General features: G+C 70.0%; 867 protein-coding genes, 15 tRNA genes, 27 pseudogenes and 2 CRISPR repeat arrays. Of the genes and pseudogenes, 351 read left to right on the forward strand and 558 right to left on the reverse strand.

The annotated features are described in order from the left end of the window. Positions 1–136 precede the first annotated feature (136 nt). Both eccE and I6J71_RS40480 read left to right on the forward strand, forming a co-directional pair. Positions 137–1,375 carry a type VII secretion protein EccE gene (eccE, locus tag I6J71_RS40475; RefSeq protein ID WP_204091684.1) on the forward strand — a complete coding sequence of 413 codons (1,239 nt, stop codon included), beginning with the start codon at positions 137–139 and terminating at the stop codon, positions 1,373–1,375. Continuing rightward, positions 1,372–2,091, forward strand: coding sequence for a hypothetical protein (locus I6J71_RS40480; protein ID WP_204091685.1), 720 nt, complete (start codon positions 1,372–1,374; stop codon positions 2,089–2,091). Before eccE ends, I6J71_RS40480 begins: the two co-directional genes overlap by 4 nt. Positions 2,092–2,206: 115 nt before the next feature. On the opposite strand, the gene truA is transcribed toward I6J71_RS40480, so the two are convergent. The 38 genes from truA to I6J71_RS40670 all read right to left on the reverse strand — a co-directional run bounded on the left by truA (position 2,207) and on the right by I6J71_RS40670 (position 26,895). Further along, the gene (gene truA / locus I6J71_RS40485; protein WP_239154190.1) at positions 2,207–3,043 is read right to left on the reverse strand and encodes a tRNA pseudouridine(38-40) synthase TruA; all 837 of its coding nucleotides are present in this window, start codon (positions 3,041–3,043) and stop codon (positions 2,207–2,209) included. 72 nt (positions 3,044–3,115) lie between these two features. Next, positions 3,116–3,694 (reverse strand): 50S ribosomal protein L17, encoded by a 579-nt coding sequence (gene rplQ / locus I6J71_RS40490; protein ID WP_204091686.1) that lies wholly within the window; start codon positions 3,692–3,694, stop codon positions 3,116–3,118. A gap of 43 nt (positions 3,695–3,737) precedes the next feature. Continuing rightward, the gene (locus I6J71_RS40495; protein WP_204091687.1) at positions 3,738–4,811 is read right to left on the reverse strand and encodes a DNA-directed RNA polymerase subunit alpha; all 1,074 of its coding nucleotides are present in this window, start codon (positions 4,809–4,811) and stop codon (positions 3,738–3,740) included. 105 nt (positions 4,812–4,916) lie between these two features. Next, positions 4,917–5,522 carry a 30S ribosomal protein S4 gene (rpsD, locus tag I6J71_RS40500; RefSeq protein ID WP_204091688.1) on the reverse strand — a complete coding sequence of 202 codons (606 nt, stop codon included), beginning with the start codon at positions 5,520–5,522 and terminating at the stop codon, positions 4,917–4,919. Positions 5,523–5,545: 23 nt separating this feature from the next. Continuing rightward, positions 5,546–5,953 (reverse strand): 30S ribosomal protein S11, encoded by a 408-nt coding sequence (gene rpsK, locus I6J71_RS40505; protein WP_004558885.1) that lies wholly within the window; start codon positions 5,951–5,953, stop codon positions 5,546–5,548. Between the two features lie 18 nt (positions 5,954–5,971). Continuing rightward, a complete protein-coding gene (locus I6J71_RS40510) occupies positions 5,972–6,157 on the reverse strand; it encodes a hypothetical protein (RefSeq protein ID WP_204091689.1) in 186 nt (61 codons plus the stop codon). Beyond that, complete coding sequence (gene rpsM, locus I6J71_RS40515; RefSeq protein WP_204091690.1) at positions 6,154–6,534, reverse strand: 30S ribosomal protein S13; 381 nt, start codon at positions 6,532–6,534, stop codon at positions 6,154–6,156. Before rpsM ends, I6J71_RS40510 begins: the two co-directional genes overlap by 4 nt. Before the next feature lie 195 nt (positions 6,535–6,729). Beyond that, on the reverse strand, positions 6,730–6,843 hold the full coding sequence (gene rpmJ, locus I6J71_RS40520; protein ID WP_004558882.1) for a 50S ribosomal protein L36: 114 nt from the start codon (positions 6,841–6,843) through the stop codon (positions 6,730–6,732). A gap of 36 nt (positions 6,844–6,879) precedes the next feature. After that, positions 6,880–7,101, reverse strand: coding sequence for a translation initiation factor IF-1 (gene infA, locus I6J71_RS40525; protein WP_004558881.1), 222 nt, complete (start codon positions 7,099–7,101; stop codon positions 6,880–6,882). A 303-nt stretch (positions 7,102–7,404) separates the two neighbouring features. Beyond that, on the reverse strand, positions 7,405–8,181 hold the full coding sequence (gene map, locus I6J71_RS40530) for a type I methionyl aminopeptidase (RefSeq protein ID WP_204091691.1): 777 nt from the start codon (positions 8,179–8,181) through the stop codon (positions 7,405–7,407). A 44-nt stretch (positions 8,182–8,225) separates the two neighbouring features. Further along, entirely contained in the window at positions 8,226–8,780 is a 555-nt protein-coding gene (locus tag I6J71_RS40535) for an adenylate kinase (protein WP_204091692.1), read from the reverse strand. Then, positions 8,777–10,084, reverse strand: coding sequence for a preprotein translocase subunit SecY (gene secY / locus I6J71_RS40540; protein WP_204091693.1), 1,308 nt, complete (start codon positions 10,082–10,084; stop codon positions 8,777–8,779). The genes I6J71_RS40535 and secY overlap by 4 nt, the downstream gene beginning before the upstream one ends. A 1,867-nt stretch (positions 10,085–11,951) precedes the next feature. Then, positions 11,952–12,398: a 50S ribosomal protein L15 gene (rplO, locus tag I6J71_RS40545; protein WP_204091694.1), complete on the reverse strand. Its 447-nt coding sequence runs from the start codon at positions 12,396–12,398 to the stop codon at positions 11,952–11,954. Continuing rightward, entirely contained in the window at positions 12,395–12,580 is a 186-nt protein-coding gene (gene rpmD / locus I6J71_RS40550; protein WP_004558875.1) for a 50S ribosomal protein L30, read from the reverse strand. Before rpmD ends, rplO begins: the two co-directional genes overlap by 4 nt. 1 nt (position 12,581) lies before the next feature. Beyond that, complete coding sequence (gene rpsE, locus I6J71_RS40555) at positions 12,582–13,226, reverse strand: 30S ribosomal protein S5 (RefSeq protein ID WP_204091695.1); 645 nt, start codon at positions 13,224–13,226, stop codon at positions 12,582–12,584. A gap of 31 nt (positions 13,227–13,257) precedes the next feature. Next, on the reverse strand, positions 13,258–13,659 hold the full coding sequence (rplR, locus tag I6J71_RS40560) for a 50S ribosomal protein L18 (RefSeq protein WP_239154191.1): 402 nt from the start codon (positions 13,657–13,659) through the stop codon (positions 13,258–13,260). A 2-nt stretch (positions 13,660–13,661) separates the two neighbouring features. Further along, a complete protein-coding gene (gene rplF, locus I6J71_RS40565; RefSeq protein ID WP_204091696.1) occupies positions 13,662–14,201 on the reverse strand; it encodes a 50S ribosomal protein L6 in 540 nt (179 codons plus the stop codon). 18 nt (positions 14,202–14,219) lie between these two features. Continuing rightward, entirely contained in the window at positions 14,220–14,618 is a 399-nt protein-coding gene (gene rpsH, locus I6J71_RS40570; RefSeq protein ID WP_204091697.1) for a 30S ribosomal protein S8, read from the reverse strand. A 109-nt stretch (positions 14,619–14,727) separates the two neighbouring features. Continuing rightward, positions 14,728–14,913: a type Z 30S ribosomal protein S14 gene (locus tag I6J71_RS40575; RefSeq protein ID WP_204091698.1), complete on the reverse strand. Its 186-nt coding sequence runs from the start codon at positions 14,911–14,913 to the stop codon at positions 14,728–14,730. Positions 14,914–14,917: 4 nt separating this feature from the next. After that, positions 14,918–15,481, reverse strand: a complete 564-nt coding sequence (rplE, locus tag I6J71_RS40580) for a 50S ribosomal protein L5 (RefSeq protein ID WP_204091699.1) — start codon at positions 15,479–15,481, stop codon at positions 14,918–14,920. 1 nt (position 15,482) lies between these two features. Then, complete coding sequence (gene rplX / locus I6J71_RS40585) at positions 15,483–15,797, reverse strand: 50S ribosomal protein L24 (protein ID WP_204091700.1); 315 nt, start codon at positions 15,795–15,797, stop codon at positions 15,483–15,485. Then, positions 15,797–16,165 (reverse strand): 50S ribosomal protein L14, encoded by a 369-nt coding sequence (gene rplN, locus I6J71_RS40590; RefSeq protein ID WP_004558867.1) that lies wholly within the window; start codon positions 16,163–16,165, stop codon positions 15,797–15,799. The genes rplX and rplN overlap by 1 nt, the downstream gene beginning before the upstream one ends. 73 nt (positions 16,166–16,238) lie before the next feature. Beyond that, on the reverse strand, positions 16,239–16,517 hold the full coding sequence (gene rpsQ / locus I6J71_RS40595; protein ID WP_204091701.1) for a 30S ribosomal protein S17: 279 nt from the start codon (positions 16,515–16,517) through the stop codon (positions 16,239–16,241). Further along, on the reverse strand, positions 16,514–16,759 hold the full coding sequence (rpmC, locus tag I6J71_RS40600; protein WP_204091702.1) for a 50S ribosomal protein L29: 246 nt from the start codon (positions 16,757–16,759) through the stop codon (positions 16,514–16,516). The genes rpsQ and rpmC overlap by 4 nt, the downstream gene beginning before the upstream one ends. Further along, positions 16,759–17,178, reverse strand: coding sequence for a 50S ribosomal protein L16 (gene rplP, locus I6J71_RS40605; protein WP_204091703.1), 420 nt, complete (start codon positions 17,176–17,178; stop codon positions 16,759–16,761). The genes rpmC and rplP overlap by 1 nt, the downstream gene beginning before the upstream one ends. Positions 17,179–17,181: 3 nt before the next feature. After that, positions 17,182–18,036 (reverse strand): 30S ribosomal protein S3, encoded by an 855-nt coding sequence (gene rpsC, locus I6J71_RS40610; RefSeq protein WP_204091704.1) that lies wholly within the window; start codon positions 18,034–18,036, stop codon positions 17,182–17,184. After that, complete coding sequence (rplV, locus tag I6J71_RS40615) at positions 18,036–18,455, reverse strand: 50S ribosomal protein L22 (RefSeq protein WP_204091705.1); 420 nt, start codon at positions 18,453–18,455, stop codon at positions 18,036–18,038. The genes rpsC and rplV overlap by 1 nt, the downstream gene beginning before the upstream one ends. Before the next feature lie 32 nt (positions 18,456–18,487). Continuing rightward, entirely contained in the window at positions 18,488–18,769 is a 282-nt protein-coding gene (rpsS, locus tag I6J71_RS40620) for a 30S ribosomal protein S19 (RefSeq protein WP_153035997.1), read from the reverse strand. Between the two features lie 18 nt (positions 18,770–18,787). Beyond that, a complete protein-coding gene (gene rplB, locus I6J71_RS40625) occupies positions 18,788–19,621 on the reverse strand; it encodes a 50S ribosomal protein L2 (RefSeq protein WP_204091706.1) in 834 nt (277 codons plus the stop codon). Positions 19,622–19,636: 15 nt separating this feature from the next. Next, on the reverse strand, positions 19,637–19,948 hold the full coding sequence (gene rplW, locus I6J71_RS40630; RefSeq protein WP_003102087.1) for a 50S ribosomal protein L23: 312 nt from the start codon (positions 19,946–19,948) through the stop codon (positions 19,637–19,639). Next, the gene (gene rplD, locus I6J71_RS40635) at positions 19,945–20,634 is read right to left on the reverse strand and encodes a 50S ribosomal protein L4 (RefSeq protein WP_204091707.1); all 690 of its coding nucleotides are present in this window, start codon (positions 20,632–20,634) and stop codon (positions 19,945–19,947) included. Before rplD ends, rplW begins: the two co-directional genes overlap by 4 nt. A gap of 2 nt (positions 20,635–20,636) precedes the next feature. Then, positions 20,637–21,287 (reverse strand): 50S ribosomal protein L3, encoded by a 651-nt coding sequence (rplC, locus tag I6J71_RS40640; RefSeq protein ID WP_204091708.1) that lies wholly within the window; start codon positions 21,285–21,287, stop codon positions 20,637–20,639. A gap of 31 nt (positions 21,288–21,318) precedes the next feature. Then, entirely contained in the window at positions 21,319–21,624 is a 306-nt protein-coding gene (gene rpsJ, locus I6J71_RS40645; protein ID WP_003102098.1) for a 30S ribosomal protein S10, read from the reverse strand. Positions 21,625–22,051: 427 nt separating this feature from the next. Beyond that, entirely contained in the window at positions 22,052–23,245 is a 1,194-nt protein-coding gene (gene tuf / locus I6J71_RS40650) for an elongation factor Tu (RefSeq protein WP_204091709.1), read from the reverse strand. A 126-nt stretch (positions 23,246–23,371) separates the two neighbouring features. After that, positions 23,372–25,471 (reverse strand): elongation factor G, encoded by a 2,100-nt coding sequence (gene fusA / locus I6J71_RS40655; RefSeq protein WP_204091710.1) that lies wholly within the window; start codon positions 25,469–25,471, stop codon positions 23,372–23,374. A gap of 63 nt (positions 25,472–25,534) precedes the next feature. Then, complete coding sequence (rpsG, locus tag I6J71_RS40660) at positions 25,535–26,005, reverse strand: 30S ribosomal protein S7 (protein WP_009072291.1); 471 nt, start codon at positions 26,003–26,005, stop codon at positions 25,535–25,537. Continuing rightward, the gene (gene rpsL, locus I6J71_RS40665) at positions 26,005–26,379 is read right to left on the reverse strand and encodes a 30S ribosomal protein S12 (protein ID WP_003102113.1); all 375 of its coding nucleotides are present in this window, start codon (positions 26,377–26,379) and stop codon (positions 26,005–26,007) included. The genes rpsG and rpsL overlap by 1 nt, the downstream gene beginning before the upstream one ends. Before the next feature lie 357 nt (positions 26,380–26,736). Beyond that, the gene (locus I6J71_RS40670; RefSeq protein WP_204091711.1) at positions 26,737–26,895 is read right to left on the reverse strand and encodes a hypothetical protein; all 159 of its coding nucleotides are present in this window, start codon (positions 26,893–26,895) and stop codon (positions 26,737–26,739) included. A 141-nt stretch (positions 26,896–27,036) separates the two neighbouring features. Between I6J71_RS40670 and I6J71_RS40675 the strand changes: the two genes are divergently transcribed. From I6J71_RS40675 to I6J71_RS40695, 5 genes are all read left to right on the forward strand, one after another. Continuing rightward, positions 27,037–27,522, forward strand: coding sequence for a GNAT family N-acetyltransferase (locus tag I6J71_RS40675; protein WP_370542044.1), 486 nt, complete (start codon positions 27,037–27,039; stop codon positions 27,520–27,522). Between the two features lie 220 nt (positions 27,523–27,742). After that, entirely contained in the window at positions 27,743–28,330 is a 588-nt protein-coding gene (locus I6J71_RS40680) for a YbaB/EbfC family nucleoid-associated protein (RefSeq protein WP_204091712.1), read from the forward strand. Next, positions 28,330–28,653: a hypothetical protein gene (locus I6J71_RS40685; protein WP_204091713.1), complete on the forward strand. Its 324-nt coding sequence runs from the start codon at positions 28,330–28,332 to the stop codon at positions 28,651–28,653. Before I6J71_RS40680 ends, I6J71_RS40685 begins: the two co-directional genes overlap by 1 nt. A gap of 13 nt (positions 28,654–28,666) precedes the next feature. After that, positions 28,667–29,821: a hypothetical protein gene (locus I6J71_RS40690; protein WP_239154192.1), complete on the forward strand. Its 1,155-nt coding sequence runs from the start codon at positions 28,667–28,669 to the stop codon at positions 29,819–29,821. A gap of 5 nt (positions 29,822–29,826) precedes the next feature. Further along, a complete protein-coding gene (locus I6J71_RS40695; RefSeq protein ID WP_239155560.1) occupies positions 29,827–31,317 on the forward strand; it encodes a hypothetical protein in 1,491 nt (496 codons plus the stop codon). Positions 31,318–31,470: 153 nt separating this feature from the next. On the opposite strand, the gene I6J71_RS40700 is transcribed toward I6J71_RS40695, so the two are convergent. Both I6J71_RS40700 and I6J71_RS40705 read right to left on the reverse strand, forming a co-directional pair. After that, positions 31,471–35,382, reverse strand: a complete 3,912-nt coding sequence (locus I6J71_RS40700) for a DNA-directed RNA polymerase subunit beta' (protein ID WP_204091715.1) — start codon at positions 35,380–35,382, stop codon at positions 31,471–31,473. An 89-nt stretch (positions 35,383–35,471) separates the two neighbouring features. Then, on the reverse strand, positions 35,472–38,975 hold the full coding sequence (locus I6J71_RS40705) for a DNA-directed RNA polymerase subunit beta (protein ID WP_204091716.1): 3,504 nt from the start codon (positions 38,973–38,975) through the stop codon (positions 35,472–35,474). Positions 38,976–41,299: 2,324 nt separating this feature from the next. On the opposite strand from I6J71_RS40705, the gene aroQ reads away from it, so the two are divergent. Next, positions 41,300–41,812 carry a gamma subclass chorismate mutase AroQ gene (aroQ, locus tag I6J71_RS40710; RefSeq protein WP_239154193.1) on the forward strand — a complete coding sequence of 171 codons (513 nt, stop codon included), beginning with the start codon at positions 41,300–41,302 and terminating at the stop codon, positions 41,810–41,812. Positions 41,813–41,815: 3 nt separating this feature from the next. On the opposite strand, the gene I6J71_RS40715 is transcribed toward aroQ, so the two are convergent. From I6J71_RS40715 to rplJ, 13 genes are all read right to left on the reverse strand, one after another. After that, complete coding sequence (locus tag I6J71_RS40715) at positions 41,816–42,877, reverse strand: hypothetical protein (RefSeq protein WP_204091718.1); 1,062 nt, start codon at positions 42,875–42,877, stop codon at positions 41,816–41,818. Between the two features lie 34 nt (positions 42,878–42,911). Beyond that, the gene (locus I6J71_RS40720; protein WP_204091719.1) at positions 42,912–43,532 is read right to left on the reverse strand and encodes a hypothetical protein; all 621 of its coding nucleotides are present in this window, start codon (positions 43,530–43,532) and stop codon (positions 42,912–42,914) included. 52 nt (positions 43,533–43,584) lie between these two features. After that, on the reverse strand, positions 43,585–44,850 hold the full coding sequence (locus I6J71_RS40725) for an MCE family protein (RefSeq protein ID WP_204091720.1): 1,266 nt from the start codon (positions 44,848–44,850) through the stop codon (positions 43,585–43,587). Then, positions 44,850–46,064 carry an MCE family protein gene (locus I6J71_RS40730; protein ID WP_204091721.1) on the reverse strand — a complete coding sequence of 405 codons (1,215 nt, stop codon included), beginning with the start codon at positions 46,062–46,064 and terminating at the stop codon, positions 44,850–44,852. The genes I6J71_RS40725 and I6J71_RS40730 overlap by 1 nt, the downstream gene beginning before the upstream one ends. A gap of 4 nt (positions 46,065–46,068) precedes the next feature. Then, on the reverse strand, positions 46,069–47,247 hold the full coding sequence (locus tag I6J71_RS40735) for an MCE family protein (protein WP_204091722.1): 1,179 nt from the start codon (positions 47,245–47,247) through the stop codon (positions 46,069–46,071). Further along, complete coding sequence (locus I6J71_RS40740; protein ID WP_204091723.1) at positions 47,244–48,230, reverse strand: MCE family protein; 987 nt, start codon at positions 48,228–48,230, stop codon at positions 47,244–47,246. The genes I6J71_RS40735 and I6J71_RS40740 overlap by 4 nt, the downstream gene beginning before the upstream one ends. Beyond that, positions 48,227–49,258 (reverse strand): MCE family protein, encoded by a 1,032-nt coding sequence (locus I6J71_RS40745; protein ID WP_204091724.1) that lies wholly within the window; start codon positions 49,256–49,258, stop codon positions 48,227–48,229. The genes I6J71_RS40740 and I6J71_RS40745 overlap by 4 nt, the downstream gene beginning before the upstream one ends. After that, the gene (locus I6J71_RS40750; RefSeq protein WP_239154194.1) at positions 49,255–50,592 is read right to left on the reverse strand and encodes an MCE family protein; all 1,338 of its coding nucleotides are present in this window, start codon (positions 50,590–50,592) and stop codon (positions 49,255–49,257) included. Before I6J71_RS40750 ends, I6J71_RS40745 begins: the two co-directional genes overlap by 4 nt. Beyond that, on the reverse strand, positions 50,589–51,425 hold the full coding sequence (locus I6J71_RS40755; protein WP_204091725.1) for an ABC transporter permease: 837 nt from the start codon (positions 51,423–51,425) through the stop codon (positions 50,589–50,591). Before I6J71_RS40755 ends, I6J71_RS40750 begins: the two co-directional genes overlap by 4 nt. A 2-nt stretch (positions 51,426–51,427) precedes the next feature. After that, a complete protein-coding gene (locus tag I6J71_RS40760) occupies positions 51,428–52,180 on the reverse strand; it encodes an ABC transporter permease (RefSeq protein WP_204097491.1) in 753 nt (250 codons plus the stop codon). Between the two features lie 38 nt (positions 52,181–52,218). Next, positions 52,219–53,412, reverse strand: a complete 1,194-nt coding sequence (locus I6J71_RS40765; protein WP_204091726.1) for an ABC transporter ATP-binding protein — start codon at positions 53,410–53,412, stop codon at positions 52,219–52,221. A 535-nt stretch (positions 53,413–53,947) separates the two neighbouring features. Further along, positions 53,948–54,337 (reverse strand): 50S ribosomal protein L7/L12, encoded by a 390-nt coding sequence (gene rplL / locus I6J71_RS40770; RefSeq protein WP_204091727.1) that lies wholly within the window; start codon positions 54,335–54,337, stop codon positions 53,948–53,950. Between the two features lie 48 nt (positions 54,338–54,385). Continuing rightward, on the reverse strand, positions 54,386–54,940 hold the full coding sequence (rplJ, locus tag I6J71_RS40775) for a 50S ribosomal protein L10 (protein ID WP_204091728.1): 555 nt from the start codon (positions 54,938–54,940) through the stop codon (positions 54,386–54,388). Positions 54,941–55,259: 319 nt separating this feature from the next. Between rplJ and I6J71_RS40780 the strand changes: the two genes are divergently transcribed. Next, positions 55,260–56,372 carry a hypothetical protein gene (locus I6J71_RS40780; protein ID WP_370542045.1) on the forward strand — a complete coding sequence of 371 codons (1,113 nt, stop codon included), beginning with the start codon at positions 55,260–55,262 and terminating at the stop codon, positions 56,370–56,372. A gap of 57 nt (positions 56,373–56,429) precedes the next feature. On the opposite strand, the gene I6J71_RS40785 is transcribed toward I6J71_RS40780, so the two are convergent. The 6 genes from I6J71_RS40785 to I6J71_RS40810 form a co-directional block, all read right to left on the reverse strand. Continuing rightward, on the reverse strand, positions 56,430–57,242 hold the full coding sequence (locus I6J71_RS40785; RefSeq protein WP_204091729.1) for an alpha/beta fold hydrolase: 813 nt from the start codon (positions 57,240–57,242) through the stop codon (positions 56,430–56,432). Between the two features lie 69 nt (positions 57,243–57,311). Further along, positions 57,312–58,031 (reverse strand): 50S ribosomal protein L1, encoded by a 720-nt coding sequence (rplA, locus tag I6J71_RS40790; protein WP_204091730.1) that lies wholly within the window; start codon positions 58,029–58,031, stop codon positions 57,312–57,314. Between the two features lie 193 nt (positions 58,032–58,224). Further along, positions 58,225–58,659 carry a 50S ribosomal protein L11 gene (gene rplK / locus I6J71_RS40795; protein ID WP_204091731.1) on the reverse strand — a complete coding sequence of 145 codons (435 nt, stop codon included), beginning with the start codon at positions 58,657–58,659 and terminating at the stop codon, positions 58,225–58,227. Between the two features lie 82 nt (positions 58,660–58,741). After that, entirely contained in the window at positions 58,742–59,608 is an 867-nt protein-coding gene (gene nusG / locus I6J71_RS40800) for a transcription termination/antitermination protein NusG (RefSeq protein WP_204091732.1), read from the reverse strand. Between the two features lie 79 nt (positions 59,609–59,687). Continuing rightward, positions 59,688–60,122 carry a preprotein translocase subunit SecE gene (gene secE / locus I6J71_RS40805; protein ID WP_204091733.1) on the reverse strand — a complete coding sequence of 145 codons (435 nt, stop codon included), beginning with the start codon at positions 60,120–60,122 and terminating at the stop codon, positions 59,688–59,690. 32 nt (positions 60,123–60,154) lie between these two features. After that, positions 60,155–60,227, reverse strand: a tRNA-Trp gene (locus tag I6J71_RS40810). 460 nt (positions 60,228–60,687) lie between these two features. Here I6J71_RS40810 and I6J71_RS40815 point away from each other — a divergent pair. Then, positions 60,688–61,602 (forward strand): TIGR03619 family F420-dependent LLM class oxidoreductase, encoded by a 915-nt coding sequence (locus I6J71_RS40815; RefSeq protein ID WP_204091734.1) that lies wholly within the window; start codon positions 60,688–60,690, stop codon positions 61,600–61,602. A 62-nt stretch (positions 61,603–61,664) separates the two neighbouring features. Further along, positions 61,665–62,566: pseudogene (locus tag I6J71_RS40820) on the forward strand (SGNH/GDSL hydrolase family protein). On the opposite strand, the gene I6J71_RS40825 reads toward I6J71_RS40820, so the two are convergent. The 6 genes from I6J71_RS40825 to I6J71_RS40850 all read right to left on the reverse strand — a co-directional run bounded on the left by I6J71_RS40825 (position 62,563) and on the right by I6J71_RS40850 (position 66,789). Beyond that, entirely contained in the window at positions 62,563–62,961 is a 399-nt protein-coding gene (locus I6J71_RS40825) for a MaoC family dehydratase (protein ID WP_204091735.1), read from the reverse strand. The pseudogene I6J71_RS40820 and the gene I6J71_RS40825 overlap by 4 nt on opposite strands. Then, positions 62,958–63,407, reverse strand: coding sequence for a MaoC family dehydratase N-terminal domain-containing protein (locus I6J71_RS40830; RefSeq protein ID WP_204091736.1), 450 nt, complete (start codon positions 63,405–63,407; stop codon positions 62,958–62,960). The genes I6J71_RS40825 and I6J71_RS40830 overlap by 4 nt, the downstream gene beginning before the upstream one ends. A gap of 164 nt (positions 63,408–63,571) precedes the next feature. Further along, positions 63,572–63,736: a 50S ribosomal protein L33 gene (gene rpmG, locus I6J71_RS40835; protein ID WP_020668467.1), complete on the reverse strand. Its 165-nt coding sequence runs from the start codon at positions 63,734–63,736 to the stop codon at positions 63,572–63,574. Positions 63,737–63,785: 49 nt separating this feature from the next. Then, positions 63,786–63,858: transfer RNA gene (locus I6J71_RS40840), tRNA-Met, on the reverse strand. Between the two features lie 148 nt (positions 63,859–64,006). Beyond that, positions 64,007–64,079 (reverse strand) — tRNA-Thr (locus I6J71_RS40845). Between the two features lie 79 nt (positions 64,080–64,158). Continuing rightward, positions 64,159–66,789 (reverse strand): bifunctional diguanylate cyclase/phosphodiesterase, encoded by a 2,631-nt coding sequence (locus tag I6J71_RS40850; protein WP_204091737.1) that lies wholly within the window; start codon positions 66,787–66,789, stop codon positions 64,159–64,161. Between the two features lie 252 nt (positions 66,790–67,041). Here I6J71_RS40850 and I6J71_RS40855 point away from each other — a divergent pair, with 252 nt between their 5' ends. The 4 genes and pseudogenes from I6J71_RS40855 to lon all read left to right on the forward strand — a co-directional run bounded on the left by I6J71_RS40855 (position 67,042) and on the right by lon (position 72,665). After that, positions 67,042–67,980 (forward strand): GNAT family N-acetyltransferase, encoded by a 939-nt coding sequence (locus I6J71_RS40855; protein WP_204097493.1) that lies wholly within the window; start codon positions 67,042–67,044, stop codon positions 67,978–67,980. A 462-nt stretch (positions 67,981–68,442) separates the two neighbouring features. Then, complete coding sequence (locus I6J71_RS40860; protein WP_204091738.1) at positions 68,443–69,297, forward strand: SAM-dependent methyltransferase; 855 nt, start codon at positions 68,443–68,445, stop codon at positions 69,295–69,297. Beyond that, positions 69,294–70,129, forward strand: a pseudogene (locus I6J71_RS40865) (SAM-dependent methyltransferase). Before I6J71_RS40860 ends, I6J71_RS40865 begins: the two are co-directional and overlap by 4 nt. Before the next feature lie 133 nt (positions 70,130–70,262). Continuing rightward, on the forward strand, positions 70,263–72,665 hold the full coding sequence (gene lon / locus I6J71_RS40870; protein WP_204091739.1) for an endopeptidase La: 2,403 nt from the start codon (positions 70,263–70,265) through the stop codon (positions 72,663–72,665). A gap of 46 nt (positions 72,666–72,711) precedes the next feature. On the opposite strand, the gene I6J71_RS50065 is transcribed toward lon, so the two are convergent. The 3 genes from I6J71_RS50065 to I6J71_RS40880 form a co-directional block, all read right to left on the reverse strand. After that, complete coding sequence (locus I6J71_RS50065; RefSeq protein ID WP_255570649.1) at positions 72,712–72,837, reverse strand: hypothetical protein; 126 nt, start codon at positions 72,835–72,837, stop codon at positions 72,712–72,714. A gap of 257 nt (positions 72,838–73,094) precedes the next feature. After that, the gene (locus tag I6J71_RS40875; protein WP_204091740.1) at positions 73,095–73,745 is read right to left on the reverse strand and encodes a hypothetical protein; all 651 of its coding nucleotides are present in this window, start codon (positions 73,743–73,745) and stop codon (positions 73,095–73,097) included. A gap of 172 nt (positions 73,746–73,917) precedes the next feature. Continuing rightward, a tRNA-Tyr gene (locus I6J71_RS40880) sits at positions 73,918–73,999 on the reverse strand. 115 nt (positions 74,000–74,114) lie between these two features. Here I6J71_RS40880 and I6J71_RS40885 point away from each other — a divergent pair. Both I6J71_RS40885 and I6J71_RS40890 read left to right on the forward strand, forming a co-directional pair. Continuing rightward, positions 74,115–74,606, forward strand: coding sequence for a YajQ family cyclic di-GMP-binding protein (locus I6J71_RS40885; RefSeq protein WP_204091741.1), 492 nt, complete (start codon positions 74,115–74,117; stop codon positions 74,604–74,606). 143 nt (positions 74,607–74,749) lie between these two features. Beyond that, complete coding sequence (locus I6J71_RS40890) at positions 74,750–75,208, forward strand: hypothetical protein (protein WP_204091742.1); 459 nt, start codon at positions 74,750–74,752, stop codon at positions 75,206–75,208. Between the two features lie 163 nt (positions 75,209–75,371). Here I6J71_RS40890 and I6J71_RS40895 read toward each other — a convergent pair whose 3' ends face one another. After that, positions 75,372–76,052: a hypothetical protein gene (locus tag I6J71_RS40895; protein WP_204091743.1), complete on the reverse strand. Its 681-nt coding sequence runs from the start codon at positions 76,050–76,052 to the stop codon at positions 75,372–75,374. A gap of 214 nt (positions 76,053–76,266) precedes the next feature. On the opposite strand from I6J71_RS40895, the gene I6J71_RS40900 reads away from it, so the two are divergent. Beyond that, positions 76,267–77,415 carry an exo-alpha-sialidase gene (locus I6J71_RS40900; RefSeq protein WP_204091744.1) on the forward strand — a complete coding sequence of 383 codons (1,149 nt, stop codon included), beginning with the start codon at positions 76,267–76,269 and terminating at the stop codon, positions 77,413–77,415. A 42-nt stretch (positions 77,416–77,457) separates the two neighbouring features. Then, entirely contained in the window at positions 77,458–78,339 is an 882-nt protein-coding gene (gene rfbA, locus I6J71_RS40905; protein ID WP_204091745.1) for a glucose-1-phosphate thymidylyltransferase RfbA, read from the forward strand. A gap of 408 nt (positions 78,340–78,747) precedes the next feature. Here rfbA and htpX read toward each other — a convergent pair whose 3' ends face one another. Further along, positions 78,748–79,596: a zinc metalloprotease HtpX gene (gene htpX / locus I6J71_RS40910; RefSeq protein ID WP_204091746.1), complete on the reverse strand. Its 849-nt coding sequence runs from the start codon at positions 79,594–79,596 to the stop codon at positions 78,748–78,750. Positions 79,597–79,727: 131 nt separating this feature from the next. Between htpX and I6J71_RS40915 the strand changes: the two genes are divergently transcribed. The 12 genes from I6J71_RS40915 to I6J71_RS40970 all read left to right on the forward strand — a co-directional run bounded on the left by I6J71_RS40915 (position 79,728) and on the right by I6J71_RS40970 (position 92,373). Then, complete coding sequence (locus I6J71_RS40915; RefSeq protein ID WP_204091747.1) at positions 79,728–80,696, forward strand: YncE family protein; 969 nt, start codon at positions 79,728–79,730, stop codon at positions 80,694–80,696. Positions 80,697–80,735: 39 nt separating this feature from the next. Continuing rightward, the gene (locus I6J71_RS40920) at positions 80,736–81,611 is read left to right on the forward strand and encodes an LLM class F420-dependent oxidoreductase (protein WP_204091748.1); all 876 of its coding nucleotides are present in this window, start codon (positions 80,736–80,738) and stop codon (positions 81,609–81,611) included. A gap of 384 nt (positions 81,612–81,995) precedes the next feature. Continuing rightward, a complete protein-coding gene (locus I6J71_RS40925; RefSeq protein WP_204091749.1) occupies positions 81,996–83,231 on the forward strand; it encodes a class I SAM-dependent methyltransferase in 1,236 nt (411 codons plus the stop codon). Beyond that, positions 83,228–84,016, forward strand: a complete 789-nt coding sequence (locus I6J71_RS40930; protein WP_204091750.1) for a sugar phosphate nucleotidyltransferase — start codon at positions 83,228–83,230, stop codon at positions 84,014–84,016. The genes I6J71_RS40925 and I6J71_RS40930 overlap by 4 nt, the downstream gene beginning before the upstream one ends. Next, the gene (locus I6J71_RS40935; protein ID WP_204091751.1) at positions 84,013–84,660 is read left to right on the forward strand and encodes a PIG-L deacetylase family protein; all 648 of its coding nucleotides are present in this window, start codon (positions 84,013–84,015) and stop codon (positions 84,658–84,660) included. Before I6J71_RS40930 ends, I6J71_RS40935 begins: the two co-directional genes overlap by 4 nt. Before the next feature lie 5 nt (positions 84,661–84,665). Next, positions 84,666–85,688 carry an NAD(P)-dependent oxidoreductase gene (locus I6J71_RS40940; RefSeq protein WP_204091752.1) on the forward strand — a complete coding sequence of 341 codons (1,023 nt, stop codon included), beginning with the start codon at positions 84,666–84,668 and terminating at the stop codon, positions 85,686–85,688. Continuing rightward, a complete protein-coding gene (locus tag I6J71_RS40945) occupies positions 85,688–86,956 on the forward strand; it encodes a DUF4910 domain-containing protein (protein ID WP_204091753.1) in 1,269 nt (422 codons plus the stop codon). Before I6J71_RS40940 ends, I6J71_RS40945 begins: the two co-directional genes overlap by 1 nt. Before the next feature lie 41 nt (positions 86,957–86,997). Continuing rightward, positions 86,998–88,371 (forward strand): hypothetical protein, encoded by a 1,374-nt coding sequence (locus I6J71_RS40950; RefSeq protein ID WP_239155564.1) that lies wholly within the window; start codon positions 86,998–87,000, stop codon positions 88,369–88,371. Further along, on the forward strand, positions 88,368–89,321 hold the full coding sequence (locus I6J71_RS40955; protein ID WP_204091754.1) for a glycosyltransferase family A protein: 954 nt from the start codon (positions 88,368–88,370) through the stop codon (positions 89,319–89,321). The genes I6J71_RS40950 and I6J71_RS40955 overlap by 4 nt, the downstream gene beginning before the upstream one ends. Continuing rightward, entirely contained in the window at positions 89,318–90,511 is a 1,194-nt protein-coding gene (locus tag I6J71_RS40960) for a polysaccharide pyruvyl transferase family protein (protein ID WP_204091755.1), read from the forward strand. The genes I6J71_RS40955 and I6J71_RS40960 overlap by 4 nt, the downstream gene beginning before the upstream one ends. Next, a complete protein-coding gene (gene rfbC, locus I6J71_RS40965) occupies positions 90,508–91,050 on the forward strand; it encodes a dTDP-4-dehydrorhamnose 3,5-epimerase (RefSeq protein ID WP_204091756.1) in 543 nt (180 codons plus the stop codon). Before I6J71_RS40960 ends, rfbC begins: the two co-directional genes overlap by 4 nt. A gap of 12 nt (positions 91,051–91,062) precedes the next feature. Continuing rightward, positions 91,063–92,373 carry a glutamate-1-semialdehyde 2,1-aminomutase gene (locus tag I6J71_RS40970; protein WP_204091757.1) on the forward strand — a complete coding sequence of 437 codons (1,311 nt, stop codon included), beginning with the start codon at positions 91,063–91,065 and terminating at the stop codon, positions 92,371–92,373. Position 92,374: 1 nt separating this feature from the next. On the opposite strand, the gene I6J71_RS40975 is transcribed toward I6J71_RS40970, so the two are convergent. Next, entirely contained in the window at positions 92,375–93,076 is a 702-nt protein-coding gene (locus I6J71_RS40975; RefSeq protein ID WP_239154195.1) for a cyclopropane-fatty-acyl-phospholipid synthase family protein, read from the reverse strand. Between the two features lie 124 nt (positions 93,077–93,200). Between I6J71_RS40975 and I6J71_RS40980 the strand changes: the two genes are divergently transcribed. Further along, on the forward strand, positions 93,201–98,639 hold the full coding sequence (locus tag I6J71_RS40980; protein WP_204091758.1) for an RHS repeat-associated core domain-containing protein: 5,439 nt from the start codon (positions 93,201–93,203) through the stop codon (positions 98,637–98,639). 149 nt (positions 98,640–98,788) lie between these two features. Beyond that, positions 98,789–100,242, forward strand: a pseudogene (locus tag I6J71_RS40985) (right-handed parallel beta-helix repeat-containing protein); the annotation flags it as partial. Positions 100,243–100,312: 70 nt separating this feature from the next. On the opposite strand, the gene I6J71_RS40990 reads toward I6J71_RS40985, so the two are convergent. Further along, a complete protein-coding gene (locus I6J71_RS40990; protein ID WP_204091759.1) occupies positions 100,313–100,636 on the reverse strand; it encodes an integrase core domain-containing protein in 324 nt (107 codons plus the stop codon). Between the two features lie 10 nt (positions 100,637–100,646). Between I6J71_RS40990 and I6J71_RS40995 the strand changes: the two genes are divergently transcribed. Beyond that, the gene (locus I6J71_RS40995) at positions 100,647–101,219 is read left to right on the forward strand and encodes a hypothetical protein (protein WP_204091760.1); all 573 of its coding nucleotides are present in this window, start codon (positions 100,647–100,649) and stop codon (positions 101,217–101,219) included. A gap of 137 nt (positions 101,220–101,356) precedes the next feature. On the opposite strand, the gene I6J71_RS41000 is transcribed toward I6J71_RS40995, so the two are convergent. The 14 genes from I6J71_RS41000 to ddaH form a co-directional block, all read right to left on the reverse strand. Next, entirely contained in the window at positions 101,357–101,998 is a 642-nt protein-coding gene (locus I6J71_RS41000; RefSeq protein ID WP_204091761.1) for a phosphatase PAP2 family protein, read from the reverse strand. Positions 101,999–102,339: 341 nt separating this feature from the next. Continuing rightward, positions 102,340–103,527, reverse strand: a complete 1,188-nt coding sequence (locus I6J71_RS41005; protein ID WP_204091762.1) for a glycosyltransferase family 4 protein — start codon at positions 103,525–103,527, stop codon at positions 102,340–102,342. Then, on the reverse strand, positions 103,524–104,765 hold the full coding sequence (locus tag I6J71_RS41010; RefSeq protein WP_204091763.1) for an O-antigen ligase family protein: 1,242 nt from the start codon (positions 104,763–104,765) through the stop codon (positions 103,524–103,526). Before I6J71_RS41010 ends, I6J71_RS41005 begins: the two co-directional genes overlap by 4 nt. A gap of 1 nt (position 104,766) precedes the next feature. Then, the gene (locus I6J71_RS41015) at positions 104,767–106,293 is read right to left on the reverse strand and encodes a right-handed parallel beta-helix repeat-containing protein (protein ID WP_239154196.1); all 1,527 of its coding nucleotides are present in this window, start codon (positions 106,291–106,293) and stop codon (positions 104,767–104,769) included. Between the two features lie 18 nt (positions 106,294–106,311). Then, entirely contained in the window at positions 106,312–108,207 is a 1,896-nt protein-coding gene (locus I6J71_RS41020) for an alginate lyase family protein (RefSeq protein ID WP_204091764.1), read from the reverse strand. Further along, positions 108,207–110,387 (reverse strand): bi-domain-containing oxidoreductase, encoded by a 2,181-nt coding sequence (locus tag I6J71_RS41025; protein WP_204091765.1) that lies wholly within the window; start codon positions 110,385–110,387, stop codon positions 108,207–108,209. The genes I6J71_RS41020 and I6J71_RS41025 overlap by 1 nt, the downstream gene beginning before the upstream one ends. A gap of 7 nt (positions 110,388–110,394) precedes the next feature. Further along, entirely contained in the window at positions 110,395–112,320 is a 1,926-nt protein-coding gene (gene asnB, locus I6J71_RS41030; protein ID WP_204091766.1) for an asparagine synthase (glutamine-hydrolyzing), read from the reverse strand. Positions 112,321–112,335: 15 nt separating this feature from the next. After that, entirely contained in the window at positions 112,336–114,156 is a 1,821-nt protein-coding gene (locus I6J71_RS41035) for a Wzz/FepE/Etk N-terminal domain-containing protein (RefSeq protein WP_204091767.1), read from the reverse strand. Beyond that, positions 114,153–115,529 carry an exopolysaccharide biosynthesis protein gene (locus I6J71_RS41040; RefSeq protein ID WP_239154197.1) on the reverse strand — a complete coding sequence of 459 codons (1,377 nt, stop codon included), beginning with the start codon at positions 115,527–115,529 and terminating at the stop codon, positions 114,153–114,155. Before I6J71_RS41040 ends, I6J71_RS41035 begins: the two co-directional genes overlap by 4 nt. Positions 115,530–115,657: 128 nt before the next feature. Further along, entirely contained in the window at positions 115,658–116,845 is a 1,188-nt protein-coding gene (locus tag I6J71_RS41045) for a glycosyltransferase family 4 protein (protein WP_204091768.1), read from the reverse strand. Continuing rightward, on the reverse strand, positions 116,835–118,151 hold the full coding sequence (locus I6J71_RS41050; protein ID WP_204091769.1) for a nucleotide sugar dehydrogenase: 1,317 nt from the start codon (positions 118,149–118,151) through the stop codon (positions 116,835–116,837). Before I6J71_RS41050 ends, I6J71_RS41045 begins: the two co-directional genes overlap by 11 nt. A gap of 245 nt (positions 118,152–118,396) precedes the next feature. After that, positions 118,397–119,101 (reverse strand): glycoside hydrolase family 75 protein, encoded by a 705-nt coding sequence (locus I6J71_RS41055; RefSeq protein WP_204091770.1) that lies wholly within the window; start codon positions 119,099–119,101, stop codon positions 118,397–118,399. Between the two features lie 447 nt (positions 119,102–119,548). Further along, positions 119,549–120,187, reverse strand: coding sequence for a polysaccharide deacetylase family protein (locus tag I6J71_RS41060; RefSeq protein WP_204091771.1), 639 nt, complete (start codon positions 120,185–120,187; stop codon positions 119,549–119,551). Positions 120,188–120,275: 88 nt separating this feature from the next. Beyond that, complete coding sequence (gene ddaH / locus I6J71_RS41065; protein ID WP_204097497.1) at positions 120,276–121,079, reverse strand: dimethylargininase; 804 nt, start codon at positions 121,077–121,079, stop codon at positions 120,276–120,278. Between the two features lie 121 nt (positions 121,080–121,200). On the opposite strand from ddaH, the gene I6J71_RS41070 reads away from it, so the two are divergent. The 3 genes from I6J71_RS41070 (at position 121,201) to I6J71_RS41080 (ending at position 125,060) form a co-directional block, all read left to right on the forward strand. After that, positions 121,201–121,647: an Lrp/AsnC family transcriptional regulator gene (locus tag I6J71_RS41070; protein WP_204091772.1), complete on the forward strand. Its 447-nt coding sequence runs from the start codon at positions 121,201–121,203 to the stop codon at positions 121,645–121,647. Between the two features lie 399 nt (positions 121,648–122,046). Further along, positions 122,047–123,999 carry a 2-oxoacid:acceptor oxidoreductase subunit alpha gene (locus tag I6J71_RS41075; RefSeq protein ID WP_204091773.1) on the forward strand — a complete coding sequence of 651 codons (1,953 nt, stop codon included), beginning with the start codon at positions 122,047–122,049 and terminating at the stop codon, positions 123,997–123,999. Beyond that, positions 123,996–125,060 (forward strand): 2-oxoacid:ferredoxin oxidoreductase subunit beta, encoded by a 1,065-nt coding sequence (locus I6J71_RS41080; RefSeq protein WP_204091774.1) that lies wholly within the window; start codon positions 123,996–123,998, stop codon positions 125,058–125,060. Before I6J71_RS41075 ends, I6J71_RS41080 begins: the two co-directional genes overlap by 4 nt. Positions 125,061–125,567: 507 nt before the next feature. On the opposite strand, the gene I6J71_RS41085 is transcribed toward I6J71_RS41080, so the two are convergent. Together I6J71_RS41085 and I6J71_RS41090 are read right to left on the reverse strand one after the other, a co-directional pair. Beyond that, positions 125,568–126,923: a hypothetical protein gene (locus I6J71_RS41085; protein WP_204091775.1), complete on the reverse strand. Its 1,356-nt coding sequence runs from the start codon at positions 126,921–126,923 to the stop codon at positions 125,568–125,570. 14 nt (positions 126,924–126,937) lie between these two features. Next, entirely contained in the window at positions 126,938–128,002 is a 1,065-nt protein-coding gene (locus I6J71_RS41090; protein WP_304503258.1) for a polyprenyl synthetase family protein, read from the reverse strand. Between the two features lie 321 nt (positions 128,003–128,323). On the opposite strand from I6J71_RS41090, the gene I6J71_RS41095 reads away from it, so the two are divergent. Then, entirely contained in the window at positions 128,324–128,974 is a 651-nt protein-coding gene (locus tag I6J71_RS41095; protein WP_204091776.1) for a hypothetical protein, read from the forward strand. A gap of 1,084 nt (positions 128,975–130,058) precedes the next feature. On the opposite strand, the gene I6J71_RS41100 is transcribed toward I6J71_RS41095, so the two are convergent. From I6J71_RS41100 to I6J71_RS41195, 20 genes are all read right to left on the reverse strand, one after another. After that, positions 130,059–130,664: an HNH endonuclease gene (locus I6J71_RS41100; protein WP_239154198.1), complete on the reverse strand. Its 606-nt coding sequence runs from the start codon at positions 130,662–130,664 to the stop codon at positions 130,059–130,061. A 98-nt stretch (positions 130,665–130,762) separates the two neighbouring features. Then, the gene (locus tag I6J71_RS41105; protein WP_204091778.1) at positions 130,763–131,842 is read right to left on the reverse strand and encodes an AAA family ATPase; all 1,080 of its coding nucleotides are present in this window, start codon (positions 131,840–131,842) and stop codon (positions 130,763–130,765) included. A gap of 197 nt (positions 131,843–132,039) precedes the next feature. Then, a complete protein-coding gene (gene nuoN / locus I6J71_RS41110) occupies positions 132,040–133,605 on the reverse strand; it encodes an NADH-quinone oxidoreductase subunit NuoN (RefSeq protein WP_204097499.1) in 1,566 nt (521 codons plus the stop codon). 12 nt (positions 133,606–133,617) lie between these two features. Continuing rightward, a complete protein-coding gene (locus I6J71_RS41115) occupies positions 133,618–135,168 on the reverse strand; it encodes an NADH-quinone oxidoreductase subunit M (protein WP_204091779.1) in 1,551 nt (516 codons plus the stop codon). A 1-nt stretch (position 135,169) separates the two neighbouring features. Next, positions 135,170–137,077: an NADH-quinone oxidoreductase subunit L gene (gene nuoL, locus I6J71_RS41120; RefSeq protein ID WP_204091780.1), complete on the reverse strand. Its 1,908-nt coding sequence runs from the start codon at positions 137,075–137,077 to the stop codon at positions 135,170–135,172. 13 nt (positions 137,078–137,090) lie between these two features. Next, complete coding sequence (nuoK, locus tag I6J71_RS41125; protein ID WP_204091781.1) at positions 137,091–137,390, reverse strand: NADH-quinone oxidoreductase subunit NuoK; 300 nt, start codon at positions 137,388–137,390, stop codon at positions 137,091–137,093. Then, positions 137,387–138,277, reverse strand: coding sequence for an NADH-quinone oxidoreductase subunit J (locus I6J71_RS41130; RefSeq protein WP_204091782.1), 891 nt, complete (start codon positions 138,275–138,277; stop codon positions 137,387–137,389). Before I6J71_RS41130 ends, nuoK begins: the two co-directional genes overlap by 4 nt. Next, positions 138,274–138,816: an NADH-quinone oxidoreductase subunit NuoI gene (gene nuoI, locus I6J71_RS41135; protein WP_204091783.1), complete on the reverse strand. Its 543-nt coding sequence runs from the start codon at positions 138,814–138,816 to the stop codon at positions 138,274–138,276. The genes I6J71_RS41130 and nuoI overlap by 4 nt, the downstream gene beginning before the upstream one ends. Continuing rightward, positions 138,803–140,116 (reverse strand): NADH-quinone oxidoreductase subunit NuoH, encoded by a 1,314-nt coding sequence (gene nuoH, locus I6J71_RS41140; protein WP_204097500.1) that lies wholly within the window; start codon positions 140,114–140,116, stop codon positions 138,803–138,805. The genes nuoI and nuoH overlap by 14 nt, the downstream gene beginning before the upstream one ends. A 29-nt stretch (positions 140,117–140,145) precedes the next feature. After that, a complete protein-coding gene (locus tag I6J71_RS41145; RefSeq protein ID WP_204091784.1) occupies positions 140,146–142,611 on the reverse strand; it encodes an NADH-quinone oxidoreductase subunit G in 2,466 nt (821 codons plus the stop codon). Further along, positions 142,608–143,897 carry an NADH-quinone oxidoreductase subunit NuoF gene (nuoF, locus tag I6J71_RS41150; RefSeq protein WP_204091785.1) on the reverse strand — a complete coding sequence of 430 codons (1,290 nt, stop codon included), beginning with the start codon at positions 143,895–143,897 and terminating at the stop codon, positions 142,608–142,610. The genes I6J71_RS41145 and nuoF overlap by 4 nt, the downstream gene beginning before the upstream one ends. Beyond that, a complete protein-coding gene (nuoE, locus tag I6J71_RS41155) occupies positions 143,898–144,761 on the reverse strand; it encodes an NADH-quinone oxidoreductase subunit NuoE (RefSeq protein WP_204091786.1) in 864 nt (287 codons plus the stop codon). Then, a complete protein-coding gene (locus I6J71_RS41160) occupies positions 144,758–146,131 on the reverse strand; it encodes an NADH-quinone oxidoreductase subunit D (protein WP_204091787.1) in 1,374 nt (457 codons plus the stop codon). The genes nuoE and I6J71_RS41160 overlap by 4 nt, the downstream gene beginning before the upstream one ends. Before the next feature lie 67 nt (positions 146,132–146,198). Then, the gene (locus I6J71_RS41165; protein ID WP_204091788.1) at positions 146,199–146,993 is read right to left on the reverse strand and encodes an NADH-quinone oxidoreductase subunit C; all 795 of its coding nucleotides are present in this window, start codon (positions 146,991–146,993) and stop codon (positions 146,199–146,201) included. Continuing rightward, complete coding sequence (locus I6J71_RS41170; protein WP_204091789.1) at positions 146,990–147,538, reverse strand: NADH-quinone oxidoreductase subunit B family protein; 549 nt, start codon at positions 147,536–147,538, stop codon at positions 146,990–146,992. Before I6J71_RS41170 ends, I6J71_RS41165 begins: the two co-directional genes overlap by 4 nt. A 6-nt stretch (positions 147,539–147,544) precedes the next feature. After that, positions 147,545–147,961: an NADH-quinone oxidoreductase subunit A gene (locus tag I6J71_RS41175; RefSeq protein ID WP_204097501.1), complete on the reverse strand. Its 417-nt coding sequence runs from the start codon at positions 147,959–147,961 to the stop codon at positions 147,545–147,547. 472 nt (positions 147,962–148,433) lie between these two features. Next, positions 148,434–149,726 (reverse strand): geranylgeranyl reductase family protein, encoded by a 1,293-nt coding sequence (locus I6J71_RS41180; protein WP_204091790.1) that lies wholly within the window; start codon positions 149,724–149,726, stop codon positions 148,434–148,436. 26 nt (positions 149,727–149,752) lie between these two features. Further along, the gene (locus I6J71_RS41185) at positions 149,753–150,466 is read right to left on the reverse strand and encodes a demethylmenaquinone methyltransferase (RefSeq protein WP_204091791.1); all 714 of its coding nucleotides are present in this window, start codon (positions 150,464–150,466) and stop codon (positions 149,753–149,755) included. A gap of 1,158 nt (positions 150,467–151,624) precedes the next feature. Next, positions 151,625–152,728 carry a glycosyltransferase gene (locus I6J71_RS41190; protein WP_204091792.1) on the reverse strand — a complete coding sequence of 368 codons (1,104 nt, stop codon included), beginning with the start codon at positions 152,726–152,728 and terminating at the stop codon, positions 151,625–151,627. A 3-nt stretch (positions 152,729–152,731) separates the two neighbouring features. Beyond that, positions 152,732–153,850, reverse strand: coding sequence for a glycosyltransferase family 1 protein (locus tag I6J71_RS41195; protein ID WP_204091793.1), 1,119 nt, complete (start codon positions 153,848–153,850; stop codon positions 152,732–152,734). A 177-nt stretch (positions 153,851–154,027) separates the two neighbouring features. On the opposite strand from I6J71_RS41195, the gene I6J71_RS41200 reads away from it, so the two are divergent. Continuing rightward, positions 154,028–154,867, forward strand: a complete 840-nt coding sequence (locus I6J71_RS41200) for an inositol monophosphatase (RefSeq protein WP_204091794.1) — start codon at positions 154,028–154,030, stop codon at positions 154,865–154,867. 769 nt (positions 154,868–155,636) lie between these two features. Here the strand turns inward: I6J71_RS41200 and I6J71_RS41205 are convergent. Both I6J71_RS41205 and I6J71_RS41210 read right to left on the reverse strand, forming a co-directional pair. Continuing rightward, on the reverse strand, positions 155,637–156,110 hold the full coding sequence (locus I6J71_RS41205) for a DUF3592 domain-containing protein (RefSeq protein WP_204091795.1): 474 nt from the start codon (positions 156,108–156,110) through the stop codon (positions 155,637–155,639). Positions 156,111–156,127: 17 nt separating this feature from the next. Beyond that, a complete protein-coding gene (locus tag I6J71_RS41210) occupies positions 156,128–157,642 on the reverse strand; it encodes a M1 family metallopeptidase (protein WP_204091796.1) in 1,515 nt (504 codons plus the stop codon). 137 nt (positions 157,643–157,779) lie between these two features. Here I6J71_RS41210 and I6J71_RS41215 point away from each other — a divergent pair, with 137 nt between their 5' ends. After that, the gene (locus I6J71_RS41215) at positions 157,780–158,517 is read left to right on the forward strand and encodes a phosphotransferase enzyme family protein (protein WP_204091797.1); all 738 of its coding nucleotides are present in this window, start codon (positions 157,780–157,782) and stop codon (positions 158,515–158,517) included. Between the two features lies 1 nt (position 158,518). Here the strand turns inward: I6J71_RS41215 and menD are convergent, their stop codons facing one another. Then, on the reverse strand, positions 158,519–160,195 hold the full coding sequence (gene menD / locus I6J71_RS41220) for a 2-succinyl-5-enolpyruvyl-6-hydroxy-3-cyclohexene-1-carboxylic-acid synthase (protein ID WP_204091798.1): 1,677 nt from the start codon (positions 160,193–160,195) through the stop codon (positions 158,519–158,521). A 96-nt stretch (positions 160,196–160,291) separates the two neighbouring features. On the opposite strand from menD, the gene I6J71_RS41225 reads away from it, so the two are divergent. The 4 genes from I6J71_RS41225 to I6J71_RS41235 all read left to right on the forward strand — a co-directional run bounded on the left by I6J71_RS41225 (position 160,292) and on the right by I6J71_RS41235 (position 163,482). Beyond that, positions 160,292–161,215, forward strand: coding sequence for a 1,4-dihydroxy-2-naphthoyl-CoA synthase (locus tag I6J71_RS41225; RefSeq protein WP_204091799.1), 924 nt, complete (start codon positions 160,292–160,294; stop codon positions 161,213–161,215). Between the two features lie 16 nt (positions 161,216–161,231). Further along, the gene (gene menE / locus I6J71_RS41230) at positions 161,232–162,374 is read left to right on the forward strand and encodes an o-succinylbenzoate--CoA ligase (protein WP_204091800.1); all 1,143 of its coding nucleotides are present in this window, start codon (positions 161,232–161,234) and stop codon (positions 162,372–162,374) included. A 72-nt stretch (positions 162,375–162,446) separates the two neighbouring features. Beyond that, a complete protein-coding gene (locus tag I6J71_RS50070) occupies positions 162,447–162,578 on the forward strand; it encodes a hypothetical protein (protein WP_255570657.1) in 132 nt (43 codons plus the stop codon). A gap of 34 nt (positions 162,579–162,612) precedes the next feature. Beyond that, the gene (locus I6J71_RS41235) at positions 162,613–163,482 is read left to right on the forward strand and encodes a 1,4-dihydroxy-2-naphthoate polyprenyltransferase (protein ID WP_204091801.1); all 870 of its coding nucleotides are present in this window, start codon (positions 162,613–162,615) and stop codon (positions 163,480–163,482) included. Positions 163,483–163,751: 269 nt separating this feature from the next. Here I6J71_RS41235 and I6J71_RS41240 read toward each other — a convergent pair whose 3' ends face one another. From I6J71_RS41240 to I6J71_RS41250, 3 genes are read right to left on the reverse strand one after another with little or no spacing between them, the layout of a single operon-like run. Beyond that, a complete protein-coding gene (locus tag I6J71_RS41240; RefSeq protein ID WP_204091802.1) occupies positions 163,752–164,828 on the reverse strand; it encodes a PLP-dependent cysteine synthase family protein in 1,077 nt (358 codons plus the stop codon). Further along, positions 164,825–165,115 carry a DUF4229 domain-containing protein gene (locus I6J71_RS41245; RefSeq protein WP_204091803.1) on the reverse strand — a complete coding sequence of 97 codons (291 nt, stop codon included), beginning with the start codon at positions 165,113–165,115 and terminating at the stop codon, positions 164,825–164,827. The genes I6J71_RS41240 and I6J71_RS41245 overlap by 4 nt, the downstream gene beginning before the upstream one ends. Positions 165,116–165,126: 11 nt before the next feature. Continuing rightward, positions 165,127–165,600 carry an Lrp/AsnC family transcriptional regulator gene (locus I6J71_RS41250; protein WP_204091804.1) on the reverse strand — a complete coding sequence of 158 codons (474 nt, stop codon included), beginning with the start codon at positions 165,598–165,600 and terminating at the stop codon, positions 165,127–165,129. 361 nt (positions 165,601–165,961) lie between these two features. On the opposite strand from I6J71_RS41250, the gene I6J71_RS41255 reads away from it, so the two are divergent. Continuing rightward, on the forward strand, positions 165,962–166,174 hold the full coding sequence (locus I6J71_RS41255; protein ID WP_072474890.1) for a BldC family transcriptional regulator: 213 nt from the start codon (positions 165,962–165,964) through the stop codon (positions 166,172–166,174). Positions 166,175–166,328: 154 nt separating this feature from the next. Then, on the forward strand, positions 166,329–166,520 hold the full coding sequence (locus tag I6J71_RS41260) for a hypothetical protein (RefSeq protein WP_204091805.1): 192 nt from the start codon (positions 166,329–166,331) through the stop codon (positions 166,518–166,520). Between the two features lie 70 nt (positions 166,521–166,590). Here I6J71_RS41260 and I6J71_RS41265 read toward each other — a convergent pair whose 3' ends face one another. The 7 genes from I6J71_RS41265 to hemL all read right to left on the reverse strand — a co-directional run bounded on the left by I6J71_RS41265 (position 166,591) and on the right by hemL (position 174,162). Continuing rightward, complete coding sequence (locus tag I6J71_RS41265) at positions 166,591–167,898, reverse strand: MinD/ParA family protein (protein ID WP_204091806.1); 1,308 nt, start codon at positions 167,896–167,898, stop codon at positions 166,591–166,593. Positions 167,899–167,987: 89 nt separating this feature from the next. Further along, a complete protein-coding gene (gene ccsB / locus I6J71_RS41270; protein ID WP_204091807.1) occupies positions 167,988–168,965 on the reverse strand; it encodes a c-type cytochrome biogenesis protein CcsB in 978 nt (325 codons plus the stop codon). A gap of 3 nt (positions 168,966–168,968) precedes the next feature. Further along, positions 168,969–170,576, reverse strand: a complete 1,608-nt coding sequence (locus I6J71_RS41275; protein ID WP_204091808.1) for a cytochrome c biogenesis protein ResB — start codon at positions 170,574–170,576, stop codon at positions 168,969–168,971. A 5-nt stretch (positions 170,577–170,581) separates the two neighbouring features. Then, positions 170,582–171,355 (reverse strand): cytochrome c biogenesis CcdA family protein, encoded by a 774-nt coding sequence (locus I6J71_RS41280; protein ID WP_204091809.1) that lies wholly within the window; start codon positions 171,353–171,355, stop codon positions 170,582–170,584. 304 nt (positions 171,356–171,659) lie between these two features. Beyond that, positions 171,660–172,238 carry a TlpA disulfide reductase family protein gene (locus tag I6J71_RS41285; protein ID WP_204091810.1) on the reverse strand — a complete coding sequence of 193 codons (579 nt, stop codon included), beginning with the start codon at positions 172,236–172,238 and terminating at the stop codon, positions 171,660–171,662. Further along, entirely contained in the window at positions 172,235–172,861 is a 627-nt protein-coding gene (locus I6J71_RS41290; protein WP_204091811.1) for a histidine phosphatase family protein, read from the reverse strand. Before I6J71_RS41290 ends, I6J71_RS41285 begins: the two co-directional genes overlap by 4 nt. Beyond that, complete coding sequence (gene hemL / locus I6J71_RS41295) at positions 172,858–174,162, reverse strand: glutamate-1-semialdehyde 2,1-aminomutase (protein WP_204091812.1); 1,305 nt, start codon at positions 174,160–174,162, stop codon at positions 172,858–172,860. The genes I6J71_RS41290 and hemL overlap by 4 nt, the downstream gene beginning before the upstream one ends. A gap of 121 nt (positions 174,163–174,283) precedes the next feature. Here hemL and I6J71_RS41300 point away from each other — a divergent pair, with 121 nt between their 5' ends. Then, positions 174,284–174,772 carry a TspO/MBR family protein gene (locus tag I6J71_RS41300; protein ID WP_204091813.1) on the forward strand — a complete coding sequence of 163 codons (489 nt, stop codon included), beginning with the start codon at positions 174,284–174,286 and terminating at the stop codon, positions 174,770–174,772. On the opposite strand, the gene I6J71_RS41305 is transcribed toward I6J71_RS41300, so the two are convergent. Continuing rightward, entirely contained in the window at positions 174,753–175,793 is a 1,041-nt protein-coding gene (locus tag I6J71_RS41305) for a hypothetical protein (RefSeq protein ID WP_204091814.1), read from the reverse strand. The two genes, I6J71_RS41300 and I6J71_RS41305, sit on opposite strands and share 20 nt — an antisense overlap. Positions 175,794–175,867: 74 nt before the next feature. Between I6J71_RS41305 and I6J71_RS41310 the strand changes: the two genes are divergently transcribed. Continuing rightward, positions 175,868–176,452, forward strand: a complete 585-nt coding sequence (locus I6J71_RS41310) for a TetR/AcrR family transcriptional regulator (RefSeq protein ID WP_204091815.1) — start codon at positions 175,868–175,870, stop codon at positions 176,450–176,452. Between the two features lie 101 nt (positions 176,453–176,553). Here I6J71_RS41310 and I6J71_RS41315 read toward each other — a convergent pair whose 3' ends face one another. The 15 genes from I6J71_RS41315 to I6J71_RS41390 form a co-directional block, all read right to left on the reverse strand. Then, positions 176,554–176,829, reverse strand: a complete 276-nt coding sequence (locus I6J71_RS41315; RefSeq protein WP_204091816.1) for a hypothetical protein — start codon at positions 176,827–176,829, stop codon at positions 176,554–176,556. Positions 176,830–177,035: 206 nt separating this feature from the next. Then, positions 177,036–177,683, reverse strand: coding sequence for a hypothetical protein (locus I6J71_RS41320; protein ID WP_239154199.1), 648 nt, complete (start codon positions 177,681–177,683; stop codon positions 177,036–177,038). A 10-nt stretch (positions 177,684–177,693) separates the two neighbouring features. Next, entirely contained in the window at positions 177,694–178,896 is a 1,203-nt protein-coding gene (locus I6J71_RS41325; RefSeq protein WP_204091817.1) for an ABC transporter permease, read from the reverse strand. Beyond that, complete coding sequence (locus I6J71_RS41330) at positions 178,893–179,597, reverse strand: ABC transporter ATP-binding protein (RefSeq protein WP_204091818.1); 705 nt, start codon at positions 179,595–179,597, stop codon at positions 178,893–178,895. Before I6J71_RS41330 ends, I6J71_RS41325 begins: the two co-directional genes overlap by 4 nt. Further along, positions 179,594–180,895 (reverse strand): efflux RND transporter periplasmic adaptor subunit, encoded by a 1,302-nt coding sequence (locus tag I6J71_RS41335; RefSeq protein WP_204091819.1) that lies wholly within the window; start codon positions 180,893–180,895, stop codon positions 179,594–179,596. Before I6J71_RS41335 ends, I6J71_RS41330 begins: the two co-directional genes overlap by 4 nt. 85 nt (positions 180,896–180,980) lie before the next feature. Further along, positions 180,981–181,313 (reverse strand): hypothetical protein, encoded by a 333-nt coding sequence (locus tag I6J71_RS41340; protein ID WP_204091820.1) that lies wholly within the window; start codon positions 181,311–181,313, stop codon positions 180,981–180,983. Positions 181,314–181,325: 12 nt separating this feature from the next. Then, complete coding sequence (locus tag I6J71_RS41345; RefSeq protein WP_204091821.1) at positions 181,326–181,766, reverse strand: hypothetical protein; 441 nt, start codon at positions 181,764–181,766, stop codon at positions 181,326–181,328. Next, positions 181,766–182,602: an NADH-quinone oxidoreductase subunit J gene (locus tag I6J71_RS41350; protein ID WP_204091822.1), complete on the reverse strand. Its 837-nt coding sequence runs from the start codon at positions 182,600–182,602 to the stop codon at positions 181,766–181,768. The genes I6J71_RS41345 and I6J71_RS41350 overlap by 1 nt, the downstream gene beginning before the upstream one ends. Positions 182,603–183,070: 468 nt before the next feature. Continuing rightward, positions 183,071–184,042 carry a porphobilinogen synthase gene (hemB, locus tag I6J71_RS41360; RefSeq protein ID WP_204091823.1) on the reverse strand — a complete coding sequence of 324 codons (972 nt, stop codon included), beginning with the start codon at positions 184,040–184,042 and terminating at the stop codon, positions 183,071–183,073. A gap of 22 nt (positions 184,043–184,064) precedes the next feature. Further along, positions 184,065–184,466, reverse strand: a complete 402-nt coding sequence (locus I6J71_RS41365) for a type II toxin-antitoxin system VapC family toxin (protein ID WP_204091824.1) — start codon at positions 184,464–184,466, stop codon at positions 184,065–184,067. Beyond that, on the reverse strand, positions 184,459–184,623 hold the full coding sequence (locus I6J71_RS41370) for a hypothetical protein (protein WP_239154200.1): 165 nt from the start codon (positions 184,621–184,623) through the stop codon (positions 184,459–184,461). Before I6J71_RS41370 ends, I6J71_RS41365 begins: the two co-directional genes overlap by 8 nt. A 148-nt stretch (positions 184,624–184,771) precedes the next feature. Continuing rightward, positions 184,772–186,304, reverse strand: a complete 1,533-nt coding sequence (locus I6J71_RS41375; RefSeq protein WP_204091825.1) for a bifunctional uroporphyrinogen-III C-methyltransferase/uroporphyrinogen-III synthase — start codon at positions 186,302–186,304, stop codon at positions 184,772–184,774. Positions 186,305–186,398: 94 nt separating this feature from the next. Beyond that, the gene (hemC, locus tag I6J71_RS41380; protein ID WP_204091826.1) at positions 186,399–187,346 is read right to left on the reverse strand and encodes a hydroxymethylbilane synthase; all 948 of its coding nucleotides are present in this window, start codon (positions 187,344–187,346) and stop codon (positions 186,399–186,401) included. Positions 187,347–187,349: 3 nt separating this feature from the next. Further along, positions 187,350–188,675: a glutamyl-tRNA reductase gene (locus I6J71_RS41385; RefSeq protein ID WP_204091827.1), complete on the reverse strand. Its 1,326-nt coding sequence runs from the start codon at positions 188,673–188,675 to the stop codon at positions 187,350–187,352. Further along, positions 188,672–189,583: a redox-sensing transcriptional repressor Rex gene (locus tag I6J71_RS41390; protein WP_204091828.1), complete on the reverse strand. Its 912-nt coding sequence runs from the start codon at positions 189,581–189,583 to the stop codon at positions 188,672–188,674. Before I6J71_RS41390 ends, I6J71_RS41385 begins: the two co-directional genes overlap by 4 nt. Before the next feature lie 269 nt (positions 189,584–189,852). On the opposite strand from I6J71_RS41390, the gene I6J71_RS41395 reads away from it, so the two are divergent. Further along, complete coding sequence (locus I6J71_RS41395) at positions 189,853–190,479, forward strand: hypothetical protein (protein WP_204091829.1); 627 nt, start codon at positions 189,853–189,855, stop codon at positions 190,477–190,479. 22 nt (positions 190,480–190,501) lie between these two features. Here I6J71_RS41395 and I6J71_RS41400 read toward each other — a convergent pair whose 3' ends face one another. From I6J71_RS41400 to I6J71_RS41410, 3 genes are all read right to left on the reverse strand, one after another. Further along, the gene (locus I6J71_RS41400) at positions 190,502–192,061 is read right to left on the reverse strand and encodes a molybdopterin-dependent oxidoreductase (RefSeq protein ID WP_204091830.1); all 1,560 of its coding nucleotides are present in this window, start codon (positions 192,059–192,061) and stop codon (positions 190,502–190,504) included. A gap of 70 nt (positions 192,062–192,131) precedes the next feature. Beyond that, the gene (locus I6J71_RS41405) at positions 192,132–192,350 is read right to left on the reverse strand and encodes a glutaredoxin family protein (protein WP_204097504.1); all 219 of its coding nucleotides are present in this window, start codon (positions 192,348–192,350) and stop codon (positions 192,132–192,134) included. 34 nt (positions 192,351–192,384) lie between these two features. Further along, positions 192,385–193,908 (reverse strand): AMP-binding protein, encoded by a 1,524-nt coding sequence (locus tag I6J71_RS41410; RefSeq protein ID WP_204097505.1) that lies wholly within the window; start codon positions 193,906–193,908, stop codon positions 192,385–192,387. 281 nt (positions 193,909–194,189) lie between these two features. Between I6J71_RS41410 and I6J71_RS41415 the strand changes: the two genes are divergently transcribed. The 3 genes from I6J71_RS41415 (at position 194,190) to I6J71_RS41425 (ending at position 197,111) form a co-directional block, all read left to right on the forward strand. Beyond that, positions 194,190–194,894 (forward strand): sigma-70 family RNA polymerase sigma factor, encoded by a 705-nt coding sequence (locus I6J71_RS41415; protein ID WP_239154201.1) that lies wholly within the window; start codon positions 194,190–194,192, stop codon positions 194,892–194,894. 101 nt (positions 194,895–194,995) lie between these two features. Beyond that, on the forward strand, positions 194,996–196,084 hold the full coding sequence (locus I6J71_RS41420; protein WP_204091831.1) for a DUF5667 domain-containing protein: 1,089 nt from the start codon (positions 194,996–194,998) through the stop codon (positions 196,082–196,084). 121 nt (positions 196,085–196,205) lie between these two features. Continuing rightward, a complete protein-coding gene (locus tag I6J71_RS41425; protein ID WP_204091832.1) occupies positions 196,206–197,111 on the forward strand; it encodes an HAD family phosphatase in 906 nt (301 codons plus the stop codon). Here I6J71_RS41425 and I6J71_RS41430 read toward each other — a convergent pair. From I6J71_RS41430 to I6J71_RS41490, 13 genes are all read right to left on the reverse strand, one after another. After that, a complete protein-coding gene (locus tag I6J71_RS41430; RefSeq protein WP_370542251.1) occupies positions 197,108–198,073 on the reverse strand; it encodes a lysophospholipid acyltransferase family protein in 966 nt (321 codons plus the stop codon). The two genes, I6J71_RS41425 and I6J71_RS41430, sit on opposite strands and share 4 nt — an antisense overlap. Before the next feature lie 44 nt (positions 198,074–198,117). Then, positions 198,118–199,164 (reverse strand): NAD-dependent epimerase/dehydratase family protein, encoded by a 1,047-nt coding sequence (locus I6J71_RS41435; protein ID WP_204091834.1) that lies wholly within the window; start codon positions 199,162–199,164, stop codon positions 198,118–198,120. 278 nt (positions 199,165–199,442) lie between these two features. Further along, positions 199,443–199,544: a 30S ribosomal protein bS22 gene (locus I6J71_RS41440; protein ID WP_007030867.1), complete on the reverse strand. Its 102-nt coding sequence runs from the start codon at positions 199,542–199,544 to the stop codon at positions 199,443–199,445. A gap of 198 nt (positions 199,545–199,742) precedes the next feature. Next, complete coding sequence (locus tag I6J71_RS41445; RefSeq protein ID WP_101436173.1) at positions 199,743–199,958, reverse strand: helix-turn-helix domain-containing protein; 216 nt, start codon at positions 199,956–199,958, stop codon at positions 199,743–199,745. 196 nt (positions 199,959–200,154) lie between these two features. Beyond that, complete coding sequence (proC, locus tag I6J71_RS41450) at positions 200,155–200,967, reverse strand: pyrroline-5-carboxylate reductase (protein WP_204091835.1); 813 nt, start codon at positions 200,965–200,967, stop codon at positions 200,155–200,157. Between the two features lie 24 nt (positions 200,968–200,991). Beyond that, complete coding sequence (locus tag I6J71_RS41455) at positions 200,992–201,822, reverse strand: thioesterase family protein (protein ID WP_204091836.1); 831 nt, start codon at positions 201,820–201,822, stop codon at positions 200,992–200,994. A 157-nt stretch (positions 201,823–201,979) separates the two neighbouring features. Beyond that, positions 201,980–202,789, reverse strand: coding sequence for a sugar phosphate isomerase/epimerase (locus tag I6J71_RS41460; protein ID WP_204091837.1), 810 nt, complete (start codon positions 202,787–202,789; stop codon positions 201,980–201,982). Positions 202,790–203,166: 377 nt separating this feature from the next. Then, entirely contained in the window at positions 203,167–204,834 is a 1,668-nt protein-coding gene (locus I6J71_RS41465) for a hypothetical protein (RefSeq protein WP_204091838.1), read from the reverse strand. Continuing rightward, a complete protein-coding gene (locus tag I6J71_RS41470) occupies positions 204,831–204,989 on the reverse strand; it encodes a hypothetical protein (protein ID WP_204091839.1) in 159 nt (52 codons plus the stop codon). Before I6J71_RS41470 ends, I6J71_RS41465 begins: the two co-directional genes overlap by 4 nt. Next, positions 204,986–205,969, reverse strand: a complete 984-nt coding sequence (locus I6J71_RS41475) for a Ppx/GppA phosphatase family protein (protein WP_204091840.1) — start codon at positions 205,967–205,969, stop codon at positions 204,986–204,988. The genes I6J71_RS41470 and I6J71_RS41475 overlap by 4 nt, the downstream gene beginning before the upstream one ends. A gap of 197 nt (positions 205,970–206,166) precedes the next feature. After that, positions 206,167–206,856: a response regulator transcription factor gene (locus I6J71_RS41480; protein ID WP_204091841.1), complete on the reverse strand. Its 690-nt coding sequence runs from the start codon at positions 206,854–206,856 to the stop codon at positions 206,167–206,169. Beyond that, entirely contained in the window at positions 206,853–208,130 is a 1,278-nt protein-coding gene (locus tag I6J71_RS41485) for a cell wall metabolism sensor histidine kinase WalK (RefSeq protein WP_204091842.1), read from the reverse strand. The genes I6J71_RS41480 and I6J71_RS41485 overlap by 4 nt, the downstream gene beginning before the upstream one ends. A 137-nt stretch (positions 208,131–208,267) precedes the next feature. Further along, positions 208,268–209,158, reverse strand: a complete 891-nt coding sequence (locus tag I6J71_RS41490) for an aldo/keto reductase (RefSeq protein WP_204091843.1) — start codon at positions 209,156–209,158, stop codon at positions 208,268–208,270. A 100-nt stretch (positions 209,159–209,258) separates the two neighbouring features. On the opposite strand from I6J71_RS41490, the gene I6J71_RS41495 reads away from it, so the two are divergent. Next, positions 209,259–209,912, forward strand: a complete 654-nt coding sequence (locus tag I6J71_RS41495) for a response regulator transcription factor (RefSeq protein ID WP_204091844.1) — start codon at positions 209,259–209,261, stop codon at positions 209,910–209,912. Beyond that, positions 209,909–210,814, forward strand: a complete 906-nt coding sequence (locus I6J71_RS41500; RefSeq protein ID WP_239154203.1) for a hypothetical protein — start codon at positions 209,909–209,911, stop codon at positions 210,812–210,814. Before I6J71_RS41495 ends, I6J71_RS41500 begins: the two co-directional genes overlap by 4 nt. 646 nt (positions 210,815–211,460) lie before the next feature. On the opposite strand, the gene I6J71_RS41505 is transcribed toward I6J71_RS41500, so the two are convergent. The 7 genes from I6J71_RS41505 to I6J71_RS41535 all read right to left on the reverse strand — a co-directional run bounded on the left by I6J71_RS41505 (position 211,461) and on the right by I6J71_RS41535 (position 218,749). Next, positions 211,461–212,210 (reverse strand): phosphoglyceromutase, encoded by a 750-nt coding sequence (locus tag I6J71_RS41505; protein ID WP_204091845.1) that lies wholly within the window; start codon positions 212,208–212,210, stop codon positions 211,461–211,463. A 440-nt stretch (positions 212,211–212,650) separates the two neighbouring features. Further along, positions 212,651–213,577, reverse strand: coding sequence for a DUF4349 domain-containing protein (locus I6J71_RS41510; protein WP_204091846.1), 927 nt, complete (start codon positions 213,575–213,577; stop codon positions 212,651–212,653). A gap of 65 nt (positions 213,578–213,642) precedes the next feature. Beyond that, the gene (locus I6J71_RS41515) at positions 213,643–214,155 is read right to left on the reverse strand and encodes a YbjN domain-containing protein (RefSeq protein ID WP_204091847.1); all 513 of its coding nucleotides are present in this window, start codon (positions 214,153–214,155) and stop codon (positions 213,643–213,645) included. Continuing rightward, positions 214,152–215,453, reverse strand: a complete 1,302-nt coding sequence (gene mshA / locus I6J71_RS41520; protein WP_370542252.1) for a D-inositol-3-phosphate glycosyltransferase — start codon at positions 215,451–215,453, stop codon at positions 214,152–214,154. The genes I6J71_RS41515 and mshA overlap by 4 nt, the downstream gene beginning before the upstream one ends. Positions 215,454–215,479: 26 nt before the next feature. Then, positions 215,480–216,301, reverse strand: a complete 822-nt coding sequence (locus tag I6J71_RS41525) for an alpha/beta fold hydrolase (protein ID WP_204091849.1) — start codon at positions 216,299–216,301, stop codon at positions 215,480–215,482. A 30-nt stretch (positions 216,302–216,331) separates the two neighbouring features. Then, positions 216,332–217,510, reverse strand: coding sequence for an Ig-like domain-containing protein (locus I6J71_RS41530; RefSeq protein WP_204091850.1), 1,179 nt, complete (start codon positions 217,508–217,510; stop codon positions 216,332–216,334). Between the two features lie 177 nt (positions 217,511–217,687). Continuing rightward, positions 217,688–218,749 carry a UDP-N-acetylmuramate dehydrogenase gene (locus I6J71_RS41535; protein ID WP_204091851.1) on the reverse strand — a complete coding sequence of 354 codons (1,062 nt, stop codon included), beginning with the start codon at positions 218,747–218,749 and terminating at the stop codon, positions 217,688–217,690. A 25-nt stretch (positions 218,750–218,774) separates the two neighbouring features. Between I6J71_RS41535 and I6J71_RS41540 the strand changes: the two genes are divergently transcribed. The 5 genes and pseudogenes from I6J71_RS41540 (at position 218,775) to purU (ending at position 222,680) form a co-directional block, all read left to right on the forward strand. Continuing rightward, the gene (locus I6J71_RS41540; RefSeq protein WP_204091852.1) at positions 218,775–219,275 is read left to right on the forward strand and encodes a DUF2505 domain-containing protein; all 501 of its coding nucleotides are present in this window, start codon (positions 218,775–218,777) and stop codon (positions 219,273–219,275) included. Beyond that, positions 219,254–220,054, forward strand: a complete 801-nt coding sequence (locus I6J71_RS41545) for a class I SAM-dependent methyltransferase (protein WP_204091853.1) — start codon at positions 219,254–219,256, stop codon at positions 220,052–220,054. The genes I6J71_RS41540 and I6J71_RS41545 overlap by 22 nt, the downstream gene beginning before the upstream one ends. A gap of 444 nt (positions 220,055–220,498) precedes the next feature. Then, a complete protein-coding gene (locus I6J71_RS41550) occupies positions 220,499–221,290 on the forward strand; it encodes a DedA family protein (protein WP_239154204.1) in 792 nt (263 codons plus the stop codon). Continuing rightward, positions 221,187–221,792, forward strand: a pseudogene (locus I6J71_RS41555) (maleylpyruvate isomerase family mycothiol-dependent enzyme); the annotation flags it as partial. The gene I6J71_RS41550 and the pseudogene I6J71_RS41555, both read left to right, overlap by 104 nt. Before the next feature lie 15 nt (positions 221,793–221,807). Beyond that, positions 221,808–222,680, forward strand: coding sequence for a formyltetrahydrofolate deformylase (purU, locus tag I6J71_RS41560; RefSeq protein WP_204091855.1), 873 nt, complete (start codon positions 221,808–221,810; stop codon positions 222,678–222,680). A gap of 34 nt (positions 222,681–222,714) precedes the next feature. Here purU and I6J71_RS41565 read toward each other — a convergent pair whose 3' ends face one another. Further along, positions 222,715–223,764 (reverse strand): NAD(P)-dependent alcohol dehydrogenase, encoded by a 1,050-nt coding sequence (locus tag I6J71_RS41565; RefSeq protein WP_204091856.1) that lies wholly within the window; start codon positions 223,762–223,764, stop codon positions 222,715–222,717. Between the two features lie 117 nt (positions 223,765–223,881). Here I6J71_RS41565 and I6J71_RS41570 point away from each other — a divergent pair, with 117 nt between their 5' ends. Then, positions 223,882–224,481 carry a TetR/AcrR family transcriptional regulator gene (locus I6J71_RS41570; RefSeq protein WP_239154206.1) on the forward strand — a complete coding sequence of 200 codons (600 nt, stop codon included), beginning with the start codon at positions 223,882–223,884 and terminating at the stop codon, positions 224,479–224,481. On the opposite strand, the gene I6J71_RS41575 is transcribed toward I6J71_RS41570, so the two are convergent. Then, positions 224,417–224,965, reverse strand: a complete 549-nt coding sequence (locus I6J71_RS41575) for a hypothetical protein (RefSeq protein ID WP_204091858.1) — start codon at positions 224,963–224,965, stop codon at positions 224,417–224,419. The two genes, I6J71_RS41570 and I6J71_RS41575, sit on opposite strands and share 65 nt — an antisense overlap. Before the next feature lie 30 nt (positions 224,966–224,995). Here I6J71_RS41575 and I6J71_RS41580 point away from each other — a divergent pair, with 30 nt between their 5' ends. Next, the gene (locus tag I6J71_RS41580) at positions 224,996–225,643 is read left to right on the forward strand and encodes a haloacid dehalogenase type II (RefSeq protein WP_204091859.1); all 648 of its coding nucleotides are present in this window, start codon (positions 224,996–224,998) and stop codon (positions 225,641–225,643) included. On the opposite strand, the gene I6J71_RS41585 is transcribed toward I6J71_RS41580, so the two are convergent. From I6J71_RS41585 to I6J71_RS41595, 3 genes are all read right to left on the reverse strand, one after another. After that, on the reverse strand, positions 225,636–226,649 hold the full coding sequence (locus I6J71_RS41585; protein ID WP_204091860.1) for an NADP-dependent oxidoreductase: 1,014 nt from the start codon (positions 226,647–226,649) through the stop codon (positions 225,636–225,638). The two genes, I6J71_RS41580 and I6J71_RS41585, sit on opposite strands and share 8 nt — an antisense overlap. Positions 226,650–226,766: 117 nt before the next feature. Next, complete coding sequence (locus I6J71_RS41590; protein ID WP_204091861.1) at positions 226,767–227,201, reverse strand: SRPBCC family protein; 435 nt, start codon at positions 227,199–227,201, stop codon at positions 226,767–226,769. 171 nt (positions 227,202–227,372) lie between these two features. After that, a complete protein-coding gene (locus tag I6J71_RS41595) occupies positions 227,373–228,296 on the reverse strand; it encodes an ABC transporter substrate-binding protein (protein ID WP_204091862.1) in 924 nt (307 codons plus the stop codon). Between the two features lie 136 nt (positions 228,297–228,432). Between I6J71_RS41595 and I6J71_RS41600 the strand changes: the two genes are divergently transcribed. The 3 genes from I6J71_RS41600 (at position 228,433) to I6J71_RS41610 (ending at position 230,456) form a co-directional block, all read left to right on the forward strand. Beyond that, on the forward strand, positions 228,433–229,131 hold the full coding sequence (locus tag I6J71_RS41600; protein WP_204091863.1) for an ABC transporter permease: 699 nt from the start codon (positions 228,433–228,435) through the stop codon (positions 229,129–229,131). Continuing rightward, positions 229,104–229,838, forward strand: coding sequence for an ABC transporter permease (locus I6J71_RS41605; protein ID WP_204091864.1), 735 nt, complete (start codon positions 229,104–229,106; stop codon positions 229,836–229,838). The genes I6J71_RS41600 and I6J71_RS41605 overlap by 28 nt, the downstream gene beginning before the upstream one ends. A 324-nt stretch (positions 229,839–230,162) precedes the next feature. After that, positions 230,163–230,456: a transposase gene (locus tag I6J71_RS41610; protein ID WP_204091865.1), complete on the forward strand. Its 294-nt coding sequence runs from the start codon at positions 230,163–230,165 to the stop codon at positions 230,454–230,456. A 27-nt stretch (positions 230,457–230,483) separates the two neighbouring features. Here I6J71_RS41610 and I6J71_RS41615 read toward each other — a convergent pair whose 3' ends face one another. The 7 genes from I6J71_RS41615 to I6J71_RS41645 all read right to left on the reverse strand — a co-directional run bounded on the left by I6J71_RS41615 (position 230,484) and on the right by I6J71_RS41645 (position 236,453). Continuing rightward, positions 230,484–231,941, reverse strand: coding sequence for an NF041680 family putative transposase (locus I6J71_RS41615; protein WP_239155398.1), 1,458 nt, complete (start codon positions 231,939–231,941; stop codon positions 230,484–230,486). A gap of 120 nt (positions 231,942–232,061) precedes the next feature. Then, positions 232,062–233,453: an aromatic amino acid lyase gene (locus I6J71_RS41620; protein WP_370542046.1), complete on the reverse strand. Its 1,392-nt coding sequence runs from the start codon at positions 233,451–233,453 to the stop codon at positions 232,062–232,064. Further along, a complete protein-coding gene (locus I6J71_RS41625) occupies positions 233,450–234,457 on the reverse strand; it encodes an ornithine cyclodeaminase family protein (RefSeq protein ID WP_204091866.1) in 1,008 nt (335 codons plus the stop codon). Before I6J71_RS41625 ends, I6J71_RS41620 begins: the two co-directional genes overlap by 4 nt. Then, positions 234,454–234,999: a YbaK/EbsC family protein gene (locus I6J71_RS41630; RefSeq protein ID WP_204091867.1), complete on the reverse strand. Its 546-nt coding sequence runs from the start codon at positions 234,997–234,999 to the stop codon at positions 234,454–234,456. Before I6J71_RS41630 ends, I6J71_RS41625 begins: the two co-directional genes overlap by 4 nt. 25 nt (positions 235,000–235,024) lie before the next feature. Beyond that, positions 235,025–235,318 carry a DUF2516 family protein gene (locus tag I6J71_RS41635; protein WP_204091868.1) on the reverse strand — a complete coding sequence of 98 codons (294 nt, stop codon included), beginning with the start codon at positions 235,316–235,318 and terminating at the stop codon, positions 235,025–235,027. A 77-nt stretch (positions 235,319–235,395) separates the two neighbouring features. Then, positions 235,396–236,058: a hypothetical protein gene (locus I6J71_RS41640; protein ID WP_204091869.1), complete on the reverse strand. Its 663-nt coding sequence runs from the start codon at positions 236,056–236,058 to the stop codon at positions 235,396–235,398. Then, positions 236,055–236,453: a helix-turn-helix domain-containing protein gene (locus I6J71_RS41645; protein WP_204097509.1), complete on the reverse strand. Its 399-nt coding sequence runs from the start codon at positions 236,451–236,453 to the stop codon at positions 236,055–236,057. Before I6J71_RS41645 ends, I6J71_RS41640 begins: the two co-directional genes overlap by 4 nt. A 141-nt stretch (positions 236,454–236,594) precedes the next feature. On the opposite strand from I6J71_RS41645, the pseudogene I6J71_RS51460 reads away from it, so the two are divergent. Next, positions 236,595–237,497 (forward strand): annotated as a pseudogene (locus I6J71_RS51460) (methyltransferase domain-containing protein); the annotation flags it as partial. Positions 237,498–238,388: 891 nt separating this feature from the next. On the opposite strand, the gene I6J71_RS41655 reads toward I6J71_RS51460, so the two are convergent. Genes I6J71_RS41655 through I6J71_RS41665 form a run of 3 tightly spaced genes read right to left on the reverse strand, consistent with a single transcriptional unit; the run spans position 238,389 to position 239,776 of the window. Beyond that, entirely contained in the window at positions 238,389–239,027 is a 639-nt protein-coding gene (locus I6J71_RS41655; protein ID WP_239154208.1) for a nucleoside kinase, read from the reverse strand. Positions 239,028–239,032: 5 nt separating this feature from the next. Beyond that, positions 239,033–239,347 carry a zf-TFIIB domain-containing protein gene (locus tag I6J71_RS41660; protein WP_239154209.1) on the reverse strand — a complete coding sequence of 105 codons (315 nt, stop codon included), beginning with the start codon at positions 239,345–239,347 and terminating at the stop codon, positions 239,033–239,035. Positions 239,348–239,407: 60 nt separating this feature from the next. After that, positions 239,408–239,776, reverse strand: coding sequence for a VOC family protein (locus tag I6J71_RS41665; protein WP_204091870.1), 369 nt, complete (start codon positions 239,774–239,776; stop codon positions 239,408–239,410). 85 nt (positions 239,777–239,861) lie between these two features. Here I6J71_RS41665 and I6J71_RS41670 point away from each other — a divergent pair, with 85 nt between their 5' ends. Further along, positions 239,862–240,329, forward strand: coding sequence for a CGNR zinc finger domain-containing protein (locus tag I6J71_RS41670; protein ID WP_204091871.1), 468 nt, complete (start codon positions 239,862–239,864; stop codon positions 240,327–240,329). 803 nt (positions 240,330–241,132) lie between these two features. On the opposite strand, the gene I6J71_RS41675 is transcribed toward I6J71_RS41670, so the two are convergent. Next, positions 241,133–242,431 (reverse strand): DUF445 domain-containing protein, encoded by a 1,299-nt coding sequence (locus tag I6J71_RS41675; RefSeq protein WP_204091872.1) that lies wholly within the window; start codon positions 242,429–242,431, stop codon positions 241,133–241,135. A gap of 29 nt (positions 242,432–242,460) precedes the next feature. Here I6J71_RS41675 and I6J71_RS41680 point away from each other — a divergent pair, with 29 nt between their 5' ends. Next, positions 242,461–243,627 (forward strand): pyridoxal phosphate-dependent aminotransferase, encoded by a 1,167-nt coding sequence (locus I6J71_RS41680; protein ID WP_204091873.1) that lies wholly within the window; start codon positions 242,461–242,463, stop codon positions 243,625–243,627. 278 nt (positions 243,628–243,905) lie between these two features. On the opposite strand, the gene I6J71_RS41685 is transcribed toward I6J71_RS41680, so the two are convergent. Then, positions 243,906–245,021 carry a hypothetical protein gene (locus I6J71_RS41685; protein ID WP_204091874.1) on the reverse strand — a complete coding sequence of 372 codons (1,116 nt, stop codon included), beginning with the start codon at positions 245,019–245,021 and terminating at the stop codon, positions 243,906–243,908. A gap of 58 nt (positions 245,022–245,079) precedes the next feature. Here I6J71_RS41685 and I6J71_RS41690 point away from each other — a divergent pair, with 58 nt between their 5' ends. After that, entirely contained in the window at positions 245,080–245,691 is a 612-nt protein-coding gene (locus I6J71_RS41690; RefSeq protein WP_204091875.1) for a hypothetical protein, read from the forward strand. Positions 245,692–246,508: 817 nt separating this feature from the next. Here the strand turns inward: I6J71_RS41690 and I6J71_RS41695 are convergent. Continuing rightward, entirely contained in the window at positions 246,509–247,954 is a 1,446-nt protein-coding gene (locus tag I6J71_RS41695) for a PLP-dependent aminotransferase family protein (RefSeq protein ID WP_204091876.1), read from the reverse strand. Between the two features lie 61 nt (positions 247,955–248,015). On the opposite strand from I6J71_RS41695, the gene I6J71_RS41700 reads away from it, so the two are divergent. Beyond that, entirely contained in the window at positions 248,016–248,657 is a 642-nt protein-coding gene (locus I6J71_RS41700; protein ID WP_204091877.1) for a YitT family protein, read from the forward strand. On the opposite strand, the gene I6J71_RS41705 is transcribed toward I6J71_RS41700, so the two are convergent. After that, entirely contained in the window at positions 248,654–249,196 is a 543-nt protein-coding gene (locus tag I6J71_RS41705) for a Clp protease N-terminal domain-containing protein (RefSeq protein ID WP_204091878.1), read from the reverse strand. The two genes, I6J71_RS41700 and I6J71_RS41705, sit on opposite strands and share 4 nt — an antisense overlap. Beyond that, positions 249,196–249,405, reverse strand: a complete 210-nt coding sequence (locus I6J71_RS41710; RefSeq protein WP_004559389.1) for a sigma factor-like helix-turn-helix DNA-binding protein — start codon at positions 249,403–249,405, stop codon at positions 249,196–249,198. The genes I6J71_RS41705 and I6J71_RS41710 overlap by 1 nt, the downstream gene beginning before the upstream one ends. A 67-nt stretch (positions 249,406–249,472) precedes the next feature. On the opposite strand from I6J71_RS41710, the gene I6J71_RS41715 reads away from it, so the two are divergent. Both I6J71_RS41715 and I6J71_RS41720 read left to right on the forward strand, forming a co-directional pair. Continuing rightward, a complete protein-coding gene (locus I6J71_RS41715) occupies positions 249,473–250,252 on the forward strand; it encodes a hypothetical protein (RefSeq protein ID WP_204091879.1) in 780 nt (259 codons plus the stop codon). 42 nt (positions 250,253–250,294) lie between these two features. After that, positions 250,295–250,975, forward strand: coding sequence for a DUF998 domain-containing protein (locus tag I6J71_RS41720; RefSeq protein ID WP_204091880.1), 681 nt, complete (start codon positions 250,295–250,297; stop codon positions 250,973–250,975). Between the two features lies 1 nt (position 250,976). Here I6J71_RS41720 and I6J71_RS41725 read toward each other — a convergent pair whose 3' ends face one another. Next, positions 250,977–252,005, reverse strand: coding sequence for a D-cysteine desulfhydrase family protein (locus I6J71_RS41725; protein WP_204091881.1), 1,029 nt, complete (start codon positions 252,003–252,005; stop codon positions 250,977–250,979). Positions 252,006–252,138: 133 nt separating this feature from the next. Between I6J71_RS41725 and I6J71_RS41730 the strand changes: the two genes are divergently transcribed. The 3 genes from I6J71_RS41730 to I6J71_RS41740 are packed head-to-tail and all read left to right on the forward strand — an operon-like array spanning position 252,139 to position 254,898. Beyond that, positions 252,139–253,512 carry an amidase gene (locus I6J71_RS41730; RefSeq protein WP_204091882.1) on the forward strand — a complete coding sequence of 458 codons (1,374 nt, stop codon included), beginning with the start codon at positions 252,139–252,141 and terminating at the stop codon, positions 253,510–253,512. Then, entirely contained in the window at positions 253,479–254,051 is a 573-nt protein-coding gene (locus I6J71_RS41735; RefSeq protein ID WP_204091883.1) for a TetR/AcrR family transcriptional regulator, read from the forward strand. Before I6J71_RS41730 ends, I6J71_RS41735 begins: the two co-directional genes overlap by 34 nt. Position 254,052: 1 nt before the next feature. Further along, a complete protein-coding gene (locus I6J71_RS41740; RefSeq protein WP_204091884.1) occupies positions 254,053–254,898 on the forward strand; it encodes an oxygenase MpaB family protein in 846 nt (281 codons plus the stop codon). Position 254,899: 1 nt separating this feature from the next. Here the strand turns inward: I6J71_RS41740 and I6J71_RS41745 are convergent, their stop codons facing one another. Further along, a complete protein-coding gene (locus I6J71_RS41745) occupies positions 254,900–255,439 on the reverse strand; it encodes an ABATE domain-containing protein (protein ID WP_204091885.1) in 540 nt (179 codons plus the stop codon). A gap of 55 nt (positions 255,440–255,494) precedes the next feature. On the opposite strand from I6J71_RS41745, the gene I6J71_RS41750 reads away from it, so the two are divergent. Next, positions 255,495–256,352, forward strand: coding sequence for an alpha/beta fold hydrolase (locus I6J71_RS41750; protein WP_204091886.1), 858 nt, complete (start codon positions 255,495–255,497; stop codon positions 256,350–256,352). A gap of 9 nt (positions 256,353–256,361) precedes the next feature. Here the strand turns inward: I6J71_RS41750 and I6J71_RS41755 are convergent. Further along, positions 256,362–257,158 (reverse strand): IS5 family transposase gene (locus tag I6J71_RS41755; RefSeq protein ID WP_204096803.1). Its coding sequence is split into 2 segments (ribosomal slippage): positions 256,362–256,828 and positions 256,828–257,158, totalling 798 coding nucleotides; the frame shifts between segments, so codons are not numbered across the junction. A 155-nt stretch (positions 257,159–257,313) separates the two neighbouring features. Here I6J71_RS41755 and I6J71_RS41760 point away from each other — a divergent pair. The 3 genes and pseudogenes from I6J71_RS41760 to I6J71_RS41770 all read left to right on the forward strand — a co-directional run bounded on the left by I6J71_RS41760 (position 257,314) and on the right by I6J71_RS41770 (position 260,760). Next, positions 257,314–258,125 (forward strand): annotated as a pseudogene (locus tag I6J71_RS41760) (IS5 family transposase). Positions 258,126–258,503: 378 nt separating this feature from the next. Beyond that, complete coding sequence (locus I6J71_RS41765; RefSeq protein ID WP_239155398.1) at positions 258,504–259,961, forward strand: NF041680 family putative transposase; 1,458 nt, start codon at positions 258,504–258,506, stop codon at positions 259,959–259,961. A 71-nt stretch (positions 259,962–260,032) separates the two neighbouring features. Further along, a pseudogene (locus I6J71_RS41770) lies at positions 260,033–260,760 on the forward strand (transposase). Positions 260,761–260,985: 225 nt separating this feature from the next. Here I6J71_RS41770 and I6J71_RS41775 read toward each other — a convergent pair. Genes I6J71_RS41775 through I6J71_RS41785 form a run of 3 tightly spaced genes read right to left on the reverse strand, consistent with a single transcriptional unit; the run spans position 260,986 to position 263,347 of the window. Continuing rightward, complete coding sequence (locus tag I6J71_RS41775) at positions 260,986–261,420, reverse strand: VOC family protein (protein ID WP_204091887.1); 435 nt, start codon at positions 261,418–261,420, stop codon at positions 260,986–260,988. A gap of 34 nt (positions 261,421–261,454) precedes the next feature. Continuing rightward, a complete protein-coding gene (locus tag I6J71_RS41780; RefSeq protein ID WP_204097512.1) occupies positions 261,455–262,294 on the reverse strand; it encodes an LLM class flavin-dependent oxidoreductase in 840 nt (279 codons plus the stop codon). A gap of 33 nt (positions 262,295–262,327) precedes the next feature. Next, complete coding sequence (locus I6J71_RS41785; RefSeq protein ID WP_204091888.1) at positions 262,328–263,347, reverse strand: aldo/keto reductase; 1,020 nt, start codon at positions 263,345–263,347, stop codon at positions 262,328–262,330. Positions 263,348–263,515: 168 nt separating this feature from the next. Between I6J71_RS41785 and I6J71_RS49435 the strand changes: the two genes are divergently transcribed. After that, complete coding sequence (locus I6J71_RS49435; RefSeq protein ID WP_239154210.1) at positions 263,516–264,742, forward strand: hypothetical protein; 1,227 nt, start codon at positions 263,516–263,518, stop codon at positions 264,740–264,742. An 816-nt stretch (positions 264,743–265,558) separates the two neighbouring features. On the opposite strand, the gene I6J71_RS41795 is transcribed toward I6J71_RS49435, so the two are convergent. Then, positions 265,559–265,819, reverse strand: a complete 261-nt coding sequence (locus I6J71_RS41795; protein WP_204091889.1) for a DUF397 domain-containing protein — start codon at positions 265,817–265,819, stop codon at positions 265,559–265,561. Positions 265,820–266,063: 244 nt separating this feature from the next. Between I6J71_RS41795 and I6J71_RS41800 the strand changes: the two genes are divergently transcribed. Beyond that, the gene (locus I6J71_RS41800) at positions 266,064–266,330 is read left to right on the forward strand and encodes a hypothetical protein (protein ID WP_204091890.1); all 267 of its coding nucleotides are present in this window, start codon (positions 266,064–266,066) and stop codon (positions 266,328–266,330) included. A 4-nt stretch (positions 266,331–266,334) separates the two neighbouring features. Further along, positions 266,335–266,589, forward strand: a complete 255-nt coding sequence (locus I6J71_RS41805) for a hypothetical protein (RefSeq protein ID WP_204091891.1) — start codon at positions 266,335–266,337, stop codon at positions 266,587–266,589. A gap of 55 nt (positions 266,590–266,644) precedes the next feature. Here I6J71_RS41805 and I6J71_RS41810 read toward each other — a convergent pair whose 3' ends face one another. After that, positions 266,645–267,493: an SAM-dependent methyltransferase gene (locus I6J71_RS41810; RefSeq protein WP_204091892.1), complete on the reverse strand. Its 849-nt coding sequence runs from the start codon at positions 267,491–267,493 to the stop codon at positions 266,645–266,647. Positions 267,494–267,656: 163 nt separating this feature from the next. Between I6J71_RS41810 and I6J71_RS41815 the strand changes: the two genes are divergently transcribed. Beyond that, entirely contained in the window at positions 267,657–268,820 is a 1,164-nt protein-coding gene (locus tag I6J71_RS41815) for a glycosyltransferase (RefSeq protein WP_204091893.1), read from the forward strand. On the opposite strand, the gene I6J71_RS41820 is transcribed toward I6J71_RS41815, so the two are convergent. Next, positions 268,777–269,634 carry a helix-turn-helix transcriptional regulator gene (locus I6J71_RS41820; protein WP_204091894.1) on the reverse strand — a complete coding sequence of 286 codons (858 nt, stop codon included), beginning with the start codon at positions 269,632–269,634 and terminating at the stop codon, positions 268,777–268,779. The two genes, I6J71_RS41815 and I6J71_RS41820, sit on opposite strands and share 44 nt — an antisense overlap. Before the next feature lie 340 nt (positions 269,635–269,974). Here I6J71_RS41820 and I6J71_RS41825 point away from each other — a divergent pair, with 340 nt between their 5' ends. Both I6J71_RS41825 and I6J71_RS49440 read left to right on the forward strand, forming a co-directional pair. After that, positions 269,975–270,892, forward strand: coding sequence for an MBL fold metallo-hydrolase (locus I6J71_RS41825; protein ID WP_204091895.1), 918 nt, complete (start codon positions 269,975–269,977; stop codon positions 270,890–270,892). 166 nt (positions 270,893–271,058) lie between these two features. Continuing rightward, positions 271,059–271,235, forward strand: a complete 177-nt coding sequence (locus I6J71_RS49440) for a hypothetical protein (RefSeq protein WP_239154211.1) — start codon at positions 271,059–271,061, stop codon at positions 271,233–271,235. On the opposite strand, the pseudogene I6J71_RS51465 reads toward I6J71_RS49440, so the two are convergent. Then, positions 271,151–271,906, reverse strand: a pseudogene (locus I6J71_RS51465) (SDR family NAD(P)-dependent oxidoreductase); the annotation flags it as partial. The gene I6J71_RS49440 and the pseudogene I6J71_RS51465 sit on opposite strands and share 85 nt — an antisense overlap. Here I6J71_RS51465 and I6J71_RS41835 point away from each other — a divergent pair. Both I6J71_RS41835 and gndA read left to right on the forward strand, forming a co-directional pair. Then, positions 271,796–272,356 (forward strand): PadR family transcriptional regulator, encoded by a 561-nt coding sequence (locus I6J71_RS41835; protein WP_204091896.1) that lies wholly within the window; start codon positions 271,796–271,798, stop codon positions 272,354–272,356. The pseudogene I6J71_RS51465 and the gene I6J71_RS41835 overlap by 111 nt on opposite strands. 73 nt (positions 272,357–272,429) lie before the next feature. Continuing rightward, on the forward strand, positions 272,430–273,869 hold the full coding sequence (gndA, locus tag I6J71_RS41840) for an NADP-dependent phosphogluconate dehydrogenase (protein ID WP_204091897.1): 1,440 nt from the start codon (positions 272,430–272,432) through the stop codon (positions 273,867–273,869). A 113-nt stretch (positions 273,870–273,982) separates the two neighbouring features. Here the strand turns inward: gndA and I6J71_RS41845 are convergent, their stop codons facing one another. The 3 genes from I6J71_RS41845 to I6J71_RS41855 form a co-directional block, all read right to left on the reverse strand. Beyond that, positions 273,983–274,846, reverse strand: a complete 864-nt coding sequence (locus I6J71_RS41845; RefSeq protein WP_204091898.1) for a hypothetical protein — start codon at positions 274,844–274,846, stop codon at positions 273,983–273,985. 128 nt (positions 274,847–274,974) lie between these two features. Then, positions 274,975–275,700, reverse strand: coding sequence for a Clp protease N-terminal domain-containing protein (locus I6J71_RS41850; RefSeq protein WP_204091899.1), 726 nt, complete (start codon positions 275,698–275,700; stop codon positions 274,975–274,977). A 53-nt stretch (positions 275,701–275,753) separates the two neighbouring features. Then, on the reverse strand, positions 275,754–276,101 hold the full coding sequence (locus tag I6J71_RS41855) for a GyrI-like domain-containing protein (RefSeq protein WP_204091900.1): 348 nt from the start codon (positions 276,099–276,101) through the stop codon (positions 275,754–275,756). Between the two features lie 42 nt (positions 276,102–276,143). Between I6J71_RS41855 and I6J71_RS41860 the strand changes: the two genes are divergently transcribed. Continuing rightward, positions 276,144–276,320, forward strand: a complete 177-nt coding sequence (locus tag I6J71_RS41860) for a hypothetical protein (protein ID WP_204097627.1) — start codon at positions 276,144–276,146, stop codon at positions 276,318–276,320. Here I6J71_RS41860 and I6J71_RS41865 read toward each other — a convergent pair. From I6J71_RS41865 to I6J71_RS41890, 6 genes are all read right to left on the reverse strand, one after another. Beyond that, positions 276,253–276,438, reverse strand: a complete 186-nt coding sequence (locus tag I6J71_RS41865) for a MerR family DNA-binding transcriptional regulator (protein WP_204091901.1) — start codon at positions 276,436–276,438, stop codon at positions 276,253–276,255. The two genes, I6J71_RS41860 and I6J71_RS41865, sit on opposite strands and share 68 nt — an antisense overlap. 37 nt (positions 276,439–276,475) lie before the next feature. Then, on the reverse strand, positions 276,476–277,651 hold the full coding sequence (locus I6J71_RS41870; RefSeq protein WP_239154212.1) for a 4-hydroxybenzoate 3-monooxygenase: 1,176 nt from the start codon (positions 277,649–277,651) through the stop codon (positions 276,476–276,478). A 19-nt stretch (positions 277,652–277,670) separates the two neighbouring features. Continuing rightward, positions 277,671–278,906 (reverse strand): NAD(P)/FAD-dependent oxidoreductase, encoded by a 1,236-nt coding sequence (locus tag I6J71_RS41875; protein WP_204091903.1) that lies wholly within the window; start codon positions 278,904–278,906, stop codon positions 277,671–277,673. Beyond that, entirely contained in the window at positions 278,903–279,226 is a 324-nt protein-coding gene (locus I6J71_RS41880; protein ID WP_204091904.1) for a 2Fe-2S iron-sulfur cluster-binding protein, read from the reverse strand. The genes I6J71_RS41875 and I6J71_RS41880 overlap by 4 nt, the downstream gene beginning before the upstream one ends. Positions 279,227–279,231: 5 nt before the next feature. Continuing rightward, positions 279,232–280,404, reverse strand: coding sequence for a cytochrome P450 (locus I6J71_RS41885; protein ID WP_204091905.1), 1,173 nt, complete (start codon positions 280,402–280,404; stop codon positions 279,232–279,234). 82 nt (positions 280,405–280,486) lie between these two features. Further along, positions 280,487–281,284 (reverse strand): IclR family transcriptional regulator, encoded by a 798-nt coding sequence (locus I6J71_RS41890; RefSeq protein ID WP_204091906.1) that lies wholly within the window; start codon positions 281,282–281,284, stop codon positions 280,487–280,489. 35 nt (positions 281,285–281,319) lie between these two features. On the opposite strand from I6J71_RS41890, the gene I6J71_RS41895 reads away from it, so the two are divergent. Continuing rightward, the gene (locus I6J71_RS41895; RefSeq protein ID WP_204097513.1) at positions 281,320–281,997 is read left to right on the forward strand and encodes a MerR family DNA-binding transcriptional regulator; all 678 of its coding nucleotides are present in this window, start codon (positions 281,320–281,322) and stop codon (positions 281,995–281,997) included. On the opposite strand, the gene I6J71_RS41900 is transcribed toward I6J71_RS41895, so the two are convergent. Both I6J71_RS41900 and I6J71_RS41905 read right to left on the reverse strand, forming a co-directional pair. Then, positions 281,994–282,308, reverse strand: a complete 315-nt coding sequence (locus tag I6J71_RS41900) for an NIPSNAP family protein (protein WP_204091907.1) — start codon at positions 282,306–282,308, stop codon at positions 281,994–281,996. The genes I6J71_RS41895 and I6J71_RS41900 overlap by 4 nt on opposite strands. Beyond that, a complete protein-coding gene (locus I6J71_RS41905; RefSeq protein WP_204091908.1) occupies positions 282,305–283,423 on the reverse strand; it encodes a 5-methyltetrahydropteroyltriglutamate--homocysteine S-methyltransferase in 1,119 nt (372 codons plus the stop codon). Before I6J71_RS41905 ends, I6J71_RS41900 begins: the two co-directional genes overlap by 4 nt. Before the next feature lie 73 nt (positions 283,424–283,496). Between I6J71_RS41905 and I6J71_RS41910 the strand changes: the two genes are divergently transcribed. Next, positions 283,497–284,846 (forward strand): nucleobase:cation symporter-2 family protein, encoded by a 1,350-nt coding sequence (locus I6J71_RS41910; RefSeq protein WP_204091909.1) that lies wholly within the window; start codon positions 283,497–283,499, stop codon positions 284,844–284,846. Between the two features lie 11 nt (positions 284,847–284,857). Here I6J71_RS41910 and I6J71_RS41915 read toward each other — a convergent pair whose 3' ends face one another. Then, on the reverse strand, positions 284,858–285,436 hold the full coding sequence (locus tag I6J71_RS41915; RefSeq protein WP_204091910.1) for a hypothetical protein: 579 nt from the start codon (positions 285,434–285,436) through the stop codon (positions 284,858–284,860). Positions 285,437–285,568: 132 nt separating this feature from the next. Here I6J71_RS41915 and I6J71_RS41920 point away from each other — a divergent pair, with 132 nt between their 5' ends. Beyond that, positions 285,569–286,333, forward strand: a complete 765-nt coding sequence (locus tag I6J71_RS41920) for a rhomboid-like protein (protein ID WP_204091911.1) — start codon at positions 285,569–285,571, stop codon at positions 286,331–286,333. Positions 286,334–286,457: 124 nt separating this feature from the next. Next, positions 286,458–288,860, forward strand: coding sequence for an EAL domain-containing protein (locus tag I6J71_RS41925; protein WP_204091912.1), 2,403 nt, complete (start codon positions 286,458–286,460; stop codon positions 288,858–288,860). Between the two features lie 14 nt (positions 288,861–288,874). Here I6J71_RS41925 and I6J71_RS41930 read toward each other — a convergent pair whose 3' ends face one another. From I6J71_RS41930 to I6J71_RS41940, 3 genes are all read right to left on the reverse strand, one after another. Further along, positions 288,875–289,675 (reverse strand): arylamine N-acetyltransferase, encoded by an 801-nt coding sequence (locus tag I6J71_RS41930; protein ID WP_204091913.1) that lies wholly within the window; start codon positions 289,673–289,675, stop codon positions 288,875–288,877. A 43-nt stretch (positions 289,676–289,718) separates the two neighbouring features. Continuing rightward, on the reverse strand, positions 289,719–290,063 hold the full coding sequence (locus I6J71_RS41935) for a YciI family protein (protein ID WP_204091914.1): 345 nt from the start codon (positions 290,061–290,063) through the stop codon (positions 289,719–289,721). A 114-nt stretch (positions 290,064–290,177) separates the two neighbouring features. Further along, positions 290,178–290,909 carry a class I SAM-dependent methyltransferase gene (locus tag I6J71_RS41940; RefSeq protein WP_204091915.1) on the reverse strand — a complete coding sequence of 244 codons (732 nt, stop codon included), beginning with the start codon at positions 290,907–290,909 and terminating at the stop codon, positions 290,178–290,180. 302 nt (positions 290,910–291,211) lie between these two features. On the opposite strand from I6J71_RS41940, the pseudogene I6J71_RS51470 reads away from it, so the two are divergent. From I6J71_RS51470 to I6J71_RS41950, 3 genes and pseudogenes are all read left to right on the forward strand, one after another. Further along, a pseudogene (locus tag I6J71_RS51470) lies at positions 291,212–291,319 on the forward strand (hypothetical protein); the annotation flags it as partial. Positions 291,320–291,356: 37 nt separating this feature from the next. Continuing rightward, a pseudogene (locus tag I6J71_RS51475) lies at positions 291,357–291,656 on the forward strand (MFS transporter); the annotation flags it as partial. Between the two features lie 205 nt (positions 291,657–291,861). Further along, a complete protein-coding gene (locus tag I6J71_RS41950) occupies positions 291,862–292,413 on the forward strand; it encodes an MFS transporter (protein WP_239155572.1) in 552 nt (183 codons plus the stop codon). 3 nt (positions 292,414–292,416) lie between these two features. Here the strand turns inward: I6J71_RS41950 and I6J71_RS41955 are convergent, their stop codons facing one another. Further along, a complete protein-coding gene (locus I6J71_RS41955; protein ID WP_204091918.1) occupies positions 292,417–292,878 on the reverse strand; it encodes a hypothetical protein in 462 nt (153 codons plus the stop codon). Between the two features lie 1,076 nt (positions 292,879–293,954). Between I6J71_RS41955 and I6J71_RS41960 the strand changes: the two genes are divergently transcribed. From I6J71_RS41960 to I6J71_RS41970, 3 genes are all read left to right on the forward strand, one after another. Continuing rightward, positions 293,955–295,160 carry an FUSC family protein gene (locus tag I6J71_RS41960; protein ID WP_204091919.1) on the forward strand — a complete coding sequence of 402 codons (1,206 nt, stop codon included), beginning with the start codon at positions 293,955–293,957 and terminating at the stop codon, positions 295,158–295,160. 256 nt (positions 295,161–295,416) lie between these two features. Beyond that, positions 295,417–295,698 carry a hypothetical protein gene (locus I6J71_RS41965; RefSeq protein ID WP_204091920.1) on the forward strand — a complete coding sequence of 94 codons (282 nt, stop codon included), beginning with the start codon at positions 295,417–295,419 and terminating at the stop codon, positions 295,696–295,698. 518 nt (positions 295,699–296,216) lie between these two features. After that, positions 296,217–296,900, forward strand: coding sequence for a hypothetical protein (locus I6J71_RS41970; RefSeq protein WP_204091921.1), 684 nt, complete (start codon positions 296,217–296,219; stop codon positions 296,898–296,900). A gap of 7 nt (positions 296,901–296,907) precedes the next feature. Here the strand turns inward: I6J71_RS41970 and I6J71_RS41975 are convergent. The 5 genes from I6J71_RS41975 to I6J71_RS41995 form a co-directional block, all read right to left on the reverse strand. After that, positions 296,908–296,981 (reverse strand) — tRNA-Phe (locus I6J71_RS41975). A 31-nt stretch (positions 296,982–297,012) separates the two neighbouring features. Further along, a tRNA-Asp gene (locus tag I6J71_RS41980) sits at positions 297,013–297,086 on the reverse strand. A gap of 15 nt (positions 297,087–297,101) precedes the next feature. Continuing rightward, a tRNA-Glu gene (locus tag I6J71_RS41985) sits at positions 297,102–297,174 on the reverse strand. A gap of 117 nt (positions 297,175–297,291) precedes the next feature. Beyond that, on the reverse strand, positions 297,292–298,047 hold the full coding sequence (locus I6J71_RS41990) for a hypothetical protein (RefSeq protein ID WP_204091922.1): 756 nt from the start codon (positions 298,045–298,047) through the stop codon (positions 297,292–297,294). A gap of 103 nt (positions 298,048–298,150) precedes the next feature. Continuing rightward, positions 298,151–298,402 carry a hypothetical protein gene (locus I6J71_RS41995; RefSeq protein WP_204091923.1) on the reverse strand — a complete coding sequence of 84 codons (252 nt, stop codon included), beginning with the start codon at positions 298,400–298,402 and terminating at the stop codon, positions 298,151–298,153. Between the two features lie 486 nt (positions 298,403–298,888). Here I6J71_RS41995 and I6J71_RS42000 point away from each other — a divergent pair, with 486 nt between their 5' ends. Then, positions 298,889–299,308 carry a hypothetical protein gene (locus I6J71_RS42000; RefSeq protein ID WP_204091924.1) on the forward strand — a complete coding sequence of 140 codons (420 nt, stop codon included), beginning with the start codon at positions 298,889–298,891 and terminating at the stop codon, positions 299,306–299,308. 495 nt (positions 299,309–299,803) lie between these two features. Here the strand turns inward: I6J71_RS42000 and I6J71_RS42005 are convergent, their stop codons facing one another. Then, a complete protein-coding gene (locus I6J71_RS42005) occupies positions 299,804–300,007 on the reverse strand; it encodes a cold-shock protein (RefSeq protein ID WP_003097368.1) in 204 nt (67 codons plus the stop codon). A 469-nt stretch (positions 300,008–300,476) separates the two neighbouring features. On the opposite strand from I6J71_RS42005, the gene I6J71_RS42010 reads away from it, so the two are divergent. From I6J71_RS42010 to I6J71_RS50075, 4 genes and pseudogenes are all read left to right on the forward strand, one after another. After that, a complete protein-coding gene (locus I6J71_RS42010; protein ID WP_239154213.1) occupies positions 300,477–301,679 on the forward strand; it encodes an Ig-like domain-containing protein in 1,203 nt (400 codons plus the stop codon). 174 nt (positions 301,680–301,853) lie between these two features. After that, positions 301,854–302,177: a hypothetical protein gene (locus I6J71_RS42015; RefSeq protein ID WP_204091926.1), complete on the forward strand. Its 324-nt coding sequence runs from the start codon at positions 301,854–301,856 to the stop codon at positions 302,175–302,177. Between the two features lie 10 nt (positions 302,178–302,187). After that, positions 302,188–302,325 (forward strand): annotated as a pseudogene (locus I6J71_RS49445) (SigE family RNA polymerase sigma factor); the annotation flags it as partial. Positions 302,326–302,771: 446 nt separating this feature from the next. Then, complete coding sequence (locus I6J71_RS50075) at positions 302,772–302,894, forward strand: hypothetical protein (protein ID WP_255570664.1); 123 nt, start codon at positions 302,772–302,774, stop codon at positions 302,892–302,894. Positions 302,895–302,998: 104 nt separating this feature from the next. Here the strand turns inward: I6J71_RS50075 and I6J71_RS42020 are convergent, their stop codons facing one another. Next, the gene (locus I6J71_RS42020; protein WP_204097514.1) at positions 302,999–304,327 is read right to left on the reverse strand and encodes an MFS transporter; all 1,329 of its coding nucleotides are present in this window, start codon (positions 304,325–304,327) and stop codon (positions 302,999–303,001) included. A 232-nt stretch (positions 304,328–304,559) separates the two neighbouring features. Here I6J71_RS42020 and I6J71_RS42025 point away from each other — a divergent pair, with 232 nt between their 5' ends. After that, positions 304,560–305,150, forward strand: a complete 591-nt coding sequence (locus tag I6J71_RS42025) for a PaaI family thioesterase (protein ID WP_204091927.1) — start codon at positions 304,560–304,562, stop codon at positions 305,148–305,150. A gap of 1,556 nt (positions 305,151–306,706) precedes the next feature. Here the strand turns inward: I6J71_RS42025 and I6J71_RS42030 are convergent. The 14 genes from I6J71_RS42030 to I6J71_RS42095 form a co-directional block, all read right to left on the reverse strand. Beyond that, the gene (locus I6J71_RS42030) at positions 306,707–309,040 is read right to left on the reverse strand and encodes a serine/threonine-protein kinase (protein WP_304503293.1); all 2,334 of its coding nucleotides are present in this window, start codon (positions 309,038–309,040) and stop codon (positions 306,707–306,709) included. A 1,619-nt stretch (positions 309,041–310,659) separates the two neighbouring features. Then, the gene (locus I6J71_RS42035; protein ID WP_239154215.1) at positions 310,660–311,523 is read right to left on the reverse strand and encodes a glutamate ABC transporter substrate-binding protein; all 864 of its coding nucleotides are present in this window, start codon (positions 311,521–311,523) and stop codon (positions 310,660–310,662) included. A 226-nt stretch (positions 311,524–311,749) separates the two neighbouring features. Then, entirely contained in the window at positions 311,750–313,156 is a 1,407-nt protein-coding gene (locus tag I6J71_RS42040) for a hypothetical protein (protein WP_204091928.1), read from the reverse strand. A gap of 95 nt (positions 313,157–313,251) precedes the next feature. Then, entirely contained in the window at positions 313,252–313,548 is a 297-nt protein-coding gene (locus I6J71_RS42045; RefSeq protein WP_204091929.1) for a DUF397 domain-containing protein, read from the reverse strand. Positions 313,549–313,559: 11 nt separating this feature from the next. After that, on the reverse strand, positions 313,560–314,279 hold the full coding sequence (locus I6J71_RS42050) for a DUF5753 domain-containing protein (RefSeq protein WP_239154216.1): 720 nt from the start codon (positions 314,277–314,279) through the stop codon (positions 313,560–313,562). Positions 314,280–314,513: 234 nt separating this feature from the next. After that, entirely contained in the window at positions 314,514–315,749 is a 1,236-nt protein-coding gene (locus I6J71_RS42055) for a helix-turn-helix domain-containing protein (RefSeq protein ID WP_204091930.1), read from the reverse strand. 9 nt (positions 315,750–315,758) lie between these two features. Then, positions 315,759–316,937, reverse strand: coding sequence for an acetoin dehydrogenase dihydrolipoyllysine-residue acetyltransferase subunit (locus tag I6J71_RS42060; RefSeq protein WP_204091931.1), 1,179 nt, complete (start codon positions 316,935–316,937; stop codon positions 315,759–315,761). After that, the gene (locus tag I6J71_RS42065) at positions 316,937–317,950 is read right to left on the reverse strand and encodes an alpha-ketoacid dehydrogenase subunit beta (RefSeq protein ID WP_204091932.1); all 1,014 of its coding nucleotides are present in this window, start codon (positions 317,948–317,950) and stop codon (positions 316,937–316,939) included. Before I6J71_RS42065 ends, I6J71_RS42060 begins: the two co-directional genes overlap by 1 nt. Positions 317,951–317,964: 14 nt before the next feature. Further along, the gene (locus tag I6J71_RS42070) at positions 317,965–318,921 is read right to left on the reverse strand and encodes a thiamine pyrophosphate-dependent dehydrogenase E1 component subunit alpha (RefSeq protein ID WP_204091933.1); all 957 of its coding nucleotides are present in this window, start codon (positions 318,919–318,921) and stop codon (positions 317,965–317,967) included. A 14-nt stretch (positions 318,922–318,935) separates the two neighbouring features. Further along, positions 318,936–319,946, reverse strand: coding sequence for an ATP-NAD kinase family protein (locus tag I6J71_RS42075; protein WP_204091934.1), 1,011 nt, complete (start codon positions 319,944–319,946; stop codon positions 318,936–318,938). Between the two features lie 637 nt (positions 319,947–320,583). Then, positions 320,584–320,808, reverse strand: a complete 225-nt coding sequence (locus tag I6J71_RS42080; protein WP_204091935.1) for a heavy-metal-associated domain-containing protein — start codon at positions 320,806–320,808, stop codon at positions 320,584–320,586. Between the two features lie 924 nt (positions 320,809–321,732). Continuing rightward, positions 321,733–321,936 carry a cold-shock protein gene (locus tag I6J71_RS42085; RefSeq protein WP_204091936.1) on the reverse strand — a complete coding sequence of 68 codons (204 nt, stop codon included), beginning with the start codon at positions 321,934–321,936 and terminating at the stop codon, positions 321,733–321,735. 200 nt (positions 321,937–322,136) lie between these two features. Then, a complete protein-coding gene (locus I6J71_RS42090; protein ID WP_204091937.1) occupies positions 322,137–322,349 on the reverse strand; it encodes a hypothetical protein in 213 nt (70 codons plus the stop codon). A gap of 234 nt (positions 322,350–322,583) precedes the next feature. Beyond that, positions 322,584–324,206 (reverse strand): thiamine pyrophosphate-binding protein, encoded by a 1,623-nt coding sequence (locus tag I6J71_RS42095; protein ID WP_239154217.1) that lies wholly within the window; start codon positions 324,204–324,206, stop codon positions 322,584–322,586. Positions 324,207–324,362: 156 nt separating this feature from the next. Here I6J71_RS42095 and I6J71_RS42100 point away from each other — a divergent pair, with 156 nt between their 5' ends. The 5 genes from I6J71_RS42100 (at position 324,363) to I6J71_RS42120 (ending at position 329,228) form a co-directional block, all read left to right on the forward strand. Beyond that, positions 324,363–325,643, forward strand: a complete 1,281-nt coding sequence (locus tag I6J71_RS42100) for a hydroxyacid-oxoacid transhydrogenase (protein WP_239154218.1) — start codon at positions 324,363–324,365, stop codon at positions 325,641–325,643. Continuing rightward, positions 325,637–326,053 carry a thioesterase family protein gene (locus I6J71_RS42105; RefSeq protein ID WP_204091939.1) on the forward strand — a complete coding sequence of 139 codons (417 nt, stop codon included), beginning with the start codon at positions 325,637–325,639 and terminating at the stop codon, positions 326,051–326,053. Before I6J71_RS42100 ends, I6J71_RS42105 begins: the two co-directional genes overlap by 7 nt. Positions 326,054–326,168: 115 nt before the next feature. Next, the gene (locus I6J71_RS42110; protein WP_204091940.1) at positions 326,169–327,002 is read left to right on the forward strand and encodes a hypothetical protein; all 834 of its coding nucleotides are present in this window, start codon (positions 326,169–326,171) and stop codon (positions 327,000–327,002) included. Between the two features lie 134 nt (positions 327,003–327,136). Beyond that, entirely contained in the window at positions 327,137–327,775 is a 639-nt protein-coding gene (locus tag I6J71_RS42115; protein ID WP_204091941.1) for a cysteine hydrolase family protein, read from the forward strand. A gap of 238 nt (positions 327,776–328,013) precedes the next feature. After that, positions 328,014–329,228 (forward strand): cytochrome P450, encoded by a 1,215-nt coding sequence (locus I6J71_RS42120; protein ID WP_204091942.1) that lies wholly within the window; start codon positions 328,014–328,016, stop codon positions 329,226–329,228. Here the strand turns inward: I6J71_RS42120 and I6J71_RS42125 are convergent. From I6J71_RS42125 to I6J71_RS42155, 7 genes are all read right to left on the reverse strand, one after another. Continuing rightward, positions 329,215–330,468: a cytochrome P450 gene (locus I6J71_RS42125; protein ID WP_204091943.1), complete on the reverse strand. Its 1,254-nt coding sequence runs from the start codon at positions 330,466–330,468 to the stop codon at positions 329,215–329,217. The genes I6J71_RS42120 and I6J71_RS42125 overlap by 14 nt on opposite strands. Then, positions 330,465–330,995 (reverse strand): ATP/GTP-binding protein, encoded by a 531-nt coding sequence (locus I6J71_RS42130; RefSeq protein ID WP_370542253.1) that lies wholly within the window; start codon positions 330,993–330,995, stop codon positions 330,465–330,467. Before I6J71_RS42130 ends, I6J71_RS42125 begins: the two co-directional genes overlap by 4 nt. A gap of 52 nt (positions 330,996–331,047) precedes the next feature. Beyond that, positions 331,048–331,407 carry a DUF742 domain-containing protein gene (locus I6J71_RS42135; protein WP_204091945.1) on the reverse strand — a complete coding sequence of 120 codons (360 nt, stop codon included), beginning with the start codon at positions 331,405–331,407 and terminating at the stop codon, positions 331,048–331,050. Further along, complete coding sequence (locus I6J71_RS42140; protein WP_204091946.1) at positions 331,404–331,820, reverse strand: roadblock/LC7 domain-containing protein; 417 nt, start codon at positions 331,818–331,820, stop codon at positions 331,404–331,406. Before I6J71_RS42140 ends, I6J71_RS42135 begins: the two co-directional genes overlap by 4 nt. 76 nt (positions 331,821–331,896) lie before the next feature. Then, positions 331,897–333,363 carry an ATP-binding protein gene (locus I6J71_RS42145; protein ID WP_204091947.1) on the reverse strand — a complete coding sequence of 489 codons (1,467 nt, stop codon included), beginning with the start codon at positions 333,361–333,363 and terminating at the stop codon, positions 331,897–331,899. A 584-nt stretch (positions 333,364–333,947) separates the two neighbouring features. Further along, complete coding sequence (locus I6J71_RS42150) at positions 333,948–335,153, reverse strand: glycosyltransferase 87 family protein (protein WP_204091948.1); 1,206 nt, start codon at positions 335,151–335,153, stop codon at positions 333,948–333,950. A gap of 148 nt (positions 335,154–335,301) precedes the next feature. Next, a complete protein-coding gene (locus I6J71_RS42155) occupies positions 335,302–335,997 on the reverse strand; it encodes a LysR substrate-binding domain-containing protein (RefSeq protein ID WP_204091949.1) in 696 nt (231 codons plus the stop codon). Positions 335,998–336,033: 36 nt separating this feature from the next. On the opposite strand from I6J71_RS42155, the gene I6J71_RS42160 reads away from it, so the two are divergent. Then, positions 336,034–336,399, forward strand: coding sequence for a DUF5997 family protein (locus tag I6J71_RS42160; RefSeq protein WP_204091950.1), 366 nt, complete (start codon positions 336,034–336,036; stop codon positions 336,397–336,399). A 196-nt stretch (positions 336,400–336,595) separates the two neighbouring features. Here the strand turns inward: I6J71_RS42160 and I6J71_RS42165 are convergent, their stop codons facing one another. Next, complete coding sequence (locus I6J71_RS42165) at positions 336,596–336,868, reverse strand: hypothetical protein (RefSeq protein ID WP_204091951.1); 273 nt, start codon at positions 336,866–336,868, stop codon at positions 336,596–336,598. Between the two features lie 129 nt (positions 336,869–336,997). On the opposite strand from I6J71_RS42165, the gene I6J71_RS42170 reads away from it, so the two are divergent. From I6J71_RS42170 to I6J71_RS51480, 4 genes are all read left to right on the forward strand, one after another. After that, positions 336,998–337,789, forward strand: coding sequence for a metalloregulator ArsR/SmtB family transcription factor (locus I6J71_RS42170; RefSeq protein WP_204091952.1), 792 nt, complete (start codon positions 336,998–337,000; stop codon positions 337,787–337,789). Then, complete coding sequence (locus tag I6J71_RS42175) at positions 337,786–338,373, forward strand: dihydrofolate reductase family protein (RefSeq protein ID WP_204091953.1); 588 nt, start codon at positions 337,786–337,788, stop codon at positions 338,371–338,373. The genes I6J71_RS42170 and I6J71_RS42175 overlap by 4 nt, the downstream gene beginning before the upstream one ends. A 327-nt stretch (positions 338,374–338,700) precedes the next feature. Then, a tRNA-Lys gene (locus tag I6J71_RS42180) sits at positions 338,701–338,773 on the forward strand. Between the two features lie 378 nt (positions 338,774–339,151). Then, a complete protein-coding gene (locus I6J71_RS51480) occupies positions 339,152–339,475 on the forward strand; it encodes a transposase (protein WP_204091954.1) in 324 nt (107 codons plus the stop codon). Positions 339,476–339,964: 489 nt separating this feature from the next. On the opposite strand, the gene I6J71_RS42190 is transcribed toward I6J71_RS51480, so the two are convergent. The 3 genes from I6J71_RS42190 to I6J71_RS42200 all read right to left on the reverse strand — a co-directional run bounded on the left by I6J71_RS42190 (position 339,965) and on the right by I6J71_RS42200 (position 343,928). Beyond that, the gene (locus I6J71_RS42190) at positions 339,965–340,963 is read right to left on the reverse strand and encodes a WxL protein peptidoglycan domain-containing protein (RefSeq protein ID WP_204091955.1); all 999 of its coding nucleotides are present in this window, start codon (positions 340,961–340,963) and stop codon (positions 339,965–339,967) included. 83 nt (positions 340,964–341,046) lie between these two features. After that, positions 341,047–342,615 (reverse strand): metallophosphoesterase family protein, encoded by a 1,569-nt coding sequence (locus I6J71_RS42195; protein WP_204091956.1) that lies wholly within the window; start codon positions 342,613–342,615, stop codon positions 341,047–341,049. A gap of 122 nt (positions 342,616–342,737) precedes the next feature. Then, entirely contained in the window at positions 342,738–343,928 is a 1,191-nt protein-coding gene (locus tag I6J71_RS42200) for a HupE/UreJ family protein (RefSeq protein WP_204091957.1), read from the reverse strand. A 175-nt stretch (positions 343,929–344,103) separates the two neighbouring features. On the opposite strand from I6J71_RS42200, the gene I6J71_RS42205 reads away from it, so the two are divergent. Then, on the forward strand, positions 344,104–344,757 hold the full coding sequence (locus I6J71_RS42205) for a hypothetical protein (RefSeq protein WP_239154219.1): 654 nt from the start codon (positions 344,104–344,106) through the stop codon (positions 344,755–344,757). Positions 344,758–344,809: 52 nt separating this feature from the next. Here I6J71_RS42205 and I6J71_RS42210 read toward each other — a convergent pair whose 3' ends face one another. Further along, complete coding sequence (locus I6J71_RS42210; protein WP_204091958.1) at positions 344,810–345,688, reverse strand: SDR family oxidoreductase; 879 nt, start codon at positions 345,686–345,688, stop codon at positions 344,810–344,812. Between the two features lie 41 nt (positions 345,689–345,729). Next, the gene (locus I6J71_RS42215; RefSeq protein ID WP_204091959.1) at positions 345,730–346,473 is read right to left on the reverse strand and encodes an SDR family oxidoreductase; all 744 of its coding nucleotides are present in this window, start codon (positions 346,471–346,473) and stop codon (positions 345,730–345,732) included. A 275-nt stretch (positions 346,474–346,748) separates the two neighbouring features. Here I6J71_RS42215 and I6J71_RS42220 point away from each other — a divergent pair, with 275 nt between their 5' ends. Continuing rightward, positions 346,749–350,093: a phosphodiester glycosidase family protein gene (locus I6J71_RS42220; protein WP_204091960.1), complete on the forward strand. Its 3,345-nt coding sequence runs from the start codon at positions 346,749–346,751 to the stop codon at positions 350,091–350,093. Positions 350,094–350,191: 98 nt separating this feature from the next. Here I6J71_RS42220 and I6J71_RS42225 read toward each other — a convergent pair whose 3' ends face one another. The 3 genes from I6J71_RS42225 to I6J71_RS42235 all read right to left on the reverse strand — a co-directional run bounded on the left by I6J71_RS42225 (position 350,192) and on the right by I6J71_RS42235 (position 351,486). Beyond that, positions 350,192–350,569, reverse strand: a complete 378-nt coding sequence (locus tag I6J71_RS42225) for a DUF427 domain-containing protein (RefSeq protein WP_204091961.1) — start codon at positions 350,567–350,569, stop codon at positions 350,192–350,194. A gap of 157 nt (positions 350,570–350,726) precedes the next feature. Next, positions 350,727–351,098 carry a hypothetical protein gene (locus I6J71_RS42230; RefSeq protein ID WP_304503294.1) on the reverse strand — a complete coding sequence of 124 codons (372 nt, stop codon included), beginning with the start codon at positions 351,096–351,098 and terminating at the stop codon, positions 350,727–350,729. 22 nt (positions 351,099–351,120) lie between these two features. After that, a complete protein-coding gene (locus I6J71_RS42235; protein WP_204091963.1) occupies positions 351,121–351,486 on the reverse strand; it encodes a hypothetical protein in 366 nt (121 codons plus the stop codon). 435 nt (positions 351,487–351,921) lie between these two features. Between I6J71_RS42235 and lanKC the strand changes: the two are divergent. Both lanKC and I6J71_RS42245 read left to right on the forward strand, forming a co-directional pair. Further along, positions 351,922–354,466: pseudogene (gene lanKC, locus I6J71_RS42240) on the forward strand (class III lanthionine synthetase LanKC). A 50-nt stretch (positions 354,467–354,516) separates the two neighbouring features. Continuing rightward, entirely contained in the window at positions 354,517–354,645 is a 129-nt protein-coding gene (locus I6J71_RS42245) for a SapB/AmfS family lanthipeptide (protein ID WP_370542254.1), read from the forward strand. A gap of 1,266 nt (positions 354,646–355,911) precedes the next feature. Here I6J71_RS42245 and I6J71_RS42250 read toward each other — a convergent pair. Continuing rightward, positions 355,912–356,133 carry a hypothetical protein gene (locus tag I6J71_RS42250; protein WP_239154220.1) on the reverse strand — a complete coding sequence of 74 codons (222 nt, stop codon included), beginning with the start codon at positions 356,131–356,133 and terminating at the stop codon, positions 355,912–355,914. Between the two features lie 2 nt (positions 356,134–356,135). Between I6J71_RS42250 and I6J71_RS42255 the strand changes: the two are divergent. The 5 genes and pseudogenes from I6J71_RS42255 to I6J71_RS42275 all read left to right on the forward strand — a co-directional run. Next, positions 356,136–356,784, forward strand: a pseudogene (locus I6J71_RS42255) (ATP-binding cassette domain-containing protein); the annotation flags it as partial. Positions 356,785–357,189: 405 nt separating this feature from the next. After that, the gene (locus tag I6J71_RS42260) at positions 357,190–359,619 is read left to right on the forward strand and encodes a nitrate- and nitrite sensing domain-containing protein (RefSeq protein ID WP_204091964.1); all 2,430 of its coding nucleotides are present in this window, start codon (positions 357,190–357,192) and stop codon (positions 359,617–359,619) included. 51 nt (positions 359,620–359,670) lie between these two features. Continuing rightward, positions 359,671–360,096 carry a roadblock/LC7 domain-containing protein gene (locus tag I6J71_RS42265; protein WP_204091965.1) on the forward strand — a complete coding sequence of 142 codons (426 nt, stop codon included), beginning with the start codon at positions 359,671–359,673 and terminating at the stop codon, positions 360,094–360,096. Next, the gene (locus I6J71_RS42270) at positions 360,093–360,461 is read left to right on the forward strand and encodes a DUF742 domain-containing protein (RefSeq protein WP_204091966.1); all 369 of its coding nucleotides are present in this window, start codon (positions 360,093–360,095) and stop codon (positions 360,459–360,461) included. Before I6J71_RS42265 ends, I6J71_RS42270 begins: the two co-directional genes overlap by 4 nt. Next, on the forward strand, positions 360,442–361,032 hold the full coding sequence (locus tag I6J71_RS42275; protein WP_204091967.1) for an ATP/GTP-binding protein: 591 nt from the start codon (positions 360,442–360,444) through the stop codon (positions 361,030–361,032). Before I6J71_RS42270 ends, I6J71_RS42275 begins: the two co-directional genes overlap by 20 nt. Before the next feature lie 60 nt (positions 361,033–361,092). Here the strand turns inward: I6J71_RS42275 and I6J71_RS42280 are convergent, their stop codons facing one another. The 3 genes from I6J71_RS42280 to I6J71_RS51485 form a co-directional block, all read right to left on the reverse strand. Next, entirely contained in the window at positions 361,093–362,469 is a 1,377-nt protein-coding gene (locus I6J71_RS42280) for a tryptophanase (RefSeq protein ID WP_204091968.1), read from the reverse strand. A gap of 45 nt (positions 362,470–362,514) precedes the next feature. Next, a complete protein-coding gene (locus I6J71_RS42285; protein WP_204091969.1) occupies positions 362,515–363,591 on the reverse strand; it encodes a tryptophan dimethylallyltransferase family protein in 1,077 nt (358 codons plus the stop codon). A gap of 547 nt (positions 363,592–364,138) precedes the next feature. Then, the gene (locus I6J71_RS51485) at positions 364,139–364,276 is read right to left on the reverse strand and encodes a transposase (RefSeq protein WP_370542255.1); all 138 of its coding nucleotides are present in this window, start codon (positions 364,274–364,276) and stop codon (positions 364,139–364,141) included. Between the two features lie 236 nt (positions 364,277–364,512). Between I6J71_RS51485 and I6J71_RS42290 the strand changes: the two genes are divergently transcribed. Then, positions 364,513–365,373 carry a cyclopropane-fatty-acyl-phospholipid synthase family protein gene (locus I6J71_RS42290; RefSeq protein ID WP_204091970.1) on the forward strand — a complete coding sequence of 287 codons (861 nt, stop codon included), beginning with the start codon at positions 364,513–364,515 and terminating at the stop codon, positions 365,371–365,373. A gap of 178 nt (positions 365,374–365,551) precedes the next feature. Here the strand turns inward: I6J71_RS42290 and I6J71_RS42295 are convergent, their stop codons facing one another. From I6J71_RS42295 to I6J71_RS42305, 3 genes are all read right to left on the reverse strand, one after another. Beyond that, positions 365,552–366,862, reverse strand: a complete 1,311-nt coding sequence (locus tag I6J71_RS42295) for an MFS transporter (RefSeq protein WP_204091971.1) — start codon at positions 366,860–366,862, stop codon at positions 365,552–365,554. Positions 366,863–366,894: 32 nt separating this feature from the next. Beyond that, positions 366,895–368,220 carry an MFS transporter gene (locus I6J71_RS42300; protein ID WP_239154221.1) on the reverse strand — a complete coding sequence of 442 codons (1,326 nt, stop codon included), beginning with the start codon at positions 368,218–368,220 and terminating at the stop codon, positions 366,895–366,897. Between the two features lie 168 nt (positions 368,221–368,388). Then, positions 368,389–369,159: an IclR family transcriptional regulator gene (locus I6J71_RS42305; protein WP_204091973.1), complete on the reverse strand. Its 771-nt coding sequence runs from the start codon at positions 369,157–369,159 to the stop codon at positions 368,389–368,391. 114 nt (positions 369,160–369,273) lie between these two features. Here I6J71_RS42305 and I6J71_RS42310 point away from each other — a divergent pair, with 114 nt between their 5' ends. Genes I6J71_RS42310 through I6J71_RS42335 form a run of 6 tightly spaced genes read left to right on the forward strand, consistent with a single transcriptional unit; the run spans position 369,274 to position 375,741 of the window. Beyond that, complete coding sequence (locus I6J71_RS42310; RefSeq protein ID WP_204091974.1) at positions 369,274–369,885, forward strand: CoxG family protein; 612 nt, start codon at positions 369,274–369,276, stop codon at positions 369,883–369,885. Beyond that, positions 369,882–370,769, forward strand: a complete 888-nt coding sequence (locus I6J71_RS42315) for a xanthine dehydrogenase family protein subunit M (RefSeq protein ID WP_239154222.1) — start codon at positions 369,882–369,884, stop codon at positions 370,767–370,769. Before I6J71_RS42310 ends, I6J71_RS42315 begins: the two co-directional genes overlap by 4 nt. Next, positions 370,723–373,044: a xanthine dehydrogenase family protein molybdopterin-binding subunit gene (locus I6J71_RS42320; protein ID WP_204091975.1), complete on the forward strand. Its 2,322-nt coding sequence runs from the start codon at positions 370,723–370,725 to the stop codon at positions 373,042–373,044. The genes I6J71_RS42315 and I6J71_RS42320 overlap by 47 nt, the downstream gene beginning before the upstream one ends. Continuing rightward, positions 373,041–373,520 (forward strand): (2Fe-2S)-binding protein, encoded by a 480-nt coding sequence (locus I6J71_RS42325; protein ID WP_204091976.1) that lies wholly within the window; start codon positions 373,041–373,043, stop codon positions 373,518–373,520. Before I6J71_RS42320 ends, I6J71_RS42325 begins: the two co-directional genes overlap by 4 nt. Next, positions 373,517–374,302 (forward strand): alpha/beta fold hydrolase, encoded by a 786-nt coding sequence (locus I6J71_RS42330; RefSeq protein ID WP_204091977.1) that lies wholly within the window; start codon positions 373,517–373,519, stop codon positions 374,300–374,302. The genes I6J71_RS42325 and I6J71_RS42330 overlap by 4 nt, the downstream gene beginning before the upstream one ends. Next, on the forward strand, positions 374,299–375,741 hold the full coding sequence (locus I6J71_RS42335) for a UbiD family decarboxylase (protein ID WP_204091978.1): 1,443 nt from the start codon (positions 374,299–374,301) through the stop codon (positions 375,739–375,741). Before I6J71_RS42330 ends, I6J71_RS42335 begins: the two co-directional genes overlap by 4 nt. A gap of 443 nt (positions 375,742–376,184) precedes the next feature. Here the strand turns inward: I6J71_RS42335 and I6J71_RS42340 are convergent, their stop codons facing one another. From I6J71_RS42340 to I6J71_RS42350, 3 genes are all read right to left on the reverse strand, one after another. Then, the gene (locus I6J71_RS42340) at positions 376,185–376,940 is read right to left on the reverse strand and encodes a S9 family peptidase (RefSeq protein ID WP_204091979.1); all 756 of its coding nucleotides are present in this window, start codon (positions 376,938–376,940) and stop codon (positions 376,185–376,187) included. An 88-nt stretch (positions 376,941–377,028) separates the two neighbouring features. Then, positions 377,029–377,757, reverse strand: a complete 729-nt coding sequence (locus tag I6J71_RS42345; RefSeq protein ID WP_204091980.1) for a hypothetical protein — start codon at positions 377,755–377,757, stop codon at positions 377,029–377,031. 82 nt (positions 377,758–377,839) lie between these two features. Continuing rightward, positions 377,840–378,886 (reverse strand): acyl-CoA dehydrogenase family protein, encoded by a 1,047-nt coding sequence (locus I6J71_RS42350; RefSeq protein WP_204091981.1) that lies wholly within the window; start codon positions 378,884–378,886, stop codon positions 377,840–377,842. Positions 378,887–379,003: 117 nt separating this feature from the next. Here I6J71_RS42350 and I6J71_RS42355 point away from each other — a divergent pair, with 117 nt between their 5' ends. The 8 genes and pseudogenes from I6J71_RS42355 (at position 379,004) to I6J71_RS42385 (ending at position 386,431) form a co-directional block, all read left to right on the forward strand. Continuing rightward, entirely contained in the window at positions 379,004–380,203 is a 1,200-nt protein-coding gene (locus I6J71_RS42355) for an acyl-CoA dehydrogenase family protein (protein ID WP_204091982.1), read from the forward strand. 16 nt (positions 380,204–380,219) lie between these two features. Further along, a pseudogene (locus I6J71_RS42360) lies at positions 380,220–381,298 on the forward strand (AMP-binding protein); the annotation flags it as partial. Positions 381,299–381,343: 45 nt separating this feature from the next. Continuing rightward, a complete protein-coding gene (locus I6J71_RS51490; RefSeq protein ID WP_370542256.1) occupies positions 381,344–381,778 on the forward strand; it encodes a hypothetical protein in 435 nt (144 codons plus the stop codon). A 58-nt stretch (positions 381,779–381,836) separates the two neighbouring features. Then, positions 381,837–382,520, forward strand: a pseudogene (locus I6J71_RS51495) (SDR family NAD(P)-dependent oxidoreductase); the annotation flags it as partial. Between the two features lie 187 nt (positions 382,521–382,707). Then, the gene (locus I6J71_RS42370) at positions 382,708–383,295 is read left to right on the forward strand and encodes a TetR family transcriptional regulator (RefSeq protein ID WP_204091983.1); all 588 of its coding nucleotides are present in this window, start codon (positions 382,708–382,710) and stop codon (positions 383,293–383,295) included. Positions 383,296–383,363: 68 nt separating this feature from the next. Then, the gene (locus I6J71_RS42375; protein ID WP_204097520.1) at positions 383,364–383,903 is read left to right on the forward strand and encodes a DinB family protein; all 540 of its coding nucleotides are present in this window, start codon (positions 383,364–383,366) and stop codon (positions 383,901–383,903) included. A 94-nt stretch (positions 383,904–383,997) separates the two neighbouring features. Then, on the forward strand, positions 383,998–385,344 hold the full coding sequence (gene pcaB, locus I6J71_RS42380) for a 3-carboxy-cis,cis-muconate cycloisomerase (RefSeq protein WP_204091984.1): 1,347 nt from the start codon (positions 383,998–384,000) through the stop codon (positions 385,342–385,344). A 127-nt stretch (positions 385,345–385,471) separates the two neighbouring features. Next, positions 385,472–386,431, forward strand: coding sequence for an SCO0930 family lipoprotein (locus I6J71_RS42385; protein WP_204091985.1), 960 nt, complete (start codon positions 385,472–385,474; stop codon positions 386,429–386,431). A 112-nt stretch (positions 386,432–386,543) separates the two neighbouring features. Here the strand turns inward: I6J71_RS42385 and I6J71_RS42390 are convergent, their stop codons facing one another. Then, the gene (locus I6J71_RS42390; protein WP_204091986.1) at positions 386,544–387,128 is read right to left on the reverse strand and encodes a DUF4383 domain-containing protein; all 585 of its coding nucleotides are present in this window, start codon (positions 387,126–387,128) and stop codon (positions 386,544–386,546) included. Positions 387,129–387,602: 474 nt separating this feature from the next. On the opposite strand from I6J71_RS42390, the gene I6J71_RS42395 reads away from it, so the two are divergent. Beyond that, entirely contained in the window at positions 387,603–388,244 is a 642-nt protein-coding gene (locus I6J71_RS42395; protein ID WP_204091987.1) for a hypothetical protein, read from the forward strand. Between the two features lie 3 nt (positions 388,245–388,247). On the opposite strand, the gene I6J71_RS42400 is transcribed toward I6J71_RS42395, so the two are convergent. Both I6J71_RS42400 and I6J71_RS42405 read right to left on the reverse strand, forming a co-directional pair. After that, entirely contained in the window at positions 388,248–389,459 is a 1,212-nt protein-coding gene (locus I6J71_RS42400; protein WP_204091988.1) for an esterase family protein, read from the reverse strand. 142 nt (positions 389,460–389,601) lie between these two features. After that, positions 389,602–390,567 carry an alpha/beta hydrolase gene (locus I6J71_RS42405; protein WP_204091989.1) on the reverse strand — a complete coding sequence of 322 codons (966 nt, stop codon included), beginning with the start codon at positions 390,565–390,567 and terminating at the stop codon, positions 389,602–389,604. 159 nt (positions 390,568–390,726) lie between these two features. On the opposite strand from I6J71_RS42405, the gene I6J71_RS42410 reads away from it, so the two are divergent. From I6J71_RS42410 to I6J71_RS42420, 3 genes are all read left to right on the forward strand, one after another. Further along, entirely contained in the window at positions 390,727–391,200 is a 474-nt protein-coding gene (locus I6J71_RS42410) for a MarR family winged helix-turn-helix transcriptional regulator (RefSeq protein WP_204091990.1), read from the forward strand. 53 nt (positions 391,201–391,253) lie between these two features. Then, positions 391,254–392,102, forward strand: coding sequence for an SAM-dependent methyltransferase (locus I6J71_RS42415; protein WP_204091991.1), 849 nt, complete (start codon positions 391,254–391,256; stop codon positions 392,100–392,102). A 144-nt stretch (positions 392,103–392,246) separates the two neighbouring features. Further along, positions 392,247–392,717, forward strand: a complete 471-nt coding sequence (locus I6J71_RS42420) for a hypothetical protein (RefSeq protein ID WP_204091992.1) — start codon at positions 392,247–392,249, stop codon at positions 392,715–392,717. Between the two features lie 10 nt (positions 392,718–392,727). On the opposite strand, the gene I6J71_RS42425 is transcribed toward I6J71_RS42420, so the two are convergent. Together I6J71_RS42425 and I6J71_RS49460 are read right to left on the reverse strand one after the other, a co-directional pair. After that, positions 392,728–393,666: a patatin family protein gene (locus I6J71_RS42425; protein WP_239154224.1), complete on the reverse strand. Its 939-nt coding sequence runs from the start codon at positions 393,664–393,666 to the stop codon at positions 392,728–392,730. 206 nt (positions 393,667–393,872) lie between these two features. Beyond that, the gene (locus I6J71_RS49460; RefSeq protein ID WP_239155637.1) at positions 393,873–394,274 is read right to left on the reverse strand and encodes a hypothetical protein; all 402 of its coding nucleotides are present in this window, start codon (positions 394,272–394,274) and stop codon (positions 393,873–393,875) included. Positions 394,275–394,316: 42 nt separating this feature from the next. On the opposite strand from I6J71_RS49460, the pseudogene I6J71_RS49465 reads away from it, so the two are divergent. The 3 genes and pseudogenes from I6J71_RS49465 to I6J71_RS42440 form a co-directional block, all read left to right on the forward strand. Beyond that, positions 394,317–394,546, forward strand: a pseudogene (locus I6J71_RS49465) (NADPH-dependent 2,4-dienoyl-CoA reductase); the annotation flags it as partial. Between the two features lie 45 nt (positions 394,547–394,591). Beyond that, positions 394,592–395,545, forward strand: a complete 954-nt coding sequence (locus tag I6J71_RS42435) for a prephenate dehydrogenase (protein ID WP_204097522.1) — start codon at positions 394,592–394,594, stop codon at positions 395,543–395,545. 111 nt (positions 395,546–395,656) lie between these two features. Then, the gene (locus I6J71_RS42440; RefSeq protein WP_204091994.1) at positions 395,657–395,881 is read left to right on the forward strand and encodes an antitoxin; all 225 of its coding nucleotides are present in this window, start codon (positions 395,657–395,659) and stop codon (positions 395,879–395,881) included. 7 nt (positions 395,882–395,888) lie between these two features. Here the strand turns inward: I6J71_RS42440 and I6J71_RS42445 are convergent, their stop codons facing one another. Beyond that, positions 395,889–397,850 carry an FUSC family protein gene (locus tag I6J71_RS42445; protein ID WP_204091995.1) on the reverse strand — a complete coding sequence of 654 codons (1,962 nt, stop codon included), beginning with the start codon at positions 397,848–397,850 and terminating at the stop codon, positions 395,889–395,891. A gap of 72 nt (positions 397,851–397,922) precedes the next feature. Here I6J71_RS42445 and I6J71_RS42450 point away from each other — a divergent pair, with 72 nt between their 5' ends. Then, positions 397,923–398,375, forward strand: a complete 453-nt coding sequence (locus I6J71_RS42450; protein ID WP_204091996.1) for an SRPBCC family protein — start codon at positions 397,923–397,925, stop codon at positions 398,373–398,375. A gap of 68 nt (positions 398,376–398,443) precedes the next feature. After that, positions 398,444–399,211, forward strand: a complete 768-nt coding sequence (locus I6J71_RS42455; RefSeq protein WP_204091997.1) for a polysaccharide deacetylase family protein — start codon at positions 398,444–398,446, stop codon at positions 399,209–399,211. On the opposite strand, the gene I6J71_RS42460 is transcribed toward I6J71_RS42455, so the two are convergent. From I6J71_RS42460 to I6J71_RS42485, 6 genes are all read right to left on the reverse strand, one after another. Further along, a complete protein-coding gene (locus I6J71_RS42460) occupies positions 399,208–401,772 on the reverse strand; it encodes a CHAT domain-containing protein (protein WP_370542047.1) in 2,565 nt (854 codons plus the stop codon). The two genes, I6J71_RS42455 and I6J71_RS42460, sit on opposite strands and share 4 nt — an antisense overlap. Before the next feature lie 81 nt (positions 401,773–401,853). After that, a complete protein-coding gene (locus I6J71_RS42465; RefSeq protein WP_204091998.1) occupies positions 401,854–402,336 on the reverse strand; it encodes a carboxypeptidase regulatory-like domain-containing protein in 483 nt (160 codons plus the stop codon). Then, positions 402,333–402,938 (reverse strand): RNA polymerase sigma factor, encoded by a 606-nt coding sequence (locus I6J71_RS42470; RefSeq protein ID WP_204091999.1) that lies wholly within the window; start codon positions 402,936–402,938, stop codon positions 402,333–402,335. Before I6J71_RS42470 ends, I6J71_RS42465 begins: the two co-directional genes overlap by 4 nt. A 299-nt stretch (positions 402,939–403,237) precedes the next feature. Then, positions 403,238–403,384 carry a hypothetical protein gene (locus I6J71_RS42475; RefSeq protein WP_204092000.1) on the reverse strand — a complete coding sequence of 49 codons (147 nt, stop codon included), beginning with the start codon at positions 403,382–403,384 and terminating at the stop codon, positions 403,238–403,240. Positions 403,385–403,481: 97 nt separating this feature from the next. Continuing rightward, the gene (locus I6J71_RS42480) at positions 403,482–404,225 is read right to left on the reverse strand and encodes an SGNH/GDSL hydrolase family protein (protein ID WP_204092001.1); all 744 of its coding nucleotides are present in this window, start codon (positions 404,223–404,225) and stop codon (positions 403,482–403,484) included. Between the two features lie 87 nt (positions 404,226–404,312). Beyond that, positions 404,313–404,942 carry an NAD(P)-dependent oxidoreductase gene (locus I6J71_RS42485; protein ID WP_204092002.1) on the reverse strand — a complete coding sequence of 210 codons (630 nt, stop codon included), beginning with the start codon at positions 404,940–404,942 and terminating at the stop codon, positions 404,313–404,315. Positions 404,943–405,030: 88 nt separating this feature from the next. Between I6J71_RS42485 and I6J71_RS42490 the strand changes: the two genes are divergently transcribed. Then, positions 405,031–405,600 carry a TetR/AcrR family transcriptional regulator gene (locus tag I6J71_RS42490; protein ID WP_204092003.1) on the forward strand — a complete coding sequence of 190 codons (570 nt, stop codon included), beginning with the start codon at positions 405,031–405,033 and terminating at the stop codon, positions 405,598–405,600. On the opposite strand, the gene I6J71_RS42495 is transcribed toward I6J71_RS42490, so the two are convergent. After that, a complete protein-coding gene (locus I6J71_RS42495) occupies positions 405,597–406,088 on the reverse strand; it encodes a GbsR/MarR family transcriptional regulator (RefSeq protein ID WP_204092004.1) in 492 nt (163 codons plus the stop codon). The genes I6J71_RS42490 and I6J71_RS42495 overlap by 4 nt on opposite strands. A gap of 94 nt (positions 406,089–406,182) precedes the next feature. On the opposite strand from I6J71_RS42495, the gene I6J71_RS42500 reads away from it, so the two are divergent. Together I6J71_RS42500 and I6J71_RS42505 are read left to right on the forward strand one after the other, a co-directional pair. After that, complete coding sequence (locus I6J71_RS42500) at positions 406,183–407,082, forward strand: ABC transporter ATP-binding protein (protein WP_204092005.1); 900 nt, start codon at positions 406,183–406,185, stop codon at positions 407,080–407,082. After that, positions 407,079–408,716 carry an ABC transporter permease gene (locus I6J71_RS42505; RefSeq protein ID WP_204092006.1) on the forward strand — a complete coding sequence of 546 codons (1,638 nt, stop codon included), beginning with the start codon at positions 407,079–407,081 and terminating at the stop codon, positions 408,714–408,716. Before I6J71_RS42500 ends, I6J71_RS42505 begins: the two co-directional genes overlap by 4 nt. Before the next feature lie 67 nt (positions 408,717–408,783). Here I6J71_RS42505 and I6J71_RS42510 read toward each other — a convergent pair whose 3' ends face one another. Then, complete coding sequence (locus I6J71_RS42510; protein WP_239154225.1) at positions 408,784–409,125, reverse strand: hypothetical protein; 342 nt, start codon at positions 409,123–409,125, stop codon at positions 408,784–408,786. 192 nt (positions 409,126–409,317) lie between these two features. Between I6J71_RS42510 and I6J71_RS50080 the strand changes: the two genes are divergently transcribed. Both I6J71_RS50080 and I6J71_RS50085 read left to right on the forward strand, forming a co-directional pair. Beyond that, complete coding sequence (locus tag I6J71_RS50080; protein ID WP_255570670.1) at positions 409,318–410,106, forward strand: MFS transporter; 789 nt, start codon at positions 409,318–409,320, stop codon at positions 410,104–410,106. Beyond that, on the forward strand, positions 410,103–410,549 hold the full coding sequence (locus tag I6J71_RS50085) for an MFS transporter (RefSeq protein ID WP_255570671.1): 447 nt from the start codon (positions 410,103–410,105) through the stop codon (positions 410,547–410,549). Before I6J71_RS50080 ends, I6J71_RS50085 begins: the two co-directional genes overlap by 4 nt. Here I6J71_RS50085 and I6J71_RS42520 read toward each other — a convergent pair. From I6J71_RS42520 to I6J71_RS42535, 4 genes are all read right to left on the reverse strand, one after another. Further along, positions 410,546–411,085 (reverse strand): TetR/AcrR family transcriptional regulator, encoded by a 540-nt coding sequence (locus I6J71_RS42520; RefSeq protein ID WP_204092008.1) that lies wholly within the window; start codon positions 411,083–411,085, stop codon positions 410,546–410,548. The genes I6J71_RS50085 and I6J71_RS42520 overlap by 4 nt on opposite strands. Positions 411,086–411,237: 152 nt before the next feature. Further along, on the reverse strand, positions 411,238–412,020 hold the full coding sequence (locus tag I6J71_RS42525) for a metal-dependent hydrolase (protein WP_204097524.1): 783 nt from the start codon (positions 412,018–412,020) through the stop codon (positions 411,238–411,240). A gap of 59 nt (positions 412,021–412,079) precedes the next feature. Then, a complete protein-coding gene (locus I6J71_RS42530; protein ID WP_204092009.1) occupies positions 412,080–412,433 on the reverse strand; it encodes an STAS domain-containing protein in 354 nt (117 codons plus the stop codon). 232 nt (positions 412,434–412,665) lie between these two features. Then, on the reverse strand, positions 412,666–412,974 hold the full coding sequence (locus I6J71_RS42535) for a WhiB family transcriptional regulator (protein WP_204092010.1): 309 nt from the start codon (positions 412,972–412,974) through the stop codon (positions 412,666–412,668). 151 nt (positions 412,975–413,125) lie between these two features. Here I6J71_RS42535 and I6J71_RS42540 point away from each other — a divergent pair, with 151 nt between their 5' ends. The 4 genes from I6J71_RS42540 to I6J71_RS42555 all read left to right on the forward strand — a co-directional run bounded on the left by I6J71_RS42540 (position 413,126) and on the right by I6J71_RS42555 (position 415,820). Then, positions 413,126–413,542, forward strand: coding sequence for an anti-sigma factor (locus I6J71_RS42540; RefSeq protein WP_204092011.1), 417 nt, complete (start codon positions 413,126–413,128; stop codon positions 413,540–413,542). Then, entirely contained in the window at positions 413,539–414,315 is a 777-nt protein-coding gene (locus I6J71_RS42545) for a SigB/SigF/SigG family RNA polymerase sigma factor (RefSeq protein WP_204092012.1), read from the forward strand. Before I6J71_RS42540 ends, I6J71_RS42545 begins: the two co-directional genes overlap by 4 nt. Positions 414,316–414,383: 68 nt before the next feature. Beyond that, positions 414,384–414,809, forward strand: coding sequence for an ATP-binding protein (locus tag I6J71_RS42550; protein WP_204092013.1), 426 nt, complete (start codon positions 414,384–414,386; stop codon positions 414,807–414,809). 30 nt (positions 414,810–414,839) lie between these two features. Next, positions 414,840–415,820: an aldo/keto reductase gene (locus tag I6J71_RS42555; RefSeq protein ID WP_204092014.1), complete on the forward strand. Its 981-nt coding sequence runs from the start codon at positions 414,840–414,842 to the stop codon at positions 415,818–415,820. A 51-nt stretch (positions 415,821–415,871) separates the two neighbouring features. Here I6J71_RS42555 and I6J71_RS42560 read toward each other — a convergent pair whose 3' ends face one another. The 3 genes from I6J71_RS42560 to I6J71_RS42570 all read right to left on the reverse strand — a co-directional run bounded on the left by I6J71_RS42560 (position 415,872) and on the right by I6J71_RS42570 (position 418,074). Next, entirely contained in the window at positions 415,872–416,615 is a 744-nt protein-coding gene (locus I6J71_RS42560; protein WP_204092015.1) for a 3D domain-containing protein, read from the reverse strand. Between the two features lie 111 nt (positions 416,616–416,726). After that, entirely contained in the window at positions 416,727–417,377 is a 651-nt protein-coding gene (locus I6J71_RS42565; protein ID WP_204092016.1) for an alpha/beta fold hydrolase, read from the reverse strand. Positions 417,378–417,417: 40 nt separating this feature from the next. Further along, complete coding sequence (locus I6J71_RS42570) at positions 417,418–418,074, reverse strand: HNH endonuclease family protein (protein WP_204092017.1); 657 nt, start codon at positions 418,072–418,074, stop codon at positions 417,418–417,420. A 171-nt stretch (positions 418,075–418,245) separates the two neighbouring features. Here I6J71_RS42570 and I6J71_RS42575 point away from each other — a divergent pair, with 171 nt between their 5' ends. The 16 genes from I6J71_RS42575 to hypB all read left to right on the forward strand — a co-directional run bounded on the left by I6J71_RS42575 (position 418,246) and on the right by hypB (position 431,135). Next, positions 418,246–419,298, forward strand: a complete 1,053-nt coding sequence (locus tag I6J71_RS42575; RefSeq protein ID WP_204097525.1) for a tetratricopeptide repeat protein — start codon at positions 418,246–418,248, stop codon at positions 419,296–419,298. A 181-nt stretch (positions 419,299–419,479) separates the two neighbouring features. Beyond that, entirely contained in the window at positions 419,480–420,103 is a 624-nt protein-coding gene (locus tag I6J71_RS42580; protein ID WP_204092018.1) for an SIS domain-containing protein, read from the forward strand. A 29-nt stretch (positions 420,104–420,132) separates the two neighbouring features. After that, positions 420,133–420,324, forward strand: coding sequence for a HypC/HybG/HupF family hydrogenase formation chaperone (locus I6J71_RS42585; RefSeq protein WP_204097526.1), 192 nt, complete (start codon positions 420,133–420,135; stop codon positions 420,322–420,324). 10 nt (positions 420,325–420,334) lie between these two features. Beyond that, on the forward strand, positions 420,335–421,021 hold the full coding sequence (locus tag I6J71_RS42590) for an SIS domain-containing protein (RefSeq protein ID WP_204092019.1): 687 nt from the start codon (positions 420,335–420,337) through the stop codon (positions 421,019–421,021). Then, positions 421,018–422,067: a hydrogenase expression protein HypE gene (locus I6J71_RS42595; RefSeq protein ID WP_204092020.1), complete on the forward strand. Its 1,050-nt coding sequence runs from the start codon at positions 421,018–421,020 to the stop codon at positions 422,065–422,067. The genes I6J71_RS42590 and I6J71_RS42595 overlap by 4 nt, the downstream gene beginning before the upstream one ends. Positions 422,068–422,081: 14 nt before the next feature. Further along, positions 422,082–423,872, forward strand: coding sequence for a nickel-dependent hydrogenase large subunit (locus tag I6J71_RS42600; protein WP_204092021.1), 1,791 nt, complete (start codon positions 422,082–422,084; stop codon positions 423,870–423,872). Between the two features lie 3 nt (positions 423,873–423,875). After that, positions 423,876–424,436, forward strand: a complete 561-nt coding sequence (locus I6J71_RS42605) for a NifU family protein (RefSeq protein WP_204092022.1) — start codon at positions 423,876–423,878, stop codon at positions 424,434–424,436. Then, entirely contained in the window at positions 424,433–425,056 is a 624-nt protein-coding gene (locus I6J71_RS42610) for a DUF5947 family protein (protein WP_204092023.1), read from the forward strand. Before I6J71_RS42605 ends, I6J71_RS42610 begins: the two co-directional genes overlap by 4 nt. Next, positions 425,049–425,696, forward strand: a complete 648-nt coding sequence (locus I6J71_RS42615) for a DUF6084 family protein (protein ID WP_204092024.1) — start codon at positions 425,049–425,051, stop codon at positions 425,694–425,696. The genes I6J71_RS42610 and I6J71_RS42615 overlap by 8 nt, the downstream gene beginning before the upstream one ends. Then, on the forward strand, positions 425,693–427,003 hold the full coding sequence (locus I6J71_RS42620) for a hypothetical protein (RefSeq protein ID WP_204092025.1): 1,311 nt from the start codon (positions 425,693–425,695) through the stop codon (positions 427,001–427,003). Before I6J71_RS42615 ends, I6J71_RS42620 begins: the two co-directional genes overlap by 4 nt. Next, positions 427,000–427,497 carry a hydrogenase maturation protease gene (locus I6J71_RS42625; RefSeq protein ID WP_204092026.1) on the forward strand — a complete coding sequence of 166 codons (498 nt, stop codon included), beginning with the start codon at positions 427,000–427,002 and terminating at the stop codon, positions 427,495–427,497. Before I6J71_RS42620 ends, I6J71_RS42625 begins: the two co-directional genes overlap by 4 nt. 112 nt (positions 427,498–427,609) lie before the next feature. After that, positions 427,610–427,882, forward strand: coding sequence for a HypC/HybG/HupF family hydrogenase formation chaperone (locus I6J71_RS42630; RefSeq protein ID WP_204092027.1), 273 nt, complete (start codon positions 427,610–427,612; stop codon positions 427,880–427,882). An 8-nt stretch (positions 427,883–427,890) separates the two neighbouring features. Further along, the gene (gene hypD, locus I6J71_RS42635; RefSeq protein ID WP_204092028.1) at positions 427,891–429,018 is read left to right on the forward strand and encodes a hydrogenase formation protein HypD; all 1,128 of its coding nucleotides are present in this window, start codon (positions 427,891–427,893) and stop codon (positions 429,016–429,018) included. After that, a complete protein-coding gene (gene hypE, locus I6J71_RS42640; protein WP_239154227.1) occupies positions 429,015–430,091 on the forward strand; it encodes a hydrogenase expression/formation protein HypE in 1,077 nt (358 codons plus the stop codon). The genes hypD and hypE overlap by 4 nt, the downstream gene beginning before the upstream one ends. Continuing rightward, positions 430,091–430,420, forward strand: coding sequence for a hydrogenase maturation nickel metallochaperone HypA (locus I6J71_RS42645; RefSeq protein ID WP_204092029.1), 330 nt, complete (start codon positions 430,091–430,093; stop codon positions 430,418–430,420). Before hypE ends, I6J71_RS42645 begins: the two co-directional genes overlap by 1 nt. Position 430,421: 1 nt before the next feature. Next, positions 430,422–431,135, forward strand: a complete 714-nt coding sequence (gene hypB / locus I6J71_RS42650; protein ID WP_204092030.1) for a hydrogenase nickel incorporation protein HypB — start codon at positions 430,422–430,424, stop codon at positions 431,133–431,135. On the opposite strand, the gene hypF is transcribed toward hypB, so the two are convergent. The 3 genes and pseudogenes from hypF to I6J71_RS51505 form a co-directional block, all read right to left on the reverse strand. Beyond that, entirely contained in the window at positions 431,065–433,311 is a 2,247-nt protein-coding gene (gene hypF, locus I6J71_RS42655; RefSeq protein ID WP_204092031.1) for a carbamoyltransferase HypF, read from the reverse strand. The genes hypB and hypF overlap by 71 nt on opposite strands. A 4-nt stretch (positions 433,312–433,315) precedes the next feature. After that, positions 433,316–433,591, reverse strand: a complete 276-nt coding sequence (locus tag I6J71_RS51500; protein WP_239155576.1) for a helix-turn-helix transcriptional regulator — start codon at positions 433,589–433,591, stop codon at positions 433,316–433,318. 150 nt (positions 433,592–433,741) lie between these two features. Further along, positions 433,742–434,247, reverse strand: a pseudogene (locus tag I6J71_RS51505) (hypothetical protein); the annotation flags it as partial. 326 nt (positions 434,248–434,573) lie between these two features. Here I6J71_RS51505 and I6J71_RS42670 point away from each other — a divergent pair. From I6J71_RS42670 to I6J71_RS42685, 4 genes are all read left to right on the forward strand, one after another. Further along, a complete protein-coding gene (locus I6J71_RS42670; protein ID WP_239155577.1) occupies positions 434,574–435,311 on the forward strand; it encodes a nitrilase-related carbon-nitrogen hydrolase in 738 nt (245 codons plus the stop codon). A 213-nt stretch (positions 435,312–435,524) separates the two neighbouring features. Then, positions 435,525–435,932 carry a tRNA (N6-threonylcarbamoyladenosine(37)-N6)-methyltransferase TrmO gene (gene tsaA / locus I6J71_RS42675; protein ID WP_204092034.1) on the forward strand — a complete coding sequence of 136 codons (408 nt, stop codon included), beginning with the start codon at positions 435,525–435,527 and terminating at the stop codon, positions 435,930–435,932. A 77-nt stretch (positions 435,933–436,009) separates the two neighbouring features. After that, positions 436,010–436,546, forward strand: a complete 537-nt coding sequence (locus I6J71_RS42680; protein ID WP_204092035.1) for a sigma-70 family RNA polymerase sigma factor — start codon at positions 436,010–436,012, stop codon at positions 436,544–436,546. Continuing rightward, the gene (locus tag I6J71_RS42685) at positions 436,543–437,184 is read left to right on the forward strand and encodes a hypothetical protein (protein ID WP_204092036.1); all 642 of its coding nucleotides are present in this window, start codon (positions 436,543–436,545) and stop codon (positions 437,182–437,184) included. The genes I6J71_RS42680 and I6J71_RS42685 overlap by 4 nt, the downstream gene beginning before the upstream one ends. Positions 437,185–437,298: 114 nt before the next feature. On the opposite strand, the gene I6J71_RS42690 is transcribed toward I6J71_RS42685, so the two are convergent. Together I6J71_RS42690 and I6J71_RS42695 are read right to left on the reverse strand one after the other, a co-directional pair. Beyond that, positions 437,299–437,610: a hypothetical protein gene (locus I6J71_RS42690; protein WP_204092037.1), complete on the reverse strand. Its 312-nt coding sequence runs from the start codon at positions 437,608–437,610 to the stop codon at positions 437,299–437,301. Positions 437,611–437,729: 119 nt separating this feature from the next. Continuing rightward, on the reverse strand, positions 437,730–437,933 hold the full coding sequence (locus I6J71_RS42695) for a hypothetical protein (protein WP_204092038.1): 204 nt from the start codon (positions 437,931–437,933) through the stop codon (positions 437,730–437,732). A 469-nt stretch (positions 437,934–438,402) separates the two neighbouring features. On the opposite strand from I6J71_RS42695, the pseudogene I6J71_RS51510 reads away from it, so the two are divergent. The 3 genes and pseudogenes from I6J71_RS51510 to I6J71_RS49490 all read left to right on the forward strand — a co-directional run. Next, positions 438,403–438,645, forward strand: a pseudogene (locus I6J71_RS51510) (MBL fold metallo-hydrolase); the annotation flags it as partial. A 113-nt stretch (positions 438,646–438,758) separates the two neighbouring features. Beyond that, on the forward strand, positions 438,759–439,244 hold the full coding sequence (locus tag I6J71_RS49485) for an MBL fold metallo-hydrolase (protein WP_370542048.1): 486 nt from the start codon (positions 438,759–438,761) through the stop codon (positions 439,242–439,244). A gap of 96 nt (positions 439,245–439,340) precedes the next feature. Then, a pseudogene (locus I6J71_RS49490) lies at positions 439,341–439,658 on the forward strand (flavin reductase family protein); the annotation flags it as partial. 342 nt (positions 439,659–440,000) lie between these two features. On the opposite strand, the gene I6J71_RS42710 reads toward I6J71_RS49490, so the two are convergent. The 5 genes from I6J71_RS42710 to hxlA (I6J71_RS42730) form a co-directional block, all read right to left on the reverse strand. Further along, positions 440,001–441,383 carry an ATP-dependent 6-phosphofructokinase gene (locus tag I6J71_RS42710; protein WP_204092040.1) on the reverse strand — a complete coding sequence of 461 codons (1,383 nt, stop codon included), beginning with the start codon at positions 441,381–441,383 and terminating at the stop codon, positions 440,001–440,003. Positions 441,384–441,465: 82 nt separating this feature from the next. Further along, the gene (glpX, locus tag I6J71_RS42715; protein ID WP_204092041.1) at positions 441,466–442,434 is read right to left on the reverse strand and encodes a class II fructose-bisphosphatase; all 969 of its coding nucleotides are present in this window, start codon (positions 442,432–442,434) and stop codon (positions 441,466–441,468) included. Between the two features lie 58 nt (positions 442,435–442,492). Next, positions 442,493–442,999 carry a 6-phospho-3-hexuloisomerase gene (hxlB, locus tag I6J71_RS42720; RefSeq protein WP_239154230.1) on the reverse strand — a complete coding sequence of 169 codons (507 nt, stop codon included), beginning with the start codon at positions 442,997–442,999 and terminating at the stop codon, positions 442,493–442,495. Between the two features lie 381 nt (positions 443,000–443,380). Next, positions 443,381–445,486, reverse strand: coding sequence for a transketolase (gene tkt / locus I6J71_RS42725; RefSeq protein WP_204092043.1), 2,106 nt, complete (start codon positions 445,484–445,486; stop codon positions 443,381–443,383). 56 nt (positions 445,487–445,542) lie between these two features. Next, positions 445,543–446,172 (reverse strand): 3-hexulose-6-phosphate synthase, encoded by a 630-nt coding sequence (gene hxlA / locus I6J71_RS42730; RefSeq protein ID WP_204092044.1) that lies wholly within the window; start codon positions 446,170–446,172, stop codon positions 445,543–445,545. A 224-nt stretch (positions 446,173–446,396) separates the two neighbouring features. Between hxlA (I6J71_RS42730) and rpe the strand changes: the two genes are divergently transcribed. Continuing rightward, complete coding sequence (gene rpe, locus I6J71_RS42735; protein WP_204092045.1) at positions 446,397–447,077, forward strand: ribulose-phosphate 3-epimerase; 681 nt, start codon at positions 446,397–446,399, stop codon at positions 447,075–447,077. Between the two features lie 73 nt (positions 447,078–447,150). Here rpe and I6J71_RS42740 read toward each other — a convergent pair whose 3' ends face one another. Further along, positions 447,151–448,602 (reverse strand): LytTR family transcriptional regulator DNA-binding domain-containing protein, encoded by a 1,452-nt coding sequence (locus I6J71_RS42740; protein ID WP_204092046.1) that lies wholly within the window; start codon positions 448,600–448,602, stop codon positions 447,151–447,153. A gap of 643 nt (positions 448,603–449,245) precedes the next feature. Here I6J71_RS42740 and I6J71_RS42745 point away from each other — a divergent pair. Then, positions 449,246–450,667: a DNA-binding protein gene (locus tag I6J71_RS42745; protein ID WP_239154231.1), complete on the forward strand. Its 1,422-nt coding sequence runs from the start codon at positions 449,246–449,248 to the stop codon at positions 450,665–450,667. Positions 450,668–451,533: 866 nt separating this feature from the next. Here the strand turns inward: I6J71_RS42745 and I6J71_RS42750 are convergent. The 4 genes from I6J71_RS42750 to I6J71_RS42765 form a co-directional block, all read right to left on the reverse strand. Continuing rightward, positions 451,534–453,216: a PQQ-dependent dehydrogenase, methanol/ethanol family gene (locus tag I6J71_RS42750; RefSeq protein ID WP_204092047.1), complete on the reverse strand. Its 1,683-nt coding sequence runs from the start codon at positions 453,214–453,216 to the stop codon at positions 451,534–451,536. Positions 453,217–453,232: 16 nt separating this feature from the next. After that, entirely contained in the window at positions 453,233–453,688 is a 456-nt protein-coding gene (locus I6J71_RS42755) for an MSMEG_3727 family PQQ-associated protein (protein WP_204092048.1), read from the reverse strand. A 549-nt stretch (positions 453,689–454,237) separates the two neighbouring features. Then, positions 454,238–456,475 (reverse strand): catalase/peroxidase HPI, encoded by a 2,238-nt coding sequence (katG, locus tag I6J71_RS42760; protein WP_370542049.1) that lies wholly within the window; start codon positions 456,473–456,475, stop codon positions 454,238–454,240. Positions 456,476–456,692: 217 nt separating this feature from the next. Next, a complete protein-coding gene (locus I6J71_RS42765) occupies positions 456,693–457,247 on the reverse strand; it encodes a manganese efflux pump (protein WP_204092049.1) in 555 nt (184 codons plus the stop codon). Between the two features lie 1,168 nt (positions 457,248–458,415). Between I6J71_RS42765 and I6J71_RS42770 the strand changes: the two genes are divergently transcribed. Beyond that, entirely contained in the window at positions 458,416–458,886 is a 471-nt protein-coding gene (locus I6J71_RS42770; protein ID WP_204092050.1) for a ribose-5-phosphate isomerase, read from the forward strand. A 69-nt stretch (positions 458,887–458,955) separates the two neighbouring features. On the opposite strand, the gene I6J71_RS42775 is transcribed toward I6J71_RS42770, so the two are convergent. The 9 genes from I6J71_RS42775 to pqqB all read right to left on the reverse strand — a co-directional run bounded on the left by I6J71_RS42775 (position 458,956) and on the right by pqqB (position 469,408). Next, positions 458,956–460,014 carry an HAD-IIA family hydrolase gene (locus I6J71_RS42775; RefSeq protein ID WP_204092051.1) on the reverse strand — a complete coding sequence of 353 codons (1,059 nt, stop codon included), beginning with the start codon at positions 460,012–460,014 and terminating at the stop codon, positions 458,956–458,958. Positions 460,015–460,032: 18 nt separating this feature from the next. Next, on the reverse strand, positions 460,033–461,046 hold the full coding sequence (locus I6J71_RS42780) for a fructose-bisphosphatase class II family protein (RefSeq protein WP_204092052.1): 1,014 nt from the start codon (positions 461,044–461,046) through the stop codon (positions 460,033–460,035). 178 nt (positions 461,047–461,224) lie between these two features. Continuing rightward, the gene (locus I6J71_RS42785) at positions 461,225–462,202 is read right to left on the reverse strand and encodes a class I fructose-bisphosphate aldolase (RefSeq protein WP_204092053.1); all 978 of its coding nucleotides are present in this window, start codon (positions 462,200–462,202) and stop codon (positions 461,225–461,227) included. 93 nt (positions 462,203–462,295) lie between these two features. Then, entirely contained in the window at positions 462,296–463,309 is a 1,014-nt protein-coding gene (locus tag I6J71_RS42790) for a LysR substrate-binding domain-containing protein (protein WP_239154232.1), read from the reverse strand. Between the two features lie 558 nt (positions 463,310–463,867). Beyond that, positions 463,868–466,414 (reverse strand): aminopeptidase N, encoded by a 2,547-nt coding sequence (pepN, locus tag I6J71_RS42795; protein WP_204092054.1) that lies wholly within the window; start codon positions 466,412–466,414, stop codon positions 463,868–463,870. A 3-nt stretch (positions 466,415–466,417) separates the two neighbouring features. Next, entirely contained in the window at positions 466,418–467,533 is a 1,116-nt protein-coding gene (gene pqqE / locus I6J71_RS42800; protein WP_204097532.1) for a pyrroloquinoline quinone biosynthesis protein PqqE, read from the reverse strand. 5 nt (positions 467,534–467,538) lie between these two features. After that, complete coding sequence (pqqD, locus tag I6J71_RS42805) at positions 467,539–467,814, reverse strand: pyrroloquinoline quinone biosynthesis peptide chaperone PqqD (RefSeq protein WP_204092055.1); 276 nt, start codon at positions 467,812–467,814, stop codon at positions 467,539–467,541. Next, positions 467,814–468,509 carry a pyrroloquinoline-quinone synthase PqqC gene (gene pqqC, locus I6J71_RS42810; protein WP_204092056.1) on the reverse strand — a complete coding sequence of 232 codons (696 nt, stop codon included), beginning with the start codon at positions 468,507–468,509 and terminating at the stop codon, positions 467,814–467,816. Before pqqC ends, pqqD begins: the two co-directional genes overlap by 1 nt. Further along, positions 468,506–469,408, reverse strand: a complete 903-nt coding sequence (gene pqqB, locus I6J71_RS42815) for a pyrroloquinoline quinone biosynthesis protein PqqB (protein WP_204092057.1) — start codon at positions 469,406–469,408, stop codon at positions 468,506–468,508. The genes pqqC and pqqB overlap by 4 nt, the downstream gene beginning before the upstream one ends. Before the next feature lie 708 nt (positions 469,409–470,116). Between pqqB and hxlA (I6J71_RS42820) the strand changes: the two genes are divergently transcribed. From hxlA (I6J71_RS42820) to I6J71_RS42830, 3 genes are all read left to right on the forward strand, one after another. After that, positions 470,117–470,746 (forward strand): 3-hexulose-6-phosphate synthase, encoded by a 630-nt coding sequence (hxlA, locus tag I6J71_RS42820; protein ID WP_204092058.1) that lies wholly within the window; start codon positions 470,117–470,119, stop codon positions 470,744–470,746. A 156-nt stretch (positions 470,747–470,902) separates the two neighbouring features. Continuing rightward, a complete protein-coding gene (locus I6J71_RS42825) occupies positions 470,903–471,130 on the forward strand; it encodes a hypothetical protein (protein ID WP_239154233.1) in 228 nt (75 codons plus the stop codon). Positions 471,131–471,519: 389 nt separating this feature from the next. Continuing rightward, positions 471,520–472,143, forward strand: coding sequence for a GPR1/FUN34/YaaH family transporter (locus I6J71_RS42830; protein ID WP_204092060.1), 624 nt, complete (start codon positions 471,520–471,522; stop codon positions 472,141–472,143). 149 nt (positions 472,144–472,292) lie between these two features. Here I6J71_RS42830 and I6J71_RS42835 read toward each other — a convergent pair whose 3' ends face one another. Both I6J71_RS42835 and I6J71_RS42840 read right to left on the reverse strand, forming a co-directional pair. After that, positions 472,293–473,987, reverse strand: coding sequence for a SulP family inorganic anion transporter (locus tag I6J71_RS42835; RefSeq protein WP_204092061.1), 1,695 nt, complete (start codon positions 473,985–473,987; stop codon positions 472,293–472,295). A 599-nt stretch (positions 473,988–474,586) separates the two neighbouring features. After that, positions 474,587–475,168, reverse strand: a complete 582-nt coding sequence (locus tag I6J71_RS42840; RefSeq protein ID WP_204092062.1) for a TetR/AcrR family transcriptional regulator — start codon at positions 475,166–475,168, stop codon at positions 474,587–474,589. A gap of 127 nt (positions 475,169–475,295) precedes the next feature. Between I6J71_RS42840 and I6J71_RS42845 the strand changes: the two genes are divergently transcribed. Continuing rightward, positions 475,296–476,129 (forward strand): SDR family oxidoreductase, encoded by an 834-nt coding sequence (locus I6J71_RS42845; protein ID WP_204092063.1) that lies wholly within the window; start codon positions 475,296–475,298, stop codon positions 476,127–476,129. A 272-nt stretch (positions 476,130–476,401) separates the two neighbouring features. Here I6J71_RS42845 and I6J71_RS42850 read toward each other — a convergent pair whose 3' ends face one another. Then, the gene (locus I6J71_RS42850) at positions 476,402–477,049 is read right to left on the reverse strand and encodes a hypothetical protein (RefSeq protein ID WP_204092064.1); all 648 of its coding nucleotides are present in this window, start codon (positions 477,047–477,049) and stop codon (positions 476,402–476,404) included. A gap of 140 nt (positions 477,050–477,189) precedes the next feature. Between I6J71_RS42850 and I6J71_RS42855 the strand changes: the two genes are divergently transcribed. From I6J71_RS42855 to I6J71_RS42870, 4 genes are read left to right on the forward strand one after another with little or no spacing between them, the layout of a single operon-like run. Further along, positions 477,190–477,408 carry a ferredoxin gene (locus I6J71_RS42855; protein WP_204092065.1) on the forward strand — a complete coding sequence of 73 codons (219 nt, stop codon included), beginning with the start codon at positions 477,190–477,192 and terminating at the stop codon, positions 477,406–477,408. Positions 477,409–477,434: 26 nt separating this feature from the next. Beyond that, the gene (locus tag I6J71_RS42860; RefSeq protein WP_239155579.1) at positions 477,435–478,808 is read left to right on the forward strand and encodes an NAD(P)/FAD-dependent oxidoreductase; all 1,374 of its coding nucleotides are present in this window, start codon (positions 477,435–477,437) and stop codon (positions 478,806–478,808) included. A gap of 58 nt (positions 478,809–478,866) precedes the next feature. After that, the gene (locus tag I6J71_RS42865) at positions 478,867–480,129 is read left to right on the forward strand and encodes a cytochrome P450 (protein WP_204092066.1); all 1,263 of its coding nucleotides are present in this window, start codon (positions 478,867–478,869) and stop codon (positions 480,127–480,129) included. Positions 480,130–480,154: 25 nt separating this feature from the next. Beyond that, on the forward strand, positions 480,155–481,198 hold the full coding sequence (locus tag I6J71_RS42870; protein WP_204092067.1) for an NAD(P)-dependent alcohol dehydrogenase: 1,044 nt from the start codon (positions 480,155–480,157) through the stop codon (positions 481,196–481,198). 777 nt (positions 481,199–481,975) lie between these two features. On the opposite strand, the gene I6J71_RS51515 is transcribed toward I6J71_RS42870, so the two are convergent. The 3 genes from I6J71_RS51515 to I6J71_RS51520 form a co-directional block, all read right to left on the reverse strand. Then, positions 481,976–482,929, reverse strand: a complete 954-nt coding sequence (locus I6J71_RS51515) for a diacylglycerol kinase family protein (RefSeq protein WP_370542050.1) — start codon at positions 482,927–482,929, stop codon at positions 481,976–481,978. Positions 482,930–483,548: 619 nt separating this feature from the next. Further along, positions 483,549–483,995: a hypothetical protein gene (locus I6J71_RS42880; protein WP_204092068.1), complete on the reverse strand. Its 447-nt coding sequence runs from the start codon at positions 483,993–483,995 to the stop codon at positions 483,549–483,551. Further along, positions 483,943–484,458, reverse strand: a complete 516-nt coding sequence (locus tag I6J71_RS51520; protein ID WP_370542051.1) for a three-helix bundle dimerization domain-containing protein — start codon at positions 484,456–484,458, stop codon at positions 483,943–483,945. Before I6J71_RS51520 ends, I6J71_RS42880 begins: the two co-directional genes overlap by 53 nt. An 823-nt stretch (positions 484,459–485,281) precedes the next feature. Between I6J71_RS51520 and I6J71_RS42885 the strand changes: the two genes are divergently transcribed. The 5 genes from I6J71_RS42885 (at position 485,282) to I6J71_RS42905 (ending at position 489,467) form a co-directional block, all read left to right on the forward strand. Continuing rightward, complete coding sequence (locus I6J71_RS42885) at positions 485,282–485,806, forward strand: hypothetical protein (protein WP_204092069.1); 525 nt, start codon at positions 485,282–485,284, stop codon at positions 485,804–485,806. 174 nt (positions 485,807–485,980) lie between these two features. Then, a complete protein-coding gene (locus tag I6J71_RS42890) occupies positions 485,981–486,841 on the forward strand; it encodes an MBL fold metallo-hydrolase (RefSeq protein ID WP_204092070.1) in 861 nt (286 codons plus the stop codon). Between the two features lie 443 nt (positions 486,842–487,284). Further along, positions 487,285–487,728: a hypothetical protein gene (locus I6J71_RS49500; RefSeq protein ID WP_239154234.1), complete on the forward strand. Its 444-nt coding sequence runs from the start codon at positions 487,285–487,287 to the stop codon at positions 487,726–487,728. Between the two features lie 140 nt (positions 487,729–487,868). Further along, the gene (locus tag I6J71_RS42900; RefSeq protein WP_204092071.1) at positions 487,869–488,123 is read left to right on the forward strand and encodes a hypothetical protein; all 255 of its coding nucleotides are present in this window, start codon (positions 487,869–487,871) and stop codon (positions 488,121–488,123) included. A 114-nt stretch (positions 488,124–488,237) separates the two neighbouring features. Further along, positions 488,238–489,467, forward strand: coding sequence for an epoxide hydrolase family protein (locus I6J71_RS42905; protein ID WP_204092072.1), 1,230 nt, complete (start codon positions 488,238–488,240; stop codon positions 489,465–489,467). Positions 489,468–489,616: 149 nt separating this feature from the next. Here the strand turns inward: I6J71_RS42905 and I6J71_RS42910 are convergent, their stop codons facing one another. Both I6J71_RS42910 and I6J71_RS42915 read right to left on the reverse strand, forming a co-directional pair. Then, on the reverse strand, positions 489,617–490,234 hold the full coding sequence (locus tag I6J71_RS42910; RefSeq protein WP_204092073.1) for a hypothetical protein: 618 nt from the start codon (positions 490,232–490,234) through the stop codon (positions 489,617–489,619). 429 nt (positions 490,235–490,663) lie between these two features. Continuing rightward, a complete protein-coding gene (locus tag I6J71_RS42915; protein WP_204092074.1) occupies positions 490,664–491,578 on the reverse strand; it encodes a hypothetical protein in 915 nt (304 codons plus the stop codon). 51 nt (positions 491,579–491,629) lie between these two features. Here I6J71_RS42915 and I6J71_RS42920 point away from each other — a divergent pair, with 51 nt between their 5' ends. The 4 genes from I6J71_RS42920 (at position 491,630) to I6J71_RS42935 (ending at position 495,076) form a co-directional block, all read left to right on the forward strand. Beyond that, positions 491,630–492,340 carry a hypothetical protein gene (locus tag I6J71_RS42920; RefSeq protein ID WP_204092075.1) on the forward strand — a complete coding sequence of 237 codons (711 nt, stop codon included), beginning with the start codon at positions 491,630–491,632 and terminating at the stop codon, positions 492,338–492,340. 646 nt (positions 492,341–492,986) lie between these two features. After that, positions 492,987–493,142 (forward strand): hypothetical protein, encoded by a 156-nt coding sequence (locus tag I6J71_RS42925; protein WP_204092076.1) that lies wholly within the window; start codon positions 492,987–492,989, stop codon positions 493,140–493,142. 337 nt (positions 493,143–493,479) lie between these two features. Then, a complete protein-coding gene (locus I6J71_RS42930) occupies positions 493,480–494,553 on the forward strand; it encodes a hypothetical protein (RefSeq protein WP_204092077.1) in 1,074 nt (357 codons plus the stop codon). Then, a complete protein-coding gene (locus I6J71_RS42935) occupies positions 494,528–495,076 on the forward strand; it encodes a hypothetical protein (RefSeq protein ID WP_204092078.1) in 549 nt (182 codons plus the stop codon). The genes I6J71_RS42930 and I6J71_RS42935 overlap by 26 nt, the downstream gene beginning before the upstream one ends. 105 nt (positions 495,077–495,181) lie before the next feature. On the opposite strand, the gene I6J71_RS49505 is transcribed toward I6J71_RS42935, so the two are convergent. Continuing rightward, positions 495,182–495,451: a DNA cytosine methyltransferase gene (locus I6J71_RS49505; protein ID WP_239154235.1), complete on the reverse strand. Its 270-nt coding sequence runs from the start codon at positions 495,449–495,451 to the stop codon at positions 495,182–495,184. A 272-nt stretch (positions 495,452–495,723) separates the two neighbouring features. Then, the gene (locus I6J71_RS42945) at positions 495,724–495,936 is read right to left on the reverse strand and encodes a hypothetical protein (RefSeq protein ID WP_204092080.1); all 213 of its coding nucleotides are present in this window, start codon (positions 495,934–495,936) and stop codon (positions 495,724–495,726) included. 371 nt (positions 495,937–496,307) lie between these two features. On the opposite strand from I6J71_RS42945, the gene I6J71_RS42950 reads away from it, so the two are divergent. Beyond that, positions 496,308–496,721 (forward strand): hypothetical protein, encoded by a 414-nt coding sequence (locus I6J71_RS42950; RefSeq protein WP_204092081.1) that lies wholly within the window; start codon positions 496,308–496,310, stop codon positions 496,719–496,721. Between the two features lie 4 nt (positions 496,722–496,725). Here I6J71_RS42950 and mobF (I6J71_RS42955) read toward each other — a convergent pair whose 3' ends face one another. The 4 genes from mobF (I6J71_RS42955) to I6J71_RS42970 all read right to left on the reverse strand — a co-directional run bounded on the left by mobF (I6J71_RS42955) (position 496,726) and on the right by I6J71_RS42970 (position 504,044). After that, entirely contained in the window at positions 496,726–501,189 is a 4,464-nt protein-coding gene (gene mobF / locus I6J71_RS42955) for a MobF family relaxase (protein ID WP_204092082.1), read from the reverse strand. A 220-nt stretch (positions 501,190–501,409) separates the two neighbouring features. Beyond that, positions 501,410–502,351 carry a DUF2637 domain-containing protein gene (locus I6J71_RS42960; RefSeq protein WP_204092083.1) on the reverse strand — a complete coding sequence of 314 codons (942 nt, stop codon included), beginning with the start codon at positions 502,349–502,351 and terminating at the stop codon, positions 501,410–501,412. Beyond that, on the reverse strand, positions 502,348–503,298 hold the full coding sequence (locus I6J71_RS42965; RefSeq protein ID WP_204092084.1) for a hypothetical protein: 951 nt from the start codon (positions 503,296–503,298) through the stop codon (positions 502,348–502,350). The genes I6J71_RS42960 and I6J71_RS42965 overlap by 4 nt, the downstream gene beginning before the upstream one ends. Beyond that, positions 503,295–504,044 (reverse strand): hypothetical protein, encoded by a 750-nt coding sequence (locus I6J71_RS42970; RefSeq protein ID WP_239154236.1) that lies wholly within the window; start codon positions 504,042–504,044, stop codon positions 503,295–503,297. Before I6J71_RS42970 ends, I6J71_RS42965 begins: the two co-directional genes overlap by 4 nt. A gap of 256 nt (positions 504,045–504,300) precedes the next feature. On the opposite strand from I6J71_RS42970, the gene I6J71_RS42975 reads away from it, so the two are divergent. Further along, positions 504,301–504,771: a hypothetical protein gene (locus tag I6J71_RS42975; RefSeq protein ID WP_239154237.1), complete on the forward strand. Its 471-nt coding sequence runs from the start codon at positions 504,301–504,303 to the stop codon at positions 504,769–504,771. 44 nt (positions 504,772–504,815) lie between these two features. Here the strand turns inward: I6J71_RS42975 and I6J71_RS42980 are convergent, their stop codons facing one another. The 4 genes from I6J71_RS42980 to I6J71_RS42995 form a co-directional block, all read right to left on the reverse strand. Beyond that, the gene (locus I6J71_RS42980) at positions 504,816–505,226 is read right to left on the reverse strand and encodes a hypothetical protein (RefSeq protein ID WP_204092085.1); all 411 of its coding nucleotides are present in this window, start codon (positions 505,224–505,226) and stop codon (positions 504,816–504,818) included. Between the two features lie 151 nt (positions 505,227–505,377). Continuing rightward, positions 505,378–505,764 (reverse strand): SsgA family sporulation/cell division regulator, encoded by a 387-nt coding sequence (locus tag I6J71_RS42985; RefSeq protein WP_204092086.1) that lies wholly within the window; start codon positions 505,762–505,764, stop codon positions 505,378–505,380. Next, positions 505,761–507,776 carry a type IV secretory system conjugative DNA transfer family protein gene (locus tag I6J71_RS42990; protein WP_204092087.1) on the reverse strand — a complete coding sequence of 672 codons (2,016 nt, stop codon included), beginning with the start codon at positions 507,774–507,776 and terminating at the stop codon, positions 505,761–505,763. Before I6J71_RS42990 ends, I6J71_RS42985 begins: the two co-directional genes overlap by 4 nt. Before the next feature lie 32 nt (positions 507,777–507,808). Beyond that, the gene (locus I6J71_RS42995; protein WP_204092088.1) at positions 507,809–508,144 is read right to left on the reverse strand and encodes a helix-turn-helix domain-containing protein; all 336 of its coding nucleotides are present in this window, start codon (positions 508,142–508,144) and stop codon (positions 507,809–507,811) included. 131 nt (positions 508,145–508,275) lie between these two features. On the opposite strand from I6J71_RS42995, the gene I6J71_RS43000 reads away from it, so the two are divergent. The 3 genes from I6J71_RS43000 to I6J71_RS43010 all read left to right on the forward strand — a co-directional run bounded on the left by I6J71_RS43000 (position 508,276) and on the right by I6J71_RS43010 (position 510,410). Next, positions 508,276–509,106, forward strand: coding sequence for a hypothetical protein (locus I6J71_RS43000; protein ID WP_204092089.1), 831 nt, complete (start codon positions 508,276–508,278; stop codon positions 509,104–509,106). A 5-nt stretch (positions 509,107–509,111) separates the two neighbouring features. After that, complete coding sequence (locus I6J71_RS43005; protein WP_239155583.1) at positions 509,112–509,915, forward strand: protein phosphatase 2C domain-containing protein; 804 nt, start codon at positions 509,112–509,114, stop codon at positions 509,913–509,915. Positions 509,916–510,020: 105 nt separating this feature from the next. Beyond that, positions 510,021–510,410 carry a hypothetical protein gene (locus tag I6J71_RS43010; RefSeq protein ID WP_204092090.1) on the forward strand — a complete coding sequence of 130 codons (390 nt, stop codon included), beginning with the start codon at positions 510,021–510,023 and terminating at the stop codon, positions 510,408–510,410. A gap of 26 nt (positions 510,411–510,436) precedes the next feature. Here I6J71_RS43010 and I6J71_RS43015 read toward each other — a convergent pair whose 3' ends face one another. From I6J71_RS43015 to I6J71_RS43040, 6 genes are all read right to left on the reverse strand, one after another. Beyond that, positions 510,437–511,846 carry a site-specific integrase gene (locus I6J71_RS43015; protein WP_204092091.1) on the reverse strand — a complete coding sequence of 470 codons (1,410 nt, stop codon included), beginning with the start codon at positions 511,844–511,846 and terminating at the stop codon, positions 510,437–510,439. Positions 511,847–511,983: 137 nt separating this feature from the next. Then, positions 511,984–512,057 (reverse strand) — tRNA-Arg (locus tag I6J71_RS43020). Between the two features lie 42 nt (positions 512,058–512,099). Next, a tRNA-Ser gene (locus tag I6J71_RS43025) sits at positions 512,100–512,189 on the reverse strand. Between the two features lie 77 nt (positions 512,190–512,266). Then, positions 512,267–513,976, reverse strand: a complete 1,710-nt coding sequence (locus I6J71_RS43030) for a phosphatidylglycerol lysyltransferase domain-containing protein (protein ID WP_204092092.1) — start codon at positions 513,974–513,976, stop codon at positions 512,267–512,269. Positions 513,977–514,018: 42 nt separating this feature from the next. Further along, positions 514,019–516,001 (reverse strand): acetoacetate--CoA ligase, encoded by a 1,983-nt coding sequence (locus I6J71_RS43035; protein WP_204092093.1) that lies wholly within the window; start codon positions 515,999–516,001, stop codon positions 514,019–514,021. A gap of 41 nt (positions 516,002–516,042) precedes the next feature. Continuing rightward, the gene (locus I6J71_RS43040) at positions 516,043–516,675 is read right to left on the reverse strand and encodes a dienelactone hydrolase family protein (protein ID WP_204092094.1); all 633 of its coding nucleotides are present in this window, start codon (positions 516,673–516,675) and stop codon (positions 516,043–516,045) included. A 104-nt stretch (positions 516,676–516,779) separates the two neighbouring features. On the opposite strand from I6J71_RS43040, the gene hisC reads away from it, so the two are divergent. The 3 genes from hisC to I6J71_RS43055 all read left to right on the forward strand — a co-directional run bounded on the left by hisC (position 516,780) and on the right by I6J71_RS43055 (position 518,991). Beyond that, positions 516,780–517,835, forward strand: a complete 1,056-nt coding sequence (hisC, locus tag I6J71_RS43045; protein ID WP_204092095.1) for a histidinol-phosphate transaminase — start codon at positions 516,780–516,782, stop codon at positions 517,833–517,835. Positions 517,836–517,928: 93 nt separating this feature from the next. Then, the gene (locus tag I6J71_RS43050; RefSeq protein ID WP_204092096.1) at positions 517,929–518,813 is read left to right on the forward strand and encodes a helix-turn-helix transcriptional regulator; all 885 of its coding nucleotides are present in this window, start codon (positions 517,929–517,931) and stop codon (positions 518,811–518,813) included. Then, positions 518,800–518,991: a DUF397 domain-containing protein gene (locus I6J71_RS43055; RefSeq protein WP_204092097.1), complete on the forward strand. Its 192-nt coding sequence runs from the start codon at positions 518,800–518,802 to the stop codon at positions 518,989–518,991. Before I6J71_RS43050 ends, I6J71_RS43055 begins: the two co-directional genes overlap by 14 nt. Here I6J71_RS43055 and I6J71_RS43060 read toward each other — a convergent pair. Then, positions 518,977–519,738, reverse strand: a complete 762-nt coding sequence (locus I6J71_RS43060; RefSeq protein WP_204092098.1) for a sulfite exporter TauE/SafE family protein — start codon at positions 519,736–519,738, stop codon at positions 518,977–518,979. The two genes, I6J71_RS43055 and I6J71_RS43060, sit on opposite strands and share 15 nt — an antisense overlap. Positions 519,739–520,117: 379 nt before the next feature. Here I6J71_RS43060 and I6J71_RS43065 point away from each other — a divergent pair, with 379 nt between their 5' ends. Further along, positions 520,118–520,678, forward strand: coding sequence for an SDR family NAD(P)-dependent oxidoreductase (locus tag I6J71_RS43065; RefSeq protein WP_204092099.1), 561 nt, complete (start codon positions 520,118–520,120; stop codon positions 520,676–520,678). A 531-nt stretch (positions 520,679–521,209) separates the two neighbouring features. On the opposite strand, the gene I6J71_RS43070 is transcribed toward I6J71_RS43065, so the two are convergent. Continuing rightward, positions 521,210–521,560 (reverse strand): VOC family protein, encoded by a 351-nt coding sequence (locus I6J71_RS43070; RefSeq protein WP_204092100.1) that lies wholly within the window; start codon positions 521,558–521,560, stop codon positions 521,210–521,212. Between the two features lie 119 nt (positions 521,561–521,679). Here I6J71_RS43070 and I6J71_RS43075 point away from each other — a divergent pair, with 119 nt between their 5' ends. Beyond that, positions 521,680–522,321: a FadR/GntR family transcriptional regulator gene (locus I6J71_RS43075; protein WP_239155585.1), complete on the forward strand. Its 642-nt coding sequence runs from the start codon at positions 521,680–521,682 to the stop codon at positions 522,319–522,321. Here I6J71_RS43075 and I6J71_RS43080 read toward each other — a convergent pair. Then, the gene (locus I6J71_RS43080; protein WP_204092102.1) at positions 522,318–522,806 is read right to left on the reverse strand and encodes an FBP domain-containing protein; all 489 of its coding nucleotides are present in this window, start codon (positions 522,804–522,806) and stop codon (positions 522,318–522,320) included. The two genes, I6J71_RS43075 and I6J71_RS43080, sit on opposite strands and share 4 nt — an antisense overlap. Positions 522,807–522,888: 82 nt before the next feature. Here I6J71_RS43080 and I6J71_RS43085 point away from each other — a divergent pair, with 82 nt between their 5' ends. Further along, a complete protein-coding gene (locus I6J71_RS43085) occupies positions 522,889–524,367 on the forward strand; it encodes an adenylate/guanylate cyclase domain-containing protein (protein WP_239154238.1) in 1,479 nt (492 codons plus the stop codon). Here the strand turns inward: I6J71_RS43085 and I6J71_RS43090 are convergent. Next, entirely contained in the window at positions 524,364–525,341 is a 978-nt protein-coding gene (locus I6J71_RS43090; RefSeq protein ID WP_204092104.1) for a beta-ketoacyl-ACP synthase III, read from the reverse strand. The genes I6J71_RS43085 and I6J71_RS43090 overlap by 4 nt on opposite strands. Before the next feature lie 215 nt (positions 525,342–525,556). Here I6J71_RS43090 and I6J71_RS43095 point away from each other — a divergent pair, with 215 nt between their 5' ends. The 3 genes from I6J71_RS43095 (at position 525,557) to I6J71_RS43105 (ending at position 528,900) form a co-directional block, all read left to right on the forward strand. Continuing rightward, positions 525,557–526,027 carry an Lrp/AsnC family transcriptional regulator gene (locus I6J71_RS43095; protein ID WP_204092105.1) on the forward strand — a complete coding sequence of 157 codons (471 nt, stop codon included), beginning with the start codon at positions 525,557–525,559 and terminating at the stop codon, positions 526,025–526,027. A 440-nt stretch (positions 526,028–526,467) separates the two neighbouring features. Continuing rightward, the gene (locus I6J71_RS43100) at positions 526,468–526,785 is read left to right on the forward strand and encodes a hypothetical protein (RefSeq protein WP_204092106.1); all 318 of its coding nucleotides are present in this window, start codon (positions 526,468–526,470) and stop codon (positions 526,783–526,785) included. Positions 526,786–528,495: 1,710 nt separating this feature from the next. Continuing rightward, on the forward strand, positions 528,496–528,900 hold the full coding sequence (locus I6J71_RS43105; RefSeq protein WP_204092107.1) for an SsgA family sporulation/cell division regulator: 405 nt from the start codon (positions 528,496–528,498) through the stop codon (positions 528,898–528,900). 98 nt (positions 528,901–528,998) lie between these two features. Here the strand turns inward: I6J71_RS43105 and I6J71_RS43110 are convergent, their stop codons facing one another. After that, positions 528,999–530,102 (reverse strand): S1 family peptidase, encoded by a 1,104-nt coding sequence (locus I6J71_RS43110; RefSeq protein ID WP_204092108.1) that lies wholly within the window; start codon positions 530,100–530,102, stop codon positions 528,999–529,001. Positions 530,103–530,549: 447 nt separating this feature from the next. Between I6J71_RS43110 and I6J71_RS43115 the strand changes: the two genes are divergently transcribed. The 4 genes from I6J71_RS43115 to I6J71_RS43130 all read left to right on the forward strand — a co-directional run bounded on the left by I6J71_RS43115 (position 530,550) and on the right by I6J71_RS43130 (position 536,400). After that, complete coding sequence (locus I6J71_RS43115) at positions 530,550–533,435, forward strand: AAA family ATPase (RefSeq protein WP_204092109.1); 2,886 nt, start codon at positions 530,550–530,552, stop codon at positions 533,433–533,435. A gap of 1,352 nt (positions 533,436–534,787) precedes the next feature. Continuing rightward, entirely contained in the window at positions 534,788–535,309 is a 522-nt protein-coding gene (locus I6J71_RS43120; protein ID WP_204092110.1) for an O-acetyl-ADP-ribose deacetylase, read from the forward strand. Positions 535,310–535,314: 5 nt separating this feature from the next. Then, positions 535,315–535,983: a hypothetical protein gene (locus I6J71_RS43125; RefSeq protein ID WP_239154239.1), complete on the forward strand. Its 669-nt coding sequence runs from the start codon at positions 535,315–535,317 to the stop codon at positions 535,981–535,983. Positions 535,984–536,025: 42 nt separating this feature from the next. Beyond that, positions 536,026–536,400: an antibiotic biosynthesis monooxygenase gene (locus I6J71_RS43130; RefSeq protein ID WP_204092111.1), complete on the forward strand. Its 375-nt coding sequence runs from the start codon at positions 536,026–536,028 to the stop codon at positions 536,398–536,400. On the opposite strand, the gene I6J71_RS43135 is transcribed toward I6J71_RS43130, so the two are convergent. The 4 genes from I6J71_RS43135 to I6J71_RS43150 form a co-directional block, all read right to left on the reverse strand. Next, positions 536,381–537,103 carry a G1 family glutamic endopeptidase gene (locus I6J71_RS43135; RefSeq protein WP_204092112.1) on the reverse strand — a complete coding sequence of 241 codons (723 nt, stop codon included), beginning with the start codon at positions 537,101–537,103 and terminating at the stop codon, positions 536,381–536,383. The genes I6J71_RS43130 and I6J71_RS43135 overlap by 20 nt on opposite strands. Before the next feature lie 246 nt (positions 537,104–537,349). Next, positions 537,350–538,405, reverse strand: coding sequence for an ABC transporter substrate-binding protein (locus I6J71_RS43140; RefSeq protein ID WP_204092113.1), 1,056 nt, complete (start codon positions 538,403–538,405; stop codon positions 537,350–537,352). After that, positions 538,405–539,283, reverse strand: a complete 879-nt coding sequence (locus I6J71_RS43145) for an ABC transporter permease (RefSeq protein ID WP_204092114.1) — start codon at positions 539,281–539,283, stop codon at positions 538,405–538,407. The genes I6J71_RS43140 and I6J71_RS43145 overlap by 1 nt, the downstream gene beginning before the upstream one ends. Then, positions 539,273–540,079 carry an ABC transporter ATP-binding protein gene (locus tag I6J71_RS43150; protein ID WP_204092115.1) on the reverse strand — a complete coding sequence of 269 codons (807 nt, stop codon included), beginning with the start codon at positions 540,077–540,079 and terminating at the stop codon, positions 539,273–539,275. The genes I6J71_RS43145 and I6J71_RS43150 overlap by 11 nt, the downstream gene beginning before the upstream one ends. A 181-nt stretch (positions 540,080–540,260) precedes the next feature. Between I6J71_RS43150 and I6J71_RS43155 the strand changes: the two genes are divergently transcribed. Next, positions 540,261–541,841, forward strand: a complete 1,581-nt coding sequence (locus I6J71_RS43155; RefSeq protein WP_204097539.1) for a sensor histidine kinase — start codon at positions 540,261–540,263, stop codon at positions 541,839–541,841. Then, positions 541,838–542,494 carry a response regulator gene (locus I6J71_RS43160; protein WP_204092116.1) on the forward strand — a complete coding sequence of 219 codons (657 nt, stop codon included), beginning with the start codon at positions 541,838–541,840 and terminating at the stop codon, positions 542,492–542,494. Before I6J71_RS43155 ends, I6J71_RS43160 begins: the two co-directional genes overlap by 4 nt. 130 nt (positions 542,495–542,624) lie before the next feature. Here the strand turns inward: I6J71_RS43160 and I6J71_RS43165 are convergent, their stop codons facing one another. Together I6J71_RS43165 and I6J71_RS43170 are read right to left on the reverse strand one after the other, a co-directional pair. Next, a complete protein-coding gene (locus tag I6J71_RS43165) occupies positions 542,625–543,299 on the reverse strand; it encodes a hypothetical protein (protein ID WP_204092117.1) in 675 nt (224 codons plus the stop codon). Positions 543,300–543,413: 114 nt separating this feature from the next. Beyond that, the gene (locus I6J71_RS43170) at positions 543,414–544,247 is read right to left on the reverse strand and encodes an SDR family oxidoreductase (RefSeq protein WP_204092118.1); all 834 of its coding nucleotides are present in this window, start codon (positions 544,245–544,247) and stop codon (positions 543,414–543,416) included. Between the two features lie 68 nt (positions 544,248–544,315). Between I6J71_RS43170 and I6J71_RS43175 the strand changes: the two genes are divergently transcribed. Both I6J71_RS43175 and I6J71_RS43180 read left to right on the forward strand, forming a co-directional pair. Beyond that, on the forward strand, positions 544,316–545,053 hold the full coding sequence (locus I6J71_RS43175; RefSeq protein ID WP_204092119.1) for a serine protease: 738 nt from the start codon (positions 544,316–544,318) through the stop codon (positions 545,051–545,053). Between the two features lie 25 nt (positions 545,054–545,078). Next, entirely contained in the window at positions 545,079–545,306 is a 228-nt protein-coding gene (locus I6J71_RS43180) for an RNA-binding S4 domain-containing protein (RefSeq protein WP_204092120.1), read from the forward strand. On the opposite strand, the gene I6J71_RS43185 is transcribed toward I6J71_RS43180, so the two are convergent. Continuing rightward, entirely contained in the window at positions 545,303–546,241 is a 939-nt protein-coding gene (locus I6J71_RS43185; protein ID WP_204092121.1) for an Ldh family oxidoreductase, read from the reverse strand. The two genes, I6J71_RS43180 and I6J71_RS43185, sit on opposite strands and share 4 nt — an antisense overlap. Before the next feature lie 92 nt (positions 546,242–546,333). Between I6J71_RS43185 and I6J71_RS43190 the strand changes: the two genes are divergently transcribed. Then, positions 546,334–546,615 (forward strand): DUF2277 domain-containing protein, encoded by a 282-nt coding sequence (locus I6J71_RS43190; RefSeq protein WP_204092122.1) that lies wholly within the window; start codon positions 546,334–546,336, stop codon positions 546,613–546,615. Positions 546,616–546,667: 52 nt separating this feature from the next. Here the strand turns inward: I6J71_RS43190 and I6J71_RS43195 are convergent. Together I6J71_RS43195 and I6J71_RS43200 are read right to left on the reverse strand one after the other, a co-directional pair. Further along, positions 546,668–546,754 (reverse strand) — tRNA-Ser (locus tag I6J71_RS43195). Next, positions 546,718–547,248: a MarR family winged helix-turn-helix transcriptional regulator gene (locus I6J71_RS43200; protein WP_204092123.1), complete on the reverse strand. Its 531-nt coding sequence runs from the start codon at positions 547,246–547,248 to the stop codon at positions 546,718–546,720. Before I6J71_RS43200 ends, I6J71_RS43195 begins: the two co-directional genes overlap by 37 nt. Positions 547,249–547,819: 571 nt before the next feature. On the opposite strand from I6J71_RS43200, the gene I6J71_RS43205 reads away from it, so the two are divergent. Next, positions 547,820–548,746 (forward strand): neutral zinc metallopeptidase, encoded by a 927-nt coding sequence (locus I6J71_RS43205; RefSeq protein WP_204092124.1) that lies wholly within the window; start codon positions 547,820–547,822, stop codon positions 548,744–548,746. 54 nt (positions 548,747–548,800) lie between these two features. On the opposite strand, the gene I6J71_RS43210 is transcribed toward I6J71_RS43205, so the two are convergent. Beyond that, positions 548,801–550,291 carry a M28 family metallopeptidase gene (locus I6J71_RS43210; RefSeq protein ID WP_204092125.1) on the reverse strand — a complete coding sequence of 497 codons (1,491 nt, stop codon included), beginning with the start codon at positions 550,289–550,291 and terminating at the stop codon, positions 548,801–548,803. Positions 550,292–550,373: 82 nt separating this feature from the next. On the opposite strand from I6J71_RS43210, the gene I6J71_RS43215 reads away from it, so the two are divergent. Then, positions 550,374–551,351 carry an NAD(P)H-quinone oxidoreductase gene (locus I6J71_RS43215; RefSeq protein WP_204092126.1) on the forward strand — a complete coding sequence of 326 codons (978 nt, stop codon included), beginning with the start codon at positions 550,374–550,376 and terminating at the stop codon, positions 551,349–551,351. Here the strand turns inward: I6J71_RS43215 and I6J71_RS43220 are convergent. Further along, positions 551,348–552,547: a cysteine desulfurase-like protein gene (locus I6J71_RS43220; RefSeq protein WP_204092127.1), complete on the reverse strand. Its 1,200-nt coding sequence runs from the start codon at positions 552,545–552,547 to the stop codon at positions 551,348–551,350. The genes I6J71_RS43215 and I6J71_RS43220 overlap by 4 nt on opposite strands. Before the next feature lie 105 nt (positions 552,548–552,652). Here I6J71_RS43220 and I6J71_RS43225 point away from each other — a divergent pair, with 105 nt between their 5' ends. Next, a complete protein-coding gene (locus I6J71_RS43225; protein WP_204097540.1) occupies positions 552,653–553,222 on the forward strand; it encodes a bacterial proteasome activator family protein in 570 nt (189 codons plus the stop codon). A 1,403-nt stretch (positions 553,223–554,625) separates the two neighbouring features. Here the strand turns inward: I6J71_RS43225 and I6J71_RS43230 are convergent. From I6J71_RS43230 to I6J71_RS43240, 3 genes are read right to left on the reverse strand one after another with little or no spacing between them, the layout of a single operon-like run. After that, positions 554,626–555,768 (reverse strand): epoxide hydrolase family protein, encoded by a 1,143-nt coding sequence (locus tag I6J71_RS43230; RefSeq protein ID WP_204092128.1) that lies wholly within the window; start codon positions 555,766–555,768, stop codon positions 554,626–554,628. Positions 555,769–555,826: 58 nt separating this feature from the next. Then, complete coding sequence (locus tag I6J71_RS43235; RefSeq protein WP_204092129.1) at positions 555,827–556,798, reverse strand: spore coat protein; 972 nt, start codon at positions 556,796–556,798, stop codon at positions 555,827–555,829. Beyond that, on the reverse strand, positions 556,795–557,532 hold the full coding sequence (locus I6J71_RS43240; RefSeq protein WP_204092130.1) for a cytidylyltransferase domain-containing protein: 738 nt from the start codon (positions 557,530–557,532) through the stop codon (positions 556,795–556,797). Before I6J71_RS43240 ends, I6J71_RS43235 begins: the two co-directional genes overlap by 4 nt. Before the next feature lie 62 nt (positions 557,533–557,594). On the opposite strand from I6J71_RS43240, the gene pseB reads away from it, so the two are divergent. Next, the gene (gene pseB / locus I6J71_RS43245) at positions 557,595–558,578 is read left to right on the forward strand and encodes a UDP-N-acetylglucosamine 4,6-dehydratase (inverting) (protein WP_204092131.1); all 984 of its coding nucleotides are present in this window, start codon (positions 557,595–557,597) and stop codon (positions 558,576–558,578) included. Then, positions 558,571–559,743: a DegT/DnrJ/EryC1/StrS aminotransferase family protein gene (locus tag I6J71_RS43250; protein WP_204092132.1), complete on the forward strand. Its 1,173-nt coding sequence runs from the start codon at positions 558,571–558,573 to the stop codon at positions 559,741–559,743. The genes pseB and I6J71_RS43250 overlap by 8 nt, the downstream gene beginning before the upstream one ends. On the opposite strand, the gene I6J71_RS43255 is transcribed toward I6J71_RS43250, so the two are convergent. From I6J71_RS43255 to I6J71_RS43275, 5 genes are read right to left on the reverse strand one after another with little or no spacing between them, the layout of a single operon-like run. After that, a complete protein-coding gene (locus tag I6J71_RS43255; protein ID WP_204092133.1) occupies positions 559,647–560,138 on the reverse strand; it encodes a DUF4345 domain-containing protein in 492 nt (163 codons plus the stop codon). The two genes, I6J71_RS43250 and I6J71_RS43255, sit on opposite strands and share 97 nt — an antisense overlap. 10 nt (positions 560,139–560,148) lie before the next feature. After that, a complete protein-coding gene (gene pseI, locus I6J71_RS43260; protein ID WP_204092134.1) occupies positions 560,149–561,198 on the reverse strand; it encodes a pseudaminic acid synthase in 1,050 nt (349 codons plus the stop codon). A 32-nt stretch (positions 561,199–561,230) separates the two neighbouring features. Next, on the reverse strand, positions 561,231–561,692 hold the full coding sequence (locus I6J71_RS43265) for a GNAT family N-acetyltransferase (protein WP_204092135.1): 462 nt from the start codon (positions 561,690–561,692) through the stop codon (positions 561,231–561,233). Beyond that, a complete protein-coding gene (locus I6J71_RS43270) occupies positions 561,689–562,135 on the reverse strand; it encodes a hypothetical protein (RefSeq protein ID WP_204092136.1) in 447 nt (148 codons plus the stop codon). The genes I6J71_RS43265 and I6J71_RS43270 overlap by 4 nt, the downstream gene beginning before the upstream one ends. Positions 562,136–562,172: 37 nt before the next feature. After that, positions 562,173–562,802 carry a hypothetical protein gene (locus tag I6J71_RS43275; protein WP_204097541.1) on the reverse strand — a complete coding sequence of 210 codons (630 nt, stop codon included), beginning with the start codon at positions 562,800–562,802 and terminating at the stop codon, positions 562,173–562,175. Between the two features lie 144 nt (positions 562,803–562,946). Here I6J71_RS43275 and I6J71_RS43280 point away from each other — a divergent pair, with 144 nt between their 5' ends. From I6J71_RS43280 to I6J71_RS43290, 3 genes are read left to right on the forward strand one after another with little or no spacing between them, the layout of a single operon-like run. Further along, the gene (locus I6J71_RS43280; protein WP_204092137.1) at positions 562,947–563,900 is read left to right on the forward strand and encodes an ABC transporter permease; all 954 of its coding nucleotides are present in this window, start codon (positions 562,947–562,949) and stop codon (positions 563,898–563,900) included. 3 nt (positions 563,901–563,903) lie between these two features. Next, positions 563,904–564,719, forward strand: coding sequence for an ABC transporter ATP-binding protein (locus I6J71_RS43285; RefSeq protein ID WP_204092138.1), 816 nt, complete (start codon positions 563,904–563,906; stop codon positions 564,717–564,719). Next, complete coding sequence (locus I6J71_RS43290) at positions 564,719–565,627, forward strand: glycosyltransferase (RefSeq protein WP_204092139.1); 909 nt, start codon at positions 564,719–564,721, stop codon at positions 565,625–565,627. Before I6J71_RS43285 ends, I6J71_RS43290 begins: the two co-directional genes overlap by 1 nt. Positions 565,628–565,685: 58 nt before the next feature. On the opposite strand, the gene I6J71_RS43295 is transcribed toward I6J71_RS43290, so the two are convergent. Genes I6J71_RS43295 through I6J71_RS43305 form a run of 3 tightly spaced genes read right to left on the reverse strand, consistent with a single transcriptional unit; the run spans position 565,686 to position 567,984 of the window. Beyond that, positions 565,686–566,798 (reverse strand): hypothetical protein, encoded by a 1,113-nt coding sequence (locus I6J71_RS43295; protein ID WP_204092140.1) that lies wholly within the window; start codon positions 566,796–566,798, stop codon positions 565,686–565,688. After that, the gene (locus I6J71_RS43300; RefSeq protein ID WP_204092141.1) at positions 566,795–567,223 is read right to left on the reverse strand and encodes a hypothetical protein; all 429 of its coding nucleotides are present in this window, start codon (positions 567,221–567,223) and stop codon (positions 566,795–566,797) included. The genes I6J71_RS43295 and I6J71_RS43300 overlap by 4 nt, the downstream gene beginning before the upstream one ends. 32 nt (positions 567,224–567,255) lie before the next feature. Then, a complete protein-coding gene (locus tag I6J71_RS43305) occupies positions 567,256–567,984 on the reverse strand; it encodes an ESX secretion-associated protein EspG (protein WP_204092142.1) in 729 nt (242 codons plus the stop codon). 222 nt (positions 567,985–568,206) lie between these two features. Here I6J71_RS43305 and I6J71_RS43310 point away from each other — a divergent pair, with 222 nt between their 5' ends. Together I6J71_RS43310 and I6J71_RS49510 are read left to right on the forward strand one after the other, a co-directional pair. Continuing rightward, complete coding sequence (locus tag I6J71_RS43310; RefSeq protein ID WP_204092143.1) at positions 568,207–568,449, forward strand: hypothetical protein; 243 nt, start codon at positions 568,207–568,209, stop codon at positions 568,447–568,449. 256 nt (positions 568,450–568,705) lie between these two features. Next, complete coding sequence (locus I6J71_RS49510; RefSeq protein WP_239155639.1) at positions 568,706–569,104, forward strand: hypothetical protein; 399 nt, start codon at positions 568,706–568,708, stop codon at positions 569,102–569,104. A gap of 80 nt (positions 569,105–569,184) precedes the next feature. On the opposite strand, the pseudogene I6J71_RS49515 reads toward I6J71_RS49510, so the two are convergent. The 3 genes and pseudogenes from I6J71_RS49515 to I6J71_RS43325 form a co-directional block, all read right to left on the reverse strand. Then, positions 569,185–569,412: pseudogene (locus I6J71_RS49515) on the reverse strand (acyl-CoA dehydrogenase family protein); the annotation flags it as partial. Positions 569,413–569,539: 127 nt separating this feature from the next. After that, positions 569,540–571,450: a glycosyltransferase gene (locus I6J71_RS43320; protein WP_204092144.1), complete on the reverse strand. Its 1,911-nt coding sequence runs from the start codon at positions 571,448–571,450 to the stop codon at positions 569,540–569,542. A gap of 5 nt (positions 571,451–571,455) precedes the next feature. Beyond that, positions 571,456–571,923, reverse strand: a complete 468-nt coding sequence (locus I6J71_RS43325; RefSeq protein ID WP_204092145.1) for a GtrA family protein — start codon at positions 571,921–571,923, stop codon at positions 571,456–571,458. Positions 571,924–572,103: 180 nt separating this feature from the next. Here I6J71_RS43325 and I6J71_RS43330 point away from each other — a divergent pair, with 180 nt between their 5' ends. The 7 genes from I6J71_RS43330 (at position 572,104) to I6J71_RS43360 (ending at position 578,325) form a co-directional block, all read left to right on the forward strand. Beyond that, a complete protein-coding gene (locus tag I6J71_RS43330; RefSeq protein WP_204092146.1) occupies positions 572,104–573,477 on the forward strand; it encodes an FAD-binding oxidoreductase in 1,374 nt (457 codons plus the stop codon). Then, positions 573,474–574,229, forward strand: coding sequence for a decaprenylphospho-beta-D-erythro-pentofuranosid-2-ulose 2-reductase (locus I6J71_RS43335; RefSeq protein WP_204092147.1), 756 nt, complete (start codon positions 573,474–573,476; stop codon positions 574,227–574,229). Before I6J71_RS43330 ends, I6J71_RS43335 begins: the two co-directional genes overlap by 4 nt. Before the next feature lie 73 nt (positions 574,230–574,302). After that, a complete protein-coding gene (locus I6J71_RS43340) occupies positions 574,303–574,821 on the forward strand; it encodes a YbaB/EbfC family nucleoid-associated protein (protein WP_204092148.1) in 519 nt (172 codons plus the stop codon). 2 nt (positions 574,822–574,823) lie between these two features. Beyond that, positions 574,824–576,314, forward strand: a complete 1,491-nt coding sequence (locus I6J71_RS43345; RefSeq protein WP_204092149.1) for a WXG100 family type VII secretion target — start codon at positions 574,824–574,826, stop codon at positions 576,312–576,314. Next, a complete protein-coding gene (locus tag I6J71_RS43350) occupies positions 576,311–577,021 on the forward strand; it encodes a hypothetical protein (RefSeq protein WP_204092150.1) in 711 nt (236 codons plus the stop codon). The genes I6J71_RS43345 and I6J71_RS43350 overlap by 4 nt, the downstream gene beginning before the upstream one ends. Beyond that, the gene (locus tag I6J71_RS43355; protein WP_204092151.1) at positions 577,021–577,617 is read left to right on the forward strand and encodes a hypothetical protein; all 597 of its coding nucleotides are present in this window, start codon (positions 577,021–577,023) and stop codon (positions 577,615–577,617) included. The genes I6J71_RS43350 and I6J71_RS43355 overlap by 1 nt, the downstream gene beginning before the upstream one ends. A gap of 81 nt (positions 577,618–577,698) precedes the next feature. Continuing rightward, entirely contained in the window at positions 577,699–578,325 is a 627-nt protein-coding gene (locus I6J71_RS43360) for a VC0807 family protein (RefSeq protein WP_204092152.1), read from the forward strand. Here the strand turns inward: I6J71_RS43360 and I6J71_RS43365 are convergent. The 5 genes from I6J71_RS43365 to glf form a co-directional block, all read right to left on the reverse strand. Then, positions 578,304–579,749, reverse strand: a complete 1,446-nt coding sequence (locus tag I6J71_RS43365) for a hypothetical protein (RefSeq protein WP_204092153.1) — start codon at positions 579,747–579,749, stop codon at positions 578,304–578,306. The genes I6J71_RS43360 and I6J71_RS43365 overlap by 22 nt on opposite strands. 62 nt (positions 579,750–579,811) lie before the next feature. Further along, the gene (locus I6J71_RS43370; RefSeq protein WP_204092154.1) at positions 579,812–580,198 is read right to left on the reverse strand and encodes a hypothetical protein; all 387 of its coding nucleotides are present in this window, start codon (positions 580,196–580,198) and stop codon (positions 579,812–579,814) included. 353 nt (positions 580,199–580,551) lie between these two features. Continuing rightward, entirely contained in the window at positions 580,552–581,634 is a 1,083-nt protein-coding gene (locus I6J71_RS43375) for a decaprenyl-phosphate phosphoribosyltransferase (RefSeq protein WP_239154240.1), read from the reverse strand. Further along, positions 581,631–582,080 carry a phosphatase PAP2 family protein gene (locus tag I6J71_RS43380; RefSeq protein ID WP_239155587.1) on the reverse strand — a complete coding sequence of 150 codons (450 nt, stop codon included), beginning with the start codon at positions 582,078–582,080 and terminating at the stop codon, positions 581,631–581,633. Before I6J71_RS43380 ends, I6J71_RS43375 begins: the two co-directional genes overlap by 4 nt. A gap of 103 nt (positions 582,081–582,183) precedes the next feature. Beyond that, positions 582,184–583,407 (reverse strand): UDP-galactopyranose mutase, encoded by a 1,224-nt coding sequence (gene glf / locus I6J71_RS43385; protein ID WP_204092155.1) that lies wholly within the window; start codon positions 583,405–583,407, stop codon positions 582,184–582,186. 88 nt (positions 583,408–583,495) lie between these two features. Between glf and I6J71_RS43390 the strand changes: the two genes are divergently transcribed. After that, positions 583,496–585,508 carry a DUF6541 family protein gene (locus I6J71_RS43390; protein ID WP_204092156.1) on the forward strand — a complete coding sequence of 671 codons (2,013 nt, stop codon included), beginning with the start codon at positions 583,496–583,498 and terminating at the stop codon, positions 585,506–585,508. A 232-nt stretch (positions 585,509–585,740) separates the two neighbouring features. Here the strand turns inward: I6J71_RS43390 and I6J71_RS43395 are convergent, their stop codons facing one another. Next, positions 585,741–586,628: an LLM class flavin-dependent oxidoreductase gene (locus I6J71_RS43395; protein ID WP_204092157.1), complete on the reverse strand. Its 888-nt coding sequence runs from the start codon at positions 586,626–586,628 to the stop codon at positions 585,741–585,743. Between the two features lie 93 nt (positions 586,629–586,721). On the opposite strand from I6J71_RS43395, the gene I6J71_RS43400 reads away from it, so the two are divergent. Then, entirely contained in the window at positions 586,722–587,507 is a 786-nt protein-coding gene (locus tag I6J71_RS43400) for an HAD family hydrolase (RefSeq protein ID WP_204097544.1), read from the forward strand. 109 nt (positions 587,508–587,616) lie between these two features. On the opposite strand, the gene I6J71_RS43405 is transcribed toward I6J71_RS43400, so the two are convergent. Then, on the reverse strand, positions 587,617–589,074 hold the full coding sequence (locus tag I6J71_RS43405) for a hypothetical protein (protein ID WP_239154241.1): 1,458 nt from the start codon (positions 589,072–589,074) through the stop codon (positions 587,617–587,619). After that, the gene (locus tag I6J71_RS43410; RefSeq protein WP_204092158.1) at positions 589,071–590,609 is read right to left on the reverse strand and encodes a hypothetical protein; all 1,539 of its coding nucleotides are present in this window, start codon (positions 590,607–590,609) and stop codon (positions 589,071–589,073) included. Before I6J71_RS43410 ends, I6J71_RS43405 begins: the two co-directional genes overlap by 4 nt. 251 nt (positions 590,610–590,860) lie before the next feature. Between I6J71_RS43410 and I6J71_RS43415 the strand changes: the two genes are divergently transcribed. Next, positions 590,861–592,792, forward strand: coding sequence for a DUF6541 family protein (locus I6J71_RS43415; protein ID WP_370542052.1), 1,932 nt, complete (start codon positions 590,861–590,863; stop codon positions 592,790–592,792). A 59-nt stretch (positions 592,793–592,851) separates the two neighbouring features. Here the strand turns inward: I6J71_RS43415 and I6J71_RS43420 are convergent, their stop codons facing one another. The 7 genes from I6J71_RS43420 to I6J71_RS43450 are packed head-to-tail and all read right to left on the reverse strand — an operon-like array spanning position 592,852 to position 599,317. Beyond that, complete coding sequence (locus tag I6J71_RS43420) at positions 592,852–593,844, reverse strand: lysylphosphatidylglycerol synthase transmembrane domain-containing protein (RefSeq protein ID WP_204092159.1); 993 nt, start codon at positions 593,842–593,844, stop codon at positions 592,852–592,854. A 39-nt stretch (positions 593,845–593,883) separates the two neighbouring features. Continuing rightward, positions 593,884–595,125 (reverse strand): acyl-CoA reductase, encoded by a 1,242-nt coding sequence (locus tag I6J71_RS43425; RefSeq protein ID WP_204092160.1) that lies wholly within the window; start codon positions 595,123–595,125, stop codon positions 593,884–593,886. Then, positions 595,122–596,201, reverse strand: a complete 1,080-nt coding sequence (locus tag I6J71_RS43430) for an acyl-protein synthetase (protein WP_204092161.1) — start codon at positions 596,199–596,201, stop codon at positions 595,122–595,124. Before I6J71_RS43430 ends, I6J71_RS43425 begins: the two co-directional genes overlap by 4 nt. Then, positions 596,198–597,607: an AMP-binding protein gene (locus I6J71_RS43435; protein ID WP_204092162.1), complete on the reverse strand. Its 1,410-nt coding sequence runs from the start codon at positions 597,605–597,607 to the stop codon at positions 596,198–596,200. Before I6J71_RS43435 ends, I6J71_RS43430 begins: the two co-directional genes overlap by 4 nt. Then, a complete protein-coding gene (locus I6J71_RS43440; RefSeq protein WP_204092163.1) occupies positions 597,604–598,335 on the reverse strand; it encodes an SDR family NAD(P)-dependent oxidoreductase in 732 nt (243 codons plus the stop codon). Before I6J71_RS43440 ends, I6J71_RS43435 begins: the two co-directional genes overlap by 4 nt. Next, positions 598,328–598,573, reverse strand: a complete 246-nt coding sequence (locus I6J71_RS43445) for an acyl carrier protein (RefSeq protein ID WP_204092164.1) — start codon at positions 598,571–598,573, stop codon at positions 598,328–598,330. The genes I6J71_RS43440 and I6J71_RS43445 overlap by 8 nt, the downstream gene beginning before the upstream one ends. 12 nt (positions 598,574–598,585) lie before the next feature. Beyond that, a complete protein-coding gene (locus I6J71_RS43450; RefSeq protein ID WP_204092165.1) occupies positions 598,586–599,317 on the reverse strand; it encodes a UDP-N-acetylglucosamine acyltransferase in 732 nt (243 codons plus the stop codon). 173 nt (positions 599,318–599,490) lie between these two features. Between I6J71_RS43450 and I6J71_RS43455 the strand changes: the two genes are divergently transcribed. Both I6J71_RS43455 and I6J71_RS43460 read left to right on the forward strand, forming a co-directional pair. Next, positions 599,491–600,597, forward strand: a complete 1,107-nt coding sequence (locus I6J71_RS43455) for a DegT/DnrJ/EryC1/StrS aminotransferase family protein (RefSeq protein WP_204092166.1) — start codon at positions 599,491–599,493, stop codon at positions 600,595–600,597. Continuing rightward, complete coding sequence (locus tag I6J71_RS43460) at positions 600,594–601,550, forward strand: Gfo/Idh/MocA family protein (RefSeq protein WP_204092167.1); 957 nt, start codon at positions 600,594–600,596, stop codon at positions 601,548–601,550. The genes I6J71_RS43455 and I6J71_RS43460 overlap by 4 nt, the downstream gene beginning before the upstream one ends. Here the strand turns inward: I6J71_RS43460 and I6J71_RS43465 are convergent, their stop codons facing one another. The 7 genes from I6J71_RS43465 to I6J71_RS43495 are packed head-to-tail and all read right to left on the reverse strand — an operon-like array spanning position 601,551 to position 607,145. Then, the gene (locus tag I6J71_RS43465; RefSeq protein ID WP_204092168.1) at positions 601,551–602,303 is read right to left on the reverse strand and encodes a hypothetical protein; all 753 of its coding nucleotides are present in this window, start codon (positions 602,301–602,303) and stop codon (positions 601,551–601,553) included. Next, positions 602,300–602,809 (reverse strand): SigE family RNA polymerase sigma factor, encoded by a 510-nt coding sequence (locus I6J71_RS43470; protein WP_204092169.1) that lies wholly within the window; start codon positions 602,807–602,809, stop codon positions 602,300–602,302. Before I6J71_RS43470 ends, I6J71_RS43465 begins: the two co-directional genes overlap by 4 nt. Positions 602,810–602,868: 59 nt before the next feature. After that, on the reverse strand, positions 602,869–603,189 hold the full coding sequence (locus I6J71_RS49520) for a hypothetical protein (RefSeq protein WP_239154242.1): 321 nt from the start codon (positions 603,187–603,189) through the stop codon (positions 602,869–602,871). Positions 603,190–603,204: 15 nt separating this feature from the next. Next, the gene (locus I6J71_RS43480; protein ID WP_204092170.1) at positions 603,205–603,819 is read right to left on the reverse strand and encodes a DapH/DapD/GlmU-related protein; all 615 of its coding nucleotides are present in this window, start codon (positions 603,817–603,819) and stop codon (positions 603,205–603,207) included. Further along, positions 603,806–605,002, reverse strand: coding sequence for a glycosyltransferase family 4 protein (locus tag I6J71_RS43485; protein ID WP_204092171.1), 1,197 nt, complete (start codon positions 605,000–605,002; stop codon positions 603,806–603,808). The genes I6J71_RS43480 and I6J71_RS43485 overlap by 14 nt, the downstream gene beginning before the upstream one ends. A gap of 32 nt (positions 605,003–605,034) precedes the next feature. Beyond that, entirely contained in the window at positions 605,035–605,964 is a 930-nt protein-coding gene (locus I6J71_RS43490; RefSeq protein WP_204092172.1) for an NAD-dependent epimerase/dehydratase family protein, read from the reverse strand. 47 nt (positions 605,965–606,011) lie between these two features. Next, complete coding sequence (locus I6J71_RS43495) at positions 606,012–607,145, reverse strand: DegT/DnrJ/EryC1/StrS aminotransferase family protein (RefSeq protein ID WP_204092173.1); 1,134 nt, start codon at positions 607,143–607,145, stop codon at positions 606,012–606,014. Positions 607,146–607,279: 134 nt separating this feature from the next. On the opposite strand from I6J71_RS43495, the gene I6J71_RS43500 reads away from it, so the two are divergent. From I6J71_RS43500 to I6J71_RS43515, 4 genes are all read left to right on the forward strand, one after another. Next, the gene (locus tag I6J71_RS43500) at positions 607,280–610,393 is read left to right on the forward strand and encodes a BTAD domain-containing putative transcriptional regulator (RefSeq protein WP_204092174.1); all 3,114 of its coding nucleotides are present in this window, start codon (positions 607,280–607,282) and stop codon (positions 610,391–610,393) included. A gap of 957 nt (positions 610,394–611,350) precedes the next feature. Next, positions 611,351–612,535, forward strand: a complete 1,185-nt coding sequence (lhgO, locus tag I6J71_RS43505; protein ID WP_204097546.1) for an L-2-hydroxyglutarate oxidase — start codon at positions 611,351–611,353, stop codon at positions 612,533–612,535. Positions 612,536–612,867: 332 nt separating this feature from the next. After that, complete coding sequence (locus I6J71_RS43510; protein ID WP_204092175.1) at positions 612,868–614,079, forward strand: hypothetical protein; 1,212 nt, start codon at positions 612,868–612,870, stop codon at positions 614,077–614,079. Further along, complete coding sequence (locus tag I6J71_RS43515; RefSeq protein WP_204092176.1) at positions 614,076–614,216, forward strand: hypothetical protein; 141 nt, start codon at positions 614,076–614,078, stop codon at positions 614,214–614,216. The genes I6J71_RS43510 and I6J71_RS43515 overlap by 4 nt, the downstream gene beginning before the upstream one ends. 13 nt (positions 614,217–614,229) lie before the next feature. Here I6J71_RS43515 and I6J71_RS43520 read toward each other — a convergent pair whose 3' ends face one another. After that, positions 614,230–615,231 (reverse strand): DUF3558 family protein, encoded by a 1,002-nt coding sequence (locus I6J71_RS43520; protein ID WP_204092177.1) that lies wholly within the window; start codon positions 615,229–615,231, stop codon positions 614,230–614,232. A gap of 42 nt (positions 615,232–615,273) precedes the next feature. Next, on the reverse strand, positions 615,274–616,542 hold the full coding sequence (gene serS / locus I6J71_RS43525) for a serine--tRNA ligase (RefSeq protein ID WP_204092178.1): 1,269 nt from the start codon (positions 616,540–616,542) through the stop codon (positions 615,274–615,276). 167 nt (positions 616,543–616,709) lie between these two features. Here serS and I6J71_RS43530 point away from each other — a divergent pair, with 167 nt between their 5' ends. Continuing rightward, positions 616,710–618,008 (forward strand): aspartate aminotransferase family protein, encoded by a 1,299-nt coding sequence (locus I6J71_RS43530; protein WP_204092179.1) that lies wholly within the window; start codon positions 616,710–616,712, stop codon positions 618,006–618,008. A 190-nt stretch (positions 618,009–618,198) separates the two neighbouring features. On the opposite strand, the gene I6J71_RS43535 is transcribed toward I6J71_RS43530, so the two are convergent. The 4 genes from I6J71_RS43535 to I6J71_RS43550 are packed head-to-tail and all read right to left on the reverse strand — an operon-like array spanning position 618,199 to position 621,378. Beyond that, positions 618,199–619,104 carry a haloalkane dehalogenase gene (locus I6J71_RS43535; RefSeq protein ID WP_204092180.1) on the reverse strand — a complete coding sequence of 302 codons (906 nt, stop codon included), beginning with the start codon at positions 619,102–619,104 and terminating at the stop codon, positions 618,199–618,201. A gap of 38 nt (positions 619,105–619,142) precedes the next feature. Next, positions 619,143–619,595: a DUF350 domain-containing protein gene (locus I6J71_RS43540; protein WP_204097547.1), complete on the reverse strand. Its 453-nt coding sequence runs from the start codon at positions 619,593–619,595 to the stop codon at positions 619,143–619,145. A 58-nt stretch (positions 619,596–619,653) separates the two neighbouring features. Further along, positions 619,654–620,820 carry a glutathionylspermidine synthase family protein gene (locus tag I6J71_RS43545; RefSeq protein ID WP_204092181.1) on the reverse strand — a complete coding sequence of 389 codons (1,167 nt, stop codon included), beginning with the start codon at positions 620,818–620,820 and terminating at the stop codon, positions 619,654–619,656. Beyond that, positions 620,821–621,378 (reverse strand): hypothetical protein, encoded by a 558-nt coding sequence (locus I6J71_RS43550; protein WP_204097548.1) that lies wholly within the window; start codon positions 621,376–621,378, stop codon positions 620,821–620,823. Positions 621,379–621,543: 165 nt separating this feature from the next. Here I6J71_RS43550 and I6J71_RS43555 point away from each other — a divergent pair, with 165 nt between their 5' ends. The 3 genes from I6J71_RS43555 (at position 621,544) to I6J71_RS43565 (ending at position 623,666) form a co-directional block, all read left to right on the forward strand. Beyond that, complete coding sequence (locus tag I6J71_RS43555) at positions 621,544–622,548, forward strand: septum formation family protein (RefSeq protein WP_204092182.1); 1,005 nt, start codon at positions 621,544–621,546, stop codon at positions 622,546–622,548. A 5-nt stretch (positions 622,549–622,553) separates the two neighbouring features. After that, positions 622,554–622,904 carry a metallopeptidase family protein gene (locus I6J71_RS43560; RefSeq protein ID WP_204092183.1) on the forward strand — a complete coding sequence of 117 codons (351 nt, stop codon included), beginning with the start codon at positions 622,554–622,556 and terminating at the stop codon, positions 622,902–622,904. Between the two features lie 270 nt (positions 622,905–623,174). Continuing rightward, positions 623,175–623,666 (forward strand): hypothetical protein, encoded by a 492-nt coding sequence (locus I6J71_RS43565; protein WP_204092184.1) that lies wholly within the window; start codon positions 623,175–623,177, stop codon positions 623,664–623,666. Between the two features lie 19 nt (positions 623,667–623,685). On the opposite strand, the gene I6J71_RS43570 is transcribed toward I6J71_RS43565, so the two are convergent. After that, a complete protein-coding gene (locus I6J71_RS43570) occupies positions 623,686–624,336 on the reverse strand; it encodes a DUF4232 domain-containing protein (protein WP_204092185.1) in 651 nt (216 codons plus the stop codon). 157 nt (positions 624,337–624,493) lie between these two features. Between I6J71_RS43570 and tenA the strand changes: the two genes are divergently transcribed. Then, positions 624,494–625,123: a thiaminase II gene (gene tenA / locus I6J71_RS43575; protein WP_239154243.1), complete on the forward strand. Its 630-nt coding sequence runs from the start codon at positions 624,494–624,496 to the stop codon at positions 625,121–625,123. 107 nt (positions 625,124–625,230) lie between these two features. On the opposite strand, the gene I6J71_RS43580 is transcribed toward tenA, so the two are convergent. Both I6J71_RS43580 and pheA read right to left on the reverse strand, forming a co-directional pair. Next, entirely contained in the window at positions 625,231–625,881 is a 651-nt protein-coding gene (locus I6J71_RS43580) for a histidine phosphatase family protein (protein WP_204092187.1), read from the reverse strand. Further along, positions 625,878–626,783, reverse strand: a complete 906-nt coding sequence (gene pheA, locus I6J71_RS43585; protein ID WP_204092188.1) for a prephenate dehydratase — start codon at positions 626,781–626,783, stop codon at positions 625,878–625,880. The genes I6J71_RS43580 and pheA overlap by 4 nt, the downstream gene beginning before the upstream one ends. A 98-nt stretch (positions 626,784–626,881) precedes the next feature. On the opposite strand from pheA, the gene I6J71_RS43590 reads away from it, so the two are divergent. From I6J71_RS43590 to I6J71_RS43600, 3 genes are all read left to right on the forward strand, one after another. Further along, positions 626,882–627,514 (forward strand): macro domain-containing protein, encoded by a 633-nt coding sequence (locus tag I6J71_RS43590; RefSeq protein ID WP_204092189.1) that lies wholly within the window; start codon positions 626,882–626,884, stop codon positions 627,512–627,514. Between the two features lie 138 nt (positions 627,515–627,652). Next, complete coding sequence (gene coaA, locus I6J71_RS43595) at positions 627,653–628,585, forward strand: type I pantothenate kinase (protein WP_204092190.1); 933 nt, start codon at positions 627,653–627,655, stop codon at positions 628,583–628,585. Positions 628,586–628,764: 179 nt separating this feature from the next. Further along, on the forward strand, positions 628,765–628,944 hold the full coding sequence (locus tag I6J71_RS43600) for a hypothetical protein (protein WP_204092191.1): 180 nt from the start codon (positions 628,765–628,767) through the stop codon (positions 628,942–628,944). A gap of 47 nt (positions 628,945–628,991) precedes the next feature. Here I6J71_RS43600 and I6J71_RS43605 read toward each other — a convergent pair whose 3' ends face one another. Together I6J71_RS43605 and I6J71_RS43610 are read right to left on the reverse strand one after the other, a co-directional pair. Then, the gene (locus I6J71_RS43605) at positions 628,992–630,557 is read right to left on the reverse strand and encodes a hypothetical protein (protein WP_204092192.1); all 1,566 of its coding nucleotides are present in this window, start codon (positions 630,555–630,557) and stop codon (positions 628,992–628,994) included. Positions 630,558–630,706: 149 nt separating this feature from the next. Beyond that, the gene (locus tag I6J71_RS43610; protein ID WP_239154244.1) at positions 630,707–632,044 is read right to left on the reverse strand and encodes a hypothetical protein; all 1,338 of its coding nucleotides are present in this window, start codon (positions 632,042–632,044) and stop codon (positions 630,707–630,709) included. Between the two features lie 262 nt (positions 632,045–632,306). Here I6J71_RS43610 and I6J71_RS43615 point away from each other — a divergent pair, with 262 nt between their 5' ends. After that, positions 632,307–632,627, forward strand: coding sequence for a nucleotide pyrophosphohydrolase (locus I6J71_RS43615; protein WP_204092193.1), 321 nt, complete (start codon positions 632,307–632,309; stop codon positions 632,625–632,627). On the opposite strand, the gene I6J71_RS43620 is transcribed toward I6J71_RS43615, so the two are convergent. Next, on the reverse strand, positions 632,628–633,197 hold the full coding sequence (locus tag I6J71_RS43620; protein WP_204092194.1) for a sortase domain-bontaining protein: 570 nt from the start codon (positions 633,195–633,197) through the stop codon (positions 632,628–632,630). It lies immediately after the preceding gene. Between the two features lie 245 nt (positions 633,198–633,442). Here I6J71_RS43620 and I6J71_RS43625 point away from each other — a divergent pair, with 245 nt between their 5' ends. Continuing rightward, positions 633,443–634,069 carry a response regulator transcription factor gene (locus I6J71_RS43625; RefSeq protein ID WP_204092195.1) on the forward strand — a complete coding sequence of 209 codons (627 nt, stop codon included), beginning with the start codon at positions 633,443–633,445 and terminating at the stop codon, positions 634,067–634,069. A 1,414-nt stretch (positions 634,070–635,483) separates the two neighbouring features. On the opposite strand, the gene I6J71_RS43630 is transcribed toward I6J71_RS43625, so the two are convergent. From I6J71_RS43630 to cutA, 5 genes are all read right to left on the reverse strand, one after another. Next, positions 635,484–636,626 carry a GAF domain-containing protein gene (locus I6J71_RS43630; RefSeq protein ID WP_204092196.1) on the reverse strand — a complete coding sequence of 381 codons (1,143 nt, stop codon included), beginning with the start codon at positions 636,624–636,626 and terminating at the stop codon, positions 635,484–635,486. Between the two features lie 53 nt (positions 636,627–636,679). After that, positions 636,680–640,387, reverse strand: coding sequence for a thiol reductant ABC exporter subunit CydC (cydC, locus tag I6J71_RS43635; protein WP_204092197.1), 3,708 nt, complete (start codon positions 640,385–640,387; stop codon positions 636,680–636,682). A 44-nt stretch (positions 640,388–640,431) separates the two neighbouring features. Beyond that, entirely contained in the window at positions 640,432–641,442 is a 1,011-nt protein-coding gene (gene cydB / locus I6J71_RS43640) for a cytochrome d ubiquinol oxidase subunit II (RefSeq protein ID WP_204092198.1), read from the reverse strand. A gap of 138 nt (positions 641,443–641,580) precedes the next feature. Next, positions 641,581–643,083 carry a cytochrome ubiquinol oxidase subunit I gene (locus I6J71_RS43645; protein ID WP_204092199.1) on the reverse strand — a complete coding sequence of 501 codons (1,503 nt, stop codon included), beginning with the start codon at positions 643,081–643,083 and terminating at the stop codon, positions 641,581–641,583. 149 nt (positions 643,084–643,232) lie between these two features. Continuing rightward, the gene (gene cutA, locus I6J71_RS43650) at positions 643,233–643,553 is read right to left on the reverse strand and encodes a divalent-cation tolerance protein CutA (protein WP_204092200.1); all 321 of its coding nucleotides are present in this window, start codon (positions 643,551–643,553) and stop codon (positions 643,233–643,235) included. Positions 643,554–643,725: 172 nt separating this feature from the next. Between cutA and I6J71_RS43655 the strand changes: the two genes are divergently transcribed. Both I6J71_RS43655 and I6J71_RS43660 read left to right on the forward strand, forming a co-directional pair. Next, complete coding sequence (locus I6J71_RS43655; RefSeq protein WP_204097550.1) at positions 643,726–644,322, forward strand: TMEM165/GDT1 family protein; 597 nt, start codon at positions 643,726–643,728, stop codon at positions 644,320–644,322. Between the two features lie 133 nt (positions 644,323–644,455). Continuing rightward, the gene (locus I6J71_RS43660) at positions 644,456–645,133 is read left to right on the forward strand and encodes a DUF998 domain-containing protein (protein ID WP_239154245.1); all 678 of its coding nucleotides are present in this window, start codon (positions 644,456–644,458) and stop codon (positions 645,131–645,133) included. Here I6J71_RS43660 and I6J71_RS43665 read toward each other — a convergent pair. After that, the gene (locus I6J71_RS43665) at positions 645,105–645,743 is read right to left on the reverse strand and encodes an IclR family transcriptional regulator (protein WP_204092201.1); all 639 of its coding nucleotides are present in this window, start codon (positions 645,741–645,743) and stop codon (positions 645,105–645,107) included. The genes I6J71_RS43660 and I6J71_RS43665 overlap by 29 nt on opposite strands. Then, positions 645,740–646,594, reverse strand: a complete 855-nt coding sequence (locus I6J71_RS43670; RefSeq protein ID WP_304503296.1) for a hypothetical protein — start codon at positions 646,592–646,594, stop codon at positions 645,740–645,742. The genes I6J71_RS43665 and I6J71_RS43670 overlap by 4 nt, the downstream gene beginning before the upstream one ends. Positions 646,595–646,680: 86 nt before the next feature. Here I6J71_RS43670 and I6J71_RS43675 point away from each other — a divergent pair, with 86 nt between their 5' ends. Then, positions 646,681–647,853, forward strand: coding sequence for a homogentisate 1,2-dioxygenase (locus tag I6J71_RS43675; protein ID WP_204092202.1), 1,173 nt, complete (start codon positions 646,681–646,683; stop codon positions 647,851–647,853). Positions 647,854–648,762: 909 nt separating this feature from the next. Beyond that, positions 648,763–649,563 (forward strand): DUF2470 domain-containing protein, encoded by an 801-nt coding sequence (locus I6J71_RS43680; RefSeq protein WP_204092203.1) that lies wholly within the window; start codon positions 648,763–648,765, stop codon positions 649,561–649,563. A 1,088-nt stretch (positions 649,564–650,651) separates the two neighbouring features. On the opposite strand, the gene I6J71_RS43685 is transcribed toward I6J71_RS43680, so the two are convergent. Further along, positions 650,652–651,119 carry a PPOX class F420-dependent oxidoreductase gene (locus tag I6J71_RS43685; protein WP_204092204.1) on the reverse strand — a complete coding sequence of 156 codons (468 nt, stop codon included), beginning with the start codon at positions 651,117–651,119 and terminating at the stop codon, positions 650,652–650,654. A gap of 23 nt (positions 651,120–651,142) precedes the next feature. On the opposite strand from I6J71_RS43685, the gene I6J71_RS43690 reads away from it, so the two are divergent. The 3 genes from I6J71_RS43690 (at position 651,143) to I6J71_RS43700 (ending at position 653,908) form a co-directional block, all read left to right on the forward strand. After that, positions 651,143–651,967, forward strand: a complete 825-nt coding sequence (locus tag I6J71_RS43690) for a CPBP family intramembrane glutamic endopeptidase (RefSeq protein WP_204092205.1) — start codon at positions 651,143–651,145, stop codon at positions 651,965–651,967. A gap of 51 nt (positions 651,968–652,018) precedes the next feature. Continuing rightward, a complete protein-coding gene (locus I6J71_RS43695; protein WP_204097553.1) occupies positions 652,019–653,203 on the forward strand; it encodes an arginine deiminase in 1,185 nt (394 codons plus the stop codon). Between the two features lie 153 nt (positions 653,204–653,356). After that, positions 653,357–653,908: a ferritin gene (locus tag I6J71_RS43700; RefSeq protein WP_204092206.1), complete on the forward strand. Its 552-nt coding sequence runs from the start codon at positions 653,357–653,359 to the stop codon at positions 653,906–653,908. Positions 653,909–654,468: 560 nt separating this feature from the next. Here I6J71_RS43700 and I6J71_RS43705 read toward each other — a convergent pair. The 4 genes from I6J71_RS43705 to I6J71_RS43720 form a co-directional block, all read right to left on the reverse strand. Then, a complete protein-coding gene (locus tag I6J71_RS43705) occupies positions 654,469–655,287 on the reverse strand; it encodes a hypothetical protein (RefSeq protein WP_204092207.1) in 819 nt (272 codons plus the stop codon). Further along, positions 655,284–655,853 carry a SigE family RNA polymerase sigma factor gene (locus I6J71_RS43710; protein WP_370542257.1) on the reverse strand — a complete coding sequence of 190 codons (570 nt, stop codon included), beginning with the start codon at positions 655,851–655,853 and terminating at the stop codon, positions 655,284–655,286. Before I6J71_RS43710 ends, I6J71_RS43705 begins: the two co-directional genes overlap by 4 nt. Positions 655,854–655,974: 121 nt before the next feature. Next, positions 655,975–656,328 (reverse strand): DUF952 domain-containing protein, encoded by a 354-nt coding sequence (locus I6J71_RS43715; RefSeq protein WP_204092209.1) that lies wholly within the window; start codon positions 656,326–656,328, stop codon positions 655,975–655,977. Between the two features lie 94 nt (positions 656,329–656,422). After that, complete coding sequence (locus tag I6J71_RS43720) at positions 656,423–657,298, reverse strand: DUF5926 family protein (protein ID WP_204092210.1); 876 nt, start codon at positions 657,296–657,298, stop codon at positions 656,423–656,425. Positions 657,299–657,374: 76 nt separating this feature from the next. Between I6J71_RS43720 and I6J71_RS43725 the strand changes: the two genes are divergently transcribed. Then, positions 657,375–658,529, forward strand: coding sequence for a cytochrome P450 (locus tag I6J71_RS43725; protein ID WP_204092211.1), 1,155 nt, complete (start codon positions 657,375–657,377; stop codon positions 658,527–658,529). Between the two features lie 3 nt (positions 658,530–658,532). Here I6J71_RS43725 and mca read toward each other — a convergent pair whose 3' ends face one another. From mca to I6J71_RS50100, 3 genes and pseudogenes are all read right to left on the reverse strand, one after another. Then, a complete protein-coding gene (mca, locus tag I6J71_RS43730; protein ID WP_204097554.1) occupies positions 658,533–659,330 on the reverse strand; it encodes a mycothiol conjugate amidase Mca in 798 nt (265 codons plus the stop codon). 304 nt (positions 659,331–659,634) lie between these two features. Beyond that, positions 659,635–660,372, reverse strand: a pseudogene (locus tag I6J71_RS43735) (MFS transporter); the annotation flags it as partial. Then, complete coding sequence (locus I6J71_RS50100) at positions 660,372–660,668, reverse strand: MFS transporter (protein WP_204092212.1); 297 nt, start codon at positions 660,666–660,668, stop codon at positions 660,372–660,374. The gene I6J71_RS50100 and the pseudogene I6J71_RS43735, both read right to left, overlap by 1 nt. Before the next feature lie 169 nt (positions 660,669–660,837). On the opposite strand from I6J71_RS50100, the gene I6J71_RS43745 reads away from it, so the two are divergent. Next, on the forward strand, positions 660,838–661,434 hold the full coding sequence (locus I6J71_RS43745) for a TetR/AcrR family transcriptional regulator (protein ID WP_204092213.1): 597 nt from the start codon (positions 660,838–660,840) through the stop codon (positions 661,432–661,434). A gap of 111 nt (positions 661,435–661,545) precedes the next feature. On the opposite strand, the gene I6J71_RS43750 is transcribed toward I6J71_RS43745, so the two are convergent. From I6J71_RS43750 to I6J71_RS43805, 12 genes are all read right to left on the reverse strand, one after another. Continuing rightward, positions 661,546–662,496 (reverse strand): DUF4328 domain-containing protein, encoded by a 951-nt coding sequence (locus tag I6J71_RS43750; RefSeq protein WP_370542258.1) that lies wholly within the window; start codon positions 662,494–662,496, stop codon positions 661,546–661,548. A 1,200-nt stretch (positions 662,497–663,696) separates the two neighbouring features. Next, the gene (locus tag I6J71_RS43755; protein ID WP_204092214.1) at positions 663,697–664,047 is read right to left on the reverse strand and encodes a rhodanese-like domain-containing protein; all 351 of its coding nucleotides are present in this window, start codon (positions 664,045–664,047) and stop codon (positions 663,697–663,699) included. A gap of 47 nt (positions 664,048–664,094) precedes the next feature. Then, entirely contained in the window at positions 664,095–664,412 is a 318-nt protein-coding gene (locus I6J71_RS43760; protein ID WP_204092215.1) for a DUF485 domain-containing protein, read from the reverse strand. Between the two features lie 91 nt (positions 664,413–664,503). Then, complete coding sequence (locus tag I6J71_RS43765) at positions 664,504–666,291, reverse strand: cation acetate symporter (protein WP_204092216.1); 1,788 nt, start codon at positions 666,289–666,291, stop codon at positions 664,504–664,506. A 67-nt stretch (positions 666,292–666,358) separates the two neighbouring features. Then, positions 666,359–666,865, reverse strand: a complete 507-nt coding sequence (locus I6J71_RS43770; RefSeq protein ID WP_204092217.1) for a hypothetical protein — start codon at positions 666,863–666,865, stop codon at positions 666,359–666,361. 4 nt (positions 666,866–666,869) lie between these two features. Then, entirely contained in the window at positions 666,870–667,703 is an 834-nt protein-coding gene (locus I6J71_RS43775) for a LytTR family DNA-binding domain-containing protein (RefSeq protein WP_204092218.1), read from the reverse strand. Between the two features lie 142 nt (positions 667,704–667,845). Then, on the reverse strand, positions 667,846–668,691 hold the full coding sequence (locus I6J71_RS43780) for a S49 family peptidase (RefSeq protein ID WP_204092219.1): 846 nt from the start codon (positions 668,689–668,691) through the stop codon (positions 667,846–667,848). Between the two features lie 18 nt (positions 668,692–668,709). Further along, the gene (locus tag I6J71_RS43785) at positions 668,710–670,008 is read right to left on the reverse strand and encodes a sensor histidine kinase (protein WP_204092220.1); all 1,299 of its coding nucleotides are present in this window, start codon (positions 670,006–670,008) and stop codon (positions 668,710–668,712) included. Positions 670,009–670,213: 205 nt separating this feature from the next. Beyond that, positions 670,214–670,522 (reverse strand): hypothetical protein, encoded by a 309-nt coding sequence (locus I6J71_RS43790; protein WP_204092221.1) that lies wholly within the window; start codon positions 670,520–670,522, stop codon positions 670,214–670,216. Positions 670,523–670,581: 59 nt separating this feature from the next. Further along, a complete protein-coding gene (locus tag I6J71_RS43795) occupies positions 670,582–671,442 on the reverse strand; it encodes an Fpg/Nei family DNA glycosylase (protein WP_204092222.1) in 861 nt (286 codons plus the stop codon). Between the two features lie 73 nt (positions 671,443–671,515). Next, positions 671,516–671,956 carry a DUF983 domain-containing protein gene (locus I6J71_RS43800; protein ID WP_204092223.1) on the reverse strand — a complete coding sequence of 147 codons (441 nt, stop codon included), beginning with the start codon at positions 671,954–671,956 and terminating at the stop codon, positions 671,516–671,518. A 108-nt stretch (positions 671,957–672,064) separates the two neighbouring features. Next, a complete protein-coding gene (locus I6J71_RS43805; RefSeq protein ID WP_204092224.1) occupies positions 672,065–673,720 on the reverse strand; it encodes a sigma-70 family RNA polymerase sigma factor in 1,656 nt (551 codons plus the stop codon). 220 nt (positions 673,721–673,940) lie between these two features. Between I6J71_RS43805 and I6J71_RS43810 the strand changes: the two genes are divergently transcribed. Both I6J71_RS43810 and I6J71_RS51525 read left to right on the forward strand, forming a co-directional pair. Further along, positions 673,941–674,013: transfer RNA gene (locus I6J71_RS43810), tRNA-Gly, on the forward strand. Between the two features lie 1,383 nt (positions 674,014–675,396). After that, positions 675,397–675,804 carry an alkaline phosphatase family protein gene (locus I6J71_RS51525; RefSeq protein WP_370542053.1) on the forward strand — a complete coding sequence of 136 codons (408 nt, stop codon included), beginning with the start codon at positions 675,397–675,399 and terminating at the stop codon, positions 675,802–675,804. Between the two features lie 264 nt (positions 675,805–676,068). Here the strand turns inward: I6J71_RS51525 and I6J71_RS43820 are convergent, their stop codons facing one another. The 4 genes from I6J71_RS43820 to I6J71_RS43835 all read right to left on the reverse strand — a co-directional run bounded on the left by I6J71_RS43820 (position 676,069) and on the right by I6J71_RS43835 (position 678,497). After that, positions 676,069–676,470 (reverse strand): immunity 7 family protein, encoded by a 402-nt coding sequence (locus I6J71_RS43820; RefSeq protein ID WP_204092226.1) that lies wholly within the window; start codon positions 676,468–676,470, stop codon positions 676,069–676,071. Positions 676,471–676,556: 86 nt separating this feature from the next. Then, positions 676,557–677,123, reverse strand: coding sequence for a DUF2716 domain-containing protein (locus I6J71_RS43825; protein ID WP_204092227.1), 567 nt, complete (start codon positions 677,121–677,123; stop codon positions 676,557–676,559). A 170-nt stretch (positions 677,124–677,293) separates the two neighbouring features. After that, the gene (locus I6J71_RS43830; RefSeq protein ID WP_204092228.1) at positions 677,294–677,899 is read right to left on the reverse strand and encodes a hypothetical protein; all 606 of its coding nucleotides are present in this window, start codon (positions 677,897–677,899) and stop codon (positions 677,294–677,296) included. A 109-nt stretch (positions 677,900–678,008) separates the two neighbouring features. Beyond that, the gene (locus I6J71_RS43835; protein ID WP_204092229.1) at positions 678,009–678,497 is read right to left on the reverse strand and encodes a hypothetical protein; all 489 of its coding nucleotides are present in this window, start codon (positions 678,495–678,497) and stop codon (positions 678,009–678,011) included. 161 nt (positions 678,498–678,658) lie between these two features. Here I6J71_RS43835 and I6J71_RS43840 point away from each other — a divergent pair, with 161 nt between their 5' ends. The 3 genes from I6J71_RS43840 to I6J71_RS43850 all read left to right on the forward strand — a co-directional run bounded on the left by I6J71_RS43840 (position 678,659) and on the right by I6J71_RS43850 (position 684,924). Further along, positions 678,659–679,924, forward strand: coding sequence for a hypothetical protein (locus I6J71_RS43840; protein ID WP_204092230.1), 1,266 nt, complete (start codon positions 678,659–678,661; stop codon positions 679,922–679,924). 133 nt (positions 679,925–680,057) lie between these two features. Further along, positions 680,058–681,248 carry a hypothetical protein gene (locus tag I6J71_RS43845; RefSeq protein ID WP_204092231.1) on the forward strand — a complete coding sequence of 397 codons (1,191 nt, stop codon included), beginning with the start codon at positions 680,058–680,060 and terminating at the stop codon, positions 681,246–681,248. Next, positions 681,241–684,924, forward strand: coding sequence for an FkbM family methyltransferase (locus I6J71_RS43850; RefSeq protein ID WP_204092232.1), 3,684 nt, complete (start codon positions 681,241–681,243; stop codon positions 684,922–684,924). Before I6J71_RS43845 ends, I6J71_RS43850 begins: the two co-directional genes overlap by 8 nt. Before the next feature lie 3 nt (positions 684,925–684,927). Here the strand turns inward: I6J71_RS43850 and I6J71_RS43855 are convergent, their stop codons facing one another. Beyond that, entirely contained in the window at positions 684,928–686,079 is a 1,152-nt protein-coding gene (locus tag I6J71_RS43855) for a glycosyltransferase family 39 protein (protein WP_204092233.1), read from the reverse strand. A gap of 191 nt (positions 686,080–686,270) precedes the next feature. On the opposite strand from I6J71_RS43855, the gene I6J71_RS43860 reads away from it, so the two are divergent. Then, entirely contained in the window at positions 686,271–687,830 is a 1,560-nt protein-coding gene (locus I6J71_RS43860) for an acyltransferase (RefSeq protein WP_239154248.1), read from the forward strand. Positions 687,831–687,920: 90 nt separating this feature from the next. Here the strand turns inward: I6J71_RS43860 and I6J71_RS43865 are convergent, their stop codons facing one another. The 3 genes from I6J71_RS43865 to I6J71_RS43875 all read right to left on the reverse strand — a co-directional run bounded on the left by I6J71_RS43865 (position 687,921) and on the right by I6J71_RS43875 (position 690,639). Beyond that, positions 687,921–688,589 (reverse strand): response regulator transcription factor, encoded by a 669-nt coding sequence (locus I6J71_RS43865; RefSeq protein WP_204092235.1) that lies wholly within the window; start codon positions 688,587–688,589, stop codon positions 687,921–687,923. Next, positions 688,586–689,725, reverse strand: coding sequence for a sensor histidine kinase (locus I6J71_RS43870; RefSeq protein ID WP_204092236.1), 1,140 nt, complete (start codon positions 689,723–689,725; stop codon positions 688,586–688,588). Before I6J71_RS43870 ends, I6J71_RS43865 begins: the two co-directional genes overlap by 4 nt. Before the next feature lie 80 nt (positions 689,726–689,805). After that, on the reverse strand, positions 689,806–690,639 hold the full coding sequence (locus I6J71_RS43875) for a helix-turn-helix transcriptional regulator (RefSeq protein WP_204092237.1): 834 nt from the start codon (positions 690,637–690,639) through the stop codon (positions 689,806–689,808). 102 nt (positions 690,640–690,741) lie between these two features. Here I6J71_RS43875 and I6J71_RS43880 point away from each other — a divergent pair, with 102 nt between their 5' ends. After that, positions 690,742–692,172: an MFS transporter gene (locus I6J71_RS43880; protein WP_204092238.1), complete on the forward strand. Its 1,431-nt coding sequence runs from the start codon at positions 690,742–690,744 to the stop codon at positions 692,170–692,172. A 5-nt stretch (positions 692,173–692,177) separates the two neighbouring features. Here the strand turns inward: I6J71_RS43880 and I6J71_RS51530 are convergent, their stop codons facing one another. From I6J71_RS51530 to I6J71_RS49530, 3 genes and pseudogenes are all read right to left on the reverse strand, one after another. Then, positions 692,178–692,300, reverse strand: a complete 123-nt coding sequence (locus I6J71_RS51530; RefSeq protein ID WP_370542054.1) for a DUF397 domain-containing protein — start codon at positions 692,298–692,300, stop codon at positions 692,178–692,180. A 93-nt stretch (positions 692,301–692,393) separates the two neighbouring features. Further along, positions 692,394–692,813, reverse strand: a complete 420-nt coding sequence (locus I6J71_RS49525) for a DUF5753 domain-containing protein (protein ID WP_370542055.1) — start codon at positions 692,811–692,813, stop codon at positions 692,394–692,396. Between the two features lie 152 nt (positions 692,814–692,965). Next, a pseudogene (locus tag I6J71_RS49530) lies at positions 692,966–693,094 on the reverse strand (helix-turn-helix domain-containing protein); the annotation flags it as partial. 114 nt (positions 693,095–693,208) lie between these two features. Between I6J71_RS49530 and I6J71_RS43895 the strand changes: the two are divergent. Genes I6J71_RS43895 through I6J71_RS43910 form a run of 4 tightly spaced genes read left to right on the forward strand, consistent with a single transcriptional unit; the run spans position 693,209 to position 695,392 of the window. Continuing rightward, a complete protein-coding gene (locus I6J71_RS43895; protein ID WP_204092239.1) occupies positions 693,209–693,535 on the forward strand; it encodes a hypothetical protein in 327 nt (108 codons plus the stop codon). A 4-nt stretch (positions 693,536–693,539) separates the two neighbouring features. Beyond that, positions 693,540–694,064, forward strand: a complete 525-nt coding sequence (locus tag I6J71_RS43900) for an RNA polymerase sigma factor (RefSeq protein ID WP_204092240.1) — start codon at positions 693,540–693,542, stop codon at positions 694,062–694,064. Beyond that, entirely contained in the window at positions 694,057–694,944 is an 888-nt protein-coding gene (locus I6J71_RS43905) for a VOC family protein (RefSeq protein WP_204092241.1), read from the forward strand. Before I6J71_RS43900 ends, I6J71_RS43905 begins: the two co-directional genes overlap by 8 nt. Before the next feature lie 52 nt (positions 694,945–694,996). Then, positions 694,997–695,392, forward strand: a complete 396-nt coding sequence (locus I6J71_RS43910) for a hypothetical protein (protein ID WP_204092242.1) — start codon at positions 694,997–694,999, stop codon at positions 695,390–695,392. 17 nt (positions 695,393–695,409) lie between these two features. Here I6J71_RS43910 and I6J71_RS43915 read toward each other — a convergent pair whose 3' ends face one another. Next, complete coding sequence (locus tag I6J71_RS43915) at positions 695,410–695,787, reverse strand: VOC family protein (protein ID WP_239154250.1); 378 nt, start codon at positions 695,785–695,787, stop codon at positions 695,410–695,412. Positions 695,788–695,920: 133 nt separating this feature from the next. Continuing rightward, positions 695,921–697,231: a UDP-glucose/GDP-mannose dehydrogenase family protein gene (locus I6J71_RS43920; protein WP_204092244.1), complete on the reverse strand. Its 1,311-nt coding sequence runs from the start codon at positions 697,229–697,231 to the stop codon at positions 695,921–695,923. Positions 697,232–697,410: 179 nt separating this feature from the next. On the opposite strand from I6J71_RS43920, the gene I6J71_RS43925 reads away from it, so the two are divergent. Then, entirely contained in the window at positions 697,411–698,169 is a 759-nt protein-coding gene (locus I6J71_RS43925; protein ID WP_204092245.1) for an SDR family NAD(P)-dependent oxidoreductase, read from the forward strand. A 260-nt stretch (positions 698,170–698,429) separates the two neighbouring features. Here the strand turns inward: I6J71_RS43925 and I6J71_RS43930 are convergent, their stop codons facing one another. From I6J71_RS43930 to I6J71_RS43940, 3 genes are all read right to left on the reverse strand, one after another. Next, positions 698,430–699,110 carry a class I SAM-dependent methyltransferase gene (locus I6J71_RS43930; RefSeq protein ID WP_204092246.1) on the reverse strand — a complete coding sequence of 227 codons (681 nt, stop codon included), beginning with the start codon at positions 699,108–699,110 and terminating at the stop codon, positions 698,430–698,432. A 161-nt stretch (positions 699,111–699,271) separates the two neighbouring features. Beyond that, complete coding sequence (locus I6J71_RS43935; protein WP_204092247.1) at positions 699,272–699,910, reverse strand: PadR family transcriptional regulator; 639 nt, start codon at positions 699,908–699,910, stop codon at positions 699,272–699,274. 85 nt (positions 699,911–699,995) lie between these two features. Then, positions 699,996–701,642 (reverse strand): TM0106 family RecB-like putative nuclease, encoded by a 1,647-nt coding sequence (locus tag I6J71_RS43940; protein WP_204092248.1) that lies wholly within the window; start codon positions 701,640–701,642, stop codon positions 699,996–699,998. 115 nt (positions 701,643–701,757) lie between these two features. Here I6J71_RS43940 and I6J71_RS43945 point away from each other — a divergent pair, with 115 nt between their 5' ends. Beyond that, positions 701,758–702,222 carry a DUF6474 family protein gene (locus I6J71_RS43945; RefSeq protein ID WP_204092249.1) on the forward strand — a complete coding sequence of 155 codons (465 nt, stop codon included), beginning with the start codon at positions 701,758–701,760 and terminating at the stop codon, positions 702,220–702,222. Positions 702,223–702,281: 59 nt separating this feature from the next. On the opposite strand, the gene I6J71_RS43950 is transcribed toward I6J71_RS43945, so the two are convergent. From I6J71_RS43950 to I6J71_RS43975, 6 genes are all read right to left on the reverse strand, one after another. Further along, positions 702,282–702,617 carry a helix-turn-helix domain-containing protein gene (locus I6J71_RS43950; RefSeq protein WP_204092250.1) on the reverse strand — a complete coding sequence of 112 codons (336 nt, stop codon included), beginning with the start codon at positions 702,615–702,617 and terminating at the stop codon, positions 702,282–702,284. 10 nt (positions 702,618–702,627) lie between these two features. Beyond that, positions 702,628–703,224 (reverse strand): NADPH-dependent FMN reductase, encoded by a 597-nt coding sequence (locus tag I6J71_RS43955; RefSeq protein WP_239154251.1) that lies wholly within the window; start codon positions 703,222–703,224, stop codon positions 702,628–702,630. A 68-nt stretch (positions 703,225–703,292) separates the two neighbouring features. After that, complete coding sequence (locus I6J71_RS43960) at positions 703,293–704,264, reverse strand: glycine betaine ABC transporter substrate-binding protein (protein ID WP_204092251.1); 972 nt, start codon at positions 704,262–704,264, stop codon at positions 703,293–703,295. Beyond that, on the reverse strand, positions 704,264–705,043 hold the full coding sequence (locus tag I6J71_RS43965; RefSeq protein WP_204092252.1) for an ABC transporter permease: 780 nt from the start codon (positions 705,041–705,043) through the stop codon (positions 704,264–704,266). The genes I6J71_RS43960 and I6J71_RS43965 overlap by 1 nt, the downstream gene beginning before the upstream one ends. Beyond that, positions 705,040–706,224, reverse strand: coding sequence for an ABC transporter ATP-binding protein (locus I6J71_RS43970; protein ID WP_204092253.1), 1,185 nt, complete (start codon positions 706,222–706,224; stop codon positions 705,040–705,042). Before I6J71_RS43970 ends, I6J71_RS43965 begins: the two co-directional genes overlap by 4 nt. Further along, entirely contained in the window at positions 706,217–706,864 is a 648-nt protein-coding gene (locus I6J71_RS43975) for an ABC transporter permease (protein ID WP_204092254.1), read from the reverse strand. The genes I6J71_RS43970 and I6J71_RS43975 overlap by 8 nt, the downstream gene beginning before the upstream one ends. Positions 706,865–707,209: 345 nt before the next feature. Here I6J71_RS43975 and I6J71_RS43980 point away from each other — a divergent pair, with 345 nt between their 5' ends. The 4 genes from I6J71_RS43980 (at position 707,210) to I6J71_RS43995 (ending at position 710,136) form a co-directional block, all read left to right on the forward strand. Then, entirely contained in the window at positions 707,210–707,704 is a 495-nt protein-coding gene (locus tag I6J71_RS43980; RefSeq protein ID WP_204097558.1) for a hypothetical protein, read from the forward strand. 76 nt (positions 707,705–707,780) lie between these two features. Further along, the gene (locus I6J71_RS43985; RefSeq protein ID WP_204092255.1) at positions 707,781–708,548 is read left to right on the forward strand and encodes a YcnI family protein; all 768 of its coding nucleotides are present in this window, start codon (positions 707,781–707,783) and stop codon (positions 708,546–708,548) included. Then, positions 708,548–709,111 carry a copper resistance CopC family protein gene (locus I6J71_RS43990; protein ID WP_204092256.1) on the forward strand — a complete coding sequence of 188 codons (564 nt, stop codon included), beginning with the start codon at positions 708,548–708,550 and terminating at the stop codon, positions 709,109–709,111. Before I6J71_RS43985 ends, I6J71_RS43990 begins: the two co-directional genes overlap by 1 nt. After that, on the forward strand, positions 709,108–710,136 hold the full coding sequence (locus I6J71_RS43995) for a copper resistance D family protein (RefSeq protein ID WP_204092257.1): 1,029 nt from the start codon (positions 709,108–709,110) through the stop codon (positions 710,134–710,136). Before I6J71_RS43990 ends, I6J71_RS43995 begins: the two co-directional genes overlap by 4 nt. A 216-nt stretch (positions 710,137–710,352) precedes the next feature. Here the strand turns inward: I6J71_RS43995 and I6J71_RS44000 are convergent, their stop codons facing one another. Both I6J71_RS44000 and I6J71_RS44005 read right to left on the reverse strand, forming a co-directional pair. Next, positions 710,353–711,246 (reverse strand): phosphotransferase family protein, encoded by an 894-nt coding sequence (locus tag I6J71_RS44000; RefSeq protein ID WP_255570919.1) that lies wholly within the window; start codon positions 711,244–711,246, stop codon positions 710,353–710,355. A gap of 19 nt (positions 711,247–711,265) precedes the next feature. Further along, on the reverse strand, positions 711,266–712,660 hold the full coding sequence (locus tag I6J71_RS44005) for a helix-turn-helix transcriptional regulator (RefSeq protein ID WP_204092258.1): 1,395 nt from the start codon (positions 712,658–712,660) through the stop codon (positions 711,266–711,268). A gap of 372 nt (positions 712,661–713,032) precedes the next feature. On the opposite strand from I6J71_RS44005, the gene I6J71_RS44010 reads away from it, so the two are divergent. Further along, positions 713,033–713,377, forward strand: coding sequence for a hypothetical protein (locus tag I6J71_RS44010; RefSeq protein WP_204092259.1), 345 nt, complete (start codon positions 713,033–713,035; stop codon positions 713,375–713,377). A 13-nt stretch (positions 713,378–713,390) separates the two neighbouring features. Next, the gene (locus I6J71_RS44015) at positions 713,391–713,804 is read left to right on the forward strand and encodes a hypothetical protein (RefSeq protein ID WP_204092260.1); all 414 of its coding nucleotides are present in this window, start codon (positions 713,391–713,393) and stop codon (positions 713,802–713,804) included. Between the two features lie 325 nt (positions 713,805–714,129). Here the strand turns inward: I6J71_RS44015 and I6J71_RS44020 are convergent, their stop codons facing one another. After that, positions 714,130–715,392, reverse strand: a complete 1,263-nt coding sequence (locus I6J71_RS44020; protein ID WP_204092261.1) for an MFS transporter — start codon at positions 715,390–715,392, stop codon at positions 714,130–714,132. Next, positions 715,385–716,740: a GH1 family beta-glucosidase gene (locus tag I6J71_RS44025; protein WP_204092262.1), complete on the reverse strand. Its 1,356-nt coding sequence runs from the start codon at positions 716,738–716,740 to the stop codon at positions 715,385–715,387. The genes I6J71_RS44020 and I6J71_RS44025 overlap by 8 nt, the downstream gene beginning before the upstream one ends. Before the next feature lie 175 nt (positions 716,741–716,915). On the opposite strand from I6J71_RS44025, the gene I6J71_RS44030 reads away from it, so the two are divergent. Continuing rightward, entirely contained in the window at positions 716,916–717,542 is a 627-nt protein-coding gene (locus I6J71_RS44030; RefSeq protein ID WP_239154252.1) for a TetR/AcrR family transcriptional regulator, read from the forward strand. Here the strand turns inward: I6J71_RS44030 and I6J71_RS44035 are convergent. From I6J71_RS44035 to I6J71_RS44045, 3 genes are all read right to left on the reverse strand, one after another. Next, complete coding sequence (locus tag I6J71_RS44035) at positions 717,515–718,366, reverse strand: MerR family transcriptional regulator (RefSeq protein ID WP_204092263.1); 852 nt, start codon at positions 718,364–718,366, stop codon at positions 717,515–717,517. The genes I6J71_RS44030 and I6J71_RS44035 overlap by 28 nt on opposite strands. Before the next feature lie 51 nt (positions 718,367–718,417). Beyond that, a complete protein-coding gene (locus I6J71_RS44040) occupies positions 718,418–719,380 on the reverse strand; it encodes a hypothetical protein (protein ID WP_204092264.1) in 963 nt (320 codons plus the stop codon). Positions 719,381–719,531: 151 nt separating this feature from the next. Then, on the reverse strand, positions 719,532–720,761 hold the full coding sequence (locus tag I6J71_RS44045) for an amino acid deaminase/aldolase (RefSeq protein WP_204092265.1): 1,230 nt from the start codon (positions 720,759–720,761) through the stop codon (positions 719,532–719,534). A gap of 61 nt (positions 720,762–720,822) precedes the next feature. Between I6J71_RS44045 and I6J71_RS44050 the strand changes: the two genes are divergently transcribed. Continuing rightward, positions 720,823–722,127, forward strand: a complete 1,305-nt coding sequence (locus I6J71_RS44050) for a D-arabinono-1,4-lactone oxidase (protein WP_204092266.1) — start codon at positions 720,823–720,825, stop codon at positions 722,125–722,127. 15 nt (positions 722,128–722,142) lie between these two features. On the opposite strand, the gene I6J71_RS44055 is transcribed toward I6J71_RS44050, so the two are convergent. Genes I6J71_RS44055 through I6J71_RS44065 form a run of 3 tightly spaced genes read right to left on the reverse strand, consistent with a single transcriptional unit; the run spans position 722,143 to position 724,491 of the window. Further along, positions 722,143–723,087 carry a ribose-phosphate pyrophosphokinase gene (locus tag I6J71_RS44055; protein ID WP_204092267.1) on the reverse strand — a complete coding sequence of 315 codons (945 nt, stop codon included), beginning with the start codon at positions 723,085–723,087 and terminating at the stop codon, positions 722,143–722,145. Between the two features lie 57 nt (positions 723,088–723,144). Continuing rightward, on the reverse strand, positions 723,145–723,795 hold the full coding sequence (locus I6J71_RS44060) for an SDR family oxidoreductase (protein WP_204092268.1): 651 nt from the start codon (positions 723,793–723,795) through the stop codon (positions 723,145–723,147). Positions 723,796–723,837: 42 nt separating this feature from the next. Then, entirely contained in the window at positions 723,838–724,491 is a 654-nt protein-coding gene (locus I6J71_RS44065; protein WP_204092269.1) for a hypothetical protein, read from the reverse strand. Positions 724,492–724,904: 413 nt separating this feature from the next. Between I6J71_RS44065 and I6J71_RS44070 the strand changes: the two genes are divergently transcribed. After that, a complete protein-coding gene (locus I6J71_RS44070) occupies positions 724,905–725,759 on the forward strand; it encodes a CoA ester lyase (protein ID WP_204092270.1) in 855 nt (284 codons plus the stop codon). On the opposite strand, the gene I6J71_RS44075 is transcribed toward I6J71_RS44070, so the two are convergent. From I6J71_RS44075 to I6J71_RS44110, 8 genes are read right to left on the reverse strand one after another with little or no spacing between them, the layout of a single operon-like run. Further along, positions 725,752–727,134, reverse strand: coding sequence for an amidase (locus I6J71_RS44075; RefSeq protein ID WP_204092271.1), 1,383 nt, complete (start codon positions 727,132–727,134; stop codon positions 725,752–725,754). The two genes, I6J71_RS44070 and I6J71_RS44075, sit on opposite strands and share 8 nt — an antisense overlap. Positions 727,135–727,147: 13 nt before the next feature. Further along, the gene (locus I6J71_RS44080) at positions 727,148–727,906 is read right to left on the reverse strand and encodes an SDR family NAD(P)-dependent oxidoreductase (RefSeq protein ID WP_204092272.1); all 759 of its coding nucleotides are present in this window, start codon (positions 727,904–727,906) and stop codon (positions 727,148–727,150) included. Next, positions 727,903–729,327, reverse strand: coding sequence for an aldehyde dehydrogenase family protein (locus I6J71_RS44085; protein ID WP_204092273.1), 1,425 nt, complete (start codon positions 729,325–729,327; stop codon positions 727,903–727,905). The genes I6J71_RS44080 and I6J71_RS44085 overlap by 4 nt, the downstream gene beginning before the upstream one ends. Next, on the reverse strand, positions 729,320–730,102 hold the full coding sequence (locus tag I6J71_RS44090; protein WP_204092274.1) for an ABC transporter ATP-binding protein: 783 nt from the start codon (positions 730,100–730,102) through the stop codon (positions 729,320–729,322). The genes I6J71_RS44085 and I6J71_RS44090 overlap by 8 nt, the downstream gene beginning before the upstream one ends. After that, a complete protein-coding gene (locus tag I6J71_RS44095; protein ID WP_204092275.1) occupies positions 730,099–730,836 on the reverse strand; it encodes an ABC transporter ATP-binding protein in 738 nt (245 codons plus the stop codon). Before I6J71_RS44095 ends, I6J71_RS44090 begins: the two co-directional genes overlap by 4 nt. Further along, the gene (locus tag I6J71_RS44100; protein WP_204092276.1) at positions 730,833–731,669 is read right to left on the reverse strand and encodes an ABC transporter permease; all 837 of its coding nucleotides are present in this window, start codon (positions 731,667–731,669) and stop codon (positions 730,833–730,835) included. Before I6J71_RS44100 ends, I6J71_RS44095 begins: the two co-directional genes overlap by 4 nt. Then, a complete protein-coding gene (locus I6J71_RS44105) occupies positions 731,669–732,613 on the reverse strand; it encodes an ABC transporter permease (RefSeq protein ID WP_204092277.1) in 945 nt (314 codons plus the stop codon). The genes I6J71_RS44100 and I6J71_RS44105 overlap by 1 nt, the downstream gene beginning before the upstream one ends. Beyond that, a complete protein-coding gene (locus I6J71_RS44110) occupies positions 732,610–734,100 on the reverse strand; it encodes an ABC transporter substrate-binding protein (RefSeq protein WP_204092278.1) in 1,491 nt (496 codons plus the stop codon). The genes I6J71_RS44105 and I6J71_RS44110 overlap by 4 nt, the downstream gene beginning before the upstream one ends. 85 nt (positions 734,101–734,185) lie before the next feature. Between I6J71_RS44110 and I6J71_RS44115 the strand changes: the two genes are divergently transcribed. Both I6J71_RS44115 and I6J71_RS44120 read left to right on the forward strand, forming a co-directional pair. After that, a complete protein-coding gene (locus I6J71_RS44115; RefSeq protein ID WP_204092279.1) occupies positions 734,186–734,926 on the forward strand; it encodes a FadR/GntR family transcriptional regulator in 741 nt (246 codons plus the stop codon). Between the two features lie 54 nt (positions 734,927–734,980). Continuing rightward, complete coding sequence (locus I6J71_RS44120; protein ID WP_204092280.1) at positions 734,981–735,391, forward strand: hypothetical protein; 411 nt, start codon at positions 734,981–734,983, stop codon at positions 735,389–735,391. Positions 735,392–735,397: 6 nt separating this feature from the next. Here the strand turns inward: I6J71_RS44120 and I6J71_RS44125 are convergent, their stop codons facing one another. From I6J71_RS44125 to I6J71_RS44140, 4 genes are all read right to left on the reverse strand, one after another. Further along, entirely contained in the window at positions 735,398–735,994 is a 597-nt protein-coding gene (locus I6J71_RS44125) for a class F sortase (RefSeq protein ID WP_204092281.1), read from the reverse strand. Then, a complete protein-coding gene (locus I6J71_RS44130; protein WP_204092282.1) occupies positions 735,994–736,740 on the reverse strand; it encodes a hypothetical protein in 747 nt (248 codons plus the stop codon). Before I6J71_RS44130 ends, I6J71_RS44125 begins: the two co-directional genes overlap by 1 nt. A 236-nt stretch (positions 736,741–736,976) precedes the next feature. After that, positions 736,977–738,008 (reverse strand): PLP-dependent aspartate aminotransferase family protein, encoded by a 1,032-nt coding sequence (locus I6J71_RS44135; RefSeq protein WP_204092283.1) that lies wholly within the window; start codon positions 738,006–738,008, stop codon positions 736,977–736,979. Between the two features lie 85 nt (positions 738,009–738,093). Next, the gene (locus tag I6J71_RS44140; protein WP_204092284.1) at positions 738,094–741,315 is read right to left on the reverse strand and encodes a penicillin acylase family protein; all 3,222 of its coding nucleotides are present in this window, start codon (positions 741,313–741,315) and stop codon (positions 738,094–738,096) included. Positions 741,316–741,461: 146 nt separating this feature from the next. Between I6J71_RS44140 and I6J71_RS44145 the strand changes: the two genes are divergently transcribed. From I6J71_RS44145 to I6J71_RS44155, 3 genes are all read left to right on the forward strand, one after another. Then, on the forward strand, positions 741,462–741,836 hold the full coding sequence (locus tag I6J71_RS44145; RefSeq protein WP_204092285.1) for an FKBP-type peptidyl-prolyl cis-trans isomerase: 375 nt from the start codon (positions 741,462–741,464) through the stop codon (positions 741,834–741,836). Positions 741,837–741,973: 137 nt separating this feature from the next. Then, on the forward strand, positions 741,974–742,729 hold the full coding sequence (locus tag I6J71_RS44150) for a trypsin-like serine protease (protein ID WP_204092286.1): 756 nt from the start codon (positions 741,974–741,976) through the stop codon (positions 742,727–742,729). 144 nt (positions 742,730–742,873) lie between these two features. Further along, entirely contained in the window at positions 742,874–743,629 is a 756-nt protein-coding gene (locus tag I6J71_RS44155) for a trypsin-like serine protease (protein WP_204092287.1), read from the forward strand. A gap of 143 nt (positions 743,630–743,772) precedes the next feature. Here I6J71_RS44155 and I6J71_RS44160 read toward each other — a convergent pair whose 3' ends face one another. The 4 genes from I6J71_RS44160 to I6J71_RS44175 all read right to left on the reverse strand — a co-directional run bounded on the left by I6J71_RS44160 (position 743,773) and on the right by I6J71_RS44175 (position 746,348). Next, complete coding sequence (locus I6J71_RS44160) at positions 743,773–743,940, reverse strand: hypothetical protein (RefSeq protein ID WP_204092288.1); 168 nt, start codon at positions 743,938–743,940, stop codon at positions 743,773–743,775. 143 nt (positions 743,941–744,083) lie between these two features. After that, positions 744,084–744,608, reverse strand: a complete 525-nt coding sequence (locus I6J71_RS44165) for a hypothetical protein (RefSeq protein ID WP_204092289.1) — start codon at positions 744,606–744,608, stop codon at positions 744,084–744,086. 617 nt (positions 744,609–745,225) lie between these two features. Next, on the reverse strand, positions 745,226–745,918 hold the full coding sequence (locus I6J71_RS44170; RefSeq protein ID WP_204092290.1) for a hypothetical protein: 693 nt from the start codon (positions 745,916–745,918) through the stop codon (positions 745,226–745,228). 184 nt (positions 745,919–746,102) lie between these two features. Further along, positions 746,103–746,348: a hypothetical protein gene (locus I6J71_RS44175; protein WP_204092291.1), complete on the reverse strand. Its 246-nt coding sequence runs from the start codon at positions 746,346–746,348 to the stop codon at positions 746,103–746,105. A gap of 147 nt (positions 746,349–746,495) precedes the next feature. Here I6J71_RS44175 and I6J71_RS51535 point away from each other — a divergent pair. Together I6J71_RS51535 and I6J71_RS51540 are read left to right on the forward strand one after the other, a co-directional pair. Continuing rightward, a pseudogene (locus tag I6J71_RS51535) lies at positions 746,496–746,609 on the forward strand (ATP-binding cassette domain-containing protein); the annotation flags it as partial. Continuing rightward, positions 746,578–746,880 carry a hypothetical protein gene (locus tag I6J71_RS51540; RefSeq protein ID WP_239154254.1) on the forward strand — a complete coding sequence of 101 codons (303 nt, stop codon included), beginning with the start codon at positions 746,578–746,580 and terminating at the stop codon, positions 746,878–746,880. The pseudogene I6J71_RS51535 and the gene I6J71_RS51540, both read left to right, overlap by 32 nt. A 21-nt stretch (positions 746,881–746,901) precedes the next feature. On the opposite strand, the gene I6J71_RS44185 is transcribed toward I6J71_RS51540, so the two are convergent. Next, positions 746,902–746,984, reverse strand: a tRNA-Leu gene (locus tag I6J71_RS44185). A 139-nt stretch (positions 746,985–747,123) separates the two neighbouring features. Here I6J71_RS44185 and I6J71_RS44190 point away from each other — a divergent pair. The 7 genes from I6J71_RS44190 (at position 747,124) to pknB (ending at position 756,637) form a co-directional block, all read left to right on the forward strand. Next, entirely contained in the window at positions 747,124–748,347 is a 1,224-nt protein-coding gene (locus I6J71_RS44190) for a DUF3662 and FHA domain-containing protein (protein ID WP_204092292.1), read from the forward strand. 101 nt (positions 748,348–748,448) lie between these two features. Then, positions 748,449–748,910 (forward strand): FHA domain-containing protein, encoded by a 462-nt coding sequence (locus I6J71_RS44195; RefSeq protein ID WP_204092293.1) that lies wholly within the window; start codon positions 748,449–748,451, stop codon positions 748,908–748,910. Continuing rightward, positions 748,907–750,367, forward strand: a complete 1,461-nt coding sequence (locus I6J71_RS44200; RefSeq protein WP_204092294.1) for a PP2C family serine/threonine-protein phosphatase — start codon at positions 748,907–748,909, stop codon at positions 750,365–750,367. The genes I6J71_RS44195 and I6J71_RS44200 overlap by 4 nt, the downstream gene beginning before the upstream one ends. Then, positions 750,367–751,860, forward strand: coding sequence for an FtsW/RodA/SpoVE family cell cycle protein (locus I6J71_RS44205; RefSeq protein ID WP_204092295.1), 1,494 nt, complete (start codon positions 750,367–750,369; stop codon positions 751,858–751,860). The genes I6J71_RS44200 and I6J71_RS44205 overlap by 1 nt, the downstream gene beginning before the upstream one ends. Beyond that, complete coding sequence (locus tag I6J71_RS44210; protein ID WP_204092296.1) at positions 751,857–753,320, forward strand: penicillin-binding protein 2; 1,464 nt, start codon at positions 751,857–751,859, stop codon at positions 753,318–753,320. The genes I6J71_RS44205 and I6J71_RS44210 overlap by 4 nt, the downstream gene beginning before the upstream one ends. Before the next feature lie 3 nt (positions 753,321–753,323). After that, a complete protein-coding gene (locus tag I6J71_RS44215) occupies positions 753,324–754,622 on the forward strand; it encodes a serine/threonine-protein kinase (RefSeq protein WP_204092297.1) in 1,299 nt (432 codons plus the stop codon). Then, the gene (gene pknB / locus I6J71_RS44220; RefSeq protein WP_204092298.1) at positions 754,619–756,637 is read left to right on the forward strand and encodes a Stk1 family PASTA domain-containing Ser/Thr kinase; all 2,019 of its coding nucleotides are present in this window, start codon (positions 754,619–754,621) and stop codon (positions 756,635–756,637) included. Before I6J71_RS44215 ends, pknB begins: the two co-directional genes overlap by 4 nt. Positions 756,638–756,710: 73 nt before the next feature. Here pknB and I6J71_RS44225 read toward each other — a convergent pair whose 3' ends face one another. The 4 genes from I6J71_RS44225 to I6J71_RS44240 all read right to left on the reverse strand — a co-directional run bounded on the left by I6J71_RS44225 (position 756,711) and on the right by I6J71_RS44240 (position 759,534). Further along, entirely contained in the window at positions 756,711–757,049 is a 339-nt protein-coding gene (locus I6J71_RS44225; protein ID WP_204092299.1) for a hypothetical protein, read from the reverse strand. Positions 757,050–757,436: 387 nt separating this feature from the next. Then, positions 757,437–758,081, reverse strand: a complete 645-nt coding sequence (locus I6J71_RS44230) for a hypothetical protein (protein WP_204092300.1) — start codon at positions 758,079–758,081, stop codon at positions 757,437–757,439. Beyond that, a complete protein-coding gene (locus I6J71_RS44235) occupies positions 758,069–758,893 on the reverse strand; it encodes an ABC transporter ATP-binding protein (RefSeq protein WP_204092301.1) in 825 nt (274 codons plus the stop codon). The genes I6J71_RS44230 and I6J71_RS44235 overlap by 13 nt, the downstream gene beginning before the upstream one ends. Further along, positions 758,890–759,534 (reverse strand): aminodeoxychorismate/anthranilate synthase component II, encoded by a 645-nt coding sequence (locus tag I6J71_RS44240; RefSeq protein ID WP_204092302.1) that lies wholly within the window; start codon positions 759,532–759,534, stop codon positions 758,890–758,892. Before I6J71_RS44240 ends, I6J71_RS44235 begins: the two co-directional genes overlap by 4 nt. Positions 759,535–759,646: 112 nt before the next feature. Here I6J71_RS44240 and I6J71_RS44245 point away from each other — a divergent pair, with 112 nt between their 5' ends. Further along, positions 759,647–760,966, forward strand: a complete 1,320-nt coding sequence (locus I6J71_RS44245; RefSeq protein ID WP_204092303.1) for an FAD-dependent oxidoreductase — start codon at positions 759,647–759,649, stop codon at positions 760,964–760,966. 41 nt (positions 760,967–761,007) lie between these two features. Here I6J71_RS44245 and I6J71_RS44250 read toward each other — a convergent pair whose 3' ends face one another. Together I6J71_RS44250 and I6J71_RS44255 are read right to left on the reverse strand one after the other, a co-directional pair. Next, a complete protein-coding gene (locus I6J71_RS44250) occupies positions 761,008–761,607 on the reverse strand; it encodes a response regulator (RefSeq protein WP_370542259.1) in 600 nt (199 codons plus the stop codon). Further along, on the reverse strand, positions 761,604–763,430 hold the full coding sequence (locus I6J71_RS44255) for a histidine kinase (RefSeq protein WP_204092305.1): 1,827 nt from the start codon (positions 763,428–763,430) through the stop codon (positions 761,604–761,606). Before I6J71_RS44255 ends, I6J71_RS44250 begins: the two co-directional genes overlap by 4 nt. Before the next feature lie 175 nt (positions 763,431–763,605). Between I6J71_RS44255 and I6J71_RS44260 the strand changes: the two genes are divergently transcribed. The 3 genes from I6J71_RS44260 (at position 763,606) to I6J71_RS44270 (ending at position 765,542) form a co-directional block, all read left to right on the forward strand. After that, a complete protein-coding gene (locus tag I6J71_RS44260; RefSeq protein WP_204092306.1) occupies positions 763,606–764,316 on the forward strand; it encodes an ABC transporter ATP-binding protein in 711 nt (236 codons plus the stop codon). A gap of 5 nt (positions 764,317–764,321) precedes the next feature. Continuing rightward, complete coding sequence (locus I6J71_RS44265; RefSeq protein ID WP_204097561.1) at positions 764,322–765,056, forward strand: ABC transporter permease; 735 nt, start codon at positions 764,322–764,324, stop codon at positions 765,054–765,056. 93 nt (positions 765,057–765,149) lie between these two features. Continuing rightward, a complete protein-coding gene (locus I6J71_RS44270) occupies positions 765,150–765,542 on the forward strand; it encodes an SCO5389 family protein (RefSeq protein WP_204092307.1) in 393 nt (130 codons plus the stop codon). On the opposite strand, the gene I6J71_RS44275 is transcribed toward I6J71_RS44270, so the two are convergent. The 3 genes from I6J71_RS44275 to I6J71_RS44285 all read right to left on the reverse strand — a co-directional run bounded on the left by I6J71_RS44275 (position 765,539) and on the right by I6J71_RS44285 (position 767,582). Beyond that, the gene (locus I6J71_RS44275; RefSeq protein ID WP_239154255.1) at positions 765,539–766,468 is read right to left on the reverse strand and encodes an LLM class flavin-dependent oxidoreductase; all 930 of its coding nucleotides are present in this window, start codon (positions 766,466–766,468) and stop codon (positions 765,539–765,541) included. The genes I6J71_RS44270 and I6J71_RS44275 overlap by 4 nt on opposite strands. 62 nt (positions 766,469–766,530) lie before the next feature. Next, complete coding sequence (locus I6J71_RS44280) at positions 766,531–766,689, reverse strand: hypothetical protein (protein WP_204092308.1); 159 nt, start codon at positions 766,687–766,689, stop codon at positions 766,531–766,533. After that, positions 766,689–767,582: a class E sortase gene (locus I6J71_RS44285; RefSeq protein ID WP_370542260.1), complete on the reverse strand. Its 894-nt coding sequence runs from the start codon at positions 767,580–767,582 to the stop codon at positions 766,689–766,691. Before I6J71_RS44285 ends, I6J71_RS44280 begins: the two co-directional genes overlap by 1 nt. Before the next feature lie 684 nt (positions 767,583–768,266). Here I6J71_RS44285 and crgA point away from each other — a divergent pair. After that, positions 768,267–768,527 carry a cell division protein CrgA gene (gene crgA / locus I6J71_RS44290; protein ID WP_204092310.1) on the forward strand — a complete coding sequence of 87 codons (261 nt, stop codon included), beginning with the start codon at positions 768,267–768,269 and terminating at the stop codon, positions 768,525–768,527. A gap of 70 nt (positions 768,528–768,597) precedes the next feature. Then, entirely contained in the window at positions 768,598–769,017 is a 420-nt protein-coding gene (locus tag I6J71_RS44295) for a PH domain-containing protein (RefSeq protein WP_239154256.1), read from the forward strand. On the opposite strand, the gene I6J71_RS44300 is transcribed toward I6J71_RS44295, so the two are convergent. Next, positions 769,014–769,766, reverse strand: a complete 753-nt coding sequence (locus tag I6J71_RS44300) for a rhomboid family intramembrane serine protease (RefSeq protein ID WP_370542056.1) — start codon at positions 769,764–769,766, stop codon at positions 769,014–769,016. The genes I6J71_RS44295 and I6J71_RS44300 overlap by 4 nt on opposite strands. 199 nt (positions 769,767–769,965) lie before the next feature. Next, positions 769,966–770,490 carry a peptidylprolyl isomerase gene (locus I6J71_RS44305; RefSeq protein WP_204092312.1) on the reverse strand — a complete coding sequence of 175 codons (525 nt, stop codon included), beginning with the start codon at positions 770,488–770,490 and terminating at the stop codon, positions 769,966–769,968. A gap of 206 nt (positions 770,491–770,696) precedes the next feature. On the opposite strand from I6J71_RS44305, the gene I6J71_RS44310 reads away from it, so the two are divergent. Then, entirely contained in the window at positions 770,697–771,320 is a 624-nt protein-coding gene (locus I6J71_RS44310) for a hypothetical protein (RefSeq protein ID WP_204092313.1), read from the forward strand. A gap of 61 nt (positions 771,321–771,381) precedes the next feature. Here the strand turns inward: I6J71_RS44310 and I6J71_RS44315 are convergent, their stop codons facing one another. Further along, positions 771,382–771,834 (reverse strand): hypothetical protein, encoded by a 453-nt coding sequence (locus I6J71_RS44315; protein WP_204092314.1) that lies wholly within the window; start codon positions 771,832–771,834, stop codon positions 771,382–771,384. 138 nt (positions 771,835–771,972) lie between these two features. After that, the gene (locus tag I6J71_RS44320) at positions 771,973–772,509 is read right to left on the reverse strand and encodes a DUF2020 domain-containing protein (RefSeq protein WP_204092315.1); all 537 of its coding nucleotides are present in this window, start codon (positions 772,507–772,509) and stop codon (positions 771,973–771,975) included. Positions 772,510–772,668: 159 nt separating this feature from the next. Here I6J71_RS44320 and I6J71_RS44325 point away from each other — a divergent pair, with 159 nt between their 5' ends. The 3 genes from I6J71_RS44325 to I6J71_RS44335 all read left to right on the forward strand — a co-directional run bounded on the left by I6J71_RS44325 (position 772,669) and on the right by I6J71_RS44335 (position 774,491). Further along, complete coding sequence (locus I6J71_RS44325) at positions 772,669–773,070, forward strand: DoxX family protein (RefSeq protein WP_239154257.1); 402 nt, start codon at positions 772,669–772,671, stop codon at positions 773,068–773,070. A 64-nt stretch (positions 773,071–773,134) separates the two neighbouring features. Next, positions 773,135–773,851, forward strand: a complete 717-nt coding sequence (locus tag I6J71_RS44330; protein ID WP_204092317.1) for a hypothetical protein — start codon at positions 773,135–773,137, stop codon at positions 773,849–773,851. A gap of 1 nt (position 773,852) precedes the next feature. Then, positions 773,853–774,491 carry a pyridoxal 5'-phosphate synthase gene (locus I6J71_RS44335; protein ID WP_204092318.1) on the forward strand — a complete coding sequence of 213 codons (639 nt, stop codon included), beginning with the start codon at positions 773,853–773,855 and terminating at the stop codon, positions 774,489–774,491. Between the two features lie 265 nt (positions 774,492–774,756). Here the strand turns inward: I6J71_RS44335 and I6J71_RS49540 are convergent, their stop codons facing one another. Both I6J71_RS49540 and I6J71_RS44345 read right to left on the reverse strand, forming a co-directional pair. Further along, positions 774,757–775,209 (reverse strand): hypothetical protein, encoded by a 453-nt coding sequence (locus I6J71_RS49540; RefSeq protein WP_239154258.1) that lies wholly within the window; start codon positions 775,207–775,209, stop codon positions 774,757–774,759. Positions 775,210–775,219: 10 nt separating this feature from the next. Next, positions 775,220–776,098 carry a hypothetical protein gene (locus I6J71_RS44345; RefSeq protein ID WP_204092319.1) on the reverse strand — a complete coding sequence of 293 codons (879 nt, stop codon included), beginning with the start codon at positions 776,096–776,098 and terminating at the stop codon, positions 775,220–775,222. A 63-nt stretch (positions 776,099–776,161) separates the two neighbouring features. Here I6J71_RS44345 and I6J71_RS51545 point away from each other — a divergent pair. Next, positions 776,162–776,588: pseudogene (locus tag I6J71_RS51545) on the forward strand (phosphotransferase); the annotation flags it as partial. 120 nt (positions 776,589–776,708) lie between these two features. Next, on the forward strand, positions 776,709–776,981 hold the full coding sequence (locus I6J71_RS49545; protein WP_239154259.1) for a phosphotransferase: 273 nt from the start codon (positions 776,709–776,711) through the stop codon (positions 776,979–776,981). A gap of 102 nt (positions 776,982–777,083) precedes the next feature. Here I6J71_RS49545 and I6J71_RS44355 read toward each other — a convergent pair whose 3' ends face one another. Continuing rightward, positions 777,084–777,719 (reverse strand): TetR/AcrR family transcriptional regulator, encoded by a 636-nt coding sequence (locus tag I6J71_RS44355; RefSeq protein ID WP_204092320.1) that lies wholly within the window; start codon positions 777,717–777,719, stop codon positions 777,084–777,086. 113 nt (positions 777,720–777,832) lie between these two features. Here I6J71_RS44355 and I6J71_RS44360 point away from each other — a divergent pair. Together I6J71_RS44360 and I6J71_RS51550 are read left to right on the forward strand one after the other, a co-directional pair. After that, positions 777,833–778,736, forward strand: a pseudogene (locus I6J71_RS44360) (FAD-dependent monooxygenase); the annotation flags it as partial. A gap of 180 nt (positions 778,737–778,916) precedes the next feature. Beyond that, on the forward strand, positions 778,917–779,189 hold the full coding sequence (locus I6J71_RS51550) for a hypothetical protein (RefSeq protein ID WP_370542261.1): 273 nt from the start codon (positions 778,917–778,919) through the stop codon (positions 779,187–779,189). On the opposite strand, the gene I6J71_RS44365 is transcribed toward I6J71_RS51550, so the two are convergent. Further along, complete coding sequence (locus I6J71_RS44365; RefSeq protein ID WP_204092321.1) at positions 779,168–779,839, reverse strand: dihydrofolate reductase family protein; 672 nt, start codon at positions 779,837–779,839, stop codon at positions 779,168–779,170. The genes I6J71_RS51550 and I6J71_RS44365 overlap by 22 nt on opposite strands. 57 nt (positions 779,840–779,896) lie before the next feature. Between I6J71_RS44365 and I6J71_RS44370 the strand changes: the two genes are divergently transcribed. Further along, positions 779,897–780,886 (forward strand): methyltransferase, encoded by a 990-nt coding sequence (locus I6J71_RS44370; protein ID WP_239154260.1) that lies wholly within the window; start codon positions 779,897–779,899, stop codon positions 780,884–780,886. Positions 780,887–781,083: 197 nt separating this feature from the next. After that, a complete protein-coding gene (locus I6J71_RS44375; RefSeq protein WP_204092322.1) occupies positions 781,084–781,320 on the forward strand; it encodes a DUF2180 family protein in 237 nt (78 codons plus the stop codon). Positions 781,321–781,825: 505 nt separating this feature from the next. Here the strand turns inward: I6J71_RS44375 and I6J71_RS44380 are convergent. The 7 genes from I6J71_RS44380 to I6J71_RS44410 form a co-directional block, all read right to left on the reverse strand. Beyond that, on the reverse strand, positions 781,826–782,590 hold the full coding sequence (locus I6J71_RS44380) for an SDR family NAD(P)-dependent oxidoreductase (RefSeq protein WP_204092323.1): 765 nt from the start codon (positions 782,588–782,590) through the stop codon (positions 781,826–781,828). Continuing rightward, on the reverse strand, positions 782,587–783,963 hold the full coding sequence (locus I6J71_RS44385; protein WP_204092324.1) for an MFS transporter: 1,377 nt from the start codon (positions 783,961–783,963) through the stop codon (positions 782,587–782,589). The genes I6J71_RS44380 and I6J71_RS44385 overlap by 4 nt, the downstream gene beginning before the upstream one ends. Positions 783,964–784,037: 74 nt before the next feature. After that, positions 784,038–785,015 (reverse strand): Gfo/Idh/MocA family protein, encoded by a 978-nt coding sequence (locus tag I6J71_RS44390; protein ID WP_204092325.1) that lies wholly within the window; start codon positions 785,013–785,015, stop codon positions 784,038–784,040. After that, positions 785,015–785,920 carry a sugar phosphate isomerase/epimerase gene (locus I6J71_RS44395; protein WP_204092326.1) on the reverse strand — a complete coding sequence of 302 codons (906 nt, stop codon included), beginning with the start codon at positions 785,918–785,920 and terminating at the stop codon, positions 785,015–785,017. The genes I6J71_RS44390 and I6J71_RS44395 overlap by 1 nt, the downstream gene beginning before the upstream one ends. Next, on the reverse strand, positions 785,920–786,411 hold the full coding sequence (locus tag I6J71_RS44400; protein WP_204092327.1) for a VOC family protein: 492 nt from the start codon (positions 786,409–786,411) through the stop codon (positions 785,920–785,922). The genes I6J71_RS44395 and I6J71_RS44400 overlap by 1 nt, the downstream gene beginning before the upstream one ends. Before the next feature lie 44 nt (positions 786,412–786,455). Further along, a complete protein-coding gene (locus I6J71_RS44405) occupies positions 786,456–787,445 on the reverse strand; it encodes a LacI family DNA-binding transcriptional regulator (protein WP_239155593.1) in 990 nt (329 codons plus the stop codon). Further along, entirely contained in the window at positions 787,442–788,488 is a 1,047-nt protein-coding gene (locus I6J71_RS44410; protein ID WP_204092329.1) for a hypothetical protein, read from the reverse strand. Before I6J71_RS44410 ends, I6J71_RS44405 begins: the two co-directional genes overlap by 4 nt. A 124-nt stretch (positions 788,489–788,612) precedes the next feature. On the opposite strand from I6J71_RS44410, the gene I6J71_RS44415 reads away from it, so the two are divergent. Together I6J71_RS44415 and I6J71_RS44420 are read left to right on the forward strand one after the other, a co-directional pair. Further along, the gene (locus I6J71_RS44415) at positions 788,613–789,254 is read left to right on the forward strand and encodes a bifunctional 4-hydroxy-2-oxoglutarate aldolase/2-dehydro-3-deoxy-phosphogluconate aldolase (RefSeq protein ID WP_204092330.1); all 642 of its coding nucleotides are present in this window, start codon (positions 788,613–788,615) and stop codon (positions 789,252–789,254) included. Beyond that, positions 789,241–789,861 carry an AAA family ATPase gene (locus tag I6J71_RS44420; RefSeq protein WP_204092331.1) on the forward strand — a complete coding sequence of 207 codons (621 nt, stop codon included), beginning with the start codon at positions 789,241–789,243 and terminating at the stop codon, positions 789,859–789,861. The genes I6J71_RS44415 and I6J71_RS44420 overlap by 14 nt, the downstream gene beginning before the upstream one ends. Before the next feature lie 311 nt (positions 789,862–790,172). Here I6J71_RS44420 and I6J71_RS44425 read toward each other — a convergent pair whose 3' ends face one another. The 10 genes from I6J71_RS44425 to I6J71_RS44470 form a co-directional block, all read right to left on the reverse strand. After that, complete coding sequence (locus I6J71_RS44425) at positions 790,173–791,258, reverse strand: IS630 family transposase (RefSeq protein WP_204092332.1); 1,086 nt, start codon at positions 791,256–791,258, stop codon at positions 790,173–790,175. A gap of 955 nt (positions 791,259–792,213) precedes the next feature. Beyond that, positions 792,214–793,095: a CRISPR direct-repeat array (repeat unit 28 nt; unit sequence CGGATCATCCCCGCGTCCGCGGGGAGCA). 15 nt (positions 793,096–793,110) lie between these two features. Next, positions 793,111–794,785: direct repeats of the CRISPR family, unit length 29 nt; unit sequence CGGATCATCCCCGCGTCCGCGGGGAGCAC. Positions 794,786–794,801: 16 nt separating this feature from the next. Then, a complete protein-coding gene (cas2e, locus tag I6J71_RS44430) occupies positions 794,802–795,269 on the reverse strand; it encodes a type I-E CRISPR-associated endoribonuclease Cas2e (RefSeq protein ID WP_204092333.1) in 468 nt (155 codons plus the stop codon). Further along, positions 795,266–796,222: a type I-E CRISPR-associated endonuclease Cas1e gene (cas1e, locus tag I6J71_RS44435; protein WP_204092334.1), complete on the reverse strand. Its 957-nt coding sequence runs from the start codon at positions 796,220–796,222 to the stop codon at positions 795,266–795,268. The genes cas2e and cas1e overlap by 4 nt, the downstream gene beginning before the upstream one ends. Then, the gene (cas6e, locus tag I6J71_RS44440; protein ID WP_204092335.1) at positions 796,219–796,893 is read right to left on the reverse strand and encodes a type I-E CRISPR-associated protein Cas6/Cse3/CasE; all 675 of its coding nucleotides are present in this window, start codon (positions 796,891–796,893) and stop codon (positions 796,219–796,221) included. Before cas6e ends, cas1e begins: the two co-directional genes overlap by 4 nt. Then, the gene (gene cas5e, locus I6J71_RS44445; RefSeq protein WP_204092336.1) at positions 796,884–797,621 is read right to left on the reverse strand and encodes a type I-E CRISPR-associated protein Cas5/CasD; all 738 of its coding nucleotides are present in this window, start codon (positions 797,619–797,621) and stop codon (positions 796,884–796,886) included. The genes cas6e and cas5e overlap by 10 nt, the downstream gene beginning before the upstream one ends. Beyond that, positions 797,618–798,754, reverse strand: a complete 1,137-nt coding sequence (gene cas7e, locus I6J71_RS44450; protein ID WP_204092337.1) for a type I-E CRISPR-associated protein Cas7/Cse4/CasC — start codon at positions 798,752–798,754, stop codon at positions 797,618–797,620. Before cas7e ends, cas5e begins: the two co-directional genes overlap by 4 nt. 7 nt (positions 798,755–798,761) lie before the next feature. Further along, on the reverse strand, positions 798,762–799,442 hold the full coding sequence (gene casB, locus I6J71_RS44455) for a type I-E CRISPR-associated protein Cse2/CasB (RefSeq protein ID WP_204092338.1): 681 nt from the start codon (positions 799,440–799,442) through the stop codon (positions 798,762–798,764). Beyond that, complete coding sequence (gene casA / locus I6J71_RS44460) at positions 799,439–801,094, reverse strand: type I-E CRISPR-associated protein Cse1/CasA (protein WP_204092339.1); 1,656 nt, start codon at positions 801,092–801,094, stop codon at positions 799,439–799,441. The genes casB and casA overlap by 4 nt, the downstream gene beginning before the upstream one ends. Then, complete coding sequence (gene cas3, locus I6J71_RS44465) at positions 801,084–803,900, reverse strand: CRISPR-associated helicase Cas3' (protein WP_204092340.1); 2,817 nt, start codon at positions 803,898–803,900, stop codon at positions 801,084–801,086. Before cas3 ends, casA begins: the two co-directional genes overlap by 11 nt. Positions 803,901–805,121: 1,221 nt before the next feature. Continuing rightward, complete coding sequence (locus I6J71_RS44470; protein WP_204092341.1) at positions 805,122–805,766, reverse strand: hypothetical protein; 645 nt, start codon at positions 805,764–805,766, stop codon at positions 805,122–805,124. A 185-nt stretch (positions 805,767–805,951) separates the two neighbouring features. On the opposite strand from I6J71_RS44470, the gene I6J71_RS44475 reads away from it, so the two are divergent. Continuing rightward, positions 805,952–806,416 carry a hypothetical protein gene (locus tag I6J71_RS44475; protein ID WP_204092342.1) on the forward strand — a complete coding sequence of 155 codons (465 nt, stop codon included), beginning with the start codon at positions 805,952–805,954 and terminating at the stop codon, positions 806,414–806,416. A 92-nt stretch (positions 806,417–806,508) separates the two neighbouring features. Here I6J71_RS44475 and I6J71_RS49550 read toward each other — a convergent pair whose 3' ends face one another. Together I6J71_RS49550 and I6J71_RS49555 are read right to left on the reverse strand one after the other, a co-directional pair. Beyond that, positions 806,509–806,988 carry a DNA cytosine methyltransferase gene (locus I6J71_RS49550; protein WP_239154261.1) on the reverse strand — a complete coding sequence of 160 codons (480 nt, stop codon included), beginning with the start codon at positions 806,986–806,988 and terminating at the stop codon, positions 806,509–806,511. A gap of 3 nt (positions 806,989–806,991) precedes the next feature. Then, positions 806,992–807,513, reverse strand: coding sequence for a hypothetical protein (locus I6J71_RS49555; protein WP_239154262.1), 522 nt, complete (start codon positions 807,511–807,513; stop codon positions 806,992–806,994). Between the two features lie 276 nt (positions 807,514–807,789). On the opposite strand from I6J71_RS49555, the gene I6J71_RS44485 reads away from it, so the two are divergent. Beyond that, positions 807,790–808,386: an integrase core domain-containing protein gene (locus I6J71_RS44485; protein ID WP_239154263.1), complete on the forward strand. Its 597-nt coding sequence runs from the start codon at positions 807,790–807,792 to the stop codon at positions 808,384–808,386. A 349-nt stretch (positions 808,387–808,735) separates the two neighbouring features. Here I6J71_RS44485 and I6J71_RS44490 read toward each other — a convergent pair whose 3' ends face one another. Beyond that, entirely contained in the window at positions 808,736–808,900 is a 165-nt protein-coding gene (locus I6J71_RS44490; RefSeq protein WP_204092343.1) for a hypothetical protein, read from the reverse strand. Between the two features lie 357 nt (positions 808,901–809,257). On the opposite strand from I6J71_RS44490, the gene I6J71_RS44495 reads away from it, so the two are divergent. Further along, positions 809,258–809,671, forward strand: a complete 414-nt coding sequence (locus I6J71_RS44495; RefSeq protein ID WP_204092344.1) for a hypothetical protein — start codon at positions 809,258–809,260, stop codon at positions 809,669–809,671. 4 nt (positions 809,672–809,675) lie between these two features. Here the strand turns inward: I6J71_RS44495 and mobF (I6J71_RS44500) are convergent, their stop codons facing one another. The 11 genes from mobF (I6J71_RS44500) to I6J71_RS44550 form a co-directional block, all read right to left on the reverse strand. Beyond that, positions 809,676–814,130, reverse strand: a complete 4,455-nt coding sequence (gene mobF, locus I6J71_RS44500) for a MobF family relaxase (RefSeq protein ID WP_204092345.1) — start codon at positions 814,128–814,130, stop codon at positions 809,676–809,678. Positions 814,131–814,350: 220 nt separating this feature from the next. Then, on the reverse strand, positions 814,351–815,292 hold the full coding sequence (locus I6J71_RS44505) for a DUF2637 domain-containing protein (RefSeq protein WP_204092346.1): 942 nt from the start codon (positions 815,290–815,292) through the stop codon (positions 814,351–814,353). Continuing rightward, entirely contained in the window at positions 815,289–815,708 is a 420-nt protein-coding gene (locus I6J71_RS44510; RefSeq protein ID WP_204092347.1) for a hypothetical protein, read from the reverse strand. The genes I6J71_RS44505 and I6J71_RS44510 overlap by 4 nt, the downstream gene beginning before the upstream one ends. Then, positions 815,705–816,769, reverse strand: a complete 1,065-nt coding sequence (locus I6J71_RS44515) for a hypothetical protein (protein ID WP_204092348.1) — start codon at positions 816,767–816,769, stop codon at positions 815,705–815,707. The genes I6J71_RS44510 and I6J71_RS44515 overlap by 4 nt, the downstream gene beginning before the upstream one ends. Then, positions 816,766–817,515, reverse strand: a complete 750-nt coding sequence (locus I6J71_RS44520) for a hypothetical protein (RefSeq protein WP_239154264.1) — start codon at positions 817,513–817,515, stop codon at positions 816,766–816,768. Before I6J71_RS44520 ends, I6J71_RS44515 begins: the two co-directional genes overlap by 4 nt. Further along, complete coding sequence (locus I6J71_RS44525) at positions 817,512–817,724, reverse strand: hypothetical protein (protein WP_204092349.1); 213 nt, start codon at positions 817,722–817,724, stop codon at positions 817,512–817,514. Before I6J71_RS44525 ends, I6J71_RS44520 begins: the two co-directional genes overlap by 4 nt. Beyond that, positions 817,721–818,131, reverse strand: coding sequence for a hypothetical protein (locus I6J71_RS44530; RefSeq protein ID WP_204092350.1), 411 nt, complete (start codon positions 818,129–818,131; stop codon positions 817,721–817,723). Before I6J71_RS44530 ends, I6J71_RS44525 begins: the two co-directional genes overlap by 4 nt. Further along, a complete protein-coding gene (locus tag I6J71_RS44535) occupies positions 818,128–818,286 on the reverse strand; it encodes a hypothetical protein (protein WP_204092351.1) in 159 nt (52 codons plus the stop codon). Before I6J71_RS44535 ends, I6J71_RS44530 begins: the two co-directional genes overlap by 4 nt. Further along, positions 818,283–818,666, reverse strand: coding sequence for an SsgA family sporulation/cell division regulator (locus I6J71_RS44540; RefSeq protein ID WP_204092352.1), 384 nt, complete (start codon positions 818,664–818,666; stop codon positions 818,283–818,285). The genes I6J71_RS44535 and I6J71_RS44540 overlap by 4 nt, the downstream gene beginning before the upstream one ends. Continuing rightward, the gene (locus I6J71_RS44545) at positions 818,663–820,699 is read right to left on the reverse strand and encodes a type IV secretory system conjugative DNA transfer family protein (RefSeq protein WP_204092353.1); all 2,037 of its coding nucleotides are present in this window, start codon (positions 820,697–820,699) and stop codon (positions 818,663–818,665) included. Before I6J71_RS44545 ends, I6J71_RS44540 begins: the two co-directional genes overlap by 4 nt. Further along, positions 820,699–821,067 carry a helix-turn-helix domain-containing protein gene (locus I6J71_RS44550; protein WP_204092354.1) on the reverse strand — a complete coding sequence of 123 codons (369 nt, stop codon included), beginning with the start codon at positions 821,065–821,067 and terminating at the stop codon, positions 820,699–820,701. The genes I6J71_RS44545 and I6J71_RS44550 overlap by 1 nt, the downstream gene beginning before the upstream one ends. A 186-nt stretch (positions 821,068–821,253) precedes the next feature. On the opposite strand from I6J71_RS44550, the gene I6J71_RS44555 reads away from it, so the two are divergent. Both I6J71_RS44555 and I6J71_RS44560 read left to right on the forward strand, forming a co-directional pair. Continuing rightward, positions 821,254–822,096, forward strand: coding sequence for a GntR family transcriptional regulator (locus tag I6J71_RS44555; RefSeq protein WP_204092355.1), 843 nt, complete (start codon positions 821,254–821,256; stop codon positions 822,094–822,096). Beyond that, entirely contained in the window at positions 822,093–822,761 is a 669-nt protein-coding gene (locus I6J71_RS44560; protein ID WP_204092356.1) for an HAD family hydrolase, read from the forward strand. Before I6J71_RS44555 ends, I6J71_RS44560 begins: the two co-directional genes overlap by 4 nt. Before the next feature lie 20 nt (positions 822,762–822,781). Here the strand turns inward: I6J71_RS44560 and I6J71_RS44565 are convergent, their stop codons facing one another. The 12 genes from I6J71_RS44565 to dnaA form a co-directional block, all read right to left on the reverse strand. After that, entirely contained in the window at positions 822,782–824,881 is a 2,100-nt protein-coding gene (locus I6J71_RS44565; protein ID WP_204092357.1) for a tyrosine-type recombinase/integrase, read from the reverse strand. Between the two features lie 85 nt (positions 824,882–824,966). Then, positions 824,967–825,039 (reverse strand) — tRNA-Ala (locus I6J71_RS44570). A 33-nt stretch (positions 825,040–825,072) separates the two neighbouring features. After that, positions 825,073–825,246 carry a DLW-39 family protein gene (locus I6J71_RS44575; RefSeq protein ID WP_204092358.1) on the reverse strand — a complete coding sequence of 58 codons (174 nt, stop codon included), beginning with the start codon at positions 825,244–825,246 and terminating at the stop codon, positions 825,073–825,075. 813 nt (positions 825,247–826,059) lie between these two features. Beyond that, positions 826,060–826,133: transfer RNA gene (locus I6J71_RS44580), tRNA-Ile, on the reverse strand. 50 nt (positions 826,134–826,183) lie between these two features. After that, on the reverse strand, positions 826,184–826,852 hold the full coding sequence (locus tag I6J71_RS44585) for a DUF3566 domain-containing protein (protein WP_204092359.1): 669 nt from the start codon (positions 826,850–826,852) through the stop codon (positions 826,184–826,186). 35 nt (positions 826,853–826,887) lie between these two features. Next, a complete protein-coding gene (gene gyrA, locus I6J71_RS44590) occupies positions 826,888–829,470 on the reverse strand; it encodes a DNA gyrase subunit A (RefSeq protein ID WP_204092360.1) in 2,583 nt (860 codons plus the stop codon). A gap of 45 nt (positions 829,471–829,515) precedes the next feature. Next, positions 829,516–831,483 carry a DNA topoisomerase (ATP-hydrolyzing) subunit B gene (gyrB, locus tag I6J71_RS44595; RefSeq protein ID WP_204092361.1) on the reverse strand — a complete coding sequence of 656 codons (1,968 nt, stop codon included), beginning with the start codon at positions 831,481–831,483 and terminating at the stop codon, positions 829,516–829,518. Positions 831,484–831,679: 196 nt separating this feature from the next. Further along, complete coding sequence (locus I6J71_RS44600) at positions 831,680–832,300, reverse strand: DciA family protein (protein ID WP_370542057.1); 621 nt, start codon at positions 832,298–832,300, stop codon at positions 831,680–831,682. Between the two features lie 121 nt (positions 832,301–832,421). Next, complete coding sequence (recF, locus tag I6J71_RS44605) at positions 832,422–833,576, reverse strand: DNA replication/repair protein RecF (protein WP_204092363.1); 1,155 nt, start codon at positions 833,574–833,576, stop codon at positions 832,422–832,424. A gap of 12 nt (positions 833,577–833,588) precedes the next feature. After that, positions 833,589–834,479, reverse strand: a complete 891-nt coding sequence (gene gnd / locus I6J71_RS44610; RefSeq protein WP_204092364.1) for a phosphogluconate dehydrogenase (NAD(+)-dependent, decarboxylating) — start codon at positions 834,477–834,479, stop codon at positions 833,589–833,591. A 47-nt stretch (positions 834,480–834,526) separates the two neighbouring features. Continuing rightward, positions 834,527–835,660: a DNA polymerase III subunit beta gene (gene dnaN, locus I6J71_RS44615; RefSeq protein ID WP_204092365.1), complete on the reverse strand. Its 1,134-nt coding sequence runs from the start codon at positions 835,658–835,660 to the stop codon at positions 834,527–834,529. Between the two features lie 1,257 nt (positions 835,661–836,917). After that, positions 836,918–838,594 carry a chromosomal replication initiator protein DnaA gene (gene dnaA / locus I6J71_RS44620; protein WP_204092366.1) on the reverse strand — a complete coding sequence of 559 codons (1,677 nt, stop codon included), beginning with the start codon at positions 838,592–838,594 and terminating at the stop codon, positions 836,918–836,920. Positions 838,595–839,191: 597 nt separating this feature from the next. On the opposite strand from dnaA, the gene rpmH reads away from it, so the two are divergent. From rpmH to I6J71_RS44670, 10 genes and pseudogenes are all read left to right on the forward strand, one after another. Then, positions 839,192–839,335 carry a 50S ribosomal protein L34 gene (rpmH, locus tag I6J71_RS44625; RefSeq protein ID WP_098512414.1) on the forward strand — a complete coding sequence of 48 codons (144 nt, stop codon included), beginning with the start codon at positions 839,192–839,194 and terminating at the stop codon, positions 839,333–839,335. A gap of 21 nt (positions 839,336–839,356) precedes the next feature. Beyond that, positions 839,357–839,788 (forward strand): ribonuclease P protein component, encoded by a 432-nt coding sequence (gene rnpA / locus I6J71_RS44630; RefSeq protein ID WP_204092367.1) that lies wholly within the window; start codon positions 839,357–839,359, stop codon positions 839,786–839,788. Positions 839,789–839,793: 5 nt separating this feature from the next. Continuing rightward, a complete protein-coding gene (yidD, locus tag I6J71_RS44635) occupies positions 839,794–840,126 on the forward strand; it encodes a membrane protein insertion efficiency factor YidD (RefSeq protein ID WP_204092368.1) in 333 nt (110 codons plus the stop codon). Between the two features lie 4 nt (positions 840,127–840,130). Next, positions 840,131–841,294 (forward strand): membrane protein insertase YidC, encoded by a 1,164-nt coding sequence (gene yidC, locus I6J71_RS44640; protein ID WP_204092369.1) that lies wholly within the window; start codon positions 840,131–840,133, stop codon positions 841,292–841,294. A 30-nt stretch (positions 841,295–841,324) separates the two neighbouring features. Continuing rightward, positions 841,325–841,876, forward strand: a complete 552-nt coding sequence (locus tag I6J71_RS44645; protein ID WP_204092370.1) for a R3H domain-containing nucleic acid-binding protein — start codon at positions 841,325–841,327, stop codon at positions 841,874–841,876. 426 nt (positions 841,877–842,302) lie between these two features. Further along, positions 842,303–842,684: pseudogene (locus I6J71_RS44650) on the forward strand (IS110 family transposase); the annotation flags it as partial. 584 nt (positions 842,685–843,268) lie between these two features. Next, positions 843,269–843,949, forward strand: coding sequence for a 16S rRNA (guanine(527)-N(7))-methyltransferase RsmG (gene rsmG, locus I6J71_RS44655; protein ID WP_204092371.1), 681 nt, complete (start codon positions 843,269–843,271; stop codon positions 843,947–843,949). 87 nt (positions 843,950–844,036) lie between these two features. Next, entirely contained in the window at positions 844,037–844,963 is a 927-nt protein-coding gene (locus tag I6J71_RS44660) for a ParA family protein (protein WP_204097567.1), read from the forward strand. Further along, the gene (locus I6J71_RS44665; RefSeq protein WP_204092372.1) at positions 844,960–845,979 is read left to right on the forward strand and encodes a ParB/RepB/Spo0J family partition protein; all 1,020 of its coding nucleotides are present in this window, start codon (positions 844,960–844,962) and stop codon (positions 845,977–845,979) included. The genes I6J71_RS44660 and I6J71_RS44665 overlap by 4 nt, the downstream gene beginning before the upstream one ends. A gap of 316 nt (positions 845,980–846,295) precedes the next feature. Next, positions 846,296–846,736, forward strand: a complete 441-nt coding sequence (locus I6J71_RS44670; RefSeq protein WP_239154266.1) for a DinB family protein — start codon at positions 846,296–846,298, stop codon at positions 846,734–846,736. On the opposite strand, the gene I6J71_RS44675 is transcribed toward I6J71_RS44670, so the two are convergent. Continuing rightward, a complete protein-coding gene (locus I6J71_RS44675) occupies positions 846,737–847,687 on the reverse strand; it encodes a D-alanine--D-alanine ligase (protein WP_204092374.1) in 951 nt (316 codons plus the stop codon). It abuts the gene before it with no gap. Between the two features lie 33 nt (positions 847,688–847,720). Beyond that, a complete protein-coding gene (locus I6J71_RS44680) occupies positions 847,721–849,040 on the reverse strand; it encodes a PLP-dependent aminotransferase family protein (RefSeq protein ID WP_204092375.1) in 1,320 nt (439 codons plus the stop codon). A gap of 195 nt (positions 849,041–849,235) precedes the next feature. Between I6J71_RS44680 and I6J71_RS44685 the strand changes: the two genes are divergently transcribed. After that, entirely contained in the window at positions 849,236–849,880 is a 645-nt protein-coding gene (locus I6J71_RS44685; RefSeq protein WP_204092376.1) for a GNAT family N-acetyltransferase, read from the forward strand. On the opposite strand, the gene I6J71_RS44690 is transcribed toward I6J71_RS44685, so the two are convergent. The 11 genes from I6J71_RS44690 to I6J71_RS44740 all read right to left on the reverse strand — a co-directional run bounded on the left by I6J71_RS44690 (position 849,881) and on the right by I6J71_RS44740 (position 863,584). Beyond that, entirely contained in the window at positions 849,881–850,426 is a 546-nt protein-coding gene (locus I6J71_RS44690; RefSeq protein WP_204092377.1) for a DUF4287 domain-containing protein, read from the reverse strand. It abuts the gene before it with no gap. Positions 850,427–851,667: 1,241 nt separating this feature from the next. Further along, positions 851,668–851,838 (reverse strand): hypothetical protein, encoded by a 171-nt coding sequence (locus tag I6J71_RS44695; RefSeq protein WP_204092378.1) that lies wholly within the window; start codon positions 851,836–851,838, stop codon positions 851,668–851,670. A gap of 583 nt (positions 851,839–852,421) precedes the next feature. Further along, positions 852,422–853,570 carry an N-acetylmuramoyl-L-alanine amidase gene (locus tag I6J71_RS44700; RefSeq protein WP_204092379.1) on the reverse strand — a complete coding sequence of 383 codons (1,149 nt, stop codon included), beginning with the start codon at positions 853,568–853,570 and terminating at the stop codon, positions 852,422–852,424. A gap of 287 nt (positions 853,571–853,857) precedes the next feature. Then, the gene (trxA, locus tag I6J71_RS44705) at positions 853,858–854,181 is read right to left on the reverse strand and encodes a thioredoxin (protein ID WP_204089037.1); all 324 of its coding nucleotides are present in this window, start codon (positions 854,179–854,181) and stop codon (positions 853,858–853,860) included. A gap of 46 nt (positions 854,182–854,227) precedes the next feature. Further along, the gene (gene trxB, locus I6J71_RS44710) at positions 854,228–855,220 is read right to left on the reverse strand and encodes a thioredoxin-disulfide reductase (RefSeq protein ID WP_204092380.1); all 993 of its coding nucleotides are present in this window, start codon (positions 855,218–855,220) and stop codon (positions 854,228–854,230) included. Positions 855,221–855,324: 104 nt separating this feature from the next. Further along, positions 855,325–856,134 (reverse strand): hypothetical protein, encoded by an 810-nt coding sequence (locus tag I6J71_RS44715; protein WP_204092381.1) that lies wholly within the window; start codon positions 856,132–856,134, stop codon positions 855,325–855,327. Then, complete coding sequence (gene sigM / locus I6J71_RS44720) at positions 856,131–856,793, reverse strand: RNA polymerase sigma factor SigM (RefSeq protein ID WP_204092382.1); 663 nt, start codon at positions 856,791–856,793, stop codon at positions 856,131–856,133. The genes I6J71_RS44715 and sigM overlap by 4 nt, the downstream gene beginning before the upstream one ends. Before the next feature lie 31 nt (positions 856,794–856,824). Then, positions 856,825–858,420, reverse strand: a complete 1,596-nt coding sequence (locus I6J71_RS44725) for a protein kinase family protein (protein WP_204092383.1) — start codon at positions 858,418–858,420, stop codon at positions 856,825–856,827. 82 nt (positions 858,421–858,502) lie between these two features. After that, positions 858,503–860,317 (reverse strand): murein biosynthesis integral membrane protein MurJ, encoded by a 1,815-nt coding sequence (gene murJ / locus I6J71_RS44730; RefSeq protein ID WP_204097568.1) that lies wholly within the window; start codon positions 860,315–860,317, stop codon positions 858,503–858,505. Positions 860,318–860,897: 580 nt separating this feature from the next. Next, positions 860,898–863,063, reverse strand: a complete 2,166-nt coding sequence (locus tag I6J71_RS44735; protein WP_204092384.1) for a DUF6049 family protein — start codon at positions 863,061–863,063, stop codon at positions 860,898–860,900. A 14-nt stretch (positions 863,064–863,077) separates the two neighbouring features. Then, positions 863,078–863,584 (reverse strand): NUDIX hydrolase, encoded by a 507-nt coding sequence (locus I6J71_RS44740; RefSeq protein ID WP_204092385.1) that lies wholly within the window; start codon positions 863,582–863,584, stop codon positions 863,078–863,080. Positions 863,585–863,696: 112 nt separating this feature from the next. On the opposite strand from I6J71_RS44740, the gene I6J71_RS44745 reads away from it, so the two are divergent. The 3 genes from I6J71_RS44745 to I6J71_RS44755 all read left to right on the forward strand — a co-directional run bounded on the left by I6J71_RS44745 (position 863,697) and on the right by I6J71_RS44755 (position 867,538). Further along, complete coding sequence (locus I6J71_RS44745) at positions 863,697–865,142, forward strand: CCA tRNA nucleotidyltransferase (RefSeq protein ID WP_204092386.1); 1,446 nt, start codon at positions 863,697–863,699, stop codon at positions 865,140–865,142. A 187-nt stretch (positions 865,143–865,329) separates the two neighbouring features. Beyond that, the gene (locus I6J71_RS44750) at positions 865,330–866,670 is read left to right on the forward strand and encodes a sensor histidine kinase (RefSeq protein WP_204092387.1); all 1,341 of its coding nucleotides are present in this window, start codon (positions 865,330–865,332) and stop codon (positions 866,668–866,670) included. A gap of 16 nt (positions 866,671–866,686) precedes the next feature. Continuing rightward, the gene (locus I6J71_RS44755; protein WP_204092388.1) at positions 866,687–867,538 is read left to right on the forward strand and encodes a class I SAM-dependent methyltransferase; all 852 of its coding nucleotides are present in this window, start codon (positions 866,687–866,689) and stop codon (positions 867,536–867,538) included. Here the strand turns inward: I6J71_RS44755 and I6J71_RS44760 are convergent. From I6J71_RS44760 to I6J71_RS44785, 6 genes are all read right to left on the reverse strand, one after another. Then, positions 867,524–869,413 (reverse strand): TNT domain-containing protein, encoded by a 1,890-nt coding sequence (locus I6J71_RS44760; protein WP_204092389.1) that lies wholly within the window; start codon positions 869,411–869,413, stop codon positions 867,524–867,526. The genes I6J71_RS44755 and I6J71_RS44760 overlap by 15 nt on opposite strands. Before the next feature lie 42 nt (positions 869,414–869,455). Further along, positions 869,456–870,529, reverse strand: coding sequence for an ADP-ribosylglycohydrolase family protein (locus I6J71_RS44765; RefSeq protein WP_204092390.1), 1,074 nt, complete (start codon positions 870,527–870,529; stop codon positions 869,456–869,458). A gap of 29 nt (positions 870,530–870,558) precedes the next feature. Continuing rightward, positions 870,559–872,805 (reverse strand): ADP-ribosylglycohydrolase family protein, encoded by a 2,247-nt coding sequence (locus I6J71_RS44770; RefSeq protein WP_204092391.1) that lies wholly within the window; start codon positions 872,803–872,805, stop codon positions 870,559–870,561. Then, positions 872,806–874,185 (reverse strand): TNT domain-containing protein, encoded by a 1,380-nt coding sequence (locus I6J71_RS44775; RefSeq protein WP_204092392.1) that lies wholly within the window; start codon positions 874,183–874,185, stop codon positions 872,806–872,808. 26 nt (positions 874,186–874,211) lie between these two features. Beyond that, positions 874,212–874,532 carry a hypothetical protein gene (locus tag I6J71_RS44780; protein ID WP_204092393.1) on the reverse strand — a complete coding sequence of 107 codons (321 nt, stop codon included), beginning with the start codon at positions 874,530–874,532 and terminating at the stop codon, positions 874,212–874,214. Between the two features lie 116 nt (positions 874,533–874,648). After that, on the reverse strand, positions 874,649–875,911 hold the full coding sequence (locus I6J71_RS44785) for an MFS transporter (RefSeq protein WP_204097569.1): 1,263 nt from the start codon (positions 875,909–875,911) through the stop codon (positions 874,649–874,651). A 206-nt stretch (positions 875,912–876,117) separates the two neighbouring features. Here I6J71_RS44785 and I6J71_RS44790 point away from each other — a divergent pair, with 206 nt between their 5' ends. Further along, positions 876,118–877,413, forward strand: a complete 1,296-nt coding sequence (locus tag I6J71_RS44790) for a cyclopropane-fatty-acyl-phospholipid synthase family protein (protein WP_204092394.1) — start codon at positions 876,118–876,120, stop codon at positions 877,411–877,413. 187 nt (positions 877,414–877,600) lie between these two features. Further along, positions 877,601–878,182 carry a YqgE/AlgH family protein gene (locus tag I6J71_RS44795; protein WP_204097570.1) on the forward strand — a complete coding sequence of 194 codons (582 nt, stop codon included), beginning with the start codon at positions 877,601–877,603 and terminating at the stop codon, positions 878,180–878,182. On the opposite strand, the gene I6J71_RS44800 is transcribed toward I6J71_RS44795, so the two are convergent. Further along, entirely contained in the window at positions 878,179–878,601 is a 423-nt protein-coding gene (locus tag I6J71_RS44800) for an SdpI family protein (RefSeq protein ID WP_204092395.1), read from the reverse strand. The genes I6J71_RS44795 and I6J71_RS44800 overlap by 4 nt on opposite strands. A 65-nt stretch (positions 878,602–878,666) precedes the next feature. Between I6J71_RS44800 and I6J71_RS44805 the strand changes: the two genes are divergently transcribed. The 3 genes from I6J71_RS44805 (at position 878,667) to I6J71_RS44815 (ending at position 883,578) form a co-directional block, all read left to right on the forward strand. After that, entirely contained in the window at positions 878,667–879,839 is a 1,173-nt protein-coding gene (locus I6J71_RS44805) for an esterase-like activity of phytase family protein (RefSeq protein WP_204092396.1), read from the forward strand. 163 nt (positions 879,840–880,002) lie between these two features. Next, positions 880,003–882,900 (forward strand): leucine--tRNA ligase, encoded by a 2,898-nt coding sequence (gene leuS, locus I6J71_RS44810; RefSeq protein ID WP_204092397.1) that lies wholly within the window; start codon positions 880,003–880,005, stop codon positions 882,898–882,900. A gap of 51 nt (positions 882,901–882,951) precedes the next feature. Next, entirely contained in the window at positions 882,952–883,578 is a 627-nt protein-coding gene (locus tag I6J71_RS44815) for a hypothetical protein (RefSeq protein ID WP_204092398.1), read from the forward strand. Here I6J71_RS44815 and I6J71_RS44820 read toward each other — a convergent pair. Further along, positions 883,575–884,357: a hypothetical protein gene (locus tag I6J71_RS44820; protein WP_239154268.1), complete on the reverse strand. Its 783-nt coding sequence runs from the start codon at positions 884,355–884,357 to the stop codon at positions 883,575–883,577. The two genes, I6J71_RS44815 and I6J71_RS44820, sit on opposite strands and share 4 nt — an antisense overlap. Next, the gene (locus tag I6J71_RS44825; RefSeq protein WP_204092399.1) at positions 884,354–885,229 is read right to left on the reverse strand and encodes an ABC transporter ATP-binding protein; all 876 of its coding nucleotides are present in this window, start codon (positions 885,227–885,229) and stop codon (positions 884,354–884,356) included. Before I6J71_RS44825 ends, I6J71_RS44820 begins: the two co-directional genes overlap by 4 nt. Positions 885,230–885,398: 169 nt before the next feature. Between I6J71_RS44825 and I6J71_RS44830 the strand changes: the two are divergent. Continuing rightward, positions 885,399–886,136, forward strand: a pseudogene (locus I6J71_RS44830) (3-oxoacyl-ACP reductase family protein). On the opposite strand, the gene I6J71_RS44835 reads toward I6J71_RS44830, so the two are convergent. Both I6J71_RS44835 and I6J71_RS44840 read right to left on the reverse strand, forming a co-directional pair. Further along, positions 886,133–886,870 carry a TetR/AcrR family transcriptional regulator gene (locus I6J71_RS44835; RefSeq protein WP_204092400.1) on the reverse strand — a complete coding sequence of 246 codons (738 nt, stop codon included), beginning with the start codon at positions 886,868–886,870 and terminating at the stop codon, positions 886,133–886,135. The pseudogene I6J71_RS44830 and the gene I6J71_RS44835 sit on opposite strands and share 4 nt — an antisense overlap. Positions 886,871–886,879: 9 nt before the next feature. Then, positions 886,880–887,284 carry a hypothetical protein gene (locus I6J71_RS44840; protein WP_239154269.1) on the reverse strand — a complete coding sequence of 135 codons (405 nt, stop codon included), beginning with the start codon at positions 887,282–887,284 and terminating at the stop codon, positions 886,880–886,882. Between the two features lie 529 nt (positions 887,285–887,813). Here I6J71_RS44840 and I6J71_RS44845 point away from each other — a divergent pair. Both I6J71_RS44845 and ptsP read left to right on the forward strand, forming a co-directional pair. Beyond that, positions 887,814–888,683: a ribokinase gene (locus I6J71_RS44845; RefSeq protein ID WP_204092402.1), complete on the forward strand. Its 870-nt coding sequence runs from the start codon at positions 887,814–887,816 to the stop codon at positions 888,681–888,683. 1,361 nt (positions 888,684–890,044) lie between these two features. Next, positions 890,045–891,676 (forward strand): phosphoenolpyruvate--protein phosphotransferase, encoded by a 1,632-nt coding sequence (gene ptsP, locus I6J71_RS44850; protein WP_204092403.1) that lies wholly within the window; start codon positions 890,045–890,047, stop codon positions 891,674–891,676. A 56-nt stretch (positions 891,677–891,732) separates the two neighbouring features. On the opposite strand, the gene I6J71_RS44855 is transcribed toward ptsP, so the two are convergent. Then, complete coding sequence (locus I6J71_RS44855; RefSeq protein WP_204092404.1) at positions 891,733–892,389, reverse strand: DUF1707 domain-containing protein; 657 nt, start codon at positions 892,387–892,389, stop codon at positions 891,733–891,735. Positions 892,390–892,524: 135 nt separating this feature from the next. Here I6J71_RS44855 and I6J71_RS44860 point away from each other — a divergent pair, with 135 nt between their 5' ends. Continuing rightward, positions 892,525–893,520, forward strand: a complete 996-nt coding sequence (locus tag I6J71_RS44860; protein WP_239154270.1) for a hypothetical protein — start codon at positions 892,525–892,527, stop codon at positions 893,518–893,520. A 3-nt stretch (positions 893,521–893,523) separates the two neighbouring features. On the opposite strand, the gene I6J71_RS44865 is transcribed toward I6J71_RS44860, so the two are convergent. The 3 genes from I6J71_RS44865 to I6J71_RS44875 are packed head-to-tail and all read right to left on the reverse strand — an operon-like array spanning position 893,524 to position 896,514. Further along, positions 893,524–894,174, reverse strand: a complete 651-nt coding sequence (locus I6J71_RS44865) for a response regulator transcription factor (protein WP_204092405.1) — start codon at positions 894,172–894,174, stop codon at positions 893,524–893,526. Further along, positions 894,171–895,319, reverse strand: coding sequence for a MacS family sensor histidine kinase (gene macS, locus I6J71_RS44870; protein WP_204092406.1), 1,149 nt, complete (start codon positions 895,317–895,319; stop codon positions 894,171–894,173). Before macS ends, I6J71_RS44865 begins: the two co-directional genes overlap by 4 nt. Then, positions 895,288–896,514: an AI-2E family transporter gene (locus I6J71_RS44875; protein ID WP_204092407.1), complete on the reverse strand. Its 1,227-nt coding sequence runs from the start codon at positions 896,512–896,514 to the stop codon at positions 895,288–895,290. The genes macS and I6J71_RS44875 overlap by 32 nt, the downstream gene beginning before the upstream one ends. Positions 896,515–896,841: 327 nt before the next feature. On the opposite strand from I6J71_RS44875, the gene I6J71_RS44880 reads away from it, so the two are divergent. Both I6J71_RS44880 and I6J71_RS44885 read left to right on the forward strand, forming a co-directional pair. After that, complete coding sequence (locus tag I6J71_RS44880) at positions 896,842–897,918, forward strand: hypothetical protein (RefSeq protein WP_204092408.1); 1,077 nt, start codon at positions 896,842–896,844, stop codon at positions 897,916–897,918. A 214-nt stretch (positions 897,919–898,132) separates the two neighbouring features. Continuing rightward, positions 898,133–901,246 carry a PE-PGRS family protein gene (locus I6J71_RS44885; RefSeq protein WP_204092409.1) on the forward strand — a complete coding sequence of 1,038 codons (3,114 nt, stop codon included), beginning with the start codon at positions 898,133–898,135 and terminating at the stop codon, positions 901,244–901,246. Positions 901,247–901,310: 64 nt separating this feature from the next. Here the strand turns inward: I6J71_RS44885 and I6J71_RS44890 are convergent, their stop codons facing one another. Together I6J71_RS44890 and I6J71_RS44895 are read right to left on the reverse strand one after the other, a co-directional pair. Further along, positions 901,311–902,087 carry a dioxygenase gene (locus I6J71_RS44890; RefSeq protein ID WP_204092410.1) on the reverse strand — a complete coding sequence of 259 codons (777 nt, stop codon included), beginning with the start codon at positions 902,085–902,087 and terminating at the stop codon, positions 901,311–901,313. A 183-nt stretch (positions 902,088–902,270) separates the two neighbouring features. After that, positions 902,271–902,516 carry a hypothetical protein gene (locus I6J71_RS44895; RefSeq protein WP_239154271.1) on the reverse strand — a complete coding sequence of 82 codons (246 nt, stop codon included), beginning with the start codon at positions 902,514–902,516 and terminating at the stop codon, positions 902,271–902,273. 69 nt (positions 902,517–902,585) lie between these two features. Here I6J71_RS44895 and I6J71_RS44900 point away from each other — a divergent pair, with 69 nt between their 5' ends. After that, positions 902,586–903,041, forward strand: coding sequence for a MarR family winged helix-turn-helix transcriptional regulator (locus I6J71_RS44900; protein WP_204092411.1), 456 nt, complete (start codon positions 902,586–902,588; stop codon positions 903,039–903,041). Between the two features lie 452 nt (positions 903,042–903,493). Here the strand turns inward: I6J71_RS44900 and I6J71_RS51555 are convergent, their stop codons facing one another. The 6 genes from I6J71_RS51555 to I6J71_RS44930 form a co-directional block, all read right to left on the reverse strand. Next, positions 903,494–903,739: a GNAT family N-acetyltransferase gene (locus I6J71_RS51555; protein ID WP_204092412.1), complete on the reverse strand. Its 246-nt coding sequence runs from the start codon at positions 903,737–903,739 to the stop codon at positions 903,494–903,496. Positions 903,740–903,910: 171 nt separating this feature from the next. Continuing rightward, a complete protein-coding gene (gene dnaB, locus I6J71_RS44910) occupies positions 903,911–905,317 on the reverse strand; it encodes a replicative DNA helicase (protein ID WP_204092413.1) in 1,407 nt (468 codons plus the stop codon). A gap of 708 nt (positions 905,318–906,025) precedes the next feature. Then, the gene (locus I6J71_RS44915) at positions 906,026–906,844 is read right to left on the reverse strand and encodes an ESX secretion-associated protein EspG (protein ID WP_204092414.1); all 819 of its coding nucleotides are present in this window, start codon (positions 906,842–906,844) and stop codon (positions 906,026–906,028) included. Next, positions 906,841–908,220: a DUF1269 domain-containing protein gene (locus I6J71_RS44920; protein WP_204092415.1), complete on the reverse strand. Its 1,380-nt coding sequence runs from the start codon at positions 908,218–908,220 to the stop codon at positions 906,841–906,843. Before I6J71_RS44920 ends, I6J71_RS44915 begins: the two co-directional genes overlap by 4 nt. A gap of 42 nt (positions 908,221–908,262) precedes the next feature. Beyond that, positions 908,263–908,856 carry a DUF3558 domain-containing protein gene (locus tag I6J71_RS44925; protein WP_239154272.1) on the reverse strand — a complete coding sequence of 198 codons (594 nt, stop codon included), beginning with the start codon at positions 908,854–908,856 and terminating at the stop codon, positions 908,263–908,265. Positions 908,857–908,862: 6 nt separating this feature from the next. Further along, on the reverse strand, positions 908,863–909,222 hold the full coding sequence (locus I6J71_RS44930) for a hypothetical protein (protein WP_239154273.1): 360 nt from the start codon (positions 909,220–909,222) through the stop codon (positions 908,863–908,865). Positions 909,223–909,283 lie beyond the last annotated feature (61 nt).

Raw genomic sequence — 909,283 nt, forward strand, 5'->3', positions numbered from 1 at the left:
GCCCGGCGGCCCGGGAGGACCTGGAGGACCCGGCGGCCCAGGAGGACCCGGCGGCCCGGGTGGGTCCGGCGGCTCCGGTCCGGACGGCCCCGGCTCCGGTGGGACGCCGCAGGCCGGCACCGCGACCGCGACCCGCATGGCCCCGCCTTCGCGGCAGCGCTCCGGGGGGATCAACCTCGGCCCGCTGCCCGTGTCGAACCTCGTGCTGCTGGAGCTCGGTGTCGCGATAGGACTGATCCTGCTCGCGATCGACTCCGAGAAGCTCAAGTACGTCGCCGCCGGCGTGGTCCTCGTTTTCCTCATCTTCGCGTTCCTGCGGTGGGGCGGACGCTGGTTCACGCAGTGGCTCGGCCTGACGCTGCGCTACCGCTTCCGCTCGCACGACCGCGTCGCCACCCCGCCGCCGCCCAGCAGCGTCGAGGAGCTCGCGGCCGAGGACGCCACGGTCACCGGCCCCGACGACGCGCGCGTGAACCTGTTGCGCCTGGCCGTGCCGGACCTCGTGGTGGCCCACGGCGTCGACCACGAACGCCAGCAGGTCGGCCTCGCGTGGAACGACGGCACGTGGACCGCGGTGCTGCTCGTCGAGCCGGCGCCCGCGCTGATCACGCAGGCGGGCGGCGCGCCGAGCCTCCCGCTGTCGGCGCTCGCGCCGTGCCTCGAAGACCGAGGGGTGGTCCTCGACTCGATCCAGATGATCTGGCACAGCTACCCGGGTTCCGCGGCGCTGCCGTCGGACTCGCCGGCGCTCAGCTCGTACATGGAGGTGCTCGGCCCACTGCCCGCGGCCGCGCGCCGCACCACGTGGATCGCGGTCCGCCTCGACCCGCGGCGCTGCCCGGACGCGATCCGGGAACGCGGCGGCGGCGTCGTCGGCGCCCACCGCGCGCTGATCGGCGCGCTGTCGCGCGTGCGCAACGCGCTGGAATCCCAGGGCGTGCCGACGCGGCCGCTCGACCCGGACGAGCTGCTGCGCGCCGGTATCTCCGCCGCGGAGCTCACCGCCGTCGCGGGTTCCTCGGCGAACGTGACGTTGCAGGAGAGCTGGACCGGCGTCACGGCGGCCGGCATCGGGCACTCCAGCTACGCGATCACGGGCTGGCCGAAGGGCAAGATCAGCGGCAGCCTCGAGGCACTCACGAGCGTCCGCGCGCTGTCGGCGACGGTCGCCATGTCGATTTCGCCGGCGTCGGACGAGGGCCGCATCGGGCTGCGCGGCGTGGTGCGCGTGAGCGCCCGCAACCCGCGTGAGCTCGAGGCCGCCGATCAGCGGCTGAAGTCCGTTTCGGAGCGGCTGGACGTCGACCTGACCCCGATGCGGGGCCTGCAGATCGCCGCGTTCGCCGCCACCCTGCCCATCGGAGGTACGGCATGAGCACCCGTCTGCGCGACGCCGGGCAGAACGCCGGCGTCGCCCCGGAGTTCACCGTCGACCCCGCGATGCTCGACGCGATCAGCCCGTCCGGCGACCGGGGCGGCATCGTCCTCGGCTCGGGCCTCAAGGGCGAGCCGCTCACGATCTCGGCCCTGCGCTCCACGCCGACGCGCATCGTGCTCGTCGGCGGTCTGTACCTGGCCCGTCAGGTGGCGCTGCGCGCGATGGCCGTGGGCGCGTGGGTGGTCGTGGCCACCGGGCGCCCCGCGGCCTGGCAGGTGCTGTCCCAGTCCGCCGGCACGCGGGACGGACGCCCGTCGCCGCTCGTGCAGATCCGGCGCCTGTCGCCGGTCGAGCTGCCGCGCCCGTCGGAGGACGCCCCGCTGCTCGTGGTCACCGACGGCGGCCCGACCCCGCAGGACCTCTTCCCGCCGCGCTCACCGTGGCAGACCACCGTGTACGTCCTGCCCTACCTGCACCCGCAGGCCGGCGCGACGGCCAACGCCGCGGACCTGGTGCTGATGCAGCGCCTGCCCGCGGGCCAGGCCGAGCTGGCGGCCCGCATCTGGCGCCTGCCGCCGCAGATGATGCGCCAGCTGACCACGCTGAAGGACGACCAGGTCGTGGCCCTGGGCCGCAACCTCTGGCGCCCCCTACGGCTGGTCACGACGCAGAAGGAACAGCAGATCCTCGGCCCCGTCCGCCGGGGCGACTGAGCGGTTTTCGTGCTGTGGAAGGCCTCTCCGGGCTCGCTCCGGGGAGGCCTTCACTGCGTTCGGCGGGCCTCCGGGGAGCGGCTCGGCGGACCGGTCCGCTGGCCGGCCGGAGAAGCTACAGGTCCGTGGCCGAGCGGAGGTTGCGCGTCTGCTCGGCGCGGGCAGCCAGCTCAGCGTCCGGCGGGTAGTCCACGGCCGTCAGCGTGAGGCCGTGGGCCGGGGCGACGGCGCTGTCCCGCGTTCCGCTGGCGAGGACGTCGGCGGGCCACGAGCGGGCGCGGCGGCCGTCGCCGACGAGCAGGAGGACGCCGACCAGGCTGCGGACCATGGAGTGGCAGAAGGCGTCGGCGGTGACGCGGACTTCGAGGAGGTGCTCGTCGAGGCGCGACCACTCCAGCTGCTGCAGCTCGCGGATCGTGGTGCCGCCCTCGCGCTGTTTGCAGTAGGCCGCGAAGTCCTGCAGGCCCAGCAGCCCGCGGGCGGCCTCGTTCATCGCGTCCGTCGAGAGTGGCCGGCCCCAGGCGAGAGTGTCGTTGCGGCGCAAGGGATCCACGCCCCACGGCGCGTCGGAGACCCGGTAGCGGTAGTGGCGGCGGATCGCCGAGAACCGGGCGTCGAAGCCGGCCGGGGCGACGCGGGCGCCGAGGACGCGGACGTCGGCGGGCAGGAGCTTGTTCCAGCGGCCCGTCATGCGCGTCAGATCCGGGATGCCGTGCTCGTCGACGGGCACGCGGCCAGGGGCGCCCGGCGCGAGCGGGGCGACGTCGACGTGCACGACCTGACCGGTGGCGTGCACCCCGGCGTCCGTGCGGCCCGCGACGACCACTGACTTAGCGATCGACGCGCCCGGCGGCTGGCGCTGCAGGGCCTGCTCCAGCTCGGCCTGCACGGTGCGGCGGCCGGGCTGGCGCGCCCAGCCGGAGAAGTCGGTGCCGTCGTAGGAGACGTCCAAACGCAGACGAACGAGCCCGCCCTCCCCGGGGGGAGTGGCGGGCTCGTTCGGTGTCGACTGTGCCGTCAGGACTCAGTCCTTCTTGGCGTCCGCGTCGTCGGCGGCAGCCTCGTCCGAGTCGGAAGCAGCGGCTTCGTCCGAAGCAGCCTCCTCGGTCGCGGCCTCGGCGGTCTCCTCGGCCGGAGCCTCGGTGACGGCCTCTTCCGTGGTCTCCTCGACCACAGCAGCCTCAGCCGGCTTCTCGTCCTTCGCGAACTTGGTGCCGCGAGCCCGCTCGGCCTCCGACGTCACGGTCTTCTCCGCGACCAGTTCGATGACCGCCATGGGGGCGTTGTCACCCTTGCGCGGCATCGTCTTGGTGATGCGGGTGTAACCGCCGGCGCGCTCCGCGAAGTGCGGGCCGATCTCGGCGAACAGCTTGTGCAGCACGTCCTTGTCACGGACGACCTTCTGCACCTGGCGACGGTTGTGCAGGTCGCCCCGCTTCGCCTTGGTGATCAGCTTCTCGGCCAGCGGGCGCACCCGCCGGGCCTTCGCCTCGGTCGTCGTGATCTTGCCGTGCTCGAACAGCTGCGTGGCCAGGTTGGCCAGGATCAGCCGCTCGTGCGCGGACGACCCGCCGAGACGGGGTCCCTTCGTGGGGGTGGGCATCGGTTCTCCTCGTTCAGCTGCACAGCTTGTGGCCTACGCGGCCTTAGAGCTGTTCCGTCTCTGCGTAGTCCTGGCCATCGTCGTGGCCGTCGTCCGAAATCCCGCCGCCGATGCCGGCGACACTCCCCGACCAGCCTTCACCGTCGTAGCTGGTCGCAGCCGCGGTCGGGTCGAACCCGGGCGGGCTGTCCTTGAGCGCCAGGCCGAGACCGACGAGCTTCATCTTGACCTCGTCGATCGACTTCGCACCGAAGTTGCGGATGTCGAGCAGGTCCGCCTCGCTGCGCGAGACGAGCTCGCCCACCGTGTGGATGCCCTCGCGCTTGAGGCAGTTGTACGACCGGACGGTGAGGTCCAGGTCCTCGATCGGCATCGCGTAGGCCGCGATGGTGTCCGCTTCCTGCGGCGACGGGCCGATCTCGATGCCCTCGGCGTCGACGTTCAGCTCGCGAGCGAGACCGAACAGCTCCACCAGCGTCTTGCCCGCCGACGCGACCGCGTCGCGCGGCGTGATCGACGGCTTGGTCTCGACGTCCAGGATCAGCTTGTCGAAGTCGGTCCGCTGCTCGACACGAGTGGCCTCGACCTTGTACGTCACCTTCAGCACGGGCGAGTAGATCGAGTCGACCGGGATCCGGCCGATCTCGGCACCCGCCTGCTTGTTCTGCAGCGCCGGGACGTAACCGCGGCCGCGCTCGACGACGAGCTCGATCTCGAGCTTGCCCTTGCCGTTCAGCGACGCGATGTGGAGGTCCGGGTTGTGCACGGTGACGCCGGCCGGGGGCACGATGTCGGCAGCCGTGACCTCACCGGGGCCCTGCTTGCGCAGGTACATGGTGACCGGCTCGTCCTCCTCCGAGGACACCACGAGCTCCTTGAGGTTCAGGATGATGTCGGTGACGTCTTCCTTCACCCCGGGAACGGTGGTGAACTCGTGCAGCACGCCGTCGATGCGGATGCTCGTCACGGCCGCGCCCGGGATGGACGACAGCAGCGTGCGCCGCAGCGAGTTGCCGAGCGTGTAGCCGAAGCCGGGCTCCAGAGGTTCGATCGTGAACCGGGAGCGGGTCTCGTTGACCGTCTCTTCGCCGAGAGCCGGCCGCTGGGAAATCAGCATTGTTCCTTGTTCCTTTCCAGACGGCGCCCGCCATATGACGCCGAAGGGATGGCGCGGCGGCGGCGCACTCGGGGCGCCGCCGCCCGTAACCCACCCGGGAGCGGGTTACTTGGAGTAGAGCTCGACGATCAGCTGTTCCTGAACCGGAACGTCGATCTGCGCACGCTCCGGCAGCTGGTGGACCAGCACGCGGAGGGTCGACGGGACGACCTGCAGCCACGCCGGGATCGGACGCTCGCCGAAGGCCTCCTTGGCCGCGACGAAGGGCAGCATGCCCAGCGACTTCGGCCGCACGTCGATGATGTCCCACTTGGACACCTGGAACGACGGGACGTTGACCTTCTCGCCGTTGACCAGGAAGTGGCCGTGGCTCACCAGCTGGCGCGCCTGGCGGCGCGTGCGGGCGATGCCGGCGCGGTAGATCACGTTGTCCAGCCGGGACTCGAGGATCTGCAGCAGGTTCTCACCGGTCTTGCCCGGACGCCGGACGGCTTCCTTGTAGTACCGGACGAACTGGCGCTCGAGGACGCCGTAGGTGTAGCGAGCCTTCTGCTTCTCCTGCGACTGCAGGAGGTACTCGGACTCCTTGATGCGCCCGCGGCCGTGCTGGCCCGGCGGGTAGGGGCGACGCTCGAAAGCCTGGTCGCCGCCGATGAGGTCAACCTTGAGGCGACGCGAGATACGCGTCGCGGGGCCGGTGTAACGAGCCATTTCTTCTTACTCCTCCCCGTTCCTCAGACCCGGCGCCGCTTGGGCGGGCGGCAGCCGTTGTGAGGCTGCGGGGTCACGTCCTGGATGGTGCCGACCTCGAGACCGGCGGCCTGCAGCGAGCGGATCGCCGTCTCGCGGCCCGAACCCGGGCCCTTCACGAAGACGTCGACCTTCTTCATCCCGTGCTCGGCAGCCTTGCGGGCGGCGTTCTCGGCGGCCATCTGCGCGGCGAACGGGGTGGACTTGCGCGAGCCCTTGAAGCCCACGTGCCCACTCGACGCCCACGCGATCACGGCACCGGTCGGGTCCGTGATCGAGACGATGGTGTTGTTGAAGGTGCTCTTGATGTGCGCGTGACCGTGCGCAACGTTCTTCTTTTCCTTGCGGCGGACCTTCTTGGCCCCGGCCGCGGTACGAGACTTCGGTGGCATGTTCTGAGGGTTCTCCTGTTAGCGCGCGTTCTCTTGGTGAGCGGCGGCGGCTTCCTGCTGGCCGCGCCGGATGATGGACCCGGCGTCGGTGTACAGGTTGCGCAGCGCCATCGGGCGGGCGTAGAGCGCCTTGGGCGAGACACAAGCCGTGGAGCGGCGCACCGCGCCACCCATGCGTACGACCTTCTTGCCCTGGACGCTCACTTCTTGCCAGCCTTCTTCTTGCCGGCGACCGTCTTCTTCGGACCCTTGCGGGTGCGGGCGTTGGTCTTCGTCCGCTGACCGCGGACGGGCAGACCACGACGCCAGCGCAGGCCCTGGTAGGTGCCGATCTCGATCTTGCGACGGATGTCGGCGTTCACCTCGCGACGCAGGTCACCCTCGACCTTGAAGTTCTCGTCGATGTAGTCACGAAGCTTGATGAGGTCCTCATCGCTGAGGTCCTTCACGCGGGTGTCCGCGTTCAGCTCGGCAGCAGCGATCATCTGCTTCGAGCGCGTACGGCCGATGCCGTAGATGTAGGTCAGCGCGATCTCCAACCGCTTCTCGCGGGGGAGGTCGACGCCAGCGAGTCGTGCCACTGGTGCTCCTTCTTCGTGTTCGTCTTCAGGTCTGCTCCCCGTCCGGTTCCGGAACCGACTCGCCTGTCGTGCCCGGGGCTTGCGCTCCGGGTGTCCCGGCCCCGGCCTGAAGTCCGGGGGTGTACCAGTCCGCTCACGCGGTCCGGCAGGTGCGGGGAGGGTGTGTAACCGTCAATCCGCTCTGCAGTGCGGTGCTCAGCCCTGGCGCTGCTTGTGGCGCAGGTTCTCGCAAATCACCATGATCCGGCCGTGGCGGCGGATCACCTTGCACTTGTCGCAGATCTTCTTGACGCTCGGCTGGACCTTCACGTCTCCTGCTTTCTGCTTCTTCTCAGCTCTACGTGATCACTTGTAGCGGTAGACGATGCGACCACGAGACAAGTCGTAGGGCGACAGCTCCACGACCACCCTGTCCTCGGGCAGGATGCGGATGTAGTGCTGCCGCATCTTGCCGCTGATGTGGGCAAGAACCTTGTGGCCGTTCTCCAACTCGACGCGGAACATCGCGTTGGGGAGCGGCTCGACCACGCGGCCTTCGACCTCGATGGCCCCGTCTTTCTTAGCCATGTCCTCCGCAATCCCTGAATGCACGCTCCATGCACACAGCGTGATCGGTTTGAGCTCGAGTCTTGCTGACTGGAGTGGTGCTCCGGCACACTCCACCCCGACTCCAAGTTCGTGACAGTTCACGAGCGCGCTGGAACCGGCGCGATGAGTACGCCGACTTGACAGTGTACGCAACTCGTGTCGCGACCCCCAAACGGGGGGTAACTGTGCTACAAGCCGGCGGCGAGGCGCCTGACTACCAGTATGCCTGAAAACGGCTGGACCTGCGAGAACCGCCTGGTCAGGTGAACTTTTTTGCCGGGTTCAGTCCTGCTCGGGCGCGGTGAGCACCCAGGGACCGTCCTCGGTGACCGCGACGGTGTGCTCCCAGTGCGAGGCCCTCGAGCCATCGGCCGTGACGACGGTCCAGCCGTCCTCGAGCTCCACGGTCTCGCCGCCGCCGCTGGTCAGCATGGGCTCGATGGCGAGCGCCATACCGACCTTGAGCCGCGGACCCTTGCCGGGCTTGCCGACGTTGGGCAAGAACGGGTCCATGTGCATCTGGCGGCCGATGCCGTGGCCGCCGTACTCCAGGATCATCCCGTACTCGACGCCGTTGTCGCGGCCCGCTTTCTCGGCCGCGGTCTGCACGGCGAACGAGATGTCGGTGAGCCGGCCGTCCGCGCGCACGGCCTCGATGCCGGCCCACATGGCCTTTTCGGTGGCCGCAGACAAGGCGAGGTCGGCGTCGCTGACGGCGCCGATGGCCAGGGTCACGGCGGAGTCACCGTGCCAGCCGTCGAGGATGGCACCGCAGTCGACGGAGATCAGGTCGCCGTCGGCCAGCACCTGCCTGCCCGACGGGATGCCGTGCACGATCTGCTCGTTGACCGAGGCGCAGATCGATGCGGGGAAGCCGTGGTAGCCCTTGAAGGACGGCACGGCCCCCGCGTCGCGGATCGTCTGCTCGGCCAGCTCGTCGAGCTCGGCGGTGCTCACCCCGACCTGCGCGCGCTCGCGGACGGCCGCCAGCGTCTTCGCGACGACCAGCCCGGCCGCCCGCATCGCCTGCAGCTCGCCGGGCGACTTGACCTCGATCATGCGCCCACGGCGGAGCACTTGCAGAACACGCAACCCTCCGAGATTCACGTGCGGTCGCGCAGCGCTTTCAGCACGCGGTCGGACACCTCGGCGACGTCGCCGACCCCGTCGACGGCCACCAGGATGTCCGCGTAGTACTCGAGCAGCGGCGCCGTCTCCGACCAGTAGATCTGCTGGCGGCGGCGGATGACCTCTTCGGTGTCGTCGGCACGGCCGCGGGCCATCAGGCGCGTGACGACGACGTCCTCGGGCACTTGCAGCTGGATGACCGCCTCGAGCGCGCAGTCGGCCTCGGTCAGCATGTCGCCGAGGACCTCGGCCTGCTTGGTGTTGCGGGGGAAGCCGTCGAGCAGGAAGCCGGCCTTCGCGTCGGGCTCGGCGAGCCGCTCGCGGACCATTTCGTTCGTCACCGAGTCGGGCACGAGCTCGCCCGAGTCGAGGTAGCGCTTGGCCTCCTGGCCGAGCGGGGTCTCCTGTCCGACGTGGGCGCGGAACAGATCACCCGTCGAGATGTGCGGAACCCGCAGCTGCTCGGACAGGGCCACTGCCTGCGTACCTTTGCCCGCACCGGGCGGGCCGACGAGAACCAGGCGCGTCACTTCAAGAACCCTTCGTAGTTGCGCTGCATCAGCTGGCTTTCGATCTGCTTCACGGTGTCGAGGCCGACACCGACCATGATCAGCACAGCCGTGCCACCGAACGGGAAGTTCTGGTTGTTCCCGCTGCCGGTGAGGGACAGGAAGAAGTTCGGGAGGATCGCGATGATGCCCAGGTACAGCGAGCCCGGCAGGGTGATGCGGCCGAGCACGTAGCTCAGGTACTCGGCGGTGGGCCGGCCGGGGCGGATGCCGGGGATGAACCCACCGAACTTCTTCATCTCGTCCGCACGCTCGTCCACGTTGAACGTGATCGTGATGTAGAAGTACGTGAAGAAGATGATCAGGGCGAAGTACAGCAGGATGTGGACGTAGTTGCCCTGGTTGACGATGTAGTTCTGGATGAACGACTGCCAGCCGGAGTTGCTGTTCGGGTCGCCGACGAGCTGGCTGATCAGCTGCGGCAGGTACAGCAGTGACGACGCGAAGATGACCGGGATGACACCGGCCTGGTTCACCTTGATCGGCAGGTAGGTCGATGTGCCGCCGTACATCCGGCGGCCGATCATGCGCTTGGCGTACTGCACCGGGATCCGGCGCTGCCCCTGCTCGACGAAGATGACGCTCGCGATGATCACCAAGCCGAAGATGCAGATCATGACCAGGGCGATGCCGCCACCGTTGCTCATGATGTTCGCGCCCTCAGTGGGGATGCGCGCCGCGATGTTCAGGAAGATCAGCACGGACATGCCGTTGCCGACGCCGCGCTCGGTGATGAGCTCGCCCAGCCACATCATCACGGCCGTGCCGGCGGTCATCGTGCAGACGATGAGCGCGAGCGAGTAGATGCTGTTGTCCGGGATGATCTGCTGCTGGCAGCCCTGGAACAGCGTGCCGCGGTCGGCGAGCGCCACGACGCCGGTCGCTTGCAGGATCGCGAGCGCGATCGTGAGGTACCGCGTGTACTGCGTGAGCTTGTTCTGGCCGGACTGGCCCTCCTTCTTCAGCTCCTCGAACCGCGGGATCACCACGGTGAGCAGCTGGATGATGATGCTCGCCGTGATGTACGGCATGATGCCCGTCGAGAACAGCGACAGCTGCAGCAACGCGCCGCCGCTGAACAGGTTCAGCAGCTGGTAGACGCCCTGCTGGTCGGCCTGGGAGCTACAGGCCTGCACCGCGGAGAACGAGATCCCCGGAGCCGGGATGGCGGCACCGATCCGGTAAACCGCGACGATGGCTAGCGTGAACAGGATCTTCTTGCGTAGATCCGGCGTCGCGAGAGCCGAGCGGAATGCGCTGAGCACGCGGGGGACCTCCTCGGCGTCGTCGGCTGTCCTACCGACGATCGGCTTGGCCGGCACGGGGCCGGCGGGAACACAGCTCACTGGCGGCAAGCCAGGAACGCCTCAGGGCACAGTGGTCCCGAAGCGTGACGCCGACTCTAACAGCTTCGCGGGGCGTGTCCGCAGCGCGTGTGCGTTTTCCGGTCCGGCCACGCTCTCCCGGCCCGCAGCTCCTCCGCAGGTTGGGCCGATCGACGGGATGTTGATCACCTGTTCGGCCGCGGTCGTCGGTAGGTGTCCCGGTGATTGACGCATGGATCGGGCGGAGGTTGCGTCGGCCGGGATTCGCCGGGTGTTGGGCGGGAGTCCGCGGTGCTTCGTTTGGGGGTAAGGGTTCCGGTGATCGCGTCCGGGGTGGAGGGTGCCGCCGGCCGGGTGAGCCGGGTGTGGAAGCCGGGTGTGGTGGTGGCCGGGTGTGGTGGTGGCCGGGTGTGGTGGTGGCCGGGTGTGGTGGTGGCCGGGTCAGGTGGATCTTGTCCGGCCCACTGCGCTGGAAGCGGCGGGCGCGCCACAGCGCGGGTGGTGTTGTGTGCCGGTTCCGCCGGCCTGCCGAAGGCATCCACGGCTACGCGGTGTTGAGCACGCGGCTTCGTGGCTCGCTGCGATGCTGTCGCTTCATGCCGCGCTCGCGGCCGGTGGTTCGGGCCCCTTTCGACGCTGTGGCCCGCTTCGGCACTCGCAGCCGGCGACTCGCTGGGCGCTGTGGCCCGCTTCGACACTCGCAGCCGGTGACTCGCTGGGCGCTGTGCTCGCGCACGCGTCTCGTGGCCGCTTCGGCTGGCGCAGGCGAGTAGCTAACTAGGCGCTGTGCTCGCACGCGCCTCGTGCCCACTTTCGGCGGCCGCGGGCGAGTCACTCACTGCGCGGTGTGCTCGCACCCGCTTCGCGGCGCTTCCGCGGTCGCGGGCTACTTGCTCCTGAACTGCCACCAGCCGCAGGCTTGACGCGCCCGGAGGTGTGCGCCGGCACGCCGGTCGCCGAGTCAGCGCCTGCCATCCCGGCGAACGGCGTCCGCATCGCGGGCCCACCCGCACTGTCCTCTCAATCAACCTGCGCCAGCGACCCGCACCAGGACTCCGTCACGACCTACCGCCGCACGAGTCTCCGGCTCTCTGCTGACGCCATCGGCACATCCGTCCCCCGCCTCACCGGCCGCCGACACACCCCCACCCTCCTCAGGGGGGCGCGCCCAGTTCCATTCTACTGACGGAGGGTGACAAAGCCGGCCGTGCACAGGAGTTGTCCACAGGGGAGGCACGTTGTGGATAGTTCTTTTGAGCGGCGCCGACCGGCGAGTGCGGGCGTGCGATGCGGGCTGGGTCCGAAGGTCCAGCGAACCGCTACCGCAGGCAATGCAAGCCGCGGCCGGGTGTCTTCCGGGCCGGCCCGGGCGCTTGTCCGGGAAGCGGGCCAGCCTTGGTGGCCACGCGAGCCCGGCCCGGTATTCGTGAAGCCAGGCAAAGGACGTTCGGGGGCGAGCTGCAGAGTCTGCAGCTACAGCGGCGGAGGGGCAAGCCGCGGTGGCCCAAGCCGCAGCGGCCGGGTGCAAACACTGGTGGCCCTACGCCGCAGCCGCGCACCCGCAGCGACAGAAACCCAACGTCTCAACACGGCGACAACCGGCGGTGGCCGCGCGCCCCAGCGGGCAGCCGCACGAGCAGCGATCGCCCCGGCCACAGCGGTAGCCGGAAGCGGAAAACCGCCGGCGCTGAAAACCCAGGACCGAAAGGCCGACAGGGCCGAAAGCCGCCAGCCCACAAACCCGCAGTTCAAAACAACTCGGGCCCACCCAGCGAACGCTGAGTGGGCCCGAGCCGGATCAGGAACTTCAGTTGACGGTGGCGGTGCCGCCGGCCGCTTCGAGCTTTTCCTTGGCGGAGGCGGAGAAGCCGTCGGCGGTGACGTCGAGCTTGGTGCCCGCGACGTCGCCGTTGCCGAGAACCTTGACGAGGCTGCCCTTGCGGACGAGGCCCGCGTTGACGAGCTCCTCGACACCGACCGTGCCGCCGCCCGGGAAGACGCGGGCGATGTCGCCCACGTTCACCGGCTGGTACTCGGTGCGGAAGCGGTTCTTGAAACCACGCAGCTTCGGCAGCCGCATGTGGATGGGCATCTGCCCACCCTCGAAGGCGGCGGGCACGTTCTTGCGGGCCTTGGTGCCCTTCGTACCGCGACCGGCCGTCTTGCCCTTCGAACCTTCACCACGGCCCACGCGGACCTTGTCGCGCTTGGCGCCCGGGGCCGGACGCAGGTGGTGGATCTTGATGGCGGTCATGCCTGGACCTCCTCGACCTCCACCAGGTGGCGGACGGTGTGGATCAGGCCGCGCACCTGGGGGGTGTCCTCACGCACGACGCTCTGGCGGATCTTGCGCAGCCCGAGGGTGCGCAGCGATTCGCGGTGAGCGTGCTTCGTGCCGATCTTGCTCTTGACCTGGGTCACCTTCAGCTGAGCCACGTCAGACCCCCTGGCCCGCGCGCTGGCGCAGCATCCGAGCCGGGGCGACGTCCTCGAGCGGCAGGCCGCGACGAGCCGCGACCTCCTCCGGACGCTGCAGGCCCTTCAGGGCCGCCACGGTCGCGTGCACGATGTTGATCGCGTTGTCGGAGCCGAGCGACTTCGACAGCACGTCGTGGACGCCCGCGCACTCCAGCACCGCGCGCACCGGGCCACCGGCGATGACGCCGGTACCGGCGGACGCCGGACGGAGCAGCACGACACCGGCGGCTTCCTCACCCTGGACCGGGTGCGGGATGGTGCCGGCGACGCGAGGCACGCGGAAGAAGTTCTTCTTCGCCTCCTCGACGCCCTTGGCGATGGCCGCGGGAACTTCCTTGGCCTTGCCGTAGCCGACGCCCACCTGGCCGTCACCGTCGCCGACGACGACGAGGGCGGTGAAGCTGAAGCGACGACCACCCTTGACGACCTTGGCGACGCGGTTGATCGTCACGACCTTCTCGAGGTGCGGGGTCTTGTCCTGGGCCGCCCCGCCACGGCCGCTGTCGCGCCGGTCCCGGCGGTCGCGACGGTCACCGCGGTCGTTGCCGCCCTGACCGCCCGGTCCGCCCTGGCCGCCGCCGAATTGCCGCGTACGTCCCGGCATCAGGCTTTCCTTCCATTGACGAGCATCTGCATCAGAACTCCAACCCCGCCTCACGGGCGGCGTCGGCGAGAGCCGCGATGCGGCCGTGGTAGGCGTTGCCACCACGGTCGAACACGACGGCCGAGATCCCGGCGTCCTTGGCACGCGCCGCGACCAGCTGGCCGACCTTGGCGGCCTTGGCCTTCTTGTCGCCCTCGGTCGAGCGGACGTCCGCCTCGAGGGTGGACGCCGACACCAGGGTGTGGCCGGCGAGGTCGTCGATCACCTGCACGGCGATGTGCCGCGAGGAGCGCTTGACGACCAGCCGCGGACGCACCGGCGTGCCGCTGACCTTCTTGCGGAGGCGGAAGTGCCGACGGGCCTTTGCGACGCGGCGGCGGGTCGAGATGTCCTTGCCGACCGGCTTGCGCTTCGTCGTAGTCGTGTCGCTCATGATCACTTACCCGTCTTTCCGACCTTGCGGCGGATCTTCTCACCCTCGTAGCGCAGGCCCTTGCCCTTGTACGGGTCGGGGCGGCGCAGCTTGCGGATGACCGCGGCGATCTGGCCGACCTTCTGCTTGTCGATGCCGGAGACCGAGAACCGGGTGGGCGTCTCCACCTTGAAGGTGATGCCCTCCGGGGCCTCGATCTTCACCGGGTGGCTGTAGCCGAGGGCGAACTCGAGGTCCGAGCCCTTGGCCTGCACGCGGTAACCGACGCCGTGGATCTCGAGCTTCTTCTCGTAGCCCTGGGTCACACCCACCACGAGGTTGTTCACCAGCGTGCGGGTCAGACCGTGCAGGGCACGGCTCTCGCGCTCGTCGTCCGGACGCTTCACCAGCAGAGCACCGTCTTCACCGCGCTCGACGGTGATCGGCTCCGCGACGGTGTGCTCCAGGGTGCCCTTCGGCCCCTTGACCTGAATGTGCTGACCGTTGATGGTCACCTCGACCCCGGAAGGGACGGTGACCGGCAGCTTTCCGATGCGTGACATGTGCGGCTACCCCCTTCCTCACCAGACGTAGGCGAGGACTTCCCCGCCCACGTTGTTGCGCTTGGCCTGACGGTCGGTCTGGAGCCCACCGGACGTCGAGATGATCGCGACGCCGAGGCCACCCAGCACGGACGGCAGTTCGGTCGATTTTGCGTACACCCGCAAACCCGGCTTCGACACGCGCCGGAGGCCGGCGATGCTGCGCTCACGGTTGGGGCCGTACTTCAGCTCCACGACCAGGTTCTTGTGCTTCTCGCCCGGCTCGTCGCGGTAGCCCGCGATGTAGCCCTCGCGCTTGAGGATCTCGGCGATGTTCGCCTTGATCTTCGAGTGGGGAAGCACGACCTCGTCGTGGTACGCCGAGTTCGCGTTGCGCAGACGGGTCAAGAAGTCTGCGATGGGGTCGGTCATCGTCATGGTGACCTGTCAACCTTTCTCGCCTGGTTCCCCACCCTGCCCTGGGTCCGGGTATCCCGGAAGGGCAGCGGTGGGGCCTGTGGCGAACTGGGAAATAGAGTTTCGAGCCTTACCAGCTGGACTTGTGGACACCGGGCAGCTCGCCCGCGTGCGCCATCTCCCGGAGGCAAATCCGGCACAGCCCGAACTTGCGGTACACCGAGTGCGGCCGGCCGCAACGGTTGCACCGGGTGTAGGCGCGCACCGCGAACTTCGGCTTCCGCGCGGCCTTGCTGATCAGCGCTTTCTTGGCCATCGGCTCAGTTCTCCTTGAACGGGAAGCCGAGCTTGCGCAGCAGCGCCCGGCCCTCGTCGTCGGTGGTGGCGGTCGTGACGACGGTGACGTCCATACCGCGCGGACGGTCGATGTCGTCGGGGTTGATCTCGTGGAACATCGACTGCTCGTTGAGACCGAACGTGTAGTTGCCGTTGCCGTCGAACTGCTTGCCCGAGAGGCCGCGGAAGTCGCGGATACGGGGCAGCGCGATGGTGAGCAGCCGGTCCAGGAACTCCCACATCCGGTCGCCGCGCAGCGTCACGCGCGCACCGATCGGCTGGCCCTCACGCAGCTTGAACTGCGCGATGGACTTGCGGGCCCGGCGGACCTCCGGCTTCTGACCGGTGATCAGGGAGAGGTCGCGGACCGCGCCCTCGATCAGCTTGCTGTCGCGAGCGGCGTCACCCACACCCATGTTCACGACGACCTTCACGACGCCGGGAATCTGGTGCACGTTGGGGATCGAGAACTCCTTCTGGAGCTCACCCTTGATCTCGTCGCGGTACCGGGTCTTGAGACGCGGCACGATCTTCTCTGCGGTGGTCATGTCAGATGTCCTTGCCGTTCCGGCGCGAAACCCGGACCTTCTTGCCGTCCTCGCCGATGCGGTAGCCCACACGGGTCGGCTTGCCGTCCGAGTCCACGACCATCACGTTCGAGACGTGGATGGGCGCCTCCTGGGTCACGATGCCACCGGACTGCGCACCACGCTGCGTCTGGGTGATCCGGGTGTGCTTCTTGATCCGGTTCACGCCCTCGACCAGCACGCGGTCGCGCTCGGGGTAGGCCTGGATGACCTTGCCCTTGGCGCCCTTGTCCTTGCCGGCGATGACGACGACCGTGTCGCCCTTCTTCACCTTCATCACAGCACCTCCGGCGCGAGCGAAATGATCTTCATGAACTTTCGGTCGCGCAGCTCGCGGCCCACCGGGCCGAAGATGCGGGTGCCACGGGGCTCGTTGTCGTTCTTGATGAGCACAGCGGCGTTCTCGTCGAAGCGGATGTAGGAACCGTCCGGACGACGACGCTCCTTCACCGTGCGGACGATGACGGCCTTGACCACGTCGCCCTTTTTCACCCCGGCAGCCGGGATGGCGTCCTTCACGGTGGCGACGATGATGTCGCCGATACCCGCGTAGCGCCGCCCGGAACCGCCGAGAACACGGATGCAAAGGATCTCCTTCGCACCGGTGTTGTCGGCAACCCGAAGCCGCGACTCCTGCTGGATCACGTCAACTCCTGTATGTCGCGCTGGTTCTCGCTCGCGCGAGCCTTGCGGAACCAAGGACTCCGAAGAGCCCTGCTTACTTGGCCTTCTCCACGACCTGCACCAGGCGCCAGCGCTTCGTCGCCGACAGCGGCCGGGTCTCCATCAGGGTGACCCGGTCGCCCACGCCCGCCTCGTTGTTCTCGTCGTGCACCTTCACCTTGGTGGTGCTGCGGAGAACCTTCGAGTAGCGCGGGTGCTTCTTGCGGTCCTCGAGCTCGACCACGATCGTCTTGTCCATCTTGTCCGAGACGACGTAGCCCTCACGCACCTTGCGGTAGTTGCGCACGACGGTCTCGGTGGTGGGCTCGCTCATGCGGCACCTTCACTCTCGGCGTCGGGGGCCACGGACAGGCCGAGCTCACGCTCGCGCATGACCGTGTAGATCCGCGCGATGTCCGTGCGGACGGTGCGCAGCCGACGGTTGTTGTCCAGCTGCCCGGTCGCCATCTGGAAGCGGAGGTTGAACAGCTCCTCCTTGTACTCCTTCAGACGCAGCACGAGCTCTTCCGCGGTGAGCTCACGAAGCTCGGATGCCTGAGCGGCTCCGCTCGCCATCAGAACTCACCACCTTCACGGGAAACGATGCGGCACTTCATGGGCAGCTTGTGGATCGCGCGACGGAGCGCCTCGCGGGCGGTCTCCTCGTTCGGGAAGCTGATCTCGAACATCACGCGGCCCGGCTTCACGTTGGCGATCCACCACTCGGGCGAACCCTTACCGGAACCCATGCGGGTTTCCGCCGGCTTCTTGGTCAGCGGGCGGTCCGGGTAGATGGTCGTCCACACCTTGCCGCCACGCTTGATGTGACGGGTCATGGCGATACGAGCGGACTCGATCTGCCGGTTCGTCACGTAGCTGTGCTCAAGTGCCTGGATGCCGTACTCGCCGAAGTTGACCTTCGTGCCACCCTTGGCGGCGCCGTGGCGCTTCGGGGAGTGCTGCTTCCGGTGCTTGACCCTGCGCGGGATGAGCACGTCTCAGCCCTCCGTCTTTTCTGCGGTCTCGGCAGCCGGAGCCGCCTCGGTCGCCGCGGGCGCCGCGTCTTCGCTCTTCGCGGCAGCAGCCGCCCGACCGGCTTCGGTCGAGGTCGCCGTCGTGCCCGAGGCGCCGGAACGACGCGGGCGGGACGGGCGGTCACCGCGATCGCGGCGCGGGGCCCGCTCGGCAGCCGCGGCGGCGTCGCGCGCCTCGCGGGCCTTGAGGCCACCCACCAGCTCGCCCTTGTAGATCCACACCTTCACGCCGATGCGACCGAACGTCGTCTTGGCCTCGAAGAAGCCGTAGTCGATGTCGGCGCGCAGCGTGTGCAGCGGGACCCGGCCGTCGCGGTAGTGCTCGGAGCGGGACATCTCGGCACCGCCGAGACGACCGCCGCACTGCACGCGGATGCCCTTGACCTGCGGCGAACGCATGGAAGTCTGGATCGCCTTGCGCATCGCGCGGCGGAACGCCACGCGGTTGCTCAGCTGCTCCGCGACACCCTGGGCCACGAGCTGGGCGTCGGCCTCGGGGTTCTTGACCTCGAGGATGTTCAGCTGGACCTGCTTGCCGGTCAGCTTCTCCAGTGCGCCGCGGATGCGGTCGGCCTCCGCGCCGCGGCGGCCGATGACGATGCCCGGCCGGGCGGTGTGGATGTCGACGCGCACGCGGTCACGGGTGCGCTCGATCTCGACCTTGGAGATGCCGGCGCGCTCCATGCCCGTGGAGAGCAGCTTGCGGATCTTGACGTCCTCGGCCACGTACTCCGCGTACTGCTTGTCGGCGTACCAGCGCGACTTCCAGTCCGTGGTGATACCCAGGCGGAAGCCGTGCGGGTTGATCTTCTGGCCCACTACCGGCCACCTGCCTTCTTCTTGCTCTGCGCCTTCTTCGCGTCGGCCTTCGGACGCGACTCCACCTCGACGGTGATGTGGCTGGTCCGCTTGCGGATCCGGTACGCGCGGCCCTGGGCCCGCGGGCGGATGCGCTTGAGGGTCGGGCCCTCGTCGGCGTACGCGTTCTTGACCCAGAGCGTCTCCGGGTCCAGCTGAAGGTTGTTCTCGGCGTTGGCCACGGCGCTGGCGAGCACCTTCGCGACCGGCCCGCTGGCCGCCTGCGGGGCGAACCGGAGCACGGCCAAGGCGTCGGCGGCGCTACGTCCCTTGATGAGCTCGATCACCCGGCGCACCTTGGTCGGCGAGTCCCGGACGAAGCGAGCCCGCGCGTACGCCGTAGGCAGGGCCTCGGTCGTCGCGTCGTTCTGGGCGTTCATCGCTACTTCCCTTGTCTCTATCTCGTGCCCGCTCAGCGGCGGCGCGACTTGCGGTCGTCCTTGATGTGGCCCTTGAAGGTCCGCGTCGGGGCGAACTCGCCCAGCTTGTGACCCACCATGGCCTCGGTGACGAACACCGGGACGTGCTTGCGGCCGTCGTGCACCGCGATCGTGTGACCCAGGAAGTCCGGGATGATCGTGGAGCGGCGCGACCAGGTCTTGATCACGGTCTTCTTGTTGGCTTCGTTCAGCGCGTCCACCTTCTTGAGCAGGTGGTCGTCCACGAACGGGCCCTTCTTGAGGCTGCGTGGCATGTGCTTCTACCTCCCTGCTCAGCGCTTCTTGCCGGTACGCCGGCGGCGGACGATGAGGGCGTCGGACGGCTTGCGCCGGCGCGTACGGCCCTCGGGCTTACCGTTGGGGTTGACCGGGTGGCGACCACCGGAGGTCTTGCCCTCACCACCACCGTGCGGGTGGTCGACCGGGTTCATGACGACACCGCGGACCGTGGGGCGCTTGCCGCGCCAGCGGTTGCGGCCGGCCTTGCCCCAGTTGATGTTCGCGTGCTCGGAGTTGCCGACCTCGCCGACCGTGGCGCGGTTGCGCACGTCCACGTTGCGGATCTCGCCCGAGGGGAGACGCAGCTGGGCGTACGGACCGTCCTTGGCGACGAGCTGCACGCGGGCGCCGGCGGAGCGGGCCATCTTCGCGCCGCCACCGGGGCGGAGCTCGATCGCGTGCACCACGGTGCCGACCGGGATGTTGCGCAGCGGCAGGTTGTTGCCCGGCTTGATGTCGGCGCGGGGGCCGTTCTCGACGGTGTCGCCCTGCTTCAGCTTGTCCGGCGCGATGATGTAGCGCTTCTCGCCGTCGGCGTAGTGCAGCAGCGCGATGCGCGCGGTGCGGTTGGGGTCGTACTCGATGTGCGCGACCTTGGCCGGCACGCCGTCCTTGTCGTTGCGACGGAAGTCGATGACGCGGTAGGCGCGCTTGTGGCCACCACCCTTGTGGCGGGTGGTGATCTTGCCGGACGAGTTGCGACCGCCCGAACCGCTCAGCGGACGCAGCAGCGACTTCTCCGGCGTGGCGCGGGTGATCTCGGCGAAGTCCGAGACGCTCGAACCGCGACGACCCGGGGTCGTCGGCTTGTACTTGCGGATGCCCATTGTCAGCTCAGTCCTTTACGCGGTGGGTCCGCCGAAGATCTCGATCGCCTTGCTCTCGGGCGAAAGAGTCACGATGGCGCGCTTGGTGTCCTTGCGCTTGCCGAAGCCGGCGCGAGTCCGCTTCCGCTTGCCCTGGCGGTTGGCCGTGTTGACGCTGACCACCTTGACGCCGAACACCTTCTCGACCGCGATCTTGATCTGGGTCTTGTTGGCGTCCGGGCGGACGATGAACGTGTACTTGTGGTCCTCGAGCAGCCCGTAGGACTTCTCGGAGATGACCGGCGCGAGCAGGATGTCGCGGGGGTCCGGAATGGCGACCGAGCTCACTGTTCGTCACTCCCTTCCGAAACCTCGCCCGAACGCGCAGAGGCCTTCACGGCCTTGCCACGAACGGGGCCCGCCACGAACGCGTCGTACGCGGCCTTGGTGAACACGACGTCGTCGTTGACCAGCACGTCGTAGGTGTTGAGCTGGTCGGCCCAGATCAGGTGCACGTACGGCAGGTTCCGCGCGGACACCCAGGTGAGCTCGTCGTCCCGGTGCAGCACCACGAGCACGCGCTTCGCCTGCGTCACGGCGGCGATGGCGGTCTTCGCGGTCTTGGTCGACGGCTTCTCACCCGTGACCAGCTCGGTCACGACGTGCAGCTGACCGGCGCGTGCCCGGTCGGAGAGGGCGCCACGCAGGGCGGCGGCCTTCATCTTCTTCGGGGTGCGCTGCGTGTAGTCGCGCGGCGTGGGGCCGTGGACGACGCCACCGCCGGCGAACTGCGGCGCGCGGGTCGAACCCTGGCGGGCGCGACCGGTGCCCTTCTGCCGGTACGGCTTCTTGCCGCCACCGGAGACCTCACCACGGGTCTTCGTGTCGTGCGTGCCCTGGCGCGCGGCGGCCAGCTGGCCCACCACGACCTGGTGCATCAGCGCGACGTTGGCCTGCACGTCGAAGATCTCGCCGGGGAGATCGACCGTGCCGTCGGCTTTACCGGCCGGGGTCTTCAGCTCGACGCTCGTCATCGTCAGTTACCACCCTTCGCGGCGCTGCGCACGAACAGCAGGCCGCCCTTGGGACCGGGCACAGCGCCCTTGATCAGCAGCAGGCCGTCCTCGGCGCGCACCGCGTGCACGGTCAGGCCCTGCGTGGTGACCCGGTCGTTGCCCATCCGGCCCGCCATCCGCAGGCCCTTGAACACACGGCCCGGCGTCGCGCAGCCACCGATGGAGCCCGGGGCGCGGTGCTTGGCCTGGTTACCGTGGCTCGCGCCCTGGCCCTTGAAGCCGTGGCGCTTCATGACGCCGGCGTAGCCCTTGCCCTTGCTGGTCCCGGTGACGTCGACCGCCGCGCCGGCGTCGAACACCTCGGCGGTGATCTCCTGGCCGACCTCGTAGGTCTCGGCGTCGGTGGTCCGCAGCTCGGCGAGGACGCGACGCGGGGTCACGCCGGCCTTCTCGAAGTGGCCCGTGCGCGGCTTGTTCACCTTGCGCGGGTCGACCGCGCCGAACGCCAGCTGCACGGCCGCGTAGCCGTCCTTGTCCTGGGTCCGAACCTGGGTGACCACGTTCGGACCGGCCTTGACGACGGTGACCGGGACAACCCGGTTCTGCTCGTCGAAGACCTGGGTCATGCCGAGCTTGGTGCCCAGGATGCCCTTAACTTCCCTGTCAGACATGAGAGTCTCTATCTCCGCCGCTCGCCGCGCTCTACTGGATGTTGACGTCGACGCTCGCCGGGAGGTCGATGCGCATGAGCGCGTCCACCGTCTTCGGCGTCGGGTCGAGGATGTCGATCAGACGCTTGTGCGTGCGCATCTCGAAGTGCTCGCGCGAGTCCTTGTACTTGTGCGGCGAGCGGATGACGCAGTAAACGTTCTTCTCGGTGGGCAGCGGCACCGGCCCGACAACACGGGCGCCGGTGCGCGTGACCGTTTCCACGATCTTGCGAGCCGAGGTGTCGATCGCCTCGTGGTCGTAGGCCTTGAGCCGGATGCGGATCTTCTGTCCCGCCATGGTGGCTGCGTTCCTTGTCGTCTCGTGCCGCTTTGTCTCGTCAACCTGGGCCGGGGCCCGGGTTTCAGCAGTTCAACGGCCCTGTCCCCGGTCCACGCGGTCGGGCGTGTCGCGCCCGCCGCACAGACGGATCCCGTGGGATCGTCGTCTTGCCTGGTCTTCCTCTACGTGAGGAGGCCGCGGGCCGGCTGTGGTGCTCGAGCGCCGTCCCTACTGGCCCTTGCCCGCTAGCCTCACCCGAAGGAAGAGCTCCACGGACCGTGGCCACTCGTGCCGGGGCGGCCGGAACCCCCGTCAGTTCAAATCTGTCGATTCGAGAACCGGTAGGAATTCGGCCGCCCCTGGACGAGCAACCTGATTAGTGTCGCACACGTGATTTGACGCCCCTGACCCGGGGGTGTAGTGACCCCCGGGAGGGGCGTCTGAATCACTTGTTGATCTTGGTGACCTGGCCCGCGCCGACGGTCCGGCCACCCTCGCGGATGGCGAACCGCAGACCCTCGTCCATCGCGACCGGCTGGATCAGCTGGACCGAGATGTCCGTGTTGTCGCCCGGCATGACCATCTCGGTGCCCTCGGGGAGGGTCACGACGCCGGTCACGTCGGTGGTGCGGAAGTAGAACTGCGGGCGGTAGTTGTTGAAGAACGGGGTGTGACGGCCACCCTCGTCCTTCGACAGGATGTAGACCCGGCCCTCGAAGTCGGTGTGCGGGGTCGTGGTACCCGGCTTCACGACGACCTGGCCGCGCTCGACGTCCTCACGCTTGATACCGCGGAGCAGGAGGCCGACGTTGTCGCCCGCCTGGCCCGAGTCGAGCAGCTTGCGGAACATCTCGACGCCGGTGACCGTGGTCTTGGTCGACTTCTCGCGGATACCCACGATCTCGACCTCTTCGTTCACGTTGACCTGGCCGCGCTCCACACGACCGGTCACCACGGTGCCGCGGCCGGTGATGGTGAAGACGTCCTCGATCGGCATGAGGAACGGCTTGTCGAGCTCACGCACCGGGTCCGGCACGTTGTCGTCGACGGCGTGCATCAGCTCGAGCACGGCCTCGCCCCACTTGGCGTCGCCCTCGAGGGCCTTGAGGCCGGACACGCGCACGACCGGCGCGTCGTCGCCCGGGAACTCCTGCGAGGACAGCAGCTCACGGACCTCCAGCTCGACGAGCTCGAGGATCTCCTCGTCGTCGACCATGTCGGCCTTGTTCAGCGCCACGACGATGTAGGGCACACCGACCTGGCGGGCGAGCAGCACGTGCTCACGGGTCTGCGGCATCGGGCCGTCGGTCGCCGCGACCACGAGGATCGCGCCGTCCATCTGGGCCGCGCCGGTGATCATGTTCTTGATGTAGTCAGCGTGACCGGGGGCGTCCACGTGGGCGTAGTGGCGCTTCTCGGTCTGGTACTCGACGTGCGAGATGTTGATCGTGATGCCGCGCTGCTTCTCTTCCGGCGCGTTGTCGATCTGGTCGAACGCACGAGCCTCGTTCAGCTCCGGGTACGCGTCGTGCAGCACCTTGGTGATGGCCGCGGTCAGCGTGGTCTTGCCGTGGTCGACGTGACCGATCGTGCCGATGTTGACGTGCGGCTTGCTCCGCTCGAACTTCGCCTTCGCCACTGGAATGTCCTCCTGGACTGGTTTCGCTTCGTGCACGCGGGCCGGCGTGGCTGCCGGCCCGCGATGTTTTCGTCGGTGCTGCGGACGTTCAGGAGAGTTCCCTCAAGCCCGCGAGCGGGAGGGGGATTACTCCCCCGTCGCCTTCGCGATGATTTCCTTCGCGACGTTCGCGGGAACCTCGGCGTAGGAGTCGAACACCATGGAGTAGTTCGCGCGACCCTGGGTGCGAGACCGCAGGTCGCCCACGTAACCGAACATCTCCGACAGCGGCACCAGTGCCTTCACGACACGGGTACCGGCGCGCTCCTCCATGGCCTGGATCTGGCCACGGCGGGAGTTGAGGTCGCCGATCACGTCACCCATGTAGTCCTCGGGCGTCGTGACCTCGACGGCCATCATCGGCTCGAGGATGACCGGGCCGGCCTTCCTCGCGGCTTCCTTCATCGCCATGGAACCGGCGATCTTGAACGCCATCTCCGAAGAGTCGACCTCGTGGTACGCACCGTCCAACAAGGTGAACTTCAACCCGACGAGCGGGTAGCCGGCCAGCACGCCGTACTGCATGGCGTCCTGCGCGCCCGCGTCGACCGACGGGATGTACTCCCGCGGCACGCGACCACCGGTGACCTTGTTGTCGAACTCGTAGAGGGCACCGTCGGTGCTCTCGAGCGGCTCCAGCTTCACGATGACCTTCGCGAACTGGCCGGAACCACCGGTCTGCTTCTTGTGGACGTACTCGAGCTTGTCCACGGTCTTGCGGACGGTCTCGCGGTATGCCACCTGCGGCTTACCGATGTTCGCCTCGACCTTGTAGTCGGACTTCATGCGGTTGACGAGCACCTCGAGGTGGAGCTCGCCCATGCCGGCGATGATCGTCTGCCCGGTCTCCTCGTCGAGCTGGACCTGGAAAGTCGGGTCCTCCTCGGCGAGCTTCTGGATCGCGAGCGACAGCTTCTCCTGGTCGGCCTTCGTCTTCGGCTCGATGGCGACCCGGATCACGGGATCCGGGAAGGTCATCGACTCGAGAACGACCGGGTTCTGCGGGTCGGCCAGCGTGTCACCGGTCGTGGTGTCCTTCAGGCCGATGACCGCGTAGATGTGGCCGGCCTGGGCCTCCTCGACCGGGTTCTCCTTGTTGGAGTGCATCTGGAAGAGCTTGCCGATGCGCTCCTTGCGCTCCTTGGTCGCGTTGACGACCTGGGCGCCTGCGGCGACCTTGCCCGAGTAGACCCGGATGTAGGTCAGCTTGCCGAAGAACGGGTGCGCGGCGATCTTGAACGCGAGCGCGGAGAACGGCTCGTCGACCGAGGGCTTGCGCGAGACCGGGGTCTCACCGTCGGGCAGCGTGCCCTCGACGGCCGGCACGTCCAGCGGGGACGGCAGGTAGTCGATGACCGCGTCCAGCATCGGCTGCACGCCCTTGTTCTTGAAGGCGGAACCGGTGAGCACCGGGTACGCCTCGCGCGCGATCGTGAGCTTGCGGATGCCGGCCTTGATCTGGGCCTCGGTGAGCTCCTCGCCCTCGAGGAACTTCTCCATCAGCGCGTCGTCGGCCTCGGCAACCGTCTCGACGAGCTTCTCGCGGTACTCGGCAGCGCGGTCGGCCAGCTCGGCGGGGATGTCCTCGACCGAGTAGTCCTCACCCTTCTTGACCTCGCCGCGCCAGGTCAGCGCCTTCATGCGGACCAGGTCGATGACACCCTCGAAGTCGTTCTCGGCGCCGATCGGCAGCTGGATGACCAGCGGCCGCGCCCCGAGGCGCTCCTCGATGGTGCGCACGGTGAAGTAGAAGTCCGCACCCAGCTTGTCCATCTTGTTGACGAAGCAGATGCGCGGAACTTCGTACTTGTCCGCCTGCCGCCAGACCTGCTCGGACTGCGGCTCGACACCTTCCTTGCCGTCGAACACGGCAACGGCGCCGTCGAGCACGCGCAGCGAGCGCTCCACCTCGACGGTGAAGTCGACGTGCCCGGGGGTGTCGATGATGTTGATCTGGTGATCGGCCCAGAACGTGGTGGTGGCAGCCGAGGTGATGGTGATACCCCGCTTCTGCTCCTCCTCCATCCAGTCCATGGTGGCGGCGCCGTCGTGGACTTCGCCGATCTTGTAGTTGATCCCGGTGTAGAACAGGATCCGCTCGGTGGTGGTGGTCTTACCGGCGTCGATGTGCGCCATGATGCCGATGTTGCGGACCTTGTTCAGGTCGGTCAGCACTTCACGTGCCACGAGAATGTTCCCCTGTCTCGAACTTGGGGCCCGGCATGGCTTCTATCGGCAGCCGGGCGGTCATCACCAGCGGTAGTGCGCGAAGGCCTTGTTGGACTCGGCCATCTTGTGCGTGTCCTCACGGCGCTTGACGCTGGCGCCAAGGCCGTTGCTCGCGTCGAGCAGCTCGTTCTGCAGGCGCTCGATCATCGTCTTCTCGCGGCGCTGCTGCGAGAAGGAGACCAGCCAGCGGAGGGCGAGCGTGGTGGAGCGACCGGGCTTGACCTCGATCGGCACCTGGTAGGTGGCACCACCGACACGGCGGCTCTTCACCTCGATGGTGGGCTTCACGTTGTCGAGCGCGCGCTTCAGCGTGACGACCGGGTCGGTGCCGGTCTTCTCGCGAGCACCTTCCAGCGCGCCGTACACGATGCGCTCGGCCAGCGACCGCTTCCCGTCCTTCAGCACCTTGTTCACCAGCTGGGTGACCAGCGGCGAGGCGTAGACGGGGTCGGAGATCAACGGCCGCTTCGGGGCCGGACCCTTGCGAGGCATCAGCTCTTCTCCTTCTTCGCGCCGTACCGACTGCGCGCCTGCTTGCGGTTCTTCACGCCCTGCGTGTCGAGGGAACCGCGGATGATCTTGTAGCGAACGCCAGGCAGGTCCTTCACCCGGCCGCCACGCACGAGCACCATCGAGTGCTCCTGCAGGTTGTGGCCTTCACCGGGGATGTACGCCGTGACCTCGATGCCGCTGGTCAGCTTCACACGCGCCACCTTGCGCAGCGCCGAGTTCGGCTTCTTCGGGGTCGTGGTGTACACGCGGGTGCACACGCCACGACGCTGCGGGCTCCCCTTGAGGGCCGCGGTCTTCTGCTTGGCAGCCTTGTCCTGGCGGCCCTTGCGGACCAGCTGCTGGATCGTGGGCAATGGACCAGCTTTCTGTCTGCGATCTTGCTTCTTCGTGTCTTCACCGGCCCCCGCGGTCGGGCGTGTCGGCCCGAGTCACGGTCTCTCGACCGGTAACTTCCCGGAGGGGTTTTCCGTCGGAACCCCACGTGGACGAGGCCGGTGAACCGGGTGCGCAAGCACCCCGCTCATGCCGCACGGCACGCGGAGCGGCCCGACGCCTGCCGGGCACGGTCTCCAAAGATACCCGGCCACCTCGCGGGCGGTCCGGGCGGGGGGTCGGAAGTGACGGTGACCGCCCATCGTAACCCCAGATGGGGGCTGTGCGGGCAATGCCGCGCGAAGGTCCCGTCACTAACAACGTGACGGACGTCCCGCCTATTCCTCGTCGGGCTTCGCGTGGTCGGCCCGCCCGGGGTGGGGGTCGCGCGACAGGTCGATCAGCGGGTGGACGCCGGCCCCCTCAGGCGCGGCGTGACTCCCCCGGGTCTCGTTCGACTCCTCTTCAGGCCGGTCGGCGGTGCCGTTGCCGTCCATGACGCACTCCTCTTGTCGGTTTCCCTGCGAATCGCACCGTACCCAGTTCCACGATCGGGTGACACCGCGGGACCGAACGTCCCTTTGCCGAGGTGATCGACATGCCCGTTATCCAGTGGACGCGCCGGTGACGATGGATCCGTGCCGATCTGGACCATCGCGGTGACCCCCGTCCACCATCCTGACGCGCGCGCGATCCTGCGCGAGTACCTCACCGACGTCGCCGGTCGGTACTGGGGCCGGCCGGCCACCGAGGCCGAGGTGGACCAGGCCCTGGCCGAAGAGCCGAGCGACGACCTCGTCGCCCCGACCGGCGCGTTCCTCATCGCCCGGTTGCCGGACGGCACGATGACCGGCTGCGCCGGCACGCGTGTGGTGCGGCCGGGGCTGAACGAGCTGACCCGGGTGTACGTGCGGCCGGCGCACCGCGGCCGCGGTGGCGGCACGCGGCTCGTCGCGGCGGCCGAGGACGCGGCACGGGCCCTCGGGGCCGACGTGATGCGGCTCGACACCCGGTCCGATCTCGTCGAGGCCCGGGCGCTCTACGCGCGCACGGGATACGCGGAGGTCGAGCCGTTCAACGACGACAAGTACGCGGAGCACTGGTTCGCAAAGGATCTTCGCTGAGTCCGGTGCCCGGCAACGGATTCCGAAAGTCCGGTGTGGACCTTCGACCGTCCACACCGGACTTTCGGGCGGCGCCGGAAGCTTGATCACCACCGGCCGGACGCGGGAGTGGCGCTTTCTCCCGCTTCGGAAAAAATTCACGACTCGCCAGCGCAAATCTGGCAGAAGCGGCATAATCCGCACGTCCGCACACCCGTCTTGTGCACGTGAGGGGGCCGCCGTGTCGGCTGAGATGGATCGTCTCGTCGCCGAGTTCGAGAAGTTCCAGTCCAAGATCAAGCAGGCCGAGGCGCAGTTCGCCAAGGTCGGCGATCTGCAGAACGAGGTGACGGCCCTCGAGGCCGTCGCGATGTCACCCGACCGGGCCATCACGGTCGTCGCCGGCCCCGGCGGCTCGGTGAAGGACATCCGGCTGACGCCCGAAGCGCTGCGCCTGCCGCCGCAGCAACTGGGGTCGAGCATCCTCTCGACCCTGCACCGCGCCGTCGCGGACGCCGCCGTGCAGCAGGCCGGCATCGTCGACGCGCACGTCGGCGCGGCGTTCGGCCTCGACGTCAGCGGCCAGGTGCTCGAGGCCCAGGCCGAAGCGATGGGAACCACGGCGGACCAGCTGAAGTCCCAGACGTCGGAGGAGCAGCCGCCACCGGCGCGTCCGGCACCCCGCCGGCCGGCCCCGAGCGACCCCGACGACGACTTCGGCCAGGGTGTCCTGCGCCGCGACGACCCCCCGGCCGCTCCTCCGCTGCAGCCGCCGGCCCGCCCGGCCGACGACGGCGGCCGGAAGTTCTGGGACCACGAGGAGTACTGATGGGCCACGAAGTAGACCTCCCCGCGCTGCGGAAGTACGCGTCGAGCACGCTGCCCCACTACAAAGACGCGGCCGCCAAGTTCGGCAACCTCGTGGACCAGGCCGACGTGACGGACAAGTCGTGGGGCCTGATCGGGCTCGCGGTGAAGCAGACGTACACAAGCAAGCTGGAGAACCTGCGTGAGCTGCTCGAACTGATGAAGACCGGGGTCGACACGTTCAGCGGGAAGATGAGCCAGGCCGCTGACATCTACGACGGCAAGCAGAAGGACGCCGTCCTCAAGCTCGGCAAGACCAAGGTGACCATCGACGGACCGCTCTGAGCTGGGGGAAGAGATGGCGGACAGCATCGCCGACGGCGTCAAGCTGAAGCAGGACGAAGAGGGCTTCGGCCACAACGCCATGGAGGCGGCCAAGAAAGCGCCGATCGTCGGCAAGGGCGTGGAGGGCGTTTCGAACGCCATCGACAACTACGGTGACGCGGACAGCGTCGGCGACTTCGCCGGTGCCACCGGCCAGATGCTCAAGGACGGCGCGGGCTTCGTCGCCGGCGCGGCGGTCGACGTCGCGAGCTTCGCGCTCGACCCGGTGAACTGGCTGGTCAGCAACGGCCTGAACATGCTCCTCGAGCTGATCTCGCCGCTGCAGGACGCCCTGCACTTCGTGACCGGCGACGGTCCCGCGCTGAAGGACGCCGCAGGCAACTTCAACGAGATCGGCATGGGCTTCATCAAGCTCGGCGAAGACTTCACCGAGAAGGGCCGCGACGAGCTGAAGGGCTGGCTGGGCGACGGCGGCGATGCCGCCCGGAAGGCGCTGGACCAGTTCTCCGAGGGCATCAAGGGCATCGGCTACACCACCGGCGGCGTCGGCGAGACGTTGCAGATGTGGTCGATGGTCATGACCGTGATCGAAGAGGTCGTGAAGGCGATCATCTCCGAGCTGGTCAGCTGGCTGATCTACATCTGGCTGCCCGCGCTCGCCGCTTCCATCGTCAGCCTCGGCTCGTCGGTGGCGGGTGCGATGACGGCGTCGATTGCCAAGGCGGCCAGCGCGTTCACGAAGATCACGAAGCACCTCGGGAAGCTGGGCGAGCTACTGCAGAAGTTCGTGAACTTCCTCGCGAAGTGGAGCGACAACCTGATCAAGGAGGGCTCGAAGCTGAGTCCGTCCGGCCGCGGCGGGATGACACCGGGCGCGGAGAAGGTGGTGGCGAGCGCGTTCGCCAAGGAGAGCGGCACCCGCGGCGCGGCGACCGTCGATGCGCTCGCGGACGCCGCCAAGGCCGGCGGGGACGAGGCCGTCAAGCAGGTGGTCGGGGTCAGCCCGGGTGACTTCGGCAAGGGCTCCGGCACCAACAAGAAGATGGGATTCGACTTCGTGAACAAGGCGATCGACAACGCCAAGGACATCGCCAAGGCCGGCGAAGCGGCCGAATCCGGTTACAGCTCCGACAAGGAGACCCGCGAGAACCTCGACATGGGCGGTTGAGCGGAGTGCTCGGCCCCTGGTTCATCGTCGGCGGCTACGCGCTGGCTTTTGTCCTGCTGTGGCTCGGCACCTGGTTCGAGCGGCGCAGCACGGTCGCGGCTGCGGTGTGCTTCGGGCTCTGCGGTGTCGCGTTCTCCGAAACGTCGCTGTACTGGCTTTCGGCCGGAACGGGCAGCGACGTACCGCAGCTGCTGTGGTTCGCGTTCCCGCTTGCCTTCGCCGCGCTCGTCGCGTGGCGGGGCTGGCGGCAGCGGACGTGGATCGCGAGGATCGCCGGCGCGTCCGAGCGGCAGACGTTCGGCGTGCTCCCCCACCTCGGCCGCGGTGTGGCGCTCGACCACCCGGATCCCGATCCGGTCCGCACGACGGTCGAGTTCGACCTGCGGGGCCACCGGGTGCTGGGCATCGAATACTCGACCACCCCCCGCCGCGAGGACGAGCGGTTCGCCGAGGTCGCCAAGGTCGCGGAGCAGATCGACGCGATCCACTCCGCGGTGCAGCTGCGGATCCCGGCCGTGCCGGCGCTGGTGATTTCACCGAAGACCGGGGCGTTCGAACCGGAACACTTCACCCCGCTGGAAGACGCCCGGATCACCCGCAACTCCTTCGGCTGGCTGAAGCCCGACACCGCGCTGGACACCTTCGAGGCCGGCGCCGAGTTCGACCGCCGGTTCTCGGTGACCACGTCCGACCCCGAGTTCGCCACGGCCGTGCTCACCGACGAGGTCCGCACGCTGATCCTCGACGACCTCTGGTTCCGCGTGCACCAGGTCGCGTTCCACGGCGACGCGATGTGGACCAGCGAGTCGGGTGGGCTGACGGAAGACCGCATGTTCGGCAACTCACGCCGGCTCGCGGTGCTGGCTTCCGCCGTGCCCGCACCGGTCTGGGAAGTGTGGGCGGCCGACGCTGAATTCAGCTCGGCGGCCGCCGGTACCGACACGGGCTACGACGCTTGGTACGGCAAGCGCGGCGGCGCCGTGCGCACCCCGGTGAACCGCTTCCGAGAGGCCGCGGACCGCCAGCCGGTCACCTCGGTGTCGCTGACCACGCGCACGGTGATCGCGGCCGGCCTGGTGGTGGGCTCGTTGTTCCCGATCGCCAACTCGGTGGCTGCGGTCGCCGGCGTGGCACCCGAGGTGCAGCTGACCGTCACCGCGTTCGCCGAAGGCCGGTCGGGCTGCGCAGGGCGCTCCAGCAGCTGCAACAGCAGCTTCCCGCAGGTCAGCGGAACCTACCAGCTCGACGGCACCACCCACGACGTCACCACTTCCTGGTTCGGCGCGCTACCGCGCCGGGGCGACGTCCTCGACGTGGCGATCGGCCCGCTGTGGTGGCACCCGGTGCTGGAGAACAACCGGGCGTCCGTGCTCACCCTGCTCGTCGGCCTCGTCCCGCTGTTGCTCGGTGCGGGCCTCGCCAAGGCGACTTACCGGCCTCGCCCGCCGCGGCGGGTGCGGAAGCTGCGCAAGAGCCGGGAAGCTGCCATCGCCTAGTTGGGCCTCGCCGGCCGGTGGCCGCCCGCCCGGCCGGCGAGGCGAGTCAGGACGCCATGCGAGGCCCGGGAACCCGGCCCCACGTACGACGAAGGCCCCCGGCCGGGGAAACCCGGCCGAAGGCCTTCTTTCGACTGCTCAGCTACGTCCGGCTCAGCGGAAGTCGCGGCCGAAGTCGTAGTCGTCGAGCGGCACGGCGGCGCCGGTGCCCGACCCGAAGACGTCCGGCGTGTAGTAGCCGTCGTCGTAGGACGGGATGGCGTACGCGGCGACGCGCGCCTCCTCGGTCGGCTGGACCTGGATGTTCCGGTACTTGTTGATGCCGGTACCGGCCGGGATCAGCTTACCGATGATCACGTTCTCCTTGAGGCCCACGAGCTTGTCCGAGCGGCCGTTGATGGCCGCGTCGGTCAGGACGCGCGTGGTCTCCTGGAACGAGGCGGCCGACAGCCACGAGTCCGTGGTCAGCGACGCCTTCGTGATGCCCATCAGCACCGGGCGACCCGAAGCCGGCTCGCCACCTTCGGCGACCGCGGCCCGGTTCGTCGCCTCGAACTTCGTGCGCTCGGGCAGCTCGCCCGGCAGGAAGTCCGTGGCACCGGAGTCGATGATCGTCACGCGGCGCAGCATCTGCCGCACGATGACCTCGATGTGCTTGTCGTGGATCGAGACACCCTGCGCCCGGTACACCTTCTGGACCTCGTCGGTGAGGTGCATCTGCGCCTCACGCGGGCCCATCACGCGGAGCACCTCGTGCGGGTCGGGCGTGCCCTCGAGCAGCTGCTGACCGACCGCGACGTGGTCGCCATCGCCCAGCGGGCCGTTCGGGGTGTTGGCGAGCCGCTGCCGCTTGGACAGCTTGTCGAAGACGATCTCCTCCGACCCGTCGTCCGGGATCAGGGTGATCTTCCAGAACCGCTCGCTCTCCTCGATCCGCACGCGGCCGTCGACGTCCGCGATCGGCGCCTTGCCCTTCGGCACGCGAGCCTCGAAGAGCTCCGTGACACGGGGCAGACCGGTCGTGATGTCGTCACCGGCGACACCACCCTGGTGGAACGTACGCATCGTCAGCTGCGTACCCGGCTCACCGATCGACTGGGCGGCGACGATGCCGACGGCCTCGCCGACGTCGACGAGCTGGCCCGTCGCCATCGAGCGGCCGTAGCAGGTCGCACACACACCGACCGCCGACTCGCAGGTCAGCACCGAGCGGACCTTGACCTTCGTGATGCCGCTGGACAGCAGCTTCTCGATGGCCGGGTCGCCCACGTCGTCGCCCGCGTTGAGCACGACGTTGCCCTTGGCGTCCACCGCGTCCGTCGCGAGGTTCCGCGCGTACACACTGGTCTCCACGTGCTGGTCGCGCAGCACCTTGCCGTCGCCGACGTCCTCGCCGACGGTCATGGTGATACCGCGCGTTGTGCCGCAGTCGATCTCGCGGACGATGACGTCCTGCGAGACGTCCACCAGACGACGGGTCAGGTAACCCGAGTCGGCGGTACGCAGAGCGGTGTCCGCCAGACCCTTCCGGGCACCGTGCGTGGCGATGAAGTACTCCGCCACCGACAGGCCCTCACGGAAGTTGGACTTGATCGGGCGCGGGATGTACTCACCCTTCGGGTTCGACACCAGGCCACGCATGCCGGCCAGCGACCGGACCTGCGTCATGTTGCCCGCCGCGCCCGACTTCACGATCATCGCGATCGGGTTGTCGTCCGGCAGCGCCGTCTCCATGATCTTGTGGACCTCTTCGGTGGCCTGCGTCCACACCTTGACGAGCTCGTTGTTGCGCTCGGAATGCGACAGCTGACCACGCTGGTACCGCTTCTCGACCTGGTCGGCCTTGGCCTCGTACTCGTCGAGGATGGCCTTCTTTCCGGCGGGCACGAGCACGTCGGAGATGGCCACCGTGACGCCCGAGCGGGTCGCCCAGTAGAAGCCGGCGTCCTTCAGCTTGTCCAGCGTCTGGGCCACCTGCGTCATCGAGTAGCGCTCGGCGAGGTCGTTCACGATCGCGGCCTGCCGCTTCTTCGGCATCGGCTCGTTCACGAACGGGTAGTCCGCCGGCAGCAGGTCGTTGAACGTGACGCGGCCAAGGGTCGTCTCGGCCAGCCACGTCTTGCCCGGCTCCCAGCCTTCCTCGGCCAGCCGCGCCTCTTCCGACTTCGGCGGCTGCCGGTCGGTGATGCGGATCTTGATCGGGGCGTGCAGGCTCAGCGCCTTGCGGTCGAACGCCATGATCGCCTCGGCCGGCGACGAGTACGCGTTGCCCGCACCCACGGCCTTCTCGTCGAGGCGAGTCAGGTGGAACAGGCCCGTGACCATGTCCAGTCGCGGCATGGCGAGCGGACGGCCCGACGCCGGCGACAGGATGTTGTTCGCCGACAGCATCAGGATCCGGGCCTCGGCCTGCGCCTCGGCCGACAGCGGCAGGTGCACCGCCATCTGGTCACCGTCGAAGTCCGCGTTGAACGCCTCGCAGACCAGCGGGTGCAGCTGGATGGCCTTGCCTTCCACCAGCTGCGGCTCGAAGGCCTGGATGCCGAGGCGGTGCAGGGTCGGCGCGCGGTTCAGCATCACCGGGTGGCCGGTGATGACCTCTTCGAGCACGTCCCACACCTGCGGGCGCGAGCGCTCCACCATCCGCTTGGCGGACTTGATGTTCTGCGCGTGGTTCAGGTCGACCAGCCGCTTCATGACGAACGGCTTGAACAGCTCGAGCGCCATGTCCTTCGGCAGACCGCACTGGTGCAGCTTCAGCTGCGGACCGACGATGATGACCGAACGGCCCGAGTAGTCGACGCGCTTGCCGAGCAGGTTCTGGCGGAACCGACCCTGCTTGCCCTTGAGCAGGTCGGACAGCGACTTCAGCGGCCGGTTGCCCGGGCCGGTGACCGGACGGCCGCGGCGGCCGTTGTCGAACAGCGCGTCGACGGCCTCCTGCAGCATCCGCTTCTCGTTGTTGACGATGATCTCGGGCGCGCCGAGGTCGATCAGCCGCTTGAGGCGGTTGTTGCGGTTGATCACGCGGCGGTACAGGTCGTTCAGGTCCGACGTCGCGAAGCGGCCACCGTCGAGCTGCACCATCGGGCGCAGGTCCGGCGGGATGACCGGGACGGCGTCGAGCACCATGCCGCGCGGGTCGTTGCCGGTCGCCTGGAAGGCGGCCACGACCTTGAGGCGCTTGAGGGCGCGCAGCTTCTTCTGGCCCTTGCCGTTGCGGATGGTGTCGCGCAGGCTGTCGGCCTCCGCGGACACGTCGAACTCGGTGGCCAGCTTCTGGATGGCCTCCGCGCCCATGCCGCCGGTGAAGTACTCGCCGTAGCGGTCGATCAGCTCGCGGTACAGCAGCTCGTCGGCGATCAGCTGGCGCGGCTCGAGCTTCGTGAAGGTCGTCCAGACCTCCTCGAGACGGTCGAGCTCACGGCCGGCGCGGTCGCGCAGCTGGCGCATCTCGCGCTCGCCGCCCTCCTTGACCTTGCGGCGGACGTCGGACTTGGCGCCCTCCGCCTCCAGCTCGGCCAGGTCGGCTTCCAGCTTCTGCGCGCGGGCCTCGATGTCGGCGTCGCGCTTCGTCTCCAGGTTCTTGCGCTCGACGCCGATCTCGTTCTCGAGGGTCGGCAGGTCGTTGTGGCGCAGCTCCGTGTTCACGCCGGTGATGACGTAAGCAGCGAAGTAGATGATCTTCTCGAGGTCCTTGGGCGCCAGGTCCAGCAGGTAACCCAGGCGCGACGGGACACCCTTGAAGTACCAGATGTGGGTGACCGGCGCGGCCAGCTCGATGTGGCCCATCCGCTCACGACGCACCTTGGCGCGAGTGACCTCGACGCCGCAGCGCTCGCAGATGATGCCCTTGAAGCGCACGCGCTTGTACTTGCCGCAGTAGCACTCCCAGTCCCGGGTCGGACCGAAGATCTTCTCGCAGAAGAGACCGTCCTTCTCGGGCTTGAGGGTCCGGTAGTTGATGGTCTCCGGCTTCTTGACCTCGCCGTAGGACCACTGACGGATGTCGTCGGCAGTGGCGAGGCCAATGCGGAGCTCATCGAAGAAGTTGACGTCCAGCACGTCTAAATCCCCTTGGGGTTGTCTCGGCTAGAGGAGGGATCGGCGGTGGAGCGGGGACCCACGGGAGGCAGGTCCCCGCTCGACACCGGTCAGTGAACGACGTCGTCGACGCTGGGCGACTCGTTGCGGGACAGGTTGATGCCGAGGTTCGCGGCGGCGCGCTCGAGGTCCTCGTCGTCGGAGTCGCGCATCTCGATCGCCGCACCGTCGCTGGAGAGCACCTCGACGTTGAGGCACAGCGACTGGAGCTCCTTGAGGAGCACCTTGAACGACTCCGGGATGCCCGGCTCGGGGATGTTCTCCCCCTTGACGATGGCCTCGTACACCTTCACGCGGCCCACCACGTCGTCCGACTTGATCGTGAGCAGCTCCTGCAGCGTGTAAGCCGCGCCGTAGGCCTGCATCGCCCAGCACTCCATCTCACCGAAGCGCTGGCCACCGAACTGCGCCTTACCACCCAGCGGCTGCTGCGTGATCATCGAGTACGGGCCGGTGGAGCGGGCGTGGATCTTGTCGTCGACCAGGTGGTGCAGCTTCAGGATGTACATGTAGCCGACGGACACCGGGTACGGGTACGGCTCGCCGGAGCGGCCGTCGAACAGCGTGGCCTTGCCGTTCTCCTTGACCATGCGCTCGCCGTCGCGGTTGGGCTTGGTCGAGCCGAGCAGGCCGGTGAGCTCCTCCTCCTTCGCGCCGTCGAACACCGGGGTGGCGGTGTTCGTGTTCGGCGCGACGTCGTGGAGTTCCTCGGAGAGGTTCTTGGCCCATTCCGGGTTGCCCTCGATCGTCCAGCCCTGCGACGCCAGCCAGCCCAGGTGCAGCTCGAGGATCTGGCCGATGTTCATCCGTCGCGGCACACCGTGGGTGTTCAGGATGATGTCGACCGGGGTGCCGTCCTCCATGAACGGCATGTCCTCGACCGGCAGGATCTTGCCGATGACACCCTTGTTCCCGTGCCGGCCGGCGAGCTTGTCGCCCGGCTGGATCTTGCGCTTCTGGGCCACGTAGACGCGGACCAGCTCGTTGACACCCGGGGGCAGCTCGTCGTCGTCCTCGCGCGAGAACACGCGGATGCCGATGACCTTGCCGGTCTCGCCGTGCGGCACCTTCAGGGAGGTGTCGCGGACCTCGCGGGCCTTCTCGCCGAAGATCGCGCGGAGCAGGCGCTCCTCCGGGGTCAGCTCCGTCTCGCCCTTCGGCGTGACCTTGCCGACCAGGATGTCGCCGTCACGGACCTCGGCACCGATGCGGATGATGCCGCGCTCGTCGAGGTCGGCGAGGACCTCCTCGGAGACGTTCGGGATGTCCCGGGTGATCTCCTCGGCGCCCAGCTTGGTGTCGCGGGCGTCGATCTCGTGCTCCTCGATGTGGATCGACGTGAGCACGTCGTCCTGCACCAGGCGCTCGGAGAGGATGATCGCGTCCTCGTAGTTGTGGCCCTCCCACGGCATGACCGCCACGAGCAGGTTCTTGCCGAGTGCCATCTCACCGTTCTCGGTGGACGGGCCGTCGGCGATGACCTGGCCCTTCTCGACCCGGTCGCCTTCGTTGACGATCGGGCGGTGGTTGAAGCACGTGCCGTGGTTGGAGCGGCGGAACTTGTACAGTCCGTAGCTCTTCCGCGTGCCGTCGTCGTGCATGATCGTGATGATGTCCGCGGACAGCTCCTCGACCACGCCGGCCTGCTCGGCCACGAGGACGTCACCGGCGTCGACGGCGGCGCGCAGCTCCACACCCGTGCCCACGTACGGGGCCTGGTTGCGCAGCAGCGGCACGGCCTGGCGCTGCATGTTCGCGCCCATCAGCGCGCGGTTCGCGTCGTCGTGCTCGAGGAACGGGATCATCGCGGTGGCGACGGAGACCATCTGCCGCGGCGACACGTCCATGTAGTCGATCTCGAGCGGGTCGATCAGCTCGACCTCGCCGCCCTTGCGGCGACCGAGGACCTTGTCCTCCTCGAAGTGACCGTCGTCGGTCAGCGGCGCGTTGGCCTGCGCCTTGACGTAGCGGTCTTCCTCGTCGGCGGTCAGGTAGTCGACCTGGTCGGTGACCTGGCCCTCGACGACCTTCCGGTACGGCGTCTCGATGAAGCCGAACGGGTTGACCCGCGCGTAGGAGCACAGCGAACCGATCAGGCCGATGTTCGGGCCTTCCGGCGTCTCGATCGGGCACATGCGGCCGTAGTGCGACGGGTGGACGTCGCGGACCTCCATGCCGGCGCGCTCACGCGACAGACCACCCGGGCCCAGCGCCGACAGGCGGCGCTTGTGGGTCAGGCCCGACAGCGGGTTGTTCTGGTCCATGAACTGCGACAGCTGCGAGGTGCCGAAGAACTCCTTGATCGCCGCGCCGATCGGGCGGATGTTGATCAGGGTCTGCGGCGTGATGGCCTCGACGTCCTGCGTGGTCATGCGCTCGCGGACGACGCGCTCGGTGCGGGAGAGGCCGACCCGGATCTGGTTCTGGATCAGCTCGCCGACCGTGCGCAGGCGGCGGTTGCCGAAGTGGTCGATGTCGTCGGTCTCGACGGGCACCTCGACACCGGCCGAGCTCGTCATCTTGTCCTCGCCCGCGTGGAGGCGGACCAAGTACTCGATGGCGGAGACGATGTCCTCTTCGGTCAGGGTGCCGGTGTCGTACGGCGTGTCGAGACCGAGCTTCTTGTTGACCTTGTAGCGGCCGACCTTGGCCAGGTCGTAGCGCTTCGGCTTGAAGAACAGGTTCTCCAGCAGCGTCTGCGCACTCTCCTTCGTGGGCGGCTCGCCCGGACGGAGCTTGCGGTAGATGTCGAGCAGCGCTTCGTCGGTGCCGGCGGTGTGGTCCTTCTCGAGGGTCGCCAGCAGCGTCTCCGAGAAGGAGAAGCGCTCGCGGATCGCCTCAGTGGTCCAGCCGAGCGCCTTCAGCAGCACGGTGACCGGCTGGCGGCGCTTGCGGTCGATGCGGACGCCGACGGTGTCGCGCTTGTCGACGTCGAACTCGAGCCACGCGCCGCGGCTCGGGATCACGCGCACGCTGAAGACGTCCTTGTCGGTCGTCTTGTCGACACTGCTGTCGAAGTACACGCCCGGAGAACGCACGAGCTGGGACACGACGACCCGCTCGGTGCCGTTGATGATGAAGGTGCCCTTGTCGGTCATCACCGGGAAATCGCCCAGGAAGACCGTCTGGCTCTTGATCTCGCCGGTGTTGTTGTTGACGAACTCGGCGGTGACGAACAGCGGCGCCGCGTAGGTCATGTCCTTGTCCTTGCACTCCTCGATCGAGGCCTTGACCTCGTCGAAGCGCGGAGCGGAGAAGGACAGCGACATGGAACCGGAGAAGTCCTCGATCGGCGAGATCTCGTTGAGGACCTCCTCCAGGCCGCCGACCGGGTTCTCTTCACCTTCGTTGACACGGCGCTCGAACCACGCCTCGTCGCCGGTGAACCACTGGAACGACTGGATCTGCACGTCCAGCAGGTTGGGGGTGGAAAGGGGTTCGCGAATCTTTGCGAAGGAGACCCGCTTGGGCGCTCCGGGGATACCCGTGGACTCCGAGCGGGATACAGCCGAGGTGGTCGCAGCAGTGGCCTGGTTCGCGGGAGAGACTGCCAAGATGCGTCCTTCCGGGGACAATGAGCGGTGAGCAGCCGCGATGGCAACAGCTGTCGCGGACTGTCAGGGGTGCCGTGTGCCCACTATCCTAACTACCGGCTCCGGGCAGCCTGAAAGAGGGCAGCGCAAAGAGGCAGTCTAGCCCGAACGACGCGGTCTGTCCAGGGGGCGCTCCCGACGGGGCCCAGCCTGCTACGCGGCGCTTCAGCAATGCCTCCCGGTTCCCCCCGGTTTCGCGTCCCTCCCGCAAGGTCCGCAGTCCCCGGCCGTCACCGTTGGCAGTAAGCCTGAACCCACGAGGCCCTCCAGTCAAGATGCCACACGGGGGTCCCGCCGGTTGGCGCAGCGTCGAGCGGAGCGTGCGGAGTGTGACAAGTGGGATGATCATCCCGGTTACTGGTCGGTACCTGCGGAAATCGGGCGCTTTGGCTGGTGCAGGGCGGGTGAACGGTGTTCTCAAACGGTGTTCTGCGTCACTGATCGGCGGTGTCCAGTGGTGGATTTCTCCGGGTGAGGTGAGGCGGAGAGGCTGCGTGGGTGTGGGGTTTGGAGCCGGGGCTGGGGGTGGGTGTGGGCGGTAGATGTGGTGGTTGCGGTTGGGGCTGGTGAGGTAGATGGGGTTGGGTTGGCGGGGCGGCGGTCGGTTGGTCTAGGGGTCGGCGGGGGGTCGGGGTCGGTTCGCCGGCGCAAGGGTTCGCGTGCGGCCGGTTCAGCGGGCGTGGGCGGGACGACGCTGCCGGTGCAGCCGGCGCAAGGAATCGCGTGCCGCCGTTCAGCGAGTGTCGACGGGACGACGCTGCCGGTGCAGCCGGCCCAAAGCATCGCGTGCCGCCGTTCAGCGAGTGTCGACGGGACGACGCTGCCGGTGCAGCCGGCGCAAGGACTCGCCTACCGCCGGATCAGCGAGGATCGGCGGATGCGACTGCGATGGACAGCGTCGCGTTGGCTGGAGTGGTGGTTCGTGCGCCGCCGGCGCAGCCGATTGGCGGGGCGCGGCGGGTTTGGCGCGCAGCGGGTTTGCGTGGGCGGCAGTGAGTCCGGGGCGCAGCGGGTTTGGGGCGCAGCGAGTTTGGCGCGCAACGGGTTTGGGCGGCAGTGAGTCTGGGGCGCAGCGAGTTTGGCGGGACGCACTGGGGTTTCGCGCGCAGCGAGTTCGGGGCGCAACGGGTTTGGCGCGCCGTGAGTTCGGCCGCAGCAAGTCTGGGGCCCAGCGAGTCTGAGGCCCAGCGGGATCCGGGAGGCTCGGGTCCGCTGTGACCGGCACCGCCGGCAACGGCCGACACCGGCAATCGACGGCGGGGTTGATGTCAAGCCCGGTTCGGTACTTGTCCACAGGACACCCGGCCGGGGACAGGGCTGTCCACAGATTTCTGTTCGGACGTTTTTCGAGGTCAAGGGCCGATAGACTGGGACGGGGACGCCCCCCAAGAGGAGGGCGGGGGCTGCGCTGCGGCCGGGGCCTGTGCTGCATCGGCGACTGCGTCACAACGGAGACCACCCCACGACAACTGTCCCGGGATTACCGTCGCACGACGGCGACGCAGGTCGGCGGCCCTGCCAGCGCGTCAGCGCGGCATTGCGACGGCGGACCGAGTCGCCACGTCGGCAGCCGTGTCACCACAGCGGCGGCGGCGCCACGTCGGCGGGCTCGTCACCACCACAGCGGCGGCGTCACAGCGACTGCAGGTGTATCACCACAGCAGCGGCGGCGGCGTCAAAGCAGCGGCGTCACCACGTCGGTAGCCGTCTGACCCGCAGCGGCGGCGTCACCAAAGCGGCGCAGTCACCGCGACGGCAGCCGTATCGCCAGGTCGGCGCTGTGCCGCCACGGCGGCAGCCGCATCACCACGGCGGCGGCCGTGTCCGCGGTGGCGGAGCAAGCGGGGCAGGAAAGCCCGCGGTTCGTTAGGCGGCTGATGGATCCAGCCACAGCGAGCTGCAGCACACGGGTGTGTCCGGGTGCGATGAGAGTCAGGCCCACGGGCACAGCATGGACAGGAGCACGGTGCGCAGCCGGACGCACCACAAACAGCGCACCGGCTGTCCTCAGGCCCAACGCCGCAGGTCCAGAGCCAGGGCCGGGCGAGCACAAGAGAACACGCCGGGCGGGTCCAGTGGGCCCCCGTGGCCGTACGTCCGGGCAGACAAATCCGGCGAAGCCGCGATTGTGCGTCCACCTCGCGGGAATGTCCGGATTTCGTGAATTCCCCACGGCTAAAATCGGATCCGATCCTGGGTTGCCGGGTAGGTGGGCTGCCGCGTGCGGGAGCGCGGTGGGCTCGCCGGCCCGGCGGCCGTGTCGAACGTCGGAGGCAACGCTGGCCATGGCCGCACCCGAAGAGTCCGCAGTCGGACGCGAGACCGTCGCGCACGCGTTCGGGCCGTTGGGTCCGCTGGCCGACCTCGTGGTCGAACGGTTGCTGGTCGGGGACCGAGTGGCGGCGTCGAAGTTCGGCAGCGGCAAGGCGATCGACGATCCCGCGCGCGAGGAGCAGGAGCTGGCCGCGGTGCGGACGCGCGCGTTCGCACTCGGGCTCGACCCGGAGCGCACCGCGGGGTTCTTCCAGGACCAGATCACGGCGAGCAAGCTCGTGCAGCGCGGGCTGTTCGACCGCTGGGCCGCGAACCCCGAACAAGCCCCCACGACCAGTCCGGACCTCGCCGAGATCCGAGCCGAGCTGGATGTGCTGACGACGTCGCTGCTGAACGAACTCGTGGCCACCGACGCGATGCGCCGGGTGGAGGTCCTGCGGGCCGAGATCTCGGCCGACGTCGCCGACCACCTCGACGAACTGCACCGCGACGCATTGAAGACCGCGCTGCAGTCGATCCGCTGAGCCCTACTTCGAAGGCGGCGCCGACGGGGCCGGGGCCTTCGCGGCCGGCGGCGGCGCGGCCTTGTAGGTGTCGAGGTCGGTGATCTTCCACGTGTCGCCCTGGAGCTGGGCGTCGACGTGCAGCTGGGCGGAGCCCGCGGTCGTCTGCTTGGTGTCGGCGCGCGTCGAGGTCTGGTCGACGAACACCATCACGCGCGCGAGGTCCCCGTTGAGCAGGATGACGGCACTGCGCGAGACCTTGCAGGTCACCACCATCTTCTGCTGCGGCGCCAGGCGCTTCACCTCACCCATGAGCGAGTTGTACTTCGCCTTGACGTCGTCGTTGGCCAGCAGGTTGGCGGCCGCGTCCTCGGTCTTCTTGATGTTGTTGTAGTCGTAGGAGAACAGCGCCTCGGTCGCCTTCGAGATCTGGTCCTTGACCTGCGCGGTCTTCGCGACGTCGAGCAGCGCGGTGTTGCTCGTGCTGTCGGACACCGAGTCGTACTGCAGCTTGAAGATCACGGCACCCGCGGCGAACACGAGGCCGACCACGAGCAGCACCACGGTCAGCGCGACGGTGCGGTCCTGCCCCTTCTTCGCCGCCCACGGCGCGGCCGGGAACGGCGTGCCCGCCGCCTCCTGCTCGGCCTCCTCGACGTCCACCGGCTTCGCCCGGCCCGAGTCCCGGTGCTTGCGGCGCGGAGCCGGCCGGACCGGTGCCTCGTCAGCGGCGTCCTCCGAAGCAGGAGCCGGCGGATCCTCGACGACCTCCCGGGTTAGCGCGTCGACCTCGGCCGGTGCCTCCTCGGCCTCCTCGACCGGTGCGGTCTCCTCCGCGAGTCCCTTCGACCGGCTGATCCCGACGCTTGCCGGGAACCGGATCTCCTGCGTGACCTCCGTCGGATCCGCGCCGGTCAGCGGGCCCGTCCGCGGCACCGGACGCGGGCGGGGCTTCGCCGGGGAGGTGGGCCGTTCCGCGGACGCGGGTGCTTCGTCCGCGCTCGACGGCTTGCGCAGCCCGGCGACCCGCGGCCGGCGGGCCTGCGGGGTGCTGCTGCGGGGCGGCTGACGGCGGGAGGGGGGCACTGGGGAACTCCGTTCTGCGGTGAAGCCGGTGAAGCTACTGGCCGGAGGCGACGAGGGGCACGTTGTCGATGCCGGACAGCTTCCAGTCGTTCCCGACGCGGGTCATCGAGACCTCCAGCCGCAGTGCCTTCGACGAGGTCTGCGTGCCCTGGGTGACGTCGGTGGTGATCGCGGCGAGGAAGCTCGCCTTGCCCTCGTGGTCGTCGAGCTCTTCGACCGCGATGTCCTGCACGGTGGTCGTGACCTTGGTCTTCGCGTCGGTCAGCGCCTTGCCGTAGGTCGGCTTCAGCTGGTCGATCTGCTTGGCCATGTCGTCGTCGGACACGGACTTCTGCCGGGCGAACACGTCGTCGAGGTGCTGGTAGTCGACCTCGGTGTAGGCCTTGACCGCGTTGGCGCCCGCCTGCACGACCGCGTCGCGCGACCTCGCCAGGTCGGCGTTGTCGCCGGTGCCCGCGACCCACCACATGATGCCGAACACCACCGCGACCACGAAGGCCGCGAGGGCGAACGCGCCGGCCCCGAAGAGCCACCCGCGCGGCGAGCCCGGAAGGGTCCGCTTGCCCGGCGAAGCGGCCGGCTCGGCGGGAACCGTGGGCGGCTCGGGCGCCGAAGAGGTCACCCCTTCCTCGGCGGCGGCCTGTTCGGAACTCATATCACTCCAGAGTAGGTAACGGTCAGCAAATCCACGTCAGCCCGTGGCCGGCTCAGGAACCGAGGCCGAGCAACGCTCCCAGGCTGTTCAACGAGACACCCGGGCTTCCGGCTACGCCCGGCACGGCGGCGTCCCGCATGTCCTGCAGTTCCTGGCCCGGCCGGCCCTTGTTGGCGTCCACGTCCGCTTGCGAAGGCGCCACGGGCGCCCCGCCGTACGGCGCGTTCTGAGCACCGCGGACGTTGATCGGGCTGCCCTTGGGCTCGGCACAGTACACGTTGTCGTCCGCCGGCCTCGGCGATGTGTCCGCCCCCGTCCGGTACTGGCTGTAAGGGAGGTACCCCTTCGTGCAGGCCGGCGGGTTGAACAGGTTGAGCACGAGACCGAGGTGCGCGGTGCCGTCACCGGGCGCGACGCTGGCGGCCGCACCCGCGAGCGCCGGGTAGGTCACCAGGCCCTGCTCGATGCCGTCGAGGCGGGTCACGGTGACGTTGGCCGTGGTCAGCAGGTTCGCCGTCAGGGCCCCGAGGCCGGGCCCGGTCTCGTTGACGACCTGGTCGATCTGCGCCGCGACCTGCGGCGTGATGCCGATGAGCTTGCGCAGGTCGCCGTCGGAGCTCTTCAGCGTGCCGGACAGCTCGTTGAGGTTCTTCGAGAAGTCCGCGAAGTTCGACGCCTCGTGGTTCTGCGTGTCCAGCGCCTGCCCGCCGGCGTCGAGCAGCTGCACGGTCTGCGGCAGGTACTGCTGGGCCGTGGTGGTGAAACTGCGCGCCGTGTCGAGCAGCTTCTGCAGGTCACCGCCAGTGCCGCGGAACGCGTCGTAGGACTGGTCGACGACGGTGCGCAGCGAGTCGGTGGGCACCGACGAGGCGAGCGAATCGAGGTCGGCCAGCAGCGTGTCGGTGCTGATCGGCGTCTTCGTCTTCGCTACCGGGATCACCGACCCGCCCTCGAGGTACGGGCCGTTGTCGTTCTTCGGCTGCAGGTCCACGTACTGCTCACCGACCGCCGAGCGGTTCGCGACCACGGCGCTGAGGTCCGCCGGCACGCGCGGCGCCGACGGGTCGATGTTCAGGTCCGCTTCGAGGCCCGTCTGGGTCAGCCGCAGCTGGCCGACGCGGCCGATGTTGAAGCCGCGGTAGGTGACCTCGGCGCCTGCGAAGATGCCGCCGGACTCGGTGAGCTCGAGCTTCACGGTGTAGCCGCTGCTGCCGAACACCGAGCCGAGGCCGGCGAAGCGGATCAGAGCGTAGGCGATGAAGACGACCGAGATGACCGCGAACGCCACGAGCTGGATCTTCGTCTTGCGCAGCAACATCAGCCCGCACCTCCCGAGAGGATCCCGAAGAGCCCGGACAGGCCGCCCTGCGACGGCTGGCCGCCGCCCTGGCCGCCGGTGGAGTTCGGCTGCGCGTTCGACCCCGGCTGGCCCCCGAGCGGCAGCAGCGGCGGCTGGTCGCCCTGCGTGCCGCCGGTCAGGCCCGGCACCGGCAGCAGGTTCGACAGCCCGTTCTGCCTGCTGCGGCCGAGGTTGTCGATGACGTCCTTCAGGTTCAGGTCGACCTTCGCGAAGAGGTTGAAGTAGTCGCCCTTGACGTCGTTGTAGGCCTGGTCGGTGAACGGGAAGGTCAGCAGGATCTGCAGCGCCTGCGGCAGGTCGTTGCCCGCCTCGCCGAGCTTCTGCAGCGTCGGCGTGAGGGCCTTGAGGTCGGCCACGAGGTCCGCCTTGCTCTTGGTCACCGTGTCGGTGGCGACGCCGGAGAGGTTGTCGAGTGCGTTGAGCATGGTCACGAGCTGGCCGCGCTGCTGCTCCAGCACGCCGATGCCGGGACCGAGGTTGTCGACGGCGCCGACCAGCTTGTCCTTCTGGTCCTTGAGCGTCATCGACAGCCGGTCCAGGCCGTCGAGCGCGCGCGTGATGTTGCGCGACTGCTCGTCGAGGTTCGACACGAGCTCGTTGGCGTTGTCGAGCAGCGCCTTGATGTCGGGCTCTTTGCCCGACGTCGCGTTGTTGAGCTCCTTGGTGATCGTGTTCAGCTGGTCGACACCACCGCCGTTGAGCAGCAGCGACAGCGCGCCGAGGACTTCTTCGACCTCGACGTCGCGGCCGGTGCGCGAGAGCGGGATGGTCGCGCCGTTCTGCAGCTGCCCCTGTGCCTGGTCGTCGCCGGGCGAGGACAGCTCCACGTACTTCTCGCCCAATAGGCTCGACTGCTTCACGTTGGCCAGTGCGTTGGCCGGGAGCTTGACGTCGCCGTTGACCTCCACGGTGACCTCGGCGTGCCAGCCGTCGGGAGTCAGCCCGACGGACTCGACCCGGCCCACCGGCACCTCGTTGACCTTCACACCGGCCTGCGGCACGAGGTCCAGCACGTCCTGGAACTGCACCTTGATCGTGTACGGGTGGCTGCCGACGTCGGCGCCACCGGGCAGCGGCACGTCGTAGATGCCGGTGAACCCGCAGCCGGACAGCAGCAGCGCGGACGCCGTGGTGACGGCGCCGGCTGCGGCGAGTTTCCTGAGGCGCTTCATCGGCTCAGCTCCCCGTCCCGTAGACCTGGCCCGCGAGCGGGAGCGGAAGCGGCGGCAGCTGGCCGTTGGACATGGCCTGCACCACCTGCGCCGTCGAGGGCAGCGGCACGAGGCCGTCGACCACGCCGGCGATGGAGTTGCACGTGTTGCCGAGCATCTTGAGTGCGTCGGGCGTCTCCTTGAGCAGGTTGCAGATCATCACCAGCGGTGGCTGCGTCAGCTCGTTGAGGTTCGGCCGCGCGTCGAGCGTGCCCGAGGAACCGTTGTAGACGTTCACCAGGTTCGACAGCGCGACCGGCGCGACGTCGAGGATCTCCGACAGCGCGCTGCGCTGGTCCACGAGCACCTTGGTCACGCTGGCCAGCTTGTCCACATTGGACTTCAACCGGCCGCGGTTCTGCTCGATGAAGCCCTGCACCGACTGCAGCGTGGTGCTCAGCTGCCGCACGGTCGCGGCGAGGTCGTCCTTCTCCCCCGCCAGGTAGCCGCTCACGTCGGCGAGCTGGCTCTCGAACTGGCGCACCTGGCCGTCGCTGTTCACCAGCGTCTGGGAGAACTGGCCGAGGTTCTGGACGGTCTGGAACAGGTCGTCCTTGTTGCCGGCGAGCGTGCCCGAAGCCTGCCCGAGCTTGGCGATCGTGTCGTGCAGGGCCTGGCCGTTGCCGTCGACGTTCTTCGCGGCGGTGTTGAGCAGGTCCGACAGCGACCCGTTCTTGTTGGCGCCGTTGGGCCCGAGGTCCTGGCTGACCTTCGCGAGGCTCGCCGCGAGCTGGTCCACCTCGAGCGGCACCTCGGTGCGGTTGAGCGGGATCACGGCGCCGTCGGAGATCCGCGGGCCGCCGGTGTAGGCCGGGGCGAGCTGCACGTAGCGGTCGCTGACCAGCGACGGCGCGACGATCAGCGCCTTCGCGTCGGCGGGCACCGGCACCGAGCGGTCGTACTCGACGTCCACGCGGACCTGGTTGCCCATGGGCTGGACCTTGGTGACCGTGCCCATGTCGACGCCGAGCATCCGCACGCTGTTGCCCTCGTAGAGGCCGACGGCGCCGGAGAAGTAGGCGGTGAGGTGGTTGCGCCCAGCGTCTTTGAGCGTCCACCAGATGCCGCCGGCGACCACGAGGGCCAGCACGACGGCGATCGAGGCACCCCGCAGGAGCGACTGGCCGAACCGGGTGTCACTCATTTCGTGTTGCACCCCTCTTGGTTGATCGGTCCGACCGAGGGCAGCACCAGGCCGCAGATGTAGTTGTCGAACCAGTGCCCGGTGCCGATGGTGTTGGTGAACACGCGGACGAACGGGGCGAACTTGGCGATGCCCTGCGCCAGCGAGTCCTGGTTGCGCTGCAGCATCGAGGTGAGCTGGTCGAGCTGCGTCAGCACGGGGTCGAGCTGCTTGTCGTTGTCGTCGACGAGGCCCTGCAGCTGCGTGGCCAGCTCCTGGGAGCCCTGCAGCAGCGCCGTGATGGCCCGCTCGCGCTGGGAGATCTCGTCGAGCAGCTTGTTGCCGTCGGCGATGAGCTTCTGCACCTCGGCGTCGCGGTCGACGAGCGTCTGCGACACCTCCCGGGTATTGGCCAGCAGGTTCGACAGCTGCGTGTCACGCGAGGCGATCGTGTCCGACAGCTTCGACAGGCCCGACAGCGCGCCCTTCACGTCCTGGGGCGTGTTGGCGAACGTCTGGGTGATGGTGTCGAAGCTCTTCGCCAGCTGGTTCGTGTCGATGTCGTCGACGGTCTGTGAGAGGCCGCGGAACGCGTCGAGCACGTCGTACGGGGACATCGTGCGGTCGCGCGGGATGGTCTGGCTGGGGTTGAGCGTGCCGACGCCCTGCGGGTCCAGCGACAGGTACTTCTGTCCCAGCAGCGTCTTGATCTTGATGGCTGCCGTGGTCTTGTCGCCGAGCCAGGCGTCCTTGACCTTGAAGGACACCTTGACGCTGGCGCCGTCGAGCTTGATCGCCGACACCTTGCCGACCTTGACGCCGGCGATGCGCACGTCGTTGTCGGCCGTGAGCCCCGCGGCTTCGGAGAAGTCCGCGCTGTAGGTCGTGCCGCCGCCGATCACCGGCAGGTCGTCGGAATTGAGGGCGGCGATGAAGCCGAGCACCAGCACCGCGAGGCCGATCAGCGCGATCGGGACCGGGTTGCGCTTCTGGAACGACTTCATCCGCTGCACCTCTCACGGTTGGACGGCAGCAGCGGCACGTCGATCGGCTTGTTGAGGACCGGCGGCAGCGACACGTTGCCCGTCATCTCGCACGCGTAGAAGTTGAACCACGAGCCGTAGTCCGCGGTCCTGGTCAGCGCGCTCACCTTCGTCGGCAGGAACTGGATGAAGTGTTCCAGCGTCGGCTCGTTCTTGTTGAGCTTCGTGGTGAGGTCGCCCAGCGCGCTGATGTCGTCCTTCAGCGGCTGGCGCGCGTCGCCGAGCAGGCCCGCTGTGGTCTGGGCCAGGTTGCCGAGGCTGTCGATCGCGTCGCCGATCGGCTTGCGGTCCTGCGCGAGGCCGGACACCAGCTGCTGCAGCTTCACGATCAGGTCGCTCAGCTGCGGCGTGTGCGCGTTGACGGTGTCGAGCACGGAGTTGAGGTTGTCGATGACCTCGCCGATGACCTTGTCCTTGTCGGCGATCGTGGTGGCCAGCGACGCCGTGTGCGACAGCAGGCTTTCGACGGTGCCACCCTCGCCCTGCAGGACCTGGATGACCTCGTAGGAGAGCTTGTTGACGTCGTCGGGGTTCAGGGCGGTGAACAGCGGTTTGAACCCGTTGAACAGCTCGGTCAGGTCCAGCGCGGGCGTGGTGCGCTCGAGCGGGATCGTGCCACCGGGCTGGAGCATCCGGCCCGAGGTGTCGGTGCCCTCGCCGAGCGAGAGGTAGCGCTGGCCGACGAGGTTGCGGAACTTGATCTGCGCGGTCACGCCCGCGGGCAGCCGGCGGCCGGCGTCCACCTCGAAGTCCACCTGCGCCTGGCGCTTGTCGACGATCTTCACGTCCTTGACCGTGCCCACGCGGACGCCGGCGATGCGCACGTCGTCACCGTTGAGCAACAGCGTCGCGTCGGTGAAACGCGCCGAGTACTCGTTGGTGCTGGTGGTGTTGATGTTCGCGATGCTGATGCCGAGGATCGCGGTGAACAGCACCGTGATGACCACGAAGATCGACAGCTTGATCAGCGGCGCGGCGAGTCCCCTCACTTCACCGTCACCTCCGCGCCCCGGTAGAGCGGGCCGACGAGCAACGAGCCCCAGCCCGGGAAGTCACCCTGCTGCATGCCGACCTGCGGCCCGAGGAGCCCGGCCAGGAAGTCGTTCTCCGCGGCCGTGTTCGCCGGGTTGCCACCGCCGTCGCCGCCGCCGGAGTCGGCCGGGTTGAGACCGATGCTGTGCGAGTTCGGCGACGTGGTGTGCGTGGTGCCGTCCTTGAACGCGCCGTCGGGCGGGTCCTGCGGGAACGGGTTCGGCAGGTTCTTCAGGTCGTAGCAGCGCGGGCCGCGCTTGTCCTCGAAGCGCGGTTCGTCCTGACCCGCCTTGTAGGGACCCCGGTTCACCGTCACCTCGATCGTCGCGTGCAGGCCGGGCTGCTTCGTGCCCTTGCCGAGCGCCTGGTCGACGACCGGCACGAGCTTGGCCATCTGCCCGATCACGCACGGGTACTCCGGTGCGTACTTGGCGAGCAGCTCGGCCGTGGGCCGCGCGGTGTCGGCAAGGCTGATGATGTTCTGCGAGTTGGCTTCCAGGAACGACTGCAGGTCCTGCGACGCCGTCGTGAGGTTGCCGTAGAGGTTCGCCAGGTTCTGGCGCTCGTCGACCACGGTGCGCGTGGTCGTGCTCAGGTTGTCGAGGCTCTGCACCAGATCCGGCGCCGAGGCCCGCAGGTTGTCGGAGAACTCCGCGAGCGCCTTGAGGTTGTGCTGCAGTTCGGGCTCGTGCGGGTTCAGCTTGCCGAGGTAGTCGCCCAGCTGCGACAGCGTGTCGCCGAGCTGGGAGCCGCGGCCCTGCAGCGCGGTGGAGATCGCGGTGAGTGTGCTGGAGAGCTTCTGCGGCTGCACCGCCTGCAGCACCGGCAGCAGGTGCTGCAGCGCCTGCTCCAGCTCGATCGCGCTGGAGGTGCGGTCCTGCGGGATCACGTCGCCGTCGGTGAGCGTCTTCGCCGACGGGTCCTTCGGGATCTGCAGCGACACGTACCGCTCGCCGAAGAGCGTCTTCGGCAGGAAGCGCGCGGAGACGTTTTCGGGGATCAGCTTCGTGTACTGGGGGTCGAGGTCGAGCGTGAGCTCGGCGCCGTCGTTCGTGGCGGAGATCGTCTTGACCGACCCGACGATCAGCCCGCGCACCTTCACGTCCGACTGCTCGAGCAGCTGGTTGCCGATGCTGTCGGCCTCGAGCTTCACGGTGACGAACTTGGTGAACGCCTTGTCGTACAACGCGATGCTCAGGGCCACACCTCCCACGAGCAGCGCCACGAGCAGCAGGCCCAGGAGCCTGCGCCGCAGTGTTGCCACCGGCCCACCCACCCCTCCTGTGGTCATCCCGCAATCCTCACCGTGACGTCGGTTCCCCAGATGGCGAAACCGATGAAGAAGTTCACGATCGAAACCGTGACGATGGAAAGGCGAACCGCGCGGCCCACGGCCACGCCCACCCCGGCGGGCCCGCCGGAGGCGCGGTAGCCGAAGTAGCAGTGCGAAAGAATGATCAAGACGCTGAAGATCAGCACTTTGATGAACGAGTACAAGACGTCTTGCGGCGGTAGGAACAGGTCGAAGTAGTGGTCGTAGGTCCCCGCCGATTGGCCGTAGATGTAGATGACCACCAGCCGCGACGCGAGGTACGAGCTCAGCAGGCCGATGACGTAGAGCGGGATCACGGCCACGAAACCGGCGATGATCCGGGTGGTCACGAGGTACGGGAGGCTGGGCACGCCCATGACCTCGAGCGCGTCGATCTCCTCGGAGATCCGCATCGCGCCCAGCTGTGCGGTGAAGCCGGCGCCGACCGTGGCCGACAGCGCCAGCCCGGCGACGAGCGGCGCGATCTCGCGGGTGTTGAAGAACGCCGTGAGGAAGCCGGTGAACGCCGAGGTGCCGATGGAGTTCAGGGCCGAGTAGCCCTGCAGGCCCACGAGGACACCGGTGAACAGCGTCAGGCCGACCATCACGCCGACCGTGCCGCCGATGACCGCGAGCGAACCGGAGCCGAAGCTGACCTCGGCGAGCAGGCGCAGGACTTCCTTCAGGTACCGGCGCAGCGTGCGCGGCGTCCACAGCAGAGCGCGGCCGTAGAAGGACATCTGGTCGCCCAGCGTGTCCAGGGTCTCGAGCGGACGGTGGGCGACCCGCTTGGCACCCGCGATGAACGTCATGGTCAGTCCAGCTTTCCGGGCACGAGCTGCAGGTAGATCAGCGTGATCACGAAGTTCACGACGAAGAGCAGCAGGAAGGTGATGACCACCGACTGGTTCACCGCGTCGCCCACGCCCTTCGGGCCACCGCTGGGGTGCAGGCCCCGGTAAGCGGCCACGACCGCGGCGATGAAGCCGAAGATCAGGGCCTTGAGCTCACCCACCCAGAGGTCGGATTCCTGCGCCAGCGCGGAGAAGCTCGCCAGGTACGCGCCCGGGGTGCCGCCCTGCAGCACGACGTTGAAGAAGTAGCCGCCGAGCACGCCGATGACGCTGACCATGCCGTTGAGCAGCAGCGCCACGAGCATCATCGCGAGCGTGCGTGGCACGATCAGGCGCTGGACCGCGGAGACGCCCAGCACCTCCATCGCGTCGATCTCCTCGCGGATGGTGCGGGCGCCGATGTCCGCGCAGACCGCGCTGCCGCCCGCGCCGGCCACCAGCAGCGCCGTGACCAGCGGGCTGGCCTGCTGCACGGTGGCGAGCACCGAACCGGCGCCGGTGTAGGACTGCGCGCCGAGCTGCCGGGCCAGCGCGCCGAACTGCAGCGAGATGACCGCGCCGAACGGGATCGCGACGAGCGCCGTCGGCAGGATCGTGACGCTGGCGATGAACCAGGCCTGCTGGATGAACTCCCGCAGCTGGAACGGGCGCTGGAAGATGCCGCGGATGATGTCCAGACCGAGGGCGAACAGGTTCCCGGTCTCGCGGAGCATGCCGTAGCCGGGGATCTTCGCCGGTGCTGCGTTCGAGCTCACGCGCCACCCGGCCCGTTCTGTCCTGGCCCGAAGCCGCCTGGTCTCGGCGCGCCACCCGGGATGCGGGCGACCTGGTCGGCCGGCAGCTGGCCCTGGTGGCGGTCGGGGGCGGGGCTGCGGTCCTGGATCCGCGGGATCTGCTGCGTGTCCTCGGGACCGGGGCGGTTCTGCGGCGGCTGGTGCGGGTGCACGTTGTAGTGCCGCTGCTCCTCCGGCGTGAGGGACTCGATGATCCCCTCCTGCGCGGCCGGTGGGAGCGTGTGGAGGATCCGCATCACCCGGTCCATGCGGCGGCGGGCGCCGGCGCGCTCGGGCAGGCCGGGGCTCGGCTGCATCTGCGGGACGACGCCGCGGACGTCCTCGTCGGGCGACCCGTCGTTGTGGCCCATCGCGGCTTCCGCTTCCTCGCGGGCCATCGTGGCGGAGTCCTTCTCCTCGGACATCCCGATGGGGCCGCGCTTGCGGCCGTTGAGGAACTGTTCGACCACGGGCTCGTCGCTGGTGAGCAACACCTCGCGCGGGCCGAACATCACGAGTTCCTTGCGGAAGAGCATGCCCAGGTTGTCGGGCACCGTGCGCGCGAGGTTGATGTTGTGGGACACGATCAGGATCGTCGCGTCGATCTGCGCGTTGAGGTCGATGAGCAGCTGTGAGATGTACGCGGTGCGCACGGGGTCCAGACCGGAGTCCGGCTCGTCGACCAGGATGATCTGCGGGTCGAGCACCAGGGCCCGCGCGAGGCCGGCGCGCTTGCGCATACCACCGGAGATCTCGCCGGGGAGCTTCTTGTCCGCGCCGGCCAGACCCGTCATCTCCAGCTTCTCCTGGACAATGCGGCGGATCTCCGACTCGGACTTCTTCGTGTGCTCCCGCAGCGGGAACGCGACGTTGTCGTAGAGGTTCATCGAGCCGAACAGCGCGCCGTCCTGGAAGAGGACGCCGAAGAGCTTCCGGATCTCGTACAGCTTGTGCTCGGAGCAGGTGACGATGTCCACGCCGTTGATCACGCAGCGGCCCTTGTCGGGCTTCAGCAGGCCGATCATCGACTTCAGGAACACCGACTTGCCGGTTCCCGACGGGCCCAGCATCGCGGACACCTCGCCGGGAGGCAGCGTCAGCGTCACGTCCCGCCAGATGGTCTGCCTGCCGAAGGACTTCGTGAGACCTTCGATGACCACCTCGGCACCCATCGCACCTCCAGGAGCTGTTCCGCGTCGTCGCGCACCGCCGCCCCGCGCCACTGGCAACGGGAGCCCGCGCCGATGCGCGCCGCGATCTCCGCGTCAACCAGGTGCAACGAGCTGGGTGCGAACAGGTTACTCACCAGTTTTCTTCCCTGACGAGGCCAGTGAGCACCTCACCCGTTCGGGCTGTTTTCCGGCGACCGCTGGCAGCACGGTAGTGCACGTCACTCAGGGACGCAGATCCAGATGGCCTAAACCAGGTCACTCCACGGGGCTAACCGGAGCAAACGGAACAGATCGACGGCCCACCCGAGGTGATCGAGTGGTTCGCCTTGGTCACCAGAACGGCTAAGACTATGGCGCAGACCAGGCTGGCGCGCACAACGAGCACGGTGATGGTCGCGAGGAAGAGGGTGCAGCGACCTGCTGGGCGAGTGGGCCGCGGTGGTACGGACCCGTGATCACAAGGAAAGGGGCGGGCATCCGCGTGGATGCCCGCCCCTTCACGAGGTGGTGCACAGGGCGCTGACGCGCCCGGGGATCACTTGATGGTGATCTTGGCGCCGGCGGCCTCGAGCTTCTCCTTGGCGGCGTCGGCGGCCTCCTTGTCGACCTTCTCGAGGAGGGCCTTGGGAGCGGCCTCGACCAGCTCCTTGGCCTCCTTCAGGCCCAGGCCCGAGACGACCTCGCGGACGACCTTGATGACCTGGATCTTCTTGTCACCGGCCGACTCGAGGACGACGTCGAACTCGTCCTGCTCCTCGGCGGCGGCCGGGGCGGCACCCGCGGCACCCGGGGCGGCGGCGACGGCGACCGGCGCGGCGGCGGTGACGTCGAAGGTGGTCTCGAACTCCTTCACGAACTCGGACAGCTCGAGGAGGGTCAGCTCCTTGAAGGCGTCGATCAGCTCGGCGGTGCTCAGCTTCGCCATGATGGCTTCCTCTCAGAAAAACGAACTAGGCGTTCGGGGTGGGGTGGTTCAGCTCTCGGCGGGTGCTTCGGCTGCTTCGGTACCGGCGGCGCCGCCCTGCTTCTCCTGCAGCGCAGCAGCCAGGCGGGCGACCTGGGACGCCGGCGCCTGGAACAGCGCGGCGGCCTGGGACAGCTTCGCCTTGAACGCGCCCGCCGCCTTGGCGAGCAGGACCTCACGGCTGTCGAGATCGGCGATCTGGTTGATCTCTTCCACGGACAGCGTCTTGCCGTCCATGTAGCCGCCCTTGATCACAAGCGCGTTGTTGTCCTTCGCGAAGTCGCGAAGCGCCTTGGCGGCGTCGACGGCTTCGCCCTCGACGAAGGCGATCGCGGTCGCGCCGACGAACAGGTCCTCGAGACCCTCGATGCCGGCGTCCTCGGCGGCACGCTTCACGAGGGTGTTCTTCGCGACCCGGTACTTGGCACTGGTGCCGAGAGCGCGGCGCAGCTGGGACAGCTGGGACACGGAGAGGCCGGTGTACTGGGTAACGACGGTGGCCGAGCTGCTGCGGAAGCTCTCCGCGATCTCGGCGACGGCCGCCACCTTGTCGGGCTTCGCCATGGTCGCCTCCTCTCTTGGCTAGTGTTTCCACTGGTCCTTCGAGAGCCCCCTGAGACGGAAAAACGCCCACGCGCAGCAGCACGGGGCGTTCGATACGGCACAATCGTGCCGAGCCTCGTTCCTCCTGCGCGGGCCGCCCGCCGTTTCGCGGGACCTTCGTTCCGGGCACTCAGCGAGCACTCGGAAAACCAGCGGTCTTCGGTAGAACCGTCGACCAGTGTACGGGACGGTTCCGGCGGTCGTGGCGGGGCCCCCTCGCTGACCAGCGACAAGCCGCCCGGACTCGGGGATCCGGTCGCCAGCGGGCATCATTGGTGACGTGGCGGAGCAGCGTGATCACGGACAGCCGGACAAGCCGACCGATCCTGCCGAAGGCACACAACCGGTTGCGGAGTGGTTGCCGCAGCCGTCCGGGCAGCCCCCGGCCACGAACCGGTCCTGGAACCCGCAAGACGCGCAGCCGAACGGCCGGCCGCAGCTTTCCGCCCAACCACACCTGAACGTGCCGCAGCCGAACGGCCACCAGCCACCCACCGACGCCGCGCCGGCGTCGAACCTGCCCGCGCTACCGCAACCCGGCGGGCAACCGCCCGCGCCGCAGCAGTCCGGCGCCGAGGCCCAGCCGCAGATCGACCCGGCCGAGCTGGAGCAGTTCCGCCAGTTCCAGCAATTCCAGGACTACCTCCGCTTCACCCAGGCCCAGCAGGGCACCCCACCCGCCCCGCCACCCGACGCCGGCCTCGTCCCCGCGGGCACACGTCAGCCGCAGACCCAGCAGGGCGGCCGGCAGCCCCCCGCACCCCCGAACCACCCCGGCGCACTCGCCCCGTACGACGAGCCGCCCCGCCGTCGCCGTCCGGTGCCACGGTGGCTGAAGCGGCTGGGCGGGAAGGTCCTGGGCTGGCTCATCGTGCTCGTGCTCCTCGGGATCGCCGGCACGTGGGCGTACCGTCACTTCTTCCCCAGTGACGAAGGGAAGTCCTCGGCGCAGATCGCGGCCGAGGGCGGCGGGACCTACCACACGAACCACATCTTCTCGACGAACCCGTACGAGGCCGTGCGGTTCGTCTACCACAACATCGCGCAGGGCCGGGTCCAGGACGCGTGCGGCCGCTTCCGCGAGGACATCCAGACCAAGTTCGCCCAGGACGTCGGCCAGCCCGATTGCCAGGTGGCCGTGCAGAAGCTGCACGCGCAGGTCACCAACCAGAACGACTACGCCGAATCGCTGCCCTCCTACGTGTCCGGCCCGCCGCCCGAGGGGGTGGTCACCATCGACTCGTGCACCTTCGCCGTCCAAGGTGGACCGGCGCTCGGCGTGTTCACCGTGACCCAAGTGGACAAAGGCCAGTGGCTGATCACCGGGCACGCGCCGGGTCCGGAGAAGTGCGGGCCGCCGAGCGCGCCGGGTTCCCCTCCCCCGACGACCTGAGCAGGTCCGCCAGCCCCGCCTCGGTGAACACACGAGCGAGCTGCTCGCGGAGCTCGGCTACGCGGGTGCGGAGATCGCGAACCTCGTCTCCCCCGTGTCCGAGTAGGCGAAGAAGTCCGCGAGGGCGCGGGCGAACGCCGGGTCCGCGACGGCGGTCATGTGGTCGCCCGGGACACGGACGAGGCGGGCGCCCATGATGGCCACCGCGAGGCGTTCGGGCTGGGTGGCGAGGTGGTCGCGCTCGCCGGCGAGGACGAGGGTGGGCGCGGTGATCGCCGTCAGAGCGATGGGGGCGTGGTGGGAGGCGCGCAGGACGGCGGCCAGCGCGGCCACGTCGGCGCCCGTGCGGCGGGCCAGGCGGCGGAAGGGGCGGACCTCGGCCGGCACGTCGGCGTGGTTCTCGGCCAGCAGGCCGTCCGCGAGTTGCTCGGGGTTGACCACGCGCGTGTCCACGCCGCCGAAGTCGATGACACCCGCGCCGACGCCGCCGACCGCCAGGCAGCGCACGCGCTTGTCCGTGGTGGCGACGATCAACGCGACGATCGCACCCATCGAGTAGCCGGCCAGCGACACCTCTTCGAGGCCGAGCTCGTCGAGCAGGGCGGAGACGTCGCGGGCCATCGCGTCGTGGCCGTAGCAGGTGGCGTCGTGCGGTTTGTCCGAGGCGCCGTGGCCGCGGGCGTCGAGGCCGATCACCGTGAAACCGGCGTCGACCAGGGTGCGGACGACGCCCGTGCCGACCCAGTTGACCTGGGCGTCCGCGGCGAACCCGTGGTGGAGCACCACGGGACGGGGGTGCCGGCCGTCGCCCTCCCACACCGTGTAGCTCAGGAGGAGCCCGTCGGGGGCGGTGAAGGTCGTCGTCGGCATAGCTCCATGAGACACGAAAAAAGGGCGGCCACGCGTAATGCGTGACCGCCCTTTCGCGTGATGTGCGACTCAGACAGCCGCTTCCTCGCTCAGGAGGTTGCGGGTGCGCAGCGGGTCGACCGGGATGCCCGGGCCCATCGTCGTGGTGAAGGTGACCTTCTTGACGTAGCGGCCCTTCGCCGACGACGGCTTGGCGCGCAGGATCTCGTCGAGCGCGGCGGCGTAGTTCTCCACCAGCTTCTCGGTGTCGAACGAGGCCTTGCCGATGACGAGGTGCAGGTTGGCCTGCTTGTCGACGCGGAAGTTGATCTTGCCGCCCTTGATGTCCTTCACGGCCTTCTCGACCGCGGGGGTCACCGTGCCGGTCTTCGGGTTCGGCATGAGGCCGCGCGGGCCGAGGATGCGGGCGATGCGGCCCACCTTCGCCATCTGGTCCGGCGTCGCGATCGCGGCGTCGAAGTCGAGCCAGCCACCCTGGATGCGCTCGATCAGCTCGTCGGTGCCGACCGCGTCGGCGCCGGCGGCCTCGGCCTCGGCGGCCTTGTCGCCGACGGCGAAGACGATGACGCGGGCGGTCTTACCGGTACCGTGCGGCAGGTTCACGGTGCCGCGGACCATCTGGTCGGCCTTACGCGGGTCCACGCCGAGACGCATCGCGACCTCGACGGTGGCGTCCATCTTGGTCTTGGACGTCTCCTTCGCCAGCTTCGCGGCCTCGAGCGGCGCGTACAGGCGCTCCTTGTCGATCAGCTCCGCGGCCTGGCGGTAGGCCTTGCTGTGCTTGGTCATGCTTCTGTCCTTAACTTCAGCGGATCAGTGTGGTGGCGAGCCAGCACTGGCTCTCCCACGGTGTCGAATTGCCTCGGCTCCGCCGGGGCGGCGAGATCGCCTTGAGCCGATTTCTTCCTTCCCGATTCCGCTCGGCCCGTGGGGCCGATCGAAATCGCTCAGTCCAGAAACCGGCGCGCTCTCGCGGGGTGCCTCAACCTTCGACCGTGATGCCCATGGAGCGGGCCGTGCCGGCGATGATCTTCGCGGCCTGGTCGATGTCGTGCGCGTTGAGGTCGGTCTCCTTGGTCTTGGCGATCTCGCGGACCTGGTCCCAGGTGACCTTGGCGACCTTGGTCTTGTGCGGCTCGCCGGAGCCCTTCTCCACGCCCGCGGCCTTGAGCAGCAGCTTGGCGGCCGGCGGCGTCTTCAGCTTGAAGTCGAACGACCGGTCTTCGTACACGGAGATCTCGACCGGGACGACGTCCCCGCGCTGCGACTCGGTCGCGGCGTTGTAGGCCTTGCAGAACTCCATGATGTTGACGCCGTGCTGGCCCAGCGCCGGGCCGACCGGCGGGGCCGGGTTGGCCTGGCCCGCCTTGATCTGCAGCTTGATGATCGCCGCAAGCTTCTTCTTCTTGGGTGGCATTACCTTGTGTCCTTCTTGCTGACGTGAGTCCCCCGCACACCTGCCAGTACGCGGGGACTGCCGGTGGGTATTCCCCGACCGGTCAGATCTTGGAGACCTGGTTGAACGAGAGCTCGACCGGGGTCTCCCGGCCGAAGATCGACACCAGGACCTTCAGCTTCTGCCCGTCGACGTTGACCTCGGAGATCGTCGCGGGCAGCGTGGCGAACGGGCCGTCCATGACGGTGACCGACTCGCCGACCTCGAAGTCGACCTCGACCGCGGCGGCACCCGACGGCGCCGACGCCGCGGCGGCCTCGCCCTTGCCGGCCTTCGCCGGGGCTTCCTTCTCGACCTGCGGCGCGAGGAACTTCAGCACCTCGTCCACGGTGAGCGGCGACGGGCGCGAGGTCGCGCCGACGAACCCGGTGACACCCGGCGTGTTGCGCACCGCGCTCCACGACGCGTCGTTCAGGTCCATCCGCACCAGGATGTAGCCGGGCAGCACCTTGCGCTGCACCTGCTTGCGCTGGCCGTTCTTGATCTCGGTGACCTCTTCGGTCGGTACCTCGATCTGGAAGATGTAGTCCTCGACGTCCAGCGTCTGGGTGCGGGTCTCCAGGTTGGTCTTGACCTTGTTCTCGTACCCGGCGTAGGAGTGCACGACGTACCACTCGCCCGGCGCGGCCATCAGCTCGGCGCGCAGCGCAGCGACGGGGTCGTCGGACTCGGCGGCGGGTTCGGCCTCGGCGATCCCGGACTCGACGGGCGCGGCTTCCTCGCCCGCTTCGGTCTCGTCGCTGCCCGTCTCACCGTCGTCTTCGGCGGCTGCGTCGACCTCTTCGCCGGCGTCGGGCACCTCGACGGGCTCGAGGTGAGCGGAGTCCTCGTCGCCGAGTACCTCCTGCACCTGCTCGTCGGAAAGCTCGGTCAGGTCGCGACCGGCTTCTGTGCCGTTGTCGGAGGTCACGTTCCGTCCTCTCAGTTGATCACTTGCCGGGCTCGGGCAGGCCGGCCCGCGCGGCGCACGGTGGCGCGCCTCTTCGGCGTCAGCCGAAGACCAGCCCGATGACCTGCTTGAAGGCCAGGTCGAGGCCGCTCACGAGGGCCACCATGAACACCACGAACACCAGCACGACCGCGGTGTAGGTGACCATCTGCTTGCGATTGGGCCAGATGACCTTGCGCAGTTCCGCCCAGACCTCACGGATGAACCGCATGATCCGCGCGAAGACCGACGCCTTCTTCGGCTTCTGATCCCGCTTCGGGGTCGGCGCACCCTTGGCGTCGGCGGGCTTCGCGACCTTGTCGCCCGCCTTGCCGGACGGCCGCGTGCCGCCCGAACGCGCTTCGGACTTGCCGGACGGGCGGGCGGAAGCGCGGCGCTCGCGCCGAGCCGCGGCGGTCACCGGGCGGGACTCGACCCGGGGCTGCTTGCCCGACTCGTCCTGCTCGTGCTCGCCGCTGGCGTCGCTGTCGCTCACGACCACTCCTCCGCTCCACCAGTTCCCGTACGCAGGGGTGACAGGACTTGAACCTGCAACCTGCGGTTTTGGAGACCGCTGCTCTGCCAATTGAGCTACACCCCTGTGGAGCCCGGTCGCCCGGGCTCCGGAGGACGCATTCCATCGTCCCCACCATCCAGCGGGGACGACCGTAGTGCGTTCCGAGTTCCGAAGTCTACGGCAAGCCGGATCGAGACCCGCAACCGCGCCCCCTTCGATGGTCGGGCACCCCCGCGGGGACCCCCTCGACCTGCCGGCGCAGCCCGTCTGCGACACGCGCGGCACCGGCGGCCGCACCGTGCCAGGATGGCCCCGTGCGCCCATCCGCGATTAATCGGAAAACCGGTTCCAGCGCCGTGGTCAACGCTGCTTCCGCTCCCGTTCTCCCCCGGCCCACGACCGGTGCGCGGGTGCGTCGGAATGCCTTGTGGCATCGGGGAAATCACCGGTCGCTCCCGCTGATTCCATTGAGCTACCGCGAGGTTCGGCCGGGCGTGCGCGATCTTCGTCGTCACGCAAGGAAAACCGTCTTCGAGGAGGCCCGGTGACAGCGTTGCGACTCGGACTCGCCCTGCCGCAGTACGGCAAGCTCGCCGACCCCACGGCCGTCGCCGGATTCGCGGCCGCCGCCGAGGAGCTCGGGTACACCTCGCTGTGGGTCGGCGACCGCGTGCTCACCCCGCTCGAGCCCTCGGACCTGTACCCGGGAGGCGGGACACCGGAGCGGCCCTACCCGCCGGAGTTCGTCCGCTTCGTCGACCCGTTCGTCGCGTTGACGGCCGCGGCGAGCGCCACCCGCTCGGCGCGGCTCGGCACGAGCACGCTGTCCGCGCCGCTGTACACGCCGGTGCTGCTCGCACGCACGCTCACGTCACTCGACCTGCTCTCGGGCGGCCGCGTCGACGCCGGGTTCGGCCTCGGCTGGCTGCGTGACGAGTACACCGCCATCGGCGTGCCGTGGGCCGGCCGCGGCGCGCGCCTCGGCGAGCTGATCGAGGTCCTGCGCACGCTCTGGACCGCCGACCCGGCCGGCCACGACGGCGAACGCTGGCGGATCCCCGATGCGCACGTCGGCTTGCGGCCGGTGCAGAACCCGCACCCGCCCGTGCTGCTGGGCGGGATGTCGGAACGCGCGCTGCGCCGCGTGGGCGCGGTCGCCGACGGCTGGCTCCCGACGCTGCTGCCGAGGGAGTACTTGCGCCGGATGTGGTCCGTGATCACCGCGGCCGCGGCCGAAGCCGGCCGTGACCCGGCTTCGCTGCGGCGCGTGCTGCGGATCAACCCGCGCGAAGGCACGCCCGTCGGCACCGTGACCGACCTCGCCACGAGCCTCAAGGCGGTCGCGGACGAGGGCTTCACCGAAGCGTTCGTGGACCTGCACTACGTCGCGAACGACGTGGCGCACGCGGTGGAACTGGCCGGGGAGCTGCGCGCGGCCGTCGGCGCCCTCGTCGCCTAGGGGTCCGTGATCACCCGGACACCAGTCGTGGCGCCCTCGCGCGGACCGGTAGAAACGATCAGGTGGCGGGGAAGAAGCGCGGCGGCTGCGGGCTGCTGGTCCTGGTGGTCGTGGTCGCGCTGCTCGGCGTGGGCTACTCCAAGGCGAAGCACGGGTCGTCGACCGAGCCGCCGTCGGGCGCGGACACCGGCGGTGGAACCGGGCGCTACGTCGCGCTCGGGGACTCGTACACGTCGGCACCGCGGACCGGGCACCGGCCGGCACGCCGGTGGGCTGCGCCCGTTCGGACAACAACTACCCGCACCTGGTGGCGGCGAAGCTCAAGCCCGCGCAGTTCGTGGACGTGAGCTGCAGCGGTGCCACCACGGCGGACCTCACGGGCTCCCAGCCGACCCAGAACGGCACGAACCCGCCGCAGCTGGACGCCGTCACGTCGGCGACCACGCCGGTGACCCTGGGCATCGGCGGCAACGACGTCGGGTTCATCGCGCTGGCCCCCGGCTGCGTCACCTCGCACCGCGACGGCGCACCGTGCCACGACCGCGTCACCACCGGCGGCCACGACCAGCTCGCGGACCGCATCGAAGCCGTGGCGGGCAAGGTGGGCGCGGTGCTCGACCGGATCCACACCAAGGCGCCCAAGGCCCGCGTCGTGGTCGTGGGCTACCCGACGGTGCTGCCCGACGGCGACGGCTGCCGGCCCGCGCTGCCCCTCGGCTCCGGCGACGTCGCGTACCTGCGCAAGGCGCTGAAGCACCTCGACGACGTGCTTGAGGAGCAGGCCAAATCCCACGGCGCGGGCTACGCCGACACCGCCGGCCCGAGCAAGGGCCACGACGTCTGCACGGGCTCGGACACGCGCTGGATCGAGTGCCTGGCGCCGACGTCGGCGGCCGCCCCGCTCCACCCCAACGCGCGGGGCGAAGCCGAGATGGCGACCGTCGTCGAGTCGGTGGTGAGCTAACCGCGCACGAGCGCCTGTGGCTTGCCCAGCACGGTCTTGCCGTCGAACTTGACGACCAGGTCCACGCGGGCGACGCCGTCGTCCGAGATGGCGCCGACCTTGCCGGTCATCTCCACGAGGGCGCCCTCGGCGTCGTCGGGGACCACGACGGGGCGCGTGAAGCGGGCGCTGAAGTCCAGAAGGCGCGTGGGGTCGCCGAGCCAGTCGCTGACGACGCGACCGGCCAGCGCCATGGTGAGCATGCCGTGGGCGATCACGTCGGGCAGGCCGACTTCCTTGGCGAAGCGCTCGTTCCAGTGGATCGGGTTGAAGTCCAGCGCGGCGCCCGCGTAGCGGACCAGCTGCTCGCGCGTGACGCGGACCTCCAGCGGAGGCAGTTCGTCGCCGACGTTCACGCGTCCTCCCCTCGCACCACGAGCTGCGCCCGCGTGGTGCAGACCAGCCTGCCCTCGGCGTCGGTGATCGCCGCGCTGACGTTGATGAAGTCGTTGCCGGCCCGGGCCATGATGTTCTCGATGGTCGCCGAGATCTCCAGCGTGTCGCCCGCGTGCACCGGACGCTCGTAGGTGAAGCCCTGGTCGCCGTGGACCATGCGCGAGTAGTCGAGTCCGAGCTCCGGATCGGCGACGATCCCGTTGACCTTGGGCAGGTTCAGGATCGTGAGGAACGTCGGCGGCGCGACCACGTCCGGGTGGCCGGCCGCGCGGGCCGCCTCGGGGTCGCGGTAGATCGGGTTGCGGTCACCGATCGCGTCGGCGAACTCCCGGATCTTCTCCCGGCTCACTTCGTACTTGCTGTCGGGCGGATAGCTCCGCCCGATGAACGACTGGTCCAAAGGCACCCGCAGAGGCTAGCCGACCAGCGCCGCGCCGCCGTCCGCCACTCGGCCGCTTGCGACACCGGTCACGGCGGTCCCGAACGGGCTCCCGAACCGGCGCTGGACAGCGAAAAGCCGCCCCGGCGCAGTGCCGGAGCGGCGTCTCGAAGCTGGGAGAACCGCCTACGTCAGCGGGTCTCTTTGTGAGTCCGGTGCGTACCGCAGTTCGGGCAGAACTTCTTCATCTCCAAGCGGTCCGGGTCGTTGCGCCGGTTCTTCTTGGTGATGTAGTTGCGGTGCTTGCACTCTTCGCACGCCAGCGTGATCTTGGGTCGCACGTCGGTGGCAGCCACAGCGTTTCCTTCTCTCTCAGATCCGGGGGCCAGCCCCGTCGTTACCGCGTAGCGGTGGCCGGACTTGAACCGGCGACACAGCGATTATGAGCCGCTTGCTCTGCCAACTGAGCTACACCGCCATAACCAACGCCCACCCTGCCAGCGCAACCCCCGTTGAGGGTCCAGGGGGCGAAGCCCCTTGGCGGGGTCTGGGGGTTCGACCCCCAGACGGACGCCGCGAAGCGAGCTAGACTTGCGTTTCCCGCAAGCATAGCTCGCCCACTCGCGAGCCCCTTTACGGAATCGAACCGTAGACCTTCTCCTTACCATGGAGACGCTCTGCCGACTGAGCTAAAGGGGCTTGCCTCTTGCGAGGACTCTGAAAGATTAGCAAGGGGCGTCACCCGGCTGTGCAACCGGGGTCGGCTAACGGCAAAACCTCAGGTCAGCAAGGTCAGCACCGTCTCCGAGTGCCGGCCCGGGGAGCGCGCCGTGCGGGCCTGCAGCCAGGCCTCCAGGCGGTCCTCCGGCAGCGGCCGCGAGATCAGGTACCCCTGCGCGACGTCACAGCCCATCGCCTCGAGCTGGTCGCGGGCGACGTCCTCTTCGACGCCCTCCGCAACGACCGTCAGGCCCAGTGAGTGACCCAGCTCGACGATCGAGCGCACCACCGCGAGATCGCCGAGGTCGGTGCCCATGCCGAGCACGAAGCTCTTGTCGATCTTGACCTGGTCCACCGGCAGCTGGCGCAGGTACGCGAGCGACGAGTAGCCCGTGCCGAAGTCGTCGACCGCGAGCACGATGCCGAGCGAGTGCAGTTCGCGGAGGATCGGCAGGGCCTTCTGCGGGTCGGACATCACGCCGGACTCCGTGAGCTCGAACGTGAGCAGCTCGGGCGGCACGTCGTAGCGCTCCAGCTCGCGCTGCACCTTCGCCGGGAAGTCCTCGTCCGCCAGGTTGCGCACGGACAGGTTCACGGCCGCGGAGATGCGCAGGCCCTCGTCGAGCCACTTGCGCACGCGCTTGAGCGACGCCTCCAGCACGAAGGACGTCAGCACGCCGATCAGGCCGGCCGCTTCGATGGCGGGCACGAACTCGTCGGGGCCCAGGCGGCCGAACTCCGGGTGCACCCAGCGCACCAGCGCCTCGACGCCCTGCACCTGACGGTTGGGCAGCGTGATCTTGGGCTGGTAGTGCACGGATACGTGCCCGTCCTCCAGCGACTGCCGGAACTGCGTCACCATCTGGAACCGGCGCAGGAAGATCTGGCCCATGCTCGGCACGTAGCCGCGCACCTCTTCGCCACCGCGGGTGGCGCGGACGGCCACGTCGGCGCGCTGCAGCAGGCCGTCGACGTCGACCGCGTCGCCGTCTTCGGCCGAGGTGGTGGCGTAGCCGATCATCGCGTTGGCCTCGACCGAGAGCCGGTCGACGGGGTACGGCGCGGAAAGCTGCGTGCGCAGCCGTTCGGCGGCCGCGTGGGCGTTCTCGGGTGTGCACCCCACGAGCAAGGCGGCGAAGGACGCGCCCTCCAGCCGGGCGAGCGGCACGTCGGGGCCCAGCGCGTCGCGGATGCGGCGACCGGCGGCGATCACCATCCGGTCGGCCCACGAGTAGCCCAGCGCGTCGCTGACGGTCGAGAAGACGTCGAGGTCGATGCGCAGCACCACCGCGTTGGCGAAGTCGCGCAACGGCTCCTTGGCGACCTGCTGGAAGCCCGGCCGGTTGAGGTGGCCGGTGAGCGGGTCGTGGTACGCGTCGTGGCGCAGGGTCGCGAGCAGGCGCCGGTTGTCCAGCGACGTCGCGAGGTGGCTGGCCATCGTGCCGAGCAGCTGCACGTCGTACTTGCCGAACCCGCGCCAGCGCGAAAGCCGGTCGTGGGCCTCGACAACGCCCAGTAGCTGGTTCGCGCTGCGCAGCGGCACCACGAGCGCCTCCTGCGCGCCGCGGTTGAGCAGCGCCGCGCGGACGTCGGGGTTGGCCTCGGTGATGCGGAAGTGGCGCACGTGCGCGCCGGGCAGGCGCTGCAGCGGGTCGTCGGCGTTCGGGTCGACGGGCGGCAGTTCGTCGCCGGCCACCACGACGCGCATGGTGTCCTTCGCCTCCAGGCGCAGTCGCAGCACGACGCGCCCGGCCGCCAGCTGGTCCTTGATCCGCTCGGCGATGGTGGCCCACTCGCGCACGTCGACGCCGCCCACGAGTTCGTCGGCGCGGCTCGCCGGGCGCGCGGCGGCCTGCTGGCCCGAGCGCGCCACCATGAGGCTGACGTCCGAGAGCGCCTCCATGTCCCGTTGCTCGCGCAGCAGGTCGGAGTAGGCCCAGTACAGCGCGGTGAGGCCCAGGAACACTGCCAGCACCAACGGCCATGCCTGCGGGGTGTTCGCGATCACCAGGTAGCCCGACAGGCCGACCGACGCGTTCACGAACCCGACCACGAGGATGCGGCCGGTGAGCCGGATGGCGGTGCTCACGCGCATGCGGCGGCGCAGCACGCGCACGGCGGCCAGCGCCAGCAGCGTGCTGACCAGCGGCGCGGTGAGGGTGCCCGCCAGCGCGGCGACCCACGGCATGGTTTCGCCGCCGCCGACGGCCTGTTTCACCAGCCCCGCGATGGCGAACGCGCCGGTGATCTCGAGCAGGAACGCGCCCGCGTTGTAGAGGACGCGCCCGGCCACCTTCCGGGCGAGCAGCGTGCCGATGCCCGCGACCAGGTGCGCGGCCAGCACGACCTCGAAGGGCGCGACGAAGAAACCGATTACCAGCGGAATTTCTGTGAACGAGATCGTCCACGAGATGCCGCTGCGGACGTCGACGTTGATGCCCAGCTGTTCGGCGAGCAGGAACGCGAGCGCGAGCACTGGTCCGATCCACCAGAGCTTCGCCGAGCCGTGAAAGGGCAACCACGACCCGACCGCGAAGGCGGTGATCAGGCCGAGACCGAGGACTGCGAAGGTGTAGACCCGGAACCGGCGTTCGTCCGTGCGGGCCTCGGCGAAGGTCCCGGAAACGGCGCCCCCCTTGCCCTGTTTCGCCCCTGGGGCGGCATCAGGCCTGCCGTTGCTGTCCGGCATCCGACCTTCCTTCCCGGCTGGCCACCGGTCGCGCTCGTCCGTGACGTCAGGTGTGGACAAGGGCCATACCGTACCCCGTAGGGCGTACCCGTGTCCCTTTCGAGACAGTAGGAGATCACCCCAGGGTTAACAATGGGCGTGTGGCGCTGACCTGCGTGGACCAAGGAGTGAAACTGCCCGTTCGTGCCTGATCCGGCGCTGTGGGGTGTGTCCAGGGGTGCCGCCGGGCAATGCGGAGCGACAATGAAGTACATGCACAACGACGTGACAGCCACCGGGCACGCGGCGCGCATCGCCACGGTGGACGCGCTGCTTCCCGCGCCCCTCCCCTTCGAGGTCCACGGCGAGGCCACACTCCTGTCGGCGCAGGTCGGGGACACCACGGCCGCCGGGCTGGCCACCAGCACCGAACTCGGCCCGGACAGCCCCCGGTCGATCTGGCGAGCGCTGGCCGAACACCGGCTCGAGGTCCAGCTGGCCGGTCCCGACCCAGCCGCCGGCCTCGGCGCGTTGCTCACTCGATGGGATGAACACCTGGGGACCATCGCCCGGCCGGGGGATCCCGAGTGCGCCGCGGTGCTCTCGCGGCCGAGCCGCGACACCGCCGGCACCACCGAACTGCTCCGCCACGGCTTCGCGCCCGTCGGCGTGATCGCCGTCCGCCCGGCCGAGCGCATGGCCGCGCCCGGCCCCGCGACGACCCCGGGCGTCTGCATCCGCCACGCGACACCGGACGACCTCGGCACAGCCATGCGCCTGATGCTGGAGCTGCAGCGCTACGACTCGCAGTTCGGCAAGGTCACGGTGCGCCCGGGCATCGAGGAGCTCGTGAGCAAGGAGCTGCAGCGCCAGCTCGAACGCCCGGAGTCCCAGGTGTGGATCGCCGAGCTCTACGGCAAGGCGCTCGGGATGGTCGTGCTGCAGATGCCCGACGAAACGGCGTGGATCAAGCACCGCGTGGCCGCCGAGCGCATCGGCTACCTGTCGTCGCTGGCCGTCGCCGAGGCCGCCCGCTCGGCGGGCGTCGGCACCGCGCTGGCCGCCCACGCGCACCAAGTCTTCGACGAGGCCGGCGCCGACGTCGTGCTGTTGCACACCGCAGTGCCCAACCCGCGGTCGACGCCGTTCTGGTACGCGCAGGGTTACCGGCCACTGTGGACCGGGTGGCAGCGCCGGCCCGCCGTGCGCTGAGTTCTGCCGGTTTGGCGGCAGGTGTGCAGGCCGGTGCGCGACGAAGTGGAGCAATCCACAGCACAGCCCAGTGGTGGACAACCAGGGCGTGTCCGACCGGGTCTGACGATGCCTTGGGCCAGCTGATCACCGCGCGGAGGACAACTGCGCGGCGGTGAACGATGGCCGGCCAGTCGCAGCGCAGGCCCAGATCGTCTGCCACGGACCGAACACCGCCGGCGCGTACCGTCAGGCGATCCCACATCGATACCGGTGGATGACGCTCGACCATCGCCCGCGCATCCGAGAACGGCCGGCTGTCCCGCCCGTTTGCCCCGACGCGGATTCGGCGTTCCTCCGAGACGCTCGCCACGCGTTCCGGCCGCGTTCGTTTGCAGCGCGGCACCGGGTTCTCCGTCTCCGCGGACCGCGCCGTCGTGGGTGCTCGCTAGTCTGGCCACCGACGACGAGGGGAGACCCGACGTGAGCGATCAGCCGGCGTCCGCGCCGAAGGCGCCCGAAGGCGTCGACACCGAGAAGCCGTCGGCGGCGCGGATCTACGACTGGTACCTCGGCGGCACCCAGAACTGGGCCGTCGACCGCGAGTTCGGCCGGCGCGTCGAGCAGCAGTGGCCCCTGGTGCGGCCGGGCGCGAAGCAGAACCGCGAGTTCATGAACCGCGTGGTGCGCGGCGCGCTGGCCGCCGGGATCCGGCAGTTCGTGGACCTCGGCTCGGGCGTGCCGACGGCCGGCAACGTCCACGAGGTCATCGAGGCCGAGCTCGACGACGAAGACCGCGCGACCGTGCTGTACGTGGACTACGAGCCCGTGGCCGTCGCCCACGCGACGCTGATCCTCGAAGAGGGCGCGGCCACCGACTGGGCCGGCATCCTGCAGGCGGACCTGCGCGATCCGAAGTCCGTGCTGCGCGCGCCGACCACGCGCGAGTACATCGACTTCAGCCGGCCGGTGTGCCTGCTGATGATGGCCGTGCTGCACTTCGTCGGCCCGGACGACGACCCTGACGGCCTGGTCAAGGCGTACCGCGACACGCTCGCGCCCGGCAGCTGGCTCGCGATCTCGCAGATGAGCGAGGGCAACGGCAGCGGCCCGGCGCTCGACGGTCTGCGCTGGTTCGTGGAGCAGTACCGCAAGACGAGCAACCCCGTGTGGATGCGCGACCGCGAGGAGATCGTGCCGTTTTTCGGCGGGTGGCCGCTGCTTGAACCGGGCATCGTGCACCTGCCTGACTGGCGGCCCGAGCGCGAGCTCAACGCGGTCGAGGCCGAGGCCCGGCCGTTCGCTTGGTGCGGCGTCGCCGAGAAGCCGGCGGAGTGAGCGCACCGGAAGGCCCCGCGGGCGTGGACGTCGAGAAGCCCTCGGCTGCGCGGGTCTACGACTGGTACCTGGGCGCGACCAGAACTGGGCCGTCGACCGCGAGTTCGGCCGGCGCGTGGAGAAGGTGTGGCCGCTGATCCGGCCGATCTCGAGGCAGAACCGCGCGTTCACGAACCGCGTGGTGCGCGCGGCGCTCGACGCGGGGATCCGGCAGTTCGTGGATCTCGGCTCGGGGGTGCCGACGGCGGGCAACGTGCACGAGATCGTGCGCGAGCGGCTGCCGGAGGACGAAGGCGCGACCGTCGTGTACGTGGACTACGAGCCGGTGGCGGCGGCGCATTCGCGCGTGATCCTCGAACGCGAGGGCGCCGGCGACCGGGCGGGCCTCGTGCAGCGCGACATCCGGGACCCGAAAGCGCTCTTCGCCGACGAGACGACAAAGCGGCTCATCGACTGGTCCGAACCCGTGTGCCTGCTGATGATCACCGTGCTGCACTTCATCGGCCCGGACGACGACCCCGACGGGCTGATGGCGACCTACCGTTCGAAGCTCGCTCCGGGTTCGTGGCTCGCCGTGACGCACGCCACGTGCCGCGACGACGCGCCGCCGGACCGCGCAGCCGAGGTGAAGGCGTTCATCGAGGCGTACCGCGACACGAGCAACCCGGCGTACCTGCGCTCGGACGCGGAGATCCTGCCGTGGTTCGGCGGCTGGCCACTGCTGGATCCGGGGATGTCGGCGCTGCCGGACTGGCGCCCGGAACAGCCGGTGTCGGCGCTGGAGGCCCAGACACGGCCGTTCGCGTGGTGCGCGGTGGCCGAGCGGCCCTGACGTGGCGCACGCCTCAGCGCGGAGCCTCTTTCCCAGGTCAGCGGCACGTCCGCTGCCAGCGAACACTCCTCGGGAAACAAACCCGCCCCAGAGATAGTTGAGCACTGCAGACTCAACTATCCGAGGAGTGCACATGTCTGATCCCCGCCTCCTGCCCGTGCTCCCGCTCGATGACGACGTCGTGCTGCCGGGCATGGTGGTCCCGCTCGACTTCACCGATGTCGAGATCCGGGGCGCGGTGGAGTCCGCCCAGGCCAAGACGCCCGCGACGGCGTCGTTCCCCGGCATCCGCTCCGGCGCGGCCACCAAGGCCGAAGTGCTGATCGTGCCCCGGGTCCACGGCGAGTACGCCGAACTCGGCACGGTCGCGACCGTCGAGCGCATCGGCCGGGTTCCCGGCGGCAAGGCCGCCGTGCTCCTGCGCGGCACCGGCCGCGCCGTGGTGGGCCGCATCGCGGACGGTCCCGGCGCCGCGCGCTGGGTCCACGCCGACGAGGCAACCGAATTCACCGACGACCGCTCCGCGCAGCTCGCCACGGAGTACAAGGCTGTGGTCATCTCGCTGCTCCAGCAGCGCGGTGGCTGGCAGATGATCGACGCCGTCCAGCAGGTCGAGGACCCGTCGGCGGTGGCCGACCTGTCCGGCAACGCGCCGTACCTGAAGACGGAGCAGAAGATCGAGCTGCTGACCACGCTCGACGTGAGCAAGCGGCTCGAGAAGGCCATGGAGTGGAGCAAGGAGTACCTCGCCGAGCTCGAAGTGACCGACACCATCCGCAAGGACGTCCAGGAGGGCATGGACAAGCAGCAGAAGGAATTCCTGCTGCGCCGCCAGCTCGAGGCGATCCGCAAGGAGCTCGGTGAGCTCGACGGCACCGACAAGGACGACGACTACCGCGCCCGCGTCGAGGCCGCCGAACTGCCCGACAACGTGAAGAAGGCCGCGCTGGCCGAGGTCGACAAGCTGGAGCGCACCTCCGAGCAGTCACCCGAGGGCGGCTGGATCCGGACCTGGCTCGACACGGTGCTGGAGCTGCCGTGGAACGAGCGGACCGAGGACGTCTACGACATCGCCGCCGCGCGCGCCGTGCTCGACGCGGACCACGCGGGCCTCGACGACGTCAAGGAGCGGATCATCGAGTACCTGGCCGTGCGCAAGCGTCGTGCGGAGTCGGGTCTCGGCCCGATCGGCGGCCGTCGTTCGGGTGCGGTGCTGGCGCTCGCCGGTCCTCCCGGGGTCGGCAAGACGTCGCTCGGCGAGTCGGTCGCGAAGGCGATGGGCCGCAAGTTCGTCCGTGTCGCCCTCGGTGGCATCCGGGACGAGGCGGAGATCCGCGGGCACCGGCGCACGTACGTCGGCGCGCTGCCCGGCCGCGTGGTGCGGGCCATCAAGGAGGCCGGTTCGATGAACCCGGTCGTGCTGCTCGACGAGATCGACAAGGTCGGCGCCGACTACCGCGGCGACCCGACGGCCGCCCTGCTGGAGGTGCTGGACCCGGAGCAGAACCACACGTTCCGCGACCACTACCTCGAGGTGGAGCTGGACCTGTCCGACGTCGTGTTCCTCGCGACGGCCAACGCGCTGGAGACCATCCCCGGCCCGCTGCTCGACCGCATGGAGCTCGTCACGCTCGACGGGTACACCGAGCACGAGAAGGTGACGATCGCCCGTGACCACCTGCTCCCGCGCGAGCTGGAGCGCGCCGGCCTCGCGTCCGGCGACGTGGTGATCGCCGACGAGGCGTTCAGCCGGATCGCCGCCGAGTACACCCGCGAGGCGGGCGTGCGCGACGCGAACCGCACGATCGCCAAGCTGCTGCGCAAGGTCGCGACGAAGGTGGCTCTGGACGAGGTTTCGCTGCCGGTTTCCGTGAGCGCCGCCGATCTGGAGAAGTACCTGGGCCGCCCGCGGCACGTGCCGGAGTCGTCGCTGCCGACCTCGACCCAGCGCACGTCGATCCCCGGCGTGGCAACGGGTCTGGCCGTGACGGGCGCGGGTGGTGACGTCCTGTACATCGAGGCGTCGCTGAACGACCCCGAGAGCGGCTCGACGGGTCTGCAGCTCACCGGCCAGCTGGGCGACGTGATGAAGGAGTCCGTGCAGATCGCGCTCTCCTACCTGCGTTCGCACGGCGCGGAGCTCGAGCTGCCCGTCAGCGACCTGAAGGACCGCGGCATCCACGTCCACGTCCCCGCGGGCGCGGTGCCGAAGGACGGCCCCTCGGCCGGCGTCACCATGACGACGGCTCTCGCCTCGCTGCTCTCGGGTCGCGTGGTGCGGGCGGACGTCGCGATGACCGGCGAGGTCTCACTGACCGGCCGCGTGCTGCCGATCGGTGGCGTGAAGCAGAAGCTGCTCGCCGCCCACCGGGCCGGGATGAAGACCGTGATCATCCCGCAGCGCAACGAGCCGGACCTGGACGACGTGCCCGCCGAGGTGCTGTCGCAGCTGGACGTGCACGCCGTGGCGAACGTGCGTGAGGTCCTGGAACTGGCCCTGACACCGGCTTCGTCGGAGGTTCCGGCGGCAGCTTGATCCACGTGCCGGAAGGCCCCCGTTTCCCTTGGGAGACGGGGGCTTTTCACTTCTCGAAGGCCTCCACCACGACCCGTGCGCCCTCGCCCGCGGCGAAGTGGGCGGCGCGCCGCTCGAGGTCGGCCAGCTGGGCCGCGGCGTGCGGACACGGGAACCCGAACCGCTCCCGCACCCGCTCTGACGCGACCCGTCAACGCCGCCCTGCGGCGCTCGACGAACTCCGCGACCGAGTACCCCTCCCCCGCGGCGAAGTGCTCTTCGACCACAGTGGACGGTGAGTAGCACCGCTGCACCGAATCATCCGGCCACCGCACTCGGAACACGACTTCGGGCATGGTGGCTCCTCGCGGCTCTCCTGGCGCGCCTGAGTGGACACCACCCGTGTTTCCCGGATGTTGCGGGAGACTGGGATGTGAGCACTGCCACTGCTCAGAGGTCGAGCTTGCGCCATTCGAACCGCTGCCGCCACGACGGATCGCCCGTGGCGAAGCCGGTGAAGGCCGTGATGACGTCGTCGAGGGAGCGGACGTCGGTGCGGTGGTGGCGGTCCGGTGAGCCGTCGCGGTGTTCGAGGGCGTAGTGGCGGGCCGGGGCGCCCGCGGACTTGCCCTGGCCGACCTGGACGTAGGAGTCGCCGCGTTCGAGGACGGCGTACCAGTTGGTGCGGGACAGGCGTTCCAGGGCGCGGCGAATGGCGATGGCGTCCGGGTTTTCGGCGTGGGAGCCGTCGCAGGACGTGAGGGTGAGGGCGCCGGGGTGGTGGACCGCGCCGGATTGCGGGTCGTAGGCCACGAGGCCGTGGCGGCGGGCCAGGTCGAGCACGAAGCGCCGCACGGCCTCCGCATGTGCCCGGGCGATGGGCATGACGACGGCGTCGGCGAACTGGCTCAAGCCGGCGTTCCACGGCGACCGCTCGGGATCGTCGGCGTCGACCAGCTCCGGGTACTGGGCCGTCAGGTCGCGGTAGAACGCCGCGACCTGCGGCTGCCGGACGCCGTCGGGCTCGTTGTCGGCGAGCCGGTCGTACCGGGCCTTCGGCTCGGTGTCGGCAGCGGACCACACGACCAGATCGAAACTCACGCTAAACCTCTCCCCCAGGCGAGACCGTGAGTCTACGGCCTCGCCTGGGGGAGGCGGCGCAGTGTGGCCAGCGCGAAATGAATGTCGATGTGGACTACGACGATCACCGGGCATGAGTCGCGTGAACATGGAAGCGCCCCCGGACCGTGCTGATCGGGGGGCGCTTGCGGTGTGGCAGGTGAGGGATTCGAACCCCCGAAGGCTGAGCCGTCTGATTTACAGTCAGATCCCTTTGGCCGCTTGGGTAACCTGCCCAGGCCGGGTGACCGGCCGGGTAGAAGGATACCCAACGGCCGGACCCGAGGATCAACCGGGTGGCAGGGTCTAGGCTGGTGGCCCCTGACGAGCGAGTACGAGGTGTGAGGACACGTGGCGGATCCCTCTTTCGACGTGGTGAGCAAGGTCGACCGCCAGGAGGTGGACAACGCCCTGAACCAGGCGAGCAAGGAGCTGGGCACGCGGTTCGACTTCCGGGGCACCGGGACGACCATCAGCTGGGCGGGCGAGGAAGCCCTCACTATCGAGTCGGAGACCGAGGAGCGGGCGCTCGCCGCCGTGGAGGTCTTCAAGGAGAAGCTGATCAAGCGCAACATCTCGCTCAAGGCGTTCGAAGCCGGCGAGCCCGCGCTCTCCGGCAAGACCTACAAGATCGGCGGCAAGATCCTCCAGGGCATCGCCTCCGACAAGGCCAAGCAGATCGCCAAGTTCATCCGCGACGAAGGCCCGAAGGGCGTCCAGGCCCAGATCCAGGGCGACCAGCTGCGGGTGTCGGGCAAGAAGAAGGACCAGCTGCAGGACGTGATCGCGTTGCTGAAGGGGAAGGACTTCGAGATCGCGTTGCAGTTCACCAACTACCGGTGACGCACCCTCGTTGACCTGCGGGTATCCGCTAGCGGGTGCCCGTGGGTACAACCCAGCGCCGGCGTCCGGCCGATGTAGCTGCGCGATCTCACCGAACCGGAGCACTGGTGGACTCCTCATCGCCGCCTACCGGGTGCTGGACGGTGCCACGTGGAGCGACCGGTTTCCGCGACGTCGGAGCGAGCCCGCTACCCAGCACCGACCGGAAGGCCTTCGCGGCGCTCACCCATGACACGGCCCGGCTGCTCGGCGCCACGGTGGAGCAGATCACCGCGCCGGAGCTGTACAGCACCTTCCACACAGCGACGCTCACCCATCGCGGACAGCAGCAGCGACGGTTCGCCATCGTGTGCCACCGTCATGTCCCCGTGCTCGCCCTCGCCGAGCCGGTCACGGGCTGGGGTCCGGTCACCATCATCGAAGACGCGGTCATCCAGGCAGCGCTTGCGACTCAGACGTCGTTCCGGCTTCTCACCATCGACGAGCTCACCAGCCCGCTGAACCGCGCCGACCTGTCCGCTCTGGCCAAAGCCGAACTGCGCCAGATCGCGCACTGGAAGCCACGCACCATCAGCGACCTGCTGTTCAACCACTGGGACTGACCGCGGCCTCCACCGACTGCGTTCGTGGCGAAGCCCGGTAAAGGCGGTACCGGGCACAAATCCGCGGCACCGAAGGCCAATCCTGAGCCAAACGCCGCCGCGACTCCCGAGCGCGGGAGGCGCTCGGCGCGTGAAGACCCACCCGGTGGGCGGTGACTACAGGTCACTGCGGGGTGAGCGTCCACTGGCCGTCCCACGCCTCCACCTGCACGTAAGTCGGGCCCGGGACCGGGAATGAACCGGTGTAGGGGCCGATCTGGTTCACCACCAGGGCCATCGTGCCGCCGCCCTGGACCCAGACGGCGGTGTCGCCCCGGTTCTTCGCGGTGAACGACGCGAGCGAAACGTCCGGCGGGATGGCCACGACGGCGTCACCCTTGCCCGTATACGGCTTGCCGGCCGGGGCGGTCGGGAGGGTGCGGTGGTCGGAGACCGTGACGGTCCAGGCGGCATCTGCGGAAACGCTGAGGGTGTGCGACGGCTTGGCTGATTCGCGGACGTTGAACCAGACCGTGCCGTGGTAGGCGCCGATGGCGTTGACGAGCAGACCTTCGTCGCCGTCGGTGTGGACGATGACGTTGGACGCGCAGTGCGGGCAGTCGAAGGTCAGGAACCCGGGGACGTCGGCGGGCCAGGAGAGGGTGACGGTGCCGTCGCCCTTGCCGGTGTGGGTTTCCGTCGGGGCCTCCAGGCGGCGGGGTGGCGGGGCCGGTGACGACGACGGAGCCGAGTGGCCGCCCAGCGACCCCAGGAGCACACCGCGCCCCGACGGCTGCACGCTGCACGAAGCCGTGACCAGCGCGATCAGCACCACGGCGGCAACGCGCCCGGCGATCCGCGTCATTTCCCGTTCCCCCTCGTGAGCCACCGCGCGGCCCTCCGCTGATCTTTCGTCACCCTTCGACGATCCGTTACCTCCTCCTGACACCCGATCGAGCAGCCGAAACCCCACGACCGGGTGGAGTCTGCGCGCTGACCTGCGGAAGCGCCGCAAAACGGCCCGGGCCGAGGCCGGTTGCGTGGTGTAATCGCGCGGCCACCCGTGAGAGAGGTTCAGGATGCGCCGTTGGACACCAGTGATCGCCCTCCTCACCTCGCTGGTGGTGATCGCCGCCGGGCTCACGCCCGCGTCCGCCGTGGTCGACAAGCAACAGCTGGTGCCGGGCTACGGCTCGTACGCGCGGCTGATCCGGCTGCAGTACTCGCCGTTCGGGCGCGGCCACATCCTGGCGTCGCTCACGAGTGAGGACGCCGGCGGCAAGTTCACGCCCATCATGGAGAGCACCGACGAAGGCGCTTCGTTCCACGAGATCGGCGAGATCCGCGACCCCGACGGCAAGCTCGGCGAGTGCTGCGGCACCCTGTACGAACTGCCGCAACGCGTCGGGCGGCTGCGCGCGGGCACCGTGCTGTGGGCCGCGAGCTACCGGCAGGACGCGGGCGCGCAGCGGCGCATCGGGATCAAGGTCTGGGCCAGCATCGACGGGGGGAAGCACTGGTCGTTCCTGGCGGAGGCCGCGCGGTCGCACAACCACGACGGCATATGGGAGCCGGAGTTCAACGTCGACGCAGGCGGCACGCTCTGGCTCCACTACGCCGACGAGACGCAGGCCCCGAAGTACGCGCAGGTGCTCAACCGCGTCGCGACGACCGACGGCGTCCGCTGGGGCACGAAGCAGCTGACGATGGCCATCCCGCCCGACCGCGTCCGCCCGGGCATGCCGATCATCCGCCGCCTGCCGGACGGGCGGTACTGGTTCAGCTACGAGATCTGCAACTACGGCGACCGCTACTGCGACCCGTACTACAAGATCTCGGACGACGGTGCGAACTGGGGTGATCCCGCCGACCCGGGCACGCGCGTCATGACCGCAAACGGCGACTACTTCCAGCACGCGCAGACCGTCTCGCTCTTCCCCGGCGGTCCCCACGGCGTGCGGCTGGTGATGGTCGGGCAGATCTTCACCGACGCGAAGGGCGTGCCGCAGCCGGGCAACGGCCAGGTGCTGCTCGCCAACGACAACCTCGGCCAGGGGAACTGGTACCCGCTGCCGGCACCCATCGCCATCAGCGGCATCTACAACAACTTCTGCCCCAACTACTCCTCGACGCTCCTGCCGGTGGACGGTGGCAAGAACGTGCTGGAGATCGCGACCGAGTACAACCTCGGCTGCAAGGCCTACTTCGGCAAGGGTCCGATGGGCTGAGACACTCACTCGGTCCGGTGAGGGTCAGGAGTGAGGAGTGGGATGAAGGGCATCGTGCTGGCGGGCGGCAGCGGGACGCGGCTGCACCCGATCACGCAGGCCGTGTCGAAGCAGCTGCTGCCCGTCTACGACAAGCCGATGATCTACTACCCGATTTCGGTGCTGATGCTGGCCGGGATCAGGGACATCCTCGTGATCTCCACGCCGGCCGACCTGCCGAACTTCCGCGGGCTGCTCGGCGACGGCAGCCAGTTCGGGCTGTCGTTCTCCTTCGCAGAGCAGCCCAGCCCCAACGGCTTGGCCGAGGCCTTCGTCATCGGCGCCGACTTCGTGGGCGACGACTCCGTCGCCCTCGTGCTGGGCGACAACATCTTCTACGGCCAGGGCTTCTCGCGGACGCTCCAGACCGCCGCCACCGACCTCGACGGCTGTGTGCTGTTCGGGTACCAGGTGAAGGACCCCGAGCGCTACGGCGTCGGGGAGCTCGACGGGTCGGGGAAACTCGTGTCCATCGAGGAGAAGCCCACTTCACCGCGGTCCAACAACGCCATCACCGGGCTGTACTTCTACGACAACGAGGTCGTCGACATCTCGCGCGCGCTGCAGCCCTCGCACCGCGGCGAGCTCGAGATCACGGACGTCAACCTCACCTACCTGCGCGCCGGGCGCGCCACCCTCATCGAACTCAGCCGCGGCTTCGCCTGGCTCGACACGGGCACCCACGACTCCCTGCTCGAGGCGGGGCAGTTCGTGCAGGTGCTGGAGCACCGGACGGGGGTACGAATCGCCTGCCTGGAGGAGATCGCGCTGCGGATGGGGTTCATCAGCGCGGATGAGTGCTTCGCGCTGGGGGCGAAGCTGTCGAAGAGCGGGTATGGGGAGTACGTGATGAACGTCGCGAAGTCTTCGGGGGCGGCCGGCTGAGGTTGTTGGGGGTTCCGGCGTAGAACGAACGGGCGGGTCGCGCCGCCCCGTCGGTGCGAGTAGACCGGTCGCGCCGCGAATGGACCGGTAGCACGGCATCGGCGTAGCGCGCGGACCAGTCGGTCGGCGCCAGCTGCGACTGGACCACTCGTGCCGCGACGCGGACTTGGCGAGTGGACCCCAGCAGCACCCAGACGGCGCCAGTGGATCTTTCGCGCCGCAGCACGGGGCGACACGAGCGGAAGTGTCGAGCCACCCGGGCGCAGCGAGTGGATCAGTGGCGCGATGCCGCCGCAGCGACTGGACCGGCAGCACCGCGCGAACGGTACAAGTGGACCCCTCGACCAACGTCACCTCCGTGAGTGGACCGGTCAGGCCACGCAGTCGGCGCGAGTGGACCCGTCGGAGTCAGAGGCCGCGCGCCAGCTGTTCCAGGCGGTCGATGCGGTCTTCGATCGGGGGGTGCGTGGAGAACAGCTTGGACAGCCCCGCGCCCGGGCGGAAGGGGTTGGCGATCATCAGGTGTGACTGCGACACCACGGCCGGCTCGGGGGCGAGCGGGGCGGCGCGCGTGCCGCGCTCCAGTTTGCGCAGGGCGGAGGCCAGGGCGAGCGGGTCGCCGGTGAGCTGGGCGCCCGAGGCGTCCGCCTGGTACTCGCGGGAGCGGCTGACGGCGAGCTTGATGACCGACGCGGCGATGGGGCCGACCAGGATGATCAGCAGCGAGGCGATCGGGTTGCCCTCGCGGTCGTTGCCGCCGAAGAAGAAGGCGATGTTGGCGAGGAAGCTGACGACGCTGGCGAGCGCGCCGGCCACGCAGGAGATCAGGATGTCCCGGTTGTACACGTGCGAGAGCTCGTGGCCGAGGACCGCGCGCAGCTCGCGCTCGTTCAGCAGCTCGAGGATGCCGGCGGTGCAGCAGACGGCGGCGTGCTGCGGGCTGCGGCCGGTGGCGAACGCGTTGGGTGCGACCGTCGGGCTGATGTAGAGCGCCGGCATCGGCTGGCGGGCGGTGGTGGCCAGCTCGCGGACGATGCGGTACATCGCGGGCTGCTCGACCTCGGAGACGGGCCGCGCGCGCATGGCGCGCAGGGCCAGCTTCTCGGAGTTGAAGTAGGCGAACGCGTTGACCCCGAGCGCCACGACCACGCCGATGATCAGGGCACCCCGGCCGAACAGGCCGCTGATCCCGATGATGATGGCCGACAGCAAGCCGAGCAGCAACGCCGTCTTCAGCCCGTTCTGGTGCTTGTGCACGCGGCTCGCCTCCGTCCGCACTGAGGGGTGGTTACTCACCGGAAACAACGCGATCGGGCGACCCGAAGTTCCTTCACGTGATCCACTCGCGAGTTAGGGTCGACCGAGCGCCCCGACCGAGGAGGTGGGCGATGCGGGGTCCGGAACTGAGCAGGCGGAGCCTGTTCGCCCTGGCCACGGCGGGTGTGGCCACGGCCGCGCTGGCCGGTTCGGCGCGGGCGGAGCAGGTGAGGGTGGTCGACGTCGGCGGGGCGCTGACGGCCGTTGCCGTGAACCCGGTCACGGGGCTCGTCTACGTCACCGACTCGAACTCGGGCACGGTGGCCGTGCTCGACCCGAACGCGGGGCGCGTGATCACGCTCATCCCGGTCGGCGGCAAGCCCAGCGACGTCGCCGTCGACTCCGCGGCCAACCGTGTGTACGTGGCGAACCCGCCCGGCGGCACCGTGATCGCGCTCGACGCACTGAGCCACCAGGCGGTGAGCGTCGTCGGCGCGGGCGCCGGTGCGTCGTCGGTCGCCGTGGACCCGGCGGCGAACAAGGTGTACGCGGTGAGCGGCTCCACCGGCACCTTCGCGATCCTCGACACGCTCAGCCTCACGACCCAGCGGATCGTGGCCGCGCCGAAGTCCGGGCTGGCCGGCATCGCCCTCGACACCGGGCGGCGGCTCGCCTACTGCACGAGCCCGACGACGGACTCCCTCGAGATCTTCGACCTCGACGCCGGAAAGTTCACCGGCAGCACCGGCGTCGGGGCCTCGCCCACGGGCGTCGCGGTGCACCAGGCGAGCGGCACGGTGTTCGTCGCGAACTCCGCGATCCACCACATGTCCATTGTGGATCCGGTGTCGCGGACGCAGAGCAAGACCGTGCTGCTGCGCAGCGAAGCGTCGGCGATCGCGGTGAACCAGGCCACCGAGACCGTGTACACCAACGGCGGCCAGAACGGACTGTCCCGCGTGGACGGAAAGGCCGGCGTGCTCAACGGCGAGCTGAGCCTCGGCGTGAACCCCGGCGACCTCGCCGTCGACCAGCGGACCCGTGCCGTTTACGTGACGGATCCCTTGCACGGCACCGTTTCCGTCGTCCGCAACTTTTGACCGCGCAGGTGGTGTAACTCCAGGTATACCGTCGAACGCATGAAACTCGGACTGCAGATCCCCAACTTCACCTGGGCGGGCGGGCCGGCGACGCTCGGTTCCGACCTCGCCGCTGTCGCGCGCACGGCCGACCAGGCCGGTTTCGACTACGTCGGCGTGATGGACCACTTCTTCCAGATCCGCGGCGTCGGGCCGAGCGAGAACGACATGCTCGAGGCCTACACGACGCTGGGCTTCCTCGCGGCGCACACCGAGCGCGCCAAGCTGCTGACCGTGATCACCGGCGTCATCTACCGCCACCCCGGCCTGCTGGCGAAGACGATCACGACGCTCGACGTGCTCTCCGGCGGCCGCGCGGTGCTCGGCATCGGCGCCGGCTGGAACGAGGAGGAGTCGAAGGGCCTCGGTTTCCCGTTCCCGCCAACCGCGGAGCGCTTCGAACTGCTCGAGGAGAACCTCCAGTACATCCTGCAGATGTGGGGCGAGGGCGACGCCGCGTTTTCGAGCAAGCACTTCGAGGCCGAGCGCCTGCTGAACTCGCCGCAGGTCCTGTCGCGCCCGCACCCGCCGATCATGATCGGCGGCGGTGGCGAGAAGAAGACGCTGCGCTTCGTCGCCAAGTACGGCGACGCGTGCAACATCTTCAACACCCCCGACGTGGAGCACAAACTCGACGTGCTCAAGCAGCACTGCGAGAACGAGGGCCGCGACTACAACGAGATCACCAAGACCGCCTACCACACCCTCGACATCGGCGAGAAGGGCGAAAAAGCGGGCGAACTCCTGGCCGACCTGGAGCGCCTCCACAACCTCGGCTTCGACGCTGCGATCGGCAGCGTCCCCGGCGTGCCCGACGTGTCACTGCTGGAAAAGTTCGCCACCGACGTGATCCCCGCGGCTGAAAAACTGGTGTGAACTGAGTCTCTCACTTCCACTCCGGGGCAACGACTCGTTCACGATCCCGCGGCGTGGTTTGGGAAAAACACGCCTGTCCGGTCGCGGCGTTACTCTCCGCACCTGCCGTGGGCCGACGTGAAGCCCACCCGTTCCTCCTGCTCCCACCCCGCGAGATCGCGCCGGCTTCTGGACTGAGCGGTTTCCGCGCGGCCCCTCGGCCGCGCGGAAACCGGGAGGCAACCGGGTTCAAGCGATCTCGCCGCCTCGGCGGAGCCGAGGCAAAAGATGCAGAGCACATCTCATTTCGAACTCGGTGCTCCACCCCTCGCGCGCTCCCTGTAACGACCATCCGCTGGTCATCGACGTGTCTAGCACGCAAGCCGCGAGCCGAGGAGCCCGTTGATGACCACATGCCGACTCTGCGGTTCGACAGCTCTGGTGAGTGTCGTCGATCTCGGGGCGACCCCGCCGTGTGAGCGGTTCCTGACCGCGCAGCAGCTGGCCGAGCCAGAGCACACCTATCCGCTGCACCTGCAGGTCTGCACCGAGTGCTGGCTGGCGCAGATCCCGCCGCTGATCACGCCCGAGGACACGTTCACCGACTACGCGTACTTCTCGTCGTTCTCCACCTCGTGGGTGGAACACGCGCGCGAGTACGTCGACGAGTCGGTGGAGCGGCTGGGACTGGGGCCTGATTCGTTCGTGGTGGAGGTGGCCAGCAACGACGGTTACCTGCTGCAACACGTGGTGGCGAGGGGTATCCGCTGTCTGGGCGTCGAGCCGTCGGTGAACGTCGGGCAGGCCGCGCGCGACAAGGGCGTGCCGACGAAAACCGCGTTCCTCAGCCCCGAGACGGGGCGCGACGTGCGTGAGGAACACGGGCCGGCCGACCTCGTCGCCGCCAACAACGTGTACGCGCACATCCCCGACATCATCGGCTTCACCCACGGCCTGCGGGCACTGGTCGCCGACGACGGCTGGGTCTCCATCGAGGTGCAGCACCTGCTCACACTGATCAGCGAGAACCAGTACGACACGATCTACCACGAGCACTTCCAGTACTACACGGTGGAATCCGCGCGACGCGCGCTCGCGGTCGGCGGACTGTCCGTTGTGGACGTCGAACTCCTGCCGACGCACGGCGGCTCGATCCGGCTGTGGGCGCGGCCGACTGAGGTCGCCGGTGAGCCGAGCGCGCGGATGGTCGACGTGCTGGAGCGCGAGAAGGCCGCGGGCCTGCACGAGCTGTCCGGCTACACCGAGTTCGCCGAGCGCGTCACGCGCGTGCGGCTCGACCTGCTGGAATTCCTGGTCAAGGCGGCCAAGGAGGGCAAGACCGTGGTGGGCTACGGCGCCCCCGGCAAGGGCAACACGCTGCTGAACCACTGCGGCATCCGGCCCGACCTGCTCGCCTACACGGTGGACCGCAACCCGTACAAGCACGGCCGGTTCACCCCGGGCACCCGCGTGCCGATCCTCGAACCCGAGCGCATCGCGGCCGACAAGCCCGACTACGTCCTCGTCCTTCCCTGGAACCTGCGGAAGGAACTCACCGAGCAACTGTCCTACGTAGACGACTGGGGCGGGCGGCTCGTGTTCCCGATCCCCCGTCTGGAGATCGTCGAGGTGAAGCAGTGAAGGTTGTCCTCTTCTGCGGCGGCTACGGCATGCGCATGCGCAACGGCGACGCGTCCGACGTGCCGAAGCCGATGGCCATGGTGGGGCCGAGACCGCTGATCTGGCACGTGATGCGCTACTACGCGCACTTCGGCCACACCGAGTTCGTGCTGTGCCTGGGCTACGGCGCCCACCACATCAAGGAATTCTTCCTCGACTACCGCGAGACGACGTCCAACGACTTCGTGCTGCGCAACGGAAAACCGGAACTCCTGTCCACCGACATCGCCGACTGGACCATTTCATTCGTCCAGACCGGCATCGAGTCGCCGATCGGCGAACGCCTGCGCCGTGTGCGCGAGTACCTCGACGGCGACGAGATGTTCCTCGCCAACTACGCCGACGTGCTCACCGACGCGCCTCTGGACGAGATGGTGGAGCGCTTCTCCGAGACCGAAGCCGGCGCGTCGATGATGGTCGTGCCACCGCAGTCGTCGTTCCACTGCGTCGAGATGGACGAGGGCGGCCGGATCGGCGCCATCACACCGGTGAGCGACATGCCGCTGTGGGAGAACGGCGGGTACTTCGTGCTGCGCCAGGAGATCTTCGACCACATCCCGGAGAACGGCGACCTGGTCGCCGACGGCTGCGGCGAACTCGCCAAGCGCGGCCGGCTGCTGGCCTACCCGTACCGCGGGTTCTGGAAGCCGACCGACACGGTCAAGGAGCGCTACGCGCTCGACGCCGCCTACACCCACGGTAACCGGCCTTGGGCCCTGTGGGAGCGGGACAAGGTGCACGCGTGATCAAGCTCGGCACGGAACGGCTCGACCGCGTCGTCGCACTGGGTGCCCACTGCGACGACATAGCGATCGGCGCCGGCGGGACGCTGCTCACGCTCTGTGGCGAGCGGCCCGGCGTCCGGGTCGACGCCCTGGTGCTGTCGGGCGGTGGCACCGAACGCGAGGACGAGGAACGGGCGGCACTGGCCGCGTTCTGCCCGGGCGCGGACCTCGACGTGACGGTGCTGAAGCTGCCCGACGGCCGGCTCCCGGCCCACTGGGACGAAGCCAAGAACGCGCTGGAAGAACTCAAGCAGCGCACCGACCCGGACGTGGTCTTCGCGCCGCGCACGGTCGACGCGCACCAGGACCACCGTGGCCTGGCCACGCTGGTACCCACGGTCTACCGGGGGTACCTGGCGCTGGGCTACGAGATCGTGAAGTGGGACGGCGACCTCGGCCGCCTCCCGGCGTACGTGCCGCTCACCAGTGAGCTGGCCGAGCGGAAGGTGCGGCTGCTGCAGGAGCACTACGCGTCCCAGCGGCACCGCCCGTGGTACGACCGCGAGGCCTTCCTCGGCCTCGCCAGGATCCGCGGCATCGAGTGCCAGGAGCGGTACGCGGAGGCCTTCGAACTGAACAAACTCGTTCTCGACCTGAGGGGCTGACTGACATGCGGGTGTTGCTGACCGGGCACACGGGTTATCTGGGCACGGTGATGGCGCCGGAGCTCGAGGAGGCCGGGCACGACGTCGTCGGCCTCGACTCCGGGCTGTTCGCGGGGTGCCTGCTGGGCCCGGCCCCGAAGGACCCGCCCTCGATCGACGTGGACCTGCGCGACCTGCGCCCCGAGCACCTCGAGGGCTACGACGCGGTGGTCCACCTGGCCGCGCTGTCCAACGACCCGCTGGGCTCGCTGGCGCCGGAACTCACCTACGACATCAACCACCACGCGTCGGTGCGGCTGGCCGAGCTGGCCAAGGACGCGGGCGTCGGCCGGTACCTGTATGCGTCGACGTGCTCGGTCTACGGTGCCTCGGGCGGCGGCGGGCTCGTCGACGAGGACGCGCCGCTGCGGCCGGTGACGCCGTACGCCGAGTCGAAGGTGCGGGTGGAGGAAGAGGTTTCGAAGCTCGCCGACGACACCTTCACACCGGTGTACATGCGCAACGCCACCGCGTTCGGCTTCTCGCCGCGGCTGCGCGCCGACATCGTGCTGAACAACCTCGTCGGCCACGCGTACCTCTCCGGCGAGGTGCTGGTGCTGTCGGACGGCACGCCGTGGCGGCCGCTCGTGCACGCCAAGGACATCGCCCGCGCCTTCACCGCCGCGCTCGAAGCGCCGCGCGAGGCCGTGCACAACCGCGCGTTCAACATCGGCACCGAGCGCAACAACGTGACGGTCGCGGAGATCGCGCAGGAGGTCGTGGACGCCGTGCCCGGCTCGAAGCTGCGCATCACCGGCGAAGCCGGGGCCGACCCGCGCTCGTACCGCGTGGACTTCTCCCGCTTCCGCGAGGCGATCCCGGGCTTCGACTGCGAGTGGGGTGTGAAGGACGGCGCGCTGCAGCTGATCGACGCCTACCGCGACTACGAGCTCACCAAGGCGCAGTTCGAGCGCCGCTTCACCCGGCTCAACTGGCTGTCCGACCGCCAGGCCGACGGCTCCGTCGACGAGACGCTGCGGCGCCACTGATGCTCACGGGGGGCGAGATGCACGCGCTGGTGGAGCGGATGTACCCGCTCTGCCGGAGCATCACGGGCGACGGGGTCCGGGCCACGCTCGCGATCGTCGGGGAGCACCTCGGGCTGCAGCAGCACGAGGTGCCGACCGGCACGCAGGTGCTGGACTGGACCGTGCCGCAGGAGTGGAACGTCCGCGACGCCTACGTCGCGGATTCGTCCGGCCGGCGCGTGATCGACTTCCGGGAGTCGAACCTGCACCTGGTCGGCTACTCCGTACCGGTCGACGAGACGATGAGCCTCGCCGAGCTGCGGGGGCACCTGCACACGCTGCCGGAAAGCCCGTCGTGGATCCCGTACCGCACCAGCTACTACTCGCCCACCTGGGGTTTCTGCCTCGCGCAGGACGTGCTCGACGCCCTGCCCGAGGGCGACTACCACGTGAAGATCGATTCGACGCTGGCCGACGGCTCGCTCACCTACGCCGAGCACGTGGTGCCCGGCGAGGTGAGCGACGAGGTCATCGTGTCGTGCCACGTGTGCCACCCGTCGCTGGCCAACGACAACCTCGCCGGCATCGCGGTGGCCGTGTCGCTCGCGCAGGCGCTGGCCGAAACCGGCAAACCGCACTACACGTACCGGTTCCTCTTCATGCCCGGCACGATCGGCGCGATCACCTGGCTCGCCCGGGGGTCCGAACGCGTCGACCGTGTGAAGCACGGCGTGGTGCTGGCGTGCGCCGGCGACCGCGGTTCGCTGACGTACAAGCGCAGCCGCCGCGGTGACGCCGACATCGACCGCGTGATGGCATACGTGCTGAAGGACAAGCCGCACGAGATCCGCGAGTTCTCGCCCTACGGCTACGACGAGCGGCAGTTCTGCTCCCCCGGCTTCAACCTCGGCGTCGGCTCGCTCACGCGCACGCCGTACGCGGGCTATCCGGAGTACCACACGTCGGCGGACAACCCGGGCTTCGTCTCGCCCGAGGCGATGGAAGACACGCTCGCCACGCTGCGCACCGCGTTCTCCGTGCTCGACCGCAACCGCCGCTACGTGAACCTCAGCCCCTACGGCGAACCGCAGCTGGGCAAGCGCGGCCTGTACGACTCGCTCGGCGGCCGCAGCGACGCCAAGGCAGCGCAGATGGCGATGCTGTGGGTGCTCAGCTACTCCGACGGCGAGCACAGCCTGCTGGACATCGCCGAGCGTGCGGACCTCCCCTTCGACGCCGTGGTCACCGCGGCCCGGGCCCTGCAGGTCGCGGGCCTGCTCAAGGAGTGAGTCCGGTGCCCGCGATCCTGCGCTCGCGGGCCGTCCGTGCGATGGCGGGACGGCTGAGCTGGGGCCTGGGCGACCAAGCCGTGTCGAGCCTGACCAACTTCGTGGTGGGGCTTTACGTCGCGCGCTCGCTGGGCGCGACGGCGTTCGGGCTGTTCAGCATCGCGTGGGTGACGTACGGGGTCATCCTCAACGTCTCGCGCGGCCTTGCGACCGACCCGCTGATGGTGCGCTTCTCCGGCGTCGCCAAGGCGCGCTGGCGCGAGGCGCTGGGCCGGGCCGTGGGCACGGCGCTGGTGGTGGGCGTCGCGACCGGGCTCGTGTGTGTCCTCTTCGGACTCGCCGTGGGCGGCTCGCTCGGCGACGCGTTCCTCGCGCTGGGTGTGGTGCTGCCGTTCCTGCTGGTGCAGGACGCGTGGCGGTTCGGCTTCTTCGCCGCGGGCACCGGGCAGCGGGCGTTCGTGAACGACGGGATCCAGGCCGTGGCGCTGTTCCCGGCGCTGGTCCTGGGCGCGCGCTACGGCACGGTCGTCGCGTTCCTGCTGGCGTGGGGCTGCTCCGCGGGTGTCGCGGCGCTGTTCGGCTGGGTGCAGACGAGCGTGCTGCCGAAGCTGGGCGCGGTGCGCTCGTGGCTGCGCGACCACCGCGAGCTGGGTGTGCGCTACCTCGTGGAGAACGTGAGCAACAGCGGGTCTTCGCAGCTGCGCGCCTACGGGCTGGGTGCGGTCGCCGGGCTGGCCGCGGTGGGCACGGTGCGCGGCGCGGAGCAGCTGCTCGGGCCGTTCCTGGCGTTGCTGATGGGGCTTTCGCTGGTGACGGTGGCCGAGGGCGCGCGGGTGCTGCAGCGGTCACCGCACCGGCTGTGGCACTTCTGCGTGGTGCTGGGCGGCGCGCAGGCGGCTGCCGCGCTCGCGTGGGGCCTCGGACTGCTGCTGTTCGTGCCGGATTCGGCCGGGCGGTTCGTGCTCGGCTCGCTGTGGGACAGCTCGTCGCTGCTGATCCTGCCGGTGACGTTCGCGGTGGTGGGCGCGAGCTTCACGACGGGCGCGACGGCGGGCCTGCGGGCGCTGGGCATGGCGAAGCGGAGCCTGCGCTCGCAGCTGATCGCTTCGGTGTTCTACGTCGTCTTCGGCCTGATCGGTGCCGCGCTGGGCGGTGCCGCGGGGTCGGAGTGGGGCGTCGCGATCGCGACGATCACGGGTTCGGCCGTGTGGTGGTGGCAGCTGCGGATCGCGTTGCGCGAGTACTTCGCCGACCGCGCCGCCGCCGTGGATCTTCCGAAACTCCCGCCGGCGCCCGAGACGCCGGCACCCCGGTCACCGGAGGGCTCGATGGAGTTCCGCCCGGTGTCGGGTTCGTTCAGCCACGAAGAGCTCGATGCCGCCTCCGACGGCAGGACAGAAATGAGAACGGGATGAGCGCGGTTCCCCGGCTGACCATCGGTCTGCCCGTGTACAACGGCGAGGAGTTCCTGGGCGAGGCGCTCGACGCGCTGCTCGGCCAGACCTACGAGGACTTCGAGCTGATCATCTCCGACAACGCCTCGGCCGACGCGACCGAGGAGATCTGCCGCCAGTACGCGGGCAAGGACGCGCGGATCCGGTACGTGCGCCAGGCCCGCAACATCGGCGCGACGCCCAACCACAACGTCCTGCTCGACCTGGCGCGCGGCGAGCTGTTCAAGTGGGCCTCGCACGACGACCTCTACGGGCGCGAGCTGATCGCCAAGTGCGTCGAGGCGCTCGACGAGCGGCCCGACGTGATCGTGGCGCATTCGCACCAGGCGATCATCGACGGCGACGGCGCGGTGACCGTGCCGCTCGAGTACGTGCACAAGACCGACTCACCCCGGCCGTCGGTGCGGTTCAAGAGCCTGTTGTTCGAACCCGGTGGCGACGACTTCTACGGGGTGATGCGCACCGACGTGCTGCGCCGCGTCACGCCGATGGACAGCTACCACCACGCGGACCGCACGTACGTCGCCGAGCTGGCGCTGCACGGGCCGTTCTACCAGGTACCGGAGCTGCTGTACTTCCGCCGCGACCACCCGGACCGCGCGGAGCGCGCGAACCCGAGCAAACGGTCGCGGTGCGCGAACCTCGACCCCAAGCGCGGCAACCCGATCACGAACCCGACAGCTCGGCTGCTGGCCGAGTACGTGTGGGGTTTCGTGCACGGCATCCGCACCGCACCGCTGTCGTCGCACGAGCGCCGGGCCTGCTACCTGGCGCTGGTGGAGTGGTTCACGAGCCGGGCGCGGCCGGGCGGTGGGGGCGAGCGCGTGGAGGACCGCGCGCCCGTCGAGGCCGGCGAGCTGTCACTGACCGTCGACCTGGTCGTCGCCGGCCGCGAACGGCGGATTTCGTGACCACCCGGGTCGGTGTGTTCGGGTTGCTCGGCTCGGGCAACCTCGGCAACGACGGTTCGCTGGAAGCGGTGCTCGGGTTCCTGCGAGCCGAGCACCCCGACGCCACGGTGTCCGCGTTCTGCGGCGGCCCGGACGTGGTCCGGGCGCGCTACGGGATCCCGGCGACGCGGCTGAACTGGAACAGCGACGAGTACCGCACGGCGTCCGGGGTGCGGTCGATCGCCACCAAGGCGTTCGGGAAGCTCGTCGACGTGGTGCGGACGGCGTCGTGGGTGCGCCGTCAGCACGTGGTGATCGTGCCGGGCATGGGTGTGCTCGAAGCGACGCTTCCGTTGCGGCCGTGGGGTTTCCCGTACGCCCTGTTCCTGCTTTCGCTGCTGGGCCGGCTGTTCGGGACGAAGGTGGCGCTGGTCAGCGTGGGAGCGGATCGGATCAGCGTGCCGGCCACCCGGCTGCTGGTGCGGTCGGCGGCGCGGTTCGCGGCGTACCGGTCCTACCGCGACGAGCTGTCGCGCTCGGCCATGGCGGACATGGGCGTGCGCACGGCCGGCGACGGCGTGTACCCGGACCTGGCGTTCGCGCTGCCGACCCCGGCCGCGAACGAAGACCCGCGCGCGGTCGGCGTCGGTCTGATGGCCTACTACGGCGGCAACGACGACCGCGCGCGCGGCGAGGAGATCCACCGGTCCTATGTGGACTCGATGACGGAGTTCGTGCGGCACCTCGTCGCGCACGACCGGCCGGTGCGCCTGTTCATCGGCGACCGGGCCGACCTCGCGGTGGTGGACGAGATCGTGGCTGCGGTGGATTCGCCGCTGATCACGGCAGAGCCACCGGGTGACCTCGATTCGCTGATGCGGGCGATGGCGGGCGTCGGCTCGGTCGTCGCGACGCGTTACCACAACGTGCTGTGCGCGTTGAAGGCCGGGAAACCGACGCTCGCCATCGGGTACGCGAAGAAGAACGACGTGCTGATGACCGAGATGGGGCTCGGCGAGTTCTGCCAGGAGGCGCGTGCGATCGACGTGCCGCGGCTGATCGCGCAGTTCGAGGATCTGGAACGGCGCGGACCCGAACTCAAGGCCACGCTGGCCGAGCGCAACGACGAACACAAGCAACAGCTGAAATCGCAGTTCAACCTTCTTTCGGCGACCCTCTTCCCCCCGGAGTTCTCCACGGAGGTCCGATGAAAGCCATTCCCGTACCGGCCATCGCCGGCCTGTACCTGTTCCAGCCCACCCCGCACCGCGACGAGCGCGGGTTCTTCTCGCGCACGTTCGACGCCGGCGTCGCGCGGTCCGTCGGCCTCGATCCGGACGCTTTCCTGCAGGACAGCGTGTCGCGTTCGGTGCGCGGGGTGCTGCGCGGGCTGCACCTGCGATCCGGTGCGGGCGAAGCGAAACTCGTGCGCTGCTCGTTCGGGGAGGTGTTCGACGTGGTCGTGGACCTCCGCCCGGATTCGCCGACTTTCCGGGCCGTGGAAACGTTCCGGCTTTCCGGCGACACCCAGGTCAGCATTTACATTCCCGCAGGCTGCGCGCACGGATTTCAAGCACTTTCCGATATCGCTGACGTCTCGTATCGCATCGACCGGGTGCACAATCCGGACGAAGACGTCACAATCGCCTACAACGACCCCGAACTCGCGATTCCGTGGCCGCTGACGCCCACGCTACTGTCCGAACGCGACAAGACCGCTCCCTCGCTCGCCGAGGTGCTGCCGACCTAGAAGGTGACCACAATGGACCTGCCGCGATCCCGAGCCGCGAACGAGCGCCTGCACCGGGTGATCCCGGGTGGTGCGCACACCTACGCGAAGGGCGAGGACCAGTACCCGCAGGACCTCGCTCCGGTGATCTCCCACGGGCGCGGCGCGCACGTGTGGGACGTCGACGGCAACGAGTACATCGAGTACGGCTCGGGATTGCGGGCGGTGAGCCTCGGGCACGGGCATCCGCGCGTCGTCGAGGCGGTGCGGCGGGAGATCGAACGGGGCAGCAACTTCGCGCGTCCGTCCATCGTGGAGGCCGAAGCGGCGGAGCGGTTCCTCGAAACCGTGCCGACGGCCGAGATGGTGAAGTTCACGAAGAACGGCTCCGACGCGACGACGGCCGCCGTGCGGCTCGCGCGCGCGGTCACGGGCCGGCCGCTGGTCGCGCTCTGCGCCGACCACGCGTTCTTCTCGACGGACGACTGGTTCATCGGCACCACCGCCATGTCGGCGGGTATCCCGGGGCAGATCACGGACTTGACCGTGCGCTTCCCGTACGGCGGCCTCGCGGCCACCGAAGCGCTGCTGCAGCAGCACGACGGGCAGATCGCCTGCCTGATTCTGGAAGCGGCGACCCAGCAGGACCCGCCGGAGGGCTACCTCGCCGGGCTCCGCGACCTCGCCCACCGCTACGGTGCGCTGCTGGTGTTCGACGAGATGATCACCGGTTTCCGCTTCTCCGAGCACGGCGCGCAGGGCCTCTACGGAGTCACGCCGGACCTCTCGACGTTCGGCAAGGCCCTCGGCAACGGCTTCGCCGTCTCGGCGCTGGCCGGCAAGCGCGAGTACCTGGAGCTCGGCGGCCTGCGCGACACGCGTGACCGCGTCTTCCTGCTCTCGACCACGCACGGCGCCGAGACGCACTCGCTGGCCGCCGCGATGGCGGTCATGGACACCTACGAGGCCGAGGACGTCACGGCCCGGCTGCACTCGCTGGGCGCGCGTCTGGCCGAGGGCGTGCGCGAAGTCGCCGCGGCGCACGACGTGGCCGACCACGTCGTCGTCCGGGGCCGCGACTGCAACCTGGTGTTCGGCACGCTGGACGAGGCGGGCAAGCCCTCGCAGGACTACCGGACGCTGTTCCTGCGCCAGCTCGTGACGGGCGGGGTGCTGGGCCCGTCGTTCGTGGTCAGCGCCGCACTGTCCGAGGACGACATCGACCGCACGGTGGAGGTCGTCGCGCAGGCCTGCGTGGTCTACCGCAAGGCGCTGCACGCGGGCGACCCGTCGCCGTGGCTGGGCGGGCGGCCGGTGAAGCCGGTGTTCCGCCGCAAGGCCTGAGCTACCGCACGAGCACCAGGTAGGCGAACCCGAGCACACCCCGGTACGCGGTGACGTACTCGCGCTCGCGGGTGTCGAGCCAGTCGCGCGTTTCCGCGGCCCGCGGGTCGCGGGGGTGGGCCAGCAGCCAGTTCAGCCGGCCGGCGCGGGAGGTCGATTCGAAGTCGTCCCACTCGCGCTGGTCGGCGGTGCTCAGGTGCAGCACGCGCCAGCCGGTTTCGCGGCACGCTTCAAGCAGATTGGGCAACGCGAGGACCTCGTCGCCGAAGATCGCCTCCGCCGCGGGGGTGGGTTCGCCTTCCCAGCACCCGTCGCCGTAGAGCAGGCGGCCGGTGACGCCGGCGAGCGCGGCGAGGGCCTGGCGCGTGCCGCCGAACGCGTGGGACGCGCCGATGCAGATCGCGCGGTCGGCCGGGCCGCGCCAGCTCGCGGCGTCCTGCTCGACGAACTCCACGGCCGCGCCACGGTCGCGCGCCGCACGCCGGCCGCGTTCCAGCGCGACCTCGTCGGTGTCGACGGCGATGCCCCGCGCCGCCGTGCCCTCGACCGCGCGGATCAGCAGCTCCCCCCACCCCGCGCCGAGGTCGGCGACGGTGCCGCCGGTGACGTCGAGGCGTTCGAGCAGCAGCGCCGCGTGCCGCTCGTCGAGCGGCGCGTTCCAGCGCATGGCGGACCGGCGCACGAGGGCGGAGTCGTCAGGCACGGCGTCAGACTCGCGGCCCGGCCCTTCGCTTGTCACGCGGTTTTCACGACCGGCGACACGTGATCAACATCTCTCCGGCGAACACGGGGTGAACCGCCGGGGTCTCTGGCACCGTGTGGCATCCATGACCAACCCGTTGATCGCTCCGACCGAGGACTCGACGAAGTCCTACTCCGGGATCACGCTCCTCGAAGACGCCAACGACGTGAAAACGGCGATCGAGACCGGCGACTGGGCGTCGGTCGCGATGGGCGCGGTGGGCACCGCGCTCGACGCGCTGTCGATGGCGATGGACCCGTTCGGGGCGATCCTCGCGGCCGGAGTCGGGTGGTTGATGGAGCACGTCGGGCCCCTGAAGGAAGCGCTCAACGGGCTCACCGGCAACGCCGACCAGATCAAGGCGCAGTCGGAGACGTGGTCGAACATCGCCAAGGAACTCGAATCCATCGGGTCCGACCTGCAGGACATGGTCAACGCCGACCTGCAGTCGTGGTCCGGCGAGGCGGCCGACGCCTACCGCAAGCGCGCCCAGGACTTCACTCAGCTGCTCGGTAGCGCGCAGAAGGGCAGCGAGGGCGCGGCCAGCGGTGTGAAGACCGCGGGTGAGGTCGTGGCCGCCGTGCGCGCGCTGGTGCGCGACATCATCGCCGACCTCGTCGGGCACCTGGTCAGCTGGGCGTTGCAGGTGGTCGCGACAATCGGGATCGGGTTGAGCTGGGTCATCCCGCAGGTCGCCGAGGCCGTGGCGAAGACGGCTTCGAAGATCACGCAGATCACCACCAAGCTGATCAAGGCGATCAAGGCGCTGATCCCGCTGCTCAAGAAGACCGGGACGGTGCTGGAAGACACCGCCAAGGCACTGAAGAACATCAAGGGCGGCAAGGTCGACGCGGCGCCGACGCCCAAGAGCATCGGCCCTGTGCCCAAGGGGATGGACGTGCCACCGGCCAAGGGCGGCGGTGGCGGCACCACGCCGGCGTCGGACACCCCGCCCCCGCCACGCGACACGCCGCCGCCGGCCAAGACCGGCGACTCGACCGATACCCCGCCACCGCCGGCCAAGACCGGCGACTCGACCGATACCCCGCCACCGCGCGACACCACGGACACCCCGCTGCCGAAGTCCGACCCACCGCCGCTGAAGACGGACGACTCGACCACCGCGTCGTCGGCGAACACTCCCCCGCCGCCGCGCGACACCCCGCCGCCGGCGCCGAAGGACACGCCGCCGCCCAAGTTCGACGACACCACCACGGCCTCGAGCGCCGGTGACACCCCACCGCCGCCCAGGAGCGACCCGCCGCCGCCGAAGGCCGATCCGGCGCCGCCGAAGAGCGACCCGCCGCCGTTCGACCCGCCGGCGAGCGACCGCGGGCTCCCGGGAGGTGGCGCGGGCAAGGACGGAGGTGGCGCGGGCAAGGACAAGACGTCGGCGCAGAGCACCACGATCAAGGACGCCAACACCACTCCGCGCGCCAACGACACCCCCTCGGCCGACCGGCTCGCGTGCGGTGACCCGATCGACGTGTCGACCGGCCGCGTCATGCTCACGCAGGAAGACGTCCGGCTCGCGGCGGCGCTGCCGCTCGTGCTCACGCGCACGCACCTGTCGTCGTACCGGATCGGCCGGGGCTTCGGCTCGGCGTGGGCCTCGACGCTCGACCAGCGCGTGGAGGCCGACGCCGACGGCGTGCGCTTCGCGGCCGAAGACGGCACCTTCCTCGAGTACCCGGCCCCGGTCGTCGGCGCGGACGTGCTGCCGGTGACCGGCCCGGCGTGGCCGCTGACCCGTGGTGCCGACGGCTCGTACGTGCTCACTCAGCCGGACCTCGGCCGCGCGCTGCTGTTCTCCGGTGTCACCGGGCAGCTGGTGACGGTCAGCGATCCGGTGGGCCACCAGCACTTCCGCCTCGACTACGACGAGAACGGCGCGCTGACCGACGTCGTCCACTCCGCCGGCCACCACGTCGGCGTGACCACCGCCGGCGGCCGCGTCACGGAGCTGACGCTGCTCAGCGGTGGCACGCCGGTCGTGCTCGTGCGCTACGGCTACGACGAGCACGGCGGCCTCGCCGAGGTCTGCAACTCTTCGGACCTGGCGCTGCGCTTCGGCTACGACGCCGAGGGCCGGCTCGCGCGCTGGGAAGACCGCAACGGCATGTGGTACCGCTACGAGTACGACGAGCAGGGCCGCTGCGTGCGCGCCGAAGGCCGCGACGGCGCGCTGCGCTATTCGCTCGCCTACGAGCCGCGCCGCACCACGGCCGTCGACTCGCTGGGTGCCACGAGCGTCTTCGACCTCAACGACGCGTTCCAGGTCGTCGCGGTCACCGATCCGCTCGGCGCCACCACCCGGATGGAATGGGACGACCGCGACCGGCTGCTCGCACGCACCGACGCGCTGGGCGCCACCACCCGCTACGACTACGACGAGGCCGGCGACCTCGTAGCGGTCGAGAACCCCGACGGGACCCGCACCACCGCCGAGTACGACGAGGAGCACCGGCCGGTCCGGGTCGTCGAGGCCGACGGCGCGGTGTGGCTGCGCGAGTACACAGAGGACGGTGACATCGCGGCGCGGGTCGACCCGCTCGGCGCCCGCACGACGTTCGAGTACGCGCGGCCCGGACTGCTCTCCGCCGTGACCGGCCCGCTCGGCGAGGTGACCCGCTTCGAGTACGACGCGGCGGGCCTCCCGGTCGCGGTCACCGACCCGGTGGGCGCGACGGAGCGGACCGCGTTCGACCGCTTCGGCCGGCCCAGCGTTTCGACCGCCGCGCTCGGCGCGGTCACCCGCACCGCGTGGACCGTGGAAGGCGAACCGCTGAGCGTCACGCGGCCGGACGGCACGAGGCTGTCCTTCAGCCACGACGGCGAGGGAAACCTCCGCGAAACCCGCGACGGGACCGCCGTCACGCGCACCGCGTATGCCGGGTTCGACCGGCCCGTCGCGATCACCGCGGTCGACGGGTCGCGCGTGGAGCTGAGCTACGACACGGAAAACCGCGTCACGGCCGTGCGGAACGAGCAGGGCCTGCAGTGGCGCTACGAGTACGACGCCGCCGGCCGGCTCGCCGCGGACACCGACTACGACGGCCGCCGCCGCCACTTCCGCCACGACGCGGCGGGCCGGTTGATCGAGCAGGCGTCGGCGAGCGGCCGCGTCCTGCGGTTCACCTACGACGCCGCCGGCCGTATCACGCGGCTGGACGCGGACGGTGCCGTGGCGACGTACGAATACGACCGCGCCGGGCGGCTCGTCCGGGCCGTCAACGACGACGCCGACGTGCGCCGCACGTACGACGCTGTTGGCCGGCTGGTCGCGGAGACCGTGAACGGCCGCGTGCTCACGTCTGTATTCGACGCTTCTGGCCGGCGCACCGCGCGCACGACCCCGGGCGGCGCCCACGCCGAATGGCGCTACGACGCCGCGGGCCGGCCGGTCGCACTGCGCACCGCGGGCCGCGAGCTCACGTTCGTCCGCGACCTCGAAGGCCGCGAGGTCGAGCGGCGGCTGGGGACCGCGCAGCTGCGTCAGAGCTGGGACGCCCGCGACCGGCTCGTGACGCAGACACTGACCACCGCGGCGGGGCCGGTGCAGCAGCGCGCGCTGCACTACCGGCACGACGACGCCGTGACCGCGGTCGAGGACACCCTCGCCGGACCGCGGCAGCTGCGGCTGGACCCGGTCGGCCGTCCGCTGGCCGTCGAAGGTCCCGCCGCGCACGAGACCTACGGCTACGACGCCGCGGGCAACCTCGTCCAGCCCGGCAACCGCGTGTACGCCGGCAGCGTTCTGCAGCGCGACGACACCGCGGTGTACGAGTACGACCCCGACGGCAAGCTCGTGCTGCGGCGGACCGCCGACGGCGAATGGCGTTACGAATGGGACGGCCACGAACGGCTCGTCGCCGTGTACACGCCCGCGGGGCACCACTGGCGCTACCGCTACGACGCGCTCGGCCGGCGCGTCGCCAAGGAACTGCGCGACGCGACCGGCACCGTGCGCACCCGCACCGAGTTCACCTGGGACGGGCAGCAGCTGGCCGAGCAGGTCACCGACGGCGTGCGCGCGCTGGTCTGGCACAGCGAGCCCGGCAGCGGACGGGTGCTCACGCAGACCGAGCGCGTGCTGCACCAGGCGAGCGGCGCGTGGCGGGACCACGCCGTGCGCGGCATCGTCACCGACCTCGCGGGCGCCCCGACGGAGCTCGTCGACGCCGACCAGGGCCTCGTCTGGCACGGCCGCCTCACCACGTGGGGCGCGGCCACCGGCCCGATGCCGACACCCCTGCGGTTCGCCGGCCAGTACCACGACGACGAAACCGGGCTGCACCACAACTTCCACCGCTACTACGACCCGCGGACGGCGCGCTACCTCAGCCCCGACCCGTCGGGCCTTTCGCCGGCGGCGAACCCGTACGCGTACGTCGCGGACCCCGTCGGCTGGACGGACCCGCTGGGACTGGCGCCGTGCAAGCTGACCTACGACCAGGCGCACAGCACACCGAACGGGCCGTCGCTGGAGCTGCGCGGGCCGCGCACGTCGTTCAAGCCGGGCAAGACGCCGAACAAGATCGACGACAAGCAGACGTTCACCAGCATCGCGAACAACGCCGGCGTGCCGAACCCGCACAAGCAGCGGCTGTCCTTCAACGACGACGCCCAGACCATTCGGGAGAACCACGGCCTGGAGCTCGGGAACCAGCTGCACGACCAGGCGGTGAAGCAGAATCTGGTCCCCCAGGCATCCAAGAACTCGGAAGCCATCGAGGCGCTGGGCCGCAACGACCCCAACACCAAGGACTTCTGGGACATGCAGGATCGGCGTGACCAGCACACGGCGAACCAGTCGGTGGAGAACAACAAGCAGGACCACCGCGACTACGACCGCGACGAAGACGTGGACGCGCGCCTCCGGCCCGTGCTGGACAAGCCGGAAGCCACCCACTCGCTGCTGGACAAGTACGACGGCGTGGTCGTGGGCGGCGCGCACGACGGCAACCACCCGGGCCTGCAGATGATGCGCGACAACATGGGAGACCTCAAGAACAGCGGCGTCAACAAGGTCTACCTGGAGAGCCTGCGCGACGACGCGCACAACGCGCACGTGCAGGACTACCTGAACTCGCCTCCGGGCACCCCGATGCACCCGGACCTGCAGAAGTTCATCAACGCCAACCCGAACAACCGGCTGGTGGGCCAGGTCATCGAGTCGGCGAAGGCGCACGACGTCGACGTGATCGGCATCGGCGGCAACCCCGCCCGGCGCGACCAGCTCGGCGGCGCGGGGTTGTTCCAGCGCCACGCGATGTTCAATTCGTACGGGGCGGAGTCGGTCCAGCACCACCAGGCGGCCAACCCGGGCAAGTACGTGATGGAGATCGGTGAGCAGCACGCCAAGCCGCACACCTGGAACGGCGCGAACCCGGTCAACGTCGGCGGGGTCGACCTGCCGAAGACGTCCGCCGGCATCGGCGACATGCTCGGCGTGCCGCAGGTGAAGCTGAACAACGCCGGGGACGCCTTCACGCGGATCGACGGGTCGACGAACCTGGGCTGATCGCGGGTCCGTCCACTGCGGAAATGATCCACGAAGTGCGCAACTTCGGAGAAATGTGTTGTCCGGGAAGGGAAGTTCACCCGTCGGGGCGCCGGCCGAACCCCATCAGGGAAGTTACGCAGGCGTGGGCGACTCGTAGCGTTCGAACCATGGGTGGATCCGGGGCCGTCGTGGCTGTGTTCGTGCTGCTGGCGAGTGGCGTGAGCGAAACACCGGCCGCGGCGACGCCCGCGGGCGTGTGCGCCACGGTGGTGACGGAGTACGAGTCGCCGCCGGCGGGGGCCGTGGTGGTGGACCCGGCGCGCGACGGCGACCTGGCCGCGGCGACGCAGGCCGGCCCGGCCGGCACGACGTTCTGGCTCAAACCCGGCACGCACACGCTCGGCGCCGACGCGTTCGGCCAGGTCCAGCCCAAGGACGGCGACACCTACCTCGGCGCGCCCGGCGCCGTCCTGGACGGCCGGAACGTGAACCACGCCGCGTTCACCGGGCGGCGAAGGACGTGACGATCCGCGGCCTGACGATCCAGCACTTCGCCGCGCCACAGGACCAGGGCGTGGTGAACCACGACTCGGGCACCCACTGGGTCGTCGAGGACACGACGATCCGGGACAACCGCGGCGCGGCGCTCATGGCCGGTGACCGGCAGGAGGTGCGGCGCAGCTGCCTGGCCGGCAACGGGCAGTACGGCCTGAACGCCTACCGCGCCGGCGACGGCATCACCGGGCTCGTGCTGGCGGACAACGAGATCACGGGCAACAACACCGACGACTGGGAGACGAAATCGCCGGGCTGCGGGTGCAGCGGCGGGGTGAAGTTCTGGGCGGTGAACGGCGCCGACGTCACCGGCAACTGGGTCCACGGCAACCACGGCCCCGGCCTGTGGGCCGACACGAACGACAACGACTTCCTCGTGCAGGACAACGTCATCGAGGACAATGACGCCGAAGGCCTGTTCTACGAGATCAGCCACAACCTCACCGTCCGCGGCAACGTGTTCCGCCGCAACGGGATCGTCGCCGGCAAGAAGCGCGCCGCGGCCGGCGACGACTTCCCCGTCGCCACGATCTACGTCTCCGAATCCGGCGGCGAGCCACGGCTGAGCGCGCGCACGCACCAGATCGACATCGGCGGCAACACCTTCGAGGACAACTGGGGCGGCGTGACGCTGTGGGAGAACGCCGACCGCTTCTGCAACAGCCCGGCCAACACGTCGACGGGTTACTGCACACCGTTCGCGACGAAGGTCCAGTGCACCGCGCCCGGCATCACCCAGCGGCCGCTCTACGACGACTGCCGGTGGAAGACCCAGCACGTGACGGTGCACGACAACACGTTCACGTTCGACCCGGCCCACCTCGGCTGCACGCAGTACTGCGGGCGCACAGCCGTGTTGTCGAACTACGGCAGCTACCCCGACTGGTCCCCGTACCGGGGCGAAGCGGTCGAGCAGGCGGTGACCTTCGACCAGGACAACCACTTCACGGACAACACCTACTCGGGCCCGTGGACTTTCGTCGCCCACGACACCAGCCGGGTCCTCACGCCACAGCAGTGGCAGGCGGGGCCGTACCACCAGGACGCGGGCAGCACGTTCCAGGGATCGCCCGGCTCGTACCCGAGGCGCGGTTCGCGTTCGAGCCCGCGGTGCCTGTCGACGGAGTGCGCGCGCCCTAGATGTGCTGCTGTCGTTGGTGGTTGACAGGTTGGGCGTGGGGTTGGGTCTTCTGTAGCAGCCTCTCATACGGGGTCTGGCCGGCGAGGCCGCCGTGAGGGCGGTGGAAGTTGTAGTAGTCCTCCCATTCCTTGAGTTTGTCGTTGAAGGCACCGATGTCGCCGAGGACGACGCCGTCGAGCAGGCGGTAGAACTCTTCGGCGTCGATGCGGTGGGAGCGTTCCACTTTGCCGTTCAACCGTGGCGTGGCGGGCCGGAGGTAGGCATGGCCGATGCCCTGGTCCAGGAGGTGCCAGTGGAAAGCGGTCTGGAACTGGCGCACCGTTGTCGGTTTGGATCTTCTCGACCTGGAACGGCAGCCGGGACCGGACGTAGCCGAGGAACTGGATCGCGGTCTTCTGGTCCGAGCGCGGGTAGATCCGCAGGATGCGCAGGCGGGTGCAGTCATCGATCGCGGTGTGCTGGTGGAACTTCCGCCTGCGCTGGTCGGTGCTGGTGGTGATCGGCTCGACGAACTTGACGTCGATCTGCAGCTGGTGGCCCGGACGTTGTTTCTCGTAGCGCTTCCACCGCTTCTGGTGGCGCTGGTAGCGCTGCGAAGCGGGCAAGCGGTTCATGCCCAGGCGTTTGAGGATGCGGTAGATCGTCGAGGCAGCGACCTCGACGTCGTGGTAGCGACGCAGATACATCTCGATCTTCAGTTGGCCGAAGTGGTAGTGCTGCCGCGGATGGATAATCTTCTCGACCACCTCGGGGTGGGTGATGGTCGGGCAGTGCAACGCGGGGCGCTCGAGCGGTCCTCCAACCCATCCGAGCCCCAGTCCTCCCAAAGGCGGGTTTCCACCGGTCGAAGATGTTGCCGCGGATCCCGAAGTACCGGCACGTCGCCGCCACGTTCCCGCTGACCTCCTCGACGTGACGAAGAACGGCCAGACGCCGGTTCGCACGCCTGACCAGGTCCTTCTCACTCCACACTCGCTCAGCCATAGGCCTCCCAAGATCAGGAGCCCAAGACTGTCAACAACCTCAGTCAGTTTTAGACCTAGAGCCGGTCGGCCACGCGGTCCACGGCGTACGCCGTCGCGGGGATGATCGCGAGTGCCGCGCCGAAGCCGCCGATGGTGTCGGTCGGGTAGTGGGCGCCGAGACCGACTTCGGTCCAGGCCATCAGCGCACCGCACGCCACGGCGAGCGCGGCGGTGACCGTCAGCGCCGCGGCGCGGCCCAGGCGGTCGGCCAGCACGAACGCGCCGATGAGCGCCAGTGCGGTCGCGAACGCCGTGTGGCCGCTCGGGTAGGAGAGGAAGCCGCCGTGGATGGTGCGGCCGGTGAGGGGCTTGAGCAGCGACGTCACCGCGATCGTCAGCCCGCAGCCGACGAGGACGAGCAGGGCCGTGCGCACCCGTCGCGCCAGGAGCGCCGCCCCGACGAACAGCACGAGCACGATCGCCGACCCCATCGGCTCGCCCACGAAGTCCACCACCGTGGCGACGTACCACCACGGATCCGGCAGCAAGTCCGGTCCGGGCAGCAGCGGCGCGTCGAACGCACTCGCCGCGGTGTCCCCGGCGAAGCCCACACCCAGCACCACCACGACGACGAGCCCGGCCACCGCCGCCACCAACGACGGCGTGCGCACCACGGCGGGCAACGCCGCCGGCGCCGTGCGGACGGCGGTTCTCATTGCCCTGATCTCCGCCGCGCAGCGACCGGCGCCGGACCCGGCAGCGCGGGAGTAGCTGGCACGGAGCACGCCGGGCTGGAGCCCGCCTGCGCCGAAGCCGGCACCGAACCGGGCGCCACGGACGCGGAACCCGGCAAGGCCGAGCCGAGTGCCGCCGGCGCTGGGTTTTCCGGCGGAAAACCCGGCCGCGCGGAGGTCGTCAGCGTGAAGTTCTTCATCGAGCCGAACGCCCTCTCACCCGCGGAACCCAGCGAACCGTTAAATCCATTCGAATCCATCGCATCGATCGAGCCGGCCGCAGCCGGTGGGTCCATCGAATCCGAAGCGCCGTCACTTCGGTGTCAAGCCGAGCCGTGGGCGGCGATGGCGGCTTCGTAACCCTCGATGAGACGGCGGAACCCGACCTCCGGGGTGAAGTCGTCGTCGTAGCGGTGGCGGGCGGCCTCGCCCATCTTGCGGTTGCGGTCGCGGTCCGAGACGACGTCGCGCAAGGCGTCGGCCAGCGCCGCGGCGGAATCCGGCGCGTGCAAGACACCCGTGACGCCGTCGGAGATCAGTTCGGGAAAGGCGCCGTGCGCGGGCGCGACCGTCGGCACGCCCGCCGCCATCGCTTCCACCACCACGAGCCCGAAGGCTTCCAGCCAGGCCGACGGCGCGACCACCGCCGCCGCGGATGCGGTGAGCGCGCGGCACGAGTCCTTGTCCCGCAGGCCGACGTACGACACGTCCGACCGCGATGAAGCCCAGGCCGAAACCTCGTCCGACAGCGGCCCGGTCCCGGCGATCACCAGCGGCAGCCCGAGCGCACCGCCGAGGAGGTCCCACGCCGCCATCAGGAGCGGCACGCCTTTCTCCGGCGTCAGGCGGCCGAGGAACAGCACGTGCTCACCGTCGCCGGACCGCCGCACACCGGGGTCGGTCACGAAGTTGTGCTTCACGGTCATCCGGGCGACCGGCATGCCCGCGTCCACGAGCACCCGGCGCTGGGCGGCGGAGATGCAGAAGAATCGCGTGACGCCGCTGCGCCAGCGCGCGCGGTTGAGCAGGAGGTTCACCGCCATCGGCAGCGTCGCCACGGCCGATCCGCGGTAGCACCCGTGCCGCACCGCGGGGACAGGAGCGCCGCCGACGCAGTCGGTGCAGACCTTCCCGTCGCGGTACAGCGTGCCGGGCGGGCAGACCAGGCCGTAGTTGTGCAGCGTCGCCACCACGGGCACGCGCGCGTCGGCGCACGCCGCCAGCACCGACGGCGACAGCAGCGGGAACGTGTTGTGGACGTGCACCACGTCCGGCCGCTCCACCCGCAGCCGCGCCGCGAGGGCGGCACGGGCCGACCGGTTCCACGGCACCTGCAGCGGCACGGAAGCCTTGCCCGGCAAGGACATCGCCGCGATGTCGTCGCTGCGCCGCTCGAACAGCCCCACCTGCACGCCGCCCGCGGAAAGCAGCGCGACCTCCGCGTCGACCACGTTGTTCTCCCCGCTCGGCTGCTCCGAGCGGTACCGGTTGTGGACCACGAGCACCTTCATACGGGCTGCCCCTTCGGGATGAACTCGTCTTCGGTGTCCTTGACCGTGCCCTGCGCGAGCAGCGTCGCGGCCAGCGCCAGGTGCAGCAGGTACGGCGACGCGTCCCCGAGCCCGGCCTCGGTGTAGGAAGCTGAGATGCAGTAGGTGATCAGGAAGATCGCGCACGCGCGCGCCAGCGACGGCGGCCGCAGCACCGCCACGGCCACCAGCACCAGCAGGAACGCCGCGACGATGGCGATGCCCGTGAACCCCTGCTCGTGGTACACGGCGAGCCAGCTGTTGTCGATCGGCAGGCCGTCGTAGGACTTGTCCGTGAGCCCGACGCCGAAGATGTACTCGTTGATCGTGCGCGGCGCGGCCAGCAGCGCGTCCCACACCTTCGCGCGGCCGGTGAGGCTCGAGAAGTTCTCCTCGCTCTGCCCCCGCAGGAACCACGCTTGCAGCAGGCCGGCGAGCGCGACCGCGGCGAAGCCCGCCACCAGCACGAACGTGGTGAAAACCTTGCGCGCGCGGGCGTTCGTGGTCGCCAGCGACAGCAGCGCGACCACGAGCCCGGCGACGAGCCCGAGCGTGGCCGTGCGGGTGTGCGTGAGCAGCAGCAACCCCAGCGAAGGCACGATGATGACCAACGCGCTCGTCGCCGTCGTCCGCTTGCCGAGCCACAGCAGGGCCGCGAGCCCGCTGATCACGGCCGCGTACTGCCCGACCTGCGGTGGCGTCAGCGGCCAGACCGCGCCCGAAAGCCGGCCGCCGTAGACGTCCGGCATCGCCTTGCCCGGCGCGATCACCAACCCGATCGCCACCGACACCAGCACCCCGTAGAACATCCGGATGTGGTGGCGCACGAACGTGAACGAGCCGTTCCACCAGCGCGTGAGCAGCCACAGCGTCGCGATGAACACCGCGAAGCGGAAGCAGCGGAACAGCGAACCGAACCCGGCTTCCAGGTGCAGGCTCGCCACCACGCTCGTGACCAGCAGCAGGGTGAGCAGCAGCAGGTACGCGCTCGGGCGGAGCTTCAGCCGGGGGTTGAGCGCCAGCGCCATCACGAACGCCAGCATCAACGCGCCCATGGTCACGAGCTGGCTCACCGCGCGCGGCAGCGGGATCACGGTCTGCGCCCCGGTCGACCCGAGCGTGTTGAGGATCAGCAGCGCCCATGCCGCACCGACGAGCTTCGGCGTCCGTTCGGCGGTTTCGGCGGCCGTGGGCTGCCGGATGCTGCTCAGCAGAGCCATGTCAGCCGCCCCCGCCGCGCTGGTACGTGGTGCGCGCGTCCTGGTTGTACGGCGCGCCCTCCCACTCCCCGATGCCGAGGACGTGGCTCATGTCGGTGGCGATGAACGTCCACGGGCCCACGTACGCGTTGTCGTGCCAGGTGTTGCCCTGTTTGAAGGTGATCGCCTGCTGCACCACGTCGCCCTTGTACGGCGACCAGTCCGGGTACGTGCCGAAGTTCGACAGCAGCCCCATGCGCCCGCACGTCTCCTGGCAGTCGATCGCCGAGGGCTGCAGGATGAACCGGTTGTTGTGCACCTCCACGCGCTGGGTCTTCCACCGGCAGTCGTCCAGCAGCGGCTTCTTCGCGATCGCCGGCGCGGCGCACTTGCCGACATCCGGCACGAGCTTCGTGCAGACGCCGCTGGACGTGTTGGCCGGGCTGTTGCAGAAGCGGTCGGCGTTCTCCCACAGGGTGACGCCGTTCCAGTTGTTCTCGAAGACGTTGCCGTAGATCTCGAGCTTCGACGTGCGGGCCGTCACGCGCGGTTCGCCGCCCGACTCCGAAACGTAGATCGTGGCGACGGGGAACGTGTCGCCGCGGTCGGTGTAGGCGCGGCCGTCGGCGAGGTTGTTGCGCCGGATCGTGTTGTTGCGGATCACGGCGTTGTAGCTGGTCTCGTAGGTGATGGCCGAGCTGTCGTTGTTCTCGATGAGGTTGCCCTCGATGAGGAAGTCGTTGTTGTTCGTGTCGGCCCACAGCCCGGTGCCGCGGTTGTCGTGCACCCAGTTGCCGATCACGTCGGCGCCGTTGACGGCCCAGAACTTGATGCCGCCGGTGCAGCCGCAGCCGTCGATCTTGTGCTCCCAGTCACCGGTGTTGTTGCCGGTGATCTCGTTGCCGCGCACCACGAGCCCGGTGATGTCGTCGCCCTCGGCGAACGCGTTCATGCCGTACTGGCCGTTGCGGCGCAGGCAGCTGTCGAGCACCTGCTGCTTGGCGCCGGCCATGAGGCCGGCTCCGTCGTTGTCCTGGATGGTCGCGTGCAGGATCACCCAGCCGTCGCCGGAGTCGTGGTTGACCACGCCCTCGTCGCGCGGCGCGGTGAAGTTCTGCACGGTGAGGTTGGTGATCTTGACGTTCTTCGCGTGCCCCGTGAAGGCGTACTGGTTGAGCTTGCGCCCGTCGAGCACGGCGCCGGGCGCGCCGACGAAGACGTCGCCGTCCTTGGGCTCGACTTGGTCGAACCGGTCGTTGCCGAGGTGGTGGCTGCCCGGGGCGAGCCAGAACGTGGTGCGCGCCGCGGCGCCCCGCACCTTGGCCGCGAGGTCGTCGGCCGCCGCCACGGTCACCGCCCCGGCGGGCGCGGTGGCGGGTCCGGGCGGCACCTTGTCGCACACGGCCGCGATCGGCCCGGCCGGCGCCGCCGACGTCGCCGCGACCTGGCTCGACGCGACGTCGTTTTCGTCGGACGACCCGGTACACCCCGAGAGGACGAGCGGGCACAGCAAGCCCAGGAACAGCACCAGCCTGCTGGTCGAACGCACCGGGTCGGTCCTTTCGGGTCAGAAACGCAAGGTCGTGGTGAAAGCCGGCGCGGCGGGTCCCGAGCCGAGGAGGGTGGTCGCCGGTTCGCGGCGGCCGAAGCCCGCCGAGTACCAGCCGAGCGGCGGGTTCGTCTCGCCGCGGTGCGCGGTCCACGCCAGCTCGGCCGGGAGGTCCAGCGTCGCCGTGTGGCCGGGCCAGCTCAGCCGCGCCGTGCTGCCCTCGAGCGTCACCTCGACGAGCGGGCCGAGGTGGAACGCGAGTTTCGCCGGCAGCGAGAGGTCGCCCTCAACCTCGTCGACGATCGTCAGCGCCCGGTCGGCGAGCTCAACACAACGGCGGTGCACGGCCGGGGCGTAGCCGTCGTGCTCGGCGCGCCAGCGCACCGGGCCGACGGCGAGCGTGCGGGTGCGGGCGTGCCGCGTCCACAGGAACGGCCCGCCGGACGCCGACTGGTCGGTGCCGCCGAGCTGCAGCGTGTTGTGGCCGAGCGTCGAGCGGAAGTACGACCGCCACTCGGGTTCGCCGTGGTAGCAGTAGGTGCCCGGGTCGGCGAGGATGTTTACGCCGTCGTGGCGGACCTCCAGCGACAGCGCGTCGGCGTGCGCGTGCGCGGCGATGGCGAGGAACCCGTGCGGGCCGCCGTCGCAGCGGCACCAGATCTCCTCGGGTTCGCCGGCCGGCGTTCGCAGGATCGTCATGCCCGCGTCGAACAGGTCGTCGACCCGCCGAGGGGGCCGCGGGCCCGTGAGCTCTCCGACGCCGCCGAGCGAGGCGAACAGCACGGTGCGGACGTCGCCGCCCGCCACCTTCGGCCACCACTCCTGGCGGCCGAACAACGCGTCGCCCGTGGCGAGCAGCGACGCCCAGCGGCTCGTGCCGGTGCCGTCGACGATCAATCCGTAGCCGTCGTCGGCGTCGCCCTGGCGCGGCGGGCGCAGCTTCGAGTCCACAATGGACGCCAGTGCGTCGCACATCCGGCGCAGCACGAGCCAGGTCGACTCGGGCACGAGCGGGCCGGCCTCCAGCGCGGCCGCGAGGCCCAGCTCCAGCACGAGGCCGTGGTACTCGGTCGCGAGCTCGCGGTTGAGCCCGGACGCGAACGTGTTGGCCTGCAGCTGCGTGTCCAGCGACTTCAGCGCCGCGTCGCGCCAGGCGGGCGACTCGGGGAACCAGTCGAACGCGCACGCGGCCACGAGCTGCCCAGCGTCCTCGGCGATCACGTGGTTGTTGGCCGACGAGCCGCGGCTCGGGAACGCTGCGAGCCAACGCTGGTGGTGCCAGATCTGGTGCAGGGCCTCGGGGTTGTCCTCGAACAGGCCGGACGCGCCGGCCCAGCCGTCGAGGAGCCGGCGCAGCCACACCCACGACAGCAGCCGGATGCCGAGCTCGATCCCGCTCACCCAGTGCACGCCGCGCATGGGCGGGTTGGCCGCCCACCACGACTTCAGGTGGTCGGCCACGCGGTGGGCGAAGCGGTCCTCGCCGGTCAGCGCGTACGCGGCGGCCAGCACGGTGAGGTGCTGGTGGCGCGAGGGCTCCCAGATCTGCTTGATGTCGCCGACCGTGTCCTCGCTGCGGTAGGCGATGTCGAACGAATACGCGTCGGCGGGTGCGCGCCGGCCCATCTTCGGGTCGAACGCCCAGTCGGGCGCCACGAGGTCATCGCGCTCGACGCCGAAGTAATCGGCGTGGCCGTCCATGAGCCGTTCGGCCGTGGCCAGCAGCTCGGCGCGGGCTTCGGCCGACACGCCCTCGACGCTCGCCGTTCGGGCGAACGCACGGTGCGGCAGCCAGGTCGCCTTCTGCTTCGCGACGCCGCGCCACTGTTGCTTGCGCACCACGTCGGTCGCGCGGCCCGCGACCTCGGCCGGGCTCATGGCCGAGAGTCTTCGCAGGTACCAGGCGGGGTCCATCAGCCGAGCACCTCCTTCGGCTCCAGCCGCACCGGCGCGCCCGTTTCGAGGCTGCGGTTGACGGCGAGCGTGGCCAGCGTCGTGTTCACCAGCGACTCGACGGTGATCGGCATCGCGACACCGGTGGTCAGTGCGGTCACGAACGCCTCGACCTCGGCCTTCTGGCCCTTGTCACGGCCCTTCGGGATCCGCGAGCTGGCCCAGCGCTTCTTGCCGTACACGCTCGCGCGGGCGAAGTCGTCGAACTTCAGCACCTTGCCGTCGGCCAGCACCTCCAGCGTCTCCTTCTGGAACGACGTCGAGCCGCTGGTGACGTAGCTGATGGCCGCGGTCGAGCCGTCGGCGTAGCGCAGCAGCACCTGCAGGTCGTCGTTGCCCGGGGTTGCGGTGGCGTAGACGGAAACCGGGTCGCTGCCGAGGAACCAGCTCACCGTGTCGATGAAGTGCCCGCCCTCGCCGACGAAGCGCGTGCCCTCCGAGTCGGCCTTGGTGTACCAGCTGTTCGACTCCAGGCGGCCCGCGTTCACGAGGTAGCGCACCGACGCCGGGCCCAGGCGCGGCCCGAACTGGACCTTGGCTTCGTTGAGCAGCGGCGCGAACCGGCGGTTGAAGCCGACCTGCAGCCGGTTGTTGCCCGATTCCTCGATGGCCTCGACGATCCCGCGCAGCTCCTTCTCCGAAAGCGCCAGCGGCTTCTCCACGAACACGGCCTTTCCCGCGAGCAGCGCCCGGCGGGTGAGCTCGGCGTGGGAGCTGTGCCGCGTCACCACGAACACGGTGTCGACGGAGTCGTTCTCCAGCAACGCGTTCAGGTCGGTGTTGGCGCGAGCGAAGCCGAACTTGCGCTTGGCGTTGGCGCCCGAGAGCGCCGACGTGGTGACCACTTCGGACAGTGCCACGCGCTCCTGCTCCACCAGGTGCGGCAGCAGCATCGACGACGCGTAGTTGCCGGCCCCGACGAACCCGACGCGCAGGCGGCTGCGCGGGGTGGCCCGGGTACCCGTCGCCGCGGGCGGCGCCACCGCCGACACCACGGCCCGCGGCTCGGTCTCCGGGCCCTCGGGGTAGCGGAAGAGCACCGCGACGGCCTTGAGCTCGCCGTCCTGCAGCGATTTGTACGTCTCCACCGCGCTCGAGAAGTCGGCGACGTGCGTGATCAGCGGTTCGACGTCGAGCTTGTCGCGCGCGGCCAGGTCGAGGAAGCACTCGATGTTGCGGCGCTCGGTCCAGCGGACGTAGCCGATCGGGTAGTCGCGGCCCTCGAGCTCGTACTCGGGGTCGTAGCGCCCGGGCCCGTACGAGCGTGAGAACCGGACGTCCAGCTCCTTCTCGTAGTAGGCGTTCCAGGGCAGGTTGAGCGAGATCTTGCCGATGTCGACCACCCGGCCGCGGTCGCGAGCGAGCTTCGCGGCCAGCTCCACCGGGTCGTTCGAGGCGCCGCCCGCGGCCAGGTAGACCTGGTCCACGCCGTGGCCACCCGACAGCTCCGCGACGGCGTTGTCCACCACCCCCGACCCGGGGTGCGCGCACGCCAGCGCACCGAGCTGTTCGGCCAGCTCGCAGCGCGCCGGGTCGGGGTCCACGCCGACGACACGAACGCCCGCGGCGATCAGCAGCTGCACCACGAGCTGCCCGATCAGGCCCAGCCCGATCACCAGTGCGAGGTCACCGAGCTGCGGCTCGCCGCGGCGCACGCCCTGCATCGCGATCGACCCGACCGTGCCGAACGCCGCGAAGCGCGGGTCCAGCCCGGCGGGCACGCGCGCGTAGAGGTTCTTGGGCACCCAGTTCAGCTCGGAGTGCAGCGCGTGCTCGTTTCCGGCGCACGCCACGACGTCGCCCACCGCCACGTCGTCGATGCCGGCGCCGACCTCGACGACCACGCCGGCCAGCGAGTAGCCCAGCGGTGTGTAGGAGTCGAGCTTGCTCGTCACCTTGCGGTAGGTCGCCGCGAGCCCGTTGGTGGCGACGCTCTGCATGACCTTCGCGACCTGGTCCGGGCGTGAGCGCGCCTTGCCGATCATGGACATGCCGGCCTCGGACACCTTCATCATCTCGGTGCCGGTGGAGATCAGCGAGTACCCGGTGCGCACGAGCACGCCGCCCGGCTTGCAGGCCGGGACGGGCACGTCGAGGAGCGCCAGCTCCCCGCTCTTGTAGTTCTGCACTACCTGCTTCACAGCACTCCTAGCTGCCAGAGAGCGCGCCGGACCGGGCGCCGCGGTACCAGTACTCGAGGGTCAAGACGTGCCAGAGGTGCTTCGCCCGGTCCTGCTGACCGGCGGCGTCCTCGGCCACGAGCTTGCGCAGCGCGTCGCGCTGCAGGAAGCCGGATTCGACGAGGACACCTTCGTTGACGACTTCCTGGACCAGCGGCGCCAGGTCGCGGCTCATCCACGCCCGCAGCGGGGCGCTGAAGAGACCCTTGGGGCGGTAGACGATCTCCTTCGGCAGGATCGCCATCGCCGCTTCCTTGAGCGCCGCCTTGCCCTGGCGGCCGACGATCTTCTTGTTCCCCGGCACCCGGAACGCCGCCTTCACGACCTCGACGTCGACGAACGGCGTGCGCACCTCGGTGGAGGCGGCCATCGTCGAGCGGTCGGTGTAGGTGAGGTTGAGGCCGGGCAGGAACATCCGCGAATCGGCCAGGCACATGCGGTTGACGTAGTCGGACAGCACCTGGTCGTGGTAGGTGTCGGCGTGTTCGGTCAGCACGTCGTCGACGGCGCCGGCCAAGTCGGGGTTCACGAGGCCGAGCAGCTCGCCGCGGTCGTACATCGTGTAGCTGCGCCGGAACGCCGTCTCCTCCGGCAGCTCCGCGAACGACAGGAACCGCTTGGCGAAGCGCACCGTGCGGTAGCCGCGGCTCGCGGACGCGACGGGCAGCCGGTCGACGACCGTCGAGATCGGCTTGCGCACCACCCCGGGCACGCGCTGGTAGCGCAGCGCGAGCTGGTTCGCGTAGTGCTTGCGGTAGCCGGCGAACAGCTCGTCGGCGCCCATGCCGGACAGCAGCACCTTCACGCCGGCCTCGCGCGCGGCCGAGCAGATGAGGAACGAGTTGATGGCCGCGGGATCCCCGATGGGCTCGTCGAGGTGGTAGGTCATGCGCGGCAGCAGGTCGAGCACCTGCGGCGCGATCTCGATCTCGTGCAGGTCCACGCCGAACTGCCGGGCCACGATCCGGGCGTAGCGCAGGTCGTCCGGCATCGCCTCGAACTTGGCGTCCTCGGCGCGGAAACCGATGGTGTAAGCCGAAATCCCGGGCCGCTGCCGCGCGGCCAGTGCCGTCAGGTAGCTCGAGTCGAGACCGCCGGAGAGGAACGTGGCGACCGGGACGTCGGCGAGCAGGTGCTTGCTCGTCGAATCGGCGATGACCTCGTGCAGGTCGACGTCGCCCCGGTGCTCGCGGCTGTACTCCTCGCCTTCCTCGGCGACCCGGCGCAGCGACCAGTACGCGCCGCGCTCGACCGGGGCGCCGGGGCGGAAGCGGATCCACGTGCCGGGCTGCAGCTTCTCGACCTCGCGGTAGGCGCAGCGGCTGTCAGGCACCCAGTAGTAGAGCAGCGACGCGATCAGCGCGGCTTCGTCGACCTCCAGCGTGCCGCCGAGCTCGGTGGCCAGCGCCTTGAGCTCGGAGGAGAACGCGACTGCGCCCCCGCGCTGGACGAAGAACAGCGGTTTGATGCCCAGCTGGTCGCGCACCAGCACCAGCTCGCCGGTGCGTTCGTCGAAGATCCCGAACGCGAACATCCCGCGCAGCCGCGGCAGGCAGCCGACGCCCCACTCGCGCCACGCGCGCAGCAGCACCTCGGTGTCGGACGTGCCGCGGAAGCGCGCGCCCTTGCCCTCGAGTTCCGCCCGCAGCTCCGGCGCGTTGTAGAGCTCGCCGTTGTAAGTCAGCGCGAGCCCCTCGGCCACCATCGGCTGCGCACCCGTCTCCGACAGGTCGACGATCGACAGCCTGCGATGTCCGAAGTGGACCTCGCCGTCGCCGGCCTGGTGGTCGTAGCGGCCCGAACCGTCCGGCCCGCGGTGCGCGAGGCACTTCGTGAGCCGATCGGTGAGCGGGCCGCCGTCCGGCCAGTGGTAGGCACCTGCGATGCCGCACATGTGCGTTCGCCCTCTCTAGCTTTCCGGACCGGATTGGACGGGCGCGAAGTTCCTCGTCGGCAGTTCCGAATCGGCAGACTGGTCCGGGCGGCGCTGGTCCGGCTTGCGCGGCTCCGGCGTCGGGGTGCGGTCTTCGGGCTTGCGCGGCACCGGGCTCAGCCGGCGAGTCGGCGCCTCGTGGTGGTTGCGCTTCGGCTCGACCGCGTTGACCGGCCTGACCACGGAGCTCTCGATCGTCTTCTCGTTGTCCTGCTCGACCGGCCAGTCGATGGGCTTCTCGGGCTCCTGCGCCACGAACTTCTGCGGCCGCTCGGGGACCTTGTCGTTCGTCGCGCCGGCCGGCTTCTCGTCGGCGATCCGGGCGGCCGGCTGGAGGGCGGGCTGGGCCGCGGGCTGGGCCGCCTGCTTCGCCGCGACCACACTCGCCCGGCCGCGCAACGCGGTGTGCAGGCCGTCCCACAGCGTGCCGTCGGTGTGGTCCTTGGGGTCCGGGTCCACGAGCACCACGCCGAGCACCGGGATGCCGCAGTCGGCGAGCTGGCGCGCGACCGTGTGCAGCCACAGCGTGTTCGCGTAGCCCGAGCGCACGACCAGCACCGTTTCCCGGCCGAGGTACGCCAGGTCCGTCCACGCCGTGCCGGGCGCGACCGTGCCGACGCCGATCAGGTGCGTCGCGCGTTTCGCCGCCGGGTCGCCGGCCTCGACGACCGTCACGTCGCCCATCGCCGGCTGCTTCGCCGCGTCGCGGTGCGGCAGGTCGTCGACGACGACCACGGGACCGTCCTCGGCCAGCTCCTTCGCGATGTCCAGGGCGAGCCCCGCGGCCACCCCCGGCGCGCCGAGTTCCAGCAGCGACAACGGACCACGTTCGGAGCGGGCCGCACGCACCAGCGTCACGGCCACGCGCTTGCGGTCGATCACCGGCCGCGACCGAGCCCACAGCCGGGCTGGGCCACGCGGCTTCGACCGCAGCTGTGCGATCACCGACGCACCGAGGTGCGCTGAGAGCTCCCGCCGCAGCACCGGCCGGTCGCGCACGAGCGCCGTCACCATGGCCAGGCCGAGCCCGAGGGCGAGTCCCAGCGCCAGGCCGATCGCGCCGTTGGTGGCGACGGTCTTGAGGAACGACACCTTCACGATGGCCGGCGCGTCGACGATCTGCGTGCCCGCGGCCACCTGCGGTGTGCCGATGCCCGCCTGCTGAGCCTGGTTCTGCAGATCCGCAATCTTCGACACGAGGTCGGCGCGCTGCGAGTAGAGCTGCTCCAGCGTGCCGGCGTTGGCCCGGCTGCCCTTGTCCGCCTCCGCCGCAGCCTGGGAATCGACCTGCGTGAGCTGTTGCTGCGCCTGCGTGCGCTGGTCGAGCAGCGCCTTCGCCTGCGCGGTCGCGGCGGCCTGGTTGCGCTGCACGTGGTCGGCGATGAAGACGTCGGCGAGCGCCTGCGCCTTGGCCAGCGCGTCGGTCTGCGACTTCGCCTTCACCGTCACCTGCATGACGTTGTTGGTGAGGCCGAGCCCGGCGTAGTCCTTCAGGAAGTCTTCGGTCGACTCGGTGCTGCCGGCCTTCTTCAGCGCAGCCGAAGCGATCTTCGCGGTTTGCAGCACGGCGACGTCGGTGCGCATCAGCGTGCCGCTGTCGGTCGGTGAGTCGTCCGGGTGGATCACGATGACCTTCGTGACGGCGGTCGGCGGAGCCGGGAGCAGCACGGCCACCGCGCCGCCGACGACGAGTCCCAGCAGCGCGAAGGCGAGCCACAGCCGGCGGTGCCGGCGCACGGCGACCACGAGCCGCTGCAGGTCGATCAGCGGCGGTGAGGAAAACCTGTCTGTGGTCACGGCGAACCTGCCATCACGTCACGGTCCACCGGGACCTGGGGTGGACCCGCCGCGGCGGGTTCTCTGCGCGGTTTTCCGGTGACGCGAACCTGGCGGGTCAGCACCGCGCCCAGCACTTCGTGTCCGGCGTCGGCGCAAGCCTCCGCGACCGCCACGAGCTCCCACGCGCTGCGGGTGCCGAGCGAGAGGACCACGAGCACGCCGTCGGTGCCGTCGGGCACGGTCGGCTGCACCCCCGCGGCCACCACGATCTCGGTGACGGTGAGCTGCACCCGCACGCGCTCGGCTCGGGCGACCTTCGCGAACTGCTCGGCGGCCTGCTTCGCGGCCCCGTCACCGGCGGCGACGAGCACGAGCAGCCGCAGCACGCCGTCGCGGTCGGCGCCGAGGCGCGCGAACACACGGCGGTAGCGCACCTCGCGGCTCGCGTCGTCGGCAGACACCGGCACCTCCGGCAGGTTCCACGGCTTGTCGCTGCCGGTGATCCGGCGCAGCACACCGCGGACCCCGGCGGCCGGCTCGGGCTCGCCGGACTCCGGCACGTCGACGCTCGCCAGCACGGGTGCGCCGAGCGCGGAACCGATCTCCGTCTCGCTGCGCAGCCGCCGGTCGGTGCGCGAACCGAACAGGTAGCCGAGGACCCCGATGAGGAAGAACAGGATCGCGCCACCCCCGGCGAGCTGCGTCAGGGTCGGTGCCGCGGGCGACGTCGGCTTCTCCGACGGCCCCATCACGACCATGTTCCCTGCGCCCGTGGCCGCGTCGGCGGCGTTGAGGTTGTTCATGGCCTGCTCGAGCGAGGTCCGGAGCCCCTGCAGCTCGGTGCGGACCTGCACGCCCTCGACCGTCTGCCCGTCCTGCACCGAACGGGACAGGTCGAGGATGCGCTGGTTGGTCTGCGCCACCTGCTGGCGCAGCGCCTCCCGCTGCTCCTGGGCCAGCTGCGCCGACGTGTCGGCCGAGTTGGCGAGCAGCTGCGTGGAGTACTTCACGAACTCGTTCGCGACTTGGTCGGCGAGCTGCTGCGCGTGCTGCGGGCTGTCGCCGTCGGCGGTGATCGCGACGACGTTGCCCTGCGCCACCGAGGCGCTCACCTTCTTCTGCAGGTCCGTGCCGGTTTCGCGCAGCCCCAGTGCCGCGCCGGCGCGGTCGAGCACCACGGAGCTGGTGGCCACCTGGGCCTGGGTGAGCAGTTCGTCGGCCTGGCGCGGGCCCTGCAGCAGCACGCTGGCAGTGGTCTCGTAGCCGGGCGAGAGCACCAGCGATGCCCCCGCGCCCACCCCCGCCCCCACGACGACCAGGATCAGCAGCGCTCGCCAGCGCCTCCGCAGGACCTGCCCCACCGTGGAGAGTCGTACCGTGTCGTCACTCAAGATCGGGGTCCCCCTCCCGCATCGGGCAGTTGAAGTGGCGTACCGGTCACTGACCCCGTCGTCGTGCTCGACGCGTTGGTTACACCGAACGCAGGAAGCTTGTTCAAACCGCGATCAACCGTCCGGAGTCAGTGGATCGCGCGAACGTACGCGGCGAGCAGCGCCTGCTGTGAGTTCTCCCAGGCCAGCGGGCCGCTGACGCGCGCCTTCCCCAGCGCCCCCATGCGGGCGCGCTGCTCCGGGTCGTCGAGCAGCACGGCCACGAGCTTGGCGAACTCGGTGACGTCGTTGGCCGGCGCGTAGAGCGCCGCGTCGCCCGCGGAAACCCGGGCTTCGCGCAGTTCGAACGACACCATCGGTTTGCCCATGGCCATGTACTCCATGACCTTGTTCATCGTCGACACGTCGTTGAGCGGGTTGAGCGGGTCCGGCGACAGGCACACGTCGGCCGCGGACAGGTAGCGCAACAGGTCGGCGTCCGACACGCGGCCGGTGAACTCGACCTGGTCGGCCAGGCCCAATTCCTTCGACAGGGCGACCACGTCGTCGAACGTGTCGCCCGCGCCGACGAACACCGCGTGCCAGTCGGTGCAGCCGATCTCGTCGCGCAGAGAAGCCAGCGCACGCAGCGCGTAGTCCACGCCGTCCTGCGGCCCCATCACGCCGAGGTAGCAGAGCAGGTGCGGTTTGCCGCGCTTGAGCTCGGGTTCCACGGGCACCTCGTGGAACCGCTCGACCACGGGCGCGCTGCGGACCACGAACACGTCCTCGGGGCGCTTGCCGCCGCGGATGAGGGCGACCTGGCGGTAGCTCTCGTTGGTGGCGATCACGACGTCGGCCGCGCGGTAGGTCGAGCGCTCCAGCGCGCAGACGCCGCGGTAGAGCAGGTCCTGGCCGCGGTCGAAGCGCGAGAGGTACAGCTCCGGCACGAGGTCGTGCTGGTCGAAGATGAACTTCGCGCCCTGGCGCTTGAGCATGCGCGCGACGAGGAATAGCAGGTCCGGCGGGTTGCAGGCGTGCACCACGTCGACGCGGCCGACCTTGCGGGCGAGCCGGAACGTGTGCCACAGCGCCGAGCCGTACTCCTGCAGGTACCCCGCGGGCCCACCGGTCGCCGCCTTCAGCGGGTAACGGTGGATGTGCACCTCGTCGACCACGGCCTCGGGTTCGGTGTCGCGTTTCGTGCCCCGCGGGCAGATCACGTGCACCTCCCAGCCGGCGTCGCGCAGCGTCTGGCACTCCTGCCACACGCGGCGGTCGAACGGCACCGAGAGGTTCTCGACGAGGATCAGCGCTTTCTTCTTGTCACCAGGCAAGACCGACGTATCCCTCTTCGGCCCGGCGCGCCTCGGCGTCGGGGAGGCGGACGAGGTCGACGAGCGTCTGCTCGCCGCCGTGGGGCAGGGCCGCGAGCACGGCCGGGTCGGCGGTGCCGACGAGGCACACGTCGGCGTGCGCCAGCACCTCCTCGACCGACCCCGCGAGCAGCTGGCCCAGGTGCGGCAGCCGGCTCTCGATGTACTCGCGGTTGGCACCCATCAGGCGCGACAGGCTCACGTTCGCGTCGTAGATCTTGAGGTCGTAACCCTTGCCCAGCAGCCGTTCGGCGAGTTCCACGAGCGGGCTCTCGCGCAGGTCGTCGGTGCCCGGCTTGAACGACAGGCCGAACAGGCCGACCTTGCGCTTGCCGGTGCGCGCGACGAGGTCGAACGCGCGCTGCAGGTGGTCGGAGTTCGACGGCAGCACGTGCGCGAGGATCGGCACCGACACGTCGGCGCGGCGCGCGGCGTAGACCAGCCCGCGCAGGTCCTTCGGCAGGCACGAACCGCCGAACGCGAAGCCCGGGCGCAGGTACGCGGGGCTGACGTTGAGCTTGCGGTCGGCGAGGAAGACGTCCATCACCTTGTGCGAGTCGAGCCCCAGCGCGCGGCAGATGGCGCCGAGCTCGTTGGCGAAGCCGATCTTCAAGCCGTGGAAGGCGTTGTCGGCGTACTTGGTCATCTCCGCGACCGGGATCGGCACGCGGAAGACGTTGCCGGGCAGCCCCTCGTACAGCGCCGCGACGATGTCGCCACTGGCCGGGTCGAGCTCGCCGATGACGGTCTTCGGCGGGTCGTAGAAGTCACGCACGCTCGTGCCCTCGCGCAGGAACTCGGGGTTCACCGCCACCCCGAAGTCGACGCCCGCCGTGCGGCCGCCGGCCTTCTCCAGGATCGGCACGAGCAGATCGAGGCACGTGCCCGGCAGCATCGTGCTGCGGAACACCACCGTGTGCCGGGTTCCTTTGTGCGCCAAGACTTCGCCGATTTGTTCGGCGACGCGCTCGAGGTACTCGGTGGACAGGCTGCCGTTGGGCGCCGAAGGCGTGCCCACGCACACCAGCGACACGTCCGTCGCCGCCACCGCCTCGGCCACATCGGTCGTCGCGCGCAGCGCCCCGGACGCCACCACCTCGGCCGTCAGCTCACCGATGCGCTCCTCGACCACCGGCGCGTTGCCGCGCGTCACCAGGTCGACCTTCACGGGGTTCACGTCGACCCCGACGACCTCGTGCCCGCGCCCCGCCAGGCAGGCCGCGGACACGCACCCCACGTACCCCAGCCCGAAGACACTGATCCTCACGCTTGAACCTCCGCCCGCATTCGCTGACCGGTTGGTCGGCGCGCGGCGGCCGTTCGTTACCCGTTCAGACCATTCGGTGAATGGCAACCGGATTCGCGTATCGATTTCGCGCTTTTTCGGCTTCTTGTCGGTCCGGCGACAGCTCTTTCCGTTGCGGTAGCGGCGTTTCGGGCAAGAATCGACGAAGCGCCGGGGAAGCGTGCGAATACTTCCCCGGCGGTTCGGATGGGTCGATCAGGCTGATTTCAGTTGTTGCTCACGAACCGGCTCGCGAGGTCCTCCCCCGTACTGGTGGCCGAGCCGTGGTTCTCGATCGGCGAAACCTTGGAGTTCTTGAAGCAGAGGTAGGTCACGCCGGAGTCCGCACCGCCGTTCGAGGGGTCCGGGTTGATGCCGAGGTCCTTGGCCGTCGCGTACGACGCTTCGCCGATGATCCCCGTCGGCCCGGTATCCCCGATCACGGTGTACTCGATTTTCCCGTTGTAGATCACCGCGCAGCTCCCACCGCCCTTGAGCCCGGACGACCCGTAGTTCCACGCGCTGCTCGAACTCGGCACCACGATGTACGGCAACGCCGCGGCGTTCAGCGGCCGCCCGTCACTCTGGTGGAACGCCGTGTCGTCCTGGAAGCAGCAGTCGGTGTCCTCGTTGCACTGCGACGTCCGCTGCCCGTCGCAGTCGATGTCCATGTCGGCCTTCCAGAACACCGCCCCGTTCGCGTCGCACACTGCGACGGTCTTCGAGCCGGCGTCCTCGTCGGTCTTGTACTTGCCGTTCGAGATCTGCTTGCAGCTGGTCATCTTCGCCAGCAGCTGCGCCGCGGACGGCCCGGCCGCCGGTTGCGCCTGAACCGCGGTCCGTGCCGGGTTCTCGGCTGACGCTGCTGCTGCCGCTGCCGGCAAGACCGTAGCGGCGATCGCCATGGTCGCGAACAGGAGCAGCTTCCTCATAGAGGCTCCCTGTTAGTTAGGAAAGTTTCCTTACAGTTGCGGCGTAGCGCACAGGATGCACCTCGATGCGGTGCGTGACAACTTTCTCGAGTCAGTGGTTTTCCCACCGGGTAGGGAAGGTCACGAATCTGCAGGTGGTCTGGGGAACTGGTTACGGAAGGGGGGAATTGGGGTCCCGAACAGCGGCACGTCGTGGAGGTTCTGGCGGTGCGTGTTGCGTTGCGCCGAGGTGCTGATGCGGTCCTGCGCAGGGGCGTGTCGCGCGGCGTATGCACCCCGAAGCTCAAGTGTGACTACGGCCGTACTGAAGCTTCGGATCGAGGTGCCGGGTGGGGCTGGGCGCATCCTCGGTGGGTGGTTTGGCGGCGGATTCGCAGGTAGGCGTCCGTCGGGTTGGCGGATGGTCTGGCGGTGGGTTGCGGGGCGTTGCACGTTGTGCCGGTGGGCCTAGAAGGTCGAGAACTCGCCGAGGAACCAGCGTCGGCGCTTCTTGCCGGCGAGCACGTGTTCGGCCCAAGCCTCATCGAAGTCGTGCCGCACCTCCACGCGGTGCTGCAGCCACTCGCCCCCGCGCCCTGACCCGCGCTCGCCCGTATACACCCGCGTCGCGCCGGCCGCCTTCAACCGCCCGAGCACCCGCCGGTCCACCCGCCCCTGGGGCAGTGCGTACCGGCACACCGGGCGACCGCTCAGCTCCCCCAGCACCCGCGGCGCCACGTCCAGCTCCCGGCGTAGCACGCGCTCTTCGAAGAACCGTTCGGCACCGAACCGGTCCCAGCCGTGCGAGCCGACGTCCATGCCGGCTGCCACCAGGTCGCGCAGGCCGGAACGGTCGACGAACCCGCGTGACCCGACGCGGCCGGCCAGTGGGAAGAACTCGCCCCGAAGCCCCCGTGCCACCAGTCGCGGCAGCGCGACCTCGACGTCGGACGAGTTGCCGTCGTCGAAGGTCAGCCGCACGTCCGGGCGTGACCCCACCAGGTCCAGCAGCGTCTCGAACTGGTCGACGGTGATCCAGCGTTCGTCCTCCCCCGGGTCGAGTGCTCGCTGGGGTCTGCCGATGCCGTGCACCGCGAAGTTGACCATCACACCTCGTCCCGGTTCGGACCGCTGGACCTCCTGTGTTCCGATTAATCGATGGGGCAAATGGAGTAGTTACACTATCTACACAAAGTTATTTCCGGATCTCCAAAGTGCAGCACTTCGGGCCGCCGCCGGCCTTCCGCAATTCGGAAACATCGAGGTAGACGGGTTCGTAGCCGCGGGCGACCAGCTGCGCACCGAGCCCGGTGGCCTCCAGCGGCAGCACGACGTTGCGCCCGTCGGACACCCCGTTCAGCCCGAAGCACTCGGCGTCGGCCGCCGTGGCGATCACCGCGTCGGGGAACAGCCGGCGCAGCACGCGCTGGGAGCCGGGCGAGAAGGCCGCCGGGTAGTACGCGACCTGGGCCGGCGCGGTGTCGGTGTCGGCGTCGGCCTCGGTGAGCACGAACAGCGCCGTGTCGAGGTGGTAGTAGCGCGGGTCGACCAGGTTCAGCGACACCACGGGCACGCCGAGCACCTCCTGCGCCTCCGCGTGCGCGGCGGGGTCGGTGCGGAAACCGGTGCCGGCGAGCAGCAGCTTGCCCGTCCAGGCGAAGTCGCCCTCGGCTTCGTTGATCCGCTCCGGCATCGTGAGGTCGCGGTAGCCGTGCTCGACGAACCAGCGGCGGAAGTGCTCGGCCTCGGCCGCGCGCTGTGGTGCCCGGAAACGCGAGCCGAGCACGCGCCCGTCGACGACCGTGCCCGAGTTCGCGGCGAACACCATGTCCGGCAGCCCCGGCTGCGGCTCGATCTCCTCGACCGTGTGACCGAGGCGGCGGTAGGTGTCGCGCAGCTCGGTCCACTGCGCCACGGCGACGTCGGCGCTGACCGGCTGGGTCGGGTCCATCCAGGGGTTGATCACGTAGTCCACCGCGAAGAACCGCGGCGGGCACATCAGATAACGGCGGGTGGTGGGCACGCGCTGCACAGACTCTGCCTGCATGAGTGCAGAGTAAGTTCGGCCCAATTCGCAATCAATCGCTGTTCGCTGCGCACATACCTGCTAAACATTGCGTGTGAACACCATCGACCAGCGAATCGTTTCCTGCCTGGTGGCGAACGCGCGCTCCAGCTACGCGGAGATCGGGAAAGTTGTCGGACTGTCCGCTCCGGCGGTCAAACGCCGAGTCGACCGGCTGTTGGAAACGGGCGTACTGCGCGGCTTCACGGCTGTGGTCGACCCCGAAGCGCTCGGCTGGGGCACCGAGGCGTTCGTCGAGGTCCACTGCCAGGGCAACGTGGCGCCCGGGCGCATCCGCGCGCGGCTTGAACCACTGCCGGAGGTCGTCGCCGCATACACCGTCTCCGGAGCGGCGGACGCGATCGTCCACCTCCGCGCCGCCGACATCCACCACCTCGAGACGGCGCTCGAGCGGCTGCGCGGACTCGAGATCGTCGACCGGACCGTGTCGACCGTCGTACTGTCCCGCTTGTTGGAACGGCCGCCGAATCCGCAGTCCTGAACCGGCCCTTGGCGCTCATCGGAACTCCGATCGGCCGGGTCCCCCTTCGAATTGTTCCCACATCCCGGGAAATTTGTGCAGCGCCGGGCCATCCGGTGTGCTGTGCGCGGCCGTTCCAGGACCCGACCCGGCCGGTTTACACCAACAGTGGGAGACGCGCGTCACTCCGGTTCGCCTGGAAATACCGTTACCATCGGTTACAGGTAACACAAACCGCCCGGTCCGCCACCGCGCCGAGCAGTTTCGGAGTCCGGGTACCCCACACTTCGGCAACTCCCGAGTCCCCGACGAGTAACCTCGGGAGTGGCCTGGTGATCCAGCCGACATCGCCGGGCGGGCGTTTTCCCCGGGGGCCGACCCGGGGTCGCAGCACGTCGGGAGAGAGGGATTCCCTGACCCATGAGCACGAGTTCGAACGGCGGTCCTGGGGGCGCAGCGGCCGGCAACGGCCACGCCGCCTTGACCAACTCGAGGTCCACCGAAGTCAGCAAACTGGACCGGGTGGTCATCCGGTTCGCCGGTGACTCAGGCGACGGTATGCAGCTGACCGGCGACCGGTTCACCTCGGAGGCCGCGGCCTTCGGCAACGACCTGTCGACGATGCCGAACTTCCCGGCCGAGATCCGGGCCCCGCAGGGCACGATCCCCGGCGTCTCGTCGTTCCAGGTGCACTTCGCGGACTACGACATCCTCACGCCGGGCGACCGGCCGGACGTCCTGGTGGCGATGAACCCGGCCGCGCTCAAGGCGAACCTGCGCGACGTGCCACACGGCGGCACGATCATCCTCAACACCGACGAGTTCACCAAGCGCAACCTCGTGAAGGTCGGGTACGACAACGACCCGCTCGACGACGACACGCTCTCGGCGTTCCAGATCCACCGCGTCGCCATGTCGACCCTGACGCAGGGCGCGCTGGCCGACACCGGCCTCGGCAAGAAGGACGCCGAGCGGTGCAAGAACATGTTCGCGCTGGGTCTGCTGTCGTGGATGTACCACCGGCCGACCGAGGGCACCGAGCGGTTCCTTAAGGAGAAGTTCGCGAAGAAGCCGGACATCGCCGAGGCCAACATCCTGGCCTTCCGCGCCGGCTGGAACTACGGCGAGACCACCGAATCGTTCGCGACGACGTTCGAGGTCGCGCCCGCGAAGCTCGACAAGGGCACCTACCGGCAGATCACCGGCAACACCGCGCTCGCGTATGGGATCGTCGCGGCCGGCCAGCAGTCCGGGCTCCCGGTGCTGCTCGGCACCTACCCGATCACGCCGGCGTCGGACGTGCTCCACGAGCTGTCCAAGCACAAGAACTTCGGCGTCATCACCTTTCAGGCCGAGGACGAGATCGCCGGCATCGGCGCGGCGCTGGGCGCCTCCTACGGCGGCGCGCTGGGCGTCACCTCGACCTCGGGCCCGGGCATCGCGCTCAAGTCGGAGACCATCGGCCTGGGCGTGATGACGGAGCTGCCGCTCGTGGTCATCGACGTGCAGCGCGGCGGCCCGTCAACGGGCCTGCCCACCAAAACGGAGCAGGCCGACCTGCTGCAGGCGATGTTCGGCCGCAACGGCGAATCGCCCGTGCCGATCATCGCGCCGCTCTCGCCCGCCGACTGCTTCGACGCGGCACTGGAGGCCACGCGGATCGCGCTGAAGTACCGCACGCCGGTGCTGCTGCTGTCCGACGGCGCGATCGCCAACGGCTCCGAGCCGTGGCTGGTCCCGGACGTCGCGAACCTGCCCGACCTGCGGGTCGAGTTCGCGAAGAAACCCAACTCCGACGGTGCTTCTGCCGGCTCCGGCGAATTCTGGCCCTACGTGCGCGACCCCGAGACGCTGGCGCGCGAGTGGGCCGTACCGGGCACGCCCGGCCTGCAGCACCGCATCGGCGGGCTGGAGAAGGCCGACCGGACGGGGCACATCTCCTACGACCCCGACAACCACGACAAGATGGTGCGGCTGCGCCAGGCGAAGGTCGACGGCATCGACGTGCCCGACGTGGTGGTCGACGACCCGTCCGGCGGCAAGGCCCGCGTGCTGGCGCTCGGCTGGGGCTCCTCGTACGGTCCGATCGGCGCGGCGTGCCGGCGCGTGCGCAAGCTCGGCCTGCCGATCGCGCAGGCGCACCTGCGGCACCTGAACCCGCTGCCGCGCAACCTCGGTGACGTGCTGCGGTCCTACGACAAGGTCGTGGTCCCGGAGATGAACCTGGGCCAGCTCGCGCTGCTGCTGCGGGCGAAGTTCCTGGTGGACGTGCACTCGCACACCAAGGTCGCGGGGCTGCCGTTCAAGGCCGAGGAGCTGCAGAACGTGTTCGCCGACATCATCACCAGCACCATCCCGGAGGGCGTCAAGTGACCGCCATCGACCTCGGACTGCCGCAGCTCGGTGGTCTGGACCTGGTCCCCACCACCGACGAACCGCAGAAGGCCAAGGACTACAAGTCCGACCAGGAAGTGCGCTGGTGCCCCGGCTGCGGTGACTACGTGGTGCTCAACGCCGTGCAGTCGTTCCTGCCGACGCTGGGCCTCAAGCGCGAAAACATCGTGTTCATCTCGGGCATCGGCTGCTCGTCGCGCTTCCCGTACTACCTCAACACCTACGGCATGCACTCGATCCACGGCCGCGCGCCGTCGATCGCGACCGGGCTCGCGACCACGCGCCCGGACCTGTCGGTGTGGGTCGTCACCGGCGACGGCGACGCGCTGTCCATCGGCGGCAACCACCTGATCCACGCGCTGCGCCGCAACGTGAACATCAAGATCCTGCTGTTCAACAACCGGATCTACGGCCTCACGAAGGGCCAGTACTCGCCGACGTCGGGCCAGGGCATGGTCACCAAGTCGACCCCGATGGGTTCGGTGGACACACCGTTCAACCCGCTGTCGCTGGCCATCGGCGCCGAAGCGTCGTTCGTGGGCCGCGCGCTGGACTCCGACCGCAAGGGCCTCACCGAGGTGCTCGAGGCGGCGGCCCGCCACCGCGGCTCCGCCGTCGTCGAGATCTACCAGAACTGCCCCATCTTCAACGACGGCGCGTTCGACGTGCTGAAGGACAAGGACGAGGCCGCGACGCGCCTCATCCCGCTGCGCTCCGGCGAGCCCATCCGCTTCGGCCCGGAGGGCGAGCTCGGCGTCACCCGCAGCGGCTGGGGCGGCCTGGAGGTCGCCAAGGTCACCGACATCGGCGAGGACAACCTCGTCGTCCACGACCCGTCGATCCCCGACACGGCCTACGCCTTCGCGCTCTCCCGCCTCGGCGACCAGAACCTCAACCACGTCCCCACGGGCATCCTACGCTCCGTCGAACGCCCCACCTACGACGACGCCGCACGCGCCCAGGTGGACGAAGCCCGCGCCGCCCGCACGCCCGACCTCCAGGCCCTCCTGCGCGGCAAAGACACCTGGACTGTTGCTTAACGGTTCTTGTTCCGGAACGGCCTCCTCGCCGCGCGAGGAGGCCGTTTTCGTGTGCGACCCCGGCTCCACCGACACGGTTGCGATGACGCCGCAACCGACCGGCCGAACTCCAGGACACGGGCCCCGCAGGATCCCTTGGCGGACAAGACAACCTACCGCCCGGCCACACTTCGGCCACCCACAACAAATTCCATCAGCTATGGATAGCCAGCTCCGCACAAGGGTCACCACACCGCGAGATCCCGCCGGCTTCCTCCCCACGATGCGCCCGACCCCCACGCCAAGCACAAACCCGCCGGCCGAACTCCGGGACACGGGCCCCGCAGGATCCCTTGGCGGACAAGACAACCTACCGCCCGGCCACACTTCGGCCACCCACAACAAATTCCACCAGCCATGGAAAGCCAGCTTCGCACAAGGGTCACCACACCGCGAGATCGCGCCGCCTCGGCGGAGCCGGGGCAGACAACACAGCTTCTCTGATTGCCCCGGCGAAGCCGCAGGCAATCAGAGAAGCGGCCGGAAGCCGACGCGTTCCGCGTCGGCCGGTGTGCGGAACCAGACTTCGGCCACCATGCGCGGGAATTGGGGCGACTCGTCGGTGCAGTAGCGCAGCGCGGTGACGCTCGCTTTGACCGTAAAGGCGTCGGAGGGGCGGCCGCCGCCCGGACGGGGCATCGCGGAGCCCGGGCCGAACGGGCCGGGCGGTACGGAGTCTTCGGGAGTCTGGCGGGCCGGCGGGGGTTCGGGCGCCGCCATGGCGGCGGCGACCTGGTTGGGTTGCACCGACGGCTCGAACAACGATCCACTTTGGGCACCGGTGAGCTCCGGGTCGCGGCGTTCGACCGAACGCATCGACGGCTCGATCGGCCGCGGAGGCTCGAACCCGCCTCGCGGGGATTCGCGCGGCTGGCGCTTGGGCAGGGCCCCCGGCTCCAGCGAGTCCTCGACTGAGTCCTCTGTGGACTCCACAGACTCCGTGGACCCGACGGACTCCGCCGCGGCGCCCGGCGGCGAGGTGGGCGTGAGGTGCTCGGTGGCCTCGTGCTCTTCGAGGTAGTCGCCGGTTCCTTCGTGGTCGCCGGGTTCTTCGAAGGGTGAGCGCTCCTTGGTGAACCAGTCCGATTCGGCCGTTTCCGGCCGGGCCTCCGGTTCCGGGGCGGCCGCGGGCTTCTGGAACAGCGACACCGGTTCGCCGGTAGCGCCGAAGGACGCCTCGGGCTCGAGCTTGCTTTCGATCGACGCCGGCTCCGGCGCACGGTGGTAGCCGCTGCCGTGGTCCTCTTCGTCCGGTTCGAACGCGGGCTCCGGCGCGGCGTGGTAACCACTGCCGGAATCGCGGGCGACGGGGTTCAGGTATTCGGTCGCGGCCGCGCGGTACGCGGCGCCACTGTCCACGGAGGACGGCGCGGCGGCCGGCTCGAAGTCGTCGGCGACGGGCTCCGGGTCCGGTGCCGTCCGGTACTCCGCCTCGTACTCGGCCTCGGGCTCGAACCCGGGCGACGGCGTCGCGCTGATCAGCTCGGTCGGGGCGTGCTCACGCTCGTCGCGGGCCCACGACGGGGTGAGATCCGGCTCGGCGAAGTCGTGGTCGTCCGAAGACACCGAGGACACCGAAGACACCGAAGTCGTCTCGGACCCCGAGAACTCCGGTGTGACCGGCGCCGGCACCGCGGTGCCGGTCGCGGCCAGCGCCGCCGCGTTGGCCGGCGTGCGCGCGTTCTCGGCGTGCGCCGCGGCCAGCGCTTCCTCCAGCTCGCGGACCCGCTTGCGCGCCGGCAACACGAGGACCAACCAGGCCACGAGCGCACCGACGAAGAAAGCCAGCAGACTCCACAGCCAGACCTGTCCGAAAATGGACATCTTTCCTGCCCCTTTTAGTGCGTTCGCGCGACCAGGTAGTCGGCGACCGACTCGCAGGCATCGCGCGCGGGGGAAGCGGGCAGCGCTGCGAGCTCGGCACGTGCTCGCGAAGCGTAGTCGGAAAGGGTGACGCGCGCGCGTTCGAGTCCGTGAGAACTTCGCAAGAGCTCGAGGGCCTCCTCGACCAGAGCGTCCTCGGTGATGGGGCCGGCGAGCAGCTCCACGAGCCGCGGGTCGGTGGCCGGGTCGGCCAGCGCGTACAGCATGGGCAGCGTGCGGACGCCTTCGCGCAGGTCCGTGCCCTGCACCTTGCCCAGCTCGTCGGAGGGCGACGCGATGTCGATGATGTCGTCCGAGATCTGGAACGCCGTGCCGATGAGCTCCCCGAAGCGGCACAGCGCCTGGATGTACTCCTCGGGCGCGCCGGACATCATGCCGCCGAACCGCCCGGACGTCGCGATCAGCGAGCCGGTCTTCTGCGCGATGACCGTGAGGTAATGCTCGACGGGGTCGTCGCCGGGGCCCGGGCCGACCGTCTCGCGCATCTGCCCGGTCACGAGCTCGCCGAACGTCTCGGCGATGATGCGCGCCGCGTCGGTGCCGAGGTCTGCGACCAGGCGGGAGGCGTGGGCGAAGAGGAAGTCGCCGGTCAGGATCGCGACGGTGTTGTCCCAGCGCGCGTTGACGCTCTCCGCGCCGCGCCGCATGGTCGCCTCGTCCATCACGTCGTCGTGGTACAGCGTCGCCAGGTGCACCAGCTCCACCGCGGCGGCCGCGATGAGCACGTGCTCTCCCTGCTTGGGCCCGAACTGCGCCGACAGCAGCGTGAACAGGGGACGGAAACGTTTGCCCCCCGCCTCGACCAGGTGCAACGCCGCGTCGTGCACCGCCTGCACATCGCTCTTCACGACGTCCCGCAGCATCGCCTCGACGTCCGCCAGCCCCCCGGCAACCGCCCGCAGCAGCTCCTCGTCCTCGATCTGCAGCCCGACGGTCGCGCGCAGGTCCTCGACAGCGCCATCCCGCGCAGCGCCATCCCGCGCAGCGGCGGCTCCCGCCCCCGGGGGTGGTGAAGACACAGACACGTCGGCTCCGCTCTCTCATGCGCCGGCAGGTTTCCGGTCTTCAGAGTAGTGGCTACCCCTGGGCCGCCGTTTAACCGCTGTCCAGGGGAAACGGTGACGAACATGACATCGGGCGCCGACGGACGTTCTCCCACCGACCCGGACACCTCGGGAACCACGAACGGGTTGAACCACCCGCACGGACGGGTGATCGACGCTCAGCAGCGCAACGGGCGAAACGGGCGCGCGGATATTCACTCAGTGGGAGATCACCGGCGCGCTCCGGGCAGCGGGGAGAGCGGCGCGGTCGAGAGAACGGCACAGCGGAGGACAAGTATGCGCAGGAACAGCAGGCGGGCGGGGCTCGTCGCGGCGGTCGTGGTGGCCGGGGGCGTGGTCACGGGCGGGATGGCGCACGCGGACACGCCGGCCGGGGTGGCGGACCTCGGTGAAGCGAGTTTCACCAAGGGCGCGACCACGGTGACGGTGCCGACGCTGGCACCGTGCGCGGTGGAGGGGCCGACGAGCGCGTCGGCGGAGTCCGTGACCAAGCCGGGGCTCACGTTCGGCGGCGGGACGTCGTCGTGCACGACCACCGTCGTGGATCCGGACAACGACACGACCACCACCAAATCGACGGCCACCGGGAAGAATTTCGAGCTCTCGGCCCTCGTGAGCGCCGGCGGGCCGCGCATCCGCCTGGCGAGCTACACCGTCACGTGCGACGCGGCGCAGCGGCAGACGAACGCGAACTGGACGTTCAGCGGCCTCGCGGGCATCACCGGCCTGCCGTCACCGATGCCGGCGAACTACACCAAGCCCATCACCAAAGCCAACGGCACCGTGCTGGCCAACGCGGTCTTCAACACCCAGACCCTCCCCGGCGACGGCAGCATCAGCCTCACCATGCTGCGCATCGACTTCGCGCCGGCATCCGGGATCACCGGCGCTGTCACCGTCGGTCGCACTTCGTGCTCCCCTGTGTAGTTTTGCCTCGGCTTCGCCGAGGCGGCGAGATCGCCTTTGAGCCGGCTTCTTCCGCACGATGTGTTCGGGCTGGGGGCCGAACACATCGTGCGGAAAAACCGGCGCGATTTCGCGGGGTGGTTCAGCCCTTTGCCCGTCAGCAGGGCAGCCGCAAGGCCGGACCCTGCAGCAACGGCGCCAGCTCGGCCGAGGGCCGGGCAGCGTCGCGCGGTCCAGAAACGACAAGGCCTCGCGGGGTGGCGCACCGGCTTTCTCGCCGGCGCCACGCCGGCCAGAAACCGGCGCGACTCGGCGAAGTAACTCAGCGCCGCTGTCGCCTCAACAAAAGCACGCGAGCCACAAGCGGGCACGGCCTCGCCGTGTGGTTCAGCAGTCTCGTCACCTCAACAGCGCCACGCGGAACTAAAAAACCGCGCGATTCGGCGAAGTAACTCAGCGCCGCTGCCACCTCAACAGCGTCACGCACGCCAGAAACCGATACGACCCTGGAGTGGCTCAGCGGCGCTGCCGCCTCAACAGCGTCACGCGGGCAGAAATCGGCGCGACTCGGCGAAGTCGCTTAAGGGCACTACCACCTCAACAAAAGCACACAAACCACAAGCGGGCACGGCCTCACCGTGGTCGTTCAGCAACATCGCCACCTCACCAGCGCCACGCGGACCAAAAACCGGCACGACCTGGCGAAGTCGCTCAGCGCGCTGTCACCTCAAACAGCGTCACACACGCCAGAAACCGATACGACCCTGGAGTGGCTCAGCGGCCCGGCCACCTCAACAGCGCCACGTGATCCAGAAGCCGGCGCGATCTGGCGGAGTGGTTGAGTGGCCCTGCCACCTCGGCAAGATCACGCGGACCAAATGCGGGCGCGGCCTCGCGGGGGTGGTTCAGGGGCCTTGCCACGTCGACAGCGCCACGCGCAATAAAAACCAGCGCGACCTTCGGAGTGGCGCAGCAGCGCTGCCATCTCAGCGGCCGCGCCGGGCCACGAGCCGGCGCGGCCTTGCCGGGTGGGCAGAGGCCTGTACCTCAGCGGCGTCGTGCGGACCAGAAGCCGGCGCGGGTCGCTCGGGGCGCGTCGGCGGTTTCACGTCTGCAGGGCGGTGCGCAGGGCCGGATCCTGAAGCAGCGGAAGCAGGTCGGGGTCCAGCACCCGCGAAGCGCCCGGCAGCGAGGCCTGGCGCAGCATCGCGTGCAGCACGTCGGCGTGGGGTTGGTCCTGCAGGGTCCACACGGCGCGGCGGCGGGCGTCCGCGGAACCGAGCCACCAGTGCGTCACCAGGGCCGCCACCTGTTCCACCGCGGCGGCGCGCCCGCGTTCCAGCAGGGGCCGGTTCAGGCCGCACACCTCGATCGTCGCGCGGCCCTTGTCGGTCAGTGCGCGGTAGGTGCCGATGGACAGCACGAGGAACAGGTGGTCCAGCGGGTCGTCGACGGTGGGGTCGATGAGTAGCGGCTCCCCGGCGTTGTCGACCGGGAACCGGTCGCGCTTGTGGTGGCTGTTGCAGAACTCGCACGCCAGCAAGTGGTTCAGCCAGTCGAACGCCCGGCGCGGGTTGCGGGCCACCGGTTCGAAGTGGTCCACAGTGGACCCGAGGCCGTCGCCGCAGTACATGCAGTAGCCGCGGCCCGAGGCCATCACGCCGAGCTGGGCGCGGATCGCCCGCCTGGCCCCGCGGGCGGAAGTCCACAAGCGACGCGCGGTTTTCGTGTCCCCGTGCGGGATACGCGCCGTCAACCGCAAGAGCTCCGAAGACACCGAGGCAGGCAGCGCCACGCGGCGCAGCGCGATCACCGCTCGTCGAAGTTCCGCGTCACGTCCTCGACCCGGCTGGGCGGCGAGCTGCTCAGCCGCCGGCGCAGCTGCTCCCACTCACGCACGCCGGCGGCGTCGGCCTGGCCCGTCGCTACGAGCAGCTCCAGCTCCGCCAGGTGCTCGCGCAGCTCGACGGCCCGCGGTGAGTAGGGGCTGTCCAGCCCGAACAGGTCCGACAGCACGGCGTCGTCACCGCTGCCGTAGACCACGCGCCGGTACAGCTCGTCGGACACCACCCGCGGCGGCTCCTGCTCGTCCGGCCCTGGCAGCCGGATCAGCCCGCCCGGGTCGGCCGCCTGGCACACGTACGGGCTGTGCGTGCTCACCACGAACTGGATCCGCGGGAAGTGCGCCTTGAGCCACGGCCCGATCCGCTTCTGCCACGACACGTGCAGGTGCGCGTCGACCTCGTCGATCAGCACCACACCCGGCGCGTCCACCCCGAGCCCGGCCTCCGCGAGCTGCCGCACGAGGTCGACGACCAGAGCCGTGACGGTGCGGTACCCGTCGCTCATCTCGCGCAGCGGGAAGCGGTCGCCGCGGTAGGACACCCACAGGCCGTCGGAGTCGACGTCGCGCACGCGGTAGCCGTCGGGCAGCAAGCCGTCGCCGAGCAGGCCCAGCACGGAATCCTTCAGCTCCCGCGCACCCGCCTTGCCCTCCAGCGCGCGCAGGTGCTGGTTGATCAGCCACGCGACGCCCTCGGCCAGCGACGCGTCCTCGCTGAACAGGCTCGCCACGCGCGCGAACTCGCCGCGCATCAGGGACTGCGCCTCCGGCGCGCCCCCGGCCAGCCGCCGGAACGGACCGTAGCCGGCGCAGAACGCAGGCCCCTCGCCCACCACCTCGACGTCGATCGAGCTGTCCTCACCGACCAGATCGTCGGCGAACGGCGGCCGCACGATCGCCTGCGCCAGCGCGCGCAGGAACGTCGTCTTGCCCGACCCGTTGCGCCCGGCGAGCACGATCCAGCCCGGTCCGGGCAGCCGCAGGTCCACCGTGCGCGGACCGCGGAACCCCAGCACGTCCGTGATCCGCACTCGCTCGATGACCATGCCCTGAGCTTATCGGCCGGACACGACGAAGGCTGCCGCGAAATCCTCCGCAACAGCCTCCCTCACCTACTGACCACCCCACGAGATCGCGCCGGTTTTTTTCCTCACGATGTGTTCGGGCCCCCCGGGGTCGAGCACATCGTGAGGAAGAAGCCGGCTCAAAGGCGATCTCGCCGCCTCGGCGAAGCCGAGGCCGACTACCCAGCGAAGCCGCCTGAAGCCGCCCAGTTCAAGGCGAAGGTCGGCACCAGGCCCAGCACCAGCGTGACCACCACGCCGAGCGTGATGGCCGCCGTGGTGAAGCCGCCCGGGATGGCGACCGTCGGGCCGTCGGCGGCCGGCTCGGAGAAGTACATCAGCACGATCACGCGCAGGTAGAAGAACGCCGCCACCGCGCTGAACACCAGGGCGACCACCACCAGCGGGGCCATGCCGTCGGACAGCGCCGCGGAGAACACCACGAACTTGCCCACGAAGCCGCTCGTCAGCGGGATACCGGCGAGAGCCAGCAGGAGGAACGTGAACACGCCCGCGAGCACCGGCGAGCGCTTCGCCAGGCCCGCCCACGCCGACAGGTGCGTGGCCTCCCCGCTGCCGTCCCGCACGAGGCTGATCACGCCGAACGCCGCCAGCGTGGTGAAGCCGTAGGCGAGCAGGTAGAACAGCGTGCTCGACAGGCCGTCTTCGGTCATCGCGATCGCGCCGACGAGCAGGAAGCCCGCGTGGGCGATCGAGGAGTACGCGATCATGCGCTTCACGTCGGTCTGCGTGAGCCCGAGGATCGCGCCGATCGCCATCGAGATGATCGCCACGGCCCACAGCACGCCGCGCCACTCCCAGCTGGTCGAGGAGAACGCGACGGACAGCACGCGCAGGATCGCGCCGAACGCCGCGACCTTCGTGCACGCGGCCATGAAGCCCGTCACCGGCGTCGGGGCGCCCTGGTAGACGTCCGGCGTCCAGGTGTGGAACGGGCCGACCGAGCCCTTGAACAGCAGGCCGACCACGAGCAGGCCGAGGCCGGCGAACAGCAGCGTGTCCGAGCGGTCCGAGCCGGCGGCGGCGTTGGCGATGTCAGCGAGCTTCACGGAGTTCGCGTAGCCGTAGAGCAGCGCGAGGCCGTAGAGGAAGAACGCCGAGGAGAACGCGCCCAGCAGGAAGTACTTCACCGCCGACTCCTGCGAGATGAGCCGGCGCCGCCGGGCCAGGCCGCACATGAGGTACAGCGGCAGGCTCAGCACCTCGAGGGCGATGAACATCGTCAGCAGGTCGTTGGCCGCGGTGAAGGCCATCATGCCGCCGAGCGCGAACAGCGTCAGCGGGAACACCTCGGTCTGCGACCTCGTCGCGGTGGCGACCTGCGCGCGGTCCTGCACGGTACCGGGGCTGATCGCGGCCTGCGCCACGAACGCGCCACCCGGCTCGACCTTGCGGTCGGCGATGAGGAACACCGCGCCGAGCGCCAGCAGGAGCAGCGTGCCCCAGAGGAACAGCGACGGCCGGTCCACCGAGATGGCTCCCGCGAACGTGGTCACACCCGCCTTCGGCGAGTTGTCCGTCGCGTAGAACACCAGCGCCGCACCGGACGCGACGATCGCGAGCAGGCTCATGAACACCTGCAGGCCCCAGCGCAGGTTCCTGGGCGCGAAGGCCTCCACCAGCACGCTGACGCACGCGACGCCGAAGACGATCAGCAGCGGCAGCACGGCTGCGTAGTCGATCGAGGGCGTCGGCAGCTGCGCCGGCGCCTGGGTGAGGAACATGTCGAGCACGGGTTACTTGCCTCCCTGCACGGCAGACAGCGTCGCCTGCACCGACGGGGTGATCGTGTCGAGCAGCGGCTTGGGGTAGAAGCCCAGGCCGATGATGAGGAAAACCAGCGGGGCCAGGATCGCGATCTCCTTGCCGCCGAGGTCCTTGATGGCCTTCTTGGCGCCGAGTTCCGGCGCCATCGCGGTGCCCGGGCCGCCGCCGACGCCGATGAGCGCGTCGCCGCGCACCGGGCCTTGCATGATCCGCTGGTAGAGCCACAGCACGTACGCCGCGGCGAGCACCATGCCGACCGTCGCGATGATCGCGTACACCGGCTGCGTCACGAAGGAGCCCAGCAGCACCAGGAACTCGCTGATGAACGAGTTGGTGCCCGGCAGCGACAGCGCCGAGAGGCCGGCGATCAGCAGCATCCCGCCGAGCAGCGGGGTCACCTTCGCCATGCCGCCGTAGTCGGAGATCCGTGTGGACCCACCGCGCATCACGATCAAGCCGATCACCACGATCAGCATCCCGGTCGAGAGGCTGTGGTTCAGCATGTACGACACCGAACCGACCATCGCCTGCTCGTTGAAGGTGAAGATGCCGAGCGCGATGAACCCGAAGTGGGCGATCGAGACGTAGGCGATGAACCGCTTCATGTCCGACTGCCCCGCGGCGAGGATCGAGCCGTAGAGCACGCCGATCACCGACAGCACCAGCACCAGCGGCGCCAGCGTCTTGCTCGCTTCGGGGAACATCGGCAGGCAGTAGCGCAGGAAGCCGAACGTGCCGACCTTGTCGAGCACACCGACCAGCAGCACCGCGACCCCGATCGGGGCCTGGCCCGCGGCGTCCGGGAGCCAGGTGTGGAACGGCACCAGCGGCGCCTTGATCGCGAACGCGAGGAAGAAGCCGAGGAACAGCCAGATCTGCGTGCCCGTCGGCGCGTCCCGCACCACGGTGACCAAGGTGGCCCAGTCGAACGTGCCGTGGCCCAGCTTGTCCGACGCGAGCGAGTACGCGCCGATCGCCGAGGCCAGCATGATCAGGCCGCCGAGGAACGAGTACAGGAAGAACTTCACCGCCGCGTACTGCCGGTTCGCGCCGCCGTAGCCGCCGATCAGGAAGTACATCGGGATCAGCATGATCTCGAACAGCACGTAGAAGAGGAACACGTCGGTCGCCGCGAAGACGCCGATCGTGATCGCCTCCTGCAGCAGGATCAGCGACAGGAACCCGCCGGCGCTGCGGCCGGCCGGGAGCTTGTCGGTGAGCCCGAGCGCGCCCACCACGATCGGCACGAGCAGGGCGATCACCGCGATCATGATCAGCGAGATGCCGTCGGTGCCGAACGCGATGTGGATGCCGAAGGTGGGGATCCAGTCCATCGAGGTGGCCTGCTGGATCCGTGCGCCCGAGGGCGAGTAGCTCGCCCAGAACGGGATGATCAGCAGGAACTCCGCAATGGACACGACCAGCGCGGTCGCGATCGCGGCCCGGTCGTTCCCCTTCAGGAACGCCAGCACCAGCGAGCCGGCCAGCGGCAGCAGGATGAGCGCCAGAAGCCAAGTCATGTCAGGAGAACCTCACCAGCAGAAGGGCCGCCAGAAGCAGGAACGTGCCGCCGAGCATGGACAGCGCGTACGACCGGACGAACCCGGTCTGCAGGCGCCGCAGGCGCCCGGACCCGCCGCCGAGTGCCGCGGCGAGGCCGTTGACCGCCCCGTCGACCCCGCGGTTGTCGACGTACACCAGCGCCCGCGCGAGCCAGGTGCCCGGGCGGGCGACCAGCGTCTCGTTGAGGGCGTTGCCGTACAGGTCCTTGCGCGCCGCCCGGACGATCCAGGACACGCGCTCCGGGCGCTCGACCGGGATGTCGCGGCCGGGGCGGAAGATCCAGATCGCGAGCAGCGCCCCGATCAGCGCGAGCAGGAGTGTGAGCCACGGGATCGTCGCCGCCGGGATCGGGGCGTGCTCGGCCTCGTGGTACGGGCCGACGGTCGGGGCCAGCCAGTCCTCGAACCGGTCGCCGATCGCGAAGAACGCACCGGAGCCGACCGACCCGATCGCCAGGATCGCCATCGGGACCCACATGATCGGCTTGGACTCGTGCGGATGGAAGTCGCGGCCGTCGGAGCTCTTGATGTCCTTCCAGCGCGATTTGCCGAAGAAGGTCATCATCATCAGGCGCGTCATGTAGAACGCGGTGAGCCCGGCGCCGATGATGCCGGCAAGGCCGAACACCCAGCCGCGCCAGGCCTCCTGGCCGAACGCGGCCTCGATGATCGCGTCCTTCGTGTAGTAGCCCGCGAGGAACGGGAAGCCGATCAGCGCGAGGTAGCCGAGACCGAAGGTGACGAACGTGATCGGCATCTTCTTGGCCAGGCCGCCGAACTTGCGCATGTCGACCTCGTCGTTCATGCCGTGCATGACCGAACCGGCGCCGAGGAAGAGCCCGGCCTTGAAGAAGCCGTGGGCCACCAGGTGCATGATGCCGAGCGCGTAGATGCCCGGCCCGAGGCCGACCGCCAGCATCATGTAGCCGATCTGGCTGACGGTGGAATACGCGAGCACCTTCTTGATGTCGTCGTACGCGCACCCGACGATGCACCCGATCAGCAGCGTCACCGCACCGACGAGCGTGACGATCAGGCGCCCGTCCGGCGTGGCGCTGTAGATGACGTTGGAGCGGGCGACCAGGTAAACGCCCGCCGTGACCATCGTTGCGGCGTGGATCAGGGCCGACACGGGGGTCGGGCCCTCCATCGCGTCCGGCAGCCACGCCTGCAGCGGGAACTGGCCGGACTTGCCGCACGCGCCGAGCAGCAGCAGGATGCCGATCGCGGTGATCGCGGCCGGCGGGATCTGCCCGTTGGTCAGGCCCGCGAAGACCTGGGTGTACCCGGTGGAGCCGGTGTACTTGAACATCAGGAAGATCGCCAGCGCGAGCCCGCCGTCACCGACGCGGTTCATCAAGAACGCCTTCTTCGCGGCGGTCGCCGCGGACGGGCGGTTCTGGTACCAGCCGATGAGCAGGTACGACGCGAGACCCACGCCTTCCCAGCCGAGGTACAGCGTCACGAAGCTGTTGCCCAGCACCAGGATCAGCATCGAGGCGACGAAGAGGTTGAGGTAAGCGAAGAAGCGGTACCGGCCCTCGTCCTCGGCCATGTAGCCGATCGAGTAGAAGTGGATCAGCATGCCGACGCCGGTGATCAGCAGGACGAACGTCAGCGACAGCGCGTCGATGCGCAGCCCGAAGTCCACCTGCAGCTGCCCCACCGGGATCCACGAGTACAGGTTGACGTTCTCGGTCGCGGCACCGTCCGTCGAGAAGAACAGGATCACGCCGTAGACGAAGGCCAGGAGAACAGTGGCGGTGCCGAGCAGGTGCCCCCACGCCCTCGCCCGTTTCCCGGCAAGAAGCAGGATCAGGGCGCCGAGGGCGGGAAGGGCCACCAGCAGCCACGATGATGCGGTCACTCGGTCGTCTCCCTCAGTACTTCAGCAGGTTCGTGTCGTCGACCGAGGCCGAGCGCCGGGTGCGGAAGATCGACATGATGATCGCCAGGCCCACCACGACTTCGGCGGCGGCCACGACCATCACGAAGAATGCCATCACCTGGCCGTCGAGCCCGCCGTTGATGCGGGCGAAGGTGACCAGGGTGAGGTTCACCGCGTTCAGCATCAGCTCGATGCACATGAACACGACGATCGCGTTGCGGCGCACCAGGACGCCGACGGCGCCGATGGAAAACAGCAACGCCGACAACAGGAGGTAGTAGCTCGGGGTCACTTTCCTTCCCCTTCTTCGTCAGCGCGGGCCGCGGCGGAGCCGTTCTCCGACGGCTTTCCGCCGACCAGCGCGTGCGCGTCGGGCTTGGGGCCCTCGTCGGCGATGAGCTTGCGCTCGCGCATGAGCTCCAGCGCCGAGGTGGATTCGATGATCGCCGAGAGCGACTCCGGCGCGATGGAGCCGTCGGGCAGCAGGGCCGGGACGGCGACCGAGTTGGCCGTGGCGAACACACCCGGGCCGGGCAGCGGCGACGGGCGGTCGTGCTCGCCGCGGAAGCGCAGCTTGACCAGTTCGCGCTGCGGCAGCTTGCCGCCCTTCTTGCCGCGGTCGGTGAACGCCAGCACCATCGCGCCCAGCGCGGCGGTGATGAGCAGCGCCGAGGTGAGCTCGAACGGGAACAGGTACTGCGTGAAGATGATCCGCCCGAGGCCGCCCGCGCCACCGCCGTTCGCGGCGTACGGGTCGAGCGCCGGGGCCGGCGTCACGTTCACCAGCGAGCGGAAGACGCCGGCGGCGATCAGGGCGGCGAGCCCGATGCCGAGCACGGTCGCCGCGAGCCGCTGTCCGCGCAGCACCTCGACCACGGAGTCGGAGCTCTCGCGGCCGACCAGCATCAGCACGAACAGGAACAGCATCATGATCGCGCCGGTGTAGACGATGATCTGCGTGAACCCGAGGAACGGCGCCGACTGCGTCATGTACAGCGCGCCCAGGCTCAGCATCGTCAGCACCAGCCACAGCGCCGAGTGCACGGCGTTGCGGGAGAAGATCATCCCCAGCGCGCCCAGCAGGGAGAGCGGGCCGAGGATCCAGAACGCGATGGCCTCGCCCACCGACACCGTGGACGACGCGGCGGCGGGCGCCTGCGCCAGAAGGGCCGTGATCATTGCTTGGCCTCCTGCTGCTGCGCCTTCGCGAGTTCGGGGCCGTTCACGTAGTAGTCCTGCTCGTTGTCGCCCAGGCGCATCGGGTGCGGCGGCTGCTCCATGCCCGGCAGCAGCGGGGCGAGCAGGTCTTCCTTCGTGTAGATGAGCCGCTGGCGGTCATCGTCGGCGAGCTCGTAGAAGTTGATCATCGTCAGGGACCGCGTGGGGCAGGCCTCGATGCACAACCCGCAGCCGATGCAGCGCAGGTAGTTGATCTGGTAGTCCTTGCCGTAGCGCTCACCCGGGGAGTACCGCGCCTCTTCGGTGTTGTCGCCGCCCTCCACGAAGATCGCGTCGGCCGGGCAGGCCCAGGCGCACAGCTCGCACCCGACGCACTTCTCCAGCCCGTCCGGGTGGCGGTTGAGCTGGTGGCGGCCGTGGTACCGCGGCGCGGCCGGGGCGCCGGCCTCCGGGTACTCCTCGGTGGCGACCTTCTTGAACATCATCCCGAAGGTGACACCGAAACCCTTGATGGGGTTGAGGAAGTCAGTTGCCCCCATTGTCTGCCCCTTCCTGTGCTGGCGAAGCGGTGACGCCCGCGGGTTTGCGCCGCGCCGCCCTCGCCTCCGCCTTGGCCAGCGCCTTCTGGCGCGGAGTGCTCTCGGGGACCTGCAGGTCCAGCGGGGGCACCGGGAAGCCGCCGCCCGTGAGGTCGACGTAGTCGTCGTTCTCGACCTTCTTGTTCGGCACGGCGAGGCTGATCAGCACCAGCACCACCAGGACCACGCCGACGCCGACGAGGATCTGCGGCCAGCTCCACTGGATCGTCTTGATTGCGACGACCACGAGGATCCAGATCAGGTTGATCGGCACCAGGACCTTCCAGCCGAGCCGCATGAACTGGTCGTAGCGCAGCCGCGGCAGCGTGCCGCGCAGCCAGATGAAGCAGAACAGCAGGATGAAGGTCTTGGCGAAGAACCAGAGCATCGGCCACCAATTCTGGTTCAGCGGCGAATCGTCGCCGACGAACGGGAACCGCCAGCCGCCGAGGAACAGCGTGGTGCAGAAGGCCGAGACGATGACCATGTTCACGTATTCGGCGAGGAAGAACATCGCGAACTTCATCGAGCTGTACTCGGTGTGGAAGCCGCCGACCAGCTCCGACTCGGCCTCTGGGAGGTCGAACGGCGCGCGGTTCGTCTCGCCGACCATCGAGATCAGGTAGATCACGAAGCTCGGGATCAGCATGTAGAAGTACCAGCCGTGGGCCTGTGCCTCGACGATTTGCGACGTCTGCAGGGACCCCGAGTAGAGGATCACCGCGACGATCGAGAGGCCCATCGCGATCTCGTAGGAGATCACCTGCGCCGCCGAGCGGAGCCCGCCGAGCAGCGGGTACGGCGAGCCCGACGACCAGCCGGCGAGCACGATGCCGTACACCCCGATCGACGAACAGGCGAGGATCACCAAAACGCCGACCGGGAGGTCGACCAGCTGCAGCGTGGTCGTCTCGCCGAAGATCGACACCACCGGGCCGAACGGGATCGCCGAGAGCGCGATGAGCGCGGGGATCGCGGCGAGCACGGGGGCGAGGAAGTACACCTTGCGGTCGGCGGTGTCCGGCACGACCTGCTCCTTGAACGGGAGCTTGATCGCGTCGGCCAGCGACTGCAGGTACCCGCCCGGGCCCACGCGGTTGGGGCCGGGCCGGTTCTGCATGCGGCCGACCGCCTTGCGCTCCCAGACGATCAGGAAGATCGTCAGGATCGGGCCGATCAGCAGGATGACGACCGCCTTCAGCAGGATCAGCCACCACGGGTCGTCCGCGAGCAGGCGCGCACGCTCGGCGGCGTCCGGCATCTGCGCCAGGAACGGCGTGAGCTGCGGGCTCACTGTTCACCTCCGGAGATCTGCACCAGCGCGCCGTGGCCCGCGGCCAGTGCGGCGCGGACGGCGGAACCGTCGGAGTTGCCCGGGAGCCACACGACCCCGTCGGGCAGGTCGGCGACCTCGACGGGCAGCGTGATCGAGCCGCGCTCGGTTTCGACGCGGACCGTGGCGCCGAGGCCTTCCGCGGTCTTCGCCGACAACCGCGCCACGGGCTTGCGCTGCGTGCCCTTGAGGTGCGGTTCGCCGTCCTGCAGCGAGCCGTTGTCGATCAGCTGCCGCCAGGTGGCGAGCACGGCCTCGCCGGTACCCGGTACCGGCGCGGCCTGCGCTCCGGTGACGACGTGGCCCCAGCTCGCGGTGCCCTGGCCGAGCTTCGCGAAATCACCCGCCGCGGCGGCCGGCGTCTGCGTGAACAGGTCCACGTCCATCTCGACGGCGAGGGTGTCGAGCACCCGGCCGTCGGTCAGGGCACCGGTGCCCTCGAGCGTGATGTCGAACTCGCGGCGGCGGCCCTCCCAGTTGAGGTAGCTGCCCGCCTTCTCGACCGACGGCGCAACCGGCAGGACCACGTCCGCCCGCTCGGTGACCTCGCTCGCCCGCAATTCCAGGCTCACGATGAAGCCGGCGTTGTCGAGCGCGCGGCGCGCCAGGTCCGGGTCGGGCAGGTCGTTCGGGTCGACGCCGCCGACGACCAGCCCGTCGAGCTCACCGCCGGAGGCGGCCCGCAGGATGCCCGTGGTGTCGCGGCCCGGCTGCGCCGGAAGCTCGGCGCCCCAGCGCTTCGCCACCTCGGCGCGAGCGGTGTCGTCGGACACCGACCGGCCGCCCGGCAGCAGCGTCGGCGCGCAGCCGGTGGCCAGTGCGCCGCGTTCGCCCGCCCGCCGCGGGATCCACGCGAGCCGCGCGCCCGTGCGCTCGGCCAGCGCCCGCAGCGAGGAGAACAGCCCGGGAACCTCGGCGGCGCGTTCGCCGACGAGGACCACGGCGCCGCCGGCGCTCAGCGCCTCGTCCAGGTCGGCCGCGTGCTGCGCGATGCCGTCGACCGCCGCGGCCTCGCCGCCCGGCACGCAGGCCAGCAGCTCGCCGAAGGTCTTGCGCACCGACGAGGTCGTCCACTGTCCCAAGTGGACCACGCGGGTGCGGTTCTTGCGGGCTGCCTTGCGCAGCCGCAGGAACACGATCGGCGCTTCGTCCTCCGGTTCGAAGGCGACGCACAGGACGGTGCGGGCCTTTTCGAGCTCCCCGAAGGTCACGCCGGTCTCCGGCGTCGTCGCGACCACCGACGAGGTGAGGAACGCGAGCTCCTCGGCCGAGTGCGCGCGGGCGCGGAAGTCGATGTCGTTGGTGCGCAGGGCGAGCCGGGCGAACTTCGAGTACGCGTAGGCGTCCTCGACGGTCAGCCGGCCGCCGGTGAGCACCCCGACGCCCTTGCCGTCGCGGGCCTTTTCGAGCCCGGCGGCCGCGGCGCGCAGCGCGTCGGTCCAGGAGGCCTCCTCCAGCACGCCGTCCTCATTGCGCACGAGCGGGCGGCGGATGCGGTCGTCGGCCTGCACGTAGCGGAAGGCGAAGCGGCCCTTGTCGCAGAGCCACTCCTCGTTGACCTCCGGGTCCTCGCCCGCGAGCTTGCGCTGCACCTTGCCGCGGCGGAAGTCCGTGCGCTCGGCGCAGCCCGACGAGCAGTGCTCGCACACGCTCGGCGCCGACACCAGGTCGAACGGGCGTGACCGGAACCGGTACGCGGCGCTCGTGAGCGCGCCCACCGGGCAGATCTGGATGACGTTGCCGGAGAAGTAGCTCTGGAACGGCTCACCCGAGGTCGTGCGCGAAGCCAGGTCCAGCACGTCGGCCGTCTCGGCGGTACCGATCTGCTGATGCGCGCCGCGTTCGAGCAGCTCGATGAACGGGTCGCCGGCGACCTGCGCCGAGAACCGCGTGCAGCGCTGGCAGAGCACGCAGCGCTCGCGGTCCAGCAGCACCTGCGCCGAGATCGGCAGCGGCTTCGGGAACGTGCGCTTGGTGTCCACGAAGCGCGAATCGGTGCGGCCGTGGGCCAGCGCCTGGTTCTGCAGCGGGCACTCGCCGCCCTTGTCGCAGATCGGGCAGTCGAGCGGGTGGTTGATGAGCAGCAGCTCCATCACGCCCTGCTGCGCCTTGTCGGCGACGGGCGAGGTGAGCTGCGTCTTCACGACCATGCCGTCGGCGACCGTCATCGTGCAGGACGCCTGCGGCTTCGGCATCGGCCTGCCACCCATCTCCACCTCGACGAGGCACTGGCGGCAGGCGCCGGCCGGGTCGAGCAGCGGGTGGTCGCAGAATCGCGGGATGACCGTGCCGAGCCGCTCGGCGGTGCGGATCAACAGCTCGCCCTTGGGTGCGATGACCTCTTCGCCGTCGATGATCAGCTTGACGTGACCCTCGGGGACCGGGGTCTCTTCGGTCGCTGGTTTGTCGGGCGCGATCGTCATGCCTGAGCTCCCACCAGTTCGGGCTGGGCGGCCTTGTTCTTCTCGCACAGGTCGAGGAACTCCTGGCGGAAGTACTTGATCCCGCTCTGGATCGGCGACACGGCGCCGTCGCCCAGCGCGCAGAACGAGCGGCCGAGGATGTTGTCGCAGACGTCCAGCAGCGTGTCGATGTCCTCGGCGGTGCCGTGGCCCTCGACCATGCGCTCCAGGATCTGCGCGAGCCAGTACGTGCCCTCGCGGCACGGCGTGCACTTGCCGCAGGACTCGTGCTCGTAGAACTGCGTCCACTTCATCACGGCCCACGGCACGGACACGGTCTCGTTGAAGACCTGCACCGCGGTGGTGCCGAGCATCGAGCCGGCCTCGGCGGCGCCTTCGAAGTCGAGCGGGATGTCGAGGTGCTCGGCGGTGAACATCGGCGTGGACGAGCCACCCGGCGTCCAGAACTTGAGCGGGATCCCGTCCTTCATGCCGCCGGCGAGTTCGAGCAGCTCGCGCAGCGTGGTGCCGAGCGGGCACTCGTACTGGCCGGGCTTCTCGACGTGGCCGGAGATCGAGTAGATCTTCGGGCCGGGCGACTTCTCGCGGCCCATTTCGCGGAACCAGTCCGAACCGGCGTTGACGATGAACGGCGCGCTGGCGATGGTCTCGACGTTGTTCACCGTGGTCGGCGCGGCGTAGAGGCCGGCGGCCGCCGGGAACGGCGGTTTGAGGCGCGGCTGGCCGCGGCGGCCCTCGAGCGAGTCGAGCAGCGCTGTCTCCTCGCCGCAGATGTACGCGCCGGCACCGGCGTGCACGGTCAGCTCGAGGTCGTAACCGGTGCCGAAGATGTTCTTGCCGAGGTAGCCCTTCGCGTACGCCTCCCGCGCGGCCGCGTTGAGCCGGCGGATGCAGTGCAGGGCCTCACCGCGCACGTAGATGAAGCAGTGGTTCGACCGCATCGCGTACGAGGCGATGATGCAGCCCTCGATGAGCGAGTGCGGGTCGGCCATCATCAGCGGGATGTCCTTGCAGGTACCCGGTTCGCCCTCGTCGGCGTTGATCACCAGGTAGTGCGGCTTGTCGAAGTTCGGCGGCATGAACGACCACTTGACGCCGGCCGGGAAGCCCGCGCCGCCGCGGCCGCGCAGGCCGGAGGCCTTCACCAGCTGCACCAGCTGCTCGGGGGTGCCGGCGAGCGCCTTGCGCGCGGCGGTGTAGCCCTCGAGCTGCTCGTAGGTCTCGATGCGCCAGGAGTTGGGCGACAGCCAGCGCTTCGTGAGGACCGGAGTGATGGGATCAGGCATCTACTTCTTCTCCAGTTCCGGCAGTGGGACATCCTGCGTCGCCGGGGCGGTCCACCCGCGGTCGGCCGCGATCTGCGCGCCCCGAAGGGTTTCGACGGCCTGCGACGGCCCGTCGACGTCCCCGCGGTAGGTCTGCTCGTCCTCCGGGAAGAACCCGGCCAGCTGCAGCTCCGCGCCCTTGAAGTTCGTCAGCGGCGCACCGCGCGTCGGAGCCGGCTTCTTGCCCGCCTGCAACGCGTCGACCAGCGCGACGGCCTTCTCCGGCGTCTGGTTGTCGAAGTACTCGTAGTTGACCTGGATGACCGGCGCGAGGTCGCAGGCCGCGAGGCACTCGGCGTGCTCGAGGGTGATCGAGCCCGGCTCGTTCGGCGTGCCCGCCGTCTCCTCGTGGCCCAGCGGCGCGTCGGCGGAACCGAGGTGCGTCTGGAGCTTCTTGTAGATGGCCTCGCCGCCCATCGCCGCGCACAGCGTGTTGGTGCAGACGCTCACCAGGTGCTCGCCGCACGGGCGGCGCTTGTACATGGTGTAGAACGTCGCGACCGCGCTGACCTCGGCGTCGGTGAGGTCGAGGTGCTTGGCGCAGAAGGCGATGCCCTCCTGGCTCACGAACCCCTGCACCGACTGCACGAGGTGCAGCATCGGCAGCAGCGCCGAGCGCGCCACCGGGTAGCGCGCGATGATCTCCTCGGCCTTCGTGTGGATGTCCTCTTCGAAGACGTCCACCGGCGGGTTGTCGGCGAGGATGCCCGCCGCCGCGGCCGGGTCCGGCGCGATGGCGACGACATCGGTGTCGCCACCCGCGGCGGCGTGCGTCTCCTTCGCGTGCCGCGGCCCCGGCTCGGGCGTCGCAGTCGAGTACGTCATCGGTCCACTCCCCCCATCACCGGGTCGATCGAGGCGACCGCGGCGATCACGTCGGCCACCAGCCCGCCTTCGGCCATCGCGGGCATCGACTGCAGGTTCACGAAACTGGGCTCGCGCATGTGCACCCGCAGCGGCCGGGTGCCGCCGTCGGACACCAGGTGCGCGCCGATCTCGCCGCGCGGCGATTCGACCGGCGAGTAGACCTGGCCCGCCGGCACGCGGAAGCCCTCGGTGACGAGCTTGAAGTGGTGGATCAGCGACTCCATCGACTGACCCATGATCTTCTTGACGTGCTCGAGCGAGTTGCCCATGCCGTCGCTGCCGATGGACAGCTGCGCGGGCCACGCGATCTTCTTGTCCTCGACCATGACCGGGCCCGGTTCGAGTTTCTTCAGGACCTGCTTGATGATCCGCAGGCTCTGGTGCATCTCCTCGACGCGGATGAGGTAGCGCGCCCAGCAGTCGGCGTCGGTCGAGGTCGGGATGTCGAATTCGAACTCGTCGTAGCGCGAGTAGGGCTCTGTCTTGCGCAGGTCCCAGGGCAGGCCCGCCGAGCGCAGGATCGGGCCGGTGACGCCGAGCGCAAGGCACGCGTCCACGGGCAGCACGCCCACGCCCTTGAGGCGGTTGCGCCAGATCGGCTGGCCGGTGAACAGCTTGTCGTACAGGGGAAGGCGCTTGTCCATCACCTTGACGAACTCGGTGACCTTCTCCTCGAAGCCCTCCGGCATGTCCTGCGCGAGGCCGCCGGGGCGGATGAACGCGTGGTTCATGCGCAGGCCGGTGAGGAACTCGAGCAGGTGCAGCACCTCTTCGCGCTCGCGGAATCCGAGCGTCATGGCCGTGGTGGCGCCGAGCTCCATGCCGCCGGTGGCGATGTAGACGAGGTGCGAGCCGATGCGGTTGATCTCCAGCAGCATCACGCGCAGCAGCTCCGCGCGCGGCGGGGCCTGGACGCCCAGCAGCTTCTCGACGCCGAGGCAGTAGGCCATCTCCGTGGACAGCGGCGCGAGGTAGTCCATGCGCGTCACGAACGTGACGCCCTGGGTCCAGGTGCGGAACTCGCAGTTCTTCTCGATGCCGGTGTGCAGGTAGCCGATGACCGACCGCAGCTGCGTGACGGTCTCGCCCTCCATCTCCAGCACGAGCCGGAGCACACCGTGCGTCGACGGGTGCTGCGGGCCCATGTTGATGACCATGCGCTCGTCATGCTGGGCGTCGGAGACGACGTCGTCCCAGTCGCCGCCGGACACGGTGTAGACGCGGCCCTCGGTGGTGTCGCGCGAGTCGGCGTACTCGAAGCTCTCGGCGCCTTCGGCGGACGTGTCGGTGCCGGTGGTGACGTCCGAAAGGTTCTCGCTGGTAGTCACGAGTAAGACCTCCGCTGGTGCTGGCAGAGTCGGGATTTCCGCGCCCGACGCGGCAGGTTCCCGGTGCTCACGAGTACGACCTCCGCTGGTCGGGCGGCGGGATTTCCGCACCCTTGTATTCGACCGGGATCCCGCCGAGCGGGTAGTCCTTGCGCTGGGGGAAGCCGTCCCAGTCGTCCGGCATGAGGATCCGCGTCAGCGCCGGGTGGCCGTCGTAGACGATGCCGAACATGTCGTAGGTCTCGCGCTCCTGCCAGTCGGCCGTCGGGTAGAGCCCGACGAGCGAGGGCAGGTGCGGGTCCTCGACGTCGAGGGTGACCTCCAGCCGGATGCGGCGCCGGTAGGTCATCGACGTGAAGTGGTAGACGGAGTGCAGCCGCTGCGGCACGTCCACGCCGTAGTCCACTCCGGACACCGACGACAGCAGCTCGAACCTCAGGCCGGCGTCGTCGCGCAGCACGCGGGCGACGTCGACGAGGTGGGCGCGGTCGACGTAGAACGTGATCTCACCGTGGTGGACCGTGGTCTGCAGGATCGCCGACGGCGGGATCTTGTTGTCCGCCAGCGCCGCGAGGAACTCGTCGGCGAATTCGTCGAACCAGCCGCCGTACGGGCGCTCCGCCGGCGCCGGGCTGTAGGCGGGCAGCCGCACGCCGCCGTAACCGGAGGTGTCACCGCTGCCGGTGACGCCGAACATGCCCTTGCGGACGCGACCCGCGACGACGGGTTCGGCCGGCGCGGCGGGTTCGGTGCCGTGCGGTTCGAGGCCGCCCGCGGGCCGTTCGGCGCTGGACTGCTCACCGCCCGTTTCGGGCTTGCCGGGGGTTTCGGGGTTCTCGGGGTTCTCAGCCACCGGGCTCACTTCTTCGCGTACTTGATCGACGACGGGATCAGCTCAGTGCGCGCGCCGCTGGCCGCGCGGATGGCGGCGCGGCGGGCGTTGATCGGCTCGTCCTGGATCTTCGCGTGCAGCTTGAGGATCGCGTCGAGCAGCATCTCCGGGCGCGGCGGGCAGCCGGGGAGGTACATGTCGACCGGCACCACGTGGTCGACGCCCTGCACCACGGCGTAGTTGTTGAACATGCCGCCGGAGGAGGCGCACACCCCCATCGCCAGCACCCAGCGCGGCTCGGCCATCTGGTCGTAGATCTGGCGCAGGACCGGAGCCATCTTCTGCGTCACGCGGCCGGCCACGATCATCAGGTCGGCCTGCCGCGGGGTCGCGCTGAAGCGCTCCATGCCGAAGCGGGCGATGTCGTAGCGGGAACCGCCGACCGTCATCATCTCGATCGCGCAGCACGCGAGGCCGAACGTGGCGGGCCACAGCGAGTTCTTGCGCGCCCAGTTGACCAGGCCCTCGAGGCTGGCCAGCAGGATGCCGTTGGGGAGTTTCTCTTCGAGGCCCATGGTCTTCTAGTTCCAATCCAGGCCGCCGCGCCGCCACACGTAGGCGTACGCGAACCCGACCGTAACGATGAACAGCACGATCTCCACCAGGCCGAACACACCGAGCGCGTTCGCGTTCACGGCGAACGGGTAGAGGAACACCATCTCGATGTCGAACAGGATGAAGAGCATGGCCGTGATGTAGTACGCCACCGGCATGCGACCGCCACCGACGAGCGGCTGCGGCGAAGGCTCGATCCCGCATTCGTAGGCCGAGAGCTTGGCCTTGTTGTACCGGCTCGGGCCGACGAGCGGACCCAGGAGCACGGAGAACGTGGCGAACGCGGCCGCCAGCACGAACAACAGGACGAGCGGCAGGTACACCTTCAGGCCGGGCGCGGCCGCAGCTCCACTGGGGTCGGCCTGCGCCAGCACGGGCAACATCAGCACGGGGTCTTCGCCATCCTTTCCGCGCCGCTGCGGGTTGCTTCTCGGGTGGTGGTCCGCTTCCTCGACGGCACCCTAAGGGAGCTGGGTCACACCGCCGAGGGTCAGGGCACCCTTACGGCCCGTGGCCGGGCCGCGGGTAGCTTGTGAAATAGTTCACAAGCCACTCGTCGTGGATGTGAAGCGATTCACAAGCATGGGGGGAGTGTAGGACTCGACTCACACCGGTGTCGCTAGGGGCCGTGGTATAAGGCTTACCTAACTTGACCGCCCGGCCAGGACGGGGCAGCGCCGGCCGCAGTCGCGGGACCAGCGGTAAAGGGTTCCTCAGGTGGGTAACGGGCGGACAATCCGGACGTGATCTTGTGACGTATCCCACCTGACCGGCCGGGCAACCATTGCTCCAGCCGGGTATTCCGGCACCGCCTCACGGGACGGTCCCGGGGTGTTCCAGAAGTGTGGCGCGGCCTCAGCGGGGGCTGGGGGTGACCCGCGCGAGAGCAGCGATGAGGCGGTCGACGCCGTCGCCGCCCTTGGCGTCGTAGCAGCCGGAAAGTCCCTTGTACACCAACGGAAGGATCTTGTTGATCCGCAGCCCGTACTTGGTGCACACGTGCATGACCTTCGGGTTGCCGATGAGCTTCGCGAAGACGTTGCCGAGCCGGTAGTAGCCGCCCATCAGCTCGCCGACCGCGCGCGGGTAGCCCTCGAGCGCGCGCTCGCGCGACGGCCCTTCGCGGCGGGCCAGCGCCTGCACCACGACCTCCGCCGCGAGCTGCGCGGACTCCATGGCCGCGGAGATGCCTTCGCCGTTGAACGGGCTCACCATGCCGCCGGCGTCGCCGAGCAGCAGCAGGCCGTCGCGGTAGTGCGGGGTGCGGTTGAAGCCCATGGGCAGGCCGGCGCCGCCGACCTTGCCGATGGCGTTCTCCTCGCGGTAGCCCCACTCCTCGGGCGTGCCGTCGAGCCACTGGCGCAGCAGCGCGCGGTAGTCGGTGTTGCGGAACGAGCCGGACGTGGAAAGCATGCCGAGCCCGACGTTGACGGTGCCGTCGCCGAGCGGGAACGCCCAGCCGTAACCAGGCAGCAGCTTGGGGTCGCGCGGGTCCGAGCGGTCCCACAGCTCGAGGTGGCCCTCGATGAACGGCTCATCGTGGCGCGGGCTCTTGTAGTACCGCCGCACGGCGACGCCCATGGGGCGCTTCTCGTTCTTCTCGATCCCGACACTCAGCGCGAGCCGCGCGGACACCCCGTCGCAGGCCAGCACGAGCGGCGCGCGGTAGCTGACCGGCGTCTTTTCGGGCCCGACCTTGGCTTCGACGCCGACGACGCGGCCGGCGGAGTTGGTGATGGCACCGGTGACGGTGGTGCGCTCGTACAGCCGCGCGCCCGCCTTGACGGCCGTCTTGGCCAGCAGGTCGTCGAAGTCCTGGCGCGTGCGGGCGACACCGTAGGGCGGGTAGCTGGTGAGGTCGGGCCAGTCGAGTTCGAGCGTGAGGTCGCCCGTGATGATGCGCAGCCCGCGGTTGTGGACCCAGCCCGCGCCCTCGCTCGTGTCGAGGCCGAGGTCGATGAGTTGCTTGACGCCGCGGGGCGTGAGGCCGTCGCCGCAGACCTTCTCGCGGGGGAACTCGGTCTTCTCCAGCAGCAGCACGTCGACACCCGCGCGCGCGAGGTAGGTGGCCGCGGTGGAGCCGGCCGGTCCGGCGCCGACCACGATGACGTCGGCGTCGTGGTCGGGGTTGCGGCGGGTGATCGTCATGCTGTCAAAAATACAGCGTGGCGGCGCTACTCCGTGGAGGGCGGCGGTGGGGAGGCCGGCTTCTTGGCCCGGTGGATGGCGACGACCCCGAAGGTGAGGTTCAGCCATTCCACCTCGGTCCAGCCGGCGCTCGCGATGATCTCGCCCAGCGCCCGCTGGTCGGGCCACGCGAGCATCGATTCGGCCAGGTAGGAGTACGCCTCAGGGTTGGTCGAGGACCGGCTGCCCACCCAGGTGAGCAGCTTGAGGATGAAGCGCCGGTACACGAACCGGACGGGCGCGAATGTGGGCGTCGACACCTCGCAGATCACAAGCCGGCCGCCCGGCTTGACCACCCGCAGTATTTCGGCGAGTGCCGCCTTGGTGTCGACGAAGTTGCGCAACGCGAGCGAGATCGTGACCGCGTCGAAGGAACCGTCTTTGAACGGCAGGTGCAGCGCATCGGCGGCCACCATGGGCAGCTTCCGCCGCAGGCCCGCCCTGAGCATGCCGAGCGAAAAGTCGGCTGCGACGCAGTACGCGCCGTTGCGCGCGTACTCGACCGTCGACACGCCCGTCCCGGCCGCCAGGTCGAGCACCTGTTCGCCCGGCTTGGCGTCCAGCACGCGCGCCGTGGTGGTCCTCCACCGCCGGTCGAACCCGAACGTCATGAACGAATTCGCCCGGTCGTACCCGGACGCCACACCATCGAACATGGCGGCGACTTCGTGCGGATCCTTGTCCAGGCTTGCGCGGGGCATGCGTCGAATCTAGACACCTCGGGCGGGGGTTGCGTTCGAGGGTCGCCGGGGTGCTGGTCAGGTGGGGTGTCGCGGTTGGCTGGCCAAGGGTCGGTCGGGGGTCGGTCGCGGGCGGCGTGCGCGAGCGGTCCCGTCAGACAGTCGGATCGGGGCAGGCGGGCCTGCCACGCGGTCGGATGGGGCCGAACGGTGCCCCCCACGCGGTCAGGTCGGGGCGAGCGGTCCCGCCACGCCGTCGGATGGGGACGAGCGGTCCCGCCACCCGGTCGGGTCGGGGCGAGCGGTCCCGCCACGCCGTCGGATGGGGACGAGCGGTCCCCTGCGCGGTCGAATCGGGCGACCGTCCCCTCCGCGGTCGGATCGGGTGAGCGATCCCGCCACGCCGTCGGATGGGGGCGAACGGTGCCCTCGCGCACGGGAGTCGGCGCGAGCGGCGCCTTCGCGCGCGGGTGCGGACGCTGACCAAGCAGTCCACTCGCGGCCGGGATCGGCTCGCCCGGTCCCCTGCTCACAGCTCGTGGGCACCGCAGGTTCACTCGCACCCACTGCAGCGCACGAACGGTCCACCCACGCAGGCAGCGACGCGCCAGCAGTCCAATCGCCTTCCGTGCGACACAGCGGTCCGCTCCCGCCCGACGCAACGGTCCCGCCGCCCGCACGCGGGGCAGGAAAAGTCCATCCCGGCCGGCAACCAGGCGCGAACGGTCCACTCACACAGGCGCCACGGCGTCAGCGGTCCACTCGCGCTCCGGCCGGGACCAGCGGTCCCCTCGCTCCCCGGCGCTGGCGGTCCCACCGCCGGCCACGCACGGCACGAAAGGTCCCGTCACGCCGCCAACCAGAAGCGAACGGTCTCACAGCAACACGCGGCGCGGCGTCAGCGGTCGAATCGCTCTCCGTCGCCACCGGTCCCAAAATTTCGGCCACGGCACGAAAGGTCCATTCACGCCCCAACCAAGCGCGAACGGCCCACTCACACAAGCGGCACAGCGTCAGGGGCCCACTCGCGCTCGGCCCGGTGCGGGCGGTCCACTCGCGCTCCGGCGCTCCAGCGGTCCCGTCGTGAGCCGAGCACCGGTGTGCGGGGTCAGCTCGTGCCGTCGGTGTGGTGCGAGCGGGCCGTTCGCGCGCGAGTAAAGGCTGAACCCGAGCCAGGAGTCACCCCAGTGCGGCGAGCATCCCGCGCACCGATTCCGGCCACGCGAACTCCTCCGCTCGCGCCCGGGCCGCGGCGCGGCGGAGGTCCTCCGGGCTGTCCAGGAGGCCCGTGACGGCGGAGGCGAAGGCCGGGGCGTGGTCGTCCACGGCGGCGCCGCAGCCGGGGCCGACGATCTCCCGGAGCGCGGACGAGGCCGAGACGACGACGGGCGTGCCCGAGGCGAGCGCCTCCAGGGCGGCCAGCCCGAAGGTCTCATGCGGCCCGGGGGCCAGCGAAACGTCAGCTGTGGCCAGAAGCCGCGCCACTTCGTCGCGCCCGGACAGGAAGCCTAGGAAAGTGACCGGCAAGCCGCGGGCCCGGCGTTCCAGCGCCCGTCTTCGGGGCCCGTCCCCCGCGATCACCAAGCGGACCCGCGCACCCGAATCCGTGAGCTCCGCCACGGTGTCCACGCTGCGCTCCACGTGTTTCTCCGGAGACAAGCGTCCACAGTGGACAAGGAGTGCGTCCGCGCCACCGGCCAGCGAGAGGCGCCAGGAGTCCGAGCGCATCGAGGGCGCGAACGTCGACAGATCGACACCCAAGGGGACCCGCCGGACGTTCGGCACCGAGATGCGGTCGAACTCCGCGCGGGCGAAGGCCGTGGTGCACACGACCGTGTCGTAGCTGGCGGCCATGCGGCGGTTGGCGACGTCGGCGACGGAGCGGGCCATCGGCCGGGGCAGGAAGAACTGCTCCAGCAACCGGTCGAGCCGTTCGTGGGAGATGACCGTGCTCGGGACGCCGTGCCGGCGGGCCCAGGTGCCCATGCCGCGCAGGGTCAGGCGGTCCGACACCTCCAGCCGGTCGGGCTCCAGCCGGCGCAGAACTGCCCGCACGCGGTGCGGGTCGACCGCCCGGTAACCACCCGTGCCCGGGATCCGGGGCGCGGGCAGCGAATACCGGCGCACCCCCGTCGGCAACGTCTCGACCGCGTACCGCGTGCCCGGCACGACCAGGGTGACGCGGTGTCCACTGGCGACATACCCGGCACCGAGGTGGTGCAGCGCGGTCCGCAACCCACCCGAGCGCGGCCCGTAGAAATTCGCCAGCTGGACGATGTGCATCGCTCAGGCCGCGCGCGCGGCCCGGCCCTGCACCGCCTCGTAGTGCCCCACGAGCTCGCGGCAGACGGCGGGCCAGGTGCGCCCCAGCACGACCTTGCGCGCCTTCTCCCCCAGGCGCGCCCGCAGCGCCGGGTCGCGCAGGTCGTCGAGGCGTTCGACGAGCGCGCGGCCGAAGCTCTCGCGCTCGGCGGGCAGCAGGTAACCCGTGCGGCCGGGCAGCACGAGGTCCTTCGGGCCGCCCGCGTCGGGAGCGAGCACCGGCAGGCCCGACGCCATGGCTTCCTGCACGGCCTGGCAGAACGTCTCGTGCGGTCCGGTGTGGACGAACACGTCGAGGCTCGCGTACGCGACCGACAGCTCGTCGCCGTACTTCGCACCGAGGAACGCGGCCTCCGGGAGTCGCTCGCGCAGCACCGGCAGCTCCGGGCCGTCGCCGACGACGACCACGCGGATGCCGGGCACGCCGGCCAGCGCGGTGAGCCGCTCGACCTCCTTCTCGGGCGCCAGGCGGCCGACGAATCCGACGAGCAGTTCGCCGTTGGGTGCGAGCTCGGCCCGCAGCGTGGGGTCGGCGTGCGCGGGCGAGAAGCGGTCGATGTCGACCCCGCGCGCCCACCGGTGCACGCGGGGCACGCCGTGCAGGCGCAGCTGCTCGACGGAGTCGCTGGACGGCGCGAGCGTCCGGTCGGCCCGCGAGTGCACGCGGCGCACCCAGCGCCACGCCGCGCGGGCGCCGATGCCGAAACCGTACGACGTGGCGAAGCCCGCGATGTCCGTCTGGTAGACGGCGATCGACGGCACCCGCAACCGCCGGGCCGCGGCGAGACCGCGCGCGCCGACCACGAACGGGGACGCCAGGTGAACCACGTCGGGCCGGAATCCGGTCAGGGCCGTGAGCACGGTGCGCGTCGGCAGGCCGATCGGCAGCGAGTGCACGCCGGGCACGTCGAACGCCGGGATGCGGACGACCGGGGCGCCGCGGTAGGACTCCGGACCGGGTCCCGGCGCCACCACGAGCACGTCGTGGGCGCGGTCGACCAGGTGCTCGACGACCCGCAGCACGGAGTTCGTCACGCCGTTCACCTGGGGCAGGAAACTTTCGGTGACTATGGCGACTCGCACGTGGCCACTTTCGCAAAGGCGTGCGCGAACCGGACCAATCCCGTGTGACAGGTGGGCCAACGGTGTCCGAACACTCGCATGTGGTGTTCACGGGAACACAGTCCGTCGACAGATTCGCGACGACATGTCACCTCAAGGTCGTGTCCCGGAAACCAGGACGGCCCAGACTAAGCAGGCATGACCCTCTTGTCCTCCAGGCCGTCGCAGCCCGTGGAGCCGGGGCTGCTCTCGAGGGCTCTCGAGGTGGCCGGCCGGCTGGCCAACGACGCCACCGACGTGATCACCGCGACGGCAGGCCGCGGCGCCCACCCCTCGACCCTGGACTCCCCGTTCGACTGGGTCACCGACACCGACCGCATCCTCGAGCGGCACACCCGGCGGGTGCTGACCGCCGAGTTCCCGGGGATCCCGGTCGTCGGCCACGAGCTCGGCGCCGACCACGGCGCGGACGTCGCCGAGTATCGCTGGGTCGTGGACTCCGTCGACGGCACAGCCAACTACGTCGCCGGCGTGCCGTGGTGCGCCTACAGCCTCGCCCTGATCGACGCGTCGGGCCCGGTCGTCGGGGTCGTCGCCGACCCGTACCGGGCGCAGATCTACGCCGCCGCCCGCGGCCGCGGCGCTCGCGCGAACGGCAAGCCCATCCAGCTGGTCGACCGCCGCGTGACGGCCGGCGCGATCGTCTGCACGGAGCTCGCGCGCAAGGGGCCGTGGCCCGGCATGGGCGGGTTCATCGAACGCGCTGCCGCCGCGCACGCTGGGGTGCGGGTGCTGGGTTCGGCCGCGCTGTCGATCGCTCAGGTCGCGCTCGGGCACGCCGCCGCCGCGGTGCTGCACAGCTACCACGAGTGGGACGTCGCCGGCTCCGTCGCCATGGCCATCGAGGCCGGCGCCGTGGTGCTCGACAAACACGGCGAGGACACCGCCCTGCCGACTGACGGGCTGCTCGTCGCCGCCCCGGGCGTCGCCGACGAGGTCTTACGCTGGTGGCAGGAGACCGCGACGGTCGCGAGCTGAGACGGGTTCGGGCGTTCCGACCGGGCGCGGTCGGCGGCTGTGCGGTCGGCGACTGTGCGAGCTGTGGCGGCGGCTGTGCGAATCGGGACGCCGCCGGTGCGAGTCGGGACGTCGCCGGCGCGGATCTGATCACCGGCTGAGCGAATGAGCTCGCCGTCCGTGCGGACCGCGCCACCAGCTGCACGAATGGGCTCGCCGCGGATGCGGACCGCGCCACCAGCTGAGCGAATCCGCTCGCCCCCGTACGGACCGCGCCACCAACTGAGCGAATCACGTCGCCCCATGTGCGGACCGGGCCACCAGCTGCGCGACTCAGGTCGCCCCATGTGCGGACCGCGCCACCAACTGCGCGAATCGGAGCATGGCTGTTCAGATCCGGCCGCTGGCTGTTAGAACCTCACCACCGGTTGCGCGGCGCCGGCCACCGAATGTGCGAGCACGGCCACACCGCTGTTCAGACCCGGTGGCAGGCCGTGCTGACCAGACTGCCGACCGTTCGAAGCACAGCACTTGCTGTGCGGAGTCGACTATCGGCTGCGCGAACGAGGTCACCGGCTGCGCGGCATCAGGCACAAGAGGACACCCGGCGATCGGGCGGGAGTCGCCCGCTGTGGTGACCAGGTTGTGGCGTGTCGGGGGCTGATCGTCGGCTGTGTACGGGAAGCCGTGGGCTGGGCGAAGGCAAACACCAAACGTGCGAGTCCCGCCAAACGCTGTGCGTAGCTGATCACGAGCTGTGCAGATCGCGTCGAGAGCTGCGCGACGCCACTCAAGCAGCCGTGACTTCAGGCACCTCGGTGGCCGCCCGAGCAGCCCGGTCGCGTTTGAGCAGCCGACGGAGCCACCACATGAGGGGGCCGGCGACGGCCCACGTGACGAGGATGGTGGTGCCCAGGGGCAGGAGCGTGAGCGTCGCGGTGCGGCCGGCGACGCGGGCGAGCCGGTCGGGGTTCGTGACGTCGTACTCGATGGCCACGAGCTGGCCCGCCGCGAGGCCGGCGGGGTAGAGCACCCCGTTGGCCGGGCTGTGGACGATGCCGTCCGGGCTCTGGAACTGGATGATCGTGCGGTCGAAGCCCACGGACTCGACGGTGGCCGTGGCGGTGCCGAGGTGGTCTTCGATCGCGTTGTCGTTGCGGATCGCGGCGAAGAGCAGGCTCACGCAGAGCACGGTGAGGAGCGAGGCGACACCGAGGACGGCAAACCATCCGATGCGCCTCGCCCGCTCACTCCTGGCCGTCACACCGCGAGCTTAGAGCCTCAGCGCTCGCCCGCGGCGGCGAGCATCCGGTGGTTGGAGCGGATCTGGTCGTACGACTTGGGCTTCTCAACCGCGTGTGCCGCCCGGGCCGCGGCCGCAGCGGCACCGTTCGGGCCGACGGCCGGCTTGCCCTTCGTGAACAGCCACGTCTGGAACAGCGCCTGCAGCGGCTTGCCCGACACCTGCTCGGCCAGCGCCTCGAACTCCGGGATCACACCGTGATCACCGGCCTTCACCACCTGCCACTTCTGCAGAATCGCGAAAAACGCGTCATCGCCGACAGCCGTGCGCAGGGCCTGCAGGGCCATCGCGCCGCGGTCGTAGACGGCGCCGTCGAACTGGTTCTCCGCACCCGGATCGCCGGGCAGGACCTGCCAGAACGGGTCGTCGGCGGCATAGGAGTCGTAGGCGTACTGGGCGAGCTCGGCCGTGGTGCCCTCGCCCTCGTGCTCGGACCACAGGTACTCGGCGTAGGACGCGAAGCCCTCGTTGAGCCAGATGTCGCTCCACTTGCCGAGCGAAACGTTGTCGCCGAACCACTGGTGGGCGTTCTCGTGGGCGATGAGCGTGGTGTTGGAACCGGCGAGGAAGTTCTTCAGACCGTATGTGGGGCGCGTCTGGTTCTCGAGGGAGAACGTGATGCCGCTGGTGACCACGCCGCCCTCCGCCTCGAACGGGTAAGGCCCGAACTGCGTGGCGAGGAACGCGTCGATCTCCGGCGTCCGCTCGACGCTCGCCTTGGCCGCGTAGAGCGAGTCACCGAGGTCGGCGCCGTAGGCCGTGATGAACGGCTTGTTGTCCGGCGTCGTCGACTGGACCACCTCGTACTTCCCCACGATGAACGACGTCAGGTACGTGGCCTGCGGCTTCGTGCTCCGCCAGTTCCACCGCGTCCACCCGGCGCGCGACTGCGTCTTGCGGACGAGTGACCCGTTCGTGATGGCGGCGAGGCCGTCCGGGGCTTCGATCGAGACGTCGTACGTGGCCTTGTCGGTCGGGTGGTCGTTGGACGGGAACCACCACTGCGCGCTCTGCGGCTCGTCGACGCCCAGCGCGCCGAACGCGCCGTGCTTCCACCCGTGGATCCCGTCGACCGTCTCGGCCGAGGGCGTGTCGTCGTATGCCACGACGACGGTGGTGGTCTGCCCCTTCGCCAGCGGGTGGGCGGGCGTGATGACGAGCTCACCGTTGCCGTTCTGGTTCCGGAATCCGGCGGCCTCGTTGCCGACGAGCACGCTCCTGGCTTTCAGCGCGAAGTCCAGGTCGAACCGCGACAGGTCCTGCGTGGCGGTGAGCAGCAGGGTCGTCGTGCCGGCGAGGCGGTCGGTGTCGGGCTGGTAGGTCAGGCGGATGTCGTAGTGCAGGACGTCGGTGCCGCCGTTGCCCGCATTGGGGTAGTACGGGTCCCCCACGCCGGGCGCCCCGTGCCCCGGCGCGGCGCCTGCCGCCCCCGCGACCAGAACCGACACCACTCCCGCCGCGACCAACCCGAGCCCGGCCCGTCTTCCACGCATTGGCGTTTCCTCCCAGAAGGTGATGAACGCGCTCGAACGTAACCAGGGTTGGAGTTGCGAGGTACGTCCGTTGGGCGGTTCTTACCCGCTGAGATCCCCGGCAGTTACCGGTTGACTGGACCGCCAGACTCGATCGCATGACCGAAGTTCCGCTGGCCGGCAACGTGACGGACGGCGTCGTCCGCATCGGCGACACCGTGCGGCGCCCGGCCGGGCCGTGGACCGACGCGGTGGACGCGGTGCTCACCCACCTGCACGACGTCGGGTTCCGCGGCTCGCCGCGGGCGCTCGGGCGGGACGAGCGGGGACGACAGGTGCTGGAATTCGTGCCGGGCAGCACCGGGGCCGAGCAGGGGCTCTACGCGCCGGCCGAGCTGCGGGAACTCGGCCGGATGCTGCGTGAACTGCACGACGCGCTCGCCGAGTTCACGCCACCACCGGACGCCGTGTGGCACCGGCTCATCCCGCCGGATCGCGAGGAGCTGGTGTGCCACAACGACGTCGCGCCGTGGAACCTGGTGCGCGGCGACCGCGGCTGGGTGCTCATCGACTGGGACTGCACGGCCCCGGCGTCAACGGTGTGGGACCTGGCGTACGCGGCGCAGAGCACGGCGGGCCTGCGCGCTGATCGCGGGCTCGCCGACTCCGCAGCCCGGCTGCGAGCCTTCACCGACGGCTACGGACCGGACGACCGTCAGCGGGCAGAGCTCCCGGCAACGCTGGGCCGCCGCGCTCGTGCGATGCACGACTTCCTCAAGGCCAACGCGCACCGCCGGCCGTGGGCCCGCATCTGGCTCGAGGACGGCGCGTACTGGCGCGAAACGGCCGAGCACCTCGACGGCCATGAAGCCGTCTGGCGCGAGGCGCTCAGCTGATTCAGGCCTGTCCGACCGCCGACGCGACCGCTTTCCGCAGCCGGGCGTGGAGGCCGCGGTGCTGGGTCCGGTCCACTCGCACCTCGACGACCCGCAGGCCCGGCGCGGGGACCAGGGCGGCGCGGAACTCCTCGACCGTCGTGGCCAGGGTGTGGGGCACGCGGTACCCCGCGCACAACGCGCCGAGATCAGCGCCGTGCGGGGTGCCGAAGACGCGTTCGAAGCTGGCCGCGTGCTCGGGCGCCCCCTGTTCCAGCAGGGAGAAGATGCCGCCGCCGTCGTCGTTCAGCACGACGATGGTGAGGTCTGGACGTTGCTCCGCGGGCCCGGTCAGCAGGCCCGACGCGTCGTGCAAGAAGGTCAGGTCGCCCAGCAGCGCGTACGAGGGCGCGCGGTGCACCGTGGCCGCGCCGAGGGCTGTGGACACGGTGCCGTCGATGCCGGCCACGCCGCGGTTGCGGTGGACCAGGACGTCGGGGCGCAGGGAACCGACCAGGGCGACGTCGCGGGTCGGGTTGGAGGAGCCCACCACGAGCAGGGCACCTTCGGGCAGGGAGTCGATCAAGGCGGCGGCGACCGTCAGGCCGTTGGGCCACGGCTCGCTGACCAAGGCCGCGGAAACGGCCGCCGCGGCGGCCGCGTCGGCGCGTTGCCAGGCGGCGAGCCACTCCGGGTCGGCGGGTTTGGTGGGCTCGGCGAACCACTGGCCGACCTGGCGGACGTTGTGCGCGGGCGCGGGCCAATCCGAGTCGGGGCGCACGAGCAGGACCTCGACAGCCGGGTCGGAAAGGACCTTGCCGACCTGGCGGAACACGGTGGGGCGGCCGAGGCACAGGACCTGCTCCGGCTTGTGCTTCGAGATGAACTCCTCGACGCCCAGCAGCCACGCGCCCGACGAAATCGCGGTCGTGCCCGAAAGGCCCAGGCCACCGGTCTCCGACACCACGGGCCAGCCGTGTTGTTCAGCCCACTCGCTGGCCGCCTGTACGCCCGTGTCGCACGCGATGACGAGACCGTGGCGGGCCGAAGGCACCACGAACGACGGCAACGCGCCGAAGTCCGGCAGCTCCGTCCAGCGCTCGCCGTCGGCGCGGCCCTCGATGGATTCGTACCACTCGGCGTCATCTCCGACGTCGGGCACGAGCGGCTCGCGGAACGGGATGTTCAGGTGCACGGGCCCGCTGCGCCATTCGCCGTACGCGGCGTTCCACGCGCGGCAGATCTGGCTGCGCCAGTACGAGTTCTGCCCGGCCCGGCGCTCGGCGACGGCGAGCTCGTCGAAGTAGCGCACGGCGTCGCCGTAGAGCCGGTACTGCTCGATGACCTGGCTCGCCCCCGCGGCGCGCAGCTCGGGCGGACGGTCGGCCGTCAGCACGATCAGCGGCACTCCCGCGCGGTCGGCCTCGAGCACGGCCGGGTGGAAGTTCGCCGCGGCGGTGCCGGAGGTGCAGACCACGGCCGAGGGCCGGCCCGTGCGCGCGGCGATGCCGAGCGCCAGGAACGCCGCGCCGCGCTCGTCGATGCGCACGTGCAGCTTGAGGCGGCCGGCCGCGGCGGCGTCGTAGAGCGCGATCGACAGCGGCGCGTTGCGTGAACCCGGGCACAGGACCACGTGGGACACGGTGTTGCGGACCAGTTCGTCGACGATGACCCTGGCCTGCGCGGTCGACGGGTTCACCGGCGGGCCCCTGGTGCGTCTACCGCCGACGCACACCCTCCCGCGGAGGCGGCATCAACCACAGCACAAGTGTCCACAGGTCCTATTCTCCCAAACGTGGATGACGCCCGAGTTTCCGAGCTGTTCGACCCCTCCGCGTGGACCGAGGTCGAAGGTTTCGCCTTCACCGACATCACCTACCACCGCTCCGCTGAGAGCCGCTCCGGCAAACGGGTGGTCCGGGTGGCGTTCGACCGTCCGGAGGTCCGCAACGCCTTCCGCCCGCACACGGTCGACGAGCTCTACCGCGCCCTCGACCACGCCCGGATGAGCTCCGACGTCGGCTGTGTCCTGCTCACCGGCAACGGGCCGTCGCCCAAGGACGGGGGCTGGGCGTTCTGCTCCGGCGGTGACCAGCGTATTCGCGGACGCTCCGGATACCAGTACGCGAGCGGGGAGACCTCCGACACGGTCGACCCTGCGCGCGCGGGCCGGCTGCACATCCTCGAGGTCCAGCGCTTGATCCGGTTCATGCCGAAACCCGTGGTCGCGGTCGTGCCCGGATGGGCCGCGGGCGGCGGGCACTCGCTGCACGTGGTGTGCGATCTCACGCTCGCCTCGGCCGAGCACGCGCGGTTCAAGCAGACCGACGCCGACGTCGGCTCGTTCGACGCCGGCTACGGCTCCGCGTACCTCGCGCGCCAGGTCGGCCAGAAGTTCGCGCGTGAAATCTTCTTCCTCGGCCGCGACTACACCGCCGAGCAGATGCACCACATGGGCGCGGTGAACGAGGTCGTCCCCCACGCTGCGCTGGAGACCGTCGCGCTCGAGTGGGCGTGGACCGTCGTCGGCAAGTCGCCGACGGCGCAGCGCATGCTGAAATACGCGTTCAACGCGATCGACGACGGGCTCGTCGGCCAGCAGCTCTTCGCCGGTGAGACCACGCGCCTGGCGTACATGCAGGACGAGGCGGTGGAAGGCCGCGACGCGTTCCTGCAGAAGCGGGACCCGGACTGGTCCGACGTCCCGTACTACTACTGATCGTTCGGGAGGGCTTGTGCGGGTCGTCTGGCTCGACGGGAGCGCCGAGGCCGTGTCCGCGCTGGACTCGGCCGTCGCGGCGGCGCTCGACGGCGGGGACGCCGTGCTTCCGCTGTCCGCGGGTGACCCGGCGGCGCCGGCGCTGCTCGAGGCCATGGCGCCGGACACCCCGGTGGAGCCGGACACGGCCGTGATCATCGCCACGTCGGGGTCCACCGGGACCCCGAAAGGCGTGCTGATCTCGCCGGGCGCGCTGACGGCGTCGGCCGTGGCGACGCACGCGCGGCTCGGCGGTCCGGGCCACTGGCTGCTCGCGACGCCCGCGCACTACATCGGCGGCCTGCAGGTCCTGGTCCGCGCACGGCTGGCCGGCACGAAACCGGCGTTCCTCACCGGCACGGGCTTCCGGACCGACGACTTCGCCGCGGCCGCCGCGGCCGTGCTGGCCGAGGACGGCCCGCGGTACACGGCGCTGGTGCCGACCCAGCTCGTGCGGCTGCTCGACGACGGCGGCGCGGGCCTGGCCGCGGCCCAAGGCTTCGACGCGATCGTGCTGGGGGCCGCCGCGACGTCGCCGAAGCTGCGCGAACGGGCCCACGACGCCGGGGTGCGGATCATCCCCTCGTACGGCATGAGCGAGACAGCCAGCGGCTGCGTCTACGACGGCGTGCCGCTGGACGGCGTGCGGGTGGAGCCGGACGCGTCCGAGCGGTTGCGCATCTCGGGCCCGGTGCTCGCCCACGGCTACCGGCTGGCGCCCGAGCTGACGGCCGAGTCGTTCCAGGACGGCTGGTTCCGCACGTCGGACCGCGGGCTGCTGCTGCCCGGCGGCCGCGTCGAGGTCCTCGGCCGCGCCGACGACGTCATCAACACCGGCGGGGTGAAGGTGTCGGCGGCTTCGGTGGAGAAGGTCCTCGGCGCGGTCGATGGGGTGCGCGACGCGTGTGTGGTGGGCGTTCCGTCGCCAGAGTGGGGTGAAGCCGTGGTGGCTCTGGTGGTGGCGGAGGGCGCGGTCGACCCTGCCGCGTTGCGCGCCGCCGTACGGGCCGAGCTGGGCGGCGCGGCCACGCCGAAGCGGATCGAGTTCACCGGCGAGCTGCCGCTCCGCGGCCCGGGCAAGATCGACAGATCGGCTGTCAAGGCGCGGTTGAGTTCCTGAAACGCCGCACAGACGGCTCGAAAACCGCCCGGGTCGTTGACAGGGTGCCAGTGATCGCGGTTGCCTCGGGGGATGAAGACGTGGACGAAGGCAGCGCTGGCGGTGGTGGCGGTGGTCACCGGGCTCGTGATCGGCGCGGGGGCCGCGTCGGCGGACGAGCCGGACAGCAGCGGGACCCTCACGTGGGAGGTCACGGGTTCCTGATCGGGTGAAGATCGCATGGGTTTGAATAACGCCCATGGCGACAGTGAGTGAGTGGATCGAAGGCGCCCGTCCGCGGACGCTGCCCAACGCGATCGCCCCGGTGGTCGCCGGGGTCGGGGCGGCGGTCGCGCTGGACGCGTTCTCGTGGTGGCGTTCGCTGCTGGCGCTGCTGGTCGCGCTTGCGCTGATCATCGGTGTCAACTACGCCAACGACTACTCCGACGGCGTCCGCGGCACCGACGAGAAGCGCGTCGGCCCGCTGCGGCTGGTCGGGTCCGGCACAGCCGCCCCGAAGTCCGTCCTCACCGCGGCGCTGGTGTGCCTGGGCCTGGCGGGTGTGCTTGGCCTGCTGCTCGTGGCCCTCACCGGGTTCTGGTGGCTGCTGGCCATGGGGGCGCTGTGCATCCTCGGCGCGTGGTTCTACACGGGCGGCAGCAAGCCCTACGGCTACTACGGCTTCGGCGAGATCGCCGTGTTCGTGTTCTTCGGCCTCGCGGGCGTGCTGGGCACCGTCTACGTGCAGGCCGGCCGCGTCAGCTGGGCCGGCCTGGGCTGCGCCGTGGCGGTCGGCTGCTTCTCCACGGCGGTCCTCACGGCCAACAACCTCCGCGACATCCCCACCGACATCGAGTCCGGCAAACGCACCCTCGCCACCCGCCTCGGCGACACCGGCACCCGCCGCCTCTACCTGGCGCTGGTGGCTGTGCCCTACGTCATCACCATCCTGCTGGGCATCCGGCACCCCCTGCAGCTCATCGCCCTGGCCACGGTCCCCATGCTGCTGAAATCCGTCCGCGCCGTCGGCGGCGGCAAGGTGGGCCGCGAACTCATCCCCGCCCTCCGCGACACAGGCTTGGCGATGCTCGCCTGGGCCGTCTTGAGCGCCCTCGCCCTGGCCTTCTGAACCAGCCCCACAAGGCGACGCAAAGCCACCGACGCAGCAAGTCTGCACCCAGCCCCGCCCACCACCTCGAACGGCGACGCAAAGCCACCTACACAAGCGCCGCCGAACCGCGCAACAACCCTCGCACCCAGCCCCTGCCCCGCACCCCGATCCGAAGCTCCTCCACGGCACAATCCAGCTTCAGGGTGCACGCGCCCCGCAACACGCTCCCGCGCAGGACCGCATCAACCCACAGACCAACCGGAGGGCACCAAGAACCGAGAAATCCCTCAGCCCTCGAACCGCCCACTGATCAGGAACTCATCAAACCTCGCCCGATAAGGCGCGATGTCGATCCCCTGCTCCGCCAACCACTCATCGTCGTAATACGTGTGCGCGTACCGGTCACCGCCGTCACACAACAACGTCACGACAGACCCAGCCTGCCCCTCAGCCACCATCCGCGAGATCAACGCGAACGCCCCGTACAGGTTCGTCCCCGTGGACCCCCCGGCCCAGTGCCCCGTGTGATCACGCAGCAACCGGATAGCCGCCAGCGACGCGGCATCCGGCACCTGGAACATCTCGTCGATCACCCCGGGCACGAACGACGGCTCCACCCGCGGTCGCCCGATGCCCTCGATGCGCGACGGCATCCCGGTCGAGTAGTCCAGCTCCCCGGTCTCCCACGCCCCGTAGAAGGACGAGTTCTCCGGATCCACGACCGCGATCTTCGTGGTGTGCCGCTTGTACCGCACGTACCGGCCGAAGGTCGCGCTCGTCCCACCGGTGCCGGCGCCCACGACGATCCACGACGGCACCGGATGCCGCTCCGCCCGCATCTGCGCGAACACGGATTCGGCGATGTTGTTGTTCCCCCGCCAGTCCGTCGCCCGCTCCGCGTAGGTGAACTGGTCGAGGTAGTGCCCACCGCACTCCGACGCCAGCCGCTCCGCTTCCGGGTACATGTCCGGCGCCCGGTCCACGTAGTGGCATTCGCCGCCGTAGAACTCGATGAGGGCGATCTTCTCCTTGCTCGTGCGGCGCGGCACCACCGTCACGAACTTCAGGCCCAGCATCCGCGCGAAGTACGCCTCGGAGACGGCCGTGGAGCCGCTGGAGGCCTCGATGAGCGTGGTGTCCGGGCCGATCTGGCCGTTGACCAGGCCGTAGAGCAGCAGCGACCGGGCCAGCCGGTGCTTGAGCGAGCCCGTGGGGTGCACGGACTCGTCCTTCAGGTACAGGTCGACGCCCCACTCCTGCGGCAGCGGGAAGACGTGCAAGTGCGTGTCGGCGCTGCGGTTCGCGTCGGCCTCGATGATGCGGACGGCCTCGCGCACCCAGGCGCGGTTGTGGAGCCGGCTCATGCGGCGTCGTCGCCGGTGGAGCCGTCGCCGCGGAGCTCGGCGCGCAGGGCCGCCCGGGCGCGCGCGCGGGCTTCGTTGCGCTTGGCCAGGCCCGCCGTCACGCGCGTGTTGAGCGAGCGGAAGAGCAGCAGCCCGAGCGGCAGACCCACGACGAGCCCGATCAGGAGGGCGACCAGCAAGGGCACCCCGACCAGCGTCAGCACCCACGCGACCACGGCCACCAGCGCGAAGCGCGCCACTAGGTAGACCGTCAGGTCGCGGTACAGGTTCTTCGGCGTTTCGCTCACATCGAAGCAGGCTACGCCTTGTTCCCGTCCTCTTCGCCCAGGCCCGTGTTGTTCGGACGGCCCTCGAAGCGCGTCGAGAGCACCACGGTCGTGTTGGTGCGCCCGACGCCCGGGATGCGGCGCAGGCGCCCGAGCGTGTGCTCCAGCTCGTCGACCGTCGACACGCGCACCTTCACCACGAACGCTTCGTCACCGGCCACGGCGTAGCAACTCTCCACCTCGGCCAGCTCGCCGAGCGCGGACGCGACGTCGTCGTCGGTCGCGGTGTCGGTCGGGTGGATGCCCACGAGCGCGGTGACACCCAGTCCGACGGTGCTCGGGTCCACCATCGCGTGGTAGCCGGTGATCACCCCGGCCGCTTCGAGCTTGCCGACGCGCTCGTGCACCGACGAAGCCGAAAGCCCCACGGACCGGCCCAGGTCGGCGTAGGTGGCCCGGCCGTTGACCCGCAGCGCGGCGATGATCTTCCGGTCCAGCTGATCCACCGGCTCATTATGCTGCGCGGCTCCCCGGGCCCGCAGGCAAGGTAATGCCCGGAGTGTCTACTGCGTCACAACGTCGCGGATGGTCCTGATGGCCCGCGATGCCCCTTTGGCGTGCCTTTACCTGAGTGAGCGCCTCCGCAGAGGAAAACGCGCAGGTCAGCGCGATCCGAACGGAGACTTCACGCCACGGAGAGCCGCAGAGGTTATGTCCCTTTTGCACTTTAAGGGCTCTTTACTCTTGGACAACCGTTCGAGTACCCGACGGGTGAAGTGCCACGATTGCCGCGTTGGCTACCCCGGCGCGACGGGCGAAAGGCCCGATGCCTCCGGTATAGCAAGTAGTTCGTTAAGGAGGCGGAAAATGACCGCGACGATGGGCGGAAGGCTGCTCACCCCGGGTGAGGTGGCCGCCTTGTTCCGGGTGGACCCGAAGACGGTCACCCGGTGGGCCACGGCCGGCCGGATCGGCTCGATCCGGACCCCGGGCGGGCACCGCCGGTTCCGCGAGTCCGAGGTGAACGAGCTCCTCGCCGAGCTCACCACCGACGCGAGCGAACCGGCCCGCAAGGCCTGAACCACCACCACGCAAGGGTCGTGAGTGGTAAGGGGTGACTTCCCGCACCTCTTACCGGTCACGACCCTTCGTCGTACCCGGGGTTCGGGCCGGTTCGCGGTTTTGGGGCTAACCTGGGGAACCGGCAAGGCCTTGCACGACGGAAGGACCGGGCATGATTCCTCTGCTCGCAGCGGTGGGCGCGATCACCATCGCCGTTCTGTTGTGGCGGGTCTTCGCGGCGGGGCAGCGCATCGGCGTGCCGGACCGCCGATCCACCCGCGGCCCGGACGACGACCCCGACTTCCTGCGCAAGCTCTCCGAAGAGCAGCGCAAACGCCCCACGTCCGACGACGGCGACTCCTGACGGCTCCGGTGCCGAAGCCCGGACACGACTCGGCGCCCCAGCTCCGCGAAGCCGGGGCGCCGTCCGCGCGTCAGCGGTACTGCTGCGCGCCGAAACCGTCCGCGACCGTGGCCGCCAGCTCCAGCAGCGCGAGGCGCGTGTCCCCGCCCAGACGCTCCAGCTCGATTTCCGCGCCCTCCTCCAGGTGTGCGTCGAACGGGATGCGGCAGACGGCGCGGACCTTGGCGCCGAAGTGGGCTGCGAGCTTGTCCAGGTCGACCGAGCTGCCCTTCGGGCGCACCGAGTTGATGACGACCACCGAGCGCTTCACCAGTTCGCCGTAGCCGTGGGCTTCGAGCCAGTCGAGCGTGGCCGACGCGGACCGCGCGCCGTCGACCGAACCGGACGACACGACGACGAGTGAGTCGGCCAGGTCGAGCACGCCCTTCATCGCCGAGTGCATCAAACCGGTGCCGCAGTCGGTGAGCACGATGTTGTAGAAGTGCTCCAGCAGGTTCACCGTGCGGCGGTAGTCGATCTCCGAGAACGCCTCCGACACGGCCGGGTCCTGTTCGCTGGCGAGGATCTCCAGGCGGCTCGACCCCTGCGACGTGTACGAGCGCACGTCGCTGTACCGGGTGATCTTCTCGGCGTCGCGCAACAAGTGGCGCACGGTCGCCGTGGTTTCGATGGCGATCTTCTGCGACAGCGTGCCGCGGTCGGGGTTCGCGTCGACGGCCACCACGCGGTCGCCGCGCAGCGACGCGAAGGTCGAGCCCAGCGTGGTCGTGGCGGTGGTCTTGCCCACGCCGCCCTTGAGCGACAGCATCGCGATCTTGTAGCACCCGCGCAGCGGCTGGTTGACGCGCGCGATCAGCTCCCGCCGGCGCGTGTCGGCCGGGCTCTCACCGGGGTTCACGAGCTTGCCCGTGCCGAGGTACAGCGCCTTGCGCCAGCCCGACTGCGGCGTGCGCTTCGCCTGCTTCACCAGGTGTGCGGTGGCCAGGTCGTCGGGCACGGCCGACGCGGGGCGCCCGCCCGGCTGCGGCAGGCCCGACGGCTGCTGCTGCGAGGGCGGGTACCCCGTGGGCGGGTACTGCTGCTGGGGTTGCTGCGGCTGGTGGGGTTGCAACGGGGGCAGGTTCTGGTCGTACTGCTGCTGCGCGTACCCCGGCGGCACCTGGGCCTGCTGTTGCGGCACGGCGTGCGGCCCGGAGTTCGGGTTCGGAGACGCGACGACCTGCGTCGGCTGTGCGTCGTAGGGCCCCGAAGGCGGGTGCGGCGCCGAGTCCGTGCGTTCGTCGGAGAACAGCTCGGCTGCCGGTTCCTGCGCCTGTTCGGCCTGCGCCTGAGCCTCTCCGGCCGTAGCCCGGGCCGCTTCTTCACTGGGTCCGGTCACCGCTGCCAACCTCCCGGGTACGCCGCTGCTGGATCTCTCCGGTATCGACGGTAGTCGGGGGGAGCGTTACCGACCGCGTGGCCCCCCGATCAGCTGACCCCGGCGTAGGAGTGCAGCCCGGCGGTCACCAGGTTGACGAAGAACAGGTTGAAGATCGTCACCGCGAACCCGACGATGTTGATCACGGCCGCGCGCGTGCCGCGCCAGCCGGCGGTGGCGCGGGAGTGCAGGTAGGAGGCGTACACGACCCACGCGATGAAGGCGACGGTCTCCTTCGGGTCCCAGCCCCAGAAGCGGCCCCACGCGGCCTCGGCCCACACGGCGCCGCACAGCACGCCGAAGGTGAAGATCGGGAACGCGATGATCGTGGCGCGGTAGGCGATGCGGTCGAGCACGTCGGCGGCCGGCAGCTTCGGGCCGAAGCCGGGGAACTTGGCCGGGTTGCGGTCGTAGGCGGTGCGGAACAGGTACAGCACGCTGGCCACACCGGGCACCAGGAACACGCCCGAACCGATGATCGCGGCCGACACGTGGATGTAGAGCCAGTAGGACTGCAGCGCGGGCACGACCGGCGCGGCCACCGTGTACAGCAGCGTGCCGTTGATGAACATCAGGATCACGACGGGCAGCAACACGAAACCCGTGAGGTGGCGCACCGGGAACTTCTTGATGACGACCAGCCACGCGACCACCGTGATGAAGGTGACCGCCATGCCGTACTCGTACATGTTGCCCCACGGCGCGCGGTGCACGGCGAGACCACGCAGCACGATCGCGGTGAGCTGCAGCGCAGCGCCCAGCACCAGCAGCGCCGCGCCCATGCGCCCGATGCGCTCGGGCCGCCCGACCTCCCGCGGGGCCTCGGGCTCCGCCGGCTTGTCGACGTCCTCGATCACCGGCGCCCCGGCGCCGACGAGGGTCTTCTGCGCGCTGCGCTCGTGGGCCAGGCGGCCCTTGGCGCCGAAGGCCTGCTCGAACAGCGTGAGCAGGAGCGCGAGGACGTAGATCGCCACCGTGGTGGTGTAGAACCAGTCGCTGTACTGCGACAACGTCTCGTTGATCTGCATGCCTCAGCTGCCTTTCCGGCCCGTGACCAGCCGTTCGCCGATCCGCTGGAACTCTTCGCCGTACCCTGCTTGGTCGGTGCGCGCGAGGCCGGCGACCTCGATCACGGTACCCGCGTGTCCGTCGTCACCGCGGCTCACCCGCACCCACAGTCGACGCCGCTTGACCAGCAACGACGCCCCGAGACCCGCGAACATCACGATCGCGAAGCCGAGCACGTACCCCTGCGTCGGGTCGTGCGAGATCTGGAGGTTCACCCACTCGTTCACGCCGTCGAAGCGCACCTTGGTGCCGTCGTCGAGCGTGAGCTCCTGGCCCACGGCCAGGTTCTGCCGCGCGACGCGCTTGAGGCGGCCGTCGGCGACGCGGTCCTGGTCCACGTCGAACACCGACTGCCCGCGGCCCGCGTCGAGGCCGAGGTCGCCGCGCAGCACGTCGACGGCGACCATCGGGTTCTTCAGCTGCGGCGCGGTGGAGGTGAGCACGCCGGCGTGGACGAACGACGTCGGCGCGAGGATGCCGGTGATCGCGAGCTGCTTCGTGCGGCGCTGGATCTCGTCGGTGATGCCCGGCGTGTCGAACTTGGTGGCGCCCTGCGAGAGCATCGTGCCCGTGTCGGTCGGCCGCCACTGCGTGTTCTGCGTGCGCTTCTCGCCGTTGGGGAAGGTCACGGTGAACTGGGGTGAGTAGCCGTTGCCGAGCAAGTAGACGCGGTCGCCCGCGGTGCGCAGCGGGTCGTTGACCTGCAGGTTGTACGGCCGCCAGGTGCCGGTCTGCAGATCCGGGCCGGACTGGTACTGGATGTTGGAGTGGTAGTAGTCGGCCTCGTTCGTGTCCGTGTAGTGGGCGGTGAAGTCGTTGACCTTCACGCAGAACGGGTCGAGGTCGGTGCCGTCGATGCGCAGGCCGGCTTCGAACGAGTCGTAGTTGTAGATGCCGGAGTTGCAGAACTGGCTGCCGTCGGCCTGCACGATGACCTGGCCCTCGTAGCTGTAGAGCTTGCCGAGGGCGAAGAAGATGATCAGGCCGAGCATGCCGAAGTGGAAGAGCAGGTTGCCGGTCTCGCGCAGGTAGCCGCGTTCGGCGGAGACGCTGAAGCCGCCGTCCTCCTCTTCGCGCTCGACCTTGCGCCAGCCGGACAGCTGCTTGAGCACGTCCTCGCGCACGGCCTCGGCGGTGCGCGAGGTGCGGGCGATGCGGTGGTGCGGCATGCGGGCGAGGTTGCGCGGCGTCAGCACCGGGCGCGCGCGCATCTGCTTGACGTAGTCCCAGCTGCGCGGCGTGAGGCAGCCGACCAGCGAGATCATCAGCAGCAGGTAGATCGCGGAGAACCAGACGCTGGAGTAGACGTCGTAGAACTGCAGCTTGTCGAGCAGAGTGCCCCACCAGCCGTGGCTCGAGATGTACTCGTCGACCTTCGCGGCGTTGAGGCGGTTCTGGGGCAGCAGGGCGCCGGGCAGCGCGGCGAGCGCCAGCAGGAACAGCAGGATCAGCGCGGTGCGCATCGACGTAAGGCCGCGCCAGGTGTTGCGCAGGAACGCGAGCACCTGTTTTCCCGCTGACGGCTTGTACGGGCGCTGGGGGTTGGCGGGGGGCGCTTCGATGGGGGGCACAGTCGTCACAGTGGCAGCACCAGGTTCGAGGCGACGGAGTTGCGGAGCCAGCCCATGACGTCTCCCCAGAGTCCGGTGACGAGCAGGATGCCGACGACCATGAGCAGCCCGCCGCCGATCAGCTGCACGCGGCGGCCGTTGCGGCGGAGCCAGTCGGTGGCGCGCACGGCCCAGCGGGCGCCGAGCGCGATCAGCAGGAACGGCAGGCCGAGGCCCACGCAGTAGATGAGCACCAGCAGGTAGCCGCGCGCGGCGGCGCCGCCGGTGGCGCTCGCGAGGCTCGTGACGGCCGAGAGCGTCGGCCCGATGCAGGGCGTCCAGCCGAGCCCGAACACGGCGCCGAGCAGCGGCGCGCCCCAGATGCCGCCGCCGGGCACGTGGTGCGAGCGGAACTCGCGCTGCAGGCCGGGAATCCAGCCGAGGAACACGAGCGCCATCGCGATCGTGAGCACTCCGCCGATGCGCTGCAGGAGGTCCTGGTTGATCAGGAGGGTGTCGGCGAGCCACACGAGCGTGCCGAGCGTCGCGACGAACACCACGGTGAACCCGAGCACGAACAGGCCCGCGGCGCCGAGCACGGCGTAGCGGCCCTTCTTGCGTTCCTCCTCGATGCTCACCGCGGGCGCGTCGGCGCCCACCAGCGCCGCGAGGTACGCCAGGTACCCGGGCACGAGCGGCACCACGCACGGCGACGCGAACGAGATCGCGCCGGCCAGCAGCGCCACGCCCGCGGCGAGCAGCAGCGGTCCGGAGATCGCCAGCTCGGACACGGAGTTCACGCACTTGAGAGTAGGCAGTGAGCTTCGCGTGAGACGGGCGGGGGCAGCTCACAGGACCTACGCCACACCCGTGCGGGACCTTCGTCCCGCCTGGGCTTTCCGGGCGGTTGTCGCCGATCGGCCCGCCCCGCCCGGGTGATCCCTCAGCGCCGGGCCGATCTTGAGCGCCGTCTTCCGGGGAGGAGCGCCCACCACGCCGACCGCCTCCGCGCTGCTGACCGTGGCGTCGGAGAGTCCGGATCTCGACGGCGAGAGCACGCGGCCGGCGAGGCGACCGACGAAACCCCCCGCCTCAGCTGAACCCCTACTTCTCCGTCACCAGCCGCTGCACCGTCGGCATCAGGTCGGACGCCAGCACCTGCCGCAGGAAGACCGCAGCGACGCGGTGCTTCTTGTCGAGCACGATGGTCGACGGGATGAGGTTGCGGGGGTAACCCTGCAGCTGCAGGAGCACGCGGCCCGTCGGGTCCCAGATGGACGGGTAGGTGATGCCGCGGTCGCGGATGAAGTCCTGGGCGACTTCGCGCGCGGGGTCGCGGACGTCGAGGCCCACGACCTGGCCGCCGACGGGGGCCATCTGCTTGCTCGCCGTCTCGAGTTCCGGCGCTTCGGCGCGGCACGGACCACACCACTGGCCCCACAGGTTGACGACCACGACCTTGCCGGGGAAGTCGGCGATGGACAGTTGCTTGCCCTCGTGCATGAGGTCGTCGCCCGCCAGGACGGGCGCGTTCTGGCGCTGCGCCTCCGGGTACGTGATGTCGAGTTTGCCGCCCGGCGAGACGAAGCTGAACGTGCCGCCTTCGACGACCGCGTCCTTGCCCGTCGAGCAGCCGGCCACCAGCAACGCGGCCGTCAGCACCGCACCGAGAACTCGTTTCATGCGCCCGTCACCTTCGGGTCCGTCGTGCCCGCGGGTTCGCTGTAGACGATCTCCACGAGCGCCTCGCCGTCGTAGACCAGGCTGGTGAGCGACGCGAGCGAGCACTGCCGGTGCCGGGGGTCGTGCCACAGGCGCTTGGCCTCGAGGAACCGGCGCAGCGTCCAGATCGGCAGCTGGTGCGAAACGCACAGCGCCTCGCGCCCGTCGGCCTTCTCGCGCGCCCGGTGGACCGCGCCGAGCATCCGGTGCGCGATCTCCACGTACGGCTCGCCCCACGACGGCCGGAACGGGTTCAGCAGGTACGGCCACGCTTTCGGCTGGCGCAGCGCGCCGTCGCCGACGGCCACGCGCTGGCCTTCGAACACGTTGCCGGCTTCGATCAGGCCGTCGTCGGTCGCGATGTCGAGCCGGTGCGCCGCGGCGATCGGCGCCGCCGTCTCCTGGGCGCGCTGCAAGGGTGACGCGACCACGTACGCGAGGTCGTGGCCCGCTACGGCTTCCGCCACGGTGAGCGCCTGGCGCTGCCCGCGCTCCGACAGCCGGAAGTTCGGCAGCCGGCCGTAGAGGATCTTGTCCGGGTTGTGGACTTCGCCGTGGCGCAGGAGGTGGACGACGGTGGTCACGGCCGGACCGCCTCGGCGGCCGCGCGCGCCGCGGCCGGGAGCGCGGCTTCGATCACGCCGAACGCTTCGTCGTCCATCGCGGCGTTCACGAACCACGCTTCGTACGGGCTCGGCGGGCCGTACACGCCGGCGTCGAGCAGCGCGTGGAAGAACGCCGGGAAGCGCCAGGTCTCGGTGGCCTGCGCACCGTCGTAGTCGCGGACGGCGCCGGAGCCGAAGAACACGCTCAGGAGATTGCCCGCGTACTGCACGTTGTGCGCGACGCCCGCTTCGGTCAGCGCGGAGTCGAACAGGTCGCCGAGCCGCTTCGCGTTGGCGTCGAGCGCCGCGTACACGGTGTCGTCGGCCAGCCGCAGCGACGTGAGGCCTGCGGCGACGGCGACTGGGTTCCCGGACAACGTCCCAGCCTGGTAGACCGGCCCGCCCGGTGCGAGCCGGGCCATCACGTCGGCGCGCCCGCCGAACGCCGCGGCCGGGAGCCCGCCGGACATGACCTTGCCGAACGTGTAGAGGTCGCCGGCGACGCCTTCAAGGCCGTACCAACCCGCGCGCGAGACGCGAAAGCCCGTCATGACCTCGTCCATGATCAGCAGCGCACCGTGCTCGTGCGCGAGGTCGCGCAGCCCGGAATTGAACCCCTCGCCGGGGGCGATCGCGCCCATGTTGCCCGCGGCCGCCTCGGTGATCACCGCGGCGATCTGGCCCTCGTTCTCCACAAAGGACTTCCGCACGGCGTCGAGGTCGTTGTAGGGCAGCACCAGCGTGTCGGCGGCCTGCGCGCCGGTGACACCGGGTGAGGTCGGCAGCCCGAGCGTCGCGACACCGGAGCCGGCCTGCGCCAGCAGCGCGTCGACGTGACCGTGGTAACACCCGGCGAACTTGATGATCTTCGCACGGCCGGTGAACCCGCGGGCGAGCCGGATGGCGCTCATCGTCGCCTCGGTGCCGGAGTTCACGAGCCGCACCTGTTCGACGGGCTCGACGCGGCCGATGATCTCCTCGGCGAGCTCGACCTCGCCGATCGTCGGAGTGCCGAACGAGAGCCCGCTCGAGGCGGCCGTGCGCGCGGCTTCGACCACCTGCGGGTGCGCGTGCCCGAGGATCATCGGGCCCCAGGACGAGACGAGGTCGACGTAGCGGTTGCCGTCGGCATCCCACAAGTGGGGACCCTCGCCGCGGACCATGAAGCGCGGGGTGCCGCCGACCGAGTTGAACGCCCGCACCGGCGAGTTCACCCCGCCCGGGACGGCCGCCTTCGCGCGTTCGAACCAAACCTTGGACTGCTCGGTGCCAGTGCTCACGCCTCCAGTCTCGCAAATCCTCCTGGTCGGCCGCCGACCCCCGCCACGGCGACGGCGGGCGCGCGGGCGGCGGGCCTCCTAGGATGGCGCAGCGGGTCACCGGCGCGAGACGGGAGGGAACGTGACGAGCCCCACGCACAGGCGCAATCCCTGGGCGGTGCTCGTGGTGTTCTTCGTGCTCGTCGCGGTCGTCGCCGTGGTGGGTTCGCTGGCGACGACGGCCGCGCCGGAGACGTATTCCCGGCTGGTGCTGCCGGGCTGGGCGCCGCCCGCGTCGCTGTTCGGTCCCGTGTGGACACTGCTGTACGTGCTGCTCGCGTTCGCGGGCTGGGTCTACTGGCGCACCGACGGCGAGACGCAGGGCTTCGCGATGTACGGCGTCAGCCTGCTGTTCAACCTGCTGTGGACCGCGCTGTTCTTCGCCGGCGGCTCCACGCGGCTGGCGGTGGTGGCCATCGTGCTGCTCGACTTCACGGTGCTGATGACGATCGGCCTGTTCTACCGCCGCTCCCGCCTGGCCGCGGTGCTGCTGCTGCCTTACTTCTTCTGGATCGCCTACGCGACCGCGCTGAACGTCGCGATCGTCGCGCTCAACGAAGGCCTCCGCTAGCGCCGTAGAACTCGGCGACCGCGGTGAACGCGACCTTCGGCTCCCACGGCAGATCCGGGTAGGCCGTGCCGTTCTTGCCTTCCAGCACTTTGACGATGCCGCCGCCCGCCAGGTCGAGGTCGTCGCGCGGGTCTCCATCGGGGCGATGCGGGTGCGTGTGCAGCGCGAAGAGGAACACGAACGCGCTGTCGACACCCTCGTCGGCGAAGATCTCCAACAGCTCCCTGAGGTACTGGGCCTGACCGGGTTCGTCGCGCTCGTACACACCCGTGAGCCGGAGCGGCCGGCCGTGTTCGTCGTTCTCGACGATCTCCATGCTGCGTGGCGCGACGTCACCCGAGCCGCGCCAGGTGGCGGTGCCGAACCCGGTGATCGCGACCGGTTTGCCGTGGGTTTCGACGATGGTGCGCACTCCTTCGCGGAACCGGTCGGCGACGGCGGCCGAGCGGATGAGCTCCAGGGTCACGAAGTCGAACGGGTCCCAGTCGACGCGTTCGAACTGGATGGCGGCGTAGGTGAGCTTGCCGCCGAAGAACTCCCGCAGCGCCGGCACGGTGTCGCGGAAGAAGTCGTTGAGCCTGTTACTGACCGTGGCGAGCCGGGCGGGTCGTTCGGCCGGGTCGCCAAGGAGCCGGCCGAGGCGCTGTTCCAGCGTGTCGCCGTCGGCGAAGCCCGGGTTCATCACCGACAGCTCGACACCCGCGACGAACACGACTTCCGCCCCGGCGCGGCGGATCCGCTCGGCGCGCTCGGCGCAGTCGAGGAACAGCTTGCGCAGCTCGTCGGGGCTTTGCTCGAGGGGATAAGGCGAGAACCACACCTCCAGCCCCAGCTCGGCCGCCGCCCGCGCGGCGAGCTCCAGCCGTTCGGGATCGCCGCCGGTGAGCTGGACGGCGGTGCAGTGCAGGTCGTCGCGGATGATCGCGAGCTCTCGTTCGACGACGGCAGGATCGAAGTCGTCCCAGGACGTGCCACTGGTGGTGGTGAACCCGGTGTCGTAAGCCATGCCTTTTGCTCTCATGGCGGGGAGGTTAGCGGCGAAACTTGCGTACACGCAAGTTTGCGTACACGCAGTTTCTTTGCCAGGATGGTGCCGTGAGCGGTCTGCGTGAACGGAAGAAGCAAGCGACCCGCGCTGCGCTGAGCGAGGCCGCGCTGCGCCTGGCCGTGGAGCGCGGTCCGGACAACGTGCGTGTCGACGACATCGCGGAAGCGGCGGGCGTCTCGCCGCGGACGTACAACAACTACTTCCCGAGCCGCGAGGACGCGATCGTCTTCGCGGTCACCGCGCAGCGCGAAGAACGCGTCGCCGCGGCCGTCCGCGCGACGTCGGCCCCCCTCGCCGAAGCCGTGCTCGACGCCGTGGTCACCGAGTACACCGCCCCCGCCCGCGACACCCTGCTGTTCATCACGACGACCCCCGCGCTGCGGACCGCCTACACCCGCACCGCGACCGCCCTGGAACCCCCGCTGGCAGCCGCGCTGGCCCCCCGCGTCACGGACCCCACGACGGCCCGCGTCCTCGCCGCCGGCGTCGCGGCCGCCGTCCGGATCGCCCTGGAGCAATGGGCTCAGCCGAAGGGCAACACGGGCTTCGTCGTGGTGTCCGGCTCCCTGCCGGACCTGCTGCGCTCGGCACTGGCGCCGCTCGAACCCGCCCTCACCGCGGCGGAGGCCTAACGTGAGGGCTGCTCGACGATGACAACGACCCTCACGCGGCGATCGACCTGGTCACAATAAAAAAACCCGACCCACGAGGGGTCGGGCGGTGTGTCTGTTCATCACACCGGAGCAGCACACTCCTCACCTGGGGCCCACAGCGCCAACGCGACGTAATCGCGCGTCGGGTTGATCACCCCGGCCGGCACCAGCTGACGAGCTTGCTGAACGGGGAACGCCAGGTCGCTGTCATCGCTGATCACGACCACTGCGGCCACCCGCTTGTGGAGCAGATCCAGCAGGAGATGAGAAGCAACGTTGCCGTCCGGCCCCTTTTCCTCTCCGTGGTTGCCCGGTTGCGTCGTGCACCATGATCGGCCCCGCTGCGGTGGCGACAACCGGTTTTCCCTTCGGCCCCTTCGTGGCCAACGGTGCAGTTGCCACACGGTTGACATAGCCGCCCAGCTCGATCCGGTTGACGTTCGCCCTGAGCCAACCTGAGTGCTGTGCGATCACATTCTCGGCAACGTCGCGAACGTCGAGCCAACGCCTGCCTTGCACACCCGCCCCAACCTCGCGACCCCGCCCGCACCGCTGCGGAGGCCTAACGCGAGGGCTGCTCCACGATCGCCTGCGCGGCCACGTTGCCGTCCGAACCCGGGCGGCCCTGCACGGTCACCGTCGCGCCAGGTTTGAGGTCGGAGAGCTTGCCGGGCTGGGTGAGGCCGACGGTGGTGGAGTCCGAAGTGGACACCGTGACCTCGGTGCCCTGCGCGGTCTTCAGCGTGACGATGGAGCCGTCGACCTTCTCGACCGTGCCGACGGTGCCGCGGCCGCCGCCGCGGGCGCCGGCGAAACCGCCCTGCTGGCCGGAACCCTGGCCCGCGCCCTGCCGGCCGGAGCCCTGCTGACCGCCGAACCCGCCGAAGCCACCGCGGGCGCCGCCGGGCTGGCCGCCCGTGCGAGCCGCCGCGCCGCCGCCCGAGCCGGAGCCCGAGCCGAACGCCGCGTGCGTCCAGGCGCCGCCGGCGAAGGACAGCGCGATCACAAGCACGCCGGCCAGGCTCAGTGTCGCCTTGCCGAACGGCTTGGCGACGCGCTTCATCTCCTGGTTCAAGTCGCCCTCGACGGCGGGGGTCGCGACGATCTCCTCCGGCGAGAGCTCGGCCGTCACCGGCAGGAACTCCGTCGTCGGCTCGCCGGCGTTGTCGGGGGTCGGCGCGGCACCCCGCGACTGGGTGGACGAAGACATCTGCGAGCTCCTACTCGTGCCGGAGGGCGTCGATGGGGCGCAGCCGCGATGCGCGGTTCGCCGGGAAACTGCCGAAGAAGAGACCGATCAGCGCCGACACCGCGAAGGCGAGCACGATCGACGACGGCACCACCACCGGGGTGATGCCCGCGAAGCTGAACTGGCTGCCGACGATCCCGATCACCACGCCGAGCAACCCGCCGAAGAGGCTCAGGATTGTGGCCTCCGCCAGGAACTGCCCGAGGATCGCCGAGCGTGGCGCACCGATCGCCTTGCGGATGCCGATCTCGCGGATCCGCTCGGTCACCGTCACGAGCATGATGTTCGTGACGCCGATTCCGCCCACCAGCAGGGAAATCGCCGCGACCGCGCCCAGCAGGACGGTGAACGTCTGCGTCGCCGACGTCCGCGTGGCCAGCAGCTGCTCGGAGTTTTGGATCTGGTAATCGGGTGTGCCGCCGAGCCGGATGCCGTGGCGCGCGTTGAGGATCGCGGTGATCTCGGCCTGCGCGAGCGACACGGAGTCGGCGGAGGTGGCCTGCACGGCGATCTGGCTGAGGTTGCCGTAGCCGGCCAGCGAGTTCTGCACCGCGCTGATCGGCGCGATGGCGACGTCGTCCGCGTTCTGCAACCCGGTGCTGCCCTTGGCCTGCAGCACGCCGATCACGGTGAACTGGAGGCTGTTGAGCAGCACGTTCTTGCCCACCGGTTCGGCGGTGCCGAACAGCGACTGCGCCGTCGTCGGCCCCAGCACCACAACCTTGCGCGCCTGTATCACGTCCTCGGCGGTGAAGAGCGCGCCGTCGGCGATCTGGCGGTTAGTGGTGGTGAAGTACGCCGGCTCGGTGCCCGCGACGCTCGAGATGTCGTACGACGTCTGCCCGTAGGTGGCCGTCGCGGTGGTGTTCACCACCGGCGACGCGGCCTTCGCGTCGGGCGCGCCCACCGGGTCGACGAGCGCGTGCGCGTCCTGCACCGTCAGCGGCCGCGCCTCGCTGCCCTGCCCGCCGCCGCGGGCCGGCGACACGTTGACGACGTCGGTGCCCAGGCCCTGGATGCTCGCCGCGATCGCCGCGGACGCCCCATTGCCGACCGCCACCAGCAGGATCACCGAAGCGACACCGATCGTGATGCCGAGCGTGGTGAGCGTCGAGCGCAGTTTGTTCGCGGTCAGGCCGCGCACGGCGAAGCGCAGCACCTCGAACGGGTTCACGCGACCACTCCGACGCTGCGGTTGAGCTCGTCGGACACGATGCGCCCATCGCTGACCCGCACCACGCGGTGCGCGTGCTCGGCGACCTCGTCCTCGTGCGTGATCACGACGATCGTGCGGCCCTGCGCGTTGAGCCGGTCGAACACGCCGAGCACGTCGTCCGTGCTGGCACGGTCGAGGTTGCCGGTCGGCTCGTCGGCGAGCAGCAGCGCGGGACCGGTCACCAGGGCCCGCGCCACGGCGACGCGCTGCTGCTGCCCGCCCGAAAGCTCGCTCGGCAGGTGCTTCGCGCGCTCGGTGAGGCCCACCATCGCCAGCGCGGCCAGCGCCCGTTTGCGGCGCGCGGACCGGCGCAGTCCGCTGTAGACGAGCGGAAGCTCCACATTGGACAGAGCGCTCGTACGCGGCACGAGGTTGAACGACTGGAAGATGAAGCCGATCTTGCGGTTGCGCAGCAACGCGAGCTGGCGCTCGTTGAGGTCGGCGACGCTGAACCCGTCGAGCAGGTATTTGCCCGAGCTCGGCACGTCAAGGCAGCCCAGCATGTTCAGCAGGGTCGATTTTCCGGAGCCGGACGCGCCCATGATGGCCACGTACTCCCCTGGGCGCACGACCAGGTCGACCCCGCGCAGCGCGTGCACGGCCGTCTCACCGGCGCCGTAGGTCTTGCGCAGTCCGGAGACCGCGATCACGGGCTTCATCCGCGTCCCCCGCCGCCGCCGAAGCCGCCAGCTTGGCCGCCGCGGGCACCACCGAAGCCGCCGCCGTTGCCACCGGTGCCGCCGAAGCCCCCGAACCCGCCGGTGCGCTGACCGTTGCCGCCGCCCGTGGTCGCCGTCGGCGAGGCGGCCGCGAGGACCACGCTGTCGCCCTCGTTGAGACCGGACTTGATCTCCACAGTGGACTCTCCACGCACCCCGATCTCCACCTGCCGCGGCACGTTCTGGCCGTTCTGCTGCACGGTGACGACGTTGGTGGTGCCCGTCGTGGTCACCGCGGCCGCGGGCACGCTCAGCACGTTGTCGGCCTCGGCGACGGTGATCACCACGCTCGCCGACTGCCCGGGCCGCAACCCGGTCGGCGGGGTGGTGAGGGCGAGCTGAGCGCCGTAGGAGACGACGTTGCCACTGCTGGTCGGCGTCAGGTCGACCTTCGACACGGTGGCCTGGATGGGGCTGTCGGGCGACGCGTTGAGCGTGACGGTGGCCTTCTGCCCCGCCTTCACCTTGCTCACGTCGATCTCGGCGACGGACGTGTCGACGACCAGGTTCGACATGTCCGTGATCTGGATGAAGCCGCTGGAGGACGACGAGCTGCTGCCGGAGCCGCTCGACGCGCCCTGACCGCTGCCGCCGTTACCGCCGCTGCCGCCGGAGCTTGCCGCGCTGCTGCCGGAGCTGCCGGATCCGCCGCTGCCGGCCTGCTGGCCGACGGCGCCGTTGATCGCGGTCACGGTGCCGGCGCCGGGTGCGGTGAGCACCGTCGCGTCGACGGCGGCCTGCGCGGTGTCGACGTCGAGCTGCGCCTGATCCACTTTGGCTTGCAGGGAGGTCGTGGACTCCTGCTGTTGCTGCGCCGTCTGGCCCTGCCCCTGGCCCGGTCCCTGGGTGGCCGTGGTCGAGGCGTCCTCACCGTTGGCGAGGTTGTCCTCGGCCACGGCGAGGTTGTCCTTGGCGACCTGGAGTTGTTTCTCCGCCTGGGTGGAGTCGACCGTCGCGAGCTTCTGGCCGGCACTGACGACGTCGCCGACCTTCACGTCGATGCTCGTGACCTTGCCCGAGGTCGTGAAGTTCGCGGCGCCCGTGTAGCCGCTCGTGAGGGTGCCCGCCGCGGAGACCGTCTCGGTCACGTCGGCGCGGCGCACCGGCGTGGTGCGCGTCTGCGCCTGTGCCGTGTTGCCGCCCGGCGTGAAAGCTTGGTAGATCCCGAAAGCCGTACCGCCGAGCAGTACGACCAGCACCCCGTTGATGACCCATGTCCGGGTACGCAGCCGCGTCATGGCCGCAAGATTGCTGGGGCTGGTTAGCAGTCAGCTGTTGGTTCCCTGTGGGCCAGCTGTGAATGTGGCCGTCCGACTTGCGAAGTCAGCGCTTCTTCGTACGGTGGCGCGTACGCACCGCGAGCAGGAGCTGACGAACCGCGTCCACCACGAGCACCGCGGTCACCGCGCCGAGGCCGAGCGCACCCGCGATGTGCCCGCCGAAGTAGCGCTGTGAAGTGAGCTGCGCGCCGTCGGCGGCGGTAGTGGTGACCGTGACCACCCCCGCGTGCCACAGCGCGAACGCCGCCCACAGCACGAGCGCGGCCACGACCACTTCGCCGAGCGCCACGAGCGCCCGCCACGGCTGGTTGAGCCGCGCGTTGGCCTGTTCCTCGGGCCACAGGTCCGCACCGGTCGGCTGGGGAAGGTCGATCACGGGTTCAGCCTCTCACTTCCGGTTGGTTTCCACGAGCCGGCCGAGGGCGGCTTTGAGGGCTTCGACGTCTCGGGCCCACGCGAGGACGACCGTGCCGTCGGCGAGCTTCACGGGCAACTCGTCGTACTTGTTCGGCACGCTCCAGCCCCCGCCGAGCACCCGCGCGCCGACGGGCGTGCCGACGTCGGTGACGTCCGCGATCTTGTCCGCTTCGATGCGCTCACGGCCTTGGCGCAGGCCGTCGGTCGTGACGGCCAGCGAGAGGAAGCGCCGCCGCGCGTACACCCACGGGATCGTCAGCACGCACAACGCGAACGCGACCATCAGCCACGGGACCCAGTGCACAGGCCCGCCCGTCGCCAGCTCCGCCAGCGCCCCCAGGACGGCGAACAGTGGTCCCCAGACGAGCGCGACCCAGCCGACGCCGGGTTCGGAGTAGAACGCGCGGTCCATCAGAGCTTCTTGGGGATCTTCGGGAAGAAGTCCCGCGTGCTCGGCAGGTACAGCAGCACCACCAGGATCACCAGCAACAGCGAGGAGATCACCGAGAACACGCTGCGCACGATGCCCAGCTGGAACACGAGCCCGAGGACGGCCAGCAACGTCACCACCGTGCGCGCCGACCGCGTGCCCTCCCGGGCCTTGTACGCGAACAGCACCATGATCGCCCCGTAGCAGAGCGCCCCGACGAACAACGCCCACACCAGGGTGTTCGCGTTGGACTGGATCTGCGCGACGTCGACCTTCCGCCCCGCCGGGACGGCCTTGACGGCCTGGTCGACGAGCTGTTGCTTGAACAGGATCGTGACAACCTGACCCAGCAGCAGCACGACCGACGCGCCGATGGTGAGGATGAACGCGGCCTGGATGGACCCGGGCGGTTTCGGGCGGTCCGGGGCGGCGTCCACAGCGACCGGCTCGACGCCGGCTTTGGGGAAACCGGAGATGGGTGGCGCCTTGGGGAAGCTGCCGGGCTCCGGCTGCTGTCGTGCCTGCGTCGGCTCGGGTTCCGGCGCCTGCGGCTCCTGCTGTGGCTGCCGTTGTGCCTCGGGGGCGTCGGCTGCCGCACTCGACTCTCGGGCCGGAGCGTCGCTCTTCGCGGTAGCCGCAGTCTTCGCGGCCTCATCCGATGCCGGCTGCGGCTTCTCGACCTCGGTTGCCTCGGCCGATTCGCCGCCCTGCCCCGCGGGTTCCGGCTCTCCGGCATCAGCGGCCGGCGGCGCGACATCCGGCGTTTTGCCGCTGGTCAGCCCCGCGGGTTCCGTGCTGTTGTCGTCCTTCTCGGCCACCTGGCGACTCTAGCTCAGCCGCCCTGACAGCCGGGCGGCAGACGCCGCAGCAGCCGACGTCCCGCCCTTGCATCCCGCCTGGAACAAACCCCACCACGGCGTGGAGCGCCCTGGTTCCATTTTACCGGCCACCACCGACGAGAACGGCCGCACAGCAGGGTTGTGCACTGGGCAGGCGAGTTGTGGACAACCGGGGCGAGACCCGCTCACGCTTCTCCGTGGATCGATGTCGCATCAGCCAAGCCAAGGCTCCCCCGCCGGGCAGTGTCACACCAGCCGAGCCGCCGACCTCAGCCGACCCGAGCCGCCGACCTCAGTCGAGCCCAGGCGGCGCTTCGGTAGCCCAGTACTTCAGGATCAGGTCCGCGCCCGCACGGCGGATCGACGTGAGCACCTCGCACACCCTCCACTCGCGGTCGAGCCAGGCTCCCCCATCGAGCAGTACCGACGTCAGCCGAACCGCCGGCCTCAGTCGAGCCAGGCGGCGGCTTCGGTGGCCCAGTACGTGAGGATCAGGTCCGCGCCCGCACGGCGGATCGACGTGAGCACCTCGAGCACCGTCCGCTCGCGGTCGAGCCAGCCGTTCGCCGCGGCGGCTTCCACCATCGCGTACTCGCCCGAGATGTTGTACGCCGCGACCGGCACCGGGGAGATGTCGGCGGCGGCCTTCAGGACGTCCAAATAGGACAGAGCCGGCTTGACCATGATCATGTCGGCGCCTTCGCCGAGGTCGAGCTCGATCTCGCGCAGGGCTTCGCGCGCGTTGCCCGGATCCTGCTGGTACGACTTGCGGTCGCCCTTGAGCTGGGAGTCGACGGCTTCGCGGAAGGGGCCGTAGAACGCGCTCGCGTACTTGGCCGCGTACGCCAGGATCGCCTTGTCGCTGTGGCCCACCTCGTCGAGCGCGCGGCGGATGACGCCGACCTGGCCGTCCATCATGCCGCTCGGTCCGAGCACGTGCGCGCCCGCTTCCGCCTGCGCCACCGCCATGTCCGCGTAGACGCGCAGGGTCGCGTCGTTGTCCACGGCGCCGTCCGCGTCGAGGACACCGCAGTGGCCATGGTCGGTGAACTCGTCGAGGCACGTGTCGGCCATCAGCACGGTCGCGTCGCCGAGTTCGGCCCGCAGGTCGCGCAGTGCGACGTTGAGGATCCCGTTCTCGTCGACGGCACCGGACCCCTCGGCGTCGCGCGTCGCGGGGATGCCGAACAGCATCAGCCCGCCCACGCCCGCGTTCACCGCGTCGACCGCGGCTTTGCGCAGCGTGTCCCGCGTGTGCTGCACGACCCCCGGCATGCTCTGGATCGGCCGTGGCGCGTCGATGCCCTCCGCCACGAACATGGGGAGGATCAGCTGACGCGGACGCAGCGTGGTCTCACCGACCAGCCTGCGCATGGCCGGCGTGGTACGGAGCCTGCGGGGTCGATGCTCGGGGAACACGCCCTCCACGGTACTCCGGCGCTCAGCCGACTTCTTCGGCGAGTGCGCTCGCCCGCACGAGCCGGCGATCAGTGGTCAGCACCGTGGTTTTCAAGCGCGCGGCCAGCTCGATGTACAGCGCATCGGACAGCCGGAGGTCAGCGCGCCGGGCCCACGCTCCGGCCACGAGCTCGGCAACCGGATGCCGCGTGAGCGGAAGCGCGGTCAGCGCACCCAGCCCGGTCTCGACCTCGGCGACGCTCAACTCACCCGCGCGCTGCAGCCGGCCCAGCGCGGAAAGGACTTCGGCATCCAGCTGCGCGGGTGCGTGCAGCACGGTGCCGCGCAAGCGTTTCCTCGCCGCATCCGCATAGTCGGTGCCCGCGAGGAGATCAACGAGGACGGAAGCAGCCAGTACCGCGACTTCGGCCGCTGATTCAGCCATCAGCCGAGTCGCCCAGCTCGGAGCGGGCGGCATCGATCGCGTCCAGTACCGCGGCGTGCGAAACCCCACCGCGCGGCGCCGGAAGGTTGCCGAGCCAGCTGTCGATGGCCCGCCGTTGCAACGCGTCGGCAAGCGCAGCCTGGACCAGGGCGCTCACGTTGAGGTCCGCCCCTTCACCCGCTCAGCCAGCTCGTCGGGGACGTATACGTTCATCCGCGCCATACACACACGTCGGCGTCCTGAAATGAAGAAGGGCTCCTCCCTCGAATCGACATCCGGGGAGGAGCCCTTTCACCCCAACACCGTCAGGAGCGACGCGCCCGCTTCGCCTTGCGCGGCGGCGGCAGCGCGCCCTCGGCGCGGAGCCGGGCCGCGTGTTCGGCCAGCGCGTCCACCAGGTGCGGCACGTCGGCCTTCTCCGGCTGGACGTCCACCCGCAGCCCGAACTCCACGGCGGTTTCCGCGGTCTTCGGGCCGATGCACGCGACCAGCGTGCGCGTGTGCGGCTTGCCGGCGATGCCGACGAGGTTGCGCACGGTCGAGGACGAGGTGAAGCAGACCGCGTCGAACCCGCCGGTCTTGATCATCTCGCGGGTTTCGGCGGGCGGCGGCGCGGCGCGCACCGTGCGGTAGGCCGTGACGTCGTCGATCTCCCAGCCGCGGTCGCGCAGGCCGGCCGACAGGGTTTCGGTGGCGATGTCGGCGCGCGGCAGCAGCACGCGGTCCACCGGGTCGAGCACGTCGTCGTACGGCGGGAACTCGGCCAGGAGCCCTTCGGACGATTGCTCAGAGGCGGGCACGAGCTCGGGGATGATGCCGAACGAGCGCACCTTGGCGGCCGTCGACTCGCCGACGCAGGCGATCTTCACGCCGGAGAACGCGCGGGCGTCCAGGCCGAACTCCTCGAATTTCTCCCACACCGCGCGCACCGCGTTGGTCGAGGTGAAGACGATCCACTGGTAGCGGCCGTCGACGAGGCCCTTCACCGAGCGCTCCATCTGTGCGGGGCTGCGGGGCGGCTCGACGGAGATCGTCGGCACCTCGTGCGAGGTCGCGCCGTGGCTGCGGAGTCGGTCGGCCATCTCGCCGGCCTGCTCCTTGGTGCGCGGCACCAGCACCTTCCAGCCGTACAGCGCGCGCGACTCCCACCACGACAGCTTCGAGCGGTGCCCGGCGGCCTGGCCGATGGTCACGATCAGCGGGCCGACGAGTTCACCGGCGTCGTTGGCGAGCGTGGCCAGCGTGGTGTCGAGCGTGCGCTGGGTGTTGATGGTGCCGTTGGCGGTCACGGCGACCGGCGTGGTCGCCGGCGTGCCCTTCTCCGTCAGCTGGCTCGCGGCCTCGGCCAGGTGCGCCGAGGTGGCGTGCAGCACGAGCGGTCCGGGCAGCGCCGCCAGCGCGGCCCAGTCGACCTCGCCGCGGACGTCGACCTCGGTGTGGGTGCCGCCGAGCGCGACGCCCGCGTACGCCGGCACCGCGGCGCCGGGGGAAACACCCGGGATCACCTCGAACACGGCGGACGTGCGGGCCACGGCCTGCACCTCCGCGACAACGGCGGGGCTGGTCAGCGGGTCGCCGGCGACCAGGCGCAGCACGAGCCGCCCGGCCTTGGCCTCGGTGGTCAGGTCCTTCGACACGTCGGCGGGCTCACCGACGGCGGGCCGGACCTCGGCGCCGGGCGCGGCGAACGCGAGGACGGCTGCCGGCACGTCGGGGTCGGTCACCACGACCTCGGCCTTGGCGAGCAGCTCCTGGGCGCGGACGGTGAGCAGCCCGGCGTCACCGGGGCCCGAGCCCACGAAGGCGACACGCCCAGCGGTCTTGCGAGCGGGGGTCATCTCTGGCGATTCTCCTGTCAGGCGGCCGGATGCGTCGACGAGGCAGCCGGCCGCAGGTGGGTGGTGCAGGTCGTTCGGGTCGGTGACGCCGGCGTCACTGGGCAGGGCCCAGCAATGCACCGGCCCCCAGGTCGAGGAGCTCGGCGGCCAACGTCCGGCCGAGCTGCTCCGCTTCGGCGAAGTCGGCGAGTGCGGATGCCCGCAACATGTCGACCGCGCCGTTCTCGCCCTCGACGGCCGCGGTGCCGCGCAGCGAGATCCGTTCCACGACCGCGCCCTCGGAGTCGAGGTCCTCGACGATCTCGGCGAGCGCGCCCACGGGCGCGCTGCACCCCGCCTCGAGCGCGGCCAGCAGGGAACGCTCGGCCGTCACCGCGGCCCGCGTGCCCTCGTCGTCCAGTGTGGACGCGAGCAGGTGCTCGCAGTCCACGTCTTCGGCCCGGCACTCCACCGCCAGCGCCCCTTGCGCGGGAGCGGGCAGCATCTGGATCGGGTCGAGGGTCTCGGTGATCACCCCCGCCAGGCCGATCCGGGCCAGACCGGCACGCGCGAGCACCACGGCATCGAGCTCGCCGTCGGTGACCTTGCGCATGCGGGTATCGATATTGCCTCGAATCGGCACGATTTCCAAACCGAGGCCCAGCGCCCTGAGCTGCGTGGTGCGCCTCGGCGCGCCCGTGCCGACCTTCGAGCCCGGCGGGAGCTCCCCCAACGTCAGCCCGTCGCGGGCGATCAGCGCGTCGCGCGGGTCTTCGCGCGGCGGCACGGCGGCCAGCACGATGCCGGGCTCCGGCGCCGTGGGCAGGTCCTTGTAGGAGTGGACGATGACGTCGATTTCCTTGCGCAGCAAGGCTTCCCGCAGCGCGGACGTGAACACGCCGACGCCGATCTGCGGGATGGGCGCGCTGGAGGTGTCGCCGGGGGTGGTGACGGTGACGATCTCGACCTCGGCGCCGGTGGCCCGGATCTTCTCGGCCACGGTCTCGGTCTGCGCGACGGCGAGCTTGCTGGCGCGCGTCCCGATGCGGATCACTCTGTTCACTGCCTACTTCTTCTCGATTTCTGGCGGCCGCGCCATGGGGTTAGTGGGGCTCGCCACGGCCGCGGGGGCCTGCGGGTCGAGGCAGAACAGCTCGCGCAGCGCGTTGGCGTAGTCGGTCTCGGCCGTCTCGGCGGCCAGCTGCTTCACGCGCACGGTGGGCGCGTGAAGCAGTTTGTCGACGACACGGCGGACCGTGCGGCCGACTTCTTCACGGACCTGCGAATCGAGGTCCGGGAGGCGGTTGTCCAGACGCAGCAGCTCGCCGTCGACCACCTCGGCCGCGCGGCGGCGCAGCGCCGTCACGGTCGGGGTCACCTCGGCGCTGCGCTGGCCGGCGAGGTAGTCGCGCACCTCGTCGAGCACGATGCCGGTGGCTTTGGCCGTCTGGCGTTCGGTGGTCGGGGCGCCGGCGTCGCGCATGCGGCGCTGGATCGTCTCGAGGTCGACCACGGTCACGCCGGCCAGCTCGGCCACGCCCGGGTCGACGTCCTTCGGCAGCCCGAGGTCGCACACGACGAGCGGCCGGCCCACGCGAGCGGGCACGTGCCCGGGCAGGAACACCGCGTCCTGCGCACCGGTGCACGACACCACCACGTCGGCCAGCGCCACGGCGGCGGCCAGCTCCGACAGCGGCACGGCGCGCGCGGGCACGCCCTCGTCGGCGGTCTTCTCGGCCAGGCGCGTGGCCTTGGCCTCGGTCCGGTTGGCCACGGTGATCTCGCCGATGCCGGCCTTGCGCAGCTGCGCCGCGGTGAGCGCGCCCATCGAACCGGCGCCGACGATCAGAGCGTGCTTGCCCGCGAGATCACCGGCGGCGGCGAGCGCCTCGGACACCACGGACGCGCCCAGCTGGTCGAGACCCGTCTCGGAGTGCACGCGCTTGCCGACGCGCAGCGTCGTCTGGATCAGCTCGTGCAACGTGCGGCCGACGGTGCCGGCTTCCCGGGCCGTGGCGTAGGACGAGCGGACCTGGCCGAGGATCTGCGTCTCCCCGACGACCATCGAGTCGAGGCCCGACGCGACGGAGAACAGGTGCTCGACGGCCGCGCCCGCGTAGTGCACGTACAGGTTGTCGTAGAGGTCCGCGGGCTCCATGCCGGCCTGGCGGGCCAGGACCTCGGAGACGTCGTTGACGCCGCCGTGGAACGTCTCGACCACGGCGTAGACCTCGATGCGGTTGCACGTGGAGACCAGCATGGCCTCGCTCACGTGCTCGGCCTGCTGCAGGTCGTGCAGCACCTTGGTGACCGCTTCGGCGGGCACCGCGGCCCGCTCGAGCGTGGTCAGCTCCGCACTTCGGTGGGAGAGCCCGACCGCCAACACGCTCATCCGCGCACCACCATTCCCAGACCGCCGTCCGTGTGCCCGTTGCCCGAGCCGGTTGTTTTGCGACTGCCATTGTCGATCGGCAAGCCGGCGTCGGGTAACCCGGTATTCCCCTGAACTGCCAGGGCGTCATCGGCACGGCGAGCCACGTGGAACGAGAGGATCTGGAGCTCGACCGCCAGGTCGACCTTCCGGACCTCGATGTGCGCCGGCACCTGGAGCACCACCGGCGCGAAGTTCAGTATGCACTGGACGCCGCCCGCTACCAGCCTGTCGCACACGGACTGCGCAGCGGTAGGAGGTGTGGCGATGATCCCGATGGAAATCTGCCGTTCGGAGCAGACGCGTGGGATTTCGTCCAGGTGCGAGACGGGGAGACCCCCTACGGGAACCCCGATGAGGTCGGGGTCGAGGTCGAACAGCGCCTCGACGGGGAAACCACGGCCGGGGAAGCCGCCGTAGTTGGCGAGCGCGTGACCGAGGTTACCGATGCCGACCACGGCGACGCGGTGCTGGCGGGTGAGGCCCAGGATGCGTTCGATCTGGCTGACCAGCACCTGCACCTCGTAGCCGACGCCGCGCGTGCCGTACGAGCCGAGGTAGGACAGGTCCTTGCGCAGCTTCGCCGAGTTCACGCCGGCGGACGCGGAGAGCTCCTCGCTCGAGACGGTGGTCGCGCCCTGCTCCGCGAGGCCCGAAAGCACCCGCAGGTACACGGCGAGGCGGGCGACGGCCGCCTCGGGGATCTGCTTCGCGCGGACTGCGGTGTCCAGGGTCTCCGACCCGACGGCCGGCATCTCCGCAGTGGGCGCGTTGTCGGCATCCGGCGCGCTGCGCCTGCCTTTCGCAGCTCGGCGAGGTGGTGTGGCGGGCGGTTCGGCACCGCTGCGCCTCCCCCTCTGTGTCACCACGCCGGTCCACTCCTCGAAAGTAGGCAGTTCCCGATTCAGCCGAGTCACTTGACCCCGCGTCGGACGTCCGGTTGAATGCCGGGCTTTTCGCGGGACGGTTCCCTACGGTAGTCCACTTGTGAACGCACGCACAAAGTCACTGGTCATCGACATGACGCGGCGCACACCAGCCGCCCGATCAGGTGACCGTGGCCGGGTGCGCGCGTGCGTGCCGGCCGCGCCGGGCAAGATCCTCTGCGCTTGTTCCGACTTCGGAGGTGCGCGGGCCCATGGCCACCAACTGGATCTGGTACGTCATCGTCGCGGTCGTCGCGATCGGCTACGCCTACTGGCGCTGGCACGGTTACCAGGCCCGCCGCTCGGCCATCCGGAAATTCGCGGCCGACCGCGGCTGGACCTACACCGAACACGAGCCAGCCCTGCTGAGCCGCTGCCACGGCCGCCCCTTCGGCGGCTACGGCGAGCGCCGCCGCGCCTGGCACGCCGTCACCGGCCGCCGGCACAACCTCGACGTGCTCTCCTTCGAATACAGCGAGGTCGTCGGCAACCTGGGCCGCGCGCGCCGGTTCTGGCAGCAGTTCACCGGCGTCCGCCTGCCCTTCCCCTCGCACGAGCTCTTCGCCGTCCGGCGCCACAACTTCAGCCACCTCGCGCGCGGCCTGGGCTTCCTCCACGCCGACACCCCCGACGACACCTTCGACCAGGACTGGTTCACCTCCGGCTCGTTCACCCCGGAGCTGAAGCAGTGGGTCCAGCAGCACCGCCGCCCGTTCCGCGTGGCCGCCGGCGTGCTCGAAACCTGGGAGCACGGCCGCTTCCTGCCCGAGCGCGTGGAGCCGGCTGTCGCGGATCTGGCCGAGCTGGTGCCGCTGGTCAACGCCGTCGCGGGCCGGTGACGGCGTTCACCGGCGGCCCGGCTCAGCTCGCGTTGACCACCACTGAATGCCACCCCGAAGCGCCGTTCGGCACCGGTTCCGCAGCCTCTTCCGTCTGGGTGTAGCCCGACTGGTCCGTGGCCCGCACGGTCACGGTGTGGCTGCCCGCCGAGATGGGCAGCTGCGTCCACCACATGCGCCACGTGTCCTTGTTCACCTCGGTCGACAGCACCGCCGGCTGCCACGAACCCTGGTCGACGCGGACCTCCACTTTGGCAATGCCGATGTGCTGTGCCCACGCGGTGCCGGCGACCCGCAGCTTGCCCCCGGTGGCCGTGGCGGTGTCGATCCGGGATTCGGTTTTGATGGGCGCCTGTTCGGCCCAGCCACGCTGGAGCCAGTAGGACTGGCGGGCGTCCCAGCGGGCGAATTCGAGGTCCGTGACCCACTTGGTCGCCGACACGTAGCCGTAGAGGCCCGGGATGACGATGCGCGCGGGGAAACCGTGTTCGACGGGCAGGGGCTCGCCGTTCATGCCGATCGCCAGCATGGCGCCGCGGGCCGGGTCCAGTGCCACCGACGCCGGGGTGCTGCAGGTGAAGCCGTCGACGCTGGTGGCGTACATCTGTTCCGCGGCCGGCTGCACGCCGGCGGCGTCGAGCAGGTCCACGAGGTCGACGCCGATGAACTTGGCCGTGGAGATCAGGTCGCCGCCGACTTCGTTGGAAACGCAGGTCAGCGTGACCTCGCGCTCGACGAGGGGGCGCGAGCGGATGTCGGCGTACGAGAAGGACACCTCGCGGTCGACCATGCCGTGGATCTTCAGGCTCCAGTCGTCCGTGCGCACCTGTGGCACCACGAACGCCGTGTCGATGCGGTAGAAGTCCGCGTTCGGCGTGATGAACGGCGGTGAACCCAGCTTCTGGAAGTCGGCGTCCGGCGGCAGTGGCGGGGCCTTGCGGGCGGCCACCAGCGGACCGACGGCCGCGCGCGACTGGTCGGCGCTGCCGGTGCTCGAAATGGCCTGGCCGGCAACGGCGGCGACCCCCGCGCCGGCGGCCACGCCCAGCCCGCGCGTCAGGACCTGCCGGCGCGTCGGGCCGTCCGCCGGGCCGACGGGGGGTGCCGGTAGCGCGTAGTGGTGCAGCCACGTGAACACCAGCACCGAAGCCACCAGGGCGACCACCGGCGCCAGCAGTGCGAGCTGCCCGACGTCGGTGCGCTGGTAGACCGCCGCGACGCCCGCGATGCCGAGCACGACCACGACGATCTGCCCGCCGCGTGGCGTCCGCCGCGAGACGGCGCCGGCCAGCACCGCGAACAGCACCAGCACCACCGCCAAACCGACCTTCAGCACGGTCTTGTCCGCCGTGCCCAGCGTCTGCTCCGCCCACACGACCACGGCGTGCGGGCTGTGCGCGATCACGAAGTCGGCGACGGCCACGAACGGCGACGCGTTGTAACCGACGAAGCCGGCGATGAGATGCCCCACGCCCAATGCGGTGACCAGGGCGGCCAGCCCGATCAGCGACGCCACGGGCAACGACAACCGCCGCGGCTCCGGGGGCTTGACGACCGGAGGGGCTTCCTTCAACGCGCTCACCCCACCATCTTCGGCGGGTCTGGCCCCCGAAACAGCCGGGAACCCTTACGGCTTGCTTACCGACCCGGGATCAATCCGACAGGGCGCGCCGGAACCGGTCTTCCTCCACCCGCCAGTACCCGTGTTCCGCGCCGTCGATGAGGATCACCGGCACCTGCTCGCCCCACTCGGCCCGCCACTCGGGGTCGCTGTCGACGTCCGCGACCTCCCACGCCACGTCGAGCTCACCGCAGATCCGCGCGACGTCGGCCTCGGCCACCTCACAGAGGTGGCAGCCGGCGCGGCTCATCACCGTCACCTTGTGCACAGCGGAATTCTAGGGCTCAGCGCAGCTTCAACCGCCGCAGCTTGCCCGTCGCCGAGTGCGGCAGCGTCTCCGCGAACTCCACGAGGTGCGGCACCTTGTACCCGGCCAGCCGCGCGGCGCACTGCTCGGTCACCTGCTGCTCCGACAGCGCCGCGCCTTCGGCCGGCACCACCACCGCCTTCACGGCCTCGCCGCTGCGTTCGTCGACCACCCCGACCACGGCGACCTCCGCCACGCCCTCGAGCTGCGAGATCACGTCCTCGACCTCGTGCGGGTAGACGTTGAAGCCGTTGACGATGATCAGGTCGTTCGCGCGGTCGACGAGGTGCAGGTCGCCGTCGGAGTCGAGGTAGCCGACGTCGCCGGTGCGGAACCAGCCCTCGGCGTCGGGTCCGTGGGACCCGTCGGGCCAATAGCCGGAGAACAGGTTCGCGCCCCGGATCGACACGAGCCCGGTGTCGCCGCCGGACTCGAAGACGTCGTCGACGTCGTCCGGGTCGAGCGGCACGTCCTCGGCCCCGCCGTCGCTGTCCACCAGCCGCAGCTCGATCCCCGGCAGCGGCCGTCCGACGGAGCCGGGCTTCGGGTACCCCGTGACCAGCGTCGACGTGACCACGGGCGCGCACTCGGTGAGGCCGTAACCCTCGTAGACGTCGTGGCCGGTGGCTTCGCGGATCGCGGCGAGCACGCGCGGGTGCAGCGGCGCGGCACCCGACGTCATCATCCGCACGGTCGCGAGCCCGCGCGCCAGCTCCTCGGCGCCGAGCGCGGCGAACTCCGTGTACATCGTGGGTACGCCCGCGATCGACGTCACGCGGTGCTCGGCGCAGTCGGCCAGGGTCCGCGCGGGCTCGAAGCGCTCCGAGAGCACCATCGAAGCCCCGGCCGACGTGGCGTGCAGCAATCCGGGGCCCAGGCCGTAGACGTGGAAGAGCGGGATGGTCACGAGCACGCGGTCGTCGTGCCCGAGCACCCCCTCGACGCCGCTGAGCTGCTCGAGGTTCGCCAGCAGCGCCCGGTGCGACAGCATCACCCCGCGCGGCGGCCCGGTGGTGCCGGACGTGTACGAGATCACCGCGATGTCTTCGCCCGCGCGGCCGAGGTCCACGGGCTCGCCGCCGGCGGTGCCGCGCGGCGGCAGGCCGGTCACGCCTTCGGGCAGCTCGGTGCCGGCCAGGTCGGCACGCTGGACGACGAACCGCGCTTCGCAGTGCTCCAGCAGGTGGTTCAGCTCCGGTGCGGGTGCCTGCGGCGACAGCGGCACGGCGATCGCCCCGGCGCGCAGCACGCCGTACAACGCCACGGCGAAGTCGGCCGACGTCGGCAGCCGGAGCACGACCCGGTCCCCCGTCTCGACGCCGGACTCGCACAGCAGCCGCGCGTGCGCGTGGGCCGCTTCGTCGAGCTCCCGCCAGGTGAGCGTCGCTCCCGTGCCGGTCTCGGTGATGGCGGTTTCGTCCGCCCACCTGTCCGCCGCTCCGGTCAGCAGCTGCGCGACACCCTCCACCGGGCCCCCTTTCCTGCCGTTGCCCTTCGTCATTTTGTCACCCGGCACGGGGACACCGCGCGATCGTCGCACCTCCGCTACCCCAGGACCTCTACCTACTTCGCGGTAACAACACGTATGCTGCACTGCGTCGCCGGGTGGCGTTGATCACTACCGGGTGACCGGAGACAAGGAGTCACTGTGCCGAACCTGGGCTGCGCCGTCGTTGTCGTGGACAACGCAGTGCGGCCCGCTCCTGCTCTCCCGAGGACCCGGAGCACCGCTCACGCCGGAGACCGCCCGTGCGGCCCCGCGACCGCAGGAGGTGCCGTCCGGTGACGCTCCCGACCGCCGCGAACCGCGGCCCCGTCGTCATGTTCGCCGAACGCGCGTTCGGCAGGGCCGCCGCCGTCCCGTTGACCCGCGCGCCGGGCACGCCGCACGTCCCGGACACCGCCGAAGCCGCGAAGGCCGAGGCGTGGGACCTCGTGCGCGCCGCGCAGGAGGGCGACTCCTCTGCGTTCGGCAGCCTGTACGACCGGTACGTCGACGTCGTCTACCGCTACGCACTGTTCCGGCTCGGCGACCGCGACCTCGCGGAAGACGTCACGAGCGAGACGTTCCTGCGCGCCTTGCGCCGGATCACGTCGGTGAGCTACCAGGGCCGCGACGTCGGCGCGTGGTTCGTCACGATCGCCCGCAACCTGATCCTCGACCACGTGAAGTCCAGCCGGTACCGCCTGGAGGTCGTGACCGACGAGGTCGCGGAACCGGGTGCGCCCCCGGTCTCGCCCGTCGGCCCCGCGGCACAGGCGGGGCCCGAGCAGCAGGCCATCGCCGGCGCGACCCGCACGGAGCTGCTGCGTTGCGTCGCCGAACTCGGCGAGGACCAGCGCGAGTGCATCGTGCTGCGGTTCCTTCAGGGCCTGTCGGTCGCCGAGACGGCGCGGGTGATGAACCGCAACGAGGGCGCGATCAAGGCGCTGCAGCACCGCGCTGTCCGCCGGTTGGCCCAGCTGCTGCCCACCGGGTTGCGCTGACTTTTTTCACGTCCCGGCGCAACCGTAACTTCTGCCCGTTCTTAATCGTTTCTCCACGAGACCGGCGGTCAGGGCCGGCGTGGTGGAGACGGAGCAGCACCGTGGGCGTGCCCGGGTGGTTTTCGCGTGAGCGAACCGAGAGCGAGCGGTTCGACCGCGCCCTCGATCCCTCGCCCGTGCGGCGCGACGGTGAGTTCGCCGACGAGCTGGCCGTGGTGGCCGCCCTGCGCTCCCTGGGCGAAGCGGGCTCGCCGGACGCGGAGACGCGCGAGCGCATCCGGGCGGAAATCGAGGACCGGCTGGGCGAACCCATCGCGCGGCGGCGGTGGAGGCCGAAGATGGCCGACCTTGTGGCCGCCGGCATCGCGCTCGTGCTGGGCCTGGTGGGGCTGACGCTGCTGCTCTCGCGGGGAGCTGTGCCGGGCGAAGCGTTGTACAGCGTGAAGCGCGCGGGCGAGGAAACGGCGCTGGGCCTGACGTTCGGCGCCGAGGCCAAGGCGCGCAAGCACCTCGAATTCGCGGGGAACCGCGTGAGCGAACTGGGGACCATGACGGACGCGTCGCCGGCCGCGTACCGGACCGCGCTCACCGACTTCGGCAGCGACGTCCGGGCCGGCGTGACGACGTTGACAACGTTGGCGACGGGCGGCAACGGGCGCTCACCGCTGGCGGAACTGGCGACCTGGACGCGGCAGCAGGAGCAGCTGCTGGCGACCGAACAGGCACGGATCCCCCCGGCGGCACGCGCCGATCTGACGAGCGCCCGTGGCCTGCTCACGCGGGTGCAGCAGCGCACGACGGCGCTCGTGTCGCGGCTGAACTGCTACGAGATCACCACGGGCGGCTCCGACGAGCTGGGCGTGATCCCGGCGCGCGGCGCCTGCACGCAGCAGCCCGCGCAGCCCGGCGGCCCGGCGCCGGCGAGCCCCGCGCCCGCGACGCCCGTCCCGGCCGCACCCGGTGCGCCGGTGACCGAGCCGTCGGCACCGTCGTCGGACCTGGCCGTGTCCAGCACACCGGCGGCGGGGTCGCCGACGCCGGCCCCCGGCGTGTCGACGACCCCGCCGGTGTTCCCGCCGCCGATCACCGCGCCGACGAGCCCGCGCCTGCCGACACCGACGAGCCCGCCACCGCCGTTGATCTCCGTCCCGCCGCTGCTACCGGGGCTGCCGCCGATCGTCATCGGGTGATCACCCGGACGGCATCAACCCCTGATCGAGGGCCTCGCCACACCTCCAACGAGTGAGTCGGGCGGTCGCTACGCTGTCCGTCAGGACCCGGTCGTACCCGGCCGCGGGGACGTGCCCGAACGTGGAGGCGGTGTGCGTGTCAGCTTGGCGTGGCAAGGATAAGAGTCAGGAGCTCGAACGGCTCGCCACGCTCGCGGGCGAGGCGTCGGCCGAAGCTGCCGCGACCACCGCCAACGAGCCGGCCGTCCCGCCGGCGCCGCCGGACCTGACCGCGGCCGCGTTCTTCGACGTGGACAACACGATGATGATGGGCGCGTCGATCTTCTACTTCGCGCGCGGACTCGCGGCGCGCAAGTTCTTCACGTCCGCCGACCTCGCCGGTTTCGTGTGGCAGCAGGTGAAGTTCCGCATCGGCGGGCGCGAGAACAAGGAGGACATCAAGTCCCACCGCGAACGCGCACTGTCCTTTGTGGCCGGTCGGACCGTCGAAGAGCTCACGAGCATCAGCGAGGAGATCTACGACGAGCTCATGGCCGACAAGATCTGGTCCGGCACGCGGGCGCTGGCGCAGATGCACCTCGACGCCGGCCAGCGCGTGTGGCTCGTCACCGCCACCCCCATCGAGCTGGCGGGGATCATCTCCCGCCGGCTGGGTTTGACGGGCGCGCTGGGCACTGTCGCGGAGACGGAGGACGGCGTTTACACGGGCCGCCTCGTCGGCGACCTGCTGCACGGCCGCGCGAAGGCCCACGCGGTGCGCGCGCTGGCCTCGCGCGAAGGGCTGAACCTCAAGCGCTGCACGGCTTACTCGGACTCGCAGAACGACGTGCCCATGCTGTCGGCCGTGGGCACCGCCGTGGCCGTCAACCCGGACAGCGGCCTGCGCGACGTGGCCCGCGCCCGCGGCTGGGAGATCCGCGACTTCCGCACGGGCCGCAAGGCCGCGAAGATCGGTGTGCCGTCCGTCCTCGGCGCGGGCGCTGTGGCCGGCGCCGTCGCGGCCGGGATGGCCTACCGGCGGCGTTAACCCCGGAACACGTTCTTGCGCCGCGCCAACCGGCGGTACAGCGTGTGCTGGATCGACTCCCGGACCTGATCGGTCACCGTGAAGACCAGCATCGGGTCGTCGACGGCGTCCGGGGTGTACTCGTCGGTGCGGACGGGCTCGCCGAACTCGATGGTCCACTTCGTGGGGAGCGGAACGGCGCCCAGCGGGCCCAGGAGCGGGAAGAACGGCGTGACGGGGAAGTACGGCAGGCCCAGCACGCGCGCGAGCAGCGGGATGTCGCCGATCTTCGGGTAGGTCTCTTCGGCGCCGACCACGGAGACGGGGATGATCGGCACGCCCGCGCGCATCGCGGTGGACACGAACCCACCGCGGCCGAAGCGTTGCAGCTTGTAGCGCGAGGAGAACGGCTTGCCGATGCCCTTGAACCCTTCGGGCCACACCCCGACGAGGTCACCTCCCGCCAGGAGCCGTTCGGCGTCCGCCGCGCAGGCCAGTGTCTGGCCCGACTTGCGCGCGAACGAGCCGACCAGCGGCAGCTTGAACACGAGGTCCGCGCCGAGCCCGCGCAGGTGCCGCCCGCCCGTCTCGTCGTGGACGGCGACGGCGGTCATCAGCGCGTCGAGCGGCAGCGTGCCCGAGTGGTTCGAGACGAGCAGCGCGCCGCCGGCCGTCGGCAGGTTCTCGACGCCGAAGGTCTCGACGCGGAACCACTTCTCGTACAGCGCGCGCAGCGGCGGCAGCACGAGGGTCTCCGTGAGCTCGGCGTCGAAGCCGAACTCGTCGACGGTGTAGTCGCCCGTGAGGCGGTGGCGCAGGAACGTCAGCGCGGACCGCACCGGCTCCGGCAGCACTTCCGGCGACGACGGCTGTGATACCGGGGACACCGGGGGCTCGGCGGCCGGGAACGCCACCACCGGTGCGTCCCCCTCCCGCGAGGGGGCGGGCTGCGTAGCAGAACCCCGCCCGTGCAAGGGAATCACCTGGGCCTCGATCACGCTGTGCGCCTCACTTCCCGTCACGGGGCTCACCGGCCTGCCTGCCCGGTCGCGGCGGCCACCAGCACCTTGCCGGCGAGCGAAGCCAGCCGGGCGCCGTCGAACACCGGGCGCAGGCCGCGGCCCGCGATGTAGTCGTCGAACGCCTCACGCGTGGTGAAGCGCGGCTGGTAACCGAACTCCTTCTTGAGCTTCGTGGTGTCCACGACCCGCCCGAAGTTCAGCAGCCGGACCTGGTCGGCGGAGAAGTCGACCACGCGCGCGCCCCGCAGCACCTTGCCCACCGACGGAACCACGGCGCTCGGCATCGGCAGCCCGAGGCGGCCCGCCCGGCGGATCGCCTGCGACAGCGTCAGCACACCCTCCGAAGCCACGTTGAACACTCCTGGCTTGTCGTGGAGCGTCGCCTGTTCCAGCACTGCCAGCGCGTCGGCCGCGTGCAGCAGCTGCAGCCGCGCGTCGTAACCGAAGACCGTCGGCACGACCGGCAGCGCGAAGTAGCGCGAAAGGACGGTGTCGACCTCGGGGCCGATGATGTTGGCGAAGCGCGCGAGTGTGACCGTGATGTCGGGCCGGCGCCGGGCCAGCCCGCGCACGTAGCCCTCGACCTCCACGGCGTCCTTCGCGTACCCGCTGGACGACGTGGGGATCAGCTCCGACTCCTCCGTGAACACCGCTTGCGACCGCGCCCCCGCGCCGTACACCGCGGCAGTGGACTTGACCACGAGCTTGCCCACCTTCGGCGAGCGCTGGCACGCCGCGAGCAGCCGCATGGTGCCGATGACGTTGAGCTCCTTGACGGCCGACCGCCGGCTCGGCCCGGCCGGGTGGGCCAGGCACGCCGCGTGCACGACCGTGTCGACGCCGGCGCTGCTGATGACCTTCGCGATCAGCGGGTTGCGGATGTCGGCGCGGACGAACTCCGCGTGGCCCATCCGCTGCAGCACGTCCTTGGCCGGCGGGGCGGTGTCGACGCCGATCACGCGTTCGAAGGCGGAGTTGGTGCCGAGCCGCGCGAGCAGCTTCCCGCCCAGATCGCCGGCGACCCCGGTGACGAGCACGATGTTCGACGGCATGTGACTCCCTGGTGCGGCTGGCGGTGGAGAGGGGGTGGACGTTCACCCGAGGTGCGCGAAAGTGCCCGCCACGAACAGGCACTCGCCAAAGCATCGCGCTGACGCACCCGCCATGTTACTGGCGCCGAGGGGTGGCCTGACCAGGTCTTACTCGCTATTTACAGCTGGACGCCCGGAATGCGGTGAAGGCCTCACTCAATCGGGGGAGGCGGCCCAGAACATGGACGTGGCCCGTCCAGAGACTGGACGGGCCACGACGCTTCAGCCGCGAATCCGGCTCACTTACCGGCCTTGCGACGCTGCACTCGCGTGCGGCGAAGCAGCTTGCGGTGCTTCTTCTTGGACATGCGCTTGCGGCGCTTCTTGATCACGGAACCCATGGGCGCTCCTCAGTTCGTCGTCGGTCACGCTGCCCGGCGCAGCGTCCAACGGGTGGAGCGCACAGGCACGAGCGGTTTACCAGGTTACCCGCGTGCTGACGCGGACCGGTCGGCGGGCATGGGTGAGCGCATGCCCGGCGACCGCCCGGGCCGTGCCCCGCCGCCGCCCTCAACGGAGCGGCGCGCCGCACTGAGCTGCTATCCGACGTCGAAGTAGGCGCCCTGCAGGTACTCGTGCACCGCCTTCTCAGGGACCCGGAACGACTTCCCCACTCTCACGGCGGGGAGCTCGCCCGAGTGCACCAAGCGGTACACGGTCATCTTCGAGACCCGCATCAGCGTCGCCACCTCGGCGACCGTTAGGAACTGGACCTGCCCGACCGAGGGCAAATCCTCCTTCTTGTTCGGCGACATGATTACCGCGTCCTTCGACACGTGTCGCGCCACGAGGCTTCCCCACCTGTGGTATCGACACGCACGTGCTCTCCCAGAGGGTAGCGGGACTCGTGGGACTCGTGCGACGCCTGTCACCGGGATGGGCCCGTACCTGCAGCTTTTCTTTTCAGCCGGAACCCGTTCCGGTGAGCTTTGTCCTTTTTGTCGGAACGCGCTAGTCCTCGTGTGCGCGCCCGAGCTCCTCCGAACGGTCCCGTGCGGCTTCGATCGCGTCGAGCAGCGCCGCCCGCACGCCGTGCTTCTCGAGTTCGCGGATCGCGTTGATGGTGGTGCCCGCCGGCGACGTGACGGCCTCGCGCAGCAACACGGGGTGGTCCTTGCCCTCGGCGAGCATCTTCGCCGCGCCGACGGCCGACTGGATGATCAGCTGGCCCGCCAGCGCCCGCGGCAGACCGAGCAGGATCCCGGCGTCGATCATGGCCTCGACCAGGTAGAAGAAGTACGCCGGGCCGGAGCCCGACAGCGCCGTGACGGCGTCCTGCTGCGCTTCGGGCACCTCCACGACCTCGCCGACGTGCGAGAGCAGCTCGCGCACCGTCGTGAGGTGCTCGGCGGTGGCGTAGCGACCGGGTGAGATGGCGCTCATGGCCTCGCCGACGAGCATCGGCGTGTTCGGCATCACGCGGACCACCGGCACACCGTCGGCCAGCCGCCGCTCGTACAGCGCCGTCGGCAGCCCGGCGCACAGCGACACGACCAGCGACGACGACCCGAGCAGCGGCGCGAGCTCGGCCAGCACCGGGTCGATGTCCTGCGGCTTCACTGCGACGACGAGCACGTCCGCGCGCTTGGCGGCCTCCTCGACGGGCACCGCGCGCATGCCCGGGTAGCGCTCCTCGAGCTCGCGGACGCGACCCTCGTACCGCTCGGTGAAGAGCAGGTCCCCGGGCGCGTGGCCGCCGTGCAAGAGCCCCGACAGCAGGGCTTCCCCGATCTTTCCCGCTCCCAGCACGGCGATGACACTCATGGCGCTCAGCGTGCCAAACGCGCGTCAGGACTGGGGCGCCGGGGCGAGCGCCAGCTGCCGCGCCTGCGCGACGAGGCGGCCCTGGGAGTCGACGACCGTGGCGTCGGAGTCGAACCAGGCCTCGTTGACCGAACGCGATTCGACGAGGATCCGCAGCCAGCCGGGCGCCGGGCGGGTGCGCAGGTAGGCCGTGAGCTGCACGGTGGGCGCCCAGCCGACGCGGCCGAGGTTGGCCACCACGGGCGGGTTGAGATCGCCTGCGAGGAGGGCGAAGTAGACGTCGCCGGCGCCGTCGCGCGGGCGCACCCACAGCTTCAGCCGCGGCGGGTCGCCGTCGCGGCCGACGAGGTAGCCCGCCGTCGCGGGGTCGACGCGGACCTCGAGGAACTCCGCCAGGTGGAAGCGGCCTTCGGACGTCTCCGCGGCGACCGGCACGGCGCCGGCCGGCGGGTCGGCGGGCAGCTGCGGCACGTCGCTCCACTCGGGGCGGCGCATCGGGAGCCGGCCGGTCGTCACGCGTGCCTCGACGCAGCTGCGGCCGCGCTGCTCCAGCGTCACGGACACGACGGACGCGCGGCGGCCGACCTTGCGGACGTCGGTGCGCAGCAGCACGGGCCCGAGCGCGGGCGCGTGCAGGAACTCGGCGTTGACCACGAGCGGTTCGGCGGTGGGTTCGCCGCGCTCCTGCAGGACGGCCGTCGCGGCCTTGGCGAGCAGTGCCAGGAGGAATCCGCCGTGGGGGTGGTTCGCGATCGACCACTCCGCCTTCAACGTGGCCGTGAAGGTCCCGTCCCCGAGAGAACGGACCGCCGTAGCCGCGTCGAAGGCCGTCTCCGTCTGCTCGACGCGGCTCACGAACGGCCGGCCACGGCGGTCCGGCCCGGCCCGGGTACAGCGGCGAAGTTCAACGGTCGCAACGAGTTCACGGTCGGCACTTTACGTGTGGATGAGCCGGATGAGGGTGCACCGGGGCCGGGGACCGCCCGGACAGCCGATCATGCTAACGACCAGGTCACTGTCCGAGGTGCAACCGCGCGAACAGCAGCGCCTCGGCGAGCGCGCGGGCCCGCGCGGCCTGCGTCCCGGCGCTGCGCGTGTTGACTTCGAGCACGACCTGGCCGGCGAAACCGTCGCTGACCAGCTTCTCCAGCAGCTCGGCGCACGGTTGCCCGCCGTGGCCGGGGATGAGGTGCTCGTCCTTAGGGATGCCGGTGCCGTCGGCCAGGTGGACGTGGCTCAGGCCCGCGCCCATCCGCTCGGCGAGCTCGAGCGCGTCCATCCGCGCCGCGGCGCTGTGGGAAAGATCAAGTGTGTAGTGCCGGAACCCGACGTCCGTCGGGTCGATCGACGGCCGGAACGCGGACACCCGCGAGTTGCGCGACCCACCCGGCGGCCGCACCTTGAACATGTTCTCCACGGCGACCTCGATGCCCGTGTCCTGCTCGAGCTCGTCGACGAGGTCCCCGAACGCGTCGCCGTACCGGCGCTGCCACCGGAACGGCGGGTGCACCACGACCGTGCGGGCTCCCAGCTCCAGCGCCACCTCCACGGACTTCCGCAGCCTGACCTCGGGATCGGGTGACCAGATCCGCTGCGTGATCAGCAGCGACGGGGAGTGGATCGACAGGATGGGCACCCCGGTGCGCTTCGACCACCGCCGCACCGCCGCGACGTCCTGGCTGATCGGATCGGCCCACACCATGACCTCGACGCCGTCGTACCCGAGCTCCGCCGCGAGCTCGAACGCCGCCCCCGCCCGCAAGGGCCAGACCGACGCAGTGCTCAACCCCACGGGGATCTCAGGCGCGCTCACGGGGGACATCCTGCCCTGCCGGGATCCGGTGCGTCGTCGGCGTGCGGCAGGCGGCCGGATTACGGTGTTCCCGGCTGCGAACACGCCGGTCGGCTTCGGCGCCGGTCGGCTCCCTGCCGCCCGGGCGAGGTGTTCCCGGCCGGCAACACTCGGGTCCGGTCGGCGGTCGCCGAACCGACCGTAGGTGTCCCCGGCCGCACACACTTCGCGTCGCCGAAGCGCTGGTCAGCCAGTGCCGGCCTGGCGTCGGCTGACCACCAGTTGCAAACACCACTCCCGCAGACGGGTGGTCTGAAGGCGCGCGCTGAGCCCTGTGTCCCGGGTGCGAAGACGAAAACTCCCGGCCCGCCGAAGCGGACCGGGAGTTCTCGAAGCGACCGGGTGGGCTAGCGCCCGACCAGGAGCAGCGCGGCGGGTGACACCGTCACCACCAAGCCCACCAGGATGGCCAGCAGTGTGGTCTGCAGGTCTTCGGCCCGGCGGATCTTCCGGACGATCCACACGAGCGCCACGATGACCACCACGGCGCCCACGAGCGCGGCCGGCGCCAGGTTGACCCAGAGCCAGTTGAAGCCGAGCCACACCGCGGCGCCGCCGATGACACCGAGCGCCAGCTGGATCGCCAGGGTGAACCACTGCTTGCCCGCGGAGGCGGTGGAGGCGGGCTCCTCCTCGGGGGCCGGGGTGGTGGCGACGCCGGCGGGCGCTTCGTCGTCGTAGTCGTCCTCGTAGTCGCCCTGGTGGTCGTAGCCGTAGTCCTCGCCGTCGAAGTCCGGCGAGCCGTCGGGGTAGGCCGCGTGGTCGAACTCGGCCTCGTACTCCGACAGGTCGTCTTCGATGGGCCCGTCCTGCCGGCCGCCCGGGGCGAACGGCATCGGCGCCGGATAGCCCATGGTCGGCGGGCCGCCGTCGAACTCGGCCGCCATCGTGGGCGGGCCGCCGTCGTAGTCGCCACCGGGAGCCGCCGGGTAGTCGTCCTCGGGGTAGTCGTCGACGTAGTCGTCGTCGGCTTCCTGCTGTCCCGGCGGCACGACCGGCATCACGCCGATCTCCGTGTCCTCCAGCTGCTCCTGCTGACGGCGTTTGCGCCACCCCGCCAGCCCGGCCGGCGAAGCCGGTGGACCGTCCGGCGCGCCGGACGCATCCGGTTCGACCCCGGCCACGGCGTCGAACTGCTCCGTGTGCGGGTCCTGCGGCGGTGCGGGACGGCGCGCGGGCGCGCGGCGCGGACGCTGTGGCGCGCCCGCCGGGAACGCCCCGCTCGCCATCGGCGGAGCGGGTGGCGCCGGCGGCTCCGGCACGTCGGCGTCCGGCGTGCCGTCGAGCCCGTCGAGGCGCGAGGCGAGGGTGCCACCCGGTGCGGGCGGCGGGCCCGGGCGGCGCCGGACGGGCGGGACCTGGTTGCGCGTCTCCTCCGCCGCACCCGGCGGCGGAGCCTGCGGCGGGGCGGGCGGCGGCACGGGCTGCTGACGCGTAGCCCGCGCCCGCGGCGGCACCGGCATCTGGCCGGACTCCTGCGGCCGGGCGAACTGACCCGATTCCTGCGGCGGCGCGGGCGGTCCGGGCGGGGCCGGCGGACGCGCGTACCCGGTGTCCTGCGGCCGAGCCGGGAACTGCCCCGAATCCTGCGGGGGAGCCGGCGGCCGGGCGAACTGACCCGATTCCTGCGGCGGTGCCGGCGGCCCGGGCGGCGCCGGAGGAGCCGGCGGACGCGCGTAGCCGGTGTCCTGCGGACGCGGCTGCGGCCGCTGCAGCGGCCCCGACTCCGGCGGCACGGGCCGCGGCGCCGGGGCGGCGGGACCGTCGGAGCGACGCCGGCCACCCGCGTTGCGCGAGGGCGGCGGCGGGGTGCCCCCGTCGGAGGTCACCCGGTCGATGATCGCCTGCGGAGCGGTGTCGCTCACGCCGGGAGCGCGGCGACCGCCCGGTTCGGGAGCGTCGTCGTCTTCGGCCGCGCGGCGCCTGCGCCGCCGTCCGCCATCGACCTGCTGCCCGTGCTGGGCGAGCAGTTCGGCCACGGTCTTCTGCGGCGGGGTGCCGTTGTCGTCGGTCATACCGTGCTGTCCAAAGCGCGCTCGGGGTTGGCCACGGCAGGTGCCTGCGGCCGGACGCAGGCGGCGCCGCGCGCGCTGAACACCGTGCAGTGCATGTCCGTCACCTCTTCACCGTGCCTGTTTTCCTTCACCGAAGTCCAGTCCACTGCTGTCACCGGTCCTCCCCGTTCGCCGAAACGCCGGTGAGGGCGGCCCCGGTTTCGTCCGCACCGTTCGAGTGGTCCAACCGGCGCAGGATGACACCCTCTCGCAGCGCCCACGGGCAAATCTCGAGTTCCGCCAGGGAGAGTGCCCGCATGGCGGCCTGCGCCACCAGCGCGCCGGCCACGAGCTGGTGCGACCGGCTCGAGCCGACGCCCTCGAGTTCTGCGAGGTCAGCCGAGGACATGCGGGAAATGAAGGCGATGAGCTGGCGCAACGCGGTGTCCGTGAGCGTACGGCGCACCCGGGGCCCAGCCGCCGACGGGGCGGCGCCGGCCAGCCGGGCCAGCGAGCGGAACGTCTTCGAGGTCGCCACGACCCGATCCGGTTCACCCCATTTGGCGACTTTCTTCGCGAGCGCGCTGAGCTCGTCGTCCAGCCACGCCGAGGTCGCCACAACCTCCGAGCGCGTGGGCGGGTCGTGGCGGAAGCGCGTGCGCGTAATGCGCCCCGCGCCCAGCGGCAGCGACTCCGCGAGCACAGGTTCCTCGTCGCGGCCCATCGCGACCTCCAGCGAGCCGCCGCCGATGTCCAGCACCAGCAGCTGCCCGGCCGACCAGCCGAACCACCGCCGCACGGCGAGGAACGTGAGGCGCGCCTCATCGGCGCCCGAGAGCACCTTGAGCTCGACACCGGTCTCCTCGGCCACGCGGGCGAGGACCTTCGCCGAGTTCTTGGCTTCGCGCACGGCCGAGGTGGCGAACGCCATGACCTCTTCACACCCGAGCCGCCGGGCCGAGGCCTTGGCCGCCTCGACTGCCCGCACCAGCCCGTCGGCTCCCGCGCGGCTCAGCTCGCCGGTGCGGGTGATCTGCTCGGCCAGCCGCAGGACGGTCTTCTCCGAGTGCATGGGCGTCGGGTGCGCGCCACGATGGGCGTCGACCACCAGCAGGTGGACGGTGTTGGACCCGACGTCGAGTACCCCTAGGCGCACGAGGATCCAGCGTACCGGTCCCACAGCCAGGTCTCGAAACTGTAACCAACACCACTCGGTCCGGGCTCGACTCTGTGTGCCCGAACGCCCGCGCAGGGTGAAAAAATCACGCGTTTCCCCAGGAGCGGAAACGGCCGGGACGGCCGGAAAAAACCCAGCCACCCCGGCCGCCTTCCGGTGCTTTCCCTACCGCGGGCTCACGTCTCGAACTTGTACCCGAGACCGCGCACCGTCACGAGGTGGCGCGGCGAGCCCGGATCGGGCTCGATCTTGGAGCGCAGGCGCTTCACGTGGACGTCGAGCGTCTTGGTGTCGCCCACGTAGTCGGCGCCCCACACGCGGTCGATCAGCTGCCCGCGCGTGAGCACGCGGCCCACGTTGCGCAGGAGGTACTCGAGCAGGTCGAACTCCTTGAGCGGCAGCGACACCTCGGCGCCGTCGACGGTCACCACGTGCCGCTCGACGTCCATCCGCACCGGGCCGGCCGAGAGCACCAGCGGCGCGAGCTCGCCCTCGGCGCCCGGCTCGCCGCCGCGGCGCAGCACCGCGCGGACGCGCGCGATGAGCTCACGCGCCGAGTACGGCTTCGTCACGTAGTCGTCGGCACCGAGCTCCAGGCCCACGACCTTGTCGATCTCGCTGTCGCGCGCGGTCACCATGATCACCGGCACGGCCGAACGCTGCCGCAGCTGCTTGCACACGTCGGTGCCGCTCATACCCGGCAGCATCAGGTCGAGCAGCACGATGTCGGCGCCGTTGCGGTCGAACTCCTCGAGCGCCTGCTGTCCCGTCCCGGCCACCGCGGCCGTGAAACCCTCCTTGCGCAGCAGGAAGGCGAGCGGGTCGGCGAAGGACTCTTCGTCCTCGACTATGAGAACCCTCGTCACAGGTTTCCTCCATGGTCTGGGCCGGAGTGCTCCTGCCCGGTTGCCACGAGCCGGGGTGTCCGCTCGGGGGTCTTGTCCTGCCGCCCGGCGGCGGCCGACGGGATCTTCTTGCCGGCACCGTTCCCTGCGGCACCACGCGCCGCGTCGTCGGCGGGCACCGGGCGCACGTGGGCGGGGATCCGCAACGTGAACGTCGATCCGGTGCCGGGCCGGCTCCACAGGCCCACCGAACCGCCGTGGTTGGCGGCGACGTGCTTCACGATCGCGAGGCCGAGACCGGTGCCGCCGGTGGCGCGCGACCTTGCCTTGTCCGCGCGGTAGAAGCGCTCGAACACGCGCTGCTGCTCGTCCTCGGCGATGCCGATGCCGCGGTCGGTCACGGCGATCTCGACCATGCCGTCGGCGAGCCGGCGCGAGATCGACACCGGGCTGCCCGGCGGCGAGTACGCGACGGCGTTCTCCAGCAGGTTCGACAGCGCGGTGACCAGCAGCGTCCGGTCGCCCTCGATGAGCAGGCCGCTGGCCGCGTCGGTGGTGATGGTGATTTCGGCGCGCTCGGCTGACAACGTTGTCCGGCCAAGGGCCTCGCGGACGACGGCGTCGACCTCGACAACGTTCAGGTCCGGCAGCCGCTCGGCGCCCTGCAGGCGCGAGAGCGCGATGAGCTCGGTGACGAGCGTGCCCAGCCGCGTGGACTCGCGCAGGATCTTGCTGCCGAAGCGGCGGACCTCCTCCACGTCTTCGGCGGCGTCGAGCACGGCCTCGGTGAGCAGCGCGATCGCGCCGACGGGGGTCTTGAGCTCGTGGCTGACGTTGGCGACGAAGTCGCGCCGCACGGCCTCGAGCCGGATCGCCTCGGAGTGGTCGACGGCCTCGACCACGGTGAACCCGTCGCCGAGCGGGCGGACCTCACCGAGCACGGCCTCGGGCTGGCGCCGGCCGCGGCTTTCGAGCGGGGAGAGGTCGATCTCCATCGGCTCGTCGGTCTCCACCACCTGCTCCGCGGCCGCGCGGGCCCGCGGGTCGGCCTGGTTCACGCGCACCAGGCCGAGCTCGTAGGCCCGCGGGTTGTGCAGCACGAGATCGCCGAACCGGTTGAGCACGATGATGCCGCTGCTCGACGACCGGATCAGCCGTTCGAGGAGCTCGGCCACGGTCGGTCCCGCCGGCCGGGCCGTCTCCTTACGGGCCCGCGCCCGGGCGATCAGGAACCCCGCGACCGCGCCGACGACAAGAGCGCCGATGGCCGTCAACAGGACAACAGGCGTGGTCACGAAGGAATCGTAAGCATCCCGGTAGCCTTTCGGACCAGTCCTGGAAGCCCTGTCGTGAGGCGCGTGACACCTGCGGGCGACATGTTCGCCCTGGTGTCAGGCCCTGTTCACCCTCTCGAGACATTCCGGACGGATGTTCACGCTCCGTCGAGCTCGGCAAGATCCTCTTCGGTCAGCCGGATCGCCCCGGCGGCGAGGTTCTGCTCGAGGTGCGCCGGGTTGCTCGTGCCCGGGATCGCGAGCACGTGATCGCCCTGCGCGAGTGTCCACGCGAGCCGCACCTGGGCCGGGGTCGCGTCGTGGCGTTTCGCGACGGTGGCCACGCGCTGCTCGGCGGCGTCCGGCTGTCCACCGGGTTGTCCACTCGCGACGGCGAAGAACGGCACGAACGCCACGCCGTGCTCGCCGCACAGGCGCAGGAGCTCGTCGTCCTCCCGCCGGGCGGACAGGCCGTACTGGTTCTGCACGCACACGACGGGCGCGATCTCCAGCGCCTCCTTCAGGTGCGCGGGCCCGACGTTCGAGATCCCCACCTCACGGACCAGGCCCGCCGTCCGCAGCTCGGCGAGCGCGCCGAAGTGTTCCGCGAGCGAGCCCGAGCCGCGGTCCAGACCGGTGCCGATGCGCAGGTTCACGACGTCGACGTGGTCGCGTGCGAGCTGGCGCAGGTTCTCCTCGACCTGGCCGCGCAGCTGGTCGGGCCGGGCGAAGGGCAGGAATTCGCCCGACGGGTCGCGGCCGGGGCCGACCTTGGTGGTGAGCACGAGGTCGTCCGGGTAGGGCGCCAGCGCGGTGTTGATGATCTCGTTGGCCGAGAACTGCGGCGTGAAGTAGAACGCGGCCGTGTCGATGTGGTCCACCCCGAGCTCGATCGCGCGGCGCAGCACGGTGATGGCCCGTTCGCGGTCGGCGGCCGTGCCGCCGTTGAACGGGAAGAGGCGCATCGCGCCGAAGCCGAGGCGGTTCACGGTGAGCGAACCCAGCTGCCACTTCCCGGCAGCCGAAGCGTGGACTGCGGTTTCTGTCATGGTTTCCAGCCTGGTCGGCCGCCACAGGCGCCGCCGCGTTTGGCAGGAAGCTGCCACCCCCTGGTGGCCGCGGCCGGGCGAGCGCGTGACACTGGGGTGCGTGACCAGAGCCGACGACGTCGTGACCGTGCGCGGCGAACGCGAGCTGTTCGACCGCACCGCCCACCTGTTCGCCGCGGCGACGGACATCGCGTGCGCCGCGAACAACCTGTACACGTGGGCATCCACCCACCCGGCGCCGCAGCAGCGCGAAGACGCGTTGCGCAGCGTGCAGGGCCGGCGGGCGCGCAAGATCTACCTGCCCCAGGTGCTGCTCGACCCGTCCAGCGCGGCCCACCTGCGCGCGCTGCAGGACGTCGGCGCCGAGATCCGCATCAGCGAGCGCGAGATCAACGAGACGATCATCCTCGACGGCCGCCTCGCGATCCTCGCGGCCGAGGCCACGCCCGACGGCCGCGACTACACCGTCCTTTCGCGACCCGACCTGGTCAACGGCATCAAGTCGCTGTTCGAGGCCGCGTGGCGCTCGTCGACGGACCTCGCGGCCTTCGAGGCGCGCTTCGCCGAGCTGCGGCAGCACACGCCGCGGCTGCTGGACCTGCTGTCGTCGGGCTGCACCGATGAGACCGCGGCTCGCGAGATGGGCGTGGGCCTGCGGACTTACCGCCGCTACGTCGCGGAGCTGATGGCCGCGCTCGGCGCGAGCTCGCGGTTCCAGGCCGGCGCCCGCGCGCGGGAGGCCGGTCTGCTGTGAAGCGCGCCACCGTCGCCGGGCTCGCGCTGCTCGCCGCCGGGTGCAGCAGCACCGTGGCCGCGCCGCCCACCCCGCCGAACCCGCCCCAGCCCGCGAACCTCGCGTTCGTGGACACCGCCGCGACCACGGCCGCCACGACTGGGGTCAAGCAGGCCGTGGAGACCGCCTTCACCTACGACTCGACGAACCAGGACGCGGTCGCGAAGACCGAGCAGGAGTACCTCGCCGGGGCGGCCCGCACGCAGTTCGACCAGACCTTCGCGCAGGTCAAGACCACTCCGGTGAAGACGAAGACGCAGGTGCTCTCGACCGGCGTCGCCGAGCTGCAGCCGCGCAGCGCGAAGGTGCTCGTGGTCGCGAGCCAGCAGAGCTCGACGCCCGACGGCAAGCAGAACGCCGCCACGGCGCTGCTGCTGGTCACCGCCGTGCCGGCGGGCGGTCACTGGCAGCTCACCGACCTCAACTTCGACCCACGCGGCGTCCTCGCGCCGACGGGCGGCTCGGGCGCCGCTGCCACGCGTGACTCGGCGCTCGCCGCAGCGCACCAGGAGGGCGCGATCCTGCTCACCCTCGATGCCCAGAACGCCGACGCCGTTTACGACCGCTACGAGAGCGTGGCCGCCGACCCGCTGCTCAGCCAGTTCCGCACCGACCGCGCCCACACCGTCGACAGCATGAAGGCGAGCGGCACGAAGACCTCGCTCGACCCGCAGTCGGTCGCCGCGCTCACGTCGGCGAGCGCGGACGGCAAGCAGGCCACCGTACTGCTCGGCGCGATCGTGTCGACGCAGCAGAAGGGCGGCACCCAGGACCGCCGCCTCAACGTGCAGCTCACGCTCGTGCGCCAGGGCGCCACCTGGAAGGTCTCCGGCATCGAGTCCATCGGCGCCTCCCAGACCTGACCCGCCACCCGACACGACGAAGGGCACCGCCCGCGAGCGGTGGCCTTCGTCGTTCGCGACCGGTCACCAGCCCCTGCTGCCCACACCCGAGACCGCGCCGGATTTCTGGACTGTCCGATGTGCTCGACCCCTCGAGCCGAGCACATCGGAAAGGAAGAAACCGGGTCCAAGCCACCTCGCCGCCCCAGCGAAGCCAAAGCCGAAGTCACGCATCCCGCCGCCCCAACAAGGCGAGGCAGCCAACACCCCGAGACCCGCCCCTGTTCGCGTACCGAGCGCTGGTGCCGCTGCCGCACGATCAGCCACGACTAACCGCTCGCCGACGCGCACGCACCTCAACCACACCGCGAGCCCGCCCCGGATCCCGGACTCGTGAAGGAACCGGGTTTACGCGATCCCGCCGCCCCGGCGCAGCCGCGACAGACAACACCGCGATCTCGAGCCAGCGCCCGGACCCAGCGCCGGTACCGCTGCCGCAAGAACAGCCACCGCGACCTACAACTGCCGTGCACGCACCTCGCCACACCGCGAGACCGCGCCGGATGTCTGGACTGTCCGACGTGCTCGACCCCCCGAGCCGAGCACATCGGAAAGGAAGAAACCGGGTCCAAGCCACCTCGCCGCCCCGGCAAAGCCGAGGCAAATGTCACCTACCCTGGTTCGCCACCGCGGCCGCGGCCTCTTCGGCGGCCTCGGGGTCGAGGTACACGCCGCCCGGCTTCGCGGGCTTGAGGTCGTCGGTGAGGTCGTAGCGCAGCGGGATGCCGGTCGGGATGTTCAGGGCCGCGATGTCGGCGTCGGAGATGCCGTCGAGGTGCTTGACGAGGGCGCGCAGCGAGTTGCCGTGCGCCGCGATGAGCACGTTCTTGCCGGCGCGCAGGTCGGGCACGATCTCGGCCTCCCAGTACGGCAGGAGGCGCTCGACGACGTCCTTGAGGCACTCGGTCAGCGGTGCGGAGTCGCCGAGGTCGGCGTAGCGCGGGTCGCCGGCCTGGCTGAACTCGTCGGCTGGGTCGATGGGCGGCGGCGGGGTGTCGTAGGAGCGGCGCCAGAGCATGAACTGGTCCTCGCCGAACTCCTCCAGCGTCTGCTTCTTGTTCTTGCCCTGCAGCGCCCCGTAGTGGCGCTCGTTGAGCCGCCAGTTGCGCTTCACGGGGATCCAGTGCCGGTCGGCGGCGTCGAGCGCGATGTTCGCCGTGCCGATCGCGCGGCGCAGCAGCGACGTGTGCACGACGTCCGGCAGCAGCTCCGCCTCGGCCAGCAGCTGTCCGCCCTGCCGGGCTTCGCGCTCACCGGTCTCCGACAGCGGCACATCCACCCATCCGGTGAACAGGTTTTCGGCGTTCCACGTGCTCTGCCCGTGACGCAGCAGCACCAACGTCCCAAGTTCGGCCATGCCGCACAGCCTGCCAGAGCGGACCGGAGCGGTGACCGGTGAGTCCCGCTTGAACGATGTTCTACAGAGAGTGTGTTACCGCATAGTAACACCTTCACCCGAACAGAAGGCCGTGTGCCAACAAGCAGCGAAACGGGTGCAATGTGCTGCGCACCGTTATCCCACTCAGCGAAGTCCACTCGAACGGAGTAACGAGTAGTCTTGTGATTACAGGTGGACATCTGACAGGTTTGGCATGTCCCGCTCAGCCGGATTCCACGCACTCCCCGGCTGATGGCGGGCTGTGACCGCGGCTCGTCTCCCCCCTGCCGAGCCGCGGCCCGCCGGCCCCGTTGGCATCCCCCTCGTCACCGGGTCCACCTCGGCGGGAACTTCAGCGGGGCGGCTCGAGATCGCGACTCCCCCCTCCCTCGAGCCGTCCCGCCTTTCCCGGTCAGGGACTACTCAGCGGGTCCGGCGTGCACCGCCGGCTCATCGACCGGGCCGTGCCGCCGCCGCTTGCGCCACCACCAGACCAGCGCGCCGGCCGGGATCCCGAGCACAACGGCGAACGGCGCGACGGCCCCCAGCACCGTCAGCACGCCGCCACCGAAGGTCCGGAACGCGGCCCAGCCGCCGGCCAGCCCAGGGAGGAAGCCGGCCGAGTCATCCGATGTCTGCCCGGGACCGGTCGCTGTCACTTCGGTCACGGACAGTGCCACCGTCGCCATGGCGACGGACCCGGCCAGCGCCTTCTGCTGCTGTTCGAGTGATTCGAGCGCGGCCTCGCGACTCGTCAGCTCACTCTCCACCGACGCGATCTCCGAGATCGACGTCGCCTTCGCGAGCAACGCGCGGATCCGGTCGACGCTCGCGCGCTGCGAAGCCAGTCGCGCGTCCACGTCGATCACCTGCGCGGTGACGTCCTGCACGTTCAGCTCGCGCTTGGTCACCTTCCCCAGTGCGGCGAGCTGGTCCAGCACGCCGTCGAGCTTCTCGGCGGGCACCGACAGGCTCAGCGACGCGGAGTCCTCGAGCGTGCTTTCCTGGCCGGTGTAACCCCCGGCCCCGGTCGCGATGACCCGCGCCCGCGACACGACGTCGCCGAGCTTCGGGGTCGAGAGGTCCAGTCGTGCGCTGCGGGCGAGCTTGCGGTCGGTCGTGCCCGGCGCTTGCGCGGTCGGGGGCGCGGGCGCCTTCGTCGTTTCGCCCTGCTGCGGTTCGGCCGGTGTCGCCACACCCTGCTGCGGCGCGCCTTGCGGAACTGCCGCACGGCCGGCCGCCACGCCGCTGCCGGCTTCGGTGGTGCTCGGCTCGTTCGCCGTGCACCCCGCCAGCACGACCAGCAACCCGGCGCCGGCCAGCACCCATCTCCATCGGGTCTTCATCCCGTCCTCCTCCTGTCGGTGGTGGACGGACGGGCCACGCGATCAGCCGCGTTGCACGGCCGGGGTCACGACTCGGTCAAGCCCGGCTCGTGCGGCGTCTCGGGCTCCACGAGGTGTTTGAACGCCTGGAGGTTCGCGAGCGACTCCCCGCGCGACACGCGCCAGTCCCACTCGCGCTTGATCGACGTGGCGAAGCCGATTTCCAGCAGCGTGTTGAAGTCGCCGTCGGCGGCCTCGAGCACCTGGCCGAGGATCTTGTCCAGCTCGAACTCGGTCACTGTCTCCTTGCCGAAGCGCCCGACCAGGTAGATGTCGCCGACACTGTCCACTGTGTAGTGCACTCCGTAGAGCCGGGCGTTGCGCTGCAGCAGGAAGCGGTACACGTCTTCGTGCTTCTCGTCCGGACGGCGGCACACGAACGCCTCAACGGAGAACGCGTGGTCGCCGTCCACGAGCCAGCAGTTGGTCTGCAGCTTCTTGGTGCCCGGCAGCGTCACGAAGTACTTGCCCTCGCCGCGGCGGTCGTACTTCAGCTCGGCTGCGTCCAAAGTGGACTTGATCGTCGCGTCCAGGCTCACACGGCCACCTCCGTTCGCGCTTCGAGGGTCTGGCGGAACGCCCTGGTGGCCTGAGCATAGATCTCCAGCAGCGAGTCCGTGGTGCGGCTCCAGGAGAAGCGCCGGGCGTGCACCACGGCGTTCTCCGCGAGCTCGCGGCGCCGATCGGGCCGCAGCGCGACGGACGCCAGCGCGTCGGCCCACTCGTGCGCGCCGTGCGACGGCACGAGCAGACCCGACACGCCGTGGGGCACCGCGACGGGCAGTCCGCCGACCTCGGCAGCCACCACGGGCGTGCCGCACGCCTGGGCTTCGAGCGCCACGAGCCCGAACGACTCGTTGTAGCTCGGCACGGCTACCACGTCGGCCGCTCGGTAAACGTTCACGAGCTTCTGCCCCGGCTGCGGCGGCAGGAAGCGGACCTGGTCCTGGATGCCGAGCGAGACGGCCAGCTCCTTCAACGCCTGCGGCTGCTCGAGCCCGGTGCCCGACGGTCCGCCGACGATCAGCACCACGAGCTCCCGGGCGAGCTCCGGACGCTGCGTGAGCAGCTCAGCGGCCGCGCGCAGCAGCACGTCCGGCGCCTTCAGCGGCTGGATCCGGCCGGCGAACGCGAGCACGATCGCGTCCTGCGGCAGCCCGAACTCCTGCCGCGCCAGGGCCTTCGAGCCCGGCGTGAAGCGGTCGAGGTCCACCCCCGGCGGCACGGCGTGCACGGCGTGCGGATCGGCTTCGTAAAGGTCCACGAGCTGGCGCGCCTCGACCTGCGTGTTGGCGACGAGGCAGTCGGCCTCGGTCACCACCTGCTCTTCGCCCATCACGCGCGTGCGCGGCTCGGGCTTGTCACCGTCGGCGAGCAGCGAGTTCTTGACCTTCGCCAGCGTGTGTGCGGTGTGGACCAGCGGCACTCCCCAGCGGTCGCGCGCGAGCCAGCCGACCTGGCCCGAGAGCCAGTAGTGCGAGTGGATGAGGTCGTAGTAGCCGGGCTCGTGGAACGCCTCGGCGCGCAGCACGCCCGAGGTGAACGCGCACAGCTGCGCGGGCAGCTCGTCGCGGCCCAGCGGCTCGAACGGGCCGGCCTGCACGTGGCGCACGGTCACGCCCGGTGCCAGCTCCGCGAGCGGCGGCTGCTCCGACGAGGTCGCGCGGGTGAACACCTCGACCTCGACCCCGCGGCGCGCCATCTCGGTCGCGGTCTCCCGCACGTACACGTTCATGCCACCGGCGTCGCCCGTGCCCGGTTGCTCGAGCGGCGAAGTGTGCACGGACAGCACCGCGATCCGGCGCGGCGCGCTGCGGTACCCCGGCAAGGAGGAGATGGTCACCTGGTCACGGCTCCTGTGCGCTACTCGGCTGTTTCCCCGGAGAACCGCCGCAGCGCGGAGTTGAACTCCCCCGCATCCTCGACGAACGGCAGATGCCCCGCATCAACGAACCAACGCAGAACGGCCCCCGGAATCTTCCCGGCCGAATATTCCGCTGCCGACGGATCGACCACGCGATCGGCCCCACCGTGCACGACCAGGGTCGGCTTGTCGACCGCGGCCAGCACGTCGGCGCTCTCGACATCGCGCTTGAACAGGGCCGTTCGAACGGCCGGAGGCACCGCGAGCGACGCGCCGAGCAGCGCCTGGGCGAACGTGCCCGGCACCGCGGTGCTCGCCTGCGACCGCATGAACCCGGTCAGCGCCGGCACCGCGACCTCGGGGTCGTCCGACAGCGCCGCGGGCAGCGCGGCCCGCATCACCGGCCCGGTCTTGCCGCCCTCGCGGCCGCGGCCGATCTCCGTGATCGCACCCACGAGCACGATCCCGGCGAGGCGTGCGGTTCCGTGCACCCGCAGGTAGTCGGTGATGACGAGCCCGCCGTAGGACCAGCCGACGACGATCGCGTCGTCGCCGGCGAAGTCGAGCACCGCGGCGAGGTCGTCGGCCCACTGGCGCGGATCGTCGTAGCCGGCGGCCGGGACGTCGGACGCGCCGTGTCCGCGCAGGTCCATCGCGACCAGCCGGAACCGCTCGGTCAGCCCGGGGTCGGCCAGCTGGGCCGACCACGCGCGCGAGGACTGGGCCCAGCCGTGGACGAAGACGATCGGGCGCGAGTTCTCGGCGCCCTCGACGCGCACGTTCAGGCGCACGCCGGTCGTGCCGGAGACTCCGGTGTTCACAGTGTTCACGCTGTCAGTTCGTAGCAGACGTCACTTGACCGCCGACAGCGTCTTCCAGGTGGACCAGTCGTAGAACCAGTCCTTGACGTCCGACCCGGTGGGGCTCTGCAGCTGCGAACCGGTCACCTCGACCGGGTCGCCGATGAGCGCCGAGTCGAAGAAGTCCTTCGCGTCGGCGTCCAGCAGGTTGATGCAGCCGTGGGAGTTGTTCGTCTTGCCGATGGCAGCGGCGTTGTCCTGGTTCTCGTGGATGTATTCGCCGTGGTTGGAGATGCGGCAGGCCCACTTCTTGTTGACGTTCGTGTAGCCGTAGCGGGCGTTGTCGAACACCGCCGTGGGCTCCTTGCTCATCACGATGAAGGTGCCGTTGGGGGTGTTGCGGTTCACATCGGAATCGAGGCCGTTGGAGCACGGGTAGCTCTTGGCCTCCGCGCCGCCGCGGTAGACCTTCATCACGTGGTCGGGGGTGTGCACCTTCACGACCTGGTTGCGGCCGATCTTGAACTTGGTGGTCACGTCGGCCTTGCCGTAGGCGCCGCCACCCAGGTCGACGCCGTAGAGGTTCGCCTCGACCTCGACGGTCGTGTTCTCCGGCCAGTACTCCTTGGGCCGCCAGTCGACCTGCGTCGGGGAGATCCAGCCCCACGCACCCTCGGCGTCCGTCTTCACCTTGAGCGCCTTCTCCACGGCCGCGCGGTCCTTCGGCGCCTGCTTGAACTTGACGCTGATCGGCATCGCGACGCCGACGTGGGCGTCGTCGGCCGGGTTGAGCGTGGCGCGGACCTGCTTGGCCGGCTCGACCGTGGCGAACGAGCCGGTGAGCTCTACCGGGCGCTGGTCCGCACCGGTGGCCTTGGCCGAGTACGTGTAGGTCTTTCCGTAGCCGAGCGGTTCGGAGCTCTTCCAGGTCAGGCCGTCGGCCGAGAGGTCGCCCTCGACCTCGTCGCCGTCGGCGTCGGTGACCTTGACCTCGCTGAGCTTGCCGTCGGTGACCTGCACGACCACCGGCTCGCGGACGTTCGCGTCCTTGGCGTTCACGGCGGGCGTGGCAGTGATCTTCGCCACGGGATCGACGGGTTTGCCACCGTTGCCACTGTCGCCGCTGCCGCCGAGCGGCAGGGCCGTGCCGTCGGTGCTGGTCGAACACGCGGCCGCGAGCGCTGCCGCCCCGGTGGCGAGCACCGCCTTGAACACCGTGCGCCGTTCCATCCCCGCGAACCTCCCGTTCCCCCGCGCCGGCACTTGCCTCCACGCTGTCAGCGCCGGTCAGCGCTTCGACGTTACCTGCCGACGGCGGGTTCACCCATCCCACATCACCCGCGCGTCCTGTCGGCAAGACGTTTCACCGGCCCGGCGGGTTGTCATGGTTCCGGCCTTTTGGGCGGTTCAGAGCACGCAGGCGATGAGCAGCGGTTCCGGGTGCAGGATCACGCCGAAGCGATCGCGGACGCCGTCGCGGACCTCGCGGGCGAGGGCGAGCAGGTCAGCCGTGGTGGCGCCGCCGCGATTGGTCAGGGCCAGGGTGTGCTTGGTGGACAGGCTCGCGCGTCCGCCGGGGCCGGGGTGGCCCTTGGCGAAGCCCGCACGCTCGATGAGCCAGGCGGCCGAGAGCTTCACACCGCCGTCGGCCGGGTACTGGGGCACGGTCACGTCCTGGCCGACGACGGCGGTGATGCGCCGCAACGTGGTCTCGGCGGCGGCGTGCGGCAGGATCGGGTTCGTGAAGAACGAGCCGGCGCTCCACGTGTCGTGGTCGGCCGGGTCGAGCACCATGCCCTTGCCGCGGCGCAGGCCGAGCACGGCCGCGCGCGCCCGCGCGGCGGGGACTTTCGCGCCGATCTCGACGCCGAGCGTGCGCGCCAGCTCGCCATAGCGGATGGGCGCGGACTCGCCGGACGGGTCCACGCGGAAGCGCACGCTGAGCACTACGCCGCTGTCGGTGCCCTTGAGCACGCTGGTGCGGTAGGCGAAGCCGAGCTCGTCGGCCTTGACCGTGCGCACCTCGCGCGCGGCGCGGTCGTAGAGCTCGACCGACACAATCGACTCGGCGACCTCGCAGCCGTACGCGCCGACGTTCTGGATCGGCGTCGCGCCGACCGAGCCGGGGATCCCGGACAGGCACTCGAGGCCGCCGAGGCCCGCTTCGACGAGCGCGGCCACGAACGCGTCCCACTCCTGGCCGGCGGCGACTTCGACGATCTCGCCGTCGCGGGTCCAGCCGGTGGTCGCGATCTGGACGAGGGTGCCGGGGAACCCGTCGTCGGCGACGACGAGGTTGGAGCCGCCGCCGAGCAGCAGCACCGGCTCGCCCGCGCCGTCGGCCTCGCGCACGGCGGCGACGACGTCGGCGCTGGTCACGGCCCGCACGAAGCGGCGCGCGGGCCCTCCGAGGCGCAGCGTCGTGTGGTCGGCGAGGCGCGGCGAGACGGGCGTTTCGGCGGGGTTCACGCTGTCTAACGGTACTGTCCGGCTCATGGGATCCCGGATCGAGCACCGTGCCGAGTTCTCGGCCCCGCTGGCGGCCGTGCTGGCCGCCGTGTCGGGCGAGGACGCGCTGCGGGCGCGCTTGGCCGAGCTGGGCGGCGACGACGCGAAGCTGCTGTCGCACTCGGTGGACGGCGACACGGTGCGCTACGAGCTGCAACACGGCATCGCGGCGCAGCGCCTGCCGCAGGCCGTGCGCGCGCTGCACAAGGGCGACATCATCGTGCGCCGCAAGCAGGTGTGGCAACGCTCGGGTGACGGGCACGCCGGCCACGTCGACGTCAACGTCAGCGGCATGCCGGGCGAGATCGGCGCCCGGACGTTCCTGACCCCGCGCGGCCAACGCGTGGAGTTCCGGACGTCGGGCGAGGTGACGGTGCGGATTCCGCTCTTCGGCGGGAAGATCGAGGAGTTCGTGGCGCAGCAGGTGACCAACCTCCTCAGCCGCGAGGCCGACTTCACCACGACGTGGCTGGCCGAGCACGCCTGAGCCCGGTGGGCGCCCCGACGCGGGGCACCACCAATCCCAACCGGTTGCGGCGAGTCGATCGCTGGCTCGCGCATGATCCCGCGGTGACGCGCCTGCTGCGCGGCTTCCCCGACCCGCTCGTCGTGGACCTCGGCTACGGCGCGTCCCCGGTGACGACCGTCGAACTGCTGCGCCGGCTGCGGCGGGTCCGCGCCGACGTCCGGGTGCTGGGCCTGGAACTGGACCCGGTGCGCGTCGCCGCGGCCCTGCCCGCCGCCGACCAGCCCTGGCTCGACTTCCGCCGCGGCGGTTTCGAACTCGCCGGCGCCCGCCCGGTGCTGGTGCGGGCGTTCAACGTGCTGCGCCAGTACGCCGAGTCCGAGGTCGCCGGCGCGTGGAAACTCGTGCTCGACGCGATGCCTCCCGAAGGCCTCCTGGTGGACGGCACCTGCGACGAAATCGGCCGGCTCGCTTCCTGGGTCACCGTCGGCTCCACCGGCCCGCTGTCCCTGACGCTGTCGATGCGGCTCGCCGAGCTGGCTCGTCCGTCCACTGTGGCCGAACGCCTGCCGAAGATCCTCATCCACCGCAACGTTCCAGGTGAACGGGTGCACGCACTTCTCTCCACTTTGGACGAGTGCTGGGCGGCGGCTGCACCGCATCGGGCGTTCGGTGTGCGGGCGAGGTGGGTGTCCGCGGTCGGAATGGTGCGGGACCGGGGGTGGCCGCTGCTGGGGCGGCCGGATCGGTGGCGGCTCGGAGAACTCACCGTCCCCTGGGACAGCGTCGCACCCAGATGACCAGCCCCACTTGCGCACCCGCCGCCCGACCAAGCAAAGAGCCCTGCACCCCAACCCCTGCCCGCACTTCGAACGGCGACGAACCCCAACTACGAAACCGCCATCCAACTACGCAACCAGGCTGCGCCCAGCCCCCGCCCAGCACCTCGATCCGAAGCCTCCACACGGCCGCCGACCCCGTGTCAAGGCACGCTTTCCCGCCTTGACACGGAGTCAGGGGCCGTAGTCAGACTCGCGCTTCGGGGTGCATACGCCCCGCAACACGCCCCCGCGCAGGACCGCATCAGGCACAACGGCCAACCCCCACGGGCGTGGTGACCCACCGTATCCACCAGGTCCTCGCCCGGCGGTACGAATGCGTCGTCCAGGTACGAATCCCACCTGTTCACCGGGGCACCCCCACGGCGTCACCCGGTGGTGACCTGCGGTGATCACGATGGGGCCGTGGAACTGCTGGAGCACGTCACCGAGCTGCTGCGTGGTGCGTTGGGCTCGCCGTGGCTGTGGGTGCTCGTGTTCGCCGTCGCGGGGCTGGACGCGTTGCTGCCGTTCATGCCGAGCGAGACGACCGTGGTGACGGTCGCCGTGCTGGTCGGGCCGCAGCCGGAGAGGCTCGCGCTGCTGGCGCTCGTCGCGGCGGGTGGGGCGTGGGCGGGGGACTGCCTGGGCTACGTCGTGGGCAAGCTGGCCGGGCCGCGGGTGCTCGCGCGGCTGCAGCGGGGGCCGTCGGGGCGGCAGCGGTACGAGTGGGCGCGCGCGCAGGTGCGGCGGCAAGCGCCGTTGCTGATCATCGCGGCGCGGTACCTGCCGGGTGGGCGCGTGGCGAGCGCGCTGGCCACCGGCAGTCTCGGCTACCCGCCGCGGCGCTTCATGCCGCTCGACGCGCTCGGCGCCGCGCTGTGGTCGGTGTACAGCGTGCTGATCGGACTGGCCGGCGGCTCGACGTTCGCGCACGAGCCGGTGAAGGGGCTGCTGCTGTCGTTCGCGCTGGGGCTGCTGCTCGTCAGCCTCATCGAGCTCGGCCGTCGCGTCCGGCTGCGCAGGCTACGGTCGACGCATGCGGCAGCTGATCGAGGCGATCGACATCCACGCCGACCGGGTGAAGGCGGCGGTGCTGACGGCCGGCCCGGCGGCCCGGGTGCGGAACTGTCCGCAGTGGACAGTGCTGGACCTGGTGACGCACCTGACGGCCGTGCTCTCGTACACGGTCGCGGCGATCACGGATCGGCGAGCTGACCCGCCGCGACCCGAGGACTGGGCCGACGCGCTCGGCCGGTGGGACGGCCAGCGCCTCGCCGTCCGGGAAGCGCTGCGGCGGCCGGCCGATTCGCCCGTGCGCTCGCCTTTCCCGCGGAGTGCCGGCGTGACCGCCGGCGACCTGGCCCGGAGGCTGGCCCACGAAACGGCGATCCACCGCCTCGACGCCGAGAGCGCCCTGCCGAAGCCGCCCGACACCCGCTACGCCGAGGCGTTCGCGGCCGACGGCGTCGACGAGTACCTGACGTTCCTCGCCCCGCGTCGCACCTGCGGCGGCGACGGCGTGGTGCGCGTCGAGACCGGCGACCGCACGTGGACGCTCGTGCTGCGCCCGGACCAGGCGCCGGCCCTCGGCGAGGGCGCCCCCGGCGTCACGGTCAGCGGCTCACCGAACGACGTCTACCGCGCGCTGTGGGGCCGCCCGCACACCGCGCGGATCGTGGGCGACGTCGCACTCCTGGAGCCCCTCGCAGCGCCCTGACCAGCACCGGTGACAATGGTCGCCGTGCCAGATCCCCAGCGTTACGTGCTCACCTTCGGCTGCCCCGACCGAACCGGCATCATCGCCCGCATCGCGGGCTTCCTCGCCGACCACGGCGGGATGATCGTCGAAGCGGCCTACCACACCGACCCCGACACCGGCTGGTTCTTCACGCGCCAGGTCGTACGGGCCGATTCGCTGCCGTTCGACGCCGTCGGCTTGCGCGAACGGTTCGCCGCCGTCGCCGCCGAACTGTCGGCCGAATCGAGCTGGCAGGTGCGCGACACCGGCGAGCGGCCACGCGCCGTCGTGCTCGTGTCGACGGCCGGTCACTGCCTGTACGACTTGCTGGGCCGCGTCGCGTCCGGCGAACTCGACGTGGAGATCGCCGCGGTCATCGGCAACCACACGGCGCTGGCCGACATCACGCGGGCGCACGGGATCCCGTTCCACCACGTGCCGTTCGCGCCCGGCGACAAGGCCGCGGCGTTCGACGAGGTGCGCAAGCTGGTCGACGAGCACGACCCGCACGCCGTCGTGCTGGCGCGCTTCATGCAGATCCTGCCCACGGACCTGTGCGAGGCGTGGGCCGGGCGGGCGATCAACATCCACCACAGCTTCCTGCCGTCGTTCATCGGCGCGCGCCCGTACCACCAGGCCCACGTGCGCGGCGTGAAACTGATCGGCGCCACGTGCCACTACGTCACCGCCGACCTCGACGCCGGGCCGATCATCGAGCAGGACGTGATCCGCGTCGACCACGGCGATTCGGTCGACGACATGGTCCGCAAGGGCCGCGACATCGAGAAGGTGACGCTCGCGCGCGGGCTGCGCTGGCACCTCGAGGGCCGCGTCCTCGTGCACGGCAACCGAACCGTGGTGTTCTGAGCGGGGGCCGGAGTTTTCCGGCCCCCGCGGGGAATCAGGCGCCGATCGTCGACGCGTCGATCACGAAGCGGTAGCGCACGTCGCTGTTCTCCACGCGGTCGTAGGCCTCGTTGACCCGGTCGGCGGAGATCGTCTCGATCTCGGCGCCGATGCCGTGCTCGGCGCAGAAGTCGAGCATCTCCTGCGTCTCGGCGATGCCGCCGATCATCGAGCCCGCCAGGATGCGGTTGCCACCCAGCAGCGAGAAAGCGTTGTACGACAAAGGTTCGCCCGGTGCGCCGACGTTCACCATCGCCCCGCCGACGCGCAGCAGGCTCAGGTACGCGTCCACGGGCAGCTTGGCCGAAACGGTGTTGACGATGAGGTCGAACCGGCCGCGCAGGGTGTCGAAAGTGGACTCGTCGCCGGTGGCGAAGTAGTCCTTCGCGCCCAGCTTCAGTCCGTCCTCCTGCTTCTTGAGGCTCTGGCTCAGCACCGTCACCTCGGCGCCCATCGCCGCGGCGAGCTTCACGGCCATGTGGCCGAGCCCGCCGAAGCCGATCACGGCGACCTTCTTGCCCGGGCCGGCACCCCACTGGCGCAGCGGCGAGTACGTGGTGATGCCCGCGCACAGCAGCGGCGCGGCGACGTCGAGCCCGATGCCGTCCGGAATGCGGCAGACGAAGGCGTCCTTCACGACGATCTGGCGGCTGTACCCGCCGTAGGTGGTCTCGCCGTCGAAGCCGACGCCGTTGTAGGTCTGCACGTTGCCCTTCACGCAGAACTGCTCCGTGCCCGCCCGGCAGTACTCGCATTCGCCGCACGAATCGACCATGCAGCCGACGCCCACGCGGTCGCCGACCTGGAACTTCGTCACGTCCGAGCCCACCGCGGCGACGACACCGGCGATCTCGTGACCCGGCACCATCGGGAAGGCCGAGCCGCCCCACTCGTCCTTGACCTGGTGGATGTCGCTGTGGCAGATGCCCGCGAACGCGATGTCGATCAGCACGTCGCCGGGGCGCAGGTCGCGCCGCTCGATCGTGGTCGGCGCGAGCGGCTGCCCGGCGCCCGGTGCGGCGATGGCATGCGTGGTCGTGGTCATGAAATCCTCCAACAATCCGGGCAACCGCCCGGCTGACACATGTAAGACCCCCCTTACATCTCCTATCGTAAGAGGGGTCTTACATTCTCGCGACCGAGATCGGGTGTGACACACGCCATGGGCAACTACCACCACGGCGACCTGCGCGCCGAGCTGGTGCGCGTGTCATTGGAGCTCATCGCAGAACAAGGTGTGACCGGCTTCTCCGTCGCGCAGGTCGCCAAGCGCGCCAAGGTGTCGGCGGCCGCGCCGTACCGCCACTTCCCCGATCGCACGAGCCTGCTGGCCGCCGTCGCCGCCGCCGCCGCGTGCCGCCTGCGCGCCATGGTCGACTCCGCCGTCGCCGACGCCGGCTCCGACCCGGTGAGCCGTCTGGCCACCGCACTGGGCGCCTACACCCGCTTCTTCATCGAGACCCGGCTCGGCTTCCCGGTGCTCTTCGCGGAAGGCCTGGCAGACCCGAAGTACACCGAACTGCACGACCACCGCCGCGCCATGAACGACGCGTACCTCGTGCTGGGCCTGGAAGTCAGCCCCACCCCCGCCGCGGCGCTCGAACTGCTCGAACAGCTCTACGCCCAGTCCCACGGCTACGGCGAGCTCTACCTCGACGGCGTCTACGCGCGGATGGGCTACACGCCCGACCTGGTCGTCACCAAGGCCACCGCCGCGGCCCGGCTGGTGATCGAAGCCCACCGAGCGGCGGGTCAGAGGTAGTCGAAGTACCGCCCGACCCACCGGGCTTCGGGCCGGACTGCGTTGTTGACCCCGTCATGGGGCCCCCAGGTCTCCGGCTCATCCACAAGCCGGTAGCCGAGGTCGGCAAGAGCCTCCTCGACGAGCCGGCGGTCCTCGGCGTCGAAGCAACCGTCGCGCTCTTCGCTGTCGTACGCGCCGGGGTTGCCGGGCCGGCGATCGCGAGGGACGCGAAGTTGCTCACTGCGACGTAGATCTTCTCACCGCCGCGCGTGACCTCCTCCGGGAGGTCGAGCCGCGCGTGCAGCGAGGCGTCCTGCACCCACAGGTCGCTGTCGGTGCGGCAGCCGAAGTCGGCGTCGAGCCGCGCGGCGACCGCGAGAAACTGCTGCCGGGTGGCGGCGTGGTCGTAGCCGTGCGGGATCTCGGGGTTGCCCGGCTCGTCGGCCTCGCGCAGGAGCCGCCACATCGCCTCACCGGTCGGCACCAGCTTATCCTCCACCACGAGGTGTCCCTGAGACCCCCTGGAGTGCGCATGCTCTGCGTGTTCGACGTCAACGAGACCCTGCTCGACCTGCGCGCCCTCGATCCGCTGTTCACCGAGCTCACCGGCAGCGCGGGGGCCCGCCGGGAGTGGTTCGGGCTGGTGGTGCACACCGCGCTGACCGTGACGGCCACCGGCGGCTACCGGGACTTCGCGGAGATCGCGGGGCTCGCCGCGGCGGACATGGCGCGGCGGTACGGCCGGGAGCTCACCGACGGCGAGCTCGTGCGGATCGGCGACGGGCTGCGGGCGCTGCCGGCGCACGAGGACGTGAAGCCCGCCCTCGACCAGCTGCGACGAGACGGCCACCAGGTCGTCGCGCTCACGAACTCGCCGTTGGCGACGGTGGAAGCGCAGTTGCAGCACGCGGGGCTGGCCACGAGGTTCGAGCGGATCTTCTCCGCGCAGCAAGTGTCCCGGCTCAAGCCGGCGCCCGAGCCGTATCGGCAGGTGCTCAGCGCATACGACACGGACGAAGCCGTCATGTTCGCCGCGCACGGGTGGGACCTCGCGGGTGCGCAGGCGGTCGGCATGCAGACCGCGCTGGTCAGCCGCGACGGGCAGCGCGCGTTGCCGGGCACGCCCGCCCCGACCTACACGGCGGCGAGCCTGCCCGAACTCGCGCGACAGCTCAGCTGAGCCGCACCAGCATCTTCCCGGTGTTGGCGCCGCCGAGCAGGCCCAGGAACGCGTCGGGCGCGTTGCGGATGCCGTCGACGAAGGTCTCCGAGTACTTGATCTCCCCGGAAGCCACGAGCGGCGCGACCTCGGACACGAACTGCTGCTGCAGGCCCCAGTGGTCCAGCACGAGCATCCCGCGCATGGTGATCCGCTTCGTGATGAGCTGCACCAGGTTGCGCGGCGCCGGCGTCGCCTCGGTCGCGTTGTACTGCGAGATCATGCCGCAGATCGTGATGCGGCCGTGGAGGTTCATCGACGCGATCGCGGCCTCCAGGTGCTCACCGCCGACGTTGTCGAAGTACACGTCGATGCCCTCGGGCGCGGCTTCGGCCAGCCGCGCAGCGACGGGGCCGTCCTTGTAGTTGAAGGCGGCGTCGAACCCGAGGTTCTCCACGAGGTGGCGCACCTTCTCAGCCGAGCCCGCGCTGCCGATCACGCGCTTCGCACCCTTGAGCTTCGCCAGCTGGCCCACCAGCGAACCCACCGCGCCGGCCGCGCCGGACACGAACACCGTGTCGCCCGGCTTGAACTCCGCGGTCACCAAGAGCCCGGCGTACGCGGTGAGCCCCGGCATGCCGAGCACGCCCAGGTACGTCGACAACGGCGCCACGGAACCGTCGACCTTCACGACCTTCGTCGCGTCGACCACGGCGTGGGTGCGCCAGCCGAGCTGGTGCAGCACGTGATCACCGGGCGCGAAGCCGTCCACAGTGGACTCCACGACCTCGCCGACCGCACCGCCGGTCATCACCTCGCCCACCTGGAACGGCGGCGCGTACGACTTCACGTCGTTCATCCGGCCGCGCATGGCCGGGTCGACGCTCATCACCACGTTGCGCACCAGGAGCTGGCCCGCTGCCGGGGTCGGGACCTCGGTGTCGACGATGTCGAAGTTGTCGAGCGTCGGGACGCCGTGCGGGCGGGCGGCGAGCCGGATCTCGGTCGCCTGGGTCGGTGCGTTCACCGTCGGACTCCGTTTCGTTGAGACTGGGTCATCCGGGGCGCGCGCCCCGGATGCACACCCGCCCCAACGAGGTAACCGGGGCGATCATTCCGATTATCCCCTGCCCTGTGGCAAGCGCTACACGATCTCCTCGAGCTTGCCCAGCACGCCGTCGTAGATCTTCTTCAGGCCGGCCGGCGCGAACGTCTTCTCGAAGAACCCGCCGACGCCACCGGCGCCGTCCCAGCTCGTCTGGATCCGCACGACGCTGTCCGAGCCCGCGGGCGAGACCGTCCACGTGGTGACCATGCTGGAGTTCGCGTCGGTCTCCACGAGGGTGCCCGGCGCCGGCTCGCTCACGGTCGCCGCGACGTCGCGCACGCGCTTCGAGGTGGCCTGCAGCTTCCAACTGGCCTTCGTGCCGGCGCCGACGCCACCTTCGGTGACCTCGTAGTCCCGGTAGTGCTCGGTGAGCAGCTTCGGCCGGGTCTCGGCGTAGTCGGCGACCAGCTCGCGAACCCTGTCCACCGGCGCCTTGATCGTGCGCTCCGCGGTGGCCGTGACCTTACCCATCTCGCTCCTCGATCCACGAAAGTTCCGGGGAACAACCCCTGGACCGCCACCTTCGCACACCGCCCGCTCCGCCACCGCGTCACCAGGCGTTATTCCGTTCAGGGTCACACCGGCGCGAGACGGGCCGCCCGCGGACGGTGTGTCCGTGGGCGGCCCGTTCGGCGAGAAACGTCAGGCGAGGCCCTGCTGAGACAGCCAATCCTTCGCCACATCCGCGGCCGGCTCGCCGTCGGAGTCGACGCGCTTGTTCAGCTCGCGCATCCCTTCGGTGGTGAGCTTCGCGCTCACGGCGTTGACGGCGTTCGCGAAGTCCGCCCCGCGCTCGTCGAGCACCTTCTTGGTCACGGCGGGCACCACGTTCTCCGTCGGCACGATCTGCAGGTCGTCCTTGAGCGCGACGTACTGCGGGTCGCCGACCAGCGGACTCACCGAGTCGACCGGGATCACGGTCGCCGCGCCGGAGTTGAGCTGCTGCACACGCGGCCCGGCTTCCTGCACTGTCTGGAAAGTCGCATTCGTGAGCTTGTAGACGTCGGTGAAGCCCCTGAAGCACGGCAGCCGCGACTCGCACTCCGGCGGACCCGCCATCACGACCTTCGGGAGCTTCTTGAGATCACTGATGCTCGTGATGCCGTTGGCCTTGGCGAGGTCGGCCTTCATGAGGTAGGTGTTCTTGTTCTCGGCCGGCGCGTAGTTCAGCAGCGAGATGCCCGACGGCGCGAACAGCTGCGCCAGCTGCTCGTGCTCACCCGCGGCTGTTTTGACTGCGTCCTTGCCGAAGCCGGTGGTGATGGCCGCACCCTGGTACTCGGGCAGGAACTGCAGCTCACCCGACTTGAGCGACGGGTAGATGAGCTCGCGCGAACCCAGGTTCAGTTTGCGGGTGACCGCGTAGCCCTTGGCCTCGAGCGCGCCCGCGTAGATCTCGGCCAGGATCTGGCTGTCGGTGAAGTTGAACGACGCCACGACGATCGGCGCCCCGCCCTTGCTCTGCGCGGCGGGCTGGGTCGAGCCGCCCCCACCCCCGCACGCGGTCAGTCCGAACGCGGCCACAGCCACCAGCGCGGCCGCTCGGATGTTCCGGGTCCAGCGCACGTCCCCACACTCCTCACTCCACGAACAGAGGATTGGACCCTAACGGTGAGCCACGACAGAAACCACATATCGGAAACCACCGCCACCGAATCTCAACAACCGGAAATGCGCCACTCGAACGGGGTAGCCTTCTCCGGTGCACGCGTTCTCGGTCACCCCGCTGCTCGCGGAGAGCAACCGGCCGATCTTCGAATGGCGGTGGGTCGAGCGCAACGCCGACGCCATCGGCCAGCGCCTCGGTGAGCACATCGCCCTCACCGCGACGGCCCTGGGCATCGGGCTGGTCGTGTCGCTCGTGCTGGCCACGCTGTGCCTGCGGTTCCGCTGGTTCTACCCGCTCGTGCTCGGCACGGCCGGCGCCCTGTACGTGATCCCGAGCCTGGGTGCGTTCGCGCTGCTCGTGCCGTTCTTCGGGCTGACGTTCACCACGGCCGTCATCCCGCTGGCCACATACACGCTGCTGATCCTGATCCGCAACATCGTCACCGGCGTGCAGCAGGTGCCCACCGAGGTGCGCGAGGCGGCGATCGGCATGGGCTTCACGCGCGGCCGGCTGCTGTGGCAGGTCGAGCTGCCGCTGGCGCTCCCGGTCGTGATCGCGGGCCTGCGCGTGGCCGCGGTGACGACGATCGGCCTGGTCACCGTCACGTCGCTGCTCGGCATGGGCGGCCTCGGCTACTTCATCCGCGCCGGCATCCAGACGACCACGCCGAACCCGAGCCCGATCATCGTCGGCGTGGTGCTGTCGGTGGTGCTCGCGGTCGTCGTCGACCTCCTCCTTTGGCTGAGTGAGCGCGCGCTGGCGCCGTGGGTGCGGAAGGTGGGCGCGCGGTGAACGTCTTCACGCAGTTCGGCCAGTGGCTCTCGGCTCCGCAGCGGTGGAGCTGGACGGACCCCGCCGGCATCCCGTACCGGACCGTCGAGCACCTGTGGTTCTCGGTGCTCTCGCTGGTCGTCGCGGCGCTGCTCACGATCCCGCTGGCGCTGTGGCTCGCGCACTACCGCCGCGGCGCGTTCCTCGCGAGCAGCGCCGTGAACATCGGGCGCGCGATCCCGAGCTTCGGCCTGATCATCCTGTTCTGGTTCCTGGCCAGCCGCTGGGGCGCCGACACGGACTTCTGGCCGCTGCTGCTGGCGCTGGTCGGCCTGGCGCTGCCGCCGCTGTTCACCAACACCTACGCCGGCGTGGTGCAGCTGGACCAGGAAACCATCGACGCCGCCCGCGGCACCGGGTATCGCGAGTGGCAGATCATGCTGCGCGTGGAACTGCCGCTGGCTTCGCCAGTCATCGTGGCGGGCGCGCGCGTCGCGTTCCTGCAGCTCGTGGCCACCGTCGCGATCGGCGCCATCGTCAACGACGGCGGCGGCCTCGGCCGCTACATCGTCGACGGCTTCGCCGAAGGCGCCCAGGGCTACGGCGAAATCTTTGGCGGCGGCGTGGCCGTGATCATCCTCGCCCTGCTGTGCGAAGGCCTCTTCTCGCTGCTGCAGAAACTGGCGACGCCGAAGGGTGTGGCGCTGCAGAACGCCCGGCGCGCCTAGGTCAGCTCCGGTACTTGAGCTGGCTGCGGTTCGGATCGGTCTGGGGTCGGGGTGAGGTCACGGATCGGGCGTGGGCGCGGAGTGAGCCGTTGCGGCCGGTGTCGGGGCGTGGTCGGCGGTGGCGGGTTCACCGGCAGGTCCGCTCGGACGCTCCCGCGGCGGACTGAGCACCACGATTCATCTCGCCGTCGACGGGCGAAGGCTGCCGACCCGGGCGTTGCTTACCGGCGGCCAGGCCGCTGACAACCCGCGATTGTGTCCGCTGCTGGACGGCGTTGCGGTCGCTCGACATGGCACGGGCCGCCGCGATGCCGACCCGGCACGGTGATCGCGGACAAGGCCTACTCGCGCCCCGCCACCCGGCACGCGATGCGCACAAAGCGGACCCGCTTCGTCAGTCCCGAGCCCGACGACCAGATCGCCCGCCGCGCCGCGAACGGCTCCCGCAGCGGGCGACCACCCACCTTCGACGCCGAGACCGACCAGCAGCGCACCGTGGCCGAACGCTGCGTCAACCGGCTCGAGCAGTTGCGCGACCTGGCCACCCGCTACACCAACTGCGCTGCCTGCTACCGGGCCGAACTCACCATTGCCGCCATTATCTTCTGGCTCAGATGACTTACCGGACAGGCGCTAGCTTGGGTTTTAACCTGTTCGGCGGGGTCGTGGGTTGCTCGATCTGGTGTTCTTGCCGTGTTTGGATTTTCGGGTGTTCGTGCTGGTGACGACGTAGACGTCGTGGCGTGATGCGGGCCGGTGGTTGACTGTTCCGGCGGGACGTCCAGGACCGGGCCGCGACGGTTTCGGGACACCGGCCGGGCAGGCGAGTTGTGGACGCAGGTTCCGAAACCCTCGGCGGACCCGTGCCGGGGAGAGCCGCAGGGCTGGTCGGGGTCTTTCCCAGGGGCGGCGCAGATCCGCTGTGAGGTCGCGGGCGAGCCGCAGCTGGGTGTAAGCGCTCAGCAGCAGCCAGGTCCATCGGTCGGCCGCCTCGGGCGAGCGAAGTTTCGGGGTGGTCCAGCCGAGGGTCTGCTTGAGCATGCGGAAGGTGTGCTCGATATCGAAGCGGCGCAGGAACGCCTGCCAGGCCAGATCAACCTCGGCGTGGCCCAGGCCAGTGCGCGAGTGCCAGAGCCACACCGGTTTTGGGATCGCGCCGGAGGGCAGGCGCTCGACCTGCAGCCGGATCACGGTGCCCTCGATGATCGGCAGAGCGCCGTCGTGGCCGGCCCAGGCGATGCGGTGGGTCAGCCGTGGATGCAGCCGATCCCAAGCCCGGATCAGCGCGGGACCGTAGAGCCGGGTCGTGGTTTCGGTGACGGCATCGGGTTGTCCCCAGGTGGCCGGGTCACCGAAAGCGAACTCGTCGCCGTGGCGGCGGGGCCTGCCCAACGTGCCGGATCGCTGCGGCGGGACCGGGCGGTGCAGGACCCGGTCGGTGCGCATCCGCACCAGCACGGTGATCGGAAGATCGGCCAGCACGTGGGCCAGGCGGGGGCCGTCGTAGCCGGCGTCGGCGACCAGCAGGATGTCCGGGTCTCCCGGCCGCCAGTGCCCGGCCGCGACGAGGCGGCCCACCACGGCGCGGATCTGCTGGGCGGTCACGTTTGCGGCGTTGTCGCCGGGTGTGAGCCGGACCGCGTCCAGCGGCGCGGTCCACGAACCCCGCCCGGACTCGAGCGCGACGACCACGGAGTAGGGCCAGCCCGGCACCATCATGTGCTGGTCCCTGCCACGGCCGTAGGTGTGACACAAGATCCGCTGCGGGCAGGTGTGTGCTTCCGGACGCAGCCAGCAGGTCACGTCCACCGCCAGCACCAGCCGCCCGTCTGCGGCGCGCGGCAGCGGGACCCCGCTCAGCGCGTTGCGTAGCCGATCGATGTCGACCCGTCCGCGTGCCAGTGCGGCATAGCTGCTGCCGTGGCCGCGACGGTGCTCACCGGCCAGGGACAGCTCCGCGATCGACCGGACCGGACCGTCCGCGCACAACACTGCGTCGGTCAGCTCGAACAACGCGTCCGCTCGCCGGGGCAGGCATCGGTAGAACTCCTGCCGGAGCGCGGACAGCTCCCTGCCCGCGCCGGTGGCGCCAGCGTGGTGCACACTGATCAATTGAAGCCCTTGGCTCGATCTTCCGTCTGTCGCAAGAAGGAATGATCGACCAAGGGCTTCACTCATGATCGACAGGGGTCACCACCGACCACTCAGACGTTAAAACTCAAGCTAGGTCAGCTCCTCGATCAGCCGCGTGAGTTCCGGGCCCAGCGAGCGGTCCGCGTCCAGCGGTTTGACGCGCTCGGCGACCCACGCGTAGAGCGGCTCCAGTGCCGGCGCGCCGGTTCCGCGCAGGTAGCGCGCCTGCGAACCGGCGATCAGTTCGCACGCCGTGATGGCCGTGAGGTGGTCCAGGGCGGCGTGGAGTTCCGCGCCGGCGGCCCAGGCGAAGGCCTGCACGTCCTCCTGGCCGGCGGACGTGTCGAGGGAGCCGAGCGTGGCGGGCGCGGCCAGGCGGCGCAGGGCGTGCAGCTCGCCGGCCGCGCGTTTGTGCAGCGGGGTGAGCCCGGCCTGCGGGCCCGGGTCCACGGCCAGCTGCGCGGGCAGTCCGCTGAACTGCGGGTCGAGCAGCCGGTGCAGGCGCTGCACGGCGATCTCTCCGACGTGCACCAGAGCAGCCTTGAGCGCGTCCATCCTGAGGCCCAGTCCTGCGGCGTGGTAGCCGGTGGTGGTCACGAATTCACCATCCACAAAGGACGGTGAATCGCCCGGTTCGTCCCACCCCAGCCGGAGCTCGTCGTGTAGTTCGGCGGTGACTCGCGCCAGGTGTGCCAGCACGCGGGGGCCGACGCGCACGGAGATCGGCGCCTGCACGACCCCGGCGCGCGGTTCGGCGCCGGCGATGAGCTCGCGGAACCGCGCCGAGGCGCCGTAGCGGTAAACGGCGTGCGGCGCGCCGAGCACGTCGACGGCGATCGCGGCGCACTGCGTCTGCAGGTCGGCCAGTGCCGCAGCCCGCCGGGCACCGAGCCACGCGTACGCCTCGGCCAGCGGTGAGCCCTGGATGAGGCTCGCGCCTTCCTTCGGGCCCAGCACCAGCGGCTGGACACCCCGGCGCACGAGCGCGTCGGCTGCGGGCGTGAGAACACCGTCCTCCAGCACCGAACCGAGCCCGGCGAACGTCTGGAACGCGTGGGCCAGCGGGATGATCTCGCCGGCACTGCCGAGGCCGGCGCTCGGCACGGCGGGCAGGAAGCCGTCGTTGAGGCGGTCGGCGAGGAACGTCACGAGCGCCGGGCTCACCGCCGGTTCCGGCCGCAGGAAGCCGCGCAGCCGCATGAGCAGCAGCGTCCGCGTGAGCTCGGGCGAGAGCCACGGCGGTCCGCCGACGGCCCGGCCGACCAGCAGGTTCCGCTGGTGCTCGGCCTGCTGGTCCGCGGTGAGCCGCACGCCGGCGAGCCGGCCCATGCCGGTGTTGACCCCGTAGACCGGCGTGCCCGCGTGGTCGAGCGCGGCCAGCATCGCCGCACGGTTCTCCGCCAGGTCGACCAGCAGGGCCGGGTGGAGTTCGAGTCGTTCGCCGGGAGCCGCCAGGACGTCGGCGGGGCTGCGGACGATCACCGGTACGGCAGCATCGTGCCGATTTCCGCGGCTTCGGCGCGTTGCAGGATCAGGTGCGCCACTGCAACGTCCGTTGTGGACAGTCCGCGGTGCCAGAACAGGATCCGCTCGGCGTCGCTCTCGCGGCCGGGCCGGTTGCCCGCGACGACGTCACCGATTTCGGCGTGCACGTCGCTCGCCGTGAGCAAACCGGCGTTGAGCTGCGGCCGTAGCGCGCCGAAGCGCGGATTGCCCGACTGCGATTCGCGCCAGTCGTCGACCACGACCTTGTCCACGGTGTCGAGCAGCGTGAGTTCGAGCGCGCTGATGGTGCCGTACGGCACGAGGAACGAGCCCGGGCGCAGGAACTCCTTGCGCACCAGCGCCTCCGGCTCCGTCAGCCGCGACGCCTCGACGAGGATGTCGGCGCCGTCGAGCGTTTCGGCCGCGGTGTCGCACACGCGCACGTCCTTGCCGAGGTGCTCCGACAGCCGTCGCCCGAAGTCCTCGCGCGATTCCGGGCGCTTGCTCGTCACGCGGATCTCGTCGAAGTCGAACAGCGAATCGAGCAGCACCACGTTCCACCACGCCGTGCCGCGTGCGCCGACGTGCCCGAGCACCTTCGCATCCGGCCGCGCGAGGTACTTCGCACCGACGGCCGTCATGGCGCCCGTGCGGGCCTCGGTGATCGTGGTGCCGTCGACGATCGCGCGCGGCATCCCCGTTTCGGGGTCGAGCAGCAGGATCAGCGCCATCTCGCTGGGCAGGCCGCGTTCGAAGTTCGAGACGAAGTCGCCGACGACCTTCACTCCGCTCACCTGCTTGGCCGACAGGTGGCCGCGCAGGACGTTGAAGTGGCCCTTGCCGCCGTTGTCCGGCACGAGGTGCGTGCGCGGCTCGAACACGACGTCGCCGCGGCCGTGGTCGGCCAGCACGTCCTCGACGGCGCCGACGATGTCGGCGTGCGTGAGGCCGAGGCTGTCGATGTCTTCGCCCGCCAAGTATCGGAGCCAGACGGACGTCACCGGGCGAGGTCCTCGATGACCTCGGCGTTCGGCAGCGACTGCAGGGCTGCGCCGGAGATGAGGAGCTTGCTGCCGCGGATGCCGCTGCCGATCACGACCTCCGGCGCGGCGGCCACGCGCGCGTCGATGAGGATCGGCCATTCGGCGGGCAGGCCGACGGGCGTGATGCCGCCGTACTCCATGCCCGTGAGCGACACGGCTTCGTCCATCGGGGCGAATGACGCCTTGCGCACGTCGAGGCGGCGCTTGATCACGCCGTTGACGTCGGCCCGGGTGGTGGCGAGCACCATCGCGGCGGCGAAGCGGACCTCACCGGCGCGCTTGCCGGCGACGACGACGCAGTTGGCCGACGCGTCCAGCGGCGAGCCGTAGGCCTCGCAGAACGCGGCCGTGTCGGCGAGCTCGGGGTCGATTTCGGCGACGCCGACCGCGTCGGGGTCCGCCAGCGCGGCGAGCGCCTTCGCGACGGGTTCGGCGAGCAGGTCGGTGCGGGTGGGCGCGGGGACGACCGTGAGGCTCCCGGCGATGGTCCAGGTGGTCACGATCCGAATCTACGCGCGGCGCGGGTCACCAGTTGCGGTTACCCCGTTGCACTTCGATGAGGCGCGGGCGGACGTCCACGAGGTACACGAGGGTCGCCGCCATGGCGGGCACGTAGAAGATCATGCCGGCGTTGCCGACGTCGAACAGGACCATCGCGAGGGTGGCGCCACCGGTGATGAGCAGCCAGATCGGCTTGGTCTTCTTGTCCGCCGCCGAATACGCGTCGGAGCGCTGCAGCAGCGCGTGGACGAAGGCGAAGAGCCCGAGCAAGGCGCTGCCCCAGTGGATGACCCTGAGGATCCATTCGGCAACCAGCACCAGCTCAGCTTACGGCAAACCACCCAACACGCCCGGGCCCCGGCAGCGGTCGCCGCCGGGGCCCGGGGTGTCGTTCGTTACTTCTCGGCCTTGGGCTCGGCCGGCTTCTTCGCGGCGGTGGTCGTGGTGCGGCGCGCCGGCGAAGCCGTCTTCGGCGCCGTGCGGTTGGCGGCCTTGCGGGTCACGGAGCGCGTCTCGTGGGCCAGGTCGTCACCGAGCTCCTCGACGGCCTCGGCGGTTTCGTTCGCCACCTCGGACACCTTGCGGGCGGCCTTCTCGCCGGTCGAGCGGGTGCGCTTGGTCACCTTGGCCAGCACGTCGTCGACACGGCCGCGGGTCTCCTCGGCGAGGCCGTCGACGCGGGTCTGGGCCGTGGCCAGCGCCTGGTCGAGCTGCTCGAGGGCCTGCTTCACCTGCGGCTGCGCGGCGATCTTGTCCCAGGCCTGCTCGCCGGATTCGGCGAGCTTGTTGTAGAGCTTGAGCGCGGCCTCGGTGTACTCGTCGATGACCTTGCGCAGCTCGGCCGGGTCGAGCTTCCCGCGAAGGCTCTCGACGTCGGTCGGCAGCTCCTCGAGGTTCTTGCGGGCCTGCTCGCCGCTCTTGCGGGCCTTGGCGACGGCGTCCGTCACGGCGTGGGTGGCCAGGTTGCCGGCGCCGAGCGCGGCGAGCAGCGGGGTGCGGACCTGGTCGATGGCGGTGCTGACGGCCTTGCGGACGTCCTCGGACTTGGGGGTGGTCATACCGGCTCCTCGGTGGTCGTGGTCTGGTCTGTGGCGGGCTTCGGCTTCTGGGCGGCGTTCTCGCGCCGGAACGACTCGTAGACGTCGAGCAGGACCTGCTTCTGGCGCTCGGTCAGCTCCGTGTCGGCGCGGATCGCTTCGCCGACCGGCCCGCCCGTGGGGAGGTCGAGGATCCCCGCCTGCACGTACAGGGCTTCGGCCGAGATGCGCAGCCCTTTGGCGATCTGCTGGAGGATCTCCGCGCTGGGTTTGCGCACCCCGCGCTCGATCTGGCTCAAGTACGGATTGGACACGCCGGCGAGTTTCGACAGCTGGCGCAACGAAATCTTCGCGGAACTGCGCTGCTGGCGGATGTACTCACCGATGTCGGAGGCGATGTCCGCGACCTTTTCCATCGGGTTCTGGGTCCCGCCGGGTTCTGTCATCCGGTCACCTCCTCGCGACGTCTTCGACGGTACGCGGGAGTGCTAGCTATTGCAAGCACCCTGCTTGCACTTGTGGGTGTGGCTCCGCTCACCCGCCGCTACGGTGGTGCCATGGCGACACAACGGCTGCGCCGCAGGCTGGTCAAGCAGCTGATCGAAGAGGACGTGCTGCACGACCCCAAGTGGGTCGACGCGTTCCGCAGCGTGCCGCGCCACGTGTTCCTGCCGCGCTTCTTCATCCGCGCCGGCGACCTCTGGGCCGCCGTCGACCGCGGCGATCCCGGGTGGCTCGAGCGCGTGTACTCCCGCGATGTCCTGGTTACCCAACTAGACGACGACTCGTCGCTGTGGGAAGAGGCACGCGCCACCGGCCCGCTTTCCGGCGTGCCGACGAGTTCGTCGAGCATGCCCGCAATCATGGCGATCATGCTCGAGGAGCTGCGCGTCGGGGACGGGCACCGGGTGCTGGAGATCGGCACCGGCACCGGTTACAACGCCGCGTTGCTGAGCCACCGCTGCGGTTCTGGCTTGGTGTCCACTATGGACGTCGACGCCGGGCTGGTTTCTTCGGCCCGGGCCCATTTGCAGGAAGCCGGCTACGCCCCCGCCGTGGCCGTCGGTGATGGCGCCCTCGGGTTCCCGTCAGGCGTGCTGTTCGACCGGGTGCTGTGCACGGCCTCGGTTTCGTCGATCCCGCCCGCGTGGCTCGAGCAGACGGTCCCCGGCGGCCTCATCGTGACCACCCTCAACCGCCCCTTGGGCGCCGGCCTGGTCCGCATCACCGCCGGCGAGGGCGCGACAGGCCGCGGCAAGGTCCTCTCCCAGGACGGCCGGTTCATGCCGCTGCGCGCCCACCGCCTGCCACCCCCACCCCCGCTACCCACCCCCTCCGACGACGACTGGCGGCCCACCCGGCTGCCGCTCGACCTGGTGCTGAAGCCGCGGCTGAAGTTCGAGTTCTTCGCCTCCCTGGAACTCCCCGACGTCCAGCCGGTCCGCGACCTCGGCGCCGACACTGCCGGCGCGGCTCCCGGTCGGCCGACCGCCGGTCCCTCGGCCGGCACCCCGGCCCCAGCGAGCGGCAACGCCCCGAAGCCGTCCACCACGGGCGCCTCCGGCGCCGGGCCGGACTCGGGCTCGGGCACGGGTTCAGGGCCGGGCTCGGGTCCAGGCGCCGGTGCGGGTCCAGGCTCAGGGCCGGGCTCGGGTCCATGCTCGGGCTCGGACTCGAGCTCAGGTTTGGGCGCCCGTCCCGGTTCGGGCTCAGTGCCGGTCACGGGCTCGGGGCCTGGGTCGAGTCCAGGCTCGGACCCGAACTCAGGTTCGGGTTCAGGCCCAAGCCCGGTCTCGGGCTCGCACTCGGTCTCGGGCTCGCACTCGGTCTCGGGCTCGGGTTCAGGGCCGGGCTCGGGTTCAGGTTCGGAGTCGCAGTCCGAGTCGGACGATCACCCCCGCCCAGGCTCCTTCGCCCTCACCCACCCCGACGGCTCCTGGGCCCGCTACCGCACCCGCGGCACCACCCTAGAAATCGCCCAAGGCGGCCCCCGCGCACTCTGGGACCTCGCCGAACGCGCCTACGTCCTCTGGGAATCCCTCGGCCGCCCCCAACGCGACCGCTTCGGCCTCACCCTGGACGGCCCACACCAAGAATTCTGGCTCGACGAACCCGACGGCCTCCGCTGGAAACTCTGCGACTAGGCCCGACCCACCCAACTCCACCACCCACATCCCCAGACCGACTTGCTGGGTCCAACCCACGCGCACGTCCCCACCACGCCGACTCGCTCGGCAGGACACAACTACTTGTCCCCACCCCGCAGGCGCTCGCTGGGTCCGACCCACCCATGCGTCCCCTGGCAGACAGCTCGTTGGGTTCGGCCCAATCCGTTATCCACCCGCGCGCCGCTAGTTGGGTTCGACCTGGCCACCATGCCCAGGTGAATCGCCCCCCAGGTTCGATCTGATCCACTTCTCCACGTCCGCGACCACGTCGTCGAGCGGTGCGTGGGTGGTGTCGATGTGCTCGACCTGCATGCGTATCCACAGGTTGAACGCCAGCATCTCCTCGATGCGCGGCTCGTCCCATTCGCGCCAGGCGGGGCGGGCGCGCAAGCGTTTGCGGAGAGCGTCGGAGGAGGCGACGAGGGCGAGGTAGTGCACGTCGGAGAAGAACACGCGTTCCGGGAGTGGCTCGAGTTCCTGCGGGGCGACGGTGCCGCACAGCACGACCGGCAGGCCGTTCTGGTGCAGCATCGCCGCCGTGCGCAGCCAGGTGGCGCGGAAGGCCCGGGTGTCACCGTGCCAGGCACCTGTCCACAGGACGTCCTGCTCCAGGACCAGGGCGTCCCCGGCCAGCCGCGTCGCGAGGGCCGGCCCGACGGTCGACTTGCCGGCACCACTCGGGCCCGTCAGCGCGAACAGCGGGAGCCGCCGGAAGGGCCAGCGATGGCCGCACACCGAGCAGACGAGGGTGGCACCCGAAGCGTGCGGCGACTCGGCCCGGTCGCCGCACGCGGGGCAGATCCGCAGGTCCAGAGCGTGCACCGCGGTCAGTCGAACAGGTTCTCGAGGAAGCTGCGCTTGCGGTGCCCGCCGTACGGCCGCGGCGAATCCGAGTAACCACCGCGATACGGCCGCGGCGAATCCGCGTACCCACCCCGGTACGGCCGCGGCGAGTCGGAGTACCCGCCGCGGTACGGGCGCGGCGAGTCGGGCCGGCTGTGCGCGTACGGGGGCGGTGGCCGCTGCCCGTAGTACGAGCTCTCGGCCCCGACGATCTGCTCCAGCTCACCGTGGTCCAGGAAGATCCCGCGGCACGCTTCGCACTGTTCGATGTGGATGCCGTTCTTGCCGACGGTTCGCATCCGGTTCTGACAGTTCGGACAAATCACCCTCCCGAGACTACGCAGGTTCCGCCCGCCGCGTCAGCACGCGCACAAGCAGAACGGGTGCCCCACCGGGTCTGCGTACACGCGGAACGTCTTCGGCGAATCGTCCAGCAGCTTCGCACCGAGGCTCAGCACGCGTTCGTGCGCGGCCTCCAGATCCGTGACGTCCAGATCCACGTGCGCCTGCTGCGGCTTCTCAGTGGACGGCCACTCCGGCGCCCGGTAGTCCACCACCCGCTGGAACTCCAAACGAGCTCCGCCGAGCGGGTTCGCGAGCCGCGCCCAGTGGCCGTCCGGCGTGACGTCGGGTTCCGCCCAGTCGAGCAGCGCGCGGTAGAAGCCGGCGAGCGCCGCGGGGTCCGGGCAGTCGATGGCCACGCCGCCGAAGGTCGGTGTCGAACCCATGTTTCGTCTCCCTCCAGTAACCGGTGTTCGGATTATGGGAGTTATCGTTCGACGAAGCAACCGGCATCACTCGTACACTGGTTGCGTGCACACCGACGCGACCCTGGTGGTGGACTTCCTCAACACCGTCGACATCGAACGCGGCGAGGATGTGCTGGACAGCCCCGAACTCTGGCGATGGTGGGCCGAGGAACACGAGCTGTCCCCAGGCGAGGGCGACGACGCGCGAGCGGCGCGAGACGGGCTGCGCGCGGCCGTGGGCGACCCCCGGCTGCCCGGCACCTCCCTCGAAGTCCCCCTCGTCTTCTCCCTCGACGACGGCAAACCCCGCCTGCTCGGCACGGACGCGACCTCGACGATCCTCGCCGCCGCCACCCGCCTCGCCATCCGCGGCGACTGGGTGCGCCTCAAGATCTGCCCGGCCGACGACTGCCTCTGGGCCTTCTACGACGAGTCCCGCAACCGCTCGCGCACCTGGTGTTCGATGCGCGTCTGCGGAAACCGCGAAAAGGCCCGGTCCTGGCGCGCCCGGGCGGTAGGTGTGCACAACTGATGGTGCCCGGTTGGGGCTGTGGACAGGTTGGGGCCGGGCACCACATGTGCACGTGCAGAAGCACTGGATCCCCACAAGTTGTGGATGCTCGTTAGGCCATCACCGTGAAAAGTTGTGGATAACCCGGGGGATAACTCAGGTTCCTGTGGACAACTGGTTTTGGGGTCCCCCTGGTGTGGTATAGGCACGGGTTGCGTGCGGATGGGTGCGGTGCGTGGTCGTTGGGTGTGAGGTTGCGCTTTGTGGGGGATGGGGATGAGGGCTGTTGGAGGGACTCGTGGGGCTTGTTTCGGGCTGATGCGTGCCCCGCGCGGGGGCGTGTTGCGTGGTGTTGTGGTTGGGATGCGGTCCTGCGCAGGGCGTGTTGCGTGGCGTATGCACCCCGAGGCGCGACTGTGACTACGGCCGCTGACCCCGTGTCAAGGCGGGAAAGCGTGCCTTGACACCGGGTCGGCGGCCGTGTTTTGGCTTCGGATCGAGGTGCCGGGCAGGGGCTGGGTGCAGGACGCTTTGCATTGTTGCTGGCGGTTTCGTGTTTGGATTCCTCGCCGTTCGAGGTGCCGGGCAGGGCTGGGCACAGGACGCTTGCGTTGTTAACCGGCGGTGGCATAAGCGGGCTGCGCCGCCGTTCGAGGCACCGAGCGGGGCTGGGCGCAGGACAACTTTGCGTCGATGGGCGGCGGTTTCCTAGCCAGGGGTCGGTCGCCTGTTCGAGGCACCGAGCGGGGCTGGGCGCAGGGGTTTCGGCGTGGTCGGCCGACGGCTGACTGGGGACCGCCCGTCGCCTTGCCAGGTGTCGTCGCTCAGAAAAGCAGCTGTGCCACCGTGTAGATGATCAACCCCGCCAAGGCGCCGACCACTGTGCCGTTGATGCGGATGAACTGCAGATCCCGCCCGACCTGGAGTTCGATCTTGCGCGACGTCTCTTCCGCGTCCCACCGTTCGACGGTGTCGGTGATGATGGTGGTGATTTCCTTCGAGTAGTTCTTCACCAGGTACGCCGCGGCGCCTTCGACCCAGCCGTCGACCTTGCTGGAGAGCGTGGGGTCCGAGGTGAGGCGGTCGCCCAGGGATTCGAGGGCGCCGCGGACGCGGAGGCGGAGTTCGCTGGACGGGTCTTCGGCGGCGTTGAGCAGCATCTCCTTCGCGGTCGCCCAGGCGGAGCCGATGAGCCGCTGCACCTCGGCGTGGTGGACGATCTGGCCCTTGACCTGCTCGGCGCGCTCCATCGTCTTCGGGTCGGTCTGGAGGTCCTGCGCGAACTCGCCGAGGAACTTGTCCAGCGCGAGGCGCATCGGGTGGTTGACGTCCGTCTTCACGGCCCACGCGAAGGTCAGCACCTCCCCGTACACCTTGTCCGCGAGCATTTCGTCGACGAACTTCGGCGACCAGCTCGGGGCGCGGTCCGAGACGACTCGCAGCACGGTCTGGTGGTTGTCCCGCACCCACTCGTACGCGCGGTCGCACATCAGATCCACCAGGTTGTGGTGCGCGCCGTCTTCGAAGACGCCCGCGAGGATCTTGCCGAGCGGCGGGCCCCAGGGCCGGTCGACCACGCGCTTGACCACGGCTTGCTCCATGATCGCCTGCACGTCCTCGTCGCGCAGGACCGTCACGGCGCCGCGGACCACTGTCGCGAGCTCGGACGTCACGCGCTCCGCGTTCTCGCGCTGCGAAAGCCACCCGCCGAGGCGGCGGGAGATCTCGACGCGCTTCAGCTTGTCGCGGATGACGGCCTCGGACAGGAAGTTCGAGCCGACGAAGTCGCCCAGGCTGTTGCCGAGCTGGTCCTTCTTGTTGGGGATGATCGCGGTGTGCGGAATGCGCAGGCCGAGCGGGTGCCGGAACAGCGCGGTGACCGCGAACCAGTCGGCGAGCGCGCCGACCATGCCGGCTTCCGCCGCAGCGCGGACGTAGCCGACCCAGGCGGGCCAGCCGGCCGCCTCCGCCCAGCTCGTGAGCAGGAAGACAACCGTGGCGCCGAGCAGGAAGGCCAGCGCGACCAGCTTCATGCGACGCAGGCCGCGCTTCTTCGCCTCCTCGCCGGCGGCGCCTCCGGGCGGGTCCGCGGGCGTGACCTTGGCTGGGGTGAGTTGCTCCACGACGCCATTGTCCGTGAGGATGCGTTTTCGTGCGTGAACCAGCTCTCGTCCCCCGTCTCCGGCCCTTCACCGCGACCATCTTCGCGGAGATGACGGCACTCGCCGTGAAGCACGGCGCCGTCAACCTCGGCCAGGGCTTCCCCGACACCGACGGCCCCGCCGGCATGCTCGAAGCGGCCAAGAACTCCCTGTTCGGCGGCGACAACCAGTACCCGCCCGGCCCGGGCCGCCCCGAGCTGCGCGCGGCCATCTCGCGCCACCGCACGCGCTACGGCACCGAGTACGACCCCGACACCGAGGTCCTCGTCACGGCCGGCGCGACCGAAGCCATCACGGCGGCGCTCATCGCGCTGGTCGAGGCCGGCGACGAGGTGATCGTCGTCGAGCCGTACTACGACTCGTACGCGGCGGCCGTCGCGATGGCCGGCGCCCAGCGGCGCGTGCTCGGCCTGCGCGAGACGGCCGGCGGGCGCCTCGAGCTGGACGTCGACGCCCTGCGCGACGCCATCACCCCTCGCACCCGCGCCGTGCTGCTGAACTCGCCGCACAACCCGACCGGCACGGTGTTCTCCCGCGCCGAGCTGGAGGCCGTCGCGGCGGTGTGCGTTGAGCACGACCTCATCGCCGTGACCGACGAGGTCTACGAGCACCTCGTGTTCGACGGCGCCGAGCACGTGCCGCTCGCCACCCTGCCCGGCATGCGGGAGCGGACAGTCGCGATCTCCAGCGCCGGCAAGACGTTCAACTGCACCGGCTGGAAGATCGGCTGGGTCTGCTCGACGCCCGAACTCGTCGCCGCGGTGAAGGCGGCGAAGCAGTTCATCACGTTCGTCTCGGGCGGACCGCTGCAGCCGGCCGTCGCGTACGCGCTGGACCACGAGCTCCCGTGGGTCGAAGAACTGCGCACGAGCTTGCAAGGCAAACGCGACCGGCTCTCCGCGGGCCTCGCCGACGCGGGCTTCGCCGTGCGCGCGAGCACCGGCACCTACTTCGTGACGGCCGACGTCCGTCCGCTCGGTTTTTCCGACGCGGCAGAACTGGCTTGGGAACTGCCCGAACGCGTCGGCGTCGCGGCCGTGCCCGTCAAGGTGTTCACAGATCACCCGGACGAGTGGAAACACTTGCTGCGTTTCGCCTTCTGCAAACGGAACGAAGTCATCGACGAAGCCGTCGCGCGATTGCGGCAACTCGGCTGACCACTTCCGCTGGTCGCGGTCACAACGCACGGCGAGTGCGGGCCGGTGACGCTCCGGTTTCGTTGACAGCGCGTCAGGTTGACGATACCGGGGGTACGTCCTCGCGCTGAAACATCAGGTCAACCGCCGTGTGACCGGCCGCCCGGATGGCCGCAACCGCGTTGCTCGACCACACGCTCAGTGATCGACTTCGGCCATTCGGACACCGGAGCCGGTAACGCCGTTCCGCCTTACGGGGTGGATCGAACGCAGGGAAGATGAAACACTCGCGAGCGGTGCTAGAAAGAGTGCAGCCCCGGGGGAACTGCGACCTGGCCGGAGAAGAACCCCAGTTGGATCAGCCTCGTGCGGCGAACCGCATGAGCTTCAGGCGCGGACGGTGGTGGTGGCGTGAGCGGCACGGCATCCGTGCGCACCATCGCACCCCCGGCCACCAGCGCTGATCCCGGCATCCGCCGCTCGCGACCGTGGACTGCACCTCTCTCCCGGCCCGCTGCGCGGATCGTTTTGGCGGGCGGGTTGACGGTCGTGGGGTGGCTGCTGGGGGCCGTGATCGCCGGCGCGAGCGCCGACGCGGCCGAACACCCCCACGGCGGTGACACTTCTGGCAGGACTGTCGCAACGGCGCCCGGGCGCGCTCCGCACGGTGAGGCCGCGGGAAAAGCACGGGAACACCGGCAGAGCCACCACAGCCGGGTGCAGACGTCCACATGGGACACGCGCCACGGCGGCCCGTCCGGAGCGTCGACTTCGGACACCAGCTCCGGCTCGCGCGGCGGCGCCGGCTCACAGGGAACCGCGACGACGGGCGCCGTCCACGGCACCACGACCGGCGCCGGCAACCCGGCCGAGGGCGGGCCGGCGAACGACAGCAGCGGCTCACACTCGCACGAGTCCGGCGCGCCGAGCGAGAACTGCCCAACCCCGTCCGGTACCCACAACCCGTGGCAGGATGGCAATTCCGGCCCGTCGAGCGGCACTGGCTCGAACCAGCCCAGCGACGGTTCGACCGGCTCCCACCAAAGCGACATTTTCAGCACCTTGCCCGGCACCGCCTCGGACCAGTCCGATGACAACTCGTCCGGCTCCCACCAAAGCGGCATTTCCGGCACCTTGTCCGGCGCTGGCTCGGACCAGTCCGCCGACTCCACCCCCAGCAACAATCTCGGCATCCCAACAGGCTCCGGCTCGGACCAGCCGAGCAACAGCTCGACCGGCTCCACCCCCAGCGACAATTCCGCCACCTCGACCGGCACCGACTCGGACCAGTCCACGATCTCGGCCGCAGGCGCGGGATCACCCAGCCCCGGCACCAACTCCGGGGGCGGCAACACAAGTGCGCCGAGCGGCGCCGGCTCGGAGCAGTCCACACCGGACCAGGCGACGCTGCGCACGAGTGGAGCCCAGAGCGGCGGGTTGCTCGGTGGCCTCCTCGGCGGGGTGCTCGGAGTCGTGGACAACACCCTGACCTCCGTCACCGGCGTCGTCGACACGGTGGGGGACGTCGGGGGCGAGGTGCTGCCGCCTGTGGCGACCATGCCGGGCACGGGTGAAGACCCGCCGTTGATCCCGATCGGCGACGTGCTCGGGCCGGTGTTCTCGGGCGGGTCCGTGAGCGGCGGGGTCAGCGCGACGGTGCCCGAGCAGGCGGTCGCGCCGGTCCCGGAGCTCGCGGGCGCACCGGTGACGGCGACCGAAGCGGTGCCGGCGACGATGCCGAAGCAGGAGATCAGCGGAGTCCGGTACCTCAGCGCAGTGCACATGATTCCGGTGCAGCGACACGCCGCCGCGGCCAAGCACGACAATGCGTCCCACGTCGGCGCCACGAACGGCGGCGACGGGGCCGGTGGCGGTGGCGGTCTGCCCTCGGCGCCCAGCGCGCCCGCGGCACCCAGTACGACCGTCAACCCGGGCCACGACGGTCCGGGTGGCGCGCGGCAGCCGTTCGCGGTTGCCGCGGACAGCGTCACCACGACTCAGCTCAAGCTGATCGGCGTGAGCCGCGACCACGAAGTCGCAGGGGCGGGTCGCGAAGCGGCCCTGCCGACCACTTCTCCGGACTGACCGACCACCCGGTCCTCCGGGGAGAGCCACGTCCAAACCAAGATCAACTTCTTGGAGCGCGCGCCCGCTCGCAGCGCCTGGCTCACCCCTTCCGCACGCACTTCCCAGGGGCTGAACCATGCGCAAGACCACGCTTCCCGACCGGCCGACCGCGCCCGGCCGGATCGGGGCCTGGTCCCGGCGCCGCGCTGCCCCCGCGGCGCCGGGACCCACAACGGGCGTGCTCCGGAGGTTCCCGCTCACCGCGCCGAGCGAGAACCTGCGCCAACCGAAGCCCGCCTGAGCCGTCGGCGGCTCCCGGCACGTCGAGGGGCTGTGCCGGGACGCCGCCGCGGCGCCCGCTCCCAGCGAGCGGGTGACGAACAGCCGGTGCACCGATGCGACCGCCACCATCCCTGGGTGGCCGGACCATGCGGTGCACCGGCTGTTTACGTCAGGGCCCTGGATGAGTCTTGAGATCGAGCCGGGTAATAGGTGGGAGCCCGTCGCCTTTCGAGGTGCTGGGCTGGATTGAGCGGGGCTCATCGTGTTGCCGGCCGGGCTGCGTGAGGAAAGCAAGGCCGGCGTCGAGCGTGTGGTTCGCCAGGACCGGCCACCAACGCGACGCGAAGCCACCGACGAAACCGAAGCCAACACACGGCCGCTGACCCCGTGTCAAGGCACGCTTTCCCGCCTCGACACGGGGTCAGCGGCCGTAGTCACACTCGCGCTTCGGGGTGCATACGCCCCGCAACACGCCCCCCACACAGGACCGCATCCCAACCACAACGTCCCGTAACACGCCCCCGCGCAGAACCCGCCTCATCCCTCAATCCCCCTAAGTCACCGGCACCTCCACATCCGCACACCCCCTCACCGAACCCACTGCCACACTCAACCTCCGCACCGCCTCAAGCAGCTCATCCCTCGGCAGCCCGAACGGCACCCGCAACCACCTCTCCAACCCCCCGTGCACCCCGAACCGCGACGCAGGCGCCAACTGCACCCCGTGATTCCCCGCGGACACCGCCAACCGCGTACTCATCGGCTCCGGCAACCGGCACCACAACGACAATCCCCCGGCCGGGACCCCAAACGTCCACTCAGGACAGCAACCACGCACCGCCTCGATCAACACATCCCGCTGCGCACGAAAATCCACCCGTCGCTGGGCCAGCGCGGCGTACCCGTCTGGCTCCAGCAGCGACGCCAGCACCAGCTGGTCGAACACCGGCGCCCCCAGGTCCACGGCGAACCGCGAGGACAGCAACCGGTCCAGCAAGTCGGCCGACGCGCGGATCCAGCCGAGCCGCAGCCCGCCCCAGTGCGACTTCGCCGCGGAACCGACCGTGAGCACCAAGTCCCCCGCGAACGCGGCCAGTGGCGGCGGCGCGTCGAGCGGATCTCCCTCGTAATCCAGCTCCACCAACGATTCGTCGACCACCACGGGTGTGCGCGACCGCGCGAGCAGACTGCCGAGCCGTTCGCGGCCGGCCGCGTCGAGGCGCAGGCCCGTCGGGTTCTGGAAGTCGACCACGAAGTAGCCGAACCGCGGCGAGGCCTGGCGCACGGCAGCTTCGATGCCCGGGAGATCCCAGCCGTGCACGGGATCCAGCGCGACCGGCACCGGCAGCGCGTGCGTCGCGCGCACGGCGTCGATCGCGTTGGGGTACGTCGGCTGCTCCACGAGCACCCGGTCGCCGGGCCCGGCGAGCATGCGCAAGCACAGCACGAAGGCCGAGTACGCGCCGGAGGTCACCATGACCTGGTCCGGTGTCGTCGGCAGGCCGCGCGCGGTGTAGCGCTCGGCGATGCGCTCGCGCAGCCGTGGCAGGCCGCCGGTGAGGTACCCGTTGCCCCCGATGTGGTCGACGAGGTCGCGGCGCGCCGCCTCGACGGCCGTCATCAGTCCGGGCAACGCGGGAGGCGCGGCGCGCGCGAGGTCGAGCACACCGTCGCGTTCGCGCAGCACCGGCTCGTGCGCGCGGCTGCCGGTGCCCGAAATCCAGGAACCGGCGCCGCGGCGGCTCGCGACGAGCCCGTCTTCGCGCAGCCGGTCGAGCGCCGCGCCGATGAGCGTGCGGCTGACGCCGAGCGCGTCGGCGAGCTCGCGCTCGGCGGGCAGCCGGGTGCCGATGGGGAGCTGGCCGTCGAGCACGTGCAGCTCGACGGCCGCGGCGAGATCCGCCGCCCCCTGCCGGGACCCGCGGCGGCGCCACTCCCCCAATAACACGGCCAATCGCTGGCCGGAAACTCGACTACCGAGCGGAACAGACGAAGTCATAAGGCCAATTATCCAATATTGGCCATGGTTTACCAGTCCACTTGTCGCCGATAGTGCAGAGGTGGCAGTTGTCGACCTCAGCCCCCTCAGCATCCGCCGCGCCCCCGTCCGCCGCGGCGCGCAGCTCCTCGCCGGCCTCGCGCTCTACGGCGCCAGCATGGCGATGCTCACCCGCGCCCACCTGGGCCTCGACCCGTGGGACGTGCTGCACGAAGGCCTCACCAAGCTCACCGGCCTGACCTTCGGCACGGTCACCGCCATCGCGTCGGTGTTCGTGCTGCTGCTGTGGATCCCGCTGCGCCAGAAGCCGGGCGTCGGCACGGTCGCGAACGTGCTGGTCATCTCGGTGACCGTCGACACCGTCCGCGCCGTGCTGCCGGACCAGCACGTGCTCGCGCTTCAGATCCTGCTGATGGTCGGCGGCATCGTGCTCAACGCCGTGGCCACCGCGGTCTACGTCGGCACGCGGCTCGGCCCCGGCCCGCGCGACGGGCTGATGACCGGCCTCACCGCACGCACCGGCTGGTCGGTGCGGCTCGTGCGCACCGGGATCGAGGTGACCGTGCTCGCCGTCGGCTGGCTGCTCGGCGGCACCTTCGGCGTCGGCACCGTGCTCTACGCGCTCGCGATCGGTCCGCTCACGCAGGCCCTGTTGCCGCTGGTCACGTGGCGGAGCCGGAGCCGCGAAGAGCACCAGCACTAGCCGGCCTCGCGCTGCCCGACCGCTCGGCGGACCGACGCGTAGTCGACTCCGCGGGCGGCCAGCAGGTCGGGCACCGGGCCCTTCTGCTGCGTCAGCGCGAGCAGGATGTGCTCCTGGCGCAATTGCTTGTCACCCAGTTTGACGGCCTCGCGCAGGCTCAGCTCGAGCGTGCGCTTCGCGTCGGCGGCGAACGGGATGTGGCCGCGCTTGCCGCGCCTCCCGCCACCCGCGAGTGCGCCGGGACCGTGGGTTTCCTCGATGCGCTCGACGATCTGCTCGACGTCGATGCCGAATTCCGTGAGCGCCTCGACGTCGGCGTCGCTGATCCCGCCGCGCCGGCGGACGCGGTCGAGTTCGGCCAGCACGTCTTCGCGGGACACGCCGAGCTCCTGCAATACGCGCAACGCACTGCCGTCCTCAGTGCGGGCCAGCCCGGCCAGCACGTCGGTGAGTTCGATCTCGCGCGCGCCGGTTTCGCGCGCCACGATCTGCGCCTCCACCACAGCCATGCGGGCGTCCTGCGTGAACCGTTCGAACATCAGTGCCTCCCGTACTTCTTGTGCACGGCCTGCCGGCTGACCCCCAGCTCGGCGGCGATCTCCTGCCAGGACCAGCCGTGCACACGGGCGCTGCGCACCTGCACGGCCTCGAGTTGTTCCAGGAGCCGACGAAGCGCAGCGACCGCGCGAAGCCCCACCCGGGGATCACGGTCGCCCGCCCTCGCGGCCAGGTCTGTTGCTTCCGTCATGCCTGTCAATCTAGGTTGACACCCGCGAATTCGTCAACCTGAGTTGACATGGGGTTAGCATCGGGTGATGCCCGAGATCGCGATCGCCGAACGGGCGGGAGTCGGCGCGGACGGCCTGCCTCGCCCCACGGAAGACCACGTTTCCGTGCTGGACAACGCCGTGCTGGTGCTGGACGGCGCGACGTCACCGAGCCCCGAGCTGCCGCCCGGCGGCTGGTACGCGGAGCTGCTCGTGCACCGCCTGGCCGCCGAACTGCGTGCACGACCGGCCGCGGATCTGGCCGACGCGCTGGCCTCGGCCATCACCGCGGTCGCTTCCGCGCACGGCCTGACGCCGGGGAACTCGCCGTCGAGCACGGTGTCGATCCTGCGCTGGGACGCGGAGTCCGTGGAGTCCCTCGTGCTCGCCGACAGCCCGGTTGTCGCTTTCGGACGGTTCGGCGTGGATGTCGTGTCCGACGACCGGATCGTCTGGCTGCGCGAAGACGGTTTGCTGCAGACCGGCGCCGACGTCCGCCGCCGCCGCAACGCCGAAGGCGGGTTCTGGGTCGCCGAAGCGGATCCGCTGGCGGCGGCGAAAGCCGTGCGCCGGTCGTGGCCGCGGGCGGCGGTGGACGCCGTGCTGGTCGCCACCGACGGCGTGTCGATCGGCGTGGACGAATACGGACTCTTCGACTGGCCCGAAGCACTCCGGCTGGCGCGGGCGAGCGGGCCCGACGCGGTGCTGGACGCGGTGCGGCTCGCGGAGAAACAGGACCAGGACGGCGCCCGCTGGCCCCGCGCGAAGCGCCACGACGACCAAGCACTGGTGTTCGTGGACTTCGAGCAGGGGTCGAATTCAGGGTGATCCCTGATCACGCGGTCCCCGTTCCCCGCGAAGCTGTGGACCATGGGGATCTCACGGGGGCTGCGGATCTGGCGGCTGGCCGCCTTCGCCGCGATCGGCTGGGGGCTGTTCACGTTCGTGGTGATGAACGTGTTCAGTTCGCGAAATCCGCTCTACGACACGTTGTCGAGCTACACACTCACGGATCCGGGTCTGCTGAGCGCCGGCGTGCTCTCGCTCGCCGTCGGCTCGCTGGCGGTGCTCGGGTGCCTGGTGGCCGGCGGGGTGCCGTTGCCGCGCAGTGCCCGGGTGCTGCTTTCGTTGTGGGCCTTGGGGTTGACGTTCACGGCCGTGTTCCCGGCGAGTTACCCGCCGAACCCGGACCCGGTGAGCGGCGAGATCCACCTGTACTCGTGCCTGGTCGCGTTCGCGAGCTTGCCGGGCGCGGCACTGGTCCTGCTGGAACCGTTGCGTGGCAAGGCTTCCCGCGTGGTGGTGGTGCGGTGGCTGCGGTGGGCCGTGGCCGCGCTGGCGCTGTTCGGGGTGAGCTTCCTGTTCGTGCGCCTCGACGAAGCCGGCGTCGCGGGGTTCCACGCGCTGACCGAGCTGCTGCCGGTCGGCCTGACGCAGCGGCTGATGATCGTCGCGGACGCCGCCCTGCTGCTGGGCCTGCTGCGCGTCGCCGCCCAGTTCGACGCCACCCGCGCGGAAGCCAGGACCGCGCTGGCCACCGCACGGGACTGAGCTACTCCTGCATGGCCGCGGCGAATTCCGGGGCGTAGCCGTACAACCCGGGGAGCCCGCCCGTGTGCACGAACACGACCGTCTCCTCCGGGTCGAACCGCCCGGCGGCCGCCCACTCGACCAGCGCGGCCGCGACCTTGCCGGTGTAGACGGGGTCGAGCACCACACCCTCGGTGCGGCCGAACAGCCGCAGCGCGCCCCACGTTTCCGGCGACGGGATGCCGTAGCCTTCACCGATCGTGGTGTCGCTCATGCGCACGTGGTCCAGCGACGGCGTGTCGACGCCCAGCAGCTGCGCGGCCGAGGTGACGAGGTGGGTGAGGTTGTCCGTGGCCTCGCCGAGCGGGTGGCTCACGCACGCGAAGTCCGCGCCGAGGTTGCCGAGCAACGCCGTACCGAGCGCCAGGCCGGCGGCCGTGCCGCCGCTCGCGTGCGGCCCGACGATCCGCGCGCTCTCGATGCCCAGCGCCGAGAGCTGCTGCGCGAGCTCGTGCGATGCGGCGACGTAGCCGAGCGTGCCGAGCGCATCCGACCCGCCGACGGGGACCGTCGCGACCTTGCGGCCCTCGTAGTCCGCCGACGCGAGCAGCTCCTCGTACGTGCGGGTGGTCTCTTCTTCATCGGCGCAGAGGTGGACGCGGGCGCCGAACAGCAGGTCGAGCGGGATGTTGCCGGAGTGCTCGTAGGCCTCGCCCGAGCGCGGGACCTTGGCCGTGAGGACCAGCTCGCAGCGCAGGCCGAGGCGTGCGCACGCGGCCGCGGTCTGGCGGCCGTGGTTGGTCTGCAACGCGCCGAAGGTGATCACCGTGTCGGCGCCCGCCGCCAGGGCCGCCCCGAGGTGGAAGTCGAGTTTGCGCAGCTTGTTGCCGCCCGCGCCGAGCGGGTGCACGTCGTCGCGCTTCAGCAGCAACCGCGGCAGCCCCAAGGCTTCCCCCAGCCGCGGCGCCGCGACCAACGGCGTAGGCCCGCTGCCGAGTCCCGCCCGCGGAAACGCGTCGAAAACGGGAAACCGGTCGAAGTCGAACGTCATCGATCCTCCGTGGGCTGGGGTGGGCGTCCCGGTAATCGTCGGCCCCCGGCCCGCCGGCTGTCGAACCAGGCGCCTCGGATCACAGCTCCGTGGTAGCGTTCGTTCGAACGAACGAGAGAATCGGGGGCGGCCCATGACCGTCGAGACTTCCGCGTTCCCGACGCTCGCCGAGCAGGCGGCGCGGCTGCGAGCTGGGGAAACGTCGTCCCTGGAGCTCACTCGGGAGGCGCTGCAGCGAGCCCACGCGAGCCGGCCCGTGCTCAACGCGTTCCGGTTCCTGCGTGACGAGGCAGCGCTGCTCGACGCGGCGCTGGCCGACCGCCGGCGCGCAGAGGGCGACGACTCCCCGCTGCTCGGAGTGCCCATCGCGATCAAGGACGACGTCGATCTCGAAGGCCTGCCGACGGCGTTCGGCTGCGCCGGTGACTTCCCGGACGCCACCGAGGACTCCCCGGCCGTCGCGAAGCTCAAGCAGGCGGGCGCGGTCATCGTCGGCAAGACCAACACGCCGGAGCTGGGCCAGTGGCCGTTCACCGAGGGGCCGGCGTTCGGCGTCACGCGCAACCCCTGGCAGCCCGAGCACACACCGGGCGGGTCGTCGGGCGGGGCGGCGGCCGCGGTGGCCGGTGGGATCGTCGCGGCGGCGCTCGGGTCGGACGGCGCGGGCTCGGTGCGCATCCCGGCGGCGTGGACGGGCCTGGTCGGCATCAAGCCGCAGCGTGGACGCATCCCGACGGGCGGCGAACTGTTCCACGGCCTCACCGTGCTCAGCCCGCTCGCCCTGACCGTCGCGGACGCGGCGACGCTGCTCGACGTCACCGCGGGCACCGGCGACACCTTCCGCAAGGCCGCCCGCCGGGAACCCGGCAGGCTGCGGATCGGCCTGTCGACCAGGATCCCGTTCACGGCAATGAAAACGAAGCTCGATCCGGTCGTGGAGGCGGCCGTGCGGCACACCGCCGAAGCGCTCGAAGGCCTCGGCCACGAGGTCATCGAGGTCGAACCCGGCTACGGGCTCATCGGGCTCACCTTCCTGCCCCGCTCGCTCACCGGCGTGCGCGACTGGACCCTTCGCGTGCCCGAACCCACCAAGCTCGACCCACGCACCCGCGGCAACGCCCACCAGGGCACCCTGCTCGCCGGCGCGCTCAAGCTTTCCAAGGCCCTTGAACCGATGCTGCAGCGCCGCATCGGGTCGGTGTTCGGGCGGGTCGACGTGCTGCTCACGCCGACCACCGCGACGCCACCGCCGAAGACGGGCGCGTTCGACGGCCTCACCGGCTGGGCGACCGACCAGACGATGATCGCCGCGTGCCCCTACGCTTGGCCGTGGAACGTGCTGGGCTGGCCTGGGATCAACGTCCCCGCCGGTCAGACGGCAGACGGGCTGCCACTCGGCGCCCAGCTGCTGGGCCCCTCGCACGCCGAGGAGCGGCTGATCTCACTCGCCGCGCAACTGGAAGAGGTCGAACGGTGGCCGGAGCGACACCCCGCAAGGGTGTGGTGAACACCCGCGACGCGATCCTGCGCGCGACGCTCGAGGTCGTCGGCGGGCAAGGCGTCGGCGGGCTCACCAACCGCCGCATCGTGGCCGCCGCGGGCGTTTCGCTCGGCACGCTCACCTACCACTTCCCCAGTCAGACGGAGCTCTTGCGCGAGGCCATGCTGCTGTTCGCCGAGGAGGAGACGGCGAAACTCGCCGCGATCGCCGACGCGCACCGCGCCGACGGCCTCAGCCTCGAGCAGGCCGCGGCCGTGGTGGAGCACGTGATCGAGCAGCTCCCGTTCGGCACCGATGAGCTCGCGCCCCACGAGCTGTACCTGCAGGCCGCGCGCGACCCCGGCCTGCACGAAGCGTCTTCACGCTGCTTCGCGGCCTACGACGACCTGGCCACGGCCATCCTGCGCGGACTCGGCGTGCGGGAGCCGGAACGCGTGGCGGGTCCCGTCGTGGCGCTCATCGCCGGGCTGCAGCTGCGCCGGCTCGCCACGGGCACCGACGTGCCGGCCGCCGAACCGCTGATGATGTTGCTGCGCGGGACCTGACGTGGCGCCGCCGGTGATTCGCGGGACCGCGGCCTGGCGGTACTTCGGGGACTTCCGCGACCTGTTGCTCGCCGGTCAGGTGCTCGTGCTGCAGGTGGCCCACCCGGTCGTCGCCGCGGGCGTGCGGGACCACTCGGACTACACGGAAGACCCGTGGACGCGGTTGATGCGCACGGGCGCGTCGCTGTCGATCTACGTCTACGGCGGCGAAGCCGGCGCCCGGTACGAGGCCGAGCGGCTGCGGAAGCTGCACCGCACGTTCACCGGCGTCGACGGCGGCCGCCGCTACAGCGCCCTCGACCCCGCCGCGTACGCGTGGGTGCACGCGACGCTGGTGAAGGTTCCCGTTGACGTGCAACGGTTCTTCGGCCGGCCGCTGGCCAAGGACGAGCTCGACGAGTACTACGCGCAGATGTGCGACATCGGCCGCCTGCTCGGCGTCCGCGAACGCGATCTGCCGCCGGACTGGCCCGCGTTCGAGCGCTACTACGCCGAGCAAGTGGCGTCGTTCCGGCCGAACGAGGCGATCACGACGTTGTTCGAGACCATCGGCGCGGTGCCGAACCCCGCGCGATGGCTGCCGGACCGGTGGTGGCCGAAACTCCGTGCTGGGCAAGCGAACGCGCAGCTGTTCCTGATCCGGGCGACGCTGCCGCCGCCGCTGCGCGAACGGCTCGGTCTCCGGTGGACCTCGGCTGATCAGCACAGGTTCGACCGGTTCTGTCGCTGCACGAGGGTGTTCGGCGCGGTGCTCCCGGCTTCGGTGCGCACGGCCCACATGCGGTGGATCGGCAAGCTCAACGTCTGGCTGCCCGCTCACCCGTGGGCCTACCGGTACCTCCCGTAGCTCATTCACCACGGGTGCGCGCGTAGTGCGCCCGCGCCTTAGCACGGTTACCGCACCGGGCCATGGAGCACCACTGGCGGGTCCGGCGCGGCGAGGCGTCGGCGAACCGCAGGCCGCAGTCATCCGCCGCGCACACGCGGACGTCCACCGAACCGGTCACCAGGTCGACCGCGTCGGCCGCGATCACCGCGAGCGCGGCCGCCACCGGGTCCCGCGGTGCCGGCACCGCGCGGTGCAGCTCGCCACCGGACAGCTTCAGCCGCGCAGCCGGTACGGGCACCTCGACGGCCTTGTTGACCAGCTCGACGTCCTTGCGCTCCGGCGACGCCGTGAGCAGCCGGTTCACCGCTTCGCGCAGCCAGCGCGCCGTCCGCAGCTGGTCCTCCGTCACCCGGGCGCGACCGGCGGTCAGCCCCGCCAGCTCGAGCCATTCGCCCAGCGCGGCGGGCGAAGTCAGCAGCTCGAACCCGTCGGCGTAGCGGTCGCGCAGCGTGTTGACGAGGTCGAGGGACGGCCGGCCGCCGTCGAAGACCCACTCCATGGAACCGATTCTAACCCTTGCCACCAGTTAGATACAGGGAGTAACGTCTAACCCCATGAGCCGGTTAGAATCCTTCATGGCCCAGGTCGGTGACCTCCGTGTGCACTACCTGCGCGGCGGCGACGGCCCGCCCGTCTTCCTGCTGCACGGCTGGCCGCAGACCTCCCACTGCTGGCACCGCGTCGCGGGGCCGCTCGCCGAAACGCACACCGTCATCGCGCCCGACCTGCGTGGGTACGGCCGCACCGACAAACCGCGCGGCGGCTACGACAAACGCACGATGGCCGCCGACGTCGCCGGGCTCGCGGAGCAGCTCGGCTTCGACCGCGTGGCCGTGGTGGGCCACGACCGCGGCGGGCGCGTCGGGCACCGGTGGGCACTGGACCGCCCGGACCAGGTCGAGCGCCTGGCCGTGCTGGACATCGCGCCGACGCGCGAGATGTGGCGGCTGCTCGACAAGGACATCGCGAAGGCCTACTGGCACTGGCTCTTCCACTTGCAGCCCGACCTGCCGGAGCTAGTGGCGGGCAGCAACATCGCCGCGTACCTCGGTTACTTCTTCGAGCGCTGGACGTTCCAGCGCCAGGGCCTGGCGGCCGAGGACATCGCGGAGTACGTCCGCGCGTTCTCCGCCCCGGGCGCCCTGCGCGCCGGCTTCGACGACTACCGCGCGTCCTTCCCGGACGACGCCGACCTCGACGACACCGACTTCGCGGACGGCAAGCGCGTCACCCAGCCACTGCTGGCGATGTGGGGCCAAGGCGGACTGCTCGGCAAACTCCCGACACTCGACCTGTGGCGCCAGTACGGCACCGACGTCACCGGCGTCGGCCTGGAGAACTGCGGACACTTCGTGCCGGAGGAACAGCCGGAGCTCGTCCTACAGCACCTGCTGAACTTCCTGGGCCACTAAGAGCTTGTCTCATTTGGCGAGTTTCTTGTGGCAGGTGATGGTGGCGGCGAGGGTGAGGAAGGCGAGGTAGTGGCCGGCTTTGCGTTCGTAGCGGATGGTCAGTCGCCGGTAGCCGGTCAGCCAGGCGATGGACCGTTCGATCACCCACCGGTGTTTGCCGAGTTTCTCGGCGGATTCGATGCCCTTGCGGGCGATGCGCGGGACGATCCCGCGCTGGCGCAGCCAGGCGCGCAGGGCGGGGATGTCGTAGGCCTTGTCGGAGTGGAGTTTGGCCGGTTTCCGGCGCCGCGGTCCGCGGCGCGATCGGATCGGCGGCAGCGCGTTGACCAGAGGTCTGAGCGCGTGGCTGTCGTGAGTGTTGGCCGCGGAGATCGCGACGGTCAGGGGCAGCCCGGCCCCGTCGGACAGTACGTGGATCTTCGAGCCCGGTTTGCCGCGGTCGACCGGGCTCGGACCGGTCAGACCGCCCCCCTTTTGGCCCTGACGGATGCTCCGTCGAGGACCGCGCGAGACCAGTCGATCAAACCCCGGCCGCCCAGTTCGTCCAGCACTGCCTGATGCAACTGCCGCCACAGCCCGGCCTCGGTCCATTCGGTGAACGTCCGGTGCGCCGTGGGCACCGATACCCCGAACGAGGGCGGCAGGTGCCGCCACGCACAACCACTGGTCAACACGAACACGATCGCCGTGAACACCGCCCGCGGATCAGTCCGCGCACGACCACCACCCTGCGGACGCTCCTTTGCCGGCGGGACCAGCGGTTCCACCAACGCCCACAAGTCATCGGGCACCAGCCGTTGCGACAGCGAGTCGATCACGGTACAAGATCATTGCAGCCCAGCGGGAAAGATCCAAACGAGACACGCTCTAACGCGTGCCTGACAATGCCTTAGAACTCCTAACGGAATGGATCTTGATAGAGATTTGTCGGGGTGGTTGTTGATCACGGAAGGGTCAGCAACTGCCGTGGATCGTCTCCGACGAGTTGTGGTCACGTATTCGGGCGTTGCTACCGATCCCGCCTCGACGTGCCGATCACCCCGGGCGCAAGCGTCTGGATGACCGGACGGTGTTGTGCGGGCATCCTGTTCGTCCTCTATATCGGCATTCCGTGGGAGTTCCTGCCTCAAGAACTCGGGTTAAGCTCAGGCATGACCTGCCGGCGGCGGCCGCGGGACTGGAACGACGCCGGAGTGTGGTCACGGCTGCAGGAGAACCGGCTGGCCGAGCTACACGCGGCGGGCGCGCTGGGCTGGTCGCGGGCGGTGATCGACGGCTCGCACCCTGCGAGCCATGAAGGGCGGCCCACAACCGGACCGAGCCCGGTCGACCGCGCCCGAACCGGCTCAAAACATCACCTGATCACCGAAGCGCACGGCATTCCGTTTGCAGGCATCACTGACCGGCGGCAACCGCAACGACATCACCCAGCTCATACCGCTGATCCAGGACATCCCGCCAGTACGGGACCGCCGCGGTCGCCCACGCCGACGGCCGAACAGGGTGTACGCCGACCGTGCCTACGACCACGACAAGTACCGCATGCAAGTTCGGACGGTCGGTATCACGCCGGCCATCGCCCGGCGCGGCACCGAACACGGCTCCGGCCTGGGCCGGTACCGCTGGGTCGTCGAGCAGACGTTCGCCCTGCTGCACTGGTTCCGGCGACGCCGCATGCACTGGGAGATCCGCGACGACATCCACGAGGCATTCCGTCGCCTGACGTACGCCATCATCTGCCCCCGCCGGCTGACCAACCTGTCACTTTGTTAGGTGTTCTTGGTCCAAGTCACCGCGGCCTGGAGGGTGACCGCGCGGCGGAAGACGAGCGCGATTTTCAGCAGATCTCCACCACGCGGTCCCGCACCGATACCGGTGATGATCCCCTCAACCATCGCCCGCGCATCCGAAAGCGGACGACCACGCTTGCCGGACTACACCGGGAGCACACCCTCGATCAACGCCCACTGCTCATCCGACAACAACTGAAACCGAGACACGACCGGCAGGATTCCAGCCAGCGCCCCCTAGCTTGAGTTTTAACGTCTGAGTGGTCGGTGGTGACCCCTGTCGATCATGAGTGAAGCCCTTGGTCGATCATTCCTTCTTGCGACAGACGGAAGATCGAGCCAAGGGCTTCAATTGATCAGTGTGCACCACGCTGGCGCCACCGGCGCGGGCAGGGAGCTGTCCGCGCTCCGGCAGGAGTTCTACCGATGCCTGCCCCGGCGAGCGGACGCGTTGTTCGAGCTGACCGACGCAGTGTTGTGCGCGGACGGTCCGGTCCGGTCGATCGCGGAGCTGTCCCTGGCCGGTGAGCACCGTCGCGGCCACGGCAGCAGCTATGCCGCACTGGCACGCGGACGGGTCGACATCGATCGGCTACGCAACGCGCTGAGCGGGGTCCCGCTGCCGCGCGCCGCAGACGGGCGGCTGGTGCTGGCGGTGGACGTGACCTGCTGGCTGCGTCCGGAAGCACACACCTGCCCGCAGCGGATCTTGTGTCACACCTACGGCCGTGGCAGGGACCAGCACATGATGGTGCCGGGCTGGCCCTACTCCGTGGTCGTCGCGCTCGAGTCCGGGCGGGGTTCGTGGACCGCGCCGCTGGACGCGGTCCGGCTCACACCCGGCGACAACGCCGCAAACGTGACCGCCCAGCAGATCCGCGCCGTGGTGGGCCGCCTCGTCGCGGCCGGGCACTGGCGGCCGGGAGACCCGGACATCCTGCTGGTCGCCGACGCCGGCTACGACGGCCCCCGCCTGGCCCACGTGCTGGCCGATCTTCCGATCACCGTGCTGGTGCGGATGCGCACCGACCGGGTCCTGCACCGCCCGGTCCCGCCGCAGCGATCCGGCACGTTGGGCAGGCCCCGCCGCCACGGCGACGAGTTCGCTTTCGGTGACCCGGCCACCTGGGGACAACCCGATGCCGTCACCGAAACCACGACCCGGCTCTACGGTCCCGCGCTGATCCGGGCTTGGGATCGGCTGCATCCACGGCTGACCCACCGCATCGCCTGGGCCGGCCACGACGGCGCTCTGCCGATCATCGAGGGCACCGTGATCCGGCTGCAGGTCGAGCGCCTGCCCTCCGGCGCGATCCCAAAACCGGTGTGGCTCTGGCACTCGCGCACTGGCCTGGGCCACGCCGAGGTTGATCTGGCCTGGCAGGCGTTCCTGCGCCGCTTCGATATCGAGCACACCTTCCGCATGCTCAAGCAGACCCTCGGCTGGACCACCCCGAAACTTCGCTCGCCCGAGGCGGCCGACCGATGGACCTGGCTGCTGCTGAGCGCTTACACCCAGCTGCGGCTCGCCCGCGACCTCACAGCGGATCTGCGCCGCCCCTGGGAAAGACCCCGACCAGCCCTGCGGCTCTCCCCGGCACGGGTCCGCCGAGGGTTTCGGAACCTGCGTCCACAACTCGCCTGCCCGGCCGGTGTCCCGAAACCGTCGCGGCCCGGTCCTGGACGTCCCGCCGGAACAGTCAACCACCGGCCCGCATCACGCCACGACGTCTACGTCGTCACCAGCACGAACACCCGAAAATCCAAACACGGCAAGAACACCAGATCGAGCAACCCACGACCCCGCCGAACAGGTTAAAACCCAAGCTAGGGGATGTCTCGTAACCCGGTGTAGGACTGGCGGGGTCGTTAGTTGATCATGGTGGTGTGGTGCAGGTGATCACAGCGTCGCAGCCGGAGTGGGTTTCCCCGTTCACGGGGTCGGAGCCGGCGCAGTTCCGGAAGCTGGTGCGGTTGGTCGCGAAGCGGGGTGGGGCCGAGATCGCGGATGGTCGGCAGGGGCGCTACCGCTGATCGACCGGGTGCTGCTGGTCGCGACCTACGGGGTGTCGCATTCCGCGGCGCACCGGGGGAAGCGACACGATCGGCCCGCTGCCGGCACTCGCCCCGGTCCGCAAACGCCGGATCGACGCGGTGGCGATCGTGGACGGCACCCTGGCCCCGACCCGGGATCACCGGCCGGCCGCCCCGTCGAAGAACTACCACTACTCCACCAACGTGCACGTCGCCATCGACGCCGACACCCCGCTGGTGATCGCCACCGGCGACCCGCAGCCGGGCCGCCGCAACGACTGCACCGTCTACCACGACTCCGGCATCGCCAAGCAACTCGCCGATCGCCCAGTCATGGCCGATGGCGGCACCACGGCAACCCGGAAGTCGTCATGCCCGACCGCAAACCCCGTGACGGCGGCGGCGTGCCCGAGTGGAAGGAAAACCTCAACACCACCCACCGCAAGATCCGTGCCCGCGTCGAGCACGTCCCGGCCAAGATGAAGCGCGTCAAGATTCTCCGCGACTACAGCCGCGCTGCGAACACACTCGCCGACACGGTGTCCGCAATCGCGCACCTGCACAACATCATCCTCGCCGGCTGACCGCAACAACCAACTCCACCAACCACAACACCAGTAACGAGACAGCCCTTGGGCGTGCGGCTCGGCGAGGCGCGCTGCACGATCACGGGCCCTGCCGCTCGCCGGCGCAACGGCTCTGCCGGCGGGCGAAAGCCGCGCCTGGAGGCCGACACCGGCAGCCGAGGCTCTGCGCCAGCCCGAGGCCAGGGTGCCGAACACGACGCCTCTCCGAGTCTGCGGAGCCTCTCAGTCGAGGCAGAATTCGTTGCCCTCGATGTCCTGCATCACGATGCAGGACTCGTTGTCCTCATCGGCGGGCAGCAGTTGCACGCGGACCGCGCCGAGGGCGACCAGCCGGGTGCACTCGGCCTCGAGGGCGGCGAGGCGCTCGTCACCCACGAGCCCGGTGCCGACCCGCACGTCGAGGTGTACGCGGTTCTTGACGACCTTGTCTTCGGGAACGCGCTGGAAGTACAGCCGCGGGCCCACACCCGTGGGATCACCGCAGGCGAACGATGAGCCCCGATCCTCCGGAGGCAGTGAGCGGTTGAACTCGTCCCAAGTGGCGAACCCGTCGGGTGGTGGCGGTACGACGTACCCCAGCACCTCGCACCAGAACCGAGCGACGCGTTCAGGCTCTGCGCAGTCGAAGGTGATTTGGACCTGTTTGACCGACCCCATCGCTCCACACTAGCGGGCTGTTCGACGAGACTCCTCACGAATTACGGATCAGCTCGTCGGCCACCCACTGCGCGACGCCCTCGGGGAACGGCGCCGGCAGGCCGAGGACGACGTGGTCGAACCCGGCGTCGACGGCCTCGGCGATCGCCTTCCGCGTCGGGCCGGGGTCCTCGTAGGACACCGGCAGGTGGATCGAGCGCGCGATCTCCGCCGAGTCGCGGCCGATCTCCGCGCAGTAGCGGTCGAGCAGCGCGCTGCGGCCGATCGCGTCCTCGAGGTCCCCGCCCGGGATGTTCCAGACGTCGGCGTGCTGCGCGACCACGCGCAGCGTCGCGGCCGCGCGGCCGCCGATGAGGATCGGCGGGTGCGGGCGCTGCACGGGCTTGGGGCTGCCGTAAGCACCCTTGAGCTGGACCTGGGCGCCGGCGAAGTCGAAAGGTTCGTCTTCGGTCCACAAGCGACGGATCACCGTGCACGCTTCGGCGAGCCCGGTCACCGCGTCGCGCGTTTCGACGAACGGCAGCCCGTGGGCTTCGTACTCGCGCCGGGCCAGCGGGTGGCTGGGCCGTGAGCCCACGCCGATGCCGAAGTCGAGCCGGCCACCGGAGACGACGTCGACGGTCGTGGCCATCTTCGCGAGCATCGCGGGCGGGCGGAAGCGATTGCTGGTGACCATGAGCCCCAACCGCAGCCGCGACGTCTGCGCGGCGAGGGCCGACAGCAGCGACCAGCCCTCGAAGATCGGACCGCCGGGATCGCCGGCGATCGGCAGGAGGTGGTCGAACAGCCAGGCGTGCTCGATCTCGGCGACGGTGTCGGCTTCGCGCCAGACGCGGACGAGGTCGTCGTAGCCCACCTGCATGGGCGCGGTCATGATCCCGAAACGAGGTGACACGGGGGTTTCCTTTCACCGACGACGCAGCGTCGCGTCGAGCAGAGCGGGTGGGGTGTCGAACTTCTCGTGCGCGGCGAGGTCGACGCCGGGCGCGACGACCTCGTCGATCGCGTCGAGGACGTCGGCCGGCAGCACGGTGTCGGCCGCGGCGAGGTGCGAATGCAGGTGCTCCGGCGTGCGCGGGCCGATGAGCGCACTGGTCACGGCCGGGTGCGCGGTCGCGAAGCCCAGCGCGAGCTGGATCAGCGTCAGCCCGGCCTCGGCGGCGATCTTCGCCAGGCGCTCCACGGCTTCGAGCCGCGCCCGGTTGGCGGGCAAGGCGGGGTCGAACCGCTGCGGCATGACCTTCGAGCGGCTGGTGGTGATCTCGCGGCCTTTGCGCACCGCGCCCGAGAGCCAGCCGGACGCGAGCGGGCTCCACACCAGCACACCGAGGCCGTACTCCCGCGCCACCGGCAGCACGTCGGCTTCGATGCCGCGCTGGAGGATCGAGTAGCTGGGCTGCTCGGTGACGTAGCGGCTCAGGTGGTGCTCGCGCGCGGCCCACTGCGCCTGCACGATCCGGTACGCGGGGAACGTCGACGAGCCGAAGTAGCGGATCTTCCCGGCCCGCTGCAGGTCCGTGAGCGCGGACAGCGTTTCCTCGTCGCTGGTCGTGGGGTCCCAGCGGTGCATCTGGTACAGATCGACGTGGTCGACCCCGAGCCGGCGCAGGCTGTCGTCGAGTGCGGTGACGAGCCAGCGGCGCGAGCTGCCGCGGTGGTTGCGCTCGTCGCCGATCGGCATGGTCGCCTTGGTCGCGAGCACGAGGTCGGCGCGGCGGCCGGCGATGGCCTTGCCGACCAGGACCTCCGATTCGCCGTCGCCGTACATGTCCGCGGTGTCGATCACGTTCACGCCGCCTTCGAGCGCGGCGTCGACGATGGCGGTGGCCTCGTCCTGGGTGGTGCGGCCGATCCGGCCGAAGTTCATGGCGCCGAGCGCGAGTGCGCTGACCTGCACGCCGGTGCGGCCCAAGGTGCGGTACTGCATGGGGTCGAGTCCTCCGAAGCAAGCGGAACATTGCTCCGTTAACGATACGGATCAGCGTTCCGCTTAGCAACCTCGGGCCGTCTCAGAGGCGCCGTCCCCCGCGCTGGGGACGAATCTCCCCTGCACCGTGACGATCCGGACGGGCTCACCTCGCCACGTTTTCCCTTGATGGGGACCACAACGAGAGGGTGGCGCGCCGCGCTGCTGCTGGTGCCGTGCGCGCTGGGGCTCGCGCTCGGCACCGCGCCGGCGCGCGCGGACGGCGCACCGGCCGGCACCGACATCCAGGTCGCGCAGACCCTCGGCGCGCGCGAGCTGACCGTGATCATCCGGCGGATCGACGTGACACCGGGCGATCTGCACGTCGACGTCGCCACACACGCCGGTACAGCACCGGGCCCGCTGCACCTGGCGGCCGCGGCCGACGGCGCGGTGTTCTCGCGCGGCGACGTCGTGCTCGGCGCGACGCCCGGCCTGTATTCGGGTTCGGTCGGCGTCGACCACCCCGGGCCATGGGAGCTGCGGCTGTCGGACGGCACGACCACGGCGACGATCCCGTTCGTCGTCCCCGCCCGCGTGGTGCCGCCGTGGGAAAAGGCGGCGTACGGCGGGTTCGCGGCAGCGGGCGCGTTCCTGCTGATCGCGCTGGCCGTCGCCGTGCGCACGCGGCGGACGGCGTACGCGCTGGTGCCCGGCGGCGGGATGATCGTGAACATCGTCCACACCGAACGCGTGCAGGCCGGTCCGTACGGCTTGACCGTCGGCTTCTCCACGTGGCCGGTGCTCGCCATAGGCCCTCGACTTCACCTTCATCCCGGACGGCGGCATCGGCCCGAAGACGGGGACGCTGTCGATGTTCAACCCGTCCACCGGCCGCTACCAGCGCCCCCACCCCCTCGCGCGGCACCCGCGCAAGTGCGACGTGTGGGGTCTGGACATCCGCGCCCTGTCCACCGAAGGGGGCGTGGAAGTTCCGGTTCGTGCTCAACGGGGGAGGGCACGGGTGAACTCGCGAACCTCCGGGTGCTGCAACAGCCGGGTCCCCCGATGGGGCTGAGCTGGGCCACCAGCAGCCTGCCGCTGATCGGCCTGGCGCCGCACCCGCGCCCCCCTCCGCGGCGGCGGCGCCCCGGCTGCCGCTCGAGCCACGACGGCCGGGAGCGCTTCGACGCTCCCGGCCGACGGCCGCGGCGGGCTGCCGGCGAGTCAGTCGCTGCGGGCTTCCTTCTGCCTCGTCGCAGCAGGATTCCGATCGCCATGCGCAGCGGCGCTACCTGCCGCCTTGTCACAGCAGGCTTCCGGTCGCTCAATCGCTGCCGGCTTCCCGCGGCTCAATCGGTGCCGGCCTTCGGTCGGTCGACCAATGCCGGGTTTCCTACCACCTGGTCGCCGTGATCTTCCTGCCAGCGCGTTTCGGCGCCCACCTCCGCGACTCGCCGGGACTTCCGGGCTGCGGACCTGCGCCCGTCACATCCGCAGCGCCCCTCCTGCGCCGGCACCTGGCTGACCGGCGCCGCCTTCCGTGCTTTTGCTGCCCGGCCACCACCGGCGGGAAGACAAGCCTCGCCCTCCCGAGGGGGCCGTTCCCGAGTCCAATCTACCGAGCAGGACCGACAAAACCGGCGAAAACACTGTCGGCGCCCCAGTTGTCCACAACCAGGCTGAGGTGTGGACAACGAGGTGTTGTCAGCGGCCCTGTTGGTCACCGCAGCGACGGGGCGGCGAGACGAAAGGGCGCCTGGCCGGCTCAGCAGCAGCGCGGCGCAACAGATCGCCCCCAACCGTCCGAGCGCAACCACCGCCGACTGGCTCGCCGGGCGAGGACCACACCCGTCGCCCGCGCCGACTCGACATCCGTCGCCGGAGCCGAGATCGCGTCGTCCACAGCCTAGTCGACCGAACCAAGGTCACCAGCGTCAATCCGACCCGCCGAGCCGAAGTCGCACCCGAGACCCGCCTCGACTCAGCCGCCGCCACCAGCCGAGTCAAAACCGCCGCTGCCCGAGTCCAGACCACATCTGCGGCCCGACCTGACCAGCAACCCCAAGATCACACCCGCGGCCCGACCAGCGAAGCCGAGATCACACCCCAGCAGTGATCGACTCCAGCCCCCACGACCACCGCCGCCCGAACACCCAGGGTCAACGCAGCTCACTCAATCGGGTGACACTTCGTGAACGGGCAACGCAGCGCGGCGGCGCGGCATGATCCTCAGGCGCCCGGCGGCAGATCGAACTGCCCCGCCTTCACTGCCACCAGGAACGCCTCCCATTCGCCCCGGCCGAAGACGAAGACGGGGCTGGCCGGGAGCTTCGTGTCGCGCACGCCGACGACGTCCGGACGGCCCAGGTTGACCTCGACGCAGTTGCCGCCGTTCGGCTCACTGGCGAACGACTTCTCCCAGGCAGCGTCCTCGAACAGCGTTTCGGCCGTGTTCGGGTCGTAATCCTGGAGCGACGGATAATCCGCCATGGGTCGTACCTCCGAGCCTTGGGCAGGGCGTGCGGTCGCCGCGCACGTCCCCGGCTTCTTTCTGTCACTGCGAAGCAAACCGCAGGGCCAAGCGGGTGATCAACTCGACCCGATCTCGACACGAAGATTATTCCAGGAGTAGGATTAATCGCGTCGATCGGGGCACCGGTGGTGGGTGAATGGCTTGCTGCATTCGGCCTACCCCGCCAGGGCCATCCGCCAACCTCGGGGGGAGGGGACCGCAGTGATCATCCAGGACAGTTTGACCGCCGACGTGCTCGTGGCGGGCCGCCTCGCCCGCGGCACGGTGCGCGAGTCCCGCCGGGTCGTGCACGTCTTCGAGGTGGACGCGGGTGGCTCGGGTGCCGAGGTGCGCACGCGGTGCGGGGAGTCGTTGCCCCGGGCCCACGTGGAGTGGCTGGCGCCGGGCGTGGGTATGCCGTGCGAGAGCTGCCTCGGTCTGGCCGGTGCGGACCTGCCCCGGTCACCGCTTTCGGAACTGGGGGTGTGATCTCATGGCCGTCCGGCTCACCACGCTCTTCCGCCGTGAGGACGAACGCACCCACGGCCGTCGAACGATCAACCACGAGCTACGCCACCGCTTCGGCTTCAGCCTGATCCAGGCGCCGCTGCGCAAGCCCATCACCTGGGACACCGACGTCGACCTGCCCGCGCCGCGCCAGCCCGACCTGGTGCGCGCCGCCCGGCCGCTGGAGACGCGCGTCGACCTCGCGCCCCTCGTGCACGGCATGGGCTCGTCGCACGCCTGAAACCGACTCTGAATCCGCCGCGCGCTCCCCGGGCCACGGGGAGCGCGCGGCGTGTCTAGGGTTTGCGCCCCACCGCGCAGATCCCGCCGCTGAACGACGGGTCCGCGGCCATGCGGTCGCTGTTGCGCGACTCGCCTTCCTCGGGCCGCCACTCCGACACCCACACGACGCCGGGTTCCACGAGCTCGAGCCCCTCGAAGAACTCCGCGAACTCCGCGCGCGAACGGAAGTGGATCGGCGTGCTCGACTGCTTGTACTGCTCGTGGATCTCTTCGCGGCTCTCGCCGTCGGGCGCCGTCACGCCGTCGGTCGTGATGTGCGACGCCATGAAGTACGAGCCCGAAGGCAGGAGCGACAGGTACTTCCGCACCATCTCCACCGCCGGCTCGTCGCGCCCGATGAAGTAGAGGACGCCGGACATGATCAGGCCGATCGGGCGCTTCGGGTCGAGCACCCCCGTGTCGAGCGCGCGCGGCCAGATGTCGCCCGGGTTGCGCAAGTCGCCCTGCAGCACGGCGTGCCGGTCGGCCACTCCCTCGCGTTCCAGCAGGATCTGCGAGTGCGCGACGGCCACCGGCTCGTTGTCCACGTACACGCAGCGGGCGTCCGGGTTCACGGACGTCGCGATCTGGTGCACGTTGCCGACCGTCGGCACACCCGAGCCGAGGTCGAGGAACTGGTCGATCCCGTTGCGCGCCATGTAGCGCACGGTGCGGCCGAGCAGCTCGCGCCCGGACTTCGCGATGGTCTTGATCATCGGGAAGGTCTGCACCGCGCGTTCGCCGAACTCGCGATCGATGGCCCAGTTGGCCGTGCCGCCGAGGAACCAGTCGTAGATGCGGGCCGCGTTCGGCCGTTCGAGGTCGACGCCCTCCGGGGCTTCGGAATCCGGTACCTGTGCCATCAGCTGTCCCCTTCCGACCCCAAGTGGTCTGGTGTTGTGGACCAGTCTGCCGATCTCGCGGGCGCGCCCGCACCCGGCCCCCGGCCGAGTGGCACCCGCACAGCCCCAGTGCCCCGTGAAATCGTCGCGACCGGACCCCTCGTTACCCGCTACGTTGCCGGGAATGCGCTTCCTCTTCATCTTCGTCGGCGGCCGGGGCCACTTCGATCCGCTGGCACCCGTCGCGCGCGCAGCCGCCGCAAGCGGGCACACGGTCGCCGTCTCCGGCGGGGGCCGGCACGTGGCCGGGATCGACCGGGCGGGCTTCACGGTCATCCCCACGACCCCACCGCCCGTGGCCGAAGCGCCGTCGCGGCGTGAGCCGATGCCACCCGTCGACCCCGCCCGCGACGACTGGGAGATCAAGGAGCTCTTCGCCACCCGCGGCGCGCGCACCCGCGCGGAGAAGCTGCTGGAGATCATTCACGGCTGGCGCCCCGACGTCGTGATCCGCGACGAGGTCGACTTCGGCTCCGCGATCGCGGCGGAACGCGCGGGAGTTCCGTGCGTGAACGTCCTCGTGCTCGCCGCGGGAACGTTGCTGCGCAAGGAACTCGTCGCCGAACCGCTGCACGCGCTGCGCTCCGAGCACGGCCTGCCGCGCGATCCCGGGCTGACCATGCTCGAGGGGCAACTGGTCCTCTCGCCGTTCCCGCTCAGCGTGCGCGACCCGGCGTCCCCGCTGCCGCCCGGCGCGTTCTCCTTCCGCCAAGCCGAGCCGGTGCCTCCGCGCGCACCGCACGAAAAACCCGGCGTCTACTTCACCCTCGGCACGGGGTTCAACACCGAATCCGGCGACCTCATCGAACGGACCCTCGAAGGGCTGACGAAGCTCGACGCGCACGTGACCGCCACCGTCGGCACCCAGATCGACCCCGCGGTGTTCGGCCCGCAGCCGCCGCACGTCCACGTGGCACGCTTCGTGCCGCAGGCCGAACTGCTGCCGTCGATCGACCTCGTGGTGTCCCACGGCGGTTCCGGCAGCGTCGCCGGCTCACTCGCCCACGGCCTGCCGTCGATCCTCTTCCCGATGGGCGCCGACCAGCCGGGCAACGCGCGCTGCACCGCCCGCCTCGGCACGGGTGTCGCGCTCGATCCCGCGAACGCGACACCGGACGAGATCCACGCGACCGCCGTGCGGCTGCTGACCGAACCACGCTGGCGCGAAGCCGCTCAGCGCGTGCAGGAAGAGATCAACGCCCAGCCCGGCGCGGAGGAAACCGTGCCACTGCTGGAAGCGCTGGTCACTGGGTCATTTGCGCCCGGTAGCCCTCGGCCAGCTCCTTGAGGAACTGGCGCGTCTCGCCGCGCTCCAGCGCCGCACCGCGCAGGCGGTCCCACGAGTCGACGAAGATGTTGAAGTCCTTGACGTCGTCGAGGTACAGACCACCGGCGGAGTGCTCGATGTAGACGAAGTCGCGCGTGCGGTCCGGGAACCGCATGATCGTGAAATCGTTGGGCACGGCCGCGAGCTTCGCGCCGAACGGCAGCACGTGCACGTACACGCGGGGGTAGCGGTCAAGCGCCAGCATGTGCTCGACCTGGTCCAGCATCACGGCCGGCGCGTACCCGCCGGGCGCACGGCGCAGCGCGCCCTCGCTGACGATGAACCGGTAGTACGGCGGCTGCTGCTGGTCGAACACGGCCTTGCGGTCGACGCGGTTGCGCACCAGCGACGTGACGTCGGTGGCACCGGCCTCCGTGAACTGCTTGAGCATGTAGTGCTCCGACTGCAACGGGCCGGGGATGCGCTCACCGTGCCAGGTGAGGATCTCCGCGGCCGCCGGCTCCAGGTCCGTGAAGGTCCGGAACCAGTGGGGCACCACCGATCGGTAACCCGACCAGTGCCCGCGCTGGCCGGCGGCGGCGCGGGCCAGGTTCATCAGCGTGTCGGCTTCTTCGCCGTTGATCCCGAAGGCGTTCAACATCGTCCGCACATCTCCGAGCTTGACCCCCACCGCACCGGACTCGATCTTGTTGACCTTGCCCTGGGTGCAGCCGAGAACCTCGGCGACCTGCTGCTGCGTCATCCGCGCGGCGTTGCGGGCATGCCGGAGCTCGTTGCCGAGCTGCTTCCGGCGCGAGGTGACGGTGCTCGCCATCAGCCTTGCTCTCCCGGACCACTACCGGCTGACGATCACCGTCAGCGCACGGACGCTCGAACCACCCAGGTTAGTACCTTGACCCGACGGGGTTCGATGATGACACTGCGCAGCGTTCCAGGAAATGATCCGAAATGCCAGTCACCCGGGGTGTCACTCTCCTGGACCAGGCCATATCCCACCTTTCGGTCACGACGACTGCTCCATCCGGACGATCTCGATCACCCTTGACACAACACGTTCTTTGTGTACTCGGAAACCCGGGCAGAAGCGGCGGACGAGCGGGAGACGCTGAACGCTCGAGAGGTTTTCGCGGCCGGACGTGCGGCATAGTGGCGGTGTGATCGATCGCTCCCCTGGCGCCGCGAAGGTCGAACGCCTCACCGACGGCGTCTTCGGCTACGTCCAGCCCGACGGCTCCTGGTTCATCAACAACTGCGGTTTCGTCGACGGCGGCGACCACACCGTGCTCATCGACACGTGCGCCACCGAACGCCGCACGCGCGCGCTGCTGGCCGCCGCGGAGGCCACCACGGGGCCGGTCACAACGCTCGTGAACACCCACCACCACTCCGATCACACCAACGGTAACTACCTCGTGGGCGGCGCGACGATCATCGGCCAGCGCAAGACGCGCGAGGCGCTGCTCGCCTCCGGCATCGAGACCTACGACGGCGTGCTCGTCGGCAACGACTGGGGCCACCTCGAACTGCGCGCGCCCGACGTCGTGTTCGACGACCGGCTCACGGTGTACGCGGGCAGCACCGCCATCGAGCTCAGCCACCCCGGCCACGCGGCGCACACGACGAACGACGTGCTCGCGTGGCTGCCGGAACAGCGCGTGCTCTACGCCGGCGATCTCGTGTTCAACGGCGGCAGCCCGTTCGCGCTCATGGGTTCGGTCGCCGGCTGGCGAGCCGCGCTCGACGTGATCCGCGAGCTGGAGCCGGCGCTGATCCTGCCCGGCCACGGCGGCCCGTGCGGGCTGGCCGAGGTGGACGTGGTCGACGCGTACCTGAAGTTCGTGCAGGAGACGGCGGAACGCGGCAAGGCGGCCGGTCTGTCGCCGCTGCAGCTGGCGAAGGAGACCGACCTCGGCGAGTTCGCGGACCTGACGGAACAGGAGCGCCTCGCCGGCAACTTGCACCGCGCGTATGCCGAACTGGACGGTGCCGAGTGGGGCGCGCCGATCGACCTCGTCGCGGCGATCACGGACATGGTCGCGTACAACGGCGCACCGATTCGCTGTTTTTCCTGACCTCACAGGAAAGGCGCGAGCAGTTCCGCGGTGACGGCGCGCAGCCGCGCCCGCGTCGCGGGGTCGTAAGCCCCTTCGTGCGCGCGGGGGGCGCAGGCCGTCGAAGTACTGCCCGCTGCGCTCGCCGCCGGGGCCGGTCGCCACGGCGAGCACGGTCTTCGTCCCGGTGCCGACCGTCGACATCGGTGGGATCAGCGACTCGCGCACCATGCGCGTGTTCATCAGCGACGCCGGGTGCACGCAGTTGACAGTGACGTCGCGGCCGTCGAGCTCGGCGGCCAGGTCGAAGGTGAACGCGGCGAGCGCGAACTTGCTGCGGAAGTACGCCTCCGAACCGCGGTAACCGCGATCCATCCGCAGATCTGGGAAATCCACCGGCGCCTGACCGACCGAGCCGACGTTGACGATCCGGGCGCCCGCACCCAGCCCGGGCAGCAGCCGCCGGGTGAGCAGCACGGGGGCCAGGGAGTTCACGGCCAGCCGCAGCTCGTGGCCGTCGGCGCTGAGCTCCCGCTTGCGGTACGGCGGACGGCCCGCACCCACCCCGGTGTTGTTCACCAGTAACCCGACTTCGCCGACGCGTTCCGCGAGGTCACGTACCTGCGTGAGCGAACCGAAGTCGGCCAGGCACGCCTCGGCCTTGCCGCCTGCCTCGGCGATCCGCTCGACGACTGCGTTCGCACGCTGGATGTCGCGCCCGTGCACGACGACGTGCACGCCCTGCTCGGCGAGCGCCGGCGCGACCGCGCGGCCGAGCCCCGGCGGTCTCGCCGGCCACCAACGCCTAGAGCTGCGGCATGAACCACTCAACCTGTACTCAAGGACATGTACCTCAGGACACGATGGATCATCCACATGTTCCGAGGGACATGTCAAGGTAGGCTTCCGGCCGGAGGTGTCGCGTTGTCGTTGCGGTATGGGCTGCTCGGGCTGCTCGCCGAGGGGCCGGCCAGTGGCTACGACTTGGCCCGGCGCTTCGAGGAAGCGCTCGGCCCGGTGTGGCCGGCGCAGCACCCGAAGATCTACGCCGAGCTGTCCCGGCTGGCCGACGCCGGCCTGATCGAGGTCGACAGCCACGGCCCGCGCGGGCGCAAGGCGTACCGGATCACCGAAGCCGGGCTCGGCGCCGTACGTGCGTGGCTGGCCGAGGGCGAGGTCGACCACACGCTGCGCACCGAATCGGTGCTGCGGTCGTTCTTCTTCTGGCTCATGGAGCCCGGCGACCTGACCGCGCACCTGCGCCGCGAGCACGAATTCTTCAGCGAGACCGCCGAGACCATGCGCGCCTACGCGGTCGCCGAGGACCGCGGCGACTTCGGCACGGGCCCGCAGACGAAGGCGATGCGCGTGGCCGTGGAAGCGGCGATCCGGATCTACCAGGCGATGGCCGATTGGGCCGAGTGGGCGCAGACCGTGCCGCCTGCGACGACGGCCGAGGACGGTCCGTTCCCGAACTCCCGGTGAATGTTCTCGCAGGTTCGGCGCAGTCCGATCGACGCTAGGCTCTCGGTCGGAAGAGACTTCGGAAAGGGTTCGGATGAGCAAGAAGGCGAGCATCGGGGTCACCGGCCTCGCGGTCATGGGCCGCAACCTGGCGCGGAACCTGGCCCGGCACGGACACACCGTCGCCCTGCACAACCGCTCCGAGGGGCGGACCCGGACGCTCGTCGAGCAGTTCGGCGACGAGGGTGATTTCATCCCCGCGTACTCGGCGCAGGAGTTCGTCGACGCGCTGGAGCGGCCTCGTCAGATCGTGATCATGGTGCAGGCGGGCGGGCCCACCGACGCCGTGATCGAGGAGTTCGCGCCGCTGCTGGAACCGGGCGACGTGATCGTCGACGCCGGCAACGCGCACTTCGCCGACACCCGCCGCCGCGAAGCCGCGCTGCGTGAGCGCGGGCTGCACTTCGTCGGCACCGGCGTGTCCGGCGGCGAGGAGGGCGCGCTCAACGGGCCGAGCATCATGCCCGGCGGGTCCAAGGAGTCGTACGAATCGCTCGGCCCGCTGTTCGAGGACATCTCGGCGAAGGTCGACGGCGCGCCGTGCTGCACGCACATCGGCGCCGACGGCGCGGGCCACTTCGTGAAGATGGTCCACAACGGCATCGAGTACGCCGACATGCAGCTGATCGCCGAGTCGTTCGACCTGCTGCGCGGCGCCGCCGGTTACTCGCCCGCGGAAGCCGCGGAGGTGTTCAAGACCTGGAACACCGGCCGCCTCGAGTCCTACCTCATCGAGATCACCGCCGAGGTGCTCAAGCACGTCGACGGCGGCTCGGGCAAGCCGTTCGTGGACGTCGTGGAGGACGCGGCGGAGCAGAAGGGCACGGGCCGCTGGACCGTGCAGATCGGTCTCGACCTGGGCGTGCCGATCAGCGGCATCGCCGAGGCCGTGTTCGCGCGGTCGCTGTCGGGCTCGAAGCCGCTGCGCGCGGCCGCCCGCGGGCTGGGCGGGCCGGCTCGCACGCCGCTCAAGGGCGCCGCGCTGGAGACCTTCGCCGACGACGTCGAGCACGCGCTGTACGCGTCGAAGGTGGTCGCCTACGCGCAGGGCTTCAACCAGATCCAGGCCGGTGCCACGGAGTACAACTGGGACATCGACCTCGGCGCGGTCGCGTCGATCTGGCGCGGGGGCTGCATCATCCGCGCGAAGTTCCTCAACGACATCACGACCGCATACGCGGAAGACCCGGCGCTGCCGACGCTGCTCACGGCGGGCGCGTTCCGCAAGGCCGTCGAGGACGCGCAGGACTCGTGGCGTTCCGTCATCTCGACGGCGGTGCAGCTGGGCATCCCGACGCCGGGCTTTTCGACCGCGCTGGCGTACTACGACGCCCTGCGCGCCGACCGCTTGCCGGCGGCGCTGGTGCAGGGACAGCGCGACTTCTTCGGTGCGCACACCTACCGCCGCGTGGACCGCGAGGGTTCGTTCCACACCCTGTGGGCGACCGACGAGCGCAACGAAATCGACGCCTGAGTCTTTCCCGAGGGGGCCTCGCGCGGTTGCGCGAGGCCCCCTTTTCAGTGCCTGGCCTTCAGTACCCGATTTCACGGCCCGACTTTCACGGCCCGACTTTCACGGCCCGGCTCTCACTGCCCGACGTACCGCGTGAGCCAGTCGGGTACCTGACGGCGGCGGTAAATCTGCAGGTCGTTGCGGTAGTGCTCCGGCGGCAGGAGCTGGTGCTGCGGGAAGGGTTCGTCGCCGTAGTCGTAGGTGACGCTGAGCTGCCCGCTGTTGAGCACGCTCAACACCAGCCGCCACCACGGTCCGGCCGACATCTGCGCGGCGACGTGCCGCTGCCGGCGCAGCATCGCGGTGATCTCCTCGGGCACGAAGACGTCGCGGTGCTGGTTGCCGGCGAAGAAGCGCAGCATCGCGATCTCGGCGGAGACGGTGAACGAGAACTCGGCCGCGAACCACTCCCAGCCACCGGGTCCCAGCAGCGCGAGCTGCTGCACGATCGGCTCGAGCAGCCGGCTCGCTTCAGCGGCGAGTGCGTCGTCGTTCGGCGCTGCGGTGTCGACGATTTCGAAGCTCTGGACCGCGGGCGGGCCGTCGCCCTGGGCGTCGAGGAACGCTTGCCGGAACTCCTCCATGAACGCCTGCTCCTGAGCCGGAGTGGGCGGCGGCTGCGGTGTCCCGGGTTCCTGCGGTGGCTGAGGCGGCGGCGCCTGACCCTGTGCGCGTTCCTCGGCGGCGAACCGCATCTCGTGCTCCCGCAGCCGGTCCGACGGAACCTGCTCGATGCGGCCGGACTGACCCACCAGGAACACCGGTCGCCCGGCCGGCAGGTCCAGGAACGCCAGTGGATGGCTCGGGTCGTCGGTGTCCGCGGCGAACACCGTCCACCCCATTTCGAAGCGATCGGCCGAAAGGCCTTCCGTGGGGTGATCCAGTCCTCGTGACCGGATCCACTGCGCCACCAACGAAATCGCCTGCGCCGCTTCCATTCGGTTGTCCTCCCGTGCGCGTCCCGGTCACCCTAGGGGGTGCGGTGGGCGCGAGGGAACCGGTCAGGCGGTCACCGTCACCAGCACGACGGCGACAGCGATCGCCACGACCAGCCAGGCCGGCGTTTTCACTGTTCCCGGGCGGACACGATCTCCGCGAGGGCTTCCTGGATCTTCGCTTCGGCAGGTTCCTTCGTGATACCCAGCCCGGTCAGCACCTCGTAGCCCGCGCCCTCGCCCTGTTCCAGGATCGCCAGCAGGATGTGCTCGGTGCCGATGTAGTTGTGGCCCATCCGCAGGCCTTCGCGCAGTGTCAGCTCCAGCGTCTTCTTCGCGGCGGCCGCGAACGGCATCGGCTCGGGCACCGGGTCGACGGGCTCGGGCAGCCGCGCCTCGGCGGCTTCCTTCACGGCCTCCAGGGTCACCCCCTGGAAGACGATGATCCCCGCGGCCAGCGCCGCGGGCTCGGTGAGCAGCCCGAGGACGAGGTGGACGGTGTCGATGCCGGGGCTCTTCGCCGCGATCGCCGCCTGCTGCGCCGCCACGACCACGTTGCGCGCGCGTACCGTGTAGCGGCCGTACACACGCTCGATCGTGCCGCCGTCGCCGGCATCACCCTTCGGCACGAACCGCTTCTGCGCGGCTTGTTTCGACACGCCCATGCTGGCACCGATCTCCGTCCAGGACGCGCCACTGCGCCGCGCCTGGTCCACGAAGTGGCCGATGAGGTGGTCTGCCAGCTCGCCGAGGTGCTCGCCCATGTACACGGCGTCGGAGAGCTGAGCGAGGGTGTCTTGTTGGTTGTTCGCCTTGATGGCGCTGATGAGGTCGTCGAGCTTCACGGGGTAGGTCATGCCGTCAACTTTAGGTTGACAATCCAACTGTCGTCAACCCCGAGTTGACCAGCTCAGCGCTCGCCAATCGGCGTTATCAGGATCTGTAGCTCCGTGATCCACCCCGTTTCGTCCCCTTCGGTGTGGAGGTAGACCTCTCTGGCCTGTCCCGGTTCGGCGCGGTAGCCGTTGTCGTCGATCCAGTGGGCCAGCGCTTGGTACGACTCGGCGATCGTCGTCATCGTGCCGCGGTGCACGAGCGTGGCGGCCTGGGCGACGGGCGGGAGGTGGAGCCGCGACAGGCCCGAGCCGTCCGGAGAGCCGGCGAAAGGGGCGCACGCCTGGACGTGCACACGGTCGTCGGGGGTCGGCTCGTACGAGGCGATCGCGGGGCCCGTGAAACGCAGGCCGGCGGCCTCCATGCGGGAAGCCGGCGTCGAGCACGGCCGCTGACCACCGGGCCGATGTCGTCGTACTCGAACGACTCCGCGACGCCGCCGATGGCGACGACAGCGGCTCCGGCAACGGGCTTGACCACGACGTCCACAACGGACATGGTGTCCTCCGGTTCGATCAACCGGAGCCTCGCCTCGACCCGCGACAGCCGCGCCGCGGTGTCGGCGACCTGGGCGGCGGCGTAGGAGCGGTACCCGCTGTGCGGGTCCAGCGGGCGGGTCTGAGCAGGCCGAGTGCGTCGTAGTGGCGCAACATGCGCACGGACACCCGGGCGAGCTTGGCGAACTCTCCGATGCTGAACATGACACCGCCTACCGTCAAGCCTCACACGGGGTCAGAGTCAAGAAGCGAACGGCAGACCCACGTAGTTCTCGGCCACGCTCGTCGCCGCGGCGCGCGACGACGCGGTGTAGCGCAGCTGCGACAGCTGCAGCCGGCGGGCGAACGCGTCGGCGCTCGGGTCGACGTGGAGCATCGTCGTCATGAACCACGAGAAGTGCTCGGCGCGCCACACCCGCCGCAGGCACGTGTCCGAATAGGACGCGGCGAGCGACGCGTCGCCCTTGACCAGCGCCACCAGCGCGCGAGAGAGCACCCGCACGTCCGCCACGGCCAGGTTCATGCCTTTGGCACCGGTCGGCGGGACGATGTGCGCGGCGTCGCCGGCCAGGAACAAGCGGCCGTGCTGCATGGGCTCCGCGACGAAGCTGCGCATCGGCGTGATGCCCTTGTCCAGGATCGGGCCCTCGCGCAGCGTGAACTCGCCGTCGACGGCCAGCCGCGCGGACAGCTCGGACCAGATGCGGTCGTCGGACCACTGGGCGAGGTCTTCATCGGGCGGCACCTGCAGGTACAGGCGCGTGATCTCCGGCGAACGCATGCTGTGCAACGCGAACCCGCGTTCGTGGTGGGTGTAGATCAGCTCCTCGTGCGAAGGCGGTGTCCGCGCCAGCACACCCAGCCACGCGAACGGGTACTCGCGCTCGAAGAACTGCAACGCTCCGTCCGGAATGGACGGTCGCGCCACGCCGTGGAACCCGTCGCAGCCGGCGATGGCGTCGCACTCCAGCACCTGCTCGGCCCCGGCCGAATCCCGGTAGCGCACCACCGGCCGTTCGGTGTCCACATCGGACAGCGACACGTCCGAAACCTCGAAGTGCAGGGGCAACCCGAGGCGCTCGTGCGCGTCCACGAGGTCCTTCACGATCTCCTGCTGCCCGTAGACCGTGATGGACTTCCCGGTGAGCTCGGTCAGCGCGATGCGGTGGTCGCGCCCGTCGAAGCGCAGCGAGAACCCCTCGTGCGGCAAGCCTTCCCGAGCCATCCGCTCGCCGAGGCCGATCTCGGTGAGCAGGTCCACCGTCGGCTGCTCGCACACCCCCGCGCGCACCCGCTGCCGCACGTATTCGCGGTCACGAGCTTCCAGCACGACGGCCTCCACACCCTCCTGGTGGAGCAGGTACGAAAGCAGCAGGCCGGCCGGACCGGCGCCGATCACGGCAACCTGGGTGCGCAACGGGGGTACCTCCGGATCTCTAAGCCGCCGAACGCGACTTGACATGGGCTTTCAGGTCGAACGAGCTGGCTTCGAGGTCGGCGTACGTCGGCTTCAGCTCAGCCGTGAACAGCCGGCGCGCGGCGATGTGGTCGGGCGGGCGGTTGACCGACTCGACGGCGATCAGCACGCCGTCGCGGAACGAGAGCACGGAGAACCGGCCTTCGGCGCGGTCGCCCGTCACCACGGTCTGGTCGGCGTTCGCCAGGATGCCGGCGATCTGCAGCTTCGCGCCCGTCTGGTCGGTCCAGAACCAGGGCAGGCTGTCGTAGGGCGCGCCGTCGCCGGCGATCGACGCCGCCACGGACCGGGCCTGGTCCACGGCGTTCTGCACCGACTCCAGCCGCGTCGCCGCTCCCGCGTGGACGCACGGGAAGTTCGCGCAGTCGCCGATGGCGAAGATCTTCGGGTCCTCGGTGCGCAGGTGCTCGTCGACGACCACGCCGTTGGTCACGGGCAGGCCGGCCTGCTCGGCGAGCGCCGTTTCCGGTACCACGCCGACCGCGACCACGACGAGGTCGGCGGGCAGGCGCCTGCCGTCGGCCAGCTCCACGGACTCGACGCGACCCGAACCGTGCAGCGCGGTGACGCCGGTGCCGAGCAGCACCGTGTGCCCGGCCTTTTCGTGCAGCTCCTTGAAGAACTCCGACACCTCCGGCGACGCGACGCGCGCCAGCAGCCGGTCCTGCGCCTCGACGACCGTCACCGGCCGCCCGGCGTGCGACGCGAACTCCAGCCCGATGAAGCCGCCGCCGATCACGACGACGTTCGAGGCGCCTTCGAGCGAGGACCGCAGCCGGTCGGCGTCTTCGCGGGTGCGCAGCATCAGCACGCCGTCGAGGTCCGCGCCCGGCACGGGCAGCACGCGGTTGCGCGCGCCGGTGGCGAGCACGAGGTGGTCGTAGGGCAACTCGGTGCCGTCTTCCAGCACCGCGCGCGAGGCGACGCGGTCGACCGAGGCCACCCGCCCGGGGACGAGCTCGATGTCCTTCTCCGCGAAGAAGTCCTCAGGCCGCAGGCGCAACTGCTCGTCACTCGCCGTGCCCTTGAGGTACGCCTTCGACAGCGGCGGCCGCTGGTAGGGCACCCCGGGCTCGTCGCCGACCAGGACCACCCGCCCGGTGAAGCCCTTGTCGCGCAACGAAGCCGCGGCCTGGAAGCCGCTCTGGCCGCCGCCGGCGACGAGGACGGTTTCGGGCGAGGACCCTGTGCTCATAACTGCTCCTCCGGCAAGCGCAGGACCAGACCGTCGAGCTCGTCGGTCACCGGTAGCTGGCAGGACAGCCTGCTGGTGGCCGCCCGCGGGCTGGCCGTGCAGTCCAACATCTCCTCTTCATCTGAGCACAAGGGTCCAAGATCGTCGAGACGCTCCGGGTCGACGTACACGTGACAGGTCGCACACATGGCGTTACCGCCGCACTCGGCGACGATCCCGTCGACACCGTGGTCGAGCGCCGTCTGCATCACGCTCCGGCCGACGGTCGCGTCGACGGTGCGGGCGGTCCCGTCGGGCTGCACGTAGGTGAGCTTCGGCATCGCGCTCACCGCACCCGGACCGGCAGGGACGCGAGGCCGCGCAGGGTGTTGGACAGCTGCGGGCGCGGCGGGCCGGTGAGCTCGAGTGTCGTGACCCGCCGGGCCAGCTCGGCCAGTAGCACCTCGCCTTCGAGCCGCGCGAACATCTGGCCGACGCACGCGTGCACCCCCGAGCCGAAGCCGACGTGCCCGGCCGCGCGGCGCGCGATGTCGAACGAATCCGGCTCGGCCCACCGGCGCGGGTCGCGGTTGGCGGCGGCCAGGAACAGCAGCACCTTCTCCCCCGCCGGGAGCCGCTGGCCGCCGAGTTCGACATCGCGCGTGGTGGTGCGGAAGAACGTCTGCACGGGCGAGGAGAACCGCACGACCTCCTCGAACGCCGCGCGCGAACGATCCGGGGACTCCCGCAGCGCGGCCCACTGATCGGGGTGCTCGGTGAAGCACAACACGGCGTTGCCGAGCGCGTGGACGGTCGTGTCGACGCCGGCGGACAGGAACGACCGCACGAGCAGCGCCCGTTCGTCCGGCGTGAACCCGGCCTCGGCCGCAGCTTCGTGGATCTGCGCGCCGAGCCCGCCCGGTGCGAGGTTCTCGGCGCGGCAGTGCTCGGCGATCCACTCGCGCGCCCGCGCGCCGCGCTCCATGGCCTCGGTGAAGAGGTGGTTGCGGGGGCCGAAGCCGTTGAACACCATCGAGCCGTAGGGCAGCAGGTGCTCCCGGCCCTCGGCCGGCAGCCCGACGGCGTCCGGGAACACCTTGAGCGGGAACGCTTCCGCGAAGTCGGGCACCGCGTCGAACTCACCGCGCGCCAGCAGTTCGGCGACGAGCTTCTCGGCCTCGGCGGCGAAGGTGTCGCGGTAGGTCTTCACGACCTTCGGCGTGAGCACGCTGGTCACAGTGCGGCGGGCGCGGTCGTGATCGGGCGCGTCGGCTTCGAGCAGCAGGCTCGGCGGGCGCCACGGCGTCTCCTTGCGGAAGTCCGTGAGCCCGACGCCGGCGGACGAGCAGAACGTCTCGGGGTCGTTCAGTGCCTGCGCGACCTCTTCGGCGCGGCCGCTGGCCCACACGCGGTAGCGGTCGAGGTACACGACCGGGCCCGCGTCGCGCAGCCGCCGGTGCAGCGGGAGCGGATCGGCCAGGACGTCGTCGGCGAACGGGTCGTCGTTGAGGGTGATCACCGGACCTCCTCCTCTCGGTTGCCCGACAGAGTGCGGGTTCGGGCGCACCCGGCACACCACGTCTTCCGCTGAGTGGAAGAAGTCAGTGTGTCTCGCGGTGCGCGTCCTCGGAAAGCCGCAGCGTGCGCGGGGCGCCGAGCGTCCGGGAAATCCCGCGTGCGGCCGCTCGGACGGCGGGCACGAGCGTGAGCGGATCGGTGCCTTCGGCGGGCACGACCACGGAGATCGATGCGACGACCGTGTCCGACGGCCCGTGGATCGCCGCCGCGACGGACAGGGCCGGCAGCTCGATCTGGCCGTCGCTCACCGCGTAGCCGTTGCGGCGGACGTCGGCGAGCACGCGGCGCAGCTGCTCGGGCGAATGGATGGTCTTGCCGGTGTAGCGCTTCAGCGGCAGCGCGAGGATCTGCTCCTGGACGTCGGCGGGCGCGTGGGCGAGCAGCACCAGCCCGACCCCCGTGGCGTGCAGCGGCAGCCGCCCGCCGACGCGCGAGATCACGTTCACCGCACGGCGCCCGGAGAGGCGTTCGAGGTACACGACCTCGGCGCCGTCGAGCACGGCGAGCTGCACGTTCTGGTGCGTGGCCTCGTAGAGGTCCTCGAGGAACGGCATCGCGCTCTCCCGCAGGTGCGCGCCGTGCGGCGCGAGCGACGCCACCTCCCACAGCCACAGCCCGACGCGGAACCGCCCCTCGTCGTCGCGCTGCAACGCCCCGCGGCGCACCAGTTCGGCCGTGAGCCGGTGCGTGGTCGACAACGGCAGGCCGGCGCGGCGGCTCAGCTCGGAGAGCGTGAGCACGGGCCGTTCGGAGCTGAACGCGCCCAGCACGTCCAACACCCGCTCCACGACCGACGGTGGCCGCTCCGCGTTGTGCCGCATGGGCACCAGTGAAGCACCCTTCTAAAGTGGCAGCTGTGCGGCCGACCGACCTCGCGCGCGAACACGGCCTGTCGACGCAGGCCGTGCGCAACTACGAAGAGGCCGGGATCCTGCCCGCGGCCGCGCGGGGTCCGCAGGGGTACCGGTTGTACACCGCCGTCCACGCCCAGGCGCTGCGGACGTTCCTCGCGCTACGGCCCGGTTTCGGGCACGGGGTGTCGGCGCGGATCCTCAGCGCCGTCAACGAAAACGCGTTCGAAGTCGCGTTCCGCTTGATCGACGAAGGGCACGCGGCGCTGCTGCGGGACCGGCGGACGCTCGACGAAGTCGCCTGCGCGCTGGGCGACCTGACCGCCGGTCCGCCGGCGGACCCGGATTCACTGTCCATCGGCGAACTCGCCCACCGCCTGGCCGTTCACCCGGCGACGCTGCGCAAGTGGGAGGCCGCCGGCATCCTCCGGCCGGCGCGCAGCCGCGCCGGCCACCGCACCTTCGACGCGGCCGCGATCCGCGACGCGCACCTCGCCCACCAGCTCCGCCGCGGCGGCTACCCGCTGGCCCGCATCGCGGCGGTCGTCGCGCAGGTCCGCTCCGCCGGTGGTGCGGGACCGCTGGAGGAAGCCCTGCAGACGTGGCGGGCCCGGCTCGACGCCCGCAGCCGTGCGATGCTGACCGGGGCGGCGGAGCTGGCCGTCCACCTGCGCCTGAGCTAGTCGTCGTCCGGGAGCAGCGGGCGCAGGAACGTCCGGCGGTACCGGACCACGCAGCCGGACTCGTCGCGGATGCGGTCGGCCGCGATGAACTCCGGGTCCACCCCGAACAGCGCGCGGTACTGCTCGTACGCGGCGAGGCTTTCGAAGCTGAACAGCGCGCGGGCCTCGTCGCTCGCGCCTTCCGCGGGCAGGAAGTAGCCGTGGTGCGCGCCGCCTTCGCGGGCGACCAGGCGCATCCACGCGTGGGCGAAGCGTTCGAACTCGGTGATCTTCGCGGGGTCGATCACGTAGTCGACCACGCAAGTGATCACCGGCCCCACACCCGTTCCGCCGTCGCCACGATGAGCTCGAGCTTGCGCAGCTGATCGTCGGTGGTCAGCTCGTTGCCTTCCTCCGTCGAGGAGAAACCGCATTGCGGGGACAGGCAGAGCTGGTCGATGTCGACGAAGCGCGAAGCCTCTTCGATGCGCCGCACGAGCGCGTCCGCGTCCTCCAGCTCGGGGCGTTTCGTGGTCACCAGGCCGAGGACCACGCGCTTGCCCGGCGGGACGAAGCGCAGCGGCTCGAAGCCACCGGAGCGTTCGTCGTCGTATTCCAGGAAGAACCCGTCGACGCCGAGTTCGCCGAACACGGCCTCGGCGACGAACTCATAGCTGCCCGAAGCCGCCCACGACGAGCGGAAGTTGCCGCGGCACAAGTGCGTCGTCACGGTCATGCCGTCGGGCTTGCCCCGCAGCGCGGCGTTGATCGTCTTGATGTTGCGCAGGTGCAGCGTGTCCGGGTCACCGCCCATGCGGGCCACGAGCTCCCGCTGCGCCGGGTCGTTGAGGTAAGCGAGGCTCGTGTCGTCGAGCTGCAGGTACTGGCAGCCCAGCTCGCCCATCGCCGACAGCTGTGCCGCGTACGCCGACGACAGGTCGGTGAAGAATTCCTCGAGATCCGGGTACACGGTTTCGCTGACCGCCGCCCGGCCGCCGCGGTAGTAGACCATGCTCGGCGACGGGATCGTCAGCTTCGGCGTGATGCCGGCGTCCACGTGGGACTTCAGGAACGTGAAGTGCTCGGCGAAGATCGGTGCGTCGAGACGCACGCGCCCGTCGACCTGCAGACCCGGCGGGCTGAACTCGAGGTCGCCCGCGAGGTTGTGGAACTTCACGTGGAGGCGTTCGTCGCTCTGCGAAATGCCGCCGAGCGAGTAGATGAAGTCCATGTGCCAGGACGCGCGGCGGAACTCGCCGTCGGTGGCAGAGGAGAGGCCGGCGACCTTCTGCATCTTGACCACGTCGCGGATGGCGTCGTCCTCGACGGCCTTGAGCTGTTCGGTGGTGATTTCGCCCGCGGAGCGGCGCCGGCGGGCCTCGCGCAGGACCGGCGGCCGCAGCAGGCTCCCGACGTGATCGGCGCGGAAGGGGGGACGCGGAGTCATGCTCGCATCGTCACACACAAACCGGCGGTATGCGTCGTGAGAAGATGCGCGGACCCGCGTGAAAGGGCCGCCCATGACCAAACCCGCCCCGCACCCGGTCGACGCCGGGCTGCCCGCCGGCCGGCTGCTGCTGCTCGGCCTGCAGCACATGGCGATCATGTACACCGGTTCGGTCGCCGTGCCGCTGATCGTCGGCAGCGCGCTGAAGCTCGACGCGGCGACGATCGCGTTGCTCGTCAACGCCGACCTCTTCGTCGCCGGCATCGCGACACTGGTCCAGGCCATCGGCATCGGGAAGCTCATCGGGGTGCGGCTGCCCGTGGTGGCGGGCGCGACGTTCACCGTCGTCAACCCGATGATCCTGATCGCCTCGCAGTACGGCCTGCCCGCCGTCTACGGTTCGATGATCGCGTCAGGTGTGTTCGGGCTCCTGCTGGCGCGGCCGTTCGCGAAGATGCTGCGGTTCTTCCCGCCGCTGGTGTCCGGCACGCTGCTGCTCGTCATCGGCGTCTCGCTGCTCGGCCCGGGCGCCGCGATGATCGCCGGCCACGACACGGGAGCGCCGGACTACGCCGCGCCCGTGAACCTCGCGGTCGCGTTCGGCGTGGTGCTGCTGATCGTCGTGTTCACGCGGGTGCTGCGCGGGTTCGTCGCGCAGATCGCGCCGCTGCTGGCGCTGGCGATCGGGCTCCTCGCGGCGATTCCCCTGGGGCTGACGCAGTTCGGCGGCGTCGGGCAGGCGCACTGGTTCGGGCTCGCCGCACCGCTGCACTTCGGCGCACCGACGTTCCCGATCGCCGCCGTGCTTTCGATGTGCGTGGTGATGCTGGTGACGTTCACCGAGTCGACCGCCGACATCATCGCGGTCGGCGAGATCACCGGCCGTCCGGCGTCGGACGCCGACGTTGCCCGCGGCCTCGCGACCGACGGCCTGTCCGCGATCCTCGGCGGCTTCATGAATTCGTTTCCCGACACGGCTTTCGCGCAGAACGTCGGGTTGGTGCAGATGACGCGCGTCCGCAGCCGGTGGGTCGTCGCGGTGACGGGTGGCCTGCTCCTGGTGATGGGCCTCGTGCCGAAGGTGGGCGCCGCCATCGCGGCCATCCCCGAACCCGTCGTCGGCGGGGTCGCCGTGGTGATGTTCGCGATGGTCGCGGTGGTGGGCGTGCAGAACCTCAAGAAGGTCGAGTTCGCGGGCAACCACAACTCGTTCGTCGTCGCCGTGTCGCTGGGTGTGGGGCTGCTGCCGGCGTTCGCGACGAACCCCTTCGGCACGTCCATCTTCTTCCAGCACTTCCCCGCGTGGCTGCAGACGATCTGCGGGAGCCCGATCACGCTGACGGCGATCCTGGCGTTCGTGCTGAACCTGGTCTTCAACCACGTGGGGCGGCCGAAGGACCCGGATCTGCTCACGGCGCCGTAGGCGTCACCGCGTCAGAAGCAGAGAATCCCCAGCACACACGGGGTCTTCGTCGGCGTCGGCTGGTGCGAAGACGACGTGGTCGGCGTCGGCTGGTTCGACGACCCACCACCGCCTGGGCCGGGCTGGGACGTGTCCGTGGGCGTGACCGAAGTGTCCGATGTCGTCGACGTGCCGGGCTCGCTCGCGGACGACGTGGGCGCGTCCGACCCGCGCGGGTTGAGCGGGTCGATGATCGAGGTGATCTTCGGGTCGGCCGGCTCGGTGGTCTCGGCGTCGCCATCGGCCGTGGTGGAACCCTGGCCGCTGCCTTCGATCGTGGCCGGCGGGTTGCTCTCGGAAACGCCGCCGGCACCGTCGGTGCGGTCGGGCATCTCGATGACCTTCATCTCGGTGATGCGTGAGGCCTCGTCGTTCGCGGTGGTGCCGAAGCCCACGAGCACGGCCGCGGCGCCGCAGCCGACGACCACGGCGAGCATCACGGCGACCATCCGCCAGCGCGACCGAGACGGCGGCGGAAGGCGTTCGCCCCAGCCTTCGCGCACGAGCAGGTCGGCGACCGAAACCTCTTCGTCCACCAGCGGGCCTTTCACCAGGAGTGGTCCATTCTTACCGCAACGGCCCACCGAACGGGTGAACAATGACAGAAATTCGGCGTAGCGCGCCTCACTCTAGCGGGTGAGAATCACAGCCCTTTCACAGCTGTCCTTAGCGAAACTCCCAGCATGCCCGGAGATTCTGGAGCCATGCTGCTGCGCGTCCGACAACCGGTCACCATCCGGGACTGGTGGACGCATCGGCACGTGAGCGCAGGCGCCTCCACCCGGGTGGCACTGACCTGGCGCACTGTGGCGCGCAGCGCCGTGAAGGCCCTGCCGAACCCGAAGACCACGCCGTTCACGTTCGGTTACCTCGTCGTCCTGTTCGGCACGACCCTCGTGCTCCGCTTCGCCGACCCCGTCGTCACCACGAAACTGCTGCAGCTGTCGAGCACCGACGCCCACAACCTGTGGCGCCGCCCGCTCACGTCGCTGCTCACCAGCGCCCTCTGGCTCGCCGACGGCGGCTGGCTCGTCTACGCGCTCATCTTCGCCATCGCCATCGCGCCGCTGGAACGCCGGTTCGGCGCCGGCCGCACGGCGCTGGTGTTCTTCTCCGGCCACGTGCTGGCCACCCTCGCCACCGAGGTGCCCGTGATGGCCCTGATCAGCGGTGGTCTGCTCCCGATGACCGCCGGCCGCTGGCTCGACATCGGCGTGAGCTACGGCTTCTTCACCACACTCGGTGCTCTCGTCTTCCTGCTGCGCGGCCGGGCGCGGATCGCCGCACTGGTCGCCATGGAGCTGTTCATCGCGACGGTCTGGGTGTCCGATTCGCCGGAAACCCTCGATTCCGTGGTCACGGTGCTCGGCCACTTGTGCGCGGCCCACTTCGGCTTCTTGTACTGGGGCCCGCGGTTGACCCGGCCCGCCGTACCGGCGCCGGCCTAGGGATTTCGCGGAGGCCGAGCCCGTCGGCACGTGATATACGAAGGTTCCCCAGCGCATATACAGAGAGATCCGTCGGTGGTGTAATCGACGGGCCACACGCCGACACAGGGGGACCGCACGCACTATGGAGGCCGACGCCCCAGCCGGCGGGCCGGCGGACGACGCCGGAACCGTCGCCTGGCGCGCCCAGCTCGCGCGCCTGCCCCGCGCTTCCACTGCGGGCCTCGTCGGCGTTCCCGCAGATCTCGCCGAGCTGGCCGACCGCTACCGCGTGCTCGTGGACCTGAGCACCGACGCCACCTGCGTCCACGAAGCCGGCGTGCTCACCTACGCCAACCGCGCGGCGCTCGACCTGCTCGGCGCGCGCTCGGCCGCCGAGGTCGTCGGCCGGCCGGTCACCGATTTCGTCGTGGCCGACCAGGACCGCGTGGGCGAGCCGGCCGATACCGTCGCTGCCGTGGTGAAACGCGTGGACGGCAGCAAGTTCGTGGTCGAGACCGTTTCGGTGCGCACCGGCGACGCGGTGCAAGTCCTGATCCGCGACGCGGGTGTGGCCGGCGCGCTGAAATCGCAGGCGGCCGTGGTTTCGCACGTCAGCGACGCGGTCGTCGCCACCACGCTCGAAGGGGTTGTGACCAGCTGGAACCCCGCGGCCGAGACGGTCTACGGGTGGCCGGCCGGGGAAGCACTCGGCCGTCCGGTGCGGGAGGTGCTCGGCGCCGACCTGAACCCGCGCGAGGTCCGGCGGGCGGGCGGGGTCGTGCAGCAGACGCACCACCACCGCGGGGGCGCCACCCTGTTGATCCGGGTTTCCGCAGCTGAGATGAATGACGGCTACGTCCTCGTCTGCGCCGACGAAACCGCGCGCCGCCGAGCGGAGCAGCACTACCGCACGGTGGTCGCAGCGCTCGACGAAGGTGTGCTGGTCGTGGGCCCGGACGGCCTGATCGAGTCGGTGAACCCGGCCGCGAGCCGCATCCTCGGCGCGGCCCCCGAAACCCTCATCGGCGTGCCGTGCTCCACGCTCGTGCTGTTCGACGAGTCAGGCCACCGCATCCCCGAAGACGAACTGCCCTCGATCTCCACCCGCCGCACCGGGATCCCGCAGAACGGCCTCATCCTGCGCCTGCGCCGGCCCGACGGCCGCGACGTGTGGGTCTCGCTCACCTCCCGGCTGCTCAACACCGACGACCCGGTCGGCGTCTCCGTGGTCACGTCGTTCACCGACATCACCGAGCGCCGCGCGATCAGCGCCCGCCTGGCCCACGACGCGACCCACGACCCGCTGACGCGCCTGGCCAACCGCACGCTCGTGCTCGACCGGCTCGACCGGCGGGGACGCTCCACCCCGGCCACGGTGCTGTTCCTCGACCTCGACAAGTTCAAGGTCATCAACGACTCACTCGGCCACTCCGTCGGCGACCAGGTGCTGCGGATCGTCGGCGAACGGCTGCGGCGCGCCACCGCGTCGACCGACGTGGTGGGCCGCTTCGGCGGTGACGAGTTCGTGGTCGTCACCCGCGGCGCCACGAGTGAAGCCGAGGTGCGAGCGCTCGCCGGGCACCTGCGCTCGGTGCTCGCGGAGCCGATTTCGGTGCGCGGGCGCGAGCTGCACGTGGACGCGAGCATCGGCATCGTGCTCGTCGGCCCGGGCGACCAGCGCAGCGCCGAAGACCTGCTGCGCGACGCGGATGTCGCGATGTACCAGGCGAAAGCGCTGGGCCGTGGGCGTTACGAGTTCTTCGACGTCGCCCTGCGCGAGCGCATGCAGCGGCGGCTGCGCATGGAGCAGGACCTGCGCAATGCCGTCCACGGCGGACAGCTGTGGCCCGCGTACCAGCCGGTGGTCGACCTGAGCAGCGGCGAAATGGTGGGTGTGGAAGCGTTGCTGCGCTGGACGCACCCGAAGCACGGCGCGATCTCGCCCGGCGAGTTCATCCCGCTGGCCGAGGAGAGCGAGCTGATCAACGAGCTCGGCAAGCTCGTGCTCCGGGACACCACAAGAGAAGTGGCGGAACAGCGGGCGGCGCTGGGACTGGACCTGTCGCTGAAGGTGAACCTCTCCGTGCGGCAGCTGGAAGACCCGCAGCTGGTGCCGGCGGTCCGCGACGCGCTCGCGACCACGGGCCTCCCGCCCGGCGCGTTGTGCCTGGAAGTGACTGAGAGCGCGTTGATGCGCGACGAAACCGCCGCCGGAGAAGTGCTGGTAGCCCTGCGTTCCCTCGGTGTGCTGCTGGCCATCGACGACTTCGGCACGGGTTACTCGTCGCTCGCCCAACTGCGCCGGCTGACCCTCGACACCCTCAAGATCGACCGTTCCTTCATCACGGGCATCGCCGAATCCCGCGACGCGGCGGCGATCGTCGCGAGCATCATCACCATGGCGCACGCGGTGGGGCTCACCGTCGTCGCCGAGGGCGTCGAATCGGCCGAAGAGCTGTCCCTGCTGCGCGAACTCGGCTGCGACCAGGCCCAGGGTTACCACCTGGGCCGTCCACTGCCCGCGGCCGAGCTCTTCGGCCAGTAGCCGCCGCCCGCTGGTCAGTACACCTCCAGCAATGCTTCGAGCTCGTCTCGCACGAGCTCGATGTCCAAGTCCTGCAACGTCTTCTCGAGATCCTGGGGTTCGATCGTCCGGGTTTCGCCGCTGCCGTCGGGGCGTTCTTCCGTGAGTTCGCGCCCGAGCAGGCGCCGGAAGCGGCCCGGTTCGAGCCGCATGATCACCAGCCGCCCGGTGAACGGCGAGTTCGGGTGCGTCGACGTGTAGTGGTGGAAGACCTCGTAGTCCAGCGGTTCACTGTGGACCTTCGGCAGGAACTCGTGCAGGTCGTCCCAGCCGTCGTCGGTCCGTTTCTGCAGGATCCACCAGCCGTCGCGTTCGACGAGCCGGTGTGGCCAGCCTGCCTGGTCCACCACGGCGCCGTCGGCGAGCGGCATCGGCACCAGGATCCCCGCGCCGAACCCGACGTCCACGAGGTGCTTCGCGCCGTCCACGGTCACGATCAGGGTCATGTGCGTGTACGGCCCGCCGCGCCGCGGCTGCACCCGCGCGGCCGTCCGCTGCACCTCGTACCCCAGCCGCTCGGCGACGGCGGCGAAGAGGCCGGCCTGTTCGTAGCAGTAGCCCCCGCGCCGCCGTCCCACGAGCTTCTCACTCACCACGTCGAGCCCGATCCCCCGGTGCCGCTTGAGCACGACGTCCACGTTCTCGAACGGGATTGTCTCCACGTGCGCCCTGGCCAGCGCAGTCAGCGCGGCGGCCGAAGGGTTTTCCTCCGGCCGCCCGACCCGCCGCAGGTACGCGGTAAGGTCCACCGCGCCGATGTGCCACTCCCCGGTCATGGTGACCAGGGTGCAACCTCGACCATGGTGCAGGTCAAGGCCGTCAGGCCTCGAACACGATCGGCCGCACCTCGACCGCGGTGTACTTCGCGTCCGGGATCTCGGCGGCGAGCTCCACGGCGCGGGCCTCGTTCTCGACGTCCACCACGTAGTAGCCGCAGAAGAACGTCTGCCCCTGGCTGGCCAGGCCCTGTTCGCTGCTCGGCTTCCCGTCGCGCACCCGCACGGTCTTGCTGCTCGCCGGCTCGCCCAACGCCTGCGTCCCGACGATCTCGGCGGCGTGGCGCTTGAGGAACGCGCCGTGCCCGTCGCCGATCTCCTGCTTGGCGGCCTCCGGCAGCGTCTCCCACAGGGCGGGGTCCAGGTGGAGGGTGAGTGTGTACTTCATGGTTTGCTCCTTCGTCCATTGGTGCCGGTTTCGCCGAGGAGTCGGAGCGGGCGCGGACTTCCGGACACGCCTTCCCAGCCGAATTTCGATGGCCGATCAAGCCGTTGCCGCCGCCTACGCCCGGCTGGTGATCAACCGGAAGCCCACGTCGATCTCCTGCTGGTCCAGGAGACCGGCGTGGTTTCGGTGCCAGGTCCCGTCCGCGAGGTCCCGCTTCAGTTTCGTGATACCGCGCCAGACGGCCTCCGGGTCGGTCTGCGCGAACGCCGAGGAGTTCCGCCGTACCCGCTCGTCGAGGTACGCCTCGGGCCTGCGCCAATACGCCGGGAAGACCCCGTCGGTGAAATCCCACGGCACGGGCAGCACCTCGATGCGGTCCGCCCCGAGCTCTTCGGCGATCTCGTCGGCTCCCGGCCGCCCGCGCTCCAGCCCGGCGATCTCCGGCACGTACTCCCGCGTCACCCAGAACTCGACGTGCTTGCGCGGGTCATACGCGAGCACGACCTGCTTGCTCGCGATCCGGCGCAACTCCGCCAGCCCGCGCCGCCAGTCCGTCCAGTGGTGCACGGTCAACACGGCCAGCGCCACCTCCGCCGCGTCGTCCCTGACCGGCAACCGCTCCGCCACAGCCTGCACCGCCGGCGGCGTCGCGCCACGCTGCCCGATCATCTCGAGCGACGGCTCGACCGCGAGCACCGTCGCGCGCGGCTCGTACGACCCCGTGCCCGCCCCGACGTCCACCACGACGCCGGCGGTTCCGACGGCATCGGTGATGCGCGCCATCCAGCGGGGATCCGTGCGCCTCCCGCGCGAGTAGTCGCGTCCGATTTCGTCGTAGACCGTCATCTCGCCCCCGGTTCCGCCACCACGCCGGGACGGGTACTCCCGAAGTGCTGGGTGTAGTCGCTTGCAGCACTTCGGTGCCCGCGTCGGCGACGCGCGCGGGGGCCGGTTCTCCGCCGCGCGTCCGGGTACCCGCAGCCGATGACCGACGCGAAGTTCGAGAAGCTGCCGCTGGTCTCGCTGTGCTTCGACTGGTTCATGGTCATCGTCGACGCGACGATCGTCAACGTCACGTTGCCGAAGCTGGGGGCTGAGTTCGGGACGACGGTCGCGGGCGGCAGTGGGTGGCCGACGCGTACACGGTGGTGTTCGCCGCGTTGCTGTTGTCCGCCGGGTGGTTCGGGGATCGGCTCGGGGGACGCGTGGTGTTCCGGACCGGGCTGGCGGTGTTCGTCGTGGCGTCGCTGGCGTGCGCGCTGGCGCCGAGCCTCGGCGCGCTCATCGCGGCGCGTGCGGTGCAAGGCATCGGCGCCGAGGCTTGGTGCCCTCGTCCCTGTCACTGGTTCGCCCAGTTACGACGACCGGGAGCGCGCCCGGGCGATCGGTGTGCGGGCCATGGTCGGAGGTGTCGCGTCCGGGTGCGGTCGGTTGCTGGGTGGTGTGCTCGCCGGCACGCTCGGCTGGCGCTGGCTGTTCGCGGTGAACGTGCCGATCGGCGTCGTCGGTCTGCTGATGGTGTGGCGCCACGTGCGCGCCGGCCGGGACCGCGCCCGCCGGCGCCGGTTCGACGGCTGGGGTCAGGCCGCTGCGGTCGTCGCGCTGGTGTGCCTGACGGCGGCGTTGGTGCAGGCGGGGCAATCGGGGCCGGGTGCGCCGGGCACGCTGGCGCTGTTCGCCGCGTTCGTCGTGGGGGCGGGGTCGTTCGTGGTGATCGAGCGGCGCGGCGCCGACCCCATGCTGCTGCCCACGCTGTTCCGCAGCCGTTGCCGTCTCGGCGACGACCGTGGGCCTGTTGATGAATCTGGGTTGCTACGGGCAGCTGTTCATCTTGACCCTCTACCCCCAGCAGGTGCGCCAGCTCTCGCCGCTCGTCACAGGTTTGGCCCTGCTGCCCCAGACCGGCGTGATCGCGGTGGGTTCGTGGGTCGGCGGCCGCCTCACCGCCCGCTTCGGCCCGCGGTTGCCGATGTTGATCGGCCTCTCAGTGGGCGCAGCACGGTTCTTCGCGCTGACCGTGGTCCACGAGGGCTTCTCGTACCCGGCCCTGGCCGCCCCGATCGCCGCTGCGGGCATCGGCATTTCGTTCACCATGCCCGCGGCGACGGCTGCCGTCGTCGAAGACGTGCCGCCCGAACGCGCCGGCATCGCCTCCGACGCCCTGAACGCCGGCCGCCAGGTCGGCGGCGCGCTCGGCATCGCCCTGCTCGGCTCGTTCGTCGGCGGCGCGTTCCTCCCGGGCTTCCGGCTGGCCGTGGTGATCGCCGGCGTCACCTACGTCCTGGCCGTCGCGGTGGCGACGCTCGTGCCACGGCACGTCGAGCAACCGCTGGTGGCCGCCCGGTGGTGAGCTTCAGCCCTCTTCGCGCTGCCGCCAGGTGGTGACCTTCCGCTCGTGCCGGCTGTCGAAGTGCGCGTCGCGGCGGGCCTGCCACGGGGACATCTCCAGGCGGCGCAGGACGTGGAGCTGTTCGGTCGCCTTGACGACCTCGAAGCCGGCCGCGGTCAGGATCGTGGACATCGAGTCGCGCATCGTGGTGTGGATCGTGGTGCGCAGGCGCGTGAAGGCGGCGAGCTCCGCGCCCTTGCCGAACGGGTCGTCGCCCCAGGCGTCGTGGGCGGCGTCGCGGAGGATGGCGTGGGTCTCCCAGCCGACCGTGACGCGGTTGCCCGCCACGTCGATTGCCACCTGCGCACCCGCCGTACCCGGCGGCGGGTCCTCCGGCGTCACCGGCAGCCCGGCGGCCGCCAGCTCGGACCTGACCTGGTGCGCAATGCTCCGCAACGACAGGTGGCTGAAGTCTTCTGGCGCCATACCACCCATCCTCCCCCGCAACCGGCGATCATGGGGCACCCGCTCGAACCGACACTTCACCGCCTCCGGTGGCGGCTCCCCCGTATTCCGGTCGCCATGGCGGCGAACGTCGAGGAGGCAAGCATGGAACCCGCTCGCTCCCGCAAAGCCGAGGACCTGCCGCGTGTCGTCGCCGCCGCGCCAAGATGGTGAGCCTTGACTGGAACACCGCTCGTCGAGCCGGCAGCGCTCGCCCCGATGGATGTGCTCGGGTCGGGTGGTCTGGCTGGCGTTGGCGGTCGGCATGCAAGGTCCTTTCCGCCGCCGTTCTGCGAAATCGCGTCATCGTTGGGGGAAACCGCCTCTCGATCCGCGGGGTATGCGCGTGGCGCCGCGTTTCGCTCGACCGGCTGGTGTCCGTGCACGCCCGAAGCAGAGGACAGGCGCGACTCTGGCGACTCGAGCTCAGGGACGCCGACGGCAACCGCGTACTCCTGACGCTGAACGCCTACCTGCCCCACGACCGCGCGCGCGTGATGAACGCCATCGGACCGTCACTGATGTCCGACCGCGTCAACCGAAAAGGACCCGTCGAGCAAGCGATCGCAGGGAAGCTCCGGTCGCCTGACGAAAACCGCGACCGTCATGACAACCACCCCGCGGACTCGGCTTCGCGCGCTCGGCTGGGCCGCTGCGGTGGTGGCGCAACCAGGAGCAACCGCTCGACCAAGCCGAGGAAACCGGAGTCGCCGCCACACCCCGGGATGGCAAGCAGCTCGCCGGGCACCGAACGCACGCGAGCAACCCCCTGACCTGCGTCTTCATCGGTGGCCACGGCCGCGGGCGAACTGGCGAACCTTCCGCTTTTCGGTCCGCGCCGCGGCAGCACGATGTGCCCCGGGCGCGGGCCGGTGCAGTGGTGAGTGTGTCGTCGATGATCGCAGCGACGGTCCGTTGGCGACGGAACCGCCGGACGTCCGCGGCGGACTCGTGGCCGGCGGCGGAAGTTGTCCGCCCGGCGGGTCACCCTGAACGGGAGGTCCGGCGAAATGGGCTTTCGGCCCTTGTCCGTGGCCTGTGGTGCCGGGAGACGCTGGGTGCTTGTTCGGGCAGGCGCGGGGCTGAGCACCGTCGAGGCGAAGGTGGGTGAAGCGATCATGGCCAGTGCGAGCACGCGGCCCGTTCACCGGCGGACGCGGGCGGGGCCGCTGTCGAAGGTGTTCGCGCTCGATCCCGCGGGGATCAACTGGCCGCGAGCGGTGCTGTTCGTGGACGTCGCGCTGGTGCCGCTGGTCGTGTTCTGGGCCATTGGGGACGAGGAATACCTGCTGAGCGCGCTGTTCGGCGCGTTGTTCGCAGCGCTGTCCGACCCGGGCGGTGGCTACGGGAACCGTGCCGCGCGCATCGCGGTCTTCGTGTTGATCGGCGCGGCGTTGACCGCGCTCGGGTTCGGTCTCGGCGGGAGCGGTTGGGGCTGGGTCGCGCTCGCAGCGTTCGCGGTCACGCTGGCGGCGAGCTTGACGCTCACCTTCGGGGTGCACAGGTTCGTTGCGTCCCTGCTCCTCGACATCTGGTTCATCATCGCCGTCGGCGCGGCGTTCGCCCTCCACCAGGCAGACATCACCAGTCACACCTGGCTCCAGGTGCTTGCGTGGGCCGGGGGGGCGGCGCTGTGGATCGCGGTGACGTTCATCGGGTGGCTGATCCACGGGCGCCGGGACCGGCCCCAGGTGGTCGCGGAGCTGCCCGGTGACACGTCGCGACACGGGCTGACCCGGCCACTGATCATGTTCGCGGTGATCCGCGCCGTGGTCATCGGAGGTACCGTCGCGATCGCGTTCGGACTGGAGTTGTCGCACGGTTACTGGATGCCGATCGCGGCCATCGTCGCGATGAAACCGAGCTTGGCGCAGGGCACGCTCGTGGCCGCGCAGCGCCTGGCCGGCGCCCTGCTCGGCGCCGCCGCGGCCGCGGTGGTCCTGCTGATACCGGCGAGCGAACACGGACCCGAACTGGCCGCCGTCAGCCGCGGCCTCGAAGTGGTTGCGCTGATCATTTTGATGCACGGCTGCGCGATCCGTTTCTGGAACTACGCGCTGTACTGCGCCGCCATCGCCACGGGAGTGCTGATCCTGGTGGACCTCCCCCAGCCCTCCGACTACTCCGCCGAGGGCTACCGCGTCCTCTGGACGTTGTGCGGCGCGGGAATCGCCGTCCTCGTCATGTTTCTCGCCGGCCTGCTCGCCAGACGCAGCGCCCCGCACCCCGCCACGCCGCAGCAACCGGCAGCCCCACCACCATGACCACGAAGCCGTGAGCCGTGCCAGGCGTTGCTCACCTTCGCAGGTCAGAACACTGTCGGCGATGTCTGCCAAATGGCAGTACTCCGAGTGCTTCGCGGCCAGCTCGTGAAACCGAGCGGCGATCTCGACCCAAGGGACCTCATCGAAGCGGTCGGGCCACGCTCGCGAGTTCATCCGCATGCGATCAGTGTCAAGCGCGCACCAGCGCGACCCGCGAACCGCTCGACGCATCGGATCGGTCTGCTGCCGCCAGGGCATGGAGGAGGCCGGGCAGACCCTGCAAGCCCTGCACGACATCGGCTCACACGCCGGCACGGGTTCGGGTTTCAACCTCACGGGCCTGCGCGAGCACGGACACTTCACTGTCTCCGACGACTCGACGGCCTGGTCGTTCGTCGCGCGCCGGCTGCAACGACCCGCGCTGCCCGAATTCATCGGCGGCCCGCACAAGAACTTGCGCGAACTGCTTCAGCTGGGCAATGCACTGGCGCCGCTTCGCACTCCGCTGAACAAGTACTTCTGGAAGGAAGCGGCGTGAGACCCTCATTGAGACCCTGGATACGAAACCGGCCCCACCCGGTCGGGTTGGGGGCCTGTTTTCGCAGGTAAACCGTTGTGGCCAGGGCCGGGGTCGAACCGGCGACCTTCCGCTTTTCAGTTCTACGCAAGACCGTTCGGACGCGATCAAGCAAGGCCGAAATCCCAGGTCAGAGCGCATCTACAACCGGGCTTGAACTCGTTTGACCGCGGGTGAACTGAGACGGAGATTGAGACGGCAAAGAGGCTGCAACAGAGGGGCGCGGCCTTCACCCCCTTCTGTTCCAGCCTCTTCTGAGACACCTGTGACATACCGTTAGTGTGGGGAAAGACTGTCACACCAGGTGTCACACCCATTTACCAGTTCGGAGGCCATAGAGTGACAGGTGTGACACTCGCGACCAGTCCTGGGTGTCACTCCCCATCACGTGCACGGTCGGTAGCTGGCGACCAGTTGGCCGCATCCGCGCCGAGCGCTCTCGTGCCGAATACGAATGCACGACGGAGGCGGCATGGAGGATGATCCTCCGCGTGCATCGGGTAGGCGGCTGGATTCTCGACGACAACCTCACCAAGGTCGTCGAATACATCGCCGCGCTCGCCCACTACCGCTGGGACGATCTCGACAACGGCGCCCTGGAAGCTGGCATCCCCGAGACGGACGCAGACCTCCCGCCCGACACATGGTTCGAATATCCGGTCGTGGGGACGACCGAACTCACGCTCCGGATCGCGCGCGATCACGGCGCCGGAATCCTGAGTGTGATCATCGACGGTGACATAAACTGTACTCGCCGCTCGCTTCGAGACGCTGCTGGATTTCCACTGATAGGCGAGCCGCTGCAGGTTGGATGTCGCACCCTGTCACACCTATTTACAGGTCAAACGCTCTGGAGTGACAGAGTGAAAGGTGTGACAGCGCTCGCCGGATCCGTTCATGACCACGGTGGCGCCGTGGACGCTGCCGGCCTGGATGCCGACCAACGCGCCTGGCGCGGCGTAGTTGGTGACGCGCCGGCCGATCCATGCGAAAAACCGAAGGGCACACATGGTGGTTCGCCCGATGTTCAGCCGAGGCATGCAGGCAAACGTCGCGCAGCAGATCAACGGCTTCTTCTGGAAGGCCGGCTGAGGCCGGAACTGAGACGGGCCACCAACGAAACAGCCCCCATCCGTGCAGATGGGGGCTGTTTTCGCAGGTAAACCGTTGTGGCCAGGGCCGGGGTCGAACCGGCGACCTTCCGCTTTTCAGGCGGACGCTCGTACCAACTGAGCTACCTGGCCGGGAACGCCGGCTAGGAGCCGAACGATCTTGCGACCCTGACGGGACTCGAACCCGCGACCTTCGCCGTGACAGGGCGACGCGCTAACCAACTGCGCCACAGGGCCTTGCTTGGTACTGCGTACTCCCAACGGGATTCGAACCCGCGTTGCCGCCTTGAAAGGGCGGAGTCCTAGGCCACTGAACGATGGGAGCCCAGCCGGTTTCGGCGAACCGACCGACCGCGCTCTCAGGTTCCCCCGGGAGCGATTACAAGCATAGGGCACGCCACCACGGCCCTGCACCGGGGGGTGACTAACACTCCCGCAAGGGTCAGGACCTGCGAGAACGGTCCAACGACGCCAGCCTACGCGCCAGCTCGTCGATCTCGGCGCAAGACAGGGCCGCGGCGAAGAGCTCGTCGATGTCGGTGAGGGTTTCGGCGGTTTGCCACCGCCGCGCGGCGTCGGGGCGAGCCGTGGCGATGAGGGCGTCGGCATCCTCGGCCGGCCACGCCGTGCGCAGGAGCCGGCCATGGCCACCCTCCGGGTCGACTACGACGGCCTCCGGCACCGAGAGCCCCGAGGCGCGCAGCGCGGCGAAGTGGAGGCCGCCCCGGAGTTCGCGGAAGAGCATGAGGGCGAAGCCGAGGCGTTCGACGTCGCCGGCGGGCGGCGGGACCTCGCGCCAGCCGGCGAACAGCACCAATCCACTCGCGTCGGCGGCATTCGTCACGCGTAGTAGCAAATCGGCGAGCTCGCGCGGCGATTCGATGTCCGTGAGGTGGTTGCGCGACCACCGCGCGAGACCCCCGACGTATACGCGCACGGACGCCGGCACGTCGAGCACCGCCGAGGCTGCCGGTAGCGCCAGGTCGAACAGCCACTTCGGGAAGATGCCGAACGCCTCCGCCGCCACCACCGGTGGCACGTCGCCGAGCACCGCCGAGCGGCCGCGCACGTAAAGCGTGCGAGGCGGCAGCCCGGCCGCCGCCTCGACCTCGGCTAGCTCAGGCGACGTCATGAACGCCCCGCCCACCGACTGCACCACACTGCGGATGTCCCGCGCGATTGCCGTCGCCAGTTCCATGCCGCTAAAAAGAACACTGTTACCAAAGCCGCGGCGAGGAACCTGAGCAGAAAACGGGGGCCGGCCGCGCTCAGGCGCGACCGGTCCCGCCACGTTCAGGAGATCAGCGCTGCACGGGCGCCTGACCGCTCTCGTCGAGGTCCAGCCCCAACATCTCGAGCAACTGGGTGCAGTCTTCGACCCCGAGGGCCCCGTTCGCGACCGCGAGGCGCGCCCGGCGCACCTGGTCGTCGGAGACGCGCTGGGCGTCGTTGGCCCCGCGCTGCGCCGGCACACCACCGGCCAGCGATGTGCTGCCTCCGTCGGCACCTTCGTACCGAAGGAGGAACTGTCGAACTTCCACAGAACCGCTCATGGCCCCTCCGCCCGGTTCGGAACAACTGGCCGCGAGGCTAACCAGAGCCGAGCGCAACGGGCAGCCCCCCGGAGAGTGAACCTGGGAACACTCTCCGCACAACCCAGAGCAATCGTGCAATGCATTCACGAGATGGTGAATGTGAACCAGAGAGCGGATTTCTCACCGCTCCCACTCGCCGAAGCCGGGAACTCGTGCAACAATCGATGGTGCTGACACACCCCCGGTCAGCGCCTGTGGAGATCCCCTCCGACCCCCGCGTTCCTCCCCCTGGCGCGGGGGTCTCTCCATTTCTGCGGTTTCGCGCGGCGACCTGGTGATTCGTTCACTTGCCGCAGCGTGATCAACGACATCAACAGACAGTCGTTGAACGTTGTTTATCTGCTGGGCCGGTCAGGTGGTCGAATGCGCTTAACGGGCAGCGAATTGCTTGTGTCGTGTCTCACAGTGGTTTGTTTGCCGAGACCTAACCGTTATCGTGTGCGGGTGCCTCTTCCCTCACTCGGCCGCCTCGGCAGCCGTACGAACCTCAAGGCCGTCCCCGCCGGACGGCACCGCAACGCCGCCAAGCCGGTGGGCGACGAAGTCGTCGAGGACAAGGAGCTCACCAGCTACCTCGCGGCCCTCGCCCCGGACGCCGACCCCGAAAGCACCGGCACCGGCAAGCGCTTCGGCGAAGCGCAGGTCTACCAGGTGCGGATGAACCTCATCGCGTCCCAGCAGCTCAAAGAGCTCGCCGCCGAGCGCGACATCTCGCCCCAGGCCCTCGCGATGGAGTGGATCCTTGAACGACTCTCCTGGGAGGGCCAGGCGTCGTCCGCGCAAAGCCGCCGCGAGTCCGATGCGTTGACCGACGAGTACAGCTTCCCGGCCGGCTCGTTCGACGGTCCACTGCTTCCACGCTGACGTTCGCCCAGCGGCCGGGCGGTCCGGTTCGCTGACACTGACCCCAGAAGCCCCCGGCGTGTTGTCGCCGGGGGCTTCTTTCGTGAGCTGGTGCACGCGCGCGGGTGAGCGATGGGGCCGTTCGCGCAAAGCCACGCGATCGAGAGGACTAATCGCGCGCCGCCTGAGTGCGAAGGGACCGCTCGTGGCCGGTACACAACCGCCGACCGGGCCACTCGCGACGCGTCCTGGAATCGGACGAATTCGACCACCGGTTGGCCTAATCGGGCTTCCCCACTTGCACCCCAGCAGAATCACTCATCCCTCACTGGTACCGAAAGTAGAACCGTGTAGCCTGCGCGAAGCCCACCGCTCTACTCACAGTAGAGCGGACGGCTTCACCGGAAGACGCGCACATCTCACAGACAACCTCAACCCCTACAACAAAAAGAAGAACCCCCGGCGATCACTCGCCGGGGGCCCCAATCAGGCCTGAGAAAACGCGCTGGGCCTGTGTCAGATCGCGCGAACCTTCTGGGCCTGCGGCCCCTTCTGACCCTGGCCGACCTCGAACTCCACTCGCTGGTTCTCCTCGAGGGTGCGGAAACCGCGGCCCTCGATCTCCGAGTAGTGAACGAACACGTCGCCTTCGCCGCCGTCCTGCGCGATGAAGCCGAAGCCCTTCTCCGCGTTGAACCACTTCACAGTGCCTTGCGCCACCGCTGTACTCCTCGCAAAAACATCCGCTTCGAATGCCACCGAAGCGGCACCCCGGCCATCCCGGGCGGTTCCAACGAGAGGAGCGAAGAGCTGTAGGGCCCCACGGCTCGCGTCGGAAGTTCCGCGAGTGTGAAGCCACGAACACGCAAAACGACGGCCTGCTGAGCAGCCTACCGGGATCTGGCCAAATCTGAAGCCTGTGATCTCTTGGATCGGTTCACAGACCCGCACGTCACCGGAACGTCGTATCGCCGCCTACGCAGCGCTGTCGGACTCGCCGGTTAGGCTTACTGAGCGCGGCAATGCCGGAGATCGACCGACTTCGCCGATGCACGTAACGAAGCCGGTCGAACGTCGTGCGTCACCGCCCCACAGGCGTTGTGACATTGGTCACCACCCAATCGATCAACGTCGAGCTCGTCGGGACGTCTGGGTGGTTGGGGTTGTCCAGGGGAGATTGGGGATCAGTGTGACTATCCGACACTTCGCACGCCGCCGCGCTGGCCTCGCGGTGCTGGGGGTCGTGGCCGCGCTGGCGCTCGGGGCGTGCAGCAGCGACCCGGCGACGGTGAGCGCGAGCGGTGCTGCCGGCGGGGGTCCCACGAAGGAAGCGCCCGTCGCGAAGCCGGCGAGCATCACGCTGTCGCCCGCTGCGGGCGCGAAGGACGTGTCGCCGGGTGATCCGGTGAAGGTGAGCGTCGCGGACGGCACGCTCGGCTCCGTCACGCTCACGAACCCCGACGGCAAGCAGGTGGAGGGCCAGCCGTCGGCGGACAAGAAGAGCTGGAGCACGACCGAGGACCTCGGTTACAACAAGACGTACACCTGGTCGGGCCAGGCGATGGGCAACGACGGCAAGCAGGTGCAGATCGGCGGCGCCTTCACCACCGTGAAGCCCCGGCGGCAGATGGCCGGCAGCCTGAACGTCGGCGACGGCCAGACCTACGGCATCGCGATGCCGATCGCCCTGACCTTCCCGAGCGCGGTGAAGGACAAGGCGGCCGTCGAGAAGGCGCTGTCGGTGGAGACGACGCCGAAGACGGAGGGCTCGTGGGCCTGGCTCAACGGTGACACCTCCGTGCACTGGCGCCCGAAGGAGTACTTCCAGCCCGGCACGACGGTGAAGGTCAACGCGAACATCTACGGCGTCGCGATGGGCAACGGCACCTACGGGCGCCAGGACGTCTCGGCGACCTTCACGATCGGGCGTTCGCAGATCGTCAAGGGCAACACCCAGCAGCACCGCATGCAGGTGATCCGCGATGGCAAACAGGTCATGGACTTCCCGGTCAGCTACGGCCTGGACTCCGACCCGGGCCGCGTCACCCACAGCGGGGTGCACGTGGTGATGTCGAAGCACGCGACGTACTCGATGAGCAACCCGCGCTACGGCTACACCGACGTGAACGTGCCGTGGGCCGTCCGGATCTCCAACAACGGCGAGTTCATCCACGGGCTCGCCGGCTCCGTCTGGGCGCAGGGCAAGAAGAACATCTCGCACGGCTGTCTGAACCTGTCGCCGGCCAACGCGAAGATCTACTACGACAGCGTGCTCCCCGGTGACCCGGTGGAGATCACGGGCAGCACGCAGACGCTGACCTCCAAGGACGGCGACTACAGCGACTGGACGTACGACTGGGCTTCGTGGAGCAAGCTCTCCGCGCTCGCCTGACGGTTTCGCGGCAGACGGCCGGGTGGTCCCCGTTGAGGGGCCGCCCGGCCGTTTTTTCGCGGGCGAACGGTCCCGTGGGGATCGGGAAAAGTCGAAGCAACCCGAATGGGTGGCGCCCGCATGGCTACCGGCAGAAGGGGCGCCGCGGGTGCCCGCCCGAGTCGAGGAGATGTCTTGCGTATTCGTTTCGCGTTGAGTGTGGGTGCGGTGCTGCTGGCCGGGGGCGCCGTGACGGGCGGGGCGGTGGCGTTCGCGCAGCCGGCGCCGGTTCAGGCTCCGCCCGCCACCACCCAGCCGACGGCCCCGACGCTGCCCGCCCAGCCGCCGGCCACCGCCCTGCCGACCGCGCCGACGTTGCCCGCGCAGCGCCCGACGGAGGTGGCACCGCCGACGGCCGTCCCGTCGCTGCCGACGCCGGCGCCCGGCCAGGTCCGCGTGCCGACCGCGATCCCCGCAGGCCCGACGGGCGAGGCGAACCTGCCGGCGATCTGGAGCTGATCGCGAAGGTATCTCGCGCTCGCGTCCGAGGTCCGGGCCGGGCTCGCCGTGGGACGGCGAGTTCGCGCGCTATTTCGGCGCGCGCGCGCACAACCTGCGATCGACGGCCTTCCTGCTGTGCGGCGACTGGCAGTCACGAAGGGAGCTGTGGTGCCAGCCGCGCGCATGATTGGTCCAGTCGCGCTGGGCGGCGTGTGGGTGGACCAATTCGGTCGGGAGCACGGCTGGAACGTTCGTACCGGCGGCGCGAGAGGACCGCTCGTTCCCGGTCGCGTGAGGGGACCGTTCGTACCGCAGCCGCGGCGGTGGGCGGACCAATCCGGCGCCGCGGGAGTGAGACGACCGGGCGTGAACCGAGCCGGACGAACGCGACGAAAATTTGGTCTGGACATCTCACTCAGTGAGGGCCTTTCCGCTGTTCAGGCCCCTGTTACCCCTCGACAGGAGGGTGTCCGACGTCACGCTCATCAGGTGGGTTTTCGGCGAAATATCCGCGGCTTACGTGGCGATGTTCCCTGTGGCGGTCACGCGGATCGTCGACAAGGTCCGTTGCTCAGCCGGCGCAGCCGGCCCGAGAACTCGAGGAGGAAGCAAATGGTGTTCGCGGCGCTGATCATGGAAACCGTAGTAGCTGTTGGTATCGCCGGTGGGCTGGCGATCTGGTCGCGGAAGCGCTTCGCTCCCCGTCCGGCCCAGGCTGTCGCCGAGGTGCGCTGAGCCCAGCAAGCCGAGTCAGCCGGCTGAGCCGAGCTGATCGACTGTCTACAAAGGAAACGGCCCGCCCCCGAAGCAGGGGCGGGCCGTTTCTCGTCGAGCGGAACTCAGCGGGTGGCGCCGGCCAGCTTGCCGCCCGTGTCGGAGGTGTCGATCTGCTCGATCGGCACCCGCGAGGTCTCCGGGATCTTGATGATCGGGATCAGCGCGATCGCGGCGGCGATGATCAGGTAGTACGCCGGCCAGTCCTTGTTGCCGGTGCTCTGGATCAGGGCCGTCACGACGACACCACAGGTCCCGCCGAACAGCGAGGTCGACACGTTGTAACCGATGGCGAACGAGCCGTACCGCACGCGTGTCGGGAACATCGCCGGGAACGTCGAGCCGATCACGGCAAGCATCAGCACCAGCAGCAGCGCGACGATGCCGAACCCGACGATCAGCCACAGGATGCTGCCGGACTGCATCAGCTTGATGCACGGCCAGCTCAGCACCAGGAACCCGATCGCCGCCGTCAGCAGCAGCGGCTTGCGGCCGATGCGGTCGGACAGCCCGCCCAGCGGCAGGATGATCGCCATCTGCACCAGTTCGACGCCGATGATGATCAACGTCGAGGTGTTGTCGTTGATGTGCAACGTGTCCGTGAAGTACGTCGGCATCGTCGTCAGCAGCATGTAGTCCGCGATGTTCAACAGCAGCACGATGCCGATGAGGTTGAGGATCATCCGCCAGTTGCGGGTGAACGTCTCCTTCAGCGGCGCCTTCTTCGGCTTCTCGCCGGCCGCCTCGAGCCGCTTGAACTCCGGCGTGTCCTCGAGCCGCGACCGCAGGTACAGACCGATGAGGCCAAGCGGCAGCGCGACGAAGAACGGGATCCGCCAGCCCCACGCCTCGACCTGATCCATCGGCAGCGACAGCGTGACCGCGAGCACGACGATGTTGCCCAGCACGTAGCCGCTCAGCGTCCCGAACTCGAGGAAGGATCCGAAGAAACCACGGCGTTTCGTCGGTGCGTACTCGGCGATGAACGTTGCCGCGCCGCCGTATTCACCACCTGTGGAGAAGCCCTGGATCAAGCGCAGCAACAGGATCGCGATCGGCGCGCCGATGCCCATGCTGTAGCCGCCCGCGTACGTCGGGAGCACGCCCACCAGGAAGGTGCAGCCCGACATCAGCAGGATCGTGATCGCGAGAACCTTCTGGCGTCCCAGTTTGTCGCCCAGCGGACCGAAGAACGCTCCGCCGAACGGCCGCACGATGAACCCGACCGCGACCAGTGCGAGCGACTTCAGCACGGCGTTGCCCTCGCCGGGGAAGAACACCGTGCCGATGCTCGTCGCGATCGCACCCGAGGTGAAGACGCCGTAGTCGTACCACTCGGTCGCGTTACCCATCGCGGAGGCCCAGACCGCCCGTATGACGGTTCTCTGGTCCACGTCCGGTTTCTTCGCCGTTGCCTCACTCATCCCCGCGACGACCTCCTCGTACGCGACCCAGTAGCTCCGAAACAGCTCATTTCCCGAGTCTCGTCCCGCGTGGATTAATCGGCAGCGTGAGTCGCGAAATATCTACCGTCCGGAATTTTCCGACTACTGTGCGCCGAGGAAAACGCGCGTCGCAGGTCAGGCTGCGTACCCCGAACGGCTACTGGCGGGTTAACGTCAGCGCATGAGTCGTGTTTCAGGACCGTGGCCGCCGGTGTCCGTGGAGCCTCCCGCGCTGCACCCGAAGGCCCCATCGCCTGGCACCGAACTGGGCGTGCACTTCGACGAGTGCTTCGGCTGCGGCGACGAGATCGACGCGGGCCTGCGCCTGCGCTCGGTCGTCGGGGAGGGGCACACGGTGCTCTCCAAGTTCACCGTGACGCCCGCCCACCAGGGCGCGCCCGGCCTCGCCCACGGCGGGCTGCTGGCGTGCGCGTTCGACGAGGCCCTGGGCTCGGCGGTCGGCAATCTGCTGCGGCGGCCCGCCGTGACGGGCAAGCTCGAGACCGACTTCCGCCGCCCCGTGCCCGTCGGCTCGACGCTGCACATCGAAGCCCGTCTGGACGGCACGGCGGGCCGCAAGATCTACGTGAGCGCCGACGGTCACCTCGACTCCCCCGACGGCCTCATCGCGGTGACTGCCCGCGCCCTGTTCGTGGCGGTCGGCTTCGAGCACTTCACCACCCACGGTGACTCCACGGCGCTGCAGAAGCTGGCCGACGCCCGCGAGAAGCAGAAGCGGCAGCGTGATGAGGAGTGGGAGATCAACCCCTGACCTCCGGCCTGATCGCGCGTGACGGCCTTGGCCGGGCTGCCGCGGCCCTGCGGCTCGGCGGACGAGCCCCCGCCCTCCCCAGGGGGGCGTCCCCGGATCCATTCTACCTTTGGCCACCGACAAAAACGCTGGTTGAGCGGATTGGAGGCCGAGTTGTCCACAACTTGGGCATGCTGTGGACAACTACGGATGAGGGGGTGTGGGGCGGCAGTCTCGCCGGGTGATCGGCGCGCGGGCTGACGGTCACCCGGAGGGTCGAAGTCGTGGAGTGGACGAAGGCGGGGGCGGCCGCGCCGGGCCAAGGTGCCATCAGCGTTTGGGGACGCGCGCGGTCGAGCCGGCGGGCGCGCGGGGGCTCTACCACTGGTCCCGGGCTTCGTTGCTGACGAGCGACGGCGAAACGGGCTGGTCGTCGAGCCTCGGGTTGAGATCACGCAGCGGCTTGAGTCGTGCCCGCCGGGCCGGTTCGAGCCCGGCCGGACATGCACACCGGCGAAGTTACGTCGGGCAGCCTGACAGGAGTTCTCGCGGCTGCCGGCCGAGCACCCGCCGCGTGGGATCCGACGCCGCCGGGCGCTGACCGGAGCCATGCCAACGTGAGCGGGCGGATCGAGGCCGCATCCGCAGCGTCGGTTTCAACACCGGCCGCAGTCGAGCGCACCTTCGTCAACGTGCGCAGGCGTGCGGAGGCGACCTTCGCCAAGCCGGATCGAACACCGGCGCGCACCGACCGCAGGCTCGCCAACCCGCGCAGACGTGCCGAGGCGACCCTCGCCGAGTTGGATCGAACCACCGGCGAGCCTTTACCGCACTTGTGCCAGTCCGCGAACGCGTGCTGCCAAGGAGACGCTCGCCGAGTCGAACCGAACGTCGGCGAGCCCCGACCCCAGGTGCGCCAACCTGCGCACGCGCGCCAAGGCGACCCTCGCCAAGCCGGACAAACACCGGCAAACCCCACCGCAGGTGCACCAAACCTGCGCAGGCGTGTCGAGGCGACCCTCACCAAGCCAGATCGAACACCGGCACGCACCGACCGCAGGCTCACCAAGCCCGCACGCGCGCCAAGGCGACCCTCGCCAAGCCGGACAAACACCGGCAAACCCCACCGCAGGTGCACCAAACCTGCGCAGGCGTGTCGAGGCGACCCTCACCAAGCCAGATTGAACACCGGCGCGCACCGACCGCAGGTGCGCCAAGCCTGCGCAGACGTGCCGAGGCGACCCTCACCAAGCCAGATTGAACACCGGCGTGCACCGACCGCAGGCACGCCAAGCCGCGCAGACGCGCCAAGACGACCCCGCCAAGCCAGATCAAACACCGGCAAGCCCCACCGCAGGTGCGCCAAGCCTGCGCAGACGTGCCGAGGCGACCCTCACCAAGCCAGACCGAACACCGGCGAACCCCGACCGCAGGTGCGCCAACCTGCGCACGCGGATCGAAGCAGCGCCCGCCACGTCGCAACGAACGCGGCAAGCGCCACCACAGTTACACCAGCCCGCGCAGGCGGCACGAGGCAGCGCCCACCGAGGCGGACCCAACGCGGCCGGGCGGGTGAGTTACGTCAGGGTGCGCGGGCGGATCGAGTTCGCGCGGTCCACCAGGGTGATGCGGTCCTCCGCCGAGCCGGCGAGCCGGGCCAGGGTGCGGTAGCAGCGTTCCAGGCCGAAGCGGACGTCGCGTTCTTCGAGGGCGTAGCCGAGGACTTTGGAGGTGCCCGAGGGGTTCGAGGAGTCAGCGCGGAGCCAGTCGTAGGCGGCTTCCAGGACTTCGGCGGACAGGCGGGTGCGGCGTTCCGCGTCGAGGTTGAGGCGTTCGAGGCGGGCGGAGGCATCGAGGAGGTCCTGTTCGGACACCGTGGTCTGTTCGGCGTTGCCGGTCTGGGTTTTGATCTTGATGGAGGCGACCTGGGCGTCGAGGTAGTGCGTGGAGGTCGCGGGGACGGTTTCCAGCACTTCGACGGCGCTGGCACGCGCGCCCTGCGCCAGGTACACGCGTGCGAGGCCGAAGGCGGCGCTCACGTAGGTGCGGTCGGTGCGCCAGACGAGCTCGTAGTAGCGCGCGGCGCCGAAGTAGTCGCCGACGCCTTCGGCGCTGACGGCGAGCGCGAGCTTCGGCGCGATCTCGCCGGGAAGGTCGTCGTACACGGCCTCGAAGGCGACGTGGGCGACGCGCGGGCGGGCGCCGGCCAGTTCGATGAGGCCGCGGTACCAGTCGATGCGCCAGTCGTGCGGGAAGCCGTTGCGGATGGCCAGGTACTGGGCCGCTTGGAGCTGGCGCTGGGCTTCGACGAACTCGCCGAGCTCGATGCGCGCGCGGACGATCCGCAGGCGCACCTCGATGGACTCCCGCGGAGCGCCCGCGAGAGCGTCGATGGCCTCGCGCGGGTCGAGCGCCGTGGTGGTGGCGAGGACGCCGGCGGCGGGGTCGTCGGTGTCGACCTGCGGGATCGGCAGGCCGGCGACGACCTCGGCGGGCTCGGGCAGCGGCACGCTCGTGCCGGCCTCGGGCACGACCAGGTGCACGCCGAACGTCCGGCTCTCCGGACCGAACACCGTCGACGCGGCCGGGCGCGGCTTGTTCGTGCCGAGCGCCATGATCTCGCGCAGCACGCCCGTGAGCTGATCGGCCATGTCCTCCGCGGCCAGGAACCGGCGGTCGGGGTCGTTGTGGGTCGCGCGCTTGAGGAACCGGTAGTACGAACCGAAGAGCGCGAACAGCGGCACCTGGTCCGGACCGGGCAGCGTCGTCTTGAACTTCGTGGTGTAGCCCTGGAACTCGAAGCTCAGGACGGCCAGCGTGCGGCCGACGGTGTAGAGGTCCGACGAGATCGACGCACCCTGCGACGCCAGCTCGGGCGCGCTGTAGCCGGTGGTGAAGAAGAGCGGGCTCTCGTAGTCGTCGACACGCCGGACGGCACCCAGGTCGATCAGCTTCAGCTGCTCGTGGGTCTGGATCACGTTGTCGGGTTTGAGGTCGCAGTAGAGCAGGCCCTGGCTGTGGAGGTAGCCGAGCGCGGGCAGGATCTCGAGACCGTACGCGATGACCTGGCCGATCGGCAACGGCTCGGGCCGCTTGCTCTCCCGGTGGTGCTGCAGGGCGAGCTGCCGCAGCGACTGGCCGCCGACGTACTCCATCACGATGTAGCCGACGGAGTTGCCGGTCTGGGCGTCCGGGTGCTGCACGAAGTTGTGGATCTTGACGATGTTCGGGTGTTCGACCTCGGCCAGGAATCGCATCTCGTTGGCGGCGGCGGCCATGGCGGTGGCGTCGCCGGTGTCGATCAGGCCCTTGAGGACGACCCAGCGGTCGGAGACGTTGTGGTCCTGCGCGAGGTAGATCCAGCCGAGACCGCCGTACGCGAGGGCGCCGAGCACTTCGTACTGGCCGCCGACGAGCTCGTGGGGCTGCAGCTTCGGCAGGAAGGAGAAGGACGTGCCGCAGTTGTCGCACGTGCCTTCGGGGTTGCCGGGCTTGCCGTCCTCGGCGCGGCCGACCTTGGCGCCGCAGTTGCCGCAGAAGCGCTTCTCTTCGGAGACGACCGGGTTCTTGAGCACGGCCATCGAGGGGTCGCGGTACGGGACCGGGGGAACGTCGATGAGGCCGGCGCCCAGGCGGCCGCGCCGTGATCGCCGTGACGAGGTGCGGCTGCCGGTGCGGCGGGAGGTGCCGGGGAACGAGCCGGTGCCGCTGGTGCCGTGCGAGCCGGAGCCGCTACCGGTGCCCGTGCCCTGGCTGCCTTGTTCGCTGTTCTCGCGGCCTTCGCTGCCGGCCGCCGCGATGACGCTGTCCGTGCCGGGGTGGGGCAGGTCTTCCTTCGGCTGCACCCGCGGCGACGGCGGCATGATGCTCTGCGTACCGGGGCTAGGGTTCGCGAGAACGCTGGTGGGCATCGGCGCCGCCGGGTCGACGGGGACGACCGGCTGCTGGGACTGCGGGAGGATGACCGGGGCGAGGTCACCCGGCGGGCGGGTGGGGTCTTCGACGCCGGGGAGTTTCTTGTCGTCGGGGCCGGCGGTGTGGTTGTTCGCCGCGGCTTCGGAATCGTGGGTCGCGGCGGCGCCGCCCTTCGACGCGGATTCCTGCGAACTCGGGGTCGCTTCGGCGCCGGCGGGCGAGGAGGTCACGTCGGACTGCCCGGCCTCGGCTTCGCGCGAACCGGCGTCGGCCTGGTTGGTTTGGCTTGGCTGACCGGTTTCGGGGCCCTGTGCGCCGCCACGGGACGGCGTGCGCCGGCTACCCGGTTCGGCGACGCGGTTGCCAGGCTGGCCGGGGTACTGCGGACCGCCGGGGTAGGGCTGGCCCTGGGTGCCCGGGCGCGCGGGGTGGCGCTGCCGGCCGGTGTGGGACTGCGGCGGGGAGCCGGGCGTCTGCGGGTACGCGCGCGACTGCGACTGCGGCGTAAAGGTCTGGCCCTGCGACGGCGGCTGCTGTCCGAACGGCGGCTGCGGGTAACCAGGCTGGTTACCGGTCGCCTGGCCGGAAACGGGGCCGGTGCTCGGCACCGGTGGGTAGCCACCGTGCTCGGCTTGGCTGCCCGTCGCGGGGCCCTGCGCCGGGAACGGTGGGGACGGCTGACCGGGAGCAGCTTGGCTGCCGGTGCTCGGCACCAGCGGGTGGCCGCCGAGAGCCGATTGGCTGCCCGTGCCCTGTGCGGGCGGGTAGCCGGTGCCTTGGGCCGGCGGGTAGCCGCCCGGGGCGGGCTGGCTGCCGGTGTTCGACGAGTACTGGCCGGGCTGGCCACCGGAACCCGGCTGGCCTGAACCAGCCTGGCCCGGCCGCGCCCACGGCGGGTGCGGTTCCCCCTGCGCCGGCGTCGGCGGGCGGTGAACCGGAGTGTTGATCACCGTCGGGGATTCGGGGTCGGCGGGGCGAGCGGCCGGGTCGAGGCGGCCCGAGACGGACGGTTCCGGAGTGTCCCAGCGGACGGGCGGCGGCGGAGTCCACGAAGGCGTCTCGGCGCCCGCGTTCTCCTCCGGCGCGGCGTGCCGAGGACGGCGCGGCTCCTCCGACACAACTACCTCCCGAGCTCGCGGAAAACTCCGTCAGTGATCCTAGACGGGCGTCACGATCGTGGGGTCCGGACCGCGCAGGTCCGTTCGAACGGACCACCAAAGAGCCCGAGAAACACCGGCCCCACCTGCGAAACGGCACGACCGGCCCGTTCGCACTGGACGAGAATCGGCGGCACGAAAGGTCCCCTGGCGGCCCGGAGCCCGGCTGGATCGCAGGCGCGGGCGAGCCGAAGCACGACGGGGCGCAGGTCGAGGCTCGGCCGCGCGGCGGGGAACGCCGGAAGCCGGCAGGTAACGGCGGACGAAGTGGGCGCGCGGGCGAAGACATCGAGCTACTCGTACTTCGGCGGTCCGAAAGGTCCCCGCGCGGACCGCCTGCCATCAGCCGGATCGCAGGCCGCGCAGGCGAGACGAAGCCCGAAGATCCACAGGCCGAGCCGTCGTCGTGCTGCCGGGAGCCAGCCGGCAGCGAACGGAGCGCGGCGGTAGGCACCGGGTTATTTGTACTTCGGCGGCGGAGGCGAGGCGGGGCCCAGCCGGGCGCCGACCCACTTCTGGTAGCTCGTCTGCCAGGCGCCGCCGCGGATGGTGTCGAGGACGCTGTTGACGTAGCGGACCAGGTCGGGCTCGTCCTTGGGCATGCCGATGCCGTAGTTCTCCGTGGTCATGGGGTCGCCGGCGACCTTGACGGTCGGGTCCTGGGCGGCCATGCCGGCGAGGATCGTGTCGTCGGTGGAGACGGCGTCGACCTGGTGTTGCTGGAGCATGATCAGGCAGTCGGACCAGTTGTCGACGGAGACGGCGATCGGGTGCGCCGGGTCGGTGGCGATCTTGGCCAAGGACGTGGACTGCTTGGTGGCGCAGACGCGCTTGCCCTTCAGGTCCGACAGCGACTCGGCGTTGGAAGCTTTCGGCACGAGGATCTTCTGGCCGGCCACGTAGTACACCGTCGAGAAAGCCACTTCCTTCAAGCGGGCGCACGTGATCGAGTACGTCCGCACCACCACGTCCACCTGGTGGTTCTTCAGCACCTGCTCCCGCTGCGACGACGCGATTGCCCGGTACTGCACGCGGCCTTCGGCGGTGCCGAAGATCGCAGCCGCGATCTGGTTGACCATGTCGATGTCGAAACCCTCGAGGTTGCCCGTCTTCGGGTTCCGGAAGCCGAACAAGTACGTGGTCTGGTCGACGCCCGCGATCAGCTTGCCGCGCGCCTTGATCTTCGCCACCGACGGAGAGCTCGTCGACGCGCCGGCGGGCGAGAGGCTCGCGGTGGGGTCGCAGCTGTCGTCCGTGGAGCCCCCGGCAGACGCATCCGGGCCGCCGACATCGGCGGGCATCGGCCAGGCCGCGTCACTCACCGGGGCCGGGTCGATCGGCTGGAGAGCCGAGCCACAAGCGGAAGCCAAGACTGCGACCACCACCAGTGCGGCCGCCCGGAACAAGTGACGCGACCGAATCACCGGTACTCCCTCAATCTTCTCCGCACGCCCACGACCCGCACGCCCCCACTCACGTCCAGCACAGTCACGTCCAGCACACAAACGTCCAGCACAGTCACACCGCTCTCCGGCGAAGACGCCTGGATCACCGGTACTCCCGCAGGCGTTCGCGCACGCCCACGGTCACACCACCGGCCGCCAGCACCGCGAGCACTGCGACGCCCGGCGCCAGCGCGGTCAGCCACCGCTCGCCGGACTGCGTGTCGTCGAGGAACTCCTGGCGGCACACCTCGATCGCGTCCTGCAGGTTCGCGTCGAGCCGCGCGAAGGCGGCCGCGGCGCTGCCCTGGCTCACGCTCGTCGCGAAGTCGACGGCCTGCTGGTACTGCCCGCTGTCGTCCAGCTTGCGCACTTCGAGGTGCGCCAGCGACCACTCGCGCGCGGCCTGCTCGGCCGCCTCGATCTTCTGCTGCCCCGGAGTGCCCTGGGCGAGATCACGTGCCTGGCCGAGCAGGCCGCCCTGACCGTCGGCGCCGACGAGTTTCTCGGCGAGCGTGATGAATTGCTGGTCGTATGACTGCCCGTCGCCTCGCGCGACGAGCGTCAGGGTTTCGTCGGCCCTCGCCTGCAGGGCCGCGATGCGCGCCCGGACCAGCACGTCGACCTGTGAGGTCCCGTCGGTCTTGCCCGAAGCCACGGAGGTGCCCTGGAAGATCAGCGCGACGGCCCCCCACAGCATGGACACGATCACGCACGCCGTGGCCACCAGCAGCCCGATGTTCAGCACGCGGTTCGTCTTGCGCGTGAGGTACACCTGCGTGACGACCAGCGCCGCCACCAGCACCAGCAGCAGCGCGACGGCCGCCCACGGGAACGACGTGCTGTCGTCCTGCTCGTCGGACAGCTTCTGGGTGTCGGCGTTGTACAGCGCCTCTGCGGCGGGCAGAATCGTCGAACGCATCAGCTGCGACGCCTCCCGCAGGTACGAAGCCCCCGACGGGAAGCCCTGCCGGTTGTTCGCGCGCGCCGTCTCGACGATCCCGGTGTACACGGGGATCTTCTGGTTCAGGATGTCCACCTGGTGCGCGGCGTCACCCACGTCCGCGGTGTCCGAAGCGGCCTTCGCGAGCGCCGAACCGGCCTCGGCAATGTCCTGCTCGTACTTTTGGCGCAGCTCCGGCGGCTCGGCGCCCACCGACAGGAACGTGGTCGCCGCCGTCGCATCCGCGTCCGAGAGTGAACGGAACACCTGCTGCGCCGCCACGGCGAGTGGCTCGCGGTGGTCGATCAAACCCTCGATCGTGTCATCTTTGTCGTGCACGGACAGCGTCGCGATGAGCCCGGCCACCAACGACAGCAGCACCACACCGACCGCGATCACCGACAGCCGGCCGGGCGTCGTCTTCGCCGTTCTCACGACGGCGCGCACCGCCTGGGCGGGCAGCTCCAAGAGCCCCGCGATGCCGCTGCGGCCTTCCGGCTCCTCCGGCGGGGGTGCGTCCGCGCCCCCAGCGGGCGCAGACGTCTCCGGCCGCGTCACCGTGCTGGTCATCCCCGATCCTCCCCGTACGCCACCCGCAGAAGGTAGCCGGTCAGGGACAGCCGGGCGAACCTCACCCGGAAGGTGTCACCAGCACGTGATCTCCCTCAGCGCGTGACGGCGGTGAGGAAGGAGGTCCAGGCTTCAGCCGAAACGGTGAGGTGACCAGCCACACGGTCCTTCGTGTCCCGCACTCCGACCTCCACCACGGAGGTGGCCACCTCGACACAGTTCCCTTCCGTTGTGCTGTACGAACTCTTGTGCCGGCCACCAACCTCGACGCAGTTGGCTTCGGTTGAGCTGTACGAGCTCTTGTGCCAGGCCCCGACCTCAACACAGTTGGACTCGGAGGTGCTGTAGGAGCTCTTGCGCCAAGTTGCCTGGGCAGGGTTCGGGGCGATCATCGTGCTTGCTCCTAAGGTGCGGTCATCTTGCCGACAACCGTGGAAATCAGCCGTGCGGAGTCCTCGGTTGACAAAGCCACGGCAAGAAGCCCACGCCAGGCAACCTTAACACGGTTGATCGGCACCTCGTCTTCGATAAAACTGCTGGCACTACGGGTTTCGGCGTGCGCGAGTGTTGGCTCATCGACGAACTCGAGCAGAACCGACGGGCCCTCCAAGCCGGGGTGATCGCCCGCTGAGAAGGGCACCACTTGCAGGGTGACGTTGCTGCGATTGCTGACAGAGAGCAGATTATCCAGCTGAATCCTCATTGTCGCGAGGTCGCCGACCACGCGGCGCAACGCGGTTTCCTCGATGAGCAGGTGGACGTTCGGCCCATCCCGTCTGCTCAGGACCAGTTGACGAGCCAGTCGCGCGGCGACCAGTCCCTCGACCTCAGCCTCGGTGAGAGTCGAGTTGGTGGCTTGGATGATCGCTCGCGCGTAGTCAGGAGTTTGCGCGAGTCCGGGAATCACCATGGGCTCGTAGTTCTCGATGGCCGAAGCTTCGTCCTCGAAGCGGATCAGCTGCTTCCAATTGGGTGGCAGCTTGCCGTGGATCTCGTGCCAGTTGCGTTGTTCGCCTTCGCGCAGCAGCTGCATCAGCTCCTGCCGCTTCTCGCTCGGTGCTCGGAGGAAGCCGAGGATGGCGGAGACGTCGTCGGCGTACAGGCCGCGGTTGCCCGTCTCCATGCGAGATCTTGCTCTCGGAGAAGCCGAGGCCGTCGGAAACCTCTCTGCACGTCAGCCCCGCCTCCAGCCGCAGCGACCGCAGCTCCGCGGAGACCCGGCGCTGCCGCACCGAAGTTCGCTTGGTCATGGTGCACACCATCGCCGCTTGCCACGCGGGCAAGGAAGATCACTCACACCAACGGTGGTTGCGCGTACGCGGGGCAACGCGCACAACCCGCGTGCGCGGCGCCGAAACTACCCAGCCGCCGCGGATCCGTGCACGACGACTTCGAGGTTGTCGGCGAACCGGTACGGCCGCCCGACCACGATCCCGCCCACGATCCGCCGCAGCCGAGAAACCTCGGCGCGAACGGTGACCGTGCGCGTCGCGTCGCCGAAGAGTACGGCGGCCAATTGTGAAGCGCTGCAACCGGTTCGGTGCGCGGCGAGCGCGGTCAGCAACTGCGCGTGGCGCGGGGAGACGCGGTGGGTCCATTCGCCCGCGGCGCCGTAGACGGTCAGCAGGGGCTCGCCGGGGACGCGCAGATCGAGCGCAACCCGGGTAGGGAGCGCAGCATTCCCCGCGCACTCCCCGGCGACCAACCTGACGAGCCAGCCGCCGGGCAACGGCTCGACGAGGCATTGGCCGTGGGCGGGCAACCAGAGCGGCCCGGGTTCGACGGAACCCGGGAGCGGCAGGCGTCCGGTGGGCGCGAAGCCGGTGGCGGCGGCGATCCAGCCGTGGCGATCGGTCACGAGCGCGCGCCCGGAAACCTTGGCCAGCAACGGGACGGCCACACCGCGCAGGTGCTCCAGGTCCGTCAGGTGGCTGGTGCGCAGCTGAGATTCGGCGAGGCGGCCGACGGCGGCGACGAGGGCGAGGGTGGCGGCGTGGACCGTCGCGGCGGGGCCGGAGAGGTCGACCACGCCGAGCAACCGGCCGTCGCGGGGGTCGTGCAGCGGCGCGGCGGCACAGGTCCAGTCGTGCTGAGCCCGCACGTAGTGTTCGGCGGAGTAGACCTGCACGGGCCGTCGCGCGACGAGCGCGGTGCCGATGGCGTTGGTGCCGACGGATTCCTCCTGCCAGTCGACGCCTTCGACGAACCCCAGCCGGTCGGCGCGGTGACGGACGGGGTTGGAGCCGTCGCGCCAGAGGACGTGGCCGGCGGCGTCGACGACCACCATGATGTGCGCGGCCTGCTCGGCCAGGCTGAGCAGGCCGCCGCGCAACAGGGGCAGCAGCGGCGTCAACCCGCTCTCGCGGCGGCGCTGCTCGAGCTCGCCGGCGCCGAGGATCGGGACGGCGGGCCCGCGGTCCGGGTCGATGCCGAGCCGCTGGACGCGTGACCAGGATTCGCCGATGACCGTCCGGGGTGCGCGGGGCAGCGTTTCGCCCGCGATGGCGGCTTCGTGGACGCGGGCGAGGGCGCGCGCGTGGCGTCGAGGATCAACCCCGACCGGCAACGCTGCCTCGAGGTGCTGCTCGCCCAACCACCGCTCCTAGTCCACCCGGCCTCCCTCGGTCAGTGTGCCCGTGGACGGGCCGTGATCGGAAGCCTCGGTGACTTCGCCGACAGACTCGATGTTCTCGGTGACGACCTCGACGACGGCCGCGGGTTTTTCCAGGTGCACCATGTGGCCGGCGTCATCGACGTAGTGCACCTCGGCCAGCTGAGGGGCGTTTTCGGCCGGCAGCACGGCGTCTTCGCGACCCCACACCACCGATACGGGGCCGGGGTACTTCGCGAGGAGCGGGGCGAGATCGAGCGCCGGGGCGTCTCCCTCGGTCAGCAGGGTGCCGAGGAGCTTCGAAAGCACCTTGTCGACGCCGTCGAGGCGCTTGTACTTGAGCAGGTCGTCGGCGAGGCGGCGGGTGACCTGGTCCGGGTCGGCGAACAGCGCCGTGAGGTGCGGTTTCAGCTCTCGCCGCGAACTCGCGGCCGCGAAGCCGCGCAGGTAGTCGGCGTTGATCCGGCTGCTGACGCCCGCCGGGGCGACCAGCGTGAGCGACGCGACCTTGCCCGGCTGCATCGCGGCCGCCGCGGTGACCACGGCGGCGCCGAGCGAGTGGCCGACAAGGTGGGCTTTCGTCACGTTGAGTGTTTCGAGGAAGCCGAGCACGGCGTTGGCGAGGGTGGTCAGCGACCCGTCGCCGACGTCCTTGGTCGACTCACCGTGACCGGGCAGGTCGAGGGCGTGGACGGTGCGGCCGTCCGACAGCGGCTCCTGGACGAAGAGCCAGGAGTTCTTGTCGCCGCCGTAGCCGTGGACCAGCACGACCACCTCCCCGGTGTCGCCGAGGGTGGCGTAGCTGAGGCTCCGGCCGTCGACCTCGACGGTGCCCGCGACCGGTCCCCCGACGTCCTCGACCAGGCCCTCCGCCAGCGCGCGACGGGCCTGGTCGGCGGCGGCGTCGACCTCGGCGTCACCCACTTCGGCGGGTGCGAGCAGGGCGATCGTGCCGCCGACGGGCACGTCCTCCCCCGCCGCCGCGATCACTCGGCGCAGCACACCGGAGCACGGGGACTCCAGCGTCCCGGTGATCTTGTCGGTGTCGATGTCGACGAGGTCGTCGCCTTCGGTGACGTCGTCGCCTTCGGCCGCGATCCAGTCGGTGATGCGGCCGGTTTTCATCGACAGGCCCCACTTGGGCATGGTCACGCGCTCGATGCCCGTCATCAGCGCTTCCACTCCACGACCGACTTGGCGGCGTTGACGACCTTCTGCGCGTCGGGGATGTAGAGGTCTTCGAGAGCGTCGGAGAAGGGCACGGGGGTGTGCGGCGGGGTGACCATTTCGATCGGCGCGCGCAGCGAGCCGAAGGCCTCCTTGGCGACCAACGCCGAGATGTCGGTGGCGAGGTTGCAGCGAGGTGAAGATTCGTCGACGATCACGAGCCGGCCGGTGTTCTCGACGCTTTCGAGGATCGTCTCGGTGTCGAGCGGGCTGGTGGTGCGCGGGTCGATGACCTCGGCTTCTACCCCTCCGGCTGCCAGCTCGCGGGCGGCTTCCCCGGCGACGCCGACCATGCGGCCGATGGCGACGATCGTGACGTCGTCGCCGTCGCGGACGACGTTGGCTTCGCCGAAGGGGATCGTGTAGCTGTCTTCGGGGACTTCGCCGGACGTGTCGTAGAGCGCCTTGTGCTCGCAGAAGATGACCGGGTCGTCGTCGCGAATGGACTGGATGAGCAGGCCTTTCGCCTCGTACGGGCTGGAAGGCACGACGACCTTCAGCCCCGGGATGTGGGTGAAGATCGGGTACAGGCACTGGGAATGCTGGGCGGCAGCGCGCAGGCCCGCGCCGTACATCGTGCGGATCACCACGGGCGTGCGGGCGTTGCCGCCGAACATGTAGCGGAACTTGGCTGCCTGGTTGAAGATCTGGTCGAAGCAGACGCCCATGAAGTCGATGAACATCAGCTCGGCCACGGGCCGCTGGCCGGCCGTCGCGGCGCCGATGGCCGCGCCGATGAACGCCGATTCGGAGATCGGCGTGTCGAGGACGCGGCCGGGGAACCGGTGGTAAAGTCCTTTGGTGACACCGAGAACGCCGCCCCACGCGTCGTCCTCACCGGGGCTGCCGGCCCCACCGGCGTTGTCCTCACCCATGACGATCACGGACTCGTCTCGCTGCATCTCCTGCGCGAGAGCCTCGTTGATCGCTTCGCGGTAGCTGATCGTGCGTGCCATTACTCGCGCTCCTTTCAGTACGAGACGTAGACGTCGGTCTCCAAGTCGGTCCGGGTGGGCTTCGGTGCGGCTTTGGCTTCGGCGACGGCTTCGTCGATGAGCTTGGCGACCTCGGCGTCGACGCGGTCGAGCGTGATCTCGTCGAGTTCGCCGCTTTCGACGACGCGGGTGCGGAAGCGCTTGAGGCAGTCGAGGTTCTCGCGGGCGTGGGCGACTTCGTCGGCGCGGTAGCTCTGCTGGTCGCCTTCGAAGTGGCCGAAGTAGCGTGTGAACTTCATTTCGAGCAGGGTCGGGCCGCCACCACCGCGCGCTCGTTCGATGGCCTCGCCGGCGGCTTCGGTGACGGCGAAGAAGTCGTAGCCGTCGACGATCACGCCGGGCATGCCGAAGCCGGCCGCGCGGTCGGCGATGTTGTCCGAGGCCACGGACCAGGTGCTGGAGGTGGCTTCGGCGTACCCGTTGTTCTCGGCGACGAACAGCGCCGGCAGATTCCAGACGGAGGCGAGGTTGAGGGCTTCGAGCGTGGTGCCCTGGTTGCTGGCGCCGTCGCCGAAGAAGGCGACGCCGACTCCGCCCGTGCCTTGTTGTTTCGCGGCGAGGGCGGTGCCGCAGATGAGCGGCGGACCGCCGCCGACGATGCCGTTGGCGCCGAGCATGCCCTTCGACAGGTCGGCGATGTGCATCGAGCCGCCCTTGCCGTGGCAGGAGCCGGTCGTGCGGCCGTAGATCTCGGCCATCATGGCTTTGACGTCGACACCCTTGGCGATGCAGTGGCCGTGGCCGCGGTGGGTGCTGGCGATGGTGTCGCGGCGGTCGAGGTGGCGGCAGACGCCCGTGGCGGACGCCTCCTCACCTGCGTAGAGGTGGACGAAGCCGGGGATGTCCCCGGTGGCGAACTCGTCGTGCACGCGTTCTTCGAACGCGCGAATGGTGCGCATGGTGCGATACGCCTCCAGCAAGGTTTCCGTCATCGTTGACGCTCCCTTCACTCGGTTTTCGTGCGCAACAACCCCTGTCGGGACGCTTCCGCCATGGCGGCGCGGACGTCGACGCACCACGGCCCGTCGGACCGGAGTTCGACGTAGGCGCTCTCGCCCTGTTTGAGCTCGAGTTCGCGTTCGCCGTCGACCGCGATCACGCCGCCACCCGCGGCCAGGTCGACGCGCATGCCCTGCTTGAGCACGCCCCAGCCGCGCACGCCGACGGCTTTGACCAGGCCGGGAGCGATGGGGGCGTGAACGACGTGCTGGGTGACGCCGACGGGCCCGAGCTTGAGGGCGACGCCGTCGGAGCTGGAGCGCGGGCTCGGGCAGAGCTGGCCCGCGATGCTGGACAGGCCGATGCCGTCGGGCTCGGCGAAGGTGCAGTACAGCTCCGTGAGGGCGGTCGGATCCCAGAGCGCTTTGGCGCCGACGTGCTTGCTGAGCGTGACGGCGACGTCCACGAGCGCGATCTCGCGGCGGTTCTTGGTGACGACTTCGAGCTTGCTGACGCGGTGGGTGACCAGGTCGGCGTCGACTTGGTTGGTGGCGATAAGGCCGGCGGCCAGGCCCGCGACCGTGGCTTCGCGCATCTGGGGGAAGGCGTTGTTGGTGCCGGTGGAGAGCGCGAGGAGGGGCACCTCTTGGGCAGCCTTCGCGGCTACGCGGGCGGTGCCGTCGCCGCCGAGGCAGACGATGACGCCGGCGCCCGCGTCGACCATGCGCTGGACGGCGTTGACGGTGTCCTGCGCGGTGCCGGTGATGGGGTCTTTGTCGCAGAATTCGACGCCTGGTTGGGGATCCCGTTGCAGCTGGCGGTGGACGGCCGCGGAGATGCCGCCGAGGTCGGTGGAGACCAGCGTCTTCTCGACCCCGGCCACGGCGAAGGCGGCCAGCAGGCGCTGGACCATGTTGGCCTTCTCCGCGGTCGGGAACACCGACGCCTGCGCGACCAGCCGCCGGATGTCCCTCCCCGACGCCGGGTTCGCCACGATGCCCGCCACGCCTGCGCCCACGGCACTTCTCCTTGCCCCGGTTTGTGCGGTTTCAGGAGACCGCGTCGCGTCGAGCTGGGGAAGGGTTGCGGAGGGTTGCAGATTTGTGGCTCACCCGGACGGCGCAATGGATTGGTGCTGGTTGTGGGTGGTTGGTTATGGGTGTGGCTGGTTGGTTGTGGTTGCGGCGGCGCAGGTGCCGGGTTGTGCGGCTGCCGGGTCGGCTGCGACTGTACGGCTGCTGGGTTGCTGCCTTGATTGGCTGCGGCTGCGCGGCTGCCGGGTTGCGGCTGTGTGGCTGTCGGGTTGGCTGGCGGCTGCACGTTTTGGCTGAGCAGCTGTTGGGTGCGCGGCTGTGGCTGCTGGGTTGTGGCTGTGCCGGCTCTGCGGCCGACGGGTTGGCGGTGGCTGCACGGCCGCGGCTGCATAGCTGCGCGGTTGTGGCTGCCGGCTGTGCGGCTCCGGGTGTGGCTGTGACCGACAGGTTGGCTGTGGCTGCATGGCAACGGCTGCGGCTTTGCGGCCGCTGGCTGCCGGCTGTGGCTGTCACCTTGGCTGCGCCTGTGCGGCTGTGGCGGCCGGGTTGCGGCTGCGCGGTTGCCGGGTTGCGGTTGCCGGCTGTGGCTTTGTGGCTGTGTGGCTGCCGGTGTGGCTGCGCTCAGGCGGCTTCGACGGCGGCGCCTTCGTAGGTGTAGCCGGCTTCCTCGACGGCGAGTTTGACGGCTTCCTCGGTAAGGGGTTCCGTGCTGCGGACCTTGACGTGCCCGGTCTCGACGTCGACGTGGACGTCTTCGACGCCGGGCAGCTCGGTGAGCTCCTCGGTGACCGACTGTGCACAGTGGGCACAGGACATTCCGGAGACGGTGTAGCCGTTCTCGATCATGGCAGGGAGCTTAAGCGGTTACGAGCCGACACGATCGGGTGATATCAGGGTTCTTCCCGTACGAAAGTCGTTGTCGCGCAACGGGAACCGGATGGTGGGACCGCGAGTCGTTAGGCGTTGTCCACAGGGCGGGCGAGTTGTGGACAATTCGGGTCCGGACCGGCTTGTGACCGAGTTTTCTCGGGGGTGGCCGATAGAATGGACATGGGCACGCCCCCTCGGGAGGGCGGGGGACTTTCCTCCCGGCCGGAGGCACTGCACAGCGGCCGCAGTGGGAGTTGGGGTGGGCTTGCACCGCAGAAGAGCAAAGATCGGCGGGCGGTGGTGAGGCGAGCGCGGTCTCGAGGTGCGTGGCGGTGAGGGACGAGCGGTCCTGGGGCCGCGGTCTTGAGGGGAGTGCGGCGGTAGGGGCCGCGGCAAGCCGGTAGTTCGGCGGATCGCTTGGTGGGCGAGGTGGTGAGGGGGCCGCCGTCTTGAGGGGCCGCGGTGATGAGGACAGTGCGGCGGTGAGCGGGCCTCGGTCTTGAGGAGAGCGCAACGGTGACGGGAGCGCGGTCATGAGGAGAGCGCAACGGTGACGGGAGCGCAGTCATGAGGAGAGCGCAACGGTGAGGACGGCGCGGTCTTGGGAGAGCGCGGCGGTGACGGGAGCGCGGTCATGAGTGGCCCGCGGTGGCGAAGACGGCGCGGCGGCGACGGGCCGCGGCAAGCCGGCAGCTCGACGGATCGCTCGGTGGGGCGATTGGTGGACGAGATACTCGGCACGTGACGCGGTGGCCCACAACAAGGCGAAGGACCGCGCGCCCAAGTCGTGGCCGATGAAGCAGGCCGGGGCGGGGTCGGGTGGTCGGGTTGGGCCGGCGGCAGCGAAAAGGGCCGCCACCCGTAGCGCGAGTGGCGGCCCTCGTTCGAAGTCCTAGGGGGTCAGATCACGGTGACCGAGGTGGCCTGCGGACCCTTCTGGCCCTGGCCGATCTCGAACTCCACGCGAGCGTTCTCCTCGAGGGTGCGGAAGCCGTTGCCCTTGATCTCGCTGTAGTGAACGAAGACGTCGCCGCCGCCGTTGTCGGGGGTGATGAAGCCGAACCCCTTCTCGGAGTTGAACCACTTCACGGTGCCCTGAGTCATCAAAATCTCCATAAATACAACCAAAACAGGAAGCCACATCGGCATCCCGGGTCGAACCCGGGCGGTTTGCTTCCTCGGCGAGGAGACACTACGCCCGCTGAAATCTGCGAGCGTGACTCACAAAAATCGAGACCGCCGGAAGTAAAGCACAGCACACGCCACGACGACAACCCGGACACACCCGGCCCGGGGAGTGTGAGCTATTCGCCACTCGCGGGGCGGAGGTCGCCGAACGGCGAGCGCCAGGCGGCGCCCTGGTCGGGCGCGACGACGGCGTCGTCGTGGGCTTCGGCACTGGCGCTGAAGAGCACCGGGACGACGCCGGAGGTCTTGCGGACCTGCTCCGTCGCCGTGCGCGCGCCGGCGGCCCGCGCCGCCGCCGTGCGAGAAGTGCGTGAAACCGTATCGGCCATAGTGGTGAAACTCCCCTCGTTCCCACCCGCTCCGAAGCGGGCGGTGCCGCGATGATGGCATCCGGCACCGACAGAAAACGGCCGTTCCCGACCGGACCAGACCACGAATTCCAACGACCCCAACTGGACGGTCCTGGTTCTCCCGCGAACCTCGGGAACACCGCCAGGCTACCGGAGCCACCCCCGTGCGGCCACTGAACTCTTCCGGCGTTTCTCGTTGTCCGCCGGAAAAAGTCACTGACCCGGCGCGCCTGGGCGAACCGCGCTGAGAAGTGCGCTCAACCGGACGTCCGGCGTGACCACGTCGGGGTCCGTCCTCACATCGATCACACACGGACGCTGGCGCACCAGCGCACTCGCGATGATCGCCTCGAGTTCCTCCCGATCGTCCACGGTGTACCCGGCGGCGCCGAGCCCGCGCGCCCACGAAGCGAAGTCGGTCAACGGGATCGTCACGCCCGAAAGCCGCCCGTGGACGCGCGCTTGGTGCATCGCGAGTGACCCGTGGACCCCGTTCTGAAACACGACGACCATCACCGGTGCCCGGTAGCGCACCGCTGTCTCGATCTCCTGGCCCGTCATGAGCGTGCCGGCGTCGCCGACCATCGCGACGACCGCGCGCCGCGGCTCGGCGAGCTTCGCGGCGACGGCCGCGGGCACGGCGTACCCCGTGGCGGCATTGCTCGGGCCGAGCTGGCTGCGCGGGGCGGTGAAGCACCAGTAGCGGTGCATGAACTGCGCGAAGTTGCCCGCGTCGCTCGTCACGATCGTGTCCTCGGGCGCCAGCTTGCGCAGGGCGCGGATCACGTCGACGGGATGCACGCGCGTGTTGCCACTCGTGTCGGGCGGGGTCATGAAGGTGTGCACGGCTGCGTTGGCGGCCGAGGCCCGACGCGTGCGCGGCGTCGCGACCGCCCGCAGCTCCCGCAGGAACGGCTCCACCTCCGAGTCGACGCGGAACGTCAGGCCCCGGCGGCGCGGTTCGTCGATGCCGGTGCCGACCAGCACGAGCGTCTGCTGCGCCGTCGGGTAGCGGTAGCCCTGGGTGGTGACCTCGTCGAGCTGCGTGCCGAGCGCGAGCACGAGGTCGGCGCGTTCGAGCGCGTCGAGCTGGCGCGCCGGGATGCCGAGGCCGAGGTGGCCGGCGTAGCGCTCGTGGGTCTCGGGGAACGCGTCCTGCCGGCGGAAGGCGTTGTACACGGGCAGCGACAGCTCGTCCGCCACGGCGATGAGCTCGTCGCGGGCCGAACGCGCGCGGCCGCCGACGATGACGACCGGGTAGCGGGCTTCGTCGACGAGCCCGGCGACGGCTTCGGCCGAACGGCCCAGCGTCCCCGTGATCGGCGGCCGCACCTTGGCCGCCGGTTTGGCCGAGTCGTACGGGACGCCCCACGCGTCGCTCGGCACGCCGATCACGACGGGGCCCGGGCGGCCCTCGCGGCAGCGGGTGAGGCCCTCGGCGAGCAGGCCGGGCACGTCGTCGGGGTCGTTGGCGCGGACGCACCACTTGGCGATCGACTCGAACATCGCCGTGAGGTCGGAGGTCGGCAGCTCACCGGTGACCGTGCGGTCGAGCCCCGGCGTCTCGAGGAGGACAACCATCGGCGTCTCGTCCTGGTAGGCCGTCTGCACCCCGATGGCGAGGCTCGCGGCACTCGGTCCGCGGCTGGCGAGGAGCACGGCGGGGCGTTCGGTGAGCTTGCCCTCGGCCTCGGCCATGAACGCGGCACCCGAGTCGTGGCGCGCCGAGATGACGGTGACTTCGCGCTCGCGCTGCAGCGCGTCGAGCAATTCCAGGAACGCCTGACCGACGACCGCGTACACCCGGCGGACCTGGGCCTCGGTCAGGATGCGCACGGCCGTCTGGGCGACGGTCGCTTCTACTTGGTATCTAATGAGGAGAGCTTAGGGCGGCACGGTTCACCGTAGTCAAGTGATCTTGCAACATTGACGGCTCCGCTGGGCCGAATGTCCGGTTCGGCCCGCCCACAGCAGGAAGCGAGGACAGCGCTCTTGACGTCCACTGCACATGAAACCGTTTTCACCTACGGCGCACCCGCGCTGAAGTACGGCACCGGCGCGAGCGACGAGATCGGCTACGACCTCACCCAGTACGGCGCGCGCCGGGTGCTCGTGGTGACGGATCCGACCGTTGCCGCGACCGGGTGGCCCGCGCGGATCGCCGAGGGGATCGCCGGGTACGGCATCGCCACGGAGATCTTCGACGGCGTCCACGTGGAGCCCACCGACGTGAGCCTCCAGAAGGCCGTCGACTTCGCACGCGGCTCGGGTCCCTACGACGGGTTCGTCGCCGTGGGCGGCGGGTCCAGCATCGACACCGCGAAGGCCGCGAACCTGCTGACCAGCAATGAGGGCGAGCTGATGGACTACGTCAACGCTCCCGTCGGCGGCGGCCGCGCGCCCGCCAACCCGCTGAAGCCGCTGGTCGCGGTTCCGACCACCACCGGAACCGGTTCCGAGAGCACCACCGTCTGCGTGCTCGACGTGCTGTCCCTGCGCGTGAAGAGCGGCATCAGCCACCTGCGCCTGCGCCCGACGCTGGCCGTCGTGGATCCCCGCCTCACGGTCACGCAGCCGGCGGGCGTGACGGCCGCGAGCGGCATGGACATCCTGTGCCACGCGGCGGAGAGCTACACCGCGAAGCCGTACACGTCGTTCGACCGGAAGAAGCCGGAGCAGCGTGTGCCCTACTGCGGGTCGAACCCGCTGGCGGACCTGTTCGCGGAGAAGTCCCTGTCGCTGTTGTCGTGGGCCCTGCCCCGCGCCGTGAGCAACGGCGAGGACCTGGAGGCGCGCGAAGCGATGGCGCTGGCGGCGACGCTGGCCGGGCTGGGCTTCGGCAACGCGGGGGTGCACATCCCGCACGCCAACGCGTACCCGATCGCGGGCCAGGTGCGGGACTTCCACCCCGACGGCTACCCCGGTGAGGAAGCCATGGTGCCCCACGGGATGGCCGTGTCGCTGACCGCGCCTTCGGCGTTCCGCTTCACGTTCTCCGCCGCACCGGAGCGGCACCTGCGCGTGGCGCGGCTGCTGGCGCCGGACTTCGAATGGGCCGGCGACTTCGAGGACCACCTGCCGGCGGTGCTGACGAACCTGATGCGTGAGATCGGGATCCCGTCCGGCATCGGCGCGGTGGGGTATTCGGAGTCCGATGTGGACTCGCTCGTCCAGGGAACGCTGAAGCAGCAGCGGTTGCTGGCGACGGCGCCGCGAGAAGCGTCCGAAGAGGACCTTTCGGCGATCCTGCGGGACTCGGTCGAGCTGTGGTGAGTTACCCGCACTGGCAGACGGTTCCGTTGCGGTGGAAGGACAACGACGCCTACGGGCACGTGAACAACGTCGTCCACTACTCGCTGATGGACACGGTGATCAACACGTTCCTCGTCGAACAGGGCGGGCTGGACATCGAGACCGGGGCCGTGATCGGGTTGTGCGTGGAGTCGCAGTGCCGCTACCACGCCTCGGTGTCGTTCCCGGGGTCGCTGCGGATCGGGCTGCGGGTGGCGCACCTCGGGAAGTCGAGCGTGCGGTACGAAATCGGGATGTACAGCGCCGCCGACGCGTTGGTCGCCGAGGGGCACTTCGTGCACGTGTTCGTGGACCGGGAATCGCGCCGGCCGGTGCCGGTCGAGGGGAAGCTGCGGGACGCACTGGCGGCGCTCGTCACCACCGGGGGCTGACTGCGGGCTTCGGCGCGGTGGCTGTGCACGGCCGACGCTGCCCGGCCGAGGCTTGCGGCCCCCAGCATCGAGAAAAGGTCCGGACAACCGGTGCCAACCCGACTACCCTGGGCCGATGCGGATGCTGCGAGCGCTGCTGCTGGTGGCCGTGGTGGTCACCTTTCTCGTGGTGTTGTGCATCGAGTTCGTCTCGGGTCGTGCCACGCACACCGAGGTCGTGCTGCTGGCCGTGCTGATCGGCGCGGTGTACCTGCTGTCCTGGCCGCCGATGCGGGTGCGGACCGGCGAGCCGGGCCGGGCGCCGGTGACGGGGGCCGTGCTGATCGCCGTGGCCTGGATGGCGCGGATGACGACCGCGATCACGCTGGCGCTCCTGATCGCCGGGCACGCCCGGCACCTGGCGTTCGATCCGCAGATCGCCGCGTTCGTGCTGGTGGGCGGGCTGCTCGGGCTGGTGCTTCTGCTGGGCTCCCTGCTCGCCGGGGTTCAGCAGCCCCAGCGCAGCGACTGGCTGCGTTCGCTGGTGAACATCCCGATCGCGATGGCCATCGGCGGGTTCGCCCAGCCGTTGAAGGTCGCCGCCTTCTACTTGCTGTGCTGGGTGCCGCTCTGGGTGTACCACGGCGTGGCCGACGGGACGGGGGCGCGCTGGTTCGGCGTCCTGGTGGTCATCCCGGTGTGGCCGCTGTGGCTGGGCTTGGTGTTCTTCGTGGTCGCCCGCCTGCGCAGGCTTCTGAACCGAGTGCTCGGTCCGACCAATCCGATCAGCGCGTGGCTGGGTGAGCTCAAAGCCGAGGGCGAAGGGGTGAAGGCCGAGGTCCGCACCGAACCGCAGCACACCGCGTCGGTCTCCATCGCGCCAGGCCTCAGCAAGGACTGGGACCCGGACGCCACGGCCGGCGAGCCGGTCCGGCACCGGGCCGGCTGGCGTCGCCGGAAACGAAGGTGACCAGCCCCGGCGTACGGCGCGAGCGAGGACGGCCGGTTGAAGGGAGCCCTTTCAGTCAGCGGAAAGCCGCCTGGTTCGGGCGCGGGCGTGCCGGTAGCGTGCCGGCGGCCGAATGGCTCGAAGGGGTGGCGACTGTGCAGTTCGACGACGACAAGCTGGACCCCGCGAAGGCGGCCGTCCTCGTGGTGGACGTGCAGAACGACTACTGCCACCCCGACGGGGCCTGCGCTCGCCGCGGCAACGACGTCAGCGCGGCCAAGGAGATGCTTCCCCGGTTGCGGGGCCTGCTGACCGGCGCCCGCGCCCACGGTGTGCCGGTCATCTTCATCCGGACTGCCCACGAGAAGGCGACCGATTCGGCCGCCCTGACCGTCCGGTCCGGTGGCCGTTCGGGCGTGGTCTGCCGGGCCGGCACGTGGGGTGCGGAGTTCTTCGAGGTCGCGCCGCTGCCGGACGAGACCGTCGTGACCAAGCACCGCTACAGCGCGTTCCTCAACACCCGGCTCGATTCGGTGCTGCGCACGGCGCGGGCCGAGACGCTGGTGATGGCCGGGGTCAGCACGAACGTCTGCGTCGAGTCGACCGCCCGGCACGGCTACATGCTGGACTACCACATCGCGTTCGTCGGCGACTGCTGCGCGGCCTTCTCCCAGGCCGAGCACGAGGCCGCGCTGACGAACATCGACGGCTACTTCGGCTCGGTGATGCCGGCCGAGCAGCTGCTCGAAACGTGGGGTTCCCTCGCTCGCGAAGACATTTCACCTGGCCGTTGACACGGGTCGATTCGTCCGCGGAATGCCTTTCCGCGGTTTTCCGGTCGAATGGTAATCTCGCTGACCGGAAAAACTCACGTGAGTGAAACGGGACCCCCTATCACTACTCCCCGACACCGAATGCTCCGAAACCCCTAATCCACCCGGACCATCGAGCTGCTCCGATGGCTTGAACTTCTTCCGCACTAGCAACGTCCGTCGATAACCTGGCCCTCGACCGCCCGAGCGAGGGAGCTCCATGACCACGGCACGACACGCGCCGGACATTCTTTCGGCCGAATTCGCGGCCGATCCGTATTCCGCCTACGACATCATGCTCGAAGACGAGCCGCTGATCTGGCACGAAGCGATGCAGAGCTACATCGTTTCGCGTTACGACGACGTCGCCCGGGCCTTTCGGGAACCGGTGTTCACGACGGACAACTACAGCTGGCAGCTGGAACCCGCGCACGGGCGCACGATCCTGCAGATGAGCGGGCGCGAGCACTCGATCCGGCGGGCACTGGTCGTGCCGGCGTTCCGCGGCAACGAGCTGGAGCAGAAGTTCCGGCCCGTCATCGAACGGAACTCACAACAGCTGATCGACGCGTTCCGCGGCAAGGGCGAAGCCGATCTCGTCCAGGACTACGCACGGCACTTCCCCATCAACGTCATCGTGGACATGCTCGGCCTGGACCAGAGCGACCACGAGCGGTTCCAGCGCTGGTACACCGCGATCATCGCGTTCCTCGGCAACCTCAGCCAGGACCCGGACGTCGCCGCTGCCGGGGTGCGCACGCGTGAGGAGCTGGCGGAGTACCTGCTGCCGATCATCCGCGAGCGCCGCGAGAACCTGGGTGAGGACCTGCTCTCCACACTCTGCTCGGCCGAGGTCGACGGCACGCGGATGAGCGACGAGGACATCAAGGCGTTCTGCAGCCTGCTCCTGGCCGCCGGTGGTGAAACCACGGACAAGGCCATCGCCAGCGTGTTCAAGAACCTGCTCGAACACCCGGACCAGCTCGAAGCCGTGCGCGCCGACCACAGCCTGATCCCGAAGGCCTTCGCCGAGACACTGCGCTACACGCCGCCGGTGCACATGATCATGCGCCAGCCCGCCGAGGACATCGAGATCGGCGGCGGCTCCGTGCCGGCGGGCAGCACCGTGACGTGCCTGATCGGCGCGGCCAACCGCGACCCACGGCGGTTCGCGAACCCGAACGAGTTCGACATCCTCCGCACGGACCTCCCGACGGAAACCGCGTTCTCCGCCGCCGCGAACCACCTGTCGTTCGCGCTCGGGCGGCACTTCTGCGTCGGTGCGCTGCTGGCGAAGACGGAGATCGAGGTGGGCGTCGCGCAGCTGCTCGACGCGATGCCGAACCTGCGCCTCGCCGACAATGCGGACACCCACGAAGCGGGGGTGTTCACGCGCGGCCCGTCCGCCCTGCCGGTGCGGTTCAGCGCCAACTAGCGGCGTGGCTGGCCACATACGTCGGAGTGAACGTGACGGGCAGTGACTCCAGCCCGCGCATCCACATCGACTTCTGCCACCGCAGTGCGTGGTCCGGTACCGACAGCGACAGGTCGGGCAGGCGGTCGAGCAGCACCTCGACGGTCGTGCGGGCGATGACTTCTGCGACCTCGGGAGCGGGGTGCGGACAGCCGTGCTCGCCGTGGCCGAACGACATGTGCGCGTGGTTCCCCGCCGCGCCCCCGGCGAGATCGGGGCGCACGTGGGGGTCGGCGTTCGCCGCGGCGAGACCCAGCACCAGCATGTCGCCGGTGCGGATGCGGCGACCGCCCAGCTGGGTGTCGCGCGTGGCGAAGCGGCCGATGAAGTTCTGCGTGGGCGTGTCGTGCCAGAGGACCTCGTTGAGGGCTTCGCCGACGCTCCCGCGGCCGCCCGAAAGCGTCATCGCGAAGCGGTCGTCGGTGAGCATGAGCCGGATCGTGTTGCCGATCCAGTTGGCCGTCGGCTGCTGAGCGGCTGCCGTGACCACCAGCAGGTCCTGCACGATCTCGGCATCGGTGAGGTTGGCGGCGCTCTGCATCATGTGCGACGGCACGTCGAGGCCGGGCGCGCGGTGCTTGAGCTGCAGCAACCGGCCCATGGCCTCCTGCACCCGGCCGTACGCGGGGATCGCGTCGGGGCCCACGTCCAGCGACATCGCGACGTCGCGCACCAGCGCCGGGGTCTCGGCCTCCGGCATGCCGTACATCTTCGCGATGACCAGCAGCGGGATCTGCTGCGCGTACTGCGTGATCAGGTCGGCTTCACCGGTGCCGGCGAAGGTGTCGATGAGCCGGTCGGCGATCTGCTCGCAGTGTTGGCGGAGGTCGAACTGGTCCACAGCGGACAGTGCGTCGCCGATCGCGCCCGCGCGGCGGCGGTGCTCCATCGCCTCGGTGAACATCACCGACGGGTTGTGCGCCACGTACGGCAGCAGCGGCCAGTCGGCCGGCACGGTGTCCCACTGGTTCCAGCGGCGCGTGTCGCGCGCGAACAGCTGTGAATCGCTGGTGACCTGGTGGAGCTCGCGGTAACCGCAGACCAGCCACGCGGGCACGTCGCCGTCGAGCAACACCGGAGCGACGCCGCCATACTGCGCACGGATCTGCCCGTAGAGCGTGGCGGGATCTTCCTGGAACTGCCTGCCGTAGAGCTTGACGTAGTCCTCAGTGGACCCATCGGGGCGCTGGTGGTCGGTCACGGCTGGTTCTCCCGGGCGGTGGACAGCGAGTAGAGGTGATCGACGAGTGAGATGAGCACCTGCTTGGAGGACTCGCGGCTGCGCGCGTCACAGTCGATCAAGGGCACGTCGGGCGACAGGTCGAGCGCGTCGCGTACCTGGCTCAGGTCATGGGCGGGTGGCTCGAAGTTGTTGCGCGCCACGATGAACGGCGTGCCGTGGTGCTCGAGCCGGTCGATCGCGTACCAGGAATCGGCCAGGCGGCGGGTGTCCACGAGCACCACCGCGCCGAGCGTGCCGGAGAAGAGGCGGTCCCACAGGAACCAGAAGCGCTCCTGGCCCGGTGCGCCGAACAAGTACAGCACCATGCGCTCGTCGAGGCTGATGCGGCCGAAGTCGAACGCGACCGTGGTGGTGGTCTTGCCCTGCAGGCCGTGGTCGATGCCGATGCCGGCCTGCGTCATCGTTTCTTCGGTGCTCAGCGGACGGATCTCGCTCACGGAGCGGACCATCGTGGTCTTGCCGACGCCGAAGCCCCCGACGATCACGATCTTCAGCCCGTCGGCCGCGGTGGCGGCCAGCGGGGCACGAGTGGTGCGTTCAGAGATTGCGGAGTCCAACGAGCACCTTCTTGAGGAATTCGGAGTCGGGGATGGACTTGGGTGCCTGCGCGAAGGAGGGGTGCCGGGCCGACACCTTGCCGCTGTCGAGGAGGTCCGTGACCAGGATCTTCACCACGCTCACCGGTAGCGACAGCTCCGACGAGAGCTCGACGACCGACGTCGGGTGCCGCGTGATCCGCAGAATCCTCACGTGCTCCGACTGCATCCCGGCCGACGGCGCCGATTCGGCGACGATGATCGTGACGAGGTCGAGCTCCAGGTCGTCGGTGCGGCTGCGGCCGCCCGTGAGCGTGTAGAGGCGGTCGGGGTCCTCTTCCTCGACGGCGCGGCGGATCATGCCGTCGGACCGGCCTGCGCGTAGCGCGGAGCGGAGGTCAGGAACGCGCCGATCTGCTCGACCAGCTCGTCCATGTTGTGCCCGATGAGGCCGACGTCGGCTTCCTCGGCGGCGATCACGGCGAGGTGGGCACCGAGGCCGGCCTCGACGATGAACAGGATGCCGCCGTGGAACTCGGTCATCGAGTTGCGGATGCCGCCGCTGCCGTCACCGAATTCGGCCGACGCGCCGTGGGACAGCGCCTGCACGCCGGCGGCGATCGCTGCCAGCTGGTCGGCCTTGTCGACCGAGAGCCCGGCGGTGTGGCAGAGCTTGAGGCCGTCCTTGGACAGCACGAGCGCGTGGACAGCCCCGGGCGTGTTGCCCACGAGGTTCTCCAGCAGCCATTCGAGGTTCGTGTTCTGGGTGTTCATCGAGGCTCGGGGGGCGGACGGCGCGGGCCCCCACACTCCAATCTGGGGATTCCGGTGCGGCAGCTGGGAAGCGGGCTCAGTCGTGGTCATCGGTGTCCGCGGGCGACTCGGCCGGCGCGGCCGCGACCCGGCGGGTGCGGCTCTGCTGGAAGGCGCCGAACCGCGCGCCGCTATCGGCGTGGGTGCGGCTCGCCGGGCGCGGGCTGGGACTCGGGCCGGGACTCGCGGCGCCGAGCTGGCGCGACGCGGCGAGCGTTTGGCCGCGCGGGCGCTTCGGCAGGCCGCCCGACTCGGTGAGCAGCACGGGTTCGAGCGTGCCGCGGGTGCCGGTCTCGAGTGCTTCGAGCGTCTGGCCCAGGGCCGGCTGGCGCACTTCGCGCTGCGGCTCGGGCTCGGCGAGCGGCTCCGGGCGCGGCTGCGTGATCAGGTGGTTGGGGATGCGCAGGACCACGCCGGTGCCGCCGCGCGAGGACGGGCGGAAGAACACGTGCAGCTGGTGCTTGCGCGCGAGCTGGCCGACGACGGCGAGGCCGAGGCGGGTGCCGGAGATCATCGTGAGGTCGAGCTTCTCGTTCTGCGCCACGGCTTTCTCGGCGCGTTCGAGCGCCTGCGGCTTCATGCCGAGGCCGCCGTCTTCGATGGTGATCACGGCGCCGTTGTGGAGGTCCTCGACGTAGACGTGGACCTCTTCCGAGGGCGCGGAGAACTTGGTGGCGTTGTCCATCAGCTCGGCCAGGGCGTGCATGACGTCCTCGGCGGCGTACCCGGCGACGGCGCTGCCGCTCGTCGAGTGGAGGCGCACGCGCTGGTAGGCGCCGATGCGGCCCATGGCGCCGCGCAGGATGCTCTCCATGCGGATCGGCTTCGCCCAGCGGCGGCCGGAGCGCGCGCCCGTGAGCACCGCGATCGAGTCGGCGAGGCGGCCGGCCTGCGCCGTGCTGTGGTCGACCTTGAGGACCTCGCCCAGCATGTCCTCGGGGCAGTGGTTCTCCATCTCGCGCAGGTCGGCGAGGATGCTGGTGGACAGCGCCTGCACGCGGCCGGCGGCGTTCGCGCACGCGGCGGTGGCGGCCGCGCGGCGGCGCTCGCCGAGGGCGATCTCGTCGACGAAGGTGCGCACCAGCCGCTCGTGGACCTGGTTCTCCGGACGCGGGGTGGCGGCGTAGACGTCGCTGGCGCTCTTGCCGTCGCGCAGGAGCGCGACCAGGCCCGGAATGGTCTGGTCGACGAGCTGGCCCAGCTGCGCGCTCTGGGCTTCGGCGTGCTGGTTCGCGGCTTCGGCTTCGGCCCGGGCCTGGCCGGCGCTCGCCTCGGCCGCTTCGAGCGCGGACGACCGGCGCGTGGCGACGTACACCGCGGCGCACAGCGCGATCCAGGTGACGGCCGCGGCCGCCGCGACGAGCACCCGGTTTACCGCCGGCACCTCCAGCGTCACCCACGCCCACAGCGCACCGGCGACGACCGCCGTCACCGGCACGGCGACCGTGGCCGGGACGGCGGGCCTGCGCTGCTGCGCGTGGCGGGCGGGCAGTTGTTCCGACATGGCTTCAAGTCCTCGCGTCCGGTGTGCAGGCCGTACTTTCGCTCGGTAAAAAGCGCGCTTTCCACTTTTCCCGCCGTCGGGTGCCGATCCCCACGCCGTCGACGACGGGACCCGGATATTAGCGCCCTCTCATCCGGACGGCGAGCACCAGTGGGCGGTTCGTTCGGGAATGCGGACTCGGAGCGCTCCACTGACCACGGAATTCCGAGTTTTCGCCACTCTTCGCTGCTCCTGAGGTAACGCTGCGTGTGATCATGGCGTGCCACACTGGTCTGGACCTTCACTCGCGGCGGCGTGGTGGAATTCGCCCGAACAGAGCAGCCGGTTCACCGGCTCGGCCCTCTGCCCTCCGCCGCAATGTGACAGATCGGCCCGGTTCTTCACTCGATGCGGTCGGCAAATTGTTCTGTTTCGTGATTATGAATTCCGTTCGGTATTCACGGGAAAACCCGCCGTACAAGCGGGCATTCGTGCGGCGGGCCGGGTCCGAGCGGGGCTCAGCTGCTGTTCGTGCTCCTTGGTGCTCGGCCACGCTTGTGGCGCTTTCGGCAGGAACCCCGGCGCGGCGCGGACGGTCCTGGGTGTCATCTCGATTGCAGCGCGGGTTCCGCCACGGTGGCCGGCTGGGTCGAGACGAGCAGCCAGGTGACGAGCCCGAGCCCGAGCAGGAGGTAGGAGTCGCCGACGAGGTGTTCCCAGGGCGACCAGCCGAGTTCACGCAGGTGGTCGGACGGGAGGAAGCCGTGGGGTGCGGTGATGAAGACGGCGGTGACCACGGCCAGCATCGCGCCGCCGCGGATCGTGCGGACGCGGGCGGCGAGGATCAGCAGCGCGGGCGCGACCCAGACCCAGTGGTGCGACCACGAGATCGGCGAGAGGACGAGCACGGCCGTCGCGTTGACGACGAACGCGAGCGGGCCGTCGACGCGGCGCATCACGACCACGGCCGCGACCAGGACGAACGCGGAGAGGGCGAACCACGCGACGTCGTGCGCGAAGGGCGCGAGGGCGAGGCGGTTGAGGGCGCCTTCGATGGTCTGGTTGGTGGCGTAGGGCGAACCGCTGAGCCCGCCCGCGCCGGTGAGGCCGCCGTGGAAGAAGTACTCGACGGAGGCGCGCGGGTCGACGAGGAAACCCAGCAGGGTCGCGCCGGCGCCGGCGAGCACGGCGTTGCGGGCGGCGCGGAAATCCTTGGTGAGCAAGAAGAACAGCAGGAACCCGGCGGGTGTCACCTTGATCGCGGCGGCCAGGCCGACGAGCACGCCGCGGGGCCAGCGCGGGTTGGGCGTAAGGCAGTCGACGGCGACCAGCGCCATGAGGACGAGGTTGATCTGTCCGAAGTAGATGGTCGAACGCACCGGTTCGAAAGCCAGCGCCGCGACGGCGAGGCCGGTGGCGGTGAGCGCGGCCGGTTTCGCGCTCCAGAGCCGCCGGACCGCGGCGTACAGGGCGGCCCAGAGCGACGCGAGCGAAACGAGGTCCATGAGGACCGACGCCACGGACAGCGGCGGGAGCGTCATCACCATGAACACGACGGCGGCGAACGGCGGGTAGATGAACGGCAGCGGGGTGCCCGTGGTCGGGACGGGGAGCGGGCCGTAGAGGTCGTCGCCGCGGAAAACGGCTTCGGCGCCGAAGCGGTAGATCTGCAGGTCGACGGAGTCGAGGTTGCCGACGAGGGCGACCACGGCCCCCGTGACCAGCACCGCGACGGCGGCGAAGACCAGCTTGCGGTGCGTGGCGGCGCGCACCCAGGTGGCTCGCGCGTGCAGCCACCTGCCGAAGTTCATGTCCACAATCACCTCGTGTCCCGGTTCGGTCGGTCCGGGGTCCGAGCCTGGCGGGAACCGGGGTCGTCTTGATCACCTGAAGGGCCGGGGTGGCGTGGCCGATCGGCCGGGGATCGGTGGGGAGATCCGGCCGAACGGCCGAGGCGGACTACTTGCGTCTACCCCGTCTGGGCAGCGATCTGGGTTTCCGCGGCTGCTTGGCCTGCGGTTGTTTCGGCTGTTTCGGCTGGGGTGCGCGGCCGCGGGTGCTGTTGACCGTGCGGCCGCGGACGATGCCGATGAACTGCTCCATGAGGTCCGTCGTCTCGTCTTCGAGCCAGGACAACGCGACGCGGGACTCGGGGACGTCGGTGATCGGCCGGTACGTGAGGTCGCGGCGGTGGTGCAGGCGCGCGAGCGACATCGGCACCACGAGCAGCCCGACGCCGGCGGCCACGAGCTCGATCGCGTCGGCCGTCGTCGCGGGCCGGTGGCCGGCGACGGTGCCGGGCGGGCGGGGCCAGTCGAGGGTGTCGTCGTGCGGGTGGAGGAGGACTTCGCCGGCGAGGTCGGCTGTGGTGATCTCGTCCGCCGCCGCGACCACGTGGTCCTTGGGCACCACGACGACGGTGGTCTCGGTGTAGAGCGGGATGGCGTGCAGCCCTTCGCGGTCGACGGGGAGCCGGAGGAGCGCGGCGTCGACTTCTCGGTCGTGGATCTTGGGCCTGGCCTCGGTGTTGGTGACCTGCTCGAGGTGGAGCGGTACGCCGGGGTAGCGCTCTTCCCACGTGCGCACCCACTTGCCCGGGCTCACACCCGGGACGTAGCCGAGCTTGAACGAGGGCGGTACGTCCGGGCCGGTCACGGGGCCAGGTTACCGACGGTCGTTACGCTGGGCCCCATGACCTCGCGCCCGCAGACGATGAAGCCGGCCACCGCCGCGAAGAAGCTCGGCATCTACCTCCCGGCGACCCCCGAGTCCTTCCAGTCGGGCGTCGTGTCGCGGGACGAGCTGAACGCGCTCCAGTCGGACCCGCCTGAGTGGCTGCGCTCGCTGCGGCAGAACGGGCCCCACCCGCGTCCCGTGGTGGCCGCCAAGCTGGGCATCTCGATCGGCGGCCTCGCGCGGGCCGGCCTCACGGACGCGCTGACGACGGCCGAGATCGAGGAGATCAAGGCGTCGGCGCCGTCGTGGCTCGAGCACGAGCGCGCGACGCAGGCCGAGGTGCGCCGGGAAGCAGCTCGGTTGAAGGCCGAAGGCCGCTGATCACGGGAGCTGCTTCAGCCGGTCCGCGATCTTGACGGACAGGCCGTACAGCACGCGGGAAACCGTGTCGTTGTCCTCGTACGTGTCGGCGGCGGACGACGAGATGGTCACCTCGGGCCGGCCCGCCTGGTACCTCAGGTGCGGTTGTGCTGGCCCACCGGAATGAAGCACACCTTGCCGTCGCCGATCTTCGAGGTCACGACCACCGGCTTCCCGGCGACGTGCGGGTGGTCCGCCGAACAGCCCGCGTTGTCGCCCGTGCGGATGCGCAGGTCGGCCCGGAACTGTTCGCCACCCCGGAAGTACTGCTTTGGTTCTGCTGCAGGCGCGGCGGCTGCGTGATGTGTGTCGCCGGATCGCGGCCGGTGTCGCCCTCGAACTGGTACTGGCTGATCACGAGCGGCACCGAGCCGGGCTCGCTTTTGCCCCATCCGAGCACATCGACGACTCGGGGCACGACCAGCCCCACCGCGGCCGGCGTTCCCCTCGATCCGCGGAAGCAAGATCGACTTCAGGCCGACAGGCGATTTGTGCAGGCCAGAGCCTCGTCATAGATATTCCTTGACAAGAATATTCACCTTGGGGAATACTTCTCCTCGTGAACGAGATCGCAGCGGTGCTGGGTGACGAGGCGCGATGGCGCATCGTCGGGTGGCTGGCGGAGAGGCCGAGGTCCGTGGGGGAGCTCGTGGAGCTCACGGGGTTGCGGCAGCCGCAGACAACGAAGCACTTGCAGGCGCTCGCGAGGGCCGGCGTGGTGTCCGTGGCGCCACTCGGGCAGAAGCGGGTGTACGCACTCGAAGCGGAGCCGCTGCGGGAGTTCGGGCTGGAGATCGGCGAGCTGGTCCGGAAGGCCGAGGCGCAGGCGGGCGAGCGGGACGTGCTCGCGCGCTACCAGGCGGCCCTCGACGCCGAGACGGCGGCCGCGGTCCGGGAGCGGTGGGCGGACGGACGGGAGTTCTCGTTCGAACGCCTCGTGCCCGCGCCGCCCGACGTCGTGTGGCGGTACTGGGTCGAGCCGGAAAAGCTGGCGACCTGGTGGGCGCCACCGTCGCTGGCGGTGGTGGAGGTCGTCCTGGATCCGCGGCCGCACGGTGACGCGGTGCTCGAGTTCCGCGACGCCGAGGGCCGGTACCGTTCGGAAGGCCACGTGCAAGAAGCCACGGAGAACGAACGGCTCGTGTTCGACCTGGCCGTGCTCGGCGACGCCTCGTACACCGCCGAGTACGACCTGGAGCTCGACGAAGTCCCCGAAGGCACCCGGCTGCGGCTGGGGCTGCGCATCACCGACACGACCGTCGAGGCGGCGCCGGCCATCGCCGGCATCGAGACCGGCTGGGGGCAGGTCCTCGACAACCTCACCGAAACCATCAAAGGAGCACAGAGATGACCCGCAGAGTTACCGCCAACATCAGCCTCACCCTCGACGGCCGCTACCACGGCGTCGGCGGCCCGGGCGACCTGGCCGCGATCATCCCGTACGCGACCACCGAGGTGGCCCGCAACCACCTGGCCCGCCTGCACGAAGGCGCCACCACGGCCGTCCTCGGCCGCCTCAACGCCGAGGGTTTCCTGGGCTTCTGGCCGTCCGTCGCGGGCGATGACAACGCCGACCCGCGCGACCGCGGCTACGCGAAATGGCTGGTGGACACGGAGAAGGTGGTGCTGTCGAGCACCCTGACGGACGCTCCGTGGCCCCGAGCGCGCATCGTCAACGCGCCCACCGCCGACGTCGTGACCGAACTCAAGGCCACCGGCACGGGCGACATCCTCGTGAACAACAGCACGACCGTGATCAAAGCCCTCCTGCAGGCCGATCTCCTCGACCGCCTCTACCTCATGATCACCCCCGAAATCGCGGGCGGCGGCAGCCGCCTCTTCGAAGACGGCCTCCCCGCGACGAAGTGGAAGCTGTCGCTGCACGAGACCGGCGACTTCGGCGAGATGGCGATGGTCTACGACCGGGTCCGCTGATCCCCTGTGGACGGTCCGCCGCACCTGGGGAGCTCCGAGCGGCGAATGGGCCCGCCGGCCGATGGGCTCGCCGGCCGAGCCGCGCCTCCGGGGTCGAAGGCCGATCCCGGAGGACCCGCTCGCCGGCAACCACACAGCGATGCCAACGCCTCGCGCGGGTCGTCGACGTCGCCCCCTCGCCCAGGACCAGGCCGCCTCCCCCGCGACGTGACCCGACTCGCCCACGTCCTCCTCGCCCAGGACCAGGCCGCCTCTCCGGCGACGTGACGAGGATCAACGGGGTTGCGCTGCCGATCGAGCGACCCGTGCCCGCTAAACTAACCCTGCGGGCCGCTAGCTCAGTTGGTAGAGCAGGAGACTTTTAATCTTCGGGTCCAGGGTTCGAGCCCCTGGCGGCCCACTCGTTTTCGCAGGTCACCTCCGCGTTGCGCGCGGCCGGGGCGCCCCGGCCGCGCGAGTCAGGCCGGGGAACTGGGGCTGCATCGAGCAGGGGTGGTCGTCGTGCCGCCGGGTCTTCGATCGGCATCCGTGATCCGCCGCAGAGGACGGGCGCACGTCATGGTTCTCGAAGCAGCAGATCGAGCCGCGGTAGTCGGACCCGACGAGCCACAGCGGCAGCCGGTCGGCTAGGACCATGTCTGGCAAACATGGTGCGTGGCAGCTCGGATCCTTCCGGTTGTGTCGCGGTTTCAGACGCTGTCAGACGAGCAGTGGGTGTTGATCGAAGCGTCTGCTGCCGGTAGGCGCGGTCGTCTGTTTTTCGGATGCGCGGGCGTCGGTGGAAGGGATCATCTACCGGTCTCGGTGTGGGATCGCGTGGCGGGATGTGCCGACCGTGTTCGGTCCGTGGCAGGCGATCCGGACCTGGCACCGTCGGCTGGCCGGCGAGGGGACCTGGGACGTGGTGGTTGCCGCGTCCGCTGACCGCAGCAGACGCGGCTGGGCTGGTGGATTGGGCGGTGTCGGTGGATTGGGCGGTGTCGGTGGATTGGGCGGTGTCGGTGGATTCCACGATCGCGCGGGCACATCAGCACGCCACCACCATCGGGCGTGCCGCAGGGGGTGGGTCGAACTACACGGAAATGCCGAGCGAGCCGCCTGATCACGCGGTCGGCCGTTCCCGTGGTGCTGGAGCACGAAGATCCATCACCTCGCCGATGGGAACGCCGACCACCGGTAGCTCTGGTCGGTCCTGGTCAGGATGCTGACGCGCCGATGTTCCCGCACCTCATGGGACATTTGCACGTCGCCCGTGTCGGACGCGGCCCGGGCCCGGCCCGACCGCGCCCGCGGCAACCAGGCCTACTCTGCGGACGCGATCCTCGGTTACCTACGCGCCCCGGGACCGTCGCCGTGATCCCCGAACCCGCTGACCAGGCCGGACACCGCAAACGCCGTGGTTCCCAAGGTGGCTCCCCACCCGGGTTGGACCCGGCCGGCTATCGCTGCCGCAACGTCGTCGAACGACGATTCAACCTGCTCAAGCAGTGGCAAGGCCCGGCCACCCGCTTCGACAAGCTCGCCCTCGTCGATCAGTCCGCGGTCTTCCTGCATACCGTGATCACCTGGACCAAGGCATTGTCAGCACGCCCTAGTTCCCGGCGGTGGCAGAGACCTCTTCCGCCGCCTCGGTGTCCACTTCGGTCTTCCGGTGGCGGCGGCGCGCGAGGAGAACGGCAGCGAGCGCGCAGACGACGACGAGAACGATCAGGAGCGTCCACGGCACGGCCCACCCGCCGGGGCTCGAGGCGACGGCGGGGAGCGGCGCGGTCGAGCCCGAGGCGTCGGTGAGGAGCGGGACCACGGAGACGGCGGCGGACAGGCGCACGGCGGGCACGACGCCGTGGACTGGAGCGGCGACGTGCCAGGTTTCGCCCGGTAGGAGCTGCGGCGAGTCGGGGATGGGGACGGCCGGGGTGGCGAAGGTGCCGAAGGGGCCGGTGACGGAGGCGGTCTGCCGGGCCGCGGTGATGGCGTTGCCCGTGTTGCGGATCGTGTACGACAGGGTGGCTTCGCCGGTGCCGAAGGGGTTCGGGGTGCCCGAGTAGTCGACGCGCGCGTCCTCGACGGACAGCTGCGGGGTCAGGGCGCCGCCGACGCGCAGGCGGATGCGGAGGCCGACCCGGCGCTCGACGTCGCCCTGCTGCACCGAGGTGACGAGGCCGCCGAGGTGGTCGCCGGCGGTCGCGTCGGGCGGGATGGTGAGGGCGAAGGGCACGTCGGCTGATTCGCCGGGCTCCAGCGTCACGTGGTCGGCCGCCGGGTGCACCCACGCGCCCACGCCGTACGAGCGGGTGCCGTGGGTGACGAGGTCGAGCTGCCCGGCCGCGGTCGTGAACGCGTCCGCGCTGTACACGGCGAGGTCGAGCGGCGCGGTGCCACGGTTGGTGACCACGAGGCCGTCGCGCACCTGCTCCCCCGGCTCCGCCGTGTAGCTGTAGTTCGCCCGGTCGGCGCCGAACTCGTTGGCCGCCGTGCCGACGGTCCACGGCACGTCGCCCTGCGCGGCCGCGGGAATCGGTGCAACGGCGGCGAATCCGGTGGTGGCGAGCAGAACCGCGGTGGCGAGGTGGGCGAAGGTACGGCGCATCTGGAGGTCCTCGGGTCTGACGGGAAGGGACGGTGGGGACGGGCACCCGCGGGCACCCGTCCCCACCGCGAACAACGAGTGGCTCAGCTCAGCGCGGTGAGGGTGGAACCGCTCTGGCCGGACTGGCGGGTCCAGCACGGGTCACCCTGGTGACTGCCACCGTGGCCGTGGTCGTCGTCGTGCCCGTGGCCGTTGCTCCGGTACGGGTGGATGACCACCTTGTCCACAGTGGACCCGACCGGCTTCGCCTGGGTCGCACCCTCGTCGGGGCCGCACCACGAGACGTTGCCGCGCTCCACCGCGGCGTTCGGGGCGGCGCAGGTGCCGCTGCGCACGTCCTGGACCACGAGCTTGTCGTCACGGACCTCGACCTTCACGTACGTGCGCACGTGCTCCTGGTTCTCCACGGAGTTGGCCCAGTGGTTGTCCGGGTTGAGCGGGTCGGCCCCGTAGTTCGGGTCCTTCGTGGTGTCCGGGTCGGTGAGGTCGTAGTACTTCGACCCCGACGCGGAGTTCGCCGTCACGTAGACGACCCCGCCCGGGCCCTGCGCCACCTGCGTGGCGCCCGGCTGCTCGGCCGGGTTGGCCTTCTTGCCGTTCTTGATCACGTAGCTGCGGGAGTAGCTGTGGTCGTGCCCCTGCAGCACCAGGTCGACCCCGAGGTTCGAGAACGCGGTCGGGAAGTCCTGGCGGCGCAGCTGGTTGTCGCCGTCGTTGGCGTGGTCGGCCGGCGAGTAGATCGAGTGGTGGTAGACGAGCACCGTGTACTTCGCCTTGGCACCGTGCTTATTGATGACGTCGGTGACGTACCCGATGTGCGCGTCGTCGGCACCGTTGGCGTAGGCGTTGCTGTTCAGGTCGATGAACAGCACGTCCTTGTAGGTGAACCAGTAGTCGCCGCCGGAGCGCGTGTCGGGCGTGCCGTTGTAGAACGGCGCCGAGCGATCGGTGTTGGGCGTCCAGAAGTGCTGCTCGTAGGCCTTGCCGCCGACGTCGTGGTTGCCGATGGTGGCGGCCCACGGGTACTGGCGCAGCTTGTCCGAGCCGAGGAACGCGTCCCACTGGGTCTCGGTGTTCGCGCTCTCGACCTGGTCACCACCGGAGACGAGCAGCTCGGCGTTCGGGTTGGCGGCCAGCGACACCTTCAGGGTGTCGGCCCACCCCGCGCCGTCCTTGGCGGTGTCGCCCGAGGAGCCGATCTGCGGGTCACCGTAGAACAGGAAGTCGAAGTCGCCCTTGAACTCCTGCGTCTTGAAGGTGTAGGTCGGCGACCAGCTGCTGCCGGACCCGACGCGGTAGGAGTAGCTGGTGCGCTGCTTCAGGCCGTCGATGATGGCGTGGGCGTTGAACCCGCCGTTGACGGTGTTCGCGGCGACGGTGGCCGGGAACTCCTGGGCGGTGCGCGGGAACTGCCCGTGGTCGAGGCGATTGGTGGGGACGACCTGCACGACCTGGGCCGCGCCGGTCGAGGAGTACCAACTGACGACGCGCTGCGACTCCTCGGCGCCGACGCCGAGGACGATGCCGGACGCCGTCGAGGCCGTGGGCGCCGGTGCGGCGACCGCCGAGCCGCCGGAGAACGCGACGGTGAGGCCGAGTGCCGCCGCGGTGACACCGAGGGCGAGGTGCCGCCCGGATCTGGAAGGTTTCATCGGATTTGCTTCCCTTTCGGGTCATTGGGTCGAGAAGACCGGTTGGTAGCGTTTACGGCTTCGATGTGCGGTAGGTGAACAACGCCCGAAGGGGCGGTAGCCCGGTCTGGAAGAACTCGCGGTCAACCCGCGGCGATCCGCTCGACGAACCACGTCAGGCCCATCACCGAGACCGCCGCCGCGATCAGCCCCGTCGTCCACTGTGGAGCGGCGAGCGACCGGCGGCGCACCAGCACGAGCAGCGGGAACACGATCGCGATGATCGCCAGCTGCACCACCTCGATGCCGAGGTTGAACACGAGCAGTGACCACAGCAGCGTCCACGACCACGCGGTGTCGATACCCAACGCCGAGGCGAACCCGAGCCCGTGCGCGAGACCGAAGCAGAAGACCACCGCGAGCCGGATCCAGCCGGCCCGGTCGAGGCTCAAGTGACCTTCGCCGGCCAGCTCGAACTCGGCGGGGTTCGACCGGCGGCGCCACAGCCGCCAGAGCGGCCAAGCGGCGACAACGGCGATCGACAGCGCGATGAGGGGTTCGATGATCGCGGCGGGCACGGTCACCAGACCGAGCGCTGCCAGCACGAACGTGACGGAGTGGGCGAGCGTGAACGTGGTCGCCGCCAGCACGATCTCGCGCAGGCGGCGGGAACCGGCGATGAGCGCGAGCAGGAACAGGATGTGGTCCAGCCCGGTGAGCAGGTGTTCGGCGCCGAGCCGGAAGAACTCCCAGAACCGCGCGCCCACGGACTGCTGCGTGGAGAACGACCGCTGGTTCGCGTCGAGGACGGCGCCGCCGGAGGTGAGGTCGAGGTCGTAGGTCACGATCGTCTTGGTGTCGCGGACGTAGCCCTCGGAGTCGGGGAACAGCGTGCTGTGGACCTCGTGGGCGTCGGCGCGGTCGCAACGGTAGTCGAGCGCGAACACCGCGTACGGCACACCTTCGCGTTGCTCGATGCGGAAGGCGCCGTCCGTTGCGGGGGCGCACGGGGTTTGTGTGGTGACCTGGAAGCGTTCGGTGACGTACTTGACGATCGTGGCCGCGTGGGCGTCGAGCGCCGCTGCCTGGGCGGCCGGGTCGTGGGCGTCGAACGCGGCGGTGCCCTGCCGGAACAGCGGATCGTCGTGCTCGTAGTCGGCGGCCGAGACGACGAGCAGGTCGTACTCGAGGCCGAGTTCGGCGCGGACGTGCCCGGTGCCGGGTGAGGTGACGTCGACGTACGCCGTCGACGAAAAGCCGTGGGCGAGCGCGGGTGCGCTGCCGGCGAGCAGGGCCAGCGCGGCGAAGGCGAGGACCACGAGCACTCGGGGCATGAACTTCCCCTTTCCGTTGTCCGACGCACCTTGCTGGGCGCAAACGAACAACGGGCAGAGGACGGGCGAACAGGCAGCGACCGGATTCTGACGGAGAAAGGCCGCGGAGCGGAAATCCGGCGCCGATCGGGTAGGAAGGACGCGACCCGCTGACTTCCCGGGAGGACGATCCGGCTTGCGTTCACGAGTTCTGGCCGTCGGCGCGCTGGCCGCCGCGCTGTTCGCCGGGTGCGGCGCGGACGACGACTGGTCCGGCCCGCACGCCGTGCCGGCCGCGGTCGGCGTCCTGGGCCCCGGCTTCACCACCGCGCCCCCGACACCCGAGGCGACGATCACGCCCCGGCCCGGCTCCTGGGACGAGGTCCACCCGGCGCCGGGCTACCGCGTCGTGCTGCTGACCGCCGGCGACGACGCGCAGACCGCCACCCTCGTATCCGCCGTGCGCGACTGGGCTTCGGCTGAGCAGGTCAGCCTGAAGACGGTGAAGGCCGACGACCCCGGCCAGTACACCGATCGCATCGACGAGGCGCTGCGCCTGTCCCCCGACCTCGTCGTCGCGGCCGGCAGCCGGCTCGTCGACGCGCTGACCCTGGTCACCGCAAACCACCTGCGGCAACAGTTCCTCGTGCTCGGCGCCGAACTCGCCGAACCCACCGCCAACGTCACCGCCGCCAACTGGCCCGGCGCCACCTTCCGCGGCGAAGGCCTGACCACTTCCACGGGCTACGACCCGGCGTCCTTCACACCGGTCCGCGCGGCGGCCGCCGTGCGCGCGGGCGTGGCGAGCGTCCTGAGCGGACTGACGGGGATCGTGATCCGGCTCGGTTAGCCCACGCGGACGGGGGAGGGAAGCCAGGCTCCCGTCCCCCGTCCGGAACAGTTCACGCCTGCACGGAAAGCAGGTCCTGCAGTTCGATCCGCGTCAGGAACTCCCGGCGGATGCGGTCGGCGACGTCGGAGGCCTCTTCGGAACCGTCGTCGGCCGGGTCGATGTGGACGCGGTACGGACGTTCGCCGCGGGGCAGAGCCACGATGCGGGCGATCTCGTCGGAGACGAGGGACGCGTCGGCGTTTTCGGGGGCCAGCGCGGCGAGTTTGCCGGCCACCTGCTCCACCAGGCCGGCGTACTTGGCTTCGTACTCGGCCTCCACGGCGGTGTCCGCGGGGTGGCCCGAGTGTGCGAAGTGGTTCGTCCCGGACGTGAACGAGCCGGGAACCACGATGGACGTTTCGACACCCCAGCGGGCGAGTTCGGCGGCGTAGCTGACGGCGAGGGAGTCCATGCCGGCCTTGGCGGCGAAGTAGGGGGCGAGGTAGGGCGGGGTGCCACCCTTCACGCTGGAACTGGAGACCCACACGACAAGACCCTGGCCGCGGTGGCGCATGCCCGGCAGGACCGCGCGGTTGACGCGCTGCGTACTGAGCACGTTGACGTTGTAGAGCTCCGCCAGCTGCTCCGGCGTGAACGCCTCGGCGGGCCCGGTGACCATGTGGCCCGCGTTGTGGATCAGCACGTCGAGCTCACCGATCTGCGCGACGGCGGCGTCCACGGAGTCCTGGGAGTTCACGTCGAGCTCGATCGCGCGCAGGTCGACGCCGTGGTCCTCGGCGTACTGCGCGGCGGCTTCGACCTGGGGGGCGTTGCGGCCGGCCGTCTCGCGCATGCCGGCGTAGACGGTGTGGCCTTCGTCGGCGAGTGCGCGGGCGGTCAGCGCGCCGAACCCGCTGGAGGCACCGGTGATGAGGATGGTCTGGGACATGGGAGTTCTCCTTTGAACGGATCGCGCCTGGTGGCGGTGGGTCAGGCGATGGCTCCGCCGTTGACGTAGAGGACCTGGCCGTTGACCCAGCGGGCGGGGCCGGCGAGGAAGGCGACGGCTTCGGAGACGTCTTCGGGCAGGGCGAGGCGCTCCAGCGGCGGGACCTTGGCGAGGCGGTCGATGACTTCCTGGGGTTTGCCCTCGAGGAACAGCGGGGTCGCGGTCGGGCCGGGGGCCACGGCGTTGACGGTGATGTCGCGCCCGCGCAGTTCGCGGGCCAGGATCAGGGTGATCGCGTCGACCGCGCCCTTGGAGGCGGCGTAGGCGGTGTAGTCGGGCAGCGCGAGCTTGGTGACCGAGCTCGAGAAGTTGATCAGCGCGCCGCCGGGGCGCAGGCGGCGGGCGGCCTGCTGGTCGACCACGAAGGTGCCGCGGATGTTGGTGCGGTGCATGCGGTCGAGCACGTCCAGGTCGAGCTCCACCAGCGGGGACAGCAGCATGATCCCGGCGGTGTGCACGACCACGTCGATCCCGCCGTAGCGCTGTTCGGCCGTGTCGAACAGGGCCGCGACCTGGGCGTCGTCGGCCACGTCGGCGCCCGCGGCGCTGGCCACCCCGCCGGCGGCGGTGATCGCGGCGACGACCTGTTCGGCCCGGGCGGCGTTGCCGGCGTAGTGCACCAGCACGTGCATGCCGTCCGCGGCCAGGCGCTCGGCCACGACCCGGCCGATCCCGCCCGAACCTCCGGTGACGATCGCGACGCGCGGGGTGGTGGTCTCAGTCATCTCAGTCTCCGTATCAATGTTTCGCTTTGTTGGTACCAACGTTACAACGCGATTCGTATCCGCGCTAGAGGCAATCCGTATCACCGCTATGAGATACGTGACGGTGGTACGAACCTTGCTACGGAGACAGTCGGCCAACCCGTCCCCTGCCGCACTCCTCGTTGCCGACCTGGGGACATTTCGTTGTCACGCAGCGGTGCTGGGCTGGGCGGGCACGCCCCTGTGCACCGGAACGAGGAGTTGTCTTGACAAGGAGCCGAAGAAGCAGCGCGGTCGTGGCCGCGTTGCTCGCGGGAAGTGTGGTCGCCGTCGGCGCCACCGGCACGGCGCACGCGTCGGCCGCGCCCCAGCCGTGGCTGCCGGCCACCCCCGCCAACTGGAGTCTCGTCGTCGACCAGACGAAAACGCCGCCGACCACCGTCACGCGCGGCGTGACGCAGTACTCCGAGACCTACGACACCGTCGGCGGCCGCCAGCACACACAGGTGCTGGACGTGAACCTGGCGGACCCGAACGTGCGGCTCGGTGTGGTCGAAGCCGGTGACGTGATCACCAACCCGGCCGACGAGACGGTCAGCTCGATGGCCGGCCGCACCCACGCGGTCGCGGGGGTCAACGGCGACTTCTTCGAGATCAACGCGAGCGGCCGCCCGCTCGGCGGCGTCATCACGAACGGCAAGCTGCTGAAGAGCCCTCGCCCGAACTTCAACGCCCAGCTCGGCGTTCGCGCCGACGGCACGATGGTGCTCGGCCCGCAGTCGTTCACCGGCTCGATCACCGACGGCGCCACCAGCACGAAACTGACTTCTGTCAACGTTCTCAACGACGTCGCGACCGGCGGTATCACCGAACTGACCCCGGACCTCGGCGGCGCGACCAGCCTGCCCGCCGGCACGCTGGTGCTCGGCCACGAGACGAAGCCCGGCACGCTCGTCGTCGACTCCGTGCAGACCGGCGTCACCGCCGCGCCCGCCCTGCCGACGGGCCGGCTCGGCCTGCTCGGCGGCGGTGCGGGCGCGGCGTGGCTGTCGGGCACCGTCCACGTCGGTGACTCAGTGACCGTCGCGACTGACACCGGTGGCCTCAGGCAGCTGCTGTCCGGCTCGACCATGCTGGTCAAGGACGGCGCGGTCTACGACGACCCGACCGGCAACCCGCCCGGCGGTGTCAACCCCGAGACCGTCGTCGGCGTGAGCAAGGACGGCAAGCGCACGATCATCGCCACGCTCGATGGCCGCCTCGGCGCGAGCACGGCCGTGGGCGTGAGCCCGGCGCAGGTCGCCGGCTACATGGTGGCCCACGGCGCGTACAACGCCGTGCTCTTCGACGGCGGCGGCTCGACCGAGATGGTGGCCCGCAAGCCCGGTGACCCGGCCGTTTCGGTGATGAACAGCCCGTCGGACGGCCACGAGCGGCCGGTCGCGAACGGCCTTTTCCTCTACTCCACCGAACAGGCTCCCGGTCTCGCGCGCTCCGCGGTGCTCAACGGCGGTCAGGGAGTGGACACCGTGCCCGGCGCGACCGTCCCGGTACCCGCGTACGGCCTCGACTCGCTGGGCAACCCGGCGCGCGAGAAGGCTTCGGTGCAGGTCGTGCCGTCGACGCTCGGTTCGTGGCACGACGGCCAGTTCACCGCGGGCCGTGCCGGCGTCGGGGTGCTGATCGCCCGCGCGGGCATCGCGGTCTCCGTGCAGCCGCTGCGCGTGGTCGACCGGCTGGGTTCGCTGCGGGTCTCGCCGGCCGATCCGGACCTGAACAACGGCGGGACGCAGACGTTCACGCTCTCGGGCTCGACGTCGACCGGCACCGCTGTGGCCATCCCCGCGGCTGCCGCGACCTGGTCGGTGAGCGACCCCGCCCTGGGCGGCGTCGACGGGTCCGGCGTCTTCACGGCCGCCGCGACCGGCTCCGGAGTGGAGAAGGTGACGGCGAAGGTCGGCGGCGCCACGGCGACCGCGACGGTCGCCATCGGCAGCGTTTCGCAGGAGCTCGACGACTTCAGCGACCCGACGGCCTGGAACCTGCGCAACACCACGGGTCAGCCGGTCACGATGGTCGCCGCTCCGGGCGTGGTCCCGCCGGGTTCGACGGCGGCGGCATCGACGCAGCTGACGTACACGATGCCTGCCGGTTCGGGCGTGAAGCAGCTCGTGCTGTCGCCGAAGTCGACGATCACCGCGGGCGCCAACGCCGACGGCCAGAACCCGACCGGCATCGGTGTGTGGGTCAAGGGCGACGGCACCGGCATCCAGCTGGCCGAGTCGTACCTCGGCATCGACGGCGCCACCACCACGCTGTACCCGACCACGGTGACGTGGAAGGACTGGCGCCTGGCGATCGCGACGCTGCCGCCGGGGCTGAACTTCCCGCTGCGGATCAGCTTCGTCGACTTCCTCACGATCAATCCCAGCCAGACGACGTCGGGCACGCTGAACGTGAGCGGCCTGCAGGCGCTGTACTCACCGCGTCCGCCGGTGACGCCGCCGTACCAGGCGATCCCGCAGAACCCGTCATGGCTGAAGTTCTCGGAGAACGCCGCGGACTTCTCGCGTTCGGGCTCGACGATGCTGCTGGGCGACGACGCGCACCTCGTGGCGAGTGACCCGGGTTCGGCGTCTTCGAACGTCATGGACGCGATCAAGGCCCGGCTGCCGCAGCTGCCGGCGCAGGCGCGGCCGTCTTCGGTGCAGACGCTGGGCGACATGTCGGACGACGGCCAGCCCGCGGACCTGCAGTACGCGCAGTCGAAGATCGCCGCGCTCGGGCTGCCCTATCACGACGTGGTCGGCAACCACGAGATCAGCCAGGGCTCGCTGCCGGAGAACGGCAACTTCGCCCAGGTCTTCGGCAACACGCACTACGCGTACCAGGCCGTGGACGCGCAGGTGATCGTGACCGACAACTCGCACGGCAGCCTGCAGTCGGCGGACGCCTTCCAGGTGCCCGCCGAGCCGCAGTACCCGTGGCTGGTCAAGCAGCTCACGGACACCACGTCACCGACCGTGCTGGTGACCACGCACATGCCGGCCTACGACCCGCACCCGGTGGCGAACAGCCAGTTCAGCGACTGGTGGGAAGCGCGCATGTACGTGCGGCTGGTGCAGCGCTACCAGCAGACGCACCCCGACAAGCACGTCGTGATGCTGTACGGCCACGCGCGCGGGTTCGCCGACCAGGTCATCGACCCGCTGGGCAACCCGAGCACCCCGGCCGCCGGCGGCATCCCGCAGCTGACGATCGCGGATCTCGGCATGCCGGCGTACGCGCCTTCGGACGAGGGCGGCATCTACCACTTCGTGCTGCTGCACACCGCTCGCGGTGACGTGCAGTTCTCGGTGGAGCCGGTGCTGTCCTCGATCGCGGTGACGGTGCCCGCCCTGCGGGCCGGTGCGTCCGGCACCGCTTCCGCCATCGGCGCCGAGGTCGGCGGGGACAACCTGCCGGCCACGACGATGCCGATCGCCGACCCGGCCTCGCACGTCTGGTCGTCGAGCGACCCGAAGGTGGCCACGGTCGACGCGAAGACGGGCAGGATCACGGCCCGGCGCGCCGGCCCGGTCACCATCTCGGTGGCCAGCGGTGGTGTGACGGGTTCGGCGCAGCTGACCGTGATGCACTGAGTTCCGGTGCGGGCGGGGTCTCAGCCCCGCACCCGGGCTCAACAGGCCGGGCGCGCTCCGTGGGGCGCGCCCGGCTTTCGCTCGTCAGCCGGGGTGTGTCAGGCCGAGGTCTCCTCGATCGACACGCGGTTCGGGTAGAACGCGAGGTGGTCCTTGATCGGGGACACCGCGTCGTACGGCTCCTCGTACGTCCACACCGCGTTGTCGCCGGCCGAGCCGACCGCGGGGAGGGAGTAGTACGACGCGTCGCCCTTGTACGGGCAGTACGTGTGGTGCTCGGTGCGCGCGAGCGCGCTGAAGTCGACGTCTTCGCGCGGGATGTACTGCACGGCCGGGTAGCCGGCCTCACGCAGCACCTGGGCGCGGGTGGTGTCGGCGATGACCGCGTCGCCGAGCTTCACGACCACGCGCGCCGCGTTGGGTTCGACGGTGATCGGGTGGTCGGGGCCGGGGATCTTCTGCGCTGCCTGGGACATGGTCTCCTCGTTCCGCTCTGGCGACGGCTTCTCCCTTGCACAACCGCCAGAGGCCGGTGACCCTTCCCGCCGCGGTCCCCTCACCGGCGAGAATCAGCCCGCGACTCCCTGTTTCCGCGGGATCGAGTGCGGTTCTCCGCAGTGGTTGCGCGGCCGGTCAGGCCGAGACGCGTTTCGGCGCCGTGCGCCAGAGCCAGTAGAGCCCGATGAGCGGCAGCACGGCCGGGATGAAGTAGTAGCCCTGGCCGTAGACCGACCACACCGTTGCGTCGGGGAACGCCTGGCGGTCGAAGATGCTCAGGGTGCCGATGGTGAGCACGCCGAGGAGCTCGACGCTGCACGCGACGAGCGCGACGCGCCACCAGCGTTCGCCGCCGATGGCCAGGGCGACCGTGGCCACGAGGTAGATCACGCCGGCGAGGGCCGAGAGCACGTAGGCCAGCGGCGCTTCGTGGTACTTCGTGAGGATCTGCACGACGGCCCGCGACGTCGCGGCCAGCGCGAAGATCGCGTAGACCGCGACCAGCACCCGGCCGGGGCCCGTGGCCGTATTACGCGCTCGCTCCACTCCACACCTCGTTCAGTCGCAGCACCATCACCGGGATGGCCAGGCAGGCGATGCCGAGCACGACCGTGCTCGACCGGCTCCGCTCGGCCAGCGCCCACACCGCGCCGATTGGCAGCACGACGAGGCAGCCGATCAGGTAGGCGAGGAAGGTGGCCAGGCTGCCCGGCCGTTCCCCGCTGATCAGCAGCACGACGCCGACCACCAGCTGGGCCACGAGCAGCAGCTCCACCACGGCGAGCGCGACGAGCAGCGGGGTGTCGGGGAGCTTGTTGCGTGCCGACTGCACGAAGCTCCACACCGCGACGAGCAGCGCGCAACCCGCTACCGCCACCGCGAACCCGAGAATCACCCGTTCCTCCTTCTGCCGCGCCGGCCCCAACGTACCCGGAGACCATTGCAGACCCCTTCGCCGAGGTGCGCGGACGTGGCCCGGGACACCACCGCCCTGTCGCGTGTGGACGGAGCAGTCCCCAGCTCGGGGCGCCCGGAAAACGGCTCACCGGAATCCGTTGATGGCGTTCTGCCAATTCCGCGCTACAGTCGTTCTGGTCTTTGCTCGACCTGCGTCGACGGCGAACGCGCCGAGCGTTACACCACGACCGAGTGGTCGAGAATCACTCAGGGTTCCCGGAATCCGGCCCCGTGGCCAGTGGTGGCTACCCTGATCAGCCCAGCCGAACGCCCGGGTTGGCGGATTGGCCGTTGCACCTCCGACGTGCGGGAATATTCCTCGTCAACGTTTCCGGAAACACGGATTCGGGAGCAGGCGGAGGGGATCGGTTTCATGGACGTCCGGTACGAAGCGTTCTGCTTCGCCGATCCATTGTTCTTCGACGAACAACGGATGAGCGCAACGGCCGCCGACGACTTCGCCGCGGACTTGCCGGCACCGGGACCGATGTGGACGGTCGGGACGCGCGGCATCTGGCGCGTGCTGCACCCGCAGGGCTCCAACCTGCCGGAACAGGGCTGGAAGGTGCACGTTTCGGCCGGAATGGACAATGCGGACCGCGTGCTGGCGGCGGTGCACGAGTACTGCGTGGACCACCGGGTCGCGTTCAAGCACCTGCGGTCTCGGGCGATCCTGCTGGCGCGGAATTCCAAATACGCACCGCGCGACGGAAGCGGCAAGATCGTTCATTTATCCGGGGGACACCCGGGAACTCGAACGGGTTCTTCATGATCTTTCTTCACGGCTGGACGGCGAGCACGGCGCTTATGTCTTGAGCGATCTCCGCTACGGTTCCGGACCGTTGTACGTTCGTTATGTCGGATTCGCCGAACAATGGGTTGAACACGACGGAACGCGGGTGCTCGCGATCCGCAAACCCGACGGTACGCCCGTTCCCGATCGACGGGAGCCCGTTTTCTCGGTACCCGATTGGGTGAAGATTCCGGCATGTCTGGACACGAGCCTGGCGGCACGCAAAGGCGGCGACCCAGGGCAGTTCCCGTACCGCGTCACGAGCTCCCTGCACTTCTCCAACGGCGGCGGCGTGTACCTGGCCGAGCACAAAGTGCACGGCCGGACCGTGGTGCTGAAGGAGGCGCGGCCGCACGCCGGTCTCGACCGGGCGCTGGTGGACGCCGTCGAGCGGTTGCGGCGCGAGCACGAGGTGCTCGAGCGGCTGGCGGACGTTCCGGGCGTTCCGGACGCCTACAAGCGGTTCACCGTGTGGGAGCACCACTACCTGGCGATGCAGCGGATGCCGGTGACCTCGCTGGGCAACTGGCTCGCGCTGCACTACCCGCTCACGCGCCGCCACAGCACCGACGCCGACCTGCTGGCCTACCGCGACCGGGCGCTCGGTGTGCTCGCGCGAGTGGAGCACATCGTCGGGGACCTGCACGAACGCCTGATCGTGTTCGGCGACCTGCACGCGCTGAACGTGCTGGCGGCCGACGACGACACGGTGTCGCTGATCGACTTCGAAATGGCGCTCGACGTGGCTTCGGGCGAGCGGCCGGCGCTGGGCGCGCCCGGGTTCCGCACGCCGGCCGACCGGCACGGGTTCGACATCGACCGCTACGCGCTGGCGATGCTGGGGCTGTGGCTGTTCCTGCCGCTCGCGACGCTGCTGGAGCTCGCGCCGGCGAAACTGCGCGGGGCGGCGGAGTTCACACAGCGGCGGTTCGGGCTGCCCGACGGGTACGCGGATGAGCTGGTGCGGGTGCTCGGGGTGCCCGGGGCCGCCGTCCCGCGCACGGAGCTCGACGAGGAGCGGCCCGACTGGTCGGTGGTGCGCTCGCAGATCGCGGAAGCGGTGTTGTCGGCTTCGACACCGGAGCGAACGGACCGGTTGTTCCCCGGTGACATCGAGCAGTTCCGCGTGGGCGGCGCGTGTTTCGGCTTCGGCGCGGCAGGGGTGCTGCACGCGCTGGCCGTCGCGGGGGCCGGCCGGTTCCCGGAGCACGAGCAGTGGCTGCTCGAGCACGTGCGCCGCGAGCCACCCGCGCGGCCGGGGTTCTTCGACGGGAGCCACGGCATCGCGTACGTGCTGGAGAACTTCGGCCACCACGATGCGGCGAGCTCGCTGCTGGCCGCGTCGCGGGCGCTGGTGGAGCAGACGACGGACCACGCGCTGGAGGGCGGGCTCGCCGGCATCGCGCTGACGCAGCTGCACTTCACGACGACCCGCGGGGACAACGAGTTCGGCCGCCAGGCGCTGAGCACCGCCGTGCGGCTCGCGCAGAGGCTGGAGACGGCGGCGCCGCCCGGGAAGTTCGCGCGGGCGGGACGGCTGAGCGGCTGGTCGGGGCCGGCGCTGCTGTTCGTGCGGCTGTACGAGCGGACCGGTGAGCCCGCCTGGCTCTCGTTCGCGGACCAGGCGCTGCGCCGCGACCTCGAAGAATGCGTCACCGCGGACGACGGCTCCCTCCAGGTCCGCGACGGCGAGCGGCGGACGCTGCCGTACGCGGGCATCGGGAGCGCCGGGATCCTGATGGTGACCGAGCAGCTGGCGCGGCACTCACCGGGCGCCGCGGCGTGCGCGAGCCTGCCGGCGCTGCGCGAGGCGTGCCGGGGCGAGTTCGTGATCCAGCCGGGACTGCTGCACGGGCGCTCGGGCCTGATGGCGGCGCTGTCCTTCGACGGGGCTCCCTCTGACCGCGTGCGGTCCGCTGTGGATCTCCACCTCGCGCGGCTTTCGTGGCACGCCGTTCCCTACCGCGGTGGCCTCGCCTTTCCGGGCAACCAGCTGCTGCGCCTGTCGACCGACGTCAGCACCGGGAGCGCGGGCGTGCTGCTCGCGCTGTCGGCCCTGCTGGACGGTGCGGAGGTGCTGCCGTTCCTCGGCGCCACACCGTCCCCCCACACCTCCGGCCGCTGAGTGCCGGTGGAAAGAACAGAGAAGGGATCACCAGGCAACTGGTTCTCGACCTGCAGGCCCTCGAAGCTCCCGAAGCGCTCGACGGCCACGGCGGTGGCCACGGGCACGGTGCGCCGAGCAACCTGAGCCTGCTCGCCTCGTGCGCGCACAGCACCCTCAGCCTGCTGACTTGCCACTGACGGTTTTCCTTCTGACGTGAGGCGCGGGAGCGGCGCAGGCCAAGTGCGCCGCTCCCGCGTCCCCATTCTGCGCGTTCGCCGTGCGCGGTGGGACCGATCGAGCGGGGAGTGAGATGCCGGGGTACGTCGCACTTTCCGACCACCGCGCCGTCGGGCCGGCCGCGGTCGCGGTGTCGTGGGGTGAGGGTTCGGGGCAAGTTGCCGCCGGTCTGGGTGGATTGCCACAGCCTTTGGCACGACGTGGTGGCAACGAACGGCCACGGGCGGCAAGCGCTCCGCCGGAACGGCAAGCTGCCCATGCCGTAGTCGACTTGCCACAGTCGACGGCACGCCGTGGTGGCGACGGGCAGCCGAGAACCGCGAGCCCGCGCCCCGTCCGGCACGGTGCCAGTCCCGAAGCCGGCTTGCCACACCGGGCGCCAGCGCAGACCGGCGAAGCGCGGCAAGCGGACAGACGAGCGGCACGCGCACGTTCGCCGCGGCAAGATGCCATACCCGAGGCCGACTTGCCAGAACCGTTGGCAAGCCGAGGTGGCGAGCGGCCGCGATGGACCGCGAGTGCGGACCCCAGGCGGCAAAGTGCCACACCCGGGACAGACTTGCCGCAGTCATCGGCAAGACGAGATGGCGAGCGGCCACGGCGGAGCACACGTGCGGACCACAGGCGGCAAAGTGCCACACCCGGGACAGACTTGCCACAACCGTCGGCAAGACGAGATGGCGAGCGGCCACGGCGGACCGCAAACGCGGACCACAGGCGACAAAGTGCCAAACCCGAGACCCCCTTGCCACAACCGTCGGCAAGCCGACGTTCTAAGCGGCCACGGTGGACCGCAAGTGCGGACCCCAAACGGCAAGGTGCTAATCCCACCCCGAGTTGCCGCAGCGAGCGGCAAGTAGGCCGCGGCCGGAGGAGGCCGGGGATCGGTTGCTGGTCGACGTCGCGCGGCGGGATCCGTGGTGGTTTGGTGGCGTTGGTCGTGATCGCGGTGGTGGCGACGGGCGCGAGTTGCTGTTGCCCGGGGCGCTCGCCGCGGCGGCCGATGCGGTGTTGAGCGGGCGGGGGGCCGGGCGTACGGTCGCGTGGCTGCTGGCCGTCGGCGCGGCGGAGATCGCGGCGGACGTGGTCGGCGGGGTCGTGGTGGTTCGTGGTGGCCAGGTAGACGAGGGCGCCGAGCGCCGCGCCGGGCGTCAGCTCGCCGTTCGCGACCAGGCGCGGCGCGAGGACCAGCGAAAGCACGAGCGGCAGGAACGCGCCGAGGGAGATCACCAGCGACCGTCGAGGTCCAGGTTCCGGACGACCGGCACCGGCGCGGCGCCCCAGCGGAAGGTGAGGCCGCGGACGTTGAGGTCGGTGTTCCGCGGCTTCGCGGTCGCGCGGGGTGGCTCGGGCACCTCCGCGGTTTCGGCCAGCCGGCGCAGGGCGACGAGCAGGCGCAGCACGACCGTCCCGGCGGTGGCCGCGAGGCCGCGCAGCGCGGGTTGCATAGCTGCGGCCGGGTGACCACCTCGCCGTGATCGGCCCGAGCGGAATCGGCAAGTCGACCTCGCCGCCCTGCTCACGGGACTGCTCACCCCGCAGGCCGGCCAGGTGCTGCTCGACGGGGTGCCCGTCGCCGAGGCCGCGAGCCGGCACGACCTCATCGCGCTCATCCCGCAGCAGGCGTACCTCTTCGCCGGCACGGTTCGCGACAACCTGGGACTTTTCGCCCCCACCGCCACGGACGAGCACCTGGCCCGAGCGGCGGACGCCGTCGGCGCGGCAGGCCTGCTCACCCGGCTCGGCGGCCTCGACGGCGAACCCGGCCACGAAGCCGAAGGCCTGTCCGGCGGCGAAGCGCAGCTCATCGCCCTCGCCAGGGTCTACGCGAGCGGTGCGGAAGTGGTAATCCTGGACGAAGCGACGTCCACTTTGGACCCGGCCGCCGAGGCGCGTGCCGAGCCTTCGCCGCACGTGGTGGCACGCTGGTCGTGATCGCCCACCGGCTGTCCTCCGCCGTCCGCGCCGGTCGCGTGCTCCTGCTCGACGGCCGCGAGACCCTCATCGGCAGCCACGCCGACCTGCTCGCCCGCTCGGCGCGGTACGCGGCGCTGATGCAGGCGTGGCTGCCGGCTGCGCCGGTCCGAACGGCGGGGTGACCGATTGGCACCATTCACGGCGAATACGTGTCGACAAATCTCTTCAGCGACTACCCGGCCAGTGGGATCCACCACCGTTCCCGGATTCCACATTCACTCGTTCAGCCCAGCGGGGCACTACCCGCCAATCGACCGGAGCCCGGACCACGGGAAATGCGGGTAATCGGCCGCCTACCCCTCGTGACCGGCCCGGAAGCGGTGTCGACCGGCAGGTCGGCTACGCGATCGGGAGCACCACGATGGTCTCGTTCGTGGTAAAAAACGGACCCGCTGATCTGTTCCGTGGTGTAACGAAGGGTGAGTCGAGGATTCATGAGGGCGACCCACCCCGTACCACTGCGGTATCCGCTTCCCCGGCCGGGTTCCGGCTTTTGCTGACTGTGACTCAGGAGTTCGTGAATCGTCGTGGAGAACAAGGATGAGTCCGGTAAGGCGTACGACAAGTCGATCCGGAAAAGGCTGACCAGGACCGTTCTCATCCCGAGCATCACGCTGCTCGTGCTGTGGACCGCGGTCTCGTCGTATTTCTTCATCAACGGCCTGTACGTGCGCCTCGTCGCCGTCTCCGTGCGCGAGGTGTCGATCCCCGCGATCAACGCGCTGTCGGCGCTGCAGCAGGAGCGCCAAGTCGCGCTGCAGTACCTCGACGGACCCGGCACGGGGATCGACCAGCTGCAGCAGCAGGAGAAGGGCACCGACGAGAAGCTCAAGGGCATGCAGGACGCCTTCGCGTCCACGATCTCGAGCGCACCCGCCGAGATCGCCGACAAGGTCACCGCGCTGAAGTCCCAGCTCGACCAGTTGCCGGTGCTGCGTTCGCAGATCAACTTCCGCACCATCGGCCGCGCTCAGGTGAACGGCTACTTCAACGGCCTGCTCGACACCGCGTCGACGCTGTTCGACACCCAGGCCCGCATCGTGCCCGACGCGACGGCCGTGCAGGGCGCGATCTCCGCGACCTCGCTGTTCCGCGCGAGCGACCTGATGTCGCGCGAGACGTCGCTGGTGTCCAGCGCGCTGGCGAGCGGGAACTTCGCCCCCGACGACTTCGTGCAGTTCACGCAGCTGACGGGGTTCTACCGCACGCAGGTCAGCCAGGTCGCGCCGTTCCTCGAGCCCTCGGTGCGCGACCAGTACCAGGCCCTCGTGGCGAGCCCGGCCTGGAAGCAGCTCACCGACGCGGAGAGCGCGCTCGTGAAGCACGGCCCGTGGACGCAGGACGACCGGGACACGGTGCCGGTCGCGGCGGCGGACTGGCACACCCTCACCAACCAGGTCGCGAGCGGCCTCACCGCGCTGACGATCGCCCAGGGTGACAAGGTGTCCGCTGCCGCCATCGATTCCGGTGACGCCCAGCTGCGCAACGCGATCATCGGCAGCATCGTGGCCCTGCTCGCCTCACTGGCCGCGATCATCGTCGCGGTGCGGGTGTCGCGCTCGCTCGTCGACCGCGCCCTGATGACGCGGCTTGAGCGCCTGCGCAACGACTCACTGGACCTCGCCCGCAACCGGCTGCCGAACATCGTGGGCCGGCTGAAGAACGGCGAACCCGTCGACGTGAGCGCCGAGCTGCCGCAGCTCGACCACGGCCTCGACGAGATCGGCCAGGTGGCCGAGGCGTTCAACGTCGCGCAGCTGACCGCCGTCAACGCGGCCGCCAGTGAGGCCAAGGCCCGCAGTGGTGTCCACAACGTGTTCCTCGGCATCGCGCACCGCAACCAGGTGCTCGTGCACCGGCAGCTGCAGATCCTCGACGAGATGGAGAGCCGGGAGGAGAACTCCACCCAGCTCGCGTCGCTCTTCCAGCTCGACCACCTCGCGGCCCGTGCGCGCCGCACCACGGAGAACCTGATCATCCTCGGCGGCAAGCAGCCGGGCCGGCGCTGGCGCAAGCCGGTGTCGCTGATGGAGGTGCTGCGCGCCGCCGTCTCCGAGACCGAGCAGTACTCGCGGGTGCAGGTCGAGCAGGTGCCCGAAATCTCGATCGTCGGGTCGGCCGTGGCCGACACCATCCACCTGATCGCCGAGCTGGTGGACAACGCCACGTCGTTCTCCCCGCCCGGCTCACCGGTGGAGGTGACCAGCCGGATGGTCGCGCGCGGCGTGGTCGTCGACATCTCCGACCAGGGCCTCGGCATGAAGGAGGGCGTGCGCGACTGGGCCAACTCGATGATGGCCGACGCGCCCGAGTTCGACGCCATGGCGCTGCGGGCCGACTCCAGTCTCGGCCTGTTCGTGGTCGCGCGGCTGGCTTCGCGGCTCGACATCACCGTCACGTTCGATCCGTCCCGGTACGGTGGCACCCGCGCCACCGTGCTGATCCCGACCCAACACCTGGCCGGCGACGAGTCGGCCGATGCCGTCGGCAACGCCGAGTTCCGGTCCGAAGCCCCGCGCGAGCACGACGCGGTACTGGAACCGGTGGGCGGCTCCACCCGTCCGGCTCTGGAGAACTCACCGCGTCTCATGGAACCCACCAGCTCGTTCACCGGCCAGATCCCGATGAGGCGAGACGCCAAGCCGAGGCCGTACCCGGCTCGCGCGTACACCCCGGTCGAGCATCCCGACCAACCACAACCGCCGGCTCCGGTACGCGCACCGGTAGCCGCGGCTGGGGAACCGGCCGGCGAGCCCGACCAGAGCCTGCTGCGCGGCGACGACCGGCCCCGGCTGCCCCGGCGGCAGCCGCAGCAGAACCTCGTCGCACAGCTGCAGCAGGACGATCCGGGCGAGCAGAACGCCGACGTCGCGGCCAACGGCGAAGCCACGGCCCGCACGCTGATGGCGTTCCACAAGGGCACCCGCCGCGCGCGTGGCGGCGCCGACGATGCCTAGTCCGCGACAGCACCCAGGAAAGTCCACACAGGAAAGTCAAGGTCTCTCCGCATGAACGAGTACGGGAACTCCAAACCCGACCTCAACTGGCTCCTCGACGATGTCGTCCACCGCGTCGTCGGCGCGCAGAACGCCATCGTGCTGTCCGCCGACGGCTTGCTGCTGGGCAAGTCGAACGGCATGAGCAAGGACGACTCCGACCAGTTGTCGGCGATCGCGTCCAGCCTGCAGAGCCTCGCCAAGGGGGTGAGCCGGCAGTTCAACCGGGGTCCCGTGCTGCAGAACATGATCGAGATGGAGGGCGGGTACCTCTTCGTGTCGGCGGCCGGCCAGGGCGCGTGCCTGGCGGTGCTGGCCGGTGCCGACGTGGACGTCGAAATGATCGCCTACGAGATGAACCGGCTGGTCAAGCGCGTCGGCGACTACCTCGCTTCGGCGCCGCGGGAAGCCACCGCGATGCTCAGGGAGGCCACGTGACCGACGACAACTGGTACGACGAGGCCGCCGGGCCGCTGGTGCGGCCCTACACGATCACCAGTGGCCGCACGCCGTCGGAAGGTGCGCTGCTCGACGTGTCCACGCAGGTGATGACCCTGCAGTCGGAACAGGAGCCGGCAGGTCTCGGCCCGGAGCACCTGGCGATCACCCGGCTGTGCAGACGGCCGCTGTCGGTCGCGGAGATCGCGGTATACGTGAAGCTGCCGCTCGGTGTCGTCCGGGTGCTGTGCAGCGACCTGATCGAGCGCGGCCGCGTCATCACCCGATCCCCGTCCCACCAGCCGGCCCAGGCGCCGGACCACGATACTCTCCAGGCGGTTCTCGATGGCCTCATCAAGCTCTGACGGCAAGGCGATCGACTCGGTCCCGACGCCGGTCAAGATCATCATCGCGGGCGGCTTCGGCGCCGGGAAGACCACGATGGTCAGCTCGGTCAGCGAAATCCCCCCGCTGTCCACGGAGGAGGTGCTGACCGAGGCGAGCAACGGCGTCGACGACCTGTCCGGTGTGGAACGCAAGAAGACCACCACGGTCGCCTTGGACTTCGGCCGGATCACGATCTCGCCCCGGCACGTGCTGTACCTCTTCGGCACACCCGGCCAGGAACGCTTCTGGTTCATGTGGGACGACCTCGCGCGCGGCGCGATCGGGACCATCGTGCTCGCGGACACGCGCCGCCTGGAGACGAGCTTCGCGGCCGTCGACTTCTTCGAGCGGCGCCGGATCCCGTTCATCGTGGCGGTGAACTGCTTCGACAACGCCCCGCGCTACACCGCGGACGAGATCCGCGAAGCGCTGGTCGTGCCGGACCGCGTGCCGATCGTGATGTGCGACGCGCGGCAGCGGGATTCGAGCAAGATCGCCCTGATCCGCCTGGTGAAACACGCCATGACGGTGGTCCCGCAGCCCGCCTGACACCCGTGGGAGGGGAGCCCCCCGGTTCCCCTCCACCTTGTCCGATGTGGACGAACGCGGTCAGGCCGCCACCGGGGCCATCGTCAGGTTGAAGTGCCGCAGGATCTTGGGTGCCTCGACGATCCGGTAGCCCGGCACGCTTTCCGGGTTCTTCGCGATGTCACCCAGGATCTCGGCGACGTAGTCGTAGTGGCCACGGGAGTAGGTGCGGCGCGGTAGCGCGAGGCGGACGAGCTCGAACGGCGCCGGCGTCACCAGTTCGTTGTTCTCGTCGAGCTCGCCGATGTAGAGCGAACCCAGTTCCGCGCAACGGATCCCGCCCGCCAGGTACAGCTCACACGCGAGCGAGTGGCCCGGGAAGCGGCTCGCCGGCAGGTGCGGCAGCAGGCGGCCGGCGTTGAGGTACAGCGCGTGGATGCCCGGCGGCTGCACGATGTCCACGCCCGCTTCGTTCGCGAGCTGCGCCAGCCGCGCGGCCTCGGCCGCCCTGTTCTCGAGGTAGTGCGGGTCGAGCACCTCCTCCACGCCCTTGGCCAGGCGGTCGAGGTCGTGGGCGCCGAGGCCGCCGTAGGTGCGGAAGCCTTCGGTGGCGATGAGCAGTGCCTCGCACCGCTGCGCGAGCTCGGGATCGCGCAGGCCGATGAACGCGCCCATCGGCGAGATGCCGTCCTTCTTGAGGCTGGCCACACATCCGTCGACGAGGCCGAACGCCTCCTCGGCCACCTCGCGCGGCGTCTTGCCCGCGTAGCCCTCCTCGCGCTGCACCACGAGCCAGGCGTTCTCCGCGAACCGCGCGGCGTCGAGGAAGATCGGCACGCCGTGCGCCCGCGCCAGGCGGCTCGCGGCGGCCAGGTTCGCCATCGACACGGGCTGGCCACCACCGCCGTTGTTCGTGATCGTGACGAGCACCATGCCGACGCGCCCGGCCTCCGGCCCCGTGAGCAGCTGCTCCAGGACGTCGAGGTTGATGTTGCCCTTGAACGGTTCCAGGCTGTCGAGGTCGGCGAACTCCGCGCACGGCAGGTCGCGGGCCTCGGCGCCGAGCAGCTCGACGTTGGCTCGTGTGGTGTCGAAATGGGTGTTGCTCACCGAGATCTTGCCCGGCCCCAGCACGTTCGAGAACAGCACGCGCTCGGCCGCCCGGCCCTGGTGCACCGGCAGGAGGTGCGGGTAGTGCGTGAGCTCGCTCAGGGCGTCGCGGAAGCGGTAGAACGACTCAGAGCCCGCGTACGCGCGGTCCGCGGCCGTGGCCGCCGCCTCCTGCCCCGTGGAGACCGCACCGGTCCCCGAGTCCGTGAGCAGGTCGATGGAGACCATGTTGGCCGGCAGGTTGAACGCGTTGTAGCCGGCCTCGGCGAGCGCTCGCTCACGCTCGGCGCGAGTGGTGACCGGGATTTCCACGACGACCTGGGCACGATAGGGCGGGAAGGTCCGCATCAGGTGTTTCCTCCACTGTCTGGTGTCGGTGAAAAACTACCGCAGTCAGGAAACCAGTCCGAGAACCGGCCTCTTTCGCGCAGGCAGAACCTGATAAGCCTCCGATGACAGGTAGACGGTGATTCCCGAGCCGAATTCCCCCATTCTCAGAGCGACGTGGGCGATCAGCCCGACACCGGCGCACAGTGGTCGCTGCGAGACCGCTGCCAGGGCTTTGTCCAGTTTTGTCCCGTCGAAGCCGTACTGCGCGAGAACGGCGTGCGCGCGGGCGCACGCCACTTCGTCGTCGGGCACGTAGCTGCGAATGGGAAGATAAACGCTGTAGTTGGCCGGCCGGGCGCCCGAGCCTTCCACGAAAGAATAACTGGAGACCAGCGGCCTGTCTTCGAACGGACCTTTCCCGCCACCGAGCACGGCGAGGAATTCGCGGATCAGCAGCGGGTCGGTTCCGGCCACCAGTTCTGCCGCGCGTTCGGCGTCGGCCGAATCCGCGGCCTCGTGCGACACGTACACCTTCACCCGCGAAAGCGGTTCGTCGTCGAGGTCGAGCGCGAAGAACGAGAAGTTGTCGCGCTCGCCGCGACGCAGCGCGTGCTCGATCATGGGATCGAATGCTTCGGCGATGTTCAGCCGGCGCAATCCTTCGCTGACCAGGGAATCGGCCATCTCCGGACCGCTGATCTGCGGGTTCAGGTAGACCTTGATCCTCGGCGCGCGGCCCGGCCGGAAGATCAGCGAGTACCACAGCGTGAACGGACCCTGCCTCTCTTCGTGCGGCAGGAACAGGTCGGCCACGGCGTCGAGCCGGTCGGTGACCAGGCCGTACTCGCCGGCCACCTGGTCGAGGAACTCGCGCGGACTCCTCGACCCGACGGTCTCGCCGAGGACTCGCACCACGCATTCACCCGTGGTGTCAAAGGCCACGGAGAATTCAATGGGAGTTGTGTCGTCCGCCACATTCGAGGCGAATTCAGGCGGCGCGGAGAGGCTCTTTTCCCCTTGAGCGCCCAGCAGGCCGCGCAATAAGCTCAGGTGACGGCCGTCTGCGCCGTCGAATCCGACTACTTCGCAAAGCCGGTCGAGTTGTCCGCTGATATGGGTGTACATCGACAAATCAGCCATCGACACACTCGCTCCGACCATGGCTCAGTATTCACCGTTCATTCGTGCTTTCATGCGTTCGGCTCAGCCGCGTCACCACCGTCTGGCGGAGGGACAAGAGAACCGTCGAACAGATTAGTCGGATGAATACTGCGCCGCTACGTCTGACGGGGCGATCCGGACACGAAAAGCTGTGCCTGAGTGTGCTCGTGGGATCGGAGAGTTCACCTGAACAACGCATCGACACGACGAGGTACGGCGGGTACGTGGGCACGAACATCGTGGCGGCCCGCCCGGGCATTACGGACGCAGTCTTCCGATGTTTGGCGGTGTCTTCGCTGGTAGTGGCCTCGCCGGGCGCGGGTTCGGCGGCTTGGTCGCCAGCCTGGCGAGTGACCGGCGTGGTCCGGTCGACACGGCCTGGCTCAGGCACGCTCCGCGGCCGCTCGCAGCGCTCACGAGCGACACTGAGCTTGTCGAGCACCGGAAGTTGTCTCTCCGCTTCGCCCCGAGTGAGCAGAGCCTGCGTCGGCAACCCACGGCCATCCACGGCGAGGCGCTTCCCCGCTCACCCCTCCGTGGTCCCAGGCTGCCCGTCCTCGGCCCACAGCCGGAGCCGCTTGCGCGCGGTCTTCCCGTGGCCGTAGCCTTCGGGCGGTTCACACCACAGGGCACCAGTCCGCAGCCTCCACCGGATCTCGGTGATATGACCAGTCGACGATCACACCACCGCCCGCCAACTGCCGCAACAACGACTCGAATTCGGCTTCCGCCCAATCCCGCACCTCATCCGGCCGGCGACCGCACCCGATTACCAGAAACCCGGCTCAATCACTTACCGCACCACGCTTCAGGGGCGAATAGCTCGGTTGGCGGCTGGACGCATTCCGGTGCCAATGCCATCATCAGCGGCGCACTGAGGCGGGGCAGAAGGGGTACAGCGTGACTTCGGTAACAAACGGTGGCGGAATTGAAGAGACGGTGCGCGGCTATTACAACGCGGCCATCGACGCATATTCCGTGATGATGCCCCAAGACGCCTGGCACCACGGCGATGAGCGTGCCCACGAGGCGGGACTTTCGTCGGAGGAGGCTGCGCTGGACATGCAGCGCCAGCTGGTTGCCGCGGCCGGAATCACTGCCGATGATCTCGTGCTGGACTTCGGTTCCGGTGTCGGCGGCGCAGTGGTCACCATGGCGGAGATGACCGGAGCGCGGTTCATCGGCATCTCGAACAACGACGCGCTGACCGCAAAAGCTCAGCGGCTGGCCGCGGCGCGTGGGTTGGCCGACAAGGCCTTCTTCCACTCGGTTGGCGACACCGAGTACCGAACACTCGGGGCGTGGCCGGATGGCGCGTTCGCCGCCATAACCTACCAGGAATCGGTGGTCCACCTTCCCGACAAGCAAGCATTCTTCAACGCTGCTTTCCGGGTGCTGCGCCCGGGCGGAACGCTGGCTGCCGTGGACTGGATTCAGCGGCCGTGGGGAGAATATCGGAGTCCCGAGCAGATCGACGCAGTGATGTCGGAAGTCAACCGCGCATTCTGCATTCCTTATCACGCCACGGTCGAGCAGTACCGGGACATGCTTGCGTCCGCCGGGTTCACCGTCCGCGAAGCGATCGACCTGTTCCCCTCCGGCCCGTGCTGGGGATCGACGCCCGAGGACGAGCGGGAAAAGTGGCTCGCCTACGAAGGTGACCGAAACGATCTCTTCCACGACGGGAAAGTCGCTCTCGACGCGGCGCGGGCCGCGGGCGTCTTCTCGGTGGCCAAGCTGGTCGCGACCAAGCCCGCCTAGTCGATGCGCCCGCGGTGTGCGGCGAGCGGGCGCATTTGGCGGACGGTCTCGGTCCGGACGACCGGCGTGCTGTCGGCGTTCCAGACCCGGCGAAGCACTGATACTCCGCGCTGACGAAGCGGGACCGCCGAGGCGACGAACGCCTCAGCGGCCCCTGGCCGGTGCGGGGGAAGCCGGCCTACTCGATGGCTTCGATCCGCCGCCCCGTCGAGTCCGGGGCGGCCAGCGACAGCACGGCGGCCGCGACCGGCCCGACGATGCCGAACGCCAGGGCGAGGGGCACGGTGCCCGCGATGGACAGGGCGACGAGCGGGAACAGGCCCGCGCCGAAGCCGCGTCCGGCGTAGTAGCTGAGGTTCGAGCCGGTGGACCGCACGCGCGTCGGGAAGAACTCGGCCATCCAAACGCCCAGCACGCCGAAGCCGCTGGCTGCCGCGGCGCACATCATCAGCGCCCAGAAGGTGGGCGAGACCCAGAAGTTCGGGCCGATCTTCGCGCTGTGGGTGACCACGAGGATCAGGAACCAGGCGAACCCGATGATGCCGAACGCGCCGGCCACGAACATGGCCCACTTGCGCTTGATCGTGTCGGACAGCATGCCCGCGAGCGGGTAGGTGACGGCGGTGACGATCAGGTTCAGCAGCACGATCAGGCTGGCCGTGCCGAGCGGCACCTTCTCGACCTTGATCAGGAACGTCGAGAGGTAGGAGATCATCGAGTTGGTGGTGAGGAACAGGGCCGTCGCGATGCCCATGAACAGGATCGTGCCCCCCGCGTAGCCCTTGCGGAACAGGTCGACGATCGGCACCTTCGTGCGGCGCAGGTGCTCGGGCACGCGGCCCTCGCGCAGCTCCTTCTGGTAGGTGCGCCACTGCTCGGACTCCGGCAGCATGATCGCCGAGAACACACCGATCAGCAGGGTCACGAGGCCGATCACGATGTAGCCCGCGCGCCACCCGGAGGCGGTGCCGAACTGGACGATGCAGAAGTAGATGACACCCTCGGTCACGATCTGCCCGACGATGTACATCGACTGGATCGAGCCGCCCATCAGGCCGCGGCGGCTGGTCTTCCAGGCCTCCGCGAACATCGAGTACGACAGACCGAACAGACCACCCATGCCGATGCCGGCGAGCAGTCGCGTGAGCAGGAACAGCAGGTAGTTGGGTGCGAGCCCGCCGAGCAGGGCGGCGAGGCCGAACACGACCACGGAGCCCGTGTACGTCCAGCGGCGGCCGTACAGGTCACCGAGCCAGCCGACGAGGATGCCGCCCGCGATCGACGCGAAGCCCTGCAGCGTGGCGACCTGCACGATCTGGATCGTGCTCACGTGCAGGCTCTCCGACAGGTACGCCAGCGGGTACCCGACGAGGTTCAGCTCCGCGCCGTCGAACAGGGTGCCGAGGAACGCGAAGATCAGGATGCGCGCGGTGGCCGGACGCAGGCCGGTTCCGCCGCCGGTCGGCGCGTTGATGCGAACGGTCGACATTCAGGGGCCTTTCACGGGGAAGGGAACAGGGGTCAGTCGGGGAGCTGCTGACCGCGGGTTTCGGGGCAGAACGGGGCGACGACGAGGCCGAGGATGTAGATCAGGCCGACGACCGTCGCGGCGACGCCGTACCCGCCGAGCTGCGAGATGATCGCGCCGGCGGTGAGGGGCCCGAGGAACGCGATGAAGCGCGCCGCGTTGAAGACGAACGCCGCGCCGGTCGCGCGCAGGTGCGTCGGGTAGAACTCCGGCAGCCACACCGGCATCCAGGTGTACTGGCCGAGGGTGAAGAACCCGTTGATCACCAGCACGACCACGATCAGGGCGAGGCTGTGCGTCCACAGGAACAACACCGGCGTGAGCACCAGCGACGCGCCGAAGAACAGCAGCACGGCGGGTTTGCGGCCGAACCGGTCGGCGATGAAGCCGAACGAGATGTAGCCGGCGATGGCGCCCGCGTTGTAGATCATCCCGGCCGCACTGGCCCACGACTGTCCCGAAGCTCCGTTGTGGGCGGCCTGCGAAGCGACGTACGCGGGCACCCAGGTGGAAATGCCCCACCAGCCGAGCGTGGTGACCAGTGACATGAGCGACCCGAGGATGGTCAGCTTGCGCAGCTTGGGGTCGACCATGATCTGGCGCAGCGTGAGCCGCGTGAACGACTGCTCGTGCTCGGTGAGCTTCTGGTCCTTGCGTTCCTTCAGCGCTTTGCGGCGCTCGTGCGCGGACTTCCAGTTCTCGGACTCGGGCACCGACTTGCGCAGCCACAGTGCGAACAGCGCCGGCAGCACGCCGATGAGGAACATGTACCGCCAGGAGTCCGCACCCAGCGGCGCGATGAAGAGCCAGCAGGCCGACGCGATGAAGAAGCCCAGCCCGAGACCGCACTGCATGAGGCCCGCGGCCTTGGCCCGCGCGTTGGCCGGCCAGGTCTCGGCGACCAGCGACGTGCCGGTGCCCCACTCCGAACCGAGCGCGAACCCGGTGATGAAGCGCAGGACCAGGAACGACGTCCACGACCACGAAGCCGCGGTGAGACCTGTGAACGCCGCGTACATGACCATCGAGGTGAGCAGCGCGCGGCGCCGGCCGAAGTAATCGGCGAACACGCCGCCGAGGATGCCGCCGAAGCCCCAGCCGAGGAGCGTGACGGCGATCGTGGCGCCCGTGAGGAAGGCGACCTGGCTCGCGGGGGCACTGGGGTCGAGCCGCTTCAGGACGACCGCGGCCGTGAGGATCAGCGCGTACGTCTCGAACCCGTCGAACAGCCAGCCGAGGTTGGCCGCGAGGAGCGACCGCCACTGCGTCCGGGTGAGAGCACGGGTCCAGGTCGTGGGTTTGACGGCGACGTCGCTCACGGCCATCTCCTTCCGGGCCGCCCTGGGCCGGATCGGGACTGGAGTACGGGACAGGATGTCCTCTATCTAGGACATCGAGTCCCGCATGCGGCACATTAAGCGAGCCGGTCGACGGTGGTCAAGAATGGTGCGAACAGGGAAGATCGGAAAAGGTCCGCAGTTGCGGAACTATCCTTCGATCTTCTCCGCACCTCCGGTCCGATCCGTGATCCTGAGTCCGCATTCGCGGATCAATGATCCATGTTGATCCACAGTGGACTCGTTCAGTTCCGAGGAGAACGCGAGCGTGCAGACGACCATCGACACCCGCCCCTGCGGGTCGAACACGGGCGCCGCGACACCCGACTGACCGAGGTCGAACTCCCGGACACTCACGGAGTACCCGCGCTTGCGGGTGGCCTCGAGCTCGTCGCGCAGCCGGTCGCGTGTGGTGACCGTCTCGGGCGTGAACCCCTCCAGTCCGTAGCGCGCGGCCAGGCGCTCGACGTTCGCCGGCTCCTCCCACGCGTAGAAGGCGCGCATGATCGCGGGTGCGGAGAACGGGAACGTGTCGCCGATGCCGACGGTGATGCGCACTCCCTTGCCACGGTCACCCTTCGCGAGCACCGAGTACTCGGCGGGTCCGTGGCGCTGCACGGCGAAGACGATGAAGCCCGTGCGCTGGCTCAGCGAATCGAGCTCCTGCTGCACGATGTCGGTCATCCAGTCCTCGGACACACGTGACATCGACAACAAACGCGGGCCCAGCGTCCAGCCGCCGCGGTCGCCGCGCGTCGCCGTCCAGCCGGCCCGCTGGAGCGTGCCGAGGATGTTGTAGGCCGTGCTGCGATTGAGGCCCAGCTCCTCGATCAGCACGCCGGACGACACGGGTTCGGGCCAATCGCGCGCAATCCGCTCCAGAAGCCGCACCGCGTTCAGCACCGCAGGAACGTCGCTCACCTTCGTCACCCCTCGCCATTCTGCCTCAGCGCACGGTAGCCGAGCTCTTTTCGAGTTCGCCAGGACCGTGTTAACGTCCTCTAGAGCAGACACTAAGTCCTCTATGGTGGTCATATGAAGCTTGGATCCTCCTTTGTCGTCCCCGCGGATCACAAACGCGTGTTCGCGCACTTCCTCGATCCCGACACGATGCGGGTTTCGATCCCGGGCGCCGCGGAACTCGTCCGGACGGACGAGACGCACTACCGCGGCAAGCTCGTGAACGAGATCGCGCACGTGAAGTTCAGCGCCGGGTTCTCGGCCGAGATCACGCAGTTGACCGAGCCCGAGGAGGTCCTGGCCCTCCTCAAGGGCGAGGACCACAAGCTCGGCAGCTCGATCAAGATCGACGCCCGGCTCGCGGTCGCGCCCGACGGCGACAACTCCGCCAAAGTGGAGTACAGCCTCGACGTCGCGATCTGGGGCAAGATCGGCCGCATGGGCGAGTCGATCGTGCGCCGGCGCTCGCAGGAGGTGGAGCGGGAGTTCGTGGCCGCCTTCGCCGAGATCTGCGCCGCCGGCCCGCCCGGACCGGACAACCCGGGCCTCAAGACGGTACTCGCCAAGCGCGAAGCGCCGGCCAAGAAGAAGGCGCCCGCGCCCGCCACCGGTTCCGGTGCCGCCGCGCCAGCGCGCGAGTCGTGGTGGCGCCGCCTGCTCGCCAAACTGTTCGGCGGTAAGAAGTGACGGCCTTCCACTACGCCACCACGCTCGAGGAGACCTGCGCGCTCCTCGACGACGGTGAGGACACGATGGTCTACGGCGGCGGCACGGCCGTGCAGATCCTGCTCAAGCAGGGCGTGCTGTTCGCCACGGACCTGGTCGACATCGGCGGGGTCGCCGGGCTCGACCAGATCGAAGAGACGGCCAAGGGCCTCCGGGTCGGGCCCCTGGTCACGTTGCGCCGCATGGAGACCAGCCCGGTCGTGCAGCGGGTCGCCCCGCTGGCGGCCGAGGTCTACGGCCGCGTCGCCAACCCGCGTGTGCGCAACACCGCGAGCGTCGCGGGCAACATCGCCCACGGCGACTACCGCCTCGACCCGCCGACGGCGCTGATGGTGCTCGACGCGACGGTGGAGATCACGTCGCGCCGCGGCTCGCGCAAGGTGCCCGCGCGCGAGTTCTTCGTCGACTTCCAGCAGACCGCGCTCGAGCACGGTGAGCTGGTGACCGGGATCGAGATCCCGAAGCAGCCCGAATCCGCGGGCGCGCACTTCGCGAAGCTGTCGAGCCTGGCGGCCAACGACTGGCCCGCGGCGTCGGCGGCGGCGCTGGTGGTGGAGGGTTCGCGCGGCAAGCGCGAGGTCCGGCTCGGGCTGGGCGCGCTCAGCCACGTGCCGGTGTTCCTGCAGTTCGAGACGACGGCCGACACGCCCGTCGACGCCGTGGTCGAGGCGGCCAAGGACGCCGCTTCGCCGTTGCTCGAACCGATTCCCGACGTGCGCGGGAGTTCTGACTACAAGCGGCGCCTCGGCCTCGTGGCCGTGGAAGAAGCCGTGCGCAACTCTTGGAAGGAGGGCAGCGATGACGACCGTCGAACCTCGTTCTTCGGCCGGCGCCGCCGTCGGTGAGCGCTGGGCCCGTGTCGACGGGCGGGCCAAGGTCCGCGGTGAGTACCGCTACGCCGCCGACCAGCCGATCCGGCCGTGCCTCGACGTGGCCGTGCACCGCAGCACCCGCCCGCACGCGAAGATCACCGCCATCGACACGAGCCAGGCGCTCGCGGCCGAAGGTGTGGTCGCCGTGGTGACCGGCGAGGACCTGTACGCGGAGTTCGGCGACCGGCTGATGACCGGCCCGGCGTTCTCCGACCAGCCGTGCCTGGCGCACGGCAAGGTGCGCTACGTCGGCGAGCCGATCGCCGCCGTGATCGCGCACAGCGCGAAGCAGGCGCGCGAAGCGGCCGAGCTCATCGAGGTCACCTACGACGAGCTCGAGCCGATCCACGACGTCGACAAGGCCGTGCAGGGCGCGCCGTACGTGCACGACGAGCTCAAGCCGTCGATCGTGTTCGGCGACCTCAAGCACCTGCGCGGCATCCGCGACACGAACGTGAACTACGAGTTCAACCTGCGTCGCGGCGACCCGTCGAGCGTCTCCGGCACCACGGTGTCGTACGACTTCTGGTGCCCGCCGACCCACCACGTGCCGATCGAGCTGCCGTTCGCGTCCGCGTGGTGCGAAGGCGACCGGCTGGAACTGCTGGCGACCACCCAGACGCCGTCGTACGTCCGGCAGTCGCTGGCCGACCTGCTGGACCTGCCGCTGAACCGCGTCCGCGTGCGCACCGCGCCGCTGGGTGGCAGCTTCGGCGCGAAGATGTACGACCGGCTGGAACCGCTGGTCGCGGCGCTGGCGTGGACGCTGAAGCTGCCCGTGAAGATCACGGCGACTCGCGAAGAGGCGTTCCTGCTGACCACGCGCCACGGCTGCGCGGTCGCGGGCAGCATGACGGCCGACGAGAACGGCATGATCGTCGCGTCCACTTCGGACGTGCGCTACGACACCGGCGCGTACGCCGACGTCGGCCCGCGCATCACGGCGAAGTCGGGCATGGTCGCGCCCGGTCCGTACAAGGTCGAGAACGTGTCCGTGAAGTCGCGGTGCGTCTACACGAACAAGCCTTCGGCCGGTCCGTTCCGCGGGTTCGGCGTGCCGCAGGTGACGTGGGCGCACGAGTCGCTGGCTGACGAGCTCGCTCGTCAGCTCGGTGAGGACCCGGTGGAGTTCCGCCGCCGCAACATGCTGCGCGAGGGCGACACCGCGCCCGTCGGCACGCCGATGCACAGCGCCGACTTCATGGGCAGCATGGAGGCGGTGGCCGAGGCCATCGGCTGGGGCACGCCGTTCGTCAAGCAGGAAGGCCGGCTCGTGCGGGGCCGCGGCATCGCGGTCGGGATGAAGGCGGTGCTCACGCCGACGATCTCCAACGCGACCGTGCAGCTCAACCAGGACGGCTCGGCGTCGCTGCTGATCAGCACGATCGACATGGGCCAGGGCAGCGACACGATCATGGCGCAGATCGCCGCCGAGGTGCTCTGCCTCGACGAAGGTGGCGTGCGCGTCGTGCAGGCGGACACCGACGTGACGCCGTACGACACGATCACCGCCGGCAGCCGCTCGACCTACCACACGGGCAACGCCGTGCGCCTGGCCGCGGAGAACATGCGCGACAAGCTCGTGGCGCTCGCCGCGGAGCGGTTCGGCGTCGAGGCCACGGACATCAAGCTCACGTCCGACGGTCTCGTCAGCGCGCAGACGCAGGAGACGGTGTCGATCTCGGAACTGCTGCACGGCCACTTCGGCGCGCGCGGCACGACGCTGACCGCCGAGGCCAACTTCACGACGTCGTGGCAGCCCTACGACAAGGAGACCGGCCAGTCGCCGCAGGTCACCGAGCACTGGTTCGCCGGTGCGGCCGCGGTGCAGCTGACGGTGGACACCACGACCGGGCGCGTCCACATCGAGCACCTCGCCGTGGCGGGTGACGTGGGCCGCGCGATCAACCCCGCGATGGTGGAGCAGCAGCTCTCCGGCGCGGCGATCATGGGCATCGGGCACGCGCTGTTCGACCAGATGGTGTTCGACGAGGGCCAGATCGTGAACGGCACGCTGCTGGACTACCAGCTGCCGTCCATCAAGGACATGCCCGACAAGCTCACACCGATCATCATCGAAAGCCCGCACCGCACGGGCCCGTTCGGCGCGAAGGGCGTCGGCGAGACCACCATCATCCCGCTCGCGCCGGCCATCGCCAACGCCGTGCGCGACGCGACCGGCGTGCGCATCACGACGCTTCCCCTGACGCCGGAACGGATCCTGACCGCGCTGGAGGAGCAGGCATGAGGGAGATCGAGCTGAAGGTCAACGGCCTGCGCCGCAAGCTGGGCGTGGCCGACGACGAGCTGCTGCTCGACGTGCTGCGCCGCGAGTTCGGCACGACGAGCGTGCGCGAGGGCTGCGGCGTCGGCGCGTGCGGCGCGTGCACGGCGCTCGTGGGCGGCAAGAGCGTGTCGACGTGCCTCTCGCGGGCGGCGCGGTTCGACGGCGCCGAGATCACCACGGCCGACGGGCTGCCGCGCGACGACGAGGTCGTCGAGGAATTCGTGGAGAACCGCGCGATGCAGTGCGGTTACTGCATCCCCGGGTTCGTCATGATGGCGCACGAGCTGCTGGGCGAGAACCCGCAGCCGACGGACGAAGAGGTCGTGGAGCACCTGGAGGGCAACATCTGCCGCTGCGGCACGTACTCCGAGATCCACGCCGCGATCAAGGCGGCGGCCGCGCGCCGGGCCGCCCGGAACGAAAGGGCCACCGCGTGAACGTCGAAACCCCGCAGGGCACCCTGCACGTCCACCGGACGGGAACGTCGGGTCGGCCGTTGCTGCTCCTGCACCCGCTGGCGCTGTCCGGCGCGGTGTGGGACCCGGTGGCTCAGTTCTTCGCCGACAAGGCGCAGGTGCTGGCGCTGGACGCCCGCGGTCACGGCGCGTCTACCTGGGACGGGAACGACTTCACCGTGGCGGACATGGCGGCCGACGCGGCGGCCGTGATCGAAGCCGCCGGCGCCGGCCCGGCCGACGTCGTGGGGCTGTCGATGGGCGCCAGCACGGCGCTGACGCTCGCGGCGGCGCGGCCGGACCTCGTGCACCGGCTCGTGCTGGCCGATGGCACGGCCTACTACGGCGACGACGCGGTGCCGGTGTGGGCCGAGCGGGCGGAACGCGCGACGACCGTGGCGCGGGACAAGCAACTCGACTTCCAGCGCGACCGGTGGTTCGCCGCGCCGTTCCTCGAGCAGCACCCCGACGAGGTCGAACGCGTCTGCGAGATCTTCCTGAAGACCGACTCGGCCGCGCACGGCGCGGCGTGCCGGGCGCTCGGCGGGCTGGACGCACGGGCGCGGCTCGGTGACGTGACGGCCCGGACGCTCGTTCTCGTCGGCGAGGAGGACTACGCGACGCCGCCGGAGATGTCGCGGGCGCTGGCCGACGGGATCCGCGACGCCCAGCTGCGCGTGCTGGAGAAGACGCGGCACCTGAGCCTGCTGGAGCGGCCCGACCTGTGGCCGGAGCTGGCCGAGTTCTTCGGCGGTTCGAAGTGACGGAACCCCTGCTCAGCCTGCGCACGCACCTCGACGCGATCACGAGCTACGGCGAGCTGCGCGACGTCAAGGGCGCGAACTGGGACCTCGAGCTGGGCGGGCTCGCCGAGCTGAGCTACCGGATGGACCCGCCGCCGGCGTTGCTGTTCGACGACATCACCGGCTACTCGAGCGGCCTGCGTGTGCTCACCGGCAGCACAGGTTCGCCGCGCCGGCTGGGCCGCACGCTGCGGCTCGGCGAGGACCTGGACGACGTCGGGGTGGTCGACGCGCTGCGGGGCAAGCCTTCGCAGTGGGCCGCGGCGGCTCGGGACTTCCCGGTGCTACCGGTCACGGACGCGCCGTTGCTGGCCAACGAGGTCCCCGGGGAACAGGTGAACCTGCTCGACTTCCCCGTGCCGCGATGGCACGCGGACGACGGCGGGCGGTTCATCGGCACCGGGTGTTTCGTCGTGACGTCCAATCCGGACACCGGCGTCCACAACGGCGGGTGCTACCGGATGGAGGTGCAGGACGACGGCCGTGGCGTGACCGTCGCGATGGTGCCGGGCAAGCACGGTGACCAGAACGTGCGGCGCTGGTTCGAGAAGGAGGGCCGCGCGCCGGTCACCGTCTCCTTCGGCCACGACCCACTGCTGCTCGTGCTGGGCGGCACGGAGGTGCCGGGCGGGATTTCGGAGCTGGAGTACGCGGGCGCCGTGCTGGGTTCGCGCGTGCCGGTCGTGCTCGGGCCCGACACCGGCCTGCCGATCCCCGCGGGCAGCGAGATCGCGATCGAGGGCTGGCTGCGCCCCGATCTCCAGCGCGACGAGGGCCCGTTCGGCGAGTGGACGGGCTACTACTCGGGCAAGCGCCGGCCGAACCTGGCCATCGACATCACGCGCATGTACTACCGCGACAACCCGATCCTGCTGGGCGCGCCGCCCGGGAAGCCGCCGCACGACTACTCGTACATGCGGACCGTGATGAAGTCCGCGATGATCCACGACGAGCTCGCCGCCACCGGCGTGCCCGGCATCGTGAAGGCCTGGGCCCACGAATCCGGCGGCGGCCGCCTGTTCATCGCGGTCTCGCTGCAGCAGAAGTACCCCGGCCACGCCCGCCAGGTCGCCTACCTCGCCGCCCAGTGCCCCGCCGCGGCCTACATGAACCGCTACGTCGTGGTCGTGGACGACGACGTCGACCCCGCCGACCCCGACGAGGTCATCTGGGCCATGTCCACCCGCAGCGACCCGTCGCGGGACATCGAGGTCATGAAGCAGACCTGGGGCAGCAAACTGGACCCGCTCTTCGTGGAGGGCTCGCCCGCCTACAACAGCCGGGCCATCGTGGACGCCTGCCGCCCCTTCGAGCGCTTGGACTCGTTCCCGAAGGTGGCCTCCAGCGACCCCGCGTTCCTGACCGAGCTGGCCGACAAGTGGCGGGACGTCCTGGACTGACGCTCCCTGTCTCCCCGACCGCCCGGCCTCGTCGGGAGGTGCAACAGCACTCCCCCGACGAGGCTGGGTTCCCACCTGCCGCACCCACCAACGGTGCGGGAATCAACCGCCGCGGCAGGCAACCTCACCAACCCCGCCCTCCGCCTCACCACCGACAGCGCGGAATCACGACGGGCAGCCTCACCAACCCCCGGCCGGATACGAAACCCGACCCAACGCACCCACACCCTCCCCCGCACCACGATCCCCGCGCCTTACACGGTCCGGGACCCGTTGTCAAGGTACGCTTTCCCGCCTTGACAACGGGTTCCGGACCGTAGTGACGATCAAAAATCGGGGTGCCCTCCCACCCACCCCGGGCGCAACGATGCGCGCCAGCGCATCGAGCCGCCCGCGCCACCAAAACCCGGGAAAAACTCCCGAAGCCCGTCCCGCCGGGCCTGTCAGACGTAACGCTTCGCCCAGGTAGCAAGGATCTCGGCAGCGAAAACGGCATCGTCGCGGTCGGTGAGCAGATGATCAGCCCCGTCGAGCGCGATGAACGACTTCGGATGCCGCGCCGTATCGAAGATCAACCGCGCGTTCTCCACACCGACCTCGGCGTCCACCGGTGAGTGCAACACCAGCAACGCCGCGCGCAGCTCGCGGATCCGATCCGCCTGCGGCTGAGCCGCGATGTCCTCGAGGAACTCCTTCCGGATCCGGAACTTCCGCCCCGCCAGCACGACGTCCGCCTCACCGCGGAGCTCGATCTCGTCGCGGCTCCCGGAGAAGTGCTTCGTGACGTGCTCCGGGTCCGCCGGCGCCGCGATCGTGGCCACGGCCTTGACCTCTGGCACCGCGTGCCGCGCCGCCAGCACGGCGGCCCCGCCGAGCGAATGCCCGACCAGCAGCTTCGGCGCCTCGTACGCCGCTCGCAGGTGATCAGCCGCGGCCACCAGGTCGGCCACGTTCGAGCTGAAGTCGGTGTTGCCGAAATCGCCCTCCGACCCGCCCAGCCCGGTGAAGTCGAACCGCAGCACGGCGACCCCGAACTTCATCAGCCCGCGGGCGACGCGCGTCGCCGCCACGACGTCCTTGTTGCAGGTGAAGCAGTGCGCGAACAGGGCGTACGCGTGGGGCTCGCCGTCGGGCAGCTCCAACCGGGCCGCCAGCGGCGTGCCCTGTGACCCCGGAAACTCGACCTTCGTGCTGCCCATGAACCCTCCCGCCGACGGCTGCAGTGGATCACACCACGCCGTCCGCCGCGGGGTCGAGAACGGGTGACCGAAAGGACAGCGGATCAGGTCAAGCCCGGCACTCGAGGGCCGGGTCGACGAGCACGACGTAGGTGACGTGGGGCCCGTCGGCTGTGAAGTCGTAAGCCCAGCCCGGGTGGCCCGGGACCGGCACCGCGAAGTGACCGGCCGGTGTCGGCTTGAGGCCTTTCGCGTCGTAGAGGCGGTGCACTTCGGCCAGTGGTGTGCCTGCGCCGACCCCCTCCGGCGTCTTGACCTGCGGCGGAGCGACGATCGCACGCAGCTTGTCACCGCGGAACACCGCACCGCCGGTGGCCGCGAGCTCGGCGGCGCGGGCTTCGCGCAGCTCGGCGACGGCCGTGATCGCCGACGCGGCCTGAGCGCTGAGCTTGGCCGCGGCAGCTGATTCGGCGGCCGACTTCGCGTAGTCCTCGGCCGTCCCGTGCAAACCCGGGTCCAGGATCTTCGAGTCGGCGTCCTGCGCCTTGCGGTTCAGGTCGTCCGCCTTCGCGACGGCGACCTGCTCGGCCTCCAGTGCCGCGGGATCCGGCGCGAGACCGCCCGCGAACGCGTACGACAGGCAACCGTCGAGGCCGGACATCGGCTGCGCGGCGAGCTTGGCGCCGGTCGACGCCTTGGTGACGCCGAGCGTGAGGCCACGCAGGCCGTCCGGGCCCAGTGCCTCGGGACCTGCCGCCTTCGCTCCCGCTCCGTCGGTTCCGCTGCTGCACGCCGCCAGCGCCACGAGCAGCGCAGCACCGAGCACGACCTTCCGCATGACGTTCCCCCTCGTTCCGGATCGGAAAGGTACCGGAACGGAGAGCAGGTGGTCACGAGGGTTTCCGGTGCGCGAGGCCTGCTCACGCGAAGACGTGGTCGGCGACCGCGTCCAGCCGGTGGGCCGGGGAGCCGAGAAGCTGGCGGCGGGCGCGCGCGTGCTTGAGGAAGACGTGGGACGGGTGTTCCCACGTGAAGCCGATGCCGCCGTGGGTTTGGAGGGCTTCGCGGGTCGTGGTGTCGGCTGCGGTGGCCGCGGCGGCGAGCGCGGTGCGCGCGGCGGCCGGCGCGTCGGGGTGGTCGTCGTCGAGCGCAGTGGCGGCCCATTCGACGAGGAGGCGCGCGGCGTCGAGTTCGATGAAGCGGTCGGCCAGCAGGTGCTTGATCGCCTGGAACGAGCCGATCGGCCGGCCGAACTGCCGGCGTTGCTTCGCGTAGTCCACAGCCCCGTCGAGCGCACGCCGAGCTGTCCCCACCAGTTCGGCGGCGAAGACGGTCAGCACGCGGGCCGCGCCGTCGGCGGGGGACAGTTCTTCCACAGGGACGCCGGAAAGTTCGATCGCGGCAAGCGGTTCGCTGACGTCGAACGCGTCGGTGGCAGTCCTGTGGACAACCCCGGTTCCACTCGTCAGGTCGATCCTCTCGAACTGTCCTTCTACAGCCGCCACCAGGACATCCGCGTCCAGGCCGAACGGCACGGCGCGCAGTCGTCCATCCACAGTGGACCCGTTGCGGCGCAAAGATTCACTGCGGTTGGGGAAAAACGGGAAGGTCTCCCACGCCGCGATCACCACACCCGATCCATCCACAGCCTTGTCCACACTGTGCATAGAACCGAGCAGCGCGAGCGCGGAAACCGCCGCCACGAACGGGATCCGCGGCAAGGCGACCCCGACTTCCTCGGCCACCACACACATCTCGCGTACCCCGCCACCGGATCCCCCGCGCCCTTCCGCCAGGCCGAGCCCGAGGAGCCCCGAGCCGGCGAACGTCCGCCACAGCCTCCGGTCGAGCCCCGCGCCCACGGCGTCCCACGCCGGCGGCAGCGGCGCGGTGCGGGCTGCGTCGGCGAGCATCCGCCGGGCCAGTTCGGCGAGCTCACGCTGTTCGGACGTCGTCGCGTACCCCACGGCTCCTCCTCCGGCTCGTTAACCACCGAGCATTGACTATTGGGTCTATCTACGCAACTGTTGAGGTCAGCAAGGATTCTGAGTTCTGCACTGCGCGGTGAGGGCACGGGAGGACGCGTGGGAGACTTCCGCGACGAGGTCAGGGCGTTCGTCGCCGGTCTCGTCCCGCCGGGGTGGCGCGGCATCGGCGGACTCGAGGGCGACGCGTACGCCGAGTTCCGCGCGCGGGTCCGCACCGCGCTCGCCGAGCGCGGCTGGGTCGCACCGCACTGGCCGGTGGAGTACGGCGGCGCCGGCCTCAGCCCCGCCGAGTTCGTCGTACTGGTCGACGAGTTGTCCACAGCGGGGATCCCGTTCGGCTCCGACAACGACGCGTTCGGCATCGGCATGCTCGGCAACACGATGCTGCGCTGGTCGAAACCCGAGCTGCTGCAGCGGTTCCTACCGCGCATCGCCGCCGGCGAGTACGTCTTCGCCCAGGGCTTCTCCGAACCCGGCGCCGGGTCGGACCTGGCGTCGCTGGCTCTGCGCGCCGAGCCCGACGGTGACCAGTGGGTGCTCAACGGGCAGAAGCTGTGGTCATCGGGCGCACACGTCGCCAACTGGATGTTCGTCCTCGCCCGCACCAACTCCGAAGCCGCCCCGCACAAGGGGATCAGCCTGCTGCTGGTGCCGCTCGACCAGCCGGGCGTCGAGGTCCGCCCGATCCGCAACATCACCGGCGGCACCGACTTCAACGAGGTCTTCTTCACCGGCGCCACCACCGAAAGCGAACTGGTGGTCGGCGAGGTGGACCGCGGCTGGACCGTCGCGATGACCCTGCTCGGCTTCGAACGGGGCGAAACCGCGCTGCACGCCCCGATCCGCTTCCGCGCAGAGCTCGACCGGCTCGTCGCGCTCGTCCGTGAGCGCGGCCTCGAGACGGATCCGGACGTCCGGCGGCGCGTGGCCTGGTGCCACGTGCAGGTGGCACAACTGCGCTGCCACGGATTGCGCACCGCCGAGCAGCTCGTCGCAGGCGAAGAGCCGGGCCCGCGAGCAGCCGCGTTCAAGCTGCTGTGGAGCGAGTACCACCGCGTCGTCACCGAGCTCGCACTCGACGTGCTCGGTCTTGACGCGCTGACGCCGTCGGGCCGGCCGTCGCCGAACTGGTACCACACCGACGATCCCGGCGCGCCGAACTCGACCGCTTCGTGGACCAGCGTCTACCTCAACTCGCGCGCGGGCACGATCTACGCCGGTTCCTCGCAGGTCCAGCGCGGCATCGTCGGCGAGCTGCTGCTCGGGCTGCCCAAGGAACCGAAGCCCGCGCGCTGACCTCCCGGGAGGACCGATGCCCATCCGCAGCACGTACCCCGACATCACCGTGCCCGACGGAGCTGTCCACACCCTGCTGTTCGACACGCTCACCCCGGAGGACGCCGCCCGCTTGGCGGTGCTCGACACGGGTTCCGGCCGGCACTACACGTACGGCGAGCTCGCCGCGGCTGTGGACAGACTCGCCGCCGCCCTGGCCCAGCGCGGCATCGGCCGCGGCGACGTGGCCGCTCTCGTGTCCCCGAACAGCGCCGAGTACCCGCTGGTGTTCCACGGCGTCCTGCGCGCCGGAGCCGCGCTGTCACGGCGAACCCGCTCTACACGCCGGGTGAGCTCGCGCACCAGTTGCGTGACGCCGGCGCGCGCATCCTCTTCACCACGACCGCCGGGCTGGAAACCGCCCGGGCGGCGGCGAAGAAAGCCGGCGTGCAGGTGGCCGAGATCGTGGTGCTCGACGCGGACGAAGGCGCCACCCCACTCGCGGACCTCCTCGCGAGCACCGCTCCCGCCCCGCCCGGGCCGTCGGGTGAGGACCTCGCCGTGCTCCCCTACTCGTCGGGGACCACGGGCCCGCCGAAGGGCGTCGAGCTGACCCACCGCAACATCGTCGCCAACCTGCGCCAGATGACGCCCCTGCTGTCGCTGCGGCCGGGTTCGCGGTCGATCGCCGTGCTGCCGCTGTTCCACATCTACGGCATGAACGGCGTCCTGAACATGAGCCTGCTCAACCGGGCCACCGTCGTGACCGTGCCGAGGTTCGACCTGGCGACGTTCCTCGCCGCGGTGGCCGAGCACCGGGTGGATCACCTCTTCGTCGCGCCGCCGATCGCGTTGGCGCTGGCAAAGCACCCCCTTGTGGACAACTACGACCTGAGCTGTGTGGACGTCGTCATGTCCGCGGCCGCGCCGCTCGACGCAGACCTCGCCGGCGAGCTGGCCGAGCGGCTCGGCGCCACCGTGCTGCAGGGTTACGGGCTCACCGAGTCGAGCCCGTGCACGCACGGCATCCCGGTGGACCGGCGCGAGGTCGACCGCGGGTCGATCGGGGTGCTGATGCCGAGCGTCGAGGCGCGCGTGGTCGATCCGCTGACCGGCGAAGACGCGGCGCGCGGCGAGCTGTGGGTGCGCGGCCCGAACGTGATGCGCGGCTACCTTCACAACGCGGCTGCGACCGCGGCGGCCATCGACGCCGACGGGTACCTGCACACCGGCGACGTCGTGACCGTCGACGACGGCGGCGTGTTCCGCGTCGTCGACCGGCTCAAGGAACTGATCAAGTACAAGGGTTTCCAGGTTGCGCCCGCCGAGCTGGAGGCGCTGCTGCTCACGCACCCGGACATCGCCGACGCGGCCGTGATCGGCGTACCCGACGGCGAAGCGGGTGAGGTGCCGAAAGCGTTCGTGGTGCGCCGGTCGCCGGACCTGGGCGCGGACGCGGTGCGGCAGTTCGTGGCCGCGCGGGTGGCGCCGTACAAGAAGGTGCGGCGCGTGGAGTTCGTGGAGAACGTGCCGAAGTCCGCCGCGGGCAAGATCCTGCGGAAAGTGCTGCGGCAGCGCGAACGCGCTCGGAGTTGAGCACTGAGCCGGTCGTCGAACTCGACGACGTCGACGGCGATCGCGTGCACCGCGGGGCGTGCCCACGCCACCCGCGGCGCGTTCTTGGTCCACGCTTCGCGCGTCAGCTCCAGCCGCGCCGACAAGGCCGCTACCGACGTGGCTGACGAGGCGGAGGACCCTCCGCTATCGTGATAAGTATTCAGTTACTTACTTGAGGACGGCTGATGTCAGCACGCTGTTGATCACCGGGACCTCGCGCGGGCTGGGCCGGGCGCTCGCCGTCGCAGCACTGGAGGCGGGCCACCGCGTCGTGGCCACGGCTCGGTCCGCCGGCGCCGTCGCGGACTTGGCCTCGACGTACCCGGAAACGGTCCGGACGGTGGCTCTCGACGCCCGCGACCCACGGTCGGCGCGCGACGCGGTGCAGGTGGCCGTGGATGAATTCGGCGGGCTCGACGGGGTGGTGAACAACGCCGGGTACGCCAGCGTGTCGAGCTTGGAAGACACGCCGCCGGCCGACTTCCGCGACCAGCTCGACACGAACCTGTGGGGCGCGATCCACGTGTGCCGGGCGGCGTTCCCGGTGTCCCGGACGCAGGGTGCGGGGCACGTCGTGCAGCTCTCGTCGGTCAGCGGCCGGCTGGCACCCGCGGCCGGTCTGGGGCCGTACGTCACGGCGAAGTTCGCGTTGGAGGGCTTCTCCGAAGCGCTCGCCCTGGAGACGGCGGTCTTCGGCGTCCGCGTGACCATCGTCGAGGCCGGCTCGATGGCGACGTCGCTGTACACGTCGATGAACGCACCCGTACCAAGCCCCGCGTACGCGTCCGCACTGGCGCCGATGCTGACCGCGAAGGCCGGCGGGCGGACGCCGGGCGTGGCTCCCGCGCGGGCCGCGGCCACGATCTCGAGCGTGTTCGACCTGGTGGAGCCGCCACTGTGGCCTGCCTGTGGACAACGACCAGCCCAGCACCGACGACACCCCGGCCGGCGACGCCGCGGCCACCGGTCGCCGCATCCTCGACGCGGCGCCGGCGGAGTTCTCGGAAGCGGGGCTCGCGGGTGGGCGCGTCGGGCGGATCGCGGCGCGGGCGCGCGCGAACCAGCGCATGATCTACGCGTACTTCGGCAGCAAGGACGGGCTGTTCGAGGCCGTGCTGACCGAGAAGGTGCTGCAGGCCCAGAACGCCGTGGTCTTCGACGCCGAGGATCTGTCCGGGTACGCCTGTCAGATCTTCGACTTCTACCGAGCGCACCCCCACCTGGTCCGTTTGAACCTCTGGCAGGCCCTCGAACGGCCCGACCTGCTGAAATCGCTCGCCCCCGTCGAGCGCGCCATGGCGGACAAGGTTGCCGGCATCGCCGCCGCGCAGGCCGCGGGCAAGGTGTCCACAGCCCTGCCGGCCGAACGTGTGCTCGACCTGGTCTTGAGCCTGACCTACGGCAACGTCGCCCAGGCCGGCAACGCCGCCGCGTGGACGGACGACCAGCGCGCGGCCCTGGCGACCGCCGTCACCAGGCTCACCTCCCCGCGCTGAACACCGGCAGCGACCAAGCCGCCGCGAACCGTGCCGGAATTGTCGGGGGTGGGTGGGACCGTGGGGCCATGGTGGCGATACCGAAGCACTTCTCGACGGTGGTGAAAGGCGAACGGGAGGCGATCCCGAGGCTCGCGGGTGAGCGCGAAACACTCGGGGCGCTCCTGGACTGGCACCGGCGGACGTTCGCGATCAAGTGCGCGGGGCTGGGGCAAGAAGAGCTGTCGCGCAAGGCCGTGGGGGCGTCCGCGCTGTCGTTGCACGGGATTCTGCGGCACCTGTCCGGAGTGGAGCGGTGGTGGTTCCGGCAGCAGTTCGCGCGTGAAGAGGTCCCGATGCTGTACTACTCCGACGACGACCCCGATCAGGACTTCGCATCCCTCGACGGTGACATCGCCGAGGCCACGGCCCAGTGGCACGCCGAGTGTGACCGCTCGCGGGAGATCGTCGCGGCGGCGCGGTCGCTGGAGGACCGCGGGGCGTCACTGGTGACGGGTGAGCCGTTCACGCTGCGCTGGCTCCTGCTGCACATGATCGCGGAATACGCGCGCCACAACGGCCACGCCGACCTGCTGCGGGAATCCATCGACGGATCCGTCGGACGCTGACCGCGGGTCACCAAGGCCGGCACCGCGGATGCGGGCGTGCGAGCCTCCGCACAGCAGCGCGGTGCGGGCCCGGCACCGTGCCATGCTGAGCGGCATGAGCGCCGATCCTGATGCCGGAGTGCTGTCGCCCGTGCGCGCGGGGACCCCGGTCGAAGCGGTGACCGGGGACAACGCCGTCGTGGGCGCGATGGTGGCGGCCGAGGCGGCGCTGGCGAGGGCGCAGGCGCGACTCGGCACCGTGCCCGGGGACGCGGCGGAACGGATCACCCGCGAGGCCGCCGAGCTGACCATCGACGTCGTCGCGCTGGCCCGGACCGCGCGGGCCACGGCCAACCCCGTCGTCGGGCTGGTCAAGGAACTCGGCCAGGCGGTCGGCGCGGACGCCGACTACGTGCACCGCGGGTCGACGAGCCAGGACATCGTGGACACGGCGCTGATGATCGTCGCCAGGAACGCCGCGGCGATCATCGGCCAGGACCTCGGAAAAACGGCCGCGGCACTCGAAACCCTGGCCCGCGAGCACCGCGACACGGTGATGCCCGGCCGCACCCTCACGGCCCACGCCGTTCCGACCACGTTCGGGCTCAAGGCCGCCGGCTGGCGGGAGTACGTGCTCGACGCGAAAGCCCGCGTCGACCGGCTCACCTTCCCCGTCTCGATGGGCGGCGCCGCCGGCACGATGGCCGCCTACGTCGAGTACGGCGACGGCTCCGCGGACTACGCCGAACGCCTCGTCGAAGCGTTCGCCGACGAAACGGGCCTGACCACCACGCCGCTGCCCTGGCACGCCAACCGCACCCCCGTCGCCGATCTCGTCGCGGCGATGGCGCAGGTGACGACCGCCCTGGGCAAGATCGCGGTCGACGTGCAGGTGCTCACGCGCACCGAGATCGGCGAGGTGAGCGAGCCGACGGGCGGGGGCTCGTCGGCCATGCCGCACAAGCGCAACCCCGTGCTCTCGGCCCTGATCCGGTCCGCGGCGCTGCAGGTGCCGGTGCTCGCGGCGGGCGTGACGCAATCCGGTCTCGCGGAGGACGAGCGCTCGGCCGGGGTGTGGCAGGCCGAGTGGCAGTTGCTGCGCGAATGCCTGCGCCTCACGGGCGGCGCGACGCACACGGCCGTCGAGCTCGCGCGCGGCCTCGGTGTGCACGCCGAGCGCATGCGCGCCGACGTCGGGCTCACCCACGGGCTGATCGTGTCCGAACGCCTGTCCGCGCAGCTCGCGCCGCTGCTCGGCAAGGCCCGGGCGAAGGACGTGCTCGGCGAGGCGTCAAAACGGGCCGTCACCGAAGACCGGCCGCTGCGCGAAGTGCTGGCCGAGGTCCCGGAGATCACCGACGTCCTCGACCCCGCGAAGCTCGACGACCTCCTCGACCCCGCCCAGTACACGGGCGCGGCCGGGCGGATGGTCGACCGCGCCCTCGAGCGTGACGGAAAGTAGTCGAGAAAAGCACTGAACCGTCCCGCCTCCCGATGCGTGTAGGTGGGTGGGAAGCGTTCCTCGCGGAACGCGGGGGGTACCGGCAGCCGCGCCCGGCGCGGCGACCACGTACCCAAGGAGAAGTGCCATGCTTCGCTGGTTCCGCACGGGCGTCATCGTCACGGCGGCCACAGGCCTGACCTTGCTGGCCGCCTGCTCGGGCAAGACGGCGCAGCCCGCGCCGGTGCCCGTCGGCGGCGCCGGTGGCGGCCAGGTCGGCAACGCCGCGGCCCAGACCGCCACCGAGACCAAGCTCGTCGCCACCCAAGTCGGAGACCTGGGGAAGGTCCTCACCGACGCCGACGGCCACACCCTCTACCGCTTCGACCGCGACACGGCCAAACCACCGGCGACCCATTGCGACGGCGACTGCGCCAAGGCGTGGCCCCCGCTGCTGTCCACCGGCGCGATGAAGCTCGACGGCGTCGACAAGAGCCTCGTCGGCAGCCTCACCCGCGCCGACGGCCGCCAGCAGGTGACCGTGAACGGCTGGCCGCTCTACACCTACGCCAAGGATTCCGTGCCCGGTGACGCGACCGGCCAGGGTGTCAACGGCACCTGGTTCGCCGCGACGCCCACGGGCAGCAAAGCCGGCAAGTCCAGTTCGGACGGTGTGAAGCTCAGCGCCGGCAACGTCGGCGGCGTCGGCCCGGCCGTGGTCGACCAGAACGGCTTCACGCTGTACCTGTTCACCAAGGACAGCAAGAAACCCTCGAAGTCCACTTGCGACGGTGACTGCGCCACCACGTGGCCGCCGGTGCTCACCTCCGGCGACGTGAAGCTCGACGGCATCGACCCCAAGCTCCTCGGCACCGTCAACCGCGCCGACGGCACCACCCAGGCGACGCTCGGCGGCTGGCCGCTCTACCGCTTCTCGAAGGACACCGCCCCCGGCCAGGCCAACGGTATGGGTGTGAAGGGCACGTGGTTCGTCATCGAACCCAACGGCTGCAAGTCCGGCACCACGAGCACCGCCACCACCAAAACCACCCCCAAGCCCGCCGCGCCGGCCGCGCCCGCCCCGAGCAGCGACACGTACGGCTACTGAGCCCCTTGCCCGGCGCGTCCCGACAACGCGCCGGGCAAGGCCCACGGGCGCAAACCCGCACACGCGAAGACCCGGTAGCCGTGACAGCCACCGGGCCTTCGTCGAACCGGATCTAGTGCGCGAGACCCGGTCCGCGCTTCTCCTGCGACTGCGCCGGCGGCGTCACCCGCTTCGGTTCGTCCTCGACGCGTTCGATCACGGTGGTTTCGGCGCGATCAGCCGTGATCGGTTCGACGTCCTCCTCCGGCAGCGCCACCCTCCGGCGGGCCGGCGCCATCGCGATCACCAGGCCCAGCACGGCGATGCCGAGGTGCAGCCAGTTGTCGGCGTTGGTGAGGTCCAGTGGGTTGCCTGCGTTCACGAACGGGTTGGCCGAGATCATGCCGGTGATCATCAGGCCCCACACGAACAGCGCGCCGTACCCGAGGAACAGCAGCCAGCCGAACGTCCGCGCGCGGCCGGAGCCGAACGCGAGCAGCAAACCGAGCACGCCCGTCACCACGTGCACGAGGTTGTTCATCGGGTTGGCGGAGAACCGCCAGAACCCGGCGTCGTGGTGTCCGGTGAAGTTGCCGACGCCGGTCCTCACGAACCCGACGATCCCGAAGACCAGGAACGCGACACCCAGCAGCGCGGCCAGGACCTGCGCGGGCTGCAGGCCTTCGACCCGGATCCGGGGTCCGTGTCCATGAACCATGACTCCAGTCCTTCCCGTGGTGAGGTGACTCACGCGGAAGAAGTACCCCGTCTTCACCCACGGTGAAACGCGGGTGCTTGCCCGCAGGCCCCGCTCGCGTCACCGGTTTCGGCCTGAGCCGAGAGCAATCCCACAAACCCGGCCGGTTCGGCGAACTCCGGGCGGGTGATCGGCCAAGTCCGATCATGCGCAAGGTGAACATCGTCTTCCTCGTGGGCTTGTGCGTGGGGGCTCTCGTCGCGCTCGTGGTCGCGGTGGCGGCGCCGAAGCGGCACGTCGTCACGGCGCTCGGCCCGGCACCGGTCGCCGCGGCCGGCACCGACAGCAGCGCCGCGGAAGTGCCGGAAAGCCCGGCGCCCACCCACGTCCGGCAGCGAAGCGACGGGTACCGCGAAGCGCACGGGGGCCGAACCTCTCGACGAGGACCAGCGGGTCCGCGAGGTCGAGGCGCTGGTCCCGGCCGGACACGTCAGCGTGGTCGTCTACGACCGCCTGGAGAAGACCACCGTGCTGTCGGTGAACCCGGACCGCACGTACACGTCGGCCTCGCTCGTGAAGCTGCTGATCGCCTTCCAGGCCCTGGACCACGGCGCCGATCCGGCCCGGGTCACCGAAATGCTGGAACGCAGCGACGACAACACCGCCAGCGACCTGTGGGTCACCTACGGCTGGGGCTCCATCGTCGACAACGCCGTCACCCGCATCGAGCTGGCCGGCACGCACCCACCCGCCAGCCCCGGACATTGGGGCGACACGCAGATCACGGCCGGCGACATCACGAAGATCTACCGGTACCTCATGGAAAAAGCGCCCGAGCGGGACCGCACGATCATCCTCGCCGCACTGCACCACCCGGCCGAACACGGAGCCGACGGCTTCCGCCAGTACTTCGGCATCCCCGACGCCGTGGGCGCCGGGAACTTCGGCGTGAAGCAGGGCTGGTCGTGCTGCGAGCCCGGGCACTCGATCATGCTGCACACCTCGGGCCTGGTGTACGGCGACCGATACCTCGTCACCGTCCTCACGCAACAACCGGGGCCAGGCAGCAACTACCCCGCCGCGTCCGACCGAGTCACCGCCGTCGTCAAGAAGCTCGTAACCCTGCTGGAGAAGTGACGGTCACTGGTCCATTGAGGACAGTCCACCCCGGGCGCCCGTCGGAGGCAGCGGCCACGGTCGCACCCCGCCGCTGACGTCCACGGGCCGGCCGGCCGCGCACGGGCCCGCGAGGCGCTGCCCGAGCCAGGCGAGCACGTCGGGCAGCTGCGACTTGAGGGTGTTCATGTTGTGGCCCGCGTCGGGGATCCGCCACGACGAGAACCGGACCGGTGGCTGCGCGGCCGCGCGCAGCTGGTCGATGGCGAAGCTCTCGTAGCTCTCCTTGTCGCCCGAGATCGCGAGGAGATCGACGGGCGAGGGGTGCAGGCGCACGTTCACGCGGACGTTGTTGGCATCGTCGATGTCGTGGCGCCCGTGGAAGAGGTCCTCGGTTTCGGAGTCGACCTGCGCGCGGTCGTAGCCGCTCACGCTCACGGCCGTGGCGAACCACTGCGGGTGGCGCGTCACGAGGTTCAGGGCGCAGTAGCCACCCGACGACCAGCCCGCGACGGCCCACGCACCGCGCGCCGGGTTGAGGCCGAGGCGCTGGATTGCCCACTCGCGCACGTCGGCGGAGAGGTAAGTGTCGTTGGGTGTGCCGCCGACCTCGTCGACGCACTCGGTGTCGTGCCCGACCTTCGGCACCCCCGTCGGGTCGGGGATCACGACGACGGCGGGCGGCAGCACGTGCTTGGCGATCGCCGCGTCGAGTTGCTCCGGCAGGTGGTAGCCGCTCGTGGCGACCTCGGGCCCGGACGGGTAGTTCGGCAGCCACTCGATCGCCGGGAACCGCAGCCCGCGGTAGGCGAGCTGGAAGTACTGCGGCGGCAGGTAGACGGCGACGTCGCGGCTCAACCCGGTGCGCCGGCCCGTGACCTTCATGTGCAGCACGGTCCCCTTGCCGTCGCGGGCGTGGACGACGCCCAGGTCGCGCTGCTTGTCGAGGTCCGCACCGTTGTCGCCGGCCTCGGCGTCGACGCTGTCGGCGGCGTACACGCCGGTGCCGAGCAGCGAGCCGAGCGTCGGGAAGAAGCCGCCGATCAGGTTGCCGACGAGCGCCACGCTCACCACCACGAGGACCACGGCCGTGAGCACGGTCGCGCTGCGGCCGAGCTGCTTGCGCTTGCGCCAGCGGTCCCAGCACCACGGCACGGCGACGACGGCGAGCACCGCCAGCCCGCCGACGACGGCGACTTCGACGGGTGAGTCCAGCCTGATGCTGCTCGGGTGCACGGGATCCCCCTCCTCCGGCGCGTGTCCGGGAGGTCGAACCCGCTGTAGGAAAAACGTTCGGCGGGCCGCCCCCGTTGTGATCAGGTGAGCGTCGTCACAGGACCGCAACGGGGTGGCCCGCCGAGCGTCCGAGCTGCGGTTTTCAGTTCGTGAAGGCGGTTCGCAACACGTCGTTCGCCTGCTTGATCGCGGCGTCCGCGGCGTGGGTGTCGCGCAGCGAATTGACCATCACGAAGTCGTGGATGATGCCGCCGTAGCGCACGGCCGTCACGGCGACGCCGGCCTGGCGCAGCTTCGCGGCGTACGCCTCGCCCTCGTCGCGGAGCACATCGGCCTCGCCGGTGATCACGAGCGCCGGCGGCAGCCCGGCGAGCTCTTCGAGCGACGCGCGCAGCGGCGACGCCGTGATCTCCGCGCGCTGGGCCTCGTCGGTCGTGTACTGGTCCCAGAACCACTTCATGCCGTCGCGCTGCAGGAAGTAGCCCTCACCGAACCGGTGGTAGGACTCGGTGTCGAAGTTCGCGTCGGTGACCGGGTAGAAGAGCACCTGCTGCAGGAAGTGCACGTCGCCGCGCTGCTTGGCCATGATCGTCAGCGCCGCGGTCATGTTGCCGCCGACCGAGTCGCCCGCGATCGCGAGGCGCGAGCTGTCCAGACCCTTCTCGGCGCCGTGCTCGACGGCCCACTTCGCCACGGCGTAGTTCTCCTCGATCGCGACGGGGTAGCGCGCTTCGGGCGAGAGGCTGTACTCGGGGAACACCACCGCCGCGCCGGTGCCGGCGGCCAGTTCGCGGACCAGGCGCTCGTGGGTGTGGAAGCCACCGAAGACCCAGCCGGCGCCGTGGATGTACAGCAGGATCGGCAGCGGGCCGGTGACACCTTCCGGCTTGACGACGCGGACCTCGACGTCGCCGTTCGGACCACCCGGCACCTTCAGGACTTCGATGTCGGCGGGCGCGAGCTCGACGGGGCCGTCCTGCACACCGTCGACCGCCTTGCGGCCCTCGGCCGGCGGGAGCTCGAACAGGAACGGGTGCGCGGCCGTGGCCTCGGCGAACGCCTGGGCGGCCGGCTCAAGGGCGACGTTCTTGGGGTTCGGGGTGGTCATCTGAGGTCTCCTCCGGGCTCGTGCTGACATCCACCAAGTTAGCGCCCAACTAAGTTGTGCACAACTGAAATGTACCCAATGAGATCTATGGCACTTGAGTTGCTCTCGTGGGTACGAGTCGGGGATCATCGAGCGTTAAGAATTGCCAGGAGGTGTCCGATGACCAGCCACGACCCCGGCGAGACCGGTTCGCTCCTGCTGGACGACCAGCTCTGCTTCGGGTTGTACTCAGCGTCGCGCGCGGTGACGTCGCTGTACCGCACGTTGCTCGAGCCGCTCGACCTCACGTACCCGCAGTACCTCGTGATGCTCGCCCTGTGGGAACACGACAAGCAGCAGGTGAAGGAGCTCGGGGCGGCGCTGAACCTCGATTCGGGCACGTTGTCCCCGCTGCTGAAGCGCCTTGAGAGGGCGGGGCTCGTCACCCGCGAGCGCCAGGCCGACGACGAGCGCTCCGTGCGCATCACGCTCACCGAGCAGGGCACCTCGTTGCGCGCGAAGGCCGAGCGGATCCCGCCGCACATCGGCCGCGCGCTGGGCTTCGACAACGACACGCTCGGCCGCCTGCGCACGTCGATGGACCAGATGACGGAGTCCGTGAACGCCTATCGGGAGGCCATCACCACGGACTGATCCACCGCGCCGGCGGCGTGGCTAGCATGGGCGCCGAGCCGAGGAGGACGCCCATGATCGAACGCGACGAGGCGCTGCGCGCCGTCGAGAGCAGCCTGGACCGGCCGTCCGCGGCCCGGATCTACGACTACTTCATCGGCGGCTCCACGAACTGGGCGATCGACCGCGAGTTCGCCGAGAAGGTCCGCGCGCGCCTGCCGCTCATGGGCGACTACTGCATGACGAGCCGGCAGTTCCTCGGCCGCGCGGTGCGCCAGTCGGTGCGCGCCGGCATCCGGCAGTTCGTGGACATCGGCTCCGGCCTGCCCACGGCGGGCAACGTGCACGAGATCGCCGACGAAGAACGGCCGGAGCAGGACGTCCACGTGCTCTACATCGACAACGAGCCCGTGGCGCTCGCGCATTCGCAGATCCTGCTGGCCGACACCGCCGACCCGGAGCGGCACCAGGCGATCGCCGCGGACCTGCTGCAGCCGGAAGAGCTGTGGGAGCGCGTGATGGACTCGGACGTGATCGACGTCCGCGAGCCCATCGCGCTGATCGTCAACGCGGTACTGCACTTCATCAAGGACGACCAGGACCCCGACGGGGTGCTGTCGTTCTTCCGCGACCGAGTCGCCCCGGGTTCGCTGCTGGTGCTGTCGCAGATGACGAACGAGAACCCCGTGGACGACGAGGAACGCCAAGCGCTGGCGGACTTGCTCGAGTACTACGAGTCCACGACCAACCCCGGGGTCCTGCGCACGATGGCGGAGTTCGAGCGGTTCTTCGGCGGCTGGCCGCTGCTGGAACCCGGGCTCGTGTACGCGCCGGCGTGGCACCCGGACCGGAACACGGTGTTCAAAAAGGCTCCGTCGGAGTCGCGCGTGATCGGCGGCGTGGCCCGGAAACCGGCTCTCTGACGGGTTTCCGTGCGGATCCGGGCCGGGCTCTCGTGCCGGGCTGTCCCGGGTGAACCCACCCGGGATCAACCCTGGGTTTGACGCGGCGGCCCGGCGCAGACGCGAGAGTGGTCCCCAGCCGATTCTCTGCGGAGGGGACCGCCCGTGAGCAACACCGTCAACATCCTCATCGGACTCGTCGTGCTGGCCTGGCTGTTGTCGCGGCAGGTCCAGAAGCGGCTCGTGCGCGAGGACCGCAAGCCGACCGTGCTGCTGATCCTGGCGGTCCTCGGCGTGCTCCAGCTGGCCTCCTTCTTCACCGGCGCCACCGCGACCACCACGATCATCCTGCTGCTGGTCGCGAGTTTCGTCATCGCCGCGATCTTCGGCGTCATCCGCGCGTACACGGTGCGGCTGTGGCGCACGGACGGCCGGCTGTGGCGCCAGGGCACCTGGCTGACCGTCGTCCTGTGGATCGTCGCCATCGGCCTCCACATCGGCCTCGACCTGCTGATCGACCACAACGGCGCCGCGAAGGGCCTGAGCGGCGCCTCGATCATGCTCTACCTCGCCGTCTCCCTCGGCGCGCAGCGGCTCGTGGTCCAGTCCCGCGCCAACCACGTCACCGCGGCCTGAAGGTTCAGACCTAGGACGCTTCCCTCAGCAGCTCCAACGCCGAGTACACCGCCTCGCGGCCCAGCTCCACCGCCCGGCGCAGCACGGCCGGGTCGCGTTCGAGGGCCACGACGTCCGGGGAGCCGGCCGGGGGACGGACGCTGGCGAGGCGGGGGTCTTCGCGCAGGAGTCGCTCGTCGTCGAGGTCGCGGGTGTACTGAGCGCGCCAGGCCTCGATGGTGCCGGGCGCGTGGCGGCGCAGGAACCGCGGCACGACGACGTCCTGGACGCGCGGCGGCGGGGCCGGGAGTTCGTCCTCGCGGCGGGTGCGCAACACGAGCACGTCCGTGGCGCCCTGGTCCAGAGCGGTGCGAAAGGGCAGCGGCTCCGCCACACCCGCGTCGACAAAACGACGCCCGCCCATCGCGATGGGCGGGCCGGCGAGCACCGGCATGCACGAAGAAGCGGCGAGGGAAACCTTGATGTCCGCCACGGTCGTGATGAACGGGTGGAGGTCGGTGGACTTGCCCGTGGCCGCGTCGGTCGCCAGCGGGTGGAACGTGACCGGGTTGGCGAGGATCGCCGGGAAGTCCATGGGTTCCAGCACCGAGTAGACCTGGTGCACCAGGTAGTCCAGATCGATGACGGACTTGCCGCGCAAGGTGTGGAGCGGGTTGATGATCCGGCGCATCACGGTGGGGTTCCACCACGTGCGCACCCCCGTCTGCGATCGCCCGCACAGCAGCCACGCGGCGTTCAGCGCGCCGGCCGACGAGCCGTAGACCGCGTCGAACGCAGGCGTCGCGCCGAGTTCGTCCAGGGCGAGGACCATGCCGCTGGAATACGTGCCGCGGCTGCTGCCGCCTTCGATCGCGAGGACGAGCCGGCGGTCGTCGGTGCGCTCACCCGGCAGACTGCCCGACGCGATGCGCTCGTTGATCAGCTCCAGTACCGGGTGCACGATGTCCATCCTGGCCGGTTCACGCGATTCGTCGACCCGATTTGCCCCACCCGGCGGGTGAGGCTGTCCGAACACTCGGGCTCGGCCTACGAGCTCGCGCGCCGCTTCGAGAAGTCGATCGGCCTGTTCTGGAGGGCGGCCGGACGAGAAGGTCCACACCGTCAGCGCCGAAGGCCGCGCCAAGCTGCGGCGGTGGCCGGCGGAGCCGAACGCCGTCAGTCGGACCGCAGAAGCTGGCGGTGAAGCTGCGCGGCGCTTCCTTCGGCAGCGAGAAGGCCATCGCCGAAGAGCTCGCCCGCCACCTCGCCCGGCGAGCACGCCGGGACCCGATGACGCCGTACCCGCACCTGTTCGAACCACTCGACCTGGGCTTCAGTCGCCAACTGCGCCGCGCTCGCCCGGGAAGCGGGGGGTACGCCGGCGTCGGCTCCGAGGGTTACCTGATCAACCGGTTCGTGGCCGAGCGCACCCACAACCGCACCGACGCCTGGGGCGGCTCGGCGGCCCACGGCGAGGCTGCGCCGGTTCGCCGTCGAGATCGTGCGGTGCCAGACCTGGGACGACGTCGTGGCGCCGGCCCGCGAGGTCGAAGCCGCGGGCGCGACGATCATCAACACCGGCATCGGCTGGCACGAGGCAGGACGTGGAGCGGATTCGCGGTCAGGTACGAGCGGATCGACGACGCAGGACTCCACGTGACCGTCGACGGGAAACCGCGGCTGCTGGAAGTGGACACCGTGGTGGTCCGCACCGGTCGGGACCCGTGCGGGACGTGGCTTCGGCGCTGCGTTCGACGCCCGTGCACCTCGTCGGTGACGCCGACGTGGCCGCCGAACTCGTCGCGAAGCGCGCGATCGGCCAGGGCACGCGCCTGGCGGCCGCGCTGTAGCCGGTTGCGCCCACTGGCAGGATGAGGCCCGTGCGAGATGTGTGCGTGATCGGGCTCGGGCTCATCGGCGGGTCGCTGCTGCGCGCGAGCGTGGCGACCGGCAGGACGACGTGGGGCGCCGCGGTGTCCGAAGTGGACGCCGACGCCGCGAGCCGGGCCGGCTACGACGTGACCACCGACGTCGAGGCGGCCCTGCACCGCGCCGCGGCCGATGACGCGCTCATCGTGCTCGCCGTGCCGCTGCCCGCGATCGAGAACCTGCTGCGGCTCGTCGCCCAGCACGCTCCGCACTGCCTGCTGACGGACGTCGTCAGCGTCAAGGCCCCGGTGCTCGACGCCGTGCGGCGGCGCGCGCCGTACACGCGCTACGCCGGCGGCCACCCGATGGCCGGCACCGCGGAATCGGGCTGGCGCGCGGGCGACGCGGCACTGTTCAAGGACGCGGCCTGGGTCGTGGGCGTCGAGGAGGACACCGACCTCACCGCGTGGGCCGAGGTCACGCGGCTGGTGCTCGACGTGGGTGCCGTCGCCGTGCCGTTGCCCGCCGATTCGCACGACGAGACCGTCGCGCGGATTTCCCACCTGCCGCACCTGTTCGCCGCCATCCTGGCCACCATCGGCGCCGAAGGCGGCCCGCTCGCGATGTCACTGGCCGCCGGCTCGTACCGCGACGGCACCCGCGTGGCCGCCTCCAGCCCGGAACTGGTCCGCGCCATGACCGAAGGCAACCGCGACGCCCTGCTGCCCGTCGTCGACGAAGCCCTCGGCCGCCTCGGCGCGGCCCGCGGCTCGCTCGCCTCCACGGGCGGTCTCGCCGCGACCATCAAGGCGGGCCACGAGGGTTCGCTGGCCTTCGCCGCCGCCCGGGGAACCGTCCGGTCGGGCGTGCGGATCACGCTCGACGCCCCGGACGCGCGCGACGCGTTGATCGGTGTCGGCGAGCGAGGTGGGCGGATCACGGGGCTGGTGGACGGGGTCGCCGTCGGCGAGGTGAACTGACCCCGCCCGCGCTGACCCGGAAGGACTGATCCGGGATATTGCCGGAGTTGCCGGAGCCGTCCGTTGTGTGACGATGGACGTGGATCGATTCCGGGATTGGGGAGCGAAGACATGGGCATCAACTTCGACGAGCTCAAGAACAAGGCCGCCGACGCCCTGCGGGACAACAGCGGCAAGATCGAGGACGGTCTCGACAAGGCGGCCGGCTTCGCGAAGTCCAAGATCCACGGCCACGACTCGCAGATCGACGGCGGCGTGGAGAAGGCCAAGGACTTCCTGGGCAAGCTCGCCGGCAAGCCCGACGAGGACGGCGAGCAGCCCCCGCAACAGCAGTAGCAAGTCCTCAGGTGCGCCGGTGGTACGGCAGGAACCGGCGCACCAGCCCGAGCGGTGCGCTCTCCACCAGGTCCGGGCCGCGCACGGCGTCGAACGTCGACCCGAGCTGGTCGACGACACCGGCGAGCTGGGCGCTGTCGGGCAGGGGTACGGACGCGGGTTCGCGTTGCTCGCGCACGGCGGCCGCCAGCTCGGCCAAGGCGTCCGTGAGCAGCGTGATCTCGGCCGGAGACGGGGCCGGCACGCCGCGCCCCAGCGTCACCCCGACCTCGGTCACCGCGTCCGTCACCCGCTCCAGCCCCGCGATCACCGGCCACCACGCGACGGCGTGGCGTCCGGCCGGCGAGGGCTCCACGATCACCTGCTGGAACGCCGTGCGCAGGTCCGCCAGCGCCCGGTAGGCGGCCCGCCGGGCGCGCGAGCGGGCCAGTCGCGCCTCACTCGTGGAGGTGAGCACCAGGGCGGCCCGCACGTAGGCGGCGACGGTGTCGAAGCTGTCGGCCAGCCGGCCCCCGACCTTCGGGCGCCGGGAGCCCGGCCAGAGCAGGTAGCCGATCAGCAGCACGATCACGCAGCCGGTGACGGTGTCCACGAGCCGCGCCACCACCACCGGCCAGCTGCCCGTCTGCGCGAGGTCCATCTGCAGGATGATCAGCGGCGTCACGAAGGTGCCGAGCATCCCGTAGTTGCGCACCTTCCCCACCGCGGCACCGCCGGCGAACAGCGCGATCAGCACCACGAGCACCCAGCCGCGCGCGCCGATCGCGAGCACCACGGCGCCGATCCCGACCCCCGCGATCGTGCCCATGCCGCGCAGCACCGCACGGCCGAACACCGAGCCGAAGTCCGGTTTCAGCACGACGCCGACCGTCAGCACGATCCAGTACGACCGTTCGAACGGCACCAGCAGCGCCACGAACTCGGCCACCGCCACGCAGACGGTCAACCGCAGGGCGGCCACCCAGGTCAACGGGCCGGACGCGAGCGAGCCGAGCCAGTCACGGAAACGCCGCCACGGCGAGACGGGCTTGCGGCGCTGGCGGTCGTCACCCTTTTCGATGCGCGCGAGGCCGGCGTAGAGCGCGGACCCGACCGGGTCGAGGTCGTCCTCGGGCATCGGCGGCGGCGCGGGCAGCGGCTGGGTCGCGAGCACCGACGCGGCCACGGCCGTGAGGTAGTCGATGACTTCCCGCGGCGGCCGGTGCCCCGCGTTGACCATCGCCACCGACGCTTCCACGGCCGGCGTCGTCGCGGACAGCTGGTTGAGCAGCTGCCGGTACGCCGCGTCGCGCCCCGACAGCCACGAGCGCGCGGTCAGCAACCGGTCGTAGGCCGTGCTCATGGCCGTGGTCAGCTGGTTGCGGGCGACGCGCGACGTCGGCTCGTCGGTGGCCGAGAGCATGGCCGCGAGTTCGATGTAGACGTGCGCGACCGCTTGGCGTTCGGGGCTCGTGCCGCGGACCGTCCACGTCACGAGCGCCACGAACAGGCTCCACGCCGCGCCGAGGCAGAAGAAGCCGAACAGCTCCTCCACCTTCAAGCCGGTCGCGTGCTGCGCGGTGCCGAGCACGCAGAACACGAACATCTGCAGCGCCGCCACCGATGCGTTGCTGCCGGCCGCGCTGATCAACGCGGACACCGCGGCGATCACGATCACCGCCGGGATCGACCACGCCGGCAGGCCGCCCGTCAGCAGGCCGACGAGGTACCCGGCGGCGGCCGCGAGCGTCGCGCCGCCCAACCGGCGCGCGCGGTAGCGGTACGGCCCGGCGGCCTCGGACAGGACGACGGGCAGCGCGCCCGTGGAAATGAGGGCGCCCACGCTGATGTCGCCCGCCGCGTACGCGACGGCCAACGGCGTGGCGAGCGCGACGACGGCGCGCGCGACCATGTTCCACGGGATCGGGACCGGTTTCGACCGGAGGAGCTGGACCAGCCAGTGGGGTGCGGCGAAGTCGGGGCGGCTCACGCACCCATCTTGACCTACGCTGAGCCCCTGAGCTTAATTATCATTCTGTCAACAAGCTGGAAAGGGCCTTAGATGCCAGGTCGCAGGTACTCGTTCGAAGTCAACCGCGTGAGCACCGCGCCGCCCGAGACGCTGTTCCGGCTGGAGACCGAAGGCCCGCTGTGGTCGACGTGGGGGCGGCCCCTGATCGTGCAGGCGCGGTGGGCGCGCCGCGGCGATGACAACCCGAGCGGCGTGGGCGCGGTCCGCGAAGTCGGCCTCTGGCCGGTGCTGCTGCGCGAAAGGACGGTCGAATACGAACTCGACCGGCGCCACGTCTACACGTTCGCCGGATCCGGGCTGGTGCGGGATTACCGCGCGGAGGTGTTCTTCACCCCGAACGCCGCGGGCGGCACGGATCTGCGCTGGACGGGTTCCTTCACCGAGTTTGTGCCCGGGACCGGGCCCCTCGCGCTCGCCGCGCTGCGCACCGCGATCCGGTTCCTCTCGGCGCAATTGGTCAAAGCGGCCGACACCGGGCGCTGACCACGTGCGCTGGGCCACAGCGGTTGAACTCGGGCCGTCGTGCGGACGTCTCCCCCGGTGTGATCCGCATGGTGAAGCGCTCGGCCGGGCTGGCAGCACTGTTCGCACTGGCGACGTTCGTGGTGTCCTGTTCAGGGCCGGCGCCGGCGCCCGTGCCGCCCAGCCAGGCGAACCCCGCGCCCGGCGCGCAGCACCCGACCGGGCCGCCCGCGCCGTACGCGTTCGGGACGGCGCAGCAGAAGGCGCCCGCGATCGCCGACGGGAAGGTCGGTGTGGTCCACCGGATCACCACGACCAAGCCGTACGTCTTCATCACCATGGACGACGGCGCCGTGAAGGACCCGTCGGCGCAGGGCTTGATCCAGCAGTCGGGCGGCCACCCGGTGCTGTTCCTCAACCAGAAGTACGTGAAGGGCCACGAAGCGTACTTCAAGTCCATTCTGGACTCGACGGGCGCGGTGCTGGGCGACCACACGGTCGACCACCCGAACCTCAAGGGCAAACCGCTGGCGTTCCAGCAGAAGGAAATCTGCGACGACGCCGACGACTTCCAGCGTGAGCTCGGCGTGCGGCCCGTGCTGTTCCGCCCGCCGTTCGGCAACTACGACCAGAACACCCTGCACGCCGCCACGTTGTGCGGCATGCGCGCCGCCGTCCTGTGGAGCGCCGCGGTGAACGACGGCCACGTGCAGTTCCAGGTCGGGAACAAGCTGCGGCCGGGCGACATCGTGCTCATGCACTTCCGCAAGACGTTCAAGGAAGACTACGAAGCGTTCCTCGCGCAGGCGAAGAAGGACGGCCTGACGCCGGTGCCGCTGGCGGACTTCCTGGCCTAACCCGCGCCGAGGCAGACGAACGGGCGCCGCAAGGGGTCGACGGCGATCGCTTCGGCCAGCGCCAGCGCCGGGGGTGTGCCGACGGCGAGGCGGCGGTGCAGGTCGGCCATGGTGTCGGCCGCCGCGCGATCGCCGACGCGGGCGACCGCGCCGATGACGGTGTGGGAGCCGCTCGCGAGCAGCGTGCCGGCGAAGCCGAGAGCTTCCTCACCCGGCCGGATGTGGCTCATGGCGAGCTCGCAAGCGGCCAGCACCACGCGCGCCGGGGGCCGCGCGAGGCGGGCGGTTTCGTGGGCGAACAGCGGGCCGTCGACGAGTTCCAGGCGGGAGAACAGGGCATTGGCGGGCTCGTGCGCCCCGTGCGCGACGAGGTGCGCGAGGCGCGTGCCGTCGAGCGCCTGCAGGACGGTGGCGCTCGTGGCGTCGGTGCCCTCGACGAGCCGGGCGTCCGGGTAGACCGAGCGCAGCTTGCTCACCTCGCCCACGGCGCCGGGCACGCCGGGGCCGCCCGCGAGCAGCACCGGACCAGTGTCGGCGGCGCGTTCGGCCGCGATCCACGCCGTGGCCGACGGCGCGATCGACACCGGGTGCCCGCGCAACGAAGGCAGCGCGCCCCACGGCATCGCGTACAGCTGCCCGATGGGGACGATCACGAGCTCGCGGTCGCCGAGCGTCTTGACCAGCGACGCGGAGATCAGCGCGTCGAGCTTGTCGGCGCGGCGGACGGCGGAGGCGGCCACCGTCTCCGCGAGCATCCGTGGCAGGTGGTCGGGCGCGAGGGCGTCGAGGTCGGCGTGCAGCTGCTTCGCCGTTTCGACGATGTCGTCGTGGGGACCGAGCTTCAGCAGCCGGAACGACCCCCGGTCGACGACCACGGAGTACAGCTGCCCGTTGTACGGCACCAGGCTCACGAGCACCCGGTCGCCGAGGTGCTCGACGACCTCGTCCGGCGTCGCGACGGGCCGGGGCCGGCCCCACGGGCTCGTGTACCAGCCGAGCCGGCTCGCCTCCTGCTGCAGCGCGGAGTAGCGCTGCTCCAGCGTCTTCACCGGTTCGCCCTCGAGTCGCGCCCTTTGGATCGTGCGCTGCAAGTGCCGCATCTCCGTGATGTGCTTGGACAGCACCGGATCCTCGATCACCGGCAGCGGTTCGTAGCGGTAGACCTGCGCGCGCGTGCGCTCGAGCCACGCGAACATCCGGCGCGCTCCCGCGGCGTTGTTCCGGGCGCGGCGCAGCACGAGCCGCAGCGCGAGCCGGCCGAGCTCCTCGCCGTGCACGGCCGTGCCGCACACCAGGTCGAGCCCGCCCATGCGGTCGCGGATCATACCGAGTTCCCGCAGGCCGGCGCGGGCCTGCGCCAGGGCGGACCGCGGCCGGTCGGTCGCCACGGCCAGCTCCGCGCGGCAGAGCCGGAACAGCATCCGGTGGTCGATCGGCGTCGTCGCCCGCGGCTTCGGCACGCGCGCGAGCACCTGCGCGGCCTCGTCGATCTCCCGGCGCCGCAGCAGGAGCCGCACGGCCAGCAGCCGCGCGACGGCCCCCTCGTCGCGCACCCCCAGTGCGCCCAGGCGTTCGGCCAGCGCCACGAGCTCGGCGGGCAGCCGGGGCGTCGACCGGGCGTCGCGGGTGGTGAGGACCTTGTGCGCGTCGGCACGCAGCCGCGCCAGTCCCGCGATCTCGGCCCACGTCGTGTTGCCCCGGCGCAGGAACCGGCGCCGGGCGTCGGAGGCGACCTTGCGCGCCAGCGCGAAGTCCCCCTCCAGCAGCGCGGCGGCCGCGCGCGCGACTTCGGCTTCGGCGATGTGCTGGCCCGAGCCGTTGGCGCGCAGCTGCGGGAGCGCCTCGTCGAGGTGCCGAGCGGCTTCCTCGCCGAGCCCCGCGGTGAGCAGCGCTCGCGCCTGGTCGAGCCGGACCAGCGGCAGCGACCCGGGTGATTCCGTGACCAGGATGCGCGCGGCCTGCTCGTAGTGGGACAGCGCCCGGGGCACGTCTCCCACGAGCTGGGCGTGGTCACCGAGGTTCTGCCTGATCTTGCCCTCGAGCCGCGGGTGGCCGAACTCGACCGCCAGGTCGAGCGCGCGCAGCAGGTCCGCCTCCGCGGCTTCCGGGTTGTTCATCGCCATGTGCACGAGCGCGCGGTTGTTGAGCGTGCGCACGAGCAGCAGCCGGTCGTCGCCGGCCTCCGCTTCGAGGTGCGGCATCACGGAGTCGTAGAGCGCGAGAGCCTCCGCGAACCGGCCGGCACGCATCACCACGACGGCCCGCTGCAGGTTGACGATCAGCCCCAGCTCGGCGCTCGGCTCACCGCCGGGCAGCCGCAGCCGGGCGGCCTCCGCCGCTTCCAGGCGCGCGAGGCCGGCTTCGGTCGACCTCACCTCGGCTTCGGCGGCGCCCAGGCTGATGAGCGCACGGACCTGCACCTCCAGCAGGACGGGAGCGAGCTCCTCCTCGCGGGCGATGCGGGTCAGAGCCTTTCGGAACAAGCGCACGGCGACAGCCGGCCGCTGGTCGAACGCGGCCGCGCGGCCCCGCGCGTACAGGTCGCTCGCCTCCGCGATCACTCGATCGAGAACAGGCGACGGCGCAGGCACGCACTCTATGGGAGCACACCCCCAGCACGTGGCGTAACGCCCGTCCGGGTTTTAAAGCACAACCGTCGGAGTCACCACTGTCCGGCGGCGCGGTCCCTCACCGAGGTGCACCAGGATCTGCGTGGTCCCGGACGGCACGTTCTCCAGCACGAACCGGCCCCCCTGATCGGCGACGGTGGAGAACGTGCCCTCGTCGGCCACGCGCACCTCCACCTCGTACTCGCCCGCGGGCGCGAGCCAGCCGTCGATCCGGTGCAGCTTGCCGATGCGGGTCAGGTTGATCATCACCGTCAGATCGCTGACGGTGAAGGTGATCGTGCCCGTGGCCGTGCTGCGGACGCCGGCGAGCTCGTCGAGCCGTTCCCAGCGCGCGACTTCGACGTCGAGGTTCTCGAGTTCGAGCGCGAACTGGACCCGCTGCGCCAGGTCGTCCGGCGGCGGATCCAGCTCGTCGAGGAAACGGCTCAGGTCGGCGAGCAGCGTTTCGTCGTCCGGCAGCGCGCTGCCGCTTCCAGGCACGCCGATGTCGTTCATCGGCCACCCCCTTCTCCTGCGAGGAGATCGCGCATCGAGTCGAGGCAACGACCCCTGGTGGGTCCGATGCTGCCCCGCGGCATGCGCATCGCCTCGGCCACGGCCTGGTATTCGGCGCGGCCGGCGAGCACGGTGAGGCGGAGCAGCTCCTGACAGCGAGTGGGCAGCCGGAGGAAGGCGCGCCAGACCCTGCGGTCGTTGTCGGCGCGCACGGCTTCCTCCTCGGGCGCGGGGTGGGTGCTTTCGATGCTCGCGGCGACCTCGTCGCTGAGCGGCACCGGCTGGACGCGGCGGCCGAACGGGTGGGCGGCTTCGCGTCTCGTGGTCGTGATCAGCCAGGCGGCCAGCGCGCGCGGGTCGCGGAGTTTGTCCAGCTGGGTGAACAGGGCGAGCCACACCGTCTGCACGACGTCTTCGGCGATCTGGCGATCGAGCCCGTTCGCGCGCGCGACGTGCCAGACGAGTGGCGTCAGCTCGTCGACGAGTTTCGCCATCGCCCGGCGGTCACCGGCCCGCGCCGCCTCCATGCAGGCGGCGTGCAGGTCGACGCCGGTCAGGCCTTCCCATGGCGGGTCTACCTCGGTGGTTTGCACGTCGGTCACCGTATCTGCCTCGCGCGGGAGGCGTGTTGGGTTCGGCGGCGGTGTGGTCGGTGGTCCTTCTCGGAGAAGGAGCGCACAGGCAGGACTGGGATACATCGGGTCACTTACTCGGGCGATGTCAGTGGTCAGATCCGGTTCGTGCACCGACCGGCACGGGCGTGCACCCGCACCGGCCGGCGCTCCCCTCCCTCCCCCCAGGCCCGGTCCCCTTCGGACCCGGCCGGGCGGTCCTCCCCCCGAAGCCGCCCGGCAGACGGCGTCCGGCAGCCCCCTCGGCTTCCGGACACCGCCCGTCTCGGCTACTTCGCCGTGCCCGTTTCGTCGTACGGCTCGTGGTTCCCGTCGGGCTGGGTGGTCGTGCCACCGCCCGGGACGTGCGGCGCGCCGCCGGTGGTGACCGGCGGAACGGTGGTCGGGGTGGTCTGCTCTTCGTCGGATTCCGGCATGGGCTTTCCCTTTCCCTCGGCTGCCCCACAGGACGCAACGAGGGGACCCGCAGATACACGGAGAGCGAAAATTCTCTGGGAAATACCGCTTCGCTGGTCAGCTGAGCCGGCTCGGCTCCTCCGGACGCGTGGTAGCCGTGACGGCGGGTGAACCGGCGACGAGCGCGGCCGCCCACTCGCGGTACCCCACGGGCCCGGGGTGGAACCGGTCCTCGGCGAAGGTCCCGTCGTGCAGCAGACCCGGCGCCATCGCCACGTACGTGACCCCCGGCAGCCGCGCGAGCTCCGCCGCCGCCCGGTCCAGCGCGGCCGACCGCGCGGCCAGCACGTCCCGCAGCGGCCGCGGCAACGCCGGGAAGTTCCCCATCGGCGGCACTCCCGCGAGCACCACCGGTACCGGCCCGAGCCGGCGCCGCACGTCGACGACCACGCCGAGCAGGTCTCGCCGGAACCGCGCCGCCGAGTGCAGCTCGAGGGTGTCGTTCACCCCGAGCGCGATGACGACGAGGTCCGCGGGCGCCAGCCGGTGGACCAGCTCCCGCCTCACGACGGCGGCCGACGCCCCGGGCCGGCCGACCGCTTGCCACCGGACCCGGAGCCCACCGCCAGCGATCAGCTCGGCGAGCCGGCCCGTCAGCCCCTCCTCGTGAGTGCGCGCGCCGACACCGTCCACAGTGGACTCGCCCAGCACGGCGAGCCGGAAGTCCGGGCCGGTGCCGGTGACGCCCGAAGCCGGGCCGCCGGCACCGGGCAGGCGGGGCGTGCCGCGGCGGGTGCGCAGGGCTTGCACCACCAGGACCGGGGCCAGCGCGGCGAACAGGAGGAAGCGGAGAACTGCCATGTCGCCGACCTTAATCACGCGCAGCGACGGCCCGGGCCGGTCGAGCGGAGTTGTCCACAGGGCAGACGAGTTGTGGACAACCAGCGCTCATCGGCCGGCGATCGCGGCCGTGGTGCGGACCAGGCCGGTACCGTCGGCGGCGTCGAGAAGGAACGAGGCCACGTCGGCGCGGCTGATGCTGAAGCTGCCGCGCACGGGGCCGGCCGTGTTCACCAGCACCCGGCCCGTGGCGGGGCCGTCGGTGAGGCGCGGGGGGCGGACGATCGTCCACGCCGTGTCCGAGGCCTTGATCGTCGCCTCCATCACCAGCAGATCAGCGAACCCGTTGCGCAGCACCGCACCCAGGAGGGGTTTGACCAGGAACCGGGTGAAGAAGCCGTCGCCGTCGGTCTTGAGACCGGCGGCGCTGACGGCGACGAACCGCGTGTCCGAGCCGCGCAGCGCGGACACGACCGCGCGGGCGCCGTCGGCGTTCACCGTGGTGGGCCGTCGATCGCGGGCGCCGAGCGCGAGCACGACGGCGTCGCGGCCCTGGACCGCCGACGCGAGCGCCGGGTCGTCGAGCGCGTGGACGGCCACGTCCAGCCGCGGGTGGCTCGCGACCGACAGCCGAGCCGGGTCGCGCACCACGGCCGTGACGTGCCAGCCGCGGGCGAGCGCGTCGCGCACGGCCAGGGTGCCGATCCGCCCGCTCGCGCCGAGGACGGTGATCTTCATGGCGCCTCCTCCCAGTAGGTGTGAGTGTTTACTCACCAGGTAGGGTGAGTAAACACTCACCACGCTGAGAGCATCCTCAGGAGCACCGATGGGCAGCCGGCAGGACCTCGTCGCCGCCGCGGCGAAGGTGATGCGCGAACAGGGTTACGCGCACGCCACCACCAAAGCCATCGCGCAGACCGCCGGCTACTCGGAAGCCTTGCTGTACAAGCACTTCAAGGACAAGACGGAGCTGTTCCTGGCCGTCTTGAGCGAGGAACTGCCCGCACTCGGCCCCACCGCCCGGCACCTCGCGGACCACGCCGCCGACGCGGCACTGGAGGAGAACCTGACGGAACTGGCCCGCACCGCGCTCGAGTTCTACCGCGCGAGCTTCCCCATTTCCGTCTCGATCTTCTCTTCGCGCGAACTGCTGCGCACCCACCGCGCCGCGCTCGATGCCGGCCACGGGCCGGAGGTGCCCATCACGTTCGTCGCCGGCTACCTGCGGGCGGAAGCCGACCTCGGCCGCATCCCGGAGTCCACCGACCTCGAAGCCGCCGCGCGCCTGCTGCTGGGCGCCTGTTTCCAGCAGGCGTTCCTGGACTCGTTCGAGGACCGCGACAGCGGCCCGGTGATCGCCGGGCGTGTGGCGAAAGCGCTGATCGCCGGGCTCTAGCCGGCCTGGCGCTTGGCCCGCTCCGCGTGCCAGCGGTCGTAGAGGCTGCCGACCTCCTTGAGCACGAACGACAGGAAGTCCTGCATCTCCGCCAGCCGCTTCCCGGCCGGCGTGTCCGCGCCGAGCGCGTCGATGCCCTCCTCGGCCGCGTCCCGCCACATGATCAGCAGGCGGTCGCGCTTGAGGAAGGTCGCGTACCAGAGGTCGTCGTGCAGTTTGTAGTGGTCGCGACGCTCGCCGGGCTCCCGGACCTTGGCCACGAACCCGACCTGCTCCAGGTACCGCACGGCTCCGGAGATCGCGGCGGGACTCACCGACAGCTGCGTCGCGAGCTCGGCGGCGGTCAGCTGACCCTCGTCGTCGGTCATGAGGGCCGCGAACACGCGCGCGGCCATGCGCTGCATGCCGATCTGCGAGAGCACCAGGCCCAGGCTCTCGACGTACCGGCGGACGGCGTCCTCGTCACGCTTGGTCTCAGGCGTCGTCATCCACCCATCCTCTCGCACCCGGACAGCCACGATCACTCGATCTAGACATTTTCTTAACTTCACAACTTCATGAAATCAATGTACCTTCCAAATCATGGGAAACGCCATCTCGATCTCCGGCCTGCACAAGTCGTTCGGCCGGACGAAGGCCCTCGACGGCCTCGATCTCCAGGTTCCCGTGGGGGAAGTCCACGGCTTCCTCGGTCCGAACGGTGCCGGGAAGTCCACCACGGTCCGGGTTCTGCTCGGGCTGCTGCACGCCGACGCCGGCGAGGTCCGCCTGCTCGGTGGCGACCCGTGGCGCGATGCCGCGAGCCTGCACCGCCGGCTGGCCTACGTGCCCGGCGACGTCAACCTCTGGCCCAACCTCTCCGGAGGCGAGGTGATCGACCTGCTCGGCCGGCTGCGCGGCGGGCTCGACCAGAAGCGCCGCCAGGACCTCATCGAGCGGTTCGACCTCGACCCGCGCAAGAAGGGGCGCACGTACTCCAAGGGCAACCGGCAGAAGGTCGCACTGGTGGCGGCGCTCGCGTCCACTGTGGACCTGCTGCTGCTCGACGAGCCGACCTCCGGCCTCGACCCGCTCATGGAAGCCGTGTTCCAGGAGTGCATCCAGGAAGAGCGCGAGCAGGGCCGCACCGTGCTGCTCTCCAGCCACCTCCTCGCCGAGGTAGAAGCCTTGTGCGACAAGGTGAGCATCATCCGGAGCGGCCGCACAGTCGAGTCCGGGACACTCGCGCAGCTGCGCCACCTCACGCGTACGTCGATCACCGCCGAGCTGGCCGGCCCGCCGAACGGACTGGCCAAGCTCACCGACGTCCACGACCTCGAGGTGGCCGGCAACCGCGTGCGCTTCGACGTCGAGACGCGCTCGCTCGACGACGCGCTGCGCCACCTCACGCAGGTCGGCGTGCGCAGCCTGGTGAGCCGGCCGCCGACGTTGGAAGAGCTCTTCCTGCGCCACTACTCCGACGAGGCCGGGAGCCGGAAGTGACCGCCACCCGCACCCGGCCGGCGGTGGCCCCGCGCAGCCACGCGCTGGTCGGCACCTGGCACCTCACGCGCCTGGCTCTGCGCCGCGACCGCGTGCTCCTGCCGATCTGGATCGTGCTGCTCAGCGTCGTCCCGGCGGGCACCGTGTCGAGCTACAACCAGTTCTACCCGGACGCCGCCAGCCGCGCCGCCCTCACCGCCGGGGCTGCGGCGAACCCGTCGTTCTCGCTGCTCTACGGTCCGGCCTTCGACCTCACGACGGCGGGCGGTTTCATCGCCTGGCGCCTGGGCGGGTTCCTCGCACTGCTCATCGGGCTGATGGCCGTTTTCACCGTCACCCGGCACACGCGCGCCGAGGAGGACACCGGCCGTGCCGAGCTGCTGGCGTCCACTGTGGTCGGTCGCTACGCGGCGCTGACGGCGGCCGTCGCCGTGTCCGGCGCAGCGAGCCTGCTCATCGGCCTGATCCAGGTCGCCACGATGATCAGCGCGAAGCTGCCGGCTGCCGGTGCGCTCGCCTTCGGCGCGGGCACGGCCGGCGCGGGCCTGGTCTTCACGGCCGTCGCCGCGGTCGCCGTGCAGCTCGCCGAGTACTCGCGCACCGCCAACGGCATCGGCACCGCGGTGATCGGCGTCGCCTTCCTGCTGCGTGGCGCGGGCGACTCGACGTCCGACGCGCGCTGGCTCTCGTGGCTCTCGCCGATCGGCTGGGCGCAGCAAACGCGCCCGTTCGCCGGCGAACGCTGGTGGGTGCTCCTGCTTGCGCTGGCGGCCACCGTCGTCCTCGGCGCCGTCGGCTACGCGCTCCTGCCGCGCCGCGACGTCGGCACGGGCCTGGTGCCGCCGCGGCCCGGCCGGCCGGCGGCGAAACCGTCGCTGCGCTCGGCGTTCGCGCTCGCGTGGCGGCTGCAGCGCGGTCCGTTGCTGGGCTGGGTCATCGGCTTCGCCGTCGGCGGCGCACTGTTCGGTTCGATCGCGAGCGGGATCTCCGGCCTCGTCGGCGACACCGAGCAGACGCGCCAGATCTTCGAGCGGCTCGGCGGTTCCGACGCGATCGTCGACGCGTTCCTCGCCGCGATGGTGAGCATGTTCGCCATGCTCAGCTCGCTCTACGGCGTGCAGGCGACGCTGCGGATGCGCAGCGAGGAGACGGGAGTGCGCTTCGAACCGCTGCTGGCCACCCGCGTCAGCCGGCTGCGGCTGGTCGCGAGCCACCTCGTGTTCGCCTACGCCGGCACGGCGCTGCTCGTGCTCGTCGGCGGCGTGTTCATGGGGATCTCGCACGGCCTGCGCTCGGGCGCGACGGTCGGCTCCGCGGTCGGCGACCTGCTCACGGCCGTGCTGGTCCAGGTGCCGGCGACGTGGGTGATCGTGTCGGTGTGCGTGCTGCTGTTCGGTGTGCTGCCCCGCTTCACCGGCCTCGCGTGGGCAGCCGGCGCGCTGGGACTGCTGATCAGCCTGTTCGGCCCGGTCGTGAACGCGCCGCAGGCCGTGCTCGACGTCTCGCCCTTCCAGCACCCGCCGAAGATCCCCGGCGCACCGTTCACCGCGACCCCGCTGGGGTGGCTGCTCGCGGTCGCCGTGGTGGCGCTCGTCGCCGGACTGGCGGGCTGGCGCCGCCGCGACGTCGGCTGAGGGACCCGCAGGCCGCACCGCTCGGGAGAGCTGACCGGGGGAATCCCCGGGTGCGTGCGGCCTGCACTCACCAGCGCGTCGACGCGTCGTTGGGCACGAACGCCCCCGACGTCGGGCCGAGTGAGGTGGGCGAGCCGGTTTCGGGGGGAGTGGTTTCGCGGGTCACCAATACCGTCGACGTGGTCGTGCTCGGCCGCGGGCGCGGCTCGGACCGGGTCCGCGACGGCGACGCGGAGTGCGTGACGGTGACCGGCGGCTGCGGCGAGCCGGTGACCGTGACCGTCACGGGCTGCGCGGGTGGAGGAGTGGGCGGCGGGACCGACGAACCGGTCGGCCGCGACGGAGAGTTGCCCGCGACGAGCAGAGCCGCGACGAGCAGGCCGACCGCGAACCCGGCCAGTCCGGTCACGACGACAGAACCCCAGGTCGGAGTCGTGTTCGACAAACCGGCACCCCCTCGTCGTGCCGACGCGCAGGTACAAGGCGGAGTCGCGTTGATCTTATGTCCCGTTACAGAACGTGCAACTTGAGTTTTCCAGACTCAAGTTTATGGCGAACCGAATAGCATTCCTGCCAAGGTGTCCCGCGTGGCGGACGAGGGGTGGCCACCCGCCGCGGTGGCCTGTTGCGCAAAGCGGATTTCCGGCGGCTCTGGACCGCCGACGTGCTGAGCCAGGTCGGCAGTCGCGTCGACTTCCTGGTGGCGATTCCGCTGCCGGCGGCCATCGCCCTGTCGGCTTCGGTCTTCGAGGTCTCGCTGCTGCGGACTCTCGCGACGCTGCCCTACCTCGTGCTCGGCCTGCAGGTCGGCGCGTGGTGCGACCGCGTCCGGCAGCGGCCCGTCCTCATCGCCACCGACCTCGGTCGCGTGGTGCTCATCGGCTCGATCCCCGTCGCGGCGCTCCGCGGGGCGCTCACGCTCTGGCACTTGTACGCCGTGGTCCTGCTCGCGGGTGTGTGCGGGGTGTTCTTCGACGTCGCGCACCAGACGTACGTGCCGCACCTCGTCGCCAAAGCCGAACTGCCCGAGGCCAACGCGAAACTGTGGACCAACGCGTCGATCGCCGCGCTCGCCGGGCCCAGCGCGGCGGGCGTGATCATCCAGTACCTGGGTTACGCGGGCGCGATGGCCCTCGATGCCCTGTCCTACCTGTGGTCCGCGCTGTGGCTGCGGCGCGTCGAAACCCCCGACGCGCCCGGCGAACGCAGCGGCCGCCGGCTGCGCCACGAGATCGCGGAGGGCCTGAAAGCCGTGCTCGGCGACGGGTTCGTGCGGGCGAGCACGCTCCACGGCACCGTCACGGGGCTGTTCCAGGCGATGTACCTGGCGATCAACGTCGTGTTCCTCGTCCGCGAATCGGCCTCTCACCGGTCGAGATCGGCGCCTTGAGCACGCTGGCGCTCACCGGCGCATTGGTCGCGAGCGTGCTCGCGCGGCGGCTGGCGAGCCGCTTCGGCGCGGCCCGGGCGCTGTGCGGCGCGGCCGTCGTCTACGGCGGCTCGTTCCTGTGCTACGCGTTCACGACCCCCGGCTGGGGCCTGACCTGGTACGTCGTCGGCGGCGTCGGGACGAGCTTCGGGATCAGCCTGGTCAACGTGTACTGCGTGAGCTTCCGCCAGGCCGTGACGCCGCGCCGGCTGCTCGGGCGGGTCACCTCGGTGTCGACGACGCTGATCCGCGGCACGACCCCGCTCGGCATTCTGCTCGGCGGCGTCCTCGCCGGGGTGACTTCGCTTCGGGCCACGCTGTGCGTCGTCGGCGCCGGGTTGCTGTTGTCCACGGGGATCTTGCTCGCGTCGCCGTTGCGGAAGCTGCGGGACCTGCCGGATTAGACCGTGCGCAGGCCGTCGAGCAGCACACGCACGAGGTGGTGGCTGCCCGGCGAATACCGCTCCACGGCGAGGGCGCCGACGATGAGCGCCCGCAGGTCGTCGCCGGTGATGTCCGCGCGCACGGCGCCCGCGGCCTGGGCACGCTCGAGCAGCGCCGTGAGGTTGTCGCGGAACTCCGTGCTGATGTCGGCCTTGTCCGCGGAGGCGGCACCGAGCGCCTCGCAGATGGCGCGGTTGAGGGAGGCCTGCTTGATCACGCGCGTGAAGTAGTCGTAGAACGCCGCGCCCGGGTCCGCCGCGTCGGCGAGCTCACGCGCCTCGGCCGCGAACTGCGCCAACCGCTCGAGGACCACGGCCTGGAACAGCGCCTCCTTGCTGGGGAAGTGCCGGTAGACCGTCCCGGCGCCCACGCCGGCCAGCCGCGCGATGTCGTCCAGCGGCACGGCCAGCCCGTCGGCCGCGAACGCCTCCTCGGCCGCCGCCAGCACCCGCGCCCGGTTCCGCCGCGCGTCGGCGCGCAGCACTGGCTTGTCCACGGGTGCCCTCCTTCGGCTCGTCTCGTCGGAACCGGGTGCACCGTTCCGATTCACCTTCATTCTTCCCCGGAGTACCCCTGATGAACCGAACCGTGTCCCAAATCTCCCGGGTCGCCGTCGCGGCCCTGACGCCGCCGCGGCGGCGAAGCGGATCACGGCGTCGCGGACTGCGACGCCGGAGGCGTGAACAAGCGCTCGACGGTGGCCGTGGTCCAGCCCCACACGCCGGGGACCAGCAGGACGCCGACGACGACGAAGATCGGGAACACCAAGCGCTTCTCCACCTTTTTACCGGTGCGCAGGCGCAGGGGCTTGGGTGGGCGGATCTCGTACCAGGTCTCCCCCGCGATGGGCAGGGGGAACAGGAACGGGCAGCCCGACTCGGTCAGGGAGTCGCCGAGGCAGTGGACCAGGCAGCCGGCCGCGACGGCGATGCCGAGCCAGCCCGAGATCTGGTCCAGCTCGCTCGCGTGGTCCCGCGCGGTGAAGTACCACCAGACGATGGCGCCGGCGCTGACCGGGAGCAACCAGTCGCCCAGGGCGCCTTCGGCGAGCAACAGCCCGAAGACCACCACGCCGAACACGGCCCACGGCCCGCCGGCCGCGGTGCCGGCCGAGGTGGCGGCGCCGAGGCCCGCGGCGAACAGCACGGTGTGGGAGAGGTGGCGGTGCTTGCCGGTCACCTTCTCGTCGCGCGGGCCCTTGGTGAGGGCGTACACGGCGGAGGAGACGCGGCGCAGGAGCCACGAGAGGGCCTCGGTCAGCCAGCCGAAGATGCGTGACGCGCTGGCGCCGGGGTGGTCGAGATCGGGGAGCAGCGCGAACCCGGCCGTGGTGGCCCCGAAGACCACCGCCTGGTGCACCGAGCCGGCGCCGACCGCGGGTGCGAGGGCCAGGCCCGCGCACCAGCCGGTCAGGGCGTGTGTGCGCCCCATCATCGTGGATCTCCCCCAGGTCGAGAGCGGATTTCAGGTCCGCGCGACCGTATCGGGGATCAGGCGGGCGGTTCCTCCGACACGCTCAGGTGTTCGGCCACTCCCGTGAGCTCGATGACGCGGCTCACCGCGGAGCTCGGGACGACCGCGAGCTCGACGTCCTGCTCACGGGCCTGCCGCTGGGCGTGCAGGACCACGTTCAACGCCGAGGAGTCGAAGAAGGTCACCCCGGTGAGGTCGGCCACCACGCGCTGCGAGCTCTTGTCCGCGATCAACCCGGCAAGGGCTTCCTGCAGCTGCGGGCTGGTGAGCAGGTCGAGCTCACCGTTGACCACCACCCTCGGCTCGGCGGCCTCGGTGTCCAGCGTGATGCCGAACCCGGGAGGGGTGGAGTTCTGGTCGGCTGCGGGCATGCAGTTTCTCCTCGTCAGGCGCTGCTGCTGCGCCGGTACGCGCCTGTGTCTCAAGCGGCAACCGTTCACGGTTCCAGGCATCTGGAAGGTCCAACCCTAACCCAGCGGGTGACCGTCGCCGCGTCGGCCGCCACTGTCCCGGAGAACGACACAGGAGGGCAAGAGCCCGAACGGGCGCACGCACAGCGACCCGCGCACCACAAAGGTACGCGGGACTGGGTGGGGCTCGGGGCTAGGCGGACATCGCCTTGCGCTTGGCGGCGCGACGTTCGCGCATGAACAGCTCACGGCGTTCGATCTCGCCCAGACCGCCCCAGATGCCGTAGGGCTCCTGTACCGTCATGGCGTGCTTTCGGCACTGCGCCAGCACGGGGCACGTCTGGCAGATCGCCTTGGCGCGCGACTCACGACGCTCGCGGGCAGACCCGCGCTCGTTGTCGGTGTGGAAGAAGAGGCTGCTGTCCGCGCCGCGGCAGGAACCGCGCAGCTGCCACTCCCACTCCTCGGCGACCACACTGGGCAGCCGGCTCACGTCAGCCATCTCGTCCCCACCTTTCCCGGGATCAGCACTTCGACCGGTACATGCCCGCCGGTCGCGCGAATCAAACCCGGGTTTGGTTTGCTCACACCCCGGGCATGAGGTGACCGGGCAGCACAGGACACGGCCGAGTGAGCCGGAGAGAGGACAGCACGTGGAGGACAACGCCCCGCTCGATCGGGAGGACGCCCAGCTCATCGAGGTGCGGACGGCGGCCATCCCGCACGTGGTGCCCACGTTGCGCACGATCGTCGCGGACATCGCGATGCGCCAGGACTTCGACCTCGACGCGGTGGAGGACCTGCGGATGGCGGTGGACGAGGCCTGCTCGATGCTGCTCCCCTCCGCTTCCGACGGCAAGCTGACCTGCGTCTTCTCCTGGATCGAGGGCCGCATCGAGGTGACCGTCTCGGTGCTGGCCGACACCCCGGACCACGGTGACGACACCGGGCTGTCCTGGCAGCTGCTCACCGCGCTGGCGACATCGGCGCGCCGCACCGTGACCCCGGCCGACGGCGGTTACCTCTCCCGGGTGCAACTCGTCCGGGAGAGCGAGGTGGCCCGGCCGTGAACACTCCCGCCGATGGCGACGAATCCACTGACGTGGCGTCGCTGTTCGACGAACTGGCCCAGCTGCCCGCGGACGCCCCGCGCCGCGAGGAGATCCGCGACCTGCTGGTGCGCGAGCACCTGGAGCTCGCCCGCAACCTCGCGCGGAAGTTCCGCAACCGCGACGAGGCCATGGACGACCTCGTGCAGATCGCGACAGTCGGCCTCATCCACGCCGTCGACCGCTACGACCCGTCGCAGGGCACGGACTTCCTGGCGTTCGCCGTCCCCACGATCTCGGGTGAGCTTCGCCACCACTTCCGGGACAACAGCTGGTCGGTGCGGGTGCCGCGGCGGCTCAAGGAGCTCAACGCCACCATTTCCGCCGCGCGCGAGGAGCTCACCGTGCGGCTGTCGCGCGCGCCGCGCCCGAGTGAGATCGCCCAGCACCTCGGCGTGCCGGTCGAGGACGTCTACGAGGGCCTGCGCGCCGGCCAGGGCCGCTACGGCGCCTCGCTGGACAACCTGCTGGAGAACTCGGCGCACACGCGCTTCGGCGCGCCCGACACGAACCTCACGCAGGCGGAGCTGCGCGAGGCGCTGCGGCCCATGTTGGAGAGCCTGCCGGAGCGCGAACGCAAGATCATCGCGCTGCGGTTCGGGTCGGGGATGAGCCAGTCGGACATCGCCCGGCGCGTGGGTGTTTCGCAGATGCAGGTGTCCCGTTTGCTCGCGTCGACCTTGAAGAAGCTGCGGACGGGACTGGTCGAGACCGACATCACCGAGGGCACCTGATTCGGGGTCCCCCCGGTTGGGTAGTTAAGGCGGTGCGAGCAACGGACAGGTCGGGAGGTGTGGACGCCATGACGACGTCGAGGATGCCGACGAGGGGCGGCGCGACAACACCCGCCACGGTGCGTCTGCGGCTCCCGGACGACGTCACCGCGCCCGCGATCGCCCGCCACGCGGTCTGCGCCGTACTCGCGGACCTGGGCGTGGACCTACCATCGCGAGACGACGTCCTGCTGGCGACGTCCGAGCTGGTCACCAACGCGTTCGAACACGGGGAGCGGCCCGACCGCCTCGAACTGAAGGTGGCCGAGCACCGGCTGCTGGTGTGCGTGTTCGACGCGGGCAAGAAGGTGCCCGAGCTGAAGGAGCCCTCGCCGGCGGCGGCGCGCAGCAGGGGCCTGCAGCTGGTCCGCGCGCTATCGGAGGACTGGGGTTACGAGCGCTGCGAAAGCGGCAAGTACGTGTGGGCGGCATTCGCGGTCACGACCGAGGGCTGAGCCGCCGGGGGCGCGCCTAGGATCGCTCCCATGGAGACTCGCAAGATCACCCGGCTGGGGCGTGAGGTGTCCGCCGTCGGCCTCGGGTGCTGGCAGCTCGGCGCCGACTGGGGCACCGTCGACGAGGCCGAGGCCATGGGCGTGCTGCACGCGGCGGCCGACGAGGGCGTCACGTTCTTCGACACCGCCGACGTCTACGGCGACGGCCGCAGCGAGACGCTGGTCGGACGTTTCCGGCGCGAACGCGGCGACAACGTGTTCGTGGCCACGAAGATGGGCCGCCGCGCCGAGCAGGTGCCGGAGAACTACGTCGAGAAGAACTTCCGCGAGTGGAACGATCGGTCCCGCCGCAACCTCGGCATGGACACGCTCGACCTCGTGCAGCTGCACTGCCCGCCCACGCCCGTGTATTCGTCCGACGCCGTGTACGACGCGCTGGACCGCATGGTCGACGAAGGCCGGATCAACGCCTACGGCGTGAGTGTCGAAACGTGCGACGAGGCCCTGGCCGCGCTGCAGCGGCCGAACGTCGCGTCCGTCCAGATCATCCTCAACTGCCTGCGCCTCAAGCCGCTCGAGCGCGTGCTGCCCGCCGCGGTCGACGCCGGTGCCGGGATCATCGCGCGCGTACCGCTCGCGTCGGGCCTGCTGTCCGGCCGCTACACGGCTTCGACGACCTTCGGCAGCGACGATCACCGCACCTTCAACCGCCACGGCGAGGCGTTCGACGTCGGCGAGACCTTCTCGGGCGTGCCGTTCGAGGTCGGCCTCGAAGCCGTCGAACGGCTGCGCGGGCTGGTGCCCGAGGGGCAGACCCTGGCGCAGTTCGCACTGCGGTGGATCCTCGACCAGCTGGGCGTTTCCGTGGTGATCCCGGGCGCGCGCAACGCGGAGCAGGCGCGGGGCAACACCACGGCGGCGGCGCTTGTGCCCCTGTCGGAAGAAGCGGCGGCGACGGTGCGGGCGACCTACGACGAACTGATCCGGCCGCTGGTGCACGACAAGTGGTGACCCGGTGAAGCGGGGGCGTCCTCGAGTGTTCTGGGAGGACGCCCCCGTTGTTCATTCGACGGTCAGGGTCAGCCGCTGGACGCCCCAGCCATTGGCCTGGCTGCCGGGCAGCCAGACGTCGACGATGTCGTCTTTGATCCAGCTGCCGATGTCGGCGGCGTAGCAGTGACCGTAGCCGGGCACGGAAATCCTGGTGCCCCAAGGGATGTTGCGGGCGTCGACGGCGCAGAAACCCGGGCCCGCTTGGTATCCGAGCGCGGTCTGGGCGACGTCGTTGTACGCGGTGACGCGGTAGTTGAGCGTGGTGCCCTTCGCGAGGGCGTAGGGCGCCAGCTTGCCCGCGGCGTCCACGCGGTAGGCGGTGGAGATCTGGCCGAGCGAGCCGGGTGAGTTGTCCTCGGCGGTCATGGCGTAGAGCTGGTAGTTGGCGTTCTGGCACGGGCTCGCGTCGGTGACCTGGAGCGTCGGCTGGCCCCAGTCGCTGATCCACTGCAGGGCTTGGCCGTTGCGGAACGCGCGGTAGGCCTTGGCGCCCGGCACGCGCGAGAACGTGAAGGTGACCTTGCCGTCGCTGCCGAGTGCGCCGGTGACACCACCGGGTGCCGGCAGGCGGTTGCTCACGTCGACGGCGCCGGCGAGCGTGCCGGGGCCGTGCCCGCCGGTGACGGGACGGTCGGGGATCGGGCCGGAGTAGAAGTGCTGGCACGCCGGGAGAGTCGCGGCGTGCGCGGTGACGGGGACGGTGACGAGCGCGCCGAACGCGAGCACGACGACGCCCAGGGTGCTGAGCTTCATTCGGGACCTCCAGGGGGACCGGGGTGGAGGAACCCGTGCACGGGAGACCGACGTTAAGGAGCACCCGCAGGTGCCGTCAATAGGTCTGGACCATTCGGCCGCTACCCGGTGTCAAAGCGTGGCGAAATACCGGTCCAGCCGCTCGGCCAGCTCAGCCGGACGGCTCAACGCGATGCAGTGGGACCCGTCGATCTCGTCGGCTTCGGCGCCGAGCCGCTCGCGCGCGACGCGCCGCTGCAGCTCGGGACTGAAGAACTTGTCGTCGCGGCACAACAGCACGCGCGTGGGCACGTCGGGCAACGCCGGTTCCGGCCACGGCTCGTGGTACTCGGCGCTCGCCGGGTTCCGGCTTCGGCGCAGCGACTCCTCGGCGAGCTCAGGCGGCACGTCGCCGAGGTACTGCTCGGTGACCGACAGCCCTTCGCCGGGGTTCACGTACCCGACGTTGCCCCACCACTCCCCCGGCGCCTCGCCGGGCGCGGGCACCATGCCGGCGACGAACACGAGGAGCCGCGCGTCGAGCCGCTTCGCCGCGATCGGCGCGGTGAACCCACCGTAGGAATGGCCCACGACAACGACGTCCGCCGCAGCACCGACGGCTTTCACCGCGGTATCGGCAAAATCGGCGAACTTCGCCCGCGGATTCCCGATCGGCAGATCCGGCGCGACGGCTTCGTGGCCACGCGCGCGCAGCTGCTCGGCGACCAGGTGCCACTCCCAGCCGCTGCCACCACCGCCGTGGATCAACAGGAACATCGCCATGCCGGGAGCGTAACCGCGGGCACCGACAGTTCCGGCGAGTTCAGGCTCCGCAGCGCTTGAGCATGTCCTGCAGGGCCGTCTTCTCCCCGGTGGTGATCGTCAGCCCGTAGTAGTGCTTCACGGTGACCCAGTCCGTCGCGTACGTGCACCAGAACGACACCAGCGGCGGCTTCCACTCGTCGGGCGCCTTGTCGCCCTTCTGCTGATTCAGGTTGTCCGTGACGGCGAACAGCTGCGGGCGCGTGAGGTCGTTGGCGAACTGCTCGCGCTTGTCCTGCGGCCAGTCGCGCGCGCCGCTGGCCCACGCCTGCCCGAGCGGGACCATGTGGTCGATGTCGACGTCGCCGGGCTTGGTCCACGTTTCGGCGTCGTACACGCTGAACCACGTGCCCGACGTCGGGTTGCAGTCGGAGCCGGCCTTGACGTCCTTGCCGTCGCGCTTGAGGACGAGCTCGCGCGTGTTGCAGTTGTGCCCCTGGTTGTCCCAGTGCGGGAACTTGTCCCGGGAGTAGCCGGACATCGACGTCCGCGGCGCGATCTTCAGCTCCGCGAGCTGCTGCGCGACGTCGGCGGGCGCGGCGCCGGTGCCGGGCGGCTGCGCGCCGACCTGCCGGCCCGCGTACCAGATCCCGGCGACGGCCACCACGAGAACCACGGCGACCAGCAGGATCCGCTGGGTGAGCGACGTCCGGGGCATGCGTGCGCGATCCTCTCGACGGGAGTGGGAAGCCGGAGTATGCCCGGCGCGCGGCCCGTGCGGCCGCCGACACTCTCGGCGACGTGAGAAACCGTGTCCGGAACCACGTGTCACGTCTGCGGCGCGCCGAACGACTACTCCGGCAAGGGTGGGTGGAAGGGAGCGTGGCCGATGCCCGGGCGGCTACGGAAGTGGAACTCACGCGTCGACGACTACCTGCAGCGCAAGGCGGCCGAAGGCGGCAACGTCGTGGCGATGACCCGCGTCGCCGCCGCCCTGCGCGACCGCGGCGAGCTCGAAGAAGCCGAAGAGTGGTTCCGCCGCGCCGCGGCCGGCGGCGACCGCATCGCGATGACGGCCCTCGCCCACCTGCTGCACGACCGCGGCGAGGTCGACGAGGCCGAACGCTGGTTCCTCGAAGCGGCCCACGCGGGTGAGCCGCGCGGGATGCTGGGGCTGGGCCGGGCGTACGAACGCCGCGGCAGCCACGAGGACGCCGAATACTGGTTCCACGCGGCCGCGACGACCGGCGACACCGAAGCGATGGCCGCGCTCGGCCACCTGCTCGCCGAGTACGGCCGCTTCGACGAGGCCGAGGACTGGTGCCGCCGAGCGGCGAGCGTGGGCAACACCGCGGCGATGCTCGACGTCGGCGTCGTCATGCGCGAGCGCGGCCGCTACAACGAGGCCACCCGCTGGTGGCGGGAGGCGCTGTCGGACGGCGACCTTTCGGCGACGTGCCTGCTGGGCCTGCAGGCCGAACGCTTCGGCAGGCTCGACGACGCCGAATCGTGGTATCGCCAGGGCGCGACGGGCGGGAACGTCGAGGCGATCGTGCGGCTCGGCCTGCTGCTGCACCGCCGGGGCGACGTCGACGAGGCCGAAGCTTGGTACCTCGACGCGGCCGAGGCGGGCGACCCGGCGGCGATGACCAACCTCGGCGTGCTCGCGCGGGCCCGCGGCGACGACGGCGAAGCCGCCGCCTGGTACCGCAAGGCGGCCGAGCACGGGAGCGTGCCGGCGTTGACCAACCTGGGCCACCTGGCCGAGGCGCGCGATGAGCTCGCGACGGCGGAGAAGTACTTCCGCCGCGCGGCGGAAACCGGTGACGTGCAGGGCATGCTGAGCCTCGCCCGGATGCTGCGGGCGCGAGGCGCGGCCGAGGAAGCCGAGACGTGGCTGTCGCGCGCCGAGCAGTCCCAGAGCGAGCACGACCGGACGTGACCGGCCCGTTCCGCGACGAAATCCGCGGTGCGGGCCCGTGTCGACCGCGCTGCGCGAGCCGCGCCGCGGAAGCGGTTCCCTGGTGAATCCTGCGCCGCTCGAAGTATCTTGTGTGGCCCACCTCACAGTTCTACTGTGGACGTGACTGCTCCTCCCACCGAGCGCTCAGGGAAGTGCCGCGATGACCGGCTCTCCGACGACTCCCCCGGGGGCGGTGGCGGCGTTGTTCGAACGCCGCGTCGCACCTGCTGAGGACCTGGCCGGACAGGCCGGGGCGGTGGCCGACGCGTGTCACGGCATGGCGCGGCGGTTCCACCGGGGCGGGAAGCTCGTCGTGTTCGGCAACGGCGGTTCGGGCACCGACGCGCAGCACGTCGCGGTGGAGTTCGTGCACCCGGTGATCGTGGGGAAACGCGCGTTGCCGGCCATCTCGCTCACGGCCGACGTCGCGACGCTCACCGGCGTCGCGGGGCGCGAAGGGCTCGACGAGGTCTTCGCGTACCAGATCGAGTTCCTGGCCGAGCCGCAGGACATCGCGCTCGGCATCTCGTCGGACGGCGAGTGCCGCAACGTCCGGCGCGGCCTCGAAGCCGCCCGTGACCTGGGGATGCTCACCGTCGCGCTCACCGGCGGCACGGGTGGGACCGTCGCCGCGACCCCCGGGCTCGACCACGTGCTCGTCGCGCGCTCGGCCGATCCGCGCGTGGTGAAGGAGGTGCACGTGACGACTTACCACATTCTGTGGGAGCTGGTGCACGTGTTCTTCGAGCAGCCGGGGGTGCTGACCCCGGAGGTGACACCGTGAGAGAACCGGCCCCCGTCTGCCACGACGGGGTGTGCATCACCTGCTCCGACACGGCGGTCGAGGTGACCGTCGTCGAGCTCCTGGACCTCGGGTTCGCGGTCGTCGACACCGGCGAGGGCCGGGAAGAAGTGAGCGTGGCGCTGGTCGAGGCCGGCGTCGGCGATCGGATCCTCGTGCACGCCGGCGAAGCCATCGCACGCTTGGAGAACCACCCGGAGTAACCCGAGGGAGTTGAGCGCCGTGGCAGGGGATGGCTCGAGCGGCCTCGAAGAGCTCTACCCGTTCCTGTACGCGGGTTCGAGTGATCTCGACGCCGTCCTGACCCAGGTCCGTCAGTCCACTGTGGAGAAAGCTCGCGAGATCGTCGCGCTGCGCCGGCGGGTGGCCGAGGCCGACGGGGCGCGGCTCTACGCGTGCGCGAAGGACCTCGCGAAGGCGTTCGCCGGTGGCGGCCGCCTGCTGGCGTTCGGCAACGGCGGCAGCTCCACCGACTCGCAGGACCTCGCGAGCCTGTTCCTGTCGCCGGCGGGCGGCGCGCGGCCGCTGCCCGCGTTCGGCCTCACCAACGACATCGCCGTGGTCACCGCGCTGAGCAACGACATCGGGTTCGACGTGGTGTTCGCCCGGCAGGTCGCGGCGTTCGGCCGCCGCGGCGACGTCGCGGTGGGCCTGTCGACGAGCGGGAACTCGGCGAACCTGCTGGCCGCCTTCGACGAGGCCGCGCGCCGCGGCCTCGTCACCGTCGGCATCGCCGGGTACGACGGCGGCAAGATGGCCGAACTCGACAGCATCGACCACCTCTTCGTGGTGCCGTCGCCTTCGGTGCACCGCATCCAGGAAGCCCAGACGACCCTTTACCACGCACTGTGGGAACTCACCCTCGGTGCGCTCGACGAACTCGAGGGTGAACAGCCGTGACGCATGCCCAGCAAGAAGAGAAGCCCATCCACATCCTGTGGATCAACGCCGGACTCTCCTGCGACGGCGATTCGGTCGCGCTGACCGCCGCGACGCAGCCGAGCATCGAGGAGATCGTGCTCGGCGCGCTGCCGGGTCTGCCGAAGATCCAGGTGCACTGGCCGCTGATCGACTTCGAATGCGGTCCGGACAAGGGCGCCGACACGTTCATCGAGTGGTTCTACAAGGCCGATCGCGGTGAGCTGGAGCCGTTCGTGCTGGTCGTGGAGGGTTCGATCCCCAACGAGGCGATCAAGGCCGAGGGCTACTGGTGCGGCTTCGGCAACAACCCCGCGACCGGCCAGCCGATGACCACCAGCGAGTGGCTCGACCGCCTGGCCCCCAAGGCGCTGGCGGTCGTTGCGGCCGGCACCTGCGCGGCGTACGGCGGCATCCACGCCATGGAGGGCAACCCGACGGGCGCGATGGGCGTGCCCGACTACCTCGGCTGGGACTGGAAGTCGAGCGCGGGACTGCCGATCGTGTGCATCCCCGGCTGCCCGACGCACCCGGACAACTTCTCCGAGACGCTCACCTACCTGCTCTACCAGGCCGCGGGCCACGCGCCGATGATCCCGCTCGACGACCACTTGCGGCCGCAGTGGCTCTTCGGCGCGACCGTCCACGAAGGCTGCGACCGCGCGGGCTACTACGAGCAGGGCCAGTTCGCCGAGGCGTACGACTCGCCACAGTGCCTGGTGAAGATCGGCTGCTGGGGACCCGTCGTGAAGTGCAACGTGCCCAAGCGCGGCTGGCTCAACGGCGTCGGCGGCTGCCCGAACGTCGGCGGTATCTGCATCGGCTGCACCATGCCCGGCTTCCCCGACCGGTTCATGCCGTTCATGGACGAGCCGCCCGGCGCGCACGTCTCGTCGATGGCCAGCGAGGCCTACGGCACGGTGATCCGGCGGCTGCGCAAGATCACCGAACGCAAGGCGGACGCCGAACCCAAGTGGCGGCACAAGGGCGGGGTCCTCGAAACCGGCTACCGCTCGTCCTGGCGCTGAAAGGAGTTCCCGACATGACGCAGACGAAGCCGAAGCGCGGTGGCAAGGTCGAGACCGATCTGGTCGAAATGGCGTGGGACCCGATCACGCGCATCGTCGGCAGCCTCGGGATCTACACGAAGATCGACTGGGCGGCGAAGAAGGTCGTCGAATGCCACAGCACGTCTTCGGTGTTCCGCGGCTACAGCATCTTCATGAAGGGCAAGGACCCGCGCGACGCGCACTTCATCACCAGCCGCATCTGCGGGATCTGCGGCGACAACCACGCCACCTGCTCGGTCTACAACCAGAACATGGCCTACGGCGTGCGCCCGCCGCACCTCGGCGAGTGGATCATCAACCTCGGCGAGGCCGCCGAGTACATGTTCGACCACAACATCTTCCAGGAGAACCTGGTCGGCGTCGACTACTGCGAGAAGATGGTGGCCGAGACCAACCCGGGTGTGCTGGAGCAGGCCAACCGCACCGAGGCGCCGCACGCGCGCGACCACGGGTACCGGACCATCGGCGACATCATGCGCTCGCTCAACCCGCTCGAGGGCGAGTTCTACCGCGAAGCGCTGCAAGTCAGCCGCTCCACGCGCGAGATGTTCTGCCTCATGGAGGGCCGCCACGTCCATCCGTCCACTTTGTACCCCGGCGGGGTCGGGACGATCGCGACGGTGCAGCTGTTCACCGACTACCTCACCCGGCTGATGCGCTACGTCGAGTTCATGAAGCGCTGCCTGCCGATGCACGACGATCTGTTCGACTTCTTCTACGAAGCCATCCCCGGTTACGAAGAGGTCGGCCGCCGGCGGATCCTGCTCGGCTGCTGGGGCAGCCTGAACAACCCGGAGTTCTGCGACTTCACCTACGAGAACATGGAGTCGTGGGGCCGCAAGATGTTCGTGACACCGGGCGTGATCGTCGACGGCAAGCTCGTGACGACCAGCCTGCTCGACATCAACCTGGGCATCCGGATCCTGCTCGGCTCGTCCTTCTACGACGACTGGGAGGGCATGGAGAAGTTCGTGACGCACGACCCGCTGGGCAACCCCATCGACTCGCGCCACCCGTGGAACCAGCACACCATCCCGCGGCCGCAGAAGCGCGACTTCGACGACAAGTACTCGTGGACGATGTCGCCGCGCTGGTTCGACGGCACGAACCACCTCGCGCTCGACACCGGCGGCGGCCCGATCGCGCGCCTGTGGACCACCGCGCTGGCCGGGCTCGTGAACACCGACTACGTGAAGTCCACCGGGCACAGCGTGGTGATCAACCTGCCGCGCACGGCCACGAAACCCGAGGTCAGCTTCGAGTGGAAGATCCCCAAGTGGAGCAACGCGATCGAGCGCAACCGCGCCCGCACGTACTTCCAGGCCTACTCCGCCGGTCTCGCCGTGCACTTCTGCGAACAGGCGCTGGCCGAGGTCCGCGGCGGCAACACGAAGACGTGGGAGCCGTTCACGGTACCGGAGGAAGGCGTGTCGTGCGGGTTCACCGAGGCGGTGCGTGGGCTCCTTTCGCACCACATGGTGATCAAGGGCGGCAAGATCGCGAACTACCACCCGTACCCGCCGACGCCGTGGAACGGCAGCGTGCGCGACTCCTTCGGCACCCCGGGCCCGTACGAGGACGCGGTGCAGAACACGCCGATCTTCGAGGAGAACAGCCAGGAGAACTTCAAGGGCATCGACATCATGCGGGCTGTCCGCAGCTTCGACCCCTGCCTGCCATGCGGCGTGCACATGTACACCGGCGGGGGCAAGACGCTGGAGCGCATCCACACCCCGCACGCGTTCGGGACAGAGGTGCTGTGAGCCATGGCGGACCACGACCTCGGCCAGGTCAGCGAGCGGATCGAGCAGCTGCTCGGTGAGCTCGCGGCGGAGGCGGGCGGCCCGGTCGCGGACAAGGCCGAAGACCTCGTCCACACGCTGCTCGAGTTCTACGGCGCCGGCCTGGCCACGATCGTGTCCGCGCTGCACGAGGACGCCGCGGGCGAGGCGCTGCTGGCGCGCCTCGCCGGTGACGACCACGTGCGCGGGCTGCTCGTCCTGCACGACCTGCACCCGGTCCCGACGTTCGAGCGCGTGAGCGCGGCGCTCGACGAAGTGCGGCCCTACCTCGGCTCGCACGCCGGGGACGTCGAGATCGTGGAGATCGACGAGGCCGGGGTGCTGCGGTTGCAGCTGCGGGGGACGTGCGACGGCTGCCCGTCCTCGACCGTCACGGCGAAGCAGGCGATCGAACGTGTGGTGCGCGACGCGGCACCGGAGCTCACCGATGTGGTGGTGGCCGGCGTGGTGCCCGAGCCGACCGGGCCGGGTGGCCGGCCGCTGCTGCCGCTCGAAGCCATCGAGTGCCCCGCGGAGCAGGCATGACGGGTGGTGGTGGCCTTCGCCGGTTCCGGACGCCCGCCCACCGCCCGGCGCCCGGGGAGCGCTGTGAGCTGTGCGCCGAACCGATCGAGCCGGGCCACGGGCACGTGATCGACCTCGAGTCGCGCGCGATCATGTGCACCTGCCACGGCTGCTACCTGCTGTTCACCCACAGCGGTGCGGGCGGCAAGCGCCACCGCGCGGTGCCCACGCGGTACCTGCACGCCCCGCGTTTCCCGGCCGCCGCCACGCTCTGGGAGTCCTCGGGCATCCCGGTGCGGATGGTGTTCGTCTTCTACAACTCCACGCAGCACCGGGCCGTCGCGTTCTACCCGAGCCCAGCCGGCGCGACGGAGTCGCTGCTGCCGCTGAACACGTGGGGCGAGCTGCTGGCTTCCCAGCCCGGATTCGACTCCGTGGCCGCCGACGTCGAGGCGGTGCTGATCAACAAGCACGACGTCGGGTTCGAGGCGTTCGTGGTGCCCATCGACCGCTGCTACGAGCTCGTCGGCCTGGTCCGGCTGCACTGGCGCGGGTTCGACGGCGGCAGCGAGGTCCACCAGGCGATCGAAGCCTTCTTCGCGGACCTGCGCGAACGCAGTGAGGTCGTCGCCGATGGCTGAGCTGACCTTCGACTGCCTCGACGTGCGCCCGGTCAAGTACGCGGCGTCGCCCACGCTCGCGTTCGCGATGAAGATCACCGAGCTCACCGCCCAGCCGATCCACGCGCTCGTGCTGCGGGTGCAGCTGCGGATCGAACCGCAGCGGCGCCGCTACTCGACCGCGGAATCGGAGCTGCTCACGAGCCTGTTCGGCGACCGGTCCCGCTGGGGCGAGACGTTGCGGCCCTTCCAGTTCGCCACCGTGGCGGTGATGGTGCCGAGCTTCACGCGCACCACGGAGTTCGAGCTCGAAGTGCCCTGCACGTACGACCTGGAAGTGGCCGCGGGCAAGTACTTCCACGCGCTCACCAAGGACACCGACGGCGTGGTGCCGCTCGTGCTGCTGTTCTCCGGCACGGTCTTCGCCAAGGGCGGGCCGGGGTTCTGGGTGGAGCCGGTGCCGTGGCACACCGAGGCCGAGTGCCGGATGCCGATCACCGCGTGGGAGGAGCTGATGGACCGCTACTTCCCCAACGTCGCGTGGCTCAAGCTGCACCGCGAGACGATCGACGCGCTGCTGCGGTACAAGTCGCGGCACGCGATCCCGACGTGGGACGCCGCGGTGGAACACCTGTTGCTCAACTCCGGGGGTGCGCCGTGACGAGTGTGTTCGACCGGGCCCGGGCCGTCGGCGACGCCGTGCTGTACGAGGGGTACCTGCTGTACCCCTACCGCGCGTCCGCGCGGAAGAACCGCGTGCGCTGGCAGTGGGGCGTGCTGGTGCCGCCCTCGTTCGCGAACGAGGACCGCGGTGAGTACGCGTCGGCCCGCACGGAGTGCCTGCTGGAGCCGCGTTCGCGCACCGCCGTGCACTTCACGGTGCGATTCCTGCAGGCCCAGGAGCGGCTCGTGCACGACGGGCACGGGTTCGTCGACGCCGTCACCGTGGGCGGCCGGGACTACACGACGTGGGACGAGGCCGTGGAGCACGAGGTGACGTTCGTGGTGCCCGCGGCCGAACTGCTCGCGCAGCCGGTTCGGCTGCCGTTCTCCGTACCGGCGACGGAGAAGCGCGAGAGCGTCGGCGAGCACTGCACGCTGGTGCGCCGCTCGCGCAAGCTCGCCGGCGTGCTGACGGCGCGGCTCGACGCGCTCGACGGCCCGTTCGGCGGCGCCCGCCTGCGCGTGGACCTGGCCAACACGAGCCGGTGGTCCTCCGACGGAACCCGCGAATCGGCGCTGCGCCACGCGTTGCTGGCCGCGCACGTGATCCTCGCCGTGGACGCGGGTCACTTCCTGTCGATGCTCGACCCGCCGGAGTGGGCGAAACCCGCCGTGGCGACGTGCGTGAACGAGCGCGTGTGGCCGGTGCTGATCGGCGGCTCGACGCGCAGCGGCGTGGTGCTCGCGTCGCCGATCATCCTGTACGACGACCCGGCGATCGCGCCCGAAAGCCCCGGTGAGCTCTTCGACGGCACGGAGATCGACGAGATTCTCACCCTGCGCACGATGACGCTCACCGACGAGGAGAAACGCGAGGCCCGCGCCACCGATCCGCGCGCGGCGGCGCTCGTGGACCGCGTCGACGACGTGCCGCCGGAAGTGCTGGACCGGCTGCACGGCACCGTGCGGCACCTGCGGTCCGAGACCGGCTCCGACACCGACGACGCCGTGCCGTGGTGGGACCCGGGCGCCGACGCGTCCGTGTCCCCGGAGACCGATGGCGTGGTGGTGGCCGGTGTCCGCGTCGCCGCCGGTTCGCGCGTGCGGCTGCACCCGAACCTGCACGGCGCCGACGCGCAGGACATGTTCCTCACCGGTCGCGTCGCCACCGTGCGCGCGGTGCTGTCCGATGTGGACGGCACGACGCACGTGGCCGTGACCCTCGACGACGACCCGGGCGCCGACCTGCAGAACGCCCACGGCCGCTTCCGCTACTTCTCCCCCGACGAGGTGGAACCGACATGAGACCGAAAGTGCTGGTGGCGGGGATCGGCAACGTTTTCCTCGGCGACGACGGCTTCGGCGTCGAAGTCGTCAAGGCGCTCGAGGACGAGGTGCTGCCGGCGTGGGTGCAGATCGCCGACTACGGCGTCTCCGGCCTGCACCTGGCCTACGACCTGCTGGGCGGCTACGACACCACGATCCTGCTGGACGCGACGCCGCACGGGCGCGAGCCGGGCACGTTGTCGCTGATCGAGGCGGACACCGAGGACCTGTCGGCCGTGCCCGAGATCGATGCGCACGGCATGCGGCCCGAAGCGGTGTTCACCCTGTTGCGGATGCTCGGCGGCGACGCCGGACGGGTGCTGGTCGTGGGGTGCGAACCGCGGTCGGTCGAGCCGGGGATGGGGCTGTCGGCCGACGTCGCGGCCGCCGTACCCGCGGCGGTGCGCGCGGTGAAGGAACTGGCGTGGGGCACGGCCTCGCGCCTGCCGGACGACGAGAGGACGGAGGTCTGAGGATGTTCAAGAAGGTGCTGCTGCTGCTCGTGCTCGCCGGTGGGGTGGCGTGGGTCGCCCGGCAGGTGAAGCCGGACGTGCAGCGTTACGTCGACATGAGCCGGAAGTAGCCGTGTGCCTCGGCATCCCCGGTGAGGTCATCGAGATCAGCGAGGAGCGGCCGGACCTCGCGAAGGTCTCCGTGAGCGGGGTGAAGCGGACCATCAACATCGGTTTGCTCGCCGACGACCCGCCCGTGCCCGGTGAGTGGATCCTGATCCACGTCGGGTTCGCGCTGTCCAAAATAGACGAAGCGGAAGCCACCTCGGCGCTGGAGTTCCTGGAGAGCATCGGGAAGGCGTACGAGGACGAGATGGCCGCGCTGCTGGAGTCGCGCATCGAATAGGAGGCGCCATGCGGTTCGTCGACGAGTTCCGGGACGCGGAGAAGGCGCGGGCGCTGTCCGCGAAGATCACCGCGCTGTGCGAGCCCGGCCGCCACTACAAGATCATGGAGGTGTGCGGCGGCCACACGCACACGATCTACAAACACGGCCTCGAGGACTACCTGCCCGAGAACATCCAGCTCGTGCACGGGCCGGGCTGCCCGGTGTGCGTGATCCCGATGGGCCGCATCGACGACGCGATCAGCATCGCGCGCCGGCCCGGGGTGCTGATGACCTCGTTCGGCGACATGATGCGCGTGCCCGGCTCGGGCGGGAACTTCTTCGACTCGAACGCCGAGGGGACCAACATCCGGATGGTGTACTCGCCGCTCGACTCGCTGAAGATCGCGCGGCAGAACCCGGACCTGCAGGTGGTGTTCATGGCCATCGGGTTCGAGACGACCACACCGTCGACCGCGATGACGCTGCTGCGCGCCGCGGCGGAGCGCATCCCGAACTTCTCGGTGTTCGGCAACCACGTGACGATCGTGCCGGCGATCAAGGCCATTCTCGACTCGCCCGACCTGCGGCTCGACGGGTTCCTCGGCCCGGGTCACGTGTCGACGGTGATCGGCTGCCGGCCGTATGAGTTCATCGCACGCGACTACGGCAAACCCGTGGTGGTGGCGGGGTTCGAGCCGCTGGACATCCTGCAGTCGATCTACCTGCTGATGGTGCAGCTGGCCGAAGGCCGCGCCCAGGTGGAGAACCAGTACTCCCGCGTCGTGCCGTGGGACGGGAACCTGGTGGCGCTCAAGGTGATCAACGAGGTGATGGAGCTGCGGCCGTACTTCGAATGGCGCGGCCTTGGCTTCATCTCGCACTCGGCCATGCGCATCCGCGAGAAGTACGCGGCGTTCGACGCCGAGCGGATCTTCGAGGTGCCGGGTGTGCGGGTGGCCGACCCGAAGGCGTGCCAGTGCGGTGAGGTGCTCAAGGGTGTGCTGAAACCGTGGGAGTGCAAGGTGTTCGGCACGGCGTGCACGCCGGAGACGCCGATCGGCACGTGCATGGTGTCGCCCGAGGGCGCGTGCGCGGCGTACTACAACTTCGGCCGCTTCACCCGCAAGCGCGTGCGGGAGGCGAGCCACGCATGACCACGACCGACCGCGAGCAGCAGGTGCTCGACCGCATCGAACGCGCCCGGCGGCGGCGCGCGAAGGTGCGCGAGGAGCGCATCACCCTCTCCCACGGCTCCGGCGGCAAGGCGACGCACACGTTGATCGAGGCGGTGTTCCTCGACGCGTTCCGCAACCCGCTGCTGGAGCCGATGGAAGACTCGGCCGCGTTGACGATCGGCGGAGCGCAGCTGGCGCTGACCACGGACTCGTTCGTGGTGTCACCGCTGTTCTTCCCCGGCGGGGACATCGGTGACCTGGCCGTGAACGGCACGGTGAACGACCTCGCGGTGTCCGGCGCGCGGCCGCTGTACCTCACGGCCGGGTTCATCCTCGAGGAGGGGTTTCCGGTTGCGGACCTGCTGAAGATCGTCGAGTCGATGAAGGACGCGGCGCTCGCCGCGGGCGTGCAGATCGTCACCGGGGACACGAAGGTGGTGCAGCGCGGCAAGGCCGACGGCCTGTACGTGAACACGGCCGGCGTCGGCGTCGCCCTGAAGTCCGGGCTGGGCGTGGCCGGGGTTCGGCCGGGCGACGCGGTACTGGTGTCCGGGCCGATCGGCGACCACGGCGTCACGATCATGCTGGCGCGCGGTGAGCTGGACATCGACGCCGACCTCGAATCGGACACCGCACCGGTGCACGAGCTGGTGGCGGGCCTGCTCGCCGCGGTGCCGGGCGTGCGCGCGATGCGCGATGCGACCCGCGGCGGGGTGGCGACGATCCTCAACGAGGTCGCCAAGGCGGCTGAGGTGGCGGTGGTCGTCGACGAGAACGCGGTGCCCGTGCGCGACGAGGTGCGCGGCGCGTCGGAGCTGCTCGGCATCGACCCGCTGTACGTGGCGAGCGAGGGCCGGATCGTGGCGTTCGTCGACGGCGCGCAGGCCGGCGACGCGCTGGCGGCGCTGCGTTCGCACCCGCTCGGTGCGGACGCCGCCGTGATCGGCCGCGTCGCCGACGACCCGCCGGGCCTGGTGCTGCTGAACACCGCGTTCGGCGGCACGCGGATCGTCGACATGCTGGTGGGCGACCCGCTGCCGAGGATCTGCTAGTGCACGAGATGTCGATCACGCAGAGCGTCGTCGACGCGATCGTCGCGAAGCTGGGCACGCAGCCCGTGCGCAGCGTGCGGCTGGAGATCGGGCGGCTGTCCGGGGTCGTGCCGGACAGCGTCCGCTTCTGCTTCGACGTGCTGTGCACCGGCACGTCGTTGCAGGGTGCGGCCTTGGAGATCGACGAACCGGCCGGCCGCGCCGCCTGCCGGGACTGCGGCGAGGAGTTCGGGCTCGACGACCCGATCCTGCTCTGCCCGTGCGGCAGCGCGAACGTCGAGGTACTGGCGGGGCGGCAGCTGCGCATCAAGTCCGTGGAGGTGGTGTGAGGTGTGTGCGACGTGCGGTTGCTCGGGTGAGGTCCACGCCCACCCCGGCGAGGAAACCCATTCCCACACGGTCGTGCTGGAGCAGGACGTGCTGGCCAAGAACGACCACCTGGCCGGGCACAACCGCGACCGGTTGCGGGCCCTGGACGTGTTCGCGGTCAACCTGATGAGCTCGCCGGGGGCGGGCAAGACGACGTTGCTGGAGCAGACCGTGCGCGCGCTGGGCGACGCGGTGCCGTTCGCGGTCGTCGAAGGTGATCAGGAAACGCTGCTCGACGCCGACCGGATCAAGGCGACGGGCGCGCCGGTCGTGCAGATCAACACCGGGGCCGGCTGCCACCTGGACGCGACGATGCTCGCGCGGGCCCTCGACACCCTCGCGCCGGCGCGGGGTTCGGTGCTGTTCGTGGAGAACGTCGGGAACCTGGTGTGCCCGGCGCTGTTCGACCTCGGCGAGGCCGCGCGGGTGGTGATCATGTCCGTGACCGAGGGGCCGGGCAAGCCGCTGAAGTACCCGCACATGTTCGCGTCGACGGACTTGGTGCTGCTGAACAAGATCGACCTGCTGCCCTACGTGTCGTTCTCCGTCGCGGACTTCGTCGAGGACCTGCGCCGCGTGAACCCGGACGCGCGGACCCTGGAGGTCAGCGCGACCCGGGGTGACGGTCTCCCGGAGTGGTACGGCTGGCTGCGACGGCGACCTGTCCGAGGCTGATGCCACCGTCGTTCGTCGGCACGCGGGAGTGGGTGAGGACGCGGAAGCCGGTGCGTGCCAGGGTTTCCGCGGTGCGGTCGAGGAGCAGCAGGTTCTGGAAGACTCCGCCGGACAGGGCGACGGTCGTGAGGCCGGTGGTGTCGCGCAGCCGGGCGCAGGTGCTCGTGATGGCGTCGGCGAGGCCGTTGTGGAAGCGGGCGGCGACGATCGGGCGTGGGGTGTTCCTGCCGAGGTCCTCGACGACCGCGCGGATGAGGTCCACGCCGGCCACGACGGTGTCCACGGCACACGGGTAGGCGGTGGTCTCGGTGGGATCGGCGAGCTGTTCCAGCTCGACGGCCGCTTGGCCTTCGTAGTTGATGGTGTCCCGCACGTCCAGGATCGCGGCGACGGCGTCGAACAGGCGGCCGGCACTGGACGTGACCGGCGACGACACCCCGCTGCGGGCCAGCTGCACGACTGGGTCCCACTGGTCCTCGTGGCGGGCGCGCACCGCGGTCGCGGATACGCCCGCCGCGTCGAGGTAGGCCGCGGCCATGCGCCAGGGCTGCCGGATGGCCGTGGTCCCGCCCGGCAGCCGCACGGGTGCGAGGTGGGCCAGGCGCCGGAACCCGGCGAGGTCGGCGAGGAGGAACTCGCCGCCCCACAGCGTGCCGTCGGGGCCGTAGCCGGTGCCGTCGAAGGCGACGCCGAGGACTGGGCCGGGTTCGCCGTTGTCGGCGAGGCAGGCGGCGATGTGGGCGTGGTGGTGCTGTACGCCCACGAGCTCGACGTCCGGCAGGTCCAGCGCGTACTTCGTGGACAGGTACTCGGGGTGCAGGTCGTGGGCGACGACCGCCGGCGTCACGTCGAACAGACCGCGCAGGTGCGTGATGCCGTCGGTGTAGGCGCGGAACGTCTCGTAGTTGTCGAGGTCGCCGATGTGGTGGGAGAGGAACGCGTGGGTGTCCTTGGCGAGGCAGAACGTGTTCTTCAGCTCCGCGCCGCAGCCGAGGACGTGCTCGCGCAGTCGCCGGCGCAGCGGCACCGGCTCCGGTACGTAGCCCCGTGACCGGCGTTGCAGCTGCACCCGGTCGCGCCACACCCGCACCACGGAGTCGTCGGTGCGGGTGTGGATGGCCCGGTCGTGTGTGAGGACGGCGTCGGCGATGCCGGAAAGGCGGCCGAGGTCTCCGTCGCGGTAGACGATGGGCTCGTCGGACACGTTGGCGCTGGTCAGGACGACCGGCCGGCCGAGGTCGCCGAGCAGCAGGTGGTGCAGCGGCGTGTACGGGAGCATCAGCCCCACGCGGCGGTTGCCGGGGGCCACCGACCGCGCGAGCGGACCATTCGCGACGCGCGGGAGTAGCACGATCGGGCGCCGACGGCTGATGAGCGCCGCCGCGGCGACGGCGTCGACCTGCGCGATCTCGCGCGCCACGGCGAGGTCTGGGACCATGACCGCGAACGGCTTGTCCTCGCGGTGCTTGCGGCCGCGCAGCCGGGCCACGGCCGGCTCGTCCGCCGCGAGGACCGCGAGGTGGAAACCGCCGAGTCCCTTCACGGCGACGACCCCGCCGCTCGCCAGAGCGTCTACAGTGGACTCGATGGGGTCACCGCCGCCCGAGAACACCAGCTGCGGGCCGCAGGCGGGGCAGCACACGGGCTGCGCGTGGAACCGCCGGTCGCCGGGATCTTCGTACTCCTGCTTGCACTCCGCGCACAGCGTGAAGCCGGCCATCGTCGTCAGCGGGCGGTCGTAGGGCACGCCGCGCACGATCGTGAAGCGCGGCCCGCAATTCGTGCAGTTGACGAACGGATAGCGGTAGCGCCGGTCGCCCGGATCCCGCAACTCGGCGAGGCAGTCCGCGCAGGTCGCGCTGTCGGCCGACACCAGCGTCGCGGCCGTACCGCCGGCCGGGCTGGCGACGATCGTGAACCCCCGGACGCCGGTCGTGGGCAGCTCGCTCACGCGCACCTCGTCGACCACGGCCAGCGGCGGCGCCTCGGCCCGCAGGGCCGTCACGAACGCGGCGACGGCCGCCGAAGCGCCCTCGACCTCGATGAACACGCCCCGGCTGTCGTTGCCGACGAACCCCGCCAGCCCGAGCCGCGCCGCGAGCCCGTGGACGAAGGGCCGGAACCCCACGCCCTGCACCACACCGTCGACCCGAACCGCGAAGCGCACCGGCGCCATCGGCTCAGTCTGCGCCGCCCTGACCAGGAGCGGAAGCCTCGATCCGCCACTCGCGCGGCGACAGCCCGTACGCGGACTTGAACGAGCGGCTGTAGTGGGCGGCGTCCGCGAACCCCCAGCGGTGCGCGATGGCGGCGACGGTCGCCGTGGTCCGGCCGAGGTCGCGGCGGGACTCCTCGAGCCGCCGTTGCTGGATCCACCGGGCGACGGACACGCCGTCGGCGGAGAAGAGCTTGTGCAGGTAGCGCACGGAGATCCGGTGAGCGGACGCGATCGTCACCGGCGTGAGGTCGGGCTCGGCGAGGTGATCGGTGATGAACGCGCTGATCCGCAGCAGCAGCGTCGGTTCCGGTGGTTGGGCGCCGTCGAGGACGAGGGACTCCAGCAGGTTCAGCGCGGAGGCGGACAGGCGATCGGCGGCTGCCCCCTCGGCGGCTGTGAGGCGCGCGAGGAACGGCGACGCGAGCGCGGGGACACCGGAGTCCGGGCACAGCGTGGTCGCGGTGACGCGGTGGAGGTCGGCGTCGGCGATCCCGAGTAACCGGCGCGGCACCATGAAGACCTTCATCTCGAACTCGGCGGGGAACCACAGCTCGTACGGGCGCGCGGCGTCGTAGAACGCCAGGTCACCGGGGCGCAGCACGGCGCGGCGCCCGTCCTGGGTCACCACGCCGGGGCCGAACGCCTGGAGCCCGAGCAGACGAACTCGTCGCCCGCTTCGGCCACGAGCCGCGGCGTCCGGCACACCCGTTGCGCGGCGGCGTGGACGGTGGACACCTGCAGCCGGCCGAGCCGGTCGTTCGCGACGGTGCCGGAGAAGGCGCCGGCGTCGGGTGTCGCGACGTTCAGGGGCACGAAGGAGCGGCACACCACGTCGTGCCAGAAGGCCACGCGATCGGCCTCCGGCTGCGTGTCGGTTGTCAGCACCACGCTCATCGCCCCACCACCTGAGCGGTGAGTATGCGCCGACGCGGCGGCGCGGCACCAGCCGCGCGCTCTGCGTCAACCCCCGGTGCACTGTGCGGCAAGCCACTGACCCGGGCCGCGCCTACCTTCGGCCGAACGGACCAACCGAGCAGAAGGACAGCTCGTGATCACCTACCCGGGCTCATTCAGGGCAGCGGCCGTGCAGGCGGAGCCGGTGTGGCTCGACGCCGACGCGACCATCGACAAGTCGATCGCGCTCATGGCGGAGGCCGCCCGGGGGCGGCGCCGGTCTGATCGCGTTCCCGGAGACGTTCATCCCCGGCTACCCGTGGTGGCTGTGGCTCGACTCGCCCGCCTGGGGCATGCGGTTCGTGGGCCGCTACCACGAGAACTCCATCGCACTGGACAGCCCGCGGTTCCAGCGGCTGCTCGACGGCGCGCGGCAGCACGGGATCACCGTGGTCATGGGCTTTTCGGAGCAGTCCGGCGGCAGCCTGTACATGGCCCAGGCGACGATCTCCGCCGAGGGCGAGCTGGTCGGCGCGCGCCGCAAGCTCAAGCCGACGCACGTGGAGCGCACCGTGTACGGCGAGGGCGACGGCTCGGACCTCGTCGTGCACGACGTCGCGGGCGTGGGCCGCGTCGGGGCGCTGTGCTGCTGGGAGCACCTGCAGCCGCTGTCGAAGTACGCGATGTACAGCATGGACGAGCAGGTGCACGTCGCTTCGTGGCCGAGCTTCTCCGTCTACAAGGGAGCGGCGTACGCGCTCGGGCCGGAGGTGAACACGTCGGCTTCGCGGATGTCCGCGGTGGAAGGCCAGTGCTTCGTGATCGCCCCGTGCGCGATCGTCGGGGACGCCGGGCTGGAGTTGTTCTGCGACACGCCGGTGAAGGACAGCCGCTGCAGCGCGGGGGCGGGTTCGCGCGCATCTTCGGCCCGGACGGCAGCCCGCCCACCGAACCGCCGGCCGAGGACGCGGAAGGTTTGCTGTACGCGGACATCGACCTGTCGGCGATCCCGTTGGCGAAGGCCGCCGCTGACCCCGTGGGCCACTACTCGCGACCGGACGTGACGCGGTTGCTGCTGAACCGCAGCTCCCGCTGGCCGGTGGAGGAATCGCGGCCGGCACCGGAGCAGGTCGAGGAAATCCCGGAGCCCGCTGCGGTCTGAGGTTCCGCAACCGGTTTTCCAGGGTTGTCCACAGCGGGGACAAGTTGTGGACAACCCTGGTCCAGTTTCCCTGCGCGGACCGGGTTCGTCGGCGGGGGGCGGTAGCTTCCAGGTCATGGCCGATTTCCAGCTCCGCCCGATCGCCCGCGTCCAGTCGACCCTGGACTCCCTTGATTCCGCGCCCAAACAAGGTGAGGAAGGCGCTCCCTCGGCGTGGCTCGTGTTCGAGCCCGAAGTCGCGGAGGGTCTGGCCGATCTCCGGACCGGTCAGCAGGTGCTGCTGTTCACCTGGCTGCACCTCGCCGACCGCTCCGTGCTGTCCGTGCGCCCGCGCAGCGATCCTTCGCGGCCGCCGGCCGGGGTGTTCAGCACGCGCTCGCCCGCGCGGCCCAACCCGATCGGGCTGCACCGCGTTGAGGTGCTCGAGATCGACGGGCTGCGCGTGCGTGTCGGGCCGCTCGAGGCGGTCGACGGTACGCCGGTGATCGACGTGAAGCCCGCCCGCTCGCCGGGCGACGGGTAGAAAAATTCGCGCGATCGGTGAACCGCCCCCACGTCCAGGCCCGTTTTCAGGGCATCAGGACGAGAGGGTGGTGGAACATGGCCGGGATGAGAGCCCGCCGGCAGGTGGCCGACGAGGCGCTCGTGCGGACGTTGTTCGAGGAGCACGGCAAGGCGATGCTCGCCTACGCCACCCGGCTGCTCGGCGACCGCGCGGCGGCGGAGGACGTGGTGCAGGAGGCGCTGGTCCGCGCGTGGCGCAACCCCGAAAGCCTGAACAACGGCAAGGGGTCCGTGCGGGGCTGGCTGCTCACGGTGGTGCGCAACCTGGTCATCGACCGCGTTCGCGCCCGGAGCTCGCGGCCGACGGAGGTGGCGGAGTCGCCGACGACCGGGCCGGTTTCCCCGGACCACGCGGGGCACGTCGTGGACTCGGTCGTGGTGCACTCGGCGCTCGAGGGCCTGTCGCCCGAGCACCGCGAGGTGCTGGAGCAGGTGTACCTGCTGGGCCACACCGTTCCGGAAGCCGCGCGCCGGCTGGGGATCCCGGCGGGCACGGTGAAGTCGCGTACGCACTACGGCCTGCGCGCCCTGCGCGAAGCGTTCGGCGGCCGGCAGCCGGTGGGTGCGGCGTGACCCACCTGCCTCTCGACACGCAACACGTGATGACCTGCGAGCACTGCCGGAAGGAGGTGGAGACAGTGCGCGAGATGCAGGAGTTCCTCGAGGCGATCCCGCCCGAGCTGCTCCTCGACGGCCCGCCGGACGACGCGGACCTGCTGCTGCAGCGCACGTTGCGGCAGGTGCGTGCCGAGGCGTCGGGCGCGCGCGGGCGCGGCAGAGCGCTGGCCGCCACGGCTGCCGTGGCCGTGGCGGCCGCCGCGCTCGGGGTGGGCCTGCTCGTGGGCCACCCGAGTTCTTCGCCCGCCTTGATCCCGGCGGCCGCTCCCGACCCCGACCTGGCGCCCGCCGCGCACCGGCCTTCGCTGCTGCTCACGGGCTCGTCCGGCGACCTGCGGCTCTCGGCGTCCGTCACCCCGGCCGACGGCTGGGCCCGCGTGGAGGCCCACGTCTCGGGCCTCCCGGACGGTACCCCGTGCCGCCTGGTCATCCTCGGCAAAGACGGCACCCGCCAACCCACGGGCGGCTGGCAGTTCCACGCCACGAGCGCCCCGGCCGACTGGTACGGCTCCGCGTCCTTCCCGGCCTCCGCCATCGCCGCGGTCGCCATCGAAGACACCTCGGGCCATGAATACGTCCGGACGGGGGTGTGACCGATCGGGTGCAGCCGGGTCGCCACGACGGTTCGGCCGCCTCCGCGGCCGAGCCGGCTGGGGCGCGAGCACCCCGCCGGACCGCGCTGACAGCGACGCCTCGGCCGGCGAGAATCATCGACGTCGGTGATTCTGCGGACTTCGCGCGCGATTGCTCGACTCCCGCGCTACGCCACCCACCCGGACAAACTCGACGACCCGGAGCTCGCCCCCTTCGGCCAGGATGCTGCGGCCATCCCGCCCCAGGCCCTCGACCTCGTCGGCGGCCTGCGGGGCCCTGATGCCGCTCCTGACCACCGACGACCCCACAGCCGCGTGGGCGACGTTCACCGAGCGCACGTCCACCACCGCGTGCACCCAGGACTTACTCGACCCCGGCGAGGTGACGCCGCGCCAGATCGCCGGCCATGCCGTGGTCAGGGGCATCACACCGCACGTCGCCGGCCTCGTCGCGCGGCCAGCGGTCGCGCCTGTGCCTGTGCGCCGACGCCGGTGCGGCAGAGGACTTCGCCGGCCACCGCCCGCGCCGCCCGGTGCCGGCTGGCTCAGCCGACGAGATTGGGGGCGTCGTTGGTGCAACTCGGGTGCGGGACGTTGAGGAAATTGTCGATGTTCGCGGCCGGGTACGACTCGGCGTACTCCCGGTAGTCCGCGGGAAGCGGGATGCCGAGGCGGGTTTCGACCTCGGCCCAGTCGATGTGCTGCGCGCTGGGCTGGGTCCCTCGAAAGACCTTTGGGTAGTCGGGCACCGCGCCACCTTTCTCGTCGCGAGGCGAGCTCGTCAGCGACCTCTGCCACGCCCCATTTCGGACGGCACGCGCCCCCTCCGCCGGTGCAGCGGTGGCAGCACACTCGCCGGCTGCGAGCTCGTGGCTACGTCGGCTGCGCAAACCACGCCGGGCTTGCCGGCGTGGTCGAACGCGGCCGGGTAGTCCTCCAGCGGGTACGTCACCTCGACCTCGGCGCCGAGTTCGCCCCCGCGCGACGCGGTTCGGCAAGGCCGTCGCCGTCGACGCGAGAGCCACGTCGCCCCACGCGGACGTCGCCGGCCACCGCCCGCGCCGCCCGGCGCCGGCTGACTCAGCCGATATCTCGTTACTTCTGTCGCGTGACGCGAGATTCGCCTGCGTCACCAAGCCGAGCGCCCGAACTGAGCATCCGCATACTATACCCACAACAGAGGTAAACAGCTTACGACTATGTCGACGAGGCGAGACCATGAGCACCTTGACCTACGACGTACTGGTGACGGCCGACGCGAGACGAGAGCGCGGCCAGACGCTGCCCACCGGCGAGCCGATCATCTCCTCGCCGGTGTCGATCACGTTGGTGTCCGGCGCCGAGGACGCGGTGCTGGTCGACCCGCCGTTCCTCGACTTCCAGATCCAGGAGGTCGCCGACTGGGTGGCCCGCAGCGGCAAGCGCCTGCGCCACGTCTTCGCGACCCACGGCCACGGCGACCACTGGTTCGGCACCGCCGAGCTGCTCAAGCGGTTCCCCGGCGCGCAGGTCCACGCGACGTCCGGCACGATCGAGGTGATACGCGAGCAGGCCGTCGAGGGCCGCGCGCAGATGTGGGACCTCGACTTCCCCGGCCGGATCCCGCCGTCGCCGTGCTGGCCGAGCCGATCCCCGACGAGGGTTTCCTGCTGGAGGGCCACGTCGTGCGGGCCGTCGACGTCGGGCACACCGACACCGACAAGACGTCGGTGCTGCACGTGCCGGCACTCGGCCTCGTGGTCGCCGGTGACACCGTCTACAACGGAATCCACCAGTACATCCTCGAAGGCGGCGACGGCGGCCTGCAGGAGTGGCTCGCCGCGCTCGACCGGGTCGAGCAGCTGCGCCCGCGCGCCGTCGTGGCGGGCCACAAGAACGCGGCGCTGCCCGACGACCCGCGCACCATCGCCGAAACCCGCGCGTACCTGCTCGACATGATCCGGCTGCTGGACGCGAAGCCGGCCGCGCGCGAGTTCTACGACGAAATCCTGCACCGGCACCCGGACCGGCTCAACCCGGGTCCGGTCTGGTACGGCGCCGTGGCGCTGCTGGGAGAATGACGTGGACATCGAATCCGCGGGCCTCGACGCGAAGCTCGCCTACAAGCTGCTGATCCGGGAGCATCAACCCCGGCCGGTGTCCGCAACCTGGCGCCGGTGTCGTTCTTCACGCGCGTCGGCCGCAAGCCGCCGAAGATCTCCTTGTCCATCCAGCCCAAGTCCGGCGGCGCGACGCTCAAGGACAGCTTCGTCAACATCCGCGACACCGGTGAGTCCGTGACGAACATGGCCACGCTGCCGCAGGCGTTCGCCCTCCACCGCAGCGCCGTGGAGTTCGAACCGGACGTGGACGAGTTCGACGCGGTGGGCGTCGAGAAGGTGGCTTCCGCGCTGGTGAAACCGCCGCGCATCAAGGACGCGCCCGTCGCCCCGGAGTACACAGTGGACAAGATCTTCTCTGCGCCCGATGGCCTCCACCACGTCGTCTGGGGCGAAGCCGTCAGCTTCCACGTCCGCGACGACCTGTACGTCAACGGCCGCATCGAGTTCGGCGCCGTCACCCCGATCGGCCGACTGGCCGCCGAGTACACCGTCGTGGACAACGCCTTCGTCCCGCCCCTGGACGACGCCTTCCTCACCGAGCGCGCCGCCCGCCGCATTCGCCGCCTCGACGACCAGGGCGCCGAGTACTCCGCCGTCGACTCCGCGAACTGGTCGGCCTCGGGATCCGTTCAAGCGCAACGACTTACCGCGCGCCACTGCGCCGGCGGCCGCGACCGCACAGCCGCGCCCGGCACCGTGACCGGCCTCGAGGTCTCAACAAAATCCCATCGGGACCCGCTCCCGGGCTGGAGCCGAACCGAATTCCGCCGGTTGGCAGGTGGTTTCCAGCACGGACATCCACAGGTCGCCGTCGGGGTCAACCTGGTTGCGGCGGCTGGTCATCAGTGACAGCGGGACGTGCACGAAGCGCCGCCGCCAGCGGGCGACGGCCGCTTCGGTGCGGCCCGCCATGGCGGCGTGCACCGCGGCGTGGGCCAACCGCAGGCAGTAGACGCTGTCGTAAGCGTTGGCGGCGATGCTGCGGACCGCGTAACTCGGGTCGATGTAACGCATCGTGGGGGCGAGCCCGACCGAGGTCAGGTGCGTCGTGATTCTTTCCTTGAGCAGCTCCCCGATGTTGCCGAGTTTGAGGTTGCCCGAGGCGTCGGTCGCGCGCCCGTTCTGCTGGAGCAGGCCGTGTTCTTCGAGCAGGTCCTGGCCCGCGCCCTCGGCGAGGACGATGACCACGAAACCCTTGCCCCGCACGTGCTGCTCGACGTGGGCGAGCAGGCCCTCCGCTCCCCCGAGGGTGAAGGGGATCTCCGGGATCAAGACGATGTCCGCCGAATTGGCGGCCAGCGCGGCGTAGCTGGCGATGAACCCCGAATGCCGGCCCATCAGCTTCACGATCCCGACGCCGTTCGGGCTGGCGGCGGCTTCGACGGAGACCGCCGAGATGAAGTCGGTGGCCCGCGCGAACGCGCTTTGGAACCCGAACGACTGATCGGTGAAGGGCAGGTCGTTGTCGATCGTCTTCGGCACTCCGATGACCGCGATGTCGAGACCGCGCGCCCTGATCGCCTTGCTGAGGAACGTCGCGGCGCGCATCCCCCCGTCACCACCGATGACGAACAGGATGTCGACGCCTCGCATGATGAGGCTGTCGACCATTTCGTCGGCGTCCTGGCCGCCGCGTGAGCTGCCCAGGATGGTGCCGCCGGCGTTGTGGATGTCGCGAACGCGCTCCGGCGTCAGTTCGATGGTGTCGTGGCGGTGCTCAGCCGTGAGTCCCTGGAGACCGTTGCGGAAGCCCAGAATCCGCTTGACCTTGTAGTGCACGGCGAGTTCTTGGACGAGACCGCGGATGACGTTGTTGAGGCCGGGGCACAACCCACCGCAGGTGACGACACCGGCGGTCACGCACGCCGGGTCGAAGTAGATCTTCCGGCGGGGCCCGGCGGATTCGAAACTCGGCACCTCGCCGGGAGGGAGGCCGTGCTCGGCGAGCATGGAGACCGTGTCCTCGAGCAAGACCCGGTCGCCTTCCGCGACGTAGTGCGGAGAGGTCTGTTTGGTCGAAAGCGTCTCGGAGAACGGCGAATCATACAGGCACTCGCCGAGACGGCGAACGCGGAGGTCGTCCAGGTGCAACGTCACCGAATCTCCTTGGTCGTGAAGGGTCCGCTCGAGGATGGCTGCCGGGGAGAATCAGAAGCGGCCGGCGCAAACCATCGGGGAATTACTCGAAGGTGGTGTGTGTTATGTGGCGAATCTCGCCCCGGGAAATCAGGAGCGATTCGGTGATCGTGGTGTCCTTGTATTTCCGCGGGCGCCCGACGAGCGGCCCGCCGTTCACACCCGAGGCGACGAAGAACGCATCGCCGGAGACGAGCTCGTCACAGGTGTAGATGCGGTCGAGGGACATCCCCGCGGCCCGGATGTTGTCCGCTTCCTCGGTGCGCTGAGGAGCCAGGCGGCCCAGCATGCCACCGCCCAGCGCCCGGACCGCCGCCGCGGTCATCACGCCCTCGGGCGTGCCGCCGACCCCGATGAGCAGGTCGATGTCGAGTGCCGGCAGGAGCACTGCCAGGCTGCCGCCGACGTCGCCGCCCGCCGGCGTCTGCACGGCCGCACCCGCCCGCACCACCCGGGCGATCAGCTCCTTGTGCCGCGGCTTGTCCATGATCATCACGCGGAGTTCGCTGACCTGCTTGCCGAGCGCCTTGGCGACCTTGGCCAGGGTTTCCTCGGCCGGGTCGTCGAGATCGATGACGTCCTTGGCCTGCGGCCCCACCACGATTTTGTCCATGTAGAACCCGGGCCCGGGCGACCAGAAGGTTCCCGATTCGGCGAACGCGATCGTCGCGAGTGAGCCGGGCAGGTCCTTCGCGCAGAACGAGGTTCCTTCGAGGGGATCGACGGCGATGTCGAAGTCGGGGCCGTTGCCGGTGCCCACGATCTCACCGTTGAACAACATCGGGGCGTCGTCCTTCTCGCCCTCCCCGATGACCACTTTCCCTCGCCCCGGCGCGTCGGCCAGCGCCTCACGCATGGCCGCGGTCGCCGCCGCGTCCGCGCCCTTCTGGTCGTTGCGGCCCACCCAGGCGTAGCTGGCCACCGCGGCGCGGCGCGTGGCGGTCAGCGCCACCGCTTCCAGCGTGTGGATGTCGGTGGAAGTCCGCGGCGCGACCTCACTCTGATACTGCATCTCGGGCTCCGTTCTTGTCTGTAGCATCAGGACAGAGAGATCGCGAATGCGCTTGCGGTTACTCGAGGTTCGCGTGCAGGCGCCACAGTTCGCGGGCCTGGGTGCCGCTGCTCTGCCACAGCGTGTGGAACAGCGCGTCGGTGGTCAGCAGCACGGACTGCTCGAACAGGCTGCCGGCGTACTGGACGGAGGCGTTGCCGTCGAAGTCCTGCTTGTCCGCGGCCGGGATGATGAGCACCTCGGTCGCGAGCTTGGCCAGCGCCGAGTCGGGCGCCGTGGTCAGCGCGATCACATTCGCCCCCTGGTCGCGGGCGGTCTGGGCGGCCCGGACCACGCGGGCCGTCGACCCCGAGCCCGAGGCCGCCACCAGCACGTCGCCCGAGCCGATCGCGGGAGCGGTCACCTCACCGACGACGTGCGTGGGGAGCCCGAGGTGCATGAACCGCATCGCGGCCATCTGCAGGGCGAGCCCGCTGCGCCCGGTGCCGATGGTGAACACGGCCGGTGCCTTGAGCAGCAACGCGCCGGCCCGGACCCAGGCCGGAGACTGCACCGCCGCACTCACCCGGTCCACCTCGCCGACAACAGTACGTGTGGCGGTCGAGAAATGACTGGCATCAAGCTTCTTCGAAGTCGTCTGCGTCAACGAGATCTTCCTCCACTTGCGGGGCGGATGGCATTCGTTGGTCACTATGTCCGTTGCGGTGAACACAGCCATCGCGCGGATCGTCGTAGTGGCGCCGATAAGCCACTCAGACCAAAATGATTGTCCACTTGCGGCTGACCAGCAAGGCTTACGACATTGGGAAACACTATCCCGTGATTTGGATAACGAATACTGCAAATCACCAGAAGGCGGCCCCGGCTGTTCGCCGGGGCCGCCTGGGGCAAGCGGTCGGTCAGCTCCTGTCCGCGGGTTCCGGGCTGATCCGCTTGCGGTTGGACATCACTTCGAGCGCGCCGCCTGCACGCTGCGCCGGGCCGCTTCGACCACGGCTTCGGTGGTGATGCCGAACTCCCTGAAGAGGGTCTTGAAGTCGGCCGAGGCACCGAAGTGCTCCAGCGACACGATCTCGCCCGCGTCGCCGGCGAACCGGTGCCACGGCTGCGAAATACCCGCTTCGACGATCACCCGCGCGCGCACCGAAGGAGGCAGCACCCGGTCCCGGTACGACTGCTCCTGCCGGTCGAACCACTCCACGCACGGCATCGACACCACCCGGGTGGCTACCCCTTCGGCTTCGAGGACCTGCCTGGCCGCCACGGCCAGCTGGACCTCTGAACCGGTGCCGACGAGCACGACCTCCGGGGTGCCCGAAGACGCCTCGGCGAGCACGTAGCCGCCGGCGGCCACACCCTCGGCGGACGTGCCCTCCAGCGTCGGCAGGTCCTGCCGGCTCAGTGCCAGCCCGGCCGGGCCCTCGGTGTCCTCCAGCACGGCTTTCCAGGCGTACGCCGTCTCGTTCGCGTCGGCCGGGCGCACCATCGACATGCCGGGGATGGCGCGCAGTGACGCCAGCTGCTCCACGGGCTGGTGCGTCGGCCCGTCCTCGCCGAGCCCGATCGAGTCGTGCGTCCACACGTAGATGGCCGGCAGCTTCATCAGCGCGGCCAGGCGCACCGCCGGGCGCATGTAGTCGCTGAAGATGAGGAAGGTGCCGCCGTACGGGCGGGTCCCGCCGTGCAGCAAGATGCCGTTGAGGATCGAACCCATCGCGTGCTCGCGGATGCCGAAGTGCAGCGTCCGGCCGTAGGGATTGGCCTGCCACGCGTTGGTGGAGATCTCGACCGGGCCGAAGGAGTCCGCACCCTTGATCGTGGTGTTGTTGCTCTCGGCCAGGTCCGCCGACCCGCCCCAGAGCTCGGGCAGCACCTCGCCGAGCTTGGCCAGTACCGCGGCCGACGCCTTGCGGGTCGCGACGCCCTTGGCGTCCGGCTCCCAGGTGGGCAGGTCGACCGCCCAGCCGGCCGGCAGCGAGCGCTTGCTGATGCGGTCCAGCAGCGCCTTGCGCTCCGGGTTGGCCTGTGCCCAGGCGTCGAACTCGAGCTGCCACTTCTCGTGGTCGGCCCTGCCCCGTCCGGCCACCTCGCGGGTGTGGCGCAGGACCTCGTCGTCTACCTGGAAACTCCGCGCCGGATCCAAGCCGACGGCGCTCTTGACCGCGGCCAGCTCCTCGGCGCCCAGCGCGGCACCGTGCACCTTGCCGGTGTTCATCTTGTTCGGCGCCGGGTACCCGATCACGGTGCGCAGCACGATCAGGGTCGGGCGCGCTGTCTCGGCCTTGGCCTGCTCGATCGCGTCCAGGAACCCGGCCACGTCCTCGCCGCCGTGGACGGTGATGACGTGCCAGCCATAGGCTTCGTAACGCTTGGCGGTGTCCTCGGACAGGGCGATGCGGGTGTCGTCCTCGATGGAGATCTCGTTGCTGTCGTAGATCACCGTGAGGTTGCCGAGCTGCTGGGTTCCGGCCAGCGACGACGCCTCGGAGGTGACGCCCTCCTCGATGTCGCCGTCCGAGGCGATCACGTAGACGTGGTGGTCGAACACGCTCTTGCCCTGCTCGGCGTCCGGGTCGAGCAGTCCTCGCTCGCGGCGGGCGGCCATCGCCATCCCGACCGCGTTGGCCAGGCCCTGGCCGAGCGGGCCCGTGGTGGTCTCCACGCCCTTGGTGTGCCCGTACTCGGGGTGGCCCGGGGTCAGGGAATCCCACTTGCGCAAGGACTTCAGGTCGTCCAGCTCCAGCCCGTACCCGGACAGGAACAGCTGGATGTACAGCGTGAGGCTCGAATGCCCGGCGGAGAGCACGAACCGGTCCCGTCCGAGCCACTGCGCGTCGCCGGGGTCGTGCCGCATGACCCGCTGGAAGAGCGCGTAGGCGACGGGCGCCAGACTCATGGCCGTGCCGGGGTGTCCGCTCCCGCAGTGCTCTACCGCGTCGGCGGCCAGCACGCGGGCGGTGTCGACCGCGCGCTGGTCCAACTCGGTCCAGTCGTCGGGGAGCCGCTTGGTGGTCAAGCGAACAACCTCGTCAGGTGATTCGTTTGCTGCCATGGGCGCGCACTCCTGAGGGTTTCGTTTTTTGCGAATTCCGGCCGAGAATGGTTTTGTCAGGCGGTGGCGCGTTTTTTGAGTTCCCTGGCGGCGGCGCCCGGGTCGCCGGCGTTGTAGATCGCGCCACCGGCCACGGCCACGGTCGCGCCCGCGTCGCGCACCGAAGCGATGGTGTCGATCTTGACCCCACCGGCGATCGAGAACGGCACCCCGGCCTCACGACCGTCCTCCAGCAACTGGTTGATCGAGTAACCCGGACGGGCCTGCTCGTCCAGACCGGCGTGAATCTCCACGAACGACACCCCCAGCTTCGCCACCTCACGAATCCGGGCAACCCGCCCGTCCACCACGGTGATCATGTCCGCGACAACCTGCTTGCCGTACTTACGCCCCGCCGCGACCGCGCCCCGCACAGTGTCATCATCAGCCGCACCCATCACCGTGACCAGATCCGCCCCCGCCTCAAACGCCAACGCCGCCTCCAGCTCACCCGCGTCAGCAGTCTTGAGGTCCACGAACACCAGCTTGTCCGGGTGCGCCGCCTTGATCGCCGACACCGCACTGATCCCCGCCGACTTCACCAACGGCGTCCCCAGCTCCAAGATGTCCACATGCTCAGCCACCTGATTCGCCAACGTCAACGCCGCCGGAAGATCCAGCACATCCAACGCCACCTGCAACTTCACAAGACACTCCTCAAAGTCGAGACGATCACCACGCCGGCCGGCCGCCGGCGGCACCCACACACCGGCAACACCAACCCAGCCATCAACCCCCACAACAATTCCGGACGCACACGAAATCCAGCAACACCCGACCACATGCAAAAACACAATCCCCCGATGCGCACAACAAATAACCATCCAGCGCCCCCGGCTGTTTTACGCTCGGTTTCGTGTCGAATCAGCCGATGATCGCTCCGTCCATCCTCTCCGCCGACTTCGCCCGGCTCGCCGACGAAGTGGCTGCCGTGAAAGGACAGCCGGGCCGGGGAGCAGATTGGCTGCACGTGGATGTCATGGACGCGCATTTCGTGCCGAACCTGACCCTCGGCCTGCCGGTCGTGCAGTCACTGCTGGCCACCACCGACCTACCGCTGGACTGCCACCTGATGATCGAGAACCCGGATCGCTGGGCGGTCGATTACGCCGAGGCGGGTTCGTACAACGTCACGGTGCACGTCGAGGCCGCCAATGACCCGGTGATGCTCGCGAAGGACCTGCGGGCCGCGGGCGCGAAGGCAGGACTGGCGATCAAGCCGAAGACGCCGCTGGAGCCCTACGTCGACGTGCTCAAGCACTACGACACCCTGCTGGTGATGTCCGTGGAGCCCGGTTTCGGCGGCCAGAAGTTCATCGCCGAGGTGCTCGACAAGGTGCGCAGGGCGCGGAGGATGGTCGACACCGGCCACCTGAACCTGGTCGTGGAGATCGACGGCGGGATCAACACCGACACGATCGAACAGGCGGCCGAGGCCGGCGTCGACTGCTTCGTGGCCGGTTCGGCCGTCTACGCCGCCCAGGACCCGGCAGCTGCCGTGGAGGGGTTGCGCAGCCGGGTGGAGGCCCTTTCCGCGCGCACCGAAAGTTGATCCTGATTTCGTTCAGGCCGGTCGGGCTCTACCTCGAATCAGCATTCGGAAGAATCCGACCGGCCTGCACCGCTCACACGCCGAGCATTCGCCGGAGATCCGGGGCGTGGCGCCGCGAAACGGGAACGAATTCGTGGGAGCGGGAATCCATGATCAGGAAGAGTTCGCCCTTGATGCCGCGCTCCAGTTCCGCCACCCGGCGAAGGTTGACCAGAAAACGCCGGTGCACTCGGCGGAACCCGTAGGGCGTCAGCAACCGCTCGACGTTCTCCAGGCCGCGGGTCGCCGCTTGGATCCTGCCCCGTTCCGTGACCAGCCAGACGATGTTCCGATCGGCCTCGGCGTAGCGGATCTCGGACGGAGCGAGCAGGACCAGCCGATCGTTGCGCATTCCGATGACGCGCCGCGGCAGCGGGCCGACGTCGGCTTCCGAAGTGCTCTCGTAGGGTTCTCCCTCTTGCACCCCGAACACGCAGAGCATGCCCACCACGTGGTTCGCGTCGACGACGGGCCGCATGGTCAGCGGAGTGGCATCCTCCCCCGGGCTCACCGGCAGGCACGCGTAGCCGCTCCACTGCGCGGTTCCCTGTGCCCGCTCCTTGGCCCACCGCACCACGTCGGGAAGCCCTGAGATGTCCGGGATCCAGCGTTCAGCCGGTTCGATCGCACCCGCGACGATGGGAGCCTCGCCGGACAACCCGAGCAAGGTGGCAGCTGCTTCGTTCGCAGCTATTACATTGCCTCCCCGGTCCATCGCCATGAACGGACCGCTGGACTGGGTGCACTTCTTGTTGAACTCGGAGATCACTTTGTCCGCCTCGTAGACGGCGCGCCGGTAGATCTCCTGCTCGACGCACGCGACCGCCTTCGTCAGCCAGGACGGCACGAGCTTGGACAGCGACGCGTTCCACCGCGAGATGTTGATCGACGCGACCGGCGAGCCGGTCACCACGTCACGGATGGAAATGCCCGCGCAAGCCCACTGGTGGAAGGCCTCACACCAGTGCTCCGGACCCGTCACCGTCACCGGACCGGACACCTCGAGTGAGGTGCCCATCCCGTTCGTGCCGGTGCTGTCCTCCGACCACGACGACCACGGAGCGAGGTTGTGCAGCTCGGCCCGCCGCTGAGCGGAGGGGTCGCCCCAGGCCCCGAGGACGCGCCCGTCGCCGTCCGTGACGGTGACGACGGCGCCATCCCGTTCCACTTCCTGGCCGGCCAGCGCACCGAGGCCACCGAGCGCCGTGAAGATCACGCCGTTGTCGATTCGCGGGGAGTCGTCGCCCCGCGCTCCGGGGGCGACGTCCAGCGTTCGGTCCACTTCGTACCGATCGCGACAGCGGTACCACGAAGCCAGGATCTCGGGCCGGACACCCGTTTCGATGTCCTCGCCGGCGGCGAAGCTTTCCCAGGCGCGAGCCACTTCCTTCGCCGACGAGGTAGCCACCAGAGAGCCGCCCGTCACCTGATCACGTCCGCTGGGACTGCTCGGTGCGATCGCCAGCGGCGGGACTCTCCCGGTCATCGCGACCTCCTTGTCGCCGGGCGCACCGGGGTTCTCTGGGACCACCGGGCAGTGACAGAAGTTACAAAGTAACCCGATGCAGCGCGACTTTTCAAGACATGTCCGCGTCGTTCAGCCACTTGCCTGTAGACATACAGGTCCGGCTCGCCAACGCCGGGAACAGCGCAATCCGGCCAAACAGCAGACCACTGCGGACAACTCCTGCGACACGTCGCCAAATGCCGAAGCATGGTGCAGCACGACGCCACCGGGGTCAAGCCAGGCAGGCTGGAAGCCATGCGCCCCAGAGGGTCTGGCGCGCCGAGCTACACTGGTTCGCCCTGGTGAGCGTGCCAGAACCGGTGCAGACCGGCGTTTTGTGGAAATCCACAACGCGATCGCCGGGTGCCGGCGGGCAGAACCACCGATGATCTTGGCTTCCCGCGGCCCACGATCACCGGGCCGGAGCGGGGTGACCGCTGGTGGGCCGATGGGCACCGGTAATCCTCGGTCCACGACCGTTCGTAGGTCGTTCGCCCGCAGTCATCCCACGCCGCTTGCCCTCGAATCGGGGAAGAGTTTAGCTTCGTCGACGGCCAAGCGACGCGACCAAGCCCCGATACACCACGCAGCGCCGGCCCCGAGCGCTCGGGTGCCGTCCGGGTTGGCAACAGACCAAAGGCGGTCTTATATGGCACAAGTACGCCGGCTCGACCCGACCTCCCGCAGCGGTGGCGAGGCAACGGTGTACAGGGCCTGGGAGCGCTTCGTGAAGGGCGAGGACGACCTCAGCGGCGTGCGGCCCGAGATCGCGATTTCCTGGCAGCGGTGCCGAGACCAGTACCGGGTCGACCCGTACCTCACCGAAGCGCCGGTAGCCGTCGCGGAAGTCGACCACGCGCTCGAGCACGACGTCGTGATCGCCGAACTCGGCTTCCGCGCCGCTACGCTGGCGCACGAAGTCAGCAGCCTCGGCGGCATCGTGACCATCACCGACGCCGCCGGCCGGGTCCTGGCCCAATGGGGCGATCAGGCCACGCGCACCGTCGCCGCCGAGGCCAACCTGGCGCCGTGGTTCTGCTGGGCCGAGGGCGCCACCGGGACGAACGGCATGGGTACCGCGCTGATGTCCTACACCCCCGTGATGATCCGCGGTGCCGAGCACTGGTGCCAGGCCTTCCACGACTGGACCTGCGCGGGTGTGGCGGTACGGGACGTGGTGACCAGGCAACCGGTCGCGGTGCTCAACATCTCGTGCTGGCGCAGCGAGCTTCCCGGAGCCGCGGGAGCTTGGCTCGGCAACGCCGCCACGATGACGCAGCGCATCCTGCGCCGGCGCGCCCAGGATGACGGCGCCGAACTGATGGCCGCCTTCAACCACGCCAGGTCGCGCTCGAGCGCGGCGCTCGCGGCCGTGGACCCCGCGGGCCGGGTGGTGCTCGCCGACGACACGGCGGGCGTGCTCCTCGGCATCCCGGGCTCCACGCCGGCGCCCGATCCCGCGGTGCGGTGGAAACCGGAACTGCCGGAATTCATCCGGGCCGCCAAATATGCCGCCAAACAGGCCGCGCGCAATACCGACTGGGTCGGCTCGACGCAGATCTTCACCCGGCTCGCCAATGAACCGACGTCGATCAGCTTCCGGCCGGTGTTCCTGTCCGGGCACCTGATCGGCAACCTCGTCTCATTCGGTGTGTCAGAAGGGGATCCGCTGCCTCGGACGGGTGGCGACAGCCCGCTCGGCGCGCAGCCGCACCGAATGGTCGCGACGCGTGACAACCGAATGGTGCTGCTGCGGCTCCCTGAAGTCTCGTTCGCGCAATCGGACGGCAACGACGTGTGGCTTTCCACCGATCAAGGACGGTTGCGATCCGCCTCGCCGGGCCTCGACAAGCTCGAGACCGAGCTGAGCGGCTCCGGTTTCCTGCGGGTGCACCGCCAGTACGTCGTGAACCTCAGCCGCATCCGGGAAGTCGAACGCCGGTACAAAGGGGAATTGTTCCTGGTCATGGACGACCAGGCGAAAACAATGGTGCCGGTTTCCCGGCGGAACACCCCGGCGGTGCGCCGGGCATTGGAGATCTGACGACGTGCAGGACTGGTAGCCCGCCTTTTCGACCACTGTGGACTGTTCGTCCACATGCCCCTCGCAGCGACGAACACCTGACCCGACAGCTACAATCAGGGCCTCGCGCGCGCCGGTTTTTGTTGTGTCCGGCGCAGCGAAAGATCCCTCGGCGCTGACGCGGGCAGCGCGCCCGGCCCGAACCAGCACCTCGCCGCCGAGGCCGAAGCCGGGCTGCCGAGCACCGAGGATCGGGCCGGCACCACGACGACATTGCCGCCTGAGCCCCGATACGATCGCCGGCGGGCTCAGGCGGCACCAGGAACACCAGTGGGACAACAGTTTTCTCGAGACCTGTTCGCCCGCAAGGGACGGAGAGCTCAGCACAGCCGGGTCGCGGCAGTCCGCAGGCCTCTTCAGCCTCGATACTTGTGCACGTCGCAAACGCAGTACATGAGACGGCAGCTGAAGCACGCTGGCTTGTCGACGCACGTGATACAGGGCCCGCAGTGCACCGGTTCGGTGTGCCGCGCGAGATCGCCAGGCTCGTACGCCTCCCCGCAGTAGAGGCAGGGCAGACGCGCAAATCCCTTGTCCTGCTGGGGCACCGACGACTGGTCCATCACATCACCTTTTGTTTCCGTCGCTCTCTTCCCCAAAACCGAGGTGCGTCTGAAAGGTACCAGGGCAAGGGGTGGAAAACCCACCACCGACGGGGCTACGGGGAACATCGACGTGCCCCGTTCTCCTCGCCTGCCGGCACATACAGCACCGGCCCGGTGGCCGGGCCGTCACTGGGACGACTCGACCACCGGGCTGGTGTAGGGGAAACCGTCGGGAAGTTACCTCGGGTTTCGCGTCAGTACCACGTCAGCGGCACTTTCCCGTCACAGGGAGAAGGTGATCAGCGCGGCACCGTGACCCTGACCGGACAGGCCGGGGACGATGCCTTCGAGCCAGCCACCCCAGCCGACCGGCACCGAGATGTACTGCTTGCCATCAAGCGACCACGTCGACGGGCTGCTGTGGTGACCGCTACCGCACTGGAAGCTCCAGAGCTTCTCGCCGGTCTCGGCGTGCAGCGCCATGAACTCACCCGAGGGGGTGCCGGCGAACACCAGGTTCCCCGCGGTGCTCAGGGTCGAAGCGGCCATCGGCATGTTGTTGAGCCGGTGACGCCACTTCTCTTCACCGTGGGAGTCGAACGCGCTGACCGACCCGGCCATGTTGTCGATGTCGACCTCGACGGCGGCACCCCAGTAGGGCATGCCTTCCTTGAACTCGCGACGACGCCGGGTGGCAGTGGCGCCCACGTCGGCCACCGGAACGTAGAACAGGTCGTGGTCCGGGTTGTACGAAGCGTGCGTCCATTCCTTCGCACCGGCGGGGCCGGGGAAGAAGTGGCAGGGCTCGCCTTCCTTGTCCGGGTACTTCCGCGGGGTCACCTTGCCGTCGCGGGTGATGACGCCCCAGTCGATCCGGTCGACGAACGGCGTGACGTGCTGCAGCTCGCCGTTGGTGCGGTCGATGACGAACATGTACCCGTTCTTGTCGAAGTGGGCCAGCAGCTTCTTGCCGTCCCGCTCGAACAGGGTCATCTCCATCGTGGAGTCGTAGTCCCACAGGTCGTGCGGCGTGAACTGGTAGTGCCACTTGATCTCGCCCGTGTCGACGTCCAGCGCGACCACGCTGTCGGTGTAGAGGTTGTCCCCTTCACGAACCTCGCCGTCGAAGTCGGGAGCCGGGTTACCGGTGCCCGCGTAGTAGAGGTTCAGCTCCGGGTCGAACGTGCCCGTGACCCAGTGGTTCGCGCCACCGCGCTGCCAGGCCTCGCCATCGGCCGGCCAGGTCTCCGAACCGGGCTCGCCCGGCTTCGGCACGGTGTAGGTGCGCCAGCGCTGCTCGCCGGTCTCCAGGTCCCAGCAGTCGATGTGACCGCGGACGCCGTACTCGCCACCAGCGGAACCCGTGATGAGGGTGTCCTTGATGACCAGCGGAGCGATCGAAGCGCTCTCGCCCGCTCGCACGTCACCGATGGTCTTCTGCCAGACCTTCCGGCCGTTGGTGGCGTCGAGTGCCACCAGCTGAGCGTTCTGGGTCACCATGTAGACCTTGCCGTTGGCCACCGCACAGCCGCGGTTTACGTTGGCACAGCACAGCGTGACGTCGATGGGAATCGCGTGCTTGTAGCGCCACAGCTGCTCGCCGGTCTTGGCGTCGAGCGCCCAGAGCCAGCCGTCCCAACCGGTGACGAACATGACGCCGTCGACGACCAGTGGGCAGGCCTCGAAGGCGTAGGTCGAGGTGGAGGCGATCATGCCCGTCGCGCTCGCCTGGTGGATCCAGGCGACCTTCAGGTTCTTGACGTTGTCGACGTTGATCTGGTCGAGCAGGCTGTGCCGCTTGCCGTCGTAGTCGCCGTAGTACGTGATCCAGTTCTGGGATTCGCTGCGCGCCTGGAGGATGCGCTCGTAGTTGACGCCGCGGGTCACGTCCGGCGCGCTGTGCGGCAGGTTGGAGAGCTGACTGTGGTTGAACGCCTTGCCGGCGTCGACGTATTCGAGGGTCATGGCGGGTCTTCCCTTTCTACGGCCGCGGCTGGGCGGGTCGGTCGAGCTTGGCTTCCGGCGGCACTTCGCCGGTCACGACGATGGCGCCCTGCAAGCCCCGGCCCTCGTCGTTGCCGGCCGGCGAGCCATACCAGTAGCAGCCGGGGCCGTCCAGCTCGAGCGTCGCGCTGCCCTTCGAGTGGTTCAGCAGGCCGATGAACTGCCGGTCGCCGTTGCTGGGCAGCAGGCAGGCGTGGGTGTTCTTGTCGTCGTTGATGATCGTCAGCTCGAGGATGCCGGCGTGCGGCAGGATCAAGATCCCCGGGTCCCACGCCATCGCGTCCTCCGGGATCCGGATGGTCGCTTCCATCGTCCCGTCGGCACGCTCGGTCGCCTTGGCGATTGAGCCGGTCCCGAGCACGGCACCGATGGTTGCCTTGTTCTGTCCGCTGAGCTCGGCCAGGAGATCTTCTCGTTCCTCGGCAATCGTCATCGGACATCACCTCCTCGTCAGCAAAAATGATCGTTCTGACAGATTTCGCGGAACACGTCACCTACACGAAAACGTCGGCTCGTTGACGACGAATCGCATACTCTCTCAAGCGCCACCCCACAACCATGCTTGACGTGACGCAACAATTACAGGTGCTGATCGATATCATATTTCGCTGTTGATCCTGTAACGAGTTTTGACTCTACACCCGGGCAAGCCATTCCGATATGCGTCGCCACCGACCGGCCCGACCCCGCCGTTCCCCCGGCAAGAGCTACCGTTCGTGCAATCCTGCGCCTGGCAGGAGCTGCGCCGGCCGCCATATCACCAAGGGCCGGACTTGCAACTTGCACACGATCGTGTGGGAGTTGCTTGATGTTGTTGCTACGCCTGAGTTTTTGCTGAAACCCCTGGCGTGGCCGGAGTGCGGACCGCCACCGCCCATCGGGCACCGGACGTTCTGCACGGAAACCAAAGCCGCACAACAAAAAATCAGCCGCGGAGACCGGGCTCGAGCACGGTCTTCGCGGCTGATTGTGAAGACGAGTATCAGCGAAGGTCGAAACGGTCGAGTTCCATGACCTTCACCCACGCGGCGACGAAGTCCCGGACGAACTTCCCGCCCGCGTCCTCGCTCGCGTAGACCTCCGAGAGCGCCCTCAGTTCGGAGTTCGAACCGAAGATGAGGTCGACCCGGCTCGCGATCCACTTCACCTCGCCGGTGCCCCGGTCGCGGCCCTCGTAGACCGCCGTCCAGACGTCCTTGCCCGGCCTGGGCGCCCACTCCGTCCCCACGTCCAGCAGGTTGACGAAGAAGTCGTTCGTCAACGCCCCTGGCGCCGAGGTCAACGCACCCACCGGGGAACCTCTGTGGTTGGCTCCGAGCACCCGCAGCCCGCCGAGCAGCACGGTCATCTCGGGCGCGCTCAACGTCAGCAGGTTCGCCCGGTCGACGAGCAGGTGTTCCGGCGGCATCCAGAAGCCGTTGCCCAGGTAGTTCCGGAATCCGTCCGCGATGGGCTTCAACGCGCCGAACGACTCGACGTCGGTCCATTCCTGGGTCGCGTCGGTGCGCCCGGGGCGGAACGGAACGTCGACCTCGTGGCCGCCGGCCGCGGCGGCGTGTTCCACCGCGGCGCACCCGCCGAGCACGATCAAATCGGCCATCGAGATCCGCTTGCCCCCCTGTTGGGAGGCGTTGAACCGCTCCTGGATCGCTTCCAGCGCGGGCAGGACGACGTCCAGCTGCTCGGGCTCGTTGACCGACCACCCGCGTTGCGGTTCGAGCCGGATCCGCGCCCCGTTCGCCCCACCGCGCTTGTCGCTGTCGCGGTACGTCGAAGCCGAGGCCCACGCCGTGGCGACGAGCTGCGCGATCGTCAGGCCTGAGTCGAGGATTTCGCGCTTGAGGGCGGCGACGTCGCCGGCGTCCACGAGTTCGTGGTCCGGCTCCGGCACCGGGTCTTGCCAGATCAGCCGTTCGGCCGGCACGAGCGGCCCGAGGTAGCGCTGGATCGGGCCCATGTCGAGGTGAGTCAGCTTGAACCAGGCCCGCGCGAACGCGTCCTCGAACTGGTCCGGGTGCTCCAGGAACCGGCGCGAGATCGAGTCGTAGTTCGGGTCCTCCTGCAACGACAGATCGGTGGTGAGCATGACCGGGTGGTGTTTCGTGTCCGGGTCGAAGGGGTCCGGCACGGTGCCCTCGCCCTGGCCGTCGCTCGGGATCCACTGCCACAGGCCCGCCGGGCTGAGCTCGACGTCCCACTTGTACTCGAACAGCGTCTCGAAGAACGTGTGGTCCCACGTGACCGGCGTGCGCGTCCACATCCCTTCCAGCCCGGTCGTGACCACGTCCGGCCCGATGCCGCTGCCGTACCCGCCGGCCCAGCCGAGGCCCTGCGCGGTGAGTGGCGCCGCCTCGGGCTCGGGGCCGCTGGTCACGTTCGGGTCTGCCGGGCCGTGGGTCTTGCCGAAGGTGTGCCCACCCGCGATGAGCGCCACGGTTTCCTCGTCGCCCAGCCCCATCCGCTTGAAGGTTTCCCGGATGTCGCGGGCCGCGAGCACCGGGTCGGGGTTGGTGGCCGGGCCTTGCGGATCGACGTAGATCAGCCCCATCTCGGTGGCCGCCAGCGGCTGGTCGAGCTGGCGCAGACCGCCGTACCGTTCGTCGGCCAGCCACTTGCGTTCCGGACCCCAGTACGTCTCGTCGGCCTCCCACACGTCGGCGCGACCGCCGCCGAACCCGAAGGTCTTGAACCCCATCGACTCCAGTGCCCGGTTGCCCGCGAAGACCATCAGGTCCGCCCAGGAGATCCTGCGGCCGTACTTCTTCTTCACCGGCCAGAGCAACCGGCGCGCCTTGTCCAGGTTGCGGTTGTCCGGCCAGCTGTTCAACGGGGCGAACCGTTGCATTCCGGCACTGGCGCCACCCCGGCCGTCGGAGACGCGGTAGGTACCCGCGGCGTGCCAGGCCATGCGCAGCACAAGGGGACCGTAGTGACCGAAGTCGGCGGGCCACCAGTCCTGCGACGTCGTCAGCACCTCGTCGATATCACGCGCGACTTCATCGAGGTCGAGAGTCTTGAATTGCTCGGCGTAGTCGAAGTCCGCGCCCAGCGGGTTGTCCGCGGGCTGGTGCCGGCGCAATACCTTCAAGTCGAGCCGGTGCGGCCACCAATCGTTGGCGTTGCCGCTCGCCGCCGGATGATTCCGCCGCCGGGCCGGCTGCATCTCGCCCAAGACCTTGTCGTAGGTGCGGTAGACGTGGGTATCGGGGTTCTCGGGCAAAGGTGACCTCCCAGGTGTTTCCGAGCCTGAGATATCGAGCGCTTGGGCGCAGTGCGCCAGGAGACGGCACCAGCACGCGTGATTCGCCGTTGGCGCGGGTGCTCGACCTCACGGATCCGGCTCAGGTCAAGCATACCGCCTTTGGTCAACTCACCGACCACACAGCGCGGGGGCGTGATCAACCGTCGACCGGATCGCCACGGGCCGCGCCGGCCGATCAGTCGAAGACGAGTGGTAGCAGGATCGCCGCGCTGACGAGCGAGATACCGCAGAACAAGTCGGCGCGGATCCGAACGACCTTGGCGGCCATGCGCCCGACGAAGAGCCCGGCGAACGACATGATCACCGTCATGATGCCGAAGGTCGCCATCGGGACGATGAGGGAAAACCCGGCGATCCCCAGACCGGCACCGGCGACGAAATTGTCGACGCTCAGCGAAAGTGGCATGCCGAAGAGCGTCACCCACGGATGGTCCAGGTCTTCTTCTTCCGGCTCCGGGTGCCGGATCGCCCCGACGATGAAGTAGATGCCATACAGACCCAACGCGGCCGCCCCGATGTAGTCGGCCCAGTCCCCGAGGAAGTCACCCAGGAAGTGCCCGATCAACCCGCCCAGCAGCGGACTCACGGCGTCCCACACTCCGAAGACGATGGCGACCTGCACGGCGCGACGCCAGCCGAAAGGAATGGTTCCGATAGCGATCGACGAGCGAAAATTGTCGAGACTGAGCCCAAAGGCGAGCGCTATCAGCGGAAGAAATTCAAGAGACACCTGAACCACCTCAACAGATTTACCAGGGTTCACCGGGGAGGGAGGCTTGAAGATGAGTCGATTCTCGAGTGGTCAGGACTCGCTACTCGCGCGTATTTGCGGTTGCCGGCCGGGAACTCGCCGCACGGCTTCTCGGCAGACCTCCCTGTTCGAGTCCTGCGCTTCCCGCAAGGATGATCGCGGATACCTGTTCAGCGTGTGACGCAAGGCCCCAGCGCGATCGATTCACTCGACCCGGGGCCTTGCGCCAACGCAGACGTAGTCCGGCCGCAGATTTCAGCCATCTGCCGCGACTACGAGAAATCGAGCGGCACGGGCCGTGGAGCCCGGCTGTCAGCCCCGGTAGAAGTAGCCCGTGGCCTCAGCACACACCTCGACGACCGTGTACTCCGGAGTTTCCCACTTCATATTTTCCTCCTCGCTGTTGGCTGCGCCCGGCGACTGGGCGAAAACCGGACATTCGTGATCCGCGCAATTTCGAGGACTGCCGCCCGAAATTTCGCGGTCATGAAAGAGCATCTTCGATTTAACGCAGTTGTTGCAACTGACCTTGCACCAGTGGCCGGGAACCGGTGCCGAACGGCACCCTGGGGCCTACGAGTGGGGGAGGCACGTGCACCGACGGCGCGAGTGGCGTCAACCGGCTCCACCTGGGCACCACCGGCAACCTGCGAGAATGTGGAAACAAGAGGCTCGACGACGAGCTGCGGGCACCTGTGCCGCGTGACAGCGGAGAACGCTTCGCTCCCACCGGCCCCCGCCGGCGGCTGCAGCGTCGGGAACCGCTCTCGGACATGCGCCAAAGGCAGAGTACGAGTTTGCCGGCGACGACGTCAACGTCGAACGCGGCCTACCCCGCTCCGACCAGCGGTTGCCAGCCGGCGCGGGGTGATGATCTTGCAGCTGCGCACGTTTGCCTGGAGGCCACGGTGGCCGTCGACGAGCTGTTCGACGAGCTGCTCGGCGCGCCACCGCGGCAAGAGCCGAGGATCGTGCCATCAGCCGGCTTGAACTGCCAGATCGGCCAGCGCCGGAGTTCCCGCGCCAGACGGCGGCGGCCACAACAAAAATGAATCAGGCCTCCGATTCCTCCGGCCTATAAGACATTTAAATGCCCACCCGTCGAATGCCGGCCACCACTTCCCGAATCCGGGATTAGACTGCTCACGTGCGAATCTACCTTGGCTCCGATCACGCCGGACTCGAACTGAAGAACCACTTTGTCAAGCGGCTCACCGAACTCGGCCACGAGGTGATCGACGTCGGCCCCGCCGTTTACGACGCGAACGACGACTACCCGCCGTTCTGCGTCGAGGCGGCGCGGCGCGTCGTCGCCGACGACGGCAGTCTCGGTCTCGTCATCGGCGGTTCCGGGAACGGAGAACAGATCGCCGCGAACAAGGTGCCCGGCGCCCGCGCCGCGCTGACCTGGAACGTGGACACGGCCAGGCTGGCCCGTCAGCACAACAACGCGCAGCTGGCCGGCATCGGCGCCCGGATGCACACGGTCGAGGAGGCCGAGCGCATTGCGGACGCGTTCCTCACCACCGAGTTCGAGGGCGGCCGCCACCAACGCCGGCTCGACCTGCTGTCGGACTACGAGCGCACCGGTGAGCCGCCCGCGCTGCCAGGAGAGTAGCCGGCAGACGTGAGTGGCTGCGCCGGCGGGAAACCGGCGCAGCCACTCACGAATGGCGGTGAGGCAGCCCTAGTGCGGGTCCTGGGCCGGCCGGCCGAGCCCGAGCTGTCGTTCGATCTCTTCCCACCGGCCGGCGTCGTCGGAGACCACACGGCCGCTGTCGCGAGCGGCCCACGCCGTCGTGACGACGGACTGCAGCAGTGTGCCGGTGTCGCCGTCGCTCGGCACGCGGGGTACGGCGTCCGGCGCGAGTTCGACGAGGTGCTCGGGCGAAGTGAGGGGCAGCGGCAGCGCAGGCGCGAGAAGTCCGCTCAGGCCGGCGGCCACGTACGTCGGACGCGCAGGCCGCTCGGCGAACGCCAGGTCCCGGAGCCGGGAGGCCCCGCTCAGGACGAAGAGCGAGTCGAGGCCGGCCGAGTTGGCGCCCTCGATGTCGGTGCCCAGCAGGTCCCCGCACACCAACGTGTCCGGCTGCTCGGTGCCGAGCCGGGTGCGGGCCAGGTCGAACAAGGCGGGCTGCGGCTTGCCGACGACGTGCGGCGAGGCGCTGGTCGCGGTCTGCACCAGCGCGACCAACGCACCGTTGCCTGGCGCGCGCCCGTAGGGCGTGGGCAGCGTGAGGTCGACGTTCGTGGCCACCCAGGTGGCTCCGGCTTCGGCGAGGTAGCCGACCGCCGCGAGCTCGCGCCAGGTGATGTCGAACCCCAATCCCTGAACGACCGCCTCGACCGGTGTGCCGTCCAGCTCCGCGACGCGGACCGGGGTCAACCCGGCCTCGGCGAGGGCGTGAGCGACACCCGGCCCTCCGACCGCGCACACGGGCGCTCCCGGAACCAGCCGTTCCGCCAGGTGCGCCGCGGCCGCCTGGGAACTGGTGACCACCGACCAGCGCCGCTGCGCGACGCCCAGTCTCCGCAGGTGGTCGCCCACGTCCTCGGGAGGGCGGGAGGCGTTGTTGGTCGCGAAGACGACCGGCACGTCGGCCGCCGTCACCCGGTTCAGGGTCTCCACCGCACCGGGAAGGGCGTGGGGGCCGCGGTAGACCACGCCGTCGAGATCACAGATCAGTCCCCGGTAGCGCGTGATGAGCGGCTCGGTCCGGACGGACGTCGTGGTGATCTCACTCATCACTCAGCCATTCCCTGCTCACTCGAAATCGATTCCGAGATGCTCGCGCCACCTCGCCTGCCGGCGTTCGGACCTGACGATCCGCACCGTGTCCGGCTTCGAGCACATCACGATGGACTGGGTGGTCGTGCGGCCCGCGTGGTTCTGGACACCGCGCAGCAGCTCGTTGCCGGTCACCCCGGTGGCGCAGAACAACACGCTCTCTCCGCGCACCAGGTCCTCGGTGTGGAGGACTTCGCCTAAGTCTTGGGACTTCTCGGGGTCGCCGGGCCGTAGCCGGACCTGCAACGCCCCACCCAGGCAGGACAGGCCGGCCGCGGCGATGACCCCTTCCGCCGCTCCCCCGGTGCCCAGCAGGAGGTCCACCGGGCTTTCGGGACGCGCCACGGCGATCGCACCCGCGACGTCGCCGCCCTCGAGCAAGTGGACCCGTGCGCCCGCATCGCGGATTTCGTGCACGAGCTCCCGGTGCCGGGGCCGGTTGAGCACGGCGACGACGACATCCGACACCCGGACGTCCTTGACCTTGGCGACCGCTCGCAGGTTCTCCGCCACCGGGCGGGTGACGTCGACCACGTCGACGCATTCGGGGCCGACGGCCAGCTTCTCCATGGACCGGACCGGCGACGGGTCGTACATCGCGCCGCGTTCGGCGACCGCGATCGCCGCGAGCGCGTAGGGCACGTCGCCGGCCTTCGAAAGGGTGCCGTGGCCCGCGCTGAGCCCGACGTCGCAGACCGGCCCGTCGCCGTCGCCGACGTCCGCGCCCTTGAACAAGACGGGCGTATCCCGCTTCTCACCCTCACCGATCACCACGACGCCGCGCATCGACACCGACATGATGAGCTGGTGCATCGCATCGACGGCGGCGGCCTTGCCGCTGTTCTCGTCGCCGTGTCCGACCCACTTGCCGGCGGCGATAGCGGCGGCCTCGGTGACCCGCACGAGTTCGAGCGCAAGGGTGTGATCGAGCCCGCACGAACCGTCGTTGCGGCCGGAAACCCCGCGGGTGCCCCATTCCTGAGCTGTCATCGACTTCAATCCCCTCGAACGAGTGCTGGCACAAGACCGGGTGCAGGACCGGCGACGAGAGCGGCCGTGAACGCCGAGCCGAGAGCGACCGGACCGGCAACCCAAGTCGCCGATCCGGTCGCCCTCGTCATCGAGACACCGGCCGCCGGCACCGCGGCCGGACCTCCGGCTCGAACGCTCAGCGGGCGGCCGCGTTCGCGACGGCTCGATCGGAGAGCACCTTCTGGGCCGCGGCGCGCTTGCCCTCGTCGCCGCGCCAGGTCTCCAGTGCCGGCCCGACCAGTGCCCGGCCGAACGAGTAGGTGAGCTCCCAGGGAAGCGGGTCGAGCTTCTGCATCGCCCCGAGGTGCTGCGTCGCCACTTCCGGCTTTTGCCCACCGGAAAGGAAAGCGATACCCGGCACGGACGCCGGCACAGTCGCCCGCAGAGCGTCCACTGTGGCCCGGGCGACGTCCTCCACCGTGGGCCGTTCGGTGCTGCCGGAGCCCGCGACCACCATGTTGGGCTTGAGGACGATGCCGTCGAGCTGCACGCGCATCAGGTCGAGCTCCTCGAAAACGACTTCCAGCACGGAAGTCGTCACCTGCTGGCATTGCGCCAGCGAGTGAGTGCCGTCCATCAGCACCTCGGGCTCCACAATGGGCACGAGGCCACCTTCCTGGCAGAGGCCGGCGTAGCGCGCCAACGCGTGCGCGTTCGCGTGCACCGCCCGGGCCGACGGCATGTTGTCACCGATCGTGATCACCGCGCGCCACTTGGCGAACGTCGCGCCGAGGCGCACGTAGTCCGCGACTCGTTCGCGCAGCCCATCGAGCCCCTCGGTGATCTTTTCGTCGGAGGCTCCCGCCAGCGGCTTCGCTCCGGTGTCGACCTTGATCCCGGCGAGAATCCCGAGATCGTCCAGGAATTCCGGGAACGTGCGGCCGTTGGTCACCTTCTGGTGGAACGTCTCGTCCGCGAGGATGACGCCGCTGATCGACTCCGCGAGCCGAGGCGTCGTGACGATCAACTCACGGTAGATCCGGCGGTTTTCCTCGGTTGGCTCGACCCCCACCTTCTCCAGCCGGGAAGACATCGTTCCGATGCTCTCGTCGGCAGCGAGGATGCCGCGCCTGTTGGACACGAGTGTACGCGCAATCTTATTCAGAGCTGACATCTAACCTTAATCCTCCTGCGCTCGACACCGGACGGTGTGGCCTGGTCGCGACTGGTTCGGCAATCAGGTCGTCGATCAAAGAGACCTCGACCGTCATGCGATGTTTTTTGTGGTGGTTTTCGCCTCCACGAGCCGGGTGCTCTTGATTTTCCGCCCGGGCACGACAACCGGCATCGGACTACCTTTCGACGCGGCGATCTCCACCAGCTCTCGCGCGTACTCCGGGAGGTCCCGGCGCTCGCTCCACGCCGCGTAAATGGGTTTTGCCGGCATCTCCTGGTCGACGGCAACCAGATGCAGCCGGCCTTCCGCGAGTTCGGACCGCACGGTGGAGAGGTTCAGCACCGTCACCCGCTTGCTCGTCGCGACTGCTTGCTTGATCGCCGCGCTGGACGGGAATTCGACATAGCTTCGCGGAGCGCGGGCAGTGCCCAGCAACTCATCCGTGAACTCCCGGAGCCCCGAGCCGCGCTCGCGCAGGACGAGTTGCGCGGATGCCAGCTCGTGCACCGTGACGGCACTGGGCCGCCTGGCCCACGGGTGCTTCGAGCCGACCACCACGGCCAGCCTGTCATCGCAGATGTAGCGGGTGACCATGTCGTCGCCGAATTGCTTCTGCACTTGGCTTCCGGCCTGGCACCAGCCATCGATGAACGCGAGATCGACGTGGCTCGCGCGGATCAGCTGGCGGAGCGTGTCGACGCTGCCGGTCTGCACCTCCACCCGGGCCTCGCCGAACGAGAACCCCGACCGGTTCAGCCATTCGGGGATCAAGTGCTCGGAGATGGCCGGGCTGCCCGCGACCCGTAGCCGTTTCGCATCAGCGGACTGGGAGCCGGAGCCGAACTCCAGCAACTCGCGCGCGGCCTGCATGACGTTGCGGGCGTACTTCGCCAGCATTTCTCCTTCCTCGGTGAGCTTCGAACCGGTAGGAGAGCGCTCCAGCAGCCGGAGACCCAGGCGACGTTCCATCGCGCTGATCCGGATACTGGCGGCCGGCTGCGACAGGCTGTGCGCTTGAGCCGCCTTTCCCACGCTGCCGTAGCTTTCGACCGACAGCAGCAAATCGAGGTCGGCGAGCTGAGGCATCTTTGACGGAAGAACCACGATTTCACCTCTCGCTCAGACTGGGCCCTACTGTGATCTGCGGTCGAAATGCTCGGTTTACGAAGGGTGCCGGATGGCAGCTGTCGACCACACCGGCGACTCGCGGTGTGTTATGAGACTGCCCGGAGGCTGTGTGCTTGGTCAATCCGTTGGGCACGAACGCGCGCCGTGCGCGCATGAACGGCGGCCACAGCGCCACCTGCGGGCGATCTCCGAAATCGGACGGCGGTACTGAATGACAACCGCCTCGAGTTCACGAGCCCGATCTGCTCTCGACCGGCGGCCAAGACGCCCTTCGTGACACCACGGGCACCGTTCGTCCTCCATTCACCGCCGCTCGTTATCCGCACGTTGCCGCACTTCCCGGGCATCGGTGATAGTTTGCGACCGAGCGGCGAATTTCCCGGCGACCTGGCCGCCGCTCGTTTTCGAAAATGCGTATTCACGTCACCGTGCTGCCCATTTTGTGGCGCGGCAGGTGACCGATACCCCCTGCCGGCGCAAGGCTCCGGGATGCATGGGGCACCGGGGCTTTGCGCCATCCACCCGAGTTTCCGGTCAGCGCGTTCGGTGCGCCGCGTCGCACGCGCGCGCTGCCCGTATGGTGACGAGCTCGGATCGCTGCTCCCTGACCACCTTCAGCACGCTTTCGGCGAGCTGCCCGGCCTCGAGCAGGTCGTCCGTGCCCGCCAGCACGCAGTGCTCGACGTCGGTGAACCGGGGAAAGAGCGCGCGAGCGAACGCCACCGCGAACTCGGTCTGGGCGGCTCCCGCCATGCTCTCCAACGCCCGCAAGTAGCGGTCCGCATAAGGTGTGAGCACCGCCTCCTGCCCCGGTTGCCGCAGCCCGGCCATGATGGCTTTCCGTTCCGCGAGCGAGAAGCCGTCGCTGAACAACCGCGTCCACGCTTCTTCTTTGGCCGCACGGGTGGGGCGTGCGGCCGCTACCATCAAGGCGTTCCGGCGGCCGCTGTCGCCCGGGTCTGCTTCCACCGCGACGTTTAGAAGTCCGTCGATGTCGCCACCAGTGGTCGCGAGGCGGAGCAAGGCCCGCCACCGCAGATCTCGATCCGCGTCCAGTTCTGCCCAGGGGGACCGCCCGCACACTATTTCGCTCAGCAGATCGTGATCGCCGGCCTGGACCACCCCGACGAGGGCGCGGGCGAGGACCAGCCGGCGATCGCTGCCCGCGGCGGCGCCGGCCAACTGCTCACGCACTCGGCGCGCCATGACCTTGAGCTGCCGGCAACTGCTGACCGGGTCACCGTAGACCCGCTCCGCCTGCACCGCCCGCTCCAAGAGCACTTCCACGACGCCGGCCTCGCTCTCCTGCGTTCCGTGCGTGAGCACGGCCGAGGCGTAGCTGCGCGCAGGCAAGCGCGCGTCGAGCACGTCGTCCCACAACGCTCCCCAGACGACGGCTCGCGCCCGTGGGTCGTCCAGTGTGGACAGACTACGCAAGGCAGTCCGACGGGACCGTGGGTCCAGCCTGACCTTGACGTGGCTCGCGGCATCGTCGTTGGGCACCAGCAGGTCCGGCCGCGGGCTGCCGAGCCCGGCGAGTTCACCCTCGCATCTGCGGGGGCTGAGCGACACGAGCGCGCGTTGCCGCAGCACCAGCTTGCCGTCGTGGTCGTCGAACGCGGCAAGCCGAAGATCCAGGTGGCGCGGCGGAACACCCGGATCGCGCCGCTGCACCAGCCGATCACCACCCGCGTGGCGGACCACCTCGACCGTGTTGACCCCAGGACGCAGCAGCCATTCGGCCACCCACCGGTCCACGTCTTCGTTCGAGGCCTGCCGCAGCGCCGCCACGAAATCGTCGAGCCCGGCGTTTCCCCACGCGTGCGCCCGCAGAAATCTCCGGACACCGGCCACAAAGGACTCCCAACCCACGCGTTCGGCGAGGTCGTGGAGCACCGCCGCGCCTCTCAGGTAGACGATCGGGCCGAGGTTCGACCTCGCGGCGTCGGTGTCGGCGGTCGGCACCCGGATCGGGTGGCTGGTGGGCAACTGGTCGGCGTGCCGAGCGATCGGCAGGGCGTGGTGGGCGAAGGCGGTCCAGCCTTCCCCGTACGGCGTCGCTTCGGCCTGCGCGACGACCGCCATCATCGTCGCGAAGGACTCGTTCAGCCACACGTCGTCCCACCAGCGCATCGTCACGTAGTCGCCGAACCACATGTGCGCCATCTCGTGCAGCAGGATCTCCGCGCGTCTTCGCCGCGCTTCCTCAGTGGCCCGATGCCCGAACAAGAGCCGTTCGTTGAGCGTCACACAGCCGGGGTGTTCCATCCCGCCGAACGCGTACTCGGGCGCGAAGACGTGGTCGTACTTGGTGAACGGGTACGGCAGGTCGAACAGCCGGCGGTAGAAGTCGAGGCCGCGGCTGATCACGTCGAAGATTTCGGGTGCGTCGCCGACGAGTTGCGCGAAGAGCGAGCCCCGCGCGTACAGCGTCATCGGCACTGCGCGGTGGCTGGAACGCAGCAGGCGGAACGGGCCGGCGGCGAAGGCCACCAAGTACGGCGGCAGCGGAGGCGTGCGGCCGAAGCGCCACGTCGAACGTTCGTCGCCGGCCGGCGCCAGTGGCTCCTCGTGGTCGGTGTTGGCGACCACGACCCAGGCGGCGTCGACGGTGACGGTCAGGTCCACCGTTGCCTTCAGGTCGGGCTGGTCGAAACAGGCAAACACCGTGTGCGCCGCGAAGGGTTCGAATTTGGTGTGCACGTAGACCTGACCGTCACGCGGGTCGCGGAACCGGTGCAGCCCCTCACCGGTCCGCGAATACGAAGCGGAACCGGCCACGCGAACCGTGTTCCCGCCAGGTCGCACGTCGAGCCGGACGCGCGTCCCGTCGTGCGCGTCCGGCCCCAGCTCACGCCCGTTGCACTCGACCGACTCGACCGTCCCCGCGAAGTCCAGGAACACGGCCGCAGCCCCGGAACAAGCTTGGAAGCACACCACCGTGGTCGTCGCGAACTGCTGTTCGCCCACGGTCAAGTCGAGTTCCACCGCGTACTGGACTTCGGAGATCTCGGCCGAACGCGCTGCCGCCTCACCCTCCGTCAGCTTGCTCCCGGAGGCCACACGGCCTTCGAATGGCATCCGTCAGAGCCGGCGCGCCGACGCGCGCGGGCGGCGGTAGACCAGCTTCTCCCGCAGCAGTTCGCCGTCTGCCGCGACCTCCTCCTCATTGGCGCGAACGAGGGCCTCTTGCACCAAGTGGTGGTCGGGCGAGTGCATGCACACCGGGTCGGTGCGCGCCGCATCGCCGGTCAACGCGAACGCCTGGCACCGGCAGCCGCCGAAATCGATCTCCTTGCGCGGGCAGCTGTGGCACGGATCGGGCATCCACTCCGTGCCCCGGAACGCCTGGAAGGCCTCGGAATTCGACCAGATCCACGCGAGGTCGTGGTCGCGAACCGACGAGAAGTTCATCGTCGTGACCTCCGCGGCCACCGGGCACGGGTACACGGTGCCGTCGGGCGCGACGGTCAGCGCGTTCTGCGCCCAGCCGCCCATGCACGGCTTCGGGTAGGGCTCGTAGTAGTCCGGCAGGATCCAGAGGATTTCCATGTGGTCCCCCAGCTCGGCCTTCCGGCGTTCGTAAACGGCCACCGCCTCGTCCAGCTGGGCCTTGCTCGGCATCAGCAGATCGCGGTTGCGCAGAGCCCAGCCGTAGTACTGGCTGTTGGCGAGCTCCAGCCGCTCGGCGCCCCATGACTCACAGACGTCGATGATCGCGTCCAGGCGAGACAGGTTCAGCCGGTGCAGCACCACGTTCATGTTCAGCGGCAGTCCGGCGTCGCGGATGATGCGCGCGGCGGCCTCTTTTTTGTCGAACCGCCTGCTCGCCGCGACCAGGTTCGTCGACTCGGCGGCGTCGCCCTGAATGCTCAGCTGGGCGCTGTTGAGCCCCGCCGAAACCAGGGATTTCGCCCGGCTCTCCGTGAGCCCGAGGCCGCTGGTGATCAGGTTCGTGTACAGGCCGAGGCCACGGCATTCGGCGACCAGCGTCTCCAGATCACCGCGGACGAGGGGTTCACCGCCGGAAAAGTGCACCTGCACGACACCGAGCCCGGCTGCCTCGCGGATCACCCGCAACCAGTCTTCGGTGGCGAGCTCGTCCTCCCGGTCCAGCAGTGTCAACGGGTTCGAGCAGTAGATGCAGTGCAACGGGCATTGGTGCGTGACTTCGGCCAGCAGGCCGTACGGCTGCGGCATCCCGGTCATGTGACCACCACCCAACCCCGTCCGCACGCATCCTCGAGGAACTTCATCACGTCGTTCGCGAGATCGGCCGCTTCGAAGTCCTTCTCGAGCTGGTCGACCACATCTCGGACCGTCCGGCTGCCGTCGCACAGCCCCAAGATCGCTGCCCCGGACGTGTTCAGGAGCACGACCCGCTCGGGCAACAGCAGCAGCTCCACGTTCCGAACGTTGTCGTGCTTGAGCATCGCCTTGGTCGCCAGCCGCGGAATGGCTGTCAAGTCGGTTTCGTCCATCACGAACTCTTGCTGTACGCGAGTTCTACGGCATCCAGCAGGCTCCAGAGGACGTCGCACTTGAACTCCAGCGCTCGTGCGCACGCGTCCTGCTGCTCCCTGGTCTTCGCGTGGTTGATCACCAGGTCGAGCAGGTGCGCGATGTCCTTGGGCTGCTGGGTGAGCCGCGCCCGGAAGTACTCCAAGCCTTCCGGGGCGATCCACGGGTAGTGGTGCTGGACGTCGGTGATCCGCCTGCTGAGCAGATCCGGTGCGAACAGCTCGGTCAGCGCCGACGCCACGGCCTCAAGCCACGGCTTCTGGCGGCAGAAATCCACGTAGGCGTCGACGGCGAAGCGCACGCCGGGCAGTACCGTGTCGATGTCGAACAGCTCTTCCCGGCTCAAGCCGACAGCTGCGCCGAGGCGGATCCACTTTTCGAGGCCGCCTTCGTCTCCCGTGCGCCCGTCGTGATCGATGATGCGCTGAATCCACTGGCGCCGATCCTCCCGGCCGGGGAGCTTGGTCAGGATGAACGCGTCCTTCTTCGGCAGGTTCATCTGGTAGTAGAAGCGATTCCGCACCCATCCGCGGAACTCCGCTTCGGACAGCTCACCCGCGTGCATCCGCTCGTTGAACGGGTGCAGATGGTGGTACCGCTTTTCTCCGATGGACCGCAGGTGCGCCTCGAACTCCTCAGCAGACCACGCGTTCATACTTCCACCTCCAAGCCGGCTCGACCGATTTCGATGCCCAAGTCCGTCACCCAGCGCCGCTCCTTGGACTCTTCGTCGAGAATCGGGTTCGTGTTGTTGATGTGGGTGTAGATCTTTCGCTTCGCGGGCAGCGCAGCCAGCGCCCGGGCCGAGCCGTCCTCGCCGCTGACGGGCATGTGGCCCATGGAGCGTCCGGTCCGGCTTCCCGCGCCCCGGCGCGACATTTCGTCGTCGGTCCAGAACGTGCCGTCCACGAAGACGCAATCAGCCGACGCCACCTGCTCGGCGAACTTCTCGTCCCACCGGGGCAGCGTCGGCGCGTACACCGCGATCCCGCCGGTCACCTTGTCTTCGAGGCGGTAGCCCACCTCCCACTCCGACGACGGGCCGCGAAGCCGCGATTGCCCGACGTAGCGAGGGGCCTTGGCTCCGGTCATGAACGCGGTCACGCGCAACCGATCGTCCAGATCCAGCGGCTTGCCGATTTCGACCAAGGACCAGGAGAAGTCCGCGTAGTCGCTCAGCAACTCCCGGACCGGGAACCACAGGGTCAGCGCCTCCAGCACGGGATACGTCCCGTACACCGTCAGCGAGGACTCCTCACGCAGCATCAGCAAGCCGATCGTGTGATCGAACTCCGCGTCCGTCAACAACACACCGGCAACCGGTGTCTTCCTGATTTCCGGACCCGGGTGCAACGCGGGATCCGCCGCTATCTGGTGATGGACGTCCGGGGTTGCGTTGAGCAGGAACCACTGCTCGCCGTCTCCGGACACCGCGATCGCCGCGTGGGTCGTCGCGGCTTCAGGCTTGGCGCGGGCCTTGCGGCACCCGGCGCAAGCGCAATTCCACTGCGGATAACCTCCGCCTGCCGCGGCTCCGAGGCAATGAATGAACACAGCGCGAAAACAATCCGTCAGCGCCGGCTCAGGTGGCCGGTGACTTCAGGGCACGCCTCGAGCAGCGCAAAATCAGGCGTTTCCCACCTCATGGCGTCCTCCCTCAAATCCGACCAGGCACCGTTGCCCGCCGAGCATTAATCCAGGGCGGCTATCGGGTATAGTCGCGCTGAACTCGGCGTGTCTTTTCACAGCTTCTTCGCCGCCGCCTGGGCTGGCAACCGATCGCGAACGACCGGCACCGAATCATTCACCAACGGCGGGCGTGCTGTCACGAACGGAGTGCGGCGGTGCCGGCTGCCCGAATACGCCGAGCACGTTGCCCATAATGCCCTTTGACCAGCGGTTTTCCGGCAAAGACGGCGGGCGGTCGCGCGGCCCGAAGTCGAGGAACGAGGCCGGGTGGCGGCAGCGGCCGGCGTCGAGCCCTCCGGGCCACACCGTACGAACGGCGACGCGGCCCGGCCGCGCCGACCAGCATTGCGCGCTGACAACCGGTGAACTCAACCGGGGTGGTTATTTGTTGTGCGCATCGGGGGATTGTGTTTTTGCATGTGGTCGGGTGTTGCTGGGTTTTGGCTGAGTAGGGAATTGTTGTGGGGGTTGGTGGCCCGGTTTCGTGTTCTGGGTGGCGGGTGTCGCTGCCGGCGGGACCGGGGTGTGGTCGACGGGTGCGGTGCACTGTCGTGACCAGTAGAGGAGTGTCTTGTGAAGTTGCAGGTGGCGTTGGATGTGCTGGATCTTCCGGCGGCGTTGACGTTGGCGAATCAGGTGGCTGAGCATGTGGACATCTTGGAGCTGGGGACGCCGTTGGTGAAGTCGGCGGGGATCAGTGCGGTGTCGGCGATCAAGGCGGCGCACCCGGACAAGCTGGTGTTCGTGGACCTCAAGACTGCTGACGCGGGTGAGCTGGAGGCGGCGTTGGCGTTTGAGGCGGGGGCGGATCTGGTCACGGTGATGGGTGCGGCTGATGATGACACTGTGCTGGGCGCGGTCGCGGCGGGGCGTAAGTACGGCAAGCAGGTTGTCGCGGACATGATCACCGTGGTGGACGGGCGGGTTGCCCGGATTCGTGAGGTGGCGAAGCTGGGGGTGTCGTTCGTGGAGATTCACGCCGGTCTGGACGAGCAGGCCCGTCCGGGTTACTCGATCAACCAGTTGCTGGAGGACGGTCGTGAGGCCGGGGTGCCGTTCTCGATCGCCGGTGGGGTCAAGATCGACACCATCGCTTCGGTGCGCGACGCGGGCGCGACCGTGGCCGTGGCCGGTGGCGCGATCTACAACGCCGGCGACCCCGGCGCCGCCGCCAGGGAACTCAAAAAACGCGCCACCGCCTGACAAAACCAGCCCGCTGTGTGCCGAACACAAGCCGGCACGCAGCGAGGCAGTCAGCCGTGTCGGGAGACTTGACGAGAGAAGGGAGTCGGCGTGAAGGGCCAAGAGTCAGGTGCTCGATCCGATCGGACACCAGCTGCAACCGATACTTACTGTGCCTTGCTGCTGCAGGCCGCGGGAGTGCTGCGGTTGCGCTACGTCCAATGTAGCCAAGACACCAGCCTGTCGCCGACCGCGGCGAACGAGCTGGCAGACGTCTTCGAGGGCGTCGCCAAGGGGTCTCCCGACTTCGACCAGGTCGATCCGAAAGAGGCGATCGCCTTGGCGCACCGCCTGATCGACGACGACCATCCTGAGCTGTCAGGAATGTGGCCCAGGACCCGGTAAGCGGTCGGCGGGTCCACCGGGCACGTGCCGGCGGGTGGACCGCGGCCGAGATTTCGGGTTGACGCGGTGGCTGTCTTCCTCCGGGGATTTCGCCCGGCGACGTGGCCGAGACGGCCGATCACCACCGCGGCGGCGACGGCGCCGCCGGCCATCTCGCCCGAACGCGGCCCGCTCGGTCGCAGGTGGTCGTCACGTCCGCAGTTCGAGGAAGTTCCCGACGCCGGCCACGGCCGTGTCCGCCGCTTCGACGTGGCGCCGGGAACCGGACTCGGCGCGGAAAGCGGGTGGTGCCCTCCCGCCTCCCGCTTCCACCGCGGCCGGCCGATCCGGGTTCGCCGCCCAGCCTGACCGCACTCGAGGATCATTCGCAGCTCAACGAGGAGTACACGATGACCACTGCCGAAGCCGAAGCCGAACTCAAAGCCCCCACCCAATCCGTCCCCGTGGGCGACCCCGCCATGATCGGCGTGCCGACCTTCATCGTCGGCGCGACCGCGCTCGGCCTAGTGCTGACCGGATACGTCCCGGCGTCCGCCGTCGGTGCCTCGATCGCCGTCATCCTGCCCGCGACCGGTCTGGGCCAGCTCGTCGCCGCGCTGTGGGCAGCATCGCTGGGCCAGAACGCCGTCGCCTCCGTGTTCGGCATCTTCGCCGGGTTCTGGCTCAGCTACTCGGCACTCGTGCTCGGCCTGACCCACAACTGGTTCGGCATCACCCCGGACGCGGCGGTCGCCACCCAGGGCGTGTTCCTGATCGCCTGGCTGATCACGATCGTCCTGCTGACACTGGGCACCCTGCGGCTGCCGGCCGCGTTCACGGTGCTGTTCGTGCTGATCGACCTCGCGCTCGCGCTCGTGCTGTACGGCACGGTGGGCGACGCCCCGGGCGCCTCCACCGCCGGCGGCTACGTCACGTTCGCGTTCACCTTGGTCGGGGTGTACCTGTACCTCGGCGCGATGTCCGGCGCGACGGGCGGCAAGGGGTTGCCGCTGGGCCGCCCGGTGCTGAACTGAGGTGACCGCCGGGTGGTCGCTGCGGCTTCGCCGCCCACCCGGTTGCAGAGCCTGAGCGGACCCCGCCCCCGAACACAGCTCCGGGGGCGGGGTCTTCGTCATCCGCGGGGTCCGGACCGCCCTTCCCCGCGTAGACGGATGGTCGGGTGTCAGGCCTTTCGCTTGTCGAACGCGTCCAGGGCGGCGCCCGCGGTGTCGAAGTAGCTGTCCACGCCGATCGTTCGGGTCAGCCCGTACCGGTCCAGTTGCGCGCGGACCTCGGGCAGGACGCCGGAGAGCACGAGGCGGATGTGGCGCGCGCCCAGGCGTTTGGCGACCGTGGCGAGGACGCCTGCCGAGGTGTAGTCCACGTCGCCGACGGCAGCGCAGTCGAGGCAGAACCAGGCCACGGTGCGGTCGCCGGGGAGCAGGGTGGTCACGTCGGTGCTCAACCGCATGGCGTTGGCGAAATACAGGCTGCTCCCGAAGCGGTAGACGATCATGCCTTCGGTCGTGCGGCGGCCGGGGGTGACCGGCTCGGGTTGCCAGTGGCCTGCCGGTGACTTGACCAGAACACCGCTGTGCGGGCGGTAGCTGTGCCGCAGGTGATCGACGACGGACACGATGATGGCCAGCACGACGCCCTGCTCGACGCCGGTGAAAACCACGGCGGCCGCGGTCAGCAACGCCACCACGAATTCCGCGCGCCGGACCCGGAAGATCCGGCGCATCCCGGCGAGGTCGATCAGGTCGACGCCGATCAGGAACACCACAGTGGCCAGCGCCGCCAGTGGTAGCACACCCAGCGGACCGGTCAGGAAAACCAGCACCACCACGGCGATCACCCCGGCGGCCAGGGGAGCGAGCTGGCTGCGGCCGCCCGCGCCGGCCACGATCTGCGTCTTGGTGGGGCTGCCGTTGACCACGAAGGTGCCGGTGAACGCCGCGGCCACGTTCGCGGTGCCGAGGCCGACCAGGTCGGCGTCCTCGTCGACGGTTTCCTCGTAGCGGGCGGCGTAGGCGCGTGAGGTCGCGGAACTCTGGGCGAGGATCACCACGAACATGGACACCGCGGTGCCGAGCAACGTGGATATGTCGTGCGGGTCGAAGCTGGGCAGCGCGACGTGGGGGATGCCCTGGGGAACCGCGCCCAGCACGGCAACCCCGTGGGCGGACAGGTCGACGAGCTCGCTGACCACGATCGCGCCGATGACGGCGATCAACCCGCCCGGCACTTTCTTCGCCACGAGCCGGGTGCCGACGACCACGACGACCACCGCCGCGGACACCAACGCGGTCGCCGCGTTGGTGTGGCCGAGCGCGCGAACGAGGTTGATCAGCTTGGGCACGGTCTCGCTGCCTGCTGCGGGCACGCCGAGCATGTCGGGCAACTGGCCCACCGCGACCTGGATGCCGACGCCCGTGAGAAAGCCGACCAGGACCGTCCGGGACAGGAAGTTGGCCAGGAAGCCGAGCCGGATCAGCCGGGCCAGCAGCAGCATCGCGCCGACCAGCAACGCGGCCGTGCCGGCAAGCCGGACGTAGGCGGCCGAGGCGGGAACGGCCAGGCCGGCCAGACCGGCCGCGAGGATCGCCGCGGTCGCCGAGTCCGCGCCGACCACGAGGTGCCGCGACGCCCCGAACAACGCGAAGAGCACCACCGGCGCGAGCATCGTGTACAGGCCGGTGACCGGCGGCATCCCGGCGATCTTGGCGTAACCGAGCACTTCGGGGACGGCCAGCGCGGCCAGCGTGAGGCCGGCCAGTGCGTCCGAACCCAGGGCACGCCGCCGGATCGGCAGGATCCCCGACAGCAGCGGGACCCGTCGGGCGCGTCTCGGCGCCGGCGCGTCCTGAGGGCCCATCTCAGCGATTGTGGCAGTGAGCCGACCTGAACGCAGCTTCCCGCCGCGAGTTCGGACCTGCCGACACCCGCGATTGGTCGAGGGTGAACGGGTCTACGTGGATCATGGGGATGGACTCGCGGTCGGCCACGCCCGTTGATGATTCGGGACGTCTACTTGGGGCGGGGTCAGCCGTCGCGCGCGAGCGCTGACGCGCTGCGTTCGCCGCCTCACGGGGAAACTGCCGATAAGCCGGCAACCGACTGACTACGGCCGCAACCGTGAACCGGACCCCGGACAGCAAGAAACCCGCCGTCTCCGGCGGGTTTCTTGGTATTGCTGTCTCAACCAGACGTGCGCCCGAAGGGATTCGAACCCCTGACCTTCTGATCCGTAGTTCTAACGCTGACCTGGGGATACACGGATCGCCTGGTCGCGGTGGGCAACAGTTGCGCCAAAGTGGGCGTGTCCGGCATCGGTGGGCAGCAGTTCGTGGACCAGAGTGTGGACCAAGATCACTACCGCGTCGGCCGACAGTCTCGTTCGTACTTTGGCGAGATCAACTGTCGATCCGTTCGGGTGCCGCCCGACAACCAAGTTGTGGGCGCGGAGGTCGAGACTCAAGCCGGGGGTAGCACTGCGTTGATGAGCGACTCCGCCGTTTCTCTGAGTCGCTTCGGATCCTGGTACACGCGTTCCATCACGACGATGCCTCGGGTCATGGTTACCAGCACTCGCGCCGCGTCGGCCGGGGGCATGGCCAGTCGCGGCCGGACCTCATCGGCGGAGAGCCGATCTTGGACAAGGCGCTCCAGTTCGTCGAGCAGGTTGCGCAACGCCGCGCGGATTCGTTCCCCGTCCGCCCTGGTGTCGATCGCCGTCTTGGTCGTCAAGCACCCGCGAGCGGGCTCACCGGTGGTCATGGACGTGATGAGGAAGTCGAAGAGCTCGCGCAGGGCGCGGTCGACGCTCGGATGGGCAAGCACGCGGGTCGCATCGGCCAGAAAGTCCCGGGAATACTCCTCGAAAACCTGCAGGAACAGGGTTTCCTTGTCCTGGTACGCGTTGTAGAGCGAGCCGCGCAGGACACCGGAGGCGTTAGCGATGTCCTGCACCGACGTCGCACCGTAACCCTTGAACCAGAAAATGTCCCTGGCCAGGTCCAGGGTGCGCCGCTCGTCGAACTGCCGCCTGCCAACCATCGGACGATTATACGAATCTTTGACAGTCCTGCCAAACAATGCGACTCTGTCAAAGATGACAGTGGCGCCAAACATGGAGTTGCGACGCCAGACCACTATCTGCACGTGTGCCCGAAGGAGTCACCCTATGAGCACTAACCGTCTTGACCTGCAGGGGCGCCGTACGCTGATCACCGGAGCCGGCAGCGGCATCGGTCGTGCCCTTGCGCTGGAGCTGGCCTCACGTGGCGGCGTGCTGGCGCTGGCCGGGCGCCGCCTCGAGCCGTTGGCCGAAACGGCCGCCCTGGTCGCCGAGCGCGTTGGTGCCGCTCACACCATCACCGCCGACCTCACCGCCGACGGGGAACCCGAACGCGTGGTCTCGGACGCGGTCAGCGCACTTGGCGGCCTCGACATCTTGATCAACAATGCGGGAAACGTGCGTGCGGCCGCACTCGAGGACATCGACATCGCGGACATCCGCGCCATGATCGACCTCAATCTGCTCGCCCCCATCCTCGCGACCCGGGCAGCGCTACCGCATCTGCGGGCAGCAGGCGCCGAGCACGGACACGCGGCCCTGGTCGGCATCTCCTCCGCCGCCGGCCTGGTCGGTACGCCGTTCTACGCTCCCTACGCCGCCACCAAGGCCGGTCTCGTTCGCTTTGACGAAGCGGTCCGCCGCGAGCTGCACGGCAGCGGCATCCACGTCGCCACGGTCTACCCCGGCCCGGTCGACACACCCATGATGGCGACCTCTCAAGCGGGGGCCGACCTCGGATACGGTCTGCGGCCTGTCAACGAAGTGGCCGTGGAGATCGTGGCCGGACTCGAAGAACGCCAGATCGACATCAACACCCAGCTTCCCGAACGGCGCGCGATGCAGGAGCTCAACGCACGGGACCCGCTCGCCGTCGACGCTGCCCTCGCACCCAAGCTCGACGAACTCCGAGCCGCCGTCAGCAGCCACCGCAGTATCTGACCGCACGATGACACTGTGCGACCTGCTCGTCAGTGCAGCAAACTTACCAAGAGTCGAGTTGCGGCCCGCGCTTTTGTAACGGAACGGTCGAGTCTCGGACCATTGTCGCGCCCCGGCACGAGCGCGAGGAAGATTGGTAACGACGAGCACCACCTTGCAAAAGCGCTGGTCAACACCATCTCCGGTGTCCACCGCTGATCAGACTGACCCAGCTGTTGTCTCCACTGCCTCGCGTGGATGGTGCAGACGCCATTTCGCGGTCATCATGACCGTCATTGATCAACTTTGGGGCTGCGGAACCACTGCTCCGGCTGCGCGCGCACCACGGACACTCGATGCCGATATCGGCCCAGTTCAAAGGCGCGATCCGCGCGCGCTTCGACCACCACACCGGGCTCGACCGGCCAGTGCGGAAGTCGTCGGCACCGGGAAGGCCGGGCGAGAACCCCGGAGACCCGCTGGGGCCCGCCCTCGACGGGCCGAAGCCGACCGGCCAGCGACCCGAGCGCTGTCCGCGACAGCGGCACCGACAGGCCCACCGCCCGGACGCGCTCGCGCCGGTCGGTCTGGCCGAGCACCAGCGCCGTGGGTCGGGTGGTGCTGCCGGTCACGCCGAGCAGGAGCGCGTCGACGTCGTCGAAGTGGCGGACCTTGACCCACCCGGCGCGACCACCGCGCAGCGGGTACTGGCTGGCCAGCGGCTTCGCCACAGCCCCCTCGATACCGACGGCCGCCTGCTCGGCACTGATCCACGCCGCGCGGGGCTGGGTTGCCCGGCGCGCGAACACACAATTTCCGCTGCTAGCGGGGTTGTGGTCATGGAAGCTGGGGCGAAGAATCTTGGTCATGGCGGGGCTGCCGGGCGATCCCGGGGTGTGATTCGCCGGCCATAAGCGCAATTGGGCCAGCAACGGCGTCAAGATCGGAAAGGCGCCGCCCTCAGGTTTAAAGCCTGTGTGGGCTAAGTCCTTTTGGCGGTCCTGACGGAAGGTGACCGGCGGCGTTGCGCAGTGTGCGCCGAGGGTTGTGGTGGGGAGGGCCGGACGGAAGGAGTCTGCCCATGCGGATCGTCGTGGACCTGAATCGGTGCCAGGGATACGCACAGTGCGTGTTTCTGGCCCACGAGGTCTTCCGGTTGACTGGTGATGAGGCGCTGACCTACGAGCCGAACCCCGACGACGCGCGGCGTCTGCAGGTGCGGCGAGCCGCGGCGGCTTGCCCGGTGCAAGCGATCGTGCTCGACCGTCTGGATGGTGCGGAGCGGGGTGTGGCGCCATGACCATGACGGCAACGGTCGCGGAGTTGGTGCGCGACTTCAAGGCCCACGGCCGGATCGTCGTCGTCGGCGCTTCCCTGACGGGACTGCGGGCGGCCGAAGCCTTGCGTGAGGAGGGTTTCGCCGGTCCGCTGACCATCATCGGGGACGAGGCTCTTGAGCCCTACGACCGTCCCCCGCTGTCCAAGCAGGTGCTCAAAGGGTGGGTGCCGGCCGACCACACCCAACTGCCTCGCTTGCGAGAACTGGATGCCGAGTGGCGGCTCGGGGTGGCGGCCACCGGGTTGGACCGGGTCCGCAGGCAGGTGCGCTTGGCCGATGGCGAGCAGGTCCCGTTCGACCGGTTGCTGATCGCCACGGGCACCCGCGCGCGGCAGTGGCCCAACCCGACCGAGGCCGCCCTGGGCGGCGTGTTCACGCTGCGCTCGCGTGACGACGCGGCGCGGCTGCAGCAGGCGCTGGCCGCGCGACCGTCGCGGGTCCTGGTCATCGGCGGCGGGTTCATCGGCTCGGAAGTGGCCTCCGTGTGCCGGGAACTCGACATCCCGGTGACCGTGGCCGAGCGGGGCCCGGCGCCGCTGGTCGGCGCGCTCGGCGGGGTGATCGGCGAGATCGCCGCGCAGATGCAGCGCGACCATGGCGTGGACCTGCGATGCGGGGTGGGCGTGTCGTCGCTGGAGGGCGACGCGAGCGGATATGTGCGACGTGCTCGGCTCTCGGACGAGACCACGATCGACGCCGACGTGGTGCTGGCCGCGCTCGGCTCGATCCGCAACGTGGAATGGCTGGAGGGCTCCGGTCTGGCGGCCGGTTTCTGGGGCGTCGGCTGCGACGCCGGCGGTCGCGCTTTCGACATCAACGGCGTGGCGACCGACACCGTCTACGTGGCGGGTGACGTGGCACGCGCGCCACATGTGCTGTATGAGTACCAGTTTCTCGCGATGGAGCACTGGGACAATGCCGTCCTCGGCGCCGAGGTCGTGGCCCACAACATGGTGAACCTCGAGCCGCACTACTACCCGCATCTGTTGCTGCCCGGTTTCTGGTCCGGTCAGTTCGGCGTCAACATCAAGACGGTCGGCGTGCCGCCCTTCGGTGACGAGATCGTCTTCACGCAGGGGTCGGTCAAGCAGCGCCGCTTCGCCGCCGCCTACGGCCGCCGGGGCCGTATCGTCGCCGCGGTCAGCTTCGATCATGGCAAGTGGCTGGAGCACTACGGCCGGCTGATCGAGCAATCGGCCGGGTTCCCGCCTCCGCCGCCGGGCTGGGACCGGCCCGAGGACATGAAGCCGATGCCGGCCGAGTTCCCGGAACCTGGTGTTCCGACCGCCGTCCCCGACGTTGTCTTGACCGGCCACGACCCGAGCGAACGCGGGGCCGCGTTCCGACCTCGCGCTCGTTGACACACTCTAGCGGGTCGAGCGCGTAACCGGACACCACATCTGGAAGGAGGGGGACGCCATGGTCGAAGAAACCCCCTGGCAGCAGGTCCTCCGGTACGAAAACCGCGCGAATCCGTACCCCTTCTACGAACAGCTGCGCAAGACTCCGGTGGCGCGGCAGCCGGACGGCACCTACGTCGTTAGCACCTACCAGGAGATTGTCGAGCTACTCCACGACAACCGGGTCAGCTCTGATGTGACGAAGCGCCCCGGGGCGGTCCCGGTCGCGGCCGAGGCGGAGTCGGATTCCTCGCCGATCACACAGGTGATCATCGAGCCGAACATCATTACCCAAGACCCGCCCGAGCACGATCGAGATCGCCGCATGATGACGCGGCACTTCGCCGGCCCGCCCCATTCGCCCCACCTGATCTCCGATCGGGAGCCGGAGATCAGGCGCATCGTCGCCGACCTGCTGGACAAGATGAAGGGCAAGACCCGGATCGACGTCGTCGACGAGTTCGCCTTCCCCCTTCCGGTGACGGTGATCTGCGAGGTCTTGGGCGTGCCCCTGGAAGACATCCCGCGCTTCCACGCCTGGATCGAGGCGGCCCTGGACGCCTTGGATTTCGGTCCCGAGGCGGCTTCCGAGGAGCAACAGCGCCTGGCGGAGGCCGGTACCCAGAATGTGAACGAGTTGAGAGAGTTCATCGCCAGGCTGCTCGACCGGTACGCCCAGCAGCCCGGCCCGGGCATGCTCTCGGCGATGGTGCAAGAGGACGGCCAGGAGGGGCACATGTCGCAGGGCGTGCTCGTCAGCAACGCCGTGCTCCTGCTCTTCGCCGGGCATGAAACCACGGTCAACCTGATCGCCCACAGCGTGCTCACGCTGCTACGACACCCCAACGTGCTCGAGAAGCTGCGCCGCCAGCCCGAGCTGATCGTGCCGGGAATCGAGGAGCTGCTGCGCTTCGAGTCCTCGGTCCAGTTCTGGCACACTCGCTCCGCCCTCGAGGACATCGACATCGCGGGCACCACCATCCCGCAAGGCGCACCGATCTTCCTCGTGTACGGCTCGGCGAACCGCGACCCGCACCGGTTCGCCAACCCCGACGAGCTCGACCTCGAACGCCCCGACAACCAGCACCTCGGCTACAGCCAGGGCATCCACTTCTGCTTCGGTGCTCCGCTCGCCCGGCTCGAGGTCCAGGCCGCGGTCAGCGAGTTCGTCCGCCGCGTGCAGAACCCGCGGCTGGTCGTCGACCCGCCCCCCTACCGCCACAACCAGATTTTCCGCGGTCCACGCCACGTCCTGGTCGACATCGACGGGATCCGCGACTGACCCAGCGTGCACAAAAGGATTCGCTATGCGGGCTTTTCAACTCGTCGAATGGCAGAAACCGCCCCAGCTGCGCGAGGTGCTGGTGCCCGAGCCCGGGCCGGGACAGGTTCTGGTGAAGATTGGGGGCGCCGGTGCCTGCCACTCCGATCTGCACATCATGCAGGCACCCGTACCCCCGCCCGGAAACGGCATGAGGCTGCCCTTCACCCTCGGCCACGAGAACGCGGGGTGGGTGGAGAAGCTGGGACCAGGTGTCACCGGGTTCGCGCCGGATGACCCCGTCATCGTCTACGGTCCCTGGGGCTGCGGGCTGTGCGCCAACTGCCGGCGGGGCCGGGAGAACTACTGCCAGAAGACCGGCGGCCGGGGTGGGGGCCTGGGAGGCCACGACGGCGGAATGGCTGAATACCTGCTGGTCCCGGCGTCGCGATTCCTGATTCCGCTGGGCACCCTCGATCCCCGGGAGGCCGCCCCGCTGACCGACGCGGGCCTGACCAGCTACCACGCCGTCAAGCGGTCACTGCACCTGCTCGGGCCGGGCTCGGCCGCCGTGGTGATCGGGGCGGGCGGCCTGGGCCAGATGGCCATCCAGATTCTGCGCGCACTCAGCGCGGCCACCACCATCGTCGCCGTGGACACCGCCACCGACAAGCTGGACACCGCCAAGCGCCTGGGCGCCGACGAGGCGCTGCTATCCGGCGACCAGGCGGTCACCCGCGTCAAGGACATGACGCACCAGCAAGGCGCGCAGCTCGTGCTGGACATGGTCGGCCTCGACCCGACCCTGCGGATGGCCGCTCAGATGGCCCGGGCACTCGGCCACCTGACCATCGTCGGTCTCGGCGGCGGAGCCCTGCCTGTCAACTTCTCCAGCCCGCCGCACGAGTGTTCGGTCGCCGCGCCCTACTGGGGCTCTCTCCCCGAACTCATCGACGTGATCGCCCTCGCCCGACAACGAAAGGTCAGGATGCTGGTCGAGCATTTCCCCTTGGCCCGCGTCGCCGAGGCCTACCAGCTCCTGCAAGACGGCAAAATCCAAGGACGCGCAGTCATCACCCCCCAGATGTGAGCGACGCTCAACGCGACCCGGGCTGGCCTCCCGACCGGTGCCAGGAAGGGGCACGTTCCCTGGGCGGTGTGTTCTCCGGCCTATTCTTGCACCGGGTGAGTGGGGAGGTGCTGATCGGCGATCGCCTCGGCAGCTTGGGCCCGAACGCCGGCCGTGTTCTGTCGGAAGGCCTCTGCGTTGAACGAGTTCCTGCGTCCGCTCCGGACTGCTTCCCCACCGCTCGACGAAGCTGCGGGTCGAGACGGACCCGCTCGCGCACGGTGACGGCCCTTCGTCAGAGCAGAGCTCCGGGCCCCGCGGCTGCGGATGCCGTCCCGTGTGCCCTGCGAGGACAGGTGGCCCGGTCCGTGCGCATAGTAGTCCTGCCTGCCGCCTACTACGGCGGCCTTAAGTGCGCTGGCCGCGTTCGAGGTAATGGCCAGTGACCGCTGGATCGGCGTGGGCACCGAGCTGATGTGCCGGTCCCGCCGCCATAGCGCGCCAAGGGCGGCGCCCGACGAGTGGACACCACCGCCGGCCACCTGAAGGACTGAAAGTTCAGCTCAGAGCGGTAGAGAACCGAGGTACCGCCGCCTCTGCCGGCGGCAGCATTGCACGCCCGCCCGCCGCAGGTGTCCGGGGTCGGCCGGGTCCCTGGGGCCTTGACCGGTGGCGCCGGTGGATCAACGTTGCGGGCGAAAGCCATCGGGAACTTTGCCGCCCTGTGGCCGGGCAGGCCGGTGGGCTGCGTCGCACCAGGTCCTCGGGCACAACACGATGACGCAGGACCCCGTCAGTTCACGATCCCCACCGCGGGAGTGCGGGCTCTCGTGGGGTTCCGGGCCGGTCTCGAGGCAGCAGTAGTCGCAATGCACCCCGCCTGATTTCGGATCGGGCGGGAAGGGGCACCGTCACGGGTTCGCCGTCGATCCCAGCGGGCAGGCGGGGCGCCGCGCCGTAGAGCGTGATATCGGGTGCGGACCAGGTGATGGCCGGCCCCGACCGTCCCAGGGTCCCGGGTTGCCGCAGCGCGGCGCGAAGGTGCAGCAGCAGATCAGGCGGCGGGGCGGGCGGGCGCGTGACCACGATTCCACCCAGCGATCCGGTGTCGAGTGCGAAGCGACGACCCAGGTAGCGTGGAGTCGCGATGTGATAAGGGTTGTTGGACACCAACAGCACTTGGGGTAATTCGATCGTTCCCGCGGGAGTGTCCACATTGCCTTCGACCCATTGCTCGCCCTTGAGGTAGTTGGGGGCGATCGATGCGAGAGTGCGTAGTTTGGCCTCCCGGTACCCGGGCTCCAACAGCGCGTCGGCATAGGCGCCGAATGAGACATTGTTGATAAACACGCGCCCGCCGATCACCCCAAGGTCGACGCGTGCGGGATCGCCGTCGCGCAGAGCGTTCAACGCCGACGCCGGATTCTTGATGTCCAGGCCCAGATCCCGGGCAAAGTGGTTGCGTGTGCCCGCTGGGACCACAACCAACGGCAGGCCCGCGTCCGCGGCGACGGAAGCGACAGCCGACACCGTTCCGTCGCCCCCGGCCACTGCCAAAACCTCCGTTCCCTCCGCCACCGCCAACCTGGCCAGAGACGCCGCATCGTGATCGGCATCGGTCACTTGCACCCGCGCCCCGATGTGTTCGGCCTTCTCAATCAAGTGGAAGTGCGCCGGTTTGCCGCTGCCGGAGTGTGGATTCATCACGACCGTCGCCTTCGGGCGGGCACCGCGGCCGACGCCGCCCGTCACCGCGGCCACCCCGGGCGACGCGTGTTATACGCACTCGTGCGAATCCGCGGACAGGCGACTCCCGTGGCGGCGACGTGCAGTGAAGCCCGGGTCACCGGAACAACCTCCGCAACAGTGGAGACAAGGCGAATGCGGACGCCGCGTGATCCGATGGAAAGGCCGTCGACACGGGGTGGCGTGCCCGACGCAATGCCGGGGCCTGGCCACGCCCGGGTCGCCGGCGACGGGGAAGCGGCTTGGGGACCACGTTCGTCACCGCCGATGCCAGTCCGATGGCCGCTACGCCCTGGGCCGCCCCGCCGCCCCGCACCGCCTTCCACGGGCGCGAGCACGGCGGCGGGGGCCAACTGGGCAGCGAGTGGTGCGCACGGGACAACCTCACTTGCCACCGGTCAAAGAGCGGCGTGGGAGTACCGGCGCCGGCGTCGAAATCGGCCTGGTCCACGGCATGCAGTTCAGCTCGCACCTCCGTTGTTGGCTCGCGGCTGGGTTCGCCGCGCAGAGGGTTCGCTGTCCTCGCCCGCCGCCTCGCGGGAGTCACAGTCTGCTTGGACTCCTACTGCGCGGTGGTCGACATGCGCCGCTTTTCTGCTGGAACGATCCGGGCAACGCATCGTCGTCATCCGCCGGCCTTGAGCTTGTCGGCGGCGTCGCGAGCGATGATCGCCTCAAGCACCGTGTACTCCGCCTCCTCGATGGCGGCCATGGCATGGGCAACTGCGAACTCGGCATCGGACTCGGCCAAGTCGGCCTGCTTCGCAGCTTGCTTGACGTCCATCTCGTGGCGCTTTTCGCCGATGTTGGAGCGGATCTGCTGAACGTGCCTGTCCCACGACTCCTGGACATCACGCCACCATGAAGCGGCGTCGGTCTTCGTCTGCTCGATCTTCTGCCGCAGCTCCTGACTGCGCTCCTCTGCTGAGGTCCGGGCGCGGGCGACATCTTCCTCCACAGTGGCCCGCTGGGTGGTCGTGGCGCTGTGGATCTTGTCTTCAATCTCCTTGGCTTCGTCTTCAACCTCTTTGGCCTTGGCAGACATGGTCGCCAGCGCGTCTGATACAGCCATCTCCTCCTCCAATACAGTGAATTGTTCTCGGCGCGAACCTGCCACGCCGGACAGGGCTGTGGCCGCTGGACAACAACGCCAGGCAGCAGGCGTGTAGGCACATAGGGCCCAGAAGTCCCGCGCACCAGCGCAGCCACGACGGGCACTCTGGACCCAGGGTCCCGGTTCGGCCCGATCTCCAGCGGTCGTCGGCGTGCAGTCGTTCAAGCGTGGATCTGGCCGCGCGCTCGACAAGGATCGGCAGGTATGCGTGGATCCGCGCTTGGTCGAAACGAGATCGCTCACGCGCAATCGGTCCTCGCACCACCGACGGGTCAAGCGCGGTGTAGTCGCGCGCGAGTCGGGTCTCCAGATGCGCGAACTGAATATCCAGTTGCTCGGACGCGGTCGCGTCCATCGTGTGGTCGTGCACGGTCGCCTCCAGCCCGTTGAGCACAGAGCTCTCTGGTCGACGTAGACCCATTGCACGACACTCGCGTGAACGCTAGGTAAACGAAGTTGGCTTCATCATGGGCCGCAGTACGAGCGTCGACCCTGCGCGAGCGCCGCGCACCCTGTGACCAGCCAAGCTTCGCGGCGCAACGTGAAAACTGCGACACCGCGGAACAGCGATGAACGTCGACAACCACCTCGTCTGGCGCACGGTTTGCGCCCCCGACAGTGGGGTGCCGCGGAGGTCCAGCACGTGGCCCGCGACGTGACCGAGGAGTCCTCCGAGGCCGCTATCGGCGGTCTCTCGGCCTCAGCGGACCTTCCTTTGACGTACAGGATTCGGGCCGATCAGGGGCCGCGTCTGCGGCGGATACCTCCCACGGCGTTGACGGTGGCGGGAACACCCGCTCCGTCGACGGCTGGCCCCCCACCCGGCAAGACCCGGGGTTGGTTGCTACCGTTCCCGCGCCTCCGGCGGGCACCCTCCCCCTCAGCTCCGGAGGCCCGGCCCACCGATTCCGCCGACGGGTAGACGGTGGTGGCGTCGCAACCGGCAGAATTCACGGGTTGACGGTGTCGAGCACTTGACCGGACCGCGTGCTCAAGGAATGCGGCATCGACGGTGGCGAACCCAGCAAGCTGCCGGCGCCAATGGGGCCCGGTATGTGCGGGTTGGGAGTTTCGCGCCGGTCGTTGTATGCCGTACGGCTGTTGACAACGATGATGTTTGCGTCGGTGATTCTGCGCTGACACAAAGTGTTCACGAGGGTGGTTCTTTTCGGGTGCTCTGCTGGTGAGGTGCGATGTCAACGCCCCCGGCGACTCGGCCCGGGGAGGCATTCCGGAGGCGTCGCATGCGTGTCCTCGTTCGCTCGGTCACCGCGGTGTGGGCCGTTGTCGCGCTCGTCGGCGGTGGTGTGATCGTCACCGCTGGCGTGGCTGAGGCCGCGACCTGTTCTCGCTCGTTCCTGCCGCTGCCCGACTCGAGTTGCACGCCAGGCAGCTACAACTCGGCCGTCACCCAGTCCACCATCCACACCACCATCTGCGTCTCGGGCTGGACCGCCACCGTGCGCCCGTCCACGACCTACACCAACGCGCTCAAAGTCCAGGGCATCGCCGACTACGGCTACAGCGACACCAACCTCGCCGACTACGAAGAAGACCACCTCGTCCCCCTCGAACTCGGCGGCGCTCCGAAGGACCCCGGCAACCTGTGGCCCGAGCCTTACTCGGGCACCAAGACCGCCTACACCAAGGACGGCACCGAGACCAAGCTGAAGAACGCCGTCTGCGCCGGCACCATTACCCTGTCTGCGGCCCGCTCCGCGATCAAGAGCAACTGGACCACAGCCCTGCAGGTCACCGGCATCGGCTAGACACTCCGCAGCACCCCGGCTCCCGAACGCGACGGGCCCGCGGTCTCACCGCAGGCCTGTCGCTTCGGACACCATGCTGGACACCCGCCACCGGATTCGTCTTCGGCACCAGCTGACCGTTTTGTGCGGGCCGCCTGCGCGTACCGTTGGGCGCCTGAGGACGGGAGTCCGGCTATGTCCGCAAGAAGCACCCTTCAGTACCGCGTCTTCATCTCCGCGCCGCTCCCAATCCACGCCCTGCCTCCAGCGGCCGGGACGCAACCGCAGTGGTCGCCGCTGTCTCACACCCTTGTCTTCGGCCCCACCGAGGCCGCGCTGGTCGACCCACCCCTCACCCTCGCGCAGGCGAGGTCACTGGCCGATTGGGTCGAGGCGTTCGGCAAACGCCTCGCTCACATCTACATCACCCACTGGCACGCCGACCACTGGCTCTCCACCGGAGAGCTCGCCCGCCGCTTCCCGGGCGTGACAGTTCACGCAAGCGCGGCCACGGTCGACCGGATGGTCAAGAACACCCCGGACGGCGTCCCGGCCGGAACGTGGGCGCAGTGGTTCCCCGGACAGCTCCCCGCAAACCCGATCCCGGTCCTAGCGCGCCCTGTCCCCGCCGGCGGCTTCACCGTGGACGGACACACACTGGTCGCAGTCGACGCCGGCCACAGCGACACCGACGACACGACAGTCCTACATGCACCGTCCATCGGTCTGGTCGCCGCGGGCGACGTCGTCTACAACAACGTTCACCAGTACCTCGCCGAAACCACCGGCGGAGGCATGGAAGCCTGGCACCGGGCGCTGGACGTGGTGGAATCACTGCGCGCCGTCAACGTCGTCGCCGGCCACAAGGACCCAGCCCGCGATGACTCCCCCACCAACATCGGCAACACCCACGCCTACCTCGACCACGCGGCCAACCTGCTCGCGACCCAACCGACGCGCGCCGAGTTCTACGCCGGCATGGTCAAGCTCTACCCCGAACGCATCAACCCTTACACCGTCTGGCTCTCCGCCAGTCGCTTGCTGAACGATCGGTGAGGTCGGTCTCGATGGCCCCAGCGGCATCCGATCCGCACAGCACACCCCCCGAACCGCTCGGCCTCACACCGTCGCCTCGCGGCGACTTCGAAGTATCGGCCGCGTACGTCGGCGACGTCGCAGTTTCCGGAACGAGTGAAGTCTGCCGCAGCGTGACACCGTGCGATCCTCAGCCACACGGACTGCTCAGAGCGTCGAGCGTGAGGCAGCACGTGCCCACCATCGCACCCGATCAGCGCGACCCAATGATCGTCGACGAGGATCGGCCCCGGTCCGCATACGTCAGCTGACGACGGTGCACTCGCGTTCGACGCGGAGCCACCGACACTGAATCGCACCCCCGACGCCCCTTATTTAACCGGACACGTGGGGGTGGAACCGTTGCCGGGATTGCCGGCGGGTTGGGCTTCACCCATCTCGAAGCATGCGAGAGCATTGTATTCGTGCAGGACAGGTTCACCGATGCTCCGACGCCTCGGTCGATCAACGATCTTGCGTACGACTCCGCCTGGGATGTGGCTCGGAGTTCGACCACGCGCCAGTGGGTGGTTGCCGAGCGCGACTTCGACCACCACGGTCGGCACGTCACAATCGGCCTGACGCCTGTCCGTGAAGATCTCGTCGCGCTGATCGTCTGGGTCGATGGACGCGTAGTGCACCACGAGCGAGGTACCGAAAACGCAGTCTGCGAAGCGGTACACCAATGGACGGAAGCTGAATTTTTCGGCACTGTGCTCGCTAGCCAGACTGAAATCGCTAGTGCCCACCGGCCGCTGAAGCGGGCGGCGGGCGAGCGGCCGACAATGGCCGGCCAACCCGAGGTAGCCGGCGCCCACCAAGCGCTAGAGGAACGCAAGCCACCAACGGCGCGTACGGCCCAAACCTGAGGCTGCACCGCAACAACTGCCTTCCGCGGCAGGGCAAGTCTGCCGAGTGTAAGGCGAGGTCTCCGACCCGCGGAGAACGCCCCGCGCGGCGACGAAAGAGCCCGAGCAAGCCAGCACGTCGAAACGCGGCAAGTATCCCCGTGCGGCTGCTCGAAACGTTCGGCGTGGTCGGCGCGATCGCCGAGCTCATCGCCGCAGCCGTGGTCGGTACCGCCGTCGCCCCAGGGCCGCGCTCGTGGACTTCCGGCGAGAGCGTCCATCTTGAGGTGCGCGGCCTGAACAAGCCGAGGCACGCGACGGCCGCACAGGCATTGGCGCACTGCCTCTCTCCCGTCGTCTGCAGTGGCAAGCTGGACCGGCACTATCGGATCAGGGACCGCAGAGCTTGGTGCTGAGGCGGAAAGAGCCTGCGCACAATCGTGCACGGGTCATCCCTGAAGGGTGGTCCGCGTCAGCCCACCGCATGTCAAGCTGCCAAGTCGCCTTCACCTGCGGTTCAGGGGGTTATTGTGGCAACGACTGCTGAACACGGAACCGATGCCATCCGTCCGTTCTCGGTGGCCGTCCCGCGCGAGGCATTCGATGACCTGCGACGTCGCCTTACCGCGACCCGGTGGCCGAGCCGGGAACTCGTCAGGGACCGTTCCCAGGGCGTGCAGTTGGCGGTGCTGCAGGCGGTTTGCAGCTACTGGGAGGACGGGTACGACGTGGGCCGCGTCGAGGCGCGGCTGAACGCGCTGCCGCAGTTCACCACCGAGATCGACGGTGTGCAGATCCACTTCCTGCACGTGCGGTCACGGCACGACGCGTTGCCGCTGATCATGACGCACGGCTGGCCCGGCTCCGTCATGGAGCTGCTCGATTCAATCGACCCGCTCACCGACCCAACCAATCACAGCGGCCTCGCCCAGGACGCATTCCACGTCGTGCTCCCGTCCCTGCCCGGCTACGGCTTCTCCGCCGAGCCGGGCGAACTCGGCTGGGACCTCGGCCGCACCGCGCGCGCCTGGACCGAGCTGATGCGCCGCCTCGGCTACACCCGCTTCGTGGCGCAGGGCGGCGACGTCGGCGCCGGCGTCACCGACGCGATGGGCCGCCAGGCACCCGAGGGCCTGGTGGGCATCCACACCAACCTGCTCGTACCCGCGCTGAACGACCCCGCCGCCCTGCCCGCGGAAACCGAGCAGGAACGAGCGGCGCAGGCGGCGATCACCACGTTCCAGACCAGCGGCAACGGCTACTTCGTCGAACAAGCCACCCGGCCCCAGACCATCGGCTACGCGCTCCTGGACTCACCCGCGGCCCTCGCCGCCTGGATGCTCGACCACGACACCGACGCCTACCACAAGATCGCCCGGGCCTTCCTCGACGGGCAGCCCACCGGCAACCTGACCCCCGACCACGTCCTGGACAACATCACCACGTACTGGCTCACTGGCACCGGGGCCTCCGCCGCCCGGTCGTACTGGGAGGCCTACGGGCCCGACGCACCCGCCGCCCAGAACCCACCGCCGCCACCCCCGGTCCGGGTCCCGGTCGGGTTCACCACGTTCCCCGGCGAAATCTGGCAGACCCCGCACAGCTGGGCCGAACAGGCCTACCCCACCCTCAACTACTTCCACGAGGCGCAGCGGGGCGGTCACTTCGCCGCGTGGGAAGAACCCCAGCTGTTCGCGGCCGAGCTGCGGGCCGCGTTCCAACCGCTGCGAGCAGGCACGACCGCGGAGCCGAGCCGTTGACCCCCGCGACTACCACCCTGACGAGCGCCGAGTCACGGTTGGCTGCGGCGGGTCTGCGTTCGCACACCGGCCGGCACCGCGCCCAGCGTCGAGGAGACGTCGGCGCTACAAACCTCGTGCGCGGTGATCGACCGGTCGCGGGGCGAGGCTCAATCGCCGCACAGCCAGCCGTACTTGCCGAGTCGTGGCCGGAGGGCGCGATCGACGCTCCATAGGGCGTTGCCCGGCGCGGCCAGCAGGGCGAGGGCAGCGATGATGTACCCGATCGACGGGCCGATGTCGGTAGCGCCTGCCGCGAACCATGGGAGGCCGAACGCTTCCGCCGCGGACCAGATCCCGAACGAGTACACGGCGCTCCCGACATAGACCACATTGGACAGTGTGCCGGTGAGGAGGCCGACCGCGATGAGCGTTTCGACAATGGCCGTCCCGACGCCCAGTCCCGCGGGCGCCACGGCCCCGATGTACTGCCACAGGTCGATCCACTGGCGGATGACGGGAGTGGTGACCTGGTCGTGGATGCCGAACTGGTGCGCGAACACCTGGCCCCGCAGGAACTCAGGCCGCCACTTGAAGGAGGCGTCGATCGCCCACACCACCCCGAACACGATCCGCAGCACGCAGGCCAGCCGGCGACGGCCGGAGGACGCAGCCGCGGGCTGGTGCAGCTTCTGGTACTCCCGGGGCGCCGCGTCCGTTCCGGTTTCTTCCGCGAAACCCCGACGACCGGCCCCGCCGTCGCGGGCGTGCGGTTCTTCGTGCGTCACCGCCGCTCACCCTCTCGACGCCCGCACCACACCCCCGCCGGTATGCCGAAGGACCACCTCAGCGACGGGTGGGCTCGTTGTGACGAGGTATTTGTGTTGGAAAGGCCGCATCCTCGCCATCCTCCATGGCCACCATCCCGGTGTGTAGCGCCGTGCCGCCGGGCCCGGCCGCGGCTGAGCACCGATCGGTGCGCTCTGGCATGAGGCTCGATGTGGCCGAGCAGGTGGTCAGCGGCGACACAGGGCCACTCGGCGGCGGTCAGGGCAGTGTTGAAAAAGGGTGAGAAACGACCGACGCCTTACGGCGGTGGTGGCGCGCTCCGGACAGCGAGCAGATCCGGGCCGTTGATTCCGGTCAAGCCGCAGCGGCATACCAGGGTCACGCCCCTTGCCGTGGCGCCGGCGAGCAAACGGACGACCCGCTCTTGACTACTGATCCGGCTTCGCGCGCACGACGGACACTCGATGCCGGTATCGGCCCAGTTCAAAGGCGCGGTCCGCGCGCGCCTCGACCGCCACACCGGGCTCGACAGGCCAGAAGGTGAAGTCTTCGGCCCCGGGGAGACCGGCGAGAACCCCGGAGGCTCGCTGAGGCCCGCCTTTGGCGAGGCGGAGCCGACCGGACAGCGACCCGAGCGCAGTCCGCGACAGGGGCGCCGACAGGCCGACCGCGCGTACCCGCCCGCGCCGGTCGGTCTGGCCGAGCACCAGCGCGGTTGGCCGGGTGGGGCTGCCGGTCACGCCGAGCACGAGCGCGTCGACGTCGTCGTAGTGGCGGACCTTGACCCATCCGGCGCGGCCCCCGCGCAGCGGGTAGCGGCTGGCCAGTGGCTTCGCGACCGTCCCCTCGATGCCGACGGCCGCCTGCTCGGCGCTGATCCACGCCTGGCCCTGGGTGCGGTCGAGGGTCGAGAGCATCAGTTGCACGCCAGCGTTGCCGGCGCCGACCACGGCGGCGAGCCGCTCGCGCCGGCGCGACAGGGGCCACAGCCGCAGGTCGCGGCCGCGGGCGCCGAGCAGGTCGAACGCCACGTACACCACGGCGATGCCCTCGGCGCGGCGCCGGGCCGGGCCGTAGCCCAGCGCCGCGAACTCCAGCCGACCCTGCCGGTAGGCGCACAGCTCACCGTCGAACACCACCCGACCCAGCGCGGCCGCCGACTCGAGGACCCCGGGGAACCGGTCGGTCAGGTCGCTGCCGGTGCGCGACTGCAGCACCCCACCCGGCACGTGCGCCACGCACCGCCACCCATCCAGCTTCGGCGAGTACTCGTACCCGCCGGTGGGCAGCACCGCGGCCGGCTCGACCACGGCGAGCCGCAGCGGCAGGTCCGGCACGGGCATGTGTCCATCATCAACCCGCTGACCAGCAACGCAGGCCGTAAACTCGCTCGCGTGTTCGAAGATCGTCGCCCGCCTGGCGAGTACGGCAGCGCGGACCTCCCGGTGCGACCGGCGCTGCGGCATGAGCTGAACCCGGACGGGACACTTACCGTCCACCCGCCGCAGCACTGCCCGCGCCGGCACGCCGTGACCGACTCGGGCACGTTCTCGTGGGTCGCGGCGCTGCGCCTGCACTCGCTGCTCTGCCACCGCTGCCGCGACGACGGCCACGCCGATCACCAGTGGGCCCTCATCGACCCCGCCTACGAACAGACCGATGCGGAGGAGGCCACGGGGGCGGGGCTGGAACTGGTCGCCGTCCCACCGGACGAAGCCGCCGGACCCGGCCGGATCGAGCTGCACCTGGACGGCCACCCCGTCGGCGCGGCCACGCTCGCGGTATGCACCGCGGACCGCCTCGGGGTGCTCGAGCACGTCCAGGTCGACGGCCAGGTCCGGCGCCGCGGCTACGGGCGGGTCCTCGCGCTCGCCGCGTTCTCCCGCCTGGACTGGTTCACCGACGTGCCGGACTGGATGCGCGGTGACCATCGGGTGCGGGCGCTGCGCGCGGTGCAACGCGGCGTCGGGTACAGATGGACCACCACCCTGATCGAAGACACCCCGGAAGCGCGGGGGTTCGCCGAATGGCTACCGCTGCCCAAAGTGGGCGAACCGCGCTACTGCCAGCACATGCTCGACGCGGCCGCGCGGCTCACGCCGTAGGCAGGGCCACTGCACCGAATTCGGCCGGTTCGGCAGTCCGCCTAGCGTTTCGCACAAAGGCCCAACCTCAGACGTCCCGGTGCTGGTCAGACTGACCTCGCTGTCGTATCCAATGCCTCACGTGGACGGTCCAGACGTCGTTTCGCACATCGTGGATCCCATTGACCAGGCAACGTGACGGCCTCGTAGCTTGACGCGATCGCGGAGCTTCGGCGCCCGAGACGTGTCATCTGCTCGCGTCTCGAATGAGAGCTAGCCACACCGAGCGCGGACGCTAGCCTGCTCGGCGACGCGACGGACCAAACACGTAACGGCTAAGCGGTCGCCCGAGAGGCTCAGCGGGATTTTCTCGCGACACAGTTTCGCGAGCAGGTGTTAACCACATTTTCCGACGTCAGAAGCGCAGGCGGCAGCGTTTGTCCCCAGCACGTCCACACTCCTCGACCGCAGCTCACAACACTTGTCCACAAACTATCCACAGGACGGTCAACACCCGGAATTGCGCTCGCCCGTCCGGGTGACCCACGATGACGCCGGACCGACCCGAGCCACAAGCCCCGGCAAGTCCACCCCCGTCCCGACGCGCGCCGGCCGCGCCGGGACAACCCGCCTCAGACCACGAGGCCTTCTCGTTGTGAGGAGAGACTTGACCACCCCGAGCAAGAACCGAAGAAGGCGCCGCACCAGGGGTAACGGCCCTGGCCGGCGCCATTCCGTCGAACTGCGCATGCAGTACCTCAAGCTGCTGATCGTGCTCATCTCGCTGATCAGCCCGATAGTGCAGCACTACTACCTGCGCTAGCAGTATCGCCGCCGGGTGGGCATTCGAGCAACGTTCGGCAGCCCACCCGGCGAGCATGCTCGATCGTTGCGAGACCAGATCGGCGAACGCGTCGCGATCACTGGTGAGGCAGCAGTTCGGGTGTCCAGCGGAGTATTCGGTCGGCCGCCGATCGAGTACTCCCTACCGTCCCGGGACTGGTCCGTCGAGGTTGAGGTAGAAGCCTCGGTCGGGAGGTTTACTAGTCGCCTTCGGCCCCGGCTACACCGGCTACGAACGGATTACTGACGGAAGGGCAATAGGTGAACCTTCACGCATGGATACCGGTGGAACCTCGCCGCCAACCCCGAGGTCTACAATGATTGATCATTTCGTCGAGGGGACCGATTCGGTGGGGAAGTACGGTTACAGGTTCTACACCTTCAGCGTGCATCGCGCGCGAGCAAAAGAGGCGCCGCTGCCGCTTGGCGAGCTACTAGGTGAGAGCACAGTTGCACAAGGGACGGACGCATTCCGCCGTGACGGAGTTGTCGCACTTTACGGCGTCCTCAACGGCCTGAAGGACAAGCGGGTAGACGAGAAGAACAAGCACGTCACCGTGACGTCGGTCGAACCCGTCGGTCGATCGATCAGGTTCAAAGTCGATCTTGGTACCAGCGGTACAAACTCGACGTTCACGGACCCTGCAGCTATGAACGGGAGCCCGGTGTTCATGCGCGCCGAGCGCCACATCGAAAGCAACGAACGGCGGGCGCTGATCGTTGCTGGCTCCAAGTCGACGGTCGGGCTTCTCGCCCTGGAGTCGCAGTCTGGCGCAACAGGTACTTCCCAACTCATTCCGTTGCTGAAACGCAGTTTCCGAGCTCACACACAACTCGTGATCGACTTCGACGCAGTCGTTCACGAAGAAGCCCTCCGCGCTTTCCTCGACCAAGCGCACATCGGTGCCGTCACGCTCCGCCGAAGCGGACTCCCGTCTGACATTGCAGATCAGCTTGAGGTTCCGGCGAAAGACGCCCCCTTCGGGCGGCTGGAGATGAAGATCAGCAAGGGCAGGATCCCCGAGCTCACGAGGACCCTGACGGAGAAGTTTCGGACAAATAGCCAGGCTCGGCAGCGACTGCTGTCCGTAGGCGACCTGGCTTTCGACGAGTTGAACGTCAAGATGGAGGTCGGCGGCCGGAGCACCACGCTCTCGATCGCCGCCGAGCGCATGCCGTCGTTTGTCTACGAACTACGCGGCCGGGACCGCGTCGACGACGAAGACTTCTACGCGCAGGTCAACGGCATGGTCCACGAGGTAGCGGGCGCGTTTGGCGCTCTTGTCGGTGCCGACTGGCAGACTGGTGACTGGTCTGAGGAAAGCCGGAAAACAGCCCTTGAGCTGCCGACGCAGGAGGCACCGGATGGTCCGGAGGTGGACGAGAGCTAGCAGCAAGTTCTCGAGCCTGAGCCTGCTCGTCGATCACTACGAGACGCTGCGGGACCATGAGACTGGGCGGGCCCGCCTACGCGACTACGCCGTGTTCGTTGGCATACCCGCGGCCCTGGGCGGGCTGGTCTGGCTCCGGGGCGCTCATGCCGCGCACGTACCGGAAGTCCTGGCCGCAGTGGCGATCTTGACCGGCCTGATCTTCAACGTGTTCGTGCTGCTCTTCGACCTGACGATGCGCGCCACGGACCGTACGGACCCCGCGTATCTCGACACCGTGACCAGGTTGGTCGACGAGCTCAGGGCGAACATCTCATACGCGGTCCTGCTCGGTCTGGTGCTCACGTCTCTGCTCGGCGGCCTCGCGCTCTTCACTGACACCAGCCAAGCGCTGACGACGCCCGTCAGCGCGCTCGTCGTGGCCCTGGCCTCCCAGATGCTTCTTACGGTTTCCATGATCCTCAAGCGGATCCGAGCGCTCTACCGTGCCTTCAAAAGGGTTGGGCCTGAACGGATCCCGTGACACATCGTGCAGTACGGCCGTACTCCCCTCACGAGTGAACTAGACGGCACACGAAAGCCGGGCTGCGGCAACCCAAAGGTCCTGCAGCCCGGCCGGAACAGCGCTTCAGTGTGTCGAATTGACGTCCTCGGCGCTGATCGTTTCGACGAGGGCGGAGATGAGGATTTCGGCGGCGGGTGGGGTGACGGCGTTGCCGTAGCCGCGGACGCGGTCGCGGTTGGAGCCTTTGACCTTGTAGTCTTTGGCGAAGCCCATGCTGGCGGCGATTTCGTGCGGGGCGAGCATCCGGAAGGTGCACTGCTCGACCGCGGCGCGGCCGGTGGGCCAGCCGACGAGTGATTGGTGTCCGGCGGTGGTGATAGTGCGGACGGCCACGCCGGAGACTCGGCGGCTGGCTGGCTGATCAGTGCCGTGAGGGCATCGGCCAGCTCGGCCCGGTCGGCGTGCAGGATCGCCAGGAACGCGGCGTTCGCTTCGTCGTCGCCGAGGTTGGGCTCTTCGTGCTGGAGTTCTTCGTGAAGCTCTTCGCGGGTTTCCAGGACGGCTTCGGCGTAGGTGAAGTGCGGGTTGGTGTACCTGTCGCGGTACCAAGTCGGTGGCGTGCGTGATCGCGGTGGTGAGGTCCATGACGTTGGCTCCGTGGCTGGTCACTGGTGGTTGTGCTCGTAGGCGAACAGCTGTTCCTGGCCTTCGACCGGGCCCCAGCCGGCGAGCTTGGTCTCGGCACCGGCAGCGCTGGCCGGGCGCTTCCCGCGATCGCGTGCGGCTTTGGTCTGGGCCTTGGCATGGCGCCACTGCTCGGCGGTCATGCCGTGTCGCTTGGCCATTTCCTCGTCGGTGGGCTTGTTCTTGCGCACCATGGGTGATCTCCCGTTCGTGGACTGGATTCCCGCGTGAGTGGGTGGTTTTCTTCGCTGCCCGACAGGGCGGGCGTCGGCTTCGGCCGTCGCCCTTATCGGCGCCCCGCGCGGCCCCAGAGGCTCGCGATCAAGGGATCAGGCCGAAAAGTTTTGAAGCCACGCGCTTTTTGTGGGTTCAAAAGTTTTCGGGCCCCTTGATCGTGAGTGGGGGCCGTGCTAAGCCGGGCTGCGAAGCTCGAAGACACAGGCCGCGCTTGCGCGGCACCTTGTTCCGCCCGCAGAGGGCGGTCTCAGTGGAAGCGACCGGACATCGCCGTGCCGGCCCCATTCGGGCTGGTGTTTTTGTCGGTGCCCCGTGTCACGCTGGGGGTATGGAGCTGACTGGACGCGATTTCGACAAGATCCCGCCGCGCAATCTGCATGTGCCGGTGGTCGACTTCGCGCGTCTGTGGCTCGCGGCCGAGCAGCGCTACGACGCCGAACGCAGCTGGGCCGCGCTCGGCGTCGTCGACGTGTGCCGCTGGCTGGCCTGCGCCACCGTCCGGCTGGAGACCGGCCGCACGTTCCTTGCGTACGCGCCAGTGACCGAGCGCACCGGATTGGCGCACGAGGAGACGATCCAGGCCGAGTGCGTCGCGGCGGAAGTATTGCTGTTCCGCCGCCCGGTGCCGGCGTGGCTGGCCGAGCGCCCGGGTTGGCTCGAGTCGATCGTGCTCGCCCTGGGGTGGGCGTGGCAGCGCAGCGGCACAGCGCCGATGGAAGTCCCGGCCCATATCCCAGGCTGAGCGTTCATCGCGTGTAGACCTCGCCGTCGTCGACCGCCGCGGTAGTGGCGGCGTCGTCAGTGTGGCGCCGGTACATCTCCGCCGACTGCGCTTCCTCGTCCGCGTGGCGGGCCTCGACCGCCTGGCGGGCTTCGATCTCCCGCAGCGCGCGCTGCGCCTGCTCGATCGATTCGGCCGTTTCCTCGGCAGAAGGAACCCGCACCTCCTCCGAGTCAACCAGCGACTCCTCCTCGGCGGCGACGTCGCGAACGTCGTCGACCTCGGTCTCAACCATCGGCGCGCACGCGCCGTCGGCCGCGTCGTCGTCGGCGACGGTGTACACGTCGGCGGCGCGCTGCTCGACGACGTCGGTGAGGTCGTGCTCCTCGGTGACGTCGCGGTGGACGTCCTCGACGGCCATGTGCTCGCGGTGTGCGGCGAGCCATTCCGCGGTGGTCACTTCCTCGACCGGGTCGGTGTCGACGTTGCGCCCGGACAGCTCGATCCCGGCCCGCTCGGCCGCGGCCCGGGTTTCGGCCGTGTGGGCATACCACGCCGCCCGCGCGTCGTCGGCGGCCTCCAGCTCGGCAGCGCGCCCGGTGAGCACGTCGGCGAGCGCGTCGGCCTCACCGGCTTCTTGCAGCAGTCGTTCCCGCTCGCTGTCGTCGGTGGCGGCGTCGGCTTCGGCGCGGCGCAGCGCGGCTTCGCGGCGGCGGGCGTCGATGCTCTGGTGGGTACCGGCGAGTTCGTTGGCGACGAACTCCGGGCCCCACGCCTTTTCCCGCTCCCACGCCCGCATCCGCACGAGCAGTTGCCCGTCGGACATCTCCAGCTCGTCGCGCCCGGACTCCGGGCGGCCCAGCGCCCGCCAGGCCGAGCGCCACGATGCGTAGGCCTCGATCTGCCCTGCCTTCGGCGCTGCCCCCAGCGCCGTCTCCGGGTCCTCGTGCCCGGTCAGCTCCCGGTAGGCGGCGACCGCCCCAGCCTGCTTGATCCACTCCTTGTGCAGGTTCGGGTCGTCGGGCACCGGCCCGAACGCTTCCAGCGCCCACTGCTCGGGTTCCTCGGCCAGGGCTTGGCCGAGGTCGTGCTGGCGGGCGTCGGCGGCGTCGGCGAGGATGTGTAGGTAGGCGGCCCACTGCGGGTCCTCGACCTGCGGAATACGGTCGGCGTAGGAGTCCCCGACCGGGTCCAAGGTGACGGACTCGGCGATGCGGTGGTGCAGCACGTTCGTCAGCTGCCGCGCCCCCGACAGCGGGCGTGCGGTGACCGCGTCGGCCAGCACCTGGCGTGGGTCGTGCCCGGCCAGCTCGGCCCGGCGCAACAGCCGCGCCAGTGTCGGCCCGCCGTCCTCGGCGGCGATCCGGGCCCGCTGGTTCTCCGTCAGCACGCCGTCGTCGACCAGCGCGTCCAGCCACCGCGCGGTGCGGCCCGCGGTCGCGAGCTCGGTGGCGTCGGCCAGCAGTTCGGCCGGGGTGCGGATCGCCTCGGCTTCCGCGGCGGACTCGGTCGCCTCGGCCAGTGCCGAGCGCTGGGGGCCGGTGCCGGTGAATGCGGCGGCGAGTACCGCGGACGGGTTGCGGTGCACCGCCTGCAGCGCCGCCCCGTCGGGCGCGTCGGCCGGCACGGCGGTGGTCGTGACGTGGGCGGTGTTGCCGTGGCGTCCGCGGGTGAGCCCGACGTAGAGGGCTTCGTGCCCGGTCGACTCGGTCACCACCGAGTGGGCGGTGTCCACGGTGAGGCCTTGTGCGCTGTGGACGGTGGAGGCGTAGCCGAGAGTCATGTGCGCCTCGACGTAGGTGGCGGGCAGGGTGATCCGGTCCCCCAGCACTTCCCCGACGCCGTCTTCGCGGCCGAGGACGTGGGCGACGATGAGGCTGCCGTCCTCGCGGGCGTCGAGGACGCGGTACTGCTTGCGGTTGATCGGCACCTCCCGGTTGCCCTCCACTCCGGCGAGGTTCCAGCCGTTGTAGCGGGCCTGGACCAAGTCGCCGACGCCGGCGTAGGTGCCCTGTTTGCCCAACGGGACCCCGGTCTCGGCGACCTTGCCGAGCCGCACGAGTTCGCGGCGCAGCTCGGCGCACAGGTGCGCGGCCTGCTCGTTGGTGTCCACGATCAGGATCGAGTGCTTCCCGGCGAGGGTGTCCCCGAGCCAGGCCTTCGCGGCGGCGGCTTCGGCCTGCTCGCGGGTTCCGCCGTCGAGGATCCGCCCGTGCTTGTGGTAGTCGCCGAGCACGGTTTCGTCGCCGTCGCGCAGCCGCAACGACGCGGCGCGTTCCCACTCCGCCGTAAAACGGCGGACCTCGGTCAGCTCGTACGCGGCGCCCGCCTCAGCCATCAGCTCCATGCCACCGCCGGCGCCGACGGCGGCGAGCTGGCGGTGATCGCCGGTGAGCAGCAGTTTCGCCCCGGCTTGGGCGACGTGGTGGTGGATGCGGGCCAGGTCTGCGGTGTTGGCCATCGCCGACTCGTCCACTACGACCAGGTCGCCAGGGTTGAGCTGCCACTCCAGGTGCTCGGGGTGGGTCGAGCCGTCGCCGAGCTTGGCCTGCGCGGACAGCCACCGCGCGATGTTGCGGGCGGTCAAACCTTCCCCGGCGAGCACGTCGGTCGCGACCTGGCTCGACGCGAGACCGACGACACGCCGCTGCGAGCCCTCCCACAACGCCGGGTCCTGCCACGCCTTGGCCAGGGCGCCGACCACAAAGGACTTCCCTGTGCCGGCCGGTCCGACCAGTGACTCCACGGCCGCACCGGAGGCGAGCACACCGCGCAAGGCCGCGGCCTGGTCGGCGCCGAGGACCATGCCGGTGTCGGCCAGTGCTGCCACGAAGCTGTCGACGGCGGACACGTCCAGTGCCGGGGCGCCGCCGCGGGCGGTCGCCGCGGCCAGCGCCCGTTCGGTGTGGATGTGCTCGGGGGTGGCGTAGAGCTTGCGGCCCGGAGCCTCGTAGGCCGACTGGCCGTTGGCCAGCTTCAGCTCGTCGGGTAGCACCGCGACGCCGGGGCGGTCGGTGGCCAGCGGCGTCGCCAGCTTCAGCCCCTCCGTGGTGAGCGTGTCCAGCAGGCGGGTCACCTCGGCGCCGTCGAGATCGCCCAGCTGATCCGGCAACGCGTCGCTGATCGCGCGCGTGAGGTCCGGTGCCGTCCACCCGGCCTTCGTCGACTGGACATCGGCCAGCGCGGTCTTGAGCACCGCCTCCGGCGACCACGACACCGCCTCACGCGGCTCGTGGGTCAGCGCCAGGACGTCGCGGGCGACGCCGGCCAGACCGTCGGCGACCTCGGCCCGCAGCTCCCGGTCCCACCGCTCCAGCCGTTCCTCGGTGGTTTCGCCGTCGTGGGACTTGGCCTTGCGGGTCGCGAAGGTGGCCTGGCGCTGCAGCCGGTCCAGCTCCAGCGAGTTCGGCTCCCGCCCGAACTTCGCTTCGAACTGCTCGACCAGGGCGGCGGTTTTCTTCGTGATCGCGCGCCGGCGCGAGGCGAACAAGTCCATCACCCGCTGATCGATGCCGACCACCTCGCGGGCCTTGCCGTCCGGCCGCGCCGCGAACCGCACCCCCAGGGCCTTGGCCAGGTGTTCCTCGGTGGTGCGCTCCCCCACCGCGGCGGCGGCGCCGCGGTGGGCGTAGAGGGCGCGGCCGTCGAGGGTGCGCCACTGCCCGTCGCTGCCTTGCACGCGGTTGAGGATTGCGTTGTGGATGTGCAGTTGCGGGTCGTGGTTGCGCGAGTCGTGCTGGAAAAACGACGCCACGACAAGGTCGTGGGCGTCGATGAACCGCCCGGCAGCGCCGCCGTGGTGCCCGACCCGCGAATAGCCGGCGTGCTCGGCCAGATAGTCCAACGACGCCCGGTTCCCGGCCCAGATCGCGTCCTCCACCGCGTCGCGGTGCGCCCGCCACGACGCCGCCACCGCGGCCGCGTCATCGCGCTGACGCGCCAGTTCCGCCAACTCAGCCGGGTCCGCGCCCGCCGACCCGGCCGCCGCGGCCAATGCGTCCGAGAGGCGTTCAGCCGTCCGTTCAGCCGCAACTTGCTGCGCCTCGAACGCGGTGTGCAGGACCGTCACCGACTTCTGAACGCTGAACGTGGCGTCCAAAAAGGCCACGTTCTTCCGCGCCGCCTTCCCCGCCTCCAGCCGAAGTTCAGTCCGGCGTTCAGCCGTCGCGTTCGGCTCGGCATCCAACGCGGCGGCGTACAACTCGTCCTCCGTCGGATACTTACGGCCCGTGTGACCCAGAGTGGACGCCTCACCCCACCGGGCCGGATCCTTGAACGCCTCGTCGCGGGGGTCGATGAACTGTTCGTAGACCGCTCGCATGTCCTGCTCGTCGACCAACCCCGTCAGGCCCAGTTTCTCGGCGCCGGCGCCGTACCAGCGGCCCGGCGGCTCGCCGGCCGCGACCGCGTCGGTGTAGTAGTTCTCGCGGCCCTTGGCGACCTCGTCGGTGAGGTACTTGACCGAGTAACCGTTCGACACCGTCAGCATTCCGCACCCCCACACAAGATCAACTCACGGATTTCAAGATCACCAACGCGGGGCGCGTTCCCGGGCGCCCGCCAGGGCGCACCGGCCCAACAGATCGTGATGCATAGGTGTGCATCGTTCTTCGGCTTTGTCCTTGAGCTGGGAATCGTGGTGCGTGACTGAGTCTTGGTCTTCCTGAGTGGCTTCCTGATGACTGACGTGGTGATGTGGGGTGCTGGGTTCATGAGTTGGCCTGCTGGGTGTCGAGTTCGGTGATCACGTGCAGGGGTGCGGGCTGTTGCCGAAGTTCCTGCAGGGCGGTTCCGGCGGTGCCTCGCGAGACATCGGCGGACTTCATGAGTTCGTCGACCGTGGGCAGGGTGCCGGTGCGGGCCTGGTGCTTGCGCGCCTCCGCGCGCGCCCGGTCCTTCTTCGGCGAGGACGCCACCGCGGCCGGACGCTCCGGCTTCGCGGGCACCTCGACGGCCTCGCGCTCGCCCGGCGACTGGACGCCCGGGGACGGCTCGGCTGTACGTCCACCCGGGACCGGGGGCATGGACGTGTTCAACGCCTCCGGTTGTACGGGGCCCGGTTGGACGGACGGTGACTGAACGGCGGAACGCTGGACACGGTCCGGCTGAGCGAGCGGAGCGGACGGCGGGACTCGGTCCGCGACCGCGACCGCGGCGCCCGGCACCGGCACGGTGCTCTCGTCCACTGCCGCGTCGACGTCCGTACGGCGGGCGGTGGCGAGCATGAACAACAGGTGCGCCACGATCGCCGCCGCGAGCGCCGGCCACGCGCCGACCCCGAACCGCAGCAGACCGGAAGTCGCCGGCATCGCCTCCCCCGCGGCCGGGTCAAGAGCGGCGCCGACGCCGCCGGCGAGGTAACTCGCCTGGGCCAGCCCCGACAGCCCGGCAGCGAGGATGACCACCGCCCACGCATACCGGCGGCCGTGATCCTGCAGTCGAGAGGTGGCCGCGTAGGCGACGATCGCCAGCCCGTCGGTGATCAGCGGGTAAATCCAGGCGATCCCGCCCGGCACGCCCGACGCGACGGCGACCTCGAACAGGCCGTGTGCCGTGGCCGCGGCTGCGCCCAGGGCCACCAGTAGGCCGGGCACGAACACCGCCAGCGTCGCCCACCGCGACGTCTTCTGGGTCGTGTCCTGCGTGCTCATGCCTGCTCCCACCCTTCGGTGCTCTCGTGTGTCTCGTCCTCGGCGCTCCAGCGGGCCAGCCGCTGCGCGCGCTCGGCGTCCTCACCGGTGACCTCGACGCGGTGCGACGCGTCGGCGGCCTCCTCGACCGCCTGCCCGCATTGCTCGACCGCCTCGGCGAGCGGCGTCGGCTCCGGCTCGGCGGGCACCCGCGCCCAGAACTCGGCGACCATTGGATTTGCGCTGCGGACGCTCGGCCACGTGTCGTCGTCGACCGGATCGAGGAAGTCCTCGAAGGCGTCGAAGGCGTCGTCAACCTCTGATTCCCCGACGTACCAGCCGGCGAAGGTGTCGTCCTCCATGTCCTCGCCGACGCAGTGGGCGTGTGTCTCGTCAGGGGCGGGGCCCCCACGGCGCAGCACGCCGGACTGGTTGACAACCATCGGCTCGGCCATCCCGGTGTAGGGACGTCGACCTTCCGCGCCGTTGTCGACGGCAAGCTGCTCCAGCTCGGCTTCCTCGGCCGTGAGGTAATCGGGCTCGTAGTCGTCGGGCACGACCAGGACGGGAGTCGCCGGGAGGTTGCGAGCGATCCAGCTACCCGGCTCGGGTTCGCGCTCGGGCACGAGGGAGGACGCCGGCGGGTTCCACCGCCAGTCCGCGTCGTTCACGGTCCAGTCCACTCCCGCCGCTGCGGCGCCGGTCGACCCGGCTGAATCGTGTACGTCGTCGTGATACAGCGCCACCATGGCGTTGGCCGGCACATCGACCCATCCGTTCGACCCGTCGCTCAGCGCCAACGGCACCGTGACGACCCCGTCGTGCTCAACCGCGAAGTCGTCCGCAACATAAATCGCGCCGTCCCACTCGAACCGATCCCCCTCGTGCAGGAACCGCGCAGCCAGGGAGTGCAAGGCCGCGTACACCTCTGTTTCGAGCCCGTCTGGCTCGTACGCCCTGCCGCTCATCGCCGGACACCCCCTCGGCGCTGGCGGGCCGCGGCCTGCGCTGCGGCCAGCTGCTCGGCGGTCGGCACCGGCGCCGGGTTGTCGCGGTCCTCGGCCCACCACAGGGCGATGGGGGCCAGGCCTTCGCCCATCGGCACGCTTGGTGCCGGCCGGTGCGCGGGGCCGTCGTGCTCGTGGTTTTCCAGCGAGCAGCCGCCGGCACTGGACTTGATGCGCCGCACCACACCCGGGCGGTAGCGGTCGTGCCAGTCCGCGGCACGGGCGACGGTGGCGTCCTCGTCGCGGTAGGCCGCGTGCCACGCCGCGGCCAACCACACCAGCTCCTCGACGACGTCGGGGTGCCACATCCAGCACTCCGGCAACACACCGGCGCCGTCGGGATAGCGCAGGAAGACCTGGCGCAGCCACACCGTCAACTCGGTCAGCATCGTCTGCGCGCGGTCGAGGTCCGCCGGGAGGTCCAGCCACGACCACGACGGCACCTCCGACTCGGCGCCGGCGAGCTGCGCGGCGATCGCGCGGACGGTGCGCGCCAGCGTGGAGACCTTCTCCGGCATCGCTGTCAGCGGCTCCACCTTGGCCCGCAGCTCGCCGACCTGGTCCTCGAACTGCGTGCGCAGGCCCTCGACCTCGCGGGCCAGCCCCCACACCGCACGCACCGTGCTGTCCGGCCCCGAACCATTGGCGCCGCCCGGGCTCGAGGGGCCGATACCCGTAGACGTGGCGTTGTTGTTGTCGGTGCTCATGTCAAGCTCCCAGAGGTGTCCGGAGGCAGCCGAAGGGCGAGCGGCCCATCACGGCGGCCGCGCCAGCGAGCGCGTCGGGTAGGACGGTCCGGCGAGGTTCATCGCGGGTCACCCGGTCGATCGGGGCCTCGTTCAACGGCTCGAGGGGGGTGAGACGCTGTCTGCCGTGTTGACGGTGCGTATGAACGACGTCGCGGCCAGAGCACTCGGGACGAGTGGGAACGGTGCGTTCATACCACCGGCCGAGCTCGCGCCCATGCTGCGTGAGACTCTCAATGAAGGTGTCGTTCGGCGCGGCGAGGTCCTGCTGTTCGCGGGCTACTCGGGCTGGGCTGATGAGCCCCCAGGCCGGTTTTCGGACCTGACAGGCTGGGAGTGCTTTGTCAGCAGCTTCCATCTTGAGGACGCAGTGCCGGTCAAGGTCAGATCGTCGGCGGACGGCGAGCCGGTGATCTCCGAGGAAGACCAAGCACTGATGCTCCGGCACGGGCTTGGCTTCGCCTTGGAAGTGGTCCGGCTGGTGAACGGGCTCGACGAGCCGGTGGCAGTGCGTTGCATCATCGCCACGAACACGACGAACGGGACGTTCAGATTCCATCGGGCCAGGCCGGGAGAGCCGTCGTGGCAGGCCACTAATGACCTTGATTCCTACGCCCGCGAATGGCCCGCCCAAAAGCTGATCGTGGTCGACAGCGGGCCAGCCAGCCTCGGCGGCACGCCATGGTGACAGCTGTGTCACCAGCGCTGCCGAGGTCTCGTTACCAATGGTCCTCATCGGGGATCACCACCTTCGACGTCACCGACGAGGAAGGCGTGGGCCAGCCATGAGCGGGCCAGCTCGAGGTGGCCGCTGTAGTCAAGGCGGTAGCGGCGCAGGCGGGCGGCCTGTACGAGGTAGGCCACGGTGGTGAGCACAACTTCTCCCGGGATCTCGCGGCGGGCCTGCCGCACCGCCCGGACCAGCCCGAACAGCACTGCCACCGCAGCGAGGTATCCATCGGGGTCGAGGTCGTGTTCCGCGTGGCGCAGGATCGAAGCGTGCAGCTCGACCAGCGCCGCCACGGTGCTCGGAGCCTGGTCGAACAGGCCGCGCAGCACCGTCAGGTAGAGATCCTGGTCAGCAGCGAAGGTGTGGCATTCGTCGAGTTCGTCGAACTTCCAATTGATCGTCGCGAACATCATCGGGTGGCCTTCTTTCGAGATCTGGGGGTGCGGGCCGCGGCGAGACGGGCCCGGTGCTGGGCTTCGGCGGCCGGGCTGGTCAGCGCGTCGTGCAGCGCCCACGCCGGCTCCGTCGGAACCGGATCGGGTCGGCCGCCTTCTCGGGCCGTGTTCACAGCGCCACCCCCGGGAACTCGGTCGTGTCCGACCAGTCCAGGTGCTGCGACTCGGCTCCACGCGCCACGATTCGATAGACGCGGTCGAGGAGGATGTCGACGTCATCGCGGCGCAGCACCACGGCGGCTGACCCGTCCGGGCTGCACAGACCGAGCACGACCAGGTCCCCACGCGCGGTGACCTTCACGTCGCCCTCGCCGGCCTTCCCGTGGATCAGGCCATCAGCCAGCAGGTCCCGGCTGATCACCCACTCCAGGCCGGGCTGGACCGTGTCGAATCCGAAGGTGATCGCGTACGGTTCGCTCGCGTCGTAGCCGGCGGAGATCAGGCCGTGCCCGGCACGCTCCATCAGCGCGGGCAGCTGCATCGTGAACGCGGTCATCGCCCTTCCCCTTCCGACTCGTCGTCAGCGGTGTGCTCGCTGCCGGGGGTGGTGGAGAATTCGGCGTCCAGCTCGGCATCCAGCCGCGCCAGCGATTCCTCGTCGTCCAGCCGGGTTGCCGTCGCGTGTACCGGCCGCCACGCGCCCCCGTCCTCGGTGGTGGTGTCCGTGCCGGGCTTGGCGGTGCGCTCCTGCATCCGTGCCAGCCACGGCTCGACCTTGTCGGCCAGGGCGTCGACGAACGCGGCGACGCGGATCGCCCACTCGTCGCGGCGCTGCAGCCAGCGTTCGATCCGGGCGGCGTTGCGCTCGGCGCGGGCGGCGGCCTTGACGTCGCGGCGTTTCCACGCCATCTGCAGCTTCCCGACGGCGGCGGGCATACCTCGGCGGATGACCACCGCGTGCATCGCGGGCAACTGGGAGATCTGCCCGGGCGAGAGCACCGGTACCTTGCGCAGCGAGCGGCCGGTGACGTTCCCGTCGGCGTCCTCAGTGTCGATCTGCTCGTCGCGGTCGGCCGTCAGCATCGAGTAGGCGTTGAGGTCGTCCGGGTCGCGCGAGCCACCGAGAATCAGCACGGTCGCCGAGTTCGTCATGATCGACCCCGCACCGGTGGTCCCCCACCGCTGGATGAGCTGAGCGCGGGACTGGGCTCCGATGTGGATGGTCACGTTGCGGCCACCCATGTCCGCGGTCCACTTGTCCAGCGGGATCGGACAGATCAGGGCGGCCTCGTCCAGCACTAGCGTCAGCGCCGGGTCCAGCCGGCCACCGGCCTGCTCCGATGCGATCCGCCGCGCCTCCCGGGCGATGTGCGCGGTCAGCGCCGCCACCAACGGGGCGGTGTGACCTTCCTCGGCGCCGAGCATGTAGACGGTGCCGTGCTCGGCCAGCAGTTGCGCCACGTCGAAGCTGCCGCCCTCAGCCGCCGCCGAGGCCGTCGGATCGGTCAGCCAGCCCAACGCCGGCATCACGGTCGTGGTGATCGAGGAACGGGTGCGTTCATTCGTGGTCAGGAACTGGCGGGCGTCCTGCTCGAACGCCGGTTCCGGCGAGCGGCGCAACAGCCGCAGAACCTCATCCGTCGAACTCTCCGGGTCGGCGACCCAGCCGAGCACGTCCCGCATCGACAGCTCGCCCAGCGCCGCGGCGTGCAGCAGCGCCGCCAGCGCCCGCGAGGCCTGCGACACCCAGTACTCGCGCTCCGCGTCGCTGCCGGCGGCCGGCAGCAGGTCGCTCGCCCGGTGCGTTGCGGTCACCGGCGAGGCGCAACCCGCCAGTGGATCGAACGTGATCGTCGAGTCGAGCTTGCCCAACCCACTCGGGTTGAACACATACACCGGGCCCCGGCCCCGCCGCACCGCGGCGGTCAGGTCGATCAGGTCCGTCCGGGTGCTGGTCGCGATCACCGCGCCCGGCGCGTCCAGGATCCGGCCGCCCAGCTCCCCCGTCTTCCCGGTGCGAGGACCACCTACTCGCAGCGTCACGTCCTCCACCGGCGACCAGATCCACTGCCAGCCCACCCGAGCCAGCCGTGTCGCGTACTCCGTCACCGGCGTCCGCCACCGACGCCACCACGAGACCTGCCGCAGGCTCGGCTTCAACGACTTCGCCTTCCGGCGCATCGCGAACCGCGACGCCACCCGCCAGATCTGCCACCGCGACGCCACACCGTCATTCCGACGCGAACGACGCGACCACCGCCCGATCAGGCCACGCGAACCACCCCGGCCCCGCAGCATCACCGCCACGCCGATCGCCAGCACTGGCGCACCCAGCAGGCCCCACGGCCACACGTCATAGCCCGGCGTCGCCGCCGGCACCCAGCCGAAAAACCACACCGACAGGCCCACCAGACCGCTGGCCACCACCGACGCCCGGGCCAGGTTGCCCCGCGTCAACTCCACCAGGCGGAAGGTCGCCATCGCGACGCCCGCCACCACAAACCACGGCCAGATCACCGCGAGCTTCGCGTGCACACCGCTCAACGCGACACCCACGGTGATCAACACTGTCGCCACCAAAACCGCACCGAACGTACGCATCAGGCCGCACCCCCCGCGACGACGACCGTGCGCTCGTTCCAACGAGCAGCCCAGTCAGCAACGTCGATGCAGTGGCCGAGCGCGAGCACGTCGTTGACGAGCCGCTCGACGACCACGCGAGGCACGACGTAGCGGCCACCGATTTTCAATCCAGGGAACCTGCCCGAACGCAGGTGGCGATACATCGTCGACTGATCGAGCCGAAACAGGTCAGCCGCTTCGGCAACGTTGTAAAACGTCGGTTCTACCCGTGTTTGCGCAGGTCCATGCGGCATTTCCGCCGACTCCCCTGCCCGCAACGCGCGATCCACGTGAAAGCCCTTCGCCAGCACCACCGGTCCATCCGGTCGGTTTACCCCCTCTAAACTCTGCCGCCGTGCATGTCCGGCGTGAGCTTGTTTAGGGGGGATAAACGGCAGAGTAGGCCCCCTAGGCGAAGACTGTCAACCCCCTCTAAACTCAGCCCATGGCGGACGTCGACGACTTCGACTCGGTGCGCGACGACAACGACCCCCTTCGTCGCGCGCGCCGAGCAGCTGCGCTGCAGACGCACTACACGCAGCGAGCCACGGAGCTGTCGCGGCTCCGCAAGGCGGCGATCGAAGAGGCGCACCGCGACCTCAACTTGAGCTACACCGAGATCGCGAAGGCGCTTGGCATCTCGAAGGGCCGGATCACGCAGATCCGCGGCAGCGCGCCGGCGCAAGAGCGAGCATTCTTCGGCGTCGGTCCGGTCGCTGTGGGAGTACCGCTCCGCCACGGCACCGACCACCGAATGCGCACATACGTCGATGCCGCGGACCTGACGGCCCGAGCGCAGGCCGAGAGCATCCTCGTCGGCCTGTCACTCGCTGCCGAGCCGTTCAACATCGAGCCTGACCTCGAAACGCCACCTGCCGGCGACTCGATCATTATCTGCGGCCCGCGGTCGGCCCCCGTGGCCGCGAACCTTCTCTCGCAAGACGTCCACCTCGGGTTCACACGTGAAGACGAACGCTGGCGAATCGACGACCACGAGTCAGGTGCGATGTACTTCTCCCCCAGGCTGGCAAATCCGCCACAGGATGAGGAATTCGGCTACTTCGCGCGGCACCGGGACGAAGATCGTGTAGTGGTACACGTAGCGGGCATCACCGCGGTGGGCTCCAGCGGCGTCCTCCACTACCTCGAAACCAATGTGCGCGAGCTGTTCTCTTCGCAGGGCGACACGTCGTTCAGCCTCATCGTCAAGTGCACCTTCGACAGCGATACCGCGATCACGGGTAGCGAGCTCGTTGCCGGCCCGTACAGCTGGTGATCAGAATGCAGGTATCGACCGCGCAAATCCCCGGACCTGCTGAGAGCCAAGATCGTGTCGTCGTCACCGACCACATGGCACTCGTTCTCGATGGCGCAAGCGCCTTCGAGCCCGTCGATGTGCCGACGGGCCTCTACGTCGACCTCCTCGGCGAAGGAATCCGAACTTGCCTGGACCAACAACCTGACATCGAACTCGCAACAGCGGTAGCAAGCGCGATCGAAGCCGCAGCTCAAGAACTTCAGCTCAAACCCGGTAACGCTCCATCGAGCACAGTCAGTCTGCTCCGCGTGCGAGACGATGGCGTCGACCTGTTGAGCCTGGGCGACAGCGCGATCTACTACGGGAACGACGATGGCGAAACAGGCGGCCTGACCGACTCCCGCCTCGCCAACCTCGGCATTCCGGAGCATCGTGCCTACCGCAACCGCGTGGCGGCCGGCCACGGCTACGACGCACGTCACCGCGAGCTACTCGCTGATTTGCAGCGGGAACAGCGCAAGAGGCGAAACCGACCCGAGGGGTACTGGATTGCGGAAGCCGAACCCGACGCAGCGAACCACGCCCTGGCGCTGACCGTCCCGCGTGGGCGTATCACTTGGGCCGTCCTGGCCACCGACGGCGCGTACGGGCCTATGTTCCATTTGGGACTCGCAGACTGGAAAGCCCGCGCGCACGAAGGGGCGTCGAAGCTTGAGAAGATTCTCAAGTTCTGCGAGGACTGGGAAAGGCACGAAGATCCCGACGGTCGAAAACTTCCGCGGGCGAAGGTAAGTGACGACAAGACGCTGGCTGCCGTTCTCGTCTAAGGTTTGTCTCATCGGTGATGTGCGACAGGTTTCCGCCGGTCGATGTGCGACGCGGAACCCACCGGGTTGGCCGCTCGGCGGCACGATGACACCTAAAGTTGCTGTGTGAACGCTGACGACGACGATCTCGCGCGCGAGTGGGCGCTCTTCACACAACGCGTCGACCCGCTCGCGCGAACCGTGATCGCTGCAGTCCAGCTCTGGGACGCCTACGACGCCGCCGACGAAATCCCGGGAACCTTGCTCGACGACATTGAGTGGTTGCCGCACGGCGGGGCTGTCTACACCGCATGGGCTCAGCTAACTGACGTCTACGAGACCGGAAAGACTCCGATCCACGACGCACACACCGCCCTTCGGCACGCCGCACAAGCATGGCTCGAACGGCCCTCCGAGCCGGACAGCGCCTTCATCGACGACTGGGTGCGGCAGGCTAACGACGCGAGCTCCCGCCTATTTCGAAGGGACGGCGACTTCTGGCACTCGCCCGAGTAATCCGGTGTACTCACGTGCAGGTTCAGTTAGCTGATACCGCGCCTCGTCTCCGGGGTACGTTCCGGCCGTCGGTGAAGCCTCGGCATCTTGCTGCCGATGGTCGCAGCTGCTGCTTCATCGGCAGCACCGACCCACGCGGCGTAGTGGCGAAGTGTCGTCGTGCCGTCGCCGTGTCCAAGTCGGCCAGCCACAGTGCGCAGATCGGTTCCCGACGTCAGGAGTTCCGTGGCCGAATAGTGCCGCAGCTCCTTGAGTTGGGTCTCGACCCCCAGCGCCGCGACGAGTTTCTTGTACTTCCGCGTGAGGGCACTCGGATCTCGCGGTTTGCTGAAATCGGGCTGAGCGGAGAAGAGCCAGGTCTTGCCCGTCAGGGCGAGTCTCAGGCTCGCCAGCTGCTCGACGGTCGCGTCCTTGTGCTGCTGCAGGAGCACAAGGGTCTCGGGATCGAGCGAGACGCGCCGCCATTGGTGTGTCTTCGTGTCCTTGATGATCAGTCCATCCGGACCTCGTACGAAGTTCTCGTCGAGGCGCACCTTTCCCACCGCGAAGTCGATGTCCTCCCATTGAAGCGCCACGACCTCCCCGCGGCGCGCACCCGTGACTGCCGAGAGCCAGACGTAGGTCCCCCACTCCGCGCTGCTTTCGTGGGCCGCCTCGATAATGCGCGCCATGTCGTGGCTCGACGGCGGGCGAGGCTGAGGTTTGCGTTTGGCGGGCAGCTTGACCGCCGGCGCCGGGTTGTACGGGATGCGATTCCACCGGACCGCGGCGCTCAACGCCCCGCTGATGATCGCGTGGAATGAACGAACTGAGGATGCGGAGTAGGGCTGGCACTTGTGTTGCCGACATTCAATGACGGCGCACTCTGCGGCCGCGCAGTCGTGTTCATCAAGCCAACTGCTGGACGGTCGGCCCGAAGGACGTTGGTGGCGCACGATGCGGCACTCATGGGGCTCGGCGGTACGGTGCTCCACAAAGGGCCTGCCGTCGCACCGCTTCCGGCAGCGGCGAAGATCACCATAGAACCGTTCCAGGCGCTCCGAAGCGTCGCGGAGCAACAGCACCAGCGGGACATCGCCTAGCACCGGCCTGATGTGATCTCGAATCATCCACTCGTAGTTCATGCGAGTTGTGGGGTCGATCTCAGCCTGCGGCAGCCACTGGTCGAGCAGCGCTCCAAAGGTCGACTTCGTCCTCGCGACCTTCAGGGAGTCAGCCTCGCCTTGCAGACGCGTCCGGACCTTCTCGGCCTCTTTCCAGGCCGCGCGCTCCGACCGCTCGTTCCCCGGCCTTTCGATCGCGACCGAGTCGGTGAGCACAATCCGCTCTCCGGTGACTGGATCTTTCCCTGCGGACACGCGCACCTGGAAGTTGTCCCGGTGTCTCCGGATGCTCCCGCGCTGCCGGCCGCCCTCGACTGCCCCCTTCGCTGCCATGCGATCAAGGTAGCAGCGCTGGTGGACCAGAGCGTGGACCAAGATCAAATACTTCGGCCCGCCAACCGAATGCTCAAGGCAGACAAAAAAGAGGAACCCCCTGCTAGCAGGGGGTTCCTCGCTGTCTCAACCAGACGTGCGCCCGAAGGGATTCGAACCCCTGACCTTCTGATCCGTAGTCAGATGCTCTATCCAGCTGAGCTACGGGCGCTTGTTCAGTTGTCAATCTAGCACCTGCCGAAACAGGCACCAGCGGAGGCTCCGGGATTTGAACCCGGGAGGGGGGGTAACCCCCAACCGCATTAGCAGTGCGGCGCCATAGACCAGACTAGGCGAAGCCTCCTGGGCCGGAACGACCACTGCTCAGATAGGTTACACACCCCCCACACCCCCCGCGAAGGCACCCCCCACTAACCAAGATCAGCGTTGCAGCAACCGCCGCAACCAGGGGGAACGGCCGCCCAAGCCCTCGGCCTCGAAGGTGGCGATGCCGACGCGCGGGAGTTCGCGGACGCCCGGGTACACGAGGTAACGCGGCACCCACCGGGGCTGGAACTTGGCGTTGAAGCGGTACAGGCTCTCGATCTGGATCCAGCGCGAGAAGAAGTGCAGCACCTTCGCCGAGACGCGTGCGACCGGTCCCGCGCCGATGCGCTGGCCCTGTTCCATCAACGACCGGAACGCGGCGAAGTTCAGGGACACGTGGTCGATGCCGTGTTCCTTCGAATACGTCAGGAGTTCCGAGATCATCAGCTCGTTCACGCCGTTGTCGGCCGCGCGGTCGCGGCGCATGACGTCGAGTGACAACCCGCGCGTGCCCCACGGGACGAACTGCAGCACGCCGCGCACGCGGCCGCCCTGTTCCGCCGTCACGATCACAGCGCCGGGGTCGCCCATGCGCCCCAGGGCCATCGAGAACCCGCGCTCGGTTTCCGTGCCGCGCCAGGTGGCGGCCAGGGACACGAGCTCGGCCAGCTCCCCGGGCCGCAGGTCCTCCGAATGCCGCACCAGCACCTTGTACCCGGCCCGACGCGTGCGCGACGCGGCCTGGCGCACGCCGCGCATGATGCGGCCGTCGAGGGTGAAGCCGGCGGTGTCGACGATGGCCTCGTCGCCGATCTCCAGCACCTCCAGGCCGAAGCGCGCCCACACCGTGGCGCCGAGCTCCGACGCACCCATCGCGGCCGGCACCCACGCGTTGCGCTTGCAGATCTCCAGGTACTGCTCGATCGCGCCGGGCCACGCCTCGTGGTCGCCCAGCGGGTCGGCGGACGTGAGGGCGACGCCGGCGATCACGCGGTAGGTCACGGCCGCCTTGCCCGTCTTCGAGAACACCGCGAACTTGTCGCGCCGCAGCGCGAAGTAGCCCAGCGAGTCGCGCTCGCCGTGGTCCTTCAGGAGCACGTGCAGCCGCGCCAGCTCGTCGTCCGACAGCCGCGGCGCCGGCTCCGCCGAGCGCAGCAGGAAGTACGCCGACACGAGCACGGCCGCGATGCTGAACAGCAGCCCGACGGCCGCCGACAGGTCCTCCAGCCATACGCCGTGGAACACGGCGGGGCCGCTCACGCCCACGAGCGCGAGCCCGGACTGCGCCAGCCGATCCGGGAAGCTCAGCTGGTCGAGCATCCGGCCGGCGGCCACCGACAGGAGCACCACGTTGATCACGAACCCCGCCAGCACCAGCTGCAGGAACACGCGCACGGCGCGCCAGCGGCCCGTGGCCGGGTCGGGTTCGGCGATGAAGTAGTGCCGGTTGGCGATCAGTCCGATCAGGAGGATCACCGTCACCACGCCCGCACCGAAGACGTGCTGCAGCCCGAGGTGCGCCAGCGTCAGCAGCACGGTGAAGCCCACGGCGAGCTGCCACGCACGGCGCTTGCGCCGCCGCAGCCCGGCCGCGAGCATGATCAAGACCACGCCGGTGACGATCGCCACGGTCGCGGCCGCGACGGAGGCTTCCTGCGGCAGCTCCAGCCACTCGGCGAGGTGCCCGCGCAGGTTACGGCCGGCGGGCACCACCACCGACAGGAGAGTCAGCAGGCCGGCGAGCCTGGTCACCCAGGTGATCGCCTTGACGGACGTCACGCCCGCCACCTGCCAGGTGTGCTGCGCGCGTGTCCCCGTCACCACGCGTGCAACACGTACGGCCCAGCCATGCTTCCCCCTGCTTCGTCACCTTCCGGCGAGCTCCGTGAACGGAGCGAGCGCGGCCGGGTTTGCCAGCGCGTCCCTGCTCACGGCTTTCTCCGGCGCGACTCCGGAGAGTATCTTCTTCACCGGCACTTCACACTTCTTACCGTTCAAGGTACGGGGGATTTCGCCGACCACCACGAACCGGTCCGGAACGTGCCGTGGTGACAGAGCGCTACGAAGCTCCTTCCGCAACTTGGCCTCGACGTCTTCCAGCCGGATGCCCGGGGCGAGGACGAGGAAACACAGGAGCTGCCCGTCGTCGTTGCCGGCCGCGGAGGTGTCCACGACCAGGGAGTCGAGGACCTCGTCGAAGCCCTCGACGACGCGGTAGAACTCGGCCGTGCCCATGCGGACGCCGCCGCGGTTGAGCGTCGAGTCGCTGCGGCCGTAGATCACGGCGGAGCCGCGCGGGGTGACGCGGATCCAGTCGCCGTGGCGCCAGACGCCCGGGTACACGTCGAAGTACGCCTCGTGCAGCCGCGCGCCCTCGGGGTCGTTCCAGAAGAACACCGGCATCGACGGCATCGGTTCCGTGATCACCAGCTCGCCGACCTCGTCGACCAGTGGTTTCCCGGCTTCGTCGTACGCCGAGACGGCCGCACCGAGCGCCCGGCACGACAGCTCGCCGAGCCACACGGGCACGTCCGGCGCCGACGCGACGAACGCCGCGCACAGGTCCGTGCCGCCCGACACCGAGCAGATCTGCACGGATTTGCCGATCTGCTCGGCGATCCAGCGGAAGCCCTCCACCGACAGCGGCGCACCCGTGGAACCCAACGCGCGCAACGCACTCAGGTCGTAGCGCTTCGCCGGCTCCAGCCCCGCCTTGAGGCAGCTCTGGATGAACGGCGCCGAGGTGCCGAAGTACGTCACGCGGTGCTGCTCGGCCAGGTGCCACAGAGCGTTCAGGTCCGGGTGGCCCGGGCTGCCGTCGAACAGGACGATGGTGGTCCCGACGAGCAGGCCCGAAATGAGGAAGTTCCACATCATCCAGCCGGTGGTGGTGAACCAGAAGAACCGCTCACCCGGCCCGAGGTCGGACTGCAGCGACAGCGCCTTGAGGTGCTCGACGACGATGCCGCCGTGGCCTTGCACGATCCCCTTCGGCAGGCCCGTGGTGCCCGAGGAGTACAGCACCCACAGCGGGTGCGCGAACTCCACCGGCTCGTAGGCGAGTTCGGCTCCGGCGTGCTCGGCGAGCAGCTCAGTCCAGTCGAGCGTGCCGTCAACGGTCCCCTCGCCCACGTACTGGACCAGGATCGTCGCGCTCAGCGACGGGATTTCGTGGCGGAGCCGCTCGACGGTGGGGCGCACGTCGAACTCGCGGCCGTTGTAGGCGTAGCCGTTGACCGCGATGAGCACCTTCGGCTCGATCTGCGTGAAGCGGTCGGAGATCGCGCGCACCCCGAAGTCCGGCGAGCACGACGACCAGATCGCACCCAGGCTCGCGGTGGCGAGGAACGCGACGAGCGTCTGCGGGCAGTTCGGCGCGAGCGCCACCACGCGGTCGCCCTTCTCGACGCCCAGTGCCCGCAACGCCCCGCGCGCGGCCGCGACCTGCGCGCGCAGCTCGCCGTACGTGAGCTGCGCGGCGAGGCCGTCTTCGCGGTGGAAGATCACGGCGAGCTCGTCGTCCGCCTTGGCCGCGCCCGCGACGCCGGGGCTCAGCGCGTGCTCCGCGTAGTTCAGCGTGCCGCCGTCGAACCACTTCGCGTTCGGCATCTCGCCGGACAGGACTTCGCGCGGGCGGTCGTGCCACAGCACACCGGAGAACTCGGCGACGGCCGCCCAGAACTCGGGCACGTGTTCCACGGAGTAGCGCCACAGCGAGTCGTAGTCGTCGTCGACGGGCGCGCCGCGTTCTTCGCGCAGCCAGCGGCGGAACGCTTCGATTCGGGTGTCGGACACTCGGCTCGGGTCGGGTCGCCAGAGCACTTCGGGAACATCGGCATTCTGGGTCACCCCGAGGATGTTAACTGCCGCTAACCTCCGCGGCCAGCGTCCTAGCGGAGGTGGGCGTCGAACCAGTCGAGGGTGCGCTGCCAGGCCTCTTCGGCCGCGCCGGGGTCGGCGTCGAAACGGTGGTTGGCGCCCGGGTAGCGCACGACGTTCGTGGCCACCTCCGCCGACGCCGCCGCCTCTCGCAGCTGTTCCACTTCGGCGCCGCCGGCGTCGTCGCCCGCGTCGCCGTACATGCCGAGCCACGGGCTGGTGACGTGCCCGGCGATGTCGAGCAGCCGCGGCAGCTCCGTCACGCGCTGGCCGCCGACGCTGACCGCGGCCCCGAGCTTCCGGTGCGACGCGACGACGAGTGCCGCCGTCCCGCCGAGGTCGAAGCCGACGACACCGCGCAGATCCGCGTCGACGCCGCGTTCCACGAGCCATTCGAGTGTGATGTCGGTCGCGTCGAGGAGATCCTGCTGCGTGAGCTGCTCGCCGCTGGCGATGTGCGGCGTGACGGTGAGCCAGCCCTCGTCGGCCAGGCTGGCCACGAGGAAAACCACGCCGTCGGTGATGCCTTCGCCTTCGTGCAGGACAACGAGGCCGCCGCGTAGGGCACCGTCGGGTTCCGCGAAGGTCAGGCGCAGGGCGCGGCCGTCGGTACGCTGGTAATCCACGGTGCTCGTCGACGTCATCGACTCATGCAATCACCTCAGGGTGAACATTGGGAACCTTTGTGGATCGGCCGTCGCGAGATACGGTGACCGTGCTGTCCCGCCAGACCCGAGGAGAACCGACGATGCCGTCCCTCGCACCGCGCCCCGACCTTGATTCGTTGCCGAAGTACGTCCCCGGCCGGACGATCCAAGGCGCGATCAAGCTCGCGAGCAACGAGGTGCCCGGCGGCCCGCTCCCCAGCGTGCAGGCCGCCATCACCGCGGCGATGGCCGACGTCAACCGCTACCCCGACGCCGGCTCGCACGCCCTGCGCCGGCGGCTCGCCGCCGACCTCGACGTGGCCGTCGACCAGGTCGCGATCGGCTGCGGCTCGGTCGCCCTGTGCCAGCAGCTCGTGCAGGCCGTCTGCGGCCCCGGCGACGAAGCGATGTACCCGTGGCGCTCCTTCGAGGCCTACCCGATCGTCACGCAGGTGGCACACGCCAAGTCGGTACAGGTGCCGCTGACGTCCGCCCACGGCCTGGACCTCGACGCGATGCTCGCGGCGATCACGGAGCGGACGAAGCTCGTGTTCGTCTGCAACCCCAACAACCCCACGGGTACCGTGGTGAAGCGGGACGAGATCGCGCGCTTCCTCGACGCCGTGCCGTCCCACGTGCTCGTGGTGCTCGACGAGGCCTACAAGGAATTCGTGACGGACGCGGACGTGCCCGACGGCATCGAGTTCACCCGCACGCACGACAACGTGGCGGTGCTGCGCACTTTCTCCAAGGCGTACGGGCTCGCCGGGCTGCGCGTGGGGTACGCCGTGGCCTCGCCCGCCATCGCCGAAGCGCTGCGGCAGGTCTGCGTCACGTTCTCGGTGAACGCCATCGCCCAGGTGGCGGCTATGGCTTCCCTCGACGCCGCCGGCGAGCTCATGGAACGCTGCCGGGAAATCATCTCCGAGCGCGACCGCGTGCGTACGGCCCTGGTCGACATGGGCTACGAAATCCCGCCCACACAAGCGAACTTCGTGTGGTTCCCCCTCGGCGAACGCACGATGGACTTCGCGGAGCACATGCTCGACCGCAAACTCGTCGTCCGCCCCTTCGCCGGCGACGGCGCCCGCGTGACCATCGGCACGCCGGAGGAGAACGACCAGTTCCTGACCGCCGCCCGGGAATTCCTGGCGTGACGGGGTGGCAAGACCCGGCGGAGCGGCATCCGTTCCGCTGATCTTGCCGCGTCACTCTCCCCGGGTTTTGGCGCGCGGGCATAGTTTTGCCCGATGGCGGGCACAACCGAACGAGACACCACCGCGCGCGAACGCGAAATCGGCGACGAACTCCGGCGGCTTCGCGTGCGCGCGAACCTGACGGCGGCCGATCTCTCGAAACGCGTCGGCTTTTCGCCGAGCAAGATCTCCCGCATGGAGAGCGGCGCCCGCGGCGTCACCGAAATCGACGCCACGCTCTTCGCCGCCAACTGTGGCGCCTCCCGCAAGGAGGTGCTGCACCTGGTCGGCCTCGTGCACGAGGCCGACGACGGTTACCGTCTTCGCCCGCACGAAGAGCAGTTGTCCGACGAGCTTCCCTCGCTCATCGTCGCCGAGACGGGCTCCAGCGAGATCATCCAGTTTGAGCCGCTGGTCATTCCGGGGATCCTGCAGATCGAAGAGTACGCCCGGGCGATCTTCCGCTGGGCAGCCGATTTCGATGACGCGGCCATTGAGGTTCGGGTGCAGGCCCGGCTCGCACGGCAATCCCTCTTACGCCGCAAGGATTCGCCGTACTTCACCTTCTACATTCATGAGGAGGTGCTTCGGGCTCCGGTGGCGAATCGCGCGATTATGCATGAACAGGTGCTGCACCTGCTGCTGGCTTCTTCGCTGGACCGCTGCGTTGTTCGGGTGGTGCCCAAAGCAGCTTGCCCGAACGGCGTTCTCGGGACCGGCTTCCGGGTCATGCGCTACAACGGACAGCGGCCGATCATCTACACCGAGAACCAGACGTCGAACCTGTTCCTGGAGAAGCCGGAGGACATCGAGGAGTACCGGAAGGTGCTGGCGCGAGTAGCGGGTTTCGCGTTGGATGGAGCAGACTCGCGCGAGTGGCTTGCCACGTTGGCAAGCGAGTACGACCAAGCGAAGGACGGCCCGGATGAACTCCCGTGACCAGGTCTGGCGCAAGAGCAGCTACAGCGGCGGCAACAGCGGCAACGTCGACTGCGTCGAGGTCGCGCTGGGCACCGAGGTCGTTGGAGTCCGGGACACGAAGGCCCGCGAGGCGGGCGAACTGCACGTGCCGGCCGAAGCGTGGCTGGCTTTCGTGCGCGGGTCACTTCAGGATTAGTTGCACCACTGCCGCAAGGCCGATCACGACGATGACGGCCCGCAGCACCGTCGGCGACAGCCGGCGGCCGATCTTCGCGCCGAGCTGCCCGCCGAGCGTCGAGCCGACGGCCAGCAGCCCGATGACCGGCCAGCTCACCGGCGCGATGAACGCGTAGATGGCGCCCGCGACGACGTTGACGACGGCGGCGAGGACGTTTTTGGTGCCGTTGAGCCGTTGCAGGGGTTCCGACAGCAGCATGCCCATCACGGCCATCAACATCACGCCCTGCGCGGCGGTGAAGTAGCCGCCGTAGATGCCGATGAGGAAGAGCAGCCCCATGAGCAGCGGGCCGGGTTTGTGCTCCGTCCCGTTGGTCTCGCGGCGCTTCTGCACCCACTTCGACACCCTCGGCTGCACGATCACCAGCACGACGGCGAGCCCGACGAGCACGGGGACGATCGTCTCGAAGGCGTCCGGCGGGAGCGTCAGCAACAGGATCGTCCCGCCGATCGCCCCGAAGAACGACGCCACCGAGAACCTCAGGACCTGCGGCCAGTAGCCGTCGAGCTCCGCGCGGTAGCCGTACGCGCCGCTGATGGTCCCCGGCGCCAGCCCGACGGCGTTGGACGTCGTCGCGGTCAGCGGCGAGTACCCCAGCGCCACGAGCACGGGGAACGTCACCAGCGTCCCCGACCCGACCACCGCGTTGATCGTCCCCGCCCACACCCCGGCGACGAAGATGATCACGGCGTGCCACCACGTCATAAAGCGCTCACAACGGGACCCTAAGCACCCCCCGCCCACCCCGCGACGTGATGTGGCAAGTCAGACAGTCGACCCGGGCCCAAGTCCTGCGTCACCGAGAGTAACTCCCGCCCGGGTGGAACCACCCGACGGGCACCGATCAGCTCCGGTAGAGCCTCCGCCCGAGGGCGATCAGCCATTACCGTTACCGCGCGGGAAGGTCCCGCGTTCACATCGGAACGAAGGACGCGACCTCCTTTCACCACCGCAAGGGGGTCGGCCACCGGAGACCAGGCAAGGGGTTCGCGTGACAAACCATCGCGTCCTGCTGGAAACGCAAGCAGGATGCGTTAAACCCTCCGCCACGTACACATAACGCAATCTTGATTGCGTTAACCCCTTGGAGGCACGTGATGATCTTCTTCGCGACTGGCACTTCCCGTGGCCTGGGCGCCGGATCGTCAAACGCGCGCTGGCCGCCGGCCACCAGGTCGTGGCGACGGCACGCAACCCGCAAACGCTCGCTGACCTGCAGAAACGCTTCGGCGACCAGGTGCACTTGGTGCAACTGGACGTGACCGACCCGGCCGCCGCGTCTGGCGCCGTGGCTTCGGCCGTGGACGCGTTCGGCCGCAGCGACGTCGTCGTCAACAACGCCGGCCAGGGCGACCACGCGTCGCTGGAGGACACGACCCTGGACGTCTTCCGCCGCCAGGTCGAGACGAACTTCCTCGGCACCGTCTACGTCATCAAGGCCGCGATCCCGGTTCTGCGCCGGAGGGGCGGCGGCCGCGTCATCCAGATCTCGTCCGTCGGCGGCCGCATCGGCAGCCCGGGTATGACGGCGCACCAGTCGGCGAAGTGGGCCGTCGGCGGCTTCAGCGGGGCCCTCGCCGCCGAGGTCGGTTCGCTCGGCATCAAGGTGACGGTGCTGGAACCGGGCGGCATGCGCACGAACTGAGCCGGCAGTTCGACGGCCACCCACCGATCTCCGAGCCCTACGAAGCCACCGTCGGCGCCTCAGCCCGCGCCATGGCGAACTTCGAACAGACGGCAAACAGCGACCCCACGCGGGTCGCCGACTTGGTACTGCGCGTAGCCGCCCTCGCCGCCCCCCCCGCTGCGCCTCCTCGCCGGCAGCGACGCCGACGAATACGGCCGCGAAGTCTGGCGCGCCCGCATCACCACGGACGAGAAATGGGAATCCCTCAGCCGCTCCACCGACCACCCGCAATCCGGCGACAACTGGCATTCCCAACGCGACGACAGCCTCCCCACCGTCAACCACTAATCACCAAAAAAACCGCACTACCTCTACGAAAATCCGTGTGCACCCAGCCCTCTCCCAGCACCACGATCCCTGCCTTCCACGCAGTCTGGACTTCTTGTCAAGGTACTCTTTCCCGCCTTGACAAGAAGTCCAGACCGTCGTGACGATCAAAAATCGGGGTGCCCACCGCACCAATCACCCAGCGCATCGAGCACTCACACCTCACAACTCAAACACACAAAACTCATTCCCTTCCACATCCGCCATCACCCACCACTCCACATCGCCGCCCTTTTCCCGCACCACTCGCGCCTCCAGCGCCTCGAACTCCGCCGGATCACCCCACACATCCAGGTGCATCCGGTTCTTCACCACTTTCCCCTCCGGCACCGGATTGACCCAGATCAACGGCCCTTCCCCCGCCGGATCCACGATCGGCACCGGCCACTCCTCCGGCCGCTCCTCGCCCCGCACCGAGTCCCGCCGTACGTAGCCGATCGCGGAGCACCACCAGTCCGCCACCGCCTGATGGTCCCTCGCGTCGAGGCACAGATCCTTGAACTTCCCAGCCACCCGCACAGCGTGGCACGGACCACTGACATTTTCCCGCGCCCGCCCGCGCCTGCCAGGATGGACGCGTGGCCCACGAATCCGAACAGGTCTGGAGCGCCACGGTCGACCACCTGCGCGCGATGATCGACTCCGGCGAGCTCCCCCCGGGCTCGCGCCTGCCCGCCGAACGCGCCCTGTGCGAGCAACTGGGCATCAGCCGCGGGTCTCTGCGGCAAGCGCTACGGGTCCTGGACTCCATCGGCTACGTCCAGATCCGCGCCGGCTCCGGCACGTACATTCGCGAGCAGACCGAGGCGCCCCTGAGCAGCTGGTTCTCCGAACACGAACAGCTCGTCGACAAGCTGTTCGACCTGCGCGCCACCGTCGAGCCGACGCTGGCCGAGCGGCTGGCCCACAGCCACTCACCCCGCACGGTCCAGACGCTGGAGGACAACGTCGCCGAGATGGCCGCGGCCGCCGACACCGGCGACATGCTGCGCGTCATCGCGACCGACGCGGAGTTCCACCGGGTCATCGCGGGCAACGCCGGCAACGACGACGTCGCCGACCTGCTGCGTTCCGTCCTCGCCCTCGTCGGCGAAGAACGCCGCGCCGCGTTGCGGCTGCCGGGCCAGATCCGCAAGGCCGTGGACGAGCACCGGGCGATCCTGGAGGCCATCCGCCGCTCCGACGGGCCCGCCGCGCGCGAGATCACCCTCAAGCACCTGCTGGACGCGAAGACCTACGCCCACGACTACGCGGCGGGCACCGGCGCCGGCTAACGCGACTCGAGAATCCGCGCCACGAACCGCTGCACCTTGTCCTCCAGCCGCGCCACGCGGTCGTCGATCGAGAGCGTTTCCTTGGGCTGGGGCACGTCCGGCTTGAGTTCCCCGCGCACGTATGCACTGCACGACAGGTTCGAGCACACGTACGTGCCCAGCGTGTTGCCCTCGCGGCCGAGCTTGCCGGCGCGGCGGCCGGTGAACAGGGTGACGTCGGACAGCGCGTGGGTGGTCGCGCAGAAGCCGCACATGTTGCTGCGCAACCGCGACGAAGGCGGGGGCGCCGCGCGCAAGGACAGGCCCACGATCTCGTCCCGGTAGGGCACCACGAGGTACGCGCGTGCGGGCGCCTTCGGGTCGCGCCAGCCGAGGAAGTCGCGGGCGGCCCACGGGACGCCGGCCGGGATCGTGACCGACTTGGCCTCGCCGCGGGAGCAGTTCACGAAGGACGCGCGGATCTGGTCGGCGTCGAGGGGTTGCATGGCCAGCACGGTAACCACCGGCCCGCGAGACCTGCCACGCCTTTTCTCGCCGAGCCTGGCCGGAGCCCATACGATCGGCGGCGTGCGCAGGAAGACGGCGGGACGGTTCCGGCTGGTACTGCGCACGAGTCTGGGCTTCGCCGCGCTCGGCATCGGGTCCAGCGTCGCCGGGTCGGCCGTGGTCGCGTTGCTGCTGTTCCTGCAGGGTCTGCCGGCCGACGTCGGGGACCGCGGCTGGATTCTCGGGCTGACCGCCGGTGGGATCGTGGCCGTGAGCCTGCTCGTCGGCACGCTCTGGACGGCCTACCTGCAGCGCCGCACCGTGGTGTGGTTCACCATCGGGCGCCGGCCGACGGAGGACGAGGCCAAACGCGCACTGCGGCTACCCGTGGACATGGCCGTGGTCAGCGGCACGCTGTGGCTCGTCGGCGCGCTCGCGCTCGGCACCCTGGCCGGCGTGCTGGGCTCGGTCGAGGGCGCGGCCGGCATGGCGCTGACGATCGGGCTCGGCGGGCTGACGACTGTCGGTCTCATGTACGTCGCGGCGGAGTGGGTGGCGCGGCCCGTGATGACGATGGCGCTGGCCGTCGCGCCGCCCCACGGCCGGCTGCCGGTGACGGTGCTGACGCGGCTGATCATCGTCTGGGCGCTGGCCAGCGGTGTGCCGTTCGTCGGCGTGCTGCTGGTCGTGACGCCGCCCGAAGTCGGTCGCGCGAACCCCACCGCCAGCCTGATCACGCTGTCCGTGATCGGCCTGGTGACGGGTGCGATCGGCACGGCGCTGCTCGCGCGGGCTGTCGCGGCGCCGCTGCACCGGCTGCGCGTGGCGCTCGACCAGATCGCACGTGGCAGCACCGACGTGACCGTGGACGTCGACGACTCCAGCGAGATCGGCCTGCTGCAGACGTCCGTGAACGACCTGGCCGCGGGCCTGCGCGAACGGGAGCGGATGCGGGACCTGTTCGGCCGGCACGTCGGCACGGACGTCGCGCGCCACGCGCTCGAGTACGGCGCCTCCTTGTCCGGCGACGTCCGCGAGGTGACGGCCCTGTTCGTGGACGTCGTCGATTCGACGGCGCTCGCGTCGCGCACGCCGCCGGAGGAGCTGGTGGCGAAGCTGAACCGGTTCTTCGCCAGCGTGGTCTCGGCCGTCGACGCGCGGGGCGGGCTGGTCAACAAGTTCCAGGGCGACGCCGCGCTGTGCATCTTCGGCGCGCCGACGCGGCTTTCGGACGCCTCGACCATGGCGCTCGCCGCCGCCCGCGCGATCCGCGACGCCGTGCTGTCGGACGGTGAGCTCGATCTGGGCATCGGCGTCGCGTGCGGGCAGGTTTTCGCAGGTCAGCTGGGCACGTCGAGCCGGCTGGAGTACACCGTGATCGGCGACGCCGTGAACGAGGCCGCGCGGCTGACCGAGCACGCGAAGGGCGTGCCCGGGCGCATCCTGGCCAGCGAGGGCACCGTCAAGGCCGCTCTCGGCGGCGAGCGCGAGTTCTGGACGGCGCACGGCGAACTGCTGCTGCGCGGGCGGCGGCAGACGACGACCGCCTGGACGACTTAGGCCAGCTCGGGCCAAGTCAGCAGCGTCGAACCCCAGGTGAGGCCGGCACCGAACGCGGTGAGCAGCACGCGGTGGCCCGGCACAAGCGTGCCGTCGGCGACGGCGTCGGCCAGCGCGAGCGGGATCGACGCGGCGCTGGTGTTGCCGACGCGATCGATGTTGGCGACCACCGCGTCCGCGGGCAGCCCGAGGTGCTTCGCGGTGGCCTGCAGGATGCGGATGTTGGCCTGGTGGCCGACGAACCGGTCGACGTCGCCGACCATCCAGCCGGCCTGCTCCAGCACCGCGCGCGACGACTCGGCCATGCGCGCGCACGCGTGGCGGAAGACGGCCGTGCCCTGCATGACGAGGTGGTGGTCGCGGTCGTCCTCGGAGAAGCGGTGTTTCGAACCGCCGGCCTCGACCCACAGCAGCTCGGCGAGCGCGCCCTCGCTGTGCAGGTCGAACGGGCCGATGGCGCCGGTCTCGCCGGGCTCGCCCGCGCGCAGCAGGACGGCGCCCGCGCCGTCGCCGAAGATCGGCACGGTCGTGCGGTCGCCGGGGTGGACGAGCGAGGTGAAGACGTCGGCGCCGATCACGAGCACGCGCTTGGCGATCCCGCCGGCGATGAAACCCTGCGCGGTGGCCAGCGCGTAGACGAAGCCGCTGCACACGGCGTTCACGTCGAACGCGGCGGCCGTGCCGAGGCCGAGCCGCGCGGCGACCTGGGGCGCGCTGGCGGGGCACAGCTGGTCGGCGGTGGAGGTGGCGAGCACGACGGCGTCCGCGGGCCCGTCTCGAAGAGCTTCCCGCCCGGCTTCGACCGCGAGATCCACTGTGGACTGGCCCGGGGCGACCATGCGGCGCTCGCGGATGCCGGTGCGGGTGCGGATCCACTCGTCGGAGGTGTCGAGGCGCTGGGCGATCTCGTCGTTGGTCACGATCCGTTCGGGCAGCGCGCGGCCCAGCGCGGTGACGACAGCAGCACGAGACACGACTTCTCCCTCCCCATCCGGCGGGCGGCGGTTCCGCCGGCTCCGTCCACTTCTATGGGCTACCCCTGGGTAGACCGGTCAGTTGTGGCGCACGTCACTCTCGCTCCTCTTTCACGTTCGCTCGATAGGAGGTATTGGGCAAAGTGGTTCTTGATCGCCGGGTGAGCCCCGGTAAAGACGAGGCGTCGTGTCGGTGTCCCCGGTTAGCCTGGGGCGTGCTCAGTGGAGACCTCGACCGGCTGGACCTCGCCATCCTCGCCTGCCTGCAGTCCGACTCGCGCACGATCGCCGAGGTCATCGGGGCGAAGGTGGGGCTCTCGGCCGCCGCGGTGCAGCGGCGCATCAAGCGCCTGCGCGAGACGGGCGTGATCGAGAAGGAGGTCGCCGTCCTCTCCCCCGCGGCCCTGGGGCTGTCCATGACCTTCGTGGTGATGGTCGAGATGGAGCGCGAGAACCTGACGGTGCTCGACGCCTTCCGGCGCCAGGTCCTCGCGGACCAGTGCGTGCAGCAGTGTTACTACGTGACGGGCACGGCGGACTTCGTGTTGATCGTGACCTGCCCCGACATGGCCACCTTCGAGGTCTTCACCCGCCGGATGTTCTTCGACAACCCGAACGTCCGCCACTTCACGACGAGCGTGGCGATGGATCGGGTGAAGGTCGGGTTGACGTTGCCGTTGGAGTGAGCGTGGCTTTGGGTGGTTCGCGGAGTCGTGGGTCTGGTCGGGTGTGATTGCGCCGTTGGGGAGAATGTGCGGTTGGGTCCGGCCATGCTGTCGATGTGCGTGGAGTGTGGCCGTTCTGGTCGAGGCGAAGCGGCGGATCCGGGCGGCGTGCAGGTGGCCCTATTTGAGCCACGCTTGCGATCTGCTCGGTGGGCTGGCCTGGACCTGGAGACGGCGCAGTGCTGCGCGAAGTGCGGCCGGTCTGGTTGGGCCGAATGCCCGACCTGCATGGCAAACGGGTCAACTGATCGAAGCCATGCAGCCGGCCCGTGGAGCGTGCCGCCGGCCTGCTCCGCCCTCCTGCCGCGCTACGCAACATGAGACCGGTCCGGTCGAACCCGGTTGCCGACCTGCACGACATACGGCCAGCTGATCGAAGCCAGACAGCTCACCTGAGCGGCATGCGGCTGACCGGGCTGCGCGACGCCGGCCCGATCAACCGGGTCGCCGATGTGCGCGGCAAACAGCCCCCGCTCGAAAACCACACAGCCGAGCGGCATGCGGCTGACCTGACTCAGCCATGTACCGACCTGCGCGAGTGTGGCTGGTCTCGTCGGACCCATACCAACCTGCACGGCAAACGACCAGCTGATCGAAGCCAGACAGCTCACCTGAGCGGCCTATGGCTGGTCTTGGCCGAAATACGCGGCCGAGCTGCGCTGCGTGACGTTGGCCTGATCAAACCGAGTTGCCGATGTGCGCGGCAAACATCCAGCTGATCGAAGCCCGGAACCCCGAACTGAGCGACCTGCGGGCCTGGTCCAGCCCGTACCGAACAGCGCGACGTGAGACGGCCCGATCAAACCGGGTCGCCGACCTGCACGGCCAACGACCAGCTGATCGAAGCCACGCAGCTCACCTGAGTGGTATGCGGGCTGGTCTGGCCGAGATACGCGGCCGAGCTGCGCTGCGTGACGTTGGCCTGATCCAACCGCGTTGGCGATGTGCGCGGCAAACATCCAGCTGGTGGAAGCCAGGAACCCCGGGAATGAGCGGCCTGCTGCTGGCCTGGCCCAGCCCCTACCGAGCTGCGCGACGTGAGACTGGCCCGATCAAACCGAGTTGCCGACCTGCGGCAAATGCGTCAGCTGATCGAAGCCATGCAGCCGACCTGAGCGGCACACGGCTGACCTGACTCAACTTTGTGCAGACCTGCGCGAGCGTCGCTCGGACCCGGTTGCCGACCTGCGCGGCAAACGTGTCAGTTGATCGAAGCCACGCAGCCGACCCGTCGGAGTGCAGCTGGCCTGTTTCAGCCATATGCAGGCCCGCGCGAATGTGGCTGGTCTGGTCAAGGCCTGCCTGTCGATCGCAACGGCGCGGGCAGGCCTGGTCGGGCCAGGCAGCCAGCCTGAGCGGCACACGGCCTGGCTTGATCGAGCCGGGCGGGCGATGTGCATGACGCGTGGCAGGTCGGGTCGAGGCCGGGCAGCAGAGCTGATCACGACGCGATCCGGGAAGTCGAGACGTCTCGGGCCGGCACAGCTTGTCTTCCCGCACAGCCATCCTCCGCAGCGTCCGTCCGGGGCAGGCGCAGCCCCGCAGGGCGATGATCAGCCGTCATCACGGCGCTTGCTCATCGCCTCAACGATTCACTCTCCACGGCCTGCCCTGGTTCCCAGTTCACCATCCACAAACCCGGCACTCATGAGCGACCCGAACGCTGCGGCCCATCCCCTCGTCGCGCCATCGGTTCCCTCCTCGCCGGATTGCCACCGCGCAGTTGTCCACAACTTGTTCCCACTGTGGACAACTCGCTCCACCAACTGATTTTGCCGGTGGGGACCAGTAGAATGGAGCAGGGCAGTCCCCCAGGGAGTGGTGGGGGATTCCTGTACCTCACCAGCGGGTGTGGATCCACTTCGGACTTGTCTACATCGGACGTTGGGGAGCCGGCGGCACAGGGCTCGGTGAGAGCGCGCTGAGGTGAGTGTGCCGAAGAGGTAGGTGATGAGAGCGAGCCGAGGCCCCGGAAAACATGCGGTAGGCGGCGTGAGGAGTGCGGTACACAGAGTTAGGTGGGAACCTGGCAGCAGAAGATCGAGCCAGGCTGCGAGCACGTCGGTGGGTGGGCGTCGGCACCACGGCAACGTCCAATCGGCGGGCTTCAGCAGAACGGTCGCGCGTGGCCGAGCACACAGGGCCCGTTCCCCCCAGTCCGAAGTGATCCGGGCAACACAACGAAGGCGGGCCCGAAGACCCGCCAACCTGCGCGAAAGTCATCCAACCCCTGCACCAAGGGCGAAAAGTGCATAACCAACGGTGCCGACCTGAACGCAATGGGTATGTGGTCCGTGTTACGCCACAGAGGACGGATGCAGCCGATCGCGTGAATGGCGGGAAACCGGCGTCACGAGGACCCCGGCTGATCATCTCCTTGCCGACCAGTTCGCAGGGTGCGAACGACGGAGGACACATCAGGAGCAGCCGTGCAGACCGACGCCGTACACCAGACCCAGTTCGTGTTGCTGAACGAGAGCACCACGCCGGTGCTGTCCCGCCTGTCCTACCAGGCCGCGGAGCCGTTCGCGGTCACTGTGGCGTTCCGGACCGAGCGGGGGCGCTGGATCGAGTGGACGTTCGCGCGTGATCTGCTCGTGACCGGGCTCGACGAGCCGGCCGGGCTGGGCGACGTGCGGGTCCGTCCGGACCTGTCGGAGGACCCGGCGATGGTCACGCTGGAGATCGAGTCACCCGACGGGTACGCGTCGTTCGAGCTGGAGCGCGAGGACATCGAGACGTTCCTGGAGTCGTCCTGCGAACTCGTCCCGCTGGGCGCCGAGAGCGAGAAGTTCGACATCGAGGGGCTGATCGAGGAGATCAGCAACGTGTGAGGGAGCAAGCCTGCCGATCCCGCGGCACGCAAGAAGGAGAAGGGCGGTTCGAGTGCTCTGGAGGCACTCGAACCGCCCTTCTTCGTTGCGCGTGTAACTCAGCCGCGGACGAGCGTCGTGCCTGTCGCCGACAGCGCCGTGGTGACCGGGAAGTAGTACGTGTTCACGGTGTCGCCACCGGACAGCAGGCCCTGCGCCTGGTTGCCGGAGATGAACGAGCCACCCGAGTCACCGTGGTCGGAGCGGGCATTGGTGAGCACCATGCCGGTCACCGTGCCCTCGGGGTAGCGCACGGTCTGGTTCTTGGCACGGATCGTGCCGCACGTCCAGCCCGTGGTGGAGCCCGACTTGCAGACGGACGCGCCCACGGCGGCGGCCGTGGAACCGGACACGCGGGTGCCGTTGTTGATTTGCCCGACCGGGGTCCAGTTGCTGTTCACCCGGGCGTATGCGTAGTCGCTGCCCGGGAAGCGGTAGCTGGAGAACGAGCCCATCGCGACGCGGTTGTAGCCCGTCAGCGGGCCCGCGCCGGTGAGCGCCGCACAGTGGCCGGCGGTGAGGAAGCCGCCGTTCACCGAGAAGCCGACGGAGCAGCGCGACGAGCCGCCGATGTAGTACGCGTCACCGCCGAGCACGTTGTAGTGCAGCCGGGGCGCGGCCGCGGTCTCCGTGACCTCGAGCGAGGATGTGTCCACACCGGACTGCTTCGCGAAATTCTCCGCCGTCGCGCGTTGTCCCTTGAGGACGGTGATCGTCACGCGGTTGGCCGCCGGGTCCACACCCCAGGACGTGACGGCCTGCGGAGCGGACTTCTCACCCGCGTTCAGCTTGGCAACGCTGGAGTCGAGCTGCTGCTCGCTGAACCGCACGACCTGCGCCTCCGCGCCCGCCGCGCGCACCTTCCCCACCAGCGCCGCGTCGGTCACGGCCACGCGCGCCTTGCCCGTCGCCGCGTCGAAGCTGAGGCCACCGAACTTGTCGCCGAGTGACTGCTGCAACGACTGGCCGACCTTCGTCGCGGAGTCCTCGGCCGCGAGCCGGGCCAGGGCCTGGCTGTGTGTGAGGCCGAGGTCGCGTTGCATCGCCGGCACCATGTCGGGGTTCAACAGTGCGGCACCCGCGGCCGGGCTCGTGACCGCGGCCATTGTGCCCGCCGTCGCGGCGGCGACTGCGGCGACACCGAGGAATCTGATGATCTTCATGCTTCTCCCTCGCTGATTACGCGCGGCTCCGGTGCGGCCACGCGGCGCATCCCTCCCCCGGGGTGAGAGCGTGCAGGGTGCTCCAACCCGCTGCAATAAGGGCGCAGGGCGGATAGGTATACCCAATCCCCCTGGCCGAACGCCCTGCTCCGGACGCCGTAACGGGCCGATCCGAGGTCCCGGGACCGTCCATAAGTAGGGATTCCGGCAACTACTTTGCGTAGCGATTATCGCATCCCGAACGTGTTATACGTCCCGGGAACGAGTGGCGGACCGAGGTTTCGTACGCATGGTGATCCCCCACCGAAGATCCGTCTGCCAACCGGTGACGGTGCGTACGCAGACGTGTGAGCGCGGTACCCAGGTGCAGGTCGTCGGCTGGTTTACGGGTACGAAAACGCTGCTTAGGCTCCCGGCGAAACGGACAAGCGTGCAGGGAGGTCGACGATGTGGCAGGCCGTCCCCCGCCCGACGTCGGTCACCGTGCGCACCGGGCTGACGGCTTTTTCAGGGCGCGACCACGAGCTCACCACCATGGTCGAGGTGCTGGGGCACCGTCCGGCCGCCGTGCTCGTGGAGGGCGAGCCGGGGATGGGCCGCAGCCGCGTGCTCGCCGAGCTGGCACGGCGGCGCGAGTTCGCCGGCGGACGCGTGCTGCGCGGTACCTGCCAGCCGTTGCGCGAGCCGTTCCCGTACGGGCCGGTGCTGGAGGCGCTGCGCGCGGCGGGTGACCGGCCGCTCGGGCCGCTGAGCCCTGTCGCCGGCGCGCTGCGGCCGTTGCTGCCTGAGCTGGCCGACCAGCTGCCGCCCTCGCCCGAACCGCTGGACGACCCGGGCGCGCAGCGGCACCGCGTGTTCCGCGCTGTGCGGGAGCTGCTCGTCGCGTGTGGTCCGACGATCATGCTGGTCGACGACCTGCAGTGGGCCGATGAGGGCACCGGCGACCTGATGCGGTTCCTCGCCGCCGACCTGCCGCCGGAGCTGGCCGTGGTGGCCGCGTACCGGAGCGGGCCCGAGCCGTGGCCGGGCCCGTTGGGCGCACCCGTGCGGGCGGCGCCGACCGTCCACACGGCCCGCGTCGCGCTCGGGCCGCTCGACGTCGAGGCGGTGCGCGCGATGGCCGTCGACGTGCTGGAGCTGCCGCGGGTCAGCGACGAGTTCGCCGCGAAACTGCACGAGTGCACCGGTGGCATCCCGTTCGTGGTCGAGGAAACGGTGCGCGCGCTGCGGAACGCACCGCTGCCCGCGGGCGAAGGGCTGTCCGACCGGCTGCTGGAGAACCTGGAGATGCCCGCTGCGCTGCGTGAGTCCGTGACCGAACGGCTGGCCGCGTTGCCGGAGCAGGCTGCGCAGCTGACGCGGGCGGCGGCCGTGCTGGCGGTGCCCGCCGAACCGGCGACGCTCGGTGACGTTGCGGGCCTCGCCGAGGAGTCGCTGCGGACGGCGCTGCTCGCCGCGTTGGGCGGCGGATTGCTGGCCGAGCTGGGCGAAAACCGGTACGGCTTCCGGCACCCGCTCGCGCGCAAGGCCGTATACGACACGGTGAGCGGCCCCGAGCGAACGCTGCTGCACACCGAGGCGATGCGGGTGCTCGACACGCTCCCGTCGCCTCCGTCGTTGCTGCTCGCGCAGCACGCGCACGCGGCCGGACGGACGCAGAAGTGGCTTCGCTACGCCGAAGCGGCGGCCGACGAGGCGATCGGGAAAGGCGAGACGTCGCGGGCCATCGACCTGCTGCAGGCGGCGTTGCCGGCCTCGGACGACGTCGGCAGGCTCGCGACGAAGCTCAGCCAGGTCGCGCTGCGCGGCTTCCGGCCGGACGTGATCGAGACGCTGGAGCGTGTGCTGGAAGACCAGCCGCTGCCACCGGCCGTGCGCGGAACGATCCGGCTTTCGCTGGGCATGCTGCTCGTGCGGACGATCGGACGGCTCGAACGCGGCCGCGAGGAGGTGGAACGCGCCGTCGCCGAGCTCGTGGACCGGCCGGAGCTGGCGGCGCGCGGGATCAACTTGCTGGCGCAGCCGATCGACGGCCTGACGCCGCTTTCCTGGCACGAAGGCTGGATGCGGCGCGCCCGGGAAGTCCACTCCGGACTGACGGACCCCGAGCTGCGGCTGGCGCTGACGGTCGACCGGATCGCGAACGCCTCGCACCTCGGCGACGGCTCGGCGTGGGCGGAGTTCGAGGCTCTGCCGGACGCCGGGGAGAGTGTGGGCGAGCGCGTGCAGCTCGCGCGGCTGTGGTGCAACCTGTCCGACGCCCAGTCGTGGGCCGGGCACCTCGACCGCGCCGCGCGGCTCGTCGAGGAGGGCTCGCGACGCGCGACGGACGCCGGCGCGCTGTACGCGATCGGCCTGATCCAGGGCACGCAGGCGCGGCTGGCGTGGTTCCGCGGCGAGTGGGACGGACTCGCGGAGACGGCCGAGGACGTGCGTTCGCGCTACCCCGAACTCGGGCCGGTCGTGATGGACACGTCGCTCGTGCTCGGCGGGCTGGCCGCGGTGCGTGGCGAATTCGCTGCGGCGCAACGGCATTTGGCGCGGGCGTCGGTGCACGCGCCGGGTGACGGGCCGATCCCGGTCGTGCTGTGCGCCGCGTCGGTGCTGATCGGCGTGCTTCTGGCGGGCGACGACGTGGCGGGCGCGTGCTCGGTCGCGGACGTCGCCGTGGACGCCGCGCGCCGCAAGGGCGTCTGGGTGTGGGCGGCGTCGTTGGTGCCCACGGCCGCGGACGCGTACACGCGGGCCGGCCGGTGGTCCGATGCGGACGCGTTCGTGGAGGAGTTCGCGCGGGGCGTGGCCGGCCGGGATTCGCCGCTGGCGGTCGCTTCGCTGCACGCGGGCCGCGCCGTCCTGACCGCCGCCCGGGGCAAACACCTCGCGGCCGCGGCGGCTTTCGATTCGGCGGCTGCTGCCTATACGTCGTTGCCGATGCCGTACTTGGCCACGTCGATGGCCGAACGGGCCGCATGCCTGCGGCTGCTGGCGGGCCAGCGTTCGGCCGTGGACGCGTTGGCTTCGGCGGCTGGCGCGTTCGAGCAGCTGGGGGCTACGCGGGATGCGGGGCGTTGTCATCATCTGTTGCGTTCACACGGGGCTTGGGCGCCGTCGCAACGCGGGCGGCGCGGGTACGGGCGGGAGTTGTCGCCGCGGGAGCGGGAGGTCGCCCGGATGCTCGCGGAGGGCCGGACGAACCGCGAGATCGCGGACGGGTTGTTCCTGTCGCCGCGGACGGTGGAGCAGCACGTGGCGAAGGTGTTGCGGAAACTGGGGGCACGCGGGCGGACAGATGTGGCGCGGCACCTTCCGGCTGATGGTGCTGCGGTGGGTTGACGCGCTGCTTTCGGTGGATTTCTTCGGAGTCGGCGCCGGATTCGACGTCGGAGGAGGAGGAGGGCGCGGCGCCTTCGAGGGTGCTGTGTGTGCTTGACGCGGAGATCGCCGGTTACTGGTGGCTCGTTCGGTTTCGGGCGTGTGGCAGCTGGTGCGTGTGGGCACTGCGTGGAGATCGCCGTGCTACCGGTGGCTCGCATGTGGTGGGGCCGTGTGGAACGGCTCGGCACTGACGCTGCGACGAAAAGTGCCACCTGTGGCCCGCGCCGGGTGGAGCATGAGGCAACTGCGCGCGCGGGTGCGCCGCGTCGAGATCGCTGCGCTACCGGCGCGGCACGGTTCGGGGCGGGGCATGTGGCAACGGCTCCGCACGGCGCCGGGGCCAAGACGCCGTGCTACCCGTGGCCCGCGCCAGGTGGAGCGTGCAGCAAGTGCTCGGCACGCCGCCGTTCCAAGACCGCCGCGCACCCTGGACCGCGCCCGGCATGCATGTGGCGACTGCGCGCGCGGACCTTGCGCCCAGATCGGCGCTACCGGGCCCGTGCCTGCCTGGCAGGGCATGTGGCAACGGCTCCGCGGACGCTGCGCCGAGAAGGCTGTGTTTACTGGTGGCTCGTGCGTTTCGGGGCAGGTGGCAGCTGCTGCCTGTGGCCGCTGCGCGGAGATGGCCGTGCCACGGGGGCTCGCGCCCGGCGCGCGTGTGACAGCTGCTCCACGCGGCGCCACGCCAAGAACGCCGCGCTACCCACGGCCCGCGCCCCGCGGGCATGCAGCAACTGCTCCGCGCGGCGCCGGGCTGAGACCGCCGTGCTACCCGTACCTCGTGTCTGGCGGGGCATGTCGCACTTGCGTCGCGTGGCGCTTGTCGACGCTGCGGTCGCCGGCGTCGGCATCGCTGCGGGGGCGCAGTCGCGAAGGGTGGATCGCCTGTGCTGCGTGGGTTTTCAATCGAGCCGTCCTTTGTCGTTCGGTTCTGGCGTTTTCAGTGTTTGCCGCGATCCCGATGCGTGCAACCGTGGTGTCGCAGTTGTCCACAGGGCGGCAGAGTTGTGGACAAATGGGCCGTGCGGCGGGCCGATTCGGGAGTTTTGTCGTACCCCGCCGGTAGACTGGGCATGGGACGTCCCCCTGGGAGGGCGGGGGCTGTCTGGCCGGTGGTGGCGTGAAACGGCCGCAGCGACGAGGGAAAGTTGCAGCGGCGAGGGAAAGCCACAGCGGTGAAGGCCAGGCGGGGTGGTGAAGGAAAGCCTCAGCGGTGACGGGAAGCCGTGGCGGTGGGAAAGGCCGCAGCGGCCGTGGAAAGCCACAGCGGTGAAGGAAAGCCGCGGCGGTGAGGGGAAGCCGGGGCGACAATGGGCGTCATGGCGGACATCGAGTTGGTGCGGGGCGATATCACCGAGCAGGAAGTCGACGTGGTGGTCAACGCGGCGAATTCGTCGTTGCTCGGCGGGGGCGGGGTGGATGGCGCGATCCACCGGAAGGGCGGGCCCGAGATTCTGGCGGAGTGCCGGAAGTTGCGGGCAGGGCACCACGGCAAGGGGTTGAAGACCGGGCAGGCCGTGGCGACGACCGCGGGGCGGCTGCCCGCGCGGTGGGTGGTGCACGCGGTGGGGCCGGTGTGGTCGCAGGCGGAAGACCGGTCGTCTCTGCTGGCGGATTGTCACCGCAATTCGCTGGCCGTGGCGGCGGAGCTGGGGGCGGCGACGATCGCGTTTCCGGCGATTTCGACGGGGGTCTACCGGTGGCCGGTCGAGGACGCGGCGCGGATCGCGATCGCGGCGGTCAACGACTCCGACACCAGCCGGTTCAGCATCATCCGGTTCGTGTTGTTCGACCAGAGGGCGTACGACGCGTTCCACAACGCCTTACCGTGAGCGGCATGAGTTCAGCGGAGCTGCCCGCGTGGCGACGGAGCACGGCGGGCGAGACGAGGTGGCCGGCGGCCGCCGTCGTGGTGGGGACGCTGGCGTTGCAGGTGGTGTTGCCCCACCAGCTGTTGCCCGGGTGGTTGCTGCCGACCCTGTCGGGGCTGCTGATCGTCGCGCTGCTGCTGATCAACCCCGGCCGGATGGGTGAATTCAGCAAGGTCGAACGGGTCGTGTCCTTGGTCCTGTTGGCACTGGTCAGCGTCACCACGGCCGCGTCGGCGGTGCGGCTGGTGCTGGGGATCGTGCAGGGGACGTTCGAGGGGCACGCGGCGCAGGTGCTGGTGAGCGGCGCCATCGTGTACTGGACCAACGTCGTGGTCTTCTCGTTGTGGTACTGGGAGTTCGACCGCGGCGGCCCGGCGCGGCGCGCGGTGGGCCGGGCCGAGTTCCCCGACCTGCTGTTCCCGCAGATGGACAGCCCGAAGCTCGCGCGCCGGGACTGGGAGCCCCGCTACGCGGACTACCTGTACCTCTCCTTCACCAACTCCACGGCATTCAGCCCCACCGACGTGATGCCGCTGCGGATCTGGGCGAAGCTGACGATGATGGCGCAAGCCGCGGTGTCGCTGCTGCTCGCGGTGCTGGTCTTCGCGTGGGCAGTCGGGGCGCTGCAGGGCTGAAAACGTCTGGCCAACCTGCCCCAAGCCAGGTATACACCGAGCATGCACAGACCTGAACCGCCCTACTACGCGGTGATCTTCACTTCCCGCCGCACCGAAGGGGACAACGGGTACGGCGAGCGCGCCGCGAGGATGTCGGAACTCGCTGCCCAGCAGCACGGCTACCTGGGCGAGACGTCGGTGCGCGATCCGTCCGGGCTGGGCATCACCGTCTCCTATTGGCGGGACGAAGCGGCCATCGCGGGGTGGCGGAAGAACGTCGAGCACACCGAAAGCCGACGACAAGGCCGCCGGGACTGGTACGAGGAGTACGACGTGCGGGTCGCCCGCGTCGAACGCTCCTACGGGTTCAGCCGCGGCGAGGGGGCTCCCCCACAAGAGGAGCCCCCGAACGAGCTCAGTGTCGCGTCATCGTGAAGCTCTGGCCGTCGGAGCCGATGGCGCTCGGGCTGAAGGTGCCGGTGCCGCGATCGTCGGCGTCGAGGCCTTGGGGGCTGGTCGAGGCGAGGTTCTGGCCGTTGAACTTCACGCCCGTGAACGAGACGCCGCCGGAGATGGTCGGGTAGGAGTCGGTCGGCGACTCGATGATGGCTTCGGCCGAGGAGTGCTTGGAGGTCAACGACTTGCTGATCGTCTTGGACCAGCCCTTGGTGGTGTCGCTGATGTCCAGCCGGTAGGTGTTCGTCCCGGTGCGCGTGACCGTCGCCGAGATGTGGTCGCCCGCGCTGACCGGGGCGGACGACGACGAGTAGTACACCGGCGCGGCCGGGTACATCTCGTACCAGGCCTGGTACACGGGCCGGCCGCTGGAGCAGTCGGTGGCGACGCCGGTCTGCTCCACAGTGGACGATCCGTCACCGTCGATGCCGACCCACGGGGCGAACAGGTCGTTGCTGGAGCGGCAGGTCACCGACGGTTCCGTCCAGCTCGCGGTCGCGGTCGTGAAGCTCCCGAAGCTCACGTAGCCGCCCCAGTTACCGCCCGAGAAGTTCTGGCCGTGGAACGAGCCGAACGACGGCGTGCTGACCGTGGCGACGCCGGCTGCGGCCGCGAGGCTCGCCGCGGCGGCCGCCGTGACGGCCAGGACCCGCGCGGTCCGTGAGGAGAGAGGCGAGTTCATGCGAATCCAATCTGATCACCGATGGGGACTCGGGGTGTTACAGGCGGTGCGCACCGGTAACAGTGTTGGATCCGCGTGAGCAGGTGGGTAGCTACTTTCGAAGGGTATTCACATTCCGGGAACTCTTCACCAGATTGTCCTTATTTTCCCTTGTGTGCGGGGAAGTCCGTGGCGGCCGCCCCGGGAAGGCGGAGCGGCCGCCACGGGTGGACCCGTCCTCCGCGCGGAAGGACGGACCCGCGTGGTTCACCGCGCCGAGCGCGTGAGCGCGGTGTCCACGAACCTGGTGGTGTAGGTCTGCGAGAGGTCGATCCGCTCCTTCCTCGGCTTCACGTTGCTGGACGACGCGCCGAGCACGTTCAGCACGTTCCGCGCACCGGCCGGGTCCATGCGCCCGTCCGCGGTGAACATCGGCAGGCTGTCGCGCAGCGACTTGACGTACAAGGCCTTGTCCCCGCCCGCGAACGACGGCGGCATGACGTCCGCGACCTGCTCCGGTGTGTGGTTCTTCAGCCACCGCAACGAATCCACGTACGCGTTGGCCAGCTTCTGCACGACGTCCGGGTAGCGCTTCACGATCTCGCAGCTCATGTACAGCGAGCTGGCCGGATACAGCCCACCGAGCGCGGCGCGCGTCCCCTCGACAGTCCGCATGTCGTAGAGGATCTTGGCCTGGCCAGTGTTCGTGAGCTGCGCGATCGTCGGGTCGGTGGTCATGCCGGCGTCGATCGATCCCTGTTGCAGCGCGGAGATGAACGTCTGCCCGGCCCCGACCTTCACCGGTGTGTAGTCCTTGCCGTCCACGCCGCCGCGGCTCGCGAGCGCCTTCGTGAGGAAGTCCGTGGATGAACCCAGCGACGTCACGCCGAGGTTCTTGCCCCGGAAGTCCTGGCCGGAACGGAGCTCGCCCGCCTTCGCACTGGCAACCATCTCGGCCTCACCCGGAACGTTCGAGAACTGCACGACGCTCGTGATGCACTGCTCCTTGGCCTGCAAGTCGATGGTGTGGTCGTAGAACCCGACCACACCCTGCACTTCACCGGCCAGCAGCGACGTCTCGGCGTTCGCACCCGACGGCTGGTCGAACAGCTCGACGTCGAGACCCTGCTTCTCGTACTCACCCAGCTGCTGCGCGAGCTGACCGGGCAGGTAGATGACCTTGGAGATCCCGCCGATCATGATCTTGATGTGCGGTTTGCCGCTGCTGCCCAGGTCGATGTGGCGCGAATCGCGGCACGCCGTGACCCCGGCGAGGGACATCAGCAGCGCGGCCGCGACGGCAACCGTCCTTTTGAGACGCATCAGATCACCGCGCCGGCCTGGGCCGTCATCTGCGGACGCCAGCGCAGCAGCCGCGACTCGGCGGTGCTGATGAGCCATTCGGCGAACAACGCGACCACGGTGACGATCAGCATGCCGCCGTAGACGCCGGCGGTGTCGAAGGTGCCCTGCGCGTTGGCGATCAGGAAGCCCATGCCGGCTTTGGCCCCGGTGTACTCACCGACGACCGCACCGATCAGCGCGAACCCGAACGCGACGTGCAACGACGACAGGATCCACGACGTCGCGCTCGGCAGCACGATCGACCGCAGCACGGCCCAGCGGGAAGCACCCAGGATTCGGGCGTTGTCGATCAAGTTGCGGTCCACCTCGCGGGCGCCGGTGAAGGCGTTGAAGAACACTGCGAAGAACACGAGGATGAACACCGTCGCGATCTTCGACGAAAGGCCGAGTCCGAACCAGATCACGAACAGCGCCGCGAGCACGATGCGCGGCAGCGCGTTGGCCGCCTTGATGAACGGGGCCAGCACCTCGGCGAGGTAGCGGCTGCGGCCGAGCACCACGCCGCAGAGCACACCGGCGATGGCGCCGAGCACGAACCCGATCACGGCTTCCTCGACGGTCACCAGTATCTGGTACCAGATCGAACCGAAGTCGGTGCCCACGGTGAACCACTCGACGAGCCGTTCCCAGATCTTCGACGGCATCGAGTAGAAGAACGGGTCGATCCAGTAGCGGCCGGCGAGCTCCCAGCTGCCGAGCCACACCACGAGGATGGCCAGCCGCAGCAACCACACGTTCCGCTTGCGCCGCGCGCCCGACTTCTTGGCCGTGGCGAGGATGTCCTGTTCGGACTCCAGAACCGGCACGACGGGTGCCGAGGTCGTCTCAAGCGACACCGGTCGCTCCCTTCTGGCGGGCCTTGTCGACCTCACCGCGCAGCGATTCCCAGATGTCGGAGTAGATCGAGCGGAACTCCTCGGTGAGGCGCAGTTCCTCGACCTTGCGCGGGCGCTCCAACGGGATTTCGAAGACGTCCTTCACGGTCGCCGGGCTCGTGGTGAGCACGACGACCTTGTCGGCGAGCGCGATGGCCTCGTCGAGGTCGTGGGTCACGAAGATGACGGCCGCGCCCGAACCGGACCACAGGCGCAGCAGCTCGTCCTGCATCAACGCGCGGGTCTGCACGTCGAGCGCGGAGAACGGCTCGTCCATGAGCAGGATCTTCGGGTCCGTGACCAGCGTCTGCGCGAGGGCGACGCGCTTGCGCATACCGCCGGAGAGCTGGTGCGGGTAGTACTTCTCGAAGCCGGACAGGCCGACGCGGCCGATCCAGTCGAGCGCCTTCGCCCGGGAGTCCTCTTTGGACACACGGCGGAAGCGCGGGCCCGACGCGACGTTGTCGAGCACCGAACGCCACGGCATCACGGCGTCGGTCTGGAACATGTAGCCGACGCCCTCCGGGATGGACCGCACCTCGGCGCCGTTCACGCGCACGCAGCCGGCGGAGGCGGGCTGCAGGCCGGAGACGAGCGAGAGTGTGGTCGACTTGCCGCAGCCCGTCGGGCCGACGACGGCGACGAACTCGCCGGGCTGCACGGTCATGGTCAGGTCGCGGACCGCGGTGTGCACGGATCCGGAGCCGCTGGGGAACCTCTTGGTCGCGCGCTCGAGCTCGATCAGGGGTGGGGCCATCGTGGTGACTCCTTCGTCACGGTGGGGACTGCGACGCAGGTTAAGAGCGCAGCAAGACGGCGGGAAGCTTGTCGACGTTTCGCGTGCGCTCTGCTCGTTCTCCACGTTTTGCTCGTTTAGCGCACGGCTCTGAGCCGGCGGTATGTTGCCTCGCATGCCGAAGTGGGCGTTGTTCGAACGCATGCGGTTCACCCGCCAGGTCCTGCTGCTGCAGATCGGTGTGGTGGCGCTCGTGGTCGGCCTGGGCGTCGCGCTCGTGAGCTGGCTGCTGCGGTCGACGCTGACGGAGCAGTACGGGCTGCGCGCGCTGGCGATCGCGAAGTCGGTGGCGGCCGATCCCGTTGTCGTCGAGGGAGCGGCGGCGCGACGGCAGGGTGGCGCGCTGGAGGAACGCGTCCAGGCGGTGACGAAGGGGAACGACGCGTTGTTCGTGGTGATCACGGACGACCACGAAATCCGGCTGGCGCACCCGACTCCGAGTGAGGTGGGCCGGAAGGTCAGCACCCCCGCGGAAGCGCTGTCCGGCCAGGACGTCGTCAGTGCGGTGCAAAGCGGCACGCTGGGTCTTTCCGTGCGCAGCAAAACGCCCATCTGGCAAGGCAAGCGGGTCGTCGGCGAGGTGAGCGTCGGGTTCGAAGTCGCGACGCTGACCGGCGACTTCAACCGGCTGCTGGTGATCACGCTCGGCTTCGCGGCGGGCGCGCTGCTGCTCGGTGCCGGCGCGTCGGCGCTGCTCAACCGGCGGCTGCGGCGTGTGACGCACGGCCTCGAACCACACGAGCTGACCGAGCTCCTGTACGAACGCGAAGCCGTGCTGCACGGCATCAGCGAAGGCGTGCTGGCGGTGGACGGTGCGCAGCGCGTGTCCGTGCGCAACGGCGAAGCCGAGCGGCTGCTCGGAATCGACCTTCCGGTGGGCGCGCGGGTCGAGGAGCTGGAGCTGTCGCCGCGGGTGCGCAAGGCCGTCGAGGAAGGGCAACCGGTGGACAATCTCCTTGCGGTGGCCGGCAATCGCGTGCTGGTGATGAACTCGCGCGCGGTCCGGCGCGACGACCGCGCGCTCGGGACGGTGCTGACGTTCCGCGACCGCACCGACCTCGACACCCTCAGCCGCGAGCTCGACGGCATCCGCTCGCTGTCCGATGGGCTGCGCGCGCAGCGGCACGAGTTCGCCAACCGGCTGCACACGCTGTCCGGGCTGCTGCAGCTCGGCCACCACGCGGAGGCCGAGGAGTACCTGCAGACGCTGACCGAGACGGCGTCCGCGCGGTCGTTGCCGCTGGGCGGGGAGGCGGTGGCGGACCCATACCTGCAGGCGTTGCTGGTGGCGAAATCCGAGCAGGCGCTGGAAAAGGGCGTGGAGCTGAAGCTGGCCGACGACTCGTTCGTGCGTGGTTCGGTGACCGACCCCGTCGCCGCGGGGACCGTGATCGGCAACCTGGTGGACAACGCGCTGCACGCCGCTCGCATGGGACCGCGCCGGCCGGCGACGGTGGAGGTCGGGTTGTTCGCCGACGGCCCGGCGCTGCACGTGTCCGTTGTGGACAGTGGACTCGGCGTGCCCGCGCCGGTGCGGCTGAACCTGTTCGACGAGGGAGTGTCGACGAAGCTGGCGCCGGGGCACGGGCTGGGGCTGGCGCTCGCCCGCCAGGCCGCTCGCGCGCGGGGCGGGGACGTGTGGCTCGCCGATCCCGGTGGTGACTCGTCGGGGGCCTTGTTCGTTGCGAAACTGCCTGATCTGCTCGTGGAGGCCGCCTCGTGATCCGCACGCTCATCGTCGACGACGACTTCCGCGTGGCGGGGGTGCACGCCGGTTTCGTGGCGGAAACGCCGGGCTTCACCGTCGCCGGGATCGCGCACACCGCCGCCGAGGCGCGCGCCCGGGTGCGCGAGCTGGCGCCGGATCTCGTGTTGCTCGACGTGTACCTGCCGGACGAGCCCGGCCTGTCGCTGCTGCCCGAGCTGCAGACGGACACCATCGTGCTCTCCGCCGCGACCGACACGGCCTCCATCACCTCCGCCATCCGCGCCGGCGCGCTGAACTACCTGATCAAACCCTTCACAACCCGTCAGCTGGCCGAACGGCTCACCGCGTACGCCCGCTACCGCGGTCAGGTCACCACCGACCGGCCGTTCACGCAGGACGACGTCGACCGCGCCTACCGCGCCCTCCACGACCAGGACCGCGCGGCGACGCTGAAAGGCCAGTCGAGCGCCACGGCCCGGCTCGTTTCGGAACAGCTGCGCAGGTCGGGGGCACCGCTGTCGGCCTCGGAAATCGCCGGTGAACTCGGCATGGCCCGCGCGACGGCGCAGCGGTACCTGACCGCCCTGGCCGAATCGGGTGCGGTCGAAATGCGCCTGCGCTACGGCGCGACGGGACGGCCGGAGCACGAGTACGTCTGGATCGGCTGAACCGACGGGTCAGCAGATCGGCGTCACCGCCGGTTCGGGTCGGCCGAAGGACCACCGCTCGAGCGCTTCGCGAGCCGCGGCAGGCCGGCAGTCGGCTCAGGGTCGTCCCGAGACCGCGCCAATCCCCAGATCAGCGGCGCGACATCCGGTTCGCCAGGTCGATCCACGTCCTCCACTGCGCCAGATACTGGTCGAACTCCGAGGTGGCCTGGGACTTCCCCGAAGACGCGGGCTTGGTGTCCGCGCGGGCCACGTCGTCGGTGTCGTCCGAGGTGGATTTGTGGGGCGTCGCGGCGGAGCGCGGAGTGGTGGGAAGCGTGGTTTCGTGCGACTTGACCTGGGACTGGTGGTCCGGCACGGGCACGTACACGGTCACCGGGGCGGCCGGCGGCGCCGGAGCGGGCGCGGGGGACGGAGCGGGAGCGGCCGGTTGCTGGGGGCCGACGAGCGCATCGCGCTGGTCGCTCGGCGCGGCGACGTCGTCGGAGGACTCGCCGAGCGGGCTGCCCGAGAAGAGGCCGCCGGCGAGCCAGCCCAGGGCCAGCAGTGCGAGGGCTCCGAGGCCGGCGACCCACGCGCGCGTGCGACGGCGGGACACGACGGCGCGGGGCCGGGTGTCGACCGGTGCGAGGACGGCGGCGCTCGCCCCGTCACCCGCGACCGGGATCAGGGCCGGCACCGCCGGGATGGGCTGCGTGTCCTCCGGGCTGCGCCGCCCACGCGGCAGGCTCGCCGCGATGATGCCCGTGCGGTCGAGCAGGTCATCAGCGGGCGTAGTCGCACGTCGCTCGGCGGTGCGGAGCATCGGGGGAACCTCCGGGGTACGGGCACACGGATGGACGTGAGCATTCTGGTGCATTTCCGAGAAGTTCGTAAGAAAGGCAACTCCATTGGGTGAAGATTGCTTTCGGCTCCTCGTTCAGTTCTTGCCCATCCGTTTGAAGCCCAGCCGGGCCAAAGTCGCGAGCGGGCGCTGATACGCGGAGCCGAGCACGCGCGGGATGGCGTCGATGACATACGCGTCGGGTCCGATGAGGATCCGCGCCGACCGTCGTTCGATGCCACGGATGATCGTTTCGCCGGCCTTCTTCGGTGTGGTCATGGCAATTTTCTCGAAGCCGGCCGCCGCGGCCTCCTGGTCGCCGCCGCTGCCGCCGCGCGCGTGGCGGGCGATGTTGGTCTTGATCCCGCCCGGGTGCACGCAGCTCACGGCCACCGGATGCCGGGCGGCGAGCATTTCTTCACGCAACGCCTCGGTGAATCCGCGAACGGCGAACTTCGCCGCGTTGTACGCACTCTGAGTGGGCACGCCGACGAATCCGAACACGCTCGAAATGTTCACCAGGTGCCCGTCGCCCGAGTCGATCAGGTACGGCAGGAACGCCTTGGTGCCGTTGACCACGCCGCCGAGGTTGACACCCATCAGCCAGTCGTAGTCCTCGAACGTCATGTCCTCGACGGTGGCGCCCAGCGCGACGCCGGCGTTGTTGACCACGACGTTCACCCGCCCGAAGGTCTCCGCCACCTCGTCGGCGTGGGCGAGCACTGCCGCCCGGTCCGCGACGTCGAGGGCGTAGCCACGCACGTCGACGCCCAGCGCCTTGGCGCTCTCCACCGTGCCGCCGAGGCCTTCTGTGTCCACATCGGACAGTGCGAGCCGCGCACCGCGACCGGCCAGGCCGAGCGCGAGAGCGCGGCCGATGCCCGAGCCCGCTCCGGTGATGACCGCGACCTTGTCGGTGAACTCCTTCATCGCCGTTCCCCTCCTCGCGTGCGCCAGGTTTTGGATACTAGTGGCGCGGGCGATCTTCGGGAGGACGGATGCGGCGGGCACCGGTGGTGGCACTGGTGGGCGCGGCCGTGCTGCTGGGCGCGACCGGGACCGTCGTGGCCGTCGCCGGACACCGGGCGTCACCAGCGCGAACGGCCGGCGATCCGGGCGTGGGCGCGCTGTTCCTCAACGGCTCCCACTACTGCAGCGCGAGCGTGGTCGACAGCGCTCACGGCGACGAGCTGCTCACGGCCGCCCACTGCCTCCACGGCGGCTCGGGCGGCGCATACCTCACCGGCATCACCTTCGCGCCCGGCTTCCACGACGGCGTCGCGCCATTCGGGTTCTGGGCCGTCGGCGACGAGCTCGTGAGCCCCGGCTGGGCCGACGACTCCGATCCCGACCTCGACGTCGGCTTCGCCACCGCCCACCATGGCACGGCTCGGATCGAGGATGTGACGGGGGCGAACCGGCTGGGCACGAACGGACCGTTCACGCGGCCCGTGACCGTCACCGGCTACGCGGACGGTTCGGACACACCCGCCGTCTGCGCCAGGACGACGTCGCGGCAGGACACCTACCAGCTGCGCGTCGACTGCCCCGGCTTCGCGACCGGGACCAGCGGCGGGCCGTGGGTGACGAAGGCGGACCCGCGCACGAAGCTCGGCACCGTCGTCGGCGTGATCGGCGGCTTCCAGACCGGCGGCGACACCGACGACGTGTCGTACTCGAGCTACTTCGACGACGACGTCGCCACGCTCTACCGGCAAGCCACCTCGCGCCCGTGACCGGCGATGGCGGATGATGCGGCGTATGAGCGAGCCCGTGCGCGACGTCCCCATCACCGGCGAGCCGATCCGGCTCGGCCAGTTCCTGAAGCTGGCCGGCCTCGCCGAGGACGGTGGCGACGCGAAGGACCTCATCGAATCCGGCGAGGTCAGGGTCAACGGCGAGGTCGAGACGCGCCGCGGCCGCCAGCTCTCCGACGGCGACGTGGTCTCCGTCGGCGGCGACCGCGGGCGCGTGACGCTGGCGCGCTAATCCACGCTCGTCAGCGGCGGCAGCCCCAGGCTCAGCGCCAGCGAGTCCAGCTGCCGCCGAACGGGCGCGCGCAAGGGGACGCCCAGCGCGCGACACTGCTCCAGGTACTGCGCCTCCCGCCAGCCCGGGTAGCGGATCGGCGAGCCGCCCTCCCAGCCGAGCATGCTGCCGAAGAGCGCGCTGGCCGCCCGGTAGAAACCGTCGGCGCTGCGCAGCGTCGTGGGGGCGATGGCCAGCACGAGCAGACCCGTGTCGTTGTCGTGGTCGGCCACGCCGGACAGCACGCCCGCGAGCACGTCGACGAGCAACGCGAAGCCGGCGAACTGCGGGCTTCGCGCGGCGTCGGCCAGGTCGACGTCGAGCACGAACTCCGGGTACGCGCCGGCGGGCGCGGCCATGCCGAGCGGGTGGCCCGGGGCCGCGCCCGCGGCCATGACCAGGCCGATCATGCCGTGGGGCAACGCGCGCGCCGCGTGGTGCCCCACGCGCCCGAACGGCCCGACGCCCCTCAGCGAGATCAGCCCGACGCCGAAGCGCCCGGCGCGCACGACGGCGCGGTCCATCGCGTCGCCGACGGCCCACAACCCCGGGCCACGGCGGTAGTCGACCAGCGCGGCGGCCCCGCGATCGGCGATCAGCAACGGCTCGGCGCGCGGCGCTACTTCGCCGTTTTCCAAGCTGGCCAGGTGGGTTCGCGTCAACTCGACGACGCCGGTGTCGGGGGCACCCGTGAGATCGCCGTGGCACAAGGCTTCCGCGGCCGCACGGGCCCGGTGGTCGGGATAGTCATGCGCCACCAGGATCAGGGAAACCAGGGTGACCAGTTCATCGGCCGGTACTCGTTGCCAGACCTGTTCGGGAATCGGTGTGTCGTCAGGGACTTCAGTGGAGACGGCGGAGCGGGCGGGGCGCAGCGAACGTGGTCTGAGGGGCACTTCATCGAGACTGCCCAAGGGGTTCCGACCACGTCAACGAACATGGCCCGACAGTGTGATGAGGCCTTCCGCAGACACGTACCCTGAAGTGCATGTGCCGAAACATCACGACGCTGCGCGGCCTCCAACCCGCCGCCACAGCGGAAGAGATCGAAGCGGCGGCGCGCCAGTACGTGCGCAAGGTGACCGGCGTGCAGTCGCTTTCGGACGCCACGCGCGAGCCGTTCGAAGCGGCCGTCGCCCAGATCGCGGAGATCACCACCCGCCTGCTCGGCGAGCTCCCCGACCGGCGCCAGCCGCCGGCGACCGTGCCGCCGCTGCGCCGGCCGGAGGTGCGGGCGCGGATGGCGTTGAAGGAACTCAAGAAGGCCTGACGGCCGCTGAAAAAGTCATGGCCCCGGCTCGACGGCCGGGGCCACGCACGTGCGGAAGCGGAGGGATTTGAACCCCCGGTAGGTTTCACCCTACGGACGCTTTCAAGGCGTCTGCATTCGGCCGCTCTGCCACGCTTCCCTGTCGGTCAGGGTATCGCGCCGGTTGTCCAGGTCGTCCAGGTGTTCGAGGACACGGCCGAACGCGGCGCCGACCACCGCCTGCTCCTCGGGGGACAGCAGGTCGATGAGGTGTTCACGCGCGCCGCGCAGGTGCGTGGGCGCGGCCTCGTCGAGCAGCTGCTGACCGGCCTGCGTGAGCTCGGTGATCACTCCGCGCTTGTCGTCGGCGTCTGGGCAGCGGCGCACGAGCCCGGTGAGCTCCAGCTTGCTGACCTGGTGTGAGAGCCGGCTCTTCGTCGAACCCAGCTGGTAGGCGAGCTCGGACATCCGCACGCGCTTGTCGGCGCTGAGGTTCAGGCAGACGAGCAGCTCGTAGTCGGCGAGCGACACCCCGTGGCCGTCGGTCAGCTCCCGGTGCAACCGCTGCCGCAGCCGCAGCGACGCGACGATGTACGCCTGCCACGCGTCCCGCTCGACGCCGGTGAGCCAGCGCACTGCCTGCTCGTCGCTCATCCGTGCAGCGTAGAAGGCGCACCCGACCTGCGCGCGGTCCGGGATCGCAGTGGCGGGTCGAGGTGAAAAACCCGGTGAAACTTCCCCCGAAGGAGGATTACGAAAAGGTTGAGAGTCGGCGCGAAGAAGCGCATCCTTCTTGTCAGCGGATGGGCTGATCGGGTATCAGGCGGGCCGCAGGGGTCACGCCGAGACCGACCTCCCGACCGGGAAGGCCAGGTGGTGGCATGGCAGGTAGTTCCAGCGGTTGACCACCCGCTGTGTCCCCGCGGCCGGCACGGACCACGTACCGGATCGGTCGCGACTGTGAACAGCACGAGTGGGCATCTACGGTGCGCTCGGCAATTCTCTCGCGCATCCGGCGTCGATCTGGCGCTGTTATCTCATCGCGGCCTCGGCACCGCGACGGCACCGCCGGACGCCGGCCCGGCCGGTGGGCAACCGCCACCAACAGAAGAACCTCGGTAGTACCTGGGTGCGGCTCGCAGCGCATGAGCCGCACCCAGGCTCGTGTCCGCAGCCTCCGCCCCACGCCCGGGTGGCTGTCCGGCTCGCCCGTTACCCTTCCGCTGTGCAATTCGACGACGACGCGGGGCTGGACACCTCCGAGGTCCAGGACCTGCGGGGCAGTGGCGGTGGCGGCATCGGCGGCCGCGTCGCCCTCGGCGGAGGTGGCATCGGGCTGGTCGGCCTTGTCATCTACTTCCTGATCTCCCAGTTCGGCGGCGCGAGCCTCGGGCCGAGCAGCGCTTCGAGCGGCCTCGGGCTCGACAACGTTGGCTCGGGGCAGCAGCTGGAGAGCACCACGCTCGCGCAGAAGTGCCACACGGGCGCCGACGCGAACCGGGATCACGACTGCGCGATCGTCGCGATCATCAACTCGGTCCAGGACTACTGGTCGCAGGAGTTCGCGCGCTCGGGCGAGACCTACCGGAAGGCGCCGACGCGGTTCTTCACCGGCGGCGTGCGGACCGGTTGTGGCAGCGCGACGTCGGACACCGGGCCGTTCTACTGCCCCGGCGACTCCGACGTGTACATCGACCTGTCGTTCTTCGACGAGCTGAAGACCCGTTTCGGGGCGCAGGGCGGGCTCTTCACGGAGGCCTACGTGCTCGCCCACGAGTACGGCCACCACGTGCAGAACCTCACCGGCACGTCCAAGCGCGGCACGGGCACCGGCCCGACGTCCGGCTCCGTGCGCCTCGAACTGCAGGCCGACTGCTACGCCGGCGTCTGGGCCAACCACGCGTCGACCACGCCGACCGAGTCGGGCAAACCACTGGTCCAGAACATCACGCAGGACGACATCGCCAGCGCCCTCGACACGGCCTCGCGCATCGGGGACGACTACATCCAGTCGAAGCTGGGCGGCGGCAGCGTCGACTCGTCGAGCTTCACGCACGGCACGTCGGCCCAGCGCGAGAAGTGGTTCACCACGGGCTTCACCAGCGGCCAGCCGGCGCGCTGCAACACGTTCAGCACCAGCGACCTGGGCTGACACCCACGCGAAAAGGGCGCCCCTCACCGACCGCGAGGGGCGCCCTTCGTGGCGTCAGGCAGCAGCGATCGCAGCCCGGTGGTCGGCCTTGTGCTTGGCCGCCTTGCCGGGCTTGCCCGGCGCCACGCCGTTCACGCTCTCCGTGCTCGTCGCATACACACCGAGGGCCCACGCGAGCCCGTCGGAGTTGCGGTCGAGCGCGACGCGGTCGACGTTGCCCAGGTTGTCGCACGCCTGGTGGTAACACGGGTCGAACGCGACACCCGCCGTGCCGCCCCACTTCGCGGCCTGCGCGGGCGTCTTGAGCACCTCCGCGCCCGTGTCCAGCCCGCCGGCCGGGATGCCCGCGGCGATGAACTCGCCGTAGTCCGAGCGGCCGGTGAAGTCCGTGCCCTCGACGGGCACGCCGCGGCCGGTCAGGTAGTCGACGAACGTCTTCTCGATCTGCGCCGAACCGTACGGGCCGGGGCCGGCGCCGACGTGGTCGGAATCGTCGCCGTCGTAGGCGAAGTAGCCGGCGTTCGGCGAACCGATCATGTCGAAGTTCAGGTACAGCGCAAGGTCCAGCTGCTGCTCGAAGCTCAGCGAATCGACGTAGTAGGTGGACCCGATGAGCCCGAACTCCTCCGAGCTCCAGAAGCCGAACCGCACGGCGTTGTTCACCTTCGGCTTCGCCCCCAGCTGCAGCGCGGTCTCGAGCAGCGCCGCCGACCCGCTGCCGTTGTCGTTGATGCCGGGACCCGCGGGCACGCTGTCGAGGTGCGAGCCGAGCATCACGACGTTGTCCTTGCGGCCGGTCTTCGTCTCGGCGATCACGTTGTAGCTGGTGCGCGCCTCCTGGAACGTGCGCAGCTCCAGTGTCACGGCCGCGCCGTCCTTCGCCGTGAGCGCTTGGCCGTCGGACTGGGACAGACCACCTGTGGGGATGCGCGCGCCGGCCGGGTCGCCGAGTGTTCCGTTGAGCGGGCCGGGCTCGTTGTTGTAGATGAGGGCGCCGATCGCGCCCGCGTCGGCCGCGGCCTGCTGCTTCTGGGCGAACGGGCACGCGCCGCGCGAGACCAGCACGATCTTGCCGGTGACGCCGGTGTAGTCGCTCGCTTCGCAGCCCGGGGTGGCGTCGGCCGGGACGACGGCCAGCTGCGCGGTGACGCCGCCGACCGGCGTCGAGGGGGTGTACTCCATCGCGATCACGGGCACGTCGGCGCCGTCGACGGCGAGCTTCTCGGCGAGGGTTTCGTTGTAGGTGAAGGGAAACTCCTGCCGCGTCACCGTGAAGCCCGCGGCCTCGAGCTTCGTCGCGACGTACTCGGCGGACTTCTTGTGCCCTTCGGTGCTGGCCGCGCGCGTGCCGCCGTTGGCGTCGGCGATGCGCTGCAACGCGATCAGGTGCCGGTTGACACCGTCGAGCGTCACCTTCTTCGTGAGCTGCTTGGCCAGGGCGAGGTCGTCGCTCTTCGCGGCCGCGGCCGGTGCGGAAGCCAGCGCCAGGGTTGCGCAGGCAGCCAGAGCCACCGGCAAGATGCGTCTCTTTCGGGTGATTTGCATGGTTGCTCACCTTTGTTCGCGCCGACCGAAAGGTCAATGCGGCATTCGGCGGAGGTCGCGCACCGCGGGATACAGTCGACGCATGTACGCGATCACGATCCGCGAACCCGGTGGTCCAGACGTGCTCGAGTGGACCGAGGTCCCCGACCCGAGCCCCGGCCCCGGTGAGGTCCTGCTCGACGTGGCCGCCAGCGCGGTGAACCGCGCCGATCTGCTGCAACGCCAGGGCAACTACCCACCGCCGCCCGGGTCGAGCGAGATCATCGGGCTCGAGTGTTCGGGCACGATCGCGGAGCTCGGCGAGGGGGTCGAAGGCTGGCAGGTCGGCGACGAGGTGTGCGCACTGCTCGCCGGCGGCGGCTACGCGCAGCGCGTGGTGGTCCCCGCCGGTCAGCTGCTGCCCGTGCCGGCCGAGGTCGAAACGCTCGCGGCGGCCGGGCTGCCGGAGGTCGCGTGCACGGTGTGGGCCAACGTCGTGATGCACGCCGGGCTGTCGGAGGGCGAGCTGCTGCTCGTGCACGGCGGCGCGGGCGGCATCGGCACCCACGCGATCCAGGTGGGCAAGGCGCTCGGCGCGACGGTCGCCGTCACCGCGGGTTCGCCGGAGCGGCTCGAACGCTGCCGTCAGCTCGGCGCTGACCTCGCGATCAACTACAAGGAGCAGGACTTCGTCGAGGTGCTGCGCGCCGAAGGTCTCGGCGCCGACGTCATCCTCGACAACATGGGCGCGAAGTACCTCGACCGCAACGTCCAGGCGCTGGCCGCCGACGGCAGGCTCGTGATCATCGGCATGCAGGGCGGGATCAAGGGCGAGCTGAACATCGGCACCCTGCTCGGCAAGCGCGCCAGCGTGTTCGCGGCCGGCTTGCGGTTCCGGCCGCTGGAGCAGAAGGCCGCCATCGTCTCGTCCGTGCGCGAAGGACTGTGGCCGCTGGTCGAAGACGGTTCCGTGAAGCCGATCATCGGCCAGGTCGTGCCGATGGCCGAGGCCGCCGAGGCGCACCGCATGCTCGACGCCGGTGAGGTGTTCGGCAAGGTGCTGCTGGCGGCGAGGTCCTAACGCAGCTCTTCCAGCACTCGCACGAGCTGGTTGATCTCGAAGACGTTGGAGTAGTGCGCGAGCCCGATGCGCACTGCTCCGCCGACTTCGCCCACCCCGAGCGACGCGAAGACGCCGGCGGACCCGTCGTCGGCGAAGGCGCACAGGCCTTGCGAAGCGAGGAACTCCGCGACCTCCGGCGCTTTCTTGCCCTGGACGGCGAAGGCGAGCGCGGGGATACGGCGCATCGCGTCGCCGATCACCATCACGTGGCGCAGCGAGCGCAGCTCCGTGGACAGCTGGGCGAGCAGGCCCGCGTGGTACGACTTCGCTGAGCCGAGCGACGTCACGAGCCGTTCGCGGCGCGAGCCCGACGCGGCGTCGTCGAGGCCGGCGAGGTAGTCGATGGAGGCGACGACGCCCGCGAGCAGCGGGTAGGCGTGTGGTCCGAGCTCGAGGCGCGCGGCGCCGCGGGCGGCCGGGTCGAGCGAAACGGACGGGATGCGTTCGAGCAGTTCTGGGTCGCGGAACACGAGCGCGCCGACCGACGGCCCGCCCCACGCCTGCGCGGACACCACCATCACGTCGGCGCCCAGCTCCTGCAGGTCCAGCGGTACGAACGGCGCGGCGTACGTCGCGTCGGCCACCACGAGCGCGCCGACCCGCTTGGCGAACTCGATGACCGTCGGCACGTCGGGGCGCGTGCCGACCGAACCGGACGCCAACGTGACCGCGACGGCCTTGGTGCGCGCGGACACCAGGTTCTCGTACTGCCACGCCGGCAGCTCGCACGTCTCGATGTCGATCTCGCCCCAGCGCACGACCGCGCCCACGCGCTTCGCGGCACGTTGCCACGGCGCGAGGTTCGCCTCTTCGTCGAGCCGGGACACCACGACCTCGTCGCCGATCGTCCAGCGCTCGGCGAGCGCGTCGACGAGGCGGCGCAGCATCACCGGCGCGCTCGGCCCGAGCACGACGGCAGCCGGGTCCGCGCCGACCAGGTCGGCCACGGCCCGGCGGGCTGCGGTGACAATGCTCTCCGCACGCTGTGAGGCCGGAAACGCTCCGCCCGGCCCCGACACCGGGGCACGCATCGCCGTGGAAACGGCCGAGGCGACCTGTTCCGGGACGAGCATTCCGGCGGCGCCGTCGAAGTGAATCCAGCCGTCACCCAGCGCGGGGAACAACCCACGGATACGAGCGACGTCGAACGCCATGGTGACACCGTACGGACGTGCGGTTTAGCGGTTACCGCGGGGTTCGGGTCCGGGTCCGGCGAGGGACTACCCTCGGGGGCGCACGTACGAGACCTGTTGACGGGGATGGAGCACATGAGCGAGCCGAACCGCCGCGAACCTTCCGACGCCGAGACCCCTCACGTGGTGGTCGTCGGCCCCGACGGAGTCCCGGTCGGCAGCGCCCCAGTGAACGCCGAGGCCCCCGAAGAAGGCGTCGGTGACCTGGTCGAAGAACCGGCCAAGGTGATGCGCATCGGGACGATGATCAAGCAGCTCCTGGAGGAGGTCCGCGCCGCCCCGCTGGACGACGCCAGCCGGAACCGGGTGCGGGAGATCCACGAGACCTCGGTGCGTGAGCTGCAGGAGGCGCTGGCGCCCGAGCTGCGCGAGGAGCTGGAACGCCTGGTCCGGCCGTTCACGGAGGACACGACTCCGTCGGATGCCGAACTGCGGATCGCGCAGGCGCAACTGGTGGGGTGGCTGGAGGGCCTGTTCCACGGCATCCAGACGGCGTTGTTCGCCCAGCAGATGGCGGCCCGCGTCCAGCTGGAACAGATGCGGCGCGGATTGCCAGCCGGGCCGTCGGGGATGCCCGGGCGGCCCGGGCCGGATGGTCATGGGCCGGGGATCAGCGGGACTGGGCAGTACCTCTGACGGGTCTGTGACGGGTTTGTGAGGGCTGGCTGTCTGGGGTTTTGTGGGCTGAGGGGACCGTTCGCTGGGCGAATGGTCCCCTCGGGCCGTTTGGTGGGTGTGCCGGTGGTCCTTTCGCGCCGTTGGTCCGGCGCTGGTCCGGCACGATTGGTCCCTTCTCGCTGCCGGCCGATCGCGAGCGGTCCCATCGCGCTGGTGGGCAGCCGCGAACGGTCCAGTCGCGCTGCCGGCCGGCGCGAACGGTCCAGTCGCGCCCGCTGCAAGGCTGAAATGGACCGCTCTTTCGCCCCGCCGATCACGAACGGTCCCTTCGCGCCTCGCGCTGGTCATGAACAGTCCCTTCACGCCTCGCGCCTTCACACCTCGCGCGGATTGCCAGCGGTCCCTTCGCGCCTCACGCGGATCACGAACGGTCCCTTCACGCCTCGCGCGGTCGTGAACCGTCCCTTCGAGCGTCGCGGTCGTGAACGGTCCCGCAGCGCGGCGTGGCGGCGGTCCGCGCGCACCGCAGGTCCCCCGCGAACGGTCCGCTCGCTCGCCGCGCCGGTCGCGCCTCACGTCGTCGCGAGTGGTCCACTCGCGCCTTGCCGCTATGCACGAAAGGTCCGGCCGCGCGGCCGGCTGTGCGCGAGCGGTCCAGTCGCACCGCCGACCAACGGGAACGGTCCCTTCGCGGCCGCGCCGGTCGCGAACGGTCCACTCGCGCCTCACGTCCAGGTCGTCGCGAACGGTCCACTCGGACCGTCGGGCTAAGCATGTGGGTGCCAGTGGAACCTTCGGACTGTGCGCGAGAGGTCCGGTCGGACCCCCGACGAGCGCGAACGGTCCCTTCACGCAGTGCCGGGCGGCGCCAACGGTCCAGTGGCGCCGTCCGGCTACGCGCGAGAAGTCCGGTCGCACCGCCGACCAACGGGAACGGTCCCTTCGCGGCCGCGCCGGTCGCGAACGGTCCACTCGCGCTTCACGTCCAGGTCGTCGCGAACGGTCCACTCGGACCGTCGGGCTAAGCATGAGGGGTCCAGCAGTCGCACCGTCTGGCTATGGACGGGGTTCAGTCGCGCGGAGGGTATGCGCGAGGCGTCCAGTCGCACCGTCAGGCTGTGCGCCACACGCACCGGCAGGCTGTGCGCGAGCGGCCCAGTCACACCGTCGGCGGGCGCGAACGGTCCAATCTCGCAGTGGCAGCGGGAGCGAACCGTCCCCTCGCGCGGTGGCGGCATGCGCGAACGGTCCCTACGCGCAGCGGCAGCGAGCGCAAACGGTCCCTTCGCGCGGTCGCCGCAGGCGCGAATGGTCCACTCGCGAAAGGCGTCCCGCCGCGGAGGAGCACGGGCGTCCCCTCGCTGGGAGCCAGGGGTGTGAAGAAACCGTTCACACCAACCATCACAATGCGCTACACGCCGCTACAAAGCGCTGAAGAACTTCCGGATGTCGGCGATCAGCGCGTCCGGCTGTTCGAGAGCCGGGAAGTGGCCGCCGGTCGGGAAGGCGGACCAGTGGACGATGGTGTTCTCCCGCTCGGCGAGCGCGCGGACCGGCAGGCCGATGTCGTCGGGGAAGACGGCGACGCCCGTGGGCACGGTGCTCGGCGGGACCGGGGCGCCCCACGGGCCCTCCAGGGCCGCGTAGATGCGGGCCGACGAGTTGGCCGTGGCGGTGAACCAGTAGATGGAGACGTCGGTGAGCAGGTCGTCGCGGTCGATGAGGTCGTGGTCGGTGTTGGAGAAGGAGCGGAACTTCTCCGCGATCCACGCCAGCTGGCCCACGGGTGAATCAGTGAGGCCGTACGCAAGCGTTTGCGGCTTCGTGGCCTGGATCATCGCGTAGCCGGTCCCCGCGTGCTGGAACGCGCGCGACTTCTCCAGCGACCGCTCGGCCGCTGCCAGCGAAACGCCGCTCAGCCCTTCGAGATCCGCCGACGAGCGCGCGACCGCGGTGGGCAGCATCGTCACGTGCACCCCCAGCACCCGCGACGGGAACTGCACCCCCAATTCCCGCGAGATCAAGGCACCCCAGTCCCCGCCGTGGGTGCCGAACCGCGGGTAGCCCAGCGCGCTCATCAGCTCGGCCCACGCCCGCGCCCCGCGTGCCGGCCCCCAGCCGCGGTCGCGGGTCGGGCCGGAGAAGCCGAAGCCGGGGATGGAGGGGACCACGAGGTGGAACGCGGTGCGCGGGTCCCCGCCGTACGCGCGGGGGTCCGCGAGCGGTCCGATCACGTCCAGGAACTCCACCGCCGAACCCGGCCAGCCGTGCGTCAGGAGCAACGGCGTGGCGTCCTCCTCGGGCGAGCGGACGTGCAGGAAGTGCACCCGCGTGCCGTCGATCTCGGTCGTGAACTGCGGGAACCCGTTGAGCCGCTCCTCGGCCGCCCGCCAGTCGAACCGAAGCCGCCAGTGCTCGGCGAGGTCACGCACCTCGTCCACCGGGATTCCCAGCTCCCAGCCGACGCCCTCGGGCTGGTCCGGCCAGCGCGTCCGAGCCAGCCGCGTGTGGAGGTCGTCGAGATCTTCCTGCGGGACGTCTACGCGAAACGGAGTGAACTTCATACCCGCAACGCTACGAACCATCCAGGACAGTTCCGGTCCTCGATCGCCACCGAGTTTCTCAATACGCCGCGAGAACGTCGAGGACCCGGTCGGCGCCGAGTCCGTCCACAGTAGACGCGGCAGCACCGGACAAAGAGGACCGCAAACGAGCGTCCGTCAGCAACCCCCGCAGCGCGGAAATCACCGATGGCAACCGCTGCGCCAGAGTCGCCGCCTCGCCCAAGCCGGCGGCAAGCCCGAGGCCCAGCGCCGCGCGGTACCCGGGGACCTGGTTGTCCACGAGTTGCACCGCGGCGGTCGGGACGCCGAGGCAGCAGAGTTCGAGAAAGGTCACGCCCGAAGCGCTCACGGCGACATCCGTCGTGGCCAGCAGGTCGAGCAGGCCGGGATGCGGCGCGGCGACGCGAACCACCTGGCCTTCCACCAGCTCGGGCACCACCGGCTCACCACGGACCACGGCGTCGGCGACGAACGGCAACCCCGTGTCCGAGAGCGCGCGCAGCAGCAGCCCCACCGTTTCAGCCCAGTCCGCGCCGCCCAGCACGACGGTCACGTGCGGCGGCGTGCCGAAGTCCCGGCCCGAGCGGCGAGCACGCGTCCGCAGGACCACGTCCCGCAGAGCGGTGTACGAAACGCCCCGCAGCAGCACGCCCGAACCGTCCGCGGGGCGCGGTCCGGGCGTGAGCCCGGAGTCGACGACGACGTCGGCAGGGCGGCGGCCGAAGGTGTCGTCCTCGATGGACACGAGGAGGGCGCCCGCCGCGTTGACCTCGCCGCGCACGTCGCCCACCGAGTAGTGGTCCACCAGCACCGCGTCGAACCCGGAGGCCAGCGACTCCCACGGTGAAACCGGCACGTGCGTGACGGGCAGTTCGTCGAGGCGCGAAGCCAGCCACTCGGCGTTGTCCGTGCGACCGGCGAAGCAGACCTCCCAGCCCCGGGCGATCGCGCGCTCCGCGTACGCGACAACCCGCGCGATGTGGCCCGCGCCGATCGTCGGCGATGCGTCGGCGCGCAGCAGCAGCTTCACTGGCCGAGCTTCTTCTGCTCGACGTGCTCGTTCAGCGCCACCAGGTCCGGCCGCGCCCGCAGCAGCGCCACCACGGCCTGCCACGACGCCGGCTGATCCCCCAGCGCGTCGACGACCGCGGCGATCAGCTCCCAGTCTTCGGGGGTGTCGAGCGTGACGCGCAGGTCGTCGGCCGGCGGCGTCACCACCACGCCCGTGCACGTGTACCGAAGCGGCTGCCGGTAGATCCCCGACGTCACGTGCTCGCGGTCCGGCCCCTGCGCCACCGCGACCTGCTCGGCGAGCACGGCCGCCCGCACCAGCTCCGCGTCGAACCCGCGCGGCAGCGTCCGCACCAGCGTGGTGCTCACGTAGTCGAGCGCGGGCTCCGCGCGCCACACCGCGGTCAGGCGGCCGATCAGCGCGGGGTCGAGCAGCGGACAGTCGGCGGTGAGCCGGACCACCGCGTCGGCCGGGTACTGCTCGAGCGCCACGCCGAAGCGCGCCACGACGTCGTCGAGCGGGCCACGCGCGACCAGCGCGCCACACCGCGAAGCCTCCGCGGCGACGGCATCGTCGTCAGCCGCGTCCGAAGTGGCCACCACGACCCGGTCGACGCCGGGCGCGGCGGCCGCCGCGCGCACGACCCAGCCGAGCACGCTGCGCCCGGCGAGCGGCCGCAGCACCTTGCCCGGCAGCCGCGTGGACGAAGACCGGGCCTGGATCACGGCGTTGACGCCGAGGCCATCACGCATGGGTGACATGATGGCCTGCGGCAACGCGCCAGGACCCAGTACCCCAACCGCGGAGGTCATCGATGTCCGAGCTGGACGGCTCCAGCATCCTGCTCACCGGCGGGACCGGCTCGTTCGGCAAGGCGTTCATCACCCACGCCCTCGCCGAGCTGAACCCCAGCCGGCTGGTCGTGCTCTCCCGCGACGAGCTGAAGCAGTACGAAGCTCGCCAGCTGTTCGACGACGACCCGCGGCTGCGCTGGTTCATCGGCGACGTCCGCGACCGCCGTCGTCTCGAGCGCGCCATGCACGGCGTCGACTACGTCGTGCACGCCGCGGCGCTCAAGCAGGTGGACACGGGTGAATACAACCCGTTCGAGTTCGTCCAGACCAACGTGATGGGCTCGCAGAACGTGATCGAGGCCGCGATCGACACCGGCGTGAAGAAGGTCGTCGCGCTGTCGACGGACAAGGCGTCGAGCCCGATCAACCTCTACGGCGCCACCAAGCTGTGCGCCGACCGGATGTTCATCAGCGGCAACCACTACGCGGCCACCCACCCCACGCGGTTCTCCGTGGTGCGCTACGGCAACGTCATGGGCTCGCGCGGCAGCGTGATCCCGTTCTTCCGCAAGCTCGCCGCGCAGGGCGAGTCGCTGCCGATCACGCACAAGGACATGACGCGGTTCTGGATCACGCTGCCGCAGGCCGTGCGGTTCGTGGTCGACTCCTTCGACCAGATGCACGGCGGCGAGCTGTACGTGCCGCGGATCCCGAGCATGCGGCTCGTCGACCTCGCGCAGGCCATCGCGCCGGGGTCGCCGATGCACGAGGTCGGCGTGCGCCCCGGGGAAAAGCTGCACGAGGAGATGATCGCGCCCGACGACGCACGCCGGACGGTGCAGCTGCCCGACCGCTACGTCGTCCAGCCGCACCTCGCGGGCTGGGGCTACGAGCCGCCGGCCGACGGCAAGCCGATGCCGGACGGGTTCGCGTACCGCTCGGACACCAACGACCTGTGGCTCGAAGCCGACGAACTGCGCAAGCTGGTCGAACAGTATGCCTGAGCCCGATGGCGCCGCCGGGAAGAGCACGTCGGCGGGGTTCCTCCCGTACGGACGCCAATCCGTGACCGACGAGGACATCGCCGCCGTCACCGACGTCCTGCGCGGCGACTGGCTCACGACCGGTCCCGCCGTCACGCGCTTCGAGGCCGACCTCGCCGAGCACACGGGTGGGGTCCCGGCCGTCGCCGTGACGTCGGGGACGGCCGCGCTGCACGTCGCCTACGCCGCCGCGGCAGTGGGTCCGGGCGACGAGGTGGTGACGTCGCCGATGACGTTCGTCGCCACCGCGTCCACCGCCGCGCTGCACGGCGCGAAGGTGGTGTTCGCCGACGTCGAGCCGGACACCGGGAACCTTTCCGTCGACGCCGCGGCCGCCGCGGTCACCGGCCGCACGAAGGTCGTGGCGGCCGTCGACTACGCCGGGCACCCGGCCGAGCTGGACGCGCTGGCCGAAATCGCGCACGACGCGGGCGCCCTGCTGCTGGAAGACGCGGCGCACTCCGTCGGCGGCAGCTGGCAGGGCCGCCCGGTCGGCTCCCTCGCCGACCTGACGACGTTCTCCTTCTTCCCCACGAAGAACCTCACGACCGCCGAGGGCGGCGCCGTCGTCACGGCTTCGCCGGAACTGCTGGGCCGCGCCCAGGCGTTCCGCAACCACGGCCTGGTGCGCGACAAGACGCAGCAGCGCTACCCGGACGAAGGCGGCTGGCACCAGGAGGTGCACGAGTTCGGCCTGAACTACCGCCTCCCCGACGTCCTGTGCGCACTGGGCAGCAGCCAGCTCACCCGGCTCGCGGAGTTCAAGAAGCGCCGCGCCGAGATCCACGCGCGCTACAACGCTTCGCTGACCGACGTCCCGGGCGTGCTGACCCCACCGTCGCGCCCCGGCGCGGACCCCGTGTGGCACCTCTACCCGCTCCGCGTCCTCGACGGTCGCCGGCGCGCGCTGTTCGACCACCTGCGCGAGCTCGGCATCGGCGTGCAGGTCAACTACATCCCCGCGTACTGGCACCCGGTGTTCGAGGACCTCGGCTACCGCCGCGGCCTGTGCCCGAACGCCGAGGCGTACTACGAGCAGGAGCTGTCGCTGCCGCTCTTCCCGGCGCTGACAGACTCCGATGTGGACCGCGTCGTGGCCGGGGTGCGCAGCTTCTTCGGCGCCTGATCGCCACCCCGCACGACGACCGCGTGCCACAGCAGCACCAGGGGCACCACGAGCAGCTCCAGGACCGTCGCGGCGCGGAAGACGGGGTGGGGTGCGCCCGTGCGGCGCGCGGAGATCAGGCGGGGCACCCCGCCCGCGGCGGCGGTGGCCAGGACGAGCCGTGTGGTGGCGGCGCGGTCCTCCGGGCGGCGCAGCGACCACCAGAGCACCAGACCGGCGGCGGTCCAGAACGTGTTCACGAACCGGTACTCGCTGTCGACGCTCGGGGTGGTCGGGGCGCCGCCCGGTGCGCGGTCCGGGCCGCCGAGGATGCCGTTCAGGCCGCTGGCCACGGGGATCGCGCCGAGCACGCCGAGGACCGTCAGCAAGGCCTTGCGGGACTTCGCGCCTGCCATACGGCCGAGCCTAGATCAAGTCCCAGGTCAGGGCGGTGCCTTTCGCCGCATCCACGCGGAACGTGCGGCCCAGCACGTTCGTGATCTCGGCCGGCGCCAAACCCCCTGCGGGGCGGATGGAGCGGACGTTCGCGGGCGTCACCTCGTCGCCGGCGCGGACGTTCTCAACGACGTACAGCGAGCGGCGCAGGCGCAGGCCTTCCTTCTCGCTCTCGCGCGGGCCGATGACCGGCCGCCCCAGCGCCTCCCACGCGCGGTGGCTCTCCACCACCAGAGCAGCCAGCTCGGCGGGCTCCAGCGAGAACTCCGAGTCGACGCCGCCGTCGGCGCGGGCGAGGGTCACGTGCTTCTCGATCGCGACCGCGCCGAGAGCCACGGCGGCCAGCGGCGCGCCGATGCCCGGCGTGTGGTCCGAGAGCCCCACGAGCGTGCCGGTCACGCCGGCGAGCACGGGCAGGCCGCGCAGGTTGCTCTCGGCCGGCGAAGCCGGGTAGCTGGCCGTGCAGCCGAGCACGACGAGCTGGTCGTTGCCGGCGTCGCGAGCGGTCCGCACGGCCGCGTCGATCTCCGCGACACTGGCCATGCCGGTCGAGATGACGAGCGGCTTTCCGGTGCGGGCGCACAGCTCGACGAGCGGCAGGTCGACGATCTCCGACGACGCGATCTTGTACGCGGGCGCGTCGAGCGACTCCAGCAGCTCCACGGCCGTCGGGTCGAACGGGCTGGAGAAGACCTCCAGACCACGCGAGCGGGCACGCTCGAAGATCGGCTCGTGCCACTCCCACGGTGTGTGGGCCTTTTCGTACAGCTTGTACAGGTTTTCCCCGCCCCACAACGAATGTCCGTCGCCGATGCGGAAAGCCGGGCCGTCGGCGTCGATCGTGATCGTGTCCGGGCGGTAGGTCTGCAGCTTCACCGCCTGCGCACCGGCGTCGGCGATCGCGTCGACGATCGCGAGCGCGCGGTCGAGGTCACCGTTGTGGTTGCCGGACATCTCGGCGATGACGAACGGCGGCCGGTCCGGGCCGAGCGTGTGGGCGCCGATGCGGACTTCGGACATGGGTGGTGTCCTCCCGGTGGTGCGCGTGCGGGTCACCCCCGAGTCTTGCGCAGCCACCGGAAGCCGGCTTCGGCGGGCGCCGACTCGACGTAGCCCGCGCCCTCGAACAGCGCCGCCGACGCCGCGTTGTCCTCGTGCACCGCGGCGAGGACCGCCCGCACCTCATGACGCTCGGAAAGCGCTTGCTCACCCTCGGCGAGCACTTCGCGGGACAACCCTCGGCCGCGGCTCTCGGGCGCCAGTGTGATGCTCACTTCCCACTCCCCCGGCGCTTCGCGGTCGAACCGCACGGTGCCGACCGGCTGCTCGCCCTCGGAGATCACCAGCAGCAGCCGGTCGGGCGAGGCCAGCACACCGCGCAGCCAGCGCACGTGGTCGGCGAGTGCGATCACGCCCGTGGACCGCGACGCCTCCCGCGTGCGCGGGTCGTTGCGCCACGCGAGGAGCAACTCGGCGTCGGCCTCCACGGCCTCCCGCGCCGCGAGCGGGCTCACTGGGCCGACGGCGCCAGGCGGTTGTCCTCGAGGCGGCGCAGCCGGTCCTCGTACCGGGCGATGCCGGCGAGGCGCACGCGGATCTGCGCGTGCTGGCGCTGGATCTCCTCGATGAGCGACCGCGCCTCGGCGATCTCCTTGGTGTCGGCGCGCGGCACCATCACCATCGACTCCCGCAGCGTCTCGAGCTGCGCCTCCTGCGCGGCGATGTGCGGGATGATCCGGTCGAGCTCGGCGCGGGTCCACAGCAGGTCGCCGCGTGCGTGTTCCAGACCGGATTCGGCCGCGTCGAGCCGGCGCCGGTGGTCGGCGGTCGCGTGTTCCAGGTCGTTGACGCGGTTGGTCAGGTCGCGGATGGTGTCGCGCATCCGCTCTTCGATGCGGAAGTCGACGAGCCGGGCGATCCGGCTGATCAAGCCGGAGCGGATCTTCTGAACTGCCATGGGAAGGGTTCCTTCGGGATTCTGGGGAAACTCGGGCTCACCGCAGCAGGACTGTGTCGCCGGTCCGGGTCCACGAGTCCAGCAGCCTGCCCTCGGCGGCGATCTGGTGCTCAGGTCCCACGATGCACGAATCTCCGGCGGCGTGCTCCCACGAAGTCTGGTCCGGGTTGTCGATGAACGAGAACCCGGTCAGGACCAGCTGCGCTTCGGGGAACGAAGTGCGCGCGATCCACGCCGCGAGCGTGCCCGTGGTCGACCACGTCGACTCGGTGCGCGTGGGCAGGCCCAGGGCGTCGGACAGGGGCAGCACGACGTCGCGGTTGGACACCGGCACGAACCCGAGGTCGGCGGGCCACCAGCCCGGCAGCGCCTCCGGCTCCCAGTGCAGCCGGCCCGGCTCCACCAGCAGGTACAGGCGCCGGCGGTAGTCGCGGAAAACGTGGCGAGTGGCCCGTAGGGCGCGGTTGAACACCACGGCGTGGACCTTGCTGCCGGTCGTCTCGGGGCCGTCGGGCTCGTCGATGACGAAGCCGTTCACGCGGATCACGAGGTCGCAGTCGTCCACGGCCTTGGCCCGGGCGGCGTCCGGCGGCAGCGGCTGGTTGCCGACGACCGCGACGGATCGCGGGTCGGGACGCTCGGCGTATGCCGAGAGGAGGTCGACCATGAGGCTCGCCGCACCGAGAGCAGCAGTCATGACGCAAGAAACTACCAGGACACAGCTCGTGTCCGGTGCGGTATCGACCAGGCGGCGCAACGGCTGGGCCGGGGCGTCCCGAAGACGAGACGCCCGATCGGTACCCTCGTCCACGTGCATGCCACCAGCACGGTTCACGTAGCCGAACCCGAGGTCTCGATGCCGGTGCCACCTGCGTCGGACCGCAAGACGTTCTCCAGGGCCTTCGCCGACATCAGGGACGGTGTCGCCGCCCGTGAGCTCTGGACCCACCTGGGCTGGCAGGACATCAAGCAGCGGTACCGCCGGTCCGTGATCGGTCCCTTCTGGATCACGATCAGCCAGGCGGTCATCGCGCTGGGACTGGGCCTGCTGTACTCCCAGCTGTTCAACCTGCCCATCCAGGTGTTCCTGCCCTACATCTCCACCGGGTTCATCATCTGGGGCTTCATCCAGGGCTGCCTTTCGGAGGGCATGGAGACGTTCATCGCGAACGAGGGGATGATCAAGCAGCTCCCCGCGCCGCTGAGCGTCTACGTGCTGCGCACCGTCTGGCGCCAGACCCTGATGCTCGCGCACAACATGGTCGTGTACGTCGTGCTGCTCATCATCTTCTTCAGCGCGCTCGACGACCAGTACTCGCTCGGCACGAAGGACGGCGCCTGTGTGCCGGACAAGTTCTGCCACCCCGGCCTGAGCTGGAACATCTTCCTCGCCATCCCGGGCTTCCTGCTGCTGGGGCTCACCGCGTGCTGGGCCGCGCTGCTGCTCGGGATCATCTCGACGCGCTTCCGCGACATCCCGCAGGTGATCAACTCCCTCATCCAGCTGATGTTCTACGGCACGCCGATCGTCTGGCCGGTCGACCAGCTTGAGGCCGGGGGCGCGCGCGACGGCGTGTCCTGGGCACTGCCGTTCATCAAGGCGAACCCGCTGTACCACTACATGCAGGTGACCAGGGCCCCGCTGCTCGGGCAGGCCGTGAGCTGGACCAGCTGGGTGGTGGTCGGCGCGCTCACGATCATCGGCTGGGCGCTCGCGCTCGTCGCCATGCGCAACTACCGCTCTCGCGTCTCGTATTGGGTGTGACACATGGTCAGCATTGACGTCCACAACGCGTTCGTGGACTTCCCGATCTTCGACGCGAAGACGCGGTCGATGAAGAAGCGCGTGCTCGGCAAGGTCGGCGGGAAGATCGGCACCGAGCAGAAGGTGCCGATCATCGAGGCTCTGCACGACGTCACGCTCAAGCTGAACGAGGGCGACCGCGTCGGGCTGGTCGGCCACAACGGTGCGGGCAAGTCCACTTTGCTGCGCCTGCTCGCCGGCATCTACGAGCCCACCCGTGGTTCCGCGCGGATCGCCGGCAAGATCGCGCCGGTGTTCGACCTCGGCATCGGCATGGACCCGGAGATCTCCGGTGTCGAGAACATCATCATCCGCGGTCTCTTCCTGGGCATGACGGCCAAGGAGATGGAGAAGCGGGTGGACGACATCGCCGAGTTCACCGAGCTCGGCGACTACCTGCAGATGCCGCTGCGGACGTACTCGACCGGTATGCGCGTGCGGCTCGCACTGGGTGTCGTCACGTCGATCGACCCCGAGATCCTGATCCTCGACGAGGGTATCGGCGCCGTCGACGCGGCGTTCCTCAACAAGGCCCGTGATCGGCTCAAGGACCTGGTCAAGCGCTCCGGCATCCTGGTGTTCGCGAGCCACTCCGACGAGTTCCTCTTCGAACTGTGCGATTCGGCCATCTGGATGGACGAAGGCCACCTGAAGCAGCAGGGTTCGCTGCGCGATGTGCTCACGGCCTACAAGGGCCGGGACCCGTTCGAGAACATGAGCCAGGAAGGCCTCGAGCGGCTCGGCATCGAGCCCGTGACGACGACGAACGGCGGGGAATGATGACGAGCGAGACCCGGCAGCTGCCCGAGGGCGCCGTCGTCGGCGTGGTGGTCACGCGCCACCGTCGTGAGCTGCTCGCGGACTCGCTGAAGATCATCGCCGCCCAGACGCGGCCCGTCGACCACCTCGTGGTGGTGGACAACGGACCCGACCAGTCCGCGCGCGACGTCGTGGAGAGCTACCCGCTCCCCTGCACGTACCTGCCCTCGCACCGGAACCTCGGCGGCGCGGGCGGGTTTGCGCTCGGCATGCTCCACGCGTTGTCACTCGGCGCCGACTGGGTGTGGCTCGCCGACGACGACGGCCGCCCCGCCGACGAGAACGTGCTGCAGATCCTCTTGGAGGAAGCCGAAAAACGCGGCCTCGCGGAGATTTCGCCCGTCGTGGCGAACATCAACGCGCCGGCCAAGCTCGCGTTCCCGCTGCGGCGGGGCCTCACGTGGAAGCGCTCGTCGGCCGAGCTGGGCACGGACTTCCTGCCGGGCATCGCTTCGCTCATGAACGGCGCGCTGTTCCGCGCGTCCACTTTGGACGTCACGGGCGTGCCGGACCTGCGCCTGTTCTTCCGTGGCGACGAGGTGGAGCTGCACCGCCGGCTCGTGCGGTCGGGCCTGCCGTTCGGCACGTCGCTGCGCACGACCTACCTGCACCCGGACGGTTCGGACGAGTTCAAGCCGATGCTGGGTGGGAAGTTCCACGCGCAGGACCCGGAGAACGAGGTCAAGCGCTACTACACCTACCGCAACCGCGGGTACCTGCTGTCGCAGCCGGGCATGCGCAAGATCGGCGCACTGGAGGTGATCCGCTTCGGCCTGTACTTCGTGGGCGTGAAGCGCGACCCGAAGGCGTTCCTGCAGTGGCTGAAGCTCGTGCGGCAGGGCCGGGCGGAGAAGTTCTACCGGTACTGAGGTTTCGCCGACGTGCAACGGGCCCCGAGGAACGCTTCCCCGGGGCCCTTTCGCGTGACTACTCGCCGATGACGGGTGGCGCGGCCCGCAGGTCGGCGCCGTACTCGGAGTCTTCGTCGACGTGGGCGAAGAAGCGGGACCCGTCGTCCTCGTCCTCTTCGTAGCGGGCGGCGCCGCCCATGCCCATGCGGGCGGGGGCACCGGACAAGCCGCGGCCCATGCCGGTGTCGGCTGAGCCCATCCCGGCCGAGACGCCTTCGCCCGGGCCGAAACCGCCGCCGCGGCCGAACTTGGACTGGTGCTCCTCGTCGGCGCCGAAGCCGCCGCCCATGCCGGCGCCGCCCATCGGCATGCCGCCCATGGGCATGGCGCCCCCGGCCGGTGCGTTCGCGCCGCCCGGCTGCTGCTGGGCGGCCGCCGGGGTGACGCTCGTGGACGCGGTGGCGGAGTCCGGGCCGGCCGGCGGGTGGCCGGAGCCGGTGATCTGGCTCGCGCCGGACACGTCGTGGCTCGCGGTGCTCGACCCGCCGCTCGCGCCCCCGCCGTGGTGATCCGTCGAAGCCGCCGGCAGGACGGTCGAGGACGGGCCCCCCGAGGCCGTGGCGAACTTCGGCGGGTCGGCGAACGTCGGCTGCTGCGACGCGGCCGCGTGGAGTGACTGGTCGTAGGTGGCCATCGTCTGCGCGGCCTGCTCGTGGGCCGATTGGCTGTCCTGCTGCTTGCGCAGCGACTTGTCGACCGCGTCGCCGAGGTCGAACGGCCCGGCGTCGGTCCAGTGCTTGAACTCGTCGTTCCAGTCGAACGGGATCGGGTCGGGCATCGAGTTGCGCGCCGTCTGCGCGGCCGCGCCCTGCTCGTCGACGCTCTGCGCGGCGACCTTCGCGTTCTGCGCCGTGGCGTCGGCCCACTTGCCGAGTGTTTCGAAGTACGCGTGCGCGTTCGCGGCGGCGTCGCCTTCCCACGCGCCGGCGGACTTGTTCACGGCGTCCGTCAGCTGCGTCGCGAACTCCTCGAAGGCCTTCTGGACGTCGGTGTAAGCCGCGGCGACGTCGGCGACCTGCTTGGGGTCGAGGTTCGTGGTCACGAACTGCTGCAGCTGCTCGTGGCTGTGGCCCAGGTAGTCGGCGTCGGACGGCTCGATGCCGCGCGTCGCTTCGGGTGAGGTCGTCATTTGAGGTCTCCCGCCCGGCGCACGGTGTGCAGGTTGACGGCCGCGTCCTCGGCGCCGCGGTAGGCGCCACCGGCGTGGGCAAGGGCTTCGTCGGCCTGCGCGAGCAGATCGCGGAACTGCCCCAGCACCGAGCGGAGGGAACCGGACGGCTCCGCCGCGGCCTTGAAGTCGTGAGCGGCCACGGCGTGCCCGTACGGGTGGCTGCCGAGCTGCGGCGCCTGGTCCAGCGCGGCGGTGGACCCGGTGAGCCCGTCGACGCGCGTCACCATGTCCGACAACGCCTTGCGCAGCTGCTCGAGCGCCTCGCCGGAGATGCTGAACCGGCCCGATTTGGCGGCGTTCACGAGTTTCGTCGTCTCGGCCGTGGCTGCGGCGACGGCCTTCGGGTCCAGGCCGGCCACCTGTCCCGGGTCTGGCGTGGTCATGATCCGGAGTCTAGCGACGGAAAGCGCCGCGGTCAGGCGTTTGCCTGGACCTGTGCGGACAGCTGCTGGGCCAGGCGGCTGTTGTCGGCCGGGGCGTAGGTGAGCCACCGCTGCCCGTCGTCGGCGACGCGCGTGCTCAGCAGGTACCGGCCGGCTTCGGTGTCGAACCACACGAGCGGCTGCTGTCCACCGACGGTGAACTGCCCGACGCGCAGCCGCGGCTTCTCGAAGATCCGTTCGACGGCCCTGGCCTGCGGGTCTCGCGGCGCGCTGGTGCGCGCGAACGGGTCGTACGCGGCGCCGCGGCGCGGCTGCTTCGGCGGCCGCGTGATCGTGACGGAGGTGCCGGGCCCGGGCGTGCCGGGCGGGAGCAGGTCGACGATCGCCGGGACGAGGCCCGTGGGCCGGACCTCCTCGAAGACGAACATGCCGTCGTCGTGCCTGACGAGCACGGCGTGGTCGCCGGTGGAGGTCACACGGGCGAAGAGCTGCCCATCGTCCAGCTGGGCCGTGGACGTGACCGCCAGCCGGCCGCGGGCGAACGTCGCCAGGGCCTGTTCCAGGTCGTCGTCGAGGTAGCCACGGCGGCTCACCAGGCCGCGGCCTTCGAGGTCACGGGTGACCGCGTCGCGGATCCGGCGGCGCTCCTCGCCGGTGATGCCGATGTGCGGCACCACGAACGGAACCGGCGGCCGGCCGAGGCCCTGCTGCTCGAGCAACAGGTCCACCGCCGCGGGTGACAGCGTGAACGAGTACGGCATCGGCCATCCCTAGGTCGGGTCTCCGCGTCGAAACGCTAGCCGACGGCGTGCGGGCCCCGCAGCCGGACCGGTGATCGGCTTCGCGCGTTGCCTGGTTTTCCGCGCCGAGGTGCCTGCTTGACGCTCCACTGTGCCCGCTGGACGCTCCGCTGTGCCTGCTGGACGCTCCGCTGTGCGCGAACTCGCTTGCCGCCGGTGATCGGCCGCTGCTGCCATGGAGCCATGGCTGAACCGAAACCCGCACTCGTGCTCCACCTCGCCACCGGCGGCGAACCCCTGCTGTTCCCGCTCGCGCCCGAGGAATCCGCCGGTGTGCAAGAGAAGATCCCCGATCTGCTGAAACACGGCGGTGTCCACTCTGTACAGACGCGCGACGGCTACACGCTGTCGGTGAACTTCGCGCACGTCGCCGCCGCATACGTCGACGACCTGAGCCGCAAGGGCAAGTTCGGGTTGTCGGCCTAGCGGCGTGCCAGCGCCAGCAGCCCGTCACGGATCTCGGGCCGCCCGGCGACGACCAGCAGGAACGTGGCTTCGCGAACGAGGCGGCCGGCGGGCTCGCCCGCGAGGACCACGCGGCTGCCCGTGGCCGCGACCAGCGCGCCGGCACTGCGGTACGCGAGTTCGCCCGCCGCGGCGCGGGCGGCGGGTCGGTGAGGCTGGAGTCGAGGCGGATGCGGATCCGGGCTTGCTCGGCGCGCAGCGACGTGGCCGTGGCGGTTTGGCCGAGGTCGTCGAGCAGCCGCGCGCAGCGTTGCGCGAGGCCGAGCGGTGCGCACCCGCTCAGCCGGATCGCGAAGGTCTGGGCGGCCACGAAGTCGGCGTGCGGGGTTTCGGACAGCACGCGTCCGGCGGGCACGAAGTGGTCGTCCAGGCCGAGGCGGACGGTCGCCGTGCCCTGCGCGGCAATGAGGTGCAGCGGGGTGACGTCGAGGTCGTGACCGGCAACCGGGGCCATGACGGTGGTGACCACGGTGTCGTCGGCGGTGCGGCCCGCCAGCATGAGCACCGTCCGTCGACACCCCAGCCGCTCACGAAGGGTGCCTCGCCGTCGAAGCGGAAGCCGCCGGTCACCCGGCGGGCCCGGGTGCGCGGGGGCGTCGGCAGCACACCCGCGTAGGCGACTCCCGCTCGGACCGTGCCCTTGACCAAGTCGGCCAGGTACTCGTCCCGCAGCGCCGAGTGAGCCGAACCCGCCAGCGCCGCGACGGGAGCGTGGTGCTGGAGCCAGGTGAACGACGTGCTCAGGCAGCCACCGGCCAGTGCTTCGACGACGCCGACCAACTCGCCCAGGTCGGCGCCGGCGCCGCCGGCCTCGGCGGGAGCGGCGAGACCGTGGAACCCGGCCCCGGCCAGTGCGTCGAAGTGCGACCGCGGGGACCTCGCCCCGCAGGCCGGCCTCCGCCGCGGCGGGGAACAGCACGTCATCGGCGAGGGCCCGCGCTCGGGCGACGAGTTTCGGCACGGAAATCAGGCCCCTGATTTCGCGCGACAGCCAGTGGACGCAGAAGGCCGCCACGGGCGAACCCGTGGCGGCCTGAAGGACCGGCGTAGATCAGAGCTCGTAGAGCCGCTTCCAGTTCTCGCGCGAGGTGAGCTCCGGCATGGCGCGCTTGTACTGCTGCTGCACCTCCGCGCCTTCCTTGCGCAGGCGCTGGATGACCTTCACCCCGCGCTTGGCGAGGTCGAACATCTTCACCTTGTCGTAGGTGCGCACGCGCACACCCTCCTGCGACGCGTCGGTGACGACCGCCGTGTCGAACAGGGCGATGTGCCACCAGTGCGCCTCGTCGGTCGGCACGGCGCCGAGGTCGAACCGGCTGCGGCCGAGCACGCGGTCGACGATGCGCTTGATCAGCACCAGGCGCTGCATGCTGGGCCGCGGCGCGCTGTTGATGATGCCGATGTCGTTGGACGCGATGCCGGGGACGTCGGTGGCCTTGTGGCGCTTGGTCTCCGGGTACTGCTCGCGGATCCGGCGGATCTCCTTCATCGCCGCGACCCCGCCGTCGTGCAGGACCTCAGGCCCCTCGAGGAAGTCCTCGACAGCCTTGATCAGCGTGGCCGAGAGGCCGTACTGCATGCCCAGTAGGTAGCGCACCAGCTGCGCCATCAGCACGCGGGAGAGCAAGTTCAGGTTGAACGGCGAGTGCAGCGCCGCGGTGATGATCGAGTTGCGCAGGTTGAAGTACCGGTGCCACTCGTCCCAGTCCTTCCAGTGGAAGTCCGCGTGCCACACGCCGGCGCCCGGCAGCGTCACGGTCGGGAAGCCGTACTCGCGGGCCCGGTAGGAGTACTCGGCGTCGTCCCACTGGAAGAAGAACGGCATCGGGTAGCCGATGGCCTTCACGACCTCGTACGGGATCAGGCACGACCACCAGCCGTTGTAGCCGGCGTCGAGGCGGCGCTCCTGGCGGTTGGGCTTGAGGGTCACCTCGTCGACGCCCAGCAGGTCGGCCGTGGACAGCGAGTGTTGCACCGGCTGGCCCGGCTCCAGCGTGTTCAGCCGCGCGTACTCGGCGCCGACGTGCAGCTGGTTCGGGTGCAGCAGGTTCAGCATCTGGCCACCGACGATGATCGGGTTGGCCGCGCGGTTGGAGAACGCCGTCATGCGCACGACGAGGTCGGGCTCGAGGAGCACGTCGTCGTCCATGAACAGCACGTTGGCGTGCTCGGTGGCGGTGTGGCCGGCCACCTCGTACAGGCCGCGGGTGAAGCCGCCGGCACCGCCGAGGTTCGGCTGCTTGATGTAGTGCAGCTTGTCGCCGAGGTCCTTCGCGACCTGCTCGAAGCCGTCGCGCGACTCGACGAGGTCGGTGCCCTGGTCGGCGACGTAGATGGCGTCCAGCGTGTGCAGTGACGACACGTCAGCCGCGAGCGCCTGCAGGTTCTTCAGGCAGTCGTCGGCGCGGTTCATCGTGCAGATCGTCACGGCCGTCGGGCGGATCTTCTCCGGCGCCTCGACGCTCCAGCGGACCTGCTCCACGCGCAGCATCTGGCCGCCCTCGGTCTCGAGGTCGAGCCACAGTGCGCCGCCGTCGTGGAACTTGTCGAGCTTCGCGGTGAGCTTGACCTTCTTCGCCTTGGCGCCGGACACGTGCTCGGCGTTGACCACGCGCGCGTCGCCCTCGAGGTCGGACGCGCCGACCGAGAGCAGGCCGTCACCGGTCACCACGGCCTCGACCGCGACCTCGGTCACCGTGGTCCAGCGCTGCCAGTAGCTCGCCGGGAAGCGGCCGAAGTAGGTGTTGCCCGTGACCTTGGCCGACGGTTCCAGCGTGATGGAGTCGCGGTCGCGCACCGCGGAGCCCCACTCGATCTCCGCGTAGAGGTCCTTGCTGACGATGGGGGCCGGGCCGGCGTACAGCCCTCGCTGAGCCGTGAGCCTGCCTTCGGGCGCGTGCTCCGCGAACCGGGTCTCGCCTTCGGGGGCCGCCTCGGCGACCGGGGCTGCTTTACCGGGCATCGAACTCAGTTCTCCTTTACCGGCCGCTCACGAAACACGACCCACTTGAGCATGACGAAATTGATCACGGTCGCCGTCGCCTGTGACACGACCCAGCCGAGCGTGGCCTTCCACGCCGACTCCGGGAGCAGGTGGAGCATCCACTGGTTCACACCGACGGCGACGAAGAACGTCACGGCGTACAGCAGGATGAAGCTCCCGACCTGCGTGCCGCCATCGCGACGGCCGCCGGCGAAGGTGAACCGGCGGTTCAGGAAGAACGCCGTGGTCGTCCCCACGACGAAACTGATGGCCCTGGCGATGTCGACCCACGGCACGGCATCCATCCCGAGTGCCCTGAGCAGTGAGTATGTGCCCAGGTCCAGGAGCGCGCAAAAGCCACCGATCAGGACGAACCGGATGAGCTGGCCGACCAGACCGGGGCCCGCCGGTGCGGTCACCGTCGTCTCACTCTGCGGTTCTGCTGCCACCACTGGAATACCTTCTCGGCTCGATGCGTCGTGTCTTCAGGTACACGTCTCTGGATACATGCAGACATGTCTAGTCCGTGTCGACTCTGACGCGCGGACGCTTGTGCCTTGATGCGCAAAGTGTAGAAGCGGTCACTTCAGGGCCACGATCCGGGCGTCCTTGGGCGTGTCTACTCTGGTCGAGTGACCCAGACACCCGCGACACAGCGACGCACGCTCACCGGTTGGGGCCGCACCGCAGGGACGGTCGCCGACGTCCTGAGCACGCCCGACGTCGAAGCCATCGCCAAGGCGGTCACGTCGGCCGGGCCCCGCGGGGTCATCGCGCGCGGCCTCGGCCGCTCGTACGGCGACCCGGCGCAGAACGCCGGCGGCCTCGTGGTCGACATGACCGCGCTGGACCGCATCCACTCGATCGACCCCGGCTCCGGGCTGGTCGACCTCGACGCCGGCGTGAGCCTCGACAAGCTGATGCGCGAGGCGCTCCCGCACGGCCTGTGGGTGCCGGTGCTGCCGGGCACGCGCCAGGTGACCATCGGCGGCGCGATCGCCAACGACATCCACGGCAAGAACCACCACTCGGCGGGCAGCTTCGGCAACCACGTGGTGTCGATGGACCTGCTCACGGCCGACGGCCAGGTCCGCAAGCTGACGCCCGAGGGCCCCGAGGCGGAGCTGTTCTGGGCGACGGTGGCCGGCATCGGCCTCACCGGCATCGTCACGCGCGCCACGATCCGGATGAAAAAGACGGAGTCGGCTTATTTCTACGTGGACGCCGACCGCACGTCGAACCTCGACGAGACGCTCGCGCTGTTCACCGACGGTTCGGACCTCACCTACGACTACTCGATGTCGGTGCCGGACCTGATCTCGTCGGACAGTCGCCTGGGCCGGGCCACGTTCTCGCGCGGTTCGCTCGCCACGCTGGACCAGCTGCCGGCGAAGCTGCGCAGCGAGCCGCTGAAGTTCGACGCGCCGAAGCTCGCGACGCTGCCCGACGTGTTCCCCAACGGGCTGGGCAACAAGCTCACCTTCGGGCTGATCAACGAGCTGTGGCAGAAGACCGTGCCCAAGAAGGGCGCGCGCGGCAAGATCCAGAACCTGACGCAGTTCTACCACCCGCTGGACATGCTCAGCGAGTGGAACCGCGCGTACGGGTCGAAGGGTTTCCTGCAGTACCAGTTCTCGGTGCCGTTCGGCGCGGAGGACCAGCTCAAGGCCATCTGCCGGCAGATCGCCACGTCGGGGCACTACTCGTTCCTCAACGTGTTCAAGCGCATGGGCGAAGCGAACCCGGCGCCGATGTCGTGGCCCTCACCCGGCTGGATGCTGAGCGTGGACTTCCCGATCAAGCCGGGCCTGAGCCGCTTCTGCCTCGAGCTCGACGACGCCGTGCTCGCCGCGAACGGCCGCCTGTACACCGCGAAGGACTCGCGGACGACGGCGGAGACGTTCGCGAAGATGTACCCGCGGCTGGAGGAGTGGCGCAAGGTCCGCGCCGCCGTTGACCCCGAAGGCGTTTTCGCCTCTGACATGAGCCGGAGGCTCGCACTGTGATCGACGCCGTTGGCAACCCCCAGTCCCTGCTGCTGCTCGGCGGCACGTCCGACATCGCGCTGGCGATCGCCGAGAAGTACCTGGCGGAGAAGCCGCTGCGCGTGGTGCTCGCCGCGCGCCCGTCGCCCCGGCTCGACGCCGCCGCGCAGCGCCTGAAGGACCGCGGCGCGGATGTGTCCACTGTGGACTTCGACGCGAAGGACACGGCCTCGCACCCCGCCGTGCTCGACCGCGCGTTCGCCGGCGGTGACATCGACGTGGCCGTGGTCGCGTTCGGCCTGCTCGGGGACCCGGAGGAGGTGTGGCAGGACCACGCCAAGGCCGTGGAGCTCGCCACGGTCAACTACGCGGCCGCGGTGTCGGTGGGCGTGGCGCTGTCGGAGAAGCTCAAGGTCCAGGGCCACGGCACGATCATCGCGCTCTCGTCGGTGGCCGGGGAGCGCGTGCGGCGTTCGAACTTCGTGTACGGCTCGACCAAGGCCGGTTTCGATGGCTTCTACCTGGGCCTCGGCGAGGCGCTCGCGCCGCACGGCGTGAAGGTGACCGTTGTCCGCCCCGGCCACGTGAAGACGAAGATGACGGCCGGGCTGAAGGACGCCCCGCTGGCCCAGACCGCCGAGCAGGTGGCCACGATCGCCGTCGACGCCGCCCGCACCGGCAAGGAGCTGGTCTGGGCACCGGGGCAGTTCCGGTTCGTGATGTCGGTGCTGCGCCACGTACCGCGCCCGATTTTCCGGAAGCTCCCGATCTGAGAGGGAACGCTCGGGAAAAGACCTTCGTCGCATATGGTGGACGAAGGTCTTTCACTTTTCTGGGGGTGCCTCGATGCCGGATCAGGCAGCGCGGCTGGACGCCGTGCTCCAGCGGTTCCAGGAGCAGGCGGCTCGTGCCGCCGAGCTCAAGAAGCAGATCGCGAACCTGCGCGGGCACGCCCGCAACGCCGACGGCTCGGTGACCGTCACCGTCGCCCCGTCCGGCGCGGTGCTCGGCCTGCAGCTGAGCCCGCAGGCGATGCGGCGTTCGCACACGGCGTTGCAGCAGGAGATCCTCGGCGCCATCCGGTCGGCGACGCTGCAGGCTGCGGCAGCACTGGACCAGACCGTGGAGCCGGTGCTGGGCGAGCGTGCCGGGCAGTTCCGCGAGGCGTTCAACGCGCACGTCGAGCCGATCGGGCCGAGCGCGCCGCCGCCGGCGAGCTCGATGCCGGCGCCCGGCCGACCACAGCCGGACCAGGCACAGCAACCTCCGCAAATGCCGCAACCACCGCAGAACACGCGGAACCGGACGCGCCCGCCCGCCGTCGAAGACGACGACTTCGGGGGCCCCATTCTTCGGCGGGAGTGATCGTGACCAGCGGATTCAAGATCGCACCGGCGGCGCTGAACGCACACGCGAACGGTTCCCGCGAGGCGGCCGGGCACTTCGGCAGCCTCTCGCAGCTGCTGGCGCAGGCGCGCGTGAACGACGACTGCTTCGGCCCCCTCGGCGAGCTGATGGCGTACAAGTACTTCGACTCCCTGCACGAGTGCCAGGACCTTGCCGACCAGGCGAAATCCTTCCTGGAGCAGATCGCCGACAAGACCACCACGGCCGCGAAGGTCTACGAGGGCCAGGACGCCGGCACCGCCGTCGCCGTGTCGTCGCTGGGCCGGGAGCTCTCCGACGGCGGGGGCGGCGTCGGCACGCTGTCGGACGTCAACCACGCGGGCGACGCCGGCCGCAAGAGCTACCTCGAGCAGAACGGCGGGTACGGCAGCTCGTGGCTCTCGACGTCGACCGAGGTGGCGCAGGCGAGCAGCCCGCCCGACATCGCGATCGCGGCGATGCACACGCGCATGGAGCAGATCCAGCTCGTCACGAGCCCCGGGCAGTCGCTGCTGGACAACGGGCTCGGGTTTCTCATCGGGATCGTGATCAGCCCGCTGGTCGAGTTCATCCTCGAGCCGGCCATCGGCGATCCGGAGCAGATGCGCAGCACCGCCCAGGGCTGGGCGCAAGTGGCGCAGTGGCTCGACGGCGTGGGCGAGCACGAGCAGAAGCGCGCGGACCTCACGAAGGAGCCCTGGGAGGGCGAGGGCGGCGACGCGTTCCGCAAGCAGATGGGCGAGTTCTCCGAGGGTGCTTCGGCGTTCGCCGACGAGGTGCGCGGGCTGCAGCAGATCCTGGAGCTGGCCGCGGATCTGTTCGACGCGTTCGTGGAAATCGTGATCGACATCCTGCAAGAGCTCGTGATGGGCCTGATCATCGAGTGGCTCGCAGCGCTGGCGGCGTCGTGGATCACGGCGGGTGCCTCGGTGGGCGCCGCGGGTGCGGCGACCACGGGTGAGGTCGCGGTGACCGGCGGGCGGCTCGGGATGAAAGTCAAGCAGCTGTTCGGCAAACTCAAGCCGCTCATCGAGGAGCTCGAGAAGATCCTGCAGAAGCTGCGCACCGGGCCGCTGAAGAAGGTCGTGGAGCGCGTGGAAGGGCTGCGCAACGGCAACTTCCTGGAGAAGCGCGTCGCCGACCTGATCGACAAGAACCCGCTCGCGAAGATCCTCACCAAGGCCGACGCGGCGACGGGTGCTTCGCGCACGGGCAACCGGTTCGCGAACGCGCTGGGGGTCGGGGAGAACGGCGCGAACGCGCTCACCACGAACCTCACCGAGACCGGCCTGCGGCTCGCGGGCCTGAGCGGCACGTCGAGCGTCGGCAAGGCGGCGTGGCGCGGGAGCGCGGGCAACCTCGCCGAGCAGGGCCTTGAGCAGGGCGTGAAGTACGGTTACCAGCAGTCGCAGACCGACAGCGAAGAAGAGCGCCGCGAGGCGACCGACCGAGGGTTCTCACTCGAAGGATGAATCTCGCCGATCCGCTCGGTGCGGCCACCCAGGCCCGGCCGCACCTGCGTGCTGAGGAAACGTTGCTTTGGGCCGCGTACGGCGGTGTCGTCGGCTACGACGTGCGCGGCCTCGACGAGCTCGGTCATCCCGCGAAGGGCTTGCTGCGCAAGGTGGGTTCGGGGCTGGCGGACTTCGCGGGCGGGGTCGTGGACGCGGCGCTGTCCGACGAGGACAGCGGCAGCAGCGGCACGACGCAGGCGCCGCCGGCCGTGGTCGTGTTCGGCGACCGGACGGGACTGCTCGCGGAGAGCCTGGTGCGCGGCTCGGGGACCGCGCTGTGGGTGCTGACGACGGCGCGGCTGGTGCTGCTGCGCGTCGTGGTGCCGCCGGAACCGGTGGAAGAACCCGAGAAGTCCCTGCTGGGCAAGGCGGTCGGGTTCGGCCGGGGCCTGGCGAAGTTCGGCAAGGACGTGGCCGAGCTCATCGCGGACCGGAGCAAGACCTTCGGCGAGAACCGTGAGGGCGAGCCCGTGGCACGCAAGGACTTCGAGGTCGCGGCCGAGCTGCCGCGCGCGCAGATCACCGGGTTCGCGGTGGCGCGGCGCGGCCGGAAACCCGGCCTGCGGGTGTCCCTTGTGGACGGTTCGGGCCTCGACCTGCGCTTCGGCGCCGAGGAGCCCGAGGCGTTCGAGTGGCTGCTGGCCCGCACGAACGGACTCGCGTGATGCGTGCGCACGAGCTGAAGCAGGCGGGGGAGGTCGACGAGATCATCGAGCGCGACTACGCCGAGGCGTGGCTGCGGCGCGGTGAAAAACTGCTGCTGGGCTGCCCGCCCGCCCACGGCCACGTCGTCGCGTGGGTCGGCGGCGAGCTGCGGCTGCCCTACCAGCCGGCGCGCGAGCCGGTGAAGGTCACGACGGCGCCGGGCCGCTGGCCGGCGCCCGCCGGCCTGCCGGACGAGGACTGGACCGACGACCCGACGCTCGCCTACCGCGTCACCGCGGCTTCCCCGGCCGACGTGGCCGCGCGGATCGCCGACCACCTCGCGTTCTCGGCCGGCGCCGCCCGCCTGACCTGGACGAACAAGCGGCTCGCCCTCGTCTACCCGACGCGGTTCGTCGTGGACGCGGCGACGAAGGACTTCTTCGTGACCGACGAACAGTTCCCGCCGGACGTGGTGGCGCGGCTCGACGCCGTGACCCCCGGCCGCAGCTTCCCCCCTGAACCGGCGCTGCACTTCACCTTCACCGACGGCTCCACGCTGGCCCAGCGCGACCTCCTGGCCCCGATGAAGGTGCGACGGGCCCTCTCCCGCCGCTGAGGCACATCAACCGATCGGTCGATGCCGGGTGGGCCGGATCGACGATGGTCGCGGCCACGGCGCTCTCCGAGGCTCGCAGGCATGGGGAAGGACTTCCGAGCGTCGGTGTTCGCGCTGCTGGTCGACGTCGGGGCGCCGGTCGGCGGCTACTACCTGCTGCGGGCGGCCGGTTTGGTGCCGGTGTGGGCACTGCTGCTGAGCGGCCTGCCGCCCGCGCTGCGCGTGCTGTACAGGGCCGTGCGGCGGCGCCGGGTCGACGGGATGGGCCTGTTCGTGCTGGCCATCGTCGCCGTGAGCGTGCTGACCGCGCTGTTCACCGGCGACGCGCGGCTGCTGCTCGTGCGCAATGCGTGGTTCAGCACCCTCGCCGGCTTCTGGCTGCCGGCGAGCCTGTTGTTCGGCCGGCGCCCGGTGACGTACGAGGCGGCCCGCGCGCTCCTGCCGGGCAAGGGCGCCCAGCTCGACGAGGCGTGGGCCGAGCGGCCGGCGTTCCGCCGCGTGTGGCACGTGTGGGGGGTCGGCGGGCTCGCGCACAGCGGCGTGAGCATCGGGATTGCGTACCCGCTGCCGGTCGATGACGTATCCGCGCTGGACACGGTGGTGTCCATCGGGTTCTTCGTGCTGTTGCAGGTCGTGACCCAGGTGCTGCTCGTGCGCGAGGGCACGATCGGCACGCTGTGGCGGCGTCAGCGAGCCGGCGCGAGGTAGAGGTGCTGGGTGCCGGTGCGGGGTGAGTCGACGGTCCATGCGGCCAGCGCCGTCGACGGCGGGGCCCCGCACGTGGTGGCCAGCACGAAGTCGGGCTGGGTCGGCGGCACGGTGTGATCGAAGTTGTGGAAGTTGGCCTCGAGCAGGGCGCGGCCGAGGTCGCTGCTGCGGTCCTTCGTCTCGGTGATGGCCGGGTCGACGGCGCCGCGGTCGGAGAACTCGTCGACCACGTGGCAGTCGCACGCGTACGCCAGCGCGCCCGCGTCGGTGGTGCTCTCGACGGCGCGACCCTTCGCGAGTTCGGCGACCTGCGGACCGATCACCGCGTACTCGTCCGACGCCGCGAGGTTGCCCGTGATCGGGGCGAAGCGGCGCGGCAGGCCGGGTTCGGCGTACACGGCGGCGGCCGCCGCGAGTGCGAGTCCGGCCGCCGTCGCGGCGGCGACGCGTTGCGGGGCCAGGGATTTCGGGATGACGCAACCGCCCGCGACGAGGAAAACAGTGCTGCCGACGATGCCTGGCGCGCACGACCACGGGTAGGCCGTGGTATTGCTGAGCACGAAGTGCACCAACCCGGCAGCGGCGAGCACGGCGAACGGCGTGAGCTTGCCCGCCACGCCGGATTCCCGCCGCCGGCGGGCCGTCCACAAGAGACCCGCGGCGGCGAACGGCAGGGCCAGCAGGGAAACGGCCGTGGCGGTGGGGAAGTCGCGCCAGAGCCGCAGCGGGCTGGTGGGCGCGTCGATGACAACGGTGTCCGGGACGGCCGAGCCGAGCACCACCCAGCTGAACACGAACCACGGCACAGTCACCGCGAGCGCGGCGAACGCCGTGCGCCAGACGCCCGCCCAGAACTCCCGCCGCGCCGCGAACACGACGAGCGCGACCACCAGCAGGTCGACGCGCACGAGCGTGAGCGCTCCCGCGGCGAAGCCGAGCGCGGCGGGCCGCCGTTCGGTCGCGAACACGAGCACCCAGACGGCGACCGCCGCCCCCAGCGCCACCTCGAGGCCGACGGCCGACACCAGCAGCGGGTTGACCAGCAGCGCGGCGAACGCGAGCGGCACGAACGGTCGCGGTACCCCGGCGTGGGCGGCCAGCCGCTTCAGCCCCAGTACGAGCGCCACTTGGCTGCCGACGTACACCACACCGGCCGCCACCACGGCGTTGCGGACGACGACCGTCACGGCCGCCAGGACGAGCACGTGCAGCGGCGAGGTGGCGGTGTTGGCCGTGCTCTGCTCGACGAGCCCCCAGTGGGCGTGGAAGGCGAGGTTGCGAGCGTAGGACAGCGTGGCGTACGCGTCGTCAGTCAGGTGTGCGCTGACCAGCACGAACACCACCGTCGCGCCGGCCGCGACCCCGGCCGGCGCTCCCCACACCCGCCGCACAGCGGCGGGGAGCACGGCGGGATCGCTTCGCATCACGGCACACGGTACACAACAGCCGTGATCGTTTCGTTATCTGGTGGGCAGCCGGGTGAAAATCAGCTTCCGGAACCGATTCCGGTGCCGGTCCCGATGCTCGTACCGCCGGAGCCGAGGCCGCCCTGGCCGAAGCCGGGGGCGCCGCGGAAGTCGCGGTAACCGCCGCCCCGGCTGTCGCGGAAGTGCGAGCTGCCGGGCCGGCCGCCGTGGTACGTGGCGGCCATGACACCGCCCACGATGCCCCCGCCGACGAGCAGGCCGAGCACACCGACGGCGAGCAGCTGCGTCACGCGGTTGCCGACGAAGCGCCGGAATCCACCGGGCTGACGCGGGGGCTGCGGCGCGCCCCACGCTCCGGGCGGCGGCTGCTGCCCGTACGGCGGCTGGGGCGGGATTCCGGACTCCTGTGGACCGGCGGGAGCGTGCTCGGCGCCCGCGTGGGGCACGCTGGGCTGCTGGAACGCGGCTTCCTGCGCGGACTGGGCCGCCGGTTGCTCGGCGCCGGCATGGGAGCGGGTGGTGCCGCGGGCTGCTGCGCGGTCGGTTGCTCGGACCCGGACGACGGGGCCGGCCCGGCCGGCCGCACCCGGTTGAGCCGAAACGTCCTATGCGCTCGGAGCGGGCTGTTCCGGGGTGGCACCGGGTCGTTGCTCCGGTGGGACCTGGTCACTCATGGTGGGTTCCTCAGTACTGGGAACGGGCGGCCTGCCCGGCCCCCCGTCTTGAGGATGGCCCCGGTTTCTGTGCGCAGCCTGATACGCAGCTGTCTGAATTCGCGCTGTGTTCACAGGTGCCGGACTCACAGGTAGAACGACAGGAACAGCGTCACGACCCAGGTGAGGCCGAGGACCTGGAGCACGCGGTCGCGCAGGGCGATCTCGTCGGGGGCGCCCGCGTTGCCGCCGTCGACGTCGACCGCGTAGCGCAGCACGGCGATCACGAACGGCACCATCGAGACCACGGCCCACAGCGAATCGTGCTCGGCCTGGCGGATCTCGAACGCCCACAGGCAGTACGACATGATCAGGATCGCCGCCGACGTCGCCCACACGAAGCGCAGGTAACTCGCCGAGTACTTCTTCAGCGACGAGCGGATCTTCGCGCCCGTGCGTTCGAACAGCATGATCTCCGCGTAGCGCTTGCCCGCCACCATGAACAGCGAGCCGAACGCCGTGACCAGCAGGAACCACTGCGACATCGCGATGCCGCCCGCGACACCACCGGCGATCGAGCGCATCAGGAACCCCGAGCCGACGATCGCGAGGTCCACCACCGGCTGGTGTTTCAGACCGAAGCAGTAGCCCAGCTGCACCGCTTCGTACACGGCGAGCACCACGGCCAGGTGCCAGCTCGCCGTGAACGACACGGCGAGCCCGGCCAGCAAGAACACCACCGCGGCGCCGTAGGCGACCGGGACCGGCACGATGCCGGCCGCGATGGGCCGGTTGCGCTTGGTCGGGTGGGCCCGGTCGGCGTCGACGTCGACGGCGTCGTTGATGAGGTAGACCGACGAGGCGGTGAGCGAGAACGCCACGAACGCGATCACCGCGTCGATGACCAGCTCGGTGCGGTTCGTCGCCTTCGAGAACGCGAAGAACGGCGCCGCGAACACCAGCACGTTCTTCACCCACTGCTTCGGGCGGGCGGTCTTGACCACGCCCAGCAGCAGCGCCACCGGGTTCGTGCTGCCGGCGGCCGGGGCGGCGGGCTCGGCGTTGTCGGCCGGCGCCTGCGCCTTCTCCGCTGGGTCGGCAGCCACCGGCTCAGCCGAGGCCGGATCGGCCGCGGCTGATTCGGCTTCGGCTTGCGACGCTTCGTCCGCGGCTGCCGACGATGCGTCGTCGGTCGCCTTCTCGGTGCGCTCGTCGGTCGTTTCGCTCATCGTCTCTTCAGCTTCCGTCGGATCAGACCACCGACGAGGCCTCCCAGGGCCGCACCGGCCAGTACGTCGGTCGGATAGTGGACGCCGAGCAGCAGCCGCGAGGCCAGCATCGGCGGTACGAGGGCGGGAACCAGGTTACGCCCGGTCAATCCGGAGTAGAGCACCGCCGCCGCCGTCGTGGACGTCGCGTGCGAGGACGGGAAGCTCAGCTTGCTCGGGGTGCCCACCAGGACCTCGACGCTCGGGTGGTCCGGACGACGCCGCCTGACCACGCGCTTCACCGCGATCGAGGCGGCGTGCGCGCCGACCACACCGGCCGACGCGACGAGCCAGTCCTTGCGCCGCGGCTTGTCCACCGCGGCGCCGAGCAGGCCCAGCGCGAACCAGCCCGCGCTGTGCTCGCCGAACAGCGACATCCCGCGAGCTACCTGCACCGTGCCCGGCATTTTCAGGAAGCCCTGGGCCTTCGACAGGACCGCGACCTCACCACTCGGGTCGGCCGCGGGCAGCACGACGGGAGTTTCGGCCTCGGCCGCACCCGCGCGCTCCTCAAGCATCGATCGACCCGTCGAGGGGCTTGCCCTCGGTGAGGTGCGGCGCGATCTTGTTGTCGAACATCGACAGCGCCGAGCCGATCGCCATGTGCATGTCGAGGTACTTGTACGTGCCGAGGCGGCCGCCGAACAGCACGTTCTTCTCGCGCGCCTCGGCCTTGGCCAGCTCGCGGTAGGCCTCGAGCTTCTCGCGGTTCTCCGGCGTGTTGATCGGGTAGTACGGCTCGTCGTTCTCCTTGGCGAAGCGGGAGAACTCCCGGAAGATGACCGTCTTGTCCTTCGGGTAGTCCCGCTCCGGGTGGAAGTGGCGGAACTCGATGATGCGGGTGTAGGGCACTTCCTGGTCGTTGTAGTTGACGACCGAGGTGCCCTGGAAGTCACCGGTTTCCGCGACCTCGGACTCGAAGTCGACGGTGCGCCAGGTGAACTTGCCCGCCGAGTAGTCGAAGTAGCGGTCCAGCGGCCCGGTGTAGACGGTCGGGGTGCCCGCGGGGATGTGCTCGCGCACGTCGAAGTAGTCGACGTTCAGCCGGATCTCGATGTTCTCGTGCTCGGCCATCTTCTCGAGCCACGCGGTGTACCCGTTGACGGGCAAGCCCTCGTAGGTGTCGTTGAAATACCGGTTGTCGAACGTGTAGCGGACCGGCAGGCGCGTGATGATGTTGGCGCCCAGGTTCTTGGGGTCGTTCTCCCACTGCTTCGCGGTGTACCCGCGGATGAACGCTTCGTAGAGGGGACGGCCGATCAGCGAGATCGCCTTCTCCTCAAGGTTCTGGGCGGCGTCGGTCTCGAATTCCGAGGCCTGCTTGGCGATGAGCTCGCGGGCCTCGTCCGGGGTGTGCGACTTGCCGAAGAACTGATTGATCAGGCCCAGGTTCATCGGGAACGAGTAGACCTGGTCCTTCACCTTGGCGAACACCCGGTGCTGGTAGCCGGTGAACTCGGTGAAGCGGTTGACGTACTCCCACACGCGCTTGTTCGAGGTGTGGAACAGGTGCGCGCCGTACTTGTGCACCTCGATGCCGGTCTCCGGATCGGGCTCGGAGTAGGCGTTGCCGCCGATGTGGCTCCGGCGCTCGAGCACCAGCACCTTCTTGCCGAGCTCGGCCGCGGCCCGCTCGGCGACGGTCAGCCCGAAGAAACCGGACCCGACGATGACGAGGTCGTAACCGGCGAACTCGTGTTCAGTAATCTTGGCGGGGTTCGTGTGCTCGCTCACGGGCGCCCAGGGTACGCAGTCTCACAGCCGCTGCCCGAACCGACCTCGGCAACCGCCGGACGTACCGCCTCCGACCTACGTGAGAAGCATGCCTGCACCGGAAGACTTTGGGAGCTACTTGGTCGCGGTCGTCACCTACCTGGCCGTGCTGGCGGTACCGGGCGGCCTCCTGGGCTGGGCGTCCGGCGTGCGCGGCTGGGCGCTGGCGGGTCTCGCACCCCTGCTCAGCTACACCGTGGCGGGGCTGGCCGGGCCGTGGCTGGCGATCGCCGGGCTCCCGTACAACGTTTTTTCAGCGGCCGTGTCCACGGTCGTGTTCGCCGCCGTCGTGGCCGGCGTCCGGCGGCTGCTGGTGGGCCGCGGGTGGCTGACGCCGGGCGCGGAGGAGCCTCCGGTCGAGTGGAGCAAGCGGGCGCACTGGGCCGTCGCCGGGTGCGTGGTGGTGGCCGTCGGACTATCGATCGCGGTGGTCCTGTCGGCGCGCGGCGGCACGACGGTCGTGTTCCAGCGCTGGGACACGGTGTTCCACGCGAACGGCATCCGCTACATCGCCGACACGGGCGACGGTTCCCTGACGGGCATGGGGACCATCAACTGGTACCCGGACGGCTCCTTCTACCCCAACGCGTACCACCTGGTCGGCGCGCTGGTGTACCAGATTTCCGGCACGAGCATCCCGGTCACGCTCAACGCCATCACGATGCCGGTCGCGGGCATCTTCGCGCTGTCGATGGTGGCGCTGATCCGCCAGCTCGGCGGGCGCGCCGTGTACGCGGGCTGCACGGCGCTGGTCGCGGCAGGCGCCACGACAGGCGCGTACGAGTCCGTGTCGAGCGGCCTGCTGCCGTACGCGCTGGGCATCGTGCTGACTCCGCTGGCCGCGGTGGCGCTGCAGCGCTTCCTCGTACGGCCGGGCTTCGACACGGGGCTGATCCTGGCGCTCACGGCCGACGGGCTGCTCGCGGCGCACTCGAGCGCGCTGTTCGGCGCGGTGCTGTTCGCGCTGCCGCTGGTGGTGCAGCGCTGGTACCGGTCGCTGCGGCGCAAGCGGCTCGACGGCGTCGCCGAGGGCACCGCCGCGTGGCGGGTGATCCTGGGCGACGTGCTGCGGATGTTGCCGGTGCTCGTGGTCAGCGGGGTGCTGGCCGCGCCACAGATCCTCGGTGCGATCGGCTTCACGTCGGGGTCGTACCCGTACTACTCGTGGAACTCCAACCTGCCGATCCCGCTGGCGCTGAAGCTGCTCGTCACGTTCCAGCAGGTGCTGAGCCGGCCGCAGATCTGGCTGACCGTGCTGCTGGCGCTGGGCACGCTGATGTTCTTCACGCTGAAGAGGATGCGCTGGGTGCTGCTGTCGGCGATCGGGCTGTCGGGGTTCTTCGTGCTGGTGACCTGCTACGGCTACCTGCCGTGGGTGGTGTCGCTGTCGCGGCCGTGGTGGAACGACCGCTACCGACTGATGGCGCTGGCCGCGATCCCGCTGTGCCTGCTCGCCGGCCACGGCATGGCGGAGCTGCAGCGCTGGATCGCGCGGCTCGCGCAGAACGGCTCGTGGGTGCGTTCGCGCCCGCGCGTGCTGGCACGGCTGGGTGTCGTGACGGCCGTGGTCGTGGTCGCGGCGATGGCGGTGCTGACGGGCGGCTTCTACCGCAACGCGAACGCGACGGCCGTGTCATACCTGTACTACAACGGCCCCGAGGGCGAGGTGACGCCGCCGGTGAGCGCAGACGAGATCACCGCGATGGAGCACCTCGGGACGATGGGGATCCCGGCGCGGGAAAAGGTGCTGAACGACCGCATGGACGGCACCGCGTGGATGTACGCCATCGCCGGCGTGCACCCCGTGGCCGGCCACTACGACGGTGGCGGCCGCGTCGACCCGGACGCGGTGTACCTGGCGCTGCACTTCCGGGACTACGACACGGATCCCCGGGTCCGCGACGCCGTGCACCGGCTGGACGTCCACCACGTGCTGGTGGGCAGCGGGACCATCCGCAAGGACACACCCATCGCCCCGGGCCTGCAACGGCTCGACGGCCTGGACTTCCTGCGCCTCGACTACCGCAACCCCGGAGCGGCGATCTACACGATCGTGAAGTGACCGTCTTGGCGGTGACCTTCTGCGGCAACCGCGGCCGGAACCTCGCAGCCGCGGCTGCCCCTGCCGCGACCACGAGGACCTCCCGTCCCCCAGCACCCCCGGGGTGCTGCACTCCGGCTGAGAAGTGCGGCCCGCTCACGCGGGCCGTCTCCCCCTCTTCTCACCTGGCTTGACGCCCGGATCGGGAAAACGGTTTCCCGACGGGAGTGATGTCACCTGATCGGCGTAAGCGCTAGTGCTCCGCGAGCGTCGGCAGCACCTGTTCCACGACCTGTTCCAGCACGGACTCGTGGCCCTCGTACGGCCCGCTGGAGCGGGGCCAGTGCGCGACGACGTCGGTGAACCCCAGCTCGCGCGAGCGGTCCACGGCCTCGCGGAAGGCGTCGACGCTGCTGAGGGAAAAGACGGGCGCCGCGTCGAGGCTGAGGTAGCGGTGGACGGTGGCCGGGTCGCGGCCGGCGGCGTCGAGGCGTTCGTCGAAGGTGCGCGACAGCGCGGCGACGCCGGACCACCACTCGTCCTGCGTCGCCCCGCCACGACCGGTGGTGGCCCAGCCGGCACCGAAGCGGGCGGCCAGCGTCATGGTGCGCGGGCCGTTGGCCGCGACGACGAACGGCAGGCGCGGCCGCTGGACGGTGCCGGGCAGGTTGCGGGCGCCGTGGGCCTGGTAGTGCTCGCCGGCGAAGTCGAAGCGGTCGGTCATCAGCAGGCCGTCGAGGGACTCCACGAACTCGGCGAAACGGTCGGCGCGCTGCCGGGGCGTGAGCTCGGCGGCGCCGAGGACCTGGACGTCGTAGCTCTTCGCGTCGACGCCGGCCCCGACGCCGAGGATGAAGCGGCCGTCGGACACGTCGTCGAGGGTGATCAGCTCGCGCGCGAACGGCACCGGGTGCCGCGCCACCGGCGAGGCGACGAACGTACCCAGCCGGATTCTCGACGTGACGATCGCGGCCGCGGTGAGGGTGGGCACGGCGGAGAACCACGGGCCGCCGACCAGGGATTTCCAGCCCAGGTGGTCGTAGGTCCACGCGTGGTCGAACCCGTACTCCTCGGCGGCCCGCCACTTGGGTTCGGCCGCCCACCAACGATCTTCCGGAAGGATCACGATGCCTGCTCGCACGAAGGTGGACGCTATCGCCAACCACCGACATTCGCTCGAACGGGCGGTGTGCGTGCCCGGTTCGGGGACAATGGCGACGTGGAAAAGCCCCGCTTGATCGCCTCGGACGTCGACGGCACCCTGGTCGGCCCCTCCGAAACCCCCTCCGAACGCACGATCGAAGTCGTGCGCCGGGTGCGCGCCGCCGGCGTCCCGTTCGTCCTGTGCACCGGCCGGCCGCCGCGCTGGATCCCGCCGATCGCCCGTCCGCTGGCCCTGAGCGGCTACGCGGTCTGCGCGAACGGCGCCGTGCTGCTGGACGTCGCGTCCGAAGAGGTGGTGGCCGTGCACGGGGCGCTCTCGCCCGAACTGCTGCACGACCTGGTGGGGGCACTGGACAAGGCGCTGCCGGGCTGCCGGTTGGCTGCCGAGCGCATCACCGCGGACGTCCGCGCCTTCGTCATCGAACCGGACTACCGCAACCCCTGGGGCGACGGCGAAGGCCGCACCGTGCCGCGTGCCGAGGTGCTCGGCCACTCGGCGATCAAGCTGCTGATCAGCCACCGCGGTATGAACTCGGAGGAGATGGCGCAGGCCGCGCGCGCCGTGCTGGACGGGGCGGTGGACATCACCTACTCGTCCTCGGGCGGGTTGATCGAGCTGTCCGCCCACGGCATCACGAAGGCGACGGGTCTCGCCGACGTCGCCGAGCGGTTCGCCGTGCCGGCCGAGCGGGTCATCGCCTTCGGCGACATGCCGAACGACGTGGAGATGCTCCAGTGGGCGGGCCACGGCGTCGCCATGGCGAACGGCCACAAGGCCGTGCGGGCGATCGCGGACGAGGTGACCGGCCCGGCCGCCGAGGACGGTGTCGCGCAGGTCCTGGAGCGCTGGTTCTAGACGCTCGACAAGCGTTCCGGCGCAAGGTGGTGCTGTGCGCGGTCGTCATCCTGATCGCCGCGGTCACCCAGGAACCGGCGCTCCTGCCGGCTGCGCTGTACCGCGCTGCTCACGATCCCGCCGAAGTGGCCGTCGGCGGCGCGTCGGCCGGCTCCGCCCGACGCGCTGACCGAGGGGTTTTCGCTGCTCCCCGCTTCGGCCGCGGACAGCAACCGAGCACCACGGCCACCAGCGTGCAGAACAGCGCGATGACCTGGTGCTTCACGTTCTCGATCCCGTCCCCCAGCGCCGCCAGGACGAACTGGCCCAGGGCGGTCGTCAGGAGCAGCGCGAGCGCCACCCCCAGGGCCGCCCGCCGGTGACGCCACGAGCGCCACCCGATGAACGACCACACCGGGATCAAGGCGAACAGGCCGAGCGGCGCCAGCAGCCGCGTGAGGCTGGACCACACCGGCACGCGGTACTCCTGCGCGCCCGGCGGTTGGCCGGAGGTGGAGTCGAATGAGGCCAGGTAGTCGGGCCGGGCCGTCAGCAGGTCGCCGGCGGCGCGGTGGAGGATCGCGAGCGTCCGGGCCGGGTGGGTGGCGAACCAGGTGGCCACGTTGCGGCGGCTCAGCTGGGCGCGGTACTGCGCGTAAGCCGGGTCGAGGGTGACCGGGTGCGGGTGCCACCAGCCGTTGCCCGCGTACTGGGCGAAGGACGCCGGCAGGCCCAGCGAGGCCAGATCCGCCGCGGAGTCGTGCTGTCCGTCGACGATGTTCAGGAACACCGTGTTCACGACGTTGATCTCGCGGGAGTCATCGCCGGGGCGGGCCGAGATCGTGCCGTCCGGGGCGGGAGCCGGGGCGACGGACGTCTGGGCCCACCAGGTGCCACCGGCCAGGACCACGAGGAGGCACAGGCCGGGCAACCACCGCGAACGCACGCCGGGGCGGACGAGCAGCACCGCGACGATCAGCAGCGGCAAGATCATCAAGGTCTGGACCTTGGCGTTCACCGCCAGCAAGCCCCCGGCCGCGGTCACGGCCAAGCCCGCGTAGCACCACGACCCCGGGCGGGCGATGAGCAACACGCCGCCGACGCACAGCAACAGGCCCAGAAAGGCCGTGCTCTCACCGAGGATCGACGAAAAGTAGCCGAAGAACGCCGAATCGGCGACCACCAGCAGCAGCCCCGCGCCCACCAGCGCACGGACGCGGAACCCGTACGGCAACCCCACGACCACCAACGCGACGGCCGAAGCCGCGACGACGCAGCCGAGAACTCCCAGCACCACCAGGCTGAGCGCGGAGTGCAGCCCGAACGCGTCGCCGAGCCACACCGCCAAGCGCGCGAGCCAGCTCTGGCTCAGCTGGTACGTCGGCGAGCACCCTTCCGGCGTAGCGGCGTACAGCAGTTGTGTGTGGGGCAACGGTTTGCTGGCCCACGTGATCCCCGCGCCGCACAGGACCCGGAAGCCGTCGCCGTTGTCGGACAGCGAAACGGGGCGTGGCACGAGGAACCGCACCAGCAGCAAGGCCAGCGCCACACCGAAGACGCCGAACCCGACAGCCGGTGACCGTCTCATGCCGGGCACGATACGTACTGGAAGTCCGGTGACCGATCGAGGTAATCGATGAGCAAGGTCGCTTCGTCGGCCCGCGGGTACACGGCGATCCAGAACGGCGTTCCGGTGCGCCTGAACGTCGCGACGCGGTAAAAGGCCAGGTCGTTGCCGCAATGCTGGGTCTTGGCATAGCCGTCGTCCTCGGGCACGGTGAGCGTCGCGCGGCGCAGATCGGTGCCGAACACCAGCAACCGCGAACCCGCGCGGCTCGCGATGGCCCCCGGCGCCGCGGCGCTCACGACGGAACCCGGCGGCAGGTACGCGGCCAGCCACTCGCCGACCTCCGCGAGCTGCGCGCTGTCCTGGTGCCAGGCCCGCACGCTCGTCAGGACGTCCGGGCTCACCACCGAGACGAGCACCGCGAAGCCCGTGAACACGGCCGCCACCACGGGCACGAGCCGCGACACCGTGCGCGGCTCAGGTGAAGGATTGGCGGCCGTCAGCACGCCGTGCGCACCGGCGGAAGCCACGGCCAGCAGCGGCGGCACGGGTACGAGCAGCCGCCACGACGGGCCGGTGTCGCCGTCGAGCACCACGACGAAAACCGTGAAGCACAAGGCAAGCGTGAAGAGCAACCACAGCGCCGACCGCGCGTCCGCGGCGCGCCCAGGGGTCCGGATGAGGCTCAGCGTCACCACCGCGGCCACGCCGAGCGCGAGGAAACCCAGGTGGGCCAGGGAAAAGCCGGTGAGGTACCGCCAGTCGGGGCCCAGCACGCGCACGGCGGAGCCGGGCAGGAAGTGGTGGTAGTAGGTGACGCGCCAGGCCGTCCACGGCACGAGGAACACCAGCGCCCCGAGCACGTACCCCGCCGGCGCCCACCAGTTGTGGCGCCCGCGTGCGGCCGCCACAACCAGCCACCCGCCCACGACCAAGGCGAGCACGAGTCCCTCGGGCCGCGTCATCACCGCGGCCGCCACGAGCACTCCCGCCACGACGGCGCGGCGCGCGACATACGCGTAGACCACGGCCAGCACCAACAGCACGAACATCGGCAGCTCGGTGCCCGAAGGCCCGTACACGGCGAGACCGCTCGCCCCCGCCGTCAGCACGGCCGCCGCGACGCCCACCGCGGGCTGCGGCCCGGCGCCGTCCGGCAGCGCGAGCCGGGTGATCCGGTTGGCCAGGAAGTACGCGAGCAGCACGCAGCCCAGCGCCGCGGCGACGCCGAGCACCACCCCGGAGGTTTGGACGTCCGCGCCGAACGCGGCGCGCGGCAGGGCGATCACCACGAGCCAGAGGAAGTTCGCGTAACCCTCGTCCCGGTCACCGGGGTTGAACACGGCACCGGCGCCGTCGACGATGTTCTGCGCGTAGCGGAAGGTGACGAGCGCGTCTTCGGTCACGGTGGCGAACAACAGCTGGTGCACCAGAGAAAACGCGAGCACGAGCACCACGACGAAGCTGCGCCAGGCGCGGTCGGCCGCGATCTTCTGCCAGGTCGCGACGACCAGTGCGCCGAGCACCAGCCAGCCCCCCACGACCGCGTAGACCACGCGACCCCCCGCCTCCAGCCCCCAACGGTCCCCACCGGCCGTCGCGGTGAATCCTCACGACGAATTCTCGCTTTCGGGTGAGTGATTCGCCGGAATGTCGGCGCCTCACTTCACAGGGTCCAGTCAATCGCTTCACTACGCTTCCCGGACATAAGCCGTTCGGGTGTATGTGGAGCCCGCTAATCTGTGCTCCCGATTCCGATCCGCCACCCGGGGGCACCGAGCGGACCCGTCACAGCCGAGGATGTCTGTTGCCGAGCGAACCCACGATGCTGTCCGATGTGGCGAGTCTCGCCGTCTGCCTGCTCGTGCTCGGCCTGCCTGGTCTGGTCACGGGCCTCGCCGCGGGCCTGAGGGGCTGGCTGCTCGCCGGGCTCACCCCGCTGTCGAGCTACGCGATCGGCGGCCTCGCCGGGCCGTGGACCGCCGCGGTGGGCTTGCCGTACAACACGCTGACCTACGCCGTGACCACTGTGGTTTTCGTGGCTGTCGCGTTCGGACTGCGGCGGCTCACGCTGCGCCGCCAGCCGCCCGCCGACGAGCTTCGCGGGTGGTCGCCGCGCGGGCACTGGGCCGTCGCCGCGTGCCTGCTGCTGGCCACCGCGCTCGGGTTCTACGCGGCCGTGCGCGGGATGGGCCACCTCGGCGCGATCGCGCAAGGCGGCGACGCGCCGTACGCGGCCAACGGCGTGCGCTACATCGCCACGACCGGTGACGGCAGCCTGTTCGGGATGGGCACGCTGAACTGGTACGGCGACGGGAAGCCGCCCTTCTACCCCAATGCCTACCACCTGCTCGCGGCGATCCAGTACTCCCTGACCGGCGAAACGTCGATCCCGCTGACCCTCGACGTGAACACCGCGCTGCTGCCCGGCCTGCTGGCTCTGTCGCTGGTCGTGCTGGTGCGCGAGTTCCGCGGCCGCGCGGTACTCGCCGGCGCGGTGGCGCTCGCGTCGGCGGCGCCGGTGATGAGCACGTACGAGTCGATGAGCCGCGGGCCGCTGTACCCGTTCCTGCTCGGGCTGGCTTTGACGCCGCTCGCCGCCGTGGTGCTGCGCCGCTACCTCGATCGCGTCGCGCCGGACACCGGGTTCGTGCTGGTCGTGAGTGCCGTCGGGCTGCTGTGCATCCACTCCTCGACGCTGTTCGGCGCGATCCTGTTCGCCGGGCCGCTGCTGGTGCAGCGCTGGTTCTCACCAGGTCGGCGCCGGCGGCGCTTCGGGCACGATTTGCTGGCGCTGCTGCCGATCGCGGTGGTGTCCGTGCTGGTCGCGTGGCTGCAATTGTTCGGCGCACTGGGGCTGGCCAGCGGGAACCTGCCCTACCTGGGCTGGCCGAGCGAGTATCGCGCGACCACGGCCATCGGCGCACTGCTCGGGTTCCAGCACTTCGAGCCGCACCCGCAGCTCTGGCTGGCCGCCGCGCTGCTGCTGGGTTTCGTCTTCTTCCGCCGGCTCGGCGACCTGCGGTGGATCGGCCTGACGGCGCTGATCACCGGCCTCGCGTACGCCGCCGTGGCGTCGTCCAACTCACCGCTGGTGATGGCGTTCTCGCGACCGTGGTGGGACGACCCGTACCGGTTCATCTCGATGGCGATCGTGCCGCTGGCGTTCATCGCGGGGCACGGAATCGCGTCGCTGCAGGCGTGGCTCAGCGAGCACCTGCCGCCGCGCGCGCCCGCGGCCATCCTGGCGGCGATCGTCCTGCTGGGCTTCGCAGGCGTCACGAAGGGGCTCTACGCCGGGACCAACGGCGATCGCGTCGCGCCCGGCTACCGGTCGGCCAATCCGCACGACCAGAACATCACGCCGGACGAAGAAGCCGCGATGGTCGAGCTGGGCCACCTGGCGAAGCCCGGCGAATGGGCCATGAACGACCGGCTGGACGGAACGGTCTGGACGTATGCCCTGACGGGCGTGCGCACGGTCGCCGCCCACGACGACGGCACCGCTCCCCCGTCGGACGCGCTGCTGCTGGCTCGGCACTTCAAGGAGTACGCGACGGACCCGCAGGTCCGCGCCGCGGTCCAGCGCCTGAACATCCACTGGGTCATCCTGGGGCGGCCGATGGCGCCGCCGCACCCGCAGTACTCGTCCCCCGGGCTGGTGGGGCTGGACGGGTTGCCGTTCCTGCGGCAGGTGTACCGCAACCCGGACGCGGTGATCTACCGGTTCACGGGCTGAGGCTCACGCTCTCCGGGCGGGCGGGTTTTTCAGATGGCCCACAGTGCGAGGTGTGAACCTCAGGCGGTGGCGACCTGACGGCGCTTGGCCAGCCAAGCCGTCCCGGCGGCTCCACCAGCCGTGATCAAGTCCGCGACCGTGAACATCACGCGCGAGGCCACGGCGAACGCCGTCGCCTGGCCGACGGTGAGGCCGCTGGCTGTCAGGACCGCGACCTGCGCGACCTCGCGGACACCGAGGCCGCTCGGGAGGATGAAGGCGAAGGTGCCGACGGTCATCGCGACGGCCATGGCGCCGACGCACAGGATGAAACCGCTGAAGCCGGGGGCGCCGACGGAGTTGGCCAGCAACCACAGGTGCACACCCTGCAAGACCCAGGCCAGAGTGGACGCGCCTAAGGTCTTGAGCACAACCCCCCAGGTCAAGGGGCGTTCGAGGGGCGGGCGGCGCAGGATCTTCAGGATCAGCGACGTGCCCCAGGTCAGCACGCGCGGGTGCAACAGCGCCAAGCCGACGGGGATCAGCACGAACAGCCACATCGCGCGCGGGCTGTTGCTGAAGACGGCCGGTGCGGCCAGCAAGGACACGACCAGGGCCGACACCACGCCGACGCCCAGCTGGATCAACGAGCCGGTGAAGATGCGCGCGCGGGCGAGGCCGGCCTTGCGGCCGAGTTCCATCTGCAGCAGGTACGCCCACACCGAGCCGGGCACGTACTTGCCGAGCGAGCCGACCAGGCAGATCTGGGCGCCGCGGATGTAGCCGATGGGCTTGCCGAGGTCGTCGACCATGACCTGCCAGCCCCAGGTCGAGACCATGATGGAGACGACCAGCGCGGCGACGCTCAGCACCGACGACTGCCACGCGACGTCCGACAGCGTGTGCCAGAACTCGGTCCAGTTGTCGGTGAGCGCCTTGGCCGCGAAGGCGACCACCAGGAGGATCGCGAGCCAGCGGACGGCGTCGAGGATCTTCGCCTTGCGGGACTTGGCCGGCTTCGGCGGCTGGGCAGGCGCCGGCAAGTCGTCCTCAGACGTGCGAACGGTCGTCACTGACCAGTCTCCTCATCAACGGCAGCACATCACCGCTGGTCACGCCTGCACCGTGACCAGGCGGCTGAATTCGGCAAGCAGATCGTAACCGTCCCAGACGCCCGCGAAGGTCAGCGCCGAGCCGAACGGCACCACCCGGTCTACGCCTCGCCCGGCGAGCTCGGTCACGAACGACACCAGTTCGGCACGCGTGAACCCGAACTGGCTCACGGTCTGGTCCTTGCGCAGCACGATCGGCACGAGCTCGGTCAACGACGCGACCCGGGCGTTGGCGAACGTCCCCGCGCCGAGCCACTCGCGCGGCATCACGGTCGGGTCGGTGAGCTCCAAAGTGGCCAGGGAATTTCCCTCGAAAGAGATCGCGGAGGCAAGCCCGTCGACGGCCGCGCCGTAGGCCGACACGCGCTTCTGCACGGCCATCGCCGGCTCGGTCACGTGCTGCTTGGCCTCGAGCACCGCCGCCAGCAACGCGCGGAACTCCGCACCCGCGGCGCGGGCACCTTCGGCGTCGCCCACCCAGAACACGGTCCGCGGCGACGAGCACGCGGCCTGGTCGAACCAGTACGAGTCGTTGTAGAACCCTTCGGCCGCGGTGCGGCGCTGCTCCGGCGTCGCCTGCTGCCAGCCGCGCACCGACGCGACCGCGAACGACGAGCGGTCCGGGAACGTCAGGTCCCGCGCGTGCGGCGCGAGCGGGTACTTCCGCAGCGCGGCCACGGACGCGTCGCCACCCCAGATCACGCGCAGGTCCGCCGCCAGTGACAGCGCGCCGCTGATCTCGTCGCTGCGGTCGTAGGTGACCATGCGCTGGGTCGCGCGGATGGTCTGCGCCACCTGCGGCGACACGTCGTCGAGCGCCGCGTTCAGCGCTTCCAGCACGGCCTCGGCCGCGCCGGCCGAGCGCGACGACACGCGCACGACGTTCGTGTTGCCCGCCAGCGCGGAAAGCGCCCACGAGTACACGAAGATCGTGTCGACGTTCGCCGGTGGCACGTGGAACACGAGTCCGCGCGGGAAACGCAGCGCGTCGCCCGTAGTATCCAAAGTGGACAGTGCCTTGGCCAGCTCTCCCTTGCGCAGGAAGAAACCCAGCGACGCCAGCTCCGGGAACCGCCGCGCAAGAGCGGGCGCGAGCAGCTTGCGGGCGAACTTCGTGACGAACTCGACGACCCGCGGATCGCCCACGGTCAGGCGGCCGCCGGGCGGCTCCGTCCGCAGCTCGTCGACCAGCGCGCCGACCTCGACCGGCGCGCCCTGGGGAAACGTCTGCTCCAGATTCATGCCGCGGCCCCTCGCCCGGGTGCGGGTGTCCCGCTCAGATCCAGCGTGTCCGAGCACCCGCGGGCCTCGGCCTTCGGCAGCCGCCCCAGCACCGAGAAGTGCTTGCCCGGCCAGTCACCGTCGTCGATCCCGTTGTAGACGCCGAGGTCCTCGGTCAGCAGCACGTGGCCCGGGTACGAGCGCGGCAGCGTCGAGACGACCTCGATCACGCCGGGCTTGCCGACCGGCTGCTCGCGCCACGTCTCCGGGTCGCGGATCACGACGTCCGCGAAATCGGGGCAGTACAAGGAGTTCCCGGACGGGCCCTCGAGGAACACGGTGCCGATCTGCTCGATCATCCCGTAGTAGTTGTGGATCCGCGTCAGGCCGGTGTCCTCTTTGAACCGGCGGCGGAACTCGGTGTTGTCCACGGCCCGGTCGATGAGCTTCTTCCAGCCACCGGAGTGGATCAGGATGCCGTTGGAGAGGTCGAGCCCGTTCTCACGCGCCACCTCGTACAGGTAAAGCCACACCATGAAGGTGAACCCGAAGATGAGGAACGGCTTGTCACCGTACTCGGCGAGGAACTTCTTCACGGCCTCGACGTCGGGCTTGTCGTTCTCGTCGAGCACGTACGTGTGCTTGCGGCCGAAGTTCGCCATGCCCAGCACACCCGCGCCGCGCGCGGAGAACGAGCGGCGGTTCTTGATGATGCCGATGGTGTCGACCATCAGCATCGGCAGCCGTTCGCCGCCGAGCACCTCCTGCAGTGTCGCGCCGAGCTGCTTGGTCTGCGCGCCCGCCGCGTCCTTGTCCAGGTAGATGCGCGACGCGCCGGCGCCGGTGGTGCCCGACGACGTGAGCGTCTTGAACACCTCGGAGTCGGGGATCGACTTGAGGTCGTGGGTTTTGAACATGCGCACCGGCAGCCACGGCAGGTCTGCGATCGCACCGAACGACGCGTCCGGCGCGATGCCGAGCGAAGCCAGGATCCGGGCGTAGCCCTCGGAGTTCGCGCGGTGGTGCGCGGTCAGCTGCGCGAGCTCGGGGAGCAGCAAGGCTTCCCGCTCGGCCTGCGAGCGCGTGAACACACTCATACCCGTCCCTCCAACGACCGGTAGTCGATCTTGCCGCTGGCCAGCAGCGGCACGGTGTCGATCGGCCGCACGTCGAACCCGCTGGTGTGCAGGTGCAGCCGGTCGGACAGCGCGCGGGCCGCGTCCTTGCAGATCGCCTTGGCGCCCTCGCCCTCGGGCAGCTCGGCGAACAGCACGACCTTGTCGCCCGCGGCCACGGCGGCCACCACGTCGATGCCCACGGCCGCCTGGCGCACGGCCTGCTCCAGGTCGTCGAGGCTCACGCGGTTGCCGAACACCTTGCCGATGCGCTTGAGCCGCCCCGTGATGAACAGGAAGCCGTCTTCGTCGAGGTACCCGAGGTCGCCGGTGGCGAGCAGGCCACCGCACTCGTCGCCGGCGGCCAGGCCCTTCTCGTCTTCGGCGTAGCCCATCATCACGTTGGGGCCGCGGTAGACGACCTCACCGACGATCTTGGGGTGCGTGGTCTCGGCGCCGTCGTCGCGGCGGATGGCGAACGCGCCGCCCGGCAGCGCGGGCCCGGCGGAGCCGATCTTCTCGGCCAGCCGCTCGGCCGGCACGGTGGTCATCCGCGGCGCCGCCTCGGTCTGGCCGTACATCACGTACATGCGGCCGCCGACCGCGAGCATCTTGTCGTTGAACTCGCTCACGAGCTCGTCGCGCAGCTTGCCGCCGGCCTGCGTGAGCGTGCGCAGCGTCGGGTACTTCGCGGGGTCGAACTTCAAGCGCCGCAACATCTCGTAGTGGTACGGCACACCCGACAGCGACGTGATGCCGTGCTCCGTGACCGCGTCCCAGAATCCGCGTCCGAGCACGCCGGACGGTTCGATCACCACGGTCGCGCCACGCAGCAGGTGCGAATTCAGCACCGAAAGGCCGTAGCTGTAGTGCAGCGGCAGGCACGTCGGCGCGACCTCGTCGCCGTCGATGTGCAGCACCTCGGCGATCGCTTCGGCGTTGGCCAGCAGCGAACCCCGGGAGAGCCGCACGAGCTTGGGATTGCCCGTCGAGCCGCTGGTGGGCAGCAGCACCGCGAGATCCGGGTGCGGTTCGACGCCGTCGGCCGACGTGCGAACCCAGTCGCCGTTCACGCCCTCGTAGCCGTCGGGCGCCGGCGCTTCGGGCGCCGCCAGCACCGCGGCCGGCCGGAAGCGCGTGATGAGCCCCGCCAGCACGTCGGCGTCGAGCGCCGGGTCGATCAGCGCGACCGGGCGGTGCGCCTCGAACGCGCCGAGGTAGCGCAGCACGCTCGCCAGGTCCACGGACATCCGCGCGAACAGCACCCCGGGCGGCAGGTCGTCGAGCGCGGTCATCGCCCGCGTGACCTCCGCGTCCAGCTCATCGCCCGCCAGCGTGCGGCCCCCGGCCACATCGATCAGCCGGGCTCCCGCACCCCACAGCGTCACAGCACCAAGCCTCCGTCGATTCCCAGCACCTGCCCGGTGATGAACGCGGCGTCGTCGCTCACGAGGAAGCGGATCGCCTTCGCCACGTCCTCGGCCGTCCCGAGCCGTCCCAGCGGCGTCTTCGCGACGCTGTCCGCCTTCGCGTCTTCGGACAGGCTCGCGGTCAGGTCCGTCTCGATCACGCCCGGCGCCACCGCGTTCACGCGGATGCCCGAGCGGCCGAGCTCCTTCGCGGCCGAGCGCGCGATGTTGGCCACCGCCGCCTTCGAAGCCGCGTACACGGTCTGGCCGGCGCTGCCGTACTGCCCCACCACGGAGGCGAGCACCACGATCGCGCCGGCTTTCTTGCGCAGCATCGCCCGGGCAGCCGCCTGCACGGTGTGCAGCGTGCCGGCGACGTTGGTGGCCAGCGTGGTGTCGACCAGTTCCTCGCGGATCATGCCGAGGAGCGCGTCCTCCATGATCCCGGCGTTGGCGACCACGACGTCGAGTGCGCCGTGCTCCTTCGCGACCCCGCGGACCACGGTGGACACGGCCTTCGCGTCGGTGACGTCGAGCGCGAGCCCGGCGGCGGCACCCGCGGCGGCCGCGGCTTCCTTCGCGCGGGACTCGTCGCGGCCGGTCAAGACCACCGTCGCCCCGGCCTCGGCCAGTGCGCGCGCGGTGGCCAGGCCGATCCCGCGCGTGCCACCGGTCACCAGCGCGACGCGGCCGGTCAGGTCAGTCATTCTTCGACTTCAGCTCGCTGACCATGTCCACGGCGACCTTGAAGCTCGACATGTCGATGACCTGGTCGGTGTCGAACTCGACGTCGAACTCGTCCTCGATCGCCGCGACCAGCGCCATGTGGCCGACGGAGTCCCACGCCTCGATGTCGCGGTACTTCAAGTTCTCCACGTCCACGTCACCGTCGAGGTCGAGCGCTTCGACGAAGACCTCACGCAGCTTGGGGGCCACTTCCGACATTTTTCACCGCTCCTAGTGCTCGTCGCGCGGGCGGGCGTCCCACGCTTTGACCAAGGTAGAGAGGTCGCCGGGCAGCCGGTCGGCCAGCCCATCCTCCGGGAGGCCCGCCTTGCCCTTGAGCCACGGACCCAGCGCTTCGATCGTGGTCTCGTCCAGGCCGCGGCGCGACAGGCCCACGACGTTGACGCCGGTCACGCGCGCGGGGTTGCCCACGGCGATCGTGAACGCACCCACCTCGCGCCGCACGGCCGAGGCCATGCCGACCATCGCGCCGGGACCGACGACGACCTTCTGGTGCAGGATCGCGCCCATGCCGAGGTTCGCGCCGTCCCAGATGTGGCAGTGGCCACCGGTCAGCACGTTGGACGCGACCGTGACGCCCGAGCCGACGAGGCAGTCGTGGGCGATGTGGGAGCCGCGCAGGTAGTAGCCGTCATTGCCGAGCGTGGTGGTGCGCCAGGTGCCCTGGTGGACGGTGACGTACTCGCGGATGCGGTTGCGATCGCCGATCACCACGCCGTGGCCGTCGTGGTCCGCATCGCCGGTCGGCGCGGACTCCCACGCGGCCGGGTGGGCCCGGCCGCGGTCCTCGCCCGGAGTGCCGATCGTGACGTGCGGGCCGACCCAGTTGCCGGAACCGATCCTGGCCGGGCCGACGATCACCGTGTACGGTCCGATCACGTTGTCGTCACCGAGCTCGACGCCTTCTCCGAGCACTGCCGTGGGGTGGATCCGGTTTACCACTGCTGGTGATCCATTCGGTTCACAGCCGCTGTCGGGTCACCAGCGGCCTGGGGTCAGGGGCAGGCGGCGGCGCCCGGTAACGTGTGGCCCGCGTTCACGCAGGGCGGCCGGGCGCAGAACCGGCGGCTCACTGTACCGGACGCATCGAAATCGCCTGCCGAGAGAGACTGCCGATGATCCCCATTACCGTGGTCGACGTCCGTGACGCGGAGGACCTCGTAGTCGAGGTGCTGCGATCCGGCGCCATCGCACAGGGGCCGATGGTCAAGCGCTTCGAGGACGCCTTCGCGCACGTCGCGGGCACGGAGCACGCCATCGCCGTGAACAACGGCACCACCGCGTTGGTCGCCTCACTGCAGGCGCTGGACCTGGAGCCGGGTGACGAGGTGATCACCTCGCCGTTCACGTTCGTCGCGACGCTGAACGCCATCCTGGAGGCCGGCGCCACCGTCCGCTTCGCAGACATCCGCCGCGACGACTTCGCGATCGACCCCGACGCCGTCGCCGCCGCGGTCACCGATCGCACCAAGGTGCTCATGCCGGTGCACCTCTACGGCCAGACGGCGGACATGGGCAAGCTCGCCCCGCTCGCCGCCGAGCACGGCCTGCGCATCATCGAGGACTCCGCCCAGGCGGTCGGCGCGTCGTTCGAGGGCCGCACCGCCGGCTCGTACGGCATCGGCTGCTTCTCGCTGTACGCCACCAAGAACGTGACCACCGCCGAGGGCGGCGTGATCACCACGGACGACGACGCGCTGGCCGACAAGCTGCGCGTGCTGCGCAACCAGGGCATGCGCGCCCGCTACCAGTACGAGCTGGCGGGCCACAACTACCGCATGACCGACCTGCACGCGGCCGTCGGCATCCCGCAGCTGGAGAAGCTCGACCAGATCACCGCGGCCCGCCAGGCCAACGCGAAGCGGCTCTCGGAAGGCCTGGCCGGCACGCCGGGCCTCGACGTGCCGCAGGTGCTGCCCGGCCGCGAGCACGTGTGGCACCAGTACACCGTGCTGGTCGGCCCGCACGCGATGCTCTCGCGCGACGAGCTCGCCGCCGCTCTCACCGAGCGGGGCGTCGGCAACGGCATCTACTACCCCAAGGTCGTGTTCGACTACGACTGCTACCGCGACCACCCGCTGATCCCGGGTGCCGACGTGAAGGACTTCCCGGTGGCCTCGGCCGTCGCGGACCAGGCGCTGTCGCTGCCGGTGCACCCGCACCTCACCGACGCGCAGGTGGAGCAGGTCATCGCGACGGTGCGCGAGGTGCTGGGCGCATGAGCCACCGCATCGCACTCATCGGCACGGGCAACATGGGCTCGCTGCACGCGCGCGTGCTGGCCGCCAACGACCGCGTCGACCTGGTGCGCGTCATCGACCCGCGCGAGGAAGCCGGCCGCACCGTCGCCGAGCGCTACGAAACCGGGTGGACGCCGGAGATCGGCTCGCTGTCCGATGTGGACGCCGTGGTGCTGGCCTCGGCCACGGAGGCGCACTACGAGCTGGCGCAGGAGATCCTGGGCCAGGGCAAGCCGATGCTCGTCGAGAAGCCGGTGTGCAACAGCCTGGAGGCGTCGCAGGAGATCGTGGCGCTGTCGGAGCAGAAGGACGTGCCGCTGATGTGCGGCCTGCTCGAGCGCTACAACCCCGCCGTGATGACGGCGCGGGCGCTGGTCAACGAGCCGGTGCACCTCATGGCGCGCCGCCACGGCCCGTACGCGCCGCGCATCAAGACGGGCGTCGCGTGGGACCTGCTGGTGCACGACGTCGACCTGGCCATCCAGTTCTTCGGCGGCGCCACGCCGGCGCGCGTCACCTCCGGTGCGGGCTACTTCCACCCGCAGTCGGTGGAGGGTGCGGAGGACACCATCGAGACCGTGCTGTCGTTCCCGAGCGGGCTGGCCACGGTGTCGGCTTCCCGGCTGGGCCAGCGCAAGGTCCGCTCGCTCGTCGTGTCCGAACTGGACCGGCTCATCGAGATCGACCTGCTTCGCCGCGACGTCACCATCTACCGCCACGTCTCCCACGACTCGGTCACCCCGGACGGCCTCGGCTACCGGCAGCAGACCGTGATCGAGATCCCCGAGCTGGTCACGGCCCGCGAACCGCTGGCCACCCAGCTGGACCGCTTCCTGGATCTCCTGGAGGGCAAGATCGACGCGGCCGTGGAGCGGGACCTGATCCTGCCGTCGCACCACGTGGTGGCGCAGGTGCTCACCCAGGCCGCGGCCTGATCACTTCGTGAGGCGGCTGCCGTTCGCGGCGTAGGCGACCGGCGGGGTCAGCTGCGCCGCGCACGGCACCGCCGATTGGTCGAACCAGAAGACGACCACGGACGGGTCCTGGCTCCGCTTGGCGACGTGCGCGTCGACCGGCTTGCCGCGGACGGTGCTGGTGATGCGTGCGGCCGGGCCCGAGAAGTAGCCGAACACGGGCACGAAGACGTCGTTGATCGTCAGTCCGCCGGCGGTGGTGTGGAAGCCGAACGAGCGGTCGGAGCCGCGGACCTCGTTGCTCGCGTACAGCGGCCGCAGCGTCTTGCCGGCCTGGGTCGCGGCCATGACACCGAAGTGGACGTCGGGCAGGGACGGCTCGTCGAAGCGGTAGGCGTAGAGCCCGAGCTCGCCCTGGTGGGTCTTGGTGCCGGTGGCGATGACGTCGCCCTCCGGCTGGGTGAGCACCTTCGGCGGCGGCAAGTACGTCGACGACGTCGGGGCGTAACTGGGCGCGGCGCTCGCGGACGCGCTGGGGGCCGCGAGAGCCGGCAGCCGCGTCGGGGCCGGCTCGCCCGGGGTGCGCAGGAACGCCGCCCCGAACACGATCCCGACGACGGCGGCGACCGCGGCGACCGCGCCCGCGCCCGTCGCGAGGCGGCGCCGGCGGCGGATGCGCTTGCCGTCGGCGATGATGCGCGCCAGGTCGGGTGGCGCGAAGGGATGGGCGGGCGGCTCGTGCAGCGCGGCCCGCAACTTGTCGAGGTCGGTCACCGCCCACCCCCTCCGATCAGCGCGTCTTCCGGTCCGGCGGCCACCCGCAGCTTGGCGAGCGCCCGCGAGTTCGTGCTCTTGCCGGGACCCACCGACACCCCGAGCTCGTCGGCGACTTCCTGTTCCGGCAGGTCGAAGAAGTGCCGCAGCACCACCACGGTGCGTTCGCGCCCCGTCAGGCGCGCCAGCGCCGCCGACAACCACTCACGCTGCGACACGGCCTGGGCGACGTCCTGGCCCGTCGGCCGCTCGGGCAGCTCGTCGGCCGCGTACTCGCGCACCGGGCGGCGCCAAGCGTCGATCACGTGGTTGACGAGCACGGTGCGGGCGTACGCGTAGGCGTCCTTGCGCCGCACGCGCCCCCAGGCGGCGTACGTCCGGGCGAACGCGGTCCGCGCGGCGTCCTCCGCCTGGTGGCGATCACCCGTGAGCAGGTACGCGGCGTATGTGAGCCGGTGGGACGAAGCTTCGCCGAACTCGACGAACTCGTCGTCGCTGCGTGCCACCTGCATACCCCCGATCTCCACGTCTACGGGACGGCTGGGCGTACGCGACGCTGCCGCCGCTAGAGCTTTTGAGCGCGGGCCGCGACGAGCGCGTCCAGGTCGAGCACGACCGGCGTGCCCGCGACGTCGAGTTCGACCTTGCCGGAGTGCTCGCCGAAGTTCTCGTAGGCGCCGTCGACAAGACGGTAGGTGATCATGCTGACCGGCGCGTCGAGATCGACGATCCAGTACTGCTCGATGTCGACATGGGAGTCCGAGGTCTCCGGAAGTTCCGCCCAGTCGTCGCGGGTCAGGAGGTGGTGCGGCCGCTGGAAGGCGCTCGAAAACTCCTTTACTTGCAGTGACCCGGAACAGTGTCCAGTGCCACCGTCCGCGTTCACCAGCCCTTCACAGGGCTACTCCGTGAAGTCACCCGCCGGGGAGCCCCAGCCGCTGGGGTCGTCCGACCGGGCGCGCCGGCGGGCGTTCTCGGCGCGGACGCGCTCCACTTCGGACTGGATGTACTCCTCGTCGTAGCGCTGGAACACCCGCGCGGGGTTGCCGGCGACGAGGGTGCGCGGCGGGACGTCCTTGGCGACCACCGAGTTCGGCTGCACGGTCGCGAAGTCGCCGATCGTGACGCCCGGCATGATGACCACCAGGCCGCCGATGAAGCAACCCTTGCCGATCTTCACGGGTTTGCGTTCGATGAGGTCGCTGCCCGAGTGGTTCTGCAGCGCCATGTTCGCGAGCCAGCTCGAGTGCGTGAACACGAGCGTGTTGAGGCCGATGCTGGTGTGCTCGCCGATCTCCAGGCCGCCGCTCGCGTCGAGCGCCGCGCCCTCACCGATCCAGCAGTGTTCGCCCATGGTGAGGTTTTCGGGACTGATGATCTTCACGCGTTCGCGCACGCGGCACGACTCGGGCAGGCCGTAGAACTTGGCCCGCTCGGCGTCGTTCAGGTACTGCGAGACGAGGTCGTTCAGGATCATCGGCCGCAGGCGGTTGCTGCGGTCGTCATCGAAGAACATCGTTGTCCGCCACCAGTTTCGTGAACACGCGCAGGTGCTCCTCGGCCACCACGTCGAGGCCGAAGTTGGCCCGGACCATGGCGCTCTCCCGCTGCGCGATCCGCTCGCGCAGCTCCGGGTCGTCCAGCAGCGACAGCACGGTCTCCGCGACCGCTTCGGGGTCGTCGGGCCGCACGAGCAGGATGTTCTCGCCGTTGCGCAGCTCGATGCCCGGGTAGTTGTCCTCGGTGACCGACGCGATCGTGGCCGTGCCCGACAGCATCGCCTCGAGCGACGCGGTGCCGCAGCCGCCGTTGAGGTCGTGGGTCACGATGTCGGCCGCCGCGAAGTACGCCGGCACGTCCTGCTTCGGCACCGCGCCGGTCACGGTCAGCGCGTGGGCCACACCGAGCTCTTCGGCGCGCTTGAGGAACGCGTCGTGGTACACGCGGCCGACCACGACCACGCGCACGTCCGGGTGCCGCTTCAGGATCGGCGGCAGCGCTTCGACCAGCGGCAGCCGGTTGCGCAGCGGGATCACGTGGCCGAGCGACACGATCAGCGGCCCGTCGCCCAGCTCCAGCTCGGCACGCACGTCCTTCGTCACGGGCTTGGCGAAGTTGCCCGTGTCCACGGCGATCGGGAAGTACTCCGAGTTCGCGTCGCTCGTGCCGTAGCGCTCGACGCAGTAGTCCACGCCGAGCTTGTCAAGGATGACGTAGCGGGGCCGGATGTAGTTCAGCACCGGCTTGACCAGCAGCGAGTCGAGAACCCGAAACACGCGCGAGTACAGCTTGTTCTCGCTGATCAGGAGCGTGTGGATGGTCAGCAGCACGGGTAGCTTGCGCCGCCGCGCGTAGAAGCCCGCGAGCCACGACAGGTCGAAGAACTGGCCGTGCAGGTGCACGGCGTCGGGCTTGAACTCGTCGAGCAGCTTGCGCAGCCCCCGCCAGTTGCCCGGTTTGAGCGACGCGAAGCTCATGTCGAAGTCGATCGACAGGCCCAGCTGCGGCATCTTCGCCGCGGGCAGGCGCACGACGCGGTAGCCGTCGCGCGTCTCCTCCGCGGGGGCGTCGCCGTAGGCAGCCGTGATCGCGAGTACCTCGTGGCCTGCCGCGGCGTACTCGGCCGCGAGCGAGGCCGACATGTGGGCGCTCCCGCCCACGCGGGGCGGGAAGAAGTTGTTCACCACAGCGATGCGCATGGCGCGTCCTCGAGCCGGCCCCGCCGTGGCACTCACTCGCTGTCCCGCACCAGCGCCCGCATGCCTTCTTCGACCGTGATCGTCGGCTCCCAGCCGAGCACCTCACGAGCGCGCGTGATGTCCGCCGCCCGGCGCGACACGAGCACGTCGCGGTTGTTGAACTGCGGCTGCACGTCGACCCCCACAGCCTCGATGAGGATCTTCGCGAGCGACGCCACGGACGTGTCGATGCCGGTGCCGATGTTGATCGGCAGGTTGGCCTGCTCCGACTCCAGCGCCGCGACGACCGAGCGCGCGAGGTCGGACACGTGAACGAAGTCCATCGACTGGTCGCCGCGGCCGTCGATGATCGGCGGCTGGCCGGCGCGCAGGCGCTGGATGAAGTGGTTGATCACCGACGTGTAGTAGGCCTCGATCTTCTGGCCCGGGCCGTACACGTTGAAGAAGCGCAGCGCGTTCCAGGACAGGCCCTTGGTGCGCTCGTAGAAGCCCAGCAGGTCCTCGCCGGCGCGCTTGGAGATGCAGTACGGCGTGAGGGGGCGCAGTTCGTCGTCCTCGTGCATCGGCAGGCGCTTCGGCTCGCCGTACACCGACGCGGTGGACGCGAACACCAGGCGCTCGACACCCTCGTCGGCGGCCGCGGCGAACACGTTGTGGTTGCCGGACATGTTGATGTCGATCGATTCGTGCGGGTCGGCGATCGACTTGTTGATCGAAACCGTCGCGAAGTGGATCACGTGCGAGCAGCCGCGGATGGCCTCGCGCACCGCGCCGCCGTAGCGAACGTCCTTTTCGACCAGCTCGACCTTGCCGGTCGCCACGAAGTCGTTCACGCGCTGCCGGTCGCCGCGGGTCATGTTGTCGAAGATGCGGACGGTGTAGCCGCCGTCGATCAGCAGCGGGATGACGTGGGCCGCGATGAACCCACCACCACCGGTGAAGAACACCTTCTTCTCGGACATGATCACTCTCTCCTCGGTCGGCGGCGTCTTCGGTCAGCTCGGGTCGGTCAGCTCAAGGTTCGCACGGCTTCGGTCACCGTGGTGACCACCCGGTCGACCTCGACGTCGGTGAGCTCGGCGTGCATCGGGATCGCCAGCTGACGGCGGAAGGCGTCGGCCGACACGGGCAGCGGCGGCTGCTCGCCGTACACCGGCTGCAGGTGCGAGGCGTAGGTGCCGAAGTTGCACTGCACGCCCTGCTCGCGGATGCGCAGGGCCAGCGCGTCGCGGCTGACCTCCGGCGCGACCGTGAGCAGGTAGGCCTGCCACGGGTGCTCGCGGTCGGGCAGCTCGACGGGGGTGGTCAGCTGATCGACATCAGCGAACGCCTCGTGGTAGCGCTTGGCGACGGCGCGGCGGGCGGCGAGCAGGTCGGGCAGCCGGTCCAGCTGCACGCCCATGATCGCGGCCTGGATGTCCGACAGGCGGAAGTTCCAGCCCAGCTCGTGGAACTCGGGGATCGGCAGCGTGCCCGAACCCTCGCGGCTGATAGCGGGCTCGATGCCGTAGGTGTGGAGCTTGCGCGCGTGGGCGATCAGGTCTTCGCGGTTCGAGACGAGCGCGCCGCCCTCGCCCGCGGTGATGCCCTTGCGGCCGTGGAACGAAAACGCGGCGAGGTCCGCGAGGCTGCCGGCGGGGCGCGTCTTGTACGTGGCGCCGGCCGAGCAGGCGGCGTCCTCGAACAGCCACAGGCCGTGCTTGTCAGCGATGGTCCGGTACTCGTCGAAGTCGCCCGGCAGGCCGGCCACGTCGACGGCGAGGATGCCCACGGTCCGGGGCGTGATGAGCGCTTCGACCGCGGCCGGGTCGGCGCTGAAGACGTCGGGGCGGATGTCGGCGAACACGGGCTTCGCGCCGGCCTGCAGCACGGCGTGGCCGGTGGCCGGGAACGTGTAGTCACCGACGATGACCTCGTCACCCGGCTTGACCCCCAGGACCTTGAGCCCCAGGAACAGCGCGGCGCCGCAGCTGCTCGTCGTCAGGGTGTGTGCCGTGCCCGTGACCTGCGCGAACCGCTCCTCGAACCGGCGGCACGCGGGCCCCGCCCCGGCCAGCCAGCCGGACCGGAACACCTCCGCGACCGCTGCCAGTTCCTCCTCGCCGACCGTCGGCCGGCCGAGCAGCACCGGTTGTTCAGTCATCCCCACTCCTGTTGTTCCTCGGACCACGACGCGTTGCGCAGGGTCGCGCCGAAGTGTATAGACGCGCCCCGCCGAGCCGGGTTCGGGGACGAAACGTGCCGGTGACGCGCCGGTCCAGCGCCTAGGCTGACCGCATGCGGATCGGGGTGCTGGGGGCGATCGCCGCGTGGGACGCGACCGGCGGGGCGGTGGTCGTCGGCGGACCCCGGGTGCGGGCACTGTTGGCGCAGCTCGCGCTGGAGGCGGGCCGGTTCGTGCCGGCCGAGCGGCTGATCGACGGCCTGTACGGCGAGCAGCCACCGGACGGCGCGGCCAACGCGCTGCAGTCACAGGTGTCGCGGCTGCGCGGCGCGTTGAAAAACGTGGCGCCGGTCGAGTTCACGGCGGCGGGTTACCGGCTGGTGGTTGAACCAGACGACGTCGACGTGCACCGCTTCGAACGCCTCGCCTGCGACGGGCGCCGCGAGCTCGCGGCGGGCGACGCGACGCGCGCGAGCGACTTGCTCACCGAAGCCCTGGCGCTGTGGCGCGGTCCGGCGTTCGCCGACGTGCCCGAAGCACCCTTCGCCGCGACGCAGGCGATCCGGCTCGAGGAGCTGCGCGCCGACGCGGCGAGCGACCGCGTCGACGCCGAGATCACGCTGGGCCGGGCGGCGGAGGTGCTGGACGAGCTGCGGGCAGCCGTCGTCGCCGCGCCGCTGCGCGAACGGTCGCGCGCGCAACTCGTGCGCGCCCTGACCGCGGCGGGCCGGTCGGCGGAGGCGCTGGCGGTGTTCGAGGACGCGCGCCGCACGCTGGCCGACGAACTGGGCGCGGACCCCGGTCCAGACCTGACGGAGGCGCACCTGGCCGCGTTGCGCAGCGAACCGGCGGCCGCGGCTTCACCGCTGCCCGCGCAGCTGACGAGTTTCGTCGGCCGCGACAGCGAACTGCGCCAGGTCACGAAGCTGCTGCGGCACGCGCGGCTCGTGACGCTGCTGGGCCCGGGCGGCACGGGCAAGACGCGGCTGGCCGTGGAGGTGGCTTCGGCGAACGCGGGACCGGCGGCGTTCGTGGAGCTGGCGCCGCACGTCGCGGACGACGTGGGGCGGGCCGTGCTGAGCGCGCTGGGGCTGCGGGAAGGCGCGTCGCCGCTGCGCGGCACGGGCGGGCAGGAGCCCGTCGAGCGGCTGGTGTCGGCGCTGCGCGACCGGGCGACGCTACTGGTGCTGGACAACTGCGAGCACGTGATCGACGCGGCGGCCCGGCTGCTCGCGCGGCTGCTGCCCGCGTGCCCGGGGCTGCGCGTGCTGGCGACGAGCCGCGAACCGGTGGGGATCACGGGCGAGCAGCTGGCACCCGTGCCGCGGCTCGCGGTGCCGCCCCCGGGCACGCCGGCGGCCGAAGCGCTGGGTTTCCCCGCCGTGCGGCTGTTCGCCGACCGCGCGGCCGCGAGTGACCCGGCGTTCCGCGTGGACGACACCACCATCGGCGACGTCCAGCACATCTGCGCCGCCCTCGACGGTTTGCCGCTCGCGCTGGAGCTGGCGGCCGCGCGCGTGCGGACGCTGCCCGTCGGCGAGATCGCCGCCCGCCTCGAGGACCGCTTCCACCTGCTCGCGCGCGGCAGCCGCACGGCGGAGGCGCGGCACCGGTCGCTGCGCGGCGTCGTCGAGTGGAGCTGGGAACTGCTGGACGACGACGAACGCCGCCTCGCGCGCCGGCTGACCGTGTTCCCGGGCGGGGCGACGCTGGCGCTCGCCGAGCGCGTGTGCGACGTGCCCGACGCCGTCGACCTCCTGCCGGGGCTGGCGGACAAGTCGCTGGTCGAAACCACGGGCGACCGGTACCGCATGCTGGAGACGATCCGGGCGTTCTGCGCGGAGAAGCTCGAGGGCGCCGGGGAAACCCACTCGCTGCACCGGGCGCACGCGGTCGAATTCCTGCGCCTGGCCGAAGAAGCGGATCCCCAGCTGCGCACGGCCGGCCAGCTGCACTGGCTCGACCGCCTCGACGCGGAATACGACAACCTCGTCGCCGCACTGCGGTGGTCGGCGACCGCGGACCTGCCCACGGCGTTGCGGCTGACGGCCGCGCTCGCGACGTACTGGTGGATGCGCGGACGGCGCTACGAGGGCGCGATGCTTTCGCTGGAAGTCGTCAAGCGGTGCGGCCCCGTCGCGCCCGCCGGGTACGAAGAGCAGTTCCTGATGTGCGTGCTGAACGCGATGTCCGGCGCGCCCGGGCACGAATCGACGCTGCCGTACCAGTCCACTGTGGAGCAGTACGTGCGGGACGTGTCGTGGGCTCCCCGCCACCCGACGCTGAACCTGTTGCTGGGCGTGGTGATCGGCCCGCCGGCCGACGAGGAGTCGCTGTTCACGCGCACCCGCCTGATGGCCCACAGCGATCCGTGGACCAGCGCTCTGGTACCGATGGGCACGGGCCTGCGCGCGATGCTGACGGGTGACCTCGACGAGGCCGAAACCCTTCTGCGCGAAGGTGAATCGCGCTACCGCGCGCTGGGTGAACGCTGGGGCCTGTCGATGTCGCTGGACCACCTGTCCCAGTTGCTGACCTGGCGCGGCCGGCACGACGAAGCACTGGCCGCCATGACGGAGTCCATGGACCTCATGCAGCAACTCGGCGCCGCCGACGACTACGCCGACCTCCTCTGCCGCCGCGCCGACTCCCGCGCCCTGCGCGGCGATCTCGCGGGCGCGCGCTCGGACTACTCGCGCGTGATCGCACTGGCCCGCCGCTCGGGCATGCCGGAAACGCGCGCGTCCGGCTACGTGGGCCTCGCCGCGCTGGCTCGCCGCGACGGCGACCTGGCCGGAGCCCGCGCCCTGGCCGCGCGCGCTCTGACGGAGTGCACCGGCGGCTCGTTCTCGGCCGCCATCGTCCGCGCCGCCGCGACCATCGGCCTCGGCTGGGTCGCGGTCGCGTCGGGCTCGGCCGAGGAGGCGCGGGCCCTGCTGCGCCAGGCCGTGGAGACGGCGTCGCACTGGCAGGACAGCACGGTCCTGGCGTCGGCGTTGGAATGCGTCGCCGGGGCAGCACTGGTGGACTCGCGTCCGGAGGAGGCCGCTCTGCTGCTGGGCGCGGCCGCCGCGGCGCGCGGCACGGAGGTCGCGGGGCAACCAGACGTCGCGGACGTGGCCGAGCGGGCGCGTACGGCGCTCGGTGCGGGCTTCGACCGGTGCTACACCACGGGCCGGGAGCTGACGGTGCAGAAAGCTCTGACAGCGGCCGGGATCGCGCCGTAGTCGTGTGACCTGCACTGAGCTGCACTGAGCTGCACTGAGCTGCACTGAGCTGCACTGTCGGGCACCGTACGTGGTTCGTGCCTGGTTCCTCAGCGGGACGGACGAGCGTCATCGTAAAGGACTGGACCACTGGAACGGGGTACGCGGCGGCGGTCGGGGATCGGCTGTCTGCTTGCGTTTGCTGCGCCAGCCCCGCTTGCGTGAGCCACCGCGGGACCTGGCGCTGATTCGCAACCGCACGTTCTCCGCGACGATCGTCACGACCGTGCTCGCAGCTCGTTTACGGGTGGTCACCGCTGAAGTCGGGCCGGCGGGCTGCCGGGCATGGGCGGCGCGCTGATCGGCGGCACGCTCGGCGCCCTCCTGATCAAAGCGCTCGGCCGCGCCGGCACGGTGACGCTCGGCTGCCCCTGTTCGGCCGTCGGCTTCGCGCTCTACAGCCGAACGGACGTCGGCACCGCCTGCCCGTACCTCGTGGTGACGATGGTGATCGTCGGCCTCGGGCTGAGGCTGCACTTCACCGCCGCGACGGATTCCGTGCTCGGCATCGCGGTGCTCGGCAGCGCGCTCGGCTCGCTCTACCGCCACGGCTTCGACGGCCTGGCCGTGCCCGGGCCCGCCCGCGAGACGCCGGCCGGCGCGGTGGCGGTGTCCGTGCAGGTCCCGGGCGGTGCGCGGCTGCTGACCACCGCCGAGCACGCGTTCATCGACGGCCTCCGGGTCACGATGCTGGGCGCGGCCGGCCTGATGGTGCTGGTGGCGGCCGTGGCCTGGTCAGCCCTGCGCGGGGTGGCCGAAGGTGCTGGAAGACGCCGAGCAGGCACCTCAAGCCCGGTCCGGAGTGGACAGGCGTCCACGCCGGGCCTGGCTTCGTCGACGGGTCACGGTTCGGGAAAACCGCACTTCAGGCCACATGGGCTACGCACTCCCCCGCGGAGGCGCGTAGCCTTTCCCTTCGTGCGCAACGTCGTGGTGATCGGTGGGGGAATCGTCGGCCTGGCCGTGGCCTGGGAGCTGTCCCAGCGGGGGCAGGACGTCACGGTGCTCGAGAAGGAGAGCCGCTGGGCGGCACACCAGACCGGGCACAACTCGAATGTGGTCCACGCCGGCCTGTACTACAAGCCGGGCTCCTTCAAGGCACGGATGTCCGTGGCCGGCAATCGGTCCATTGTGGACTTCGCGCGGCAGTACGGCGTGCCGGTCCAGGTGTGCGGGAAGCTCGTCGTGGCCACGCGGGAGTCGGAGCTGCCGGCACTGAACACGCTCGCCGAACGCGCGGAGGCCAACGGCGTGCCGGCGAAGAAGGTGACGCCGGCCGAAGCGCGCGAGTACGAGCCGGAGGTGTCGTGCGTCGCCGCGCTGCGCGTGGAGTCGACGGGCATCATCGACTTCCCCGCCGTCTGCACCGCGCTGGCCCGCCTTCTGGACGAAGCCGACGCCGACTTGCGGCTCAACACCCCCGTTCTCGGCATCCGCGCCGCGCGGGGCGGCGGCGTCGAGGTGGCCACGGGCACCGAGGTCCTGCACGCCGACGCGCTCGTGAACTGCGCGGGCCTGCAGGCCGACCGCGTCGCCGAGCTGGCCGGGCTGACGCCGAGCGCGCGCATCGTCCCCTTTCGCGGCGAGTACTACGAGCTCACGCCCGAAGCGCGCCACCTCGTGCGCGGCCTGATCTACCCGGTGCCGGACCCGACGCTGCCGTTCCTGGGCGTCCACCTCACGCGCATGCTCGACGGCAGCGTCCACGCCGGCCCCAACGCGGTGCTCGCGCTGCGGCGCGAGGGCTACCGCTGGGCCGACGTGTCCGCCAGAGACCTCGCCGACGTCGCCCGCTTCCCCGGCGCCTGGCGGCTCGCGCGCAAATACGCGTTCCCCACCGGTCTGGAGGAGGTGCTGCGGTCGTTCTCGAAGAAGCGCTTCGCCGCGAGCCTCGCCCGCCTCGTCCCCGCGGTGACCGAGAACGACATCGTGCGCCACGGCTCGGGCGTCCGCGCCCAGGCCCTGCGCCCCGACGGCTCACTCGTCGACGACTTCCTCATCGAGACCGCCCGCAACCAGGTCCACGTCCTCAACGCCCCCAGCCCGGCGGCGACGAGCGCGCTGGAGATCGCGAAGCACATCGCCGACCAGGTGGCCGCGTAACCCCGGAAAACTCCCCGGGATCCGGTGGACCTCAACGCCTCGCAGTCCGGGAACACGGTCGTGCTGACCCTGCTCCAGAGCTCGGCGAGCGACCTCGCCCGTGTCGTGCGGCCGGCTGCGCGGCCAGGTTCGGGGCGGCCGCTGCGCGTCGACGTGGCCGGAGGCGGTCCGGTCGGCCTGATCTTCGCGTGCACGCTGCGGTCGATGCTGGGTGACAAGGTCCGGATCCGCGTGTTCGACCGCCGCTGGCTGCGGCACGACGGCCGGATCACCTGGCAGGGCAAGGCGGAGGGCAACAACCGCGCGAGCAGGTCGTCTCGCTGCAGAGCAATGTGTGGGGCCAGCTGCGCGCGCTGGTGCAGCAGCGCCTGTTCACCGGGGGCAACTACTCGGAGATGTGGCCGCTGGGCCCCGACTCCCCGGCGCACCGGGGCCGTCCGCGCAACATCAAGGTCCGCTGGATCGAAGACAGCCTGCTGGAGCCGGCGCAGGACGTCGACGGCATCGAACTCGTCGCCGAACCCTATTCGCAGCCGAAGACCTGGGACGGCGTCGACGTGCTCGCCATCTGCGACGGCGCGCGCTCCAAGACCCGCGAAGACCTCGAGGACGCGTTCGGCACCGCGAGCCGCGACCTGTACTCGGTGGGCGGCAAGCCGCTCGACGAGACCGTGCTCGGCATCCGCGTGGAGGCGAAGCTGCCGGACGAGCACACCCTGCCGCTCGCCGTGTGCCAGAACCGTTTCCTCTTCAACTCCCTCGGCGGCGGCTTCATCAACATGCGGCTCACCGCCGAGGAGGCTTCGGCGATCGTGGCCTACGGCGAACACGGTCCCGTGGAGTGCATCGGCAAGTTCGGCTGCACCATGCGCCCCGACTGCGACAAGTTCGTGTGCGACCGCCACCGCTCGGCCTTCAAGCCCTCGGTCGACAAGCTGTCGTTCCGGTGGCCGCGGATCGCGGACGGCATCAAGTTCTTCGCCGTGTCCCTCGCCGACGTCGTGGCATCACGTCGTTCAAGCTGGGCCTGCGGCAGAACCCGAAGTTCACTGCTCAGCTCGCTCCCGGCACGTTCGGTTTTCTGCTCGGCGACGCCGCCAACTCTGGCCGGGCCGCGGGCTCAACACCGGGGTGAAGAGCGCGCGGTCGCTCGCCGCGAACCTCACGTCCCGCGGGGCCGGCCGCACGTTCTGCGCCGCCGACTTCGCCCCGCACGAGGGGCTGATGCAGCAGTTGCAGTTCCGCGAGAAGTCCCGCGCCTGGGCGACGATGCTGACGCCGGACGACAACGGGGTGCCGCGCGGCATCGGGGACCGCGTCCGCGCCGGTCTCCCGAGCACGGAAGACCGGCAGTTTGCTGGCCGACACGCTCTTCAAGCGCCTCACGGAGGTCAAGAGCCGGCTCGAGGGCCGCATGGGTGCACTGGCGGACGACGGGTGGTATCGCGCCCGCATCAACTCCCTCGACGTCAAAACGCTCGCGGTCATGGTCGAATCCGGTGCGTGGATCACGCGCGAAATCGGCGGCGAGGAGGTGGCCGTGAACGTCGACGTGCAGCGCCCGCAGCCGCGGCGCACCGGCCCGGCACCGCAGCGACCCGGCCGGCCTGCCGCGCCGCGCAACATCCCGGTGGCGCGCAGCGGCTCGGCACCGCTGCGCCGTCCTGCGCTCGTGTCCTAAGAGGACTGTCGAATCAGGACGGCAGGTTCGCCGAGACCAGCGGGATCCCGACCTTGATCGCGTCACACGATTTCGAGGTGTCGTCCAAGAATCCACTGACGAGCTGGATCGACGAAGTCGGCGTCACGGCCAGCCCAGCGGCGCAGTTGACGCCGGATTCGTTGAAGTTGGGGAAGAGGGACCAGTGGCGGCCGTTCGCGTCGAGGGTCGAGGTGGGCGGGACGTCCATACCGGGCCACTTCGTCATCGGGGTGCTGGGGCCGAGCCAGACCTCGAAGGGTTTCTGGCCGCGGGTGCCGTCGGTGTCGGGCCACAGGCAGAAAACGCTGTCGGGCACGGAGGTGGAGTTCTGCTTGTCGCCCTGTGCGGCCATTTTCAGCGACGTCGCCTGGTCGGGCTTGAGCAGGGTGCACGGGTCGAGGTTCGAGAGCGGTCCGGTCGGCGGCGCGGCTGAGCTGGACGGCGTGATCGGCGGTGCCGGCTGCCCGCCCGGCAGGTGCGCGGCGACCTGTGGCACGGCCTGCTTCGCGAGCTGACACGACTTCGCGTCGTCGGGGTAGTCCACGCTGACGTAGGCGAACGACTTCGGTCCGAGCGTGGTGTACAGGTCACAGCTGCCCGCGATGAACCCGGCGTAGCGGGTCCACGTGAAGCCACCGATCTGCTCGGGCTGCGACTTCGCGAGGGCACCCTGCAGGTAGTCGTCCTGCGAGAGGTCGACCGACCAGCCGACGCCGAGGATGGCGAGCGTCTCGGTGTCGTCCGCGCTGTTCCACAGGCACGCCGCGGGGGTTTGCTGTTTCTCGCTGGCCTTCGACGCCTTGCCGGGCTCGCGGTAGCCGAGCGCGGTCACCTGCTGCTGGTCCAGCAGCGAGCACGCGTCCACGACCCGCTTCACCGGCCCCTGCCCGGGTACCGGCTGCGCCGCGCCGCCGACCCGCACCGTGCAGCCGGCCAGCAGCAGCACCGCGGCGGCGAAAGCGGCGGCCGCGCGCACTCCCCTGAACCCCGTCACGGCTCGCACCCTAGCGGGCCGGACGGGGCCGCACCTGCGAAATCAGCGCTTCAGGGGCTCGAGCACCGCACGCCCACCAACGAACGGCCGCAGCGCCTCGGGCACCAACACCGAGCCGTCCTCCTGCTGGTGGTTCTCGACGATCGCGACGATCCAGCGCGTGGTGGCCAGCGTGCCGTTGAGCGTCGCGGCGATCTGCGGCTTGCCGTTGTCGTCGCGGTAGCGCACGGACAGTCGCCGGGCCTGGAACGTGGTGCAGTTGGAGGTCGACGTCAGCTCGCGGTAGGTCTCCTGCGTCGGCACCCAGGCCTCGCAGTCGAACTTGCGGTAGGCCGACGTGCCGAGGTCACCCGTCGCCGTGTCGATGACGCGGTAGGGCACCTCGATCTTGGCGAGCATCTGCTCTTCCCAGCCGAGGAGCCGCTGGTGCTCGGCCTCCGCGTCGCCGGGCTTCGCGTAGACGAACATCTCGACCTTGTCGAACTGGTGCACGCGGATGATGCCGCGCGTGTCCTTGCCGTACGAGCCGGCCTCGCGGCGGTAGCACGACGACCAGCCGGCGTAGCGGCGGGCGCCGTCGCCGAGGTCCAGGATCTCGTCGGCGTGGAAGCCCGCGAGCGGGACCTCGGAGGTGCCGACGAGGTACAGGTCGTCGTCGCGCAGGCGGTAGACCTCCGACGCGTGCGCGCCGAGGAAACCGGTGCCGGACATTATCTCCGGGCGCACGAGCGACGGTGTGATCATCGGCGTGAAGCCGTTTTCCAGCGCCTGCGCGATCGCCATGTTGAGCAGCCCGAGCTGCAGCTGCGCGCCGACACCGCTGAGGAAGTAGAAGCGCGAGCCCGAGACCTTGGCGCCGCGCTCCATGTCGACGGCGCCGAGGCCCTCCATCAGCTCGAGGTGGTCGCGCGGCGTGAAGTCGAACTTCGTGGGCTCGCCGACGGTCTTCAGCACGGTGAAGTCGTCTTCGCCGCCGATCGGCGCGTCGGGGTGCACCAGGTTCGGGACGGTGCGGAAGAGCGTGTCGAACTCCTCCGATGCCTCCGTCTGCTCGGCCTCGGCGGCCTTGACCTGGGCGGAGAGCTCCTTCGCGCGCCCGAGCAGCTCGGCCTTCTCCTCGGGAGCGGCCTTCGGGACGAGCTTGCTCACGGACTTCTGCTCGGCCCGCAGCTTGTCGGCTTTGGCGATCGCGGAGCGGCGGCGGGAGTCGAGGCCGAGCAGCTTGTCGACCACTCCTTCGTCCTCGCCACGGGCACGCTGCGACGCGCGCACGACTTCCGGGTCTTCGCGCAGAGTCCTGGGGTCAATCACACCGACAGAGGGTAGTCGCAGGCCAGCCGGTCCTTCGACGCGGTTTCCCCTTGGCCGTCCACGGACAAACTGTGCGGTCGTTCCGCCAGGACGGAGCAGTCTGATCGTTGTCGCCCGATTCGGCCGCTGCACATACTCCGAAGACGCCGACACGGACGGAGAACGACATGACCGACGACCTGCTCGCACGCCACCGAGCGGTGATGCCGACGTGGATGTCGCTGCTCTACGACGAGCCGCTGGAGATCGTGCACGCGCAGGACCGCCGGGTCACCGACTCGACCGGCCGCACCTACCTCGACTTCTTCGCGGGCGTGCTGACCAACGCGATGGGCTACGACATCGCCGAGGTCAGCGACGCCGTGCGCAAGCAGCTCGACACCGGCGTGCTGCACACGTCGACGCTCTACCTGATCCGGTCGCAGGTGGAGCTGGCCGAGAAGATCGCGAAGCTCTCGGGCATCCCCGACGCGAAGGTGTTCTTCACGAACTCCGGCAGCGAGGCCAACGACACCGCGCTGATGCTCGCGACCCAGCACCGCCGCAGCAACCAGGTGCTGGCGATGCGCAACTCCTACCACGGCCGGTCCTTCGGCACGGTCGCGATCACGGGCAACCGCGGCTGGTCCGCGTCGGCGCTCTCACCCGTCAAGGTCAACTACGTGCACGGCGGGTACCGCTACCGCAGCCCCTTCCGCGATCTGTCCGACTCGGCGTACATCGACGCGTGCGTGGCGGACCTGGTGGACGTGCTGGAGATCGCGACCGCCGGCGACGTCGCTTGCCTGATCGCCGAGCCGATCCAGGGCGTCGGCGGGTTTTCGCTGCCGCCCGACGGGCTGTTCAAGGCCATGAAGGAGGTCCTGGACTCCTACGGGATCCTGTTCATCTCCGACGAGGTGCAGACGGGCTGGGGCCGCACCGGCTCGCACTTCTGGGGCATCCAGGCCCACGACGTGGTGCCGGACCTGATGACCTTCGCGAAGGGCTTGGGCAACGGCCTGGCCGTCGGCGGCGTCGTCGGCCGCGGCGATGTGGTGGACGTCTTCAACGCCCAGTCGTTCTCCACGTTCGGCGGCAACCCGGTGTCGATGGCGGGGGCGTCGTCGGTGCTCGACTACATCCGCGACCACGACCTGCAGGCGAACTGCCTGGCACGGGGCACCCAGCTGCTCTCGGGCCTGCGGGCCGCCGCCGCCTCGAACGAGTTCGTCGGCGACGTCCGCGGCAAGGGCCTGATGATCGGTGTCGAACTCGTCGAGCCGGGCACCCTGACGCCTTCGGTGCGCGCCGCCAAGCAGATGCTCGAGGAAACCCGCCGCCGCGGCCTCCTGGTCGGCAAGGGCGGGCTGCACAACAACGTCCTGCGCCTGGGCCCCCCGATGACGCTCACGGAAGCCGAGGCGCAGGAGGGCCTGGACATCCTCGTGGATGCCCTCGCGGCGACCAAGGCCGCGCTCTCGTAGTTCTCCCCGGGCTGTGGACAGCCGGGTGGGTTGTGGACAACCTGCCCTGCTTTGGCTTCACCACGCCGAATTCGTCGCCGCCGGCCGGTAGCGTGGAAAGCGGGGGTACCCCCGCGCCCCGGCCGAGCAACGCCGCACCAACGGACGGCCGAGCCACCGCACCTTCGTCGGCCCGCGCAGCCGGCCCGGCTCAGCGCCGCACGAAGCGCGCGACGTGTTCGGCCAGTTCTTCACCCGCGTCTTCCTGCACGAAGTGGCCCGCGCCGGCGATCACGGGGTGCGAGAGGTCCGCCGCGCCCTTCATCGTGCGCTGCAGGATCGGGCCCATCGCGCCGGTGATCGGGTCGCCGTCCGAGAAGGCCACCAGGAACGGCAGGTCGAGTGACGACAGCGTCTGCCACGCGGCGCGGTTGGCGGCCGAAGCCGGGTTGTCCGGGCGGTACGGCACCAAGCCCGGCATGGCTCGCGGGCCGGCCTTGTACATCTCGTTCGGGAACGGCGCGTCGTAAGCCGCCTTGACGGAATCCGGCAGCACCGAACGGCAACCGGACTGGATGAAGCGGCCGATGTCCAGCACCTGGGCGTTCTCGACGGCCTGGCGGAACGAGTGCCACACCTCGGGCATGTCCTGGTCGCCCGTCGGCAGTCCCGTGTTGGACGCCACGACGCCCGCGAAGCGCGACGGGTTCTCCGCGACCAGGCGCAGACCGATGAGCCCGCCCCAGTCCTGGCCGAAGAGCGTCACGTCGGACAAGCCCAACGCGTCGAAGGCGAAGCCCTTCATCCACGAGACGTGCCGCGCGTACGTGTGGTCCACGATGTCGCCCGGCTTGTCCGAGCGGCCGAACCCGACGAGGTCGGGCGCGATGGCGCGCAGCCCGGCGTCCGCGAGGACCGGCAGCATCTTGCGGTACAGGTACGACCAGCTGGGCTCGCCGTGCAGCAGCAGCACGACCGGTCCGTCGGCCGGGCCGGCTTCGACGTAGCCGACTCTGATCAGGCCACCGTGGGGGTCGGCGAGCTCGGCGTACTGCGGCTCGTGGGGAAAGTCGGGCAGGTCAGCGAACCGGTCTTCCGGCGTCCTGAGCAGTCGCACGGTTCCACGCTAGTGGGAACCGCGCGACGAAGCAGCACTCAGGAGATCCCGACCGCCACCACGAGCCCGAGGCCGAGGTGCGCGGCGGCGACCACGATGCTCGCCGGGGCGAACTTCTCGCTCTCGATCGTCGAGCCGACGTCGATGCGGGTGGCCCACTCGAGCAGCCGCACAGCGATCACCTGCACGATGATGCCGAGCAGGCCGTAGACCAGCGCGGTGATCAGGCCTTCCGTCAGGTCGCTGGCGGAGTTGAAGATCGCGACGACGACGATGAACGCCATCGACAGCAGACCGGACGCGGTCACGATCACGGCGTTCGGGAGGCCGCGCGTGACCAGCTGCGAGAGCTTGCCCGGGGTCGTCCAGTCGATCGCGTAGAAGCCGGCGAACATCAGCAGCAGGCCGACCACGCCGTACAACAGGATGGCGCCGACCCCGCGAAGCAGGTCGGAGCCGAACGTGTCGGACAGCGCAAGGGACGTCGTGATCACAGGGGTCTCCCAGAGCGAGCAGTGCGAAAAGTGCAGATCAGGCGGGGAGGTTGTATCACGACTGCGGAATGCGGTGCGGAACGAAGGCTGCACCGTCGTCGGTGACGAGCCCGCTCGTCTCGCGGATCCCCAGCCCGGCCGAGGAGTCGCCGACGATCCACGCGCCCAGCGCCGGCCGGTAGCCGTCGAACTCGGGCAGCGGGTCGAACGCCTGGTACACGTAACCCTCGGCGCCGTAGACGCCGTCGGTCTGGGTCTCGTAGCCCGTGGCCACGATCTGCACGTTCGCGCCCTCTCGGCCCAGCTTCGGCTTGCGCACGTACTCCGTGAGCAAGCCCGGGTCGTCGGTGAACGCGGGCAGGAGGTTCGGGTGCCCGGGGTAGTTCTCCCACAGCACGGCCAGCAGCGCCTTGTTCGACAGCAGCATCTTCCACAGCGGCTCGACCCACAGCGTGCGCGGCATCGTCTCCACGGCGTAGTGGCCGAACTCCTCGTCGACCACCCACTCCCACGGGTAGAGCTTCACGACCGTGGACATCTGCGCCTCTTCGAGGTCCACGAACCGCTTGAGCACCGGGTCCCAGCCGATCTCCTCGATCGCCAGGCCCACCGTGTCGAGCCCGGCCTCGGCGGCCGTCTCCTGCAGGTACGCGGTGGTCACGTGGTCCTCACCGCTCGGGTCGGCCGACGACCACGTGAAGTGCAGTTCGTTGGACGGCAGCTTGTCCCCGATCTCGCCCCAGCGCTCGACGAGCTTCTCGTGGATGGAGTTCCACTGGTCGTCCTTCTCGAAGACGTCGGTCTTCCAGTGCCACTGCACCACGGACGCTTCGAGCAGCGTCGTCGGCGTGTCGGCGTTGTACTCGAGCAGCTTCGCGGGCGACTTGCCGTCGTAGCGCAGGTCGAAGCGGCCGTAGACGTGCGGGTCCTGCCGCTTCCACGACTCGGCGATGTGCGGCCAGACCCACTCCGGGATGCCGAAGCGCCGGTAACCCTCGGTGGTCACGACGTTGTCGACGGCCTCGAGGCACATCGAGTGCAGGAGCTCGACGTCGGCCTCGAGCGAGAGGACCTCGTCCATGTCGAAGACGTAGTGCACGGACTCGTCCCAGTACGGGCGCGCTTTGCCGGCGCCGTCCCTGGCGGGCGTGCCGTAGACGAGACCCTGGTCCTCGACGATCCGCTGCCAGTCACGGCGCGGCTCTCGCCTGTCCCGGTACACCTACGAGCCCCCGCTCTTGCCGGTGCCGCCGGTCCCGCCGAACGTGCCCGTCTTGCCGCTGATGCCGAACCCACCGCGCTGCACGGTCTTGCCCGACTTGGTCGAAACGTTGGTGTTGCCCGACGGTGCGGTGAAGGTGCCACCGGCCACGCGCTGGCCGATGGTGCCCGTGCCGCCGTAGTTGTAGCGGTAGCTGCCGAGGCCGCTCCCGATCGGGAAGATCCAGAACCCGCCGCTGTAGTGCCCGCCGTGCGACGTGGCGAAGCTCTCGTCGCAGTACTGGTCATTCTGGATCACGCCGTTCGCATCCGTGCACACGGCGGTCTCGTTGGTCGGCTTGGCGACCGTGTAGAACGTCGCGACGAGCCCGGCGAGGCCGACGGTGACGCCGCTGCCGATCAGGATTTTTCGCTTGGTCGCGGCCTTCTGGTCAGCTTTCTGCGCGGCCTCGGCCGCTTCCTGCTCCTCGCGTTCCTGCTGGGCGATCGCCTGCCGGCGCGCTCGCTGCTCGGCCAGCGAGGGCTCGCGGGGCGTCGTGTTCTGGTCCTGGAACCGCATCGAACCGCGCTTCGGCTCCTCAGGCGCGTCCTCGGGCGGCTGGGCCCCGGTGTTGTCGTCCTGCGTCATCCTCGCTCCGTAATCCCCCGACACCGCGAAGTCTGTCTTCCACAGTAACTACCCGGAACGCGCGCGGCTCGCGCGGCGCGGGCATCATGGGTACCGATGTCTCCCGACGCCGAGCGGTTCCGTCCGCCCCTGAACCCCCTGAGCACCCGTGTGGTGATGGCCGGGGTGTTCCTGGGCGCCGTGATCGCGCTCGCACTCAGCGTCACGTTTTCGTGGACCAGCACGCTCCCGGGAGGCGCCGGCGGCGGCGAGGGCAAGCTGACCGCCGCGGCCGAGGAGGCCTTCCACTCGCCGCCGGGCAGCTGCCTGACCTGGACCGCCCCCGACGCGTCCGACGTCAAGAAGGTGGCCTGCACGCAGCCCCACCTGTTCGAGGTGACCGGCCTGGTCGACATCGGCGCGCAGTACAACGCGCAGGCGCCGTTCCCGAACCTCGACCAGTGGCAGCAGATCGCGCAGACGAAGTGCAACGGCGACGTCGCGCCGTACCTCGGGCACCCGCTCGACCCGTACGGCAAACTCACGACCAACCTGCTGCGCCCCACCGCCGCCCAGTGGGCCGACGGCAACCGCCAGCTGCGCTGCGGCCTGCAGTGGGCCGGCCCCGGCGGCGGCCTGCAGCCCACGACCGGGCCGGCGAAGTCGCAGGACCAATCGGCGGTGTGGGACCCGGGCACGTGCCTCGCCCTGGCCGGCAAGGGTGTCGGCGACCCGGTTCCCTGCAGCCGCCCTCACTCGTACGAGATCATCGCCACGATCGACCTGGCCACGCACTTCAAGGACGGCTACCCGAAGCAGGACGACCAGGACTCGTGGCTCGACACCGAGTGCAACAAGGCCGCGGACGACTACACGGGCAAGGCGGACCTGAACGCGAAGAAGCTGACCCTCGGCTGGGACCTGCGCGAGCAGGAGAGCTGGGACGTCGGCTCCACCAAGGTCAACTGCAAGGTCGCGGCCACCCTGTCGGACGGCAGCGGCTTCCAGGCTGTCACCGGCTCCGTCAAGGACAACGCCGGCCAGCCCGACCCCTCGGGCGCACCTTCCGACCAGGGCGGCGGCAAGAGCAGCACGCCGCCGTCGTCCAGCGGGAACCCCTGATCCCCGTGCCGGTCGACATGTCGCTGGCCCGCTTCGAAGAGCTCGTCTCCGAAGCGCTCGACCAGGTGCCCCCGAAGTTCGCCGCCGCGATGGACAACGTGGTCGTGCTGGTCGAGGAGTTCAACGACGAGGCACCTGACATCCTGGGCCTCTACCACGGCATCGCCCTCACCCACCGCACCACCGACTACGGCGGTGTCCTCCCCGACCGCATCTCCATCTACCGCCGCCCGATCCTGCGGATGTGCACCACGGAAGCCGAAGTGGTCGAAGAGGTGCTCATCACCGTCCTCCACGAACTCGGCCACCACTTCGGATTGGACGACGCCCGCCTCCACGAACTCGGCTGGGGCTGAACCGGCGCCACCCGCCAGAACCCCTTGCCAAGCCGGTTCTGGGGCTGCTCTGCCCACACCTCGTCACCGGTGTGGACACACAACTGCGCGCAACCGGCGTGAACGAGCAGGGCGAGCGCACACCACCCGCAACCCGGCGATCCCGCACCACCACTCGCCCGCTCGCAGATGACGAATCGGCTTCAACAGCCGAAGTACTCCATCGAGAGCAGTGCCGCCCTGCTGGTTTGGTGCTGAAATAGCACATCACCCGGCCGCCGGGAGGACGTGATGACCGCGCTCGACACCCCACCCCTACCGGACGACGATCGGCGGACCGAGCACCAGGGGCAAGCAGAACCGGAGTCGGGAGAACCAGACCAGCGACCCCGGAAGTCCCGAAGACCCCTGGTCCTCGCCGCCGTCGCCGGGTTCGCCATCGGCGTCTGCGTGACCGGGCTGCTGTGGGGTCTGTCCGGCCAGCGCGGCGGCGCGAACGTCGACGCCCAGGCCGCCTGTGACTCCTTCTACCGGGCCGGGCGCCTGCCCGACACGACGGGCGGCTACGACCCCGCCGCCTTCACGCGCTTGGCCGACGACGCGGCCCACCGCGTCGAAGCGGCCTACCAGCTGGCGCAGGCCGCGGCCGCGTTCGACGGGAAGTACCAGCCCCTGGCGCAGAGCCTCGGCGGTGTCACCGGCATGGTCTTGTCCGGCCGCTTCGACAGCCGGTCGGGCCAGGCCGACATCGTCCGCACCCAGCAGTTGTGCGCCAGGGGCTAGCAACTCAGCGGGCGGCGGCTCAAGCGCGCCGAACCGTCTTCACCGCCAGCTGGAAGCCCGGGATCTTGTCACCGGCGCACCCCTTACCGGGGTCGGACACGAAGTTCGACGCCGTTTCCTGCGGCAGGTAGATCCGCAGGCCCCGCACGTCCGTCGGCTGGCAGACGGCCGGGTCGAAGTTCAGCACCTGCGCGAACTGGATGTCCGCGGCGGCCGACTGGCCGGGCTGCAGCTTGATCGCTGCCCCCTTCGTGCCCACGCGCGTCGCGGGCAGGCCCACCTGGTGCCCGTCGTCGCCCGTCACGTAGGAGACGCCCGGGAAGCCCTGGATCGTGCACGCCTTGCCGCTCTTGTTCTTGATCAGCAACGGCCGGTAGGTCGACCCCGCGCCCGAGTCGCCCGGGCCGAGGGACAACGTGACGTCGGGCGCCTTGCACAGCCCGTTGGCGACGGGCTGGCCGGTGGCCGGCGCTTCGTCCGAAGAGGACTCCGGCGACGACGTGGCCGTGGCCGTGGGCGCGGACGACGTCGCCGAAGTGCTCGACGACGGGTCAGAGCTGGGGGTGCTGTTCGCGCTCGGCGTGGTCCCGCCGCCGCACGCCGACAACAGCAGGACACCGGACGCGCTCACACCCGCGAGAAAGACCAGAGATTTCCTCGTGCTTACCATTTCCTTCGCCTCCCCGTGCTGGGTAACCACTGTCAAGTGGACGTGCGACCTGTGCACCAGGTTGCGCCCGCACCGTGAACCCTTCACCGATTGGCAGGCGATGATGACGGGCTTTTCTCACCAGGCATGGCAACACACGGCGAAGCTACAACACGCTGTGACCGCCCACCCGTTCAACGAAGAGCTCGCCACCGGCGGTTTGTCGCGCGATCGGTTCAAGTTCTACCTGGTCCAGGATGCGCGTTACCTCGTCGAGTTCGCCCGTGCGCTCGCGGCCGCGGCGGCCAAGGCGCCGGAGCCCGCCGACGTCGCGTTCCTCGCCGGCGCGGCGCGCGAGGCCATCGTCACCGAGCGGGAAATGCACGAGAGCTACTTCGCGCTGTTCGAGCTCTCCGAAAGCGAACTGGCGGCCGTCGAGACGTCGCCGACGTGCCTCGCGTACACGTCGTTCCTGCTGGCCACAGCCCACACGCGCAGCTACGAGGAGCTGCTCGCGGCGCTGCTGCCGTGCTTCTGGGTCTACCAGCACGTGGGCTCCGGCATCCTCGCGCGGCAGTCGCCCGGCGCCGCCAATCCCTACCGTGCGTGGATCGACACCTACGCCGCCGAAGAGTTCGAAGCAACCGTCCGCGAGGCCCGCGACACACTCGACCGGGCCGCTCGCAACGCCGGCGAAGCGACCCGCGAAAAGATGCTCGCCGCTTTCACCCGAGCGTGTGAGTACGAATGGCTCTTCTGGGATTCGGCTTACCACCAGGAAGGCTGGAAGACCGCCACCATGCGCTGAGCTTGCCCGAAGGAACTCAACCACGCCCCGAGATCGCGCCGGTTTCTGGACTGAGCGATGTGCTCGGCCCCTCGGGCCGAGCACATCGGGAGGGAAGAAACCGGATTTCAGCGATCTCGCCGCCTCGGCGAAGCCGAGGCAGACAACGGCGTGTCAACCCACGTGAGGCAGCGCCACGAGCCGTCGGGCTGCGCTTCGAGCTCGACGACGCCGGTGTTGGGGATGAGTGCGCTGCTCGCGAGGTCGGCGGGCACGTTGGCGGCCAGGAATTCCGCGCCGAGGCGGATGGCGCCGCCGTGGCTGACCAGCGCGACGATTCCGTCGGGTGCGGCCGGCTCGTGCTTGGCGCGCAGGTCGTCGGCGGCCCCGACCATGCGGGCGCGCACCTGCTCGCCCGACTCGCCGCCCGGCATCGCCGCGGCGAGATCGCCTTCCGTCCACCGCCGGGCCGTCCGCAGGTAGATCTGGATCGACTCGGCGTCGGTCGCGCCTTCGAGGTCGCCCGCGTCGACCTCCTTCACCCCCTCGATCACCTGCACCTCGAGGCCGAGCGTCTCGGCCAGCGGCGCGGCCGTCTGCTGCGCGCGCGTGGCTTCGGACGCGTACACGGCGACGATGGGCTCGTCCGCGAGCCGGGCCGCCAGCGCTGCCGCCTGCTCCCGGCCGAGCTCGGTGAGCGGGGGGCCGGGCAGGGCCGTGTCGAGCGCGCCGCGCACGTTGCCGTCGGTCTGGCCGTGGCGGATCAGGAACAGCCTCACGCGCCCTCGCCCTTCAGCACGGCGTCGACCCAGGCCTGGGCGTCGACGAACTCCTGGTTGCCCGCGCCCGGCTCGATGGTGGCCGCGACTTGGTCGGCGCGCGGGTGCGAGCCGAGGAAACGCAGGTGGCAGCGGCGGCGCAGCGCGGCCAGTGCGTCGATGATGCGCGGCTCGGCGACGTGCCCTTCGAAGTCGATGAAAAAGCGGTACTCGCCGAAGTTGTTGCGGGTCGGGCGAGCGTCGAGGCGTGTGAGGTTGATGCCGCGGCTCGCCAGTTCGGCGAGCAGCTCGGCCAGCGCGCCCGTGCGGTTGGCGGCCGCCGCGACGATGGACGTGCGGTCGGCGCCCGTCGGCGCGGGCAGCTCGCCGGGACGGCGGACCAGCAGGAACCGCGTCTGGGCGTCCGGCACGTCGACGACACCCGTGGCCAGCTCCTCCAGCGCGTAGTGCTCGATCGCGACCGGGGCCGACACGGCGGCGTCGTACTGGCCCTCCAGCACCCCCACGGCCGCCGACGCCGTGGACGACGAGGCCACCACGGTCGCGCCGGGCAGGTTCGTCTCGAGCCAGTCGCGCACCTGCGCGAGCGCGTGGGGGTGGCTCGCGACCGTGCGGATCTCACCACCGCCCGGGCGCGTCAGCACGCTGAACTGGATGGGCAGGATGGTCTCCGCGACGGCGACCAAGGGATCTCCGTCGCTGAGGCCGTCCAGCGTCGTCGGCACCACGCCCTCGACGGAATTCTCGATCGGTACACACGCCGCGTCGGCCGCGCCTTCGCGCACGGCCTGCAACGCCAGGCGGACGGTCTCGTAGGGGGTCAGGTCCTCGCCCGGCGCGAGCGCACGGGCGGCCTGCTCGGTGAACGTGCCCTGGGGGCCGAAATACGCGATCCGCAACACGCCCGCCAGGCTACTTAGTGCCGGAGTGGCGGTTTTCACTCGGACAGCCACAACGCATACCGGTTACGCCACGTGGCATTTTTTGCCATGCTAGGACCGTGACCGCCGAATCGGGCACACACACCGGGCGCGAGGACGCCGGCTCGCCGGTTTCGTCCCGGACGCCGGAACTGGTGCTGTGCGCCGTCGATGAACCGCTCGCCGCCGCGTGGACCGGTGCCGTCTCCACCCTCAGGACCGAGGTCGGGATGGTTCGGGTGCACCGTGGTTCGGTGCTGGACGTCCTCGCCCAGGCGGTGGTGAGCCCCGCCAACTCCTACGGCTGGATGCGCGGCGGGATCGACGCCGTCTACGCGCGGGCGTTCCCGGGGATCGAGCAAAGCGTCCGCAGCGCAGTTCTGGCTTCATACGGCGGAGAACTGCCCATCGGCGAGTCCGTGGTCGTGCCGACGGGCGAGGCCGAACCGGCGTGGCTCATCAGCGCGCCGACGATGCGCGAGCCGGGCGAACGACTGCCCGCGGACACGGTGCACCCGTACCTCGCCGCGCGGGCGGTGTTCCTGCAATGGCAGCACGGCGTGCTCGAGGAGGGACCGGTGCGCGAGATTGTCCAGACCATTGCGATGCCGGGCCTCGGCACCGGTGTGGGCGGCGTGGACCCGGCGACGTGTGCGCGCCAGGTGGCGGCGGCGTGGGAGGAAGTCTTCGGCCGCCGCCGTGACCCTCGGTGATCGCCGCCCCGGTTGTTCGAACCGCGTGCAAGACATCACAGCGCGTTCACGACCGGTAGGCCCTACCGTTGATGGAGCGTTACTCGCTGAGTAGCGCCCAGTACGGAGCCAGCGCAGGCGACGGCCGAGGAGTGTGCGATGCCACGGGTCCGTGAACTCAGTCCCTACGTCGAGCTTCACCGGGAACAGTGGCGAGAGCTCCGCAGCTCGACCCCCCTGCCCCTCACCGCCGACGAGCTGGTGCGGCTGCGGGGTCTCGGCGAACAAATCGATCTGGCCGAAGTGGCCGACGTCTACCTGCCGCTCTCGCGGCTGATCAACCTGCAGGTCAAAGCCCGGCAACAGCTGTACGAAGCCACCACCACGTTCCTCGGCGAGGACTGCCGCGGGACAAAGGTGCCGTACGTGATCGGCGTCGCCGGCAGCGTCGCGGTCGGCAAGTCGACCACGGCCCGCATCCTGCGCACCCTGCTCGCCCGCTGGCCCGACCACCCGCGCGTGGACCTCGTCACGACCGACGGGTTCCTGTACTCGCGCGACGAGCTCACGCGCCGCGGCCTGATGCACCGCAAGGGCTTCCCAGAGAGCTACGACCGCCGCGCGCTGCTGCGGTTCGTCACCGAGGTCAAGTCGGGGGCCGAACGAGTATCGGCGCCCGTGTACTCGCACCTCGCGTACGACATCCTGCCCGGTCAGGAGCAGGTGGTGGAGCGGCCGGACATCCTCATCATGGAGGGGCTGAACGTGCTGCAGCCCGGCCCGCGCCTGACGGTGTCGGACCTGTTCGACTTCTCGATCTACGTCGACGCGCACACCGACGACATCGAACGCTGGTACGTCGAGCGCTTCCTCAAGCTGCGCCACACGGCGTTCGCGGACCCGGCGTCGCACTTCCACCACTTCGCCGGACTGCCCGACGACGAAGCCCGCGAAGAGGCCCGGCACCTCTGGCGGACGATCAACGAGCCGAACCTCATGGAGAACATCAAGCCGACCCGCCCGCGCGCGACGCTGGTGCTTCGCAAGGACGCCGATCACTCCATCAACCGCGTGCGGCTGCGCAAGCTTTGACGCGCCCGTTCACCCACATAGCCCCCACCAACCTCCGTTCTTCACCCTCCGCCCCGCTACCTCGGCCGATCGGCCACATCTGCGGACGGCTTCGTAACCGGTTGGCCGATACCGGACGAGCCTCGTGAAAGCGACCCTGAACAGAAGGGAAATCGCATCTGACCTGGGAGGAGGCCCCGGTGTTCTCACTAGTCCTCACGTGGGTCGGCGCAGTGCTCGGATTGGCCCTGCTCGTCGCGATGGCCGCCAGCACCTTCCTGGTCGACCTCGACGAAGCCATCCGCGAACGCCGACGCAAGGCAGCCAGCGCGGCCGCCGCCGTCCCGGTGGTCACCAACCAACCACCGCACACGGCGTGACAAAGCCCCAGCCCGGGTGACCGAGCTGGGGCTTTTCCTTGGGAGAGTTACGAAATCTCGGCGAGCGCCGCCCGGTAGCCGTCGAGGTCGTAGTCGAGCCGGTCCTCGTCGGTCTCCTCGAGCTGGGCCTCCAGCACGGAAACCAGCTCGCCGATGACCTCTTCGCGGGCGAGCCCGCGGCCGAGCAGCACCTGCGCCGCGGCCCACACCTCCTCGGGCGAGTCCTCCCACAGCTGGTCCACCACGCTCGTCTCCAGCGCGAGCCGCAGCCCGTCGTTCCCGTCGAATTCGTCGTTCGCCAGCGACTCGTGGTACTCGGGGTGCTCACCGATCACGAGCAACCGCCGCTGTTCCGGGTCCGACGGGTCCAGGTCCGTCAGCTCCTCGTCGCCGATCACCGTGGTCAGCGACGGGACCGCGAACTTCCGGCGGGCCACCACAGCGAGCGCCTCTTCGGCCGGCTCCGTGCCGTCCAGGTAGTCGGCCAGCTCCTCGGACTCCTCGTCCTCCTCGTCGGAGAGGTACTCGGCCAGGTACTCCTTCACGTCTTCGACGAGCGCGGTGACGGCGACGTCGGACAGGCCGCCGCGCCGCGCCGCCCACTCCGTCCAAGCCAGGACGACCGGCGGCACCGCGTCCTCGTCCTCGACCTCGTACTCGCCGCCCAGCAACGATTCGAGGAACCGCGCCAGCTTCTCCGGCCCGACGCGCACCGGATTCGCGGGCTCGACGCGGCAGCCGTGCTCGACGAGCAGCGCCGCCACCGACCGCGCCGCGTCGACGTCCGGCAGCTCGGTCGCGGCGAGGAACTCCGTGACGAGGGCGTCGCGCTGGTCGGCGGTCCACTCCTGCACCGGCTCCACCGCGGCCGGTTCCGGCAGCGCCCGCACCCACGCCGTCGCGACGGCGTGGAACCGCGGGTAGTCGGCGCCGACCTCGGGGTCCTCCAGCGCGTCCGTCACGGTGATGCCGTTGAGCAGCAGCCGGTGCGCGTCCGCCGGCTCGACCTTCTCGAGGACGACGAGCTCGCCGTCCTCGGCGACCTGCGCCCGCATTTCCGCCAGCACCTCGTGCGGCTCGTCGACGACCACCAGGTCGCGCACCCGGCCCAGCTCCGTGAAGTCAAGCAACGCCAGCAAGCCGAGCGAGGCCTCACCGCGCGAGAAGACGCACAGCAGCGAAGCCTCGTCGCCGTAGACGTCGCCGGTCCGCCAGATCTCCCCGGCGGTGACCTTCCCGATCTCCGCGGCCCACTCCGGCTCCGGGATCCCGCGGGCCAGCACCACGTCGAGCGCCTCGGCGGCGGCGGTGCGCTCCTCGTCGGTCTCCGCCAGCACCTTCAGCGCCGCCAGCAGCGCGGCCGCGCCGGGCGTGATCTTGCGCTGCGCGAACGCGATGAGCTCGAGGCCCAGCTGCTCGCCGGCCTCGGGCTCGCCCTCGATCGTCAGGTCCCACCACTGGCCCAGCACCTCGGAGGTGAGCAGCTCGACGTCGAACGGACCGGGCTCCGCGGCGACGGCGGAGAAGTCCCGGAGGACGTCCTTGAACAGGCCGGTCACGCTGGGCGTGGCGGGCTGGGGGCTCTTCTTGCGGGCGCGACTGACCGGGCTCATGCGGAACATCGTTGCATCGACGGCACGGGCGCGGATCCGCGGGACGCGCGGTCGCGGTGGCCCCGGGCGCGGTATCCGCGACCGGCCAGGGAACCGGCTGCGGAGAGGGGCCACCGCGAGGTCGCCGGAAAAACCGCTATCGAGGTGTTTCAGCTGGTCAACGAGCCGGATTCCGGAAGGTTACGCGGTTTCGGCAACGCGATCCGCGCGGCGCGCACTTCGGCGATCAGGCGCGTCTTGCGGCGGTGAACACTCACCAGATCGGCGAGGTAGCCCGTGAACTCCTCCGCGGTGCCGGCGCGTTTGTGGAGCGTGCGGAGCTTCTTCAGCTGCTTCGCCGCTTCGCGGTAGGCCTGCGGGTCCTTCTGCTCGATGAGGTGCTCGACCTGGCTGCGGTAGACGGGGATCGTCTCGGCCGGGTGCGCGGCTTCACGCAATGCGGCCAGCTCCACGCGCAGCGCGAGCGAGCCGCCGAAGCGCACGCACGCGCGCCACGCCTCGTCGGGCCGATCCTCGGCCAGGAGGGCGCGCGCGAGCTCGTCGGTACCGTCCTCGCTCTCCCCCGCGCGTTCGCGCAGGCGCGCGAGCGCGGCCACGCGCTGCACGGACCAGACGCCGGCTTCGGTCGCCGCTTCGCGCAACGCGGTGTACGTGAGGTTGTTCGGTTCCTCGTCGAATTCCTTGCGACGCAAGGAGACCGTCTCGTCCTCGGGTTGGGGCGGGGTGGTCTCGCGGTGGGGTGTGAGGGCGCGCGCGGCGTGAGCGATGGCCTCGCTGTGCCGGCCGGCGGCGCGCAGCACGCGCACGATCTTCAGGCTCACGTCCACCCGCGGCGGCTTGGCCTCGAGGATCGCGACGAGCGCGTCGACGTCGCCCCGCACCTCGGCCAGCTCCTCCAGCAGGCGCTCGGCGACGTCGCGGCGGTAGCCGGTGGGGCCACCGGCCAGGATTGCGTCCACAGTGGACTTGATGCGGTCGAGTCCCTTGTCGCCCAGCGCTTTCGCGAACTCGGCCAGCGCGATCGTCGGCCGGCCCGGGCCGTCGAACTCGACTTCCAGGAGCCAGTCGGCGAGCTGCTCCGGGTCGGGCGGCCGCGCGGCGCACGCGCGGGCATACAGCTCGACCGCGAAGTCGAGCTTGCCGGCCAGGTCTCCCGACGGATCACCCGCCTGCTCCAGGACCTCCCCGATGTCGTCGACGGTCCGGCGCGCCAGCGGCCCGAGATCGGCCGGGCTGCCCGCGTCGAGCAGCCGCTGCAACGTGTCGAGCACAGCGCCGACCTTCGCGGCATACTCGACGTTCCCATCGGACACGGCGGTGTCCAGCAGCCGGTGCGCCTCCGCCACATCACCCGATTGCGTGGCGAAACGGAGCTCGAGCGAGTGCCGTAACCCAGGGTCACGGTTGGCTTGCGCGAGGAGCAGGTCCACCAGCGTTTCCGCGTCCAACGTGCGCAGGTACGGGCGCAGATCCGGGGGAGCACTCACGCGCCCCAGTCTGCCGCATGGCCTTCGGCGCGCGAGTGGGCCAACTGCGTGCTCTTTTCGGAGCAGCCGCGCACCACCGGTGACCAGCGGCGCACCGGCGCGGGATGCCGTGGGCGAGTTCGAGTGGGGCCGCGCCCGGGGTGCCGTCGGCCCGGGTTCGGGCAGCGAGGCGCCGGGGTTCGGCGTGGCCTCACCGGGGTGCCGTCGGCGGGTCCAGACGGGTCCGCCACCCGGCCATGACCACCGTGGTAGATCAGTTCCCGTGACTCTCGAAGACCTGCAACAGCGCCTACGCGACTTCGCCGCCGCCCGCGACTGGGAACCGTTCCACCACCCCAAGAACCTGGTCATGGCCCTGTCCGGCGAAGTGGGCGAGCTCATCTCCCTGTTCCAGTGGCTGACCCCCGACGAGGCCCGCCAGTACCGCTCGGACGCCACCCTGGCCGCCAACGTCCGCGACGAAATCGCCGACGTCCTGCTGTACCTCGTGCAACTCGCGGACGCCCTGGACATCGACCTGCTGGCAGCGGGCAACGCGAAGATGGACCGCAACGAAACGAGGTTCCCCCGCGTGCACGGCTGATCAGCTCGTGAACGCCTGGCTCAGCCGCGCGTACACGACGACGTTGTCCCCGTCCACGGTGATCAGGCGGAGTTCCGGGGCTGGCGTGGCGCTGCGCGCCGTGGGGAACGGCGGGTTCGGTGGGTGATCGACGCGGTAGACGGTGAACACCGCGGCGGTGTGGTCGGCGCGGTGCACCACGACCTGTTCGCCGGGACGCGCGTCCTTGAGGCGGCCGAACACGCCGTCGCGCGCGGCGAGCACCGCGGGGCCGCGTTCGCCGGGGGTCGGGCCGCCGGTGAACCAGCCCGGGGTGCGGGCGTCCGCCGGGCGTTCGAGCGCACCGTCGGGGGTGAGGCCGAGGCCGACGATCGTGCTGGTGTCCACGCCGATCGCCGGGATTTCCAAGGCCGCCGGGCGCGACGCGGTCTGCACCCGCGACACCGGCACGCGCGTGGCGAACGGCGCCGGGCGGCTGGTGGTGACGACGTCCTGCGCCGGCACGTCCGCGGGTGGCTTCAGGACCGCGGCGGCCAGCAGCGTACCCACGGCGACCGCCAACACCGCGACGACGGCGAGCCGCGCCTGCATCAGCCCGGCCGGGAAACCGTCGTTTTCGCAATTGCGTTCGAGACGATCACGGGAAACCCCTCCGATCGGCTTGTGCGACGGATATCCGTGAAATCGCGGTGACCGTTACGCGCGATTTCCCGGCAACTTCCCACCGCTTCGGAAATGGTCGTCCGACCGGCGGCATCCGGTGATTTCCCCCGCTGCGGACGTGGCGTCGGGCACCAGCACCGGCCACGCGCCCCACGACGCCGTAACCTCGAGGTATGCCGATCCAGGTGCTGCTCGTCGACGACCACGAGCTGGTCCGCCGCGGCCTGCGCGACCTCCTCGGTGACGAGGCGGACATCGAGGTGGTCGCCGAGGCCGGGGGCGTCGAGGAGGCGCTGGCCGTCGCGATGCACCTGGAGCCCGACGTGGCGGTGGTCGACGTCCGGCTCGGCGACGGCGACGGCATCACGCTGTGCCGCGAACTGCGTTCCAAGCCGAACCCGCCGGCGTGCCTCATGCTCACCGCGTTCGACGACGAGGAGGCGATGGTCGGCGCGATCATGGCTGGCGCGTCGGGCTACCTGCTGAAACAGGTCCGCGGCCAGGATGTGGTCAACGCGGTGCGCGAGGTCGCGGCCGGCCACTCGCTGCTCGACCCCGTCAGCACGGCCCGCGTGCTCGACAAGCTGCGCCACCCGCCGACGGACGAGCTCGCCGACCTCACCGACCGCGAGCGTGATGTCCTGGAACTCATCGGGCAGGGCCTGTCCAACCGCGAAATCGCCGAACGCCTCTTCCTGGCCGAAAAGACGGTCAAGAACTACGTCACTTCGGTGCTCGCCAAGCTCGGCATGCAACGCCGCACGCAAGCCGCCGCCTGGATCGCCCGCCGCGGCAAGTGAGCAACGCTGATTCCGAACACCCGGATTTTCGCGTGATCGGCGCGTACCGCCTATTGGCGCTCCGCTAGTCCGTTCGAAGTGCGACCGGACCACTCGCGTCACCGTTGGCGACGGGGAGTTCGGTAAGCATCCTCCGGATTCACCCCATCGTGAGTCGAATACGTGTTCGATTTCCCGGTATTATCGTCACCAACTGAGAGCGAGTTGTGGCTCGCGGTGCTGGGGATTTCCGGAGCGTTTCCGGAACAGCCAAGAGAAGGGAGCGGCTCACATGACGCGTGAAGGCTGAAGCCGGATCAGCGCAGTGTGGGTGACGGTCGCACGTGCGGCCAGTCCAGAGGCAGACGAGAGGCGACGGGCCGAGGTTCGGCCGGTCGGTGAGGAAAACGCGTGGGCGGCCCGGGAAGGGGACCGGTTCAGTCCGCGTGGTGGGGTTCGGAGAGGTGGCGGTGGCGCAAGCAATGTGGTTGGTCGCGGAGTAACTCGCGCCTGTGGTTCCGTTGCGAAAGGGCGGTCAGGCATGCACGCACGGCGTGGTAGTCGCCAGGCAACTCGGGCGTCGACCGCTTGGACCCGAGCCGGCTCGCACAGCGCGTGTGGACTCGAGCCCACAGCGTCGAGCCAATGAGGAGCCGCGCAACCACGCGCAGCGTGGCAGTCATGACCTGGCGCTGGTACTCACCGCTCGGCTCGGTGCGGACCAGGCCGAGCCGGCACGCACGGTGCGTTGGGACTCGGGCCAACAGCGCGGGCCGCTGGAGAATCGAGAGACCACGCGCAACATGTAGTCGCCAGGCAACTCGGGCGTAGGCCGCTCGGCTCGGTCCGGACCAGTGGCGGAGCCGGCACGCACGGCGCGTTGGGACTGGAGCCCACAGCGGGGGTCGATGAGGAGCCGCGCAACCACGCGCAGCGTGGCAGTCGTGACCCAGCGCTGGTGCTCAGTGGTCGGCTCGAACCGGTAGCCGAGCCGCCACGCACAGCGTGTGTGGACTCGAACCCACAGCGCGGGCCGCTGGAGAGCCGCGCAACCACGCGCAGCGTGGCAGGCATGCCTGGTTCTGGTGCTCATCGCTCGGCTCGGTTCGGCCCAGTGACCCGAGCCGGCACGCACAGCGTGTGTGGACTCGAACCCACAGCGCGGGCCGCTGGAGAGCCGAACAACCACGCGCAGCGTGGCAGGCATGACCCAGCGCTGGTGCTCACCGCTCGGCTCGGTCCGGCACCGTAACCGAACGGGTGCACACAGCATGGTTGGCATGAAAGGCCGGGGCGGCATCGGTCGGTGTCGTGCTCGCGGGCGACGGGCACCTACCGCGTCCGCGGGCGGGCCGCCGGTCTGGTTTCACGTAATCGAAGAAAGCGTGGTGCCCACCAGCCGACGTCAGGGATGGCCGGTCGGCCAGCTCGGTCGCTAGTCCAGCGGGAGGTCGAACGCGACGAGCGTGCCGAGGCTCGGGGAGGAGTTGATGAAGAACTTCCCACCGGCGGTGTCGGCGCGTTCGGCGAGGTGGCGCAGGCCCCGGGTGGCCACGCCTTGGGGCACGCCTGAGCCGTTGTCGCGCACGCGGAGTTTCACGCCGTCGCGGTCGCGGGTCAGGGTGACGCGCGTTTCGCTCGCGCCGGAGTGGCGGACCACATTGGACAGTGCCTCGCGCAGCGCCGCGCGGATGTGATCGGCGCGTTCGGCCGGGATGTCGGCGAACTCGCCCGACAGTTCGAGGGTCGGGGGGTAACCCAGCAGCTCGCCGGCGATGCGGACTTCGCCGCGGGCGGACTCGGCGAGGTCGGTCGGTGTGCCGGTGTCGTGGCGGGGTTCGGGAGACCGCAGCGCCCGCACGGTGCCGCGGATCTCCTCGATGGTCTGGTCGAGCTGGTCGATGGCGTCGGACAGCCGGGCGCCGTCGGCCTGGGCGAAGCGCTTGCGCATGTTGCGGCGCACGCGGTCGAGCTGCATGCCGGCGCCGTAGAGGCGCTGGACGATCACGTCGTGCAGCTCGCGGGCGATGCGTTCGCGCTCCTGGTAGAGCGTCACGCGGTGGCGAGCGTTGGCGCCCTCGGCGAGCGCCAGCACGACACCCGCCTGCGCGGCGAACGCCACGAGCATCTCCACGGTCCCCGCGGAGAACGGTTCGCGCCCTTGCAGCCGGTACACCGTCAACGCGCCGAGCACCCGCCCACCCGAGCCGAACGGCGCGGCGGCGAACGGGCCGAACGCCCGCAGCTCGTCCGGCACGAACGGCGCCGTCCGCGGGTCCACGACGAAGTTGTCACTCACCACCGGTTCGCCGCCGCGCGCGACGCGGCCCGCGGCAGAGTCTGCGGGCAGCGTCAGGCCCTGCAGGGCGCGGCCTTCGCCACTGGTGTCGACGGCGGCCTCGACTACGACGTGCCCATCGTCGGAGCTGACCATGGCCAGGCCGAGGTCCGCGTCGGCGAGTTCGGCCGCTCGGACCACGACGGTGTCCAGCACCGTCTCGGGATCGTCCCCGGACAACGCGGTGCTGGTGATCTCGGTGGCAGCGGACAACGCCCGCGCGGCAAGTGTCGGGTCCATGTGCAACACCGACCCTAGCGCGTGCTTGCGTCCCGGACCCGGCATCGTGACCGTCACCAATCACCCCTCGCGGCCACGGCCGCCACGGGCGCGGGCCGCTCGACGACCCGGCCACCTCGGACTTCCAGGACGACGTCGGCGTCGAGCTCTTCGCCGACGTTGTGCGTGACGTGCACAACGGTGCGGCCGGCCAGCTCCGCGCGCAACGTCGCCCGCAGCGCGCGAGCCGTCGGCTCGTCGAGGTGCGCGGTGGGCTCGTCGAGCAGCACGAGGTCCGCCGCCGGCGCGGCGAGCAACGCCCGCGCGAGCGCGACGCGCTGGGCTTGTCCTCCCGACAGCCCGGCACCAGCGCTGTCCAGGACCGTCACCGGGTCCAGGTCCGGCAGCCGGGCCAGGTCGAGCGCGTGGCGGAGGTCGTCGTCCGTGGCCTTCGGGTCGGCGAGCCTCAGGTTCTCCGCGACGGTCGTCGACACCAGCATTGGCTCCTGCGGCGCCCACGACACCCGGCTCGGCGCCGTCACTTCACCCGCGCGCGGGGCCAGGAATCCCAGCAACGCGGCGACCAAAGTCGACTTACCGGCACCGCTCGGCCCGACGACCGCGACGTATGAACCCGGCGACAGGTCGAGCGTCACGTCCTCGAGCACGGTCTCCCCACCGGGCCAGCCGAGGTCGGCGCCTCGCAGCCGCACCGTCGGCCCGGCCTGCACCGGCGCCGGGGCCGGCGCGGCCTGCAGCTGCGCCAACCGCTCGCGCGCACCGCGCAGCGTGTCCCAGTGCGCGGCCACCGGCGGCAGCAACGCCAGCACCTCCGCGAGCGCCAACGGCACCAGCGCCAGCAGCGGCGCCAGCACCCCCGCCAGCTGACCGGCCGCGACCGCGTGCGCGGCGAGCACCGTGCTCACCACCGCGGCCGCCCCGGTGACGACGGCGATCAGCGCCTCCGCCGCGCCCGTGCCGAACGCCTGGCGGCGGGCTTCCGCCGTGAGCCGCCCGTCCGTCGCGAACAGCTCGCGCCGGCGCGCGCCCGCCGTCCCGTACGCCAGCGACTCGGCCGCCGACGTGAACAGCACCAGCACCCGGGCGGCGAGGTCCCGGCGGCCGGCCGCCAGCGCCGCGGTCGCGCGACGTTCGGCGAACAACGCCAGCCGCGGCGCGGCCAACCCCACCACCACCGCCGCCGCGAGCACGGCCCCCGCCGACGGCAGCACGATCGCCTGCACCGCGACCGCCCCGGCGGCGACCAGCCCGACGACGATCGGCGGCGCCACGACGCGCGGCAGCAGGTCGCGGACGGTGTCGACGTCCGCGACCAGCCGCCGCTGCCCCTCGCCGGCGGCGAGCCCACGCGCCGGTCCGAGCTTCACCAACGATTCCCACAGCAGCACGCGCAGCCGCCCAGCGATCCGGAACGCGGCGTCGTGCGTCACGAGCCGCTCGGCGTAGCGCAGCGCCGCACGCCCGAGCCCGAACGCGCGCACTCCGACCACGGCCACGGTCAGCGTCAGGATCGGCGGACGCAACGACGCTTCCGCGATCAGCCACCCCGACGTCGCCGTCAGCGCGACCCCCGCCAGCAACGCCAGCGCGCCCAGCACCGCACCGGAGAACAACCGGCGGTCGACCAGGAGCCGCCACGCCAACGGCCGCCGCGCCCCCGCCTCGGAAACCGCAGAATCCGTGCGCGGCAACGGATCCTCGTCGGCAACCACGACCCCGGCCGGCCGCTCGTGCGCCGCGATGATCGCCGCTGCACCGCCGGCCACCGCCCGCTCGACGGCGGCCAGCACGCGCCGCGCGTTCACCTCGTCGAGGTGCGCCGTCGGCTCGTCGAGCAGCAGCAGCCACGCTCCCGCGCGCACCCGCAGCAACGCCCGCGCGACCGCCACCCGCTGCCGCTGCCCCAGCGACAACTGGTCAACGGGCCGATCCGCGAGCCCGGTCAGCCCCATCTCCCCCAGCACCTCGTCGACGGCCCCGGCCCGAACGGTCTCCTCGCGCCCCTCGGCGCGAACGGTCCCCTCACGAAGCAAGCCGCGAACGGTCCCCCGACTCGCCGTATCCGCGCGGACAGTGCCCTCGCCCGGCTCAGCAGGAACAACCGGGGCCCCGCCTGCACGAACGGTCCCCTCGTCCCCATCGTCGCGAACGGTCCCCTCACGAAGCCAGTCACGAGCGGTCCTACCATCTCGACGGGCTCGAATGGTTCCCTCGCGCGGCAAATCCGCGCGAGCAGTCTCGTCGGCCAGCGAGCGCGCACGAACGGTCCCCTCGCCCAGCGAACCCGCGCGAGCAGTCGTCTCGCGAAGCAGGCCGCGCGCGGTCCCCTCGCTCGGCAAACCCGCACAAACGGTCCCCTCGTCCAAACCGGCGCGAACGGTCCCCCCGCCCAGCGAGCGCGCGCGAACGGCCCCCTCACGAAGCGACCCGCGAGCGGTCCCCTCACCCGCATCCGCGCGAACGAACCCCGCGCTCAGCTCTTCCCGCACGGTCCCCCCGCTGAACACCGGCGACTGCGGCACCCACGCGACGTCAGCGCGCCAGCGCTCCACATCGACCTCGGCCAGCGGGACGTCGCCGATCTGCACCGAGCCGTCGAAGGCAGGGACGAACCCGAGCAGCACCCCCAGAGTGGTGGATTTCCCCGCCCCGCTCGGTGTCCGCAGCCACACGGTTTCACCACGCCGCACCGAAAACGATTCGTCGGCCGGGGCGAATCCCCCACGTCGGGCGACGCTCAGGCCCGACACAGTCAGTTGTCCACAGGGCGGGACGCGCGTCCCGGGCGGTGGCGCCGGCGAAGCCAGCACGTCGGTCACCCGGCGCACGGCTTCCACCCCGTCTTCGCTCGCGTGGAAGGCCGCCCCCACGGCGCGCAGCGGCTGGTAGCACTCGGGCACGAGGATCAGCACCCCCAGCCCGATGGCCAGCGGCAACGACCCCGACACCAGCCGCACACCGATCACCACGGCCACCAGTGCCACCGAAAGCGTGGCCACCAGTTCGAGCACGAACGCCGACGAGAACGCGACCCGCAATGTCCGAAGCGTCGCCCGGCGGTGGCTTTCGGAGAGCCGGTCCACGGTCGTCGCCTGGGCCGAAGCCCGGCGGAACGCCGTGAGCACCGGCAACGCCCGCACCAGTTCCAGCAGCAGCCCCGACATGCGGTGCACCGCGTCGGTCGCGCCGGCCACGCGGTCGGCCGTGAACTTCCCGACCAGCACGGCGAAAGCGGGCAGCAGCGGCACCGTCAGCGCGACGATCACCGCCGACGGCCAGTCCGCCCACAGGATCGCCGCGCCCGCCGCGAGCGGGACCACCGCGGCGGTCACGAGCGCGGGGAGGTACTCGCGGAAGTACGCGTCGAGCGCGTCGAGCCCGCGGGTCACCAGCTCCGTCAGCGAGCCGTGGCCGTGGCGCGCCAGCCACTCCGGTCCCAGCCGCAGCGCGTGGGACACGACCCGGGCACGCAGGTCCTGCTGGGCCGTCGCCGACGCGCGCGCCGAGACCACCCGCACCGCCCAGCCGGCCAGCGCGCGGCCCGCGACGAACACGAACAGGGCGGCCAGCTGGGCGGCGCGGACCCCGGCACCTGTGGAGACGATGGCGGCCAGCACGTCGGCCAGCAGAAAAGCTTGTGCTACGAGGAAAGCGGCGTTGACGAACGACAGCACCGCCACGAGGAGCAACGCCCGGCGCGCAGCCGGCCCGAGAGCCGGGAGCGCGCCGAGCGGCCCCTTGCCCGGCCGCACTTGGTCCACTGTGGACCTCGGGGCGGAAAGGGTCGCGCGACCGGGAAGCTTGTTCACGGTGCGTGCACCGCCGGGATGTGCTGGACACCGATGCGCTTGCGGAAGACCCAGTAGGTCCAGCCTTGGTAGATCATCACGGCCGGGGCGCCGAACCCGCCGACCCACGTGATCACTTTCAGCGCGTACGGGCTCGCGGAGGCCTGGGCGATCGTCAGCGAGTTCGCGGCGTCCACAGTCGAGGGCAGGACGTTCGGGTACAGCGCTCCGAACAGCGTCACCACGGCGGCCGCGATCACGACGCCCAGCGCCGAGAACGCCTGCCCATCACGGTCCACGTAGAGCCGCTGCCACGCGACAGCCGCGGCGACCACGGTGACCACCAGCGGCACGATCGTCCACGCCTGGCCTTCACGCAGCTGAACGACCACGAGGAACGCGACCAGCGGCAGCAGCGCCACCGGCAGTAGCACGAGCGCCAGCCGGCGCGCCCGTTCCCGCAGCTCACCGGCCGTCTTCAGCGCCAGGAACGCCGCGCCGTGCACCAACGCGAACCCGACGACGGCGAGCGCACCCAGCAGCGTGTCCCACCGCACCGCCTCGAACGGCGAGCCGATGCGGTTGCCGTCGGCGTCGAGCGGCAGGCCGAGCGCGGTCGTCGCCAGCAGCAGCCCGACGCCCAGCGGCGGCACCCACGAGCCGATCATGATCACGCGGTCCCACGTGCGCCGCCAGCGCTCGGAGTCGACTTTCCCGCGGTACTCGAAGGCCACGCCGCGCCCGATCAGGGCCAGCAGCACGATCAGCAGCGGCAGGTACGCGCCGGAGAACAGCGTCGCGTACCAGGCGGGGAACGCCGCGAACGTGGCACCGGCCGCGACGATCAGCCACACCTCGTTGCCGTCCCACACCGGCCCGATGGTGTTGACCATGACTCGCCGCTCGGTGTTGTCGCGGCCGAGCACCGGCAGCAGCATGCCGACGCCGAAATCGAAGCCCTCGAGGAACAGGTAGCCGAGCCAGAACAGCGCGATGATCGCGAACCACGCCAGCTGGAGCGTGGTCATCGGCTCACACCTCCTTCCACAGAGAGTTCATCCACACCGTGGCCCTGAGTTATCCACAACCCATCGAGTTGTCCACAGATCAGCTGTGGGTAACTCTCGCGGGTGATCGCTCGCGTACGCTGGGTGCGACCCAGTGAGTCAGTATGCGAACGACAACGTGTCGTCATCGGAATCCGAGTCCTCGCGTTTGACGGGCGGTGGGGGCAGGACGCCTTCGATGCCGCCGCGGACGTACTTGCGCATCAGGAACAGCTCGACCACGCCCAGGCCCAGGTAGAGCACCGTCAGCGAGATCAGCGAGGTCCACACCTCACCCACCGACAGTTTCGACACCGCCTCGGCCGTGAACATCCACATGCCCTGGACACCGGTCGGGTTGGGCGCGACCACGAACGGCTGACGCCCCATCTCCGTGAAGATCCAGCCCGCGCTGTTGCCGATGAACGGCGTCGCGATGCCCGCGAGCAGCACCAGCGGGAACCAGCGCCCGCTCGGGAGCCGGCCGCGGCGCGTGAGCCACAGCGCCAGCACCCCGATCCCCGCCGAGATCGCGCCGAAGCCGATCATCGCCCGGAAGCCCCAGTACGTCACGGGCAAGTTGGGCACGTAGTCGATCGGCTGGCCGGCCAGCGGCCCGAGGTCCGGGTCGTCCGGGTAGTTGGTGCCGTACTTGGCCTGGTACTGACCGATCAGGTTTTCCACACCCTGAACCTCGGTGGAGAAGTCGTTGTGGGCGAGGAACGACAGCAGCGCCGGCACGGTGAACGTCTTCACGTCCTCGCAGTTCGCACCGGCCACGTCACCGACCGCCAGGATCGAGAAGCTCGCCGGCTTCTCCGTGTGGCACAACGCTTCCGCGGACGCCATCTTCATCGGCTGCTGCTCGAACATCAGCTTGCCCTGCGTGTCACCCGTGATGGCCAGCACCGCGAAGGCGACCACCCCGACCCAGCCGCCGAGCCGCAGCGACGAGCGCCAGACGTTGCGGTGCACGCCCTCGTCCGAGTCCGCCGAACCCCGCTTGCGCCACAGGTGCCACCCCGCCACGCCGACGAGGAACGCCGCCGCCACCGAGAACGCCCCGGCCAGCGTGTGGGGGATCGCCGCCAGCGCCGTGTTGTTGGTCAGCACCGCGAAGATCGAGTTCATCGTCGGCTTGCCGTTCACGAACTCGACACCCACCGGGTGCTGCATCCACGAGTTCGCGGCCAGAATGAAGTAGGCCGAGGCCATCGACGCCAGCGAGAACGCCCAAGCGCACGCCAGGTGCACGCGTTTGGGCAGCCGGTCCCAGCCGAAGATCCACAGGCCGAGGAAGGTCGACTCCACGAAGAACGCGACCAGGCCCTCCATCGCCAGCGGCGCGCCGAACACGTCGCCGACGAAGCGGGAGTAGGCGCTCCAGCTCATCCCGAACTGGAACTCCTGGACGATCCCGGTGACCACCCCCATGGCGAAGTTGACCAGGAGCAGCTTCCCCCAGAACTTGGTCATCTTCAGGTAGCGGTCGTGGCCGGTGCGCACCCAGGCGGTCTGCATCCCCGCGACGAGCACCGAGAGTCCGATGGTCAGCGGGACCATCAGGAAGTGGTACACGGTGGTGATGCCGAACTGCCACCGCGCGAGCTCAAGGACATCCACGTCTTCGAGCTAACTCCCGCGCGCGGGCCGCAACCAGTTCAACACGTCCCGAATAAGCCGGGACCTACGTCCTGAACCTGGGAAAACCGCAGGTCAGCCTTCTATTTCGGAATCCGGGCACATCAGTCCACTGTGTACCGAGGCGGGAGCTAGCGGGTCTCCGACACGAGCCACGCCAGGTACCGCGGGCTCCCGCCGACGATCGGGGTGACCACGACCTCCGGCACGTCGTAGGTGTGGCGCACGTTCAGGAACTCCTCGAGCGCCCCCGCGCGGTCGGCCGCCGTCTTGCACTCGACCCGCCACTCCGCGTCCGTCTGCACCTCGCCCGCCCAGCGGTAGACGCTGGTGATCGGCCCCACGACCTGGGCGCACGCGGCGAGCCGCGCTTCGACGACGCTCGTGGCGAGTGTGCGGGCGGCGGCCTCGGAGTCGACGGTGGTGGTCACGACGACGTGGTCAGCAGGCATGACCCGCACCGTACCGCACCGGAAAAGAGAATTCGGCATACCGAAAAAAATATTCAGGAATCCCGGCCCTGACTATTCAGCTGCCCGCACCGGGCAATTCGCGAATCCCATCAGCTTGCAGCTTTCTGAATCCCTCCTTTATCGTTGCAGTGAAAGGGGTGCTCACCAGCTCATGTCTCCCGCCATCATCGCTCTTCTCAGCGCGTTCGGCCTGGTCCTGGCAGTGGAACTGCCCGACAAGACCCTGGTCGCGACGCTCGTGCTGACCACGCGTTTCCGCGCATGGCCGGTATTCGCGGGAGTGTTCGCGGCATTCGCGATCCAGTGTGTGATCGCCGCCGCATTCGGCAGTGTTCTCACCCTTCTCCCGGAAACGGCCGTATCGCTGCTGGTAGCGGCGATGTTCGGGATCGGCGCCTTCATGCTCCTGCGCGAGGGATTCAGCAAAGCCGACGAAGCGGGCGACAGCGCTTCCCGCTCCGGCGCCGCGCCGAAGTCGTTCGTGCGCTCCGCGCTGACGTCGTTCGGCGTGCTCTTTGCCGCCGAGTGGGGCGACGCGTCGCAGCTCGCGACGGCCGGCCTCGTCGCGCACCTCGGCAACCCTTTCGCGGTCGGCCTCGGCGCGTTCGTCGCGCTGGTCTCGGTGGCCGGGCTCGCCGTGTTCATCGGCGCCAAGATCCGCAACCGCATCCGGCCGAAGCTGATCCAACGCATCGCCGGGTTCGCGTTCGCCGGTTTGTCCGTGTTCGCGCTGGTCCAGCTCGCGTGATGGCTGAAAAGCGACCACAGGGACTTCACAGCACCACGAGGTAACCTCTTCGGAACCAGTGGATGAGGGCAAGGTGAACCCGCGATTACGCGGACGACCCTTGCCCTCCGCCACGACCGCCGAGGAGCGCCCCGTGCCCCAGCCCGTGCCCGCCGCTGTGTCGCCCGTTCACGGCCGGCTCGCGCTCGCCGGCATCACGCTCGCCGTGGCCATCGCCGCCGACCTGCACCTGCGGCTCTCGGCGCAGGTCAGCCCGGTGTGGCAGACACTTTCGGAGTACGTCTACGGCCACCTCGGCGGCCGTTCGGCCGCGCCGCTGTTCAGCGCGATGTGCCTGGCGCTCGCGCTCGGCTCGCTGGCGCTGCTGGCCGGGCTGATGAAGGCGCGCAGCTCGCCGGCCGTCGTCGCCCTGCTCGGCGTGTGGTGCGCGGGGCTCACGGTCTGCGCGACCGTCCCCGTTGACCCCGACGGACAGGCCCGCACCTTCGACGGCCAGCTGCACAACGCCGCCGCGCTCACCGCGTTCCTGGCCTTGCCGGCCGCCGCGTGGTTGCTGACGCGCCGCGGCCGCGCACACTGCCCGTGGGAGCCGCGCCGCACGGCGATCCGCGGCCTGGCCGTCGCGAGCTTCGCCAGCGTGCTGATCGTGCTCGGCGGCTTCGTGTTCACGCTCGTCACGGGCCCGGCGCAGCAGGAGGTGACGCTGGGCCTGTTCGAACGCCTGCTGTTCACCGTCGACCTGGCCCTGCTGCTCACGATGGTGCGGCCGCTGCTGGCCGCCGCTAGGAATCCGTCCGCAGCACCTCGGTGAGCCTCGCGGCGGCCGCGACCACCTGCGGTCCGACCGCCGCCGCGTCGAGCGGCTCCAATGACACGACGCCGACGCTCGCCCGCAGCCCCGGCACGCCGCGCACCGGCGCCGCGACGCCCGACGCGCCGGCCTCCAGCTCTCCGGTCGACGTGACCCAGCCGTCGCCGCCGGGCCGTAGCGCCATCGCGCGGCCCGCCGCACCCGCGCTGAGCGGATGGCGGCTGCCCACGCGGTATGCGACGTGGTAGCTCGTCCACGACGGCTCCACGACCGCGACGACCTGCGCCTGGTCGCCCTGGGCCACGGTCAGGTGCGCCGTGGCGCCCACCTTCTCGGCCAGCTCGCGCAGCACCGGCCGCGCCGCCTCGCGCAGCTGCGGCAGCACCTGCCCGGCGAGCCGCAGCAGCCCGACGCCCAGCCGCACCTTCGTGCCGTCGCGCCAGATCAGGCCACGCTCCGACAGCGGCACCAGCAGCCGGTAGACGGCCGCGCGGCTCGCACCGATCGCGACGGCCAGCTCGGAGATGGTCGCCGCCTCCTCGCCCGCGTCGGCCACCGCCTGCAGCAGGGCCAGGCCACGATCGAGGGTCAGCGACCCCTCCCTGCTCACAGCAGCTCGAGCTCACCCAGGTCGGCCACCGGCTCCGCGAACGACGCCGCCGCGTACGACGCGAAGAGCTCGCGCACGGCCTTCGCGGCCGGCTCCGGCAGCGCGCGGGCCTCGTCGGCCAGCGCCTTGCCGTCGGTGGACTCCAGCGCCGCGCGCACGTCGCCGCCCGAGAGGCAGCGGGCCGACGCGACGATCAGGTTCAGGAACCCGTGGTGGGTGAAGCCCGAGTCCGGGTCCGTGTGCCGGACGGCGCGGTGCAGGCTGTTGGTGGCCTTGAACGACGCGCCCGGCGAGCCGCTGACCACCGACAGGAAGTCGGCGACCTCGTCCACGCTGGGGAAGTTCTCGCCCGCGGGGCCGCCGCAGCGGATCTTCGGCCAGCTGCCGTGCTCGATCACCTTGCGCACACCGTCTAGCCAGCCGATGCCCCGCCGCGGCTCGACGACGCGGATCACGTCCTCGGGCACGAACTCCGACACGCGCTCCAGCCACACCTCGTCGACGTCGGACGGCGCCGGCATCTCGACCATCCGCAGCGACAGCAGCTCGCTCCGGGACTCGACGATCGAGATCGCCTTGGGCACACCTCCGAGCCCGGTGTCGATGATCAAGGAAAGAGGCAGCGGCTCCTTCGGCTTGATCTTGATCAACTCGGTGATCAGCTCGGGCAGCCGCGAGGCCTGGCAGAGGAAAACGCCCAGCACACCGGCGTGCTCACCACCCCGGGACTCGTAGTGCTCGCGCAACGCGTCGGGCATGGCCACGTCCGCGGGCGGGAAGAGCGCCGAGTCGTCGACGAGCCGCGCGAACAGGGGAGGAATTCCACGGGGGCCGGGGGGCGTGAGTTCCACAGCGCTTGACACGACTGACACGCTAGTAGCGTACGACAAGAGGACAAAATAGTTCGTTCTGCGGACACTTGCTCGAGGAGCCACCCATGCCCTTCTACCGGCAAGTAGGCGAGATCCCCCACAAGCGGCACACCGCGTTCCGCCGGCCCGACGGCAGCCTCTACGCCGAGGAACTCATGGGCGCGGAGGGCTTCTCGGCCGATTCGGCCCTGCTGTACCACCGCGGGATGCCGACGGCCATCGTCGACGCCGTCGCCGTACCCGACGACCGCGGCACGCTGACGCCGAACCACCCGCTGAAGCCGCGCCACTTCAAGACGCCGGAGCTGAAGTTCGGCGCGTCCGCCGACGCCGTCACCGACCGGCGGCGGCTCTTCGGCAACAACGACGTGACCATCGGCTTCGTCGTCGCCACGGCGCCGAGCCCCCTGTACCGCAACGCGGCGGGTGACGAGCTGCTGTACGTCCAGGGCGGCACGGCTCTGGTCGAAACGAGCTACGGCTCTCTGGAGGTCGGGGACGGCGACTACGTCGTGATCCCGACGTCGTGCACCTACCGCGTGGTGCCCCACGGCGAGGTGCGGCTGTACGTGCTGGAGGCGCGCGGCCACATCGGCCCGCCGAAGCGCTACCTGTCGGCGAAGGGGCAGTTCCTGGAGCACTCGCCGTACTGCGAGCGGGACCTCAGGGGACCGGTCGCACCACTGGTCGTGGATGGTTCGGACGTCGAGGTCCTCGTCCGCCACCGCGCCGGCCTGACGCGCTACACGTACGCGACACACCCCTTCGACGTCGTCGGCTGGGACGGCTGCCTGTACCCGTGGGCCTTCAACATCGACGACTTCGAGCCCATCACCGGCCGTGTCCACCAGCCGCCGCCCGTGCACCAGACGTTCGAGGGGCCGAACTTCGTGGTGTGCTCGTTCTGCCCGCGCAAGGTCGACTACCACGAGAACTCGATCCCCGTGCCGTACAACCACGCGAACGTCGACTCCGACGAGCTGATGTTCTACGTCCGCGGCAACTACGAAGCCCGCCGCGGCTCGGGCATCGGCATCGGCTCCCTCTCGCTCCACCCGTCCGGCTTCACGCACGGCCCGCAACCGGGCGCCGCGGAGGCGTCGATCGGCGCGGAGTTCTTCGACGAGACGGCGGTCATGGTGGACACGTTCGCTCCGCTGGAGCTCGGGGAAGCCGCTGTGGCGTCCGAAGATGAGGCATACGCGTGGTCGTGGTCGGGGAGGGGGCCGGGGGCCTGAAAGCGGATGTCTCCGGTCCAGACGTGACCGGGGAGGCCGGCCTTGCGACCAGTTGTCCACAGGCGTCGGGCGGCAGCGATGTCGAGCGCAGCGCTCAAGGACGCCTGCGGCACGCGGAAGGCGACTTCGGCGCCGTCACGGACCGCGCGGGCCTCGATGCTCAGCCGGTCGTGGGTGAACGTGATCGTCCACGATGCCCGCGCCCTGGCTCTGCGTCCGGCCGGCTGAACCGGGTCCTCGCGCGGCGAGCCCAACGCGCGTGACAGGACCGGCAGCGGCTCGGCGCCGGCGGGCGGTGCGTCCTCGATCCGGCCGCGCCGGCGCTGCGCGATGCCGGGGAACGCGACCCACGCCTGGTCGCCGGCCCTGATCAGCCAGAGTCGCCGCTGGCCCGCCGGCTGCGCGTGCAGGCTCAGGCCGACGGTGGCGTTGAGCCAGCGGCCGTCGGGCAAGCGCACGCCGATCGTCCGGCGGCGGGCGACCAGGCCGTCGGGCTCGCAGAGCATTTCCTCGAACGGCGCGTCGGGGTCGGGCTGGGACCGGGGCTCTCGGGCGGCGGCGTACGCCCACGTCACCAGGTAGGGCACGCCGAAGAACAGCACGTAGATCGGCACGGCGACGCCGAGGCCGGCAAAGAACAGCGCGATGCCGACGAGTGTCAGGGCGGTCCTCGCCACGAGCCGCCGGGTGAGCCGGCGATGGCTCACGGCGTACGGCACGCCGTTGGGCGGCAGCGGCGCGCCGGGCAGCTCGGAGCCCGGCTCCCACACGCCGGTGGGTTCGGTCATGGCGTCCCCAGGGTTCGAAGTAGATCACCGGCTATTCGCCATTCGTGCGGGGGGCGTTACGGGTCGGGTCTTCCCAAGTCGCTGTAATTCAGGTTAGGCTCACCTAAGTAGGAGGTGACCCGTGACCGAGGCCCCGACATCCGTCCGCCGCCCGCCCGCGCCGAACCCCGCCGAGCGGGCCAAGACGATCGCGACGCGCAACGGCCCGGCGACGGTCATGCCGACCGTCGAGCGCGCCGACTGCGAGGCCGAGCGCGTGGTACCCGTGATGCACCACGTGCACCACAGCGGCAGCGTCAGCATTCTTCTGCCGGACGAGCACCCCATGGTCCGCTCGACCCGGCAGACCCAGCGCGGCGAGCTCGCCGTCATGGTCGAGCTCGCCGACCACGCCCCGGTGGACCTGCGGGAACCGATCCGCGGCCTGTTGTGGATAACAGGATGGCTCCGGCCGCTGACGGCGGTGTCGGCGCGGGCGCGCGCCGTGTCCATCGCCGAGCAGCGGCCGGACCACCGGCTGCTGGACGTCGGCCACGGCCTCACGCTGCTCCGCCTGACGCCAGCGTCCCTCGTCCTCGCGGACGCCGAGGGTACGCACTCGCTGCGGCCGCACATGTTCAGCGCCGCGCCGCCGGACCCGTTCCACAGCTATGAGGCGGACTGGCTGCGGCACCTCGAGAGCGACCACTCGGACGTCGTCGTACAGCTCGCGAAGCACCTGCCGCCCGATCTCCAGCAGGGCCGCATCCGCCCCCTCGGCCTCGACCGCTTCGGCCTGCGCCTCCGCATCGAATCCGACACCGGCGACCACGACGTGCGCCTCGCGTTCTCCCGCATGGTCGACAGCCCGCCCCAACTCGCCGCCGAAATGCGCCGGCTGGTGGGCTGCCCGTTCCTACGGCAGCAGCGCAGCGCCGGCTGAGGGGTTCGGGCTCGCGGGCCGCTGGTGGGTCGAACCCACCGAAGTGCTCGCGCCCGCGCGCCGACGCTGGGTCCGACCCACCGAGATGCGGGCGGTATCGGTCATCCTTAGGTCCGACCCACCGGGTCGTTCGTGCCCGCCGACCGCCGCACGACCCGAGTGCGCGCCCTCACCGGCTGATCTTGGGCCCAACCCACCGTGATACTCGTACCGTGAGCCACCATCGGGTCCGACCCACCGAGATGCTCGCGGTGTCAGTGTCCTTCGGTCCACCCACCAGGGCGGTCGCGGTCACGGACCGCCCAACAACCGAAGCGCCCGCACGCACCAGCTGACCTTGGGCCCAACCCACCGTGATACTCGTACCGCCAGCCACCATCGGGTCCGACCCACCGAGATGCTCGCGGTGTCAGTGTCCTTCGGCCCACCCGCCAGGGCGTTCGCGCCCGCCGACCGCCGCACGACCCGAGTGCGCGCCCTCACCGGCTGACCTTGGGCTCAACCCGCCGTGACGCTCGTGCCGTGAGCCACCACTGGGTTTGACCCACCGAGTTGCTCGTACCCACGAACCGCCCGGCAGCCGAAGCGCTCGTACCCACGAGCCGGCTGTGGGATTCAACCCACTGAAGGCTCGCGATGTTGGTAGTGCGTAGGTCCGACCCGCCGAACCATTCACACCCGGCACAACTTGTCCCCATGGGAATGGTTCGCCGGCTGTCCCCATGGGGACAGGTCGACTGATCCACAGGTGGACAACTCGGAGTCATGCCGATGGGAAGAGTCGCAACCTGTCCGCATGGGGATGGTTTGTCACCCTGGGGCAAACCATCAGTGCCAGGACATTGGGTCGGACCCAAGCTCGCGACACCGGGCCGAGTCGGGCGCCCAAAGCTGCGTGCCACGCCCTGGCGCGCCCAACTCGGCGGCAGGTGTGGCGAGCCTCGGGTCGAACTCGACCGGCTCTGACCAGCACTGCGCCGCCACCGCAGGAGCTAGGTCGGACCCAACCAACCACAAGCCCGGTGCACGCAGAACACAGAACTGGGCCGGCCCCACCGACGTGGAGCCGGCCCAGCGGCGACCCGAGCTCAGTCGTCGGCGAGTTCGGGTGGGAAGCCGCCCGTGGCGATCGGGCCCCAGCGGTCGATGGTGATGCGGATGAGGCTCTTGCCCTGCTTGCGCATGGCCTCGCGGTACTCGTCCCAGTCCGGGTGCTCACCGGAGATGCTGCGGAAGTAGTCCACGAGCGGCTCGACCGAGTCGGGCAGGTCGATGACCTCCGCGGTGCCGTCGACCTGCACCCAGGCGCCGTTCCACTCGTCCGAGAGCACGCAGACGGACACGGCCGGGTTGCGCCGCAGGTTCGTCACCTTCGCGCGCTGTGGATAAGTCGCGATGACGATGCGGCCCTGCGCATCGATGCCGCAGGTGTTGGGGGACAGTTGCGGCCGCCCGTCGGCGCGGGTGGTGACGAGGATCGCGCGGTGACGCGGCCGCAGGAACTCGACCAGCGCGTCGCGGTCGACCTTCGTGTTGGTGGCGATAGTCCGAGGCATGACCCCGACGGTAGCGTGCGCTCATGAGCACCACAGAGCGATCGGGCCTGCGATCCTGGCTGCTGCCCGTTCCGCCGGAACTCCCCGCGCCCGTGGCGGACGAAAAGGAGCGCCGGGCGATCAAGCTGGAGCTGGTGCTCGTCTTCGGCATCACCCTCGGGCTCTCGGGCGCCCGCAGCCTGCTGTCCCTTGTGGACTCCCTGCTGCGGCCCGTCCCACTCGCCCAGCAGCAGGTGCAGCTCAACGTCCCCCAGGCCGCCGCCAGCCTGCTGGACCTGCTCCAGCAGCTGCTCGGCGCGCTGCAGCTCGTCGGCTGGGGTGCGCTCGGCCTGTACCTGCTGTGGCGCGCCGGCCTCAAGCTGCGTGACGTCGGCCTCGACCGCCGCTCCCCCCGGTCCGACGCGCTCATCACCGTCGGCCTGGCCGCCGTGATCGGCATCCCCGGCCTCGGTCTGTACTTCCTCTCCTACCACCTGGGCTTCAGCCTCGCGGTCCAACCGTCCACTTTGGGCGATACGTGGTGGCGGCCCGTCGCGCTCACGCTCTCGGCGTTCGGCAACGCGTTCGCCGAAGAGGTGCTCGTGGTCGGCTACCTGATCACCCGGCTGCGGCAGCTGGGCGTCCGCGAGAACTCCTCACTCGCGGGCGCCGCGGTATTGCGCGGCTCGTACCACCTGTACCAGGGTTTCGGCGGGTTCGTCGGGAACCTCATCATGGGGCTCGTCTTCGGCCGCGTCTGGCAGCGCACCAACCGCCTGTGGCCGCTCGTCGCCGCCCACACCCTTTTCGACGTGGTGTCTTTCGTCGGCTATTCGCTCCTGAAAGGCCAGGTTTCCTGGCTCCCCTGACCGTCGCTCATTAGGCTCGGCCCAGTGAACGACGTGACGGCACCACCCAGGGTGGACAGCGAAGTCGGACCCCTTCGTGCGGTTCTCCTGCACCGGCCGGGAAACGAGCTCAAAAGGCTGACCCCCCGCAACAACGACCAGCTCCTCTTCGACTCCATCCCGTGGGTGGATCGAGCCCAGGAAGAACACGACGCGTTCGCGGAAGTGCTCCGCAGCCGCGGCGTCGAAGTGCTGCTGCTGGCCGACACCCTGCGCACGGCGCTCGAAGACCAGCGCGCCCACGCCGCGGGCGTCCACGCGGCTGTGGATGAACGTCGTCTCGGCGCCGACCTCGCCGATTCACTGCGCTCGCACCTCAGTGGCGTCGACGCCGGCACGCTCGCCGAGGTCCTCATGGCGGGCCTCACGTTCGAGGAGCTGCCGACGTCCGAGGGCGCGTCGCTGGTGCGCATGATGCGCGATCCGCACGACTTCGCCGTCGACCCGCTGCCGAACCTGTTGTTCACGCGCGACTCGTCGGCGTGGATCGGCGACCGTGTCGCGATCTCGTCGCTGACCATGCCCGCGCGGCGGCGCGAGACGGCTGTGCTCGACCTCGTCTACGCCTACCACCCGCGCTTCCGCCACGCCGCGCGCGCGTACGGCGCCCACTCCGCACCCATCGAGGGCGGCGACGTGATGCTGCTGGCCCCGGGCGTGGTGGCCGTCGGCATCGGCGAGCGGACCACGCCGGCGGGCGCGGAGTCGCTCGCACGCTCGGTGTTCGCCGACGGGCTCGCCCACACCGTGCTGGCCGTGCCGATCGAGCAGTCGCGCGCGACGATGCACCTGGACACCGTGTGCACGATGGTCGCGGCCGACGCCGTGGTCATGTACCCGCTCGCGCGCGATTCGCTCACGGCGTTCACCGTCCGTCCGACCGGCGACGGCGGCGTGAAGGTCGCCGGCCCGGCGCCGTTCCTCAGCGCGGCCGCGGAAGCGATGGGCATCGACCGGCTGCGCGTGATCGACACCGGACTCGACCCGGTGACCGCCGAACGCGAGCAATGGGACGACGGCAACAACACGCTCGCGCTCGCGCCGGGCGTCGTCGTGGGTTACGAGCGCAACGTGGAGACCAACGAGCGCCTGGCCGCCGCCGGGATCGAGGTCCTGGCCATCACCGGATCCGAACTCGGTTCCGGCCGGGGCGGGCCGCGCTGCATGTCGTGCCCGATCCTTCGGGACACGATCTAAAAGCAAAAGTTAGCCTTCCCTAATTGCCTTGAATTTATTAAGGCGAGGCTAACCAAAAGTAGTGTCGATTTCTTTAGGAATAGTAACCCTAATAGGGTGCACATCACCAGCTGAAAGTGGAAATCAATCAGGAGTTGTCGTACCGTTGTCAGCATGGCCCTCACGAAGAAAGAACCGCGCTCGAAGTTCTACGAACTGCTGCAGGCACAGATCCAGAACGAGTTCCACGCCTCCCAGCAGTACGTCGCGCTGGCGGTCTGGTTCGACAACGAGGACCTGCCGCAGCTCGCGAAGCACTTCTACAAGCAGTCGGTGGAAGAGCGCAACCACGCGATGGCGCTCGTCCAGTACATGCTGGACCGCGACCACCACGTCGAAGTTCCCGGCGTGAAGGACGTCCGCAACGACTTCTCCGCCCCGATCGAGCTCCTCGAGCTCGCGCTGGAGCAGGAGAAGGAAGTTGCCGCCGACATCTCCACGATGGCGAAGGCCGCGCGGGCCGAAGAGGACTACATCAGCGAGCAGTTCACGCAGTGGTTCCTCAAGGAGCAGGTGGAAGAGATCTCGCAGATGTCCACGCTGCTCACGGTCGCGCGCCGGGCGGGCGACAACGTGTACGAGATCGAGAAGTTCCTGCACCGCGAGGCCGTCGGCACGTCCGCCCCGGACGCCGGCATGCCCCCCGTCGCGGGTGGCGCGCTGTAACCCAACCAGCTCGCGAAGCCCGGGCTGTCCCTCGCGGGACAGCCCGGGCTTCGTCGTTTCCGGGTTGCCCACACCCGAACACGGCTGTCGTGGCTTGGGTCGGACACAATGCTGGGTCGAGCCCACCCCAGCCCTTCACAAGCCTGCAGTGCCGACCAGCTGATTGCATCCATCGCTAGATCCGACCTGACGCCGGCCCTGGCCCCTGGTGCGGGATCGCACCCAGCACTGGGTCAAGCTCAGCGAGCATCCACCTGCCAACGCCAGGTCCCGTCGGCAGCTACCGCCGGCGCGAGCCCGGAGATGTCCGGCAGCCTGCCACGCCAGGTCAATGCCGACAAACGCGGGCGCAGGGCCATACAAACCGCAATTGGGTCGGACCCAATGCTGGGTCGGACACAGTCAGCCGTCCGCAGGGCTCAGCGACCGCGTTTGCAGCACGCATGGGCCGAACCCGTCTCTAGGTCAGGCCTACCCACCTGTCCACAGCCTGCCGAAAACGAGGAAACCCGAGCTCTCCCCCTGTGGACAGCCCGGGTTCCTCGCGAAGCGCCGACAGGTCAGGCGGCGCAGGTCTGGTTCGTGGCGCGGACGTCGACGCTCGACACGGAGCCGTCGTCGGCGAGGGTGAAGTGGTAGGCGCGGTCGCCGGTGGGGGCGACGAGGCCGTCCGACGAGGCGGCTGTGTCGGGGTACGCGGCGGTGACGTCCTCCTTCGCCGAACCCGCACCGACGCCCTCCGGGGTGTGCGCTGCGCCGTCCGGCTTCACCACGACCACCCCCTCGTCCGCCGACACCACCGCGGTCGCGGCGGGGACCCCTTCGCCGGCAACTTCGTAGTACGTGCAGCCCGCCGACTCCTTGACCGGCGTCAACGTCAGCCCCTGGTCGGCGAGCTGCTGCTCGGTCATCCCGAGCTTGACGCTGCCGAGCCCGTCGGCAGTCAGCAACGGTCCCTTCATGACCTTCACCGGCGCCGAACGCCGCGTCGGAGGCGCCGGCGCGTGGGAATTGCGCGGAGGGGGCGGCGGCGCGCCCCCTTTCGTCGACGGCTCCTGAGTCTGCGATCCCGGCACACCCACCGAAACCGCCGCCGACGCTGAAGGCGACGGGGAAACGTCCGTCACCGTCAGCGAAGAAGCGGACAAATCGGCCGTCCCGGTGGTGCCCTGGAACTTGACCACAGCGAGCCCACCCGACACCACCGCCAGCGCGCACACCGCACCAGACGCCGAGATCAGCACCTTTCGCCGCTGCCGACGTCGCCGGGCACCCGCCACGATGGCGGGCGCGGCACCGGACGGCGCCTCGACGCCGAGCCGCTCGTCGGAGAAGAGGGCGCGGAGCCGCTGTTCGAGCTCGTCCTCGGAGACGTTCAACCCGCTGCGCTCCCTTCCCCGTGCTTCAGCTTCGTCCGCAACGAAGCGATGGCCTTGCTGGCCTGGCTCTTCACCGTCCCCTGGCTGACCCCCAGCGCTTCCGCGATCTCGGCCTCGGACAGTCCTTCGTAATAACGCAGCACGACCACCGCGCGTTGCCTCGGCGGCAGATTTCGCAGCGCCTGCCACAACGGCTCGTGCTCGAACGGGTCCGCGGGCGCAGACTGGCTCGTGTCCGGCAGGTCCGCGACCAGGTTTTCGCGACGCGTGCGTCTCCAGCGGCTGACGTGGGCGTTGGCCATCGACCGCCGCGTGTACGCGAGCGGATCACCGGTCTTCTGCCGCACATACGACCACCGTGCGCCGATCTTCTCGAGCACGGTCTGCACGAGGTCGGCGGCGTCGTGCGGGTTGCCGGCGAGGGCGTGGCCGTAGCGCAGCAGCCCGGGGAGGCTGGACTGCACGAAGTCGCCGAAGTCGGTGAACACCCTGGGCTCGGGCACGGCTCGGGCGCCCGCCACCCACGCCGGATCTCCCCCCGCGATGACAGGTGCCGCTGCCGTCACCGTATCGCCCCCTCCCCGGATGGGATCGCCGAGCACCGCGTCCTCGTCATCCCCCACACGCATGGCAGCCCCCGCAGGTTGTCCGGCCGTTGCCACTACTTCCCGTGGCAGGCCGGGTGGCTCAGCGCACGGAGAGTGACTCAGGCAGCTTCAACGAACCGTCCGTGCCAGCTGGGAAATCGTGTACCGAGGCCACAGCGTTTCGCGGAATCGGCCCGTAAACGTGGGGGAACAAGATTCCGTCCGGGTGCGGCGGGGCGCCCTCCTCCCAGACGACGCGCGCATCGAGCTTCACCGGGTCGATTTCGAGCAGCAGGAGGTCCGTGCGGCCGTGGTACAGGGCGTTCGCCGGCAGCGAGACCGTGCCGGGGTCCGAGCAGTGGATGAACCCGATCTCCTCGAGCGACGGCGCGCGGTACTCGCCGTCGTCGGGGATCGCGGCCCACTCGTCACGGGAGCAGATGTGGAGGATCACGGCCGTGATCGTGCCATCGTTGGGTCCGACCCAGGTAACGGATTACGCGGGTTCTGCGCTGTGGAAGTTCGGTGTCAAACTTCCACAGCGCACGTCAGCGGATCGTGAGCTGGCGCCCGATGAGGCCGTCGCGGGCGCGCCGCTCGGCGGCGTTCAGCGGCTCGATGTCGAGGGACTTCAGCGCTTCCTCGAGGCGGGCGCCGAGCTGGTCCTTGGGTTCGGCCCATTCCCGGGCGTGAGCCTCGGGGTCGAGGTCCCACACGGGGACGAGCAGGCCGTGAGCGCGGAACGAGCCGGCATAACGCGTGCCCTCGCCGAGGCCCAGCGTACCCGCCGCGGACAGGCGCGCAAGCGCTTGCAGCAGCAGGTTCTCCGGCTCTGGGCGGACCCAGCGCAGGTGCGCCTTCTCGCCGGCGAGCACCCAGTACGCACCGGCGCCGAGGCGGTCGGTGGGCATGATCGCCGCGTTCGCGCGCTCGAGCGACACCGCGACGTCACCACTGGCGTCGGCGTCCTCCGGCAGCCACCAGCCGAAGTCGCTGTGGAGCTCGACCTCTAGCTCGGCGGCGGGAACGAGCAGGTCCTGCAGGCGGTTGTGTTCGTCGGGGTCAGTGGGCGAGGTGGTGTCCGGCACGGACAGCACGTCGCCGGGCTGCGCGTCGAGCACCCAGCGCAGGGCCCGGCCGAGGTCGCGGCTGATGTCCGACGAGCGCGTCTGCACCTGCAGGCCGAGGTAGCGCTGCCCGTCGGAGCGGACGAACGCCGCGGCCGCCATGGGCAGCACGGTGGCGAGGGTGACGTCGCCGCCTTCGGCAAGCGTCAGCTTCGCCGTGGCCGACGGGACGAACTCGCGCAGCGCGATCAGTTCCGGTTCGGCCGCCAGGCCCTCGAAGGGCTGGCCGACGAAGACGTCGCGCACCTTCGGCTTGCGGTCCGGCTTGGGACCCTTCTTCCGCGCGCCCTTACCCACTTCAGCCTCCTCAAAGCTCGACGCCAGACGCTATCGAAGCGCGGGCTGCGAGGGGCGCCCGGGTTAGAGTCGGCGCGTGTTCGACGCCTCCGATCCAGCCTTCCTCGCCGACCCCTACCCGGCGTTCGCCGCGCTGCGCGCCGAGGGCGAGGTGCACCACCACGCTGGGCTCGACCTGGCGATCACGGTCTCGCACTCCGCAGCTGCCGCCGTGCTGCGCCACCGCGGGCTGGGCCGGATCTGGACGGACGCGCAGCCGCTCGAGCGGTTTGCCTCGTTCAACCTGCTGCACCGCAACTCCCTGCTCGAGAACGAAGCGCCGGCCCACACTCGGCTGCGGCGCGTGATCGCGGGCGAGTTCGGGCGCGGGCACGTGCAGCGGCTGCGGCCGATGGTCGCGCGGCTCGCTTCGTCCATGGTGGACACACTGGCGGGCAAGATCGCCGCCGACGGCAGTGCCGACCTGCTCGAGCACCTCGCGCAGCCGCTGCCGGTGGCCGTGATCGCCGAGCTGCTCGGCATCCCCGTCGAGGACGGGCCGCAGCTGGTGACGTGGAGCAACGCCATCGTGAAGATGTACGAGTTCGGCCTGCCGGAGGCCGGCCGCGACCCCGCCGAGCAGGCCGCGGCCGATTTCGTGACCTACCTGCGCGAGGTCGTGAGCGGGACCCCGGGCGGGATCGTGGCCGACCTCGTGGCGAGCGAGCTGACGCCAGACGAGGTCGTGGCCACCGCCGTCCTCCTGTTGATGGCCGGCCACGAAGCGACCGTGAACGTGATCGGCAACGGCGTCACCGCCCTGCTGACGCACCGCTCGCAATGGGAGCGGCTTGTGTCCGACCCAACGTTGCTCGACTCGGCTGTGGAAGAACTGATCCGGTTCGACGCGCCGTTGCAGCTCTTCGAACGGACGGCCACCGAAGATGTGGACATCGCGGGCTACCGCGTCGAACGCGGCGCGAAGATCGGCGCGCTGCTCGGGGCCGCGGCGCGGGATCCGAAGGTGTTCGACGAGCCGGACACGCTGGACATCGGCCGGTCCCCCAACGCCCACCTCGGGTTCGGGATGGGCATCCACTACTGCGTCGGGGCGCCACTGGCTCGGGTGGAGATCGCGGCGGCGTTGTCGGCGTTGTCCACAAGGCTGCCGGGGCTGCGGCAGGCCGGCGAGCCGGATCGGCGGCCCGAGTTCGTGATTCGGGGTCTGCGGACGTTGCCGGTGACGGCCTGATCTTCACCGTAGACCCGCGAAGAGGTCGTCTTCCGTCTCGGCCGGGGTGCCGTTGACCAGGTGGTAGTCCTCCCACGGCCAGGTGGCGCGTTCGAGGTCGCGGTCGTGGCTGAAGAACGGGTGGGCCGGGTCGGTCTGGGTGGCGTGGGCCTTGAGCGCGCGGTCGCGGGTGGCGAAGTGCTGCTCGCAGCGGATCCGAGTGGTGACGGGGAGCCGGTCGGGCGGGAGCTCGTCGAGGACTGGACCCATCCGGGATTCGAGCCCGGCGGCTTCCGTAGCGTCGTGCATGGCCTGGAACCACGCACGGCTGAGGGTGGCGAGGTAGTAGAGCTTGCGCGGCGTGCCGTCTTCGGTCGCGTCGAAGGCTTTTCTGGTGACTTCGTGGGTCCGGATGTGGTCGGGGTGTGGATAACCGCCGGTTTCGTCGTAGGTGATCACGACCTGTGGACGGAATTCGCGCATGAGTCGGGTAAGCGGCCCACTCGCGTCCTCAATGGACAGTGCGGCGAAGGAGCCGTCGGGCAAGGGCTGGTTCAGGCCGGAGTCGACGTGGCCGAGGAACCGTTGACGCACACCGAGGATCTCCGCCGCGGCCGCCATTTCGCGACGCCGGATGGCGGGCAGGTCCTTGTGGACAGCCGGGGTGTCGAACGCTGGGTTGAGCACATCTCCGCGTTCCCCGCCGGTGCAGGTGGCCACGAGGACGTCGACGCCCTCGGCCGCGTACTTGGCGAGCGTGGCGGCGCCCTTGCTGGATTCGTCGTCGGGGTGGGCGTGGACGGCCAGCAGGCGGAGGGTCATTTCCCTGGTCCTTTCGGGAAGAGGGCGGCGGGGATGAGGCTGAGCGCGGACAGGCTCGCGCGGGATCTTCCGGCGGGGCAGGGAGGTGTAGAGCATCGTCATGCCGGGGGTGGTCGTGGCACCGAGGTCGAGGCCCCTGATGAAGAACGACGCGGTGAGCAGGGCCGGGGTGGGCGCGTGGTCGATCTGGGTGAACACGATCGTGCGCAGGAGCGACAGGCCGATACCGGTGAGCATGGCAAATGCGTGCGCCCAGTTTTTCGATGATCTTGCCGCCGTCGAGCAGCGCGGTGGCGGACCCGAGCGCTTGTGGGGCCAGCAGCAGGCCGGCGGCGAGGGCGGTGGTGTGCTCGGCCTGCTCGTAGTAGAGGGGGAGCAGGAGTATGGAGCTGTAGAGGGACGCGCCCAGGAGGAACGTGCTCGCGCTCGCCAGTGCGAAAGGCTTGTGGGAGAACAGGTTCAGGTCCGGCAGGGGCGCCGCGACGCGGCGGGCGTGGAGTCCGTAGGCGACGAGGAGGACGGCGCCGGCGATCGCGACCGGGGTCGCGCCGTCGGCTAGCCCGTAACCGAGGGCGGCGAGGCCGGGCGGGAGAAGGAAGAGGCCGCGAAGGTCGAAGGGTTCGCGCAGGGCTGTGGATGGAGTGCGGTTGTCCACAGGTGGATTCCCGGGCTTGTGCGGTTCTGTGGATGGAGTGCCGTTGTTCGCGAGCTCGGTCAGCGGGGCGGTGGATGCGGTTCGGTTGTCCACCGGGATGCGCCGGTTGGCTGGACTGGTGGTGGCGAAGGCTGGTTGCCTGGTAGTGGCGGGCTCGGTCCGCGACGTCCGGCCGGGCAGGACGCGAGAGCCGAGCGTGAGGGTCGCGAGGCCGAGCGGGACGATGCCGAAGAAGAGCCAGCGCCAGCCGAAGCCCTGGATGAGCGCGCCGCCGAGGAGGGGGCCCAGGACGGGCGCGACGGTGGCCGGCAGGGTGACGACGCCGATCATCCGCGCGAGCTTCGGGCCCGCGGCCCGCGCGAAGAGTGCTTGGCCGACGGGCTGCATCAAATCGCCGCCGAGGCCGTGGATGGCGCGGAAGAGGATGAGCGCGCCGGCGCGGACCGGGCGAAGCCCCAGAGCAGGGTGCCGGCGGTGAACAGCGCGACGGCGCGGAGCCAGACCGCCTTGCCACCGAAACGGTCGGTGAGCCAGCCGGAGAGCGGGATCGTGAGCGAGGCCGCGAGCAGGTAGGCGCTGGACACCCACTGGACCGCCGTGAGCGGGCTGCCCAGGTCGTGGGCGATCGTACCGATGCCCGCGGACACGATCGTCGCGTCGGGGATAGACAGCACCGCGCCCATGATCAAAACGCCGCCGAGGCGCCAGAGGCCCGCGTCGCCCGGGTCGGCTGTGGATGGTTTCGGGTGAGTTTTCATCAAGCCCCCAGTTGGTTAGGTCGAACCAGAGATTAGGTCGAACCTAGTTTATAGGTCAAGCCTAAAAATAGGTCGAACCTACTAAGATGACGGGATGAGCCTGAGGGAGCAGAAGAAGCTGGAGACCCGGCAGAACATCTCGCACGCGGCGACGCGGCTGTTCATCGAACGGGGGTTCGAGGTGGTGACGATCGCGGATGTCGCGGAGGCGGCGCGCGTCGCGAAGATGACCGTGACGAACCACTTCGGACGCAAGGAAGACCTGGTTTTCGACATCCGGAATGACTTCGTCGACTGGCCGGCGAAGCTGGTGCTGGCGGATCGGTCAGTGCCGCCGTTCGCGGCCGTGCGGGACGGGTACTTCGCAGCGCTCGAGAAGCGGAGTGCGTTGCTGGGGTTCGCCGGGATCGAGTTCGTACGGATGGTGCGGGAGAGCGAGAAGCTGGTGTCCGCGCTCGCGCAGATGCACCTCGACCGCGAGCGTGCGCTGGTGGCCGAGCTGGTCGCGCTCGACCGGCGCGACGAGATCTTGCCGCGCGCGGCGGGGGCACACCTCACGTCCGTGCTGCGGCTTCTGTTCGACGACGTCTGGGACCTCACCTACGCCGGCGCCGGGGCCGACGACCTGGCCACGAAGGTGCATGACTCAGCGACGAAGGCCTTCGCTCAACTGGAGCCGGCGCTCGGCTGACGGTCAGTGAATCCTTCGGGGGCCGGCGATTTCTGAGCGAGCGAAGCTCAGTGAGCCACGCCGACGGGGCGAGCGGCTATCAGCAAGCCGCGCCGACCGGGCGAACGAGGATCAGCGAGCCGCGCCGACGGGGCGGGCGGTGTGGAGTTCGGGGGCGGGGGCGCCGTCGACCTTGAGGACGCGGAGAGTGCGCAGGCGGTCGGGCGCGATGGGCATGAGCAGGTCGGAGAAGCGGCGGATGACGAGGGCCGTGAGGATGGCCAGTGCGGCGGCGGTGACGTCGGTGATCGCGACGAGGACGACGCTGTCGGCCATGGCCTGGACGCCCGGGCGGAGGCGCCAGATGACCGTGACGACCAGCATGACCCAGTTGACGTTCCACGCGCCCCACCAGAGGAGGACCAAGCGGGAGGGCTTGGGGCGTTCGTCGCGGGGGCGGCGGAGGATGGAGTGCTCGAGCTCGCCGACCACGGACAGCGCGAGCGGCAGGTTCGCGATCGGCACGAGCACGCCCACGAGCACCTGCCAGACCGGCCGCGCGGGCTCGACTCCGGACTCGTCGGCGGCGGCCTGGCGCGCGACGAGCAGCCACCACACCGACAGGCCCGCCGGCAGCAGCGACAGGATCGTGGTGAGCAGCCCGGCAGTGACGACGAACGCATCGGAGAAGCCGACGACCGACGTGCTCAGCGCCGAATCGCGGCTCTGCACCAGGAGGACGTAGCGCCAGACCTCCGAGCCCGCGGCCGCGAGCGCGAGGACGGCGAACGTCCAGAGAATCGTGCGAAGGCTCTGCGCCAGCACCGGAATGCGGTCGATCGGCCGCACCGCGCCGGACGCCGTGCCGGGCACCGTGGTCGGGCGGCGCCAGACCAGGTTCGGAAAGCCCCACCGCGGCGGGACGGGGTACGAGGGCGGACCGTCGTACGGCTTGGCCGCCACCGCGCGGCGCCGTGGCACCGCGCCAGGCGGCGGCGAGGCGACCCACCTCAGCCGCGGACGGGGACGTTGCTGCCGCGGAGCCGGGTGGTGTGTCGACGGCTCGGCACCGCTTCGCTGGATCTGGCCCTGCGGCGCCGCGGTGAACGGCTGCGCCTGCGGCGACGGTGGCGTGAACGGCGGGTACTGAACTTGCCCGCCGACCGGGGCCCGCCCAAGACCGGCCTGCGCGGCGCCGGGCTGCGGGCCGCCGCCAGGCCGGGCGTACGGGTTGCCGCCCGCGGGCCCGCCAAACCCGTTCGGAGCCTCCTGGCCAGCGCCCGGCGCGGCGTACGGGTTGCTCTCCGGCCATGCACCAAAACCGTTCTGTGGGTACTGACTGCTGCCGGGCGGGGCATACGGATTGCGACCCTCGGGGCCTGCGCCAAAGCCGTTCTGCGGGTGCAGACCAGCATCGGTTGAGGCATCCGGATTGCCGCCGGCAGGCGCGACGAAGCCGCTCTGGGCGTGCTGGCCAGCGCCCGGCGAGGTGTACGGCTCGCCCTTGGGCCCTTCGCCGAGAGGGCTCTGCGGATACCGACCGCTGCCGGACACCGAGTACGGACTGCCCCCGTCGGGCGCAGCGAACCCATTCTGCGGGTATTGGCCAGCGCCGGACGCGGCCTGCGGATTACCGCCCCCGGGTCCCGCGCCGAAGCCATTCCGGGGGTACTGGCCAGTGTCGGGCGGAGTGCGCGCGGCGCCCTCGGGGCTTGCGTCGAAGGCGTTCTGCTGGTGTTGGCCGCTGTCAGGCGACGTGTACGGATCGCGATTCTCGGGTGCGACAAAGCCGTTCTGGGGAGGCTCGCCAGCGCCGGGTCGCGCGTACGGGTTGGCGGGCTCAGGTTCGGCGCCGTAGCCGTTCTGGGTGTACGGGGTGGCCTCCGACGGGGGCGGAGGTGAGCCGAAACCGTTCTGCGGATAGCCCGCCGCGGGCAGGTGGTGGGCGGGTTCCGGGTGGGGACCGCCTTGCGAGTAGGTGTGGCCGCCCTCGGTCGCCGCGCCGAAGGTGTTCTGGGCGGGCGATGGGGCGTAGGGGTTGCGGTTCTCAGGCCCGGTACCGGAGCCATTCTGCGGGTAGTCGTCGTTCGGGTCCGGATGGTCGAAGCCGGGGACCCAGCCGTCCGGGGCGGACTCGGCCGAAGCCGAAACCGAAGACGAAGCAGCCCGATCAGTGTCCGAGCCAGGGCCGTGCCAGGTCGGATACTGAGGCCAGCCCGGCCCGCCGGAGCCGGGTGGGCCCGCGGAGCCGGGAGGGACAGGAGGCTGGCCTGGGTGCATCCCTCAGATGACCTCGGGTTCGGTGTCCGGGTGCTCGCTCACCATGGGGCGGCCCTCGTGGGCCCAGGAGCCCATGCCGCCGGCGACGTTGACGGCGTCCCAGCCGCTGGCGTTCAGCCAGGCGGTCGCGCGGGCGGAGCGGCCGCCGCTGCGGCAGATGACGTAGACGGGCTGGTCGTCGGGGAACTCGGAGAGCTCGTCGACGCGCGCGGGCAGTTCGCCGAGCGGGATGTGCTTCGCGCCGGGCGCGTGGCCGGCGGCCCACTCGTCGTCTTCGCGGACGTCGAGCAGGGGGATGCCGTCCTTCGGCAGGTCACGGACCTCGGCCGTCGGCAGTTCAGCGGGGCTCACCACAGTTCCATGCTCCCATGTCCAGGCGTTGTACGCGTGTGAGGAAGACGCTAGCGCCCGTACTCGGCGCGCAGCTCCGCGGCCAGCGGATCCAGCTTCCGGTGCGCGAAGCGCGCGTACAGCGCGGTGATCACGAACGTCGTCACGAACTGCGCCAGCCCGAGCACCAGCCCGACGGTGATGGTGCCCCACAGGCGCACGCTCATGAACCCGTGCGCGTAGTCCGCGAGCAGCACGTACAGCAGGTACCAGGCCAGGAACGCGGCTGACATCGGGAACACGAACCCGCGCAGGCGCCGGCGCAGCAGGCGGAACTCGGGTGTCGCCTGCACGAGTTCCCAGTCGATGTCGGCCTCGGTGCGCTCCACGGGCGACCTCCTTCCGTCAAGAAGATCTTCCGCCCCGGAAACGCTGCTGCGGACCCGTCGGATCAGGTGATTAGCCCACTACTCAGAGTGTCTATTTGCGGTGTCGCCCACGCCCGGCGCGCACCCGGTCCTCGGCCTGGCCGAATCGCGCGACGGCGCGGTCGCGCATCAGGCCCAGCGGGTCGGGGGCGTGCAGCCGCAGCATGATGTCGTTGACGAGCTCGGGCCGGCCGTACCGCGTCACCCGGCTGACCAGGTACGTCACGAGGAAAGCGGCCGGCACCGAGATCAGGCCCGGCTGGCTCGTGTACCAGGGCGGCGCGAAGCCGACGTAGCCGCTCGCGATGTCCACGCCCAGCGCCGTCAGCACCAGGCCACCGCCGACGACCATGCCCGCGAGCGCGCCCTGCCAGCTCAGCTTGCGCCACCAGATACCGAGCAGCAGCAACGGGCTGAACGTCGACGCGGCGAGCGCGAACGTCAGCCCGATCGACAGCGAGATGTTCTCCGTGCGCAGCAGGAACGCGAGCCCCAGCGGACACAGTGCCACGATCGCCGTGCCCACCCGGAAGTCCTTCACCCGCCCGGGCAACAGGTCCGTGGACACGACGCCGGCCACGCTCACCAGCAGGCCCGACGAGCTCGACAGGAACGCGGCGAACGCGCCCGCCGCCACCACCGCCGCGAGGATCTGCCCCGCGAGGCCCGGCAGCATCGCCGACGGAAGCATCAGCACGGCCGCGTCGGTGTTGCCCGTGAGCAACAGCTGCGGCACGTACATCCGCGACAGCGCGCCCAGCATCGTCGGGAACAGGTAGAACAGTCCGAGCAGCAGCAACACGTGGACGGTCGTGCGGCGCGCCGCCTTCCCGTCCGGGTTCGTGTAGAACCGCACCAGCACGTGCGGCAGGCCCATGGTGCCGAGGAACAGCGCGAAGATCAGCGAGTACGTCTGCAGCAGGTCGGTGATCTTGCCGGCCGCGGGGTGCAGCCACGCGTCGTTCGTCGCCGGGGCGTCGCTGATCACCGGCACCGGCGTGCCCGCGGCGAACCGGAGCGTGGTGCCCCGCTCGACCGTGTGCGGGATCAGCGGCGACCAGCGGGCGACACCGCGCGCGGGGCCGTCGTCGATGCGGCCGTCTGCGTAGAAGAAGGTCACGGTGGTGACCTTCACCGTCACGTCGGTCTGCACCGACACCGTCGTGTCCTGGGTGAACACGGGCGGTGCGGGCGAGCCCAGCGCGCGCGGGCCGCCCGGGCCGCCGCCGGAGAAGAAGACCAGGCACAGGATGAACGTGGGCACCGAGATCGCGAACAGCTTGAGCCAGTACTGGAACGCCTGCACCACGGTGATCGCGCGCATGCCGCCGGCGATCACGTTCACGCCCACCAGCACCGTGACGACAACCGCGCCCACCCAGGCGGGCACCGGCAGGATCGTGGCGAGGGTAAGCCCCGCGCCCTGCAGCTGCGGGACCATGTACAGGATCCCGATGAACACCACGAACGCCGTCGCGAAGCGGCGCAGTCCGAGCGACCCGAGCCGCGCCTCCACGAAGTCCGGCAGCGTGTACGCGCCGGAGCGGCGCAACGGCGCGGCGACGAACAGCATCAGCGCGAGGTAACCGGCGGTGAACCCGATCGGGTACCAGGTGGCGTCGGCGCCTTCCTTCAGCACAATGCCGGCGACGCCCAGGAACGACGCCGCCGACAAGTACTCCCCCGAAATGGCCGCGGCATTGCGGCGCGAACGGACCGTTCGCCGGGCGACGAGGAAGTCGTGGGTGCTGGTGGCCGAACGCGAGGAGCGGTACCCGAGGTAGTACGTCGCGAGGGCGACCAGCACGATGCCGGTCAACGCCCACGGGTTCAGCTGCACGGCTGGAATCCTCGCACGAGCGCGCGGTCCGCTGGTGCCCGCTACCGGGGCGGTTCGGGACGCACGCTCAGTTTTCGATCATGTCGACGAAAGCGCGTTCGTGGCGTTCGGCGAGCCGGTTGTACCAGAGGCCGACGGCGAACAGGAACGGGAACGGCAGCAGTCCCAGCACTAGCCACGGGATCGGGATGCCGATCACGGTGAACTGCGCGACGCCGGGCAGCAGGTAGAACAGCACCGGCATCGACCCGAGGACGCCGAGCACGAGCAGCGCCAGCAGCACGGCCGTGCGCAGTTGCACCTTCACCAGGTCGCGGATCAGCAGCTTCCCCCAGCTGGTCTGCTCCTCCAGCTCGATGCGCGCCCGCATGCGGCCCGCCGACTGCTTCGGGTCGGCCAGCACCACGCGCTGGCGCTTCGGCCGTTCGTGCGCGGGCTCGGACGCGCGCAGTGGCTTCGGCGCCGGCGGCACCGGCTCCACGACCGCGCTTTCCTCGCGTAGTTTGCCCAGCGTCGGGTCCGGTTTGCGGACGCCGTTGGCCAGGCGGTGGTACGGGTCGTCGGGTGCGGACACGACGTCAGCCGCCGCGGCCGGAGCCGACGAGCCGGTCCTTCAGCGCCCGCGTGTGCCGCCGGCTGACCGGCAGCACCTTCTCTTCGTTGCCGATCACGACCTGGTAGCCGCCCTGCCCCATGCGCAGCTCAGTGATCAGCGGCAACGCGACCAGGAATGACCGGTGAATGCGGACGAAGCCGGCCTTTTCCCAGCGTTCCTCGAGCTGCGCCAGCGGGATGCGCACGAGGTGGCTGCCCTCGGTGGTGAACAGCCGCGCGTAGTCGCCCTGCGCCTCCACCCAGCGCACCGACGAGCGCGGGATGAGCTTGGTGGTGCCGGCGAGCTCGACCGGGATGACCTCGTCGTCGTTCTTCACCGGGCCGGCCGGCCGCTGCCCCTGGGGCGGCCCGGCGGCCACTGCCAGCTTCTCGCGCACGCGCGCCACGGACCGGTCAAGGCGGTCCTGCTGGAACGGCTTCAGCACGTAGTCGACGGCGCCGAGGTCGAAGGCGTTGACGGCTTCCTCGGCGTGGCCGGTGACGAACACCAGGATCGGCGACGGGTTCATCGCCGCGATCACCCGGGACATCTCCATGCCGGACAGGCCGGGCATGTCGATGTCGGCGAACACCGCGTCGACCGTCGGCAGGCCCTGCGCGCGCCGGGCCACGAGCTCCGGGTCGTCGTGGGAGAACAGCCGCAGCGCGTCGGAGGCGTCCGACGCGCTGAAGACGCGGTGGACGTGTGGGTTGTTCCCCAGGCCGTGGGTCAGTTCGTCGAGCCCGTTCAGCTCGTCGTCCACTGCCAGGACGATGAGCCTTCGGGTGTCTTCATGAGCACTCACAGTGACTCGCATCCTGCCCATTGCCGAGTGCAATGTCCAGCCCCGTCCCGGTCATCCGCCCGTCGGGGACCGACCTCGCCCCCGTTTGCCTCAACGGAGATCACGAGCGCGGCACGACCGCGCGGCCAACGGGGTGAAACTTGGTGTTCGCGGCTCACAACCCGAAGCGGGCCCACGCGGCTTTGGCGCTCACCGCGTCGAGCACCGCGCTGGCCGCCGCTGGCGCGCCGATGCCCAGCCGGGCGAGCAGCGGCTTCTTCGGCTCGGCCACGGAGATCTCGGCGTCCGGGTACCGCTCGGTGACGATCTGGCGCAGCGAACCCAGGCCATCGACCAGGCCGAGGTCGAGCGCTTTCTGCCCGAGCCAGACGTCGCCGGTGAACAGGTCCTCGGTGTCGATCAGCCGGCCGCCGCGGCGTTCCTTGACCCACTCGACGAACAGCTCGTGGAGCTGGCCGTGCATCCGCTTCAGCCACTCCACGTCTTCGGGCTTCTCGGGGCTGAACGGGTCGAGCCGTGACTTGTTGACACCCGCCGTGTGCAGGCGGCGTTCGATGCCGAAGCGCTCGAGCAGGCCGGTGAACCCGAAACCACCGCTGATCACGCCGATCGAACCGACCAGCGACGTGCGGTGCGCGAAGATCTCGTCGGCCGCGCACGCGAGCCAGTAGCCGCCGGAGGCCGCGACGTCCTCGGCGAAGGCGAGCACGGGCACGTTCTTCTCGTCGGCCAGCTGGCGGATGCGCTCCGCGATCAGGCCCGACTGCGTCGGCGCACCGCCGGGCGAGTTGATCAGCAGGGCCACGGCCTTGAGCCGGTCGTGGCCGAACGCCCTGGTCAGCGCCGACTCGACGGCCGCGAGATTGATCGCGCCACGCGCCAGCGGCGACGGCGTCGGAGTGATCACGCCGTGCAGCTTCACCACGGCGACCACATCTTTGCGTTCGACGCGGTCACCGAGCACGGGCAGGCGGGACGTCAGCTTGTCGGCAACGCTCATGACGCCAGGCTAGCCAGTTCAGAGCGCGGGCAGCATGCCCGAACGCGATCCGTTCACACCGTTGTGCTCGACCTCGTCTTCGGGCTCGCCCTGCGGCGGCACGTCGGCGGAGTAGTCGGGCATGTTGGGGCGCACGCCGAGCTTGAACTTCGGCACGCGCAGCGTCACCTTCATCCCGGCGCCGGGCGCGGTGTCGACGGTGAGCGCGTAGTCCTCGCCGAACACCTGGCGCATGCGCTGGTTGATGTTGCCGAGGCCGACGTGGGCGCCGGTGCGGTGCGCGTTGCGCAGGTCGGTGAGCTGGCGCGGGTCCATGCCGATGCCGTCGTCCTCGACGCTGATGAGCGCCTCGGTGCCGTAGTCCTGTGCGATCACGGTGACGCAGCCGCCGCTGGGTTTGCTGGCCAGGCCGTGCTTCACCGCGTTCTCCACGAGCGGCTGGATGATCAGGAACGGCACGACGACGCTGAGCACCTCGGGCGCGATCTTCATCCGCACCTCGAGGCGGCCGCCGAAGCGGGCGTTCTCGATGGTGAGGTAGCGGTCGATGTTGCGCAGTTCCTCGGCCAGCGTGGTGTACATGCCGGAGGTGCGGAACGAGTAGCGCGTGAAGTCGGCGAAGTCCTGCAGCAGCTCGCGCGCCTCTTCGGGGTCCGTGCGGATGAGCGCGGAGATCGTGTTGAGCGCGTTGTAGACGAAGTGCGGCGAGATCTGCGCCCGCAGGGCCTTGATCTCGGCTTGGTTCAGCTGGTTGCGCGACTCCTCGAGGCGGGCCAGCTCGAACTGGGTGCAGACGAACTGCGCCACGGCCTCGGCCATCTGCACGAGCTTGCCGCGCGTGCGCCCGACGACGATCAGTGTCGCCTCCGCCGAACCCTCCACGAGGATCGGCACGATCGCGGCCGTCTTCATCTTGCAGGTGCCGCGGTGGTTGCACGGCAGCCGGTTGTGGTCGGCGACGGCGCGGCGGTGCTTGCGCAACGCGGTGCCGATGTCGTCGACGAGGTCGAGGTAGTGGTCGGTTGCCTCACCGGCCCACGACAGGAGCGTGCCCTCACTGTCGGTGATCCCCACGGCGAGACAGTCGAGGACCTCGAGCAGTTCCGCCGTCATGCGGTTGGCGGCCTCCTCGTCGAGCCCGGCTCGCAGGTTCGGCGTGGCCTTGGACATCCGGTGCACGGCCTGCAGCACGGCGTCCTGGATCACGCCCTTGGGCCGGCGCACCTTGAAGAGCAGCACGAGGACCACGATCGCGAGCACGCCGACCAGTGCCCACGGGACGACCTGCGCGAGGGGGAAGGCGGACACGACGTCCATGCTCTGCGCTCGACCAGCCGGGTGCAAGGTCTGCTCTCCACTTTCTGTCGAGTTGTGACGACCCAGAGTTGAACCCTACCGAGCCGCTCGCCCGGGCCGCACGGTCACTGCGAGCGACGGACGTGTTCCCACCACGGCTTCTTCGGCCCGGAAGCGGCAGGGCGACCCGACGCGCGAAGATACTCGTCGTGCGGCCACGTCCTGCTCAGCACGCGGCAGCCGTCCCACGCGTCGCCGCCGGCGCTCGTGGCTTCGTACACCCGTTGCGCGTCCTTCGGCCTGAACTGAGCCAAACGCCGAGGGTCGAGGTGTGTCCGCTGTCCAGCTTGACCGCCAGGATGACACGGATCGCCGAGCCGAAGTCGCGGGTGCGGATGAACGACTCGGAGCGGAGGAGCAGTTGGGCCGCGGGCAGCTCGGCGAACGGCGCGGGCCATTCGTAGTCCCACGCCAAGTTGTCGGCGGACACGGGCTTGCCGCAGCAGTGACAGCTCGAAGTGGTCGGTCTGCGCATGGGTCGTCCTCGCGGCCGGTGTGATCTCGTGCGGGAATTCGGCGGCCGCGAGGGCGGTGTTACTTCAGCAGGCGCGACATCCGGCGGTCGGCCAGCGGTTTGCCACCCGTCTGGCACGTCGGGCAGTACTGGAAAGACTTGTCGGCGAAGGAGATCTCGCGGATGGTGTCGCCGCAGACCGGGCACGGCAGGCCGGTGCGGGCGTGCACCCGCAAGCCGGAGCGCTTCTCGCCCTTCAGCATCGCCGCCTTCTGGCCGACGGAGCGCTGCACGGCGTCGGTCTCGACGTCGTGGATCGCGGCCGCCAGGGTTTCGAGCGCGCCCTCGTCGAGCTTGCCGACGGTGGCGTACGGCGAAAGCTTCGCCTTGTGCATGATCTCGTCGGAGTAGGCGTTGCCGATGCCGGCGATGACCGACTGGTCCGTGAGGGCCCACTTGAGCCGCGTGCCCTTGCCGGCGAAGAGCTCGCGCAGCTGCGACGCGTCGAGCGACAACGCGTCGGGGCCGAGGCGCGCGATACTGGCGACCTCGCTGGGATCGTGGACGATCCACACCGCGAGGCCCTTCTTCGTGCCGGCCTCGGTGAGGTCGAAGCCCGGGCCCGCGGCGGCGTCGAGGTGCACGCGCAGGGAGATCGGGCCCTTGCCCGGCTTCAACGGCGTGGGCGAGAGCTGGTCGGACCAGCGCAGCCAGCCGGCGCGCGCGAGGTGGACGATGAGGTGCAGGTCGCCGAGGACGACGTCGAGGTGCTTGCCGTGGCGCGTGGCGCCGGTGATCTCGCGGCCGTGCAGCTCGGTGTACGGCGGCACGGCGGTCTTCAGGACGCTGAGCGACGCGACGTCGATCCGGAACACCGTGGAGCCCACGGCGTGTTCGCGCAGGTGGTGGGCCAGTGCTTCGACCTCGGGCAACTCGGGCATGACACCAGTCTTACCCGTGATCCCCGATCCGGCCAGGTCCCCTCACTGCGCGGGGCTGTTATTCGACAGGGTGTTATTCGACAGGGTGCAGCGGCCCGTCGAAATCGGGCAGCGAATGCTTCTGGATCGTCTTCGTGATCCGCTTGACCTCGCCGGAGACCGTGAACATGCCCCGGATCGTACCGACCCAGCGCTCCGACGGCCGGTCGCCCGCCACGTCGCCCTCGGTCTCCGCGACGACCGTCCACGGCCGGCGCAGGATCCAGCGCAACGGGAAGAACAGCAGTACCAGCACGATCGCGAGGAACACCCATGCGGGCACGCGCACCTGATCGGGCGTCCAGACCACGAGCACGATCGCCAGGAACGCGGTGACCAGCAGCATCGCGATGCCCGGCGTGTAGCTGCCGGCGACGTCGTGTTCGAAATCGTCCGCGGTGGCGGGCGCACGCCACTCCATCTGGGCACGGACCACCCAGTCGCGGCCGTCTTCACCGCGCACCAGCCGGTTCATCCTGTTGCCTCCCGGGCGACGCTCGAGTCCCCCAACGCTACCGTGACGCTGCCCCGCGGCGCGAGGTGGTCACGGAGCGTGGCGAGCGGTTTGCCCGATTTTCGCTGCTCAGCGCGCCGACGTGGATCCGGAATCGGCCGAACCGGTGACATCCGACGGGGTGCGGTCTCCCGAGTCCTGGAAAGTGGAGCTGTCGGTTCCCGACGTCGACGTGGTCTGCGTCTGAGTCTCGGTCTCGGTCTCGCTCGACTGCGTTGTCTCGGTTGATTCGGTCGTCTCGGTTGTCTCGGTTGTCTCGGTCGGCGTGCTGGTCTTCGTGGTCTTCGTGGTCGACGTGGCATTCGGCGGCGACGTCGTCGTGACCGACGGCGGCAGGTAGGTCTCCGGCGGCGGTACATACGTATAGGACGGCGGCACGTACGACGGCGGCCTGGTCCGCGTCGTGTTGTACGGCCCGTCGATCGTCGGGTCGCCGGACGAGGTCGGGTCCGACTCGGTGTCGGCGCGCGGATCCGTGGACTCCTGGCTCGACATGGGCGCGTCCGACGGGTCGCTGCCGGGCAGGTCGACGCGGCCGGTCCCGTCGGACGGCGGCGGCGCGACGTTGCCCGCGCCCGGCACCGGCCCGTCCGGCAGCTTCGGCACGTCGTTGGTCTTGAGCTCCGGCCCGACGCCGGTGTGGTGGGCCACACGCTGCGGACGCGCGGCGGCGTGCAGCTGCCCCGTCGCGACGCGCGGTCCGTGCTGCACCTGCGGCGGCGGTTGCTGCCCCGGTGGGTCCGGCGGCTTCAGCGCCAGCTCGGGCGCGCCGCCGTGCAACCCGACGTCCTGCACCGGGTGCGTCCCGAGCACGAGCGGACCGGTCGTGAACCCGACCGCGCCCGCGGCCGCCGTCGATGCGAGCGCCAGCCCGACCTTGACCTTCGACCCGAGCAGCACACTCTTCACTGTGGCGGCCACACCCGTCACCTTGCCGAGGCCCGCCAGCGCCGGCACCGCAACGACCAGCACTTCGGCGTGCGCCCGCAGCGACGAGCACACATCCCGTAGCTCGTCCTGCGTCGCACGGCAAGAGGCGCACCCCAGCAGGTGCGCCTTGATCCGCTCGGCCTCCGCGCCCGTGACGCTGCCCGCGGTGAAACCGCCCAGCTTCTCGACGACCGAGCGGCACGTCTCCGGCCCGCGGTTCACCGAGAGGTGTGCCTGCAGATACGCGGCCCTGAGTCCTTGCCGCGCCCGTCGCGCCAACGCCGCCGTCGCGTTGGCCGACAACCCGAAGTGCGGCGCGACCATCGCGGGCTGCTCACCTTCGACCTCGGTTTGCCACAGCACGGTGCGCCAGCGCTCCGGCAGGCTCGTGAACGCGGTCGTGATCAACGTGTGCTCAGCGGTCCGCGCGTCGGTGTCCGCGCCGGCGCCCGCCCGGAACGTCAGCTCGTCGTCGGACACGGGCACATCGCGCCGTGCCCCGTGCCACTCCCAGGAAACCCGGCGGGCGACGGTGAGGAGGTACGCGCGGACGTAGTCACGCGGCCCGGCGCCGCGCCGCAACGCCTGCAGAACCCGGAAGAACGTTTCGGCCGTGATGTCCTCCGCCTCGGAACGGTCCGAGGCGAGGCTCTGCGCGAGCCGACGCACAGCCCCCGCGTGGAGCTCGAACAGCTCCCCGAAGGCGGCGTCTTCCCCGTTGCGGAGCCGCTGCAAGAGTGCCTGCTCGTCGGATTCCGAGGCCGCTGGTGACGGCGCCGTGCCCAGCTCGGTCATCCGGCAAGGCACCTCCTCCCCCGAAGGACTCACCATTCGGTCGAATGGGGACACCATACGGAGCGAAAACCTCGTCGTCACCCCTTGTACGCTCGATGTGACAACGAAGCACCGAGTCGAGGCACGCCGGAGACTCGGGCCCACCCAAGGTGGACCCCCCGAAAGTGACCAAGGCACCCCGGTATAGAGTGTTGTCAACACCGAGCAACAAGCGGTTAACGCGGATGTAGCGCAGCTGGTAGCGCATCACCTTGCCAAGGTGAGGGTCGCGGGTTCGAATCCCGTCATCCGCTCGTTCCAGGGCCACTCTGTCCACGAAATGCGTGGGATTGGGTGGCCCTCGCCATATCTCCCGGGGGCCGAGCCCCCCGGACCCCCGCGGTGCCATCGGTGGCCGACCCAGCACGGGTGGGGTTGGGCTACTGCGCGGGGCGCAGTGCCCGTGGTGGGGGATTTGCGTTGGTGAGTCGCCATTGGTGAGGGGCTGGCCGGGGCGGTGGGTCGTTGAAAAAGTCGGTGTGCCAATGGGCGTGTTGAATGCGGTCAATGTGGGCCGGGTGCTGCGGAACCGGTGGTGGACGCTTTGGTCGAAGCTGGCCGGCTGGGTAGCGCGAATCGCCCAGTCGCCGCGAGCCGCCAGCAGAGAAACCGCGGCGCACGGCATGCGGGCAACCGCAGCCGACTGCGGCCGGCGCGCCATCCGGCCGAACCGGCAAGCGGGCCACCAACGAACAGGCGAGCGCCCAGTGCGAGACCGGCCGCCGAGTGCCGGCGGCGCGCGACCACCCCACCGGTAGAGCCGAGCACCAACGAACCGCGGCGAATGCCGCGCGCCACACCGCAGCCAGACACGAGCAGTGCGCAACTAGCCACACGGCAAAGCCGAAGACCAGCGAACCGGCGGCGCCCGCCGGGTACGAGACCGGCCGCCGAGTGCCGGCAGCGCGGGACCACCCAGCCAGGCAAAGCCAAACCACCCCGAACCGGCGGCGACCGCCGGGTGCAAGACCCGCGGCCGGGTACGAGCGGCGCACGACCATCCAACACGGCGCACACCAGCGAACCGGCGGCGCCCGCCGGATACGAGACCGGCAGCCAGATACGAGCGGCGCACGACCATCCAACACGGCGCACACCAGCGAACCGGCGGCGCCCGCCGGATACGAGACCGGCAGCCAGATACGAGCGGCGCACGACCATCCAACACGGCGCACACCAGCGAACCGGCGGCGCCCGCCGGATACGAGACCGGCAGCCAGATACGAGCGGCGCACGACCATCCAACACGGCGCACACCAGCGAACCGGCGGCGCCCGCCGGATACGAGACCGGCGCCCGAGTACGGGCAGCGCGGGACCGCCCAGCCCCCTCCCGCCACCTCGATCCCCAGCCTCCACACGGTCTGGACCACCTTGTCAAGGCACGCTTTCCTGCCTTGCCAAGGTGATCCAGACCGTCGTGACAGTCAAAGATCGGGGTGATGTCCCGCGCCCCACAAAACCCCGCGCGAGGGCGAGCCGACTAACGGAACGCAACCAGGAATCCTCCGGACCAAGCCCGAGCAAGGCAAGCGGACAAGCTGACGGCAAACCACAGCTCGCCAGAAAAGCAATCCGCCACCCAGCCGCCCCGAGGGCCAGTTCGAGTACGACGCGCGCAACGACAAGTTGCCCACGGTGTCGTGGATCATCTGCACCTCGATGGCTTCGGAGCACCCGAACGACACGCCCGCCGATGGCGCGGCGTTCGTCACCTCGAAGATCGACGCCATCGCGTCCGACCCGGACGTGTGGGCCAAGACCGCGTTCATCCTCAACAACGACGAGAACGAGGGCCCCCTCGACCACGTCATCCGCCGACCCCGCCGGCGGGCACGCCGCAGGAGTTCGTCACCAAGACCTCGCCTGGCGGCACCAAGGGCAACGGCCTTTCGGCCGGGCGATCCTCATCTCGCCGTGGACGGCAGGTGGCTGGGTGTGCAGCGAGCCGTTCGACCACACGTCGACACTGCAGTTCCCCAAGAAGGTCCGGGGTCGCAGAGCCGAACATCTCCCAGTGGCGCCGCGACACCTTCGGTGATCTGACGTCGGCCGTCCGCTTCAACGACCACAAGGCGCAGCCGCCAACGCTGCTCGGCACCGCCGGTCCGCTCACGCTCTCGCGCTACGAGGCGGCGAACCTGCCCGCGCCCGTCTTCCCGGGCACGGCCAGACGCCGCCGAAGCAGGAGCCGGGCCACCGCCCGCAAACACCGCAGCCGCCGCACCACCACTGACCCGCCTCCCGCGGGGCGAAAGCGAACGGCCCGCTCGCACTCCGGTGCGAGGGGGCCGTTCGTGCGTCAAGGTGTCACAGCTCGTAGACGTCCAGCACGGTTGGCGCGACGGGGGTGAGTTGCGTGTCCGAATGCTCGCTGACGAGGCCCCGGGCCATGCGGAACACGCGGAACTCGTTGTCGTGGTCGGGATCCTGGTCGTCCCAGACGTACAACAGCCCGTAGGAACCGGGCGCCAGCTCGCCGACGCGGGTGAACGTCTCGATCAGCTCCGGAGCGATGGCGCCGCCGTGCTTGTCCAGGCCGCCGAGGTGCAGCATCGGCATGCCCGCGCTCCAGCGGAGATCGACGAGGTCGAGCGTGCGGGCGTCGCGCACGGCGCGGTGCACGCGGTCGACGAGGCGCTCGAGCAGGTTCGCGTCGTCGTCACCGCTCGCGGTGGCGGCGATGGTCACCCAGCCGTGGTATTCGTACACGTCGCGAACGGTAGCAGCGGTTCAAGCAGCGCCGATGCGCTGGTCGGAACCACCGCGGCAGGCGGCGGCCCCGGCGAGCCGGACGGTCAGCGCGCCAGCGCGCTCGGGCGGCCGTCGCGGCGCAGGACCTTGGTCAGCACACCCTCGCCGTGCTTCTCCACTGCCGGCAGGAGGCGTTCGCCGAACACGCACAACGTGCGCTCCCAAGGGTGGCCGAGCGTGCCGTAGCTGAAGTCCTCGGAGAGGAAGAGGTGGTAGTCGCCGCGCGGGAACACCGGCACGGGCCAGACGGCGTTCTCGGGCATACGGTGCGGCCAGAACTTGAACGACTGGTGCTGCCAGTGCAGGACCCACAGCCATTCGTCCTCGCGGACGGTCTCCTTGAGCGCCGCCAGCGCGATCCGCGCGACGTCGGGCTCCTCCACCGCGTACGGCCCGAGCCGGAACTCGGCCGACCCGCGGTCGTAGTCGCCCGAGGACAGGTCCCACGTGCGCGACGGCGCCGGCTCGCGGAAACCGGGCCAGTCGTGCGCAAACGTGCTCGGCCAGAAGCCGAGCTTGTCGTAGACCCAGTACCACGCGGGCTCGTCCGCCACCCGTGAGAGCGGTTCCCAGGCTGCTGCTGCGTTCACCTTGGCGACCTCGAAAGTCATCGGCCGGGTTCAGACTGTCGAAAGCTTTGTGTCCGGGGCCGTGATTGTCCAGTCCACGGCCGCCTTGGGCAAAAACCGTCACCCGTCCGGGTGCGTCCTGAGACAAACCCGTGGCCCGGGACCGAACGCAGCGGGCCGGGGCGCGCGCACGCCCCGGCCCGGCCGTCACCTCACGCCGCGTCCCACAGGGTCATGAACGCCGAGGCTTCGCTGTGCGCCCACGGTCGCAGCCGCTCGCGGTCGCGCGGCGTGAGCGTGAACTCCTTGGCGCGGCGCACGTCGACGACCAGCGGCTCGGCACCCGGCAAGATCTGCGGCAAGCCACGGTCGAGCAGCCACAACGCGAGCTGTGCGGCGTCGCGGCTCAGCGGCTCCTCCTTGAAGTACAGCCAGGTGGCGTACCGGCGGCCCGTGCTCTTGCGCAGGCCGAGCTGCGGGTTGACGCCCACCTCCAGCTCGCCGAGCGGCACGCGCGCCCGCCCGACCTCGACGAGCTTCGGGTCGCGGCGGCCCAGGTACCGCAGCCAGCCCTCGGCGATCGCGGAGTAGTGCGGGCGCGTGCGGTCGTCGGCGTGGTGGACGAGCGAGCGCATGGCCACCTCATCCTGCCGCGCCGCGCGGCCGCAACGCACCGCGTTGGCCGCGCGGCGGTAGTAGTTGAACGCCGCGCGCGCCGGATCCTCGTAGAGCCGCCGCTGCCGCCGCACGAACGCCGAGCGCGAGGGACCCGAGCTCGCGCTGTACCCGACGAACGTGGGCAGGGTGATGTAGGCCATTCGACAGCCGCCTTCCGCACCGGTTCTCGTCGACGCCAACCCGTGGCACGGGTGGCATCTCCCCTGGACAACGCCAATTTTAGAACATGTGTGCGACAGTTTTGGCGGCTCAACGGGTGATGGGCGGCCAGGGACCGGCGAGGAGTTCGCGAGCCTGCTGGCGGATCTGGCCGGCGGGAAAGCTGACCGGGGTGACGTCGGTCGGGATCCAGGAGTCGAACATGGCGAGCCAGCGGCGCAGCTCCCGCAACGCTTCCGGGCGACCGAGCCGGTCGTCGAGCTCCCGGACGGCCGCGGACCCCTCGTGCACCGACACGTCGCCGCGCGCGAGGGCGGCCAGTGCTTCGCCGAGCAGCTGCCACCGGGCCGTGACCGCGTCGACGGGCACCTCGATGCCCAGCTCCGCCACGACCTGCGTGAACAGGCCGGGCGCCGCGCTGTCGTCGCGCCCCAGCCCGGCCAGCTCCGCCAGGGTCGGCGAGTCGAGTCCCTCCACCACCGCCCGGACCGCGGCGGCGACCAGGTCGTCGGGGAGAACGGTCCGGCCGGCGAGCCGGTCCACGGCCAGTGCGGCGAGTTCACCGCGGGCGGAGGACATACAGCGATCCTACGGACGCCGCTACACCCTGGACGGGAGCGCGAGCGGCGCGGAATGATCTCGCCGACGATCCGCGAGTGGAAAATCGATCACGAACCGGTACCCGCCCAGGTCCGGGTGCATGAAAAAATACGGCCCGCACCGGTGGCAGAGGGATGGCGATGAGCTGGCAGGAAGAGCTTCGGCGGCTGGACTCCGAGCTGGCCGGCGGCCGGATCGGGCACGCCGAGCACCGGCGCAGGCGCGACGAACTGCTCGCCGAGGCGTCGGGCGGAGGCGCGGCCTCGCCGGTTGCTTCGCCGTTGCGGTCGCCGGCCGAGCCGGCCGCGCCCACCCCGGAGCCGAGCGCGGCCGGGGGCACCTGGAGCGCCGAGCCCGTCACGTGGAACCAGCCCGCGCAAGGATGGGCGACCGGTGGGAACACGCGGTCGAGCGCGCACCCGGCTCAGCCGCAGCCCGCGTGGCACCCGGCGCCCGAGCCGAACGCCCAGCAGCAGACGGCCGACCTGTGGACCGGCCAGGCGCAGCAGCAGACCGCACCCCAGCAGACGGAACCGCCGGCCGAACCCGAAAAGGCGGAGCCCGAGCGGCCGCCGCGCTCGGCGCTGACCCGAAAACCGCGGTGGGATCCGAAGCAGGGGGAGAAGTCGTTCGCGACCGCGCCGAGCCCGGCGGACGTGAACCCCACCGGCTACCTCCCAGTCACGGGCGACACGACTGATCTGAACAAACGGCAGACACCCGAGCTTCACCGCCTGTGGGAAGAGGCGCCGCCGCGGAAGAAGCGGCCCACGTGGCTCTTCCTGTCACTCGGCGTGCTCGCGGTGCTGGCGCTGATCGTCGGCGTGACCTGGTACATCGGGAGCCGGCCGGACGCGGACAACTCGGCCGACACCGTCTCGGCGCCGCCGGTCCCCTCACCCACCGGCAGCCCCGACCCGTCGGCGTCGCTCGAGGAGAAGCTGCCGGTGCTCGCGGGGACCCCAGGCCCCGACAACTCCACGATGTCGCTGGACAAAGCCGTGGAGCTGAAGCTCGTCTCGCAGGCCGACGCGGACCTCATGAAGGGCGCCGCCGCGAACGAGCTCGTCTACCACGCGTACGCCGACACTTCGCACAAAGACAACGGCACGATCCTGCTCGCCGTCCCGACACCGTCGCCGGCGCAGGCGGCCCAGCTCGTGAAGGGTCTGCAGAAGAACCTCACGGCCGGCGGTTTCGAAGCAACCCCGCTCGGCCCGGCGCCGACCGACCTCCTCTACTCCGCCAGCGCCCCGGCCGGACGCGTGCTCGCGTTCTGGTACACCTCGGGTCCGGTAGCGGTCGGCATCGGCGTGTCGCAGCCGCTCGCGGACGACGCGGTGGTGCTCCGATCACGCGTGGAGCAGATCCGCGAGAAGGTCGCGGCGGCGCTGCCGGCTCGCTGACGCGAGCCCGAACACGGAACCCGACCCGCGGGGTCGCGCGGGGTCACTGCCGTGCACAATGTCCACGTCGTCACACACATCGGGTCGGGTGGCGCGCCGATCGTCGCCTTGCCGACAGATAAGGGGGGCCCTGGTGTCCTGGCAGGAGGAGCTGCGGCGGCTTGACGAGGAGCTCGCGTCAGGGCGGCTGTCCGCGGACGACTACCGGATCCGTCGCGACCAGGTGCTGTCTTCAGCCGTCGGCCAGCAGGACCAGCCGGCCCAGCCGCAGGCGAACACCGGCGCGGACTCGACCCAGGTGATCGCGCCGATCAGCCCGCCGCAGGGCGTGCCGGCGCAGCCCCAGCAGCAACAGCCTCCGCAGCAGCAGGCCCCCCAGCAATCGCCGGCCGACAACAGCGCCGAGCGGACCCAGGCCGTGCAGGGCTGGCAGATGCAGCAACACGCCGACCCGGCCCGCACCGAGTACGTGCAGCCGTCGCAGCAGCCGCCCCAGGCGCAGTACTCCCCGCCCGGCGGGTTCCAGCAACCGGCTTCCCCGGCCGGTGGCTTCCCGCAGCAGCCGTGGAACGCACCCGAGGGCGACCAGAGCCCACCGTGGGGCGGCGGCGACCTGCCACCGCTCGGCCCGTCGGGCAACGACTCCTTCCGCCAGGGTCCGGAGTTCTTCGCCGAGAAGCCCAAGAAGGGCAACGGCGCGAAGATCGGCGCGATCGTCGGCGCCGTCGTCGTGCTGGCTGCGATCGCCTTCGGCGCCTACTGGCTCTGGGGCCGCGACACCGGGGGCGGCAACGAGCAGCCCACCGCCCAGCCGAACCAGCCCGCGGCGTCGTCCAACGTGCCGAAGCCGCCGGACGCCATGGCCGTCGCGCAGATGCCCGGCAAAGCCGAGACCCACGACGACATCACGTCGTTCAGCCAGGTCGACGGCCTGAAGTACCTCAACAGCGACGAGCTCGAGGCCTACCAGGCCGCGGGCGCGAGCAAGGTCAAGTTCGTGGTCTACCACCTCGACAACGGTGACCAGATCACGCTGCTGCTGACCGAGGCGTCGAGCCCGCAGGCGGCGGCGACCGCCGCCGAGAAACTGATGTCGATCCAAGTGGACAACGGCGCGAAGCGCGACACCACCGCGCCGGACGGCGTGTTCGCCACGACGATCGACAAGAAGGAAGGCCAGTCCGCCCAGCAGCGGGGCCACTACTCGCACGGCAACGTGATCGTCCGGATCGACGTGTCCGGTCCGGGATCGCTGTCACAGGTCAAGACCGACTTCACCTCGGCGCTGAACCAGCAGCTCACCACCCTGCCCGCCAATGCCTGAGCCCGCCGGCACCACCGCTTGCACGATCGTCGCCCGGAACTACGTCCCCGCGGCGCGTGTACTGGCTCGCTCCTACCTCGAGCACCACCCGGGCGACGGCTTCGTGATCGCGGTGATCGACGCGCCACGCGACGAGGTGACGGAACTCGACGACGGCATCCGTGTCGTCGGCCCCGCGGCGTTCGGCATCGACGAGGACGACTACCTGCGGATGGCCACGGCGTACTCGGTCACCGAGCTCGCCACGTCGGTCAAGCCGTACCTGCTCCGCGAGCTGCTCAAGACGTCCGGGGTCGCGATGTACATCGACCCGGACATCGAGCTGTTCGCGCCGATCCCGGAGGTCACGGGCCTGGCGCGGGAGCACGACATCGTGCTCGTGCCACACTTCCTGACCCCGCTGCCGCAGGACGGCCTCGAGCCGGACGACGCGGTGATCATGGGCACCGGCATCTTCAACCTCGGCTTCATCGGCGTCGGCCAGGGCGCGGGCGCGTTCCTCGACTTCTGGGCCGGCCGGCTGCGCCACGACGCGATCGTGGCGCCCGAGCAGCAGCTGTTCACCGACCAGCGGTGGGTGGACCAGGTGCCGGCGCTGTTCCGCAACCACGTGGTCACCGACCCGGGTTTCGACGTCGCGTACTGGAACCTCCACGAGCGCCCGATCGCGCGCGGTGAAGACGGCACGCTCACCGCCGGTGGTGCGAAGCTGCGGTTCTTCCACTTCAGCGGCTACCGGCCGGAGAAGCCGTGGCTGCTGAGCTTCCACTGCGCGCGCAAGCCGCGGGTGCTGCTGTCGCACAACGCCGACCTGCGCGCCATTTGCGACTCGTACGGCGCGAAGCTGCGCGAAGCGGGTTACGCCGAGACGCTGGACTCGATCCCGTACGGCTTCAAGAACTTCCGCGACGGCACCGAGGTGCCGAAGCTCGCCCGCCGCGTGTTCCGCGAGGGCTGGATCAAGGCCGAGCGCAAGGACAGGCCCGTGCCGCCGCACGCCTACGGCGAGGACGGCGGGCAGGCGCTGCGCGAGTGGCTGGCCACGCCCGAAGACCAGGCGCAGGCCGCCGCCGGGCTCAACCGGCTGACGCACGCGATCTGGGCGTCGCGCATCGACCTGCAGATGGCCTTCCCGCACCCGTACGGCGCCGACGCCGAGAACTTCCGCTTCTGGTGCGCGGGTTCCGGCGTGTCCGAGGCCGGCCTGCCGGAGTGGGCGCTGCCCGCCGAGCGGCCCGCGAGCCACCCGCCGTCGGACGAGTTCGGCGTGAACCTGCTCGGGTACCTCACCGCCGAGCTCGGCCTGGGCGAGATGGGCCGGATCGTGCTCGAAGCCATCGAAACCGGCGGCGTGCCGGTGGCGTCGGTGCTCGAGGAGAAGGCCGTGTCGAACCGCACGGGCATCGAGCGGCCGGCGACGGTCGGCGACCCGCGGTTCCCGCTGAGCGTGCTGGCGGTGAACGCCGACCAGACGCGCGTGATCCTGACCAACCACCCCGAGGTCGGCGCCGGCCGCTACCGCATCGGGCTGTGGGCCTGGGAGCTCGAGGACTTCCCCGAGTGGCAGCACGAGGCGTTCGGGATGCTCGACGAGGTCTGGACGGTGAGCGAGTTCTGCCGCCGCGCCATCGCCGCGCATTCGCCGATCCCGGTGAAGACGATCCCGGTGCCGGTGCGCGATCCGGGCGAGCCGTCCCCGCCCGCGCGTGAGCAGGGTGAGCCGGTGCGGTTCCTGTTCGCGTTCGACTTCAACAGCGTCGCGGAGCGCAAGAACCCGTGGGGCGCCGTAGAAGCGTTCCGCCGCGCCTTCCCCGGTCGCGACGACGTGCGGCTCACCATCAAGGCGATCAACTCGAAACTGCACCCGAACGCCGCGGAGCGCCTGCGCGCCACGGTGCTCGGCGACGACCGCGTCGAGCTCATCGAGCGCTACCTGTCGGTGGCGGAGCTGCACGAGCTGTACGAGCGCAGCACCTGCTACGTCTCCCTGCACCGCAGCGAGGGCTTCGGTCTCACCGTCGCCGAGGCGATGGCGCGCGCGATGCCGGTGATCTCCACGAACTACTCCAGCACCACCGAGTTCCTGGACGCGTCGACGGGCTGGCCCGTGCCGTACCACCTGGTCCCCGTGGGCAAGGACAACTACCCGTACCACGCCGACGCCGTCTGGGCCGACCCCGACCTCGACGCCGCGGCTACCGCGATGCGCCAGGTCGCCGACGACCCGGCCGAAGCCGCGAAGCGCGGTCAGGCCGCGCGCGCGTACATCCTGCGCGAACGCTCCATGGCCACGGCGGCCGAGTGGATGCGGCGAGAGCTGGAGCATGCGTACGGCGTCTGGCAGTCCGGCCGCCACGCCGGGCAGCCCGTGCCGGCGCACCCGATCTCGCCGCTGCAGGAGGCGTCGCAGGCGCTGCACTGGCGGCCCGAGCCGGACACGCCTTCGCGCATTCCGCTCGCCCCGGCGCTGCGCAAGGCCGTGCTGCGCGCGATCGACCACTACGACGTGCACCAGCGCAAGGTGATGGGCGCGCTCCTGGCTGGCGCTGAGGAGAGCAACCGGCGGCTGCTCGAACGCATCGAATCGCTGGAGAACTCGCTCGCCGACACCCGGCGCGTCGCCGATTCGAGCCGCGGGCTCGCCGAACGCATCGAGGGCTTGCGCGGCACGGTCGAAGACCTGCGCCGCCGGGGACCGGACACCGACCTCGCGCTGCGCAACCTCGAGGCGGACGTCGCGAAGCTCTCCGACGGCTACGGCGGGGTCGGGGCCGAGCTCGAGGCGGCCTCCGCGTCGGTGCACAAGATGTTCGCCGCCCGCGACGAACGGCTCGACGCCGACGAGAAGGCCATTCAGCGCGTGACGCTGGACGTCGGCGCGATGGGCGACGCGGCCCGCCTGGCCCACGCCCCGGTGCCGCACGGCGCCGACGTGGTGCCGTGCGACGTCGGCTCGCTGCTCATGCCGGTCGACGAGGTCATGCTCCCGTGGATCGTCTTCCACCGGTCCTGGGAGGACAGCGAAGCCGAGCTGATGGCGCGCCTGGCCGACGGCGCGTTCCTCGACGTCGGTGCCCACGTCGGCTACCACACGCTGCGGCTGCTGCGGGCCACGCCGGACGTCACGCGCGTGGTCGCCGTGGAGGCCGACCCGGTCAACGCCGCGTACCTGCGCCGCAACGTCGAGGTCAACCTGCCCCGCGCGGCCGCCGAGCTGGTCACGGTCGTCGAGTCGGCGGCCTGGGATTCCCCCGGCACGGTCCGGCTGACCCAGGCGTCCGAGGGCAACAGCGGCGACAACCGCGTGAGCACCGAAGGTCCGGGCCTCGAGGTGCCCGCCGTGCGGCTCGACTCGCTGCCGGAGGTGACGGCGCAGCGGATCGGCCTGGTGAAGGTGGACCTGCAGGGCCGCGACCACCGCGCGCTCGCGGGCCTAGACGAGGTCCTGGGCCGCGACCGGCCCCACGTGGTCTGCGAGTTCGACCCGGAGGCGATCCGTGAACTCGGCGACGACCCGGCAGCCGTGCTCGCGGGCTACCGCACGCTGGGCTACGACGTGCGGATCGTCGAGGACAGCGGACCTTCCGCGGCGGAGCCGGGTGACGTGGACTTGATCGCGGCAGCGCGTGCGGACAAGAAGCAGTTCCTCACCCTGTGGCTGAGCCCGCAGAACTGACGTTCAGGGGTTGAGGTGCACGATCGTCAGTAGGAAGGCGCCGTACCAGGCGCTGACCACGGCGATGACCGGCAGCAGGATGGCCAGCACGCGGTTCGGAAGCTTCGCGCACACGAGGGCAATCGGCACGGTGAGCACGAACGCCGGGAGCAGGTAGCGCATTCGCGTCTGGAAGAAGTTGGACGAGCACAGCGCGATCAGCACGGTGACGGTGCCGTAGACCTGCCAGGCGAGCGGCATCCGCGTGATCCAGGTCCACAGCTGCAGCGCGACCGCGACGATGACCAGCAGCGCGGTCACCGTGATCCAGCTCGACGTGTTCGCCGTGAGTCCCTCGCGGACTTGGATCCACGTGAAACGACCGAAGTCGAAACTCATGTGCCACGCCTGCTGCAGCCAGAACCAGCCGTCGACGCGACCAGTGCGCACCGCGATGTACTCGAGGTACCCGAGCAAGCCCAGCGGCGCCACCAGCCCGCCCACCCACGGCCGCCAGCCGTCCCGCCGGCGCACCACGGCGACCAGCGCGGCCACGCACACCGCGACCACCAGTGCTCCCGCGCCGGCGCGGGTCAGTCCCGCCAGCACGCTCAGCCCACCGGCGAGCAGCCACTGCCGGCGGCCGAGCGCGACCAGTGTCCAAGCGACGAGCGCCACCAGCAGCGACTCGGAGTACCCCAGGTGCAGCACGACTGCGCCGGGCGTGATGGACCACAACACCGCCAGCAGCGTTCCCACCCGCGGCCCGGCGAAGTCGCGCCCCAACTCGAAGAGACCCCACGCCGCCGCGCACCCGGCCAGCAGGGTGACGGTCAGCGCCGCAGGCAGCGCGGGCAACCCGAGCAGCCCGAGGAGGGCGATGAACGCCGGGTAGAGCGGGAAGAACGCCAGGCTGTTCTCCTGTGGCACGCCATCAGCGCCGATCGTGACCGGCTGCGTGTACCAATGGTCGGCGACCGCGGTGAACCAGTTCGCATCGAAGGCGCCCACGAAGCGGCCCGGCGACACGTCCGCCTTCCAGCTCATGAGCCACAGCACCCCGAAGGCCAGGAGCTGGAAAAGCACGTACAACCCGACCGCGGGCAGCGCCGGGCGGACTCTCGTGGCGAAAGCCGATCGGGGTTCGAGGCCCGCGGCGAGGGTGGTGGACTGCACTCGCGCGGAACTCCTGAACGGCTCGGGGGGAAATGGGACGAATTCCTACCCGATGGTACCTACTCACGGCATATTCCGAGGCCAGAACTCCGTGGGTAGTTTTTCTCGCCTCCCGCGCATTTCCGGGGAGCGGTCCGCAGCCCAGGAGCAAGGCGCTACGCTGCTCGGGGGAATCAGCCGAGGAGCAGGGGGTGGTCGCGCTGGTTGACCAGCCTCCTGTCGAGAAGAAAACCCGCATCGTCTTCATCGACATCGGCCGTGGCCTCGGCGCCCTGCTCGTCTTCTACAGCCACATCGCGCACCCGTGGGTGATCGCCAAGCACGACAGCGCCCCGTACATCAACTTCGTCGAGGCGCTCACGAGCGACCCGATGCACATGTCGACGCAAGGCATCGGCGAGATCGCCGTGCCGTTCTTCTTCGTGGTCAGCGGCTTCGTCGTCACACCGATCGCGCTGCGCCAGGGGCAGGGGCGGTTCGCCCTGAACCGGTTGATCCGCGTGTACGCGCCGATGCTGTTCGTGGTGCTGCTCACCGCGCTGATGCTGGTGGTGAACCTGCACCCACCCTCGACCGGGCAGTCGCAGGAGCTCAACCCGCTCACGATCACGACCAACACCCTGCTGGTGAACTACCTGATCTACCCGCAGGTGGTGCTGGTGCCGGTGGCGTGGTCGATGATCGTCGAGGTCGTCTACTACGTGCTGCTGATGGCCGTGGTGCCGCTGCTGCGCCGCTGGGTGTGGCTCGCGATCGCGGTAGAGCTCACGTTCATCTTCGTGGTGATGATGAGCCGTTCGCAGCTCGGCCCGTCGTACTCCCTGTTCGCGGTGAACGTGTCTTACCTGCCGGTGATGATCATCGGCCAGATCATCTGGGCGAGCAGTGCGAAGAAGATCCCGCTGTGGACGGGGGCGCTGTACGGCGCGGTCGCCTGGTCGCTGTACGTGCTGGCGGACATCATCGACGTGGGCCGCGTGGACACCTCCTACAACCTCTCGATGGCGTTCGCCGTGGTGCTGTTCATGCTGGGCATGATGGCGGAGCCGAAGCTCAAGCAGCGGAAGTTCTGGACCATCGTGTCCGAGCGCAGCTACTCGATCTACCTGCTGCACATGCTCGTGTCGTTCGTGCTGCTACAGCTGCTGCGCCCAGCCGTGCCGCTGCCGATCGCGCTGCTGATCGTGATCCCGGCGGTGTTCGCCGTGGTCGAGGTGAGCTACCGGTACGTGGAACGGCCGAGCCACGCGCTGGCTCGCAAGCTCTCGTACCGCGCGAAGCCGGCGCCGATCAAGGTGACCAGCGAGATCACGATCGAGATCCCGAAGATCGCGCAGCGGCCGCGGCACTCGGCGCCCAAGTCGCGCCCGGCTGCCGACGCGGGGTCGCTGAACGGCACCTTGGCCGTCGAGAGCACGCCCAAGAACCCGCAGACGCCGCCCAACGGCAACCGGGCTGCGAAGCCGCCGGCCCCGAAACTCCCGAAGCCGCCGGCGCCGGAGTCGGACGCGGAGAAGACCGTGATCACGCGAGCGGTCACGTCGCGGCGTCCACGGCCCCGGCCCCCGCTCACGGCGGAAGCCGGCTCCGACCGCACGGCCGAGCCTCGCGCGCAGCGAAGCACCCCGCGGCGCCGCCCGTCACCCCCGTTTGAGCTGCAGCACCAGCCTGACCAGGAAAACCACGGCCAGCGCGGCGACCACGACGACCTCCCACACCATGGGAGCTCCTTCCGCCGAACACATCGCTGAGTGAGGCGATGCTCTGCCGGTAAGGCGTCCGAGCGTGGGACGACGTTCACCGACACGGCGTAACTCACACCTTCGGGCTAGTGGCGGGGCTCAGCGCCGCCGCGGAGTGACCAGCCCGGATTCGTACGCGAGCACCACCAGCTGGGCGCGGTCGCGGGCGCCGATCTTCGTCATGATGCGGCTGACGTGCGTGCGGGCCGTCGCCGTGGAGATGACCAGGTGAGCGGCGATTTCGTCGTTGGACAGCCCGCCCGCGACGAGCCCGAGGACCTCGCGCTCGCGTTCGGTGATCGCCTTGACGGCCCCGGTGTCGATGCGCCGGTGCTCAGGGCGGCCGACGAACTCGGAGATCAGCCGGCGCGTGACGGTCGGCGCCAGCAGCGCCTCGCCCGCGGCGACCACGCGCAACGCGCGCAGCAGCTCCACCGGTTCGGTGTCCTTCAGCAGGAACCCGCTCGCCCCCGCGCGCAGGGCCTCGTACACGTACTCGTCGACGTCGAAGGTGGTCAGGACCAGCACTTTCGTCTCGCCCAGCGCCGGGTCCGCGGTGATCCGGCGCGTGGCTTCGAGGCCGTCGGTGCCGGGCATGCGCACGTCCATCACCACGATGTCCGGCTGGTGCTCCTGCGCGAGCGCCACGGCCTCCGCGCCATCGCCCGCCTCGCCGACGATGTCGAAGCCGTCCTCCGTCTCCAGCAGCACGCGGAACCCGGCGCGGACCAGGGCCTGGTCGTCGGCCAGCACCACCTTGATCGTCATCTTTCCCGACCCCTCATGTGCTCCCCCTCCACGGGCAGCTCGGCCCGCACCTCGAAGCCGCCTTCGGTCACGCCCGCCCGCACGGTGCCGCCCAGTGCCGCGGCCCGTTCGTTCATGCCGCGCAGCCCGTGGCCGGGCGTGGGCGCGGTGGTGGTGCGCCCGTCGTCACGCACGGTCAGCGTCAGCGCACCCGGCCGCCGGTCGAAGCGCACGGCGACGTGCTGCGCGCCGTCGGCGTGGCGGACGACGTTGGTGAGCGACTCCTGCAGGATCCGGTAGGTCGCGCCGGCCACGGGCGCGGGCACCTCGCCGGGGTCGCCGTGCAGCTCGACGTCGAGGCCCGCGGACCGGGCGTGGTCCAGCAGCTCGCCGATCTGCGTGAGGCTCGGCGCGGGCGCCTTGTCCTCGCCCGACCGCAGCACGGCGAGCGTCGCGCGCAGGTCGTTGAGCGCCGACGCGCTGGCCGCCTTGATGTTCAGCAGTGCCTCTTTCGCCTGCTCGGGCCGCCGGTCGGCGACGTGCGCGGCGACGCCGGCTTGCACGTTGATCATCGCGAGGCTGTGGGCGACGACGTCGTGCACCTCGCGCGCGATCTGCAGCCGCTCCTGCTCGGCCAAGCGGTAGCGGTGCTCGGCGGCCTGCTCACGGCGGGCCGCGAGCGCGGCGAACTGGTAGCGCACGGCCGTGCCGATGCCGACCACGGCCGCGGCCCAGACCACGAAGACGCCGGCGGTGCCGTTGATCGCGAACGACTGCGTCGTGATCACATGCGCGACGTACCCCGCCACCAGCACGCCGCCCGCGGTCCAGCTCGCGATCACCGGGCCGCTGCGCCGGGTGAGCATGAACAACGCGATGGTCGGCACCAGGATCACGGGCCCGCCGGGCTCGCTCGACGCGTAGAACGCGTACGCCGACGCGGCCGTGACCACGAAGACCGGCAGCGGGTAGCGGTGGACGACCAGCAGCGTCAGCACGGTCGCGGCCAGCCACACGGCGCCGCCGGCGCTGAGGTGGTGCGCGCCCGGCTGCCAGCGGCCCGCGGCGCTCGTCGCGCCGAGCACGAACGCGAGCACCACGAGGGTCCGGAACACCCGTCCGAACCACGGGTTCCGCGCCCGCCACCAGTCCTGCATGGTGCAGAAAACTACCGGTCGACGGCGGTTCGCGCGTCCGTCCGGAGGCGGCTTCCCGGCTACGCCCGGCGCCGTAGGAGTCAGTCGAAGGCGAGCGGCAGCTTGGCCGCGGTCTCCTCGTCGGCCGGGGTGTAGGTCGACACCGTGATCTCCGAGCGGCGGCCGGAGTAGAGGTAGGTGAAGTTGAACTTGAGCAGGCCGACCTCGGGGTGGTCGTAGCACTTGGTGCGGATCGGCTCGGCGTTCACGTCGTGGCGGTTCCACAGCTCGTCGAACAGCGGCGACTCCGCCTTCAGCCGTTTGACCAGCGACTTCCACGCCGGCTCGCCGACGTGCTCGGCCATCGCGGCGCGGAACGAGGCGATGACCCGCGGGACGTTGGAATCCCAGTCGAGCATGCGGGCGCGCCAGTCGGGGTTGAGCAGGCACTGGACGAGGGTGTTGCGGTCCTCGAACGGGATGGCGTCGACATCGCCCATCAGCCACGTGTACCCGCGGTTGTAGCCGAGCAGGTCACAGCGCGCGTTGCGGATCGCGACGGGGTAGGGCTCGAGCTTGGTCAGCATCTTCCGCATCGACGCGGTGACGGCGTTGCACTCCTTGACCGCTGGCGGTTCCGGGGAGCCGGCCAGCGTGAACAGGTGCGCGTGCTCGTGCGGGTCGAGACGCAGCGTGCGGGAGATCGCGCCGAGGACCTGCTCGGACGCGTTGATGTCGCGGCCCTGCTCGAGCCACGTGTACCAGGTGACCCCGACACCGGCCAGCTGCGCGACCTCCTCGCGGCGCAGGCCGGGCGTGCGGCGGCGGCCGCTGAGCGGCAGGCCGACCTGCTCGGGCGTGATGCGGGCGCGCCGGCTGCGCAGGAACGCGCCGAGCTCGCCGCGGCGCAGGCGTTCTTCGACAGCAGAGGTCATGGTCCCAGTTCAACACGCCTGGCTGACTGGTACCAGGTAGTCCCACTACCAGGATGAGAACGCACCTGGTACCAGGTTGGGAAGCGTCGGAGCGTGGTTGTCATGACGACGACAACCAACGCGCCGGTGCACCCCACCGACGTGTCCGCCAGACCCGCCCTCGCCTCGGCGGGCCTGGTCACCGTGCTGCTGGGGGCGGCACTGCCGGTCATCGACTTCTTCATCGTCAACGTCGCCCTCCCCACCATCGATGCCGACCTGCACGCGTCCACCGCGACGCTGGAGCTGGTCGTGGCCGCGTACGGCATCGCGTACGCCGTGCTCCTCGTACTCGGCGGCCGCCTCGGCGACGCGTTCGGCCGCCGCCGGCTGTTCCTGGTCGGGCTGGCGCTGTTCACGCTGACGTCGCTGGTCTGCGGCCTCGCTCCCGACGCGCTGACGCTCGTGTTCGCCCGCGCCGCGCAGGGCGCAGCCTCGGCCCTGCTGCTGCCGCAGGTGCTGTCGATCATCCAGGCCGGCACTTCGGGTGCCCACCGCTCCCGCGCACTCGGCTACTACGGCGCAATGGGCGGCATTTCGACCGTCGTCGGCCAGCTGCTGGGCGGCGTGCTCGTGGCCGCGGACCTGTGGGGCACGAGCTGGCGGCCGATCTTCCTGGTCAACGTGCCGATCGGGCTCGTGGGGTTGCTCGTGGCCCGGCGCACCGTGCCGGACAGCCGCGCCGCGAACCCGCTGGGCGTCGACCGCTGGGGCACGGCGCTGCTCGCCGCGTCGCTGCTCTCGCTGCTGGTGCCGCTCATGGAAGGTTCCGCTCTCGGCTGGCCGTGGTGGACGGTCGCGCTGCTGGTGCTGTTCCCGTTCGCGGTGCTGAGCTTCGCGCGCATCGAGTCCCGGCTCGAAGCGCGGGGCGGCATGCCGCTGCTGCCGCCGGCCCTGGTCCGGACCGCGAACGTGCGCCACGGCCTGGTCGCCGCGGTCCCGTTCTTCTGCGGCTTCGGGTCCTTCATGTTCGTCTACGCCGTGACCTTGCAGGACGGCTTGCACCTCGGCCCGCTCGGCTCGGGGCTCGCGCTGACGCCGATGGCCGTGGCGTACTTCCTGACGTCACTGGTCAGCAGCCACCTGGTGGCCCGCTTCGGCCGCAAGGTCGTGCCCATCGGCGGGACGATTCTCGCGCTCGGCTTGCTGGTGCTGGCCGGTTCCGCGTGGCTGGCCTGGCCGTCGCTGTCGGTGTGGCAACTGGCCCCGGCGATGGTGCTCATCGGCGTCGGCAACGGCCTGGCCATGACCACCCTGTTCCGTGTCGTGCTGTCCCGCGTGCCCCACGACCTCGCCGGCATCGGCGGCGGCGTGATGACCACGACGCAGCAGACGTCGCTGGCACTGGGGGTGGCCGTGTTCGGGAGCCTGTTCGCGGGGCTGAGCACGGGGCCGCTTCGGTTCGAGGGGGCGTTTGTTCTGGTCATCGCACTGCTGGCAGTGGTGGCCCTGGTGGTGACGGGCTTGGCTCGGCGGCTGCCGGATCCTCGCTGACCTGGTCAGGACTCGTGGGCGGTTTGGAGGGCGCTCACGAGTCCACGCCATGCCGCTTCGGTGACTAGCAGGGATCCAGCCGGGGCCTTGGAGTCGCGCACTGCGACCACCGGCTGAGCGATGGCCACTTCGACGCAGTTGCCGCCCTGACCGTCGCCTGAGCCGAAACTGCTCTTGCGCCACTGGAGGTTCGGCAGGCCCCATGGGCTCGTCTCCTCCGCTCACTGCCTGGCAATCATTTCCTTGATCAGGGCGGCGGAGTCTTCCTGGTCCAGCGCAAGATCGGCGAGATGCTCAAACATCAGCCTAGCAGCGCGAACCTCCTGATCCTTTTCGATCTGCAATGAACCGAAGCTGTACTCGACATAGGCCATGTCGGGCTCCGCGGGATCAGGAAAGCTCACGACAGTGAAGTTGCCGGCGAGACCGCTGTGCGAACCCACCTCCCTCGGAATCACCTGCACAGCGACATTCGCGAGTCGACCAACGGTGAGGATGTGCTCCAACTCCTCGCTCCCGCAATGGCTCCGCAACAAGGCGCTTTCATCGATGATTTCGTGCAGAGCAAGCGGTGGCACTTCCGCGAGCCTGCGCTGACGCCTGAGGCGCACGGCGATCTCGGCCTCGGGCCGGTCGCCCACCAACGGGTGTTGGGCTGGCCGAAGGCGTGCCACCAGCCCCGTTCCTTGGCGTAGTCGAACATGCGGATGTACTCGTCGTAGTCCGAGGTGATCACTCCGTACCGATCGAGCAGAGCGAGGAAGTCGTTGTAGCCGGGGATGTGGCCCTGCTCGATCCGGCTCATCTTCGAGCTGGAGAAGCGCAGTGGTCGTCCGGCGTCCTCCTGGCCGAGACCGGCCTGCTCGCGCAGCTTGCGCAAGGTGCGGCCGAGCTGGCGTCGCCGATGATTTGGCCGGTCCATGCGCTCTCTCACCCCTCGCCACGAACTGATCACGAATCGTAAAGCGGGTGCGGCGATGTGGGATTCCCATTTCGCGCCCGTGTCGGCTGGATTCGCACCGGGAACCTGCTGGTCATGGACGTTTGGGGTTATCCGCACGAGCTGGAGTACCGCCGTGAAGTCGGCGCGATGCGGGTGCACGAGTACACCGAGCTGGTCGATGACATGGGGTTCGTGCTGGAGCACCGGTCGGAGCGGTACGCGGGGTGGACGGTGAGGTACGGCGCCGCCTGTGCGCACGACTTCCTCGCGCGCCAGCACGCCAAGCCGGGCAGTTACGTGGTCAGCGTGTTCCGCCTGTTCCCCGATGCCAGGAAACACGTCGTGACGTTGCGGATGAACTGGCCGGCGAAACCCGCCGAAATTCACCCGACGGAAATCGCCGCGCTCGGGCGACGATGAGGGTGTGACGGAACCCCGCGTGAGACCGGACCCGGCCTTCGCGCTGCTCGGGCTGTACGAGTCCGCGCTGCCGGAGGTGTACGGGTACCTGCTCGCGCGGTGCGGGGACCGCGTGCTGGCCGAGGAGCTGACGTCGGAGACGTTCCTCGGGGCGGTGGCCGCCTGTCGCAAGGAGAGTGCGCCGGAGGTGAGCACCGGGTGGCTGATCGGCGTGGCCCGGCACAAGCTCGCCGATCACTGGCGGCGCAAGGCTCGCGAAGAGCGCGGCCTGCGGCTGGTGCACGACGAACACCCCGAGGTCGAGGACCCCTGGGACGAACGGCTCGACGCCCTGCGCGCGCGGCAGGTGCTCGAGTCGCTCGGAGCGCACCACCAGGCCGTGCTCACGCTGCGGTACGTCGACGGCCTGCCGGTCGGCGACGTCGCCGCCTGCCTGGGGCGCACGGTCAACGCCACGGAGGCGTTGCTGACCCGCGCCAAGGCAGCGTTCCGGCGCAGCTACGAGGAGAAGGGGGGCCGCGATGCCTGAGCCGTTCGACGCGCTCCGCCTGCCCTCCGCTCCGGTCGATCCGGACCCGGCTTTCGCCGCGGAGCTGCGCGACAACCTGCAGCGCCTCATCCTGAACGGAGCCGAGATGACCACCACCGAAACCCCTGCCGACGAGCGGGTGCGCGCCATCGCGCCGTACCTGGTTGTCACCGACGCCCGCGCCGCGCTGGACTTTTACGTCGAGGTCTTCGGCGCCCGCCGCCGGTCCGATCCGATCGTGATGGACGACGGGCGCATCGGCCACGCCGAGCTCGCCATCGGCGACAGCGTGCTGATGCTCGCCGAAGAGTTCCCCGAGCTGGGCAACGTCGTGGCCCCCGAGGGCGGGCCGCTGATCCGCGTCGAAGTCGCCGACGCGCGCGAGTCGGCCCGTCGCGCCGTCGAGCGCGGTGCCGAGCTGCTGCGGCCGGTCGAGGACCGCGGCTACGGGCTCGCGGGCACCCTCAAGGACCCGTACGGCCAGCGGTGGCTGATCGCGCAGGCGGCACAGACCGGTAAGCACGACACCCCGGTCGCGCGCCAGGGCGAAGCCATGTACTTCACCTTCCAGGTGCCCGACGACGCGCGCGCCAAGACGTTCTACGGTGGCGTGCTCGGCTGGCGGTTCTCGCCGGGTTCGGTGCCCGGCGCGTGGGGCTTCGAAGGCCCCGGCCTTCAAGGTGGGCTGTGGGGCGGCCCGGGCCGGCAGGTCGGCTGGAAGCTGATGTACGCCGTCGACGACCTCACCGCCGCCCTCGCGCGGGTGCGCGACCACGGCGGCACGGCGGGCGAAGTCGAACACCACCCCTACGGCACGACCGCAGATTGCCTCGACGACCAGGGCATCGAGTTCTGGCTCTGGGAACGACCACACGAGTGAGAAACCCCATTGCCCCGGCGGTTTCCCGCCGCCGGGGCGCACACTCGGGGGCATGCCCGGGCACTGGACACCGTGCAACGACGCAGAGCTGACCGCCGGCTGGCGGCTGTGGCTCGAGCTCGGCTCCTGCACGTGGCCGGGCCCCGACTGGGACGGCACGCCCGCCGAAGCCGTCCGCGGCCTCGAGCAGCTCTTCGAGACCTGCAATGAAATCCTCGACGCCTACCGCGACAGCGGCGGCCCCGATGACGCCGGGATCATCGGCCTCGTGCGCTCGATGTTCCTCGCGGCCAACTGGACCCTCGAACTCTGGCGCGACGACACCGAACCCCTCGACGCCGACCGCGCGTCGCTGCTGCACAGCGACCTCGCGAGCTTCGCCGACCACGCGGCGGCGGTCCGCACCCTGCTCGCCACCGGCGGCGGGTGGTCCTCACTGCCCGCGTGAGGACCACCCGGAAAGCGCTACCAGCTCCCGGGCCGACGGCGGTCCGGCTCGTACGGCTGCGTGATCACTTCCATCCCGTTGCCACCCGGGTCGAGGAAGTAGACGCCGCGGCCGCCGTGGTTGTGGTTGATCTCGCCGAGCTGCTTACCGTGCGGATCGGCGTGATAAGCGACGCCGGTTTCCTTCAGGCGTGCGAAAAACGCGTCGAACGCAGTCTCAGGAATGAGGAAACAGTAGTGCTGGAGCCGCAAGTCCTGCGGCGGGACGGTCGCGAAGTCCACGCGGACTCCGTTGCGGGTTTCGACGGGGATGAACGGCCCCCACTCCTCGCCCACTTCGAGACCCAGCAGGTGGGCGAGGAACTCCGCGGACTCCCGGTTGTCCCGGGACGGCACGATCAAATGGTTGAGCTCAACGGAAACGGGAACAGACACGAACAATGCCTCCGGAAGGCATCCCGGCACCTCCATGCCTCACCCAGCCGGTGACCGGCACGCGATACCGCGTTCACGACCCTAACCGAGCCCGCTACGAAACGGCCACCCGTTTGCGCCCGGCGGCGCGCGGCCGGCCGACGCCCTGCCACGAGAGGCCGGCATCGATGATCGTGGTCGGGTCGAGGAGGTTGCGCGTGTCGACCACGTCGTCGCCCTCCATCGCCTCGGCGATCACGGTCCAGTCGAGGTTCTTGAACTCCGCCCACTCGGTGAGGACCACGATCACGTCAGCGTCCTTGGCGACCTGGTACGGGTCGTCGACCACGGTCATGCCGTCGATGCCGCCCTCGACCGCCGGGTCGTAGGCCGTGATCTCCGCGCCCAGCGCGCCGAGCACGGACGACACCGCGAGCGCCGGCGAGTCGCGCAGATCGTTGGTGCCGGCCTTGAACGCCAGGCCCAGCACACCGATCCGCGCACTGGCCAGCGTACCGCCGCAGGCGCCGGCGATCTTCGCGACGATGCGGTCGCGCTGGGCGATGTTCTCGTCGATGGCCGAGGTGAGCATGCGGAAGTCGTAGTTCACCGACTCCGCGACCTTCACCAGCGCGCTGGTGTCCTTGGGCAGGCACGAACCGCCCCAGCCCGGACCGGGCTTGAGGAACGTGCGGCCGATGCGCTTGTCGTAGCCCATGCCGTCGGTGACGAGGTTGATGTCGGCGCCGAGGCGTTCGCACAGCTCGGCGATCGAGTTCACATAGGACAGTTTGAGCGCGAGGAAGCAGTTGGCCGCGTACTTCACGAGTTCCGCGCTCGCGGCGTCGGCGACCACGACCGGGGCGCCGAGGTCCGCGTAGAGGTCTCCGACCCAGCGGGCGGCGGCGAGCGTGTCGGAGCCGACGACGATCCGGTCGGGGTTCAGGAAGTCCGACACCGCAGTGCCTTCGCGCAGGAACTCCGGGTTGGACACCACCGGCACGTCGTCGCGGCCCAGCATCGCGGCGATCCGCTTGGAGGTGCCGACGGGCACGGTCGACTTGGTGATCAGCGCGCAGCCGGCGGGCAGGACGTCGCCGATCTCGGCCGTCACCGCCTCCACCGCACGCAGGTCGGCGGATCCGCCGGCACCCATCGGCGTCGGCACGCAGAGGAACACCCCGTCCGCGGTGCGCACCGCTTTCCGGGCGCCGACGACGAAGGAGAGCCGGCCGCCCGCGATGCCGCCGGTGACCAGTTCGGCCAGCCCCGGTTCGAGAATGTCCACTCTGCCGGCGGAAAGGCGCGCGACCTTCGCCTCGTCCACGTCCACGCAGGTGACGCGATGCCCCAGGCTCGCGAGACATGCCCCCGTGGTCAATCCGACGTACCCCGTCCCCACCACCACGATCCGAGCTGCGCTCATGCTGCCGAAGGTGACATTCGGAGTTGAAGCGGGCGCTAACGGAAGTGGGCGACGCCGAATACTCCACGCGAGAACTGAAGAACACGCCGGGCGTGAGCCAGCACACCCGTCGAGTGTGCGAACCACCGTTAACCTGGCGACTGTGGTGCAGGGCCGCACCCGGAGCAGAAAGGCTGAAGATGCAGATCACCGACACCGCAGCGCTCGTCACGGGTGGTGCTTCCGGCCTCGGCGGCGCGACCGCCAAGGCGCTGGCCGCCAAGGGCGCGCGCGTCTTCGCGCTCGACCTCGCCGCCGCCATCGAGAAGGCCGAACAGGTCGAGGGCATCACCTACGTCGAGGCCGACGTGACCGACCCCGACCAGGTCCAGACGGCCGTCGACACCGCGGCCGGCTCCGGGGTGCCGCTGCGCACGGTCGTCAACTGCGCCGGCATCGGTCCGTCGGCCCGCATCCTGTCGAAGAAGGGCCGCCACGACCTCGCGCTCTACGCGAAGGTCGTGCAGATCAACCTCATCGGCACGTTCAACGTGCTCACCATCGCCGCCGAGGCGATCGCCAAGACCGAGCCGCTCGCGGACGACGCCCGCGGCGTCGTCATCAACACCGCGTCCGTCGCCGCCTACGACGGCCAGATCGGCCAGGTCGCGTACTCGTCCTCCAAGGGCGGCGTCGTCGGCCTCACGCTGCCGGCCGCGCGCGACCTGGCGTCGCAGGGCATCCGCGTGCTGACGATCGCCCCGGGCATCGTCGACACCCCGATGCTCGCGACCGTCAGCGACGAGTTCCGCGCGGGCCTCGCCGCCGGCGTGCCCTTCCCGAAGCGCCTGGCCCGCCCGGACGAGTACGCCCAGCTCGCCCTGTCGCTCATCGACCACGACTACCTCAACGGCGAAGTCATCCGCATGGACGGCGCCCTCCGCATGGCTCCGCGGTAACCAGCGCACTCAACGACGGGACCACGTCTTCACAGCACCCCACGGCCAGGGACTCCGCCGGCCACGCCAGCACCCAGTCCCGGCCCTGCACCTCGATCCCCGCCTGCCCCGCGGTCTGGACCACCTTGTCAAGGCACGCTTTCCAGCCATGCCAAGGTGGTCCAGACCGTCGTCGCAATCACGGATCGGGGTGCTGGGCTGCCAACCCAAACCCCACGGCCAGGCGACCCGACGCCCCACGCGAAGGTGAGCCGCGAAACCTACTCGCTCTTCCTCATCCGAACCTCAATCCCGATCCCCTCCACCACAACCGAACACGTCCCGAACCGGCTCTCCCGCACCAGTGCCTCGAACCCCTCCGGCGTGTACGCCCGCTTCCTCAACTGCCCCAACGTGAACCGGGTCGTCAACGCGCCCACCGGACCCAGTGACATCCCGTCGACCTCGGCCGCGATCTCCCCGGCCGTCGCCGACTTCCGCAGGTCCTGCACCACGGCCACGCCGCCCGGCCGCAGCACGCGCCACATCTCGTCGAGCGCGTCCACCGGATCCGCGAAGTTCTTGAAGGCCGCCTGGCAGATCAGGAAGTCGAACGACTCCGGGGCGAACGGCATCTTCGCCACATCCCCGTGCACGAACTTCGCCGCGACCCCCTGCTCCCGCGCGTAATCGGAAGCCAGCGACACGAACGTCCGGCTCACGTCGAGGCCCGTGACCACAAACCCCAGCCGCGCCAGCTCGACCGCGTGGAACCCCGGCCCGGGCGCCACCTCGAGCACGTCGGCACCTTCGGGCAGCTCTTTGGCCAGCGCCGCCGCCGAGGACCGGTAGTACGCCAGCTGCGGCGCGGTCCCCCGCCCCCGCGCGTACGCCCGCGCGACGGGCCCTTCCATCTCCGGCACGAGCTTCGTCCGGTGCCGTTTGACCTCGGTGTTCCCCATGACTCATCTCCCGTTCGGTGATCGGCCGAACCGGTTCGGCGAGCGCGGGCCCGTATCCTGGTGATCGCAGCCTGAGGATCGGATCCGCTCCGCGGAATCGGTTCGACGGTTTCCCCGGCTCCGGTGGCGGTGTGCCAGCACCGCCACCGGGGCCGGCTCGGTTACCCCTGGCCGCCTTCGGCGAAAGCGGTCAAGTCCTCCGGCAGCTCCCCGGTCTCCCGGTAGTGCCGCCACGCGGCGACGCCCGGCAGCGCGCCGGACGTCAGGTCGTGGCGTAAGCCGCGCACCCACTCGGCCTCGGCGCGCAGCAGCGCCAGTTCGTACTCGCCTTCCACGAGGAACAGGCGCGGCACCTGGGCCTGCGCGGCCTCCAGCGCCACCGACCGCTGCGCGATCCGCTCGTCCAGCGCGGCGAGCCGCGTCGCGAGCAGCGCGACGACCTCGTCCGGCCCCAGCGAAGCCATGATCGACAGCCCCGCCCGGAACTTCGTCGGCTCGAGGTCCGGCTCACCGAGCAGCTCGGCGACCCAGTCCTCCAGCTCGGCGCGGCCGGCCTCGGTGAGGCGGTAGATGGTGCGCTCGGGCCGCCCGCCGTCGCGCACGCTCCCGACGGCGGCCACGAACCCGTGTTTCTCGAGGTTGCCGACCACGGTGTAGAGCGAGCCCCACTTGATCTTCAGATCGGCGTCCTTGCCGCGTTCCCGCAGCACAGACGCCATTTCGTAAGGGTGCATCGGCCGCTCCAGCAGGGCCGACAGCACAGCCAGCCCCAGCATGTTGCCGACCTTCCGCCGCTTCACCCACACCACTTCCTCGTCGACGAGTACTCGCCTACGAGTATGCGCCACGCGCGGTGGAACCGGCTCAGGGAAAAACCCCGGGATCTCAGAGGTCGAGCATGTACGGCACTTCGACCTGCGCCCGCGTGGACATCCACTCGCGCAGGGCCTTGGTGGCCAGCACATCGTCCTCGTTGTAGCGCAGCAGCCGCGCACGCTGCTCGTCGTCGGGTGCCTCGCCGTCCATGCCGACGGCGTCGCGGTACCAGCGCATCGACGCCTCGCCGCCGGCCTCCGGGTCCCGCCACTGGAACCCGGCGACGGGCGCGATCACCTTGAGCCCCTTGCCGCGCGAGCACAGGAACTGGTCGGTGACGCTGCGGAAGAGGTCCACCCACTCGTCGGAATCCACAAAGGACTGGACGTCCTTCTTGGCCGGCATTCCCGGCTCGGCGCCGAAGCGGTCGACCGAGCCGAACAGCCAGCGGTTCTCCGCCAGCGCGTTGTAGCAGTAGGCGCGGAAGGTGAGGCCGGCCGCGAGCGTGCGCTCACGCACGTCGGTGAACCACGCCCAGAACTCGGCGAACGAGCGCGCCTCATCGACCGTCGGCAATGGGTCCCACGTCGCGAAGGCACGGTAACCCCGCTGCACGCCGATGTCCGCGCCCGAGAGCAGCGTGCCCCACAGGTACGCGCCGGCGTCGCCGAAGCTCTCCATGTCCACGTCGACCTCGACGTCGGCCCGTGGCACCTCGACCTGCGGCGTGCGGCGCACCACCGTCAAGTCGGCGAGCCACGCGCGCGCGAGCACGATCGCGTCGGCGAACGTGCCGCCCGTCCAGTTCATCGGCGGCGGCTCGGCGGCCGGGTCGAGCGCGGCCAGCTTGTCCACAGTGGACACGCCCGCCTTGCGCAGCTCCCCGGCGTCCTCCCCGCGCACCACGAGGCTGACGTCGCGCAGCTCGCCCAGCAGCACCTCGCACGTGGGCCAGAACGGGCAGCGCCGGCACTCCAGCACTCGCGAGGGCATGGCCAGCGGTTCGCCGCCGGTCGCGGCCGCGGTGGCCACGGCCAGTCGGTCGGCGAAGCGCGCGTCGTACTCGTTCAGCGCACTGCGCCCGCCCGGCCAGGTGCCGGCGGTCAGGTCGTGCCACACCACGACGTCGGCGTCCAAGCCGATCACGCCGCCGACGGCGCGGCCGGTCTCGGCCTTCCCGTACGTCTGCAGCATCCGGCGTAGGTGCGCGAGCCGCAGCTGGTCCCGCGGCTGCGACCGGACCTTGCGCGTCTCGTCGGGCGTTCGGTGGCCGGGGTCGAGGTCGGTCAGCCGGGTCGTCGACGCACCCTGGCCGCGGTCGGTGATGCGGTGGCGCACCACGAGCACCGGCACATACCCGGTGGCCGTGCGCACGAGCAGGTCGACGCCGCCGCGCCGGTGCCCGATCGGGTCGGCGCGCAGCAGCGGACCCCAGATGTACTGGACGCCCTCGGCGAAGGCCTCCTCCGTGAGCCGCACGCGGTCGGCGGCCGGCAGGTCGCGCGGGATCCGGGCCCACGTCGCGTCCGGCCCCGAGCCTTCGACGAGGCGCAGCACGATCGCCTCGCGGTGCGCGGTCGCGTCGGCGATCCGCTGCTGCGCCGTGGGGTCCGGCGGCGGCAGCGGGACCTCGCGCATCGCGGGGTCGTGCTCCAGATGCACACGGCGACGGCAGCGGCTGACCGCGCCGGCGTCGAGCAGCACCTCGTTACCCATGACGATCACCTTATCCGCCACCCCCGTCAGAATCGCCTTTCCGTGCTGCGAGCCGACATGCCCGGGGCCGGAGGGACCAGTAAGTTCGACCCCGACACGTCGCAGGAGGTGGGCCATGGCGCGCAAGGCCAAAGAAGACGCGGGTGAAGCTCGGATCACCCCGAAGAAGGCGAAGAACGCGATCGCGGTGGCCAAGGTGATCGGCCCGGCGGTACTGCCGATCGTCGCGCCGTACGCGGTGCGCGCGGCCGGTGCGGCGCGGGAGGCGTACGACCGCTACCAGGCACGCAAGCTCGGTGTCGCCGTCGACCAGCTCGGCGAGTTCACCGGCCGGGGCGCCGCGCTGCACGCCCGCATCGCCGGGCTCGTGCAGGGGCTGAACGAGCTCAAGAAGTCGGGCAAGGCCACCGACGCCGACCAGAAGTTCGCCGCCGACACCCAGGGCACGCTCGAACAGCTCTCCGCCACCGTCCGCGCCGCCGAACGCATGCCCGCCACCCGGCGCAAGGCCGCGCACCGCGCCGTCTCGAGCGAGCTCGACTCGCTCGAGGAGCAGCTGCTGCACCGCCTCGGCGTCTGAGCGCGACCCGGGCCGCTCACCCCGTGAGGTGAACGGCCCGGCCCGAAGAACGACGCAGGTCAAGACGGCAACTGGATCCACTTGTGCGACCACGAGCGCACCGCGTCGAGCACCGGCTCGAGGTCCCGGCCCTTGGCCGTGGCGTGGTACTCGACCTGCACGGGCGACGTGGTGATGACCTGCCGCTCGAGCACGCCCTGCTCCTCCAGCGTCTTCAGCCGCTGCGACAGCATCGTGTCGCTGACGCCCGGCACCGCGGCCTTGATCTGGCCGTAGCGGTGGTGGCCGGTGAGGACAGCGCGCAGGATCGCGCCCGTCCAGCGCGGGCCGATCAGCTCGATCGCCGCGTGGAAGCGCACGCAAGTGTCCTGCACGTCCTCCCGCTGCCCCTCCATGGCCTGCTCCCTAGTTGCCCGCCCGCAGCGGCGCGAGTGAGTCGGTCACGCGCACGAGCTCGTCGAACATCGCCTTGGCCGACGTCTGCACGATGTCGTTCGGCACGAACTCGCCGGCCTCGTTCAGGAACTGCTGCACGAACGGGATCGACACGGCGTCGAACACCGGCGTCATGCGCAGCGTCGTCACGACCTGCTTGATCTGCTGCACCGCGCGCGTGCCCGCCGCGACGCCGCCGTAGCTGACCAGGCCGACGGCCTTGTACTTCCACTCGTTGTGCAGGTAGTCGATCGCGTTCTTGAGCTCGGCGTTGTAGCCGTAGTTGTACTCGGGCATCACGAAGACGAACGCGTCCGCTTCGGCGACCTTCGCGCTCCAGTCCTTGGTGTGCTGGTGCTCGTACTGGCCAAGGCGCGGGTGCTTGGGCTCGTTCATGAACGGCAGGTTGACCTCGGCGAGGTCCACGAGCTCGACGTCGAACCCGCCGTGCTCGATCGCCGCGGCTTCCGTCCACTTGGCCACCGGCAGTCCGACCCGGCCCGGCCGGGTGCTCGCCAGGATGATCTCCAGCTTCGGCAACGCCTCCGCCTCCTCCCGGCCCGACACGCGGGCCGCTCGACTAAGGAATCCTGAGTAACTTAGCATTCCTTAGCGAGCGGCCCGTGTGGGGTTCGTTACTTGATGAAGCCCTTCTCCAGCATCCACTGGTGGGCGACGACGCCGGCGTCCTTGCCGTCGACGTCGACCTGCTTGCACAGCTCCACCATCTGCTTGTTGTCGATCGCCGCCGTGACCTTCTCGAGCGGGCCACGCAGCGCCGGGTGCTCGTTCAGGAAGTCGGTGCGCATCGTCACCGCCGCGTTGTACTGCGGGAACGCCTTCTTGTCGTCCTCGAGCACGCGCAGGTTCAGGCCCGCGATGCGGCCGTCGGTGGTGAACACCTCGCCGACCGGACACGTGCCGTTGGCCACGGCGGAGTAGATGGTGCCGATGCCGAAGTTCTCGATCTTCGGGTTCTGGAAGCCGTACGCCTTGACCGCGGCCGGGAAGCCGTCCTGCCGGCTGGTGAACTCCGTCTCGAGGCAGAACCGCGCCTGGTCCGGGTGCGACTTGAGGAAGGTCGCCAGGTCGGAGGTGGACTTCAGGTTGTTCTTCTGCGCGTACGCATCTGTGGTGGCGAACGCGTATTGGTCGTTGAGCGGCGAGTAGTTGAGCCAGGTGATGCCGTTCTTCTCGGCGTCGGCCTTCGCGGTGGCGTCGTACTGCGCCTTTTCACCGCCCGGTACGGGGAGTTCGTTGCCCTGGTAGTTGATCCACCCGGTGCCGGTGTACTCCCACGTGACGTCGGTCTGGCCGTTGAGCAGGGCCTGCCGCGACGAGTTCGAGCCCTTGATGTCGGTGAGGTCGACGACGTCGGCGCCGGCGGCGCTCAGCGCCATCTCGGCCATGTAGCCCAGGATGATGTTCTCGGTGAAGTCCTTGGACCCCACCACGACCCGGACTCCCTCGACACCGGGCGTCGGCTGGATCGACCCGGGCTGGATCGAGTACGGCAGGGCGGTGTTGAGATCGAGCCCGCACGCCGAGAGCGACACGGCCAGCACCGCGGCGCCGGCCAGGGCCGCGGCCTTCTTCAGGACCTTCATCAGCGCAGTCCCTTCGGTCCGAAGTACTGCTCCGCCACCGCACCGAGCCAGTCGACCAGCAGCGCCAGCGCGACGGCCAGCACCGACCCGGTGATCAGCACCTTCGTGAGGTTGAGCTTGTAGCCGGTGTCGATGAGCAGGCCGAACCCGCCGGCGTTGACGAACATGCCGAACGTCGCCGTGCCGACGGCCAGCACGAGCGACGTGCGCAGGCCGGCCAGGATCAGCGGGATGGCCAGCGGGAACTCGACCCGCCACAGCACCCCCGCCGACGACATCCCGATGCCGCGACCGGCGTCGATCAGCGCCGGGTCGACCTGTTGCAGGCCCACCATCGTGTTCCGCAGCACCGGCAGCAGCGAGTAGAACGCGAGCGGCAGCGCCGCGACCCAGAGGCCACCGACCGCGCCGGTGAAGATGAACCACAGCACCAGCACGCCGAGGGCCGGCGCGGCCTGGCCGATGTTGGCGATCGCGAGGAAGATCGGCGCGAGGGACCTCGCCCACCGCCGCGTGACCATGACGCCGAGCGGCACGGCCACGAGCACCACGATCACGACGACCACCAGCGTCATGGCGACGTGGTCGCGCAGCGCCGTGAGCAGCGAGGTCGCGTTCAGCGTCTCCTTCTCCGTGGCCGTCAGGCCGGTCCCGAAGACCCACCCGAGCGTCGCCGCGACCAGCACGACGACGGCGATGGGCTGGGCGAACAGGCGGAAGCGCTCGGCGCCGCGGGAGCCGGATTCGGTGCTGAAACCGGTGTCGACGACCGCCGTCACTGCGCGCCACCCCCGACCGGTTCGTGGTCGTCGGAGTGCTCGTCGCGCAGCTGCTGGATCGTGTTGATCACGGTGTCCAGCTCGATGACGCCGGCGAACTCGCCGCGCGGGCCGGTGACGGGCACGCCGCCACCCTCGGCGAGCATGGCCTCGAGCGCGTCCTGCAGCGTCGACTGCAGGCTCACGACATCGCGCAACGGCTTGCCCGCCGTGGCCAGCGACGTCGCCGCAGTCAGCTCGCGCCGGTGCACCCAGCGCAGCGGGCGACGGCGGGCGTCGAGCACGAGCACGAAGTGCTTGCGCTGCGCGTCGAGCTTCTGCGCGAGCTCGGCCGGCGATGCGTCGAGGCCGGTGGTGAGCGCGTCCTGCCTCAGCTCGACGTCGCGCACGCGCAGCAGGGTCAGCTGCTTGAGCGAAGCACCGGCGCCGACGAAGCCGGCCACGGTGTCGTCGGCCGGGTTGGCGAGGATCGCGTCCGGGGTGTCGTACTGCAGGATCTTCGACTGGTTGCCGAGCACGGCGATCTTGTCGCCGAGCTTCACGGCCTCGTCGAAGTCGTGCGTGACGAACACGATTGTCTTCTTGAGGTCGGTCTGCAGCCGCAGCAGCTCGTCCTGCAGGTTGCCGCGCGTGATCGGGTCGACGGCGCCGAAGGGTTCGTCCATCAGCAGCAACGGCGGGTCGGCCGCGAGCGCGCGGGCCACGCCGACGCGCTGCTGCTGGCCACCGGAGAGCTGGCGCGGGAAGCGGTCGCGGAAATCGGCCGGGTCGAGGCCGACCAGGTCCATCATCTCCTCGACGCGCGCGGTGATCTTCTTCTTGTCCCAGCCCAGCAGCCCCGGGACCACGCCGATGTTCTGCGCCACGGTGAAGTGCGGGAACAGGCCGGCCTGCTGGATCGCGTAGCCGATGCGCCGCCGCAGGGTGTCGACGTCGAGCTTGAGGGCGTCGTCGCCGCCGATCGTGATACGGCCGGACGTCGGCTCGATCAGGCGGTTGATCATCCGCATGGTGGTGGTCTTGCCGCAGCCGGAAGGGCCGACGAACACCACGATCTTGCCCGCGGGCACGACCATCGAGAAGTCGTCGACGGCGGGCGCCCGGGTGCCCGAGTAGCGCTTGGTGACGTGCTCCAGTTCGATCTCGACGCCGGAGACCTGGTCGTCGGTGTGCTCAGCCACGGAGCCCCCTCGTTACGGTGAGTCGCTTGATCAGGACGTAGATGCCGTCGAGCACGAGCGCGAGGATCACGACGCCGACGGTGCCCGTGAGGGCCTGGTTGAGGGAGTTGGTGCTGCCCGCGTTGGTGAGGCCCGAGAAGACCTCCGACCCCAGGCCGGGGCCCTTCGCGTAGGCCGAGATCACCGCGATGCCCATCAGCATCTGCGTCGCGACCCGCATCCCGGTGAGGATCGCGGGCCAGGCCAGCCGCAGCTCCACTCGCGTCAGCACCGCGAACCGGCTCATGCCGATGCCGCGGGCCGCGTCCGTGACCGCCGGATCGACACCGGCGAGGCCGACGATCGTGTTCCGCACGATCGGCAGCAGGCCGTAGAGGACCAAGGCGATGACCGCGGTGGTGGACCCGAGCCCCGAGATCGGGATCAGCAACCCGAGGAGGGCGAAGGAGGGGACGGTGAGGATCGTGCTGGCCAGCGCGGTCGCGACGGCCGAGCCGATGGGACTGCGGTACACCGCGATGCCGATCACCACACCCAGCGCCGCCGCGAGGATCGTGCACTGCACGACCATGCTCGTGTGCAGCCAGGACTGCAGCAACAGCCTGTCCCACCGGTCCGAGATGTACTCGAAGAGGTTCATGCGTATTCGTTCTCCCGCCGCTTGTGAGATTCCCCGGACGTCACCCGTTCGGAGTAGCTCATCAACCGGTAGCGTGACTACCCAGAATGGACTCGGGCCAAACCTCCCGTCTCACCGTTGGTCAAACCACCGTTTCGCATCCCCGGGCCTTCGGCAACCGAAGCGAACAGCCCGGCCGAGGGGCCGGCACCTGATCGCAACGCGCCTACCAGCACGTACTTGAACGTTCAGCGAACGCGAACTCACGGGCCGGGACGGCTCGATCACGTGGTGCAGCGGCGATAAGCTGCTGCGGTGAGCACCCGGATCCGGCAACGCGGCGCACTAGCCGCCGCGCGCGGCGGGCTGCTCGCGGCCAGTTCCGCGTCACTCGCGGTGACGGCCCACGCCGTCGCCGACGGCGGGCTGCCGGACCCGCCGCTGACCCTGCTGCTCACCGGACTGCTCGGCTGGACCGCCACCGCGCTCGCCGGCAAGGCCCGCGGCCCGCTCGCGACCGTCGCCGTGCTCGGCGCCGGCCAGCTGGTCATGCACCTCGTGCTCACCACGCTCGCGACCCACGACGGCCACGCCGCCGCCGGTTGGGCGAGCGGCTGGACGATGACGGCGGCGCACGCCGTCGCCACGCTGCTTACTGCCCTGCTGCTGGCGCGCGCCGACGCCGTGCTGCTGGCCGTGCTCCGCGTGGTCCGCGCGGTCCTGCCGCGCCTGACCCCCACGCTTCCCGTGCCCGCCGCCGCGGGTGCGCTCCTCCCGCCGCCGCCCGCCGGGGCGGTGGCGATCCTCGACGTCGAGCTGCGGCGGGTCCGCTGCCGGCGCGGGCCACCCGTCCTCTCCTGAACCCAGCTCGATCCCCTTTCCTCACCGGCGGAGCCCCCGAAACGCTCCGCCGGCTCACCCTGTTCAGGAGAAACCCTTGTCCCAGCACGTCTTCAAGCGCGCCGCCGTGGTGGCCGCGACCGTCGGCCTCGCCGGCCTGTTCGGCGCCGGCATCGCGTCGGCGCACGTGACCGCGAACGTCTACGGCGACCAGCCGGCCAAGGGCGGGTACGGCTCGATCTTCTTCCGCGTCCCCAACGAGGACGCGAAGCTCGGCACCGTCAAGCTCGAGGTCGACATCAAGCCGGAGTACGGCATCGGCAGCGTGCGCACCAAGCCGATCCCTGGCTGGACCGCGCAGGTCACCGAGTCGCGGCTGCCGCAGCCGGTGACCACCGCGTCCGGCACGAAGATCACCGAAGCCGTCACCAAGGTGGTCTGGACCGCCCAGCCCGGCACCAAGATCGGGCAGAACGAGTTCCAGGAGTTCCAGATCAGCGCCGGCCCGCTGCCGGCGAACGTCGACCAGCTCGAGTTCCCCGCCATCCAGACGTACGAGGGTGGCAAAGTGGTCGACTGGAACCAGCCCACACCCGCCAGCGGTGAGGAGCCGGAGCACCCGGCGCCCACCGTCAAGCTCGCCGCCGAGAGCGAGGACGGCGACCACGCGTCGATGACCGCCGGCGCGAGCGGCACCGAAGCCGCGGCGCCGGCTTCCGAAGACACCACGGCCCGGTGGCTCGGCGGGGCCGGCCTCGTCGTGGGCGCCCTCGGGCTCGGCATCGGCGGGGGCGCGGTCCTGCGCTCGCGCCGCGCCGCGGCCGGACACAGCGCTGCGAACGGAAACACCGAAGGAACCAAGTGATGCGGAAAGCGCTCCTCGCGCTGGCGATCGCCGGGGTGGCCCTGCTCGGCACGGCCACCCCGGCGCTGGCGCACAACGTGCTGATCAGTTCCGACCCGGCGAACGGCGCGTCCGTCGCCGCCGGTCCGGCGAAGGTCACGCTGACGTTCGACCAGTACGTGCAGAACGCCGACGTGAACCAGATCGCGGTGACCGGGCCCGACGGCAACCAGTGGGCCGAGGGCCCGGTGACCGTGGAGAACAACGTGATCAGCGCGCCGCTGCGGCCACTGGGCCCAGCGGGCAAGTACACCGTCGGCTACCGGATCCTGTCGGCCGACGGGCACCCGGTGTCGGGAGAGATCCCGTTCACGCTCACCAAGGCGGGCGCCGGCACGCCGGCGAAGGTCGACGCGGCCAAGGCGGCCGGGGCACCCGCCTCGGCGGCCGCGGGCTCGGCGTCGAGCTCGACCGGGATCCCGATCTGGGTGTGGATCGCCGGCGCGGTGGTCCTGCTCGCGATCGGGCTGACCGTCGCGCTGCGCACCGGGCGTGAGCCGAGCCAGGAGAAGACGAAGCAGTGACCCAGGCCGAGACCACCTCCGAAGTCCGCTGGTCCACGCTGCTGTGCGTGGTGACGGCGGGCCTGCTGGGCGCGCTGATCGGCGTCGCGCTGACGGCGGCCGCCCCCGTGCCGGGTGTGGTCGAACCCAGCGAGGTGGTCTCGGCCGCCATCCCGATCGTGCGCGTGCTGATGGACCTGGCCGCGGTCGCCACGATCGGGCTGGGGCTGCTTTCGGTGATGGTCGGCTACGACCGGCCGAAGCTCACCGAGCCGATCATGCAGCGGGCGCGGCCCGCGGCGGTCGCGTCCGCGCTGATCTGGTCGGCCACGTCGGTGGTCGCCCTGATCCTGCAGACGGCGGAGTACAAGCCGGGCCAGTCGACGCTCACGCCGGGCGACATCGGCTCGTACATCGCGGAGGTCGGCGCCGGCAAGGCGCTCGTGATCGTCGCGGTGCTGGCGCTGCTGCACGCGGGGCTCGGCTTCCTTTCGCTGCGCCAGGGCGAGAAGGTGCCGGCCGAGGTGCGTGTGGGCGTGGGCATGTTCGCGCTGCTGCCGCTGCCGGTGACCGGCCACGCGTCGAACTCGTCGTGGCACGACTACACGATGATCTCGATGGAGCTGCACGTGATGAGCGCCGTCGCGTGGTGCGGCGGCCTCAGCGCGATGATCGTGCTGCTCGCCACGAACCGCACGCTGCTCGCCCATGCGCTGCCGCGGTTCTCCAAGCTGGCGACGCTGTGCCTGATCATCTCCGCGGTGACCGGAGTGTTCAACGGCGCCGTCGAGATCCTGGCCAACCCCACGATCAGCTTCTGGGCGGGCGTCTTCACCACGCCGTACGGGCAGCTGGTGCTGTTGAAGATCGCGTGCACGGGGGCGATCGCGCTGCTCGCCGGCAACCTCCGCTGGCGGCTGATGCCGCAGATCGTGCGCCACAACCGCACCGCGATCGCGTGGTGGGCCACGCTCGAACTCACGGTGATGGGGCTGGCGTTCGGCTTCGCCGTGGTGCTCACGCGGGCGCCGGTCGCCGTCTTCTGAACCCCCCACCGGCCCGAGATCACGTCACGTAGCTGCAAATTGCACTGCGGGAGTAGCAATCCGGCGTCCGGGCGACCGGCCGAGCCGAATTTTCTCCTTGGACGCGCACCTCGTCGGCAGTTGGCTGGAAAGCGACGAGCGGTCGCCTCCGGGCGTCGAATGCACGTGCATCAGCTCATGTATGTGACGCAGGGCACTTGTCCCGGTGAGCGGTACTCATCGGTAACGCGTCCAGCTCGCGTTCGTGCGCCCGTGGCGGAGGTCGTCCAGCCGGCGGTGCAGCTCGGCGCGCACCTGCGGATGGCTGCGCAGGATCGGCAGCACGCTGGTCGTGAGCTTGAGCTCCCGCACGGCGCGCAGCACGGCGAAGCCGGACCAGGTGGTGACGTCAAAGCCGTAGGCGCGGGAAAACCGCAGGTAACGGCTCGGCAGGTCCCCGAACCGCTCGAGGCCGACCGCGAGCGGCGTGAGGTCCCACTCGGGCGGCCCGACGCACGAGGAGTCGAAGTCGCACAGCACCGGGCCGTCCCGGCCGGGGATCACGTTGCCCGGGTACGCGTCACCGTGGACGAAGCCCCTGGCCAGCGGGAAGTCCAGCGTCACGAGCTGCGCTTCGACCTCCGCGCAGCGCTCCAGCAGGAACTCGCGGTCGCCGTCAGCCAGCTCCTCCGCGTCGGAAACCCGGGCGCGCACCGCGTCGAACGGCGCCCACTCGGCGAGGCCTTCGGGCGGCGGCAGCGCGTGCACCCGGCGCAGCAGTCCGGCCAGGTCGACAGTGGTCGCAGGCCGCCCGATCGACGGCACCTCGTGCCACACCGTGACCAGGTGCGGCCCGACGGCCAGCGGCTGGTCGACGCCTTCCAGCAGCCGGATCGCGGGCACGTCGTGGCGCGCGAAGTGCCGGGCGACGCGCACGACGGTATCGACGCGGTGGCGAAGCCGCGTGGAGCCGACGATCCGCACGACGACCGGGGCGCTGGCCAGCGCGTACACCGCGTTGTTGGTGAAGCGCAGCAGCCGCGCACCGGCCGGGTCCAAGCCCAGCAGCGCGCACGTTTCGGTCAGGACCTCGTGCAGCTTCGCTTGCGTGAAGCGGCCGTCGAGCGGCACGCCGGTGCTTCCGGCGACCTCAGGCGGCGTAGAAGATCTTGAGCCGGTCGGCGAGATCACGCGCGTCACCGTTGTTGCGCCGGCGCTCGGCCTCGACCTGCAGCGGGCGCATGCGGTCCTTGACCCGCTCCGACTTGATGCTCTCCGCGTAGTCGATGGCCTTGCCGCCCACCTTGGCGCCGTGATCGAGGTCGCCGTCGAGCAGGTGGTTCGTGGCCAGCGCGCTGAGCATGAACGTCTTGCTGCGCGCCATGTCGTCGGTGTAGGACTCGACGGCCCTGGTCAGTGCCGGGATCGCGTACTTGGTGTGCTCGGGGTTCTTCTGCGCCAGCACCGTGTGGACGGTCCCGGTCATCGCGTAGACGTCGGTCTCGTTGAAGAACTTCACCCACGATTCGGCGTTGACGATGTCGGCGCGCGCAAACTCGTCCTTGCTGCGCCCGAGCAGCTTCGTGGCCTGCTCCTCGTTGCCCATCATCGCGTAGGCCCAGGCCTCGTTGGCGCAGAGCACCGCGACGGCGAGCTCCGAACCCGATTCCTGCGCGGCGATCTGACCCAGCTGGAAAAGCTTCAGCGCGTCGTTGGGTGCGTCCTGGTGCAGGTAGACGCGGCCCATGCGGTAGAGCACGTTGGCCACGAGCGGGTGGCTGTCACCTTGTTTGGCCAGGTCCAGTGCGTTGGCGAAGTGGCCGCGGGCGGAGTCCATGAGCCCGGTGTCGAACGACGTCCAGCCGGCCAGGCTGTGCAGGTCGGCCAGCGCCACGAACAGGCGGGACTTGACCAGCTCCGTCGAGTTCGCCTCGAGCATTTGCTGGCCCCAGGACAGCTGCGCCACCACGGCGTCGCGGCAGAACCCGCCGCCGTACTGGTAGTCGAGCGCCCGCAGCGCTCTGGTCGCCGCCTCGACCTGGCGCACGTCGGTCATGCCGATGCGCCCGGGGGCGGGCGTCCGCGCGGGCGCCTCCGACCACGTCCCTGATTCCGGACCGAACACCGCCGCACCCATCGTGACCTGGGCGGCGTGCGCGAGGAACCTCCGTCGCTTCACGGACTCGTCCTCCTCAGCCTGCCGGCCGTCGGACGAACCGACGACCCGTATCGCCGTGGTCTCGTCGTACGCGAGACCCATGTATCCACGGGGGACACCCAGGCCGTCGGCGATTCTCGTGAGGACGTCGTAGGCCATGACCTGGCGACCCTTGAGGATCTCCGACACCTCGGACTGCGACTGGCCGGTCATCGCGGCGATCTGGCGCTGCGAGACGCCGTGCTTGCGCAACAAGCGGTAGACCGCGCTGATCTCCCTGGCCGCCAGCGCCGACCGCATGTCGGGCTGTTCCCACGCGTCAGGCGGAACCGGGCTGCCCTGGCGGGCATCGGCACCGGAAACGCTGTCGCCGGAACTGGCGTCCATAACGACCCCTCACCATCCGTTGGGCGTCGGAAGCAGACTAAGCACACCTCTGAAACCTTGTGAAACGAGCAGACAGTGTGTCTGATCGGCCCGGCCGAACTCCACTGACCGCTTACCGTGGAACCCCGTCCGGTCACCGCTATGACGCGGTTTCGACCTTCTATCGAACTCGCTTTCACTTCACTGTAGTTGTCAGATCTCCGTCACCGCCCGGACACCGGCAGCGATCACGGAGAGCTACGAAAACCGGGCGGCCCGTCAGGTGTTTGTCAGACGAGAGATCGTCGGGCGGACGGAAAGCCGGACCGATCGGTGACGGCGCAGACGTGCATCTCGCAAGGTGCACTCGGACGAGAGAGCGGTGGAGGGCCAGTGGAGTTCGTTGACTCGCTCGCAGGAGGACATGCCGGGACCGTGATGCGGCCCGCGCGGCCCGCCCCGGGCGCGGCGGCTGTCGCCACGGCGACCCGGCCGGTCACCCCCTCCGCCGTCGCCGACCCCCGCACGGCGGGCGTGCGTCACTACGAAGGCGGGCAGCTGGTGTGGCGCGTGCAGTGCGGCGACCTCATCAGCCGCGAGCGCGCGGTGACCGTGTTCGTCGAGGACGACCAGGTCGTGGTGGTCTCACCGCCGGGTGAGACCGCCCGCTTGACGTCCGGCCAGCTCGGCCAGCTCCGGGCCGCGCTCAACGAAGCCGCCAAGATGGCTGAAAGGTGACGGTGAGCTCTCCATGGATCAGGTACTCGGGCAGGTCCTCCGCAACGCGGTCTGGGAGCGCCTCGACATGCTGTCCGACCTGGCGAACCGCGCCGACGCCCAGTCACTCGTCTCGGTCGCCCGCTCCGAACTGCCGCGCCTGACCGAAGGCTGGCGGGCGATGCTGCAGGCGCACGAGCCCGACGAGCGCGGTGACTGCCCGACCTGCTCGACCCGGTGGCACCGCTGCAAGGCGCCGTGCTCGGTGTGGCAGGTGGCGCACGAGCACCTGGTCGCCGGCGGCCTCGCGCCGCAAGCCCGCGCCCAGGACGATCGCCGCTCCAGCCGGCGCCGCCTCCCGAACCAGGCCCGGCGCGCGGACCGCGTGTCGCCGGCCGAGACCACCGGTCGCCACGCGCTGGTGACCCCCCGGGCCGCCACGGCCTGAACCACCCCGAACCGGCGAGCGAGCGCCGGGCCCGACAGCCCCGGTCGGCCCGGCACCGGCACCCTCGCCTCAGCCGCGGACTGGTTCGTCCGTCTCCCCGAGCGCGACGAACCAGTCCCGGTTCCCCAGCCCCCACCGCGATTAATCGAAAATTTTCACGGCAAGATCTAGCGAAGCGCGAAATCCGCCGCTAGGTTGAAGATCATCGCAGCTGGTTCAAACCCTGCTACGACCACAAACTCCGTGGGCCGGTGCCGTTGCACTCCCCTCCCCCGACCGGCACCGGCCCGCGGTTCCACTTTTCGGCGTTATCGTCTTTGCCCGATTACCGGACGGCTCGCACCCGCGTGACGAGCACTCCCGCGACCACGGTCGCGAGTGCCGCCGCACCGAACAGCGCCGGGTAGCCACCGAGCCAGTTGAGGATCAGCGTCGTCAGCAGTGGTGCCACGACCTGTGGCAGCGAGCTCGCGATGTTCACCACGCCGAGGTCCTTCGCGCGGTTCTGCGCGACCGGCAACACCTGCGTGAGCATCGCCAGCGCCACCGCCATGTACACGCCGAACCCCACGCCCAGCAGCGGCGACGCGACGAGCGCGACCGGCCAGGTCTGCCACACCACCAGCAGCAGCGCGGCCAGTGCCATCACAGCCGAGGACGCCAGCACGTACGGCTTGCGGCGGCCCGACCCGTCGGAGAAGTGCCCGGCCAGCACCGCGCCGATCACGAGCGCTACGCCGTAGAGGCCCATCATGATGAGCAGCCCGGTGTCCGGGTCGGGGTAGTGCACGGCGTCCTTGAGGAAGAACAGCAGGTAGAGGGTGCCGAACGCGTTGCCGAGGTTGATCATGAAGTGGCAGCCCCAGGCCCACGCGAAGTCCGGGTGCTTGCGCGGCGAAACCCACAGCTCGGCCAGGACCTCCTTGCGGCGCCCGCTCGGCCGGAACTCCACGGGCAGGCGCGCGTCGGGCGTCCGCAGCACGAACGCGGCGGCGCCGCCGAGCACGATCACCGCGCACACCGCGTACCCCAGGGGCAGGCCGGCGAGGTCGAGCATCACAACCACGACCACGGCACCGAGCACCGTGCCGAGCATCTGCGCGATGCCGACGAGCCCGCCCACCTGTGCGCGCTGACCCACCGGCACGCGGTCGGCGATACCGCACATGAGCGTGGCGAGCATGCCGTTCAGCCCCGCCTGCACGAGGCACCAGCCGAGGGTCATCACCACGACGTTCGGTGCTTCGGCGAGCACCAGCAGGCCGGCCGCACCGGTGACCGCGCCGGCGACCGTCCACGGGTGGCGGCGGCCGAAGCGCGAAGTGGTGCGGTCGGACAGCAGCCCGATGGCCGGGTTCGCGACCAGCGCCACCGCCGCACCGATGCCGGTGACGATGCCGAACACTGTCTCCTTGTCGGCCGCGTCCAAAATTTCAGCCTGCTGCGGCAGCAGGACCTGGATCGGCGCGTAGATGCCGAGCCACAGCGCGATGTTCGCGAAGAACAGCAGGCTCATCCAGCCGGGGCGCACCCGCACCACGGGTTCGGCGAACGCCGCGGGGACCCCGTTGGTGGTCGTGTCACTCATCGTTGACCAGCTTTCGGTACCAGGCGAAGGAGTCCTTCGGCGTGCGGCGCTGAGTCTCGTAGTCCACGTGCACGAGCCCGAAGCGGGGTGCGTAGCCCTTGGCCCACTCGAAGTTGTCGAGCAGCGACCAGACGAAGTAGCCGCGCACGTCCACACCGGCGTCCATGGCTTCGCGCACGGCCCGCAGGTGCCCGTCGAGGAAGTCGATGCGCTCGAGGTCGTGGACCTGGCCGTCTTCTCCCGGTTCGTCGGCGAAGCTGCAGCCGTTTTCCGTGACGTAAACAGGCGGCAGGCCCGCCGACGTACTCCCTTCCGCGGAGGCGGAATCAGACACAGTGCGGTAGCGGTCCTGGAACGACACCAGCAGCTCGCGCAGGCCGTCCGGCACGATCGGCGAGCCGTTGGTCGTCATCGGATAACCCTCGATCGGGCACAGCTCGAACGGAAGGGGACTCCCCTCACCGGGTGCCGCGACGCCCTGCGGTTCGTAGTAGTTGACGCCGTAGAAGTCGAGCGGCTGGTGGATGACCGGCAGGTCGTTCGCGAAGCCGTCGGGCAGGTGGGGGTGGATCTGCTCGGGGTAGCTGCCGAGCAGCACCGGATCGGCGAACGTGCGGTTGAGGAGGGCGTCGAGCCAGTTCGTCGCCTCTTCGGCTCCCTCGCCGACGGACCAGATCGGCGAGTGGTTGTTAGCCGTGCCGATGCCGGTGGCGCCGGCCGCCCGCAGCGCTTGCACGGCGAGGCCGTGGGCGAGGTTCTGGTGGTGTGCGGTCGGGAGCGCGTCCAGCAGGAGGACCCGGCCCGGTGCGTACTCCCCGATGCCGTAGCCGTAGATCGACATCACCATGGGCTCGTTGAGCGGGATCCACATTTTCACCCGGTCGGCGAAGTGCTCACCCAGGACGGTGGCGTACTCGGCGAAGTGGTCGGCGGTGTCGCGGTTGAGCCAGCCGCCCGCGTCTTCGAGCACCTGCGGGGTGTCCCAGTGGTAGATCGTGACGACCGGATCGATGCCGGCGGCGCAGACCTCGTCGATGAGCTTGTCGTAGAAGGCCAGGCCCTCGGCGTGGGGCCGGCCGGTGCCGGTGGGCTGGATGCGCGGCCAGGCGATCGACATCCGGTAGGCGCCGACGCCGAGTTCCGCCATCAGGGCGATGTCTTCGGAGTAGCGGTGGTAGTGGTCCGCCGCTACCTTGGCGTCCTCACCACGCGCGATCTTTCCGTCGGTCGCGGTGAAGGTGTCCCAGATGGACGGTCCACGGCCTGCTTCGGCCGTGGCGCCTTCGATCTGGAACGCCGAGGTTGACACACCCCAGAGGAATTCGGACGGGAAGGTCGGGTAGTCCACCGGCGGAACACACCTCTCTCATCGGCCACCCGGTCGGGTGAACGTGAAAAGTTCTCATATGCTAGGTCGTCACTCGTCCAGGGGGAAGCCCGCAAGGGCGCTAAAGTCCCAGATCAGACGAGTGGTTCCGCCGTCACCGGCGGAACAGGGAAGCGAGAAGGACCGAGGAACGACAGTGTCCGAGACCCAGGCGGAGACCACTCCGCTCCGGCGCAAGCCCGTGCAGCAGCGCAGCGCGAAGCGGGTGGAGCAGATGCTCGACGCCAGCGCCCAGCTCATCGACGAGGTGGGCTACGACGCCTTGACGACCACCCTGATCGCCAAGCGCGCGAACGTCGCGGTCGGTTCGCTGTACCAGTTCTTCCCCGACAAACGGGCCGTGGTGCAGGCGCTGACGCAGCGGAATCTGGAGCGCTTCGTGGCCGCGGTGAACGAGCGGCTGAAGGAGCTGAACCCCGAGCACTGGTGGAACATCGTCGACTCCGTGCTCGACATCTACCTGCAGATGCACCGCGAGGTCCCGGGCTTCTCCAAGGTCCACTTCGGTGACGTCATCGACCTTCAGCTCCTGGACCCCGTCCGCGACAACAACTCCGTGATCGTCGATTCGCTCGTCGACATCCTGCGCGTCCAGGTCGACCGCCCGGCCGACGAACTCCGCTTCGCCATCGCGATCGCCAACGAGACGGCCGACGCGCTGCTGAAGCTGGCCTTCCGCCGGGATCCCCAAGGCGACGAGCGCATCGTGGCCGAGGCGAAGTACGTCGTGAAGGGCTACCTGGCGAGCAAATTCGGGGAGTGACGGCCGACGGCTTCGAGGAACCATTCGAGGGCCGGCGTGAGCGGCTCCGGCGCCGCCCAGCCGTTGACGCGGGCGAGGAGCCGGAGGTAGTCGTCGCGCCTCGGATCGACGGCTGCCCTGATCCGCGAGATGTCTTCGGCCGTGGGGTCGATGGCGCGAACGGCCGCTACCCCGTCTTGCCCGGAGGACTTGAGCTCCACGACTCGGTGGATGACGTCCTTGCCCAGGGTGTGGTGGTCTTCGGCCAGCCGGTGAAGCAGGGCGCGGAACTCCTGGTCCCGGCTCAGTTCCGCGAGTTCGACCCACGCGTCGACTTGCTCGGGCGTGGGCTCGTCGGGCAGCTCGGGGGTGAGTGAGCGCTCGATCCCCGCGATCGCCGGATGTCGGCGCACATCGCCGAACACCGCGTCGAGGAACTCCCCGACGAGCCGGCGCCGCTCGTTCCCGTTCAGCGTGGCCAATTCGTGCATCAGCTCCACCTCCTCCGCTCCGGCTCCCCGCCTCGCGACGGCCAGCAAGACGGCCCGCCGCAGCTTCAGCTCGTCGATGCGCGCGGCCAGCTCCTCCGCCTCCCGCTGCGCGACGTCAGCCACTTCGGCCTCCCGCTCGACCACCGCCCGGATCGTCGTGAGCCCAACGCCGAGTGCTCGCAAGGTGCGGACCAGCCGGAGCCGGGCGAGGGCCTTCGCGCCGTACCTGCGCCGGCCGGCGCTGTCCCGCCCGGCCGTCGGTACGAGCCCGACGTCGGAGTAGTAGCGGACAGCCTTGACCGTCAGGCCGGTCAGCCGGGCGAGGTCACCGATGGCGAGGACGTCGTCTTCCACGTCGATGAGCCTGCCTCCTCCCCCGGGGGGAGGGGCAAGTCCGCGCCGCGGTCACGGGACGAAGGCCGCCCCCACGCTCTGGTTGTTCGCCTCGATCAGGAACGAGTTGTGCACCGGGTTGGCGGTGACGCGGGTGTAGGCGACGAAGGTGCGCGAGCAGGACGCCAGGACGGGCACGTCGGTCAGCCAGGTGTTGATCTTGAAGTGGTGCACAGTGCTCGTGACGGTCACGCCGGCGAGAGGGCCGTTGGTCGTGGTGTGGCAGACGTTGCCCGACGTGTCGAGCTGGTTGACCACGAGCTGGGTGCCGACCAGCGAGTTCGAGCCGCTCATCCGGGCGCCGGCCGAGCGCTGGCAGAGGCCGTTGTCGGCGCCGTAGCAGACGGTGATGTTGAGATCGCCGATGGCCTGGACCGTCGTGGCGCCGACGGGGGCGGTGAACGTGACGGCATTGGCCGTGGCGGCGGTGTTCACGAGCACCTTGCCGTTGAAGGTCTGCTTGACCGCGGAGATCGGGCCGAACACGTCCTGCAGGTAGGACGAACCCAGCACCGTCAAGTGGCCGGCGGTGTTGGCGGCGTGGTTCACGAACTGCGCGTAGACGGCGCAGGTCAGCGCGCTGTCCGCGGGCGCGGTGACGAAACCGCGGGTCAGCAGGGTGGTCGCGGTGCCGGCGAGGACGTTCTGGCCGCTCACCAGCTGAGCGGCGTTCGTCGTCTGTCCCGGGCGGCGGCAGTACACCAGGTGCGACACCTCGGTGACCTGCGCCGCGGCGTCGACGGTGAGCTTGCTGCTGAGGTAGTGCGTCTGGCCGGCCGGAATCGTCACGGCGGCACCGAGCGCGCGGGTGTGCTTCGAGGCCGCCGGGGTGCTCGACGGGTCGCTCGCGTAGCCGCCGGGGGCTGAGATCGGGACGGTCGTCGCGGCGTTCGCGGGCGCGACGGCGAAAGCCACCGGTGCCAAGGCGATCAGGCCGACCACGGCTGCTTTGGCCAGCAAAGTGGTGCTGCGCATGGAATTCCCCCCGTTCGGCGCGACCGGCGGCGCGCTCCCAAGGCATTGTCGAGCGGCCGGATCACGGCCGTCAACGGTTTCACCGAGATGAGGGGGTGTTTGTCCACAGCGGACTCATGTTGTGGACAAACTCTGTGGACAACGCAGTGGCTCAGCCGAAGTTCTTGTGTTCACCCCGATAAGTCGGGACGGTGCGGTCGACCTGGGAGTCGCGGACGAGGTGGTAGTGGTCGAAGCGTTCGGCGAGTTCGCCGGCCTTCGCGTGGCGGAGCCAGACCCGGTCGCCGAGGCGCAGGGTGCGGGCGCCGGCGCCCGTGACGGGGGTCTGGACCTCGCCCGCACCTTCGAAACCGAGCAGCTTCAGGGCTTCGGGGTAGTACGGCGAGGGGACGCGCGACGCGCCGGCCGGACCGGAAGCGATGTAGCCGCCGGAGAACAGGGTCGCGACATCGCGGGCGGGGCGGCGCACGACAGGCAGCGCGAAGAGCGCGGCGGGGCGCGGCTGGAAACGGGAGTATCCGTCGAAGAGCGTCGGGGCGACGAGGCCCGAGCCGGCGGCGATCTCGGTGACGGCGGATTCCGCGCCGGTCGATTCGACGCTGCCGGTGCCGCCGCCGTTGACGAACTCGAGGTCGGCCAGATCGCGGACGGCGCGGACCACGGCACCGCGGCGGCGAGAGAGCTCGGCGGCAGACCGGCGCTGCATCCAGCCGATCACGGCGTCCGACACGCCGCCGCGGGCCGCGTCGCCGAGGCCGGCGATCTGGCCTTCGTACGCCATCAGGCCGGTGAGCACGAAACCCGGCCTGCCGGCGATCGCGCGGGCGAGCGAGACGGCTTGTTTCACGGTGAACACCGGCGAACGCCGAGTGCCGACGTGCACGCCGGGCAGCGGGCGCCACGATGCGTCGAGTTCGAGGCACACGCGGATGTCCGGGTGGCCGTGGCCGAGGGCGGCGTCGACGAGGTCCAGGTGCTCGGTCGAGTCGACCATGATCGTGATGGCTGCGCGCGCTTCGTCGGACGCGGCGAGGCGACGCAACGCTTCGTGGTCGGCCGTCGGGTAGGCGACGACGACGTCGCGGGTGGTGCCCTGCTCGACGTGCCACACGGCCTCGGCGAGCGAGTAGCACATCAGGCCTTCGAAGCCGTCGCGTTCGAGCACGCGTTCCAGCAGGTAGCGGCACCGCACCGATTTGCTGACCACCCGGATCGGCTTGCCCGCGGCGCGGCGGAGCAAGTCGTCGGCGTTCGCGTCGAACGCGTCCAGGTCGACGATCGCGAAGGGCGGATCGAGGTCCTTCGTCGCCAGGTCGTACCCGTGAGAAGTGGTGGTCACGGACTTACGGTACGACAACAACGCTTGAAACGCGAATCTCATTCACCTACTGTTCCTGCCACTACCGTGAGGACACTCAGATCGGCGACGACAAGGTGCACGCATGACTCCGTGGAGCAACTGGGCCGGTACCGCCAAAGCCTCCCCGCAGCGGGTGCACCGGCCCCGCAGCACGGCCGAGGTCGCCGCCGTCGTCGCCGGCATCACTAGTACGGGACGCCGCGTACGGCCCTGGGGCAGCGGCCACTCCTTCACGGCCATCGCCGTCGCCGACGGCGACGCGCTCGACCTCACACGCTGGTCCGGCATCGAACGCGCCGACCTCGAAACGCACCAGGTGACCGTTCGCGCCGGCACCACGATCAAGCAGCTCAACGCCGAACTCGACGCGCTCGGGCTCGCCATGACGAATCTCGGCGACATCGACGCGCAGACCATCGCCGGCGCGATTTCGACCGGCACGCACGGCACCGGCGCACGCTTCGGCGGCATCGCCACCCAGATCACCGCGCTGCAGCTCGTGCTCGCCGACGGTTCCGTCGTCAGCTGCTCCGCCGACGAGCGGCCGGAGTTGTTCAAGGCCGCCCGCGTGGGCCTCGGCGCGCTCGGCGTGATCACGACCGTCACCCTGCAGTGCGAACCCTCGTTCGTGTTGTCCGCGCAGGAGCGTCCGGAGCCGCTGGAACAGGTGCTCGAGGGCTTCGACGAGTTCACGGCCGAGAACGACCACTTCGAGTTCTACTGGTTCCCCTACGGCAAGAGCGCGCTGGTCAAGCGCAACAACCGGCAGCCGCTCGGGACCCCGCGCCGGCCGCTGTCCAAGGTGCGCCAGTTCGTGGACTACGAGCTGACCGAAAACGTCGCGTTCGGCGGCCTCTGCCGCCTCGGGCGCGCGGTGCCGGCGCTCGTGCGGCCGCTCGGCGGGTTCGCCGCCCAGGTGCTCTCGGCCCGCGACTACAGCGACCTCTCACACCGCGTGTTCGTGACGCACCGCGGCGTGCGGTTCGTGGAATCCGAGTACGCCGTGCCCCGTGAGTCACTGCTCGACGTGCTCGCCGAACTGCGCGCGCTCGTGCCGCGGCTGGAAAACCCGGTGCTGTTCCCGGTCGAGGTGCGCGTGGCCGCCGGCGACGACATCTGGCTGTCCACGGCGAACGGCCGCGATTCGGCTTACCTCGCGATCCACCAGTTCGTCGGCATGCCCTACCGCGAGTACTTCGACGGCTTCGCGGCGATCTGCGCGCAGGTCGGTGGCCGTCCGCACTGGGGCAAGATGCACGACCTCGACTCGCACGCCCTGCGCACGCGCTACCCGCACTTCGACGACTTCCTGCGCGTGCGCAAGGAGTGCGACCCCAGCGGCACGTTCACCAACACCCACCTCGACCGGGTCCTGGGCCCTGCTTGACCGGGACCGGCTCGCTCAGTTCGGCTCGAACAGCGAGCTGACCGACTCGCCGTTGTGGATCCGCCGCATCGCCTCGGCCATCGCCGGCGCGATCGAGAGGATCTTCAGCTTTTCGGTGCGTTCCTCGAACGGCACCGGGACGGTATTGGTGCAGACGATCTCCAAGACGTCCTCCTGGCTGCCGATGCGGTCGATCGCCTTGTCGGCGAACAGGCCGTGGGTGCAGGCGACTCGGATGGACCGCGGTCCGAGCTCGCGCAGCCGGTCGAGCAGCTCCAGCACGGTGCTGCCGCGCGCGATCTCGTCGTCGAGCACGATCACGTCGCGGCCGGTGATGTCGCCGATCACCGACGTGATCTCCACGCGGTCGTCGGCGTAGCGCTGCTTCGTACCGGACGCGACGCGCACGCCGAGCAGCCGCGCGAAGTGCGCCGCTTCCTTCGCGTTGCCGAGGTCCGGCGAGACGACGGTGGCGTTGGAGAGGTCGTACTGGCGGAAGTGGCGAGCCAGCTCGTGCAGCGCGTGCAGGTGGTCGACGGGCACGGAGAAGAAGCCGTGGACCTGGGGCGAATGCAGCGTCATGGCCAGCACGCGGTTCGCCCCCGCGGTCACCATCAGGTCCGCGACGAGGCGGCCGCCGATGGAGATGCGTGGCGCGTCCTTCTTGTCGGAGCGCGCGTACGCGTAGTGCGGCATGACGACGGTGGTGCGAGCCGCGGACGCGCCGCGGGCGGCGTCGAGCATCAGCAGCAGCTCGACCAGGTGCTCCTGCACCGGGCGGACCAGCGGCTGGATGAGGAAGACGTCGCGCTCGCGGCAGTTGGCCTGCAGCTGGACTTGGAGGCAGTCGTTGGCGAAGCGTTCGACTTGGACCGGGAGCAGCGGTACCCCGAGGTGGGTGCAGATCTCCGCCGCCAGTTCGGGATGAGCGCTACCGCTGAAAATCGCGATGTCCCGCAAGGAGGATTCCCCGTTCGCGTGGTCCGATGGATACGACCCCGATCCTAACGGTGCAGGTCAGAGCGCCGAGATCGCCTCGTCGATCGGGTCGTTGCCCGCGATCAGGTCGAGCGTGCGGCGCGCGGTGGCCGGCGCATCGAGCAGTGCGAGCACGACGGCGGCGACGTCTTCGCGCGGCACCTCGGCCCGGCCGGTCTTGTCGCCGATCTTGACGGCGCCCGTGCCGGAGTCGTTGGTCAGCGGGCCGGGCCGCAGGATCGTCCAGTCGAGGTCGCGGGCCCGCAGGTCTTCCTCGGACGCCCGCTTCGCCCGCAGGTACGCGGCGAAAACGGGATCGAGACCCGGGGCGTCGGGGTTGTCGGCACCCATCGAACCGATCTGGATGAACCGGCGGACGCCCGCGCGTTCGGCGGCTTCGGCGAAGAGCACAGCGGCCCCGCGGTCGACCGTGTCCTTGCGGGCCTCGCCGCTGCCCGGACCGGCGCCCGCAGCGAACACCGCCGCGTCGGCGCCGCGGAGTACTTCGGCGACCGCGTCCACATCGGACTTTTCGAGATCGAGCACCACGGTCTCCGCGCCGACCGCCGTCAGGTCCGCCTCGTGCGCGGGATTCCGCACGATGCCCGCCGGCCGATCACCGCGTTCGGCGAGCAGCTTCTGGAGACGCAGGGCGATCTGACCGTGTCCACCGGCAATGACGACTCGCATAGTCGCGAGGGTAGTCCGGGCGGAGCGGACGTGCCGGGTCGATCAGTCGACGTCAGCCGGGACTTCGGCGGTACGGAGGAGCTGGTCGTAGGCCATTTCGTTGACCCAGCGGGACACGGGGTCCTCGGCGAGGAGGATGCGGTCCGTGCGCCCTTCGAGGTCGAGGTCGACCTGGGCGTGGGGGTCGGCGGTGGCGATGGCGAGGCCGTAGGCGCGGGCGCGCGGCAGGCAGTTCGCCACATAGTCCTCCGTCAGTACGGCAGGCGATGGGAGCACCATCGCGGCCTCGCCGTAACGTGCGAACGGAACCGCGGAGGCCATCGCGGTCCGCCAGTGCCGGGCGACCGCGAGGACGCCGATGATCTCGGCGGCCGGCGCGGGTGCGGTCGCAGCCAGCTCTGACCAGGTCCAGGTGTCGACGGTGGCGCGATCGGCGACGGGACCGACACCCATCGCGATGCGCTCCGCGTGGACGTCGGTGCGGAGCCGGGCGACGATGCTGACCTTGCGGCCGAGCAGAGTCGTCGTGGGCAGCACAACGCCGGTCCAGCCCAACAGGGCCGCGGCCTTGCGCGCCAGCTCGTCGACGCTCGCGGGGAGCTCGATCGGCGGCACCACCCGGCTCGGCATCGACCGGCTGCGCTTCGCGCCACCGGCGACCGTCGAGCTCTCGGTGTTCTGAGGTGTAGCCGCCACGAGTCCGCCTCCTTCAACAACCTGTACCCCTGCGTGCCTCGTGAAACGGGCACATGAATTGAGTACCAGTGCGGCGCCACGGGGTCTTCACGTTGCGCGAGTGGCTGCGATCGGCGGCGCTCAGCGGTCGGTGACCGGTCGGTGGGCGGTCGTCGGACTTCGGCCCGACGGTGCGGCCAACCGAGTGAGCCGGAGGTGAGTGGTGTTACCGAACGCCTACGAACGGCTACGGGTCGCGCGGCCCACCAGCGCGGCAAAGGGTCCAGTTCATTACGCCGTTCGGCGCAAGCCGGGCGGGGTTCCACAGTGGACCTCGCACGTCAGGGGCTTCACCCGGATGGCGGTGACTTTCGCCGCAGCGGTGCCGCGCCGGCCCGGTCTAGGGTTACGCGACCGTCACGTGAGGAGCAAGCATGCCGCAGGTCCGCCCCCGCCGATCGGTGCTCTACATGCCGGGCGCCAACGAACGCGCGCTCGAGAAGGCGAAGACCCTGCCGGCCGACGCGCTCATCCTGGACCTCGAAGACGCCGTCGCACCCGACGCGAAGGAAGCCGCGCGCGAGCGGGTGTGCGCCGCGCTGGGCGACTACGGCGACCGCGAAGTGGCCATCCGCGTGAACGGCCTCGACACCGAATGGCACGACGCCGACCTGCGGGCCGCCGCGGCGGCCGGTCCCGCCGCCGTGGTCGTGCCGAAGGTCGGCTCGGTGGCCGACGTGCACAACATCGAACGCGCCCTCGAACTCGGCGGCGCGCCCGAGCGCACGAAGGTCTGGGCGATGCTCGAGACCCCCGGCGCGCTCCTGCGGGCTGCCGACATCGCCGCCGCCTCGCAGCGCCTGACCGTGCTCGTGCTGGGCACGAACGACCTGGCCAAGGAGCTGCACGCCGCGTTCGTCCCGGGGCGAGGACCGCTGCTGGCGAGCCTGTCGCTCGCCGTGCTCGGGGCCCGCGCCGCGGGCAAGGTCGTCCTCGACGGCGTCTACAACGACGTGAAGGACGCTTCGGGTTTCGAGGCCGAATGCCGGCAGGGCCGCGAGTTCGGCTTCGACGGCAAGACGCTCATCCACCCGTCGCAGATCGAGCCGTGCAACCGGATCTTCGCGCCGTCGGCGGCCGAGGTCGACCACGCGCGCCGCGTGATCGCGGCGTTCGACGAGGCCCGCGCCGCCGGCCGCGGCGTGGTCACGGTCGACGGGCGGATGGTCGAAAACCTGCACGTCGAGGAAGCGCAGCGCGTGCTGGCGCTCGCCGAAGCCGTCAGCTGACCGGCCAGGCGCGCTGCTGCGGCCGCAATTGCTCGTACGCGGCCGCCGCGCGCAGGAGTTCGACGTCGGCGAAGCGCGGGCCCGCGAGCTGCAGGCCGATGGGCTGTCCGTCGCTCGTGTAGCCGCAGTTCAGCGACACCGCGGGCTGGCCCGACATGTTGTACGGCACCGTGAAGGGGATGTGCTCGAACGGGCGCTGCGGGTCGTTGGTCGGCGACGCGTGGTCGAAGGGCGGGGCCGAGACGGCGCAGGTCGGGGAGAGCACGAGGTCGAAGCCGGCCGTGGCGCGCAGCGCGGCGACGCTCATGCGGTCGATGCAGGTGAAACCGCGGTAGGTGTCCACTCCGGACGCTGCCGCGCCGCCGGCGGCCCAAGTCGCGATGTAGGGCAGCACCCGGGCGCGGCGGTCCTCGGGCAGCGCCAGCAGGTCCGACCACGCGCGCACGCGCCAGAACACGTCCAAGCCGTCGAGCAGTTCGCGCGTGAGGAACGGGTCGACCGGTTCCACGACGGCACCCGCGGCCTCGAAGACCTGCGCCGCGGCGGTGACCGCCGAAAGGATCTCCGGGGACACGGGCAGCCCGACTCCCGCGTCGAGGTGCAGGCCGACGCGCAGGCCGCGCAGCGAGCCGTCGAGCGCGGACCAGTCCAGCAGCGCCGGCGGCAGGCTCAGGTGATCGCGCGCGTCCGGTGCCGACAGCACGCCCATCAGCAGTGCGGTGTCCGCGACGGTCCTGGTCAGCGGGCCGGCGACGCGGCCGAGGAACGGCGGGTCCACCGGCACGCGGCCGAAGCTCGGCTTCAGGCCCACCAACCCGCACCAGCCGGCGGGCAGGCGGATGGAGCCGCCGATGTCGGTGCCGACGTGGAGGGGTCCGTAGCCCGCCGCGGCGGCCGCGGCGGCGCCGGCGCTGGAGCCGCCCGGGGTCCGCGAGAGGTCCCACGGATTGCGGGAAGCCTCGTGGAAACTCGACAGTCCGGAAGTGAGCATCCCGTAGTCCGGCATGGTCGTTTTGGCCAGCAGCACCGCGCCGGATTCGCGGACGCGCGCGGCGGCCGGTGCGTCGGCGGCGGCGGGCGACAGCGCGGTCGCCGCGGTGCCCAGGGGGACCGGCGTGCCGCGCGTCGCGATGTTCTCCTTCAGCGTCAGCGGGACGCCGTCGACCGGGCCCAGCGGTTCGCCGGCGTGCCAGCGCGCCGCCGACTCCTTGGCCGCGGAGCGCGCCGAAGCCGCGTCGTACTCGTACAGCGCTTGCAGCGAAGGTTCGCGTGCCTCTATGCGCGCCAGCACGGACTCGGTCACGTCGACGGGCGACAGCTCGCGCGAGCGGTACCCTGCGACGAGCTCCACCGCGGTCAGATCAGCCAACTCCATCGAAACCTCCGGTTCACGAAGCGGGTGGTTCGAAACGCCCGTCGACGGCGGTCCAGCCGCCGTCGACGGCGAGCACGGAGCCCGTGACGAACGTCGAAGCGTCCGAAGCGAGGTACACGACGGCGCCGGCCAGCTCGTCGGCCCGCGCCCAGCGGCCCAGCGCGCCCTTCGCCGCGTACGCGTCGTACCAATCGGGGCTGGACTTGATCTGCGCGGTCAGCGGGGTCTCGACGACACCGGGCGCGATGGCGTTCACGCGCACGCCCGCGGGTCCGAACTCCGCAGCGGCCGTGCGGAACAGCTGCACGAGCCCGCCCTTCGTCGCCGCGTACGGGCCCTGGCCCGGCTCGACGGTGGTGCCGCGGATCGACGAGAAGCCGATGATGCTACCGCGCCCGCGCTCGACCATCGGCCCGCCGAACGCCCGCACCACCTCGAACGCGACGCCCAGGTTCAGCTCGACGACGCGGTCGAACTCCTCGCGCGTGTAGTCCAGCAAGCGTTTGCGCACGTTGACGCCGGCCGTGAGCACCACGACGTCCAGCTCCCCCAGCTCCGCAGCCGCGCGCGTGACCGCCCCCGGTACTAGCAGGTCGATCTCGTACGCCTCTCCGACGCCCGTCTCGCGGGCTGCGGCGACATCGCGGTCCGCGCAGATCACGTGCGCGCCGTGCGCGGCGAGGGCCCGCGCGGCCTCGCGGCCGATCCCGCTGCCACCGCCGAGCACCACGGCGCGGCGGCCGTCCAGCCGGAACAGGTTCTCGTAGTTCACGGGCGCAGCACCGCCATCCTCGTCACAGTCAGCTCTTCCACGGCGAACCGCGGGCCTTCTCGGCCGATGCCGGAGTCCTTCACCCCGCCGTACGGCATGGTGTCCGAGCGGAAGCCGGGCACCTCGTTCACGACCACTCCGCCGACCTCGAGCTCGTCGAGCGCGCGCAACGCCGTGTTCAGGGAACGGCTGTACACGCTGGCGTGCAACCCGTAGCGCGAAGCGTTGACCGCCGCGAACGCTTCGTCCACATCGGACACGGTGCGCACGCAGACCACGGGGCCGAACACTTCCTCGTCCCAGCACTCGGCGCCGTCGGGCACGTCGGCGAGCACCGTCGGCTCCAGCACGTCGTCACGCAGGCCGCCGCCCGCGAGTACCCGTGCGCCGGCGGCGATGGCCTTGTCGACCCACTCCCGCACGCGCTCAGTAGAGCGCCGGTCGATCAGCTTCGACACCCGGGTGGTCTCGAGCCGCGGGTCACCGACGGTCAGCTCGCCCAGCCGCGCCAGCACCTTCGCCGTGAACTCCTCGGCCACCGACGCGACCACCACCACCCGCTGCACCGAGATGCACGCCTGGCCCGACGCGTAGAACCCGCCACGCAGCACGGCGTCGGCCGCCGCGTCGAGATCCGCGTCCCCGGCGACCACGAGGGCGGCGTTGGAACCCAGCTCCAGCAACGTCTTTGTCGGCGCCGCGTCGCGGGCGATCCGGTGGCCGACGGCCGCCGAGCCGGTGAACGACACCGCGCCGATCCGCCGGTCGGTGACCAGCGCCGAGCCCACGGTGGCGTCGCCGGTCACCAGCTGCACCATCGCCGGGATCGGCGCGAGCGACCGCACGAGGTGCACCAGCCACAACGTGGCCAGCGGCGTCTGCGGCGCCGGCTTCAGCACCACCGGGCAGCCCGCGGCGATCGCCGGCGCGATCTTGTGCGATGCCAGCAGCACCGGGTAGTTGAACCCGGCGATCCCGACGACGACCCCGATCGGCTTGCGCTTCCAGAACCCGACCAGCCCGTCGCCCGAGGGCAGCAGGTCCAGCGGCACCGTTTCGCCGTGCAGCCGCGACACCTCTTCGGCCGCCGCTTCCCACGTGACGATCGTGCGCGCGATCTCCACCCGGCAGTCGACGAGCGGTTTCCCGGTCTCCAGCACCAGCAGCCGCTCGAACTCCTCGCGGTGCTCGCGCAGCGCGGCGGCCACGCCGTTCAACAGCGCCCGGCGCTCGCGCGACGGCAGCGCCGCCACCTCGCGCGCGACGGCGCCGGCCTCGTCGATCGCCCGCGTGGCGAGCTGCGCCGTGCCGACGGGCGCGATGCCGGCCACGCTGCCGTCGTAGGGGAACACGACCTCCGCCGTGTCCACTGTGGATATCCAGCCGGAGCCGATCGGCAACCCCGCGGGGTATTCAGGCATCCTCCGCACTCCCTCCGCTCAGCCGGGCCAGCTCGGCGCGGAGGTTGGGCGCGGCCGCCAGCAACTCCCGGGTGTACTCGTGCCGCGGTGTCCCGTAGACCTCCTCCACGTCACCCAGTTCGACGATCTCGCCGCGCCGCATCACGGCGACGCGGTCGCACACGTGGCGCACCACCCCGAGGTCGTGCGACACGAACACCAGTGTCAGCGAGAACTCCTCGACCAGCCGAGCGAGCAGGTCCAGGATCTGCTTGCGCACGGACACGTCGAGCGCGCTCACCGGCTCGTCGGCCACGAGCACGCTCGGGTTCGGCGCGAGCGCGCGGGCGATGGAGATCCGCTGCCGCTGGCCGCCGGAGAACTGGTGCGGATAACGCGAAGCGGCGTCGGGCGGCAGGCCGACGGCCGCCAGCAGTTCCCCGACGCGCTCGGGATCGCGGTGGCCCAGCGGCTCGGAGACGATGTCGCGCACGCGCATCCTCGGGTCGAGTGAACCCATCGGGTCCTGGAACACGATCTGCAGCGAGGTGCGCAGGAACCCCAGCTTGCGTTCGGGCTGGTCGTCGATGCGCCGGCCCTGGAACGACACCGTGCCCGACGTCGGCCGGTCCAGCGCGGCCAGCAGCCGCACCAGCGTCGACTTCCCCGAGCCCGATTCGCCGACGATGCCGAACCGCTGACCGGCCTCGACGTCGAAGCTCACGCCGCGCAGGGCGTGCACATCGCGGCGCGCGTACTTCCGGTGCAGGTCGCGGACCTCGATCAACGCGCTCATCGGGCCGCCCCGTCCAGATCAGAGGCGGCCAGCAGGGACTTCGTGTACTCGTGCTGCGGCTTGGTGAGCACGTCCCGAGTCGACCCGCGTTCCACGATCTCGCCGTCCAGCATCACCAGCACGCGTTCGCACACCGACGCCACCACCGCCAGGTCGTGCGTGATGAACAGCAGCGCCGACTCGGCGGACAAGGAGCTCTTGAGCAACGCCAGGATCTGCGCCTGCACCGTCACGTCGAGGGCCGTCGTCGGCTCGTCGCAGATCAGCAGCGACGGCTCGTTGGCCAGCGCCATCGCGAGCACCACGCGCTGCCGCTGCCCACCGGAGAGCTGGTGCGGGTACGCCCGCGCGGTGCCCGGCAGCCCGACCGCCGCCAGCAGCTCCTCGGCCGGCCGCCCGCGCAGCCCGTGCACGCGGAACGGCTCCGTGACCTGCCGGCCGACGCGCATCGCCGGGTTCAGCGCCGTCATCGGCTCCTGGAACACCATCGACAACCCGTTGCCGCGCAGCTGGGACAAGTCCTTTTCGGACGCATCCAGCAGCTCGCGATCGTCCAGCCGCACCGAACCCGTCGCTCGCAGGCCTTCGGGCAGCAGGCCCATGATCGACAAAGCGGTGAGCGATTTGCCCGACCCCGACTCGCCGATGAGCCCGACGCGCTCGCCGGCGCCGATCTCGAACGACACGTCGCGTACCAGGTCGCCGACCTGCAGGCCCTTCACTGTGAGCGTCATGCGCGGGCCGCCAATCGGGGGTCGAGCCGGTCTCGCAGACCGTCGCCGAGGAGGTTGAACCCGAGCACGGCCAAGGCGATGGCGACGCCGGGCACGAGCGCGAGCCGGGGGTAGGTCGTGAGCAGCTCTTGCGATTCCTGCAGCATCCGGCCCCACGACGGCGTCGGTGGCCGCGTGCCGAACCCGAGGAACGACAGCGCCGCCTCGGCCAGCACCGCGATCGCGAACGACACCGACGCCTGCACGATCAGCAAACCCGAGATGTTCGGCAGCACGTGGCGCACGGCGATGTTCGCGCGCGACCGGCCGGCCGCGCGCGCCGCCAGCACGAACTCGCTGCTCGCGACCTGCAAGGTGCCCGAGCGAGCGATCCGCGCGAACGACGGGATGGTCGCGATGCCGATCGCGATCATGGCCGTGAGCGTGTCGGCGCCGAACACCGCGCCGAACATGATCGCCAGCAGCAGCGCGGGAAACGCGAGCACCAGGTCGTTCACGCGCATCACGAATTCCCCCAGCCACCGCGGTGCCAAGCCCGCCAGCACCCCGAGCGGAGTGCCGATGATCGCCGCGATCCCGACGGCCACCACGCCGACGTACAGCGTGGTGCGCGCGCCGACCATGATCTGGCTGAACACGTCGCGGCCGAACTTGTCGGTGCCGAACAAGTGCTTGGCGGAGAAGCCCAGCAGCTTGTCCGCCGCGTCGACCTGCACCGGGTTGTACGGCGTCCAGACGAACGACCCGAGCGCGGCCAGCACCACCAGCGCGACCAGGACCGAGCCGACGAGGAGGCTGCCGCTGCGCGTGCGGACTCGCGTGAGCGTGGTCATCACGAACCCCGCAATCTCGGGTCGAGCACGGTGTAGAGCACGTCGACGACGAAGTTCACCAGCAGCACCCCCGCCACGAGAACCAGCACGATCCCCTGCACCGTCAGCAGATCCCGCGACGACACGGCGTCGAGCAGCATGCTGCCCAGGCCCGGCAGCACGAACACGCGCTCCACCACCACCGCGCCGATCAGCAGCGTCGCGAGTTGCAGGCCCAGCACCGTGACCACGGGCACCGACGCGTTGCGCAACCCGTGGCGCCGCAACGCCTGGCCCGGCAGCAGGCCCTTCGAGCGCGCCGTGCGCAAGTAGTCCTGCCCGAGCGTGTCGAGCACGGCCGAACGCACGTACCGCGTGAGCACCGCGCCCTGCACCAGCCCCAGCGACAACGCCGGGAGGATCAGGCCGCGGACGAAGTCGCCCGGGTTCTGGTCCGGCGGTGTCCACCCGCCGCTGGGCAGCCACCGCAGCTGTACGGCGAAGATCTGCACGAGGATGACGCCGGCGAGGAACGCGGGAATCGCCACGCCGATCTGCGACAGCCCGGAAACAGCGACGCCGCTGGTCTTGCGGTGCCGCACGGCCGCGAACGTGCCCACCGGCACGGCGATCACGAGCGCCACGACCATGCCTGCGCCGACCAGCCACAACGTGACGCCGAGCCGGTCGAGCAGCTGTGGACCGATCGCTTCGTGCGTGACGTACGAGCGGCCGAAGTCGCCGTGCAGCACGCCGCCGATCCACGTGAGGTACTGCGTGACGAGCGGTTTGTCGATGCCGAACTCCGCGCGCGTCTTCGCCAGCAGCTGCGGCGTCGCGTTCACGCCGAGGGCGACCTGCGCCGGGTCGCCCGGCAGCACGGCCATGAAGAGGAACACCACGATCGACGCCACGAACAGGCTGACCACGAAGATCACCAGGCGGCGGGCCACTTTCCCGGTCATGCCGGCGTCAGCCCAGTCAGGTCGAACGACTCGCTCACCTGGTTGCGCGCGAACCCGGTGACCTTGGTCTTCGACACGATCACGTTGGGGTAGAGGAACAACCAGTCGGCGGCGGCATCGGTGTTGAGCTGCCGCGCCACCTGCTTCATGTCGGTGACCTGCTGCTGCGGCGTGCCGCTGTCTGCCTCGGCCAGCAGCTGCTGCACGCGCGGGTTGTCGTAACCCCAGTAGTACGTCGGTTTCCCGAACGTCGTGATGTCGCGGGCCTCCACGTGCTGGATGATCGACAGGTCGTAGTCGTGGTCGGTGAACACCTGCTTGAGCCACACGGCCGGGAAATCGAGCGGTTCGATCGTGGTCCGGACACCGACGTCGGCCAGCTGCGACTGCACGACCTGCGCGGCCGACACGGCGTAGGGCAGGTTCGGGATCCGCAGCCGCAGGTTCAGGTTCCGCACGCCGGCCTGCGCGAGCAGCTGCTTCGCCTTCGCCGGGTCGTATGAATAGACCTGCGCCAGGTCCTCGTACCACGGGTCCGTTGGCGGGACCATGCTGCCGATGAGCGTGCCGCGGCCGTTGAACACGAGGTCCAGCACGGCTTTCCGGTCGATCGCGTACGTCAGGGCCTGGCGCACGCGCGGGTCGTTCAGCGGCGCGCGCCGGTTGTTGAACGCGAGCGTGACCTCGCTGTTCGTGGTCCCCTGGAGCACCGAGAACCGGTTGTCACCCTGGAACTGCGGGATGGAATCGGCTGAGGTCAGCGACGAGATCACGTCGATGCCGTTGCTGAGCAGCGCGTTGTTGAGCGCCGTCGGGTCGGCGATGTACTTGAGGACGACGGTGGAGTACGCGGGTTTGCGGCCCCAGTAGTCCGGGTTTTCCTTGAGCACGATGGAGTCCCCGCGCCGGCGCGAGGCCACCTCGTACGGGCCGGTGCCGATCGGCTTGTTCGCCAGGTCACCCACGCCGGTCGGGCTGAACATCGCGCCGAGGCGGCTGGTGAGGCTGAACAGCCAGCCGTTGCTGGGTTTCGAGAGCACCACGCGCGCGTGCTCGGGTGAGACGACGTCGACGTGGTCCACGACGTCCATGGCCGACTTGATCGAGATCGTCCAGTCGGTCTTCACGCGCATCAGCGAGAACTTGACGTCCGCGGCGGTGAACGGTGCGCCGTTGCTGAACTTCACGCCCGGCTGGAGCTGGAAGTCGTACGTCTTGCGGTCCGGGCTCACCGTCCAGGACTTCGCGAGCAGCGGCACCACGCGGCCCTGCGCGTCGAGCTTCACCAAGCCCTCGTACACGTTGTAGAGGAGAGCCTGCGGGATGGCGGTGCCGTCGGAGTGGGTGAAGTCGAAGTTCGCCGGCTCGGCCGTAAACCCCACCGCCAACGTGTCCGGCCCGGTCGAGACGCTCGCCGAGGACCCGGCGGAGCAGCCGGACACCGCGAGCAGCGCCGCGAGCGCCGCGAGGTGGAGCCGGGTTTTCATTCAGCCTCCTGCGCAACCGGCCGAGGAAGTACACTGGTCTGACCAGTAGCCTGAGGTTGGCACCACCCGAGCCCGAGGTCAAGGGATGAAGTTCGAACCGGTGGCGCCGATCCGCGCGTACGAGCGGATCGTGCAGCAGATCGAGGACGCCGTGATCAGCGGCCGCCTCAAACCCGGCGAGCGGCTGCCCAGCGAACGCGAGCTGATGACGCAGTTCGCCGTCGGGCGCTCCACGGTGCGGGAAGCGCTACGCGTGCTGCAGGCGGCGGAGCTGATCCGCTCGCGGCCCGGCGACCCGCGCGGGCCCGAGGTGCTGGCCGCGTCACCAGCGGCTTTGCAGCGGTCGATGCACCGGCTGGCCCGGGCCGACCACGTCGGGCTGGCGGAGCTGCTCCAGTTCCGGATGGTGCTCGACGGCTCGGCCCACCTGCTGGCCGCGACACTGCGCACCGACGAGGACCTGTCCACTTTGGACACGGCGCTGGCGGCCATGCGCGCCGGCGCTTTGGAAGGGTACGAGCAGTTCAGCCGCGCCGACGTCGCGTTCCACGAGGCGATCGCGCGGGCGTCACGCAACCCGCTGCTGGTGGTGAGCGCCGAAGTCGTCCGCGGAGTGGTGCTGGAGCTGATCGAGGACAAGCTGGAGCACGCGCGGGACCGGACGTCGCTGATGGACTCGTGGTTGATCCACCACGCCCAGGTGCTGGAAGCTGTCCGCGCCGCCGACGGCGAGTCCGCGGCCAGGCTCGCGCGGCGGGCCTTGTACGACAACTACGCGGAGTACGTGCCGGAGGGCCGGCGGGCGTTGCTGACGCCGCTGCTCTGAACCGCGGGCGGCGTCCGCTCGTGTTGACCTGGGGTGCTCGAGCGGAGGAGGGGAATGGAACCGGCGAGTTTCCGGGTCGGCAGCGCGACGATCATGCACTTCGGCGGCCACATCAGCGATCGTGCCTGGCTGCTGAGCCGAGGGGTCGCGACCGGCCCGGAGCGGACGGTGGTGCTGGACATCCCGCCTCAGATCCCGGCCGACGCGTGGAACGAAGTCCTGAAGCACTTCCCGCGCAAGCAGGTGCGCGTGGTGGCGCCGCACGTCGCACCCGCCGAGGTCCCGCGGATGGGCCGCTGGCTGGCCAACCGGCTCGGCGCACCGGTGCTGCTGTCGACCGGCGTGCCCGACCGGACCGGCCGGCTCGGGTGGCTGCGCGTCGAGCCGGCACAGCAGCTCGGCCAAGCCGGAGAAAAGGCACAGCCCGGCCGCCGTTGGCGCCGGGCTGTGACGTTCCGTTCCTGAAGGAGCTCAGGCCACGAGGTTCGCGTACACGATGATGTTGTCCTTGTAGCTGTGCTCGGCGTGGTCGAACACACCACCGCACGTGATCAGGCGCAGCTGCGGCTTGTCGGTGTTGCCGAAGACCGCCTGCGTCGGGAACGTGTCCTTCGGGACCTCGTCCTTGTGGTCCACCACGAACTTCAGCTTCTTGCCGTCGCTGCGTTCGATGTCGACCTCGTCGCCTGGGCTCACGTCCTTGAGCTTGTAGAAGATGCCCGGCTGGTGGTTGCCGTCGACGTGGCCGAGGACGATGGCGGGGCCGACGTCACCCGGGACAGGCGAGAGGCGGTACCACGCGGCCTGCATCGGCGTCTTCACCGACGGCACCGAGATCTGCCCGTCCTTGTTGGGCAGCACGGTGATCAGTGACGACTTCGCGCCGATCTTCGGGATCTCCACCGACGTGGGCCGAAGGCCCGTGAAGGGCTTGGTCACCGGCACCGAGGTGGGCACCGGCTTCGCCGCGGCCGGGGCCGGGGCGGCGTCAGAGCCGCACGCGCTCAGCGTCACGGAGAAGAGCAGGGCGCCCGTGAGAACGACGCCCTGCCCGAACTTCCTGCGCATCAGGCGGCCATGCCGCCGAAGCCGGTCTCGACGCCGCCCTTGGGCGCGTACTTGACCTGCGAGGTGCCGTCGCCGCCCGTGGTGCCCGCGGAGCCGGAGCCCGCGCCACCGGCCGGCGGCACCGGGTGGTCCTCAGCCGGCTTGCCGGCGCAGGTCCAGTCGGCGGTCACGCCGCCGGCGTCGAACGAAATGCCGTCGTGGCGCGTCACGAGCCACTCCCAGTAACGGCCGTCGGTCTCGTCCTGGATCGGGCCCTCGACGAGGTCGAAGTCGTTCGAGTGCACGTTCGTCGGCTCGCCGGCGGCGCACGCGATCACGAAGATGCCCTGGTTGCCGTCGAGGTCGAGGCCGTAGGCGATGTCGTCCACGTACGGCGGCTCCTCCGGAGTGGTGGTCTCCTCGGAGCCCGACGTCGTCGTGGACGTCGGCTCGGTCGGCTGCGAGGTCGGCTCACCGGTGTTCGACGGCTCGCCCGGCTGGGTCGAGTCGGTCGGCTGCGCACCGGTGGTCGGGGTGTCCGAAGTGGACGGCGCGTCGGACGTCGGGGCGTCCGACGTCGGCGCGTCGGAGGTGGGCACGTCCGTGGCCGGAGTGTCCGAAGTGGGCGGAGTGGGCGGAGTCGCGACCTCGGAGGTGGTCGGCGTGTTCTCCGTGGCCTCCTGCGCCGAAGCGACCGGGGCGACGGCGAGGCCGATCAGGGCGCTCGCGAGCACGGCGCCCGCGAGTCTGCCCAGGGTCTTCTTCACGTGATTTTCTCCCTGGAAAGAAAGCGCGGTGACCCCCACCGCGTGCGCTGATCCTTCCCGAGATCACCGGAAAAGGTGAAACCCTTTGACGGTGATTAAAAGCACCTGAAGGAGAAGTAACGAATGCTTGGGTCTCAGCGATGTTGTGGCTCAACGGCAGGGAAACCGGCGAGACCGTGGCCTTACTGTAACAGTTCCGGCCCGCCGGCAAACCCCCTGTGAATTGTTGGCGGAAATCAGCCCAGTGCGGTGATCAGGTCGCGCCAGAGGTCTTCCGGATCTTCAAGACCCACGCTGAACCGCAGCAACCCGGCCGGCACGCGTTCCTCACCGGGCAGCCAGGCTCGGCGCTCCACCAGGCTTTCCACCCCGCCGAGGCTCGTCGCCGGGCGGATCAGCCGGACCGCGGCGCACACCTTGTCCGCGGCTTCCGCGTCGGGCAGCTCGAACGACACCATCATCCCGAACCCGGGGTAACGCACCTTCGTGACCGCCGGGTGTTCCGCCAAGCGGGAAGCGAGGAGCGCGGCCGTCTTCGACTGCTCCGCGAGGCGAACCGGCATGGTCCGCAGCCCGCGCAACGCCAGCCAAGCCTCGAGCGCGCCAGGCGTCGAACCGATCCGCGTGCGCGCGCCGCGCAGCTCGTCGGCGACCGCTTCGTCGGCCGCCACGGTGATCCCGAGCAACAGGTCGCTGTGCCCGCCGATGAGCTTGGTCGCGCTGTGCACCACGATGTCCGCGCCCAGCTTGAGTGGTTGCTGGTGCAACGGCGTCGCGAAGGTGTTGTCCACGACCACGCGGCCGCGGGTGCCGCGCGCGATCGTTTCGAGCTCCATCACCTCGAGCGTCGGGTTCGTCGGCGATTCGAGCCACAGCAGGTCGGCGTCGCAGTCGAGCCACGCCTGCGTGTCGGTGGGCTCGAGCTCGGTGACGCTGATCCGGCCCATCTTCTCCGCGTGGTGCATCGCCCCGCGCGTGACGGCGTAGCTGAACGTCGGCACCGCGACGGACGAGCCGACCGGCAGTGTGTCCAGCACGGCCGACAGGGTCGCGACGCCGGAGCCGAAGCTGGTCGCCTGGCCGCCTTCGAGTGCGCCGACGGCCTCTTCGAGCGCGTGCCAGGTCTCCGTGCCGTCGGAGCGCGCGTAGACGAAGTCACCACCGGCTTCGAAGGTGCTCGTGGCCACGATCGGGGTGTTCAGTGGCTCGCCGGGGCCGTGCGGCCGCCCGGCCGCGATCGCGAGCGTGCGCGGTGTCCAGTCGTCCATCCGCACACCGTAACTTCGTAACCGCAGCCGAGCAGCCGTGATGTGGCGGTCGGCTCACCCGCGCCGTGAGCCGACCAGCTCCCGTCTAGTGCGCGTACACCTCGAACTCGTACAGCGAGTAGCCGTAGTTCGTGCCCCGCTGCACGCCCTGCATCCGGACGAACCGGGCGTCAGAAGGCGCGAACGACACGTTGTCCGTGCCGCCGTTGCCGTCGGTCACCACCGCGGCGTCCCACCAGCTTTCGCCGTCGGCCGAAAGCTGGATCCGGTAGCCCTTCGCATCCGCGACCTCCCACGAGAGCACCACACGCGCGACCTGCTGCACCGAACCGAGGTCGACGGTGATCGACTGGTCGTCGCTCCAGTCGCTCGCCCACCGCGTCTTCGGGTTCGAGTCGACGGCGTTGCTCGCCGGCGAGTCGTAGAAGCCCGTCTCAGCGCTCGTCGCGTTCACCGGCTTGCCCGCCGCCAGATTGCCGACGTTGTCGCCGCGGTGCGCCGGGTACTCGACGACCTGCTGGAACGTCGGACGGTTCTGGGTGCTGATCTTGCCGTGGGTGATGCCACCGAGCGGGCGCTGGATCACGGTGTCCGCGCACCACTGGTCGCCGGCCGAGCAGTCTGCGTCGCCCGGGTACACGGTGCTCGCCGGCTGGGCCGCGGCCGCCGTCAGTGAATCGACCAACGCGGCACGGCACGCGATCAGGTCACCGCCGCCGCAGAACGTCGAGCCCAGCGGGCTCGCGACCGGCTGCCCCAGCACCGTGCGCAGGTCCTTGCTGACGTAACCCCACCAGCCGTGCTGGTAGGACGAACCCTGGTGCGGCTGACCGACGTGCTTGCCGGGCACCTCGTTCTGGAAGCCGGACGGGCTCTCGTTGATCTGCAGCACGTTCGTCATCGCGGTGAACGCGTCGTCGCCCATGGCCGGCTTGAACTCCGCGGTGACGAGCAACGGCCACCACGAGTCCATGATCCGGATGGCGTCCGCGTCGTTGTACATCTTGCTGCCCGGAGCCGACTCCACGCGCTGGTGCCCGTGTGCCAGCCACGTCTTGAGCTTCGCCTCGGCGTCGGCCGCGGCGCCGGTGAGCGGTGCCGTGTCGAGCACCTGCAGCAGCAGCGGCAGCACCTCTTCGGCCCGCAGGTCGGCGAGCGCCGCGTCTTCCATGGCCTGCGTGAGGTTCACGCGCGTGATCTTGGTGCCGCTGCCGATGAGTGCCTTCACGCGTGAGTCGAGCAGGTCGGCGCGGTGCACGGCCGACTTGTCGGCGCCACCGGACGCGTAACCCTTGGCTTGCGCGTTGTTCCAGCTGACGTAGTAGTCCTGGTTGATCGACTGCGGGTGCTGCGACATCGGCGTGTAGCTCGCCTTGTTGCCGTCGGGGTTCCAGCCCTGCCAGTCGTAGCCCTTGTCGCCCCACACCGGCATCATCGGGTCCACAGTGGAGTTGCGGGCGGGGTTGGCGCCGGAGTTGAAGTAGGCGACGTCCCCGGAATCGGCGTAGAACCAGTTGAAGGTGAAATTGACGTCGTTCGCGGCCTTCTGGAAGTCGGCGGCGGAGTGGACGAAGCCGGGGTCGTTGAACTCCTGGAACCCGATGAGCGAGTCGACCTCGTGGAAGTAGGAGGACCGCAGCGACGCGTACGCCACAGGCTGCCCGCCGATCGTCGCGCGGCTGAGCACCGGGCCGTACTTCGTGCGGTAGCTGCGCAGGGTGTACGAACCGGCGGCCGTGCCGTCGGCCACCGTGGGGGACCAGGAGTCCTTGCGCTCCACGACGTCCATCGGCAGGCACTGGCCCTGGTAGAGGTAGTAGTTCGAGTCCTTCGTGGCCGGTTTCCCGCTCGGGTCGCACAGTGGCAGCGCGAACGTGTCGATGATGTCCTGCGCCGACGTCGTCGCGCTCCACGAGTAGTCCTGGCCGCGGCCGAGCAGCACGTACATACTCAGGCCGGCGAACGACGCGCCGCGCGCGCTGATCCCCGGGCCCTGCAGCTCCTGCAGCAGGAGCAGTTGCGGCGCGAAGTACCCGGTCTGTGGCCCGAACACGGCCACCGGGTGGCCGCTCGCGGTCTTCGCGCCCGACACGACGAGCGCGTTGGACATGCCGTGCTTGTCGGTCAGCAGGTCGCCGGGCAGCACGCCGTTGTCGAACATGCCCTTCGCGGCTTCCTGGCCCGCCGGCTCCGGGACCTCGACCTTCGTGGGTGTGTTCGTCGCGGCCGAACCGGTGGCGTCGTACACGAGCTGCTGCGGGGTCACGGAACCCTCGTCCGGCAACGCGAGGCCCTGCGGGTTCGCGGGCGTCAGGCCGTAGTCGAAGGTCTGGCCGTCGTGCAGCGTCTTCACGGCTTCGGGGTCGTCGGCCGAGCGCAGGCTCTGCCACACCTGTTCGCCTTGCGCGACACCGTATTTCTCCTGCAGCGCGAGCTTCGCGATCGCGTTCTGCACCTCACCACCGCCGCCGGCGCCGAACTGCGCGCCGACCACCGACGCGAGCACCACGAGGTCCGTCAGCTTGAACGGTTCGATGGTGCCGGCGTTGGTGATGGCGTCCACGTGGCCGGTGAGCACGTACTCGCCCGGGAAGTAGCGGCCGTTGTGGGCGTCGGTGATGTACTTGTTGATGCCGTCGACGTACGCCTGCGCGTCGGCCAGGCCCTGCTGCCCACGTGGTCCGCTGGCGGCCGTCGCCTCGATCTGTTGCTGCAGCTCGGCTTCGGTGTACGGCGCGGCGGCGAAGAACGACTGCTCGAGCTCGCGGTTCGCGGGCGCGCCACCGGCATACGAGGTAAGCTGGCCGCGGCCGACGCGGCGCATGATGTCCATGAGCCACAAGCGGTCCTGCGCGGCCGCGTAGCCGGCGCCGAACTCCGTGCCCGAGCGCGTGGTCCCCTGGATGTGCGGCACGCCGGTGGCTTTGTCGCGGGTGATCGTCACGTCGGAGCGCGGCTGCAGCGTGCTCGCGACCTGGTCGGCGGGAACACCGAACGACGAATCGTCGAAGAACTCGCCGATCGTGTCCGTCGTCAGCGTCTTGTACCCGCCGGCGAGGTCGGCGTACTTGCCGAGCTGGTCGTCGGCGTGCGCGGGCTGGGTGCCGAACGCTTTGTTGCCGAGGATCTCGGCGAGCGTGGCGCTGCCGTTCTCCCCCGGGGGCAGGATGTCGTTGCACTGGCCGGCGCAGTAGTCGTTGCCGGGTAACGCCGCGGTGGCGGGCGGGGCGCCGCCGACCGTCTGGAGCAGGCCCGCCGCGGTGAAAGCCAGCGCGGCAACGGTCAGGGTGCGGATGCGTCGTCGCATGCCGGAGCTCCCGTCCATGAGTTCCCCCAGGTGACGCAGCGCACGCTACCGGCGGGTAGCTGAAGTGTGAAGACTATTCGCGTTTCTCCCCTCTTTGGGCCTAGTCCAATCGGCGCAGTTCAGCGCCGGTATGTACGGTGAGCGCCATGACCTTGGAAAAGCCCGAAATCGACCGCCCGGACGGCCCACCGCCCGCCGAACTCGAGATCACCGACCTCACGGTCGGTGACGGCGCGGAGGCCCAGTCCGGCAACGCCGTCACCGTCCACTACGTCGGCGTGTCCCACTCGACCGGCGACCAGTTCGACGCGTCCTGGGACCGCGGCGAGCCCCTGCGCTTCGCGCTCGGCGCCGGCCAGGTCATCCCCGGCTGGGACCAGGGTGTGGCCGGCATGAAGATCGGCGGCCGCCGCAAGCTCGTGATCCCGCCGCACCTCGCGTACGGCGAGCGTGGCGCCGGCGGCGTGATCAAGCCGAACGAGACGCTGATCTTCGTCGTCGACCTGGTCGGCGTGAACTGAGCTGGAAACCCGGGCAGCTGGGCTGGTCCGCAGAGGCAGCCCAGCTGTCTGATCCTTCCGGGTGAACCCGGTCGTGGCTACGCTGCCCACCATCACCGGTTGTGTTGGTCTGAACCACGATCTGGGGGACAACTGAAATGCGCCTTCGCGCAGTGCTTTCCGCCGCCTTGCTCACCCTCGGGGCCGCGCTGGCCACCGCTGTACCCGCCTTGGCCGTCGCCAACGGCGCGGACGTGCCGCAGGGCAAGTTCGAGTTCGCGGCGAAGCTGACGATGACGAACATCCCGCGGCCCGACGGCACGCACTACGACAGCGGCTGCTCCGGCGCGCTCATCGCCCCGCAGTGGATCCTCACCGCGGGCCACTGCTTCCACGACGTGGACCGCAACCCGATCTCCGGCCCGGTGCCGTACCCGACGTCCGTGCTGCTCGGCACCACGGTGCAGAAGGACGACCGTGGCGTGATGCGCCGGGTCACCGACGTCGTCCAGGCCGGCACCAACGACATCGCGCTGGCCAAGCTGGACAAGCCCGTCCGCGGAATCACGCCGCTGAAGGTCAGCCACACGACGCCGGTCATCGGCCAGCCGCTGACACTCGCCGGCTGGGGCAGCCTGAGCGCCGTGGACCCGGCGCCGTCGACGAAGTTGCAGCAGGGCACGGTCGCGGTTGGCGAGGTCGCGGCCACCACGCTCGGCGTGCACGGCGTCGCGCCGGCCGCGGACACCAGCGCCTGCCTGTACGACTCGGGCGCGCCGTACTTCGTCGCTTCCGGTCGGGGTGGGCGAATCGTCGCGGTGGAATCCGAAGGCCCGGATTGCCCGCACGCGGACGCGGAGACGACCTCGCGCGTCGACGTCGTCGCCGACTGGATCACCGACACGATCCACTAGCCCGACTACCAGAAACCAGGCCCCACGCACAGGTCGTGGGGCCTTTTTCTTTCGCCCGACAAGGGAATTCCTGACCCGGGGGTAGCTGGTTAGCGTTGAGGGTCGATCATCGGCGCCCCGCCGGTGACCCGACGAAGGGAAAGAATGCGCGTCCGCGCCGCACTCACCGCAGCAGCCCTCCTGTCCCTCCTCCCCGTCCTCACTGCCGCGCCGGCGCTGGCCGTCGCCGACGGGGCCGACGTGGCCCCGGGCCAGTTCGGCTTCACCGCCAAGCTGACCATGGCGAGCATCCCGCGTCCGGACGGCAGCACGTACACGAGCTTCTGCACCGGCTCGCTCGTCGCTCCACAGTGGATCCTCACGACCGGCCACTGCTTCCACGACGCGCAGCGCAACCGGGTGTCCGGCCCCGTGCCGTACCCGACCACGGTCACGCTCGGCCTGGTCGACGAAAGCAAGGAACAGGGCGTCACGCGCACGGGGACACAGGTGCTTCAGTCGGCGGAGAACGACGTCGCGCTGCTGCAGCTCGACAGCGCGGTCCCCGGCATCACGCCGCTCACGGTCAACCGCCTCGCCCCGGCCACGGGCCAGCGCCTCACCCTCGCCGGCTGGGGCAGCAAGACGCCGAAGAACCCCGTGCCGTCCTCGAAACTGCAGCAGGGCACGGTGCAGATCTCGACCGTCGGCAGCACGACGGTCGGCGTCCGCGGCGTCGCGCCCGCCGCGACGACCAGCGCGTGCGTCTACGACTCCGGCGCGCCCTACTTCATCCCCGCGGGCTCGGGGGGCCAGCTCGTCTCCGTCGAAACGACCGGCCCGGACTGCCCGCACACCACCGCCGAAACGACCTCGCGCGTGGACGTGATCGCGGACTGGATCGCCGACCGCACGAAGTGAGCCGGTGACCGGCGCGGAGAGCGATGAGCAGGCTCGCTCTCCGCGCCCGGCCCCTGCGGTGTTTTCACCGCGAGCCCGGCTGTCGGATTAACCCGCGGATTCCGCGAGTGGTGCCACCTTCGGCGGACGCGATTGTTCCGGCCTTACTCGTCCTTTTTCTTCGGCAGCTGGTCGGCGGCTTTTTTACCCGCCGGACCGAGCTTGTTCAACACCGAGCGCACGCCGCTGACCACGGCGTCGCCGACGTGATTCGGGTGGTCGTCGTCCGGGTCGCCGATGCCGCCGGCCGCGCCGCTGGAACCGGAATCCATGTCTTTCTCCCCAACTTGTGGTGTTCTTCGTTTTATCGTATCCGAAAAAATCCCGACCCAATTAATGGTACGCAGCCGCTGCGGCCACAACAACCGCGCGATTTACGCCTCCTCTGCCGGAACTGCGCCGATCGGGTTGTTCATCAGGTGGACGTGCTGAAAAGCCGCCCGATAGGGCGAAACACGGCGCGCCGATTCCCGGTACTTCGACCAGAACCGCTCGGCATACCGACGGCGCGCCCACGTGCTCGCTCTCCCCGGGCCACGTTTGCGCCCAGACGGCCCACCTGACGCACCGCGCCCGGGTCGTCGGGACGAGCGGTGGCGGCCGCCGGGCGACCGTCCGCGCGCCGCGCGGCCCGTACTGGTGCAGGAAGCCCACCTGCAGTTCGGAGCGGCAACCCTTCGACGATCGCCGTGGTGCGCGCCGCGGGATGCGTGATGCGGCGAGCCGACGCGCGGCCCGCCGGCAACTGCAACGCGGTCTCGCTGCCCAGGTGCGCCATGCGCTCGGCGAACTCCACCCCGTCTTGGCCGCGGAACTTCGCCAGTTCCGGTTCATACCGGCACTTCACGACTTCGGCGCCGCGGGCGGCGAACCGCTGGTCCAGCTCCGCCTCGACGTCGGCCGCCGCTTCGGGTGCGGAACTCGGTGACGCGCCGGGCATCCGCGCGCGCCGGGCAGCGCTTCGGTGAGTTCGAGACGGCCAGGCCTTTCAGCGCCGTCCACGCCGCGAGCGGGTGGGCGAAGCTGAGCCACTGCGGTTTGCCCTGCGGGATCCCGCCCGCGGCCGGGCCGCGGACGAACACCTGCTCGGGCAGACCGTGTTGCAAGGAACATCCGGTCGGCGCGGAGGAAGTCGACGTCGGGTCCACGGGACACCGATGGGAGAGCCGACGCGGGCAGCGTCCAGCGAGCACGGCGCAGCACGAGCCGGCCGTCGATCACGCGCTCGCGGAACCCCGGTTCGCCGGCCGGCGCCCACAGGCCAAGCGACAGAACCGGATCGAGAGCAGCCGCGGCACGCGGGCAGGTGCACGGGCACAGCGCCGAGGTAGCTCAGCGCGGCGGGACGGCCCGCCGGGTCGAGGACTTCGAGCGTGCCGGTGGCCAGGTCGTGGCACACGCGGAAGCAGTCGATCGAAACGCCGCCGTACGGCCGCGCCGTGCCCGAGACCAGCGCCGGCGCCGAGCGCACCCGCGGGCCGCTGGGTGTCGCTCCGGTCGGCGTGCGCCGTCACCTGGTACACCGCGCAACCGGGAACCGCTTCTCGTGCAACGAAGTCATCGCCGCTTCGACGCGGTCGGCCAACCCGGGCACGCCGGCCAGCGCGCCACCGCGCCGAGGTACCCGGGGTGTACCTGGTTGACCACGAGCACGTCGCTCGCGACCTGCCAGAAGACCGAGTGCGCTGGGCGGCCGACGCTTGCGCCGGCGACGTCGCGCACCTGCGGGTCGGGCACGGCGCACCGCGGCAGCGACCGCATCGGGTCCAGGTCACGCGGAACGCGAACTCCGCCAGGTCGGCGACACCACCGTTTCCGCAGTGGTGCAAGAAGAACCCGCACCAGGTCGAAGTAGCCCGCGCTCGGCCGAGCGCAGCAGGCCGTCGAGCCGGCCGAACTCACCGGCGACCCACGCGGGCGGCGTGGTTTCCGCTCCGGTCCGTGCGCGACGGTCTCGTGCACCAGTCCCAGCCCGTCGAGCCAGCCGGCGCGCACCCGATCGCTTTTGGCCAGTGCCCTGCGCAGCCGCCCGCGCAACGGCGAGCACCGCGTCCGCGAGCCGGCGGCCGTCCGCGCCACCGGCCGTCTCGGCCAGCGCGAGATGCCCCACTCGGTGACGTGCCGGGGCTCGGTCAGCCGCCACGGCAGCGCCAGGAGCAGCAAGCCCTGGTCCAGCAGCCGGCGCAGGTCGTCTGGCGAGCAGCCCAGCTCCGCGGCCAGCCCCCGTAGCCGCCGCGCTTTCGCGTTCACCGAGATCGCGCCAGTGCACCTTCCGCGACCACAGGAACCAGGTGTAGCGCCACCAGCCGAGCGTTCGGTTCGTCCGGGTGAGCGCGGGTGCTGCTGCGGTCCTCACCGCTCCTTCGCGGTCGTGGCAAGCGCTGACTCGTCGGCCACCTCGAAAACGACGTCTTCCAGCGAGTTCCGCCGCACCTCAAGGTCCGAAATCTGCCCGCCCGGTGTGCCAGTCGAGCAACGTGCGGCGGTCACCCTGCGGGTCGGTGCTGCTCGTCTCGTCGCGGCGGCCGTCTCCGGCTACGCCGGCCACCTCGACGGGGACGGCGGCGTCGCTGGTGAAGGTGATCGTCGACCCGTGATCGGCGCCGATGACCTCGAGGGTGCTGTTGGTGGCTGACCTAGCGTGGTTGGGTCCGTGAGCTGGGGTTATGAGGTTTGTCATGCGGGGGAGGTGGTGCTTCACGGGCAGGTGGTGAGGGCTGCGTCTGGGGGCGGGTCGATCCGGGCCCGGCGCCGGTTCACGGCGGAGCCGATGGGGCTCGACGAGGTCGTGGACCTGGGGGACCTGGGGGAGGTCGCCGGCACCTGAGTGGGGGAAGCTTCCGGCGGGGAACGGCGGCGGCTGGACTTGGCGGCTGCGGTGCTGGGGCGGCCGGAGCTGCTGTTCCTCGATGAGCCGACGACCGGGCTGGACCCGCGGGCGCGGGCGGCGGACGTGGCTCGTGCTGGAGAACATGGTCAGCCAGGGCATGGCGATCCTGCTGACCACGCACTACCTGGAAGAGGCGCAGTACCTCGCCTACCGGGTGGCGATCATGGACTGCGGGCGCATCGTGAAGCACGGATCCGTCGAGGGATCCGAGGTCACCTGCGGAACGATGCTGTGTCAGCCACCGATCGCACCGCGGGGGTCCGGGGGTCGCCCCCCGGGAAAAATGACGACCGACAAACGGGAAGAGGCCCGGTTGCGCTAGCAACCGGGCCTCTGAACACAGTGCGCGAGGAGGGAGTTGAACCCTCACGTCCTTTCGGACACACGGACCTGAACCGTGCGCGTCTGCCATTCCGCCACTCGCGCGAGTTGCTACGGGGTCTTCCCGTTGGCAGCCAGTGAAGCTTAGCAGGGGGTTTTCACGGGTTTCAGCGGGGGCCGTGTCGAGGCTTCCTCTCCCGGATAGGATCGGTTCGGAAGTACACGTGCGAGGAGGTCACCCCAGGTGGGTCGCGTAGAGCGCTTTGACAGGCGTCTCGAGAACCTCGTGGGGAACACCTTCGCGCGGATGTTCGGTGGCAACGTCGTCACGCAGGAAGTGGCGGTGGCGCTCGAGCGGGAAGGCGAGGAGAACGTTCGTGAGCTGGCAGGCGGTCGGCAGCTCGCCCCGAATCACTACATCGTGTCTCTGGGGACGGCTGACCACGATCGTATGGCCGGTGACGAGCAGCGGGTCACCGCGGTTCTCGCACAAGCCGTGGCGGAACACCTCGCCGAGCACGGCTGGGAGACCTATGGTGACGTCGTCGTATCACTCGAGCGCAACGAGGCGCTGCATACTGGACAGTTCAAGACCCGTTCGTCCGTCGATCCAGACGCCCGCGCGGCAAGTGGCTCGTCACGGTCGGCACGACCCAGCAACGCAGGAGACCCAGCAATGAGCCAGCCCCCCGGCTACGGCCAATACGACCAGGGTGACCCGTACGGCCAGCAAGGCCAGTACGGCTACGGACAGCAGGGTGGCCAGCAGCCCGGGTACGACCAGGGTTATGGCCAGCAGGGCGGCTACGACCAGCAGGGTTACGGCCAGCAGCCCGGCTACGACCAGTACGGCGGCCAGGGCGCTCAGCCCGGCTACGACCAGGGCTACCAGCAGGGCGGTTACGACCAGCAGGGTTACGGCCAGCCCCAGCAGGGCGGCTACGACCAGTACGGCGGCCAGCCGCAGCAGGGCGGTTACGGCCAGCAGGGCTACGACCAGGGCTACGGCCAGCCCCAGCAGGGTGGCTACGACCAGCAGGGTTACGGCCAGCCCCAGCAGGGCGGCTACGACCAGTACGGCGGCCAGCCGCAGCAGGGCGGTTACGGCCAGGCCCCGGCGGACCCGTACGGCCAGCAGGGTGGTTACGGTCAGCCCGGTGCCCCGGCCGGCGGCCGCCAGCTCGCGGCGAGCCTGCAGCTGGACGACGGCTCGAACCGGACGTACTCGCTGAAGCAGGGCGGGAACGTCGTGGGCCGCGGCCAGGACGCCGACTTCCGGCTGCCCGACACGGGTGTGTCGCGCCGGCACCTGGAGATCACCTGGGACGGCCAGAGCGCGACGCTCGCCGACATCGGGTCGACCAACGGCACCACCGTGAACGGGACCCCCGTGCAGACGTGGCAGCTCGCCGACGGCGACGTCATCCGGGTGGGTCACTCGTCGCTGGTGTTCCGAACCCAGGGCTGACCAGAGGCCGGTGACGGGGTTCCCGCAGAATTGTCGTGCGGGGGGAACCGCGGTGCGCGCGCGCCGCGGCTTGCAGGCAGAGTCGGGAGCGGACACAACAAGTGCCAGAGCTGGTCGTTCAACTCACCAGAGTGGGCTTTCTCGTACTGCTCTGGCTCTTCGTGTTCGCCGCCCTGCGGGTCGTCCGTTCGGATCTCTACGCCGCGTCCGGCCTCCGAGTGCAGGTGCCGTCGTTCCGGCGGAACAAGGAGAAGAAGCCGCGGGGCAGCAAGGCGCCGCAGCAGCTCCTGGTCACGCACGGGGCGCTGGCCGGTACCCGCATCGCGCTCGACGGCCGGCCGATCCTGATCGGCCGCGCGGACGACTCGACGCTGGTGCTGGACGACGACTACGCGTCGACCCGCCACGCCCGCATTTCTCTGCGCGGGGAGGACTGGTACGTGGAAGATCTGGGCTCGACGAACGGGACCTACCTCGACCGGGCTAAGGTCACTGCACCCCTCCGGGTCCCGCTCGGAGTCCCCATCCGGATCGGCAAGACGGTGATCGAGCTTCGCCCATGACTCTCGTCCTCCGCTACGCGGCCCGCAGTGACCGGGGCCTGGTGCGTTCGAGCAACCAGGACTCCGTGTACGCCGGCCCGCGCCTGCTCGCGCTCGCCGACGGTATGGGCGGCCACGCCGCGGGTGAGGTGGCCAGCAAGGTCGTCATCGCCTCGCTCGCACCGCTCGACGACGACGAGCCGGGCGACGACCTGCTCGCCCAGCTCCGCGAGGCGGTGCAGAACGGCAACGCGGCGATCGCCGAGCTCGTTTCACAGGACCCCGACCTCGACGGCATGGGCACCACGCTCACGGCCGTGCTGTTCGCCGGCAACCGGCTCGGCCTGGTGCACGTCGGCGACTCGCGCGCGTACCTGTTCCGCGGCGGCCAGTTCGCGCAGATCACTCGCGACGACAGCTTCGTGAACGAGCTGCTGGAGCAGGGCCGCATCACGGCCGAGGAGGCCGCGGTGCACCCGCAGCGTTCGCTGCTGCTCAAGGCGCTCACTGGCCACGAAGTCGAACCGAGCCTCACGGTGCGCGAGGCGCGTGCCGGTGACCGGTACCTCATCTGCTCCGACGGCCTGTCCGGCATGGTCAGCGACGAGACGATGGCCGAGGCCATCCGCATCCCGGACCCGCAGGACTGCGCGGACCGGATGATCGAGCTGGCCCTCAAGGGCGGTGGTACGGACAACGTCACCGTCGTCATCGCCGACGTGGTCGACGTCGACTTCGGCGAAGACGCCCCGATCGTCGGCGGCGCCGCGGGCGACGGCAGTGACGAACAGCACCAGGGCGATTCGCCCGCCGCGCGGGCCCGGGCGCTCACGCAGCCGCCCCCTCCGCCGCGGCCCGAGCCGCAGGCGTTCGAGGAGGATCCGAAGGCCAAGCGCCGCAAGCGGTTCCGGTGGCTCGTCGGCGCGGTCGTGGTGCTGATCGTGCTGGCCGCGGCCGCGATCGCCACGCGCTATTTCGTCCTCAGCCAGTTCTACGTGGGCGAGGGTCCCGACCAGGAGGTCGTGATCTACCGCGGGGTGCCCGGCTCCATCCTCGGCATCCAGCTGCACTCGCTCGAGCAGGGCTCGTGCCCGCCGGGTCAGCTGTGCTCCGACAAGTTACGCGTCCCCGCTCTGCAGGAGGACGCGCGCATCGCCGTGCAGAACGGTGTGAAGCGCGACAGCCTGGACGACGCGCGCAAGTACATCGACGACTTCCTGCGGCTGAAGAAGCAGCTGGGCGACTGTTCGCCGGTGACGCCGGGCGCTCCCGGCACGACCGGGGCCCCGGCGACCTCGGCGACCTCGGCGACCTCGGTGCCGCCGTCGTCCGGCGGGGTGCCGACGGCTCCGGGTGGGCCGCCGGCGTCGTCCAGCGCCGCTGCGCCGCCTTCGGGCGGCACGTCTTCGTCGGCGAACCAGCCTGCGGGGAGGGACTGCTCGACGTCGAGTACGGCGCCGGCAGGAGGCGGTAACTGATGGGCCAGCCCCTGGCCGACCCGTTGTCGGCCCAGTTCGCCACCAATCCGCCCCGGGAGCTGCCCAAGCGCCGGGGCACCGAGCTGTTGTTGCTGGCGTTCGCCGCGTTCATCGTCACGCTCGCCCTGGTGCTGGTGGAGGCCAACCAGGAGCAGGAGCTCACGCTCTCGATCCTGTGGCTCGGCCTGGCGTACCTGGGGGTGCTCACGGCCGCGCACCTCGCGGTCCGGAGATGGGCGCCGTACGCGGACCCGGTGCTGCTGCCGTGCGTCGCGCTGCTGAACGGCATCGGGCTGGTGATCATCCACCGGCTCGACCTCGCGGAAGCCGAGCAGGCCGCGCAGCGGGGCACGGACTACAGCCCCGAGGTGACGAAGCAGGTCCTGTTCACGGTCATCTCGCTCGCGCTGTTCGTGGTCGTGCTGATCGTGGTCAACGACCACCGCACCCTCACGCGTTACGGCTACACCTTCGGTCTCGTCGGCATCATCGCGCTCGCGCTGCCCGCGGTGCTGCCCTCGAGCCTGTCCGAGGTCAACGGCGCGAAGGTGTGGCTCAAGCTGCCGTTCTTCTCGATCCAGCCGGGTGAGTTCGCGAAGATCCTTCTGATGATCTTCTTCGCCTCGTTCCTGGTGTCCAAACGGGACCTGTTCATGGTGGCGGGCAAGAAGGTCCTCGGCGTGGAGCTGCCGCGCGCCCGTGACCTGGGCCCGATCCTCATCGCGGCCGCGGCGAGCATCGGCATCCTGGTGTTCGAGAAGGACCTGGGCACGTCGCTGCTGTACTTCAGCATCATCCTCGTGATGCTCTACGTCGCGACCGAGCGCGTGATCTGGGTCGTGGTGGGGCTGACGTTCTTCGTGGGCGGCTGCCTGATCGCCTACAACCTCTTCACACACGTCCAGCAGCGCGTGGAGAACTGGCTCAACCCGCTCGGCCCGCGCTACGACGAACTCGGCGGCTCCTACCAGCTCGCCCAGGGCCTGTTCGGCCTCGGCACCGGCGGGGTCGGCGGTACCGGTCTCGGTGCCGGCCGGCCGGACATCGTGCCCGCGGCGGGCACCGACTTCATCACCGCGTCGATCGGCGAGGAGCTGGGCTTCATCGGCCTGGCCGCCGTGCTGATGCTGTACCTGCTGATCGCGATGCGCGGCATGCGCAGCGCGCTGGCCGTGCGCGACACGTTCGGCAAGCTGCTCGGCGGCGGGCTCGCGTTCACGATCGTGATGCAGATCTTCGTGGTCGTCGGCGGCGTGACCGCGCTGATCCCGGAGACCGGCATCACGGCGCCGTTCCTGTCCCAGGGTGGTTCGTCACTGCTCGCGAACTACATCCTCGTCGCACTGCTGCTGCGCATCTCGGACGCGGCCCGCAGGCCGGCCAAGCGCCCGAAGCCGCAGCAACCCCAGGCTCCGATCGCCGAGGCGCACACCGTGCTGGTGCAGCGCCCCGCTCCCGGCGCCGCCCCGAACGGCGACGGGAGGACACCGTGAACACCCCGCTGCGCAAGGTCGGCATGGCGATGCTCGTGATGATCGTCCTGCTGCTGGCCAACGACACCTACATCCAGGTGGTCAAGGCCGACGACTACCGCACCGACCCCCGCAACCAGCGGGTGCTCTACGACGAGTACTCGCGCCAGCGCGGCCAGATCGTGGCGCCGGACGGCACGGTGCTCGCCGGGGTCAAGCCCTCGAGCGACAAGTTCAAGTTCACCCGCACCTACACCGACGGCCCGATGTACGCGCCGGTCACCGGCTTCTACTCGATCAACTACGGCGCGGGCGGGCTGGAGCGCGCCGAGGACGACGTGCTCAACGGCTCCGACCCGCGGCTGTTCGTGCGCCGCCTGTCGGACATGATCACCGGCCGCGATCCACGTGGCGGCAATGTGAAGCTCACGATCGACCCGAAGGTGCAGAAGGCCGCTTACGACCTGATGACCCAGCACGGCTACACCGGCGCAGTGGTGGCGATGGAGCCGAAGACGGGCCGCATCCTCGCGATGGTGTCCACGCCGTCGTACGACCCGAACACGCTGGCCACGCACGGCAAGGACCAGAACACCGCCTGGACGAACTACTCCAAGGACCCGAAGAACCCGATGCTGAACCGGGCGATCTCGGAGACCTACCCGCCCGGGTCGACGTTCAAGATCGTCACCGGGTCCACCGCGCTGCAGGCCGGCATCGGACCCGACACGGTCGTGAGCACCGCGCCGAACGTGAAGCTGCCGGGCACCAACACCACGCTCGAGAACTACGCCGGCGAGACCTGCCCCGGCAACACCTTCAAGGACGCGCTGGCCCACTCGTGCAACGTGCCGTTCGCGACGTTCGCCGGGCAGCTCGGGGCCGACAAGATCAAGGAAACGGCCGCGAACTTCGGCATCGGCCAGAGCGACCTCACCGTGCCGATGAAGGTGGCGCCCTCCACGGTCGGCGCGCTCGACTCGCAGGCCGCGCTCTACCAGAGCGGCATCGGCCAGCGCGACGTGCGGCTCACGCCGCTGCAGGACTGCCTGCTCGCCGCAACCGTCGCCAACGGCGGCATGGCGATGAAACCGCAGCTCGTGCAGTCGATCCTGGCGCCGGACCTCTCGACGATCGAGGACGTCGACCCGGAGCAGGTCACCGGCACGCCGGCGCTCTCGCCCGAGAACGACCAGATCATGACCGACATGATGATCGCGTCGGAGAGCTTCACGGCGGGCAAGGGCAAGAACCCCGCGCTCAAGATCGCGTCGAAGACCGGGACCGCCGAGCACGGCACCGACTCGAAGAACACCCCGCCGCACGCGTGGTACACCGCGTTCGCGCCGTCGGACAACCCGCAGATCGCGGTGTCCGTGATCGTCGAGAACGGCGGCAACCGCGGCCTCGCCGCGACCGGTGGCTCCGTCGCCGCGGAGATCGGCCGCGCCGCCATCGCCGCGCACCTCGGGGGTGGATAGCCGATGCTGTCCTCGGGTCAGCTGCTGGCCGAGCGCTACAAGCTGACGAACCGGATCGCCGTCGGCGGGATGGGCGAGGTCTGGCAGGCCAGTGACACCCGGCTCGACCGGGTCGTCGCGGTGAAGGTGCTGAAGGCCGAACTCTCCGGCGACGCGGAGTTCCTCCACCGGTTCCGCACCGAGGCGCGGATGACGGCGTCGCTCAACCACGCCGGGATCGCGGCCGTTCACGACTACGGCGAGACGTTCGCCGGCGCCGAGGGCGGCAGCGAAGAAGACGCGCTGCCCATCGCGTACCTGGTGATGGAGTTCGTGGAGGGCGACCCGCTCGCGGGCATCCTCGCCAAGCACGGGCGCCTGTCGCCGGACTACACGCTCGACATCCTCGAGCAGGCCGGCAACGCGCTGCAGGCCGCGCACGAGCAGGGTCTGGTGCACCGCGACGTCAAGCCCGGCAACATCCTCGTCACCCCGGCCGGGCAGGTGAAGATCACCGATTTCGGCGTGGCCAAGGCCGCCCACGCGGCACCGGTCACGCGTTCGGGCATGGTCATGGGCACGGCCCACTACATCGCGCCCGAGCAAGCACTGGGTCACGACGCCGAGCCGGCCAGCGACGTGTACTCGCTGGCCGTGTGCGGTTACGAATGCCTCGCCGGCCACCGCCCGTTCCTGTCGGAGAACTCGGTGAGCGTCGCCATGATGCACATCCGCGACCTCCCGCCGCCGCTGCCTCCGGACGTGCCGCCGGGTGCGCGCGCGGTGATCGAGGCGACCCTGGTCAAGGACCCACGGCAGCGCTACGCGAGCGGCGGCGAGTTCGCGGGGGCCGTCGCCGCCGTCCGCGCCGGCCGCCCCCTGCCGACACCGCTCGGCCTGGTCAACGCCGCCTACGCGGCCGGCCAGGTCGCGCCGTCGCCACCCCCCGGGATGCCGCAGGCCGGCAGCCCCCACGTGCCCATCGGTCCTGGTTCGAACCCCGCCTTCCCGCCGCTGACGCCGGGCGCAGTGCACCCGCCCGCGTCGCGGCGGAGGAGTCAGTGGGGCTGGTGGGTGCTGCTCGCGGTGATCGTGGTCGCGGTCATCGTCGTGGCGGCGTTCGTCATCGCCAGAGCGGTGGGGTCCGGCAACGGACAGGTGCCGAGAAGCGTGGACACAGGCAGACCGGGTCCGGTCGAGCCGACCGGCCGGCCCACGGGACCGACCGCAGGCGGACCCGACGGGCCGGCAACGAGCGAGAAGCAGGGCCTGCAAGGCATCATGACCACACCTTGGACGGAATGGAACGGCACACAGAGATGAGCACACCCAGACTGCTCTCCAATCGGTACGAGCTGGGCGAAACGCTCGGCTACGGAGGTATGTCCGAGGTCCATCACGGGCACGACGTGCGTCTGGGCCGGGAAGTGGCGATCAAGGTCCTGCGCGCAGACCTGGCCCGCGACCCCCAGTTCCAGGAACGCTTCCGTCGTGAGGCGCAGAACGCGGCCGCGCTGAACCACCCGGCGATCGTCGCGGTCTACGACACCGGTGAGGCCAACACCGAATTCGGCAACCTGCCCTACATCGTCATGGAGTACGTCGAGGGCCGGACGCTGCGGGACATCGTGAAGACCGAGGGCCCGATGTCGCAGAAGCGGGCCATGGAAGTCATGGCCGACGTCTGCGCCGCGCTGGACTTCTCGCACCGCCACGGCATCGTGCACCGCGACGTGAAGCCCGCGAACGTGATGATCACGAAGAACGGCGCCGTCAAGGTCATGGACTTCGGCATCGCCCGCGCGATGCACGACGGCCAGTCGGCGATGACGCAGACGGCCGCCGTCATCGGCACCGCCCAGTACCTCTCCCCGGAGCAGGCGCGCGGCGAGTCGGTCGACGCGCGTTCTGATGTCTACGCCGCCGGTTGCGTGCTGTACGAGCTCATCACCGGGGAACCGCCGTTCACGGGCGACTCGCCGGTGGCGGTGGCGTACCAGCACGTGCGGGAGGACCCGAACCCGCCGTCGTCGGTCAACCCGGCGGTGACGCCGGAGCTCGACGCCGTGGTGCTCAAGGCTTTGGCGAAGGGTCCGGCCAACCGCTACCAGTCGGCCGCCGAAATGCGGTCCGACCTCGTGCGCACGCTCTCGGGGCAGCGCCCGTCCGCTCCGATGGTCATGTCGGAGGACGAGCGCACCCAGGTCATGAACGCCGACCGCCGGCAGCCGCAGCGCTACGAGGAGTACGCCGACGAGCCGGACGAGGACCCGCGCGCCAAGCGCCGGCGCCGCCTGATCCTGGCGCTCGTCGCCGCGCTGCTCGTCGCCGGCGTGATCCTGCTGATCATGTGGCTCAACGGCGCGTTCCGCGCAGGCCAGAAGACGGCGGCGGTCCCGAACGTGGTGAACCACCCGGTGATCACCGCGAAGTCGGAGCTGCAGGCGGCGGGCTTCTCGTCGTTCGCACCGAACTCCAACGTCGTGTGCGGCATCGCGGATCCCAGCAAGAACCCCGGTGGTCAGCAGTGCACCGAGGACCAGATCGACAAGGTCATCGCGATCAACCCGAACGCCGGCGCGAACGTCTCGACCGACACGCAGATCCAGCTGACCGTGGGCGTCAAGCCCAACACGGTCCCGGTGCCCGACCTGACCGGCAAGACCCCGGACCAAGCCAGCCAGATCCTGCAGCAGGCCAATCTGAGGCTGGGCAACACCAATTCCCAGCCGGCGGACAAGCAGGAAGACGTCGGCAAGATCCTCTCGCAGGACCCGACGCCGAACTCCTCGGCCACCGAGGGCACCTCCGTGAACATCACCGTCGGTGGTGATCTGGCGCTGAAGCAGGTGCCCGACACCACGGGGCAGAACTTCGACGATGCGAAGAAGACGCTGACGGGCCTCGGCTTCCAGGTCAAGCGCAGCAATGTCGCCTCACAGCAGCCGAAGGATCAGGTCGTCAACCAGCAACCGAACGGCGGGCAAGTCGCCCCGGGTTCGACGATCACGCTGCAGGTCTCGAACGGCCCGCAGGACATCACGATGCCGGACCTCACCGGGCAAACCGAAGACCAGGCCACCCAGACGCTGCAGAGCAAGGGCTGGTCGGGGAACATCACCGTCAAGTCCCAGAAATTCGGCGCCGGTCAGCCGGGCACCGTCGTCCGCACCGACCCGGCCGCCGGCGAGACGCTCTCGCCGACTGATCCGGTCACGCTGACGATCCTCGAGGACAACAGCGGCGGTGGTTCGTCGACCACACCGATCATCCCGCCGCCTGGTGGGGGCAGCAACAGCCCGCCGGGCTTCAGCGGCCTCCCACCCGCGAGGCAGTGAGCTGCTGAACCAGGGCCCGCACGGTTCGCCGTGCGGGCCCTGCGTCGTTTCCGGATGTCGTTTCCGGGGTTTCTCAGTCCTGGTCGAGGAAGCCGCGAACGCTTTCGAGGACTTCGTCGACGTCGCTTCCCGAACCGCAGTCGACGTCGAGCTCCTCGACCGCGCCGGACCGTTTGACCTTGAGTGACACCGCCTCGTCGCCGCGGCGCTTGCGCAGCCAGCCGAAGAGGGAGCGGCACAGCGTGCCGGCCGAGCGGCTGCTCACCATCACGACCACGGCGTCGCCCGCCACGGATCTCTCCGCCACCCGCACGCGGTCTCTGAGCTCGTCCTCGGTGCGCAGCCACGAGGCGAGCTGGTGCAGCTCGCCACCCGACCCGGCCACGGTGATCGCGGCGATCCCAGCCGTCACGACTCTCCCCTCACGGGTGAACAGACGGCGAGAGGGTAACCGACGCACCGCCGCCGAGGAAGAGCAGCACCGTGGATTGCTGTTCGCAATTTGCACATCACTCGGAGCCACGGCGCGGAGCAGTGTGCTCCGGGCACCGGCATCCGCCGTCGGCACGGGCGCGTCATGCCGCCGACGAATGCCGGTGGACCGGTGAACCACCCGCGGCGCCGGATTGTTTCCCGACGCCGCGGGCTCTCTCCGCAGCATTGATTGCTGCCGGCCGGCACGCCTGCGCAGGCGAAGGCCAAACGTTAGCGTGCCGGCTGTGTCGCCGGAAGATCCTGACTGTAAATTGCTGTGTGCAATTTGCAATTTTGCTCCTCGCGCACCCGAATCGCTCCGAGTTCAGGCCCGCCGGGCGGCCAGCCAGCCGGTGCCGGCGGCGCTGACGCCCAGCGCGAGCACCGACGTGATCACGGCGAGCACGAGCGGGCCGTCGTGCGGTTCGTCGCTGGTGAGCGCCCGCAGCAGCGGGTGCACCAGCGGCACCCACTGCGCCAGCAGCACCACACCGAGCACCAGCACGGCGGCGAGCACCGTCCAGCCGATGCGGCCGACGAGCAGCCGCGAGCACGGCAAGCCGATCGCGATGCCGAGCAACGCGCACGCCAGGTGCGCCGGCAGCCCGACACCGATCTTGCCCCAGTCCAGGTGGCCGGTCCGGATCGCCGACCAGGTCAGGGTGAGCACGGTGAGCACCACTGTGATGCCGAAGACCGCCACGATCGCACCACCGATGGTGCGGCCCCGGCTGCGCGCGTGGCTGAGCGTGACGAGCCGCTGCACCGGGTCTTCGATGTCGAGCAGCGCGATCGTGAGCCAGCAGCCGACGACCACGAGCGCGCCACCGCTCACGCCGTACAGCGGCAGCACCGGCGACGTCGGGTCGGAGTAGAGGATCACGCACAGCGCGAGGTAGGCGAGCAGCGCCGGCAGGTACCGCTGCGAATGCCCCAGCAGCGCGAGGTAGTAGCGGCTCACGGCGAGCACGGCGCCACCTCCCGCACGGACCAACCGCCGGAAAGCGCCCGCAGCAGCACCGCGTCGGCGCTCGTCGCGTCGACGGTGAGCACCACGTGCGAGCCGTCGGCGACCGCGCGGCGGACCCCGGGTTGACCTGCCCAGTCGGCGCCCGAACCGGCGAGCACGATGCGCGTGGCCGGCTCGGTTTCGGCGGGAGTCCCGGCCGGGGCGACGACGGCTGTGAGCCGGCCGCCTTCGATGCGGTGGACGGCGTCGGCGTGCTCGCGCACGACCGCGGGCCGGTGATCGGTGAACACCACGCTCGCGCCGCGCGCCCGGGTCTCGGCCACCAGTTCGCCGAGCACCGCGTGGGTGCCGGCGTCGAGGCCCGACCACGGTTCATCGAGGATCAGCAGGTCGGGCCGCGGTAGCACGGCCTGGGCGAGGCCGACCTTCTGCGCGTTGCCCTTGGACAGCGTGCGCAGTTGCGCGTCGGGCCCGCCGACGAGCGCGAGCCGCTCCAGCAGCGGATCGATGGCCGACAAGTCGACTCCGCCGCGGATGCGCGCCAGGTGCTGCAGGTACGCCCGCGCGCTCAGCCGCTGGCCGCCGGGAAACCGGTCGGGCAGGTAGCCGATCGGCGGCGTCCCAAGGACGGTGCCGAAGCTCGCGCGCGAAACACCCGCCATGATCCGCAGCAGCGTGGACTTCCCCGAGCCGTTCGCGCCGAGGATCCCGAGCACGCGCCCGGCGGGCACGGTCAGGTCGACGCCGTCGAGCACGAGCTCGCCGCCGCCGTACCGCTTACCGACCCCCTCGAGCCGGATCGGCGGGGTCACGCAGCGGCGGCCTTCTGCAGCGCCTTCGTGGCGCTCTCCAGCTGGTCGACCAGCGCCGGGTCGACCGGGTACCCGGCCGAGGCCAGCCAGGTCGCGAGCATCCGGTGCCCGCCCTCGGTGAGCACCGACTCGGGGTGGAACTGCACGCCCTCCAGCGGCAGCTCGCGGTGGCGCATGCCCATCACGACGCCGGTGTCGGTCCGGCCGGTGACCTCGAAGACGTCGTCGGCGATCGTCTCCGGCAGCACGGTCAGCGAGTGGTAACGCGTGGCCGTGAACCCGTCGGGCAGGTCCGCGAGCACGCCTTTACCGTCGTGGCGGACCTGGCTGGTCTTGCCGTGCAGCAGCTCCGGCGCGCGGTCGACGGTGGCACCGAAGTGCACGCCCAGTGCCTGGTGACCGAGGCAGACGCCCAACATCGGGGTGCGCGTCTCGGCGCACTTCGCGATGACCTCGATGCTCTGGCCCGCGCGCTCGGGCGTGCCCGGGCCGGGCGACACGAGCACGGCGTCGAACTCGGGGACGCGGTCGAGGTCGACGACGTCGTTGCGCCACACCGTGCAGTCGGCGCCGAGCTGCGCAAGGTACTGCACGAGGTTGTAGACGAAGCTGTCGTAGTTGTCGACGACGAGTACGCGCATGCGGCCAGCTTAGCGGCTCCCACCTGCTGGACCGTACGCCAGATCACAGTGAAAGTTAGGTAGCCCTAACTTACCGTGGAGTCCTGTGAGCCGAGTTCTTCGCGTAGCGGTTGTGGGCGCCGGTCCCGCCGGCATCTACGCCGCCGACATCCTGGACAAGTCCGACGCCGATGTGCAGATTGACCTGTTCGAGCGCATGCCCGCGCCGTTCGGCCTCATCCGCTACGGAGTGGCCCCCGACCACCCGCGCATCAAGGGCATCGTCACCGCCCTGCACAAGGTGCTGGACCGCCCGAACATCCGCCTGCTCGGCAACGTCGACTACGGCACCGACATCAAGCTCGACGAGCTGCGCGAGTTCTACGACGCCGTGATCTTCTCGACCGGCGCGAGGGCCGACCGCCCGCTCGACATCCCCGGCATCGACCTCGACGGCAGCCACGGCGCCGCCGACTTCGTCTCCTGGTACGACGGCCACCCCGACGTGCCGCGCACCTGGCCGCTCACCGCCACTTCGGTTGCCGTGCTGGGTGTCGGCAACGTGGCGCTCGACGTCGCGCGCGTGCTCGCCAAAACGGCCGATGAGCTGCTGACCACCGACATCCCGGCGAACGTTCACGAAGGCCTCGAGGCCAGCCCGGTCACCGACGTGCACGTGTTCGGGCGCCGCGGCCCGGCGCAGGCGAAGTTCACGCCGCTGGAGCTGCGCGAACTGGACCACTCGCCGAACGTCGAGGTCGTCGTCTACCCCGAGGACATGGAGTTCGACGAGGCCAGCGTCGCGGCGCTGCGCTCGTCGAAGCAGGTCGACATGGTCGTGAAGACCCTGCAGGAGTGGGCGATCCGCGACGAGGGGTCCCGGCCGAAACGGCTGCACCTGCACTTCTTCCATTCGCCGGCCGAAGTGCTCGGCGAAGACGGCCGCGTGATCGGGCTGCGCACCGAGCGCACCGAGTACGACGGGGAAGGTGGCGTGCGCGGCACCGGCGAGTTCCACGACTGGGACGTGCAGGCGGTGTACCGCGCGGTGGGCTACCTGTCGTCGCACCTGCCGGAGGTGCCGTTCGACCACGTCGCGGGCGTCGTGCCGAACCACGCCGGCCGCGTGCTGGACCTCGACGAGAACCACATGCCCGGCGTCTACGTCACCGGCTGGATCAAGCGCGGACCGATCGGCCTGATCGGCCACACGAAGGGTGACGCGGCGGAGACCGTCGCGAGTCTGCTTGCCGACGCCGACAGGCTGACGCGGCCCCAGCACGACTCGCCCGAAGCGATCCTCGACTTCCTCACCGGCCGCGGCATCCCGTTCACCACGTGGGAGGGCTGGGGCAAGCTCGACGCGCACGAGAAGGCGCTGGGCGAACCCCACGGCCGCGAGCGCATCAAGGTCGTGGAGCGCGACGAGATGGTGCGCGTTTCGCGCAGCTGAGCCGATCTGGACTGCCGATTCAGGAGTGCCGATTCGGGAGTTCAGCCGGCCCCGAGGTAGGCGAGCACGGCCAGCACGCGGCGGTTGGTGTCGTCGGACGCGGCGATGCCGAGCTTCGCGAAGATGCCGGCTGTGTGCTTGCCGACGGCGCCCTCGCTGAAGTGCAGGCGCGCGGCGATGGCGGCGTTGGAACAGCCTTCGGCCATGAGTTCGAGCACCTCGCGTTCGCGCGGGGTGAGGGCTGCGAGAGGGTCGGCGGCGTTGCCCGCCACCAGTTTCGCGATCACCTCCGGGTCCATGGCCGTGCCGCCGGTGGCGACGCGGCGCACGGCGTCGACGAACTGCTCGGCGTTGAACACGCGGTCCTTGAGCAGGTAGCCGACGGCGCCGGTGCCATCGGCGAGGAGCTCGCGCGCGTAGAGCTGTTCGACGTGCTGCGACAGCACGAGGATCGGCAGGCCGGGCACTTCCCGCCGCGCGGCCAACGCCACCTGCAGGCCTTCGTCGGTGTTGGTCGGTGGCATGCGAACGTCCACAACGGACACATCGGGCCGGTGCTCGCGCAGCGCCGCGGCGAGCTCGGGACCGGAGCCGACGGCCGCGACGACGTCGAAGCCGTGGGCGGTGAGCAGGTGCGTCAGGCCGTCCCGGAGGAGGTACTGGTCCTCGGCGACGACGGTGGTGAGGCGGCTGCGGGGCTGAGCTGGCACGGCACCTCCACGATCGCCTCGGTCGGTCCGCCGGGTGGGCTGGTGAGCGTCAACCTACCGTCGAAACCGCCCAGTCTCCGCTCGATTCCGCGAAGTCCCGAGCCGCGTGCGGCTTCGGCGCCGCCGGTGCCGTCGTCGGTCACGACCACGCGCAGCTCGCCGTCGGCGTGCGCGAGGGAGAGCGAAACCCGGCGCGCCCCACCGTGTTTCGCCGCGTTGCCCAGCAGTTCGCACACGGCGAAGTACACGCACGCCTCCACCGGCTGTTCGACGCGCCCGGGCACGTCGGCCGTCACGTCGACCTTGAGCGGGCTGTCGAGCGCGACCGCGCGCACGGCGTCGACGAGCCCGCGTTCGGACAGCACCGGCGGGTGGATGCCGCGCACGAGCAGCCGCAGCTCCGTCAGCGCGTCCGACGACGCGTTCCGCAGCTCGGCCGCGAGGCATTTCGCCGCTTCGGGGTCGCTGCCGATGAGCGCCTCGATCGCACCGAGCTTCAGGCCCATGGCCACGAGCCGGGACTGGATGCCGTCGTGCAGGTCGCGTTCGATGCGGCGCAGCTCGGCGGCTTGGGCGACCGTGACGTCGGTGCGCGACTGGTCCAGTCGCGCCGCCCGTTGTGCGAGCCGCATCGCTTCCGTCGGTCCGAGCCACAGCCGCGCGAAGCGCGCCTGTTGGCGGGCCAGCCACGTTGTCGGCGCGAGGCCGCCGACGATGAGCGCGAGCGCGACCGGCGTTTGAGCGAGTGCGCCGAGGTGCGTCGCCACCTCGGGCAGCGGGAACCACTGGACCGGTGAGGACGCGAACGGCCGCCAGGCCCAGAGCATGACCAGCCCGGTCAGGCCCCAACCGAGCAGGGCGACCGTGGGCGCGGTCAGCAGCAGCGAGAACACCGGGATCAGCGCGCCGCCGGCGAGGTCGCGCCAGGTCGCGCGGTCGTGCAGGATCCACCGCGTGCGGGCGCGCTGCACCGGCCACCACGGTTCGTCGTACAGCTGCTTGCCGACCTGGTAGAGCCCGTCCGGCCGCGGCACCGGCAGCCCGGGCGGCGGCAGGTACGGCCGCGCGATGCGCACGCCCGTCCAGTTGCCGGCCTCGCGGCGCAGCGTGTCGGGGATCGTCCGGCACGACACCACGAGCGGCGCCGCGACCGGGGCGGCGCCGGTGATCACCACGAACTGCCACACCGAGAACCCCAGGTGCACCAGCGACAGGGCGAGGAGCCCGATCTGGTGCCCGAACGATTCGGCGTGCCGGTGCAACCACCGCTTGCGCGCGGCCCCGGCGGGTGGGCGCGGGCCGAGCCAGAAGCTCGTCCAGCGGCCGTACCAGCGCAGCGCGCGAGTTCCCGTGGCGAGCGAAAGCACGGCCGTGACCAGCGCGAACGGTGGATTGACGAGCTGCCAGCCGAGCTCACGGCCGGTAGCCGGATCCTCCATCATCCACGTGAAACGTCGGTTCCAGCGGATCCACCACGCGCGTTTGTAGAGCTGGTTGCCGTCGCGGTACCAGCCGTCGCGCTCGCGTTCCGGATCCGGTGGCTCCGGCCGGTACGGGCTGGTCACCTCGACGCCACACCACCGGCCGGCCAGCTCGCGGGTGCGGGCCGCGCGCCCGCGGGCCCGGTCGAGGACGGGACCGAGGAAGAAGACGAGCCCGACGCAGAGCAGCAGGAAGGCGAGCAGCTCGACGAGCGCGTCGAGCCAGCTCAGCAGCGCGAGGCCAGCGAGGGCGAACGCACGCCGTCGGGGCACGTGGCCACCCCCTTTCCCCTCCCGGCGAGTGTGACCGATCCGGCCGCCTCGACGCACGGGCCGCAGCACCCGGGCCGGGGTGGGCCCAGCCCCACCCCCTCGTCAGCGAAACCCCACCTGGACTGGGATTTCAGCATCATTCTGCCGGAACCCGGGCCTGCCTAGCGTTTTTCGCATGCCACTCATCGAAGTCACCGAGCTCCGCAAGACCTACGGCAAGCGGGTCGCGGTCGACGGCGTTTCGTTCGCCGTCGAGCGCGGCGAGATCTTCGGCGTCCTCGGCACCAACGGCGCCGGGAAGACCACCACCGTCGAGTGCCTGCAGGGCCTGCGCCGGCCCGATTCCGGCTCGATCTCCGTGCTGGGGCTTGATCCGGCGAAGGACGCCGTGCGGCTGCGCCGGCTCGTCGGTGTGCAGCTGCAGGACGCACGGCTGCCCGAGAAGCTGCGCGTGCAGGAGGCGCTGGAGCTGTTCGCCGCCTGCTACCCGCAACCCGCGGACCTCGCGGGGCTCCTGCGCCGGCTCGGTCTCGAAGACCATCGGACGGCGGCGTTCGGCAAGCTCTCCGGCGGCCTGCGGCAACGGCTGTCGATCGCGCTCGCGCTGGTGGGCGACCCGCAGGTCGCGATCCTCGACGAGCTCACCACCGGCCTCGACCCGCATTCGCGCCGCGAGACGTGGCAGGTGGTCAGGGACGTGCGCGACGCGGGCGTGACGGTCGTGCTCGTCACCCACTTCATGGACGAGGCCGAACGCCTCTGCGACCGCGTGGCCGTGTTCGACACCGGCCGGATTGTCGCCACCGGCACCCCGGCCGAACTCCGCGCCATCACGGGGAAATCCACTTTGGACGACGCGTTCGTCACCCTCACCGGACGGGAGTGAGCACCGTGCACACCTTCACCAAGCTCGTCGCCACCGAGGCGAAGCTCTTCCTGCGCACGCCGCTGTGGGCGCTGTTCGGCGTCGCGCTGCCGACCGCGCTGCTGCTCGGCATCGGTTCGATCCCCAGTATGTCTCGACCGAGCGCGGTGACCGGCGGTTACCGCTTCATCGACCTGTGGGTCCCTTCGCTCGTGGTGGTTTCGCTCGCGATGCTCGGGCTGCAGGCGATCCCGGCGGCCGTGGCCACCTACCGCGAGCAAGGCGTGCTGCGCCGCCTCGCGACGACCCCGGTGCCACCGGCGCACCTGTTGCTCGCGCAGCTCGTGATCCACGCGGGGGTGGCACTCGCCGGGGTGGTCCTGATGCTCGTGACCGCCCGGATCGCGTTCGACGTGCCGCTGCCGCGCCACCCGCTCACGTATGCGGTGACACTGCTGCTCGGCCTGGTGTCGGTGTTCGCGCCGGGTCTGGTCGCGGCGTCGGTCGCGCGCACGGCGAAAGGCGCTTCGGCGCTGGCGATGATCGCGTTCTTCCCGATCATGTTCCTCGGCGGCGTGTACCTGCCGCGGCCGCTGCTGCCGCAGGCGATCCAGCGGATCGGCGCGTACGTGCCACCGGGCACTCAGCCGCTGCAGGACGCGTGGGTGGGCGCCGGCGTTCAGCCGTTGCAGTTCGTCGCCTTGGCCGCGTTCGCGCTGGGCGGGACGGCGCTGGCCGTGCGGCTGTTCCGGTGGGAGTGATCCACCGAAGTGGTGATGAATACCGTTTTCTCTTGTGGCGCGTGCGGCGGGGCGAGTAGCCAGGAAGAGACCCACTCAATCCTGGAGGTTGTCTTGTCCCTGGACGTATCGCCCGCGCTGCTGGAGAAGGCCGAGCGCGGGGAGGTCTCCGACGCCGAGTTCGTCGCCTGCGTGCGGGAATCGCTGCCCTACGCGTGGGAAGTGATCACGGGTGTGATCGCCGAGGCCGACGGCGCGCCGGACGGCTTCGCCGACAACGAGACGCCGCCGCCGAGCGAGGCCGCGCGCGGGCAGTTGCTGCGCGCGCTGGCCTCCGACGCCATCCGCGGCGGTCTCGAACGCCACTTCGGTGTGAAGCTCGCGTTCCAGAACTGCCACCGGGTCTCGGTGTTCCGGGAGTCCGAAGTGGACGGTGATCGCTACCGCGCGTTCGTCTCGCCGCGCGGGCAGCTGCTGAACCAGAGCCCGGAGCTGCGCGACTGCTAATCCCGCCGGTTCCTGAGCGCGGGCAGCACTTCGGTGCCGATCCGCGTGATGTTCTCGACCGTGCCCTCCGGCGTACCGGAAGCTTCCACGAACATGATCACGTGGGCGACCCCGGTGCGCCGGAGGCTCGTTTCCAGGGTCGCCACGCAGTACGCCGGATCGCCGACGGGATGGATCGCGCACAGGTGCTCGGTGTACTCGTGCGGATCGCGTGCCGGGCCGGGCCGGTCGTCCACCGGCACGTGCGCCGCGAGCCCGGTGGAAAGCCAGCCGGGCAAGGACTTCCGCACGGTGGCGACAGCGTCGTCGCGGCTGGCGCCGACCTGGCAGACCACCGTGGAGACGTGGTCCGCACGCTGGCCGTACGCCTTGACCGTCGCGGCTTTCTCCTCGTCCCCGGCGTGCAGGCCGAGCAACAGCGGCAGGTCGCGTTTGGCCGCCACCCGGATGGCGCCGGACTTCGGGCCGCCGCAGGCGACCACCACGTCCGGCTTCCGGCGCGGGGCCGGCACCAGCGGCACCTCCCGGAACGCGAAATGATCGCCGTTCGCGCCGGCTTTCCCGGTGGCCGCTGCGAGCAACAGGTCGAGCGATTCTTCGAACCCGGTTTCGTAGCGGTCGAGCCCGGTCCCGAACACCTCGAGGTCCTGCCACGGCCCGCCGCGGCCGACGCCGAGCCGCAGCCGCCCACCGGACACGGCGTCGAGCAGCGACCACTGCTCAGCCAGCGCCACCGGGTGCGACGTGGACAGCACGCTCACGGCCGTCCCCAGCTTGATCCGCCGCGTGCGACCGAGAACGTGGCCGGCGAGCGTGATCGCCGACGGGCACACGCCGTAGGGCATGAAGTGGTGCTCGGCGAGCCAGACGTCGTCGAACCCCGCCGACTCGGCGGCCTCGGCCGCGCGGACGGTCCGCTGGAGCACTTCGGCGTCCTCCTGGCCCGGGAACCGCCCGGAAACGAGGAAGACGCCGAAGCGGGTGTGCCTCAGTTGTCCACCGACACTTCGTTGAACGGCAGCAGCGGGTCGAGCCACGGGAACACCACGAACATCAGCAGCGCGATGATGCCGAGCACCAGCGCGACCGCGATGGCCAGCTTCGCCGCGAACGGCCCGGGCAGGTGCCGCCAGATCCAGCCGTACATCAGGACGCGCCCCCGATCTCGGTCAGCAGCTTGCCGTAGTCCGCGGCCTGCGACTTCGGCACCTGCTGCGTGAGCACCGACGTGATGATCAGCCGCTGCTTCGCGGAGAACTGGGGGTGGCACGTGGTGAGCGTGAGCAGCGCTGCCATCTGCGCCTTCGGCAGGACGTCCGCCGGCTTGTACGGCACCGGGTTCACGGCGTCGCCCTGGCTCGGGAGCACGACCTTCCGGCCGAACGTCTGGTCGTACGGGCCGCCGCCCGGGATGCTCGGGTTGCGCAGCGTCGACACACCCTTGCACTCCGGCTGCGCGCCCTTGCCGCTGCTCCAGCCGGAGATCTCGTCGTCGTAGGGCAGGACCTTGTAGATGTAGAAGTCGGTCTGGGTCTCGATCACGATCTGGTCGCACGAGCTCAGGTTGTCCAGGTCGTTGAACGGCGCGCCCTTGCCCACGCGGTGGCCGGCGACGCCGAAATTACCGGGCTCGCCCGGCAGCGCCGTGCCCTTGTAGTGACCGGGGCCGATGGCCAGCGAGTCCTCGCCGGTGCCCTCCTGGATCGTGAAGTCGAAGTCCGCCCCGAACGACGGGATGTGGATGCGCGCGAACGCCTTGCCGTCCACCAGACCGGGGTGCAGCGTGCGGTCCTTCGCCCAGTCGCCCTCGAGCTGGTCGCTCGCCACCGACTGCTTCTCGGCCGAGAACAGGTCTGTCACCCAGACCTCGTAGACCATGAACAGCAGCACGATCAGGCCGAGCGTGATCAGCACCTCGCCGGCCGTCCGGATCGCCACCCCGCCCTTCCCCAGCGGCGGCGCGGGCTTGTCCGCCACGGCCGTGGCCGTGCCCCCGACCGCCGCGAACACCTCCGTCGGCTGGTCCGCCACGCCGGGCACCGGCGGCCGCCCGGGCCGGTTCGGGCCCACCGGACCGCGCCGACCGGCACCACGGCGATCGCCAAGCCGCTGCTCGTCGTCGAGGCCGTCGGTGCCGAACTCGGCGTCCCGCCGCGCGGCCGCGCTCTGCCGGCCGTCTCGCGGACCCGCACCACGGCGATCGCTGCCGGCACCTGACTCGAAGCCGCGCCGCGGGGCCCGGTACTCCTCTGTGCGGCCTCGCTCGGCCCGCGCCTGCTCCGTGCCGTACTGCTGAGTGGGACGGGGCTGCCGCTGTTCGGGTGGTCTGCGCTGATCAGCCTGCCGGCGCGGGGGTTCGCCCGCGGAGCCGCGAGGCGGCTCGGGTGCTCTGCGGGCGGGGTCCCCCGGGGGCTGTCTGCGTGGTCTGCCGGCGCCGGGCGGCGGCTGCCGTCGCCGCTGGCCGTCGGGGCCGGGGGCGGGTCGGCGGCGGTCGTCTTCGCCCGGCCAATCCTGCGTGGTCACGCGAGCTCCTCTCGCGCCCCAGCGGAACTGCCGGTGGCGCCATCATCACAGTCCGGAAATCCGACCGCTCCCGCCCGATGCTCTGGAGCCGTCGATTACGTTAACGTGTTCACGTGGCGCTGGTTGCGCAACCCGAGCTGCGGGACGCCCGCGTACAGGCACCGCCACCAGGTACAGCACGCACAGCACGCGAGGAACACGATGCCGAAGTCCAAGGTCCGCAAGAAGACCGCGTACACCCCACCCGTCGACCGCCGGACGCCGGTGAAGGTCGCCGGTCCGTCGAACCTGTTCTACAAGATCGTCATGTTCGGCCTCATGCTCCTCGGGCTGCTGTGGCTCATCGTGAACTACATCGCCGGGGACAAGATTTCGTTCCTGTCCGATCTCGGGAACTGGAACTTCGGCATCGGGTTCGCGGCGATGATCGTCGGTCTTCTGATGACGATGCGCTGGCGTTGATCATTACGCCGAATGGCCGCTTGACGCCGAATTACACCGGTGTGACTCATCCCCAGTGTGGATAACGTCTGTGGATAACTACCCCACCTCGTGGGCGCCCCGTCAGGGGCTTGTGGTAGCGGCCTGGCTCGTCACGGTGCTCCTGCTGGCGGGCGCGGTGCTCGACGGCTTCTTCGGCGACGGCAAGGGCGCGGTCCTCATGGGCCTCGCCACCGTCGCGATCGGCGCGTTCGCGGTGCATTGGACTTTCGTGCGGCCGCGGCTGGCCGTCGACGAGCACGGCCTCGTGGCCCGCACCCTCGGCGGTACGCACCACCTGCCCTGGGCGCACACGCGCACGCAGCTGCGCACCACCCGCCGCCTCGGCCGCGACGGCGTGACCCTCGAACTCGAACACGACGACCAGCTGTACATCTTCGGTCGCACCGACCTCGGCGAAGACCCGCGCGACGTCCTGGACGTGCTGACCGTCCTGCGCAGCCGGCTCTAGCCCGCCAGCGACGAAAGCACCGCGCCGCGGTAGACGACCAGGCCCAGCAGCGCCACCACGATGATCGCCACGCCGATCGCCTGCCAACGCGCCTTGTCGCGCTCCGGCGCGTACAGGATCGCCACGGCCACGAGCGCGCCGGTGATGAGCCCGCCGACGTGCGCGAGGATCGAGATGCCGGGGATCGAAAACGTGATGTAGGCGTTGATCGCCAGGGTGACCAGCAAACCAGTCGGGTTGAGCTTGAGCTTCACGACGATGACCGCGTAGCAGCCCAGCAGCCCGAATATCGCACCCGAGGCACCGCCAGAGATCTGCCCTGGGTTGTCGAAAAGCAGCACGGCCGTGGACGCGCCGAACACGGACACGAAGTACAGCGCGAGGAACCGGGTCTTGCCGAAGACCTGCTCCAGCGCGCGGCCGATCATCCACAGCGAGAACATGTTGGCCGCGATGTGGATGATCCCGAAGTGCACGAACCCCGAAGTGAAGATGCGCCACCACTCGCCACCGCCCAGAGTGGCGTAGGGCTGCAGCCAGCCGAGCTGTTCGAGGGGTGCGTTGCCGTTGTCCCAGATGCTCTTCGTCTGGAGCACGGTGATCAGGAAGAAGACAACGTTGATCGTGAGCAGAGTGCTCGTGACCACGAAGGATTTGGACAGCCGCGCCCCGGCGATCGTGCGCTGGCCGAGTCCCGAGTTCTGGTACTGCCGGTGCTGCTGACGCTGCTGCTGCGTCCCGGAGTGCACGCAGTCAGTGCACTGGAAGCCGACGGGCGCTTCACGCAGGCATTCGGGGCACGCCGGACGCCCGCAGCGCGCACAGCTGAGGCCGGTCGGGCGGTTGGGGTGCCACCAGCAACCGGGGAGCGCGGCCTGCGGCTGAACAGGGGGATTCGGCGGTTGGTTCACGATGCCACCAACCTACCGAAATCCCCCCGGTGCGGCCTCAGGCCTCGATGGTGACCTTCTCGATGACGACGTCGGCCAGCGGACGGTCCGCCGGGCCGGTCGCCGCGTGCGCGATGGCATCGACGACGTTGCGGGAGTCCTGGTCCGCGACCTCGCCGAAGATCGTGTGGCGGAAGTTCAGGTGCGTCGTGGGCGCGACGGTGATGAAGAACTGCGAGCCGTTGGTGCCCGGCCCGGCGTTGGCCATGGCCAGCAGGTACGGCTTGTTGAACTGCAGCTCGGGGTGGAACTCGTCGCCGAACTTGTACCCGGGCCCACCGCGGCCGGTGCCGGTTGGGTCGCCGCCCTGGATCATGAAGCCGTCGATGACGCGGTGGAAGATCGAACCGTCGTAGAACGGGCCGGAGTTCGTCCCCTGCGCGTTCGGCTGCGTGTACTCCTTCGAGCCGGTGGCGAGCCCGACGAAGTTCGCGACCGTCTTCGGCGCGTGGTCGGGGAGCAGGTTCACGTGGATGTCACCCTGATTGGTGTGCAGGGTGGCCTTGCGGGCGCTTTCAGTCACGCCGCCATCGTGCCATCCCTTCGCACATTTGGGGGGTTCAGGGGCGGCGCCGCGGGCGAAGCGACTGGTCTGACCGCAGGAAGAAGCCCCTTTCCTGAAGTTTCACCGGTTCCCGTTGGGGGAAGACACAGCGTTACGCCGGGAAAAAGGGCACGATAGGTTACAGGCAACGGAGCGATATCAAAACGATTGATGAGGTGAAGGCCATGACCCGGGCCGCAGATTCGGTGAGCGAGTCGGTGAAGTCCGGCGCGCTCGGCCTGCGCAAGCGAGCTACCGACGCGGGCAAGGCGGGTGCCGAAGCCGCCGCCAAGGCCGCCGAAGCCAGTGCCGAAGAGTTCGCGAAGCAGAGCCGCCGGGCCCGCAAGAAGCTCGCGAAGAAGACCGAGCTGACCCGCAAGGAGCTCAAGAAGAGCTCGGCCGCGGCCCGCAAGGAGGCCCTGGCCCGCATCGCGGAGCTGAAGAAGCCAGGCCGCAAGGCGAAGAAGGCCGCCATCAAGGCCGCGAAGTCGGCCGGCGAGTCGAAGCGCCGCGGCAAGAAGGACTTCAAGGCAGCGAAGAAGGACTTCCGGGCCGCTCTCGTCGAGGCGAAGGCGGCGGCCAAGGGCACGCGCAAGCGTCGCCGCTGGCCGTGGCTGCTCGGCCTGGGTGCCGTGGCCGTCGGCACCGCCGTGGCGCTGAAGTCGCGCCAGCAGGAGCCGCCGGTCGCCCCGGCGCCGCCGAAGGCCACCCCGCCGGCTCCCCCGGCCCAGCCCGCGTCGGAGACCACGCCGTCGCCCGCGAGCAACGGCAAGGCGCCGAGCACGCCGGCCGCCGAGAAGAAGAACTGAGGACGAGAAGAGGGCCCCGGGACTGCACCCCGGGGCCCTCTTCCGTTGTCGCCTAGGCGGTTCAGGCCATCGCGGCGTGCTTGTCGATCAGCTGGCCGAGGCGGGGCAGCGCCTCCTCGACGTTCTTCTTGCCGTTCGGGCGCAGCTTGGAGTAGACCTTCTTGATGCTGTCGCGGCTGCTGCGCTCAGCGCGCGAGTCGGTGACGCTCAGCAGCGCGTCGGCGGCCGCGTCGGAGCGGCTGGTCAGGTAGGCGCCGAAGTCGTTGCCGCCCTGGGCCCGGTAGTCGCCGTAGAACGGCTCGAGCGCACCGGCGAAGTCGTCCAGCAGGCTGTCGACCGCCGAGGGGATGATGCCCGGCTTGATCTTCTTGACGGCAGCGAAGCCCGTCTTCACGACGGCGCCGGAAACCCCGCCCTTGTCGGAGACCTCGGCGTCGACCAGACCCTCGAGGTCGGTCACGACCGACGGGCGCCGGCTGGAGTCGAGCAGGATTTCCTTGAGGGTGTCAGCCACGAATCTTGTCCTTGTCGTCGAGATGGCGAAGTGCTGGTGGTGCCGGACGGGCACCCGCCCGCGCGAGTGCTCCTGGCCTGCGCGTGCCGCATAGGGTAATACAAGATCAACTTCACTCACCCATGCGGAGGTCACTACTCAGAGTTCGAGGGCCGCGATAGCCTTCTTCGCCACTGTGCGTGCCTTGATGCTCTGCTTCTGGTTACTGGTCACGATGACCGCGTCGCCCCCCTTCGCGACGGCGTACACCACTCCGTCACCGGTCGGCTGGTAGCCGCCCTTCCAGCCCGCGGGGTCCGACGCGGGGTTCGACGTGTCGACGGGAGCGGCCCGGTTGACCAGCTTCGTCGCGACGTCCTGGCTGCCCACGTAGACCTGGACGGTCACCTGCAGGCCACCGTCGGGCCGGTAGAAGAAGCACGCGGGGTGCGGCTCGTCGGCGGACACGCGCACGGTCGTCACGTGCTGGCCGTTCGCGTCCTGCACCGTCTCGGCCGAGAGGTATGGGCACTTCGCTTCGCGCGCGGGCTGGGGGTCAGGCGGGAGACCGGGGGCCGGGGCCTTGGACGTCGCCGCGGACGGGGGTTCGGGCTGGGGCGTCCCGGTGATCGGGGTCGGCGCGCCGCAGCCGGCGAGCAGCACCACGGCGGGCGCGAGAGCGAGGATTCGTCGCATAGCGCGCACAGTCAATCATGTCCAGTCACACGAGAGTGAAGTGTGAAAGGGTCGAGTTTCAGTGAGTAAGGGAGACATCACCCATTGTGGTTAAAGTTCGAGTGTTGGTCTACCTACCCTGACGGTCGCGTATTTCCGACTGCCAGGGAGATGACAGCCGTGAAACTCTTCGACCGGGGGCGTGACCACGTCCTCACACTCTTCCGCATCGTGCTCGGGTTCCTGTTCTTCTGCCACGGCGCTTCGATGGTCTTCGGGCTGTGGGGCCACCACGCCGCACCGACCGGCCAGTGGCCCGGGTGGTGGGCAGCGCTGATCCAGCTCGTCGGCGGCGCGCTCGTCGCGCTGGGGATCGGCACGCGCGCCGCCGCCGTGATCTGCTCCGGTTCCAGGGCTTTCGCGTACTTCGCCGTGCACGCCGGCTCGGCCGTGCTGCCCATCGAGAACGGCGGCGAGCAGGCCGCGATCTTCGCGTGGGCGTTCCTGCTGCTCGCCTTCACCGGCGGCGGCACCTGGTCGCTCGCCGACGCCTTCCGCCGCGCGCCGCTGCCCGCGAGCTGAGTCCCCACCGCCTGGCGTGCGACGATGGACACCGGGCGGTTTTCTCGGTTTTGGGGAGTTCGGCTTGTTCACTCCGGAGCAGTACCTGCAGGTGGTCGCCGAACGCGTGCAGCGCAGCGGCGGGCAGCTCAACACCGTCCAGATCGGACCGGTGACCGCCGCCGTGGGCCTGTTCGCGGAGTCGATCATGTTGTCCACCATGAACTTCTGCGTCGTCGCGGCCGCGTACCCGGAGATCGACGCGCAGACGTTGGTCCAGTTCACCGGGCTCGCCACGCAGCACGCCCGGGCCAACGTGCAGGGCACCATCGGCTGGACCGCCGCGTCGGTCGTCATCGCGGGCCTCGTGGGCCGCGTCCACCCCGACGCCGCCGCGGCCGCCTCGGCCAAGTCCGCCAACCAGTTCGGCGGCGAAACCCGCATGGTCGCCGTCGACCCGTACGCCGGCCTGACCTACGCCTGGGCGGGCGGGAAGTTCTGGGGCGCGGCCGTGCAGGGGTCGGTGAACGCGAAGCTGCTGTTCTGCTTTCCGCAACCGGCGGAGGCTTACCAGCAGGTGCTGTGGCAGGCGCAGTGGCAAGCCAGGCAAGCGGGCGATGCTGCTCCTCAAGGCGGCTACGGCCAGGCGCCCGCGCCTGGCGCCCCCGGTCCAGGCGGCTTCCCCGGCCGGCAGATCCCGCCCGGCTGGCAAGCTCAGACGCCGCCGCCTCCGGCCGCCGGCCCACCCGGGCCCCAGCCGCCGCACTACCCGCCACCGGGCCATCCGCCGTACGGTCAGTGACATGATCTCCCTGCGCGGCTGGCAATCCTTCCCGGAAGACCTCCCGTCCTTCGACCCGGACACGGCCCCGGACACCCCGGAAGACTTGTTCCTCGAGTGGCTGACCGAGGCCGGCGAACACGTCCTCGCGCCCCACGCCGTCACCCTGTCCACAGTGGATGAGGACGGCTTCCCGGACGCCCGCGTGGTGATCCTCAAGGACGTGGAACCCGACGGCTGGGCGGTCGCCACCAGCTCCGAAAGCCCAAAGGGCCGGCAGCTCGCGGGCGACCCGCGCGCCGCCCTCACCTTCTTCTGGCCCGGCCGCGGCCGCCAGGTCCGCGTGCGGGGCACCTTCCGGCAGGCCACCCCCGAAGTCTCCGCGGCCGATTTCCTGGCCCGCCCGCCGGCCTCCCGCGTCGAGGCGTTCATCGGCCACCAGTCGGAAGTCCTCCCGGACCCCGCCAAACTCACCGAAGCCGCCGAGGCCGCGGAGCTCTGGGTCGCCGAAAATCCCGACACCGCCCCGGAAACCTGGACGCGCTACCTCCTGACGCCCACGACGGTCGAATTCTGGCAAGCCTCCCACGACCGCCGCCACCTGCGCGTGCGCTACCACCGCGACGGCGGCACCTGGACCCACGACCGCCTCTGGCCCTGACCCGCAACCGCCCACCAGCTTGCGGGCGCCGAAGCCTTCTGCGCCCGCAACCCGATCGAGCCCGAACCCGGCCGACCCACGCACTCCGGGCCGGCGTCTGACACCGCCGACCCCGGCCGGACCCACCCGGGCGCGGCCCCGGTTGTACCGCACACTCCAGCGCCCCCTCCGGCGCGGACCTCAGCCCGCCGCCACTTCCCGAACGCGCACTCGCCCCTCACCGCGCACTCCCCCTTCGGCCCGGCAGAACAGGCCCCCGCCCGCCTCAGGGGGGCGTCCCCGACTCCATTTTACCGAGGTGAGGCCCCAAAAACCGGCACCGGCTGAACCTGTGGAGAACCGTCGTGACAGAAGGTCGGGTGTGGACAAGTCGGAGGGTTCGGTGGCAAGAGCCAAAGAGATTTGCTAACGGCGGCCGCCAGCACGAGCGTCCGGTGCCGCCGGCGCCGAAAAGTAGTGCGGAGTGCGGGCCGGGTGAAAGCCGCAGGAAGACGTTGAGGAGCGCCAGCACGCCGTCCGCGCGCAACCGCACGCGGAAGTGCTCGGGCAGGTGCGGGCGGACCGGCTCGGGGATCAGCCACGGGGTCAGGTCGGCGTGCTCGGTGAAGGCCGGCGACGGCAGGCCGAGCTCCAGCGCCCGCTCGCACGAGCGGACCATCGATCCGGTGACCGTGTCCCACGACCACTCGGTGTGGACGTGACTGTCCTGGGGCAGCACGCCACCGACACTACGAGTTGGCCCGCAGCACCGAAACCGCGCCAACGGTGGCGTAGCCGCGCCATTCGAGCGACGCCTGGGGCGAGTAACTCGCGAAGTCGACGCTCCAGCCGCCGTCGTCGTGCTGCTGGGACTCGAGACGGGTGAGCTCGGCAGTGATCGCGGCGGGGTCGAACAGCTTGCGCGCGGGGCCCGGGAGCGGCGAGAAGTTGAGCGGGCGCAGCACCTCGCCGGCGCGGCCGCCGGCGACGGAGACGATCCCGTCGGGCGGTAGGAACCGGCCGAGGTGGTCGAGAAGTTCGCCCGCCTCCGGCCGCGTCGCGTGCGCGGCGTCGAGGAACCGGATCGCGAACGACAGCTCGATCGCGTGCGGCTGCGTCTCCACGCGGCGGACGGCTTCCAGGCACGTCTCCGTCGCGGCCCGCACCCACGGGTGTTCCGCCACCGCCTTGTCGTGCCGCGCGACGCGCAACGCCGTGGAAGCGACGAAGGCCGTGCTCTGCAGGGAGAACTTCGCCGGGTCGGCGTCCGTCCAAAATGGAGCGCTGCCCGCGCGGTCCGCCACGGGGAACGCGAACGGCAACCCGCCGCCCGCGAGCGAAACGGACTCCAGCCAGTCGCACAGCTCCACCGCCAGCGGCGTCGTCGCCGGCGCGATGTCCTCGAACACCTCGAACGCGTGCAGCGCCCCGCCGGGCTGGCTCTCCGGCGCGCGCAGGTCGGGTTCGAGGCCCCAGCCGTACCCGCCGTCGGCGTTGCGGTACGCCGCGACGGCCGCGAGCACGGCGTCCGCATCACCGTCGCCGAAGAGCAGCTCGAAGCGGCGGCGGTCGAGCAACCGCCCGTGCGTGGCGAGGAAGGACGCGGCAGCGGCGAGGTTCACAGTCATACGATCACCGTCGCACGCCGCGACGGGCTCGTCTTGAACAGTTCGGACACCGGGGGACCGCTCATGACCGAAGACCTCATCCGCGCACTTCTGCGCGAGCAGCACCCCGACCTCGCCGACCGGCCGCTGCAACGCGCCGCCACCGGCTGGGACAACCAGCTCTGGCGCCTCGGCGACGACCTGGCCGTCCGCCTCCCCTTCGCGACCGAACGCGCGTCCGGCCTGCTCGCCAAGGAACGCCGCTGGCTGCCGTCGCTGGCCCCACACCTCCCCTTGCCGGTTCCGACGCCCGTTCGCCTCGGCCGGCCGGCCGAACGGTTCCCGAAACACTGGACCGTCGTCACCTGGGTGCCCGGCGAGCCCGCCGACGGCGTCCCGATCACCCGCGCCGACGCCGCCGGCGCCCTCGCCGCGTTCCTCACCGCGCTCCACCGCGAAGCACCCGCCGACGCCCCGACCCACTCCGACCGCGGCGGCCCACTCGCGCTCTTCACCGCCACCCTCGACAGCCCGCCCCACCGCGAGATCTGGGCCGACGCCGTCGCCGCCCCCTGCCTGGCAGGGCCCACCGGTCTGGCTCCACGCCGACCTCCACCCGGCGAACGTCGTCGTGCGCGACGGCACCCTCACCGGCATCCTCGACTTCGGCGAACTCTGCGCCGGCGACCCCGCGACCGACCTCGCCGCCGCCTGGGTCCTCCTCCCCGACCCGACGCGGTTCTTCACCGCGTACGCCACCGACGACGCGACCTTCCGGCGCGCCCGCGGCTGGGCCCTGCTGACCGCATCCCGCCTCATCGCCATCGGCGAAGCCGGCCCCCCGGGCGGCAAGCCGAGCTGGGCTCCGGCCGGCCGCGCGGCTTTGGCGCGGATTCGCGCCTGACGCGGCGGGTGGCGGCGGGTGGCGTCGGTGGCGTCGGATGACGGCGGATCGAAGCGCTCGATGCCGCCGGAGAAACGCCGGCGGCAGGTCTGCAGGCGTCCGTCAGGCCTGTGGCAGCACGGGCGCCAAGCCGTGCGACAGCAGGTCGAAGGCCTGTTCGGCCGCGGCGACAGCGCCGGGGTAGGCAGTGGTGGCGGGGACGCCGGTGGCCACGCGGTCGTGGTTCTCCATGGAGAGCCGCCACTGGACGGAGGCGATCTGGGCGGCGGCGAGGCGCGCGGTGAGAGGTGCGACGCCCGGCAGATCGCCCAGTTCGGCGGCGAGCGCGTGTTCGGCGCTCTCTCGGAAGCGCAGCATGCCGGCGACCAGGCTGGGGGTGCTCGTGATCAGGCGGTAAAGCGCCAGGACCTCCGGCAGGTCGCAGAGCCCGGCGATCGGGTCGTGGCGGGCGAGGCCGTCGAGGAAGTGGGCGCGGAGGGCGGTGAGCGGGGCGGCCGGGTAGGCGCGCACGACCCGCGCGCTCTCCGTCCCGTGGTCGGCGACGCGGTGCAGGACCAGGTCCTCCTTCGCCGGGAAGTAGGCGAAGAGGGTGCGCCGCGAGACTTCGGCGGCTTCGGCGACCTGTGAGATCGAGACCGCGTCGAAGCCGTGCTCGAGGAAGAGGTCGATGGCCGCGTTGGAGATGGCGTCGTGGGTGCGCTGCTTCTTGCGTTCCCGCAGGCCGGGCTGGTCGTCCACGAACCAATCCTACCGCTCTGCTGCACCCAGGGCTAAATTGCACTCAGTATATTTGTGCACCGAGGGAGAGTTCTGGGGACGTGATCGTGGTGGGAGCGGGCCCGACCGGCCTGATGCTGGCGCACGAGCTGGCCCTGGGCGGCGCTGAGGTCTGGTGGTGGAGAAGCTGGCCGAGCGCATCGAGCAGACAAAGGGCGGCACCATCCAGCCGCGCACTGCCGAGCTGTTCGACGCACGCGGGTTGCTCGACGCGATCCTGGAGCACCAGGTCGATCGAGCCGCCGTCGGCGGGCACTTCGCGGGGCTGCCGGTGCCGCTCGACAACAGCCCCTGGCAAACCAGGTATCCGCATCCGATCGGCATTCCACAGTGGAAGGTCGAGGAAATCCTGGAATCCGCCGCCACCGCCCGCGGCGCGCGCGTGTTGCGCGGCCACGACGCCACGGCGATCGAGCCGGACGACACCGGCGTCACCGTGACCACGACCAGACCGACCTCCGGGCCCAGTACGTCGTCGCGTGCGACGGCGCGCACAGCACCGTGCGGAAGCTCCTGGACCTGCCGTTCCCCGGCCGCCCCGGCACGTACCGCGCGGTGCTCGCCGACGTGCGGCTCTCCGCCGTCTCCGACCTCGTGCCCGCGTGGGCCGGGCACCTGAGCACGCTGACCCGGGCCACCGAGCACCACTGGGGCATGGTCGTGCCGATCGGCGGCGACCGGTACCGCTTCACGTTCGGCAAGCTCGGCGAGCACGAAACGCCGATGTCCGCACAAGCCGTGCGGCAGGCGTTCACCGAGCTCTACGGCGAACCCACCACCCTCGCCGAAATCCTCACCATCTCCCGGTTCAGCGACGCCACCCGCCAGCTCGAGAACTACCGCCACGGCCGCGTCTTCTTCGCCGGCGACGCCGCCCACATCCACCCGCCGCTCGGCGGCCAGGGGCTCAACCTCGGCGTGCAGGACGCCCTCAACCTCGGCTGGAAGCTCGCGGCGACGCTCGCGGGCTGGGCACCGGAACGGTTGCTCGACACGTACCAGACCGAACGCCACCCGAAGGCCGCGCGCGTGCTGCACCACACTGCGGCGCAACGGGTTCTGGCAGCGCCACACCCGGATCCGGACGTGCTCGCCCTGCGTGACATCTTCACCGACCTCATGCGCCTGCCCGACACCAACCGCCACCTCGCGGGAATGATGTCCGGTTTGGACGACCCGACCCGGTTGCCCGACCTCGACCTCGTGACCGCCACCGGTCCCACCCGCGTGGCCGAACTCCTCCGCGCCGGCCACGCTGTGCTCCTGGACCTCACCGGCGACGTCCAACTCCCGCCCGGCTGGGCTGACCACGTGGATCTGGTGCGGGCCAAGGCCGACGCGGACTTCGCGGCCGCGCTGATCCGGCCGGACGCGGCTGTCAGCTGGCGCGGCGAGACCCCGCTGGATCTTCAGACGTCCTTGGGCGCGTAGCGGATCAGCACGACGTCGCCGACCGCGCGCGCTTCCGGCAGCTGCATCCGCCGCGTCGACCCGCCGGGGTAGTGCGCGGGCAGCAGGAACTTCGGCGCGGCGGCGTCCCCGACGACGAGCGGCGCGACGGCGAGGTGGATCTCGTCGGCCAGGCCCTGCGACAGGAACGCCGTGTGGATCTGTCCGCCGCCCTCGACCATCAGCCGGCGAACCCCGCGGTGGCCGAGGTCGTCGAGCAGTGCGCCGAAGTCCACAGTGGTCCCGAGCGGGACGACGCCGGCCAGGTCCCCCAAGCGTTGCCGAACGAGCCGCGCACCGGATTCCGTGGTGTACACGAGCTTTTCGCCGCCGTGGTGCCAGAACTTCCAGTCCGGATCGACGTCACCGGACACCGTCACAGTCACCTTCAAGGGATACGCGGGCTTTCCTTCGCGGACGCGCTCGGCGCGGCGGTCTTCGCTGTTGACGAGGAGCCGCGGGTTGTCAGCGCGGATCGTGCCGGCGCCGATGAGGATCGCGTCGGATTCCGCGCGCTCTTGGTCGACGCGGTCGAAATCCTCGGCGTTGGAGAGCAGTAGCCGGTTCGGTGTCGTGTCGTCGATCGCCCCGTCGACGCTGGTCGCGACGCTGAGCAGGACGTACGGACGCATCGGCGCTCCTGGGAATTCGTGGGATTTCGGTTGACCGGCCGGGCAGAGTGGATCTTCGTGGGACGCACCGACGACGATACGAGCTCGCTCCTGCGCATGGCCGGGCTGGCGACACCGATGGCGCTGCGGGTCGCCGTGACCCTGGACCTGCCGAAACGACTACGCGACGCCGCGTCCGCCGCCATCCTGGCCGACGAACTCCACGTGAACGCCGTCGCGCTCGGGCTGCTGCTCGAGCACCTCGCGACGCTGGACATCCTCGAACGCACGGGCGACGGCTTCCGCACCACCGCGTACGGCAGCAACCTCTGCGACGACAACCTGATCACGACGCTGCTGCGCCTGGACACCGCCGGCGGCCGCGCCGAACTGGCGTTCGTCGAGCTCGCGCACAGCGTCGCCACGGGCGAGGCGGCGTATCCGCGCCGCTACGGCGCCGGCTTCTGGGCCGACCTCGCCGAACACCCACACCTGCGCGAGTCCTTCGACCGGCAGATGACGCTCCGGATCCGCGCGCAACTGCCCCACCTCGTCGCTGCCTTCGAGTGGTCGCGCTTCGACTCCCTCGTCGACGTCGGCGGCGGCAACGGCGAAGTACTGGCGGCGATCCTCGCGGCCCACCCGCGGATGCGCGGCCACCTCGTCGACCTCGACTCGACCGCGGCGCTCGCCACCTTCCGCGCGCACGATCTCGCCGAACGCACACAAGCCACGGCCAGCAGCTTCTTCGACCCGCTCCCACTCGGCGCCGACGCCTACCTGCTCGTCGACATCCTCCACAACTGGGAAGACGCGCACGCCGGGCGCATCCTGGCCCGCTGCGCCGAAGCCGCGGGCCCGACCGGCTGCATCCTGGTCGTCGAGCACGTCGCCGACCGCGGCACCAACACCGAGCTCAACCTGTCCATGCTCACGATGTTCGGCGGCCGCGACCGTCACGTCGCTGAGCTCGAGTCGCTAGCCGCGCCCCAGGGTCTGACCCTGGACGACGCGATCGACCTGACGAGCGAGCGCAGTCTCCTCGAATTCCGCCGGACAGCCGGCTGACCGCCACCGTCTCGGACGCCCGCGGCGGTCGAGCCGGCCAAGCGCATGTCTGCCTCAGTCGGTCCGGCCGCGTCGCGGATCCGGCCCGTTACCGGTCCCGCGGCGCATCCGTCAATGTGATGCGGAACAAGAAGACGGTCAGCTCACGAAATCCTGCTTATCGTGGCGTATCCCCGCTGCGTTTTTCAAGGAGAACCATGATCTGCATCGACTGCGCGACACAAGGCATGAGCGAACCGGCCGTCGGGGTCTGTGTGCACTGCGGCGCCGCGACCTGCCTCGTGCACGTGGCCATCCAGGCGTTCCCGGCCTCGACGCCGGGTGTCGTGGCACCGCGCCGGGCCCGGCGCATGATCGCCTGCGCGCACTGCGGCGAGCCGCGGCCCACTCCGACCCGCGCCCGCTACAAGGAGGCCAGTGCGGTCCGCGAGTGAGCCTCGTCGCAGCAGGCCCCGTAGGAGCCGCCGGACACCGGCGGCTCCTGGTGCTTCTGAGGGCCCTGGGATACGAGAAACGCTGGTGAGCTGATGTGGAGCTGAGGGGAATCGAACCCCTGACCCCCGCCTTGCAAAAGCGCTGGTCAACACCATCTCCGGCGTCCGCGGCAGGTCACACTGATCCTGCTGTTGTCTCCCGTGGCTTACATGGATGGCGCAGACATCATTTCGCACCCACCGCGGCTCCCATTGATCAACTAGCCCGCCCCAGCACCGCTGGCGTCTAGATCGCCGTAGCAAACCCCTCGGCGCGAGCGATTAGAACTCATGTCGTCGTCGCGCATGTCCGATCCGAATGGTGCGAGGACAGGGGCCGGCTGCAGATCGCGGCAGGCGAATACCGGAATCTGCTACGCGTCTCCAGCACGCTGCGCTCCACCCCGGGCGCCCCCGGTGCAACGGGATCTATTCCCCGGGGGCGCCGCAGAACGGGCCGGATATCTCAGCTGCCCATTCCGAGCCGGGCACCACCGGCGACGTCGAGGCTCAACCCGGTGAGGTAACGGTTTTCCGGGTCGGTGAGGAAGGCGATGGTCGCCGCGACTTCCTCCGGTTCGGCGAACCGGCCCATCGGGATCTGCGCGGCCCGAGCTTGGCGGGCGCGCCGGTCGCCGTCGGGGTCGCCGCCAGCGGCGCGGGTGGCGAGCTGGTCCCACATGGCGGTGTTGACCGGGCCGGGGCAGACGCAGTTGACCGACACGTTGTCCGGGCCGAGCACCAAAGCCAGCGACCAGCACACATTCAGTACGGCCGCCTTGCTGGCGTTATAGGGCACATACGCGCGCCGGGCCTCTTTCGCGGCGACGGAGGCCACCGCCACCATCGCGCCGGAGCGCTGGGCCTGCATGACCAGCCCGACCTCGCGCAGCACAGAGAATGCGCCTGTCGCGTTGATGCCCATCACACGCGCGAATTCGGCGCTCGGCGTGGCGAGCAGATCGGGTACGGCGCCGAGAATTCCCGCGGCGTGCACGAGAACGTCGATCGCTCCGAACTCCTGCCGAATCCCAGCCACGACGGCCTGCACGGCCTGTTCGTCGGTGATGTCGAGCTCGCGGAAGTCCGCGAGCCACCCTGGGCGGCTGTCTGGTGCGGTGCGGTCGCAGCCGATGACCACGGCGCCCGTTGCGTGCAGACGTCGTGCGGTGGCGGCACCGATGCCTCCGCTGGACCCAGTGACCAGCGCGACGCGGGAGGGGCCGGTCATCGGACGTCCTCCGTCGCCGTCGGCGCGGCGGTCGCGGTGGCGCGCTTGCCGGAGGCGCCGGTCTCCGGCAGCGTCAGGTACACGACGAGGCAGAGCGCGACGATGATCGTCATGTACACCGCGACACCCATCGGGTGCCCGGCGTCGAGGAAGGCGCTGGCGATGAGCGGAGCTGTCCCGCCGAGGGCAGCGATCACGAGCTGGTGGGCCACGCCAATGCCGGACACGCGCACGGCCGCCGGGAACAGGTCGGCCTGGATCGTCGGGTAGACCGCCTGCCAGATCGCCAGAACCACCCAGCCCGACGCGGTCACGATCACGTACACGCCGAATCCGGGCTGCCGCAACAGCAACAGCAACGGATAGAAAGCCACGACCATGCCGATTGCCCCAATGATCGGGAAGGGCTTGCGCCGGCCGAGGCGGTCGGACAGCGCACCGCATAGCGGCACGATGACCACCAGCAGGCCCAGCCCAATGGCGTTTCCGGTCAGGGTGGAGGCCAGGGCGCGTCCCGTGGTGACATGCGCGTAGGTCGGGAGGAAGGTCGCCCACGTGTAATAGGCGACGGTCGGGGCCGATAGCGCCGCGGTCTGCAGCAGAGCTTTGGGGTGGTTGCGCAGCAGTTCCCGCAGCCTCGAGCGGGCCGGCTGCCGGACAACGGAGGTGTTTTCCACCTCCGCCTCGAATTCCGGGGATTCGTCGGCGCGCGAGCGCACGAGCAAGCCCACGACACCAAGAACGCCGCCGATCGCGAACGGGATGCGCCATCCCCACGCCGCGAGGTCGTGGCTGTCGAGGGTCGAGGTCATGATCGCCGCGATGCCGGTGGCGGCCAGCGTCGCCAGACCGCTGGCCATGTTCGACAGGGAGCCGAACAGCCCGCGCCGGTTGGTCGAGCCGTTTTCGACCATGTAGGCGATGGCGCTCTGCATCTCGCTGCCGGACGAGATGCCCTGCAGGACGCGCGCAAGGACGAACAGCAGTGGCGCCCCGTAGCCGATGACGGAGAACGGCGGCGTGAGCGCGATGATCAGGCTGCCGCCTGCCATGCCGCCGATGGTGGCGGCCAGAATGACGCGACGGCCGTAGCGGTCAGCCAGAGGTGAGATGACGAAGCCGCTCAACGGCCGCACCACGAACCCGATCGCATAGGTGACCAAGGCTGAGACCAGCGGCGTGAACGCGGTGCTCGGGAAGATCTGATCGGCGAAGACGGCGGCCAGGACGCCGTAGACGTACCAGTCGTACCACTCGACGAAATGGCCGATGGTGCCCGCCAGCATGTTGGTCGCCGTGCGGCGGGGCGCGACGGCCGGGTGGCCGGTGGGCTCGACGGCCCTGGGCGGGCTGTTCTTTCGTGCGGTCGCCATTGAACGCTCCTCGGTCGGTGAGGGGTGGGTCGGCGCCAGGCCGCCGCTTGCGGCGAGGCTGGGTTTCTAACGGGTCAGCGGGTCGCGTGGCTGGACCAGGCCCGGCCCTCTTGCTCTTGCACCGGAAGCCCGGCTGCTTGCAGGATCTGGTCGAGAAGTGCTTGTGTGCGTGCGGCTTCCCGCCCGGACGTCAGCGGTGCGCCACGGTCGCGGACGCGGTCGAGGAAGTGGTGGACGGCCGCGGCGAAGCCGAAGGTGTTCGTCGCGGTGGCCCAGCCGAACGCCTCGGGACTCATGGAGCGCACGGTGCTCACGCCGTCCCGGGTCAGGGTCACGGTGTCCGGTGCGACCACCTCGGCCGAGCGCTGTGCTCCGTAGGCGTCGAGTTTCTCCGCCCACGAGCCCGCGTTCCGCGCGGCTGTCAGGACGCCGGTGCCGCCGCCGGCGAATCGCACCAGGGCGGACACTCCGTCTTCCTGCCAGGGGTCGTCGCCGGCGGCGTGCGCGGACACGTCGACCGGTTCACCCGGGCAGAACCAGCGCAGCAGATCGACCATGTGGATGGCGTTCTCGAACGTCGCGCGGTACTCGCTGCCGCGCCGGTTCTTCTGCGCGACGCAGAATCCCGCGCCCGCATCGCCGAACTGCTCGCGGGCGGCGACGTAGGTCGGGGCGAACCGACGGTTGAACCCGACCATCAGCACCCGGCCGCGCTCGTCGGCGATGTCCGCAAGCCGCTCCGCGTCGGACGTCGCGGTCGCGAGGGGTTTCTCGCAGAAGACGTCGACGTTCGCCTCCAGTGCACAGCGCACGCCTGCGACATGCTCTGATCTGGGCGTCAGGACGAACATCGCATCCAGGTCGCGCTCGAGCGCGTGCTCAACCGTCGGCACCGCCGCGGCGAATCCCCAGCGACGCACGAGGTCGGATGGATCCTCGCGCCGGGACACCAGGACCTCGAGCACGACGTCGTCCCGCTCCGCCAGGGTGGGCAGCTGCGCGATGTGCGCGATGTTCCCGGCACCGACGACCCCGACCCGCAGCCGGCTCATCAGGACTCCCCCGCCGGTGCGAGCCCGGCTTCGGCGACGAGCGAACGCAGCGCGCGGGCGGATCGGGCGAACCCCTCCGCCGGAGGCGGCAAGTCCTGTGGGTGCCAGCGGTACTCGTACTCGAGGCTGAGGACCTCGTCATAGCCCTGGTGCCGGATCGCGCGCAGGATCTCGGCCCAGGGCAGGATTCCCTCGCCCACGACGCGGGAGCGCACGGCGCGTTCCTCCGGTTTCACCCGGGCCGTCTCGGACGCGACGAACGGCGCGTCCGGATCGGTGAAGACGAGGTCTTTGACGTGGACGTGCCCGATCAGGTCGCCCTGCTCCTGCAGCGCCTCCGGCCACGCCTCGTCGTGGGTGAAGGCGAGGTTCGCCTGGTCGTAGAGGACGCGCACAGCCGGCGAGCCGACCTCGCGCACCAGCCGCGCGGTCCCTGCGGCCGATTGCGTCATAGTTCCGAAGTGGTTTTCCACGCACAACCGCACTCCCGCGGCGGCGGCGCGAGGCGCGAGTTCCAACAGCCCGGAGCGGAGGCGCTCCCAATGTCCGGCGTGGTCGGTCCGGTCCGGGGCCCAGGACCCCGCGTACACCCGGATCCTGGTCGCGCCCACGCGGTGAGCGCAGTCCACGGCCGCGCGCAGCTCGTCGAGCGCGGCCCGCCGCTGCGCCGGATCCGCATGGTTGATCCCCGTGGTGTAGGGAGCCAGCCCCACCACCGGCACACCGAGACCGTCCGCGACACGGGCCGCTTCGTCCGCGGCGGCCTCATCCCCGACCGCAAGCCCGCTGCGGTACCCGTTCTGGTAGATGACTTCTGCGCCGTCGAGACCCGCGGAGGCGAACAGCTCCAGCGCCTCGGGAACGGTCTGTTCCGGAGTGCCGAGGGTGTGGCCGGCGATGCGCATTACAGGTCCTTTCCGGTTCGGGAGGGGCCGGCCCAGTCGGCGGGCTCGACAAGCGGGGGCGGGTTGTGGACGCGGGATCTGTCGACCAGCTCCAGCATCAAGCCCCACGGGGCCCTCAGGTAGGTCCACCGGTTCCCGGCGACGAGCGGGCTGTCCGGTCCGACTTCCTTGGTCCCGCCGAGCACGCGGGCGCCATGCGACTGAAGGTGCTCGACGGCCGCGTCGACGTCCTCCACGGCGAAGCACAGGTGGTGGCCACCGGCATCTGAGTGCCGCGGATGGTCCGACTGGCGGTCTGCGCTCCACCACTGGAACAGCTCGACGTTCAGGTTGGGCGGCATGCGCAACATCGCCAGTTCCAGCCGCGCGTCGGCCGGTACCTCGAAATGCTCGGGCATGAACTCGGGGTCTGGCCCGCGCGCTGACCGGTACAGTTCCTCCGCGCCCAGTGCCTCGACGAAGAACGCGACCGCTTCGGCGAGGTCGGGCACGGTGAAACCGACGTGGTCGACGTAACGGAACCCGGCAGGCAGGCTCATCGCGGCGCCTCCGCGGTCGACGCCCGGACCAGCAGGTCCGGGGAAAGTACGACGTGCCGCGCCTCCCCGTCTGCCAGGAGCTTCTCGGCGAGGTCGATGGCGATCGCGCCCATGTCGGCGATGGGCTGGCGCACCGTGGTCAGCCGCGGGTTGAACCGCGCGCCTAGCTCCAGACCGTCGAAGCCCATGACGGACACCTCGTGCGGGACCGACACGCCTCGTGCGCCGAGCGCGGAGACGAACGCGAACGCGACCATGTCGTTGGCCGCGATCACTGCGGTCGGGCGCTGCCCGCGGGTCAGGCCAGCGAACCGCTCGGCGGCGCGCTCGCCCGCTTCCGGCCCGCTACCGGTGTCCAGGACTGTCGCCGGCATCTCCAGCTCCGCTGCGAGCGCCTCGTAGGCCGCCAACCGGTCCCGGGAGGTGTACGTCCCGGAAATCCCCGACACGTAGGCGATGCGCCGGTGCCCCAGTTCGCGCAGGTGCTCCACCGCTAGCGCGATCCCTGCCGCGCTGTCCACCGTCACCGTCGGCACGCTCGCCTGCTCGACCCGGTCGACGACGACGACCCTGCTGCCGAGCGCGACGTTCTGCAGCTCGTCGAGATCCACGCTGGTCGACGGCGCGACTATCCCGAATGGCGCGTACATCCCTTCCAGCGCCGTCAGATACGCGTTGGTCTGGGCCGACTCGCCGCCGGACACGCACAAGACCAGCTGGTATCCCCGCTCGGCCGCGGCCGACGCCATGGTCTTGGCCAGCTCCCCATAAAACGGGTTGGTGATGTCCGGGACAATCAGCGGGATCAGGTTGCTCGTCTTGCGCCGCAACGCCTGCGCCAGCGGGCTCATGCGGTAGCCCAGGCTCTCGGCCACTTCCAGGACGTGCTGCCGGGTTTTCGCATTCACGGCTTCCGGCCGGGAGAACGCGCGCGACACCGTCGAACGGTGCACCCCCGCCCGCGCCGCGACGTCGTCGATGCTCACCTCAGCCAAGGCTGACCTCCTGAAACCGCAACGGAGGACTGCTCGTAGGCAGCCCAGATCAGGCGCATTGTCTCGCTGAGCTCGCTCAGCGTGGGCAGCCCGGCGAATCCCTCGGTCCACGTCTGCGACACCCGCCGGACGAACACGTCGTACAGCGGGTCGCTGTCCACCTCGACGAAGCTCGACTCCGCGGCGCCATCCGCCGCCCGCGTGAACGAGACCTGGCCGGTGGTGCCGATGTCGACGTAGCCCTCGCCGCCGGCGCTGGTGTAGGAGCAGTACCGCTTGGCCGCACTCGCCGGGAAGGCGTAGCCCACCTCGATGATCGCCTCGCTGCCGTCATCGCCGGCCAGCACGAGCGTCGCGTGATCCTCGACGTCCCCGCGGTGCAGGCTCGCGGACAGACGAGCCGCCGCGAGTTCGACACGCCGGGCGCCGCTGCGCCGCAGAAAGAGGTCCACGAAGTGCGGCCCGAGGTTGACCAGGCATCCCCCGCCGGAGCGGGCGGGATCGAGCATCCATGGGCAACCCGCGTCCAGGTAGCGCTCCGGCGGACCGGCCACGAAACTCGCCCGTTGGTAGGTCGGCGCGCCAGCCAGGGAAAGAGCCTGGTCCACCGGCCCCCCGCGCTGGACGAACGGAACGGTCGCCGCGACACCTGCCGACGCGGCCGCGTCCCGGATCCGCTCGACGTCGTCGGGCCCCAACCCGCCCGGCTTCTCGACCACGAACGGGACGTCGCGGTCGACCAAAGCCAGGCAGATCTCGGACATGCGATCGTGCGACCCGAACACATAGGCCAGATCCCACGGCCCGGCGTCCAGCGCCGCGGCGACCTCCCCGGTGACCGAAGCGCCGAGGCGCCGGGCAATTCCCGCGACCTGATCGGGTGCGTCGTCCTGGACCAGCACGACGTCGTGCGTCTCTGCCCAGGCGTCCACGTACAACGGCACATGCCAATGCCGAGCGCCTAGAACGACTGTTCGCGGACGTCTCACCGCGCGCCTCCCGCCTCGATCCGGATCGCCTTCCGCGGCTTCCACCGCTCCCGTCCGACCTCGGCACCAACTTATGAGATCGGTTGCTGAGATCGGTTGCAATACCGAAGCAGAGGGTCCTAAGCTTTGTCAACACCAACCCCCCGCCCCGACCCCGTGAGGTGACTTGATGCGCAAGCTGCGCACCCTGACGACCGTGTACGACACAGGCACCGTGCTGATCGTGCGCCTGCCCACCGCCGAAGCGTCGTACGAGGTGGCGCGCGAGGCCGTCGCCGGCGGGATACGTGCGGTCGAGGTCACGCTCACGACGCCGGGCGCCCTCGACGTGATCCGCCGGTTGAACGCCGAATGCCCCGAAGCCGAGGTGGGCGCCGGCAGCGTGCTGGACGCCGAGTCCGCCTACGCCAGCATCCAGGCCGGCGCCCGATTCCTCGTCAGCCCTCACGTCGACCGCGGCATGCTCGAAACCGCTGGGCGCTACCAGGTCGTCAGCATCTGCGGAGCGGCGACACCGACGGAAATCGTCCAAGCGGCCAGCGCCGGAGCCGACATGGTCAAGCTGTTCCCCTCCTCGTTCCTCAACCGCGACTACGCCCGGGCGGTCCTCGAACCGCTCGCCCACATCCCCCTCGTCCCGGCAGGCGGCGTCTCCCCCGGCAACCTGTCCGACTGGTTTGACGCCGGGGTAACAGCGGTCGGAGTCGGCAGCTTCATCACCAAAGCGGCACGACGAGAAACCACCGAGCAGTACCCGGTGCGCGCAGCGGCCCGCACATTTCTCCAGGCGGTCGCCGATGCCCGAGCCTGACCCCCTGACCGCCGAGCCGCCGCCGGCTTTCGTCACGATCGGCCCTGCCGGCTCTGGAAAGTCTTACGTGGCAAAAAAGCTCGCGCAACGACTGCGCGCCGCCTACCTCGACAAGGACTCCATCGCTGGAGAACTCGTGGACGCGGCACTAGAACTGGCCGGCCGCCGAGCGGGCGGCCGCGAAGACGACGCCACCTATCTCGAGCGGCTCATGCCAGCCGAATACGCTGCCGTGTTCACGACAGCCGCCGACAACCTGCGGCTCGGCCTTCCCGTAGTCCTCGATGCACCATTCGCGGCTTACCTAGGCGACCCGGACTTCCTGACCACCTCCGCCAACCGAGCCCAATGGCCCGCAACAACACCAATCGTCGTGGTCGAAGTACGAGCTTCCGCCCAGACCGTCCACACGCGACTGACTCAGCGAGGCCTCACTCGCGACCGCGCCAAACTCGCCGACTGGCCCACGTTTTGGACACAACTGGGAACCCAGGACTGCGTCTGGTCCGGCACACGACACGTCGCCGTCGACAACGAGGGAGAACCGGACCTCGGCGTCGTCACGGAGATTGCCGGGCGTGCCGGGTTCGGTGGCAGCACCACCTAAGTCAGGCTCGCGGCGACGCGTCCTCTGCGCCCGCGGCACCGATTCCCACCACGGCGCCGCCGGGTGGTGTGCCGGTCGCAGGTCACGCATCGTCAGCAGGCCGGTACGCCATTCTGCGAACGACCACCTGCGCGCGCGTCAGGTCGGCGGCGACGCCGAGCGGGATTCTCCTCCTTCGGCGCACTCGTCTACTACGCCATCCCCAGCGCCAACGCCGCGGCTCTCGCCCAGCACGCCCCGAACCGCCGCTGACTGCACGTCCTCGGCGTAACCACCAAACCATGTTAGACAGTTAGCCCGGGAGCATGGCCCTAGTGTCGTGAGTCGTTAATTAGTTGGCAGTATGCGGAGAGGGTTTCCAGGATCTGGTCGGCTGGCTTGGTCCAGACGAACGGTTTCGGGTCGGCGTTCCATTCGTTGATCCAGCACCGGACGTCGCGTTCGAGTTCGGTGACGCTGCGATGGGCTGAGCGGCGCAGCTTGCGGTTGGTCAGTTCGGCGAACCATCGTTCGACCAGGTTCAGCCAGGAACTGCTGGTCGGTGTGAAGTGCAGGTGGAACCGCGGGTGCCGGATCAGCCATTCCTTGACCTTGGGTGTCTTGTGGGTGGCGTAGTTGTCCAGCACCAGATGCAGGTCCAGGTCTTTCGGGACCGCGGCATCGATCAGCTTCAGGAACCGCAGGAACTCCTGATGGCGATGTCGACGGTAGTGCTGTGCGATCACCGAGCCGCTGGAGATGTCGAAGGCGGCGAACAGGCTGGTGGTGCCGTGCCGGACGTAGTCGTGGGTCATCCGTGCCGGGGTGGTGGGCATGATCGGCAGAATCGGTGCGGTGCGATCGATCGCCTGCATCTGGGATTTCTCGTCGACCGCGAGGACCAGCGCGTTCTCGGGTGGGCTCATGTAGAGGCCGACGACATCGCGGACCTTGTCCACGAATTGCGGGTCCGTGGACAGTTTCCAGGTCTCGATCGCGTGCGGTTTGAGCCCGAATGCCCGCCAGATCCGCGAGATCGCTGACTGCGACATCCCCGTGGCCGAGGCCATCGAGCGAGTCGACCAGTGCGTGTCCTGGCCCGGCGTTTCCTCCAGCGTCTTGGTGATCACCGCGTCCACCCGCTCGTCAGTGATCAGGCGCGGCCGGCCAGGGCGAGGCTCATCCGACAAACCCTCCAGCCGGTCTTCGGCAAACCGCGACCGCCATTTCGACACCGTGTTCCGTGAGACACCCACATCCCCGGCGACCTCGCCGATCGACCCGCCCTCGGCGCAGCGCAACACAATCCGGGCTCGCAACGCCAGCGCCTGCGCGGTCTTGCGGCGACGCGCCCACCCGGTCAACACCGACCGTTCCTCATCAGAGAGCACCACGGGGTCAAGCTTCGGGCTCGGCATCACCACACCCTACAGCTGCCCACGAACTACCGACTCAGGACACTAGTTGCCTCTCCGTCCATGTGTGATCACGGCTGGAGATCGCAATCGAGGTGGACGGGTGTAACAGGATCGTGGTGCCCGTGATGCAACGGTTACCACGATCGTTTTGAGGTTCCACCTACAAGTGAGTGGCCTCTTCGCCATCTCGTCGACCTGGCGTAGCCCGATCACGTCGTGTCAAGGGGGCGCCTTCACGGGGTCCGCAGCGTGCCGGCTGAACTGCCCCCTTGACGCGGCGTGATAGCCCTCGGGGAGGTCGGCGAGATGGCGACAGGTCACTCACGGACGCAACGTGCCTGCGCTTCTCGACCATCTCGGAGACCTGCCCGTCCGGCGAGGACATGTTCTTTTTTCTTGTCGTCGGCCCCCGGTGCAGCCGCCGGCCGGTCGCGTGGGTGCCGGAGGCGGGCCCCGCGCGTGCCGGCCGAAAGCGGCGCGGCCCCGCAGGGGCCGCCTTGAACAGGTATGGAAACTCTGAACACAGAGGGCTGCTCCACGCAGAGATCGGCCCATTGCCGGCCAAGCTTCCGTAGCCGCAGCGCGGGCGCAATTTCGAACACCACCTTGCAAAAGCGCTGGTCAACGCCATCTCCGGCGCCCGCTGCTGGTCAGCCTGACCCTGCTGTTGTCTCCGCTGCCTCGCGTGGATGGTGCAGACATGGTTTCGCAGTCATCATGACCGTCATTGATCAACTTTGTGGAGCCGGAACTACTGATCCGGCTTCGCGCGCACGACGGACACTCGATGCCGGTAGCGGCCCAGCTCAAAGGCACGGTCCGCGCGTGCTTCGACCACCACGCCGGGCTCGACCGGCCAGTACGTGAAGTCCTCGGCACCAAGAAGGCCGGCGAGAATCCCGGACCTCGCTGGGGGCCGCCCTCGGCGATGCGGCACGTTCCGCTCCTTCGCCGACGGATCATCCCCGCGTCCACGGGGAACACTCACCTCACGAAGTGGCTGATTCCGAACTCACGGGATCATCCCCGCGTCCGCGGGGAGCACGTCGGCGAGGACTTCGGGAGCGACCGGCTTCACGGATCATCCCCGCGTCCGCGGGGAGCATCAGTGCCGCGGCGCGGACGGCGCCACGCCGGACGGATCATCCCCGCGTCCGCGGGGAGCACGCCGAGCGGGTCGGCTTCGGCGGAATCGTCGCCGGATCATCCCCGCGTCCGCGGGGAGCACCGCCGTCGTCCCACCGTTCGTTGACCCACTGCGGATCATCCCCGCGTCCGCGGGGAGCACACGAGGTCGCGGTACTCGGCGGCGGACAGCTGCGGATCATCCCCGCGTTCGCGGGGAGCACCGCTCACAGCACGACAAGCGGCGCTCCAGCGCCGGATCATCCCCGCGTCCGCGGGGAGCATGACATCGGCAGCAACGCCCAGGCGATAGGCGGCGGATCATCCCCGCGTCCGCGGGGAGCACGGGCTGCTCGTGTCCGGCCGCGCGTGGCTCGACGGATCATCCCCGCGTCCGCGGGGAGCACATCACCACCGCGGCCGCGGTGTGCGGCATGGACGGATCATCCCCGCGTCCGCGGGGAACACAAACCCGCAAACTAGGCTTGACCAGCCGAAACCGGATCATCCCCGCGTCCGCGGGGAGCACCTCGGGCCACTTCCGCTTGAGCAGGGCAAGGCCGGATCATCCCCGCGTCCGCGGGGAGCACATCTTCGGGATGCCTAGGTCTCCACCCTTGTGCGGATCATCCCCGCGTCCGCGGGGAGCACTCCAGCTTCCACGCCACGATCACATCCCACGGCGGATCATCCCCGCGTCCGCGGGGAGCACGTCGTCGGGCACCTACGGATCATCCCCGCGTCCGCGGGGAGCACGTCGTCGGGCACCCGTTCCCCAATCAGACCTACGGATCATCCCCGCGTCCGCGGGGAGCACTTCGTGTCCGACCCCGCCCGGCGCGCCGACGCCGGATCATCCCCGCGTCCGCGGGGAGCACGCAGACGGGCAGGATGCCCCGCGCGGCGTACTCGGATCATCCCCGCGTCCGCGGGGAGCACCCGGGCGGGTTCGCCGACGGCTCAACCGACAACGGATCATCCCCGCGTCCGCGGGGAGCACCAGTCCTTCACCACGTCCGGTGTGGACGAGACCGGATCATCCCCGCGTCCGCGGGGAGCACATCCGTGATCGCGGCAACCCCGAGAGCACCGACGGATCATCCCCGCGTCCGCGGGGAGCACAGATCGCAGCGCGCCGTCTCGCGCAGGACTCGCGGATCATCCCCGCGTCCGCGGGGAGCACAGGACGGGGGTGATTCGGCCTTCTCTGGACACCGGATCATCCCCGCGTCCGCGGGGAGCACGAGTACGAGTTCGACGTCGTCGCTGATCTCGACGGATCATCCCCGCGTCCGCGGGGAGCACGGCAACCAGGACCGCGTGCAGGGCGACGCCGACGGATCATCCCCGCGTCCGCGGGGAGCACCTGGGAACGGCTGGTTTCGTCATTCGAGGTCCCGGATCATCCCCGCGTCCGCGGGGAGCACGAAGGGAATTACGGTGATCCAGGGTCGGGTGACGGATCATCCCCGCGTCCGCGGGGAGCACGCGGTGGGGGCGGCGTGGTCATCGTGGTGCTCCGGATCATCCCCGCGTCCGCGGGGAGCACTCCGAGTCGATGCGTAGAACCTGCTGGAGATCCGGATCATCCCCGCGTCCGCGGGGAGCACCCAGCGGAAGGTCACCGAGGCAGCGCCGAGGCCGGATCATCCCCGCGTCCGCGGGGAGCACTCCCACTCTGCCTCCACCACCCGGTCTGAGGTCGGATCATCCCCGCGTTCGCGGGGAGCACAACACGGGAGCCGTGTCGAGCACGCCGGTCGGCGGATCATCCCCGCGTCCGCGGGGAGCACGCGCGCCTCGTCTCTGCCGCGAAGTCATCGACCGGATCATCCCCGCGTCCGCGGGGAGCACCAGCGGCACCGTGAAATCGGGCTGTTCGGACGCGGATCATCCCCGCGTCCGCGGGGAGCACCTGTCGCTACCGATCCGGCGGTGTGCGCAGAACGGATCATCCCCGCGTCCGCGGGGAGCACGATCGCGGCGGGCTGCCCGTTCGGCGTGCGTACGGATCATCCCCGCGTCCGCGGGGAGCACTCGGTCTTCTCCTGTGCATCCGGGACGCGGCGCGGATCATCCCCGCGTCCGCGGGGAGCACCGAATCCCAGGTAGACCCGGCCACGGGTACTCCGGATCATCCCCGCGTCCGCGGGGAGCACGTCGGGACCTCGCCGATGCCGGGCACGTCCACGGATCATCCCCGCGTCCGCGGGGAGCACAACGCGGGCGCGAATTTCGTGTCAGGTGCCAACGGATCATCCCCGCGTCCGCGGGGAGCACATCCCGATGGGCACCGCTGGGTGTCACCTGACTGGATCATCCCCGCGTCCGCGGGGAGCACGGCAGCGACGACGCGTTCGGCCTGCCGGACGGCGGATCATCCCCGCGTCCGCGGGGAGCACACTTGGTGAGCTGCGGTTATGCGTCGTGTGGGGGTTGTTTTGCTTCAGTTTCGCCGCGTGGGGCTGGTCCGTCTCGGTCCTTTCTACGGAACTTGCGGCGCGCATTGCGCCGTTTCCAGACTTCCTCGTCTCGGGTCAACGCCCCCTCGGCAGGTGTTCCTCGTTTCGACATTTGGTTGCGTTTGCCTGTGTTGGCTGGCACGTAGCTGGGTGCAGTTTGTCGGCGCATCAGAGTGATACCGTCGTAGTCGACAGGTGTCCAGTCGTGTCCGTGCACCTGGAACTCGAGACGCTGCTCGCCTTGTGTCGCGTGCACCATGAGTGCACGTCCTTCGGCCACGTGTTCGACGATCCTGTCCCACATCAGCTCTCGCACTCGGGCTGACACGAAGCCGACGTAGACGCCCGGACTGATCTCGAGAAGCCACCGGGTGAGGTGCCCGCGGAGCCCTGGCGGCACGGCCGTGAGAACGATGACAGTCACTGCGCATCTCCGTACGAGATCCCGCCGGCCACGAAGTCCTGTCGGTCGTCCCAGAGCGACGCGATGGTATCGATTTCGAAGTATTCGTAGGTCTTTGTGACGTCCGAGTCGTCGCCCAGGAGCAGTCGTTGGATATCGCGGGCGCATCGCTGCAGCAGCTTGCCGTCATGTAGTGCGTCGCGTACACGCCGCCTGGTCTCGCCTGTGACATCGAGCGTCGGACTGGCGGCAATATCGAAGGCTGCCGGGATAGTGAGGTCGGCCTTGTAGAGGTCTGCTATGTCGTAGACAAATGATCGATGATGTCCTGTGTGGACGAATCCGAGTGCTGGTGAGCAGCCCAGTGCCACGATCACGGAGTGGACGACTCCGTACAGTGCGGCGTTCGCCGCGGACAGCGCTTGGTTGATCGGATCACTGGCTTCCCATTCTTGTCTGTCGTAGGTTCGGCCGGTCCATTCCGCCCCGGTCCGCTCCGCGTGTTCGCGGTAGATCCGGCGAACGCGAGTGCCTTCGCGACCTCGGAGCTGCTGCATGGTGAGGCCCGACACGTCTTCGTCCTCGGGAAACCGCATCTCATACATCGTCCGGGCTACCCGCAGCCGTGACCGTGAGTTGGTCACAGCCTCCGCTTGCGCCAGCACCAGCCGCGAGGTACGGGCTAGCGAAGCGCCGTGGGCGTAGTACCGCACGCCTCGCTCGCCCACCCACACCACGGTCGATCCGCTATCGGACATCAGCGCGATTGCCTGATGGGTCACGGTCGTGCCAGGCCCCAGCAGCAAGACGCCCACTGCTGCGGCTGGAAGGTGTACCGTGCCGCGTTCGTCGGTCGCGGTGATGGCGTTGCTGTCCCGGTTGACCACACAGCGATCCAGGTACACGAACGAAATGCGGTCTGCGGCGCGTATCAGTTCCTTCGGAGTGGCGGTCCGTCGCCCGATGGTGTTCACGGCGTGCTGGCGGCTGGGCGTGCCAAGGTCATGAGGCCGCAGCCGTAGGACTTTGCTCGCCCGATACCGAATGTCAGCGCCCGCTGTATCGAAAGGGCGTCGAGGATTTCGAGGTGCCCTTCGAACGTCGCGGTCGAGATGGTGACCCGTGAACTACCCCGACGGAAGCGGCGCACGGTGCGGTCGATCACGGCAAGGTCCGGCTCGCTCGGGTTGCCGTGGCTGCGGCAGAAGCGGAACCCGAGTCGTTCCGTGCGGTCGAGCAGCCACTGCTGTTGCTGGGCGACGGTGACATGGCCAAGTGGTTTGGTGTCGTCCCAGCCGTCGCGGCGTCCGGCTCGGACCGGGTTGGCCGTGAGCCGGAACTGCCAGCGTTGCCCGGTTCGCAGGCTGGCGAGCATTCCGTCGTAGGACGCAGTCTGCCAGGCCTGTGTGGTGGGCCAGCCGGCTTGCTCCACCAGGTGTTGCAGGTCCGGTTTGTCCGGACTGGCGATGAACAGCAACACTCGATGGTGGGCATAGGTGTCGAGCCGCCAGAGCACGCGGCCGTCCTCGGTTGGGCGAGCGTCGGGGAACCCGGCGAGTACTGCGGCGTGCATTGCCTGCGGTGAGGACAGCAGCTGCTGCGCGCCGCGTCGCTGCGGGTTGATCGGCATCTTTGTCAGGAACACGTCTCGCCTCCCAGCAGCGCCATCGGGTCGTGCTCCGGGAGCGGCTCGGACGTGCCGTGGGGATTGGTGACCTGCACGGTGTCTCGCACGATCGAGCGCCATGCGTATTGGCGCCGGTTCGGGTCGAAGCTCACCGGGGTATCCCGGAAGGACTCCTGAGCAGGTTCGTCGGGGGCAGCATCACGCACGACGGCAAGGTGGACAACTCGGTCGCGGTGCTTTTTCTGCACACGCTCGCTTGCTTGCCACGGCAGGGTTTCGAGAGCGATGTCCAGGGTGTCGTCCGACACTCCGAGTGTGATCGGGCCGACGGGTGGGCAGGAGCGGCGCCCGAGATAAAGCTGGAACTCCGGTGCTCGGATCGCCGCGTCGATGCCCTCGACGAGCTCGCGGTCCCCTTCCAAGATGGCCAGGAAGACCGCGTCGGCGATGTAGTAGCGCGTCGACAGGGGTAGCGACTGCCACGTGAGGTTTCCGCTGCGGTCGTGGCGGGGACGTTGCGCGGTCTGAAAGTCACGCATGAGCTCGCCTGGCTGATCGATCCGCACACCGAATCGCAGCTGCAGTAGGTCCTCCAGCGGGTCGGTGCGGCGGACGCCCAATGCCGCGGCGACCAGTCCGATGATCCCGCTCTTGGTTGGTGCGGTCTCGGTGGTACGGCGGACGAACCGGCTACCCGACCCCCACGCCTGCATCGGGCCGGCCAGTCGCAGCGCGAGAGCACTCACGGCTGCTCCGCAAACCGTGTCGCGACCAGCGTACCGAGCTCGGTGACCAGCTGCGGGAAAGGCACCTTGGTGCCCAGGTCGTCCAGCGCGGCGGTGTCCTCCCCGACCCGAGTGACCCAGGCCGCCACGGGGCGTTCGGCGTAATTGTTCTCGATCTCGTGGGCCTCGTCTCGCAGCGTTTCCGATGCGGCCTTGATCCGGCCGCCCCTCTGCAGTTCGCGGACCGGGTTCTCGAACCCGCCGACCAGGTTGATCGGCTGGCGATCCCGGACCTGCACGATCACCGCTTCAGGCAGGGTGCGGTGAGCGAAGGTGGTCTGCTTACCTGCGGGCATGGAGCGCACGAATGCCTCGACGAACGCCTCCACGGCACGCCGGGTTGCGGCGACGTCGCCGAGGTTGTCAGCCAGCCGGTTCGCATCGACGGTCGCGTACCGGTAGAGGGTGGAGGAGTTGAACTCGATGGTGCCGATCATGCCCGCTCCGGTCTCTTCCTCGGTGTTGAGGTCGTCGACGGCGGTGAAGTAGTCGAACTCGGTTTCCACGGCATGCACGCTGAGGGCGTGCGCGACCTGCGCCGCGGCGTCGACGTTGATGTCAGCCTGGTCAGCGACCATGCGACCGAACAGCGCGACGTCGACGGAGTGCTCGCGGTCGGCGAGATCCTTCACCTTCGCTATCTTCAACGCCTTCGCCACATCGCTGCTGCCTGCGGCCTGGATCGCGGCGCCGGCCAGATTCTCGATCTGGCGCTTGCTGAGGAACACCAGATACCCAGCCTCCGCGACGGCGGTCTTGTCCGTCCCGTTCTTCTTGGGAGGCTTCACGTCAATCCCCACGGCGCGGAACGTTTCAGTGGCGAGCGTGCCGGCCTGTTCTGCCAGTTCGGGTGCCCGCGCTGCGATCTCGGTTGCAAGCAGTTCGACTACGCGTTTGGTGCGCACGCCGAGTTCGGACTTGTCCAAGGTGTCGCGGAACGCGACGCGCGTCGCGCGTTTCCATGCCTGGCTGGACACGCGAGCGCGCCGGACACCGCCGTAGGTTGCTGTCTTGGGGCTCCCGGTGTCGTCACGGTTGATGTTGCTCGGTGGCACGGTCTGCAGGACATGGATGTCGATCACGGTGCGGTTCATGGTTGCCTCATTCCTCGCCATGGGTTGTCGCGGTGGTCGGTTCGGTGTTCTGGGCGCCAGCACCATCGATGCCGGTGCGGTAGAAGGCGCGGCCCCAGGCCAGCCGCACGGCCGCCGCACCGCTGCCGGGTGCGACCAGCCGCGCCAGGTCGTCGGCGAGGGCGGCATAGTCGACCCCTCGTCGCTCAGTGCGCAGCAGGGTGATCAGGCCACGCAGATGCGTCAGCACTTCCGTGATCGAGCCGGCGGTCGCAACTGCCATGAAGCGACGGGTCACCGCGTCCGCACTGCGCTGCGCGCTGAACCGCAACCGTCCCACCGCGTAGCCGAGTTCGGTACCGGGCACATGGGCGGGTGTGGGTAAGGATTGCTGGTGCAGGGCATACAACGTGAGCGCGGCGTGCGCGGCCTGTTCGGACCAACTTGGCTCGTCACCGTGCCAGGACAGCTCCTCCGGCACCGCGCCGACCGTGAGCGACCAGATCTCCGGCACGCTGCCCGCGGGCTTGCCCAGCCCACGCCGCAGACGCGCGAGATCAGCCCGCGCGGCTGAAGAGCCACGCAGATAGTCGCGTTGCAGCCGGGTGATATGTCCGTCCAGGGCGCGGCCGAGCGGTCCCAATCGACGCGGCCGGCGGGGGCTCGTCGGTCGGGCGGCGCCGGTTGGTTCGGTCGGTGTCGTCGTCATTTCATTGCCTCCGCAGGGGTGTTCACGCTGGTGTAGACCAGGGGAAGGGCCGTGCGGAGTGCGTCGTTGAACCACACTTCGGCCAGTGGCACGTTGACCAGCCGCTGATTCACTTGTCGGCCCGTCCAGGCGGCCGTCGCCGCGCCCGTGATCAATGCATCCTTGATCGGCAGGCATGTGGTGCGAACGGTCCGCTGCCAGGCGGTACTGGCCTCGACGAGGTCCCGGCCGGGCCGCAACCCAGCCAGCCACGACCGGTACGGGTGCTCGAGTCTGGCGTAGAAACTCTCTTGCGCAGCAGCGCCTGCCCCGGATTGCGGCTCAGCCCCGGCCGCCTGAGCCAGATTCTCCGCCAGGCGCCACAAGCATCCTGCGGCGGCGTCGGCGTCTCCGACTGCGCGTGCTGCGGTGCGGCCCGCGGCAGGATGCTCGTGCCGTAGCAACACCACCGGCAACGGCAACAGGTCGTCGAGGATTTCCGCGTACGTCGCGTTCTGCGCGCCGTACTCGACGCCGTGCACCCGGAATCGGACCACGAAATCGCTTGGCAGATACTCCTCTTCGACCAGGTCGGACAGCCACTGCAGCACCCCGGGGGCAAGAAACCGGGCTGGATCACCGCCGCTGGATCGACGAGGTGAAATCGACGGCAGCATCGCTGCAAGTCCTCGCCACACGGATCGGCTCGGGTCGTGTCGGCGAGGCATGTAGACCGGGCGCCCGGCTTTCTTGCTCTGCGGCTCGCTGTAACGCCAGGCCGTGTGCGGCTCGACGAGCTGGCGATTCTGCGGCTGCATCCTGTCACCGTTGGCCAGCACCACTCCGGTCACACCGTCGCGGTCACCCTCCAGCCGGACGCGCCGGGTCTGCCAGGTATAGGCCTGAATCACCCCCGCCACCGGTCTGTCCTCGGCCCATGTGGCACCGTCCGAGTCGCGCTCCCACGGCGGAAGATCCTCCTGGCCGCCAACCTGCACATAGGTCTCCACGTCGCGAGTAATGAGGTTGAGCAGAAGGGTCTCCCGAACATCACGGCCCTGTGCCAGCACGCCCCCGACCTGACCGGACCAGCCCGGCCCGATCGGATAGCCCTTTCCGCTCTTCACCGTCGGATCTCCGACCGCGCCGGACTTGATCCCCGACGGATCAAATGCATGCACATGCACCAGCCAGCGGGCGGCCTCGGCCGCGGTGATCCGGGTGAGGCTGGCCGCGGACCGTGTCGTGAACAAGGGTTCCCCGTTCGGGACGTCCGCGACGATCTTATCCAGCCCAGACACCTCCCCCTTGGCCGTCCGCAAACCAGCGACCTGGAAGAACGGGACGCACTCGTCGAACAGGTCGAACCGGTGCCGCACCCGATCGGCATAAGCTCGCACCTGGTCCATGGGCAGCACCGGTAGCTTCCACAGTCGCGACCAGGACTCCTGATCCGCCGGACCGTCGAGCGCACGATGCAGAAACGCCAGCAGAAGCCTCGTGATCGCGTACCCCTGCGTGGGCACCTCACCGCCAATCACGACGAGCTCGGGTGCCTGCTCGAACAAGCCAAGGAGCGAGACGTCGCGCTCCTGCCCGTCGTGGGCAAGCACCGTGATCCACGGCTCGTCCAGCAGATTGAACCCACGCGGGATCGGCGCGTCATGCCTCACTGTCGACCACCTCCAGTCCTCGCTGCGGGGTGTAGCGGACACGACGATCCGTGATCTGTCCCCACCCATCCCGGTCCACCACCAGCGCCGGCTGGCGGTAGATGAGCGGCGACTCCTCCCACGCCGGCGGCGTGCCCCGCCACAGCTCCTCCTCGGCAGCGGCGTTGCTGAAGGTCAACGGCAGCCGCAGCACGCAGGACGCCATCACTTCTGCGACCCGGTCCGGCGGTGTCTCGTCCCGTGGGATCGACAATCCACTGCCTTCGCCGAGCCAAGGCGGGGTATGCCACAGACCGGATCCGTCGTCACACACCAGCAGGACTTCCAGGCTCGGTGCTCCGTCGCGCACCTGCCCGCGGCCCTCCCGGGAATCGTCCGCTTCACCTACTCCGGCCGAGACCCATCCACTGATCGCCTTGCCTGAGCGAGTCGGGTTTGCGATCTGAAAGGTCCCGGCCGTACGCACCCGTCGGGCCGCGCGTTCCTCTCGCGACCGTTGGGCGGCGGTCATCGCGTCCTGCCACGACTCAGGTCCCAAAGGGGCGTCCCCGTACGCACGCTGCACCAACGGCGCGATCTCGTCGGGAAGCTGGATACCTGCACCGAAACGTTCCCGCAGGACAGCGGCGGCGCGCAGCAGCGTATGCGCGTCGTAGACATAACGCTGGGCCGCCGGCTCCAGTTCGGGCGGATCCTGCTTGAAGTCGGCTCCCGTGACATAAACTCGAGGCACCCGCAACTGCTGAGGTCTGTCGGCCTGGTTCTCACCCCGCGTATGTCGATGCAGCCGCCCGATTCGTTGCAGGACCATATCGATCGGCGCTAGATCCGTGACCAGCATGTCGAAATCGACATCGAGGGACTGCTCCACCACCTGCGACGCGACGACGATCTGACGGTGCGGTCGATGCCTGGCCCGATCAGGTGGGCCGAAGCGCTCCAGCAGCGCCGTGTCGTTTCGCATCCGGTCCGCCGCGATGAACCGCGCATGCGTCACCGTCACGTCACCCGGAAACTCCGCCTGCAACTGGTCAGCAGTCTCCAACACGCGCCGGACCGTGTTGCGCACGACCAGCGCCGCCCCGCCGTCGACCAGCCTCTCCCGCAACAACGCCACGAGTTCGTCGAGATCGTCGAGCCCGTCACCGAACGTTTCGACTCTTACCTGCGCAGACCGGCCGGACGGTTTCGTGACACGTGTCGCCGTCGACCCACCTGTTGTCCAGGTCAGTACCGGATAACCGATGTCTCCGTCCAAGCAGCTCAGGTCCGCCGACACATCCGGGTCCCGGCCGCGTCGATACGCCTGCACCAATGTCGTCCGTTGAGCTGCAGGTAAGGTCGCAGACAACGCGACTACCGGCACCCGGTAAGCCCCGAGCCACGTGAGCACCTTCGCCAGATACGAGTTCATATACGCGTCGTAGGCGTGAATCTCGTCGATCACCACGACCTTGCCGGCCAACGCCAGGTGTCGCAGCATCAGATGCCGCGATTTCAACCCGGCGAACAGCACCTGGTCGATCGTCACCACGGCGAAGTTCGCCAGCAGAGCCTTCTTCCGCCCTGCCAGCCAGCCATGCACCGCAACCGCGTGCGCACCGTGAAGAGGCTGCTCGTCACTCCCGATTTCGGCTACGTGGCCCATCCGAACCAGTCCCTGGAACAACCGGTTGAACCTGGCCCGTCCATGACCAAGCATGATCGAGCCACCTACCTGCTGATCACCAGCACGCATCGCGTCCAGCCAGTCGACAACCCGGCCGAACATCGCGTCCGTGGTGGCCTGTGTCGGCAACGCCACCAGCACCCCGCCCGCACCCCACCTGGCGGCCAGGATCTCCGCCGCCGCCAGCGCAGCCTCCGTCTTGCCCTCACCCATCGCCGCCTCGACGATCAGCAGCCCCGGCTCCGGCATACTGCGGGCCACCTCGCAAGCCGCGGTTTGCACCGGCCGGGCGACCACACCCTGCGGTAGGCCAAACCGTGCCGCGAACGACGCCCCGACGTTCGTCGACTCCGGCCGCCACGGCGTCGGAAGCCTCAACATCTCCAACGCCTGCCGCACGCGCAGGGGCGACTCCACGAAATCCGGCAATCGTCCACGAAGAAACGGGAGCAGCTCGTCGTTGCTCGCGATCCAATCCGACACGATCACCACAGCTGTTGCCAGCACCTGGAACTGTGGCGACAGCTCAACCTCCTGCCACGCCACCAAGTACTGTTCAGCACCGCTGCGCTGTGCCACCCAGTTGGCGAGTTCGGTCTGAACCCTCTCCCATAGACCCTCGCCGTACAGCCACGGCACCTCCCGCGGATCTGCCGCATGCTCCACGGCGGCGTCCGGCGGGGCACCGTGATGCCCACCCAGCACAACACCCCACGCCCGTGCCGCCCGCCGGGACCAGCCTTGTCCCTCCAGCCAGCGAAGCAGCAAATGATGCCCCGCGACCGAATGGTGAGCCGCCGCCCGCTCAGGCAACGCAGCCTTGCTCAGAGGCAGGTACAACCCCTGGTCGCACATACGCTGTGCAAGCACCGTGCACTGCACCGCAAATGCCGGCGTCGCCTTACCCAAATCGTGCAAACCAGCCAGAAACCGCACCGCGACACGAGCCTGCTCGACATCTCCCCCGAAATCGGCGGCAAGCAACCGAACCACACTCGACGCGAGCCACGCATCGAACAAGCCGACCGCAACCCCGGCCGAGTCCTCCAGATGCTGCCACAGCGGCAACCAAGATCCAGTATCGTCCACCGACTTGGCCCACACCGACCGCCCGGCTTCACTCAACGAACCCGACAAACCGCCCTACCTTCCCCCACGTTGCACGACGGCACGCACTATCACACAGGCCACCGACAAGAATCGCCGAACACGCAACCCAACCGCGCCATCGCGCCACGACACCGCCGCTGCCAGTGTCATCCGATCGTCAGGACTTTTTCCCCGAACGGCAGATCTCAGGCTCCTCGGAGGCGAGTGCGGTGATGGCGTCGACCTCGACTGATGCGAGCAGCGGCGAGGTATCGTCAAGATGCTCGACACCTGGTCGTGCTCGGCATCGGGCCTGCTCGCTTCGGTGTACCTGCCGAGCTACCGCTGGTCCACGAACATCACCGCGAGCTCGTCGAGCAACCGCTGCAGGCTTCCGCCGTCCCTGACGCCTCGACCACCATGTGCACGGTTACGTATCGTCGCAGTGCCAGGCCGCTTCGAACAGACGAACACCCCCCGCATCCTTGGCTGCTAAGCCAGCTTCGCGCGCACGACGGACACCCGATGCCGGTACGGCCCAGTTCAAAGGCGCGGTCCGCGCGGGCCTCGACCACAACGCCGGGCTCGACCGGCCCCTAGTGAAGTCCTCGGCCCCAGGGAGGCCGGCGAGAATCCCGGACGCTCGCTGCAGTTCATCATCAACCCTCGCTGACCAGCAACGCAGAGCTAGACTCGCACGCCGTGATCACCTGGACCAAAGCATTGTCAGACGTGACCTAGCTTGAGTTTTAACGTCTGAGTGGTCGGTGGTGACCCCTGTCGATCATGAGTGAAGCCCTTGGTCGATCATTCCTTCTTGCGACAGACGGAAGATCGAGCCAAGGGCTTCAATTGATCAGTGTGCACCACGCTGGCGCCACCGGCGCGGGCAGGGAGCTGTCCGCGCTCCGGCAGGAGTTCTACCGATGCCTGCCCCGGCGAGCGGACGCGTTGTTCGAGCTGACCGACGCAGTGTTGTGCGCGGACGGTCCGGTCCGGTCGATCGCGGAGCTGTCCCTGGCCGGTGAGCACCGTCGCGGCCACGGCAGCAGCGGCTCGCCCGCGACCTCACAGCGGATCTGCGCCGCCCCTGGGAAAGACCCCGACCAGCCCTGCGGCTCTCCCCGGCACGGGTCCGCCGAGGGTTTCGGAACCTGCGTCCACAACTCGCCTGCCCGGCCGGTGTCCCGAAACCGTCGCGGCCCGGTCCTGGACGTCCCGCCGGAACAGTCAACCACCGGCCCGCATCACGCCACGACGTCTACGTCGTCACCAGCACGAACACCCGAAAATCCAAACACGGCAAGAACACCAGATCGAGCAACCCACGACCCCGCCGAACAGGTTAAAACCCAAGCTAGCTGACGAGGGTAACGACTGTGGAGTTTCCCTCGACCCCAAGGCATGAACCGCGACCTGTTCAATCCCATCGTCCCTGACGCATCGCTGCACCCGCTCTTCAAGCGGATCACGAGCGGGCGAGATCACCAGGCCGCACGCGAGATGATGAATCTGGTCTTCCAGGACTTCCACGACGTCGACAAGAGCTTCGTCAGAGAGTTCCAGACCGGCGGCTTCTCGGCCCGGACCTTCGAGCTCGCGCTTTTCGCTTACCTGCAGGAAGAGGGTCTCGAGCTTGATCGATCGGAGCCGGCGCCCGACTTCGTTGTCCGTGGTCAGCATCCAGTGGCGATCGAGGTCACGACCACCAACCCGCCCCAGGGCTCCGAGTCGTTCACCTCGGCTTCGGTCATGCCGGACGACCTTCCTCAGATGGACCGAGAGTTCGTCTTCCAGATTGGTAAAGCACTGCGCCGAAAGCTGACCCACCGCGACGCTCAGGGCCGCGCCTACTGGGAAAAACCCCATGTCCGCGACGTCCCGTTCGTCATCGCCGTGGGCGCGTTTCACCACGTGTATGCACAATGGCCCGCGATCGGTCCGATCGGGTCGTATCTGTTCGGGCAAGCCTCGAAGCCTGGATTGGACGAGGCCGGCGGACGAACGTTCTTCACCGAACCCATCGAACAGCACGAGCTGAACGGCAAGACAATCCCTAGCGGGTTGTTCCGTCAACCTGGCGCGGAAACCTGGCAGGGGTGTTGTTCAGCAACGCGCACACGGCCCCGATGTTCAACAGGATCGGCACCGAGCTCGAGCTGGGCGACCCCGTCGTCGCGTTGTGCCGGCTCGGCCAGTGCTACGACCCTGATCCCCAAGCAACTCAGGCACAGCCCTTCGCATACGTGGTCGGCGACCGTCAGCCGGGAGAACACGAGACATTCGCCGAAGGCCTTCACCTGTTCATCAACCCATGGGCCGAAACACCGGTTGAACGGGAGGCACTACCGGGCATCACCTATCACGAGCTGGAAGGCAACCTCATCGCCAGCAGCCACTGGGGAGGCCTCCAACCAATTTCGTCGAGAACCTTCATCTTCGACCAGGAACACGCCCACGACTTCGCACGCTACTTCCATCTCAGGTACTTAGGCCTGGTCCCACCACTTCCAGAGAAGGACAAGGATGGGAACGATTCGGCAGAAGGCGCTCCTTCAGCCTAACCGCACGAGTCCCCGCGGTGAGCGAGCGTCCGCATGAAACGGCCTTGGCCCAGCCGCCGGGCTGGGCCAAGGTGGAAAGGCGACGCCGGCTCTTATACACCCAGGGACTCACCGCTGAGGATTTCGACGAGGGCGGAGATGAGGACTTCGGCGGCGGGTGGGGTGACGGCGTTGCCGTAGCCGCGGACGCGGTCGCGGTCGGAGCCTTTGATCTTGTAGTCCCGGGCGAACCCCATGCCGGCGGCGATCTCGTGTGGGGCGAGCATGCGGAAGGTGCATTGCTCGACCGCGGCGCGACCGGCGGGCTGGCCGATGAGCGCGTTGTCTCGGGTGATGAGCGTTCCGACCGGCTCGCTGACCGGTCGTGCTGCCCCGTTGGAGTAGTACGCGAGCAGCCTCGCCGAGACCTTCGGATCCGGGCCGACGAGCCCGTGGTGGTTGCCCTGGGCCGACACGGTCGGCAGCGGCCCGTCGACCGGGTAGGCGGTGGTTTTGGAGCCGCCGCCGCGCAGCAGGGACACGAACGACGGGACCACCATGGCGGTCTCCCGGCGGCAGGTCTGGGTCCGCAACGGCTACTCGATGCTCGTGGCGGTGTCGACGCCGGTCCGCTTGGCCACCGGCACCACCAACGGCGGCACAACAAGGGCGTCGGTTTCACGGGTGGTTCGGGTCGGCATCGGCTCGTCCACGCTGGTCGCGGACTGCCGCCAGGTCCCTCCGGCCAGCGCGAGCACGAGGCGGGCGTGCTTGGCCAGACCGGCTTCGATGCGGGCGAGGGTGGCCTCGGCCAGCGGGTCCGGCCGGCCCTTGCTGTCGACGCGTTCCCCGATCCGCTGGCCGGGGTCGAGCGACCAGTCGATCACGGTCGACGCGGGCAGGACGCCGGGCTCGAGGATCGCGTGCCGGCACGTGCGGTTGGGGCAGCGGTAGACGTACTGGCCGGTGCGGATCCCGTAGCGGCCCATGTCGGCGCCGGGGCGCTTGAACACCTGCACCGCGGCGACCACGCGGTCGCAGCTCGGGCAGTGGGCGGCCGGGCGCAGCCACTTGTCCCAGTCGGGGTCGCGGCCCAGCTCGGCCAGCCAGAACGGCATGTAGAAGCGGTCGCGCGACTGAGCCCCCCGAGCGTCGCCGCCGCGCTGTGGAGCGGCTGCGGGCGATGTTCGGGGTGAGTGAGCGCCGGGCCTGTGGGTCGCGGGTCAGCACCGGTCCACCCAGCGCAAGCAGGTGCAGAACCAGGACGGTGTGGAACGCGCGTTGCGGGCCCGGTTGCGGGAGATCTCGCGGGCGCATCCGCGGTGGGGCTGGCGTAAGCGCATGCAATCCTGCGTCGGGATGGGTGGAGGGTCAACACCAAACGCATCCGCCGGTTGTGGGCCGACGAAGGATTGAAACGGCCGCCTCGGGTGCGTAAGAAGCGTCGTCTCGGTCCAGGGCGGGGACGCCGGGAGCCGGTGACCCGGCCGGATCAGGTGTGGGCGTTGGACTACCAAACCGACGTCACCGCCGACGGCCGGCAGATTCGGTTTCTCAACGTCATTGACGAGTTCACCCGGGAAGCACTCGTCACTCGGGCGGCCCGGTCGTGGACCGCGGACGCCACGGTCGCCCTGCTGGAGGAGGTGATCAGCATGCTCGGGCGACGGCCGGAGCACGTGCGGATGGACAACGGACCCGAGTTGACCGCGCACGCCCTGCGGGACTGGGCGCGGTTCTCCGGCACCGCCACCGCCTACATCGATCCGGGATCACCCTGGCAGAACGGGCATTGTGAGTCGTTCAACGGCCGGTTCCGGGACGAGTTCCTGGCCACCGAACAGTTCAATACCCTGCTGGAGGCCCAGGTACTGGCGGAAGACTGGCGCATCGAGTACAACACCTACCGACCCCATGGGTCCCTGGGCGGGCTGACCCCGGAAGCGTTCCGAGCCCACTGGCTCGGCCAACACCAACCAGCACTCACGTAGTTGGTGGACCACCAAATGGGACCCAGTCAGGTGGAGGAGGCAACCTCCGGGCGAACCACGATTCGCCCGGCGAGGGTCTCGGACTGTGCGACACGTGCAATGGCGTCCATGAAGCGGGTCGAGCCGCACAGGCACACCACGGGCGGGCAATCAGGGTGGGACATCAACGATCTCCTTGCGGTCAGTGGTGGCAGGGACGCGAGGGTGAGGGCTGCACCCAGCGAGGGCTGTGAGGGCTCAGTGGCCGCACTTGCAGCAGACCCAGCCCATGCCTTTGACGTAGTGCTTGTAGCAACCGTCGGCGCACACGTTGAGGAATGCGGCGGTCCGGACCATGGCGCGCAGTCGTTCACGCATCACTGGTCACCTCGTTGCTGGTCTGGTCGCTTGCCGCGTCCCCGCCCGCTTTGGTCTGGGCTTTGGCATGGCGCCACTGCTCGGCGGTCATGCCGTGCCGTTCGGTGAGCTGCTCGTCGGTGGGTTTGTTTCTTGCGTGCCATGGGTGATCTCCCATTCGTGGACTGGACCCCTGCGTGAGTGGGGTGGTTTCTTCGCTGCCCGTATGGCTGGGCGTCGGCAGTTGCCGTCGCCCTTATCGGCGCCCCGCGCGGCCCCAGAGGCTCGCGATCAAGGGATCAGGCCGAAAAGTTTTGGAGCCACGCGCTTTTTGTGGATTCAAAAGTTTTCGTGCCCCTTGATCGTGAGTGGGGGCCGTGCTAAGCCGGGCTGCGAAGCTCAAAAACACAGGCCGCGCTTGCGCGGCACGTTGTTCCGCCCGCAGAGGGCGGTGTCAGTGGAGGCGACGGGACGTGGGTGTGCCGGCCCCGTTCGGGCTGGTGTTTTTGTCGGTACCCCGTGTCACGCTGGTGGTATGGAGCTGACCGGACGCGATTTCGACAAGATCCCGCCGCGCAATCTGCACGTGCCGGTGATCGACTTCGCGCGCCTGTGGCTCGCGGCCGAGCAGCGCTACGAGCGTGAGCGCAGCTGGGCCGCACTCGGTGTGGTTGACGCCTGCCGTTGGCTGGCCTGCGCGACCGTGCGGCTGGAGACCGATCGCACCTTCCTCGCGTACGCGCCGGTGACCGGGCGCACCGGCTTGGCGCACGAGGAGACGATCCAGGCCGAATGCCTCGCGGCGGAGGTGCTGTTGTTCCGCCGGCCGGTGCCGACGTGGCTCGCCGAGCGCCCGGGCTGGCTGGAGTCGATCGTGGCCACCCTGGGGTGGGCGTGGCAGCGCAGCGGGAAACCGCCGATCGATGTCCCCGCCCACATCCCAGGCTGACCGTTCATCGCGCGTAGACCTCGCCGTCGTCCACGGCCGCGTCGGCAGCCGTGACGGCGGCGTCGTCGTTGTGGCGCCGGAACATCTCCGCGGCCTGTGCTTCCTCGTCCGCGTGGCGAGTCTCGATTGCTTGGCGGGCTTCGATCTCCCGCAGAGCCTGCTGGGCCTGGTCGATCGCGACGGCGGTCTCCTCGGCCGAGGGCACTCGCACCTCGTCCGAGTCCACGATCGGCTCTTCATTCGCGGCGGTGTCGCGGACGTCGTCGACCCCGGTCTCGACCACCGGCGCCTCCGTCTCGTGCTCGATCGCGGCGGTGTCGACGGTGCGCTGGTCGACGAGATCGGTGAGGTCCTGCTCGTCGGTGACCTCGCGGTGGACGTCCTCGACGGCCATGTGCTCGCGGTGGGCGGCGAGCCACTCGTCGGCCGTGACCTCCGGAGCCGGATCGGTGTCGACGTTGCGTCCCGAGAGCTCGATCCCGGCCCGCTCGGCCGCGGCGCGGGTTTCGGCGGTGTGGGCGTACCACGCCGCCCGCGCGTCGTCGGCGGCCTCCAGCTCAGCGGCGCGCCCAGTGAGCACGTCGGCGAGCGCGTCGGCCTCGCTGGCTTCCTGCATTAGACGTTCCCGCTGCTCGGCCATCTCGGCGGCGTCGGCTTCGGCGCGGCGCAGAGCGGCCTCGCGACGGCGGGTGTCGATGGCCTGGTGAGTGCCGGCGAGTTCGTTGGCCACGAACTCCGGCGCCCAGGCCTTTTCCCGTTCCCACGCGCGCATCCGTACAAGCAGCTGCCCGTCGGACATTTCCAGCTCGTCACGGCCGGATTCCGGCCGTCCCAGCGCCCGCCAGGCCGAGCGCCAGGCCGCGTAGGCCTCGACCTGTCCGGCCTTCGGCGCCGCGCCGAGCGCGGCCTCGGGGTCGTCGTGTCCGGTGAGCTCGCGGTACGCCGCGACCGAACCGGCCTGCTTGATCCACTCCTTCCTCAGGTTCGGGTCGTCTGGCACACACCCGAACGCCTCCAGTGCCCACTGCTGCGGTTCCTCGGCCAGGGCGCGGCCGAGATCGTGCTGGCGGGCGTCGGCGGCCTCGGCGAGCGTGTGCAGGTAGGCGGCCCACTGCGGGTCGTCGACCACGGGGATCCGGTCGGCGTAGGCGTCCCCGACCGGATCCAGGCTGACCGAGTCGGCGATGCGGTGGTGCAGCACGTTCGTCAGCTGCCGCGCCCCCGACAACGGGCGCGCGGTGACCGCGTCGGTGAGGACCTGGCGCGGGTCATGTCCGGCCAGCTCGGCACGGCGCAGCAACCGCGCCAGGGTCGGGCCTCCGTCCTCGGCGGCGATGCGGGCGCGCTGGTTCTCCGTGAGCGTGCCCTCGTCGACCAGGGCGTCGAGCCACCGTGCGGTGCGGCCCGCGGTGGCGAGTTCAGTGGCGTCGGCCAACAGTTCGGCCGGGGTGCGGATCGCTTCGTTTTCGGCGGCGGACTCGGTGGCCTCGGCCAGGGCCGATCGCTGCGGTCCAGACCCGGTGAAGGCGCCGGCGAGCACGGCGGACGGGTTGCGGTGCACGGCTTCCAGCGCCGCACCGTCGGGCGCGTCGACCGGCACCGTGGTGGTGGCCACGTGGGCGGTGTTGCCGAACCGCCCGCGGGTGAGCCCAACGTAGAGGGCTTCCTGCCCGGTCGACTCGGTCACCACCGAGTGCGCGGTGTCGACCGTGAGGCCTTGTGCACTGTGGACGGTGGACGCGTAGCCGAGGGTCATGTGCTCGCTCACGTAGCTGGCGGGCAGCGTGATCCGCTCCCCCAGGACTTCGCCGACGCCGTCGTCGCGGCCCAGCACGTGGGCGACGATCAGGCTGCCGTCCTCGCGGGTGTCGAGCACGCGGTACTGCTTCCGGTTGATCGGCACCTCCCGGTTGCCCTCCACCCCGGCGAGGTTCCAGCCGTTGAAGCGGGCCTGCACGAGATCACCGACGCCGGCGTAGGTGCCCTGTTTGTGCAGCGGCACCCCGGTTTCGGCGACCTTGCCGAGCCGGACGAGTTCGCGGCGCAGCTCGGCGCACAGGTGCGCGGCCTGCTCGTTGGTGTCCACGATCAGGATCGAGTGCTTCCCCCCAAGGGTGTCCCCGAGCCAGGCCTTCGCGGCGGCGGCCTCGGCCTGTTCGCGGGTTCCGCCGTCGAGGATCCGCCCGTGCTTGTGGTAATCGCCCAGCACGGTCTCGTCGCCGTCGCGCAGCCGCAACGACGCGGCGCGTTCCCACTCGGCGGCGAACCGGCGGACCTCGGTCAGCTCGTAGGCCGCGCCCGCGTCGGCCATCAGCTGCATGCCCCCGCCGGCGCCGACGGCGGCGAGCTGCCGGTGATCGCCGGTGAGCAGCAGCTTCGCGCCGGCCTCGCTGACGTGGTGGTGGATGCGGGCGAGGTCGGCGGTGTTGGCCATGGCCGACTCGTCGACCACGACCAGGTCGCCGGGGTTGAGCTGCCATTCCAGGTGGTCAGGGTGGGTGGAGCCCTCGGCGAGCTTGGCCTGCGCGGCCAGCCAGCGGGCGATGTTGCGGGCGGTCAGGCCCTCGCCGGCGAGCACGTCGGTCGCGACCTGGCTCGAGGCGAGCCCGACCACGCGCCGCTGCGCTCCGTCCCACAACGCGGGATCCTGCCAGGCTTTCGCGAGGGCGCCGACCACAAAGGACTTCCCTGTGCCGGCCGGGCCGACTAGTGACTCGACCGCCGCGCCGGAGGCGAGCACGCCCCGCACCGCCGCGGCCTGGTCCGCACCGAGCACCATTCCCGTGTCAGCCAGCGCCGTCACGAAGCCGTCGACCGCGGACACGTCCAGTGCTGGGGCGCCGCTGCGGGCGGTCGCGGCGGCCAGTGCCCGTTCGGTGTGGATGTGCTCCGGTGTGGCGTAGAGCTTGCGGCCCGGGGCCTCGTAGGCGGACTGGCCGTTGGCGAGCTTGAGCTCGTCGGGCAGCACCGCGACGCCGGGGCGGTCGGTGGCCAGCGGGGTCGCCAGCTTCAGGCCCTCGGCGGTGAGGGTGTCCAGCAGGCGGGTCACCTGCGCGCCGTCGAGGTCGCCGAGCTGATCGGGCAGGGCGTCGCTGATCGCGCGGGTCAGATCCGCCGCCGTCCACCCGGCCTTGGTCGACTGGACATCGGCCAGCGCGGTCTTGAGCACCTCCTCCGGCGACCATGACACCGCCTCGCGCGGCTCACGGGTCAGGGCGAGCACGTCGCGGGCGACCCCAACCAGGCCGTCTGCGACCTCGGCGCGCAGCTCACGGTCCCAGCGCTCCAGGCGCTCTTCGGTGGTTTCGCCGTCGTGGGACTTGGCCTTGCGGGTGGCGAAGGTGGCCTGGCGCTGCAGCCGGTCCAGCTCCAGCGAGTTCGGCTCCCGCCCGAACCGGGCTTCGAACTGCTCGACCAGGGCGGCGGTCTTCTTCGTGATCGCGCGTCGGCGCGAGGCGAACAGGTCCATCACCCGCTGGTCGATCCCGACCACCTCGCGGGCCTTGCCGTCCGGGCGGGCCGCGAACCGCACCCCCAGCGCCTTGGCGAGGTGTTCCTCGGTGGTGCGCTCCCCCACCGCCGCGGCCGCGCCCCGGTGGGCATAGAGGGCGCGGCCGTCGAGGGTGCGCCACTGCCCATCGGCGCCCTGCACCCGGTTGAGGATGGCGTTGTGGATGTGCAGCTGCGGGTCGTGGTTGCGCGAGTCGTGCTGAAAGAACGACGCCACGACAAGGTCGTGGGCGTCGATGAACCGGCCCGCGGCGCCGCCGTGATGCCCCACCCGGGAGTAGCCGGCGTGCTCGGACAGGTAGTCCAGCGCCGCCCGGTTCCCGGCCCAGATCGCGTCCTCCACCGCGTCGCGGTGCGCCCGCCACGACGCCGCCACCGCGGCCGCGTCATCGCGCTGGCGCGCCAGCTCCGCCACCTCGGCCGGATCCGTCCCCGAGCCGGCCGCCGCGGCCAGCGCGTCCGAGAGGCGTTCAGCCGTCCGTTCAGCCGCAACTTGCTGCGCCTCGAACGCGGTGTGCAGGACCGTCACCGACTTCTGAACGCTGAACGTGGCGTCCAAAAAGGCCACGTTCTTCCGCGCCGCCTTCCCCGCCTCCAGCCGAAGTTCAGTCCGGCGTTCAGCCGTCGCGTTCGGCTCGGCGTCCAACGCGGCGGCGTACAACTCGTCCTCCGTCGGATACTTCCGGCCCGTGTGCCCCAGAGTGGACGCCTCCCCCCAGCGGGCCGGAACCTTGAACAACTCGTCCCGCGGATCGACGAACTGCTCGTAAACCGCGCGCATGTCCTGCTCGTCAACCAGCCCCGTCAGGCCCAGCTTCTCCGCGCCGGCGCCGTACCAACGGCCCGGCGGCTCGCCGGCCGCCACAGCGTCGGTGTAGTAGTTCTCGCGGCCCTTCGCGACCTCGTCGGTGAGGTACTTGACCGAATAACCGTTCGACACCGTCAGCATGCCGCCCCCTGAAACAAGATCAACTCACCGGATTGAAGATCAACAACGCGAGTCGCGTTCCCGGGCGCCCGCCAGGGCGCACCGGCCCGACAGATCGTGATGCATAGGTGTGCATCGTTCTTTGGCTTTGTCCTTGAGCTGGGAATCGTGGTGAGTGGCTGAGTCTTGGTCTTCCTGAGTGGCTTCCTGGTGACTGAGTTGGTGGTCTGGGTTGCTGGGTTCATGAGTTGGCCTGCTGGGTGGTGAGTTCGGTGATCACGTGCAGGGGTGCGGGCTGTTGCCGGAGTTCCTGCAGGGCGGTTCCGGCGGTTCCTCGCGAGACCTCGGCCAGTTCCATCAGTTCGTCGACCGTCGGGAGGCTGCCGGTGCGGGCCTGGTGCTTGCGCGCCTCGGCGCGCGCCCGGTCCTTCTTCGGCGAGGACGCCACCGCGGCCGGACGCTCCGGCTTCGCGGGCGACTCGCCGGCCTCACGCTCGCCCTCGGACTGGACGCCTGGGGACGGCTCGGCTGTACGTCCACCCGGGACGGTCGACGCGGACGCGTTCAAGGCGCCCGGCTGTACGGCGCCCGATTGGACGACCGGGGACTGAACGGCCGGACGCTGAACGCGATCCGGCTCAACGAGCGGAGCGGACGACGCGGCCGGATCGGCGACCGCGACAGCGGCGCCCGCCGCCGGCACGGCGGCCTCGTCCACTGCCGCGTCGGCGTCCGTACGGCGTTCCGTGGCGAGCATGAACAACAGGTGCGCCACGATCGCCGCCGCCAGTGCGGGCCATGCCCCCACCCCGAACCGCAACAGGCCCGAGGTCGGCGGCAGCGCCTCCGCCCCGACCGGGGCGGCCGAGGTACCGACTCCGCCGGCGAGGTAGCTCGCCTGCGCCAGCCCCGACAGCCCGGCCGCGAGGATGACCACCGCCCACGCGTAGCCGCGTCCACGCTCCTGCAGCCGCGAGGTGGCCGCGTAGGCCACGATCGCCAGCCCGTCGGTGATCAGCGGGTAAATCCATGCGATCCCGCCCGGCACGCCCGACGCCACGGCGACCTCGAACAGGCCGTGCGCCGTCGCCGCCGCCGCGCCCAACGCCACCAGCAGTCCGGGCACGAACACCGCCAGCATCGCCCACCGCGACGTCTTGTTCGTCGTGCTGTGCGTGCTCATGCCCGCTCCCATCCGTCGTCGTCGTTGGTGCGTGCCAGGGCGTCCTCGACGTTCCAGCGGGCCAGCCGCCGTGCGCGCTCCATGTCGCCGCCGGCGACCCTGAGGTGGTGCTTCGCCCGCCTGGCCAGGCATCGCTCCCACGTGCCAGGAAACGAGTTGATGACCAGCCCGTCCTCGTCGGGGAACACGCTTTCCACGTCCGGGGTGGCCGCCACCGCGTGGGCACGCGCGTCCTGTGGGCTGCTGCCTGCAGCGAGGTACTCGGCGTAGAGCTCCAGCGCGATGTTCGCCGACGCCGTGTCGTCCGCTGCGCGGCGATGCGCGACCTCCTCGTTGGTCACGCCCGCAGCCAGTTCGTCGTCGAACCGGTCAAGCGCGGCGTGGATCCAGGCGGGCAGCTGATAGCGGTTGCTCATCGTGGTTCCCACCCTTCGCTGCGATCGTCGGTGCGCGGGGAGGCCTGGTCGTCGGCGTTCCAGCGGGACAGTCGGTCCGCCCGCTGGGCGTCCTCGCCGGTGACCTCGGCGCGGTGCAACGCGTCGCTGGCCTCGTCGACCGCCTGCCCGCACCGCTCGACCACGGCGGCCAACGGCGTCGGCTCCGGCGCGGCGAGCACGTCGTCAATCCGGTCCAGCAGCTCAGCGGTATCGGAGTTGGCGATGCCCGACTCGGCGGCCGTCGTGTCGGCGTCGAGCAGGAGTTGCACAGCCGGCACGTCGGTCTCCCGGAACTCGGCAACCGTCGGGTCGGTGCTGCGGAGCATCGGCCAGCTGACGTCGTCGTCTCCGTCGTCGACCATGCCCGTGATGTCGACCGCCTCGCTCTCGGAGGCCCAGTTGCGCAGGACGCCGGACTGGTTGACGACCATCGGCGCGGCCATCCCGGTGTAGGGGCTCGTGCCTTCCTCGCCGTTGTCGAATGCGAGCTGCTCCAGCTCGTCCTCCTCGGCGGTGAGGTAGTCGGGCTCGTACTCGTCGGGCACGACCAGGTCCGGTGTGGCCGGCAGGTTGCGCGCGATCCAGCCGTCCGGCTCGGGTTCGCGTTCGGGCACGAGCGAGGACGCCGGCGGGTTCCACCGCCAGTCCGCGTCGTCGACATCGCCTTCCCCGACCGCGGGTGCGGCGAACGCGGCCGCGACCTGCTCGGCCGACAGGCGCGGCGTCATCCGGTCCGCGACGTCGCGCGCGGCTTCGCTGCGGGCTTCCTCATCGCTCCTGCCGGCGATCCGCAGCTGCGCGTACAGCTCGATGGTGGCCTTGACTAACTCCAGTTCGTTGGGGTGCGCGCGGTCGACCTCGGCGCGGGCCCGGGCGACGTCGCCGGTCTCGGCCAGGACCCGCTCGAAGTCCTCGACCGCGGTCTCGGCCGTGATGTAGTTGCACAGCGCGACGTCGGCGGGCATCACGTTGGCCGGATCGATGACAACGACCTCGATGTCCTCGTCGTGCTCGCCGGGCCCGTAGGCGTGCGTGTTCATCGCCGGGCACCCCCTCGGCGCTGGCGGGCTGCGGCCTGCGCGGCGGCCAGCTGCTCGGCGGTCGGTACCGGTGCGGGGTTGTCGCGTTCCTCGGCCCACCACAGCGCGATCGGGGCGAGGCCTTCGCCCATCGGCACGCGCGGCGCCGGCCGGTGCAACGGGCCGCCGTCCTCGTGGTTCTCCAGCGAGCACCCGCCCGCGCTGCCCTTGATCCGGCGCACCACACCCGGGCGGTAGCGATCGTGCCAATCCGCCGCGCGGGCGACGGTGGCGTCCTCGTCGCGGTAGGCGGTGTGCCACGCGGCGGCGAGCCAGAGGAGTTCCTCGACGATGTCGGGGTGCCACATCCAGCACTCCGGCAGCACCCCGGCCGCGTCGGGGTAGCGCAGGAAGATCCGGCGCAGCCACACCGTCAGGTCGGTGAGCATGGCCTGGGCGCGGTCGAGGTCGGCGGGCAGGTCCAGCCACGACCACGACGGCACCTCGCCCTCGGCGCCGGCGAGCTGGTCGGCGATCGCGCGGACCGTGCGGGCCAGCGTGGAGACCTTCTCCGGCATCGCCGTCAGCGGCTCCACCTTTGCGCGCAGCTCGCCGACCTGGTCCTCGAACTGTGTGCGCAGCCCCTCGACCTCGCGGGCCAGTCCCCACACCGCGCGGACCGTGTTGTCCGGGCCCGAACCGGTGGCGCCGTTGGGGTTTGCGGGCTGGGCGCCCGCGGGGGTCGGGGTGTTGTTGTCGGTGCTCATCGGGTCACCTCCACGAGGTTGTAGTGGGTGTGCAGCTCGGTCCAGTCGGCGTGGTGCCGGCCATCGGGGGTGTGCCAGCGCCCGTCCGAACCGGGGCACCACTGGCGCATCAGGTCATCGCGCACGGTCGGGCGGTCGGCCGGCGCCGGGCTCGCACCGAGCCCGCCCGCCAACCACACCCGCGCCCGCCGGGTGGTGGCGGTCGTCATCGCGGACCACCGCACTCGACCTCGCCGACGAGGTAGGCGTGCGCCATCCATGAGCGGGCCAGCTCGAGCAGCTCGGCGTGCTCGGCCTCGTAGACGCGGTGGCGGGTGGCCGCCACGGTGTAGGCCACCGTGTTGCGCACCGCGTAGCCGGGCACGACGCGTCGGGCCTGCTGCACCGCGCGGGTCAGTCCGAACACCACGGCCGCCGCGGCCAGGTGCTCCTTGGGCGCGGGCCCGTTGCACGCGTGGCGCAGGATCGAGGCGTGCAGCTCGATCAGGCCCTCCTGTGTGGTCGGAGCCTGGTCGAACACGGTGCTCACCGCCTTCAGGTAGGCGTCCAGCCCGCTGCGGAAGGTGGTGAATTCGTCGAGGTCGTCAAACTTGTTATTGATGGCCGTGAGCATCATCGGGTGGCCTGCTTTCGGGAAGAGTTGGTGCGGCCCGCGGCGAGGCGGGCCCGGTGCTGGTCTTGCGCGGCGGGGCTCGTGAGCGCCTCGTGCAGCGCCCACGCCGGTTCGCGCGGGGCCGGGTCCGCCCGGCCCCCGGCCGGGGCGGGGTTCACAGCGCCACCCCCGGGAACTCGGTCGTGTCCGACCAGTCCAGGTGCTGCCACTCGGTCCCGGGGGCCACGAGCTGGTGGGCGCGGGCGACGAGGGTGTCGACGTCGTCGCGGCGCAGCACGATCGCGCCAGTGCCGTTGGGGTTGGACAGGCCGAGCACGACCAGGTCCCCGCGGGCGGTGACCTTCACCTCGCCCACCCCGGCGGTGCCGTAGACCAGGGCATCGGCCAGCAGCTCCCGGCTGATGGCCCACTCCAGCCCTGGCTGCACAACGTCGAACCCGAACGTGATCGCATACGGTTCGCCGGCGTCGTAGCTGGCCGAGATCGTGGCGTGCCCGGTCTGGAGCAGCGCGGGCAGCTGCAGCGTGAACGCGCTCATCGCCCCTCCCCCTCGACCCCGTCGTCGGCGACGTCGCTGCCGGGGGTGGTGGAGAACTCGGCGTCCAGCCGCGCCAACGATTCCTCGTCATCCAGCCGGGTCGCCGTCGCGAGCACCGGGCGCCACGAACCGGTGTCGTTGCCGCCGGTCTCGGAGCCGCCTTCGGTGGCGCGGTCGAGCATCCGTGACACCCAGGGCTCGACCTTGTCGGCCAGCGCGTCGACGAACGCGGCGAACCGGATCACCCACACCTCGCGGCGGTTCTCCCACCGCTCGGCGAACGCTTCCCACCGCTCCTGACGCTCGGCGCCCTTCACGTCGCCGCGCTTCCACGCCATCTGCAGCTTCCCGATCGCCGCAGGCATCCCCCGGCGCACGACCACCGCGTGCCGCTCCGGCAGCTGCGAAATCTCCCCCGGCGTCAGCACCGGCACCCGCTGCGGGGTCCGCCCGGTGACGTTGCCGTCGGCGTCCTCGGTCTCGACCATCTCGTGCCGGTCGGCCGTCAGCGTCGAATAGGCCTGCAGGTCGTTGTCGTCACGGGCACCGGCGAGGATCAGCACCGTCGCCGAGTTCGTCATGATCGCCGCACACCCGGTGTCGCCCCACCGCTCCCGCAGCTGCGCCCGCGACTGCGCGCCGATGTGGATGGTGATGTTGCGCCCACCCATGTCCGCGGTCCACTTGTCCAACGGCACCGGCGACACCAACGCCGCCTCATCCAGCACCAGCGTCAACGCCGGGTCCAACCGGCCGCCCAGCGACTCCGACGCGATCCGCCGGGACTCCCGGGCGATGTGCGCGGTCAACGCCGCCACCAGCGGCGCCGTGTGCCCCTCCTCCGCGCCGAGCATGTAGACAGTGCCGCGCTCGGCCAACAGCTGCGCCACATCGAAGCCACCACCGGTCGCGGCCGCGGTCGCGGTCGGGTCGGTCAGCCACGCCAGCGCCGGCATGACCGTCGTGGTGATCGACGAGCGGGTGCGCTCGTTCGTGGTCAGGAACTGCTGCGCGGCCGTCTCGAACGCCGGCTCCGGCGACCGGCGCAACAGGCGCAGCACCTCGTCGGTGGCCTCCTCCGGGTCGGCGACCCAGCCCTGCACGTCCCGCATCGACAGCGCACCCAGCGCCGCGGCGTGCATCAACGCCGCCAACGCGCGGCGGGCCTGCGACACCCAGTGCTCCCGCTCCTCACTCCCCCCATCTCCCGGCAGCAGGTCACTGGCACGGTGGGTCGCGGTCACCGGGTTCTCGCACCCGGTCAGCGGGTCGAACGTGATCGTCGACGCCAACCGGCCCAGCCCACTCGGGTTGAACACGTACGTCGGACCACGCCGCGCACGCAGCTTGCCGGTCAGGTCGATCAGGTCCGTGCGGGTCGAGGTCGCAATCACCGCGCCCGGCGCGTCCAGGATCCGGCACGCCAGCTCCCCCGTCTTGCCCGAACGCGGGCCCCCGAAGCGCAGCGTCACGTCCTCCACCGGCGACCAAATCCACTGCCGACCCACCCGCGCGATCGGCGTCGCGTACTCCGTGACCGGCACCTGCCGGCGCGTCCACCACATCTCCTTGCGCAGCGACGGCTTCAACACCTTCGCCTTCCGGCGCATCGCCCGCTTCGAGGCGACTCGCCAGATCTGCCAGCGCGACGCCACCCCGCCGTTGCGGCGCGACCGGCGCGACCACCGGCCGATCAGCCCGCGCGAACCACCCCGGCCACGCAGGCCCAGGACCGCGGCCACCAGCAGAACCGGGGCACCGAGGATCAGGCCCCACGGCCACACGCCGTAGCCCGGCGTCTCCGCCGGCACCCACCCCACAAACCACAACGACAGCCCCACCAACCCGGCCGCCACCGTCACCGTCCGGGCCGCGTTGCCCCTCATCAACTCCGCCATACCCAACACCGCCGCGGCCACACCAATGGTCACCAGCCACGGCCAGATCGCTGCGACCTTGACGTGCCACTCGCTCGCGAGCACGCCGGAGGCGATCAGGACGGCCGACATCAGGAAGGCCTTGAAAGTCCGCATCAGGCCGCACCCCCAGCCGAAGTAGCACGCCAGGCGTCGACCCACTCAGCGACGTCAACGCAGTTGCCGGCGTTCGCGGCGAAGTCGAGCAGCTGCTCGACTGCTTTCGCGGGCACGACGTAGCGACCTTGCCCTGCGCCTCGACGAAGCTGGAGCGCCGGAAACGCGTCGGCGTGGATCAGGCGGTAGACGTACTCCTGCGAGAGGCTGAGCAGCGCCGCAGCCTCGGGCACCGTGTAGGTCGGCACCCCAGCCATGCGTTTACGCATCGCAGCCTGGAGCGCAATGTCGCGCAGTAGTTCACGAGTCTGACCGCGGGTGGCCTGCGCCTCGCGTGTCGTAGTTTGTTCCTGCATCTGGGTCTCCAAATGTCCGATGCGAGGCCCGGGCGGGGTGGCACCCCCGCCCGGGTCGCTCTGTCTCCGCTGTCTCAGCCGGCTGAACTTGTCTAGGCTGCCTGGACATGCTTGAAGGTACCCAGCATGGCTAGCCATGTCAACTGCTTGTCTAGGCTGCCTAGCGTGGATAGGTGCAGAGGCCGTACCCTGACCTCCATGCAACTCGACCCGGACGACCCTCGACCGCCGTATCAGCAGGTCGCGAACGCGCTGCGTGCGGCGATCTTGACGAAGACGTTCAAGCCAGGCGAGAAGCTGCCGTCCGGTCCGGAGCTATCGCAGCAGTTCGGGGTCGCCAGAATGACAGTGCAAACGGCCATTCGGCTGCTGCGCGACGAAGGCCTGGTCGTGTCCCGGCAGGGCAGCGGTGTCTACGTCCGCGAGCGCACGCAGCGCGCGGTCGACCTGCGATCTCACCTTGAGCGCGCCTTCGAGCAGCCCGAGGTGTCTGTCGACTTCGCCGGTTTCTCCGGTGAGACGCTGCACGGCGCCATCACTGAGCCACTGGACAAGATCCGTGACGGCCGTCTCCGGCCCGACTCGCTATCGATTCGGCTGCTCGTGCCGGATCCGCGCCAGCCGTGGTCTCTGCCGGTCCGGGTCGAAGACCTTGCCGACAGTCCCGCTTTCAGGGCGCGGGCCACCCGGATCATGGAGCGCCATACGCTCGCGATCGTGGACGCGGTGAACGAGCTCGCAGACCTTGGCCTCGTTCCGGACGCTAAAGCGCAGGTGCGCGTCAATCCAGCCGTGCCGCTGTTCAAGCTATACGTGATCAACGACAACGAGACGTTTTTCGGGTACTACCCCGTTCAGGAGCACCAAGTAACGCTCGACGGTGAGCGGACGGCGATCTGGGACCTGATGGGCAAGGATGCGATCTTGTTCCACTATTCAGCGGACGGTGATGAGGACAGCCTCGCGTCGCAATTCACTCGGCAGTCGCGGATGTGGTTTGAGTCCCTGTGGACCACGGTGGGCCGGGACTACCAGGCATGACCATCGATCAGCTCGCTGCTGCTCTGAAGCGAACGTCGAGCGTTCTGCTCGACTTCGACGGACCCGTCTGCTCGGTCTTCAGCGCCTTCACCCCGGCTGCCGTCGCTCATGAGCTACGGACTCGCCTCAGTCTCGATGCTGCACCAGAGACGCAAGAACCATTCGATCTCCTCAGTTACGTCGCTCGTCACGAACCGGCGAAGCTCGTTAGAGCAGAGGCGGAACTGGCGCAGCTTGAGAAGAAGGCAGTGCTTCGTGCTGCGCCGACTCTCGACGCGGACGCGGTACTCCGACGCTTCCATGAGACCAGCCGGCCGGTGGTAATCGTGAGCAACAACTCCGCGTCGGCGGTGCGTGCATACCTGGCCCAGCACGATCTTGGCTCCCTTGTGACCGCCGTGTCTTCGAGGGTTGAACCGGACCCCAGCCTGCTCAAGCCTCATCCATACTTGCTCCACCGCGCAGCAGCGGCACTGGGTTGCCCGGTTGCCGATTGCCTCATGATTGGCGATTCCGCTACTGACATCGAAGCTGCCCGGGCTGCAGGAGCAGTCGCGGTCGGCTACGCAAACAAGGCTGGCAAGCGCGAGCGATTTGAGCGTCTCGGAGCTGACGCGATCATCGGGGCCATGAACGACTTGTTGGAAGCTCGCGTGCCTCTGTAAACCGTGCACCGATGACTAATTCAGACACGAGCTGCAACGGCGACCGCTCCCCACGCCTCGGCTCGAGAAACGTCAATCTTGAGGCGGCGTGCCAACTCGCCGACCGGTCGGCCAGCCTTGAGAGCAAGAACGGCGGCGTCGTACTCACGGTCTCCAGAAACTGCACGGGGATCAATCAACAGCAACCCGTGTTCGCCACGGAGCACGTTCCCGGACGAAAGGTCTCCGTGGCACAAGGAACGCGACTCGTCGACGACGAGCTGATCGAGGATCGACAGGGCTCGCTCGCGTTCCCTGTCGCTCGCCGCCTCGAAGCCCCGCGGTAGGTCGAACGCATCACCACCGAGGAGGCGCTCGCGCAGCCAGATGGAGATCGGTGGGAACTCCCGAGTCTGCAAGGCCCCGGCGAGTGGGCGAAGAACGTCGGCGAGTTCGTCGATCGATGCAGACTGAATGTCTCTCGTCCCCGGCTGCACCTGGTCCATGACCGTCCACGTGCTGACTGCAGACTCAACGACTTGGTGGACAGCCGGCGCCACACCGAGCATTGCGAGCCGTCGCGCTGCGCTTGCCTGGAGTGCACCGGCAGGATCAGGCGTCGACTTCATGATCAGTCGTCCGTTGGGTGTTTCGACCGACACGACGAGTCCGTAGCGGGCGGCCAAGACCTTCCGTGGTTGAGCTTCGTGGCTGCGGCACAGCTCGGCGAACTCGCCTTCCGCGGCAGAAGCCCAAGATTCCCCGCGAGCTGGCCAACGCGAACATACGGCGCGCATGACGTCGTGCGGCACCGCTACGCGCTCGCCACCTGGCAGGACTTCCGGGCGGGCTTGGCTTCGGCTCGGACGCTTCATTCGACCGCCGATGACGTCAGCCGCTCGCTTGTCGGCTTCGGCAACCCAAGCGGCGTATACCCGCAGAGTGGTGTTGCCCCCGTCGGCGTGGCCGAGACGGCCGGCGACCGTTCGGATGTCGACTCCAGCCAGAATGAGCTCGGTGGCCGCGTAGTGCCGGAGGGCATGCAGATGGCTGTCAATCCCGAGCGACGAACACATCCGCGAATAGCGGCGGCTGAGCCAAGATCGATTGTATGGCCGGTCGAACGTCGGCGACGGCGAGAACAGGTACGCATCTTCGGTCGGCTCGGCATCGAGGGCGCGCATCCGGCTTTCGTAGTGCAGGCGAAGGTCTCGGAGGACGTCCACCGTCGCGGCGTCGAGTGCAATTCGTCGGGGCTGGTCGGTCTTGGTCTCGTGCACGGCAAGGAGCGCCTTGTCGAAGTCGACGTCGCGCCAACGAATGCGGGCAAGCTCACCGCGGCGCATGCCCGTGACCATGACTAGCCACACGAGCGAGCCGTACGCGTCGTCCTTTTCCCACGCGGCCTGAATGATCCTCGCAGCCTGCTCTGACGTCGGCGGCTGAGGGTCAGGCTTCGGCGCTCGCGGCTTCCTGGCGTGCTCGGCCGGATTGCTCTTAACCCACTCCCACCGGATCGCTGCCGCGAACGTGCCGTGGATCATGAAATGCAACTTGAGCACGGTCGCCTTGGCCAGCGGCTTACACGTGTGCGGTTCGCACCGTGTCACGACGCAGCCGGCCTCGTCGCAGTCGTGCGGCGGGTATCCTGCCGCCGGCGGTCGGCCCGGACGACGTTTGTGCTGCACCGTTCGACACTCATGCGGACCGTCCACCCGGTGCTCGATGCGCGGTTTCCCATCGCAGCGTGTGCGGCAGCGTTGGATGTCGGCGTAGAACTCCTCGAGCATCCGCACTCGGATCTTGGCGAGAGGAACATCGCCGAACACGGGGTAGAGGTAGTTGCGGGCGTACCCCTCGTAGGTGTCGCGGGTGTCGTCGCTCAGGTCGGCGAGGCCGAGCCAGTCCTTCATCGCGACGCGGAAGAGGCCGTTGCTGCGAGCGTGGCGTTCTTCGTTGACCTCCGCGAGGAACCGGGTCCTGATCTTTTCGGCCTCGCGCTCGTCGGTCGTCGACTCCTCAAGGTAGAGGCGCTTGCCGGTTACGGGATCGACGCCGGCGTAGACCCTAACGCGCAGAGAGTTGCCACGACGCTCGATCTGGCCGCGTTGCCGCGCCCTGTTGGTCGCCTCGTTGACCATGAGTTGATCGTACCTGCACCCACCATAGCTCCCATTGATCAACTATGGACGCAGGCAATCTAAGATAACTGCTGGTCATACTATGTGGAGCTGAGGGGAATCGAACCCCTGACCCCCGCCTTGCAAAGGCGGTGCTCTACCAATTGAGCTACAGCCCCGGACGCGGGTGGCGCGAGGCCACCCGCGGTGAGTCAGTTGCGGGAAGCGTCCGCGGCCTTGGCCGGCGTGCTGCCGTTCGCGGAGACCGGGCCCGAGGGGGCGGTGGCCTGGCGCCAGAGGTCGGCCTCGGCTTTGGCAGCCTTGTTGCGCTTGACGACGAATAGGACGCCGCCCGCGACGACTGCGAGTGCCAACAGCTTCTTCACCTGAAGCCCCCTTTTCCAGCTTGCTTCCGTACGCCACGATGCTACTGCACCGGCTACGCACCGCTCCCGGCCCCTGGTTCCACGTGGAACCACCCGCGGCGCGGCACACTCGGCACCGTGTGGCCCGGCGAAGGCCGGGACAGCCTGGCGACGCTCGTTGACCACTTGAGTCCACCGCCGCCCCGCACTCCGCGAGCTGCCGCTACGCGAGACGCAGTGGCGCGGCGAGTCGACGGCTGGGACGAACCACCTGGAGTCCGCCGCGGTGGCTCTGCCGCGACAAGGCGACCCGCGTGGGCCAGCGCTGCTTCAGCAGGTTCGCGACTTCCCGCCCGGCCTCGCCTCGGGCCGCACGAATATCCGCAAGCAGCTGCGCGGAAACAAATCAGCCCTGCCGGGAAGAGAAGACCGGCAGGGTTGAAGTATCTGCGATCGGCACGCCCACGGTCGCCTCTCGGCGAAAGGCACGACGCGGCTCCAGCCGAACGGTATTCCGCGAAGGCAAGTGTGTGAGCCCGGGGGACACGTTGGGCGCACCGACCACCACTTACAACCGAACCCCCACCGCACCTATTCCCCGCCCCGCACTCCCCCGTGGGCCAGCTCCACCTGGCCATTCACCGCACCCGAACGGAACTCACCAGGGCGAACACCTCACCACGAGAACTCACCAACACAACCACCTCACCGGCGAACCTCACCCGTGCTGGAATGGCCACCGATCACACCGTGGGGGTCTTGGGGGGTCGCCCCCAGATACAAAAACACCCGATCACGTTCGCGCTTTCCACGAACATGACCGGGCGAATCGGGTGGGCCCACCAGGACTTGAACCTGGGACCTCTTCGTTATCAGCGAAGCGCTCTAACCGCCTGAGCTATGGGCCCGTCGAACGAGGAGAACTCTACAGGACCCCCGAAGGGGCCCTGCAACCGGGTTACTCCCTTTCCGACAGGGTGACTTCGAGGCCTCCGGCCAGGTCGGCGGACACGTTGTAGATGAACGCGCTCACCGTGGCCAGTGCGGACACCAGGACGATGTTGATCGCGCCGAGGATGGCCGCGACGCCGAACACACGCCCTGCGCTGATCAGCGGTTCGGTGGACGCGTTGGCGCCCTCGCCGCCGACCAGGGACGAGTACGTGCCGTTCAGCTTGTCCCACACGCCCATGCCGTCGAGCACCGTGTAGAGCACGCCGACGGCGACGAGCCACACGAAGAACATCGCAACGCCCAGGACCAGCGACAGCTTCAGCACCGACCACGGGTCGAAGCGCTTGATCTGCAGGCTCGCGCGGCGCGGGCCGCGGCCGGGGCGGCGCAGAGCGCTCGGCGTGGGACGGGGGCGACCGGCCGGCGGCACGTCGTCCGCCGGCGCGGGCGGCGGGGCGCCTTCGGTTCCGAAGAGCCGGGGCGCGGCCGTGCCGCTCACCGCGGGGTAGTCGGTCTCGCTCACGCGTGCGTCCTGCTCATGATCCGAGTAGACCACATCCTCGGTCGCAACCCGGGTCGAGACCGTGGCCTCGGAGTCGCCGCCGCCGTCCTTGGCGGTGCGCTGCCAGGGTGGGCTCGGCGGCGTGCCGTCTGCCTTCTCGGATGGTGTCACGAAGAGTCAGTCCTTACCCGTGCGTGGGGCGCCGCTCACTGCTCCGGCGCCGTGCCGTCTTCTGCTGTGGTCTCCTCGGGCGCGGCCGCCGCTTCGCCCTGGGGCGCTTCGACCGCTTCCGCCGCGTCTTCGGAGTCCTCACCACCATTGGCGACGTCCGACCCCTCGTCCGCGTTGCGTGCGACCGCGAGAAGAGTTGTGCCGTCCGCCAGGTTCATCAGCCGGACGCCCTTGGTCTGGCGGCCGGCCTTCCGGACGTCGCGCGCCGGCGTGCGGATCACGCCGCCGCTCGAGGTGATGGCGAACAGCTCGTCGTCCTCGTCGACGATGAGCGCACCCACCAGCCTCCCACGTTTCGTGTCGTGCTGAATGGTCAGCACACCCTTGCCGCCGCGGCCCTGCACCGGGTAGTCCTCGATCGGCGTGCGCTTGGCGTACGCGCCGTCGGTGGCGACCAGCAGGAACTTCTCCGGTTTGACGACGCTGATGCCCAGCAGCTCGTCGCCGTCGTTGAACCGCATGCCGAGCACGCCGGACGTCGCGCGGCCCATGGGGCGCAGCGCTTCGTCTGTCGCGTGGAAGCGGATCGACTGGCCGCCCGCGGAGACCAGCAGCAGGTCGTCCTCCGCCGCCGCGAGCACCGCGCCGACCAGCTCGTCGCCCTCCCGCAGGTTGATGGCGATGAGGCCACCCGCGCGGTTGGAGTCGAAGTCGGTGAGCTTCGTCTTTTTCACGAGGCCCTTCTGCGTGGCGAGCACCAGGTACGGCGCCACCTCGTAGTTCGGGATCTCGATGACCTGGGCGATCTGCTCGTCGGGCTGGAACGCCATCAGGTTGGCCACGTGCTGGCCGCGCGCGTTGCGGTTGGCCTCGGGCAGGTCGTACGCCTTCGTGCGGTAGACGCGGCCCTTGTTCGTGAAGAACAGGATCCAGTCGTGCGTGGAGCACACGAAGAAGTGCTGGACGATGTCGTCCTGCTTCAACGTGGCGCCCTGCACGCCCTTGCCGCCGCGCTTCTGCGAGCGGTACAGGTCGGTCTTGGTCCGCTTCGCGTAGCCGGTGCGCGTGATCGTGACCACGACGTCTTCCTGCGCGATCAGGTCCTCGACCGACACCTCGCCGTCGAACGGGATGATCTGCGTGCGGCGGTCGTCACCGTACTTGCCGACGATCTCCATGAGCTCGTCGCGGATGATCGCGCGCTGGCGCTCCGGCTTCTCGAGGATGTCCTTGAGGTCCGCGATCTCCAGCTCGATCTCGGCCAGGGTGTCGATGATGCGCTGCCGCTCGAGGGCGGCGAGCCGGCGCAGCTGCATGTCGAGGATCGCGGTGGCCTGGATCTCGTCGATGTCGAGGAGCTCCATCAGGCCGGGACGGGCCTCGTCGGCCGAGGGCGAGCGCCGGATCAGGGCGATGACCTCGTCGAGCATGTCCAGCGCCTTGACCAGACCACGCAAGATGTGCGCGCGCTCCTCGGCCTTCTGCAGCCGGAACTTGGTGCGCCGGACGATGACCTCGACCTGGTGCTTCACGTAGTGCCGGATCATCTGGTCGAGGCGCAGCGTGCGCGGCACGCCGTCGACCAGGGCCAGCATGTTCACGCCGAAGTTCTGCTGCAGCTGGGTGTGCTTGTAGAGGTTGTTCAGCACCACCTTCGCCACGGCGTCGCGCTTGAGCGTGATCACGATCCGCATGCCGGAGCGGCTGTTGGTCTCGTCGGCGATGTCGGCGATGCCCGTGAGCTTGCCGTCGCGCACCAGGTGCGCGATGTTTTCGACCAGGTTGTCCGGGTTGACCTGGTACGGCAGCTCGGACACGACGAGCGTGGTGCGCCCCTTCGTGTCTTCCTCCACCTCGACGACCGCCCGCATGCGCACCGAGCCGCGGCCGGTGCGGTACGCATCCTCGATGCCCGAGGTGCCGAGGATCATCGCCTTGGTCGGGAAGTCCGGGCCCTTGACGCGCGTGAGCAGCGCGGCCAGCAGCTCTTCGTCGGTCGCCTCGTAGTTCTCGAGCGCCCACACGACGCCCTCGGCGACCTCGCGCAGGTTGTGCGGCGGGATGTTGGTCGCCATGCCGACCGCGATCCCGGAACCGCCGTTGACCAGCAGGTTCGGGAACCGCGACGGCAGCACGTCGGGCTCCTGCGTGCGGCCGTCGTAGTTGTCGGAGAAGTCGACGGTGTCCTCTTCGATGTCCGCCAGCATCTGCATCGCGAGCGGCGCGAGACGCGACTCCGTGTACCGCATGGCGGCGGCGGGGTCGTTGCCCGGCGAACCGAAGTTGCCCTGCCCGTCGATCAGCGGGTAGCGCATCGACCACGGCTGGGCCAAGCGCACCAGCGCGTCGTAGATCGCCGAGTCGCCGTGCGGGTGGTAGTTGCCCATCACGTCGCCGACGACGCGGGAGCACTTGTTGTACCCGCGGTCCGGCCGGAAGCCGGAGTCGAACATCGAGTAGAGCACCCGGCGGTGCACCGGCTTGAGGCCGTCGCGCACGTCCGGCAGCGCCCGCGACACGATCACGCTCATGGCGTAGTCGATGTAGGAACGCTGCATCTCCTGCTGGATGTCGACCGGCTCGATGCGGTCGTGTTCCGGCGGCAAGGTTTCCGTCATGGGTCCTTCTCGGGGGAAAGGTCGGGGCTGGGGCGGGGCGGACGGCTACACGTCCAGGAAGCGCACGTCCTTGGCGTTGCGCGTGATGAACGAGCGCCGGGCCTCCACGTCCTCGCCCATGAGGACGGAGAACAGTTCGTCGGCCTGCGCGGCGTCGTCGAGGGTCACCTGGCCGAGCAGCCGGTTGGCCGGGTCCATCGTGGTCTCCCACAGCTCCTCGGCGTTCATCTCGCCGAGACCCTTGTAGCGCTGGATCGCGTCGTCCTTGGGCAGCCGGCGGCCGGCCTCGACACCGGCCTGGATCACAGCGTCGCGCTCCTTGTCGGAATACGCGTACTCCGGCTCGGACCGCGGCCACTTGATCTTGTACAGCGGCGGGCGCGACAGGAACACGTGCCCGTGTTCGATGAGCGGGGTCATGAAGCGGAACAGCAGGGTGAGCAGCAGCGTGGTGATGTGCTGGCCGTCGACGTCGGCGTCGGCCATCAGCACGATCTTGTGGTAGCGCAGCTTCGAGATGTCGAAGTCGTCGTGGATGCCGGTGCCCAGTGCCGTGATCAGCGACTGGACCTCGGTGTTCTTGAGGACGCGGTCGATGCGGGCCTTCTCGACGTTGATGATCTTGCCCCGGATGGGCAAGATCGCCTGGTACATCGAGTCGCGGCCCTCCTTGGCCGAGCCGCCGGCCGAGTCGCCCTCCACGATGTAGAGCTCGCACTCGCCCGGGTCGTTGGAGCGGCAGTCCTTGAGCTTGCCCGGCAGGCCGCCGATCTCCAGCGCGCCCTTGCGGCGGACCAGGTCCCGCGCCTTGCGCGCGGCCATGCGCGCCTGCGCCGAGGAGATCGACTTGTTGATGATCGTCTTCGCCTCGGTGGGGTTGCGCTCGAACCAGTCGGCCAGCCACTCGTTCGACTGCTGCTGCACGAACGTCTTGGCCTCGCTGTTGCCCAGCTTCGTCTTCGTCTGGCCTTCGAACTGCGGTTCGGAGAGCTTGATCGAGACGATGGCGGCGAGCCCCTCGCGCACATCGTCACCCGTGAGGTTGGCGTCCTTCTCCTTGAGCAGCTTCTTCTCGCGCGCGTACGCGTTGACCACGCGGGTGAGCGCCGCGCGGAAGCCCTCCTCGTGGGTGCCGCCCTCGTGCGTGTTGATCGTGTTCGCGAAGGTGTAGACCGACGGCGTGAACCCGTTGTTCCACTGCATCGCGACCTCGACCTCGAGGCCGGTCCCCTTCGCGTCGAAGGAGATCACGCTCTCGTGGATCGGGTCCTTGCTGCCGTTGATGTGCCGGACGAAATCCTCGAGCCCGCCGGGGTAGCAGTAGACCTTCTCCTTGACGCGGGCCTGCTTGCCCTCCGCGTCTTCCTCGGTCTCCTCGTCGGCCACGCGCTCGTCGCGCAGCGACAGGGTGAGGCCCTTGTTGAGGAACGCCATCTCCTGGAGCCGGCGCGAGATCGTCTCGAAGTTGTACGTGGTGGACTCGAAGATGTTCGGATCGGCCCAGAAGGTGATCGTGGTGCCGGTCTCCTCGGCGGGGCCCAGGTCCTCCAGCGGGCCGGGGATCTGGTTGGTGTACTCCTGGCGCCAGCTGCGGCCGCCGTACTTGACCTCGGCGAGGAGCTTCGTCGACAGCGCGTTCACCACGGAGACGCCGACGCCGTGCAGGCCGCCGGACACCGCGTAGGAGTCGCTGTCGAACTTGCCGCCCGCGTGCAGCACGGTGAGCACGACCTCGAGAGTCGGCTTCTGCTCCTTGGGGTGGATGTCCACGGGGATGCCGCGGCCGTCGTCCACGACGCGCACACCACCGTCGGCGAGGAGGGTAACCTCGACCTTGGTGGCGAACCCGGCCATCGCCTCGTCCACGGAGTTGTCCACCACTTCCTGGACCAGGTGGTGGAGACCGCGCTCACCGGTCGAACCGATGTACATACCGGGGCGCTTGCGGACCGCTTCGAGGCCTTCGAGCACGGTGATGGACGACGCGTTGTACTCGCTCTTGTTCTCGGTCACCGGCGTTGTTTCTCCTCGTCTCGCCCGAGCGGACGCTCGCTACTCCTCCAGTGTACTTGCCCGCGCGCGCTCACATGCGGCAAGGACACCCCTCACTGCGTCACAGAGGCGCGAAAAAGCTCGAAGGCGAGTCATCTCGTGGCTCGCCCGCTGTCAAGCGGTTCTCGGGGAACTCACCCGCCACGCGCAACCCGAGTCAGCCGTACGTGTCACGCGGTCCGCGACCCCGCACGTGGAGCGGACCTTTCCGCCAGCTCGGCGCCGTCGGACCCTGGATCCGCATGCGCTTCACGACGCCGTGGCCGACCCCCGCGGCGATCTTCGCGAGCAGCTTCCCCTGCAGCAGCCGCAGCTGTGTGGCCCACGCCGTCGAGCTCGCGCGGACGGTGAGCTCGCCGTCCTTGAGGCTCACCGGCTGGGCGTGCTCGGCCACGTCCTCACCCACGAGCCGGGCCCACTGGCCGAACACGCGCGCGTTGGTCATGGTGTCCTGCCAGCCGCTGTCGGCGACCAGCCGCGAGACGAGCCGACCCAGCGGCTGCGGGTCCCGCGCGTCGGCACCCGCCCCCGACCAGCGGCGCCGGCGCGGGTTCTGGCCCCCACTGCCCGTGATCCGGCCGCGGCGCAGATTGGGTGGTGCGCCGCGTTCCTTGGCCTTCGCCTTGGCGGCTTCGAGCGCGGCGTGCGCGAGGTCCCGCCCAGAGGTCTGCTCGTTCGGCCCAGTGGACACGTCACCCTCGGTGCCGGAATGGGCCGCACCACCTGGGTGATTGCCCGCGCGAGTGATGTCAAGGCCCTCATCAGGCCGTTTCATCACCCGCGGCGATAACTCGTTCCCGGGTTTATCCACACTGTCCACAGGTTTGTCCCCAGATCGGTGGGTAACTTCTGTGACCGCGGTCACCCGCAGTGGTCGGGTTGATCTTGGTGGTGGGGACTCAGGCACGGGTGACCTCGCCGTTCGCCACCACGAACCGGGTTCCGGCCAGCTCGGACGGCACGTCCTCCTCCACCGCCGCCGTGATGAGCACCTGTTCGGCGCCCGCGGCGACCTCCGCGAGCCGGGCCCGGCGCTTGCGGTCGAGCTCGGCGAACACATCATCCAACAGCAGGACCGGTTCGCCCGCTTCGCCACGCAGGAGCTCGTAACTCCCGAGCCGCAGCGCCAGCGCGAACGACCACGACTCGCCGTGGCTCGCGTAGCCCTTGGCCGGCGCCTCGCCGAGGATCAGCTCCAGCTCGTCCCGGTGCGGTCCGACCAGGCTGATGCCGCGTTCGAGCTCGTTGCGCCGGACGTCGGCCAGCGCCTTGAGCAGCAGCTCGCGCAACGCCTCCGGATCCGCGCGCTCTCCTCCGGCCACCCCGTAACCCGGCGGCAGCGCTTCGCCGAGCGACGACCGGTACGCGATCTTCGCCGGCCGCGAGTCCGGGGCGACACCCAGGTACGCCTCCGCCGTGTGCGGGCCGAGGTCCGCGATCAGGTTCAGCCGCGCCGCGAGCAGCTGGGCCCCCGCCACGGACAGGTGGTCGTCCCAGACGTCGAGTGTGGACAGCGCGTACGGATCCTCCCGGCCGGTCCGGCGCTTGCCGGCGGTCTTGAGCAGAGCGTTGCGCTGCTTCAGCACCTTCTCGTAGTCGGCGCGGACGCCGGCGTACCGCGGGGCCCGCAGCACGAGCAGTTCGTCCATGAACCGGCGGCGCTCGCTCGGGTCCCCGCGCACGAGCGCCAGGTCCTCCGGGGAGAACAGCACCGTGCGCAGGATCCCGAGCACGTCACGCGGCTTGCCGACCGCGCCGCGGTTCACGCGGGCGCGGTTGGCCCGGCCGGCGGTGATCTCGAGCTCGACCGTCAGCTCGCGGTCGTCGTTGACCACCGCGACGCGGACGAGCGCGCGCTCACAGCCGTGCCGGATCAGCGGGGCGTCCGTCGCGACCCGGTGGGAACCCAGGGTCGCGACGTAGCCGATCGCTTCGAGCAGGTTCGTCTTCCCCCGACCGTTCTGGCCGACGAGCACGGTCGCGCCCGGTTCGAGGGCCAGGTCGGCTTGTGGCCAGGACCGGAAGTCGGTGACCTGGAGATGTCGCAGGTACACGAGCGGGGGAGGCTAGCTCCCGGCCTTCTTCACGGCGTGGCCACCGAACTGGTTGCGCAGCGCGGCGACAGCGCGCATCGCGGCCGAGTCCTTCTGCCGCGAGGAGAACCGCGCGAACAGCGCCGCCGACAGCACCGGCGCCGGCACCGCGTTGTTCACCGCTTCCTCCAGCGTCCACCGGCCCTCGCCGGAGTCCTCGACGTAACCCTCGAGGTCGTCGAGGTCCGGGTCCTCCTCGAGCGCGCGCACCAGCAGGTCGAGCAGCCACGAGCGGACGACGGTGCCGCGCTGCCAGCCCTTGATCACCTCGGGCACGTTCTTCACGACGTGCGCTGCCTCGAGCAGCTCGAAGCCCTCGGCGTAGGCCTGCATGATGCCGTACTCGATGCCGTTGTGGATCATCTTCGCGTAGTGGCCCGCGCCGACCTCGCCGGCGTGCGAGAAGCCTTCCTCGCGCGGGCCCTCCGGACGCAGGGCGTCGAAGATCGGCATCGCGCGGGCGACGTCGGACTCCGCGCCACCCACCATGAGGCCGTAACCGTTGTCCTTGCCCCAGATCCCGCCGGACACACCGCAGTCGAGGTAGCCGACGCCCTTGGCCGCGAGCAGGTCGGCGTTGAGCTTGTCGTCGGTGAACTTCGAGTTGCCACCGTCGATCACCAGGTCGCCCTCGGACAGCGACTGGCTGAGCTCCACCACGGTCTTGCGCGTCGGGTCACCCGCGGGGACCATGATCCACACGATGCGCGGCGCGTCCAGTTTGGACACGAGGTCGGCGAGCGACTCGGAGTCGCTGACGTCCGGGTTGCGGTCGTACCCCACCACGTCGTGCCCGGCGGCGCGGAGCCGTTCACGCATGTTGAAGCCCATCTTGCCCAGGCCGACGAGACCGAGCTGAACCATGAGATCCCCTTAGGTAGTAACGAAAATCCGCGGTTGTGACGGGCCGGTCAGCCCGGGAGGCGGACCGGCATCAGCAGGTAGAGATAACCGGGGACGACGTTGCCCTCGGCGTCGGCGGGCTTGATCAGCGCCGGCCGGTTCGGCGTGGTGAACGTGAGCTCCGCGCGGTCGCTGTGCAGCGCGCCGAGCCCGTCGACGAGGTAACCGGGGTTGAAGGCGATCGTCACCGGCTCGCCCTCGTACTCGACCTGCAGCTCTTCTTCGGCGCTGCCCTCGTCGTCGCCGCCGGCCGAAAGCCGCAGCGAACCGTCGGCGAACTCCAGCCGCACCTGCGTACCCCGCTCGGCGACCAGGGAAACGCGCTTGATCGACTCGGCGAGCGCCGACACTTCGATCACGGCGCGCGACGTGTGGCTCGCCGGCAGCAGCTGGCGGTACGGCGGAAACTCGGCGTCGAGCAGCCGCGTGGTGGTGTAGCGGCCGTTGCCGGACAGGCCCAGCAGACCTTCGCCGCTGGCGAGGGCGAGCTGCACGGTGGAGCCGGCGCCGCCGAGCGTCTTCGCGGCTTCGGCGAGGGTGCGCGCGGGCACGAGCACCGCGGCGTCGGCCAGGCCCTCGGCGGGCTTCCAGGTGAACTCGCGCATGGCGAGGCGGAAGCGGTCGGTGGCCACGAGCGTGAGGGTGTCGCCCGAGATCTCCAGCCGCATGCCGGTGAGCATCGGGAGCGTGTCGTCCTTGCCGGCGGCGGTGACGACCTGGGTCACGGCCTGGCCGAAGACGTCGCCGGTGAGCTCACCCGCGAACGCGGGCTGGCTCGGCAGCTGCGGGTAGTCCTCGACGGGCATGGTCGGCAGGGAGAAGCGCGCACTGCCGCAGGTGATGGTGGCGCGCGCGCCGTCGACCGAGATCTCGACCGGCTGAGCGGGCAGCGCCTTGGTGATGTCGGCGAGGAGCCGGCCGGAGACCAGCAGGCGCCCGCCGTCGGCGATCGTCGCGGGGACGCCCACCGTGGCCGACACCTCGTAGTCGAACCCGGACACCGTGAGCGCATCGGACTCACCGTCCGCGCCCGCGTCGAGCAGCACGCCGCCCAGCACCGGCACGGGCGGCCGGGACGGGAGGCTCCTGGCCACCCAGGCGACGGCGTCGGCGAGCCCGTCGCGCTCGACGCGGATCTTCATGCGCGCATCCTTTCGACAGCCGAGCCCCTCGGCTCGTGAAGGGTCGACGGAAGAGCCGGTACCCGGGTGCTGCCCCGTCCACCACGTCCCCCGCCGGTCTGGCTCGTGCTCGCACGCCGGAGTCGGCGCACGGAACGGACCAGGTGCAGGCATCCACGTTAGGCCGTCGCCGGGGGTCCCGTCACCTCGGCCTCCACTTGACTTTGTCGATATGACGACTGGCCCGCCGGCTTGTCCCCAACTTCGTCCATCGCCTGTTTTTGTTCTGTTCTCTCTTTCAAAAGATCTAAGGGCAGTAGCAGTAATAGGGGCTGTGGGTTGTGTGGACAGAGCTCGTTCGCGCAGGTTGGCGGTCGTGTGACCGTGTGGAGAGCCCTGGTGGTGGATCGGTGGATGGATCGGGCGGCCCGTGGATGAATTCGAGCCGTTCCCGATCCATCCACAGCTGGGCCCACTTGTCCCCATGGTTGTCCCCAGCTGTGGGGCGAGTTGTACCCAGGCTCTGTGGGCGTCGGCGAGCGTCCGAATCGCTCTGGCGAGTGACGGGATCCCGATGTGGATCAAGTGTGGGCAACTTGTGGATTCACCGTGGACAGAGCTGGGGAAAACCTGTGGATTCCGTGTGGGCAAGATGTGGACTGCTTCGGGATCGCTGCAGGTCGGAGATTCGTTGGCACTGTGGGCAAACTGCGCACACGGTGGGGAAAACCCCTTGTGTATCAATAGGTTTTGGGTTCGTCGCGTACGCGTGCGTACGTGGGCGACGGCACACGCCTGTCGCGTCGCTGCGTCGCTTGTGTACGCGTGCTTCGTCCACCCGGGACCCGTCGAGAGGGAGAAGATGTTGTGTGGTAAAGGAAAAGCGGGGTCGCCGGGTGACGGATCGACCGCACCCGGAGACCGCCGGACGCGATCGGGCGGCCCTCGACGTCGGCCGTGCGACGCGGTGGAGGGCCGGCTGCCGAGTGGCTGTGGACCCGCGGCCGCTCCGGGTGCTGCCGGACCGGTGTCGTCGTCAGGTCGGCTCCGGCAGCGCCGAGCCGCTCCGGACGAGTGGCGCCGGCTGCGGCGCGACCGGATGCGGGCGTCCGCCCTCGCTGCTGTGAGCGGCCCCCTCGTGCGCGTAGGCGGCGCTGCGCGATCTCCGGGCCGCCGGTTCCCGGCTCTCGACCGTTCTCAGCGAAGCCGGCGCCGGCCAGTCCCCCATATAGAAGGAGGGCGCCGCCCACCGGCGACGCCCTCCTCGTGCAGTACTCGTTACTGCCGAGCCCGCTGCTTGATCCGCGACGTGAGCTCCTGAACCTGGTCGTAGATGCGCCGGCGCTCGGCCATCTCCTTGCGGATCTTCTTGTCCGCGTGCATCACCGTCGTGTGGTCGCGGCCGCCGAACGTCTGGCCGATCTTCGGCAGCGACATGTCCGTCAGCTCGCGGCACAGGTACATCGCGATCTGCCGCGCGGTCGCCAGCGCCTTCGTCTTGCCGGGCCCGCACAGGTCGTCGAGCGTGACGTCGAAGAACTCGGCCGTGACACCCATGATCGTCGGCGCGGTGATCTCCGGGGCGTGCGAGTCGGGGATCAGGTCGCGCAGCACGATCTCGGCGAGCCCGACGTCCACGGCCTGCTGGTTCAGCGACGCGAACGCGGTCACGCGGATCAACGCACCCTCGAGCTCGCGGATGTTCGCCTCCACGCGCGAGGCGATGAACTCCAGCACTTCACCCGGCACCGCGAGCCGGTCCTGCGCGGCCTTCTTGCGCAGGATGGCGATGCGCGTTTCGAGCTCCGGGGGCTGGATGTCGGTGATCAGGCCCCATTCGAACCGCGTCCGCAGCCGGTCCTCCAGCGTTTCGAGGCGCTTGGGCGGCCGGTCGGAGCTGACGACGATCTGCTTGTTCGCGTTGTGGAGGGTGTTGAAGGTGTGGAAGAACTCCTCCTGCGTCCCTTCCTTGCCCTCCAGGAACTGGATGTCGTCGACGAGCAGGATGTCGATGTCGCGGTAGCGCCGCTGGAAGGCGACCTTGCGGTCGTCGCGCAGCGAGTTGATGAAGTCGTTCGTGAACTCTTCGGTCGAGACGTACCGCACGCGCATCCCGGGGAACAGCCGCTGCGCGTAGTGGCCGACGGCGTGGAGTAGGTGCGTCTTGCCGAGCCCGGACTCACCCCAGATGAACAGCGGGTTGTACGCGCGGGCCGGCGCTTCGGCCACGGCGACGGCGGCCGCGTGCGCGAACCGGTTCGACGCACCGATCACGAAGGTGTCGAACGTGTACTTCTCGTTCAGCTTCGTCTTCGACGTCTGCGGCTGCGCGGGCGCCGTGTACGGCTGGCCGGCGATCGGCTGGCCCGAGAACGTGGGCCAGATCTCGTGGACCGCGGCGAGGGCTTCGCCCTCTTCGTCGACCTCTTCGTCCGTGTCGTCGGATTCCTCGAGCACCGGCGACTGAGGCACCGGCAACGTCTGCTGCGGCGGCTCGGGCCGCGCGACGCGGGCGGCCGGCATCTGGGCCCCGTCGTTCGCGGGCCGTAGCGGCACCGGCGGGAGAGCGCCGTTCTCGGGCCGGCCGTTCTCCGGGCGCGGCGCGTGGCCGTTTTCACTGTGCCCGTTCTCGGGCCTGCCGTGGTCCACCCGAGGGGGTGAGGGCACGTACCGGGGCGCGGGCGCGACGGCCTCGGCGCTGTCGACCTTCACGGCCAGCGAGACGGCGCGGCCGAGGCGGCGCGAGAGGGCGTCGGTGATCGCGCCGCGCAGCGCGCGTTCGATCGCTTCCTTCGCGAAATCACTGGGAGCGGCGAGAAGAGCGGTGCCGTCGAGCAGGCCGATGGGCCGGGTGACGCGCATCCAGGCTCGTTGCTGCGGGGAGAGCGTGCCATCGGACAGCTCCCGCACCACCTGCTCCCAGATGACGCCCAAGTTGTGCTGGTGCTCGGACACCTGTCTTGCTCCCCTCCCCTCGTCGGCGTGAACTGCGGAATCACTCCAAGCACGCCCGTGAAGCTCTCCCCTGGACGTCATCTTGGACCGACCTGCGCGCGGGCACAGCGAATATCCACATAGTTGTCCACAGCTGTGCACTAATGTACGGCTGCCCGCAGCCACGCCACCTGCGGGCTCGGCGTTCGCCTTGGGCGCCTCCACACCCCCGGTGGCGATCCCGCCGCTCACCTCGCGACCGGTGACCCGAGAGAGGCACGCTAACAAGCCTCGCTCGCTGCCACAAGGCACCGTTGTGCGCAAGCATTTCACGGTGTACGGCGTGTTGCCATTCGGTGCCACGGCGTGGGGATGCCGAGGTCGCGGGATGGTCGCCCAGCGTGGCGGAGGGGCCCGTGCACAGGTCCCGACAGGGGGCGCGTACCCTCGTAAGGTCTCCCGCAAGCGACGGGTGCGTTTCGCGTGCCCACGTATGTCGTCGCTCGTCGTGACGAGGCCACACGTTGGTAGGAGACACCAGAGACTGCCGTGCGACCGCACGACATGCCGGAAGACGGCCGAAAACCGTCGCCCGACGGCCGAGACACAGGAGAAGCAGTGAGCAAGGGTAAGCGCACCTTCCAGCCGAACAACCGCCGCCGCGCGCGGACCCACGGTTTCCGCCTGCGCATGCGGACCCGTGCGGGCCGGGCCATCTTGGCGGCCCGTCGTCGCAAGGGCCGCGCCGCGCTGTCCGCCTGATCCGGCTCGTCGAGGCGCGCCGTGCTGCCCGCAGCCGCACGTCTACGGCGGAGTGAGGACTTTCGTGTCGTGCTCCGCCGGGGCTCCCGGGCAGGCAGGCGCCGCCTCGTCGTCCACGCGTTGACCACGGACCCGTCCGCGGCCGCACCCGATGCGGTCAGGGCGGGTTTTGTGGTGAGCAAGGCCGTCGGCAATTCGGTGGTGCGCCACCGCGTCACCCGGCGGTTGCGTCATCTCGTTTCGGACAGGCTCGGAACACTGCCCCCGGGCAGCTCGTTGGTCGTACGGGCATTACCTCCGGCGGCGTCCGCTTCGAGTGCGGAGCTCGGCGCCGATCTCGACGCGGCGTTGCGCCGGCTCGGACTCACCTCGTCCCGCCGCACCGCCGGGGAGGGTGCTCCCCGGCCTCCGCGTCAGCAGGACGCGGCCCTCGACCACGGATCAGCGGTGTAACGGCAATGTCAGCCACTCCCGAGCACACCCACGGCGCCACCGAAGTCACCGAGGAGCCGGCCCCACGCCGCCCCGGCCCGGTGGCCTGGGTCCTGCTGCTCCCCATCAAGTTCTACCGCAAGGCGATCTCGCCCTTCTTGCCGCCGGCTTGCCGCTTCTACCCGAGCTGCAGCGCGTACGCAGTCGAAGCCCTGACCCGGCACGGTGCCGGCCGCGGCTCCTACCTCGCGCTGCGCCGGCTGCTGCGCTGCGGCCCGTGGACTCCGCCGGGCCGCGATCCGGTACCCGAGAAGTTCTCGTGGCGCCACCAGATGCCTGAAACACCGATCGAGGAGTAGCTCAGTGCTCGATTTCATCTACTACCCCGTGTCCTTCATCTTGTGGTGTTGGCACAAGGTCTTCGGGTTCGCTTTCGGGGAAGCTTCCGCGATCTCCTGGGTCCTCGCGATCATCTTCCTGACGTTCACGATCCGCGGCATCATGTTCAAGCCGTTCGTGAACCAGGTCCGGTCGATGAAGAAGATGCAGGACTTCGCGCCGGAGATGAAGAAGCTCCAGAAGAAGTATGCGAACGACCGGCAGCGCCAGGCGCAGGAGATGCAGAAGCTCCAGCGCGAACACGGCGTGAACCCGCTCGGCAGCTGCCTTCCGATGGTGCTCCAGATCCCGGTGTTCATCGGCCTGAACCACGTGCTGCGAGCGTTCACCATCCCGCCGGCCGGCGGTGGCCCGAAGACCGAGAACTACTTCTTCAACCAGCACGACGTCCAGTCGTACGTCAGCGCGAAGCTCTTCGGTGTCAACCTCGGTGAGGCGGTCTACAACGGCGTCGGTGTGGTCAGCGGCAACATTGCGACCCCGGGATTCCACTGGAACGTGCTGCCCGTCGCCCTGCCGTTGATGATCATCGCGTCGATCGCCACGCACCTCACGGCGCGGCACTCGGTGGCCCGGCAGAACGCCGCGTCGGCCACCCCGCAGACCGCGATCATGAACAAGCTGACGATGTACATCTTCCCGCTCGGTGTGCTCGTGTTCGGTGCCCTGTTCCCGCTCGGCCTCCTCTTCTACTGGCTGGCGAACAACGGCTGGACGCTCATGCAGCAGCGGCTCGTGTACACGCGGATCGACAAGGAAGAGGCGGCGCGCAAGGCAGAGGCCGCCGAGAAGCGCGCCTCGCTCGGGCCGAAGCCGGGGCAGAAGCCGACCGCCCCGAAGGTCGGCCAGAAACCTGTGCAGCAGAAAAAGAACAACCCGTCCGGCAACGGCCAGCAGCAGGGCAAGGTGACGAAGGCGGGTTCGGCGCACGGGTTCGCGCAGACGTCTTCCTCCTCCGGCGGCGTGCAGGGCAAGAAGTCGTCCGACGCCGGCGCGTCGGACGCCAAGGCGACCCCGTCGAAGCCGGCCGAGGAGCCGGCGCAGAACGGATCGAAGAAGGAGAACGGGACCGGGGTTCCCGGCCTCCTCAAGGACTCGACCAGGAAGTCGGGCCGGAAGCGTCGCTGACGCCGGACCGGTTCGGAGAGGAGACGAATGATGTCGGAGACGGTCGACACGATCGAAGCCGATCAGGAAGACGCGGACACGGCCACGGCCACACCCGCTGAAGAGAAGCAGGGCGACGACGACCTCCTGGTGCGCGAAGGCGACATCGCCGGCGACTACCTCGAGCGTCTGCTCGACCTTCTCGACTACGACGGCGACATCGACCTCGATGTCGAAGCGGGCCGCGCCATCGTCAGCATCGACGGCGGCGAGGACCTCGAGAAGCTCGTCGGCCCGCGCGGCACGGTGCTCGAAGCCCTGCAGGAACTGACGCGCCTGGCGGTCCAGCAGGAGACCGGCTCGCGCAGCCGCCTGATGCTCGACATCGCCGGCTGGCGCGCCGACCGCCGCGAGGAGCTCCGCGAGCTCGGCCGCTCGACCGCCGAGGCCGTCCTGGCCAACGGCGAGCGCGTCCGCTTGCAGCCGATGAGCCCCTTCGAACGCAAGGTCGTGCACGACGCGGTCGCCACCGTGTCGGGCGTCACGAGCGAGAGCGAGGGCGAAGACCCGAAGCGCCGCGTGGTGATCTTCCCCGAGGGGTGAGCACCCTCGGATCTGCGGATCCACGACGCTACATCGCACTGAGCTGAAGCGGCCCACCGGAGAGTCTCCGGTGGGCCGCTTCTTTTTGTGTCCGGGTTCTACGGGGCTGCCTTGGTGCTGTGATCGGGTTCGGGTGGTGCCGTTCGTTCGGCGTGTGCCGGCGTTCCACCTTCGCCCCGACATGCTTCAGCGGTCGACCTTCATCCACGACATGCTTCAGCGGTCGACCTTCATCCACGACATCTCACCTCCCTCCGGGGCGTCACCGCTCTCCCGAACCGCGCGGCGCCTCTTGGGACGTACCGCTCGCGACGAATCCGTCGCTGCTGCCGTGTTGGACCGCGGGCGCCGGACCGCTTCGCACAGCGTCCACAGGAACGCCGGCCGGCTTCTCCTCCGTTATCACGCCGTCGTCTCGACCCAGATGGTCAGCGGCTGCACGACGGGCCGATGCCCAACACCGAACCCGAGCTGCGGGTCTTGTGCGACAAACCGGCCCAGCACGGTCCGCTGCTGGTCGTGGTGGACCAGCCGGCCACGATCGGGGCGTTGCCGGCCGCGGTCGCCCGCGCGAGCGGGCACCAGGTGGCGTATCTGCTCGGACTGACGATGTGCCGCATCGCCGGTTTTTGCCCCGGTCCCGCGAAGACCGATACCCGGGACGCGCTCACCCGTCGCCGCCGCCCGTTCGCTCCCTCCCCACACGCTGCGCCCCTTTGACGTCGGCGACGAGGCCCCGGCCGAGCTGGCGGTGCTGGTCGGGTTCGAGGACGACTTGGCCGGTGAGGCCACCCGGCTCAGCAACCGCAAACTCACCGCAATCGCCAAGGACGCCGGGCTCCGCATGGCCGGCCGACCGTGGCGATGTCGGCGGGGCCGCCGCGGCGCGAGCGGGTTTCCAGTAACCTGACGCGGGCCGACGGCCCGTTCAAGGGTGGGGTTGCTGCCGGTGAGTAGGCCGCGAATCCGCCCGGCCACCGCGACCCTGAGCCAGCTCCCGCCGCCGGAGCGGGTCGACAACCACATGGGGACGCTTCTCCGGCCACACCGAGCACCGCCGCCAAGACGTACCTCGCCGAGTCGACGAGCCGGACCACTGCACGAGCCCGTTGCGTCGACGGCTGCCCGTCGGCGCGGTAAAGACTCTCGGTGCGATCGACGGCACGGCGCGAATTACACGCGTGGCGTTTCACGTGAAACTCGCGCGCCGCCCGGCGTCGGTCTGCTTCCGGTCGGCGCGGTCCCGGTTCCACGTGAAACCATCCCGAGTCGTTCGGCTCCCCGAGTGGAGTTGTCCACAGTTGCGGTCTGTCGCCTCGATTTGCGCGCGGCATCGGGGACAATCAGACGAGCGCGTTTCACGTGAAACGGCCGGACCGAGGAGTGGATGCAGTGGGCTTGGACGGCGCCACCGGCACGGTGCGGACCGCGGCGGTGGAAGTGTTCGGGGACCGCGTCGACCGGGCTGCTGGGTACGTCGATCTGTTGGCGACGCACGGGGTCGAGCGTGGGTTGATCGGGCCGCGAGAGGTGGAGCGGCTGTGGGAGCGGCACGTGCTGAACTCGGCCGTGATCGGGGAACAGATTCCGGATGGGGCGCGTGTCGTCGACGTCGGCTCGGGGGCCGGACTTCCTGGAGTACCGCTGGCGATCGCCCGGCCGGACCTCGCTATCGTTCTCCTCGAACCTATGGCCCGCCGGGTCGACTGGCTGGCTGAGGTCGCTGAGAAGCTGGAACTCCCGATCACCATCGTCCGTGGACGCGCGGAGGAGCGGTCTGTGCGCGAACAGCTAGGTGGCGCAGACGTCGTCACCGCTCGCGCGGTCGCCCCTCTCGCTCGGCTCGCGGGCTGGTGCCTTCCGTTGGTTCGTCCCGAGGGGCGCTTGGTAGCGCTCAAAGGGGCCAGCGCGGGAGAGGAAATCGAGCGGGACCGCGAAGCCGTGCGGAAGGCCGGCGGTGCCGATCCAGAACTCGCCGAGTGCGGGAAAGCGGTGCTCGAGGTCCCCAGCACGGTCGTGATGATCCGCCGCCTGTCACCGAAGCCGTCCCGGCCTCGCGGCAGGCGGAGTTAAGCGCACGAGTACAGCCGCGACGTTCCACGTGAAACAGTGCGGTTCGAACGCCAACGAGTCGTCTAAGAAGAGGAGGTGTCGAGACCGGTGAATCCCCCGCCGTCCGACCCTGTGAGCACCGGCCACGACTTGGGCTGGACGCCGATCGCCGAAGAAGCCGTCCGAGCCGCGAGCGTCCTGCATCCAAAGGAAGGGACGCTCCCCCGCCCCACCCACCGACGCGTGCTGACGGTCGCCAACCAGAAGGGCGGCGTCGGCAAGACGACGAGCGCCGTCAACCTCGCAGCGGCGCTCGCCGTGCACGGGCTGAAGACTCTGGTGATCGACCTCGACCCCCAGGGCAACGCCAGCACCGCGCTCGACATCGACCACCGCTCCGGTACTCCGTCGATCTATGAGGTGCTCATCGGCGAGGTGTCACTCGCCGAGGCGGCCGCCGTCAGCGAGCAGTCCCCGAACCTCTACTGCGTGCCCGCGACGATCGACCTCGCCGGCGCCGAGATCGAACTCGTCTCCATGGCGAACCGCGAGACGCGGCTGAAGGAGGCGCTCTCGTCGGAGATCCTCGACCAGATCGGGGTCGACTACGTCTTCATCGACTGCCCGCCGTCGCTCGGTCTTCTGACCGTCAACGCGATGGTGGCCGCGCAGGAAGTGCTCATCCCGATCCAGTGCGAGTACTACGCGCTGGAAGGTCTGGGGCAGCTGCTGAGCAACATCGAGCTCGTGCAGCAGCACCTCAACCGCGAGCTCCGCGTGTCCACGATCCTGCTCACGATGTACGACGGTCGCACCAAGCTCGCCGACCAGGTCACCCACGAGGTCCGGAACCACTTCGGCGACACTGTCCTGAAGACCGTGATCCCGCGGAGTGTGAAGGTCTCGGAGGCACCCGGCTACGGCCAGACCGTGCTCTCCTACGACCCGGGTTCACGCGGTGCCATGAGCTATCTCGACGCGGCGAAGGAGATCGCGGAACGTGGTGCGAACGATGGAAGGAGCAACACCGCATGACTGAGCGCAGAGGAGGGCTGGGCCGGGGGCTCGCGGCCCTGATCCCCACCGGGCCGGCCACCACGGCCGGCCCGGCGCCCTCCGCCGTCGAAGGCAGCACGCCCGCGGACAACTCGGTGCGTGAAGAGAAGGGCTGGTTCGCGGCCAACGGCGCGGCGACGCCGTCGGGTGGCGAGGTCGCCGGCGCGGTCTACCGGGAGATCCCGGTCAGCGCCGTCAAGCCGAACCCGAAGCAGCCCCGTCAGGTCTTCGACGAAGAAGCGCTCGCCGAACTCGAGCACTCGATCCGCGAGTTCGGGCTCATGCAGCCGATCGTCGTCCGCGAGCTCAGCGAAGGCGAGTACGAGCTCGTCATGGGCGAGCGGCGCCTGCGCGCGACGCAGCAGGCGGAGCTCGAAGCCATCCCGGCGATCGTCCGGCAGACCGCCGACGAGTCCATGCTGCGCGACGCACTGCTCGAGAACATTCACCGCGTTCAGCTGAACCCCCTCGAAGAGGCGGCCGCGTACCAGCAGCTGCTCGACGAGTTCGCGGTGACGCATGAAGAGCTCGCCACCCGCATCGGCCGCAGCCGCCCGGTCATCACCAACACGATCCGACTTCTCAAGCTCCCCTTGCCCGTGCAGCGCCGCGTCGCCGCCGGCGTGCTGTCGGCCGGCCACGCGCGAGCGCTGCTGTCCCTCGAGGATCCAGAGAGCCAGGAAGAGCTGGCGGCTCGGATCGTCGCGGAAGGCATGTCGGTGCGCGCCACCGAAGAAGCCGTCACGCTGAAGAAGAGCGAAAAGCCGGCGAAGCCGAAGGCCGCTCCCCGAAAGCCGATCCAGGCGCCGGGTCTGCAGGAGCTCGCCAACCGCCTGTCCGACCGCTTCGACACCCGCGTGAAGGTGGACCTCGGCCGCCGCAAGGGGCGCATCGTCCTCGAGTTCGGCTCGGTCGACGACCTTGAACGCATCGTCTCGATCATCGACGCGAACTCGGACGGAAAACCGACGAATCCGACAGCGGAAACCGAATAGGGATCACCCAGGGCTGTTTCGTCACGGTGATGATTGCTCACCGCTGCCGCATACGACACTCTGGGTGGTCACCGCGGCCGCCCCGAAAACTGGTGGCGGGATCTGGGAGGGTGACGGAATTCGATCCGTTACCTGGGAGCGTTCCGTGATCCCACCGCGCCTGGCTCCGCTGCTTCGCCAATTCGACTTCGCGTGCGGTCGCCTCGCCGACCGCCTCCGCGGCCCGACGGTCGACTCCGGCGACGGCACTCCGATCGCCGTCCGTCCCATGACCGACGACGAGCTCCGTTGGGAACCGGCACCGGGATCTTGGTCAGTGCGACGCCGCGCGGACGGCCCGGGACCGCGAGCGACGGCACTCGCCGGCCGCGGCGACTGGGGACGCGACGCCGCGTCGTACCCGCACCCCTGGCCGCCGCCCGTCACGACGATCGCCTGGCGCCTGTCGCACCTGAGCGAAATGCTCGCTCTGAGAGCCGACCACACAGCCGGCAGCCACACGTTGACCCGCGACGACTACGTGGTGCTCGGCGACGCCGCGAGTGCGATCACCGACTTCGAATCGAACGCAGCCGCGTGGCGGAAGGTCCTCGTGACAGTCGACGACGCAGCCCTCGACACCATCGGGCTGTGCACCTATCCCCACGGCAGCGATCCGGAGGAGCCGTTCCTCGAGATCGTCTGGTGGGTCAACCAGGAAGTGCTGCACCACGGAGCCGAGATCGCAGTCCTGCGCGACCTCTACCGTGCGCGGTGATCAGCTGGCGCGCGCGACAGCCCGCGAAACGAGATCCGCGAACACCGACCCGAGCGACTTCCCCGCCGCCTCGACGGCCATCGGCACGGTGGACGTCTCGGTGAGGCCCGGCGAAAGGTTCACCTCGAGGAAGTGCACGGTGCCGTCGGGGGTGACCACGGCGTCAGTGCGCGAGATGTCCCGCAGGCCGAGCCAGCGATGCGCCGCGACAGCCAGCTCGCCGACCGCTTTCGCGGCTTCTTCAGTGATCCGCGCAGGCGTGAAGAAGTCCGTGAGACCTGCGGTGTAGCGCGCGGTGTAGTCGTACACGCCGCTCTCCGGCACGATTTCGACGGCGGGCAGTGCCTCCGCTCCGTGCTCACCTTCGACGACGGTGACGGCCACCTCGACGCCGTCGACGAACCGCTCCGCGAGCACGGTGTCGCCGTACGCGAAGCAGCCGACCATCGCGGCGGGCAGCTCCGACGCCTCACGCACGACCTGCGTGCCGAGCGCCGAGCCACCCTGGTCGGGCTTGAGGATCAGCGGCAGGCCGAGCCGCTCGACCATCGCGTCGAGCACCGACTGCGCGCCCAGCTCGCGGAAAGTGCTGTGCGGCAAGACGATCCAGTCGGGCGTCGAGAAGCCGGCCTGCTGCACGAACGCCTTCGCGGTCGGCTTGTCCCACGCGCGGCGGCAGCCCTGGGAGCTCGTGCCGACGAACGGCACGTCCAGCATCTCCAGCACCGTCTGCACCGAGCCGTTCTCACCCTCGCCGCCGTGCAGCGCGACGACGACCGCGTCGGGCCGCTGCGTGCGCAGGCGCTCGATCAGGCCCGCGTCGGTGTCCCACTCCTCCACTGTCAGCCCCTCGGCGCGCAACGCGGCCGAAAGCCGGCGGCCCGAACGGAGGGAGACGTCGCGTTCGTGGGAAAGCCCGCCTGCGAGCACGGCAACGGTACGGTCGACCACCGAGGGAACTCCTTAGTTCTGCTGTTGGACCGGTCAGACCGTGTCCGGCGACGGGGTTTCCGGCCCCGAGATGGTGCGCGCCTTCACGCTACCGAAGGTCCGGCTGAGGTCCATTTCGGACTCCAGCACCGCCGCCAGCCGGCGCACGCCCTCGCGGATGCGCTCGGGCGTCGGGTAGCAGTAGGAGAGGCGCATCTGGCGCGATCCGTAGCCGTCGGCGTAGAAGCCGGTGCCTGACGCGTACGCCACGCGAGCGGTGACCGCGCGCGGCAACATCGCTTTGGTGTCAACACCTTCCGGCACGGTGACCCACACGTAGAAGCCGCCGTCGGGCGTCGTCCACGAGCAGCCCGGCGGCAGGTACTGGTTGAGCGCCGAGAGCATCGCGTCGCGGCGCTCCCGGTAGTTCTCGCGGAACTTCTTGATCTGGCCCTTCCAATCGTGCGTCTCGAGGTAGCGCGAGACGATCATCTGGTTGAACGTGGGCGGGCACAGCGTCGCAGATTCCGCTGCCAGCACGAGCTTTTCGCGCACGGCGTGCGGCGCCAGGACCCAGCCGACGCGTAGGCCGGAGGCGAACGTCTTGGAGAACGAGCCGAGGTACACCACATTGTCGGGGTCGATCGAGCGCAGCGCCGGGTACGTCTGGCCGTCGAAGCCGAGCAGTCCGTACGGGTTGTCCTCGACGATCAGCACGTCGTGCTCGCGGCAGATCTCCACGACCTCCGCACGGCGCTCCACGGCGAGCGTGACGCCGGCGGGATTGTGGAAATTCGGGATGGTGTAAAGGAGTTTGACGCGCCGGCCCGTTTTCTCGGCCTGCCGCAGCGCCTCGCGCAGCCCTTCGGGCACGAGCCCTTGGTCGTCCATGGCCACGTGCACGACCTGCGCCTGGTACGCCGCGAACGAGCCGAGTGCCCCGACGTACGACGGTCCTTCGGCGATCACGATGTCGCCCGGGTCGCAGAAGAGCCGCGTGACCATGTCAAGACCCATCTGGGAGCCGACGGTCACGACGACGTCATCGGGGTGCGCCTTGATGCCCTCGAGCGCCATGATCTCGCAGATCTGGTCGCGCAGCACCGGAATGCCGTGTGCGGAACCGTACTGCAGCGCCACGAGACCCTCGTCGGCGATGATCTCCGCCACCTGCGCCGACAGCGTGTCGAGCGGCAGCGCGGCGAGGTTTGGCATCCCACCCGCGAGCGAGACGACCTCGGGCCGGCTGGCCACCGCGAACAGCGCCCGGATCTCCGAAGCGGTCATCCCGGCGGTGCGCGCGGCGTACCGGTCGAGGTGCGGGTCGAGATTGTGGCGGCCGGCTTGCGGCTTGACGGGGCGGTTCTCGGTCATCGACACACCTGAGGGCTCGGTGGTACCTGCGGGGTAGATCCAACGAGTGTAACCGCGGCCTCTTCGCGCTCCCCGCTCTTCCGGCGCTCATCACATCGGCCTATTCTGCGGATGGCTCTTCCGGTCCTTCCTGCGCTCTTGCGGGTGGCTGGGCCGGTGGTGAGTGTTGAGCGCGGGGTTTCAGGGAGGTCTCAGGTGTCACGTCGCGTGGTGGGCGTCACACTCGACAACCTCGAGGACCTGCCCAAGGGGTGCCGCCGCTGCGTGTACTGGGAGCTCGCGCCGCACCTCAAGGCCCAAGCCGAGGAGTTCGGTTCCACCGAGGTCGAGAAGGAAGCCTGGGTGTCCAGTGTCCTGCTCGAGTGGGGATCCTGCGGCCGCATCGTCTACAGCGACACGCTGCCGGTCGGTTTCGTGCTGTACGCGCCGCCGAACGCCGTGCCGCGCGCCCTGGCTTTCCCGACGTCGCCGCCCAGCGCCGACGCTGTGCTGCTGACCGCGTTCCAGGTGCTGCCGGAGTTCCGCGGCGGCGGGTTGGGCCGGATGCTCGTGCAGGCCGCGGCGAAGGACCTGACCAAGCGAGGCGTCCGCGCCATCGAAGCTTTCGGCGATGCGCAGCCCGACGAGGCCGACCCGCTGGGCCAGCACACGTGCGTGCTGCCGGCCGGGTTCCTGCAGAGCGTCGGCTTCAAGACGGTGCGCCACCACTCGAAGTGGCCACGGCTGCGGCTGGAGCTGCGCTCGGCGATCACGTGGAAGGAAGATGTCGAGGCGGCTCTCGAACGTCTGCTCGGCCAGGTGACGATCACGACGGCGGAGCCGAGTCTCGGGCGGGCTTGATCAGCTCTCCAGCAGCTTCTTGAGCTGGGCGAGGCGGTCTTTCCAGTACGCCTTTACCTCGGTGGCGGTCTGCTCGTCGACGATCCGCTCGTGCGCCAGCGCGACCTGCGCGCGTGTCCCTTTGTCGACGAAGCCGACGTTCACCCGCATCGAGCCATCACCCCAGTCGAAGCGTGCCGAACGGTTGGCCTGCGTCGTTCGTGGCGTCAGCTGGTCGTCGCCCAGCCACTTCTGCCTGACCTCCGCGTCGACGACGGCGCGGTACAACTCCTCGATGGGCACCTTCACCGTCCGGCTCGCATTCACCGTGAACAGCCCGTCGCGGCCGCCGTTACGCGGCCGCATGCCGCGGGACCGCTCGTACTCGACCGTCACCGTCTGTGCCCACCAGCTGCCGACGCCGTGCTCGTCGACCAGCCAGCCGGCGATCTCCCCGTGGCTGCGCCTGCGCGCTCCCCACGCGTCGAGCACCCCACCCCACTCGTCCCAGCCGCGCCCGGTCGCCGTGCGCACCGCGTCGTCCGAGCTCAACTTCCTGGCGCCCATGGCCCCCTCCCGTCGTCTCACCCCGAACGTCGCCGCCGCCCCGCCCTGTTCGACATGCCTGCCGAAACATCTTCGCCAGGCCCTCGTACCACGGTTTTACCCAGCCCGAAATACCCGATTTCGCCACCTGTGCACAACTGTGGAAGAAACCCCGAGTTATCCACAGATCCCTGATAGGCGCCGTGGAAAACCTGTGGATGGGTAGACTGGTATTGGGGACGCCCCCCGTGGAGGGTGGGGGCTGCCCCCAGGTGTGGTGTGCCGCGGGCGGCAAGGGCGCAACGGGTTGTGGCCGCCACCGGTGGGGTCAGAAGCGGTGGCGTGACTCCGTTTTCCGCTTGACGGTGGACTAGTCCACTGGGGTGGATGATGGGCGCTTGAGTTGCGGGGCCCCGGGCGGAGTTGTGCACAGGCGGCGGGTTGGTGAACGGTGTTTTGTCCCCAGTCGATGGCCTTGCCCGCAGAGCGACGATTTGTGACGGAGAGTGCTGCCTCCACCAGTGGTGAAGTGCGGGTGCCTCGCCGTCGCCGGCGGACCTGGGCCGGTGCTGATCTCGGTGGGACCGTGATCGGTGGCGGTGGCTGGAAGAGCGCGACGCCTCCGACGTCCCGCGGGATGCTGCTGCGCTGATTCCGAAGCGACCGGGTTGGAGAGGTTCAGCCGGCGTTGACGAGTCACGACAGGAGTCTGCGAGAAACGCGGAGGGCCGATCATGGCAATTGGGACCGATTTGCCGGGGTACGGTCTGCACCAGATTCGTGGCCATCGCCGGTCAGCCTCCCGGCGTGGTCCAGTTCGACTCATGGGGAAACATCGGCCGGACTGGTGATGGCAATGTCAGTCCGAGATGGCCGACCGCCAGCTCGACTCGCCACGGCCACCGAGTCCGACTCGCGTCGGCCAGGGCCGGCTAACGCCGGTCCGACTTGCGTCAGTCAACCTCAGCAGAGCTAGCCGGCACCGACAGTCCCATCGTTGGCGGCCAACTGCGGTCCAACGCTTGGCCGGGAACACCGGCGCGACGCGGGGTGGACGACAGCCGGCCTTGGGGTGGTTGGCCGCACCGCCTCGCGGCAAGCCCACCCGGCGGCGGTCAACTCCAGCGCGAGTCGCGTCGACCGGCCCAGGGCGAGGTTGCGGCGAGCCGGGTTCGAACCAGCTCGACACCCATTACCAGCTCCGACGGTAGCCGGGACTCGCGGTGGTCGGCGCCGCACCCCCCGCGGCAAGCCAGTCGAGGTCACCGGGCGACGGTGGACTCCAGCGCGAGTCGCGCCGACCCGTCGAGGGCGGCGTTGCGGCGAGCCGAGATCCGAGCCAGCTTGCACCACATCACCAGGTCGGCCGACAGCCGGGCTTGGTCGGGGTCGTCGGTAACGGTGCGGCTTGCGGCGTGGCACGTCCGGTTCACCGGGCGGCGGCGAACTCCAGCCTGACTCGCGCCGACCCGTCGAGGGCGGCGTTGCAGCGAGCCGAGATCCGAGCCAGCTTGCACCACATCACCAAGTCGGCCGACAGCCGGACTTGGTGGCGCCGGTGCGGCTTGCGGCGGGCCAGTCCGGTTTATCGGGCGGCGGTCGACTCCGGCGCGTCGCGTCGACTCGTGGAGTGCGAGCTTGCTCCGAGCCGATTCGAGCCAGCTTGCTCCACATCGCTGGGTCGGACGGCAACCGGACGTCGGGTGGTTGGCCCGCCGCGGCCTGCGGCGGGCCAACCCGGTTCATCGGGCGGCGATCGCCTTCAGTGCGAGTTGCGTTGACCCGACCAGTGCGGCCGTGCGTCGAGCCGGGATCGAGGCAGCTCGATCCCGGCTCGACGGCTCACAGCCAGGCCGCGGCAGACAGCCCACAACCGCCCGCCGAACGGCCGGGTCACGCCCTGATGTCCGGACAACCCGGCACGGTGAACAAACCCGGCCAAATCGATACTGCCCGGTAGAAGCCCACCTGGAGGCCGCAACGACCCCAACCCGACCGGGTCGAACGGGGAAAGCCCTACTCGGCCTTCGCCAGTTCGTGGGCCAGGACGTCGGCGAAGGTGAAGGTGCCCGTGGGCTGGTCGCCTTCGCCGAGGAGGTACAGGCGCTTCACGGCGATGAGGATGCCCTCGGCGACGATGTCGCGGAAGGCGGGGTCGCCGAGTTTGCGGCTGTCGTCCGGATTGGTGAGGTAGCCGATCTCCACGCGGACCGCGGGGCAGCGCGTGCGGGTGAAGATCTCCCACGTCTTGTAGTGGGTGCGGCAGTCCAACAGCCCCGTGCGGGCGACGACCTCGCGCTGGATGTAGCCGGCCAGGAGTTCGCCGACGGTGGAGGTGGTGCCGTTGCCGGTGCCGAAGTGGAAGCTGGCGACGCCCTGGGCGCGCGGGGAGCGGTTGCCGTCGCTGTGCAGGCTCAGGAACAGGTCCGCGCCGGCGTCGTTGGCGAAGCGGGCGCGTTCGAAGTCCGTGGGGCTGTGGTTGGGGCCCCGCGAGATCAACGCTTCCATGCCGGTCGCCTGCATGCGGCCCTCGAGCCGCCGGGCGAGGTCCCAGGCGATATCGGCCTCGCGGAGGCCACCGGCGACCACGCCGAGGTCCTCGCCGCCGTGGCCGGGGTCGATCACGATGCGCTTGCCGCGCAGGCGCGGGCCCGCCTGGCGGACCTGCTCCTGCTCGCGCAGGAACACCGGGCGACCGCCGCGGGCGCGCGGCGACGAGAGGCGGTGCAGCTCGCGGATCGTGGCCGGACCGCAGATGCCGTCGGGCGACAGGCGCATGTCGCGCTGGAACGTCTTCAGCGCGCGCTCCGTCTGGGGGCCGAAATAACCGTCGGGGCGGCCGGCGTCGAAGCCGAGCTCCGTGAGGCGCTCCTGCAACGCGAAGACGTCGTCGCCCTGCACGGGCGACGACAACATGTACTGCAGCGGACGGCTCCCCAAGTGGAAGCTCGCGCCCTTCAGCGCCTGGAACGTCGCCGGGCCGACCACACCGTCGGTGATCAGCCCGCGGCGCTGCTGGAACGCACGCACCGCGTGCTCGACGGCGGCGTCGAAGGTGCCGTACGTCTCGGTCCCCGCCACCGGCGGGAGCAGGTCCATCCCGGCAAGGATCGACCTGATCTCGGCGACGTCCGGACCGGCGTCACCGCGGCGGAGTACCCGCATGCACTCCTCGCTCTTCCTAGGGCACCGAAACCAGCTCGGCGCGAAACGCGAAACAAGAACCCTGTGTGGGTGGCAAGCCCAGGCACCCATTGTGCCCTGTGAACTCTCGGTGAGCGCGCAGGCCCGGTTGGTATGACCCGGGCGGGCGCAAGCCCCCACCGGCCGGACACGCCCGTGCACCTGCGTGATCGTGGCCACGGACACTTCGCCCGGACGTGCGAGAACCCGGGTCGGCGGGGCGATTCCCGCAGGCCCGGGTTCTCAGCGGCCGGACGGCGCGTGCTCGGTCAGAGCACGTCGGCCAGGTCGGACAGCAGCGCGGCCTTGGGCTTGGCACCGACGATCTGCTTCACCGGCTTGCCGCCCTGGAACAGGATCAGCGTCGGGATCGACATCACCTGGTAGTCACGCGCCGTGTTCGGGTTCTCGTCGATGTCGAGCTTCGCGACGGTCAGCTTCTCGCCGTTCTCGGCCGCGATCTCCTCGAGCACCGGCGCGACCATCTTGCACGGCCCGCACCAGGTCGCCCAGAAATCGACCAGAACCGGCTTCTCACTGGTGAGCACGTCATCCACGAAACTCTTGTCGGTCACCTTCACGGTGTTGGCCATCGGTTTCTCCTTCAGGTGGTCGGAAACTCGGGAAGACTCGGAAAGATCAACGGGCGCCGGCGCCGTAGCCGCCGCCGACCAGCTCGGCCGCCTCGTGGGCATCCGGGTCGCCGTGCTCGGCCAGCCATCGTTCCGCGTCGATGGCCGCGCTGCACCCCGAACCCGCCGCCGTGATCGCCTGCCGATAGGTGCGATCCACCAGATCACCGGCCGCGAACACCCCCGGCACGTTCGTGTACGACGTACGACCCCGCGTCACCACGTAACCGTCCTCGTCCAGCTCGACCTGGCCCCGCACCAGCTCGCTGCGCGGGTCGTGCCCGATCGCGACGAAGAACCCGGTCACGTCCAGCTGCTTCTCCTCGCCGGTCCGGGTGTCCTTCACCGTCAGGCCCGAAACCTTGCCGTCCCCCTCGACACCCGTGATCTGCGAGTTCAGCTGCCACTTGATCTTGTCGTTCGCCCGCGCCCGCTCCAGCATGATCTTCGAGGCGCGGAACTCGTCGCGCCGGTGCACGATCGTCACCGACTTCGCGAACTTCGTCAGGAACGTCGCCTCCTCCATCGCCGAATCACCACCCCCGGCCACGGCGATGTCGTGATCGCGGAAGAAGAACCCGTCACAGGTCGCACAGGCCGACACCCCACGCCCCAGCAGGTCCTGCTCACCCGGCACGTTCAGATACCGGGCCGCCGCCCCCATCGCCAGCACCACGGCGCGCGCGGCGTAGCGCGTGCCGTTCGCGACGACGTACTTGACGTCGCCGGTCAGCTCCAGCGATTCGACGTCCTCCGCGCGCAGCTCCGCCCCGAAACGCTCGGCCTGCTTGCGCATCTCCTCCATCAGGTCCGGGCCCTGGATGCCGTCGCGGAAGCCCGGGAAGTTCTCGACCTCCGTGGTCGTCATCAACGCACCACCGAACTGCGTGCCCTCGAACACCAGCGGTTCCAGCTGCGCCCGGGCCGCGTACACCGCAGCCGTGTAACCGGCCGGACCCGACCCCACGATGATCAGGTTCCTGATTTCCTCGGCAGCCACCCGTGAACCTCCGCTCGTAGTGACCTGTGCAGTGATGTCAACACGATGGTAGGTGGCGGTGTTCCCGACGGTGACGGCCGCTACTCAGCCGTCCCGACCAGCGGTTACTTCTTGCCGACGACCTTGTCGAACAGCGTGTCGGGGTGCGCTGGGCCGCAGTCGGCGCCGAAGGCCACGAGGCGGAACTGGGCGAGCTGCCCCGTGGTGTAGATGACGAGCACGCCGGCCTTGCCCTCGACGTTCACCGGACGGATGCCCTCGGGGCGGACGTCCGGGTCCAGCCCGGCGGCCGCGACGCACGCGTCGAGCCGTTGTTCGTTCTGCAGCGGGCCGAAATCGCGCACGCCCATGGCTCCACCCAGCAGCGTCTCCGCGCCGCTGCCGTCGCTGCCCACGGACGGGCCGGAGGGCGCCGGCGCGGCGACCCCCGCGGTGCCGGCGCGCTGCGACGTGCCGGGCACGGTCAGCACCACGGCCGCGATCGCCGCCGCGGCCGCCGTCAGGATCCCGGCGCTCCAGCCGACCCGCTTGTTCCGTCGCCGCCGTGCGGCCGCGAGGTCCACCACGGGTGCGGAGCCGGGCTCCTGCGGTGGCGCAGCGGGCTCGACCGGAACGTGTGCCGCCGGAAACGACGCGGCCTGCCGGGACGCGGCCTCGGCGGCCAGCGCCTGGTCCAGCCGCGCGACGTACTCGGCGGGCATCGGCGGCGCGGGCTCGTGCGCGAGCGACGCCAGGTCGGCCGTGGTGGCTTCGAGTCCCTCGATGATCGCGCGCGCCTCGGGGTCCGCGTTCACGCGCGGCCAGAGTTCGGCCGCTTCGCGTTCGTCCAGCACGCCGGCGTGGAGATCGGCGAGCACGTCGACAGACCAAGGCGGACCGACGGTTCCGCCGACCCCCCGGGTTTCGTCCGTCATCGTGCCTCCCCGTTTCCCGGCGAGCGGTGGGCTCGCCCGGCACTCCGGGACCCCTCCGAAGTGGTGCTCTTGCGCTTGCTTTCGTCAGGTGGGACGTTCGCATTCGCATCAGGGTTCCGCAGGTGCCCCAGAACCTTCGCGAGTTTGCCCCGTCCGCGCGCGCACCGGCTCTTCACGGTGCCCTCGGCGATCCCGAGCATCCTGGCCGTTTCCGCCACCGAGTAGCCCTCGACGTCGACGAGCACGATCGGCGCGCGCTGCTCCTCCGGCAGCTGGTCGAGTGCCTCCCGGACGAGCAGGCTGGTCTCCTTCTCGGACATCGAGTCGCGCGGCGACGCCGGCTCGTTGAAACCGGTTTCGGGCAACGGGACCGTCGGCCGCGCCTGTTTGCGGCGGATGCGGTCGAGGCAGGCGTTGACGACGATGCGGTGCAGCCACGTGGTCACCTGCGACTCCGCGCGGAAGTTGCCCGCCGCGCGAAAGGCCGAGATGAACGCCTCCTGCAGCGCGTCCGCGGCCTCTTCCGGATCGCGCATCGTCCGCAGAGCGACCGCCCACAGACGATCTCGGTGCCGCCGGACCAGTTCACTGAACGCGTGCGGATCTCCGGCGGCGTGCGCCGCTATGAGGTCCGCGTCCGTGGGAGCTGCAGCCGTCACCCGGCAGAGCCTACTGAGTGGATGAGGTGGGTCACCCCGCAGGCAGGAAGCTCACGTCTCCGATTTCGCTGAGGTAGTTGCCCTTGTTGTCCTTGCCCAGCTGGGTGATCCAGACGACGAAGTACTGGCTCTCCGTCGGCTGCTGCAGGTCGATCGTGGTGTCGGTGCCGTTCAGGTCGCCCGTGCCGACGACCTTGGTGTCGTCCAGCTGCGGGTTCTTGCTGTCGGCCGACCGGATCTCGACCTTCGTGCCGGGGCTGTCTGCCGCGATCTTCACCTGCGCCAGGTTCACCGGGTCGTCGAACTGGACCACGAACCCGACGCCGGGCTTCAGCACCGGCAACTGCTGCTGGTACTGGTCGGTGCGCCAGACCGTGCCCGGATCGCCGTCGATCACGTTCTTCACCCGGCTCGAGTTGTCACCTGAGCCCTTCGGGTTGTAGATCGTGACGGACTTCGGGTCCACAGGCCGGCCGATCTTCGGTGCCGCCGGCGACGACGGCGGAGGTGCCGCGGAGTTCGACGGCGGTGCCGCGCTGGACGAGGGAGCCGCGACGTTGATCGTCGGGCCGCTGGCCTTCGAATCGCCCTGGAACAGGTTGATCAGCATCAGCCCGCCCCACGCGAGGATCACGACGGTGGCGACCACGAGCACGGTCACGCCGAACGCCAGCTTCCGCCGCCGCGCGACGTCCTTGACCGGCTTCTTCGTGGTCCAGATCGTGCCGTCGGCTTCGGTGGTGCCCTCTTCACCCACGGCCTTGATCAGCTGTGTCCGCTCCTCGGCCTCGGCCACCTGGTCGAGCACGCGCAGGATGGCCGAGCTCGTGCGGATGCCGCCGTTGCCGCCGTCCTCGATCGTGCGCACGGCCAACGATGAGAGCTCGGGCGGCACGGCCGGCACCAGCGTCCGCGGCGGCACGATGTGACCTTGCGGGGTCAACGGTGCCGCGGGGATCGCGGGCGGTCCGCCCGGCAGCGCCCAGCGACCGGTGAGCAGCAGGTAGAGGACCGCGCCGAGCGCCTTGACGTCGTCGCGCAGCGTCGCGTCCGGCAACGGGCCGGGGAACGCGAGCTTCAACGCGCCGCTCGGGGTCAGCCGCAGCCGCTGCGGGTGGTCCAGACCGAGGACCAGACCGTTCTGGTGTGCGTGGTCCACGGCTTCGGCGAGGGCCTGGACCATCCGGGCGGCCGCGGCGGGCGCCACCGGCCGCTGCGCGACGAGGTCCACCAGGTCACTGCCCTTGGTCCACTCCGCGACGACGACGCCGAGCAGACCTTCGCTCGAGGTGACGCCGCTGCCGAGGCTCAGCACGTCGAGCACCCGCGCGACGCCGCCGTGCCCGAACTTCGACGCGTGCGCCGCCCGTTCGAGCGTGCGGCGCGCCTGCCGGGCTGCCTCCGGATCGGCCGGATCACCGACCAGCAGAGTCAGCGCGACATCGCGCTTCAGCTGACCGTCCCGCGCCCGCCACAGGTGCGCGGCGGCTCGTTCGTCCACCCCGAACTGCGCGAGCAGGCGGTACCGGCCGTCGCCGACGACCCGCCCCGGGGCGAGCGACCCACCCTGGGCACGAATGCCCGCGCGGGTGGCCTCCCCCGCCTGTTCGCTCCGTCTCGTGTCCACCGCTTCTCTCCCGCGTCGCGCTCCCGCACCGAGGGTACCCGGATCAGGTCTGGAGGAAGCGTCGTCAGTCGTGAATCAATCGTTACCCGCGCTTGATCAATCGGGTGATCCTCGACGTGGCGGGCCTCAGCTCCTCGACCTTCAGGGCCATGAGCACGCCGAACGACACCCCGATGCCGACGATGCCCTGCAGGAAGAGCTTGATCCAGGCGTGCGCCTTGAGCCCCAGCGAGTCGGGCACGATCTGGCCCACGAGCCACGCGGCGGCCACCCCGAGGACGCTCGCGACGACCGTGAAGAGGATCACCCCGATCACGCGCTTGCTGCGCAGGTTGCCGAGCGTGACCCACAGCCAGACCTGGCCGAGGACCGCGCCGACCACGTACGTGAGCGCGTTGACCATCATCACGCCGAGCACCACGTTGGTGGGCGAGAGCAGCGCCGGGCACAAGTACAGCAGCGGCACCTTGACGAGCGTCATCACGATCATGATCAAGGTGGGCGTGCGCGCGTCCTTCATCGCGTAGAACACGCGCATCTGAAGCTGGACGAGCGCGAACGGCAGCAGCGCAAACGCCGAGATGGCGAGCGCTCCGCCGAGCCGTTCGGCGCTTTCGGGCGAGCCCTTGCCGATGGTGAACAGCGCGATGCCGATCGACGAGCCGACGATCGTCATCACCGCCGAGATCGGGATGAGCGTGACCGTCGAGATCCGCGACGCGTAGGACAGGTCGCCGATGAGCTTCTTGTTGTCGCCGTCGGCCGCCGCGCGGCTCATCCGCGGCATGATCGCCGTGAGCAGCGAGACGCCGATGACGCCGTAGGGCAGTTGGAACAGCAGCCACGCGTTGGCGTAGGCAGTGACACCGCCGGGTGCGCCGTCGGTGAGCACTCGGGTGGTGATCGTGTAGCCGACCTGGCTCACCGCGACGTAGCCGACGATCCACAGCGCGAGGCCGCCGAACTCCTTCATCCGCTTGTCGACGCCCCAGCGCCACTTGGGCCGGAAGCCGGATTTCAGCAGTGGCGGGACGAGCATGATCGCCTGCGCGACGATGCCGCCGGTCACGCCGAGACCCAGGGTGAGCACCTTCGGGTCGGTGATCGACACGTTCCTGATGTCGATCTCGCCCGGCATGAACCACACGACGAGGATCGTGAAGATCACGACCATGTTGTTGACCACCGGCGCCCACGCCGTGGGGCCGAAGATGTGCTTGGCGTTGAGGATCGCCGACAGCAGCGCGAACACGCCGTAGAAGAAGATCTCCGGCAGCAGCAGGTACGCGAACGCCGTGGTGAGCCCAGGGCTCGCTTGACCGGACCCGTCCACGTACAGCGAGGTGAACGCGGGCGCGCACAGCACCGCGATCACCGTGCCGAACAGCAGTAGCGTGAACGCCACCGTGATCAGCCGCTGGGTGTAGGCCTCGCCGCCGTCCTCGTCGTCCTGCGAACGCACGAGCAGCGGCACCACCACGCTGGCGAGCACACCACCCATGAGCAGCTCGAAGATGATGTTCGGCATCGTGTTGGCGACGTTGAACGAGTCGTTGGCCACGCCCGCGCCAATGGCCGCCACCAGCAGCAGCTTCCACAGGAAGCCGGTGATGCGGCTGATCAGCGACGCGATCGCCATGCGCCCGCTCGATTTCGCGAGCGAAGGCGCCTTCGCCGGGGCAACGGGCTGCTCGCCGGTCGTGCCCGGTTCGGTCGGCCGGACGAGCGGCGCGCCGCCGATCCGCGGCATGACCTGCGTGGCCAGCGCGTCGTAGGGGCGCATCGAGTCGGGATCGGCCAGCGGCCAGCGCGACGCGGGCATCGGGACGCCGGCGGTGCGCGGGATGAACCGCGTGGCTTCCGGGTCGCGCAGCGCCTCTTCCTGCCACGGCCGGATCGGCGTGCCCGGACGCGGGCCGCGGCCGCGGTGCGGCGCGGCGGCCGGCGGCAGTGGCTGCGGGCCCGAAGGCGGCCCCGGCGTCGGCGGCGCCGACGGCTGGGGCAGGGGCTGGGGACCGGAGGGCGGGCCCGACCTCGGAGCCTGCGGTTGCGGCAGCGGCTGGCGTCCCGACTGGGGAGGCGGCGCGGGCTGTTGCCGAGTCCGCTGCGGCCGTGGCTGCCCGTTCTGCGGAGGCGGAGGGGGGACGCGGCGCTGCGGCCGCTCGGCCCGCTCTTCGGGCAGCGGCATGCGGCGCGTGCCGTTGGGGGCTGGCTGCTGGCGGTGTTCCGGCGGCACCTGGCCCTGCTGCGGCGGGGGCTGGCGCCTGCCTTCGCGCACGGCGCGGCGCGGCTGGTCAGCCCGGTCGCCGCGCCGAGGTGGCGCCCCGTCGCGTCGAGGACGACTCGCACGCTCGGGTGGTAAGCCCGGCTCTCTGTCCAACGCGCGCCCAATCCTCGGTGCCAGGGTCCCTGCCATTGTGGCAGCGGTCGACCCAGGGTAATCGGGAACGGGCGCGGACACCCGGTCCCCTGAAGAGTCAGCGCGTTTCGGTCCGCGCTGCGCGGCTCTCCTTCACCCGCCGGTAGATCCGCCGGGAGGCCAGCAGCAGCAGGGCGCAACCAGCGACGACGGTGATGATGATCGTGATCGGGCCGTACTCGGTCGAGGTCAGCTCGAACCGGGCGGTAGTACCGAGTTCGGTCCCCGCCGGGGTGGTCAAGGACACATCGACGCTCAGGCGTCCCGCGCGCAGGGCTTCGATCTGGATCAGCTCGTTCTTGCCGCCCTTGGCCGGGAAGAACCAGTTCTGCGCCTGCTCGGGCCGGATGCCGACGTTGTTCTTCAACGCGATCTGCGCGGTGATGCCCACCGGTAATTCGTTGCTCACGAACACGGGCAGCGGGGACGAACCGGATGCAAGCGCGATCGTCTGCTTCGGCTGCTCGACGGTCACCTGGTCGCGGATCGCGGCGAGCTCGGCGTGGGCGTTCGAGCCCGCCGCGCTGCCCGAGGGCGTGCCGAACGCGGTGGACGCGCCGCGCACGAGCGCGTCGCGGACCGGCGCGACGATGTCCTCCGGTTGCACGCGACGGGTCGCGTCCATCCGCATGGCCGACAGCAGGCCGGCGGCCTGGCCGTCGAGGTTCGACAGCGTCTCGGTGACGTCACCGCCCGGCGACGCCGGCTGGTCGTGCGTGCCGGCGGCGAGCGAGGCCGAGCCCGACGCGTCCGAGTCCAGCAGCTGAGTCAGCGGTGCGCCGGTGCCGAGACCGCCGGCGAGCAGCTGCCCGAGGTGGTCGAGGAACGCGGAGAGCTCGCCCTGCGGGACGTCCCAGCGCCGCGGCGGCGCGACGAGCAGCTGCGAGCCCGCGCCTTCGGAGCCGCGTCCGAGGCCGGCCTCGAAGGCGATGGCGGCGAGACCGTTCTGGCTCGCGATCGCCGGCTGGGTGGCGGCGCTCACCGTGGTCGGGGTCTGCGGGTTCGGCTCCGAGCCGACCATGGCGCTGGCGATGAGACCGTCGATCGGCTGGGCGCGCAGCCCGCCCGGCAGCGTCGTGGCGCCGGTGACGGGCGAGTCGCTCTGCAGCTTCGAGCCGTCGGTCAGCACGGTGTGGACCCCGGCCGCCGACATCGCGGTGAGCGCCTGGTCGTCGGGCGTGCCGCCGGGCCAGAGCACCCCCTTGCGCGGATCGGTGCCCAGCAGCCGGTGGATCGTCGCCTCGCCGCTGAGCGCCGTGCTCAGCAGGCCGGAGTCGGGCGTGCCGCTCGCGGACCGGACCTTGCCGAGCGTGGTGAGGTCGGCGTCGGCGAAGGGCAGCGCGATCACGCAGTGGCCGTTCACGAGCTGCTGCAGGGCGATCATCCAGTCCTTCGCGGCCTGCGTGCCCTTGCCCGGCGCCCCGGCGACGACGTAGCCGCGGGTCATGGCGTCGACGGTGCGCAGCAGGTCGGGGTCGACGGCGAAGCACAGCGAGTCGGCCACGCGCTGGTTGGACTGCTCGGCCGCGCGCGCGGCCGCCACGAGCGAGTACAGGCGCCCGTTCACGTCCAGCTCGGTGGCGAGCGTGTCGTCCGTGAGGGTCAGCGGCCCACCGTAGGGCGCCGACAGCACGTGGGGCGCACTGTCGGTGATCGGCCACAGCACGGACACGTCGGCGCGCTTGCCCGACGGCGTCTCCGACCTCGCGGGGCCGGACAGCACCGGCATCAGCAGGCTCACGGCCGCCAGGCGCGCCGGGCCGCCGAACTCCGGCGTGCCGTTCACGTTCACGAGCATCGGGTAGACACCCGTCCGGCTCAGCTGGCCCGCGCGCTGGCCGGTGAGCGGCACGGTCACGTCGAGGCGGGCGCTCTGGCCCGGCTCGAGCGACTCGGTGAGCGTGGTGAAGTCGGTGAGCGGGTTGTCCTGGATCGGCTCGCCCGCCAGCACGCCCTTCAGTTCGCGGTCGCTGGTCAGCCGCTCGCCGACCTGCAGCCGCACCTGCGGGCGCGCGATCCGGCGGTCGCCGATGTTCGTCACGGTGCCGGACACGGTCAGGGTCTTGGCGGAACCCGTGATCACGCGGGGGTTGAGCTGGTCGAGCTCGAGCCGCAGCCGCGGCGGCTCGGGGCTCGGCTCGTCCTGGGCCCGCGCGGGCGCGCCGAAGAGGGCAGCCGCTGCGAAGACCAGCAGGGACAGGAAGAAGGCGGCGGGCCGCTTCACTCGGGTGCTCCCTCTCAGGCGCGCTCGTCGTGCGCGAAAAGTTCTTTGGCCCGGCGGACCAGCTTGCGCTCGTCCGCGTAGGCCAGCGTCGTCTCCAGCTCGGCCAGCGGCACCCACGCGACTTCGGTGACTTCGACGTCCTCGTCGGAGAGCTCGCCACCCGTCGACTCGAGCAGGAAGTGGTGCACGGTCTTGTGCACCCGGCGTCGTTCGGCCACGAACCAGTAGTCGATGGTGCCCAACGGGCGCAGGACCTGCGCGGAGATGCCGGTCTCCTCCTTCACCTCGCGCACCGCGGTCTGCTCCACCGTCTCACCGTCCTCGATGTGGCCCTTCGGCAACGACCACAGCAGTCTGCCGTGCCGGTCGAGGCGGCCGATCAGCACCGCGTGCTCCCGCCCGGCGTCGACGACCAGTCCGCCGGCCGACGTCTCGTCGACCGTGGTCAGGCGCCTGCCCCGCTGCCGCCGGCGCCGGCGGCGCGGCTTCGGCGCTCCGGCGCGGCCGGCAGATCCAGGCATGCTGCGATGCTAGAGCAAACGGTTGCCCAGGTACGCTGGCTCTCCGTGTCCGTGTCCGACGGCGTCCGTAGTAACGGCGCCCCTTCCCGTTGGTATTAGTGGTGGGATCGAAGTGAACAACCTGGTCGCCCAGCAGAACGCGGTGACGGAGCTGATGCGAGTCTCCCCCTTGGCCGACGAGCTGGCGGAGCGGTTCGCCCGCGCGGGCCACAGCCTGTACCTGGTCGGTGGCAGCGTCCGAGACGCACTGCTCGGCCGGCTCTCGAGCGACCTCGACTTCACCACCGACGCGCGGCCGGACCGCGTGCTGCAGATCGTGAGCGAGTGGGGCGACGCCGTGTGGGACGTCGGCATCGCGTTCGGCACGGTCGGCGTCACCAAGAAGGGCATGACGCTCGAGATCACCACGTTCCGCGCCGACAGCTACGACCGCGTCGGCCGCAACCCAGAGGTCACCTTCGGCGACACCATCGAGGGCGACCTGCTGCGCCGCGACTTCACGGTCAACGCGATGGCGATCGACCTGGTCACCAAAACCTTCATCGATCCCCACGACGGCATGGACGCGCTGCGTCTCAAAGTGCTCGACACCCCGGCGACGCCGCAGGAGTCGTTCGCAGACGACCCGCTGCGCATGCTGCGCGCCGCCCGCTTCTCCGCGCAGCTCGGCTTCACCGCCGCGCCGCGCGTGGTCGAGGCGATGACGGCGATGGCGAGCGAGATCGAGCGGATCACCGCCGAGCGAGTGCAGGCGGAGCTCACGAAGCTGCTGCTCGCCGATGACCCGCGGCCCGGCCTGGAGCTGCTCGTGGACACCGGCCTGGCCGAGTTCGTGCTGCCCGAGCTGCCCGGCATGCGCCTGGCGATCGACGAGCACCACCAGCACAAGGACGTCTACCAGCACTCGCTGACCGTGCTGGCGCAGGCGATCGCGCTGGAGTCCTCGCACGAGCCGACCTCGGAGCCCGACCTGGTGCTGCGGCTGGCCGCGCTGCTGCACGACATCGGCAAGCCGGACACGCGCGAGTACCAGCCCGGCGGCGGCGTGAGCTTCCACCACCACGAGGTGGTGGGCGCGCGGATGGCCCGCAAGCGTTTGCGGGCGCTCAAGTACTCGAAGGAGATCGTCGAGCAGGTTTCCCAGCTCGTGTTCCTCCACCTGCGGTTCCACGGGTACGCCAACGGCGAGTGGACGGATTCGGCCGTGCGCCGCTACGTCACCGACGCCGGCGACCTGCTGACGCGGCTGCACAAACTCGTGCGCGCCGACTCGACCACGCGCAACCGCAAGAAGGCGGCCGCGCTGCAAGCGACCTACGACGACCTCGAGGCCCGCATCGCGCGGCTCAAGGAGCAGGAGGACCTCGACCGCGTCCGCCCCGACCTCGACGGCAACGAGATCATGCGGCTGCTCGGGCTCAAGCCGGGCCCGCAGGTCGGCCAGGCGTGGAAGTTCCTCAAGGAGCTGCGGTTGGACCGCGGTCCGCTGGACCACGACGAGGCGGTCGCCGAGCTGAAGAAGTGGGCCGCGGCGGAGGGCATCTCGCCGGCGGAGTGAGCTCGCGGTCCCCACGCGGGTGATCACCGTGCGGTGGCAGGCCCCCGTCGGTCGGGCGAACACGAGTCGAATTCGTGATCGCGAAACCGCCAAGATCCCCCTTTGGCCCCTGGAACGCGACCCGGCGAGCGGGAATACTCGCTGCCCCGGGCGGCCGGTGGGGGCGCGCCCCGACCAGGGGAGATCGATGACGGCGCAGGCAGTGCAAGAGCAGGACGATCGGCCGTCGCGCACCTCGAGCTTCCTCGTCACGCTGTTGCGCCGCGGCACGCCCGCGCTCGCGACGGCGACGACCGGGCTCACCGACGAGATCGCCGATCCGACACCGCTGCGCGCTTTCAAGCGGATCTCGCGCATGGCGGGGCCCGTCGACGCCAGGTACAACGACGGCCTGCTGCTGAGAGCCGCGCGCTACGTGGTGCTCGTGCCGCTCGCCTACCGCATCGTCGCGGTGCCGGGAGCTTTCGGCGCGTTCGTGTCGGCGCACGGCTCGACCGGCGTCGTTCCGGTGGCCGTGGTCGCCCTGCTCTCGATGGTGATGAGCGGCTTCGGCATCTTCTGGATGCTGCGCTCCGCACCGTTCCGCACGGATCTCGCGGCGCGGCTGCTGATCGCCGACCTGGTCGTCACCGTCGCGTTCCAGCTGTTCATCGGCCTGACCGTGCCGACGGCGGTGTTTCACGACGCGCTCGGCGTGGCCGACAAGCACCTGCTCGGCGACATCGCGCTGCTCACGCTGGCCATCGGCATCCCCTCGGGCCTGGCGCTCGCGGCGCTGAGCCTGCCCGTGCGGCTGCTGTCGGACTTCCTCAACGGCGGCACGGCCGACTTCGCGCAGGCCTGGTCCCTCTACCCGACGATGTTCGGAGTGCTGTTCACCGGCATCGGTGCGCTGATCCTGCTCGGCCTCGGCACGCGGCTGGCGCTGGCGTACGGCATCCGCAACGGCCGGCTGGCCGAGCGCGCGCAGCAGCACCGGATGCTGCACGACACCGTCCTGCAGACGTTGGAGGCGATCTCGCTCGGGGGCACGGGCGATTCGGGAGATCGGCTCGTCGAGGTGCAGCGGCTGGCTCGCGCGCAAGCGATGGAGCTGCGGCAGGCCATCGAAACCGCGGCCGTGCAACGCGCCGCCGAGGCTTCGCGGCCGCTGGGCGAGAAGCTCGCGGCTCTGGCGGCGGAGATGGCGCGTGATGGCCTGCGCGCGCAGTTGGTGATGGCGGAGCTCGACGAGGACACGTTGTCGGAGGTCCGGCAGATCGCGTTGCGCGACGCCGTACGGGAATCGCTGCGCAACACGATGAAGCACTCGGGCACGGACAAGGTCGTGGTGCGCGTGGAGGAGCGCGACGGCGGCATCGCCGTGATCACGCGCGACCACGGCCAGGGCTTCAACGCCGACGCGCGCCCGGCGGGCTTCGGCATCAGCCAGTCGATCACCGCGCGGCTCTCGGAGGTCGGCGGCACGTCGCTGGTGGAGTCGACGCCGGGCAGCGGCACGCGCGTCACGTTGTGGGTGCCGTTCTGACGGAGCTGATAAACACGTGCGGGTGACCGATTTCCTGACCGACGCGCTCGTCGCGTACCGCGCCGGCGACCCGGCCGGCGCCGCCGCGTTGGCCGCCCGCGCCGGAACGCCCTTGGGCGAGCAGCTTTCGATCTACCTCGCCACCGACGGGTCCGGCCCGGTGTACGACCAACCGGCGGCCTTCACGGCGTTCATCCGCGGCGGCGGCAACGTCGGGCTGTACGAGCGGCTGAGCGCGGCGCTCGCTGCCGAGTACGAGCGGCGGAAGCCGGAGTCGTTGCTGGACTTGGGTTGTGGCGACGGGCTGGCCGTGGCGCAGGCCCTCGCGCAGTCGTCGTTCCGGCCGGCGCGGATCGACCTGGTGGAACCGTCGGCGGCACTGCTCGCGGACGTCGGCGTGCCCGAGGCCAACCGCTTCGAGGCGACCGCGCAGAGCTTCCTCGCGGTGAACGGTTCCACGTGGAACCTTGGGCAATCGACCTTCGCGCTCCAGTCGATCTCACCCGCCGAACGAGTCGCGGTGCTGCGGGAACTTCGGTCGCGCACGGAAAAGCTCGTGCTGGCGGAGTTCGACATTCCCGTGCTCGACGAGGGCTCCCGCGAGTTCCTGGGCTCGCTCGTGACCCGCTGCGAGCGCGGCGTCGCCGAATACGGCCGACAGGCTCCCCTTGTCGCGCAAGGCTTCCTGGTGCCGGTGCTGCTCGGCGTCGCCGCCGGTGCCGAGCGCACGAACTGGGAACAGCCGGCCGCCGCGTGGGTCACCCAGCTCGAGCTCGCCGGGTTCACCGACGTGACCGTCGAACCCCTCGCCGACTACTGGTGGTCTCCCGCCGTGCTGATCACCGCGCGTGGTTCAGACGAGGGCTAACCACCCGGCTTCCACGTGCTGCGCGATCGGCCGCGGCAGCAGGTACGCCGTCGCGCCGCCGGGCTGCGGGCCCCACGGCGCGGTCACGCCGGTGAGCACTCGCAGCGTGCGCTGCACGCGGTACTCGTGGCGGTCGCGTTCGCGTTCGGCGGACAGCGACGTCTCCACGAACCGCGTGCCGATCGCGTGGACCAGGTTGCCGGCGTCGCCGCCGAAGCGGAGCACCGTCGTGCCCGCGGGCAACGCGACCACGCGCTTGCCCCGGTAGAAGCTGAGCGGCGGCTCGCCGCGCATCGGCAGGATCGGCCAGTCGGCGGGCTGGTCGGATTCGTCGCCGCCGCGTGGCGGCAGCATCAGCAACGTGCCGAGCAGGAACCGCGCGGCCTCGGCGATGCGCGCGAACGCGACGGGCTCGGCGTCCGGCGGGCACGAGACCTCCCAGCCGTTCTCGGCTCGGCGCAGCGTCCACACGCCGTCGGCCGGCACCTCGTTCGCGCCGATCCGGTACGCGCTTGCGGGCACGCCCTGCTCGTCGAGACGCTGCTGCAGCAGCTTCAGCGTTTCGGCGGCGTGCAGGCCCCGGCCGAGGTCGCCGTCGCGGATCGCGCGGGCCAGGCGGCTCTCGTCGGGGAGCTCGCCCTCCGAGCGCGGCGGGCGCGGGGTTCCGAGCACCTCGGCCTCCGCCGTCGCACGCACGAGCTCCCGCACGAACGGCGGCCGGAACCCCGCCGCGCGGATGTGGTCCACGAGCTCCGGCTCCGGCGGCACGCCGTACTTGCGCAGGTAGTGCGGCACGGCGGCGGGCCAGATCCAGGCGCCGTCGGTGTGGAAGGCCTGCGGTACGTCGGGCGGCGCGCCGGGCGTGAAGATGTCGTGCTGTGGTTGCGGCCGGTGCAGCACGACGGGCGCGCGGAACAGGTAGTCGAGCACGCCGCGCACCTGGTCCGGCGGCACCGGCGGCCGGTTGACCACGGGCCGTTCGTTCTCGTTGTGGGCGTCGACCACGCGGGCGTGGCGGAACGCGAGCTCGAGCGGCCGGCCTGCCTTCGCGGCGAGCCAGTCGGGCACCTGCTTCGGCGGGCGCGGGTGGTTCGCTAGCTCCACGGCGTACGACTGCGCCGGGCGCCCGCCGTCGTTCGGGGCCACCCGCCAGGTGGGTTCTCGCTCGGCGTCGAAGTCGAAGTCGAACTGCGATTCGGTGTCGAGTGTGAACGTCCCCTGGAACCACGTGCCGGTGTCCGGCTCGTACATCGCCGCGCGCAGCTGCGCGAACAGCGCGCTCAGCTTCGGCGGCGCGGGCAGCGCGACGGACACGGGCCCGTTCTCGTCGCCGACCGCGCGGACCTCCAGCTCCGCGTAGTCCCCGACCTGCCGGAACTGCGCGGCGACGCGCGTCCAGCCACCGGGCACCGCACGCAGCGTGCGGCCGATCGCGCGCAGCAGGGTACCGGGGTCGGCGTCGAAGTCCGGCCGCGGCTCGCCCTGGTCGCGGCGGACCTGCCACAGGCCCGTCACGCGCTTGGCGTCGACAGTTGTGGAAAACTCGGCGAGGCCGAGTTGCTGCGCGCGCACGCGGTCGTGCTGCGTCCAGCGCAGCGTCAGCTCCTTCTGCTCGCCGGGCGCGACCTCGAAGAGCTCGTCGTCGAACTCGCAGTACGTGCTGAGCGTGAAGGTGGCGGGGACCTCGGTCGCCGGCACCACCCGGGCCGGGCGGCCCTCGTGCTCGCGGTCGAACCCGTCGGGGGTCTCTTCGTCGGGCAGCACCGACAGCAGCAGCGTGCCGTCCGTCGTCGACCGTTGGGCCGCGAAGGTGCGGTCGTCCAATGTTGCGTACAAACCGTCCGGGCGGTCTCCCGCCTCTACCCGGTAACGCACGTCAGATTCCTCCCCAAAATCCCCTGCGGACCCGGAAAGAACTTAGTCGACCGGATAACGCGCGAACCAACGGTCATCACTCGGTGAGTCCGGACCGAATTCGGCGAGCGCGTCGTCAGCCAGACCGGTGATCACGTCGCGCAGTTCGAGCCGGTCGAGCCAGCTCTCGCGCAGCGCCGCTTCTCCGTACATCGCGCCGACGAGGTTGCCGCACACCGAACCCGTGGAGTCGCTGTCGCCGCTGTGGTTCACGGCCGCGAGCAGCGCGGAGCAGGGATCTTCGGTGGTCAGGGCCACGTACACGGACATCGACAGGGCGGTCTCGCCGACGTTGCCCTCGCCCAGTTCGGCGAGCCGCTCCGGTGTCGGCGGCCCGGACAGTGCGAGCGCCTGCGCCAGCGCGGCTTCCTGTTCCTCGTGGCCCGGGTGGCGCACGAGTTCGGCGCGCGCGGTCGCGACGGCGGCCGGGAGACCTTCACCCGCCAGCAGCCGCTGCACGATCACCGCGAACGCGCCCGCCGACAAATACCCGCTCGGGTGACCGTGGGTCAGGGCCGCGCACTCCGCGGCGAGCGCGAAGACCTCGGCCGGGTCGGGCGACCACAGCGCCACGGGCGCCACGCGCATCACACCGCCGCAGCCCTTCGAGTTGTTCACCGGTCGCGTGATGCTGCCGCGGACACCCGAGCGGCCGTACGCCTCCAGCTCGCCGAAGCACGTGAGCCCCGGAGCACGGCGGCTGAACAGCTCGTGGTGCGTCACGAGCTCGCCGTCGGGCGCTGCGAGCGCGGAATGCGGGCCACGCGCCCGATCCCACGGCACACCCTGCGTGTGCAGCCAGCGCTGGTAGGCCAGCTGCACGGAGTGGACGACGTCGGCGCTGCCGGTGCGCCGCTGCTGCGCGTGGGCGCGGATGAGCGCTTCGAGCGTGAAGAGCGTCATCTGCGTGTCGTCGGTGAAGCGGCCTTCGCCGCCGTACGCGGGCAGGTAGTCGGTGATCCCCGCGGGCCCGGTGAGCTCCCGGATCCGGTCGATCGTGTCGAACTCCGTCTTCGCCCCGAGCGCGTCGCCGATCGCGCCGGCGAGCAGGCAGCCCCTCAGCCGCTGTGCCTCCATGGCGCCATTTTCTTCACGTGCCGCCGGCTTCAGCGCCGCGGGTACCGCTGCACCCACTCCTCGCCCAGCATGCTCAGCGCCGAGCGGCGGTCGAAGTGCCACAACGCGTCCGTGGCGAGCTGCTCGATGAGGTGGCGCAGCTCCAGCTGTTCCACCCACTTCTGCGGCAGCCCCGGCACACCCACGCGGGCGCCGAGCAACGCGCCGGTGATCGCTCCCGTCAGCGCGCTGCGGCCCGAGTGGTTCACCGCGCGCAGCAGCGCCTGTTCGGGGTAGTTCTCGAAGCCCGAGAGCGCGGCGAAGGCGCGGCCGACCACGGACAGTGTGCTCTGGCCGTCGCCGATCAGCTCGGGCATGCGCAGGTCGGGCAACCCGTGCTCGCCGAAGAACGGCACGGCCTCGGCGACCATCGCCTTGACCGCCGCCCACTCCGGACCGGTCACGAACGTCGTGTTGTGGTCGGTGAGGATCTCGCGCGAGAGGTTCCACACGGGGTAGCTGAACGCGTCCTTGGTCAGCACCGGCTCGAACAGCCACGCCAGGTAGGTCGCCGCGGACACGTCTTCCTCGTGCGGATGGGTCACGCCCACCAGGTCGCGCACGGCCTGGCGCACGCCGCCGCTGAAACCCGTGCCAGGGCCGGCCGCGGTGAGCACGGCGGGCAGCGCGCCGATGAGCGCGGTCGGGCCCGCCAGCGCCACGGCCTGCGGGTTCCCGGTCACGAGAGCGTGGTAGGTGTTGAGCTCGGTGTCGTCGGCGGTGCGGCGGACGTGCAGGTCGGGCACCTTCACGAGCCAGCCGTCGGCGTCGTCGTACGGCGCGCCCTGCGTGTGCAGCCAGCGCATCAGCGCGCCGCGCACCACGGCGGGGAACTGCTGCTCGACGTCGCGCGACTCCGGCTGCTCGCGGTGCGGGCTGCGGATCACGGCCTCGGTGTAGAAGAGCAGCCGCTGCGTCAGCGAACCGATGCGGCCCGGCTGGTCGAATGCCATCGGCAGGTCGGTCACGCCCTCGGGGCCGAACTGCGTGACGATCTCGTCGAGCCGCATCCGGTCCACGGCCAGGCCCAGCGCCTCGCCGAGCGCGAAGCCGACGTACGCGCCGATCACGCGCTGCCAGCCGTAGCGGAAGTTCTCGAGGTCGTGTTCGGGGTACTTGCCGAACGTGTCGAGCCGCGGCACCACGCGGCCCTGGTTGTCCCAGCCGGGGACGAGCCCGTTGGCGCGCCAGTCATTGGGCTTGCTGCGCGGCGGCTCCGCCATGGCGAGGCGCTTGAGCCACGACTGGCCGAGTACGGTCCGCTGGCACTCCTCGGCGGTCAGCTCGAAGCCGTGGCGCCGGGCCTTCTCGGCGGCGACCAGCGGTGCCTGGACGGGGTCGTCGAGCCCCATCCGCGTGGCGGTGTCGGCCGTGAGCCGCTCGAGCTCGTCCTCGGCTTCGGGGCAGCGCCCGTGCCGGTCGATGCGCGGCTCGTGGCGCGGGAACCGGCGCGCGATGGCCGTGAGTTCCTCGCCGGTGACGTCCTCGAACGTCGCCGGGCCGCCGTTGATCACGAGGTTCGGCGGGTGCTCGAACTCGGCGAGCGTCGCCAGGTCCACGCGCCACCAGGCGTGCTCGCGCGGCGGGAAGTGGCGAGTGTCGCTGAAGACGCGCAGCTCGTTGCGCTCTTCGCTGAAGTAGAAGCGGTCGGTGGCACCGGTCTTGAGGTCGAGCGGCACGTAGACGTCGCAGCGCAGCAGGCCGATCAGCAGCTGCTCACGCGAAAGCCAGCCGACGCTGGCGAACGCGAGCAGCGTCTCGAGCGTGTTCTGCGGCTTGGGGTAGCCGCGGCGGATCGGGCCGGCCTTGTACTCGGGGTTCTCGCGCTCGTCGCCGGTCTGCTGGCCGTCGTTGTCGACCTTCACCCAGCCGGCCACGGCGTGCAGCGGCACTCCCAGCTCGCCGAAGCCGGCCTTCACGTACTCCGGGTCCACGACTTCGCGCCAGCTCTCCTGGCCGGGGAACGCCACGGGGATGCTCAGCCCTCCTGGGCTCGGGGGCGCTTGGCGCAGCTCGCCGTCCGGCTCGCGCACGACCACCGACGGGGTCGGGAAGAGCTCCTTGTCCGGCCGGCCGTCGTCGAGGAACGCGACGGTGTTGTACGGGATCGACCAGCCTTCGGGAATGCGCAGCACCCGGTCCTGGTCCACCCGCAGCCCGCCGGGGCCGGAGACGTCGGGGCCGTGCACGGCGCGCAGCCAGTGCCCGACCTTCTCCATCGCTTCCGCCGCTTCCACCTACTCGATCCTCTCCAGGCTTCCGTCGGACTCGTGCTCCGCGATCGGCTTGGGCAGCACGTACGCCACCGCGCCGCCCGGCAGGTTGGCCCAGGGCACCGTGACACCGGTGACCACGTGGAGTGACCGTCTCAGCCGGTAGGTGTGTGCCACCCGTTCCCGTTCGAGTGGTAGTGACGTCGTGGCGAACCGTACCTCGCCGTGGTGGACGAGGTTGCCCGGTTCCTCCCCGAAGCGCAGGACGACCGTACCTTCGGGCAGTCGCGTCAGCCTCTTGTTGCGCAGCAGTGTCAGCGGTGGATCACCCGCGGCAGGCTGGATCGGCCAGTCGTCCACCTCTTTCGCGGTCTCCAGCGGGGTCTCGCGTCCGCCGGTCAGCCGGGCCGGGTGCAGCAGCAGTGCGCCGAGGAGCTGCTGCGCCGCGTCCGGCAAGTGCGTGAAGGTCTGCTCGGCGCCGGTGGCCGAAGTGACCGTCCAGCCGGCTTCACCGCGGCTCAGGCACCACTTGCCGGCTTCGACGGCGCCGATCCGGTACGCCTGCGGCCAGACGCCGAACGACCCGAGCCGCTGCACCAGGACCACGAGCAGCTGTTCGTCGCTCAGCTCGGGATCGGCGCTGGTCTCGAGCTCGGCGGCGACGTCGCCTTCGGTCCGCTGCCCGTCCTCGGCGCCCGGTCGTGGCCGCGGTTGACCCAGCAGGTCGGCCTCGGCGGTGCGGCGGACGAGGTGTTCGACGTAGGGCGGCTGGAAGCCCAGTTCACGGATGTGCGCGACGAGTTCCGGCTCGGGCGCGATGCCGTGCCGGCGCAGCTGGTGCGGCACGGTCTCGGGCCACAGCCACGTGCCGTCGGTCCGGTGCGTGTCGCCGACCAGCGCTTCGCGCTCGAGGTACTGCAGCACGAGCGGCAGTTCCCCGTCGGGCAGCGGCTCGCGCTCCTCCCCCACCTCGGCGGGACGCGCGCGGCGGAACCGGACGCCGAGCGGCAGGCCGACCCGCAGGCGCCACCAGTCGGGGATGTGCTCGTCCTCGCGGGGGAACGTCTCGAGCTCGTCGCGGTAGGCGTCCGGTTCGGCCGGGGCGCTCCACTGCGGGTCGCCGTCGACGTAGAAGTCGAAGTCGAACGTGCCGTCGGGCGCCAGCACGAACCGGGCCTGCAGCCACGTGCCGCGGCCCTGCCGGTACATCCCGGCGCGCAGCGCCTCGAACTTGCCGGTGACGTCCTGGTTCGCCTCGGTGTTGCGCGGCTGGACTTCGGTGTGGCCGCCGACCTGTGCGAAGCCGATCCCGGCGGGTGCGGCGGGATCGGGTGAGTGGGCGCGGATCAGCCGGCCGATCTCGACGAGCAGTCCGTGCTGCTCGGATTCGGAGAGTGGTTCCACGGGGTTCAGCACATCCGGGCGCGGCCTCAGGAGCCGCGGCGGCGGTTCTGCGGCAGGGCGCTGCGCGGCGGCACGCTACGCGGGCGGACGCGGCGGGGCGTCGGCCGCGGTGCCGGCATCTGCTGCGGCTGGCCGTCGGCGAGCGGGGCCTCGGCGAGCTGCTGCACCAAAGCCTGGACGGTGTACGCGAGCTGCGCGGGCGTCGTGCGCTCGAACGCGTCGGGAGCGAACTCGAGCCGGCCGAGCGCGCCGTTGGCGCCGACCGTCACCCGGACCAGACCGTCCGGCGAGGTCAGGACGGCAGGAGCGACGTCCAGACGGGCGCGGTCGTCCCCTGCGGTACTCACGGTTGCCCCCCGCGTCTTTCGAACTCACCGGGGTTCACCCGGCCGGGTCATGCATCACCCTAATGCCAATGTGGTGATCACAGTCCCCGTTCGGTCCAACGGTTTGCGGCAGCGAATCAGTTCGGCGTGGCGCGCCGGCGCGCCACGAGGTAGCCGGCGCCCCCGAGGACGTAACACACCGTGGCGGCGATCATCAGCCCCGGCGCGTACCCGGTGTTCGGCACGAACACCGCGCCGACCGCGACGGCGGCGACCTGCGTGACGTTGAACAGCGTGTCGTACAGAGCGAACACCCGGCCGCGCGCCTCGTCGGCGACGTCGAGCTGGATCGACGAGTCCACGCACAGCTTGAGCACCTGGCCCGCGCCCGTGATCAGGAACGACGCCACCAGCGCCAGCGGCAGCACCATGGGCAGGCCGAGCGCCGACTGCGCGACGGCGGCCACGGCCAGTGCGCCGACAATCGAGCGCAGCCGGCCGAACCCCCGGATCAGCCGCGCCGTGAGCAGTCCCGCCACGAGGATGCCGGCGCCGGCGAGCGCCGCCATCTGCCCGAGCCCGGGCAGGCCGGCGCGGAAGACCCCGTCGTCGGGGAAGTAGTTCCGCATCAGCAGCACGGTGACCAGCAACGAGATGCCGTAGGCCGCCCGGTGGGCGAACAGCGCGATGAACCCGGCCGTCACGCTCGGCGCGCGCCAGGCGTGGCGGGCGCCGTCGGCGAGCCCGTGGGCGACGGCGAGGAACGGGTTCGGCGGTTCGTCCACCACCGTCGGGCCGAGGGCTCCGCGGGTGAACCTGTGCGCGATGAGCGCCGAGACCACCGCGCCCAGAGCGGCGAACGCCGTCGTCTCGGCCGAGCCGAGGTTGCCGGCGCCGAACACCGCACGCAGCAGAATCGCGCAGCCGCCGCCGACCACGGCCATGGCCGAGCCGAGCGTGGTCGCGAAGGCGTTGGCGGACACGACGCTTGCGGCGGGCACCACGTGCGGCAGCGAGGCCGACAGTCCCGAGCCGATGAAGCGCGACAGGCCTTCGGCCAGCAGCGCGAGGGAGAACAGGCCCGGCCCGCCCAGCCCCGTGCCCACGGCGGCGGCCGACGCGAGGACGGCGAACACGCGCAGGAGGTTCGCGAACACGAGCACGCGCCGGCGGTCCCACCGGTCCAGCAGGGCGCCCGCGAACGGTCCCACGAGGGAGTAGGGCAGCAACAGCGCGGCGAAGCCTTCGGCGATGGCCATCGGATCGGCAGCGCGTTCGGGGTTGAACAGCACGGCACCCGCGAGGCCCGCCCGGTAGACCCCGTCGCCCCACTGCGCGGCGAACCGGGTGTAGAGCAACCGCCGGAACTCGCGATCGCGGACCAGGAGCTTCGGTCCCATCCGCTCCGTCGTCGCGCTGATCGTCACGGGAAAAAGCCTAGCCATCGGGCGAACACCCCAGAAGGTCCTTACGAGCGCATTGCGCCGGGGGTCCTTCTGAACGTTCACCGAGGTTTTAATGCCGATGGGGGACTGCGGTGGGACGCCGCAAGTGTTGACGTGGTGGAGGGGACATCCGGACTCCTCGCTTCGGAAAGGGTGTGGACATGGCTGACGCCGCGTCGCGGCTGGTGAGTGTTGCCGAACGGTTGCTGGGAGCGCCGTGGCCGGTGCGGATCAAGGCCTGGGACGGCTCCCAGGCCGGCCCGCCGAATGCGCCCGCGCTCGTCCTGCGCAACCGTCGCGCCCTGCGCCGCGTGCTGTTCAAACCCGGCGAAGTGGGCCTGGCACGGGCCTGGGTGGCGGGTGACCTGGAGCTGGAGGGCGACCTCTACGTCGCCCTCGAGGCGGTGGCCGAGCTGATCGGGGACCGCGGTCACGACGCCGGGGGCGTGCTCAGCGCGCTCCGCGATCCGGCGGTGCGCCGTGCGGTCCGCGAACTGGTCCGCCTCGCCGGGCCGCCGCTGCCGCCCGCGCCGCCCCCGGAGGAGGTGCGCCGAAGCCGCCACCTGCACACCCGCCGCAGTGACAAGCAGGCCATCAGTCACCACTACGACGTCGGCAACGACTTCTACGAACTCGTGCTCGGCCCGTCGATGGTGTATTCGTGCGCCTACTGGCAGGAGGGCGGCACCCTGGAGTCCGCCCAGCGCGACAAGCTCGAACTCGTTTGCGCCAAGCTCGGCTTGCGCGAGGGCCGGCGCCTGCTCGACGTCGGGTGCGGCTGGGGCTCGATGGCGCTGCACGCGGCCCGCGAGCACGGGGTGCACGTCGTCGGCGTCACGATCTCCGAGGAGCAGGCTGCCTACGCCCGTGAGCGCGTCGCGGCCGAGGGGCTGACCGATCGCGTCGAGATCCGCGTGCAGGACTACCGGGACGTCGCCGACGGCCCCTACGACGCGATCTCCTCCATCGGCATGGCCGAGCACGTCGGTGCCGAGAACTACCTCGAGTACGCCCGCGACCTCTACGCTCTTTTGTGCCCGGGCGGCCGGTTGCTCAACCACCAGATCGGCCGCCGTCCGCTGCAGGACGAGTCGTCGTACCAGCTCAACGGGTTCATCGACGCCTACGTCTTCCCGGACGGTGAGCTCGCGCCCATCGGCACGACGGTGACGCAGCTGGAGCGCGCCGGCTTCGAGGTGCGGGACGTGGAGGCGCTACGCGAGCACTACGCGCTCACGCTGCGCCAGTGGGTCGCCAACCTCGAAGCGCAGTGGGACCGGGCGGTCCGGCTCGTGGGACCCGGCCGTGCCCGCGTCTGGCGGCTGTACATGGCCGCGTCGGCACTCGCGTTCGAACGCAACGACATCGGCGTCAACCAGGTCCTCGCGGTGCGCACCCCGGAAGCGGGCACCTCGGGACTGCCGCTGCGCCCGCGCACCTGGCACGGAGGGAAGTAGGGGGCCGGCGCACTTGGTCGCCTCTCGGCGGCTTGGCGCAGTGTGGCTCCAGCCGAACGGTATTCCACAAAGGCTGTTCTTCAGTGAGCCCGGGGGACACGGAGTGCGCCGGCCCATTGTTCCCAACGGGGCACGTGGGGTTGGTGTTCCCGTGCCACCGGAAATTCTCGCGACGGGAAGTGGGATCATTGTCGGCGTGCCAGCGGACGCCGAGGTTGAACCGGGAACGCTCCTGGTCGCCGCCCCCACGATGTTCGACCCGAACTTCAAGCGGACCGTGGTGTTCGTGATCGATCACCGCGACGAGGGCACGCTCGGCGTGGTCCTCAACCGCCCGAGCGACGTCCCCGTGCACGACGTCCTGCCCAATTGGGGCGGGCACGTCGCCGAGCCGCAGTCGGTGTTCGTCGGCGGTCCCGTCGAGAAGAAGACGGCGCTGTGCCTTGCCGCGCTGCGCACCGGCGAGACCGCGGCGAGCGTGCCCGGGGTGATCGCCGTGCGCGGTCCGGTGGCGCTCGTCGACCTCGACACCGATCCCGAGGTGCTGGTGCCGAAGGTGCGCGGCGTGCGTGTCTTCGCCGGGTACGCGGGCTGGGACTCCGGTCAGCTGGCGGGCGAGATCGAGCGCGAGGACTGGGTCATCGTGCCCGCGCTGCCGAGCGACATCCTGGCCTCGCCCAGCCGTGACCTGTGGGGCCAGGTACTGCGCCGCCAGGGCGTGCCGCTCGCCTTGCTGGCCACCCACCCGGGCGACCTGCAGCGGAATTAGGCCTCGTCGGCCTTCTGGAACACGCCGCAGCCACCGGCGCCGCACGCGCACCCGGCGCAGCCCGCGGGCGTGGCCGGAGCCGGCGCGGGCACGGTCAGCGCCGCACGGGCGCCGAGCACGCCACCGCCCACGACCAGCGCAAGCATGCCCAGCACGCCGACGAACGCGGCGGCGATCAGCCCGGCGGTGGTGCCCGTCGCGAGGCCGGCGAGCCCGGCGACCAGGCCCACCGCGCCGCCGGCGAGCGTCGGCACGCTCGCGACGCGGTTCGCGAGCTTGAAGGCTTCTTCGCTGCGCAGGGACGCTTCGGTGCGGACACCGGCACCGCCGGCCCGGGTCAGCCGTTCGCGGAAACCGAGAAGGCCACCCCAGCCGACGACGAGACCCAGCACGATCGGGACGAGCGCGATAGCGAACACCCCACGAGGATAAGCGTGATCTCCCGGCAACGTGGCGGATACCCTCGTCCGTTGTGCTGCAGGCCATGTCTTCGTCCACGCGACGCCGTGCGTTCACCGCTGCCCTGATCGGGGCACTGCCGCTCACGCTCCTCGCCGCGCCCGCCGCCAATGCTGCTCGGAGCCACGACCGGCCCGTCCGGTTGATCGGCGAGCAGATTGTGCCCAACGCCCTGCAGTTCGAAGGCACGACCATCGGCGGTCTGTCCTCCATCGACTTCGACCCGCGCACCCGCGGCTACGCGTTCATCTGCGACGACCGGTCCGCGATCAACCCCGCCCGCTTCTACTCGGCGAAGTTCACCCTCGACGCCCACCACCTCGGCCCGGTGACCTTCACCGGCACCGAGCCGCTGCTACGGCCCGACGGCACGCCGTACCCGCCGCTCGCGCAGAACGACACGTGGGCGCCCCAGAACGAGCAGACGATCGACCCCGAAGAGCTGCGCGTGGACCCGTGGACCGGCCACTACGTCTGGTCGCAGGAAGGCGACCGGCTCGCGGACTCGGTGATCCAGCCGTCGATCCGCGAAGCGACCCGCGACGGGCACTACGTGCGCGACCTGCCGCTGCCCGCCGACGAGAACATGACCGCGGACGCCGGTCCGCGGCGCAACTACGTGCTCGAAGGCCTGAGCTTCACCGGCTTCGGCTCGCTGCTGGCCAGCGAGGTCGAAGCGCCGCTGCTGCAGGACGGCCCGCCGCCAACCCCGACGTCGGGCGGGCTGTCGCGGATCACGCTGCAGGCCCGCACCGGCCCGGTGCGGGCGCAGTACGCGTACCCGCAGGAGAAGCTGTTCGCGACGCCGGTGCCCGCCGGCGCGTTCGCCGACACCGGGGTGTCGTCGATGCTCGCGGTGAGCCAGGCCGACCCGACGAAGTTCCTGATGATGGAGCGCTCGTTCGTCACGGGGGTGGGCAACAAGGTGCGGGTGTACGAGATCGACACGTCCGGGGCGACCAACGTGCTGAACGTCAAGTCGCTGGCCGAGGCGAAGCACGTGAAGCCGGTGAAGAAGAAGCTCATCGCGGACCTGTCGGACTTCGGGTTGCCCACCGTGGACAACGTCGAGGGCATGACGTGGGGCCCGGCGCTGCCCGGCGGCGAGCGCAGCCTCGTGTTCGTGAGCGACAACAACTTCTCCCCGAGCCAGGTGACGCAGGTCATCGCTTTGGCGGTCCCGTCGGAACGGCTTTGACCCCCACGTTAAAATGAGACCCGTGAACACGGCTCGGCTGCTCCTTGGCCTGCCGCGCTGACCCGGCCAGACACTGGCCCGACCGGCGCGGCGACCCCTCATGCCTTCGGGCTTGAGGGGTCGAGTTGTTTCTGGAGTGGTCCGACACGGAGGAAAGACGGCGATGACTGAGCCCACGGTGTCCACCTCGCCCACGGGTGAAGGCGCGCCCGGCGCCGAGAACACCCCGCCGCACCGCTACACCGCGGAGCTGGCGGGGCAGATCGAGCGGCGCTGGCAGGACTACTGGTCCGACCACGGCACGTACCACGCCCCGAACCCGACCGGTGAGCTCGCGGTCGAGGGTGAGCAGGTGCCGTCCGACAAGCTGTTCGTGCAGGACATGTTCCCGTACCCGTCCGGTTCCGGCCTGCACGTCGGCCACCCGCTGGGCTACATCGGCACCGACGTCTACGCCCGGTACCACCGGATGATCGGGCGCAACGTGCTGCACACGCTGGGCTACGACGCCTTCGGCCTCCCGGCGGAGCAGTACGCGGTGCAGACGGGCACGCACCCGCGCACCACCACCGAGGCGAACATCGCCACCATGCGCAGCCAGCTGAAGCGGCTGGGCCTGGGCCACGACGAGCGCCGCTCGATCGAGACGATCGACCCGGACTACTACAAGTGGACCCAGTGGATCTTCCTGCAGATCTTCAACTCCTACTACGACGAGCAGGCCGGCAAGGCGCGCCCGATCGAGGAGCTGGAGAAGGCGTTCGCCGCCGGTGACCGCCCGACGCCCGACGGCCGGGCGTGGAGCGAGCTGAGTGACGTCGAGCGCCGCAAGGTCATCGACGACCACCGCCTGGTCTACATCTCCGAGGCGCCGGTGAACTGGGCGCCGGGTCTGGGCACGGTCGTCGCGAACGAAGAGGTGACCGCCGACGGGCGCAGCGACCGCGGCAACTTCCCCGTGTTCCGCAAGAACCTGCGCCAGTGGATGATGCGGATCACCGCGTACGCCGATCGCCTGGTCGACGACCTTGACCTGCTGGACTGGCCCGAGAAGGTCAAGTCCATGCAGCGCAACTGGGTCGGCCGCTCGCAGGGCGCGCGCGTGTCGTTCGCGGCCGGTGCTTCCGGGGACGAGAAGATCGAGGTCTTCACGACCCGGCCCGACACGCTGTTCGGCGCCACCTACATGGTGCTGGCGCCCGAGCACCCGCTGGTCGACAAGCTGACCGCGGCCGAGTGGCCGGGCGAGCACCCCGAGGCGTGGACCGGCGGCGCGAAGACCCCGGCCGACGCGATCGCCCAGTACCGCGCCGCGACGGCGCGCAAGTCCGATCTGGACCGTCAGGAGAACAAGGAGAAGACGGGCGTCTTCACCGGGTCGTACGCCGTGAACCCGGTGAACGGCAAGGAGATCCCGGTCTTCATCGGCGACTACGTGCTGATGGGCTACGGCACCGGCGCGATCATGGCCGTGCCCGCACAGGACCAACGCGACTGGGACTTCGCGAAGAAGTTCGAGCTGGAGATCATCCGCACCGTCGACCCGGGCGAGGGCTTCGACGGCGAGGCGTTCACCGGCGAGGGCCCGGCGATCAACTCGGCCAACGACACCGTCTCGCTGGACGGCATGGGCGTTGCCGATGCGAAGAAGACGATCATCGCGTGGCTGGAGGAGCGCGGCGCCGGCGAGGGCACGGTGCAGTACAAGCTGCGCGACTGGCTGTTCGCCCGCCAGCGCTACTGGGGCGAGCCGTTCCCGATCGTCTACGACGAGAACAACCTGCCGATCGCGCTGCCCGAGGACCAGCTGCCCGTGGTCCTGCCGGAGGTCGACGACTACTCGCCGAAGACCTTCGACCCCGAGGACGCCGACTCCGAGCCGTCGCCGCCGCTGTCGCGCGCGACCGACTGGGTCAACGTCACCCTGGACCTGGGCGACGGCCCGAAGAAGTACCGCCGCGACACCAACGTGATGCCGCAGTGGGCGGGTTCGTGCTGGTACCAGCTGCGCTACGTCGACCCGGACAGCCCCGACGTGTTCTGCGCGCCGGAGAACGAGGCCTACTGGATGGGCCCGCGCCCGGCCGAGCACGGTGTCGACGACCCGGGCGGAGTGGACCTGTACGTCGGCGGCGTCGAGCACGCCGTGCTGCACCTGCTGTACTCGCGCTTCTGGCACAAGGTCCTGTACGACCTGGGTCACGTGTCGTCGAAGGAGCCGTACCGCCGCCTGTTCAACCAGGGCTACATCGAGGCCTTCGCCTACACCGACAAGCGGGGCATCTACGTGCCCGCCGAGGAGGTCGTGGAACGCGACGGCAAGTTCTTCCTGGGTGACGAGGAGGTCAACCAGGAGTACGGCAAGATGGGCAAGAGCCTGAAGAACGCCGTCACGCCGGACGAAATGTCGGACACCTACGGCGCGGACACCTTCCGCGTGTACGAGATGTCCATGGGCCCGCTGGACATGTCGCGCCCCTGGGCGACCAAGGACGTCGTCGGCGCGCACCGCTTCCTGCAGCGCCTGTGGCGCCTGCTGGTCGACGAGCAGACCGGCGAGCTGCGCGTGTCCGGCGACGACCCGACGGAAGCCGACCGCAAGCTGCTGCACCGCACCATCGCCGGCGTCCGCGAGGACTACGCGGAGATGCGCTTCAACACGGCGGGCGCGAAGCTGATCGAACTGAACAACCACCTGACCAAGGTGTACGGCTCGGCTGCCGGCACGCCGCGCGAGGTGGCGGAACCGCTGGTGCTGCTACTGGCACCGCTGGCCCCGCACGTCGCCGAGGAGCTGTGGCACCGCATGGGCCACGCCGACTCCCTGGTCCACGGCCCGTTCCCCGTCGTCGACGAGCAGTACCTGGTCGAGGACTCCATCGAGTACCCGATCCAGGTCAACGGCAAGGTCCGCGCCCGCGTCACCGTCCCGGCCGACGCGTCTTCCGACGCCGTGCAGGCGGCGGCGTTGGCGGAGGAGAAGGTCGCCGCGCTGGTCGGTGACAAGACGCCGCGCAAGGTCATCGTCGTCCCCGGCCGGTTGGTCAACATCGTCCTGTGAATCGGTGCGTTCCGGCCCGGGCTCAGCGTCCGGGCCGGTAACGTGCTCGCCGTGCGTAATCGATCGCTCACCGTCCTGCCGGCGCTCGCCGCCGCCCTCGCTCTGACCGGCTGCACCGCGGCTCCGGCACCGAGCCCGAGCCACCCCGCCCCTGCGTTGCCGGCCGATTCGGTCGCGTACGACACGCTGCCAGTGATCACCACCCGCGCCCCGCTGTTTCCGAACAGCTGCGCCCAGTTCGACCAGAACCCGCAGCTGAGGAGCGCGTTCGAGGTCTCTTCGACCCTGTTCGATCCCTACGGGAGCGTGTGCGTGGTGCGCCGGCAGGACGGTCGGCAAGTCGAAGTCGGTGCCCTCAACCCGAGCGATCGCCTGCCGGACCCGTGGACTGGCACCTGGGGTGCGTACTCCTACACGCTGCAGCACTTCCGCCGCTCTCTGGTGCAGGACAACCGCTACTACGCCGTCTCCACAGTGGAGAGCAACGGCTGCACGTTCTCGGTCAACACCGGCTCGTCGCAAGTGCTCCAAGTGTCGGTGAAGCCGGGCGGCGATCCCGGGGAGTTCAGCCCCGAGCACGATCGCGAGATCGGCGACAAGACCTGCCCGGGAGTCCAGCAGCTCGTGGAGACCTACCTCAAGATCGTCGACCCGGGCGGTGGTTCGCTCGCTCGTTAGGCGGCTTCGCGGTTGCCCGCCCGGAAGATGGCGACCGCGGCCAGCCCGAGCCAGAGGATCAGCGAGGTGACCAGCGCGACCACCCCGTGTGCCGATACACCGCTGAGCTGCCGGGCGGGCTCGATCGGATCGACCCAGCCGGCGAAGTCGCTGTTGCCCTGCAGGATCGTGAACAGCAGCGACACCAGCACGTAGGTGGTGATCGCGCCGGCGGTGTTCGGGATGAGCCAGCCGATCGTCACCGCGAGCAGCATCATGCAGAAGGCGCCGAGGAAACACGCCGCGACCACCATGCCGGGGCGGAAGGTGAGCAGGTTCTGCGCGTCGCGTGCGTCGAGGCGGCTGGAGAAGAAGGTGAAGGTCATCAGCACGTGGACGCCGCCCACCAGCAGCCACGCGCCGACCGCGATGGTCGCCTGTGCGAACACGTACCGCATGCGTGACGGCTGCACCAGCAACGTCGGCTGAGAGCTGCGGTAGTGCCACTCCGCGGCGATCAGCTTGACCAGCGTGAGGTCGACCAGCACCGCGGCGAGCCGGACCGTGAGAAACACCGAACCCATCTGCTTTTCGAGCGTGTACGGGTGCGACGAGTCGACCATGAACATGATCGACAGCACGACCAGGCCGATCGGCGCGGCGATGAGCAGGATCTTGTCCGCCACCGTCGCACTCATCTTCCGGAGCTCGACCCCGACGACCGTGCCGAACGACGCGCGTTTCGAAGCGCCAACCGCCCACGCGGGCTGCTGCTGAACGGGCGTCTGCATGGGGATCATCGCGGGCCTCCCGTGAGGCGGAAGAAGAGCTCTTCCAGGTTCTGCTGTTCTTCGGCCAGCCCGAGCACGCGCACCTGCGCCGCGAAGGCGATCTCCGACACGCGGTCCGTCGGTGCGGCGACCGAGAGCGCGTCCGGGCCCGTCTGGCGGACGTCGAGGCCCGCGCGTTGCAGGGCGGTGCCGAGTTTGGCGACGTCGGTGGTGCGCACGACCGTGCGCGCCGGCCCGGCGAAGCTCGCGAGCGGTCCGTCCGCGACGACGCGGCCGTGGCCGATCATCACGATGCGGTCGGCCGTCTGGTCCACTTCGGACAGCACGTGGCTGGACAGCAGCACGGTGCCGCCGCGCTGGGCGTAGGCGCGCAGCAGCTGGCGCGTGGAGCGGATGCCTTCGGGGTCGAGGCCATTGATGGGCTCGTCGAGGATGAGCACCGGTGGGTCGGCCAGCAGCGCGTGTGCGAGCCCGAGCCGTTGCCGCATGCCGAGGCTGTACTTCCCGATGCGCCGGTTCGCAGCATCGCTCAGCCCGACCTGCGCGAGCACCTGGTCGGCCCGCGCGGCGGGCAGCCGCATGAGCTTGGCGCCGTTCACGAGGTGGTGGCGCCCGGTGCGTCCGGGGTGCACCGCCGACGCGTCCAGCAGCACCCCCGCCACGTGGCCCGGGTTCGGCCACTCCGCGAACCGCCGCCCGGCGATCGTCGCCGAGCCCGCAGTCGGCCGCGTGAGGCCGCAGATCATGCGCAACGTGGTCGATTTCCCGGCGCCGTTCGGCCCCAGGAACGCGGTCACCGTGCCGGGCTGCAACGTGAACGACACGTTCTCCACCACGCGGCGGCCGTCATAGACCTTCACCAGCCCCTGGACGTGCAGCACCCTGGCCCTCCCCGTTCAAGATCCCCGAGTGATCTTGTCACAACCCGTGTCCGGAGGAATGCGGAACAGAGCCATCGAGTGCCGCGGCCGAAACGCGCCAGCACCACCGCACCCGGGCCGATTCGATGGAACCGGCACGAAACACGGCTTCCACGAAGGAGATCTGGGGATGAAGCTCGACGGCAAGGTGGCGCTGGTGACTGGGGGCAGCCGGGGGATCGGGGCGGCGACGGCACTGAGACTGGCGGTGGAAGGCGCCGACGTCGCGATCACGTACGTCGCCAATGCGGCACTCGCGGCGGAGGTCGTGGAGAAGATCAAGGCGACCGGGCGGCGGGCCCTGGCGATCGCGGCGGACAGCGCGGACGCCGAAGCCGTGCGGGCGGCCGTGCAGACGGCAGTCGCGGAGTTCGGGCGGCTGGACGTGCTGGTCAACAACGCGGGTGTCGGGTTCGTGGCGCCCGTTTCGGAGACCGGGCTGGCGGACCTCGACCGGCTGCTCGCCGTGAACGTGTGGGGCGTGTTCCTCGCACCGCAGGCCGCGGCCTAGCACCTCGGAGACGGCGGGCGGGTGATCACCATCGGCGGCTGCGTCACCGACCGCGTGCCGGGGCCAGGGATGGTGCTCTACGCCATGACCAAGTCCGCGATGGTCGGCCTCACCAAGGCGCTCGCGCGGGAGCTCGCGCCGCGCGGGGTGACCGTCAACCTCGTGCACCCCGGGCCGACCGACACGGACATGAACCCGGCCGACGGGCCGTACGCGCAGGATCAGAAGTCGCTCACCGCGCTCGGGCGCTACGGGCAGCCCGGTGAAGTGGCCGACGCCGTCGCGTACCTGGCTGACCCGGCGGGCGCGTACGTCACCGCTGTGACCTTGTCCGTCGACGGCGGGCGCGCGGCCTAGCCGGAGTAGAGGCCCACGTCGCGGGCCAGGTCCGTGAGGATGGCCTCGAAGAGCACGTCCGGTTTCGACACGGGGATCGGGTAGTTGCCGAACACCTCGAGGGTCACGTGGCCGTACAGGCGGGCCCAGAACTGGATCATCAGGTACGTCAGGCCCAGGTCCAGCTTGTCGGGGGCGATGGCGCGGCCCGATTCGGCCAGCACCGTCAGCAGTTCGCGCTGGAAGGCCGTCAGGTCGTCGCGCAGTTCGGGCGGGACGACGTCGTTGGGCGGCATCACGAGGTCGTGCGTGGCGAGGACCCGCCCGGCCGCGGAGAGGAAGATGCGGCCGAACGGTTCGTCGAGGCGGTGCAGCGCGCTGCCGGCCGTCGTACCGACGCCGCCGGTCGGCGAGGCGAAGACCAGTGTGAACTCCTTGGTGTGGGTCAGCGCCCAGCGCCGGAAGCCCTTGCAAATCGCGAACAGCTGCAGCATGCCGTCGTCCGGGAGCACGGCGATGTCTTCGGCGAGCTCGGCCGCCAGGTCCGCGCAGACGTCCAGGCGCAGGTTCTCGACGAGGTCGTCGCGGGACTCGTAGTAGCGGTACAGGGCCGGCGCGGTGATGCCCAGCTCCCGGGCGATCGCCCGGAGCGTCACGGCGTCCGGACCCTGTTCGACCAGCAGTTTCCGGGCGGTCCGGCGGATGTCCTGCTCGGTAGCCGCTCGCGCGCGGCCCCTTCGCGTGGGGCTGCTCATCCGGACATTCTAGGTGGTCGGCACGCCCGTTCCCGCACCAGCGCGGCCGGAGAGCAGCCGGGACTGCAGGTCGGTGAGCGGGCGCAGCAGCCACATCGCCACCACGGTCATGCCCAGCGCGCAGAAGAAGTGCACGAACCAGGCCCCCGCGAGCGACGGCCCACCCCACGATTCACCGGCCGTCGTGGGGTCCCAGAACAGGCCGTACGTGGCGATCCGCCACACGAGGAACCACACCAGCAGCGACAGCGGGATCGCCGCCACGCTCACGCCGGCCGCCGCCAGGTAGCGAGGGGTCCCCTCGCGCGGCGGCCGGCCCAGCAGCCGCGCCGCGAGCCGCTCGTGCGCGCCGGCGAGGCCGAAGGGCAGGGCCAGCAGGGCGTAGAGGGTGCGCTTCCAGTCCAGAACCGTCATGACCCGCACGCTACGGGCGGTTGACCAGCGAAAACACCCGGCATTCCGCCGAACGAGGTGGGGAGATCCCCCGCCACGCTGGGCGGATCTGGCCACCGCGGCGCACGGGACGTTCACCGTGGCCGGGCATGGCGAGGGCACGAGCGGGACCGTGGCGCGATCGCCCGCGTGGTCCGGCGCAAGGGTGGTGACTTAGTGCTCGCGAACGGAGTTCCGATGACCGCGGCGCGAACGGCGGCCGGGGCGCCGCCGACGCCGATCACTCGGGGGGCTACGTGATCGGCGCCGGCGACCCGATGCCCTCTCCGGTGCGCTTCCGGTCGGGGCAACGCCACTGGCTCTAGGACAGTGACGCTCCACAAGAGCGGAACCCGTGTCAGAAGTGACGCGTGGGGGACATGGTTCCCCCGATCGAGTGACGGGCCGCCGCTACTCGCCTGATTGTCGCACTGGGCGCCGGATAAGTTACAAAAACCTTCACTTTCACGCTCGCTCGTGGGTGACCTGCGCTCGTGGCACAGTGACGGCCATGTGCGCAGCCGTGCTGGTGGTCGGATCCGCCAACGCCGATCTCGTCGTCCCCGTCGACCGCCGTCCCGCGGGCGGCGAGACTGTGCTGGGCGGTGACACGGTGCTGTCGCCGGGTGGGAAGGGTGCGAACACGGCCGTCGCGGCCGGTCGGCTGGGCGCGGACGTCGCGCTGCTGGGCGCTGTCGGCAACGACCCGTACGGCCGGCTGCTGCGCGACTCCCTCTCCGGCGCGGGCGTCGCGACGGACCACCTGCGCACCGTCGAGCGGCCGACCGGCATCGCCTACATCACCGTGACCCCCGACGGCGAGAACTCGATTCTCGTCTCCCCCGGCGCCAACTCCGCGCTGACTCCCGCCGACGTCACCGACGACGTCCTCGACGGGGTCCAGGTCGTCGTTCTGTCGCTGGAGGTGCCGCTGCCGGCGGTCGAGGAAGCTGTCCGCAAAGCCGCCGCACGGGGCATCCGGGTCGTGCTCAACCTCTCGCCGGCCGCGAAGCTGTCGTCGGACACGCTGGGCGCGCTGGACGTCCTCCTGGTCAACGAGCACGAAGCCGCCTACCTCCTCGGCGCCGACGCGGACCCGCGCAAGCTCCTGGACCTCGGCCCGCGCGCGGCCGTCGTGACGCTCGGCGGCAAGGGTGCGCTGGTCATCACCCCGGACGGCTCGACGGACGTCCCGTCGCCCCACGTCACCGCCGTCGACACCACCGGCGCCGGCGACGCCTTCGCGGGCGCCCTGGCCACGGCCCTCGCTGCCGGCGCCGAGCTCGTGGCCGCCGCCACGCGCGCCACCCGCATCGCCGCCCTCTCGGTCACCCGCCCCGGCGCCCAGCCGTCCTACCCGACCGCCGCCGAACTGACCTGATCAGCGGACGGGACTGCTCGCCTGCTTGGGCTCTCGGTCTGAAGACCCGGCCCTCTTCACCGGCCCAGGACTCCCCGTCGTCGGCTCGGCTCCCGGTTCGGCTCTCAGTTCGGCGACGGAGTCTTCGGCGTTCTCTGCGCGGCGCCATACGGAGGCACGGGTCGGTTCGGGTGCCGTTGCTGCTTCCCTGTGTGGCATCGCCTCGCCGCTACCTGGCCGGTGGCGGGCCGAGCCCGCGGTGGAGTGCGCCGCTCTGGGCGCATCCGACGTCTGCGACCGGTCCTGTTCGCAACGAAGCAGGCTGCGTTGCGCTTGTCGAGGTCGGCGGTGTGGTTCCTGCTCGCCCGCTCTCGCCCAGCTCGTCCACCTGGCCCTGCCCGGCGATGGGGGTGGCGCGCGGGGTTGGCTCGCGATGGAGTGCGTTGTTGTGGGCATCCGATGTCTGAGACCAGGCCCGTCCGCGACAAGACAGACCGCTTTCGGCTTGTCGGAGCCTCCCCGGTGCGTTCGCTACTCGGCCGGCCTCGCCGGACGCACGCACCCGGCCAGCGACTGGGGTCGGCTCGTGATGGGGTGCGGCGTTGCGGGCGCTGCCGACGTCGGCGACCGGTGCTGTTCGCGGCAGAGCCGGCCGCTTTCCGCTTCTCGAACCCTCGACGGTGCGTTTGCCACTCGGCCGCTCTCGCCCAGCTCGTCCGCCTGGGCCTGCTCGGCGACGGGGGTGGCGAGCGGGTTCGTTCGCGATGGAGTGCGGCGTTGCGGGCGCATCCGACGTCTGCGACCGGGTCCGTTCGCGGCGGAGCGGGCCGCTTTCGGCTTGTCGAAGCCGCGACGGTGCGTTCGCCACTCGGCCGCTCTCGCCCCGGGCGCACCCACCTGGCCGGCGCATACTCCCGCGTGCGCTGTTGTGCCCGCTCCTGCCCTCCTCGGTGCCCGAGTTCCGCTGCTACCCGAGCCCTGTTGCCGCCCCCTACCCGAGTCGTGCTGCCCACGACCACTCGGCCGCTGCTCGGCCGTACACCCGCCCGTCAAACCTTCGTGCACTGAGCTGCCAAGTTTCCCGTCCCCCCACTCACCACTCCCGTCGGCTTGTCAAACTCCCCACCCCAGTTGTCCACATGCGCCTCACGGTCAGCGAGGTTGTCCACAGATTCCGCCGCCGCACGTTTTCGGCCCCTGACCTCGGTAGACTGGGATCGGGGACGCCCCCCTAGGGAGGGTGGGGGCCGTCTGCCGGCGGAGGGGGCAGAGCTGCGAAGGCGGAGGCGAGGAAGTGGTTCGCGTGCCCCGATCAACCCCGTCCGGGGTGAGGTGGCAGACACCTCGAGCCATCCGTCCCCGCCTGAGCTATGGTCTAGACCATGTCTGAGAGTGAGGCGACGGTGCTGAGCGGTGTTGCGGTGAGCCCCGGGCGTGCGAGCGGTCCCGTGGTGCGCGTGGCGGAGCCGTTCGGCGAGCCGGCGAGCACGCCCGCGCCCACGGATCCCGCGGCGGAGGCCGCGCGCATCGAGCCGGCCGCGCGGGCGGTGGCGGAGCGGCTGGAGGCCCTGGCGGAAGCGGCGACCGGCGAGGCCGCGACGATCCTCATCACGACTGCCGCGATGGCCGCCGATCCGGCACTGGCCACGCAGGCCCACCAGCTGGTGACGGCGCAGAACCTTCCCGCGGCTCGCGCCGTCTACCAGGCCGCCGAGGGGTTCGCCGAGGCCCTGGCCGCGGCCGGGGGTTACATGGCCGAGCGGGTTCGCGACGTCCGCGACGTGCGCGACCGCCTCGTGGCCGAACTCCTCGGCGTCGCCCCTCCCGGTGTGCCGGAGCTCGCGTCGCCGAGTGTGCTCGTCGCGCGGGACCTGGCGCCGGCCGACACGGCGGGCCTCGACCCGGCGAAGGTGCTCGCGCTGGTCACCGAGGAGGGCGGGCCGACGAGCCACACCGCGATCCTCGCCCGCGCGCTCGGCATTCCCGCCGTCGTCGCCGTGCGCGGGATCCTCGACCTGGACGCGAAAGCGCTGGCCGTCGACGGCGACACCGGCGTCGTGCAACTCGCCGACCCGGCCGCACCGATCGTCACGGCCGTCGTGTCCGGCCCGGCCGAATGGAACGGCACGGGCGCGACCGCCGACGGTCACATCGTCAAGGTCTACGGCAACGTCGGCTCCCCCGCCGACGCGCAGGCGGCCGCCGCGGCCGGCGCCGAGGGCGTCGGCCTGTTCCGCACGGAGTTCGGCTTCCTCGACGCGCCGGCCGAGCCCTCCGTCGAAGAGCAGCGCGCGGCGTATGCGGCGGTGCTGGCGCCCTTCCGTGGCAAGCCGGTGATCGTCCGGACGCTCGACGCGGGCGCGGACAAGCCGCTGGCCTTCCTCAACCCCGACGTCGAGCCGAACCCAGCGCTGGGCGTGCGCGGCCTGCGCGTCGCGTTCGACCGGCCCGAGGTCCTCGACCGCCAGCTGCAGGCCATCGCGGGCGCCGCTCAGGATTCCGGCGCGCTCGTCTCCGTGATGGCGCCGATGGTCGCGACGGCCGAGGAAGCCGCGTGGTTCGCCGAACGCGTCCGCGCCGCCGGCATCGAGCGTGCCGGCGTCATGATCGAGATCCCGGCCGCGGCGCTGTCCGCGCGGGAGATCCTCGACGTCGTCGACTTCGTGTCCGTCGGCACCAACGACCTGGCCCAGTACACGTTCGCGGCCGACCGCCAGCTCGGCGCCGTCGCGAAGCTCAACGACCCGTGGCAGCCCGCGTTGCTGCGCCTGCTCAAGCTGATCGGTGAAGCGGCGGAGGCCACCGGCAAACCCGCCGGTGTCTGCGGCGAGGCGGCGGCCGACCCGCGGCTCGCGGTGGTGCTCGCGGGCCTGGGCCTCACGAGTTTGTCGATGAACGCGGCAGCCGTGCGGGCTGTCGGCGCTTCACTGGCGTCGGTGACGCTGGCCGAAGCCCGCGAACGCGCGGCCGGCGCGGTCGCCGCCGCGGACGCGGTGGCGGCACGCCATGTTTAGTACGGAGCCGGACCCGGCCGACGGATGGAAAACCGGGTCCGGCACCGCGACGCCGGTCAGCCGAACAGGCCCCGCCGAGGGTTGCGGATGACCAGCGAGCCTCCGTGGATGCGGCCCGTGAAGACGTAGCGAGGGGTGCCGGCCCGGCCGTTGCTGCCCGTCTTGTCGTCGAGCGAGCCGAACTTGATCTCGGTGATGGCGTTGTAGTCCACGGCCGCGTGTGGCGGGATGATCACCTCGACCGAGCCCCACTTCGAGTCCAGCTCGATCTCAACCACCGGCGTCGACACCTGCGCCTCGGTGAAGTCGAGCTTCGTGCTGCCGTACTTGTTGCGCACGACCAGCGCCGGCAGCACCTGCCACGGACCGCTGCGGTGCAGCGACGAGTACTTGGCGTTGAGCTCGAGCCGCTGGCCCGGCGCGTACGTGGTGGCGCCGGTGAAGGCCGGTGCCTGGTAGGCCGGCATCGCCTCGGGGTGCACGAGCCCGGGCAGGTCGGTGAGCACGGCGTTGAGGTCACCGCGAGTGCGGGCCGCGAGCGCCTTGTCGGTGCGCTCCGTGAACTCGTCGAGGGTGAGCATCCCCAGCCCGATCGCCTTCTGCAGCACGCCGACGACGTGTTCGCGCTCGTCGTCCGACACCCGGATGTCGCGCGCGGTCAACGGCTTCGTCTCGGTCGCGGCCTCCGCGCCGGTGGTCTCTTCCTCGGCCATGTGAACGATGGTAGAACCGTAGTTCGCTCGTCAGATCGGGGAAAAACCCTGAACAGACCCGTATTCCGAGCCCTGACCGCCGTCGCCGCGGCGGGCTGCCTGCTGGCCGCTTGCACGGGCGGGACCCCGGATCCGGTGCCCACCTCGACGTCGGACACCCCGGCGCCCGCGCCGAGCGGACCGCCACCGAGCGGACTGGGGGGCTCGGTCACCACGGGCGGGATCGGGGTGGAGCTGCTGCTCGCGACGTCGCCACCCACCGTGTTCGACGCCGACACCGGCACCAAGGGCACGGTGCCCGGCGTCCCGGGCGGCGACCGGCTGGTGTCCGTCAGCCGCGTCGGGCGCACCCCGGTGTTCACGAGCGCGCCGCCGTGCCGGCAGGACTGCGGGCCGGGCGACGTCTACGCGTACACCGGTCCGGGTTCGCCGCCGGCTTCGCTGGGCCAGGCGCTCAGCGTCGCGCCCGGTGCCGACGCCCGGAGCGTGTGGCTCATCCGCCAGGATTCCGCGGACAACTGCCGCCTCGAGCACGTGTCGCTCACCGGCCGCTCGCTCGGCGGTGGCGGCGTCGCGAGTTGCTCGACGATCCTGCGCCAGGAGACGTCGCACGGCCTGCTCATCACCGTCAGCAACGGCTCCCCGGAAACCGTCGACGTCCTCATCGACCCCGAAACGGGCCGCAGCGTGCAGCAGGCCCCGAGCATCCTCGCCGCCGCTGGCGACCGGCTCATCCTGGGCGGCCTGACGGACCTGACGGTCCTCGACCTGCGCGACGGGAGCCGCAAGCGGATCCAGCCCCCGGTCGTCCAGACCAACCCGCTGATCCTCCCCAGCCGCGACGACGCCTGGGCGGCGGTGGACTTCGGCTCAGCCGCGTGGCACAGCTCGGACATCCAGACGCGCGACGTGTGGTTGCTCAACCTCTACGACTTGACCTGGCAGCAGGCGCCGTCGATGCCCTTCAGCACCGGCAACCTCAAACACTCCTCACTGGACTGGACCGACCACGGCGACCTCGTCCTCGACGACGGCGTCGTCGCGGCCTGGCACCCGGGCGAACCCGCCTGGCGGCTGGGCTCGGCGAAGCTGACCGGTCCGCTGCAGGAGGCCGCGGTCGCGACGTCGTAGCCGTCAGTCCTCGTAGAGGCCGTGTTCGATGGCGTAGCGGGCCAGTTCGACCCGGTTGTGCAACTGGAGCTTGCGCAACGTCGACTGCACGTGGTTCTCCACCGTCCGGTGTGACAACACGAGCCGTTCCGCGATCTGGCGGGCGGTGAGTCCTTTCGCGACGAGGCGCAGCACGTCGGTCTCGCGTTCCGTCAGCCGCGGCGGCGACGGCTCGTCGGACGACGGCGTGTCGGCCATGCGCCGGTATTCGCCGAGCACGAGGCCAGCCAGGCCGGCCGTGAACACGGGGTCGCCTTCGGCGGTGCGGTGGACGGCGTCCACGAGCTCCGCGACGGAGGCCGACTTGACCAAGTAGCCCGAAGCGCCCGCCTTCACCGCTTCCAGCACGTCCGAGTGCTCGCCGGACGCCGACAGCACCAGCACCCGCGTGTCCGGCAGCTCCGTGGTGATCTCGCGCGTCGCCTCGACGCCGGAGGTGCCGTCGAGGTTGAGGTCCATCAGCACCACGTCCGGGCGGACCGTGCGCGCGATGCGGACGGCCGCGGGCGCGTCGGGTGCGGTGGCGCGCACGTCGAAGCCGTTCTCGCCCAGGTCGCGGGCCACGCCGTCGCGCCAGATGGGGTGGTCGTCGACCACCATCACGGAAATCGTCATCGCCCGTCCCTCGTCGTGCTCGGCACCCGCACCTCCCACTCCGTGCCGCGGCCCGGAGCGCTGTCCAGGGTCGCGGTCCCGCCGAGATCGCGCACCCGGCCCTTGATCGACTCCACCACACCCAGGTGGCCCTCCGCCGCCGCGCGTTCGAGGCGGCCTTCGGGGATCCCGGGGCCGTCGTCGCGGACGCTCACCACGATCTGTTCACCCAGGTCCTCCAGCAGCACCCACGCGTGGGCATCGGGGCCGGCGTGCTTCTCCACATTGGACAGTGCTTCGCGCGTCACCGCCACCAGTTCCGCCGTCACGTGCGCCGGCAGGTCCACGGTGCCCGCGGGCGTCGCGACCTGAACCGACGACGTGGCCAGCAGCTGGAGCGCCGACCGCAAGTCCGTCGTGCCGGCGGTGCCGGCCCACGTCGGTTCGGTCGTCACCAAGGCTCGCAACGCGATTTCCTGCTCACCGGCCAGCTTCGCGAGTTCGGCCGCTTCCCCGCCGACCTCGATGCCGCGCCGGCGCACGCGCGCGAGCACCTGCAGCACGCTGTCGTGGATCGAGCGCGCGAGCCGTTCCCGTTCCGCCGTCGCGGCTTCCGTGCGCAACGCCTTCGCAAGCGCTTCCGCCGAGCGCCGCGCGGTCGTGGCCGCCATGCCGATCAGCAGGCTGCTGGCGCAGAGCAGCACGCCGTCGCGGAACACGTCGAGGTCCAGCCGTTCGCGCGCGACGCCGGTGCCGATCGCGACGACCAGCCCTGCCACCACTCCGGCGCCCGCGCCGAAGCGCGTCGCGGCCGCGAGCGGTCCCACCGCGGCCCACACGGTGGTGATGAGCGGCGCCGCTTCGGCGTACTGGACATCGGACAGGATGAACGGCGACGTCAGCATCAACCCGGTCGTCACCACGACGTCGAGCACCACGAGCCAGCGCCAGCGGCAGCCTTCGCGCGCGTACGCGATTCCCGTGACGAGCGTCCACCCGCCCATCACCCCCACGACCGTCCACGCGAGCCACTCCCGCTGGAACTCACCGCGGTGCGCGATCACCACACCGAGCGCGAACAGCCAGGTGACCACACGCAGCAGCACGACGCCGCGCCACAGCGGCGTCGCCGGGTCACTTGGTGTCGTTGTCGTCGTCGTCCTCATCGCCCCGCGTCGCCACTTCGGCTTCGTCCGAGCCCGGTTCGGCGTCGTTCGGTTGCGCCGCTTGGTCGTGGAGCACGTCCACGGACTCGGGATCGGGGTCGTGCTCGTGCAGCAGCGACCGGATGCCCGCGTTGAGCACGGCCAGCAGCGGCACGGACAGCAGCGCGCCGGCGATGCCCGCCGCGACCAGGCCGGTGGCGATCGCGAGCACCACGGCCAGCGGGTGCAGCCGCACCGCGCGGCCGAGCAGGAGCGGCTGCAGCACGTGGCTCTCCAGCTGCATCACGCCGATCACGATCGCCAGCACGATCACCGCAGCGATGAACCCCTTGGTCACCAAGGCGATCAGCACCGCGACGCCGCCGGCGATCACCGCACCGATGATCGGGATGAACGCGCCGAGGAACACCAGCGTCGCCAGAGGGATCACCAGCGGCACCCCGACGATCCACAACCCGATGCCGATGCCGACCGCGTCGACGACGGCGACCGCGGCCGTCGCTCGGATGTAGCTGACGAGCGACGCGAAACCGCGGCGGCCGGCGACGTCCACGCGCTTGCGCACGCGCGTCGGGATACCGCGCACCAGGAACGACCAGATCTGGTTGCCCCCGGCCAGGAAGAAGATCGTGACGAACAGCGTCAGCACGAACCCGGTGAGGATCTCGCCGACGGTGCTCGCCGTCGTCAGCGCCGTGTTGGTCAGCGACGCCTGGTTGTTCTGGATGAAGCCGATCGCCTGGTCCAGGAAGGCCTGGATCTGTTCCTGGCGCAGGTGGATCGGGCCGTTGATGAGCCAGTTGCGGATCTGGTTGAGGCTGTTGTTCAGCTGTTGCTGCAGTTGCGGCAGGCCGCTCGAGAACTGCGTGATGACGAAGGTGAGCAACCCGCCGAGCACGGCCAGCCCGGCGATCAGCACCAGCGCCGTCGCGAGCCCGCGGGGGAAGCGGATCTGCACCAGCTTTTCCACGGCGGGCGCGAGCAGCGCCGAGAGCAGCAGGGCGATGGACACCGGGATGACGACCGCGGACAGGTAGCCGAGCAGCCACAGCACGGCGTACAGCGCGGCGATCACCACGATGAAGCGCCAGGCCAGGGCCGCGGAAACCCGCAGTCCGCGGGGGATCAGGTTCGTGACGTCGGTGTTTTCGGCGAGGAACGGTGGCTCGCGCCGTCCACGTGCTGGCTGGCTCACTCCGCCACCGTATCGGTCCGCCCCGTCTTTCCGGGCGAATCGCCGCGACGCGAGGGGTCGCACGTCCCCGTGGTTCGCCCGAAGTGGCGCTTGACAGCCGGTGGTGGAGCGACCGCGCGGTAACCCCGTGTTGCCAGTGGGGATCACGCTTCGTGAGCTCCGGGCACACACTGTGTTGTTCACACGATGGTGGCATCAAGGCGTGTCAAGGGTGCGTGACGGGTGTGGCTGCTGGTTTTCTCGGTTTCGCACCGGCGAGTCAGGACGCAATTTCCGCGTTCGAGAAAGCCGAAACCCGAAAGCATTTCGAGATCAGGAGAAGCGCGAGTGACGAACGCTGCGGCGCACGAAAGGCGGAACGCGAAACGCGTCGGCCGCCTCGCGTCGCGCGCGCTGTTCGTCTTCGGCGGCGCGGTCGCCGCGACCGCCGCCGCGTGGCTCGTCTCGTCCCCCACCGCTTCGGCGGACACGGTTCAGCACGGCTCGGTTCAGGCCGGTGGGGTCACCGCGAGCGTCACGCCGGTCACCGACGCGACGGTCGCGAACCTCGGTGACGTCACGCGCGGCGTCTCGCAGTTCGCCGGCAACGTGGCCGGTACCGCCGCGAGCGCCGGGCAGGACGTTTCCGCGTGCGAGCAGGACGCCACCATGTGGTCCGAGCCGGGACACGACCGGCCGATCTGCTCGCTCGACCCGCGCGACCACATCGGTGGCCCGCACCGCGACCAGGTGGGCACGACCGTCGACCACGAGGTGTCCGGGCGCGTCAGCGACGCCGTCACCGACCTCGGCGAGGACGCGATCCTGCACCCGGCGCAGCGGACCCTCGGCGCGGTCGAGCACCTCGCCCGCAAGCCCGAGGACACGCGCCGCGTGCTCGACGAGGCCACGGCTCCGTCGCCCGCGGCGCAGGACTTCGGCCGCAAGGTGTGGGACCTGCTCGACCCGAGCCACACCGGCGCACTCGTCGGCCTGCCGGAGCTCCCGGACTCGCCGCTCGAACCGGCCGCTCCGGTCTCCGCCGCCACCGGGGCCACCGGCAACGCGGAGCAGAACCTTGGCGCCGCAGCGGTTTCCACCTCCGACGCGCTGCGGGCGATCTTCGAGCGCTCCGCCCACGAGGACCTGAATTCGGCCGGCAGCACGGGTGCGCCGTCGCGCGACGACCACCGCAACCTGCCGGACCCGTTCTCCCCGGCGCAGCTCCCGAGCGCGCCGCCCTCCATCCCGAATGTCCCCGGCGGCGGCAGCACCGCCCCCGGTGGTCACCTCGACGGCCTCAACTTCGGTGTGCCCGCGTGGGTCACCGCTGCCGTCGACAACGCCGTGGCGGGTTCGACCCGTGCCGGTGTGCGGCACACGCCGCTGAACACGGGCGAGCAGCCCGGCGTCACTCCTGACTGATCCACCCCACCCGCGGGGTCGCTGACGCGACAGCGAAGCCGGGCACCTTCGTGCCGGCTCGGCGTCACCGACTGAAGCCCGCGGGTTTCTCGCGTCGCGCGCTGTCCGCGCACGCACTGCACCACCCTCTGGTGCGCCTTTCCCGCCTCGGAACAAGCGAAAAGCGCACCTCCACAAGCCCGCAAGGGAACCCGAAATGAAGGAGAAAAACCCCATGCAGACCTGGGCAAAGCGCGGACTCCAGACCGCGTTGGTCACGGGTGGGTTGTTGATGCTGGGCACCGGCATCGCTTCGGCCGACGAGAACGTCAACCCTGACACCCCGGCCTCCCCTCTCGACCTCAACGTCACCGTGCCGATTCAGGCGGACAACAACGCCATCGGCACCCCGCTCGGGCAGGTTGACGTCCCTGGTTACCAGGGCGAGGTCAGCACCAAGCCCGTCACCTCCGCTGTGAAGGACGCGCTCGCTTCGGCGAAGTCGCCCGGCGGTGCGGCGAGCAAACTGACGGGCAGCCTGCCGAAGGCCGACGCGCCGCGGCAGCTGACGCCGACCCACGACGCCCTCAAGGGCAACAAGGTCTCGGGTGACCTGGTCGTGCCGATCCAGATCGTCGACAACGCCGTGGGCGTGCTCGGCGACGCGAAGGTCGATGGCAAGTCGCACGACCAGACGTACTCGCACAACCAGGACATCGCGACCTCCGGTGAGAACTCCGGGCTCGCGGGCAACGTCGTCGCCCTCGACTGGGCGCTCCCCGTGCAGCTCGCCGGCAACGGCGTCGGCGTCGCCGGCGGCAGCGGCGCGGTGCACGGCGGCTCGGCCAGCCAGAGCGCCACCGAAACCGGCAACATCGACACCAACGGCAAGGGCTCCGGCCTGTCCGGCAACGTCGTCGCCGGCCAGTTCGCCACCCCGGTGCAGGTGACCGGCAACGCCGCCTCGTGGATCCTGGGCAACGCGTACAGCGAATACACCGCCGACTCCTCGGCCACCTCGGGCGGCTCCATGCTGACCGACGGCGAGGGCGGCGCGGGTACCGGCAACGTGGTGGGCGCGCCCATCGCCCTGCCGGTGAAGTTCAACGGCAACGCCGGTGGCGCGTGGGGCTCGGACGCGGACACGAAGTCCAACTCCTCGGCCGACGCCAAGGCGGGCGACGAGCGGCCGGGCAGCCTCGGCATCCCGACCTACGCCGAGACCAACGGCGACAAGTCGTTCCTGGGCGGCAACGCCGCGGCGGCTCAGCTGAGCCCGATCGCGAACGTCGCGAGCGTCGCGGCGTCCTGGATCGGCAACGCCTCCACAGGTGGCGCGCTCGACCGCGAGGCCGGCGGCTCGACCTCCAGCACGGTCGACTCGGGCGGCTTCATCAAGACCTCCGCCGAGAAGTCGGCCGGCGCCGGCAACGTGGTGGACCCGGCCGTGGCCCTGCCCGTCGACGTCTGCGGCGTGGGCGGCACGTACATCGGCAACTCGCACGCTGCGTGCGACAACACCGTCGACGCCAACGCCGGCGACGGCAGCTACACCCGCGGCAACGACGGGTTCCTGGGCGCCAACATCGTCAACACCCAGGTCGCGGGTGCGCCCGAGGTCTACGGCATCGGCGGCAGCCACATCGGCAACGCGTCCGGCACCGCGACCGAGGACAAGGTCGTCACCGCCGGCGGTTACGACGGCAGCCAGGGCACCAATTCGTCGGGCTCGGGCAACATCGTCCAGGTCCCGGTGGGCGTGCCCGCCGAGGTCTTCGGCGTCGGTGGCTCGTTCATCGGCCAGGGCTCGGCCCAGGCCGACGAGACCAAGGTCGTCCAGGGCGGCGGCGGCGGCAACACCGCAGACGACAACGGCTTCCTGAGCTCGAACCTCGGCACCGTCCCGGTGTCGACCCCGGTGCAGGTCTTCGGCATCGGCGGCGCGTTCGTGGGTCAGGGCCACGGCAACGCCAGCACCGACACCACGTCGGGCGCCGGCTGGGACGTCAACGCGACCGGCAAGAAGGGTGCGGGCGCGGGCAACATCGTCGAGGCCCCGGTCTCGCTGCCCGCGCAGGTCCACGGCATCGGCGGTGCGCTGGCCGGCATCGGCACCGGGCAGGCCGACAACCTGACCGACTCGACCGCGGGCGGCAACGCCAGCTCGGACGGCCAGGAAGGCGGGCTCGCCGGCAACATCATCAAGGCGCCGGTCGCCGGCTCCGTCAGCCCCTCGGGCAGCGGTGTCGCGGGTGCGGCGCTGGGTCACGGCGGCGGCTCCAACGACGTCGCGTCGACCGCGGGCGGCTCCGCGCTGACCAACGGCGACGCGGGTGCGATCGCCGGCAACATCGTCGGCGCCGACCCGCTCGCGACCGTCCCGGTCGTGGCGGACGCCGTGTCCGCGGCGGGCGTTGCTTCGGCCAAGGGCCCGAACTCGCAGGCCGTCACCAACGCCGGTGACGACACCACGTCGGGTGTCGAGGGCTCGGTCTCGGGCAACATCCTCGACCTGCCCGTCACCGCGGTGCCGTACGTCGTGAACAACGCGGTGGCCGTGGCCGGCGTCTCGCACGCCATGGGCGACAACACCATCACCGCCACCAACGGGGGCACCCCCACCACCGACGGTGACGGCAGCGCGCTTTCCGGCTACAACTTCTACCACCACCTCCCGGTGGTGGTGCCGATCTTCGGCGTCGAGCTCCCGCTGTTCGGCACCGCGACCACGGACGGCACGGACAACACCACCGTGTCCGAGCCGTCGATCGACACGCCGCTCGGCAGCGAGCTGGCTGCCGACCAGCTGCCGGCCCTGCCGAGCATGGCCGCGCTGCCGACCCCGGGTGCGCTCCCGGGTCTGCGGGACGCCGGTGCCCTGCCGGGTCTGCCCGCGATGGCGATGCTGCCCGGTACCCAGCGCGCCGACCTGCCGGTGAGCGGCCTGTCCGCCCTGAACGAGCTCAACCAGCTCAAGGGCGCCGCCGCGCTGCCGACCGTGTCGGGTCTGGGCAACGGCGTCCACCTGCCGGGTCTGCCCGGTGGCGAGCGCGCCGACGCTCCGGCTCTGCCGCAGCTGCCGGCCCAGCTCCCGGTGAAGGCGAACCTGCCGACGCTGCAGCAGCTCCCGGCCGTCACCGCTCTCCCGGCGCTGCCGGGCGTGCCGGCCACGCTGCCGACGTCGGGTGTCCCGGCGCTGCCGACCGCGGGTGTCCCGGCTCTGCCGCAGGCGCCCGCCGTCCCGGCGCTGCCGACGGCTCAGGTGCCGGCCCTGGCGGGCATGGACTCGTCGCCGCTGGGCGCGATCCAGAAGCTGGCCGCCAAGGTGACGGGCATGTTCAAGAAGTGAGCTGAACACAAGCACTGAGACGGGCCCGGAAGCAGCCAGCTTCCGGGCCCGTTTTCTTTGTGCCTCAGGAGAATTCGAGCGAACGCTTCGCGAGGCCGTGCCAGAACCCGTCGATCACGGTACGGCCGGCGGTCGCGTCGGAGCTCGCACCGAGCGTGACGAACAGCGGCGCGAAGTGCTCGGTGCGCGGGTGCGCCACGGCGGCGGCGGGCGCCTTGTGCTGGAAGTCGAGCAACGCGTCGACGTCGCCGGTACGCACCACTTCATCGCCCCAGTGGTCGAACTCGGTGGACCACTGCGGCGGAGTGCCGTTGGTGCCGTCGGTTTCGCGCATGGCGCTGAGGTTGTGGGTGAAGAAACCGCTGCCGATGATCAGCACGCCCTCGTCGCGCAGCGGCGCGAGCTTGCGGCCGAGGTCGAACAGCACCCGCGGGTCGAGCGAAGGCATCGATACCTGCAGCACGGGGACGTCGGCGGCGGGGTACATCTCGACCAGCGGCACGTACGCACCGTGGTCCAGACCGCGTTCGGGCGATTCGTGCACCGGCGTTTCGGTGGAGTGCAGGAGTTTGCGGACCCGCGTCGCCAGCTCCGGCGCACCGGGCGCGGCGTACTTCACGTCGTAGAAGCGGTCGGGGAAACCCCAGAAGTCGTAGACGAGCGGGACGGTTGTGGTCGCACCGAGCGTCAGCGGCGCCTCCTCCCAGTGCGCCGAGACGACGAGGATCGCCTGGGGCTTGGGGAGGTCCGCGGACCAGCCGGCGAGCTGCCGCGTCCACGTCGCGTCGTCGGCAAGCGGCGGCGCACCGTGGCTGAGGTAGAGAACCGGGGTGCCGGCCATGATTGTCTCCAAGTGTTTGAAACTTCAACTACTACACTAGCTGACGCGCCCGGGATCGGCGATATTTCGTCAGGAGAGGTTTTCAGCCATTCGTTCGAGTGTGCGGACGGTGGTCACGTAGTCCCGCTCGTCGATGCCGTCGAGAGCCTTGGGTGCGGGAACCCGATGGGCTTTGCGCCCTTCCTAGGTGAGCTGGTTCCGGCGGAGCCGGCCGCGTCTCGCGAACTCCTCGAGGTGCGGCGCCATCGTCCCCTCTCCGGCGACAAACGGCTTCATCGCTTCGTCGACTTCCTCTGCCGTGCCGGCCCCTCGCGCGACGGCGTTGAGCACTTGCCACTGCCGGCGCGACAGGTTCAGCTCGTGCAGCCGTTGCGTGAAGGCTTGTTCGACCAGCTCGTGGTTGTGCCGCGGCCAGTAGAGGGGTTTCATGGATACTCCGTATGTCGATGCGCAACTATATGTATCTTGACATGCATTTGGCCCACGAGGAGCAACCCCATGACCGATCCGGTGGCCGACGTCGAACGCGCGATGATCGCCATCCGCCGGAGCCAGCAGCGCCGCGCCCTCACCCGCATGGCCCGCGAACGCGGCCAGGGCGCCCCCGACCCGGTGATCGAACTCCTCGACGTCGTCGAAGAGCTCGCCGACCGCGGCGAACCCGCCACCGTGACTTCCCTGGCCAGCGCCCTCGGCGTGGACCAGCCACGCGCCAGCCGCCTCGTCGCCCGCGCCGTCGACCAGGGCGACCTCCACCGCTGCGCCGACCAGGCCGACGGCCGCCGCGCCGTCCTCGCCCTCACGGACTCCGGCCGCTCCCGTCTGGACACCCTGCACACCTTCCGCCGCACGGTGTTCGCCGAAGCGATGTCCCCGTGGCCCTCCGAGGACCGCGCCGCGTTCGCCCGCTTGCTCACGAGCTTCGTCTCCAACTACGACGCGCTGGGCCGCTAGCCAGCCGGCCTGATCGCCGCGTACAACATCAGGTCGACGCGCCGCCCGCCGATTTCACGACCCCTCGCGTTCGTACCCCCGGACCTCACGGTGCGCGCGGACGCGACGTTCCACGGCTCGATGTAGAGCTCGACCCGGTACTGGTTCGGGACGGACCAGGCGAACCGTGTCAGCGCGGTGAGCGCTTGATCCCCGAGTCCGCGGTTGCCGATGAGTGAGCCGATCGGCGGCACGCACTGATCTGACGACATGTCGATGACCAGTGACCAGCGGGTTCCTTCGCTGTCTCGAGCCGGCGGCACAGCCGCTCAGTCATCAGACCGTGGCAAGTCCTCACCTCAGAGATTGAGGAGCATGAGGACTTCGTGGCGATCGTCACCGGGCGCGAGCCGGAGGGCTCCTGGCCAGCGGCCGATTTTCTGCTACCCCAGCCGGCCGTAGAAGATTTTTTGCTACCCCAGCCGGCCGTAGAAGGTCTCCAGCCCCTCCCCGGCACGTAGTGCCAGATGCAGTTGCTCAAGACCCATGTCATCTCGGGCGATGGCGCGAGCTCCGCTCAACAAGGCGCTGCCGATGCCCTGACCGCGCCTGCTGGTGCGGGTTTGAACGTGGTGGAGCGTTTCCCAGTGAGCAACGAGCGGGACGGTGCTGTGGCGTATGGTGAGCCAGCCCACCAGCTCGTCCCCGTCCAGAGCCATCAGGAGGCGGCAGGTCCCAGGGGCAAGGCACTCGAGGAGGGCGTCGAGAACGGGGCCCGCGTCTCGTTCGTCGATGGGCAGATTCGGAAACCCGGCTGCGCCGCCGGTCTCGGTGACGTCTGCGCCGTGGTCGCCTGTGCGAAGCAGCGCGAGTCGGAAGGCATGCCACCGTCAGTCGTGGGCGAGGTCGGCGAAGCGGCTGTAGTGGAGCTGGTGCGCGACGACGATGGTGCTCGTCGGGCCGGCGCGGTGCTTCGCGAGGATCAGGTCGGCTTCGCCGGCGCGGGGGTCGTCGCGTTCCCAGGCGTCCGGGCGGTTGATGAGGATGACGATGTCGGCGTCCTGCTCCAGGGAGCCGGACTCACGGAGGTCCGAGAGCATCGGCTTCTTGTCCGTGCGCTGTTCGGGACCTCGGTTCAGCTGGGAGATCGCGATGACCGGCACTTCGATCTCCTTCGCCAGCAGCTTGAGCTGACGCGAGAACTCCGAAACCTCCTGCTGCCGCGACTCGACGCGCTTGCCGGACGTCATCAGCTGGAGGTAGTCGACGACCACGAGCTTCAGGTCGTGGCGCTGCTTGAGCCGGCGGGCCTTCGCGCGGATCTCCATCATCGTCATGTTCGGCGAGTCGTCGACGAACAGCGGAGCTTCCGATACTTCACTCATCCGGCGCGCGAGCCGGGTCCAGTCGTCGTCGGACATCTTGCCGCCGCGCATGTCGGCGAGGCGGATCTTGGCCTCGGCCGAGAGCATGCGCATCACGATCTCGGTGCGGCTCATCTCCAGCGAGAAGATGACGCTGGTCAGGCCGTGCTTGATGGACGCCGAGCGGACGAAGTCCAGGCCCAGCGTCGATTTGCCGACACCAGGGCGGGCGGCGACGATGATCATCTGGCCGGGGTGCAGGCCGTTGGTGAGCTCGTCGAAGTCGGCGAAGCCCGTCGGGATGCCCTGCGACTGGCCACCGCGTGACGCGATCGCGTCGATCTCGTCCATGGTCGGCTGCAGCAGGTCCTCGAGGGCGACGTAGTCCTCGCTCGTGCGCCGCTCCGTGACGTCATAGATGGCGGCCTGCGCGCGGTCGACGACCTCGTCGATGTTCGCGCCGTCGGCGGCCGCCGCTCCGTAGCCGTACTGCACGATGCGCGTGCCCGCCTCGACGAGCCGCCGCAGCACCGCCTTCTCCGACACGATCTCGGCGTAGTAGCCGGCATTGGCGGCGGTGGGGACGGTCGCGATGAGCGTGTGCAGGTAGGGCGCCCCGCCGACGCGGCCGAGCTCACCGCGCCGCTCGAGCTCGGCCGACACCGTGATGGGGTCGGCGGGCTCCCCGCGGCCGTAGAGGTCGAGGATGCAGTCGTAGACCGCCTGGTGCGCGGGCCGGTAGAAGTCGCCGGGGCCGAGCGCTTCGATGACGTCGGCGATCGCGTCCTTCGACAGCAACATGCCGCCCAGCACCGACTGCTCCGCCGCGAGGTCCTGCGGCGGCTGGCGGTCGAACCCGCCAGGACCCGGGTCGCTCGGCCCGGGGTCGGAGTCCGCGTCGTACATCGGACCCCGGTCGTCGGTCAGCGCCACCGCCCCGGACACCTCCTCGACCGGCAGGCGAACCCGCGGTCATCCCCTCGACTGTTCACGTGCTGTGCCCGCGCGACCCGCCTGGGCGAGCAATCGTGCGAACACCTGTTCGATTATGCCGTAACTGTTCCGACATTCCCAGCCCGCCGCCGGGCCCCTGTTGATGATGGACCGGCGCTCCCTCGCCGATGACTCGCCACGCCGCGCGCCACCGTGAGTGCTGGCCGAGACGGCACGCTAGATCCCCCGGACGGACGAGCGCAATTCCGGGTGTTGACCGTCCTGTGGATAACTTGTGGACGACTGGAGGCAACCAGTCACAGGTCGCGTCACTGCTGTGGACAAGTTGGGGACAGTACTGATCGGCTTTGCTGAATCAGCAGGTCAGACCCTGTGTAGAGACTGTGGAGAACTTTGTCGGAACTCGTTCGGCGTGTCGCGCGCGGTGCGCTGTTCGGCGTGTCGCGGCAGCGGTGGGCTCGGCGTGGACGCGTGCCTGTGGATGAGTGCTACTGAGCGTAGAGGAGGTACCCGGTGGGCTGAACGAGTGCTGTCGCCCGCCGCGAACCCCGGTTTCAGTGCGCTCTGTAACCGCTGAGTGAGAACACGCTGGTAGATCCCCCGCAACACAAAACCGGGTGGGGTTCACCTGACGGCAACCTGAACGTACCGCAGTCGAAACCCCACCCGGAGTAGCGTCCGGTCTTCTCAGCCCAATGCGCTCTGTGCAGTGCGTAGCCGATCGGCGATCGCCTTCGGCGTGCCCGGCGTGAACACGATGAGCGAGTCGCCGCGCCCAGGCCGCTCCTCCATCAGCCAGCGGCCCTCGCTGGTGTCGATGAAGTTGATCGGCTTCGGGATCCGCCGGCGCCGCCCGCCGTTCGGCCGCGACGCCACGTACAGCGCCCCGCCGCCGGTGCGCGGCGCCTTGAGGATCCGCTGGATCTCCTTGAGCGGGGCGAAGTCTTCGTTCCGCCCCGGCCCGCTCTGCATGATCGACCGCTGCGACACGTCCTCGGAGCCGGCCGCCCGCCCGCTCTCGAACTCGCTGCGGCTGGTCACCAGCGGCGCCCCGGAGGCGGCCCGGCCTTCGGGGATGATGTCGAGGAACGTCTGGAGCAGCAGGTCCGGGCGCTGCCGCGAGACTGTCACGGTGGGATCACCGATCACGCGCACCAGCGCGAACCCACCGCCGTTGCCGCTGCCGACGAGCGTCGCGAAGTTCGAGGGGCTGCCGTCGTCGAACGTGCCGTCGAACCACCCGTAGTACTCGATCTGCGGGTGACAGATCGATTCGACGAGCGCCAGGAGGTCGCGGTCCATGCCGCGCGGCCCCATCAACCCGAGCTCGGTGAGCACCGCGTTGACGTCCTGGTCGATCCGGCGCTCCGCGGCCGGGTCGTAGAACGTCGCCATGTCGGCGAACGTCTGGTGCGGCTCGCCGCCCCGGCGCTTGATCAGGTTGAACAGCGTCGGGGCGGTGAACTTGGTCGGTCGGTCGAGAATGATCACGTCGTCCGTCCTCATTCACCGATCACGGGCGGGGCGGTCATCTCGTCGGTGCCGAACAGCTCGTTGGCGTCCTCCTCGACGAGGTACTTCGTCTGGTGCTCCTCGTCTTCGGAGCCCTTCTGGCCCTTCGCGCCGGCGGCACCCATGCCGCCCATGCCCGACGTCCCGGGCTTGCCCGCCGCGCCGGCACCGCCGAACGCGCCACCTCGCAAGCCACCGGCACCGGCCGCACCGGAGCCCGCGCCACCGACGCCGGCCGCCGCGCCCGAAGCCGCACCACCCGCGCCGAAGCCGCCACCGAACCCGCCGGGGCCGAAGCCCGCGACGCCACCGCCGAACCCACCGCTGCCGGCACCGCCACCGCCGCCAGGCCCGAAGCCGGAGCCGCCGCCCGGCCCGAACCCGGAGCCGGGCCCGAACGTGCTCCCGTCAACCGACGACGGCGTGAAACCCTGCGCCGTCGTCGAGTCCGAACCCGGCGGGTTGAACGTGGAGTCGGTGGGGTACTGGGTGTTGAGGCCGTTGGGGTCGTTCACCCTGCCGCCGTTGATGTCCGTCGGCTTGGCGTCGAACTTGGGCATGTCACCCGGCTTGTAGCTGCCGCCTCCGCCACCACCGCCTCCGCCGCCGCCGCTGAAGCTCGGCGTGTTCGGACCACCGCCGGGCCCACCGGGGCCCTTGCCTCCGGGCGGGGTGTTGGACAGGTTGTTGCCCTGCCAAGCGCTGTACTGCGGCAGCGACTGGGCATTGGTGTTCGAGGCGTTGAAGTAGTTGGTGTACGCCTGGACGTTGGCCTTGGCGTTGTCGTTGTACTGGTTGATCTCGTCGTCTTTGTCGCTCATCGGGTTGATCCCGTCGAGGAACCCGGCGGACGGCGGATCCTTCGGCAGCGACTGCACCTTGCCCTTGACGGTGTGGAAGCATTCGACCTGGTTGCCCAGGTACATATCGCTCTTGCCGAGGTTCTGGGCCGAGTCCTGCAGCCAGATGCCGAGCGGGTGCGCCCCGGCCTGCGCGGCGGTCGCACCGCCACCCTGCCAGGCCTCGTCCATCTTCTTGTTCAGGTTGTCGATCTCGGTGACGCGGTTGCTGTGCACGTCCTTGAGCGATGCCGCAGCCTTCGCACCACCCTCGAGCGACGACGCATCGCCAGCGTGGATCTTCTGGTAGATCGTGTAGGCGTCGATCGATCGGCCACCCAGATCGGCCGATTGCTGCTGGGCCTCGGGCCCTCCGCTGAAGAGACCGACCAGGCTGCCGGCGATCGCACCTACACCAGCGCCGACCGCCGTGCCGACTCCGGGCACGACCGAGCCGATCGCGGCGCCGACGAGGGCACCGGCCGCGGCGTCCTTCATCTCCTTGCCCACAGTGTTGGCGTCATTCCCCATGATGAGCCACTCCTTCCGAGCAGAGGATCAGGCGTGCGGTGGTCACGCCGCCCCCTTGAGGTGTCCGACCATCGCGGTCGCGAACTTCTGTGCGAGCCCGCACGGGTTGTTCTTGTTGTCGCCCACGCCGATCTGCGGGATCACGGATACCGCGAGCTGATCGGTCACCCCGACCCAGAGCGTGCAGGTCCCGGACGGTCGGCCGTCCTGGATGTCGGCGAACACCCCCGGGTAGCCGTCGATCGTCACCGGCTCGAAGTACGCCGACTGGGCTTTCTGGTCGTAGATGTCGCTGATCCCGCCCTTGTTCTGCGGCAGCGGCCGGATCGCGATGGAGTTCTGGTCGCTGCGCGTCGACTTCCACGTGCACCCGGTGAGCTGGCCGGTGTCCTTCTTGCCGGGCGAAGCCAACCCGACCTGGGTGGCTTCACTCGCCGACAGCACGCTGCACGGGTCGTTCAGCAGCGCGTCGGTCGGCAGCGGCGACGGCACCTTGGGTCCCGACCCCGCGGCCTGGCTGCTCGACGGCGCGGAGGACGAGGGTGTGGTGCCGCTGCCGCTGCCGCTGTCGCAAGCCGTGAGGCAGGCCAAGGCGGCGACGGTTCCGGCGGCGACTCGAACGGTGCGGGAGATCATGCGGGGCTAGGCTCCAGACTTCAGGTTGTCACGGGCTTGCTGCTCCGTGACGGTGATCTTGTTCTTAGCCGCTTTCAGCGCAGTGACGAAGTTGTTCACGTAGTCGTGCATGCGTTGGTGCTGTTCCAGCAGAGTCTGCCCCGACGGGTTCGCGCCGCCCTTGACGAAGTCGCTGCTCGCGAACTCGTCGGCCGGTGGCTTCACGTATGCGATCGTCCTGGCGTTGTCGAGGTCGGTGTTCAGATTGTCGGCGAGGTCCTGCCACTGCTTGATGACGCCGTCGATCTCGTCTTCGCTGAACTTGTACCCGCCGCCCGAGCCGTAGCTGCCCACCATGATCGGCGGAGTCGGTGGAACTTCGGACATCGGCGTGACCCCCTTTGGCTACTTCTCGCTCCCCAAACGGCGAGATCAGCAGGTTGGATGG

Origin of the sequence: Amycolatopsis sp. FDAARGOS 1241 (genome assembly GCF_016889705.1) — a bacterium.
In the GTDB taxonomy this organism is placed as follows: Bacteria; Actinomycetota; Actinomycetes; order Mycobacteriales; family Pseudonocardiaceae; genus Amycolatopsis.

What these genes read in the sequence shown, in the direction of transcription:
- I6J71_RS44090 (WP_204092274.1), bottom strand. Translation starts at nt 730,102, where the DNA reads ATGAGCGCGTTGATCGAGGTCCGCGACCTGCACCGGAAGTACGCGCGC.
- I6J71_RS40920 (WP_204091748.1), top strand. Translation starts at nt 80,736, where the DNA reads ATGAAACTCGGACTGCAGATCCCCAACTTCACCTGGGCGGGCGGGCCG.
- rpe (WP_204092045.1), top strand. Translation starts at nt 446,397, where the DNA reads ATGATCGCTCCGTCCATCCTCTCCGCCGACTTCGCCCGGCTCGCCGAC.
- I6J71_RS44040 (WP_204092264.1), bottom strand. Translation starts at nt 719,380, where the DNA reads ATGCGCAGCACCACTTTGCTGGCCAAAGCAGCCGTGGTCGGCCTGATC.
- yidD (WP_204092368.1), top strand. Translation starts at nt 839,794, where the DNA reads ATGTCAGCCACTCCCGAGCACACCCACGGCGCCACCGAAGTCACCGAG.
- I6J71_RS43700 (WP_204092206.1), top strand. Translation starts at nt 653,357, where the DNA reads ATGGCCCTCACGAAGAAAGAACCGCGCTCGAAGTTCTACGAACTGCTG.
- I6J71_RS44885 (WP_204092409.1), top strand. Translation starts at nt 898,133, where the DNA reads ATGCAGACCTGGGCAAAGCGCGGACTCCAGACCGCGTTGGTCACGGGT.
- I6J71_RS40575 (WP_204091698.1), bottom strand. Translation starts at nt 14,913, where the DNA reads ATGGCCAAGAAAGCGCTGATCAGCAAGGCCGCGCGGAAGCCGAAGTTC.
- I6J71_RS43880 (WP_204092238.1), top strand. Translation starts at nt 690,742, where the DNA reads ATGACGACGACAACCAACGCGCCGGTGCACCCCACCGACGTGTCCGCC.
- I6J71_RS44700 (WP_204092379.1), bottom strand. Translation starts at nt 853,570, where the DNA reads ATGCGGGTACTCCGCCGCGGTGACGCCGGTCCGGACGTCGCCGAGATC.
- rpsE (WP_204091695.1), bottom strand. Translation starts at nt 13,226, where the DNA reads ATGCCGGGACGTACGCGGCAATTCGGCGGCGGCCAGGGCGGACCGGGC.
- I6J71_RS43310 (WP_204092143.1), top strand. Translation starts at nt 568,207, where the DNA reads ATGGCTGAACCGAAACCCGCACTCGTGCTCCACCTCGCCACCGGCGGC.
- I6J71_RS49435 (WP_239154210.1), top strand. Translation starts at nt 263,516, where the DNA reads ATGGGGACCACAACGAGAGGGTGGCGCGCCGCGCTGCTGCTGGTGCCG.
- I6J71_RS42500 (WP_204092005.1), top strand. Translation starts at nt 406,183, where the DNA reads ATGGGAAACGCCATCTCGATCTCCGGCCTGCACAAGTCGTTCGGCCGG.
- I6J71_RS44555 (WP_204092355.1), top strand. Translation starts at nt 821,254, where the DNA reads ATGCAACTCGACCCGGACGACCCTCGACCGCCGTATCAGCAGGTCGCG.
- I6J71_RS41320 (WP_239154199.1), bottom strand. Translation starts at nt 177,683, where the DNA reads ATGTCTTCGTCCACCCAGTCGCGGGGTGCCGCGCCGACCCCCGACAAC.
- I6J71_RS41750 (WP_204091886.1), top strand. Translation starts at nt 255,495, where the DNA reads ATGAGCCGGTTAGAATCCTTCATGGCCCAGGTCGGTGACCTCCGTGTG.
- I6J71_RS43495 (WP_204092173.1), bottom strand. Translation starts at nt 607,145, where the DNA reads ATGACTGAACAACCGGTGCTGCTCGGCCGGCCGACGGTCGGCGAGGAG.
- I6J71_RS41725 (WP_204091881.1), bottom strand. Translation starts at nt 252,005, where the DNA reads ATGACGTTCGACTTCGACCGGTTTCCCGTTTTCGACGCGTTTCCGCGG.
- I6J71_RS43135 (WP_204092112.1), bottom strand. Translation starts at nt 537,103, where the DNA reads ATGAACTCGCCTCTCTCCTCACGGACCGCGCGGGTCCTGGCCGTCACG.
- I6J71_RS43920 (WP_204092244.1), bottom strand. Translation starts at nt 697,231, where the DNA reads ATGAGCGCAGCTCGGATCGTGGTGGTGGGGACGGGGTACGTCGGATTG.
- I6J71_RS43925 (WP_204092245.1), top strand. Translation starts at nt 697,411, where the DNA reads ATGCAGATCACCGACACCGCAGCGCTCGTCACGGGTGGTGCTTCCGGC.
- I6J71_RS44140 (WP_204092284.1), bottom strand. Translation starts at nt 741,315, where the DNA reads ATGCGACGACGCATCCGCACCCTGACCGTTGCCGCGCTGGCTTTCACC.
- I6J71_RS42450 (WP_204091996.1), top strand. Translation starts at nt 397,923, where the DNA reads ATGCCAGGTCGCAGGTACTCGTTCGAAGTCAACCGCGTGAGCACCGCG.
- I6J71_RS41440 (WP_007030867.1), bottom strand. Translation starts at nt 199,544, where the DNA reads ATGGGTTCCGTGATCAAGAAGCGCCGCAAGCGCATGTCCAAGAAGAAG.
- I6J71_RS43375 (WP_239154240.1), bottom strand. Translation starts at nt 581,634, where the DNA reads ATGAGCGAAACGACCGACGAGCGCACCGAGAAGGCGACCGACGACGCA.
- I6J71_RS43675 (WP_204092202.1), top strand. Translation starts at nt 646,681, where the DNA reads ATGCCCTTCTACCGGCAAGTAGGCGAGATCCCCCACAAGCGGCACACC.
- I6J71_RS42865 (WP_204092066.1), top strand. Translation starts at nt 478,867, where the DNA reads ATGGTCGAAGAAACCCCCTGGCAGCAGGTCCTCCGGTACGAAAACCGC.
- I6J71_RS42375 (WP_204097520.1), top strand. Translation starts at nt 383,364, where the DNA reads ATGGTGGCGATACCGAAGCACTTCTCGACGGTGGTGAAAGGCGAACGG.
- I6J71_RS43620 (WP_204092194.1), bottom strand. Translation starts at nt 633,197, where the DNA reads ATGCAGGCGCGGCTCGCCGTCGTCGCGGTGTTGGCGGTCGCCGTGGGT.
- I6J71_RS44420 (WP_204092331.1), top strand. Translation starts at nt 789,241, where the DNA reads ATGCCCGAGCCTGACCCCCTGACCGCCGAGCCGCCGCCGGCTTTCGTC.
- I6J71_RS41795 (WP_204091889.1), bottom strand. Translation starts at nt 265,819, where the DNA reads ATGGCGGATTATCCGTCGCTCCAGGATTACGACCCGAACACGGCCGAA.
- I6J71_RS43500 (WP_204092174.1), top strand. Translation starts at nt 607,280, where the DNA reads ATGCGGATCGGGGTGCTGGGGGCGATCGCCGCGTGGGACGCGACCGGC.
- I6J71_RS44925 (WP_239154272.1), bottom strand. Translation starts at nt 908,856, where the DNA reads ATGATCTCCCGCACCGTTCGAGTCGCCGCCGGAACCGTCGCCGCCTTG.
- I6J71_RS42120 (WP_204091942.1), top strand. Translation starts at nt 328,014, where the DNA reads ATGACCACGGCACGACACGCGCCGGACATTCTTTCGGCCGAATTCGCG.
- I6J71_RS43140 (WP_204092113.1), bottom strand. Translation starts at nt 538,405, where the DNA reads ATGCGTCTCAAAAGGACGGTTGCCGTCGCGGCCGCGCTGCTGATGTCC.
- I6J71_RS51550 (WP_370542261.1), top strand. Translation starts at nt 778,917, where the DNA reads ATGTCCGGTTTGGACGACCCGACCCGGTTGCCCGACCTCGACCTCGTG.
- I6J71_RS43015 (WP_204092091.1), bottom strand. Translation starts at nt 511,846, where the DNA reads ATGGCAGCGAAGGGGGCAGTCGAGGGCGGCCGGCAGCGCGGGAGCATC.
- I6J71_RS43110 (WP_204092108.1), bottom strand. Translation starts at nt 530,102, where the DNA reads ATGAAGATCATCAGATTCCTCGGTGTCGCCGCAGTCGCCGCCGCGACG.
- I6J71_RS42615 (WP_204092024.1), top strand. Translation starts at nt 425,049, where the DNA reads ATGGCTGAGCTGACCTTCGACTGCCTCGACGTGCGCCCGGTCAAGTAC.
- I6J71_RS44520 (WP_239154264.1), bottom strand. Translation starts at nt 817,515, where the DNA reads ATGAGCACCGACAACAACACCCCGACCCCCGCGGGCGCCCAGCCCGCA.
- I6J71_RS41510 (WP_204091846.1), bottom strand. Translation starts at nt 213,577, where the DNA reads ATGAAGACCCGATGGAGATGGGTGCTGGCCGGCGCCGGGTTGCTGGTC.
- asnB (WP_204091766.1), bottom strand. Translation starts at nt 112,320, where the DNA reads ATGTGCGGCATCGCAGGTGCCTACCACTGGCCGGACGGCGGCCCGCTC.
- I6J71_RS41405 (WP_204097504.1), bottom strand. Translation starts at nt 192,350, where the DNA reads ATGAGCCGCGCCGGCTGCCACCTCTGTGAGGTGGCCGAGGCCGACGTC.
- I6J71_RS44200 (WP_204092294.1), top strand. Translation starts at nt 748,907, where the DNA reads ATGACTCTCGTCCTCCGCTACGCGGCCCGCAGTGACCGGGGCCTGGTG.
- rplK (WP_204091731.1), bottom strand. Translation starts at nt 58,659, where the DNA reads ATGCCACCCAAGAAGAAGAAGCTTGCGGCGATCATCAAGCTGCAGATC.
- I6J71_RS42970 (WP_239154236.1), bottom strand. Translation starts at nt 504,044, where the DNA reads ATGAGCACCGACAACAACAACGCCACGTCTACGGGTATCGGCCCCTCG.
- I6J71_RS43830 (WP_204092228.1), bottom strand. Translation starts at nt 677,899, where the DNA reads ATGGCCTACATCACCCTGCCCACGTTCGTCGGGTACAGCGCGAGCTCG.
- I6J71_RS40900 (WP_204091744.1), top strand. Translation starts at nt 76,267, where the DNA reads ATGCGCCGTTGGACACCAGTGATCGCCCTCCTCACCTCGCTGGTGGTG.
- I6J71_RS43445 (WP_204092164.1), bottom strand. Translation starts at nt 598,573, where the DNA reads ATGTCGGAAGTGGCCCCCAAGCTGCGTGAGGTCTTCGTCGAAGCGCTC.
- I6J71_RS44920 (WP_204092415.1), bottom strand. Translation starts at nt 908,220, where the DNA reads ATGGGGAATGACGCCAACACTGTGGGCAAGGAGATGAAGGACGCCGCG.
- I6J71_RS44120 (WP_204092280.1), top strand. Translation starts at nt 734,981, where the DNA reads ATGGAACCGGCGAGTTTCCGGGTCGGCAGCGCGACGATCATGCACTTC.
- macS (WP_204092406.1), bottom strand. Translation starts at nt 895,319, where the DNA reads ATGAGGACGACGACGACAACGACACCAAGTGACCCGGCGACGCCGCTG.
- I6J71_RS43785 (WP_204092220.1), bottom strand. Translation starts at nt 670,008, where the DNA reads ATGGACGTCGTGTCCGCCTTCCCCCTCGCGCAGGTCGTCCCGTGGGCA.
- I6J71_RS44135 (WP_204092283.1), bottom strand. Translation starts at nt 738,008, where the DNA reads ATGGACGACTGGACACCGCGCACGCTCGCGATCGCGGCCGGGCGGCCG.
- I6J71_RS41580 (WP_204091859.1), top strand. Translation starts at nt 224,996, where the DNA reads ATGCTCTGCGTGTTCGACGTCAACGAGACCCTGCTCGACCTGCGCGCC.
- I6J71_RS41710 (WP_004559389.1), bottom strand. Translation starts at nt 249,405, where the DNA reads ATGACGGAAGCAACAGACCTGGCCGCGAGGGCGGGCGACCGTGATCCC.
- I6J71_RS43555 (WP_204092182.1), top strand. Translation starts at nt 621,544, where the DNA reads ATGTCTCCCGACGCCGAGCGGTTCCGTCCGCCCCTGAACCCCCTGAGC.
- rfbC (WP_204091756.1), top strand. Translation starts at nt 90,508, where the DNA reads ATGAAAGCCATTCCCGTACCGGCCATCGCCGGCCTGTACCTGTTCCAG.
- I6J71_RS44820 (WP_239154268.1), bottom strand. Translation starts at nt 884,357, where the DNA reads ATGATCCCCATGCAGACGCCCGTTCAGCAGCAGCCCGCGTGGGCGGTT.
- I6J71_RS44365 (WP_204092321.1), bottom strand. Translation starts at nt 779,839, where the DNA reads ATGCGTCCGTACGTCCTGCTCAGCGTCGCGACCAGCGTCGACGGGGCG.
- I6J71_RS43180 (WP_204092120.1), top strand. Translation starts at nt 545,079, where the DNA reads ATGAGCGAGCCCGTGCGCGACGTCCCCATCACCGGCGAGCCGATCCGG.
- I6J71_RS44560 (WP_204092356.1), top strand. Translation starts at nt 822,093, where the DNA reads ATGACCATCGATCAGCTCGCTGCTGCTCTGAAGCGAACGTCGAGCGTT.
- I6J71_RS40955 (WP_204091754.1), top strand. Translation starts at nt 88,368, where the DNA reads ATGAGCGCGGTTCCCCGGCTGACCATCGGTCTGCCCGTGTACAACGGC.
- I6J71_RS50075 (WP_255570664.1), top strand. Translation starts at nt 302,772, where the DNA reads ATGGTGTTCGCGGCGCTGATCATGGAAACCGTAGTAGCTGTTGGTATC.
- I6J71_RS41695 (WP_204091876.1), bottom strand. Translation starts at nt 247,954, where the DNA reads ATGACTTCGTCTGTTCCGCTCGGTAGTCGAGTTTCCGGCCAGCGATTG.
- I6J71_RS44515 (WP_204092348.1), bottom strand. Translation starts at nt 816,769, where the DNA reads ATGAACACGCACGCCTACGGGCCCGGCGAGCACGACGAGGACATCGAG.
- I6J71_RS40940 (WP_204091752.1), top strand. Translation starts at nt 84,666, where the DNA reads ATGCGGGTGTTGCTGACCGGGCACACGGGTTATCTGGGCACGGTGATG.
- I6J71_RS40950 (WP_239155564.1), top strand. Translation starts at nt 86,998, where the DNA reads ATGGCGGGACGGCTGAGCTGGGGCCTGGGCGACCAAGCCGTGTCGAGC.
- I6J71_RS41530 (WP_204091850.1), bottom strand. Translation starts at nt 217,510, where the DNA reads ATGGAACGGCGCACGGTGTTCAAGGCGGTGCTCGCCACCGGGGCGGCA.
- I6J71_RS43355 (WP_204092151.1), top strand. Translation starts at nt 577,021, where the DNA reads ATGCGTGCGCACGAGCTGAAGCAGGCGGGGGAGGTCGACGAGATCATC.
- I6J71_RS42530 (WP_204092009.1), bottom strand. Translation starts at nt 412,433, where the DNA reads ATGCCCGCAGCCGACCAGAACTCCACCCCTCCCGGGTTCGGCATCACG.
- rplV (WP_204091705.1), bottom strand. Translation starts at nt 18,455, where the DNA reads ATGAACGCCCAGAACGACGCGACGACCGAGGCCCTGCCTACGGCGTAC.
- rplX (WP_204091700.1), bottom strand. Translation starts at nt 15,797, where the DNA reads ATGAAGGTGAAGAAGGGCGACACGGTCGTCGTCATCGCCGGCAAGGAC.
- pqqE (WP_204097532.1), bottom strand. Translation starts at nt 467,533, where the DNA reads ATGCCGCAGCCGTACGGCCTGCTGGCCGAAGTCACGCACCAATGCCCG.
- I6J71_RS41920 (WP_204091911.1), top strand. Translation starts at nt 285,569, where the DNA reads ATGCCCGGAGATTCTGGAGCCATGCTGCTGCGCGTCCGACAACCGGTC.
- I6J71_RS43240 (WP_204092130.1), bottom strand. Translation starts at nt 557,532, where the DNA reads ATGCGTGATGGCCTCGGCGTCAACGCCGTGATCCAGGCCCGGTCTTCG.
- I6J71_RS43300 (WP_204092141.1), bottom strand. Translation starts at nt 567,223, where the DNA reads ATGACCACGCCAGACCCGGGACAGGTGGCCGGCCTGGACCCGAAGGCC.
- I6J71_RS44390 (WP_204092325.1), bottom strand. Translation starts at nt 785,015, where the DNA reads ATGAGCCGGCTGCGGGTCGGGGTCGTCGGTGCCGGGAACATCGCGCAC.
- rpsS (WP_153035997.1), bottom strand. Translation starts at nt 18,769, where the DNA reads ATGCCACGCAGCCTCAAGAAGGGCCCGTTCGTGGACGACCACCTGCTC.
- I6J71_RS40690 (WP_239154192.1), top strand. Translation starts at nt 28,667, where the DNA reads ATGGCGGACAGCATCGCCGACGGCGTCAAGCTGAAGCAGGACGAAGAG.
- I6J71_RS41665 (WP_204091870.1), bottom strand. Translation starts at nt 239,776, where the DNA reads ATGGGTTCGACACCGACCTTCGGCGGCGTGGCCATCGACTGCCCGGAC.
- I6J71_RS44240 (WP_204092302.1), bottom strand. Translation starts at nt 759,534, where the DNA reads ATGCGCGTACTCGTCGTCGACAACTACGACAGCTTCGTCTACAACCTC.
- I6J71_RS44095 (WP_204092275.1), bottom strand. Translation starts at nt 730,836, where the DNA reads ATGACGCTCACAGTGAAGGGCCTGCAGGTCGGCGACCTGGTACGCGAC.
- I6J71_RS43170 (WP_204092118.1), bottom strand. Translation starts at nt 544,247, where the DNA reads ATGAAGGAGTTCACCGACAAGGTCGCGGTCATCACCGGAGCGGGCTCG.
- I6J71_RS41910 (WP_204091909.1), top strand. Translation starts at nt 283,497, where the DNA reads ATGACCAAACCCGCCCCGCACCCGGTCGACGCCGGGCTGCCCGCCGGC.
- I6J71_RS42600 (WP_204092021.1), top strand. Translation starts at nt 422,082, where the DNA reads ATGACGCAGACGAAGCCGAAGCGCGGTGGCAAGGTCGAGACCGATCTG.
- I6J71_RS44385 (WP_204092324.1), bottom strand. Translation starts at nt 783,963, where the DNA reads ATGGCGACCGCACGAAAGAACAGCCCGCCCAGGGCCGTCGAGCCCACC.
- I6J71_RS43790 (WP_204092221.1), bottom strand. Translation starts at nt 670,522, where the DNA reads ATGCGCAGACCGACCACTTCGAGCTGTCACTGCTGCGGCAAGCCCGTG.
- I6J71_RS42775 (WP_204092051.1), bottom strand. Translation starts at nt 460,014, where the DNA reads ATGAGTGAGATCACCACGACGTCCGTCCGGACCGAGCCGCTCATCACG.
- I6J71_RS43050 (WP_204092096.1), top strand. Translation starts at nt 517,929, where the DNA reads ATGGCGGGCACAACCGAACGAGACACCACCGCGCGCGAACGCGAAATC.
- I6J71_RS43005 (WP_239155583.1), top strand. Translation starts at nt 509,112, where the DNA reads ATGCAGGTATCGACCGCGCAAATCCCCGGACCTGCTGAGAGCCAAGAT.
- I6J71_RS41190 (WP_204091792.1), bottom strand. Translation starts at nt 152,728, where the DNA reads ATGCACATCGTCCAGCTGGCGAATTTCTACGGGCCGCGCTCGGGTGGG.
- I6J71_RS42935 (WP_204092078.1), top strand. Translation starts at nt 494,528, where the DNA reads ATGGTCCGGAGGTGGACGAGAGCTAGCAGCAAGTTCTCGAGCCTGAGC.
- lon (WP_204091739.1), top strand. Translation starts at nt 70,263, where the DNA reads ATGTCTGATCCCCGCCTCCTGCCCGTGCTCCCGCTCGATGACGACGTC.
- I6J71_RS41645 (WP_204097509.1), bottom strand. Translation starts at nt 236,453, where the DNA reads ATGGAAAAGGTCGCGGACATCGCCTCCGACATCGGTGAGTACATCCGC.
- I6J71_RS43285 (WP_204092138.1), top strand. Translation starts at nt 563,904, where the DNA reads ATGGTCAGCATTGACGTCCACAACGCGTTCGTGGACTTCCCGATCTTC.
- I6J71_RS41950 (WP_239155572.1), top strand. Translation starts at nt 291,862, where the DNA reads ATGAATCTGGGTTGCTACGGGCAGCTGTTCATCTTGACCCTCTACCCC.
- I6J71_RS43875 (WP_204092237.1), bottom strand. Translation starts at nt 690,639, where the DNA reads ATGACCTCTGCTGTCGAAGAACGCCTGCGCCGCGGCGAGCTCGGCGCG.
- I6J71_RS43115 (WP_204092109.1), top strand. Translation starts at nt 530,550, where the DNA reads ATGTGGCAGGCCGTCCCCCGCCCGACGTCGGTCACCGTGCGCACCGGG.
- I6J71_RS44100 (WP_204092276.1), bottom strand. Translation starts at nt 731,669, where the DNA reads ATGACCACGCTCACGCGAGTCCGCACGCGCAGCGGCAGCCTCCTCGTC.
- I6J71_RS43155 (WP_204097539.1), top strand. Translation starts at nt 540,261, where the DNA reads ATGCGGTTCACCCGCCAGGTCCTGCTGCTGCAGATCGGTGTGGTGGCG.
- I6J71_RS40495 (WP_204091687.1), bottom strand. Translation starts at nt 4,811, where the DNA reads ATGCTGATTTCCCAGCGGCCGGCTCTCGGCGAAGAGACGGTCAACGAG.
- ddaH (WP_204097497.1), bottom strand. Translation starts at nt 121,079, where the DNA reads ATGTGCCCGCCGCGGTTCTTCGCGGTGGACTACGTGATCAACCCCTGG.
- I6J71_RS44545 (WP_204092353.1), bottom strand. Translation starts at nt 820,699, where the DNA reads ATGCGGACTTTCAAGGCCTTCCTGATGTCGGCCGTCCTGATCGCCTCC.
- I6J71_RS41185 (WP_204091791.1), bottom strand. Translation starts at nt 150,466, where the DNA reads ATGCCCCGCGCAAGCCTGGACAAGGATCCGCACGAAGTCGCCGCCATG.
- I6J71_RS42425 (WP_239154224.1), bottom strand. Translation starts at nt 393,666, where the DNA reads ATGGACATCGTGCACCCGGTACTGGAGCTGATCAACGAGCGCATCGCG.
- I6J71_RS41345 (WP_204091821.1), bottom strand. Translation starts at nt 181,766, where the DNA reads ATGGACCGCGCGTTCTACTCCGAACCCGGCGTCGGCTGGGTCGCGCTC.
- proC (WP_204091835.1), bottom strand. Translation starts at nt 200,967, where the DNA reads ATGAGTGTCATCGCCGTGCTGGGAGCGGGAAAGATCGGGGAAGCCCTG.
- dnaN (WP_204092365.1), bottom strand. Translation starts at nt 835,660, where the DNA reads ATGAAGATCCGCGTCGAGCGCGACGGGCTCGCCGACGCCGTCGCCTGG.
- I6J71_RS42040 (WP_204091928.1), bottom strand. Translation starts at nt 313,156, where the DNA reads ATGACCAGCACGGTGACGCGGCCGGAGACGTCTGCGCCCGCTGGGGGC.
- I6J71_RS43850 (WP_204092232.1), top strand. Translation starts at nt 681,241, where the DNA reads ATGCCTGAGCCCGCCGGCACCACCGCTTGCACGATCGTCGCCCGGAAC.
- I6J71_RS42210 (WP_204091958.1), bottom strand. Translation starts at nt 345,688, where the DNA reads ATGTCCCAGACCATCCTCATCACCGGTGCCTCCAGCGGGTTCGGCGCG.
- I6J71_RS43870 (WP_204092236.1), bottom strand. Translation starts at nt 689,725, where the DNA reads ATGCAGGACTGGTGGCGGGCGCGGAACCCGTGGTTCGGACGGGTGTTC.
- I6J71_RS42915 (WP_204092074.1), bottom strand. Translation starts at nt 491,578, where the DNA reads ATGCCCGTGCCGGACCTGCCGCTGCGGCTCGCCGTGGTCGAGCCGGCC.
- I6J71_RS44645 (WP_204092370.1), top strand. Translation starts at nt 841,325, where the DNA reads ATGTCGGAGACGGTCGACACGATCGAAGCCGATCAGGAAGACGCGGAC.
- rplF (WP_204091696.1), bottom strand. Translation starts at nt 14,201, where the DNA reads ATGTCACGCATCGGAAAGCTGCCGGTCACCGTCCCTTCCGGGGTCGAG.
- I6J71_RS43800 (WP_204092223.1), bottom strand. Translation starts at nt 671,956, where the DNA reads ATGAACCGGCTGGTGCGCGGTGAAGACGGCCGCGACTGGGTGGTCCGT.
- I6J71_RS42855 (WP_204092065.1), top strand. Translation starts at nt 477,190, where the DNA reads ATGCGGATCGTCGTGGACCTGAATCGGTGCCAGGGATACGCACAGTGC.
- I6J71_RS42580 (WP_204092018.1), top strand. Translation starts at nt 419,480, where the DNA reads ATGACCGGCTCTCCGACGACTCCCCCGGGGGCGGTGGCGGCGTTGTTC.
- nuoI (WP_204091783.1), bottom strand. Translation starts at nt 138,816, where the DNA reads ATGGGGGCAACTGACTTCCTCAACCCCATCAAGGGTTTCGGTGTCACC.
- I6J71_RS42480 (WP_204092001.1), bottom strand. Translation starts at nt 404,225, where the DNA reads ATGGCAGTTCTCCGCTTCCTCCTGTTCGCCGCGCTGGCCCCGGTCCTG.
- mobF (WP_204092345.1), bottom strand. Translation starts at nt 814,130, where the DNA reads ATGCTGACGGTGTCGAACGGTTATTCGGTCAAGTACCTCACCGACGAG.
- rplL (WP_204091727.1), bottom strand. Translation starts at nt 54,337, where the DNA reads ATGGCGAAGCTGAGCACCGCCGAGCTGATCGACGCCTTCAAGGAGCTG.
- pepN (WP_204092054.1), bottom strand. Translation starts at nt 466,414, where the DNA reads ATGCCATTCGAAGGCCGTGTGGCCTCCGGGAGCAAGCTGACGGAGGGT.
- infA (WP_004558881.1), bottom strand. Translation starts at nt 7,101, where the DNA reads ATGGCTAAGAAAGACGGGGCCATCGAGGTCGAAGGCCGCGTGGTCGAG.
- rfbA (WP_204091745.1), top strand. Translation starts at nt 77,458, where the DNA reads ATGAAGGGCATCGTGCTGGCGGGCGGCAGCGGGACGCGGCTGCACCCG.
- I6J71_RS42975 (WP_239154237.1), top strand. Translation starts at nt 504,301, where the DNA reads ATGCTGCGTGAGACTCTCAATGAAGGTGTCGTTCGGCGCGGCGAGGTC.
- I6J71_RS42610 (WP_204092023.1), top strand. Translation starts at nt 424,433, where the DNA reads ATGACGGGTGGTGGTGGCCTTCGCCGGTTCCGGACGCCCGCCCACCGC.
- I6J71_RS42195 (WP_204091956.1), bottom strand. Translation starts at nt 342,615, where the DNA reads ATGAAACCTTCCAGATCCGGGCGGCACCTCGCCCTCGGTGTCACCGCG.
- I6J71_RS42175 (WP_204091953.1), top strand. Translation starts at nt 337,786, where the DNA reads ATGACCCGCAGAGTTACCGCCAACATCAGCCTCACCCTCGACGGCCGC.
- I6J71_RS42840 (WP_204092062.1), bottom strand. Translation starts at nt 475,168, where the DNA reads ATGGTTGGCAGGCGGCAGTTCGACGAGCGGCGCACCCTGGACCTGGCC.
- I6J71_RS41365 (WP_204091824.1), bottom strand. Translation starts at nt 184,466, where the DNA reads ATGGCTGAATCAGCGGCCGAAGTCGCGGTACTGGCTGCTTCCGTCCTC.
- I6J71_RS41775 (WP_204091887.1), bottom strand. Translation starts at nt 261,420, where the DNA reads ATGGGGTCGGTCAAACAGGTCCAAATCACCTTCGACTGCGCAGAGCCT.
- I6J71_RS41965 (WP_204091920.1), top strand. Translation starts at nt 295,417, where the DNA reads ATGGAGGAGGCCGGGCAGACCCTGCAAGCCCTGCACGACATCGGCTCA.
- I6J71_RS44115 (WP_204092279.1), top strand. Translation starts at nt 734,186, where the DNA reads ATGAAGTTCGAACCGGTGGCGCCGATCCGCGCGTACGAGCGGATCGTG.
- I6J71_RS43960 (WP_204092251.1), bottom strand. Translation starts at nt 704,264, where the DNA reads ATGAAGGTCCTGAAGAAGGCCGCGGCCCTGGCCGGCGCCGCGGTGCTG.
- I6J71_RS41780 (WP_204097512.1), bottom strand. Translation starts at nt 262,294, where the DNA reads ATGACCGCGCCCATGCAGGTGGGCTACGACGACCTCGTCCGCGTCTGG.
- I6J71_RS41505 (WP_204091845.1), bottom strand. Translation starts at nt 212,210, where the DNA reads ATGGCCGAACTTGGGACGTTGGTGCTGCTGCGTCACGGGCAGAGCACG.
- I6J71_RS42405 (WP_204091989.1), bottom strand. Translation starts at nt 390,567, where the DNA reads ATGACCACCCCGAACCCCAAGAACGTCGCCCTTGAGCCGGCCGCCCAG.
- I6J71_RS42280 (WP_204091968.1), bottom strand. Translation starts at nt 362,469, where the DNA reads ATGCGGACCTTCCCGCCCTATCGTGCCCAGGTCGTCGTGGAAATCCCG.
- I6J71_RS44785 (WP_204097569.1), bottom strand. Translation starts at nt 875,911, where the DNA reads ATGGGACCGAAGCTCCTGGTCCGCGATCGCGAGTTCCGGCGGTTGCTC.
- I6J71_RS43865 (WP_204092235.1), bottom strand. Translation starts at nt 688,589, where the DNA reads ATGACGATCAAGGTGGTGCTGGCCGACGACCAGGCCCTGGTCCGCGCC.
- I6J71_RS43365 (WP_204092153.1), bottom strand. Translation starts at nt 579,749, where the DNA reads ATGCGAAGCGATCCCGCCGTGCTCCCCGCCGCTGTGCGGCGGGTGTGG.
- I6J71_RS42340 (WP_204091979.1), bottom strand. Translation starts at nt 376,940, where the DNA reads ATGGGCAGCACGAAGGTCGAGTTTCCGGGGTCACAGGGCACGCCGCTG.
- I6J71_RS41235 (WP_204091801.1), top strand. Translation starts at nt 162,613, where the DNA reads ATGGCGACAGTGAGTGAGTGGATCGAAGGCGCCCGTCCGCGGACGCTG.
- I6J71_RS42415 (WP_204091991.1), top strand. Translation starts at nt 391,254, where the DNA reads ATGATCGAACGCGACGAGGCGCTGCGCGCCGTCGAGAGCAGCCTGGAC.
- I6J71_RS43825 (WP_204092227.1), bottom strand. Translation starts at nt 677,123, where the DNA reads ATGACTTTCGAGGTCGCCAAGGTGAACGCAGCAGCAGCCTGGGAACCG.
- I6J71_RS43130 (WP_204092111.1), top strand. Translation starts at nt 536,026, where the DNA reads ATGCACAGACCTGAACCGCCCTACTACGCGGTGATCTTCACTTCCCGC.
- I6J71_RS42680 (WP_204092035.1), top strand. Translation starts at nt 436,010, where the DNA reads ATGGCCGGGATGAGAGCCCGCCGGCAGGTGGCCGACGAGGCGCTCGTG.
- cutA (WP_204092200.1), bottom strand. Translation starts at nt 643,553, where the DNA reads ATGCCTGCTGACCACGTCGTCGTGACCACCACCGTCGACTCCGAGGCC.
- I6J71_RS43930 (WP_204092246.1), bottom strand. Translation starts at nt 699,110, where the DNA reads ATGGGGAACACCGAGGTCAAACGGCACCGGACGAAGCTCGTGCCGGAG.
- I6J71_RS44495 (WP_204092344.1), top strand. Translation starts at nt 809,258, where the DNA reads ATGGAGCTGACCGGACGCGATTTCGACAAGATCCCGCCGCGCAATCTG.
- I6J71_RS44915 (WP_204092414.1), bottom strand. Translation starts at nt 906,844, where the DNA reads ATGAGGACGGACGACGTGATCATTCTCGACCGACCGACCAAGTTCACC.
- I6J71_RS41730 (WP_204091882.1), top strand. Translation starts at nt 252,139, where the DNA reads ATGACCGTCGAGACTTCCGCGTTCCCGACGCTCGCCGAGCAGGCGGCG.
- I6J71_RS44425 (WP_204092332.1), bottom strand. Translation starts at nt 791,258, where the DNA reads ATGCCGAGCCCGAAGCTTGACCCCGTGGTGCTCTCTGATGAGGAACGG.
- I6J71_RS42320 (WP_204091975.1), top strand. Translation starts at nt 370,723, where the DNA reads ATGACGACCGTCGAACCTCGTTCTTCGGCCGGCGCCGCCGTCGGTGAG.
- I6J71_RS43215 (WP_204092126.1), top strand. Translation starts at nt 550,374, where the DNA reads ATGTACGCGATCACGATCCGCGAACCCGGTGGTCCAGACGTGCTCGAG.
- mca (WP_204097554.1), bottom strand. Translation starts at nt 659,330, where the DNA reads ATGACCCTCCGCCTGCTGGCCGTCCACGCCCACCCCGACGACGAATCC.
- I6J71_RS41210 (WP_204091796.1), bottom strand. Translation starts at nt 157,642, where the DNA reads ATGCGTGGAAGACGGGCCGGGCTCGGGTTGGTCGCGGCGGGAGTGGTG.
- I6J71_RS41930 (WP_204091913.1), bottom strand. Translation starts at nt 289,675, where the DNA reads ATGACCGGGGAGTGGCACATCGGCGCGGTGGACCTTACCGCGTACCTG.
- I6J71_RS41445 (WP_101436173.1), bottom strand. Translation starts at nt 199,958, where the DNA reads ATGTCGCCGAACAAGAAGGAGGATTTGCCCTCGGTCGGGCAGGTCCAG.
- I6J71_RS42845 (WP_204092063.1), top strand. Translation starts at nt 475,296, where the DNA reads ATGAGCACTAACCGTCTTGACCTGCAGGGGCGCCGTACGCTGATCACC.
- I6J71_RS41875 (WP_204091903.1), bottom strand. Translation starts at nt 278,906, where the DNA reads ATGAGCACAGGGTCCTCGCCCGAAACCGTCCTCGTCGCCGGCGGCGGC.
- I6J71_RS44805 (WP_204092396.1), top strand. Translation starts at nt 878,667, where the DNA reads ATGTCTTCGTCCACGCGACGCCGTGCGTTCACCGCTGCCCTGATCGGG.
- I6J71_RS42325 (WP_204091976.1), top strand. Translation starts at nt 373,041, where the DNA reads ATGAGGGAGATCGAGCTGAAGGTCAACGGCCTGCGCCGCAAGCTGGGC.
- I6J71_RS41865 (WP_204091901.1), bottom strand. Translation starts at nt 276,438, where the DNA reads ATGTTCAGCATCGGAGAGTTCGCCAAGCTCGCCCGGGTGTCCGTGCGC.
- I6J71_RS42560 (WP_204092015.1), bottom strand. Translation starts at nt 416,615, where the DNA reads ATGAAGCTCAGCACCCTGGGCGTCGTCGTGCTCGCGTTCGGCGCGCTC.
- I6J71_RS43125 (WP_239154239.1), top strand. Translation starts at nt 535,315, where the DNA reads ATGAGTTCAGCGGAGCTGCCCGCGTGGCGACGGAGCACGGCGGGCGAG.
- I6J71_RS43605 (WP_204092192.1), bottom strand. Translation starts at nt 630,557, where the DNA reads ATGAGCCCGGTCAGTCGCGCCCGCAAGAAGAGCCCCCAGCCCGCCACG.
- I6J71_RS44005 (WP_204092258.1), bottom strand. Translation starts at nt 712,660, where the DNA reads ATGGACGCCAGTTCCGGCGACAGCGTTTCCGGTGCCGATGCCCGCCAG.
- I6J71_RS43685 (WP_204092204.1), bottom strand. Translation starts at nt 651,119, where the DNA reads ATGCCTCGGACTATCGCCACCAACACGAAGGTCGACCGCGACGCGCTG.
- I6J71_RS40755 (WP_204091725.1), bottom strand. Translation starts at nt 51,425, where the DNA reads ATGACGTTCATCGCGGGTGCCAAGCGGGTCGCCCACCGTCCGCTCGAG.
- ptsP (WP_204092403.1), top strand. Translation starts at nt 890,045, where the DNA reads ATGTCTGAGAGTGAGGCGACGGTGCTGAGCGGTGTTGCGGTGAGCCCC.
- I6J71_RS43350 (WP_204092150.1), top strand. Translation starts at nt 576,311, where the DNA reads ATGAATCTCGCCGATCCGCTCGGTGCGGCCACCCAGGCCCGGCCGCAC.
- I6J71_RS51555 (WP_204092412.1), bottom strand. Translation starts at nt 903,739, where the DNA reads ATGGCTCTGGACGGGGACGAGCTGGTGGGCTGGCTCACCATACGCCAC.
- I6J71_RS43075 (WP_239155585.1), top strand. Translation starts at nt 521,680, where the DNA reads ATGATCGACTCCGGCGAGCTCCCCCCGGGCTCGCGCCTGCCCGCCGAA.
- I6J71_RS42215 (WP_204091959.1), bottom strand. Translation starts at nt 346,473, where the DNA reads ATGACTGAGACCACCACCCCGCGCGTCGCGATCGTCACCGGAGGTTCG.
- I6J71_RS42930 (WP_204092077.1), top strand. Translation starts at nt 493,480, where the DNA reads ATGATTGATCATTTCGTCGAGGGGACCGATTCGGTGGGGAAGTACGGT.
- I6J71_RS41460 (WP_204091837.1), bottom strand. Translation starts at nt 202,789, where the DNA reads ATGTCCCCCGTGAGCGCGCCTGAGATCCCCGTGGGGTTGAGCACTGCG.
- I6J71_RS42945 (WP_204092080.1), bottom strand. Translation starts at nt 495,936, where the DNA reads ATGGTGCGCAAGAACAAGCCCACCGACGAGGAAATGGCCAAGCGACAC.
- leuS (WP_204092397.1), top strand. Translation starts at nt 880,003, where the DNA reads ATGACTGAGCCCACGGTGTCCACCTCGCCCACGGGTGAAGGCGCGCCC.
- rpsQ (WP_204091701.1), bottom strand. Translation starts at nt 16,517, where the DNA reads ATGAGCGAGCCCACCACCGAGACCGTCGTGCGCAACTACCGCAAGGTG.
- I6J71_RS44045 (WP_204092265.1), bottom strand. Translation starts at nt 720,761, where the DNA reads ATGAGATTCGCGTTTCAAGCGTTGTTGTCGTACCGTAAGTCCGTGACC.
- hypF (WP_204092031.1), bottom strand. Translation starts at nt 433,311, where the DNA reads ATGGCGCCGGTGCGCTTCGCGGTTCGGGTCGACGGTGTGGTGCAGGGC.
- I6J71_RS44020 (WP_204092261.1), bottom strand. Translation starts at nt 715,392, where the DNA reads ATGAGTGACACGACCACCAACGGGGTCCCCGCGGCGTTCGCCGAACCC.
- I6J71_RS43230 (WP_204092128.1), bottom strand. Translation starts at nt 555,768, where the DNA reads ATGAAGTTCACTCCGTTTCGCGTAGACGTCCCGCAGGAAGATCTCGAC.
- I6J71_RS43190 (WP_204092122.1), top strand. Translation starts at nt 546,334, where the DNA reads ATGTGCCGAAACATCACGACGCTGCGCGGCCTCCAACCCGCCGCCACA.
- I6J71_RS43380 (WP_239155587.1), bottom strand. Translation starts at nt 582,080, where the DNA reads ATGCCGGGCACGGTGCAGGTAGCTCGCGGGATGTCGCTGTTCGGCGAG.
- I6J71_RS44680 (WP_204092375.1), bottom strand. Translation starts at nt 849,040, where the DNA reads ATGACCGAGAACCGCCCCGTCAAGCCGCAAGCCGGCCGCCACAATCTC.
- I6J71_RS41905 (WP_204091908.1), bottom strand. Translation starts at nt 283,423, where the DNA reads ATGACTCCGCGTCCCCCCTTCCGCGCCGATCACGTCGGGAGCCTGCTG.
- I6J71_RS44415 (WP_204092330.1), top strand. Translation starts at nt 788,613, where the DNA reads ATGCGCAAGCTGCGCACCCTGACGACCGTGTACGACACAGGCACCGTG.
- I6J71_RS42410 (WP_204091990.1), top strand. Translation starts at nt 390,727, where the DNA reads ATGACCAGCCACGACCCCGGCGAGACCGGTTCGCTCCTGCTGGACGAC.
- I6J71_RS42575 (WP_204097525.1), top strand. Translation starts at nt 418,246, where the DNA reads ATGCCCGGGCGGCTACGGAAGTGGAACTCACGCGTCGACGACTACCTG.
- I6J71_RS41705 (WP_204091878.1), bottom strand. Translation starts at nt 249,196, where the DNA reads ATGTTCGAACGGTTCACGCAGGACGCCCGCATGGCTGTGGTGGAGGCG.
- I6J71_RS42830 (WP_204092060.1), top strand. Translation starts at nt 471,520, where the DNA reads ATGACCACTGCCGAAGCCGAAGCCGAACTCAAAGCCCCCACCCAATCC.
- crgA (WP_204092310.1), top strand. Translation starts at nt 768,267, where the DNA reads ATGCCGAAGTCCAAGGTCCGCAAGAAGACCGCGTACACCCCACCCGTC.
- I6J71_RS41005 (WP_204091762.1), bottom strand. Translation starts at nt 103,527, where the DNA reads ATGAAGGTGCTCGTGGTCCACAACCGGTACCGCTCGGAGCAGCCGAGC.
- I6J71_RS41115 (WP_204091779.1), bottom strand. Translation starts at nt 135,168, where the DNA reads ATGACTTGGCTTCTGGCGCTCATCCTGCTGCCGCTGGCCGGCTCGCTG.
- I6J71_RS43340 (WP_204092148.1), top strand. Translation starts at nt 574,303, where the DNA reads ATGCCGGATCAGGCAGCGCGGCTGGACGCCGTGCTCCAGCGGTTCCAG.
- I6J71_RS42495 (WP_204092004.1), bottom strand. Translation starts at nt 406,088, where the DNA reads ATGACGACGCCTGAGACCAAGCGTGACGAGGACGCCGTCCGCCGGTAC.
- I6J71_RS44380 (WP_204092323.1), bottom strand. Translation starts at nt 782,590, where the DNA reads ATGACCGGCCCCTCCCGCGTCGCGCTGGTCACTGGGTCCAGCGGAGGC.
- ccsB (WP_204091807.1), bottom strand. Translation starts at nt 168,965, where the DNA reads ATGCAGATCAACGAGACGTTGTCGCAGTACAGCGACTGGTTCTACACC.
- I6J71_RS44150 (WP_204092286.1), top strand. Translation starts at nt 741,974, where the DNA reads ATGCGCCTTCGCGCAGTGCTTTCCGCCGCCTTGCTCACCCTCGGGGCC.
- I6J71_RS42110 (WP_204091940.1), top strand. Translation starts at nt 326,169, where the DNA reads ATGCGGATGCTGCGAGCGCTGCTGCTGGTGGCCGTGGTGGTCACCTTT.
- I6J71_RS43690 (WP_204092205.1), top strand. Translation starts at nt 651,143, where the DNA reads ATGAGCACCACAGAGCGATCGGGCCTGCGATCCTGGCTGCTGCCCGTT.
- I6J71_RS42780 (WP_204092052.1), bottom strand. Translation starts at nt 461,046, where the DNA reads ATGACAGCTCAGGAATGGGGCACCCGCGGGGTTTCCGGCCGCAACGAC.
- I6J71_RS41935 (WP_204091914.1), bottom strand. Translation starts at nt 290,063, where the DNA reads ATGAAGTACACACTCACCCTCCACCTGGACCCCGCCCTGTGGGAGACG.
- I6J71_RS44505 (WP_204092346.1), bottom strand. Translation starts at nt 815,292, where the DNA reads ATGAGCACGCACAGCACGACGAACAAGACGTCGCGGTGGGCGATGCTG.
- nuoF (WP_204091785.1), bottom strand. Translation starts at nt 143,897, where the DNA reads ATGCCTGATCCCATCACTCCGGTCCTCACGAAGCGCTGGCTGTCGCCC.
- I6J71_RS44125 (WP_204092281.1), bottom strand. Translation starts at nt 735,994, where the DNA reads ATGCGCAGGAAGTTCGGGCAGGGCGTCGTTCTCACGGGCGCCCTGCTC.
- I6J71_RS41805 (WP_204091891.1), top strand. Translation starts at nt 266,335, where the DNA reads ATGGCCGTCCGGCTCACCACGCTCTTCCGCCGTGAGGACGAACGCACC.
- I6J71_RS42310 (WP_204091974.1), top strand. Translation starts at nt 369,274, where the DNA reads ATGAAGCTTGGATCCTCCTTTGTCGTCCCCGCGGATCACAAACGCGTG.
- I6J71_RS42465 (WP_204091998.1), bottom strand. Translation starts at nt 402,336, where the DNA reads ATGAACGACATCGGCGTGCCTGGAAGCGGCAGCGCGCTGCCGGACGAC.
- I6J71_RS41855 (WP_204091900.1), bottom strand. Translation starts at nt 276,101, where the DNA reads ATGGAGGCCGCCGGCCTGCGTTTCACGGGCCCCGCGATCGCCTCGTAC.
- rplB (WP_204091706.1), bottom strand. Translation starts at nt 19,621, where the DNA reads ATGGGCATCCGCAAGTACAAGCCGACGACCCCGGGTCGTCGCGGTTCG.
- rplE (WP_204091699.1), bottom strand. Translation starts at nt 15,481, where the DNA reads ATGACCACCGCAGAGAAGATCGTGCCGCGTCTCAAGACCCGGTACCGC.
- I6J71_RS43295 (WP_204092140.1), bottom strand. Translation starts at nt 566,798, where the DNA reads ATGACGACCTCACCCGAAGCGACGCGCGGCATCGAGCCGTCCGACGCC.
- I6J71_RS42070 (WP_204091933.1), bottom strand. Translation starts at nt 318,921, where the DNA reads ATGACGGAAACCTTGCTGGAGGCGTATCGCACCATGCGCACCATTCGC.
- mobF (WP_204092082.1), bottom strand. Translation starts at nt 501,189, where the DNA reads ATGCTGACGGTGTCGAACGGTTACTCGGTCAAGTACCTCACCGACGAG.
- I6J71_RS44260 (WP_204092306.1), top strand. Translation starts at nt 763,606, where the DNA reads ATGCCACTCATCGAAGTCACCGAGCTCCGCAAGACCTACGGCAAGCGG.
- I6J71_RS44345 (WP_204092319.1), bottom strand. Translation starts at nt 776,098, where the DNA reads ATGACTGTGAACCTCGCCGCTGCCGCGTCCTTCCTCGCCACGCACGGG.
- I6J71_RS42950 (WP_204092081.1), top strand. Translation starts at nt 496,308, where the DNA reads ATGGAGCTGACTGGACGCGATTTCGACAAGATCCCGCCGCGCAATCTG.
- I6J71_RS43150 (WP_204092115.1), bottom strand. Translation starts at nt 540,079, where the DNA reads ATGGCCCCACCCCTGATCGAGCTCGAGCGCGCGACCAAGAGGTTCCCC.
- I6J71_RS43080 (WP_204092102.1), bottom strand. Translation starts at nt 522,806, where the DNA reads ATGCAACCCCTCGACGCCGACCAGATCCGCGCGTCCTTCGTGAACTGC.
- gyrA (WP_204092360.1), bottom strand. Translation starts at nt 829,470, where the DNA reads ATGACGGAAACCTTGCCGCCGGAACACGACCGCATCGAGCCGGTCGAC.
- I6J71_RS44530 (WP_204092350.1), bottom strand. Translation starts at nt 818,131, where the DNA reads ATGATGCTCACGGCCATCAATAACAAGTTTGACGACCTCGACGAATTC.
- I6J71_RS41990 (WP_204091922.1), bottom strand. Translation starts at nt 298,047, where the DNA reads ATGGAACTGGCGACGGCAATCGCGCGGGACATCCGCAGTGTGGTGCAG.
- I6J71_RS42160 (WP_204091950.1), top strand. Translation starts at nt 336,034, where the DNA reads ATGACCTCGCGCCCGCAGACGATGAAGCCGGCCACCGCCGCGAAGAAG.
- I6J71_RS40785 (WP_204091729.1), bottom strand. Translation starts at nt 57,242, where the DNA reads ATGCCGACGACGACCTTCACCGCCCCCGACGGGCTCCTCCTGAGCTAC.
- I6J71_RS43895 (WP_204092239.1), top strand. Translation starts at nt 693,209, where the DNA reads ATGGACGTTTGGGGTTATCCGCACGAGCTGGAGTACCGCCGTGAAGTC.
- map (WP_204091691.1), bottom strand. Translation starts at nt 8,181, where the DNA reads ATGATCGAGGTCAAGTCGCCCGGCGAGCTGCAGGCGATGCGGGCGGCC.
- tsaA (WP_204092034.1), top strand. Translation starts at nt 435,525, where the DNA reads ATGGCCGATTTCCAGCTCCGCCCGATCGCCCGCGTCCAGTCGACCCTG.
- I6J71_RS44160 (WP_204092288.1), bottom strand. Translation starts at nt 743,940, where the DNA reads ATGGATTCCGGTTCCAGCGGCGCGGCCGGCGGCATCGGCGACCCGGAC.
- I6J71_RS40750 (WP_239154194.1), bottom strand. Translation starts at nt 50,592, where the DNA reads ATGACCACAGGAGGGGTGGGTGGGCCGGTGGCAACACTGCGGCGCAGG.
- coaA (WP_204092190.1), top strand. Translation starts at nt 627,653, where the DNA reads ATGCCACGGGTCCGTGAACTCAGTCCCTACGTCGAGCTTCACCGGGAA.
- I6J71_RS43835 (WP_204092229.1), bottom strand. Translation starts at nt 678,497, where the DNA reads ATGTCCTCCGCCCGCGGTGAACTCGCCGCACTGGCCGTGGACCGGCTC.
- I6J71_RS43210 (WP_204092125.1), bottom strand. Translation starts at nt 550,291, where the DNA reads ATGCAAATCACCCGAAAGAGACGCATCTTGCCGGTGGCTCTGGCTGCC.
- I6J71_RS41590 (WP_204091861.1), bottom strand. Translation starts at nt 227,201, where the DNA reads ATGGGTAAGGTCACGGCCACCGCGGAGCGCACGATCAAGGCGCCGGTG.
- I6J71_RS44085 (WP_204092273.1), bottom strand. Translation starts at nt 729,327, where the DNA reads ATGCCTGAATACCCCGCGGGGTTGCCGATCGGCTCCGGCTGGATATCC.
- I6J71_RS42555 (WP_204092014.1), top strand. Translation starts at nt 414,840, where the DNA reads ATGGAGACTCGCAAGATCACCCGGCTGGGGCGTGAGGTGTCCGCCGTC.
- I6J71_RS43780 (WP_204092219.1), bottom strand. Translation starts at nt 668,691, where the DNA reads ATGAGCGTTGCCGACAAGCTGACGTCCCGCCTGCCCGTGCTCGGTGAC.
- gndA (WP_204091897.1), top strand. Translation starts at nt 272,430, where the DNA reads ATGAGCAAGAAGGCGAGCATCGGGGTCACCGGCCTCGCGGTCATGGGC.
- I6J71_RS41200 (WP_204091794.1), top strand. Translation starts at nt 154,028, where the DNA reads ATGACCCTCTTGTCCTCCAGGCCGTCGCAGCCCGTGGAGCCGGGGCTG.
- rpsH (WP_204091697.1), bottom strand. Translation starts at nt 14,618, where the DNA reads ATGACGATGACCGACCCCATCGCAGACTTCTTGACCCGTCTGCGCAAC.
- glpX (WP_204092041.1), bottom strand. Translation starts at nt 442,434, where the DNA reads ATGCAGTATCAGAGTGAGGTCGCGCCGCGGACTTCCACCGACATCCAC.
- nuoN (WP_204097499.1), bottom strand. Translation starts at nt 133,605, where the DNA reads ATGTTCCTCACCCAGGCGCCGGCGCAGCTGCCGACGCCCTCGATCGAC.
- I6J71_RS40720 (WP_204091719.1), bottom strand. Translation starts at nt 43,532, where the DNA reads ATGAGTTCCGAACAGGCCGCCGCCGAGGAAGGGGTGACCTCTTCGGCG.
- I6J71_RS44845 (WP_204092402.1), top strand. Translation starts at nt 887,814, where the DNA reads ATGTGCGCAGCCGTGCTGGTGGTCGGATCCGCCAACGCCGATCTCGTC.
- I6J71_RS43225 (WP_204097540.1), top strand. Translation starts at nt 552,653, where the DNA reads ATGGAGCACATGAGCGAGCCGAACCGCCGCGAACCTTCCGACGCCGAG.
- I6J71_RS43320 (WP_204092144.1), bottom strand. Translation starts at nt 571,450, where the DNA reads ATGCCCGGTAAAGCAGCCCCGGTCGCCGAGGCGGCCCCCGAAGGCGAG.
- I6J71_RS42455 (WP_204091997.1), top strand. Translation starts at nt 398,444, where the DNA reads ATGGTGAAGCGCTCGGCCGGGCTGGCAGCACTGTTCGCACTGGCGACG.
- I6J71_RS43000 (WP_204092089.1), top strand. Translation starts at nt 508,276, where the DNA reads ATGGCGGACGTCGACGACTTCGACTCGGTGCGCGACGACAACGACCCC.
- I6J71_RS40765 (WP_204091726.1), bottom strand. Translation starts at nt 53,412, where the DNA reads ATGGGTGCCGAGGTGGTCATCGAAGGTCTCACGAAGTCCTTCGGCAGG.
- I6J71_RS42890 (WP_204092070.1), top strand. Translation starts at nt 485,981, where the DNA reads ATGTCCGCAAGAAGCACCCTTCAGTACCGCGTCTTCATCTCCGCGCCG.
- I6J71_RS51490 (WP_370542256.1), top strand. Translation starts at nt 381,344, where the DNA reads ATGCGCGGCTACCTTCACAACGCGGCTGCGACCGCGGCGGCCATCGAC.
- I6J71_RS41570 (WP_239154206.1), top strand. Translation starts at nt 223,882, where the DNA reads ATGGGCAACTACCACCACGGCGACCTGCGCGCCGAGCTGGTGCGCGTG.
- rpsK (WP_004558885.1), bottom strand. Translation starts at nt 5,953, where the DNA reads ATGCCACCGAAGTCTCGTACCGCGGCCGGGGCCAAGAAGGTCCGCCGC.
- I6J71_RS43455 (WP_204092166.1), top strand. Translation starts at nt 599,491, where the DNA reads ATGATCCCCATTACCGTGGTCGACGTCCGTGACGCGGAGGACCTCGTA.
- hisC (WP_204092095.1), top strand. Translation starts at nt 516,780, where the DNA reads ATGCCGTCCCTCGCACCGCGCCCCGACCTTGATTCGTTGCCGAAGTAC.
- I6J71_RS42750 (WP_204092047.1), bottom strand. Translation starts at nt 453,216, where the DNA reads ATGACCCTCGAATACGTCGACGCCGGCAAGGCGTTCAACCACAGTCAG.
- I6J71_RS43950 (WP_204092250.1), bottom strand. Translation starts at nt 702,617, where the DNA reads ATGGAGGGGCAGCGGGAGGACGTGCAGGACACTTGCGTGCGCTTCCAC.
- I6J71_RS42885 (WP_204092069.1), top strand. Translation starts at nt 485,282, where the DNA reads ATGCGTGTCCTCGTTCGCTCGGTCACCGCGGTGTGGGCCGTTGTCGCG.
- I6J71_RS41995 (WP_204091923.1), bottom strand. Translation starts at nt 298,402, where the DNA reads ATGAGCGGTTCTGTGGAAGTTCGACAGTTCCTCCTTCGGTACGAAGGT.
- I6J71_RS44540 (WP_204092352.1), bottom strand. Translation starts at nt 818,666, where the DNA reads ATGAGCGCGTTCACGCTGCAGCTGCCCGCGCTGCTCCAGACCGGGCAC.
- I6J71_RS41815 (WP_204091893.1), top strand. Translation starts at nt 267,657, where the DNA reads ATGCGCTTCCTCTTCATCTTCGTCGGCGGCCGGGGCCACTTCGATCCG.
- I6J71_RS44750 (WP_204092387.1), top strand. Translation starts at nt 865,330, where the DNA reads ATGACGGCGCAGGCAGTGCAAGAGCAGGACGATCGGCCGTCGCGCACC.
- I6J71_RS41820 (WP_204091894.1), bottom strand. Translation starts at nt 269,634, where the DNA reads ATGGCGAGCACCGTCACCTCGCGCCGGAAGCAGCTCGGCAACGAGCTC.
- I6J71_RS42060 (WP_204091931.1), bottom strand. Translation starts at nt 316,937, where the DNA reads ATGACGGGCATCGAGCGCGTGACCATGCCCAAGTGGGGCCTGTCGATG.
- I6J71_RS43940 (WP_204092248.1), bottom strand. Translation starts at nt 701,642, where the DNA reads ATGGGTAACGAGGTGCTGCTCGACGCCGGCGCGGTCAGCCGCTGCCGT.
- I6J71_RS43430 (WP_204092161.1), bottom strand. Translation starts at nt 596,201, where the DNA reads ATGAGTGTGTTCACGCGCTCGCAGGCCGAGCGGGAAGCCTTGCTGCTC.
- I6J71_RS42295 (WP_204091971.1), bottom strand. Translation starts at nt 366,862, where the DNA reads ATGTCGACCGTTCGCATCAACGCGCCGACCGGCGGCGGAACCGGCCTG.
- I6J71_RS44900 (WP_204092411.1), top strand. Translation starts at nt 902,586, where the DNA reads ATGACCGATCCGGTGGCCGACGTCGAACGCGCGATGATCGCCATCCGC.
- I6J71_RS43425 (WP_204092160.1), bottom strand. Translation starts at nt 595,125, where the DNA reads ATGAATCTGGAGCAGACGTTTCCCCAGGGCGCGCCGGTCGAGGTCGGC.
- I6J71_RS41720 (WP_204091880.1), top strand. Translation starts at nt 250,295, where the DNA reads ATGGGGATCTCACGGGGGCTGCGGATCTGGCGGCTGGCCGCCTTCGCC.
- I6J71_RS40945 (WP_204091753.1), top strand. Translation starts at nt 85,688, where the DNA reads ATGCTCACGGGGGGCGAGATGCACGCGCTGGTGGAGCGGATGTACCCG.
- I6J71_RS50100 (WP_204092212.1), bottom strand. Translation starts at nt 660,668, where the DNA reads ATGGGCGCGGTGCTGTCTATCCCCGACGCGACGATCGTGTCCGCGGGC.
- I6J71_RS44060 (WP_204092268.1), bottom strand. Translation starts at nt 723,795, where the DNA reads ATGCGAGTCGTCATTGCCGGTGGACACGGTCAGATCGCCCTGCGTCTC.
- I6J71_RS44015 (WP_204092260.1), top strand. Translation starts at nt 713,391, where the DNA reads ATGGATCAGGTACTCGGGCAGGTCCTCCGCAACGCGGTCTGGGAGCGC.
- I6J71_RS42605 (WP_204092022.1), top strand. Translation starts at nt 423,876, where the DNA reads ATGGCGGACCACGACCTCGGCCAGGTCAGCGAGCGGATCGAGCAGCTG.
- I6J71_RS42285 (WP_204091969.1), bottom strand. Translation starts at nt 363,591, where the DNA reads ATGGCTGATTTGTCGATGTACACCCATATCAGCGGACAACTCGACCGG.
- I6J71_RS44715 (WP_204092381.1), bottom strand. Translation starts at nt 856,134, where the DNA reads ATGACGGACGAAACCCGGGGGGTCGGCGGAACCGTCGGTCCGCCTTGG.
- pknB (WP_204092298.1), top strand. Translation starts at nt 754,619, where the DNA reads ATGAGCACACCCAGACTGCTCTCCAATCGGTACGAGCTGGGCGAAACG.
- I6J71_RS43945 (WP_204092249.1), top strand. Translation starts at nt 701,758, where the DNA reads ATGGCGCGCAAGGCCAAAGAAGACGCGGGTGAAGCTCGGATCACCCCG.
- I6J71_RS41075 (WP_204091773.1), top strand. Translation starts at nt 122,047, where the DNA reads ATGAGCACGAGTTCGAACGGCGGTCCTGGGGGCGCAGCGGCCGGCAAC.
- I6J71_RS43405 (WP_239154241.1), bottom strand. Translation starts at nt 589,074, where the DNA reads ATGAGACGGTCACCGGCTGTCGGGTTCGGCGTCTTCGGTGTGGCGCTG.
- I6J71_RS41010 (WP_204091763.1), bottom strand. Translation starts at nt 104,765, where the DNA reads ATGGCTCTGCTGAGCAGCATCCGGCAGCCCACGGCCGCCGAAACCGCC.
- I6J71_RS42440 (WP_204091994.1), top strand. Translation starts at nt 395,657, where the DNA reads ATGGGCATCAACTTCGACGAGCTCAAGAACAAGGCCGCCGACGCCCTG.
- I6J71_RS40740 (WP_204091723.1), bottom strand. Translation starts at nt 48,230, where the DNA reads ATGAAGTCGTTCCAGAAGCGCAACCCGGTCCCGATCGCGCTGATCGGC.
- I6J71_RS42490 (WP_204092003.1), top strand. Translation starts at nt 405,031, where the DNA reads ATGGGCAGCCGGCAGGACCTCGTCGCCGCCGCGGCGAAGGTGATGCGC.
- I6J71_RS41260 (WP_204091805.1), top strand. Translation starts at nt 166,329, where the DNA reads ATGATTCCTCTGCTCGCAGCGGTGGGCGCGATCACCATCGCCGTTCTG.
- I6J71_RS42980 (WP_204092085.1), bottom strand. Translation starts at nt 505,226, where the DNA reads ATGATGTTCGCGACGATCAATTGGAAGTTCGACGAACTCGACGAATGC.
- I6J71_RS44070 (WP_204092270.1), top strand. Translation starts at nt 724,905, where the DNA reads ATGCCGCAGGTCCGCCCCCGCCGATCGGTGCTCTACATGCCGGGCGCC.
- I6J71_RS42345 (WP_204091980.1), bottom strand. Translation starts at nt 377,757, where the DNA reads ATGCGGAAGGTCGTGCTCGGTGCTGCGCTGCTCGTGGCGCTGGCGGCG.
- pcaB (WP_204091984.1), top strand. Translation starts at nt 383,998, where the DNA reads ATGAGCGCCGATCCTGATGCCGGAGTGCTGTCGCCCGTGCGCGCGGGG.
- I6J71_RS42250 (WP_239154220.1), bottom strand. Translation starts at nt 356,133, where the DNA reads ATGCAACCCGCGCTGCGCGGCCTCGCGGCCACCGCCGGGACGGTCGTG.
- I6J71_RS43490 (WP_204092172.1), bottom strand. Translation starts at nt 605,964, where the DNA reads ATGTCCGAGAAGAAGGTGTTCTTCACCGGTGGTGGTGGGTTCATCGCG.
- I6J71_RS43745 (WP_204092213.1), top strand. Translation starts at nt 660,838, where the DNA reads ATGAGCCTGAGGGAGCAGAAGAAGCTGGAGACCCGGCAGAACATCTCG.
- rplR (WP_239154191.1), bottom strand. Translation starts at nt 13,659, where the DNA reads ATGAGCGACACGACTACGACGAAGCGCAAGCCGGTCGGCAAGGACATC.
- hypE (WP_239154227.1), top strand. Translation starts at nt 429,015, where the DNA reads ATGACCACGACCGACCGCGAGCAGCAGGTGCTCGACCGCATCGAACGC.
- I6J71_RS40850 (WP_204091737.1), bottom strand. Translation starts at nt 66,789, where the DNA reads ATGCCGGACAGCAACGGCAGGCCTGATGCCGCCCCAGGGGCGAAACAG.
- I6J71_RS40760 (WP_204097491.1), bottom strand. Translation starts at nt 52,180, where the DNA reads ATGCTCCGCGAGACCGGGAACCTGTTCGCCCTCGGTCTGGACATCATC.
- I6J71_RS41890 (WP_204091906.1), bottom strand. Translation starts at nt 281,284, where the DNA reads ATGCGGCACAACGCGGAGCGGCCACCGTCGGTCGTGGAGCGGGTGTTG.
- casB (WP_204092338.1), bottom strand. Translation starts at nt 799,442, where the DNA reads ATGACGACGACACCGACCGAACCAACCGGCGCCGCCCGACCGACGAGC.
- I6J71_RS43570 (WP_204092185.1), bottom strand. Translation starts at nt 624,336, where the DNA reads ATGGTAAGCACGAGGAAATCTCTGGTCTTTCTCGCGGGTGTGAGCGCG.
- I6J71_RS42030 (WP_304503293.1), bottom strand. Translation starts at nt 309,040, where the DNA reads ATGCCCACCAGCGTTCTCGCGAACCCTAGCCCCGGTACGCAGAGCATC.
- I6J71_RS43055 (WP_204092097.1), top strand. Translation starts at nt 518,800, where the DNA reads ATGAACTCCCGTGACCAGGTCTGGCGCAAGAGCAGCTACAGCGGCGGC.
- I6J71_RS42190 (WP_204091955.1), bottom strand. Translation starts at nt 340,963, where the DNA reads ATGCGCCGTACCTTCGCCCACCTCGCCACCGCGGTTCTGCTCGCCACC.
- I6J71_RS42140 (WP_204091946.1), bottom strand. Translation starts at nt 331,820, where the DNA reads ATGAACACCCAGAACACGAACCTCGAATGGCTGCTGGAGAACCTCGTG.
- I6J71_RS41335 (WP_204091819.1), bottom strand. Translation starts at nt 180,895, where the DNA reads ATGACGCGGCTGCGTACCCGGACATGGGTCATCAACGGGGTGCTGGTC.
- I6J71_RS42880 (WP_204092068.1), bottom strand. Translation starts at nt 483,995, where the DNA reads ATGGCTGTATCAGACGCGCTGGCGACCATGTCTGCCAAGGCCAAAGAG.
- I6J71_RS41145 (WP_204091784.1), bottom strand. Translation starts at nt 142,611, where the DNA reads ATGACGATCGCGCCCGACAAACCAGCGACCGAAGAGACCCCGGTCCCC.
- pseB (WP_204092131.1), top strand. Translation starts at nt 557,595, where the DNA reads ATGTCCGAGCTGGACGGCTCCAGCATCCTGCTCACCGGCGGGACCGGC.
- I6J71_RS43795 (WP_204092222.1), bottom strand. Translation starts at nt 671,442, where the DNA reads ATGCCCGAGTTGCCCGAGGTCGAAGCACTGGCCCACCACCTGCGCGAA.
- I6J71_RS44510 (WP_204092347.1), bottom strand. Translation starts at nt 815,708, where the DNA reads ATGAGCAACCGCTATCAGCTGCCCGCCTGGATCCACGCCGCGCTTGAC.
- I6J71_RS42870 (WP_204092067.1), top strand. Translation starts at nt 480,155, where the DNA reads ATGCGGGCTTTTCAACTCGTCGAATGGCAGAAACCGCCCCAGCTGCGC.
- I6J71_RS42960 (WP_204092083.1), bottom strand. Translation starts at nt 502,351, where the DNA reads ATGAGCACGCAGGACACGACCCAGAAGACGTCGCGGTGGGCGACGCTG.
- I6J71_RS44320 (WP_204092315.1), bottom strand. Translation starts at nt 772,509, where the DNA reads ATGCGACGAATCCTCGCTCTCGCGCCCGCCGTGGTGCTGCTCGCCGGC.
- rplJ (WP_204091728.1), bottom strand. Translation starts at nt 54,940, where the DNA reads ATGGCGAAGCCCGACAAGGTGGCGGCCGTCGCCGAGATCGCGGAGAGC.
- rplO (WP_204091694.1), bottom strand. Translation starts at nt 12,398, where the DNA reads ATGACCGCCATCAAGATCCACCACCTGCGTCCGGCCCCGGGCGCCAAG.
- hypD (WP_204092028.1), top strand. Translation starts at nt 427,891, where the DNA reads ATGCGGTTCGTCGACGAGTTCCGGGACGCGGAGAAGGCGCGGGCGCTG.
- I6J71_RS43625 (WP_204092195.1), top strand. Translation starts at nt 633,443, where the DNA reads ATGCCGATCCAGGTGCTGCTCGTCGACGACCACGAGCTGGTCCGCCGC.
- I6J71_RS42690 (WP_204092037.1), bottom strand. Translation starts at nt 437,610, where the DNA reads ATGCCCCTGACCACGGCATGGCCGGCGATCTGGCGCGGCGTCACCTCG.
- I6J71_RS42525 (WP_204097524.1), bottom strand. Translation starts at nt 412,020, where the DNA reads ATGGGGCGCACACACGCCCTGACCGGCTGGTGCGCGGGCCTGGCCCTC.
- I6J71_RS42785 (WP_204092053.1), bottom strand. Translation starts at nt 462,202, where the DNA reads ATGTCAGCTCTGAATAAGATTGCGCGTACACTCGTGTCCAACAGGCGC.
- I6J71_RS43390 (WP_204092156.1), top strand. Translation starts at nt 583,496, where the DNA reads ATGCCTGCACCGGAAGACTTTGGGAGCTACTTGGTCGCGGTCGTCACC.
- I6J71_RS41000 (WP_204091761.1), bottom strand. Translation starts at nt 101,998, where the DNA reads ATGAGAACCGCCGTCCGCACGGCGCCGGCGGCGTTGCCCGCCGTGGTG.
- I6J71_RS42025 (WP_204091927.1), top strand. Translation starts at nt 304,560, where the DNA reads ATGAGTCGTGTTTCAGGACCGTGGCCGCCGGTGTCCGTGGAGCCTCCC.
- I6J71_RS42625 (WP_204092026.1), top strand. Translation starts at nt 427,000, where the DNA reads ATGAGACCGAAAGTGCTGGTGGCGGGGATCGGCAACGTTTTCCTCGGC.
- I6J71_RS44175 (WP_204092291.1), bottom strand. Translation starts at nt 746,348, where the DNA reads ATGACAAACCTCATAACCCCAGCTCACGGACCCAACCACGCTAGGTCA.
- I6J71_RS43655 (WP_204097550.1), top strand. Translation starts at nt 643,726, where the DNA reads ATGTCTCCCGCCATCATCGCTCTTCTCAGCGCGTTCGGCCTGGTCCTG.
- I6J71_RS43200 (WP_204092123.1), bottom strand. Translation starts at nt 547,248, where the DNA reads ATGAGCGACGAGCAGGCAGTGCGCTGGCTCACCGGCGTCGAGCGGGAC.
- I6J71_RS43100 (WP_204092106.1), top strand. Translation starts at nt 526,468, where the DNA reads ATGCGGCTGACCGGGCTGCGCGACGCCGGCCCGATCAACCGGGTCGCC.
- I6J71_RS41255 (WP_072474890.1), top strand. Translation starts at nt 165,962, where the DNA reads ATGACCGCGACGATGGGCGGAAGGCTGCTCACCCCGGGTGAGGTGGCC.
- gnd (WP_204092364.1), bottom strand. Translation starts at nt 834,479, where the DNA reads ATGGTTCAGCTCGGTCTCGTCGGCCTGGGCAAGATGGGCTTCAACATG.
- I6J71_RS49555 (WP_239154262.1), bottom strand. Translation starts at nt 807,513, where the DNA reads ATGCCGTTCTGGCTGGCCGAGCTGGGCCGCGACCCCGACTGGGACAAG.
- I6J71_RS42390 (WP_204091986.1), bottom strand. Translation starts at nt 387,128, where the DNA reads ATGGTTCATGGACACGGACCCCGGATCCGGGTCGAAGGCCTGCAGCCC.
- I6J71_RS43360 (WP_204092152.1), top strand. Translation starts at nt 577,699, where the DNA reads ATGGGGAAGGACTTCCGAGCGTCGGTGTTCGCGCTGCTGGTCGACGTC.
- I6J71_RS42080 (WP_204091935.1), bottom strand. Translation starts at nt 320,808, where the DNA reads ATGATCGAGAACGGCTACACCGTCTCCGGAATGTCCTGTGCCCACTGT.
- I6J71_RS43910 (WP_204092242.1), top strand. Translation starts at nt 694,997, where the DNA reads ATGCCCGGGCACTGGACACCGTGCAACGACGCAGAGCTGACCGCCGGC.
- I6J71_RS41715 (WP_204091879.1), top strand. Translation starts at nt 249,473, where the DNA reads ATGCCCGAGATCGCGATCGCCGAACGGGCGGGAGTCGGCGCGGACGGC.
- I6J71_RS44050 (WP_204092266.1), top strand. Translation starts at nt 720,823, where the DNA reads ATGACTCCGTGGAGCAACTGGGCCGGTACCGCCAAAGCCTCCCCGCAG.
- I6J71_RS40925 (WP_204091749.1), top strand. Translation starts at nt 81,996, where the DNA reads ATGACCACATGCCGACTCTGCGGTTCGACAGCTCTGGTGAGTGTCGTC.
- I6J71_RS41305 (WP_204091814.1), bottom strand. Translation starts at nt 175,793, where the DNA reads ATGAGAGCAAAAGGCATGGCTTACGACACCGGGTTCACCACCACCAGT.
- I6J71_RS41055 (WP_204091770.1), bottom strand. Translation starts at nt 119,101, where the DNA reads ATGAGGAAGCTGCTCCTGTTCGCGACCATGGCGATCGCCGCTACGGTC.
- I6J71_RS43630 (WP_204092196.1), bottom strand. Translation starts at nt 636,626, where the DNA reads ATGGACCCGACACTTGCCGCGCGGGCGTTGTCCGCTGCCACCGAGATC.
- trxA (WP_204089037.1), bottom strand. Translation starts at nt 854,181, where the DNA reads ATGGCCAACACCGTGAAGGTGACCGACAAGAGTTTCGTGGATGACGTG.
- I6J71_RS41880 (WP_204091904.1), bottom strand. Translation starts at nt 279,226, where the DNA reads ATGCCGAAGCTCACCTACGTGCAGCCCGACGGGACCGCCCGCACCGTC.
- I6J71_RS43775 (WP_204092218.1), bottom strand. Translation starts at nt 667,703, where the DNA reads ATGCGAGTCACTGTGAGTGCTCATGAAGACACCCGAAGGCTCATCGTC.
- rplC (WP_204091708.1), bottom strand. Translation starts at nt 21,287, where the DNA reads ATGTCTGACAGGGAAGTTAAGGGCATCCTGGGCACCAAGCTCGGCATG.
- I6J71_RS44930 (WP_239154273.1), bottom strand. Translation starts at nt 909,222, where the DNA reads ATGTCCGAAGTTCCACCGACTCCGCCGATCATGGTGGGCAGCTACGGC.
- I6J71_RS41330 (WP_204091818.1), bottom strand. Translation starts at nt 179,597, where the DNA reads ATGAAGCCCGTGATCGCGGTCTCCGGACTGCGCAAGACCTACGGCGCC.
- I6J71_RS43840 (WP_204092230.1), top strand. Translation starts at nt 678,659, where the DNA reads ATGAGCTGGCAGGAAGAGCTTCGGCGGCTGGACTCCGAGCTGGCCGGC.
- cydB (WP_204092198.1), bottom strand. Translation starts at nt 641,442, where the DNA reads ATGACCACGCTCCAGCTGGCGTGGTTCGCGATCATCGCGCTGTTCTGG.
- I6J71_RS43255 (WP_204092133.1), bottom strand. Translation starts at nt 560,138, where the DNA reads ATGGCAGGCGCGAAGTCCCGCAAGGCCTTGCTGACGGTCCTCGGCGTG.
- I6J71_RS44215 (WP_204092297.1), top strand. Translation starts at nt 753,324, where the DNA reads ATGCTGTCCTCGGGTCAGCTGCTGGCCGAGCGCTACAAGCTGACGAAC.
- I6J71_RS43565 (WP_204092184.1), top strand. Translation starts at nt 623,175, where the DNA reads ATGACCGCGCTCGACACCCCACCCCTACCGGACGACGATCGGCGGACC.
- pqqC (WP_204092056.1), bottom strand. Translation starts at nt 468,509, where the DNA reads ATGAACGCGTGGTCTGCTGAGGAGTTCGAGGCGCACCTGCGGTCCATC.
- I6J71_RS41955 (WP_204091918.1), bottom strand. Translation starts at nt 292,878, where the DNA reads ATGGCGCCAGAAGACTTCAGCCACCTGTCGTTGCGGAGCATTGCGCAC.
- I6J71_RS40855 (WP_204097493.1), top strand. Translation starts at nt 67,042, where the DNA reads ATGCACAACGACGTGACAGCCACCGGGCACGCGGCGCGCATCGCCACG.
- I6J71_RS43290 (WP_204092139.1), top strand. Translation starts at nt 564,719, where the DNA reads ATGACGAGCGAGACCCGGCAGCTGCCCGAGGGCGCCGTCGTCGGCGTG.
- I6J71_RS43485 (WP_204092171.1), bottom strand. Translation starts at nt 605,002, where the DNA reads ATGCGCATCGCTGTGGTGAACAACTTCTTCCCGCCCCGCGTGGGCGGG.
- I6J71_RS41970 (WP_204091921.1), top strand. Translation starts at nt 296,217, where the DNA reads ATGATCCTCCGCGTGCATCGGGTAGGCGGCTGGATTCTCGACGACAAC.
- I6J71_RS41175 (WP_204097501.1), bottom strand. Translation starts at nt 147,961, where the DNA reads ATGTTGCCCGTGCTGGCGCAGGCCGACCCCAGTGGAGCTGCGGCCGCG.
- I6J71_RS44105 (WP_204092277.1), bottom strand. Translation starts at nt 732,613, where the DNA reads ATGACCGGGAAAGTGGCCCGCCGCCTGGTGATCTTCGTGGTCAGCCTG.
- I6J71_RS44855 (WP_204092404.1), bottom strand. Translation starts at nt 892,389, where the DNA reads ATGGCCGAGGAAGAGACCACCGGCGCGGAGGCCGCGACCGAGACGAAG.
- I6J71_RS44790 (WP_204092394.1), top strand. Translation starts at nt 876,118, where the DNA reads ATGGCTGACGCCGCGTCGCGGCTGGTGAGTGTTGCCGAACGGTTGCTG.
- I6J71_RS44740 (WP_204092385.1), bottom strand. Translation starts at nt 863,584, where the DNA reads ATGCCTGGATCTGCCGGCCGCGCCGGAGCGCCGAAGCCGCGCCGCCGG.
- rplQ (WP_204091686.1), bottom strand. Translation starts at nt 3,694, where the DNA reads ATGCCCACCCCCACGAAGGGACCCCGTCTCGGCGGGTCGTCCGCGCAC.
- I6J71_RS44145 (WP_204092285.1), top strand. Translation starts at nt 741,462, where the DNA reads ATGACCTTGGAAAAGCCCGAAATCGACCGCCCGGACGGCCCACCGCCC.
- I6J71_RS41180 (WP_204091790.1), bottom strand. Translation starts at nt 149,726, where the DNA reads ATGACGATCACCCGCCGCAACCCCGACCACGACGCCGACGTCATCGTG.
- I6J71_RS41395 (WP_204091829.1), top strand. Translation starts at nt 189,853, where the DNA reads ATGGCCACCAACTGGATCTGGTACGTCATCGTCGCGGTCGTCGCGATC.
- I6J71_RS40895 (WP_204091743.1), bottom strand. Translation starts at nt 76,052, where the DNA reads ATGACGCGGATCGCCGGGCGCGTTGCCGCCGTGGTGCTGATCGCGCTG.
- rplA (WP_204091730.1), bottom strand. Translation starts at nt 58,031, where the DNA reads ATGACCAAGCACAGCAAGGCCTACCGCCAGGCCGCGGAGCTGATCGAC.
- I6J71_RS44395 (WP_204092326.1), bottom strand. Translation starts at nt 785,920, where the DNA reads ATGCGCATCGCCGGCCACACCCTCGGCACTCCGGAACAGACCGTTCCC.
- I6J71_RS41810 (WP_204091892.1), bottom strand. Translation starts at nt 267,493, where the DNA reads ATGGCACAGGTACCGGATTCCGAAGCCCCGGAGGGCGTCGACCTCGAA.
- I6J71_RS42145 (WP_204091947.1), bottom strand. Translation starts at nt 333,363, where the DNA reads ATGTCGGAACAACTGCCCGCCCGCCACGCGCAGCAGCGCAGGCCCGCC.
- I6J71_RS41660 (WP_239154209.1), bottom strand. Translation starts at nt 239,347, where the DNA reads ATGCGAACCGTCGGCAAGAACGGCATCCACATCGAACAGTGCGAAGCG.
- I6J71_RS40730 (WP_204091721.1), bottom strand. Translation starts at nt 46,064, where the DNA reads ATGAAGCGCCTCAGGAAACTCGCCGCAGCCGGCGCCGTCACCACGGCG.
- I6J71_RS42150 (WP_204091948.1), bottom strand. Translation starts at nt 335,153, where the DNA reads ATGAACTTCGGCAGGTGGCTGCACGCGCGAGCCACCTGGGTGCGCGCC.
- I6J71_RS41845 (WP_204091898.1), bottom strand. Translation starts at nt 274,846, where the DNA reads ATGGAAGCGGCGCAGGCGATTTCGTTGGTGGCGCAGTGGATCCGGTCA.
- I6J71_RS44310 (WP_204092313.1), top strand. Translation starts at nt 770,697, where the DNA reads ATGACCCGGGCCGCAGATTCGGTGAGCGAGTCGGTGAAGTCCGGCGCG.
- I6J71_RS44205 (WP_204092295.1), top strand. Translation starts at nt 750,367, where the DNA reads ATGGGCCAGCCCCTGGCCGACCCGTTGTCGGCCCAGTTCGCCACCAAT.
- cas7e (WP_204092337.1), bottom strand. Translation starts at nt 798,754, where the DNA reads ATGAACCGCACCGTGATCGACATCCATGTCCTGCAGACCGTGCCACCG.
- I6J71_RS42740 (WP_204092046.1), bottom strand. Translation starts at nt 448,602, where the DNA reads ATGACCGGGAGAGTCCCGCCGCTGGCGATCGCACCGAGCAGTCCCAGC.
- I6J71_RS42200 (WP_204091957.1), bottom strand. Translation starts at nt 343,928, where the DNA reads ATGCCCCGAGTGCTCGTGGTCCTCGCCTTCGCCGCGCTGGCCCTGCTC.
- I6J71_RS43975 (WP_204092254.1), bottom strand. Translation starts at nt 706,864, where the DNA reads ATGAACCTCTTCGAGTACATCTCGGACCGGTGGGACAGGCTGTTGCTG.
- I6J71_RS41940 (WP_204091915.1), bottom strand. Translation starts at nt 290,909, where the DNA reads ATGACGGTCTACGACGAAATCGGACGCGACTACTCGCGCGGGAGGCGC.
- I6J71_RS43480 (WP_204092170.1), bottom strand. Translation starts at nt 603,819, where the DNA reads ATGTTCTTCGATGACGACCGCAGCAACCGCCTGCGGCCGATGATCCTG.
- I6J71_RS43060 (WP_204092098.1), bottom strand. Translation starts at nt 519,738, where the DNA reads ATGACGTGGTGGCACGCCGTGATCATCTTCGTCGCCGGGGTGTGGGCG.
- I6J71_RS43305 (WP_204092142.1), bottom strand. Translation starts at nt 567,984, where the DNA reads ATGCCGTACTCGTTCACGCTGTCACCCGCGGCGGTGGACCTGTTGCTC.
- I6J71_RS42485 (WP_204092002.1), bottom strand. Translation starts at nt 404,942, where the DNA reads ATGAAGATCACCGTCCTCGGCGCGAGCGGGCGGATCGGCACCCTGGCC.
- I6J71_RS41375 (WP_204091825.1), bottom strand. Translation starts at nt 186,304, where the DNA reads ATGACCCCCGCTCGCAAGACCGCTGGGCGTGTCGCCTTCGTGGGCTCG.
- I6J71_RS40735 (WP_204091722.1), bottom strand. Translation starts at nt 47,247, where the DNA reads ATGAGTGACACCCGGTTCGGCCAGTCGCTCCTGCGGGGTGCCTCGATC.
- tkt (WP_204092043.1), bottom strand. Translation starts at nt 445,486, where the DNA reads ATGGCAGCAAACGAATCACCTGACGAGGTTGTTCGCTTGACCACCAAG.
- I6J71_RS41490 (WP_204091843.1), bottom strand. Translation starts at nt 209,158, where the DNA reads ATGACAGAAACCGCAGTCCACGCTTCGGCTGCCGGGAAGTGGCAGCTG.
- I6J71_RS50070 (WP_255570657.1), top strand. Translation starts at nt 162,447, where the DNA reads ATGAAGACGTGGACGAAGGCAGCGCTGGCGGTGGTGGCGGTGGTCACC.
- I6J71_RS44840 (WP_239154269.1), bottom strand. Translation starts at nt 887,284, where the DNA reads ATGACGGTTCTGGACTGGAAGCGCACCCTCTACGCCCTGCTGGCCCTG.
- pseI (WP_204092134.1), bottom strand. Translation starts at nt 561,198, where the DNA reads ATGTCCGAAGTCCGCATCGGCGCCCACACGCTCGGCCCGGACCGGCCG.
- rpmC (WP_204091702.1), bottom strand. Translation starts at nt 16,759, where the DNA reads ATGGCGAGCGGAGCCGCTCAGGCATCCGAGCTTCGTGAGCTCACCGCG.
- I6J71_RS41170 (WP_204091789.1), bottom strand. Translation starts at nt 147,538, where the DNA reads ATGGGCCTCGAAGAGAAACTCCCCAACGGCATCCTGCTGGCCAGCCTC.
- I6J71_RS42385 (WP_204091985.1), top strand. Translation starts at nt 385,472, where the DNA reads ATGCTTCGCTGGTTCCGCACGGGCGTCATCGTCACGGCGGCCACAGGC.
- I6J71_RS42570 (WP_204092017.1), bottom strand. Translation starts at nt 418,074, where the DNA reads ATGCCCCGGACGTCGCTCACCCAGCGGATCCTGCTGGTCGCCGTGGTT.
- I6J71_RS42265 (WP_204091965.1), top strand. Translation starts at nt 359,671, where the DNA reads ATGAACGAGTACGGGAACTCCAAACCCGACCTCAACTGGCTCCTCGAC.
- I6J71_RS42755 (WP_204092048.1), bottom strand. Translation starts at nt 453,688, where the DNA reads ATGACGATTGCCGAGGAACGAGAAGATCTCCTGGCCGAGCTCAGCGGA.
- I6J71_RS42050 (WP_239154216.1), bottom strand. Translation starts at nt 314,279, where the DNA reads ATGGAGACGGGCAACCGCGGCCTGTACGCCGACGACGTCTCCGCCATC.
- I6J71_RS42085 (WP_204091936.1), bottom strand. Translation starts at nt 321,936, where the DNA reads ATGACTCAGGGCACCGTGAAGTGGTTCAACTCCGAGAAGGGGTTCGGC.
- I6J71_RS44335 (WP_204092318.1), top strand. Translation starts at nt 773,853, where the DNA reads ATGATCTCCCTGCGCGGCTGGCAATCCTTCCCGGAAGACCTCCCGTCC.
- I6J71_RS44525 (WP_204092349.1), bottom strand. Translation starts at nt 817,724, where the DNA reads ATGACGACCGCCACCACCCGGCGGGCGCGGGTGTGGTTGGCGGGCGGG.
- rpsJ (WP_003102098.1), bottom strand. Translation starts at nt 21,624, where the DNA reads ATGGCGGGACAGAAGATCCGCATCCGGCTCAAGGCCTACGACCACGAG.
- I6J71_RS42065 (WP_204091932.1), bottom strand. Translation starts at nt 317,950, where the DNA reads ATGGCACGCACGATCAGCTACCGCGAAGCGATCAACGAGGCTCTCGCG.
- I6J71_RS43165 (WP_204092117.1), bottom strand. Translation starts at nt 543,299, where the DNA reads ATGCTCCGCACCGCCGAGCGACGTGCGACTACGCCCGCTGATGACCTG.
- I6J71_RS44895 (WP_239154271.1), bottom strand. Translation starts at nt 902,516, where the DNA reads ATGAAACCCCTCTACTGGCCGCGGCACAACCACGAGCTGGTCGAACAA.
- I6J71_RS42045 (WP_204091929.1), bottom strand. Translation starts at nt 313,548, where the DNA reads ATGATCGCCCCGAACCCTGCCCAGGCAACTTGGCGCAAGAGCTCCTAC.
- I6J71_RS42965 (WP_204092084.1), bottom strand. Translation starts at nt 503,298, where the DNA reads ATGAGCGGCAGGGCGTACGAGCCAGACGGGCTCGAAACAGAGGTGTAC.
- purU (WP_204091855.1), top strand. Translation starts at nt 221,808, where the DNA reads ATGGTCGCCGTGCCAGATCCCCAGCGTTACGTGCTCACCTTCGGCTGC.
- I6J71_RS41385 (WP_204091827.1), bottom strand. Translation starts at nt 188,675, where the DNA reads ATGAGCGTGTTGGCGGTCGGGCTCTCCCACCGAAGTGCGGAGCTGACC.
- I6J71_RS40480 (WP_204091685.1), top strand. Translation starts at nt 1,372, where the DNA reads ATGAGCACCCGTCTGCGCGACGCCGGGCAGAACGCCGGCGTCGCCCCG.
- I6J71_RS42550 (WP_204092013.1), top strand. Translation starts at nt 414,384, where the DNA reads ATGACGACGTCGAGGATGCCGACGAGGGGCGGCGCGACAACACCCGCC.
- eccE (WP_204091684.1), top strand. Translation starts at nt 137, where the DNA reads ATGGCCCCGCCTTCGCGGCAGCGCTCCGGGGGGATCAACCTCGGCCCG.
- I6J71_RS42225 (WP_204091961.1), bottom strand. Translation starts at nt 350,569, where the DNA reads ATGTCCCAGGCAGCGCAGAAGATCCCCGGCCCCGACCACCCGATCACC.
- I6J71_RS44110 (WP_204092278.1), bottom strand. Translation starts at nt 734,100, where the DNA reads ATGAAAACCCGGCTCCACCTCGCGGCGCTCGCGGCGCTGCTCGCGGTG.
- I6J71_RS43120 (WP_204092110.1), top strand. Translation starts at nt 534,788, where the DNA reads ATGGGCGTCATGGCGGACATCGAGTTGGTGCGGGGCGATATCACCGAG.
- I6J71_RS43270 (WP_204092136.1), bottom strand. Translation starts at nt 562,135, where the DNA reads ATGGCAGTTCAGAAGATCCGCTCCGGCTTGATCAGCCGGATCGCCCGG.
- I6J71_RS41240 (WP_204091802.1), bottom strand. Translation starts at nt 164,828, where the DNA reads ATGAGCCGGCTCCACAACCGCGCCTGGGTGCGCGAGGCCGTCCGCATC.
- I6J71_RS43440 (WP_204092163.1), bottom strand. Translation starts at nt 598,335, where the DNA reads ATGACTGACCTGACCGGCCGCGTCGCGCTGGTGACCGGTGGCACGCGC.
- I6J71_RS40725 (WP_204091720.1), bottom strand. Translation starts at nt 44,850, where the DNA reads ATGTTGCTGCGCAAGACGAAGATCCAGCTCGTGGCGTTCGCGGTCATC.
- I6J71_RS43530 (WP_204092179.1), top strand. Translation starts at nt 616,710, where the DNA reads ATGACCGACGACCTGCTCGCACGCCACCGAGCGGTGATGCCGACGTGG.
- I6J71_RS42565 (WP_204092016.1), bottom strand. Translation starts at nt 417,377, where the DNA reads ATGGCGATGTTCCTGTTGATCCACGGCGGTGGTGGCAGCGGCTGGGAG.
- I6J71_RS41850 (WP_204091899.1), bottom strand. Translation starts at nt 275,700, where the DNA reads ATGACCTACCCCGTGAAGCTCGACGACCTCATCAGCGCCATCAAGGCG.
- I6J71_RS43040 (WP_204092094.1), bottom strand. Translation starts at nt 516,675, where the DNA reads ATGACGTCGACGAGCACCGTGGATTACCAGCGTACCGACGGCCGCGCC.
- I6J71_RS42475 (WP_204092000.1), bottom strand. Translation starts at nt 403,384, where the DNA reads ATGCCGGAATCCGACGAAGAGCAGACCACCCCGACCACCGTTCCGCCG.
- I6J71_RS41215 (WP_204091797.1), top strand. Translation starts at nt 157,780, where the DNA reads ATGACCGAAGTTCCGCTGGCCGGCAACGTGACGGACGGCGTCGTCCGC.
- rpsG (WP_009072291.1), bottom strand. Translation starts at nt 26,005, where the DNA reads ATGCCTCGCAAGGGTCCGGCCCCGAAGCGGCCGTTGATCTCCGACCCC.
- I6J71_RS41060 (WP_204091771.1), bottom strand. Translation starts at nt 120,187, where the DNA reads ATGGTCAACTTCGCGGTGCACGGCATCGGCAGACCCCAGCGAGCACTC.
- I6J71_RS42090 (WP_204091937.1), bottom strand. Translation starts at nt 322,349, where the DNA reads ATGGCCGATACGGTTTCACGCACTTCTCGCACGGCGGCGGCGCGGGCC.
- I6J71_RS42835 (WP_204092061.1), bottom strand. Translation starts at nt 473,987, where the DNA reads ATGGGCCCTCAGGACGCGCCGGCGCCGAGACGCGCCCGACGGGTCCCG.
- nuoE (WP_204091786.1), bottom strand. Translation starts at nt 144,761, where the DNA reads ATGACGTACTCGACTGCGACGCCCGAGCCGGGGCCGCGGCACGCGAAG.
- I6J71_RS42135 (WP_204091945.1), bottom strand. Translation starts at nt 331,407, where the DNA reads ATGATCCGCCGCGCCGTCGAGGAAGAGGACCCCGACCGCCTCTACACG.
- I6J71_RS44890 (WP_204092410.1), bottom strand. Translation starts at nt 902,087, where the DNA reads ATGGCCGGCACCCCGGTTCTCTACCTCAGCCACGGTGCGCCGCCGCTT.
- I6J71_RS44665 (WP_204092372.1), top strand. Translation starts at nt 844,960, where the DNA reads ATGACTGAGCGCAGAGGAGGGCTGGGCCGGGGGCTCGCGGCCCTGATC.
- I6J71_RS41105 (WP_204091778.1), bottom strand. Translation starts at nt 131,842, where the DNA reads ATGGTCATCGAGCGAGTGCGGATCACGGACGTGCTGGGGTTCCGCGGT.
- I6J71_RS41785 (WP_204091888.1), bottom strand. Translation starts at nt 263,347, where the DNA reads ATGCAGTACCGCACCTTGGGCCGCACCGGCGTGCAGGTCAGCGCACTC.
- I6J71_RS43805 (WP_204092224.1), bottom strand. Translation starts at nt 673,720, where the DNA reads ATGACCGAGCTGGGCACGGCGCCGTCACCAGCGGCCTCGGAATCCGAC.
- I6J71_RS42985 (WP_204092086.1), bottom strand. Translation starts at nt 505,764, where the DNA reads ATGACCGCGTTCACGATGCAGCTGCCCGCGCTGATGGAGCGTGCCGGG.
- I6J71_RS51540 (WP_239154254.1), top strand. Translation starts at nt 746,578, where the DNA reads ATGAGCCGACGACCGGGCTGGACCCGCGGGCGCGGGCGGCGGACGTGG.
- I6J71_RS41130 (WP_204091782.1), bottom strand. Translation starts at nt 138,277, where the DNA reads ATGATCACGGCCCTTCTGGCGCAGGCGCCCGCCGCCGCGTCGTCCACG.
- I6J71_RS41465 (WP_204091838.1), bottom strand. Translation starts at nt 204,834, where the DNA reads ATGACCGACGACAACGGCACCCCGCCGCAGAAGACCGTGGCCGAACTG.
- rpsD (WP_204091688.1), bottom strand. Translation starts at nt 5,522, where the DNA reads ATGGCTCGTTACACCGGCCCCGCGACGCGTATCTCGCGTCGCCTCAAG.
- I6J71_RS43275 (WP_204097541.1), bottom strand. Translation starts at nt 562,802, where the DNA reads ATGGTCGACCTCCTCTCGGCATACGCCGAGCGTCCCGACCCGCGATCC.
- rplD (WP_204091707.1), bottom strand. Translation starts at nt 20,634, where the DNA reads ATGACGAGCGTCGAGCTGAAGACCCCGGCCGGTAAAGCCGACGGCACG.
- I6J71_RS44165 (WP_204092289.1), bottom strand. Translation starts at nt 744,608, where the DNA reads ATGCCCGGCGCGTCACCGAGTTCCGCACCCGAAGCGGCGGCCGACGTC.
- I6J71_RS41565 (WP_204091856.1), bottom strand. Translation starts at nt 223,764, where the DNA reads ATGACCACGACCACGCATGCCATCGCCGCACCGGGCGCCGGGCAGCCG.
- I6J71_RS40685 (WP_204091713.1), top strand. Translation starts at nt 28,330, where the DNA reads ATGGGCCACGAAGTAGACCTCCCCGCGCTGCGGAAGTACGCGTCGAGC.
- I6J71_RS40970 (WP_204091757.1), top strand. Translation starts at nt 91,063, where the DNA reads ATGGACCTGCCGCGATCCCGAGCCGCGAACGAGCGCCTGCACCGGGTG.
- I6J71_RS41745 (WP_204091885.1), bottom strand. Translation starts at nt 255,439, where the DNA reads ATGGAGTGGGTCTTCGACGGCGGCCGGCCGTCCCTCGACCTCGTCAAC.
- I6J71_RS43220 (WP_204092127.1), bottom strand. Translation starts at nt 552,547, where the DNA reads ATGGCGTTCGACGTCGCTCGTATCCGTGGGTTGTTCCCCGCGCTGGGT.
- I6J71_RS41095 (WP_204091776.1), top strand. Translation starts at nt 128,324, where the DNA reads ATGCGCAGGAACAGCAGGCGGGCGGGGCTCGTCGCGGCGGTCGTGGTG.
- I6J71_RS43460 (WP_204092167.1), top strand. Translation starts at nt 600,594, where the DNA reads ATGAGCCACCGCATCGCACTCATCGGCACGGGCAACATGGGCTCGCTG.
- I6J71_RS44765 (WP_204092390.1), bottom strand. Translation starts at nt 870,529, where the DNA reads ATGGAGGCACAGCGGCTGAGGGGCTGCCTGCTCGCCGGCGCGATCGGC.
- I6J71_RS44865 (WP_204092405.1), bottom strand. Translation starts at nt 894,174, where the DNA reads ATGACGATTTCCGTGATGGTGGTCGACGACCACCCCATCTGGCGCGAC.
- I6J71_RS41860 (WP_204097627.1), top strand. Translation starts at nt 276,144, where the DNA reads ATGTCGTCGTACTCGAACGACTCCGCGACGCCGCCGATGGCGACGACA.
- aroQ (WP_239154193.1), top strand. Translation starts at nt 41,300, where the DNA reads ATGGCCGCACCCGAAGAGTCCGCAGTCGGACGCGAGACCGTCGCGCAC.
- I6J71_RS43990 (WP_204092256.1), top strand. Translation starts at nt 708,548, where the DNA reads ATGCGGAAAGCGCTCCTCGCGCTGGCGATCGCCGGGGTGGCCCTGCTC.
- I6J71_RS41285 (WP_204091810.1), bottom strand. Translation starts at nt 172,238, where the DNA reads ATGAAACGAGTTCTCGGTGCGGTGCTGACGGCCGCGTTGCTGGTGGCC.
- I6J71_RS41410 (WP_204097505.1), bottom strand. Translation starts at nt 193,908, where the DNA reads ATGACGAAGGGCAACGGCAGGAAAGGGGGCCCGGTGGAGGGTGTCGCG.
- I6J71_RS41085 (WP_204091775.1), bottom strand. Translation starts at nt 126,923, where the DNA reads ATGTCCATTTTCGGACAGGTCTGGCTGTGGAGTCTGCTGGCTTTCTTC.
- I6J71_RS43175 (WP_204092119.1), top strand. Translation starts at nt 544,316, where the DNA reads ATGCGGCGGGCACCGGTGGTGGCACTGGTGGGCGCGGCCGTGCTGCTG.
- I6J71_RS42275 (WP_204091967.1), top strand. Translation starts at nt 360,442, where the DNA reads ATGGCCTCATCAAGCTCTGACGGCAAGGCGATCGACTCGGTCCCGACG.
- I6J71_RS44280 (WP_204092308.1), bottom strand. Translation starts at nt 766,689, where the DNA reads ATGTACGGCTGGATCTGGCGGCACCTGCCCGGGCCGTTCGCGGCGAAG.
- I6J71_RS43550 (WP_204097548.1), bottom strand. Translation starts at nt 621,378, where the DNA reads ATGCGGTTCCAGGACCAGAACACGACGCCCCGCGAGCCCTCGCTGGCC.
- nuoH (WP_204097500.1), bottom strand. Translation starts at nt 140,116, where the DNA reads ATGCCGGACGCCGCCGAGCGTGCGCGCCTGCTCGCGGACGACCCGTGG.
- I6J71_RS42535 (WP_204092010.1), bottom strand. Translation starts at nt 412,974, where the DNA reads ATGGCTGACGTGAGCCGGCTGCCCAGTGTGGTCGCCGAGGAGTGGGAG.
- I6J71_RS44375 (WP_204092322.1), top strand. Translation starts at nt 781,084, where the DNA reads ATGATCTGCATCGACTGCGCGACACAAGGCATGAGCGAACCGGCCGTC.
- I6J71_RS41640 (WP_204091869.1), bottom strand. Translation starts at nt 236,058, where the DNA reads ATGACCACCCCCAAGTCCGAGGACGTCCGCAAGGCCGTCAGCACCGCC.
- I6J71_RS40915 (WP_204091747.1), top strand. Translation starts at nt 79,728, where the DNA reads ATGCGGGGTCCGGAACTGAGCAGGCGGAGCCTGTTCGCCCTGGCCACG.
- I6J71_RS43250 (WP_204092132.1), top strand. Translation starts at nt 558,571, where the DNA reads ATGCCTGAGCCCGATGGCGCCGCCGGGAAGAGCACGTCGGCGGGGTTC.
- I6J71_RS44690 (WP_204092377.1), bottom strand. Translation starts at nt 850,426, where the DNA reads ATGGGCGCCAGGAAGTTGAGCTCGGACGACGCGGTGCGCACGGCGACC.
- I6J71_RS43905 (WP_204092241.1), top strand. Translation starts at nt 694,057, where the DNA reads ATGCCTGAGCCGTTCGACGCGCTCCGCCTGCCCTCCGCTCCGGTCGAT.
- I6J71_RS41925 (WP_204091912.1), top strand. Translation starts at nt 286,458, where the DNA reads ATGGAGGCCGACGCCCCAGCCGGCGGGCCGGCGGACGACGCCGGAACC.
- I6J71_RS41020 (WP_204091764.1), bottom strand. Translation starts at nt 108,207, where the DNA reads ATGGACCCCGCCTGGTACCTGCGAAGACTCTCGGCCATGAGCCCGGCC.
- I6J71_RS51520 (WP_370542051.1), bottom strand. Translation starts at nt 484,458, where the DNA reads ATGGGTCTACGTCGACCAGAGAGCTCTGTGCTCAACGGGCTGGAGGCG.
- I6J71_RS44490 (WP_204092343.1), bottom strand. Translation starts at nt 808,900, where the DNA reads ATGGGAGATCACCCATGGCACGCAAGAAACAAACCCACCGACGAGCAG.
- I6J71_RS44565 (WP_204092357.1), bottom strand. Translation starts at nt 824,881, where the DNA reads ATGGTCAACGAGGCGACCAACAGGGCGCGGCAACGCGGCCAGATCGAG.
- I6J71_RS44155 (WP_204092287.1), top strand. Translation starts at nt 742,874, where the DNA reads ATGCGCGTCCGCGCCGCACTCACCGCAGCAGCCCTCCTGTCCCTCCTC.
- I6J71_RS41540 (WP_204091852.1), top strand. Translation starts at nt 218,775, where the DNA reads ATGGGATCCCGGATCGAGCACCGTGCCGAGTTCTCGGCCCCGCTGGCG.
- I6J71_RS44075 (WP_204092271.1), bottom strand. Translation starts at nt 727,134, where the DNA reads ATGGAGTTGGCTGATCTGACCGCGGTGGAGCTCGTCGCAGGGTACCGC.
- I6J71_RS44835 (WP_204092400.1), bottom strand. Translation starts at nt 886,870, where the DNA reads ATGAGCAGCCCCACGCGAAGGGGCCGCGCGCGAGCGGCTACCGAGCAG.
- pqqD (WP_204092055.1), bottom strand. Translation starts at nt 467,814, where the DNA reads ATGGACGAAACCGACTTGACAGCCATTCCGCGGCTGGCGACCAAGGCG.
- I6J71_RS40980 (WP_204091758.1), top strand. Translation starts at nt 93,201, where the DNA reads ATGACCAACCCGTTGATCGCTCCGACCGAGGACTCGACGAAGTCCTAC.
- I6J71_RS41435 (WP_204091834.1), bottom strand. Translation starts at nt 199,164, where the DNA reads ATGCCGTCGAACATCGTGCTCGTCACCGGGGTCGCCGGCGATCTGGGC.
- I6J71_RS40670 (WP_204091711.1), bottom strand. Translation starts at nt 26,895, where the DNA reads ATGGACGGCAACGGCACCGCCGACCGGCCTGAAGAGGAGTCGAACGAG.